Origin of the sequence: Anaerococcus nagyae (assembly GCF_040364225.1) — a bacterium.
In the GTDB taxonomy this organism is placed as follows: Bacteria; Bacillota; Clostridia; order Tissierellales; family Peptoniphilaceae; genus Anaerococcus; species Anaerococcus nagyae.
Map to the genome: position 1 here is coordinate 230,685 of NZ_AP031484.1, position 922,746 is coordinate 1,153,430.

873 protein-coding genes, 31 tRNA genes, 6 rRNA genes, 3 other RNA genes, 14 pseudogenes, 3 riboswitches and 2 other annotated features (2 of these 932 running past the window's edge) are annotated in these 922,746 nt (G+C 30.2%); of the genes and pseudogenes, 703 read left to right on the plus strand and 224 right to left on the minus strand.

The genetic code is table 11. The features are described 5' to 3' along the window. Nucleotides 1–195, minus strand: partial view of a methylated-DNA--[protein]-cysteine S-methyltransferase gene (locus ABXG81_RS01020; RefSeq protein ID WP_353528916.1) — the 5' end (the start) only. Its footprint begins 288 nt before the window's first position; only the first 195 of its 483 coding nucleotides appear in the window; it begins with the start codon at nucleotides 193–195; the stop codon falls past the left edge of the window. A 661-nt stretch (nucleotides 196–856) separates the two neighbouring features. Here ABXG81_RS01020 and ABXG81_RS01025 point away from each other — a divergent pair. From ABXG81_RS01025 to ABXG81_RS01085, 13 genes are all read left to right on the plus strand, one after another. Further along, a complete protein-coding gene (locus tag ABXG81_RS01025; protein WP_316110954.1) occupies nucleotides 857–1,456 on the plus strand; it encodes a CPBP family intramembrane glutamic endopeptidase in 600 nt (199 codons plus the stop codon). Between the two features lie 21 nt (nucleotides 1,457–1,477). Next, nucleotides 1,478–1,951, plus strand: a complete 474-nt coding sequence (locus tag ABXG81_RS01030) for an Msa family membrane protein (RefSeq protein ID WP_353528917.1) — start codon at nucleotides 1,478–1,480, stop codon at nucleotides 1,949–1,951. Then, entirely contained in the window at nucleotides 1,923–2,792 is an 870-nt protein-coding gene (locus ABXG81_RS01035) for an ABC transporter ATP-binding protein (RefSeq protein WP_353528918.1), read from the plus strand. The genes ABXG81_RS01030 and ABXG81_RS01035 overlap by 29 nt, the downstream gene beginning before the upstream one ends. 10 nt (nucleotides 2,793–2,802) lie before the next feature. Further along, complete coding sequence (locus ABXG81_RS01040; RefSeq protein ID WP_353528919.1) at nucleotides 2,803–3,561, plus strand: hypothetical protein; 759 nt, start codon at nucleotides 2,803–2,805, stop codon at nucleotides 3,559–3,561. A 1-nt stretch (nucleotide 3,562) separates the two neighbouring features. Further along, nucleotides 3,563–5,296, plus strand: a complete 1,734-nt coding sequence (locus ABXG81_RS01045; protein WP_353528920.1) for an ABC transporter ATP-binding protein — start codon at nucleotides 3,563–3,565, stop codon at nucleotides 5,294–5,296. Nucleotides 5,297–5,499: 203 nt separating this feature from the next. Beyond that, nucleotides 5,500–6,798 carry a glutamate-cysteine ligase family protein gene (locus ABXG81_RS01050; RefSeq protein WP_353528921.1) on the plus strand — a complete coding sequence of 433 codons (1,299 nt, stop codon included), beginning with the start codon at nucleotides 5,500–5,502 and terminating at the stop codon, nucleotides 6,796–6,798. Beyond that, nucleotides 6,785–8,149, plus strand: coding sequence for a DNA repair protein RadA (gene radA, locus ABXG81_RS01055; protein WP_353528922.1), 1,365 nt, complete (start codon nucleotides 6,785–6,787; stop codon nucleotides 8,147–8,149). The genes ABXG81_RS01050 and radA overlap by 14 nt, the downstream gene beginning before the upstream one ends. A gap of 349 nt (nucleotides 8,150–8,498) precedes the next feature. Then, nucleotides 8,499–10,307: a flavocytochrome c gene (locus ABXG81_RS01060; protein WP_353528923.1), complete on the plus strand. Its 1,809-nt coding sequence runs from the start codon at nucleotides 8,499–8,501 to the stop codon at nucleotides 10,305–10,307. A 305-nt stretch (nucleotides 10,308–10,612) separates the two neighbouring features. Then, entirely contained in the window at nucleotides 10,613–10,963 is a 351-nt protein-coding gene (locus ABXG81_RS01065) for an FMN-binding protein (protein ID WP_316110947.1), read from the plus strand. 9 nt (nucleotides 10,964–10,972) lie between these two features. After that, nucleotides 10,973–11,521 carry a signal peptidase I gene (lepB, locus tag ABXG81_RS01070; protein ID WP_353528924.1) on the plus strand — a complete coding sequence of 183 codons (549 nt, stop codon included), beginning with the start codon at nucleotides 10,973–10,975 and terminating at the stop codon, nucleotides 11,519–11,521. Nucleotides 11,522–11,632: 111 nt separating this feature from the next. Next, complete coding sequence (locus tag ABXG81_RS01075; protein ID WP_353528925.1) at nucleotides 11,633–12,493, plus strand: serine hydrolase; 861 nt, start codon at nucleotides 11,633–11,635, stop codon at nucleotides 12,491–12,493. Between the two features lies 1 nt (nucleotide 12,494). Next, nucleotides 12,495–13,436, plus strand: a complete 942-nt coding sequence (locus ABXG81_RS01080; protein WP_288223263.1) for a type I phosphomannose isomerase catalytic subunit — start codon at nucleotides 12,495–12,497, stop codon at nucleotides 13,434–13,436. Between the two features lie 4 nt (nucleotides 13,437–13,440). Then, a complete protein-coding gene (locus ABXG81_RS01085) occupies nucleotides 13,441–14,304 on the plus strand; it encodes an ROK family protein (protein WP_353528926.1) in 864 nt (287 codons plus the stop codon). A gap of 220 nt (nucleotides 14,305–14,524) precedes the next feature. Here ABXG81_RS01085 and ABXG81_RS01090 read toward each other — a convergent pair whose 3' ends face one another. Together ABXG81_RS01090 and ABXG81_RS01095 are read right to left on the minus strand one after the other, a co-directional pair. Beyond that, nucleotides 14,525–15,265, minus strand: a complete 741-nt coding sequence (locus ABXG81_RS01090) for an SDR family NAD(P)-dependent oxidoreductase (protein ID WP_117522139.1) — start codon at nucleotides 15,263–15,265, stop codon at nucleotides 14,525–14,527. Beyond that, a complete protein-coding gene (locus ABXG81_RS01095; RefSeq protein WP_353528927.1) occupies nucleotides 15,262–16,707 on the minus strand; it encodes a nicotinate phosphoribosyltransferase in 1,446 nt (481 codons plus the stop codon). The genes ABXG81_RS01090 and ABXG81_RS01095 overlap by 4 nt, the downstream gene beginning before the upstream one ends. A gap of 170 nt (nucleotides 16,708–16,877) precedes the next feature. Between ABXG81_RS01095 and ABXG81_RS01100 the strand changes: the two genes are divergently transcribed. The 3 genes from ABXG81_RS01100 (at nucleotide 16,878) to ABXG81_RS01110 (ending at nucleotide 19,920) form a co-directional block, all read left to right on the plus strand. Continuing rightward, nucleotides 16,878–17,528 carry an HAD family hydrolase gene (locus ABXG81_RS01100; RefSeq protein WP_117522137.1) on the plus strand — a complete coding sequence of 217 codons (651 nt, stop codon included), beginning with the start codon at nucleotides 16,878–16,880 and terminating at the stop codon, nucleotides 17,526–17,528. Between the two features lie 96 nt (nucleotides 17,529–17,624). Continuing rightward, nucleotides 17,625–18,326, plus strand: a complete 702-nt coding sequence (locus ABXG81_RS01105; protein WP_353528928.1) for an ATP-binding cassette domain-containing protein — start codon at nucleotides 17,625–17,627, stop codon at nucleotides 18,324–18,326. A gap of 1 nt (nucleotide 18,327) precedes the next feature. Then, nucleotides 18,328–19,920, plus strand: coding sequence for a hypothetical protein (locus ABXG81_RS01110; RefSeq protein WP_288223261.1), 1,593 nt, complete (start codon nucleotides 18,328–18,330; stop codon nucleotides 19,918–19,920). 18 nt (nucleotides 19,921–19,938) lie between these two features. Here the strand turns inward: ABXG81_RS01110 and ABXG81_RS01115 are convergent, their stop codons facing one another. Both ABXG81_RS01115 and ABXG81_RS01120 read right to left on the minus strand, forming a co-directional pair. Further along, nucleotides 19,939–20,136: a hypothetical protein gene (locus ABXG81_RS01115; protein WP_353528929.1), complete on the minus strand. Its 198-nt coding sequence runs from the start codon at nucleotides 20,134–20,136 to the stop codon at nucleotides 19,939–19,941. Nucleotides 20,137–20,206: 70 nt separating this feature from the next. Then, complete coding sequence (locus tag ABXG81_RS01120) at nucleotides 20,207–20,557, minus strand: SdpI family protein (protein ID WP_117522133.1); 351 nt, start codon at nucleotides 20,555–20,557, stop codon at nucleotides 20,207–20,209. Nucleotides 20,558–20,668: 111 nt separating this feature from the next. On the opposite strand from ABXG81_RS01120, the gene ABXG81_RS01125 reads away from it, so the two are divergent. The 53 genes from ABXG81_RS01125 to ABXG81_RS01385 all read left to right on the plus strand — a co-directional run bounded on the left by ABXG81_RS01125 (nucleotide 20,669) and on the right by ABXG81_RS01385 (nucleotide 62,312). Continuing rightward, nucleotides 20,669–21,829: a glycosyltransferase gene (locus tag ABXG81_RS01125; RefSeq protein WP_117522132.1), complete on the plus strand. Its 1,161-nt coding sequence runs from the start codon at nucleotides 20,669–20,671 to the stop codon at nucleotides 21,827–21,829. Continuing rightward, complete coding sequence (locus ABXG81_RS01130; RefSeq protein WP_353528930.1) at nucleotides 21,798–22,799, plus strand: glycosyltransferase family 4 protein; 1,002 nt, start codon at nucleotides 21,798–21,800, stop codon at nucleotides 22,797–22,799. Before ABXG81_RS01125 ends, ABXG81_RS01130 begins: the two co-directional genes overlap by 32 nt. 65 nt (nucleotides 22,800–22,864) lie before the next feature. Then, the gene (locus ABXG81_RS01135) at nucleotides 22,865–23,488 is read left to right on the plus strand and encodes a hypothetical protein (protein ID WP_353528931.1); all 624 of its coding nucleotides are present in this window, start codon (nucleotides 22,865–22,867) and stop codon (nucleotides 23,486–23,488) included. Nucleotides 23,489–23,672: 184 nt separating this feature from the next. Continuing rightward, nucleotides 23,673–24,029 carry a DUF2089 domain-containing protein gene (locus ABXG81_RS01140; RefSeq protein ID WP_117522129.1) on the plus strand — a complete coding sequence of 119 codons (357 nt, stop codon included), beginning with the start codon at nucleotides 23,673–23,675 and terminating at the stop codon, nucleotides 24,027–24,029. Then, a complete protein-coding gene (locus ABXG81_RS01145; RefSeq protein WP_209814318.1) occupies nucleotides 24,022–25,074 on the plus strand; it encodes a DUF4097 family beta strand repeat-containing protein in 1,053 nt (350 codons plus the stop codon). Before ABXG81_RS01140 ends, ABXG81_RS01145 begins: the two co-directional genes overlap by 8 nt. A gap of 733 nt (nucleotides 25,075–25,807) precedes the next feature. Then, nucleotides 25,808–26,659 carry a mechanosensitive ion channel family protein gene (locus ABXG81_RS01150; RefSeq protein ID WP_353528932.1) on the plus strand — a complete coding sequence of 284 codons (852 nt, stop codon included), beginning with the start codon at nucleotides 25,808–25,810 and terminating at the stop codon, nucleotides 26,657–26,659. Next, entirely contained in the window at nucleotides 26,646–26,876 is a 231-nt protein-coding gene (locus ABXG81_RS01155; RefSeq protein ID WP_288223259.1) for a DUF951 domain-containing protein, read from the plus strand. Before ABXG81_RS01150 ends, ABXG81_RS01155 begins: the two co-directional genes overlap by 14 nt. A 489-nt stretch (nucleotides 26,877–27,365) precedes the next feature. Then, a 16S ribosomal RNA gene (locus ABXG81_RS01160) occupies nucleotides 27,366–28,894 on the plus strand. Between the two features lie 107 nt (nucleotides 28,895–29,001). Then, nucleotides 29,002–29,077 (plus strand) — tRNA-Ala (locus ABXG81_RS01165). A 150-nt stretch (nucleotides 29,078–29,227) separates the two neighbouring features. Further along, nucleotides 29,228–32,379 (plus strand): 23S ribosomal RNA (locus ABXG81_RS01170). Nucleotides 32,380–32,697: 318 nt separating this feature from the next. Then, a 5S ribosomal RNA gene (rrf, locus tag ABXG81_RS01175) occupies nucleotides 32,698–32,814 on the plus strand. The 16S, 23S and 5S rRNA genes sit together here with 19 tRNA genes alongside, the layout of an rRNA operon. Nucleotides 32,815–32,891: 77 nt before the next feature. Beyond that, nucleotides 32,892–32,966: transfer RNA gene (locus ABXG81_RS01180), tRNA-Asn, on the plus strand. Between the two features lie 53 nt (nucleotides 32,967–33,019). Further along, nucleotides 33,020–33,108 (plus strand) — tRNA-Leu (locus tag ABXG81_RS01185). Between the two features lie 24 nt (nucleotides 33,109–33,132). Beyond that, nucleotides 33,133–33,209 (plus strand) — tRNA-Met (locus tag ABXG81_RS01190). A gap of 66 nt (nucleotides 33,210–33,275) precedes the next feature. Beyond that, nucleotides 33,276–33,350: transfer RNA gene (locus ABXG81_RS01195), tRNA-Glu, on the plus strand. A gap of 90 nt (nucleotides 33,351–33,440) precedes the next feature. Beyond that, nucleotides 33,441–33,516, plus strand: a tRNA-Val gene (locus ABXG81_RS01200). 84 nt (nucleotides 33,517–33,600) lie between these two features. Beyond that, a tRNA-Asp gene (locus tag ABXG81_RS01205) sits at nucleotides 33,601–33,677 on the plus strand. A 26-nt stretch (nucleotides 33,678–33,703) separates the two neighbouring features. Then, nucleotides 33,704–33,779: transfer RNA gene (locus ABXG81_RS01210), tRNA-Thr, on the plus strand. A gap of 36 nt (nucleotides 33,780–33,815) precedes the next feature. Next, nucleotides 33,816–33,901: transfer RNA gene (locus ABXG81_RS01215), tRNA-Tyr, on the plus strand. 52 nt (nucleotides 33,902–33,953) lie between these two features. After that, a tRNA-Gly gene (locus ABXG81_RS01220) sits at nucleotides 33,954–34,027 on the plus strand. A 1-nt stretch (nucleotide 34,028) separates the two neighbouring features. Beyond that, a tRNA-Arg gene (locus ABXG81_RS01225) sits at nucleotides 34,029–34,105 on the plus strand. An 84-nt stretch (nucleotides 34,106–34,189) separates the two neighbouring features. Further along, nucleotides 34,190–34,265: transfer RNA gene (locus ABXG81_RS01230), tRNA-Gln, on the plus strand. A 3-nt stretch (nucleotides 34,266–34,268) separates the two neighbouring features. Then, nucleotides 34,269–34,344 (plus strand) — tRNA-Lys (locus ABXG81_RS01235). A gap of 144 nt (nucleotides 34,345–34,488) precedes the next feature. Continuing rightward, nucleotides 34,489–34,578: transfer RNA gene (locus ABXG81_RS01240), tRNA-Ser, on the plus strand. Nucleotides 34,579–34,639: 61 nt separating this feature from the next. Then, a tRNA-Ser gene (locus ABXG81_RS01245) sits at nucleotides 34,640–34,733 on the plus strand. 15 nt (nucleotides 34,734–34,748) lie between these two features. Beyond that, a tRNA-Phe gene (locus tag ABXG81_RS01250) sits at nucleotides 34,749–34,824 on the plus strand. Between the two features lie 50 nt (nucleotides 34,825–34,874). Beyond that, nucleotides 34,875–34,950, plus strand: a tRNA-Trp gene (locus tag ABXG81_RS01255). Nucleotides 34,951–35,001: 51 nt separating this feature from the next. Then, nucleotides 35,002–35,078, plus strand: a tRNA-Ile gene (locus ABXG81_RS01260). A gap of 60 nt (nucleotides 35,079–35,138) precedes the next feature. Continuing rightward, nucleotides 35,139–35,215 (plus strand) — tRNA-Ile (locus ABXG81_RS01265). 490 nt (nucleotides 35,216–35,705) lie between these two features. After that, nucleotides 35,706–38,447 carry a hypothetical protein gene (locus ABXG81_RS01270; RefSeq protein ID WP_353528933.1) on the plus strand — a complete coding sequence of 914 codons (2,742 nt, stop codon included), beginning with the start codon at nucleotides 35,706–35,708 and terminating at the stop codon, nucleotides 38,445–38,447. Further along, nucleotides 38,434–38,937 carry a hypothetical protein gene (locus tag ABXG81_RS01275; RefSeq protein WP_147318534.1) on the plus strand — a complete coding sequence of 168 codons (504 nt, stop codon included), beginning with the start codon at nucleotides 38,434–38,436 and terminating at the stop codon, nucleotides 38,935–38,937. Before ABXG81_RS01270 ends, ABXG81_RS01275 begins: the two co-directional genes overlap by 14 nt. Before the next feature lie 182 nt (nucleotides 38,938–39,119). After that, nucleotides 39,120–39,452: a hypothetical protein gene (locus ABXG81_RS01280; protein ID WP_353528934.1), complete on the plus strand. Its 333-nt coding sequence runs from the start codon at nucleotides 39,120–39,122 to the stop codon at nucleotides 39,450–39,452. Then, entirely contained in the window at nucleotides 39,433–39,642 is a 210-nt protein-coding gene (locus ABXG81_RS01285; RefSeq protein ID WP_353528935.1) for a hypothetical protein, read from the plus strand. The genes ABXG81_RS01280 and ABXG81_RS01285 overlap by 20 nt, the downstream gene beginning before the upstream one ends. A 20-nt stretch (nucleotides 39,643–39,662) precedes the next feature. After that, on the plus strand, nucleotides 39,663–40,202 hold the full coding sequence (locus ABXG81_RS01290; RefSeq protein WP_316116468.1) for a hypothetical protein: 540 nt from the start codon (nucleotides 39,663–39,665) through the stop codon (nucleotides 40,200–40,202). A 185-nt stretch (nucleotides 40,203–40,387) separates the two neighbouring features. Then, nucleotides 40,388–41,506 (plus strand): transglutaminase domain-containing protein, encoded by a 1,119-nt coding sequence (locus ABXG81_RS01295; protein ID WP_209814749.1) that lies wholly within the window; start codon nucleotides 40,388–40,390, stop codon nucleotides 41,504–41,506. A 95-nt stretch (nucleotides 41,507–41,601) separates the two neighbouring features. Then, nucleotides 41,602–42,204 carry a DJ-1 family glyoxalase III gene (locus ABXG81_RS01300; RefSeq protein WP_117521905.1) on the plus strand — a complete coding sequence of 201 codons (603 nt, stop codon included), beginning with the start codon at nucleotides 41,602–41,604 and terminating at the stop codon, nucleotides 42,202–42,204. An 8-nt stretch (nucleotides 42,205–42,212) separates the two neighbouring features. Continuing rightward, the gene (locus ABXG81_RS01305) at nucleotides 42,213–43,214 is read left to right on the plus strand and encodes an NAD(P)-dependent oxidoreductase (RefSeq protein ID WP_117521904.1); all 1,002 of its coding nucleotides are present in this window, start codon (nucleotides 42,213–42,215) and stop codon (nucleotides 43,212–43,214) included. 216 nt (nucleotides 43,215–43,430) lie between these two features. Further along, on the plus strand, nucleotides 43,431–44,630 hold the full coding sequence (locus ABXG81_RS01310; protein WP_316116465.1) for a S41 family peptidase: 1,200 nt from the start codon (nucleotides 43,431–43,433) through the stop codon (nucleotides 44,628–44,630). An 8-nt stretch (nucleotides 44,631–44,638) separates the two neighbouring features. Then, on the plus strand, nucleotides 44,639–46,009 hold the full coding sequence (gene mgtE, locus ABXG81_RS01315; protein WP_316116463.1) for a magnesium transporter: 1,371 nt from the start codon (nucleotides 44,639–44,641) through the stop codon (nucleotides 46,007–46,009). Between the two features lie 11 nt (nucleotides 46,010–46,020). Then, nucleotides 46,021–47,382 carry a magnesium transporter gene (gene mgtE, locus ABXG81_RS01320; RefSeq protein ID WP_117521901.1) on the plus strand — a complete coding sequence of 454 codons (1,362 nt, stop codon included), beginning with the start codon at nucleotides 46,021–46,023 and terminating at the stop codon, nucleotides 47,380–47,382. Nucleotides 47,383–47,478: 96 nt separating this feature from the next. Then, a complete protein-coding gene (locus tag ABXG81_RS01325; RefSeq protein ID WP_353528936.1) occupies nucleotides 47,479–48,177 on the plus strand; it encodes an acyl-ACP thioesterase domain-containing protein in 699 nt (232 codons plus the stop codon). Next, on the plus strand, nucleotides 48,170–48,811 hold the full coding sequence (locus ABXG81_RS01330) for an HDIG domain-containing metalloprotein (RefSeq protein WP_353528937.1): 642 nt from the start codon (nucleotides 48,170–48,172) through the stop codon (nucleotides 48,809–48,811). The genes ABXG81_RS01325 and ABXG81_RS01330 overlap by 8 nt, the downstream gene beginning before the upstream one ends. 185 nt (nucleotides 48,812–48,996) lie before the next feature. Beyond that, nucleotides 48,997–49,228, plus strand: a binding site (T-box leader). 56 nt (nucleotides 49,229–49,284) lie between these two features. After that, nucleotides 49,285–50,493 carry an amidohydrolase gene (locus tag ABXG81_RS01335; RefSeq protein ID WP_353528938.1) on the plus strand — a complete coding sequence of 403 codons (1,209 nt, stop codon included), beginning with the start codon at nucleotides 49,285–49,287 and terminating at the stop codon, nucleotides 50,491–50,493. Further along, nucleotides 50,486–51,514, plus strand: a complete 1,029-nt coding sequence (locus tag ABXG81_RS01340; protein ID WP_209814734.1) for a methionine ABC transporter ATP-binding protein — start codon at nucleotides 50,486–50,488, stop codon at nucleotides 51,512–51,514. Before ABXG81_RS01335 ends, ABXG81_RS01340 begins: the two co-directional genes overlap by 8 nt. Further along, on the plus strand, nucleotides 51,501–52,166 hold the full coding sequence (locus ABXG81_RS01345) for a methionine ABC transporter permease (protein WP_117521896.1): 666 nt from the start codon (nucleotides 51,501–51,503) through the stop codon (nucleotides 52,164–52,166). The genes ABXG81_RS01340 and ABXG81_RS01345 overlap by 14 nt, the downstream gene beginning before the upstream one ends. 11 nt (nucleotides 52,167–52,177) lie before the next feature. Then, nucleotides 52,178–53,035 (plus strand): MetQ/NlpA family ABC transporter substrate-binding protein, encoded by an 858-nt coding sequence (locus ABXG81_RS01350; RefSeq protein WP_101540364.1) that lies wholly within the window; start codon nucleotides 52,178–52,180, stop codon nucleotides 53,033–53,035. A gap of 20 nt (nucleotides 53,036–53,055) precedes the next feature. After that, nucleotides 53,056–53,934, plus strand: coding sequence for a MetQ/NlpA family ABC transporter substrate-binding protein (locus tag ABXG81_RS01355; protein WP_353528939.1), 879 nt, complete (start codon nucleotides 53,056–53,058; stop codon nucleotides 53,932–53,934). A gap of 67 nt (nucleotides 53,935–54,001) precedes the next feature. Beyond that, the gene (locus ABXG81_RS01360) at nucleotides 54,002–54,457 is read left to right on the plus strand and encodes a hypothetical protein (protein WP_288223422.1); all 456 of its coding nucleotides are present in this window, start codon (nucleotides 54,002–54,004) and stop codon (nucleotides 54,455–54,457) included. 182 nt (nucleotides 54,458–54,639) lie between these two features. Further along, on the plus strand, nucleotides 54,640–55,122 hold the full coding sequence (locus tag ABXG81_RS01365; RefSeq protein WP_209814731.1) for a glutathione peroxidase: 483 nt from the start codon (nucleotides 54,640–54,642) through the stop codon (nucleotides 55,120–55,122). A 1-nt stretch (nucleotide 55,123) separates the two neighbouring features. Continuing rightward, the gene (locus ABXG81_RS01370; protein ID WP_117521892.1) at nucleotides 55,124–55,609 is read left to right on the plus strand and encodes a hypothetical protein; all 486 of its coding nucleotides are present in this window, start codon (nucleotides 55,124–55,126) and stop codon (nucleotides 55,607–55,609) included. 249 nt (nucleotides 55,610–55,858) lie between these two features. Further along, the gene (ileS, locus tag ABXG81_RS01375; protein WP_353528940.1) at nucleotides 55,859–58,972 is read left to right on the plus strand and encodes an isoleucine--tRNA ligase; all 3,114 of its coding nucleotides are present in this window, start codon (nucleotides 55,859–55,861) and stop codon (nucleotides 58,970–58,972) included. A 154-nt stretch (nucleotides 58,973–59,126) separates the two neighbouring features. Further along, complete coding sequence (locus ABXG81_RS01380; RefSeq protein WP_117521890.1) at nucleotides 59,127–61,052, plus strand: acyl-CoA dehydrogenase family protein; 1,926 nt, start codon at nucleotides 59,127–59,129, stop codon at nucleotides 61,050–61,052. Between the two features lie 6 nt (nucleotides 61,053–61,058). Further along, nucleotides 61,059–62,312, plus strand: a complete 1,254-nt coding sequence (locus tag ABXG81_RS01385) for an FprA family A-type flavoprotein (RefSeq protein ID WP_209814730.1) — start codon at nucleotides 61,059–61,061, stop codon at nucleotides 62,310–62,312. 308 nt (nucleotides 62,313–62,620) lie between these two features. Here the strand turns inward: ABXG81_RS01385 and ABXG81_RS01390 are convergent. The 3 genes and pseudogenes from ABXG81_RS01390 to ABXG81_RS01400 all read right to left on the minus strand — a co-directional run bounded on the left by ABXG81_RS01390 (nucleotide 62,621) and on the right by ABXG81_RS01400 (nucleotide 64,548). Then, a pseudogene (locus ABXG81_RS01390) lies at nucleotides 62,621–63,919 on the minus strand (IS256 family transposase). 146 nt (nucleotides 63,920–64,065) lie between these two features. Beyond that, a complete protein-coding gene (locus ABXG81_RS01395) occupies nucleotides 64,066–64,185 on the minus strand; it encodes an LDCC motif putative metal-binding protein (protein ID WP_281063119.1) in 120 nt (39 codons plus the stop codon). A 93-nt stretch (nucleotides 64,186–64,278) separates the two neighbouring features. Then, nucleotides 64,279–64,548: a macro domain-containing protein gene (locus ABXG81_RS01400; protein ID WP_306490250.1), complete on the minus strand. Its 270-nt coding sequence runs from the start codon at nucleotides 64,546–64,548 to the stop codon at nucleotides 64,279–64,281. On the opposite strand from ABXG81_RS01400, the gene ABXG81_RS01405 reads away from it, so the two are divergent. The 8 genes from ABXG81_RS01405 to ABXG81_RS01440 all read left to right on the plus strand — a co-directional run bounded on the left by ABXG81_RS01405 (nucleotide 64,490) and on the right by ABXG81_RS01440 (nucleotide 72,275). After that, complete coding sequence (locus ABXG81_RS01405; protein ID WP_245325759.1) at nucleotides 64,490–64,642, plus strand: DUF1232 domain-containing protein; 153 nt, start codon at nucleotides 64,490–64,492, stop codon at nucleotides 64,640–64,642. The genes ABXG81_RS01400 and ABXG81_RS01405 overlap by 59 nt on opposite strands. 260 nt (nucleotides 64,643–64,902) lie before the next feature. Further along, nucleotides 64,903–66,126 (plus strand): IS110 family transposase, encoded by a 1,224-nt coding sequence (locus ABXG81_RS01410; protein ID WP_353528906.1) that lies wholly within the window; start codon nucleotides 64,903–64,905, stop codon nucleotides 66,124–66,126. Between the two features lie 213 nt (nucleotides 66,127–66,339). After that, entirely contained in the window at nucleotides 66,340–66,786 is a 447-nt protein-coding gene (locus ABXG81_RS01415; RefSeq protein ID WP_209814728.1) for an NUDIX domain-containing protein, read from the plus strand. Between the two features lie 181 nt (nucleotides 66,787–66,967). Next, nucleotides 66,968–67,696, plus strand: a complete 729-nt coding sequence (locus ABXG81_RS01420; RefSeq protein WP_353528941.1) for an ABC transporter ATP-binding protein — start codon at nucleotides 66,968–66,970, stop codon at nucleotides 67,694–67,696. Continuing rightward, the gene (locus ABXG81_RS01425; RefSeq protein ID WP_117521881.1) at nucleotides 67,674–68,723 is read left to right on the plus strand and encodes an S-layer protein; all 1,050 of its coding nucleotides are present in this window, start codon (nucleotides 67,674–67,676) and stop codon (nucleotides 68,721–68,723) included. Before ABXG81_RS01420 ends, ABXG81_RS01425 begins: the two co-directional genes overlap by 23 nt. Next, nucleotides 68,710–70,101, plus strand: coding sequence for an ABC transporter permease (locus ABXG81_RS01430; RefSeq protein ID WP_117521880.1), 1,392 nt, complete (start codon nucleotides 68,710–68,712; stop codon nucleotides 70,099–70,101). The genes ABXG81_RS01425 and ABXG81_RS01430 overlap by 14 nt, the downstream gene beginning before the upstream one ends. Nucleotides 70,102–70,111: 10 nt before the next feature. Continuing rightward, nucleotides 70,112–71,296, plus strand: a complete 1,185-nt coding sequence (locus tag ABXG81_RS01435) for a hypothetical protein (protein ID WP_353528942.1) — start codon at nucleotides 70,112–70,114, stop codon at nucleotides 71,294–71,296. A 64-nt stretch (nucleotides 71,297–71,360) separates the two neighbouring features. Further along, nucleotides 71,361–72,275, plus strand: coding sequence for a hypothetical protein (locus ABXG81_RS01440; protein ID WP_117521877.1), 915 nt, complete (start codon nucleotides 71,361–71,363; stop codon nucleotides 72,273–72,275). 74 nt (nucleotides 72,276–72,349) lie between these two features. Here ABXG81_RS01440 and msrB read toward each other — a convergent pair whose 3' ends face one another. Next, on the minus strand, nucleotides 72,350–72,793 hold the full coding sequence (gene msrB / locus ABXG81_RS01445) for a peptide-methionine (R)-S-oxide reductase MsrB (RefSeq protein WP_117521876.1): 444 nt from the start codon (nucleotides 72,791–72,793) through the stop codon (nucleotides 72,350–72,352). 147 nt (nucleotides 72,794–72,940) lie between these two features. On the opposite strand from msrB, the gene ABXG81_RS01450 reads away from it, so the two are divergent. The 3 genes from ABXG81_RS01450 (at nucleotide 72,941) to hydE (ending at nucleotide 76,277) form a co-directional block, all read left to right on the plus strand. Further along, nucleotides 72,941–73,222: a co-chaperone GroES gene (locus tag ABXG81_RS01450; RefSeq protein WP_117521875.1), complete on the plus strand. Its 282-nt coding sequence runs from the start codon at nucleotides 72,941–72,943 to the stop codon at nucleotides 73,220–73,222. Nucleotides 73,223–73,249: 27 nt separating this feature from the next. Continuing rightward, nucleotides 73,250–74,866 (plus strand): chaperonin GroEL, encoded by a 1,617-nt coding sequence (gene groL, locus ABXG81_RS01455; RefSeq protein ID WP_117521874.1) that lies wholly within the window; start codon nucleotides 73,250–73,252, stop codon nucleotides 74,864–74,866. A gap of 370 nt (nucleotides 74,867–75,236) precedes the next feature. Further along, complete coding sequence (hydE, locus tag ABXG81_RS01460) at nucleotides 75,237–76,277, plus strand: [FeFe] hydrogenase H-cluster radical SAM maturase HydE (RefSeq protein WP_353528943.1); 1,041 nt, start codon at nucleotides 75,237–75,239, stop codon at nucleotides 76,275–76,277. Between the two features lie 94 nt (nucleotides 76,278–76,371). Here hydE and hydF read toward each other — a convergent pair whose 3' ends face one another. Together hydF and hydG are read right to left on the minus strand one after the other, a co-directional pair. Continuing rightward, entirely contained in the window at nucleotides 76,372–77,529 is a 1,158-nt protein-coding gene (gene hydF / locus ABXG81_RS01465) for a [FeFe] hydrogenase H-cluster maturation GTPase HydF (protein ID WP_353528944.1), read from the minus strand. Then, on the minus strand, nucleotides 77,526–78,944 hold the full coding sequence (gene hydG, locus ABXG81_RS01470; RefSeq protein WP_117521871.1) for a [FeFe] hydrogenase H-cluster radical SAM maturase HydG: 1,419 nt from the start codon (nucleotides 78,942–78,944) through the stop codon (nucleotides 77,526–77,528). The genes hydF and hydG overlap by 4 nt, the downstream gene beginning before the upstream one ends. Before the next feature lie 278 nt (nucleotides 78,945–79,222). On the opposite strand from hydG, the gene ABXG81_RS01475 reads away from it, so the two are divergent. The 14 genes from ABXG81_RS01475 (at nucleotide 79,223) to ABXG81_RS01540 (ending at nucleotide 117,239) form a co-directional block, all read left to right on the plus strand. Next, nucleotides 79,223–81,391 (plus strand): SpaA isopeptide-forming pilin-related protein, encoded by a 2,169-nt coding sequence (locus tag ABXG81_RS01475; protein ID WP_353528945.1) that lies wholly within the window; start codon nucleotides 79,223–79,225, stop codon nucleotides 81,389–81,391. A gap of 100 nt (nucleotides 81,392–81,491) precedes the next feature. Continuing rightward, a complete protein-coding gene (locus ABXG81_RS01480) occupies nucleotides 81,492–82,562 on the plus strand; it encodes a class C sortase (RefSeq protein ID WP_288223367.1) in 1,071 nt (356 codons plus the stop codon). After that, on the plus strand, nucleotides 82,555–83,436 hold the full coding sequence (locus tag ABXG81_RS01485) for a class C sortase (protein ID WP_353528946.1): 882 nt from the start codon (nucleotides 82,555–82,557) through the stop codon (nucleotides 83,434–83,436). Before ABXG81_RS01480 ends, ABXG81_RS01485 begins: the two co-directional genes overlap by 8 nt. Further along, entirely contained in the window at nucleotides 83,405–84,307 is a 903-nt protein-coding gene (locus tag ABXG81_RS01490) for a class C sortase (protein WP_353528947.1), read from the plus strand. Before ABXG81_RS01485 ends, ABXG81_RS01490 begins: the two co-directional genes overlap by 32 nt. Before the next feature lie 597 nt (nucleotides 84,308–84,904). Next, entirely contained in the window at nucleotides 84,905–89,380 is a 4,476-nt protein-coding gene (locus tag ABXG81_RS01495; protein WP_353528948.1) for an InlB B-repeat-containing protein, read from the plus strand. Continuing rightward, nucleotides 89,373–89,588, plus strand: a complete 216-nt coding sequence (locus ABXG81_RS01500; protein ID WP_117521865.1) for a hypothetical protein — start codon at nucleotides 89,373–89,375, stop codon at nucleotides 89,586–89,588. The genes ABXG81_RS01495 and ABXG81_RS01500 overlap by 8 nt, the downstream gene beginning before the upstream one ends. Then, nucleotides 89,581–90,186 (plus strand): signal peptidase I, encoded by a 606-nt coding sequence (gene lepB, locus ABXG81_RS01505; protein ID WP_117521864.1) that lies wholly within the window; start codon nucleotides 89,581–89,583, stop codon nucleotides 90,184–90,186. The genes ABXG81_RS01500 and lepB (ABXG81_RS01505) overlap by 8 nt, the downstream gene beginning before the upstream one ends. Nucleotides 90,187–90,210: 24 nt before the next feature. Next, on the plus strand, nucleotides 90,211–91,263 hold the full coding sequence (locus ABXG81_RS01510) for a DUF5979 domain-containing protein (RefSeq protein WP_353528949.1): 1,053 nt from the start codon (nucleotides 90,211–90,213) through the stop codon (nucleotides 91,261–91,263). Between the two features lie 60 nt (nucleotides 91,264–91,323). After that, nucleotides 91,324–92,079, plus strand: a complete 756-nt coding sequence (srtB, locus tag ABXG81_RS01515) for a class B sortase (RefSeq protein ID WP_353528950.1) — start codon at nucleotides 91,324–91,326, stop codon at nucleotides 92,077–92,079. Then, nucleotides 92,079–92,804, plus strand: a complete 726-nt coding sequence (locus ABXG81_RS01520) for an FctA domain-containing protein (protein ID WP_353528951.1) — start codon at nucleotides 92,079–92,081, stop codon at nucleotides 92,802–92,804. The genes srtB (ABXG81_RS01515) and ABXG81_RS01520 overlap by 1 nt, the downstream gene beginning before the upstream one ends. 404 nt (nucleotides 92,805–93,208) lie before the next feature. After that, on the plus strand, nucleotides 93,209–97,918 hold the full coding sequence (locus ABXG81_RS01525; protein WP_353528952.1) for a prealbumin-like fold domain-containing protein: 4,710 nt from the start codon (nucleotides 93,209–93,211) through the stop codon (nucleotides 97,916–97,918). Nucleotides 97,919–98,455: 537 nt separating this feature from the next. After that, the gene (locus ABXG81_RS01530; RefSeq protein WP_353528953.1) at nucleotides 98,456–112,429 is read left to right on the plus strand and encodes a SpaA isopeptide-forming pilin-related protein; all 13,974 of its coding nucleotides are present in this window, start codon (nucleotides 98,456–98,458) and stop codon (nucleotides 112,427–112,429) included. 1,397 nt (nucleotides 112,430–113,826) lie between these two features. Continuing rightward, the gene (locus ABXG81_RS01535; RefSeq protein WP_353528954.1) at nucleotides 113,827–115,932 is read left to right on the plus strand and encodes an isopeptide-forming domain-containing fimbrial protein; all 2,106 of its coding nucleotides are present in this window, start codon (nucleotides 113,827–113,829) and stop codon (nucleotides 115,930–115,932) included. Between the two features lie 101 nt (nucleotides 115,933–116,033). Further along, entirely contained in the window at nucleotides 116,034–117,239 is a 1,206-nt protein-coding gene (locus ABXG81_RS01540; RefSeq protein ID WP_353528955.1) for a hypothetical protein, read from the plus strand. Between the two features lie 11 nt (nucleotides 117,240–117,250). On the opposite strand, the pseudogene ABXG81_RS01545 reads toward ABXG81_RS01540, so the two are convergent. Then, nucleotides 117,251–117,428 (minus strand): annotated as a pseudogene (locus ABXG81_RS01545) (IS30 family transposase); the annotation flags it as partial. Nucleotides 117,429–118,048: 620 nt separating this feature from the next. Here ABXG81_RS01545 and ABXG81_RS01550 point away from each other — a divergent pair. Next, a complete protein-coding gene (locus ABXG81_RS01550) occupies nucleotides 118,049–119,206 on the plus strand; it encodes a hypothetical protein (RefSeq protein ID WP_353528956.1) in 1,158 nt (385 codons plus the stop codon). Between the two features lie 722 nt (nucleotides 119,207–119,928). Here ABXG81_RS01550 and gltS read toward each other — a convergent pair. Continuing rightward, entirely contained in the window at nucleotides 119,929–121,107 is a 1,179-nt protein-coding gene (gene gltS / locus ABXG81_RS01555; protein WP_353528957.1) for a sodium/glutamate symporter, read from the minus strand. Nucleotides 121,108–121,204: 97 nt separating this feature from the next. On the opposite strand from gltS, the gene ABXG81_RS01560 reads away from it, so the two are divergent. The 6 genes from ABXG81_RS01560 to ABXG81_RS01585 all read left to right on the plus strand — a co-directional run bounded on the left by ABXG81_RS01560 (nucleotide 121,205) and on the right by ABXG81_RS01585 (nucleotide 125,676). Next, a complete protein-coding gene (locus tag ABXG81_RS01560) occupies nucleotides 121,205–122,353 on the plus strand; it encodes a glycosyltransferase (protein WP_117521853.1) in 1,149 nt (382 codons plus the stop codon). A 1-nt stretch (nucleotide 122,354) separates the two neighbouring features. Then, nucleotides 122,355–123,146, plus strand: coding sequence for a glycosyltransferase family A protein (locus ABXG81_RS01565; RefSeq protein WP_117521852.1), 792 nt, complete (start codon nucleotides 122,355–122,357; stop codon nucleotides 123,144–123,146). After that, nucleotides 123,136–123,945 (plus strand): chain-length determining protein, encoded by an 810-nt coding sequence (locus ABXG81_RS01570; RefSeq protein WP_288222801.1) that lies wholly within the window; start codon nucleotides 123,136–123,138, stop codon nucleotides 123,943–123,945. The genes ABXG81_RS01565 and ABXG81_RS01570 overlap by 11 nt, the downstream gene beginning before the upstream one ends. After that, nucleotides 123,938–124,603 carry an AAA family ATPase gene (locus tag ABXG81_RS01575; RefSeq protein ID WP_316116333.1) on the plus strand — a complete coding sequence of 222 codons (666 nt, stop codon included), beginning with the start codon at nucleotides 123,938–123,940 and terminating at the stop codon, nucleotides 124,601–124,603. The genes ABXG81_RS01570 and ABXG81_RS01575 overlap by 8 nt, the downstream gene beginning before the upstream one ends. Continuing rightward, nucleotides 124,596–125,030: an SH3 domain-containing protein gene (locus tag ABXG81_RS01580; protein ID WP_209814155.1), complete on the plus strand. Its 435-nt coding sequence runs from the start codon at nucleotides 124,596–124,598 to the stop codon at nucleotides 125,028–125,030. Before ABXG81_RS01575 ends, ABXG81_RS01580 begins: the two co-directional genes overlap by 8 nt. Before the next feature lie 322 nt (nucleotides 125,031–125,352). Then, nucleotides 125,353–125,676, plus strand: coding sequence for a hypothetical protein (locus ABXG81_RS01585; RefSeq protein ID WP_117521848.1), 324 nt, complete (start codon nucleotides 125,353–125,355; stop codon nucleotides 125,674–125,676). Between the two features lie 176 nt (nucleotides 125,677–125,852). On the opposite strand, the gene ABXG81_RS01590 is transcribed toward ABXG81_RS01585, so the two are convergent. Further along, entirely contained in the window at nucleotides 125,853–127,049 is a 1,197-nt protein-coding gene (locus tag ABXG81_RS01590) for a peptidoglycan-binding protein (RefSeq protein ID WP_353528958.1), read from the minus strand. Nucleotides 127,050–127,195: 146 nt separating this feature from the next. Between ABXG81_RS01590 and ABXG81_RS01595 the strand changes: the two genes are divergently transcribed. Genes ABXG81_RS01595 through ABXG81_RS01605 form a run of 3 tightly spaced genes read left to right on the plus strand, consistent with a single transcriptional unit; the run spans nucleotide 127,196 to nucleotide 128,479 of the window. Further along, nucleotides 127,196–127,669, plus strand: a complete 474-nt coding sequence (locus ABXG81_RS01595) for an effector binding domain-containing protein (RefSeq protein WP_117521847.1) — start codon at nucleotides 127,196–127,198, stop codon at nucleotides 127,667–127,669. A gap of 3 nt (nucleotides 127,670–127,672) precedes the next feature. After that, nucleotides 127,673–127,879, plus strand: a complete 207-nt coding sequence (locus tag ABXG81_RS01600; RefSeq protein WP_117521846.1) for a hypothetical protein — start codon at nucleotides 127,673–127,675, stop codon at nucleotides 127,877–127,879. Between the two features lie 42 nt (nucleotides 127,880–127,921). Then, a complete protein-coding gene (locus tag ABXG81_RS01605) occupies nucleotides 127,922–128,479 on the plus strand; it encodes a hypothetical protein (RefSeq protein WP_288222798.1) in 558 nt (185 codons plus the stop codon). An 82-nt stretch (nucleotides 128,480–128,561) separates the two neighbouring features. Here the strand turns inward: ABXG81_RS01605 and ABXG81_RS01610 are convergent, their stop codons facing one another. The 3 genes from ABXG81_RS01610 to ABXG81_RS01620 are packed head-to-tail and all read right to left on the minus strand — an operon-like array spanning nucleotide 128,562 to nucleotide 131,761. After that, nucleotides 128,562–129,575 (minus strand): aminotransferase class I/II-fold pyridoxal phosphate-dependent enzyme, encoded by a 1,014-nt coding sequence (locus ABXG81_RS01610; RefSeq protein ID WP_353528959.1) that lies wholly within the window; start codon nucleotides 129,573–129,575, stop codon nucleotides 128,562–128,564. Nucleotide 129,576: 1 nt separating this feature from the next. Then, nucleotides 129,577–131,385: an acyltransferase family protein gene (locus ABXG81_RS01615; protein WP_353528960.1), complete on the minus strand. Its 1,809-nt coding sequence runs from the start codon at nucleotides 131,383–131,385 to the stop codon at nucleotides 129,577–129,579. Beyond that, complete coding sequence (locus ABXG81_RS01620) at nucleotides 131,375–131,761, minus strand: hypothetical protein (protein ID WP_117521842.1); 387 nt, start codon at nucleotides 131,759–131,761, stop codon at nucleotides 131,375–131,377. Before ABXG81_RS01620 ends, ABXG81_RS01615 begins: the two co-directional genes overlap by 11 nt. Before the next feature lie 66 nt (nucleotides 131,762–131,827). Here ABXG81_RS01620 and ABXG81_RS01625 point away from each other — a divergent pair, with 66 nt between their 5' ends. From ABXG81_RS01625 to epsC, 8 genes are all read left to right on the plus strand, one after another. Next, nucleotides 131,828–132,610, plus strand: a complete 783-nt coding sequence (locus ABXG81_RS01625) for an alpha/beta fold hydrolase (protein WP_353528961.1) — start codon at nucleotides 131,828–131,830, stop codon at nucleotides 132,608–132,610. Nucleotides 132,611–133,119: 509 nt separating this feature from the next. After that, on the plus strand, nucleotides 133,120–133,350 hold the full coding sequence (locus tag ABXG81_RS01630) for a ferrous iron transport protein A (RefSeq protein ID WP_117521840.1): 231 nt from the start codon (nucleotides 133,120–133,122) through the stop codon (nucleotides 133,348–133,350). After that, nucleotides 133,347–135,503, plus strand: a complete 2,157-nt coding sequence (gene feoB / locus ABXG81_RS01635; RefSeq protein ID WP_353528962.1) for a ferrous iron transport protein B — start codon at nucleotides 133,347–133,349, stop codon at nucleotides 135,501–135,503. The genes ABXG81_RS01630 and feoB overlap by 4 nt, the downstream gene beginning before the upstream one ends. 9 nt (nucleotides 135,504–135,512) lie before the next feature. Continuing rightward, the gene (locus tag ABXG81_RS01640) at nucleotides 135,513–135,665 is read left to right on the plus strand and encodes a FeoB-associated Cys-rich membrane protein (protein WP_117521838.1); all 153 of its coding nucleotides are present in this window, start codon (nucleotides 135,513–135,515) and stop codon (nucleotides 135,663–135,665) included. A gap of 178 nt (nucleotides 135,666–135,843) precedes the next feature. Then, nucleotides 135,844–136,275: a flavodoxin gene (locus tag ABXG81_RS01645; protein WP_117521837.1), complete on the plus strand. Its 432-nt coding sequence runs from the start codon at nucleotides 135,844–135,846 to the stop codon at nucleotides 136,273–136,275. Between the two features lie 2 nt (nucleotides 136,276–136,277). Beyond that, the gene (locus tag ABXG81_RS01650) at nucleotides 136,278–136,826 is read left to right on the plus strand and encodes a DUF3793 family protein (protein ID WP_117521836.1); all 549 of its coding nucleotides are present in this window, start codon (nucleotides 136,278–136,280) and stop codon (nucleotides 136,824–136,826) included. Nucleotides 136,827–137,088: 262 nt separating this feature from the next. Beyond that, on the plus strand, nucleotides 137,089–138,003 hold the full coding sequence (gene cysK / locus ABXG81_RS01655; RefSeq protein WP_353528963.1) for a cysteine synthase A: 915 nt from the start codon (nucleotides 137,089–137,091) through the stop codon (nucleotides 138,001–138,003). Further along, a complete protein-coding gene (epsC, locus tag ABXG81_RS01660) occupies nucleotides 137,996–138,517 on the plus strand; it encodes a serine O-acetyltransferase EpsC (protein WP_181965135.1) in 522 nt (173 codons plus the stop codon). Before cysK ends, epsC begins: the two co-directional genes overlap by 8 nt. A gap of 407 nt (nucleotides 138,518–138,924) precedes the next feature. On the opposite strand, the gene tyrS is transcribed toward epsC, so the two are convergent. After that, nucleotides 138,925–140,175 carry a tyrosine--tRNA ligase gene (gene tyrS, locus ABXG81_RS01665; RefSeq protein WP_353528964.1) on the minus strand — a complete coding sequence of 417 codons (1,251 nt, stop codon included), beginning with the start codon at nucleotides 140,173–140,175 and terminating at the stop codon, nucleotides 138,925–138,927. A gap of 374 nt (nucleotides 140,176–140,549) precedes the next feature. On the opposite strand from tyrS, the gene ABXG81_RS01670 reads away from it, so the two are divergent. The 14 genes and pseudogenes from ABXG81_RS01670 to ABXG81_RS01735 all read left to right on the plus strand — a co-directional run bounded on the left by ABXG81_RS01670 (nucleotide 140,550) and on the right by ABXG81_RS01735 (nucleotide 153,589). Beyond that, on the plus strand, nucleotides 140,550–141,029 hold the full coding sequence (locus tag ABXG81_RS01670; protein WP_353528965.1) for a flavodoxin: 480 nt from the start codon (nucleotides 140,550–140,552) through the stop codon (nucleotides 141,027–141,029). A gap of 628 nt (nucleotides 141,030–141,657) precedes the next feature. Further along, nucleotides 141,658–143,610 carry a methionine--tRNA ligase gene (gene metG, locus ABXG81_RS01675; protein WP_353528966.1) on the plus strand — a complete coding sequence of 651 codons (1,953 nt, stop codon included), beginning with the start codon at nucleotides 141,658–141,660 and terminating at the stop codon, nucleotides 143,608–143,610. Further along, the gene (locus ABXG81_RS01680; protein ID WP_353528967.1) at nucleotides 143,610–144,371 is read left to right on the plus strand and encodes a TatD family hydrolase; all 762 of its coding nucleotides are present in this window, start codon (nucleotides 143,610–143,612) and stop codon (nucleotides 144,369–144,371) included. Before metG ends, ABXG81_RS01680 begins: the two co-directional genes overlap by 1 nt. Further along, nucleotides 144,368–144,898, plus strand: a complete 531-nt coding sequence (gene rnmV, locus ABXG81_RS01685) for a ribonuclease M5 (protein ID WP_209814133.1) — start codon at nucleotides 144,368–144,370, stop codon at nucleotides 144,896–144,898. Before ABXG81_RS01680 ends, rnmV begins: the two co-directional genes overlap by 4 nt. Next, nucleotides 144,895–145,734: a 16S rRNA (adenine(1518)-N(6)/adenine(1519)-N(6))-dimethyltransferase RsmA gene (rsmA, locus tag ABXG81_RS01690; protein ID WP_353528968.1), complete on the plus strand. Its 840-nt coding sequence runs from the start codon at nucleotides 144,895–144,897 to the stop codon at nucleotides 145,732–145,734. Before rnmV ends, rsmA begins: the two co-directional genes overlap by 4 nt. A gap of 528 nt (nucleotides 145,735–146,262) precedes the next feature. Further along, a pseudogene (locus ABXG81_RS01695) lies at nucleotides 146,263–146,538 on the plus strand (hypothetical protein). Nucleotides 146,539–146,936: 398 nt separating this feature from the next. Beyond that, nucleotides 146,937–147,173 carry a DUF5626 family protein gene (locus tag ABXG81_RS01700; protein ID WP_353529232.1) on the plus strand — a complete coding sequence of 79 codons (237 nt, stop codon included), beginning with the start codon at nucleotides 146,937–146,939 and terminating at the stop codon, nucleotides 147,171–147,173. Beyond that, entirely contained in the window at nucleotides 147,143–147,307 is a 165-nt protein-coding gene (locus ABXG81_RS01705) for a hypothetical protein (protein ID WP_353528969.1), read from the plus strand. The genes ABXG81_RS01700 and ABXG81_RS01705 overlap by 31 nt, the downstream gene beginning before the upstream one ends. Nucleotides 147,308–147,735: 428 nt before the next feature. After that, nucleotides 147,736–147,963 (plus strand): hypothetical protein, encoded by a 228-nt coding sequence (locus tag ABXG81_RS01710; RefSeq protein ID WP_353528970.1) that lies wholly within the window; start codon nucleotides 147,736–147,738, stop codon nucleotides 147,961–147,963. An 83-nt stretch (nucleotides 147,964–148,046) separates the two neighbouring features. Next, on the plus strand, nucleotides 148,047–148,277 hold the full coding sequence (locus ABXG81_RS01715) for a glutaredoxin family protein (protein WP_117521826.1): 231 nt from the start codon (nucleotides 148,047–148,049) through the stop codon (nucleotides 148,275–148,277). Between the two features lie 213 nt (nucleotides 148,278–148,490). After that, nucleotides 148,491–149,675: a threonine ammonia-lyase gene (gene ilvA, locus ABXG81_RS01720; protein WP_353528971.1), complete on the plus strand. Its 1,185-nt coding sequence runs from the start codon at nucleotides 148,491–148,493 to the stop codon at nucleotides 149,673–149,675. Continuing rightward, nucleotides 149,672–151,099, plus strand: coding sequence for a UDP-N-acetylmuramoyl-L-alanyl-D-glutamate--2,6-diaminopimelate ligase (locus ABXG81_RS01725; protein ID WP_353528972.1), 1,428 nt, complete (start codon nucleotides 149,672–149,674; stop codon nucleotides 151,097–151,099). The genes ilvA and ABXG81_RS01725 overlap by 4 nt, the downstream gene beginning before the upstream one ends. Next, nucleotides 151,096–152,304 carry an aminoacetone oxidase family FAD-binding enzyme gene (locus tag ABXG81_RS01730; RefSeq protein ID WP_353528973.1) on the plus strand — a complete coding sequence of 403 codons (1,209 nt, stop codon included), beginning with the start codon at nucleotides 151,096–151,098 and terminating at the stop codon, nucleotides 152,302–152,304. The genes ABXG81_RS01725 and ABXG81_RS01730 overlap by 4 nt, the downstream gene beginning before the upstream one ends. Further along, the gene (locus ABXG81_RS01735; RefSeq protein WP_209814127.1) at nucleotides 152,297–153,589 is read left to right on the plus strand and encodes an NAD(P)-binding domain-containing protein; all 1,293 of its coding nucleotides are present in this window, start codon (nucleotides 152,297–152,299) and stop codon (nucleotides 153,587–153,589) included. Before ABXG81_RS01730 ends, ABXG81_RS01735 begins: the two co-directional genes overlap by 8 nt. Before the next feature lie 422 nt (nucleotides 153,590–154,011). On the opposite strand, the gene ABXG81_RS01740 is transcribed toward ABXG81_RS01735, so the two are convergent. Next, complete coding sequence (locus tag ABXG81_RS01740) at nucleotides 154,012–155,187, minus strand: FAD-dependent oxidoreductase (RefSeq protein WP_353528974.1); 1,176 nt, start codon at nucleotides 155,185–155,187, stop codon at nucleotides 154,012–154,014. Nucleotides 155,188–155,285: 98 nt separating this feature from the next. Here ABXG81_RS01740 and ABXG81_RS01745 point away from each other — a divergent pair, with 98 nt between their 5' ends. From ABXG81_RS01745 to ABXG81_RS01790, 10 genes are all read left to right on the plus strand, one after another. Next, complete coding sequence (locus ABXG81_RS01745; RefSeq protein ID WP_353528975.1) at nucleotides 155,286–155,786, plus strand: GNAT family N-acetyltransferase; 501 nt, start codon at nucleotides 155,286–155,288, stop codon at nucleotides 155,784–155,786. After that, nucleotides 155,783–158,338 carry an ATP-dependent DNA helicase gene (locus ABXG81_RS01750; protein ID WP_353528976.1) on the plus strand — a complete coding sequence of 852 codons (2,556 nt, stop codon included), beginning with the start codon at nucleotides 155,783–155,785 and terminating at the stop codon, nucleotides 158,336–158,338. The genes ABXG81_RS01745 and ABXG81_RS01750 overlap by 4 nt, the downstream gene beginning before the upstream one ends. A gap of 40 nt (nucleotides 158,339–158,378) precedes the next feature. Continuing rightward, the gene (locus ABXG81_RS01755; protein ID WP_181965134.1) at nucleotides 158,379–158,711 is read left to right on the plus strand and encodes a PadR family transcriptional regulator; all 333 of its coding nucleotides are present in this window, start codon (nucleotides 158,379–158,381) and stop codon (nucleotides 158,709–158,711) included. After that, complete coding sequence (locus tag ABXG81_RS01760) at nucleotides 158,698–159,396, plus strand: 16S rRNA pseudouridine(516) synthase (protein WP_209814122.1); 699 nt, start codon at nucleotides 158,698–158,700, stop codon at nucleotides 159,394–159,396. Before ABXG81_RS01755 ends, ABXG81_RS01760 begins: the two co-directional genes overlap by 14 nt. Before the next feature lie 23 nt (nucleotides 159,397–159,419). Then, the gene (locus ABXG81_RS01765) at nucleotides 159,420–160,016 is read left to right on the plus strand and encodes a sugar transferase (RefSeq protein WP_353528977.1); all 597 of its coding nucleotides are present in this window, start codon (nucleotides 159,420–159,422) and stop codon (nucleotides 160,014–160,016) included. A 130-nt stretch (nucleotides 160,017–160,146) separates the two neighbouring features. After that, nucleotides 160,147–160,716: a glycerol-3-phosphate responsive antiterminator gene (locus ABXG81_RS01770; protein WP_209814118.1), complete on the plus strand. Its 570-nt coding sequence runs from the start codon at nucleotides 160,147–160,149 to the stop codon at nucleotides 160,714–160,716. A gap of 13 nt (nucleotides 160,717–160,729) precedes the next feature. After that, on the plus strand, nucleotides 160,730–162,232 hold the full coding sequence (glpK, locus tag ABXG81_RS01775; protein WP_209814116.1) for a glycerol kinase GlpK: 1,503 nt from the start codon (nucleotides 160,730–160,732) through the stop codon (nucleotides 162,230–162,232). A 96-nt stretch (nucleotides 162,233–162,328) separates the two neighbouring features. Then, complete coding sequence (locus ABXG81_RS01780) at nucleotides 162,329–163,756, plus strand: NAD(P)/FAD-dependent oxidoreductase (protein ID WP_353528978.1); 1,428 nt, start codon at nucleotides 162,329–162,331, stop codon at nucleotides 163,754–163,756. Nucleotides 163,757–163,765: 9 nt separating this feature from the next. After that, the gene (locus ABXG81_RS01785; RefSeq protein WP_117521813.1) at nucleotides 163,766–165,025 is read left to right on the plus strand and encodes an NAD(P)/FAD-dependent oxidoreductase; all 1,260 of its coding nucleotides are present in this window, start codon (nucleotides 163,766–163,768) and stop codon (nucleotides 165,023–165,025) included. Further along, nucleotides 165,022–165,378: a DUF1667 domain-containing protein gene (locus tag ABXG81_RS01790; RefSeq protein WP_117521812.1), complete on the plus strand. Its 357-nt coding sequence runs from the start codon at nucleotides 165,022–165,024 to the stop codon at nucleotides 165,376–165,378. The genes ABXG81_RS01785 and ABXG81_RS01790 overlap by 4 nt, the downstream gene beginning before the upstream one ends. Before the next feature lie 81 nt (nucleotides 165,379–165,459). Here ABXG81_RS01790 and murJ (ABXG81_RS01795) read toward each other — a convergent pair whose 3' ends face one another. Genes murJ (ABXG81_RS01795) through ABXG81_RS01810 form a run of 4 tightly spaced genes read right to left on the minus strand, consistent with a single transcriptional unit; the run spans nucleotide 165,460 to nucleotide 169,793 of the window. Next, nucleotides 165,460–166,962 carry a murein biosynthesis integral membrane protein MurJ gene (gene murJ, locus ABXG81_RS01795; protein ID WP_316122049.1) on the minus strand — a complete coding sequence of 501 codons (1,503 nt, stop codon included), beginning with the start codon at nucleotides 166,960–166,962 and terminating at the stop codon, nucleotides 165,460–165,462. Next, on the minus strand, nucleotides 166,959–167,471 hold the full coding sequence (locus tag ABXG81_RS01800) for a hypothetical protein (protein ID WP_209814112.1): 513 nt from the start codon (nucleotides 167,469–167,471) through the stop codon (nucleotides 166,959–166,961). The genes murJ (ABXG81_RS01795) and ABXG81_RS01800 overlap by 4 nt, the downstream gene beginning before the upstream one ends. A gap of 8 nt (nucleotides 167,472–167,479) precedes the next feature. After that, nucleotides 167,480–168,214 carry an amino acid ABC transporter ATP-binding protein gene (locus ABXG81_RS01805; RefSeq protein WP_353528979.1) on the minus strand — a complete coding sequence of 245 codons (735 nt, stop codon included), beginning with the start codon at nucleotides 168,212–168,214 and terminating at the stop codon, nucleotides 167,480–167,482. Continuing rightward, entirely contained in the window at nucleotides 168,201–169,793 is a 1,593-nt protein-coding gene (locus ABXG81_RS01810) for an ABC transporter substrate-binding protein/permease (RefSeq protein WP_353528980.1), read from the minus strand. The genes ABXG81_RS01805 and ABXG81_RS01810 overlap by 14 nt, the downstream gene beginning before the upstream one ends. Before the next feature lie 68 nt (nucleotides 169,794–169,861). Continuing rightward, nucleotides 169,862–170,092, minus strand: a binding site (T-box leader). Between the two features lie 67 nt (nucleotides 170,093–170,159). Here ABXG81_RS01810 and ABXG81_RS01815 point away from each other — a divergent pair. From ABXG81_RS01815 to ABXG81_RS01830, 4 genes are all read left to right on the plus strand, one after another. Next, the gene (locus tag ABXG81_RS01815; RefSeq protein WP_316122046.1) at nucleotides 170,160–170,657 is read left to right on the plus strand and encodes a transcription repressor NadR; all 498 of its coding nucleotides are present in this window, start codon (nucleotides 170,160–170,162) and stop codon (nucleotides 170,655–170,657) included. A gap of 122 nt (nucleotides 170,658–170,779) precedes the next feature. Then, nucleotides 170,780–171,799: a PTS sugar transporter subunit IIC gene (locus ABXG81_RS01820; protein ID WP_209814107.1), complete on the plus strand. Its 1,020-nt coding sequence runs from the start codon at nucleotides 170,780–170,782 to the stop codon at nucleotides 171,797–171,799. A gap of 127 nt (nucleotides 171,800–171,926) precedes the next feature. Continuing rightward, entirely contained in the window at nucleotides 171,927–172,715 is a 789-nt protein-coding gene (locus ABXG81_RS01825) for an Mrp/NBP35 family ATP-binding protein (protein WP_353528981.1), read from the plus strand. A 9-nt stretch (nucleotides 172,716–172,724) separates the two neighbouring features. Continuing rightward, complete coding sequence (locus tag ABXG81_RS01830) at nucleotides 172,725–173,693, plus strand: DUF1002 domain-containing protein (protein ID WP_117521804.1); 969 nt, start codon at nucleotides 172,725–172,727, stop codon at nucleotides 173,691–173,693. Nucleotides 173,694–174,258: 565 nt separating this feature from the next. On the opposite strand, the gene ABXG81_RS01835 is transcribed toward ABXG81_RS01830, so the two are convergent. The 7 genes from ABXG81_RS01835 to ABXG81_RS01865 form a co-directional block, all read right to left on the minus strand. After that, a complete protein-coding gene (locus ABXG81_RS01835) occupies nucleotides 174,259–175,524 on the minus strand; it encodes an SH3 domain-containing C40 family peptidase (protein WP_353528982.1) in 1,266 nt (421 codons plus the stop codon). 63 nt (nucleotides 175,525–175,587) lie between these two features. Then, the gene (locus ABXG81_RS01840; RefSeq protein WP_117521802.1) at nucleotides 175,588–176,172 is read right to left on the minus strand and encodes an HD domain-containing protein; all 585 of its coding nucleotides are present in this window, start codon (nucleotides 176,170–176,172) and stop codon (nucleotides 175,588–175,590) included. A gap of 249 nt (nucleotides 176,173–176,421) precedes the next feature. Beyond that, entirely contained in the window at nucleotides 176,422–176,964 is a 543-nt protein-coding gene (locus ABXG81_RS01845) for an MFS transporter (protein ID WP_353528983.1), read from the minus strand. Beyond that, nucleotides 176,961–177,278 (minus strand): hypothetical protein, encoded by a 318-nt coding sequence (locus ABXG81_RS01850; RefSeq protein WP_353528984.1) that lies wholly within the window; start codon nucleotides 177,276–177,278, stop codon nucleotides 176,961–176,963. The genes ABXG81_RS01845 and ABXG81_RS01850 overlap by 4 nt, the downstream gene beginning before the upstream one ends. 144 nt (nucleotides 177,279–177,422) lie before the next feature. After that, the gene (locus ABXG81_RS01855; RefSeq protein WP_353528648.1) at nucleotides 177,423–178,646 is read right to left on the minus strand and encodes an IS110 family transposase; all 1,224 of its coding nucleotides are present in this window, start codon (nucleotides 178,644–178,646) and stop codon (nucleotides 177,423–177,425) included. 178 nt (nucleotides 178,647–178,824) lie between these two features. After that, a complete protein-coding gene (locus ABXG81_RS01860; protein WP_353528985.1) occupies nucleotides 178,825–179,172 on the minus strand; it encodes an MFS transporter in 348 nt (115 codons plus the stop codon). 113 nt (nucleotides 179,173–179,285) lie between these two features. Next, on the minus strand, nucleotides 179,286–179,570 hold the full coding sequence (locus tag ABXG81_RS01865) for a GNAT family N-acetyltransferase (RefSeq protein ID WP_117521800.1): 285 nt from the start codon (nucleotides 179,568–179,570) through the stop codon (nucleotides 179,286–179,288). Between the two features lie 147 nt (nucleotides 179,571–179,717). Here ABXG81_RS01865 and ABXG81_RS01870 point away from each other — a divergent pair, with 147 nt between their 5' ends. From ABXG81_RS01870 to ABXG81_RS01960, 19 genes are all read left to right on the plus strand, one after another. Next, nucleotides 179,718–180,491: a hypothetical protein gene (locus ABXG81_RS01870; RefSeq protein ID WP_353528986.1), complete on the plus strand. Its 774-nt coding sequence runs from the start codon at nucleotides 179,718–179,720 to the stop codon at nucleotides 180,489–180,491. 32 nt (nucleotides 180,492–180,523) lie between these two features. Further along, nucleotides 180,524–181,738 (plus strand): amidohydrolase, encoded by a 1,215-nt coding sequence (locus ABXG81_RS01875; RefSeq protein ID WP_117521798.1) that lies wholly within the window; start codon nucleotides 180,524–180,526, stop codon nucleotides 181,736–181,738. Nucleotides 181,739–181,836: 98 nt separating this feature from the next. Then, the gene (gene trkA / locus ABXG81_RS01880; RefSeq protein ID WP_353528987.1) at nucleotides 181,837–183,207 is read left to right on the plus strand and encodes a Trk system potassium transporter TrkA; all 1,371 of its coding nucleotides are present in this window, start codon (nucleotides 181,837–181,839) and stop codon (nucleotides 183,205–183,207) included. Next, nucleotides 183,204–184,643, plus strand: coding sequence for a TrkH family potassium uptake protein (locus tag ABXG81_RS01885; protein ID WP_117521796.1), 1,440 nt, complete (start codon nucleotides 183,204–183,206; stop codon nucleotides 184,641–184,643). The genes trkA (ABXG81_RS01880) and ABXG81_RS01885 overlap by 4 nt, the downstream gene beginning before the upstream one ends. A gap of 96 nt (nucleotides 184,644–184,739) precedes the next feature. After that, nucleotides 184,740–186,110 (plus strand): Trk system potassium transporter TrkA, encoded by a 1,371-nt coding sequence (gene trkA, locus ABXG81_RS01890; protein WP_117521795.1) that lies wholly within the window; start codon nucleotides 184,740–184,742, stop codon nucleotides 186,108–186,110. Nucleotides 186,111–186,112: 2 nt separating this feature from the next. Continuing rightward, entirely contained in the window at nucleotides 186,113–187,573 is a 1,461-nt protein-coding gene (locus ABXG81_RS01895; RefSeq protein ID WP_353528988.1) for a TrkH family potassium uptake protein, read from the plus strand. Nucleotides 187,574–187,619: 46 nt separating this feature from the next. Then, nucleotides 187,620–187,723, plus strand: a riboswitch (TPP riboswitch). 47 nt (nucleotides 187,724–187,770) lie between these two features. Further along, nucleotides 187,771–188,574: a bifunctional hydroxymethylpyrimidine kinase/phosphomethylpyrimidine kinase gene (thiD, locus tag ABXG81_RS01900; RefSeq protein WP_353528989.1), complete on the plus strand. Its 804-nt coding sequence runs from the start codon at nucleotides 187,771–187,773 to the stop codon at nucleotides 188,572–188,574. A 2-nt stretch (nucleotides 188,575–188,576) separates the two neighbouring features. Further along, the gene (cytX, locus tag ABXG81_RS01905; protein ID WP_353528990.1) at nucleotides 188,577–189,740 is read left to right on the plus strand and encodes a putative hydroxymethylpyrimidine transporter CytX; all 1,164 of its coding nucleotides are present in this window, start codon (nucleotides 188,577–188,579) and stop codon (nucleotides 189,738–189,740) included. A gap of 296 nt (nucleotides 189,741–190,036) precedes the next feature. Beyond that, nucleotides 190,037–191,071 (plus strand): spermidine/putrescine ABC transporter substrate-binding protein, encoded by a 1,035-nt coding sequence (locus ABXG81_RS01910; protein ID WP_353528991.1) that lies wholly within the window; start codon nucleotides 190,037–190,039, stop codon nucleotides 191,069–191,071. Between the two features lie 10 nt (nucleotides 191,072–191,081). Then, nucleotides 191,082–192,146 (plus strand): ABC transporter ATP-binding protein, encoded by a 1,065-nt coding sequence (locus ABXG81_RS01915; protein ID WP_288222777.1) that lies wholly within the window; start codon nucleotides 191,082–191,084, stop codon nucleotides 192,144–192,146. Continuing rightward, the gene (locus tag ABXG81_RS01920; RefSeq protein ID WP_353528992.1) at nucleotides 192,143–192,967 is read left to right on the plus strand and encodes an ABC transporter permease; all 825 of its coding nucleotides are present in this window, start codon (nucleotides 192,143–192,145) and stop codon (nucleotides 192,965–192,967) included. Before ABXG81_RS01915 ends, ABXG81_RS01920 begins: the two co-directional genes overlap by 4 nt. Further along, on the plus strand, nucleotides 192,964–193,758 hold the full coding sequence (locus tag ABXG81_RS01925) for an ABC transporter permease (protein WP_117521788.1): 795 nt from the start codon (nucleotides 192,964–192,966) through the stop codon (nucleotides 193,756–193,758). The genes ABXG81_RS01920 and ABXG81_RS01925 overlap by 4 nt, the downstream gene beginning before the upstream one ends. A gap of 191 nt (nucleotides 193,759–193,949) precedes the next feature. Beyond that, nucleotides 193,950–194,390, plus strand: coding sequence for a 50S ribosomal protein L13 (rplM, locus tag ABXG81_RS01930; RefSeq protein ID WP_316116038.1), 441 nt, complete (start codon nucleotides 193,950–193,952; stop codon nucleotides 194,388–194,390). Between the two features lie 10 nt (nucleotides 194,391–194,400). Then, nucleotides 194,401–194,793, plus strand: coding sequence for a 30S ribosomal protein S9 (rpsI, locus tag ABXG81_RS01935; protein ID WP_353528993.1), 393 nt, complete (start codon nucleotides 194,401–194,403; stop codon nucleotides 194,791–194,793). Between the two features lie 70 nt (nucleotides 194,794–194,863). Then, nucleotides 194,864–195,514, plus strand: a complete 651-nt coding sequence (locus ABXG81_RS01940) for an epoxyqueuosine reductase QueH (protein ID WP_209814087.1) — start codon at nucleotides 194,864–194,866, stop codon at nucleotides 195,512–195,514. 56 nt (nucleotides 195,515–195,570) lie between these two features. After that, entirely contained in the window at nucleotides 195,571–195,879 is a 309-nt protein-coding gene (locus ABXG81_RS01945) for a hypothetical protein (protein WP_117521784.1), read from the plus strand. Beyond that, nucleotides 195,872–196,378, plus strand: a complete 507-nt coding sequence (locus ABXG81_RS01950) for a ferritin (RefSeq protein ID WP_117521783.1) — start codon at nucleotides 195,872–195,874, stop codon at nucleotides 196,376–196,378. The genes ABXG81_RS01945 and ABXG81_RS01950 overlap by 8 nt, the downstream gene beginning before the upstream one ends. A gap of 3 nt (nucleotides 196,379–196,381) precedes the next feature. Then, complete coding sequence (locus ABXG81_RS01955) at nucleotides 196,382–197,089, plus strand: aldose epimerase (protein ID WP_117521782.1); 708 nt, start codon at nucleotides 196,382–196,384, stop codon at nucleotides 197,087–197,089. Between the two features lie 107 nt (nucleotides 197,090–197,196). After that, nucleotides 197,197–197,469 (plus strand): hypothetical protein, encoded by a 273-nt coding sequence (locus ABXG81_RS01960; protein ID WP_117521781.1) that lies wholly within the window; start codon nucleotides 197,197–197,199, stop codon nucleotides 197,467–197,469. Nucleotides 197,470–197,509: 40 nt separating this feature from the next. On the opposite strand, the gene ABXG81_RS01965 is transcribed toward ABXG81_RS01960, so the two are convergent. Beyond that, nucleotides 197,510–198,328, minus strand: a complete 819-nt coding sequence (locus tag ABXG81_RS01965; RefSeq protein ID WP_353528994.1) for an HAD family hydrolase — start codon at nucleotides 198,326–198,328, stop codon at nucleotides 197,510–197,512. Between the two features lie 48 nt (nucleotides 198,329–198,376). Beyond that, entirely contained in the window at nucleotides 198,377–198,610 is a 234-nt protein-coding gene (locus ABXG81_RS01970; RefSeq protein ID WP_209814082.1) for a glutaredoxin, read from the minus strand. A gap of 84 nt (nucleotides 198,611–198,694) precedes the next feature. Here ABXG81_RS01970 and srtB (ABXG81_RS01975) point away from each other — a divergent pair, with 84 nt between their 5' ends. The 14 genes from srtB (ABXG81_RS01975) (at nucleotide 198,695) to recQ (ending at nucleotide 212,596) form a co-directional block, all read left to right on the plus strand. Beyond that, nucleotides 198,695–199,486 (plus strand): class B sortase, encoded by a 792-nt coding sequence (srtB, locus tag ABXG81_RS01975; protein WP_117521778.1) that lies wholly within the window; start codon nucleotides 198,695–198,697, stop codon nucleotides 199,484–199,486. Then, nucleotides 199,483–200,388 carry a DNA glycosylase gene (locus tag ABXG81_RS01980; protein WP_353529233.1) on the plus strand — a complete coding sequence of 302 codons (906 nt, stop codon included), beginning with the start codon at nucleotides 199,483–199,485 and terminating at the stop codon, nucleotides 200,386–200,388. Before srtB (ABXG81_RS01975) ends, ABXG81_RS01980 begins: the two co-directional genes overlap by 4 nt. Nucleotides 200,389–200,480: 92 nt before the next feature. Continuing rightward, nucleotides 200,481–201,026 carry a TIGR01440 family protein gene (locus ABXG81_RS01985; RefSeq protein ID WP_117521776.1) on the plus strand — a complete coding sequence of 182 codons (546 nt, stop codon included), beginning with the start codon at nucleotides 200,481–200,483 and terminating at the stop codon, nucleotides 201,024–201,026. A gap of 66 nt (nucleotides 201,027–201,092) precedes the next feature. Then, nucleotides 201,093–202,475 (plus strand): NAD(P)/FAD-dependent oxidoreductase, encoded by a 1,383-nt coding sequence (locus tag ABXG81_RS01990; RefSeq protein WP_353528995.1) that lies wholly within the window; start codon nucleotides 201,093–201,095, stop codon nucleotides 202,473–202,475. Then, nucleotides 202,475–203,290, plus strand: a complete 816-nt coding sequence (locus ABXG81_RS01995; RefSeq protein ID WP_353528996.1) for an alpha/beta fold hydrolase — start codon at nucleotides 202,475–202,477, stop codon at nucleotides 203,288–203,290. The genes ABXG81_RS01990 and ABXG81_RS01995 overlap by 1 nt, the downstream gene beginning before the upstream one ends. A gap of 98 nt (nucleotides 203,291–203,388) precedes the next feature. Next, nucleotides 203,389–204,516, plus strand: a complete 1,128-nt coding sequence (locus tag ABXG81_RS02000; protein ID WP_209814076.1) for a class I SAM-dependent RNA methyltransferase — start codon at nucleotides 203,389–203,391, stop codon at nucleotides 204,514–204,516. A 15-nt stretch (nucleotides 204,517–204,531) separates the two neighbouring features. Then, a complete protein-coding gene (locus tag ABXG81_RS02005; RefSeq protein ID WP_245949665.1) occupies nucleotides 204,532–205,947 on the plus strand; it encodes a peptidoglycan binding domain-containing protein in 1,416 nt (471 codons plus the stop codon). Nucleotides 205,948–205,955: 8 nt separating this feature from the next. Beyond that, nucleotides 205,956–206,777: an energy-coupling factor transporter ATPase gene (locus ABXG81_RS02010; protein WP_117521772.1), complete on the plus strand. Its 822-nt coding sequence runs from the start codon at nucleotides 205,956–205,958 to the stop codon at nucleotides 206,775–206,777. Beyond that, the gene (locus tag ABXG81_RS02015; RefSeq protein ID WP_117521771.1) at nucleotides 206,774–207,631 is read left to right on the plus strand and encodes an energy-coupling factor transporter ATPase; all 858 of its coding nucleotides are present in this window, start codon (nucleotides 206,774–206,776) and stop codon (nucleotides 207,629–207,631) included. Before ABXG81_RS02010 ends, ABXG81_RS02015 begins: the two co-directional genes overlap by 4 nt. Further along, nucleotides 207,624–208,421, plus strand: coding sequence for an energy-coupling factor transporter transmembrane component T (locus tag ABXG81_RS02020; protein ID WP_117521770.1), 798 nt, complete (start codon nucleotides 207,624–207,626; stop codon nucleotides 208,419–208,421). The genes ABXG81_RS02015 and ABXG81_RS02020 overlap by 8 nt, the downstream gene beginning before the upstream one ends. Next, complete coding sequence (gene truA, locus ABXG81_RS02025) at nucleotides 208,415–209,158, plus strand: tRNA pseudouridine(38-40) synthase TruA (protein WP_117521769.1); 744 nt, start codon at nucleotides 208,415–208,417, stop codon at nucleotides 209,156–209,158. The genes ABXG81_RS02020 and truA overlap by 7 nt, the downstream gene beginning before the upstream one ends. Further along, the gene (locus ABXG81_RS02030) at nucleotides 209,151–209,564 is read left to right on the plus strand and encodes a hypothetical protein (RefSeq protein WP_353528997.1); all 414 of its coding nucleotides are present in this window, start codon (nucleotides 209,151–209,153) and stop codon (nucleotides 209,562–209,564) included. Before truA ends, ABXG81_RS02030 begins: the two co-directional genes overlap by 8 nt. Next, a complete protein-coding gene (locus tag ABXG81_RS02035) occupies nucleotides 209,554–210,744 on the plus strand; it encodes a DUF4097 family beta strand repeat-containing protein (RefSeq protein WP_353528998.1) in 1,191 nt (396 codons plus the stop codon). Before ABXG81_RS02030 ends, ABXG81_RS02035 begins: the two co-directional genes overlap by 11 nt. 34 nt (nucleotides 210,745–210,778) lie before the next feature. Further along, on the plus strand, nucleotides 210,779–212,596 hold the full coding sequence (recQ, locus tag ABXG81_RS02040) for a DNA helicase RecQ (protein WP_353528999.1): 1,818 nt from the start codon (nucleotides 210,779–210,781) through the stop codon (nucleotides 212,594–212,596). A 57-nt stretch (nucleotides 212,597–212,653) separates the two neighbouring features. Here recQ and asnA read toward each other — a convergent pair whose 3' ends face one another. After that, complete coding sequence (asnA, locus tag ABXG81_RS02045) at nucleotides 212,654–213,667, minus strand: aspartate--ammonia ligase (protein WP_117521765.1); 1,014 nt, start codon at nucleotides 213,665–213,667, stop codon at nucleotides 212,654–212,656. Between the two features lie 222 nt (nucleotides 213,668–213,889). Here asnA and ABXG81_RS02050 point away from each other — a divergent pair, with 222 nt between their 5' ends. The 11 genes and pseudogenes from ABXG81_RS02050 to murJ (ABXG81_RS02100) all read left to right on the plus strand — a co-directional run bounded on the left by ABXG81_RS02050 (nucleotide 213,890) and on the right by murJ (ABXG81_RS02100) (nucleotide 225,678). Then, entirely contained in the window at nucleotides 213,890–215,242 is a 1,353-nt protein-coding gene (locus ABXG81_RS02050) for a solute carrier family 23 protein (RefSeq protein ID WP_353529000.1), read from the plus strand. Nucleotides 215,243–215,405: 163 nt separating this feature from the next. Next, nucleotides 215,406–216,437 (plus strand): substrate-binding domain-containing protein, encoded by a 1,032-nt coding sequence (locus ABXG81_RS02055; protein ID WP_117521763.1) that lies wholly within the window; start codon nucleotides 215,406–215,408, stop codon nucleotides 216,435–216,437. A gap of 2 nt (nucleotides 216,438–216,439) precedes the next feature. Then, the gene (pstC, locus tag ABXG81_RS02060) at nucleotides 216,440–217,300 is read left to right on the plus strand and encodes a phosphate ABC transporter permease subunit PstC (RefSeq protein WP_117521762.1); all 861 of its coding nucleotides are present in this window, start codon (nucleotides 216,440–216,442) and stop codon (nucleotides 217,298–217,300) included. Nucleotides 217,301–217,319: 19 nt separating this feature from the next. Then, nucleotides 217,320–218,132: pseudogene (pstA, locus tag ABXG81_RS02065) on the plus strand (phosphate ABC transporter permease PstA). A gap of 147 nt (nucleotides 218,133–218,279) precedes the next feature. Then, the gene (gene pstB / locus ABXG81_RS02070) at nucleotides 218,280–219,122 is read left to right on the plus strand and encodes a phosphate ABC transporter ATP-binding protein PstB (protein ID WP_353529234.1); all 843 of its coding nucleotides are present in this window, start codon (nucleotides 218,280–218,282) and stop codon (nucleotides 219,120–219,122) included. 4 nt (nucleotides 219,123–219,126) lie between these two features. Then, the gene (locus tag ABXG81_RS02075; RefSeq protein ID WP_117521760.1) at nucleotides 219,127–219,744 is read left to right on the plus strand and encodes a PhoU domain-containing protein; all 618 of its coding nucleotides are present in this window, start codon (nucleotides 219,127–219,129) and stop codon (nucleotides 219,742–219,744) included. Between the two features lies 1 nt (nucleotide 219,745). Beyond that, complete coding sequence (locus ABXG81_RS02080; RefSeq protein WP_117521759.1) at nucleotides 219,746–220,405, plus strand: response regulator transcription factor; 660 nt, start codon at nucleotides 219,746–219,748, stop codon at nucleotides 220,403–220,405. Beyond that, nucleotides 220,402–222,024 (plus strand): ATP-binding protein, encoded by a 1,623-nt coding sequence (locus tag ABXG81_RS02085; protein ID WP_353529001.1) that lies wholly within the window; start codon nucleotides 220,402–220,404, stop codon nucleotides 222,022–222,024. The genes ABXG81_RS02080 and ABXG81_RS02085 overlap by 4 nt, the downstream gene beginning before the upstream one ends. A gap of 93 nt (nucleotides 222,025–222,117) precedes the next feature. After that, the gene (locus ABXG81_RS02090; protein ID WP_117521757.1) at nucleotides 222,118–222,408 is read left to right on the plus strand and encodes a hypothetical protein; all 291 of its coding nucleotides are present in this window, start codon (nucleotides 222,118–222,120) and stop codon (nucleotides 222,406–222,408) included. Next, complete coding sequence (locus tag ABXG81_RS02095; RefSeq protein WP_117521756.1) at nucleotides 222,408–223,940, plus strand: 4Fe-4S dicluster domain-containing protein; 1,533 nt, start codon at nucleotides 222,408–222,410, stop codon at nucleotides 223,938–223,940. The genes ABXG81_RS02090 and ABXG81_RS02095 overlap by 1 nt, the downstream gene beginning before the upstream one ends. A 115-nt stretch (nucleotides 223,941–224,055) precedes the next feature. Then, nucleotides 224,056–225,678: a murein biosynthesis integral membrane protein MurJ gene (gene murJ, locus ABXG81_RS02100; RefSeq protein ID WP_117521755.1), complete on the plus strand. Its 1,623-nt coding sequence runs from the start codon at nucleotides 224,056–224,058 to the stop codon at nucleotides 225,676–225,678. Between the two features lie 16 nt (nucleotides 225,679–225,694). Here the strand turns inward: murJ (ABXG81_RS02100) and ABXG81_RS02105 are convergent, their stop codons facing one another. Next, nucleotides 225,695–227,416, minus strand: a complete 1,722-nt coding sequence (locus tag ABXG81_RS02105; protein WP_353529002.1) for a hypothetical protein — start codon at nucleotides 227,414–227,416, stop codon at nucleotides 225,695–225,697. Then, nucleotides 227,409–228,314: an AAA family ATPase gene (locus tag ABXG81_RS02110; RefSeq protein WP_117521753.1), complete on the minus strand. Its 906-nt coding sequence runs from the start codon at nucleotides 228,312–228,314 to the stop codon at nucleotides 227,409–227,411. The genes ABXG81_RS02105 and ABXG81_RS02110 overlap by 8 nt, the downstream gene beginning before the upstream one ends. 108 nt (nucleotides 228,315–228,422) lie before the next feature. Here ABXG81_RS02110 and ABXG81_RS02115 point away from each other — a divergent pair, with 108 nt between their 5' ends. The 3 genes from ABXG81_RS02115 to ABXG81_RS02125 are packed head-to-tail and all read left to right on the plus strand — an operon-like array spanning nucleotide 228,423 to nucleotide 232,493. Continuing rightward, entirely contained in the window at nucleotides 228,423–228,863 is a 441-nt protein-coding gene (locus ABXG81_RS02115) for a MarR family winged helix-turn-helix transcriptional regulator (protein WP_181965133.1), read from the plus strand. Further along, the gene (locus ABXG81_RS02120) at nucleotides 228,851–230,611 is read left to right on the plus strand and encodes an ABC transporter ATP-binding protein (RefSeq protein ID WP_117521751.1); all 1,761 of its coding nucleotides are present in this window, start codon (nucleotides 228,851–228,853) and stop codon (nucleotides 230,609–230,611) included. The genes ABXG81_RS02115 and ABXG81_RS02120 overlap by 13 nt, the downstream gene beginning before the upstream one ends. Beyond that, the gene (locus ABXG81_RS02125) at nucleotides 230,604–232,493 is read left to right on the plus strand and encodes an ABC transporter ATP-binding protein (protein ID WP_288222772.1); all 1,890 of its coding nucleotides are present in this window, start codon (nucleotides 230,604–230,606) and stop codon (nucleotides 232,491–232,493) included. The genes ABXG81_RS02120 and ABXG81_RS02125 overlap by 8 nt, the downstream gene beginning before the upstream one ends. 188 nt (nucleotides 232,494–232,681) lie before the next feature. On the opposite strand, the gene fetB is transcribed toward ABXG81_RS02125, so the two are convergent. Then, nucleotides 232,682–233,461 carry an iron export ABC transporter permease subunit FetB gene (gene fetB / locus ABXG81_RS02130; RefSeq protein ID WP_353529003.1) on the minus strand — a complete coding sequence of 260 codons (780 nt, stop codon included), beginning with the start codon at nucleotides 233,459–233,461 and terminating at the stop codon, nucleotides 232,682–232,684. After that, the gene (locus ABXG81_RS02135; protein ID WP_117521748.1) at nucleotides 233,454–234,083 is read right to left on the minus strand and encodes an ABC transporter ATP-binding protein; all 630 of its coding nucleotides are present in this window, start codon (nucleotides 234,081–234,083) and stop codon (nucleotides 233,454–233,456) included. Before ABXG81_RS02135 ends, fetB begins: the two co-directional genes overlap by 8 nt. A 174-nt stretch (nucleotides 234,084–234,257) precedes the next feature. Between ABXG81_RS02135 and ABXG81_RS02140 the strand changes: the two genes are divergently transcribed. From ABXG81_RS02140 to ABXG81_RS02205, 14 genes are all read left to right on the plus strand, one after another. Continuing rightward, a tRNA-Phe gene (locus tag ABXG81_RS02140) sits at nucleotides 234,258–234,333 on the plus strand. 77 nt (nucleotides 234,334–234,410) lie between these two features. Further along, nucleotides 234,411–234,485: transfer RNA gene (locus tag ABXG81_RS02145), tRNA-Gly, on the plus strand. Between the two features lie 159 nt (nucleotides 234,486–234,644). Further along, nucleotides 234,645–234,718: transfer RNA gene (locus ABXG81_RS02150), tRNA-Cys, on the plus strand. A gap of 45 nt (nucleotides 234,719–234,763) precedes the next feature. Beyond that, nucleotides 234,764–235,441, plus strand: a complete 678-nt coding sequence (locus ABXG81_RS02155) for a DUF6873 family GME fold protein (RefSeq protein WP_209814055.1) — start codon at nucleotides 234,764–234,766, stop codon at nucleotides 235,439–235,441. Between the two features lie 57 nt (nucleotides 235,442–235,498). Continuing rightward, nucleotides 235,499–236,791 carry a branched-chain amino acid transport system II carrier protein gene (gene brnQ, locus ABXG81_RS02160; protein WP_353529004.1) on the plus strand — a complete coding sequence of 431 codons (1,293 nt, stop codon included), beginning with the start codon at nucleotides 235,499–235,501 and terminating at the stop codon, nucleotides 236,789–236,791. A gap of 42 nt (nucleotides 236,792–236,833) precedes the next feature. Beyond that, entirely contained in the window at nucleotides 236,834–238,132 is a 1,299-nt protein-coding gene (gene hisS, locus ABXG81_RS02165; protein WP_117521745.1) for a histidine--tRNA ligase, read from the plus strand. A gap of 77 nt (nucleotides 238,133–238,209) precedes the next feature. Further along, on the plus strand, nucleotides 238,210–238,572 hold the full coding sequence (locus ABXG81_RS02170; protein ID WP_117521744.1) for a desulfoferrodoxin family protein: 363 nt from the start codon (nucleotides 238,210–238,212) through the stop codon (nucleotides 238,570–238,572). 167 nt (nucleotides 238,573–238,739) lie between these two features. After that, the gene (larE, locus tag ABXG81_RS02175) at nucleotides 238,740–239,603 is read left to right on the plus strand and encodes an ATP-dependent sacrificial sulfur transferase LarE (RefSeq protein WP_117521743.1); all 864 of its coding nucleotides are present in this window, start codon (nucleotides 238,740–238,742) and stop codon (nucleotides 239,601–239,603) included. Between the two features lies 1 nt (nucleotide 239,604). Then, nucleotides 239,605–240,351, plus strand: a complete 747-nt coding sequence (gene larB / locus ABXG81_RS02180; RefSeq protein ID WP_316111343.1) for a nickel pincer cofactor biosynthesis protein LarB — start codon at nucleotides 239,605–239,607, stop codon at nucleotides 240,349–240,351. Further along, a complete protein-coding gene (locus ABXG81_RS02185) occupies nucleotides 240,352–241,149 on the plus strand; it encodes a LarC family nickel insertion protein (RefSeq protein WP_353529005.1) in 798 nt (265 codons plus the stop codon). It begins immediately after the preceding gene. Nucleotides 241,150–241,199: 50 nt separating this feature from the next. Continuing rightward, entirely contained in the window at nucleotides 241,200–241,577 is a 378-nt protein-coding gene (gene larC, locus ABXG81_RS02190; RefSeq protein WP_288222806.1) for a nickel insertion protein, read from the plus strand. Then, the gene (locus ABXG81_RS02195) at nucleotides 241,574–242,791 is read left to right on the plus strand and encodes an ABC transporter substrate-binding protein (RefSeq protein WP_316111050.1); all 1,218 of its coding nucleotides are present in this window, start codon (nucleotides 241,574–241,576) and stop codon (nucleotides 242,789–242,791) included. Before larC ends, ABXG81_RS02195 begins: the two co-directional genes overlap by 4 nt. After that, nucleotides 242,778–243,743, plus strand: coding sequence for an iron ABC transporter permease (locus tag ABXG81_RS02200; protein ID WP_353529006.1), 966 nt, complete (start codon nucleotides 242,778–242,780; stop codon nucleotides 243,741–243,743). Before ABXG81_RS02195 ends, ABXG81_RS02200 begins: the two co-directional genes overlap by 14 nt. Continuing rightward, nucleotides 243,730–244,467: an ABC transporter ATP-binding protein gene (locus ABXG81_RS02205; RefSeq protein WP_353529007.1), complete on the plus strand. Its 738-nt coding sequence runs from the start codon at nucleotides 243,730–243,732 to the stop codon at nucleotides 244,465–244,467. The genes ABXG81_RS02200 and ABXG81_RS02205 overlap by 14 nt, the downstream gene beginning before the upstream one ends. Before the next feature lie 174 nt (nucleotides 244,468–244,641). Here the strand turns inward: ABXG81_RS02205 and larA are convergent, their stop codons facing one another. The 4 genes from larA to ABXG81_RS02225 form a co-directional block, all read right to left on the minus strand. After that, on the minus strand, nucleotides 244,642–245,916 hold the full coding sequence (larA, locus tag ABXG81_RS02210) for a nickel-dependent lactate racemase (protein ID WP_353529008.1): 1,275 nt from the start codon (nucleotides 245,914–245,916) through the stop codon (nucleotides 244,642–244,644). Nucleotides 245,917–246,037: 121 nt separating this feature from the next. Further along, entirely contained in the window at nucleotides 246,038–246,730 is a 693-nt protein-coding gene (locus ABXG81_RS02215) for an LrgB family protein (RefSeq protein ID WP_117521912.1), read from the minus strand. Nucleotides 246,731–246,735: 5 nt separating this feature from the next. Continuing rightward, a complete protein-coding gene (locus ABXG81_RS02220; protein ID WP_117521736.1) occupies nucleotides 246,736–247,083 on the minus strand; it encodes a CidA/LrgA family protein in 348 nt (115 codons plus the stop codon). A gap of 17 nt (nucleotides 247,084–247,100) precedes the next feature. Then, nucleotides 247,101–248,522 carry an FAD-binding oxidoreductase gene (locus tag ABXG81_RS02225; RefSeq protein WP_117521735.1) on the minus strand — a complete coding sequence of 474 codons (1,422 nt, stop codon included), beginning with the start codon at nucleotides 248,520–248,522 and terminating at the stop codon, nucleotides 247,101–247,103. A gap of 460 nt (nucleotides 248,523–248,982) precedes the next feature. Here ABXG81_RS02225 and ABXG81_RS02230 point away from each other — a divergent pair, with 460 nt between their 5' ends. From ABXG81_RS02230 to ABXG81_RS02260, 7 genes are all read left to right on the plus strand, one after another. Beyond that, nucleotides 248,983–250,119 (plus strand): acyl-CoA dehydrogenase, encoded by a 1,137-nt coding sequence (locus ABXG81_RS02230; protein WP_117521734.1) that lies wholly within the window; start codon nucleotides 248,983–248,985, stop codon nucleotides 250,117–250,119. 19 nt (nucleotides 250,120–250,138) lie between these two features. Beyond that, entirely contained in the window at nucleotides 250,139–250,948 is an 810-nt protein-coding gene (locus ABXG81_RS02235; protein ID WP_117521733.1) for an electron transfer flavoprotein subunit beta/FixA family protein, read from the plus strand. A gap of 9 nt (nucleotides 250,949–250,957) precedes the next feature. Next, a complete protein-coding gene (locus tag ABXG81_RS02240) occupies nucleotides 250,958–251,962 on the plus strand; it encodes an electron transfer flavoprotein subunit alpha/FixB family protein (protein WP_117521732.1) in 1,005 nt (334 codons plus the stop codon). A gap of 132 nt (nucleotides 251,963–252,094) precedes the next feature. Further along, entirely contained in the window at nucleotides 252,095–252,874 is a 780-nt protein-coding gene (locus tag ABXG81_RS02245; protein WP_353529009.1) for an enoyl-CoA hydratase-related protein, read from the plus strand. Between the two features lie 10 nt (nucleotides 252,875–252,884). Continuing rightward, a complete protein-coding gene (locus ABXG81_RS02250; protein WP_117521730.1) occupies nucleotides 252,885–253,727 on the plus strand; it encodes a 3-hydroxybutyryl-CoA dehydrogenase in 843 nt (280 codons plus the stop codon). A 47-nt stretch (nucleotides 253,728–253,774) separates the two neighbouring features. Next, nucleotides 253,775–254,959 (plus strand): acetyl-CoA C-acetyltransferase, encoded by a 1,185-nt coding sequence (locus ABXG81_RS02255; protein ID WP_353529010.1) that lies wholly within the window; start codon nucleotides 253,775–253,777, stop codon nucleotides 254,957–254,959. 187 nt (nucleotides 254,960–255,146) lie between these two features. After that, a complete protein-coding gene (locus ABXG81_RS02260) occupies nucleotides 255,147–256,487 on the plus strand; it encodes an acetyl-CoA hydrolase/transferase C-terminal domain-containing protein (protein WP_353529011.1) in 1,341 nt (446 codons plus the stop codon). A 76-nt stretch (nucleotides 256,488–256,563) separates the two neighbouring features. Here the strand turns inward: ABXG81_RS02260 and ABXG81_RS02265 are convergent, their stop codons facing one another. After that, nucleotides 256,564–256,947: a PaaI family thioesterase gene (locus ABXG81_RS02265; RefSeq protein ID WP_181965130.1), complete on the minus strand. Its 384-nt coding sequence runs from the start codon at nucleotides 256,945–256,947 to the stop codon at nucleotides 256,564–256,566. Between the two features lie 179 nt (nucleotides 256,948–257,126). Between ABXG81_RS02265 and ABXG81_RS02270 the strand changes: the two genes are divergently transcribed. Continuing rightward, nucleotides 257,127–258,836 (plus strand): acyl-CoA dehydrogenase family protein, encoded by a 1,710-nt coding sequence (locus ABXG81_RS02270; RefSeq protein WP_353529012.1) that lies wholly within the window; start codon nucleotides 257,127–257,129, stop codon nucleotides 258,834–258,836. Between the two features lie 188 nt (nucleotides 258,837–259,024). On the opposite strand, the gene ABXG81_RS02275 is transcribed toward ABXG81_RS02270, so the two are convergent. After that, nucleotides 259,025–259,636, minus strand: coding sequence for a hypothetical protein (locus tag ABXG81_RS02275; RefSeq protein WP_353529013.1), 612 nt, complete (start codon nucleotides 259,634–259,636; stop codon nucleotides 259,025–259,027). Beyond that, complete coding sequence (locus ABXG81_RS02280) at nucleotides 259,633–260,112, minus strand: aminoacyl-tRNA deacylase (protein ID WP_117521724.1); 480 nt, start codon at nucleotides 260,110–260,112, stop codon at nucleotides 259,633–259,635. The genes ABXG81_RS02275 and ABXG81_RS02280 overlap by 4 nt, the downstream gene beginning before the upstream one ends. A gap of 79 nt (nucleotides 260,113–260,191) precedes the next feature. Here ABXG81_RS02280 and ABXG81_RS02285 point away from each other — a divergent pair, with 79 nt between their 5' ends. The 34 genes and pseudogenes from ABXG81_RS02285 to ABXG81_RS02450 all read left to right on the plus strand — a co-directional run bounded on the left by ABXG81_RS02285 (nucleotide 260,192) and on the right by ABXG81_RS02450 (nucleotide 299,859). After that, nucleotides 260,192–260,968 carry an MBL fold metallo-hydrolase gene (locus ABXG81_RS02285; protein WP_117521911.1) on the plus strand — a complete coding sequence of 259 codons (777 nt, stop codon included), beginning with the start codon at nucleotides 260,192–260,194 and terminating at the stop codon, nucleotides 260,966–260,968. Between the two features lie 55 nt (nucleotides 260,969–261,023). Beyond that, nucleotides 261,024–261,878 carry a DegV family protein gene (locus tag ABXG81_RS02290; RefSeq protein WP_117521723.1) on the plus strand — a complete coding sequence of 285 codons (855 nt, stop codon included), beginning with the start codon at nucleotides 261,024–261,026 and terminating at the stop codon, nucleotides 261,876–261,878. A gap of 185 nt (nucleotides 261,879–262,063) precedes the next feature. Continuing rightward, entirely contained in the window at nucleotides 262,064–262,597 is a 534-nt protein-coding gene (gene infC / locus ABXG81_RS02295; protein ID WP_288222805.1) for a translation initiation factor IF-3, read from the plus strand. Between the two features lies 1 nt (nucleotide 262,598). Beyond that, the gene (gene rpmI, locus ABXG81_RS02300) at nucleotides 262,599–262,796 is read left to right on the plus strand and encodes a 50S ribosomal protein L35 (protein ID WP_117521721.1); all 198 of its coding nucleotides are present in this window, start codon (nucleotides 262,599–262,601) and stop codon (nucleotides 262,794–262,796) included. A gap of 18 nt (nucleotides 262,797–262,814) precedes the next feature. Next, the gene (gene rplT, locus ABXG81_RS02305; RefSeq protein ID WP_117521720.1) at nucleotides 262,815–263,168 is read left to right on the plus strand and encodes a 50S ribosomal protein L20; all 354 of its coding nucleotides are present in this window, start codon (nucleotides 262,815–262,817) and stop codon (nucleotides 263,166–263,168) included. Beyond that, nucleotides 263,168–263,887 (plus strand): RNA methyltransferase, encoded by a 720-nt coding sequence (locus ABXG81_RS02310; protein WP_316111353.1) that lies wholly within the window; start codon nucleotides 263,168–263,170, stop codon nucleotides 263,885–263,887. The genes rplT and ABXG81_RS02310 overlap by 1 nt, the downstream gene beginning before the upstream one ends. Before the next feature lie 232 nt (nucleotides 263,888–264,119). Further along, complete coding sequence (pheS, locus tag ABXG81_RS02315; protein WP_353529014.1) at nucleotides 264,120–265,142, plus strand: phenylalanine--tRNA ligase subunit alpha; 1,023 nt, start codon at nucleotides 264,120–264,122, stop codon at nucleotides 265,140–265,142. An 8-nt stretch (nucleotides 265,143–265,150) separates the two neighbouring features. Continuing rightward, nucleotides 265,151–267,538, plus strand: a complete 2,388-nt coding sequence (gene pheT / locus ABXG81_RS02320) for a phenylalanine--tRNA ligase subunit beta (protein WP_353529015.1) — start codon at nucleotides 265,151–265,153, stop codon at nucleotides 267,536–267,538. Nucleotides 267,539–267,546: 8 nt separating this feature from the next. Then, a complete protein-coding gene (zapA, locus tag ABXG81_RS02325) occupies nucleotides 267,547–268,038 on the plus strand; it encodes a cell division protein ZapA (protein WP_181965129.1) in 492 nt (163 codons plus the stop codon). After that, complete coding sequence (locus ABXG81_RS02330) at nucleotides 268,038–270,242, plus strand: U32 family peptidase (protein ID WP_353529016.1); 2,205 nt, start codon at nucleotides 268,038–268,040, stop codon at nucleotides 270,240–270,242. The genes zapA and ABXG81_RS02330 overlap by 1 nt, the downstream gene beginning before the upstream one ends. After that, entirely contained in the window at nucleotides 270,242–272,587 is a 2,346-nt protein-coding gene (locus tag ABXG81_RS02335) for an endonuclease MutS2 (RefSeq protein ID WP_353529017.1), read from the plus strand. Before ABXG81_RS02330 ends, ABXG81_RS02335 begins: the two co-directional genes overlap by 1 nt. 22 nt (nucleotides 272,588–272,609) lie before the next feature. Beyond that, complete coding sequence (gene argS, locus ABXG81_RS02340) at nucleotides 272,610–274,307, plus strand: arginine--tRNA ligase (protein ID WP_117521713.1); 1,698 nt, start codon at nucleotides 272,610–272,612, stop codon at nucleotides 274,305–274,307. Continuing rightward, nucleotides 274,307–275,011 carry a hypothetical protein gene (locus ABXG81_RS02345; protein ID WP_353529018.1) on the plus strand — a complete coding sequence of 235 codons (705 nt, stop codon included), beginning with the start codon at nucleotides 274,307–274,309 and terminating at the stop codon, nucleotides 275,009–275,011. Before argS ends, ABXG81_RS02345 begins: the two co-directional genes overlap by 1 nt. Next, the gene (locus ABXG81_RS02350; RefSeq protein WP_117521711.1) at nucleotides 275,012–276,109 is read left to right on the plus strand and encodes a tetratricopeptide repeat protein; all 1,098 of its coding nucleotides are present in this window, start codon (nucleotides 275,012–275,014) and stop codon (nucleotides 276,107–276,109) included. It begins immediately after the preceding gene. A 40-nt stretch (nucleotides 276,110–276,149) separates the two neighbouring features. Continuing rightward, complete coding sequence (locus tag ABXG81_RS02355; RefSeq protein ID WP_353529019.1) at nucleotides 276,150–277,703, plus strand: FAD-dependent protein; 1,554 nt, start codon at nucleotides 276,150–276,152, stop codon at nucleotides 277,701–277,703. A 519-nt stretch (nucleotides 277,704–278,222) separates the two neighbouring features. Then, nucleotides 278,223–279,751: ribosomal RNA gene (locus ABXG81_RS02360) — 16S ribosomal RNA — on the plus strand. 107 nt (nucleotides 279,752–279,858) lie between these two features. Continuing rightward, nucleotides 279,859–279,934, plus strand: a tRNA-Ala gene (locus ABXG81_RS02365). A 150-nt stretch (nucleotides 279,935–280,084) separates the two neighbouring features. Continuing rightward, a 23S ribosomal RNA gene (locus ABXG81_RS02370) occupies nucleotides 280,085–283,236 on the plus strand. A gap of 37 nt (nucleotides 283,237–283,273) precedes the next feature. Next, a 5S ribosomal RNA gene (gene rrf, locus ABXG81_RS02375) occupies nucleotides 283,274–283,390 on the plus strand. A gap of 1,089 nt (nucleotides 283,391–284,479) precedes the next feature. Further along, nucleotides 284,480–285,007 carry a thioredoxin family protein gene (locus ABXG81_RS02380; protein ID WP_353529020.1) on the plus strand — a complete coding sequence of 176 codons (528 nt, stop codon included), beginning with the start codon at nucleotides 284,480–284,482 and terminating at the stop codon, nucleotides 285,005–285,007. A gap of 19 nt (nucleotides 285,008–285,026) precedes the next feature. Continuing rightward, nucleotides 285,027–285,509, plus strand: coding sequence for a Csac_0668 family 2Fe-2S cluster-binding (seleno)protein (locus ABXG81_RS02385; protein ID WP_353529235.1), 483 nt, complete (start codon nucleotides 285,027–285,029; stop codon nucleotides 285,507–285,509). A 141-nt stretch (nucleotides 285,510–285,650) separates the two neighbouring features. Beyond that, a complete protein-coding gene (locus ABXG81_RS02390; protein WP_353529021.1) occupies nucleotides 285,651–286,028 on the plus strand; it encodes a hypothetical protein in 378 nt (125 codons plus the stop codon). A gap of 93 nt (nucleotides 286,029–286,121) precedes the next feature. Then, nucleotides 286,122–286,412, plus strand: coding sequence for a DUF3847 domain-containing protein (locus tag ABXG81_RS02395; RefSeq protein ID WP_353529022.1), 291 nt, complete (start codon nucleotides 286,122–286,124; stop codon nucleotides 286,410–286,412). 486 nt (nucleotides 286,413–286,898) lie between these two features. Continuing rightward, nucleotides 286,899–287,222: pseudogene (locus ABXG81_RS02400) on the plus strand (MobA/MobL family protein); the annotation flags it as partial. 1,080 nt (nucleotides 287,223–288,302) lie between these two features. Further along, a complete protein-coding gene (locus tag ABXG81_RS02405) occupies nucleotides 288,303–288,752 on the plus strand; it encodes a CopY/TcrY family copper transport repressor (RefSeq protein WP_117520619.1) in 450 nt (149 codons plus the stop codon). A 19-nt stretch (nucleotides 288,753–288,771) separates the two neighbouring features. After that, nucleotides 288,772–290,868 (plus strand): heavy metal translocating P-type ATPase, encoded by a 2,097-nt coding sequence (locus tag ABXG81_RS02410; RefSeq protein ID WP_353529023.1) that lies wholly within the window; start codon nucleotides 288,772–288,774, stop codon nucleotides 290,866–290,868. Nucleotides 290,869–291,849: 981 nt separating this feature from the next. Beyond that, on the plus strand, nucleotides 291,850–292,956 hold the full coding sequence (locus ABXG81_RS02415) for a GH25 family lysozyme (protein WP_117520623.1): 1,107 nt from the start codon (nucleotides 291,850–291,852) through the stop codon (nucleotides 292,954–292,956). 15 nt (nucleotides 292,957–292,971) lie between these two features. Further along, nucleotides 292,972–293,196 carry a PC4/YdbC family ssDNA-binding protein gene (locus ABXG81_RS02420; RefSeq protein ID WP_117520625.1) on the plus strand — a complete coding sequence of 75 codons (225 nt, stop codon included), beginning with the start codon at nucleotides 292,972–292,974 and terminating at the stop codon, nucleotides 293,194–293,196. Nucleotides 293,197–293,283: 87 nt separating this feature from the next. Beyond that, nucleotides 293,284–294,843, plus strand: a complete 1,560-nt coding sequence (locus ABXG81_RS02425) for an IS1182 family transposase (protein WP_353528620.1) — start codon at nucleotides 293,284–293,286, stop codon at nucleotides 294,841–294,843. Between the two features lie 230 nt (nucleotides 294,844–295,073). Beyond that, nucleotides 295,074–296,147, plus strand: coding sequence for a cysteine desulfurase family protein (locus ABXG81_RS02430; RefSeq protein WP_353529024.1), 1,074 nt, complete (start codon nucleotides 295,074–295,076; stop codon nucleotides 296,145–296,147). Then, complete coding sequence (gene mnmA, locus ABXG81_RS02435; protein ID WP_353529025.1) at nucleotides 296,137–297,240, plus strand: tRNA 2-thiouridine(34) synthase MnmA; 1,104 nt, start codon at nucleotides 296,137–296,139, stop codon at nucleotides 297,238–297,240. Before ABXG81_RS02430 ends, mnmA begins: the two co-directional genes overlap by 11 nt. A gap of 26 nt (nucleotides 297,241–297,266) precedes the next feature. Continuing rightward, nucleotides 297,267–298,181, plus strand: a complete 915-nt coding sequence (locus ABXG81_RS02440) for a helix-turn-helix transcriptional regulator (RefSeq protein WP_115595456.1) — start codon at nucleotides 297,267–297,269, stop codon at nucleotides 298,179–298,181. A gap of 83 nt (nucleotides 298,182–298,264) precedes the next feature. Continuing rightward, nucleotides 298,265–298,405: a hypothetical protein gene (locus tag ABXG81_RS02445; RefSeq protein WP_316260208.1), complete on the plus strand. Its 141-nt coding sequence runs from the start codon at nucleotides 298,265–298,267 to the stop codon at nucleotides 298,403–298,405. A gap of 203 nt (nucleotides 298,406–298,608) precedes the next feature. Next, nucleotides 298,609–299,859 (plus strand): CAMP factor family pore-forming toxin, encoded by a 1,251-nt coding sequence (locus ABXG81_RS02450; protein ID WP_353529026.1) that lies wholly within the window; start codon nucleotides 298,609–298,611, stop codon nucleotides 299,857–299,859. A 100-nt stretch (nucleotides 299,860–299,959) separates the two neighbouring features. Here ABXG81_RS02450 and ABXG81_RS02455 read toward each other — a convergent pair whose 3' ends face one another. Next, nucleotides 299,960–300,784, minus strand: coding sequence for an exodeoxyribonuclease III (locus tag ABXG81_RS02455; protein WP_117520634.1), 825 nt, complete (start codon nucleotides 300,782–300,784; stop codon nucleotides 299,960–299,962). Nucleotides 300,785–300,910: 126 nt separating this feature from the next. Here ABXG81_RS02455 and ABXG81_RS02460 point away from each other — a divergent pair, with 126 nt between their 5' ends. The 57 genes and pseudogenes from ABXG81_RS02460 to ABXG81_RS02740 all read left to right on the plus strand — a co-directional run bounded on the left by ABXG81_RS02460 (nucleotide 300,911) and on the right by ABXG81_RS02740 (nucleotide 366,878). Then, the gene (locus tag ABXG81_RS02460; protein WP_353529027.1) at nucleotides 300,911–302,278 is read left to right on the plus strand and encodes a hypothetical protein; all 1,368 of its coding nucleotides are present in this window, start codon (nucleotides 300,911–300,913) and stop codon (nucleotides 302,276–302,278) included. A 75-nt stretch (nucleotides 302,279–302,353) separates the two neighbouring features. After that, entirely contained in the window at nucleotides 302,354–303,253 is a 900-nt protein-coding gene (locus tag ABXG81_RS02465) for an RluA family pseudouridine synthase (RefSeq protein WP_353529028.1), read from the plus strand. Between the two features lies 1 nt (nucleotide 303,254). Next, nucleotides 303,255–304,784 carry a YifB family Mg chelatase-like AAA ATPase gene (locus ABXG81_RS02470; protein WP_353529029.1) on the plus strand — a complete coding sequence of 510 codons (1,530 nt, stop codon included), beginning with the start codon at nucleotides 303,255–303,257 and terminating at the stop codon, nucleotides 304,782–304,784. 38 nt (nucleotides 304,785–304,822) lie between these two features. Next, complete coding sequence (locus ABXG81_RS02475; RefSeq protein ID WP_353529030.1) at nucleotides 304,823–305,392, plus strand: hypothetical protein; 570 nt, start codon at nucleotides 304,823–304,825, stop codon at nucleotides 305,390–305,392. Nucleotides 305,393–305,891: 499 nt separating this feature from the next. Continuing rightward, the gene (locus ABXG81_RS02480) at nucleotides 305,892–306,428 is read left to right on the plus strand and encodes a phosphoribosyltransferase family protein (protein ID WP_353529031.1); all 537 of its coding nucleotides are present in this window, start codon (nucleotides 305,892–305,894) and stop codon (nucleotides 306,426–306,428) included. 50 nt (nucleotides 306,429–306,478) lie between these two features. Then, the gene (locus ABXG81_RS02485; protein WP_353529032.1) at nucleotides 306,479–307,039 is read left to right on the plus strand and encodes an ATPase, T2SS/T4P/T4SS family; all 561 of its coding nucleotides are present in this window, start codon (nucleotides 306,479–306,481) and stop codon (nucleotides 307,037–307,039) included. 65 nt (nucleotides 307,040–307,104) lie between these two features. Continuing rightward, the gene (locus tag ABXG81_RS02490) at nucleotides 307,105–307,395 is read left to right on the plus strand and encodes a CD1845 family protein (RefSeq protein ID WP_000587722.1); all 291 of its coding nucleotides are present in this window, start codon (nucleotides 307,105–307,107) and stop codon (nucleotides 307,393–307,395) included. 85 nt (nucleotides 307,396–307,480) lie between these two features. Beyond that, nucleotides 307,481–308,464 carry a replication initiator protein A gene (locus ABXG81_RS02495; RefSeq protein WP_353529033.1) on the plus strand — a complete coding sequence of 328 codons (984 nt, stop codon included), beginning with the start codon at nucleotides 307,481–307,483 and terminating at the stop codon, nucleotides 308,462–308,464. A gap of 14 nt (nucleotides 308,465–308,478) precedes the next feature. Then, on the plus strand, nucleotides 308,479–309,336 hold the full coding sequence (locus ABXG81_RS02500; protein WP_353529034.1) for an ATP-binding protein: 858 nt from the start codon (nucleotides 308,479–308,481) through the stop codon (nucleotides 309,334–309,336). Between the two features lie 14 nt (nucleotides 309,337–309,350). Next, entirely contained in the window at nucleotides 309,351–309,842 is a 492-nt protein-coding gene (locus ABXG81_RS02505; protein ID WP_353529035.1) for a PcfB family protein, read from the plus strand. Nucleotides 309,843–309,897: 55 nt separating this feature from the next. Further along, the gene (locus tag ABXG81_RS02510; protein ID WP_010245415.1) at nucleotides 309,898–310,257 is read left to right on the plus strand and encodes a type II toxin-antitoxin system RelE/ParE family toxin; all 360 of its coding nucleotides are present in this window, start codon (nucleotides 309,898–309,900) and stop codon (nucleotides 310,255–310,257) included. Continuing rightward, complete coding sequence (locus ABXG81_RS02515; protein WP_010245412.1) at nucleotides 310,250–310,534, plus strand: helix-turn-helix transcriptional regulator; 285 nt, start codon at nucleotides 310,250–310,252, stop codon at nucleotides 310,532–310,534. Before ABXG81_RS02510 ends, ABXG81_RS02515 begins: the two co-directional genes overlap by 8 nt. A gap of 17 nt (nucleotides 310,535–310,551) precedes the next feature. Continuing rightward, nucleotides 310,552–310,749 (plus strand): hypothetical protein, encoded by a 198-nt coding sequence (locus tag ABXG81_RS02520; RefSeq protein WP_044564905.1) that lies wholly within the window; start codon nucleotides 310,552–310,554, stop codon nucleotides 310,747–310,749. A gap of 70 nt (nucleotides 310,750–310,819) precedes the next feature. After that, nucleotides 310,820–312,592: a VirD4-like conjugal transfer protein, CD1115 family gene (locus ABXG81_RS02525; RefSeq protein ID WP_353529236.1), complete on the plus strand. Its 1,773-nt coding sequence runs from the start codon at nucleotides 310,820–310,822 to the stop codon at nucleotides 312,590–312,592. Between the two features lie 181 nt (nucleotides 312,593–312,773). Then, nucleotides 312,774–314,252 carry a viroplasmin family protein gene (locus ABXG81_RS02530; RefSeq protein ID WP_353529036.1) on the plus strand — a complete coding sequence of 493 codons (1,479 nt, stop codon included), beginning with the start codon at nucleotides 312,774–312,776 and terminating at the stop codon, nucleotides 314,250–314,252. Nucleotides 314,253–314,281: 29 nt separating this feature from the next. Next, the gene (locus ABXG81_RS02535) at nucleotides 314,282–314,629 is read left to right on the plus strand and encodes a type II toxin-antitoxin system RnlB family antitoxin (RefSeq protein WP_044564908.1); all 348 of its coding nucleotides are present in this window, start codon (nucleotides 314,282–314,284) and stop codon (nucleotides 314,627–314,629) included. 206 nt (nucleotides 314,630–314,835) lie between these two features. Continuing rightward, entirely contained in the window at nucleotides 314,836–315,156 is a 321-nt protein-coding gene (locus ABXG81_RS02540; RefSeq protein WP_196377239.1) for a single-stranded DNA-binding protein, read from the plus strand. Nucleotides 315,157–315,159: 3 nt separating this feature from the next. After that, entirely contained in the window at nucleotides 315,160–315,291 is a 132-nt protein-coding gene (locus ABXG81_RS02545; RefSeq protein ID WP_010245392.1) for a Maff2 family mobile element protein, read from the plus strand. Between the two features lie 720 nt (nucleotides 315,292–316,011). Continuing rightward, a complete protein-coding gene (gene ltrA, locus ABXG81_RS02550; protein ID WP_353529037.1) occupies nucleotides 316,012–317,871 on the plus strand; it encodes a group II intron reverse transcriptase/maturase in 1,860 nt (619 codons plus the stop codon). Nucleotides 317,872–318,012: 141 nt separating this feature from the next. Next, nucleotides 318,013–318,126: pseudogene (locus ABXG81_RS02555) on the plus strand (Maff2 family mobile element protein); the annotation flags it as partial. A 1-nt stretch (nucleotide 318,127) separates the two neighbouring features. Continuing rightward, the gene (locus tag ABXG81_RS02560; protein WP_010248107.1) at nucleotides 318,128–318,991 is read left to right on the plus strand and encodes a VirB6/TrbL-like conjugal transfer protein, CD1112 family; all 864 of its coding nucleotides are present in this window, start codon (nucleotides 318,128–318,130) and stop codon (nucleotides 318,989–318,991) included. An 11-nt stretch (nucleotides 318,992–319,002) separates the two neighbouring features. Beyond that, the gene (locus ABXG81_RS02565; RefSeq protein ID WP_156702309.1) at nucleotides 319,003–319,164 is read left to right on the plus strand and encodes a hypothetical protein; all 162 of its coding nucleotides are present in this window, start codon (nucleotides 319,003–319,005) and stop codon (nucleotides 319,162–319,164) included. Then, nucleotides 319,164–319,511 carry a PrgI family protein gene (locus ABXG81_RS02570; RefSeq protein ID WP_156702307.1) on the plus strand — a complete coding sequence of 116 codons (348 nt, stop codon included), beginning with the start codon at nucleotides 319,164–319,166 and terminating at the stop codon, nucleotides 319,509–319,511. The genes ABXG81_RS02565 and ABXG81_RS02570 overlap by 1 nt, the downstream gene beginning before the upstream one ends. Continuing rightward, the gene (locus ABXG81_RS02575; protein ID WP_353529038.1) at nucleotides 319,508–321,985 is read left to right on the plus strand and encodes a VirB4-like conjugal transfer ATPase, CD1110 family; all 2,478 of its coding nucleotides are present in this window, start codon (nucleotides 319,508–319,510) and stop codon (nucleotides 321,983–321,985) included. Before ABXG81_RS02570 ends, ABXG81_RS02575 begins: the two co-directional genes overlap by 4 nt. Next, complete coding sequence (locus ABXG81_RS02580; protein WP_353529039.1) at nucleotides 321,975–322,934, plus strand: site-specific DNA-methyltransferase; 960 nt, start codon at nucleotides 321,975–321,977, stop codon at nucleotides 322,932–322,934. The genes ABXG81_RS02575 and ABXG81_RS02580 overlap by 11 nt, the downstream gene beginning before the upstream one ends. Nucleotides 322,935–322,943: 9 nt before the next feature. Continuing rightward, the gene (locus ABXG81_RS02585; protein WP_353529040.1) at nucleotides 322,944–325,484 is read left to right on the plus strand and encodes a C40 family peptidase; all 2,541 of its coding nucleotides are present in this window, start codon (nucleotides 322,944–322,946) and stop codon (nucleotides 325,482–325,484) included. Nucleotides 325,485–325,499: 15 nt separating this feature from the next. Beyond that, a complete protein-coding gene (locus ABXG81_RS02590; RefSeq protein ID WP_010248092.1) occupies nucleotides 325,500–325,745 on the plus strand; it encodes a hypothetical protein in 246 nt (81 codons plus the stop codon). After that, a complete protein-coding gene (locus ABXG81_RS02595) occupies nucleotides 325,745–327,307 on the plus strand; it encodes a stalk domain-containing protein (protein ID WP_353529041.1) in 1,563 nt (520 codons plus the stop codon). The genes ABXG81_RS02590 and ABXG81_RS02595 overlap by 1 nt, the downstream gene beginning before the upstream one ends. Before the next feature lie 14 nt (nucleotides 327,308–327,321). Continuing rightward, nucleotides 327,322–328,212, plus strand: coding sequence for a CD1107 family mobile element protein (locus ABXG81_RS02600; protein WP_353529042.1), 891 nt, complete (start codon nucleotides 327,322–327,324; stop codon nucleotides 328,210–328,212). Between the two features lie 337 nt (nucleotides 328,213–328,549). Next, nucleotides 328,550–330,253 (plus strand): DNA topoisomerase 3, encoded by a 1,704-nt coding sequence (locus ABXG81_RS02605; protein WP_353529043.1) that lies wholly within the window; start codon nucleotides 328,550–328,552, stop codon nucleotides 330,251–330,253. Nucleotides 330,254–330,553: 300 nt separating this feature from the next. Continuing rightward, nucleotides 330,554–330,655: pseudogene (locus tag ABXG81_RS02610) on the plus strand (type III toxin-antitoxin system ToxN/AbiQ family toxin); the annotation flags it as partial. Nucleotides 330,656–331,009: 354 nt separating this feature from the next. Continuing rightward, nucleotides 331,010–331,636 carry a DUF6088 family protein gene (locus ABXG81_RS02615; protein WP_010248079.1) on the plus strand — a complete coding sequence of 209 codons (627 nt, stop codon included), beginning with the start codon at nucleotides 331,010–331,012 and terminating at the stop codon, nucleotides 331,634–331,636. Next, nucleotides 331,608–332,621: a nucleotidyl transferase AbiEii/AbiGii toxin family protein gene (locus ABXG81_RS02620; protein WP_353529044.1), complete on the plus strand. Its 1,014-nt coding sequence runs from the start codon at nucleotides 331,608–331,610 to the stop codon at nucleotides 332,619–332,621. Before ABXG81_RS02615 ends, ABXG81_RS02620 begins: the two co-directional genes overlap by 29 nt. 1,049 nt (nucleotides 332,622–333,670) lie before the next feature. Next, the gene (locus tag ABXG81_RS02625; protein WP_353529237.1) at nucleotides 333,671–333,973 is read left to right on the plus strand and encodes a TnpV protein; all 303 of its coding nucleotides are present in this window, start codon (nucleotides 333,671–333,673) and stop codon (nucleotides 333,971–333,973) included. A gap of 1,298 nt (nucleotides 333,974–335,271) precedes the next feature. Continuing rightward, the gene (locus ABXG81_RS02630) at nucleotides 335,272–343,161 is read left to right on the plus strand and encodes an SNF2-related protein (protein ID WP_353529238.1); all 7,890 of its coding nucleotides are present in this window, start codon (nucleotides 335,272–335,274) and stop codon (nucleotides 343,159–343,161) included. A 32-nt stretch (nucleotides 343,162–343,193) separates the two neighbouring features. Continuing rightward, a complete protein-coding gene (locus tag ABXG81_RS02635; RefSeq protein ID WP_353529045.1) occupies nucleotides 343,194–344,288 on the plus strand; it encodes a single-stranded DNA-binding protein in 1,095 nt (364 codons plus the stop codon). A gap of 313 nt (nucleotides 344,289–344,601) precedes the next feature. Continuing rightward, on the plus strand, nucleotides 344,602–346,149 hold the full coding sequence (locus ABXG81_RS02640) for a hypothetical protein (protein ID WP_353529046.1): 1,548 nt from the start codon (nucleotides 344,602–344,604) through the stop codon (nucleotides 346,147–346,149). Further along, nucleotides 346,121–346,726 carry a response regulator transcription factor gene (locus tag ABXG81_RS02645; protein ID WP_196377251.1) on the plus strand — a complete coding sequence of 202 codons (606 nt, stop codon included), beginning with the start codon at nucleotides 346,121–346,123 and terminating at the stop codon, nucleotides 346,724–346,726. Before ABXG81_RS02640 ends, ABXG81_RS02645 begins: the two co-directional genes overlap by 29 nt. A gap of 298 nt (nucleotides 346,727–347,024) precedes the next feature. Beyond that, complete coding sequence (locus ABXG81_RS02650) at nucleotides 347,025–349,214, plus strand: radical SAM peptide maturase, CXXX-repeat target family (RefSeq protein ID WP_353529047.1); 2,190 nt, start codon at nucleotides 347,025–347,027, stop codon at nucleotides 349,212–349,214. 1 nt (nucleotide 349,215) lies between these two features. Continuing rightward, nucleotides 349,216–349,482: a CXXX repeat peptide modification system protein gene (locus ABXG81_RS02655; RefSeq protein ID WP_353529048.1), complete on the plus strand. Its 267-nt coding sequence runs from the start codon at nucleotides 349,216–349,218 to the stop codon at nucleotides 349,480–349,482. Further along, nucleotides 349,475–351,139, plus strand: a complete 1,665-nt coding sequence (locus ABXG81_RS02660) for an ABC transporter ATP-binding protein (protein WP_353529049.1) — start codon at nucleotides 349,475–349,477, stop codon at nucleotides 351,137–351,139. Before ABXG81_RS02655 ends, ABXG81_RS02660 begins: the two co-directional genes overlap by 8 nt. A gap of 76 nt (nucleotides 351,140–351,215) precedes the next feature. Then, the gene (locus ABXG81_RS02665; protein WP_353529050.1) at nucleotides 351,216–351,785 is read left to right on the plus strand and encodes a hypothetical protein; all 570 of its coding nucleotides are present in this window, start codon (nucleotides 351,216–351,218) and stop codon (nucleotides 351,783–351,785) included. A 150-nt stretch (nucleotides 351,786–351,935) separates the two neighbouring features. Further along, nucleotides 351,936–353,276 (plus strand): radical SAM protein, encoded by a 1,341-nt coding sequence (locus tag ABXG81_RS02670; RefSeq protein WP_353529051.1) that lies wholly within the window; start codon nucleotides 351,936–351,938, stop codon nucleotides 353,274–353,276. A gap of 32 nt (nucleotides 353,277–353,308) precedes the next feature. Then, a complete protein-coding gene (locus ABXG81_RS02675) occupies nucleotides 353,309–353,491 on the plus strand; it encodes a hypothetical protein (RefSeq protein WP_353529052.1) in 183 nt (60 codons plus the stop codon). Between the two features lie 74 nt (nucleotides 353,492–353,565). Next, entirely contained in the window at nucleotides 353,566–355,326 is a 1,761-nt protein-coding gene (locus ABXG81_RS02680) for an ABC transporter ATP-binding protein (RefSeq protein ID WP_353529053.1), read from the plus strand. Next, on the plus strand, nucleotides 355,319–356,188 hold the full coding sequence (locus tag ABXG81_RS02685) for an ATP-binding cassette domain-containing protein (protein WP_353529054.1): 870 nt from the start codon (nucleotides 355,319–355,321) through the stop codon (nucleotides 356,186–356,188). The genes ABXG81_RS02680 and ABXG81_RS02685 overlap by 8 nt, the downstream gene beginning before the upstream one ends. Next, nucleotides 356,185–357,600 (plus strand): hypothetical protein, encoded by a 1,416-nt coding sequence (locus tag ABXG81_RS02690; RefSeq protein WP_196377260.1) that lies wholly within the window; start codon nucleotides 356,185–356,187, stop codon nucleotides 357,598–357,600. Before ABXG81_RS02685 ends, ABXG81_RS02690 begins: the two co-directional genes overlap by 4 nt. Nucleotides 357,601–358,274: 674 nt before the next feature. Next, the gene (locus tag ABXG81_RS02695) at nucleotides 358,275–359,405 is read left to right on the plus strand and encodes a S8 family serine peptidase (protein WP_353529055.1); all 1,131 of its coding nucleotides are present in this window, start codon (nucleotides 358,275–358,277) and stop codon (nucleotides 359,403–359,405) included. Between the two features lie 799 nt (nucleotides 359,406–360,204). Beyond that, entirely contained in the window at nucleotides 360,205–360,774 is a 570-nt protein-coding gene (locus tag ABXG81_RS02700) for a hypothetical protein (RefSeq protein WP_353529056.1), read from the plus strand. Next, on the plus strand, nucleotides 360,768–361,031 hold the full coding sequence (locus ABXG81_RS02705; RefSeq protein WP_353529057.1) for a hypothetical protein: 264 nt from the start codon (nucleotides 360,768–360,770) through the stop codon (nucleotides 361,029–361,031). Before ABXG81_RS02700 ends, ABXG81_RS02705 begins: the two co-directional genes overlap by 7 nt. A 12-nt stretch (nucleotides 361,032–361,043) precedes the next feature. Continuing rightward, complete coding sequence (locus tag ABXG81_RS02710) at nucleotides 361,044–361,478, plus strand: hypothetical protein (protein WP_353529058.1); 435 nt, start codon at nucleotides 361,044–361,046, stop codon at nucleotides 361,476–361,478. Between the two features lie 291 nt (nucleotides 361,479–361,769). Continuing rightward, a complete protein-coding gene (locus tag ABXG81_RS02715; protein ID WP_153604660.1) occupies nucleotides 361,770–361,934 on the plus strand; it encodes a hypothetical protein in 165 nt (54 codons plus the stop codon). A gap of 91 nt (nucleotides 361,935–362,025) precedes the next feature. Beyond that, nucleotides 362,026–363,333, plus strand: a complete 1,308-nt coding sequence (locus ABXG81_RS02720) for a radical SAM protein (RefSeq protein ID WP_353529059.1) — start codon at nucleotides 362,026–362,028, stop codon at nucleotides 363,331–363,333. Nucleotides 363,334–363,336: 3 nt separating this feature from the next. After that, nucleotides 363,337–364,494 (plus strand): M50 family metallopeptidase, encoded by a 1,158-nt coding sequence (locus tag ABXG81_RS02725; RefSeq protein ID WP_010247244.1) that lies wholly within the window; start codon nucleotides 363,337–363,339, stop codon nucleotides 364,492–364,494. Nucleotides 364,495–364,508: 14 nt separating this feature from the next. Continuing rightward, nucleotides 364,509–365,423: an ATP-binding cassette domain-containing protein gene (locus tag ABXG81_RS02730; RefSeq protein ID WP_010247241.1), complete on the plus strand. Its 915-nt coding sequence runs from the start codon at nucleotides 364,509–364,511 to the stop codon at nucleotides 365,421–365,423. A 1-nt stretch (nucleotide 365,424) separates the two neighbouring features. Continuing rightward, nucleotides 365,425–366,117 carry an ABC transporter permease gene (locus tag ABXG81_RS02735; protein ID WP_195216091.1) on the plus strand — a complete coding sequence of 231 codons (693 nt, stop codon included), beginning with the start codon at nucleotides 365,425–365,427 and terminating at the stop codon, nucleotides 366,115–366,117. 14 nt (nucleotides 366,118–366,131) lie between these two features. Beyond that, entirely contained in the window at nucleotides 366,132–366,878 is a 747-nt protein-coding gene (locus ABXG81_RS02740; RefSeq protein ID WP_010247237.1) for an ABC transporter permease, read from the plus strand. A 58-nt stretch (nucleotides 366,879–366,936) separates the two neighbouring features. On the opposite strand, the gene ABXG81_RS02745 is transcribed toward ABXG81_RS02740, so the two are convergent. Continuing rightward, complete coding sequence (locus tag ABXG81_RS02745; protein WP_353529060.1) at nucleotides 366,937–368,307, minus strand: relaxase/mobilization nuclease domain-containing protein; 1,371 nt, start codon at nucleotides 368,305–368,307, stop codon at nucleotides 366,937–366,939. Further along, the gene (locus ABXG81_RS02750; RefSeq protein ID WP_094202812.1) at nucleotides 368,307–368,675 is read right to left on the minus strand and encodes a plasmid mobilization relaxosome protein MobC; all 369 of its coding nucleotides are present in this window, start codon (nucleotides 368,673–368,675) and stop codon (nucleotides 368,307–368,309) included. Before ABXG81_RS02750 ends, ABXG81_RS02745 begins: the two co-directional genes overlap by 1 nt. 724 nt (nucleotides 368,676–369,399) lie before the next feature. On the opposite strand from ABXG81_RS02750, the gene ABXG81_RS02755 reads away from it, so the two are divergent. The 18 genes and pseudogenes from ABXG81_RS02755 to ABXG81_RS02840 all read left to right on the plus strand — a co-directional run bounded on the left by ABXG81_RS02755 (nucleotide 369,400) and on the right by ABXG81_RS02840 (nucleotide 389,189). Then, nucleotides 369,400–369,831: a transposase gene (locus ABXG81_RS02755; protein WP_353529061.1), complete on the plus strand. Its 432-nt coding sequence runs from the start codon at nucleotides 369,400–369,402 to the stop codon at nucleotides 369,829–369,831. Beyond that, nucleotides 369,828–370,565 (plus strand): transposase, encoded by a 738-nt coding sequence (locus ABXG81_RS02760; RefSeq protein WP_353529062.1) that lies wholly within the window; start codon nucleotides 369,828–369,830, stop codon nucleotides 370,563–370,565. Before ABXG81_RS02755 ends, ABXG81_RS02760 begins: the two co-directional genes overlap by 4 nt. Nucleotides 370,566–370,909: 344 nt before the next feature. Then, the gene (locus ABXG81_RS02765) at nucleotides 370,910–371,929 is read left to right on the plus strand and encodes a S8 family serine peptidase (RefSeq protein ID WP_353529063.1); all 1,020 of its coding nucleotides are present in this window, start codon (nucleotides 370,910–370,912) and stop codon (nucleotides 371,927–371,929) included. Between the two features lie 17 nt (nucleotides 371,930–371,946). Then, nucleotides 371,947–373,128: a radical SAM protein gene (locus ABXG81_RS02770; RefSeq protein WP_353529064.1), complete on the plus strand. Its 1,182-nt coding sequence runs from the start codon at nucleotides 371,947–371,949 to the stop codon at nucleotides 373,126–373,128. A gap of 289 nt (nucleotides 373,129–373,417) precedes the next feature. Next, nucleotides 373,418–374,176, plus strand: coding sequence for a hypothetical protein (locus ABXG81_RS02775; protein ID WP_353529065.1), 759 nt, complete (start codon nucleotides 373,418–373,420; stop codon nucleotides 374,174–374,176). A 22-nt stretch (nucleotides 374,177–374,198) separates the two neighbouring features. Beyond that, a complete protein-coding gene (locus tag ABXG81_RS02780) occupies nucleotides 374,199–375,476 on the plus strand; it encodes a radical SAM protein (RefSeq protein ID WP_353529066.1) in 1,278 nt (425 codons plus the stop codon). Nucleotides 375,477–375,481: 5 nt separating this feature from the next. Next, nucleotides 375,482–377,113 (plus strand): ABC transporter ATP-binding protein, encoded by a 1,632-nt coding sequence (locus ABXG81_RS02785; protein ID WP_353529067.1) that lies wholly within the window; start codon nucleotides 375,482–375,484, stop codon nucleotides 377,111–377,113. Nucleotides 377,114–377,361: 248 nt separating this feature from the next. Continuing rightward, entirely contained in the window at nucleotides 377,362–377,529 is a 168-nt protein-coding gene (locus tag ABXG81_RS02790; RefSeq protein ID WP_353529068.1) for a hypothetical protein, read from the plus strand. Nucleotides 377,530–377,642: 113 nt separating this feature from the next. Then, the gene (locus ABXG81_RS02795; RefSeq protein WP_353529069.1) at nucleotides 377,643–379,925 is read left to right on the plus strand and encodes an FtsX-like permease family protein; all 2,283 of its coding nucleotides are present in this window, start codon (nucleotides 377,643–377,645) and stop codon (nucleotides 379,923–379,925) included. A gap of 17 nt (nucleotides 379,926–379,942) precedes the next feature. Then, nucleotides 379,943–380,605 (plus strand): ABC transporter ATP-binding protein, encoded by a 663-nt coding sequence (locus ABXG81_RS02800; protein ID WP_353529070.1) that lies wholly within the window; start codon nucleotides 379,943–379,945, stop codon nucleotides 380,603–380,605. A gap of 605 nt (nucleotides 380,606–381,210) precedes the next feature. Continuing rightward, nucleotides 381,211–381,615, plus strand: a complete 405-nt coding sequence (locus ABXG81_RS02805) for a sigma factor-like helix-turn-helix DNA-binding protein (protein ID WP_353529071.1) — start codon at nucleotides 381,211–381,213, stop codon at nucleotides 381,613–381,615. A 471-nt stretch (nucleotides 381,616–382,086) separates the two neighbouring features. Next, nucleotides 382,087–382,281: a hypothetical protein gene (locus ABXG81_RS02810; protein ID WP_353529072.1), complete on the plus strand. Its 195-nt coding sequence runs from the start codon at nucleotides 382,087–382,089 to the stop codon at nucleotides 382,279–382,281. 105 nt (nucleotides 382,282–382,386) lie between these two features. Beyond that, nucleotides 382,387–384,012 (plus strand): recombinase family protein, encoded by a 1,626-nt coding sequence (locus tag ABXG81_RS02815; RefSeq protein WP_316709076.1) that lies wholly within the window; start codon nucleotides 382,387–382,389, stop codon nucleotides 384,010–384,012. After that, the gene (locus ABXG81_RS02820) at nucleotides 384,013–385,641 is read left to right on the plus strand and encodes a recombinase family protein (protein WP_022620683.1); all 1,629 of its coding nucleotides are present in this window, start codon (nucleotides 384,013–384,015) and stop codon (nucleotides 385,639–385,641) included. It abuts the gene before it with no gap. Nucleotides 385,642–385,659: 18 nt separating this feature from the next. Further along, entirely contained in the window at nucleotides 385,660–387,117 is a 1,458-nt protein-coding gene (locus tag ABXG81_RS02825; RefSeq protein ID WP_353529073.1) for a recombinase family protein, read from the plus strand. Nucleotides 387,118–387,165: 48 nt separating this feature from the next. Next, nucleotides 387,166–387,870: pseudogene (locus ABXG81_RS02830) on the plus strand (ATPase, T2SS/T4P/T4SS family); the annotation flags it as partial. A gap of 178 nt (nucleotides 387,871–388,048) precedes the next feature. Continuing rightward, a complete protein-coding gene (gene queF / locus ABXG81_RS02835; RefSeq protein ID WP_117520645.1) occupies nucleotides 388,049–388,540 on the plus strand; it encodes a preQ(1) synthase in 492 nt (163 codons plus the stop codon). A 4-nt stretch (nucleotides 388,541–388,544) separates the two neighbouring features. Beyond that, a complete protein-coding gene (locus tag ABXG81_RS02840; protein ID WP_353529074.1) occupies nucleotides 388,545–389,189 on the plus strand; it encodes a queuosine precursor transporter in 645 nt (214 codons plus the stop codon). 62 nt (nucleotides 389,190–389,251) lie between these two features. Here ABXG81_RS02840 and ABXG81_RS02845 read toward each other — a convergent pair whose 3' ends face one another. Beyond that, nucleotides 389,252–390,034 carry a type III pantothenate kinase gene (locus ABXG81_RS02845; protein WP_117520648.1) on the minus strand — a complete coding sequence of 261 codons (783 nt, stop codon included), beginning with the start codon at nucleotides 390,032–390,034 and terminating at the stop codon, nucleotides 389,252–389,254. A gap of 1 nt (nucleotide 390,035) precedes the next feature. Then, complete coding sequence (locus ABXG81_RS02850; RefSeq protein WP_117520650.1) at nucleotides 390,036–390,782, minus strand: ECF transporter S component; 747 nt, start codon at nucleotides 390,780–390,782, stop codon at nucleotides 390,036–390,038. 276 nt (nucleotides 390,783–391,058) lie between these two features. Here ABXG81_RS02850 and ABXG81_RS02855 point away from each other — a divergent pair, with 276 nt between their 5' ends. From ABXG81_RS02855 to ABXG81_RS02880, 6 genes are all read left to right on the plus strand, one after another. Further along, a complete protein-coding gene (locus ABXG81_RS02855; RefSeq protein WP_353529075.1) occupies nucleotides 391,059–391,757 on the plus strand; it encodes an isoprenyl transferase in 699 nt (232 codons plus the stop codon). Further along, nucleotides 391,754–392,530 (plus strand): phosphatidate cytidylyltransferase, encoded by a 777-nt coding sequence (locus ABXG81_RS02860; protein ID WP_117520654.1) that lies wholly within the window; start codon nucleotides 391,754–391,756, stop codon nucleotides 392,528–392,530. Before ABXG81_RS02855 ends, ABXG81_RS02860 begins: the two co-directional genes overlap by 4 nt. 9 nt (nucleotides 392,531–392,539) lie before the next feature. After that, nucleotides 392,540–393,556, plus strand: a complete 1,017-nt coding sequence (locus ABXG81_RS02865; RefSeq protein WP_353529076.1) for a M50 family metallopeptidase — start codon at nucleotides 392,540–392,542, stop codon at nucleotides 393,554–393,556. 9 nt (nucleotides 393,557–393,565) lie between these two features. Then, nucleotides 393,566–394,627: a flavodoxin-dependent (E)-4-hydroxy-3-methylbut-2-enyl-diphosphate synthase gene (gene ispG, locus ABXG81_RS02870; RefSeq protein ID WP_316122337.1), complete on the plus strand. Its 1,062-nt coding sequence runs from the start codon at nucleotides 393,566–393,568 to the stop codon at nucleotides 394,625–394,627. Continuing rightward, complete coding sequence (locus ABXG81_RS02875) at nucleotides 394,617–398,741, plus strand: PolC-type DNA polymerase III (protein ID WP_353529077.1); 4,125 nt, start codon at nucleotides 394,617–394,619, stop codon at nucleotides 398,739–398,741. Before ispG ends, ABXG81_RS02875 begins: the two co-directional genes overlap by 11 nt. A 524-nt stretch (nucleotides 398,742–399,265) precedes the next feature. Next, the gene (locus ABXG81_RS02880; RefSeq protein WP_353529078.1) at nucleotides 399,266–399,550 is read left to right on the plus strand and encodes a hypothetical protein; all 285 of its coding nucleotides are present in this window, start codon (nucleotides 399,266–399,268) and stop codon (nucleotides 399,548–399,550) included. A gap of 235 nt (nucleotides 399,551–399,785) precedes the next feature. On the opposite strand, the gene ABXG81_RS02885 is transcribed toward ABXG81_RS02880, so the two are convergent. Continuing rightward, a complete protein-coding gene (locus tag ABXG81_RS02885) occupies nucleotides 399,786–399,920 on the minus strand; it encodes a hypothetical protein (protein ID WP_281268544.1) in 135 nt (44 codons plus the stop codon). On the opposite strand from ABXG81_RS02885, the gene ABXG81_RS02890 reads away from it, so the two are divergent. Further along, nucleotides 399,877–399,987, plus strand: a complete 111-nt coding sequence (locus ABXG81_RS02890; RefSeq protein ID WP_353529239.1) for an ATP-binding cassette domain-containing protein — start codon at nucleotides 399,877–399,879, stop codon at nucleotides 399,985–399,987. The two genes, ABXG81_RS02885 and ABXG81_RS02890, sit on opposite strands and share 44 nt — an antisense overlap. 104 nt (nucleotides 399,988–400,091) lie before the next feature. Beyond that, the gene (locus ABXG81_RS02895) at nucleotides 400,092–400,232 is read left to right on the plus strand and encodes a hypothetical protein (RefSeq protein WP_220398809.1); all 141 of its coding nucleotides are present in this window, start codon (nucleotides 400,092–400,094) and stop codon (nucleotides 400,230–400,232) included. Nucleotides 400,233–400,427: 195 nt separating this feature from the next. Here the strand turns inward: ABXG81_RS02895 and ABXG81_RS02900 are convergent, their stop codons facing one another. After that, a complete protein-coding gene (locus ABXG81_RS02900) occupies nucleotides 400,428–400,739 on the minus strand; it encodes a hypothetical protein (protein ID WP_117520664.1) in 312 nt (103 codons plus the stop codon). 52 nt (nucleotides 400,740–400,791) lie between these two features. Further along, nucleotides 400,792–402,246, minus strand: coding sequence for a carbon starvation protein A (locus ABXG81_RS02905; RefSeq protein ID WP_209814619.1), 1,455 nt, complete (start codon nucleotides 402,244–402,246; stop codon nucleotides 400,792–400,794). Between the two features lie 232 nt (nucleotides 402,247–402,478). Between ABXG81_RS02905 and ABXG81_RS02910 the strand changes: the two genes are divergently transcribed. From ABXG81_RS02910 to recA, 19 genes are all read left to right on the plus strand, one after another. After that, complete coding sequence (locus ABXG81_RS02910; RefSeq protein WP_117520668.1) at nucleotides 402,479–402,922, plus strand: ribosome maturation factor RimP; 444 nt, start codon at nucleotides 402,479–402,481, stop codon at nucleotides 402,920–402,922. A gap of 9 nt (nucleotides 402,923–402,931) precedes the next feature. Further along, nucleotides 402,932–404,290 carry a transcription termination factor NusA gene (nusA, locus tag ABXG81_RS02915; protein WP_353529079.1) on the plus strand — a complete coding sequence of 453 codons (1,359 nt, stop codon included), beginning with the start codon at nucleotides 402,932–402,934 and terminating at the stop codon, nucleotides 404,288–404,290. Continuing rightward, nucleotides 404,287–404,553, plus strand: coding sequence for a YlxR family protein (locus ABXG81_RS02920; protein ID WP_117520672.1), 267 nt, complete (start codon nucleotides 404,287–404,289; stop codon nucleotides 404,551–404,553). The genes nusA and ABXG81_RS02920 overlap by 4 nt, the downstream gene beginning before the upstream one ends. Before the next feature lie 10 nt (nucleotides 404,554–404,563). Then, nucleotides 404,564–406,792 carry a translation initiation factor IF-2 gene (infB, locus tag ABXG81_RS02925; protein ID WP_353529080.1) on the plus strand — a complete coding sequence of 743 codons (2,229 nt, stop codon included), beginning with the start codon at nucleotides 404,564–404,566 and terminating at the stop codon, nucleotides 406,790–406,792. Between the two features lies 1 nt (nucleotide 406,793). Beyond that, nucleotides 406,794–407,177: a 30S ribosome-binding factor RbfA gene (rbfA, locus tag ABXG81_RS02930; protein ID WP_117520676.1), complete on the plus strand. Its 384-nt coding sequence runs from the start codon at nucleotides 406,794–406,796 to the stop codon at nucleotides 407,175–407,177. Continuing rightward, the gene (locus tag ABXG81_RS02935) at nucleotides 407,167–408,126 is read left to right on the plus strand and encodes a bifunctional oligoribonuclease/PAP phosphatase NrnA (RefSeq protein ID WP_245325745.1); all 960 of its coding nucleotides are present in this window, start codon (nucleotides 407,167–407,169) and stop codon (nucleotides 408,124–408,126) included. Before rbfA ends, ABXG81_RS02935 begins: the two co-directional genes overlap by 11 nt. Next, nucleotides 408,123–409,007, plus strand: a complete 885-nt coding sequence (gene truB / locus ABXG81_RS02940) for a tRNA pseudouridine(55) synthase TruB (RefSeq protein ID WP_353529081.1) — start codon at nucleotides 408,123–408,125, stop codon at nucleotides 409,005–409,007. The genes ABXG81_RS02935 and truB overlap by 4 nt, the downstream gene beginning before the upstream one ends. Next, complete coding sequence (locus ABXG81_RS02945; RefSeq protein WP_209814612.1) at nucleotides 408,997–409,935, plus strand: bifunctional riboflavin kinase/FAD synthetase; 939 nt, start codon at nucleotides 408,997–408,999, stop codon at nucleotides 409,933–409,935. The genes truB and ABXG81_RS02945 overlap by 11 nt, the downstream gene beginning before the upstream one ends. Nucleotides 409,936–410,046: 111 nt before the next feature. Continuing rightward, nucleotides 410,047–410,313 (plus strand): 30S ribosomal protein S15, encoded by a 267-nt coding sequence (rpsO, locus tag ABXG81_RS02950; RefSeq protein WP_117520683.1) that lies wholly within the window; start codon nucleotides 410,047–410,049, stop codon nucleotides 410,311–410,313. 41 nt (nucleotides 410,314–410,354) lie between these two features. After that, the gene (locus ABXG81_RS02955; RefSeq protein WP_117520685.1) at nucleotides 410,355–412,514 is read left to right on the plus strand and encodes a polyribonucleotide nucleotidyltransferase; all 2,160 of its coding nucleotides are present in this window, start codon (nucleotides 410,355–410,357) and stop codon (nucleotides 412,512–412,514) included. A 148-nt stretch (nucleotides 412,515–412,662) separates the two neighbouring features. Next, the gene (locus ABXG81_RS02960; RefSeq protein ID WP_353529082.1) at nucleotides 412,663–413,601 is read left to right on the plus strand and encodes an ABC transporter ATP-binding protein; all 939 of its coding nucleotides are present in this window, start codon (nucleotides 412,663–412,665) and stop codon (nucleotides 413,599–413,601) included. A gap of 1 nt (nucleotide 413,602) precedes the next feature. Beyond that, nucleotides 413,603–414,700, plus strand: coding sequence for an ABC transporter permease (locus ABXG81_RS02965; RefSeq protein WP_117520689.1), 1,098 nt, complete (start codon nucleotides 413,603–413,605; stop codon nucleotides 414,698–414,700). Next, nucleotides 414,687–415,799, plus strand: coding sequence for an ABC transporter permease (locus tag ABXG81_RS02970; protein ID WP_353529083.1), 1,113 nt, complete (start codon nucleotides 414,687–414,689; stop codon nucleotides 415,797–415,799). The genes ABXG81_RS02965 and ABXG81_RS02970 overlap by 14 nt, the downstream gene beginning before the upstream one ends. A gap of 98 nt (nucleotides 415,800–415,897) precedes the next feature. Continuing rightward, the gene (locus ABXG81_RS02975; protein WP_353529084.1) at nucleotides 415,898–418,216 is read left to right on the plus strand and encodes a DNA translocase FtsK; all 2,319 of its coding nucleotides are present in this window, start codon (nucleotides 415,898–415,900) and stop codon (nucleotides 418,214–418,216) included. A gap of 1 nt (nucleotide 418,217) precedes the next feature. Next, on the plus strand, nucleotides 418,218–418,748 hold the full coding sequence (gene pgsA, locus ABXG81_RS02980; protein ID WP_209814609.1) for a CDP-diacylglycerol--glycerol-3-phosphate 3-phosphatidyltransferase: 531 nt from the start codon (nucleotides 418,218–418,220) through the stop codon (nucleotides 418,746–418,748). Between the two features lie 179 nt (nucleotides 418,749–418,927). Continuing rightward, nucleotides 418,928–419,227, plus strand: coding sequence for a lactococcin 972 family bacteriocin (locus ABXG81_RS02985; protein ID WP_117520697.1), 300 nt, complete (start codon nucleotides 418,928–418,930; stop codon nucleotides 419,225–419,227). Nucleotides 419,228–419,306: 79 nt separating this feature from the next. Further along, entirely contained in the window at nucleotides 419,307–421,337 is a 2,031-nt protein-coding gene (locus ABXG81_RS02990) for a hypothetical protein (RefSeq protein ID WP_353529085.1), read from the plus strand. A 1-nt stretch (nucleotide 421,338) separates the two neighbouring features. After that, nucleotides 421,339–421,968 (plus strand): putative bacteriocin export ABC transporter, encoded by a 630-nt coding sequence (locus tag ABXG81_RS02995; protein WP_353529086.1) that lies wholly within the window; start codon nucleotides 421,339–421,341, stop codon nucleotides 421,966–421,968. A gap of 332 nt (nucleotides 421,969–422,300) precedes the next feature. Continuing rightward, nucleotides 422,301–423,344: a recombinase RecA gene (gene recA, locus ABXG81_RS03000; RefSeq protein ID WP_316112127.1), complete on the plus strand. Its 1,044-nt coding sequence runs from the start codon at nucleotides 422,301–422,303 to the stop codon at nucleotides 423,342–423,344. A 171-nt stretch (nucleotides 423,345–423,515) separates the two neighbouring features. Here recA and ABXG81_RS03005 read toward each other — a convergent pair whose 3' ends face one another. Next, on the minus strand, nucleotides 423,516–424,553 hold the full coding sequence (locus tag ABXG81_RS03005; protein WP_209814606.1) for a DNA polymerase IV: 1,038 nt from the start codon (nucleotides 424,551–424,553) through the stop codon (nucleotides 423,516–423,518). 73 nt (nucleotides 424,554–424,626) lie between these two features. On the opposite strand from ABXG81_RS03005, the gene ABXG81_RS03010 reads away from it, so the two are divergent. The 13 genes and pseudogenes from ABXG81_RS03010 (at nucleotide 424,627) to ABXG81_RS03070 (ending at nucleotide 435,029) form a co-directional block, all read left to right on the plus strand. Next, on the plus strand, nucleotides 424,627–424,854 hold the full coding sequence (locus ABXG81_RS03010) for a DUF2382 domain-containing protein (RefSeq protein ID WP_353529087.1): 228 nt from the start codon (nucleotides 424,627–424,629) through the stop codon (nucleotides 424,852–424,854). A gap of 123 nt (nucleotides 424,855–424,977) precedes the next feature. After that, nucleotides 424,978–425,790 carry a YsnF/AvaK domain-containing protein gene (locus ABXG81_RS03015; RefSeq protein ID WP_117520709.1) on the plus strand — a complete coding sequence of 271 codons (813 nt, stop codon included), beginning with the start codon at nucleotides 424,978–424,980 and terminating at the stop codon, nucleotides 425,788–425,790. A 90-nt stretch (nucleotides 425,791–425,880) separates the two neighbouring features. Next, on the plus strand, nucleotides 425,881–426,126 hold the full coding sequence (locus ABXG81_RS03020) for an RNA-binding S4 domain-containing protein (RefSeq protein ID WP_117520711.1): 246 nt from the start codon (nucleotides 425,881–425,883) through the stop codon (nucleotides 426,124–426,126). Further along, complete coding sequence (locus tag ABXG81_RS03025) at nucleotides 426,119–426,496, plus strand: septum formation initiator family protein (RefSeq protein ID WP_117520713.1); 378 nt, start codon at nucleotides 426,119–426,121, stop codon at nucleotides 426,494–426,496. Before ABXG81_RS03020 ends, ABXG81_RS03025 begins: the two co-directional genes overlap by 8 nt. Next, nucleotides 426,489–427,847 carry a tRNA lysidine(34) synthetase TilS gene (gene tilS, locus ABXG81_RS03030; RefSeq protein ID WP_353529088.1) on the plus strand — a complete coding sequence of 453 codons (1,359 nt, stop codon included), beginning with the start codon at nucleotides 426,489–426,491 and terminating at the stop codon, nucleotides 427,845–427,847. Before ABXG81_RS03025 ends, tilS begins: the two co-directional genes overlap by 8 nt. Continuing rightward, the gene (hpt, locus tag ABXG81_RS03035; RefSeq protein WP_209814602.1) at nucleotides 427,837–428,397 is read left to right on the plus strand and encodes a hypoxanthine phosphoribosyltransferase; all 561 of its coding nucleotides are present in this window, start codon (nucleotides 427,837–427,839) and stop codon (nucleotides 428,395–428,397) included. Before tilS ends, hpt begins: the two co-directional genes overlap by 11 nt. Before the next feature lie 37 nt (nucleotides 428,398–428,434). Further along, complete coding sequence (locus ABXG81_RS03040) at nucleotides 428,435–428,929, plus strand: DUF986 family protein (RefSeq protein ID WP_288223081.1); 495 nt, start codon at nucleotides 428,435–428,437, stop codon at nucleotides 428,927–428,929. 73 nt (nucleotides 428,930–429,002) lie between these two features. Next, nucleotides 429,003–429,788: a type III pantothenate kinase gene (locus ABXG81_RS03045; protein WP_117520721.1), complete on the plus strand. Its 786-nt coding sequence runs from the start codon at nucleotides 429,003–429,005 to the stop codon at nucleotides 429,786–429,788. Then, a complete protein-coding gene (dusB, locus tag ABXG81_RS03050) occupies nucleotides 429,769–430,731 on the plus strand; it encodes a tRNA dihydrouridine synthase DusB (protein WP_316122325.1) in 963 nt (320 codons plus the stop codon). Before ABXG81_RS03045 ends, dusB begins: the two co-directional genes overlap by 20 nt. Nucleotide 430,732: 1 nt before the next feature. Then, the gene (greA, locus tag ABXG81_RS03055; protein WP_117520725.1) at nucleotides 430,733–431,206 is read left to right on the plus strand and encodes a transcription elongation factor GreA; all 474 of its coding nucleotides are present in this window, start codon (nucleotides 430,733–430,735) and stop codon (nucleotides 431,204–431,206) included. A 9-nt stretch (nucleotides 431,207–431,215) separates the two neighbouring features. Beyond that, entirely contained in the window at nucleotides 431,216–433,123 is a 1,908-nt protein-coding gene (gene lysS, locus ABXG81_RS03060) for a lysine--tRNA ligase (RefSeq protein WP_353529089.1), read from the plus strand. 175 nt (nucleotides 433,124–433,298) lie between these two features. After that, a pseudogene (locus ABXG81_RS03065) lies at nucleotides 433,299–433,640 on the plus strand (transposase). Between the two features lie 621 nt (nucleotides 433,641–434,261). Then, entirely contained in the window at nucleotides 434,262–435,029 is a 768-nt protein-coding gene (locus ABXG81_RS03070) for a hypothetical protein (protein WP_117520729.1), read from the plus strand. 79 nt (nucleotides 435,030–435,108) lie between these two features. Here the strand turns inward: ABXG81_RS03070 and ABXG81_RS03075 are convergent, their stop codons facing one another. Both ABXG81_RS03075 and mobC read right to left on the minus strand, forming a co-directional pair. After that, entirely contained in the window at nucleotides 435,109–435,342 is a 234-nt protein-coding gene (locus tag ABXG81_RS03075; protein ID WP_117520731.1) for a hypothetical protein, read from the minus strand. A gap of 241 nt (nucleotides 435,343–435,583) precedes the next feature. Further along, nucleotides 435,584–435,940, minus strand: coding sequence for a plasmid mobilization relaxosome protein MobC (mobC, locus tag ABXG81_RS03080; protein ID WP_209814596.1), 357 nt, complete (start codon nucleotides 435,938–435,940; stop codon nucleotides 435,584–435,586). A 329-nt stretch (nucleotides 435,941–436,269) separates the two neighbouring features. On the opposite strand from mobC, the gene ABXG81_RS03085 reads away from it, so the two are divergent. From ABXG81_RS03085 to ABXG81_RS03105, 5 genes are all read left to right on the plus strand, one after another. Beyond that, on the plus strand, nucleotides 436,270–436,908 hold the full coding sequence (locus ABXG81_RS03085; RefSeq protein ID WP_316122324.1) for a hypothetical protein: 639 nt from the start codon (nucleotides 436,270–436,272) through the stop codon (nucleotides 436,906–436,908). Next, a complete protein-coding gene (locus tag ABXG81_RS03090; RefSeq protein WP_245325661.1) occupies nucleotides 436,886–437,335 on the plus strand; it encodes a response regulator transcription factor in 450 nt (149 codons plus the stop codon). Before ABXG81_RS03085 ends, ABXG81_RS03090 begins: the two co-directional genes overlap by 23 nt. Nucleotides 437,336–437,397: 62 nt before the next feature. Then, complete coding sequence (locus ABXG81_RS03095; protein ID WP_316235683.1) at nucleotides 437,398–437,481, plus strand: hypothetical protein; 84 nt, start codon at nucleotides 437,398–437,400, stop codon at nucleotides 437,479–437,481. A 260-nt stretch (nucleotides 437,482–437,741) separates the two neighbouring features. Then, entirely contained in the window at nucleotides 437,742–438,248 is a 507-nt protein-coding gene (locus ABXG81_RS03100) for an isochorismatase family cysteine hydrolase (protein WP_117520760.1), read from the plus strand. A gap of 28 nt (nucleotides 438,249–438,276) precedes the next feature. Continuing rightward, on the plus strand, nucleotides 438,277–438,792 hold the full coding sequence (locus tag ABXG81_RS03105; RefSeq protein WP_209813546.1) for a hypothetical protein: 516 nt from the start codon (nucleotides 438,277–438,279) through the stop codon (nucleotides 438,790–438,792). 27 nt (nucleotides 438,793–438,819) lie between these two features. Here ABXG81_RS03105 and ABXG81_RS03110 read toward each other — a convergent pair whose 3' ends face one another. Beyond that, nucleotides 438,820–439,242 carry a PaaI family thioesterase gene (locus ABXG81_RS03110; RefSeq protein ID WP_209813549.1) on the minus strand — a complete coding sequence of 141 codons (423 nt, stop codon included), beginning with the start codon at nucleotides 439,240–439,242 and terminating at the stop codon, nucleotides 438,820–438,822. 112 nt (nucleotides 439,243–439,354) lie between these two features. Here ABXG81_RS03110 and ABXG81_RS03115 point away from each other — a divergent pair, with 112 nt between their 5' ends. From ABXG81_RS03115 to ABXG81_RS03210, 20 genes are all read left to right on the plus strand, one after another. Continuing rightward, nucleotides 439,355–440,641 carry a CapA family protein gene (locus tag ABXG81_RS03115; RefSeq protein ID WP_353529090.1) on the plus strand — a complete coding sequence of 429 codons (1,287 nt, stop codon included), beginning with the start codon at nucleotides 439,355–439,357 and terminating at the stop codon, nucleotides 440,639–440,641. Then, on the plus strand, nucleotides 440,641–441,207 hold the full coding sequence (locus ABXG81_RS03120) for a phosphatase PAP2 family protein (RefSeq protein ID WP_353529091.1): 567 nt from the start codon (nucleotides 440,641–440,643) through the stop codon (nucleotides 441,205–441,207). Before ABXG81_RS03115 ends, ABXG81_RS03120 begins: the two co-directional genes overlap by 1 nt. 30 nt (nucleotides 441,208–441,237) lie before the next feature. Next, nucleotides 441,238–441,324: transfer RNA gene (locus ABXG81_RS03125), tRNA-Leu, on the plus strand. A gap of 362 nt (nucleotides 441,325–441,686) precedes the next feature. Then, nucleotides 441,687–444,329 (plus strand): DNA polymerase I, encoded by a 2,643-nt coding sequence (gene polA, locus ABXG81_RS03130; RefSeq protein WP_353529092.1) that lies wholly within the window; start codon nucleotides 441,687–441,689, stop codon nucleotides 444,327–444,329. After that, a complete protein-coding gene (coaE, locus tag ABXG81_RS03135; RefSeq protein WP_209813554.1) occupies nucleotides 444,316–444,909 on the plus strand; it encodes a dephospho-CoA kinase in 594 nt (197 codons plus the stop codon). The genes polA and coaE overlap by 14 nt, the downstream gene beginning before the upstream one ends. Further along, complete coding sequence (locus ABXG81_RS03140) at nucleotides 444,906–445,562, plus strand: lytic transglycosylase domain-containing protein (RefSeq protein ID WP_353529093.1); 657 nt, start codon at nucleotides 444,906–444,908, stop codon at nucleotides 445,560–445,562. Before coaE ends, ABXG81_RS03140 begins: the two co-directional genes overlap by 4 nt. A 61-nt stretch (nucleotides 445,563–445,623) precedes the next feature. Next, a complete protein-coding gene (rsxC, locus tag ABXG81_RS03145) occupies nucleotides 445,624–446,955 on the plus strand; it encodes an electron transport complex subunit RsxC (protein ID WP_353529094.1) in 1,332 nt (443 codons plus the stop codon). A 2-nt stretch (nucleotides 446,956–446,957) separates the two neighbouring features. Further along, nucleotides 446,958–447,932 carry an RnfABCDGE type electron transport complex subunit D gene (locus tag ABXG81_RS03150; RefSeq protein WP_117520778.1) on the plus strand — a complete coding sequence of 325 codons (975 nt, stop codon included), beginning with the start codon at nucleotides 446,958–446,960 and terminating at the stop codon, nucleotides 447,930–447,932. Continuing rightward, nucleotides 447,925–448,464, plus strand: coding sequence for an FMN-binding protein (locus ABXG81_RS03155; RefSeq protein WP_117520780.1), 540 nt, complete (start codon nucleotides 447,925–447,927; stop codon nucleotides 448,462–448,464). The genes ABXG81_RS03150 and ABXG81_RS03155 overlap by 8 nt, the downstream gene beginning before the upstream one ends. An 8-nt stretch (nucleotides 448,465–448,472) precedes the next feature. Beyond that, a complete protein-coding gene (locus ABXG81_RS03160; RefSeq protein ID WP_117520782.1) occupies nucleotides 448,473–449,144 on the plus strand; it encodes an electron transport complex subunit E in 672 nt (223 codons plus the stop codon). 9 nt (nucleotides 449,145–449,153) lie between these two features. Then, the gene (locus ABXG81_RS03165) at nucleotides 449,154–449,726 is read left to right on the plus strand and encodes an RnfABCDGE type electron transport complex subunit A (RefSeq protein ID WP_117520784.1); all 573 of its coding nucleotides are present in this window, start codon (nucleotides 449,154–449,156) and stop codon (nucleotides 449,724–449,726) included. Nucleotides 449,727–449,735: 9 nt separating this feature from the next. Next, on the plus strand, nucleotides 449,736–450,536 hold the full coding sequence (locus ABXG81_RS03170; protein ID WP_117520785.1) for an RnfABCDGE type electron transport complex subunit B: 801 nt from the start codon (nucleotides 449,736–449,738) through the stop codon (nucleotides 450,534–450,536). A 137-nt stretch (nucleotides 450,537–450,673) separates the two neighbouring features. Then, nucleotides 450,674–451,069 (plus strand): NusG domain II-containing protein, encoded by a 396-nt coding sequence (locus ABXG81_RS03175; RefSeq protein WP_117520787.1) that lies wholly within the window; start codon nucleotides 450,674–450,676, stop codon nucleotides 451,067–451,069. 2 nt (nucleotides 451,070–451,071) lie between these two features. After that, on the plus strand, nucleotides 451,072–451,602 hold the full coding sequence (locus tag ABXG81_RS03180) for a Gx transporter family protein (protein WP_117520790.1): 531 nt from the start codon (nucleotides 451,072–451,074) through the stop codon (nucleotides 451,600–451,602). Then, the gene (gene radC, locus ABXG81_RS03185; protein WP_353529095.1) at nucleotides 451,586–452,266 is read left to right on the plus strand and encodes a DNA repair protein RadC; all 681 of its coding nucleotides are present in this window, start codon (nucleotides 451,586–451,588) and stop codon (nucleotides 452,264–452,266) included. Before ABXG81_RS03180 ends, radC begins: the two co-directional genes overlap by 17 nt. An 11-nt stretch (nucleotides 452,267–452,277) precedes the next feature. Next, on the plus strand, nucleotides 452,278–453,288 hold the full coding sequence (locus ABXG81_RS03190) for a rod shape-determining protein (protein WP_117520794.1): 1,011 nt from the start codon (nucleotides 452,278–452,280) through the stop codon (nucleotides 453,286–453,288). Between the two features lie 6 nt (nucleotides 453,289–453,294). After that, on the plus strand, nucleotides 453,295–454,188 hold the full coding sequence (mreC, locus tag ABXG81_RS03195; protein ID WP_117520796.1) for a rod shape-determining protein MreC: 894 nt from the start codon (nucleotides 453,295–453,297) through the stop codon (nucleotides 454,186–454,188). Then, complete coding sequence (gene mreD, locus ABXG81_RS03200) at nucleotides 454,181–454,669, plus strand: rod shape-determining protein MreD (protein WP_117520797.1); 489 nt, start codon at nucleotides 454,181–454,183, stop codon at nucleotides 454,667–454,669. The genes mreC and mreD overlap by 8 nt, the downstream gene beginning before the upstream one ends. Before the next feature lie 14 nt (nucleotides 454,670–454,683). Then, complete coding sequence (locus ABXG81_RS03205; protein ID WP_353529096.1) at nucleotides 454,684–458,145, plus strand: penicillin-binding transpeptidase domain-containing protein; 3,462 nt, start codon at nucleotides 454,684–454,686, stop codon at nucleotides 458,143–458,145. 8 nt (nucleotides 458,146–458,153) lie between these two features. Then, nucleotides 458,154–458,780, plus strand: a complete 627-nt coding sequence (locus ABXG81_RS03210; RefSeq protein WP_353529097.1) for a hypothetical protein — start codon at nucleotides 458,154–458,156, stop codon at nucleotides 458,778–458,780. 10 nt (nucleotides 458,781–458,790) lie between these two features. Here the strand turns inward: ABXG81_RS03210 and ABXG81_RS03215 are convergent, their stop codons facing one another. Together ABXG81_RS03215 and ABXG81_RS03220 are read right to left on the minus strand one after the other, a co-directional pair. Then, nucleotides 458,791–459,048, minus strand: a complete 258-nt coding sequence (locus tag ABXG81_RS03215) for a GIY-YIG nuclease family protein (RefSeq protein WP_316116175.1) — start codon at nucleotides 459,046–459,048, stop codon at nucleotides 458,791–458,793. Beyond that, the gene (locus tag ABXG81_RS03220) at nucleotides 459,048–459,650 is read right to left on the minus strand and encodes a regulatory protein RecX (protein WP_353529098.1); all 603 of its coding nucleotides are present in this window, start codon (nucleotides 459,648–459,650) and stop codon (nucleotides 459,048–459,050) included. Before ABXG81_RS03220 ends, ABXG81_RS03215 begins: the two co-directional genes overlap by 1 nt. 331 nt (nucleotides 459,651–459,981) lie before the next feature. Between ABXG81_RS03220 and ABXG81_RS03225 the strand changes: the two genes are divergently transcribed. Further along, nucleotides 459,982–460,058: transfer RNA gene (locus ABXG81_RS03225), tRNA-His, on the plus strand. 1 nt (nucleotide 460,059) lies between these two features. After that, nucleotides 460,060–460,145: transfer RNA gene (locus ABXG81_RS03230), tRNA-Leu, on the plus strand. A gap of 85 nt (nucleotides 460,146–460,230) precedes the next feature. Here ABXG81_RS03230 and ABXG81_RS03235 read toward each other — a convergent pair. The 3 genes from ABXG81_RS03235 to ABXG81_RS03245 form a co-directional block, all read right to left on the minus strand. Next, nucleotides 460,231–461,325 (minus strand): tyrosine-type recombinase/integrase, encoded by a 1,095-nt coding sequence (locus ABXG81_RS03235; protein WP_353529099.1) that lies wholly within the window; start codon nucleotides 461,323–461,325, stop codon nucleotides 460,231–460,233. Nucleotides 461,326–461,449: 124 nt separating this feature from the next. Next, entirely contained in the window at nucleotides 461,450–462,847 is a 1,398-nt protein-coding gene (locus ABXG81_RS03240; protein ID WP_353529100.1) for a DUF4041 domain-containing protein, read from the minus strand. A gap of 9 nt (nucleotides 462,848–462,856) precedes the next feature. Then, complete coding sequence (locus ABXG81_RS03245; protein ID WP_353529101.1) at nucleotides 462,857–463,465, minus strand: XRE family transcriptional regulator; 609 nt, start codon at nucleotides 463,463–463,465, stop codon at nucleotides 462,857–462,859. Between the two features lie 166 nt (nucleotides 463,466–463,631). On the opposite strand from ABXG81_RS03245, the gene ABXG81_RS03250 reads away from it, so the two are divergent. The 4 genes from ABXG81_RS03250 to ABXG81_RS03265 all read left to right on the plus strand — a co-directional run bounded on the left by ABXG81_RS03250 (nucleotide 463,632) and on the right by ABXG81_RS03265 (nucleotide 464,890). Beyond that, the gene (locus ABXG81_RS03250) at nucleotides 463,632–463,757 is read left to right on the plus strand and encodes a hypothetical protein (protein WP_353529102.1); all 126 of its coding nucleotides are present in this window, start codon (nucleotides 463,632–463,634) and stop codon (nucleotides 463,755–463,757) included. Between the two features lie 192 nt (nucleotides 463,758–463,949). Continuing rightward, complete coding sequence (locus ABXG81_RS03255) at nucleotides 463,950–464,210, plus strand: hypothetical protein (RefSeq protein ID WP_353529103.1); 261 nt, start codon at nucleotides 463,950–463,952, stop codon at nucleotides 464,208–464,210. Between the two features lie 235 nt (nucleotides 464,211–464,445). Continuing rightward, nucleotides 464,446–464,634, plus strand: coding sequence for a hypothetical protein (locus tag ABXG81_RS03260; protein WP_353529104.1), 189 nt, complete (start codon nucleotides 464,446–464,448; stop codon nucleotides 464,632–464,634). A gap of 31 nt (nucleotides 464,635–464,665) precedes the next feature. Next, nucleotides 464,666–464,890: a hypothetical protein gene (locus ABXG81_RS03265; RefSeq protein ID WP_353529105.1), complete on the plus strand. Its 225-nt coding sequence runs from the start codon at nucleotides 464,666–464,668 to the stop codon at nucleotides 464,888–464,890. On the opposite strand, the gene ABXG81_RS03270 is transcribed toward ABXG81_RS03265, so the two are convergent. After that, nucleotides 464,857–465,522, minus strand: a complete 666-nt coding sequence (locus ABXG81_RS03270; RefSeq protein ID WP_353529106.1) for a hypothetical protein — start codon at nucleotides 465,520–465,522, stop codon at nucleotides 464,857–464,859. The two genes, ABXG81_RS03265 and ABXG81_RS03270, sit on opposite strands and share 34 nt — an antisense overlap. A gap of 84 nt (nucleotides 465,523–465,606) precedes the next feature. On the opposite strand from ABXG81_RS03270, the gene ABXG81_RS03275 reads away from it, so the two are divergent. The 53 genes from ABXG81_RS03275 to ABXG81_RS03535 all read left to right on the plus strand — a co-directional run bounded on the left by ABXG81_RS03275 (nucleotide 465,607) and on the right by ABXG81_RS03535 (nucleotide 502,212). Further along, nucleotides 465,607–465,822: a helix-turn-helix transcriptional regulator gene (locus ABXG81_RS03275; RefSeq protein WP_353529107.1), complete on the plus strand. Its 216-nt coding sequence runs from the start codon at nucleotides 465,607–465,609 to the stop codon at nucleotides 465,820–465,822. A 55-nt stretch (nucleotides 465,823–465,877) separates the two neighbouring features. Further along, nucleotides 465,878–466,660 (plus strand): phage antirepressor KilAC domain-containing protein, encoded by a 783-nt coding sequence (locus tag ABXG81_RS03280; RefSeq protein WP_353529108.1) that lies wholly within the window; start codon nucleotides 465,878–465,880, stop codon nucleotides 466,658–466,660. 8 nt (nucleotides 466,661–466,668) lie between these two features. Further along, the gene (locus tag ABXG81_RS03285; protein ID WP_353529109.1) at nucleotides 466,669–466,872 is read left to right on the plus strand and encodes a hypothetical protein; all 204 of its coding nucleotides are present in this window, start codon (nucleotides 466,669–466,671) and stop codon (nucleotides 466,870–466,872) included. Nucleotides 466,873–466,884: 12 nt separating this feature from the next. Continuing rightward, complete coding sequence (locus ABXG81_RS03290; protein ID WP_353529110.1) at nucleotides 466,885–467,058, plus strand: hypothetical protein; 174 nt, start codon at nucleotides 466,885–466,887, stop codon at nucleotides 467,056–467,058. Between the two features lie 246 nt (nucleotides 467,059–467,304). After that, nucleotides 467,305–467,490 carry a hypothetical protein gene (locus tag ABXG81_RS03295; protein WP_353529111.1) on the plus strand — a complete coding sequence of 62 codons (186 nt, stop codon included), beginning with the start codon at nucleotides 467,305–467,307 and terminating at the stop codon, nucleotides 467,488–467,490. Continuing rightward, on the plus strand, nucleotides 467,471–467,740 hold the full coding sequence (locus tag ABXG81_RS03300) for a hypothetical protein (protein WP_353529112.1): 270 nt from the start codon (nucleotides 467,471–467,473) through the stop codon (nucleotides 467,738–467,740). The genes ABXG81_RS03295 and ABXG81_RS03300 overlap by 20 nt, the downstream gene beginning before the upstream one ends. Further along, nucleotides 467,737–468,681: a lambda-exonuclease family protein gene (locus ABXG81_RS03305; RefSeq protein ID WP_353529113.1), complete on the plus strand. Its 945-nt coding sequence runs from the start codon at nucleotides 467,737–467,739 to the stop codon at nucleotides 468,679–468,681. Before ABXG81_RS03300 ends, ABXG81_RS03305 begins: the two co-directional genes overlap by 4 nt. Next, on the plus strand, nucleotides 468,674–468,913 hold the full coding sequence (locus ABXG81_RS03310) for a hypothetical protein (RefSeq protein ID WP_353529114.1): 240 nt from the start codon (nucleotides 468,674–468,676) through the stop codon (nucleotides 468,911–468,913). The genes ABXG81_RS03305 and ABXG81_RS03310 overlap by 8 nt, the downstream gene beginning before the upstream one ends. A 10-nt stretch (nucleotides 468,914–468,923) precedes the next feature. Next, nucleotides 468,924–469,796 carry a recombinase RecT gene (locus ABXG81_RS03315; RefSeq protein WP_353529115.1) on the plus strand — a complete coding sequence of 291 codons (873 nt, stop codon included), beginning with the start codon at nucleotides 468,924–468,926 and terminating at the stop codon, nucleotides 469,794–469,796. Continuing rightward, a complete protein-coding gene (locus ABXG81_RS03320) occupies nucleotides 469,786–470,532 on the plus strand; it encodes a hypothetical protein (RefSeq protein ID WP_353529116.1) in 747 nt (248 codons plus the stop codon). Before ABXG81_RS03315 ends, ABXG81_RS03320 begins: the two co-directional genes overlap by 11 nt. Further along, entirely contained in the window at nucleotides 470,532–471,413 is an 882-nt protein-coding gene (locus tag ABXG81_RS03325) for a conserved phage C-terminal domain-containing protein (RefSeq protein ID WP_353529117.1), read from the plus strand. The genes ABXG81_RS03320 and ABXG81_RS03325 overlap by 1 nt, the downstream gene beginning before the upstream one ends. Next, nucleotides 471,410–471,598, plus strand: a complete 189-nt coding sequence (locus ABXG81_RS03330; RefSeq protein WP_353529118.1) for a hypothetical protein — start codon at nucleotides 471,410–471,412, stop codon at nucleotides 471,596–471,598. The genes ABXG81_RS03325 and ABXG81_RS03330 overlap by 4 nt, the downstream gene beginning before the upstream one ends. Next, entirely contained in the window at nucleotides 471,598–472,011 is a 414-nt protein-coding gene (locus tag ABXG81_RS03335) for a helix-turn-helix domain-containing protein (RefSeq protein ID WP_353529119.1), read from the plus strand. The genes ABXG81_RS03330 and ABXG81_RS03335 overlap by 1 nt, the downstream gene beginning before the upstream one ends. Further along, nucleotides 472,011–472,469, plus strand: coding sequence for a nucleotide modification associated domain-containing protein (locus ABXG81_RS03340; protein WP_353529120.1), 459 nt, complete (start codon nucleotides 472,011–472,013; stop codon nucleotides 472,467–472,469). The genes ABXG81_RS03335 and ABXG81_RS03340 overlap by 1 nt, the downstream gene beginning before the upstream one ends. A gap of 48 nt (nucleotides 472,470–472,517) precedes the next feature. Further along, a complete protein-coding gene (locus ABXG81_RS03345; RefSeq protein ID WP_353529121.1) occupies nucleotides 472,518–472,862 on the plus strand; it encodes a hypothetical protein in 345 nt (114 codons plus the stop codon). After that, nucleotides 472,859–473,077: a hypothetical protein gene (locus tag ABXG81_RS03350; protein WP_353529122.1), complete on the plus strand. Its 219-nt coding sequence runs from the start codon at nucleotides 472,859–472,861 to the stop codon at nucleotides 473,075–473,077. Before ABXG81_RS03345 ends, ABXG81_RS03350 begins: the two co-directional genes overlap by 4 nt. Further along, entirely contained in the window at nucleotides 473,074–473,526 is a 453-nt protein-coding gene (locus ABXG81_RS03355) for a hypothetical protein (protein WP_353529123.1), read from the plus strand. Before ABXG81_RS03350 ends, ABXG81_RS03355 begins: the two co-directional genes overlap by 4 nt. Beyond that, nucleotides 473,523–473,735 carry a hypothetical protein gene (locus ABXG81_RS03360; protein ID WP_353529124.1) on the plus strand — a complete coding sequence of 71 codons (213 nt, stop codon included), beginning with the start codon at nucleotides 473,523–473,525 and terminating at the stop codon, nucleotides 473,733–473,735. The genes ABXG81_RS03355 and ABXG81_RS03360 overlap by 4 nt, the downstream gene beginning before the upstream one ends. Beyond that, the gene (locus tag ABXG81_RS03365; protein WP_353529125.1) at nucleotides 473,732–474,112 is read left to right on the plus strand and encodes a MazG-like family protein; all 381 of its coding nucleotides are present in this window, start codon (nucleotides 473,732–473,734) and stop codon (nucleotides 474,110–474,112) included. Before ABXG81_RS03360 ends, ABXG81_RS03365 begins: the two co-directional genes overlap by 4 nt. After that, the gene (locus ABXG81_RS03370) at nucleotides 474,105–474,464 is read left to right on the plus strand and encodes a hypothetical protein (RefSeq protein ID WP_353529126.1); all 360 of its coding nucleotides are present in this window, start codon (nucleotides 474,105–474,107) and stop codon (nucleotides 474,462–474,464) included. The genes ABXG81_RS03365 and ABXG81_RS03370 overlap by 8 nt, the downstream gene beginning before the upstream one ends. Nucleotides 474,465–474,490: 26 nt before the next feature. Continuing rightward, nucleotides 474,491–474,937 (plus strand): single-stranded DNA-binding protein, encoded by a 447-nt coding sequence (locus tag ABXG81_RS03375; protein WP_353529127.1) that lies wholly within the window; start codon nucleotides 474,491–474,493, stop codon nucleotides 474,935–474,937. A gap of 104 nt (nucleotides 474,938–475,041) precedes the next feature. Beyond that, complete coding sequence (locus ABXG81_RS03380; protein ID WP_353529128.1) at nucleotides 475,042–475,413, plus strand: RusA family crossover junction endodeoxyribonuclease; 372 nt, start codon at nucleotides 475,042–475,044, stop codon at nucleotides 475,411–475,413. A 2-nt stretch (nucleotides 475,414–475,415) separates the two neighbouring features. Continuing rightward, nucleotides 475,416–475,598, plus strand: a complete 183-nt coding sequence (locus ABXG81_RS03385; protein ID WP_353529129.1) for a hypothetical protein — start codon at nucleotides 475,416–475,418, stop codon at nucleotides 475,596–475,598. Between the two features lie 9 nt (nucleotides 475,599–475,607). After that, nucleotides 475,608–476,096, plus strand: coding sequence for a hypothetical protein (locus tag ABXG81_RS03390; RefSeq protein WP_353529130.1), 489 nt, complete (start codon nucleotides 475,608–475,610; stop codon nucleotides 476,094–476,096). A 363-nt stretch (nucleotides 476,097–476,459) separates the two neighbouring features. Then, entirely contained in the window at nucleotides 476,460–476,894 is a 435-nt protein-coding gene (locus ABXG81_RS03395; RefSeq protein ID WP_353529131.1) for a phBC6A51 family helix-turn-helix protein, read from the plus strand. After that, entirely contained in the window at nucleotides 476,881–478,182 is a 1,302-nt protein-coding gene (locus tag ABXG81_RS03400) for a PBSX family phage terminase large subunit (RefSeq protein WP_353529132.1), read from the plus strand. The genes ABXG81_RS03395 and ABXG81_RS03400 overlap by 14 nt, the downstream gene beginning before the upstream one ends. Nucleotides 478,183–478,197: 15 nt before the next feature. Then, a complete protein-coding gene (locus ABXG81_RS03405; protein WP_353529133.1) occupies nucleotides 478,198–479,565 on the plus strand; it encodes a phage portal protein in 1,368 nt (455 codons plus the stop codon). After that, nucleotides 479,565–480,725, plus strand: a complete 1,161-nt coding sequence (locus ABXG81_RS03410) for a phage minor capsid protein (RefSeq protein ID WP_353529134.1) — start codon at nucleotides 479,565–479,567, stop codon at nucleotides 480,723–480,725. Before ABXG81_RS03405 ends, ABXG81_RS03410 begins: the two co-directional genes overlap by 1 nt. After that, the gene (locus ABXG81_RS03415; RefSeq protein ID WP_353529135.1) at nucleotides 480,722–480,982 is read left to right on the plus strand and encodes a hypothetical protein; all 261 of its coding nucleotides are present in this window, start codon (nucleotides 480,722–480,724) and stop codon (nucleotides 480,980–480,982) included. The genes ABXG81_RS03410 and ABXG81_RS03415 overlap by 4 nt, the downstream gene beginning before the upstream one ends. 34 nt (nucleotides 480,983–481,016) lie before the next feature. After that, nucleotides 481,017–481,092 (plus strand) — tRNA-Trp (locus ABXG81_RS03420). Between the two features lie 84 nt (nucleotides 481,093–481,176). Then, nucleotides 481,177–481,740, plus strand: coding sequence for a phage scaffolding protein (locus ABXG81_RS03425; RefSeq protein ID WP_353529136.1), 564 nt, complete (start codon nucleotides 481,177–481,179; stop codon nucleotides 481,738–481,740). Between the two features lie 9 nt (nucleotides 481,741–481,749). Further along, the gene (locus tag ABXG81_RS03430; RefSeq protein WP_353529137.1) at nucleotides 481,750–482,853 is read left to right on the plus strand and encodes a major capsid protein; all 1,104 of its coding nucleotides are present in this window, start codon (nucleotides 481,750–481,752) and stop codon (nucleotides 482,851–482,853) included. 19 nt (nucleotides 482,854–482,872) lie between these two features. Continuing rightward, nucleotides 482,873–483,283 (plus strand): hypothetical protein, encoded by a 411-nt coding sequence (locus tag ABXG81_RS03435; RefSeq protein WP_353529138.1) that lies wholly within the window; start codon nucleotides 482,873–482,875, stop codon nucleotides 483,281–483,283. Next, nucleotides 483,273–483,626, plus strand: coding sequence for a hypothetical protein (locus ABXG81_RS03440; protein WP_353529139.1), 354 nt, complete (start codon nucleotides 483,273–483,275; stop codon nucleotides 483,624–483,626). The genes ABXG81_RS03435 and ABXG81_RS03440 overlap by 11 nt, the downstream gene beginning before the upstream one ends. Further along, nucleotides 483,626–483,976, plus strand: a complete 351-nt coding sequence (locus ABXG81_RS03445) for a hypothetical protein (RefSeq protein WP_353529140.1) — start codon at nucleotides 483,626–483,628, stop codon at nucleotides 483,974–483,976. The genes ABXG81_RS03440 and ABXG81_RS03445 overlap by 1 nt, the downstream gene beginning before the upstream one ends. Continuing rightward, nucleotides 483,973–484,401, plus strand: a complete 429-nt coding sequence (locus ABXG81_RS03450; protein WP_353529141.1) for a hypothetical protein — start codon at nucleotides 483,973–483,975, stop codon at nucleotides 484,399–484,401. The genes ABXG81_RS03445 and ABXG81_RS03450 overlap by 4 nt, the downstream gene beginning before the upstream one ends. Next, a complete protein-coding gene (locus ABXG81_RS03455) occupies nucleotides 484,401–484,955 on the plus strand; it encodes a hypothetical protein (protein WP_353529142.1) in 555 nt (184 codons plus the stop codon). The genes ABXG81_RS03450 and ABXG81_RS03455 overlap by 1 nt, the downstream gene beginning before the upstream one ends. Before the next feature lie 124 nt (nucleotides 484,956–485,079). Beyond that, nucleotides 485,080–485,580, plus strand: a complete 501-nt coding sequence (locus ABXG81_RS03460; protein ID WP_353529143.1) for a hypothetical protein — start codon at nucleotides 485,080–485,082, stop codon at nucleotides 485,578–485,580. Then, on the plus strand, nucleotides 485,552–486,178 hold the full coding sequence (locus tag ABXG81_RS03465) for a Gp15 family bacteriophage protein (protein ID WP_353529144.1): 627 nt from the start codon (nucleotides 485,552–485,554) through the stop codon (nucleotides 486,176–486,178). The genes ABXG81_RS03460 and ABXG81_RS03465 overlap by 29 nt, the downstream gene beginning before the upstream one ends. A gap of 22 nt (nucleotides 486,179–486,200) precedes the next feature. Then, complete coding sequence (locus ABXG81_RS03470; protein WP_353529145.1) at nucleotides 486,201–492,143, plus strand: phage tail tape measure protein; 5,943 nt, start codon at nucleotides 486,201–486,203, stop codon at nucleotides 492,141–492,143. A gap of 2 nt (nucleotides 492,144–492,145) precedes the next feature. Beyond that, nucleotides 492,146–492,811, plus strand: a complete 666-nt coding sequence (locus tag ABXG81_RS03475; protein ID WP_353529146.1) for a hypothetical protein — start codon at nucleotides 492,146–492,148, stop codon at nucleotides 492,809–492,811. Beyond that, nucleotides 492,805–495,633 carry a phage tail protein gene (locus ABXG81_RS03480; RefSeq protein ID WP_353529147.1) on the plus strand — a complete coding sequence of 943 codons (2,829 nt, stop codon included), beginning with the start codon at nucleotides 492,805–492,807 and terminating at the stop codon, nucleotides 495,631–495,633. The genes ABXG81_RS03475 and ABXG81_RS03480 overlap by 7 nt, the downstream gene beginning before the upstream one ends. Nucleotides 495,634–495,641: 8 nt before the next feature. Beyond that, the gene (locus tag ABXG81_RS03485; protein ID WP_353529148.1) at nucleotides 495,642–495,818 is read left to right on the plus strand and encodes a hypothetical protein; all 177 of its coding nucleotides are present in this window, start codon (nucleotides 495,642–495,644) and stop codon (nucleotides 495,816–495,818) included. Nucleotides 495,819–495,881: 63 nt separating this feature from the next. Then, nucleotides 495,882–497,420, plus strand: a complete 1,539-nt coding sequence (locus ABXG81_RS03490; protein ID WP_353529149.1) for a hypothetical protein — start codon at nucleotides 495,882–495,884, stop codon at nucleotides 497,418–497,420. 11 nt (nucleotides 497,421–497,431) lie between these two features. After that, nucleotides 497,432–498,070 (plus strand): carbohydrate-binding protein, encoded by a 639-nt coding sequence (locus ABXG81_RS03495; RefSeq protein ID WP_353529150.1) that lies wholly within the window; start codon nucleotides 497,432–497,434, stop codon nucleotides 498,068–498,070. Between the two features lie 20 nt (nucleotides 498,071–498,090). Next, on the plus strand, nucleotides 498,091–498,633 hold the full coding sequence (locus ABXG81_RS03500; protein WP_353529151.1) for a hypothetical protein: 543 nt from the start codon (nucleotides 498,091–498,093) through the stop codon (nucleotides 498,631–498,633). Between the two features lie 51 nt (nucleotides 498,634–498,684). Then, entirely contained in the window at nucleotides 498,685–499,425 is a 741-nt protein-coding gene (locus ABXG81_RS03505; RefSeq protein ID WP_353529152.1) for a peptidoglycan amidohydrolase family protein, read from the plus strand. A gap of 11 nt (nucleotides 499,426–499,436) precedes the next feature. Continuing rightward, nucleotides 499,437–499,817 carry a hypothetical protein gene (locus tag ABXG81_RS03510; protein WP_353529153.1) on the plus strand — a complete coding sequence of 127 codons (381 nt, stop codon included), beginning with the start codon at nucleotides 499,437–499,439 and terminating at the stop codon, nucleotides 499,815–499,817. Nucleotides 499,818–500,275: 458 nt separating this feature from the next. Beyond that, on the plus strand, nucleotides 500,276–500,512 hold the full coding sequence (locus ABXG81_RS03515) for a type II toxin-antitoxin system HicA family toxin (protein ID WP_353529154.1): 237 nt from the start codon (nucleotides 500,276–500,278) through the stop codon (nucleotides 500,510–500,512). Between the two features lie 39 nt (nucleotides 500,513–500,551). Then, nucleotides 500,552–500,908 (plus strand): toxin-antitoxin system HicB family antitoxin, encoded by a 357-nt coding sequence (locus ABXG81_RS03520; RefSeq protein WP_353529155.1) that lies wholly within the window; start codon nucleotides 500,552–500,554, stop codon nucleotides 500,906–500,908. A 311-nt stretch (nucleotides 500,909–501,219) separates the two neighbouring features. Then, the gene (locus ABXG81_RS03525; RefSeq protein ID WP_353529156.1) at nucleotides 501,220–501,663 is read left to right on the plus strand and encodes a hypothetical protein; all 444 of its coding nucleotides are present in this window, start codon (nucleotides 501,220–501,222) and stop codon (nucleotides 501,661–501,663) included. Nucleotides 501,664–501,751: 88 nt separating this feature from the next. Beyond that, the gene (locus ABXG81_RS03530) at nucleotides 501,752–502,012 is read left to right on the plus strand and encodes a hypothetical protein (RefSeq protein WP_353529157.1); all 261 of its coding nucleotides are present in this window, start codon (nucleotides 501,752–501,754) and stop codon (nucleotides 502,010–502,012) included. Continuing rightward, on the plus strand, nucleotides 502,012–502,212 hold the full coding sequence (locus ABXG81_RS03535) for a hypothetical protein (RefSeq protein ID WP_353529158.1): 201 nt from the start codon (nucleotides 502,012–502,014) through the stop codon (nucleotides 502,210–502,212). Before ABXG81_RS03530 ends, ABXG81_RS03535 begins: the two co-directional genes overlap by 1 nt. 215 nt (nucleotides 502,213–502,427) lie before the next feature. Here the strand turns inward: ABXG81_RS03535 and ABXG81_RS03540 are convergent, their stop codons facing one another. The 4 genes from ABXG81_RS03540 to ABXG81_RS03555 all read right to left on the minus strand — a co-directional run bounded on the left by ABXG81_RS03540 (nucleotide 502,428) and on the right by ABXG81_RS03555 (nucleotide 505,059). Then, the gene (locus ABXG81_RS03540) at nucleotides 502,428–503,114 is read right to left on the minus strand and encodes a tyrosine-type recombinase/integrase (RefSeq protein WP_353529240.1); all 687 of its coding nucleotides are present in this window, start codon (nucleotides 503,112–503,114) and stop codon (nucleotides 502,428–502,430) included. 46 nt (nucleotides 503,115–503,160) lie between these two features. Then, the gene (locus ABXG81_RS03545; RefSeq protein ID WP_353529159.1) at nucleotides 503,161–503,391 is read right to left on the minus strand and encodes a hypothetical protein; all 231 of its coding nucleotides are present in this window, start codon (nucleotides 503,389–503,391) and stop codon (nucleotides 503,161–503,163) included. Between the two features lie 211 nt (nucleotides 503,392–503,602). Then, the gene (locus tag ABXG81_RS03550) at nucleotides 503,603–504,442 is read right to left on the minus strand and encodes a hypothetical protein (RefSeq protein WP_353529160.1); all 840 of its coding nucleotides are present in this window, start codon (nucleotides 504,440–504,442) and stop codon (nucleotides 503,603–503,605) included. 11 nt (nucleotides 504,443–504,453) lie between these two features. Continuing rightward, a complete protein-coding gene (locus tag ABXG81_RS03555; RefSeq protein WP_353529161.1) occupies nucleotides 504,454–505,059 on the minus strand; it encodes a S24 family peptidase in 606 nt (201 codons plus the stop codon). 486 nt (nucleotides 505,060–505,545) lie between these two features. On the opposite strand from ABXG81_RS03555, the gene pyrH reads away from it, so the two are divergent. From pyrH to ABXG81_RS03680, 25 genes are all read left to right on the plus strand, one after another. After that, a complete protein-coding gene (gene pyrH, locus ABXG81_RS03560) occupies nucleotides 505,546–506,262 on the plus strand; it encodes a UMP kinase (RefSeq protein WP_117520807.1) in 717 nt (238 codons plus the stop codon). Further along, nucleotides 506,263–506,823, plus strand: a complete 561-nt coding sequence (gene frr, locus ABXG81_RS03565) for a ribosome recycling factor (RefSeq protein ID WP_117520809.1) — start codon at nucleotides 506,263–506,265, stop codon at nucleotides 506,821–506,823. A gap of 1 nt (nucleotide 506,824) precedes the next feature. Next, nucleotides 506,825–507,922: a type II secretion system F family protein gene (locus tag ABXG81_RS03570; protein WP_353529162.1), complete on the plus strand. Its 1,098-nt coding sequence runs from the start codon at nucleotides 506,825–506,827 to the stop codon at nucleotides 507,920–507,922. Between the two features lie 8 nt (nucleotides 507,923–507,930). Then, nucleotides 507,931–508,302, plus strand: a complete 372-nt coding sequence (locus ABXG81_RS03575) for a prepilin-type N-terminal cleavage/methylation domain-containing protein (RefSeq protein WP_353529163.1) — start codon at nucleotides 507,931–507,933, stop codon at nucleotides 508,300–508,302. Then, nucleotides 508,286–509,017: a prepilin peptidase gene (locus ABXG81_RS03580; RefSeq protein ID WP_316122474.1), complete on the plus strand. Its 732-nt coding sequence runs from the start codon at nucleotides 508,286–508,288 to the stop codon at nucleotides 509,015–509,017. The genes ABXG81_RS03575 and ABXG81_RS03580 overlap by 17 nt, the downstream gene beginning before the upstream one ends. Next, nucleotides 509,014–509,457 (plus strand): prepilin-type N-terminal cleavage/methylation domain-containing protein, encoded by a 444-nt coding sequence (locus ABXG81_RS03585; protein ID WP_117520816.1) that lies wholly within the window; start codon nucleotides 509,014–509,016, stop codon nucleotides 509,455–509,457. The genes ABXG81_RS03580 and ABXG81_RS03585 overlap by 4 nt, the downstream gene beginning before the upstream one ends. Then, nucleotides 509,441–509,791, plus strand: a complete 351-nt coding sequence (comGE, locus tag ABXG81_RS03590; protein ID WP_209813578.1) for a competence type IV pilus minor pilin ComGE — start codon at nucleotides 509,441–509,443, stop codon at nucleotides 509,789–509,791. The genes ABXG81_RS03585 and comGE overlap by 17 nt, the downstream gene beginning before the upstream one ends. Continuing rightward, complete coding sequence (locus ABXG81_RS03595) at nucleotides 509,763–510,257, plus strand: prepilin-type N-terminal cleavage/methylation domain-containing protein (protein WP_117520820.1); 495 nt, start codon at nucleotides 509,763–509,765, stop codon at nucleotides 510,255–510,257. The genes comGE and ABXG81_RS03595 overlap by 29 nt, the downstream gene beginning before the upstream one ends. Beyond that, nucleotides 510,254–510,754 carry a hypothetical protein gene (locus ABXG81_RS03600; RefSeq protein WP_117520822.1) on the plus strand — a complete coding sequence of 167 codons (501 nt, stop codon included), beginning with the start codon at nucleotides 510,254–510,256 and terminating at the stop codon, nucleotides 510,752–510,754. The genes ABXG81_RS03595 and ABXG81_RS03600 overlap by 4 nt, the downstream gene beginning before the upstream one ends. 62 nt (nucleotides 510,755–510,816) lie before the next feature. Further along, complete coding sequence (locus tag ABXG81_RS03605; RefSeq protein ID WP_353529164.1) at nucleotides 510,817–512,007, plus strand: acetate kinase; 1,191 nt, start codon at nucleotides 510,817–510,819, stop codon at nucleotides 512,005–512,007. Nucleotides 512,008–512,081: 74 nt separating this feature from the next. After that, on the plus strand, nucleotides 512,082–512,261 hold the full coding sequence (gene rpmF, locus ABXG81_RS03610) for a 50S ribosomal protein L32 (protein WP_117520827.1): 180 nt from the start codon (nucleotides 512,082–512,084) through the stop codon (nucleotides 512,259–512,261). A 50-nt stretch (nucleotides 512,262–512,311) separates the two neighbouring features. Beyond that, complete coding sequence (gene plsX / locus ABXG81_RS03615) at nucleotides 512,312–513,295, plus strand: phosphate acyltransferase PlsX (protein WP_353529165.1); 984 nt, start codon at nucleotides 512,312–512,314, stop codon at nucleotides 513,293–513,295. Next, nucleotides 513,288–513,512 carry an acyl carrier protein gene (locus ABXG81_RS03620; protein WP_353529166.1) on the plus strand — a complete coding sequence of 75 codons (225 nt, stop codon included), beginning with the start codon at nucleotides 513,288–513,290 and terminating at the stop codon, nucleotides 513,510–513,512. Before plsX ends, ABXG81_RS03620 begins: the two co-directional genes overlap by 8 nt. Next, nucleotides 513,512–514,225, plus strand: a complete 714-nt coding sequence (rnc, locus tag ABXG81_RS03625; RefSeq protein ID WP_353529167.1) for a ribonuclease III — start codon at nucleotides 513,512–513,514, stop codon at nucleotides 514,223–514,225. Before ABXG81_RS03620 ends, rnc begins: the two co-directional genes overlap by 1 nt. Continuing rightward, nucleotides 514,218–515,309: a radical SAM protein gene (locus tag ABXG81_RS03630; protein ID WP_353529168.1), complete on the plus strand. Its 1,092-nt coding sequence runs from the start codon at nucleotides 514,218–514,220 to the stop codon at nucleotides 515,307–515,309. The genes rnc and ABXG81_RS03630 overlap by 8 nt, the downstream gene beginning before the upstream one ends. Before the next feature lie 38 nt (nucleotides 515,310–515,347). Beyond that, nucleotides 515,348–518,809: a chromosome segregation protein SMC gene (gene smc, locus ABXG81_RS03635; RefSeq protein WP_353529241.1), complete on the plus strand. Its 3,462-nt coding sequence runs from the start codon at nucleotides 515,348–515,350 to the stop codon at nucleotides 518,807–518,809. Nucleotides 518,810–518,853: 44 nt separating this feature from the next. Beyond that, nucleotides 518,854–519,330: a peptide deformylase gene (def, locus tag ABXG81_RS03640; protein ID WP_209813591.1), complete on the plus strand. Its 477-nt coding sequence runs from the start codon at nucleotides 518,854–518,856 to the stop codon at nucleotides 519,328–519,330. Beyond that, nucleotides 519,311–520,258: a methionyl-tRNA formyltransferase gene (fmt, locus tag ABXG81_RS03645; RefSeq protein ID WP_316116186.1), complete on the plus strand. Its 948-nt coding sequence runs from the start codon at nucleotides 519,311–519,313 to the stop codon at nucleotides 520,256–520,258. The genes def and fmt overlap by 20 nt, the downstream gene beginning before the upstream one ends. After that, complete coding sequence (gene rsmB, locus ABXG81_RS03650; protein ID WP_353529169.1) at nucleotides 520,251–521,531, plus strand: 16S rRNA (cytosine(967)-C(5))-methyltransferase RsmB; 1,281 nt, start codon at nucleotides 520,251–520,253, stop codon at nucleotides 521,529–521,531. Before fmt ends, rsmB begins: the two co-directional genes overlap by 8 nt. Nucleotide 521,532: 1 nt before the next feature. Beyond that, nucleotides 521,533–522,558, plus strand: a complete 1,026-nt coding sequence (gene rlmN, locus ABXG81_RS03655) for a 23S rRNA (adenine(2503)-C(2))-methyltransferase RlmN (protein WP_117520843.1) — start codon at nucleotides 521,533–521,535, stop codon at nucleotides 522,556–522,558. Between the two features lie 2 nt (nucleotides 522,559–522,560). Next, nucleotides 522,561–523,283 (plus strand): Stp1/IreP family PP2C-type Ser/Thr phosphatase, encoded by a 723-nt coding sequence (locus ABXG81_RS03660; protein WP_117520845.1) that lies wholly within the window; start codon nucleotides 522,561–522,563, stop codon nucleotides 523,281–523,283. A 9-nt stretch (nucleotides 523,284–523,292) separates the two neighbouring features. After that, nucleotides 523,293–525,317, plus strand: a complete 2,025-nt coding sequence (gene pknB, locus ABXG81_RS03665; protein ID WP_353529170.1) for a Stk1 family PASTA domain-containing Ser/Thr kinase — start codon at nucleotides 523,293–523,295, stop codon at nucleotides 525,315–525,317. Further along, on the plus strand, nucleotides 525,314–526,183 hold the full coding sequence (gene rsgA, locus ABXG81_RS03670; RefSeq protein WP_209813595.1) for a ribosome small subunit-dependent GTPase A: 870 nt from the start codon (nucleotides 525,314–525,316) through the stop codon (nucleotides 526,181–526,183). The genes pknB and rsgA overlap by 4 nt, the downstream gene beginning before the upstream one ends. Further along, the gene (gene rpe / locus ABXG81_RS03675) at nucleotides 526,177–526,842 is read left to right on the plus strand and encodes a ribulose-phosphate 3-epimerase (RefSeq protein WP_353529171.1); all 666 of its coding nucleotides are present in this window, start codon (nucleotides 526,177–526,179) and stop codon (nucleotides 526,840–526,842) included. The genes rsgA and rpe overlap by 7 nt, the downstream gene beginning before the upstream one ends. Nucleotides 526,843–526,907: 65 nt before the next feature. Continuing rightward, entirely contained in the window at nucleotides 526,908–529,037 is a 2,130-nt protein-coding gene (locus tag ABXG81_RS03680; protein ID WP_117520853.1) for a catalase, read from the plus strand. A gap of 75 nt (nucleotides 529,038–529,112) precedes the next feature. On the opposite strand, the gene rpmB is transcribed toward ABXG81_RS03680, so the two are convergent. Further along, nucleotides 529,113–529,301, minus strand: a complete 189-nt coding sequence (gene rpmB / locus ABXG81_RS03685) for a 50S ribosomal protein L28 (RefSeq protein WP_117520855.1) — start codon at nucleotides 529,299–529,301, stop codon at nucleotides 529,113–529,115. 156 nt (nucleotides 529,302–529,457) lie between these two features. Here rpmB and murB point away from each other — a divergent pair, with 156 nt between their 5' ends. The 17 genes from murB to ABXG81_RS03770 all read left to right on the plus strand — a co-directional run bounded on the left by murB (nucleotide 529,458) and on the right by ABXG81_RS03770 (nucleotide 549,106). Further along, entirely contained in the window at nucleotides 529,458–530,360 is a 903-nt protein-coding gene (murB, locus tag ABXG81_RS03690; RefSeq protein WP_117520857.1) for a UDP-N-acetylmuramate dehydrogenase, read from the plus strand. Then, the gene (rapZ, locus tag ABXG81_RS03695; RefSeq protein WP_117520859.1) at nucleotides 530,360–531,208 is read left to right on the plus strand and encodes an RNase adapter RapZ; all 849 of its coding nucleotides are present in this window, start codon (nucleotides 530,360–530,362) and stop codon (nucleotides 531,206–531,208) included. Before murB ends, rapZ begins: the two co-directional genes overlap by 1 nt. Before the next feature lies 1 nt (nucleotide 531,209). Continuing rightward, nucleotides 531,210–531,926, plus strand: coding sequence for a tyrosine-protein phosphatase (locus tag ABXG81_RS03700; protein ID WP_117520861.1), 717 nt, complete (start codon nucleotides 531,210–531,212; stop codon nucleotides 531,924–531,926). Between the two features lie 9 nt (nucleotides 531,927–531,935). Beyond that, on the plus strand, nucleotides 531,936–532,838 hold the full coding sequence (gene whiA, locus ABXG81_RS03705) for a DNA-binding protein WhiA (RefSeq protein WP_209813599.1): 903 nt from the start codon (nucleotides 531,936–531,938) through the stop codon (nucleotides 532,836–532,838). A 25-nt stretch (nucleotides 532,839–532,863) separates the two neighbouring features. Continuing rightward, complete coding sequence (locus tag ABXG81_RS03710; protein ID WP_353529172.1) at nucleotides 532,864–536,313, plus strand: DNA polymerase III subunit alpha; 3,450 nt, start codon at nucleotides 532,864–532,866, stop codon at nucleotides 536,311–536,313. A gap of 8 nt (nucleotides 536,314–536,321) precedes the next feature. Continuing rightward, nucleotides 536,322–537,281, plus strand: a complete 960-nt coding sequence (pfkA, locus tag ABXG81_RS03715) for a 6-phosphofructokinase (protein WP_117520867.1) — start codon at nucleotides 536,322–536,324, stop codon at nucleotides 537,279–537,281. A gap of 12 nt (nucleotides 537,282–537,293) precedes the next feature. Then, nucleotides 537,294–539,072, plus strand: coding sequence for a pyruvate kinase (gene pyk, locus ABXG81_RS03720; protein WP_117520869.1), 1,779 nt, complete (start codon nucleotides 537,294–537,296; stop codon nucleotides 539,070–539,072). Next, entirely contained in the window at nucleotides 539,072–540,319 is a 1,248-nt protein-coding gene (gene rlmD, locus ABXG81_RS03725; RefSeq protein ID WP_209813602.1) for a 23S rRNA (uracil(1939)-C(5))-methyltransferase RlmD, read from the plus strand. Before pyk ends, rlmD (ABXG81_RS03725) begins: the two co-directional genes overlap by 1 nt. Before the next feature lie 85 nt (nucleotides 540,320–540,404). Further along, complete coding sequence (locus ABXG81_RS03730; protein WP_117520895.1) at nucleotides 540,405–541,868, plus strand: hypothetical protein; 1,464 nt, start codon at nucleotides 540,405–540,407, stop codon at nucleotides 541,866–541,868. Beyond that, a complete protein-coding gene (locus ABXG81_RS03735; RefSeq protein WP_117520897.1) occupies nucleotides 541,868–542,977 on the plus strand; it encodes a hypothetical protein in 1,110 nt (369 codons plus the stop codon). The genes ABXG81_RS03730 and ABXG81_RS03735 overlap by 1 nt, the downstream gene beginning before the upstream one ends. A 724-nt stretch (nucleotides 542,978–543,701) precedes the next feature. After that, the gene (locus tag ABXG81_RS03740) at nucleotides 543,702–544,322 is read left to right on the plus strand and encodes a HEAT repeat domain-containing protein (RefSeq protein ID WP_117520899.1); all 621 of its coding nucleotides are present in this window, start codon (nucleotides 543,702–543,704) and stop codon (nucleotides 544,320–544,322) included. Between the two features lie 141 nt (nucleotides 544,323–544,463). After that, nucleotides 544,464–544,847 carry a hypothetical protein gene (locus tag ABXG81_RS03745; protein WP_209813606.1) on the plus strand — a complete coding sequence of 128 codons (384 nt, stop codon included), beginning with the start codon at nucleotides 544,464–544,466 and terminating at the stop codon, nucleotides 544,845–544,847. A 209-nt stretch (nucleotides 544,848–545,056) separates the two neighbouring features. Beyond that, the gene (locus ABXG81_RS03750; protein WP_117520901.1) at nucleotides 545,057–546,574 is read left to right on the plus strand and encodes a HEPN domain-containing protein; all 1,518 of its coding nucleotides are present in this window, start codon (nucleotides 545,057–545,059) and stop codon (nucleotides 546,572–546,574) included. A gap of 221 nt (nucleotides 546,575–546,795) precedes the next feature. After that, nucleotides 546,796–547,560: an MBL fold metallo-hydrolase gene (locus tag ABXG81_RS03755; protein WP_117520903.1), complete on the plus strand. Its 765-nt coding sequence runs from the start codon at nucleotides 546,796–546,798 to the stop codon at nucleotides 547,558–547,560. Nucleotides 547,561–547,696: 136 nt separating this feature from the next. Further along, nucleotides 547,697–548,035: an SdpI family protein gene (locus ABXG81_RS03760; RefSeq protein ID WP_117520904.1), complete on the plus strand. Its 339-nt coding sequence runs from the start codon at nucleotides 547,697–547,699 to the stop codon at nucleotides 548,033–548,035. 514 nt (nucleotides 548,036–548,549) lie between these two features. Then, a complete protein-coding gene (locus ABXG81_RS03765) occupies nucleotides 548,550–548,696 on the plus strand; it encodes a hypothetical protein (protein ID WP_245325667.1) in 147 nt (48 codons plus the stop codon). Further along, the gene (locus ABXG81_RS03770) at nucleotides 548,693–549,106 is read left to right on the plus strand and encodes an AAA family ATPase (RefSeq protein ID WP_245325668.1); all 414 of its coding nucleotides are present in this window, start codon (nucleotides 548,693–548,695) and stop codon (nucleotides 549,104–549,106) included. The genes ABXG81_RS03765 and ABXG81_RS03770 overlap by 4 nt, the downstream gene beginning before the upstream one ends. A 369-nt stretch (nucleotides 549,107–549,475) precedes the next feature. Here the strand turns inward: ABXG81_RS03770 and ABXG81_RS03775 are convergent. Then, nucleotides 549,476–549,716: pseudogene (locus ABXG81_RS03775) on the minus strand (AbrB/MazE/SpoVT family DNA-binding domain-containing protein). A 719-nt stretch (nucleotides 549,717–550,435) separates the two neighbouring features. Between ABXG81_RS03775 and ABXG81_RS03780 the strand changes: the two are divergent. From ABXG81_RS03780 to ABXG81_RS03890, 23 genes and pseudogenes are all read left to right on the plus strand, one after another. Continuing rightward, on the plus strand, nucleotides 550,436–550,822 hold the full coding sequence (locus ABXG81_RS03780) for a ferritin family protein (protein WP_117520906.1): 387 nt from the start codon (nucleotides 550,436–550,438) through the stop codon (nucleotides 550,820–550,822). 818 nt (nucleotides 550,823–551,640) lie between these two features. Then, nucleotides 551,641–552,435, plus strand: a complete 795-nt coding sequence (locus ABXG81_RS03785) for a TraX family protein (RefSeq protein ID WP_117520908.1) — start codon at nucleotides 551,641–551,643, stop codon at nucleotides 552,433–552,435. A gap of 145 nt (nucleotides 552,436–552,580) precedes the next feature. Beyond that, complete coding sequence (locus ABXG81_RS03790; RefSeq protein ID WP_117520910.1) at nucleotides 552,581–552,934, plus strand: hypothetical protein; 354 nt, start codon at nucleotides 552,581–552,583, stop codon at nucleotides 552,932–552,934. Nucleotides 552,935–553,205: 271 nt separating this feature from the next. Further along, nucleotides 553,206–553,835 carry a sugar O-acetyltransferase gene (locus ABXG81_RS03795; RefSeq protein ID WP_209813608.1) on the plus strand — a complete coding sequence of 210 codons (630 nt, stop codon included), beginning with the start codon at nucleotides 553,206–553,208 and terminating at the stop codon, nucleotides 553,833–553,835. Nucleotides 553,836–554,278: 443 nt separating this feature from the next. Further along, nucleotides 554,279–555,211, plus strand: coding sequence for an IS30 family transposase (locus ABXG81_RS03800; protein WP_209813610.1), 933 nt, complete (start codon nucleotides 554,279–554,281; stop codon nucleotides 555,209–555,211). A 313-nt stretch (nucleotides 555,212–555,524) separates the two neighbouring features. Further along, nucleotides 555,525–556,676 carry a cation diffusion facilitator family transporter gene (locus ABXG81_RS03805; RefSeq protein WP_209813612.1) on the plus strand — a complete coding sequence of 384 codons (1,152 nt, stop codon included), beginning with the start codon at nucleotides 555,525–555,527 and terminating at the stop codon, nucleotides 556,674–556,676. Between the two features lie 101 nt (nucleotides 556,677–556,777). After that, a complete protein-coding gene (locus tag ABXG81_RS03810; protein ID WP_209813614.1) occupies nucleotides 556,778–557,194 on the plus strand; it encodes a DUF523 domain-containing protein in 417 nt (138 codons plus the stop codon). Between the two features lie 146 nt (nucleotides 557,195–557,340). Next, on the plus strand, nucleotides 557,341–557,886 hold the full coding sequence (locus ABXG81_RS03815) for a nucleotidyltransferase domain-containing protein (RefSeq protein WP_353529242.1): 546 nt from the start codon (nucleotides 557,341–557,343) through the stop codon (nucleotides 557,884–557,886). Between the two features lie 299 nt (nucleotides 557,887–558,185). After that, nucleotides 558,186–558,749, plus strand: a complete 564-nt coding sequence (locus ABXG81_RS03820; RefSeq protein ID WP_209813616.1) for a TIGR00730 family Rossman fold protein — start codon at nucleotides 558,186–558,188, stop codon at nucleotides 558,747–558,749. A 127-nt stretch (nucleotides 558,750–558,876) separates the two neighbouring features. Next, nucleotides 558,877–559,317 carry a GNAT family N-acetyltransferase gene (locus tag ABXG81_RS03825; RefSeq protein WP_353529173.1) on the plus strand — a complete coding sequence of 147 codons (441 nt, stop codon included), beginning with the start codon at nucleotides 558,877–558,879 and terminating at the stop codon, nucleotides 559,315–559,317. A gap of 98 nt (nucleotides 559,318–559,415) precedes the next feature. Then, nucleotides 559,416–559,727: a hypothetical protein gene (locus ABXG81_RS03830; RefSeq protein WP_288222992.1), complete on the plus strand. Its 312-nt coding sequence runs from the start codon at nucleotides 559,416–559,418 to the stop codon at nucleotides 559,725–559,727. Nucleotides 559,728–559,776: 49 nt separating this feature from the next. Then, nucleotides 559,777–560,256 carry a peptide-methionine (S)-S-oxide reductase gene (locus ABXG81_RS03835; protein WP_353529174.1) on the plus strand — a complete coding sequence of 160 codons (480 nt, stop codon included), beginning with the start codon at nucleotides 559,777–559,779 and terminating at the stop codon, nucleotides 560,254–560,256. Nucleotides 560,257–560,663: 407 nt separating this feature from the next. Continuing rightward, on the plus strand, nucleotides 560,664–562,031 hold the full coding sequence (locus ABXG81_RS03840) for an aminotransferase class V-fold PLP-dependent enzyme (protein ID WP_353529175.1): 1,368 nt from the start codon (nucleotides 560,664–560,666) through the stop codon (nucleotides 562,029–562,031). Between the two features lie 174 nt (nucleotides 562,032–562,205). Further along, nucleotides 562,206–563,264 carry an enoyl-CoA hydratase/isomerase family protein gene (locus ABXG81_RS03845; protein ID WP_353529176.1) on the plus strand — a complete coding sequence of 353 codons (1,059 nt, stop codon included), beginning with the start codon at nucleotides 562,206–562,208 and terminating at the stop codon, nucleotides 563,262–563,264. Nucleotides 563,265–563,499: 235 nt separating this feature from the next. Further along, nucleotides 563,500–563,976: a pyridoxamine 5'-phosphate oxidase family protein gene (locus ABXG81_RS03850; protein WP_353529177.1), complete on the plus strand. Its 477-nt coding sequence runs from the start codon at nucleotides 563,500–563,502 to the stop codon at nucleotides 563,974–563,976. A gap of 46 nt (nucleotides 563,977–564,022) precedes the next feature. Then, nucleotides 564,023–564,793, plus strand: coding sequence for a nucleoside phosphorylase (locus ABXG81_RS03855; RefSeq protein WP_353529178.1), 771 nt, complete (start codon nucleotides 564,023–564,025; stop codon nucleotides 564,791–564,793). A gap of 166 nt (nucleotides 564,794–564,959) precedes the next feature. Continuing rightward, a complete protein-coding gene (locus ABXG81_RS03860; protein ID WP_245325670.1) occupies nucleotides 564,960–565,376 on the plus strand; it encodes a GNAT family N-acetyltransferase in 417 nt (138 codons plus the stop codon). 81 nt (nucleotides 565,377–565,457) lie between these two features. After that, nucleotides 565,458–565,940 (plus strand): thioesterase, encoded by a 483-nt coding sequence (locus ABXG81_RS03865; RefSeq protein WP_353529179.1) that lies wholly within the window; start codon nucleotides 565,458–565,460, stop codon nucleotides 565,938–565,940. A gap of 37 nt (nucleotides 565,941–565,977) precedes the next feature. Continuing rightward, on the plus strand, nucleotides 565,978–566,445 hold the full coding sequence (locus tag ABXG81_RS03870) for a GNAT family N-acetyltransferase (protein ID WP_353529180.1): 468 nt from the start codon (nucleotides 565,978–565,980) through the stop codon (nucleotides 566,443–566,445). A gap of 51 nt (nucleotides 566,446–566,496) precedes the next feature. Further along, nucleotides 566,497–566,679: pseudogene (locus tag ABXG81_RS03875) on the plus strand (GNAT family N-acetyltransferase); the annotation flags it as partial. A 26-nt stretch (nucleotides 566,680–566,705) separates the two neighbouring features. Then, nucleotides 566,706–566,858: a hypothetical protein gene (locus ABXG81_RS03880; RefSeq protein ID WP_181965112.1), complete on the plus strand. Its 153-nt coding sequence runs from the start codon at nucleotides 566,706–566,708 to the stop codon at nucleotides 566,856–566,858. 135 nt (nucleotides 566,859–566,993) lie between these two features. Continuing rightward, a complete protein-coding gene (locus ABXG81_RS03885) occupies nucleotides 566,994–567,575 on the plus strand; it encodes a TetR/AcrR family transcriptional regulator (RefSeq protein ID WP_117520944.1) in 582 nt (193 codons plus the stop codon). Continuing rightward, the gene (locus ABXG81_RS03890; protein WP_353529181.1) at nucleotides 567,562–568,638 is read left to right on the plus strand and encodes a DUF2871 domain-containing protein; all 1,077 of its coding nucleotides are present in this window, start codon (nucleotides 567,562–567,564) and stop codon (nucleotides 568,636–568,638) included. Before ABXG81_RS03885 ends, ABXG81_RS03890 begins: the two co-directional genes overlap by 14 nt. A 68-nt stretch (nucleotides 568,639–568,706) precedes the next feature. Here ABXG81_RS03890 and ABXG81_RS03895 read toward each other — a convergent pair whose 3' ends face one another. Both ABXG81_RS03895 and ABXG81_RS03900 read right to left on the minus strand, forming a co-directional pair. Next, nucleotides 568,707–570,248, minus strand: a complete 1,542-nt coding sequence (locus ABXG81_RS03895; protein WP_353529182.1) for a bifunctional UDP-sugar hydrolase/5'-nucleotidase — start codon at nucleotides 570,246–570,248, stop codon at nucleotides 568,707–568,709. 279 nt (nucleotides 570,249–570,527) lie between these two features. Next, nucleotides 570,528–571,418 (minus strand): radical SAM protein, encoded by an 891-nt coding sequence (locus ABXG81_RS03900; protein WP_353529183.1) that lies wholly within the window; start codon nucleotides 571,416–571,418, stop codon nucleotides 570,528–570,530. Between the two features lie 142 nt (nucleotides 571,419–571,560). Between ABXG81_RS03900 and ABXG81_RS03905 the strand changes: the two genes are divergently transcribed. The 4 genes from ABXG81_RS03905 to ABXG81_RS03920 all read left to right on the plus strand — a co-directional run bounded on the left by ABXG81_RS03905 (nucleotide 571,561) and on the right by ABXG81_RS03920 (nucleotide 575,641). Then, nucleotides 571,561–572,451 (plus strand): DegV family protein, encoded by an 891-nt coding sequence (locus tag ABXG81_RS03905; protein WP_353529184.1) that lies wholly within the window; start codon nucleotides 571,561–571,563, stop codon nucleotides 572,449–572,451. A gap of 373 nt (nucleotides 572,452–572,824) precedes the next feature. Beyond that, nucleotides 572,825–574,069 (plus strand): DUF1576 domain-containing protein, encoded by a 1,245-nt coding sequence (locus tag ABXG81_RS03910; RefSeq protein WP_117520954.1) that lies wholly within the window; start codon nucleotides 572,825–572,827, stop codon nucleotides 574,067–574,069. Further along, nucleotides 574,062–574,406 carry a hypothetical protein gene (locus ABXG81_RS03915; protein WP_117520956.1) on the plus strand — a complete coding sequence of 115 codons (345 nt, stop codon included), beginning with the start codon at nucleotides 574,062–574,064 and terminating at the stop codon, nucleotides 574,404–574,406. Before ABXG81_RS03910 ends, ABXG81_RS03915 begins: the two co-directional genes overlap by 8 nt. 311 nt (nucleotides 574,407–574,717) lie before the next feature. Further along, a complete protein-coding gene (locus ABXG81_RS03920) occupies nucleotides 574,718–575,641 on the plus strand; it encodes a 2-dehydropantoate 2-reductase (RefSeq protein WP_353529185.1) in 924 nt (307 codons plus the stop codon). 69 nt (nucleotides 575,642–575,710) lie between these two features. On the opposite strand, the gene ppdK is transcribed toward ABXG81_RS03920, so the two are convergent. Further along, entirely contained in the window at nucleotides 575,711–578,341 is a 2,631-nt protein-coding gene (gene ppdK, locus ABXG81_RS03925; RefSeq protein WP_117520960.1) for a pyruvate, phosphate dikinase, read from the minus strand. A 12-nt stretch (nucleotides 578,342–578,353) separates the two neighbouring features. Continuing rightward, complete coding sequence (locus ABXG81_RS03930; RefSeq protein ID WP_117520962.1) at nucleotides 578,354–579,163, minus strand: pyruvate, water dikinase regulatory protein; 810 nt, start codon at nucleotides 579,161–579,163, stop codon at nucleotides 578,354–578,356. Between the two features lie 432 nt (nucleotides 579,164–579,595). On the opposite strand from ABXG81_RS03930, the gene ABXG81_RS03935 reads away from it, so the two are divergent. From ABXG81_RS03935 to ABXG81_RS03950, 4 genes are read left to right on the plus strand one after another with little or no spacing between them, the layout of a single operon-like run. Then, nucleotides 579,596–582,235: a valine--tRNA ligase gene (locus tag ABXG81_RS03935; protein ID WP_353529186.1), complete on the plus strand. Its 2,640-nt coding sequence runs from the start codon at nucleotides 579,596–579,598 to the stop codon at nucleotides 582,233–582,235. Further along, nucleotides 582,235–582,969, plus strand: coding sequence for a class I SAM-dependent methyltransferase (locus tag ABXG81_RS03940; protein WP_353529187.1), 735 nt, complete (start codon nucleotides 582,235–582,237; stop codon nucleotides 582,967–582,969). Before ABXG81_RS03935 ends, ABXG81_RS03940 begins: the two co-directional genes overlap by 1 nt. Beyond that, complete coding sequence (locus ABXG81_RS03945; protein WP_117520968.1) at nucleotides 582,966–583,175, plus strand: cold shock domain-containing protein; 210 nt, start codon at nucleotides 582,966–582,968, stop codon at nucleotides 583,173–583,175. The genes ABXG81_RS03940 and ABXG81_RS03945 overlap by 4 nt, the downstream gene beginning before the upstream one ends. Then, on the plus strand, nucleotides 583,172–584,182 hold the full coding sequence (locus ABXG81_RS03950) for an alpha/beta hydrolase (RefSeq protein ID WP_316116452.1): 1,011 nt from the start codon (nucleotides 583,172–583,174) through the stop codon (nucleotides 584,180–584,182). Before ABXG81_RS03945 ends, ABXG81_RS03950 begins: the two co-directional genes overlap by 4 nt. A 21-nt stretch (nucleotides 584,183–584,203) precedes the next feature. Here ABXG81_RS03950 and ABXG81_RS03955 read toward each other — a convergent pair whose 3' ends face one another. Further along, complete coding sequence (locus ABXG81_RS03955; RefSeq protein ID WP_209813645.1) at nucleotides 584,204–584,500, minus strand: rhodanese-like domain-containing protein; 297 nt, start codon at nucleotides 584,498–584,500, stop codon at nucleotides 584,204–584,206. 239 nt (nucleotides 584,501–584,739) lie between these two features. Here ABXG81_RS03955 and ABXG81_RS03960 point away from each other — a divergent pair, with 239 nt between their 5' ends. From ABXG81_RS03960 to ABXG81_RS03980, 5 genes are all read left to right on the plus strand, one after another. Continuing rightward, the gene (locus ABXG81_RS03960) at nucleotides 584,740–585,405 is read left to right on the plus strand and encodes a DUF969 domain-containing protein (protein WP_209813647.1); all 666 of its coding nucleotides are present in this window, start codon (nucleotides 584,740–584,742) and stop codon (nucleotides 585,403–585,405) included. Further along, nucleotides 585,405–586,349, plus strand: a complete 945-nt coding sequence (locus ABXG81_RS03965) for a DUF979 domain-containing protein (protein ID WP_245325671.1) — start codon at nucleotides 585,405–585,407, stop codon at nucleotides 586,347–586,349. Before ABXG81_RS03960 ends, ABXG81_RS03965 begins: the two co-directional genes overlap by 1 nt. 26 nt (nucleotides 586,350–586,375) lie before the next feature. After that, nucleotides 586,376–587,020, plus strand: a complete 645-nt coding sequence (gene pcp / locus ABXG81_RS03970; RefSeq protein WP_288222977.1) for a pyroglutamyl-peptidase I — start codon at nucleotides 586,376–586,378, stop codon at nucleotides 587,018–587,020. An 82-nt stretch (nucleotides 587,021–587,102) separates the two neighbouring features. Beyond that, nucleotides 587,103–587,363 carry a hypothetical protein gene (locus ABXG81_RS03975; RefSeq protein ID WP_245325672.1) on the plus strand — a complete coding sequence of 87 codons (261 nt, stop codon included), beginning with the start codon at nucleotides 587,103–587,105 and terminating at the stop codon, nucleotides 587,361–587,363. A 158-nt stretch (nucleotides 587,364–587,521) separates the two neighbouring features. Then, nucleotides 587,522–588,682 carry a CapA family protein gene (locus ABXG81_RS03980; RefSeq protein ID WP_353529188.1) on the plus strand — a complete coding sequence of 387 codons (1,161 nt, stop codon included), beginning with the start codon at nucleotides 587,522–587,524 and terminating at the stop codon, nucleotides 588,680–588,682. 53 nt (nucleotides 588,683–588,735) lie between these two features. Here ABXG81_RS03980 and ABXG81_RS03985 read toward each other — a convergent pair whose 3' ends face one another. Beyond that, nucleotides 588,736–589,029, minus strand: a complete 294-nt coding sequence (locus tag ABXG81_RS03985; protein ID WP_117520979.1) for a hypothetical protein — start codon at nucleotides 589,027–589,029, stop codon at nucleotides 588,736–588,738. A 189-nt stretch (nucleotides 589,030–589,218) separates the two neighbouring features. On the opposite strand from ABXG81_RS03985, the gene ABXG81_RS03990 reads away from it, so the two are divergent. The 9 genes from ABXG81_RS03990 to ABXG81_RS04030 all read left to right on the plus strand — a co-directional run bounded on the left by ABXG81_RS03990 (nucleotide 589,219) and on the right by ABXG81_RS04030 (nucleotide 599,934). Beyond that, nucleotides 589,219–590,073, plus strand: a complete 855-nt coding sequence (locus ABXG81_RS03990) for a fructosamine kinase family protein (protein ID WP_316116120.1) — start codon at nucleotides 589,219–589,221, stop codon at nucleotides 590,071–590,073. A 286-nt stretch (nucleotides 590,074–590,359) separates the two neighbouring features. Further along, nucleotides 590,360–592,087, plus strand: a complete 1,728-nt coding sequence (locus tag ABXG81_RS03995) for a tellurite resistance TerB C-terminal domain-containing protein (protein ID WP_353529189.1) — start codon at nucleotides 590,360–590,362, stop codon at nucleotides 592,085–592,087. After that, nucleotides 592,071–593,396: an ATP-binding protein gene (locus ABXG81_RS04000; protein WP_245949636.1), complete on the plus strand. Its 1,326-nt coding sequence runs from the start codon at nucleotides 592,071–592,073 to the stop codon at nucleotides 593,394–593,396. Before ABXG81_RS03995 ends, ABXG81_RS04000 begins: the two co-directional genes overlap by 17 nt. After that, entirely contained in the window at nucleotides 593,393–595,504 is a 2,112-nt protein-coding gene (locus tag ABXG81_RS04005; protein ID WP_353529190.1) for a DEAD/DEAH box helicase, read from the plus strand. Before ABXG81_RS04000 ends, ABXG81_RS04005 begins: the two co-directional genes overlap by 4 nt. A gap of 84 nt (nucleotides 595,505–595,588) precedes the next feature. Then, nucleotides 595,589–596,605 (plus strand): transglutaminase domain-containing protein, encoded by a 1,017-nt coding sequence (locus ABXG81_RS04010; RefSeq protein WP_353529191.1) that lies wholly within the window; start codon nucleotides 595,589–595,591, stop codon nucleotides 596,603–596,605. Nucleotides 596,606–596,652: 47 nt separating this feature from the next. Then, a complete protein-coding gene (locus ABXG81_RS04015; protein WP_209813660.1) occupies nucleotides 596,653–597,147 on the plus strand; it encodes a macro domain-containing protein in 495 nt (164 codons plus the stop codon). 10 nt (nucleotides 597,148–597,157) lie between these two features. Further along, nucleotides 597,158–598,084 (plus strand): hypothetical protein, encoded by a 927-nt coding sequence (locus ABXG81_RS04020; protein WP_209813662.1) that lies wholly within the window; start codon nucleotides 597,158–597,160, stop codon nucleotides 598,082–598,084. An 11-nt stretch (nucleotides 598,085–598,095) separates the two neighbouring features. Next, nucleotides 598,096–598,641, plus strand: coding sequence for a DUF308 domain-containing protein (locus ABXG81_RS04025; protein WP_117520993.1), 546 nt, complete (start codon nucleotides 598,096–598,098; stop codon nucleotides 598,639–598,641). A gap of 96 nt (nucleotides 598,642–598,737) precedes the next feature. Further along, nucleotides 598,738–599,934 carry a hypothetical protein gene (locus ABXG81_RS04030; RefSeq protein ID WP_288222970.1) on the plus strand — a complete coding sequence of 399 codons (1,197 nt, stop codon included), beginning with the start codon at nucleotides 598,738–598,740 and terminating at the stop codon, nucleotides 599,932–599,934. A gap of 248 nt (nucleotides 599,935–600,182) precedes the next feature. Here ABXG81_RS04030 and ABXG81_RS04035 read toward each other — a convergent pair whose 3' ends face one another. The 3 genes from ABXG81_RS04035 to ABXG81_RS04045 are packed head-to-tail and all read right to left on the minus strand — an operon-like array spanning nucleotide 600,183 to nucleotide 603,599. Further along, nucleotides 600,183–601,574 (minus strand): peptidase S41, encoded by a 1,392-nt coding sequence (locus ABXG81_RS04035; RefSeq protein WP_316122212.1) that lies wholly within the window; start codon nucleotides 601,572–601,574, stop codon nucleotides 600,183–600,185. 8 nt (nucleotides 601,575–601,582) lie between these two features. Continuing rightward, nucleotides 601,583–602,905, minus strand: coding sequence for a HAMP domain-containing sensor histidine kinase (locus ABXG81_RS04040; protein WP_117520997.1), 1,323 nt, complete (start codon nucleotides 602,903–602,905; stop codon nucleotides 601,583–601,585). Further along, complete coding sequence (locus tag ABXG81_RS04045) at nucleotides 602,886–603,599, minus strand: response regulator transcription factor (protein WP_209813670.1); 714 nt, start codon at nucleotides 603,597–603,599, stop codon at nucleotides 602,886–602,888. The genes ABXG81_RS04040 and ABXG81_RS04045 overlap by 20 nt, the downstream gene beginning before the upstream one ends. A 210-nt stretch (nucleotides 603,600–603,809) precedes the next feature. On the opposite strand from ABXG81_RS04045, the gene ABXG81_RS04050 reads away from it, so the two are divergent. Further along, entirely contained in the window at nucleotides 603,810–604,097 is a 288-nt protein-coding gene (locus ABXG81_RS04050) for a hypothetical protein (RefSeq protein ID WP_353529192.1), read from the plus strand. A gap of 125 nt (nucleotides 604,098–604,222) precedes the next feature. Further along, complete coding sequence (locus tag ABXG81_RS04055) at nucleotides 604,223–604,534, plus strand: GlsB/YeaQ/YmgE family stress response membrane protein (protein ID WP_117521003.1); 312 nt, start codon at nucleotides 604,223–604,225, stop codon at nucleotides 604,532–604,534. Between the two features lie 272 nt (nucleotides 604,535–604,806). On the opposite strand, the gene ABXG81_RS04060 is transcribed toward ABXG81_RS04055, so the two are convergent. Then, the gene (locus ABXG81_RS04060) at nucleotides 604,807–607,788 is read right to left on the minus strand and encodes a transglycosylase domain-containing protein (RefSeq protein ID WP_288222967.1); all 2,982 of its coding nucleotides are present in this window, start codon (nucleotides 607,786–607,788) and stop codon (nucleotides 604,807–604,809) included. Between the two features lie 133 nt (nucleotides 607,789–607,921). Between ABXG81_RS04060 and hflX the strand changes: the two genes are divergently transcribed. From hflX to ABXG81_RS04165, 21 genes are all read left to right on the plus strand, one after another. Further along, nucleotides 607,922–609,160 (plus strand): GTPase HflX, encoded by a 1,239-nt coding sequence (hflX, locus tag ABXG81_RS04065; protein WP_117521007.1) that lies wholly within the window; start codon nucleotides 607,922–607,924, stop codon nucleotides 609,158–609,160. Beyond that, the gene (locus ABXG81_RS04070; RefSeq protein ID WP_209813673.1) at nucleotides 609,135–609,773 is read left to right on the plus strand and encodes a YigZ family protein; all 639 of its coding nucleotides are present in this window, start codon (nucleotides 609,135–609,137) and stop codon (nucleotides 609,771–609,773) included. Before hflX ends, ABXG81_RS04070 begins: the two co-directional genes overlap by 26 nt. 8 nt (nucleotides 609,774–609,781) lie before the next feature. After that, entirely contained in the window at nucleotides 609,782–610,516 is a 735-nt protein-coding gene (locus ABXG81_RS04075; RefSeq protein ID WP_353529193.1) for a YebC/PmpR family DNA-binding transcriptional regulator, read from the plus strand. Next, nucleotides 610,513–611,319 carry a prolipoprotein diacylglyceryl transferase gene (gene lgt, locus ABXG81_RS04080; RefSeq protein ID WP_353529194.1) on the plus strand — a complete coding sequence of 269 codons (807 nt, stop codon included), beginning with the start codon at nucleotides 610,513–610,515 and terminating at the stop codon, nucleotides 611,317–611,319. The genes ABXG81_RS04075 and lgt overlap by 4 nt, the downstream gene beginning before the upstream one ends. 119 nt (nucleotides 611,320–611,438) lie before the next feature. After that, on the plus strand, nucleotides 611,439–611,852 hold the full coding sequence (gene mraZ / locus ABXG81_RS04085; RefSeq protein WP_117521015.1) for a division/cell wall cluster transcriptional repressor MraZ: 414 nt from the start codon (nucleotides 611,439–611,441) through the stop codon (nucleotides 611,850–611,852). A gap of 1 nt (nucleotide 611,853) precedes the next feature. Continuing rightward, the gene (gene rsmH / locus ABXG81_RS04090; protein ID WP_353529195.1) at nucleotides 611,854–612,774 is read left to right on the plus strand and encodes a 16S rRNA (cytosine(1402)-N(4))-methyltransferase RsmH; all 921 of its coding nucleotides are present in this window, start codon (nucleotides 611,854–611,856) and stop codon (nucleotides 612,772–612,774) included. Nucleotide 612,775: 1 nt separating this feature from the next. Then, nucleotides 612,776–613,177 carry a hypothetical protein gene (locus ABXG81_RS04095; protein WP_117521020.1) on the plus strand — a complete coding sequence of 134 codons (402 nt, stop codon included), beginning with the start codon at nucleotides 612,776–612,778 and terminating at the stop codon, nucleotides 613,175–613,177. Further along, on the plus strand, nucleotides 613,167–614,129 hold the full coding sequence (mraY, locus tag ABXG81_RS04100; RefSeq protein WP_353529196.1) for a phospho-N-acetylmuramoyl-pentapeptide-transferase: 963 nt from the start codon (nucleotides 613,167–613,169) through the stop codon (nucleotides 614,127–614,129). Before ABXG81_RS04095 ends, mraY begins: the two co-directional genes overlap by 11 nt. After that, entirely contained in the window at nucleotides 614,126–615,451 is a 1,326-nt protein-coding gene (gene murD / locus ABXG81_RS04105; RefSeq protein ID WP_353529197.1) for a UDP-N-acetylmuramoyl-L-alanine--D-glutamate ligase, read from the plus strand. The genes mraY and murD overlap by 4 nt, the downstream gene beginning before the upstream one ends. Beyond that, entirely contained in the window at nucleotides 615,448–616,533 is a 1,086-nt protein-coding gene (murG, locus tag ABXG81_RS04110) for an undecaprenyldiphospho-muramoylpentapeptide beta-N-acetylglucosaminyltransferase (RefSeq protein WP_353529198.1), read from the plus strand. Before murD ends, murG begins: the two co-directional genes overlap by 4 nt. 1 nt (nucleotide 616,534) lies before the next feature. Further along, nucleotides 616,535–617,368, plus strand: a complete 834-nt coding sequence (locus tag ABXG81_RS04115) for an FtsQ-type POTRA domain-containing protein (RefSeq protein WP_353529199.1) — start codon at nucleotides 616,535–616,537, stop codon at nucleotides 617,366–617,368. A 25-nt stretch (nucleotides 617,369–617,393) separates the two neighbouring features. After that, nucleotides 617,394–618,515, plus strand: coding sequence for a cell division protein FtsZ (gene ftsZ / locus ABXG81_RS04120; protein WP_316110972.1), 1,122 nt, complete (start codon nucleotides 617,394–617,396; stop codon nucleotides 618,513–618,515). 1 nt (nucleotide 618,516) lies between these two features. After that, nucleotides 618,517–618,984 (plus strand): transcriptional regulator NrdR, encoded by a 468-nt coding sequence (nrdR, locus tag ABXG81_RS04125; RefSeq protein ID WP_117521030.1) that lies wholly within the window; start codon nucleotides 618,517–618,519, stop codon nucleotides 618,982–618,984. A 45-nt stretch (nucleotides 618,985–619,029) separates the two neighbouring features. Further along, complete coding sequence (locus ABXG81_RS04130) at nucleotides 619,030–620,349, plus strand: replication-associated recombination protein A (protein ID WP_353529200.1); 1,320 nt, start codon at nucleotides 619,030–619,032, stop codon at nucleotides 620,347–620,349. After that, on the plus strand, nucleotides 620,339–621,727 hold the full coding sequence (asnS, locus tag ABXG81_RS04135) for an asparagine--tRNA ligase (RefSeq protein ID WP_117521034.1): 1,389 nt from the start codon (nucleotides 620,339–620,341) through the stop codon (nucleotides 621,725–621,727). Before ABXG81_RS04130 ends, asnS begins: the two co-directional genes overlap by 11 nt. Before the next feature lie 8 nt (nucleotides 621,728–621,735). Continuing rightward, nucleotides 621,736–624,168, plus strand: a complete 2,433-nt coding sequence (gene leuS, locus ABXG81_RS04140; protein ID WP_353529201.1) for a leucine--tRNA ligase — start codon at nucleotides 621,736–621,738, stop codon at nucleotides 624,166–624,168. A gap of 86 nt (nucleotides 624,169–624,254) precedes the next feature. Further along, a complete protein-coding gene (gene wrbA, locus ABXG81_RS04145) occupies nucleotides 624,255–624,863 on the plus strand; it encodes an NAD(P)H:quinone oxidoreductase (RefSeq protein ID WP_117521038.1) in 609 nt (202 codons plus the stop codon). A gap of 122 nt (nucleotides 624,864–624,985) precedes the next feature. After that, the gene (locus tag ABXG81_RS04150; protein ID WP_209813688.1) at nucleotides 624,986–625,702 is read left to right on the plus strand and encodes a DUF5058 family protein; all 717 of its coding nucleotides are present in this window, start codon (nucleotides 624,986–624,988) and stop codon (nucleotides 625,700–625,702) included. Beyond that, nucleotides 625,702–626,421 (plus strand): hypothetical protein, encoded by a 720-nt coding sequence (locus ABXG81_RS04155; protein ID WP_353529202.1) that lies wholly within the window; start codon nucleotides 625,702–625,704, stop codon nucleotides 626,419–626,421. Before ABXG81_RS04150 ends, ABXG81_RS04155 begins: the two co-directional genes overlap by 1 nt. Nucleotides 626,422–626,537: 116 nt before the next feature. Continuing rightward, nucleotides 626,538–627,131, plus strand: a complete 594-nt coding sequence (locus ABXG81_RS04160; RefSeq protein WP_209813690.1) for a TVP38/TMEM64 family protein — start codon at nucleotides 626,538–626,540, stop codon at nucleotides 627,129–627,131. Between the two features lie 75 nt (nucleotides 627,132–627,206). After that, the gene (locus ABXG81_RS04165; protein WP_316122216.1) at nucleotides 627,207–627,833 is read left to right on the plus strand and encodes a TVP38/TMEM64 family protein; all 627 of its coding nucleotides are present in this window, start codon (nucleotides 627,207–627,209) and stop codon (nucleotides 627,831–627,833) included. Between the two features lie 59 nt (nucleotides 627,834–627,892). Here the strand turns inward: ABXG81_RS04165 and ABXG81_RS04170 are convergent, their stop codons facing one another. From ABXG81_RS04170 to ABXG81_RS04180, 3 genes are all read right to left on the minus strand, one after another. Next, on the minus strand, nucleotides 627,893–629,650 hold the full coding sequence (locus ABXG81_RS04170; RefSeq protein WP_353529203.1) for an ABC transporter ATP-binding protein: 1,758 nt from the start codon (nucleotides 629,648–629,650) through the stop codon (nucleotides 627,893–627,895). Continuing rightward, nucleotides 629,643–631,388, minus strand: coding sequence for an ABC transporter ATP-binding protein (locus ABXG81_RS04175; RefSeq protein ID WP_316122218.1), 1,746 nt, complete (start codon nucleotides 631,386–631,388; stop codon nucleotides 629,643–629,645). Before ABXG81_RS04175 ends, ABXG81_RS04170 begins: the two co-directional genes overlap by 8 nt. A 250-nt stretch (nucleotides 631,389–631,638) precedes the next feature. Then, nucleotides 631,639–632,265 (minus strand): hypothetical protein, encoded by a 627-nt coding sequence (locus ABXG81_RS04180; RefSeq protein ID WP_209813696.1) that lies wholly within the window; start codon nucleotides 632,263–632,265, stop codon nucleotides 631,639–631,641. A 65-nt stretch (nucleotides 632,266–632,330) separates the two neighbouring features. Here ABXG81_RS04180 and ABXG81_RS04185 point away from each other — a divergent pair, with 65 nt between their 5' ends. Together ABXG81_RS04185 and holA are read left to right on the plus strand one after the other, a co-directional pair. Further along, entirely contained in the window at nucleotides 632,331–634,511 is a 2,181-nt protein-coding gene (locus tag ABXG81_RS04185; protein WP_353529204.1) for a DNA internalization-related competence protein ComEC/Rec2, read from the plus strand. Next, nucleotides 634,508–635,527: a DNA polymerase III subunit delta gene (holA, locus tag ABXG81_RS04190; protein WP_117521054.1), complete on the plus strand. Its 1,020-nt coding sequence runs from the start codon at nucleotides 634,508–634,510 to the stop codon at nucleotides 635,525–635,527. The genes ABXG81_RS04185 and holA overlap by 4 nt, the downstream gene beginning before the upstream one ends. A 64-nt stretch (nucleotides 635,528–635,591) precedes the next feature. On the opposite strand, the gene rpsT is transcribed toward holA, so the two are convergent. Next, the gene (gene rpsT / locus ABXG81_RS04195) at nucleotides 635,592–635,861 is read right to left on the minus strand and encodes a 30S ribosomal protein S20 (protein WP_117521056.1); all 270 of its coding nucleotides are present in this window, start codon (nucleotides 635,859–635,861) and stop codon (nucleotides 635,592–635,594) included. 156 nt (nucleotides 635,862–636,017) lie between these two features. Between rpsT and lepB (ABXG81_RS04200) the strand changes: the two genes are divergently transcribed. Further along, nucleotides 636,018–636,650, plus strand: a complete 633-nt coding sequence (gene lepB, locus ABXG81_RS04200) for a signal peptidase I (RefSeq protein WP_117521058.1) — start codon at nucleotides 636,018–636,020, stop codon at nucleotides 636,648–636,650. Nucleotides 636,651–636,653: 3 nt separating this feature from the next. Then, complete coding sequence (lepA, locus tag ABXG81_RS04205; RefSeq protein ID WP_353529205.1) at nucleotides 636,654–638,477, plus strand: translation elongation factor 4; 1,824 nt, start codon at nucleotides 636,654–636,656, stop codon at nucleotides 638,475–638,477. Between the two features lie 26 nt (nucleotides 638,478–638,503). On the opposite strand, the gene ABXG81_RS04210 is transcribed toward lepA, so the two are convergent. Together ABXG81_RS04210 and ABXG81_RS04215 are read right to left on the minus strand one after the other, a co-directional pair. Then, nucleotides 638,504–639,382, minus strand: coding sequence for a zf-HC2 domain-containing protein (locus ABXG81_RS04210; RefSeq protein ID WP_353529206.1), 879 nt, complete (start codon nucleotides 639,380–639,382; stop codon nucleotides 638,504–638,506). Further along, entirely contained in the window at nucleotides 639,372–639,860 is a 489-nt protein-coding gene (locus ABXG81_RS04215) for a sigma-70 family RNA polymerase sigma factor (protein WP_353529207.1), read from the minus strand. Before ABXG81_RS04215 ends, ABXG81_RS04210 begins: the two co-directional genes overlap by 11 nt. Before the next feature lie 129 nt (nucleotides 639,861–639,989). On the opposite strand from ABXG81_RS04215, the gene ABXG81_RS04220 reads away from it, so the two are divergent. From ABXG81_RS04220 to mtaB, 9 genes are all read left to right on the plus strand, one after another. After that, entirely contained in the window at nucleotides 639,990–640,943 is a 954-nt protein-coding gene (locus ABXG81_RS04220; protein ID WP_209813706.1) for a 3-hydroxyacyl-CoA dehydrogenase, read from the plus strand. 409 nt (nucleotides 640,944–641,352) lie between these two features. Further along, nucleotides 641,353–642,510 (plus strand): AI-2E family transporter, encoded by a 1,158-nt coding sequence (locus ABXG81_RS04225; protein WP_117521068.1) that lies wholly within the window; start codon nucleotides 641,353–641,355, stop codon nucleotides 642,508–642,510. Between the two features lie 50 nt (nucleotides 642,511–642,560). Next, nucleotides 642,561–643,292, plus strand: coding sequence for a hypothetical protein (locus tag ABXG81_RS04230; RefSeq protein WP_117521070.1), 732 nt, complete (start codon nucleotides 642,561–642,563; stop codon nucleotides 643,290–643,292). A 99-nt stretch (nucleotides 643,293–643,391) separates the two neighbouring features. Continuing rightward, a complete protein-coding gene (hemW, locus tag ABXG81_RS04235; RefSeq protein ID WP_117521072.1) occupies nucleotides 643,392–644,516 on the plus strand; it encodes a radical SAM family heme chaperone HemW in 1,125 nt (374 codons plus the stop codon). Between the two features lie 80 nt (nucleotides 644,517–644,596). Then, a complete protein-coding gene (gene hrcA / locus ABXG81_RS04240) occupies nucleotides 644,597–645,610 on the plus strand; it encodes a heat-inducible transcriptional repressor HrcA (RefSeq protein ID WP_117521074.1) in 1,014 nt (337 codons plus the stop codon). A gap of 14 nt (nucleotides 645,611–645,624) precedes the next feature. Beyond that, complete coding sequence (gene grpE, locus ABXG81_RS04245; protein ID WP_117521076.1) at nucleotides 645,625–646,209, plus strand: nucleotide exchange factor GrpE; 585 nt, start codon at nucleotides 645,625–645,627, stop codon at nucleotides 646,207–646,209. A 13-nt stretch (nucleotides 646,210–646,222) separates the two neighbouring features. Then, on the plus strand, nucleotides 646,223–648,040 hold the full coding sequence (gene dnaK / locus ABXG81_RS04250) for a molecular chaperone DnaK (protein WP_353529208.1): 1,818 nt from the start codon (nucleotides 646,223–646,225) through the stop codon (nucleotides 648,038–648,040). A 109-nt stretch (nucleotides 648,041–648,149) separates the two neighbouring features. Then, a complete protein-coding gene (dnaJ, locus tag ABXG81_RS04255; RefSeq protein ID WP_353529209.1) occupies nucleotides 648,150–649,259 on the plus strand; it encodes a molecular chaperone DnaJ in 1,110 nt (369 codons plus the stop codon). Further along, the gene (gene mtaB, locus ABXG81_RS04260) at nucleotides 649,259–650,566 is read left to right on the plus strand and encodes a tRNA (N(6)-L-threonylcarbamoyladenosine(37)-C(2))-methylthiotransferase MtaB (protein ID WP_209813715.1); all 1,308 of its coding nucleotides are present in this window, start codon (nucleotides 649,259–649,261) and stop codon (nucleotides 650,564–650,566) included. The genes dnaJ and mtaB overlap by 1 nt, the downstream gene beginning before the upstream one ends. A 275-nt stretch (nucleotides 650,567–650,841) precedes the next feature. Here mtaB and ABXG81_RS04265 read toward each other — a convergent pair whose 3' ends face one another. Beyond that, a complete protein-coding gene (locus ABXG81_RS04265) occupies nucleotides 650,842–651,141 on the minus strand; it encodes an NAD(P)H-binding protein (RefSeq protein ID WP_316122225.1) in 300 nt (99 codons plus the stop codon). A 189-nt stretch (nucleotides 651,142–651,330) separates the two neighbouring features. Between ABXG81_RS04265 and ABXG81_RS04270 the strand changes: the two genes are divergently transcribed. The 3 genes from ABXG81_RS04270 to ABXG81_RS04280 all read left to right on the plus strand — a co-directional run bounded on the left by ABXG81_RS04270 (nucleotide 651,331) and on the right by ABXG81_RS04280 (nucleotide 652,973). Continuing rightward, nucleotides 651,331–651,666 (plus strand): histidine triad nucleotide-binding protein, encoded by a 336-nt coding sequence (locus tag ABXG81_RS04270; RefSeq protein ID WP_117521085.1) that lies wholly within the window; start codon nucleotides 651,331–651,333, stop codon nucleotides 651,664–651,666. 53 nt (nucleotides 651,667–651,719) lie between these two features. Next, nucleotides 651,720–651,902 carry a 30S ribosomal protein S21 gene (gene rpsU, locus ABXG81_RS04275; protein ID WP_117521087.1) on the plus strand — a complete coding sequence of 61 codons (183 nt, stop codon included), beginning with the start codon at nucleotides 651,720–651,722 and terminating at the stop codon, nucleotides 651,900–651,902. Nucleotides 651,903–651,980: 78 nt separating this feature from the next. Further along, nucleotides 651,981–652,973 carry an NAD(P)-dependent oxidoreductase gene (locus ABXG81_RS04280; RefSeq protein ID WP_117521089.1) on the plus strand — a complete coding sequence of 331 codons (993 nt, stop codon included), beginning with the start codon at nucleotides 651,981–651,983 and terminating at the stop codon, nucleotides 652,971–652,973. Nucleotides 652,974–652,998: 25 nt separating this feature from the next. On the opposite strand, the gene rsmI is transcribed toward ABXG81_RS04280, so the two are convergent. Next, the gene (gene rsmI / locus ABXG81_RS04285; RefSeq protein WP_117521091.1) at nucleotides 652,999–653,823 is read right to left on the minus strand and encodes a 16S rRNA (cytidine(1402)-2'-O)-methyltransferase; all 825 of its coding nucleotides are present in this window, start codon (nucleotides 653,821–653,823) and stop codon (nucleotides 652,999–653,001) included. A 10-nt stretch (nucleotides 653,824–653,833) separates the two neighbouring features. Continuing rightward, nucleotides 653,834–654,538, minus strand: coding sequence for a methyltransferase (locus ABXG81_RS04290; protein ID WP_288222949.1), 705 nt, complete (start codon nucleotides 654,536–654,538; stop codon nucleotides 653,834–653,836). Between the two features lie 276 nt (nucleotides 654,539–654,814). On the opposite strand from ABXG81_RS04290, the gene purF reads away from it, so the two are divergent. The 8 genes from purF to ABXG81_RS04330 are packed head-to-tail and all read left to right on the plus strand — an operon-like array spanning nucleotide 654,815 to nucleotide 666,753. Continuing rightward, nucleotides 654,815–656,158 carry an amidophosphoribosyltransferase gene (gene purF, locus ABXG81_RS04295; protein WP_353529210.1) on the plus strand — a complete coding sequence of 448 codons (1,344 nt, stop codon included), beginning with the start codon at nucleotides 654,815–654,817 and terminating at the stop codon, nucleotides 656,156–656,158. After that, nucleotides 656,155–656,709: a phosphoribosylglycinamide formyltransferase gene (locus ABXG81_RS04300; RefSeq protein WP_209813721.1), complete on the plus strand. Its 555-nt coding sequence runs from the start codon at nucleotides 656,155–656,157 to the stop codon at nucleotides 656,707–656,709. Before purF ends, ABXG81_RS04300 begins: the two co-directional genes overlap by 4 nt. After that, nucleotides 656,697–658,202, plus strand: a complete 1,506-nt coding sequence (gene purH, locus ABXG81_RS04305) for a bifunctional phosphoribosylaminoimidazolecarboxamide formyltransferase/IMP cyclohydrolase (protein ID WP_316122227.1) — start codon at nucleotides 656,697–656,699, stop codon at nucleotides 658,200–658,202. The genes ABXG81_RS04300 and purH overlap by 13 nt, the downstream gene beginning before the upstream one ends. An 11-nt stretch (nucleotides 658,203–658,213) precedes the next feature. Further along, the gene (locus ABXG81_RS04310; protein ID WP_353529211.1) at nucleotides 658,214–663,109 is read left to right on the plus strand and encodes a phosphoribosylformylglycinamidine synthase; all 4,896 of its coding nucleotides are present in this window, start codon (nucleotides 658,214–658,216) and stop codon (nucleotides 663,107–663,109) included. Continuing rightward, entirely contained in the window at nucleotides 663,106–664,557 is a 1,452-nt protein-coding gene (gene guaB, locus ABXG81_RS04315; RefSeq protein ID WP_117521103.1) for an IMP dehydrogenase, read from the plus strand. The genes ABXG81_RS04310 and guaB overlap by 4 nt, the downstream gene beginning before the upstream one ends. 9 nt (nucleotides 664,558–664,566) lie before the next feature. Further along, nucleotides 664,567–665,043: a 5-(carboxyamino)imidazole ribonucleotide mutase gene (purE, locus tag ABXG81_RS04320; protein ID WP_353529212.1), complete on the plus strand. Its 477-nt coding sequence runs from the start codon at nucleotides 664,567–664,569 to the stop codon at nucleotides 665,041–665,043. After that, nucleotides 665,043–666,062, plus strand: a complete 1,020-nt coding sequence (purM, locus tag ABXG81_RS04325) for a phosphoribosylformylglycinamidine cyclo-ligase (RefSeq protein ID WP_117521107.1) — start codon at nucleotides 665,043–665,045, stop codon at nucleotides 666,060–666,062. Before purE ends, purM begins: the two co-directional genes overlap by 1 nt. A 10-nt stretch (nucleotides 666,063–666,072) precedes the next feature. Continuing rightward, a complete protein-coding gene (locus ABXG81_RS04330) occupies nucleotides 666,073–666,753 on the plus strand; it encodes a phosphoribosylaminoimidazolesuccinocarboxamide synthase (protein ID WP_117521109.1) in 681 nt (226 codons plus the stop codon). 42 nt (nucleotides 666,754–666,795) lie between these two features. Here the strand turns inward: ABXG81_RS04330 and ABXG81_RS04335 are convergent, their stop codons facing one another. Further along, a complete protein-coding gene (locus ABXG81_RS04335) occupies nucleotides 666,796–668,220 on the minus strand; it encodes an aldehyde dehydrogenase family protein (RefSeq protein ID WP_316116585.1) in 1,425 nt (474 codons plus the stop codon). A gap of 133 nt (nucleotides 668,221–668,353) precedes the next feature. Here ABXG81_RS04335 and glmM point away from each other — a divergent pair, with 133 nt between their 5' ends. The 10 genes from glmM to ABXG81_RS04385 all read left to right on the plus strand — a co-directional run bounded on the left by glmM (nucleotide 668,354) and on the right by ABXG81_RS04385 (nucleotide 674,091). Next, on the plus strand, nucleotides 668,354–669,703 hold the full coding sequence (glmM, locus tag ABXG81_RS04340) for a phosphoglucosamine mutase (protein WP_353529213.1): 1,350 nt from the start codon (nucleotides 668,354–668,356) through the stop codon (nucleotides 669,701–669,703). After that, a complete protein-coding gene (locus tag ABXG81_RS04345; protein ID WP_353529214.1) occupies nucleotides 669,700–670,017 on the plus strand; it encodes an aspartate 1-decarboxylase (aspartate alpha-decarboxylase) in 318 nt (105 codons plus the stop codon). Before glmM ends, ABXG81_RS04345 begins: the two co-directional genes overlap by 4 nt. Nucleotides 670,018–670,091: 74 nt before the next feature. Beyond that, nucleotides 670,092–670,241, plus strand: a complete 150-nt coding sequence (rpmG, locus tag ABXG81_RS04350) for a 50S ribosomal protein L33 (protein WP_117521116.1) — start codon at nucleotides 670,092–670,094, stop codon at nucleotides 670,239–670,241. A 9-nt stretch (nucleotides 670,242–670,250) separates the two neighbouring features. Next, on the plus strand, nucleotides 670,251–670,442 hold the full coding sequence (gene secE / locus ABXG81_RS04355) for a preprotein translocase subunit SecE (RefSeq protein ID WP_117521118.1): 192 nt from the start codon (nucleotides 670,251–670,253) through the stop codon (nucleotides 670,440–670,442). Between the two features lie 7 nt (nucleotides 670,443–670,449). Next, a complete protein-coding gene (gene nusG, locus ABXG81_RS04360) occupies nucleotides 670,450–671,052 on the plus strand; it encodes a transcription termination/antitermination protein NusG (protein WP_353529215.1) in 603 nt (200 codons plus the stop codon). Between the two features lie 62 nt (nucleotides 671,053–671,114). Next, entirely contained in the window at nucleotides 671,115–671,543 is a 429-nt protein-coding gene (rplK, locus tag ABXG81_RS04365; protein ID WP_117521122.1) for a 50S ribosomal protein L11, read from the plus strand. A gap of 38 nt (nucleotides 671,544–671,581) precedes the next feature. Beyond that, the gene (gene rplA / locus ABXG81_RS04370) at nucleotides 671,582–672,292 is read left to right on the plus strand and encodes a 50S ribosomal protein L1 (protein ID WP_117521124.1); all 711 of its coding nucleotides are present in this window, start codon (nucleotides 671,582–671,584) and stop codon (nucleotides 672,290–672,292) included. A 201-nt stretch (nucleotides 672,293–672,493) separates the two neighbouring features. Then, nucleotides 672,494–673,069, plus strand: coding sequence for a 50S ribosomal protein L10 (rplJ, locus tag ABXG81_RS04375; protein WP_117521126.1), 576 nt, complete (start codon nucleotides 672,494–672,496; stop codon nucleotides 673,067–673,069). Between the two features lie 74 nt (nucleotides 673,070–673,143). Beyond that, on the plus strand, nucleotides 673,144–673,530 hold the full coding sequence (rplL, locus tag ABXG81_RS04380; RefSeq protein ID WP_117521128.1) for a 50S ribosomal protein L7/L12: 387 nt from the start codon (nucleotides 673,144–673,146) through the stop codon (nucleotides 673,528–673,530). 105 nt (nucleotides 673,531–673,635) lie between these two features. After that, nucleotides 673,636–674,091, plus strand: coding sequence for a Fur family transcriptional regulator (locus ABXG81_RS04385; protein WP_117521162.1), 456 nt, complete (start codon nucleotides 673,636–673,638; stop codon nucleotides 674,089–674,091). Between the two features lie 185 nt (nucleotides 674,092–674,276). Here the strand turns inward: ABXG81_RS04385 and ABXG81_RS04390 are convergent, their stop codons facing one another. Further along, complete coding sequence (locus tag ABXG81_RS04390) at nucleotides 674,277–675,176, minus strand: neutral zinc metallopeptidase (protein WP_209813733.1); 900 nt, start codon at nucleotides 675,174–675,176, stop codon at nucleotides 674,277–674,279. A 592-nt stretch (nucleotides 675,177–675,768) separates the two neighbouring features. On the opposite strand from ABXG81_RS04390, the gene ABXG81_RS04395 reads away from it, so the two are divergent. The 3 genes and pseudogenes from ABXG81_RS04395 (at nucleotide 675,769) to ABXG81_RS04405 (ending at nucleotide 678,472) form a co-directional block, all read left to right on the plus strand. Beyond that, a complete protein-coding gene (locus tag ABXG81_RS04395) occupies nucleotides 675,769–676,119 on the plus strand; it encodes a type II toxin-antitoxin system HicB family antitoxin (RefSeq protein ID WP_117521132.1) in 351 nt (116 codons plus the stop codon). A gap of 184 nt (nucleotides 676,120–676,303) precedes the next feature. After that, nucleotides 676,304–677,014: pseudogene (locus tag ABXG81_RS04400) on the plus strand (putative glycoside hydrolase); the annotation flags it as partial. A gap of 111 nt (nucleotides 677,015–677,125) precedes the next feature. Beyond that, entirely contained in the window at nucleotides 677,126–678,472 is a 1,347-nt protein-coding gene (locus ABXG81_RS04405) for a DUF438 domain-containing protein (protein WP_353529216.1), read from the plus strand. A gap of 66 nt (nucleotides 678,473–678,538) precedes the next feature. Here ABXG81_RS04405 and ABXG81_RS04410 read toward each other — a convergent pair whose 3' ends face one another. The 3 genes from ABXG81_RS04410 to ABXG81_RS04420 all read right to left on the minus strand — a co-directional run bounded on the left by ABXG81_RS04410 (nucleotide 678,539) and on the right by ABXG81_RS04420 (nucleotide 679,994). Beyond that, on the minus strand, nucleotides 678,539–678,781 hold the full coding sequence (locus tag ABXG81_RS04410; protein WP_353529217.1) for an AraC family transcriptional regulator: 243 nt from the start codon (nucleotides 678,779–678,781) through the stop codon (nucleotides 678,539–678,541). Between the two features lie 85 nt (nucleotides 678,782–678,866). Beyond that, on the minus strand, nucleotides 678,867–679,226 hold the full coding sequence (locus ABXG81_RS04415) for an AraC family ligand binding domain-containing protein (protein WP_353529218.1): 360 nt from the start codon (nucleotides 679,224–679,226) through the stop codon (nucleotides 678,867–678,869). Between the two features lie 692 nt (nucleotides 679,227–679,918). Beyond that, nucleotides 679,919–679,994 (minus strand) — tRNA-Thr (locus tag ABXG81_RS04420). 111 nt (nucleotides 679,995–680,105) lie between these two features. On the opposite strand from ABXG81_RS04420, the gene tuf reads away from it, so the two are divergent. Both tuf and ABXG81_RS04430 read left to right on the plus strand, forming a co-directional pair. Next, a complete protein-coding gene (tuf, locus tag ABXG81_RS04425; RefSeq protein ID WP_117522332.1) occupies nucleotides 680,106–681,302 on the plus strand; it encodes an elongation factor Tu in 1,197 nt (398 codons plus the stop codon). Between the two features lie 79 nt (nucleotides 681,303–681,381). Beyond that, nucleotides 681,382–682,704, plus strand: coding sequence for a putative glycoside hydrolase (locus ABXG81_RS04430; protein WP_353529219.1), 1,323 nt, complete (start codon nucleotides 681,382–681,384; stop codon nucleotides 682,702–682,704). 113 nt (nucleotides 682,705–682,817) lie between these two features. On the opposite strand, the gene ABXG81_RS04435 is transcribed toward ABXG81_RS04430, so the two are convergent. Then, nucleotides 682,818–683,384, minus strand: coding sequence for a biotin transporter BioY (locus ABXG81_RS04435; protein ID WP_353529220.1), 567 nt, complete (start codon nucleotides 683,382–683,384; stop codon nucleotides 682,818–682,820). Nucleotides 683,385–683,531: 147 nt separating this feature from the next. Between ABXG81_RS04435 and bioB the strand changes: the two genes are divergently transcribed. After that, nucleotides 683,532–684,497: a biotin synthase BioB gene (gene bioB / locus ABXG81_RS04440; RefSeq protein WP_353529221.1), complete on the plus strand. Its 966-nt coding sequence runs from the start codon at nucleotides 683,532–683,534 to the stop codon at nucleotides 684,495–684,497. A 113-nt stretch (nucleotides 684,498–684,610) separates the two neighbouring features. On the opposite strand, the gene ABXG81_RS04445 is transcribed toward bioB, so the two are convergent. Then, nucleotides 684,611–685,462 carry an AraC family transcriptional regulator gene (locus ABXG81_RS04445; protein WP_117522195.1) on the minus strand — a complete coding sequence of 284 codons (852 nt, stop codon included), beginning with the start codon at nucleotides 685,460–685,462 and terminating at the stop codon, nucleotides 684,611–684,613. Between the two features lie 194 nt (nucleotides 685,463–685,656). Here ABXG81_RS04445 and ABXG81_RS04450 point away from each other — a divergent pair, with 194 nt between their 5' ends. The 13 genes from ABXG81_RS04450 to ABXG81_RS04510 all read left to right on the plus strand — a co-directional run bounded on the left by ABXG81_RS04450 (nucleotide 685,657) and on the right by ABXG81_RS04510 (nucleotide 700,874). Continuing rightward, on the plus strand, nucleotides 685,657–686,364 hold the full coding sequence (locus tag ABXG81_RS04450) for a DeoR/GlpR family DNA-binding transcription regulator (protein ID WP_245325740.1): 708 nt from the start codon (nucleotides 685,657–685,659) through the stop codon (nucleotides 686,362–686,364). Then, on the plus strand, nucleotides 686,361–687,266 hold the full coding sequence (gene pfkB / locus ABXG81_RS04455; RefSeq protein WP_353529222.1) for a 1-phosphofructokinase: 906 nt from the start codon (nucleotides 686,361–686,363) through the stop codon (nucleotides 687,264–687,266). Before ABXG81_RS04450 ends, pfkB begins: the two co-directional genes overlap by 4 nt. Further along, on the plus strand, nucleotides 687,256–689,181 hold the full coding sequence (locus ABXG81_RS04460) for a fructose-specific PTS transporter subunit EIIC (protein WP_316116265.1): 1,926 nt from the start codon (nucleotides 687,256–687,258) through the stop codon (nucleotides 689,179–689,181). Before pfkB ends, ABXG81_RS04460 begins: the two co-directional genes overlap by 11 nt. Nucleotides 689,182–689,302: 121 nt before the next feature. Then, entirely contained in the window at nucleotides 689,303–690,973 is a 1,671-nt protein-coding gene (gene dnaG / locus ABXG81_RS04465; RefSeq protein ID WP_288223216.1) for a DNA primase, read from the plus strand. After that, nucleotides 690,966–692,783 carry an RNA polymerase sigma factor RpoD gene (rpoD, locus tag ABXG81_RS04470; protein ID WP_353529223.1) on the plus strand — a complete coding sequence of 606 codons (1,818 nt, stop codon included), beginning with the start codon at nucleotides 690,966–690,968 and terminating at the stop codon, nucleotides 692,781–692,783. The genes dnaG and rpoD overlap by 8 nt, the downstream gene beginning before the upstream one ends. Further along, nucleotides 692,783–693,475: a class I SAM-dependent methyltransferase gene (locus tag ABXG81_RS04475; RefSeq protein ID WP_117522199.1), complete on the plus strand. Its 693-nt coding sequence runs from the start codon at nucleotides 692,783–692,785 to the stop codon at nucleotides 693,473–693,475. The genes rpoD and ABXG81_RS04475 overlap by 1 nt, the downstream gene beginning before the upstream one ends. Further along, a complete protein-coding gene (locus ABXG81_RS04480) occupies nucleotides 693,457–694,227 on the plus strand; it encodes a Nif3-like dinuclear metal center hexameric protein (protein ID WP_117522200.1) in 771 nt (256 codons plus the stop codon). Before ABXG81_RS04475 ends, ABXG81_RS04480 begins: the two co-directional genes overlap by 19 nt. A gap of 42 nt (nucleotides 694,228–694,269) precedes the next feature. Beyond that, nucleotides 694,270–694,607: RNase P RNA component class A (gene rnpB, locus ABXG81_RS04485), an RNA gene on the plus strand. 240 nt (nucleotides 694,608–694,847) lie between these two features. After that, a complete protein-coding gene (locus ABXG81_RS04490) occupies nucleotides 694,848–696,683 on the plus strand; it encodes an NlpC/P60 family protein (protein ID WP_353529224.1) in 1,836 nt (611 codons plus the stop codon). Nucleotides 696,684–696,780: 97 nt separating this feature from the next. Beyond that, nucleotides 696,781–697,539 carry an FAD-dependent thymidylate synthase gene (thyX, locus tag ABXG81_RS04495; protein ID WP_316116270.1) on the plus strand — a complete coding sequence of 253 codons (759 nt, stop codon included), beginning with the start codon at nucleotides 696,781–696,783 and terminating at the stop codon, nucleotides 697,537–697,539. 21 nt (nucleotides 697,540–697,560) lie between these two features. Beyond that, nucleotides 697,561–698,346, plus strand: coding sequence for a bifunctional 5,10-methylenetetrahydrofolate dehydrogenase/5,10-methenyltetrahydrofolate cyclohydrolase (locus tag ABXG81_RS04500; protein WP_209814502.1), 786 nt, complete (start codon nucleotides 697,561–697,563; stop codon nucleotides 698,344–698,346). A 9-nt stretch (nucleotides 698,347–698,355) separates the two neighbouring features. Next, a complete protein-coding gene (locus ABXG81_RS04505; protein ID WP_353529225.1) occupies nucleotides 698,356–699,342 on the plus strand; it encodes a peptidoglycan bridge formation glycyltransferase FemA/FemB family protein in 987 nt (328 codons plus the stop codon). A 308-nt stretch (nucleotides 699,343–699,650) separates the two neighbouring features. Next, on the plus strand, nucleotides 699,651–700,874 hold the full coding sequence (locus ABXG81_RS04510) for an IS110 family transposase (protein WP_353528648.1): 1,224 nt from the start codon (nucleotides 699,651–699,653) through the stop codon (nucleotides 700,872–700,874). A gap of 190 nt (nucleotides 700,875–701,064) precedes the next feature. Here the strand turns inward: ABXG81_RS04510 and ABXG81_RS04515 are convergent, their stop codons facing one another. After that, nucleotides 701,065–701,619: a hypothetical protein gene (locus ABXG81_RS04515; protein WP_316116639.1), complete on the minus strand. Its 555-nt coding sequence runs from the start codon at nucleotides 701,617–701,619 to the stop codon at nucleotides 701,065–701,067. 381 nt (nucleotides 701,620–702,000) lie between these two features. Here ABXG81_RS04515 and ABXG81_RS04520 point away from each other — a divergent pair, with 381 nt between their 5' ends. Both ABXG81_RS04520 and ABXG81_RS04525 read left to right on the plus strand, forming a co-directional pair. Then, a complete protein-coding gene (locus ABXG81_RS04520; protein WP_316116641.1) occupies nucleotides 702,001–703,281 on the plus strand; it encodes a radical SAM protein in 1,281 nt (426 codons plus the stop codon). Further along, on the plus strand, nucleotides 703,278–704,900 hold the full coding sequence (locus ABXG81_RS04525) for an ABC transporter ATP-binding protein (RefSeq protein ID WP_316116643.1): 1,623 nt from the start codon (nucleotides 703,278–703,280) through the stop codon (nucleotides 704,898–704,900). The genes ABXG81_RS04520 and ABXG81_RS04525 overlap by 4 nt, the downstream gene beginning before the upstream one ends. Nucleotides 704,901–705,118: 218 nt before the next feature. Here the strand turns inward: ABXG81_RS04525 and ABXG81_RS04530 are convergent, their stop codons facing one another. Next, on the minus strand, nucleotides 705,119–705,703 hold the full coding sequence (locus tag ABXG81_RS04530) for a hypothetical protein (RefSeq protein ID WP_353529226.1): 585 nt from the start codon (nucleotides 705,701–705,703) through the stop codon (nucleotides 705,119–705,121). A gap of 298 nt (nucleotides 705,704–706,001) precedes the next feature. Between ABXG81_RS04530 and ABXG81_RS04535 the strand changes: the two genes are divergently transcribed. The 3 genes from ABXG81_RS04535 to ABXG81_RS04545 all read left to right on the plus strand — a co-directional run bounded on the left by ABXG81_RS04535 (nucleotide 706,002) and on the right by ABXG81_RS04545 (nucleotide 708,809). Beyond that, on the plus strand, nucleotides 706,002–707,225 hold the full coding sequence (locus ABXG81_RS04535; RefSeq protein WP_353528906.1) for an IS110 family transposase: 1,224 nt from the start codon (nucleotides 706,002–706,004) through the stop codon (nucleotides 707,223–707,225). 133 nt (nucleotides 707,226–707,358) lie between these two features. Further along, on the plus strand, nucleotides 707,359–707,952 hold the full coding sequence (locus tag ABXG81_RS04540; RefSeq protein ID WP_316116691.1) for a transposase: 594 nt from the start codon (nucleotides 707,359–707,361) through the stop codon (nucleotides 707,950–707,952). Next, nucleotides 707,946–708,809: an IS3 family transposase gene (locus ABXG81_RS04545; RefSeq protein WP_245949677.1), complete on the plus strand. Its 864-nt coding sequence runs from the start codon at nucleotides 707,946–707,948 to the stop codon at nucleotides 708,807–708,809. Before ABXG81_RS04540 ends, ABXG81_RS04545 begins: the two co-directional genes overlap by 7 nt. 127 nt (nucleotides 708,810–708,936) lie before the next feature. On the opposite strand, the gene tpx is transcribed toward ABXG81_RS04545, so the two are convergent. Then, nucleotides 708,937–709,449: a thiol peroxidase gene (gene tpx, locus ABXG81_RS04550; RefSeq protein WP_117522205.1), complete on the minus strand. Its 513-nt coding sequence runs from the start codon at nucleotides 709,447–709,449 to the stop codon at nucleotides 708,937–708,939. A gap of 128 nt (nucleotides 709,450–709,577) precedes the next feature. Between tpx and ABXG81_RS04555 the strand changes: the two genes are divergently transcribed. The 22 genes from ABXG81_RS04555 (at nucleotide 709,578) to ABXG81_RS04660 (ending at nucleotide 730,506) form a co-directional block, all read left to right on the plus strand. Continuing rightward, nucleotides 709,578–710,228 carry a 50S ribosomal protein L25 gene (locus ABXG81_RS04555; RefSeq protein WP_353529227.1) on the plus strand — a complete coding sequence of 217 codons (651 nt, stop codon included), beginning with the start codon at nucleotides 709,578–709,580 and terminating at the stop codon, nucleotides 710,226–710,228. 64 nt (nucleotides 710,229–710,292) lie between these two features. After that, complete coding sequence (tmk, locus tag ABXG81_RS04560; RefSeq protein WP_353529228.1) at nucleotides 710,293–710,916, plus strand: dTMP kinase; 624 nt, start codon at nucleotides 710,293–710,295, stop codon at nucleotides 710,914–710,916. A 1-nt stretch (nucleotide 710,917) separates the two neighbouring features. Next, nucleotides 710,918–711,247, plus strand: coding sequence for a cyclic-di-AMP receptor (locus tag ABXG81_RS04565; RefSeq protein WP_117522208.1), 330 nt, complete (start codon nucleotides 710,918–710,920; stop codon nucleotides 711,245–711,247). Then, on the plus strand, nucleotides 711,244–712,035 hold the full coding sequence (locus ABXG81_RS04570; protein ID WP_353529229.1) for a DNA polymerase III subunit delta: 792 nt from the start codon (nucleotides 711,244–711,246) through the stop codon (nucleotides 712,033–712,035). Before ABXG81_RS04565 ends, ABXG81_RS04570 begins: the two co-directional genes overlap by 4 nt. Continuing rightward, complete coding sequence (ricT, locus tag ABXG81_RS04575) at nucleotides 712,035–712,847, plus strand: regulatory iron-sulfur-containing complex subunit RicT (protein WP_117522210.1); 813 nt, start codon at nucleotides 712,035–712,037, stop codon at nucleotides 712,845–712,847. Before ABXG81_RS04570 ends, ricT begins: the two co-directional genes overlap by 1 nt. 130 nt (nucleotides 712,848–712,977) lie before the next feature. Beyond that, entirely contained in the window at nucleotides 712,978–713,151 is a 174-nt protein-coding gene (locus ABXG81_RS04580) for a 4Fe-4S binding protein (RefSeq protein ID WP_117522211.1), read from the plus strand. Nucleotides 713,152–713,282: 131 nt separating this feature from the next. Continuing rightward, nucleotides 713,283–713,358 (plus strand) — tRNA-Thr (locus ABXG81_RS04585). 163 nt (nucleotides 713,359–713,521) lie between these two features. After that, the gene (locus ABXG81_RS04590) at nucleotides 713,522–714,730 is read left to right on the plus strand and encodes a hypothetical protein (RefSeq protein WP_117522212.1); all 1,209 of its coding nucleotides are present in this window, start codon (nucleotides 713,522–713,524) and stop codon (nucleotides 714,728–714,730) included. A gap of 7 nt (nucleotides 714,731–714,737) precedes the next feature. Further along, a complete protein-coding gene (locus ABXG81_RS04595; RefSeq protein ID WP_316116276.1) occupies nucleotides 714,738–715,511 on the plus strand; it encodes a TraX family protein in 774 nt (257 codons plus the stop codon). A 7-nt stretch (nucleotides 715,512–715,518) separates the two neighbouring features. Continuing rightward, nucleotides 715,519–717,606 carry a Tex family protein gene (locus ABXG81_RS04600; protein ID WP_353528377.1) on the plus strand — a complete coding sequence of 696 codons (2,088 nt, stop codon included), beginning with the start codon at nucleotides 715,519–715,521 and terminating at the stop codon, nucleotides 717,604–717,606. A gap of 9 nt (nucleotides 717,607–717,615) precedes the next feature. Further along, entirely contained in the window at nucleotides 717,616–719,331 is a 1,716-nt protein-coding gene (locus tag ABXG81_RS04605; protein WP_209814492.1) for a proline--tRNA ligase, read from the plus strand. Nucleotides 719,332–719,371: 40 nt separating this feature from the next. Further along, on the plus strand, nucleotides 719,372–720,235 hold the full coding sequence (gene fba, locus ABXG81_RS04610; RefSeq protein WP_117522216.1) for a class II fructose-1,6-bisphosphate aldolase: 864 nt from the start codon (nucleotides 719,372–719,374) through the stop codon (nucleotides 720,233–720,235). A 66-nt stretch (nucleotides 720,236–720,301) separates the two neighbouring features. After that, on the plus strand, nucleotides 720,302–721,606 hold the full coding sequence (rho, locus tag ABXG81_RS04615) for a transcription termination factor Rho (RefSeq protein ID WP_117522217.1): 1,305 nt from the start codon (nucleotides 720,302–720,304) through the stop codon (nucleotides 721,604–721,606). 70 nt (nucleotides 721,607–721,676) lie between these two features. Then, nucleotides 721,677–721,880, plus strand: coding sequence for a 50S ribosomal protein L31 (gene rpmE, locus ABXG81_RS04620; protein ID WP_117522218.1), 204 nt, complete (start codon nucleotides 721,677–721,679; stop codon nucleotides 721,878–721,880). Nucleotides 721,881–721,916: 36 nt separating this feature from the next. Further along, complete coding sequence (prmC, locus tag ABXG81_RS04625) at nucleotides 721,917–722,711, plus strand: peptide chain release factor N(5)-glutamine methyltransferase (RefSeq protein ID WP_353528379.1); 795 nt, start codon at nucleotides 721,917–721,919, stop codon at nucleotides 722,709–722,711. 2 nt (nucleotides 722,712–722,713) lie between these two features. After that, entirely contained in the window at nucleotides 722,714–723,784 is a 1,071-nt protein-coding gene (gene prfA, locus ABXG81_RS04630; RefSeq protein WP_117522220.1) for a peptide chain release factor 1, read from the plus strand. Nucleotide 723,785: 1 nt separating this feature from the next. After that, nucleotides 723,786–724,781, plus strand: a complete 996-nt coding sequence (locus ABXG81_RS04635; protein WP_353528381.1) for a cation diffusion facilitator family transporter — start codon at nucleotides 723,786–723,788, stop codon at nucleotides 724,779–724,781. After that, entirely contained in the window at nucleotides 724,762–725,799 is a 1,038-nt protein-coding gene (locus ABXG81_RS04640) for an L-threonylcarbamoyladenylate synthase (RefSeq protein ID WP_353528382.1), read from the plus strand. The genes ABXG81_RS04635 and ABXG81_RS04640 overlap by 20 nt, the downstream gene beginning before the upstream one ends. An 8-nt stretch (nucleotides 725,800–725,807) precedes the next feature. Further along, a complete protein-coding gene (gene upp, locus ABXG81_RS04645; protein WP_117522223.1) occupies nucleotides 725,808–726,440 on the plus strand; it encodes a uracil phosphoribosyltransferase in 633 nt (210 codons plus the stop codon). 12 nt (nucleotides 726,441–726,452) lie between these two features. Beyond that, nucleotides 726,453–727,727, plus strand: a complete 1,275-nt coding sequence (murA, locus tag ABXG81_RS04650) for a UDP-N-acetylglucosamine 1-carboxyvinyltransferase (protein WP_117522224.1) — start codon at nucleotides 726,453–726,455, stop codon at nucleotides 727,725–727,727. Nucleotides 727,728–727,730: 3 nt separating this feature from the next. Beyond that, nucleotides 727,731–729,887, plus strand: a complete 2,157-nt coding sequence (locus ABXG81_RS04655; RefSeq protein WP_353528384.1) for an ATP-dependent RecD-like DNA helicase — start codon at nucleotides 727,731–727,733, stop codon at nucleotides 729,885–729,887. After that, nucleotides 729,880–730,506, plus strand: coding sequence for a ComF family protein (locus ABXG81_RS04660; RefSeq protein WP_353528385.1), 627 nt, complete (start codon nucleotides 729,880–729,882; stop codon nucleotides 730,504–730,506). Before ABXG81_RS04655 ends, ABXG81_RS04660 begins: the two co-directional genes overlap by 8 nt. On the opposite strand, the gene ABXG81_RS04665 is transcribed toward ABXG81_RS04660, so the two are convergent. From ABXG81_RS04665 to ABXG81_RS04680, 4 genes are all read right to left on the minus strand, one after another. Continuing rightward, nucleotides 730,503–731,000: a hypothetical protein gene (locus tag ABXG81_RS04665; protein ID WP_117522227.1), complete on the minus strand. Its 498-nt coding sequence runs from the start codon at nucleotides 730,998–731,000 to the stop codon at nucleotides 730,503–730,505. The genes ABXG81_RS04660 and ABXG81_RS04665 overlap by 4 nt on opposite strands. Before the next feature lie 96 nt (nucleotides 731,001–731,096). Then, nucleotides 731,097–732,482, minus strand: coding sequence for a thioether cross-link-forming SCIFF peptide maturase (gene scfB / locus ABXG81_RS04670; protein ID WP_353528387.1), 1,386 nt, complete (start codon nucleotides 732,480–732,482; stop codon nucleotides 731,097–731,099). Between the two features lie 77 nt (nucleotides 732,483–732,559). Beyond that, entirely contained in the window at nucleotides 732,560–732,709 is a 150-nt protein-coding gene (gene scfA / locus ABXG81_RS04675) for a six-cysteine ranthipeptide SCIFF (RefSeq protein ID WP_117522229.1), read from the minus strand. A 73-nt stretch (nucleotides 732,710–732,782) separates the two neighbouring features. Next, nucleotides 732,783–734,111 carry an aminotransferase class V-fold PLP-dependent enzyme gene (locus tag ABXG81_RS04680; RefSeq protein WP_209814481.1) on the minus strand — a complete coding sequence of 443 codons (1,329 nt, stop codon included), beginning with the start codon at nucleotides 734,109–734,111 and terminating at the stop codon, nucleotides 732,783–732,785. Between the two features lie 88 nt (nucleotides 734,112–734,199). Here ABXG81_RS04680 and ABXG81_RS04685 point away from each other — a divergent pair, with 88 nt between their 5' ends. From ABXG81_RS04685 to ABXG81_RS04720, 8 genes are all read left to right on the plus strand, one after another. Continuing rightward, nucleotides 734,200–734,718: an adenine phosphoribosyltransferase gene (locus ABXG81_RS04685; protein WP_117522231.1), complete on the plus strand. Its 519-nt coding sequence runs from the start codon at nucleotides 734,200–734,202 to the stop codon at nucleotides 734,716–734,718. Between the two features lie 164 nt (nucleotides 734,719–734,882). Beyond that, complete coding sequence (locus tag ABXG81_RS04690; RefSeq protein ID WP_353528390.1) at nucleotides 734,883–735,812, plus strand: J domain-containing protein; 930 nt, start codon at nucleotides 734,883–734,885, stop codon at nucleotides 735,810–735,812. A 3-nt stretch (nucleotides 735,813–735,815) separates the two neighbouring features. After that, nucleotides 735,816–738,401 (plus strand): ATP-dependent chaperone ClpB, encoded by a 2,586-nt coding sequence (gene clpB, locus ABXG81_RS04695; protein WP_316111877.1) that lies wholly within the window; start codon nucleotides 735,816–735,818, stop codon nucleotides 738,399–738,401. Between the two features lie 150 nt (nucleotides 738,402–738,551). Beyond that, nucleotides 738,552–740,672 (plus strand): anaerobic ribonucleoside-triphosphate reductase, encoded by a 2,121-nt coding sequence (gene nrdD / locus ABXG81_RS04700; RefSeq protein WP_117522234.1) that lies wholly within the window; start codon nucleotides 738,552–738,554, stop codon nucleotides 740,670–740,672. Then, a complete protein-coding gene (gene nrdG, locus ABXG81_RS04705; protein WP_353528392.1) occupies nucleotides 740,669–741,166 on the plus strand; it encodes an anaerobic ribonucleoside-triphosphate reductase activating protein in 498 nt (165 codons plus the stop codon). Before nrdD ends, nrdG begins: the two co-directional genes overlap by 4 nt. 26 nt (nucleotides 741,167–741,192) lie before the next feature. Further along, entirely contained in the window at nucleotides 741,193–741,789 is a 597-nt protein-coding gene (locus ABXG81_RS04710) for a LemA family protein (protein WP_117522236.1), read from the plus strand. Nucleotides 741,790–741,797: 8 nt separating this feature from the next. Further along, nucleotides 741,798–742,667: a TPM domain-containing protein gene (locus ABXG81_RS04715; RefSeq protein ID WP_117522237.1), complete on the plus strand. Its 870-nt coding sequence runs from the start codon at nucleotides 741,798–741,800 to the stop codon at nucleotides 742,665–742,667. A gap of 8 nt (nucleotides 742,668–742,675) precedes the next feature. Beyond that, a complete protein-coding gene (locus ABXG81_RS04720) occupies nucleotides 742,676–743,179 on the plus strand; it encodes a nucleoside 2-deoxyribosyltransferase (protein ID WP_117522238.1) in 504 nt (167 codons plus the stop codon). A 684-nt stretch (nucleotides 743,180–743,863) separates the two neighbouring features. Here the strand turns inward: ABXG81_RS04720 and ABXG81_RS04725 are convergent. Together ABXG81_RS04725 and ABXG81_RS04730 are read right to left on the minus strand one after the other, a co-directional pair. After that, nucleotides 743,864–744,388 (minus strand): folate family ECF transporter S component, encoded by a 525-nt coding sequence (locus ABXG81_RS04725; RefSeq protein WP_288223234.1) that lies wholly within the window; start codon nucleotides 744,386–744,388, stop codon nucleotides 743,864–743,866. 21 nt (nucleotides 744,389–744,409) lie between these two features. Further along, a riboswitch (THF riboswitch) is annotated at nucleotides 744,410–744,501 on the minus strand. A gap of 242 nt (nucleotides 744,502–744,743) precedes the next feature. After that, nucleotides 744,744–745,265, minus strand: a complete 522-nt coding sequence (locus tag ABXG81_RS04730) for a folate family ECF transporter S component (RefSeq protein ID WP_353528394.1) — start codon at nucleotides 745,263–745,265, stop codon at nucleotides 744,744–744,746. Between the two features lie 21 nt (nucleotides 745,266–745,286). Then, nucleotides 745,287–745,378, minus strand: a riboswitch (THF riboswitch). A gap of 49 nt (nucleotides 745,379–745,427) precedes the next feature. On the opposite strand from ABXG81_RS04730, the gene ABXG81_RS04735 reads away from it, so the two are divergent. Next, complete coding sequence (locus ABXG81_RS04735; RefSeq protein ID WP_117522241.1) at nucleotides 745,428–746,036, plus strand: DNA-3-methyladenine glycosylase; 609 nt, start codon at nucleotides 745,428–745,430, stop codon at nucleotides 746,034–746,036. 205 nt (nucleotides 746,037–746,241) lie between these two features. On the opposite strand, the gene ABXG81_RS04740 is transcribed toward ABXG81_RS04735, so the two are convergent. Beyond that, on the minus strand, nucleotides 746,242–746,988 hold the full coding sequence (locus ABXG81_RS04740) for an NADPH-dependent oxidoreductase (RefSeq protein WP_117522242.1): 747 nt from the start codon (nucleotides 746,986–746,988) through the stop codon (nucleotides 746,242–746,244). Between the two features lie 64 nt (nucleotides 746,989–747,052). On the opposite strand from ABXG81_RS04740, the gene ABXG81_RS04745 reads away from it, so the two are divergent. From ABXG81_RS04745 to ABXG81_RS04835, 19 genes and pseudogenes are all read left to right on the plus strand, one after another. After that, nucleotides 747,053–749,407: an ATP-dependent DNA helicase gene (locus ABXG81_RS04745; protein WP_117522243.1), complete on the plus strand. Its 2,355-nt coding sequence runs from the start codon at nucleotides 747,053–747,055 to the stop codon at nucleotides 749,405–749,407. Continuing rightward, nucleotides 749,385–750,755, plus strand: coding sequence for a 23S rRNA (uracil(1939)-C(5))-methyltransferase RlmD (gene rlmD, locus ABXG81_RS04750; RefSeq protein WP_353528396.1), 1,371 nt, complete (start codon nucleotides 749,385–749,387; stop codon nucleotides 750,753–750,755). The genes ABXG81_RS04745 and rlmD (ABXG81_RS04750) overlap by 23 nt, the downstream gene beginning before the upstream one ends. Nucleotides 750,756–751,720: 965 nt before the next feature. After that, nucleotides 751,721–751,978, plus strand: a complete 258-nt coding sequence (locus ABXG81_RS04755) for an AbrB/MazE/SpoVT family DNA-binding domain-containing protein (RefSeq protein ID WP_353528398.1) — start codon at nucleotides 751,721–751,723, stop codon at nucleotides 751,976–751,978. 110 nt (nucleotides 751,979–752,088) lie between these two features. Continuing rightward, the gene (locus ABXG81_RS04760; protein ID WP_353528399.1) at nucleotides 752,089–753,102 is read left to right on the plus strand and encodes an alpha/beta hydrolase; all 1,014 of its coding nucleotides are present in this window, start codon (nucleotides 752,089–752,091) and stop codon (nucleotides 753,100–753,102) included. A gap of 218 nt (nucleotides 753,103–753,320) precedes the next feature. Further along, complete coding sequence (locus ABXG81_RS04765) at nucleotides 753,321–753,782, plus strand: flavodoxin (protein ID WP_353528401.1); 462 nt, start codon at nucleotides 753,321–753,323, stop codon at nucleotides 753,780–753,782. A gap of 122 nt (nucleotides 753,783–753,904) precedes the next feature. Next, complete coding sequence (locus ABXG81_RS04770; protein ID WP_180753986.1) at nucleotides 753,905–754,066, plus strand: hypothetical protein; 162 nt, start codon at nucleotides 753,905–753,907, stop codon at nucleotides 754,064–754,066. Beyond that, nucleotides 754,047–754,702, plus strand: a pseudogene (locus tag ABXG81_RS04775) (DNA-binding protein). The gene ABXG81_RS04770 and the pseudogene ABXG81_RS04775 overlap by 20 nt, the downstream one beginning before the upstream one ends. 145 nt (nucleotides 754,703–754,847) lie before the next feature. Further along, nucleotides 754,848–755,429 carry an ATP-binding cassette domain-containing protein gene (locus ABXG81_RS04780; protein WP_353528403.1) on the plus strand — a complete coding sequence of 194 codons (582 nt, stop codon included), beginning with the start codon at nucleotides 754,848–754,850 and terminating at the stop codon, nucleotides 755,427–755,429. Between the two features lie 60 nt (nucleotides 755,430–755,489). After that, nucleotides 755,490–755,683, plus strand: a pseudogene (locus tag ABXG81_RS04785) (DNA-binding protein); the annotation flags it as partial. A gap of 18 nt (nucleotides 755,684–755,701) precedes the next feature. Continuing rightward, on the plus strand, nucleotides 755,702–755,851 hold the full coding sequence (locus ABXG81_RS04790; RefSeq protein ID WP_316116666.1) for a hypothetical protein: 150 nt from the start codon (nucleotides 755,702–755,704) through the stop codon (nucleotides 755,849–755,851). A 90-nt stretch (nucleotides 755,852–755,941) separates the two neighbouring features. Then, nucleotides 755,942–756,382 carry a hypothetical protein gene (locus ABXG81_RS04795; protein WP_353528405.1) on the plus strand — a complete coding sequence of 147 codons (441 nt, stop codon included), beginning with the start codon at nucleotides 755,942–755,944 and terminating at the stop codon, nucleotides 756,380–756,382. Between the two features lie 465 nt (nucleotides 756,383–756,847). Further along, on the plus strand, nucleotides 756,848–757,111 hold the full coding sequence (locus ABXG81_RS04800) for a hypothetical protein (RefSeq protein WP_316115986.1): 264 nt from the start codon (nucleotides 756,848–756,850) through the stop codon (nucleotides 757,109–757,111). Nucleotides 757,112–757,658: 547 nt separating this feature from the next. Continuing rightward, complete coding sequence (locus ABXG81_RS04805) at nucleotides 757,659–758,951, plus strand: O-acetylhomoserine aminocarboxypropyltransferase/cysteine synthase family protein (RefSeq protein WP_316115987.1); 1,293 nt, start codon at nucleotides 757,659–757,661, stop codon at nucleotides 758,949–758,951. 153 nt (nucleotides 758,952–759,104) lie between these two features. Continuing rightward, complete coding sequence (locus ABXG81_RS04810) at nucleotides 759,105–759,473, plus strand: EXLDI protein (RefSeq protein WP_353528407.1); 369 nt, start codon at nucleotides 759,105–759,107, stop codon at nucleotides 759,471–759,473. A 150-nt stretch (nucleotides 759,474–759,623) separates the two neighbouring features. After that, nucleotides 759,624–759,797, plus strand: a complete 174-nt coding sequence (locus tag ABXG81_RS04815; RefSeq protein WP_316115989.1) for a hypothetical protein — start codon at nucleotides 759,624–759,626, stop codon at nucleotides 759,795–759,797. Nucleotides 759,798–760,049: 252 nt separating this feature from the next. Beyond that, a complete protein-coding gene (locus tag ABXG81_RS04820; protein WP_257877076.1) occupies nucleotides 760,050–760,271 on the plus strand; it encodes a polysaccharide biosynthesis C-terminal domain-containing protein in 222 nt (73 codons plus the stop codon). Between the two features lie 29 nt (nucleotides 760,272–760,300). Further along, on the plus strand, nucleotides 760,301–761,473 hold the full coding sequence (locus ABXG81_RS04825; protein WP_287526566.1) for an iron-containing alcohol dehydrogenase: 1,173 nt from the start codon (nucleotides 760,301–760,303) through the stop codon (nucleotides 761,471–761,473). 11 nt (nucleotides 761,474–761,484) lie between these two features. Continuing rightward, nucleotides 761,485–762,417, plus strand: coding sequence for a serine hydrolase (locus tag ABXG81_RS04830; protein ID WP_353528410.1), 933 nt, complete (start codon nucleotides 761,485–761,487; stop codon nucleotides 762,415–762,417). Nucleotide 762,418: 1 nt separating this feature from the next. Next, nucleotides 762,419–762,727, plus strand: a complete 309-nt coding sequence (locus ABXG81_RS04835; RefSeq protein ID WP_353528412.1) for a DUF4298 domain-containing protein — start codon at nucleotides 762,419–762,421, stop codon at nucleotides 762,725–762,727. A 72-nt stretch (nucleotides 762,728–762,799) separates the two neighbouring features. On the opposite strand, the gene ABXG81_RS04840 is transcribed toward ABXG81_RS04835, so the two are convergent. Further along, nucleotides 762,800–762,875, minus strand: a tRNA-Lys gene (locus ABXG81_RS04840). Nucleotides 762,876–762,922: 47 nt separating this feature from the next. Then, on the minus strand, nucleotides 762,923–763,831 hold the full coding sequence (locus tag ABXG81_RS04845) for a C39 family peptidase (RefSeq protein ID WP_117521699.1): 909 nt from the start codon (nucleotides 763,829–763,831) through the stop codon (nucleotides 762,923–762,925). Nucleotides 763,832–763,953: 122 nt separating this feature from the next. On the opposite strand from ABXG81_RS04845, the gene ABXG81_RS04850 reads away from it, so the two are divergent. After that, complete coding sequence (locus tag ABXG81_RS04850) at nucleotides 763,954–764,457, plus strand: QueT transporter family protein (RefSeq protein WP_117521698.1); 504 nt, start codon at nucleotides 763,954–763,956, stop codon at nucleotides 764,455–764,457. Between the two features lie 118 nt (nucleotides 764,458–764,575). Here the strand turns inward: ABXG81_RS04850 and ABXG81_RS04855 are convergent, their stop codons facing one another. Further along, the gene (locus tag ABXG81_RS04855) at nucleotides 764,576–764,851 is read right to left on the minus strand and encodes a metal-sensing transcriptional repressor (protein WP_117521697.1); all 276 of its coding nucleotides are present in this window, start codon (nucleotides 764,849–764,851) and stop codon (nucleotides 764,576–764,578) included. Next, nucleotides 764,851–767,433 (minus strand): heavy metal translocating P-type ATPase, encoded by a 2,583-nt coding sequence (locus ABXG81_RS04860; protein ID WP_353528414.1) that lies wholly within the window; start codon nucleotides 767,431–767,433, stop codon nucleotides 764,851–764,853. Before ABXG81_RS04860 ends, ABXG81_RS04855 begins: the two co-directional genes overlap by 1 nt. Before the next feature lie 99 nt (nucleotides 767,434–767,532). Between ABXG81_RS04860 and ABXG81_RS04865 the strand changes: the two genes are divergently transcribed. The 14 genes from ABXG81_RS04865 (at nucleotide 767,533) to ABXG81_RS04930 (ending at nucleotide 783,248) form a co-directional block, all read left to right on the plus strand. Then, nucleotides 767,533–767,802 (plus strand): acylphosphatase, encoded by a 270-nt coding sequence (locus tag ABXG81_RS04865; protein ID WP_117521695.1) that lies wholly within the window; start codon nucleotides 767,533–767,535, stop codon nucleotides 767,800–767,802. 37 nt (nucleotides 767,803–767,839) lie between these two features. Then, a complete protein-coding gene (locus ABXG81_RS04870; protein WP_353528416.1) occupies nucleotides 767,840–769,168 on the plus strand; it encodes a MurT ligase domain-containing protein in 1,329 nt (442 codons plus the stop codon). Further along, nucleotides 769,165–769,815 carry an adenosylcobyric acid synthase gene (locus ABXG81_RS04875; protein ID WP_117521693.1) on the plus strand — a complete coding sequence of 217 codons (651 nt, stop codon included), beginning with the start codon at nucleotides 769,165–769,167 and terminating at the stop codon, nucleotides 769,813–769,815. Before ABXG81_RS04870 ends, ABXG81_RS04875 begins: the two co-directional genes overlap by 4 nt. 6 nt (nucleotides 769,816–769,821) lie before the next feature. After that, nucleotides 769,822–771,477, plus strand: a complete 1,656-nt coding sequence (locus tag ABXG81_RS04880; RefSeq protein ID WP_209814011.1) for a formate--tetrahydrofolate ligase — start codon at nucleotides 769,822–769,824, stop codon at nucleotides 771,475–771,477. A gap of 106 nt (nucleotides 771,478–771,583) precedes the next feature. Beyond that, complete coding sequence (locus ABXG81_RS04885) at nucleotides 771,584–771,910, plus strand: YerC/YecD family TrpR-related protein (RefSeq protein ID WP_117521691.1); 327 nt, start codon at nucleotides 771,584–771,586, stop codon at nucleotides 771,908–771,910. A gap of 81 nt (nucleotides 771,911–771,991) precedes the next feature. After that, nucleotides 771,992–774,187: a UvrD-helicase domain-containing protein gene (locus ABXG81_RS04890; protein ID WP_316122116.1), complete on the plus strand. Its 2,196-nt coding sequence runs from the start codon at nucleotides 771,992–771,994 to the stop codon at nucleotides 774,185–774,187. A gap of 1 nt (nucleotide 774,188) precedes the next feature. Beyond that, entirely contained in the window at nucleotides 774,189–776,189 is a 2,001-nt protein-coding gene (gene ligA, locus ABXG81_RS04895) for an NAD-dependent DNA ligase LigA (RefSeq protein ID WP_288222860.1), read from the plus strand. Between the two features lies 1 nt (nucleotide 776,190). Beyond that, a complete protein-coding gene (gene gatC, locus ABXG81_RS04900; RefSeq protein ID WP_117521688.1) occupies nucleotides 776,191–776,469 on the plus strand; it encodes an Asp-tRNA(Asn)/Glu-tRNA(Gln) amidotransferase subunit GatC in 279 nt (92 codons plus the stop codon). Nucleotides 776,470–776,477: 8 nt separating this feature from the next. Then, nucleotides 776,478–777,884, plus strand: coding sequence for an Asp-tRNA(Asn)/Glu-tRNA(Gln) amidotransferase subunit GatA (gene gatA, locus ABXG81_RS04905; protein ID WP_117521687.1), 1,407 nt, complete (start codon nucleotides 776,478–776,480; stop codon nucleotides 777,882–777,884). Beyond that, nucleotides 777,884–779,302, plus strand: coding sequence for an Asp-tRNA(Asn)/Glu-tRNA(Gln) amidotransferase subunit GatB (gene gatB, locus ABXG81_RS04910; protein ID WP_117521686.1), 1,419 nt, complete (start codon nucleotides 777,884–777,886; stop codon nucleotides 779,300–779,302). Before gatA ends, gatB begins: the two co-directional genes overlap by 1 nt. 29 nt (nucleotides 779,303–779,331) lie before the next feature. Further along, entirely contained in the window at nucleotides 779,332–780,594 is a 1,263-nt protein-coding gene (locus tag ABXG81_RS04915) for an amidohydrolase (RefSeq protein ID WP_117521685.1), read from the plus strand. After that, complete coding sequence (locus tag ABXG81_RS04920; protein WP_117521684.1) at nucleotides 780,591–781,787, plus strand: NAD(P)H-hydrate dehydratase; 1,197 nt, start codon at nucleotides 780,591–780,593, stop codon at nucleotides 781,785–781,787. Before ABXG81_RS04915 ends, ABXG81_RS04920 begins: the two co-directional genes overlap by 4 nt. After that, complete coding sequence (alr, locus tag ABXG81_RS04925; protein ID WP_209814006.1) at nucleotides 781,784–782,905, plus strand: alanine racemase; 1,122 nt, start codon at nucleotides 781,784–781,786, stop codon at nucleotides 782,903–782,905. The genes ABXG81_RS04920 and alr overlap by 4 nt, the downstream gene beginning before the upstream one ends. Beyond that, the gene (locus ABXG81_RS04930) at nucleotides 782,895–783,248 is read left to right on the plus strand and encodes a type II toxin-antitoxin system PemK/MazF family toxin (protein WP_117521682.1); all 354 of its coding nucleotides are present in this window, start codon (nucleotides 782,895–782,897) and stop codon (nucleotides 783,246–783,248) included. The genes alr and ABXG81_RS04930 overlap by 11 nt, the downstream gene beginning before the upstream one ends. Nucleotides 783,249–783,288: 40 nt before the next feature. Here ABXG81_RS04930 and murC read toward each other — a convergent pair whose 3' ends face one another. Then, a complete protein-coding gene (gene murC / locus ABXG81_RS04935; RefSeq protein WP_117521681.1) occupies nucleotides 783,289–784,692 on the minus strand; it encodes a UDP-N-acetylmuramate--L-alanine ligase in 1,404 nt (467 codons plus the stop codon). A 122-nt stretch (nucleotides 784,693–784,814) separates the two neighbouring features. On the opposite strand from murC, the gene rpiB reads away from it, so the two are divergent. From rpiB to ABXG81_RS04980, 9 genes are all read left to right on the plus strand, one after another. Beyond that, nucleotides 784,815–785,255 carry a ribose 5-phosphate isomerase B gene (gene rpiB, locus ABXG81_RS04940; RefSeq protein ID WP_117521680.1) on the plus strand — a complete coding sequence of 147 codons (441 nt, stop codon included), beginning with the start codon at nucleotides 784,815–784,817 and terminating at the stop codon, nucleotides 785,253–785,255. An 86-nt stretch (nucleotides 785,256–785,341) separates the two neighbouring features. Next, a complete protein-coding gene (deoD, locus tag ABXG81_RS04945) occupies nucleotides 785,342–786,061 on the plus strand; it encodes a purine-nucleoside phosphorylase (protein ID WP_117521679.1) in 720 nt (239 codons plus the stop codon). A gap of 3 nt (nucleotides 786,062–786,064) precedes the next feature. Continuing rightward, complete coding sequence (glmU, locus tag ABXG81_RS04950; RefSeq protein ID WP_117521678.1) at nucleotides 786,065–787,459, plus strand: bifunctional UDP-N-acetylglucosamine diphosphorylase/glucosamine-1-phosphate N-acetyltransferase GlmU; 1,395 nt, start codon at nucleotides 786,065–786,067, stop codon at nucleotides 787,457–787,459. Continuing rightward, entirely contained in the window at nucleotides 787,456–788,442 is a 987-nt protein-coding gene (locus ABXG81_RS04955) for a ribose-phosphate pyrophosphokinase (RefSeq protein WP_117521677.1), read from the plus strand. Before glmU ends, ABXG81_RS04955 begins: the two co-directional genes overlap by 4 nt. Then, the gene (pth, locus tag ABXG81_RS04960) at nucleotides 788,443–789,027 is read left to right on the plus strand and encodes an aminoacyl-tRNA hydrolase (protein ID WP_316115995.1); all 585 of its coding nucleotides are present in this window, start codon (nucleotides 788,443–788,445) and stop codon (nucleotides 789,025–789,027) included. Then, nucleotides 789,027–792,524, plus strand: coding sequence for a transcription-repair coupling factor (gene mfd / locus ABXG81_RS04965; protein WP_353528421.1), 3,498 nt, complete (start codon nucleotides 789,027–789,029; stop codon nucleotides 792,522–792,524). Before pth ends, mfd begins: the two co-directional genes overlap by 1 nt. Continuing rightward, the gene (locus ABXG81_RS04970) at nucleotides 792,508–793,629 is read left to right on the plus strand and encodes a peptidylprolyl isomerase (protein ID WP_117521674.1); all 1,122 of its coding nucleotides are present in this window, start codon (nucleotides 792,508–792,510) and stop codon (nucleotides 793,627–793,629) included. The genes mfd and ABXG81_RS04970 overlap by 17 nt, the downstream gene beginning before the upstream one ends. Next, nucleotides 793,610–794,509, plus strand: a complete 900-nt coding sequence (locus ABXG81_RS04975; RefSeq protein ID WP_117521673.1) for a SurA N-terminal domain-containing protein — start codon at nucleotides 793,610–793,612, stop codon at nucleotides 794,507–794,509. The genes ABXG81_RS04970 and ABXG81_RS04975 overlap by 20 nt, the downstream gene beginning before the upstream one ends. An 83-nt stretch (nucleotides 794,510–794,592) precedes the next feature. Further along, the gene (locus tag ABXG81_RS04980) at nucleotides 794,593–794,871 is read left to right on the plus strand and encodes an HU family DNA-binding protein (protein WP_117521672.1); all 279 of its coding nucleotides are present in this window, start codon (nucleotides 794,593–794,595) and stop codon (nucleotides 794,869–794,871) included. A gap of 43 nt (nucleotides 794,872–794,914) precedes the next feature. On the opposite strand, the gene ABXG81_RS04985 is transcribed toward ABXG81_RS04980, so the two are convergent. Then, entirely contained in the window at nucleotides 794,915–796,657 is a 1,743-nt protein-coding gene (locus ABXG81_RS04985; RefSeq protein WP_353528423.1) for an NFACT RNA binding domain-containing protein, read from the minus strand. Nucleotides 796,658–796,741: 84 nt separating this feature from the next. Between ABXG81_RS04985 and gmk the strand changes: the two genes are divergently transcribed. The 9 genes from gmk (at nucleotide 796,742) to ABXG81_RS05030 (ending at nucleotide 807,083) form a co-directional block, all read left to right on the plus strand. Next, nucleotides 796,742–797,350, plus strand: coding sequence for a guanylate kinase (gmk, locus tag ABXG81_RS04990; protein WP_353528425.1), 609 nt, complete (start codon nucleotides 796,742–796,744; stop codon nucleotides 797,348–797,350). Beyond that, the gene (gene rpoZ, locus ABXG81_RS04995; RefSeq protein ID WP_316122112.1) at nucleotides 797,343–797,528 is read left to right on the plus strand and encodes a DNA-directed RNA polymerase subunit omega; all 186 of its coding nucleotides are present in this window, start codon (nucleotides 797,343–797,345) and stop codon (nucleotides 797,526–797,528) included. Before gmk ends, rpoZ begins: the two co-directional genes overlap by 8 nt. Continuing rightward, nucleotides 797,525–798,697 (plus strand): bifunctional phosphopantothenoylcysteine decarboxylase/phosphopantothenate--cysteine ligase CoaBC, encoded by a 1,173-nt coding sequence (gene coaBC / locus ABXG81_RS05000; RefSeq protein WP_117521668.1) that lies wholly within the window; start codon nucleotides 797,525–797,527, stop codon nucleotides 798,695–798,697. Before rpoZ ends, coaBC begins: the two co-directional genes overlap by 4 nt. 19 nt (nucleotides 798,698–798,716) lie before the next feature. Continuing rightward, a complete protein-coding gene (priA, locus tag ABXG81_RS05005; RefSeq protein WP_353529243.1) occupies nucleotides 798,717–801,071 on the plus strand; it encodes a primosomal protein N' in 2,355 nt (784 codons plus the stop codon). A 10-nt stretch (nucleotides 801,072–801,081) separates the two neighbouring features. After that, on the plus strand, nucleotides 801,082–802,338 hold the full coding sequence (ftsY, locus tag ABXG81_RS05010) for a signal recognition particle-docking protein FtsY (protein ID WP_209813995.1): 1,257 nt from the start codon (nucleotides 801,082–801,084) through the stop codon (nucleotides 802,336–802,338). A 138-nt stretch (nucleotides 802,339–802,476) separates the two neighbouring features. Then, nucleotides 802,477–803,343 carry a 30S ribosomal protein S2 gene (gene rpsB, locus ABXG81_RS05015; protein ID WP_117521665.1) on the plus strand — a complete coding sequence of 289 codons (867 nt, stop codon included), beginning with the start codon at nucleotides 802,477–802,479 and terminating at the stop codon, nucleotides 803,341–803,343. A 1-nt stretch (nucleotide 803,344) separates the two neighbouring features. After that, on the plus strand, nucleotides 803,345–804,013 hold the full coding sequence (gene tsf / locus ABXG81_RS05020) for a translation elongation factor Ts (protein ID WP_117521664.1): 669 nt from the start codon (nucleotides 803,345–803,347) through the stop codon (nucleotides 804,011–804,013). Nucleotides 804,014–804,297: 284 nt separating this feature from the next. Further along, the gene (gene rny, locus ABXG81_RS05025; protein ID WP_117521663.1) at nucleotides 804,298–805,839 is read left to right on the plus strand and encodes a ribonuclease Y; all 1,542 of its coding nucleotides are present in this window, start codon (nucleotides 804,298–804,300) and stop codon (nucleotides 805,837–805,839) included. Nucleotides 805,840–806,102: 263 nt separating this feature from the next. Beyond that, the gene (locus ABXG81_RS05030) at nucleotides 806,103–807,083 is read left to right on the plus strand and encodes a tyrosine recombinase XerC (RefSeq protein ID WP_353528428.1); all 981 of its coding nucleotides are present in this window, start codon (nucleotides 806,103–806,105) and stop codon (nucleotides 807,081–807,083) included. A gap of 12 nt (nucleotides 807,084–807,095) precedes the next feature. Here the strand turns inward: ABXG81_RS05030 and ABXG81_RS05035 are convergent, their stop codons facing one another. From ABXG81_RS05035 to dut, 6 genes are all read right to left on the minus strand, one after another. Beyond that, nucleotides 807,096–808,373 (minus strand): methionine gamma-lyase family protein, encoded by a 1,278-nt coding sequence (locus ABXG81_RS05035; RefSeq protein ID WP_209813993.1) that lies wholly within the window; start codon nucleotides 808,371–808,373, stop codon nucleotides 807,096–807,098. Continuing rightward, entirely contained in the window at nucleotides 808,363–809,310 is a 948-nt protein-coding gene (miaA, locus tag ABXG81_RS05040) for a tRNA (adenosine(37)-N6)-dimethylallyltransferase MiaA (protein WP_353528430.1), read from the minus strand. The genes ABXG81_RS05035 and miaA overlap by 11 nt, the downstream gene beginning before the upstream one ends. Beyond that, the gene (mutL, locus tag ABXG81_RS05045; protein ID WP_181965125.1) at nucleotides 809,300–811,087 is read right to left on the minus strand and encodes a DNA mismatch repair endonuclease MutL; all 1,788 of its coding nucleotides are present in this window, start codon (nucleotides 811,085–811,087) and stop codon (nucleotides 809,300–809,302) included. The genes miaA and mutL overlap by 11 nt, the downstream gene beginning before the upstream one ends. Next, nucleotides 811,087–813,696 (minus strand): DNA mismatch repair protein MutS, encoded by a 2,610-nt coding sequence (gene mutS / locus ABXG81_RS05050; protein ID WP_353528432.1) that lies wholly within the window; start codon nucleotides 813,694–813,696, stop codon nucleotides 811,087–811,089. Before mutS ends, mutL begins: the two co-directional genes overlap by 1 nt. Nucleotides 813,697–813,767: 71 nt before the next feature. Continuing rightward, entirely contained in the window at nucleotides 813,768–814,304 is a 537-nt protein-coding gene (locus ABXG81_RS05055) for an oxidoreductase (RefSeq protein WP_209813988.1), read from the minus strand. Continuing rightward, nucleotides 814,304–814,735 (minus strand): dUTP diphosphatase, encoded by a 432-nt coding sequence (dut, locus tag ABXG81_RS05060; protein WP_117521656.1) that lies wholly within the window; start codon nucleotides 814,733–814,735, stop codon nucleotides 814,304–814,306. The genes ABXG81_RS05055 and dut overlap by 1 nt, the downstream gene beginning before the upstream one ends. Before the next feature lie 85 nt (nucleotides 814,736–814,820). Between dut and pepT the strand changes: the two genes are divergently transcribed. Both pepT and ABXG81_RS05070 read left to right on the plus strand, forming a co-directional pair. Further along, nucleotides 814,821–816,041: a peptidase T gene (gene pepT / locus ABXG81_RS05065; protein WP_353528434.1), complete on the plus strand. Its 1,221-nt coding sequence runs from the start codon at nucleotides 814,821–814,823 to the stop codon at nucleotides 816,039–816,041. Nucleotides 816,042–816,098: 57 nt separating this feature from the next. Then, complete coding sequence (locus ABXG81_RS05070) at nucleotides 816,099–816,368, plus strand: elastin-binding protein EbpS (protein ID WP_117521654.1); 270 nt, start codon at nucleotides 816,099–816,101, stop codon at nucleotides 816,366–816,368. Between the two features lie 99 nt (nucleotides 816,369–816,467). Here ABXG81_RS05070 and ABXG81_RS05075 read toward each other — a convergent pair whose 3' ends face one another. The 21 genes from ABXG81_RS05075 to ABXG81_RS05175 form a co-directional block, all read right to left on the minus strand. After that, nucleotides 816,468–816,752 (minus strand): hypothetical protein, encoded by a 285-nt coding sequence (locus ABXG81_RS05075; protein ID WP_117521653.1) that lies wholly within the window; start codon nucleotides 816,750–816,752, stop codon nucleotides 816,468–816,470. 114 nt (nucleotides 816,753–816,866) lie between these two features. Then, a complete protein-coding gene (locus ABXG81_RS05080; RefSeq protein ID WP_117521652.1) occupies nucleotides 816,867–818,099 on the minus strand; it encodes a U32 family peptidase in 1,233 nt (410 codons plus the stop codon). Continuing rightward, a complete protein-coding gene (locus ABXG81_RS05085; protein ID WP_209813986.1) occupies nucleotides 818,099–818,728 on the minus strand; it encodes an O-methyltransferase in 630 nt (209 codons plus the stop codon). Before ABXG81_RS05085 ends, ABXG81_RS05080 begins: the two co-directional genes overlap by 1 nt. After that, nucleotides 818,700–820,394 carry a ribonuclease J gene (locus tag ABXG81_RS05090; protein ID WP_117521650.1) on the minus strand — a complete coding sequence of 565 codons (1,695 nt, stop codon included), beginning with the start codon at nucleotides 820,392–820,394 and terminating at the stop codon, nucleotides 818,700–818,702. Before ABXG81_RS05090 ends, ABXG81_RS05085 begins: the two co-directional genes overlap by 29 nt. A gap of 2 nt (nucleotides 820,395–820,396) precedes the next feature. Next, nucleotides 820,397–820,834, minus strand: coding sequence for a Fur family transcriptional regulator (locus ABXG81_RS05095; protein ID WP_316122106.1), 438 nt, complete (start codon nucleotides 820,832–820,834; stop codon nucleotides 820,397–820,399). Beyond that, nucleotides 820,824–821,066, minus strand: a complete 243-nt coding sequence (locus tag ABXG81_RS05100; RefSeq protein ID WP_209813985.1) for a DUF1292 domain-containing protein — start codon at nucleotides 821,064–821,066, stop codon at nucleotides 820,824–820,826. Before ABXG81_RS05100 ends, ABXG81_RS05095 begins: the two co-directional genes overlap by 11 nt. Further along, nucleotides 821,059–821,478 carry a Holliday junction resolvase RuvX gene (ruvX, locus tag ABXG81_RS05105; RefSeq protein ID WP_117521647.1) on the minus strand — a complete coding sequence of 140 codons (420 nt, stop codon included), beginning with the start codon at nucleotides 821,476–821,478 and terminating at the stop codon, nucleotides 821,059–821,061. The genes ABXG81_RS05100 and ruvX overlap by 8 nt, the downstream gene beginning before the upstream one ends. Then, complete coding sequence (locus tag ABXG81_RS05110; RefSeq protein ID WP_117521645.1) at nucleotides 821,471–821,734, minus strand: IreB family regulatory phosphoprotein; 264 nt, start codon at nucleotides 821,732–821,734, stop codon at nucleotides 821,471–821,473. The genes ruvX and ABXG81_RS05110 overlap by 8 nt, the downstream gene beginning before the upstream one ends. Nucleotides 821,735–821,745: 11 nt before the next feature. Beyond that, complete coding sequence (alaS, locus tag ABXG81_RS05115) at nucleotides 821,746–824,361, minus strand: alanine--tRNA ligase (protein WP_353528438.1); 2,616 nt, start codon at nucleotides 824,359–824,361, stop codon at nucleotides 821,746–821,748. Beyond that, nucleotides 824,362–824,772 carry an Rrf2 family transcriptional regulator gene (locus ABXG81_RS05120; protein ID WP_117521641.1) on the minus strand — a complete coding sequence of 137 codons (411 nt, stop codon included), beginning with the start codon at nucleotides 824,770–824,772 and terminating at the stop codon, nucleotides 824,362–824,364. It lies immediately after the preceding gene. 10 nt (nucleotides 824,773–824,782) lie between these two features. After that, nucleotides 824,783–825,418, minus strand: a complete 636-nt coding sequence (locus ABXG81_RS05125; protein WP_353528440.1) for a helix-hairpin-helix domain-containing protein — start codon at nucleotides 825,416–825,418, stop codon at nucleotides 824,783–824,785. 40 nt (nucleotides 825,419–825,458) lie between these two features. After that, on the minus strand, nucleotides 825,459–825,767 hold the full coding sequence (rsfS, locus tag ABXG81_RS05130; protein WP_117521637.1) for a ribosome silencing factor: 309 nt from the start codon (nucleotides 825,765–825,767) through the stop codon (nucleotides 825,459–825,461). After that, nucleotides 825,760–826,320: a bis(5'-nucleosyl)-tetraphosphatase (symmetrical) YqeK gene (gene yqeK / locus ABXG81_RS05135; protein ID WP_316122103.1), complete on the minus strand. Its 561-nt coding sequence runs from the start codon at nucleotides 826,318–826,320 to the stop codon at nucleotides 825,760–825,762. The genes rsfS and yqeK overlap by 8 nt, the downstream gene beginning before the upstream one ends. Next, nucleotides 826,313–826,909 carry a nicotinate (nicotinamide) nucleotide adenylyltransferase gene (nadD, locus tag ABXG81_RS05140; RefSeq protein ID WP_117521633.1) on the minus strand — a complete coding sequence of 199 codons (597 nt, stop codon included), beginning with the start codon at nucleotides 826,907–826,909 and terminating at the stop codon, nucleotides 826,313–826,315. The genes yqeK and nadD overlap by 8 nt, the downstream gene beginning before the upstream one ends. An 8-nt stretch (nucleotides 826,910–826,917) precedes the next feature. Continuing rightward, the gene (gene yhbY, locus ABXG81_RS05145) at nucleotides 826,918–827,202 is read right to left on the minus strand and encodes a ribosome assembly RNA-binding protein YhbY (RefSeq protein WP_288222874.1); all 285 of its coding nucleotides are present in this window, start codon (nucleotides 827,200–827,202) and stop codon (nucleotides 826,918–826,920) included. 8 nt (nucleotides 827,203–827,210) lie between these two features. Continuing rightward, nucleotides 827,211–828,491: a GTPase ObgE gene (obgE, locus tag ABXG81_RS05150; RefSeq protein WP_288222875.1), complete on the minus strand. Its 1,281-nt coding sequence runs from the start codon at nucleotides 828,489–828,491 to the stop codon at nucleotides 827,211–827,213. A 54-nt stretch (nucleotides 828,492–828,545) separates the two neighbouring features. After that, on the minus strand, nucleotides 828,546–828,839 hold the full coding sequence (gene rpmA / locus ABXG81_RS05155) for a 50S ribosomal protein L27 (RefSeq protein WP_117521627.1): 294 nt from the start codon (nucleotides 828,837–828,839) through the stop codon (nucleotides 828,546–828,548). A gap of 11 nt (nucleotides 828,840–828,850) precedes the next feature. Next, a complete protein-coding gene (locus ABXG81_RS05160; protein ID WP_117521625.1) occupies nucleotides 828,851–829,162 on the minus strand; it encodes a ribosomal-processing cysteine protease Prp in 312 nt (103 codons plus the stop codon). Between the two features lie 4 nt (nucleotides 829,163–829,166). Further along, the gene (gene rplU, locus ABXG81_RS05165; protein ID WP_117521623.1) at nucleotides 829,167–829,478 is read right to left on the minus strand and encodes a 50S ribosomal protein L21; all 312 of its coding nucleotides are present in this window, start codon (nucleotides 829,476–829,478) and stop codon (nucleotides 829,167–829,169) included. Between the two features lie 111 nt (nucleotides 829,479–829,589). Next, a complete protein-coding gene (gene thiI / locus ABXG81_RS05170) occupies nucleotides 829,590–830,750 on the minus strand; it encodes a tRNA uracil 4-sulfurtransferase ThiI (RefSeq protein ID WP_209813976.1) in 1,161 nt (386 codons plus the stop codon). Next, the gene (locus tag ABXG81_RS05175) at nucleotides 830,750–831,868 is read right to left on the minus strand and encodes a cysteine desulfurase family protein (RefSeq protein ID WP_209813974.1); all 1,119 of its coding nucleotides are present in this window, start codon (nucleotides 831,866–831,868) and stop codon (nucleotides 830,750–830,752) included. The genes thiI and ABXG81_RS05175 overlap by 1 nt, the downstream gene beginning before the upstream one ends. A 104-nt stretch (nucleotides 831,869–831,972) precedes the next feature. Between ABXG81_RS05175 and ABXG81_RS05180 the strand changes: the two genes are divergently transcribed. Beyond that, entirely contained in the window at nucleotides 831,973–832,878 is a 906-nt protein-coding gene (locus tag ABXG81_RS05180; RefSeq protein ID WP_209813972.1) for a ribonuclease H-like domain-containing protein, read from the plus strand. Here the strand turns inward: ABXG81_RS05180 and ABXG81_RS05185 are convergent. The 43 genes from ABXG81_RS05185 to ABXG81_RS05395 form a co-directional block, all read right to left on the minus strand. After that, nucleotides 832,873–833,550, minus strand: a complete 678-nt coding sequence (locus ABXG81_RS05185; RefSeq protein WP_209813970.1) for a uracil-DNA glycosylase — start codon at nucleotides 833,548–833,550, stop codon at nucleotides 832,873–832,875. The two genes, ABXG81_RS05180 and ABXG81_RS05185, sit on opposite strands and share 6 nt — an antisense overlap. Next, nucleotides 833,540–833,995, minus strand: a complete 456-nt coding sequence (gene lspA, locus ABXG81_RS05190; protein WP_117521613.1) for a signal peptidase II — start codon at nucleotides 833,993–833,995, stop codon at nucleotides 833,540–833,542. Before lspA ends, ABXG81_RS05185 begins: the two co-directional genes overlap by 11 nt. Beyond that, a complete protein-coding gene (locus ABXG81_RS05195; RefSeq protein WP_209813968.1) occupies nucleotides 833,992–834,759 on the minus strand; it encodes a YlmH/Sll1252 family protein in 768 nt (255 codons plus the stop codon). The genes lspA and ABXG81_RS05195 overlap by 4 nt, the downstream gene beginning before the upstream one ends. A 28-nt stretch (nucleotides 834,760–834,787) precedes the next feature. Further along, complete coding sequence (locus tag ABXG81_RS05200; protein WP_117521609.1) at nucleotides 834,788–835,414, minus strand: cell division protein SepF; 627 nt, start codon at nucleotides 835,412–835,414, stop codon at nucleotides 834,788–834,790. A gap of 99 nt (nucleotides 835,415–835,513) precedes the next feature. Beyond that, entirely contained in the window at nucleotides 835,514–836,089 is a 576-nt protein-coding gene (gene plsY / locus ABXG81_RS05205; protein ID WP_117521607.1) for a glycerol-3-phosphate 1-O-acyltransferase PlsY, read from the minus strand. Then, on the minus strand, nucleotides 836,086–837,408 hold the full coding sequence (der, locus tag ABXG81_RS05210) for a ribosome biogenesis GTPase Der (protein ID WP_117521605.1): 1,323 nt from the start codon (nucleotides 837,406–837,408) through the stop codon (nucleotides 836,086–836,088). The genes plsY and der overlap by 4 nt, the downstream gene beginning before the upstream one ends. A 1-nt stretch (nucleotide 837,409) precedes the next feature. Beyond that, on the minus strand, nucleotides 837,410–838,645 hold the full coding sequence (gene glyA, locus ABXG81_RS05215) for a serine hydroxymethyltransferase (protein ID WP_117521603.1): 1,236 nt from the start codon (nucleotides 838,643–838,645) through the stop codon (nucleotides 837,410–837,412). Further along, entirely contained in the window at nucleotides 838,645–839,061 is a 417-nt protein-coding gene (locus ABXG81_RS05220) for a SoxR reducing system RseC family protein (protein WP_209813966.1), read from the minus strand. The genes glyA and ABXG81_RS05220 overlap by 1 nt, the downstream gene beginning before the upstream one ends. Further along, complete coding sequence (aspS, locus tag ABXG81_RS05225) at nucleotides 839,045–840,817, minus strand: aspartate--tRNA ligase (protein WP_209813963.1); 1,773 nt, start codon at nucleotides 840,815–840,817, stop codon at nucleotides 839,045–839,047. The genes ABXG81_RS05220 and aspS overlap by 17 nt, the downstream gene beginning before the upstream one ends. A 9-nt stretch (nucleotides 840,818–840,826) precedes the next feature. Beyond that, nucleotides 840,827–841,426: an MBL fold metallo-hydrolase gene (locus ABXG81_RS05230; RefSeq protein ID WP_117521597.1), complete on the minus strand. Its 600-nt coding sequence runs from the start codon at nucleotides 841,424–841,426 to the stop codon at nucleotides 840,827–840,829. Continuing rightward, a complete protein-coding gene (gene dtd / locus ABXG81_RS05235) occupies nucleotides 841,427–841,876 on the minus strand; it encodes a D-aminoacyl-tRNA deacylase (RefSeq protein WP_117521595.1) in 450 nt (149 codons plus the stop codon). Continuing rightward, the gene (locus ABXG81_RS05240; protein WP_117521593.1) at nucleotides 841,876–844,065 is read right to left on the minus strand and encodes a bifunctional (p)ppGpp synthetase/guanosine-3',5'-bis(diphosphate) 3'-pyrophosphohydrolase; all 2,190 of its coding nucleotides are present in this window, start codon (nucleotides 844,063–844,065) and stop codon (nucleotides 841,876–841,878) included. The genes dtd and ABXG81_RS05240 overlap by 1 nt, the downstream gene beginning before the upstream one ends. Before the next feature lie 7 nt (nucleotides 844,066–844,072). Continuing rightward, nucleotides 844,073–845,803, minus strand: a complete 1,731-nt coding sequence (gene recJ, locus ABXG81_RS05245) for a single-stranded-DNA-specific exonuclease RecJ (RefSeq protein ID WP_117521591.1) — start codon at nucleotides 845,801–845,803, stop codon at nucleotides 844,073–844,075. A gap of 73 nt (nucleotides 845,804–845,876) precedes the next feature. Continuing rightward, on the minus strand, nucleotides 845,877–846,137 hold the full coding sequence (locus tag ABXG81_RS05250; RefSeq protein ID WP_117521589.1) for a preprotein translocase subunit YajC: 261 nt from the start codon (nucleotides 846,135–846,137) through the stop codon (nucleotides 845,877–845,879). Beyond that, nucleotides 846,137–847,255, minus strand: coding sequence for a tRNA guanosine(34) transglycosylase Tgt (gene tgt / locus ABXG81_RS05255; protein WP_117521587.1), 1,119 nt, complete (start codon nucleotides 847,253–847,255; stop codon nucleotides 846,137–846,139). The genes ABXG81_RS05250 and tgt overlap by 1 nt, the downstream gene beginning before the upstream one ends. A gap of 8 nt (nucleotides 847,256–847,263) precedes the next feature. Next, complete coding sequence (gene queA, locus ABXG81_RS05260; RefSeq protein WP_209813955.1) at nucleotides 847,264–848,286, minus strand: tRNA preQ1(34) S-adenosylmethionine ribosyltransferase-isomerase QueA; 1,023 nt, start codon at nucleotides 848,284–848,286, stop codon at nucleotides 847,264–847,266. After that, complete coding sequence (gene ruvB, locus ABXG81_RS05265) at nucleotides 848,287–849,294, minus strand: Holliday junction branch migration DNA helicase RuvB (protein WP_117521583.1); 1,008 nt, start codon at nucleotides 849,292–849,294, stop codon at nucleotides 848,287–848,289. It abuts the gene before it with no gap. Nucleotides 849,295–849,303: 9 nt separating this feature from the next. After that, complete coding sequence (gene ruvA, locus ABXG81_RS05270; RefSeq protein WP_316112505.1) at nucleotides 849,304–849,891, minus strand: Holliday junction branch migration protein RuvA; 588 nt, start codon at nucleotides 849,889–849,891, stop codon at nucleotides 849,304–849,306. Further along, nucleotides 849,891–850,385 carry a crossover junction endodeoxyribonuclease RuvC gene (gene ruvC, locus ABXG81_RS05275; protein ID WP_117521579.1) on the minus strand — a complete coding sequence of 165 codons (495 nt, stop codon included), beginning with the start codon at nucleotides 850,383–850,385 and terminating at the stop codon, nucleotides 849,891–849,893. Before ruvC ends, ruvA begins: the two co-directional genes overlap by 1 nt. 34 nt (nucleotides 850,386–850,419) lie before the next feature. Next, nucleotides 850,420–851,133, minus strand: a complete 714-nt coding sequence (locus ABXG81_RS05280; RefSeq protein ID WP_117521577.1) for a hypothetical protein — start codon at nucleotides 851,131–851,133, stop codon at nucleotides 850,420–850,422. A 182-nt stretch (nucleotides 851,134–851,315) separates the two neighbouring features. Then, entirely contained in the window at nucleotides 851,316–852,053 is a 738-nt protein-coding gene (locus ABXG81_RS05285; protein ID WP_117521575.1) for an HAD family phosphatase, read from the minus strand. Nucleotides 852,054–852,073: 20 nt separating this feature from the next. Then, the gene (locus ABXG81_RS05290) at nucleotides 852,074–852,586 is read right to left on the minus strand and encodes a hypothetical protein (RefSeq protein WP_181965124.1); all 513 of its coding nucleotides are present in this window, start codon (nucleotides 852,584–852,586) and stop codon (nucleotides 852,074–852,076) included. After that, nucleotides 852,586–853,068 carry a metallophosphoesterase gene (locus ABXG81_RS05295; RefSeq protein ID WP_353528450.1) on the minus strand — a complete coding sequence of 161 codons (483 nt, stop codon included), beginning with the start codon at nucleotides 853,066–853,068 and terminating at the stop codon, nucleotides 852,586–852,588. The genes ABXG81_RS05290 and ABXG81_RS05295 overlap by 1 nt, the downstream gene beginning before the upstream one ends. A gap of 1 nt (nucleotide 853,069) precedes the next feature. Then, nucleotides 853,070–853,648: an RdgB/HAM1 family non-canonical purine NTP pyrophosphatase gene (rdgB, locus tag ABXG81_RS05300; protein WP_117521571.1), complete on the minus strand. Its 579-nt coding sequence runs from the start codon at nucleotides 853,646–853,648 to the stop codon at nucleotides 853,070–853,072. Nucleotides 853,649–853,698: 50 nt separating this feature from the next. After that, nucleotides 853,699–855,177 (minus strand): hypothetical protein, encoded by a 1,479-nt coding sequence (locus ABXG81_RS05305; protein WP_117521569.1) that lies wholly within the window; start codon nucleotides 855,175–855,177, stop codon nucleotides 853,699–853,701. Beyond that, nucleotides 855,161–856,609: a HAMP domain-containing sensor histidine kinase gene (locus ABXG81_RS05310; protein WP_209813947.1), complete on the minus strand. Its 1,449-nt coding sequence runs from the start codon at nucleotides 856,607–856,609 to the stop codon at nucleotides 855,161–855,163. Before ABXG81_RS05310 ends, ABXG81_RS05305 begins: the two co-directional genes overlap by 17 nt. Next, on the minus strand, nucleotides 856,600–857,298 hold the full coding sequence (locus ABXG81_RS05315) for a response regulator transcription factor (RefSeq protein WP_353528453.1): 699 nt from the start codon (nucleotides 857,296–857,298) through the stop codon (nucleotides 856,600–856,602). The genes ABXG81_RS05310 and ABXG81_RS05315 overlap by 10 nt, the downstream gene beginning before the upstream one ends. Next, nucleotides 857,288–858,190, minus strand: a complete 903-nt coding sequence (locus ABXG81_RS05320) for an ROK family protein (RefSeq protein WP_209813945.1) — start codon at nucleotides 858,188–858,190, stop codon at nucleotides 857,288–857,290. The genes ABXG81_RS05315 and ABXG81_RS05320 overlap by 11 nt, the downstream gene beginning before the upstream one ends. A gap of 14 nt (nucleotides 858,191–858,204) precedes the next feature. Beyond that, nucleotides 858,205–859,161, minus strand: coding sequence for an RluA family pseudouridine synthase (locus tag ABXG81_RS05325; protein WP_316110966.1), 957 nt, complete (start codon nucleotides 859,159–859,161; stop codon nucleotides 858,205–858,207). 1 nt (nucleotide 859,162) lies between these two features. Beyond that, entirely contained in the window at nucleotides 859,163–859,705 is a 543-nt protein-coding gene (locus ABXG81_RS05330) for a DUF6648 family protein (RefSeq protein ID WP_245325694.1), read from the minus strand. Nucleotides 859,706–859,749: 44 nt separating this feature from the next. Next, on the minus strand, nucleotides 859,750–860,172 hold the full coding sequence (locus ABXG81_RS05335; RefSeq protein ID WP_117521557.1) for a hypothetical protein: 423 nt from the start codon (nucleotides 860,170–860,172) through the stop codon (nucleotides 859,750–859,752). A gap of 1 nt (nucleotide 860,173) precedes the next feature. After that, entirely contained in the window at nucleotides 860,174–861,118 is a 945-nt protein-coding gene (locus ABXG81_RS05340) for a TIGR01212 family radical SAM protein (protein ID WP_117521555.1), read from the minus strand. After that, nucleotides 861,111–861,479: a DUF1292 domain-containing protein gene (locus tag ABXG81_RS05345; protein ID WP_117521553.1), complete on the minus strand. Its 369-nt coding sequence runs from the start codon at nucleotides 861,477–861,479 to the stop codon at nucleotides 861,111–861,113. Before ABXG81_RS05345 ends, ABXG81_RS05340 begins: the two co-directional genes overlap by 8 nt. Nucleotides 861,480–861,489: 10 nt before the next feature. Continuing rightward, nucleotides 861,490–862,875 carry a hypothetical protein gene (locus tag ABXG81_RS05350; RefSeq protein WP_316110964.1) on the minus strand — a complete coding sequence of 462 codons (1,386 nt, stop codon included), beginning with the start codon at nucleotides 862,873–862,875 and terminating at the stop codon, nucleotides 861,490–861,492. Between the two features lie 17 nt (nucleotides 862,876–862,892). Beyond that, a complete protein-coding gene (locus ABXG81_RS05355; protein ID WP_316110963.1) occupies nucleotides 862,893–863,633 on the minus strand; it encodes a peptidylprolyl isomerase in 741 nt (246 codons plus the stop codon). Beyond that, nucleotides 863,633–864,385, minus strand: a complete 753-nt coding sequence (locus ABXG81_RS05360; RefSeq protein ID WP_353528456.1) for an RNA-binding protein — start codon at nucleotides 864,383–864,385, stop codon at nucleotides 863,633–863,635. Before ABXG81_RS05360 ends, ABXG81_RS05355 begins: the two co-directional genes overlap by 1 nt. A gap of 66 nt (nucleotides 864,386–864,451) precedes the next feature. Then, entirely contained in the window at nucleotides 864,452–865,288 is an 837-nt protein-coding gene (locus ABXG81_RS05365; RefSeq protein ID WP_117521547.1) for a YitT family protein, read from the minus strand. Nucleotides 865,289–865,368: 80 nt separating this feature from the next. Then, nucleotides 865,369–865,977 carry a kanamycin kinase gene (locus ABXG81_RS05370; RefSeq protein ID WP_117521545.1) on the minus strand — a complete coding sequence of 203 codons (609 nt, stop codon included), beginning with the start codon at nucleotides 865,975–865,977 and terminating at the stop codon, nucleotides 865,369–865,371. Between the two features lie 19 nt (nucleotides 865,978–865,996). Next, entirely contained in the window at nucleotides 865,997–867,706 is a 1,710-nt protein-coding gene (gene ptsP, locus ABXG81_RS05375; RefSeq protein ID WP_316122088.1) for a phosphoenolpyruvate--protein phosphotransferase, read from the minus strand. Nucleotides 867,707–867,772: 66 nt separating this feature from the next. Then, on the minus strand, nucleotides 867,773–868,033 hold the full coding sequence (locus ABXG81_RS05380) for an HPr family phosphocarrier protein (protein ID WP_117521541.1): 261 nt from the start codon (nucleotides 868,031–868,033) through the stop codon (nucleotides 867,773–867,775). Between the two features lie 62 nt (nucleotides 868,034–868,095). Next, nucleotides 868,096–869,097, minus strand: a complete 1,002-nt coding sequence (locus tag ABXG81_RS05385; RefSeq protein ID WP_353528459.1) for a LacI family DNA-binding transcriptional regulator — start codon at nucleotides 869,095–869,097, stop codon at nucleotides 868,096–868,098. Between the two features lie 55 nt (nucleotides 869,098–869,152). Next, the gene (locus ABXG81_RS05390; protein ID WP_117521537.1) at nucleotides 869,153–869,596 is read right to left on the minus strand and encodes a hypothetical protein; all 444 of its coding nucleotides are present in this window, start codon (nucleotides 869,594–869,596) and stop codon (nucleotides 869,153–869,155) included. Between the two features lie 10 nt (nucleotides 869,597–869,606). Continuing rightward, nucleotides 869,607–870,296 (minus strand): YtxH domain-containing protein, encoded by a 690-nt coding sequence (locus ABXG81_RS05395; RefSeq protein WP_117521535.1) that lies wholly within the window; start codon nucleotides 870,294–870,296, stop codon nucleotides 869,607–869,609. 435 nt (nucleotides 870,297–870,731) lie between these two features. On the opposite strand from ABXG81_RS05395, the gene ABXG81_RS05400 reads away from it, so the two are divergent. Further along, nucleotides 870,732–871,517 (plus strand): NAD(+)/NADH kinase, encoded by a 786-nt coding sequence (locus tag ABXG81_RS05400; RefSeq protein ID WP_288222887.1) that lies wholly within the window; start codon nucleotides 870,732–870,734, stop codon nucleotides 871,515–871,517. Nucleotides 871,518–871,524: 7 nt separating this feature from the next. Here ABXG81_RS05400 and ABXG81_RS05405 read toward each other — a convergent pair whose 3' ends face one another. The 9 genes from ABXG81_RS05405 to ABXG81_RS05445 all read right to left on the minus strand — a co-directional run bounded on the left by ABXG81_RS05405 (nucleotide 871,525) and on the right by ABXG81_RS05445 (nucleotide 884,430). Beyond that, nucleotides 871,525–873,054: a penicillin-binding protein 2 gene (locus ABXG81_RS05405; protein WP_209813927.1), complete on the minus strand. Its 1,530-nt coding sequence runs from the start codon at nucleotides 873,052–873,054 to the stop codon at nucleotides 871,525–871,527. Next, nucleotides 873,047–874,306: an FtsW/RodA/SpoVE family cell cycle protein gene (locus ABXG81_RS05410; protein WP_353528461.1), complete on the minus strand. Its 1,260-nt coding sequence runs from the start codon at nucleotides 874,304–874,306 to the stop codon at nucleotides 873,047–873,049. The genes ABXG81_RS05405 and ABXG81_RS05410 overlap by 8 nt, the downstream gene beginning before the upstream one ends. Next, the gene (locus tag ABXG81_RS05415) at nucleotides 874,299–874,802 is read right to left on the minus strand and encodes an FHA domain-containing protein (RefSeq protein ID WP_117521527.1); all 504 of its coding nucleotides are present in this window, start codon (nucleotides 874,800–874,802) and stop codon (nucleotides 874,299–874,301) included. Before ABXG81_RS05415 ends, ABXG81_RS05410 begins: the two co-directional genes overlap by 8 nt. A gap of 108 nt (nucleotides 874,803–874,910) precedes the next feature. After that, nucleotides 874,911–876,605, minus strand: coding sequence for a phospho-sugar mutase (locus ABXG81_RS05420; protein ID WP_353528462.1), 1,695 nt, complete (start codon nucleotides 876,603–876,605; stop codon nucleotides 874,911–874,913). A 3-nt stretch (nucleotides 876,606–876,608) separates the two neighbouring features. Next, nucleotides 876,609–878,492 carry a type I pullulanase gene (gene pulA / locus ABXG81_RS05425; RefSeq protein WP_353528463.1) on the minus strand — a complete coding sequence of 628 codons (1,884 nt, stop codon included), beginning with the start codon at nucleotides 878,490–878,492 and terminating at the stop codon, nucleotides 876,609–876,611. Beyond that, nucleotides 878,482–880,737 (minus strand): glycogen/starch/alpha-glucan phosphorylase, encoded by a 2,256-nt coding sequence (locus tag ABXG81_RS05430; RefSeq protein ID WP_117521523.1) that lies wholly within the window; start codon nucleotides 880,735–880,737, stop codon nucleotides 878,482–878,484. The genes pulA and ABXG81_RS05430 overlap by 11 nt, the downstream gene beginning before the upstream one ends. 3 nt (nucleotides 880,738–880,740) lie before the next feature. Beyond that, a complete protein-coding gene (gene glgA, locus ABXG81_RS05435; RefSeq protein ID WP_353528465.1) occupies nucleotides 880,741–882,171 on the minus strand; it encodes a glycogen synthase GlgA in 1,431 nt (476 codons plus the stop codon). Next, nucleotides 882,168–883,295, minus strand: coding sequence for a glucose-1-phosphate adenylyltransferase subunit GlgD (gene glgD, locus ABXG81_RS05440; protein ID WP_117521519.1), 1,128 nt, complete (start codon nucleotides 883,293–883,295; stop codon nucleotides 882,168–882,170). The genes glgA and glgD overlap by 4 nt, the downstream gene beginning before the upstream one ends. Nucleotide 883,296: 1 nt before the next feature. Beyond that, nucleotides 883,297–884,430: a glucose-1-phosphate adenylyltransferase gene (locus tag ABXG81_RS05445; protein ID WP_117521517.1), complete on the minus strand. Its 1,134-nt coding sequence runs from the start codon at nucleotides 884,428–884,430 to the stop codon at nucleotides 883,297–883,299. Nucleotides 884,431–884,586: 156 nt separating this feature from the next. Between ABXG81_RS05445 and ssrA the strand changes: the two genes are divergently transcribed. Then, nucleotides 884,587–884,942, plus strand: a transfer-messenger RNA (tmRNA) gene (gene ssrA, locus ABXG81_RS05450). Between the two features lie 392 nt (nucleotides 884,943–885,334). Here the strand turns inward: ssrA and ABXG81_RS05455 are convergent. From ABXG81_RS05455 to dnaX, 5 genes are all read right to left on the minus strand, one after another. Then, on the minus strand, nucleotides 885,335–886,729 hold the full coding sequence (locus ABXG81_RS05455; protein WP_316122356.1) for a glycoside hydrolase family 32 protein: 1,395 nt from the start codon (nucleotides 886,727–886,729) through the stop codon (nucleotides 885,335–885,337). A gap of 133 nt (nucleotides 886,730–886,862) precedes the next feature. Next, nucleotides 886,863–887,819: a hypothetical protein gene (locus ABXG81_RS05460; protein ID WP_117521513.1), complete on the minus strand. Its 957-nt coding sequence runs from the start codon at nucleotides 887,817–887,819 to the stop codon at nucleotides 886,863–886,865. Further along, the gene (gene recR, locus ABXG81_RS05465) at nucleotides 887,812–888,417 is read right to left on the minus strand and encodes a recombination mediator RecR (RefSeq protein ID WP_117521511.1); all 606 of its coding nucleotides are present in this window, start codon (nucleotides 888,415–888,417) and stop codon (nucleotides 887,812–887,814) included. Before recR ends, ABXG81_RS05460 begins: the two co-directional genes overlap by 8 nt. Then, nucleotides 888,417–888,755, minus strand: a complete 339-nt coding sequence (locus ABXG81_RS05470; protein ID WP_117521509.1) for a YbaB/EbfC family nucleoid-associated protein — start codon at nucleotides 888,753–888,755, stop codon at nucleotides 888,417–888,419. Before ABXG81_RS05470 ends, recR begins: the two co-directional genes overlap by 1 nt. Before the next feature lie 9 nt (nucleotides 888,756–888,764). After that, the gene (gene dnaX / locus ABXG81_RS05475) at nucleotides 888,765–890,477 is read right to left on the minus strand and encodes a DNA polymerase III subunit gamma/tau (RefSeq protein WP_353528468.1); all 1,713 of its coding nucleotides are present in this window, start codon (nucleotides 890,475–890,477) and stop codon (nucleotides 888,765–888,767) included. A gap of 105 nt (nucleotides 890,478–890,582) precedes the next feature. On the opposite strand from dnaX, the gene ABXG81_RS05480 reads away from it, so the two are divergent. The 3 genes from ABXG81_RS05480 to cbpB all read left to right on the plus strand — a co-directional run bounded on the left by ABXG81_RS05480 (nucleotide 890,583) and on the right by cbpB (nucleotide 891,493). Further along, nucleotides 890,583–890,673 (plus strand) — tRNA-Ser (locus ABXG81_RS05480). Further along, nucleotides 890,673–890,940, plus strand: an RNA gene (gene ffs, locus ABXG81_RS05485) — signal recognition particle sRNA large type. The genes ABXG81_RS05480 and ffs overlap by 1 nt, the downstream gene beginning before the upstream one ends. An 88-nt stretch (nucleotides 890,941–891,028) precedes the next feature. After that, the gene (cbpB, locus tag ABXG81_RS05490) at nucleotides 891,029–891,493 is read left to right on the plus strand and encodes a cyclic-di-AMP-binding protein CbpB (RefSeq protein WP_117521505.1); all 465 of its coding nucleotides are present in this window, start codon (nucleotides 891,029–891,031) and stop codon (nucleotides 891,491–891,493) included. Nucleotides 891,494–891,651: 158 nt separating this feature from the next. Here the strand turns inward: cbpB and ABXG81_RS05495 are convergent, their stop codons facing one another. Together ABXG81_RS05495 and ABXG81_RS05500 are read right to left on the minus strand one after the other, a co-directional pair. Continuing rightward, on the minus strand, nucleotides 891,652–893,322 hold the full coding sequence (locus tag ABXG81_RS05495; RefSeq protein WP_353528470.1) for a glycogen-branching protein: 1,671 nt from the start codon (nucleotides 893,320–893,322) through the stop codon (nucleotides 891,652–891,654). Between the two features lie 52 nt (nucleotides 893,323–893,374). Beyond that, nucleotides 893,375–894,082 carry a glucosaminidase domain-containing protein gene (locus tag ABXG81_RS05500; RefSeq protein WP_288222894.1) on the minus strand — a complete coding sequence of 236 codons (708 nt, stop codon included), beginning with the start codon at nucleotides 894,080–894,082 and terminating at the stop codon, nucleotides 893,375–893,377. Nucleotides 894,083–894,211: 129 nt separating this feature from the next. Between ABXG81_RS05500 and ABXG81_RS05505 the strand changes: the two genes are divergently transcribed. Beyond that, nucleotides 894,212–894,364 (plus strand): hypothetical protein, encoded by a 153-nt coding sequence (locus ABXG81_RS05505; protein WP_181965123.1) that lies wholly within the window; start codon nucleotides 894,212–894,214, stop codon nucleotides 894,362–894,364. A 167-nt stretch (nucleotides 894,365–894,531) separates the two neighbouring features. Here the strand turns inward: ABXG81_RS05505 and pyrE are convergent, their stop codons facing one another. The 25 genes from pyrE to ABXG81_RS05630 form a co-directional block, all read right to left on the minus strand. After that, complete coding sequence (gene pyrE / locus ABXG81_RS05510; protein ID WP_353528473.1) at nucleotides 894,532–895,110, minus strand: orotate phosphoribosyltransferase; 579 nt, start codon at nucleotides 895,108–895,110, stop codon at nucleotides 894,532–894,534. Nucleotides 895,111–895,118: 8 nt separating this feature from the next. After that, on the minus strand, nucleotides 895,119–896,018 hold the full coding sequence (locus tag ABXG81_RS05515) for a dihydroorotate dehydrogenase (RefSeq protein WP_353528474.1): 900 nt from the start codon (nucleotides 896,016–896,018) through the stop codon (nucleotides 895,119–895,121). Beyond that, the gene (locus ABXG81_RS05520) at nucleotides 896,015–896,740 is read right to left on the minus strand and encodes a dihydroorotate dehydrogenase electron transfer subunit (protein ID WP_353528476.1); all 726 of its coding nucleotides are present in this window, start codon (nucleotides 896,738–896,740) and stop codon (nucleotides 896,015–896,017) included. Before ABXG81_RS05520 ends, ABXG81_RS05515 begins: the two co-directional genes overlap by 4 nt. Then, nucleotides 896,727–897,590: an orotidine-5'-phosphate decarboxylase gene (pyrF, locus tag ABXG81_RS05525; protein ID WP_209813908.1), complete on the minus strand. Its 864-nt coding sequence runs from the start codon at nucleotides 897,588–897,590 to the stop codon at nucleotides 896,727–896,729. Before pyrF ends, ABXG81_RS05520 begins: the two co-directional genes overlap by 14 nt. After that, the gene (locus ABXG81_RS05530; protein WP_353528477.1) at nucleotides 897,577–898,767 is read right to left on the minus strand and encodes a dihydroorotase; all 1,191 of its coding nucleotides are present in this window, start codon (nucleotides 898,765–898,767) and stop codon (nucleotides 897,577–897,579) included. Before ABXG81_RS05530 ends, pyrF begins: the two co-directional genes overlap by 14 nt. Then, a complete protein-coding gene (locus ABXG81_RS05535; RefSeq protein WP_209813906.1) occupies nucleotides 898,768–899,196 on the minus strand; it encodes an aspartate carbamoyltransferase regulatory subunit in 429 nt (142 codons plus the stop codon). Then, a complete protein-coding gene (gene pyrB / locus ABXG81_RS05540; protein ID WP_209813905.1) occupies nucleotides 899,189–900,115 on the minus strand; it encodes an aspartate carbamoyltransferase in 927 nt (308 codons plus the stop codon). Before pyrB ends, ABXG81_RS05535 begins: the two co-directional genes overlap by 8 nt. A gap of 53 nt (nucleotides 900,116–900,168) precedes the next feature. After that, nucleotides 900,169–900,699 (minus strand): class IV adenylate cyclase, encoded by a 531-nt coding sequence (locus tag ABXG81_RS05545; RefSeq protein ID WP_117521485.1) that lies wholly within the window; start codon nucleotides 900,697–900,699, stop codon nucleotides 900,169–900,171. Then, nucleotides 900,699–901,376, minus strand: coding sequence for a metallophosphoesterase (locus ABXG81_RS05550; protein ID WP_209813903.1), 678 nt, complete (start codon nucleotides 901,374–901,376; stop codon nucleotides 900,699–900,701). The genes ABXG81_RS05545 and ABXG81_RS05550 overlap by 1 nt, the downstream gene beginning before the upstream one ends. Beyond that, on the minus strand, nucleotides 901,373–903,175 hold the full coding sequence (locus ABXG81_RS05555) for an AAA family ATPase (RefSeq protein WP_353528479.1): 1,803 nt from the start codon (nucleotides 903,173–903,175) through the stop codon (nucleotides 901,373–901,375). Before ABXG81_RS05555 ends, ABXG81_RS05550 begins: the two co-directional genes overlap by 4 nt. After that, nucleotides 903,172–904,182 (minus strand): DNA repair exonuclease, encoded by a 1,011-nt coding sequence (locus ABXG81_RS05560; RefSeq protein WP_117521479.1) that lies wholly within the window; start codon nucleotides 904,180–904,182, stop codon nucleotides 903,172–903,174. The genes ABXG81_RS05555 and ABXG81_RS05560 overlap by 4 nt, the downstream gene beginning before the upstream one ends. Further along, the gene (locus ABXG81_RS05565; protein ID WP_117521477.1) at nucleotides 904,179–904,748 is read right to left on the minus strand and encodes a histidine phosphatase family protein; all 570 of its coding nucleotides are present in this window, start codon (nucleotides 904,746–904,748) and stop codon (nucleotides 904,179–904,181) included. The genes ABXG81_RS05560 and ABXG81_RS05565 overlap by 4 nt, the downstream gene beginning before the upstream one ends. A gap of 155 nt (nucleotides 904,749–904,903) precedes the next feature. Further along, nucleotides 904,904–905,473, minus strand: a complete 570-nt coding sequence (locus ABXG81_RS05570; RefSeq protein ID WP_117521475.1) for a histidine phosphatase family protein — start codon at nucleotides 905,471–905,473, stop codon at nucleotides 904,904–904,906. 56 nt (nucleotides 905,474–905,529) lie between these two features. Next, nucleotides 905,530–908,970 carry an FtsX-like permease family protein gene (locus ABXG81_RS05575; RefSeq protein ID WP_353528481.1) on the minus strand — a complete coding sequence of 1,147 codons (3,441 nt, stop codon included), beginning with the start codon at nucleotides 908,968–908,970 and terminating at the stop codon, nucleotides 905,530–905,532. Nucleotides 908,971–908,974: 4 nt separating this feature from the next. Continuing rightward, nucleotides 908,975–909,676 carry an ABC transporter ATP-binding protein gene (locus tag ABXG81_RS05580; RefSeq protein ID WP_288222899.1) on the minus strand — a complete coding sequence of 234 codons (702 nt, stop codon included), beginning with the start codon at nucleotides 909,674–909,676 and terminating at the stop codon, nucleotides 908,975–908,977. Nucleotides 909,677–910,112: 436 nt separating this feature from the next. After that, nucleotides 910,113–910,280: a hypothetical protein gene (locus tag ABXG81_RS05585; protein WP_181965122.1), complete on the minus strand. Its 168-nt coding sequence runs from the start codon at nucleotides 910,278–910,280 to the stop codon at nucleotides 910,113–910,115. Nucleotides 910,281–911,125: 845 nt separating this feature from the next. Next, nucleotides 911,126–912,013, minus strand: coding sequence for a type I-E CRISPR-associated endoribonuclease Cas2e (cas2e, locus tag ABXG81_RS05590; protein ID WP_316122363.1), 888 nt, complete (start codon nucleotides 912,011–912,013; stop codon nucleotides 911,126–911,128). After that, nucleotides 912,013–912,951 (minus strand): type I-E CRISPR-associated endonuclease Cas1e, encoded by a 939-nt coding sequence (gene cas1e / locus ABXG81_RS05595; protein ID WP_117521467.1) that lies wholly within the window; start codon nucleotides 912,949–912,951, stop codon nucleotides 912,013–912,015. Before cas1e ends, cas2e begins: the two co-directional genes overlap by 1 nt. Before the next feature lies 1 nt (nucleotide 912,952). After that, nucleotides 912,953–913,594: a type I-E CRISPR-associated protein Cas6/Cse3/CasE gene (gene cas6e, locus ABXG81_RS05600; protein ID WP_209813888.1), complete on the minus strand. Its 642-nt coding sequence runs from the start codon at nucleotides 913,592–913,594 to the stop codon at nucleotides 912,953–912,955. Nucleotides 913,595–913,605: 11 nt separating this feature from the next. Next, a complete protein-coding gene (gene cas5e, locus ABXG81_RS05605; RefSeq protein WP_316122364.1) occupies nucleotides 913,606–914,322 on the minus strand; it encodes a type I-E CRISPR-associated protein Cas5/CasD in 717 nt (238 codons plus the stop codon). A gap of 9 nt (nucleotides 914,323–914,331) precedes the next feature. Beyond that, entirely contained in the window at nucleotides 914,332–915,405 is a 1,074-nt protein-coding gene (cas7e, locus tag ABXG81_RS05610; RefSeq protein ID WP_353528484.1) for a type I-E CRISPR-associated protein Cas7/Cse4/CasC, read from the minus strand. After that, nucleotides 915,398–916,018: a type I-E CRISPR-associated protein Cse2/CasB gene (gene casB, locus ABXG81_RS05615; protein ID WP_353528485.1), complete on the minus strand. Its 621-nt coding sequence runs from the start codon at nucleotides 916,016–916,018 to the stop codon at nucleotides 915,398–915,400. The genes cas7e and casB overlap by 8 nt, the downstream gene beginning before the upstream one ends. Then, nucleotides 916,019–917,692, minus strand: a complete 1,674-nt coding sequence (locus ABXG81_RS05620) for a type I-E CRISPR-associated protein Cse1/CasA (protein WP_353528487.1) — start codon at nucleotides 917,690–917,692, stop codon at nucleotides 916,019–916,021. Beyond that, nucleotides 917,679–920,444: a CRISPR-associated helicase Cas3' gene (gene cas3, locus ABXG81_RS05625; RefSeq protein ID WP_353528488.1), complete on the minus strand. Its 2,766-nt coding sequence runs from the start codon at nucleotides 920,442–920,444 to the stop codon at nucleotides 917,679–917,681. Before cas3 ends, ABXG81_RS05620 begins: the two co-directional genes overlap by 14 nt. A 1-nt stretch (nucleotide 920,445) precedes the next feature. Next, nucleotides 920,446–920,991 carry a thermonuclease family protein gene (locus ABXG81_RS05630; RefSeq protein ID WP_316115948.1) on the minus strand — a complete coding sequence of 182 codons (546 nt, stop codon included), beginning with the start codon at nucleotides 920,989–920,991 and terminating at the stop codon, nucleotides 920,446–920,448. A gap of 82 nt (nucleotides 920,992–921,073) precedes the next feature. Here ABXG81_RS05630 and ABXG81_RS05635 point away from each other — a divergent pair, with 82 nt between their 5' ends. Next, nucleotides 921,074–921,361 carry a cupin domain-containing protein gene (locus ABXG81_RS05635; RefSeq protein WP_117521452.1) on the plus strand — a complete coding sequence of 96 codons (288 nt, stop codon included), beginning with the start codon at nucleotides 921,074–921,076 and terminating at the stop codon, nucleotides 921,359–921,361. Nucleotides 921,362–921,401: 40 nt separating this feature from the next. Here ABXG81_RS05635 and ABXG81_RS05640 read toward each other — a convergent pair whose 3' ends face one another. The 3 genes from ABXG81_RS05640 to rnr form a co-directional block, all read right to left on the minus strand. Next, nucleotides 921,402–921,893 (minus strand): hypothetical protein, encoded by a 492-nt coding sequence (locus tag ABXG81_RS05640; protein ID WP_353528489.1) that lies wholly within the window; start codon nucleotides 921,891–921,893, stop codon nucleotides 921,402–921,404. Nucleotides 921,894–921,984: 91 nt separating this feature from the next. Then, nucleotides 921,985–922,428: an SsrA-binding protein SmpB gene (gene smpB / locus ABXG81_RS05645; RefSeq protein ID WP_353528490.1), complete on the minus strand. Its 444-nt coding sequence runs from the start codon at nucleotides 922,426–922,428 to the stop codon at nucleotides 921,985–921,987. Continuing rightward, on the minus strand, nucleotides 922,409–922,746 hold the 3' portion of the coding sequence (gene rnr / locus ABXG81_RS05650) for a ribonuclease R (RefSeq protein WP_353528491.1). The gene runs 1,786 nt beyond the window's last position; 338 of the gene's 2,124 nt are visible here — the last part of the coding sequence; its start codon lies beyond the right edge, outside the window; the stop codon is at nucleotides 922,409–922,411. Before rnr ends, smpB begins: the two co-directional genes overlap by 20 nt.

Sequence of the window (922,746 nt, forward strand, 5' to 3'; positions counted from 1 at the left end):
AAAATTCTCTCTTTTAGAATTCAAGTATTCTATTATTTCATGATTAATACTATCTGAAAACAAAGACTTTTCATCGTATTTACCAAATCTGTCTACTTTCTCAATTTTATAAATCTTTTCCTTAGAGTATGTCAATTTTAAAATTCCAATGCTATGTAAATAATAAGATGTTTTCATAATAGTATTATAATCCATCTTATTATAATTTCATTTGTAAAGTTTTTGTAAAAATTTATATGGAGTATATTTTTAGAAAAATTTATACCTTAAAATATTTATTTTTGTAAGAATATAGTAAAATTTTTGTAAGTTTATTAGAAAAATTAAAAACGTTGAATGTTAGTCATACTTATATTAATTTAAAATATAAGACAAAATAAATATTAAAAACTGTATTATATTTTTAATAAAAGCTTAATAAAATATTTACATAAATCATATAAATATTGAATTTGTAATATTTATGTAAGTTCATTGACTATAATTTTAGATTTATTATAATAAAAGTGTAATTAGAATAGCTAATTATTAAAAATAAAAAAGGAGGTGTATTATGAATTTCTTAAGAAGATTACTTAACAAAAAAGAAGTTAACCTTGGTATTGTATCATTTGGTTACAAAGGAGAAAAATGGCATTGGTAATAAGATTATTCTCTAAAATTTTAAAATAAATGTTTATTAAATATTTAATATAATAAATACATATTAGTGAATGGACTTATAGTCAATAGATAGTAATTATAGAAGTTGGAAAAGTGCAGAAAGGAGTTCCTTTCTGCGCTTATTTTAAATATACCCTTTGTAGAATATATTTCATATTGTACAATTACAGCATTAAATTGGTATAGGTGAATTATGAAAGAAGTTGAAGTGGATTCAAAAAAAATTGAATTAGTTTTTATGTCTTTAGCACTTATTGCTATAGCAGGAATTAGCTATGTTATGTCTGGTTTTTTAACTATTATTAGTTCTAATGAAAATAATCTTACTCTCATGTCTACAATTTGGTTAAGTTTGTCAATGATTATTTTTTTTATATTCTTGCCTTTATCCTTGTCTAAGAGAATATACGGCATTGATATTAATGATTTTAATATCAATTATAGGAATTATTTAATCTATATTATAGTCGGCTTTGTATTATTCAAATTAGTATTTAAGGTAGATGGTGTAAATATTTTTAGAAATATGATTGTGGCAAGTAGTGAAGAGTTTTTGTTTAGATTCGTTATATATGAAATTTTAAAAAAAGGATTTGATAAAAAACAGGCTATAATTATAGGATCATTGTTATTTTCACTAATTCTTCACCTTAATGTTAATATATTTATAAATATTGTTAGTAAATTTCCAATGTCTATAATTTTATATTTACTATATGATAAATTTGGATATGAAAATGCTTTCGCCCTCCATTGGATAAATAATACACTTGTTGATTTTTTTAATTTTTAAGCAAGTAGAAAGAGGTTAATTATGGAAAATATAACAAAAAATACATATATAAAGGCTATTATTTTAAATTGCCTAGTTTTTTTAATATTAGGAATATTTTTAGATAAGATGAGTTTAGCATTTGTTCTTATAATGCTAGTAATTCCTTTAATAATAAATGCTGTTCTTATAAAAAAAGAGTTTGATGCAACTCATATAGTTAATAAGTATCATTATCTTTTACCATTAATAAGTTTTTTAACTTATATAATATTTGGAAATATAGTAAAAAATAATGGAAAATGGGATGTTTTTAAAAATGCTTATAGCAAGGATGTAGGACAAATGTCAGTAAAAATTGCTAATAGTCCTGTTGATGTTTCTCAGCTTATTTTTTCTTTGATAATGTATATTGCAATAGGATATCTTTTAACGAAAATAATGACATCAACCAACAAAAACTCTAAAAATAAAGTAAGGAATAAGAATGCTTCTAGAAGTAAATCATTTGAGTAAAAAGTATAAGACTAATGACTTTTATTCTTTAGATGACGTGAGTTTTGGGCTTGAAAAAGGAGAAATATTAGGGCTGATCGGTAGAAATGGAGCTGGTAAATCCACTCTCTTAAAGCTGATTTCCAAATCTATTAAACCTACTAATGGGGATGTATTATACTTAGGTGAAAGTTTATATGATAAGGATAATAGACTGGATGATTTTGGAATTCTTATAGAAACTGTATTTTATCCAGATCTGACTGTAGTGGAAAATTTGGATTTTTATTTAGATATCCATAATAAAACTCAATACAAAGAGAATATTGAGCCTACTTTAGAATTGTTAGATTTGTGGAAGAGAAAGGATGATTATCCATCTAGATTTTCCTATGGTATGAAGCAAAGACTAGCTTTATCAATGGCCCTTGTTGCTGAGCCTGAAATTTTACTTTTAGATGAGCCGTTTGTAGGACTTGATCCAACTGGTGTTAATAAACTAATAAATATATTAAAAGAATGGTCTGAAGATAGAAAAGTGTCTATGATAGTATCTAGCCATCAATTAGGAGAATTGGAAACCTTATGTAATAGATTCATATATATTAACCAAGGTAAGTTGAGTCAATCTTTTAATAACGAAAAAAATAAAAAACTTATAATAAAGCTAAAGAAATCTAAGCAAATAAAAGATCTTGATGATAGTGCTATTAAGATTTTGGATGAAGGCAAAGCTTTAGAAATAGATAAATCGATAAATATTGACAAACTAAATTGCTTATTAGCAGATCTTGCTTCTTCTAATTGTATTTTAGATATTTCAGAAAAAGCCGATGATATAAATAGGTACTTTGAAAGTTAGGAGGTATTTTATGAACAATTTAACTATGCCTGTTTTTAAAACTGCTTATAAGAGGAAACCAGCTAAAATATTTATGGCTTTTGGATTTTTTCCATTAGTATTGATGATTATTTCACTTTTACCTACTAATTTTATGCAGATTGGGGGTATGGATGATTCAATGAGTTTTATGGATTTTTTTGATTTAAGTCAAAGTATAGTTTTCGATACTGTGTTGCCCTTGGTTGCTTTGATATATTTGGTTATTTATTCTATCAATCAGGAAATCGAAAAAGGAACTTTATACTTATTTAAGGATATAGATAGAAGTAAAGTAATTGATGCAAAAATTGAGTCTGTTATTTTAGTTTATATAGTATTTTCAATTATTACTTTTTTTTCAGCTTTAATAGCTTATTATTTGCACTTTAAAAATTTAAGTTATGGATCAGGAGAATTTATTGCTAGCAATATAACAGATAGGAAAATCATGTGGGTTTCTCTTGTTGGGAAATTATATATATATATAATTACTATAGTTATAGCTGTTTTTTTATCAATTAGATTTAATAATAGTGTTACTTTAGTAGTTACTTTATTTTTTGCACTTTTTAGTAGTATATCCAATAAGTTGGGGTTATCAAAATACTTTTTCCCTAATTCATATTTTAATCTATACTCACAATTTGGTTTTGGAAAATGTATGCTATTGATGACACTGCTTTTGGCAATATATCTAGGTATATTTTGGACTTTGAGTAGGAAATATTTTAGGAAGCTTGAATTTTAATATGAAAAGAGATCAAACTGTTTATAATTTGCTAAAAGAAAGCATACCTCATTCAAAGCTAATTTTAGGAATAATTTTTAGTGCTTTAGGTTCTTTTTTAACCTTGATGATACCTCAGATAATTGGCCAACTAGCAAGTAGTGAAGCTATTGAGTATCTTATGGACCATAAGTATATAATAGGTCTGATTTTACTTTTTATACTAGTCCTATATATTATAAAAACAGTTGCTACATATTTTTTAGGTACAGTCGGAGCAACGGCAATAGAGAATGTACAAAAAACATTTTCTTCTCATGTTATAGCCTTACCAATTTCAGTAATAGAAAGATATCAGCCAGCAAATTTATCTAGTAGATTAACAAATGACATAGTTGTAATTTCAAAAATTGCATCTGTAATAATACCAGATATAATAATTAACTCTGTTATAGTTATTGGAGCTTTGATCTTTTTATTTAAGATAAATCTTAAACTAACATTATTTGTTCTTTTAATTGTTCCGATTTTTTTGCTAGTAAATTTACCTGTAAATAAAAAGTTAGAAAATATATACAGAAATCAACAAAAACTTTTAGGAGATATAAGTGGTAATTTTACTCAATCAATAAATAATATTAAGCTTATAAAATCTTTCAATGCCCAAGAAGATGAAAAGAAAAGGCACTTTTCTTATTTTAATGCTTTATCTAATAATATGAAGAGAATGGTTTTGGTAGGTGCAAGCTTAAGTTCTTTATCTGCAGCGCTGATAGTTTACCATTTGACCTTTTTAGTTATATATCTATCATTTACTTATTATAAAGGCGGACTAAATATTTCGGATTTAATAATATTCTTTATGTATGTTGTCCAAGTCATATCACCAATACTTCAGTTATTAAATGATTTTACAGAGTTATTTGAAGCAAGAGGTGCTATCTCAAGACTTAGTGAGATTTTGGATCTTAATACAGAAGATGATGGTATTTATAAAGATCATGTTACAAACATGAATTCATCTATTGTATTCGAAAATGTAAGCTTTTCTTATGGAGAGTCTAGTATACTCAATAATCTTAATTTTATTATTAATAATAAAGAATTTGTTTCAATAGTCGGTCCAAGTGGATCTGGGAAATCAACTATTTTATCACTAATATATAAATTCTATGGTAGTTATGAAGGCAAAATTATGGTCGGAGGATACGATTTAGAGGATATTTCTCCATATGATTTGAGGAATAATGTATCTTTTATTTTACAAAATAATTTGGTGTTTTCTGATACTATAAGAAATAATCTTAAATATGGGAAAAATAGGGATCTGGATGATGATATTTTAAGAGAATATACATATTTAACAACGATAGATAAGTTTATAGATAAATATCAAGGTCTTGATACAGTAATTGGAGAAGAAGGCATCTTACTTTCAGAAGGGCAAAAGCAAAAAATTAATGTAGCAAGAAATTTATTATCTGAACCTAAGATATTGCTATTAGATGAACCAAGTTCTAGCCTTGATGTTGTGAGTGAATCAGTTATTAATGATATATTAGTTTCTTTTAAAGATAAGATGACAATAGTGGTAGTGGCTCATAAAATAAAAACAGTTATGAATTCTGATAAAATAATAGTTTTAAATTCTTTAGGATCTATTGAAGCTATAGGCACACATGAGTTTTTAATAAAAAATAGTCCTACTTATAAACAATTTTATAATATGAGTTTAATTCAAAAAAAAGAATTTTAAAAAGCATAAATTTAGAAATTTCTATAATAGAATAAATATTTTTATTACTAGTTTATAAGTTTTACTTATTGTAATTATCTACAAACCAAGTGATTATAAATGCTAATGATTTATTTTATAATAGCTTCTTTTTTGTATATAATTAACGTTATTTTCTTTATTTAAAGTATAATAATTGTAAAAACGTAAGAAATGAGGTAGTTATGACTTACGATGAAAAAATTCAAAAAATTGTTGATTATATAAAATCAGGTGAGAAGTCTGAGACAAATTTTAAAGTTGGATTTGAAGCTGAACACTTCACAGTTGATAAAGATAGCTTAAATACAGCACGTTATAAGCAAAAAGATGGGGTTAGTGATTTATTAGAAGAAGTAAAAGAACTTGGATATGAGGCCAGCTACGAAAATAGTAATATTATGGGTCTTAGAAGAGCTGGAAATTCTATTTCTATAGAGCCAGCTGCTCAATTTGAGCTTGCCTTTGATGCTGCTAGTTCAATAGATGAATTATTTGAAAACTATATGCAAACTATGGAGGATATTATTCCTATTTTTGAAAAAGAAAATAAGCTTTTGCTCCAAGTAGGTTATCAACCTAAAGAAAAAATCGATGATATAGAGATGATCCCTAAGCAAAGGTATAAGTATATGTACGATTATTTTGAAGAATTTGGAGGAGCTTTAGCTCATAATATGATGAAAGGCTCTTGTAGTCTACAAGTAGCTATAGATTATAAAGATGAGTATGACTTTAGGAAAAAGTATTTTGTAGCTAATGCTATATCTCCATTTTTATATAGTATCTTTGATAATGCTTATATTTTCGAAGGTAAAGTTTATGATAAACACAATCTAAGACAAACTATATGGGAACAATGCGATAAGGATAGAACTGGAATATACTCATTTTCATTTGATGATGATTTAAGTTATGAAACTTATGCTAAAAAGATCCTTAAAACTCCTAGTATCTTTATAGAAAGAGATAAAAAAGAAGTATTTACTAAAGATAAAACATTTGAAGAAGTCATGGATCAAGATTCTAGTACGGATATGATTTACCATGCTCTTTCAATAGTATTTCCTGATGTTAGGGTCAAAAAGTATATAGAAGTCAGGATGCCTGATAACATACCTTATCCATATAATTTTGCCGCAATAGCTTTAATTAAAAACATATTCTACGATGAGGACGTATTAGATTATGTATATGAAAAATTTTCTGATATGACTTATGAAAGTGTTCAAGATTTAAAGAAAATAGCTACTATTCAAGGCATTCAAGCTCTCTATAAAGAGAAGAGAATCTATGAATGGATGTTAGATATAATAGATAAAATAAAAGAAGATAGAAAATATATAGATCCTTTAATAGTTTTATTAGAAAAACAAATTACTCCACGTGATATTTATGAAAATTTATATAAAGAGAGTCCACAAAAAGCTGCTTATGAATTTTCAGTAAATAAATTTATTAAAGATATAAATGGCGAAAATTAAAAAAGCTTACGAGTGTAGTAACTGTGGTCATACTCAACCACTTTGGGCAGGAAAATGTCCAGAATGTGGTAAATGGGGAACACTTACAGAAATTACTCTTACAGAAGCTAAGAATAAGGATAAGCAAGTAATAGAAGATAAGTCAGCTAAGAGATTAAAGAATATTAAAATCAATGAATCTCAAAGACTAAAGTCTGATTATGAAGAATTTGATAGAGCCGTTGGAGGAGGTCTGGTAAGAGACAGTGTGACAATTCTTACTGCTCGTCCAGGGGCAGGAAAGTCAACCTTACTTCTACAACTATCAAAGTCCTATGCAGATAAGGGGCTTAAAGTTTTATATATATCAGGAGAAGAATCAGAAAGTCAGATAAAGTCTCGTGCTGATAGAATTATGGAAAATCTACCAGAAAATGTGTGGATTCTTTCAACTAATTCTATGGATAGTGCTGTAAATGAAATTAGAAATATAGATCCTCAAATAGTATTTCTAGATTCCATCCAGACATTTACTTTAGCTGAATTTGATAATAAAGCAGGAAGTCCTACTCAAACTATAGAAGTTGCTAATAAAGCTGTAGATATTGCTAAAGATGAATTAAAAAAACGAGCTGTAATAATGATTGGCCATATGACTAAAGCTAATGAAATGGCTGGTTTGCGTACATTAGAACACTTGGTAGATACAGTACTTCTTTTAGATGGAGAAAGTGATGAAGATCTTAGAGTCTTAACTTCTACTAAAAATAGATTTGGAAGAACTGGAGAGATTGGACTGTTTTCGATGAGTGAAGATGGTCTTATAGAGATATCCAATCCCAGTGAATATTTTATAACTTCGCGTCAAAGTGCTATAGAAGGTTCAGCAATATCTGTAACCAAGGAAGGATCTAGACTGTTAGAAGTAGAAATTGAGTCTCTGGTAAGCAAATCATTTTTACCGTATCCACAAAGAATAGGAGACTCTCTTCGTAAGGATGATTTGAATACCCTTATATCTATTCTTCAAGAAAGAGCAGGGCTTAATCTATTTGATTACAATGTTATAATCAAGACTACAGGTGGCTTAAAGCTTTCAGAACCATCAGTAAACTTAGCTATAATGATGTCTATAGCTTCATCTTATTTAAAAAAACCTATAGATGATAAGACTGTATTTATAGCAGAGGTGGGACTTACAGGAGAACTTAAAAAAGTTCCTCAAATAAAACAGAGGATTAAAGAATTAGAAAGACTTGGCTATAAGAAATGTTATGTAGCAAGAAATTCAATCAATGAATCCGATTTTAAAGACTTAAAGTTAGTTCAAATATCAAATATAAAAGAGGTTATATATGATTGCCTCAAATAATTAAAAGTTAATAAATTTAAAAAGGATTGTTGCAAAATAGATAAATCGTTCCAAAATGATTCTAAAACCTTATAAGAAAGTGTCTATGTCAACTGGCAGACTGAATTTTAGACTTTCTGATAGGACGGCCAATGAGGAAATGAGGGATAACTATTGATTTGCAACAGTCCATTTTTTTATAATTATATATAATTTCACCCAAAAATTAGTTATGATTTCTATAAGTCCCATCATAAAATTTGAATATATATATAAAATTATGCTATAATTTATTTTGTAACAAAGATCTGAGATTAGATAATCAAAAAAACTTGTAAAATAACAAACAAAAATACATATAGGAGATTTTATGAAAAAATACTTATCAATCCCAATAATCTTAGCCTTTGGACTTACACTGGGAGCTTGTGATAGTAATAATGCTAAAGTAAATGATAATCAAACTACTAAAACAGCAACTAGTAACGATAACAAGTCTGATTATAGTAATATTTCTGGAAACTACCAAGGAAAATCTGTAGGATATGGTGGAGATATAGATGTAGATGTAACTATAGAAGATGGTGTAATCAAAAATATTGTAGCTAATGAATCAGAAACGGATGCCGTGGGAGTTCAAGCTATTGATAAGCTTAATGATAGGGTCATTAGGCAAAATACTACAGATTTAGATACTATAAGTGGTGCTACAATTTCATCAGCGGCTTATCTTTCTGCAATAAACAAGGCTCTAGAATCTGCTGGAATTGTTGCTAGTAATCTAGTAAGAGCAGAAAGTGAAGAAGATATTAAAACCTCTTATGATACTGATGTAGTAGTAGTAGGAGCTGGTGGAGCAGGTTTATCAAGTGCTATTGAGCTTGCTCAAAATAATAAAAAGGTATTGGTTGTAGAAAAAGCTGGTATAAGTGGTGGTAATACCTCTTATGCTTCTGCAGGCATGAATGCAGCAGAAACAAAACTTCAAAAGGAAAACAATGTAGCTGATACTGTAGATTTATTTGTAAAAGATACCATGGAAGGTGGTAAAAATCTAAACAAAGAAGAATTAGTAGAGATTTTAGCAAATAGATCCGCAGAATCTATTGATTGGCTAGAAAAAAATGGTGTTAAATTTAATCAATTGAAATTTTCGGGCGGACAAAGTGAGATGAGAACACATGCTCCAACAGATCAAAAAGAAAACTCTATCCCTGTAGGATCATTTCTTGTGGATAAACTTACCAAGAAGGCCGTTGAAGAAGGTGTAGAAATTATCTATGATACAAAAGTTGATAAAATTTTAATGAAAGATGGTAAGGCGGTAGGAGTAAGAGGGAAAAACAGCGATCAAGAAATAACAATAAATTCTAAAGCTGTAATTGTAGCCTCTGGTGGATTTGGTTCAAATAAGGATAAGATCATAGAATATAGGCCAGATCTAAAAGACTATGTATCTACTAATGCTAAATCAATTCAAGGTGATGCTATAGATTTTCTAAAGGATTTAGATGCAAGCTTTATAGACATGGATCAAATTCAAATTCATCCAACAGTAGTTCAAAAAAGTGGATCTCTTATTTCGGAAGGACTAAGAGGTGAAGGAGCTATCTTAGTAAATAATTCAGGTAGGAGATTCTTCAATGAATTAGAAACTAGAGATAAAGTATCAGAAGCAATCCTAGACCAGGATGGAGCAAATGCATGGCTAATAGTAGATCAAGCGATGATGGATCAATCAGGAACTATAAAAAAATACTATGATCAAAATTACTTACAAAAGGCTGATGATTATAAAGAACTTGCAGAACTTATAGGATGTAAGCAAGAAACTATTAAGGAAACTTTAGAAAATTGGAAAGATATAACATCTGATAATGATGATCCAAATTTTGGTAGAGAAGGTATGGATACTTCAAATTCTGATTTATCTAAGACACCTTTTTATGCAGTTCAAATTTCACCTGGTATCCACCATACAATGGGTGGTGTTGAGGTAAATACTAACTCGGAAGTCCTAGATTCTAATTCTGAAACGATACCAGGTTTGTATGCAGCAGGAGAAGTTACTGGTGGAGTACATGGAGCTAATAGATTAGGTGGTAATGCTATTACAGATATAGTAGTATTTGGTAGGAATGCTGCTCAAAATGCCAGCCTATATATAAAAGAGGATTAATAATCTTAAAGAAACTCTTTAATCTTTCAAAAGGATCAAGGAGTTTCTTTTTTATACTAATTTAAATTGATGCAATGTAAAATCTATGATAAACAATTGTTTTAAGAATTAATATATTGTATAATATTGTTAATAAAATAATATTGTGAAAATTTTAAGTTCATAATTTTATTAAATACCACAACTTGGTAGATATATTTGTAGGAAGTCACTGTGAAACTATTTTAACTTAATCTAGCTTGAATTAACTATACATTCTAGAAGATTTAGAATAAAAATATATTATATACTCAAAAGGAGATAAGATGAAAAATCTTAAAAAATATACATTGGTTTTAGCTTCAGTAGCTTTACTTGCAGCTTGCTCAAATAATAACGATGATAAATCAGCTAATGCAACAGGTATTGGAGAAGCTACGGGTGCAGGATACGGCGGAGATATGAAAGTAAGTGTAACTATGGAAGATGGTTCAATAAAATCAATAGATACAGATCATACAGAAACTGAAGGTATAGGAGCAGATGCTATTCCAGAATTAACTGATGAAATTATCAAAAATAATGGTACAGAAGGTGTAGACAACGTATCTGGTGCTACAGTAAGTTCAGAAGCTTTCAAAAAATTAGTTGATGAAGCTATAAAAAATGTCAAGTAATATTATTATATGATGGATGATAGTAAAACTAATAAGAAAGAATTTTTAGATAGTTTAAAAACATTTATAATTGTTTTAGCAATCGCTTTAATTTTTAGACTTTTTGTATTTAATTTTACAACTGTAAAAGGTCATTCTATGGATGATACCCTTAAAGAAAAAGACCTACTTCTCGTTGATAAAATTGGAACTAATTTTAGGAATTATGAAAGAGGAGATATAGTGATACTAGATGCTCCAGATGTTGCTAAAAAGCTTTATGTTAAAAGAATAGTAGGGCTTCCTGGCGAAAAGATCGATCTTATAGATGGTAGCTTTTATATAAATGGAGAAAAATTAGAAGAAGATTATACAAATGCTCCATATACTTACGAAAATGAAGAACTAGGAATTAGTTCTTGGATTTTAGCGGAAGATGAGTATTTTGTTGTGGGAGATAACAGAATTAAAAATATAAGCAAGGATTCTAGAACATTCGGTCCTATAAAAAGAAACTCTTTAGAAGGACATGCAATTTATAGATTTTACCCATTTAATAATATAGGTAGTTTACATTAAGCAGAGATTTTGAGGTTTACCTCATTTTCTCTGCTTTTTTTATCTTTATAAAAATATAAAAATATTGTATACTAGTTACAAAATAATGAATTTATAAAGTTTGAGGCTCATATGAAAAGGAAAAATTTATTATATCTATTATTACCGATACTTCTAGTAGCTCTGATACTTGCTGTAAGAAAGCAAACTAAGGAAGTTGTTGAATATAACTCTAAAGCAGTATATGTCTACAATTTGACTGATGATAAAGAGATTACGTCTTATAATGAAAACGAAAAGCTGCCTATGGCATCACTTACAAAGATTATGACTTGCTTAGTAAGTCTTGAGAGCATTGATGACCTTGGAGCTTTTGCTCCAGTCGATACAGAAAGTTATCAAAGATTGGTAAAAGAAAACGCTTCAATGGCAGGATTCTTCGGTGGAGAAACAACTACATATAGGGACTTACTCTACGGAGCTATGCTACCATCTGGTGGTGAAGCTTCGGATTCTCTTGCTATAAATATATCTGGATCAATACTTGAATTTGTAGAACTTATGAATAAAAAAGCACAAGAACTTGATCTGAAAAACACTCATTTTCAAAATGTAGATGGTATGGATGAGCCAGGGCATTATTCTTCAGCCAAGGATATAGCGATGCTCTTAAAATATGCCCTAGATGATGTTGATTTTAGAGCGATATTTACTAAAAAAGAATATGTTTCTACACATACTGCAGATCACCCAGAGGGAGTATATATGCAGAGTACTGTATTTAGACATTTAGCAGACTATACTTATGAAGGATTTGAAATAATAGGAGGTAAGAGTGGCACAACTGATAAGGCAGGCTTGTGTTGGGCAACTTTATCTATCAAAAATGGTAAGGAATATATTATAGTTACTCTTGGAGCTCCTTATGAAGATATTGATAATCCAGATGATGGACAAATAAAAGATACTTTAAATATTTTAGAAAGGTTATGATATGCAAAAGGTACTAATATTAGATGGAAAATTTAAAGAAAAAATTTGGGGAGGAGATAGATTAAAAAAGGAGTTTAATTACGATATAAATTCAAATTCTATAGGTGAGTATTGGGCTATATCAGCAATGAAAGATGCTCCTTCAACTATTATAAATGGTGATCTTACTGGAAAAACTTTAGACGAGGTTTATAAAGATTATAAGGGACTTTTTGCAAACCCAACTGAAGAAACTTTTCCACTCTTAGTAAAAATAATCGATGCTAAAAAAGACTTATCTATTCAAGTTCATCCTGATGATGATATGGCCGAAAAACTTGAAAATTCTAGAGGAAAAACAGAGTGTTGGTATATATTAAATGATGATCAATCTTCGATAATCTATGGACTAAATGTCGATAATAAAAATCAAGCAATAGATTTTATAAATAACAAAAAGCGGGATGAGGTTTTAAGAGAAGTTCCTGCTAGAAAAGGTGATTTTTTCTTTGTGCCTGCCGGGACTGTCCATGCTATAAAAGAAGGATGTTTAATACTAGAAATACAGCAAGCAAGTGATGTGACATATAGACTTTATGATTATGATAGACCTGATAAAAATGGCAATCTACGAGAATTGCATATAGAAAAGTCTTTAGAAGCTATAAGAATTAATAAGACTGAGGAAAAAGCTATAGTAGAGAATATAGAAAATATGGTAAAGACTACCTTAACATCTAATGAATTTTTTGAAGTTAGAGAAATAAAAATTAAAGGTAAGCAATCACTAATAAGAGATAGGGATTATCTTTTAGAATCAGTGATAGATGGAGCGGGTGAGCTTATTATTGATGGAGAAAAGTTCAACATTAAGAAAGGAGACTTTTTCATATTGACAAACGAAGTAAGTTCTTATGAATTTGATGGTGATTTAACTATAGTTGAATCAAATGTAGTGAGGTAGATAAATGTATTATGGATCAATAGAGCTAGGTGGAACAAAGATTAGAAGTGCGATTTTTGATGATGATGGGAATTTGAAAGATGAAGATAGGATAAAAACTAGCAATCCTAATGAAAATATGAAAAAAGTAGTGGAATTTTTCAGTAAATACAAAATAAAGTCTATTGGTATAGGAGCTTTTGGTCCTATAGATGTCGATAAAAATTCTTATACTTATGGTTATATATTAGCTACACCTAAAAAATTATGGAGAAACTTTAATTTATTAGCATCTTTAAGTGAAAAATTAGATGTTTCAATGGGATTAACAACCGATGTAGGAGCATCAGGAATTGGAGAATATTATTTAGGCGCTGCTAAGGATAAACCGAGTTGCCTATATCTTACAATAGGAACGGGTATAGGTGGTTCATATATTCAAAATGGCAAACTACTAGAAGGATTTTCACATCCTGAGATGGGTCATATAGAAATTTCAAAAGATAGTGATGACAGCTTTAAAGGAGTTTGTGATTATCACAAATCTTGTTTTGAAGGTTTATGTTCAGGGCCAGCTATAGAAAAAAGAGCAGGCAGAAAAGGGGAAGACTTATCTATATGTGATCCAGCTATTGAAATTTCAGCAAGGTATATAGCTAAGGCTTTGTATACTTATACTCTTATTCTAAGACCTCACATAATTATAATAGGTGGTGGAGTTGCCAACAAAGAAGGTATGATTGAAAAAATAAGAGAAGAATTTGATAAAATTAAGGGATGCTACTTGTCTATACCAAGTAGTGAAGAATACATAGTATTTCCAGAGCTAGGAAATGAAGCTGGTCTAATAGGCGGATATATCCTAGCTAAGGAAACTGCTAGAAATTAGAAAGTATATTTAATATATCTGAGAGTGTGGACAAAAGCAAATACCGCTTATCCGACTACAGAAATTGAGAAATTCGACATCTTATAATCCTTTTAATTACAAAGCCTATAACTATCAAATAGTTTATTTATAATAAGATTATTTGAATTTTTTATAATTTCTACCAAGCGGAAAGCTTTCTTTTAGCTTTAATCACTTTGTTAACTATGATACTTTATATTTAATACATTTTGTTAATTTTCTCAATCCACATTACGAATGAGTGGGGGATGATTTTTGATATCACAAGCATAAATTTAGAAGCATGATGGGTGGTTATTAAGTCTCCTTTAGCTGCTTTTTTTAAGGCTTTTTTTACTAAAATATGCAAATCCTCTTTTCCATATTTTTTAAGATTATTTTCATTATTATTTCCAAACTCGGTATCTACAGGGTTTGGACATAGGGTGGCAACATGGATTTTTTTATCTTTTAGTTCCCTATTTAAGGCCCTAGATAAGCTTATAAGATAGGACTTACTAGCTGCATAAGCTGCAAATTTAGGTTGGGGAATAAACCCTGATACACTTGCTACATTTATTATAGTAGAATTCTCTCCCATATAGGGCAAAGCAATCTTAATTAACTTACTAGGAGCACTTATATTCAGTTCTATAAGTTTTTCATTATCTTCTAGACTAATATTTTCAAAGTAATCATTAATCCCCATACCAGCAGAATTAATTAATAGACCGATTTTGTTGCTAGTTTTTTTAAGCTCATTTTCTATTATAAAAAAGCTTTTTTCATCTAATAAGTCTAGGGCAAGTATTTTTGTTGGTGTTTTTAAATTATCTCTTACTTCTACTAGTCTTTTATATCTACGGGCTATAAGCCAAATTTCATCATAATTCTTATTATCTATTTGGTAAGCGAATTCTCTACCTATTCCGGAACTTGCCCCACTTATTATAGCAATCATTGTCCTCTTTTAGCTTCTAAGATTAAGTTTTGCTTTAGATTCCATAAATCTTGGGAAAGGTCTACATAATAATTATGTGGTTGATCAAATCTTTTTACCTCATCCCAAATACTTTCCATCTCACTTTGGTAATATTCATGGATTTCTTCAATGCTAGGTTCTTTATAAACTAGCTTACCATTTTCAAAAATAGGCTCTTGCATAAGGCGAGCTTCATAATTATCCATTTTTTTCATCTTCCATGTAAATAGTGGATCAAATATTACAAGTGGTTGATTTTCATCAACTTCTTCATTCCTTAAAGTTATATAGTCTGCCTCAGCCTTGCCAGTATTTTTATCATAGAGTCTATAAACTTTCTTAAAACCTGGAGTTGTAATTTTTTCTACATTTTCAGAAATTTTAATTTTTGATTTAAGTTCGTCATCCTCATAGATTCCTACTAGTTTATAGACTCCACCAAATACAGGATCAGATTTACTTGTTATAAGTCTTTCTCCTATGCCAAAGGAATCGATTTGAGCTTCTTGAGATAGTAATGAATTAATTTTAAATTCATCTAAGGAATTACTTGCAACTATTTTTGTATCAGTAAAGCCATTTTCGTCAAGAATTTTTCTTACTTCTTTAGACAAGTAGGCAAGGTCCCCAGAATCTATGCGCACTCCACCGGTAAGTCCTTTTGGTACCAAAACTTCCTTAAATACTTTCATAGCATTTGGCAAGCCGCTATTCATAGTATCGTAGGTATCAATTAATAATATACAATTATCTGGATATAGTTCTGCATAAGTTTTGAAAGCTTCGTATTCACTATCAAAAGCTTGTACCCAAGCATGAGCCATAGTTCCAGATGGCTTAAATCCATAAGTTTTTGCAGAAAGTGTATTACTTGATACAGGGGCACCTGCTATATAAGCTGCTCTTGCTCCTGTTAAAGAAGCATCGGCGCCTTGAGCGCGTCTAGATCCAAATTCCATTACTAATCTCTTTCCTGCAGCACGGACTATTCTACTAGTCTTAGTTGCGACCAATGAATTGAAGTTCATTGATAAAAGTAAATAAGTTTCAAGTATTGAGCATTCGATAATAGGAGCTTTTACAGTTATTATAGGTTCTCCTGGAAACATAACAGACCCTTCTGGATATGACCAAACGTCTCCTGTGAATTTGAAGTCTTTAAGATAGTCTAGAAAATCATCAGAAAAATTGCCTACTTTCCTAAGATATTCTATATCCTCATCGGAAAATGATAGATTCTCTATGAAATCTATAATATCATTTAGACCTGCAAAAATTGAATAACCGCCTTCATCTGGATTAGACCTATAAAATGCGTCAAAAATTGCTACAGTATCCTTCATTCCATTGTTAAAATATCCATTAGCCATAGTGAATTCATAAAAATCACTTAGCATGGATAAGTTTCTTTTGTTGTTCATAAAACCCTCTTTCTTTACATACTATTAATATTTTACCATAATGTATATACAATGGAGTAAAATTATCAATCAAAATGTTCTTAAAATTATTAATTCCCTAAATAATTAATTTTATGCAAATTTTGGGTAAGAGTTTTTAGAAAAGAATATAAAAAAGAAAAGGGGATATAATGTATATTTTTGATATAGATGGAACGTTGCTTAATACTATAGATTCTATCAATTATTATCTAAATGAAACTTTTAAGTCTTATGGGCTAAAAGAAGTACCAAAAGATAAAGTAAGAGAATTTGTAGGTAATGGTCCTAAAGTCTTAGTTGATAAAGCTTTAGAATATGCTGAATTTACTGGTGATGATAATCTTCATGAAGAAATTTATAATAGTTACAACAAGGCTTATGATGATAACCCGAGCTATCTTACTAAGCCATTCGAGGGTATAAAAGAGTCTTTAGATTCTATAAAAAACAATGGAGAAATACTAACAGCTTTTTCTAACAAGCCAGATTCTACGAGTAATAGAGTTTTAAAAGAAATTTTTGGCAAAGATTATTTTGACTATATACTAGGTTATAGAGAGGACTATAAAAGAAAGCCATCCCCAGAAGGAATAATAATTATCGCTAGCCATTTTAATGTGCCATTTTCAGAAATTTTATACTTTGGAGATAGTGAAGTAGATATGAAATGTGGTAGCAATTCCAGCATATTTACTATTGGTTGTTCATGGGGATTTCGTGATAGAAAGATTCTTGAAAGAGAAAACCCTAATCTTATAATAGATAGCCCTTCTGAAATCATATCAATTAAAAGAATATAATATATAAATAATATTATATTGATTACTATAGATTATTCTAGTTTAAAATCCAATCCTTTGATATACTCATAACTAATATTAAGGATAGGAGCAAATATGAGACTGGTTATAGAAAACTTATCAAAAAAATTTGAAGAAAAAAGCGTCTTAATGGATTTAAGTGCCAAATTTGACCAAGGGATAATATATGCTCTCTTAGGAAGAAATGGTGCAGGAAAGACAACTCTTTTTTCTTTGATTTCAAAAGAATTAAAAAAAGATAGCGGCGAGATATATCTTTTAGAAGATGATGAGAAAATGGATATTAATTTAAAAGATGTATTTTTTATGCTGGCAGAACCAGAGCTGCCAAGGTTTTTAACTGCTAGAGAATTTATAAATTTTTTTATAGATGTAAATAAAGAAAGAATTAATGATAATCTAGATCCTAATTATTATTTTGACCTAGTAAGATTTGATGAGGAAGATAAGGATAGGCTTATCCAAGGATATTCTACAGGCATGAGAAATAAACTTCAAATGATGATGTTTCTTATCTTAAAACCAAAAGTAATTCTTATGGATGAACCGCTAAATTCTCTGGATGTAGTTGTTCAAAAAGAAATGAAAAATCTTATAAAATATATAAAAAATGACCATATTATAATTTTTTCTACTCATATTTTAGATCTAGCTAAGGATATATCAGACGAGATAGTTTTACTACATAAGGGCCAAATAGAGGAAGTAGATAGGGAAATTAAAAATAATCCAGACTTTGAAGAGAAGATAATAGATCTTTTACAAAAGGAGGATTAATATGGAATATTATAAAAAATATAGGATTACAGAAAATGCAAATTTAGCGGATAAGGTAAATCATATTATTTATTTTTTTCATCACTTGCCTTTAATTGGAAAATATACAGGGGATAAGTATAAAGCTTACGCTTTTAAAAAGTTTATTTTTGCCATAGGACCTATACTTAGCATTATTGATCAGATTTTAAAGTGCATATTTACATTTTTTATTGCCTTATTTCATGCGGGATTTCTTCTATGGCTAATTAAAGGTTCATGGCATTTTCCAGATAATATTTACAATGATTTTGTAGACTTGGCCTTAACAAATTTAGGATTTTTAAGTTTTTATCTGGCACCTGCTGTACTTTCAAATTCTATTAGCAGAGGAAAAGTAGAAATTCATAAATTAAACAAGCAATATAAGATGCTTGCAAAAGAAAGTGGCTTGATTCAAGGAGTTTTTGATCCACTTAGGATTGGAATTGGGAGAGTTTTTGCTTTTACAATATTTTTGGGATTTAAAAATGGGTTTTTAATAAGCTTTATTCTTGCCTTTATAAGAATTATTTCCAATGCCTTTACCTTATCGCTGTTAAATAAAAAAGATAAAATATATGCAGACAAAACTTGGGTAAATATTATTGTCTTTATTATTTTATTTGCTGGATTGATGTTAATTAAAGATATTGATAGCAATATCTTGATGCTGGTCTTTACAATAACTTTAATAATTTCTATTTTTGCAAGCAAATATCTTTTGAAATTTGATGAATATGGCAAACTTTTGGAAGATGCAAAGCTTGAAGATACAGATATGAATGTAGATTTGGATCAGATTGCAAATGATAGTTTGGCTCTTAAGGATACAGACATAAAAACAGATAAAAAAGAAAATGGCAGAGGATATGAGCTTTTAAATAATTTATTTTTTGCAAGACATAATAGGGTGATTGTAAAACCTATTTTAAAAAAAGCAGGAATTTTGTTTGCTATAATTATCACTCTTATTGCTTTTACTAAATACAAGCAAGCGGATTTTAATTTTGATACTTTAAATATATTGATAATATCTCAACCAATATTTATGTATTTACTTTATTATAATCCAAATATTAATAGGGCAATGTTTTTAAATTGTGATAGGCCATTGCTCCAATATGGCTTTTATAGGGAAGAAAAAGCTATTTTTACTATGTATAAGCTTAGGTACAAAACTGTTTTAAAAATAAAAATGCTTAGTCTTTTAACTGGGATTTTGGTAAATGTATTAAATTTTATTGTGTTTGAGAAATTTTATTTAAGAACTTTAATATATTGTGAAATTTTTGTCCTTGTTAGCTTTTTATTTTATGTATCTCTTGATTTATTTTTATATTATATTTTTCAACCATTTAACTATGAAGCTACTAATATAGGAAAGGGATACAAATTTGCAAATTCTTTGCTAGGATATTTAAATGTGCTTTTTATTCCGCTTATTATTTCAAAATTATCTATAAGTGGACAAATTGTTTTACTAGTTTTAAGTTATGTTATGTTTGCTTTAATAATAATTTTTCATTTGTTAGTGAAAATATATGGAAAAAAGACCTTTAGAATAAGAAATTAAGACGATATTATTGCCGCCTTAGTTCTTATTTTCTATATCGTTTATAATATTATTTACATCATTAACATCTAAAAATACAATGAAATTTAAAATATTTGCAATGATTTTAGATATTTTATAAGAAAGAGTTTTTTTGCTATTATTTTTATTTTTTTCAGCTTGATAAGCTACAATTACAACTGAAAATATAGTTAATATTACAAAAATACTATCCATATAATTTCCTTTCTCTTATAATGCTTATAAACTATCTTATTATATAACTACCCAGAATTTAACTTAGATTTCACTCATCTTTTAAGTTAAATTTCTTACGAACCCTAATCTTTACTATAAAAAATAATAGCAAGAAATAAATAACTGAAAGTAATAAAATTAATACAGTCATATAACTTCTCTTTAGGCCCATGTATAAGAGTATAGGGTAAATTATACCAAATAAAGCAATTCCTAATATTATGGCAAGTTTACCTGCAAAATTATTGCCATATTCCCAAGAGTCTTTATTATAGCAAACTTCCCATAAATGAAAACCTACTTTCATTTCTGGATATGAGCTATGAAAATGTTTAAAAAACACTCCTATATATAGGCTAAAAATTAGAAGTATTATATCTGTTGCAATTAATGGTCCCATATGCCACCTCGTTTCTTATAGACTATACTAATTATTGATTTAATTAAAACTAGAATAGATTGTTAAAATTGTAAATAATAAAAAAGAAAATATAGTATTATTGAGGAATTTATGAAAATACTTATAAGCAGTGACTGGTATTACCCAGTAGTAAACGGGGTAGTGCGTTCAGTCTTAAATTTAAAAGAATATTTAGAAAATCAAGGACACGAAGTAAGAGTTCTAACTCTATCTAATACTATTTCAAGCTATAAGAGTGAGGATGTGTACTACGTTGGATCTCTTTCCGCTAGGAAAATTTATCCAGAAGCAAGAGTTACAAATATCTTAGCTAAGACCCATCTTAGGTCCATTAAAAAATGGGAGCCAGATATTATCCATAGCCAATGTGAATTTTCTACATTTGTAATGGCTAAATCACTTTCTAAAATGTTAAATGTACCTCTAGTCCATACCTATCATACAGTTTATGAGGATTACACTCATTACTTTATAAAAAATAAAGCGGCAGGAGTTAAAATTGTTGCTAAGGCTAGCAAGACCTTTGCAGATATGTGTCAATACATAATAGCACCTACTAAAAAAACAGCTAAAATTTTAGAATCTTATAATATTGATGCTAATAAAATAGCTGTTATACCGACTGGTATTCGCATACCTGATATCTATAAAGAAGATTTAAAAGATGAGCTTGATTTAGATAAGGATAAGAAAATATTGCTTTATTTAGGTCGTTTAGCTGAAGAAAAAAATATTGAGGAACTTATTAGGTTTTATGAAAAACTTAAAGATAGTTCAATAGCCTTTTATATAGTCGGTGGAGGTCCTTACTTAAATAAGCTAAAAGCTTATAGTAAAAGCTTTAGTAAAGAGATTAATTTTGTAGGCATGGTAGAACCTAGTGAGGTTAATAAATATTATCAAGCAGCTGATATTTTTACTACAGCTTCAACTTCAGAAACTCAAGGACTAACTTATTATGAAGCTTTATCAAATGGAACAGTAGCTATTTGTAGAGATGATAATTCTCTAGAAGGTGTAATTAAAGATGGCTTTAATGGATATAGGTACCATAATTTTGAAGAATTTAACTCCTATATGAATTTAGTTTTAGATGATGAGGATTTTCATAAGCAGCTAATTGATAATGCTAGGTCCTACGCTCTAGAGAATTTTTCTGTAGAAAGTTTTGGTTCTAAGTGTGAAGATCTATATAAAAAGGCAGTAAATGAGTACGGATATGAAAGTTCTTTTATACACAAAAGATTATGATACAGTTAAAGAAAGCGGAGTAGGTAAGGCTATAGATCATCAGATAAGAGCCTTATCTCTGATAGGTTGTGATTTTACCTTGAATGAAAAAGATGATTATGATCTAGTACATATAAATACAGTCTTTCCCAAATCAGTAGCTTTTGCAAATAAAGCTCATAGAGATGGTAAAAGGGTGGTTTACCATGGACATTCTACAAAAGAGGATTTTAAAAATTCTTTTATTTTAAGTAACCAGATAGCTCCTGCTTTTAAGCGTTGGCTGATTCATTGCTACAATAAGGGAGATTTAGTCTTAACTCCTACAGAATACTCCAAAGAAATTCTAGAAAGTTATAAACTTAAAAGGGAAATAGAGGTTGTTTCTAACGGAATAGATCTAGATTTTTGGAAAAGTAAGGTTTGTGATAGAGAAAACTTTTATGAAAAATATGGACTTGATAAAAGCAAAAAGTCTATAATATCTGTGGGTCTTCCTATAAAGAGAAAGGGAATAGATGATTTTATAAAATTAGCATCGGCTATGCCAGAATATGAATTCGTTTGGTTTGGTAAACTCAATCAAGCAGTTCTTCCTAGTGAAATAAAAAAGGCTATGGAAAATAAAACAGAGAATTTACATTTCCCAGGATATATTTCAAGTGAAGAGCTTAGAGAAGCTTATAGTGGCTCGGACTTATATGTATTTTTAACCAGAGAAGAGACAGAAGGCATAGTTTTACTAGAAGCCCTTTCAACTAAGGCAGATATTTTAGTTAGAGATATAGAAATATTTAAAAAAGATTTTATCAATGGAACAAATATATACAAGGGTAAGGATTATAGTGATTTTAAACTAAAAATAAAATCTATACTAGAAAGTGATTTACCATCATTAGCGGAGGTAGGCTACGAAGAAGCAGAGAAAAAATCTCTTATAAATACAGGAAAGAGATTAGTTGAATGTTATGAAAAGGTGTTAAAATTATGAGATCAATCCTAAAGTTTTTAATACTTTCCCTAATAACTTTACTTATTCCAGGAGTAATTTTAGGGATGGCTTATAAGTTAGATTTTAATGATATAGGAATAATAGTAAGCCAAATGTTAATAATGTTTGTATTTGTCTTAGTATTTACAAATATTTTTAAATATATGAAAAAATATGAACTAGATACAGAAATGTTAATAGGGCAAAAAAGAAATATATCAGATCTTAAGGAACTTAGAGATGAGCGTAAAACTTATAAATCAAAAGCTATGATAACTAGCAAAATACTAAGTTACACTTATAGTAAAGAGGAAATAGATAATCTTAAAAAATATGCAACTAGTAATGAAGATATGCAGCATTACTACTCTGCACTTATAGATCATGCAGATAAAGAAAGTAGACAAGAAATAAAAATTCGTAGAGATAATTTTAATAAGAGATATAGCAAAAAACAAAAAATCTATCCAGATTTTAATGGAAATGTAAAAACAGCGGGTAAGTGGATAATATTTTTCTTCGCCTTGGCAATAATTTATAATCTGATTCCTAAAATTATTGGAAAAAATGAAGTTATATTAGCTTCTTTCTATATGTTAGGCATGATATTTTTAGCGGTAGTTATGTTAAATACAATCTTATGGATAGTAAGGAGCCTTAGATCCTACTGGGCTCGTGATTATATATAATTTAAGTCTGTTGAAAATAAGTAGTAAAACTATTTATTTTCAACAGTTTTTTTAATTGTAAAAATCAATATTGAATAGAGAAACGAGTATAATTTAATAAAAATGACCAGATTTATTAAAAATATTAATTTTGACTTTACAAATATTAAAATCATAGTATATTTATATTAAAAGGAGGCTATCTATGATTAATAAATGTCCAAACTGTGGCGATGAAATGATTATTACTTCATATAGATGCGAGAATTGTTATACAGAAGTTAGTGGAGAGTTTGAAATGGATAACTTTTCAAGGCTTGATAAGGAAGATAAAGAATTTATAGAATTATTTTTACAAAAAAGAGGGAGCATAAAAGATGTTGGAGAGGAAATAGGCATATCTTACCCAACAGTGAGAAATAGGATAGATAAACTAGTTAATAAACTTGGTGGAACTATAGATAAAAAGGAAAGCCGTATAGATATTCTTAATATGCTTGATAATGGCGAGATTACAGCAGACCAAGCTCGTGAATTATTGGAGGGATTAAAAGATGAATGATGAAAAACAAATGATTCTAGAAATGCTAAAGGAAGGCAAAATCACAGTCGAGGAAGCTAGCAATCTAATAGATGCTCTCGGTGGTAAAAAATCTAGGTCTAATAGTGATTTTGTATCAAAACTTAGTCAATCGCTTGATAGTGTAATAAAAAGGACAAGTGAAACAATTAGCAATTTTGATTTAGATAATATAGATATTAACCAATTTAATATTAAAGGCGAAACCAATACTCATAAGGAAATGAGAATAGATGATGAAATAAATTCTATTAATATTGATATACCTAATGGTAAAGTCTTAGTAGAAAGGGCAAGCGACTCAGCAATTACTCTTACTCAAGATATTTGGGCAAAAAAAGGTGATTTATTAGATTATTTAGAAATTGATATTAATGGAGATAATTTAGAAGTAGGAATCAATGAATCTTATCATAATTTTGATGCTACAAGTATACTACATTTATCTTTAGGAAAAAATTTATATGATAATCTTGACATTGATCTTATAAATGGAAATATTGAGATTGAAGATGTAGATTTTAATGCGATAAATATAAACTCTGTTAATGCAAAAATTAATATCATAAATTCTTGTGGTAATATAGATGTCAATAATACTAATGGTAAAATTGACCTTAAGAATACTAATGGCTATCTAAGTGTAAATAATGTAAATGGCTCAGTATATCTATCTAATATAAGTGGTGAAAGTGCAGACATAAATGCTGTTAGCGGAAATATTAGAGTAGATGGATTGGATGTAAAAAAATATAAGGCTGATACACATTCGGGAAATATCAGAATTTATAATATTAAAGATAGTAAAGAAGTCAAGTTGAATTCTGGATTTGGTAATATAACAGTTGATAGCCAAGACTTTACAGGAGATATAAAAGCTAATGTTTTAAGTCAAGGTTTAAATATAAGTGATAAATACAAAAACAAGATGCAAAAAAATAAAGGATATGAAATTTCTACAAATGTAGATAAAACTGATCTTGAAATTAATGCATCTGCAGGTTTTGGTAAGATAAACTTAAGATAATATTAAATCATCAAGCACCTTCGGGTGCTTTTTTAGTCTGTTTAAAAAAATATAAAATCGACCATTTCGACCGAGCGTAGTGAGCGGAGAAATCTCATGAGATTTCTTAATGCATTCGTTTCACGCACATTAAAGCTCGTTTGCTAGACAAACTTTTTCTTACTTTTGGACTAGTTTTAGAGATGAATTTACTAAGTGAAAGTATATTCATCTAGATGAGATGGACTGTATCTTAATTTATATTATTAACAAGTTATAAAATACACTTTGTCTACGTTCTGAAAAGCACATTCGTGTGCTTTTTTTAATTTTAATATCGTAAACTAAACACTTATTAAGAATATATTACTTTAGAAAAATACTTTGATATAAAAATTTATATATATTCTATATAAATAACTTCTGTAGATTATTTCCTAAAGTTCTATCAATTCAGCAAAAGCTACTATATTTATTTTAAAAGAAGTATAAGTGTAATATTCCTACAAGTGTAGTTAGCATATGTGTCACTTGTTTACAAAAAGAGGCTAGTAGATACCAAATGGATATTTTTTTAGACTATAAGAAAAAATATGATAAAGATTATATAATATTTAATACTTTAATTCGTAATATAGGAATATCTAGTTATCTTAAATAAGTGTTTACTTTATTAACTAGATATTATAATGTGTAAATTATTGACTAATGATAGAATTAAATATATTATGATTAAAAAAGAAAGGTTGGTATAATGCCAGATATAAATGTAAATCAATTAACTAAAACTGATTTTTTAAAAGATGTACTCATGATTCTAATTATCTTAGTATTAGGGAAAATATTATTAGAAGTTCTATCTCATTTTATAAGTAGAGCCTTTACGAACAAAATGGATGAAGATGGATATAGAAAAGTGAGGATAGAAACCCTCAGTAAAAATCTATATACAGTTATAAGATTTATAGTGGGTTTTATAGTATTAATGATAATTTTGGATATGATTGGTATAAATACTAGATCAATCATAGCAACAGCAGGGATAGGTGGGGTAGCAATAGCTTTTGGTGCTCAAACCTTAGTAAAAGATATTGTTACCGGAATTATAATTATAGTTGATGATACTTACAGAGTAGGAGATTGGATAAAGACTGCTGGAGTTGAAGGAACGGTTGAAACATTAGGAATGCGTCATACAAAAATTAGAGATTATGATGGGTCTTTGCATACCATCCCTAATTCTCAAATAACAAATGTACAAAATTTAAATAGTGGGCCAATGAAATTTGAATGTAATATATATCTATCTTACGATGTTTCATATGAAGAAGCTCAGGATATAGTGAATTCTGTTTCAGAAAAACTAAAAGAAGATGAAGAATTAGGTAAATATATCCTAGAAGATGTAAGTCTATTTGGAATAATGGAAATACGTGAGTCATCATATGTAGCAAAAACTACAGCTATAGCAGTGCCGGGATATCAATGGGCTCTTGGAAGAAAAGAAAGAAAACTCATAATAGATGAGATTTATCATAGAGATCTAAATCCAAGTATACAAACAGTGTCTATAGCAAGTGGAAAGGAATTCAATGAAGAAATATAAATTAAAGGACGTAATAACATTAAAAAAAGGGCATCCGTGCGGAGAAAATAAGTGGGAGATAGAACGTATGGGTGCAGATATGAAGCTAAAGTGTTTAGGCTGTGGTAAGTCAATATGGATAAAGCGTCTTGATTTTGATAAAAAAATAAGGAAAATACAAAATAAAGATGGAAAGATGGTATCCATAGTAAATTACAATCCAGGAGAAGAAAAGTAAAAAAAGATTTGACAAAAAAAATAAAGTATGTATAATAGTAAAAGTCGACACCGCAAAGATGCCAAGAGGTTTTAAAAGAAAAACAAAAAAACACTTGACACAATATCAAAAAGGTGATAGACTAAGTAAAGTCGAAACAGTTAATTTGTAAAGCCGAGTAAACTTTTTGTAAAAATATTTTAAAAAAAGTTGACAAAGCAAAAATTAAGTGGTAGACTAATAAAGTCGTTACAAATAAACGGCAATGAACCAGATGTATTATACATCTAAATGAAATTTAATATCAATGATTATGTAAACACAAAACATAATCAACCTATCAATAAATAACAATAAAGTTATTGACAACTTTAACCAAGTTGATTTCTTTAAAAAGGATGATTATATAAATCACGCATTGATTGAAAAAAATCAGTGTAAATGAAGAGCTTGAATCAAAAAAGCTTTTATGAATAAAAAAATAAAACTACGTTAAGTAGATAAAATATTTTTCATGAGAGTTTGATCCTGGCTCAGGATTAACGCTGGCGGCGTGCATAACACATGCAAGTCGAACGATGAAACTTTAATGAACCCTTCGGGGAGAATTAAAGCGGATTAGTGGCGAACGGGTGAGTAACGCGTGAGTAACCTGCCTTACACAAGGGGATAGCCTTTGGAAACGAAGAATAATACCCTATAAAACCATAAAAGCACATGCAATTATGGTCAAAGTGATAGCGGTGTAAGATGGACTTGCGTCTGATTAGCTAGTTGGTGAGATAAAAGCCCACCAAGGCAACGATCAGTAGCCGGCTTGAGAGAGTGTACGGCCACATTGGGACTGAGACACGGCCCAGACTCCTACGGGAGGCAGCAGTGGGGAATTTTGCACAATGGGGGAAACCCTGATGCAGCGACGCCGCGTGATTTAGAAGGCCTTCGGGTTGTAAAAATCTTTTGTATAGGAAGAAAATGACAGTACTATACGAATAAGGTCCGGCTAATTACGTGCCAGCAGCCGCGGTAATACGTAAGGACCGAGCGTTGTCCGGAATCATTGGGCGTAAAGGGTACGTAGGCGGCTAGAAAAGTTAGAAGTCAAAGGCTATAGCTCAACTATAGTAAGCTTCTAAAACTATTTAGCTTGAGAGATGGAAGGGAAAGTGGAATTCCTAGTGTAGCGGTGGAATGCGCAGATATTAGGAGGAATACCGGTGGCGAAGGCGACTTTCTGGCCATTTTCTGACGCTGAGGTACGAAAGCGTGGGTAGCAAACAGGATTAGATACCCTGGTAGTCCACGCCGTAAACGATGAGTGTTAGGTGTCTGGAGTCAAATCTGGGTGCCGCAGCAAACGCATTAAACACTCCGCCTGGGGAGTACGCACGCAAGTGTGAAACTCAAAGGAATTGACGGGGACCCGCACAAGCAGCGGAGCATGTGGTTTAATTCGACGCAACGCGAAGAACCTTACCAAGTCTTGACATATTTTAGAAGCAATTAGAGATAATTGCCTATATCTTCGGATAACTAAAATACAGGTGGTGCATGGTTGTCGTCAGCTCGTGTCGTGAGATGTTGGGTTAAGTCCCATAACGAGCGCAACCCCTATTGCTAGTTACCATCATTAAGTTGGGGACTCTAGTAATACTGCCGGTGACAAACCGGAGGAAGGTGGGGATGACGTCAAATCATCATGCCCTTTATGACTTGGGCTACACACGTGCTACAATGGCAGGTACACAGGGAAGCAAGACTGTGAAGTTAAGCAAAACTCAAAAAGCCTGTCCCAGTTCGGATTGCACTCTGCAACTCGAGTGCATGAAGTTGGAGTTGCTAGTAATCGCAGATCAGAATGCTGCGGTGAATGCGTTCCCGGGTCTTGTACACACCGCCCGTCACACCATGGAAGTTGGCAATACCCGAAGCCTGTGAGCGAACCCTTTGGGGCGCAGCAGTCGAAGGTAGGGTCAGTAACTGGGGTGAAGTCGTAACAAGGTAGCCGTATCGGAAGGTGCGGCTGGATCACCTCCTTTCTAAGGATTTGAGTGACGACACGTCGTCACTCAAATGAGAATGATATATCATTCTCGTTATATTAGAAACACAGACATAATCATTGATATAAATTAAATTTCAATATGGGGATATAGCTCAGTTGGGAGAGCACCTGCCTTGCACGCAGGGGGTCAAGAGTTCGAATCTCTTTATCTCCACCATAATGACCTATCACCATTTGCAAAGCAAATGGAATGAAGGTCAGACGTCGCGGCGTTTCAAATCTTTGATTTGTCAGCAAGCCGACGAGTTTGGCTTAAGATACAGTCATTAAACCGAACCATAAAAACTAAATAGCAAACAATATTTCCAGTCAAGAAGAAAAGGGCTTAAGGTGAATGCCTTGGCACATGAAGACTAAGAAGGACGTAAGTGAACGAAAACTAGGGAGAGCTCACAAAAAGCATCGACCCCTAGGTATCCGAATGGGGAAACCCGTCTGTGGAAGACACAGACATCATAAAGTGAATACATAGCTTTATGAAGTAAGACCCTGCGAACTGAAACATCTAAGTAGCAGGAGGAAAAGAAAGAAAACTCGATTTTCCAAGTAGCGGCGAGCGAAAAGAAAACAGCCCAACCCAGTAAGAAATATATATTCTAGTAGAATCATTTGGGAAAATGAACCAAAGAAAGTGAAAGTCTTGTAAACAAAAGAAAATATATTGTGGGGGCAAGTAGCAGTGAACACGAGAAATTTGCTGTGAAGATAGGGGGACCATCCCCTAAGGCTAAATACTAACATGTGACCGATAGCGAACAAGTACCGTGAGGGAAAGGTGAAAAGAACCCCGAAAGGGGAGTGAAACAGAACCTGAAACCTTAAGCCTACAAGCAGACAGAGGGCAAAAGCCTGATGTCGTACCTTTTGTAGAATGGGCCAGCGAGTTATCATATATAGCAAGGTTAAATCTTTAAGAGATGAAGCCAAAGCGAAAGCGAGTCTTAATAGGGCGAAAGTTAGATATGATAGACCCGAAACCGGGTGATCTATCCATGGTCAGAGTGAAGGTGAAGTAAAATTCACTGGAGGCTCGAACCGGGTGCGGTTTAAAACGCATCGGATGAACTGTGGATAGGGGCGAAAAACCAAACGAACCCGGAGATAGCTGGTTCTCCTCGAAATAGCTTTAGGGCTAGCCTATGATTAAAGATTTAAGGAGGTAGAGCACTGACTGGCCTAGGGCGGCTAACCGTACCAAAGCCTATCAAACTCCGAATGCCAAAAAATCAGATCATGGAGTCAGACTTAGAGGGATAAGCTCCTAAGTCGAAAGGGAAAGAGCCCAGACCGACAGCTAAGGTCCCAAAATCTGGATTAAGTGGAAAAGGATGTGAACCTACTAAGACAACCAGGACGTTGGCTTAGAAGCAGCCATACATTTAAAGAATGCGTAATAGCTCACTGGTCAAGTGGGTTTGCGCCGAAAATAAACGGGGCTAAAATTCAGTACCGAAGCTTCGGATTGATAGAGGATTTAAATGCTTGACCTAACTTGATTTATGAAATAAATCAAAAGTAGGTCAGCCGCAGGCTTTCCCAAGAGAGCAAAGCTCGATTGGCAAGAAAGCTACGCGCAAACAAAGGTAAAACTTAGACGGAAATATTGAACAATACAATCAAGATAAACGAGTTATAAACGAAAATTATTTACGCAAATATCACAAGTAAATGGTAAGTTGTATATAACTACGATATCACCGAATGAACAGTCATAAAACAAAAAGTTTAAGATGACAACTGGTTAAAATATCGTCAAAGTATTTACCCAAGCATTTAAATACTCTATCAGTGGTAGAGGAGCATTGTATTAGGGAAGAAGCCTAAGCGAAAGCAAGTGTGGACTTAATACAAGAGAGAATGCTGGCATGAGTAGCGATAAGGAGTGTGAGAATCACTCCCGTCGAAACCCTAAGGACTCCTGAGCAAGGCTCGTCCCCTCAGGGAAAGTCGGGACCTAAGGCAAGGCCTAAAGGCGTAGCCGATGGATAACAGGTTTATATTCCTGTACCGCTTAAAGTCGCAATAAGAGACGTGATGACGCAAGAGGATAAACTATCTGCCCGATGGAAGGCAGTCTAAGCACAAAGGCCGATTAGTAGGCAAATCCGCTAATCATAAAGCTGATGTGTGATAGGTATCGAAAACATGAGTAGAGAAGTAGTCGATTTCAAATTGCCAAGAAAAGTCACTATCAAGACAAAAGCGCCCGTACCAAAACCGACACAGGTAGGGAGGTAGAGAATACCAAGACGCGCGGAAGAACCTTTGTTAAGGAACTCGGCAAAATGTCCCCGTAACTTCGGGAGAAGGGGAGCCAGAGCGATCTGGCCACAGAAACCAGGCCCAAGCGACTGTTTACCAAAAACACAAGTTTCTGCAAAATCGAAAGATGAAGTATAGGAGCTGACACCTGCCCGGTGCTGGAAGGTTAAGGGGAAGGCTTAGCATAAGCGAAGGCTAGAACTTAAGCCCCAGTAAACGGCGGCCGTAACTATAACGGTCCTAAGGTAGCGAAATTCCTTGTCGGGTAAGTTCCGACCCGCACGAAAGGTGTAACGATTTGGGCACTGTCTCAACAAAGGATCCGGTGAAATTGTAGTAGTCGTGAAGATGCGACTTACCCACGCTAGGACGGAAAGACCCCGTGGAGCTTTACTGTAGGCTGATATTGGATTTTGAGATTAGACGTACAGGATAGTTGGGAGACAAAGAAACTTGCACGCCAGTGTAGGTTGAGTCAACCTTGGGATACCAACCCTCTAATATCAAAATTCTAACATTGACCCCTAATCGGGGCAAAGGACATTGTCAGTCGGGCAGTTTGACTGGGGCGGTCGCCTCCCAAAAAGTAACGGAGGCGTTCAAAGGTTCGCTCAGAATGGACGGAAACCATTCGAAGAGTACAAAGGCAAAAGCGAGCTTAACTGCGAGAGATACATCTCAAGCAGAGTAGAAATACGGACTTAGTGATCCGGTGGCACCGCATGGAAGGGCCATCGCTCAACGGATAAAAGCTACCCCGGGGATAACAGGCTTATCTCCCCCAAGAGTCCACATCGACGGGGAGGTTTGGCACCTCGATGTCGGCTCGTCTCATCCTGGGGCTGAAGTAGGTCCCAAGGGTTGGGCTGTTCGCCCATTAAAGAGGCACGCGAGCTGGGTTCAGAACGTCGTGAGACAGTTCGGTCCCTATCCAGCGTGGGCGTAAGAAATTTGAGAGGACCTGTCCTTAGTACGAGAGGACCGGGATGGACATACCACTGGTGTACCAGTTGTTCCGCCAGGAGCATAGCTGGGTAGCTAAGTATGGCACTGATAAGTACTGAAAGCATCTAAGTACGAAGCAACCCTCAAGATAAGATTTCTAAGAGTACGTAAAGAAAATACGTTTGATAGGTCCAAGGTGTAAGTGCAGTAATGTATTAAGCTAATGGATACTAAACTTTAAATCTTGACTGGAAATATTGTTGAGAGACCTAACCCAATTGATCAAAAATGAAATGATGGTAGGTCCTCGTTCAGAGTGTCCCAATGGTTAAGAGCGAAGGTCTTAAGATTGGCAGACACTTACGAACCAATCGTATGGACAATCAATCCGTATGATGGTAAGTTTAACTGAGCGGCTATTTAATAGGTTCAAAAATACTAACCAAAACTTTAAAACGTGGCAGGTCGGCTACAGAACGAAATCAGTCCTATAGCGTGCGGACATCATGTTTTCTATTTCGCGACATTTGACCTACCAACGAAAACAAGTTTTCAGGTTAGGTCAAGAAATACAGTGGCGATGGCAGTAAGGATACACCTGTTCCCATACCGAACACAGAAGTTAAGCTTACTAACGCCGATGGTACTCGGAGGGTGACCTCCCGGTAGAGTAGGAAGCTGCTGAACATTTAATATCAGCTAGCCATTTTGGCTAGTGAGATATAAAATGGGAAATATGGTATAGATTTAATTAAGTATGATATGCTTAGGTAGCTCAATGGTGGAGCACCCGGCTGTTAACCGGTAGGTTGTGGGTTCGAGTCCCACCCTGAGCGCCAAATTAGTCTTAGTGTTATAAAAGTCACTAAGGTTAGATGAGTTTTATATTTGTGCCGGGGTGGCGGAACTGGCAGACGCACAGGACTTAAAATCCTGCGATGGTCAAACATCGTACCGGTTCGATTCCGGTCCTCGGCACCATTATTATGTGTTTATGTAAAATATCGCGGGATAGAGCAGTTTGGTAGCTCGTCGGGCTCATAACCCGGAGGTCGTTGGTTCAAATCCAGCTCCCGCAACCAAATTTCTGTAAAAAAGACTTGTATTACTTAACTATATATGTTATACTTATTAAGTCGTTTTAATAAGGCCCTATGGTCAAGCGGTTAAGACACCACCCTTTCACGGTGGTATCCCGAGTTCGAATCTCGGTAGGGTCACCAAATAAGCCTCTCTGGCTCATAAAGGAGTCGTGCTACAGCACGAAATACCGCAGAACGAAGTTCGAGGACTTTATAAAAGTTCTGCTTTACGGAAGTATAGCTCAGTTGGGAGAGCATCTGCCTTACAAGCAGGGGGTCACAGGTTCGAGCCCTGTTACTTCCACCAAATTTATAATCTACTTAGCTTTAGAGATATCATTTAGAGTAATGTAGTAAGACATAAGTATTAGAATAAAAACTGATGATTTATGGCCTGGTAGTTCAGCTGGTTAGAATGCCGCCCTGTCACGGCGGAGGTCGTGGGTTCGAATCCCATCCAGGTCGCCATTTGGATTGCAACAGTGATCCAATGCGCTGATGTAGCTCAATTGGCAGAGCAATTGATTTGTAATCAATAGGTTGTAGGTTCAAGTCCTATCATCAGCTCCAAAAAGTTTATAAAACTTTAATGAAAATGATATACTTGGGGATGTTCCAGAGTTGGCCAAATGGGACGGACTGTAAATCCGTTAGCTTTGCTTTCAGTGGTTCGAATCCGCTCATCCCCACCAAAATGCTTGTCCAGCTGATTGGAATTTTTATGAAAGCTGGAGATGTTATTTTGCGGGTGTAGCTCAGTGGTAGAGCCCCAGCCTTCCAAGCTGGTTGCGAGGGTTCGATTCCCTTCACCCGCTCCAGGCGCCCTTAGCTCAGTTGGATAGAGCAACGGACTTCTAATCCGTGTGTCCCAGGTTCGAATCCTGGAGGGCGCGCCACAACAAGTCTGACCGATTTGTGATATATATGTTGACAAACTTATATATTAGAGTATAGTAATTAATAACCGCGTACTAAAATATTGGGATATAGCCAAGTCGGTAAGGCACCAGACTTTGACTCTGGTATGCGTAGGTTCGAGTCCTGCTATCCCAGCCATACGATCCATTAGCTCAGTCGGTAGAGCACCTGACTTTTAATCAGGGTGTCCGGAGTTCGAATCTCCGATGGGTCACCATCTAAGAATAGCCTATTTCGCATGAGATAGGCTAATCTAATCTTATATAAAAGGCAAAAGTCAATATCGATTGGCTTAAAAGGAATCTTTTGCCATTTGATTACTTTTATAACTAAATAAGATACTTACTTGTTAAGTATATTTGGAGAGGTACCGAAGCGGTCATAACGGGGCGGTCTTGAAAACCGTTAGAGTCTTTGGCTCACAAGGGTTCGAATCCCTTCCTCTCCGCCAATACACCTATTTAAATATAGGTTATTAATATTTTATATAATCATAAATTAATAACTGATTAGGAGAAGTACTCAAGTGGCTGAAGAGGCTCCCCTGCTAAGGGAGTAGATCCTTTCAAAAGGGATGCGAGGGTTCAAATCCCTCCTTCTCCGCCATTATATTTTTAAAATGCCCAGATAGCTCAGTCGGTAGAGCAGAGGACTGAAAATCCTCGTGTCGGTGGTTCGATTCCGCCTCTGGGCACCATAAAACAAGTATTCTTGTTTTATTTTTTTATAGAGCTTGTCAACTCATATAGGGGAGTAGTTCAGCTGGTAGAACGTCGGTCTCCAAAACCGGATGTCGCGGGTTCAAGTCCTGTCTCCCCTGCCAAGAGTAAGCCGATCTAGAGCTTAACGTTATTAGTGAAAGTTCAATAATTATGGACCTGTAGCTCAGGTGGTTAGAGCGCACGCCTGATAAGCGTGAGGTCGGTAGTTCGAGTCTACTCAGGTCCACCATAAGTTTTTATGTTTTATAAAATTAAATATAAAAAAGTTTAACACAATATTTTATATTGTGGGCCTCTAGCTCAGTCGGTTAGAGCGCCCGGCTCATAACCGGTAGGTCCAGGGTTCGAGTCCCTGGAGGCCCACCAAGTTCACACCCTTTTATAGGGTGTCTTTTTTTATTATCTATATAATAAATATTATTGTACAAACGAGTTATGTGCCTTTAGTTTCCTGTATTAATTTTATTCATTACAGAAGTTTTAAATGCTTGCATTTAAACCCAATTGGAACTTAGTACAAAATTTAATCCCATCAAGATCTTTTTTATAGTATTAATGTCCATATACTAATATAGTATAACGTTTCTTTATTTATAAGCTTATTTTTTATTTTGGAATTTATTTTTATAAAATTTAATAATATCTATCTCTTTATTTTTTATTTAAAACTTATATTAATTTTTTATAATTAGTTTATGATAAGGATTAGATATCAAAATTAGGTATTGTTGGAATTTCAATATTTAAACAACAAATCAGTTCTTGATATTTTTGACATTACTATATATATACTGTATAATTTATGTATCTAAAATTAAGTTAATTACTTAGGTTTATACTTATTTAGGAGCTATAAATGAAAAAGAAAAAAGTATATGCGGGAACTGTTGCTTTAGCTATTGCTGTTGGTACAATTATTCCCTTAGGAAATTACAATATTAATTCATCTGCCTATGCAGCTGAGATTGAAGATCAAAAAGAAAATAATGAAGAATTAAATAGTTTAATAGATGAGCAAAGTACTATACAAGACTCTGTTAGTTACAAAAATGCTAGCAAAATTGAAAGAGAAACTTACGATTTAGCTATTAATAACGCAAAAAATTCTAGTGATACTGATAATAAAGATAAGAAAACTTTAATAGATAATATAAAAACTGCTAAGAAAAATTTAGGTGGGAATTCTTATATTACATATGAAGATAGACAAGCTCTTAGCTCAACAATTGCAATGGCTAAGAAATTAGAAGTTTCCATAGTAAATAAAAATATCAGTAATGAAGATAAAAATAGATTAACAAGTGCTATAGATGAATCAACTAATATCTTAAATAACAATGAAGTGGATTCAAGTGATATTGATAAACAAAATAAAAATTTAGCTGGTATTATTAATGAATTAGAAGGAAAGTATGAACTTGATGGAGCTTCAGCCTTAACAAGTGATGATATTGAAAGTATTAAGGATACTGATTCAATTGCATATGGTAAAGCCCATAGTGATTTAGAGAACTTAGTAAATACTGTAAAAAAATTTACTGAATCTAGCGATTATTCAAAGATATCTAGTAAAGATATAGTAAATAGCTTATCTACTTCATCTAATATTGCAAAGAAAGTTTACGATAATCCTAATTCAAGTACGGATGATTTAGTTTCTAGTTATAGAAACTTAAATAATGCTTATAATAAAGCTTTATCTAATATAAATAGAGAAAACACTGAATTTAATCGCTTAAAAGAACAAATTAAAACATATTCTAATAAACCTCAAAATTACGATAAGGCAAGTAAATCTGCCCAAGAAACTTATAATATAGCTAAGAAAAGAGCTCAAGGTTTATTAGCTGATTCTAAAGTATCTACTGAAGAACTAAACAAGGCCTTAAATAATCTAAAACGTGCAACCCTAACTTTAGCTCCAGTACCTATAAAAACTTTAGATGATAATAATTCTTCAAGAACTTATACAATCGATGACTTAAAAAGATTAGTTAATGAAGCTGATAATTATCGTGAAAATAATACTTATAAAAAATCATCTGCTGAAGCTAAAAAAGATTATGATAATGCTATAAAAGAAGCAGAAAAAATTATAAGTGCAGATAAGTATTCTGATAATGATGTAGAGAATATAATAAATAAAATTAATATTATTAAAAGAGAACTTGAAAACTCAGATAAAGGTAATGATTTAGGAAAAATTGATAAGGCAATAATTGAGCTTAAAAAACTTAAAAATAATTCAGAAGTAGTTAAGAAAGATTTAGTATATAAGAATGCTTCTGTTGAAAGTAAAGAGAATTATGATAAAGCTATAAATAAAGCAATTGATTTATTAGCTGAATATGCTAATGAAAAGCCGATTTCTACTGAAGATATTGATAATTGTATAGAAAATATTGAAAAAGCCTTAAAAGATTTAGGATATTATGAAGATACAAGTGAAGAAAACGACAAATCTCACTTAGAAGATTTAATATCAAAAGCAAAGTTTGCTATAAATCATAAGAGTTTTTCAAAATTTGCACAAACTGAAAGAGAAAGACTCAAGGATGCCTATGAAGAAGCTATGAAAGCTAGTACAGATGAGGGAATCAAATCAGCAATAAGTGATCTAGAAGCGGCTCTAAAACCATTTAGAGAATTAATCAATGATAATGATGAAAATATAGGTCTAAATAAACTATCTTTAGAAGAATTAGTAGATCTTGCCTATAAAGTTACAAAAGATAAAGATTACAAAAATGATGTTGGTCTTACTCAAGGTAAAAATCTTGTAGATGCAATACAGGCAGCGGAGAATTCTAAAACTAGCCAAGGTGAAGAAGATTCTAAAAAAGCATTAATTAGTGCTCTAAGTCAAAGTGAAATAAAACCTATAGTTGATAAAATTCTAAATAATGATAGTTCTGACAAAGAGGAATCTGATGAAAATTTAAGTGCATCTATTAAAAAAATAATAGATGAAGATCATGACTTTAGAAATACTGATAAATACTCCAAGGCTCAGAATTCATTAAAACAAAAATATGAAAAAGCTATTTCTGATGCAAAGGAAGTTATTAAAGATAAGAGATCCTCAAAAGAAGAATTAAGAAAATCCTTGAAAGAGTTAGAAGATGCAAAAGAAGCTCTTGACGGGGATAAGTTTGAAGAAAAACTAAAAGAACTAGAGTCTATCTTTGCTGATAAAGGCAAAAATATAGCTGATTCAAAAATTAGATCGGACTTAGAGAAAAAAATAAATGGATTATCTGAAAGTGGAGATACCACTATGGATGATCTTTTAGCGGTTGAATCTGAGTTAAATAAAGCTATACCTAAGGGCGGAGTTAGTGGTAGCAATAGTCCAGTTACTTCTACTACAAAAACAACTACTACTGTTCCAAAGACAACTACTACAACCACACCAGTAACAACAACTAGACAAGTTCCTGCAACAATAAATCCAGGATCCATAGTAAGGACTGGTATAAAATCACTTGCAGGAGTAATAATAGTATTAGCAGTAGCCGTAGGAGCTTTTGTTCTTACAGGTAAAAATAAGGATAAAAATGAGGGTATAAAAAAGGAGAGAAAAGATGAAATTAAATAAAACATTAGTAGCAGCATTAGTATTAGGAATTGGTCTTACTGGATGTGACAATATGGTAGAAGATGAAAATAAAAAAGAAGAAGCAAAAACACCAGTAGTTGAAGAAAATGAAAAGCAAGCAGCAGATTCTACTGAAAAAGCAACAGATAAAAAAGACTCTGATAAAGTAGAAGAAAATGAAGAAGAATCTACAGATAAAAAAACAGAGGATTTAGAGGACAATGAAAAATCTGATGAAGATAAAGAATCTGAAGAAGCTAATACAGAAAAAGAATCCTCAAAAGATAATAAATCCAAAGAAGAGAAAATAGAAGAATTGGAACAAGCTATATTTGATTTAAGATCATCTCAACGTGCGGTTGAACTGTTATTCCAAATCTCACCAGAATCTACTAAGGCACATGAAGATGAACTAAACTCTTTATTAGATGAATCAAATGATTTATTAGAAAAAGCACAAGATGCTCTTGCACAACTAAAAGCTGAATAATTAGAATCTAAGGCCCTATTGGGTCTTTTTAGCTAGCTTTATTAAGTATATTTAGGGATATAATGTCCAAAATGAAACTTCCAATTAATAAGGAGTTGTAAATGAAGGAAAAATTAATTAAATTTGAAGCCTACCTAACTTTAGCTTTTATATTAATTATTCCTAAAGCAAATGCTTAAGAAATGGATAGTTACTCTACATTAGAATCTGAGATTAGTCAAGAATCAAATTTAAAAGAATGTAATGACGATATTAACACTTATAATTTAAGAAATGATGATGTTAATAAAATAAAAAAAGAATTAGAAAATTCAGTAACTATAAGAGATAACAAGTCTACATATACAAAAAAGACTTATTTTTATTATAATGATGCTGTGATCTTTGCGAAATCTACACTTGAAAATCCAAGCTCTAGTATAGAAGAATTAAAATCAGCTTATAATAAGTTAATAGCTTCTAAAAATAACCTAGTCAAACTATCCCCAAATATAAATGAAAAAAAAGCAAGATGAAATTAAGAATTTAGAAAAAACTATTGAAGAATGTAAACTTATAAAAAAGGGAGCAGAAGTAATAGTAGAAAATGCGCAATATATTTCTAGTAAAAATATAGATTATTTACAAAGGTTAATTGACAAAGCTAACGAACTAATATTAGAAGGTAAACAAGTCTTAAATTATATAAATGGCATAAAAGGTTAAATTTACAGATTGGAGATAATATGAAAAACAATAAAAATTTGTTTAAAATACTTTTAGTAACAAACCTAGCTTTTTTAGGAATTGCTAGCCCTATAGCTCATGCAGATGAATCTCAAGCACAGGCAACTAGTCAAAATTCAAATTTTAATAATCAAGTTTCTCAATTAAAGATAGCTGTTGATGACATGGTAAATGTCGTAAATAGTAATGCTTATTATAACTATGCTAGTCAAGAATCTAAGGCAGAATATGAAAATGCTATAAATAATGGTAAATATTTACTCGCTAGACTAGATTCAACTAATTATGAGGAATTAAGGCAAGCAACCATAAGAATAAATAATGCTAAAAATGTAATAGAATCTGAAACGTATCGTAGTGTCCAAAAGCAGGAATTAATGAAAGCTATAGAAGATAGTAAAATAACAATTAATGCAGCTAAAACTTTGCAAAAGCGAGCTGTTAATTTTTCTAAGAAGAATGCCGATTTGCTAGAAAGATTAATAAAAGAATCAGAAGCTTTAATAGCTGAAGGGGAATTAATGCTTTCTAAAATATAGTAGATTATAATAAAGTATAAGTTTTTAAAGACCATTGCTGGTCTTTTTTTTATAAGAAAAATATATAGTATAAAATTATATAACTTATGGATTATTCTCATAAATAAATATTTTAAAACTTTAAAATAAGGTAAAAAAATGTATATTATATAATAATATAAATAAAAAATATTTAGGAGTTTGCATTGAAAAATAAACTTTTAACGGCTAGTCTTGCTGCTTTTTTAGCAATAGGCCCAGTAATAGATATACCTATATCTACATCTACTGCTTATGCAAGTAGTGTAGAGGAAGTTGCACAAATTGATACATCCGATCTAGAAAGTACTGTTAAAGCTGCTAAGTATCTTTTAGCTCATGCACCAAATACATTTAAAGGAGATAAGAAAGCTTACCTTGAAAGATTAATAAAAGAATCAGAAGATTTATTAAATATAGTATACAGGGCTAGAAGCCAAGTAAAAGATACTGATAATCTAAATATCAGAATTAAAAACATTATAAGATCTAATTTAAATAATAGAAATACTGAATTTACTATAAATGTAAATGGTTACACAACAAATTCTCAGTTGCAAGAATGGTTTCTAGAGACAGCTAAAGAAGACTGGTATTTCTTTTATAGTATGTATGGCAGAACGAATATAAAAACTAAATATAATCCTAAAAGAGCTAAAGGAGATAAGTTCTATGTTAATTCTGCTACCTTTAATGTAAGTTACAGAGAAGATCCATCAGTTGAAAAAGAAGTAGAAAGCTTTGCTAATAAGTGGGTGAGAGAAAATATTAGTGCAAATGACACTGATATTGATAAGGTATTAAAAATTCATGATTTTATAGTAACTCAAAATCAATATAATAGAGGAGATAGCAATAATATGAGTGGTGGTTATTCTATCTACCATCCTGCAAGTATACTTTATGGCAATGGTGGAGTTTGTAATGCTTATGCTACTCTTTTTGATAAACTAGCAACAAAGGTAGGTCTTGATGTAAGATATGCTACTGGAACTTCAAAAAAAACAGGAGAAGCTCATATTTGGAATATGGTAAAGGTAGATGGTAATTGGTATAACATAGATGTAACTTATGATGATCCAACTATTACTTTTAATGAAGGAGATATAGAAAATATAGAAGACTTCGTATCATATAATTATTTCTTAAAAAGTGACAATGAGATAGGAGAATCAAGGATTATAGACAACGATGGCAATAGACCGCAAGGGCTTACTAGTATAGATACGGGCCTTAAAAGCTCTACTATACAGCTAATAGATGGATCATATAAAGTAGTTAAATAAAGTTCATATAAAGCTCTTTTATTTAAATATATATATATGAAACTGTAAAACTTATTAGCATTTCTGGGGTAAAAATACAATCGAGAGGAGTTAATATGAATAAAATTTTAGTATTTTTGGCTGATGGCTGTGAAGATGTAGAAACTTTAACTGTAATAGATTATTTAAGACGTGTAGATGTTATTGTAGATACAGTCGCTACAGAGGATGATATATATATCACAACAAAATCAAATGTTATTATAAAAGCTGATAAGATGCTTAATGATATAAATCTAGATGATTATCAAGGCCTTTATGTACCAGGAGGTACAAAAGGTGCAGAAAGTTTAAGGGATAATGATAAGGTCATAGATATTATAAAAGAGTTTAATGATGAAGGTAAAATCATTTCTGCTATATGTGCAGGTCCAATTGTATTAAATCGTGCAGGAGTATTGTCTAACAAAAAAGTGACTTCATTTCCAACTATAGAAGAAGATCTTGATAATATAGGTCAATACATTGATAACAAGATAGTAGTAACGGATGGAAACATTACAACAAGTAGAGGTGCTGCTGTTACTGTTTATTTTGCTATGAGACTTGTTGAAATCTTAGAGGGAGTATCTGCAGTAGATGATCTTAAAGAAGGTACTCAACAAATTGCTGTGGAAGATTATTATAATATAAGCTATGATTATATTAGCAGAGATTAGGAGATATTATGGAAAATTTAAATAAAATATTTGTCTTGGGCGGGGCAGGATTTTTAGGCTATCACACAATAAAAGAAGCTACAAATCGTGGATATTCTGTAAAAACTGTTGATATTGTAGAACTTCCAGAAAATTTACAATTTAAAGAGAAGGATAATGTAGAGTTTATTATACAAAATTTCTTTGACTTAAATGATGAAGAAATTATTAGTTTGATAAGTGGATGTGATGGCTTTGTATATGCAGGTGGTGTTGATGAGAGAATAGTACCACAAAAGCCTGCACGCAAGTTTTTTTATGAAAAAAATGTATTGCCAACTCAAAGGATTGCAAGACTTGCTAAAGAGTCTGGAGTGAAAAGTTTCGTGTTGTTAGGCTCATATACTGCAGAATTTGCAGAAAATAATATGGAACTAAGGGAATACTCTTATCAAAAAGAACCTTATGTAGAAACCAGACTACTTCAAGAAAAAGTAGCAATGTATGAAGGAGACGGAGCGATGAATGTTTCAGTCCTTAGACTTCCATATATTTTTGGAACCATGGAAGGTAAAATCCCTCTTTGGTCTATGTATGTAGATATGCTAAGAGGTCAAGAATTTATGCCAGTTACAACAGGTGGAGCTGCAACAATAAGTGCAAGCCAAGTTGGACAAGCAGCTATATCTGCTCTTGAAAATGGAGAACACAGGAGAACTTATCCGGTATCTACAGGATATATAAGCTATGAAGATTTTTATAAAAAAATTCTAGAAGAATTAGGTCAAGAAGAATCTACTGAACTTCAAGTAATGAGCTTTGATGAACTAGAAGAAGCTTATAAAGAAGATGAAAAATTAACAGATCAGGAAGGTGTTGAACACGGCATTAGACAAGTAAACATGCTTAGAGCAAACAGTATGGAATTTAGATTGCCAACTGAATTAGCATATGATGAACTTAGAGTAAGAGAAGAAGATACAGATAAGCTAATAAAAGAAACCCTAAATTGGGCAAATACACAAAAGTAAATATGCTTAAATAAAAAGAGGTTTGTTAAGATAGGGATAAAGTTTGTATTTCAGATTTTGTATCTCACTTCATATCCTCTTTTTTTATTATAAGATTTTAAATTGCTATAAATAATAGCTATTATATATATTTAAAACTGAGAAAAATTGTTGTATAGTTATATTATTATGACTCTGAAAATAAGGGTATGAATTATATGTATGATTGGAGGAATTATGAAAAAATTCGGGAAGTTTATACTTGCACTTTTGCTTATTGCAGGTGTAGGATTCACAGGTTTTTCCCTAGGTAGTAATATGAATATTTCATCTACTTCTAATAATAGAGATAAGGAACATATTGCTGAAATGGAAAACCTAAAAGCATTGCTAAAGCAAAATTATCTATTTGACTTTGACGATGATCAGATTTATGAAGGATCTCTTAAGGGAATGTTTGCAAATTTAGGTGATCCTTATACAGCATATTATACAAAAGATGAATTTAGCAGGTTGATGGAAACTCTGGATGGACGTTATCAAGGCATAGGAGTATCTGTCCAAGCCAGCAAAGAAGGATACATAAAGGCTGTTTCAGTATTTGATAATTCACCTGCAAAAGAAGCTGGAATAAAGCCAGGAGATTATATAACTAAGGTAAATGGTAAATCTTTTGGCCCAGATCAATTAGAAGAAGCAGTTGCTGAAATAAAGGGCGAACCTGGTAGTAGCGTCAAGCTTACTATTCTTAGAACGGAAGAAGATTCATCCAACTCTAAGGAATTTGATATAGAGGTAAAAAGATCAGATGTTTCAGTTGATACTGTAGATGATGATATAGTAGAAATAGATGATAAGAAGATCGGATATATCCATATCAAGGCTTTTGATGATGTAACTTGGGATGACTTTTCGGAAAGTTTTAATAGACTTAAATCTGAAAATATTGATGGTTTAGTATTAGATGTTAGAAATAATCCAGGTGGAGCTTTAGATGTTGTAATAAACATAGCTGATAACTTTCTTGATGAAGGAGTTATAGTAAGTACAAAAGATAAAAAAGGAAACGTTGTTAAAGAAAAATCTGATGCAGATATGGATGATATTCCAATAGTACTTATCCAAAATGAAAATTCAGCTTCAGCTAGTGAAATTCTTGCAGGAGCATTAAAAGATAGAGGACGTGCAAAAATTGTTGGTACTCAATCTTTTGGTAAGGGTGTCGTACAAAAAGTTTTTACTCTAGATAATGGTGCTGGTGCAAAGATAACTATAAGTGAATATTTTACACCAAATGGCACAGAAATTAATAAGGTAGGTGTAACTCCAGATATAGAAGTTGAAGCTAATGAAGATCTTGACTTAAATAAATTAGATTTTAAACATGATGACCAATTTATAAGAGCTTTAGCTGAACTTCTTAATGAAATAAAATAGGTGATACTATGTATAAGTACAAATCTAGTGAGCATAGGATTAGACAACTTAATTATCTCTTAGAAAAAAAGAGAATAGATGAGCTTACGGAACTTCTTAGGAGAACTAATCCAATCGATGTTGTAGAATGCATAGAAGATTTACCAGCAGAAGAAGCCTTGGTTATATTTAGGCTTCTTAAAAAAGAAGATGCTATAGAAGTATTTGCGGAGCTTGATCAAGAGGATAAGCAGAAGCTTCAAAGTGGTCTAAATGAAGATGAATTCAAACAAATCTTAGATGAACTTAATTTCGATGATATGATCGATACCCTTGAAGAAATGCCAGCTCAGATGGTTCAAAATATACTAGAAACTTCTGATAGCCAAACTCGAGATTTGGTAAATGAATACCTACAATTTCCAGAATATTCTGCAGGGACTTTGATGACTACAGAGTTTGTCGAGGTAAGTCCAGATATGACTGTTGGTCAAACCTTAGAATATATAGAAAAAGTTGGGCATGACAAGGTAACTGTCTATACTTGCTATGTTACTGGTCCTAAAAAAGTACTATTAGGTTATGTTTCATTAAGAGTAATAGTTACAAGCGAGCCTGATGTAAAGATAAAAGATTTAATGTATGAGGATGTTATCACAGTAGAAACTACAGAAGATCAAGAAGATGTAGCTCATAAGTTTCAAAAATATGGATTTACAGCCTTACCAGTAGTGGATCATGCTAATAAGCTTGTAGGTATTATCACAGTAGATGATATAATGTGGATTATAGAACAAGAGGCAACAGAAGACTTCCAGCGTATAGCAGGTACCACACCTGAAGAATCAGATTATTCTAGAATGACAGCCTGGGATCTTGCAAAAAATAGGATTCCTTGGTTGATGTTTTTGATGATTTCAGGAGCATTTACATCTACTATATTAAAAAGATATGAAGATGTAATCCAAACTGTTATAGCTCTTAATATGTTTATACCAATGCTTACAGGATCTGGAGGTAATGCAGGCAGCCAGGCATCAACTCTTGTAATACGTGCAATGGCAACTCATGATATAGAGCCAAGTGATTGGGCAAAAGTTGTGCTTAAAGAAATTACGGTAGGACTTATATGTGGTTTGGCCTTGGGAATAGTAGCCTTTTTAAAAAGTTATTTCTTTGATAAAGTTGCAATCAATGTTGCCTTTGTTGTAGCTTTAACTATTCTTGCCATAGTTGTAATGGCTAAGGCCATAGGTTCACTTTTACCTATGGTTGCTGAAAAATTTGGCGCAGATCCAGCAATAATGGCAAGTCCACTTATCACAACAATTGTAGATTCCCTAGGGCTTATCGTTTACTTTAATATAGCTCAAGCGATTCTTCCAGGTATAACTATGTAGGAGGAGATAAGATGAGTAATTATAATTCAACAGAAGATAGAGTAAAAGAACTTTATCATCTATTAGAAAACAAAGAGACAAATGAATTATCTGAACTTCTACGTAGATCCAATGCTGCAGATATAGTAGAGTTTTTAGAAGAATTAACTCCAGAAGAAGCCCTAGTAGTATTTAGATTACTCAAAAAAGAAGACGCAGTAGAAGTATTCGCAAAGCTTGATTCTGATCAGAAAGAAAATTTTCAAAAAGGCCTAAATGAAAATGAATTCAAAGAACTATTGCATGAATTAAATTTTGATGATAAGGTAGATACACTAGAAGAAATGCCAGCAGCTATGGTTCAAAGGATTTTGCGTTCTTCTGATAGTGATACGAGAAAACTCGTAAATGAATACCTCAAATTTCCAGAATACTCTGCGGGAACTTTGATGACTCCAGAGTTTGTAGAAATTAAACCATATATGACTGTAAAAGAAGCTCTAGCTCATATAAAGAAAGTAGGTAATGATAGCGAGACAGTTTATACTTGCTATGTAACTAGTCCTACTAAAGAACTTTTAGGTTATGTTTCTTTAAGGTTAATAGTTACAAGTAGACCTGATACACGTATAGAAGAATTGATGTATGAAGATGTAATAACAGTTTATACAACAGATGATCAAGAGGATGTAGCTCATAAATTTCAAAAATATGGATTTACAGCTCTTCCAGTAGTAGATATGACAAATAGGCTAGTAGGTATTATTACAGTAGATGATATAATGTGGATTATAGAACAAGAGGCAACAGAAGACTTCCAACGTATAGCAGGTACCACACCAGATGAGGAAGATTATTCAAAAAGAAGTCCATTCTCTCTTGCTAAAAATAGAATCCCTTGGCTGATGTTTCTCATGATATCAGCTACTTTTACATCAACGATTTTGCGTAGCTATGAGTATGTAGTTAAGGCAGTTATAGCTCTTAATATGTTTGTTCCGATGCTTACTGATTCAGGAGGAAACGCAGGAAGCCAAGCATCAACCTTGGTCATACGTGCAATGGCAACCCACGATATAGAACCAAGTGATTGGGCAAAGGTTGTGCTTAAAGAAATTACGGTAGGACTTATATGTGGTTTGGCCTTGGGAATAGTAGCCTTTCTAAAATGCTTTTTCTTTGATAAAGTAGCATTACAAGTTTCTCTTATAGTGGGACTTACTATTATATTTGTAGTAGTAATGGCAAAAACAGTAGGAGCGCTCTTACCAATAGTAGCTGAAAAACTAGGAGTAGACCCAGCAATAATGGCAAGCCCATTAATATCCACTATAGTTGACTCCTTATCACTAATAATTTATTTTAATATATCAAAATTAATACTTGGGGTTTAGAGAAAAAAATCACATCATGATTGGTGTGTTTTTTTTATACAATAATTATTAAATTTTTATAAAAATATAAATGATACTAACAAGAAAGAAGGAATTATGTCTTATACAAGAACTTTTAAAATACCCTACATGCTCTGTGATAGATATCAAAATTTATCCTTGAGAAATTTAGCTAATCTTTTGGCAGATACATCCTTAACTCATTCACATATATTAGAAAAAGATATTGATATGTCAAAATTCAGGTGGATAGTTTATTCTTGGGATATTGAAATTATAGATGTAATAAAGGAATTTGATGAAGTAGAAGTGACTACCAATGTTGTAGGTACACACAAATTCTATGCTCATAGAAATGTCTATATAAAAAGAGATGGAGAAATAATAGTTAAGGCCTATGGATTATTTTTATTAATAGATATAGAAAGAATGAGACCTGTAAAAATGAGCGAAGAACTTATAGAAGCTTATGGTAATGACCCGCTTATTTATGAAAAAGAAGATTTGACTTATGAAGATAGCTTTAATAAGCATAAAAATATAGAAATAAGGTATACTGATATAGACAGCAATTTTCATGTAAATAATGCTGTGTATTTTGATTATATATCTGATCTTTGTTCTTTAAGCACTAAGGACATAAAATTTATTAATATAGTTTATAAAAATGAAATCAGAAATAAAGAAATAATAATTGGCGAATATAGTGAAGATAACAAAGAGGTAGATTATAGGCTTAGATCTACAGAGGATAAAACTATATACACATATGGAAAGATAAGAAAAAATGTATAAAGATGGTTTTGGCAATATTCCAAATAAAGATAAAATAATAGCATATTTAGAAGAAGGGTATGAGAAAAGTCCTGGGAAGTGGGTTCTTCACTCATGGATAGTAGGGCAAACAGCAAAAAATATGGCGCCTGAACTAGGTCTTGATCCAGATGTAGCAATTGCCTGTGGTGCACTCCATGATATAGGAAAATCATATTATAAAAAAGATGCAGCTCATTTTTTAAAAGGTTATAAGATACTTAGGGCAGATTCTTATTTTTTCCCAGCAAGAATAGCTCTTACTCATAGTTTTCAAGTAACAAATGTTAATGCTTATGTGGGAGATTGGAATGTTTCTGATAAGGATAAGGCCTTTGTAGAAAATTTCCTTAAATATAATGAGTATAACGATTATGATTTATTAATTCAACTTTTAGATGGACTCATAAAAACTGAATTTCTAGGTATAGGAAAAAGGTGTGAAGGAGTAGCCCAAAATCATGGCAAGAATCAGTATTTTGAAATAAGAAAAAACCGTCTTTATGAACTAGAAGAATATTTTTCTAAAAAACTTTCAAAAAATATAAAAGACTATATGCCAAATCCAAGATGGTACAAATTTCCTTATAGGTATTTTAGAGAAAGCGGTATTTAGTCTTGCAAATACTATTTTAGCGAGTATATTATAAATGAATTTATTTTACCACCCTTGGAGGCTAACTAGCCTCCAATTTTTTTATACTTTTAAAAATGAAAGATATTCATTTATATTTATAAATTTCAAAAAATGTTTGACAAAGAATTTCTTTGGTGGTATTATATTTTCATCAAATAGTTTTACAAAACCATATGAAAAGAAGAGTAGTCTAGATGGATAATCTACAGAGAGCCCAGTATTGGTGAGATGGGTGACTAAAAGTTTAGATGAAGATGGCCTTTGATGGGGCAAGTCGATATTAGATTTGCACGGGACTTCCCGTTATAGAAGTAGAGTATGATAGTACTTGATGAGAGTATGTATGCGTGAGTATACATAAATTAAGGTGGTAACGCGAATAATATCGTCCTTAGATTCTAGAAATAGAATTTAAGGGCGTTTTTTTATTGACAAATTTAGAAAGGTAATTTATGGCAAGTAATGAAAAAATAAAAGAGAAAATAGACCAATACTTTGCTGATACTGTAAGTCGGAGAAATTACTTACACGAAAATCCTGAAGTAAGTGATAAAGAATATAAGACAGCAGAATATTTAAAAAAAGAATGTGAAAGGCTCGGTCTTTTAGTAGAAGATGCAAAAAATACTACTGGATTTACAGCCTTGCTCGATACAGGAAAAACTGGTAATACTTTAGGAATTAGAACTGATATAGATGCACTTCCTATACTAGAAAGTGAGAACAATTTAAAAAATAAAAAGACTGTAGTTTCAAAAAATAAGGGAGTAAGTCATGCTTGTGGACATGATTCACATATGGCTACACTTTTAACAACAGCAAAGATCCTAACCGATTTTAAAGATGAACTAAGTGGAAAAATTTACTTTATCTTTGAAGAAGGTGAAGAAACTGGCGGTGGGATCGATGCAATGGTTGAGCATTTAAAAGATAAAGATTTAGATGCTTGCTATGGTAACCATCAATCACCATTTTTAGAAGTAGGACAAATAAAAGTCTTAAAAGGCCTATCTCATGCAGGATGTGCTGGAGTAGAATTTGATGTTATTGGTAAGGGAGGTCACGGTTCAAGACCAGATAAGTGCATCAATCCTCTTACAGCTACTGCAAATATTGTTACTGCTCTTACAACAGCTTGGGTTAACCAACTTGATGTAAGTAAGACAGTAACTTTTGGACTTGGCTCTATAAATGGTGGATCTGCTTCAAATGTTATTCCTGATAGATGTAATGTAAAAGGGACATTGAGATTTTTTGATGATAAAGCTGGGGAAGATGCTCTCGAAGTTTTAAAAGAGGTAGTAAATACTACTGCTAGGGTTCATAAATGCTATGTGGAATTTTCTGATTATACAAGAATAGTTGCTTATCCAACTATCAATGATCCAGATCTTGCGGAAAAAGTTATAACATCTCTTAATGATATTTATCCAACCTCCTTCTTAGATGGTAATCCCACTTATGGCTCAGAATCATTTTTTGGATATTCTAAACTTTGTCCATCAGTTTATACTAAGTTTGGAGTAAGAGATGAGAAAAATGGAATTTCAGCAGGATCTCATACACCGGAATTTGATATAAATCCAGAAGGGATCAAATACGCTGTAGGACTACAAGTAAAATTTGCACTAGACTTCCTAAAAGGAGCTTTTGATGATTGATTTAAAAAATATAATAGTAGACTTCGATGGCTTTAAGGCTGTAGATAATGTAAACCTAAAGGTAGAAAAAAATGATATATATGGAATAGTAGGATTTTCTGGAGCTGGGAAATCAACACTTGTCAGAACTATAAATCTTCTTCAAAGACCTACATCTGGTGAAGTCCTTATAAATGGAGAAAATATTTTAGATTTACCTAAGAAAGAACTTAGAGCAAGGAGAAAGAACATAGGAATGATCTTTCAACATTTTAATCTCTTAAATAATATTACAGTCCTAGATAATGTGATCTACCCTATAAGAAAATTAAAAATTCCTAAGGAAGAAAAGGTTAAAAAAGCTAAGGATCTTTTACAAGTAGTTGGTATAGGAGATAAGGCTGATAATTACCCAAGAGAATTATCAGGAGGACAACAACAAAGATGTGCTATAGCAAGAGCTTTAGCATCTGATCCAGAAATCTTACTTTGTGATGAAGCAACAAGTGCCCTAGATCCCAAAACTACTAAGCAAATATTAAAACTTTTAAAAGATCTTAATGCGAAGCTTGGTCTTACTATAGTTATCATTACTCATCAAATGGAAGTTGTAAAAGACCTATGTAATAAGTGTGCGGTAATGCAAGCAGGTAAGATCATAGAAGCAGGACCAACCATAGAAATTTTTGCAAAGCCTAAAGAACCATTAACTAGAGAATTTGTAGAAACTTCTACAAATGTAGCTGAAACTATAGAAGAAGTTAAGCAAAATATTGGAATTCTTAAGGATAATGAGTTACTTGTAAAGCTAAATTACATAGGAGCATCTACTACAGAACCTCTTATAAATGACCTTTATGATAAGTTTGGAGTAAAGACCAATGTACTTGCAGGAAATATAGAGTTTATAACAGGAATTCCAGTAGGAAATCTTATAGTAAGTCTTTCAGGGGATAGAGAAAATTTAGGTAAGATAGGAGATTATTTAGAAGAAAGAAATGTTGATGTAGAAGTTTTAGGAGGTAAAGATGGGATTTTTTGATTATTCCTACTCCATAAGAGATAGGATAGCCCAGAACTTTAAGACAACCTTATATATGTTATTTTTCTCAGCAATATTTGCAGGAATATTTGGTTTAATCCTTGGGGTAATAATGGTTGTTACTGACAGGAATAGGATTTTGGAAAATAAAGTTGTGTATAGCATACTTGATAAGCTGACAAATATTTTTAGATCTATTCCTTTTGTAATCTTAGTGGCTCTTGTAGCTCCTATTACAAAAAATATTGTTAATACTAGAATTGGCCCAAAGGCTGCTATAGTACCCCTAGTATTTTCTTGTGTACCATTTTTTGCAAGACAAGTTGAGCAGGCTTTAGCAGATGTAGATCCAGGTAAGATTGAAGCTGCAGAATCTATGGGAGCTTCTCCATTTCAGATTATAACTAGTGTTTATTTAAGAGAAGGACTTCCAAGTATAATAAGAGCTTCATCCATTACTCTCATATCACTTTTAAGTTTAACTGCTATGGCAGGACTTATAGGTGGTGGAGGAATAGGTGATTTAGCCATAGCTGTAGGTTATCAACGCTACAAAGACGACGTTGTAGTAGTAAGTGTTATTTTGATATTAGTAGTCGTATTTATTATTCAGGCCGTTGCAAATTTACTAATTAGAAAAACAAGTCATTAAGGAGGAAAGTAATGAACAAATTAGGAAAATTAACTTTAGGATTAGCTCTAGCATTAGGATTAAGCGCATGTGGATCAAATGATGCAAATGAAAGTACAAACAAAGGTACAGAAGATAAAGCTCAAACAGAAGTAAGCGATACAATTAAAATTGGTGTTGTAGGTGAAAAAAATGAAGTTTGGGATGAAGTTATCAAAAGATATGAAGAAGGAACAGGCAAAAAAGCGGAATTAGTTAAATTCTCTGATTATGCTCAACCAAATGAAGCACTTATAAGTGGAGACATAGATGTAAATAGCTATCAGCATTATAAATTTTTAAATGAATTCAATGATGAACAAGGCGAGGAAAAAGTAGTTTCAATTGGTGATACAATGCTTGCTCCATTAGGATTTTATTCAAATCAAATAAAAAGCTTAGATGATTTAAAAGATGGAGATAGGATAGCTATTTCAAATGACCCATCCAATGGCCCAAGAGCCTTATTCCTCTTACAAAGTGCAGGAATTATAAAAGTAAAGGGCGAACCAGGAGAATCAATTACCCTAGATGATATAACAGAAAATCCAAAGAACTTAGAATTTATAGAAATGGATCCAGCTCAAACGGCAAGAAGCTTAGATGATGTGGTAGCAGCTGCCATAAATGATAACTTCGCCCTAGATTCTGGTTTAAGTCCAAAAGAAGATGCTATTTATCTAGAAGACCCAGAAGATCCAGATGCTAAGATTTATGTAAATGTTATTGCTGCAAGAGCTGAAGATAAAGACAATGAAGCATACAAAGAACTTGTAAAATATTATCAAACAGATGAAACAAAAAAAGATTATGATAAATACACAAATGGTGCTTGGATAGCATCTTGGTAAAATAAATTTAGGAGAATAATTTGAAAAGAATAAGTAAAATAGGTCTAGGATTAGCCTTGATATTAGGACTTAGCTCATGTGGAGCAAATAATAATGAAACTAAACAGCCTGCAGAAAATAATGCAAAGACGGAAGAAGCGACAAGTACAGATCCACTAGAAGGTAAAGATGTTATTAAAGTAGGTGTTTGTGGTGAACATAACGAAGTTTGGGATGATATTATAGAAAGATATAATGCTGGTAATGATAGAAAATTAGAGTTAGTTAAATTCTCAGAATATAGAGAACCAAATGAAGCTTTAATAGCTGGAGACATTGATCTAAATGCTTTCCAACATAAGAAATTTTTGAAAGAATTTAATGAAGAAAGTGGTTCGGACGTAGTTTCTATAGGAGATACTATGATTGCTCCTCTTGGAATATATTCATCAAAAATAACCGATATTAAAGATTTAAAAGATGGAGCTAGAGTAGCAATTCCAGATGATCCATCAAATTCAGCAAGATCATTATTTTTACTTCAAACTGCAGGTCTTATTAAAGTCAATGGTGAAGATGGAGACAATATAACAACAGATGATATAACAGAAAATCCACAAAACCTTGAAATTATAACCCTTGGATCATCTCAAACGGCAAGAAGTTTAGATGATGTAGACATAGCTTGTGTTAATTCAGGAATAGCAGTAGATGCGGATTTGATACCATCAGAAGATGCTCTCTTCTTAGAAGATCCTAAAGACCATGATAAGCAAATCTACGTAAATGTTATAGCTACAACACAAGCTAACAAGGATAGCGCTATACTAAAAGACTTAGTAGATAATTATTATCATACAGATCAAACTAAAAAAATAGTAGACGAATCATCAAAAGGATCAGAATTTCCAGCTTGGTAGGATGAAACTTTTATCTTTCTCTCTTGGGTAAATATATAGTATAAAACTAAGCTAAGGAGAGAAGAAAATGAGATATAAAAGAAAAAGCAAAGAGTTGATATTTATAGTAGTTGGGATCTTTCTTCTAGCAGGACTTTTATATAGTTTTTTTAAACAAAATTCTAACGGTATAGCAAAGATATTTGGGCCATATGAAATGACAGAGGTTTATAAATCTGAGCGAGCTTTTGGTAATGATTATTTTGATATTTATCAGTTAAAACTTAAAGATACTACTACGACTTTAGACGAAAAAATCATAGGTAAAGACTATTACGAAAAGGTCAGAGGGTTCAAACAGATTATGGATACAGAAAGTTCTAATATAGAAAATTATAATCGATTACTAGAATCTATTAATTCTATAGAAAAAGCAGATGGAACAAAGTACTTCTATGAACAAAGTCAAAGAGGAGACCACAGGATAATATATATTTATAATTCTGTAAAAGATTTAGGTTATCTTTTTGATTTACAAATATAAGTGTAGATTGAGAGACTGTTGCAAAACTATGAATAATTATCGTTCCATAATTAGAAGGTTCTCCTAATGATTTTAGGACGATTTATTCATTCTGCAACAGTCACTTTTGTGTGTATTTATGATATCTTTAAACGTTATAAATATAACGTATAATATTAGCAGAGTTAAACAAAGGAGTTTATATGACGACTATTTATGATTTTAAAGTAAAAGATACAGAAGGTAAGGAAGTTTCCCTTGATAAATATAGAGAAAAAGTCTTATTAATAGTAAATACAGCTACGGAATGTGGATTTACACCTCAGTATGATGGTCTTCAAAAGTTGTATGAAACTTATAAAGATCGTGGATTTGAAGTATTGGATTTTCCATGCAATCAATTTGGAGGACAAGCTCCAGGCACGAATGAAGAGATAGCTAATTTTTGCACAGCAAGATTTGGAACAACTTTTGATAGGTTTGATAAAATAGATGTAAATGGAGAAAATGAAGATCCTCTTTATACTTTCTTAAAAAATTCTCAAGGAGGCATTTTTGGGGATAAGATTAAATGGAATTTTACAAAGTTTTTAATAGATAGACAAGGTAATGTAGTAGAACGCTATTCTTCACAAAAGAAACCTGAAAATATAGCAAAAGATATAGAAGGATTATTAGATAAATAATATGGATCAATTAGTAAAACTGGCCAAGGATTCTATACAATATTACTTGGATAATAAAAAATATATAAATGATTATGATGATAGTTTTAAAAGTAATAATAATGGAGCTATAGTTATAGTAAATAGAGATGACAAAACAGAATTTAGTGGATCAATCTACCCTACTCGTTCTGATATAGGTCTGGATGTAATTCATGAAGCTGTAAACGTAGCTGTTTTTAATAATGGTATAGATTTAACAGATGGCAATGTGGATGAGCTAAATATAATGGTTTATGAAGTGACAAAAGTCAAGCAAATTCAATATATGGAAGAATTTGGAATGTATCACGGTTTGCTTTTAAAATACAATAATAACAGTGCTATGGTATTTAGAAACGACTACGAATCAGACTATCAAATGTTTGAGGATGCTATAGAAAAGGCAAATGTAGATAGTCACGATGTATTTACTTTAGAGAAATTTAAGATCATTAAACACATATAGCTTGACAATAGAAAACTAATAAGTATTATTTAATTAGAATATTATACAAATGTTATAAAGACCAGTAACTTTTATGGAAACTTTAGAGAGGCATGGTTGGTGAGATGTGCTAGTGAAAGTAAGAGTGAATATCATCTTTTAGTTTAGTAAGTGAAAAAAGTAGCTTATTACGAAAACCAATCGTTAAGAGTAACTATTGAAATAAGTGGATCGTCTGTATGGACGGTCCTTTTTTAGTAAGGAGAAGAAATGAGTGAGTTTAAGTCTTTAGATACTAATCAAACCCGTAAACGTGAAGGAGAGATAGAAAAGTATTGGCAAGAAATAGACCTACTGGATCAAACTTTTAAATCTCGTGAAGATGCTGAGGAATATATAATATATGATGGACCTCCAACAGCAAATGGTAAACCAGGCATTCATCACGTCATAGCTAGAACTTTAAAAGATATGACTAGTCGTTATAAGAATATGAAAGATTATAAAGTTCTTAAAAAAGCTGGTTGGGATACACATGGTTTGCCAGTAGAAATAGAAGTAGAGAAAAAATTAGACTTCCATGATAAGAATGATATAGAAGATTATGGTATAGAAAAGTTTAACAAGTTATGTAAGGAGTCTGTATGGACTTATTCTGATATGTGGCGTGATATGTCAGATAGGATGGGATATTTATACGATATGGATCATCCATATATAACTATGGATAATGACTATGTAGAAACTGAATGGTATCTTCTAGATAATGCTTTTAAAAAAGGTCTAATCTATGAGGGAGCAAAGGTTATGCCATACTGTCCAAGATGTGGTACAGGACTTGCAAGCCATGAAGTTGCCCAAGGTTATCAGATGGATAAAACTATAACTCTTACAGTTAAGTTTAAGAAAAAAGATACAGAAAATGAATACTTCCTAGCATGGACAACTACACCATGGACACTTCCATCAAACGTTGCACTTTCAGTAAATCCAGAATTAGAATATGTGAAAATTCATGATAAAACTGATGATTGCTATTATTACATGGCAAAATCTCTTTCAGAAAGTCTAATGGAAGGTCACGAATATGAAGTAGTAGAAACTTTAAAGGGCTCTGAAATGGAATACATGAAATATGAGCAACTTTTACCATATGTAGATGTAGATTCTGATCATGCATTTATAATAACCTTAGCTGACTATGTTTCAGCAGAAGACGGCACAGGTATAGTTCACTCTGCACCAGCCTTTGGTGAGGATGACTATCAAATAGGTAGAAAATATGGTTTAGCCTTTGTACAGCCAGTTGATTTGGAAGGTAATTTTACAGAAACTCCTTGGAAAGGCCAATTTATTTTTGACACTAACGAAGACATTTGGCATCATTTAGTAAATGATGGCAAAGTATTCAAAAAACAAACTATAGAGCATAATTATCCACACTGTTGGAGATGTCATACACCACTTGTTTATTATGCAAAACCATCTTGGTATATAGAAATGAGCAAATTTTCAGATGAGATGGTAGAAAATAATAAAAATGTAAATTGGTTTCCTGAAACTATAGGTGAAAAGCGCTTTGGTAATTGGATAGCAAATGTAAAAGATTGGGCAATATCAAGAAGCCGTTACTGGGGTACACCACTTAACATTTGGAAATGTGATGATTGTGGGCACACACGTACAGTAGGATCTCGAAAAGAGCTAGCAGAACTTGCCACAGAGGATATAGATGAAAATATAGAACTACACAGACCATATGTAGATAATGTATCTATAAAATGTGAACATTGTGGTGGGACAATGCATAGAGTCCCAGATGTAATAGATGTTTGGTTCGATTCAGGAGCAATGCCTTTTTCACAGCTACATTATCCATTTGAAAATAAAGATTTATTTGAAAATTACTACCCAGCTGATTTTATATGTGAAGGCATAGATCAAACACGTGGATGGTTCTACTCATTAATGGCAATTTCTACTATAACTATGGGAAAAGCTCCATACAAAAATGTTCTTGTAAATGACCTAGTAGTAGATAAAGATGGACAAAAAATGAGTAAATCAAAGGGCAACACCCTAGATCCATTTGAACTTTTCGATAAGTATGGTGCAGATGCAGTTAGATTCTATTCTTTATATGTATCACCAGCTTGGATGCAAACGAAATTTGACGAACAAGGTCTAATAGAAGTTAAAAACAACTTCTTTAGAACTTATGAAAATGTATATAATTTCTTTAGTCTATATGCCAATACAGATAACTTAGAAGTAGAAGATTTAGTAAATATTGGTGATGTTAATTTAGAAAAGATAGATAAGTGGTTATATTCTAGACTTAATTCCCTAGTAAAAGACTATTATGAGCAAATGGAAATCTTTGAATATAACAAAGTAGTTCATATGATTTCTGATTTTGTAGTAGAGGATCTTTCAAATTGGTATATACGTCGTAATAGAAAGAGATTCTGGACTAGTGAACTTACAGAATCCAAAAAAGCTGTTTACAAGACGACTTATGATGCGCTAATTACTATAGCAAAATTAATAGCTCCTATAACACCATTTATAGCTGAAGAAGTTTACAGAAACTTAACTGGTGCAAAGACTGTCCATACAGAACTTCTTCCAGAAGCTAATGATTCTTTAATAGATACAAATCTAGAAGCTGATATGGATTTAGTTCGTAAGATTGTAAACTTAGGACGTGCTTCACGTGAAAAAGAGTCACTAAAGGTTCGCCAACCACTTGCAAAAATAATTGTAGATGGATCTTATGAACAAAGAATAGTAGGCCTAGTTCCTCTCATAAAAGAAGAGCTAAATATCAAGGAAGTTGAGTTTGCTGAAGACTTATCTGAATTTATGGATTATTTCTTAAAGCCAGATTTTAGAGTAGTAGGACGTATATTCCAATCCAAGGTAAATGACTTTGGTAAATACCTACAAAATGTAGATGCTAAAGATTTTGTATCAAGGACTGAAGCGGGCCCTGTTGAAATTGACCTAGATGGAGAAAAATATCAAGTTGAAAGAGATTACTTAGATGTAAGAATCTCTGCCAAAGAAGGTTTTGATGTAGAAATAGATGGCAATGTATTTGTTGTTTTAGATACAGAAATTACAGAAGATCTAAAAGACGAGGGCTATGCAAGAGAATTTATTTCAAAAATCCAAAATATGAGAAAAGATTCTGGATTTGAAGTAACAGATAGAATAGATATTGCTTATCAGTGTGATGATGATCTTAATAGGTCAATAGAAAAATTTGCAGATGAAATAAGATCAGAAACTTTAGCAGATACTTTAGAAAGAAAGAATGTAGATATAAATTCTATAGAACTTAATGATAAAAGTATAGCTGTAGAAGTAAAAAGAAAATAAAAAATTTCATAAATATTTTTAATAAAAAATTAAGACAGGATGGGTAATTTAGCCGTTTTCCTGTCTCTTTTTATCTATAGCAAAAAAGTAGGAATTGACAAAACGTTTTCAGCGAGTTATACTTAATTTAGATAGTAAATTTAAGGAGGTTTAAATGCTATTTAGAACTACAGACGAGCATGAAGCACTACGTAAAAAAGTTAGAGCTTTTGCTGAAGAGAAAGTAAAACCTATTGCTTTTGATCTTGATCAAAAAAATGAATTTCCAGATGACATTGTAAAAGAAATGGGCGAATTAGGATTTATGGGTGTACCATATCCAAAAGAATATGGTGGAGCCGGCTTAGATGCTATTTCTTATGCTATCACAGTAGAAGAATTATCTAGAGTTGATGGCGGAGTTGGAGTAATCTGTTCAGCTCATACATCATTAGGTTCTTGGCCAATCTTTGCTTATGGTACAGAAGAACAAAAGAAAAAATACCTAACTCCTCTTGCAAGTGGTAAAAAATTAGGCGGATTTGGTCTTACAGAAGAAAACGCAGGTTCAGATGCAGGTGGTACAGAAACTACAGCAGAGCTTGATGGAGATCATTACATACTCAACGGTAAAAAAATATTTATTACAAATGCACCAAAAGCTGATACTTATGTTGTATTTGCAGTAACAACACCGGGTATAGGAACGCATGGTATTTCAGCTTTCATAGTAGAAAAGGAATTCGAAGGATTTACCTTCTCTGATCACTATGATAAATTAGGTATAAGATCATCATCTACAGCTGAGCTACATTTTGACAACGTAAAAGTTCCTAAAGAAAACTTATTAGGTAAAGAAGGCCAAGGCTTTAAGATTGCCATGGAAACACTTGATGGTGGTAGAATTGGTATAGCAAGTCAAGCTTTAGGTATAGGTCAAGGAGCTTATGAATCAGCCCTAGCTTATGCTAAAGAACGTGAACAATTTGGTATGCCAATAGCTCACTTACAAAGAAATACATTTAAACTTGCTGATATGGCCACATATCTACATGGTGCAAGACTTATGATTTATCATGCGGCAGATCTAAAAACTCATCATGAAAGATACTCTGCGGAAGCTGCTATGGCTAAACAAGTTGCATCAGACTTAGCTATGCAAATAACTACAGAAGCTATCCAACTTTACGGTGGTTCAGGATTTATTAAGGGTGTTGATGTAGAAAGATTCTTTAGAGATGCAAAAATCACTCAAATCTATGAAGGAACCAACGAAATTATGAGAGTTGTAGTTGGAGCTAACACAGTAGGTCGTCCTCCCAGAGTTAAAACAGTTGGAGGAAAATCTAAACAAGGTCCAATCGCAGGAGTTAGAAAAGGCGAAATCTTTGAGGGAGATCCTAAAGAAGCTGTTAAGAATTTAGTAGCTGCTCTTAAAAAAGACGGATACGACTTTACAGTAGGTATCGACCCATGGACACCAGTTACAGAAGCTGAAAGAATAGTAGTAGCAGGTCGTGGTATAGGTGAAAAAGAGAATATGAAACTTATAGAAGACTTAGCTTACCAAGCAGGTGCGGCTATATCATCATCTAGACCAGTTGCAGAAACTCTTAAATATGTACCACTTGATAGATACGTAGGAATGAGTGGACAAAATTTCAAAAACAACTTATATATTGGTGTAGGAGTATCAGGAGCAGGACAACACTTAAAAGGTATCCGTGATGCATCTACAATAGTTGCAATTAATAACAGCAAAAACGCTCCAATATTTGCAAATGCAGACTATGGTATAGTTGGAGACTTTAAAGAAGTATTACCATTATTAATAAAGGAATTAGACAATGGTGAAGAAAAGAAACCAGCTCCACCAATGAAAAAAGTTAAGAGAAGTAAACCTCGTAAGATGGCTCCAAAAGAAGATCTATATGTAGATTTAGGTTCAGGTTATGAATATGACCCAGAAGTAGGAGATCCAACTCAAGGTGTAGAACCAGGTACACCATTTGATAAGTTACCAGATAGCTGGGTTTCTCCAGTATCAGGTGAAGCAAAAGAAGAATTCATTAAAGTTGAATTCCCAGAGGATAGAAAGTAGGCAAGTATGTATACAGTTAGAAAAGTAACAGATGACTTATATTATGTAGGTGGGGATGATAGAAGACTAGCCCTATTTGAAAATATTTTTCCTATTCCAGAAGGAGTTTCCTACAATTCCTACTTACTAATGGATGAAAAAACAGTTTTAGTAGATGCAGTAGATTGGGCAATTACACGTGAATACATGTTAAATGTTGACCGTGTACTAGATGGACGTGACCTAGATTATCTTATAGTAAATCACATGGAGCCAGACCACTGTTCATCAATCGAGCTTATGCTACAAAAATATCCAAATCTTAAAATTATCTCAAGTGAAAAAGCTATTCTTTTCATGAGACAATTTGGATATCACGTAGATGATAGATATATCGAAGTAAAAGAAGGCGATACAATGAACTTTGGTAAGCATACCTTAGCTTTCGTAGAAGCACCAATGGTTCACTGGCCAGAAGTACTAATGACTTATGATACAACTGATGGAGTATTATTCTCAGCAGATGCCTTTGGTTCATTTATAGCAAATAACGGTAGATTATTTGCAGATGAAGTAGACTGGGATCGTGACTATCTAGATGAAGCACGTCGTTATTACACAAATATAGTTGGAAAATACGGAACATTTGTACAAAAAGCTCTTGAAAAGGCAGGAGGACTAGACATTAAATACATTTGTCCACTTCACGGACTTGTATGGAGAGATGATTTTGGATATATCTTAGATAAATATACACATTGGTCAACCTATGAACCAGAAGAAGATGGTGTACTTATAGTATATGCATCTATGTATGGTAATACAGAATTTGCAGCTCAAGCTCTAGCCGCAAAACTTTGTGAAGCAGGTATTACAAATATCAGCCTAAGAGATGTATCAAATACTCACGTTTCAGTTCTAATAGCAGAAGCCTTCAAATATTCAAATATAGTACTTGCATCAGTAACATACAACTTAGGTGTGTACCCACTAATGCAAAATTTTATAGAAGATATGAAAGCCTTAAATGTTCAAAATAGAGCTGTATCTATTATAGATAATGGTTCATGGGCTCCACAAGCAGGAGAAAAAATGGAAAAATATCTAGATGAAGAAATGAAACTCATGGATGTTCTTCCAGAGCAATTAAACATGGTAAGCTCATTAAAAGCAATGAAAGAACCAGATATGGATGCTATAGTAGAAGGAATCCAAGATTCTATTAAAAAACGTAAAGAAGAAAAAGAAAAATCTAAATCTCAAAATAAAAGTAAAAAATAAGTGATTATCAAAAAAACTGGCGCAAAGGCTCATTGAATTAGGGATTTTAGAAAACTGATTTAGAGAGTCTTTAGGTGGCAAGCAGAAAGGCTATGAGTTTAATGCTCATAGCCGTTTTTGCGGGTCTGTAAATAATTTTGTGTATCAACCTAAATCCTGATATAAGGGTAAGGGTTGATACATTTTTTGTGTATCAATATTTGTCCATTCCTATAGGAATGGAGCTTTTTTAATTGTACACAACTTTAATAAGCTGTCAAATTTTCATGAAAATTTGCAGCCGATTTCATACTAAATTTTTATCTTAATTAAAACCTCCCTTCAAAAAATATTGATAATTGGGATAAGATTTGATCCCAGCCTCGTATTCTATATGTCCACTTACTTGAGGCATCTACCATTGCTAGATACAAGCTTTTTTGTAGAGCATAGTCATTTGGAAATATGATTTTATTTTTGGTCACTTTTCTTAGTTGCCTATTGAAGTTTTCCATAGCATTTGTTGTATATATCAGTTTTTTTATTCCTTCTGGATATTTAAAATATGTCGATAATTCTGTCCAGTTGTTTTTCCAAGAGCTTACACACATTGGATATTTTTTACCCCATTTTTCTTCAAAGACTCCTAAATTTGTTAAGGCTAAGTCTTCTGTTGGTGCCTTGTATACTGCTTTTAGGTCTTTCATTAATTCTTTTATGTCTTTGTAGGATACATACTTTGTGGAGTTTCTTATTTGATGGATTATACATTTTTGTATTTCTGCTCTTGGATATTCTGCTTCTATAGCCTCACTAAATCCTGGTAGATTGTCTGTTGAGAATATTAATATATCTTCTAGTCCTCTTTCTTTTAGACCATTTAATACTAAAAGCCAGTATTTGCTTGATTCGTTTTCTCCAACCCATAGTCCTAGTATTTCTTTAAATCCTTCTAGGTTGTAGCCTAGGGCAATGTAGACTGCTTTTTTGACTACTATATTGTTTTCTCTTACATGGTAGTGTATAGCGTCTAAAAAGACCATTGGATAGATTTTTTCTATTGGTCTATTTTACCAGGGCCTGCCCCAGCCCATTCTTTCCAACGAATGAAATGAGTTGTAGAAAGATTGAGGCGAGGGTACTCTTCTATGTTTGGTAGTATTTTTTTTGTTATTTTACTTACCATTGTTTCTGATATGCCAAAACCATAAATATCTTTGATGTGAGATGATATGTCCCTTGTTGTCAGGGCCTGCCCCAGCCAATAATATCCAACGAATGAAATGAGTTGATGATATTATTAGGCGAGGGTATTCCTTTGCCATACATTGATATTATTTGATTTTCTATGTTTGATATGTCTTTTTCATATTTCTTTAATGATTGTGGTTCAAATGTTCCTTCTCTATCTCTTGGTATGTTTAAATCTATATTTCCATATGATGATCTAACTGTTTTTTACTAGTACCATTTCTTGTATTTAATGATAGTGGTTTTTCTCCATATTCATAGTCTAAATGCTCATCTAATTCTGCTTTTAAAAGTTCTTCCATTGTATCGCCTAAAAGATCTTTTAGTGCTTCTTGAATATCTTGTGAACTTTTAGGCTGATATTCTTCAATTAACATTTTTGCTATTTTGCTTCTTTTTGTCTCTGGTCTTTTTCTTGGCATAAAAATTCCTCCTGATTAGTTTTCACTTACCCTAATCAGGAGGTTTCTATACACAAAATTTTACACAGTCTCCGCCATGGTCATTTTTTTCTTTATTTATATTATCTTTTGTTCATTGAACAACAATCTAATTTTTCATTTCCAAAAGATTTTTTATTTTCTTCTGCTAGATTTTTCAAGAATTTTTCCCATCTATTTTTTATTGATTCAAAGATTTTCATATTTTACCTCCTAGGGTAATTATTTGTAAATTTTCTACAATAATATTTATACCAGAAAAAATTATTTTTTTCAATTTTTTATCTCCCTTTTTCCTATCCCATAATTAAAGACAGGATATCTTTTACAAAAGTGGAAAGATAAACTTCCATTTCATTATCTTTTAAAAATTCATCGATTGTTCTTTTTGCTACAAAAAACGCATCTTTTTCTGGAAATCCATAAATACCTGCAGAAATTAAAGGAAAGGCTATAGATTTTATTCCCTTTTCCTTTGAAAGCTTTAGAGAATTTCTATAAGCAGTAATGCCTGCCGATTTGATAAATGATATGATTCCTTTTTTAGGAATTTTGGATGATGCAATCGTCCTTCCATTTCTAATTTATATAACAAGCAAAATGATCACAGATTCAGTTATGGATAAGGAAAAAATTGAATATGTAGAAGAAAATAAATAAAAGGGAGCTAAGTCGCCAGTTTTTAGTACCATAAATAGTGTAAGAAAGAAAATTATTTCTATCTTGCACTATTTTTGTATAATTAAGAAGTAGTATGACGAGTCAGTTTTAGGGTTAAAATATCCGTCATAAAAACTGTCAACTACCTCTTCATTATTCAAATTCGGTTAAGCAGGTTGGGCAAAACGTCCGTGTCACGAGCTAAAATGAGTGTAATGGTGCAGGTAGGAACTATAAATTAAAGGAAAGAAGGTCATAATATGATATCTATAGGGATAGACATAGCAAAAGAAAAGTTTACAGCCTGTGCATTAGAACAAGGTAGCAAAATCGTTCGGAAGCCTTTTGATGTTCATCTTAACAAAACGAAAGTAGAAGAATTTTTTAAAAAACTAAATTCATTAAATGAAGAAGTCAAAATAGTCATGGAAGCAACAGGGAAATACCATCTTCCAATCCTCTATGAATTAAAAGATAAAGGATACTTTGTAAGTGTAGTAAACCCTTTGAAAATGAAACAGTTTTGTCGAGTACTTAACTTTAGAAAAGCAAAAAATGATAATATAGATGCCATACAAATAGCAGAATATGGCTTAATGTACTGGAAGGAATTACAAGAATATAAAGTGGATTCAGAAAATTTCAGAGTCCTAAAAAAATTAAACAGATCCTATCAGCACTATATGGACCTAAGAATCAATCAAATGAACTTCATAGACCAAACAATAAGCCAAACATTTCCAGGAATAAAAAAATTAATTCCACATGCTTCAGGAGACTTTTCAAAAGATAAACTATTGGATTTCTTAGAAATATGGTGGCATAAAAATTTAGTATTAGAAAAACCAGAAGAAAAATTCATAGAAGATTTTAAAAACTGGGCAAAAGAAAAGAGATACCATCCTAATGCAGATAAAGCTAAATCCATATACAAGCTCGCAGAGGAAAGTATCTCAACTCAACCTTCTAATAGCTCATATATAAAGACTAGCATACAAGAAGGAATAGAATTGATAAAACATATAAATCAAATTTTACACACTATTTTATCACAAATGATGGAAATTGCCGAGCCCTTAGAAGAATATCAAGAAGCAAAGAAATTCTCAGGAATATCAGATAAATTAGCAGTGCAAATTACAGCGGAATTTGGAGACTTATCAAAATTTAAAAACAAAAAAAGTTTAATATCATTTGTAGGAATAGATTCACCACCATATGAGTCAGGGAATTTTAAAGCCGATCAGAGAAAAATAACAAAAAGAGGCAATGCAATACTAAGAAAAGTAGGTTATCAAGCTATGAAATGCATGATGAGCGCAAAAGATACTGAAAACGATATATATCTGTATATGATAAAAAAAGAAAAAGATGGAAAGGCTAAGAAGATTTGTAAATTTGCAGGATTAAATAAATTCTTAAGAATATACTATGCAAAAGTTATGGCATCAAAACAAGAAAAGAAGGTATTAAAAGCAGCATAGAATTAAGAATACAATAATTAAAACAGGCCGACAATAGCCGGCTTATTTGGTATGGTCAAATTTAAACTCAAAATAACAAGTAGAAAAGTAAAATTAATTTGCTTTTCTCCTTGACTTTTGTTAGCAGGTTTTTATGCCTAAAAGTCGATAAATTTTTAAATAAAGATAAAATATTTATAAGTTTAAGATATAAGAACTAGTAAAGGAAATAATATGAAAACCAGACTTATGAACATGATAAAAATAAAAAATGAATCTACAAATGAAGTAGTAGTTCTAGATAAGGTCAAGAAAGAAGGATGGGAAGGTCTTACTTTTCCAGGTGGAAAGGTAGAAGAAGATGAAACACTCATAGATGCAGCTATAAGAGAAGCTAAAGAAGAAACAGGGTTAGATATCAGTAATCTTAAATTTTGTGGATTCATTACTTGGATAAGTAATGGCAAAAAAGATGTAGGGCTTTTGTATGAAACGAGTACCTTTACTGGAGATCTTGTGCCAGAAAACAGAGAAGGTCATCTGTCATGGATAAACTATGATGAATTCAAAAAGATGAATGGGATGAGTTGGTCTATGGATAAGATATTTAAAATTTATGAGGGAGAATTCCAGGAAGTATTTTGGAACTTTAATACAGATGAAATTAAATATATAAAGTAAATTAGAAGCTCCTTTAGAGCTTTTTTTAAAACAATTATTAATTTTCCTTAAAAATATATATTATATAAGTTTTATTGCTTTGCTAATATAAAGATGATATAATTTTCTCAAAAGTGTATGGCGAATAACGTAACACCTTATGCTTTTAAGTATATTGTAATAGCTAAAATAAGGAGTATTCATGGCGCTTATAGAAGTTCGTGATTTAAAAAAATATTATAAAGTAGGAGGAAATATAATAAAAGCCTTAGATGGTATCAATCTTGATATTGAAAAGGGTGAATTTATTGCTCTGCTTGGAACTAGTGGATCTGGAAAGTCCACTTTATTAAATTTACTGGCAGGACTAGAGTACCCTACTCGTGGGTCTATAAAATATGGCAATATCACTTTAAATGAACTAAAAGAAACAAAAATAACCAAGTTTAGAAACCTAAACATAGGCTTTGTCTTCCAATCCTATAACCTATTACCCTATCTTACTGCCTGGGAGAATGTATCCCTTCCACTTACATTTAAGGGTATAGGCGTAGATGAAAGAAAAGAAGAGGCCTATAAGATTTTAAAAGAAGTTGGTCTTGCTAACAGGATGAATAATAAGCCTAATGAGTTATCAGGTGGACAGCAACAGAGAGTTTCAATAGCTAGGGCTTTTGTAGGTACTCCAAAGATAATTTTTGCTGATGAACCTACAGGAAATCTTGATACTAAGACGAGTTTTGAAGTAATGCAACTTATAAAAGATATTACACGTGAAAATGATCAGACTTTTATAATGGTAACTCACGATGATGAGATGACAGAATTTGCAGACAGGACTCTATTTATGAGAGATGGAAAGATACAAACAATACATAAGAATTTAACAATTGATGAGGTTTTAGAAGATGACTTACTACCAACAAATTAATGGTCAAAAAGAGAATGACCAAGCTTCAAACGAACAAGTTCAAGATAATGATCAACAAGCAGTGCAAATGAAAAATCAACCTAAGCTTATACTTTCAAATTACAGTCTTAGTCCCCAAACTGTAGAGGCAGGTGGTGATTTTAACTTATCATTTAGTCTTTATAATACCAATGCAAAAAATACCATATATAATTTAAAAGTTACTATAGATCAGCAATTAGCATCTCAACCTCAATCCAGTGGAGAAAATAATGCTATGGTAAGTGATGGGTCAGTATTTACTCCAAATAACACATCCAATTCATTTTATGTAGCAGCTCTATATCCATGGAATACTGCAGATAGAAATATTTCTATGAGTGTTAATCCAAATGCTGTTGCAGGCAACTATGTTATAGGACTTACCTTAGAATATGAAGATTATATGGGCAACCAATACCAAACAAAGGAATCCATAGGAATACCTGTTGTTCAAAGGGCCAATGTAACGTTAGGAGAAGTTAAACACGATGATCTTATAGTAGGAAGTCCAAATCAAGTTTCTGTAAATATCTATAATACAGGAAAAGATAATCTAAATACCTTTATGTGCGATGTCGTTGGTATGGGATTTAGCATAGATAATGACAGAAAATTTATAGGTAATTTTAACTCAGGAACTACAGAGAATTTCACTTTCAACGTGACACCAGAAGAGGAAGGACCAGTTAAAGGAAGAATTCTCTTAACCTATGAGGATTCCGCAGGCAATGTTCATAATCAAACTCAAGAATTTAAAGCAGAAGCAACATCTATGGATGCTGGAGGAGAAGAAGGCACTACTGTTGACCCAGAAACAGGAGAAATGATTCCAGTAGATGGAGGCGCAGATAATAATATGCCAGCAGAAAACAATGGAGGAGTGCTAAAATCACCATTTTTCTGGATTGGTCTTCTTGTAATCATTGTTTTAATAGGTCTACTAATAAAAAAACGAAAAAAAAATAAAAAAGATGAGGAGTTAATCATAGACGATGAGGATATCTGATAGATTTATAATGGCACTTAGGAATCTTTGGCGTCGTAAATCTAGGACTATCCTTACTATCTTATCAGTGGTAATAGGATCTACATCTATAATTTTAATGTTAGCCTTTGCTCAAGGAATCTCTAATAGTCAAAAAGAGATGATAGGATCTTTCCAAGGGCTTACTACTATTAATGTTATGGATGGATCTGGTAAAGACAATCTTAATATTGATGATAGGATTATAAATGAATTAAAAAGAGTAGACCACGTCAAAGCTGTTGTGCCAAGTAAGAATATATATGTAGATTTTAAGATAGCTGATACTGAAGATTATGGTATGGAAGGTTCTATAAATGTAATTCCAGATGATATTCTATCTCTAATAAGTCAAGACGATTTAGAATGGGGTAGCGTTCCAAGTCCAAGTGATGATGACAAGGTCTTATTAAGTTCAAATGTATCTGCTAATAAAATTACACCTATGAGTGAAGGAATGTCTATGGAGCCTGTAGACGATTTTGACTACCAAGCACATAAATATTTTTTACGATTAGGTTGGCAAGATGAAAGTGAAGATGATGGTGTCAACTTTGGTAATGAAGAAAACATTCAAAATCCAGAAAATACAGTTTCTAAAGAGGATAAGAATAAGCCAAAATCAATAGATGTGCCTATAGAATTAGCAGGTAAGCTAAGTAATTCCTCATTTCTAGATGGATGGGGCTCTTATATATCTGAAAGTACCTATAAAAAGTTAAAAGAAGAAGATAAAAAATTAGCATCACCAAGTTTAAATCAAAATTTTGATGAAAAAGGCAACCCGATAGAAGAACCCAATGATAAGATAAAATTTGATAACTTGCAAGTAATAGTAGATGACACAAAAAATGTAGCATTAACAGAAAAAGCTATAAGAGAGTTAGGCTATCAGACAAATTCTATGGCTGAAGCTAGCAAAGAAGTAGAAAATTCCACTCGCAATATTATGCTAATACTTGGAGGTATTGGTTCAATCGCCTTTATAGTATCCGCAATTGGAATAATTAATACAATGCTTATGAGTATTTATGAGAGACAAAAGGAAATTGGGGTAATGAAAGTAATAGGAGCAAGTGTATCTGATATCCAGACCATGTTCTTAATAGAATCTGGTTTTATAGGTTTTTTCGGAGGAATATTAGGACTATTGATATCTTTATTAGCTGGAAAGATTATTAATGGCGCATTTGCTGGCATGAATGATATGGGTATAGATACAAGTAAGATAATTATAATTCCTGTATGGCTAGCCTTAGTAGGTGTAGGTTTTTCAGCTTTAGTAGGAGTATTGGCAGGATACCTCCCAGCAAGACGAGCTACAAAACTATCAGCTATAGATGCACTTAGATCAAATTAAGGAGAAAAATATGAAAAAGAAGAACTTAGCAGTGTTACTACTAACATTTGGCTTGGTAGGATGCGGCAATAACAATTCCCCAACCCCACCACCAGCTAAAGATGATACAGAAAAAACAGAGTCAGTAGAAACTAATGATACCCAAGTAATAGATGTAAAAAAAGCAGAAGATAACCAAGAAAATAGGGAAGAGACTGCTCAAAATAAAGAAAAAGAAGATTCTACTGATCAAAATGAGGAAGATAAGAAAAAAGAAGAAAACAAAGTAGAAGAAGAAAAAGATGAGGAAAATACGAATAAAGAAGTAAGTGAAGATGATTTGTTTTTTAATCAATTCGGTCCATTTACAAGCGTAAATGAAAATGGAGAACTAGTCGATGAAAATGGAAAAGCTTTAACAGGCACAGATTCAAATCATTATGATTATGTAAAATATACAAATAATGTTTTTGTAAAATCTAAAAATGATATTTATGATTCAGTATCAATTGTCAGAATGAATGATAAAAGTATAGAAACCTTATTTGAGTTCCCTGCAGTTGATGATTTCCGTCCATTGGGTATGATTGGTGATAAAATTTATGGTTATCATGAACAAAACTCAAAGGCAGAAATCAATGGTACACCAACATTAGATACAGAAGAATCTGCCATTGGCTATGTAGATTTAGCTACAGGTGAAGTTCATGATTTTGATGCAACATCAGATGGTATAACAGGGGGTGCTGTAGTAATTGATGGTGAATTACAATTTACCAAGCCTGGTGATAATAGTGATCAAAATGCCTACAATTTTGACTTATATAAACTAGACTTATCAAAAGGAACTGACCAAGAAGCGGAATTATTGGAAAAAAACTTTGATCTCCAATACTTGTTTGGTCAAAAAAGATTTAAAAACGGAAATCCAGTTTGGAAAATATATAGAGCAGATAATGACAATATTTATGTCAATGATCAAAAATTCCCATTTTTATGGGCAGAACAAGGCTCTCAGGAAATCATAGGAAATAATATTTTCTACTATGAGAGTAAAGAAGTCAAAGATAAATTATCTCGTCCAGTCAAGATTATAAATATGACAAGTGGAAAAACTGTTCTTGACACTCAGGTTAGAGGTATGAAAATTTCAGGAAATAAACTTTATTATCTAAATACTGACAACAAATTAGAGTCAATCGACATCGAACTTTAATAACCTAAAAATTAGAACCGCTTAAAAGTGGTTCTTTTTTTGATTTTCATAGTATAATATATTTATGAAAAAGTTTAAGATATTATTGGGATTTTTTATATTTTTCCTTGTAGCTTGTTCTAGTGATACTCCAAATGCGACTTTAACAGGAGATCCTATAGATACTAATAAGGTTCAAATATACTACGATCCCATAGATAAAAAATTAGTGAAATTTAATCCTAATGGCAATACTAGTGATATCATAAACCCAGAGTTAAATCAATTTGCTTATGATATAAATAATGCAAACAATGTCTTTGTAACGGGAGATAGTAAAAATCATAAGTATAAGCTTATAAAAATCAATGGAGAAGATATAAAGACTCTACATGAGTTTGGAAGTGGAGAAGAAATTTTCCCTATAGGCTATAATGGTGGGGATATATATTTTATACATAGCTTTTATAATCAAAACGGCGAAGAAAAAGAAAAAAGAACTATAGGCTTAATTAATCTAGAAACACTTGAGGTAACTGATATAGATAGTGTCAAAGGACTTTTAACAGATGGAATAGTAAGCCCAAATAATATATATTATACGGTTTATAATAACGAAAATAACTACTATGAACTTCACAGAAAATCCATAGAAGAAGGTAAGAAAAGCGAAGATCCAGAGTTAATAAGCGTAGGTTATGAAACCCCCGAGCTATATTTATCAAAAGACTTATACAATGAAAAAGAAATAATGAATTTATATGCGTCAGATAAAAATAGAATTTATTCTAAAGAAGAATTTTGGAATAAATTTGGAGCAAATTATTTCAAACCGACAACTGTTATAGGTATAGATAAAAAAGATGACAATAGGATGAAAATAACTTTCATAGATAAAAGAACAAAAGAAATAGAAAATGAAGTGATGGATGTAATAGGAATAAGATTCGAAAATGATAGTATAGTAGTAGCAACTAGTTCGGGAGCTAGTAAGTATTAAAATAAAAAAGAACTTTTGTAAACTTATATGATTTTACAAAAGTTCTTTTTTATTGTAGGCTTAAAAAATATTTTTTATTCTTCAAATAAACTCAAATACTCTCCATATCCTTCTTCATCAAGCTTATTTTTAGGGATAAATCTTAAAGAAGCTCCATTTATACAATATCTAAGTCCACCCAAATCACTAGGGCCATCATTAAATACATGACCCAGATGAGAATTAGCATACTTGCTTCTAACTTCAGTTCTCACCATACCATGTGATACGTCTTCATTTTCACTAATTTCTATTCCGTCAATAGCTTTGGTAAATGATGGCCAACCACACCCTGCATCATATTTATCAATTGAGGAAAATAAAGGCTCTCCAGAGACCTTATCCACATATATTCCTTCTTCATAAAAATCATCTAATTCTGAAGAGAAAGGCCTTTCAGTAGCTGCATGTTGGGTAACTTCATATTCTAAGTTTGTGAGTTTTTCTCTTAGTTCTTTATCACTTGGTTTCTTATACATAGCATTCTCCTTCTATATTACTTATATTATATCCATAATAATAATTATATAAAATTATTTGATTTTTTTATCAATGGTAGTACACTATAAATGTAATTAGCAATTAGCATACTTGAGTGCTAAAACAATACTTAAGGAGATAAATAAATGGAATTAAAACCTATCGGAGATAGAGTAGTAATCAAAAAAGCTGAAGCTGAAAAAACAACACAATCAGGAATAGTTCTTCCAGAATCTGCACAAGAAAAACCAGTATATGCAGAAGTTGTAGCTATAAGTGAAGATATTTTAAATGATGAAAAGAAAAAAGATTCTCTTTCTGTAGGAGATAAGGTAATTTATTCTCAATATGCAGGAACAGAAGTTAAGCTTGATGATACAGATTATATAGTTGTTAAATATGTAGATATATTAGCAGTTGTAAAATAATAATATTATTAGAAAGGATAAACTATAATGGCTAAAGAAATTAATTATGGTAAAGAAGCACGTGATGGTTTAGAACGTGGCATTGATAAATTAGCAAATGCTGTAAAAGTTACTCTTGGACCAAAAGGACGTAATGTAGTTCTTGATAAATCCTATGGCGCACCAACAATTACAAATGATGGAGTAACAATTGCTCAAGAAATCGAGCTTGAAGATAGATTTGAAAATATGGGAGCTCAACTTGTAAAAGAAGTTGCTACCAAGACAAATGATGTAGCAGGTGATGGTACAACAACAGCTACAGTGTTAGCTCAAGCAATCATCAAAGAAGGACTTAAAAATTTAGCAGCTGGAGCAAATCCAATTGTTTTAAATAAAGGACTAAAAAAAGCAACTGATACTACAGTTGACTACATCAAGGAAAATTCTAAAGATATAGTAGATAAACAAGCCATAGAAAACGTAGGCACAATATCATCTGCAGATCCAGAAATTGGTAAATTTATTGCTGATGCTATGGAAAAAGTAGGCAATGATGGAGTTATCACAGTTGAAGAATCTAGAACAACTGATACTTACCTAGATGTAGTAGAAGGTATGCAATTTGATAAAGGATACCTATCACCATATATGGCAACAGATGATGAAAAAATGGTTGCAGAATTAGATGATCCATATATCTTATTAACAGATAAGAAAATTTCAAATATCCAAGATCTATTACCGCTATTAGAACAAATAGTTCAAGAATCTCGTCCTTTATTAATCATAGCTGATGATGTAGAAGGAGAGGCACTAACAACACTTATCCTAAATAAGTTAAGAGGAACATTTAATGTTGTAGCAGTAAAGGCACCAGGTTATGGTGATAGACGTAAGGCAATGCTTGAAGATATAGCAATCCTTACAGGAGCAACAGTAGTATCAGAAGACCTAAATATGGATCTTAAAGATACAGAAATCTCTATGCTAGGATCAGCTAAAAAAGCTAAAGTTGATAAAGACAATACAACATTAGTAGAAGGAAAAGGTGATAAGAATGCTCTAGAAGAAAGAGTAAGCCTAATCCGTCAACAAATTGAATCAGAAGAAAGCTCATATGAAATAGAAAAACTTCAAGAAAGAGTAGCAAAACTTGCAGGTGGAGTTGCAGTAATCAACGTAGGTGCAGCAACAGAAACAGAAATGCAAGAGAAGAAATACAGAATTGAAGATGCTCTATCAGCTACAAGAGCAGCTGTAGAAGAAGGTATAGTTGCAGGTGGTGGAGTAGTTCTTATAGGAGCTATCGAAAAAGTAACAGATCTAAAAGATAGTCTTGAAGGGGACGAAAAAACAGGTGCAACAATCATAGAGAAGGCCCTAGAAGCACCATTACGTCAAATAGTAGAAAATGCAGGAATGGACGGATCAGTAATAGTTCAAAACGTAAAAGAATCTGGCAAAGACGAAGGTTACGATGCTTATAATGATCAATATGTAAATATGTTTGACGCAGGTATAGTAGAACCAACAAAAGTAACAAGAAGCGCTCTACAAAATGCAGTCAGTGTATCAGGAATGATACTTACAACAGAAGCAGCAGTAGCAGACATTCCAGAAGAAGAACCAGAAATGCCAGCAGGCATGCCTGGAATGTATTAAGCAGACTAGTCCAGCTAAGGGAAAATCCTAGATAGAATGATCTTCTAAAGCAAGGATCAATTTCTGCTTATTTTAAGGGGTTTTAAAGTTAAAAAATATAAATAATCAATCGAAAACTGGACATAAAAGTCCAGTTTTTCTATGCTTATAATTTCTTAGTATCTATTTATATCGAACGGACGAATAGAGTTTAGAAATCCTTAATCTTATTCAAACATTAACACCTATCCATTTTAACCGAGCATAGTTAGCGGAGAAATCTATATAGTATCTTTCTATTTTTTTAAATTTGTAAATTTTAAAAAATAATTATTACTACTTCACTTGGAAATATTAGACAAGTCATCATCTTGATTGTTATAATATAATCATGGAAAGCTTAAAGAATACTGAATACTATTCAGACCAAACTTTGAAAAATTGGATAGAAAATGAGTCTATGAACGAGGCTCTTGCAAATAAAGCGGATTCAATACGTCGAAACATATATGGAGATGATGTTTATATAAGAGGACTAATAGAGTTCTCTAATTTCTGCAAAAATGATTGCTTTTATTGTGGAATAAGAAAGTCTAATAAAAATGTAGAAAGGTATAGGCTATTACCACAAGAAATCATAGATTGTGCAGATATTGGTTATAAATTAGGATTTAGAACCTATGTTATGCAAAGTGGTGAGGATACATATTATACTGATGATATGATTGTAGAAATAGTTGAGAAGGTAAAGGAAAATCATTCTGATACTGCAATAACTCTTTCCTTAGGTGAGAAATCTTATGATTCATATAAAAGATTTTATGATGCCGGTGCTGATAGATACTTACTTCGTGAAGAAACATCGGATAGAGAACATTATAGCAAACTTCATCCCTCTTTTATGAGCTTTGATCATAGGAGAGAGGCTTTATGGCAATTAAAGGAAATAGGTTATCAAGTAGGTGGAGGATTTATGGTAGATAGTCCTTACCAAACTACAGAAAACCTTATAGCAGATCTTAGGTTTCTACAAGAGCTAGAGCCGGATATGATAGGAATTGGTCCTTACCTAAGAAGTGTGGATACGCCATTTAAAGATTTTAACGATGGATCATTTACAAAAACCTTGAGATTAGTATCGGTACTTAGAATTCTATTTCCTTATGCTTTAATCCCAGCAACAACAGCTCTAGGTACAATTAATCCCTTAGGCCGTGAAATGGGACTTAAAGCAGGAGCAAATGTTCTAATGCCAAATTTATCTCCAAGCATGTATAGGAAACAATATCAACTATATGACAATAAGATCTGTACAGGAGATGAAGCAGCAGAATGTAAAGCTTGTCTAAGTCTTAGAGTGGATAAATCTGGATATAAGATTGTTACGGATAAGGGAGATGTTATAACAAGACAAAAAAATTTGGTATTTTAGTTTGTAATGAATACAATTTATTGAATTTACATCTAAGAAAATAGGTCAAGAAATCTTTTGTTTAAGTAATTACTGAAAAAAATAGACTTCCAAGTTAAACTTGGTAGTCTATTTTGTCTAATATCCCCTTTAAATACGCTATAGTTATTCCATAATTTGTCATTGGGATAGCTTTTTCTTTGCATTTTTTTACCCTGGAAATGACACTTGCTCTATTAAACATACATGAGCCGCATTCTATTATTAGATCATATTTTTCTATATCTGGGAAATCTTCTCCTCTAGCAAAGTCTATATTTACATCTGGATATTTTGATTTTAACATTTTGGGGATCTTTACAGTTCCTATGTCTTCTTCTATAGGTGGATGAGTACAGACTTCTGCTATTAGGATATTGTCAATCTCATGATCTAGAACTTTTACAGATTCCATAAAGTAGCTTACATCACCCTTAAATCCACTCATTAATACTGAAAAGCTAGTTAGTCTACTTTCTTCTGGCTTTAATTTATAAACATCTAAAAAAACTTTGGAATCGGTTATTATCAAATCTGGTGGATTTTTTAAACTTTTTATACAATTTTCAAAGTTTTCTAAGCTTGTTGAAATGCAAGTTGTATTTTTATCTATAAGTTCCCTTATAGTCATAACTTGTGGCTTTATAAGTCTATCTTTAGGGGCTGCCTTATCCTGTGGCATAACGAGCACTACAGTATCGCCTTTATCTACTAAGTTTCCTGTTATGGATGGTTTTTTATTATCTTCTTTTTCTTGATAAATATCTCTGATTATATCAAATAATTTATATTTATCATTACTTGTCCTATCTATTGGGATAGGTTTAAGATCCTTAAATTTTTCTAAGATTTTAACTCCCTCATCTAAGTCTTGTTTAGGAGCCACATATATAATTGGTTTATTTTCTTTTTTTAAACTTTCTATAAAGCTTAGATCATCATCAGTACTTAGAAGATATAAAAATATATCGGCTTTATCTATAACTTTTATAGACTTTTCTACACGCTCATTTGAAAGATTTGTTTTGTCATTTATACCAGCTGTATCTATAAAAAGAACAGGTCCTAGGCCATGGATTTCCATGGCTTTTTTTATAGGATCTGTTGTTGTACCATGAGTTTTCGATACTATGGCGGTATCTTCTCCCGTTAGGTAATTTAAAAGAGTGGATTTACCAGAGTTTGTGTTACCGAATATGGCTATATGAACTCTTTCTCCTTGTGATGCTCTCATATATACAGATCTCTTTGGCCGTTTTTTACAGCAATAAGGTTTTTCCTTGTTTCTTCTTGAACATCTTTGCTTGGGATATTATTTATTTCTTTATCTATAAGATTTTCTATATCAGATTTTGTTTTTGGACTAGCATAATCTATTGCATATTCTTCCAAAGTTGTTAAAGCATTAGGATGACAAATATTACCAATGCCTTGTTTTTTAACCATACCCATAAATACTTCACCTGTTCGACCCTTTCTGTAGCAAGCGGTACAGAATGAAGGTATATGATTTTTCTCTATTAGCCAATCAACTACTTCATCTAATGTTCTATTATCTGATAATTCAAATTGATCACTACCCTTTGTTACATTTTCTGTATAGCCACCAACAGCAGTTTTTGAACCTCCGGATATTTGACTGATACCTAGTTCAAGTAGTTTTCCTCTAACCTTTTCACTTTCACGAGTTGAGACTATCATTCCTGTATAAGGAGCTGCAATTCGTATGCAAGCAACTAATTTCTCAAACATATCATCAGATAGGGAATTGTCAAACTCATCAGGATCTATATCATCAGCAGGTTGTATACGTGGAACGGATATTGTATGTGGTCCAACATTATACTTAGCCTCTAGGTGCTCTGCGTGCATCAATTGACCTATAAATTCGTATTCGTAAGAGTCTAGACCATATAGTACTCCTAATCCTAGATCGTCTATGCCACCTTCCATAGCTCTATCATGAGCTGTTGTGTGGTAGTTATAGTCTGATTTTGGTCCGTAAGCATGCAAGTTTTCATATTTTTCTTTATTGTATGTTTCCTGGAAGAGTATGTATGTTCCTATTTCTGCATCGTGAAGCTTTTTATAGTTTTCTATTGTAGTTGCAGCAATATTTACATTTACTCTTCTTATAGAACCATTTTTGTGATGAATATTATAGATTGTATCAATAGATTCCAGAATGTATTCTATTGGGTTGTTGATAGGATCTTCACCAGTTTCTAGGGCAAGTCTCTTATGTCCCATATCTTGAAGAGCTATTACTTGTTCACGTATTTCATCTTGTGTAAGCTTTTTGCGAGGTATGTGCTTGTTTTGTCCGTGGTAAGGGCAATATGTACACCCGTTTACACAGTAATTTGAGAGATATAGGGGAGCAAATAGTACTATACGATTAGCATAGAATTTAAGCTTAAGCTCTTTTGCGGTTTTTAAAATTTCTTTGTTCAAATCATCTTCCGCACATGATAGTAGTACAAAAGCTTCTTTGTGTGATAGGCCTTTTGCCTTTTTTGCCTTTTCTAATATATCTATAATCAATGCTCTATTGTGAGCGTTAGCTCTACCATAGTCAATTGTTTCTAAAATTTCTTCATTATTAATAAACTCAGCTGGATCTGAGCTTTTTGGATCATATTTTACCATAAAATCTCCTTTCTTGTATTTAATTATAATACTTATTTAATAGGAGAATCAAATATAAATTATCATTGTGTTTAAATAAGGCTAGTAAAACTTCGAAAAATCAAATACTTATGCTTATGGAAATAGATTTTAGAAATCTTAATTTTTATTATAAAATTATCTAAATGTGAGCAGTAGGTAATTGTATATTCCCTACTTTTAAGATATAATATAGCTGAATAAGTCTATTTAAAATTATTTTAAATACATAAAACAGAAAAAATTAAGAGGAGTTAACTATGTTAGGCAAGAAAAAACCAAGAATACTAGCAGGATTTCTGAGCATTTTTATGCTTTTACAAGTTCTACTAATGCCTATATCAATGGCTGCTAGTACAGAAGATATCACAAATAATGGGAATTTAACAATAAAAATTCCTAGACAAGGTGAGGATAATAAAACTAATAAGCAAAGAGAACTAGCATATTTTAAGTTATCTGATAAAGAATTCAAAAAAGAGGAACTTTTAGAAATAGCAAAAAAATATGATTCTTTATCTATGGATGAAATTACAAAAGAACTAGGAGAAGGAACTCTCGTTAAATCTAACTTAAATCAAGATTCAAGTGGTTCATCTTATGATATTATAAATCTAACCGGTCTAGAACCTGGTGCTTATCTTTTCAAAGAAACTGAAGAATCTACTAAAAATCATCAATATAGTATAAACACTTTCGCTCAAATGACTTATGAGGGAGATATTGATGTCAATGAAATTATTCCAAAACTAACAGAAAGAAAACCACAATCACTAAGACTTCATAAAATAGGATATGATAAAGAAAATGATCAAAAGACAATTGATCTAGAGGGTGTAAAGTTTAATCTTCTCAATAAAGACGGCAAAGTTTTAAATTTTACCAAAACAAAAGAAGGCATTTATAACTTTACTGAGAATGAACAGGGAGCAATCCAAGAATTAGTAACTGATGCTAATGGTAGAATAGAAGTCAATAACCTTGAAAGCGGTGATTATACCTTTAGAGAAATTGAAACATTAGAAGGTTTTGAAATAAGAGAAGCTGATACTAACATAAATTATGATAGATTTCAAGAAAATGAAGTAACAGTTGCTAACTATAGACCTAAAGAAGTTAAACTTCACCTTCATAAGACAGATGGCCAAACAGGTGACAATCTAGAAGGAGTTGGATTTAGACTTTATGTAAAATCTGGGGATACATACACTCCAGTTGGTATAAATGAAGATGGAAGTTACGTTTCAGATAAAAATATTGATCATGTATTTAAAACAAATAAAGATGGTAACATCATATTAGATAAATTGCCAGAATTAGCTCCTGCAAATAGCTATGTGTTTAGAGAAGTAGAGCCACTAGATGGTTATGTAAGCTCAGATGATGTTCTTTATAAGGCAGAAAAAGATAAAGTTTTAGAAGTTAAAAACTACAAAGAAAAAAATGAACTCAAGCTTAAAAAGATCGATTCTAAAACAAAGGATCCTTTAGATAGAGTAGGTTTTGAGTTATATAGAAAAAAAGTTATTGATAATGATGCTGATAAAACAGTAACTACCGAAGATCAAAGAGTAGGATTAATTGGTGATGCCGGTAAGTATGAATTTAATGAATCAGCAGCAGAGTCAGAACAAGTTTTCCAATTATATACAGATGGTAATGGTGAAATAGTAGTAGAGGGACTACCAGAAGGTGAGTATTACTTTAAGGAGAACGAACCTCTAGAAGATTACAATATAAGAGATAATCAGGGTAAGGAATCTGAGAGACTTAGCAGAGCCAAACCTACATTTACTATGGAAAATCTTCCAAAGAATCCTAAACTAGTTCCACCAGATTCAAAAAATAAGAAAAAAGGCTCACAGAACTTCGTAAAGGTGGATAATAGCAAGACACCTAAGAGACTTGAAGGGGCACTTTTTGCTGTTTATTCTGTAGATAAAAAAGGAGAGGCAACTCCTTATGAAGTTGATGGCAAGAGGCTTACTATTAAGTCTGGTTCAAATGGCGAGTTTAAAGTAAAAGATTTGCCTTATGGGGATTACTATCTAAGAGAAACAGCAGCTCCAGAAGGATATGTGTTAGATGTAAATCCAGTAAAATTTACTATTTCAGAAAAGTCAGAAACAGCTGAAGCAAAGTTTATAGTAAATAAGCGTAATCCAAATGCAACACCTCCAGGATCAAACATCCCACCAAAAACACCATCATCAACACCACCAACTACAAGAAGTTCTGTACCGCCATCAGCAACACCTCCATCAACAAGATATTATGTACCAAAAAATAAACCAGGTATTCCAAGAGGACCACTTGTAAAAACAGGTGATATTAGAATAATAATACTTGTAGTATTAGGACTAATAATGATAATAGGCGGAAGTCATCTAGTAAGAAAATCAGAAAAGACTCAAAGAAGTTTAGCCTAAGTCTTATTACAAGAATTAAGCTAAGAACAATTACAAATTAACATAAAAAGGGTCTCTATTGTGAGACCCTTTTTAAAATGATAGCTAATAGAGAGGGTATATGGCTTTTAAAAAGAAAAAACAAAATACAAAAGAAAATCTGAATAAGTCAGATTCTAAAAAAAAGGTCAAAAAGAAAAAAAAGCCTCAATCAAAAGCATCAAAGTGGATTTGGAGATTTATATTTCTAATTGGTTTGGCTGTTATGCTGTACCCAGCAATTAACCGTATATATTATCGTGTTGATTCTGGTAATCAATTAGATACTTTTAAATCAGGTACAGATCAACTTTCAACAGAAGAAATTAAAAGGCGTATTGACCTAGCCCATGCCTACAATGAGTCACTAACAGGTGATATAGCAGATGATCCTTACACCAGAAAAAAACAAGAAGAGGGACGTAAGGAATACGCTCGTATGTTAGAAGTTGCTGAGATGATAGGACATGTTGAAATACCGAGGATTAACCAAGACCTACCTATCTATGCAGGTACTAGCGAAGATATTTTACAAAAGGGTGTAGGCCATTTGGAGGGCACATCTCTTCCGGTAGGAGGTAATAGTACACATTCAGTTCTTACTGCTCACTCAGGTCTCCCTGAGGCTACGCTTTTTACCAATCTTAGAGAATTAGAAATTGGAGATAAGTTTTACGTACACAATATCGAAGGAGTCATGGCCTACCAAGTTGATCAAATAAAAGTAGTAGAACCATCGAACTTCAATGATTTATTAGTATCTCCAGGTCATGATTATGTTACACTTTTAACTTGTACACCGTTAATGATTAACACACATAGACTTTTAGTAAGGGGGCACAGAGTACCATACGTACCTGCTGTGGATGAAGAATTGATTAGAACAAATAAAGCAAATTGGATATTTAGAATACTATTTTTTGTAGCTCTTTTCTTAATCTTGGTACTTATAATTAGACTTATCAAGCTTAGAAGAGAAAACAAAGATTACTATGCTAGACTTGAAGAAATACGTAAAGAACAAGAAAATCTAAAAAATATGTTTATGAACGGCAGAGCTAATACTAACAGATCAAATTCAACTGGCACAGACATGTTTGAGCAAATGAGAAATACCTCAGATAAAGATTCAAGCGGAGATATGAATGAATAGAAAAGATAGAATTAAGAAAAACTTACCATTTTTTTTAATCTTTATCACAGGACTTATAATTTTTGCTTATCCATTAATAAGTCAAAAGTATTATGAGATAGAGTCTGAGGGAGAGGTTGTCGAGTTTAAGAAAGAAAGTGATAGTACAAATAAGGAAGAAATTGCTAAACGTATGGATCTTGCTCGCGCTTATAACCGTACATTAGACCCAGCTAGGCTTGCTGATCCCTTCACGCAAAAAGAAAAGGAAGGACGAGCTGAATATGCTAGAATGCTTGAAATAAATGAAATGTTAGGTCACGTTGAGATACCTAAGATTGGTCAAGATTTACCAATATATGCTGGAACTAGTGATGAAGTTTTAGAAAAAGGATGTGGCCACCTTGAAGGTACATCCTTACCAATTGGAGGTAATAATACTCATACAGTTATTACGGGGCATAGAGGACTTCCTAGTGCTAAACTTTTTAGAAATCTTGATCAACTTGTAGAAGGTGATGTATTTTATATACACAATATTGAGGATACACTTGCATATCAAGTGGATAAGATACAAGTTGTAGATCCATCTGATTTTCAGCCGGTATTAGTAGAAGAAGGTCATGATTATGCAACTCTTTTAACTTGTACACCTTATATGATTAATTCTCATAGGCTTCTAGTAAGAGGCCATAGAATCCCTTATCAAGAAGCTATAGACGATGGAGTAGCCAATACAAAGAGTCAGAAATACGACTTTTTCCAATTATTTTTGATAATGTTACCATTGGTGGCTCTGCTTATAATATTTGTTATTAAAGAACATAGAAGAAGAAGCTCTCTTAGAAATGAGGTAAATACCATTGAAGAATCGATTAAAACTTACAAAAAGTAGTACTATTGGATACTTACTTATCCTAGTAGGATTGCTTTTTATAACTATTCCACTTACAAGAAGAACAATAAATGATTATTCTGCAAGGCAATCACAAAAAAAATTCGAAAAACTTCAAAATCAAAGAGATAAAGCAGAAGTAGAAGAGGAAAATGCCAATGCAAAAGAATACAATCAAACTGTAAGAGATAGTGATATAACAGTATCAGATCCATTTACAACAGAGGACTATCAAACAAGATATGCAAAATTTACCAAAACAAATGTTCCGTTTGCCTATCTTTCTATTCCAAAACTAGATAAGTACTTGCCTTTGTATCTAGATGCGACCCTAGACCATATATCAAGAGGGGTAGCACAAGTGGATGGGTCATCTATACCAGTTGGCGGAGCTGGAACAAGATCAGTGATAGCAGGTCATAGAGGCTGGTGGACTGATACATACTTCCTATATATAAATCAATTAAAAGAGGGTGACTATGTGTATGTAGAAAGAGCAGAACAAACCATGCGCTATGTAGTTCATGATAAGGAAGTAATTGATCCTTATGATTGGGACAAGTTAGTTCCAAGAGGAGATGCAGATATCATAACTCTTATGACCTGTAGTCCTTTTATGCCACCAAGACCAAATAGACTTTTAGTAAATTGCTATAGAGATGAAGGTGCTATAGCAGAGGAATTTGCTATACCAGGTAAAGAATTGCCACAAAGTGAGAATGAACAAAATAGCTTAGCAAAAACAGATAAGATGGTAAGAATGACTAGAGTTGCTACTTTAGTATTTGCAGTATTAGGAATAATATTATTTATCCTGACCCTTATAAGATTTATAAAAAGATTAAAAGTGAATATAGAGTCAACTAAGTAAGATCGACCACCCATTTCGATAAAATAAAGTGAGCGGAAAGATATAAAGTATATGAAATAACTTTCTTCACTCCGATTTATTCGAAGAGGGTGGATTTTTATTTTTCTTATTATTTTCCTGTTGACTGAGTAAAAATATAGTTGGAATTTACTATATTTGCAAAAGATACATCATATTTTATTAAACTTTTATAAAATGGTAAACAATATAAAGGAGAGGGAAAATATGTAAATATACTTTTTAAATATTGCTTAATCATAGCTTACTGGAAGATTAAGACTATATAAAGAATTTTGCTAATCTTTATTGAATTTGCTATGTTTTTTGATAATAACAAGAATAACTTAATAATTTGGGTAATTATGATATAAGAACGAACAAAAATCTGGTAATTCCTAGTGAAATACTAGTGTAAATGTTTTAACTTTTAAATGGGGATGTCTCAATATTTTGTTAAGTAAAATCAATGTAAAAAGTTGATGATAAGGATTGAAATATGTATAAAATGTGGTAAAATTTAGTTAAAGTTTAATCTAATAATGATTCAAATAATAAAATAAAAATCATAACTTAATTAAGAAAGGGGGACTGCTGCATTTGAGATATAAGTTAATGTCTGCAATTATGGCTCTTTCTATTTTTATATCTTCAACTATTACTCCACTTACAGCTAGCAAAGCTTATGCTAGTGACCAAGTAGATAATATTCCAAGCATCATAGAAGAAGAAAGTAACGAAGAAAACAATGAAGAATTGCCGATAGACTCCACTAACTCAGAACTTGCTAAGCCCGATATAAAGGAGTCAAAAGATAATGGCGAGCAAGAGACAATGTCTGATTCTAAAGAAAAAGAACCTGAAGTGAAAACAGAAGAAGCACAAGAAGTAGAAGAAAAAAAAGATGTTATAAATACAGAAGAACATGAAAAGATAATAAATAAATCTTTAAGTGCAAATTTATATGAAGATGGGTCTTATAAAGCACTTAGCGATGCAGATGTTGATATAAAGATCACAGGCCCTATGCCAGAAAGCTCTTATATTAAGGCATATAAGCTAAAGAATCCAATAAACGATCCTAAAGAGGAAAATGTATTAGCCTTTGGATTTGAAATATTTTATGGTGATGATACAAAGTATGATAAGAAAGACTCGGATGTATATAAAATAGAGATAAAATCAAGCGAATTAAAAGATATTAATTCAATTTTCCTTTATGACAAAAATAAAAAAGGAAAAAAATTTAAAGCAAGAGATGACTTTATAAAACAAGCTAATTTAATAAGACTTGAAAGTAAAGTAAATGAATTTGCTATTACTAAGGAAATTAAAGTAAATGAAGAGAAGCTTGATCCTAAAGAAAAATCAGAGACTAAAAATAAGCAGGTCTCATCTATAGTAAAGGAAGTAGAAAGCTTAGATAAGGGTAATTCTTTAGAGGAAAAAGAAAGTGTTGATAAAACAAAAGAGTTGTTAGAAAACTTTACTAAAAAGGAAACGACATCTAATAAAAAAGAAGATGAAAAATCAGATCTAGTAATAGAAAGCTTGAGAAAAGAATTCATAGCATCTAAAAATGATAAGTACAAAGACAAAGTCTATGCTGAAAAACCTTCTGATACAAATAATGCTAATGTAGAAAATACTAATAAACTTAGTTATCAACAATTATTGGCTGAAATATACACAGATCAATCTTATACAGATAAGACAAATGATAATACAAAAATAAAAGTATCAGGTCAATTGCCAGCAAATACTAAAGTTAAAGCATATCCAGTAGAAATAAAAATAGATGGCAAAGAAGTACTTGCTGCTTATGATATTACAATATTTGATCAAGATGGCAATGAATATAAAACTGATGAAAAAAACAATATCAAAGTTCAAATAAGTAATCCTAAAATTGATAAAGCAGAAAATATAGAGGTTTATCATAAGAAAGATGAAATATCACAAGAAGAAAAAGTAAACCTTGAAGATAAGACTAATGATACAGTAACATTTGATGCAGATAGTTTTTCTATATATGCGGTTACAGAGCCAGAAGCTAAGACTATTACCTTTATATTTTTAAATAGAGATAGTAAAGGTGATAGAAATGTTTGGGATGTTCAAAAAGTTAGAGATGGAGAAAAGCTAATACAACCAGAACTACCAATATTTTCTTATAAAGGTAAATTTGAAGGTTGGCATTATTACGATTATGATAGTCCAAATAAAGAAGAAAAAGATAGATTTGGTGCAAAGTTTGATTTTGATAAGCCTGTAGAAGTTAATGCAAATTCTCCTAAAGTTATTTATCTAAAAGGTTTATATCCTGACGTAGTGTATGTCAATTTTATAGATAGAAAAGCCTATAAAAAATCTGATGGTAGTACTGGATATAAGAATGAAGTGTTAACTATAAATGAAGTTAACTTTGGTGAAAAGATAAAAACAGACAATGTACCAGTTTTACCAGAAGAATCAGGAACAGTATTCTCGCATTGGTCAACAAAACCTGATGGTCCACCATTTGACTTTAGTAAGCAAATAAATAAGGATACAGTAAAAGAACTACGTGGCAATGCAAATTATATTGAGTTAGATTTATACGCTGTCTATAAAAAAGCATATACAGTAACATTTGATTCTCAAGGTGGAACACATGTTAATAAGCAGATAGTATATAGTGGAGATAAAGTACAATTTAGTGATTTAACTAAGCCAGTTAAGCCGGGATATGAATTTAAATATTGGTCTACTACAAAAGGTGGCAGTCAATTTAGTCAAACTACTCCTATCACTAAAGATATAACCTTATATGCAGTGTATACACCACTAAATGTAAAATATACTATTAATCATTGGTTGGAAAATGCTGATGATGATGGATATTCTTTAAATCAATCAGAAACTAAAACAGCCAATGCTGGTACTCTTACTAATAAAGATTCTAGTAATTATAAACTTTCTAGTAGTATTCAAAAAAAAGAAGGAATGGTATATGACCATGCTGATAGTCAAAAAGTTATAAGGGGAGATGGCGGAACTGAAATAAACCTTTATTACAAAAGACAAAGATTTCAATATAAGATATTTACAGGCTTATGGCCAATTATACACTATATAGTAAATGAAGATGTAAAGTGGGGAGCTGATACGACTCCTTATTATAACCGTGCTAAACAAATTCTAGGGGATGGAGTAAGTTTTAAAGAAGATAGCGTCCTAGGACAAATGGTTACTTATCCGGTAAGAATGCCAAAAGAAAATTATACTTTAAGAGCTTGGAATGATGGGAAGAATGAATGGAATGTTAGAATAATTGATTTAGAAACTAATGATCTTATTAGGCTAGACCAACAAACTTCTCATTTAGACTCCGAAAGCCAAGGCTATACTGGAGGGGAGCTAATACCTGGTTACACTTTCCAATATGTAGAAAGCACTGGTAATAAATTTGCAAGGCCAAGAAAAGTTCATCCTAATGGCGGTACATCAGAATTACCAGAAGTATGGGTTTACTATATCAGAAATAGACATACATTAACATTTTCTTCCAATGGTAGTGGAAATGATATAACAAGAAGCAATGTTCCGTATGATGATAACCTAGAAAAATATGTTCCTGATAATTATATAATAGGGCAAACTAAGAATTCTGATGGAAAGATTTTTGCAGGTTGGTATGACAATTCATCTGGCTCTGGAAAGCCAATAGATTTTTCTAAGATGACTATGCCGGATAATGATATAAAAGTATATGCAAAATGGGAAAATCCAACCTATACAGTTACAGCCTATAAGCAAAGGAACAATCCAAATGCTGGTATCATAGAGCAAAAAGTTAAAGAAGGAGATACAGTAGATAAAAGTAAGTTGTCAGCTGATAAACCTCCAATTGCTCAAAAAACACCTGGATCAGAACTTAGATGGTATGCCTATATAAATGGAGCTATAACAGAGTACAACTTCTCTGAACCAGTTACTAGTGATATATACCTATATCCTGTATGGGTTGCCCCAGAAGGGAATGAACTAAGGCCACTATCACAAATATATAAAGTAAGGTATAAGGCTCCTACTGCTGATGGAGGATACGCTGAATACTCTGATCCATTTGAATATGTAAACAATGCCGAAGCAATAGTTCTCCCACCATATATAGATGGTAAATATCAATTCCCAGATGGAAAAACAATTGCTATGCCAAAGGATCAAGTATTCCAAGGTTGGGTAATTGATCCTAACTCAACCTATACAACAGTAAAAGATCAGACTATGCTAAAAAGAGTTTATCAGCCAGGAGATATAGTAAATGTTATTGGAGATATAATGTTTGTCCCATTATTAAATGAATATGACATTACAACTTTGACATTAAAAGAAACTGGACCAGATGGTACTAAATTAGATGATGTTGTGTATTCTACTAGAGAACATGATTTAAATTTACCTCCTGACATACATGATAATCGTGGCGATGAAGATTTGAGAAAAAATGATATAGTAACTCTCCCAGATCCACAAGCTAAAAATGCAGGTTGGCATAAATTTTTAGGATGGTCGACAACTGAAGATGGTAAAAACGGCAAAATCTTTAAGCCTGGAGAAAAAGTTTTATTAACCAACGAGGATCTACCAAATATATTGTATGGAGTATGGGAAAAAGGGCATACTATCACAATAGAAAATCAAGTAGATCAAAGCTTGAATTCCCAAGATGATCTTAAATTTGAGCTTTCCTATATGCTAGGAGATAAAAATTATAAAGAAGAATATACAATTCCATCTAATGGCAATAAAGACATAGAAGTGCCTTTAGAAGCAAGTAATATTCAAATAAAATCTCAATCAAAAAATAGGGTTATATTTAATTATAAAGAACAAACAATAGAAGGAAATACTCTAACAATAGGCTCAATTGATTCAGATATTAAAGTTGTGGTAAAAACAGAACCACTTCCTGTTCCAACAGGCATAATCGATGACATAGCCCCTATGGCACTAATGCTAGCCCTAGCTAGCATGGCTTTTGCATATAGATTATATAAAAAAATTAAATTAGCAGGGGGGATTGATGGATGAATTAGAAAATATTGAAAAATTTTTAAAAGATTTGAAGTTTAAAAAGCAAACTTTTGGAGGGGTATCTGAAAGCGATGCATTGGTGAAAATCCAGCAGCTTTCAGACCTTTACTTACAAGCTTTTAATAATCAAAAAATTAAGTATGAATCAATACTTGATGAAAAAGACAAAGAACTAAGACGATTAAGAGAGAATAGCAATGAGTAAAAAAATCAAATTTACTCAAGCGGATAGTAAAACCTCGCAAGCTAATTTAGATTTTACTGAAATAAATAAAATTATCAGACAAAAGCGAGTTAATGTCTCAAATAAAAATGCAATTAGAAGTTTTTTTAAGAAATTATTATTAATCATCTTAGTATTGTGGTTGTTGTTCACTTTCATATTTGGATTTTTTGTAGTCTATAATGACGATATGTTTCCAAAAATGGTACCAAGTGACTTGTTGATGTACTACAGGCTCGACCATAATTATTATGTCGGCGATGTAGTAGTGGTAGGTAAAAATGATGCGGACTATGCGCTACGAATAGTAGCAAGTGGTGGAGATGTAGTAGATATCTCCGAAGAAGGACAGCTGATAATAAACGGATCATATCAAGCAGAAGATCAGATATTTTATCCAACAGGCCAGTATGAAGAAACTAGTACAGACATAAAGTTTCCTATAAAACTTAAAGAAGATGAAATATTTGCCCTAGGAGATATGAGAAGAGGAGCTAAAGATAGCAGATATTTTGGTTCAGTAACTAGAAAAGAAATAAAGGGAAAAGTATTTGCCCTTTATAGAAGAAGTAATTTTTAATAATATAAAATAGGAGAAAAGTAAATGAATTTAAATAACATTTTTAAAAAAGTAACAGGCGTTGCACTAGCAGCAACATTAACATTAGGTGGATTTGTTGGTAATGCATTTGCAGCACAAACAGGTCCAATAAATACAGAGGGTAGTTCTAATGCGCTAACAGAAGCACCATCTATTGAAAAAGAAGTAAAAGGTGACTATTTTGGTGGTGGTACATTTGAATATGAAATAAAAGCAGCAGATGCACCAGCTTATTCTGGCTACCAATCTCGTAAAAGTGCAGATCCACTAATTGGTATTGGTGATGGAAATATAGAGTTAGAAGCTGGAGAAACAACTGGTAGTGAACAACTTACAGTAAATCAAGAAGCGGTAGATAAAGCACAACCTGGTGTTTATAGATATAAAGTTAGTGAAAAAGCTTCTGGTATTTCAGGTATGAAAGATGATGATAAAGTATATGATGTAGATGTATTTGTTACAAGTGATAACGGTACAGGAAGAAAAATTGCTTACTATATTGTTTCTTTAAAAGGAGAAAAAGCACCACTTAAATTTACTAACGAATTATCTCAAAAAGCATTAAAAGTAACAAAAAAAATAGATGGTAACCAAGCTGATCTATCTGATACATTTGAATTTACAATTGCTTTAGCTCAAGCTGAAGGAAAGAAAAATACATCCGTAAGATTAAATGGAAATACTCCAATTAAGTCAGGCGAAAATGCAGTATCAGCAGGTCAAATTGGAAATGATGGATCATTTGAAATTACTGGATTAGCTAGTGGAGATAAAATTACAATTACTGAAAAAGATACTCAAGACAAACAAGGTTATAAAGCTAATGTAACTTATAATGATGGAAAATTAGAAAATGCAGATGTTAAAAAAGAAGGTACTAGTGTTACATTTACAGTTGCAGATAACGGGGATATTACTTGGACAAATACAAGAAAAGGTGACATCCCAACTGGTCTTATTGAAAACATTGCACCATTTGTACTAGCAATTGCAGCAGCAGGAGTAATATTCTTTATCTACTTTAAAAACAACAAAAAAGAAGAAGAATTAGCATAATATAACTCTATCACCCCTTTGGGGTGAATTTACATATATAATTTGAAAGGAGATCAGTATTTGCAAGTATTGGCTAATATATCGCGTATTGGCGAGAAAATTTTAGATCGAATAGTAGCATTGCTACTCATACTAGTTATACTTTTTGCAGGATACTCCCTTTGGAATTCTTATATGTTATTTCGTGGAGGATTTGCAGGAGATGAGCTTCTCAAATTCAAGCCACAAATTTCTGAAAATGGAGAGAATCCTACTCTTTGGGATTTGATGAAGATAAATGAAGATGTCGTTGCCTGGGTTACAATTGATGATACAAATATCGATCATCCAGTTGTCCAAGGTGAGGACAATATGGAATATATCAACAAGGATGTATACAAGAAGTTTGCCTTAAGTGGGTCTATATTTCTTGACTATAGGAATAACAGAGACTTTACCGATCCTTATTCACTTTTATATGGTCATCATATGGAACGTGGTGGGATGTTTGGAGATGTAGTTCTATTTGAAGATAAGAAATATTTTGATAAGCATAAATATGGAACACTTTTTTTACCAGATAAAACTTATCGTATAGAGATCTTTATGGTAAGCAAAATTGATGCATATGATCAAATAATATTTAATCCTAAGACTACACAATCTTTAGTACAAAGACAAAATTTAATCGACCACGCAAGAAAAAATAAGCTCCAAGAAAGAGATATAGATATAAGAGAGGATAAAATCATAGCCTTATCTACCTGTGAGAAAGCAACTACCAATGGTAGAACGATAATACTAGGTGTACTAAGACCTATGAATGGGGATAATTAATGAAATCATTTAGAAAAGTATACAAATTAATATTAACATCTATAATTGTCTTATTTCCATTTATAGATTCATATGCTATTAATCAGGCAGTACCTATTGGGGTGGATTGGTTTTATGAAGATGAAAAATGGAATAATTCGCCTCATAGATCGGATATAAAAATTGATTCTATAAATAATGCACCACTTCATAAGGGCGTAGATGAATTTTATGGTATAGGTGACTTAAAATTTAACTTTATCCCAGAATTTGATAAGGTTGGCAAATATGAATATTTAGTGTATCAAAATAATGAAGATATAGAAGAAGATAATAGATGGGTCAGGTATGATAGAACAGTTTATAGGCTAGTTTATCTTGTTCAAGAAAATAAGAATGGACTTACGATAAGCACTTATGCTTATGATGATAGTAATTATGATAAAAAAACTTCTGATAAGGGGAAGGTAACTAACATTGTATTTAAAAATCATGATCCACATAGGCATAGAAAAGATGGTAGCATTATAAAACCAAAAGATCCTGACAATACTGATGGTAAGAAAGAGCCTGAATATCCAGAAGATCCAAATAAACCAATTGATAAGACAGATAGAAGTAATAAAAATTCTTCTTCTAATGTTAAGACTGGTGTAGAAGGAATACGGCTTTGGCTCATTATACTTATATTAGCTATTGCAGCTATTACCATTTTAAATAAAAAAATAATATCAAGAAAATCCTAAACAAAACTCTAAAGTGTCCACTTTAGAGTTTTTTATTGTACACAATAAATTAATTATCTTTGAATACAAAATATCATATTATAATTCATTATATTATCTTATTTTTTATTATATTTAATCAGATAAAAATATTTTTTTAATATATACCTAGTATTTCACTAGACATTTTTGCTGCGTTGTGATAAAATGTTGACCATATTCTTTTAAGGCAAAATAAATTATACCTAATATTTAAAAATTGTATGTTTAGATTAATAAATTAAAACATATTGGTTTTTTGAGCTAATATACCTAAAAGTATGATAAAGCTCTACAATTCATATGTAATTAGTAGTATAATTGAAAACATTGATAAATTAGAATTATAATAAATAAAATAAAAGAATAAATCAAAGGGGAGATTTATGAAAAGAAATCATATTAAAGAATTTATGGTTAAGCTATTGGCATTAAGCTTAGCTATTGTTATGGCTTTTCCAGTAAATATATTTGCATCGAGCCAAACACCAAAAAATTATAATCATGCACCATCAGTAATGGAAGATGAAGAATCAGAAAGAACAGACAGTCCATCAGAGACTAGTCTATTCAAAAGTGAAGTTACAGTAGATGAAACAATAGACTATAGAATAGAAAAATCTGCAAACTTATCTAAAGCCACAGGTAAAATAGATTACAGAATAGCTGTAAAAAGCAAAACAACTCCAATAGACAAAACAGAAAAACTAATAGCAAGTTTTGCTACAGCTAGCAATACAGACTTCAAAGAATTGAAACTAGATAGGGTGACAGGCTTAGATAAAAATAATAATGAAGCAGAAATAGAATATGAAAAAGCAGATCCTAATGGATTATTAGATGCAGATAAAAGTATTGATAGTTTAGCTATTACAACAGAAAAACCTGAAGTAGGGGTAGTTTATTACTTAAGTGCACAATTAGATCAAAAAAAGATACAAAGACTAGAAAAGGAATCCCCAATCCTTGCCTTAGATATGGTTTTTACAAAAAATGATAATCCTATTTATGAAAGTAGATATTCTCTAGAAGCTCAATCAGTAGATAATTTAAATGAACAAGTACTCAGATTGCAAGATGATAATAATATATCTTTAGTAAAAGGATTATATAAAGATAAAAATAAAAAAGTATTCGGTTACGAACCAGCTACTATCACCTGGTCAGATTATATTCTTTCATCAGATTCAAAACCATTTACATATGACTTTAACCTAGATGATAGTCAAACTACAGATGAAAGCAAGATAAAAATAGATTTTTATCAAGCAACGGATAAAGGATTTGTACTTAATAAAGATTTCAGCCAGGAATTACCATTTAGTAAAAGTATTAAATTAACAATTCCGCAAGGACAAATAGCAAAAGTGGAAGTAAGCACAATAGTAAAAGAAAATACAAATTCAAAAACTTTTGACTATAACAATACACAAATCATAAATCCGAATTATGAAGCGGGAGAAAATAGAGAAAATCAAGATAAAATATCTAATAATTTTTCCAAAAATAAATCAAGGTCAAATATATCCAATAATATCATAACAGGCCAAACTGACCATAATTTTTCTGGGAATCCAAAAAGTAAAAAAGAAGATTCTTTTCATGATAATTTTTCTAAAAAAGAATCAAAGTCAAAATCTCCCATTAATATCATATCAAGTCAAACTGACCGTGATTTTTCTAGGAATCCAAAAAATGAAAAATCTACATCAGCTATAGAACTTAACAAAGATAGCTTATTAACGATATACAAAAAAGAAGACAAACTAGATGAAAGTTTAGAAGATAGTATCAATAAGATATCAGATTCCCTACAAGATTATAATGATGGGGAAATAGATTGGGAAAATTTTGTAGAGCAAATCAAAAAGGTAACATCAACACAAAGATTAGAAAAATCAGAATTTGAAGATATAATCAAAAGCTTAATATCAGGTCTTGATGAAAAGTCATATAAAGTTTCTAATATAAACTTAAAAGATTTAACAAAAAGATTATATATTAATATAAATTCTGTAAAAGAAACTAAGGTTGATAAATTAGTAGAAGAAAAATTAAAAGAAAAAGATCTTACAATAGAAAACTTCCAAAATTATATGTATGATTTGGAAGAAAAATATGGCCTCACTGATGCAGATGCAGATAAAATATATACTAAAAATGCTGATGCCATCAAAAAACTTATAGAAAAATCCCAGAAGGGAAAAACTACTGGAGATGTATTTGCTGTTACAGATGGATTTAAAAACAAAAAATTCTTATTGATCTCTAATATGAATACTTTAACTATTCCTAGCGGTAATATTCCATCTGGAAGATATTTTGATATAGAGTCTACTAATAATATTGGGCTTGCTAAAAATAAAATTAATGATCTCTATGACGAAAATAACAATTTAGTAGCTAGAGCTAAAAAATTAAGTGAGTATAAAATAAGATATACTTTTGAAAAAAATATATCAGCTGATACTTCTGTTCCTATAAAACAAATGTATGATTTTATGGTTACTGATAATAATCCTACTACAGTTGGGTTTACAATTATTCCACAAAATGGACCAAGACAGTATTTGCCTGGATTAAAAGTTTATCCAGAAAGTAATAATAATCCTTCTGAAGATAGTAATGGAGTTGTAAAGTCCTTATATATTACTGATAAATGGACAGAGTCACAAGCAATTGGCACACATATTTCTAAGGATATTGGTGATAATATAAGATATTCTTTTGTTAAGTCAAATGATTTTGTAAATACTTATGAAAAAGCTATAGCCGATTATAAGAATGCTGATTTAAGTTATTATATATGGTTAAGGCCAGAAGTTATTAGTCAAATTAGTAATGATTCTGATATAACTATAAATATGGCTAAAAATGGGAAAATTGACGATGTTAGTATTTATAAAATTCCATATGGTGATACAGAAAAATATAAGGATGCTCTTAAAAAATCTACTATTTTAACAAAGCTAGGTGAGCTTGAAAATATAACTGATAAAAATAGTGTTAATTTTGATGATAATAAGTCAAATATTACTCTTAGATCTACTTATACAACTGATAGCAATAAAGATTCATATATAATTAAAGTTAAAGCTAAGGATGTAAAACCTAATGTTGATACTGAATTTTCATTTAAGTGGAGTACAAAAAATAATGGTACTATAGATAATTTATCAAATCCATATTATATTTCAACTAATTATGAAATGCCTGAAACTCCATCAGACAATAACAGTTTAAATTTTGAATACGAAGATAAAATATACAAAGATTTAACATATACTGATGGAAGAATGATATTTGATGATGAAAAAATGACTGCTTACTGTATAAATCTAGGCATCCCTAATCCTTTCCAAACAGGAGGTAAATATTATCAAAAAGCTATAGTCAATCCTAGTCCAGAATTGTTTGCAAGATATGCTTTCCCTAAAGGGCTTCCAAATGCTTATAAAAATAGAGACAATGTTCAAATGTACTATGATATTAAAAGAGCTATCTATTTAATAGAACAAGAAAATTGGGAAAAGGCATATAAAGATCATGTTACTCAAGCTGTAATTGCTAGAATAATAGACGTTTATACAGAAAATATGTATAGGATATCACGAAAGTCTAAGGAGATTGATCCATCTGTATATGATAAAAATAGCAGTAAGGGAAAAATTTTAGAAGAAGATGGTTCGGCTAGTGAGAATAGAGTATATAATGATAATCCTTATGGTGGACATAAAACATATAAAAAAGAAGTAAATGATATATTCTTTTCAATACCTGATACAAAAGATATAACTAACAAAGAAAAATATATATCTTATGAAACTTTAGATAAGGATGTTGAAATAAAAGTTTATCATTCATTTGATACTACAACTGATAAACTTGTTACAGATGTTCAAAATATTATAACATATGAGGTTAAAAAAACACCTAGATCTGAAATTAAGTTTAAAAAAGTATTCTCGGATAACGGGAAATATGGTGTAGAAATTAGAGAGAATTTACCAGAATCTGATGATAAAAATGCCTACTTTACACTATATGATCAAAATGGTAATAGCTATCATGATAGTAAATACCAATCTGTATCTGATGATAATGTAATTACATTTACTAACTTACCTACAAATCAAATCTATACCCTAAAAGAACAAGCTCCAATTGGTTATAATAGATCAGAAGAATATATATTTGAAATAGACGCAAATGGAAATATACAAGCTAAGAACTTTAGCCTTGGAGATCCTACAACCATAGTTAACAGCAAAACTGTTAAAGCAAAGTTCGCTATTAAAAAAGTAGATTCACAAACAAATGAACTACTTCAAGGTGCAGAATTTACCTTAGGTGGTGGAGATTTAACTAAAGATATTGTTAAGACAACATCAGAAGAAGAAAATCCTATTATATTTGATAATCTAAAGGCTAATGAGAATTATACATTAAAAGAAACAAAAGTTCCTACTGGTTATAAAAACGAAAATTTAGAATGGAATGTTAAAGTTGATCCAGAAGGTCAGGTAAGCATAGAAGGGATCAATGGTATAGAAGAAGACGGACTTCTAACATTTACAATTAAAAATACTAAAGAAGAGTCAAAGAATGGTAGATTTGAAGTCTTAAAAGTTGATGATTCGGATAATAAGCTTGATGGAGCAGAATTTACAATTTATGAAGATTCTGATTTAGAAAAAATCTTGACTTTAAAAGATGAAAAGCAAGTGAAAACAACATCTGGCGGTCAAATAACTTTTGATAATCTGCCACAAGGCATATATTATCTAAAAGAGAGCAAGGCTCCTAAAGGTTATATAATAGAGTCAACAATTTGGACGGTGATTGTAGAAAATGGAATAGCTACAATATCATCAGACAATGAAGATAATGAAAAATTTATAATCACAAATTCTAAGGATGATGAAAAAATTAGTCAAGTAAAAGTCATAAATCATAAACCGACCTATCCATCAACAGGTGGCTCTGGTCCAAAGATTGCTTTTGCTATTGGCGGTACTGCATTGATGCTATTAGCTTTAATGTATTATGGTATTTATCAAAATGATAAAACCTATAAAAGATCAAAAACTAAATAAAAATTTGTAAATAATAAAACTTAAATAGACACAAGCAAGTTCAGCTAGTTTCCATACTGGACTTGCATATATTAATTTTTAATATTTAAATTCAACTAAATACTCATTTTATATATATTGGGGAAATTAATTGTTAAATTATATCAAAGTCTTGAAGAAAGCTGATAATTTCATAATTTGTTAAAATTTAGCAAAATTTTACCCTTTATTTCTTATGCTCATAATATTTACATAAATACTACTGGTATAGTATAATTAAGATGCTTTACTAGTAGTATTTTTTTACTATTATATAGTAAAAATCATAATGACTAAATTTTAATTTAATTATTAAAATTAAAAAGATAAAATAATATTCATAAATTTTAAAATACTTTATATATTATTTAGCTACTTTATTTAATTACAAAAGGTTTTTAGAGAGTATAGTTAATTAAAGAGATGAAGAGTTATTTTCTATTTTAATATCGCTTAGATATATATCAAATTAATTAATAAATAATGAAAAAAATTTATAAGTATAAGAAAGGGGTTTCAATGAAAGGTAATCTTAAAAGCAACTTGGTGAAGATTTTATCAATTGCGTTAGCTTTCGTTTTAGTTTTTCCAACTGAAATATTTGCTATGGCAATGAAAGATAGAAAATCCAACACCTATCAAGCTTCAAGGAGTATTATGGGGCTTGCAACATCTGCAAATAATAATTTGCCAGATAAAAAGGAAAAAGAACAGAAATCAGAAACGTTAAAATCAGAGGTAAGCATCGATAAAACAAAAGAATTTACTATCGAGAAATCTGCAAATTTATCCAAATCGACAGGAAAAATTGACTATAGGATATTAGTTAAAACAGAAAACGCAGATTTAAATGGTAAACAAGTAGCAAATTTTTCTATAAATCAAAACACTGATTTGGTTGATTTAAAAGTAGAAAAAGTCACTGCTATAGACGATAACAAAGAAAGTGAAATCAAATACAGCAAAGAAGAACCTGAAGAAAATGATTCTACAGAAGATTTATCTACATTTGCCATTGCTAGTGATACAAAAGATTCTGTGGTTTATTACATAAGTGCACAATTAAGTGATAAAGCTTTGGCTGATATTGATAAGACTTCGCCAAACATGAGTATTGATTTTTCCTTAAATGAGGGTGCTTCTAAGCAATATCAAGATAGATTTTCTCTTGAGTTAAAAAAATCTGAAGAAAATGAAATTACGATTGATCAGGATGGTAATATAGCAGAAGAATTATTAGAAGAAGTAGAAGATTCTACTCATTTATACAAGGGTCAATATAAAGAAGAACAAACAGGACTATTTAATAAAACTCCTGCACAAATCCAATGGAGCGATTATATCAATCCAAAAGATAACAAAGAATTTACTTATAATATAAAATTAGACGATACCCAAGATGCAAAAGACAGTAAAATCAAAATAGACTATTATCAAGCAGGGAAAAAAGGCTATGAGTTAAACAAGGACTTTAGTCAAACCGTGCCATTTGCAGAAGAAATAAATCTACAGATCCCACAAGGTTACATAGCAAGAATAGAATTTACAAGCAAAGTAAAAGCAAATACTAATCCAAAGTCTTTTAGCTTTAATAAAACCGTAATTAAAAACCCTACTTATAAAGAAGAAAAGAAAACAGAAGAAACTAACACAGAAGAAGATAGTGATCCTCTGCCTAAGTCCAAACAAAAAGAAGGCAAAGATTCTAATCATAAGTCAAATATAGAAGAAAAGACTATAAAAGCTGATCCAGATACAAATGAAATAGTTGTAGACCATTCTTTTATAAAAGATGACAATGATTCTTCGGACGATTCTAAAAATAAAGATTCTAACTCTGCTATTGATTTAAATAGAGATAGTGTTTTAAATACTTATAAAAATAAAGAGAATTTAAGCCCATTTATTGAGCTTTCCATAAATAATATAAGCTCTCTCTTCAATTCTTATAATAATGATGAAATAAGCTATGATGAATTTGTAGAAGGGTTAAAATCTCAAACTAACGATCTTTCAAAAGAAGATTTTATAGAAATAGCTTCAGGCCTTATCGCTGGTCTCAATGAAGATACTTATAAAGTAGCTAAAATTGATGAAACTAAATTAGCAGAGGACGTTTTTGTCAAAGAGAAGGATACTGAAAACACAAAAGAAAATAAGGATAAAGAAGAACAAGCTAATAATTCCTATAGTGACAAAGAAAGTATTGATCAAAAAACTAAATCAGATACAGAAACAAAAAATACTGACAATGAAATCCTAGATTCCAATGAAGAATCATATGAAAATATTACACCTGAAGAAAAAGTTAAGGAAGAGGCTGTAGAAAGATTTGACAATACCCTAAGTCAAGTTAATGAAGAAGTTAAAAAACCACAAGAAGACGATAGATCATTTGTGGATAATTTATCCCAAGGCATTAAAGGCATTTTTGGGCAAAGCAATCTAAAAAAGGCCGATGCAGAATTAAAACAAGCTTTAAATGATAGCAAAAGTCTAGAAGAAATCCAAGCCTTACTATTAGAACTTGGTAAGCGTTATGAGTTAAATAGCAAAGATGAAGCAAAACTTATGACAGATAATGAAGATGCTATCAAAGCTATTATAGCAAGAGATGCTGACTCAAACTTTAGACCAAACATACTTTTGGCACAAAACGAAGGAAATATAAGTCCACTTGCTGATAAGAAGTTTACTGTAAGAACAAGATTTGATGCATCAACAATAAATGGTCCAATTAAATCTGGCCAATATTTCAAAATCAATCTTGATGACAAATTGATGGTTAAAGATCCATCTAGTTTAGAAAATATCACCTATAATGGCAAGGTTATAGCAAAACCTAGCTATGATGAAAGCAAAAAAGTAATAACTTATACAATTACTAATGATATAACAGAAAATATTAGCATTCCACTTAATGTTGATGTGGATTATGATACAAGTCAAATCAAAAAAGGTGAGAACTTTACCGTAGTAAACAGTATTACTGGTTTAGGCGTAGCAGATCCTAAAAAACTACCAGAAGTAAAACTTGACGAAAATGGTAATCCAGCAGGTACTATTACAGAAATAGGTGGAGATGATGTAGTTAAAGTCATCGGAGTAGATGATGAATTCTTTGATGTAAATATGGACGTCTGGGGTGAACCGGTTGTAAATGGGCCTAACATTGATGGGTTCAACTGGACAATTAGAGTTAGCTCTGATAAGGACTTAAAAGAACTTGGATATAAGCTTAACCTCACCACAGTAGAAGGCTCTGGTCTAGGTGAAATAGAAGATGTCAAAGTAAATGGTAAGTCTATAACTCTAGATGATCAATTAGCTAATCAAATAGGTATAGTAGATTCCAAACATCATAGTCAAGATGAATCCACACAAAACTTAGTATATACTTTATATACACCTGTAACTAATAAGCAAGAATCATACATGATAGATATATCAGCAATTCTTACTAATAAAAATAATAAGATGGGTGCAGTAAGAAAGATTCTACCAGAAGGTTACCAACAAGATAGAGTAGAAAGAGAAACTCCAACTCGTGTTTCTATGAATAATAGAACAACTATTATGGGTGAATTTACTTCTAATGAAACTGCAAATTGGACTATCACTGATGCTGTATCTACAGGAGATAACAACAAAGGACTTCCTCTAGAGACTAGAAGTATAGGAGATAATCAAACTTTAGTTAAAGGTCAACAAGCAGTCTATGGCATTAATACATCTACTGGTAAGATGGAAGTTAAACAAGCTCCTAAGGATATTAGTAAACTTCCAGAAAAAGCTAGTGATCCAAAAGAAGCTCAACAAGCTGGAAATATTGCTGTTTATAAACTCAATACAGATTTATCTGACCCAGATAAATCAAGTGACTATAGCATATCTGGAGTAACAATCTCCAAGTATAGAGACCTATTTGTAGATCAAAATTGGGCTTTTCCAGATAATTATAATAATATCCCAAAACAAACTCTAACAGTAAAAGATAATGGAAATAATGAATTAGGAAAAGTTGAAGTAGATGAATCCACAGGTAAGCAAAGAACTATAAAAATTCCAAATGTAAAATATTGGAATATTTCTGATAATGGCAAAGCTACTATGATCGATCATAAGCTTTTTCAAACTTTACCAAGTGATACGGTATCAGTGGATGGAAAGCCTTATAAATATAGCGAATATGCCAACTACTATGATTTGAATAATAGAATTCACTACATTTCTAATTCACTACTTGAACAAGATAATAAAACTCCAGCTACCTTTACAGTTATCAAATTAGATAGTAAAGACACAGGGAAAAGATTACAAGGAGCAAAATACTATCTCCTAGGTGCTGGTGTAGAAATAGTTACTGATGCCAATGGAGAAGCAACCTTTACTAATATCAAACCAGGTACTTATACCTTAAAAGAAACAAAGGCACCAGATGGTTATAAGCTAGATCAAGAAGATAAGACAATTACAATTTCAGATAATGGAGAAGTTTCTGTATCTGGGAAAAACGCACAATTCTCACTTGGATCTGGTAAGACTGATATAGTAGAGCATTCTGACTATCCAAACTGGATGGACTTTATGAATACTCAACACTATGGAAAAATTGATGAGTCTGGTAATCTAGAATTTTATGTATACCTAAAGCCATATGATCAACGAAAAGGTGGTAGAACTGATAAAGATACTACATTTAATATTGCTTTAAAAGGAGTAGATCTATCAGATTCTAACATCACAGTTTATGACGTGGATCCATATGATAGAGCAGATATATTTGCTGCAATGAATGATCAAAGTGTAGATCAAAAGCTATCTCAACTAGGTAAAATTAGCCTAGGTGCAGGCAATAATGGCGGAGTAATAGAAGGAAAAGCTGATGCTACAAACCCTATCTCTGGGGAAAAAGCTTATCAAATAAGTTTTCCACAAGGAAGATTTGGAGATAACTGGGGATTCTTGGTAAAAGTTTCTGCTAATATAGGCGACAAAGATAAAGCTGCCCTTTCTTATGACTGGTTAGCTAAAAATGACCCGGCAAATCAATCTAAAATCAGACAAAATGTTAGTCTAAGTAAGAATCCTGAGGAAAGTGGTCACCCAACTATTACTATAACTAACGAAGAATTTAAGAAAAGTGATATAGAAATAGCCAAATTCGCCGATACTTTCGCAGATAAGAAAAGAAATAGGCTGGCGGGTGCAGAATTTGCTCTTAAAAATTCTAACGGAGTAGTAATTGCAAATAAAACTACTAATGAAAATGGGGATGTAAGTTTTGGACAGCATCCAGAAGGTACTTATTATCTAGAAGAAATCAAGGCTCCACAAGGTTATGAAAAGTCTGATGTTTATTTTGTAGTTACAGTCGATGAAAAAGGAGAAGTTTCCTATAAAGCGAAATTTAAAAACTCTGATGCTACCCCAACTGCTGGTGTCGATTACTATATAGAAAGGACAAAGGGCGGACAATCTGATGGAAATGCAGTAGTAACTGAGGTTCATCAAAAGATATGGATTGATAATAATAAAAATGATCCTTATCAAAAAGATAATATATGGGATGCTTATAGACTGGAATCTCTTAAGTACCACCTAGATGCTAAGATTAATAATGCAGCACCAGGATCTAGATTTGAGATACAATTTGATCCAAATCTTGACTTTACCCAATACTTTAAAACTTTCCCAAACATTTACCATAATGGAAAGATGATTGCAAAGCCATATTTTGACTATAAGACCAATCTTTTAACCTATGTATTTAATGATAATTCTTTGAGTAATGGAGAAACATCAATTAGCATAGATCTAGATGGTATGATCCCAAGTAAATTTTATGCATTACACTCAGGAAGGTGGCCAATTACAGTGACAGTAGCTCCAAACCAAAGTGAAGCTATTAGTAACAATAATAGTAATCCAACAGAGACTATAGTAGTACCAACAGATTATAGCTATTATGATAAACATACAACTGATGGATTATGGCCAAGTGAAGCTTACTATTTTAGAGATGTTTATAAAAAAGATGATGGACAATGGTATGTAACAGCTATAGCTTATTATAACCCTGTAGGTAATTATAAATCTGGCGATGCCAACAAAGTATGGTTTAATTGGCTATTTACTGATTGGCAAGGAACTAGCTATATAAGTTGGGAAGGTAAGGGCTATGAGGCTCCTTATTTTCTAGAAGATGTTAAAGTTTATAAGACAGATTTTCCTGGAATAACAAAACACACTATAATTGATGGTGTAAATGGTCGGTATGGATATAGCAATGATAATATGCCTTTATCATGTGGTATAAGACCTGAACAAGATCCAAATAAGTATCAACTTGTTTATCATGCTGATATTGATCCAAAGAATGATTATAGTGGTTCACAAAATGGAATATCATTGGATTATAAAAAAGATTTAATATCAAATTATGGAGCATTATATAATAAAAAAGATCCACCTTTAACATTATCTATGCCAGCTATAGATACTAAAAAGCAAGAAGGTTATGTAATAGAACAAACTTTCAAGATTAGAGATATAGATGAGTTTAACACTCATTGGAGAGCCTTTTATATGGGTAATGGAGATAAGAAAGGCGAAAGAAAAACAGCTTTAAACTCTGCCTTTGTAACAGGACCAAATCCTAACTATGCCAAAGCAGATCAAACAGGAGAAGAACTACCTTCATATTATAAAGAAGTAGTAGGAATCATAGATAGAAAGTACACTCCAGGAAGCTTTAAGCTCACTAAACTCGATGAAGCTGATCAAAATAAAAAATTAAGTGGAGCAAGCTTTATATTAACTGATGCTGATGGCAATAGTATTATCAGAAATTCAGGAGCTAATGGAGAGGTAAACTTTACAAATCTATTGCCAGGTAAATATAAGCTAAAGGAATATAGAGCTCCAGAAAAATATGAAAAAACCAAAGAAGAATGGGCTGTTACAGTCTATAATGATGGGCATGTAAATGTAGCAACAACAACTATTGCAGGTTCTGGGAAAACTTATAATGGCAAAGACACCATAAATATTCCAGTAACGAATAAGCCTGCAGGAGAACATTTCCGAGTATATAAGAAAGATGGAAATGGTAAGCCGCTCGAAGGTGCAAAGTTTACAATTACTAAACAAGGAGAATCTGCTCCTATTTCAACAGTTACATCAAATAATAATGGTGTTGCTGAATTTGAAACAAAATTAAGTGCAGGAACTTATATAATAGAAGAAATTGAAGCTCCAGAAGGTTACAGAAAGCTTGATAAAAAATGGGTTTTAGTAATTGATGAAAATGGAGATAAGAAAGTCTACAACTATGTAAGACCAGCAGATTCTATAGAAATAAAATCAATCCCAGCAGAACCAGGTGTTTCTTGGATTGATGTTAAAAATAGGCCTACAAATGGTTGGGATCAATATGATAATAGAAGAACGGCTTGGATAGCAAATAGTACTGAAGCTAAGTATTTAGGTACTAGGATAGTAGCAATTAATAAAATTGATAAATATGTAGTTCAAAGGTATGTAATAAATCCAGAATCCGCATCAATAGGAAAGAGTACTGCAATAATTCACAGAGAAAAACCACAATATTCAAATATGGATTGGTACAAAGGTGATGAGGAAGCAAGGATATTTACACTAGATAAGCCAGTAAGTGGACTAATCTCTGATATAAGACTTGGAAACTACAATATAACTGATATCACTAAAGATGTTAAAAAAGAATCAGACAATACTTACTCTGGGGAATCACAACGCTTAAAATTAACTCTACCAGCTACCGATAAACCTATAGTTGTAGATGTAAAAGTGCCTTACAAATCCGAAAACGGAGGTGTAGGTACTGGAATGGATTGGATCAGCGGTAGCCAAATTTACTGGAAGAGTGACTATTATGAAAGAGTTTCAGATATTGTAGTAGGAGATCCTACCCATGCAGAAGAAGGCTCTATTAAGGGATCTTATATAGGAAAGGGCTCACTAGATGTAACAAATGAACTTAAGACATTTGGTTTCAAAATTAAAAAGGTAAAAGAAGGTGCAGAGAATCAAACAATCCCTGGCGCAACATTCAAATTAACAGGGGATAAGCTAGGAAAAGATGGCATAGAAGTAACATCTGATGCTAAAGGTATAGTTAATTTTGATAATCTAAAGCCAGGATATTACACCCTAGAAGAAAGTAAATCAGCTCCAGGATATGAAAAAACTAATAAAAAATGGCAAGTAACCATAACTAAAGAAGGAAAAGCATATATCAAAGCAGAAGGCAAAGAAGCTGATACAAATACGACAGAAACAAATAATGCTAGAAGTAGAGTAAGTGCTTATTCAGCAGATACAAGTAGCCAAAATCTAGAAATAGGTGATAACTTAGTAGGAAGTCCACAAAGAGCTAGTAGTGGTGAAATATACACTGTATTAAATGAAAAATCTGACGTACAAGCAAGATATTTTAAAGTATCTACTAGTGCAGAATATTTAGGTAATGAAGAATTCTTAGTGCGAATAGACATAAAAGGAAATGTTAATGGTGATTTTTCAGTTAGTAAATTTGATTTGATGTTTAATGATGAACCTGAATTTGTCCCTAACTCTACAATTACATGGAAAGCTAGTGCAAATGACAAAGATCAAGTTCCTAATAATTCTAGTAGATGGCATTCTGGATTTTCTAATAATAGTATTGGTTTAAAAGATGGAAAATTAAATATTTCCAAGGGCGATACTGCTAGTATGGAATTTAAGGTTAAACTTAAGAATCCATTAAGTTTAAATACGACTAAAGATTTATTAAAGAAAATTAGTATAGAAGGAACTAATATAGCCGTACCACAGGCAAAAAGAGTACAAGCAAATAAGATTAATTATCAAACGAAGAATGGTACGATAACCACAAAACCAAAAGATTGGCAACAAAGTGGACAGCCAGTAACTATGACGGCTACTCCAAAACCTGGTTACCACCAAGTTGGAGATATAATTGTAACTAATGATAGAACTAAGAATAAAGTAACCCTTAGGGATAATAATACAGTATTCACAATGCCATCAGATGATGTAACAATTTCAGCTAACTTTGAAGCAGATACATTTAATATAGATAAGGGTAATCTGACAAATGGTTCTGTTGATAATTTACCAAGTCAGGCTAAAACTGACGAAGATGTAACATTTAAAGTTACACCACAAAAAGGCTATAAAGTAGGTAAAATTACTGTAACAGATAAATCTAATAATAATGTTGATGTTAAACTTGATGATAATGGCAATGGTAAATTTAAAATGCCAGCATCTAATGTAAAGGTCAATGCAACATTTAAAAAGTTAGCCTACAATATAACCAAACAAAATCCAGTTAATGGAGATTTTACTGTTCCAACTAATGCAGAGGCAGGAAGTAAGGTTTCTATAAAAATAAAACCAAATGATGGTTATCAAGCTAAGTCTATAAGTGTTAGAGGCGGTCAAGGTGAGATTCCAGTTAGTGGAAATGCATTCACAATGCCAGAAAGTGATGTTGTAGTTGATGTAACGTTTGAAAAAATACAACCAAAAGTATTTAGTATTACAGTAAATCAAGCTAAAAATGGTAGCATAAGTGTGGATAAAACTTCTGCAAAAGAAAATGAAGAAGTTACTTTCACTGCAACACCAAAAGAAGGCTACCAACTAGATCAACTTATAGTAAATGGTGAATCTGTAAAAGTTATTGATAATAAGTACACTTTCAAAATGCCAAGTAAAAATGTAACAGTTTCTGCAAGCTTTAAGGAAAAATCTATTACACCACCAGAAGGATCAATACCAATTTCAGAGGCTGGTTACCAAATTACCAATAAACAAGTTGGTCTAGACCTTAAGATTTTCAAAAAAGATAAAAATGGTGCACCTTTGGAGGGCGCAGAATTTACTTTAGAAAAATACAATAATGAAGCTTATGATACAGTTGATACAAGCTTTAATAAAATCACTGTAAAATCTGATGAAAAAGGTAATGTCAATTTAGTTGATAGTAATGGTAAAGCTATAAACTTAAAAGAAGGCTACTATAGACTTACAGAAACAAAATCACCACTTGGTTACAAAAAGGCTCAAGCTCCTTGGGATATAGAAATATACGAAGATGGCGGACAGCTAAAAGCAAAATATAAATCAGCAGTCCATAATGATTATGACTATATAAGAGATAAAGTTTCTTATGATAATGAAAGCTTAAAAACAGTAGACAATGGCATTAAGTATAAATCTAAGCTAACTGATATCAATACTAGCTCCAAGACATATGTTCAAAGGATTTACATTGATACTAGAAATTACAATGGATCTAGTGATAAGATAAATATTCAGATCACTCCAAAATATAAGAGAGAAGAAAAAGATGCTCCAGGTAAGCCTCCAGTAATTCTAGAAGAAGGTGTTAAGACTGCCTATAGATCAACTTATAAAGTTGCAGGTGCTCCTAAATCAGACCAAGAAGAAGCATTTGCCAATGATGTTTTGAAAAACTATGATCTATCTAAAAATAATGTCACAATACTCAATACAGCAAGATGGAGACCATTTGATTGGGGATTTGATGAAGATCAACTTAATCTTGAAAAAGGTGTATATTTCATAGATATAGAAGGATATTTTGATGATAATATCACAAAAACCGATATAGGAAAAATAGATTTAGATATAGATTTCTATGATGGAGAAAGGCAATTCCAAGAAGCTACTGGTAAAGATGCAAATGGTAAAATTATTTACGCTGATAAAAATGGCGGATCATACCAAAAAGGCAATGCAAATATAGGCTTAGGTCAAGACACGACTATAGTAGGTAAATATCCACGCTGGGTAGGTAAAGAAGGCGGAAGAATTTTCCCAGCTCTAGATGAAAAGGATAGAACTAGAGTAGAAACCAGCATTGATATTTCCAGCCTATACTCATCAAATAAATTTACAGATGTTCTACAAGCTGGAATGGATATATTTAATGAAAAAGAAACATACAATATAACATTCTCTAAACACGGACGTGATAATCCAAGGGATAATATAGATAGTGAAAGTGTTACAAACAACAGGCTTGAAGGAGCAGTATTTAGACTAGAAAAAGATCTAGGAAGTGGAACATATGTTCCTGTAGATGGTTCATATGTTGGATCAGCCTTTAATGGATACTTTGGTTTTAGGAATCTAGAACCAGGCCGTTATAGATTATTGGAGGTAAAAGCTCCAAAAGGCTACAAACCTATTACAGGTCCATTACTTTACTTTACAATCAAGACTGCCAATGCAAACTCTGGTGACATAGTTGATCCAGAAACTGGTGATATTATAAATATCAAAGACTTAAATGTAAGATTTGAATCTCAAGGAACTATATATAAACTTAGTAAGTTACAAATGCTAGATTCAGATGGTAATACTAAGGATATTAGTAAAGTTGATTCAAAAGAAATTGATATCCAAAATACTAAGATAATTAATCCAGAGACCCAAAAAGAAGTCCTATTAAAAGAACTTATAGTAGTAGGTAAGGAAAAAAATGTAGATGGTCAAAAAATTCGTCATGAATATCCATTTAGCCAAGTTAAAATAGTACCAAATTCTAGTGGTTATATCTCACTAGAGTATGATAATGCAAATGGTGTATATCAATACCTACCAGAAGATAAGAAAAGTGCAAAAGATGGTAAGTTAGTAGACTTTGTAACAAGTGCCACAGCCAAGAACATGGGTAAGATCATAAACGAAAAACCGGAAAAGGGTAAGTTAACTATTAACAAAGTTGATGAGAATAAAAAACCTTTAACTGGTGCTAAGTTTAAACTAACTAATATCGATACAGGTAATATCATAGATCTTGAGGGAAAAGATATAGTAGAAGGTGATACTTCTCTAACTGTTGATGAAGATGGTAAATTAAACTTTGAAAATCTAGAAATAGGAAACTATAGATTAGAAGAAACTAAGTCCCCAGATGGTCATATAAACACTGATCAAGAATGGAACTTTACTATAGGTGGACAAGGTCTAGATCCTTATGATGGACAAATCAGACGTAAGGGTAGTGATATATCAGAAAGAGTTACTTTAGAATCATCCGAAATGAAAGTTCTAAGACCAGAAGCTAACAAGGCTGATAGCAATGAAGTAATAAAACCTCATCAAAGAGAATCACTAATCTTTAATAACAAGTTTAAGGTAGATGATACAAAGATAAACCCAGGAGACTATTTCACAATTAAATTAAGTGATAGTATAGATCTAAATGGACCTATCGAAGAAAATCCACCAGTGCTTGATATTATTGAAAGTGGTGTTGGAACCATAGCTAAGGCTGACTACGATAAGGACAGTAGAACTATAACCTATACCTTTACTGACTATGTTAATACTTATCCAATAGATGAGTTGTCTAATAAGATAAGAGCATTTATCAATGCAGATAAAGTTAAAGAAACAACAGATAATGTTTCTGTTGGAATAGGTGTTGGAGAGGATAATGGCAAATATAGCAATATCAAAGTTCAATATGATCTTGCTATGGATAAAAATAATGATGGAAATAACTTCCTCAATATGACTTCCAAAATAGTAAGCTATAATCCAGAAACGGGTGAATTTATTCACTACTTCTATATAAATAGAGATAAAGAAACTAGCCAAGCATTTAACTTTATGTACTCACCTTATCAAGATATTGATCAGCTAAAAGTAGAAAGATTTAAGCTTAAGAATAACAATGATAATTCAATTAAAGCTGATATGCCAGAGTCATTTGGGGTAGATGAATCAAGTAATAATCTAGTTGATAGTACAACTCTAGTATCCAGAAGTTCCGTGCCAGCTCGTGATACTGTAAAGGCTGGATTCAATGATGGAGTAACCAAAGATGACTCCTATATCATAAAAGTAACTGGAAAAGTTTCTGGAAATAATAAATCATTCTATAATGGTTATGGTAGACTAGTTAAGCCATTCTCTAACAAAGAAGATTTATATGTAGAAAGAGAAGATGAAGTTTACAGTCTCGCTGATAAAGCTAGTGCAGAAAAAGAGCTAACAATTACTGCAGTCAATCCTTCAAATAGGATAAGCTATAAAAAAGTTGACACAGAGGGTAACACTCTAGCGGGAGCTACTTTTGAACTGAAAAAAGATGATATAGTTGAGAAAACTATCACAACAGACGATACTGGACTAATAGAATTTGAAAACCTAACACCAGGTGAGTATGAACTCTATGAAACTAAGGCACCAGACGGATATAAATTGCCAGCTAATCCAGTTGGAAGATTTAAAGTAGATAAACTAGGAACTATCTACAGGATAGAATCATACACAGATGATAGTAGTAAAGAAACAACCGTAGATGTCAAAGAGCCAGGAATAATTCCTAATATTGTAGTAAATAAAAAAGAACAAAATATAAGCTTTACAAAAGTTGATGCAGATGATAAAAAACCATTAGCAGGAGCAGAATTTGAAGTTTACTACAAGGCTGATGAAAGTGGAGATTACAATAAACTAGATCTTTATCAAGATCAATCAGGTAAGAAATTAGTCTTAACAGCTGATCAAACACCACCAAGTGGATATGAAAAAGTTGATAAATTTATCTCTGGAACAGATGGCAAGGTAGATTTTAAATTCTACGAACCAGGCTATTATGCACTCAAAGAAAGCAAAGCCCCAAAAGGCGGCTATATAGCTCCAAAAGACTATATTTACGAATTTAGACTAGTGAACGGAAAGGTTCAAGTCCTAGAAAATGATCCATCAATAGCTAAAAAAGCCAATGGACAATTAGGAAAGATCACTAGTGAAATCGTAGAAATAGATAAGGATAATAGAACATTCAAGCAAAGATTGATAATAAGTCCGTCAGGAGGAAAAATAGGTCAATTCAAAACCGAGGGTACTTACCTAAGAATTGTTGAAAATGGCTTTAGAATTGATCCTAGAGGAAGCGTTGGTGGTAAGCTTACAGCTTATATGAAAGACGAAGAAAGCAAAGCTTTAGAATACGAGCCAACTAGGGAAAGTATAGATGGAAAAACTGAACTAAGATACTATCTAAAAGATCTTGCAAATGCAACAGGCGAAGATTTATTAATTACTTCACCTCTTGTAGTAGAATATACTGGCAAGCTTGATAGTGATTTACAACCAATAGATATAAAAGCAGAATTAGTTGTAGAACCAGTGAATGGTAATAAATTTGTTGACACTGTTGAGTATGATCAACTGAACTTAGAGAAACTTGCTGATAATAAATCAGTATATATTAATAAGCAAGATAAAAGTTCTATAAAGATAGAAAACAAAAAAACAAGCTTCCCACTAACAGGTGGCTCAGGACCTAAACTTGCCCTTGCAATAATAGGAACAGCTATCATGTTAGCAGCTATCGCATACTACGGTATTAAACAAAACGATAAAAATCGTAGGAAAGCTGATGGGCTTGGAGCATAATAAAAGAAAAAGATTCTAGTTAAAAGCTAGAATCTTTTTTTGCTATAATTAGTCGAAAAAGAAATAAAACCCCACCCCATTTCGACTGAAATGGAACGAAGCGGAATGAAATGGAGAAATCTTGGACCCTCATTAAGTTCATTTAGTCAATAAGTGAAAATACCCAATCCATTTCGACCGAAGCGAAGCGGAGTGGAGAAATCCCTAATATACGTAAGAATAATGGATAAAAACAAAAAACTAAAGATCTCTCCATGCTCTCGCTACCGCTCGTTTAGTCGAGATGGAAATAGAACTCTATCCCAAACTTCGCCTGAATTAAAATGAAGTTGAGAAAAATGAAGAAATTCCATTATGTAATTAATAAGTGAAAATACCCAATCCATTTCGACCGAAGTGAAATCGAAGTGGAGAAATTCCACATATACGTAAGAATAAATAGATAAAAACAAACTAGAGATCTCTCCATTCCCTCACTACCGCTCGTTTAGTCGAGATGGAAATAGAACTCTATTACAAACTTCGCCTGAATTAAAATGAAGTTGAGAAAAATGAAGAAATTCCATTATGTAGTTAATAAGTGAAAATACCCAATCCATTTCGACCGAAGCGAAGCGGAGTGGAGAAATCCCTAATATACGTAAGAATAATAGATAAAAACAAACTAGAGATCTCTCCATTCCCTCACTACCGCTCATTTAGTCGAGATGGCAATAATACCACACCCATTTCGACTGTAGTGAAACGAAGTGGAATGAAATGGAGAAATCTTTAGTATATACCTAAGCTTGAGAAATTTCCAGCAAAACAATTAAAAAATTATTCGTGAATTAAAATTAATCATAACAAATTGATGATTAAGATATCATAAAGATAGCTTGCAATTCATATAAAGCAAAGTATATTAAACAAGTATGAATTATATATTATACAAATTCATCAAGGAAATCCACACAAAACTTACAAATTTTAATTATGTTGGTAAATTTCGCTAAAAATAGCCTATTCCTACATAAAGACTATTGTATATTTTGTGGCTAATATGTATAATATTATATGAACAACTTATTAATTTAATATTTAAAAAGTAAGCACGTTTCAAGTAATTGATTCATTCAATGAGTTGTATTCAGTTGTCACATTCTTCGGTAAAATAAATTTGGGGTTAGCGTCTCTAACCATGCTAAGACATCATTTGCCTTAGAAAAAATACTACTGATTCTTTTAAGTATTTTCGGAGTTTTTCGCTAAGGATCACTGTTTGATATTATAATCATTCTAAATTTATAATTAATAATTTACATAATCTATATTAATTATGCGATCATTCTAGAATTGATTATTCTATCAACAATTGCTTTTTCGCAAAAAATTTAATAAAAAGGAGAAAACAAAATATGAAAAAAGCAACAAATAGAATATTGTCATTCTTATCAGCTTTTGCAATGGTTCTAGGAATCCTAGTAGCACCATTCACATCTGCTAATGCTGCTGAAGGTGATGCTGATCCAGCACCAGAAACACCATCTGCTACAAGTGATGTAACTGAAACTTTGACAATTCACAAAATTTTAATGAGCAAAGAAGCATTGGGTAAACATAATGTAAACAAAGAAGGATATAATGGAAATGAAATTGAAGATATAAAAAAATTCTTTGAAGAAAATGCTCAAGAAATTTCTGGAGTATATTTTAAACTTCAAAAACCAGCTAAAAAAAACCCTGATGTAAATAAGGATGCTGATTGGCAAGATCTAGGAGAAGAATACGAAGGTCTTACAAAAGAAAAAGGTCTTACAATAAATACAAGTAATCTTAAGGGTCAATATAGAATCGTAGAAGACTTAACAAAATCTACTTATAAGGGTGAAAATGGTGAACAATTAGCAGCTGCAAAAGCTGTTCCATCAATAGTTACTCTTCCTTTAGTAAATAACGATGGTGTTATAAAAAAGGCTCACGTTTATCCAAAAAACACACAAGAAGCTCCAAAGATTGATAAAAACTTCGATAAAGAAGCTAATGGAGATGCAGCAGGTATTTCAACAGATGATTTAATAAACAACGAAGATAAAAATAAAGATGTTGAAATTAAAACTGATGACAATCGAAGAGAAAAAGGATTAGTTACTAAAAATATTGGCGACAAAGTTCCTTATAAAGTAGTTACAGAAATTCCTCAAGATGCTAAATACAAAAAATTAGTTTGGACTGACCAAATGACAGAAGGTCTAACATATAATAAGGACCTAAAAGCTACTCTTGGTGACACAGAATTAGATGCTGCTGATTATACAGTAATTAATACAGATAGAGGATTCACACTAAAATTAACTGATGCTGGATTAACAAAAGTAGAAAAAGCTGCAGAAAAAGCTGCTCAAACAATTACTTTAAAATATACAGCAACTGTTAACAAAAATGCTAAAGTAGACGTAGAAGATGAAAACGACGTAGCATTAGACTATAGTAACAAACCAGGAAAAGATTCTGAACCTAAAGAAGGAAAACCTGTAAATAAAGAAATTAAAGTTACAAAAGACTGGGCTATTGATGGAAAAGAAATTACAGAAGCTGATAAAACAGCTAAAGCACTATTCACTCTTCAAGAAAAACAAAAAGATGGAACATGGAAAGATGTTGATTCTCACGAAGTAACAGCTGCAGAACATTTTGAATATACTTTCAAAGATCTTGATAATGATAAGACATATAGAGTTGTAGAGCAAGTTTCAGGATATGAACCAGAATATGTTTCATTTGAAAATGGTGTAGTTACAATCAAAGATAATAAAGATTCAAAAAATCCAAATACATTAAATCCATCAGAACCAAAGGTAGTTACTGGCGGTAAAAAATTCGTAAAAACAAATCAAGACGGAAGTGAAAGACTTCTTGGAGCAGAATTTTACGTTAAAAATTCAAAAGGTGAATATTTAGTAAAAGCTGCTCAAAAAGATAACACTGCTGTAACAAATGCTAAAAAAGCATTAGATAATGCTAAAGCAAAATATGATGCATTAAGTCCTGAGGAACAAGAATCTGAAGAAGGTCAACAAGCTAAAGCAGAATTTGATAAAGCACAAGAAGCTTATGATAAAGCAGTTAAAGATAATCTTGGTGCAGGTGAAGGTTATGCTTGGGGCAAAAAAGACGATACTAATGTTGTATTGTTAAAATCAAATGAACAAGGTCAATTTGAGATTACAGGTCTAGCATACGGCAATGACTACAAATTAGAAGAAAAAACTCCTCCTAAAGACTATGCTAAGTTAAATAGTGATGTGGATTTCAAAGTTGAAAAGGGTTCATACTCTACAAAAGATGTAAATATTAAGTACAATACAAAAGATGAAGCCAATTCAGCTAAACAAGTAGTAAACAAAAAAGTAACAATTCCACAAACAGGTGGCATTGGTTCACTAATCTTCATCGTAGCAGGTATAGTTATCATGGCTATAGCATTCGCTATGAAAAGAAGAAACTCTTACGAAGAAGCTTAAGGTTTAGTTAAACTAAGAGAAAAATAAGAAAAAGCAATAAAAGAGAAAGGCTCAGAACTTAGTTCTGGGTCTTTTTTTAGTAATACTTAAAAGGATAAATTATGAACATAGATTGTAACAGAGATTTAAATGACAATGATCAGAATAGATTAAATAATTTTGGAATTTTAGATATATCAAAAAAATATATAATTGATGAGATTATAAAAATAATACTAAAATTAAAAAAAAATAATCCTAATAAACTTTATATGAACTTAGATAATGATGAGATAAAGAAGAGTATTTATGAAATATTAAATAATTCAACTCACCCCTTTACTGTGGAAGATATTATTAACATAACAGATAAAATCGTAGTTATTATTAGAAAAGATTATGACAATTTGAGTTTAAACAGAAAAATGACTTTTAAATTACATAAGAATAATAGAATATTTTTTAAAAAAATCAGGAGCATTATAGAGGAATTTGAACAAGATTATCTATTTAATAGTTATAATACTAGTATAGATAAACTATTTAACATAGAATTAAATGATATAGTAAAGTTAATACCTTTACTGGGATTAATTGTTCCTTTGCTAGCAAACTTTATACAAGGAGTTTTTATTAATATACAATCACATTTATTGCAAATACCCCAGGAATTTATAACATTCAATTATTGGCACAGTATAATATCTATTGCTATGGTTATATTGATATACTTAGTTTATTATACTCCTTTTATATTTATCAGACCTTATAATATCGATAGGGCTAGTACTATTTTGATAACTATAATTTTCATGCTATCTTTAATTGTTACATCAAAATTAATATACATAAATATTAACACTTCAAAAGTTCTTCGGTTGAAAATAGTGTTAATTATTCTAGATATTTTCTTCAGTTGGGGTTTTTATATTTCTTTTTATCTTCCTATTAGAAACCCTCACTTCAGAACTAAAGAATTATATTATAAGTACAAAATTAAGAGAGAACTTTTTAAAGCTGCAGGTTTTTTTTATTTTGTCGTTATGTCAACACTGTTTATAACTAGTTTCAATAATAATGATTACATGTTATTAATGAAAAATAATAAATTTGAATATGTTATTCTGGGTGAGACAGATAACAGTTATGTTATAAGAAATATAGAAAAATTTGATGATAAAAAAAATGATGATAAAAAATTTGTCGATGTAAATAGTTCTTTCGAGCTTTACCCTAAAAAGGATATCACTAAATCTTATAAAATAATAAATGCAAGTTTATATAAAAATAAAGAGGATAATCATTATTATATAATAAATTGCAAATAATATTGCGACACTTAAATCAAACTAAGTTCGTGCATAAACAAATCAAATGGAGTTTGATATCCTAGACATTTTCTAGGTCTAGTATTAAGCTCCATTAAGTTTTTTATTAGCTCATTAACAGATACAGTCTGTCTTCTTAGGATAATATTCTCTTAATAAACCATTAGAATTTTCATTACTTCCTCTTTGTCACGCTGAATACGAATTTTCAAAGTAAAAATTTATACCTCTTTTTTTCAACTTCTTCATAACAAGCAAATTCTTTCTTTCAATCATAGATAAATGTCTTTAAAGATTCTAATATAAATATTAGATTGATTTATTAATTTGAATTCTTACTACTATTATTATTTTAGATCTAGTCGATGTAAATGTATATATAATTCTTAATGTCAAATGTGAAAGGACAGCTAATTATTTCATCGCATGATCTTATTTTGATGGATTTTGATTTATTCCATGCAAGTCAACTATATGTATTTTCTAAAGATTGTAAATATCAAACTATTATAAGATCTATAGATGACTATGAGCTAAGATATGAGAAAAAGAATCTTCCTTCTTTGTATTTGGACGTATTTGGACGAATCTTTTGAGGTTTATTAAATAAGAAGGAATATTTACTTAAGATACAAATGCAAGTTATTATTATGCAACGAAAAACACTTTATCGTTCCAAAAATGAAACGCAAAGTGGAACGCAAATTTTACGTTGCAAAACGATAATTTTAAAATACCTTGTATTTAAAATTTTCTCAATCTGGGTATATATTTACTAATATTATAACAGATTACCCGAGGAGGATATTGTGACTGATAAATATGATGAAAAAACTGGGCCTAGTGAAGTAGATCAAAGTAAAAATGCCCATGAAGTTCTTGATAATAGTGAAGATATAGAGAAAAAAGAAAATTCTGAGAATCATAGTAAAGATATTGACAAAAAACTAGATCGTGGAGAAGAGATATATACTGGTTTTGGCTTTGATAATAGCAGGGATAATGATAATAAGCTTACTGATGATTTGCAAACAGAAAAAATTGATACTATAGCTGTAAATAAAGTAGCTAATAATTCTACAGATAGTAAGATTGTAGAAAAAGAAATTTATAAAGCGTCTACTGACGAATCTATAGTTAAAGATAATAATGTTAAGGCTGTGCCTGTAAAAGCAATTGAAAGAGAAGATATTAAGCCAAGTACTTCTAGTAAGAAAAATACTACTAATAATTCGACAATTGTGATAAAATCTGACGGTAAAAATATTAAAAGCCAAAATAACAAAAACAAATCTGCTGAAGCAGAAGATAAGGTCTTTTATAAAGATGATATAAAAAATAATTACAATGAATCCAAAAAAGATAATTCTACAATTGTAATTAAAACTAATGGGAATATCAAAAAGGACATTGAAGCTCCAAGTAAAGATAAAATTGTTCAAGATAAAGAAAGAGCAAATTATCAAGATAAGGTAGATTCTAATTATAATAACTTGAGTAGAGAAAGAAAATCAGCGAATTACAAGGAAATACCAGAAGATACTAAAGTTGTAATAAAGGCTGATAACGGAGATATTAATTATAAAGAAAATCACATAGAAAGTGTATATAATAGAGTAAATAAGGACTCCACATTAATTGAAAATAATGATAGATATACTCGCCGTAATCATAAGGTGTTAGATTTCCCTGTAAATGAATCTAATGTCAAAGGGCAAGTACCAGCAGATTATCAATTGAAAAGTACTTATTATTCTAATGATTCTAGACCAAATACTTTATATAATACGCCTGGGTCAGTTTATAAAAATTACAATACCTTATCAATAAAGAAACACTACAAAGCAAAGAAAAAGGCAAATAGAAGAGGACTTTCTCTAAAAAAAGTTGCTATAGGTGTTGCAGCAGTTGCTGGGATAGCCTTGATTTTATTGCCTGAAGATGATGATAGTTCTTTTAGGTTTTAAATTGTAATTAAGTTAATAGAAGTTATTATAAAAAGGGGACGAGCTTTTGCTCGTCTTTTTGATTTATACGAGTATAATAGATTTCTCCATTTCGCTCCACTACGTTTCGCTACAGTCGAAATGGATTGGGGTATTAACCATGAACTACCATCACGACCGAACGAAGTAAGCGGAGAGATCTCAATAGGCTATAAGTTTTAAAATTTACTTACTATTAGGAATACAAGAGATTTCTCCATTTCGCTCCACTACGTTTCGCTACAGCCGAAATGGATTGAGGTATTAACCATGAACTACCATCACGACCGAACGAAGTGAGTGGGGATATCTCAAGCCTATATTTATATATTTCTGATTTATATAAATAAAGAGATTTCTCCATTCCGCTACAGCCGAAATGGATTGAGGTATTAACCATGAACTACCCATCTCGACCGAACGAAGTGAGCGGAGAGATCTCAGTTGCTTTAAGTTTCATATTATTACTTACTATTAGGAATACAATAGATTTCTCCATTCCGCTCCGCTATCACTTTGTTGCAATCGAAATGGATTGGGGTATTAACCATGAACTACCATCTCGACCGAACGAAGTGAGCGGAGAGATCTCAATAGGCTATAAGTTTCAAAATTTACTTACTATTAGGAATAAAGAGGTTTCTCCGTTCCAGTTGAAATGGGAAGATTGAGTATACTAATTTTCATTTGTATTAAAAGTTTTCTTATTTAAAAGCATTAATAAAAAACGTAATTACAATAGGATTAAAGAAGTTTACTGCTATAGCTAGCACTATTGGGAAGACGAACATTGCAACGTCTGCGGGTCCTTCTTCTTCTATAATTGCTTCCATATTTGCAATGGCATTTGGTGTTTGTCCTAGTCCTACTCCACAATGTCCAGCTACCATTACTGCTGCATCGTAATCTCTACCTGTAATGTTAAAGGTAACTAGGCTTGTGTATATTGATATAAATATTGCTTGAGCAAACATGATTATAAACATTGGTAGGGCTAGACCGAGTATTGCACTTATGTCTAAATTTATAAGACTTAAGGCTAGGAAAAGATTTAGAGAGATGTTTCCTAAAATCTCAACATTATCTATCTTTACGTCTTTTTTGAATCCGTCATATATATTTCTTACTACAAGTCCACCAAATTGACAGCCTACATAGTATGGGAAATTGATGCTTGTATGTCCTAAAAGTTTATTGATAAATGTTCCTAAAAATGATGCTAGAGCAATTATTATGATTGCTTGCATTAGACTTTGCTGGTTAATTTCTTTTTTGACTTCTTCTTTATTTCTTTCTAATAAAATGCCCTTTGATTTTAGATTATGGTTACGGATTAGTCTTTTTGCTGTTGGTCCTCCTACCAAAGAGCCTATTAAAAGTCCAAAGGTTGCAGCTGCTACTCCTATTGTCGTATTATTAGTTGCTCCATAGCTTTCCATAATCTTCCCAAAGCTTACTGCAGAGCCTATACCTCCTGTCATAGATGTGGAACCCATAGCTATGCCATGAAGTGGATTAATGCCTAAAACATAAGAAAGTCCTACTCCTATAAGATCTTGAAGTGGTAAAAGTATAATAATTGCTATGGCAAGTTTTAGACCTAACCAACCACTTTTCTTAAGAACTTTAAAACTGCATGACAGACCTATACAGGTAAAGAATATGTTCATGAAAAAGTCTTGAATAATTTCATCGAATTTTACAAACAAAAGTCCACTTTGGCTCAGTATTAGGTTTATAATACTAATAATTAGTCCCCCTATTACAGGAGAAGGAATAAAGAATTTTTTGAAGAATTCTACTTTATTTTTAATTGATTGTCCTAGGATAAAGGCTATTATTGCTACACCTAGGGATTGTAAAATATCTAGTTCGATTTGCATATATACCTCTTTTTTAAAAATTTCTATTAACTATTATATAAGAAAAACTTTGAAATAGGTAGTATATATTATATAATTAAGAGTGATTGGAGAGAAGATGAAGATTATATTTTTTATAGCACTGTTTGCTATATTCTATGCTATGATTGGTTATCCTTTAACTCTTATCATTTTAGATAAGATATTAAAGAGAGATAATGAAAAGGATTTAACTTATAAACCTTTTGTATCAATCATAATTTCAGTTTATAACGAGGAAAAAGTTATAGAAAAAAAATTAGAAAATATTATACAAAGTACATATCCTTCTTATGAAGTGATAGTTGCTAATGATGCGTCAAGTGATAGGACAGTTGCTTTAGTAGAAGAGTTTATAGCGACTCATCCTCAGTATGATATCAAGGTTAATACTGTAAAAAATCATCTCGGTAAGACTAATGCTCAGGATGAAGCGGTGGATGTTGCAAAAGGAGAGATTATAGTTTTCTCTGATGCTAATTCTATGTTTAAAGAGGATGCTATTGATCAACTTGTAAGCTATTTTACAGATGATTCTATAGAGTATGTATGTGGATCATTAATCTATGCTAAGGATGATGATGTAGCATCTGCAGTGGCTGAAAATTCCTATTGGGACTTTGAGCTTGGTATGAGGGAAATTGAGTCAAAAATAGGAACTATTGCTGCAGGCAATGGGGCTATTTATGCTGTAAGGAAGAAAGATTATAGACACTATGACTTGGTAAGTAGCCACGATTATGAAATGCCTTTATATGCAGGTCTTAATAAAAAAAGAGCCCTGTACAATCCAGATGCTATAGCAGTTGAAAAGGCAGGACAGACAGCCGAGGATGAGTATAAGAGAAAAGTTAGAATGCAAAGAAGGATTCTATCAAATATATTTACCAACCTAAAAAGACTAAATATTTTTAAGTATGGTTGGTTTTCTTTCTTTCACTTTAACCACAAGACTCTAAGGTTTTTACAAGCTTTTAACCATATAGTATTGTTTATATCAAATTTAGCTTTGATAAATGCGGGTATATTTTATAGGGTATTTTTTATAGGACAAGTGATTTTCTTTATACTCGCAATAATTGGAAAACTTACAGGAACTTCAAATAAAGTTTTATATTTCCCGTACTATTATACGATGATGATGACAGCGCAACTTAAAGGTGCCCACAATCAGGTCACAGGCAAGAGCAAAGCTACTTGGGAAAAGGCTGAGACTACGAGGGTTTAATATGGATATAGAGATTCTAATATCGACAATGAATGAGGAGTCTATAGATTGTTATAAGAGATTTAACCTAGAAACAGATGCTCTTATAATAAATCAGACAGACTACAATGCCTATGAAGAAATCGACACTGGTGATTATAAAGTAAGGATGATTTCATCAGATACTAGAGGACTTGGTATTAGTAGAAATCTTGCTATACTTAATTCAAGATCAGATATTTTAGTTTTTGCAGATGATGATGAAGTATTTGAAAGTGGCTATTCTAAAAAGATTAAAGATGAATTCTTAGCTCATCCAAATGTGGATTTTTTCATATTTAAAACTATAATATATCAAGATGGCAAAGAAATTGTAAAGGTTAAAGAAGAGAAAGATCTTTCGATATATAATTCTCTAAGATACGGATCAGTGCATTTTGTATTTAAAAAAGAAAGTATAAGGCGAAACAATATTTCAATTTCTACGTATTTTGGTGCAGGAACTGGCAATGGATCTGGAGAAGATAGCTTATTTATAAGAGATTGCCTTAAAGTAGGTCTTAAGCTTAGGACAAGTACAAAACTTATAGCAAAGGTCTACAATGATGAATCAACCTGGTTTACAGGTTATGATGAGAAGTTTTTCTATGATAAAGGAATGCTATCTCGTGCTCTTTTTCCTAAGACTTATAAACTATATATAGAACAATTTTTGAGACGACATAAGGAAATTACAGAAAAGATAAACATTAAAGAGGCTCGTAAGTTCATGCTAGCGGGTGCGAATGAATTTGGAGGAAAGAATGGAAAATAAAAGATCCTTATTTTCAGCAATCCCATCAGCTATTATTTTTGGGATAATAATTGGAATGGTAACCTACTTTGGTTTGAATTTTGGTGGATACAAAGAATATCAGGCCCAATCAAAGGTAGTTACAACTAATATAGAGAATATCAATGATGCAGCTGCAACATCAGCAACCTATGCTGCAACAGTCAATAGTCAAAAGATTAAGCAAAAAACACTAGAAACGCTTAAAATTGACTGGCCTACTAGTAAGCTTGACAATAAGCTAGAGATCAGACCTGTTGAAAATTCATCAATTATTGACATTGTTGTTACAGATAATAATAAACTAAGAGCAGAGGATTTGGCTGATCAATATGCTGATTATACTGTAAGAGTTTTAAATAATATATATAATTCTGGGGCCAAGGTTATGGAGTATTCATATGGATCTGCTAGCCAACTAGACAATACTTTAAGATACGCCTTATTTACAGGTGGTTTAGGATTCTTACTTTGGGCTATTTTTGATATGATTCATATAAATAATACTAACAAAAAATTAGGAGCAAACACAGAAAAAACATCTGAAGAACTTACTGAAGTAAGAGAAGTTAAAGACAAACCTATTAAAAGAATAAAGAAAGCTCAAGGAAAGAAGATTAGCAAAGAAGCTTCTAATGATTCAGTAAGTTATGAAAGTGGATCAACTCAAGTAATTGATAAAAAAGAAATAGAAAATGCTTCTGAGGACAATGTGTCATCTAGCAAATATGAAGTTTTAGGTAGAATTCCTTCTTATGAAAAAGGAGACTTAGATGTTTAGAAAAAAAGTAGATGAAAACAGAGAAATACTTTTGCAATCTTTTTATAATCTAGAAGATAGACTTACAGAAAAGTTAGGGACTGATCTTGTAACAGTTGCATTTACTGCATCAAGTGAGAAAGCTCAAAAAATAGAAAGTTTAGTGACTCTATCTCGTCATTTGGTAGAAGATGGGGATAGGGTTCTATTGGTAGATGCTAATTTACGTGATAATGAGTTGGCAAAAGTAACCGAAAATAATAAGGACAAGGGATTTATAGATATTATTCTTGGAGATTATTCTATAGATGATGCTGTAGTGACTGATCCTAACTATGAGGATTTATCCTATATTTATACAGGAGATGTTGCAAGTCATGCGGATAAGTACCTAGACTCCGAAGCGATAAAAGAATTTTATACAAATGCACATGATAGATATGACTATGTATTTATAAATCTTACGGCAAATAGAGATATACCAGAAGCAAATATGTTTGCGGCTAAATCTGACGGAGTGGTTGTATTTTCAAGCTATGATTTAAGCAATAGTCCACAAACATTTGAATCTATCAAGCAATTAGAAAAAGAAAATGCAAATATATTAGGAATCATAATAACAGATTATATGTATGCTGAAGATGAAATCGATGAATTATTTGGAGGGGACGATGAATAATAAATTTAAGATAGTAGCTATTTTAAGTTTAATTTTAGCAACAACAGCTTGTTCTTCTGATGACAATTATGTGTCTGTGAGACATCCTAAAGGTGAAGCTCAACAAGAAGTAACAGATGAGTCCTTAGAAAAAAAATCAAATGTGGATTCCAAAGAGAATACGGACACAGTAAATACTCAAACAGAAGAAAATGCTGATAATACTCAAGGGACTGACAGCGATTCGAGTGATAGCGGTGATGGTGTTATGTATACTGTAGAAAACGTAGTAAATGTAAGAGTAGCTCCAAGCGAAAGCTCAAATGTCATGACTACAGTAGAAGCAGGAGATGAGATACTAAAGCTAGGAGAATCCGATGATTGGTCAAGGATATCTATAGATGGTCAGACAGGCTATATTAGAAGCGATTTATTGGTAGCTAAATAAATTAAATATTGATTATTAATAATCTGAGATTTCTCCACTCTGGTCGAAATGGTTAGAGGTTAGATTTTTCCACTCTGGTCGAAAAGATCAATGGAGTTTAATTATCCATCTCGACCGAACGAAGAGAGTGGAGAGATCTCAATTAGCTATGAGTTTTAAATTTACTTACTATTACGAATACAAGAGATTTCTCCATTTCACTCCACTATCGCTTAGCTCCAGTCGAAATGGGTTGGGGTATTAACCATGGATTACCATCTTGTCCGAACGGAGTGAATGGAGCGTTCTCTATTTTAATAGCTATAGCAAGTAGAAGGAAGTTATGGAAATTTTACTTATAAAAAATATGATATGGCCAGCCCTTATGACAGTGGCTATTATTAGCTTCTTAGACTATATTTTAGATAGAAAAAAAATGAAAAGGTATATAGCTATAGCTTTCACTATGATAGGTATTATCGCTATGGTTTATTTTATGGTTAATAATAGTGAATATAAATTTTTGCAGATATTTTTATTTATGTTTCTATTATCCATATCATTAGTTATACTTGCATTAAAAAAAAGAATAGATGCTTTTACCATGATTGGCATAATTCTTATGCTTGTCATGCTAATTTTACTTTTGAGAACTAATTTAATATAAAATGGGGCTGGTGCAAAACTATGAATATTTATCGTTCCATCATCAGAAGGCACTCTTAGGAAATTTTTTATATAGCCTGTAGGCTCGTGGATACAAAATTTCTATAGAGCTTGTTCTTCTGATGGTTTTGGGACGATTTGTTCATTCTGCAACAGCCCATTTTGTTAATTTATTTATTATTTTTCAGCTGCATCAACTATTAATTGAAGGTAACCAGCTGTATCAACTAATGTCGCACCTGATACTGCTTCTATAGCTTCACCTGGTTTGGCATCTGCTATTACATCTTTGACTTCATTTATAGTTTTTCCTGCAACAAAGTTTTCGATTGCTTCAAAGTTTTCTTTGATTGATTTTGTAGCTTTAGCCTTATCTTTCATAAGAGTGGAATAAGCTTCATCATTTTCTAGTTTACTTCCTAGAACAATATTATCTTTTGCATAGCTTTTAGCAAAGTCACTTTTAACATCTAATTTTGTTTTGCCTGCTTCAAGATATTGGTATTCATCAATACTTGCTGCTATAATCTTATCTCCTTCAAGAGCAACTACAGCATTTCCAAAGCTTTTTTCTCCATGAGGAGCTCCTATAGCATATTTTAATGTTATATCATCTGGATTTTCGGCTGTACCACTTATAGTGAACATATCATCTTTTGCTGTGTCAACAACGTATTTTAATAGTTCAGGTGTAGATTTGAATGTTGCTCCAGTTAAAGCATCAATAATTTCTTCATCTTCATTATTAGAGATGAAATCTTCAAGCTCATCTATGGTTTTACCTTTCACATAGTCTATAATGGCATTGTAGTTATCCATTAGTGTAGCTTCCCCACCAGCTTCTTTCATTTCTTCAGAGTAGAGCTCTTCGTTATCAATTTTTGAAGCTAGGATTCTACCTTCTTTTACACCTTCACCAAATTCTTTATCTGAGTTTGGGACACCTTTGTATTCAGAATTTTTGTCAAAAAACTGATATTCATCAATAAAGGCATCTACAATTTTATCACCACTTGTTGCTACTACTATAGTTGGGAAAGATCTACCTTCAGTGGCTGGATAAGCTCTGTGAAGAACAACATTTCCTTCTTCTGTAGAAGATTCGTCTGCTGTTTTTTCATCGTTTTTTTTATCTTCTTTGTCAACATTTTCTGTATTTTCATCATCATTATTTTCCGAATTTTTATTTTCAGTAGTTTCTTTAGAATCGGTTGTATCTTCTTTTTCATCTGTAGTTTCAGTTGTTTCTTTATCTTTACTTTCTTCTACAGCTGGCTCATTTTTATCATCCTCTTTGTTGTTATCGTTTGCGCACCCTGCAAATACCATAGATGTTGCTAGCATAATAGCTAGTAAATTACCTCTTTTTTTCAAATATACTCCTCCATTTCAATAATATATATTGTTAGATAATTATCTTTCTATATTCAATTATATTATAAATTATAACGTTTTCAACTATTTAATATAAATATGTTATTTTAGGGTATAAAGGTTTATATAGTTAATAAGGAGATACTATGCAAGTTAATGTGGATAAGAAACAAGCATTGAAAATAGCTGTAAGAAGCTTTGAGATATGTAAGAGGAATGAAGCAAAGCCTATTAGAGATGAATTTTTAAGTAAATATAAGAATATATTAAAAGAGCTAGGATCAGCATTTGGTTTATTAGAATATAATGCTATAGATAAATCATATATATATTCTGTTGGATTTGAACTTTCTGATGATAACCTAATAAAGGAAAATAGATTTAGAACTTACGAACTAGATGAGTCCATATACTTAGAAGTAGGCGTTGATGGTGAAAACTTGGAAGAAGCCTATGATTATGTTTATAAAGAGTATTTTCCAAATAAAAAATATTTTCATGGCTTAGGGCCAGATATAGAATTTTATCAATATGATATTAAAGAAGATAAAATAGGTAATATGAAATTATTTATTTGCCTAAAGGAAAATCCTCATGCTGTAGGAGTTAGGGAGGTCTGATATATGAAAAAGTTAATCTTCATAGTGGTCATATTTTTGGGATTGAGTTCTTGCTCCATACATGAAAGTGATCAGACAGATCAAAAATTATTTTATGGTGATACATTGGTTAAAGGACGTGGTCTTAGAGATAGGGAAAAAATAGATAGTGGATTTATTTATAACTATGAAGAAGACGAAGAGTGCGAAGATTGTCAAATATTATATTAGGCAAAAAAGTGGGTATATATTAATAAACAAAAGGAGAGTATTATGTCAAAATTAAAAACATTAACAAATTTAGCTAAATTAAATCACAAATTAGGTCTTTTAGATGCAGGAGATGTAGTAAATCTTGCAACAACAGCTTATAAGGTAAAACATTTTGATCCAAAAGATCATATGCCAGAATGGGAGATCTTTGAAGACGAAGAATACGAGAGAGCAGAAAGAAGAAAAACTATACTTATAGCAGGGGCAGCAGCAGGAGCTGCTTACTGGATTTATAAAAATGCACCAGCTATAAAGGAAGCTACAAGTCAGACAAAAAAACTATCAGCTGAAACTGATAGAGGAGAAGAAATAATCGATGATGTAGCTGATAAGAGCAAAAAAGCTTACAGGGATATTAAAGCAAAAGGTCAAGATATTTCACAAGAAGCCAAAGAAAAAGGTGAAGAACTTAAAGAAAAGGGCGAAGATATAGCAGAAGATGCTAAAGAAAAGGGAGAAAAAGCAAAAGATAAGGCAATAGATAAAGGTGCGGACCTAGCAGATGATGTAGCTGATAAAGCTAAAGATGCTAAAAAAGATATTAAAAAATTAAAATAATATTATATAGTAGACATTTTGAGCTGAGTCCTTCAATCCTTATTATTGATTTTGGGGTTCAGCTCATTTAGTTGTTTTTATTTTATATTTCTTCTAAAAATCCTTCTATATCACTATTACTTGTCCTATAAGTGCTTACAAAGCGACCTATATTGTTGTTATCTCTTTTGCCCATAAGTTCAAATTTTGCTATTTTTTTGAGGCTATCTACTTTTTCATCACTTAATTTTACAAAAACTTGATTAGATTCAAATGGGTAAGCCAATTCATATCCGTTAGATGTAAAACCTTCTGCTAGTTTCTTGGCCATTTTATAGGCGTGCGTTGCTCCTTCTAGGTATCCATTTTCTTTAGAAAATACTGTTTCAAACATTATCCCACTTACAAAACCTTTCGCCATAAGTGAAGATTTTTGCTTTTGTAGGTTGATAAAGTTTCTCTTTAATTCATTGTTTACTATGACAAGGGCTTCTCCATATAGTAAGCTATTTTTTGTTCCTCCTAGATAAAAAATATCACATAGGTTGCTTAGATCAGATAAAGTATAATCACATTTTTCACTTGCCAATGCGTGGGCTATTCTTGCTCCATCCATAAATAGATACATATCATGTGATTTACAAAAGTCATAAATTTCTTCTATTTCATCTCTTATATAGACTTCTCCAAGCTCTGTTGTATTTGATATATAGACTTTTTTAGGAACTGTTACATATTCACTGTTAAAGTGAGAGTATTTTTCCTCTAAGAGTTCTAAGCTTAGTTTACCATTATCTGAATTTATAGTTTCTATCTTTAGACCTGTTGCTTCAATAGAACCAGCTTCATGGCCTTCTATATGTCCAGTGCTTACTGAAATTATTGAGTCTTGTTGATTCATTCCACAGGCAAGACCTAAAACATTTGCGCCGGTGCCTCCAGGAATAAAGTGTATATCTACATCATCGTTTTTTAAAGCTTTTTTTATTAGATTTCTGGCATTTTCACTATGGCTATCAAAACCATAGCCTAAGTTATACTCATCTTGTGCATTTAATAGAGCTTGAAGAATATCTTTTCTTCCAATATCATTATAATCATTTACAAAAAAATACATTTTATTCTCCTTTTGCTGGGTTTTTAAGTGATTCATTTATTGATTTTTCTAATAGTTTTAGATAAGCTTGGTAGGCATCCTGCTTTCCATAAAAATGTACCCCATCTGTTCCTTGGTAGTATTCAGGATGGGCAATGCCTTCTTTTTCCCATTCCATGAGGGTTATGAAATCATATTTTTTAGCTATTTTTTTCATAGCAACGCTTACTCTATGGGGTTGGTCGTAGCGGTTATCATAACATGTAATTAGTATTAGTCTTTTACCTTTTGGTAGAGTTTCTACAATTTTTTTAAGACTCTCATAAGGTTCTACTTGTGCATTGGTACCTAAGGCAATTATTACTATTTGTCCTAGGTTTCCTTCGTTTTTCATTTGTTTCATTAAGACTGAACCGCTTTCTAGAGGGCGACTTCCTTCCGCATTTACATAAAGCTTATTAATACTTTCTTGGATTAATTCTCTATTTCCTAAGATTACACTATCGCCAAGTAATGTTATAGTAGGGCCATTAGCATTTTTATCTAAAGAAAAGCCGTTATTCTCCTCTTCTATTATATCAACTTGACTCTTATCTAGTTTAATTTTTTCTATATCTTGGAGTATAGATTCTTTTAGTATTTCTTTTTCTAGGCCTACCATATCACTAGATGCATTAGATATAGTATGGGCTAGACTAAAACTTACTGTTATCATCAAAATTATGCTTATTTGAAATACAACTCTGTACTTCTCATAGTTGATCTCTTTTGTATTCCTATCTTTAATAATTGGTCTAACTTGTTTGTTGTTAAAGATTGGCTCAAAGATATGGTAGTTAAATAATACCAACAATATCGTTATAAGAATTGATAGTAGTAAGCCCTTAGTATCTGGTACAAAGCTTGATACTATAACAAAACTTGGCCAGTGGAATATATATAATCCATAAGTATAGTCAGAAAATCTTTTCATAATCTTGTCTTCATATAAATTTTTGTTTGAATAAGCTACAATTATCATGATAGAACTTATAAGGTCAGTTAAAAGAAATCCTACACAATAAGTAATCTTACTATCATAAGATAAAGTTAGAGCAAGTATTGCTATAAGTCCTGTACAAATGAGGGTGATTTTGTTGTAAGGCAGTTCTTTAATAGAAAATCTTTTTATAAATGAAGCTAATAAACCACCTATAACAAAAGATCCCATGCGTGTAAGGTCAAAGAAGTAAACAAAGCCTGTATTTATGTTTTTATTTAGAGTTAGTATAAACGTTAATATATATGATATTAAGTAAAGTATTAGACAAATATCCATAAAATTAGACGAAAATTTACGTTTAAAGGCTCTATTATTTTCATTTTTCTTACAAATAAGAAGTAAGATTAAAGGCCAGATTATATAAAAGTGTACTTCTATGGCAAGTGACCAAGTATGCATAAAAAGTTGCCTTATAAATTGACTTTCATAGGAGCCTCCTCTAAGAATTTCAAAATAGTTGTAATTAAAGGAGAAAGCTGATATAAATTGGTCAAAATACTTTACTGTATAATCTTTATTTATGCTTATAGCAAAAAGTGTCGTAAGAAACAGCATAAGCAGTACTGGAGGAAATATCCTTATAAATCTTTTAAAATAAAAGTTTTTGATATCAATTCTCTTAGTTTCATGTATCTCATCTATCAAATGATAGCTTATGAGAAATCCTGAAAGTACAAATAGAATATTAACTCCTAAAAATCCAGCGGGTAAAACCTCGGGAAAGAAGTGATAGGATAAAACTAATAGTATAGCAAAGACGCGTATAAAATCTAATCCCTTAATTTTCATTGTCATCATCCATTTCTTTCCACTTACCATCTATCTTTCTATAAGAATTGCCATTTTTTAAAAAGACTGTAATATTAGAATTGCCTTTTTTCTTATCAAAATTTGCTATATACATATAATCATCTCCCTTGAATAGACCAGGACCATCAAATCTACTATCCTTAAATGCTCCAGAAAAAGTACCGTCAGAGCTTTTAAGGCTTGATCTACCTTGGAATTTATTTTTCTTTATAGTACCTGTGTAATATAGGTTTTCACCTAGTTTATAATCTTTAACTTCTTTTTTAAAATTACTAGATATTATATAAAATAAAGATATTACCATAATAATAGCTAAACCTATGCTCATCTTTGATAAAAATCTTTTATTATCCATGACACCTCCTTAAAATATCACAATTTTCATTATGGGTATATTATATCAAAAGGAAGAGGTTTTTTTATGAAATATATATATAAACAAATTGAAAAAAGTAACGATGTTGTTTTAAGAGGGGTCTTAAATACTCCAGATGATTTTGATGAGAATGAAAAGTATCCTACTGTAATATATTTTCATGGATTTGCAGATGATAGAAATGGTTTACAATTTATGAATATTCAAAATTCAAAATATATTACTGCGAATGGATATATAGTATTTAGATTTGATTTTTCAGGTTGCGGAGAATCTGATGGAAGTTTTTTTGATATAGACCTATCTCGTGAAATTGAAGAAGCTAAAATGATACATGATTTTGTAGAAAAGCAAACTTATGTAGATAGTAATAATTTGTTTTGGAAGGGACATTCTATGGGTGGAGCAGTTGCTACTGCTATAGCAGGTTATAAGAAACCTAGGGCACTTTCACTGTTTTCTCCAGCAGCTGACTTTAGTGCAGAAGAAAATTCATTAATGGATTCCCTGCTTAAGACCTTTAGGTCATCCTATAATAGAAAAGATGGAGATGATGTAGGAGGACTAAAAATAAGTGATGAATTTATAGCTGATGTCACCTCTTACGACTTGTACGCAGAAGCTAAGAAGTATGATGGTCCAGTACAAATATTAAGAGGAGATGAGGATGACATTATATCAAAAAAATCCAATGAAAAATTAAACGAGTCTTTCAAAAATGCAATTTATAAGGAAATTGAGGGAACCGATCATACATTCTCAGATTATTCCCAAAGATTAGAAAGCTTTGAATTGATGTATGACTTTTTTGAAGCAAATAGAGATTAAATGTATATTTACGAAGAGGCTGTTGCAGAATTAATAAATCGTCTCAAAGTCATTAAGAACCTCTATGGAAATTTTGCCTTAATGAGCTAGCAGGTTATGTAAAAATTTTCTAAGAGAAGCTTCTAATAATAGGACTATAACTATTCATAGTTTTTCAACAACCACTCTTAATGCATTTATAAATTTAGAATCAATCTAAATTATTTTTATAGATTATTGGGATCTTTATAAATAATTTATAAAAATCATGTATATTAATTATTTATTTTTTGCAAGTTTAATTTGAATGTGTAGATTTAGACATTGAGAAGAAAAATAAAAATAAAATATGATATTGATTATCATTATTTTATGTGGTATACTTTATATACAATAAAAACCGCAAAACTTTATTTATATTTTAATATTTTATAAAAAATCTTGGTTTATATATAAAAAGTTCTATAATAACTCTGTATATAGCTAATATTAAAAGTACATTATAGAAACTTTACATGTGAGGAGGATTAATGACGAAATCATTAAAAGAAGCAAGTATAGGTGAAACCTTAACTATCGAAAAAGTTAACGGTCATGGACCTTTTAAGAGAAGAATATTAGATATGGGTCTTACTAGGGGAACTGAGCTTTATGTAAGAAAAGTAGCTCCTCTGGGTGATCCTTTACAAGTAAGTCTTAGAGGTTATGAGCTTACAATAAGAAAAGAAGATGCAGAAAATATTTTAGTGGAGGAAGCATGAGCTATACAGTAGCCCTAGCAGGTAACCCTAATTCTGGGAAAACTACACTTTTTAATGCATTAACAGGATCAAATCAAAGAGTGGGTAACTGGCCAGGGGTTACAGTTGATAAAAAAGAAGGAAATCTAAAAGGACATAGTGATATAACAATCCAAGATTTACCAGGTATTTATTCTTTATCACCTTACACTCTAGAGGAGAAAGTAGCTCGTGGATACTTAATTGAGCATAGACCAGACGTAATTGTAAATCTTGTTGACGCATCAAATCTTATAAGAAACTTATATCTTACAAGTCAGCTTATAGAACTTGGTATACCTACTATCATAGTTTTAAATATGATGGATATAGTAAGGGATAGGGGAGATGAAATTGATAAGAAAGCTCTATCAGACTTACTAGGATGTCCTGTAGTAGAAGTTATTGCTAGTAAAGAAAAGGGTGTGGATACCCTTATTAAAGAGGTAGTTCATACTATGGATAATGATTATTATCCAATACCTATGGATTATTCCTATGATCTTGAAAATAAGCTTGCTGATATAAGAAATACAATAGATCCTTATGTAAGTGATGACCTTAGAAGATTTTATACTATAAAAGCTTTTGAGGATGATACTGCTATGATCAATAAAATAAAGCTATCAAAAGAAGATAGTGATAAAGTAGCGGAGATTCGTAAGGACTGTGAGCGATATTTTGATGAAGATGCTGAATCGATTATAACTAATGAAAGATATCAAAGATTAGATGCTTTAAGCGATAGGGTTCTTACTAAACATGAATCAAAATTATCAAAAACTGAGAAGATTGATAATGTAGTTACATCAAGGATCTGGGGTCTACCGATTTTTGCCCTAACAATGTTTTTGGTATATTCTCTATCAGTATTTAAGTATTCACCAGGAACAATAGGTACTGACGCTATCAATGGATTATTTGGAGATACTTTGGTACCTGGAGCAGCTAGTTTGTTAGAGTCAATTAATATAAATCAGATGCTAATAGGATTGGTAACTGATGGTATGCTCGCTGGTGTAGGTGCAGTTTTGGGCTTTTTACCACAAATGATGGTACTATTTGCTTTACTATCCTTACTTGAAGATATAGGATATATGTCAAGGGTTGCTTTTATAATGGATAGACTCTTTAGAAACTTTGGTCTTTCAGGAAAGTCATTCATACCAGCTATGATTTCTACAGGTTGTGCTGTTCCAGGTATACAAGCTTCTAGAACTATTGAAAATGATAGAGATAGAAGAATAACCATAATGACAACTTCATTTATGCCTTGTTCAGCAAAACTTCCTGTAATTGCTCTTATAGCAGGAGCATTTTTCCCAGAACATAGAGCTTTGGTTACCTTTAGTTTTTATATCATAGGTATAGCAGCTATAATAATGAGCGGTGTTATCTTAAAGAAATTTAAAAAATTTCAATCTGATCCATCACCATTTATAATGGAGCTACCTCTTTACCATGCACCAAGAGCAAAGTCAGTTTTAAGAGATGTATGGAATAAGACAAAGTCTTATATTAAACGTGCTGGAACTATTATTCTATTATCTGCAGTGTTAATCTGGTTTTTAACTAACTTTACCTTTAAACTTGATTCAGCAGCAGAAGATGGAAGCAATTCAATCTTAGGTGTGATAGGTTCTTTTATTGCTTTTATATTTGCTCCACTTGGTTTTGGTACTTGGAAAGCAGTTGTGGCTACAATATCAGGTTTTATTGCCAAAGAAAATATAGTATCAACCATGGGTGTACTACTAGGATTGGGAGGAGAAGTTACAGAAGATAGTAATGCCTTACTAGCAGCATTTAATACTGCTATAGGTTCACCAATTGCAGGATATGCATTCTTATTATTTAATATGTTATGTATGCCATGCTTTGCAGCTGTTGGAGCTATAAAAACAGAAATGGGTGATACTAAATGGACTTGGTTAACTGTTGGATATCAAATGGGATTTGCTTATGCGATTACATTCATTTTCTACCAATTTGCAAGACTTATAGCATATAAAATATTCACACCAGCAACTATAATAGCAATTATAGTCTTAATAGCATTACTTTACTTACTACTAAGACCAGATAGATCTATAAAAGAAAATAAGTCTTACAGAACAGAACTAATTCGTAATTAGGAGGTAAATATGAACTTACAATCATGGATACTATTGATACTTATACTCTTATTATGCTCATATATAGTATATATTAGATTTATAAAAAATGATGCAGAAGGGGGGTGCAAAGATTGCCCAGGGCATAATCCACAAAAAGGGTTCAATAAAAATAAATTTTAATTAAAAATTGAAAGAAGTTATTGTTATATATTAGTGAATTATTAATCTAACACTCCTATGGTAAGATTATAATTTACTAATATATAATAACTTCTTTCAAAAAAATTTTGATAGATGTTGATAATGAGTATCGTTATCTGATACTAAAATAATATTTAATATACAAAGGAGAATTAATATGTCAAAAGTTGCAGTAATTTATTGGTCAGGAACAGGTAATACAGAGAATATGGCAAACGCTATTTTTTCTAGATTAAAAGAGAAAAATGTAGAGGCAGATTTGTTTGAAGTAAGAGGTTTTGATATTTCTACTTTAGCAGATTATGATGGATTTGCCTTTGGATGTCCAGCTATGGGAAGTGAAGAACTAGAGGAAGCTGAATTTGAACCAATGTTTGAGTCAGTTGAAAACAAACTAGATAACAAGCCAGTAGTTATTTTTGGTTCATATGAATGGAATGATGGACAATGGATGCTTGATTGGCAAGAAAGATGTAAGAATGATGATATAAATCTAGCAGCTGATGGCCTTGCTGCCTATGGTAATCCAGAAGATGATGATATTAAAGCTTGCTATAATTTAGCTGATAGTTTAAGCAGCAAATTATAAGGATGGGAGAAGAATTATTAGCTCTCTATTGTAGTCAGGTTTTAGGAAATATCAAACCTTCGAATTTATTTACCATTTACAATAAGTATTGCAATTTAGATAAAATGGTAAGAATATGGAATGATAATTTTAATAAATATGATATTTATTTTACTATCATATCTATTAGAGAGAATTCTTCATCGATCTTATGCTATAGAAAAAACTTGTTAAGCGATTGTATTAGATCTAATAATACAAAATGCCTTTTAAATACTTATGGATATGAAACAGATAGCATCGAAACTTGCATTCATTGCTTGAAAAAAAGATTGGCTCAAAATGAATTTCCACATGAAATTGGTTTGTTACTGGGCTATCCATTTGAAGATGTTATAGGTTTTATTGAAAACGAAGGAAGAAATTATCTTTACAGTGGATATTGGAAAGTCTATAAAAATAAAGAAGAAAAATGTAAACTTTTTAATTTATATAATCAAACTAGACTTAAATATTTAGCTGCTAAAGAAAGCCATATAGACATACTAAAATTAATTAAAGAAAGTAGGTGATAAGTAAAAGTGATGATTAAATTATCTGTCAAGTTCATGTAAAACTCCTAAGATAATATAAACTTAATGGCAGAATACGTAAGCATACCAATTATTTTGTATAAGAGTTAGCTCAAAAATGGGTTAGCTCTTATTTTTTGCTATTGTAAAATATATCTATTTACTTGATTAATGAAAATAATTCGTTATAATAATATCTACAAGTGTTGCATAATAAATTTATTTATATTTTATGAAAAATATATTTATAAAAGGAGTCGATATGACAATTAAAGATAATGCAAAAGAATTAATAGGAGATACTCCGTTACTTAAGCTTAATTCCTTAAAAAAAGAAGGAAGAGCTGACATATATGTCAAGGTAGAAAAAAATAACTTAGCTGGTTCTATCAAAGATAGGATAGCTTTATATATGATAGAAGAAGCAGAAAATGAAGGAAAGATTAAACCAGGTGATACAATTGTAGAGCCGACTAGTGGTAATACAGGAGTTGCCTTAGCTGCTTTATGTGCAGCAAAAGGCTATGAGCTAATACTAACTATGCCTGCATCAATGAGTAAAGAACGCGAACAATTAGCAAAAGCTTATGGTGCAGAGGTTATAAGAACTACAGAAGGTGCCTTACAAGGAGCTGTAGATAAGGCAAAGGAACTAGCAGAAAATGAAGGATATTTCTTGCCAGATCAATTCTCAAATCCTGCTAATGTAAAAGCTCACTATGAGACAACAGGTCCTGAAATATTATCAGAGATCACACCAGATGCCTTTATAGCTGGTGTAGGTACAGGCGGAACAGTTACTGGTGTTGGTAAGAGACTAAAAGAAAAAGATAGTAATATCAAAGTATATGCTATACAACCAGCAGAAAGTCCATTATTATCTGGAGGAGAAGCTTCTAGCCACAAAATCCAAGGTATAGGAGGTAACTTTGTTCCTAAAAATCTAGACTTTGATGTTGTAGATGGAATAATAAGCGTAGCGGGTGATGATGCTATAAAAATGAGTAGACAAATAGCAAAAGATGAGGCCCTTGCAGTAGGTATATCCTCAGGCGCTAATGTAGTAGGGGCTATTGAAATTGCTGATAAACTTGGGGAAGGAAAATCTGTAGTAACAGTATTACCAGATACTGGTGAAAGATATTTATCTACAGAGTTATACCCAGTAAATGATTAGTTATGATAAATACAAAGAGGAACTTTTGGAATCTGCTCTTAAAAAAGATCCTGCTCTAAGAAGTGAGGAAGAAGCTATACTCTATTCACCAGGAGTTAAAGCTCTTCTCTCACATTATAGAGCTCACGAACTTTGGGTTAATGGAAATCTCTATGAAGCTAATGAATTAGCATTTAAGTCTAGAATGGAAACAGGAATAGAAATTCATCCTGGAGCATCTATTGGTAGAAGATGTTATATAGACCATGGAATGGGTGTTGTTATAGGAGAAACTGCCGAAGTAGGAGATGATTGCCTAATCTATCATGGGGTAACCCTTGGCGCAGTTGAAAATAAAATAGGAAAAAGACATCCAACAGTAGGCAATGACGTAATGCTAGGAGCAGGCTCAGTTATTTTAGGTGATATACATATAGGAGATCATGTAAAAATAGGTGCAAACGCTGTAGTCCTAGAAGACGTTGAAAGCCACTCAACAGCAGTAGGCGCACCAGCTAGGGTTTTAAAAAGATAATAAATATTAAAAAACACTTCTAAAGTAAAATCTTTATAGATTTACTTTGGAAGTGTTTTTATGTAATATTGAATTTACCGTCTAGATCGAACGAAGAGAGCAGAGAGATCTACTTGTGATATTAGTTATTTGAGATACATAAAAGTCTAAGAGATTTCTTCGTTTCACTCCGCTACGCTCCATTCCAGTCGAAATGGATGGTTGAAGTAGATCATCTCGACTAAGCGAAAGAAATGAGCGCATGGAAAGATCCCCGATTAATGTTAAGTAATTGATCTACTTATAATATCAAGGGATTTCTCCATTTCATTCCGCTTCGCTACATTTCATTCGAAATGGGTATCCATCTCGACTAATCGAATGGAATGAGCGCATGGAGAGATCCCCAGTTTAATAGTCAAAGTTACTTATACTAAAAGTACTCTATGGAAATTCTTCTTTCCTTTTTTGATTATAATCTTATTATCTTCAAATAAATCTTCGGTAATTTCAAAACTTGCATCAGAAATCTTTTCATCGTTAACTGACACGCCACCTTGCTTTACAAGTCTTCTTGCTTCACCATTTGATTTAGTAAGTCCTACATTTGTCATAAGTTGTAGTAGTCCAATTGGTAGATCAGCTTTTGCTATCTCTGTGGTAGGCATAGCATCTTCGTTTCCCTTACCAACAAAAAGTGCTTTAGCTGCATCTAAAGCTTCTTTGGCTTTTTCTTCACCGTGGATTAGCTTTGTAACCTCAAAGGCTAATACTTCTTTGGCATGGTTTATTTCAGAGGCATCTTTTGCAGCACCTAGTCTTTTACATTCTGCTGTTGGTAAGAATGTTAATTGTAATAAGAATTTTTCTACGTCCCTATCGTCAACATTTCTCATATATTGGAAAAGTTCGTAAGGGCTTGTTTTTTCTGCGTCTAACCATACTGCACCTTTTTGAGATTTGCCCATTTTTACTCCATCAGCAGTTGTAAGAAGTGAGAAAGTCATACCATAAGCTTTAGCATCTTCTTTTTTACGAACTAGATCTACACCACCTATAATATTTGACCATTGGTCAGACCCACCGATTTCAAGCACGCAATTATGGCGACGATATAATTCTAAGAAGTCATATGATTGTAATAACATATAGGAGAATTCAAAGAAAGTTAGTCCACCTGCTGCCATACGGTTTTTGTAAGCATCCTTTTTGATCATTTCATTTACTAAAAATTCGCTTCCTACATCTCTTAAAAATTCTACGAAGTTTAGGTCAAGTAACCAATTCTTATTATTATCAATTATAGCTGCATCTTCTCCAAATTCTAAGAATCTTTGGAATTGTTTATAAAAACTTTCTGCATTGTGCTTTATAGTTTCTTCGCTCATAACCATACGCATATCGCTTCTGCCAGATGGGTCACCTATCATAGTGGTTCCACCACCTAGAAGAGCTATAGGTCTATGGCCGTAGTTTTGCATCCTAATCATAACCATAATTTGTATAAGGTGACCTACTGTTAGTGAATCAGCAGTAGCGTCAAAACCACAGTAGAAAGTAAGTTTCTCATTTTTAAGCTTTTCTTTAAGCTCAGCCTCATCAGTAGCAGCTTCAAAATATCCACGTTCAACAAGCTCTGTAAAAACATCATTGTACTCTTTATCATAAGTATATATCATAATTCCTCCTAAAATTAAGTATAAAAAAAGAGCATAAGAGGGCAAGATATCTGCGGTACCACCTCTTTTTATACTCTGTGCCTTGCCACACCCAAGGCCGGTGTTAAACAAAATGAAAGTGTAATTCAGGAAAAGTTCCTTACTGGATTTCATTATAAGTTTTATTTAGTTAATAATAATGTACCTTTTATAATTATCTTTGCAATAGCATGCTGGTTAGAAATCAATCAATTATTTTATCATAGTAAATCGATATTAATATATCAAATAATCCTTTTCGGCTATTGAATGCAATTAATTTTGAGGTATATTTGTATTACAATTAAATATATAATAATATTGTTTCATATATAAGGCTAATAATGGAGGTAATTATGGGTAAGGCATTAGTAGCTTATTTTAGTGCAACAGGTAATACTAAACAAGTAGCTAGCAAGCTTTCTAAAGTAGTTGAGGGAAGTTTACACGAGATTGTTCCAAAAGTTGCTTACACTGCAGATGATTTAAACTGGAAAGATAAAGAAAGTCGCTCTAGTAAGGAGATGAATGATAAGTCACATAGACCAGAAATATCTGATCAAGTGGATAATATGGATAGCTATGATACTATATATCTAGGATATCCAATATGGTGGGGTGTAGCTCCGACAATTATAAATACATTTTTGGAAAAGTATGACCTTGATGGAAAGCATATTATAACATTTGCAACTTCAGGTTCTAGTGAAATGGGTGATTCTACAGAAGGATTAAAGATTTCTGCAAAAGGAGCACATTTTAAAGAAGGACAAATTTTAAAAAAAGATATTAATGATAAAGAACTTAAATCTTTTGTTGATAGTTTAAATAAATAATATAATAATATATATCATATCGTGCTAGTAACAGATACTATCTTTTACTAGCACGATTTTTATATATGATAAATTTTTTGTATTCGCTTACACTCATTTAGTAGAGATGGTGAACTTTAGCCCATTTCGTCAGGAGTGTAATGAAGTGGAGGAATCTCTTGGGTTCTTTATAGTAAATAAAGATATGAAATTTAAAATAAATTGAGATCTCTCCATGCACTCATTTCATTCACTTAGTCGAGATGGTAAACACAACCCTTTATTTCGACTGTAATGAAGCGAAGCGGAATGTAACGGAGAAATCTCTTGGACTTATATGTATCTCAAATAATTAATATCACACGGAAATCCATTATAAAATAGAAGAAATTAAATAAGATAGATCTTGAATATGAAAATATTAGAAAGACTTAATGTGCTTATTAACAAAAATTTTCCATCAACCATAAATCTAAATCTTCTAAAGTATAAATATTTTGATTAAGTAAATTATCTATTATAATATAATTAGATACTAATCTGTTGATTTGATTAAAAGCACATTAAATTTATATTAGTAGTTTGATTATGAGTATTAATATATTTGAAGTATGATATAACTATATGATTTCTAGAGAAAGGATAGCTTATGACAGAAAAAAAACCTTATTATATAACTACTCCAATATACTATCCTAATAGTAACCTACATATTGGAAACACTTATACATCAATTATTGCTGATGTTTTAAAAAGATATAAAAAATTAAATGGGTATGACGCATATCTTGTAACTGGTACAGATGAGCATGGACAAAAGATTATGAGAAGTGCTATAGCTCATGGAACTAGTCCACAAAAATTTGTAGATATTATTGCTGATGAAACTAAAGAACTTTGGAAAAAACTTGAAATTGACTATGATACTTTTATTAGGTCAACAGAAGCTCAACATGAAGAAGATGTAAAAAATATCTTTAAAAAACTTTATGATCAAGGAGATATTTATAAGGGTGAATATAAGGGATATTATTGTACACCTTGTGAAACTTTTTGGACAGAAAGTCAATTAGTTGATGGAAAATGCCCAGATTGTGGTCGTGATGTAGAATATCAAGAAGAAGAATCATATTTTTTCCGTCTTTCAAAATATGAGGACAGGCTCAAAGAACTATTTAAAAACAATCCGGAATTTCTTGAACCACAATTTAGGCAAAAGGAAATGCTCAATAACTTTATAGATAAGGGACTTTCTGATCTATCTGTTACCCGTAATTCTTTTGATTGGGGAGTAGATGTTCCGTTTGACAATGAACATGTAGTTTATGTTTGGATAGATGCTCTATCTTGTTATTTAACAGCTATTGGTTATGGTGACAATCCTAAAAGGTTTGAAAAATATTGGCCGGCAAGTGTTCACTTAATTGGAAAAGATATAGTAAGATTTCATACAATAATTTGGCCAGCACTATTAATGGCTCTAGATCTTCCGCTTCCTGAAAAGGTATTTGCTCATGGTTGGATTCTTTTTGATAATGATAAGATGAGTAAGTCTAAGGGAAATATCATGTATCCAGAACCGCTTGTAGAACTTTATGGTGTGGATGCTCTAAAATATTTTGTTCTTCGTGAGTTTAACTTTGGATCTGATGGAAATTTTTCAAGTAAGAAATATATGGAAAGATATAATTCTGATTTAGTAAATGACCTAGGAAATTTAGTAAGTCGTACCACATCTATGATTGATAAGTATAATGGTGGTATTGTTAAAAAAGGCAGCAAGACTGATCATTTTGATGATGAGCTTAAGGATTTGGCTGCTAAAACTTATAATGATTATACAGAACAAATGGATTCATTTGAATTTAATGAAGCTTTGCAAACTGTATGGACCTTTATACGTCGAGCTAATAAATATGTAGATGAAACTGAGCCATGGATCTTAGGTCGAGATGAAAATAAAAAAGATAGATTAAATACAGTCTTATATAATCTTGCTGAATCTATTAGGATTGTAGCTCAGTTAATAGAACCAGTTATGAAAAATACTACTAAAGAAATCTTAGCTAAGCTTGGAACAGATAACAAAGGATTTGCTTCTGCATCAAAGTTTGGACTTCTAGAAGAAGGTGCTAGTGTAACAAAAGGTAATAACTTGTTTGATAGATTAGATGTTGAAGAAGAACTAGTCAAACTTCATGATAAAAACAATGAATTAATTAAAAAAAGACTGGGAAATACCAAAGATGATGATGAGATTAAAGAAGATCAAGTAGCTGAGATTAGCTATGAAGATTTTGCTAAGCTAGATTTAGTTGTAGGGAAAGTTCTATCCTGTGAAGATCATCCGGATGCAGATAAGCTTTATGTTTTCAAAGTTGATATTGGAGAAGATAGGCCACGTACAATAATTTCTGGCATCAAAAAATGGTATGATATGGATGATTTAGTTGGCAAAAATGTAATAGTAGTTAAAAACTTAGCTCCAAGAAAAATGCGCGGTATAGAATCAGAAGGAATGATGCTTGCAGCAGATTATAAAGATGAATTATCAATGTTAACAACTCTTAAAGATATGAAACCAGGAAGTAAGGTTAGTTAATGAAATTAATAGATTCACATTGTCATCTTACGGATGAGGCTTTTGATAATGACAGGTTATTTATTTTAAATGACCTGTCTAATTTTGCTATAAAAGCTATTATAAATCCAGCTACAAATTTAGAAGATTCAAAAAAAGTGATAGAATTATCAAAAAAATATGATAATATTTACCCTATGGTAGGCATCCATCCAGAAAATATAGAGAATATTGAAGATTCTGATTTAGAAGAACTAAAGAAGCTAGCAGAAGATGAGAAAGTAGTAGCAATAGGTGAAATAGGGATTGATTATTATTGGAAAGATGATAATAAGGATAAGCAAAAAGAAATATTTATAAAACAGTTAGAACTAGCAAGAAGGCTTTCTTTACCAGCAGTGATTCACGTTAGAGATTCAAAAGATGATGTTATAGAAATCTTAAAGAATTATACGGATCTTAGAATTCAAATTCACTGTTTTTCAGACGATTTAAAGACTTTGGAGACCTATATGGATATGGGATTTTTTATATCAATTGGTGGAGTTGTTACATTTAACAATGGAGAAAACGAGCAAATTGCAGCTAGAAATGTACCTATAGATAGACTTATGATAGAAACAGATAGTCCATATCTAACCCCAGAACCATATAGAGGACTTAGAAACGATCCAAGACGTGTAGTAGAAGTTGCTAGGAAAGTGGCAGACTTACGCGATATGAAAATAGATAAACTTGCCAAACGCACTTACAATAACACTAAGGAGTTTTTTAATTTATGATTAAAGAAACAATAGTAGTAGAAGGAAAAGATGATATTGCTAATGTAAAACGAGCAGTAGATGCTGAGATGTTAGCAACCAATGGCTTAGCTTTTGGCAATGATTTAATAGACAAATTAAAAGTAATAAATGAACGTACAGGAATAATAATTTTTACAGATCCAGATCATGCTGGAAAGAAGATACGAGAAAAAATAGCTAGAGAGATTCCAACAGCTAAGCACGCCTACATAGATCGTAAGAAAGCTATAAAAAAGGGAGATTTGGGTGTGGAAAATGCAGACCCAGAAGTTATAATAGATGCACTAAATAATGCTAAGGCTGAAATAACAGAAAGTCGCAATGAATTTGTAATGGCAGATCTTTTAAATAATGGACTTTCTATAGGAAGTGGAGCAAGTAAAAAACGTGAAGAACTTGGCAATATATTAGGTATAGGTTATTATAACTCTAAACAATTGTTAAGTAAATTAAACTCTTTTGGAATCAGCAGGGAAGAGTTTGAAAAGGCGGTGGAGAAGCTATGAAAAAACTATATTCACCAAAGGTTGTAAAAGAGATAATTGACTTCTATGATTTTTCTTTTAAAAAGTCCCTAGGCCAAAATTTTCTTATAGATAAAAATTTCGTAGATAAGATTGTAGAGTCAGCCGATATAGAAAATCAAAATGTATTAGAGATTGGTCCGGGTATAGGAACTATCACTTATGAAATAGCAAAAACTGCCAAGAAAGTAGTAGTAATAGAGATAGACAAAAGCCTTATCCCAATACTTGAGCAAAACCTAGAAGAATTTGATAATGTAAAGATTATCAATGAAGATATACTAAAAGTAGATTTAGTTAAGTTAATAGAAGAAGAGTTTGATGGAGAAAGCTTTAAAGTAGTATCAAACCTTCCTTACTATATAACAACTCCAATCATAGAAAAGTTAATAACAACAGGTATTCCTTGCAAAGATATGACCATAATGGTGCAAAAAGAAGTTGGACAGCGCATGGTAGCAAGTGAGGTGGATAAGGAATATAGCTCCCTTTCAGTTTTTATAAAGTTTTACACAGAGGCTAAAACTCTAGTAAATCTACCAAAATCTGTATTCATGCCACAGCCTAAGATAGACTCTACTATCCTTAACTTAAAGCTTAGGATATATGATGAAAATGTAGACCAAGAAACCCTCTTTAAGCTAGTGAGGGCAGGCTTTAATAAACGTCGCAAGACTATTCTAAATTCTATGTCAGATGTGGTAGATAAAGAAGATTTAAAAGTGGCCTTTGAAAAGACAGGTCTAAAAGCAAACTTAAGAGCAGAAAATTTATCTATAGATGATTATATAAAGCTTGCCAATCAAATAAACCTGTAAATCAATATCCCCAAACAAGGGGATATTTTTTTAAAAACTCTATACAACAAATCTAGGCCTAGGTCTATCAACTAAAAAATCAGATATACCAACATATTATATATTTGGAGAAAAAGATAGTACTAACACCAAAAATGACATCAAAAAGCTTGAAGAATCCACAAACAATCTTTGGGGTAAGTAAACCCGTAAGTGAGATTTCCTAGGAGGATATCTAAACGAAGTCAATGTGTATACTAATAAGTTTAGAAACCTAGTAGATGGCGGAGGCTTAGCCTAGGTGAATCTGCAAAATCGGTCGAAAGTGCTGCAAACATAACAAGTAACATAGTTTCAAGAATTAGTAAAAATTTTTGTGTGATTTTGAGTCCTTAGAAAAAATTGCTTGGCTTTGGATTGTAGAATTGAAGATGTTATCGAGCTTGTAAGATGTGATCAGAATTTAATAAAAGATATTAACGGATAAGTCTAAAGATTTAGTCGTTTTTTATTGCAAGAAAGGAGCTTAAGTTGGGAAAATTAGAATAAATTAAACAAAAATTAAAAGAAATAAAAGAGAAAATTGACGATACAAAAAAGATTAAGACAACTAAAAATAAAAAACAGAAGATATTAAAACAAGATATAATAAAAAAGGAAAAGTAAGAACTTATATGCTAATAACAAGAGGAGCAATATTAGAAAGTCTTATAAAAAGTAGAAGAACTAACAGATGAAGAAATAAAAATTCTACTAGTAGAAGCAACAAAAATAAAAGAATTTAAAGAAACACTTAGAATAATAAGAAAAATGGAAAAATATTAGCATAGATATTATATAATAATATGCTAGGAAAAGGTAATTAAAAATATAAAAAAGTATTGACATACGAATAAAATTATGTTAGGTTGTAGTTAACTAGAGAAAGGTGAAATAATGAATAATAGAACCGAGAAATATCGTAAACTTTTAGCTTTATCGCAACATAGACTTGAAAAAAAGTGGGTATGTCAATGACAAGCATAAACAAAATAGAGACAAGGAAAACTATTCCGAGTCTATAAACCGAAAATGATATAGCGAACGCAGCTACAAATGATGTAAATAATATTCCAGTAAACCATAATAAAAGTATTCAAAGTAATAAATTTGAAATTCCAACACTTCAATTAGGAGAAAAGCAAAGCCACGAAGTTGTTCTTTCAAATGGTGAAATTGGAGTTATTACCGTTGAAAAAATTGCTGATTTTACAAATGATAAAAAAGATATCGAAGGTCCTGTTTTATATGGATGGAGCCGTTGGCATACTAGAAAAAATGTTACTGATGGAACATATAAGATAAATGTTGTTACTGCTGCAGCAAATGCTGGTTTTGCGGTTGACATTAGAAATTATAGAATAACATCAGCATATGATCCTTGCATTTCATGGCGATATCAAATGTTTCAGGAACACTAACACATGATTCATCTAAAAAGGCTACTTATTTTATGAATTTTAGTATGGCAATACCTTGGGTAGGTGGTCCAAGCTGGACAGGTGGAGTTCAAGCGAGAATTGAAGGCAGGAATTTAGTTACTTACTGGTATTAAAGGAGAGAATTTAGATGTTAGGTGTAATATTTGCGACAATAATATTTGTATTAGGTGTTATTGCTTTAATAAAGAATTTCAAAAAAATAATTAGATGGATAAAGAATATCTAGTAAGTATATTTGCGAAATAAGTTTAAAACTAGGACTAAGAAGCAAAATTTTAAATAAATATTTATTAGAAAACAGCAAATAAAAAAGTTTGCTGTTTTCTCTTTGCTAAAAAAATGAAGTCTAAAAATCAATTATGAAATAAAGCGAGTATATGGATGGAAAAAGCTGATTTAATAAGTATTTTAAGATGTTATTGAGCATGTAGTTGAAAGAAATCTAGAAAAAATAGAGAAAATAAACGTAAGTATTGATAATTAAACGGGAGAATTTTAGTATAATTTAATTGTTGAGATAGTTCTGTTTAGAGAAGGGAGATTGAATTGGGCAGGACTAAAAAATATGGAAGAACTTTATTCTAGATTGCCAAAAGACGATGGTAAACATGCTGATAGTATGAGTATAAGGTCACAAAAAGTAATTCTAAAACAATATGAAAAACAAACGGAGTACTCACTTTCTAAAGACGGATATAGTAAATATGAGATAAATAATCTAAGAAATTTAAACAATAAGGAATTTAAGGTGGAATTTGAAGAACTTTAACTTGTAAAATATTACTAATTCTTGAAATATCTAAAAAATTGGGTATAAATTAGTAGGTAAGAATAAAAGTTAAGGAGATAATAATGGCAGACATTAAAATTTACACATCAAACACATGTGTTTTCTGTAAAGCAGCTAAACAATATTTCAATGAAAATGATATTGAGTTTACAGAAATGAACATAGATGAAAATCCAGATGCTGTTGAATACCTAGTATCAAAAGGATACAGAGGAGTTCCAGTTATCAATATAGATGGAGAAGATATAGTAGGTTTTGATAAACCAGCTATAGAAGCAAAATTAGGTTTGTAAGAAAGAGGGTTTGTCCCTCTTTTTCTATGCCTTTTTTATATTTAGCCCTTGATTGTTTTAAGAAATACAGTCATATTCTATAGTATAGGAGTATAAAAACAATTTCATAAATTATTTTTATTAAGCTATATTTTATCAAATGATTTATGATGAGAAAAAATTTTTACAAATTTTAAAATATTGTTATAATCTTAATGAGAAAGGAAGTATATTATGTTAAATTTTAAAGAAGCAAAAATAAGAGTTGATGAAGTTATCAGCCCTACTCATTTATTTTATTCAGACTACTTTTCTGGAATCTGCAATAATAACGTTTACATAAAACCAGAGAATTTACAAAAAACTGGATCATTTAAATTAAGAGGAGCTTATAATAAGCTTTCAAAACTTGATGATCAATCAAAAGAGGTTGGGATCATTACAGCAAGTGCAGGAAATCACGCTCAAGGAGTGGCTTATTCTGCAAATAAACTTGGCATTGATGCAGTTATCTGCATGCCAGAACAAACACCTATGATAAAGGTGGATGGAACCTTAAAATATGGGGCTAAGGTAGATTTATATGGAAAAAGTTTTGATGAATGTAAAGACCATGCTATAGCTCTAGCTGAAGAAAAAGGATATACATTTATACCACCGTTTGATGATTTTGATGTTATAGAGGGTCAAGGAACTATAGGTCTTGAGATAGTAGAAGAGTTAAAATACGTAGACTATGTAATAGTACCTGTAGGTGGTGGTGGACTTATAGCTGGTATTGCAAAATGTATCAAGGAAATCAGCCCGCTTATTAAGGTAATAGGTGTAGAGCCATACTCAGCTCGTTCAATGCAAGAATCTATCAAAAGTAGTAAAATAATTAAGTTAGAGGGTGTAGATACAATAGCTGACGGTACAGCAGTTGCTGAGGTTGGTAAACATACATATGATATAGCAAAAGACTATGTAGATGACTGGATAACTGTAACAGATGAAGAAGTTCTAATGGCCTTTATAAATCTTATGGAAAAACATAAGTTAGTAGCAGAGCCATCAGGAGCTTTAAGTCTTGCTGCACTTCAAAAACTTAATTTTTATAATAAAAATGTAGTTTCAGTTATAAGTGGTGGCAATATAGATATGAGCTTTATATCTCAATTAATAAATCGAGGTCTATATGAAACTGGTAGAATAACCATAGTTAATGTTGAGGTGCCAAATATTCCAGGAAAATTACAAGAACTTCTTGCTAATATTGCTTATACAAAAGCAAATGTTATTTCTATAAATCACGATAGTTTAAAAGAAACATCTAGATTTAAGAACATTAATGTAGAAATCACCCTTGAAACTAATGGGCCAGAACATGTTAAGAAAATTTGGGATGTTTTGGCTAAGAAAGGATATATTGTACATTGATCTTTGAAAATCTACTCGAAAAAATTGAGTATGTAGAATATAAGAAACAAAATAATATAGAATTACAAAATATTACTAATAATTCAAAAAATATAAAAGAAAATGATATATTTGTGGCCGTAGCTGGAAATCTTAGCGACGGTCATAAATATATAGCTAATGCTATAGAAAATGGAGCAAAAACCGTTGTCTACCAAAACAATATAGATTTTGAAGATGGTATCAACTATATCAAAGTTAGTGACAGCAGAAAGACTCTATCAGTTATATCAAATATACTAGAAGACTATCCATCAGAAAAGATGACGGTAATAGGAGTTACTGGAACTAATGGTAAGACTACAACAGCGACTACTATATATTATCTTATGAAAGAAATCTATGGTTCTGCTACAAATATTGGTACAGATGGCACCTTTATAGGGGATAAGAGAACTGATAATTCAAATACTACCCCAGATATCTACCTATTAAATAAGATTTTTAACGAGAGCTTAGAAAACGGAATCGATAGGGTGGTGCTTGAGGCATCAAGCCATGGACTTTATCAAAATCGTCTTATGGGTATTTATTTTGATTATGGGATATTTACTAATCTTTCTACAGAGCATTTAGATTATCATAAAACTATGGATAATTACTTTGATGCAAAGATGATTTTGCTAGAAAATTCTAAAAATAGAATTGTAAATATAGATGATTCTTATGGAAAAAAAGCAAAAAAAAGATTTCCTGATGCCGTGACTTTTGGATTAAGTGAAGAAGCAGACTATAGAGCTACTAGAATAAATAAGATTGAGGATATCACTAATTTTAAATTAAAAGGGATAGATTTTACTATAAATTCTATAGCTGATTATGAAATTTATAATAAACTTGCAGCCATAGCTACATTAAATCTCATGGGAGCTAGCTTAGAGGAGATATCTAGCAAATTAAAAGAATTTAAGGGTATTCCATCAAGATTTCAATATGTAGAAAATGACTTAGGAAAAAATATAATAATAGATTTTGCTCATACCCCAAGAGCCTTTGAAGCTATTTTTAAGTCTATTCCAAAAGATGTAAAAACTATAGCAGTTTTCGGCATAAATGGCGATAGAAATGCTGAATTTAGAAGACTAATAGGTAATGCTTGTGCAAAAAATGATGTCTTTGCAGTAGTAACAACTGATGATCCGAAGTTTGAAACCTATGAAAAAATTAGAGATGAAATTGTCCTTGGTATTAAAGAATATGATGGAGAATATAAAACTATAAAAGACCGCAAAGAAGCAATAATTTATGCAATAAGTAAAGCTAATAAGGGAGATTATATCCTAATGTTAGGTAAAGGTGAGGAGCATTTTTTAAAACTAAATGGCAATGAAAAAACTCCTTATAATGAATATGAAACTGTCCTTGAGGCGATAGCAGCTCAATGAAAACTATAGTAATTGGTGCAGGAGTAGCAGGCTTATTTTTTGCAAACTTTATGGGAAAATCCGATGTCAAAGTTTTGGATAAGAATGAATTTGCGGGAAGAAAATTGCTTGCAACTGGAAACGGTCGTTGTAATTTCACTAATCTTAATTATGGTGTGGATAATTTTACTTCATCAAATGATGATTTTGTAAAAAATGTAATAGATTATTTTACAAACATAGATCTTATAGAGTACTTTCATGAACTTGGAATAGCAACTACGCACCTTCCATCAGGAAGATGCTATCCAAAGACTATGTCTAGTAAGACTGTAAGAGATATTCTTTACTTATCAGCTAAAGAAAGTATAGAATTTATGTTTGATGAAAAAGTTACTGGCATTGATTTTAAGAGAAAAAAAGTAAAGACATCTACAAATAATTACTCATACGATAAGTTAGTTATAGCTGCAGGAGGTATTACTCTTAAAAACTCTGGCTCAGATGGTAAAATTTTTGAGCTTATAGAAGATGAGATTCCTATTACAAAAATGACCTATGCAATAACTAACTATGAAACAAAAGAGAAACTTTCAAAAAAGGCTAAGGGAACTAAGGTTTCTGCAAGAGCAAGCTTATTTGTAGACGGTAAATATGTAAAAGAGTCGGTGGATGACGTTATATTCCAAGATTATGGCTTGACAGGAACAGCTATTTTAGATATTTCTAATGATTTGTCTTTACACTTAATGAAAAACAGAGAATGTGAAATTAGAATAGATTTTTTCCCTGAATATAATAGAAAAGACTTTAGAAATTTTTTATTCAAGTTATCAAAAAAATTTCCAAACAGACCTATAAAGGATATATTAATAGGTATAATAAATGAGAAACTAATAGATGATATACTAAATATATCAAATGTTAGTTTAAAAAAAATAAGCGGGAATTTAAGTGATAAGGATTTTGATAACTTAACAAAAAGCCTAAAGAACTTAAGTTTCTCGGTTAAAAAAATTCATGATAAAGAAAATGCACAGGTTACTATTGGTGGAGTTGATATCAAATATATAGATCCTAAAACTATGACTTCTACTATTTATCCAGATGTATTCTTTATAGGAGAATGCCAAGAAGTGGCGGGAGCTTGTGGAGGCTACAATATTAGCTGGGCAGCATCAACTGCCAAGATAGCCAGTGATTATATAAGGAGCTTAGATGTTTAAAATAAGTAGAAACTTAAATGAAATGAAATACAATGGTGAATCCATTAAACTTGCAATAATAGGAGCAGGAAAGATGGGTGCTAGCCTTATCTCACAATTATCAAATATTGACGCTATGGAAGTTAAACTAGTAATTGATAGAACACCACAAAAAGCCATAGATGCCTTAAAAAAAGCGGGTATTCCAGAAGAAAGAATAATATACACTGATGATTATAACGAGGGATATGAAGTATTGGAAAAAGGCTATGTGTGTGTGTCTACTAACTATAGACTTAGCTATAAGCTTTTACAAATAAACGCTGTTATAGATTGTACAGGAAATCCTTCGTTTGGTGCTGTGATAGCCCGCAAAACAATACAATATCACAAACATATGATTTCATTTAATGTAGAGTGTGAAGCAACTGTAGGACCTGTTTTACATGATATGGCAAAAAAAGCAGGAGTTGTTTATACAGGAATATTAGGAGATGAACCGGGTGCAATTATAGATCTATGCGATCAAGCTTTTGGGATGGGTTTAGATGTTCTTGTAGCTGCAAAAGGTAAAAATAATAAACTTGATGAGTATGCAACTCCAGAAACCTTAAAAGAAGAGGCGAAAGGAAAAAACTTATCTGCAAAAATGTTAACAAGCTTTGTAGATGGCACAAATACTATGCTCGAGCTTAACTCTGTATGTAATGCCTTAGGATTTTTACCAGATACATTTGGCTGCCATGGCATAGATACTAGTCCGGAAACAGCTGTTGAAGATTTTAAGTTAAAAAGAGAAGGTGGAATTTTAGATAATTATAAGATAGTAGAATTTTCTAAAGGAATGGCTCCTGGAGTTTTTATTATTGCTACAAGTGATAAAGAGGATGTAAGAGATCTTATGAAATTTCTAGGATTTGGGGATGGTCCAAATTATCTAATGTATAGACCATATCACTTAACAAGTCTTGAGGCGCCTATTACAATATATAATGCAGTTGTAGAAAATGAACCAACAATTGCTCCAATCCAAGGTCAAGTTGCAGATACTATAACAATAGCAAAAAGAGATATAAAAGCAGGAGAAAGCTTGGATGGTATTGGAAGTGAGAAAGTATATGGTAAACTTACAAGCCATACAAGATCGATGAATGAAGACTTACTTCCTATAGGTTTAATAACACCAAAAACAGTAGCAACTTGTGATATCCCAAAAGATACATTGATAGAAATGAATATGGTAGAAATCGATGAAAGAGCTACTATAACAAGACTTAGACGTAGACAAAACTCTATGAAATTGTAATAATATTTTAGTATTTAATAATTGATTTTAAAAAGTTAATAATAGAACAGTCCCTTCAGATATATTTTAATGATTCTGAGGGATTTTTTATAAAGCATTAAATTTATAATTTTATTTTTAAGACAAAGCAAATCAATAGATTTCTCCACTCCTTTTTGCTCAGGTAGAAATGGTTGGAGCCTGCTTAATAAAATTGTGGGAAATACATACCATCTCGACCGAAGCGGAGGGATCCTTGTATTGATTATTACTAAGCTTTCTCCACTCCTTTTGCTCTGTTAGAAATGGTTGGAGCCTGCATAGTAAAATTGTGAGAAACACAAACCATCTCGACCGAAGTGGAGAGATCTCTAATATTAAGCAAAAAAAACAGGACATACTATTGTCCTGTTCTTAGGTAAATAAATTTTCAAATATAAAATTTATTTAAACATCTCGGATAATTTAGTATTTTCTAATTCCTCGTGGTAAAATACTATATTTTTAACATCGTTTTGATATTTTATATCTCCCCAAAGAATTCCACCTACGTATTGATCGCTCATTTTAAATAGCTTGTAGATATTTCCGTCCTTCTCACTAGATATTTCTTCTATACCTTCACCTGAAGTAATTCCTGCCGAAAATATCTTTGTATCGCCTATCATTAAAGTTGAGAATGGCTTTGGCTTTTCGTAGCATTCGTTGCTACCTGTCATATTGTGTCCTGCAATTTTGCCCATTTCTTGGCTGGAAGTCCATAAGCCAATTGTAAAATTGCCTATTTGAGCGCAATCTCCTGCAGCAAATACATTTTCTTTCTCAGTTTGTAAAGTATCATCTACTATAATTCCTCGATCTACTTCAAGTCCTGAATTTTTAGCAACTTCTACATTTGAACGAACGCCAGCTTGAACCATGATTGCATCGGCATCTATAGTACTTCCATCATCAAGTTTAACTCCTATCACTTTGCCATCTTTAGATAAAATTTCACTAGTGTTTTTACCTGTATAAGTTGAAATTCCCATATCATTTAATGTACTTTCAAGTTTTTGAGAAAGATCTTGGTCTAGTTGACGAGATAATAAATAGTCAAAGCTTTCTATAACTGTAACTTTTTTACCTAGAAGTTTTGCAGAATAAGCAGCTTCAAGTCCTAAAATGCCTCCACCTATAACAACAACTTTATCCTTGCCGTTTACATAATCTTTAAAATTCATGAGGTCATCAATAGTTCTTATAGCAAAAACCCCATCGCTGCTAATATTTTTTATTGGTGGTACAAATGGATGTGCTCCTGTTGCAAGTAGTGCCTTTGCATATTCTATTTCTTCTCCATCTGATAGGACAGCTACATTTCTATCTAGGTCTAATTTATCTACAGCTGTTTGTAGTCTTTCATCTATATGTCTTTCGCTATACCATGGTTCTTTTTTTACATATATATCATCGTCATTGAATTCTTTAGAAATCAAATCAGAAAGTCTTGTTCTCCAATATGTGCTTGGTTTTTCAGCTGATACTATAAGTATTTTTGCGTCAGCATCTTTTTTTCTAATCTCTTCTGTAGCAGAAAGACCAGCTATACCATTTCCTATTATTAAATAATCGTACATATATAACACCTCTTTAAATTCTAATTATTTATCGTCTATGTTAAATTTTACCCGAATTTTCACAAATTACTTAAAAACAATAATGGTATAATACTTTTATGAGAAAAGCAAATTTTAAAGATTTAGAAAAAGTATCAGAAATATTAGAAAAAGCTAAGAAATCATTAAAAAATGATGGCGTTGATCAGTGGCAAAATGGTACACCTAATTTGTCATTATTAGGTCAACAAGTTTCAAGAAATAATTCTTACGTATATGAGAAAGATGGAGAAATTTTAGCCTATGCTTATCTTAGCCCTGACTACGATCCTACTTATGCCAGTGTACGAAAAGCTATGAAAGGCGATGATTCCATTACAATCCATACATTTTGTGTAGATAAAAACAAAGCTAGAAAGGGAATAGGAAGCCTATTTTTTGAGCAAATAAAAGATTTTGCAATAAAGAATGGTAAGGATTCACTTAGGATTGATACTCATAAGGATAATTTTAGGATGAGAGGGCTTATAAAAAAGCTTGGGTTTTCATATATAGGAATTATCTATATAAATGATAATGGTAGACCTATGCCGAGATATGCCTATGAACTCTTGTTATGATTAATAAAGCCCAAAAGAAAGTAATAGAAGATGCTAAAACTCCAGCTGCAATTATCGCAGGACCAGGAACAGGTAAGACTTTTACAATTGTAAAAAAAGTTGTGGATTTGGTAAAAAATGAGTATATTCCAGCTAATAGAATCCTAATTACCACATTTACTAAAAAAGCAGCTGCAGAACTTAATAGTCGAATACTATCAGAATTTACAAAAGAAAATATAAATACGGACCTAAAAGATCTGAAAATAGGAAATTTCCATTCTTTAGCAAATATTTATATAGACCAATATAAGAAGCTTAATAATAACTTCTTTAAGGCTGAGGTAATCGATTCTTATACAGAAGGATATTTATTGGAAAGAAACTTATATCGTTTTGAACAAATAAATGGTTTTAAGGAAAGCTTTAGTGGCAATAGAGTTCGCCTTATACAAGAAGTTTTTGAAGATATTACTAATAATCTAATAGACATCAATTCATTAAAAATTTCAAATAATCCAAAGGATAGGCTAGCATATGAAGTTTATATAAATCATCTAGAGATATTAAGAGAAAATAATTTGATAAATTTTCAATTGATTTTAAAAAACTTTTATGATTTACTAAGCGATTCTCAAATTGGAGAAGAGATTAGAAACTCTATTGATTTTGTTATAATTGATGAATATCAGGATACAAACTTTATTCAACAAGAGATAGCCTTTAAGCTGATAAAAGATAAAAATATTATGGTTTTTGGAGATGATGATCAGTCCTTATATAGCTTTAGGGGAGCAGATCCTAAAAATCTCTTGGATTTTGGTAAAGTTTGTAAATACAAACTAGGAGTAGATGCTAATTTTTATAGCTTAGATATAAATTATCGCTCTAATCAATCTATAATTGATATAGCAAAGTCATGGATGGATGTTGAGGAATTTGATAATAAGGTGCTAAATTCTTTTAAAGATAACAAGAATGAGAATTCGGTTGTTAGGGCCAGAGCTGATAATTTTGAAAACCTATATAAAATTATAAAACTTTTAAATAGAGATATTGACTTAAACCAGATAGGTTTTCTTTTTCCTACCCTTAATAGCTATTATCCTAAAAGTTTGCAAGCATTTTTAGAATCAAAGGGGCTTGCTGTCTTAAATATGGGATCAAGTAATTTTTTTGAAAGATATGAAATAAGAATTCTTATGTATATTTTTGTAAGGGTATTTACTTCTTATCCTAGTAATTTAGAGGATAATCCTTATCTAAGCTATGAGCAAAAAAAGAAGTTGGAATATAGACAGTATTTAGCATCGTTATTTGATGATCAAACTATAAAATCTAAGGAAATGGATAAGTTAGTATCTTATTTTAGAAACGAAAAAGATATTGGTTTAACTGAGATTTTGTATAAGTCCTTTAGTTTAAAAATTTTAAAAGAAATTCTTGATAAAAAACTGGGAAGTATAGAAAATGATAGAGCTCTTAATAATATAGGAATTTTTTCAAGAAAATTAAGTGAGTACGAGCAAATTTTTGATAAAAATGATTCTGATTATTATTTTGAATTTATTTATGGTTATATATTTTATTTTTACAAGACAAATTCTATAAGAGAATTTGAAGCCTTGAATCAATCATATGAAGCTATAAACTTTATGACTATTCATAATTCTAAAGGGTTAGAATTTGATGTGGTATTTGTATCTGGTCTTAATGATTATCCTAGGGGAGATCATCCTAGACTACTTGAGTATTACTCTTATAAAGAAAATGATAATAAAAGGCCGATTAAAGATTTTTATAGAAAATATTATACTGCATTTACTAGGGCTAAGAATTTGCTAGTTTTATTGGATAATTCTAGAGATTATAGATTAGAAAATTTTTCGAAAAAGCTTAATGATAGTTCAATTCTTTCAACTATTGATTTTAAAAGGCATGAAGAAAAAAGAAATAAGCAAATTTTGGCTTATACTACAGATATAGAAATATATAATGCATGTCCACTTAAATATAAGTTTTTAAGAAGGTTGTCCTATAGTTTACCTAAAACTAAAAACTTAATTTATGGTAGTAGAGTTCATGAGCTAAGTGAATATATTTCAAAATATCCTAGCGATTCTAATATAGAACCTTTTTTAAAGAATAATTTAAAATATAAAAATGTTATTTTAAATTTTATCAAGAAAGATTTCAAGGTGATAGACACAGAGTCAAATTACAAGTTAGATAGGGATTTTTATATACTCCAAGGAAATATTGACATTATCTTAGAAGACAATTCTATTATGGATATAAAAACAGGATCATTTGATGATTTAACTTTAAAAAAATATAAAAATCAGCTGGTAACTTATAAGTATCTTATGGAGCTTAATAAGGAAAAAACTAATAATTTATATCTTTATTTTATAGAAAAAGACGAGTTAATTAAAGTAGAAGATTTAAATTTTGATATAAGTGTTATTGATGGGATAGCAAAAAATATTTTAAACGAGAATATATATGGTAAAACATCGGATACAAGTGAGTGTAAGTTTTGCCCTATGAAATATTATTGTGATAGGTATTGATTATTGTCTACTATGTTATACAATATAGAAAGGTGATAATATGATAGAATCTCAAATGCTAAAAGGGGTAATAGATGGGGTAATTCTCCATATTATAAAAAATAATGAAACTTACGGCTATGAAATAGTAGAAGAGCTAAAGCACAATGGCTTCTATACTATGACAGAGGGTACAGTATATCCAATTTTGCAAAGACTTACAAAAAAAGGTTATATATTGGGAGGCTATAAAAAGTCGGAGATAGGTCCACGCCGTAAGTATTACTATATAACAGCTAAAGGTAGTAAGTATCTAGAAGATTTCTATGAATCTTATAAGGAACTTAACCAAGCTGTATACAAAGTGATAGGGGGAATAGATGAGAGTAGATAAGATGATTGGAAATGCTAACCTTGATACAAGAAGAAATATCAAGCGTAATGCAAAAAAAGGAGCTCTAGTTATTAATGGGGATATTGTCAAAGATACATCAACCCAAGTTGATCCTAATGTAGATGAAGTTTTTTATATGGGGGAATTTGTAGAATATTTTGAAAATATCTATATAATGATGAATAAACCACAAGGTTACATATCTTCAACTTATGATGTTGATCCCACTGTAGTTGATATTTTGGATGATTTTTATAAAACACTTGACTTATCTATAGCAGGCAGGCTAGATAAAGATACTAGAGGATTATTAATTTTATCAACAGATGGAAATTTTATACATAAGATTACAAGTCCTAATTCAAATATTGAAAAGACATATGAGGTAGAGACTAGGGATTTAATAGATGAGTCTTTAGTAGAAGAATTTTTACAAGGTGTTTACATAGCAGAAGATGATTATCAAGCTCGTCCAGCTAAACTTAAGATAATAGATGATAAAAAAGCCATAGTAAAAGTTACTGAGGGAAAGTTTCATTTAGTAAAAAGACTTTTTTCAAATTTAGGAAATGAAGTAGTAGAGCTTAAGAGAATCGCAATAGGGGAACTTAGACTGGATCCATTCCTAAATGAAGGCGATTATAGAGAATTAAACGAAAAAGAACTTGCTTTGTTTACGAATTGACTAAATGAGGGCAAGGAGGTTATATGTATCAAAATTTAATAAAACCATTATTAGACTTTTTATTAAGTTTAATACTTATAGTAATCCTTAGCCCATTATTTTTGATAATAGCTATTATATCAAAAATATATGAACCGAAAGGAACTGTGTTATTTAAACAAGAAAGAGCAGGCAGGTATAACAAGCCTTTCTTATGCTATAAGTTTAGATCTATGAAAATGTCGGCTCCCAAAAACGCTTCCACATGGGAGCTAGATAATCCAGATGCTTACATAACTCCTTTAGGAAAGTTTTTAAGAAAGACAAGTCTTGATGAAATCCCACAGTTAATTAATATTCTTAAAGGTGATATGAGTTTTGTCGGGCCAAGACCTGTAATTTTAAAGGAAAAAGAATTGTTAGATTTAAGAGCTGCTAATAATGCTTACTCAGCAAAACCAGGTATTACTGGACTCTCACAAATATCTGGTAGAGATAATTTATCTCCAAAAGATAAGGCTTATACAGATGGTTTATATGCTAGTCAATTAACTTTTATAAATGATTTGAAAATATTTTTAAAAACAATCCCAAAAGTTTTAAGTGGAGATGGTGTAACAGAAGGTAAGCAAAATTTCTAGTAAAATATTTAGGAAAAGATTTGCAAAACTATAAAATTTATGATAAAGTGTATATATAATAATATGAGTGATGAGAAACGAGCCAATTGAATATGAATGGGCTCGTTTTGTCCTTTTAAATGGAGGTTTTATGACTAGGGAAAGTATTTTCGAGGAGCTTTATAGTAATCCAGTGATTATGGCAATAAAAAATAATAAAGATCTTAGAAAATGCTTGGAATGCGATAATAAAATTGTCTTTGTACTTTATGGCAATATTGAAACTATACCAATTATAGTAAAAAAACTTAAGGATAGGGATAAGATTGTTATAGTCCATGAAGATCTTATAGAAGGTCTTTCAAGCTCTTCGTTTGCTGCAAGTTTTATAAAAAAATATACTGAAGCTGATGGGATTATTTCTACTAAGGCTTCTAATGTAGTTTATGCAAGAAAACTTGGACTTTTCGCAGTTTTAAGATTTTTTGTTATTGACAGTATGAGTTTTGAAAATATGAAACAAACTATAAAAGATGTTAACTGTGATATAATCGAGATACTTCCTGGAATATTACCTAATCAAATTAAGGATATAAAAAAAAGAACTAATATACCAATAGTTGCTGGCGGATTAATTTCTACAAAGAAGGAAGTTATGGATGCCTTAAATTCAGAAGCTATTGCAATCTCATCATCCAATTATAATGTATGGCTTATGTAGGAGGAAGGATATTATGAGTAAATACATCATGGCCTTAGATGCTGGTACAACCAGTAACAGAGCAATCATTTTTGACAAAGAAGGACAAATTATTTCAGTTGCACAAAAAGAATTCACCCAGTATTTCCCAAAAGCTGGATGGGTAGAACATGATGCTACAGAAATCTGGTCAACTCAACTTGGAGTTTGTACTGAAGCTTTAGCTAAGAAAAATATTGATGCAAGTGATATTGCTGCAATTGGTATTACTAACCAACGTGAAACTACTATAGTTTGGGATAAAAAAACAGGTGCTCCTGTATATAATGCAATCGTTTGGCAATGTCGCCGTACCGCTGATATGGCTGATAAGCTCGTAGAAGATGGTTATGGCAAAATGATAAAAGAAAAAACTGGTCTTGTAGTTGACCCATATTTCTCAGCTACAAAAATCAGATGGATTCTAGATAATATTGAAAATGGTCAACAAAGAGCTGAAAATGGTGAATTATTATTTGGTACAGTTGATACATGGTTAGTATACAATTTAACTCGTGGTAAAGTTCATGTAACAGACTATACAAACGCTTCTAGAACCATGCTTTATAATATAAACACTTTAGAATGGGATGATGAACTTTGTGAAATGCTTAATATTCCAAAATGTATGCTTCCAGAAGTAAAACCATCATCTTGTGTATACGGTGAAACAAATGAAAAATTATTTGGTTCTCCAATTAAGATTGCAGGTATGGCAGGTGACCAACAATGTGCTTTGTTTGGTCAAACATGCTTTAACCCAGGTGAAGCTAAAAATACCTACGGTACAGGTGCTTTCCTACTTATGAATACTGGCGAAGAAGCAGTTTCATCACAAAATGGTCTAATTACAACGATTGCGTGGGGACTTGAAGAAGGCAAAGTAAATTACGCTCTTGAAGGTTCAATCTTTGTTGCAGGTTCTGCGATACAATGGTTAAGAGACGAACTTAGAATAGTAGATGCTTCTGATGATACAGAATATATGGCTACAAAAGTTGATGATACAGATGGATGCTATGTGGTGCCAGCATTTACAGGGCTAGGTGCTCCATATTGGGATCCATATGCTAGAGGAGCTATAGTAGGTATTACTAGAGGAACTAGCAAGTATCATATAGTAAGAGCTACACTTGAATCCCTTGCATATCTAACAAATGATGTTTTAGCAGCAATGAGTATTGATTCGGGTAATGATCTAAAAGAGCTTAAGGTTGACGGGGGAGCCAGTGCAAATAATTTCCTAATGCAATTTCAAGCTGATATGATTCAGACAACAGTAGAAAGACCAGCTACACTTGAAACTACAGCTTTAGGAGCAGCTTATCTAGCAGGTCTAGCAGTAGGTTATTTCAAGGGTCTTGATGAAATCAAAGAAAATCGTAAAATTGATAAAGTATTTAAGCCAGAAATTTCTAAAGAAGAAAGAGATAAAAAAGATTATAATTGGCAAAAAGCGATTTCTAGATCAGTAGACTGGGCTAAGGATTTAAAGTAGAATAGTAATTGAGAAAGAGTTTAAGGATTTTCTAGGACTCTTTTGCCCAAAAGAGCCATATGCTGGCTCTTTTTTAGTACATATAAGGAGAAGAATATGAAAGATGTTGTAATAATAGGAGCAGGTGTAACAGGCACATCTGTAGCTTACAATTTATCAAAATACAAGGGAGATTTCCTTGTAGTAGAAAAGCATGCTGATGTTTGCGAAGAGACATCAAAAGCAAACTCTGCTATTTGCCACGGTGGCTATGATGCTGAGCCAGGTAGTATGAAAGCGAAAATGAATGTTGAAGGTAACCACATGATGAGAGAGTTAGCAGATGAGCTATCTTTTCCATACAAGCAAATAGGAACCTTAGTTTTATGCCATGATGAAAAAGACTTCCCAAATTTACAAAAACTATATGATCAAGGTATAGAAAATGGTGTTGGTGGCATGAAAATAATTTATAACGAAGAAATTCGTGAATTAGAACCTCATGTTGAAGAAAACGTATATGCTGCTTTATACTGTGAAGAAGCTGGTATAGTAGATCCATTTTTAATGAACATAGCTTATACTGAAGGATCAAATATAAATGGTGTTGAATATAAATTAAATGCAGAAATTAAAGATATAGTTGAAAAAGAAGATCACTATGTGTTAATTACTGCTGATGGTGAAGAAATAGAAACAAAGGCAGTTGTAAATGCAGCAGGTTTATATTCTGATCAAATCCATGATATGGTATTTGATGATAATAAGTTTGAAATCAGAGCACGTCGTGGAGAATATTTACTCCTTGATAAAGCAACAAAAGGATATGTAAATCATGTCTTATTTAACCTACCTACAGAAAAAGGTAAAGGTATACTTGTAACTCCTACAATTGATGATAATACTTTGATAGGACCTACATCAGACTTTGTTGATGATAAAGCAGACTTAGTAACAACTAGAGAGGCTATAGAAGAAGTAATTGATAAAGTAAATGATACAGTAGATAATGTTCCTGTTCGTCAAGTAATCACCTCTTTTTCAGGAAACAGAGCTCATGAATCAAACGGAGACTTTATCTTAGAGGAAAGTAAAAAAGGATTTTTTGATTGTGTAGGTATAGAATCTCCAGGACTTACATCAGCACCTGCTATTGGTAAGTATATGGCAGATCTTATCAAAGACTCCCTAGAATTAGAAGAAAAATCTGATTTTAAGCCAGGTAGAAAAGCTATTCCAAAAACAAGTGAGATGACAAGGGAAGAGCATAATGAGCTTATTAAAGAAAATCCATTATATGGCAAGATTATTTGTAGATGTGAAAAAGTAACCGAAGGCGAAATTGTAGATGCCATCCATGCACCTGTTGGAGCAAGAACAGTAGATGGAATCAAGAGACGTTGTCGAGCTACAGCGGGTAGATGCCAAGGTGGTTTCTGCTTACCATCAATTATTGAGATCTTGTCTAGAGAACTTGGCGTTAGTGAAGAAGAGATAACTAAAAAAGGTAAAGACTCTTTCTATATTGAAAAGAGAGCAAAGTAGGGGGAAGAAATGAAAGACTATGATTTAGTAATAATTGGTGGAGGTCCAGCAGGACTTTCAGCAGCAGTAAAAGCCTACGATGAAGGAATCAAAAATATCCTTGTGGTAGAACGTGATAATAGATTAGGTGGTATATTAAATCAATGTATCCATAACGGGTTTGGGTTACAAAGATTCAAAGAGGAGTTAACAGGTCCTGAATACGCACATAGATTTATTGATGAAGCTCAAAAAAGAGATATAGATATAATGATGAATACCATCGTAATGGATCTTCACGAAGATAAAACAGTTTTATTAATGAATGAAGAACGTGGAATGTTTGAAGTAAAACCAAAAGCAATAATTCTAGCTATGGGTTGTAGAGAAAGACCAAGAGGAGCGCTAAATACTCCAGGAAGTCGTCCAGCTGGTGTTTATAGTGCAGGTACAGCTCAAAAATTAGTAAATCTTGAAGGATATCTACCAGGAAAGAAAGTAGTTATATTAGGATCTGGAGATATAGGACTTATCATGGCAAGACGTATGACTCTAGAAGGCGCAGAAGTAGAATGTGTAGCAGAACTTATGCCATTTTCAGGTGGTCTAAAGAGAAATATAGTTCAATGCTTACACGACTATGATATTCCACTTTATTATTCAACAACAATTTCAGGCATTAAAGGAACTGATAGAGTAGAAGGAGTTTATCTATCAAAAGTAGATGAAAACTTAAGAGTAATTGAAGGAACAGAAAAATTTGTAGAATGTGATACAGTTCTTCTTTCAGTTGGCCTTCTACCAGAAAACGAACTTACTAAAGAGGCAAATATTAAACTAGATCCAAGAACAAAGGGAGCTTATGTATCAGATAAGCTAATGACAAATGTAGATGGCATATTTGCAGCAGGAAATGTTTTACACGTTCATGATTTAGTAGACTTTGTATCGGAAGAAAGTGAACTTGCAGCAGTTAATGCAGCAAACTATATAAAAGGTGAATTCAAAGAAACATCAGAGCATACAATTGATCTAGAAGCAGGAAATGGCATATCATACACACTTCCTCAATTTATAGATTATGAAAATATGGATGAATCAATAATAGTTAAATTTAGAGTGAACAACGTATACCCATCTAGAAAAATTTGTGTATATACAGATGATAAATGCATAGTTGAGCGTAAAAAAAGAGTTCTAGCTCCAGGTGAAATGGAACTACTCAGACTTAAAAAAGAAGATATAGATCCAGAAACTAAAAAAATCACTATTAAATTGGAGGAAGTATGAAAAAACAATTCACATGTATCAATTGCCCATTAGGTTGTCAAGTAGTAGTAACCATGGATGGGGAAGAGATAACAGATATATCAGGAAATAACTGTAAACGTGGAGAAAATTACGTAAGAGATGAAGTAAAGGATCCAAAGAGGATGGTATGTTCAACAGTTAAAATTTCTGGAAGTAATGCTTACAGTGTTCCAGTAAAAACAGAAACTGCTATTCCAAAAGGATTAATATTTGAATGTATGAAAGAAATCAATAATACTGAGATTAAAACCCCAGTGCATATAGGTGATGTAGTAATTGATAACGTCCTAGATACAGGAGTAAATGTAATTGCTACAGATGAGAGAGCATAGACTTTCCTATAATTTTTCCTAAGATAGAAATACCCCAAAATCGTACTTTAGATTTTGGGGATTTTTTAATGGATAAAGTTCTTATGATTTTTTCTTTTTTAGCTTAAAGGCAGATGCTATTTCATCAAGCTCATCGACTTTTAGTAAATATACGATAAGAAGATAAATCAGTCCTGTAAGGGCAATAGTAACTAATAACCATAAATTAGATGGTCTTAATTTGTAGAAGTAGTTTGCAAATGCTCCGATTATAGCTCCAGCTAATAATATTTTCATTAAATTTTTAAAAATATATCCTATATTTAAGCTTCCATAGCTTTTATTATAGATTATAAAGGCTATCACTATCGGAGCTACTTGGCTAATTGTTGTAGCAAGGGCTAACCCAACCAATCCATAAGCTTTAGAAAGAGTATAATCGAGGATTATATTTATACCTAACTGAACAAATGATATTATAGTTGGTACTTTTGTATTTTGGTGACTAAAAAATGATAGGTAAAGTACATCTACTATAGCAGGACCTATTAAATAAAGTGTGTAGTAAAATAATACATCACTTGTCATAATCATATCCTGATATGAAAAAGCACCTCGATAGTATACAAATGATATTATTGGCCTTGATAGGACCATCATACCTATAATTGATGGGACAAATAGTATAAGTATTTTAACCATTGTTTTACTTGTAACTTCCTTCATTCCCTTTATATCACCTTCTGCTACAAGTTTGCCTATAATTGGATATGCAGTAACTTGGAAAGGCACTATAAATGTAGAACTTATTATTCTTATAATCTTCAGTGCATAATTTAGTATAGAAACTCCACCATCGCTTGCAACTAAAGAAGCAAATGATTGATCTACAATAGTTGATATATAGACTGCTGCCATAGAAAATGTAGTAGGCAGGGATAAAAGAACAATTTTTTTGATGTTTTCATCATATACGAATTTTACTTTTCCTCTTTTAAACCCTACTTTTTTAATAGCTTTTGGAAATACTACAAACTGGACAAGGTAGGCCAAAAATATACCGATTGCTATAATACTTACATTGGACTTAGATATAACTATTGTTATAGATAGTATTACATTTAGGATTAGAAAAGGTAATGCTGGTGTAAGAAAGTCTCCCTTAACTTGTAAATAAGCAGATAAAATAGCAGCGTATATATTTGGATATATGGTAATCATTATGGCACGCATAAATAAAGTTGCTATTTTTAATTTTTCTCCACTATAGCCTGCTGCAAAGAGCTTAACAATTGATGGAGCAAATATCAACCCTACAATCATTATTAACGTTGACAAAAAAAGGGAAAAGTTCAATAAGTTATTTGTAAATTTATCTCCAGATTTTTCCCCCTCTTTTTTTATTATTTCCTCGTAAGTTGGTATATAGGTTTTGCTTAGTGCATAAGTTATTACTGAAAATATGAGGGTAGCAGCTGTAGTTGAGGTATTAAAGGCATCTGTTATAGGGCCTGTACCATATACATAAGAAAATATCATTTCTCTACCAAAAGCAAAAAGTTTACCTATTAGATTTAAAATTATTAATAAAAGTGTATTATTCATGATTTTTTATAAGCGTAGCCTAGCAAGAAATTATCTATTGATTCTATTTCTAGGCTTATAAGTTTTTCTATTGGTATTTCGAATGTATCAAATATTTTGGCATTTGATGTATTTATTGCATCTATATTGACAATATCGTCATTATAGTCCTTTACAAAACCAGTTATAGAATCATAATAATTAAAACTTGTCGCAAGTCTTATGATTTTCTTATGATCTTTGGCATATTTTATTAGATCTATAAAGTCAGGTTTAGAAGAGTATATCTCGTTATCGCTATCACCTATAGAGATATTGCCCCAAAAACCCATATAGGTTTCAATTTTTTTAAGATATTCGCTATTCTTTTCAATACCGTCAATTGTATTTTTATCAAACAATAAATAACCATCAAATTTACCTTGATCATCTACAAGGTGGGTGAATAATCTATCATCACTTTGATAGATTACATAACCTACAGCAAATGAATCATTGTCTGATGAATATATTTCTACTAAATCTTTCATTTAAACTCCTATTTATTTAAGAAACGTGAAAGAAATTCGCGTGTTCTTTTATGGTGTGGATTTTCAAAAATTTCTTCTGGAGAACCATCTTCAAGGATTATACCTTTGTCCATGAATAATACCCTAGTTGATACATCTCTAGCAAAGTCCATTTCATGAGTTACTACGATCATAGTGATACCTGTTTTAGCAAGATTAGCCATAACATCTAGGACTTCTCCGACCATTTCTGGGTCTAGAGCACTTGTAGGCTCATCAAATAATAGAACTTTGGGATTCATACAAAGGGCGCGAGCTATAGCGACTCTCTGCTTTTGACCACCTGATAATTGATCTGGCATTGCATGGAAGAATTTATCCATACCAACATCTGTTAGATATTCCATAGCTAAGTCTTTAGCTTCTTTCTTGTTTTTGTGTAGAACAAGTTCTTGTCCAAGGGTACAATTTTCTAAAACATCTTTATTATCAAAAAGGTTGAAGTTTTGAAAAACCATGCCCACTTCTGAGCGATAATGTCTTTCATCAAAACTATTATCTAAAATGTTTTTTTCATCATATAGGATCTGACCGCTTGTTGGTGTTTCTAAGAGATTTAGGCAACGAAGTAGGGTAGATTTACCAGAACCCGATGAACCAATTATTGACACTACTTCGTTCTTTTCTACTCTAAAATTTATATCTTTAAGTACTAAATTATCTCCAAAGTTTTTTTCTAGATTTTTAACTTCAATTATTGGCATGTTTTACTCCTGTACTAGATTCATGGATAAAGTCACGTCCATTCATATTGCGTTCAACTAATAATAGTATTCTTGTTATTACAAAAGTTAATACAAAATAGATTATTGCTGTTATGAGATAAGTTGGGAAGAATTGATAGGTAGATCCTGCAACTGACTTACTCATAAAGAATAATTCTGTAACTGATATTACATTAAGTACTGATGTATCTTTGATATTTATTACAAATTCATTACCGAGTGATGGTAGGATAGTTTTTACAGCTTGAGGAATGATTACATTTTTCATTGTTTGCCAGTGAGTCATTCCCAAAGCCTTACAGGCTTCAAATTGCCCTTTATCTATAGAATTGATTCCACCACGCACTACTTCTGATAGATAAGCGCCTGTATTTATTGAAACTATTAGTATGGCTGCAAACATAGTTGATAGGTCTATATTAAAGTATTGCTTTAGTCCATAAAAAATTATTACAGCTTGTACCATCATAGGTGTGCCGCGAAAAATTTCTATGTAAGCTCCTAGGACAAAGTTGATGATTTTATAAAGGACATAACCGATAGGATTTTTTATTTTGTTAACTTGTATTTTTCTAATAACTGCTACCAATAGACCAATCAAAAATCCTAAAGTAGTAGAAACTATAGCTATAAATAATGTATTTAATATACCTTTAATAAATAGTGAGGAATATCTTTGCCATATAGATTTCATCTCTGCTCCAAAGCTTTGCTCACTAGTAGGATTTTCATCTTTATCTACTTCGCTTGTTAAGTCAACCATTTTATCCATTATGTCTTTTTTTTCTGATTCTGGGATAGTATTTAAAGCTTTGTTAATTTTTTCGGTAAGTTCTGAACCTTTTTTTACCCCTACGGCTACAGAAGTGTAGGTTTTATCTATTGTGAACCCATCTTTATCTTTGAAACTTAAAAATACTAAATTAGGGTTTGATTTAACAGCGCTAGCTGCGCCAGATTCTTCAGAAAGATAACCATCTATTGTACCTGCATTTGTTGCAGTAATCATAGTTGGAAAAGAGTCTAGAGCTTGTTGCTTTTTCGCTCCATCCATTTGATCTATCAAATCATAGTGGAATGTTCCAAGTTGGGCTGTGATCTTTGCATCCTTAAAATCATGTATACTCTTTGCTTTTTCATATGAAGACCCCTTTTTAACAACTACTCCAACTTCTGCATTGTAATAACTATTTGTAAAATCTATTTGTTCTTTACGTTCAGGGGTAGGACTCATACCTGCTACTATAGCATCGATTTTACCGCTGGTAAGAGCTGGTATTAATCCATACCAATCTATCTTATAAATCTCTAGCTTCATTCCGAGTTTATCAGCAAGTTCCTTTGCTATGGCTACATCATAGCCATTGGCATACTCACCATTTGAATTAGCAATTGGGATAGCTCCATTTTTATCATCTACTTCTGAAAAATTAAATGGAGCATAATTTACTTCCATACCAACTCTTAATACTGGATCTTGGTTACTTGCGTAGCTGACACCTGAAAATGCAAATAAAATTAAGATCAGATTCAATAATGTTCTTTTTATTCTTTTCATAATAATTCCTTTCATAAAATTTGGATTAGTTTATTTTAAGCAAAAAAAATACACGTGCTTCTAATCCGCTATGGGACGAATGCCGTGTTACCACCCAAATTCATGCACTTTTCACAAAGCACATCTCAATAAGTACCATCATACTCGTTTGCTATAACGGGCAAACCCGTCTTTAGATCAATTACTATCCCCAAAGAAACTCAAAGGCTTTTTTCACATATATTCCAAATATCCCTTCGCACCAAACAGGGACTCTCTTTATTTTTCCTATAAGCTACTCTTCTTATCAATGTCATTTTTCATATAATACAAGATTTTTTTATAAAAGTCAAGAGAGGATGGTATACTTATTTAAAGAGGGAAAATATGAAATTAAGTAATAGACAAGAAGAAATTATTAAATTATTACAAAAAGCGTCAAAACCTATAAGTGGGGAAGCTTTAGGCAAACACTTTTTTGTATCTAGACAAATAATCGTAAAAGACATAGGAGTACTTAAAGCCTTTGGTATAAATATAATCTCTACAAATAAGGGATATAAAATTGGCGATAGTAAAAATATAATTAGGATTATAGAGTCAAGCCATGAAGATAAAGATATAAAAGACGAGTTAAATACTATAGTTGATAATGGGGGAGTAATAATAGATGTATTTATAAATCATCCAGTATATGGAATTATAAAAAAAGACCTAGACATCCATTCCAGAAATGGCGTAAATAATTTCGTAAAAAGTATGGACGAATCTACTCCGCTAAAAAACCTAACCTTAAACAATCATTTTCACACCATAAGTGCTGAAAGTATAGAAGTTATAGAAAAAATAGAAAAAGCTCTTAAAGCTAAGGGATATTTGAAATAAGAAATAGCTAATATTTTAATTAATTTATTGCATAGAATTAGTTAGTAAATTAAATACTTGTCTGTGTATACAACGGGAAATATTTGTGGTATACTAGTTTCATCAAATTGTAAGGGGATTTTATGAGAAAATATTTAGATGAACAAGGTATTAGTCTTTCTCCTAAGGTATATTTTATAGATGCTCTAGGAGCAATGGCTTTTGGACTATTTGCTTCTCTTCTAGTAGGAACTATTTTAAATTCTATAGGAAATATTTTTGCTATAAGCTTTTTTACGGAAAGGATTTGGCCTCTAGTTGGGAAGGCTACAGGTGCGGCTATTGCTGTTTCTATAGCTTATGCACTTAATGCTCCTAATTTAGTTTTATTTGCATCAACAATAGTTGGTCTTGGTGCCTATGAGCTAGGTGGGCCAGTCGGAGTTTACATCGCTACTATTTTTGCAACGGAATTTGGTAAGTTAGTTTCAAAGAGAACAAAGCTTGATATAATAATTACACCAACTGTTACAATTCTTATAGGAGTTTTTCTAGGAGATTTTATAGGTCCAGGCGTGGCAAGTTTTATGACTTGGATTGGAAATGTTATAATGCATGCTACAGAACTTCAGCCATTTTTAATGGGTATTGTAGTTTCTACTTTAGTAGGAGTGGCATTGACTCTTCCAATATCTTCAGCTGCAATTTGCATGATGCTAGGTTTATCGGGACTTGCTGGAGGAGCAGCTACAGTAGGATGTTGCGCACAAATGGTTGGTTTTGCAGTTGTATCCTATAAGGATAATGGAATAGAAGGTTTACTTGCCCAAGGGCTTGGAACTAGCATGTTTCAAGTACCTAATATAATAAAAAACCCATGGATATGGTTACCAGCAACTCTTTCTGGAGCGATAATTGGTCCAATTGCAACAGTAGGTTTTAAGATGGAGAATTCACCTTTAGGATCTGGTATGGGAACAAGCGGTTTAGTAGGACAAATTTCTACTCTAGAAACTTTAGGGTCAAGTAGGGGAATAGGTGCAGTTTTATTACAAATTCTAGTCTTACAAATAATCCTTCCAGCTATTTTATCTTTTATAATTTATAAGATAATGTATAAAAAAGACCTTATAAAAGATGGAGATATGAAGATCGAATTTTAATATTTTTATTATAACTAATAATTTACTGTAAATACTTTAATGGAAATTTAATGAAAGTTGAATATAATTAATAAAAAGAAGAGCATTTTTAATAATGCTTTTTTCTTTTCAAATAAAGGAGTTTATGATGGAAGAAAAAAAAAGAAATTTCGATCAATTTAAGGTTAATCTTCATGAAGGTTCTAGAGTTGGTCATGTTATAGCAGTTATGAGTGGTAAAGGTGGTGTTGGTAAGTCATCTGTAACTAGTATGATTGCTAATAAATTAAATAAAAAAGGTTACAAAGTAGCTATATTTGATGCTGATATTACAGGACCATCTATACCACAAGCTTTTGGTATAGACGAAAGTGTAAGAGGTACTAAAGAAGGACTTATGTACCCAGGTCTATCTCGTGATGGAATAGAAGTTATTTCAGTTAATATGATTCTACCAAATAAGACGGATCCAGTAGTGTGGAGATCATCCATAGTAACTGGGGTAATCAAGCAGTTCTATTCGGATGTAGATTGGGGAGAGATTGATTATATGCTCATAGACATGCCTCCAGGAACAAGTGATATACCACTTACAGTATTCCAATCTTTACCAATAGATGGAATAGTGGCGGTAGCAACACCACAAGATTTAGTTGGAATGGTTGTAGAAAAATCACTTAAGATGGCTCGTATGATGGGTAAAAAAGTAATAGGAATAGTAGAGAATATGTCATATTTTAAATGCCCAGATTGTGGAAGCGAGCATAAGATATTTGGCGATAGTCACGTTGATGAAGTTGCAGAAAATCATAATATTGATACCATAGCAAAACTACCAATAAATCCAGAAATATCTTCAAAAATTGATAGTGGTCTAATTGAAGATATTAATCCAGCAGAATTAAATCCAATCATAGAAAAAATTGAAAGTTTATAGGAGTGGTTTATGAAAAAAAGATTGTTGACACTAGTTTGTGTCTTAAGTATTTTACTGCCATCGATTTCCTTTGCAAAAAGTGCTGATTCAAATAAAAACGATGTAGTTTATGGAGCGGCTTTAAGTGAAGAACAAATTAATCAAATGAATGATGCTTTTGGTGTAGAGAAGAATGATTCAAATATAAATTATAGTAGGGCTTCGGGAAGTGACTTACAAAAATATTTAGGATATTATACTGATAATAGCAATATGATTTCATCAGTATATATTAAAAAATTGCCAGAAAAATCTGGAATCAAAGTTAATATTGTAACTCCAACAAATATTACATCTATCACTCAAGGACAATATACAAATGCTGCCATAACAGCAGGTATTAGTGATGCAGAAATCTATGTAGCAAGTCCAAAACCGGTTACAGGAGAGTCAGCATTAGTTGGAGTATATGTTGCTATGGATTTAAGTGGAGAAAAAGTAGATCCAGAACGCGCAAAAGTTGCTCAAGATGAATTGGAAGCTGTAAATGAAATATCTAAAGAAAATGAAGGAAAAGATAATTTCAAACCTGAGGATCTAGATAAGGTTGTTATAGAAGTTAAGCAAAAGTTAGCTGATCATAAAGAAGAAACAGGACAAGCGGCTGATGCTAATCAAATCGGTATCTATATACAAGATGCATTAAAAGATGTAAATCTCCAAAACGTTCTAAGTGATAATAATATAAACATACTTATAAATTACTTTGATAAATATCAAAATTCCTCTGCTATAGATAGTGAAGAAGTAAGAGAAAATCTTATGAAATTCGGCAATGAACTTGCTGATAATGCAAATAAATTTTATAACGATAATAAAGAATCAATTGATAATATAGCAAAAGAAGCTCAAGATAGTGGCTTACTTGATTCATTACTTAACTTCTTTAAGTCAATAGCAAATTCGTTTGTAAATATTTTTTCTGGAAATAATGATTAGATAAATAAAACTAGTTAGGATATTAGCTTATCTCAGCTAGTTTTTTATGCTTTGAAAAAAATAACAAAACAAATTTAGATCTAGCCAGGATATTTTAGAAATATCGATGTACTTAAGAGATCTCTCTACTTTAGTCGGGTTGGTATATTATTTGTACTTATTTTATAATCAAAGTACATAAAATTTCTATCTATTCGTCTGAAGCAAAGTAGAGTGGAGAAATCTATAATTGCTTATGATGTTTTTTGTGTACTCTATTTAGCCAATATAGTTATTTGTCATTATTCTATAAATAAAGTTCATAAAATCATCCACCTATTTCGACTGGAGCGAATCGAAGTTTAGAAATCTGGAAATACCTATGATATTTCTCTATACCCTCCATTTAATCGATATAGATATTTGTACTTATTTTTTAAAACAAAGAGAACAAAGCTACCCATCCATTTCGACCGAGGCGAAGCGTAGTGGATAAATCTCTTTTTCTAACTAAATTAATATAAAGATTAGAATAAAAATATCCCCTAAATTTTAATTATATAGGGGATAATCATATTATATTATTTTATTGAATAATTCTTCTTATAGAAATTGGATTTCTGATAGGACTTATCTTTATGCCTGAATTTGGATTTGAAGCGTGGATCATATTACCATTACCATCTGCCATACCGACATGGGTTATATTATTAAGGCTTGTTCCAAAAAATACTAAATCTCCAGCTGCTTCGCTACCTAAAGGTATTTCTACACCATATCTTTGTTGACTTTGGGCAAAGTGTGGTAGACTTATGCCTATTTGTCTATATATTTGCATAGTAAAACCAGAGCAATCTATACCATTCCAAGGATCTACACCACCCCAAACGTAGGGTCTTCCTACAAATTGGGTTGCCCAATTATATAGTTTAGTACCAGCTTCTGATACTGTGACTGGTACTGTTATAGTCTGACTATTATCCACAACACTTGTTTGTTCTTGATTATTGGATTGAATATCATTTCCGTAGGTGGTAGTAGTTACATATCTAACTTCCGTAATATTCTTCATCTGATTTTTTAACTCTTCTTCTCTTTTAAGCTGAGTTTTTATATGATTATTTACATCGTTATAAAAAGATTTAAAATCATCAAGATCCTTACCACTTTTAGTTGAAATAGCTAGTGAGGATAGCTTTACATATCCTTCTTTCAATCCTTTGCTATTATTTTTATCATCTTTCTGATTATCATTGTCTTTATTTTCGCTAGATAAAGTAACAACCTCAGGGATTTCAAGAGAGCTACTTAAACTACCTAGTGTTACAGTTTTAACATTGCTTTTATTATCACTTGATTTATTTTTTGAATCATTTTCAGTTTCTGCTAGATTCTTTACATTTATTTTCTTATTGTCTTTAAAATCTTCATCATACGAAACTTTTACAAATTCGCTATCAGGTTCAAAGGCAAGGATAGTTACTTTACTATCTTTTTTAAGTTTATAGTCGGTAAGATTTTTAGAATTGCTATCAGGTTTTTCTTTAAGATTGGTCTCAGAAATTATACTAGTATGGTTTAACTTATAGAACCATCTTTTGGCAACATAAGCTTTTTGACCATCATATTCTATTTGATACCAATCGTCTGATTCTCCTTTTATTTCATAGGGAGTAAAATCTTCGATCCCACCTAATATTTCACTATTTACATCTTCTTTGACTCTAATATTTACCCCATCAGTTATATTTTTGTTTAGAACTATGGAATCTGCATGGGACAAGCTTGGATTTATAAAAATTTGAGAAAATACCAATGAAGTTAAAAATAGTTTTTTGATACTTTTTGACATCTTTTCTCCTAGTTTTTTAATATAATATAATTTTAGTATAGATGGCTTAATATGTCAATTTCATTAGTATTTTTCAAATAATACATAGGCGAAATCTACAATTTCTTTTGAAAATTCATTTCTAAGATAGGATGTATCAAGCCTATTTATCCTAACTCTATCCAGCCCATCAGCATCTTTAAATAGTTTTGTTAAAAAAATTGCTCTATCAAAGTTTTTTACTTCAAATTCTTCGATAATATCTTTCATATCATTGTCATTAGCAGAATGTGCAGTAATAACTGCTTGCAAAATATTTTTATCATCTGGATTGATTTTGGCATAATCTATTGAGTCTATGGCAGCTCGTCTACCATGTTCTACATCCCATCCATCATTCTCTCTTTTTGTATCATGAAGGCTTGCTGCATATCTTAAAATATCGGTATCTCTTTTATCTAAGCTATATTTCCAAGATAAGATTAACGAATAAAAAATGACCCTTTCTATGTGAGCTTGGCCATGGACTTTGGATTTAAAAAGTATATCTGTATTTAAGTTTTCATATGTTTCTAGTAGGACATCAAAATATGGAGATTCTTTAAATTTATTAAAGAAGTCATATTCTTTAATCCAGTTTTCTTTTGTTATTATTTCAACCATTCTCATAATAATCTCCTTTATCATATTTTAACATTTTATTAAATTTTAGAAAAGTACATAAATTAGTATATTTCCTATTAAACTAGGTTAATATTTTATATCAGAAAATGGTAGTAGTATATTTATAAAATAAGCAAAATTATAGGCTTACTAATTGCAATTTAGCTATTAGAGTAACTTCTTAGTACATTTGATGATAATTTATAAGGCTCATTAGCATCAAATATTTTTAGAAGATACTCTACAATATTGGAATCATATATTTTGTGACAAAAGCTTTATTTTTCTTGTCTTTACAAATTCGCGCAAGTTTATTAGAAACATAATAGAGTATATAAGACTAAATGATATAAAGGAAAGTGTTATTGAATTTGTATGCAGAATTTTATTAATTACATTTAGAAAAAAAGGAGCTACAAATCCTCCCATATTGCAACCTATAAAAATAAGGTTGTTTGCAATCCTTGCATGGCTACCTCTTACAAATCTTGAAACTTCTGCAAAAAGATACGGTGTGCAAAGTGATTGTGAGAAAGCTATTAGGACCATGCAAAGTAAAAATACATACATATTATCACCTAACAAAGCAATAATTGCATTAAATATTGTGTATATAGCTAATCCTAAAAGAATAGTATTTTCACGTAAATTTTTATTTATAAATCCAAAAAGAAACCCAGAAATCATACCAGATAGAGGTAGGGCTATCATGTATATATTAATATCAGCACCCTTACCCTTAGCCAGTGTAGCTACTGTAGGGAATCTTATACTTAGAGAACTTACGTTCATAATCATAACAGCGCCAAAGAATATATAAAAAAGATTTGCTTATTAAAATGAAATTTTCCTAAATTTTCTTTTTCTTCAATATTAATATCAGGAATAGTTTTATTAAAATAAAAAAGAACAATAAAAGCTAAAGAATAGGTTAAAAATGAGAAAGTCCATTTTATTTTAATTAAAAGTCCAGCTATGAATAGTAAAATTGTTTGTCCTATAAATTCAGTAGAATTTCTTATACCATGTAGTTTTGAAGCTTCATCACCTTCAAAAAATATATTTATATAATTTGCACTATGACCATTAAAAAGGCCAACTCCAGCTCCCATAATAATTCTACTTATAAACCTGCTAACAAAAGTCAAGGAGAAAAGCAAATTAATTTTACTTTTCTCCTTGTTATTTCGAGTTTAAATTTGAGCACAACAAATAAGCCGGTTACATCGGCTTGTTCAACTATTGCATTCTTGATTCTAAGCTACTTTTAATACCTTCTTTTCTTGTTTTGATGCCATAACTTTTGCATAGTATATTCTTAAGAATTTATTTAATCCTGCAAATTTACAAATCTTCTTAGCCTTTCCATCTTTTTCTTTTTTTATCATATACAGATATATATCGTTTTCAGTATCTTTTGCGCTCATCATGCATTTCATAGCTTGATAACCTACTTTTCTTAGTATTGCATTGCCTCTTTTTGTTATTTTTCTCTGATCGGCTTTAAAATTCCCTGACTCATATGGTGGTGAATCTATTCCTACAAATGATATTAAACTTTTTTTGTTTTTAAATTTTGATAAGTCTCCAAATTCCGCTGTAATTTGCACTGCTAATTTATCTGATATTCCTGAGAATTTCTTTGCTTCTTGATATTCTTCTAAGGGCTCGGCAATTTCCATCATTTGTGATAAAATAGTGTGTAAAATTTGATTTATATGTTTTATCAATTCTATTCCTTCTTGTATGCTAGTCTTTATATATGAGCTATTAGAAGGTTGAGTTGAGATACTTTCCTCTGCGAGCTTGTATATGGATTTAGCTTTATCTGCATTAGGATGGTATCTCTTTTCTTTTGCCCAGTTTTTAAAATCTTCTATGAATTTTTCTTCTGGTTTTTCTAATACTAAATTTTTATGCCACCATATTTCTAAGAAATCCAATAGTTTATCTTTTGAAAAGTCTCCTGAAGCATGTGGAATTAATTTTTTTATTCCTGGAAATGTTTGGCTTATTGTTTGGTCTATGAAGTTCATTTGATTGATTCTTAGGTCCATATAGTGCTGATAGGATCTGTTTAATTTTTTTAGGACTCTGAAATTTTCTGAATCCACTTTATATTCTTGTAATTCCTTCCAGTACATTAAGCCATATTCTGCTATTTGTATGGCATCTATATTATCATTTTTTGCTTTTCTAAAGTTAAGTACTCGACAAAACTGTTTCATTTTCAAAGGGTTTACTACACTTACAAAGTATCCTTTATCTTTTAATTCATAGAGGATTGGAAGATGGTATTTCCCTGTTGCTTCCATGACTATTTTGACTTCTTCATTTAATGAATTTAGTTTTTTAAAAAATTCTTCTACTTTCGTTTTGTTAAGATGAACATCAAAAGGCTTCCGAACGATTTTGCTACCTTGTTCTAATGCACAGGCTGTAAACTTTTCTTTTGCTATGTCTATCCCTATAGATATCATATTATGACCTTCTTTCCTTTAATTTATAGTTCCTACCTGCACCATTACACTCATTTTAGCTCGTGACACGGACGTTTTGCCCAACCTGCTTAACCGAATTTGAATAATGAAGAGGTAGTTGACAGTTTTTATGACGGATATTTTAACCCTAAAACTGACTCGTCATACTACTTCTTAATTATACAAAAATAGTACAAGATAGAAATAATTTCTTTCTTACACTATTTATGGTACTAAAAACTGACCAATAACTAGTTTTTATAATAGGAAAAATGGAACTTATTGCTACTAAAAATAATCCGAGTAATACACAATTTTTCATACCTATTTTTTTAGTTATTACTTCACTTAAAATCATAGTTACAATTGTAGCTATGGATGAGAGAGTTACTAAAAATCCAGCATTTGTAATTGATATGTCAAATGTTTCTTGCATAAATACAAGACTACCAGAAATTATACTATTACCTGCTACAAATAAAGCTATAGAAAGTATAGCGGCTTTTTTTCTTAAATCATTTTTCAAATTAATTCCTCATTTCACAAAATAATCTAAGAAATATAATAGCAAAAAACATCTACTTGGTAAAGAAAAAATAACAATTAAAAAAAGCTGGGAAAATCCCAGCAAGAAAGTTATTACCTAGCATCTAAATCGCCATATTTTTCAGCTTGGCTATCAAATTTTTTCTCAGCGTAAGAGCATATAGGTATAATTTTTACATTTTTTTTACGAGCATTGTTACAAACCTCATCTAGAAGTTTTTCAGCAAGTCCTTCACCTTGGTGGTTTTTATCTACAACTGTATGGGTAATAGCCCAAGTAGTATCTGCTTTTTCTTCATATTGGCAATAAGCAATTTTATTCTTATCACTATCAAAAGCTTGCGCTTCATGATCTTCTTGGTTAAATCTAATAATCATTTTCTTCACCTCTTAATATATAACTACCCAAATTTGGGTAATTAATAAACAAGTAGATTATTGAACCCATAAATAAAGGTGAAGAGATATGGATTCAATAAATATATAAGTTATAAGTATTGATGATATAAACATTAAGGAGGAATAGTGAGAAGAGATTATAAATTTTCATCTGTAATTATCATTCAGATCATCGTAACATTAATTTTAGTACTAATAGTATCATTAACAGGAGCATATGCTAATTCAGATTTTAATACTGGATCTAGTATACTAAATACGATCTTAACTACAGCAGTACAAACAATTTTTGGATTCATTATAGCTCGTGGACTTGTATTTAATAGGATGGGAAGTTTAGGAGAGTACTTTGATAACTTTAACTACCTTACACTTAAACTGTTTGGACTTTGTTTTATTATTTCTATATTACCATATTTATTAATTGTAGGTTTTGGAATTGGGTTAATATCAAGCCTTACAAGTGCAATGATATCTGGGAATAACTTTGCTGGTTTTGGATCTATGATGGGATTATTAATATTATTGACAATATTATCTATAGTATATACTTTTTTTACTGCATATAATCATTTTGTAGCAGCAGATAATCCTGATTTATCTTTTGGCGAACTTTTTAAAAAGGTTTTTAAAATTGGGAGTGATTTGTTTTCTAAAACCTTTAAGACATACTCAAAATGGCTTATTTTACCATCAATATTGTATATATTTATAATTGTAGTTGCATCATCGAAGCCAACAACTGTAGGAAACTCACTTGCATTAGTTTTGTCAATATTATTTGTTATCTATATATTTATAGCTTTAGTTTTTGCCTTAGTTGAATTATCAGATCATTATCTAGACTATAAATATAAAGAACAAATAGATAATGATGAGAAAATATCCTACGAAGTTTAGGGGATAAACTTGGTAACAGAAAGGAAGATAAGATGTCTAAAGAAAAATTAAAAGAGTTAATTTATAATGACGAAGATCAAATAATCAAAGAAAGACGCGAAATTCATCAAAATCCAGAGCTTGCTATGCAGGAGTATGAAACAAATGATTATATAAAAGAAAAGTTAGAATCATATGGACTAGAGGTTAAGCAACTTGAACCAACAGGTCTTATTGCTGATATAAATCCAGATAGTGATGGAAAGACAGTTTTGCTTCGTGCAGACTTTGATGCCCTACCAATTCAAGAAACAAACGAGTTTGACTTTAAATCTAAAAATGAAGGCAAATCCCATGCCTGTGGTCACGATACTCATGTTGCTATGCTATTAGCAGCTACTCGTGCTTTAATAGAAGTAAAAGATGAGCTACCAGGAACTGTTAGACTACTATTCCAACCAGGAGAAGAAACAGGAGATGGTGGAAAATCAGTAGTAAAACAAGGCGTTACAAAGGGAGTAGATAGTGGATTTGCTATTCATATATTTACAAATTTTGATTTAGGATATGCTGCTACTGGATATAACCAAGTAATGGCTGGAAACTATTTTTTTGAAGTTAGCTTTAAAGGTAAGTCTGCTCATGGTTCCACACCATATCTAGGTAGTGATGCTATTATGATGTTAAATACATTTATAAATGGAGCAAATGGAGCAGTTTCAAGAAAAGTAGATGCTTTAAATACACCTATAGTGTTAAATTTTGGAGTCATTTCAGCAGGATCAGTTGGAAATGCTGTAGCAAGTGATGCCAAATTAACAGGAAGTTTTAGATTTTTTGATAATGATTCAGCCGATGAATTTTTAAAAGAACTTCAAAAAATAGCAGATATTTCAGCGGATATGTATGGAGGCAGTGCTAAATTTACCTATAATCAAGGAGCAGGTCCAGTTATAAATGAAAAAAGATCGACAGATACTGCCGTTAAAGTTGCAAGTGAAATATTCGGTAAGGATCATGTAAAAACTGATCTTAGAGTTGCTGGCTCTGAGGACTTTGGATTACTTCTTGCAGGATTTGAAGATTATAAAGGAATGCCAGGATCATATATGTGCATTGGAGCAAGAAATCCAGATGATAAGTCAACTTTTCCAACAAATCATGCTCAAAACTTTAATCCTGATGAGTCTGCCTTTAAAGATGGAGCACTAGTATTAGCTCAATATGCTTATACTTTCTTAAATGAGGGAGAGGATCTCAAGCAATAATACTAGTATTAAATTGAGGCTTTAAGCCTCTTTTTTTGCGTGGTTTATTATTTGTCATTTTTATTATAAAATATAAATACAATGAGAAAGGATTAATCATGAGAATTGTTGTAATGGGTGCAGGCTCTGTAGGATCCTATATAGTATCTGTATTGTCAGATGAAGGTCACGATGTCTTAGTTATAGAAAAGGATCAAGATGCACTAAATTATCTCCTAGCAGAAAATGATGTGATGGGCATCTTAGGCGATGGAACAGATCCATCTTTGCTTCGTGAAGCCGAGGTGGGAGATTCAGATTTTTTTATAAGCCTTGCAGATGATGACGAGGTAAACATTGTTGCGGGTAATATGGCAAAAGTATTTGGTGCTGGATTTACTATAGCAAGAGCAAGAAGTCCTAAATATCAAGAAAATTATGAATTTATGAAAAAATTTATGGGCATAGATTATTTTCTAAATCCAGAAATGCTTGCTGCAATAGAAGTTGAACTTACACTAGACTATGCTATAGCAAGCTCGGTAGAATCTTTTTTTGAAGGTAGAGTTCAAATGATAGAATTTACCATTCCTAGTAATTCTAAGATGGTTGGTAATAGTTTATCGGATTTAAGTCAAAATGGATTTCTGGAAAATTTACTTATTACTATTGTAGATAGAGATGAAGAAATACATATTCCAAATGGAGATTTTATAATCGAAGCTTTAGACAGCATACATGTTATTGGGACTCCTAGTGATCTTAGAAAATTATACTTAGGAGAATTTGGGAATAATACAGATATTAAATCATCTCTTTTAATTGGAGCATCTAGAATTGCATATTATTTGGCAAGCGATCTTATTAAAAAGAGATTCGATGTTAAAGTTATTGAAATTGATGAGAAAAAGGCTCGTGATTTTCATCGTCAAGTTCCTAACGCTATCGTAATACATGGTGATGGAGCAAATTCTACTTTTTTAGCAGAGGAAAACTTAGAGGACTATGATTCAGTTATAGCATTAACTGGGATTGATGAAAGAAACATACTTATTGCACTTTTGGCTGAAAAAGCTGAAGTTAAAGAAGTGGTAACTAGAGTTGATAATAAAGATCTGCTCAGGGTAACAGGGGTATTAGATATTGATGTGACAGTTACACCTATTAAAGAAGCAGCTAATCATATATTAAGGATTATAAGAGGTAAGCTAAATGAATCAGGATTTTCTATAAGTAGTCTTTACCTGGTAGAAGATAATGAAGTAGAGGCAGTTGAATTTAAGGTTTTAGAAGGTTCTACTATAATAGGAGTGCCTATAAAGAAATTAAATATAAAAGAAGATACTATAGTTGCTTTTATTCAAAAATTTGATACAAATCAAGTTATTATTCCAAACGGAGATACAAGTATTAGTCAGAATGATAAAGTAATTGTTGTTTCAAAAAAGAAAGCATTCAAAGAGATAGATGATATATTGGTGGGGAAATGAAAAAAGAATTTATTTTAAGCTCCTTGGCAAGACTTAATATGCTGTTTGCGGGGATGATGCTATTTCCTTTTTTGGTAGGAATTATATATAAGGAACCTCTAAGATATCTACTAGATTTTCTTATACCTGCACTTATCATATTTTTAAGTGGATATATACTCTATGAAAAAATAGAGTTTAAAAAAACTTTCAATACAAAAGACGCCTTAACACTTGTTGCAATTTGCTGGCTAGTGTATTCCATATTTGGAGCGATTCCTTTATACCTTTATCCAGGAGACTTCAATACATTTTTTGATGCTTTTTTTGAATCGGTAGCTGGATTTTCTACTACAGGAGCAACTATTGCTAGAGATGTCGAAAGCTTGCCAAATTCTATAATATTTTGGAGATCTTTTGCTCAATTTATAGGTGGTTTGGGAATAATATCTCTAACAGTCTCCATTCTTCCAAAACAAAGCAAAAAATCAACTATGATAATGAAAGCTGAGTCTGTAGGGCCAACTTTTGGTAAAATTACACCTAAAGTGGCTGATCAATCTAAAGTTTTATATACTATTTATATATCTATGACTCTTATAACTATTATTTTATTATCTTTAGGGGACTTAGACCTATTTGATTCTATTATATACGGTTTAGGAGCAGCAGGAACTGGGGGCTTTGCTAATAGAGACTTATCTGTAGGATATTACAATTCAACTTATACAGAAATAGTGCTTGCTATTGCAATGTTTATGTTTTCTATAAATTTTAATATTTATTATATGGCTTTTTTTAAAAGATCTAAAAACTTCTATAAATCTGAAGAGTTAAAATGGTATAGTGTTATGCTTATTACTTCTATATTATTAATTTTCATAAATACTTTTAGCATGTATGAGAAGTTAGGAAGGCAATTGGTCGATGTAGTCTTTGCTGTAACTAGCATATCTTCTACAACAGGATATGTTGGGAGTGATACATCTACTTGGCCTATATTTTCTAGAGTAATTTTAGTAGGACTTATGTATGTTGGGGGTATGGCTGGTTCTACTGCCGGTGGGCTAAAGATGTCTAGGCTTGTTTTGTTGGTAAAATCTTCAGTGAATCAATTCAGGATGATGATTAACCCCAATAGAATAACAGTAGTTGAGTTTGAACATAAGACAGTGGATGATAAGTTGCAGCAATCAGTGATGAGTTATTTTATAATTCACATACTAATATTTTTTATACTACTTGCTATAGTTGCTATTGATATAAATAACTTTTTAGAGGCTTTTACAGCAGTAGCTACTACTTATAATGGCTTAGGGCAATTTGGTGAAGCTCAAAGTTTTTATGAATTAAGGGAGGCTTCTAAATTTGTTCTATCTATTGCTATGCTTTTAGGTAGGCTTGAGATATATCCTTTACTATTATTATTTACGCCTTCTACTTATAAGAGAATATAGGGTAATAACTATAAAGATCTAAATACTAGATTATTTATAGTTTATAGTTGAATTTGTAAATAAAAATGCTATACTTATTAGGCTGAGGAGGAAGAAATGAACATTATAATCTTGGGTGCAGGAAAAGTAGGCTCCCACTTGACTAATGAATTATCCTTACAAGATCATGATATTTTAGTTATTGATAAGGATAAAGAGGTTTTAAATAGATTACTTGAACAAAATGATGTTATGGCTATAGTTGGGGATGGTCGTGATATTGATGTTTTAGAAGAAGCAGATGTAGGAAAATGTGATCTTTTTATAGCTTTAACTATGAGTGATGATGTAAATGTAATAGCATCTTCTTTAGCTAAATCCTTGGGAGCTAAAAATATCATAATAAGGCTTAGAGATCCAAAATATGTAAATCATTATGATCGTATAAAAGATATTACTAACTCAAATGAAATAATAAATCCAGAATTTTTGGCAGCCAAATCCATACAGAGATCAATCAAATATTCTCATGCAAGAAATGTGCAAAGCTTCCTTAAAGATAGGGCTCTAATGATTGAAATACAGCTTGGTAAGAATTCTAAGCTTGCTGGACATAGCTTGATGGAAGCGAATTCTTATCTTAGAACATTCGATATAATCATAGGAATCGTTAATGTTAATGGTGAAATATATATACCAAATGGTGATTTTATATTAGAAAGTGGAGATAAACTTTATATAATGGGAACAAAATCAGGTATAGATAAATTTTATAAATCAGAAATACCTGAGAGTATAAGAATAAAGAATGTTTTAATAATTGGGGCAAGTTCGATTACTAGACATCTAACAGGCTTGTTATTAGAACGTAATTTTAATGTTACAATTATAGAAATTGATAGAGAAAAAGCAATATCTATTCAAGAAGAATATAAAGAGGCCATAGTAATAAATTCAGATGGATCGGATCCTGATATATTAGAAGAAACTAGGGTTGAAAATTTTGATGCAGTAGTTTCTCTTACAGGCATAGATGAAGAAAATATTTTGATTGCTCTAATGGCAGAAAGATACGGGATTGATAAGATAATTGCAAAAGTAAATAGAACCAATCTATTAAAAATAACTGGCGTTTTGGATTTGGATGCTACGTTCACTCCAAAAACAGCAGCTAGTAATTATATAAATAGACTTATCAGATCAAAAGAAGATGCTAGAGGAGTTTCAACTTTAAGTAATCTATACAAGCTTGAAGATGATCAAGTAGAAGTTTTAGAATTTGAAGTTAGTGAAAATTCTAGAGTATTTAATAAAAAATTAAAAGATCTGCCAATAAAATCAGGAACACTTGTAGCTATTATCGAACATTCTGAATACAATGGAGATATTGAAGTGGCAAGTGGAGAGTCGGTAATTGATATGGGTGATAGAGTATTATTGATTACAAAAAATAAAAACATCACTCAAATAGATGACATTTTGGAGTAGATATGAATTTAAAAGTAGTTAAAAACGCCTTAGGAAGGTTACTTCAAGTATTAGCAATTTTAATGATTTTTCCTTTAATTGTTTCATTTATTTACAAGGAAAGTCTAAGTGATAAATTATATTTTGTCATACCAATTTTACTATCAGCAACAATAGGAACCTTACTTTTTAAATTTAGTAGTGAAAAGGGACATATCTATACTAAAGAAGCTATGTTTACAACAGCCTCTTGTTGGATTCTTTATTCAATAATTGGAGCAATACCATTATTTTTAACTCCGACAAATTATCCTACATTTTTAGATGCATTTTTTGAAATGGCAAGTGGTTTTACAACTTGTGGTGCATCTGTAGCTACAGATGTTGAAATATTACCTCACTCCATAATATTTTGGAGATCATTCTCACATTTGATTGGTGGTATGGGAATATTGGTTTTTACCCTTGCAATTTTACCAAAAGCCAACAAAGAATCCACAAACCTTATGCAAGCTGAAGTCCCTGGACCTACTTTTGGAAAGATTACACCAAAGCTATCACATACTGCAAGAGCTTTATATATTATTTATTTAATAATGACTGCTATAACTACAATATTCTTATTATTCGGCGGAATGAATTTATTTGATAGTATTATTTTTGCTTTTGGTGCTGCAGGAACAGGTGGATTTGCCAATCGTGGAATTTCTGTGGGTTACTATGATTCAAGATACATAGAAATAGTACTAGCTATTGCAATGTTTTTATTTGGTATAAATTTTAACTTATATTATTATGCAATTATTAAATCTGTGAGAGAATCATTTAAATCTGAAGAGCTTAAATGGTATGCAATAATTGTCTTAACCGCATCAATATTAATATTTATTAACATTTCAGCACTATATGCAGATAAATTTTATTCGGGAGTTAATGTATTTTTTACAGTCATATCAGTAATTACAACCACAGGTTATGTTTCAGCCCATTATGGTAAATGGCCAATGTTTTCTAGAAATATAATAATCTTATTAATGTTTATAGGAGGCTCAGCTGGATCAACTGCTGGAGGACTTAAGGTTTCAAGAATTACTATGCTTTGTAAATCAGCTGTAAATCAAGTAAAACAAACTATAAATCCCAAGAGAGTTACAGTAAATACCCTGGATGGTAAAAGAATTGATGAAGAAGTCGAGAAATCTGTGAATAAATACTTGGTAGTTTATATTTTATTATTTGTGATTTTTATGCTAATAGTAACTTTGGATACAAATGATCTGGAAACTTCCTTTACTGCTGTAGCTACAACTTTCAATAATGTAGGGCCAGGACTTGGTGAATTTGGACCTATTGAAAGTTTTGCAAATATGGGGTATCTTTCAAAATTTACTCTAACATTAGCTATGCTATTTGGAAGATTGGAATTATATCCTATGATATTATTATTTTCACCAATTACTTATAAGAATCTAAATAATAAATAGTTTGACAAATATTTTTATGTTTTATAAAATGAAAATATAAAGAAAATAAGATTGAACAGGGAGTTCTATACAAAGAACTGAGAGGATGGTAGACCATCGACCTTACCTGATTTGGATAATGCCAACGTAGGAAAGCTAAGATAGAATTGGAATACCTCTAGTGGTGTTCTTTTTTTATGAAAAAAAAGGAGGGAATAATGAAAACAGCTCTTACAATTGCAGGCTCTGATAGTTCTGGAGGAGCAGGTATACAAGCTGATATTAAAGCTATGACTTTAAATGGGGTGTTTGCTATGAGTGCAATTACGGCTCTTACTGCACAGAATACTACAGGGGTTACAGATATAATGGATGTAAAGCCTAATTTCTTAGAAGCCCAAATGGATGCAGTTTTTACTGATATATATCCTGATGCAGTTAAAATAGGCATGGTTTCTGATAAAGAGTTAATAATTATTATAGCTGATAAATTAGTTGAATATAATGCAAAAAATATAGTTATCGATCCAGTAATGGTTGCAACAAGTGGAGCAAGATTATTAAAAGAAGATGCTATAGATACCCTTAAGGAAAAATTATTACCATTAGCAGATCTTATAACGCCTAATATTCCAGAGGCAGAGATATTATCAGGTTTAGAAATAAAATGTTATAAAGATATGGAAACTGCTGCAGAAAAAGTGGCCAATGAACTTGGTGTAAATGTACTTTTAAAGGGAGGACACTCTATAAATGATTCCAATGACGTATTATTTGAGATTGATTGTCTTAAAAGAACATGGATTAATGGACAACGCATTGACAATGAAAATACTCATGGAACTGGTTGCACCTTATCTTCGTCTATAGCAGCTAATCTCGCTAAGGGTGAATCTATAGAAGAATCTGTTAGAGTTGCTAAAAAGTACTTGGAAGGAGCTTTAAGGGATGGACTTGATTTAGGCAAAGGAAGTGGTCCTATGAATCATGCTTTTGATATAAAAGAAAAGTATAGGAATTAGTTATGAAAAAAACAAGTGTATTTGAAAATGGATTGATCTGGTTTGGTGCGGCAGTTTCTATAGCTGAAATTCTTACGGGTACTTATTATGCTCCAATGGGGTTTAAAAATGGATTTTTAGCAATATTAATTGGGCACTTGATAGGATTTATATTTTTATACCTAGCGGGTCTTATAGGAGCCTTATCCAAAAGAAGTGCCATGGAAACTACAAAGCTTACTTTTGGTAGCAAGGGGGGAAAGATATTTTCCTTTTTAAATTTTTTACAATTGTTAGGCTGGACTGCGATTATGATTTATGATGCAGCTATTTCTTCAAGTGAAATATTTTCTTTCGGCCACAACTTATGGGCGTTTTTAACAGGAGCTTTAATTATAGTTTGGCTTATGATAGGTATCAGTGATCTTGGAAAAGTAAATACAGTTTCTATGACACTTTTATTTATATTGACAATAATCCTTTCACGATATATTTTCAAAGATGATATATTATCTATTGGACCGGCAAAAGAGAGTATGAGCTTTGGAGCAGCAGTTGAGCTTGCAGTAGCAATGCCAATATCTTGGCTTCCTTTAATCAGTGATTATACATCTAATGCAGAAAAAGGTAGAGAATCTACATTTGTTTCAGCTATAGTATATAGTCTGATTTCTATATGGATGTATGTAATAGGCATGGGTGGATCATTAATAACAGGTAAGACATCTCTTGCTTCTATATTCTCTATAACAAAGCTTGGAGTATTTGCTGTAGTTATAATTATTTTATCAACAGTAAATACAACTTTTATGGATGCGTATTCTTCAGGGCTTACTTTTAAATCTATAAAGCTTGATGCTAATGAGAAAAAAGTAGGTGTAATTGTTAGTATAATAGGTACTATCAGTGCAATGATTTTTCCTATGGATGATATCACAGACTTTCTATACTTTATTGGATCAGTATTTGCTCCTATGATTGCTATCCAAATTTCTGACTATTTTATACTAAAAAACGAAGCATATGTGGGAGACTATAATATATTAAATACAACAAGTTGGATATTGGGATTTATAATATATAGACTTATCTTGAATGAAGAATTTATTTTAGGACCTACTCTATTAGTGATTATAATTACAATGATTATCACTATTATTTTAAATAAAGTTTTTGGCGAAAAATAATTTGACAATTGAAATATTTAAATTTATAATTGTCTCAACAATATAATAAAAAAAGAAAATACATTAAGAACATCTATGGGGTAAGAATTGGTGGGCAAGCTCACATTTAGCTATACTTTAGACTCATTTATATAGCTAAAACTCACAACCATAGGGGGCAAAATTGCCAAACCTTGTAATAAATTTCATATCTATAGGGTTTAAATAATGAGTAAATAGATATGATTATAAAATCCTTGTTCAATATAATGTTCAAGGACTTTTTTTGTCTAAAATTAAAAAAGTTAGGAGGGAATATGAGAAAGAAAAGTTTTTTATTAGTTTTGATTTTACTATTTTTAACATCATGTAAGTCAGATAATAAGAAGCAAGTAGTAGTATTTAATGCAGGAGAATACTTAGACTTAGATCTTATACCAGAATTTGAGAAAAAAACAGGTATTGATGTTATTTATGAAACATTCACTTCCGATGAAGAAATGTTTATAAAGTTATCTCAATCTTCAAATAATTATGATGTAATATTTCCTTCAGACTACATGGTAGAACGTCTAAAGAAGAATGATATGTTGGAAAAAATTGATTTTTCTAATATCCCTAATTTTAAATACATAGATGATGAATATAAGGGATTAGATTTTGATCCTAGTAATGAATATACAGTTCCTTATTTTACATCACATTTTGGTATAGTTTATAATACAGATATTATAAAAGAACCTATAACAAAATGGGCTGATTTATGGAATCCTAAATATAAGGGAGAAATCATAATGTATGATTTGCCTAGACTTAGCCTATCAGTAGCTTTACAAAAGCTAGGCTATTCCATAAATACGAGAGATATGGATCAGATAAATGAAGCAAAAGAAGAATTAATTAAACAAAAGCCTCTGGTTTATGCTTATCTTACAGATGAGGCCCGTGATTTGGTAGTTCAAGGAGATGCGGCTATAACTGTGATGTATTCAGGAGATGCCTTGATGATGCAAAAGCAAAATCCTCATCTAAAGTATGTAATACCAAAGGAAGGTATGAATCTTCAAGTGGATTCTATGGCTATACCAAAAGGTGCTAAGAATAAAGAGAATGCCGAAGCTTTTATAAATTATTTTACAGATCCTAAAGTAGCAAGTATCAATGCTAAATGGATGGAGGGATTTACCTCGGCTGTAAAAGGAGTTAGAGAAAATCTTCCAGCTTATATAGCAAATTCTAAGATAGCTTATCCAGATTTTGAAAAATTACCAGAGATTGAAATGTTTAAAGATTTAGAAGATTATATGCAGGTTTATAATGACGTCTGGGTAGATGTATTAGCTGCATATTGAGGAGAAGAAGATGAGTCTAGTTTTACAACTTAAAAATATTAACAAATATTTCGATGGCAAGAAGATAATAGATAATATAAGTTTATCAGTGGAAAGAGGAGAGTTTTTAACTCTTATAGGCCCATCTGGATGTGGAAAGACAACAACTCTTAGAATAATAGCTGGCTTTGAACATCCAGATGAGGGAGAAGTTATATTTGAGGGAAAAGATATTTCCAATATTTCACCAAATTATAGGAATATAAATACGGTTTTTCAAAATTACGCCCTATTTCCACATCTTAACGTTTTCGATAACGTAGCCTTTGGTTTAAGAATAAAAAAGATAGAAGAAAAGGATATTAAAATTAAGGTCAGTAGAGCTTTAGATTTAGTTGATCTAAGCGGTTATGGCAATCGTGCTATATCTAGATTATCAGGTGGACAAAAGCAAAGGGTAGCCATAGCAAGGGCTATTGTAAATGAACCAGAAATTATACTTTTTGATGAGCCACTTGGAGCTTTAGATTTAAAACTTAGAAAAAGGATGCAGGTTGAGTTAAAAAACATTCAAAAGGAAGTAGGAATTACATTTATCTATGTAACTCACGATCAAGAAGAAGCCCTATCTATGTCTGATAAAATTGCTGTTATGAATAGTGGAATTATAGAACAATATGGGACTCCACAATACATTTATGAAGAGCCAGTAAATGCTTTTGTTGCAAACTTTTTAGGGGATTCTAATATCTTTAAAGGAAAGATGGTAGATAGATCAAAAGTAAATTTCTTAGGTTATGATTATCCTTGCGTAGACAAGGTGGAGCCTGGAAAAAGTGTAAGTGTAATGCTTCGTCCTGAATACTTATATTTAAGTAATGAAGCTAATCTAAGAGGCAAAGTAGAAAATTCGATGTTTAAGGGAACTTACTATGATTTGAAAATTACAGGTAAAGATTTTTCTATAAATGTCCACAATCCAGAAAATATTCCTATTGGAGCAGAAGTATGTGTTGCAATCGACCCTGATGCTATACACGTTATGGAGGAAGTTAGTAAAGACTTTGATATTTATTCTAAGAGGGAGAAGTCATGAAAAAATATTTGAATATATACCTTGTTTGGGCAGGAGTTTTTATAATATTACCAATATTACTAATACTTTTTTATTCATTTAATGGCTCCGAATCTATAGATTTTGACCATTTTAAATTTAGTTTTATAAATTATAGGAAGTTCTTTGAACCCTTATACTTAAAAATGTTATCTGTGACATTACTTATAGCGTTCTTATCAACTCTAGGTTGTCTTTTAATAGGTTATCCTGTTGCATATATAATATCAAAAATGGATGAGAGAATAGCTTCTTCCCTTATTTTTGTATTTATAATGCCTATGTGGATTAATCTTTTACTTAGGACCTATGGTTGGATAACACTTTTAGGTAGGAATGGGATTCTTAATAGATTTATAGCTATTCTTGGAGGGAAGTCACTTGGTGTTATGTATACTCCAACGGCAGTAATTTTGGGTATGATTTATGAATTCTTACCTTTCATGGTAATTCAAATTTATAATGCTCTTAAGAAAGTTGATCCTAATCTAATTGATGCTGGATTAGACTTAGGAGCAGATAGGAAAACTATATTTAGAAAAGTAATTTTTCCACTTTCTTTACCAGGTGTTTATACTGGGATTATAATGGTATTTATTCCAGCTATTTCTACTTTTGTAGTTTCCAATTTGCTTGGAGGACAGAAAGTATACATGATAGGTAATCTTATTGACCAACAATTTACCTTTACTGGCGACTGGGGGTTTGGTTCAGCTACAGCTATAATTCTTATGATAATCTTAATTCTAGCACTAGCTATTCAAAGAAGATTTGGTAGAGATTTAGAGGGAGATATAGTATGAGAAAAATAATTGATAGGATTTATACTATACTTGTATTTGTCTTTCTTTATGCGCCAATAGTTGTAATGATAGTATTTTCATTTAATGATAGTAAATTACGTGGAAAGTGGGCTGGATTTACTACTAAATGGTACGTTGAACTTTTTGAAAATCCTGAAATAATTTCTGCCGTCAGAACAACTCTAATAGTTGCAATAGTTGCTACTATAGTTGCAAGCTTTATAGGGACACTTTCAGCTATAGGTATTTCAGAATTACGTGGTAGAAAAAAAGATATGGTTTTGAATATTAACTATTTGCCAGTTTTAAATCCAGATATAATAACAGCAATTTCTCTTATGGGATTATATGGTTTTTTAAAATTACAATTAGGATATATAACCATGATTTTATCTCATATAATGTTTTGCATACCATATGTGGTACTGACAGTCTTGCCTGCAGTTGAATCAATGGATAAAAATATAATTGAAGCAGCTCTAGACTTAGGTGCAACTCCCTCTTATGCAGTAAGAAATGTATTGATTCCAAATATTAAAAACGGGATACTAGCAGGTGCTTTGATTTCATTTACCCTTTCTATAGACGACTTTGCGATTTCATATTTTACAACAGGCAATGGTGTATCAAATCTATCTATGACTATATATGGTATGGCAAGGCGTGGGATTAATCCAGCTATTAATGCACTTTCTGCAATAATATTTGTAATTGTATTTATTTTTCTACTTTTGAAAAATAGAAAGATTATATTTGAGAAAGAAGAACCAAAGACTAATTTTTTATCATAATAATTTGACAAATAGTATGATTTATAGTAATATGGAGCAGTCGATTATTAAGTTTCTTTTATGAAACTTTTCGATTAAATCGCGCTTCCTGTAAGCGATTTTAAAAATAAATGTCAGGACGAGTACAGCCGCCACCTATCAGAAGCGGTGTCCAAATGTGATAGGCGAAAATTTTTATAGGAGGAATATTGATGAAATATCAAAAAACTTATACTCCAAGTGCAAACGACATCGAAAGAAAATGGTATGTCGTTGATGCAGAAGGAGCTGTTTTAGGACGTCTTGCTAGCGAAGTCGCAGCAATTTTAAGAGGAAAACACAAAGCTACATTTACTCCAAATATGGATATGGGAGATTATGTAATTGTTGTTAACGCTGATAAAGTTAAACTTACTGGAAACAAAGAAAATCAAAAAGAATACAAGAGATATTCAGGATATGCTGGAGGACTTAAAATCACATCTTACAAAGATATGATGGATAAACATCCAGAAAGAATCGTTGAACATGCAGTTGTTGGTATGCTTCCACACAACAAGTTAGGTCGTCAAATGGCTAAGAAACTTAGAGTTGTAGTAGGACCTGATCATAATCACGAAGCACAAATGCCTGAAAAATTGGAATTAAAGTAAGGAGACTTAAATGGCAGATACAATTATTCAATCAACAGGACGTAGAAAAACTTCTGTTGCCAGAGTTACAATGAAACCAGGTAGCGGAAATATCCTAGTAAATGGTAAAAGTTTAGAAGAATACTTTGACTTTGAGACATTAAGAGTTGTTGCAAAATCACCACTAACACTTACAGAAAATGAACATAGTTTTGATATTAAAGTTAATGTTAATGGTGGTGGATACAATGGACAAGCTGGAGCTATTAGACACGCTATAGCTAGAGCTTTACTTGAAGTAAACCCTGATTATAGACAAGCTCTTAAAAGAGCAGGATTTCTTACACGTGATCCACGTAAAAAGGAAAGATATAAACCAGGTCAAAAAAAGGCAAGAAAATCTTCACAATTCTCAAAGAGATAATATCAGAAAATTACAAAGCGCATACATTTGTATGTGCTTTTTTAATTAGCAAAAAGGTATAATATAGCTTATGAATAATATAAACTACAATGTAGAGATGGAAAAAATTATAGAAAAAAATAAAAAAGAAGGATTGAAGCCAAAGCTTTTAATGCAAGTATGTTGTGCTCCATGTTCTACAGCTGTTATGTATAGGATAAAAGATGATTTTGATATTGATATGTTTTATTATAATCCCATGATTTATCCTAGAAGTGAGTTAGATAAAAGAACAAAACAAGTGGAGATTTTAGCGAGCCGTATGGGACTTGATGGAAAAATTATTGTTCCAGAAAATAATATTACAGATTTTGCTAATATAGCTAAGAAGAGAAGGGAACTCCCTGAAGGTGGAAAAGCTTGTTATGATTGCTATAAGCTTAGATTAGAAGAAGCTGCTAAATATGCCGGTGAAAATGGCTATGATTATTTTTGCACAACTCTTTCCATTTCTCCTTACAAAAATTCTAAGTGGATTAATCAAATAGGAAAAGCTTTAGAAGAAAATTATGGAGTTAAATATTTATATTCCGATTTTAAGAAGAGAAATGGCTATAAGATATCTATAGATTTATCAAAACAATATGATCTTTATAGGCAATCTTATTGTGGATGTATTTTTTCATACAAGGAAATGCAAGAACATAAAAAAAATATTAATCAAGAAGGCACAGATAATTAAAACTGTGTTTTTTTTCTTATAATGGGTAATCTTATAGTAGAAAATGAGGAATTGTTATGGAAAAAATATCTTTAATTAAAAAAATAGAAAATAAAGAAAAAAATCAGATATTTCCTGTCACTTTTGATATAGGTGATTATTTTGATAGGGAAGATATTAAAAGTATTTTTAATTTGATTACGGATAAGCATTTGCTTGCTTATGATGGTATAAGTATAAGCGAAGATTCCTTTACAATTCCCGTCACTTTAGACACTATACCAAAAATAACTTCAATTTTACTGGAAAATAAAATAGATTTTTATGGTGTCTATGTCTTATATGATAAATATTTAGAAATGAAAGAAGGAGATAAAAATGAGTGAACAATTATTAGATTTATTAAATGAACAAATGAACTTTGAGTTTGAATCAGCATATATTTATAAGGCAATGAGCGCTTATACAGATGATCTTGATCTTGATGGATTTACAACTTGGTTAGATATCCAAGTAGAAGAAGAAATTATGCATGGTGAAGGCATGAGAAAATTCTTACAATCTGTAGGATATAGACCACATTATACAGCAATTGATGAGCCAAAATATGACTATGGTTCAATACTTGAGGTTCTTAAAACAGCTTTAGACCATGAAAAAGAAGTTACAGAGAGAATAACTCATATATCAGATGTAGCTAGAAAAGAAGATGCAAGAGTATTTTCATTCATTCAATGGTATATAGATGAACAAGTTGAAGAAGAAGAAAACTTCACAAAACTAATTACAAGAATGGAAAGAGTTGGAGATGATTGGCATTCAATCTATATGCTAGATCAAGAATTAGGTCAAAGAGCACCAGCTCAAGAGCCTCAGATTCAATAATTTATGAAAATAACTTTAGAAAATTCTATATCACATGTGGAAATAAATTCCAGTGGAGCATATATAGATACTTTTGAAGTTAAGGGTAAATCAATTTTCTTTCCAAAAGTAATGGTAAAAATTGAAGATCAATTAAAAGTAAGGGGCGGTATGCATTTATGCGCCCCTAATTTTGGAGAGGATAAGATTTTATATAGCTTAGAAAACCATGGTTTTGCTAGAGATCTTAATTGGCAATTTATAGATTATGGTGAGGATTTTGCCAAGTTAAGTTTAGATGGTATAGGCTTATATGAAGGCATTAAATTTATAATAGATTATAAACTTAGCCATACAAATTTATTTGCAAAGCTACTTATAGAAAATAATTCAAACAAACAAGTACTTCTTGCTCCAGGCTTTCATCCATATTTCTATGCTGAACATAAAGCCATTTTTATTAATAATAAGAAGATAGATAAGAATCAACTCCCTAATAGTATAATAGATAATTCTTTTAAAGAGAGTTTTGTTACTAATGGTAATAAAATATTTATAGAAGGTTTAAAAAATATAAATGAATTTGTATTTTGGTCAGATTTTAAGGGAGATTATTTATGTGTAGAACCAACTTATAAATCTATAGCTTTTAAAGATGACAATGGAGGAGCTTATAGACTAAAACCAGGTAAGAAATTCGAACAAAGTATCAATATTAAAGTAACTTTATGAAGCTTCTTAATCGGAGCTTTATTTTTTTAAAAAATATGCTTGCAATTATTTAAAATATGGTATAATAGAATTAAAATAATTAATACATATAAAGAAAGGGTTAGGATATGTTAACTACAATTTTAACATTTATAGTTGGAGCTTTTGCTTTTTCATTAATTTTTAAGTTAATATTTGGTGGACTTAAATTAATATTTAAATTATTAGGATTAACTTTGGCATTACCATTTTTATTAATAGCTGGCATCATATTCCTACCCATTGTAATATTAGGTCTAGGTGTTGGTCTAATTATTAAACTTTTACCACTTATAATAGGTGGAGGTCTAATATATTTAGTGTATAAAAAATTTTTTGCTGATAAATATTGGTATAATTAAAAATAACTGACTAGGAATTATGCTCTTAGTCAGTTATTTTTTATTTATACAATACATATTTTTCTATAACTTCACCTACAGCTCCTTCTATATTTGTTGCATAACTTACATAGTCAGAAACTTCTTTTACTTGTAGATGAGCATTGGCAACAGCTGCTCCTATACCTGCATCTTCTAGCATGGCTACATCATTGTAGTTATCTCCTATAGCTAGAGTATCAGTTACATCTATATTGTAATGATTACATACTTTTTGGAGAGCTAAGCCTTTATCAACACCCTTGGCATTTATTTCCATAAACATGTCTGAAGAATAAGCTATTTCCAAATCGTAATTAGTGATATCAGCTATATCCACCTCTAATGAATGTAAGTAGTCAATATCAAGATCTTTGATTAGAGCTTTTAAAATAAGCTTATCTTTAAGAAATTCTATACTATCTCCATCAATTATTTCTACATTTGTATCATTTGTATATTGATCGGATCTTTCTAAAGAATCTAAGTTTATAGCGTATTTCTTATCCAGAGTATATATAAAAAATTGTAAACTATTTTCATAGGCGTAATTAAAGATTTTTTTTACATATTTAAAGTCTAGAGGTAACGAATCTACAATTTCACGATCTATTGCTCTTAATATTATAGCTCCATTACAGCATATTATAAATCTATCTTCACGTATAACTCCAGCTTGATCTGGTATATCATTTAGTTCATAAGGACCGCGTCCAGTGGCAAGTATAACTTTGACTCCCATTTGCTCAGCTTTAGCTATAGCTTCTCTATTTCTCTGGGGTACATTTTTTAGTTCATCTACTAGGGTCTCATCTATATCCGATGCTATTAATTTAACCATATTTGCTCCTTACAAAATTTATTCCCAATTGAGCAAAGAATATGACAATTAATTGTTATCTCTTAAGAAATCTATAATATCGTCAGATTCATATAGATATTCTCCATCATGATATAAACAAGGAACTTGTCTTTTGCCACCCTCTTCTATTAATTTTCTCATAGCTTCTCTGTCTTCTTCGATATTAACTATGTCTATATTTATATTTTCTTCTTCCACAAAGTTTTCAACTTTAGCGCAATATGGACAGATTGTACCTACAAATAATTTATAATCATTCATTTATTTTCTCCTTAAAATATTTTTCATATTTACTTTATTATGGTATATTATACTAATAGTAATAATAATTTTAAAGGTGGAAAAATGAAATCAAAAGTGATGAGTGTCATCAGATTTTTTCTTATACTAATAATCTTGGGATCTATAGCAATATTAGGAAAAAGACTGCTTGATTACAGGACAAATTCACAAAATAATAAAGAAATTGCAAATATAGTAAAAAAAGTAGAAGACGAAGAAATGGGTAGTTCTTCTGATAATAAGGATAATCAAGCAAATACTCTTGATCCTTTTAAACAAAAAGAAAAACACTATTTCAAAGTTATAGATGCTCTAGAGAAAAAATATAATAATGATGATATAGTAGGTTTTATAGATATACCTGACGTTGGAGTATCTTATCCAATTTTACAAGGTCCAGATAATGATTTTTATTTACATAAGAGTATAAGTAAGGAATATGACATTGCTGGTTCTTTATTCATAGATATGAATAATAAGCCTGATTTTAATGATGACAATACAGTTATATATGGCCACCATTTGGAAATAAACTCAATGTTTACTCCTCTTGACCAATATAGAAAACAGGAATTTGCAGAAAAGCATACCACTATCTATCTTTGTACAAGGGATGAACTACGTGAGTATAGGATATTCTCAGCCTATGGTATACCTGCTGACTATGCTTATAGAACCTTGTATTTTACGAATAGAGATGATGTGATTCCATATTTTAATCAACTTATGAGCAATTCTGAGGTAGTACTTCCAAAAGAAGATTTTAAGGAAGATGATCAAATAATTACCTTATCAACTTGTCAATATGATTATGCAGACCAAAGACTTGCCATACATGCAGTAAGGGTGAGATAATGAGATATCAATTTGATAATAAAAAAGACATAGATATTAAAGAAACTGATGATGGATTAGTTCTAAAAACTCCTTCCTTTAATCCGACCCATATATTTGAATGTGGACAATGTTTTAACTTTATAGTTGAAGAAGATGGTTCGTATACTGCGGTTTTTTTAGGGAAAATTATAAATGTTTTACAAAGAGACGAAGATGTTTTAATAAAAAATATTAGTATTGATGAATTCTATGAAATATTCTATGACTACTTTGACCTTGGAACAGATTATGATTTAATAAAGAACGAATTATCAAGTAATGAAACTTTAAAATTAGCTAGTGAATATGGTTATGGAATTAGGATATTAAATCAAGAGCTATTTGAAACAGTAATTTCCTTTATAATATCTGCGAATAACGGTATAACAAGAATTAAAAACTCTATTAGAATTATAAGTGAAAGATATGGAGATTACATAGGAGAGTATAGGGGCAATAAATACTATTCTTTTCCTAGGCCAGAAGTTTTAGCTGATGTGGATCCAATAGAACTTAGAGAATATGCAAGAGTAGGATTCAGAGATGTAAGGATAGTAGAAGCTAGCAAAATGATAAGAGATGGATTTCTAAATTATGAAAGCGATCAACTATTAGAAACAGCTGATCTTAAAGAAAAACTTATGGAACTTCCAGGAGTAGGACCAAAGGTTAGTGATTGCATACTTTTATTTACTTACCATAGAAGAGAAACATTCCCTGTAGATGTATGGATAAAAAGAGTAATGGAGACTTTGTTTATAGGTCATGAGGTTCCTAAAAAACAAGTGGATGATTATGCAAGAGAGATATTTGGAAATCTAGCTGGCTATGCTCAGCAGTATCTATTTTATTATGGTAGAGAAGAGAAAATAGGAAAATAAATTTTAATATTGGTGCTTATGTTAGTATATTGCTAAACTTAGGCATCATTTTTTTGCTTAAATCGTATAATAATAGTAAAGGAGTGATTAAAATGATAAACTTAGATGAAATAAAAAAAGCAAGTAAAAATATTATAAATGAGGTAATAGAAGAGGCTAATCTAAGAGAAGGAGATATACTAGTTTTAGGAGGCTCTTCAAGTGAAATAAATGGTGATAATATAGGTAAAGATTCATCACAAGAAATAGGAAATGCTGTAATTGAAGAATTTCTAAGTATTTTAAATGATAAGAAAATATATTTAGCAGTACAGGGATGTGAACATATAAATAGAGCTTTGGTAGTGGAAAAAGAACTAGCGATGAAGCGTAGCTTTGAAATAGTTTCAGTAGTGCCAGCTCTCCATGCTGGCGGAGCAATGAGTGTTGCAGCCTTTAATAAGATGGAAAATCCCGTTATGATTGAACATATTGTAGCTGATGCAGGAATAGATATTGGAGATACTGAAATTGGCATGCATGTAAGATTTGTTCAAGTTCCCCTAAGGCTTAAAGAAAAATATATTGGAAAAGCTCGCGTCACAGCTCTTAAATCACGTCCTAAATTAATAGGTGGACAGCGTGCTGTATATGAGTGACTTCTTGTATTATAAACACTTTACTGTATAATACTCAAGGCTAAAAATAGAAATTAAGAGGTATATATGAAAAATTATGATGTAATAGTTGTTGGTTCTGGAGCAGCTGGGGCCTTTATGGCTTATGAATTTAAAAAGCTTAATACTGATAAAAAAGTTTTAGTTATAGATGCGGGAAGAAAAGTAGCAGGCAGAATTTGTCCTATAACAGAAGGTAAAGTGGATAATTGTATAGGGTGTGAGCCATGTAACATTATGTATGGATTTGGTGGAGCTGGTACCCTATCAGATGGCAAGTATAACATTACCAACAATTTTGGAGGGGACTTACATCAATACATAGGTGAGAAAAAAGCGATGGAACTTATGGAATATGTAGATTCAGTTTTGATGGAATTTGATGGTGGTAATGATTTAGAGCTTTATTCTACAGATAGGAATGACCTTAAAACAAAATGTTTACAACATGATCTTCATTTGTTAGATGCTAGAGTACGTCATTTTGGAACAGAACGCAACAAAGTTATTCTTCAAAGAATTTATGACTATGTAAAAGATATTATTGACTTTAAATTTATGTCAAAAGTTGTAGATGTAGATTATTCAAGTGATGAATATGCAGTGAAAACTGATGATGGGGAAGTTTTTTCTTGTAAGGATTTAGTCTTAGCTGCAGGTCGTTCGGGATCTAAATGGATATCAAAGATTTGTGATAAATTTAATATAAATACAAAGAAAAATCGTGTAGATATAGGTGTTCGTGTAGAAGTTCCTGCAGAAGTATTTAAGCATATAACAGATGATGTATATGAAGCAAAGATCATGTATCAAACTAAGCAATACAATGATATTATTAGAACATTTTGTATGAATCCTTATGGTCATGTTGTAACAGAAAATACAAATGGTATTTTAACAGTAAATGGTCATTCGTATACAGATCCAGCTTTACAAACTAATAACACAAATTTTGCTCTACTAGTTACAAATAGATTTACAGAACCATTTGAAGATTCTAATGAATATGGAGAGTCAATAGCAAGACTTTCTAATATGCTAGGTGGTGGTGTATTAATGCAAAGATTTGGAGATCTTGTAAAAGGTAGACGTTCATCCGAAAGACGTATGGCAAAATCATTTACTACCCCGACATTAAATGCTACTGCAGGAGATCTATCTCTAGTCATGCCTAAAAGACAACTTGATGATATTATAGAAATGATATATCAACTAGATAAAATCGCCCCAGGTATGGCAAATGATGATACACTTTTATATGGTATAGAAGTGAAATTTTATAATTCAGTAGTAGATGTTAATGAGAGATTCGAAACCTCTCAAAAAAGATTATATTGTCTAGGAGATGGTTCAGGAGTAACCCATTCCCTATCACAAGCATCCGCGTCAGGAGTCGAAATGGCTAGGATTATTAATGGAGAAAATAATTAATGAATTATATTTATGAGCAAATAACAAAAAAAGATGGAATTACCTTAAGAGGAGTTGTCAATACTCCGGACAATTTTGATGCTCTTAAAAAATATCCAACTGTTATTATGTATCATGGTTTTGGTGGCGATAGAAATGGTTCTACATGGATGAGAAGTCAAAATGCTAGATACCTTACAGATAGAGGATATGTAGTAGTTAGATTTGACTTTTCAGGAACTAATGAGTCAGATGGTGATTTTTATGATATGACTGTAAGTCGTGAAGTAGAAGAAGCTGTAATGATTTATGATTTTACAAGGTTAAGAGAGTACGTAGATAGAAATAGAATTTACCTAGTAGGTCATTCCTTGGGTGGTGTAATATCTACTCTTATTGCAGATAAGGTTAAGCCAAAAGCTATGGTATTATTAGCTCCAGCTAGTGATATGAATAATCTTGATTATATAAAAGTAGCTGCAAAGTCATATTTTGATAATAGTCAAACAAGTGAAGACACAGATCTATTAACTGTAATAAAAAAAGTTCATGAAATGGATGATGTAGATATAGGTGGAGCCAAATTAAGTAAAAATTTTCTAATAGACTTTATAAAAAAAGATATTTACGGTCAAGCTAGTAAATACCAGGGCAATGTTCTTATAATTAGAGGAACTGATGATGAATTAGTATTTAATGATGCAAATGTCAAACTAAATGAATCTTATCCACATTCTATATATGAACAAATAGAGGGAGCTGATCATTCGTTTAAAAACTATGACCATAGGATGATAATGTTTGATAAGATGTATAAATTCTTAGAAGAAAATTAGAAATAAGCCACTTTTAAGTGGCTTTTAAATTATTTGTTTTTTAAAAAATATTATTAAAGTTAAGATGAAATTTATATATTTAAAGTTATAATAAAATTATGGTTAAATTATTGATTACCACTAGCTTTGGTCTTGAAGCACTTGTAAAAAGACAATTACAAGATATGGGATACGATGACTTCAAAGTTAGTGATGGAATGATAGAGCTTAGGGCAAATCTATCGGATATAGCAAAACTTAATATAAATCTTAGAGAAGCTGACAGAGTATATTTAGAAATAGGTTCTTTTGAGTCTAAAGATTTTGATCAACTTTTTGAAGGAATAAAAGCTATAAATTGGCCTGATTTTCTATCGAAAGATGCTAATTTTATAGTAAATGCAAGATCTTATAAGTCAAAACTTTATTCACTTAGGACTATTCAGTCTATTAGTGAGAAAGCTATCATAGAATCTATGCAAAAAAAGTATAAGGTAAATTATTTTACTAAATCAGCTGAAAAAGTCGTGGTAGAGATAATGCTAAATAAAGACACGACAAAAGTTACTGTCGATACATCTGGAGAAGGCCTGCATAAAAGAGGCTATAGAGAAGATAGTGTAAAAGCACCTTTGAGAGAAAATCTTGCAGCTGCTTTGGTAGATTTATCTTTTTATAATCCTGATAGGTTTTTATTTGATGGATTTTGTGGATCTGGAACTATATTAATAGAAGCTGCAAGAAAGGCTAGAAATATAGCTCCAGGAATTGATAGATATTTTGACTATCAAGAATTTATTTTTATAGATGATAATTATCATAAGATGGCAAAAAAGGAAGCTATGGAAGCTATAGATTATGATAAAAAGCTAAATATTCTAGGTTCGGATGTTTCGGGTAGAGCTATAAGTCTTGCTAAAAATAATGCCATGAACGCTGGAGTAGAAGAAGATATTTCTTTTATAACACGAGATATTTCATCAGTTGCATTAAAAGATGATTATGGCATACTTATAACAAATCCGCCTTATGGACAAAGATTATCAGACTTTGATACAAATAAGATTTATGAAAAGATAAATCACATATTTAAGAGTAAAGAAACTTGGTCTTTATACTTTATAACAAGTGATGAAAGTTTTGATAGAAGATTTAGAAAAAAACTTTCTAAGAAGCGTAAGCTTTATAATGGTGGACAAAAAGTAGATTTTTATCAATATTATGGTAAGAAACCAAGCAAAAACTAGATACGGAGGAAAGTATTGGATTCAAAAGAGAATAACACAGAAAAACACACTGGTATTATAATTGTTTCAGTAATAATTGCTATCTATTTAATAGGGACTGTAATTTTTTCATATGTAGCGCTTCCTGGAACTATTCTTAATGGAAAGGATATTTCTTATGCGTCAAAATCTGCCGCTTTAGCAAGTGTACCTGATGATTTTGGATTATCTGTTAAGGGGCGTGATGGTAGAAATCTTACTATAAGTCCAGCTGATATAGATTATTATTCAGAACTACCAAAAGATGCAACTATAGATCAAAATCCTTTTACTTGGCCTAAGGCTTTGATATCTAATTCGAAAAAAGAATATAATTTTGAACCAAAAGTTGAATACAACAAAGAAAAACTTGATAAGTTAGTAAATGATTCTGAATTAGTAAACGGCATAACAGAGCCAGAAAATGCCAAGGTAGTATCTGAAAACGGTAAGTATGTTATAAAAGATGAAGTTGAAGGTAATAAGGTAGATAAAAATAAGTTAAAAGAATCAATTATAGATAGCATAAACACAAAAGAAAAAGAATTAAAATTAGATGACAGTTATTATATAAGTCCTGAAGTTAGGAAAGATTCTCAAAAAATTAAGGATATACTTGCTGATTCTCATAAATTAGAAGACATGTCTATTAAATTCAATTTTAATGGTTTTGATTTTAAGCTTGAGGGTGATTCACTCATGGATCTTATTGATTTAGGGGAAGATGGATTTGAATTAAATTATGATAAAGTAAGTGAATATGTAAATATGCTTGCAAGTGAAACAGATACCTATGGGAAAAATCGTAAATTTAATGCAACAGGTATAGGAGAAATAGTTGTGGGCCCTGGAGTTTATGGATTTAAATTAGATCATGAAGGAATGATTGATAAGATTTATGAGCAAGTAAATTCTAGAAAAAGCGGAACAATTGAACCAGTTTATGCTAATATTGCCTATGTAAGAACTGATACAGGAGAAGATATAGGAGATACTTACGTAGAAGTAGATATATCTCGTCAACACTTGTGGCTATACAAGAATGGAAATGTTGTTTTAGAATCTGACTTTGTATCAGGAAGACCTACAAATAACTGGGCAAGCAATGTAGGTGTTGGACAAATTTTAAGCAAAGCTCAAAATACCAAGCTCAGAGGAACTAATTTTGATGGAGTTACATCTTATGAAACACCAGTTGCCTATTGGATGCCAATAGGATGGGATGGCGAAGGCTTCCATGATGCTCCATGGAGATCTAGCTTTGGCGGAAGTATTTATCTTACTAAAGGATCACATGGATGCTTTAACCTACCTCCATCTTCTGCAAGAGCTTTATTTGAGAATGTAGATCCTCTTACACCAGTTGTAGTTTACGAATCAAGTACAAATAATTCACCAGCTATGGTATACTAGGGAAAATTATGATAAAGATAGAAAATTTAAGTTATAGATATCCATCAGAAGAAGGAAATGAAGGCCATCTTGCAATAGATGGTCTTAACCTTGCAATAAATAAAGGAGATTTTGTAGCGATTCTTGGTCATAATGGTTCTGGAAAATCAACTCTAGGCAAGTTGATAAATGCTCAAATTTTTCCTAGTGCAGGTGATATATGGTTAGATGACTTAAACAGCAAAGATGAAGGAAATATTTGGGATTATCGTGCAAAATGCTCTATGGTGTTTCAAAATCCTGATAACCAAATGGTTGCCACTACAGTAGAAGAAGAGGTTGCCTTTGGTGTGGAAAATCTTAGAGTTCCTAATCCTGAATTAAGACAAAGAGTAAATAGTGCTATAGAGCTTGTAGGTATGAGTGATTTTAAAAAGCGAAATCCAGCGAACTTATCAGGTGGTCAAAAGCAAAGAGTATCTATAGCAGGCGTAGTTGCTATGATGAGTGAGTATATAATCTTTGACGAGCCAACAGCCATGCTTGATCCTAAAGGTCGTAAGGATGTTATAAAGCTAGTTGAAGAGCTAAATAAGAATCATAATAAAACTATAATATACGTTACTCATTATATGGAAGAGGCAATTATTGCTGATAAAATAGTGGTTTTAGATAAAGGTAAAAAGGCTCTTGAAGGAAGTGCAAGAGAAGTATTTTCCAAAGTTAGTGATATGAAGAAATTAGGACTTACTGTTCCACAAGTTACAGAAGTTGCCTATGAACTAGAACAAAAAGGAGTAAAGTTTGATAAGCTCCCTTTAAGTATAGATGAATTCTTGGAGAGCATATGAATATAGAATTAAAAAACGTAGACTATATATACAACGAAGGATTACCAAGTGAAGTATATGCCCTTAAAGATATTAATTTAAAAATAGGTAGTCATGAAATTATAGGACTTATTGGACAAACAGGTTCAGGTAAATCAACTCTTGTTCAGTTGCTAAATGGATTATTGCTTCCTAGTAATGGGGAAGTTATTGTCGACGGGGTAAGCACCAAAGATAAACAAAAACGCCGAGATATCAGATTTAAAGTGGGTTTAGTTTTTCAATATCCAGAACATCAGTTATTTGAGGAAACTATAGCTAAGGATATAGCTTTTGGGCCTAAAAATATGAAACTATCCGATAAAGATGTTGATATAAGAGTTAAGGAAGCTATGGATAAGGTGGGACTTGACTATGAAACATATAAAGATATATCACCCTTTGAGATATCAGGGGGGCAACAAAGAAGGGTTGCTGTTGCAGGAATTATATCTATGAATCCAAAGGTTTTAGTTTTAGACGAGCTTACAGCTGGACTTGACCCAGCTGGTAGAGAAGAAATATTTTCTGAGATAATAAGTATTTACAATAATGATCCAGAATTGAGCATAGTATTGGTAAGTCATTCTATGGAAGATGTTGCAGAATACGTTGATAGGGTCATTGTTATGAATAAAGGGGAAGTGTTTAGTGATGCTACGACATATGACACCTTTAATAAAGTAGACCTAGAAGGTATAGGATTAGATATACCTCAAATTGCAAAATTTATGAGAGCTTATAAAAAAATAGGTAATGAAGTAGCGGATGATATATATACTATAGAATCAGCAGTAAAAGAATTATCAAGCTATCTAGGAGTTAGTGATGAATAAGATATCAATAGGCCAATACTTACCATTCAATACATTTATCCATAGGCTTGATCCAAGGGTAAAAATAATAGGAATTTTTGCTTATATTATTACAATATTTTTTGTAGATGACTTTATAACATTTATTCCATTTGCACTTCTGGTGTTTGTAATGTTATATGTTGCAAAAATTCCAATTAAAAGTGTTTTTAAGTCATTAAGACCTTTATTATTTATAATAATTATTACTGCAATTATAAATTTATTTACTACACCTGGCAATACTATTTTAAGTATAGGATCTCTAAGTATTTCTGATGAGGGACTTTATAAGACTCTATTTACAGTGTTAAGACTAGTTTTGATTATAGTATCAACATCTGTTTTGACCTATACAACTAGTCCAATGGAGCTGACTGATGGATTGGAAAAAATATTTTCTCCTCTAAAAAAGTTTGGCTTTCCTGCTGGAGAATTAGCTATGATGATAAGTATCTCCCTTAGATTTATACCAACCTTATTTGATGAAGCTAATAAAATAAAAATGGCACAAATGGCAAGAGGAGCTGACTTTGAATCAGGAAATATTTTTAATAGAGCTGTTGCTATGGTCCCTTTATTAGTACCTTTATTTATAAATTCATTTAAAAGATCAGATGAATTGGCAACTGCTATGGAAGCTCGTTTATATAGGATTGGTGAAGAGCGTACTAAGCTAAACGAAATATTTATGGGGAAAAAAGATTACTTAACACTTTTTATATTCATCGGATTTTGTGTTTTAGTAATCACAAAACATTATCTATGGTGAAAAATATTTTATTAAAGATTGCCTATGATGGTACAAATTTTCATGGCTATCAATACCAAGAAAATTTTAGAAGTGTGGAAAGCGAAGTAAAAAAAGCAATAAATAAGGTTACAAGTGAAGATAATAGGATTATAGCAGCTGGCAGAACTGATGCTGGCGTGCATGCCTATGCTCAGTACATAAATTTCTTAACGGCTAGTAATATAAATCCAAAGGCATTTAAATATCATCTAGATCCATTTTTACCAAATGATATCATAGCTTTAGAAACAAAAGAAGTAGATTTATCTTTTCATGCTAGATTTTCAGCAAAGACTAAAACTTATAAGTATGTGATAAATAGAGATAAAGTTATGCATCCTATATACAGAAATTATATGGAACAAATTACTTATTCTTTAGACTTGGATAAATTAGAAGAAGGCCTTAGAGTTTTAAAGGGTGAGCATGATTTTAAGTCCTTTATGAGAGCTGATAAAAATTTAGATATAAATACAGTTAGGAAAATCGATAATTGTTATTATCAGCAAGAAGATAACAAGCTTTTAATTTATTTTAAGGCTAATAGCTTTTTACATAACCAAGTAAGAATAATGGTAGGAAGTCTTATTGAATTATCCCGAGGGAAACTAACTATAAATGATTTTAAAAGTTACTTTAAACCAGATAATGAAAATAGAGCTAACCCAGCCTTAAGTCCTTGTGGACTTTATTTATGGAGTATTGATTATGAGTGATAATAAAAAATTTTTTTATAATGAAGCTAAAGTTTTAATAATAATTCTTTTATCTATTTTAGGATTTCTATTTGTTAAAAAGGCAAATTTTTTAGCTTTTGCTATAATTACTTCTATTGTATTTTATCTAGCAATTATCTTTATAGAGAGTAATAATTTAAAGTTTTCTAAACACATCTTAAATATAATACTAGCCTTCTATAATGTAATAAGTTTATTATTTATGGTACAATATTTTATAAGCGGTATTGATGAAGTAAAAATTTATGAGATATTTTTACATCCATTTATTAATGATGGAGTTTATAAAATAGAATATATAGTATGGATATTTATTTATACTTTATTTTTACTAATAATACAATCATCAAAGCTAGGGTTTAGTGGAGAGAACTATGGAAGATAATAGAAATAATGAAGTAAATGATAATGTAGAAGAATATGATGAAGAAATTGAAGAGATATTAAGTGAAACAAATAATAAAAGTAGAAGAAAATTAAAGCTTCCTAAATATGATAAAAAAATAAAAATTATTATTGGAATTATTATAGTTGTTGCTTTAGCTGCTTTGTTATATTTTTTAAATAAAAATAAAAATTCTAATGTAGGAGAATCTAAAACTTCTCAGGTTGTAGATGAGGATTCTTATAATGGGTCCAATATAATGAGAGTGGATTTAAATCAAGTTAAGAAGATCAATATTGATTTAAAAACAGCTGATGTTAGAATTCAAAGATCAAATACAAATCCATATATAGAGTATACTCATCTTTACAAAGGAGAAGATGATATTTATACAGTGGATGTCTCTTATGAAAATGGTGAGCTAAATTTAAAATCAAATATACAAGGTAAAGAACTTAATATGAAGAATAAAGTTCAAATAGTTAGAATTTTCTTGCCAAAAGATGAGCCTTTGGATGAAATAAAAGCTAATATTGGAGCAGGAAATGTGAAGATAACTGACCTTGAAGTTAAAGATTTGGACCTTAATGTTAAAAGTGGCCATGTAACTTTTGACAATTCATTTTTTGGCGGTAGCGTTAGCAATGAAGCAGGAGATATAATATTAGATAACTCAGAGCTTCTCAATTCTAAACTTACAACTAATTCAGGAGACATAGTTATAAGCGATAGTAAACTGGGTCAAAAATCTGATTTTTCAACTTCTACAGGTAATATTGTAGTAAATTCAAAAGATAAGATAGATAACTTTAATATAGATGCCAGACTTGAAGTAGGAAACTTTATCTTAGGAAATATATCTTATAGAAACATCAAAGATGGATTTAGCAAAGATAATAAAGCTAAGAAAGACGTTAGCCTAGAGACTAAAGTAGGGGATATTATTTTTAATAAAGGTGAAGGAGCTATTCTAGAAGAAGAAGAATATATAACTAATAAGAGCAAAAGAGATGATTCTGATAGTAAGCATGAAAATGAAGAAGAATCTCAGCAAGAAGTGGAGCAAAAAATTCAATCCGAAGCTGAAAAAACGCTCAATGAAGATATTGAAGAAGAATTAGAAGAATCAGGTCAAGCTGACTATTCTATAAATAATAAGGAAGAAAAGACAAATAATTAAGTTCTTAAGAACTTAATTATTTTTTTATAAAAATATGATAGATGATAAATTACTTTATGAAAATTTAAAAAAATATTTTGGATATGATACATTTAGAAATGGACAAGAAGAAATAATTACAAATATATTAAAAGGTGAGGATGTATTAGGAGTTTTACCTACAGGCGGAGGTAAGTCAATCTGCTATCAATTACCAGCTTTAATTAAGGAAGGCATTACCTTAGTAATATCGCCTTTAATTTCTTTGATGAAAGATCAAGTAGATTCCCTAGTAGAAGACGGTATAAGTGCAAGCTTTATTAATTCTAGCTTAGCATATGATGATTATATTGATAGTATAAGAAAAATTAGATCGGGGAATATAAAACTTCTATATATATCTCCTGAAAGACTTGAAAATAAATTTTTCTTAGATTTTCTAAAAGAATTAAAAGTATCATTTATAGCCATAGATGAGGCTCATTGTATAAGTCAATGGGGTCATGATTTTAGACCTTCATATAAATTAATACCTAGCATATATGAAATTCTTGGAAATGTTCCAGTAGCAGCCTTTACTGCTACTGCCACTCAAGAAGTTCGAGAAGATATAATAGCTAATCTTAAACTTAAAGAGCCTTATGTTAAAGTGACAGGCTTTGATAGAGAAAATCTAACCTTTAAGGTAGAAAAGCCATCAGATAAGATGAAATTTGTAAAGAGATATTTAAAGGATCATGAAAATGATTCAGGTATTATATATGCTTCGACTCGAAAAAAGGTAGATGAATTATACAAGTCTATAAAAAAATTAGGACTTGATGTTAGTAAATACCATGCTGGATTAAGTGAGGATACTAGAGTAAAAGATCAAGATGATTTTATATACGATAGAAAAAAGATTATAGTTGCAACTAATGCTTTTGGTATGGGAATTGATAAAAGTAATGTTCGCTATGTAATTCATTACAATATGCCAAAAGATATGGAATCATACTATCAAGAGGCAGGACGTGCTGGCAGAGATGGAGAAGCTAGTGATTGTATATTATTATATAATGCTCATGATATAATTATAAATAAATTTTTTATAAATCAAACGGATAATCATTCTTATAAAAGATATCAATTAGAAAAGCTACAGACTATAATTAATTATGTAAATACTAGCAAATGTCTAAGAGCTTTTATCCTGGAATATTTTGGACAGGAAGCAATGGATACCTGTAATAATTGCTCTAATTGTCTAAATGAAGTAGAAAAAACAGATGCAACTATCGATAGCCAGAAAGTTCTATCCTGCATATATAGATTGGACCAAAGATATGGATCAAGAACCGTAATTGATTGTTTAAAGGGAGCTAATAATAAGAATTCACGTGAGAAAAATCTAAAAGATATATCGACTTATGGTATTATGAAAACTAATAGTGAAAATTATATAAGAAATCTTATAGGTACACTAATAGCTGATGGATATATAAGAGTAAGTGGTAGTACATATCCTATATTAAGATTAACTGAAAAAGCAAAAGAAGTTTTGTTTGAAGAATCAAAAGTATATGTAAATTATACTATAAGGGAGAAAGAAGATCTTAAAGAAAAAATTCCTTATATAGTAGATAGTGAAGATTATGATGAAGAACTGTTCAATCATTTAAAGAAAGTAAGACTTGAATTATCTAAAAAGAGAAATATACCTCCCTTTATTATATTTTCAGATGCATCATTAAAAGATATGGCAATTTATAAGCCTAGATCTGAAGAAGATTTTTTAAAGATTAAAGGTGTAGGGGATAAAAAACTCATGCAATATGGAGATATTTTTATAGCTGAAATATCTGAATTTATAATTAATAATAGAAAATATTAAAATCAAAAAGTCTAATCTTGCATATTAACGCAAGGATTAGACTTTTTATTTTATTATTTATAAAAGATTGATTCCCTTATTTTCTAAAGCTCTTCTATAATCATCTGGCCAATAGGAAACTTGAACTTCTCCTATATGAGCTTTTTGTAAGAAGAACATACATATTCTAGATTGTCCTATACCACCACCGACAGTTAAAGGAAGATCACCGTCTATTAGCATTCTGTGATAGTCGTATTTTAATCTATCTAGGTTATCAGATTGCTTTAATTGTTCGTTTAATCTTTCAGGATTTACCCTAATTCCCATTGACGATAGTTCTAATTGATCATCTAAGATTGGGTTATAAACTATAATATCCCCATTAAGTAGCCAGTCATCATAATCTGGAGCTCTGTTATCATGTTTTTCCCCATTAGATAGTCTATTACCAATCTGCATTAAAAATATTGCACCGTATTCTTTAACGGCAAGTCTTTCTCTTTCTGTACTATCCTTAATATGCGGATATTTGTCCAAAAGTTCTTGACTTGTGATAAAAGTAATTTGATCTTTTAACAACTTATGTCTTTGAGGTATCAAAGTACATAGATATTCATCAAGAGATTTTAATGTCCTATAAATTATATCTACAACTCTTTTAAGATATTCTTCATTGCGATCTTCTTCGCTTATAATGAGTTCCCAATCCCATTGGTCAACATAAAATGAATGTGTATTATCAGGATTTTCACAACGTCTTATAGCGTTCATATCTGTGTATAGCCCTTCATGAACTTTGAAGTCATAATTTTTAAGTGCGTATCTTTTCCATTTAGCAAGGGAGTGTACAATCTCTAAATTTTCTCCTCCTGCATTTGGAACATCAAATGTAACAGGACCTTCGTATCCGTTTAAATTATCGTTGAGTCCAGATTCTATTGATACAAATAATGGCGCACTAACTCTTTTTAAGTTTAAGTTATTAGCCAAGTTGATTTGAAAATAATCTTTTATTTCTTTTATTAATAATTGTGTAGTATATAAATCTGTGCTAGATTTATAACCTTCTGGTGATTTAATATTATACATTTATGCCTCGTTTTCTAAGTATTCTTATAAATTATAATTTTTTCATAATTTATGTCAAGGATAACGTTCCCTGCCAATATATATTTATCTTAATTTTTTAAAACCCCAAGTTTTATAAAAAATAATTTGTAATCTTGTATTACAATAAAAACATAATTTCTTACGGAAGTTATTTAGTTAAATTGTTACTAAATATTTAGAGAATATTATTAAGGAGAGAGTATGGAAAATAATTATTCTAATTTATTCAATGTGAATGGAGATGTTAGCTTAAAACAATCTCTACCTCTTGCTTTTGAACACTTAATAGCTATGATTGCCGGGTGTATAGCACCTACATTAATTTTCGCTGGTGCTGCAGGTCTTGATAATGCTGATTCTATTCTTTTGGTTCAGATGTCACTTATAGGATCTGCTCTTACAACTTTATTAATTCTTTTTGGTCCTGCAAGACTTATAGGAAATAAGCTGCCAATGATTTATGGTGTAAGCTTTTCTTATGTTCCAACTATGATAGCTCTTGCTGGTCAATTTGAATCTTTGGGAGCTAAAAATATTGTAGCAATAGTACTTGGAGCTCAATTAATTGCAGCTGTTGTTTCTATGATTTTTGGCTATGCTCTAAAATATGTATTACCATATTTTCCACCTTTAGTTGCAGGTACTGTCGTTTTATCAATAGGTTTATCCCTATATCCTGTTGCTCTTAATTATATGGGCGGTGGAGGAGATTTAAGTATGCCTGGTTGGGGAGCATGGCAATATTGGTTTATTGCAGGTGTAACTTTATTAGCTAATATAATATTTACTCATTTCGGTAAAGGTATGGTTTCCCTTGCCTCAGTTTTATTATCTATGATAGTAGGTTACATACTTGCTTATTTTATGGGTTACGTTAATTTAACACCAGTAAGTGAAGCTTCATGGTTTTCTGTAGTTAGACCAATGTATTTTGGAATTAAATTTGAACCATCAGCTATAGCAGCATTTATTATAATATTCATTGTCAGCTGTATTGAGGGAATTGGTGATATGAATTCTACTACTATAGGGGGTATGGACAGACCTGCTACAAGTGATGAGCTTCGTGGTGGTATAATTGGATTTTCTTTAGCTAATATTATTGGAGCATTCATTGGAACTTTACCAACAGCAACATTTTCACAAAATGCTGGAATTGTTTCTATAAATAAGGTAATTAATAAAAAGGTATTTACCACTGCATCTATTATGATATTAATTGCAGGGCTTGTACCTAAATTTTCATCATTATTATTAACCATTCCATATCCTGTAATTGGAGGAGCAACTTTATCTGTCTTTGCTGCTATAACAATGAATGGTATTAGGATGATAACTAGCCAGCCACTTTCTATGAGAAATACTTATATAGTAGGCGTTTCTATTGCTATTGGTTTTGGATTTACTCAAGTAGTATCAGGAGCTCATAATGCAGGAGTTACATTTATGCCAGAATCTTTAGAAGTAGCAATAGGCTCATCTCCAGTAGTGCTTACAACTTTATTTGCATTTTTTATGAACATATTAATACCTGAAAAAGAAGAAGATAAATAAATAAAAAATTAAAATGTGTTTATAATTGATCTAGCGGGTATATAGATAATGTAGTAGGGGGTATATTTTACATAAACTTTACATAAGTTTAAAATGAACTAAATAAAGTAAGTGTAATATACTTAAAGAAAACAAATATATGAAAATTATAAGGAGATTTTTCATGACACTTAAAAATTCAAAGATTATTGCAGCAGCACTTTCACTAGGGTTAGTATTAACTGCTTGTGGTAATGACAACGCAAAAGACAACAAAGCAGATGATAAAGCTGCTACAGAAACTACAGATAATCAAGCTACAACAGATGATGCAGACAAAGACGATTCAAAAAAAGATGATGCAACAACTGATGATAAAGCTGACGATAAAAAAGATGAGGACAAAGATAAAGATAGTACAGCAGATGCCGAAGACTACGATTTTGTAGTAGTTTCAAGAGAAGAAGGTTCTGGTACAAGGGGAGCATTCATTGAATTAGTTGGCCTTGAAGAAAAAAATGATGATGGAACAAAAGAAGACCACACAACAGTAGATGCAGAAGTTCAAAATTCTACAAACGGTGTAATGACAACAGTATCTTCTGATCCAGATGCAATTGGATATATTTCTTTAGGTTCTTTAAATGATACTGTTAAAGCTGTAAAGGTTGAAGGAGTAGAAGCAACAGAGGAAAATATAGTTTCTGGTGATTATAAAATATCTAGACCATTTAACCTTGCTTACAAAGAAGATAAACTTAATGATTTAGGAAAAGACTTCTTAAATTATTGTCTATCAACAGAAGCTCAAGATATCGTTAAAGCTGAAGGATATGTTCCATTAAGTGATACAAAAGCTTATGAAAAAGCAGATGGACTTAGCGGTAATCTTACAGTTGCAGGTTCTACATCAGTTACTCCATTAATGGAAAAATTTGCTGAAGCTTACCAATCTCTTAATCCAGATGTTAAAATTGAAATCCAATCAACAGGATCTTCTGCAGGTATTGAAGCTGTAACAGATGATGCAGCAGATATAGCTATGGCTTCAAGAGAGCTTGAAGATGAAGAAAAAGAAACTCTTAAACCAGAAGTTATCGCAACAGATGGTATTGCTGTTATAGTAAATAAAGACAGTAAAGTTGAAGATCTAACAATAGATCAATTAAAACAAATCTTCTCTGGTGAAATCACAAATACAGGAGACCTTAACTAGAAATGAAAAATACTAAGGAAAGATTTGGAGAAATCTTATTCCTTATATCAGCAGCAATGTCCGTAGTACTTATATTATTAATCATATTCTTTATCTTTAGATCTGGAATAGATTTCGTAAGTAAATACGGACTTGTTCCGTTTATAACGGGAACGAAATGGGCACCTAAAGCAAAACCAGCAAGCTTTGGTATTTTACCAATGATTGTTGGTTCTGTTATAGTGACCCTTGTATCAACATTAATAGCTTTACCTTTTGGTTTAGCAGTATCCGTATTTATGGCTTATTACGCTGATAAAAGTTATGGCTTTCTCAAATCACTAATCAACTTAATGGCGGCAATTCCCTCAGTAGTATATGGTTTCTTTGCTATGGTTAAATTGGCACCAATTGTTGGAAAAGTATTCCATACTCGCCAATATAACATGCTTACAGCATCTATACTACTAAGTATTATGATTTTACCTACAATGGTAAATATTTCTGAAAATTCACTTCGTCAAGTTCCAAAAACATTCTATACAGGATCTTTAGCACTTGGTGCTACTAAGGAAGAAACTATTCATAAAGTTATGATTCCTTACGCTAAAAGCGGTATTTTTTCTTCAATAATCCTTGCTATAGGACGTGCAATAGGTGAAACAATGGCTGTATATCTAGTTGTTGGTAACCAACCTAGAATGCCAAAGTCTATTTTACAAGGGGCTCGTACTCTAACAACAAATATCGTTCTTGAAATGGGTTATGCATCTGGTATGCATAGACAATCGCTAATCGCAACTGGTATGGTACTATTCTTCTTTATATTATTAATAAACATAATATTTAATATTATAAGAGATAAGAACCAAGATAAGTATTAATGTAAGCTAAGGAGTAAAAATGACTAAACCATATAAATTTTTCGTAATGTTTTTTACATTTTTAGCTTATGCAGCTAGTGGTATTATAATTGCCTATGTTTTAGTAAGAGGTATTCCAAATATAAGTTCTTCACTATTTGAATGGAATTATACCTCAACTAATGTTTCTATAATGCCAGCTTTAATTACAACATTTTTTACTATATTGTTGACATTATTAATCACTCTACCTATAGGTATATTTACTGCTATCTACTTATCTAATTATGCAAAGAATAAAGCGTTTATTAAAGCAGTAAGATTTGCTACTGAAATTTTATCATCAATTCCATCAATTGTTTATGGTCTATTCGGTTACTTATTTTTTGTAACTAAAGCAGATCATGGACTTGGTATGGGGTATTCTCTAATAGCAGGATGTTTGACTGTATCTATAATGATTTTGCCTACTATAATAAGAACAACCGAAGAAGCTATTCTTACAGTAAATCCACTTTAAGCTCATGCTTCTCTAGCTTTAGGTGCTACCAAAATTCAAACTATATTTAAAGTGGTGATTCCAGAAGCTATGGATGGTATTTTAGGTGGAATATTTCTAGCAACAGGTAGAATAGTAGGAGAGTCTGCAGCATTAATTTATACTATGGGTACACAACCTTCTATTCCTAAGGGTTTATCAAATTCAGCAAGAACTCTTGCTGTTCACATGTATATGCTATCATCAGAAGGTTTCCATGTTAATGAAGCGTATGCAACTGCAGTTTTACTATTAGTATTTGTAATTTTAATCAACTGGATTTCAGCTAAGATTACTAAGCAGTTAGTAAATTAAGAGGAGAAATAAATGGATAAAAAGACATTTGAGGCTGGCAATGATAGTCAGTCAAATGTAAATAATAAAACTAAAAATGAAGAAAAGATAAAAAGTGCAAGCGAAGAAGCTGATTCTTCTATAGAAAACAGTAATCTAAAGGAACATATGGAAAGCACATATAGTCTTTCCTATGAAGATAGGGATGAAAATAAATCAGTTCACACATTAGATGATAAGAATAGGTTTTCTGATTTAGAAACAGCTATACTTGTAAAGGATCTTGATTTATATTATGGAGATTTCCAAGCATTAAAACGTGTTAATATGGATATAAAAAAAGGTCAAGTAACAGCATTTATAGGTCCATCTGGTTGCGGTAAATCTACAACATTGAAGTGCTTTAATAGAATGAACGATTTAGTTGATTCTTGTAAGATAGAAGGACTTATAAAGATTAATGGTCAAGATATCTATCAGCCAGACGTAAACGTAGTTAATTTACGTCGTAATGTCGGTATGGTATTTCAAACACCTAATCCATTTTCTAAGTCTGTGTATGATAACCTAACATATGGACCAAAAATTGATGGTATAAAGGATAAAGACAGCCTTGATGAAATAGTAGAAACTTCTTTAAAGCAAGCTGCTATTTGGGACGAAGTTAAGGATAAACTTTATCAAAATGCCTTATCATTTTCAGGTGGACAACAGCAAAGAATTTGCATAGCAAGGACTTTATCGGTTAAGCCTGATATTATTCTAATGGATGAGCCTACTTCTGCCCTTGACCCTATATCAACAGCATCTATAGAAGAGCTAATGGAAGACTTAAAGGAACAATATACAATAGTAATTGTTACACACAATATGCAGCAGGCTGCTCGTATATCTGATCAAACAGCTTTTTTCCTTACAGGAGAAGTTATTGAAATGGATGATACTAAGATGATTTTTGAAGATCCAAAGGATAAGAGAACAGAGGATTATATCACAGGAAGGTTCGGTTAATAAAATGAGAACTAGATATAGACATGATTTGGATTCTGTTAGGGAAATGAGCAATGAGCTTATGGAACTTGTTATCTTATGTTATGATAAGATTGATTTATATTTAGAAAATCATAATAAAAAAAATTTAGAAGAGATAATTGAGCTTAATGATGATATTAGAAGAAACGCCGCTGATGTTGAAAGATTTTGCTTTGAGCTATTAGCTCTACAACAACCAGTAGCTAGGGATTTAAGATTTCTTCAAATGAGTATAAAGCTCGCTAGTACCTATAAGAGGATATCAAGTCATTTAGCTCAAGCTTCAATGATAATGATAGAATATAGCCTAACAGATAAAGAAGTAGATTTTGTAAAAAGATTTATAGATAATGAAAAACAAATGGCTGAAGATAGTATCCATAGCTTTGTTAATAACGATAACGATCTAGGATTAAAAACTATCGAAGATGACGAGATAAATAATAAATTATTTGAAGAAGCTATAACATATATAGCAGATCAAAATAAGATGAACGAGATAAGCGCTATGGAATTATCTGAGAAGGTTTTATTATATAAATATTTCGAGAGACTTGGTGATCGTCTAGCTCGTGTAGGCGATTTAGCTACGAGGTTATAGGATGATTTATGTAGTTGAAGATGATAAGTCTATAAGAAATTTAGTAGACTATGCTTTAACTGAAAAAGGATATGAGGTAGAAACATTTGAAGATGGTCTTGATATAACTGACATTATAAAAGAAAAAGGTGGTCAGCTGTTAATTCTTGATATTATGCTTCCTGAAAAAGATGGACTTGAGATACTGGAAGAAATTAGAGAATTTTCAGATATACCTATAATTTTACTTACAGCTAGGACTGAAGAGTATGACAAGGTATTAGGTCTTGAATCGGGAGCAGATGATTATATCACCAAACCATTTTCTATCCTTGAGCTAATTTCTAGAGTAAAAGCAGTCTTAAGAAGATCTGTAAAAAAAGATAGTGATCATATAAATTATGGTAATATTTCTATTAATACTAGAAAAAGAACTGTAAAGGTAGATGGAAAGCTAGTAGATTTAACTTATAAAGAATTCGAAATGCTACTATTATTTATGAATAATATAGGCAATGTAATAACAAGAGAAGACTTTCTACTTAAAATTTGGGGTTATGATTATGAAGGTGAAACACGTACAGTAGATGTTCATATAGCTTCGCTCAGAAATAAACTTTTAAGTGGGGGAAGACATATAAAAACTGTGAGAAATTTAGGGTATAAATTTGGTGAAATATGAGAAAATTTATAAAATCCTATATAGAAAAAGTAATCTATATGTTATTGGCTATAGCTTTTATAGTCAGCAACTTAATTTCTTATCAAATAAATAAAAAAGCTCAAAGTGATTTAGCAAAAAATACTTTGAGCTTTCTTTTATATCAAGATATAGATGATGATTTTATAGAGGATATGAATGAAAATAATGATCAATTAAAGATTGTAAGTGTCGATAAAGACGAAAAAAAGATAAACGATCATCATAAAGCTGAAAAAGACATATATATTACTGATTCCGATACTAGTTTATACAGTGAATCAACTAATTTTAAAAGTTTTTTTACTTTAGGAAAAAGTTATAGAATAAAAAATGATGATACGCTAATTATTGTTAATGGATACATACCAATGATTAATTGGGTTCTTTTTTTGATTTTTTTATTATTGACTATAACTAGTAAACTCGTATTAGATAGGATAACTAATGATAAGTTAGATTATTATATCAAAGGTTTATACTATTCTAGTTTAAAGGAAATAAAAGATAATATAGACTATGAGGAATTGTTTCCTATATTAGCTAGTTATGAAAAAAAGCTAAATGAATCAAGCGAGGAGGTAGATTCTCTTAAAGCAAGATTATCTGAAATAACTTCTATAACAGCAAATATGAAAGAAGGTTTTATTTTATTTGACGGTGAAGGTAGTATCGAACTTCTTAATAATTCTGCAAAAAGATTTCTTGATATAAATCATGAAGCTAATATTAGTAATTTGATAGAAAGTAGGGAGTATAGTCTAGCGTTAAGAGAAGCATCCATTCTTAAAAGAAGCAAGAAAATTGATTTAAATATAAATGGATATGATTTAAGAATATTTATTGATCCTTTAAGCACTAGTTCTAAGAAAGCATACGCTATGATAATTATAGACAATACAGAGGAAAGAAAAGCTGAAAAAATGCGTAGAGAATTTTCTGCTAATGTTACTCATGAATTAAAAAGTCCTCTAACTTCAATAAATGGTTATGCAGAATTAATTGCTACAGGAATTGCAAAAGAAGATGATGTTAATAGATTTGCAGAAATAATATGTGAAGAAGGTAATAGACTATTAGAAATAATAGATGATATACTTAAAATATCAAGCTTAGATGAAAAAAATTTTGAAAAAGATTTTGTAGATGTTGATATTTATGAAGTAGTTAGATTTACTATAGAAAAATATAAGAGAATTGCTAGTAAAAAATCTATAAATGTTACTAATAATATTAAATCGTATAGAATAAAGACTAGTAAGTCTTTATTTTATGACTTAGTATCTAACATTTATGAAAATGCTATAAAATATAATAAAACGCATGGATCTATAGATGTTGATTTTGATTTAAGAGATAATAATTATTATCTTATAATAAGTGATACAGGTATAGGTATATCCAAGGCCGATAGCGAAAGAATTTTTGAGAGATTTTATGTTGTAGATAAATCTAGAAAGAGAAATCAAAAATCTACTGGATTGGGTCTATCTATAGTAAAGCATATTGCTAATTACTTAGGATATTCTATAAAAGTAGAATCTAAATTAAATGAGGGAACAAGATTTATCATAGAGATCCCTCTGGAACTAGATAGGTAAAATTTTAAAGACTTATAAGCAATGATAAAGAATTATCATTGATTATAAGTTATTTATTTGATACAATTTAAGTATAAACCATAGGAGGATTATATGAAAGTTACAATTTGTTCATGTGCAAGATGTACTGCTGCAGGTAATGAGTTCCTATATGACTCAGCTAAAGTCGTAAAAAAAGATCTAGAGATCGCTTATAAGTTAGAAAATTTAGGCGAAGCTCCTAAAATAGAAATAGAATATGATAACATAATGAATGAAGTGGATGATGCCGAAAAGTCTGCTCCATTAGCAAAAATAGATGATACATACTATAAAAAAGCCACACCAGAGGTTTTAATGGAGCACATAATTAACGGGTTCATTCCAGAAGATGAGGCATTGTAATGAAGGATACGTACATAGATATAATAAATATTAGAAGGATGGCATTTGAGCATATTGCGAAAATTGCCTACGAAAATAGACCGATAACTGATATAGCTACTGAAGTTTATGAGATTATTCCAGGAGAGGAAGCAAGATATAGAGAAAATATTTTTCGTGAAAGAGCTGTAATGGGTGAGAGACTAAGAATGGGTATTGGTCTTGATGCAAGAACAGCTGATAAAACAGATGCTGTTACTGAAGGTCTTGATAAAATGGACGTTAATAGAAGGATTTATAATCCTCCATTAGTTAGCGTAATGAAGATAGCATGTGAAGCTTGTCCAGAAAATAAGGTTACTGTTACAGACCAGTGTAAGGCATGTATAGGACATCCTTGTGTAAATGTTTGCCCTAAGAATGCAGTAACTTATACTTCAAATGGTGCAATTATCGATCAAGAAAAGTGTATTAAATGCGGTAAGTGTGTAGAAGCTTGTCCATATCATGCAATCAACCACCAAAAAAGACCTTGTGCAGCTATTTGTGGTGTAAAAGCGATTCATTCAGATGAATTGGGAAGGGCACAAATTGATTCTGATAAATGTGTAGCTTGTGGTAAATGTATAAGTGCATGTCCTTTTGGGGCTATTTCTGATAAATCAGAAATTTATCAATTAATTAAGTCTATTCAATCAGAAAATCATACATACGCCATTATAGCTCCTTCATTTGCTGGACAATTTGGACCAAATGTATCAGCTGAACAAATAAGGGAGGCTATTAAGCAATTAGGATTTGATGAAGTTATAGAAGTAGGACTTGGTGCAGATTTAACGACAATGAATGAAGCTCATGAATACTTAGAAGAAGTTCCTTCAGGTAAGATTCCTTTCATGGGTACAAGCTGTTGCTTCTCATGGAAGATGATGGTTAGAAAGCAATTCCCTGAAATAAACGATTATATTTCAGAGTCATCTACGCCGATGATTTATACCGGGCTTCAACTTAAGAAAAAAGATCCTAATAGTAAAATTACTTTTATAGGTCCATGCATTTCTAAGAAGTTAGAAGCGTTAGAGCCTGATGTTGCAGAAGTTATTGATTTTGTAATAACTTTTGAAGAACTTTTAGGAATGTTCCTTGCAAAAGGGATAGAGCCATCAGAAATTGAGGTAGAAGATCAGATGATGGATGCGTCTGAAACAGGCAGGACTTATGCAGTAAGTGGTGGCGTTGCTCAAGCAGTAGTAAAACGTGCTCAAGAAATAAGACCAGGTATTAAAGTAGATGTTGAAAATGCAGAAGGACTTGCTAATTGCGTAAAATTAGCTCAACTTGCAAAACTAGGTAAAATGGATGGTAAGCTTATCGAAGGTATGGCTTGTGAAGGTGGATGCGTAGGTGGACCAGGTACAGTCGTAGCAAGAAATAAGACTGGTAAGGCTGTTAAGGCATTTGCTAAAGAATCGGTATTCAAGTCACCAGCTGATAATACTAATATTCCAGATAAAGATAAACCAGATGATGAAAAACTTAAGGTAAGTGAATAATAATTAATAAATTTAGGGAAGCTTTTAGCTTCTCTATTTTTTATTAAAAATTAGACTTGTATTTAATAAAATTTATAGATATAATATAATGACGATATCAATAAGAGAGGTTATTATGGGTCAAACTACATTAATGCTCATGTTTATAACGGTTATTTCTAAGATTTTTGGATTTATTAGAGAAGCTGTTATGGCATCATATATTGGGGCAGGTGATTTAAAATCTATATACACAACAGCTAATACTCTACCAGTAGTTGTAGCAAATTTTGTTGCTGTAGGTATTATTTCCGGATTTATACCAATATATAATAGAGCAAAAAACGAAGAAGGACTAGAGTCTGCAGAGAAATTCACATCTAATATTTTTAATATACTTATGGTTTTTGCAACAATTGCTATAATTATAGGACTTATATTTGCTAAACCATTTTCTAAAATTCTTTCACCAGATCTAGATGGAGAAACTTTAAACTTAGCTGCAAATTATACAAGAATAATGATGTTTGCGGTTTACGCTTATTTATATTCATCAGTTTTTAGAGGATACCTTAATATAAAAGGGGATTTTTTTAACCCAGCTGTAACTGGAATTATAATGAATGTTATTATTATAGTCTTTACAATCCTAACAGGAAAGACTGGTAATGCTTATTTACTCATAATAGGAGCTTTGCTAGGAAATATTTTACAATATATATTATTTCCAAAAGCTGCTCATGATAAAGGATATCATCATAATAAGGTAATAGATTTTTCTAATAAATATGTAAGACAATTGATGATTATTGCTATACCAGTAGTAATATCATCTGCAGCTGGTGAAATTTCTATAATAGTAGATAACTCTATGGCATCAGCATATTTTGGAAAAGCATCTATTTCAAAATTATTTTATGCTAAAACCATGCTTACTTTGATAACTGGTGTAATTACAGTTTCAGTAACTACAGCGCTTTTTCCCAAAATTGCAGAACTAGGGCAATCGGGAAAGATAAATGCTATGAAAAAGTCTATAAGTTCTTCTGTAGTTACTACTCTTTTATTAGTTGTTCCAGCTACAATAGGTATGGCAGTTTTGGCTCATCCAATTATAGAGCTTGTATTTGAAAGAAATGCTTTTACAGCAGAGGACACAATAGCTGTTTCTAGTCTACTTATTTCCTATGCACCATTTGTAATATTCCAATCAATATCAGATGTTATAGATAGAGGATTTTATGCTGTAGGAGATTCTAAAACTCCAGTAGTTATAGTAGTTATTCAACAGGCTTTTAATGTAATATTCAATATTATATTAATTAGATTTTTTGGAATTAACGGGTTGGCTATGGCTACAGTAGTATCTACTATTGTGGGATCAGCCCTTATGATTTATAAGTTTAGAGATAATTTTGGCTCATTTAAGTTTAAAACTGCTCTCTTTTCGATAATAAAAATAAGTATTGTAACTGCTATTATGGGATTAGTTGCAAATGGAATGTATAAGTTGTTAGAAGATAAGCTTGCTCATTTACTTGCAGTTTTAATAGCAATTTTTTTAGCAGCAATAGTTTATGGATTTTTAATACTTATTGCTAGGATTCCAGAAGTTATGGAACTTGTAAATACTTTCTACCACAAAAGACTAAGAAAGAGAAAGGCTCAAAAGCATCTTAATGCTGGAAATAAGAATGTTAAAACTATTGATCAGATAAATAGACAAAAACAAAATAAAAATAATAGAAGCAGGCTATAGTTAAAAAGCCTGCTTTTTACATAAGTATTTGATTTTTCATAAAAACTGAAACAACTTTTGAGAAATTTTCTAGATTTGTTATCCTCACAAAGTCTCTATTATAAATCAGTTTAGCATTTTCTACATCTTCATCTTCCCCAGTAAAAACTCCCAACACGGAAATATTATCATTCCTTAAATTTCTAATTTCAAATGCTGTATCATCTATAGCAGTTTTTCCAGTATATTGGTCTTTATCTAAAAGTTTTACAGTATTTATATTAGCTCGCTCATCATTTGGTTTTCCATCTGATAAGACTATAACTATGTGACGGGTGTTATCGTCTATATCAATAATTTCGTGTAGAGTCTTAAAGGCAAATCCATCTCTATTTGAACCAGCGGCAAAAAAATTATATAATTCAAAATTTTTGTTTTTTTCTGTATAGTCTCTATACAATGTAAAGATTGTATGATCTCTTAAAGTGGAAAAGCCTAATATTCTAATAGGAATATTAACTTCGTCCATAGCTTTTGCTATTATATAAGCTTGATTAGCTACTATGTGTTGTCTACCTATTTGGCTTGCTGATGCATCTAATATTAAATCTACCTTGAATTTATTAATATGATCTGTTTCTTCTTTGATAAATACATTGTAATCATTAATAACAGGTGCTCTCCAAATCTTACTTGAATCTATTATTCCGTAGTTTTTTGTGACTTCAGCATAATCCTCATAGTTTGCTAGTGAATTTTTAATGGCTAGACTTAATTCATTTATATTTCTATGATTTATAGAGAAGTTACTCTCTATATAGGATTTATTTTTTTCGTATTGTTCATTACGATTTTTTTTATAGTATCTAGCATTTGCTTTATTGCTATATTCTCCTCTAGTGAAATATAATTGTTTATTTGTGTGTATACCTTTCGCTAATTTTCTTTCTAAAGATTCTACCTTTTTAAAAGGCATAATAGGCATACCAAAAAAATCTTCTATAAATTCATTAGAAGAATGATAGTCATCTTTAGATGAGTTTAAAAACATGAGATTTTTGCCAGTGTCTTCTTTTTTATCTTCAAAATAAATATTGGAACCAGTAAATTCTGCTGATCCTATATTAAATTGCTCATCTATATTTTCATCACTATATTCACTAGGCATTTCTTCTTCAGATTTGAAATCTTTTGGTTTATTTTCTTTGACCATCTCATCAAAGAGTTCTTCATCTTTTTTCTTTCTATCAAATCTAAAATATGATTTAAAAACTTTATTTAGTTTATCAATTAAAGTATTAGTATCAGTAGTATTTATAGCAAAAATTTCATTATATATAGATTTAAATAAAGGTCCCTCTATTATGGGTTTTTCTAAAACTTTTCCATAGTAAGCTTTTTCTATTTGAGTGCTTAAACTATCTGGATCTCTATGAGTATACTTGCTATATATTTTTTTAGCATAAATTTTTCTTAAATTGCTTATGACTAAATTATCTTTAATAAGCTCTCTATAAGAGATATCTTCAATTAGTAAATTAGTTATAAATTTAAAATCTTCGTAAAATGGATTCTCATCTTTTAGATAAGCAAAAAAAGAATCCAACATTTTTGTATCAAAAGTTTTGATTATAAAACCTGTTGTAATATTTTTATAAATTTCATCCATAGGATAAGTATTTTTGGGTGTAAATTTATAGTTATCTGCAAAATCCCAAATGATATTATATTCTCGGATTTTATTTAAAGGTTCAGTCATTAAATATACTCTCTTCAATATTTGCAGGAATTTTTGTATTGATTGTATCTATTACTATTTGACGTTCAAATTCATCAAATGACTTATTTGCTATGCCCATCATAATTGCATCAAATGGATTAAGACCTATTTGCATAGTATCAATTGCAGACATAAGACCACGTAAATCCACAGATTTGGTAGAGATTTCATTGTTTTCACTTTTTGATTGAAGTGATATAAACATATCAATAAAAGCTTTTCTATATTTTTCTTTAAGTTTAGGATAAGTATCTTTAAGTAGTTTATCTAAATTTTCACGACTTATATTTGGCATGCTTATAATCATGAATCTAGAAGCAAGTGCTTCATTGACTTCACGAGTACCTACGTAACCGTAGTTCATAGTTGCAATGAATCTGGTATTTGGATCTAGCTTGATTTTTTCATATCCTGGTAGATCTATTATTCTTCTATGATCAAGAGTTGCATGTAAAACAGAGATAGCTTCATTTTTTGCCATATTTATCTCATCTAAAATAGCAAAGCCTCCATTGGTAGCTGCTTGATATATAGGGCCTTTCCTAAAGACAACTTCTCCATTTTTAAATGTATCTGCTCCTATTAAAGAATTAAAATCTGTATTAACGTGGAAAGATACATTCCAAGAAGGTCTAGCAAATAGGTAGGATAGGTTTGATGAGAGGACGTTTTTTCCTGTAGCCTTAGCTCCTGTCAGTAAGATATTTTTACCAGCTAAGATAGCAGATATTGCCTCTTCCAAAACCTCCTTACCATAATATTTAAATTCGGGTTCTATAACTCGTTGGTTATCAAAAAGTCCATTTTCTTTTCTATATATTTCAAGTTGATTTATTAGGTCTTTATCCACATTTTGTTTTTCTAAATATTCGATCATTATTACTCCTTTAGCCCTAATATTATACAACTAAAAAGCTTTTTTTAAACTTGACAAAGTCCAATAATAGACTATATTAATATAGTCATTATTCAAGGAGGTCTGAAATTGGACGAAAAATCATGCGAACTTTTTAATCTTTTTAGTTCTTTAAGAAAACTTAGTGGGCTTAATAAGCAGAGGGTTGAAAGCTTTGGACTAAACAACATTGAAACGATTATTTTATTTCATATAGATAGAATCGAAAATTTGACTCAAAAAGATTTGGTTAATAAACTTAATATGCCTAAGCAAACTGTAAATAGCATAATAATGAATCTTAAGGATAATGATTTGATTTATATGCAAGCATCTACAAAGGATAAGCGAGTTAAGACCTTAGTATTAACAGATAACGGGAAAAAAGAGGTTGAAAATATTACTGAAGCTCTCTGTATATCTAATAAAAAAATATATGATCAATTAGGAGAAGATAAGATAAAATCTATTAAGAAAGACATGGATGATTTTATAGATGTATTAGAAAAGGAGGAATTATGGAAAGCTTAAAAGAATTTAATCATGCATTTTCATACTTAAAGCAATATCTAAATCAGTATAAGAGAAATAGAATTATTTCTATGGTAATGACAGTTTTAGAAACTGTTTTTGAACTATTAATCCCAGCTATAATGGGAGTAATCTTAAATGAAATAATTTATCAAAAAGATGGAGAACTGGCATTAAAATATGGATTGATAATTATAGTGCTATCTTTGTTATCAATGCTGACAGGTATTCAAGCCTCCAAAAATGCTGGTATAACCTCTACAGGTCTAACCGATAATGTAAGAAAAAGACAATTTAGAAAAATACAAGATTATTCTTTTGAAGATTTTGAATATTTTGGTGTACCATCTTTACTTACTAGGCTAACAAGCGATATGCAAGCTTTAGCTCAGTCAACTTTTTTTACAACTAGATTTATAATAAAGACAGTTGTAATGGCTATAGTAGCATTTATATTAGCGTTTAGAACTAGTGCTAAGCTATCAATTATATTTCTAATATTAATGCCGATTTTAGTTATTGTATTACTTGCAATAACTTCAAGAGCTATTCCTAAATTTAGGCAAACTCGTAAGCAATATGATAAGTTAAACTTAATTATTGAAGAAAATCTCAATAATATGAGAGTAGTTAAAGCTTTTGTTAGAAAAAAATATGAGATAGATAAGTTTAGTAACTCTAATGAACAGATGTTTAAGTTATCAGATAGTTCCCAAGGAACTGTAAGCTATGTTTTTCCCACAGCTAATGCCATTTTATATGCAACATTTATTGCTATAGCTTGGTTTGGGGGATTAGAAATAATAAAAGGAAATATGGGGGTAGGGGATCTTGTAAGCTTTAATATGTATGCCATGATGCTTTTAGGAAGTCTTATAGGTCTATCAATGGTAGTAACTATGCTTATGGCTTCATCTCCCTCTGTTACAAGGGTTAAGGAAGTTTTAACCAGAAAAATATCAATGACTAATGATCAAAAGGTAGAAGGATTAGAACCAGAAGATGGGTCTATTGACTTTGATAATGTCAGTTTTAAATATGAGGAAGATAGTGAAGCCTATCAATTATCCAATATAGACCTTCATATAAGATCTGGGGAAGTTATTGGTATACTAGGACCAACTGGTTCCTCTAAGTCTACATTAGTTCAATTGATACCAAGGCTTTATGATATCACAGAAGGAAGCCTTAGAGTTGGTGGGCACGATGTCAAAGAATATGACTTAGAAACCATAAGAGACAATGTATCTATAGTTTTACAAAAGAATACTTTATTTAGTGGAACTATTTTAGAAAACTTAAAATGGGGTGACAAGGAAGCATCTTATGATGAAGTTATAGCTATGGCTAAAATAGCTCAAGCTGATGAATTTATAAATGAAAGAACCGATACTTATGAATCTAAGTTAGGTCAAGGAGGGTCAGGAGTATCTGGGGGTCAAAAACAAAGACTAACTATAGCAAGATCTCTATTAAAAAAACCAAAAATACTTATCTTAGATAATTCAACAAGTGCTGTAGATACTAAAACGGAAGCTAAATTATTAGAGGGATTTAATAATTTAGATGGTGAGATGACACAAATTATTATCTCTCAAAGACTGTCATCATTTGAACATGCAGATAGGATTATAATTTTAGATGATGGAAAAATATCAGATATAGGAACACCAGAAGATCTATATCAAAGAAATGAAATCTATAGAACAACTTACGATATTCAAGAAAAAGGAGGGAAAAATGACTAATAAAAAAGATGATATAAAAACTGAAGATATAATAATTTCAGATAAAAAACAAAGTAAAGACTTTGATACTCATGCTTTAAAAGAACTTTTTTCCTATCTTTTTAAGCAAAAATGGCAAGTTATAGTTGTATTTGTTTGTGTTATAGTATCAGCTCTTACCCAAGTATTGGGCTTATCAATGCTTCAACCAATAATTGATAATTATATCCTAAAATCTGACATTGCTGGTCTTAAAAGTGCTGTTATAAAAATGGGATTTGTATATTTACTTTCAACTGTAACCACATTTATTTACACTAGATTAATGATAAGAATAGGTGAAAGGTCCATTAGGAACATAAGGAAAGATCTTTTTGTAAAAATTCAACAAATGCCTATAAACTTTTTTGATAATAACCAACATGGTCAAATTATGAGCAGATTTACCAATGATACAGACACCTTATCTCAATCATTATCATCCACGTTACCAACTCTTGTTAGATCATTGCTAATGCTTGTTGGGACATTAATTGTAATGTTTTCTTTATCATGGAAATTAACTATAGTTATGTTAGTAGGGCTTGGTGCAATGATTTTAGTTTTAAAAAATATAGTAACCAAAACAGGGAAGCTATTTAAACAAGCACAAAAAAACGTATCAATTTTGCATGGCTTTGATGAAGAAATGCTCTCAGGTCAAAAAGTAATCAAGGTATTTAATAAAGAAGATGACATAATAAAAGAATTTGATGAGAAAAGTGAAAATCTTAGATCAACTATGGCAGAAGCTATGGTAAATGCAGGACGTATGATGCCTTTTTTAGTTAACTCTATTAATATAATGTATGCTATAATTGCAGTCATAGGAGTCTATCTAGCAATTAAAGGCAACCTTACAATAGGTGTACTTGCAACTTTTCTAACAAATGCTAGACAATTGCAAAACCCTATAGCAAATATTTCTCAACAAGCAAATGCAGTATTTTCAGCTATGGCTGGTGCAAGCCGTATCTTTGAAATTATTGATATGCCAATAGAAAAGGACAGTGGATACATCGAACTTATAAATGCTAAGATAGATGAAAATGGCAATCCTATTAAATGCACAGATGATAGATGTTATGCTTGGAAGTGGACAAAAGATGGCAAAGATTTTTATAAACAGTTAGAAGGTAGAATTGACTTTGAGAATGTAGACTTTTCTTATAATGGTAAAGATAAAATCTTAAAAGATGTAACTTTCTATGCTAATCCAGGAGAAAAAATAGCACTTGTAGGTTCAACTGGTGCTGGAAAAACTACTATTACTAATGTAATAACTAGATTTTATGAAATAGACAAGGGTTCTATTAAAATAGATGGAATAGATACTAAAGATATTAAAAAGGATCATTTGAGAAAAGCTTTTGGTATGGTTTTACAAGAAGTAAACCTATTTACTGAAAGTGTAGAAGATAATATTAGATATGGTAAACTTGATGCAAGCGATCAAGAAATAAAAAATGCTTCAAAACTTTCTGGTGCTGATTCATTTATCCATAGACTGCCTGAAGCTTATGATACACAGATAAACGGAGATGGTTCATCCTTATCTGATGGACAAAACCAGCTTATTTCAATATCAAGAGCAGCAGTAGCTAATCCACCTATGCTTATACTAGATGAAGCTACAAGTTCTATAGATACTGCAACAGAAATAAAAGTTACTGAAGCTATGGATAAACTAATGAGAGGATCAACATCTATAGTAATTGCCCACAGACTTTCAACTATTCAAAACGCAGATGTTATTATGGTAATGGAGTCAGGAAGGATTATAGAACGTGGTAACCATGATCAACTTATGAAAAAACATGGAACTTATTACCAATTATACACAGGAGAATTAGAGTTAGATTAGATAAACCACCTATTGGGTGGTTTTTACATAATACTTATAAAAACTTTACTATAATTTTACTTAGCTTATTATAATTGGGATATATAAATAATGTAAGGACAAGAAATTTCGCAACCCTATGACTTACATAAAAGAAACGAAGGTCAATATTAACCCTCGTTTCTTTTTAATTACTTAATAAATAGATATTAAATTAATTGATCTTGCTCATTAAAGAATTTCTTATAGGCTAGTCGTAAAAATATGAATACACATATAGTTACAGAACTCATTATAGCAGTCATAATAGTTATTTGATATCTTATCGCAATAAGAGGAGATACACCACCTAAAATTTGACCTGTCATCATACCAGGTAATGATATGATCCCCATATTTTTGATATTGTTAAGGGTAGGTGTTATAGCAGTATCAAAAGAACTTTGGATAATCTTATTCATAGCCATCCTAGGTGTGGCTCCAAGCATTAGAGAACCCTCTATATTTATTCTCTTATCCTCTATTGACGATTCTAGACTATTTAAGGCGAGGTTTATGCCAGTCATAGAATTACCAATAACCATACCACCTAGAGGAACTAGATATTGAGGATTATAAATAGGTTGTGGTCTAATTACTATTAGTAAGAAAAAGGCTAATGAAAATATAGAACCTATTATTTGAGAAATAGCTATAGATCCTATGAGTTTTTTGTTAAATTTGCTTTTTTTTGAGGAAATTATATTAAATATAGCAAAAAATTCCATAACAGCAAGTATTAAAATTGTAAGAATAAAAGAGGAACTATCAAAGATATAAACTAAAACATAACCAGCTATAAATAGTTGCACAGTCATTCTTATAGTTCCAATAATTATATCTTTGTTGCGATTAATGCCATTAACACTTGTTAGTATCATAGCAATAATAGCAAAAATATAGCTTAATAAAAGTTGTTTATTATCTATATTAATAACAGAATCAGTCATTAGAAATCCTCCCATCAACTATTTTGATTAATCTATCAGAGTACTTATCAGCCATGGAATTAGAGTGGGTAACGTATATAATTGTTTTCTTATTCTCCTTTGCCATATCTACCATAGTTTTTATTACAAAATCTTCAGTTAAATCATCTAAAGCAGAAGATGGTTCATCTAATAAAAAGGCTTCAGAATCTAGAAGCATAAGACGAGCTATAGAAACCCTCTGCTGTTCGCCTCCAGATAAATTATCTATAGACTCAGATAAATCTACATTAAGTTTTACTTTAGATAAGGCAGATACTAATTTATCATCATCTAGCTTTGATTTATTTTGAAATTTTCTACCAATTAATAGGTTTTCTCTTATAGATCCTGAATATATAATAGGACTTTGAGAAAGCATAGGAATCTTTCTTCTATAAGAAATAGAATCTATATTGGCAATATCTTTACCATCAAAACTAATATATCCTGAGCTAGGGGATATCATTTTATTTATAAGTCTAAGTAAAGTAGACTTACCAGAACCACTTGGACCTATTATACAAGTTACTTCCCCTCTATTAATATTTAGCCCATCAATAGAAAGGATGTCCTTGTATTTCATATCATGAAATTCAAACATAAAACTCCTTTAAAATATGATTATTAAATTTTATATGTATGCAATATAATTACTTACTATTTTAACATATTTTGAGGAAAATATATTAATTAAATTTATTATGTCACTTTTAAAAATATTATGTTGACAAATTTTAAATTTAGGTTTAGAATAGGTAAAGTAATTGTAAAATATGCCCAGATAGCTCAGTCGGTAGAGCAGAGGACTGAAAATCCTCGTGTCGGTGGTTCGATTCCGCCTCTGGGCACCATAATAGTTAAATTAATTATAAAAAACTTGAAAAAGTAAAAATAATATAGTATACTATAAAAGTACCGTAAAACATGTGCGGATGTGGCTCAGTGGTAGAGCATCGCCTTGCCAAGGCGAGGGTCGCGAGTTCGAATCTCGTCATCCGCTCCAATTAATATACAGTATTTATAATTTTTATGATATATTTTAGTATATAATAGTATTAGTTTGCTAGTAAATCATCTTATTAAGTTTTTATAATTGTTTAATAGGTGATTTTTTTAATAATATTAGAAAATGATTTGTTATTTTAATAATTAATTTATATATGGCGCCATAGCCAAGTGGTAAGGCAGAGGTCTGCAACACCTTTACCCCCAGTTCAAATCTGGGTGGCGCCTCCAAAATACGCTCTCTTTATGAGAGCTTTTTTTATTAGGAGCTTTTTTATGCTGATTATAAGTCACAAGTCTACTTTGGAATTCAAAGACTTTTTAAATAAAAATAATTTTTCTTGGATTGAAACAATTGATAATCCTAATCTAGATACTAGAATAGCAGATCATCCAGATCTTACGATATTTAAGTTAGATAATAGATCTTTAGTCGTAGATAAAAATATGGTAGATTTTTATAAAGAATTAATAAAAAATCAAGATATTATAAGTGGACAAGAAGTTGGAAATATTTATCCCAAAGATGCCATATATAATATTTATAAAGGTTCAGATTATTATATTCATAATGATCATACGGAAAGCCATATAGAAACATATATGAAAAACAATAATTATAAATATCTATATATTAAACAAGGTTATACTAGATGTTCTATTGTTCCAATGGGTGATAAGATTCTTACTAGCGATTATGGGATTTATAAGAGATTAAAAAATAAGATAGAAGTAGTTTTGCTTAAGAAAGAAAGTATTCCTCTTGATGGTTTCTATAATGGATTTTTAGGAGGATGTTGTGGATTTTTTGAGAATACACTTTTATTTAATGGAAATATCGAAAGACTTAATAGCTATGAAATTATAAAAAATGAGGCTAAGAAATCTAATATAAGATTATTATACCCATCATGCAGCCTAGTAGATACAGGTTCTATTTTATTTTGCAATTAATAGATAATTATAAAAATTAAAGTATAATTATAAATATTTAATTGTAAGGAGAAAACTATGGATATTATAATTGTTGGATTTGCTCTATTTTCCCTATTTTTTGGAGCGGGCAATCTGATTTTCCCACCATTTTTAGGGAAGATATATGGATCGACTTGGTTAGTTGCAAGTTTTGGCTTTATTTTAACTGGTGCAGGACTTGCCTGTATTTCAGTTATAAGCATGGCTAAGAGGAAGGGAAATGTAAAGGAGTTTACAAATCTTGCGGGTAATAAGCTTGGAAGCTTAACCATTATTTTAATAGCTATGACTTTAGGGCCTTTGGGAGGTATACCTAGGACAGGTGCAACTAGTGCTGAAGTGATGATAGAAGCAGGCCTACCTATACCTTACATATTTTTTATAATTGCTTTTTTTGCTGTCACCCTTATTTTGATATTAACAGATAGTAAAATTATAGATATTATTGGAAAATATTTAACTCCTGCTCTTTTGATCGTATTAGCAGTGATGATTATAGCAGGGATAATTAATCCTATTGGTGAGATTAATACTATTAATATTACACAAGGGGAAGTCTTTAATAAGTCTTTGATTGAAGGATACAATACTATGGATGCTCTAGCTGCAATAGCTTTTGCTCCTATAATTATAAAATCATTGTTAGATAAGGGATATGAAGAAAATTTAATAAAAAAGACTATAGCTGTTACTTTAATTGCAGCTTGTGGACTTATTTTAGTTTATATATCTTTAACTTATCTTGGATCCACTAGTTCAATTAGATTTAATTATATGACATCTAGAGTTGCTTTGTTAATAGCTATTTCAAATGCTATTTTAGGTAGTTTTGGCAAATATATATTGGCAGCTATAATAGTTTTAGCTTGCTTTACAACATCTGTGGGATTGACTAGTTCAATAGCTGATATGCTATATAAAACTTTTGATAGAAAAATTTCTTATAAGTTAATAGCTGTATTTATAACAATAATTTCGGTTATATTATCTTTGGTAGGAGTAGATAGAATAATTGAATTTACATCTCCACTTCTTACTTTTGCATATCCAGTTGTATTGGTTATGATAATATATAATATTTTTGAAATTAATTTTACAAATAAGTTTAGAATTATAAGTTTTTATTTAGTGGCTATTATTTCTTTATGTCAATCTATGATTTCATATGTATCTATGGTAAAGCCAGAACTGGCTGATGAAATTTCAAAAGTAATATCTTGGGTACCAATGTATAGATTAGGATTTCCTTGGCTAATTCCGTTTATAATAATACTTGCTATGGGTTTATTATTTGCTAGAAAAGATGAAAAAGTCTATGCTTTAGCATAAAATATATATATGTTACAAAAATAAGAAATCTAGGAGATAATAATGGAAATTATAAAACCATCAACTATTGCTGGTGTTATGGAATTACTTCCAGATGAACAAAAGGTTTTAGATGAAATGAAAACTACAATTGAAGAAACTTTTAAAGACTATGGTTTTTCTTCAATTGATACCCCAGTTATAGAAAAAAATGAAGTTCTCTTTGCTAAAGGTGGAGGAGAGACAGAAAAACAAATATTTGAAATAGCTAGTGATTCTAAGGATATGAGCCTTAGATTTGATTTGACAGTGCCACTAGCTCGTTATGTTTCAGAACACTTTTCTGAATTAAATTTTCCTTTCAAACGCTATCAAGTAGGTAAAGTTTATAGAGGAGAGCGCAACCAAAAGGGAAGATATAAAGAGTTTTATCAAGCGGATATTGATATTATTGGTCATAATGAACTTTCAATTTATAATGATGCTTTATTAGCTCGTGTAATATTTGAAGCATTCAAAAAAATTGACTTTCCAAATGTTACCTTTCATATAAATAATAGGAAGCTCCTTAATGGTTTTTTTAAATCCTTAGAAATAGAAGATAGTACAGAAGTTTTAAGAACGATTGATAAAAAAGATAAGATTGGTTTAGACAAGACTAAAAGCTTATTAAATGATATTATAGGAGAAGAAAAGTCTTCAAAAACTATAGAATTTATTAATGCTGATCTATCTAATAGTGAAACTTTAGAAAACTTGGATGGTTTAGCTAATACAGATTCATATAATAAAGGTCTAGAAGAACTTAAAACTGTATACGATTATATGGTAAAATTTGGTGTTAGCGATAAGAATATAAAGATTGATTTAAGTATCACTCGTGGTTTAGATTATTATACTTCTACAGTTTATGAAACTTTTATAGATGGATATGAATCTATAGGATCTGTTTGCTCAGGTGGTAGATATGAAAACTTAGCAAGTAATTTTACTAAGCAAAAATTGCCAGGTGTGGGAATGTCTATAGGTTTAACTAGACTTTTCTATCAACTTAAAGAACTAGGTCTAATAGAAGATAAAAAGAAAAGCGAAGTTGATATTTTTATATTGCCTATGGATAGCAAGTTTAATTTTTATGCTATAGATGTTCTGAAAAGATTAAAGGAAGAAGGAAAACAGGCGGATATCTATTTAGAAAAAGGTAAGTTTAAAAAGAAGTTAAATTATGCAGATAAAATAAATGCTAATTATGTAGTGATTATTGGAGAAGATGAAGTTTCTAAGAACGAAGTTTCTATTAAAAACATGGAGACTGGTGAACAATTTAATAAATCTATAGATAATTTAGACTTTGGTAATTGATTTCATAGTTAATTCCTGTTATACTGTATATAGATAGAATATTGTACATATTTAATTAACAAAATTTGGAGGCAAATATGACAAAATTAACAGAAACTGTACAAACTGGTGATTGGAATAGTGAAAAACACGTTCCAGAAATAGAATTTGAAAAATTAGAAGATGGTAGAATCAAAGTTACTGCAGAAGTAGGATCTGAGATTGAACATCCAAATACATTAGAACACCATATTGCATGGATTAAAGTTTTCTTCCAAGCTGAAGGCGCAAAATTCCCAACAGAAATCACATCATATGAATTCAATGCTCATGGAGAAGAAGATTTATTATCAGTACCAAGTGCAACAGGTATCTTAAAAACAGATAAAAAAGGTACATTCTATGCACTAAGCTATTGTAATATCCATGGTTTATGGGAAAATTCTAAAGAATTAAACTAATATTTTATTATTAACAGGCACAAATTAAATTTTGTGTCTGTTTTTTTGTTTTAAAATACATTTATTTGTATTTGGGTAAACTATAATTTTTTATAAAACTATGTTAAAATTATAGTAATTAAAAGATATAATTTTTTATTTATGGATAATATGGTGAAAGGTTTTCTATGATAGATGAGATTAATACTTTAGATAAAACTAAAAAAGATAAACTAAACAATATAATAAAGGAATTATTAAAGGAGAAAATGGTTCTTGCATTTTCCGGAGGAGTTGATAGTACTCTTATATTAAAGCTTGCATCTGATCTTAGAAAAAATAGAGATGACGTTGTAGCAATGACTTTTGTAACAGAGTTTTCTCCTAAAGATGAGCTTGAAGAATGCAAGCACTTAGCAAAAAAGTTTGATGTTGATTTGTATGCTACGAAAATTAGTATTTTGGATAATGAAAAACTACTAAATAATGTAGAGTACAGATGCTATTATTGCAAAAATGGATTATTTGAAAAGTGTTTTAAATTAAAAGATGAATTAGGCTTTTCCTATGTAGTAGACGGTACAAATTTAGATGATTATAAGGTATTTAGGCCAGGAATAAAGGCTCTCAAAGATTTGGGTACTAGATCACCCTTATATGAGGCTGGATTAAGTAAGTCTGAAGTTCGTTTATATTCTAAAGAACTCGGTGTAGAAACTCATAAGAAGCCTTCCAAGCCATGCATGGCAACTAGATTTCCTTACAATACTAGAATTGATCTTAATAAATTAGATATGATAGAAAATGCGGAGAATTATCTAGAAAGTTTAGGATTTATTGATAATAGAGTAAGGATTTATGGTGACAATACAAGAATAGAAGTTGATAGAAACAGTCTCGGAGAAATATTTGCTAGATCAGAAGAAATTGTACAAAAATTTAAAGATTTAGGATTTAAATATATAAATATTGATCTAGAAGGTTATAGGTCAGGTTCTATGGATGAAGTTTTAAATAGTGATATAAAAAGAGAAGTAAATCCGTGGTTATGATATGAACAATAAAGAATTTTTAGAAAAGATAAAAAATGAAGAGATATCTATAAATGATGGCCTATTATATTTAAAGGAGTTTAACTACAAGGATTTAGATTTTGCTAAATTAGACTTTCAGAGAAAGGAACGTAGGGGATTTGGAGAAACTATATTTTGTGAAGGTAAAGAAGACTTTGCCCTTGCTGAAATATTTAAGGCTTTTTCTGAAAGAAAAGAATCAGTTATAGGAACTAGGGCAAGTCTTAGCCAGTTTGAAAAAGTAGTCTCTTTGGTTCCTGAAGCAAGTTATAATAAGACATCTAGAATTATTTCTTTAATATATGATCAAAACGAAAAAATAGGAAACATTGCAATATGTACTGGAGGAACAGCAGATCTTAGAGTAGCAGAGGAAGCTAGAATTACAGCAGAATTTTTTGGAGCTAAGGTAAGTAAATATTATGATGTGGGCGTATCTGGCCTTCACAGACTTACATCGAAAATAGATGAAATCTCAAAAGCTAATGTTATAATAGCTATTGCGGGTATGGAAGGGGCCTTGCCAACTGTTATAGGTGGGTTAGTAAATAAACCGATTATAGCCGTACCTACATCTGTAGGGTATGGAGCTAGCTTTAATGGTCTTTCAGCATTACTTACTATGCTAAATACTTGTGCTGAAGGTGTAAACGTTGTCAATATAGATAATGGTTATAGTGCAGCATATAATGCTTGCCAAATAAATAGATTGATAGAGGAGAGATAAATGGATTTATATTTTGAGATGAATTCAGGAATAGCAGGAGATATGACAATAGCAGCTTTACTTGATTTAGGAGCTAGTAAAGAGAAATTAGTTAAATCCATTGATTCATTAGGTATTGGTGGATATGAATTAGTATTTAATAGAAAGATTAAGAATGGTATAGATGCGTATAATTTTGATGTTATATTAAAAAATTGCGACCATAAACATGTACATAAAAAAGAAAGTCATGATAAAGAAAGTAATCACCATCACTCACATAGTCATGAACATAGACACCTTAAGGATATTGAGGAATTAATCAATAAAGCAGAGATAACTGATAATGCTAAGGAAAATGCATTAGGGATTTTTGATATTATAGCAGATGCTGAAGCAAAGGCTCATGGTATTGATAAAAATGATGTTCACTTTCATGAGGTTGGAGCGGTGGATTCTATAATTGATATAATTGGTACAGCAGTTCTTTTAGATGATTTAGATGTAGAAAATATTTATTTTTCTAATCTGAGTGAGGGTTATGGCTATCAAAATTGTGCCCATGGACAAATGCCAATACCTGTACCAGCAGTTGTGAATATATTAGCTGGATCTGGTATAAATATAAAATTATTAGATGAAGAGGGTGAGCATGTAACACCAACTGGAGCAGCTATAGTAAGGTATTTTGACAAAGGAGAAAATCTTGATAGCTTTAAAATTAAAAGAATAGGGTTAGGTGCTGGTAATAGAGATTTTGACAAATATACTAATATTTTAAGAATTATGGAGATAGAATCTGGTAAAAAAAAACATTAGAATTGCTTGAAACTAATATAGACGATAGCACGGGGGAAATTTTAGGATTTTTGATGGATGAGTGTATGAATTATGCCTTGGATGTATTCTATACTCCAATATTTATGAAAAAAAATAGGCCGGCTTATAAGCTATCAGTAATTTGTGATTTAGATAGTGAAAAAAATATTGAAGATATAATATTTAAGCACTCTACAAGTATAGGTATAAGAAAGATTCCTATAAAAAGAGACATATTGGATCGCAAGGTAAAGATACTTACATATGATGGAGTCGATTACAAATATAAGATTGTAGATGATAAAGGTGAAAGATATGTATATCCTGAGTTTGAATCTGCAAAAGAACTCTCAAAGGTTATGAATATAGGACTTAAAACTTCCTTTGATTTATTAAAAAAATTATATTATGAAAGAGAGAATTTATGAAATATTTTAAAATACTGATTTTGTCTTTAGTACTAATATTTACTGGATGCTCAAATAATGAAAATATTAGTAAAGAAAATGCTAAAAAAACAGTTACGGAGCAAAATAAAGAAGTTACTACAGATAAGAAGAGTAATGATGAAAAGAAGAAAGATGATAAAGAAAATCCCAATATAGTAGTTACAGACTTAGACGGTAATGAAATAAGTCTTGAAAAACCTCTTGATAAGGTAATTATCCAAGGTTCAAGCTCCGGGGGTCCTTTTATGACAATGATGTACTTGGATAAGGATAACTTTTTATCAAAAATAGCAGCTATGGATGATAGTGTAAAAAAAGACAGAAATGATTTTTATACACGTTTAGTAAAAGTTATGCCAGAAGTAGAGAAGGTTCCTAGAGTTGCTGATTTTATAGATAATGATTTTTCATATGAATCTATATTAAATCTTGATGCTGATGGAATAATAGCTCCAATTAGCTATAAGAGCCAAATAGAAGCTATCCAAGAAAAGATAGATATTCCGGTCTTTTATATTGATTATCATTCACAAGATTTTGATAAACATATAGCTTCAACTAAACTTATTGCTGAGATTACTGGACTAAATAAAAATTTGAAAGAACTAATAGATTTTTACAGTTCAAAAGTAAATCCTATTTTAGAGAATAAATTTGATGAAAGTGAGAGACCTAGTGTTTATATAGAACACGGCTATGAGGGTGAGAAAGAATATGGAAATTCCTATGGGTCAAACAAGATGTGGGGCAAGATTATAGAAGATTGCGGTGGTCATAATATAGGTTCGGATGCGTTAAAATCAGATGAGGCCCTACCATTATCTAGCGAATATGTATTATCAAGAAATCCTGATAAAATTATTCTTACAGGGTCACAATGGATTGAAAAGCCACACTCAATGAAGATGGGTTACGATACTAGCAAAGAAGATGTTGAAGAAAAAATCAACTTATATAATAATCGTCCAGGTTGGAGTGATCTAAAGGCAATCAAAGACCGTGAGTTATATGTAATTAGCCAACAATTAGTTAGGGATATGAGTGACTTTTATTCTTATGAATTTATAGCGAAATCTCTTCATCCTGAGGTGTATAGGAACTTAGACCCTGATAAGGATTTGGAAGAATTTTATGATAAGTTTATGCCAACTGATCTAGAAGGAACCTGGTCATATAAATATGGAGAAAAATAAAAAAATTATTAGCTTTGCTATCACAGTTATTTTACTTGCCTTTGTAGATTTACTAATAGGGGAGAGCAATATTAGATTACTTAATCTATTTAGTTTAAGTAAAACTGAGAAAACTATTTTATTTGATATTAGATTACCGGAAGTGCTAACTTCTTTAGTAGTAGGTTTGTCCCTAGGTCTTGGAGGATCTATTATGCAGACTATATTAAATAATCCCTTAGCTGATCCCTTTACACTGGGAGTATCATCTGCTGCAGGATTTGGTGCAAGCTTATTTTTAAGTTTAGGCTTATCTTTATCATATATAGCTTTTGGTTCTATAGGATTTTCTTTGCTATCTATGGTATTTGTATATCGTATTTCTAGGAAAAAAGAAATGAATACAGAAGATATGATACTTGCGGGTATTGCTGTAAAGCTCTTCTTCGATTCTTTGACTTCACTTTTACAATACTTGGCTAGCGAGGAGACCCTATCGTCTATTGTATTTTGGCTATTTGGAAATGTAAATAAAACAAGTTATAAGCAAATACTTATAATAGCTATTGTATTTTGTATAGTTTTATTTTTATCTTTAAGAGACTCTTGGAAGCTAATGACTATGAGATTTGGAGAAACAAGAGCTGAGGCTATGGGTATAGATACTTCAAAATTAAAGATTAAATCGTTTATAATGGTGTCAATCTTAGCTGCTATAAGTGTTTCTTTTGTGGGAATAATAGGTTTTATAGGTATAATATCTCCTCACTTTGCTAGAAAACTGGTAGGGGAAGACCAAAGGTACTATTTAAGTCTATCATCTCTTATAGGTGCTATGCTTCTTGTTATATCTTCAATGTTATCAAAACTAATTAAGTCGGGTGTAATAATACCTATAGGTATTATATCTGCTTTGGTGGGCTTACCATTAATTTTTATTACAATTTTTGGAGATAGAGATGCTAGAAGTTAAAAATTTAAATATATCATATGATAAGAAAGTAGTAGAGGACTTAAGTTTTAAGCTAAATGCTGGTCAAGTAAATGTGCTTATGGGAAGAAATGGAGCAGGAAAATCATCTATTTTAAATGCGATAAGTGGACTGATTCCTTATAAAGGAGAAATTATAACTAAGGGTAAGATCTCTTATTTAAATCAAAATGTAAATACAGATGCTAATTTTACTGCTTTTGAAACAATTATTCTTGGGAAGGTGAATAGCCTTAATTTTAGGTTAGGCCAGCAGGATATAAAAGATGCAAATGATATTATGGATTTATTAAATATTAGTTCCTTTAGAGAGAAAAAGATAAATAGATTAAGCGGAGGAGAGGTACAAAAGATATTAATTGCACAAGCCCTTATATCTAATCCAAAAGTTTTACTCTTAGATGAACCGGCAAGCGCACTTGATTTAAAAAATCAATATGAAATTTTGACTATTATTAAAGACTTAACTAAAAAGTTAAATTTAACTACGCTTATAATATTACATCAAATAGAATTGATTGAAAAATTTGCAGACAATATTATACTGATTAATCAAAAAAAACTTTATAATATGGGTGATAAGAATACGATTTTTACAAAAAAAATGTTTAAAGAAGTTTATGAGCTTGATGCAAAGATAATAGATTATAATAGTGAACTTTTATTTTACTTTAATGCTAATGATTCTATAGAGTATAAATTATAGAAAAATGGGCTGTTGCAAAACTATGAATAACTATCATCCAATTATCAGAAGGTTCTTTTAGAAAAATTTTTACATAGTCTGCCGGATCGTGGAAGCAAAATTTCCTTATAGGTTTTTCTAATGATTTTGAGATTATTTATTCATTCTGCAACAGCCATTTAAAATTTTTATATTTTATTTTATAAATACAGATATACCATTAGGTATTACTGTTACACTACTATCATTACCCATGAGTTCATTTGCTTTTTCCATAGCTTCATTAAGTGTTTTTACTGGAATCATATGGAAAGTTTTAACTATTTCATCATCTACATCAGATATATAGATAATCGCTTTTGTTTTAAGTAAAACTCTGCATAGAATTTGAGATTCCCATTGATCAGGTATGGTTTCTTCTTTTGGTGTATCAAGGAAAGATTGATATAGTTTTTCTGTATCTGGCTCATTTACAAAAGCGTTATAGAAGGCATCTCCACCTGTACCATCGCTAGATTCAGCACTTACTATAATTACACCACCATCTTTAACTGTAGCTTCTGCAGCAGTCATTGATTTTACTGCTTGATAAATATTTTGATCTAGTGGATATCCGCCATTAGATGTTATTGCGATATCAGCTAATCTCTTATCTACTCCAGCCTTTCCTTTAAGCCACTCTGTGCCGGCTTCATGAGCTTTTTCAAGATCTCCCGCTACTGCATGGATTACTTCTTTATCTGAATTTATTACTACATTTACTATATACACAAGACCAAGTGCTTTAGCTGCAGCTATCATATCTTTGTGAATAGGGTTATTTTCTAGATTACCTGTTCTAGCATATTCACTGTCGATAAATTCTGCGTTGTGGTTATACATTACTGCTTTACGACTACAGCAACCTGGGAATACGCTCTTTCTACCACCAGAGTAACCAGCAAAAAAGTGTGGTTCTATAAATCCTTCTGCTACTAATAAATCAGCCTCAGCTGCTAATTTATTTACTATTATATTGCCACCAGAAGGTAATTTTTCATCTAATGTTACTAGCATTGATTCATCATCACAATCATGGATATATATTTTCTCATTTTTATATATATTTTCTCCAATCTTACCAATTAATTCTTCCTTAGTAGTTCCTCTATGACATCCTGTAGCAACTAAAAGAGTTATATCGGCATCAGGGTTTCCTTCTCTAATTTCTTTAAGCATTAGTGGGAGTATGTATTTGCTAGGTACAGGCCTAGTGTGATCTGAAATTAGGATTACAACCTTATCTTTACCGACTGCTAATTCTTTAAGTTTTTTAGAATCTATAGGATTTTTCATTGCTTTTTTTACGATTGTAAGTTGATCGTCTTCTGGTTGGTATTCTTCAATACTTGCTTCAAGTACTCCATTAATTCTTTCGTTTGATATTTCTGTCTCTTGGAAACCTTTTCCATAAGGCAATTCAATTTTCATAAAATCCTTCTTTCTTAAATCTTAAAATAATTTTTTAAATTTTATTAACTATATTTTACTAGTTAGCTACAATTTGTTTTGTAAAAAAAGCCATAAAATAATTATTTTACGGCTTTTCTACTTAGAATACTGAATCTACAATTAGCATTGCTAGTGGCATTAGAACAACTGTTACAATACCTGCAATTGCTATAGATAGTCCAGACATAGCTCCTTGGATTTGACCCATTTTTCTAGCTTCGCTAGTTCCTACTGCATGGGCAGATGTGCCAATAGCTACACCTTGAGCAATTGGATCAGTAATTTTAAATACTTTTAATATTAGTGGAGCAATCGCTGCACCTATAACTCCTCTTAATACAACCATGATAGCTGTCAAGGCAACTATACCATTATATTCAGCCGTAAGTGATATTGCTATTGCTGTGGTTATTGATTGTGGTACTAAGGAAACTACTAGATCCTGATCAAGTCCTAGTCCTTTGGAAACAAAAATAGCTAAAATCATAGCGACAATTGATCCTACAATAACTCCTACCAATATTGGAATTATGTTTTTTCTTAGTGAATCTAAATTTAAATAAAGATCTAGAATCATAGCAACCGTTGCTGGTGCTATGAAGAAAGCTATAAAATCTCCACCCATTTTATAGTGTTCATAAGGTATGCCTGTTATCTTTAGAAAACCTACAATTAGAAGAATAGCTATTAACAACGGGTTAGCAATAGGATTTTTAACTTTGCTATTAATCCATTTTCCGATTTCAAAGGCAAGAAAGGATAGGATTATACCAAAGTAGGTATTATCAAATATCAAATTCATTTTTTTCTCCTTTGAAGACTTTGGACAATTATTCCTGTTACTCCCATAGTTACTGCGGTACCTACTAAAACAATTATAACTAGTTTTAATATTCTGCCTTGAATAACTTCATAGTTAGCCATGATACCAACTCCTACTGGTACAAATAAAAATGCTAAGTTAGCTAAGATACCATTTGAAGTTTTTTCTATTTCTTCTGGTTTAAGTATATTAAGTCTTAAAGCAATAAATAGGTAAATCATACCATATACTGCTTCTGGAATTGGAAAATTAATTGCTTTTCTTGTCAAAGAACCTAGTAGTAAACATGCACAAAGAATTACAAATTCTTTTAAATAATTCATAATAGATTCCTTTAAGCTTATAGACCGATAACTTTATCTGGATTAAGTATTTGATTTGGATCGAATACTTTTTTGATTCCTTTCATAAGATCAGTATTAAGGTCACCTTCGAATCCTTTTAGATATTTTAATTTACCATGTCCTATGCCGTGTTCTCCCGAAATTTTTCCTCCAAGAGCATAGGCTTCTTTATAAATTACGTCCATGAATTTATCAACTTCTTCAACGAATTCATCGTGTTTATCTACTTCGTTTGATAGTGTATATATGTGTAGGTTACCATCGCCTGCGTGTCCAAAACTTTGAACGTCAAACATATAGTTCTTAGCTTCTTCATTTACGAAGTTAACGTATTCAGCTATTTTTGTAATTGGAACTACTACGTCACATTCATCTAATAATTCATATTGTGAATCAATAGCTTCTAGGAATGAGCTTCTTGCTGCCCAAGCATCTTTGATAGCATTTGGTGTATCAGCTACTAAGCAATCAATAGCGCCATTTTCTACTAATATTTCTGCGGCTCTTTCGAGAACATCATACAATTCATCTTCATTATCGCCGTCAAAAGTGATAAGTAGGTATGCGTTAGCATCAACTCCATCTATTTTTTTAGGGAATGTTTCTCTACCTATGTATTTTTCAGAAGCTAGAACTATTTTTCTTTCCATAAATTCAATAGCTTGTGGATTTAAATTATTTTTGAATAATTTAGGAACTGTGGATATACAGTCGTCTAGATTTTCAAATGGCACTATTAAAGAAATTGTAGCTTTTGGAGCGGGCACTATTTTAAGTGTTAATTCTGTTATTATACCTAGTGTACCTTCACTACCAATCATTAAATCTTTTAAGTCGTATCCTGTAGAAGATTTGCTTACTACTGCACCAAAATTTGTGATTTCACCAGTTGGTAAGACAACTTGCATACTTCTTACATAATCTCTTGTAGTTCCGTATTTTACAGCACGCATACCACCAGCATTAGTAGATACATTTCCGCCTAGAGTTGCAAATTTTTCACCTGGATCAGGTGGATATAAGTAACCTTTTGATAGGGCATCCATAGCCAAGTCATTTAAGAAAACACCAGGTTGAACGCGAACAACCATATTGTCTTCATCATATTCGAGGATTTGATTCATTGGTTGCATGTTAAGCATAACACCTTGTTTAATAGCTACACCAGCACCAGTTAAGCCTGATCCAGCTCCTCTTGCTAATACAGGGATTTTATTTTCATTACAAATCTTAAGTACAGCTGCTACTTCTTCTGCTGAGTGTATATCTACTAGTACATCAGGTGTTCCTGATCCATAAATAGGCATTTCATCGTGGAAAAAATCTTCGTTGATTTCTTCGCCAACGTATACATTACCAGAAACAGCATCTTCTATATCAAAGATGATGTCTTCAGTGATTTTGTTATAATCTGTCATAATTCCTCCTAAGATATTTTCAAATATTTGAAATTGTTATGATTTCGTTTTCATTATAACATAATTATTTTAGTTTGCAAAAATTTTATCTTAAATTTTTTACAAGATAAACTAAAATGTTTTATAAATGATAGACTAATTATTTTATTATTATAACTTTTTAAAGGAATTGCGTAATTAAATTGCTTATTTTACTTATTTGTAATAGAAAGTATGGTGAAATTAGCATTGGTATATTAATTAATATATTGAATGATGACAATTGGTGCATAAAGGATAAATAAATAACTAACATAAATAGTATTTATGGTAGTATCTTAACTTAAAAAACATTTTCAAAATTAAATTCGTCAAAAAGAGTTGACAAATGCTAAAATTATTGTTATATTTGTAACAAGAAGTTAATAATATATGAATATGCAAGCCAATTGGGTATGTATATGAAAGAAAAGGAGAAATTATGTATAAATTAACTGAAGATCAACTTGAAATGCAACAAATGTTCAGAGATTTTGCTGAAAAAGAAGTAGCTCCAAAGGCTATTGAAGTAGATGAAGAACATAAATTTCCAGAAGAAAACGTTAAGAAGATGCAAGAACTAGGATTCTTCGGAATTCCTTTTGATGAAGAATACGGTGGCATTGGACTTGACACACTTACATACATATTAGCTGTAGAAGAATTATCTAAAGCTTGTGGTACAACAGGCGTTATTCTTTCAGCTCATACATCTTTATGTGCTGATTGTATCAATAAATTTGGTACTGACGAACAAAAAGAAAAATATCTTACACCATTAGCTTCAGGTGAGTCTATCGGAGCTTTTGCTCTTACTGAACCAGATGCTGGTACAGATGCTGCAGGACAAAAAACTGTTGCTGTACTTGATGGGGATCATTATGTACTTAATGGTTCTAAAATATTTATAACTAATGCTGGTTATGCTGATACTTATGTAGTATTTGCAATGACTGATAAATCTCAAGGTACAAGAGGGATTTCAGCATTTATAGTTGAAAAAGACTTCGAAGGATTTAAAACAGGTACTATTGAAGATAAAATGGGTATTAAGGGATCTTCTACAAGAGAATTAATATTTACAGATTGTAAAGTTCCTAAAGAAAATCTATTACTTGAAGAAGGTAAAGGATTTAAAATAGCAATGCAAACACTTGATGGTGGTAGAATCGGTATTGCTGCTCAAGCTCTTGGTATTGCTGAAGGCGCTTTAGCAAAAGCTACTAAATATGTTAAAGAAAGAGAACAATTTGGTAGACCACTTGCTAAATTCCAAAATACACAATTTAAATTAGCAGAAATGGCTATAGATATTGAATCTGCTAGACACTTAGTATACAAAGCAGCTACGCTTAAAGATGAAGGCGAAAGCTACACTGTAGCAGCAGCTACTGCAAAATTAAAAGCAGCAAGAGTAGCAATGGATGTAACAACTAAAGCTGTACAAATTCTTGGTGGGTATGGTTACATTAAGGAATACGAAGTTGAAAGAATGATGAGAGATGCTAAGATAACTGAAATTTATGAAGGTACATCAGAAGTTATGCTTATGGTTGTTGCCGGAGATTTATTGAAATAGTAATAAAAAAGGAGTAAAAATGAACATTTTTGTATGTGCAAAACAAGTACCGGATACAAATGAAATAAAAATTGATCCAGTTACAAACACTTTAGTGAGAAAAGGTGTTCCAAGTATTTTAAATACTTATGATTCATTTGCTTTAGAGCAAGCTTTAAGAATTAAAGATAATGATCCTGAAACAAAGATCGTTGTTATATCTATGGGACCAGGACAAGCTGAAGATATGCTTAGAGATTGTCTAGCTGTAGGCGCTGATAAAGCTTACCTTGTAACAGATAGAAAATTCGGTGGATCTGATACATTAGCTACGAGCTATATTTTATCTAATGCAATCAAAACAATTGCAAAAGAAGAAGGTGAACCTGATTTAATATTCTGTGGTATGCAGGCTATAGATGGTGATACTGCTCAAGTAGGTCCAGAAATTGCAGAGTTACTAGGATTACCTCAAGTTACACGTGGATTTAAGGCTGAACTTAATGATGAGGGTATCAAAGTATTACAAGAAGCAGATGGTGGAGCTAGAAATGTTCAATCTGTTATCCCTGCTTTAGTTACTTTCACTAAATATGCAGACATCGAATTAAGATATCCAAAGATAAAAGATAAATTAAAAGCTAAAAAAGCTGAAATTAGCCAAGTAACCTTTGAAGATATGTCTGATGTCATCGATCCATCAAGAATTGGATTAAAAGGTTCACCAACTAGAGTGGCTAAATCTTATGCTCCTGATATCCAAAAAGTAGGAGAAATCTATGAAGATCTAGCACCTGAAGAAGCAGTAAATAAGTTAATGGAATCATTAGCTGATAAAAAGCTTATTTAAGGAGGAAACATGTCAGAAAATAAAAATCTTTGGGTATTTGTAGAGACAAAAGAAGACGGATCAGCTATGAATGTTGGTCTTGAATTAATGAACCCTGGTAGGAAAATGGCCGATGTACTTCAAGAGCAATTAGTAGCTGTAATTATCGGTGAAAATGTAGAAAAAGCTCGTCAAGAAGTTAAAAAATATGGCGTAGATAGCATAATCACTGTAGAAGGCGAAGATTACAAAGATTACAATACAGATATTTATACAAATGCTTTATGTAAATTAGTTGAAAAACATAGTCCAAATGTAATCTTAATTGGTGCTACAATGAATGGTCGTGATTTAGGACCAAGAGTTTCATCAAGACTTGGAACAGGACTTACAGCAGACTGTACAGAGTTAGATGTAGACTTTGAAACAGGAGATGTAAAATGGACTAGACCAGCATTTGGTGGTAACTTAATGGCACAAATCTTATCTCCAGATTCTAGACCACAAATGGGTACGGTTAGACCTGGCGTATTCTCTAAAGAAGAAGTTGAAGCTAAGGAAAATATTGAAGAAATCTCAGAAACAATTGAGTATACAGATGAAGTTAGAACAAGAATCCTTGACTTTATCCCAAGAGATGAAGGAGACGATGTAGACTTGACAGCAGCTGAATATATAGTTTCAGGTGGACGTGGTCTAGGAGATCCTTCTAACTATAAACTTATCGAAGATTTGGCTGATGCTCTTGGAGGTTCTGCAGGATCATCTCGTCCTTTAGTAGATGCAGGATGGGTTACACACTCTCACCAAGTAGGCCAATCTGGTACAACTGTAGGACCTAAAGTTTATATAGCTGTAGGCATCTCAGGAGCTATTCAACACTTAGCTGGTATTGGTGCTAGTGATACTATCATTGCTATCAACAAAGATCCAGATGCACCTATATTCTCTGTAGCTGATTATGGAATAGTTGGAGATCTATTTGAAATATTACCAGTATTAACAGAAAAAATTAAAGAGAAAAAAGGCAATTAATATAATTTTATAAACAATAAATAATAATGATGTGATTTGAGCTACCTAGATATTTGAAATTTCATAAGTAAATATATGGGTAGCTTTAATTCTATAAATTTTAATTTGGTTTTTAAACATTAGGAGGAACTTATGACCTACGAGACCATAAAATATGAAATAAATGAATCAATTGCAAAAATAACAATCAATAGACCGGATGCTTTAAACGCACTTAATTCTGATGTTTTAAATGATCTAGATAAAGCTATAGAAGAAGTGAAAGATAATAGTGATTTAAGGGTATTAATTATTACTGGAGAGGGTAGATCATTTGTTGCGGGTGCTGATATAAAAGAAATGTCTGAATTAAATCCGATCCAGGCACGTGACTTTGGTAAAAAAGGTATATCTGTATTTAGAAAAATAGAAACATTACCTATTCCTGTTATAGCCCAAGTTAATGGGTTTGCTTTAGGCGGTGGTTGTGAGTTAGCTATGGCTTGTGATATTAGAATTGCTAGCGACAAAGCATTATTTGGTCAACCAGAAGTTGGTCTTGGAATTATGCCTGGTTTTGGTGGTAGTCAAAGACTTCAAAGACTTGTAGGACAAGGTTGGGCAAAATACTTAATCTACTCTGCAGAAAATATTAAAGCTGATAAAGCATTGGAAATTGGATTGGTACAAGAAGTTGTAGAAGTTGATCAACTAGAACAAAGAGTTAATCAACTAGCTAATAGTATAGCTAGCAAAGCTCCAATAGCTGTAAAATTATCCAAAGAGGCTATCAATACTGGTGGTCAAGTAGATATAGATTCTGGTTTAAGAATTGAAGAAAATAACTTTGGATTAACCTTCTCAACAGAAGATATGAAAACTGGAACTAAGGCTTTTATAAATAAAGAAAAAGCTGAATTTCAAAATAAATAAGGAGAGTAATATGAAAATTGGTGTAATTGGTGCAGGTACAATGGGTGCTGGTATAGCAGAAGTAATGAGTAAACATTATGATGTTGTTGTAAGAGATATCAGTGAAGAATTTGTTGAAAGAGGAAGAAATACTATTACAAAATCTTTTGAGAAAGCAGTTGCAAAAGAAAGAATTACAGCTGAACAAAAAGATGAATATTTAGGTAGATTAAATTTTACAACAGATGTAAATGAACTTAAAGATTGTGATCTTATCATAGAAGCGGCAAGTGAAAATCCAGAAATCAAAAAATCTATTTTTAAAGAGCTTTGTGAACTTTGTGATGAAAAAACAATACTTGCTTCAAATACATCATCAATCTCTATAACAGAAATTGCAGCAGCTACAGGCAGAGCTGATAGAGTAATTGGTATGCACTTCTTTAATCCAGCAACAGTAATGAAACTTGTTGAACTTATAAAAGGTCTTACAACAAGTGATGAAACAGTTGCTAAAGTTAAAGAAATAACTGAAGCAATTGGTAAAACTCCTGTTGAAGTTAAAGAAGCTCCTGGTTTTGTTGTAAATAGAATTCTTATACCAATGGTTTCTGAAGGAATATATGTTCTTCAAGAAGGCTTAGCAACTCCAGAAGGAATCGATACAGCTATGAAACTTGGTGCAAACCATCCAATGGGACCACTAGAATTAGCTGACTTAATTGGTCTTGATATTGTATTAAATATTATGGACTACTTAAAAGATACAATCGGTTCTGATAAATATGCAGCTCCAGTTCTTCTTAGACAAAAAGTGGCAGCAGGTGAATTAGGTAGAAAATCTGGTAAAGGATTCTACGATTATAGTAAATAAGATATCAACGGATAACCATATAATAATTAATATAGAAAGGATATAAAATGACTAGAAAAGTAGTAATAGCAAGTGCAGCAAGAACACCAGTAGGTTCATATGGCGGATCATTAAAATCAGTATCTGCTAAAGATTTAGGTATTACAGCAGTAAAGGAAGCTATCAATAGAGCTGGAATAAAACCAGAAGATGTAGATGAAACAGTATTTGGTTGTGTACTTCAAGCTGGTCTTGGACAAAATATAGCAAGACAAATTTCTCTAGGATCAGGTATTCCTAAAGAGAAGCCAGCAATGACTGTTAACATTGTTTGTGGATCTGGCCTTAGATCAGTATCATTAGCAGCTCAAATGATTAAAGCTGGAGATGCTGATATTGTTGTAGCTGGTGGTACAGAATCTATGTCTAACGCTCCATTCTTACTAAATGAAGAGAGATGGGGAGCTAGAATGGGAGACAAAAAAGTTGTCGATGAAATGATTAAAGATGGTCTTTGGGATGCATTTAATGACTATCACATGGGAATGACAGCTGAAAATATAGCTGAAAAGTATAATCTAACTCGTGAAGAACAAGATGAACTTGCGGCTATGAGTCAAAATAGAGCTGAAAAAGCTAGAGCTGAAGGTAGATTCAAAGATGAAATCGTACCAGTAGAAGTTAAAGATAGAAAAGGAAATGTTACAACTGTAGATACAGATGAACACATAAGAGAAGGCGTTACAGCTGAAGGTATTTCAGGTCTTAAACCTGCATTTAAAAGAGATGGCGGTTCTGTAACAGCTGCAAACGCATCTGGTCTTAATGATGGTTCAGCAGCATTAGTAGTAATGAGTGAAGAAAAAGCTAAAGAATTAGGTGTAACTCCACTTGCAACTGTTGTTTCTTATGCTACAGAAGGTGTTGATCCAGCAATTATGGGAACAGGCCCAATCCCTACAGTTAGAAAAGCATTAGAAAAAGCTGACTTAAATCTTGAAGATATTGAACTTATAGAAGCTAATGAAGCTTTCGCTGCTCAAGCTTTATCAGTTATTAAAGAATTAGGATTAAATACTGATATAGTAAATGTTAATGGTGGAGCAATAGCAATTGGTCACCCTATCGGAGCATCAGGAGCTAGAATTTTCACAACTTTATTATATGAAATGCAAAAAAGAGATGTTAAAAAAGGTCTTGCAACACTTTGTATAGGTGGTGGAATGGGTACAGCTATTGTCGTTGAAAGATAATATTTAAAGTAAAATAAAAAATGATCTCCCAGATATTAAGATTTGGGAGATCATTTTTATACACTAGCTTATTGGTAGGAGTGTAGAATACGTTAAAAATATATTTATTCTAGATATTTATTATCAATGATGCTATAATGGTTTTATATAAAGAAAACGATTTTAAAATAAATTTAGAGGGGTATTTATGGATTTTAAGCAAGAATATGAAAAAAAGCTTATAAGTGTAGAAGAGGCTGCTGGTCTAGTTAAAGATGGTGATTGGATTGATATAGCGTGGTGTGCATTAACTCCAAAGGCTTTTGATGAAGCTTTAGCTAAAAGAGTAGATGAACTTCATGATGTGAAAATTAGAGGTGGAGTAGTTCCATATCAATTAGCAATAGGAGAGGCCGATCAAACTGGAGAACACTTTATTTATCATTCTTGGCACTCTTCTGGTACTGAAAGAGCTCTTATAAATAAACGTGATCACAGTGCGTATTTTATTCCTATTAAATACAGTGAAATAGGTAGATACATTAATGAAAATGCTGAAAAGGCTAGCCTAGCTGTTATGCAAGTATCTCCGATGGATAAACACGGTAACTTTAACTTTGGTTTATCTGCAAGTCATGCTTGGGAAATATTTAATAATGCTGAAAAGGTAGTTTTAGAAGTAAATGAAAATGTACCAGTAGCTTACGGCGGATACTTAAACTATATTAATATCAAAGATGTAGATTATGTATATGAAGCAAATTATGATATGTTAACTTTAGGCAAAGCTAACTTTGGTGAAGAAGAGCTTAAAGTTGCTGAAAATGTAGTGGGATTATTAAGAGATGGAGATTGTCTACAAATAGGTATAGGTGGACTTCCTAATGCTATAGGATCAGAAATTGCTAAATCAGATCTTAAAGATCTAGGTGTTCATACGGAAATGTACGTAGATGCTTTTGTTGAAATGGCTAAAGCTGGTAGAATTTCTGGTATGAAGAAAAATCGTGATGTAGGTCGTCAAACGTATGCATTTGCTGCAGGCAGTCAAGAACTTTATGATTATATAGATCATAACGAAGAATTAATGGCAGTTCCAGTAGGATATGCGAATGATGTAGATGTTATTGCATCTTTGGATAACTTTGTATCTATTAATACAGCTATGCAAGTGGATTTATGGGGACAAATTTCTTCCGAAACAGTTGGAACTAGACATATTTCTGGAGCAGGTGGAGCACTAGATTTCATTTTAGGTGCATATAGATCTAAAGGTGGTCGCTCAATAGTTGCTCTTAAATCTTCTAGAGTTGATAAAGAAGGTAACAGAGTATCAAATATTGTACCTACATTTAAGCCAGGCACTCAAGCAACTGCAGTCAGAAGCAATACTCACTATATAGCTACAGAACAAGGTATTAAAAACTTTAAAGGATTATCAACATGGCAAGCAACTGAAGCTTTAATAAATTTAGCTCATCCAGATAATAGAGATGAATTAATAAAAGAAGCTGATGAGTTAGGAATTTGGAGAAATTCTAATAAATAAAAAAGAAGGGGATGCTAATGAGCATCCTTTTTGTTTAGTCCTAATATTAGATTTAATGTAAGCTATAATAATATTATTATTTATCTTTAGAAATTTTCCTTTCCATAGGACTAAACGATGTGGTAGCTTCTGCAGATAAGTTATAGTTATTATCAAAAATTTGACAGTTTATTACTATTATTTTTTTACCTCTTTTAATAGTTTTTGCTTCAGCGTAAACATAATCTCCCTCTTTAACTCTTATTGGATTTAAATAATAGATACTCATATTATTTGTAGGGGTCATTATTTTTATACTACTAGCCAGATAACCACTAACTGAATCTGCTATACTTGCAGTAATACCTCCATGGAGACTATTTATATTATTAGCAAATTCTTTTTTTAACTTAATCCTTGCTTTAACAAATTCGTTATTACATTCTAAATACTCAATATTTAATATATCACTAAAATTCACAATTACCTCTTTATTACTTTTGTATAGATTAAAATTTCATACTTAATACACATAATACTATACCTTTATAAAAGACTTTACATTAATGAGGGCTTTTAATTTGATTTGGGTATATTAATATTAGGCAAACAATTTCAATGTTTGTAAAAGATTAATGATTTTAAACAATAGGAGATAATATGTCATATAATTTACCAAAAGATATAGAAGAATTTAGACAATACGTTAGGGATTTTGCTGAAAAGAAAGTAAAACCAATTGCTTTTCAACTAGATCAAACAAAAGAATTCCCAAAAGAAATAGTTAAAGGGATGGGAGAACTTGGTTTATTTGGTATTCCTTTTCCAGAAAAATGGGGTGGAGCTGGACTTAGCCAAAAGCATTATGCAATAGCTGTAGAAGAGCTTTCTAGAGTAGATGGTGGTGTTGGTGTTATTTTATCAGCTCATACGTCTCTTGGTACATGGGGTATCAATGAATTTGGTACTGACGAACAAAAGGAAAAATATTTAAAACCACTTTGTGATGGTAGATCTATTGGTGGTTTTGGTCTTACAGAAGATAATGCAGGTTCTGATTCAGCTGGAACAGAAACAACAGCAGAAGATAAGGGAGAGTATTACCTACTAAATGGTAAGAAAATTTACATTACAAATGCACCTGAAGCTCAAACATACCTAGTAACAGCAGTTACAGAACCAGGCAAGGGTAATCATGGTATCTCAATGTTTATTGTTGATAAAGATTTTGAAGGATTTACATTCTCAGAACCATACGATAAATTAGGTATTAGATCATCAGTTACTGCTGAACTTCATTTTGATAATGTAAAAGTTCCAAAAGAAAACTTGCTTGGAGAACTAGGCAAGGGATTCAAACAAGCAATGATGATTCTAGACGGTGGTAGAATAGGTATAGCTGCTCAAGCTCTAGGTATTTCACAAGGAGCTTATGAATCAGCTAAGGAATATACTATACAACGAGAACAATTTGGTAGATCAATTGCACAATTCCAAAATACACAATTTATGCTAGCTGATATGGCTACTCAAATAAAAGCAGCTAGACTTTTAGTATATGATGCAGCAGATAAAAAAGAAAACCATGAAAAAGGTTATGGCAAAGATGCGGCTATGGCAAAATTATTTGCTTCGGATTTAGCTGATAAAGTTACATCAGATGCCCTACAACTTTACGGTGGATCTGGATTTATCAAGGGTGTAGATGTTGAAAGACATTATAGAGATGCTAAGATTACTCAAATCTATGAAGGTACTAATCAAATCATGAGAGTAGTAATTGCAAGTTATCTATTACCAAGACCAGAAAAATCTGAAAAAGGTGAAAATAAAGAAACTGGTGAAAAGAGAAGAAGAAAACCGAAAACTTCTATAGTAGGAGATAGAAAGAAAGAAATATTTAAGGGTGACCCAAAAGAATCAGCTAAGAAGTTAGTAGAAGCTCTAAAAGCTGATGGCTATACATTTGATAAAAAAGATATGGATCCAGACTATGCATTTGAAGATTCTGATAGAGTAGTATCTTTTGGTATGGGTATAGGTGAAGAGCAAAACAAAGAAATCATCAAAGAATTAGCTAAAGAAACAGGAGCAGCAATAGGAGGATCACGTCCAGTTGCAGAAGTTAAGAGATATTTACCACTGGATAGATATATAGGTTTATCAGGACAAAAATTTAAAGGTGATCTATACATTGCAGTAGGTATTTCAGGGGCTTTACAACACTTACAAGGAATCACAGATGTTAAGACAATAGTTGCAATCAATAATAACGAAAGTGCACCATTCTTTAAGAATTGTGATTATGGTATAGTGGGAGATTTTCACGAAGTTGTACCAGCTCTTATAGAAGAAATTAAAAAAGCTTAATAAAATTAAAATGGGGTTGTTTCAGATTCATAGATATCTATCGTTCCATCATTTGATTCTATAAGAAAGTTTGAGATTTAGCCAGCAGGTTTATGGAAGCATAAACCTGTCGGCTTACAGATATACTTTTTGATAGGGTTTTCGAATGATTTTGGAACGATCTATCTATTTTGTAATAGCCCCATTTCTTATTGTTTACTTATATTTGTTCTAATAGATTTTAGATTGTTACTAAGTTCATATATAGGAATTGTATCTTCATAGATTTTTTGATTATTTTTTTTGATATAATCACACAGATTTATCATCCAAACCACTATATATTTAGATAAGTAAAATCCTTGTATACCATTTGCTATAATAGACCTTCTGCCATTTATTACTATATCATCCCTGATTTTTGCAAAATAATTAGTGAAGTATTCATTGGACTTATCATCTATTATAATAGCTTCTATTAGGCTTGATAGAGCTTTTATATAAATATCATTCATAGGATTTACAACAAATTCTATTTCATTATTTGAATTAAGAAATATATCCTCTTTAACCTTATAACTATCGTATGAGTCTCTGTATTTTTTTATATTGAAATCATTAAAAAAATTAGGATATAGACCATATGGGTATTTAGATTTTTTTATTGTATTTTTTAAAAATTCCAGTTCATAAGTGCCGTTATCAAAGGATGCAATAAAAATAGGTGAAAGTATTACTAATAATTTTAACCTTTTTGATTCAATATCATTTGGGAAAATTAGTTTTATTGAATCATAAGACTTTTCTATTGCTACATTCATTGGATAACATCAAAAAACTTAGCATCATTAGCTTTTGATAAATCTTTGGGATTTATTTTTAAACTATGACCAATCTTACCTGCAGATACTTTTATGAACTCCATATCGTTAGCACTTTTATCTATTATAACTGGAAAATCTTTTTTCATAGCAAGAGAAGTAGTGGCACCTCTTTCATAACCTACCTTTGGTTTTAATTCTTTAAGAGCAAGCATTTCTAAACTTTTGACTCCAACACATCTTGCTGCTTTTTTAAAGTCAATACTAGCTGCTCCTGGTATAACAAAAATATAAATATCATTTGTGTTTGATATAGTTGCTAGTGTTTTGTAAATATAGTCTATGTCTTGATGAGTTTTTTCTGATAAATCTACTGAGGATACAAAGTCCCCTTCAAGTCCGTAGTCTATATGTTCATAGTTTATATTAAGCTTATCTAAAACTCTCATTGCATTAGTTTTTATTTCTTTTTTCATAAAATCACTTCCTATCAAATTATTATACTACTTATTAGAATAATTAATGGGTATAAAGCAAAGGAGAATTGGAGTGGATATGAAAAACGAAATTATTATTACCTATATATACCATAGTTGTTATACAGTAGAAACAGAAGATCTATTTATAATATTTGATTACTATAAAGGTGTACTTAATATACCAGAAGATAAAGAAGTTATATTTGTTGCAAGTCATGGACATGACGATCATTATACTTCGGAAATTTTAAAAGTTCCTGGTATGGAAGATAAAACATATATTTTAAGTTCTGATATTGGCAGTTTGGAGAAGAATGAAAATATTATCTATATAAAAAATAATAAACTTTCAATGGATCAGTTAAAAAGTCTTTATTCTTCTAAGAATGTACATTTTATAAATAAGAATCAAACCTATAAAATAAAACTTAACAATGGGTTTAAGCTTAAAATTAAGACATTTGGATCTACAGATAAGGGTGTTTCTATATTATTATATTTAGATAATATAGAAATATTTCATGCTGGTGATTTAAATTATTGGGCTTGGAAAGATAATGATGATGTTACTATGAAAAAAGAATACGATGATTTCATGGAAGAGATTGATAAGATAAAAAAAGAAAATATAGATATAGCTTTCTTTCCAGTAGATTATAGATTAGAAGAAAATTATTATAAGGGGGCAGATATTTTTATCAAGGAAGTCAAGCCTCAAGTATTCTTTCCTATGCATTTTGGATCAAATGAAGAAATATCTCTCACTTTTAAAGAAAATCACACTTACCCTAAAACAGAAGTAAGAGCAATATATGAGCAAAATCAACAAGTAATAATAGATATGAAAGATTAATTATGGTATAAATATTATAATGTGACTTAACAAAATTAATTTAATAGGAGCTTTGATGGAAAAAATTGCGATTCTGATAGATTCAGCATCTGATATAGATTTGGATTTAGCCAAGAAATTAAATGTATATTTTTTACCGCTATATGTAAACTTAGATAGCGAGTATTTTAAAGATAGAGAGGAAATTAGTCCGGATCAATTTTATGATTGGATTAGAAAACATAATAGTTTGCCTAAGACGAGTACAGCATCTCCAGCAGATGCAATAAAAAAATATGAAGAAATTAAAGCTGATGGCTACAATAAAGTAATTGCTATAAGCTTAAGCTCAAAATTTTCAAGTACCTATAATTTAATGAATATGGCCAAGATAGATGGATTAGAAAGCTACGTATTTGATTCTGCTAATCTATCTATGGCAGAAGGATTTTTTGCTATTTATGCACAAAAGTTAATTGATGAAGGCTATTCATTTAATGAAATAATAAATAAATTAGAAGAAAAAAAGAATGACTCCAAGGTGTTTTTTACAATTGATTCATTCAAATACATTGTGGAAGGTGGAAGAGTTCCAAGAAGCTTTGGTAAAATCGGAGATGCTTTGTCAATTAAACCTATAATAACAGTAAATCCAATAGAAGGTGTTTTTAAGCTTTATAAAATGGCTAGAGGAGAAAAGAAATTATTAAAAGAGCTAAGACATCTAGCAGAAAAAGAGATAGATAATGTAAAAGATTACTATATATTTCTATGCCATGGGGGATATGAAGAAGGTATGGATAAGTTAGAGAATAAACTATCAGATATAATAGCTAATGCAAAGGATTATCTTAAAATACAAATTTCCCCAACCTTAGGAGCTAATACTGGACCAGGCTTGTATGGCTTTGGCTTATTTAAATTAGACTAATAAATTATAATTATTATTTGACAAAATGAGAGAATAGTAGTAATATATAGTTCATAGACAACGAAGAAGTACCCAATACTCACCTACCGATTGATAGATTAATATTTGTAGGTTAATAATTTTTAAAGATAAATTTTAAAAATTTAAACGGGTACTTTGTGCCCGCTTTTTTTATGTAATTATACATTGGAGGTATAACTATAAAAGATTTAAGAATAAACAACGAAATTAGAGCTGACAAGGTAAGATTAATTGATGAAAATGGTAACCAAGTAGGTGTAACAACTTTAAGAGATGCACAAGATCGTGCTGATGAGAAAAGACTAGACTTAGTTCTAATGAGTCCACATGCAAAACCACCTGTTACTAGGATAATGGATTACGGTAAGTTCAAATACGATCAAGAAAAGAAAGAAAAAGAAAATAAGAAAAAGCAAAAAAATGCTCAACTTAAAGAAACAAGATTTTCTTTGAATATCGAAGATAATGATTTGCACACTAAGGCAAATCAAGCTATTAAATTCTTAAATAACGGGGATAAAGTAAAAGTTTCTATAAGATTTAGAGGACGTGAGCTAGGTCGTAAAGAACCAGGCTATGAATTAATGGATAAATTCAAAGATATGCTAGGAGATTCTGCTATAGTTGATAAAAAACCTAAGATGGAAGGTAGATCCTTAGTAATGTTCCTAGAACCAAATACAGAAAAGGGAGAGTAATATGGCTAATAAAAATAAAACAAGAAGATCTGCTGCTAAAAGATTTAAAGTTACAGGCAGTGGAAAAGTAACTAGAAGAAAAGCTTATAAAGGACACTTGACAGCTAAAAAATCACCAGCTAGAAAAAGAAAGCTTAGAAAAGGTACTGTAGTTTCTAAAGCTGATGAAAGAAATGTAAAACAATTATTAGGAATGTAATCTAGGAGGGTAAGAGAAATGGCAAGAGTAAAAAGAGCTACAAACGCAAAGAAAAAGCATAAAAAAGTATTAAAACAAGCTAAGGGATACTACGGTTCAAAGAGCGTTTTATATAGAACAGCTAATCAAGCTGTGATGAAATCATTAAACTATGCTTATATAGGACGTAAACACAGAAAAAGAGATTTTAGAAAATTATGGATTGCAAGAATCAACGCTGCAGCAAGACAAAATGGTACAACTTATTCACAATTGATGGGTAATCTTAAAAAAGCAAACATTGATATTAACAGAAAAATGCTTGCTGAAATTGCTGTAGAAAATCCAGCTGAATTTAGCAAACTAGTAGAACTTGCTAATCAAAATGCCTAATGGTAATAGAATCTACTTCTAATAAAAATTATAAGTATATATCAAAATTAAAAAATAAAAAATACAGGGACGCTGAAAGCTCCTTTATAGTGGAATCAAGAAAATTAGTAGAAGAGGCTATCTCTTCTGCTGATATTGATTTTATTTTTTTATCAGAAAATAATGCTTCTTATAGTACTAACTATCAAAAATTAGTATTATCAGAAAGCCTATTTAATAAATTAAGTTCCTTTAAAAATCCGGATGGTTTTGGAGCTGTTGTAAAAAAGAAATCCTCAGATAAGATTACAAATTCTAAAGTTTTACTATTAGATCATTTAAATGATCCTGGTAATATGGGAACTATTGTAAGGAGTGCTGAAGCATTTGGATTTAGCGATATAATAATTACACCTGGTACTGTTGATATATATAATGAAAAAACACTAAGAGCCTCAATGGGCTCAATTTTTAGATTAAATATAAAAGAATGTAATATAGACGAGCTCCATAAGTTAAAAAATACATATAAAATTGTAGCCGCTGATATGAGCGGGTATGATATAAACAAGTGTAAGATAGATGATAATCTAATTCTTGCTATAGGCAATGAGGCAAATGGTCTTAGTGAAGATATAAGAAATCTTACAGATATTTTTGTAAAAATTCCTATGCAAGGCAAAATAGAATCACTAAATGCTGCTATAGCAGCTAGCATTTTAATGAATAAACTTGGCTAATGATTCGGCAAAATAGCTTTACTTACCAGCAAGAAGGGGATGATGAGAGCCTTTCATTATAAGCTTGATATTCACCGATGAAGTTTGATATGAAATAAGTAGTTGATACGTAAAAGCTGCGTTAAAGCTTTAGAGGTGGGTTTATATAACCAATTAAGGTGGTACCGCAGATTTATTAAGATTCTGTCCTTTTATAGGACGGAATTTTTTTATACAAATTTAGGAGAAATAAATGGAAAAAAATTTAAAGGATATTTTGGCCAAAGCAGAACATGAAATAGATTCTGCTTTAAATCTTGATGATTTAGAAAAAGTTAGAGTTACTTATCTTGGTAAAAAAGGTAAGATGACTGATCTTAAGAAAAATATTTCAAATTTGCCAAATGAAGAAAAACCAATGGCAGGCAAGCTAATAAATGAAACTAGTAAAAAGATAGAAAAATCTCTGTCTAAAAAGATTGATGCTGTAAATAAAGAAATACTAGATGCAAAAATTAAGAAAGAAAAGATAGATGTAACAGCTCATTTTGATAAAAATGAAAGTGGACATTTAGCGCTAATTAACCAAACATTAGAAGAACTCGAGTCAATCTTCCAAAATATGGGATTTGATGTTGTAGAAGGGCCAGAAATAGATACTGTTAAAAATGTTTTTGATGATTTAAATTCCCCAGCTGATCATCCAGCACGATCTACATCTGATACTTTCTATATAACTGATGATATACTACTAAGACCACATACATCATCTATGCAAATAAGAGTTATGAATAAAGGTAAACTTCCTATAAAGATGGTTTCAGCAGGTAGAGTTTTTAGAAATGATGAAGTAGATGCTACTCATTCACCAATGTTTCATCAATTAGAGTGTTTAGTAGTAGATGAGGGTGTTTCTATGGCAAATTTAAAGGCAACACTTGAAACATTTATAAAAGAAATGTTTGGAGATGACATAAAATTAAGATATAGACCACATCATTTTCCATTTACTGAGCCATCTTTAGAAGTAGATGCAACTTGTCCAGTTTGTAGAGGAGAAGGGTGTCCAGCATGTGGAAATACTGGTTGGTCAATGGAACTTTTAGGCGGAGGCATGGTTCATCCAAAAGTTCTTGAGGCATGTGGTATAGATAGCGAGAAATACACAGGATTTGCTTTTGGACTTGGAGTTGATAGGATAGCTATGGTTAAATATGGCTTAGATGATATTAGATTACTATATGATAACGACAAAAGATTCTTGGAACAATTTTAGGAGATAAGATGTTAGTACCTTTAATTTGGCAAAAAGATTATATAAATATTGATAAAGATTTAAAAACAATAACTGATAGACTATCAGAGACAGGATCACATGTAGAAGAAGTAAATACAATCACAAGTGATCTAAAATCTGTAGTAGTAGGTCATGTATTAAAGCAAGAAAAACATCCAGATGCAGATAGATTAAAAGTTTTGACAATTGATATAGGAGAAGATAGACATAGTACAATAATAACAGCTGCTCCAAATACAAAAGAAGGGGATTATCTATTTGTAATTAAAAGTGGAACTAAGCTAGATAATGGAGATTACATAGAAGATCATGAATTTTTTGGAATCAATTCGGAAGGTATGCTAACTTCATATGCAGAGCTTGGTTATTCTGATAATGTTATACCAAAAGAATTTAAAGATGGAGTTATAATTCTACCAGAAGAAGTAAAACCAGGTACACCAGTAAGTGAAGTTTTAAATTCGAATACTCCTGTAATAGAATATGAAATTACTCCAAATAGAGCTGACTGCCTATCAATTATAGGAATGGCAAGAGAGACAGCTGCAAGCTTTGGTGAAAAAATAATATTGCCAGACTTAGAATATCCAACAGTTGATGGAAATATTTTTGATTACGTAGATACTGTTACAATAGAAAGTGATAAATGCAATAGATTTACAGCTAGAGTCGCAAAAAATATTAAAGTTGGCAAATCCCCTCAATGGCTACAAAATTATTTAATCTTAGCTGGAATGCGTCCAATAAATAATATAGTTGATATTACTAACTTTGTAATGCTTGAAACTGGTCAACCACTCCATGCTTATGATTTAGATAAGCTAAAAGATAAAAAAATCATAGCAAGAGATGCAAAAGAAGGTGAAGTTCTCACAACTATAGACGGTAAAGAAAGAAAATTAGATCCTTCAATGCTAGTTATTTCAGATGGTAACAGGCCTATAAGTCTTGCAGGAGTTATGGGTGGTTTTGATACTGAAGTTACAAGTGAAACGAAAAATATCCTACTAGAAGTAGCTAATTTCGATAGGGCTAGCGTTAGAGAAACATCTAAAAAATTGGGTCTTAGAAGTGAGGCTTCAACAAGATTTGAAAAGGGACTTCCAGTTGAAATGGCTGATATAGCGTCAAAACGTGCTATGAAACTTATTTCAGATTTAGAAATAGGTGAAATAATAGATGGTATAATCGATGAAGGAGAAAAGAGTCCTAAAGATAAAATTATAGATCTTAGAATATCAAGGTTAAATGCTTTGACAGGAGTAGACTTTAGTAGAGAAGAAGCTATTCGAAATTTAGAACTTCTAGAATTTGGAGTAGAAGAGAAAGGTAGTGATACTCTTGTTGTAAAAGTACCGTTCTTTAGAATGGATATTGATTTAGAAGCAGACCTTATTGAAGAAGTGGTTAGACTTTATGGTATGGGAAATATTGAATCTAAGCCTTTAAGATCAACTTTACAAAGAGGGATCAGAAGTGAATCTAGACTTTTAAGAGATGAGCTTAAAAAAGAATTAGCTGGACAGAAGTTCTCGGAAATAGCTACCTATTCATTTATTTCACCTAGAGTGTTTGATAGGATGGGGCTTGATGAAAAATCCGAACTTAGAAATTATATAAGTCTAGTAAATGCTCTTGGGGAAGACTTTTCTGTAATGAGAACTACTCAAATCTCAAATATGTTAGATGTAATTGCAAAAAATATAAATCGTGGTGCAAAAGACCTAAAACTATTTGAACTTGGTAAAACTTTTAAAAAAGCAAGAAAAGATCTACCAAATGAAAATGACACCTTGACTATAGGACTTTATGGTTCATATAACTTCTATGATTTAAAAGATATTTTTAATGAAGTAATGAAAAAAGTTGGATTTAAAAACTTTAACTATAAGACAAATGAAACTAATCCAATATTTCATGCGGGTAGATGTGCAGATATATACTACGATGATATAAGTATAGGTACTATAGGAGAAATTTCCTATCAAGTTCGCAATGAATATGATATTAGCAAAGGATGTTTAATTTTAGAAGTAGATTTATCAAAAATAAAAGATAAAAGAATAAAAAATAGGAAATATACGGAAATTCCCAAATATCCAGCAATAACACGAGATTATTCTTTTGTAACAGATAAAGATATTGAATCTAAATTTATAGAAGATACAATTATTAATAATGGTAAAGGATTAGTAAAAACTATTGAATTATTTGATATTTATACAGGTGATCAAATAGAAGAAGATAAAAAATCTATATCTTACAAAGTAGAATATAGAACTAATGATAAAACTTTAAAAGAAGAAGATATAAAAGATATAGAAGAAAAAATCATTAATGACTTAAACGATGCAAATATTGTATTACGTAGTTAGGAGTAATAGTGACTGAGAAAAAAGTTCAGGTTGAAATTAATGGTATAAGCTACACCCTTATAACTGATGAAAGTGAAGAACATATTAGGGAAATAGCATCATATGTTGGCAAAAAAATAAATGAAGCAAAAGCCGATAATTTAAGCTATGATAAAGAGCTAGTATTAACAAGCCTTAATATAGCAAATGACCTCTTTAATGTAGGAAATAAATATAAAAGATTAAAAGAAGATTCAGCTGAGGCGGTTGAAAAATTCCCTTCTTTAGTCGAAAATTACAAAAAAGCAATTGATCATAATGATCAATTAATTGAAAGAGTAAATCAACTAAGTCAACAAAATGAATCTTTAGAAAATAAAAAAAATGATTTAGAAAAACAAATTAAATCAAATGAAGAAAGTGATAAACTTATAGAAAAGCTTAGAAATGAAGCTAAGAGACTCCAACAAGAAGCTGCAAGTTTAAAGGCAGAAAACGAACAATTGAAAGGCAAACTTTAATGGGTAAAACCGAAATACTAGCACCAGTAGGTAACTATTCTATGCTTGAAGCAGGAATAGCCGCAGGTGCTAGCTGCTTTTATCTAGCTTTAGATGATTTTGGAGCTAGAGCTTATGCTAAAAATTTCACTCTCGATAGTATAAAAAATGTAGTAGAGTATATTCATTTATTTGACAAAAAAGTCTTTATAACTATGAATATCCTTATAAAAGATTCTGAAATATCAAAAGCTGTAGAATATGTTGAAAAATTATATGAATACGGAGTAGATGGTCTAATTATTCAGGATTTGGGATTTTTCTCTATTATAAAAGATAAAGTTCCTGGAATGAGTTTACATGCATCTACACAGATGGCTGTAAGAGAATATAACGGAGCAAGTTACTTAAAAAAATTAGGGTTTGATAGAATAGTTATAGCCCGCGAAACTCCTATTGAAGAGATTAAAAAGATTGCTAGTCTTGAAGTGGAAACAGAAGTATTTGTTCACGGATCTTTATGCGTATCTTATTCTGGTGAATGTTTAATGAGTTCATATTTTGGAGGCCGTTCTGCAAATAGGGGCAGATGTGCAGGACCATGTAGACAAAAATATGAATTGATTTCAAATGATAAGAATCTAGGTAAAGATTATTATTTAAATATGAAAGACTTAAATGTAATTGATAAACTAGATGAACTTTTGCCTATAGGAATTGACTGTCTAAAAATTGAAGGTCGAATGAAAACTCCGGAGTATGTTTATACGACGGTAAAAAATTATAAAAGTAAAATTGATAAAAATATTTACAATAAAGATGACATATTAGATTCTTCAAATAGAGGTTACACTAGAGGATTTATATTTGATCAAAATATTAATTATGTACTATTAAAAGATGATCCAAATCATCGTAGTATTGGCAAAGTAAAATATTCTAATTTAGGTAAATATTTTATAAGTGATTCTAATTTATCGTTGGGTGATAATTTGGAAATTACAACTAAAAGAGGGAAAAAACTTCCTTTTACTACCACAAAATCTTATAAAAAGGGAGATAAAATATTTCTAGAAAAATATAAAGATGCCTTGGTTAATTCAGATGTTTTACTTTTAAATTCTACAAGACTTAAAGATTCCTTAAAAGAAGGTCTAAATTCATATAAATCTCTACCAGTAAAAATAGATTTTATTGCGAGTGTAGGAGAATATCCTAAGCTTACTATAAGTTATAAAGATAAGAAAGTAAGTTATGTTCATGATGTAATTTGCGAAAAAGCTAAAAATATTTCTTTAACGGAAGATAGCATAAGAGAAAATTTAGATAAATTTAATGATGAAATATTTATGCCTAGCAAAATAAATATTAATATCCAAGATAATATATTCCTTAGAAAAAAAGATATAAACGAGTGTCGTAGAAAGTCTATAGATCTGTTGAAAAATACTATATTAGAAGATTATCACAGAGATAGTATTGATATTCATATTCCTAAACTTAGAAATAATAAAAAAAATAAATTTGAAAAAAATATAGAATTACTAACAAATAATATTTCAAAAGATTTGTTGGAAGACTTTGATAATATTTATCTAAGATCTTACGATAAAGAGTATAAGAACTTTAATTTATATTTAAACTTAGACTCTCATGACGAATATGATATAGATGAGCTAATAGACTACTTAAAAAGGTACAATTTTAAAGGTGTTATTTTTAATAATTATCGTGATTTAAACTTTATTGAAGATTTTAGGAAAAATGGATTTTCAATAAGGATAGGTAGATATCTTAATGTATTTAATTCTTATACTTTAGATTTTTATAGTGATTTTTCTGAAATGATTTGTATTAGTAGTGAAGCTGACCTTGATTTTATTAATAAAAATGACGGAAATTATCCTTTAGAAGTTCTATCATATGGCAGAGTGGAACTTATGAATATGCGTCATTGTCCATTTTCTACTATAAAAAAATGTGAGCTTAAAGGTTGTTCTACTTGTAAGTTTAATGAAGGCAAGCTTAAATCAAAAGAGGGTGCCATGATGAAAATAATTCGTTATGATAACTATTCAAAAATTTATCCAGATCAAGCTACAATTTTTGATAAGTATCAATTTAATGAAAATATATCAATTCTATATTCTGTAATGAGTGATGAAGATTTGCTTGATATAAATAGGGTAAAAAATCGTAATTCTTATACTAGAGGGGTGATCTAATGCAAGAAAGAACTTTAGAAGTTTTAGAGTACAAAAAAATTTTAGAAAGATTAGCGAAAGAAGCTCGCTCTAAGCTAGTAAAAAAACAAATATTAAATTTATTACCTCTTAACGATTATGATCAAATTAGCGAAGAGTTAGATAATACAGCTCAGATGGTAGGCGTTATAAGTAGATTTGGTAATATAGATCTTTTTGGTCTATTTGATTTTACAGATATGATTACTTATGTGAGAAAAAATGGAGTCCTTGAGCCTTATGAACTTTTAAAAGTAAATGATCTATTAAGAGTTTCATACTATCTAAAAGATTATGGAAAAGATATAGAAGAGCCTTATATAAAAGATTTGTTTAATAGAATTAGTACAAATGATTTTATAAGAAATGAAATCGAGCGTTCTATTATCAGCCAAGATGAAATAGCTGATAATGCATCAAGAGAGCTTAGAAATATACGCAGGCAAAAGGAGCGAAAGGAAAGCGACATCAAAGCTAAAATGAACTCCTATATTACTAATCCAAGGTATGATGATGCTTTGCAAGATAAGGTGGTTTCAATAAGAGATGGTCGATATGTAATACCAGTTAAGACAAACAAAAAGTCTTCAATTGGGGGTATTATTCACGATAAAAGCTCTAGTGGAAATACCATATTTGTAGAGCCATCGGCAATTGTGGAGCTAAATAATCAGCTAAAGGACTTAGATCTTAAAGAAGATGATGAAATAAGAAGAATACTTGATAGACTTTCAAGATTTGTAGAAGAATTTGATGTTGAGATTCTAGAAAATCAAAAGCTCATTTCAAGGATTGATTTCTTGGCAGCTAAAGCAAAATTTGCAATAAACAATGAATATACTAGACCAAAAATAAATGCTGATAAAATTATTAGATTAAACCAAGCTCGACATCCACTATTAAAAGGCAAAGTAGTACCAATAGATGTAATTATAGGTGGAGATTATAAAACTTTAATAATTACAGGCCCAAATACCGGTGGTAAAACAGTGTCTTTAAAGACAGTTGGACTTATAACTCTTATGGCTCAGACAGGTCTTTATATACCTGCTGAAGAAAATAGCTTGGTAAATATTTTTGATGATATTTTTGTAGATATAGGGGATACTCAATCAATAGAGATGAGTCTATCTACTTTTTCGGCTTCTCTTACAAAAATAGTGGATATTACTAATAAGGCAAGTGAACGTTCCTTAGTATTATTAGATGAAGTAGGATCTGGAACTGATCCAGTTGAAGGTGCAGCCCTTGCTATCTCTATATTAGATTATCTTAGAAAAAAAGACATAATGACTTTTGCTACAACTCACTATAGTGAACTAAAATATTATGCTGTAGAAACTCCAGGTGTTATGAATGCATCTGTAGAATTCGATGTAAACACTCTATCTCCTACTTATAAATTAGAAATAGGAACTCCAGGGAAATCTAATGCTTTTGAAATATCTAAAAGACTTGGACTTGATGAAGATATTCTTAAAAATGCTTACAATTTACTAGGTGAAGATACTAAAAATGTAAATAAGATTTTAGAAAAGATAGAAGAAGATAGAGATGAATTGGAGTTAAAGAATCAAGAAATAGATAAATACAAAAGAGAAATTCAAAAGATAAAAAAAGAACTTGAAGAAAAATCAAAAGAAGTAGATAAGAAACAAGCTGCTATTATAAGAGAGGCTGAAGATAAGGCTAATGTTATATTAGAAAAAGCTAATAATGAATCTCAAGCTATGCTTAAGGAAGCTAAGAAAAGTAGAAATGCCAATACATCTGATATAGATAGAAGCCTTAATAATATTAGAAATAGATACAAAGACAATAAGATTGAACGTAGGGGCAAAGGTCTTAAAATTGGAAAATCCAATGATATACCAGAAGAATTAAAATTAGGAGATATGGTAATAATTGAAGGAATAAATGAAAAAGCTGAAGTTATCTCCGAACCAGATGATAGGGGAAATATTAAACTTCAAATGGGAATTTTAAAAATGGACTCTAATATAAAAAATGTTACCAAGATACAAAGCCAAGATAAAACGGAAAAGAATATCAATAAAGTGTATAATGCTAAAAAAGCAATGAATATTTCCCCTACACTAGATTTGCGTGGGCAAAGATATGATGATGCTATGAGGAATCTGGATAAATATCTTGATGATGCTATGCTTGCAGGTTTATCTAAGGCAAAAATTATACACGGCAAGGGTACTGGTGCTTTAATAAATGGAGTTACAGAAAATTTAAAAAATGACAAGAGAATTGCTGATTATAGATTAGGTGATGATAAGGAAGGTGGCTATGGAGTTACTATAGTTACTTTTGAATAAGATTAGCAAGGCAGGAGGATTAATGAAAGATTTTAAAGAATTAATTGCAAAAAAATTAGAAGAAAAAGAGTTAGGATTATCTTATGATGAGATTTATAATTTAATAGAGATCCCACCACGAGATGATATGGGTGATTATTCCTTTCCTTGCTTTAGCTTAGCTAAAACTTTAAGAAAAAATCCGGCTATAATAGCAAGTGATTTAAGTAAGGATATAAAAATAGAAAATTTTTTAAAAATTGAAAGTCTAAATGCTTACTTAAATTTTTTTGTAGATAGAAATTACTATCAAAATGAAATCTTAAATGAGATTTTAGAAAAAAAAGAGGAATTTGGGAAGACAAATGAAGGTGAGGGTAAGACTGTAGTAATAGATTTTTCTTCAGTAAATATTGCTAAACCCTTTCATATAGGTCATATTAGATCAACAGTAATTGGAGATGCTATACGAAACATTCATGAATTTTTAGGATATGAAGTTGTAGCTACTAATTATTTAGGTGATTATGGTACTCAATTTGGGACTATGATTGCAGCTTTTAAGCTTTGGGGTGATAGGCAAGCTATTAATTCTGATCCTATCAATGAGCTCTTAAAATTATATGTAAGATATAATACAGAAGCTAGCGAAAATCCACTGATGATGGACGCTGCACGTAAAGAGTTTAAAAATCTTGAAGATGGAGAAGAAGAAGCTACTAAACTTTGGCAATGGTTTAAGGATATTTCCTTAAAAGAGTTTGAGAGAGTTTACGAGCTTTTAGATATAGAATTTGATAATTACAATGGTGAAAGTTATAACTCACAATATATTCCAGAAACTTTAGAATTATTAAAAGAAAAAAATCTTTTGGTAGAAAGTGATGGAGCACAAATAGTTGATCTAAGTCCATATGATTTGACTCCAGCTATTATAATAAAGAGTAATGGATCTAGTTCATATATTACGCGTGATATCGGTACAGCTATTAATCGTAAGGAAAATTATGACTTCACAAAAAATATTTATGTAGTAGCTACTCAACAAAATTTACATTATCAACAGCTTAGAAAAATCTTAGAACTTATGGGATATGAATGGTGGGATGATGATATACATGTAGCTTTTGGTATGGTAAGTCTTAAAGATCAAACAATGTCTACTCGAAAGGGACAAGTAGTATTTTTAGAAGATGTTTTAAACAAAGCTATAGATAAAACAAAATCCATCATGGAAGAAAGAAATAGTGACGTAGAAGATATAGATAAGACTTCTAAGATAATAGGTATAGGAGCTGTGAAGTTCCAAGAATTATACAATAATAGAATAAAAGACTATGTATTCGATTGGGATGAAGTATTAAACTTTGATGGTGAAACGGGTCCATACGTTCAGTACACATATGCTCGTGCTAAGTCTGTTTTAAGAAAAGCAGGTATAGAGACTTTCAGCGTAACTGAATTTAGTAATCTAACTACAGATGAAGAGTTTAATTTAGTAAAAAATCTTGCAGGATTTGAACAAGTAGTAAGTAGAGCGTGTGAAAAATATGAGCCATCTTTACTTACAAGGCATATAACAGAGATTGCAAAATCTTTTAATAAATTTTATAATTCATCTCAAATTATGGTAGAAGATGAAAATATTAAAAATGAAAGACTTGCCCTAACTTATGCTACAGCTCTTGTTATAAAGTCAGGATTAAGTTTACTCGGCATTAAAACAGTGGAGAAGATGTAATGAATGATAGGTTAAAAGATTTCGGTGAAATTTACAGTCAGGCATTTAAAGAAAGCTTTTCTAAGATTAATAAAGTTTATGTTGCCTTTATAGTTATTTTAATTAGAGCATTTTTTGAAAATTATAGGTTTATAGGAATGTTTGGAGGAAATAGGATAGGTGGGCTTATAAACTATTTTTTGGATGCAGCTTTACTTAGTTTTGTTATTCAAGCTTTAAAATCCTATGTGGTTTATGGCAACTCCGGAAAAAAATCTATTGCTAATTCCTTATCTAATTTTTGGCAACCAGTGTTAAGCTCATTATTTTTTGTTTATTTAATAGAAATACTTATTAGCTTTATAGGGACAGGATTACCATCAAATATATATATGATATTGTTATTAGTATTTGAATTTGCAACATCTGCTTTACCAGAAGAAATTTATATTAATGGGAAAAGTGGATTTGAGTCACTCAAACAATCTGCTAAATTTGTATGTGACAATATCTTAACTTATGGACTATTTACAATTATATTTATATTAATAAAGTTTTATATTAACTACAATTTAGCTTATAGTTATCAAGTTGAAAATAGTAGATTTTTATATGTTTTATTATTAGGATTTATTGAAACATTTTTTTATGTAGTAAGGGGTCACTTGTTTAAACTTTTAAACCATCATTCCTATAGACAAAGAAAATTCATGAGAGGATATTAGATGAGATTAGATAATTATTTTATAAAATTTACAAATAATTTAGCCTATCTTGATTTAAAGGAATCTGCTGATTATGAATTATTAAACGATTTACCATTACCTATATATGTAAGTGATATGCAAAGTGGAATACTGACAGGCCAGATGGCTGATAAAATTGATGTAGAAAATTTCTTGCAAGGAATGCTAATAAATATTGGAGCGGATCCAGAATTTATACACAATGAAGAGTATAAGAGTATAATTGCTCACTATATTCCAGATGTAAGTAAATATACTGCTTCAATTTCTTTAAATATTGCTGATGAAGATATAGATAAAGCCTTACTTTTATTAAGAGCAGGTTACTTGCTAAATCCATTAGATAATTATAATGCTTATCTTTATGCAAGATTGCTTTGGCCAAGAGCTTATGAGGTAGAGGATAAATTCAAAGATGACTTTATAAGAGAATCTTTAGAAATTTTACAAAGTATACTAAATAAAGATAACAACTTTGCTATAGCTTATTATGAATTAGGTAATATATATGCAAATTTAGGCGAATATGTAAAATCACGTAATTATTATAATAATGCTTTGCGAAAGACTGACACTGATGAAGCTTGTAATGAAATTAGGGATAGACTAAGTGAAATAAATGATAATGCCGAGATAGAAGAAGCTCTTTATTTTATTGGTAAGGGTAATTATAATGAAGCCATTATAAAGCTTACGGGATTGTTGTCTAATAAAAAACGAGCAGATGCATACTATTATTTAGGAGTTGCTTATCAAAATATAGAACAATACGAGAATTCTATAATGGCTTTTGAAAATTCATTAGACTCTGGTGCTGAATTTAGAGAACTATATAATGATTATGCAATTTCCTTATATGTTAGTGGAAAAGAAATAGAAGCTTTAGATTTAATAGATGAGGGTCTTTTAAAGTACCCATCTGACCCTAGGCTTGCTTATAATAAAATTCAAATAAATTTAACCTTGGGAAATTTATCAAGAGCAAAAGAGGATATAGAAGAATTACTTACTTTTGACGATTTGAGTGATGAGATTAGAGCAAATTTAATGACAATTAAAAATCAGTTTAAAATATAAGACCTTTCGAGGTCTTTTTACTTATAAAAAAAGAGGAATAATGATAATAATTAGAAATATAATTCTTGAAAGTGATAATGAAAATAAACTAAGAGCAAAGATTGCAAAATTAATAAGGAAAGATAATTTTGACTTTGAAATCTATAGAAAATCAATCGATTCTAGAAAGGGAATCAAGTTTTCATATCAAGTACTTGTTGATATTGATCCTACAGATAAAGAATTAAAAAAAATAAAGGATGCAGATAGATTTGAGTTTAAGAAATCAAATGTTAAGGTAAATAATCCACCAGATGAAGTCAGTATAGTAGGATCAGGGCCATCAGGATTGTTTACGGCTTATGTTTTAGCTAAAAATGGTGTCAAGGTAAAAATCTATGAGAGAGGTGAAGCTATAGAAGATAGAATAAACACTATCGAAAAATTTAAAAATAGTGGAATACTTAATCCGGAAAGTAATATCCAGTTTGGAGAAGGTGGAGCAGGAACATATTCTGATGGTAAACTTACAGCAAGAAGCAAAGATCCTAGAGTAAGATTAGTTTTAGAAACTTTTCATAAATATGGCGCACCTGATGATATCATGATAGATGCAAAGCCACATATAGGAACTGATTTATTGCGTGAAGTTATTATAAATATGAGAGAAGAGATAGAAGAATTAGGTGGAGAATTTTATTTTTCTCATAAGATGGAAGATCTAAAAATCAAAGATGGAAAAGTGGAAGAAGTAGTTATTAACAGTAATAGATATAAAAGTGGGGCCTATGTATTAGCATTAGGACATTCAGCTCGTGATAGCTTTGAAATGCTTAGTGATAAGATATCCATGGAAAATAAAAACTTTGCAGTAGGATTTAGAATAGAGCACAAAAGAGAAACTATAAACAATGCTCAATATAATGGGAAAAATACAGACATAGAAGGTAGTATATTACCAGCAGCTTCTTATAATCTTTCTTATAATGATAAAAAAAACGGTTTATCAGCATATACCTTTTGTATGTGTCCAGGGGGATACGTAGTAAATGCATCAAGCGAAGAAGAAATGACCTGTGTAAATGGTATGAGTTATCACGCACGTAATGGAGAAAACTCAAATTCAGCAATAATAGCAACAGTTGGTGAAGAAATTTATGGGCGTGAGCTTTTAGATGGGATGAGATTTCAAAGAGAAGTTGAAAAGAAAGCCTATCAGTTAGGTAAAGGAAGTGTTCCAGTCCAAAGATTTATAGATTATAAAAATAATAGAACAAGCGAAAGCTATGGAAGTATAAAGCCATCATTAGAATCATCCTATGAATTAGCAAATTTAAGAGGTTTATATCCAAAAGAAATTGAAAGTACACTTATAAAAGCAATAGATTATATGGGAAATAAAATAAATGGATTTGATGATGAAGATGCAATACTCTCAGCTGCAGAAACACGTTCATCTTCTCCTATAAGGATGTTAAGAGATAAAGAAAATAAGGCTGTTCACATAGATAATTTATATGTGGTAGGAGAAGGAAGTGGATACTCTGGAGGGATAGTATCTTCTGCTGTTGATGGTATAAAAACAGCAGAGAAGATATTAGAAAGAAAAAAGTAAAAAAAGATTTGACAAAAAAAATAAAGTCTGTATAATAGTAAAAGTCGACACCGCAAAGATGCCAAGAGGTTTTAAAAGAAAAACAAAAAAACACTTGACACAATATCAAAAAGGTGATAGACTAAGTAAAGTCGAAACAGTTAATTTGTAAAGCCGAGTAAACTTTTTGTAAAAATATTTTAAAAAAAGTTGACAAAGCAAAAATTAAGTGGTAGACTAATAAAGTCGTTACAAATAAACGGCAATGAACCAGATGTATTATACATCTAAATGAAATTTAATATCAATGATTATGTAAACACAAAACATAATCAACCTATCAATAAAAAATAACAATAAAGTTATTGACAACAAAAAATAACAATAAAGTTATTGACAACTTTAACCAAGTTGATTTCTTTAAAAAGGATGATTATATAAATCACGCATTGATTGAAAAAATCAGTGTAAATGAAGAGCTTGAATCAAAAAAGCTTTTATGAATAAAAAAATAAAACTACGTTAAGTAGATAAAATATTTTTCATGAGAGTTTGATCCTGGCTCAGGATTAACGCTGGCGGCGTGCATAACACATGCAAGTCGAACGATGAAACTTTAATGAACCCTTCGGGGAGAATTAAAGCGGATTAGTGGCGAACGGGTGAGTAACGCGTGAGTAACCTGCCTTACACAAGGGGATAGCCTTTGGAAACGAAGAATAATACCCTATAAAACCATAAAAGCACATGCAATTATGGTCAAAGTGATAGCGGTGTAAGATGGACTTGCGTCTGATTAGCTAGTTGGTGAGATAAAAGCCCACCAAGGCAACGATCAGTAGCCGGCTTGAGAGAGTGTACGGCCACATTGGGACTGAGACACGGCCCAGACTCCTACGGGAGGCAGCAGTGGGGAATTTTGCACAATGGGGGAAACCCTGATGCAGCGACGCCGCGTGATTTAGAAGGCCTTCGGGTTGTAAAAATCTTTTGTATAGGAAGAAAATGACAGTACTATACGAATAAGGTCCGGCTAATTACGTGCCAGCAGCCGCGGTAATACGTAAGGACCGAGCGTTGTCCGGAATCATTGGGCGTAAAGGGTACGTAGGCGGCTAGAAAAGTTAGAAGTCAAAGGCTATAGCTCAACTATAGTAAGCTTCTAAAACTATTTAGCTTGAGAGATGGAAGGGAAAGTGGAATTCCTAGTGTAGCGGTGGAATGCGCAGATATTAGGAGGAATACCGGTGGCGAAGGCGACTTTCTGGCCATTTTCTGACGCTGAGGTACGAAAGCGTGGGTAGCAAACAGGATTAGATACCCTGGTAGTCCACGCCGTAAACGATGAGTGTTAGGTGTCTGGAGTCAAATCTGGGTGCCGCAGCAAACGCATTAAACACTCCGCCTGGGGAGTACGCACGCAAGTGTGAAACTCAAAGGAATTGACGGGGACCCGCACAAGCAGCGGAGCATGTGGTTTAATTCGACGCAACGCGAAGAACCTTACCAAGTCTTGACATATTTTAGAAGCAATTAGAGATAATTGCCTATATCTTCGGATAACTAAAATACAGGTGGTGCATGGTTGTCGTCAGCTCGTGTCGTGAGATGTTGGGTTAAGTCCCATAACGAGCGCAACCCCTATTGCTAGTTACCATCATTAAGTTGGGGACTCTAGTAATACTGCCGGTGACAAACCGGAGGAAGGTGGGGATGACGTCAAATCATCATGCCCTTTATGACTTGGGCTACACACGTGCTACAATGGCAGGTACACAGGGAAGCAAGACTGTGAAGTTAAGCAAAACTCAAAAAGCCTGTCCCAGTTCGGATTGCACTCTGCAACTCGAGTGCATGAAGTTGGAGTTGCTAGTAATCGCAGATCAGAATGCTGCGGTGAATGCGTTCCCGGGTCTTGTACACACCGCCCGTCACACCATGGAAGTTGGCAATACCCGAAGCCTGTGAGCGAACCCTTTGGGGCGCAGCAGTCGAAGGTAGGGTCAGTAACTGGGGTGAAGTCGTAACAAGGTAGCCGTATCGGAAGGTGCGGCTGGATCACCTCCTTTCTAAGGATTTGAGTGACGACACGTCGTCACTCAAATGAGAATGATATATCATTCTCGTTATATTAGAAACACAGACATAATCATTGATATAAATTAAATTTCAATATGGGGATATAGCTCAGTTGGGAGAGCACCTGCCTTGCACGCAGGGGGTCAAGAGTTCGAATCTCTTTATCTCCACCATAATGACCTATCACCATTTGCAAAGCAAATGGAATGAAGGTCAGACGTCGCGGCGTTTCAAATCTTTGATTTGTCAGCAAGCCGACGAGTTTGGCTTAAGATACAGTCATTAAACCGAACCATAAAAACTAAATAGCAAACAATATTTCCAGTCAAGAAGAAAAGGGCTTAAGGTGAATGCCTTGGCACATGAAGACTAAGAAGGACGTAAGTGAACGAAAACTAGGGAGAGCTCACAAAAAGCATCGACCCCTAGGTATCCGAATGGGGAAACCCGTCTGTGGAAGACACAGACATCATAAAGTGAATACATAGCTTTATGAAGTAAGACCCTGCGAACTGAAACATCTAAGTAGCAGGAGGAAAAGAAAGAAAACTCGATTTTCCAAGTAGCGGCGAGCGAAAAGAAAACAGCCCAACCCAGTAAGAAATATATATTCTAGTAGAATCATTTGGGAAAATGAACCAAAGAAAGTGAAAGTCTTGTAAACAAAAGAAAATATATTGTGGGGGCAAGTAGCAGTGAACACGAGAAATTTGCTGTGAAGATAGGGGGACCATCCCCTAAGGCTAAATACTAACATGTGACCGATAGCGAACAAGTACCGTGAGGGAAAGGTGAAAAGAACCCCGAAAGGGGAGTGAAACAGAACCTGAAACCTTAAGCCTACAAGCAGACAGAGGGCAAAAGCCTGATGTCGTACCTTTTGTAGAATGGGCCAGCGAGTTATCATATATAGCAAGGTTAAATCTTTAAGAGATGAAGCCAAAGCGAAAGCGAGTCTTAATAGGGCGAAAGTTAGATATGATAGACCCGAAACCGGGTGATCTATCCATGGTCAGAGTGAAGGTGAAGTAAAATTCACTGGAGGCTCGAACCGGGTGCGGTTTAAAACGCATCGGATGAACTGTGGATAGGGGCGAAAAACCAAACGAACCCGGAGATAGCTGGTTCTCCTCGAAATAGCTTTAGGGCTAGCCTATGATTAAAGATTTAAGGAGGTAGAGCACTGACTGGCCTAGGGCGGCTAACCGTACCAAAGCCTATCAAACTCCGAATGCCAAAAAATCAGATCATGGAGTCAGACTTAGAGGGATAAGCTCCTAAGTCGAAAGGGAAAGAGCCCAGACCGACAGCTAAGGTCCCAAAATCTGGATTAAGTGGAAAAGGATGTGAACCTACTAAGACAACCAGGACGTTGGCTTAGAAGCAGCCATACATTTAAAGAATGCGTAATAGCTCACTGGTCAAGTGGGTTTGCGCCGAAAATAAACGGGGCTAAAATTCAGTACCGAAGCTTCGGATTGATAGAGGATTTAAATGCTTGACCTAACTTGATTTATGAAATAAATCAAAAGTAGGTCAGCCGCAGGCTTTCCCAAGAGAGCAAAGCTCGATTGGCAAGAAAGCTACGCGCAAACAAAGGTAAAACTTAGACGGAAATATTGAACAATACAATCAAGATAAACGAGTTATAAACGAAAATTATTTACGCAAATATCACAAGTAAATGGTAAGTTGTATATAACTACGATATCACCGAATGAACAGTCATAAAACAAAAAGTTTAAGATGACAACTGGTTAAAATATCGTCAAAGTATTTACCCAAGCATTTAAATACTCTATCAGTGGTAGAGGAGCATTGTATTAGGGAAGAAGCCTAAGCGAAAGCAAGTGTGGACTTAATACAAGAGAGAATGCTGGCATGAGTAGCGATAAGGAGTGTGAGAATCACTCCCGTCGAAACCCTAAGGACTCCTGAGCAAGGCTCGTCCCCTCAGGGAAAGTCGGGACCTAAGGCAAGGCCTAAAGGCGTAGCCGATGGATAACAGGTTTATATTCCTGTACCGCTTAAAGTCGCAATAAGAGACGTGATGACGCAAGAGGATAAACTATCTGCCCGATGGAAGGCAGTCTAAGCACAAAGGCCGATTAGTAGGCAAATCCGCTAATCATAAAGCTGATGTGTGATAGGTATCGAAAACATGAGTAGAGAAGTAGTCGATTTCAAATTGCCAAGAAAAGTCACTATCAAGACAAAAGCGCCCGTACCAAAACCGACACAGGTAGGGAGGTAGAGAATACCAAGACGCGCGGAAGAACCTTTGTTAAGGAACTCGGCAAAATGTCCCCGTAACTTCGGGAGAAGGGGAGCCAGAGCGATCTGGCCACAGAAACCAGGCCCAAGCGACTGTTTACCAAAAACACAAGTTTCTGCAAAATCGAAAGATGAAGTATAGGAGCTGACACCTGCCCGGTGCTGGAAGGTTAAGGGGAAGGCTTAGCATAAGCGAAGGCTAGAACTTAAGCCCCAGTAAACGGCGGCCGTAACTATAACGGTCCTAAGGTAGCGAAATTCCTTGTCGGGTAAGTTCCGACCCGCACGAAAGGTGTAACGATTTGGGCACTGTCTCAACAAAGGATCCGGTGAAATTGTAGTAGTCGTGAAGATGCGACTTACCCACGCTAGGACGGAAAGACCCCGTGGAGCTTTACTGTAGGCTGATATTGGATTTTGAGATTAGACGTACAGGATAGTTGGGAGACAAAGAAACTTGCACGCCAGTGTAGGTTGAGTCAACCTTGGGATACCAACCCTCTAATATCAAAATTCTAACATTGACCCCTAATCGGGGCAAAGGACATTGTCAGTCGGGCAGTTTGACTGGGGCGGTCGCCTCCCAAAAAGTAACGGAGGCGTTCAAAGGTTCGCTCAGAATGGACGGAAACCATTCGAAGAGTACAAAGGCAAAAGCGAGCTTAACTGCGAGAGATACATCTCAAGCAGAGTAGAAATACGGACTTAGTGATCCGGTGGCACCGCATGGAAGGGCCATCGCTCAACGGATAAAAGCTACCCCGGGGATAACAGGCTTATCTCCCCCAAGAGTCCACATCGACGGGGAGGTTTGGCACCTCGATGTCGGCTCGTCTCATCCTGGGGCTGAAGTAGGTCCCAAGGGTTGGGCTGTTCGCCCATTAAAGAGGCACGCGAGCTGGGTTCAGAACGTCGTGAGACAGTTCGGTCCCTATCCAGCGTGGGCGTAAGAAATTTGAGAGGACCTGTCCTTAGTACGAGAGGACCGGGATGGACATACCACTGGTGTACCAGTTGTTCCGCCAGGAGCATAGCTGGGTAGCTAAGTATGGCACTGATAAGTACTGAAAGCATCTAAGTACGAAGCAACCCTCAAGATAAGATTTCTAAAAGTACGTAAAGAAAATACGTTTGATAGGTCCAAGGTGTAAGTGCAGTAATGTATTAAGCTAATGGATACTAAACTTTAAATCTTGACTGGAAATATTGTCTGCTATTTATAGGTTCAAAAATTAATATATAGTAACGATAGCGTTGGGGATACACCTATATCCATACCGAACATAGAAGTTAAGCCCAACTACGCCGATGGTACTCGGAGGGTGACCTCCCGGTAGAGTAGGAAGTTGCTAAATAACTAAGACTTAGTCAATTGACTGAGTCTTTTTTAGTATAAAGATACACCTGTCACGGAAAGTCGCCTTCTACGAAGGCTTATCCGCGTTCCCACGCTACTTTCCGGGGCAAATATGCCTTGACTTGGCATATTTGCCTATGCCAAACACAGAAGTTAAGCTTACTAACGCCGATGGTACTCGGAACTGGCCGTCCGCCTCCTTTAGAACTGACCTCCCGGTGAGTGTTAAATGTTGTGCCTTGATTTGGCACATTTAACCCCAAAATGAGCCACGGGAGTGGCGGTGAATTAGCAAAGCTAATGAATTTTGGTGGAAGCTGCTGAATAAAAAAAAGCCCGTCCGGCTCATGGAGGACCCTACATGTAATGGTCGAGCGTAGCGAGAGACTTAGTCATTTGACTGAGTCTTTTTTAGTATAAAAATATACACCTGTTCACAAAAACCCGTTTGCTTCGCAAACCCTCCCGTGCAACTGCACTAAGTTTCCGGGGTAAACAAGTGTGTCCGTCATCCTGGATCCGAAATCAACGGGTGTTTACCTATACCGAACACAGAAAACAAGTCCATCCGGCTCAAGGAGGATCAAGTGAGTCTCCACATCATGAGACCCACGTAGTGGTTCACCGAAGGTGAAAGCCTCATTACGCTGATGGTACTCGATAGCAGGCCTGTCCGGCCAAGAGAGGACCCACCACGGAGTGGTTCACGAATGTGTAGGCCGTCCGCTTCCTTTAGGACTGATCCGATAAAAGCCCGTCTGCTCAACAGACTCTTCCGCGCTCTACGAAAATCAGTTCTATCGAACCTCTCCGTGCTATCGCACTAGTTTTTCGGGTTAAATAATGTGTCCGTCATCCTGAACCCCAAAATCAATGGGCTTTTAACTGCACTAAGTTTTAGCCTTTAAGAATAAGCCGCCCGCTGCATTAGGGCCCAGTTAAGGCATATTTAAGGTGATAGTTAGTTACGCATCAGTATAATTATGTTCATGTTGAATATCTTAGTAGAGAAAAGGGTAAAATTTAATTAGATAAATAGTAAGTAAATTATATGGAGTAACTTACTTTTTTAGGAGGAAGTGACAATTTGAAATACAAGCAAATATTTAACTCTGGAGTTACTTTTCAACAATTTTACGATACTGCTCAGGATAGATATAAGAATTATGCTAATAATGCGATAAGAAATTATTTAAATTTAGAGAGAGATTTAGAAAAGGTTAGTAGTATAACAAGCAAATTTAATATACTTGCTGTTGGAGAAAACTGGTGTATTGATTCTATAATTAATATTCCTGTAGTTCATTGTTTAGAAAAAAATAATGAAAATTTAAAACTTAAAGTAATAGATACAGATAGTTACAGTAAGTTTATGCCTAATGAAAAAGTTATTACACCAACATTTATTATTATGAATCAAGAATATCAGGAGATAGGGAAATGGGTTCAATATCCTAAAAGAATAATAGATGTGGTTGAATCTAAGGACCAAGTTCGAGTTATAGTAGAGAAAAGGAGATACCGACAGGGAGGATATATTGTAGATACATTGAAAGAGGTATTAAATATCCTGATTAACTATAGAAATAATATTTATTTAGACAGGAGGAAATAAAGTGAGTCAAGAAAATAAGATAAATCAATCTTGCAGAGGTTCAATACAAAAAAACATTGGTACAGTGAAAGAAAAAGAAAATTGCCCCAAATGTTACGAAATAGGAGAAAAGGTTAAAAATATAACTGTAAAGAATATGGTATCAGAAAACCTTATGGGAAAGGTTGTAGATGAAGAAACTTACTATTTATGTATGAATGAAGATTGTGATGTCGTGTATTATAACTTAAACAATGAAAGAGTTTTTTATAAGGAAGAAGTAAAAGTTCCTATATGGTTAAAAAAGAATGCAAATCCCAAGTATATATGCTATTGCAACCAAGTTACAGAGCAACAAATTATAAACGCTGTTTTAGATGATGGTGCAAAGAATATTAAAGATATTATTAGACTTACAGGGGCAATGAAAAATGGAAAGTGCGAAATTAACAATCCTTTGGGTAAATGCTGTAGTCCTTTTATTCAAGAAACCATCAATAAAGCATTAAATAGCAAAGAATAGTTTGCGACACATAATTTATAAAGTACGTCACAACAGTAATAAAATTAAAAATAATAAAAAACTATAGAATTAAAATTTTAATGGTTCAGATGTAAAAGTCTGGGCCGCTTTTTTATTTTCCCCGGAAAGGAGGTCACCTATATGGTAAATGATGAAGTTAATAATAAGGCTATGAATATTGAGATAAAAGTGGCTCAGTATCCAGCAAAGGCTATTTTAAAAGCTATGAAAAAGATTATAGAAGATGCCGATGAAAAAACCCAACAACTTGCAGATTATATTAGTGAAAAAAGAAAAACTAATTCAAGGAAACTTAAGGATATGGTAAAGAAAGGTCAGCTGGAAAATATTGATAAGCAAATCGAAAATAAATTCTATGCTTTTAAAGATTATGCAGATAGGCGTAAAATAAATTGGGGGTTTGCTAGAGATAAAGATACAAGACTTTATATTAACAATACAAACTACACAAAAGAAATGAATAATGAAAACTGGAAAAGGCTGGAAGATTTATTTTAATGCGTTGTTAGATGACAAGAAATTTAATAATGAAACTTTTAAAGAGATAGCAGAAATGTTATCTCTTTTTTATTTTAACGAAAGGAGTTATATATGAAAGATTTAGATCAAATAAGACAAGAGTCAAAAGAAATAAAAGATAAAATAAACGATACAGAAGAAAAATTAAGGCAACTAAAAAATCAAGAACAAAAGATATTAAAACAAGACATAGTAAAAAGAAGAAAAGAAAGAACTCATATGCTCATAACAAGAGGAGCAATCTTAGAAAGTCTTATAGAAAATGCAGAAGAATTAACGGATGAAGAAATAAATATTCTACTAGAAGAAGCAACAAATACAAAAGAATTTAAAGAAACACTAAGAATAATGAGAGAAAATTAGGAAAAATAAAATAACCAAATCTCCCTTAGATTTTCTAAGGGCGCAATTATACACCCTAAAGGGTGCTTGCGTGCCTTTAAAGCCAAAAAATTGCAGAGACCAACAACCATTCGCTTTGGGTCTGCCCCAGCCAATTATCTCCAACGAAAATTTATTTGAGTTGTAGAGATAATTAGGCGAGGGTATTAAAAGTCAAGGGTAAATAAACTCGCTAAGGCTCGCACTTGACTTTTAAAATTTGAAATGAAATAAACAATTAAGCCGACTAACTGCCTGTACCCGTAAGGGTGAAACAATAAAAATTAATTCAGTAGTCGGCTTTTTCTAATCTATCAGGGTCTGCCCCTGCCAATCATTCACCACGAGCTTGCGAGTGGATTGAATGATTAGGCAAAGGGTATTTCAAAACGCTCATTCACAAAGTGGATATAGAAAATCTTTTAAGCCTCCACCTAAAACAACAAAGAAAGAAAGGAAGTGATAAGAATGGCAGACAGTTTTCATTTTTCAGTAAACATAATATCAAGAGGAAAAGGAAAAAGTGCAGTAGCAAGTGCAGCATATATAAGTGGAGAAAAAATAAAAAATGAATGGGATGGAGTAACCCATGACTATACAAGAAAACAAGGAGTAATTAGCAAAGAAATATTTTTACCAGATCACGCACCAGAAGAATATAAAGACCGAAAAACCTTGTGGAACTCGGTAGAACTATTTGAGAAAAACTCTAATGCCCAACTTGCAAGAAACTTTATCATATCCCTAGTTAAAAGTTAAGCAAAGAAGGATATAAAAACCTTGAAGATTAATTAAACTCACACAGAAATAATGGTAAATAAACTATCAATATATATGAAAAGCTAAGAGTACTATTGGGATCTACTTAAAATGGAAGAAGGTACAGATGTAGAAAATAAATTAATAGCCTCACACGATTTAGATGTGCCTTGGAGACCGTCTGAAGAAGAAAGCCCGTCCGCCTGCTAGAGGACCGAAAACCCGCTTTTTTCAAAAGCTCTTCCGCCCTACCGGGCTAAGTTTTCGGCATAAATAATTGTGTCCGAACTCCTGGACTCACATCAAGGCATATTTATGTATACCGAACATAGAAAACTAGCCCGTGCGGCTCTTAGAGCACAATGTGTGTCTCCAAATTATGAGACCCATGGAATGGTCGGCGAAGCCGAAAGCCTAGCAACGGCGATGGTACTCGACAGAAAGCCTGTCCGGCTAGTGGGAGGACAAATAAAGCCTCCGCATAATGAGGCCCACGGAGTGGTTCACTGGGATGTGAAGGCCGTCCGCCTCCTTTAGGGCGATCCGCTAAAACCCGTCTGCTTCGCAGACTCTTCCGCGCTCTACGAAAATCAGTTCTACCGAACCTCTCCGTGCTATCGCACTAGTTTTTCGGGTTAAATAATGTGTCCGTCATCCTGGACCCCAAAATCAATGGGCTTTTAACTGTGCTACTTTCCAGGGCAAATAAGCCACGGTAGTTTCAGGAAATTAGCAAAGCAATGAGTTTTGGTAGAAATCGCCAATAAGCTAGAGATAGTCTAAGTGAGCTGAACTCGTAAACACGGAATAACTTAATAGTTTTTAAACTGGAATGTAATCTGTAATCAAGAGTGTCACTCCGCTTAATTTTGTTATTATCCTGTCTTTATATCACCACTTGATATTTTTTTCTATCTTTTTTCTTAATTATTTATAATTCTAAATTACTATAAGTAAATCAATGTAAACTTATATTAGTTTGAGTAAAAATATAAAATAAAGGCAATAATAGCTGTTTACATATTATAAAAATACTTGACAAGATTGGTTTACAAGAGTAAACTTATTTTAAGTATTAAGTCTACAATTGTAAACGGAAAGAAGGGAAAGAAAATGGATGCAATAGTATATAATACTCATATCACAGATTCTGAATGGGAAGTCATGCGTGTAGTTTGGGCAAATGATCGAGTAACTAGTAAAAAAGTTATCTCCGTATTGAAAGAAAAAATGGACTGGACACAATCCACTATCAAAACGATCTTAGGTCGACTAGTTGAAAAAGGTGTACTAAATACAGAGCAGGAAGGTAGAAAGTTTATTTACACTGCCAATATTGAAGAGAAAGAAGCCGTAAGGGATTATACAGAGGATATTTTTAACCGTATTTGCCGAAAAAAAGTCGGGAATGTAATAGGAAACATCATTGAAGATCATGTCTTAAGCTTCGATGATATAGATCGACTAGAAAAAATATTAGAGATGAAAAAATCTTTCGCAGTAGAAGAAGTGGATTGCAATTGTCCAGAAGGACAATGCGAATGTCATTTACATCATCATTAAGCATAAGGAGGAATTAAAAATGAAGAATAACAACAAACATTCATCCCACAGTCACCATAATCATGGCGACATGAATCACTCAAAACATGAGCATGTAAGCACGGAAGAACATAGAGACCATAATAAGGATCAACATCACGACCATCATGCTGGCCATGACCACGGTGGGCACAGTGGGCATGAGCATCATCATCATGGAAACTTTAAGGAACTTTTCTTAAAGTCATTGCCACTAGGAATCATTATTATGCTCTTATCCCCTATGGCTGGGTTTGACCTACCATTCCAGTTTACTTTTCCATATTCTGATATTGTAGTAGCTATTTTATCTACTATATTAATTATTTATGGTGGACGTCCATTCTATCAAGGAGCAGTTGACGAATTTAAACAAAAAGAACCTGGAATGATGGCTCTCGTTTCTTTAGGTTTAAGTGTTTCATATTTATATAGTATTTATACTGTAATAGCAACCTACGTAACAGGTGAACAAATTATGGATTTTTTCTTTGAATTTGCTTCATTACTATTAATCATGTTATTAGGTCACTGGATTGAGATGAAAGCTATTAGAGAAGCAGGAGATGCACAAGAAGAACTGGCTAAGCTAGTACCAAAAGATGCTCATGTAGTATTAGATGACGATTCAATAGAAACACGACCAGTTGCTGACTTAAAGGTAGGTGATTTAATTCGAGTTCAAGCTGGAGAAAATGTGCCGGCAGATGGAACTATCGAGCGCGGAGAATCACGTCTAAATGAAGCTCTTTTGACTGGGGAATCTAAGTCAATTAAAAAAGGACCTGGCGATGAAGTGATCGGGGGCTCAACAAATGGGGAAGGGGTTCTTTATATTAAAGTATTTGAGACAGGTGATAAGTCCTTTATCTCTCAAGTACAGGATTTAATCAGTCAAGCTCAAAGTCAACCTTCTCGTGCAGAAAATATTGCTCAAAAAGTTGCGGGGTGGCTCTTCTATATTGCGGTAACTGCCGCACTAATAGCTTTTGTAGTATGGATGCTTATAGCGGATATTCCAACGGCAGTAAAATTTGCTATCACAACATTAGTTATAGCTTGTCCGCACGCATTGGGTCTGGCTATTCCATTGGTAACCGCCCGTAGCACAAGCTTAGGAGCTAGCCGTGGCTTACTAGTAAAAGACCGCCAATCCTTAGAAATAGCTCAAGATGCGGATGTGATGATTTTAGATAAAACGGGTACTTTAACAACTGGTGAGTTTAAAGTATTAGATGTAAAACTTCTTAATGACAAATATACAAAAGAGGAAATCACTGCCTTGTTGGCAGGTATTGAAGGAGGATCTAGCCACCCAATTGCTCAATCAATTATTAGTTTCGCTAAGCAGCAAGGTATAAGTCCAGTATCATTTGATTCAATTGATGTGATTTCCGGTGCTGGTGTAGAAGGTAAAGCCAAGGGCCATAGTTACCAATTAATCAGCCAAAAAGCATACGGACGTAATTTGGGTATGGATATTCCAAAAGGAGCAACTCTCAGTATATTAACAGAAAACGATGATGCCATTGGTGCTGTAGCTTTAGGGGACGAATTAAAACCAACCAGCAAAGAGTTAATAAGAGCTCTTAAAAAGAACAATATAGAGCCAATTATGGCAACAGGTGATAATGAAAAAGCGGCTTTAGGTGTATCAGAAGATTTAGGGATTGAATATAGATCAAATCAATCTCCACAAGATAAGTATGAGTTAGTAAAAACACTTAAAGATCGTGGAAAAAAAGTTATCATGGTAGGTGACGGTGTCAATGATGCCCCTTCTCTTGCCTTGGCAGACGTTGGTATAGCTGTTGGAGCTGGAACTCAAGTTGCATTGGATTCAGCAGATGTCATATTGACTCAATCCGATCCAGGAGATATTGAATCATTCATTGAATTAGCACACAAAACAACTCGTAAAATGAAACAAAACCTCTTTTGGGGAGCCGGATATAATTTTATAGCTATCCCTCTAGCGGCAGGAATTTTGGCCCCTATTGGTATCACATTAAGCCCTGCAGTAGGAGCAATTCTAATGTCTGTGTCAACAGTCTTAGTCGCAATTAATGCTATTTTATTAAGATTAGACACAAAATAAAACGACGGTTAATATATAGAATAATTGAAACCCCTTAAAGTATGAAAATACAATAGTTTTACAGGAAAGGAAGAGATGTAAGTACTTTGAAAATCATCTCTTCCTTTTTATTGTTTATAAGGACCTTATTTATAATGAGAAAAAACTATGAGGCTGATTATTTTAGCTTTGCCCGAATTTCGAAAAGATACTTAGGATAATAAATTAGCAGAAAATTACCATTGATTGCTATTTCAACTTGCAAAATATTACGAAAAATAGATAGGAAGAAGGATACATTCGAATTCAAAGTCCAGGAATATATAAATAAAGGAGACCTAGTTTTTGAGGAGTGTATAAATTCATTATTTAAGAGTCGCTTATTAAAAAAATATGTTTAAAAGGATTTTGTCTTGAATCTTATCTCCAATAAGCAAAAGTGCTTGGGGCCTACATACAAAGTAGGTGGATTGTAAAAGAGGTTTTTACAATCTTTAAACGGATATTTAACTATATCTAATATAGAAAATAAGCTTGTACGGCTTGTGGAGAAAAGTATTGCCTATATACTGGGGACTCCATGGATGGCAAGCGAAGCGAGACTTAGTCATTTGACTGAGTCTTTATTAGTGTAAATATACACCTGTCACGAAAATTAGATTATTGCTAAAGCTTTTATCTACTCTGTGAAAATAAGTTCTATATAACTTCTCTGATTTTTTAGGAACCAAATCAAGGCATTACCGTATAAAGAAAACTATCCTGTGCGGCTGTTAAAACATACCCGGGGGATGATTGTAGTAGCTAAAACTCATTAAACTGATGGCAGTTACTAGAATGTATGATATAATTAAGTCCTTTTTTAGTACACATATATATCTAATAAATTGAGGAAAATATTAACTACATATTTAAACTTAATAACAACTAATGTATAGATTAATGTTTGCTTAAAATCTCTATATAACCTATAATATATCTATCAAAAGAGAGGAATTTTCTATGAAAAAACTAAGATATAAAGTGTTTACCCTATCCCTAGCTTGTGGTTTTTTATTACCTAATACTGCTTATGCATCAGAGGTAGTTATGTATAATGATAAAGATCTGGATCAAGTTTTTATAGACAATGGTATTGACTATGATAAAGAAGCGGTAGAAAAGCGAAAAGCTGAATTTGAATCTAATAACAATTATCTTGCACCTGATTATGAGGTTACTGATGTAACAGAAAGTGAAGATATTGAAAAAAATGAAAATGGAGATCTAGAAATAACTACTACTACTGAAACTACTATTGAAGATGTTAATCCAGCACCTGTTTATTCTAAAACGCCTGTTTATAATAAAGTAGTGGATATATCAGAACATCAAGATCCAAATAAGATCAATTATGATAAGTTTTCTAAAGATGTAGATGGAGCGATTCTTAGAACTTCTATAACGGATTCTAAAACTTTAAATATTAGGACTGACTATGCCTTAGAAAGGCACTATAAAGAGCTAAATACTCGAGGAGTTCCACTTGGATTTTACCATTACTCGCGTGCAATAAATGCTGATGAGGCAAGGCGAGAAGCAAACTATGTATCAAAGGTACTTAAAAATAAAAAAGTATCCTTACCTGTCTATATAGATATTGAAGACCATAATAGACAAGTAAAGGCAAGTTCTGGTAAAATATCGGAAGCTGCTGAAGCTTTTATACTAGCTATGAATAGAAATGGTTATGTATCTGGTGTGTATTCTTATCCATGGTTTGCTAATACTTACTTAACTCGTGATGTGAGGAATAAGTATGATTTTTGGATAGCAGACTACAGGTCAAAAGATTTTACTTCGTATAATACTTCTGACTTTGACTCATGGCAATATACTTCTAGGGGAAAGATAAACGGATATGGTGGAGATATTGATATAAGTAAAGTATACAAAGATTATCCTTATATAATAAATGGAAAATCTAATAAAAATATTAATCAACTAGTAGATGAAATTATTGCTGGTAAATGGGGTACTGGACTAGATAGACAAAAAAGACTAACTTATGCTGGGTATAATTATAATATAATACAAAAGGCGGTCAATTTAAGACTTAAAAATGCTTAGAAAAGGAGATATATAATGGCAGAAATTAAATATGATATAGTTGAAAATATAGGAGTGCTTTCAGATAATGGTAAGGGTTGGACAAAAGAGCTTAATCTTGTAAGTTGGAATGATAGAGAAGCTAAATATGATATACGTGATTGGAATGAAGATCACACTAGAATGAGAAAGGGAATTACCCTTACAAATGAAGAAGCGGAAGTATTATTTAATGTTCTAGCTGATGAATTTAGTGAATAAAATATCTAAGGGGCTGTTGCAAAAGTCCTAATATAGAAAAAAGACGAGGAAACTGAAATCCTCGTCTTTTTCTGATACAATGTATTTATGAAAACCGTTAAAAATACATCATCATTAACTAATTTTACACTAGTTAATGATACTATTCAATTAAAAATGAATTTTGACACTGAAATATATGTCAGAGATGATGTTAAGTTAAGGCTTGTAAAAAATATAATTGAAAGGATGGATCTATCAGAATTAAAAAAAGTCTACTCATCATTTGGAAGAAAACCTACAGTAAACCCAGTAACAATGCTACAAATAATAATATTTTGCTACTCTGAAGGAATATTCTCATCAAGAAATATAGAAAAATCATGCAAATATGATTTGAGGATAAAATACCTTTTAGATGGAGAAAATCCACCAGATCATAGTACAATAAACAGATTTAGACAAAAAATCGTAGAACTAGCACCAAACTTGTTAAATCAAATGATTCAAATACTAATAGAAGAAAATCAAATAGACTTATCAAGCATATACATAGATGGAACAAAAATAGAAGCCTACGCCAATAGATATAGTTTCGTGTGGCGAGGAAGCATTGAAAAATGGCAAGAGAAACTAAGAGTAAAAATAATAAAGCACTTTAATTTAAATAGAGAACTAACACCATCACAGGTATTAGCAGTAGTAAGAATAGCATTCAATCAGATAAGTACAGAATGTACAGAAAATAAAATAAACTTTGTACATGGACAAGGAAAAAGAAAACATCAACTCCAACGAGACTATGAAAAGCTCAAAGATTGGAAGAACAAACTAGAAAGCTACAGGAAACATCTAGAAATAATGGGAGAGCACAGAAACTCCTACTCAAAAACAGACCATGATGCAAGCTTCATGAGAATGAAAGAAGATCATATGAAAAATGGTCAATTAAAACCAGCCTACAACATCCAACTAGCAAGTTCCTCAGGCTTCATCATAGGAGAAAATGTATCCCACCATCCATCCGATATGTACACCTTAAAACCATTTCTAAATAAATTACTCAAAAACCACCCCGACAAACTAAACAAAATAGTAGCAGATTCAGGATATGAAAGCGAAGAAAACTATGTTTTTCTTGCAGAAAACAAGCTCTTATCATACATAAAACCATCCAACTACGAACAATTAAAAACTAGAAAGTATAAAAAAGAAGAAGAATTCAGAAATAGTCTAAGATATGATAAAACATCAGACAAATACATATCAAAAGAAGGCAAAGAATTCATAAGGTGCACTGATAGATACAGAAAAAGAAAAAGCGGATACACAACAACCAGCAAAGTATACAGATGCTTTAACTGGAACAAAGATGGTCAGAAAACCAAAGGAATCTACATAGCAGAAATCTTTCAAAAATATAGGAAAGAATCCTTAGAAAATATAAGCTCAGACCAAGGAATAGAAGAAAGAATAAATAGATCAATCCAAGCTGAAGGTGCATTTTCCAAAATAAAATCAGGACTAAACTACAACAGATTCCACCATAGAGGAAAATCAAATATAATAAGTGAAATATGCCTCTTATCAATGGCACTAAACCTAAATAAACTGGCATCCAAAATAGAAAACAAGAATTTAGAACTCATAAAATACAAAGCTTCTTAAGAAAAAAATATTAAAAATCTTAGCTGTATTAATTGAGCCTATTTTTATGAAAAATGTGGATAAATTCATTTTCATATTAAAGAAAGATACAGAATTTAATGGCTTGATACCAATATACACTAAAAAAGGTGATGAGCAGAATAGATTTATCTATTCTGCAACATCACCTTTTTTATGTCCTAAATCTTTAAAAATAGGGCTTATATGGTACTATAATACTAGGTGATTAGATGATTTATTTTGACAATGCAGCAACTGCAATAAAACGAGAAGAAATTTTAAAAAATATTTTGAAAAACAAGCAAGCTTTTGACGGAAATCCTGATAGCTTACATACTAAAGGAAGAGAAGCTAAAAAGATTCTAGAAGATTCCAGAAAGGAAATAGCAAAGTCAATTGGAGCAAATCCTAAAAATATTATATTCACATCTGGAGCTACTGAAGGAAATAATACAATTATAAATGCTTTTAGAGATTCAGAAATTATAACAAGCTCTATAGAGCATGACTCAATACTAAATACAGTAAATAAAGATAACACTGTTTTATTAAATGCCAATAAAGACGGGATTATTGACCTAGATAAATTGAAAGATGTAATTACTGAAGAAACTAAACTTGTTGCTATAATGTATGTCAATAACGAAACAGGAGCAATACAACCAGTAAAGGAAATTGGCGATTACTTAAGGGATAAGAATATTTGGTTTCATGTAGATAGCGTTCAAGCTTATGGTCATATAGATATCGATGTAGATGATATTAATTGCGATTCCTTAACTTTATCAGGGCATAAAATAGGTGGTCTAAATGGATTCGGTATTTTATATCTAAGAGAGAATATAGCTCCTTTTATCAAAGGTGGAGAGCAAGAGAAAGATCGCAGAGCTGGGACTTCTTTTGTAGCTGGTGCATATTCAATGGCAGAAAGTTATCCTAAAGTGTTAAAGGAACGTAGTCAGATAAAAGAAATTAAAAATTACTTTATAGAAAGTTTGGATAAAGCTAAGGTAGATTATGAATTAAATGGAAATTTAGAACTATCTTCTGATCATATATTAAATATTTATTTTAAAGATTATAAATCTGATTTTCTTTTAACCTATCTTGATATCAATGGTATTTGTGCTTCAGCTGGGTCAGCTTGTAGAGCAGGAAGCATCTTACCTAGTCATGTTATAAGCAATATGTATGATAAGTATAGGGCAGAACATTCAATAAGATTTTCTTTTGGATATCAGAATACTCGAAAAGAAGTTGATGAAACTATTGCGGTGTTGGAAAGGTTAGTAGATGAAAGATAAGAAAGATACAAAGGTAGTAGTTGGTATTAGTGGTGGAGTTGATTCATCTGTTGCAGCTCTACTTTTAAAAGAAGAGGGTTATGATGTAGTTGGTATATTTATGAAAAACTGGGATGATACGGATGAAAATGGTGTATGCACAGCTGAAGAAGACTTTGAAGATGCAGTTGCTATTGCCAATCAGATAGGTATCCCATATTATTCTATAAATTTTGAAAAAGAATACTATGATAGAGTATTTACATATTTTTTAGATGAATACAAAAAAGGAAGAACTCCAAATCCAGATATAATGTGCAATAAAGAAATTAAGTTCAAAGCTTTTTTGGATTACGCAAAAAATTTAGGAGCAGATTACGTTGCAACAGGACACTATGCTCGAGTGGATCGCTCTGGTGATGAAACGGTTATGCTAAGAGGTCTAGACAATAATAAAGATCAAACGTATTTTTTAAGTCAATTATCCCAAGATCAAATAAAAGATGTATTATTTCCAGTAGGTGAACTTCAAAAATCTGAAGTTAGAGAAATAGCAAGAGAACATAATCTTGCAACTGCAGATAAAAAAGATTCTACTGGTATTTGCTTTATAGGAGAAAGAGATTTTAATGATTTCTTGAGTAATTATTTGCCAGCTCAACCAGGTAATATTGTAGACACTGATGGAAATATTCTTGGACAACACGAAGGATTGATGTATCATACAATAGGACAAAGAAGAGGTCTTGGCATTGGTGGAGATGGTGCAGCTTGGTTTGTTTGTGGGAAAGATTTAGATAAAAATGAACTAATAGTTTGCCAGGGTTCTGATAATCCGCTGCTTTTTTCAAATAGATTATATGCTTCAGAATTTTCTACATTTACAGATAAAAAAATACCAAAAGAATTTGACTGCACAGCAAAATTTAGATATCGTCAAAAAGATATTAATGCACATGTCAAAGTTTTAGATGAAAATCATGTAGAAGTGGTATATGATGATACTAAGGCAGTTACTCCTGGTCAAGCAGCAGTTTTTTATTTGGATGAGATTTGCATAGGTTCAGCTATTATCGATGAAGTTTATAATGGAGATAAGAAGCTAAAAGTTTAATTTTAAATAGGGAAAGATTTGATGTTATGATAATACAGAATGATTATAGCTTTATTGGATCTGATATAAGAAAAATTAGAGAATCAAAGGGCATCACTCGTAAAGAAATAGCAGAAAAAATGTTTATTTCAGAAGAGACTATAAGGAGAATAGAAAAAGGAGATAATGACCCTAGGATTTCTACCCTAGTGCCCATTTGTAATTATATAGGGCTAGATCTAAAGGACATCATAAACCACGAGGTTAATGAATACAATAATTTATTATCACTTAGAAAAGAAATCAATTATTTATTAAATAATTCATCAGTGGAAAAGGCAAAAGATTTAATAAACAAGCTTGATTCAATTGATGCGAAATCAAACATTAATTTTGAAAAAGAATTATATGCTACTAAACATTATTTTAATGGAATACTAAGCTTAGAAGATGGACAAAAGAAAAATAATCCATCAGAAGAACTTGAAGTAGCACTCTCTGATATTAACTCAAAATTTAAAGTAAATAAATTTAAAGATTATAAATATGATGAATTTTCTTTAAGAATTCTTCTAGCTCTATCCATCAGTGAATATAAAAAAGGGAATATGGATTTATATAGGGATATTATGATGGAAATAAGTAAATACTTAGATCCTGAATTAGAGAATTATTTTATTCTATGCTACAATGTCGCAATATTTTATTTTCGTGCAGGCAAACATCAAGAGTCTTTAAAAGTTTGTGATATAGCAATATGTAATGCAAAAAAAGTAAAAGAAACTTATTATTTGAATATGATTTATTATATCAAAGGAATTAATCATTTAAATTTGGAACAAATAAAAGAAGCTAGGGAAAGTTTTAATTACTGCCTTGCCCTAACCAATATTTTCTCAGAAGATAAGCTGGCAAAAAGTTTATCTGTTCAAGTAGAAAAAGCAATGTCGGGATATAAATAATATGTTTTATAAGCATACACATATTTGTGTGTTTAAAAATTTTGCTTATAATGGTATTATGTAATCAACAAGGAGGTAGACAAATGAATTTTAAAAAAGGTATCATAATAGCTTTATTGTTAACAATAGGTGCAGGTCTTAGTTTAAATCAAAATAATAAGCAAGTAGCTGTTGAACATGAAGATATGATTATAAATCAATATTTTGTAATAACTGATTGTTAATTAAGAAACTTTAAGATTATTCCGAAAATCACTTTAGAATTAGAAAAAAATCCCTAAAAACTAAAATCGGGTAAAAATTTGCTCAAATACGCCAATATTTCAAACAAAATTTTACCCTTATAATCGTAAATCCTAAGATTCACTTGTTTACTTTCTTATTATATTATAAAAAACTGATTAAGTAAATATGTAAGGAGAAAATTATGAAAAAAACTAAAGTTTTAGCAAGCGCTCTATCAATAACACTTTTAACAAACGCAATATTACCAGCAACTAAACTTGTGGATAATATAAATACACCATTATCAAGTGTAGCATATGCTGCAGAAGAAGAAACTCCACAAAAAGAAGCTGAAGAAAAAATAAATTATTTACAAGAAATTATAAGTAGCTTAGAAAATATTTCTGGTGGACTAGCTGGAAATCAATTAAGCTGGTTAAAGGAATTAAAACATGCAGCTGAATTTTTAGGTAAAATTGTAAATAAAGGTATAGGTAGTGCAGCTGAACTAAGAAATAAAATTATCCCAAGAGTGGACCTACTAATAAATGTGGCAGAAACAATTACTGCAGATGCTACAGAATTAGCTGACAGTGAACAACAAGCTCACGTAATTATAGGATTTTCTGTAACACGTGCTTTGTTAAAAGCAACAGATTTATTTGAAGGTGCTGAAGGTTTAAATAAAGCTTCTGAAAACTTATCAGCATCATTAGATAAAGCTCGTGAAGTTCCAAAACTAACAGATGATTCTAAAAGAACTCACTATACTCTAGAAAAACTAGATAGAGCTATAGCAAAAGCAAAAGAAATCAGAAACAAAGAATTACGTAATAAATTAGATCCAACTGAACTTTCAGAAGTTGATATGGTAATAAGAAAAGCTCAAGATGTTAGAAGAAATAGAGTTGCTACTGTTGGCGAAGTAAAAGCAATGACAGAAGAACTTAATAACAAAATTGACGAAGCTTACAAAGCAATTCCTGAAGGTGAAAGAACTGCAAATAAATCTTCAAAAGCAGGTCTTCAAAAAGATATCCAAACTGCAAAAAATCTACGTGATTTTAGATTAAAAGGAAAAGTAGAATCTGTAGTTATTGCAGAATTAAATAGAGAAATTTCAAATGCTAATAGAGTTTTAAACAATAGCAGATCAACATTAAATGAAGTTGCTGCAGCTGATGAAGCTATTTTAGCAGCTATAGAAAAAGCACAATCTAAATTAGAAGCTATTCCAGCGAAAGAAGAAACTCCAGAGAAACCAGCTGTTGAAGAAGAAACTTCAACAGAAGAAGTAGTAACTCCTGAAGAAGAAAATACTGAGGAAACTTCAGAGGAAGAAACCTCAGAAGCAGCAGCTGAAGATGAAGCAAGTGCTGAAGAAGAGAACGAAGAAGTTCCTGTTGAAGAAGCTGAAACAGTTGAACAACCAGTTTTTGAAGAAGCTGAATAATTTCCAATTAAATATACAAAAAAGGCTCTACACACTAGAGCTTTTTTTGTATTATAGACTTAAATTATATTTTAACCTAAAATAAACAGTTATTGATTTATTAATCAATCTCCATAACTATTGGAGTATGGTCTTGTCTGTCTCCAGAGTCAATCATGTCACTTCTTTTAACTTTGTCTTTGATTCTATCGCTAACTAAAAAGTAGTCAATCCTCCAACCTGAGTTATTAATTTTACTTGTCTTAACCCTTTGTGCCCACCAAGTATATTTGCCTTCTATATCACCGTTGATATATCTAAATGTATCAGTAAATCCTTTTTTTAATAGATTTGTAAATCCTTCTCTTTCTTCATCAGTAAATCCCGCTGACATATGGTTGTTTTCTGGATGAGCTAGGTCTATTTCTTTATGAGCTACATTAAAATCACCTGTAGCTATTACTGGCTTTTCTTCATCTAGATTGGATATATATTCTGCAAATTTTTTATCCCATTCTTGTCTTAGAGGAAGTCTTACTAATTCATTCCCGGCATTTGGTGTATAAACTTGAATGAAATAATAATCTTCAAACTCCAAACTTACAATCCTACCTTCAAGGTCCATTGGTTCTGGAGCATTTATAAATGGGAAATCAGTATTTACATCTAGATCTTTTTTATAAAGAGTCATACATCCAGCATATGATTTTCTGGCACCTTCTTGAGAATTTACATTAACATATGAATAATCTGGAAAAAATTCTGCTAGTCTTTCTTTATGTTTTTTACTAAGTCCAGTTCGCGGAAGCTTGGTTTCTTGTAATGCTATCACGTCAGGATCTTCTTTTTTTATAGTTTTGAAAACCTCACGTGTCATAACTGCCCTGTTTGAATCACTTGTTAAAGCAGCATTTAGTGAGTCTATATTCCATGAAATAAATTTCAAATTAATCTCCTTTTTTAAGTTTTGGGTATATGTAATATTATAGAGGATGTACTAGTAAATTCAAGATTTCTTTACATCGATTTAACAAGCTAGATGTTATGATTAAGAAAATATAAGGAGGAATATATGAATAAGAAAGTTTTAAGTGCTGGCTTATGCGCTTGCCTAGTATTAGGAATATATACTAATGCTGATGCAAGTGAAACAAATATGTCAAAAGAGTCTCCGGTAGAAAGTCAAGAAACTAATGAAATCCATAATTATCTTTTCAAAGTAAGTGAAGTAAATGATAAAGAAGTTAAACTTAATTATACAGGTGAATCTACTAAAGATGCTACTGAAATAGATTTAGAAAGTGAAAAATCGCTAATACTTGATAAAAGCATGTTTGAAGATAATATCGAAAAAAAAGATATTTACCAAATTAAGAGCAGTAAAGACTTAAAAGATTTGACGAAAGATAATATCAAAAAAGAAGATATTAAGCTTGTCACTAAATATGAGAAATCGGTAAATATGGATGTAGATAAGTTACCTAAAGATAGTAAAGAAGCTATCTTTGAAGTAAAAGATTTAGGTGATGAAGATTCACAAACAGCGACTGTATTTGAAGTAGATAATCCAGATAACCTTTATACGTTATCCTACGATGATTTAAGAGATGAAGAAGTTAAAGTTGGAGATCAATATAAAATATATTCTGATGGTGTAGTTTTGGAGTCTTATCCAGCTCAATTTGGGAAAATCTACAGGGTAGAAAAACAAGAACAAAAAAATCCTAAAGCTGAAGATAATGATAAAAAAATGGACAAAACTCTAGAATTTGAAGTTACTGAAATAAATGATGGAGTTGCTACTGTTGCTGAGGTAGGAAATAAAGATAATATTTATACTATAAGTTTTAAAGAACTAAAAGATAAAAATCCAGAAGTTGGTGATAAATATAAAATTCACTGGAATGGAATTTCTATGAAATCTTATCCAGCTCAATTTGGAGAAATATTTGATGTAGAAAAAATCAATAACGAAGCTGAAACAAATAAAGATGAGCTTAAGAAAGCTATAGCTGAAGCCGAAAAAATTAATTTAAAAGATAAGGATTACACTAGTGAGGATATAGATATATTTAAACAAGCTTATGATGAAGCTGTTAAGGTAAATGAAGATTCTTCAGCTAGCAAAGAGGCTATTGATAATGCAAAAGATAATCTTAATAAAGCAATAGAAACTTTAAAAGCAAGAAGACAAGAAGAGAATAAAAAAACAGATAATAAAAATATTGATAAAGAAAAGAAAGATAAGCCAGTAGAAGAAAAAGTAGGGGATAAAAAAGAACCTAAAACTATAGAAGCTAAAAAAATAGAAGATAAGGCTAAAAAAAATAATGATAAGAAAGTAGGTTTTGGAAATCCTAGGACAGGCATAGAATCAGTTGCTCCTCTTTTAGGAGTAATTGCTGTTGCTGGTGGTTTACTTAAAAAAAGTGAAAAATAGAATATTATAGTTAAAATGCAGGTAGAATAACTACCTGCATTTATTTTGTTCTTCTTTCTATGCTATAATAATCTTATGAAACTTACAGCATATGAAAATATTAGACTTGATAAATATATATCTGATGAGTTTGAAGAAATTCCTCGTGAAAAGATAAAAAAATTTATCAAGGATAAGAAAATAAAAGTTAATATGAAAAATAAAAAGCCTAGCTATAGATTAGAGTTAGATGATGAAATATATATAGATGATGAGATTTTTGACATTCCAGCTATAGAGGCTGAGGATATGAATCTTAATATTGTATATGAAAATGATAATTATGCAATCATAGATAAAGATAGCAATGTAATCGTTCATCCAGCAGGTTCTATTATAAGAGGAACATTAGTAAACGGATTGTTATATAAGTATGGTTACGACGGACTTTCCCATATAGGAGGTGATGATAGGCCAGGTATTGTCCATAGGCTTGACAAAGATACTACAGGACTTATGGTTATAGCAAAAAATAATGAATCTTATAAATATCTTAAATCTCTTTTTGAAAAAAGACTTGTCGATAAGGAGTATTTAGCTATTGTTCATGGAAATTTTGAAAATAAAAAAGGTAGGATAGAAACTTTTATGGACAGAGATAGTAAAGATCGTAGGAAGATGGCAGTAAAACCTAGTGGACGTAAGGCTATTTCTGAGTATGAGGTAATAAAGGAAGTAGCAGGATACTCATTAGTAAAGGTGCACATAATAACTGGTCGCACCCATCAAATTAGGGTTCATATGACATATCTTAACCATCCTCTAGTGGGGGATCCTGTTTATGGGAATGTAAAAAATAAATTTAATTTAGACCATCAATTACTTCATTGCACTTATTTAGGATTTACTGATCAGAATGGGGAATATGTAAACTTTTCTGCAAGACCCCATCAAACTTTTCTTAAATATCAAAATGTCTTAGGACTTGGAGAATAAAATGTATTCAAAAACTAACACTTGTTCACTATTAGGACTATCTGGTCATTTAGTAGAGGTAGAAAGTGATATAACAAATGGTTTGCCTAAATTTTTGATAGTAGGCTTGCCAGATTCCACAATTTCAGAATCAAAAGAAAGGGTAAGAGTAGCTATAAATAATTCTGGCTATTCCTTTCCTCCTGGAAGAATAACTGTAAACTTATCGCCAGCTGACCTTAAGAAAGAAGGAACACAACTAGACTTACCCATAGCAGTTTCCCTTCTAAGTTCTATGGGAGTTATCACTTATCCTTACGATGACTATGTATTTTTAGGGGAATTATCTCTAGACGGAAGAATTGTTCCAGTAAGAGGTGCACTAGCCATGGTTATTTCTATGCGTGAGATTGGTTTTAAGAAATTTATAGTGGCAGACGATAATAAGGATGAATGTGCAATCATAAAAGATATAGACATATTGCCATTTAAAAACTTAAATGATTTAGTAGCTTTTTTAAATAAAGAAAAAGAAGTAAAGTCATATGAACTTGATTTATCTAAGGTAAACAATGAAGTTTATTATGACGTTGATTTTGCAGATATAAAAGGTCAAGAGAGTTTAAAAAGAGCTTTACAAATAGCAGCAGCAGGCAATCATAATGTGTTAATGATAGGGCCACCAGGAAGTGGGAAGACTTTTTCAGCAAAACATTTACCTACAATTCTTCCAGATATGAGCTTTGATGAAAAGGTAGAAGTAACAAAAATTTACTCAATCATGGGACTTTTGGATAAAGGGAGTTTAGTTAACGAAAGGCCTTTTAGAAGCCCACATCATTCTGCAAGCGAAGTTGCTCTAATAGGAGGAGGCCATTCTATACCTAAACCTGGGGAAATATCTCTTGCTCATCGTGGAGTCCTATTTTTAGATGAATTTCCGGAATTTAATAAAAAAACAATAGAAGCACTTAGGGAGCCATTAGAAAACCGTGAAATAAATATTTCTCGTGCTCAAGCAAGTCTAAAGTATCCATCAGATTTTATACTAATAGCTGCCATGAATCCTTGTCCTTGTGGAAATTATGGTAACCCATTAAAAGAGTGCACTTGCTCGCAAAATGAGATTAGAAGGTACTTAAATAAAATATCAGCACCTATATTAGATAGGATTGACATACATATAGAGATATCACCTGTAAAATACGAGGACTTAAGAGGAAATGCACCATCCAAATCCTCTAAAGAGCTAAAAGAAGAAGTAACAAGAGCTCGTATGATTCAACAAGCTAGATACAGAAATGAAAATGTTACATCTAACTCTCAATTATCTACAAATCAAATGAAAAAGTATATAAAACTTAGTCCAGAAGTAGAAAAAACAGCAAAACTTGCCTTTGATAAATATAACTTTTCAGTAAGAAGTTTTAATAAAATCATAAAAATGACAAGAACTATAGCAGATTTAGAAGGAAATTCTGAAATTGAACAAAAGCACCTACTAGAAGCAGTTAGATATAGATCATTAGATGATAAATATTGGAGTAACTAAATTAATAGAATATATAAATTCATTTATTAGGAGAGACTATGACTTTAAATGATATTATAGCAGCTTTAAGTGTAGTAATTAATAGTATTCCTCAGGCACTTCTAGCTCTTTCTGTAGGTTTTTCTGCTTTTCCAACTTCACTTGGTTTTGCTGTTGGAGTAATATCCTGTATGATTTTACAATCTCCAATTCCAATTTCTATGCAGGCAGAAACAATTGCTCTAGCTGGTTCTTATGGAGATAATATTAGAGAGAAATTATCAGTAGTATTTTGGTCAGGTATTATAATGACAATACTTGGTATTACTGGAAGTCTAAATTTTATTGTAGACTTAGCAGGAGATTATGTATTAAATGGGATGATGGCAGGAGTAGGTTTAATACTTGCAAAAATTGCAATTGATGGCTTAAAACTTGATACAAAAATGGTTAGCTTAATTTCCATAATATCAGCATTAACTACTTATTTTATTTCTGGAAGAAATCTTGTTTATACAATAATAATTTCTGTAATAGTTTCTTCGAGTTATGCAAATGTAATGAAAATGGAAATAGGGAAAGATATAAAAAAAGAAGAGAGAAAACTATCAGTAAAAAGCCAGTTTTAAGTAAAAAAGTAATAAGAGGAGCTCTTTCTTTAGCTTGCTTGACAATAGGAGCGAATATAGCTTTTGGAAATATTACTGTATCTCTTGGGGATTGAAATTTAACTGCAAACATTGATCAATTAACAATTTATTCAGGACTTGCTGATTCAATTTCTTCACTTTTCGGTGGAGCGCCAGTAGAAGCAATAATTTCTGCAACAGGGGCAAGTGATAATCCAGTTAATTCAGGGATTTTGATGATGGCTATTCTTGGAATAATAATGTTTATGGGATTTTTGCCAAAGCTTGGAAAGTATGTTCCAGGAGAATCAATTCATTGATTTTTATTTGTATTAGGTGCCTTAGTTACTGTTCCAACAAATGCCAATCTTGCCTTTGCAGCAGGCGGTGATACAATGTTAGTTGCAGGAATAGCTATGGCTACCACTGCTGCCAGTGATCCATTTGTAGGTCTTGCGGTAGGTGTTATACTTAAATTGATAATTTTATAGGAGATGTTATGAATTATTATAAATTAAATGTATGTGGACTAGAAAGAAATTTACCAATTATACAAATATCTGATAACTTGAAGATTGCATCATTTGTTTTGCTAGGAGATACAGAACTTTCCACAAAGGCAGGATATGAATTAAGTAAAAAGATTGATTGTGACATAATCCTTACAGCAGAGGCAAAAGGCATAGAACTTGCTCACGAGATAGCAAGAAATTTAGGAGAAGAAGATTTTATAGTAGCAAGAAAATCTGAAAAGTCCTATATGAATGATCCAATAAATGTAGAAGTAAATTCTATAACAACTAAAAATACTCAAAAACTATTTTTGGATTCTAAAGATGCTGAGAAAATAAAAGGAAAGAGGATAGCTTTAGTAGACGATGTAATATCAACTGGAGAATCTATGAGTGCATTAGAAGCTTTGGTAGAAAAAGCAGGCGGAAAAGTCGTTCAAAAATTGGCAATTCTTGCAGAAGGACACGCAGCGGATAGAGAAGATATAATATATTTAGAAAAACTTCCTATTTTTGAAAATTAGAAGTAAGTTTAAATATATTATCTTTTGTAATGTAAATATTGGGGTGAAGTGTGCTAGATCAACGTGATATAAATATAGATATTGACAAATTTATTTACAACCTATTTGATTTTGCTCTTAATAATAAGGCGAGTGATATTCATATAGAGCCAGAGGAAACTTATGCCAGAGTTAGAGTAAGGATTGATGGTAGACTCAATGAGATATTACATGTAAATAAGGATAATTATGGAAAACTTATATCAAAGTTAAAATTATTATCTAATATGGATATAAGTGAGCATAGGAGACCTCAAGATAGTAGTCTCAAGTTAGATGTTTATCAGAATATAGACTTTAGGGTATCTTCTATAGGAACTATCAACGGAGAAAAATTAGTTATACGAATACTTTCTTTAGAAAATCATAAGAATAATGCCAATCTCTTAGGATTTAATGAAAAATCTAAAGTAAGTTTAAGAAATGCTCTAAAAAAGAGAAGTGGAATGCTTATATTTTCAGGACCAACAGGTTCAGGGGAGAATAGTATAATAGTGACAGATACAATAATTAAGTTAAATCAAGGTTTAAAGGCTTCCACAAAATTTTTAAACAAGATGATTTTACTTTGAGTCTGTCATCTTTTTGTTGAATTCACAAAATAAATTTAATTTAGGTAAAAAGGATTGAAGAGGATATGATAATAGTTAGAGTGATTTTTAAAATCATACTTTTTCCTATTAGTATAGCACTAAGTATTATTGCTATGTTTTTAACTTTTATATTGGGACTTAGTACGGTATTTTTTAAATTAATATCTTTTATTGCAATAATGGGTTTTTTAGGATCTGTTATTAACGGAGAAAAAAATCTTGCAGTTGAAGCCATTATATTAGCATTTCTTTTTAGTCCTTATGGAATTCCAGCGTTAGGATATGTTGTAGTAGAATTAATAGAAGAGGTGAATGAAAAAATAAAATTAATATAAAAACAAAACATAAAAATTAATTCAAGAAGAGATAGCAAATTAAGATATGCTGTCTCTTTTTCTGTACTAAGAAAGGGGGTGTAAGATGAAAGAAATAGTAGAATTTGAATATTACTATGGTAATGAAGCAGAACAATATTCGTTTTTTAGAATTCCAAAATCTTTATTTACTAATCAATATTTTAATAGTATGTCAGTAGAAGCTAAAGTCTTATATGGAATTTTATTAGATAGAATGAGTTTGTCACTAAAAAACAAATGGTTAGATGAGGCAAATAAAGTATATATCATCTACACCATAGAAGAAATTATGGGAGTGTTAAATTGGGGTAGAAATAAGTCCGTTAAGATAATGAAAGAAATTGAAGAAATAGGACTATTAGAAAAAAAGAGACAGGGACTTGGCAAGCCAAATCTACTTTATGTAAAGAACTTTATATACACAGAAAACAATAAACCAACAGAAGTTTCAAAAGTAAACTTGCAGAAGTTTAAAAATCAAACTTCAAGAAGTTTCAATAATAAATCTCAAGAAGTTTTAAAAGAGGACTCTAATAATACTAATATTAATAATACTGATATTAGTAATACTGATTTTAATAATCCCACCTCCATAGCATTCTTAAAAGATGAAGAAGAAAATTTAGATAGAACAATTTTGGAGGAGGCAAAATTAAAAGAAAAGATTAAAAATAATATATCTTATGAAATATTTGAGAAATCAAGGATAGAAGATAAGAAACAAGTAGATGTAATTATAAATGTTCTGGTAAGAGCATTAAATAATTCTAAAAGCATTCACATAGGTGGGCTGAAGATAGATCATAAAAAGTTAAAAGAAAAGATTCTAAATCTAAACTATAAACATATAGATTATGTATTGACATATTTAAAAGAAAACGCACCCAAGGATATAAGAAACATAAACGCTTACTTGCTTACACTCTTATATAATGCAGATGAAAATATTAAAAATATGGAAATTATAAAAGGCAGTAATAATAACAATAAAAAATATGACTATAGTAGGGATGAAGATATCTGGCAAGAAATTTTAAATATGAAATAGGAGGTGAAATTTCTATGGAATCAATTAAAGATATTTTAGAAAACAATATAGAACCATTAGAAAAAATATATTCTTCAAAAAAAGACAATAATGAAAGTTATATAGATCAAAAAACAGGACTAAAATATTGCTCACATTGTAAAAGTCCAATGGAAAAAGAAATTGACTTTTTAGGAAAAAGAAAAAAAGTACCTATTTTATGTAAGTGTAAACAAGAAAAACAAAAACAGCAGGAAGAAGAAAGGCAGAAGATTAATCATCTTTTAAAGATTGATAGATTAAAAAAAGAATGCTTTGATGATCCTATACTTTTAAATTGGAACTTTGCTAACATGGATAAAGACAGCGAACATGAAGAAGTAGCAAGAAATTATGTAGAAAAATTTGATGATATATATATAAATAATATAGGTTTAATTTTAACAGGAGATGTAGGATGTGGAAAAACTTATCTTGCAAGTTCCATAGCTAATAGTCTTTTAGAAAAAGAAATAAAAGTTAAGATGACAAACTTTTCAGTAATTTTAAATGATATGACAAACTTTGAAATTGACAAAAGTAAATATATTGAAAAGCTAAATAATAAGCAACTACTTATTATAGATGACTTTGGAATGGAAAGAGACACAGCTTTTGCAGCAGAACACATCTTTAATATCATCGATAGTAGATATAGAGTAGGTAAACCTTTGATTATAACTACGAATTTAAGTATATCAGCCTTAACAAACCCTCAAACAATAAAAGATAAAAGAATTTACTCAAGAATACTTGAAATATGTAGCCCAATTATATTTACGGGAGAAAACAGAAGAATAGAAAAAATGAAAGAAAAGTCGAAATTAGCCTATGGAATATTAAAAAATAAATGAAAGTAGGTGAGTAAATGCAAAATGACGATATAAATAGTAGAACAATTGCCATAATGAAAAAAGCTGGAGTAGTAACTGCTAAGCAAGTTATAAACTTAATGAAAAAAATATTAGAAATAAATAAGCAAAAAGCAAGCTTAGAAAAGACAGGGGCAATTAGCAAATTTAAGAAAGTTAAAGTAAAAGATCTGGTAAAAAAAGGAAAAGTAGAAACCTTAGAGCTTAATGATATAGATTTAAAGACTTTAAAAAGAGAATTAAAAAGATATGGAGTTAAATTTTCAATAAAAAAAGATTTAGAAAGCGGAAATAATATTATATTTTTTCAAGCAAAAGATGAAAAGATAATGGAACAAGCCTTTAAGAAAACTGTATATAAATTTACTCGAGAAAAGTCCATGAAAAAAGAATCTGTTATAGAAAAATTGGCTAACTTCAAAGAGAAAGTAAAAGCTACAACGGATAAGGATAAGGTTAAGCATAAACATCAAGAGCAAAGTTTATAAGGGAAAAGATTGACAATATAGGATATATCCTATAAAATGAAAGTGAAGAGATGGGATGAATCAATTTATAGTTGAATATTATGAAAAGGAAGATGGAAGCTATCCAGTAGAAGAATTCCTCTTATCTTTGGATATAAAAATGAGGGCTAAAGTATTTAGAAACTTAGAACTCTTAGAAATAAAGGGGAATCAACTTAGAGAGCCATATTCAAAACATTTAGAAGATGGAATATTTGAGTTAAGAGTGAAACTAGGAAAAAACATAACAAGAGTTCTATATTTTTTTGTCATAGGAAACAAAGTGATATTGACTAATGGATTTATAAAGAAAACACAAAAAACACCAAGGTCAGAAATTAAATTAGCCAAGCAATATAGGGAAGATTATCAGAGAAGGAGTTATAAAAATGAGTAAAAATTTTAGAGATACCTTAAAGGAAGAAATGGAAAACCCCGAATTTAAAAAAGAATGGGATAATTTAGAGGTGGAATTTCAAATAATAAAGGCTATGATAGATGGAAGAAATGAGAATCACCTTACTCAAAGAGAACTCTCAGATATGACAGGTATTGCCCAAGGGGATATTAGTAAAATAGAAAATGGTAATGCTAATCCTTCTATTAAAACCTTGGATAGACTTGCAGATGCATTAGGAAAGAAATTGAAAGTTACCTTTGAAAGTAAAATATAAGTATATAAGTGTATGAAATGAAGAAAAATGTTTGTCCTAGATGTAAAAGGGAAATGAAGCAACAGTTTATAGGTTTATTACATTGTAAATGTGGAATGAGTTATCATAAAGATTTAGGATATTTTGAAAGAAGTGAAGATATGATTTTTGCTTTGGAAAGAAAAAGAATAGGTAAAAAGGTAAAAAAAGTTCCAGTAATAAGGTATAAAAAATAAACAAAACTGATAAGAGAGTTATTAATTTTTTAGAAAGGGAGTGAACAAGACGAAAATACTTAATGAAGTAATGAAAGATATAAAGAATGTATTTCACATACGAGATAAGAAAAGATTTATTTTAGAAAATCTTCCATATCTCGTATTTTTTTATATAGGAAATATACTAGCTAGTCATATAAACTCCTATGAAGGAGGAGATATATTAGATAGAATTATGGTAGCCTTTAGTCAGATTGATAGTTTAAATTATTTTCTTTCATTTAAAATAAGAAATATATTAGCAGGGTTAATACTAGCATTAATTATTAAATTGGTTTTAATACAAAAGAAGAAAAAAGCAAAAAAATTTAGAGAAGGTAAAGAGTATGGATCTGCAAGATGGGGAAATGAAAAAGATATAGAGCCATATATTGATAAAAAGTTTGAAAATAACATTCTACTAACTCAAACAGAGAGACTTACAATGAATAATCGCCCTCAGAATCCTAAATATGCAAGAAATAAAAATGTTCTTGTCATTGGTGGTTCTGGTTCAGGAAAGACAAGATTTTTCGTAAAGCCTAATCTCATGCAAATGCATTCGTCTTATGTAGTTACTGATCCTAAAGGAACATTAGTATTAGAATGTGGGAAAATGCTAGAAAAAAATGGATACGAGATAAAAATTTTAAATACCATTAACTTTAAAAAGTCTATGAAGTACAATCCATTCGCTTACATTAGAAGTGAAAAAGATATACTCAAATTAGTACAAACAATCATTGCAAATACAAAAGGTGAAGGTGAAAAGTCAACTGAAGATTTTTGGATTAAGGCAGAAAAGCTCTATTATACTGCCCTCATCGGTTATATTTACTATGAAGCACCAAAAGAAGAACAAAATTTTTCAACCTTGTTAGCTATGATAGATGCATCAGAAGTTAGAGAAGAAGATGAAAACTTTAAAAATGCTGTTGATTATATGTTTGAAGCTTTAGAAAAAGAAAAGCCAGATCATTTTGCAGTAAAACAATACAAAAAATACAAACTTGCTGCGGGCAAGACTGCTAAATCTATTCTTATCTCTTGTGGAGCAAGACTTGCACCATTTGATATCGAAGAATTAAGGGACTTAATGAGCGAAGATGAATTAGAACTCGATAAAATTGGAGATAGAAAAACTGCTTTATTCGTAATAATATCAGATACAGATGATACATTTAACTTTGTAGTATCAATAATGTATTCTCAGTTATTTAATCTACTATGTGATAAGGCAGATGATGTGTATGGTGGAAGATTGCCAGTTCATGTAAGATGTCTACTTGATGAGTTTAGTAATATAGGTCAGATTCCAAAGTTTGAAAAGCTAATTGCCACAATTAGAAGCAGAGAAATATCAGCTTGCATTATTTTGCAAGCTCAGTCTCAACTAAAAGCAATTTATAAAGATAATGCGGACACCATAGTAGGAAATTGTGATTCCACATTATTTTTAGGTGGTAAAGAAAGGACAACCTTAAAAGAACTATCTGAAAGTTTAGGCAAAGAAACAATAGACTTATATAATACGTCGGAAACTAGATCAAATCAAAAAAGTTTTGGCTTAAATTATCAAAAAACTGGAAAAGAATTAATGAGTCAAGATGAGATAACCGTAATGGATGGAGGTAAATGTATTTATCAACTAAGAGGAGTGAGACCATTTCTTTCTGATAAATTTGATATAACTAAGCATAAAAATTATAAATTACTTGAAGATTATGATAAGAAAAATGTGTTTGATATAGAACAATATTTTAAGAAGAAGGATGGAATTAGATTAAAAAGTGATATGGAAGTTGAAGTTTTAGAGGCATAAAATTAAAATTGAATATTGTCTAAGGTATAAATAAAGTTCTTGACAAAACATACCATATCATATATTATGATGGTAACAGAACCCGACGCGCCTCTTAACAATGCGGACCAAGTCGGGTCATTTGAGTTTAGATAGAATATTAAGAAATAACTTTGAAATAGGAAAGGAGGGTATAAAATATATGGCTAAGAAAACTTACTACGCAGTTAAAGTAGGGAAAAACCCAGGAATATATCGAACATGGGAACAAACCAAAGAACAAGTTGAGGGATTTTCTGGTGCGGTGTATAAATCATTTTTAACGGAAGATGAAGCCATAAAATTCATTGAAGAGATTGATACAACAACAGATATAGAATCAGAAAGTATCAAAGATTTAAATAGTCAAATAGCCAAAGAAATTGAAAATTTAGAAAACGATTCAGTAATTGCATTTGTGGATGGAAGCTATTCAGAAAATGCTGGTGGAAAAGAAAAATATTCTTTCGGAGCGGTTATTCTATCAGATCAAACAGAGAACAACTTATATAAGGCCTATGTTGATATAGATAATTTGAAGTATAGAAATGTTGTAGGAGAATTAAGTGGGGTTAAAGAAGTTATTCTTTGGGCAATAGGTCATAACAAGAAAAAAATTACAATTTACTACGATTATGAAGGCATTGAGAAGTGGGCAACTTCTGAATGGAAAGCGAATAATGATTTAACAAAAAATTATGTAAAGTTTATAGAAGAGAAAAAATTACTAATTGACATTGAATTTTGTAAAGTTCCAGCACATAGTGGAATTTCTTATAATGAAAAAGCTGATACTTTGGCGAAAAATGCGTTGTTAGCACAAGGATATAAGGCTTATAGTGATGGTTCAGTTTATTTTATTGGACTGGATGAAAGAGATTGGATTCGCATAATTGAAGAAATACAGTATGATTTTGAAGACGAAAATGAAAATATATCGTATAAGTCAGATAGAGTAAATAATTATTTAAATAAGATTAGAGTTCAAAGAAAAAACGAAAAACTTGTTATAAATTGCTATAAAGGAAAGAAATCATACGTTCAAGGCAAGCAAAGTTCTTTATTTCAAAAATTGATATCTTATGCTATAGAATTATTGCCAACAGAGAATGCTGTAGTAGAAGTTTTAAATACCTATCATGCGGTTAATATAGAAAAGGCAGACTTGGAAAATACTTTTTCACAGTTAATGCCGGATTTTCCTGATAATGAAGAGGACGTAAAAGTTAGAAATACTTTGTTAACAGCTGTATTTAGTACAAAGATAGTAGCCGATTTACCAGATTTTACATTTTTAGTAACACCTATTTTTAGGACAATGGAATATTATCTGCATAAAATTTTACACGATTATCTAAAGAAAGATACAGAGAATGAAAAAGGAAAAAATAATTTTCATTTCTTCAGCACAAATGATACAACTAAAGAATATTATTATAATTCAGGGCATGTAAACTTAAATGATATACAGATAGATTATTTAAATAGACTGTATAATGCGTATAATAGAATTAGGCATCCTTATTCACATTGGAGTCAGGATTCAATAGATACTAAAGTTATTGAAGATTTAAAAACAGCAAGAGAATTAATTATTACAAATTTAAAATTAATTAATGAGTTTTATCAAGTATTTAATTAATAGAGGAACTTTGGAAAGGAGGAAGTTTTATGGAAAAATATTTAATTAATGATTTAAATATATCAGGATATAAAAAGATAATAACATTATTAGATTATAAAGAAAAAATTTCTACTTGCTTAAAAAATATAAAGCTACTTCCTTCATCTGAATATAAGGTTTTAATCGACACTGCTTTAGTTTCAGGAATAAATAGCTATAGGTTTCTAGAAGTAAAAATTAATAAAGACGGAACAATAAACTTAAATAAATATTCATATCCCATAGTAGATGAAAATATAATTAACAAAGCTAATTCTATAATTAGTAAAGAGCCAATATGGCTAAAAAACTCAATTTTAACAAATTCTCAGAAAGAGTTAATAGCAACATTTTAAATAAAAAAACATGGAATATATAAACACCTAAAGAATATAAAAAACTTTAGGTGTATTTTTTTATACTAAATGGGAGGATTGCATGAAGATATACAATGAAAGAGATTCTCCTTTAAAAATTAAATAGCTATAGTATCAGGACATCTAATAAAAATAGATGTTCTTTTTTTGAAAAAAACATAAAAAAATCAAGGAGAAAATAAGATATGGAAAGAGAAATGATAAACATAAATGGAAACTTAGTTGGAGAAATAAAAACAACAACAATAGATACAAATGAAGGAAAAAGGGAAGTAGCAAATTTTACTGTAGTAAATAAATTTAAAGAAGATGGAAAAACAAAAAAAGAATATATTTATTGCAATCTATACGGAGAAAAAGTAGAGACAGTAGAGGATTTCGAAAGCGGTGAGTATGTTCATATATTCGGATATTTTAAAGAGGTAAAAAAAGAGGAGAAAATATTCAAAAATTTTATTGTAAAACATATTAATAGAATAAATAAAGAAGAAAAAGAGGAGGAATAAAAAATGGAGTTTTTCACACAAGCAGTAAATGTATTAAAGGTATTAGTAACAGCGATTGGAGCTGGACTTGGTTCTTGGGGAGTAATTAATCTAATGGAAGGTTATGGTAATGATAACCGTGCGACACGTTCATAAGTGAAAAGCTTATGCACTAAGTTTAAGGACATAAAGTTCGAAACTTAGGAGAACTAACAATCTAATAGGTAGAATGATGGAGTAACGCCCTGAAATGCCTACACTGATACTCCGATTGGCAATAAATATTAGACTAATTTATTGTCAAAAGCTCGGTGAAGTCGGCAGAGAGTAGCCGTAAATAGCTATATAGTTATACGAAACCTGTTTAGAGGTAAATGGTGCTACCTATATGCCGGGTGTCGAATACGCATGGTGAGAATGTGTATACCAAAACACTGACGCACTTCTGAATGTACAAGTCTAGACGTTTGAATTTGTCTAACGGCAATTACCATCAAAGATGGTGTGTTTGTGGATTAGTAAGAATGGTTGTTATGAAAGTCCATATATCGTTACAGGCGATAAGGCGAGAGCTAAACACAGGCTTAGAGGAAGAACCTAAACGTATTCAATGATAGGATTGTTGGAACGTGGTAAACCAAGAACATGGAGGCAGACTAATGCTAATGAAGTGTTAAATGGGAAAATGATAAGAAAAAAAAAATCATATAACTATTTTTTATCTTGGTGAAAGTGGTGGCATAGTACCTATGAAGCGAGAATAATAAGCTCGTGGAGGGATAGCCACTAGTCATAAGAAAGAACAAGAACTGAAATTAAGATAAACACAGCTTCGAGTATGACAAAGAAAATCAAATCCGAAAGGAGATGGTGCCTGTGTCCACTTCGAAACCAAGATTAAAACAAAATAAAATCCGTTATACGGAATATTATGACTTGCAAGAGGTCCTTGATAATCTATATAAAGATAGCAGTGAGGATAAAGTATTTTCAAATTTAATGGGGTTAATAACTTCAAGAGAAAATATAAAACTAGCCTATCGAAGTATAAAAGGAAATAAAGGCAGTCACACAGCAGGAGTAGATGGAAGAACAATAAACCATCTATCAAAACTAAATGAGGAAGAATACATTTCTCTAATACAAAAACAGTTTCATTGGTATAAGTCCCGCCCTGTAAAAAGAGTGGAAATACCAAAACCTAATGGAAAAACAAGACCGCTTGGAATACCAACGATTGTTGATAGAATTGTACAACAATGTATTTTACAAATTTTAGAGCCAATATGTGAAGCGAAATTTCACGACAGTTCTTATGGGTTTAGACCTAATAGGAATACAGAACACGCTATTGCAGAATGTGCAAGGCTAATGCAAAGACAGCATTTACACTATGTAGTTGATATTGATATACAAGGATTTTTCGACAATGTATGTCATTCAAAACTCATAAAACAAATATGGCACTTAGGAATAAGAGATAAAAAGCTAATTTGCATTATCAAGGAAATGTTAAAGGCTAATATTGTAATGCCAAATGGTGAAACAATTATACCTACAAAGGGTACACCTCAAGGAGGTATTTTATCCCCATTGCTATCTAATATAGTACTAAATGAGTTGGACTGGTGGGTTTCATCTCAATGGGCAACAATGCCAACGCATTATTCATATAAACAAAAGACTAATAGCAAAGGAACGGAAATAAAAAGCCATACCTATAGAGCTTTAAGGTCAAGTAAGCTCAAGGAAATTTACATTGTAAGATATGCTGATGATTTTAAAATATTTTGCAGTAATTACTATGATGCAAAAAGGACATATCAAGCAGTGAAACAGTGGCTTGAAGATAGGCTTAAATTAACAATAAATGAAGAAAAATCAACGATCACGAACCTAAAACAAAGGTATTCAGAGTTTTTAGGCTTCAAGCTGAAGGTTAAACCAAAAGGTAAAAAGCTTGTTGTACAGTCGCATATAAGTGATAAGGCACTGAAAAATGCAAAAGAAAATATTTCTAAATGTGTTGCGGATATAAAGAGACCTGCAAATGAAAAAGAGCAGTACAAAGCAATAGCTAGGTATAATGCCACTGTTTCAGGCTTGCATAATTATTATCAAATAGCAACAAATGTGAGTTTAGACTTTGCTAAAATAGCCTTTCATATTAAAAAGCAAATGAACAACAGGCTTGACTTAAAGACCAATGGGACATTAAATAAAGGATTTATCAAAGATAAGTATGGAAAAAGTAAACAACTTCGCTTCCTTAACGGACGCCCATTAATTCCAGTGGGGTATATCCAAACTAAGGACGCAAAACACAAGAAAAAAGATATAAACAAGTACACTGTAGAGGGTAGATCTTTAATTCATAAAAATCTACAAATTGATATAGACACTCTTGTTTGGTTAATGAAACACCCTGTACTTGATAAGAGTATAGAGTATGCAGATAATAGGATTTCTCTCTTTGCAGCTCAATATGGAAGATGTTTTGTAACAGGGAATAAATTAACACCAAGTGATATACATTGCCACCATAAACTACCACTTGAAAAAGGTGGTACAGACAAGTACAGCAATCTAATTCTTGTAACAGAAAAAGTGCATATACTAATCCATGCAACAAAAGAAGATACAATTCTAAAATATGTAAAAGAACTTGCCTTAACAGGTAAGCAAATTGAGAAATGTAATGAACTCAGAAAAATGATAGGATTGCCAACCATTTAAAAGAAATAACTAGTTGTTGAGAAGTGTGTAAATCTTAATTAAAACGTGAAAATCTTTCTTGCGATGGGGCGCCGTGTGCGGTGAAAGTCGCATGCACGGTGCTAAGCGGGGGAAAAGCTGGAAACACTGAAACTGTAGGCTTACCTATCGCAATCTGGAGCTAAATCTCAAGGTATTAAGCAACTTATGGCAGGTGGAGGAATTGTACTTATTGGACTTAAATTAATTCCACTTTTAGCAAATGTACTAAAATAAGATGTTTAATATAGTAGATAAGATCAAAGAGTTTTTTTCGGAGATGCTTATAGACATGATCAAGGAAAATTTAAGTGGAATGCTTCTTGATATAAATGATAAAGTATCTACGATAGCAACAGAAGTTGGAAAAACTCCGAGTGGATGGAACTCGGAAGTTTTCCACTTTATAAAGTCAATAAGTGAAAATGTAATACTTCCTATAGCAGGTCTTATCATAACTGCAGTTTTATGTATTGAGTTAATTCAAATGGTAATGAATAAGAATAATATGAACGATACAGATACATTTGATTTCTTTAAATATATTATAAAAATGTGGATAGCTGTATGGTTGGTATCTCATGCTTTTGAATTCTCTATGGCAGTATTTGATGTAGCTCAAAGTTTAATAGGAAAAGCAGCAGGAGTAGCTAATGTGAGTTCAAAAGTTTCACCAGGGGATATAGCGGCTATGACAGAAACATTGAAGAATGAATCAATAGGAAAACTTATGACAGTAGTAATAGAAACCTCTATAGTAAAAATGATAATTCAAGGAATATCGGTATTAATAACGGTAATACTTTATGGAAGAATGATAGAAATATATATCTATACCTCTGTTTGTGCTATACCTTTTGCCACTATGGGAAACAAAGAATGGGGGAGCATAGGAACTAATTATATTAGAGGACTTTTTGCTCTTGGACTACAAGGGTTATTTTTGCTTATATGTGTAGGTATTTACGCAGTTCTTGTAAAGACTTTAAGTATAACAGATATACACAAGAGTATTTTTGAACTACTTGGCTACACACTAATACTTGGAATTACGATGATGAAATCTGGAAGTATTGCAAAATCAATATTAAATGCACATTAAAGGGAGGAGAAATGTTTAAAGGAATAAATAAAAGAAAGAATGAACTTAAAATTAAAAGGTTTGGAATAATAGGATTACCAATAATTATAATTGGATCATATATAACAAATAAAATAAGAAAAAAAGAAAGGGAAGATGAGATGATGATTTATAGAATAGAGGAAATAGAATAATGGCATATGTAAATGTTCCAAAAGATTTAACTAAAGTAAAAACAAAAGTAGCATTAAATTTAACAAAAAGACAATTAATTGGATTTACAATAGCAGGAGTAATAGGCTTTCCTATTTATATATTATCAAGAAAAAATCTACCAAATGATATATCTATGCTTATTATGATAGGAGTAGCATTTCCTATTATTTTCACAACACTTTATGAAAAGGATGGTCTGTATTTTGAGAAGTATCTTAAGTACATGATAGAAAAAAAGACTCAACCCAGTATTCGACTATATAGAACAGATTGTATTTATGATATAGAAAGAAAAATAAGTAAAAGGAAGGAAAGGAGAAAATGAATCAAATACAAAAAAGACAGCAAAAAAAATTAAACGTAGAAAAAGAGAATTTAAAAAAGCAGAAAGAAGATTTAAAAAGCATAGGTAAAAGTCAAAAGAAAATAGAAAATTCAAAGAAGTACAAAGGACAAAGAAAGCAAAAGAAAGAGCTTTCTTTTTTTAAAGGAAGAAAACAAAAGAAAAAAAGTGTTCAAGATACAATTCCTTATTTAAGAATGCTTAGAAATGGAATTTGTCAAATAGAAAAGAATAAATTTAATAAAATGATAAGATTTTTAGATATTAATTATCAGCTTTCGACAGAAGAAGATAAAGAAAGTATTTTTAATGAATTTTCTAACTTTTTAAATTACTTTGATCCAAGTGTAGATATTGAACTCTCATATATTAATAGAATAGGGGAAAATGAAGAAATAGAAAAAAATATTAATATCCCATATAGAGATGATTCTTTTAATGAGATAAGAAAAGAATATAGAGAGATGTTAAAAAATCAAAGTGAAAAAGGGAACAATGGATTAAGTAAATATATGTATATCACTTTTAGCTTAGAAGCACAGGATATAAAAGAAGCTACAATTAGACTTGAAAGAATGGAAATGGACATACTAAATAATTTTAAGAAAATGGGAGTTAAGGCTTATGTGCTAGATGGATACGAAAGATTAAAGGTAATTCATGATATTTTAAATAAAGATAAAAAATTTACTTTTTCATATGATGATTTAAAGCATAGTGGTCTATCTACAAAAGATTATATTTCTCCGACTTCTTTTAATTTTTCATCTATAAATCAGTTTAGAGTAGGAGAATACTTTGGAGAAGTAAATTTTTTACAGATTCTTGCACCAGAATTATCTGATAGACTATTATCTGAATTTTTAGAAGTTGAAGAAAATATGATTGTAACCTTTCATATAAACTCTATCGATCAAACAAACGCAATTAAAATGATAAAAAGAAAAATTACAGATCTAGATAAGATGAAAATTGAAGAAAATAAAAAAGCTATAAGATCGGGATATGACATGGATATATTACCTTCAGACTTGATCACTTATGGAAATGATGCTAAAAGACTTTTATTAGAGCTTCAAAATCATAACGAGAGAATGTTTGTAATTACCATTTTATTTACAAATATAGAAAAAAGCAGAAAGAAATTGAACAATGTAATTTTTCAATTAAACTCTATAGCAGGTAGACATAATTGTGTATTAAAGAATCTTAATTATAGGCAAGAACAAGCTCTTATGTCCTCATTGCCCATTGGAAAGAATGACATTGAGGTGAAAAGGGGACTCACTACAAGTTCTACAGCGATCTTTATTCCATTTACTACAGAAGAATTATGTTTAGAAGGAGAAAGCTTATATTATGGTTTAAATGCATTAAGTCGAAATATCATAATGACAGATAGAAAGCTGTTAAAAAATCCTAATGGTTTAATACTTGGAACACCAGGGTCGGGAAAATCTTTCTCGGCTAAAAGAGAAATTACCAATGCCTTTTTAATTACACAAGATGACATTATAATATGTGATCCTGAATCCGAATATGGGAATTTAACTAGAGCATTAGGAGGAGAAGTTATAAGGATATCACCTACTAGTAGAGACTATATTAATCCATTAGATATAAACTTAGATTATGCAGATGAAGATAATCCATTGTCATTAAAGTCTGACTTTATACTATCATTATTTGAATTAGTAGTGGGAAAAGAAGGACTGAGTGCAGAAGAAACTTCTGTTATAGATAGATGTCTTCCAATCTTATATAAAAACTACTTTGATAATCCTATACCTTCTAATATGCCAATTTTAGAAGATTTATATAACTTACTTTTGGAACAAGAGGAAAAAGTAGGGAAAAAACTTGCGGTAGAAATGGAAATATATGTTAAAGGAAGCTTAAATGTTTTTAATCATAGAACTAATGTAGATACTAAAAATAGAATACTTTGTTATGACATCAAAGAATTGGGAAAGCAATTAAGAAAAATTGGAATGCTTATTGTTCAAGATCAAGTTTGGAATAGAGTTACAATTAATAGGAATAAGAAAGAAACTAGGTATTATTGCGATGAATTCCATTTATTGTTAAGAGAAGAACAAACAGCAAGTTATTCAATAGAAATTTGGAAAAGATTTCGTAAATGGGGAGGAATACCAACAGGGTTAACTCAGAATGTCAAGGATCTTTTAGCTAGTCCTGAAATAGAAAATATATTTGATAATACAGACTTTATATTGATGCTAAATCAAGCCTCTGGGGATAGGGAAATATTAGCAGATAAACTAAATATATCACTTTACCAATTATCATATGTAACCAACTCTAATGAAGGAGAAGGGCTTTTGTTTTATGGGAATACCATTGTTCCATTCGTGGATAGATTCCCTAAAGATACTAAGCTATATAGACTAATGACAACAAAGCCAGAGGAGTTAAAAGAAAGTTATGAAGAATAAGATAAAAAGTAACTATATTATTAATTTAGATGCATTAGTAGCCTTAAAAGAACTACCTAATGAGATATTTGATTGCTGTATTACTTCTCCTCCTTATTATGGATTAAGAGATTATAAAGTTAAAGGTCAAATTGGAAGAGAAAAAAGTCCTGAAGAGTATTTAAATAAGTTAGTAGAAGTATTTGACCAAGTAAAAAGAGTATTAAAAAAAGATGGAACTTTATGGATTGTAATAGGAGATTCTTACGTTGGTACTGGAAGCAAGAAAGAATACAAAGGCCCAAAAGATAAAAGTGGAAGAACAGGTCAAAAAGTTTCTGTCACGAAAAAATTAAGAGGATATAAGACAAAAGATTTGATTGGAATTCCTTGGCAACTTGCATTAAAACTAAGAGAAGACGGTTGGTATTTAAGAAGTGATATTATATGGCATAAAGAAAATGCTATGCCAGAATCATGTAAAGATAGACCATCAAGATCATACGAGCATATTTTTTTACTCTCTAAATCAAAAAAATATTTTTATAACTATGAAGCAATGAAAGAACCCATGAAAGAAATAAGTAAAAAAAGATATATAAGGGCAAGGGGAAAAGACAATAAGTACTTAAAAGAAAATACAGGTGCTAAAAGACAGAGAATAAATGAAGCAAGAGAATATGGAGAATATATAGGAGATAATGTTCCTCAGTTTAGAAATAGTAGAGATATTTGGACAATAAATACTAATGCCTTTAAAGGAAAACACTATGCAGTATTTCCACCAAAATTAGTAGAAATTTGTATAAAAGCAGCTTGTCCTAATAATGGGTTAATATTAGATCCATTTATGGGATCAGGCACAGTTGGAATGGTTGCTACTAAAATGAATAGAGAATATATAGGAATAGAATTAAATGAGGACTATTGCAAGATGGCTAAAGAAAGGATTGAAGAAAATATGAAATAGGAGGCGTTTATGAAAAAAGAAAAGGGCAAAATAAATCCTAGAGATGTACCAAAAAGTAAACTTATATTAGAAAAGAAAAATATAAGTAACAACACTATAAAAAATAAAAAAGATTCACCCATTCTATTAAACAAAAATCCTGAAAGAGAAAATAGCTCTTTTATGAATGAAAAAAATAGTTATAGACAAGTTTCTGAAGTTGAGAATTATGATAATATAAAGAAAACTTCTAGCTACTTTCAAGAACTAGATAATAAATATATACCTAATGTTAATGAAAAATCAGATAAGGGAAAAATACAAAGAAAAAGACAGGAGAAAGTATATAGAGAAAAATATAAAATACTTGATAACTTGAAACAAGATAATGAAGTAGAAGATAAAATTAGAGAAGAAAGAATCAAGAAAGAAAATGATAGAGTATATGAAAATAGGATAAGTAATTTCAAGAAGAGTTCTAATCATATATCTAAGAATGGAATAAAGAATAAAGATAAGTTAGAAGTTTATGACCCATTGTCTAAAGATTTAGATAATGATGGAGTAATAGACCGTTATGATATGGACTTTAGAGATAGTAATATTTCTTATAGAGATACTAGTGATGATGAAAAGTATTTTCCAAAGTATAGAAATAAAAAATTTCTAAATGACTTTAGAAAAAATAAAGAGCAGTATCAAAGCGACAAACAAGAAAGTTCGTTTCAAAATAAGTCCATTTCAACAAAAATAGAAAGATCTAATGTAAGGGGTTATAAAGGTAAGAAGTTTAGGGCAAAAAGTTTATACTTAACAGAAAGTAAAATGGATAATAAGAATTATCAGAAACTAAAGACTGGTAAGAACTTAAAGGAAAAATGCTCTGTAGATCTAAATAATAAAAATAAAATTATAGATAATAACAAAAAAGAAGGTAAAAGAGCTAATTTTAATCTAAATGAAAAATATACAAGAACAAAAAAGGAAAGTTCGAATGTAAAAGAAGGACAAAGTAAGTTTATAGAAGATAAATTGAAGGTAAAATATAAGCTTCAAAAAGATGAAGAAAAGATCTCAAAATTACACTCGAAAAAAGCAAAAAAAGAAAAAGACCTAGTTAAAGATAATAAAAAAGTAAAAAAAGGGGGATTAGAAAATCCTTTAATTCTTGCAAGTGCAATGGCATCAAACTATCTTTATAGCGGAAAAGAAGATAATGCAGGAATAGATGCATCATATAAAGTAAGCAGAAGTACAGAGCTTATTGGAAAAAATATTAGACGTAATCGTAGAAAAAAAGCTTTAAGAACTAAAAGAAAATTAGAGAAATTAGATAATAAAATTCATAAGAAAGAAAGTAGATTATTATTTGAAAAAGATTTTGAAGAATTAAAAAAATCTAGAGCCTATCAAAATACCAATAAATTGAATCGATTTTTTATGAAGAAAAAATTTCAGAAAGATTTCAGAAAAAAACAAGAAGTAAGCTTAAAAAATAGAATAAAAAAGTCTATTACAAATATGAGTAAAAAGACAACAGAAGTTCTAAAAAATAAGGGATATAAAAATATTTTTATTGTCCTTTGCATTTTAGGACTTTTTTTCATGCTGTTTAAAGAAATAAGTAATATTGGAAGTATTACTTCAGGTATTACAAGTAATGTTATGGCCACAAGTTACTTATCAAAAAAAGAAGTGCTAAGTGATGTAAATAATGAATTTTCAAGTTATGAATATGCTTTGCAAGATGAGATAGATAGCATTGAAGAAAATTATCCAAACTACGATGAATATCATATAAAAGGAGATCCAGTAGGTCATGATGTTCACGAGCTATTTAGTTATTTAACAGCAAGATATGGAGAAATTAAGTCGACTGATGAAATAAAAAAGGAGCTAAAAAAACTCTTTAATCAGATGTACAAAAAAGAGTATACATCAAAAACTATTACTAAATATGATAAAGATGGAAATCCATACACCTATAAAATATTGACTCTTACCATTACCAAGAAAAGTATTGATAAAATTGCAAAAGAAGAGTTTGCAAATTATGAAACTAATATGGCTCACTACTTATCATTATTAGAAAATCAAGGAAATATGGGAGATTATTTTGGCTCTGGTTATGGAGATTTAGGGGATATAGTAGATAATCCAAATTTTGGAAATCCCGGTATAGAGTTTGATGATGTAGCAGTAAGGAGATTATTTGGAGAAGCTGAAAAACATATAGGAAAAAGATATGTTTTTGGAGCTAGTGGACCAAGGAATTTTGACTGTTCAGGATTTGTATGTTGGTCATTTACAAAATCAGGAGTAAAGAATATGCCAAGAACAACAGCTTGGAGAATATATACTGATTATTGTAATCCTGTATCGCCTAGTCAAGCAAAGCCTGGAGATATAATTTTCTTCAAAGGAACATATAATTCTGGAACACCAATATCTCACGTAGGAATATATGCAGGCAATGGAATGATGATTCATGCAGGAGATCCTATTCAATATGCAAATATTAATACAAGATATTGGAAAGAACACTTTTATGCCTTTGGCAGAACAAGATAGAAAAGGTGATAAAAAATGAATAAAAAACTAATCAAAAATATAGAAAAACAAAAAAAGTTAGTAAAGAAAAAAGAAGATATTGAGTTGGAACTTCAAATCTTAGAAGAAGAACAAGAAGAATTAGAGAATATGGAAGTTATCAAAGAGTTTCGTAGCAAAAAAATATCCCTTGATGAATTTTTATATATAGTAAGAAAAAATAAGGAAGAAGAAAGAAAAGAAAAAAGTATAAGTCAAATTAATGAAGGAGAAGAAAAGTAATGAAAAGAATAGGAAATAGAGTTTTAGCGTTTGGAATAATACTAGCAAGTATTATAAATATAACGCCTATGAGTCATATATATGCTAGTTCAGAAAAAAGTTTACAAAACACAAATAAAATTGAAGCTGAAATGATATGTAGCAATGTAGAAAATTTAGAAAAAGAAATTACAGACTTACAAGAGAAAATTAAAAACTTAAATAAAGATAAAGAGATAAATAAAGATCAAATAAAAAAGCTTCAAGAGAAATTAGATTCATATAAAAATAAGGAAGATAATTTTTTAGAAGATAAGAAATGCCTAGAAGATCAATTATTAGAAAAAGAAAGAGTAATTAAAGGTCTAGAAGAAAAAATATGTGCTCTAGAAAGTAAAGACAAAAAGCAAATAGCTGAGCTAGAACAGCTAAGAGATGAAGTAAAGAAACTTCAAGAAGAAAGTGAAAAATTAAAAGAAGAATTATCTTCTGAAAAATGGGAATTAGAAGCAAAAGGTGAAAAGGCAGAAGTTAATGAAGAAAGTTTTAAAGAAACAAGAGAAAAGATTGGTCAATTAGAAAAAGAGATTAAAGAAAAGGATCAAAATATAGAATTAAAAGAGGAGAAAATAAAGAAAATAGAAGATACTTTAAAGGCAAAAGAAGAAAGATTAGAAAAATTAAAAGACCAAGTAGATAAGGCAAAAGAAGATAAAGAAAATTCTTGCGAGAAAGTAAAATCTCTTGAAGAAGAATTAACTGAATTAAGATCTAAAGCAGAAAAAGATAAAAAAGAATTACAAGAACAGATAAAAAGCTTGGAAGATAAAATAGAACAACAAACAAAAGAGTTTGAAAATCTCCAAAATGACTTAGACAAAAAAATAGAAGAATGTAATAAAAGAATCAGTGAACTAGAGAAATACCTAAAGAAAAACAAAACAGGGGAAAAAGAAAAAGCTATAAATGATAAGGAAAAGCTTGAAAAAACTCTGGATAATCTTAAGAAGAAACAAGCAGAAATAGAAACAAAACATGATAAAGATGTAGAAGAAAAGATTACTAACAAAGAAGTAGTAGATACTAAAGAAGTTATTAGTAAAAGAGAGGATAATATAAAGCCATGTAGTAAGAGTGATGAATTTAGCGTGTTTCAAGTAGGAAAAGATTACTATAATGTCATAAAAGATGGAAAGAAAACTACTGTGTATATGGATGTTAAGGCATACATTCAAGATGATCATATTATGTTACCTATAAGATATACAGCCTATACTTTAGGATTTAACGTTGAATATGATGACAACAAAAGAGAAGCTATATTTTCCAATAAAGAAAATATCGTTCTTCCAAAGAAAACATTGAGATTAAATATAGACACAGGAGTCATGAAAGATAGTGACGGAAATATTTATCATTCTGATACTAAGCCAGTAATTATAAATGGAAGAGTTCATGCTTCTATTTCAAATATTGCAAAAGCTTTTAATGCAACTTGTGGAGATATAAAAGACGGAAAAGATCAAAGCATTGAATGGGATAATAACAAAAAAGCAGTATATGTATTTAAAAATATAAAATAAAAAAGGAGCTAAAGATGAAGAAAAGCGGAATAAAAGTAGCCCTAGTGTTACTCTTTATGTTTACAATAATACCAAGTATATCCATAGCAAAAAGTAATGAAAGTGAAATAACGAGTCAACTAAATAATATATATACTCCAGAAAATAATAAAGAATTAGAAAATTTATTTGATGAAGATGTGTATAATCCTTCTGATGAAAAACAAAAAATACCCTATCAAGAAGTACCTAAAATACCAGATAGTAAAAATGTAAAAAGTGAACAAAAAGAAAGCTCTATTAATTTGTGTCAACCAGTAACGCCTGTAAAAGGAGGGAATACAAAAGCGATTAATTCTTTAGCAACAAAGGAGAATAAAGCAAGAGGAACAGTATTGGAAAATGTAGATGAAAGTGGAGAAGATCTAACTCCTAAAGTTGGAGATAATGAAGTAAGAAAAGAAGGCGAAGAAAATCTTGTAGACGTTAGACAATTTTTGACCTTTCAGACTAAATCAGGCAAGACAATGCACCTTATTATAGATCATTCACAAAACCAAGAAAATGTTCAATTATTAACAGAAGTAGGTGAGCAAGACCTTTTAAATATGATCGAAGGAGATACTAAATCAAAAGAAGAAAAAGTAGTTAGAAAAGAAGAGCCTATAAAAAAGGAAGAACCTCAAAAAGAAAAAGAGAAAGAAAAGAAGTCAGGCGTAGGATTATATATTTTTATAGTTCTTATAATGCTAGTGGGAATAGGTGCAGGATATTATTTTAAAGTTTACAAAAAAAGAGAAGAGGATACTATTGAAGATGATGAAGATTATGACGAATTAGAAGATGATTATGAATATGATAAAGAAAATGATGAAAAAGAAAGTATAGAAGATACAGAAATTATTCCAGAAGAAGATGATTTTTAATAATGAGAATTTTTTGAAAAGATGGGAAGTTTATTCGAGAAAAACATATATGCGAAGGATATAACATTTGAAGAAGTGTTAAATAATGGAATAAAAATTATAAAAATATAGAAACATTCAGATATGAAACTCAACTATCGTATAACAAGAAGAATCTACGATAGAAAAGTATACGGTTCTTAAAATTTATATTAAAATCTAAAATAATTTGTGAAACTAAGAGAAGATAATAGTTTGTTAATAAAAAATAAATAAGTGATGTAGTAAAGGCTATGATAAATTGCGAGCGAAGGAGAAATCTTTCGCTCTTTTTTTATAAAAAATTAAGGAGGAAAAAATGAAATTAGTTATAGCAGAAAAACCAAGCGTTGCAATGTCAATAGCAAAGGTTATAGGAGCAAAGAATAAAAAAGATGGATATTATGAGGGAAATGATTATAGAGTATCTTGGTGTGTAGGTCATCTAGTTCAGATGGCAAATCCTGATAGTTATGATGAAAAATACAAAAAGTGGAGAATTGAAGATTTACCTATTATTCCAAAAGAATACAAGTACGAAATTGTAAAGTCCACAAAGAAACAATTTAATATTCTTAAAAAGCTGATGAATAGCAAAGAAGTGGATACGATAATTAATGCTTGTGATGCAGGAAGAGAAGGAGAAGCTATATTTAGACTTGTGTATATGAAAGCAAATTGTAAAAAGAAAATAGAGCGTCTTTGGATTTCATCTATGGAAGATTCTGCGATAAAAGAAGGATTCAACAATTTAAAAGATGGAAAATACTATGATAATCTTTTTGACTCAGCAAAGGTAAGAGCTATAGCCGACTGGATTGTTGGAATGAATATGAGTAGACTTTACTCTTGCTTATATGACGAGAATTATAGTATAGGGAGAGTTCAAACACCAACATTGGCAATGATAGTAGATAGAGATTTTGAAATAGAAAATTTTAAAAAAGAAAAATATTATACAGTAGAAATAGAACTTGATAAGTTTATGCTATCCACTAATAGAATAGATAATAGGGTGATAGCTGAACAGCTGATAAATTTAATAGGCAATACAATAAAAATTACAGATTTAGTAAAAAAAGAAAAAATAACGAAACCAGATTTACCTTTTGATTTAACAACACTACAAAGAGAGTGTAACAAATATTTTGGATATAGTGCAAAACAGACTTTAGATTATGCTCAAAGCCTTTATGAGAAGAAATATATAACCTATCCAAGAACAGACAGTAGGTATTTAACAGAAGATATGATTGTAAGCACAATAAATAATATTTTGGGGAAAAATGATTTTGATACAGAGCGTATTAAAATTGTATTTAATTCAAAAAAAGTTAGTGATCACCATGCAATTATACCTACAGTAAGTTCGTTGAGTAAAGATATATCTTATCTTCCAGAAAGTGAAGCTAAGGTGTATAGACTAATATTAAATAAACTAAACGCAAGTGTTGGATATCCACTCGTTGAAAATACAACAAAAATTGTAGCTATATTTGATAGCTTTGAATTTACAAACACTGGCAAAGTAATTAAAGATGAGGGCTTTACAAAGTATTTAAAAGAATATACATCGAAAAAGAGTGAAGATACGATATTTCCTAATGTGAATATTGGAGATGAACTTGAAATAAAGGAAAAAAATATTAAAGAAAGGTATACTACACCTCCAAAACATTTTACTGAAGATAGTTTACTTAAAGCTATGGAAATAGCAGGAAATGACGCTTTAGAAAAAGGTATTGAAGTAGAAAGAAGGGGTATAGGGACTCCAGCCACTCGTGCAGGAATAATAGAAAGTCTAATTTATAAAGGTTATATAAAAAGAGATAAGAGAAATCTTATTTCAACAAGAAAGGGCTTAAATTTAGTATCAATAGTAATAGATGAATTTAAATCACCAAAAACAACAGCAGAATGGGAAATGAGATTAAGTGAGATTGCAAATGGGAAAGAAGATAAGGAGATATTTTTAAAAGAAATTGAAGAAGAAATCAAAAACACCATTGGTAGATGTAAATAGGAAGAAAGGAAGTGATTTTTTGAAGAATTACAGTATTGTGTAAATAATAGGATTAGCGTTTGGGAAATTTATTGATTTGATATTATTAAGAATATTTGCTATACTTTTAATAAATAAAGAAGGTGTCTCGCTACCTATATCCCAAAGGTGAAATATTAAAGTAACGGAGAGGATAAAACCTCTCTGTTTTTTTAGGAGAAAGAAATGGCAGAAAGGATTAAATATGGATTTTACACTGTAAGCCCAGATTAACTTGAATATCTAAATCAAATAGATTCATAAGTTTATTACAATCCATCATATGGAAACAGTATCAAACCATTTTTTGAAGTTATCGTTGGGATAGAGGATTATAATTATTTTATTTCAATTTCTTCTGCAAAGGAAAAATACAAAAGATAGAAGAATGTCTTTGATGAGCATTTTCTGATTTATGAAGTAGTTTACCATGAGAAAAGTAGTTACTAATAAAATGCATTTCGTGCACCCCAAAATATATAATTTTAGGTGCAGGAAGTTTTATAAATGATACAAAAAACAATAAAGCTTAATGGATAAGGAGGTATAGAAAATATATCTTCTTTTTTTATTACTAAAACAAGGAGGGGTAGAATGCCAAGATATGATACAGTAGATTTAAGTAGATCAATATATCTTGCAAAAGAAGAATTTAAAGAAAAGTGCAAAAATTAAATGTCACCCAATTGATTTTTTGCACCCAAAAGTATATAATTTTAGGTGCAGGAGGTATTAGAAATGGAATCAATAAACAAGAAAATAGAAGATATAATGACAAGCAATACAGGAAAAATTTTTTCTATTAATGACTTCTATGGACTGGGGACAAAGAATACAATCAAATCCGTTTTATACCGATTAAATGAAGAAGATAAAATCACAAGACTTATAGATGGATTATATACAAAGCCTAAGTATAGCGAAATCCTTAAAGAATATTCTTATCCAGATGCAAACGCCTTGGCAGAAAAGATAGCCGATAAATTTTCTTGGACCATATCTCCAACAGGAGATACAGCTTTAAATTATACTGGATTATCTACACAAGTTCCAAACGAATATATATATATTTCTGATGGACCATATAGGCAATATGATTACAGAAATAAGAAAATACTATTTAAACACACAAGTAATAGAAACATTACGTCTTATTCAAAAGAACTATCAATTTTAGTTCAAGCAATTAGAGCTTTGGGAAAAGATGGAATAGGGGAAGAAGAACTCAAGAAGTTAGCCGTATTTGCCCAAAATATTAAAGAAGACTTAAAGCGTGATACCTTAAAGCTACCATTTTGGGTACAGGAAATATTAGAGAAAATACAGGAGATTAATAATGAAAAAGCTATTAGAAATATCAAATGAAGAACTTGAATTAGTTATACAAAATACATCAGATAAATTGAATTTGTCAAAGGCAATTGTGGAGAAGGACTTATGGGTCTGTATTATTTTGAAATATCTATTTAGTGATTTTAAATATAGGGATTATATTGTCTTTAAAGGGGGTACAAGTTTATCTAAAGTATATAAATTAATAGAAAGATTTTCAGAGGATATAGATTTTGCTCTTAATTGGCAACTCTTGGGCTATGAAAAGTTAGAGCCTTATGAAGAGAGGAGTAAAACAAAGCAATTAAAATTTAATGATAAACTAAATGAAGATACAAAAAAGTTTATACAAGAAGAATTTTTGCCAACCCTGCAAAAAGATTTTAAAAAATTATTAAAGAACAAGAAATATAATTTTTATATTGATGAAATAGATGGACAAACTATTGCCTTTGATTATCCTAAAAATTATGAAGATAACTCCATACTTCAAGTCATAAGATTAGAAATAGGAAGTTTAACAGAACCGATTCCAGCAAGTAGGAAAAAGATAAAAACCTATATAGAGGAAACTTATCCAGAGATATTTAATGAAAATATAGAAGTTGTATCTGTAAATAGTTTAAGGACTTTTTATGAAAAAATAACTATACTACACAGAGAGGCTAACAGAATAAATGGAAATTATCCTACAAGGTATTCAAGACATTTTTATGATGTATATAAAATGCTACTTACTGACATAAAAGAAGAAAGTTTTTCTCAATTAGAATTATTAAATTCTGTTATTCAATTTAAGAAAAAGTTTTATGCCAGTAATTGGGCGAAATATGATGAGATAATGGAAGGAAGAATAAAGTTAATTCCATCAAAAGAAGGAGTGGAGATTTTTTCCAAAGATTATGATAGTATGAAAAATATGATATTTGGAGAAAAAATACCATTTGAAAAGATAATTAGCGAACTAAAAAAATATGAAGAGAGTTTAAATGAAAAAATAAGGGACAATAAAGCTTAATGGATAAGGAGGTATAGAAAATATATCTTCTTTTTTTATTACTAAAACAAGGAGGGGTAGAATGCCAAGATATGATACAGTAGATTTAAGTAGATCAATATATCTTGTAAAAGAAGAATTTAAGAAAGATATAAAAAAATATGAAGAGTATTTAAAGGTAGTAGGTAACAACTATAAGTATCCATATATACACCAAATATCTATTTACAATATGGATACCAAGGCTACAGCTTGTGCGGAATTTGATTACTGGAAAAGCATAGGCAGGAGTGTCAAAAGAGGAGAAAAAGGAATACCGCTTTTAGATATAGAAAATGGAAAAATAAAATATATCTTTGATATAAGGCAAACGGTAAGCGTTGATCACAACATTTCTGAGGTAAAATTATGGGAATATGATGGCAAAAAACATTTTAATTTATTAGATGAACTAATAGATAAGTTTAAAGAAAAAGACAGCCAGCTTTTATTGAGTCAAGAAGATAAAATAGATGCCTTAGCAGGAAGTTATGTTCGAAGAAAATTTGATGAAATATTAGAAGGTCTATCCGATGAAAGCCTGAAGGCTATTCAAAAGATAGATCTTTTTAATTTACTGAAAGAATCTGTAAAAGTTTCCGTAAGTGAGAGAATGGGAGTTTCCTATGAACTAAAGGAAGAAGATTTGTCTATATTATCTAAAATATCAAGTGTGGACATAGATAAAGCTTTAAATTTTACATCTAATATAAGTAAAAATATTTTAATTGATTTAGGAAGAGAAATAAATAAATTAGAAATTTCAGAGAAAGTTCAAGAAAGAAGAAATTGGGAGCAGACAAAAGATGTAAAGGAGCGTTATAATGAATTAACGGCTAATATAAATAAAGATATAGAAGAAGGAGGCTTAGAAGATGAAAGAGAAAGTAGTATTAGCAGACAAGGAATATCTAGTAGAGGAAGGAATTTACACACCAGTAATCAAGGAGAATCCCTTCGAGATACATGGAGGGACTTACAAGATGGAACTGATGAATCAAGAAGTAGAAGTATTAGTACCAAATATGGAGATGCCGAAAGAAGTGGATATAGGAAAGCTCAATTATTGGGGAAGGATGAGGTTGAACTTTCTCAAGGAAAGCAAGGAAGAAGACTATCAGATAATGTATCTACAGGGGACATTAATGAGTCATCTACTATCCAAGGAAGAAGAGATAGAGGAATTTATCAGTCGAGAAGAAGTCAAGATGATGGAAGCTTGGGGACTGACAGAAGAATTGAAGGAAAAGGACTATCTGAAATATATAGGACTGAAGAAGAATATGGATATGCTCCTACAAGAGATGGGAGAAAGGGAGATTATCCTAGTTTAAAAAATGAACATGAAATTAAAGATATAGGGGAAGTAGAGTCTACTTCCTTTTTTTCTGCCAATAATCAGAAAGAGCAGACCTTTATTACAAGTCCAATAAGCCAAAGAGAAATAGATACATTTTTAATCTATGGAGGGAATAATCAAGATGGTAGATTGCCAGTAATAGCAGAATTTTCTAAGGAGAAGTCCTTGAGAGAACAAGTAAACTTCTTAAAAGAAACATATATAGGAGCTAATGGTTTTGAAATAGATGGAAGAAAAATTTCAGCTTGGTTTGGAGAAAAAGGAGCAATTTTTAAAGAGGGAGATGGAGCAAGAGATAGGGAAGGTCAAATAGTTTCTTGGGAGGATTTAGCTAGTAATATTAATGATTTATTAGACAGAGGAGAATTTGCTACTAATGTAGAATTAATAGAAAGTTCGTCTTATGAAATAGAAAAAATAGCAGAAAAACTATGGTATTTAAAAGAAGATTTTTCTGATGAAATAAAAGATAGTTATCTTAAAAGTCTAAGTGAAATAAAAGAAAAAAACTTCCAAGAAAAAACAGAAAATTTATGTAGAAAACTAAAAGATAAGAATTTTAGAAGTGAATTAAGAAAAGAATATGAAATATTTTTGGAAGAATACAAGAGTAATCCTAATATTTTACGATTTAATCACCATAAAGTAGATAGAATTTATCAGAATCTTAGAGACTTAGAAATAGAAAGAAAAGTATACCAGTCAAGTTTGACCGATATTGAATCTATCTATAGTTTTATTACAAAAGATGAAATAGATGAGAATTTACGAAAAGGTAGTGGATTTTCCGATGGGAAAAAACGAATATATGACTTTTTTAGGGAAGAACATACTTTAAAAGAAAAGGCAGATTTTCTAAAAAATGAATATGGAATAGGTGGTTCTTCTCATGCCCTATCAGGAGCAATGGAAAGTGGAGAATGGCACGATGCAAAGGGAATAAAATATAGTAAGGGAAATGCTGAAGAAGTTAAGTTATCTTGGTCTGATGTTGCAAAAAGAATTAATGACCTTATTAAAGAAAATAAGTATATAGAAGAAAGTATTGAAGAGGATAGGGAGAAAAAAGTTGATCATGATATAAATTATGTAAAAGATATAAAAGATATAAAAGAAGAAAGTCAAGAGTCTATAGATTATCAAGATGATCTACCTCCTACAGATAGTGAGGTTTATACAGAAAAGATAAATAATATTTCCACCTACTACTATAAAGGGCAATCTGTAGCAAGTATTGGAGAAAATGGAAGACTTGTAATTTATGATGACTTTATGCCAAACTCTTTAAAAGAGGACTTATACTCATTAGCTTATGAAAAACAATTAGATTCATACTTAGACCATTTAGAAGATGGAATTGTTCTTGAGGGAATAGAGGACACATTTTATATTAAAGATAAGGAAGAGATAGAAGGAAAAGAATATTATCTTTTAGAAAGTCAAAGTCAATATGATGACATTCCAAATATCATAGTAAATTCCGATAGGGAAATTATAGACGATGATATAGTAAATGGTTTTGAAGAGTTTAGGGAATTTTACATTAGTAAAGATAAAATAGACTTTAATCAAGATAATCTTATAGATAATGAAGAAGATTATTGGATAGTTGAATTTAATGAAAGTTCAAGTCTGATAGAAAAAAATTATGAAGGTCAAAGACTAACTAAGGAACTATTAGATGAAATAAAGGAAGTAGATGAAAAGATAAGACTTCAAAATAAGACATTTGAAGAAGATAAATATCCACAGATGAGTGATGAATGGGTAGGATATTCCAAATTCTATTTCAATCATATAGTAGATGGGAAAAAGGTTGATTATTATAGGATAGACATAGGTGATGGAAATGAGGCTAATCAAAGGGGCTTCGATTTTCTTTATGAACAAATAGGAAAAAATCAGAAAGAACTTAATCAGGCTAGTGAAGAAAGTAAGATAGATGAAAAAATACTTTCTATAAATCAAATTGAAGATAGACTTTTTAATGTATTAGTTAAGGATAAAGATTTAGAAAAAGAAATTATAAAAGCAAGAGAAAATTTAGGGAATGATACCCTAGCAAGTTTTAATTCTGTATTTCAAAGAGAATATGCAAAAATAATGAGAGAAGTTTCCCATAAACAGGACAATCTTCCAGATGATATGAAGTCTATAGAAAGCGTTAAAAAATTAAGTATTAGAACCCAAAATAGATATAGAGAATATTTAGATAATTTATTTAAGAATTATGTAGAAGCTGATAAGAATATGGACTCTATAAAAATAGGGGACATAGTTAAAACAGAAGATAATAAGTATTTAAAAATAAAAAATCTTTCTAATGGATATGATGAGAATGGCAATCCAATCACTTATTATTCCTATGATGCCTATTTTGATAAGGACTTAAAACTATTTTCACATTCTTTTAAAGAAAGTAATTTAAAAGTAGTAGAAATACTAAGAGATAGTCCAGAAGAAGAATTAGCAAAAGAGATTTTAGAAGATAAAATAGCAGTAAAAGTAGGTTACTATTATGCTCTAGTAGATAGAGAGAAAACAAAGGATATAGAATTAGAAGAAACAGGAAGTAGAGTTTATCCAAGAGAGGACAATCCTCAAGGGAAGGTATATACCTTATATAAGGGTAAATCCTTTGAAGAAAGCAGAAAAGTAGATAGCTTATTTGATGAAATGGCTATCAAAATGAAAGATGTAAATCTTAGAAATTTAAATGATGTCTTTACATTGGAAAGGGAAGGCTTATTTGAAATATCTGATGATGAAGTAACAAAATTTAAAGAAGGTTATGACATAGATATAAAAAGTTTTGGTCAGCAATTTCCAGATTACTATGATGATATATATGTACTAAATAAAAATCTTGAAATTAATGGGGCTTATCAGAATCTTGCCTATATAAATAGAGAAAATGAAATTACTTTTAATGTGGATCTATCTCAAGAAGAAAAAACACAAATTGAAGAAATAAGAAATAAAAAGGAAGTCATATCTAAGCTAATAGAAAAGGATACTAAAGAAAAAAATGAGTACTACTTTGATCCTCAAAATGAAGAATATTTACTTTTATCAAAGAAAGTAGAAGATGGATTATTAAAAATTCCAGATAGTATTAAAGACACCATAAAGGGAAAAGAAGGCTTTGAGGTTGAGTTAGTTTTAGATACAAAGAAAAAATCCCTTAAACAAAATCTGCGATACAATGGATATATTTTGAATACTAATTCAGCTATAAAATATAAAAGCTATAAGGACTTATTAAATAGTGTCCCTTATTTATTGGATGATAGACACAGGGAGGTACTTCTAGAGGGATATTTAAATCAGCAATTAGAAAAGGAAAAAGAAGAAAAGTCTTTTACAGAAGGCATTAATGTTAGATACCAAGGTAGAGAATATACCATATCTAACATTAATGATAAGACAAATCCTAAAACTATAGAATTAGAAGATAATACAGGACTAATGAATGGTTTTATTACAGGAAATGAAACAATTCTTTTTAATGATTATAATGACCTTGATTTAGAAGTTATAGGAAATAAAGAAGTAGAAAATATAGAATCAGTAAAGCAAATTAGCTTTGGAGACTTTGCGAGAGATCTTAAAGAAGAAAAAGCCGATAAGAAACTTAAAAGCAAATATAAGTTGGAAGAACAACAATCTATTCAAGAAAAAGAGATAGAGGAAGTTTCCCTAGAAAACTATAAAATCTTAAATGAAGAAGAAAACTTAGCGCCTTCTCAAAGGCTAAAGAATAATATAGAAGCTATTAAACTTTTAAAGAATCTAGAAAGAGAAAATAGATTTGCAAAAAAGGTAGAACAGGAAATTTTAGAAAGGTATGTAGGCTGGGGAGGACTTTCTGATGTATTTGATGAAGAAAAGGAAGGTCAGTGGCTTGATGCGAGAAATTTCTTAAAAGAAAATTTAACTGGTGAAGAATATAATAGAGCAAGAGAATCTACCTTAACAGCTTTTTATACGCCGAAAGTAGTTATAGACTCTATATATGAAACTCTTTCTAATTTTGGATTTAGAAAAGGTAACATCTTAGAACCAAGTGCTGGGACAGGAAGATTTATAGGAAATCTACCTGAAGAAATGAATGAGTCAAAATTTTATGGAGTAGAGTTAGATAGTATTAGTGGTAAAATTGCTAAACACTTATATCCTAATGCTAATATACAAGTTAAAGGCTTTGAAGATACAAATTTTTCCAATAATTTATTTGATGTTGCCATAGGAAATATTCCTTTTGGAGAATTTAAAGTAGCAGATCGTGAGTATGAAAGAAATAACTTTCTTATTCACGATTATTTTTTTGCTAAATCATTAGATAAAGTTCGTGATGGAGGGATTATCGCATTTATTACATCATCGGGAACAATGGATAAAAAGAGTGAAGACGTTAGAAGATATATATCTGAAAGAGCAGAATTTTTAGGAGCTATAAGATTACCAAATACTACTTTTAAAAGACAAGCAGGTACAGAAGTAACCTCGGATATAATTTTCTTAAAAAAGAGAGATAGACTTCTAAAGATAGATGAAGATTGGGTTAAGTTAGATAAAGATGAAAAAGGATTAAGTTACAATAAATACTTTGTTGATAATCCAGACATGGTAATAGGGACTATGGAAGAAATATCATCAAGATTTGGAACAAGTCTTTCCTGTATAGAAAGAGAAGATATTTCCTTAGAAGAAGGATTAAAATTAGCAATAAAGAATATTAAAGGAAAATATGAAGAGGTTCAAATGGATGAAGACCTGGGAGAGAAACTAGTACCTGCCGATGATAGGGTTAAAAATTATTCATTTGCCATGGTAGATGATGAAATATATTTTAGAGAAAATTCTATTATGCAAAAAGTATCCTTAAATGAAAAGGATAAGGGCAAGGTGGAAGAGTATTTAAAATTAAATGCAAGTCTGAGAAATGTAATCACTTTTCAAAAGGAAGATTACTTAGATGAAGAGATAAAAAAAGAACAAGAAAAACTAAATAGCCTATATGATGAATTTTCAAAGAAATATGGGAGATTAAATTCAAAAGATAGTAAAAAGTTATTTAGAGAAGATGCCAATTTTTCCTTGATTTCAACCTTGGAAAAATTAGATAAAGAAGGAAACTTTATAGGGAAATCTGATATATTCACAAAAAGAACCATAAAAAAAGCTGTAGTTATAGATCATACGGATAAGTCGATAGATGCTCTTGTACTATCTATTAGTCAAAAAGGAAAAGTTAACTTTGATTATATGGAAGAATTAACAGGCAAATCGAGAGATAAATTAATAGAAGAGTTAAAGGGAGAAATATTTTTAAATCTAGATTCATTTGAACCTAGTGATATAAATCCATTTAAGTCCGCTAAGGATTTAGGAGATTTTTCAAGATCTTATGTAAGTGCTGATGAATATTTATCAGGAAATATAAGAGAAAAAATAGAAGTGCTAGATTCCTATATTAAAAATATTGAAAAAGAGCTAGAAAAGAAAGAAAATTTAGCAGATAGAGAGTTATTAGAAAAGGAATTAAAAGAGTTACACTTTCAAAAAACAAAGCTAATGGAAGTTGTGCCTAAAGAACTTGATGCAAGTGAAATTACAGTTCGAATGGGTGCAACATGGATACCAGAAGAAGATTACAAAAAATTTATGTTTGACTTATTAAAAACGCCAGGCTCTGCAAGATGGGATATTGATATTAAATATTCTGACTTTACGGGAGAATTTAGAGTTGAAGGTAAAAGCAGTGATAGGGACAATGCTCTTGCCATCTATACCTATGGCACAAATAGAGTAAACGCCTATAAATTAATAGAAGATATTTTAAACCTGAGGGATACAAAAGTATTTGATCAAATAGAAGATGGTGACGGAAAGAAAAAATCTGTTTTAAATCAAAAAGAAACAATGCTTGCAAGAAGTAAGCAAGAAATAATAAAAGAAGAATTTAAGAACTGGATATTTGATGATGTAGAAAGAAGAAATAGGTTGGTAAAAGACTATAACGAAAGATTTAATTCCATAAGATTAAGGGAGTATGATGGCTCTAATCTTACTTTTGAAGGAATGAATCCTGAAATTGAACTTAGAGTTCATCAAAAAGATGCCATAGCAAGAGGTTTATTTGGTGGAAATACTTTACTTGCCCACGAAGTAGGAGCAGGAAAGACCTTTGAAATGATAGGTATAGCCATGGAGTCAAAAAGACTTGGTATGAGCAATAAGTCGATGTTTGTTGTTCCCAACCATATAGTAGAGCAGTTTGGAAGAGAATTTAATGAACTTTATCCAGGAGCTAATGTATTATGTGCAACAGAAAAAGATTTTACACCAGATAGGAGAAAAAGATTTTGCAGTCGTATTGCAACAGGAGATTATGATGCAGTTATTATAGGGCATTCTCAGTTTGAAAAAATTTCAATATCAAAAGAAAGACAAGGATATGAATTACAAAGTCAAATTGATGAAATTATTGACTATATAGATGAGTATAAAAGGGAAAGAGATCAAAGATTTACTGTAAAGCAATTAGAAAAGACAAAGAAAAAGTTAGAGACAAAGTTAGAAAAACTAAGTGCCGACTATAAAAAAGACGATGTAGTAACTTTCGAAGAATTGGGAATTGATAAGTTATTTGTAGATGAAGCTCACGCTTATAAGAACCTATATCTTTATTCTAAAATGAGAAATGTAGCAGGTATTACTTCTACAGATTCACAAAAGTCAAGCGATATGCTTATGAAATGTCGCTATATGGATGAAATAACTAATAACAAAGGTCTAGTATTTGCTACTGGAACACCTGTAAGTAATAGCATGGCTGAACTTTATACTATGCAGAGATATTTACAATATGATGAATTAAAAAAGATGAAGTTACAACATTTTGATTCTTGGGCTTCTACTTTTGGAGAAACTATAACAGCTATTGAACTTAATCCAGAAGGAAATGGCTATCGAAGTAAAACGAGATTTGCTAAGTTTTATAATCTACCGGAACTTATGAATACAATAAAAGGATTTATGGATATTAAGACAGCAGATGTATTAAACTTACCGACTCCTGAAGCCTGCTATGAAACTATAAAGACAAAGCCTACAGAAGAACAGAAGAAAATACTTGAAACTTTTTCAGAAAGAGCAGATAAAGTTCGTAATAAACAAGTTGATTCTAGTGTAGATAATATGTTACTAATTACAAATGATGGAAAGAAAATGGCTTTAGATCAAAGATTAATAAATGCTCTACTTCCAGATGATCCAAACAGTAAGGTAAATACTTGCATCAAAAATGTATTTAGTATTTGGGAAAAATATGAGGATAAAAAATCGGCACAACTAATCTTTTGTGATATGTCTACTCCAAGTAATGAGTTTAACATTTATGATGACATTAAACAAAAACTTATGAATTTAGGAGTGCCTGAAAAAGAGATAGAATTTATCCATAATGCAAAAAATAATAGGGAAAAAGATGCAATATTTGATAAAGTGAGAAAAGGAGAAATACGAATATTACTTGGCTCTACTCAAAAGATGGGAGCAGGTACTAATGCTCAAGATAAATTAATCGCTATCCATGATCTTGATATACCATGGAGACCTGCCGACCTTTCTCAAAGGGCAGGTAGAATCGTAAGACAAGGAAATGAAAATAAAAAAGTTTATATTTTTAGATATATAACAGAAAACACTTTCGATGCTTATCTTTTTCAAACTTTAGAAAACAAACAAAAATATATTTCTCAAATTATGACTTCAAAAACGCCAGTAAGAGTAGCAGAAGATGTAGATGAGGCGACTTTAAATTATGCAGAGATTAAGGCGCTTGCAACGAGTAATCCTCTAATCAAAGAAAAGATGGACCTTGATGTAGAGGTTTCTAAACTTAAAATGTTAGAATCAAACTTTAAATCTAATCTTTATAAGATGGAAGATAAGGTAGTAAAGTTTTATCCAAAAGAAATAGATAGATTAAAGGGAAAAATAGAGGACATAAGAGAAGATATTAAGAATACTGAACCTTATAGGGAAGTAAGTAAAAATACAAAAGAAGAAAATAAATTTACCTCCCTAACCATTGATGAAAAGAAGTATACGGATAAGAAAATTGCAGGGGAGTTTTTGTTGAATAAAATTAAGGGACTGAAAATTAATGGAGAAATGGATAAAGAAGGAATAAAAGTAGGGAAGTATAGAAACTTTGATCTATCTATAAAATATGATTCTTTTTTCAATAAGTATAACTTTATTTTGAAAGGAAAAGAAGATTATACGGGAGAGTTTGGAACAGATGGACTAGGCAATATTACAAGAATGGATAATATACTAGATAAATTACCAGAAAGACTAGAAGATAATATATCTAAACTAAAAGATACAGAAGAACAATTCCAAATAGCAAAACTAGAAGTACAAAAGACATTTCCACAAGCTGAGCTTTTGAAAGATAAGTCTCTAAGGCTTTCAGAAGTAAATAATCTTTTGGATATGGGAGATAGTGAAGATATACAACAAGACAATCCATTGCTTGAAGAAGTAAAGGAAGAATTAATTAATTTCTTGAATAGAGAATATGAAGAAGATAACAAAGTAGAAGATTTTGATAACCTATTTCCTGATTTAAATGAAATAAGAATAGCTTATACAACTACACCAGATGAAAAACATGAGATACAAATTAGTTTAGATTTGGAAAATTATAAAATGAATACCTATGTAGACAATACTTTAATTGACAGCTTTCAGTACACCTATGATCCTTTGGACGCAAGTGATTTGGAAGAGTTAATACAAATAAAGACGGATATTGGCTTTTGGGATTTTAGTGAGCTTGTAGCAGTTGATGAAAAAAAGTTAAAGGAAATTCTTGGACTTGAAATAGATGATGAAGGTAATTTTTATGATCCATTAAATTTAGACTTGGATAATGATGGGATTCCTGATAGATATGATAATGACTTTAAAGATTCTGATTATTTTGAATCTACTTATGATGTTGAAGATAATTTTCATGCTAAAGAAGAAAAGGAATCTATTATAGATAAGTTACAGGAATATAAGAATAACTTAGAAGAAGACAATAACATAAAAGAAGACAATAACATAAAAGAAATAAACAACTGTGAGCCTTATGGTAGATAAATATTTAAGTAATATTGCTAGAGGAAGAGAATATGAAATTTGATAAAGATGGATTTAATGAATTTATACAAGATGAGTTTTCTTTTGATGGAGCAACTCAAAGAATAATTAATAACTTAGTGGAGTATGGAATCAAAAATTTAGGAGATTCAGAGGATAAATTAGTAGACTTTATTCAAACTATAATTAATGATCCGACAGTTGAAGAAATAAAACAATTTGTAATTAATGAAGAAAAAGAAGAATTAATAGGAGGAATATTAATGGATGTACGAAAAGGAAATGTAATTAATACAGAATTTGGAGAAACAATTGTACTTGATATTAAAGATAATCAAGCTACACTATTTGATGGTAATCAATTTATTTTAGCTACAGGAATTAAGTTAAATAAGAAAAGTGGAAATTATGAATGGGAATCAGTAAGGTATGCCAGCGATATAAAAACTATAGCAAATATGCAAAACACTGATTTTAAAAGTATGAAAAATACAATAGACTTTCTAGCTGAATATAATCATAAAGAATTTGTAAAAGGGATCGTATCCCTTGAAACAGGAGTGTTAAATGAAGAGGTTCTTAATGCTACCTATGATAATTATATGAGTGATTCAGTAATGGGACTTATTGATGAAAAGTTTATGGATTATATAGATGAGCAAAGATTAGAAGAAAATTTAGAAATTAATCGAGAACAAGTAGATAAAGAAAGCAAGGATATATTAAACATAGATGGAAATTTAGCTAGTGATATAGAGATCAAAGATTTAAAAGCAAAAGATGGAAGAAGCTTTAAAGTTGCTTCCTTTTCTATAGCAGAAAATGACAAGGAAGGAAACGTAAAATTTACTGATTGTTACGCATATGATGATAAAATTAGTCAAGTAGGTAATATGAAGAAAGGTGACTTTGTACACTTATTTGGTAAGGGAAAAACCAACAAAGGAAAGGATGGAAAAGAATATAGGAGTATAAAGATATATTCTGCCAAGTTGTTAAAAGCAAAAGAACAAATAAAAACTCAAAATAAAGATAAAAAGTCTATATTTGGGCAAATAAATAGATTTAAAAGTAATGATAATAAAAAGACTCATAAAATTGAGCATAGCAAAGGTACTGAGAGATAAAAATTGGCGGTCTTCGGATCGCTTTATTTTTTTGTTGAATAAATAATGATTATTTAAGTATTAGTTGAATATTTTACAAATATATGCTTAATACACAAAAGTTAGCTGAGATTTATTATTGATAAGGTTACAATAAATAAAAGAGTAAAAAATAACTAGAAAGCAGTAGGTAGAATAACAGATACTAAAATAACTAATTTATACTGAGATATAGTATATAATAATATTAGAAGAATATTGATATAAAATCACGCATTGTCTATATTATAGAGTTACGATTATTTGTGTTTATCAACATTTATAAGGAAAAATTATGAAAAGAAAAGATTTAATTTTGATTGCTCATATTATATTACAAATTGTTTTGTTCATACCTATAATTCCTTTTATAAAGTATTATCAACAAAAAGATATAGGAATTATAATAATAATCTTGCTGAGTATTGTAAATTTTGTTTCGTATGTTATTACAATATTAAATTCTGATAAAAAATTCATTTTAAAGCATAGTATTCTAATTATCCTATTTATAATATTTATGTGTATAGAAGATACAATACTAATTAATTTACAAACAGGAAAACACATAGAATTAGTCATATATAGCTTATTATTGTTAGAAAATTTAGCCTTGATATATTCAGCGTATAAGTTAAGTATTAAAAAACTAATTATAACTATTATTATTTTTATGTCAGCTTTAACAATAAATTATAATTATTCATTATCCAATTTTATATATAAATATGTAGTTATTCTTTTATTAATGAGTCCTAGTATTTCTTATATATTAGATAGAAAAATAAGACATAATAATAGAAGGGTAATTTTATATTTACAAATATGTTTTATTATTTCTTTTTGTATTTATAAGAAAATCAATAGTATTGAGAATGTTTCAATTAGTGAGTACCTACTATTATCAATTATATCAATGGAGTCGGTATTATTATATAAAATTATGATAACGGATGTAAGAAAAGGATTAGCATTATTTATCAAAGCCATGAGGAACCTATTTTTAGGTTATATTGTTTTATTTGTAATGCTATATTTAGTTGGTATTTCTGTAGTAGATATTACTTTATTATCTTTTTACTTTTTTATATATTTAGCAGAATTTAGAAGTTATAAGGAGTATAAGAAACATCAAAGTGTTACTTTTGATGAATTACTAGATAGTTATTATGTTGAAATATATAGAAACAGAGAAATTGAAAGACTTAATACTTTAAAAATTCAGACATTCTTACATGATGATATACTTCAAATTATAATAGCTATACGTAGATGGATTGAAGATAATTTGTCAGGTTCAGATAAAAAATATATATTACAGAATTTAGATAAATTGAATGATTTAATTCGACATGAAATTGATTCATTTAATCCTAAGATTAAAGAGTACAGTTCTTTGTATGATGCATATAATAAACTTATATCAGATCTAGAAGATATGTATTTAAGTAAACAGATGCTTATTGAATTTGAATGTAAAAAAGATATTGAACTTTCATCACCTTATGATGAGCTAGTATATAAGTGTATTAATGAGTTGTTAATAAATGCATTTAAGCATTCTAAAGGTTACAACACTAATATTAGTCTGAAAGTAGAAAAAAATATAATTTATTTAACAGTTACAAATGTTGGAGATTATATAAAAGATAAAGATAAAATTAAAGAAGGCAATATAGGATTAAATATTCTAAGATTGAATTTAAAACAATACAGAGGGGTATTTGAATATGAAATATTTAAAAATAATGAAGAATTAGAAGAATCGTATGTGCAATTTAAAATAAAAATTCCATTAGATAGGAGAGTTGTAAATGAAAATTTTGTTAATAGAAGATCATAAAATGGTAGCTACTTCTTTAAAAATGAGTTTAGAAACAGAACAATCTATTTCTGTAGATATAATAGACCGTATTGAAAAACTTAATACAGATAAATCAATTCTTAGTTACGACTTATTACTTATAGATATTAACTTAACGGGTATTGAAGGAACAGTAAATGGATTAGATCTAGCTGAAAGATTGATAGAAGATTATAGAGATATAAAAATTGTTATTCTAACTGCATATAAATTAGAATTCTATATAAAACGAGCTAAAGAAATAGGATGTAGAGGATTTATTTCTAAAGAAGAGGATACTAAAAAGTTAATACAATATATTAAAAGTATTGTAGAAGAAGATAAAATAATATTTCCTGAAGAAAATTATATGTTAGAATCGTTGACAAAATATGAATTAAAAATAGTGAGATTGTATTCAAATGGTATGTCTAGGAAAGAACTAGCTAAAGAACTTAATATAAATGTTAGAAGTTTAGCGGTATCTTTATCTAGAATATATCAAAAATTAAATGTTAGAAATTATCAAGAAATGATAGACAAGGTAAGAGAACTAGGTTATGTAGATTCATTTTGATAGATGAGCATTAGGATTTAAAAATTCTAATGCTTTTTTTATTCACAAAAGTTAGCTGAAACTTAAATTAAAATAATATAAAATTAAAGAAAAAGTATAGAATTAATAATATTTAGAGGTGATAAAGTGATGAATTATTCAAGTAAACTAAAAAACAATATGCTAGGAAGAGAAATTACTCCTTTTAATGTGTGTAAATTATCGTGTACTAATACTTGTAGGTATAGTTGTACAGCAAAGAATGCTGCTAAACACCCAAAATATTCACATAGTACATTTAATAATAATTTAAATAAAGATGATAAAAAATAATACAACTTACAAACTTGGAAAAGAGATTGATATTTGGAAAGAAGGTACTGCTCAAACATTAACATTTATTGTGACTGAGGATTGTAATTTAAGATGCAATTATTGTTATATTACACATAAATCTTCAAATAAGAAAATGTCATTTGATGTAGCTAAGAAATTTATTGATTATGTACTTTCAGATAAAATAGTTAGACCAAATGGAGTTATATTAGATTTTATAGGTGGAGAGCCACTACTTGAAATAAAACTAATCGATCAAATATGCGATTATTTTAAATTAAAAACATATCTATTAAATGATGAATGGTATTGGGATTATAGGATTAATATAACGACAAATGGGATTAATTATGGCAGTAAAGAGGTACAAGATTTTATAAAGAAAAATCAAGGAAAACTTGAAATAGCAATTACATTAGATGGGATAAAAGAAAAACATGATATGCACAGAATTTTCCCCAATGGAAAAGGTACTTATGATGAAATAATAAAAAACATAGAACTTTATAAAAATCAATTTCAAGCATCTACCAAAGTTACTTTTTCAAGTAAAGATTTAAAATATTTAAAGGATAGCATAATCCATTTATGGGAATTAGGAATATCTGATGTAGCAGCAAATGTAGTATTTGAAGATGTTTGGCAAGATGGAGATGAAAAAATTTTTGAAGACCAGTTAATTGAATTGGCAGACTATATCCTGAAAAATAGACTATTTGATAAATATTCTTGTACTTTATTTGATGAATCTATAGGTTTTTCAAATAGTAAAGAAATATTAGAAATAGCTTCATGTGGTGCTGGAAAGATGATAGCAGTTGGTCCTGATGGATCATTGTATCCATGTATGAGATATAAAGATTATTCACTTAACAATAAAAAAGAAGTTGTAATTGGTAATGTAGAGAATGGTATAGATTTTGATAAAATAAGACCTTATTATCTATTAAATACGAAACTTCAATCTGATGAGGAGTGTATTAACTGCAGGATTGCAAGCGGATGCACTTCATGTTTTGGTCATAATTATGATTCTGCAGATAGTAATACAAATTTCCAAAAAGCTAAATATATTTGTAAAATGCATAAAGCAAGAGTCAGAGCGAATAACTACTATTTTGCTGAGCTATATAATAGGTATGGAATAGAAAAAGAAATTAATAACGGAGGAAGAGATAAACTTTATTTTTTGTTATCTAATTCAGCTGTAAGAACTTGTGCTAGTAGTGAAGATAGAAGTGATCCTTCTATTATGTCTAATGAAACAATAATAGAAGGATTAGAATATGCTAAAAATAATTTTCTAAGACCAGTATTCATACATAGTAATTATGGTCTAAATTTAAATTTCAAAGAGATAGACTTAAAAGGACATAATATTTTTCACTATTGCTCAATAAGAAATCAAGATAGTATAAGAAAAATAACTAATAACTATATCCTTACAATTGAATATCCTGATGATGAAGAGTTTGTAAGAAATATGAAACTAGAAGAAAATATAATACTAAATATATCGTCTGATTATTTAAGTGATATGAAGAATTTTATAACAAAATTATTCAATAAGACTAACAGGATTAATCTAAATATATTAGACATTGATAAACAATTTAATTATATCCTATATGAAAAACAATTGAAGAAAATCTCTGATTATATTTATTACGAATATGTGAATAAAGGAATAATTAAAGAACTGAATGTAATAACTGATGAAATGTTTATGGAAGAAAAAGAATTATGTGATAGTGGATTGAATTCTTATACCCTTGCTAGCAACGAAAAGTTTTATGTTTGTCCAGAATTTTATTTTAAGTTTCCTTTGGATTATATCGGAAGCTTAGAAGACGGATTAAAAGAGAAATATAATAGGCATTTATACTCTGAAGAATATTCACCACTTTGCGATAAATGCAGCGTTTGTCATTGTAATTCTTGTAGCTTTGAAAATTATATAAATACAAATGAAGTTAATATACCGTCTAAAAGTTCATGTGTAAAATATAGTATTGAATATGGAGTATCTTATGAATTACAGAAAAAATTATCAGAATTAATGGAGTTTGATAGACATATAAAGCCATTAAATTATTTAGATCCATTTGTTGATGTTTTAGAAAGAAATTCTGTGAATGGAATCTTAGATAGAAAATATTTGGAGGCTAAATAAGTTGAAAGAAGTTGGGACATTAACACAGGAAGAAAGTAGAAATTTAGAAGAGCTTCTTGAAAAGAAAATAGCCTTAGAAAACTTGTTGAAAATCTTATCGGAAAGTCAAGAAGTTTATGAAAAAGTAGATAGAGATTATAAAAACATAGTAGAAGAATACGAGAAATGGTGGAGAGATACATCCGATAAATATATTTGGGAAAGTACTGACAATTCTTTTTGGTCAATTGATTTTAAATCTAGGAAAGTATATTTAGTAGATGAATAATATGTTTGATTGGAGTGAACACAAAAAAGTAATTGATAAATTTATATTACCACAGAAAAAGAAAATTATATATTTAATAATAGTCATACTATTAGGAATAATTGCGAGTCTGGTGATTCCTTATGTATTTGGGAAAATTATTGATATGATAGTAATAAAAGATTTGCAATTAGTATCAAAGTTTATTCTTATAAGTCTATTTTTAAATATATTTCAAAGTTTAAGCAGTATTTTAGAGGAATGGCTTGGCAATATATTATCAGTGGATTGTTCAAACAGTATAAAAGAAGCGATGTTTTCTAAAATATTAGATACGAGATATGAATTTTTAAATTCGTATGGTGAAGGAGAACTTGTAAGCAGAATAGAAAATACAGGCGATAAAATAGTCAGTTTCTATATAGATTTATTTTCAAGCATAGTTATGATTATGTTTAGCATCATTATATCTGCCTATATTATGATTAGGATATCATTAAAATTATTTGTAATTGCGATTATATTACTTCCATTGACTTACGGAATTAACTATATATTCAAAAGTACTATTATTAGTAAACAAAGAGACTATATTGCAAATTTAGATGCATATTCAGATTATCTAATAGATACGATTTCAAATTTAACTGGAATAAAACTAAATAATTTAGAAAAAATATTTAAAGAAAATTATGAAAAAAAGCTTCAGGATTTAAAAAATGTATCTATGTCTAATTTGAAGATAAATATGACTGTAAGGAGTTTACAAGATTTGATAACTATTATTTTAAGTTCTCTAATTTTATTTACTTCGGCGAGGTTAATAATATTAGGAAATTTGACATTGGGAAATATAGTTGCCTTTAGTAGTTATATGGAAAAGTTACATTCGTCAATTAAAAAAATTGGTGATTTAAACTTATCTTTTAATGAAGTTATTGTAGATTTAGAACGATATAGGAAAATTATGTATCATGACAATGAAAAGAAAATTGATGGAAAGAAATTATCAAAAGTAACTAGCCTTAAATTTAAAAATGTTTCATTTAAATATGATGATGAATACATATTGAAAGATTTTTCATTTGAAATATCGAAGCCTGGTTTATATGGAATAGTTGGAGAGAATGGATCTGGTAAAACAACAATTTTTAACCTAATTAGTAAACTTTATACCGATTATGAAGGTGAAATCTTAATAAATGACATCGAAATAAGTGATATTAAAGATGAAGATTTAAGAGATGAAGTCTTATTTATAGAAAGCAAACCATTTATATTACGTGAAAATCTAAATTCCAATATTACATTATTTGGAAAAAATGAAATTGATGAATTATTTTTAGATAAAATAATTAGATTTTTAGAATTAGAGAAAATAAAAACGCATAAGACTAAAAACTTAGAAGATACTTTATCAAAAGGAGAACAACAAAAAGTTCAGCTGACTAAGATGATGATTGGGCAACATTCTTTGATTTTATTGGACGAAGTATTATCTGGATTGGACCAAGAAATGAAGAAAAAGACAATCTCTAAAATAAAAGAAAAAAGTAAAAATAGCATAGTAATAATAATCTCTCATGAAAATGAAATACAAGAAACATGTGATGGAGTATTCTCAATGTCTAAAAATTATATAAAGATAACAAATAAAATATGCACAAAAGTTAGCTGAAATAAATTTCTAAATACTATAGAGTTAAATTAGAAATAAGGCAGTAAAAGTGTTAGTAGCGTAAAGGAGATATGTAATGAAAGAAAAATTAAAAAAAATATTTTTTGGGTTAATTTTTGTATTGGCTATTTGTGTACTTATCTTACCTAATAATAATGTAGTTGCATCCAATGGAGAAAATCTGAGCTATAGTGATATTGAAAAAATAGGAGATGAAGTTAAGAAATACATCATTGTAGATGATGATAGACTATATTTTGATTATCAAAATGCACAAAATAATAACGAAAGTCCAGAAGTTATAGAACAAGGCTTATTGTTAGAATCAGTTAGTTCAAATTATGCAGAATTTAATACAGAAGGTTATAGTACTCGCTCAATAGGTTTACCAATATGGGGAAATTATTGTGGACCAGGTTATGGAGGGAAAGATTCCAATAAACCAGCTACTGATATACTAGATGAAGGATGTAAAAGACATGATCAATGCTACAAATGGTCATTAACATTAAGAAAAAATTGTAAGTGTAATAAAGACTTGGTAGATTATATCGATGAACATAAAAGTGAAATGTCAGGAACAATGGCTAAAGTAGCATGGGCAATTAGAACGTATTTTAATACTGTGGGGCAAGTTGGATGCTAAAAAATAATATAGAAAATATATTCACAAAGGTTAGCAGATTTGTAGACATGTTTAATATATAATTTAATCGAGAGTATAAGATATGTAAAAATAATTAACAAGTGTATTCATTTTATATACCCATATATTATGAGGGAGGAGGATTTGGCGATGTTAAGCTTAGATACAGATAGTAAGTTTTTTCCATTTATAGTTAAAAATGTTAATGGAATTAATTATTTATATACAATTATTACGAATGCAATTTTTCAACTAGATTTTGACGGAGAAAGTGTTTTTATCAAACATGAAGATATTGAAAAATATCCTAAACTAAAAGAATTTTGTGAAGATAATTTTATTTTAAAAACTGATGATAATATAAAACATATCAAGGAGATCTATAGTAAGTCATTTGAGAAAAAAATCAAAAGTGATCTAAGTGGGATGACATTGATGATATCTCAAAAGTGCAATCTTAGGTGTAGATATTGTTACGGAGAAGGTGGTGAATATCAAAATAGAGGTGAAATGACTTTAGATACTGCAATTAAGGCATTGAATTTTATGTTAAACATTACTAAGAGAAAAGATCTATATATATGTTTTTTCGGTGGAGAACCTTTAATGAATTATGACTTGATTAAAGATTTTATTGAATACATGGAACACAATTCTAATTTTGGAAGGGAAATTCACTATTCTATGACTACAAATTTAACGTTGCTTAATGAGAATATTAAGAGATTTATAAATGATAAAGATATTTCATTAACAGTTAGTTTGGATGGAGATAAAATTTCAAATGATTCGAATAGATACTTTAAAGATGGAAATGGAATTTATGATATAGTTGTAAAAAATATTAATAAATTAAATAAAAAAGTATTAGTGAGAGCAACCATAGGCCCAAATAACTTAGATATTAAAAATAGCATAAGGCATTTAACAAATACACTTGATTTTCCTAATGTTGCATGGGCTGAGGCAGATAATCTTCTTAATGATTCTGATTATGAAAAAATAACGAACAGTTATTTAGAACTGATAGATTATATTGAATCATTAATAAAAAAACACAAATATGTTGATGTAAGGAAATATTATATGTATTTAAATGTATTACGAAAATTTTCTAGTGATGGGATTAGAACTAAAGGATGTGGAGCTGGTGATAATATGGTTGCAGTAGATATTGATGGGAAGTTATATCCTTGCCATAGATTTGTAGGACTTGCAGATTTTGTTATAGGTGATGTTAATAATAATCAATATGATAAAAAAAATTATTTAACTGACTGGGATCTTGCTAATTTTTCTGAGTGTTTAACTTGTATAGCAAGAAATTCATGTGGAGGAGGTTGTGTAAATCAAAACTACTATTCAACTGGTAGCATTAGGAAACATTCAGAAACTAATTGTAAATATATAAGAAAAGTGCACGAAAGAATATTAGAATCATATATCTCATTAGATGATGAAGCAAAAAAAACTCTGATATTTGAAAATTGAGAAAAGTTTAATTGTATTTAAAGGAGGGTATTGTGAAACAAATTAACAGCAATAAATTGCGAGATTTAGTAAACAAAGGTAACTTAGATAAAGACTTAGATTGGTGTGTATTTTGCGATGCTAAAGACAGATGTGATTCATGTGATGCGACTGATTTTAAAAATAACGATTGTAAGAAATGCGACTTTGGCACAGAATGTACTCACATAGGATAGTATATTAGAATAGAGGTGGAGTTTTATATTTTTAACTCCGCCTTTATTCTTGGGGCAAATTGTAGAGGTACAATATGTTCAGCACAATAAAATTAATACAAGAAAATTGTAGAAAAAAATTAATTATACTCATCTTGATTTTTCCGCTTAAAGTAATGCTTCCGTTTATAAATTTAAAAATTTTTCAACTTATATTGAATGACATTCAAAATAAAACTATAGATAATATTATTTTAATTTTACTAGGCTACTTAATGCTTATGGGTTTGGATAAATTTATTAATGAAGAATTTAAGTATATATTAAATGAAATGGACTTAGAGATGACTAATTGTTTAAATATAAAATTAATTGATAAAATTATAAATTTAGATTTAAGTGATTTTGAGAATTCTGAAACATATAATAAAATTCATGAGTCTTTAAGAGATATCAATACTCCTTTTGAAGTATTTAATTTGATTGTTGCATTTATAGAAGGATTATTAGGGTTGTTAATTAGCTGCTTTATATTGGCAAGTTGGGACAGATTTAGCCTGATTTTTTTGGGTATTGCTCCATTAATTTCTTTTTATTTTACTATTAAAATTGGTAAGCATGAATTTAAAAACCTTCAAGAAAGAGTGCCAATAGTTAGAAAAATTACTTATATAAGGAGTTTGTTGGTTAATGATGTATCAAGTAAGGAAAATAAAATATTAGGAGTAGAGAATTTCTTTAAGAAGATATTTATTAGGGAATATGAAGATTTTATAAAGAAAGATAAAGAAATACTTAGGTTTCAATTTGAAAATGGGATATTATTTCAGTTTTTATCAATACTAGTGGCGTTTATAATAATATATAGAATTATCAATTCAGTAATTTTAGGGATGGTTTTATTTGGAACTGCTAATACTTTAATATCTTGCGTATGGAATGTAACTAGATATTCTGAACAAATAAGTATAAATATAGCAAAAATATATACAAAGAGAAATTATTTAGAAAATTTAAATGATTTTATTGAAAATAGTTATGGGTCACAAAAAGAAGATTTGGAATATGCTTATAGAAATGTTAGAGCAATAGATACAATAGAATTTAAAAATGTTAGTTTTAAATACAAAGATAATTTAAATTATGTATTAAAAGACATCAGCTTTAAAATAAAAAGAGGAGAAAAGATAATCTTAGTTGGAGAAAACGGCAGTGGTAAAAGTACAATATTAAAGCTTTTATTAGGAATATATAAAAAATTTGAAGGGGAAATATTAGTCAATGGAATTTCAATAAGAGAGATATATATGCCTTCTTTTTATCAAAGAACTGGCGTAATATTTCAGAATTTTACTAAGTACGAATTGAGAATATTAGAATTTCTAAAACTTTCAAATTTAGATATTTCTAAAGATGAAGTTTTAAGAGTTCTTGATATTTTTGAATCAAAAAATCTTCTTAAATTTTTATCTGGAAGAGATATAGAAAGCTTACAACTTGGCAATAGATTTGATTTGGGAGTTGATTTATCTGGTGGAGAGTGGCAACAACTAGTATTTTGTAGAACTCTTATGAGAAAAAATATGAATTTATTAGTGTTAGATGAACCAAACTCAGGATTAGATGTTCTTTCAGAAAAAAGGATATATGATATTTTGGACGAGCAACTAGATGGTGTTACTAAAGTTATTGTTACACATAGATTACAATTAATAGATTTACAAGGCTATAGAATTATATATATAGAAGATGGCAGGATATGTGAAGATGATAATTCAGAAAAGTTATTATTAAAGAACACAAAGTTCAAGGATTTTTACGAGAATTCAAAAACAGGAGATGAGAAAAATGATTGAAATTAAAAACTTGACCTTCAAATATAAGAAAAACACAAAGAATATAATTAATGATATATCTTTGGAAATAAATTCTGGTGTATATGGTTTAGTTGGTGCAAATGGAGCAGGGAAAACAACATTATTAAAGATTATTGCTACACTTATTCCATTTAGCAAGGGAAAGTTAGAAATAAATGGATTGGATGTTAAAGAAGATTTAAGTAAAATAAGATCACAAATCGGATATGTTCCACAAAGGTTTGAGTTTTTTGAAATGCTTTCATTGTATGAATTTTTATACTATATTGGGTTGAATAAAAAAATGTCTGATAATGATATAAATGAATCAATCGAATATTGGATTAGGAAGTTTAACCTTGAAGATAAAAAAGGTGAAAAAATGAAGTCCCTTTCGGGAGGTATGAAGCAAAGGGTAGCAATTATTCAAGCTTTGATAGGTGATCCCAAAATTTTAATTCTGGACGAACCTACGATAGGATTGGATCCTATAGAAAGATTACGATTTAAAAATATTATTAATGAAATTAAAAATGATAAAATTATAATAATTTCAACCCATATAATATCGGATGTATCTGCTCTTTGTGATAAAATTGGAGTTATGGTTGGTGGGAACATATTATATTCTGGTTCGATTGAAAAATTTATTGAACAAGCGGAAGGAAAAATTTCTACAATGACAATTAACCAATATGAAGATATACCAGAGGAAATAATGAATAAAGTAATATCAATAAAACGTTTTGAAGATAAGATATATATTAAATTTATAGATAATTCGAATGCAGAAAGTCAAGTTATTCCTGATTTAGAAGATGCATATTTTTTTAAGATAAAAGAGTCGGAGTTAAATATATGAAAAAAGAACTTAATTATATATTTGAAATTGAAGTTCAAGAGATATTTAGAACTAAAAAATTGTTTATATTGATGTATGGAATAATTATTTTGTTCTCAAGTATTCTATATATGCAAGACTTTAGTATGAAAGTGACTGCAAATTTGATTCTCATGATATGGGTAAGTTTAATAACACTTCTTGGCGTTAAAGTTTTTATAGAGAATGAAAGAGAAAGTCTATTTGTACTTAGTAAAATTTCTCTAGTTACAAAATATGTTAGATTGACGTTATTGCAATGTATTATTAATCTTCCTATATTTTTGAGTATATTAGTAGAATTATATGTTATGAAACAAAATATACTTATAGTTTTATTGTGGGCAATTTTATCCTATGCATTTTCAATTATGCTGGGCTTATTTTTAGGAAATACAGTTTCTAAAAAGACTGGATTGATAATTTTGATGTTTATATTTGCGTATAACTTCTTTTTTGTTAATGCTTATAGACAAACGGAATATTCATTTATATTTGCGATAAATGAATACATTTTTAATTTAGATAAAATAAATGTTATTAGTTTTTGCAAAATGTTAGCTGCTATATTCTTAGGTATATTTTCTGTATCAATGAGAAGAAATAATATATATTTAAATACAAGAAAGTATATATTGTTACCTCTTTTAATTGCAGGCTTTATAATTATAGAGAGTTCTCTATTTGCATATGCTAGACTTGAATCAAGTAGAGAACCACAATTTAAATTGATTGAGGGACACAAAGTAACATTTAAAAACATAAATCCTGACGATTATGTAAAAGGTGTAGAAATTTTAACAAAGTTACAAAAATCTTTCATACCTTTTGGGGGAAGTAGAGTAGAAAAATATGAAATAAACAAAATATTTCTATCTTCATTTGGCTGGAAATTTGTCGATCAAGAAGAGCCAATAATTTTAGATAAGAATTGTTTAAGAGTAAATATATATAGTTTGTCAGCGTTGAATTTTTATGAACCTAGTGTTGTCATAAATAATTGCGATGATTTTATACTTTTGTGGATGACATCTATCGATAAATATAATAGAGATAACAGATATTTCAAACATATTTTAGATGGAGCTAGTGAGGTAATAAAAAGAAAAGTCATATATGAAACGTTCGGAGAAAATAGTGCGGTTTCTAAGCAAACAGAAAAAGACATATATTCCATATACGATGCTCCAATAACGAAATTTAATTATGTTAAAAGAGTAGGTTTATTAACAGCAGATAAATATGAAAATCAGTTAATACAATTAGTTGAAGATCTAGATAAGGTTAGTATAAAAACGGATAAGCAGTTTGTAGAATTATTACAAGAAAAATTTCCAGAAATTTATGAGGATTCTTACATTCATAATTTTTTAGAAAGTATTATTGAGGAGTAATGAGATGAGTTATTTAAAGATTGTATTAAAAAATAGGAAACTTATGATTCTATATTTTATAACTTACTTTATGTTATGTTTCATTGATACAAAAACTTTTGGTGTGATTTATATGCAAGATGACATGATATTTCGTCTTTTAAATCATCAAGTATTTTTAATATTCTTGGTTCCTATTTTTGTATTAAGTGTAATAAATGAAAAGTTCCTATGTATACAGAAAGACTATATGGTAATATATTCAATTAACGAGAAAAAGAATATAAGAAAGATATTTAATATTGTTTTGGGTACTGAATTACTATTTTATATTTTGGGACAATTTTTTTTTCAAGGAATTAATTATTTTATAACAGGTAAAGTGTATTTAATGAGTTTTAAGTTTAATATATTAACAATTTTAGAAATTCTATCTGGAAGCTATATAGTTCTATCTATTTTATTACTATTAAAAAAGGACTTGTTTACTTATATAAACTATTACATTTTATTAATGATACTTTTAGTGGTTAATAGTGGCTATATTACATTTCCGATGACTATAAAAGCTTTAAGTTTATTACATAATGATTGTATAAAACTATTATTATCAAGAATAGTTTGGGTTTTATTAACCTTCTTAGTTTTTAAGATGTCTCTTAAAAGATATAGTAGTAAATTTTATGGTAAATAATATGGATAAATTGGCGTATATTGGAGTGATAAATCCTGGAGAAAATGTTGAATATCCACTAAGTTTTTCCAACGATGGTATTTATGAAGTTGTTTGCAAATTAAATGGTAGCTGTGAAATAAAAATTAAATCAATTAATTATATAGATACTCATGAAATTCATAAAGATTATTATAAATTTCACATTAATGTGATCTCTAGAAGAGAATATATATTATCAATACAAGGAAGTTTTCAGAATCAATGTAGTTATAATATCATATTTAAAAATGCATATATAGACAAAATGTATGTCAGCAAATATCAATGGTATATAAAAAATTATGTAACGGGTATAGATATAAATATTTTACCAGTAATAGACTTGTGTAATAAAGTAGATACTAGATTAGGAATAATAGACGCTTTTATTGATGCTAATAATGAGGAGAGGAATACAAATGAATCAGATATTTTAAGTTTGAAAAATCATGGTGAATATATAAGCAGTATAATTATAGGAAAGTATCCATTAAAAGGATTTTATAGCTTATTGAAATTAGGAAGATTAAATTTGTATCCAATATTTAAATTTGATGATGACCAATATCGAAAGAAAACCAGTGATTATTTTATAGATGCTATTAGTGAGGCTAGAAGAAATAACGTTAGAGTCCTGAATTGCAGTTTTGGCGGTTGGGAATATTTAGAGTCTGAATATAATGCAATTAAGAATGCACGAGATGTTTTATTTGTTGTATCTGCTGGAAATAATTCTACAAATATTGATGTTATTCCAAAATATCCAGCTTGCTATAATTTAGATAATATAATTGTTGTTGGAGCAGTAGATAAAGAAGGCTCACTTTATAAAACATCTAATTATGGCAAGACTGTTGATATTTTCGCTCCCGGAGAGGACATTTGTGGACTAATTCAAAATGGTTCGATTATGCTAAAGGCGAGTGGTACATCCGGTGCTACAGCCTTTGTTACAGCTTTAGCTTCATTGTTAATAAAATTGAATCATAAATTAACTCCAAAAGATATTAAGTCTCTAATAAAAAGTAGACATACTGAGATAATATCAAAAGGAACAGGAGAGAATATTAGATTTATTAATTTTGAAAAAAGTGTTAATTATTTTTTATAGATATAAAGTAACTTGTATTATTTTTTAAAATAGGTCACATTATAATACAAGTGATTATTAAATTAAACAAAATCAATATATAAGCAATTTTTGTGTGACGTATTTTTAGATCTTCTGGGCGATATTTTATTGGAGTTTTGCGAAGGTTTAAACGTAGAGCTTTGTATTTATCTACCGTTTGTGTAAAGCAATTTTGAATTATGACTGATATTTTAGTTTCTACTATTGGTTATGCAACGATATGTGTCTCAAAATATTCAAATTAAATCATGCCTCCTATTGCCTTTTGATTAAAGTAGATCTTAAATATTGCTTTCGTCTGAGTTTTTAAATTTTTTTCTAGCGCTAAATCGTGCAATTAAATAGAAGTTATAAATGTATAAGCATCTAATTTTCTTAATATTTTCTGGATTCATTATATAGTATTATATTAGTAAGATTGCAAATCTTAGGTTATTTTTGCTATTTATAATTATAGATATTTTAGAAATGTATGTTTCCTATATATTATCATAATTATTTTATTCTATTTTCATTTTCTTTTAGAGAGCATGTATATTTTTTAGTTATCAACAAGAACCTTTTAATTTTAATTTTCAGGTGATGTTATTGGAATTAAAACTTATGCGATAAGTTTGTTATTAAATCTAAATTTATTTAACGTGCTTTAGAAAGAGTGTTTTTTACTAGGCTGTTTTTAAAATATGCACAAAAGTTAGCTGAAATAAATTTCTAAATACTATAGAGTTAAATTAGAAATAAGGCAGTAAAAGTGTTAGTAGCGTAAAGGAGATATGTAATGAAAGAAAAATTAAAAAAAATATTTTTTGGGTTAATTTTTGTATTGGCTATTTGTGTACTTATCTTACCTAATAATAATGTAGTTGCATCCAATGGAGAAAATCTGAGCTATAGTGATATTGAAAAAATAGGAGATGAAGTTAAGAAATACATCATTGTAGATGATGATAGACTATATTTTGATTATCAAAATGCACAAAATAATAACGAAAGTCCAGAAGTTATAGAACAAGGCTTATTGTTAGAATCAGTTAGTTCAAATTATGCAGAATTTAATACAGAAGGTTATAGTACTCGCTCAATAGGTTTACCAATATGGGGAAATTATTGTGGACCAGGTTATGGAGGGAAAGATTCCAATAAACCAGCTACTGATATACTAGATGAAGGATGTAAAAGACATGATCAATGCTACAAATGGTCATTAACATTAAGAAAAAATTGTAAGTGTAATAAAGACTTGATAGATTATATCGATGAACATAAAAGTGAAATGTCAGGAACAATGGCTAAAGTAGCATGGGCAATCAGAACGTATTTTAATACTGTAGGGCAAGTAGGATGCTAAAAAATATAGAAAAATACACATTTGTACTCGGCATAATAATATTTGTTATTTCATATATTCTTCCTGTAGATTTGTTAAATAAATTTACAGAATTGAAACCTTTAGGTATAAGCACGATTTTTATATGCCCTATACTTGGGATAATTGGCTTGATATTTTCCATAAAAAGAAAATCTATATTATTTGCTTTTTTGAATTTGTTATTGCTATTATCTTTCCCAATTACTATGTTCATTGGAAATATACTTTTTAAGTAGTTGGTATAGAAAGTGAAAAGTAAAAACATAATCAAAGGAATATATCTTCTAGTTCTTATTTTTGCAATATTTAAATTGTTTAATTTAAAGATTAGTAATTACGAACAATTTTATGAACTATCTAATTATGAAATAAAGAGAAGGCAGCTGAATCAAATAGAATGGGAAGATATAGGCAAAAAAGATGGTATATATCTATTAACATCAAAAGATTGTCCTTATTGTTTACATTATATAAGCAATGGAATAGAGCTAGTAAAAAAAGAAAGTGAGGAACATGATTTATCTAAGAATGTCGTAGATTTAGACATAGGTGAATATTTTAACAATACTGAGCTTAATAGGAACTTAGATTACTATGGTATCAATAGCATACCATGTATATTGGAGATTAAAGAGAATAAAATAAGACTTATAGAATTTGAGGACATTCAAAAATTTTATTAAAAGTAAAATTGATAGGTTAAAACGGAAAGTATTCACAAAAGTTAGCTGATTTTATTGGTGAAATTATATAAAATTAAATCACAGAAGTAATGAACAAGTAATTCAATAATAAGTTTAATAGTTTTTTATATTAGAATACTATTACAGTTTTAAATACTGTTTTATAGTATATAAATAGTTTAAAATGGGAGGGGATTTCATTATGTGATATAGAGCAATTATATTAAATATACTTAGATTGAATTGTAACTAAAAAAGAGAAATAATTTAAATTTTATAAGGAGACATTATATGAAAGATTTTAAGATTGAAGAAATTGACTTTAATGAACAAATTGAAGAAAAACTCAATAGTGAAAAAATTGATTTAGATGATTGTGAAGTATTAGAAGAAGCTACAACTCCTAGTTTTGGATTCTCATGTCCACATGGATGGTTTGGCGCTTATTGTCATTAATAATTGAATCAAAATTTCCCCTTTTCTGGTGCTAGAAAAGGGGAAATTTTGATTAGTGATTATTGATTTTTTATTAGAGTAGGATTATAAAATGAAAACACACATAATACAAAATAAAAATGGAGAATTTATATTATTTTTGCCAAATACATGTAGATTTTTTAAAATTAGTAAATCTGTAAAAAATATAGTTTTAGATATTGAAAAAGGGATTGATAAAAAGATAATTGTCGATAAATATAATATTGATTTTGAAAAATACGAGAAAATTCTTGAGCTTATAAATCAAGAAATTATCGAAGTACCAAAAAATATAGACAAAGTTAAGAAAATATCAAAATTAGCGTTACATATAGTAAATGGATGTAATCTTAATTGTATATATTGTTATGCCAATGGAGGAACTTACAATTCTACCAGTAGTGTTATTTCTAATAAAACGCTCAAGCAAACAATTGATACATTTTATAATAGATTTGATTGTATTGAGTGTATTCAATTTTTTGGAGGAGAACCCACATTAAATTTAGGCGCTATTGAGTTTGTATGTGAATATGTTAAACGTTTATACGAATCAAATAGAATAAGTAAAATTCCGAACTATACGATTACCACTAATGGAACATGCGCAACAGATTATTTTATTGATTTGATTAATAAATATAATATTGATGTAACAGTTAGTTTAGATGGCAATAAGGATATAACTAACGAAACAAGACTAAATAGACAGGGATATAAGACGGCAGATGTTATAGAAAATAATATAGTAAAGTTGAGAAATAAGACAAATCAACCGATCGCAGCAGAAGTAACTTTTACACAATGGCACATAAATAAAGGTATCAGTGTTCAGGATACTGTTGATTATTTGTATGATAAATTTAAATTTAAGGCGATTCATGTAGTCCCTGTTAGTACAAAAGAACATGCATCTTATAGGTTAAAAAACAGAGAAACTTTTCTTGATGCGGTATCATCTTCTTTTAAAAATAAAAAAGTAAAATATATGCTTGTAAATCAAATATTAGATAGTTTATTTAACAAAAAAATTTCAAATAAAATATGTGGTGCAGGCGCGACCGTATTTTCAGTTTCAGCTAAAGGAGATATTTATCCATGTTTTATGTTAAATGATTGTGAAGAATATAAATTGGGAAATGTATATTCATTAACTGATGAATTTTGGGATATACAAGAAGGACCAATGAGTAAATATTATAAGTATGATAGGTTTAAATATGATAAGTGTAATGAATGTTTTAACCGTACAATATGTCATGGATGTATGGGAATAAACCAGTATACAACTGGAAATATATTTGAATCGGCAGAAGAAGAATGTGAATTTATGAGAAAATTGACAGAAGAGGTTATTATCTCTGTTTTGGAAAGTTAATATATGAAGAACAATAGACCTAAAGCAGTAAATGATATTAATGAATATATTTTATTTGAGAACAAAAATAAAGAAGATATATATTGTATAGGTAGTATTGAGAAAGACAGATATATAGAAGTTAAAGAAGAACAAAAGAATGCTATAATGAAATCTATTAAGTATTTTGATGGGACTAACGATATAGGGGAAATTAATGAAAAGCTTAAGAAAATAGAAAATATAGATTTAAATATTAATAAGTTGTATAACTTATTATTGGAAGCAGGATTACTTGAAAATGAACAAGTTGATTTAAATAAAAATGAATTTGAAAGATATGGTCTTAAGATAGCATCTATACCATTAGATAAGCTATCAAATTTATTTTATTTTTTTTCAAAGTATTCTAGATTATATTTAATAGTATTGATATTTGCTGCTTTTTTTTCATTCCCCTTGATACCAAAAATGTTATCAAGATTGTTGTATTTTAACATTTATAAAACATTAGACTCTTCAGTTTTGAGCTTGATTTTATCTTTGTTTTTAACAACAGCAAGTGTACTTGTACATGAATTTTCACATGCTATTTTTTCTAAAAAATATGGATTAAATCCAAATAAAATGGAAATAGTATTATACTTATATTTAAATCCAATTGCATATATAAAAACTAATGGGATTTATACGCTTTCTAAGCGAAAAAGAATAATTGTCTGGAGTGTTGGAATATTATCAAATTTAATTATATTTTTTATTTCAGTAATCATCCAAAATTATACTACAGGCACAGTTAGTAAAGTTTTTTTATTGTTAGCATACACTAATTTAGGATTAGTAGTAACAAATTTTATACCATTTTTGCCACTAGACGGATATTATATACTAACCACTTTGTTTCAATTAACAAATTTAAGAAAAAAATCATTTGGGGGACTAAAAAAAATATTTAAGGAAGAAACTTTTAAAAAGAGGGTCATTTATATAGTATACAACTTTATTTCGATAGTTATATTATGTTATATTATCGTAGTACCAATAGTTCAAGTTATATATAATTTTTATTTAGCTTATTTAAGAAATAATAATATATTTGAAGGCTTGAATGAAATTTGGATGTATCTTATATTGGCAGTTTTAATGGTTTTTTCACGAATTATTGATAGAAAACAAAAATAATGCTGGAGGTTAATATGAAAGATGAAATTCTTCTAGAAATAAAAAACTTAACAAAAAAATATAAAAATAATACTGCATTAGATAATGTTGATTTAAGAATATTAAAAGGAAAAGTATATGGATTTATTGGAAAAAATGGAGCAGGAAAAACTACATTAATTAGAATGATTACTGGTTTAGCTTTTCCAACTAGTGGAGAGATATCTATATTTGGAAACAAAGGAGAGAAAAATTTACAAAATTCAAGAAAGAAGATTGGAGCTTTAGTGGAAGGACCAACGCTTTATCCATTTATGACTGCAAAAGAAAATTTGAGGAGTCAGCAAATTCAAAAAGGTATAAATGATGAAAATGAAATTGAAGAGATTTTAAAACTTGTAAATCTTGAAAATACTGGTAAGAAAAAGACTCGTAATTTTTCTTTGGGTATGAAACAAAGATTAGGAATAGGGCTTTCTTTAGTTGGAAATCCAGATCTTTTAATTTGGGATGAGCCTATAAATGGACTTGATCCAGAGGGAATTAAGCAAATTAGAGAATTGATTAATCATCTTAATAAAGATCTAAATAAAACAATTTTAATTTCAAGTCATATATTAGAAGAACTTGAAAATACAGTTACCGATTTTATCTTAATAGACAATGGGAAAATAATTGAAACTATTACAAAAAAAGAATTATCAAAGCATAAAACAGAATATATTTATATTAAAACAAGCGATAATGAAAAAACTATAAATATATTTAAGAGAAAATTTCCTAATATAGAGATTAATAAAGAAAATGAATTTGTATGTATAAGAAATTTTAATGATAATATAGATTTATTGTCTTCCTTATTGGCAGACAACAAAATTCAAATTAGAGAAATGAAGAAAGAAAGAGAATCTTTAGAAGATTATGTATTTGAAAAAATAGGAAGAATGTAATATGAAGAATATACTAAAGTCCGAATTATATGAATTTATACGAGATAAAAAATATCTAATTCTACTTATTATATCAATTATATTACAATCTGTTTTATTGCTTGACAAGAATATAAAAAACACATCAGAAATGATATACCATAGTTTCTATAATATGCCATTGTTATTTATTGTTGTTAATGTTTTTATATCTCTTTACATAGGGGGTAATTTTTTAGATAGAAGAATTAATAGATACATTGTAAGTGGACATAATAGAACTAATATTGTTATAGTCAAGACATTTGTTGTGATTGTATTTTCTAATTTAATTTTGATGTTACAACCAACAATAGTCACCATAATTAGTATGATAAAAAATGGTAATGGAGCAGATAATATAAACATTTTAGAAATATTTCTGGTTACATTATTATTAAATACATCTTTTTTAGTCATCACTGTATTTTTAGCCTTTTTGTTTAAAGATATAGGGAAGACCTTAGCTTCATCTGTTGGGATTTATTTCATTGTGATTTTTTTATTGAATTCTAATAACGCAGTTCAATTGGCTCATTTTATTCCAATGGGACAAGGTAGATTGCTGATAGAAAACAGTATTAATTTGATGGAAGCAATAGTTTTAGCTAACGTATATTTTTTTGTTTTTTTAATAGGAACAATAAAGTATTTTAAAAAATGTGATTTAAAATGATAATGGAGGTAAATATGAAAAATATTATGAAAAAAGATTTTTATCAGATAAAACATAATAGATTCTTACTAATATCTTTCGTGGCTATTTTATTGCTAGGTATTTTTGGCTCTTCTGGGTATTTAGTGGATTTAAATTCAAGAAAAGATGCTATAGGAATTTTTGATGCAATGGTTTATGATTCAACTGTAATTGTAATTTTAGTTACAATAATTATTACATCAATTATGGGAGCAGAATTTAAAAATAGAACGGTTAATAATGATGTTTATATAGGAAACTCCAGAAGTAGTATTTTCTGGAGCAAAATAATTGTTTATATGTTTGCTTATAACCTAATGATATTGATATATCCTATAGCTGGATGTATTAGAATGGGGTTAAGTCTTGGATATGATTTAAATTTATACTTGAATATTGAACATATTGTTAAAATAGCATTCTTTTCAATAATATTAAATAGTGCAATGTATTCAGTTTGCGTATTCTTTATATTTGTTTTTAAAGATATCGCAAGATCATTATCATTATCTATAGTATATATTTTTTCATTTGCATTATTAATAGCATATGGAAAGCCTATGGGATTATTTGATAAGATTTTTATATTAAACTATATTCCAATTCAACAAATAAGGGATATTCTATATGCTGATATGAATGGATTTAATGAAATTATATCTTTTGTGAGTGGTATAATGCTATTATTTTTTTTCTTATTATTATCAAAAATCATATTTAGAAGACAGGACTTGAAGTAAAAGGTGTTGTTGCAAAATGATGAAAATTCTTTATGGACGCAGATAGAAAACTTTACCCCTAATAATTCAATTCATTATCAATATATTTATCAGTATTTTCCCTTAATTGGGCCAAGTTATATATCAAGTTGTTCTTGTTGAAATATTCTACCATAAGGACATCTTTTTTACTTTTATATTCATCGTAAATATTTGATAATTCTTGTATGTTTAAATTTTTATACTTGTTTTTGTCTAAAGTAGTTATTGACTTTTCGTAAGTGATAATTTGAGTTTTATATTCTGTATAAAATTCTTTATCTTTAGAGTTTGATTTATAGACTTCATAAATAGATTTATTTATTTTTAAAGTGTTTAAAGCCTCAATTGCAGTATAGATTTCGTTCAAATCTTTTTCTATATCCTTAATTTTATCTAAAGTTTTTTGTCTGCTAATGGCTTCTTTTTGAATTTTATTTTCTAGATCTATATTAGATGTCAGCCCATACTTTCTGAGTTGATTTAAAGTGTCAGCCATAGTATTCATATTGTGCTTCTTTGCCCATATTTCATAAGCTTTAGAAGATTGTATCTTTTTATTATTTTTTAAGTCTATTAGATTGTCAACTTTTTTGTATGCTTTCGTAGAAGAATCAAAATCAATTTTTACGAACTTTTTATTCATATTATTCTCGATTCTTTCCTTGATCTTTTCATTGGTATAATCTTTTCCAAGAGTAGTTTCTTTAGCACGAATAAATCGTCCTTTTTCTCCTTGCTCTTTATGACGAAAAGATAGGTACTTGCCTAATTTGATTTCGTATCCATATTCTTCCATAGTTTTTAAAAAATTATCATAGCTATTAGACTTTTGAATAGCATGATCAATAGATATTTGAAGTCTATATTTCCAAGATGTCCCTTTTTTAAATTCTATATATTCTTTATATGATTTTCCATTAGTTTTATATTTATTTTTAAACTTCATATAGTCTTCATCTATAACAGACAACTTATATTTTCTACACAAGTCATCACTATAATTTCTAATTTGATGGTAAGATTTTTTATTGCTTTGATAGGCTTTACCTGTATGAAAAGAAACATTATTAAATAGAATATGGTTATGAATATGCTCCTTATCAACATGGGTAGTTATTACGTATTCATATTTTCCTTGCAGTATCTTCTCGCATAATTCAATTCCAATTTTGTGAGCCTCTTCAGGTGTAGTTTCTCCAGGTGCGAAAGCTTGAATTAAATGTCTAGCTAAAACTTTTACCTTAGAATTACATTCTATTTTTGTTTGTTCAAACTCTAAATGAGCAGTTATAGGGTTACAATTTAGAGATGAGATTAGAATTTTTTCGTCTGTTTTATTGCTATCCATAATATAATCAAGGGCAGCTTTTAAGGTAGATTTAATAGGATGAATCTTAGTAACAGCCATTATTTTTTCTCCGTATTAAAATTATTGGAATAAGTAAGAGAGTATATCTTTTTACGCATGGATAAAATATCTTTTGCTTGTTTTTCTAATGATTTTTTCAAATCATCTACATCATTTTTATATATAAGGGATGTTGAGTTTACTCTTTTTGCAATTTGATTTATACTACTTGAAGTACGACTTATATTTGTTGACATTTCACGAAAAACATCCATATCTAGAATAAAGATATCTTTTTCTAAAATACATTTTATAATAAATTGTCTAAGAGATTTGCATTTAGATGCTTTATATTTTTTGTTCAGTAATTCTAATTCTTCATCAGATAGCATTAGATATATTCCGTTATTTCTAGTTCTATTTGCCATAGGTTACCTCCTTTAAATAGTTAAGTAAAAAAAGAAAAACCTGTAAAAGCAAGTATAGCAACTTGTTTTACAGGTTTAATTTATTATATATTCTTTAAGAAAACTCCTGAGTTTTGCTTCTAATTATCTTATATTTTATCACCTTTAAAAAGAATAATCAAATTTCGTATATGAGAGAATGTAAATATTTTTTATAAGGATAGCTAATGCAAGTTAAAAAAAATTAGGGGTTTGGGGATATTCTCCAACAAGCAAAATAGATTAAAACAAACAGTAGCTTTATAGTTGGTTTAATCTATTTTTTCGTAAGTGCATATGCACTTACTGTGCTTGCTCATATACTAATAATATAAGAACAGCTTTAAGCATAGTTCTTAAAAATAAACCTAATCATCTATGATAAAATTATAGATATTAGGGATGAAATGGGATTGTTTTATGTGCTTGCTCATATACTAATAATATAAGAACAGCTTTAAGCATAGTTCTTAAAAATAAACCTAATCATCTATGATAAAATTATAGATATTAGGGATGAAATGGGATTGTTTTATGTGCTTGCTGGGTTTCCAATTTAGGAATTACTCATTTTATAGACTCCACCCTCATTCCATTGCCTTTCATCTTTTCGGTTGGTTAGGTTCATTTATTGATTACCTGTATAACTCGTGAGCCTGTTGTGGTTTTGGATTAACAGGGCATCCCAAATTATAGGAGGTGTATTATGTCAGAAAAAATTGTTGTAGGAATTGATGTGAGTAAGGTTTTCAGTGATATCTGTATTCTATCACCTAATAATGAAATCATCAAAAGACTTAAAATTTCTAATGATATTACTGGTATGAAGTCGCTCATCTATGTACTTGAAAAGGTAGAAGATGAGTATGAAGATAAAGCAGTGATTATCATGGAAGCTACTGCACACTATCATCAAATTTTAGCTAATTTTTTCCGTAAGCATAATTATGAAGTCATTGTAATTAATCCGATTCAAAGTGGAGCATTGAAAAATATCAATATCCGAAAAATTAAATCAGATAAAACAGATGCATATAATATAGCGTTACTATATCGTATTAAGAATTACAACGAAACAATTACACACTCAGATCCGTTAACAGTATCAAAAAGCTTTGCAGACAGCATAAAGAATTGACGGATGAAATTGTGGAACGCATCAACCGATTAATCGCTTTTTTAGATATTTCCTTTCCAGATTTCAAGAAAGCATTTACGGATTTGCAAGGGAAAACACCTTTGTCTTTGCTTGAAAAATATCCTACTATACAGGAAGTATTATCTCCTGAAAATAAGCAAAGTATTATTCAACTGATAAAAGAAAATTCACATAAAAGCAACTCCTATGCCAAAGCAAAATATGAAAAACTATTGAAAGCTGCTAAAAAGTCTATTGAAGTTTGTATAGTAAACCTTAGTTCAGCAGTACTTATTCAAACAACTGTAAAGGTTATTTTCAGTTTACAGGAAGCTTTGAAAGCAATCGATGATGAAATCAAAAGACTATCTCTTTTAGATGAAAAGTTTCATAAAGAAATAGTGCTTTTACAAAGTATTCCAGGCGTTGGAGAGTATACAGCATGTGTCGTTTTATCAGAGTTTGGAGATATATCCAATTTCTCGAAACCAAAAGAATTAGTTGCCTTCTTTGGATTGGATCCAGGAGTATCCCAAAGCGGAACATACAATAGGAAAAACAATAAAATATTCAAAAGAGGATCACCTCATGTTCGCTCAATTCTCCATATGCTGGCAAAATCTAATGTGTATCCAAATCGCAACAGAGAGTATTTAAATCCTGTTATGCGAGCTTATTTTGAAAAGAAAATAGCTGAAAAACCATACAAAGTTGTAATGTGTGCAATTATGTGAAAGATGGTTCAAATTATTTTTGCTGTTCTCAGAAGCCAAAAATCATTTGAATTAAGAACACCCGAAGAACATCAAAAACTAATTCGAGAAAAAAGTAAGTTAGTCGCATAAATTATTAATAGTGTTGCCTCAAAAAATGAAAGTATATGAGACTTGTTTGCTATGTACATTTTTAAGTTTTGTGACTGAAAAATATTTTAACAATTTTTTAAAAATAACTATTGACTTTCCTTAGTTGGTCTACAATTATCCGGAATTCCAGATGGAAGAAAATGTGATATAATAAATATTTTTAGAAGAAAATTTTGTATGTTTTAATGATTGAAGGGGAGGTGGCATATATTATGAAAATAGCTATTATTGATTCTGGGGTTGATCAGTCTTTTTTGCAAAAGGGATGGAGAGTGATAGAATATGTTATTTGTGATGGGAAATTTATTCAATCTAAACGAATAAAGTGTTCAAATCAGCATGGCACAAATGTAGCTAATATACTATCAAGTAAATTATCAAATAAAAATATTGAATTGGTATCTATAAAAATTTTAGATGATGCAAATAAAGGGAAAATGATAGATCTATACAAAGCAATATTATTTTGTATAACAAAAAATATAAAATATATAAATATCAGTCTAGGATATAGCGGGGAAGAGAAAAATAAAATGGATAGATTACGGGAAATTTTTGAATCGGCTTATGAGAATGGATGTTATATAGTAGCGGCATCTAGTAATAGTTTTGGACAAGAATCATATCCCGCAAAATTCGAAAATGTAATTGGAATTTTCACAGGCGAAGAATATGGAATTAAGGTCAATGTGATGAATAAAAACATTGAAATGAATGGTTACTTAGTAGCAGATATAAAAAACAAGAAATTTTTGCGTGGTAATAGCTATATTAGTCCGATATTTCTTTCATATTTGATTTTGTGTAAAGAAAAAAATAATTGTGGTATCAATACCTATATGGAAAATTTAAAGGCAAATTGTAGTATACATAAAAATAATTTTTTTATGTATCGAGATAGTGGTATTGAGCATTTTTTCATTGAAAAGAAAATTTATTTTTTTGGCGATTTAAAATTTAATGATGATGTGGTTATATTAGAATTTTTTAGAAGTATTGGGAAAGATGTTGTTGTCCTAGATGGAGAAGATGTTCATAATATTAATAGGGATGTACATATTAGTCAATTGTATATAGGTTATACATCTGATGGCGTAATTGACAATTTAAAGAGACTGATTATGGATCACAAAGAATTAAAACGTGTAGTAACAATATTTCCGGTTTTTCAAATTTGGGAATTTAATTACATTTGTAGCAGAGGTGTTAGATATATATCTTATTCTATATAATTATTATCATGAAGTGAATGGAGGAAAAGAAAATGGAATGTGCAATATATTTAACCGATGAGTGCAATTTCTCTTGTAGTTATTGCTATGAATCGAACAGAAAACATAAAAGTTTTATGAATGAGTGTGCTGCTAAAAAAAGTATAGATTATATATTTTCAGTTGCAGACAAAAACGAACCAGTGATTATAACTTTTTTGGGAGGCGAGCCTTTACTAAATAAAAAGGTACTTCATTATTCAGTTGATTATATTAATAAATATTATTCCAGTTTTAAAAATAATATTATTTTTAAAATCACAACGAATGCATCTTTAATGAGTGAAGATGATATTGTGTTCTTTAAAAATAATAATTTTTTACTTTCAATAAGCATAGATGGAAATGAAGAAACACATAATAAGAATAGATTAAGCAAAAATGGTGAAAGTTATTATAAAAAAATTATGGAGTATATCAATATTATGATTTATGAAGATGTGGATTTCATAGTTAGGATGACTGTAACAGGAAATAATGTTGAATGGCTTCATGAAAATATAAGATATTTTTTTAATATGGGTGTAAAAAAAGTCAATTTAGGTATTGATAATTTTCATGTATGGAGTGAATGGGAACTTAGAGAGTTCAGGAGTCAGCTGAATGATTTTTCGGAATACTATATTAACAATATTTTTGATAAAGAAGAAAAAAACTTTTACTTGTTTGATAATAAAATAGGCTCATTTTTAGAAAAAAGAAAAGCTATATATTGTAATGCAGGGACAAAATCACATTTTATAATAAATAGTTCTGGCAATATATATCCATGTTCTTTTGTGTCAAATATGGATTTATGGAAAATCGGAACTGTTGATAATGGTATAAATAAGAAATCATTTATCGACTCATTAAATAAAAGTTTGATTTTAAATAATAAAGACAATCCATATATAGAAAAATGTGCAAAATGTAAAATAGCATATTTTTGTAATGCTAAAAAGTGTGGTTTTGGAAATTTTGTTGGCACAGGCAAATTAAACTTTCCGAGTGGTTCGGTTTGTAGCATACAAAAGATAATTTATGAATTAATTTATGATATAATAAAAAAATTAAATAAAAATAAAAACTCAAAATTAGAAGAATACATTAACATAGGAAAAAGTTTAGGGGTAAATTTTTCAGAAGATGCGGGTAAAATATTGGGAGATAGAATATGAATTTTTCAGTCACATTAGAAGTTAATCAAGTGTGTAACCTAAAATGTAAATACTGCTATTTAGGTGATAAAATAATACATTTATGAGTTATGATATAGCAGAAAGGTCAATAGATATGAGCTTCAATAGAGCAAAGAAATTGAAGTTTAATGAAATTCAGTTTGATTTTATAGGGGGAGAACCCTTATTAAGTTTTTTGTTTATAGAGAGATTGGTTAATAATATCGTAAATATAAATTATAAATACAATTTCAAATTATTATTTTCAATTACCACGAATGGGACTATTATGAGTAGACAGATAATAGATTTTCTTGTGAAGTATAACTTTGATATAAAATTAAGTATTGATGGAAACAAAGCTACTAATGATAAAAATAGAATTTTTATAAATTCAAAAGAGAGTGTATATAATAGAATTATGGACAGTATGATATATTTTAAAGAATATGAAAAGTTGACCAAAAAAAGGATTCAAGTTACTAATGTTATTACTAAGAATAATTATGAGAACTATTTTGATTCAGCTATTCACTTGGTAAAAGTTTTAGGGTTTAAATTTATTGATGTAGCTATAGATTATACTGCTGATTGGAATGAAAATGAAATTATGATTATTGAATCAGGAATAGAGAGGCTTTTAATTGAATGCTTAACAAGTAAAAGTTTTTATTTTACTGATATAGGAAATATAGCATCAAAATCGAAAAAAGTATGTAAATGTTATACTTGTGGAGCGGGGATTATAAGTATATATATAAGAACTAATGGTACAATATTTTGTTGTCCAACTAATTTGAATAAGAATGTTTGCTTAGGTGATGTCTATTCAGGAATAGATGAAAATAAGATATTATTTCTGTACAATTTTGATGAAGTAAAAAATGACATATGTCAAAATTGCAAAATTTATGATTACTGTTCAGTTAAAGGTTGTGCGATGGGGAATATATTGGAAAATAATGACATTAATATTCCATGTAAATTCTTGTGCAAGTTAGAAAAATTTTACTATAATTTGAGCAAACGATATAAAATAAATATCTAAGAAGTAAGAGAAAGGGGAAAAAATGATTTCTTCAATGGAACATATACATTTAATCAAAGAAAAAGATAATATAGTTCTAATTAATAAAAAGAATTTAAAATGGGCAAAAATTACTGCTACGGAATTCTTTGCATTAAAAAGTCGGATTGAACAAGATTTTGATTTTAGAGAAAAACTTATCCAAAATAATTCTTTATTCGCACGAGAAACAAGTTTGCACCAAGATATTGACATAAAAAGCATTTACTATATTGTAACAAGACTATGTAATATGAACTGTTCATTTTGTTCTATGGCATCAGGGAAAAATATTAATACTTACGATAACCTTAAGGTGGAAGATTTTAGAGATAGAGTAGTGGATAAACTTAAATATCTTAATCCTAAAAAAATAGTTATAAGTGGTGGAGAGCCATTAACTAGAAATGATTTAGTTGATATAGTTAGAGAAATTAGATGTAAATTGCCGAATGTATTTATATTGCTACAAACTAATGGGCTACTGTTAAGTCATAAAATTTGGAAAGATATAGAACAGCATATATCAGGAATTGAAATAAGCGTAGAACATTTATTGAATGATGGTTTTGTGGTGGATGATGATTTATTGCTTGATATTTCAAACTCAAAGGTTAAGTTGTATTTTTCTTATGTTTTCGACATTAATAAGGAAAATGATATAGAGAGAGTTTTAAAATTTGGATTAAGATACAATGCAAAAGTTTCGTTTAGAATTGCATCGGAAATAGGTTTGTACAGTTTAGAAGTCAATAATAAAATAGCAGAAGTAAAAATATTAGATATGTACTTAGTTATAATTGATTTCATTGTTAAAAATAAACTTAATGAACCAGAAATAATTTCAGATCTCATTTTTGATTTAAAAGTAGGAAAAAGTTGTGGTGCTAACGGAAAAACACTTACTATATTGCATGACGGTTATTTAACAATATGCCCTAATTTAAGAGAGCCTGAATTTAAATTTGGACATATTCTAGAAACAGAAAAGACAGTTATTAGAGAAGATTTGAAAAGGCTATTGAATTGTAGAGATATTTTAAATGTGTTAGATGTTGAAAGAATAGATTATTGCACAGATTGTGAATATAAGTATTTTTGTGTAGGAGTATGTGCAGGAGAAAATTCTGCGGGGAAAATTAACTATGATCCTAAATGCACAATCAAGAAAATATTGATTAAATTTAATTTATTTTACTATGACAACACTAAAGATTATATATTCAATTTAAACAAGTTAAGGAACTTAATAGAAAGTGAAAAAAGGAAGATAATAGGATAATTATTATGAAAAAGTATTTATCATTCGTGAAAAAATATGCTCTAACTAGCAAATTGAACATATTCATTATCATTTGCATTCTTATTACACAAAATATCCCCGCTTTAGTAATACCCATTCTTTATAAAAAGATAATTGATGTATATTTACCAAATAAAGATATTGATTTTACGATAATGTTTTTAGGCATTATTTTAATAATGAATATAGGTAAACTAATCTTAAATATACTTAAAGATTATGAATCTGCATTGTTCTCTGAAAATATAGGTAAGAATATCAGGATTGATTTAATGAAAAAAGTTATTTTTCTTCCTTACGGATATTTTGATAATAACAATATAAGTAACTTCTTATCAAAATATGATAAAGAGGTAAATACATTGATAACTGATTTGGGATATATGCTTATTAGACTCATTAGTTCGTTGATATCAATCTCTATGACTGCCTACATGATTGTATATCTAAGTGGTAAATATTTAATTGCATTCGCATTTGTTTTTGTGGTTTTTTTGAAAACAAGTGTACATTTTGGCAAAAAGGTTTCTAAGAGAGCTGAAGTTTTTTTTGAAAAAAACAATAGTTCACTTTCTGTAATAAGCGATAATTATAGAAATATCCCATTAATTAAATTGTATAATGGCTATAAGTTTGCAATTAAAAGATTCAACGAAAAATATAACTCTCAGTTTTGCTCAAAAATAAAATTAGAAATTATTAATTCTGTCAATATAAATGTTAGTGGATTTTGGATATTTTTTCTTACATTTGTAGCGTGGGTGATTGGTGTTAATGATATAATGAAGGGTGCATTAACAATAGGTGGACTTATAGCAATTATAGACTATTTAAATATGCTTATGTCTCCGATGAATTTTATACCACAGTTCATTGGAAGTTACAGGGAGTCTTTGGTGGCAATAGAGAGAATAAATTCATTTCTAAATCAAAATGATGAAAAAAATGAATTGCAAAAAATAGTCTATAGCAAAGGTAATATTTCTAAAGTGCTTGTAAATAATGTATCTTTTGGATATTCTAAAGACAGAAATGTTATTAGCAATCTGAATTTAGAATTTAATAAGGGAAATATTTATGGACTGATTGGTAAAAGTGGGTGCGGAAAATCCACTCTTATAAAGCTATTGATAGGGTTGTATGCACCAAACTCTGGGGAAATAACTGTTAGTAAAGATGGAGAAATGCTAACTCCAATTCAAGTAAGAGAGGACTTTGGATACTTGCCACAAGAATCTAGTTTTTTTGAAGATACCATTTACAATAATTTATGTTTTGATAGTGAAATAGATAAGGACTTAATAATTAAAGAAAGTAAAAAAATTGATATTTTTCAAGAATTAAATAATATGGACGAAAAATTAGACACTAAGATTAATTATGAAAATTCCAATTTATCAGGTGGGCAGAAGAAAAGATTGGATTTATTAAGGATCTTAATACGAGACAAGAATATTATAATATGTGATGAAGCAACAAGTTTTTTAGATGATAAAAGGAAAGAATATTTTTATAGAACTATAAATGAAATAAAAAAAGAGAAAATCATCATTATTATCACGCACAATAATGATGAAAGTAAATATTTTGATAAGATATATGAAATTGGAACATAATGAATTGATATTCAGTATATAGACAGCAATATTTATATCTTATTACATTATACAGAAGTTGAAGAGATTAAAATACGCATCATATATGGAAAGATAAACTAGTAGGTAAGAATAATTTTGGCAATAAATATGGAAATAAATTAAAATAGAAAAATGGATGGTATTGTGATATAATACTGATTGATAGGAGAGGTGGAAGAACTTTTATTTAATTTGTAGAATGCATAAGTTGCAGGGAGGGTATACTGATGGATGATAAACTTAAGAACAATGATAACAGAGTCGAAAATGTTAATGTTGAGGAAGTTTTAGAAAACCTTGATGTACAAGGATATGAATATTGTTCATCCCATAAGCAAAAGTGTTTAAATGATTGTTGGTTCTTGCACAATTCAGTAGCATCTGATGTTGAGTAGAAGTGCAAAATTAAAAAGATTGTAAAATAAAAGAAATATAGTTATATGAATAATTAAATATTTTGAGTTCTCCCACTAACCTCCTAGATTTTATGAAAATATAGGAGGTTTTTATGCATAATTTTATTGATGTTCTTTTTAAGAGAGAGAGACAATACTATAAAAGCAATTGGCAAATATTAACTGCTTTAGTTGTTATACTTACTGCATTAATGTCACTTTTGATTTTTCTTCCGTTAAATGATATAAACAACTTTAATAATTCTATTCCTTACCATATGCAAGTAGAAAATGCATCCAAACAAATGGTAAGCAAAATGAAAAAAATGGATAATATTGCAGAAGTTGGGATTAGAAGCAATTTGTTTATGGCAAAAAATATTAATTCTAGCATTGAATATTATGATAAGACTGCTATGAAACTTAATAACATTATATTGAAGGAAGGAAAGCTTCCAAGCAAGTTTGATGAAGTTATCTCTACAAATATTAAAAAAAATTTGGGAGAGAAAATAAATGTTCAATGGATTGCTAGAGATGGAAAACTGCAATCTCAAGAGTTTGAAATTGTTGGTATTGCAAAAAATCATCTAGTTTCAGAACGAAATAATGATATAGTTATAGTTTCTGATACATTTGCAAGTCAAAATAATATTGGAGATGTTGATTTAGAAGCATATGTTTTGTTAGATAGTACGAAGCAAGAGGAAATAGATGCGGTAAAAAAACAGATGGGAAAAATAGGCATTGAGACTAAAAATATACATGTAAACACATATTATTTATACGGGTTATTGGGCAATAAAACTCAATTATTGGTTCTATGCATGTTTGGAGTGGGAATTATTTTTCTTTGTAAATCTCTGATTTCTGCTATCTATACTATTTTTATTGAAGAGGATAAGGAATATTTTTATAAGCTAAAAGTATTAGGTCTTAGTTCTGACCAATTTAATAAATTAATAAAAAAAAGGTTTTTATATTTAATAAGAGTGACAGGTATAACATTATTTTTTTTGTTTATTATAACAACAATATTGTTTAAGTTTTTTGAAATACCATATTCAAAAATGATATTCGGTTACGTCAGTATCTATGTTTTCAGTGCTATGTTTTTTGCTTTGAGGGTGATATTTAGTAACAAAACAAATTATGCAAAAGAAAATAGCAAGTATTCATGTGGATATGATTTATCAAATTTGAGAATTAATAAAAAAATTTTAAACATTAATGCAAAGTCATTGGCGAAGAGGAATCATTTAGTTTACAAGAAGAGATATAAGGCCATATTGAAAAGTATGAGTATTGTAATGATATTTTTTATTATGATTGGAACTGCATTTAATTCTATAAATTTACCTGATAGATTAAGGCAGGTATTTCAGTATGATGAAAGCTTTATAATATATCCAGAAATGAATAATCAATATAACCAAATAGATCAATTCCAGGATAAAAATCCATTTAATGAAAATTTTATTGATAGATTGAACAGCATAAATGGTGTAAAGAAAATAATCTATAACAAAAGAATATTTGCTGAAATAAAAAATTCTGCTGGAGAATCATACAAAGAAATATTTGAAATTATAAATAGTGAGAAAAAGCATGAAATGGAAAAAAATTTGATAGAAGGGGATTTGAATAATAGTGGTATAATTTTAAATGGAGATAAGCTGTCAAAAGAGGGGATATCTTGTAACATAGGAGATGTTTTAACACTGGTTGAAAAGGAAGGTAAAAAGATAGAAATACCAGTAGTTGCTGTTGTTAATAATTCTAATTCAAGGGAAGAAATTTATATAACAGATGACATCATATCAAGCCTAGTTAGAGAAAAAAACTATATCTATTCTATATCTATTCTATGTGAAAATAATTACAAACACAATGAAATAAAAAATAATTTGGAAATACTATTAAGTGACTATCCTAGCTTGCAAATAAGAGATTATTATGTTCAGTTAAATAATCTAAATGACACATTTAGAAGTGTGTACTTGAGTTTAAGTGGAATTCTTATTATTTTACTCCTTATTTCGGTTGCTAGTTTTATAAATATAGAAAGAGTTAACTTGTTACAAAGAAAAAAAGAATTTGCACTATTACAAATAAATGGAATGCATAAGGATGATATTCTAAAAAGTGTCTTATATGAAGGTTTTGGATATATAAAAAAAATTATACTTATTGTACCTTTGCTGAGTATTGCACTATCATATATCTTTGTATTTTCTTTAAATAAATTTGCAAAGTTATCATTCTTAAAATACAACTACTCTTTAATAAGTTTATTGCTGGTAATTGTCTTGATATCAGCTATTGTTGTTGTGATATCATGTTATGAGATAAGTAGGCAAAATAAAGAGAATATAATTGAAAGAGTACATTTATAAATTAGAGGAGATGCGAAATGATTGAGATAAAAAATTTAACTAAGATTTATAGCAATGGCGAAGAAAAATTTAAAGCACTTGATGGTATATCATGTAGCATTAAAACTGGTGAGTTAACTTTAATTATAGGTCCGTCTGGTTGTGGAAAAACCACTTTTTTAAATATTGTAGGGTTATTAGAAGACATGACCGATGGAGAGATTATTATTGATGATATAAATATCAATGAGTTGAATGATGAAAAAGAAAAATTTAATTTTAGACGAGAAAAAATAGGTTTTATCTACCAAGATTTTAACTTAATTCAAAGTCTTACAGTTTATGAAAATATTATTTTAACGGCATCATTAAAGGGAATGTATGTGGATGAACAGACAGTTGATGATATTGCTAGCAAGTTAGGAATATCTGAAAAACTTAATCAATTTCCATCTAAATTATCTGGAGGTCAAAAGCAAAGAGTAGCAATAGCACGTGCACTATGTGCTAAAAACTCGATACTATTGGCTGATGAGCCAACAGGAAATTTAGATACAAAAACATCTGCGGATGTTATGAAAATATTTCTTGATTGTATTCATAATTTTGGAGTTACAATTTTGATGGTTACTCATAATCTAGACTTTATTAAGTATGCTGATAAAGTTATAGAGTTTGTTGATGGAAAAATTGTATCATAATCTTCAGTTGTTTGATATGTTTATGGAATAAACTATAAGTTCTTTTTTATCATTGATATAGTGAACGAAGGGGTTTGTATAAAATATTGAAGAAGGGGAAGATTAAAATGATTAAAGTGTCTTTGTCAATAAGAAACTACTCTAATATTAGCAGGAAAATAACATTAATTAGGAGAACTTTCTAAGTATGTACTTTTACTATATTTATGTCAGTATATTGCTAGGATATGTATAACTATGTATGATTTATCTCTCTTTATAATTTTCAACTTTATGATAAATGATAGGAGGTATTTTATTTCATAATTAAGGGGTGTATTATAGCTATTCCAGTTTTATCAAAAGTAAAGCAGAAATAGGTAGAGATGTATATGGGTAGGATATTTTTATCAACAAGAAAATACCATAAGTATATTTTGAGTGTTTCTGAAGTTGGGTCAATTACTATCTATTGCCCTTTTTAAAGTAGTAAAAACTGAATATAAGGAAAGTCAAAGTGCTTTCATCTACTTGTGTTTAAGAGGATTTCGCATGTCAAAATGCCGAGATCCTCCTTTTTTATGCTCAAAAATCGGAAAAATGAGTAAAAAAAGGAGGATCAAAGGATGTCAGACAAAGAAAAATATATTTATGTAAACGGAAAGAAAATATATGTAAGTGATGAAATATATCAAGAATATAAAAAACTTAAAAATCATGAAGAATATCTACAAAGAATAGATGGGAAATATATAGATTATAATTTTCGAGGAGTAAACGATTCCATAGAAAACATAGAAGACAAAAAAGTAGATATTGAAAAAATAATAGAAACTAAACTAAGGTTAGAAGATCTATATAAAGCACTCGATAAATTAAACGAATATGAGAGAAGAATAATTATTGCCCTATATTTTGAAGAGAGAACTATTAGAGATTTAGCGAAACAAGAAAAAGTATCTCCTAAGAAAATATTCAGCCTTAGAAATAAAATATTACAAAAACTAAAGAAAATAATTGAAAGAGAATAATAAGAAGATATCAACGGGGAGCAGTCTTTGCTCTCTATTTTTTGTGAAAAAATTAAAAAAATTCTAAAAAAATGGAAACAAGAGGCCTAAAAATTAAGGTTTATATATAGAGGGATATTTTTATCACTCGATTTATACAGATGAAAGAATTGAACCTTGACAACTGCATAGACCACGATAGGACGTTAACCAAGTATGGAGCGATACAAACTACGCCAAGATCTTTCTGCTTAAAAGATTAGGTTTAAATGGATACTCAAAAAAGAATTGAAGGATAAAAGAAAGAGAGCGACAAATAGTACCTGTAAATCAGAAATGGCTTTCTGTGCTATGAAATACTTGGGGATAATGATACTTCTAAAGTTGATGCCGGCTCATCTAAAAAGAGGCGGAGGTGAAATTCCTATGCTGTCTGCCAAGACACCTACCAAAGTCATAAAACTTAACTGTTTATTTAAGGAGCTTAGAAGTATGAATAACTTAAATTTAGATGAACAAAAAATAAAAGAAGGTATACAAAATGAAAGCTTGAAAAAAGAAGAAAACACAAGTGATAAAACTTACAACATAGATGGCTACAAAGTACTATTTACATTTAAAGATACAGGTCTAACATTAAGCGACATAGTAGAATCATATATAGAAGAAAAACTATTTATTTTTTAATAAAGAGTATTGAAATAAAAAATAAGGAGCGTTATACTTTGATTGTGGAAGCCTAACCTTCATTTAATTTTGTATCTAAAGAATAAAATGAAGGAGGGCTTTTTTATGTGCAAAAGTAAAGCTTGTATTTATTTAAGATTATCAAGAGAAGATGGAGATGTAGAAGAAAGCAACTCAATATCAAATCAAAGAGAATTAATTCATAACTATGCAAATAAGCAAGGAATAGAAATTTTAAAAGAATTTGTTGATGATGGTTATTCAGGAGCTACCTATAATCGTCCACAATTTAATGAAATGATAAGAAGTCTTGAAAATAAAGAATTCGACACTTTAATAGTAAAGGATTTATCAAGATTTGGAAGAGATTATATAGGAGCAGGACGATATATTCAAAAAATATTTCCAGATATGCAGGTTCGATTTATATCCATAACAGATAATTATGATAGCCAAAATGCAGATATGAATGATACACACCTTATATTACCAATAAAAAATTTCATAAACGATAGCTATTGTAGAGATATATCAAATAAAGTAAGAAGTGCTCAAAAAGTTAAGAGGGAAAAAGGAGATTATATAGGTGCTTTTGCTCCATATGGATATAAGAAGAGCAAAGAAAATAAGAATAAACTAGAAATCGATGAAAAAGCTGCTGAAGTAGTAAAAAGAATATTTGGAATGAAATTGTTAGGATATTCTTCTAATTCTATAGCATACCATTTAAATGATCTTGGAATCGATTCTCCATTAATTTATAAGGAAAAATCAGGATTAAATTTTAATGGGGGATTTAGACCGATTAAAGGCGGAAAGTGGTCAGTTAACTCTATAAATAGGATTATCAGAAATAGAGTATACATCGGTTATATGGAACAAGGAAAAAGGATTAAATTAAACTACAAAAGCGAAAAAGAAATTTGTGTAAATCCTAATGATTGGGTCATAGTTAAAAATTGCCATGAAAAAATTGTATCAAAAGAGATATTTAATATAGCAAATAATTTATTAGATAGAGATGTATGGCAAGCTAGAAATAAAAATCCAGATATTTTTGCTGGTTTAATGTTCTGTAAAGATTGCGGATCACCACTAATAAGAAGAGAAATAAAAAGTGGAGACAAAAAGATAGTTCAGTATATATGCTCAAATTATAACAAAAATGGTTCTTGCACTAGACATGCTGTAAAAAAAGAAGAACTTTTAGAAGTAATTAAAGAGATATTTACTCAATATATATCTTTTCAAGAGTTGCTATATAAGAAAATTAAAAATAAAGAAATAAAATTATCTGCTATTGATTATGAAGGACGTGAGTTAATAAGACAAAAAGAAAAGTACGAAGCTATACTATCTTGTCTATATAGCGATTTAGAAGATAAAATATTGACAAAAAATGAATTTAATAGGTTTAGAGAAGCTTATAAAAGTAAAATTAAAGAAATTGATAAAGAAATACAAAATAGAGAAAATATAAAATCTAATGTGTATAAACTTCTAGAAGAAAACAAAAAATGGATCAATGAAATTAAGAGAAATAAACAACTAAATAAAATCGACAGATTATCATTAGTTATGTTGGTAAATAAGATCGTTATTGGAGAGAATAAAGAAATCCAAGTAGTATTTAATCATGCAGAAGAGTTTAAAATACTCAATAAAATGATAGCAAATGATAAGGAGCTAGATTCTTTAAAAAACATTTCTTCAGCTAGGAGGATAAGCTAAATGGCTAGAACTAGTAAAAGATATTTAAATAAAGATAACAAAGTAGCTCTATTATCTAAAAAAGAAACTAAATATAGAGCAGGAATATATACACGATTATCTCAAGATAGAAAAGAAAAGTATAGGAATAAAAGTGAATCTATTGATAGCCAAATAGAAATAGGAAGAAAGTATGCAGAAGAAAATGATATACAAGTAGTAAAAATTTACGAAGATTATGAATTCACAGGCACAAACTTTAAGCGTCCAGGATTTATAGAGATGATGGAAGATATTAAGTCAAAAGAAATTAATTGTATTATAGTAAGAGATCTTTCAAGATTTGGAAGAGAATACTTAGAAATAGGTAACTATATAGAAAATATATTCCCATTTTTAAAAGTTAGATTCATATCTGTTATAGATAAAGTAGATTCTTTAAATGGGCTTGATGATAAGAAAAGCTTTGAAGTAACAATTAAAAATATCATGAATGATATGTATTCAAAAGACATATCAAAAAAAGTTAGAAGTTCTAAAAAAGAATTAATGAAGAAAGGCTACCATATTGGTGGGAAGCCACCTTTTGGATATATATCAGTAAAAACAGAAGGTGGAAGTGTATTTAAAGTTGATGAAAAAGTAAGAGATGAAATAGTTTATATCTTTGAATTAGCTAATAATGGAGCAAGTATGGTAACAATAGCTAGAGAATTAAATAAAAAAAGATATAATCCGCCAAACATTTATTACAAAACAGGAGAAGTATATAAAGACAAAGAAACGAATCCTGGATGGAGAAATTGGTCTATTCAAAGAATTTTAAAAAATGAAGCGTATATTGGAAATTTAGTCCAAGGTAGATACACAAATATGATAGAGGATGGTAGTAGGAATAAAATAAGATCAGAAAAAGAATGGATAAGAGTTGAAGATAGACATGAAGCAATTATAGACAAAAAAGTATTTCAAAATGTTCAAAAACAATTAAGAGATAAATATGATAAGAGTTTTGGAAAATACTTGATACCAAAATATGAAGGAAGAGAAGATTGCTTTTACGGATTGCTATTTTGTGGCATGTGTGGAAATAAGTTATATAGATACTACTCTGTTTCTTGTGGCAGAAGATATTACTACTATGGTTGTAGAAATCTAGAAGAGGATAGGAGTAATAACCATGTGGTTATCTCAGAGATACAGTTAAAAAGCATATTAAATGAAGAAATAAAAAAATTAATGGAAGAAAACATTAGCTTTGAATGGGTTGAAGAAACTCTTAAATCAAAATATGAAAGTTTAAAGCAAAATAAGATGAAGTCCTTAGAATCTATGGACAAGAAAATAAAAGATCTTGAATATGAAATATTAAAAACATATGAAAAATATTGTCAAGGACAAGTTAAAATTGATTACTATAAAAAAATCAGAGAAGTTAAAAATAATCAAAAGAACACAATTGAAAGAGAAAGACGAATAGTTGATACTCAACTAACCAAATTAAAGAATAAGTATTTAAAAGGAATTGAGTTTTCAAAGAACTTATATCAACTTGACAGGGAGCAATCTGGATATTATAGGAGCTTAATTGATAAGATTATTGTTCATAAAGATAAAAAATTAGACGTATACTTTACTTTCACACTTTAAAAGTCAGAGGAAATCAAGATGTATAAAATAGGAATTTACATGAGATTATCTAAAGAAGATTATGAAAAAAATGAGGAAAGTAATAGCATAAAGAATCAAAGACAATTAATCTTATCATATATTGATAAAAATTTTTCTGATTTTTGTGTAGATAATAAGATTGAATATATAGATGACGGTTATTCAGGTATGAATACAAATAGACCTGCTTTTGAACGATTAATGGAAGATATAAGAGATCTAAATACCAATTGTATTATTGTAAAAGATTTATCTAGATTTTCAAGAGACTATATTGAAACAGGAAACTATTTAGAAAATATTTTTCCCTTTTTAGGGGTAAGATTTATCTCTATCAATGATGGATTTGATAGTAAAGATAATTGTAACGGAACCATTGAAATTGACACTCAATTTAAATCATTACTTTACGATTATTATAGTAAAGAACTTTCAGAAAAAATAAAGCTTACTTTGAATTCACTAAAGACAAAGGGAAAGATAATTAACGAAGCACCTTTTGGTTATGTTAAAGATCCAAAAAATAAATACAAAATCATAAAAGATGACATATCTGCTAAAGTAGTAAGAAAAGCTTTTGATATGATATTAGAAGGACATTCTCAGGGAAGTATAGCTAAAAATTTTAATAAGGAAAAATATCTTACAGGATCTGAAAGAAAGAGAGTATTAAGAGGAGAAAGTCTAGAAAATTATAAAAAGATTTTGTGGACCACAGGACAGATAAGTAGAATTCTAAGAAATGAATCTTACACAGGAGTATTTTTATATAATAAAACGTACAAAACTCCAATAAGAAAAAGTATACCAAGACCTAAAGAAGAATGGGGTAGAATACAAAATGCTTTTGAACCAATTATTTCCAAAGAGGAATTTAATAAAGTTCAAAATATATTAAATCAAAGATCGTTTCCGGCTCATAATGATGCAAGAGATGTGGATAGCCCTCTTAGGTCAAAAGTAATATGTGGTGTATGTGGGCATAAAATGAAGTTTGATTACAGAGCAGTTGTTGGTAAAAATGGAAAAAAATATGACTGTAGATTTAGATGTAGAATATGTAGTTTAAATTCAAAGTCAAATTCCATTAGTTCAAAGACAGTCGAAAGTTATGTGTTGGAGAGTTTAAAAAGAAGAGGTGTAAAATTAGAAGAAAGAAAGACTATTAAAAGTAAAAAAATAGATCAAGGAAAAGTGAATGCACTAAAATTTGAAATACAAAAGAACTACGAGTTATATTTAGATTCTAAACTTACACGAGAAGAATTTCTAGAAATTAAGAATAATATAAATGAACAATTAAGTAGTTTAAAAGAGGAGTCTGAAACTAAAGATAAATTAGAAAATATTACTATGTGTAATATAGACTTAAAATTAACTAATGAAATCGTTGAAGATAACATAAAAGAGATTATAGTAGACGCCTCAAAAAACATAGAAATTGTCTATAAATAATGTGATATAATTATAAGCAATAACTTGACACAATAGGGTAAGTCTACAAGTCTTTATTCACTTTTAGATAGCTTAAAAAATGAATATGAAAATATAATAACGATAGAGGACCCTGTAGAATACAATATTGAAGGCATAAATCAAATTAATGTAAATGAAAAAATAGATTTTACTTTTTCTAAAGCGTTAAGATCTATATTAAGACAAGACCCTGATATAATATTGGTTGGAGAAATAAGAGATTATGAAACAGCACAGATAGCTATAAGAGCAGCTATTACAGGCCACTTGGTCCTTACAACACTACATACTAATAATGCTCTATCTTCAATAATTAGGTTAAAGGATTTAGGAATAGAAGATTATCTTTTATCATCAGCTATAAACACAGTAGCTAGTCAAAGATTGGTTAGAAAACTTTGCGATTGCAAAAAAAGTTATCATATGACAGATGTGGAATATGCGATAGCTAGTAAATATATGGACGTTGATAGAAATCAAGTAGTTTATAGGGCAAATGGCTGTGATAAGTGTAATGAAGGATATAGGAATAGAGAAGCAGTTGAAGAAGTATTTACGCTTACAGATGAATTTAGAGATATGATTAGAAACGATAAGATAGATTTAGTTAGTGTGAGTGAGTATGCTAAGAAAAATAACTTTGAATCCATGTTTTATAATGGATTAAAAAAAGTTTTTGATGGTACTACTAGCTTTGATGAACTTATCAATGTAATGTATGATCAAATATGATTTATAATTTTTCTCTTGCAAAACTTCAATAGTTTTTATATAATATCAGCTAGACAGTTCGAAACCATCCTGTCTATAAACAAAACTAGGGAATCTAAAAGGATAGGTATGTCCATTTATAGTTTTTCCTAGAGATGTTAAAGCATCTCTTTTTTAATGCGATTTTTAAGGAGGAATTATGAGAAAAGAAGATGATATGAAAGATATAACTCTTTTGGGTAATCAAGATAATAAATACCCAGATGACTATGCTCCAGAAGTACTTGAAGTATTTGATAATAAGCATCCTGATAATGATTACTTTGTAAAATTCAACTGTCCTGAGTTTACTTCACTATGTCCTATAACAGGCCAACCAGATTTTGCAACTATATACATATCATATGTACCAAGTGAAAAAATGGTTGAGAGCAAGTCTTTAAAATTATATTTATTTAGTTTTAGAAATCACGGAGATTTCCACGAAGATTGTATGAATATAATTATGAAAGATTTGATAAAATTAATGGCCCCAAAATACATAGAAGTATGGGGTAAGTTTACTCCAAGAGGGGGTATTTCTATAGACCCATATTGTAACTATGGGAAAAAAGGTACTAAGTGGGAAGAAATAGCCTTTAATAGACTAGCAAACCATGACCTATATCCAGAAAAGGTGGATAATAGATAAGTTTATGGAAAAAAATAAAGATAATACTATAGACAAGTCTTTAAAATATAGACTTTATCTATGGAGTTTTTATTCAGTTTCTATAGTGATGAAAAATATTTTTGCAACTAAGACTTTTAGAATTGGATATATGCAAGCCCCAACTGGTTATATTTTTGAACCGATAAGTTTCATAGCCCAGGATGTTGAAACAGAAACAAAAGGATACAAGTCTGCTAAAGTAATGATAATATTAGGCTTTGTTTTAAACCTCATAGTAGCCTTAGCAGGCCAGCTTGCTATTTTACTTCCAAATGCAAGTGGACCTACTATACAATCGTCATTTGAAGTTATACTTGGCAATATGCCTAGGCTTTTTGTAGCAAGCTTAACCGCATATCTTGTAGGCGGTACTTTAAATTCTAAGATCATGGATAATCTCAGAAAAAGTAACGATAATAGTTTATTTTTCAGAGCTATAACTTCTACAATTGTAGGACAATTTGCAGATAATATAATTTTTACAACTCTTGCTTTTGCTGGAACTATGCCATATGGACAAATAGTTAGCATGTCCTTATCAATGACGGTTCTAGAAACGCTTTATGAGATAGTTTTTTATCCTATTACAAAATTTACAATTACAAAGATAAAAGAAATTGAAGGATAAAAAAGCTGCTAGGGATACGATTTACTAATTTTTAGTTATTTGTATACCAAGCAGCTTTTTCGCTATTTCAAATTATTTTTATTTAATTCATAAATGTATTTTAGACCATTAAGTCCTAAAGTTGTATCTTTTTTTATATCAAACTTACTATTAATTAATAAATCGGAATGTACACCAGTGGTCAATATTACGGTGTTAGATTTTTTTAATTCATATTGATCTACAATATTATTGACAATTCCCAAAACCGCATTTTGATATCCATAATATATACCGCTTTGGATTGAGCTAATAGTATTATTTCCTAAAAATTTATCAGACTTTTTTATCTCCACTTGAGGTAATTTTGCACTTTGTCTGTGAAGTGAATCTTCAAATAAATCTATACCTGGTAAGATTAATCCTCCCAAGAACTCTTTTTTTGAATTAATATAATCAACTGTAGTAATACTTGAAGCTGATATTACTATAATATCACCATCATAAGTTTTACTAGCTGCAACAGCCCTTATAATCCTATCTGAACCAACCTCTTTTGGACTCTCACATTTTATATTAAGACCAGTCTTAACCCCCGAAGATATTAATATCGGTTTTTTATTGGTAATCTTTTGGGAAATTTCTTCATAGCGAATTGACAGCTCTGGAACTACTGAAGAGATTATTATATCATCAATATCGCTTAAATTTATTTTTTTATCTAATAATATTAACTTTATCGTAAGTTTGGTTTCTTCAATAGATCTATTTTTATCTGTTACTATTGAAAAGCTATCGAGCATTTGATCAAAATTAAATATTCCAAATTTAGTAAATTTATTATCTATATCAATTGCAAGTAACACCTTACCTCCTTGATCTTTTTACAGCTTTAACAACTGCAGTTGTTATTATAACTGAGAAAATAGCCTCTGGAATACCAGATGTAACTGAAACTCCAAGTATTGCAGATTTTGCATTTTCTAAAGGTATATTTAGCGCTTCTACATACTTTTGTGCATAAATTAAATATATACCACCTAATACTAAAATTGTATTGGTCATAGATCCTACAAAAGCTCCTATTGCCACTGGAAAATCTAGGGATGAAGATTTTCTTGAATAGATAAACAAAGCTATGCTTATCAAAAGTAATATAACTACTATAGTTATATTTAATGGAGAAGCACCTGTTTTAATATCTTTATATAGGACATATACTAAAGCTAAAGATATAAGTATCCAAATAACTCTGGCTATGGTTTTAGAATTTTTAGTACTTGCTTTTTTTACTCCATTATAGGCGTAATAAGAAGTTATACCGATTAATATTCTAGGAAGTATTGATATAAGTGGGTTATAGAATACAAAAGAAATTGGACCTGGTCTTAAAAATGCGTTTGCTAGTGATGATATACCAAAAATAAGCCCAACTAAAGCCCCTACTAAAGGTCCTTCTACTATGGCTGCAATAATTACAGGTATATGCATGGTTGTAGCATTTATTATCCCAAGTGGTATTAGTCCAAGTGGTGTTAATCCAAGTACAATTGTAATTGCACCAAGTACTGAAGCTGTTACTAGCTTCTTGTTATCTAGTTTTGTGTTTTTCATTTTTCCTCCTGATACGGTTCTATTTGATACCGTTCTTTGCACTAAAAGATGCTTAACTAATTATTATATTTACAAAAAAGTGATTTGATTAAAAGCTTGGATCTATTAAAGTATCCTGCAATATCACTTATATTGTATTATCCACATAAATTATATCACAAATTTACTTTTGGTAAAGCATATGGATATATAAATAACTTATTTTTTAAGCTATTTTACAAAAATAAACACAATTAAAAATGGTATAATACCATTAGACTTTATAAAGAGGTTATTATGGAAGATATAAACATACCAAATCATGTTGCGATAATATTAGACGGAAATGGTCGTTGGGCGACAAAGAGAAATAAGCCTAGGACTTTTGGCCATAAAAATGGGGCTGATAATGTCGTAGATATTGCAATTCATGCAAAAAAAAGAGGAATTAAATATTTAACAGTTTATGCCTTTTCTACAGAGAACTGGAAAAGACCAGCAAAGGAAGTGGACTATCTAATGAAACTTATGATCAAGTTTATTAATGATAAGATAGATCAGTTAATGGAGGAAGATTGTAAACTAAATTTTTTAGGAAACTTATCGATTCTTCCCAAAACTACTAGAGATGCTATAGTAAGGGGAATTAATAAAACTAAAAATAATAAGTCATTATTTGTAAACATTGCTGTAAACTATGGTGGCAGAGATGATGTAGTTCATGCTTTAAAAGATATAATAGATGAAGGATTTAATAAGGATGATATAAATGAGGATCTTATATCTAAGCATTTATATACTAAAGATATACCTGATCCTGATTTATTAATAAGACCAGGTGGGGAGATTCGTATTTCAAATTTTTTGATTTATCAAATAGCCTATTCAGAATTATATTTTTCTGATGTATTATGGCCAGACTTTAATGAGGAAGAATTTGATAGAGCTTTATTAGCATATTCTAATCGCAATAGACGATATGGAGATATTAAATGAATCTATTAGTGAGAACTTTGGGAGGAGCATTAATCCTTTTAATATTGTTAGCTATAACATATTTTGGACATATAAGCTTAGCTGTTGGTTTTACAATCTTTTCCTTAATTGCTATTAAGGAAATAACTAAAGCTTTTGAAAATATTGATGTAAAAGTACCAAAGATGCTATTATATGTATGTGATTTATTAATAATGGTTTTAACTATTAATAGTAATCCAGATGCTTTTAATTTAGCTATTATATTTTCTGTTATAGCTATATTAATATATATGTTATTTAACAAAAATAGAACGTTAAATGATATATTTGCTAGTATTTTTATAATAATGTATGTGCCAACTCTTATGGGAAGTATTATTAAAATTGCTGATATAAGCTATGTATGGTCACTTTATATAACTGCTTGGGGATCGGATACCTTTGCCTACTTGACTGGTTCATTAATTGGTAAAAACAAGATAAAGTCTATAGCTCACATTAGTCCTAATAAGACTTTGGAAGGATCTATTGGTGGAATTATAGGTGCTCTTATATTAAATATTATCTATGTAAAATATGCTCCTCTTAACATTAACTTAACATATGTTATTATATTTTCTATAATAGGGGCTATCTTATCTCAATTAGGTGATTTGGTAGCTTCATATATAAAACGAAAAACAGGTATAAAGGATTTTGGGAATCTTATTCCAGGTCATGGAGGTATCATGGATAGGTTTGATTCTATGGTATTCATAGCTCCTATATTTTATTTATTATCTGTTTTGTAAGGAGAATCAATGGGAACAATTATTATTGCCCTTATAATGTTTTTAGCTCTAGTAACTATTCATGAGTTTGGACATTTTATAGTGGCAAAGTTATCAGGTATAAAAGTAAATGAATTTGCAGTAGGGATGGGTCCTTCTATAAAATCATCTCAAAAAGGAGAAACAAAATACTCTCTTAGAGCTTTACCTATAGGTGGATATTGTGCTATGGAAGGAGAAGATGAAGAGTCAAATGATCCTCGTAGCTATGATAATGCACCGGCAGGTAAAAGATTTTTAACTATTCTTGCAGGCCCTATGATGAATCTTATTTTAGCTATTATTATTTTTACAATAGTAGTCTTCAATACAGGCACTAGCACAACTTATGTAGGAGGTTTTGCAAAAGATTCTTCTGCTAAGGAAGCAGGTATAAATATTGGTGATCAGATAGTAAAAATAGATGATAAGAATGTAAATGAATTTACTGACATTTCTAAGATTTTATCTGATTATTATTCAAAAAATGATAGTAAAGAGCCAATAGAAGTTGTTGCTAAGTCATCTTATGGTAATATTAAATCATATGAGATTAAACCGGTTTTTAAAAATGATATTCCGCTTTTAGGAATTACTTCAAAAATGAGAAACGTAGGATTTTTTGAATCAATTGGACTTGGCTTTAAGGAAACCTGGCGCAATATAAAGATGATTTTTAGCATTTTAGGCATGCTATTTACGGGAAAACTTTCCTTTGGAGCTTTAAGCGGACCAGTAGGAGTGGTAAAGGAGATAGGGAATCAAGCTCAAAATGGAGCTATGAGTGTCCTATACTTTTTATCATATATTAGCGTAAACCTTGCAGTATTTAACTTGATACCATTTCCTGCCCTTGATGGGTCTAAGTTATTTACTAACCTTTATGAGATGATTACTAAAAAAAGGGTTAATAAAAAAATTGAAGAAAAAGTTACTGTTGTGGGATTTGTAATATTAATAAGCTTAATACTAATTATCACAATTAAAGATATATTTACACTTTTTTAAGGAGATGTAATGAGAAAAGAAACTAGACAAATTTATGTAGGAGATGTTGCAATTGGAGGCAACTCTCCTATTTCTATCCAATCAATGACTACAGCAAAGACCAGTGATATAGAAACTGTAGTTAGTCAAATAAATGCGTTAGAAGATGCAGGATGTGATATTTCACGTTCAGCTGTTAATGATATGGATGATGCCAAAGCAATTTCCGAAATAAAAAGAAGAACCAATCTACCATTTGTAGCAGATATTCAATTTGACTACAAATTAGCTCTAGCGGCTGTAGAAAATGGTTGTGATTGTTTAAGATACAATCCAGGGAATATAGGTAGCGAAGATAAGGTGAGAGAAATAGTAGAAGCCTGCAAAAAGCGTAATATACCTATTAGAATTGGGGTAAACTCAGGTTCTATTTCTAGAGAAATATTAGATAAGTTTGGTGGGGTCAATGCAACTTCTTTAGTAGAAAGTGCCATGGAAGAGATTGGGATTTTAGAAGATACGGATTTTTATGATATGAAAATATCTGTAAAATCTTCTGATGTAAATACAATGATAGATGCCTATAGGAAGCTAAGTAGTTTAGTAGATTATCCACTCCATTTAGGAGTTACAGAAGCAGGCCCATTGTATCAAGCCCTTGTGAAATCATCTATTGGAATTGGATCTCTTCTAAAAGACGGCATAGGGGACACTATTCGTGTATCAATTACAGGAGATCCTGTAGAAGAAGTAAAAGCAGCAAAAACTATACTAAAATCTTTAAATCTTAGCCATGATGGTCTTGATATTGTATCATGCCCAACTTGTTCAAGAACTACGGTTAATTTAGAAGAAATAGTAGCAGAAGTTGAAGAAAAAGCGGCGGGCTTAGGTGTAGATGCAAAGATAGCTATTATGGGATGCCCTGTAAATGGACCTGGAGAAAGCAAGGAAGCAGACTATGGCATTTCCGCTGCAAATGGTATGGGATTTCTTTTTAAGAATGGTGAAACCATAAAGAAAGTTAAGGAAGATGAAATAGTAGATACTCTCTTAAAAGTATTAAAAGAAAGTCATTTAAATGAAAATTGATTTAAGCAAATTTGTAGATATTAAGGAAAATGAATATACAATTACCAACGCTGTTTATTACAGAGAGAAAAATGAGCTCAAACTTACTGTAGAATCAAATCTAAATTACTTAGAGGATAAGGTGAGAGCGGATCTAGATGATTATTTATCTTATGTGAATCTTACTATAGAGTTTGTCATGTTAGAACCTGATACAAATGATGAAATTTGCGAAGATGAAAATCCAGAGATAAACGAAGTGGAAATTATTGATGATATAGATTTAAATATTAAGCCAAGAGAAGCTTTAAATAATAGCAAAGATAATTGTAAGAATGTAAATAATCCTTGCTCTAATTTAATTGAACGAAAAGAAAAGGACTTACAAGCTAGGATAAGTCACGCTATGAGTCATACTAAGGAAGAGAAAAAAATAGATGTTCCAGTCGATGGATTAGATTATGGAAGAAAAATTAAGAATGATCCGATTGATATAGATGATATTTATGATAAAAAGGGGATAACCGTTTCTTTAATAGGAACGGTTTATGGTCTTGATGTATTTGAAACTCGTAATCACTCATTTATATACACCTTTGACCTAGAAGACAATACAGATGCTATTAGTTGTAAGATTTTTGTTTCTCAAAATAAAAAAGATTGTTTAAATCTATTGGCTAATGGTATAGCTGTTCAAGTAGAAGGTGTACTAAACTATGATGATTACGCTCATGATGATGTATTTACAATCAACTCATTAAAGGATGCTGTCGTTAGTAAGAAGATAGATACAGCTTATGAAAAGAGAATAGAGCTAGAGTTACATACTAAAATGACCAACCTAGATGGTTTTGTAGATAATAAGGACATAGTTAGTATTCTTGATGATTGGGAATGGGATGGTCTAGGGATTACTGATACAGAAACTCTTCAAGCTTTGCCAGATCTTTATGATGCTATAAGTAAAACAGGTAAAAAAATGCTTCCAGGAGCTGAACTTTTGCTTGTAGAAGATGAGCTTAGGATCCTAACAAATCTATCTGATAAAAAAATTCCTGAAACTAGTGATATTAAAGATCAAGAATTTGTTGTATTCGATTTAGAAACTACAGGACTTTCAAGATTTAAAGATAAGATAACAGAAATAGGTGCTGTTAGAGTTAAAAATGGAGAAATTACTGAAGAATTTAATGAGCTAGTAAATCCTGAACAGATAATACCAGAAAAAGTAGTAGAACTAACAGGCATTACTAATGAAATGGTAATGGATAAGCCTAAGATAGATAAGATATTGCCAAAGTTTTTAGAATTTGCAGGAGATACAATCTTAGTTGGTCAGAATTCGGATTTTGATATAGGGTTTGTAAAAGAGAATTCTAAGCAATTAGGATTAGATTTTGCTCCAATTTACATGGATACTTTACCTATGGCAAGAGCTTTGTTTACTGATATGGGTAGGTTTTCACTTGATAAAATAGCGAGAAAATTAAATATACCAGCCTTTAATCACCATAGGGCAAGTGATGATGCTCGTGCTACAGCCCAAATTTTTATAAAAATGTATGATATGATAATGAATCAGGACTTAAATTTAGCTAATATAAATACATTGAATACAGAGTACCCTAAGTCTAAATTCGAGAATTTTTCAACCATAGTATTTGCTAAAGATGAAACAGGTCTCAAAAATTTATATAAGTTAATTTCAAAATCTAGAATGGAGAACTTTAATACTGAAGCTAGAACTCCTATTTCAATTTTAAAAGAGTATAGAGAAGGTATTTTAATAGGTAGTGGTGGACATGACGGTATACTTTTTAGATCATTATTAAACGACTATCCAGAAGAAAAGATTAGTGAATTATTAGAGTTATTTGATTTTTTGCAGGTAGAACCACTTGGGATTTTTGCAGATGAAATTACAAATGGACGAATTAGAGATTACAATCAAGTAATTGAGATTAATAAAAAAATCATAGATCTAGGGAGAAAGCATAATAAATTGGTAGTGGCAACGGGTGGAGTAAGGTATTTAATGCCAGATGATTATATGCTAAGAAATATCTTACATAAAGGACAATATTTTAGATATCATGAGAATGAGCCTTTATATTATTTAAGAACAACTAATGAAATGCTTGAAGGGTTTTCTTATTTAGATAAGGACCTTGCCCATGAACTTGTCATAACTAATCCTAAAATAATAGCCGATGAGATTAAGGATATCAGACCAATCCCTCCAGGAACTTTTCCTCCGAAGATAGATGGATCTGATGAAAAACTTAGAGAAACCTGTTATAATAAGGCGAAATCAATATATGGAGAGCCATTGCCTAAGATTGTAGAAGATCGTCTAGAAAAAGAACTTAATTCTATAATCTCTAATGGATATGCAGTTCTTTATATAATTGCAAAAGAGCTAGTAGGAAAATCTAATGAAGATGGCTATTTGGTAGGCTCTCGTGGATCTGTAGGTTCGTCGTTTGCTGCTACTATGGCAGATATAACAGAAGTTAATCCTCTATCACCTCATTATGTTTGCCCAAAGTGTAAGCATAGTGAGTTCTTTGAAGAGGATAGGCTGGGAGCTGGAATAGATTATCCTGACAAAGATTGTCCAAAGTGTGGTACTCCTATGAATAAAGATGGACACAATATACCATTCGAAGTTTTTTTAGGTTTCGAAGGAGATAAAGAACCAGATATAGACTTAAACTTTGCTGGAGAATATCAGCCTATAATCCATAAATATACAGAAGAATTATTTGGTAAAGGCAAGGTATTTAGAGCTGGAACTATTGGTGCTATCCAAGATAACACTGCTTTTGGCTATATAAAAAAATATAGTGAAGAATATGGTGAAGAATTTACAAATGCTCAGATTAGAAAACTTCAAAGAGGACTTAAGGATGTAAAAAGAACCACAGGTCAACATCCAGGTGGCTTAATAGTAGTACCTAATGATATTGATATATTTGATATAACACCTATTCAATATCCTGCAGATGATCCTAATGGTGATATAAAGACAACACATTTTACTTATAATATGATGCATGAGACTTTATTAAAACTGGATCTTTTAGGTCATGATGTGCCATCAATCATACGTGCTCTGCAAGATTTGACAGGAACAGATCCTCTTAAGATAAGAATGGGCGACCCTAAAGTTATGAAGATATTTTCAACTACTGAACCTTTAGATATTAAGCACGATTTCTCGAATAATGAGATAGGAACGCTGGGTATACCAGAATTTGGTACAAATTTTGTTAGAGGAATGTTAAAGGAAGCATATCCTACTAAGTTTTCAGAGATGACAAGAATTTCAGGACTTTCTCACGGCACAGATGTGTGGAATAATAATGCTAGAGATTTAATTTCAGATAAAACTGCGAATTTTGATGAAATAATATCAACTCGTGATGATATTATGAACTCTCTTATACAAAAGGGTCTAGATAAGAAGAAGTCTTTTCAAATTATGGAGATTGTAAGGAAAGGAAGATCCCTATCAGAAGAACAACTGGAGTATATGAGAGAAAATGAAGTGCCAGAATGGTATATAGAATCTTGTCTAAAGATTAAATATCTATTCCCAAAAGCCCATGCAGTTGCATATTGTCTTATGAGTTATCGTATAGCTTATTATAAAGTTTATTATCCTGCTGCTTTTTATGCAACTTACTTTAATACAAAGCTTTCAGATTTTGTTTATTCTATTATAATTAACGGATTAGAGTCGATTCAAGTGGCTCTTAAATCATATGCTCAAAGATTTGATCTTACAGCTCGTGATGAGGGCATTAGAAAAGTTTTAGAAGTAGCTGAAGAGATGTATGCTAGAGATATAAAAATAGATAGGGCCGATCTATATAAATCTCATGCTTCTAAGTTTATTCTAAGTGAAAAGGAAGGATATATACTTCCACCACTTTCATCTGTTGATAATGTATCTGAGGCTATGGCTGTTGATATAGTAAACGAAAGAGATAAAGGCGAATTCATTTCTATAGAAGATTTAAACAAAAGAACAGCTGTAAATAAAAATGCTCTAGAAAGTCTTAAGAATTTTGGAATTATAGATGGTCTAGGCGAGAAAAATCAAATGAGCTTATTTGATGGAATATTTTAAAATAGTGTTTTTTTAATGTAATTATCCTATATTATTGAATTGGTTATAAATATATTGCACAACATTATAGAGGTGTTTATGAAGATAGTATAAATAAAAAAGTAATAATTATTTTACTGATTATCCAATCTATTGTATTTGCAATACTAGTAAGCATATTTTTAGATAAGAAATATAATGAAAATTTTAAAAATATTTCAAGTGATTATAAGGAAGTTTCTTAAATAATATTGATACTAGTAAAAGCAATGAAGTGGGAAATTATATTTCAAAATTTTTAGGTAAAAAATGCTGTTTTGCTAAAAGAAGTTGAAAGCCTTGACTTTACTGGTGTAAAAATAGTTCATATTTACTGGATGGCTAGTGATTGTAAAGTTAATAAATATAAGTTAAACCCTAAATTCTGGGGAAAAACAATATGCTAAAGATAAAAGTTTTAAAACTTTAGTTAACTATGTTGGTATTAAGAGAAGTTCCCTTTAAAAGCCATAGAACCTGTTATTAATTTATTGTGCAAAGATAATATGTCATGGTTTGAAACTTCTAGTTTATTAGCAGGTGGTGAAAGAAGATCTTTTATCAAATTTAATCAAAAAGCTTATGATAAATATGTAAATAAAGATTATTATAAAAAATTTCATTTAGAAGATAATATGACAGAGTTTGTAAAAATAAAAGATTTGATAGGCGGTAGGATTCAAAGTTTAGGTCAATCTATATTAACGTTTGTATTAGTAGCTGTACTATTTACAGTAATTTTTAGAATAATCTTATATAATTTAATAACGTATATAGGGAAGTTTATCTAGAAGAAGTAAACATCAAAAAAATTCTAGGTTATGATAATAAAAAATATGTAGTCCTATTTTGGCAGTGATTTTAATTGCGGCTTTTATAAATTTATTAATTGCAATAATTAAGAGATCAATTTTTGGATTTATAATTTCTCTAATAATTGGCTTGATAGAAATAGCTTTACTAAGAATGTTTACAAATAAAAATCAATTTAAAGTGATGGTAGAGTTTTTAAAATAGGGGAGAAAATTATGAAACAAAGAATATATCAAAGTTATTTGGAAATAGAAATGGAATAGATGATCTAAAATTTTCTGTTGACGAAAAAGAAATTGTAGCCATAGTTGGTAAAAGCGGTTCTGGTAAGTCTACAATTTTAAACATGAATGGTCTTTTAGAAACTTATGATAATGGAGAGATTTTATTCAAAGGCGAAAACTCCCTGATATAGATAGCAAAGAAGCTACTCTGCTTCGGAGAAATGAAATAAACTATTTTTTCCAAACGAATGTTTTAATAAATGAAAAAATTGTTAGAGGAAGTCTTTTGATTTGTATGGAATATGCAGACTTAAAAGATGAACCAACAGGATCTTTGGATCCAATTATGAGTGAAGAAGTTTTTAAAATTATTTTATCACTAAAAGATGAATTTAATAAACAATTATTATTGTTACTCACGATATGGACTAGCTAGTAAAAGTGATAGGGTTATCAAAATAAATTAATTATACAAAAGGGGTTGTTGCAAACTACGAATAATTATCGTCCCATCATTAGAAGCTTCTATTAGGAAACTTTTTACATAGCCTGACGGTTAGTGTATACAAAATTTCCATAGAGGTTCCTTCTAATGATTTTTAGACGATTTATTAATTATGCACTATCCTCTTTAAGAATTAAGTGGTGAGAATTCAGTTGCTGTATAAAATTTTTTCTTTTTTCCGAATCCAAACACTGAAATTTCAACTTCTGGATAATTCATTAGTAAGGATTCTAACCTAGGATCGTAGTATGTTGTGACTAGTTTGGAAGTTTCTTTTTTTAACATATCTTCGTTTTTTCCTTTTGGACTTATTCTAAGATTTATAGATCCAAGATCACAGCAACCCATCCCTCTTTCTACATCTTCTCTGATAAAAATTTTATCTATATTATTTTTTCTTATATAATCCTTAGCTTTGTCAGTATATATAAATTTCATAAATTTTCCTTTGAAAAAGGGAGAGCAAACTCTCCCAAAGACAAGTATCTAATTAATTTAATACAATAGCTGCAATACGGTCTTTATTTTTCTTTGCTTTTTTAACTGTAAGAATTGCTATTACAATGCTGATAATTGCACCAATAATATATGCTACCTTAAAGTCTGCACCAAACCCTACTCCCTTATCACTTATAATAAATGAGAATACTATAAATGTATAGAAAAGTTCAGGAATAAGTGATATCCAATAATTTTTGCCGTTATTTAATAAGTAGCTAGTTCCAGTTGCTAGAGCAAATAAGGCAACTAATTGATTAGTAAATCCGAAGTATCTCCATAATAGGTTGAATCCATTTGGATCGTTTTTAGCCCATGCTAATATTAATATAGCTGGAATAAATAATACTGCAGCTACACCAATTCTTTTAACTGGAACTTTTTGATCTATATTAAGTTCTTCAGCTACGATTAGTCTTAGTGATCTAAATGCTGTATCACCAGATGTGATTGGAAGAACTATAACGCCTATTATAGCAATGAGTCCGCCGATATTGCCCATAAAGTATTTAGAAATTTCACCAACCATTAAAGTTGCTCTAGTATCTAGTGGTACTATTCCTTGAGAGAATATTACCATTGCTCCAGCAGCCCAAATCATAGCAATAACACCTTCAGCAATCATTGTTGAATAGAATGTTGCTCTATTTTCTTTTTCTGAAGCGACAGTTCTAGAAACAAGCGTTACTTGAGAACCGTGGAAACCTGAAAGTATACCACAAGCTACAGTTATAAAGAATGCAGGTATAAATTTTTGTCCAAGTGGATGCTCGCTAATATAGCCTGCTCCTGCAAATTCTAGGTGAGCTGATCCTTTTGTAAATATGCCTATAAGAACTCCAACTGCTGATACAATTAAAAACGCTCCAAATAATGGATAAATTCTACCTATAAGCTGATCGATTGGAAGAACTGTTGATAGTATGTAATATAAGAATATTATAGCGTATATAATCCAGATTCCCTTTGATCCTTCAGCTAAACCCATAACATCATTTGCGAGCAAGTCTCCAGGAGTATAAACAAATACTGTTCCTGTTAGAAGTAAAAGAATACCAATAACAACGTTGTAGACTTTTCTAACTCCATTACCTAAGTACTTACCTACAAGCTTTGGTACTTGAGCTCCACCATTTCTCATTGACATTGTTCCAACTAAAAAGTCATGTGTTGCTCCAGCTATAACACAGCCTATTGGAATTGCAATAAATGCTACTTTACCAAATAGTATACCTTGTATAGGTCCAAGAATTGGTCCAGTACCAGCTATATTAAGTAGATTTATTAGCCAGTTTTTCCATTTAGGCATGGCTACAAAATCTATTCCATCTGCCTTAGCGACAGCTGGTGTTGGTCTATCATCTAAATCTAATTGGCTTTCTACATATTTTGAGTAGAAATATCCACCAACTAGGAGTACGACTAGACCCATTAAAAATAAAGTCATAAAATACCTCCATAAATATTGTATTTGTTTCATTATAAACAAATTATGTTCACATTGTCAACATGATTTATATTTTATTTATTATGTCGAAGCAGTACTATGATAAATTGAAAAATTAAATATTTAACAATAATTTAGCAATTGAATAAAAGCTATAAAAAGGTATAATTTATCCATATAAGAGTGGGCGTGATATCCGCTCTTTTAATATGTATAGGCAAAGGATGGTAAGATGGATTTAATCACAACACTTAGAGAAACCTTTGATGATGATATAAAAAATCTAGGATATGAATTAATAGATATTGAACTTAGAACTGGTAAAGATGGTAAAGTACTTACATTTTATATATATAGCGAACAAGGGATAACTATAGATGATTGTGAGAGAGTAAGTAACTTTCTAGATCAAAAATTAGATGATCTTGATTTAGTGAAAGGGCAGTATTACTTGGAGGTATCTTCTCCTGATCTTTCAAGACCTCTTAAAACAGATAGAGACTTAGAGATAAGTAGTAATGAGCTTTTGAAAGTTACGCTAAAGAATGGAGAATTTTTTCTAGGCTATATAGATGAAATTAAAGATGATAGTTTAGTTTTTTCTCTTAATGAGCAAGAAGAGATAGAAGTAAATAGAGAAGATATAAAACAAATTAAAATAGAGATTGTATTTTAAGGAGATCTTATGAATGAAGATTTTATACTAGCCTTAGATGAGCTAGAAAAGGATAAGAATATAGACAAGGAAGTTATCCTTGAAGCACTAGAAAAAGCTCTAATCAAAAGCTATCAAAAAAACTATGACAATGCAGAAAACGTTGATGTTATAGTTGATAAACAAACTGGTGACATTGAGGTTTTTGCATTAAGGGAAGTTGTAGATGATGTTAATGATAATATTAATCAAATTTCCTTAAAAGAAGCAAAAGAAATAGATAAAAATCTCGATATCGGAGATGTAGCTAGGATAAAAATAGCTCCTAAAAACTTTGGACGTGTAGCAGCTCAAACTGCAAGAAATATTGTTATACAGAAGATAAGAGATGCGCAAAGAGATTCAGTTTATGGTGAATATCTTGATCGTGAAAATGAAATGATTACTGGGACTATTCAAAGAGAAGATAGCTATAATCTTTATGTGAATTTAGACAAAATCGAAGGGGTAGTACCTCTTAAGGAACAAGTTGTAAGTGAAAAATACATCCCTAATGAAAGGATGAAGTTTTTAATAAAAGATGTGAAAAGTTCATCTAAAGAACCACAAATAGTTTTATCACGTTCTAGTGAGATTCTCGTAACTAGATTATTTGAATTAGAGGTTCCTGAGATTACCGAAGGAGTTATAGAAATATATTCTATAGCTCGCGAAGCGGGTTCTCGTACTAAGATAGCTGTATTTTCTAATGACGAAGCTATAGATCCAGTTGGAGCTTGTATAGGATATAAAGGAGCTCGTGTAAACTCTATAGTAGAAGAACTTCAAAATGAGAAGATTGATATAATAAACTATGATAAGTCTATAGAGGAATTTATATCAAATGCCTTATCACCAGCAGATATTGTTGAAGTTCTCATAAATGAGAAGAACAAACAATCATTGGTAGTAGTAAATGATTACCAACTTTCATTAGCCATAGGTAAAGAAGGTCAAAATGCTAGACTTGCAGCAAGGCTTACTGGCTGGAAGATAGATATAAAATCAAAAACTGATTTTGATAATATGAGCGAAGAAGAGATTGATCAAATTCTAGGTTTAAACCAAGAAGAAAATACTTTAGAAAAAACTAAAGAAGATATTGATTTAATTGGCGTTGAAGATCGTAGTGAGAATCAAGAAACTATAGATAATGCAAGTGGAAAGTTATCTGATAAAAAAGCAGATGATATAGAAAATTATACTTTAGAAGATGCCTATAATGGTAAAGATTTATTATCAAGTCAAGATGATTTAAAAGAAATTGATCTTGATGGAGTGTATGAAGCAGAATCTGATTTAATACTACATGGGCAAGAAGATAAATCAGAAGAGGATTCTGAAATATGAAAAAAGAAAAAAAGATCCCTCAAAGAAAATGTATAAATTGCGGGAATCTTTATAATAAAAATGATCTCCTTCGAATTGTAAATAACAAAGAGATGGGAATTGTAATTGATGAAAGTGGCAAGCTTAATGGACGAGGTGCATATATTTGTAAAAATAAAGAATGCATAGAAGAAGTTAAGAAGAATAATAAGCTTAATCGTGTATTTAAACAAAAAGTAGATAAAAAAATTTACGAGGAGTTAGAAGCTTATGAAGTAAAATGAGGTGAAATAGATGGCTGATAAAAAAAGAGTTTACGAACTAGCAAAAGAACAAGGCATGCCAGCAAAAGAGATGGTTGAGTTATTAAATAAAGAATTTGGACTAGGTATAAAGTCTCATATGTCAAATGTAAGTGGTGATGACTTAGAACTTATTAGTGAATATTTTAAAGAAGAGAATAAGAAAGCAGATACTCAACAAGATCAAAAATCTAAAGAAAATAAAGATAATAAAACTGATATGAAAAAAAATAATAACAAAAAACATTCAGGTAGAGATGATTATGATGAATTAGATGATTATGATGATCATTATAAATCAAAACAAAAGTTTAACAAATCAAATAAATCTAAGAAATCTAAAAATTTCGATAAAGAAGATGATGATTTCTATGAGAATAAAAATAGAAAGAACCGTAAGAAAAAAAATAGAAAAAATAAATCAAACAAATCTAATAATCAAGCTGCTAAAGCAAATAAAGAAGAGAATAATAAGATTGAGATTCCAGAAGTTATAAATGTAGGTGCTTTTGCAGAGAAGATTGGTGAAAATTCTAATGCGGTTATAGGTAAACTTATCCAACTTGGAGTGATGGCAGGATTGAACGATCCAATTGAGTTTGAACAAGCAGAACTCATAGCAATGGATTTTGGTAAAGAAATTACTCTTGAGCAGGAATACTCAGCTATAGAAGAGCAAGAATTAGACCTTGATTATGAGGATGATAAAGAAGATCTTATAACAAGAGCTCCAGTAGTATCAGTAATGGGGCACGTAGACCATGGTAAAACAAGTATCTTAGATTCCATTAGAGATACTCATGTAACAACTGGAGAAGCAGGTGGAATTACACAACACATAGGTGCTTATTCAGTAAATTTAGAAGGTGGATCAATTACATTTTTGGATACACCAGGACACGAAGCATTCACCGAAATGAGAATGAGAGGGGCTCAATCAACAGACATTGCAATCCTAGTTGTTGCTGCAGATGATGGTGTAATGCCACAAACAGTTGAGGCTATTAACCATGCTAAGGCAGCGGATATTCCAATAATAGTAGCTGTAAATAAAATTGATAAAGAAGAAGCAAATCCAACAATAGTAAAGCAAGAACTTATGGAACATGGTCTTGTTGCAGAAGACTGGGGTGGAGATACAATAACAGTTGAGGTTTCCGCAAAAACAGGTGCTGGCATAGATGAACTTTTAGAGATGGTTTTACTTGTCGCAGAAATGAGAGAGCTTAAAGCAAATCCTAATAGGGATGCAGTAGGTCTAATAATAGAAGCTCAATTAGATAAGGCTCGTGGATCTGTTGCCACAGTTTTAGTACAAAAAGGTACCTTACATGAAGGAGATAATGTTCTAACAGGTTCAACCTCTGGTAGGATCCGTGCTATGTTCAATTCTTTAGGTGAAGCTATAAAAGAAGCTGGTCCATCAGTTCCAGTTCAAATCTTAGGATTGTCAGAAGTTCCAGAAGCAGGAGATAAATTATTTGCTGTTGAAGATGAGAAAATTGCTAGAAGTTATGCCCAAAAAGCTGAAGACCAAAAAAGAGAAGAACGTCTTATGGCTAAGGGAGCAAGCCTTGAAGATATTTCAGGATCAGCAGCAGAAGGTGAGCTAAAAGAACTTAATATAATTGTAAAAACTGATGTTAAAGGAACAGTTGATGCAGTAAGCCAATCACTTATCAAACTTTCAAATGATGAAGTTAAAGTGTCTGTAGTGGCAGGTGCAGTTGGTGGTATTACAGAATCAGATGTACTTTTAGCCCAAGCATCCAACGCTATTATCATAGGATTTAATGTACGCCCTACCCAGGGAGCTATGGAAAGAGCCAAAGATAATAATATAGAAATAAGAACTTATAGCATAATCTATGAAGCTATAGAAGAAGTAGAAAGTGCTATAAAAGGTATGCTTGATCCAGAATTTGTAGAGGAAGTATGTGGTCGTGCAGAAGTTCGTGAAACATTCAAAGTGCCATCTGTAGGAACTATAGCAGGAGTAATGGTTACAAGCGGATCAGTTCCAAGACGTGCAAATATCAGACTACTACGTGATAATGTAGTGATTTTTGATGGAGAAATCACATCTATGAAGAGATTTAAAGATGATGCCAAAGAACTTGCTAATGGCTATGAAGGTGGTATAGGTCTAAATAGATTCAATGATATCAAAGTTGGAGATGTCATGGAAGCTTACGAGGTAGTCGAAAAAGAAAGAGACTAAGATGAAAAAAATTAGAACTGAAAGAATTGGGGCGGAGATCCAAAAAGAATTATCCAAGATAATTAGGGATGATCTAAATGATCCAAGACTATCAGATACAGCAGCAGTTTCAGTAATAGAAGTGAGGGTCACAAATGACCTTTCTTTTGCTGATTGCTATATATCAGTTTTAGGTGATACATCCAAAAAAGAAGATGTCCTAGATGCTCTAAACCAGGCAAAAGGTTATATCAAGATGCTTATTGGAGATAGAATGAGACTTAGATCGATGCCAGAATTTAGATTTAAGTTAGATGAATCTATAGAGTATGGAGTTTATATGGATAAACTTATAAAAGAAACAATAGAAAAAGATGAAAGGACTCATCAAGAAGATGAAAATTAGTGGCGAGAATTTAGAAAAATTAAAATCTTTAATTGATGCTGCTGCTACTATTGGTGTAGTTTCTCATGTTAATCCTGATGGCGATAATCTAGGCTCATCTTTAGGTCTTGCTAGAATTTTAAGAAATCATGGTAAGAAAACTCAAGTAATTGGTCATGATGAAATTGACGATTATTTGAAATTTCTCCCAGATTTAAAATATTATACAAAAGATTATAAAGATTCTTATGATTTGTTATTGATTTTGGACGCATCAGAAATGGATAGAATAGGTGATGCTATTCCAGTTGCAAAAAAATCAAAAATGACTGCGGTAATAGATCATCATTTAGGTGGTAAGATTGAATCTGATTTAAACATCATTCACCCAGATTCACCAGCTACTTGCGAGCTTATATATGAAATAGCTAGTAGGCTAGAATTACCTATAGATAAAACATCAGCTACATTGCTCTATACTGGAATAGTCACAGATACGGGTAGATTTTTATATTCTAATACTAGTAAAGATACCTTAGAAATTGCTGGTCATTTATTAGAGCTTGGAGCTGATAAGGAATATATATATACTAACCTTTATCAAAACAAACCAATTAAAGTTTTACAATTTGAAAATTATCTAATATCTAAAGCAGAATTTATGACAGATAGAGTATTTGCGGTATCAAGTGCAGATGCAGTTTCCAAATTTGATGTTCAAATGGGAGATTGTGAACATGTTGCAAGTGTATTAAGGGACTTAGAAGGTATAGAAATATCCATGTTATTAAAAGAATATGGCAATGGAGAATACAAGGTATCGCTTAGATCTAAGAATGTAGATATATCTAAAACTGCCAGAGAAAACGGTGGAGGTGGTCATATAAATGCAAGTGGATTTAGCATATTCGATAATTCCTTAGAGCAAGCGGCAGAAAAAGCAAGAGAAATCTTAAAAAATATACAATGATTAGTGGAATTTTAAATGTAAATAAAGAAGTGGGAATATCTTCAAATAAATGTGTTAGCCTTGTTAAAAAAGCTCTAAATACTAGAAAAGTAGGTCATACAGGAACTTTAGATTTAGAAGCTTATGGAGTTTTACCTATAGTTATTGGTAAGGCAACTAGAGTTTCAGACTATTTGATGGATGATAAAAAAGAGTATATAACAGAGGCTGTGTTTGGTAAAAGAACTGATACACTAGATTATTCAGGAGAAGTATTAGATACTAGTGATATAGTATTTGATAAAGATCAGTTATTAGAAGTAATGGAAGGATTTAAAGGTGAAATAACCCAGATTCCTCCAATGTATTCTGCAATAAAAGTAAATGGCCAAAAATTATACGATCTTGCTCGTAATGGAGTAGAGATAGAAAGAAAAGTTAGAAAAGTCAATATCTATGAATTTGAATTATTAGAGTATGAATTTCCAAAGGCTAAGTTTAAAATAACTTGTTCTAAGGGTACCTATATTAGAACTTTAATAGATGATTTAGGAGATAAGCTTGGATCTTTTGCTTATGTAGATAGCTTATGCAGAAGCAAAGTTGGAGATTTTTTTATAGAAAATTCTGTAAAATCTCAGGATTTACTCTCTATGGATAAGGATCAATTACTTAGTAAATTAAAGCCTGTTGATTTTGCCCTAAGTAGCTATAAAAAAGTTGCTTTACCAAATACATACTATAAACAAGCTATAAATGGTATGACTATGTTAGTAGAAAATTATTATGGAGATGAGCTTGTAAGAGTGTATATAGGTGATGAATTTATAGGACTTGCTAAATCTAGTATAGGTAATGATAGAAATTTTTTGAAGATGGATAAAGTATTTTATGAAAAATAATATAAAAGTTTATGACCTTGATATGGGTATGACAGATTTTGAACCTAAAGCTGTATCTTTAGGAAATTTTGATGGTATCCATAAAGGGCATCAAAAATTAATGAAAAGAAATGTAGAAGTTTCAAGAAGTCAAAATTTAGTACCTTCTGTTTTGCTTTTTAAAGAAAATAGCAAAAAAACACTAATAGATGAAAAAGAATATTTAACTTCTATAGATGATAAAATTGAAATTTTAAGTGATCTAGGGATTGACACCTTTTGTATTTTAGATTTTAATGAAGAATTTAGGTCTCTTAGTCCAAAGGACTTTATAACAAAGATTTTATATGATAAATTAAATACTAAATATGTAATTATAGGCGAAGATTATAGGTTTGGCAAGGATGCTTTAGGTGATAAAGAAATACTAAAAAAGTATGAGGATGAATATTCTTATAAAACTGAAGTCGTTGATTTTGAGCTAGATGATGGAGAAAAAATTTCATCTAGGACAATAAGAGAATTAATAAAAAAAGGTCAAGTAGAAAAAGCTAATAAATATCTTAACAGATATTATAAAATAAGAGGAGAAGTTGTTCATGGTCATAAAAGAGGGCGAACATTAAATTTTCCAACTGCAAATCTTAAAACAAATTTTTCTTACACTATTCCAGCTGATGGAGTCTACCTTACTAGGGTAAAAGTTTTAGACGAGTATCATTATGCACTATCAAATATTGGATCAAACCCTACCTTTGAAAATGATATTAGAAACATAGAAACTTATATACTTAATTTTGATAAAGATATATATGAAGAAAATATATCTATAGAATTTCTAGAGTTTTTTAGATCAGATATTAAATTTAATTCAAAAGAAGAACTTATAGAACAAATGGAAAGTGATAAAAAAAGGGCATATGAAAGCTTAGAAAAGAAGTATTTGTAATCTTTACAAATGCTTTTTTCTTGGTATAATAGATAAGGTACCTTGGCTTCGTAATCGCTACCTCGACTATTACTAGGCTATAGGCAAATAATAATTTTATAGGAGGAATTTATGTTAACACCAGAAAAAAAGACAGAACTAATTAAAGAATATCAATTAGAAGAAGGAGATACAGGTTCTCCAGAAGTACAAATAGCTATTTTAAGCTATAGAATCAAAGACTTAACAGAACACTTAAAAGCTAATCCAAAAGATCACTCTTCAAGAAGAGGACTTTTCAAGATGATTAGACGTAGAAAAGGATTATTAAACTACTTAAAAGATAATGATATCGATAGATATAGAAGCATTGTTGAAAGAGTAGGAATAAGAGGTTAATTAATGGCGGGGATTTCCCGCCTTATTTTTTAGGAGTTACAATGGAAAAAAATTACAAGTATACTTCAAATCATGGATATGAACTTGAGGTTACAATAGGAAAATTTGCAGAACAAGCTAATGGAGAATGCTACATAAAAAATGGGGAAACATCCCTACTTGTAACAGCAGTTGCTAGTGAAAAGCCAAGAGAGGGAATAGATTTTTTTCCATTAATCTGTGATTTCCAAGAAAAATTATATGCAGTAGGAAAAATTCCAGGAGGATTTTTAAAAAGAGAAGGGAAAGCTTCAGACGAGGGAACTTTAATATCTCGTCAAATGGATAGACCATTACGTCCACTTTTTCCTGAAAACTACTACAATGATGTTCAGGTTATAGCTACAGTTTTTTCAATGGATGAAGATCATAAGCCAGATTGTTTATCCACTATTGGAGCAAGTATTGCCCTTGGTATATCTGATATACCATTTGCAGGTCCTGTAGCAGCTGTGTCAGTAGGATATGTTGATGGTAAACTTATAGTAAACCCAAATGAAGAAGAAAGAAAAAATTCTAAACTTGACTTAACAGTAGCAGGAACCGCTGATGCTATAAATATGGTTGAAGCTGGGGCAAATGAACTTACAGAAGAAGAAATGCTTGAAGCTATGCTTTTAGCACATGAAGAAATAGGACAAATTTGTAAGTTTACTCAATCAATTATTGATGAAATTGGCAAAGAAAAGAATCTTGTAGAAGTTGAGCTTACATCAGAACTTGAAGAAAAAATAATAGAAGAATATTCAGATGATATTAAGTCATCTATAAGAACAACTGATAAGATGGAACGCGGAGAAGCTATATTTAATATAGAAGAAGCTGCTAAGGAAAAATACTTAGAAGAATATCCAGAATCTGAAGATGAGATTCACAGAGTAATAGATAATATAATGAAAAAGGAAGTTCGTCGTATGATTTCCATAGATAAGATTAGACCAGATGGTCGTGATCTTAAGGAGATAAGGCCACTCTCAGCTGAAGCAGGACTTATACCAAGAGTACATGGTTCAGGGCTGTTTAAGAGAGGACAAACTCAAGTATTATCAATAACAACTCTAGGTTCACCAGCAGATGTTCAAATAATTGATGGACTCAATCGAGAAGAAATTCATAAGCGCTATATGCATCAATACAATTTTCCACCATTTAGTGTAGGAGATGTAAAACCACTTAGAGCGCCAGGTCGTCGTGAAATAGGTCATGGTCATCTTGCAGAAAGAGCATTAGTTCCAGTATTACCTGAACAAAGTGATTTCCCATATACTATTCGAGTTGTATCAGAAGTATTAAGTTCTAATGGATCAAGTTCTCAAGCATCAATTTGTGGCTCAACTTTATCACTAATGGATGCAGGAGTACCAATTAAAAAGCCAGTTGCTGGTATTGCTATGGGACTTATAAAAGAAGAAGAATCAATCTCAATTCTTACAGATATACAAGGTCTAGAAGATCACTTAGGAGATATGGACTTTAAAGTTGCTGGTACTCGTGATGGAATCACAGCTTTACAAATGGATATGAAAATATCTGGTATCAGTAGAGAAATTTTAGAAGAATCATTACAAAATGCTAAGCAAGCTAGGATGCAAATCTTAGATTTGATAGAATCTACTATCAATAGTCCTCGTGAAGATATATCAGACTATGCACCAAGACTTTTCACAATAGATATAGATCCAGAAAAAGTCCGCGATGTAATAGGATCAGGTGGAAAAACTATAAATAAGATTATAGATGAAACAGGCGTGAGTATAGAAACTGAGGATGACGGACATATCACTGTAGCTGCGAATGATGGAACTAGTGGTAAAAAAGCTATAGAAATGATTAGAGCTATTGTAACTGATCCAAAAGTTGGGGATATCTATACAGGCAAAGTTACTAAGATCATGAACTTTGGAGCTTTTGTGGAAATAGCAATAGGTAAGGAAGGATTACTTCACATTTCCCAAATAGATCATGCTAGAACTGATAAAGTGGAAGATGTTTTAGCTGTAGGTGATGAAGTCAGAGTTAAGATTACAGAGATAGATAGGCAAGGAAGAATCAATCTTTCAAGAAAAGCCCTCTTAGAAAAATCCGAAAAAGAAGAAAATAAAAGGGATGCTAATCACAAAAAAGAAGCATGGCCAAGTGATGAAGATCCAAGAAATAAATAGTTAATGAAAAAAATCGGTAATTGAGTTAAAATTTGATGCCGATTTTTTTTAGTGGACTTTTTATTTTAATGAGATCATAAATTGTAAAATTTATATAATATATATATTTTATATAAAATTAATGATATAATTTTCGTAGGAGGATCCTATGGAAAATGTAATTGAAATTAGAGGATTAGTAAAAACATATAAGAAAATAAAAGCTGTTGATAATTTAGACCTAGATGTAAAAAAAGGTAGCATATTAGGATTGTTAGGTCCTAATGGATCGGGAAAGTCCACAACTATTAATTGTTTGTTAGCATTAATTAAAAAAGATAGTGGTAGCATAAAGATATACGGAAAAGAAATGACTCCAGAATCATACGATATAAAGAAAAAAATTGGAGTAGTCTTTCAAGATGTCGGTGTCTATGAGGAGCTAAACGTATATGAAAATATTGACTATTTTTGTGGACTATACATAAAGGATAAGAACAAAAGAAAGCAACTTATTGAAGAGACTATAGACTTAGTTGGACTTAACGAATTTTTGAAATTTAAGCCGAAAGAATTATCTGGTGGACTTTTAAGAAGACTTAATATAGCTTGTGGAATAGCTCATGATCCAGATATAATAATATTTGATGAGCCAACAGTAGCTGTAGATCCTCAATCTAGGAATAATATTTTGGAAGGCATAAAGAAACTAAATAAAAATGGTGCCACAATTATATACACATCCCATTATATGGATGAAGTGGAAGAGCTATGCGATTATATAGTTATTATAGATAGAGGAAAAGTCATTGCAGAAGGTAGTTCTGATAGCTTGAAAGCTATGATAGATACAAAGGAAAAAATATCATTTAGGAGTGAAAACTTAGATAATGAAATAATTGAAAAAATAAAATCAATTGATTCGCTTTTAGAAATGGATTTTAGAAATGATACTTATCATCTAAGTTTTGCCAATGGTAAAGATAATTTAATCAAACTTATAAATATACTAAATGAGAATTCAATAAATTATGATAGCCTAACAAGCCAATCTCCGTCTTTGAATGATGTATTCTTATCGCTTACAGGCAAAGGATTGAGGGATTAGTATGTTTTTGCACGAATTTAAAAAGACTTTCAAAGTATTTTTACGACAAAAATCTTTATTGTTTTGGGCTTTGATATTTCCCTTAATTTTAGGAGTATTCTTTAAATTAGGTCTTGGAAATATTGTTGGCTCCAACGATTTTAATCCAATCAAGGTAGCTATAAATGAAGATTTATTAAATGATGATAATTTTAAAGACTTTATAGATAAGATGGTCGATGAGGATTTTTTGGAAATAAATCCTTCTACTAGTGAGAAAGTTTTAGATAAAGAAGATATAACAGCTTATATTGATCAAAAAGATAAGGTAGTTGTTAAAAGGAATGGTATTTTTGAAAGTATCTTAGTAAGCTTATTAAAATATTTTAATACGAATGAGTCTATGGTTAAAGATATTATACAAAAAAATCCAAGTGCAGACTTTACAGTCCTTATAGAAGATAAAGATCATATAAATGTCAAAAAATTTAACAAGGACTTTGATCCAGTTATGACTTTTTTCTTTGCACTAATAGGTTTTCAGCTCATATATGGTTATTCTTGGGGACTTGAGATAATACACCAATATGAGGCAAATTTATCTACAATTGCAAAAAGAAATGCAATTTCTCCAGTAAATAAAAAAGTGAGTCTATTAGCTTCTTTGTGTGTGGGATTCATTCTTAATCTTATTATAGCTTTATTTACGATGTTAATATTCAACAAGATATTAGGAGTAGATTTTTCTCAAAAAACTCCTCAATTATTCTTGATTATAATTATAGGCGCTTTTGCGGGAGTATCTTTTGGTATGCTCATAGGATCTAGTAATAAAGCAAATATTGAAGTAAAAGCTGGAATAGGTCTAGGCTTGTCTTTACTTATGTCATTTTTAGCTGGGATGATGGTTTCCTATGTAAAAACATTTATTGCAGAAAAAATTCCTATCATAAATAAATTAAATCCTGTAGCATTGATAAGTGATGGAATTTACTCCTTATATTACTATGATTCACTTGATAGGTACCATAACGATATCAGTTGTCTTTTTGGTGTTACTCTGCTATTTATGATCCTAACATATATATTTACAAGAGGTAAGCAATATGATAGTATTTAAAAATTATTTTAAAATATTAAAGAGTCATATAAAGTCTTTATCGATCTATTCAATAATATTTTTAGTATTAATATTTATATTTGCAAAATCTGGGGATCCTATTGATAAGTACACTAGTTTAAAGCTACCTATATATATTAATGATAAATCTGATACAGATGTCTCAAAAGCTCTTATAGATTTTATAGATAAGAGTCATGTATTGGTAGACGTAGAAGAAGATAAGATTGATGATAAGCTTTTTTATGAAGATATAGTTTGTGCAATAAGTATACCAGAAGACTTTGAGAAAACACGAACGGTTGATTTTAAAGAAGTTTATGATGATTCTTATACGATTTTTGCTAAAAATGAAATTAATTCATTTTTAAATCAAATAGGAACATTTGAAAAATCGGGTTTTTCAACTAGTCAAGCTATTGCAAAATCTAAAAAGAATTTTAGTAAAAATATAAAAGTTAGTGTTAAATCACCAGTGAAAAATCAAAAGGAAAATGTGCCTTACTTTTTTAAAATGCTTGGCTATGTTATTATGAGTCAAATTATAATGATAGTTGGAACTATTAGTCTTACTTACAATAAGCAAGCAATTAGTAAGAGAAATTTTATCTCTCCGATAAAAAAATCAAGTCAAAACTTACAATTAATCTTAGGACATATTGTATCAGGCCTAATAGTATGGTTAATATACATGATATTTTATTGCTTATTTTTTAAAGATATACATTTTTCAAAACAAACTATTCAAATGATGGTAAATGCACTTTTATTTACTGCAACTATAGGAAGTTTTGCTGTAATGATTTCAAAGCTTGCAAAAAAACAAAATACGGTCACTGGTATTATGAATGTCTTCTCCTTAGGATCATCATTCTTAACAGGAATATTTGTTCCTCAAGAATTACTTGGTAAGTTTGCAATAAAACTTGGAAAGGTATTTCCTTCTTTTTATTACGTGAAAAATATTAATTATATAATGACTCAAGATAATTTTTCACTAATAAATACAAATACTATTATTTTAATAGGCTTTTCCATAGCTTTTATAATTATAACTATTACATCTAAAACAAAAAGTATAGATACTGATTCTCAATAACTAAAATAAAGGCAATTATACTATGTAGTTGTCTTTTAGCCTAATTTTCAAGGTTTATTTTTTTACCCATATCATATATAATTTATAGTGAGGTAAATATGGTAAATAGTAAAAACGATGATAGAATTAGAAAAAAATCTACGAGCAAAGCTTATAAAAATAAAAAGTTTAAAAATAAAAAAAGAGAATGGAATTTTAATCCTAATATTTTTTCTGTAGTAATGATGGTATTATCAATTTTTATGTTTATTTTTATAATATCATCCAATACTGGTAAATTAGGCAATGTTATTACAAAAAGCTTTGAAAATACATTTGGAAAGCTTGGAATGGCATTACCGATTATAATATTTATTAGTTTCTTTTTTGCTTATAGAGATAAGTATAAGGAAAATATAAAAGATTTTCTACTTTTATATTTGTTATTTCTAGTGAGTTTGGCCTTTATGTCAAAAAATTTCTATAGAAATGATTTGGATTGGACTATAGAAAATAGTGTACAAAGATCGGCTACAAGTGGTGGATTAGTAGGAGGCTTTTTATCCTATTACATAATTAGCTTTATAGGTAGCTTAGGCTTAAATATTTTATTTGTGATATCAATATTTTTATTTGTAGTTGGAATTAGTCCATTAACTTATAGAGAATTTTTGCAAAAAGTTAGAAATTTTTTGATTTTAATAAAAAATAAACTAATAGACTTATTTTCTAGCATAAATGATAAAAGAAACGAAAAAAAAATAGTTAAAAATGAAGAAAAATTGGAAAAGATTGAACAAAAGCCTGTAAGTAAAACTGCTGAAAAGACTAATAAGGAAAGCCCAATTGTAGAAAAAGAATCTATAAAAAAGGATATTAAAGATCAGGCAATTAAAGAATCAGCTTCAAGAAAACCTATAAGAGCCTATGATTTTGCTAAGGAAGATGAAGTAGAAGTAAGATCATATAAGTCAAAACAAATTGAAATGAAAGATTTAAATGAAAATATAAAAAAAGATTTTGACAATTACAATTATCCGTCTATAGATCTTTTAGAAGATAGATCTGAGTCAGGAGCAATTGACGAAGGCGAAATAAAAGAAAAGGCTGTATCAATTGAGGAAACTTTAGATAGTTTTGGAATAGAAGCAAAGGTAGTTCAAATAGATGTTGGCCCAACCGTTACTTGTTATGAATTAAAACCACAAAGAGGGGTAAAGGTTAGTAAGATATTAAACCTATCTGATGATTTAGCCTTATCACTTGCTACAAGTGGTATAAGGATTCTAGCTCCTATACCAGGTAAAAGTCACGTAGGAATTGAAGTTCCTAACGATAGTAAAGAGATTGTGGGATTTAAGGAAATAATTTCTACAAAAAACTTTGCTAATTCAAAAAGCAAGATTCCGTTTGCTATGGGAAAATCTATTGCAGGAGATCCAGTTGTATCAGGAATTGAAAAAATGCCTCACTTACTTGTTTCTGGGGCTACTGGATCTGGTAAGTCAGTTTGTATCAATACCATTATAATGAGTATTTTATATAAGCATTCTCCAGATGATGTAAAACTTTTGATGATTGATCCAAAAGTTGTGGAGCTATCAGTATATAATGGCATACCACATTTGATAATGCCTGTTATAACTGACCCTAAAAAAGCAAGTTCTTCTTTATTTTGGGCTATTTCTGAAATGGAAAAAAGATATAAAGCTTTTCAAAAGTACCACGTAAGAGATATAGAAGGATATAAAAAAGCAGCCCAAACTGATGAATCTATGGAAAATCTTCCCTACATAGTGGTAATAATTGACGAACTTGCAGATCTTATGATGACAGCTGCTAGTGAAGTGGAAGATTATATAATGCGTCTTGCCCAAAAATCAAGAGCTTGTGGCATTCACCTTGTTATTGCAACTCAAAGACCTACTGTAGATGTTATTACAGGTACTATAAAAGCAAATATCCCATCTAGGATATCTTTCGCTGTAACTAGTCAGACAGATTCAAGGACAATACTTGATACTGCAGGGGCAGAGAAATTACTTGGAAAAGGAGATATGCTTTATGCTCCTAGTGATTCTATGAAACCACTCAGGATACAAGGAGCTTTTGTATCTGATAAGGAAGTTTTAAGTGTAGTTGATTATATAAAACAAGAAACTAAGGTTGATTACGATCAAAGCGCTATAGAAACTGTTGAGGAAAATTCTCAAGTAAAAGAGGTAGATGATGAGGATGAATTATTAGACCAGGCAACTCAGATAATAATAGAAGAAAATACAGCATCAGTTTCTCTACTTCAAAGAAAATTAAGAGTAGGATACGCTAGAGCAGGAAGGATTATAGACCAATTGGAATCTAAGGGAATAGTAGGCCCCTATGAAGGTAGCAAACCACGCAAAGTATTAGTCGATAGAACTTATTTAGAAGGAGAGTAAGATGAACATAGCTAACAAAGTCACAACATTAAGGTTAGTATTGATACCTGTTTTTATTATTTTGTATTATATATATGGAAGAAGCAATAATTTAGCAGCGATAATATTTATATTAGCATCATTAACAGATGCCCTTGATGGACATCTAGCGCGTAGTAGAAATCTAGTAACTACTTTTGGGAAGTTTGTAGATCCTTTGGCAGATAAACTTTTAACTATGGCAGCTTTTATTGTCCTAGTAGGCGGTAATATTTTGCCAGCTTGGGCTGTAATAATTATCTTATCCCGTGAGCTAGCTATAACAGCCTTTAGGACTATTGCAGCAGACCAAGGTATAGTTATTGCAGCTAGTAAATGGGGCAAAGCAAAGACTACAAGTCAAATGCTAGCTTTAGTGATGCTTTTATTTAATAACAATACTTTAAATAATCTTGGTATATATGTATTTTATTTAGCAGTAATACTAACGATTATATCAGGTGCTGATTATATAATTAAAAATAAAAAAGTTTTAGACTTAGAAAATATATAAAAACTACGCATTTAAACTGACCTCTTAAAATTTGAACTGACCCCAAAAAGTTAGACCTAAAAGCTAACTTAAGGAGGTCAGTTTTTTTATATATACTGGAAAAAGTTTGCAAATGAAATTATTCTATGTTAGTATAAAAAAATTGTAAACGGAACTTGCTTTAAATAAGTAAATGAATTTTGGAAGAAGTATTAGAAGAAGTATTAAATGAAGAAAGCGAGAAAGATCCCAGTTCTAAGTATATTATGTTCATGCTATTTGCAAACACTCTTGCACTTGCTGTGGAAGAATATGCATCTAATGGATTATGGGAATATGGTGCAAGTAAAAGAGGATTTGGATATTCAAACTATTTCAATTCCTCTTATTTACATCATTCAACCGTCGTTAATCCTAAAAAAATAATAGTGCTAGAGGTTCTGGAAAAGCAGGAGAATGGTCAAAGGCAAGATACTTTAAAATACCACCAACTGGATTAGCATATTATTATGGTTTTGATTGATTTAAGTATATTAGGGTTCTGTGATCGCAGAATCCTAATATTTTTAGGTGGTAAGTATGAAAAAGATTAATAAGTTAATTGTATTTTTAATAATAGTATGCATGAGTATATTATGTATAAATATATACATAGTAAATGAATACCAAAGGTTAAGACATTTAGAAAAAGAAATAAGTCAGGATTGTATATATTTAAAAGAAGAGACATTAGAAACTGATAAATTATTAAATGAATTGAGTGAATTGTCGGATAAGTATAAGGTTTCTTTTGTAAAAACCGCAAGTAATAATAATGACTATTATAAATTATTAATGATAAATGAAGAGACTTTTCCATATGAGAGCTTTGGAGGTGACTTTAATAAAGGTGATCTTCCCCAAAATCTCCCTGTATTTATGAATATAGGCTCTCTTATTATAACGGATATGAATAACTACTATAGGGAAACAGGAGATTCTATAAATGGAGAATATACTATTATATCAAATGAGCCTTATGATAGAGGTTCATTAGTTAAAGAATTATCAGATTTTCTATCAACAAGTCCAGAAGAATTGACCAAAAAAAGTCAGGGAAGTAGCTATTCTTATATAAATAATACATCTATATTTTCGATTGTTGCAATTTTAGTATTTTTATTAGCTTTGTTATTGGTGTCGGTATATTCTCCGCTAGTAAATATGGATAAAATTGGAATTCAAAAATTATTAGGAACAAAAGAAATAGATATTCTAAAATCTTATATGTTAGGGAGTATTCTCACTATTGTTATAACAAGTATTATAATAGATATTGGAATATACATTATAAATTCCTATATACCAGATAATTTTTACACAAGCCTTATTATTATGCAGCTATCTATACTTTTAGTATATATGATAATAGGACTTTTATTAAATAAAGTAATTAATCATATTACAATAAGTAATATGATCAAGGGTTTCGTATCTATGAAGTGGGTACATTTTATAAATTTTGCTCTTAAAATAATAGTATCAATTTTTGTTGTGGGATCATTATATATGCTATCAATGAGTTTTGATTTTACTTTCGATAGTTTAAAAAAAGCGGATTTTTATACTAGGAAAAGTCCTAACTACTTAACAGGAGAATACATAAACGAATCAAACGAACGATTGTTTATGAAAAGTAAAGAATATTCCAAAATACCATATGATGCCTATAAAAATATGGTAAAAAATATTGATGATGTATGTTATATTGATTATCGAAAATTCGAACCTTATTGGAGTAATAATAGTTATGAAAAAGGCAAAAGCTTTGATGTTTTAAATGTAAATGATAATTATATTAAAAAACTTGGTTTTAATCCTAACATTGGTGAAAATGTACTATATGTTCCATCAACCATGAAAGATGTCAACATAGAGGAAATGTTTGCTTATTACTTTTATCAAACTAATAATATTAAAGAAATAGAAGAAGATAAATTAAAAGATATTGATATTGATATATATTATTATGATAAAGATATTGAAGCTATCACATATGACGAGGATAAGCCTTTGGTTAAAAATCCTATTATAAGCCTCGTAGATGATATGAATATGAATTTAGGTGAGATGCAAGCATTATCTAATACGGGCATTAACAATCCTATAAAGATAGAAAATACTAAGAAAAATAGAGAAATAATTGATAAGATTTATAAAAAATATAATGGAGAATATTATATGAAGTTTTCTCCTATATCATCTATTTTTAAAGATAGGTTAGATGAATATAAATCTCTTATAATTAAAGTATCCATTGCGCTGATAAGTCTGATAATCCTATCCATATTTGTATCTTTCTTTATCATACAAGGATATTTCCTAACAGAGAATAGATATCTTAATGTGACTAAAATTTTAGGTCATAGGTTAATAGATAGGTTTAGGATTCTTTTTATATTGATAGGTATATTAGATCTTGCCGCTCTTATAGTATTAAGTATTTTAACTAAAAATCGACTTATCTTAGCTATTTTCTCTATTTTTATCCTTATAGATATTCTTCTAATTATAACTTTTATAAAGGTTAAGGATAACAAAAATCTTGTGGCTAAGCTTAAAGGAGTATAAAATGATAAAAATAAAAAATTTATCCAAATCATTTGATGATCATATGATCTTAGATAATATAAATTTAGACATCAAAGAAGGCGAGATGGTAGCTATACTTGGTAAATCAGGTTCTGGAAAATCTACTCTTCTTAATATAATTGGCCTTATAGAAGGTGATTATGACGGAGATTATTATTTTAAAGATAATAAAAATGTAAGAGTAAATAGTTCGAAGAGCTCAAAACTAATCAGAGAAGAAATCTCATACATATTTCAGTCATTTGCTCTTATAGAAGATGAGTCGGTGAGAGATAACTTAAAGCTTGCTCTTAAATATGTCAACAAATCAAAAGATGAAGAGGAAAATATGATTCTTGAAGCACTTGAAAAAGTAAATATGAAGGATCATATAGATAAAATAGTAGCAAGTTTGTCTGGAGGAGAGCAGCAAAGAGTTGCTTTAGCTAGAGCGATCTTAAAACCATCTAGCTTGATACTAGCAGATGAACCAACGGGTTCCTTGGATGAAAAAAATAAGGAATATGTAATGGATGTCTTAAAAGACTTAAATAAATCTGGAAAAACTGTATTAGTTGTAACTCATGATAAGTATACAGCAAGTGTGTGTCAAAGAAAGATAAATCTCTAAGCAAAAATCTTAGTGTAACTAATAAATAATCGCCTTATCATTGGAGATAAGTATACAAGCTCCAACGATTTAGGGCGATTTATTTTATGAAATATCTTATACTAATAGCTAACTAAATAAAACAATAATTATGAATGGCTAAGGAGTCATTTATAAGAAAAATCAAAGCCATTTGTTCGAGAAGTTAATAACTACTAGTTAAAAAAATTACAAGCAAAATTAAAAGTTTTGCCTTATATCAGACTTATATCTTACTTTAATAAAAGTAGAGAAATGATATAATAAAACTAATAAGGGACTATAGTTTATATAAAATATATAGGAGAAAATAAATGGATAATAATAAACAAAAGGCTTTAGACCAAGCCTTTAAGAATATTGAAAAAAAATACGGCAAAGGCTCTATAATGAAAATGGGTGAAGCTCCAAGAGTATCAGTTTCTGCTATACCAACAGGTGCTATAAATTTAGATATAGCTCTTGGAATCGGCGGCATTCCTAGAGGTAGGGTTATAGAAGTATTTGGCCCAGAATCTTCTGGTAAAACAACCCTTGCTCTTCACATGATCGCAGAAGATCAAAAAGAAGGCAATATGTGCGCATTTATAGATGCAGAGCATGCCATGGATGCAGAGTATGCTAGAAATTTGGGAGTAGATATAGATAATCTAATTTTATCTCAACCAGATACAGGAGAACAAGGACTAGATATAGCGGAATCTCTAGTTAGATCTGGAGCAGTAGACTTAATTATTATAGATTCAGTAGCAGCTCTTGTACCTCGTGCTGAGATTGAAGGAGAAATGGGGGATAGTCATGTTGGTCTTCAGGCTAGACTTATGAGTCAAGCACTAAGAAGACTTACAGGCGTTATTTCAAAATCAAACACTACAGTAGTATTTATTAACCAATTAAGAGAAAAGGTTGGCGTAATGTTTGGGTCACCAGAAACCACAACAGGTGGACGTGCTCTTAAGTTTTATTCATCAGTTAGACTTGATATAAGAAGAATAAAAACAATAACTGAAGGAGACAATTCTATAGGCTCTCGCACTAGGGTCAAGATTGTTAAAAACAAAGTGGCTCCACCATTTAAGGTAGTAGAGTTTGATATAATGTATGGAACAGGAATTTCAAAATCTGGTGTCATACTAGATACAGCTGTAGATATGGATATTGTAGAAAAAGCAGGATCATGGTTTTCATATAATGGAGATAAACTTGGTCAAGGACGCGAAAATGTAAAAACGTATCTAGAAGAAAATAAAGATATTATGAATGAAATTGAAGGGAAGATTAGATCAACTTTAACAGAAGAAAATTCTGATCCAGTTGAAGACGGCAAAGATACCCAAGAAAGTCTTGATATAGAATAAATACAATGCGCTGTTGCAAAACTATGAATAATTATCGTCCCATAATTAGAAGGGTTTCTTAAGAAATTTTTACATAGCCTACGGATTGTGTAGGCAAAATTTTTGCATAGGTTCTTCTAATGATTTTGGGACGATTTATTCATTCTGCAATAGTTCCTTTTTGTTATAAAGTCATAAAAATGTAAGTTGGTTACTATTTCTGGAGGATAATTTAGATAAAAAAATACCTATTAGCCTAATATATTCTCCTTTTTTGTATACATCTTTAAGTAAGTCTTTGGAAATTTCATAGATATCTTCTTTTTTGTAAATAGGTTCTTGTAAAGTTACTGCGCGAGTTATAGTTTTAAAGTTAGAATTTTTAAGTTTGATATTGACAGTTTTCCCCTGTAAATCTTTCTTAGCCAAATCATTCTCTATTTTTTCTGATATTTCCTTTAAATACTGATTTAATATATTAATGTTATTAGTATTTTCTTTAAAAGTCCTTTCACGGCCAAGCGATTTTCTTTCTCTAGTAGGATTTACTTCTCTATTATCCACGCCTCGTATTACATTGTAAATGTATGAACCGTGCTTTCCAAAAAGATCTATTAAGAATTCTTCATTTAATTTCATAAGATCATCGATGGTATAAATACCTATATTATGAAGCTTATCTACACCATGAGAGCCTAGACCATGAACTTTTGATATTTTTAAATCTAATAAGATTTCTGGAATATCCTTTCTACTGATTTCCTTAATACCATGAGGTTTATTCCAGTCACTTGCAAGTTTTGCTAAAAACTTATTATAAGAAATTCCAATTGAAACGTTAATTTTAGTTTTTAGTAATACTTCTTTTTGTATTTCTATGGCCAAATCTTTGGGATCGGGAGAATCTATCAAAAGATAAGCCTCATCAATAGATACTTGCTCAAAATCTTTAGCATATTTTTTTATTATATCAAAAACTTCCATGGATTTCTCTCTATAATAGGGATGATCTACAGCTATTAGAATTAAATTAGGACATAATTCTTTTGCCATAAAGACAGGCATAGCGGAATGTAAGCCAAATTCACGAGCTTTATAGTTAGCCGTTGTAATGATTGATTTATTACTTAATCCACCTACTGCTACTGGAAATGATTTTAATTTAGGGTTTCTAATCTCCTCACAAGACGCATAAAACGCATCACAATCTATATGTAAAATATTATTCATATTATCACCATTATTACTATACTTTTTAAAACTTGGGTATAAATAAATAAAAGTTGGAAAGGATATAGCTTATATGGATGATATTAAAAAAGAATATTTAGATAAATTATCAAAAGGTGAAACAGTAGTTATTCCTCTTCACGAAGAACGTATTAAAGTAAGAAAAGAAAGAAGAGTAGTAGAAGAAATTATTATACGTCGTGAAAAGTATATTGAGATGGAAAAAATTAGAATTCCAGTTAAAAAGGAAATCGTAACAGTGGATGATTCTAAGATCAGCTACGATGATATTGATAAATAAATTTAAAATGTTAAAAGCTGATAAAAAAAATTGGAGATTTATGTTTAATAAAAAAATTTAGGGGGTATATACCTACTAGAACATGTTAGACATGAGTCTAGAAAAATAAAGGAGATATATATAATGGCAAATTTTGAAACATTTAGAACAGAAGATGAATTACTAGCAAGAATTGATCAATTAAGAGCACAAGGTTTTTCTGATGACGAATTAGAAGTGATTTCCGCTAAAGAGTTTAAGAATGATAATCTTAGATATTATGGAATTTCTGATAGAGCAAACAGAGAAACATTAGATCCAGAATACAATGGTATCTATGCATACTACACAGGTGAAGATTTAGATCCAGCATACTTTGGAGATTTTGGTTTTGATAGATCAGTATCTGATGAAGCTCTTGGTGCTGTTGAAAATGGTAACTATGTATTAGCTATCGAAAGAGATAACTATCTAGAAGATCCAGAATATGTAGATAATGCTTATGAACAAAGAAAAGACTATATTGATAAAGATATACTTGATAGAGATGACCTTTCTAAACAAGATAAAATTAGACTTCATGAAGAAAGACTAAGAGTTAATAAAGAAAGAGTACAATCTGGTGAAATTGGACTTAAAAAACACGTTGTAACTGAAACTCAAGAAGTTGAAGTTCCTGTTGAAAAAGAAAGAGTAACAATCGAAAGACACGCTGTAGACGGTGATGCCGCTGAAGATGGATATAAATTTAATGAGTCAGATCAAGAAATAAAAATTCCAATTCACGAAGAAAGAGTTACAGTTGATAAAGATGCTGTAGTTACAGAGGAAGTTGAAATCAATAAAGAAAATGTAACAGAAAATCAAAAAGTTTCTGATGAAGTTAGAAAAGAAAAACTTGATGTTGTTGAAGAAGGCGACGTTAAAGAAGTTGATGACGACGAAAAACTTATCTAATTAAATTCAAAATTACAAAAGTCTAGGTTTTAACCTAGGCTTTTTTTATTTTAGCTAGCTAAAATGAGCCATTAACAGTAAAGTCATCCTATGAGAATAGATAAATTTTTAAAAAATTCAAGAATAATTAAAAGAAGACAAGTGGCAAAAGAAGCTTGTGAAAATGGAAGAGTTACTTTAAATGGAACAATTGCAAAGGCAGGTAGTATTGTAAAAGAGGGTGATATAATTGAAATTGCCTTTGGGAAAAGTAACTTAAAGGTTAAAGTAACTAATTTGATTGAAGGAGCAAAAAAATCTTCCGCAACAGAAATGTATGAGGTTGTAGATGAATAAAGCAAATTCTTATAGTAAAAGACGTAAAAAGAAAAATATAAGCTTTTTATTTACTCTAATAGCATTACTAATCATTAGCTCGATAGCTTATTATGTATCTAATGCTGCGATGAATAATGAAATAAATAGCATAAATAAAGAAATAGTATCTACTCAAAAAAAGTTAGATGCTACTAATGCAGAAATTAATAGCCTTAAAAAAGATTATGATATAAGAAATACTGATAAATTTAAAGAAAAAATAGCTAAGGAAAGGCTTGGAATGGTTAAGGGTTCAAAGCAAGCTACTGACAAAAAAGATGATGAAGAAAAAGATAATATAGAAAAAATAAAAGCTAACAACAAAGAAAAAATAAATACAAATGATTAAAAAATTTAAAGAAATCATTGAAAATTATAATTTAATAGAAAAGAATGATACAATAATAATTGGCTCAAGTGGAGGACCAGATAGTCAGTTTTTAACTTATATGTTAAATGAAATAAAAGCTGAGTATAATCTTAACTTGATATTAGCACATCTTAATCATTTGCATAGAAAAGAAGCTAGTAAAGATGAAAATTTGGTAAAAGCAACTGCTAAAGAACTTGATATAGAATTTCAAGTAAAAATAGCTAGCATGGATGAATATGCAAGAAAAAATAAAATTTCAGCAGAAGATGCAGGTAGAAGGCTTAGATATGCTTTTTTTAATGAAATAGCTAGAAAATATCCTGGAGCTAAAATTGCCATAGCTCATAATAAAAATGATCAAGCAGAAACTATGATTATGAGGATGATTAGAGGCACAGGTATAGATGGCCTTTGTGCCATGAATTACAAATCTTCTAACATTATAAGACCTATTTTATTTATGGAAAAAAGAGATATTATAAATTATCTTGATCGAAATAATATAAGTTATGCTTATGATAAGACCAATGGGGAAAATGATTATACAAGAAATTATATAAGGAATGAAATAATTCCTAAAATGGAAAATATTAATCCTCAAGTTGTGGATAATTTATATAATTTATCTGAGCTTTTGAAAAAAGATTTGGATATCATTGAATCTAGAGTTGATAATGCCTGTGATAATGTTATAAAAAGTGTAGGAAAATACAATATCAGTTTTGACAAAAATGGCTTTGAAGCTCTAGAAGATTCTCTAAAGTCTAGAGTTTTGAGGAGAGCTATTCTTAAACTTAAAGGTGACTTAAAAGATATTTCTAAAGAAAATATTGAGCAATTTATAAGCATAACTAGTCTGGGCAATGGCAAGAAAAGTGTAAAAGATAGCTTGATTTTTATCAAAAATTATAAAACTTATGATCTATATATAGATCAAAGTAATAATTTAAATAAAACTATAGAGTTATTAAGTCCTGATAAAAAAACATATTTTAATGGACTTATATTTAATGTTACTTTGGTTGATAAGGTCACAAAAACGGATAAATATACGGCTTATTTTGATTATGACAAAGTTGATTTTCCACTTACAATAAGATATAGAAAAAATGGAGATAAATTTAAACCCTATGGTATGAATAATAATAAAAAGTTAAAGGACTTTTTCATTGATGAAAAAGTAGATAGAAATTTACGTGATAAGATTCCATTAATTATATCTAATGATGAAATCATATGGATAGTAGGTCATAGGGTATCCAATGATTTTAAACTAGATAAAACGACAAATAATATTTTAAAAATTGAGGTAGAAAATGATAAGTGATATTAACCAACTAATTGAAAAAGTTTTAATAGATGAAGATACTCTTAATCTTAGAATAAGAAAACTGGCATCATATATTAATGACTACTATAAAGATGAAGATACACTTATAATGGTGGGTATTTTAAAAGGATCTGTAATTTTTATGTCAGAGCTTGCTAAGCATGTAAAAATTGATTGTAATCTTGAATTCATGGCTGTTTCTTCTTATGATGGTACTGAGTCGACTGGAAATGTAAAAATTCTAAAGGATTTAGACGTTGATATTAAAGATAAAAATGTATTATTAGTAGAGGATATAATTGATACAGGTTACACACTAAATAAACTTAAATCAAATTTAGAAAAAAGAGATCCTAAAGAAGTTAGAATAATAACATTGCTAGACAAGCCTGAAAGAAGAGTGACTGAAATTAAGCCAGACTGGTATGGATTTAAGATACCTAATGAATTTGTTGTAGGTTTTGGTCTAGACTATAGTCAGAAGTATAGAAACTTACCATTTATAGGAGTTTTGAAAAGTTCAGTTTATGAAAGTGATAATAAGTAGGTCAATAAAGGCCTATTTTATTTTTTAAGGAGGAAATATGGGAAATAATATGAACAGCTTTATTTTGATTTTATATGCAGCTATTATAATATTTTTTATATATAGATTGTATAAATCATTTAGAAATAAAAAGAAGCTGACAGGAGAAATCGCGGGATTTAGCAAGAAATCAAGTCCTTTAGAGTGGTTATTAATGGGCATACTTCTCGCTACAGGAATTGTAAATTTTGTGGCAGGATATAAACAAAATAACCAAGATTCTATAATAATGGCTATTATAATGGTAGTACTTGCAATTGTATTTGGGCTTGCTCAAAGAAGCAAACTGTATATAGCTGAAAATGGAATTTTAATTAATTCAAATTTTTATAATTATAAAGAGCTTAAAAAATGGGGATTCGATAAAGAAGGTAATGATCTTGTCTTACAAGTTAAAAAAGATAGACAAACTTCAAATGAAATGACAAAAGTAAAAGCTGAAGACACAGAAGAAATCAATACTCTAATAAGAAGGTATAAGCTAAATAAATAGCTTGAATTCGATAGAATTTATCGTATTATATAAGAGTTAAATTTATTTAGTTACTTAGCCAAAAGGAGAGATGATGCTACTAGTTGTAGATATTGGAAATACCAACACTGTTTTAGGTGTTTTCAATGATAAAAAATTAGAGTTCCGTTATAGAGTGGCTACAAATTTAAAGCGTACTAGCGATGAATTGGTAGCTACCCTTTTTAATATGTTTACTATACATAATGTTGATACTGATGAAATTGATGATACTATAATCTCGTCAGTTGTACCAGATATAATGTATTCATGGCAATCATGCAACAGAAAGTTATTTGGTAAAGAGCCCATAATTATTGACTATAAGACAGATACAGGTATTACTATAGATTATGGGACTCCAAGCCAAGTTGGTGCTGATAGAATTGTAGATGCTGTTGCTGTATATAATAAATATGGTGGTCCTGCCATAATTGTTGATATGGGTACGGCTATCACTTTTGATGTAATAACATCAGATGGTAGGTATTTAGGAGGATCAATAGCTCCAGGTATCAAAATCGGACAAGAAGGTCTTTTTGGAATGACAGCTCAGCTTCCCAAAATTGAGCTAAGAGTACCAGATACGGCAATAGCAAAAACCACACCAGAAAGTATTAATGCTGGTATAGTATATGGCTATATAGGACTGATAGATGGTCTTATTAGTCAGATTGAAAAGGAACTTCATGAAAAACATGGAGTTGTGGAAGAAATAAATGTAATCGCAACTGGTGGATTTTCAGAGCTTATTTCTAACGAATCAAAATATATTGATATCATTGAACCAGATCTGATGTTAGATGGACTTAGAATAATCTATGACAGAATTAAAGAATAAAGAACTTATGCTAGCACCTCTTGCGGGTGTTACAGATGTTGCTTTTAGAATTATCTGCGAGAAATATGGAGCAGATAAGACTTTTACCGAAATGGTAAGTGTAAATGCACTCGCATTTGATAATGAGCAAACAGAAGAGATAATGTATATTTCTGATTTAGAAAAGAAAGCAAATATACAAATTTTTGGTCGCGACTTAGAAAAAATTGAGAAAGCTATAAAGGAAAAAATAAATCCTATTGATTCTGTTAGTGAGATTAGCTTTAATATGGGTTGTCCAGCTCCAAAAATTTTTAAAAACGGAGAAGGATCGGCCTTGATGAAAGAACCTGATCTTGTAAACAAAATTACAAAACTTTTAGTTAAATCCACTAATAAAAAAGTTAATGTAAAATTTAGAACAGGTGTTGATGATTCAAATAAAAATTATATTGAGATTGGGAAAATTTGTCAGGATAATGGTATAGATTATGTAATCCTCCATGGTAGAACTCGTGATCAACATTATCAAGGTAAAGCTAATTGGGATGATATAAGAAAGCTAAAAGAAGCTTTATCAATTCCTGTTATAGCTAATGGGGATGTTTTTACAGTTGAAGATTTTATAAATATAATAAAAGTAACAAATGCTGATGGAGTCATGCTTGCTAGGGGTGCTATGGGTAATCCATTTTTATTTAAATACATTAAAGATTACTTAGAAAAAGGATCTTACACCAAAGTTACATCGGATCAAATTATAGATCAGATAAGAGAGCAATATGATTTATCACTTAAATATAAGAATGAAAAACTAGTAGTTAATCAGATGAGAAAACACGTTGGTTGGTATATAAAAGGTCTTCCTGGTGCAAGTAATATAAGAGAGAAAGTAAATAAATTAAAAAGTAAAGAAGAGATTTTTTCTCTACTTGAAGAATATAAAAATGATTTAGAGGGATAAAATGGCAGAAAGTAAAGAAGTAATATTATCAAAAGAGTATTTAGAAAAATTAGAAGATGAATTAGAATATTTAAAAACTAAAAGAAGACCAGAAATAGCAGAAAAAATCAAAATTGCTAGAAGTTTTGGTGATCTTTCAGAAAATGCTGATTATGATGAAGCAAAAAATGAGCAAGGCGAAATTGAAAGCCGTATAGCAAAAGTTGAAGATATGATTAGAAATGCTAAGACTATCGAAGTTGATGTAAATTCTGATGAAGTTGGGGTTGGCAATACAGTAACAGTGTATGATGAAGAATTTGATGAAACATTGGACTATAAAATCGTAGGTACTGCTGAAAGTGACCCAGTAAAAGGCTTTATATCTAATGAATCACCAGTAGGAGCTGCTCTTTTAGGTAAGAAGAAAGATGATAGAGTAGAAGTAAATACACCTAATGGAAAAATGTATTTCACTATTAAGAACATCAAATAAGGAGAGAAAATGACTGATAACAATAAAGATTTAAATGAAATGCTTAAGATTAAAAGAGATAAACTAGAAGAACTTAAGCAAGAAGGTAAAGATCCACATGAAATAGTAAACTTTAAAGATCGTACACCTGCGGCAACTATTAAGGATAAATATGATAATTATGAAGGTAAATCTATAAGAATAGCAGGACGTATAATAGCAAAACGCGGCCATGGTAACATGAGCTTTATGGATATTCAAGATGAGTCAGGAACTATTCAAATAGTAAATCGAAAAAATGTTATCGGTGATGAGTTTAAACAAGTAAAAAAATATGATATTGGTGATATAGTTGGTATTGAAGGAGAAGTATTTAAAACTAAACAAGGTGAGATATCAATCGAAACAAAAATACCACAACTTCTTACTAAATCTTTACAAATGCTACCAGAAAAATGGCATGGCCTAAAGGATCCAGATTTAAGATATAGACAAAGGTACCTAGATCTTATAGTGAACCCAGAAGTAAAAGAAGTCTTTGTTTTAAGAAGTAGAATCATTTCTGAAATTAGAAAATTTTTAGATAGTAGAGGATTCTTAGAAGTAGAAACACCAATTCTTAATACTATTGCTGGTGGAGCAACAGCCCGTCCATTTATAACTCACCACAATACTCTAGATATAGATATGTATCTTAGAATCGCTAATGAATTATATCTAAAAAGATTAATTGTAGGTGGTTTTGATAGAGTTTATGAAATGGGTAGAATGTTCAGAAATGAAGGAATGGATGCAACTCATAACCCAGAATACACTGCAATGGAATTATACCAAGCCTATGCTGACTATGAAGATATGATGGAAATTGTGGAATCCATGATAGAAACAGTTGCAACTAATGTTTTAGGTAACACTGTAATAGAATATGATGGAAATGAAATAGAACTAAAAGCTCCTTGGAAAAGAGTCACGATGATTGATTCTATTAAAAACGAAACAGGAGTTGATTTTAACAAAATCACTACTTATGAAGATGCTGTAGCTATTGCTAAGGAAAAAGGTGTAGAAGTTAAGGAAACAAGAGGAGAAATCATCAATGAATTCTTTGAAGAATTTGTAGAAGATACCCTAATCCAACCAACATTTATCTATGACTATCCAGTAGAGATCTCTCCACTTGCAAAAAGAAAGAAAGATGATAAGTCTTTAACATATAGATTTGAAGCTTTTATCAACGGATCAGAGGTTGGAAATGCTTTCTCAGAGCTAAATGATGCAGCAGATCAAAGAGAAAGATTTGAAGCTCAAGTAGCAAAACGTGAAAATGGTGATGACGAAGCTCAAATGATGGACTATGATTTTGTAAATGCCTTAGAAGTAGGACTTCCACCAACAGGCGGTCTTGGAATTGGTATTGATAGAGTGATTATGCTTCTAACAGGTCAACATTCTATCCGTGATGTGCTATTATTCCCAACAATGAAGCCAATAGGCTTAGAAGCTTCAGGATCAAATGAGGCTAAAGCATCTACTAACAAACATATAGAAAAAAGTGATGAAATTATTGACTTTACAGGTGTTGAAGTTGAAAATTTCTATGAAGATGTGGACTTTGATACTTTTAGTAAATCTGATTTTAGAGTTGTAAAAGTGAAAAATTGTGAAGAAGTTCTAAAGTCTAAGAAATTACTTAAATTTACCTTAGATGATGGAAGTGATAGTCCAAGAACTATTCTTTCAGGAATCAAAAAATACTACACTCCAGAAGAGCTTATAGGCAAAAACTTGGTAGCGATAGTAAATCTACCACCAAGAGCAATGATGGGAGAAGAATCTCAAGGTATGCTTCTATCAGCAGTTCACAATCAAAATGGCGAAGAAGTACTAAATGTAGTAGAAGTATCAAATAGAATACCAGCTGGTGCTAAACTATATTAGTAAATACAAACCTTAAGGCTTTATGGCTTTAAGGTTTTTCTCTGCCCATTTAAGTGATTTGAACGAATGAATGTGAGCGAAATAATAAACCATATGCTATGCAGGTGGAAAAAATTAGCTTCAGCTTCAAGCCAAAATTCTTATTTAATATATAATTGTGATAACCATATGCACAATTAAAAAGGAGAATTTAAAGAACAAGAATAGTTTATTACACACAAAATGGCACTGTAATTATCATGTAGTATTTGCACCCAAATACACATATCAGAAATAATAGGATAATTAAAAGAGAAAATCTCATTAATAATACTTAATCGACATGATAATTTAAAATATAAATACGGAAAAAGACACTTTTGCTGTAGATGATATTATGAAGATACCGTAAGCCACAATGAAAAATAATAAAAGAATATATAAAATCCAATTAAAAGAAGATTACCATGGGGATCAAATTAGCTTGAAAGAATACTATGACCTGTTTATGGGTGAGTCAGCACCAAAGAGCAAATAAATAACTGCTTAAGAAGTAGCTAGTATAGTGCTGCATATGGAGAATACTCGGAGCCCAATAGGGGCGTGACGGTTTTTACCCTAATAGTCTCTGTGTATACAATTAGATTACGGTAGTTTTGAATGAAAGTGATATTTTATTTACAAATGAATAATAAACTGAAAAAGTAAATTATTTTTCTTAGGAAATAAAATCTCTTGGCAACTTATAAAATATACTGAAATAAAAAAGGCTATTGGCAATACTGCACAATGTACTAATTGAAGATATGATTCAACGATAGTCTGAATGGTTTTTTCTCTAGATTGTGCTAAAGAATACCTAGCTCAGGCAAATCCATGAAAGTAGATTAGGAAGTTGGAATAATTTTTAAGTGATTATCTTAGGAAAAATACTGGAAGAATATAGTGCAAAAAACTCCAAGTAATTTGTAGCTTAAATGAAAATCTATATTGTGCAAAATGAATTTAAGTTTAACTTGTAATTCAGAATATTAAAAAACTATTGCTTTTTTTGTATACACGTGGTATACTACTATAAATTAATAATAGATACGTATTAATTATTAGAAAATAACTATCTTCTATATGTACTTAATTAATTTTAGAAAGGAGTATTAAAGTGAAAAAAATTTTTAGTGCAATCTTATCATTTTTTATAGTTTCATATATGGCTGTTCCAGTATTTGCTGCCAATGTATCTTATCTAGATAATGAACTTCCTGATTTTGTTCCGGCCGATGATGAAATTAACCAAGAAGTTATTGATAAATATGGTATTTCTTCTACTGATGAGTTTGGGAATGAAGTTATTATTATTCCAATGGGGCCATCGACTAATGGTGAATATATCGAATCGCAAAATGATAATCAAGATGAAGACATCGAGGGTTATGTTCATGATGGTCATGTTATACCCGACAATGTAATAGATAACGATGCTCCTCAGCTATATCATTTCAGCCTCACTCCTCATACACATGAAGTAATAAATCTTAAAAAATCAAGTGGAAAATGGAAGAAGCCAGTTACTTCTTATGCAGATCAAGGTTTTGAAATCTCAAAAGAATACAACAAATCGGTAGTAATCAATGCTTCTTTAAACTTAAACGGTGGTATTAGTAAGAAGACCGCAGAAGCTTCCATAGGTGCTAGTATTGGTGGCTCTTATACTCGTGGTTCAAGTGAAACCTATACAGCAAAGGTTCCTAAAGGATATAAAGGACGTATAGTATATTATTACGACTGTACTACATACAAATTTACCAATAAAACTACTTATGTATGGCAAAATACTACCCCACCATTAAAAACTTACGAATATAATGCTTGCTCTGCTCAAGGAGCACCTCGTAACGGATATTTTGGACTAGAGCTTATTAAACGCTAATTTGTAACTATAACAACTGACTAAATGACAAAAAGGCTGCTTCATAATTTAAAAATTTAAATATGAAGCAGCCTTTTATTTATTTAACTTTTTGTAAAAATCCTATAAATGCAATTATTAGACCAAAGACTCCTAAAAGAAAAAAAACAATAGCTATCGGTGTTACTCCATGTAATTTCCAAATATCTATAAAATAATTTGAACTATCCATAGTAAGAGGACTCACCACTGCAGCACCAACAAGAATCGCAAAGCTAATAATGCCAGTAAAAAACATAGAAATACCTAAAAGCAATAACTTAAGTGTTTTCATTTTCCCACTCTCCTTTATTTTTTTCTCTTCTATTCAAATTGAATATAAAATATCGTACGTCATTCCCTGTAAATGTCAAACAAGGAAGAGCATAGTAAATGTAATGTGAGACAAATATTGGAAGTCTTCGGACTGACTTTATTTTCTTTACCTTACATTGCTTTACTGTATAGCTTTATATTATTGCATTTTTTCATTATTCTATATTGTATCAATACTATGTATTTTCGTAATTGCCGTACTAATCACAAGAACTTTCTTTTGATTTATTAAGGAGAAGGGAATGGATCTGCCATATTTCTTTTGATAAGTTTTCTATCTGCTTATTCATTGATTCAATTTCATTTTTGTAAATAACACCAGTTGTATTAGTAGCTTTTGCAATCTGGTTTATATTATTTGTTATATTTGAAAGCAGCCATTGTAGGTTTCTAAATGGTTCTAAATCTACTACATAAATTTCTTTTTTTAATACACATTTTCTAAGAAAGTGGGACATTGTTTTGCAATTTGCAAGTTTCATTTTCTTTTCAAAAACTTCCTTTTCTTCTTTAGTTAGTTTTATTTCTATTCTTTCATCTCTAAATCTATTTGCCATTTTATTCTCCTTTATAAAATATATTTCGGGGTCTTAGGGTTCTCCCTAACAAGGTAAAAATTAAAAAAATGGAGCATTCCGTAAGATCTGCTCCATTAATTTTTCGTAAGTGTCTGTACACTTACTGTGCTTGCTATTAAAGTTATAAGCGTTAAGCGTATATTTAATTTTATATCTAAAAACCTAATTTTGAAATTATAATAGCTCCAATAACTGCACTAATAACCGTAGCAATTATACCGAATATCCACTTCATTATATAATTATGATTTTTTATCCTAGAAATAAAATGATTGTAAGAGATTCCTTTATTTGACATAGATCCTTTCATGGTAAATATATTTTATAATTTAATATTTCTTTTATTAGAAAGCTGCTTTGTTATATTCCTTAAAGAAAAAGAAAACACCTATGAAAAAACTTATAAATTGTATTATTTATCCTTAAAAGATCCTGATATAGTTTATGCCAAAAATATTTTAAGAGATCTTGAAAAAAAATCGAGAAATATAATGAAATTCTATCAATCTAATCTATTTGAAAAATCTAATATTAATACTTCGATATCAGCAATATTTGAAAATTTATCATCTTTATATCCTAATAAGGATATTAAAACTGAACAGATTATAGATAAACAACTGTTAAATGAAAAAAATAATAGAAGTATGAAATTGATTTCAGTGATAACAAAAGAATTAGTAAACAATGTTTATAAACATTCAGATGCAACTTATTTAATATATATGTTGTTTAAAGAAGGAGACTCTGTAATAATAGAGATAAATAGTGATGGAGCTAACATAGAGGATTTTAAAAACATTAAAGAGTCTAGGAGAGGTGTTTTGTTACTAAATCTTTTAATTGATTCTAATTCAGGAAATATAGAGTACAAATTAAACGATAATGTACTTTCTACTAGGGTAGTTTTGGAGGTAGATTATAATGAAAATTCTTTTATTGGATGATCATAAAATATTTGGCCAATCTTTAAAACAATTGTTAAAAGAACAAGATGATATAGAATTATGCGATTACATATCTAGTATAGATAAGCTTTTCAGAAGATTAAAAGTGGAAAAATACGATATTCTTTTAATTGATATAAATTTAAAGCATAAGATAACTGGCCTTGAATTAATTGAAAAAATTTTAAATAAGTATCAAAATCAAAAAATAATTATTTTGACCTCCTGTGACCTAGACAACTACAGAAACACTGCTTTAAAATTAGGAGCAAAAGACTTTATAAATAAATCTATAGAAATAGAAGACTTGTTTAAAAGAATTAAAGATGTTTATGAAGGTAGGTATAAAAACATATATAAGGTAAATACTGATCTACTAACAAAGCGTGAGCTTGAAGTACTTAATGAACTAATAAGGGGGGGATAATAAAAAAATATAGCTAAAAAACTTTTATAAGTGAAAGAACATTATACAATCACATAGCTAATATATATGATAAATTAGGAGCTAAAAATATTGTAGAAGCCTATAATAAGGCTATGGATATTGGATATATTAATCCAGTTATGTAATTAAAATATATTGATTCACTATTTTGGAGATTTATAACTATGTCTCCATTATTTTTAATGAATTTCTAGATTATATTTTTAAAAGAGAGTCTAATTGGTGTGATAAAAATATATAAAATGAATAAGCTATTTTTACAACTGTTCGATTATAAGTTATCTTAATAGATATTATGTTTTTTGCAATGAATGGCTTTACAAGTAGTTAGAATAATGGTTGCTCACTGTATATACATTTGTTATAATAAAGAAAAGGAGAAATTATGGAAGTTTTGGTAATAATAGATTTGCAAAATGATTTTATAGATGGAACATTGGGAAATACTGGTAATGATCAGATAATAGAGCCTATAGAAAACTTAATTGAAGATTTTGATGGTGAAGTAATATTTACAAGGGATACCCATAATGAAGATTATCTAAATACATTAGAAGGTAAAAATTTACCAGTAACCCATTGTATAAAGGACACTTACGGTTGGCAAATAAGAATTGATACAAAAGGCTATAAAATTTTTGATAAGAACACTTTTGGATCTTATGATTTAGTTAGTTATCTAAAAAATTTAGATGAAAGAGAAAAAATTGAAAAGATAAGTTTTGTAGGTATATGTACTGATATTTGTGTAATTTCAAATGCAATTTTAGTGAGGAATGCTTTGCCAAATACACCTATTAATGTTATAAGTTCAATGTGCAAGGGGACAAGCGATGCTAATCATAGATTAGCCTTAGAAGCTATGAAATCTGTGCAAATTAATATAGTATAATGGGTATAATCTCTTTAAGGAGATTGACATGAATGAAATAAATAAATCTGAATTTAAAGATACAGAATCTGTAAAGAAGTTAGTAAGCAGATATAATATTAATGCTCTTTTATTTGCTCTTGGAATTTTTATAATCATAGTTGCTATAATTCCTTATTTTTTTATAAAAAATGAGAATATAACTAATAAAATATTACCTTCTCTTATAATTCTTGCAGTTGGAGTAATTTTAATTGTTACTGGTAAAATAAGGATGGGAAAGATTCAAGAAAATGTCGATGGAAAGTATACTGTGGCAGCTTTTGAATACATAGATTTACAAAGAAAGTCTTATAATAAAATTTTTAGAAAAGATTTGGTTATTGGGATATTGCTTATGATACTAATTCCGTTTATATATTTTCTAGTTACTAATAATGCAAATTATATGGCTAATAAAACAGCTAAATATTTGTATAGTATTTTACTTTTATTTTTGGGTGTAGCATTATTTATGATAACATATAGTAAAGGTAAAAAAGATGCTTATAAAATTTTGGGATAAGAAAGGGCTGCTTAATCAGCCCAATTTTTAATATTTCTTATAATTTTCATTTATTAAATTTTCCATCATTTTTGACTTTTGTATATCTAATTCATTACTAATTACTGTACATTCAGTTCTATTGATAGCTGCAAGATCTGTATCGTCGGACCATATTTTACAATCAACTGTTACTGTTCTTTTACCTCTTTTTACAAGTTCTGCTCTTGCGTAAATATACTCCGTTTTAATTATAGGTTTTAGGAAATTTGTATAGGAGCTTTGAGTTGGAGCCAAATATTTTTTGTCAATTGCTACTAACCCAGTGGCTAAGTCCCCTATAGCCATGATTATAGCTCCATGAACACTACCTAATTCATTTATATATACATCTTTGTAGGGTATTCTTAATTCTACAACTTCACTGTTCATTATATGATATTCTGGATCTAAAAATTCGTTAAATGTCATTTATTTCTCCTTCTATTTATTAATTATACCAATCATTCTAATAAATTATGTATATTTTATTTACAATATGGGTTAAAATATATATGTGCGTGCAAAAGATAGGAGAGTTTTGATGAAAGATTTTAGGAAGATATTACTGATATTAATATTTATTTTTATTTTTAGTGCGTGTGGAAATGAAAAACAAGAAGGAGTTAAGGAGCCTATAAGAACTGCAGATTCATTAGATAATATGCTAAGAAAAGGGAATTTAAATAAAACAGAACAGAAAACTTCTAATAAGCAAGTAAGTGAAGATAAGGATCCTAGAAAAGATGAAACAAGTGAAGAAACTATAAGTAGAGAAGATAGAATAGAAACCATAACTCTAAAGGCAGTTGGAGATATAATGGCAAATATGGGTCAAATTGAGTATGCCTATAACAAAGGGAATGGATCGTATGATTTTAAAGATTCCTTTAAGTATATATCAGATTTTATAAGTGATGCAGATATAGCAATTGCTAATTATGAGACAACTACAGATCCAAATAAAGCTTATGCAGGTCACCCAAGGTTTAATGCACCTACAGAATATTTAAAGGCTATTGCTGATGCTGGTTTTGATATAGTAACTACTGCCAATAATCACTCCTTAGACTCTGAAATGGAAGGGATAGGAACAACTATAGATGCTATAGAAGAAGCAGGACTTGACCATGTTGGGACAAGAAAAAGCGGAAATGAAAGATATATTATAAAAAAAGTCGGTGATATAAATATAGCTTTCTTATCATATACCTACGGATGTAATGGCATTGAAGATTTATTTGTAGTAAGAGATGAAGTTGATCAAGTAAACTATATACATGAAGATTTAATTAAAAAGGATATAAGAGATGCGAAAGAGCATGGAGCGGATTTTGTAGTAGTTTATCCACATTGGGGCATAGAACTAAGGTCAGATGTTGATCAAAGTCAAATAGACCTAGGTCATAAGATGATTGACTGGGGAGCAGATTTAGTTATTGGTAATCACCCACACGTAGTAGAACCCTATGAATTATATGAATCAGAAAATGGAAATAAAGGATTTATTGCCTATGCTTGTGGTAACTTTATAAGCATACAAAATCTTGAAACTGTAAATGATATTAGAACAGAACAATCAGTAGCTTATGAGTTTAAATTATCTAAAAATTTATCTGATGATTCTACAAGTATTGACCAAATAGATGAATATCCTCTTTGGGTTGGTATGACTTATAATGAATATGGAAGAAGTGTTAGTACGTATAGGTGTGAAGATTTCTTAGAAGGCGGTAAGTACTATGATAAGGTAGATGAAAATCAAAGAAATAGGATTCAACAAGCTTATGATGATACTAATAAAATACTTCATTCAATGGAAGGTGAGTAATGACAACGTGGATAAGTTTTGAACTTAATATATTAAAGGCAATCCAATATATATCAAATCCTACTCTAGACTCATTTTTTGTGAGTATAAGTGCCTTGGGTAATGGATCAATATTTTGGATAGCTTTTATTTTATTTTGTTTATCTACTAAAGAATATAAAAAAATGGGCAAGGTAATGATTATTGCTTTTATTTTAAATCTACTTTTAGTGAATATTTTATTAAAAAATATAGTAGGGAGAGTTAGACCCTATAATTATGTTAACAATATAAAACTCCTAGTTCCAGCTTTATCAGATGGTTCTTTCCCATCTGGACATGCTTCGTATGCATTCACCTTTGCAACTATATTAGCTTTTATGGCTAGAGGCAAGATGCTTAAAATATTTATAGCTATATTAGCAATATTGATAGCATTTAGTCGCTTATACTTATTTGTTCATTTTCCATCAGATGTAATCGTTGGAGCAGTAGTTGGTATATTGATAGGTACCTTTTCAATGAGAGCATATTTTAAAGGATATATTAATCAAATTTTTGATAAATTTAATTTACAAAGAGAATAAATTATGCTATAATCATCTAGTAACTATTAAGCTGGTGTGTTGGAATTGGCAGACGAGACAGACTCAAACTCTGTTGTCCATTAGGGCGTGTGGGTTCAAGTCCCACCACCAGCACCAAAAAGTATTTACAAGATCCTTGAATAGTTATATTCAAAAGGTATGAAATTAAAGTTAGATGACTTGTCTGGCTAAGTTAGAATGAATTTTGTTATTAAATCACAGACATGTCTTTAAAAACTTAGAAAATTTAATACATATTTACTAAGGGGCTGTTGCAAAACTATGAATAATTATCGTCTCATCATTATAAGGTTCTTTTAGGAAATTTTTTACATAGCTTGTCGGCTTGTCGAGGCAAAATTTCCGTAGAGATTCTTCTAATGATTTTAGGATGATTTATTCATTCTGCAACAGTCCCTTTCTAGTAAAAACTTTTAAATATGATTTAGATACGTTATACTATAAGTAAGGAGTTACAAATGAGTAAAACACTTATGTTAATAGATGGATCAAGCTTAATATTTAGAGCGTTTTTTGCTTTACCTAACCTTACTAATAATGATGGGGTTATGACTAATGGAGTCTATGGATTTTTGACCATGTATCAAAACGCCTTTGATAAATATAATCCTGATTCAGTTTTGGTTGCCTTTGATAGATCTTCCAAAACTTTTCGTCATGAAGAATTTAAAGATTATAAGGCTACTCGTGATAAGATGCCCTCAGAACTAGGCTATCAGTTTGGAATTTTAAAAGATATACTCGATTCTATGAAAGTTTCATATACAGATTTAGATGGTTTTGAAGCTGATGACATAGTTGGTACCTATGCACAAATGGGTCAAGAAGAAGGTTATGAAGTTGTAATAATTACAGGGGATCGTGATTATTTACAATTAGTTGATGAACATATAACTGTATATCTTACTAAAAAAGGTATATCTGATATGACAGAATATACCATTGATAAAATAAAGTATGAATATGGCTTAACACCAAAGCAACTTATAGATGTGAAAGGCCTTGAAGGAGACAAGTCAGATAACATTCCAGGTGTAGATGGTATAGGTCCTAAAAAGGCTAGAGATTTTATTCAAAAATATGGCTCTATAGAAGGGCTATATGAACATATTGATGAAGTAACTGGTAAGAAGACTAAGCAAACTCTCATTGATAGTGAATCTATCGCTTACATGAGCAAAAAAATTGGAACTATAGTAAAAAATGCTCCTGTAGATATAGATCTTGACGATTTAATTCTTAGCGAGCCTGATTATCCAGCTCTTAAAGAGAAATTTTCTAAATATAATTTTAATAAATTTTTAGAAAAAATCGAAGGAAAAACAGATCAAGCTAATAAAGATAGAGAATTTCCTTATAAAGAAACTGATGATTATGACAAACTTTTAGAAATTATAAAGAGAAATAAGGAATTTAGCTTTAAGTCTATTTTTGATGGTGAGAATTATATTCATTCAAGTATTTATAAAATAGCAATAAAAACTCATAAAACAGATACTTACATAATATCTCCAGATGAAAAATTTATTAATTCATTTAAGGAAGTTTTTGAAGATCCAACTATAGTAAAAAATTCATTTGATATAAAAGAAGATGCAGTATTATTAGCTAAGCTCTCTATAGACTTAAACTTAGATTATGATGATTTAATGCTCATGCACTATTTGATTGATCCGTCAAGATCTTCTTATGATATTAAGACTTTAAGTCAAGTTTATTCTGATTATGAAGTTATAAATGAAGTGGATTTAATAGGAAAAGGGGCAAAGACTAAAAAATATTCTGAAGTAAATAAAGAAGAAATGAATTCATATTTTGCTTCTTATCTTTATACTATAGAAAAATCTAAAGATAAACTAATTGAAGAGTTAAATACTTATAGTATGTATGATCTGTATAAAGATATAGAGATCAAACTATCAAAAGTTCTTGCAAAGATGGAAATCACCGGTTTTGTCACAGATAAAGAAGTTTTAGAAGATTTAAAAGCTGAAATCGATAAAGTTTTGGATGGACTTACTAGAGATATTTATGATCTTGCTGGTAGCGAATTTAATATAAATTCTCCAAAACAATTAGGAGAAGTATTATTTAAAGATCTCTCTTTACCAGTTATAAAAAAGACTAAAACAGGGTTTTCAACGAATGCGAAAGTTTTAGAAAAACTAAGAGATGAACATCAAATAATACCAAAAATTGAAAAATATCGCGAGATGTATAAATTGCGCTCAACATATATAGAGGGATTGGAAAGTTCCATAGATAATGATGGAAGAATTAGATCAACCTTTAGACAAAATATAGCTACTACAGGAAGATTATCATCTACTGAACCAAACCTACAAAATATACCAATTAGAACAGAAGAAGGAAGAAAGATCAGAAAAGCCTTCAAGGCTAGTCCAGGTAAGATTTTAATAGATGCGGATTATTCACAAATAGAGCTTAGAATTTTAGCTTCACTTTCTGAAGATAAAAACATGATAGATGCTTTTGTCAATGGAGTGGATATTCATACAAAAACTGCCTCAAAAGTTTTTAATACACCAATTGAAAAAGTAAGTAAAGTTCAAAGGTATAATGCTAAAGCTGTAAATTTTGGGATTATTTATGGAATAAGTGATTATGGACTTTCTCAAAATCTTGATATACCAAGACCTCTTGCAAAAGAGTATATAGAAAGCTTTTTTGCAGGCTATCCAAAAATTAAAGAATATATGGATGGTGTTAAAGAGACTGCAAAAGAACAAGGCTATGTTGATACTTTATTTAATAGACGTAGATATGTTCCAGAAATTAGCTCTAAAAATTTCAATGTTAGAAGTTTTGGAGAAAGGGTTGCTCTTAATACCCCTATTCAAGGAACAGCAGCAGATATTATTAAAATTGCCATGATAAATGTAGATGCAAATTTAAAAAAAGCAGGAATTGATGCAAAAATCATTCTTCAAATTCACGATGAGATCATCTTGGAAGCTTCACATGAAGATAAGGATACGGCTATGGAAATTTTAAAAGAATCTATGGAATCTGCTGCAAAATTGAAAGTTCCATTATTGGTAGAAATTGATACAGGAGATAGCATGTATGAATCCAAGTAAAATAGTAATTACTGGAACTATCGCTTCAGGCAAGTCAACTTTATCAAAACTTTTAAAAGAATTAGGTTATAAAGTTTTATCATCAGATGATATAAATAGAGAACTTTTAGAAAAAGGTGAGGCAAATTATCAAGCTATTAAAGACTCTAATTTGTTTGATGAAGCTTTCATAGAAGATAAGTTGGATAAGAAGAAGTTAGCTAAAATTATATTTTCGGACAAAGAAAAACTAGAGATTCTAAATAAACTAACCCATAAAAATATATTGAATAGAATAGATTATTTGGTAAAATATTCCAAAGAAAAAGTTGTATTTATCGAAATTCCTTTATATTTTCAATTAAAGGAAAGATTTGATAATGATCAGGTATGGCTAGTTGTAGCTGATTATCAAACCCAACTTGAAAGATTGATGCAGAGAGATAATATAGATTTAGTTTATGCAAAGGCTAAAATACAAACTCAACAAGATTTAATAAGAATGAAAGCTAACAGCGATGTAGTATTTGATAATAGTTCATCAATTGAAGAACTCAAGGAACAGTTAAAACAAGTTTTGGAAGATAAGGACTTATTATGAAAGTTTTAAAGATTATAGGAAAAGTATTGGGCTTTATTATACTTGCTATCATAACCTTGATACTAGCAACTTATGGTATAATTGCCTATCAAACTTCAAGAACTCAAATAGATTATCAAGATGAAATAACAGAGTATTCTGAAAAGTATAATGTAGATCCGATCTTAACTGCATCCATTGTAAAAGTAGAATCTGATTTTGACAATGATGCAAAAAGTCATCAAGGAGCCCAAGGTCTGATGCAACTATTAGATGAAACAGCTAGACATTCTGCAGAGGTTGTTGGAATAGATTATTATCCAGAAAAACTTAATGATATTGATTATAATTTAAATTTAGGAGTAGGTTACTATAATTACTTATATAATTACTACAATAATAGAAAATTAGCTCTTGCCGCTTATAATGGTGGTGTTGGAAATGTTGATAAATGGATAAAACAAGGAATTATAGATAAGAACAATCCAGATATTTCAAAGATTCCTTTTGATGAAACTAGACAATATGTTACTAAGGTAGAAGCAACTTATGATGTTTATAAAACTTTTTATAAAGATAGCTTACCAGATAATAATACTTTAACAAATTTAGAACAATTAAGTTATAATAATTTTATGAAATTTGTCAACCAAATACTATTTAATGTAGTTTGAGTTGATGAATGTGTAAAATTCATTTATAATAGAACAGAGAATAATTATTAAGGAGATGTATATGGCAGCAGATGTTATGACATTTAAAAAGGGTGTCCACATCGATGAGTTCAAAGAGCTATCTGAGAATAGTGATTTACTAGTATTAGATACGCCAAGTGAAGTTATCATTCCACTTACTCAACATATAGGTGCACCAAGCAAATGTCTTGTAAAAAAGAAAGATGAAGTTAACATTGGAGATTTGATCGGCCAAGCTGTTGGTAATTTTTCAGCGAATATCCACTCTTCTGTAGCTGGAGTTGTAAAGGATATCATCGATATTCAAACAGCATCAGGGAAAAATTCCCAAGCAGTAGTAATAGATACTGAAGGATATGATCAAACTAGAGAGTACATATTAAATGAAAATGTTGATTTACATAAAGAAGAGATAGTAGAAAAAATCAAAGAGGCTGGAATAGTAGGAATGGGTGGAGCAGCATTCCCTACACACATTAAGTATTCACCAAATAAACCTGTAGATACAGTGCTTGTTAATGGTGCAGAATGTGAACCATATGTAACATGTGATGACTTTTTGATGAAACATAAGCCTGAAAACATTGTTAGAGGTTTAGAATTATTAGTGGTAGCTAGTGGAGCAAGCCAAGGGATTATCGCCATTGAAGATAATAAACCTGAAGCGTTTGAAAAAATAAACTCATACATAGCTAATAATCCATCAAAAGCTAGCAATAAACCTAACATAAAGGCAGTAAAACTTGCAACAAAATATCCTCAAGGTGATGAGAAAAGATTGATTGATGCTACACTTTCTAGAACTGTACCATCAGGTGGTCTTCCTATGGATGCTGGTGTTATCGTTTCTAATATTTCTACTGTAAATGCAGTTTTCGAAGCAATTTATTACGATAAACCACTTATAGAAAGAATAATGACTGTTACAGGACATAATATCAATACTCCAAAAAATGTTGTAGTTAAGATTGGTACACCATTTGAATACGCTATTGATGCAGTTGGTGGAACAAAAGGAGAAATTGGTAAACTTATTAACGGTGGACCAATGATGGGTATTGCTCAACCAAATGCAAATAACCCAGTAGAAAAAGCTACAAACTGTATTTTAGTTCAAACTAAAGAAGAAGCTAAACCAGAAGATATAAATCCATGCATTAGATGTGCACGTTGTGTAGACGTATGCCCAGTTAACTTAATGCCACTTTATATCCATAAGTTTTCTTTAAATGAGAAACTGGATAAAGCGGAAAATTATAGAATTATGGATTGTATTGAATGTGGATCATGTTCATATATTTGTCCATCAAAAAGACCTTTAGTTGAAGCTATTAGATTTGGTAAGAGACAAATTAGACAGGCAGGTAAGTAAATATGGAAAATACACAAAAATTATTAGTAACATCCTCTCCTCATGTTAGAAGTAAACGTACAGTACATAAGGAGATGCTTGATGTAATAATAGCCTTAGTTCCTGCAGGAATTGCAGCTGTTTACTTTTTTGGCTATAGAGCGTTAATTTTAATGCTTGCTTCAGTTTTGACATGTGTTTTGACTGAAACAATATTTAATAAAGCAACAAAAAGAGATAATACAATAAGAGATTTATCAGCGGTTGTAACTGGTTTGTTATTAGCCTATAACGTACCTTGCACTTTACCGGTTTGGCAAATAGTTATTGGAGCGATTTTTGCTATAGCTGTTGTAAAAATGCCTTTTGGCGGTTTGGGACAAAATATTGTAAACCCTGCTCTTGCAGCACGTGCATTTTTATTAGCAAGTTGGTCAAGCAATATGTCAGAATTTGTATCACCTCAAAGAGTAGATTTATTAAGTACAGTTGGTGATGTATCAGCTGTATCTAGTGCTACACCATTATCTGATCCAGCAAGTTATAAAATAATGGATTTATTCTTAGGTAATATTCCTGGATCTTTAGGTGAAGTTTCAGCTTTGGCATTATTAATTGGATTTATCTATCTATTAATTAGAAAAGTTATTAATATTAAAATGCCTTTAATATACATATTAACAGCTACTGTACTGGGTGGTTTATTCCAAGGATTTGATAATATATTAGGATATATACTTTCTGGTGGTTTATTACTTGGAGCTTTCTTTATGCTAACAGATTATACAACAAGCCCAGTTACACCAAAAGGACAAATAATATATGCAGTACTTGCAGGTTTACTAACAGCGATTATTAGATCTTTTGGTGGATATCCAGAAGGTGTAAGTTATTCTATCTTACTTGCAAATCTAGTTGTACCAATTATAGAAAAATATACTAGACCAAAAGTATTTGGTGTAGATTATAGCAAACAAAAAGGAGTGGAAAATGAATAATTTTAAATTAGGTTTAAGATTATTTGCCATTACAGCAGTAGTAGCTTTAGCACTTGCTTTTACAAATAGTCTAACAGCTCCAGTAGTTGCAGAAAATCAAGCAAAAGAATTAAAAGAATCTTTATCTGTAGTTTATCCTGCAGATTCTTATGAAGAAATAGATGTCAAAAAACCAGATACAATAGAAAATGTTTATAAAGCAATTACAAGTGATGGAGAAGGGTATGTATTCCAAATCAATTCTCCAGGTGGATATGGTGGAGATATTGAATACCTAATAGGTGTTGACAAAGACCATAACATTGTTGGATTTGCTCCATTAAATCACTCAGAGTCACCAGGATTTGGTGCTGAAATGGAACAAGATTTCTTTAAAGAGGGAATGGTTGGAGTAAATATGGATAATGAAGTTGGCTATTCAGAAGCTGGTGGCGAAAATGAAATAGTAGGTATTTCTGGAGCAACATATTCAACTCAAACTATTGTAAATGGTATAAATGATGCTAGAGAAGTACTAGCTAATCTAAATTAGGAGTTATTATGGAACAACAATTAGACAGACCTCTTGTAGACGAAAATACAAAGGTAGATAGTAAAAGAAAACAGAAAGTAAGCCTAGGTAAGGTATTTTCCGATGGTATATTTAAAAATAATCCAGTCTTTGTACAATTAGTAGGAATGTGTTCAGTCCTAGGGGTTTCATCATCTATGCAAAATGCTATTGGTATGGGATTATCAGTTATATTTGTATTAGTGATGAGTAACTTAGTAGTTTCCCTACTTAGAAACTTCATTAAAGATGAAATCAGAATTCCAGCTTTTATCGTAATTATCGCAGGTTTTGTAACTATAGTTCAATTATTCTTAAGAGCTTATGTACCATCATTGTATAAATCACTTGGTATATTTATCCCTCTTATAGTAGTAAACTGTGTAATACTTGCTCGTGCAGAAGGGTTTGCTTCAAAAAATGGTCCTTTAGCTTCAATTATTGATGGACTTGGACAAGGACTTGGCTATACTATAGCTATTTCTGTTTTAGCTTTTGTAAGAGAATTATTAGGAGCAGGAACAGTATTTGGTAAAACAATAATCCCAGCAGATTATACAATTGGATTTTTACAACAACCAGCTTCATCATTTATAGTCTTAGGAATATTATTTGCAGCTTATGCAGCTCATAATAATAAAAAAGCAAGAACAACTAAATAGGGAGGGAATATGTCAGACTTATTAGCAATAATTATTGGATCAATATTTGTATCCAACTATGTTTTAGGACAATTCTTGGGAATTTGCCCTACTTTAGGTGTAACAAGCAAAGTTGATACAGCTCGTGGTATGAGTTTCGCAGTTATATTTGTAATTACTTTATCATCAATAGTAACCTGGTTTATTCAATACTACTTACTTGAGCCATTACATATAGAATATTTACAAACAGTTGTATTTATCTTAGTAATTGCATCATTAGTACAAGCAGTTGAAACAGTTATGAAAAAAAATATGCCAAGCTTATATGGAGCCTTAGGTGTATTTTTACCACTTATTACTACAAACTGTGTAGTACTTGGTGTAGCTATAAAAACAATTACAAACTCTTACAATTTGCTTGAAACAATTGTATACGCTCTTTCTTCATCAGTTGGATTTATGCTAGCAATGATGATACTAGCTTACCTAAGAGAAAGAATTGCAGGAAGTGATACTCCAGAAGCCTTTAAAGGTGCGCCAATGAGTCTAATTACTCTTGGTCTTATGTCAATAGCATTTATGGGCTTTGCAGGATTATAGGAGTCATTTATGAATGAAATATTATTACCAGTTGTAGTTCTTGGTGTTCTAGGATTTTTATTTGCTACGCTCCTTGGACTAATTAGTTCAAAATTCAAAGTTGAAACTTCAGTTACAGAAGAAGAAGTAAGAAATGCTCTTCCAGGTGCAAACTGTGGTGCATGTGGATATCCAGGTTGTGATGGATGTGCAGCAGCCATAGCTAAAGGTGAAGCACCTGTGGATGCCTGTGTAATAGGTGGTCCATCAACAACTGCAAACGTAGCTAAAGCTATGGGAGTTGAAGCTGTGGCAAATGATAATAGACAAGTTGCAGTTGTAAAATGTAATGGTGACTGTGATTCCGCCAAAGATATGTTTGAATATTCAGGATTAACGGATTGTAGAGCTCAAATTGCTTTATTTGGAGGGAAAAAAGAATGTAATTATGGATGCTTAGGTTGTGGAACATGTGAAAATACATGCCCATTTGATGCTATACATGTACATAATGGAGTTGCTAAAGTTGATCGTAATAAATGTGTTGCATGTGGAAAATGTGTTGCAGCTTGTCCAAAAGATATTATAAGCCTAGTACCATACTCACAAAAAGCAGTAGTATTATGTTCAAATCAAGAAAAAGGTAAGGATGCACGTAAAAAATGTGATAAAGCTTGCATAGCATGTACACTTTGTGCAAAAACTTATCCGGAAGGATTTGAGATGAAGAAAAATTTATCAGAAGAAGTTATTAATAACGACTTAGATCCTGAATTATTACAACAAGCTGCAGATAAGTGTCCAAATTCTTGTATAGAAGTATTTAATTAATAAAAATAAGATAAACCGGTTATCCGGTTTATTTTTTTACAAAAAAATACTTATTTTATGCTTAATTGACATTAAAAACTAATAAATGTAAACTCATATAATGAGGCATTTTATTAATCATATTAAAGAGGTATTTTATGAAAATCAAAAAGGGTGATATTATAATATCCATTTCCTTGCTTGTAATAAGTATTTTAATGGCATTTACTATATCAAATAAGAATATAGAAAAAATTAGCAACAACACAAGTAAGCTACTAAGGGTTGAGAAAAATTCTAAGCTTCTATATGAATTACCCTTAGATGAAGATCGTGAAATAGTTTTACAGGATAACAACAAATATAATAAGATTATAATAAAGGATGGTAAAGTATATATGAAAGAAGCAAATTGTAGAGATCAGATTTGTGTTCATATGCATCCTATAAAAGAAATGGGTGAAACAATAATTTGCTTACCAAATCAAGTTTTTCTTGAAATAATAGATCCTAATAGTGACACAAATAATGATATAGATAAGGTTGTTAGATAATAATGAAAGATACAAAAACAGTAACAAATATAGCTTTGCTTACAGCAATGGCTTTAGCTATTTCAATTATAGAATACTCTATACCAGTTCCTGTTCCGATACCAGGAGCTAAGCTTGGATTCTCTAATATGATTTTATTATTAGCCTTATATATATATGGATTTAAGGTGGCTTTTTTAGTAGGAATATTAAAATCTTTTTTACTTATGCTTATTACAGGTTCTGTAACAGCATTTTTCTATTCATTTGCTGGTGCAATACTTGCAAGTATTTCTATGGGATTTGCTTTAAAATATTGTAATAAATTTTTTAGCTTTATAGGTATAAGTGAAATCGGAGCTTTTTTTCATAACTTTGGACAAATTTTTGTTGCATCAATTGTGATGGGAAATATAAAAATGTATATCTACTTTCCGGCTTTAGTAATTATGGGTGTATTTACTAGTTTTTTTGTAGGTCTAAGTGTTAACTATATAACAAAACATATGGATAAAATAAAATTTGGAGTTAATTCAAATGAAAAAAACAATTAAAGATTTGGATCAAGATGATAGACCTAGAGAAAAATTAATAAAATATGGGGCAGATCTTCTTACAGATGAGGAATTACTTGCAATAATTATTGCTACGGGTAATAAAGAAAAAAACGTCATAGAATTATCAAAAGAAATATTAGATACTTTCTCTTACGAAGATCTTGCAGATATTGAAGTGGCTGAGCTAACACATATTAATGGAATAAAGAATGCAAAAGCCTGTTCTATTGTGGCATCTTTAAGGCTAGGAAAAAGAATCGCTCAAAAAGTTATGGAAAGAGAAATTATAAAAATAGAAAAAAGTGAAGATATTTATAATTATTTGAAAAATGAACTGGCTAATAAAAAGAACGAATACTTTTATGCTATCCTTTTAGATACTAAAAATGTTATAATATCTAAAGAAGTAATAAGTAAAGGAACACTTGATGCATCTTTAGTACACCCTAGAGAAGCATTTAAGGCAGCTATTAAAAAATCGGCTAAAAGTATAATCTTTGTTCATAACCATCCTAGTGGAGATGTGAATCCTTCTAAACATGACTTTTTGACAACAAGAAATTTAGTAGATGCAGGAAATATTTTAGATATAAAAGTTTTAGATCATATAATAATTGGTGATAATGATTATTATAGCTTTAAAAAAGAAGATTTAATTTAGGAGCAAAATAGATGAGTTTAAGAATGGTTGCTACAGATTTTGCCATAGATCTAGGTACTAGCAATATTTTAGTTTATAAAAAAAATGAAGGTATTATTTTAAATGAACCTTCACTCATAGTTTTAGATGAGAATAATACAAAAGTTTTGGCAATAGGTAATGAAGCTAAAGAAATGATAGGGAAGACTCCGAGTAATATTCACGTAGTAAAACCAATTGTAAATGGGGTTATAACTGATTTTAATTTAACTGAGGCTTTACTAAGCCACTTTTATAATGAAGTAAATCCAGGTATGGCATTTCTTCAACCCAAAGTAGTAATCTGTGTACCTAGTGGAATAACCGATATAGAATCAAGAGCAATAATAGATGCTGCACTTCATGCTGGAAGTAGGGATATCATACTTGTAGATGAGTCTTTAGCTGCCGCTTTTGGAATGGGGCTTACTCCAGAAGATCCTAAGGGATTGTTATTAATAAATTTAGGGGCAGGTACTACAGAGGTAGCTGTAATTTCACTTAATGGAATTGTTACAAGTAAAACATTAAACAAAGGTGGAGACTACATAGATGAAGCAATAATAGACCTAATAAGGGAAAACAAAAAACTTGATATAGGTAAAAATACGGCTGAAAATATAAAGGTTGATCTACTAAGTTTAAAAGTTAAAGATGCAGAAAAAGCAATTGATGTTGATGGAAGAGATTTATTAACTGCTGCTCCAAAAACAGTAAATGTATCTAGTAAAGATTTGGTAGACTGTATATTGCCTTTTGCAGATGATGTAGTTTCTATGATTTATGAAGTTTTAGAAAAAGTGCCACCAGAGCTAACTGCTGATATAAAAAGAGATGGATTTGCTTTAACAGGAGCATTTTCTAAAGCTAGTGGGCTTCGCGAATACATAGAAAATAAGTTAGGATTATCTTCATTTATGTCAGAAGATCCAGCTACTGATGCAATACTGGGAGCAGGTAAGATTTTAGAAGATCCAGATAGGTTTTATAAGTATCGTAAGTAGGTAAAAATGGCATATATAAGAAGAAAAAAATCAAACAAATCATTTATAATAACAATTCTAATCCTGATTATTACAATAATTATATCTTCACAGACAAATGTTGTATCAGATACAGGATCTAATCTTGCAAATTCAATACTAAGACCAGTTGAAAAGTTCACATATTCAGTATCTTCTGAAGTAATGGAACAAATAGAAAGAACTGTTGGGTCTAAAGAAACACGTAGTGAAGTTGAAAGATTAGAAGCGGAAAATAGATCATTAGTTATGGAAAATGCAAGACTAGCATCTGTAATTAATAAAGAAGAGTTTTTAAAAAATGAAGCAGAGGCAATTAACGATACACAAAATAAATATATGAAAGCAAGTGTTGTAAATACAGATATTAACTCATTAACTAGTTCATTTACTATCGATAAGGGTAAGAAAGATGGAGTTGCGGTAAATGATATAATCTTACAAGCTGTAGGTGATAGTAAGTACTATACAGGATTAGTAGGAAAGGTAACAGAAGTATTTGATACAACATCAAGAGTGGAAACTATAAATAATCAGGCCAATGATGTCTCATTTATAAATACAAGAAGTGGAGATTATGGAGTGATTGATAAATTTACATCAAGAACGATACAAGGTTATATGTTAGATGTAGAAAGTGAAGCCAAAAACTCAGATGTATTGATGACAAGTGGACTTGGTGGAGTTTATCCTTATGGAATCTACATTGGAACTATAAGTAATGTTTCAATGAGCCAAGACTCGCTTAGGAAAAATATAACAGTAGATTCACCAGTGGATTTTTCACATATATATAGGGTTTTAATTTTAAAAGGAAATACTGATTATTCTATAGATGAGAAAGAAAATTTAGAAAATAAGGAGGAGATTGTTAATGAATAAATTCAAAACTTTTTTAGTATTATTTATTAGTTTTATTCTCCAAACTACGATTTTTTCAAAAATTGATATTTTTGGTGCTAATATCAATTTATTAATTCCTGCCACAGTTGTACTAAGTCAAGTACTCGGTAAAAAGATAGGATCTTATGGTGGATTAATTGTAGGACTTATTGAAGATTTTTTGTTTACTAATTTAATAGGAGTCAGAGCCTTATCTTATTTTTTAATTGGCTCAATAGTAGCAAATGAAAGATTTAAATTCTCAAAGGATAAAACTAGTGGAATTGTACTTACATTTTTAATGACAATTTTAAACTTTCTAATCCTTTCTGCTTTATATTATTTAATTAGACAACAAACAAGTTTTGCTAACTATTTACCTATACCTCTGCTTATAGAGGCAATTTTAAATGCACTAATATATTTACTTTACAAGGCGATTGTAAAAAAAATTATGTATATACCAACCTATAGTATATAAGGGGTGATTGTTAGGTGAGAAAACAAAAAGAAAGAAGACTAATATTCATTGAGATACTTGTAATAGTACTAATGCTAATAATTGTTGGCAGATTATTTTCTGTAATGATAAGTCAGGGCGATTATTATAGGGATTTATCAGATAATAGAAAAGTTAAAGAAGTAGATGAGATTGCAAGTAGAGGAAATATCTATGATAGAAATGGTAAAATACTCGCAACAAGTGTTCCATCTTTTGCTGTACAAATTTATAAAGATCAGCTATTAGATCAAAAAGATGAAAAGAAAATTAAAAATCTAGATAAGTTAGTAACAATATTAGAAGCGGATGGTGTTAATTATACTGATGATTTTGCTATTAAACTAAATTCGTTCACTTACAAAAGAGATGAAGATTATTTTATTTTAGGACAAATGCCAAGTGAAGTTGTAGTTTCGACTCTGATTGACAATGGACTTGTAAATGAGTTTTTAACATCTGTTTATAAAGATGACAATGTTAAGTACGAGACTATGAGCACTGCACTTCTTGCATTAAAAAAACGTGGTATTGATATACCTGCTCACGTAAGTCAAAAAGATGGAGTTTTAAATGTAAAATTTAAAGATCACTCAGAAAATAAATTACGTGCTATTGGTTACACAAAAGAAGACAATCCAGTAGATGTAGTAATTAATTCTGTTGGAAATGATAGGTCTGTATTATTATCTATATTACAAAATTCAAATGCTAGACTACTTGCCTATAATATCCTTGAAAATAATGATTTGCTGGGAAATATTACTCTAAAACCATATGTAGTTAAAGCAGATGAAGATTTAATAGAAAAAAAAGCTAAATTATCGAAAGCTTATCCAGGAGTAACACTAAAAAGTACACCAGCTAATGATTTTTATGAGATAGTTAAAAGTTCTACAGTTGCTGATGTATTAACTCAAGCTACTGTAAATGAAGATGGCAAATACGTTATTCCAGCAGATACTCTAATACAACAATTAGAAAATAAAGGTATATATGCTAATTTTGAAACAGAAGTTATAACAGAAAATGAAGATGATAAAAATCTTTATACTGTTAAGATAAACTTTAAAAATGCTCAAGCAGGTTCTCCAGTTGATGAGCTTGCAAGGATAGCAGATGAAAATGATCTATTAAAACCACTTATCTTATCAGAAGATGTTAAGTATCTTGCTCAAAATGCAAATACTAAAAATAATATATATCCATCTATAGATATATCTGAAGAAGATCCTGAAAAATGGGATTATACTTTCAATATAGAAAAAAATAATTTTTATACTTATTATGCTAATAAGGATAAAGTTAACCCTAGAGATAAGGTTGTGGAGGTATTAGAAAATGAAGATGATGCAAAAGCTATTTTAGAATATCTAAAAAAAATTAATGGTTTAGAGGATTATAGTGACCCAGAAGTAGTTGGAATTTTAACTATAGATAATCAAGTAATGAGACAAGGTAACTTTGGATATAGGCCAATTAATCTAGTCTATAATATTGATGAATCTACTGTTTTAAAGATAGAAGAAAATATTGACTCTACTTCTGGTATACAAGTTGATACTATACCTATAAGATCCTATCCTAATAGATATCTTGCAAGTCATATTTTAGGATATATGGGACCTATAGCTACTACTGAAGAAGTAGATAAGTATGTGAATCAAAGGGATTATCTAAGAGATGAAATCATTGGTAAAACAGGTATAGAAGAATCTTATCAAGATAACTTAAAAGGTAAAAATGGAAAGAGTCTAGTAACAGTAGATTCCTCAGGAAATAGACGTCAAACTATATCGCAAACTCCATCAGAACCAGGAGACGATTTATATCTTTCAGTTGATTTAGATTTACAAAGACAAGCTGAAAAGTCTTTAGAGGGAGTATTGGAATCCTTGAGAAAAGGAGAAATGTATAAATCAGAGTATGGTTCATTTATGCCATTACGTCAAGCTCCCCATGCAAATAGTGGAGCAGTAGTAGTTTCAAATGTAAAAACTGGTGAAGTTCTAGCTATGGCGTCTTATCCGGAATATGATCCAAATCTTTTCTCAACAGGTATATCACAATCAGATTGGGAAAGTTTACAAGTAGAGGAAGATAGTGGTCCTTTGGTGCCAAGACCTATGCTAAATATTGCAACACAAACTGCGGTTATGCCAGGGTCAACATTTAAGCTTGTAACATCTCTAGCTGCTCTAGAAAATGGTCTTGATCCTCAAGCAGTTATTACAGATTATGGATATGTAGAAGTAGGAGATCAAACCTTTAATAACTTAGCTTGGACAGAGTATGGTATTACCCAAGGTGAGGAAAACTTATACGGAGCAATTAGAGATTCAAATAACTATTATTTCTATGTATTAGCTCTAGGAGAAAATCCACATGATGGTAAGTCCATTGGGACAAAATTAGAATTAAATGACATAAGAGTAGCAGCAGAAAAATTAGGACTTGATCAGCCAACTGGTATTGAAGTAAATATACCGAAAGAAACAACTGGCAATATCCCATCAATAGGCAAGAAAGTAGAAATAACTAAAACTATGCTACAAAACTATCTTGAAGATAGGTTACCAGTTTACTTAAAAGATGGCGTAAAAAAATCAAAAAGTGAATTTGAAAATGATGTTCTAGAAATTGTAAATATGACATCTAGTCCTAGCAAGTGGACTCGTAGTAAAATTATAGATTTCTTAGATGAAAAAGGATATAATGCAGAACAATCTTTAGGAGAAGATAGAGCAGGACTTGCAGATACTATAAAATTCACATATTTAAACCAAGCTGAATGGGATATTACAGATATGCTTAATATTGTAATAGGTCAAGGTCAAAACTCTTATACACCGATACAAATGAATAGAGCTATAGCAGGTCTTACAAATGGAGGATACTTAAATAAATTAACACTAGTAGATAAGATAACCAATCATGATTCAGGGGATGTTTTATTTAATAATGTTCCACAAAGAACTAGAATAGATTTAAAAGATAAAAAATATCTAGAAGATATTAAATACGGTACACTTTTAGTATCTCAAAATAATAAAATTTTAAATCAAATGCCAGTAGATATAGGAATTAAGACAGGTACTGCAGAAGTAGAAGGTAAAAATCCAGATGGGACAGATTATGATTCTTATGCTTGGATGGTAGGATTTGCTCCTTATGATGATCCAGAGATTGCGATTAGTATAGTATTAACTCAAGGAGATACATCCTATAATGCTTCTCCTATTATGCGAGACTTAGTATCTAAATACTTTGACTTAGATGTATTTATATCAAATTCAGGTGATACAAAACTTGATGCAGATATAACTGAATTAGGAGATTCTGTTACAAATGGCGATGAACCAAACATTAATCCAGACGAGTTAAATCTAGATGATGATGACCCTATAAGAAATGATAATCAATCACAAAATAAGACAAAAGATACAACTAGTAATTAGAGGTGAATATGCAAATATATGTTATAAATGGACCAGATGGAATAGGGAAGATTGACTTTTCAGTTAATCTTGCTGAAAACTTAAAAAATTCCAATAAAGTCTTACTAATTCAAGGAAAAAGGAAGGCTGCATCTAATATAGAAGATTATTTTAAAAAAGATGGAATGATTACCTATGATATAGCTGATTATTTTACAGAACTTGCTCCTCTTTCAATGGTTGTTATCAATCAATATGATAATTTGGATTTTATAATTAGTCCTTTACTTGAAGATAAATATGAAATAAAAAGTGAAGATATAAAAAAACTTTTATCAGATGTTTCCTATGACTATGTAATTATAAATGGGATAGATAAAAATCTATTATCGGATAAATATGTAATTGACATAGTAGGTGAAAATGACCTATCTTATGTGAGCGATAGTGATGCATTTTTTATAAATAGAGTTTCTGATGATTATGATGTTAGAAAATATAAGGATCAAATTGATAGTAAAAGCTCAAAATTTCTTGGAACAGTAAAAGAAGGCGGATATTTTAAAGAAATTATTGAAAATCTAAAAAATGAAAATGAAGTAGAAGTTGCTAAAATAGGATTCTTTGAAAGATTAAGATCTGGATTCAGAAAATAAAAATTAGGACTTAGCAAAGCTTAAAGCTTTTGACTAAGTCCTCTTTTTTTTGCTTTGATAAATTTTTTATAGCAATTTCTCTTTTTAATGCTTCTGATTTATCCGATATTTCTTCGAAATACACGAGTTTACATGGACGATGAGATCTAGTATATTTTGCACCTTTTCCACTATTATGTAAGTCTATTCGCTTATCAAGGTCTTTGCACCAGCCAGTATAAAGAGAGTTATCTTTACATCTTAAAATATATACGTAACCATAAGTCATTAAAACATATCTCCTAAAACTTTATTGATTATATCAAATTCAAATCCCTTGGAGGCAAGGTATCTATAAACTTTTTGCTTATTTTCTAAAGAAAAATCTCCTTGGGCTTTTTTATTAGCAAAATTATAAGCTTTTTCATATTCTTCTTCATAAGTAATATCATCTAAATAAGCTTCAATTAGATAATCTGCTATCTTTTTTGATTTTAGAGAGTATCTAATTTTATTTTTTGACCACCTAGATATACTATGTTTATCAGATATATATGATTTTACATAGGATTCATCATCAATTAATCCGTAATCTTTTAGAAATGCTATAGTTTTTTCTATAGTACTGTTATTAAAGTCATTAGATTTTAGTAACTTCTCAATCTCAAAACTAGTTTTTTGGGCATATAATATTTTTGATAAGGCAAAATTTTTTGCCCTATTAAATTGATCATCTGCTAAAATTATTTTGTAAGTATCAAAGCTGATTTCATCATCTATTTGTATGTTTAATTCATTATAAAGGTCATAAGATATAAAAAAATTTTCCCCCTCAATAGTTAATATTACTAAATTAAAACTATCTGAATAATTAATTTTTTTAACAATCATAGACCAGCAATAGATATATATGCATTATATATAATAGGAGCTACCATTGCTATTGCTATTACTATAGCAAAAATTTTTAAAATTGTTTTTTTATTTTTCATAGTTCACCTCATAAATATTTTACTAGTAAAATAAAAAAAAACATTTTAATAAAAGTAAAAAAAAATCTTGACAAAGGTAGGCGAATAGTATTATAATAGATCTTGCAGTTGAGAATGCATGAGGCCATTGGGCATCTTATATTAAATGTATATTAAGTTAATGTAAAAATTATTTTAAAAAAACTTGACATATATTTTATATAGTGTATACTAGATAGGGTAGTGACCTGGTGGGTATGGTCCAGTTGGTTAAGACACCTGGTTGTGGCCCAGGAGGCCGTGAGTTCGAATCTCACTACTCACCCCATGCGGGATTGGCGGAATTGGCAGACGCGCTAGACTTAGGATCTAGTGAGAATTTCTCGTGAAGGTTCAACTCCTTTATCCCGCACCAAAGATTTAAAGCAAGCGTTGAAATATCAGCGTTTGCTTTTTTTATTGTGGGTAATATGTGGGTAACTAGCATTTTAAAACTCCTTTTATTGGATTTTTTGTAACTCACTATAGATGTACTCATCTAAATCTTGGATGTATGAGTTAGCGGTTATATTAAAGTTTGTATGACCCATTAATTTTTGTAAAGCTTTATCAGTTACCCCGCTATTATGTGCTATGGTAGCAAAGGTATATCTGCAAGTATAAGGTATTTTCTTTTCTACTCCTGCTTTTTCTAGGGCAGGGTAGTACATTCTTTTATTAAATGTATTTATACTAGGATTGATTATTTTTCTGTTAGGTTGCTTATACTCTACTATATATCCTGTTTGAGAGTGTAGCATTAACTCTGCTAGGATTGGTTTTATTTTTGGGTGTATAAACATTTTTCTATCCCTACCAGCTTCTGTCTTTTCTCCAAAGTTTATTATAGTATTATCTTTTAGGTTTACATTGTCTTTCTTTAGTCCTAAATACTCTCCTGTACGCATTCCTGTAAAGATTAGTATTAATATATGCCTTGCATAGTAATTTGTGCTTAGAGAGTTAAATAGTGAGCTTATTTCTTTATTAGTAAATATTTGTTTCTTTCTTTGTATCTTTAACCCACCTACTTCTAGATTTGTAGCTAAGTTATAGGTAAGTAGGTTTTCTTTTATAGCTGTTTTATATATCTTACTTACTAGATGCTTTAATCTTTCTATAGATGATTTACTATAGTATTTTTGTTTGTATGATCCATTTTTACCTTGCACTTGATATCCATTATTTTCCATATTATCTATAACTTCTTGTAACTGTGAAAATTTAATATCGTGTATATTTTCATCGTGGATATCTTTATACTTATCAAAAGCTACTTCATATCTTCTTTGAGTTTTATCTGATAGCTTTTTAAACTCATTTGTATTTTTGTATTTATTATATAGTGCCTTAAAGGTCACTTCTGGGGCTGGCTCTTGATAGTTTAGCAAGGCCTCCATAGCCTCATTATAGGTTTTATAAAATCCTATATCCTTACGACCCTTTTTAGCTGGCAATCTTGCCCTGTATTGGTTTAGTCGTGTTTTGCCTTGGGGTGTCTTTTTTACTCTCTCTATGCTACCAGTCCCATTTGGTAGTTTTCTTCTTTTTGCCATTTTATCCTCCTTATGGTATACTAATTTCGAGAGGCACTAAATGTATATAAGAAGTCAATTAATGTCTTTCTACAGGTTTTTTATAGCACGGGTTTAGTCGCCCGTGCTTTTTTGATGTATTATTTTATTCTTCTATATTATCGTTTGATAACTTATCTTGCTTATATATAGGTATCGGTTTTACAAACTTTAAAGAGCCTTTTTCTATATTTGATGGGTCTTTTCCTTCAATTTCTAATGTTTCTCTAAGTTCAACTGCTTCAGGTTCTGGATTAAAATCAAATGTCAATTCTTTGTGTAGGTCTAGTACTTTCTTAATATCTTCTAGACTTATATTAAAGAATTCTTTACGATAGTTTGCTTTATTAACTCTTTGATCTTCAAAGTATTTGTGTAGCTCGGCTTCTAATTGGTAAGCTTGGTATGAGAAAATCATTGCATGAACATCAAATTTAAAAGGTACTGAGGCTGATGATAATTCCATTATTCTTTGGTATGGGTCTAGTCTTCTAGTTACGCCTATTTTGTATACTTCTTCACCAAATGAACCTATATTAGAAATTATATATACATAGCCAGCACCTGTATTTTCGACTCTATAATCTATATCAGTTTTTTCATCTTGTAAATTTGTAATTTCATTTTGTAGTTTTGCTAATTCGGCTTTTAAAGCTTCTATTTCATCATCTTTTGCTGAATTGATCTTTTCGGTTACTTTAGCTCTTGCTATATTTAAAGCCTCTATTTCTTTATCTAGCTTATCTTGTTTTTTCTCTAATTCTTTTTGTGCTTTTTTGTTTTCTGCTTCTATTTCCCTTTGCTCTATCAACGCTTGTTTTTCTTCTTCTTTTAGTTTGTAATATGCGTAAGAGGAGTCTAATTCTTGATGTTTTAGATCTAGTAAATTTGGATCTATTTTTATATTATTTTCAGTTAATTTAGAAATTTTATTATAACTACTTTCCAATTTATTTTGTCTTGTTGAATAAGATTTGAAAGTTAAATTAGATAAATTATAGTCACAGAAAGTATTAAATGCATAGTAAGCTAGCTTTTGTAAATTCTCTGTTTTGATTGTTATTTCCTTACCTTTTAAATTTTTGTTATTAACTTTTCTAAGTAATTCTTTTTCTTGTAGCTTTATTGTTTTTAATTGTTGCTTGTAAGTTTCTGATTTTTCAAATTCGAAATCAGTAGGGGACATTCCATAATCTTTGGCATTTAATTCTTCAAATTTTAATATTAAAATTTGATTATTTTTTTCTAATGATTCTTTTTCTTGTTTTAGTTCTTTTATATATTTTTCTATTTCTGAACTTTTTTCTTTCATTACTTGTTGTTTTGTTTCTTCTTTGAATTTATCTAAGTTTGCTTTCTTGTCTTGATAATCTTTTTCTAAATCCGAATTTCTTGATTTTAATTCTTTTAAATTTTTTATTCCTTCTGCTCTAAGCTCTTTTTTCTCCTCTATTTTACCGATTACTAGTAATAAGATAATAATTAATATGATTATGCTTGCCATTGTATCTCCTTAAAATTTTCTTCTTTGCTCTATAACTTTTCCTATTATTTCAACTGGGATTGTTTGTATTTCTTCGTTGCTATAAAATCTAGGTAAAAATACATCTGGATTTGTTGCGATCAGCGTGATACCTTCAGGGGATATTTCTACTATTTTCATTGTAGCTTCATCACCGTTTACTCTTACTATCGCTATTTCTCCACTATCTACTGTAGATTGTTTTCTAACTATGACTACGTCACCTTCTTTGAAGTTTGGCTCCATTGATTGACCTTTAAGTCTAAGCCCGAAATGCTCTCCTTGGATTTTTAGCTTTGGATTAATTTCTTCAAAGTCTACAATATCTTCATCAGCTATAAATGGATTTCCGCAGCTTACTGCTCTATATACTGGGACTTCGTATTTGTCACTATTTGTATTCTTTTCATTTCCAAGTAAATAGTCTATCGATACATCAAAAAGATCAGCATATCTAGATAGAGTAGATGTTGTAGGTATTCTTGCATTGCTTTCATACATTGCAATACTGGATCTACTAGTATTTATTTTTCTTGCTAATTCATCTTGGCTATATTTAGCACTTTTTCTTAGATAGGTTAATTTATCTCCGATTTGCATTTTATACTCCTTATCACTAATAGTGACTTTTGTTTTATTATATCACGTATAGTGATAATGTAAATGGCTATATTGTCCTAATTAAGGACAAAAATAAATAAATGAATCGAAAATACTTGACTATGTCACATATAGTGATATAATATAACCAAGAAGGGAGGAAATGATGAGTAAAAAAGATAATAAAAAAGATGACCAACTCATAAAGCTAGCACTAATAACTGCCGTAATCAGTTTATTAGATAGCATAATAGAGTTAGTCATCAAAACAATAGAATTACTAAAGCCTTAGGGCTTTGGTAATTGAGCTACACTCATCATTATTATATATGAAAGATGACAGAAAGACAATGGAGAAAGTTTTGAGAGCAATAATAGGGCTTAATATAGTTAGTATAATTTTGAGTCTTATAAGTTTGTTAGGATAGGAGATAATTTATACTAGTGATAAAAAATTGTACTAACAAATACTGTGGAGGTAGTAATGGACGAAGATAATATATGCATAGAAGATGACCAATTAAATAAAAATGCAAGTTATTTAGCTGAAGATATTACAGAGATAATTATAGAAACTGATGAAAAAGACCCTAAGGTTATCGCTAGAATAAATGAAATTTTAAGTCCTAGCGAAGGTTATAGGGTCAGGGTTAAATTTAAAGATAATGATTTTAATAATAGATTAAAAATCTTAGAATCTAAGGTTGATTTATTAGAATCTAAGGTTAGTAAATCTACACTATAGTGTAATACGAGCCATAAACTCAAGTTAGCTTAGAAGGAAAGAAGTTATGTTTTGGAAAAGAAAAAGGAAAATAAAAAATCTCTCATTAACAGGGAGAAATAAAAGGGAATCTATTTCTATAGTTGTTAACGAGAGAAAGAAACAAATTAATATTCTAAGACAAGATGCTAGTCAAATTTCACATGAGACTTACTGTCTTGAAGATATAAAGGTGGAGTGAGAAAGGAGTGGGTAAATGTTTAAATTTATAGTATTGATTTTACTTATTTTCTCTATTTATAAATGGTTTGTATATAGTATGGCCTTTAAAGGTCTTATGTATTACGTAGGTACTCATTTTGGAGAAGATGAGATGGACAAGATAGATATGGGAAAAGTCATTCAAACTGCTATAAAAAACACTCTGAATGACCTTAGAGGTTAGTATCCCAAGTTATGTATTAAGGGAGGTATATATGAAAGATAATAATTTGCTAAATGATTTAGACAAAAGAACAGGAAGTGAAATTATTCCTAAGGGAATAAAAGTCACCTCTATTATAGAAGTGACTTATGATATAGAAAATGATTATGATGAGTTTCAAAGGGAAGTAAAACAATTTTATACTACAGATGGTAGGTATATAGGAAAGTTTGATCCGCTTGATCAGTTTGATAAGATAGTGTCTAATCCATCATGATAATTGATTTCAAAGGAAATTAGATAGACTAGATTTTTTAGAAAATCTCTAAGGTCATCAACATCCTTTGTTGGATGTAGAGTTTTTATATGTACTTGGTCGTTAGCTAAGTAATTAGTCATTCTAGCTAGGTCTTGAAGTTTTTGGTTACCTATTTCAGAAATAGCCTTATTGATAGTAAGATTTAAAATTCTATCGGTGTCATCTGGTTTAAGAAATATTAAAAAATCTTTAACTAAGAATTCAATAGATTTTCTATAACCCATGCCTGCTATTTGCTTTAGATCTAGCTGATAAGCTGTTTCTGATTGGGTGTAAATGTCTTCAAAATCTTCAGATATTTCTTTTACATTATCAGGAATATCTAATTCTACAGTTGGCGAATAGTCATAAGGAACTAAGATTTGTTTAGGATTTCGTCTTGGGTTGCTATAAATATATTCAACAGCATAGAAGCTTGAGCATATATTGCATCTAACTAAAATAGCAAATATCCTATTTTGATTATGATTTTGAACGTCAGATTTGGTGACTATTGTAGGAATCATTTCTTTGTGACAATGAGGGCAGATTTTAGGAACATCTAATTCTAAATGATTATAATACATGATTGTTGTTGGAATATTTGTCATGATTTTCTCCTTTGTGTTTTATATACATTATACACTAGGGAAAAATCAACAGAATTTAGAAATATAAAATCTATAATTAAGGGGGTGATTTTTATTGAAAAAGTAAATAATAAGTTAGGAAATAAATTAAAAAGATTAAGAGAGCAAGATGGGAAAACTCAAAAGGAGTTGGCGGATATTATGGGACTCGGAGTAAGTACTATTTCAATGTATGAAATTGGAGCTAGAATTCCGTCGGATAGAGTTAAAAAACAGTATTCTTTGCTTTTTAATAAATCTGTGGATGATATATTTTTTTAACATAAAATGTCACAAATAAGGACTTAACGACTAACGGTAGTCACAAGGAGGAGAAATGAACGAATTAAAAATTTTTGAAAGCGAAAGTTTTGGAGAGATAAGAACAATTTTAGATGAACAAGGCGAGCCTTGGTTTGTAGGGAAAGATGTAGCAGATGTTTTGCAATACTCTAACACAAGAGATGCATTAGCTAGACATGTAGATAAAGAAGATAAATCTGACGTAGCGATTCACGACGGCAGACAAAATAGAAAACAGACTGTTATTAATGAGTCGGGTCTATACTCACTAATATTTTCATCAAAAATGAAAAAAGCAAAAGAGTTTAAAAGGTGGGTTACTTCTGAAGTCTTACCAGCAATAAGAAAGCATGGTGCTTATATGACTGACAAGGTTATAGAAAGGACTCTGACTGATCCAGACTATCTAATAATGTTAGCCACTAATCTTAAAGAGGAGAAAGCAAAAAGAGCATTGGCTGAAGCTGAGAACGAGAAAAACAAACCTAAGGTTTTATTTGCTGATGCGGTATCTGCTTCAAGTAGGTCTTGCTTGATGGGTGAACTTGCTAAAATGATTAGTCAAGAGGCTATAAGGCAAGGCAGAATTGATGGAAAGATTGGACAAAACAAACTATTTGCTTGGATGAGAAATAATGGATATTTATGCAAGTCTGGCGAAAGGAAGAACCAGCCAATGCAACAGTATGTGGAACAAGGGCTATTTGAGATGAAAAAGGGATCTTACGTTGATAGTAGAGGAGCAAATGTAGTTACTACAACTACTAAGGTTACTGGTAAGGGCCAGATATATTTTATTAATAAGTTTTTAGGATAGGTGATTATGTGAAAATTAGTGACCATATAACAACAGTTGCAGAGGCTAGCAAGCTTTTAAACTGGGATGAAAAAACAATAAGAGATTGTCTCAGGGCTGGAGTACTGACTTTTGGGACTGCTATAAAAGGCACTGGGGACAATCACAAATACTATATAGACAAAAAGACACTTTATAAGTGTGTAAGTGGGGAGAAAGAATTGTTTAAATAAAAGGAGATAAAAATGACATTAAAAATTTTAAATTTTAATAAAAAACAAAATGGCAGATTGGCAAGAAAGCAAGCTAAAAGAGAAGAATTTGTACAAAACCAAATTAGAAAAAATCGTGAAGAAGCTGAGAAAAAAGCTCGTATGAAACAAATTTGTGATGTTAGAAGATATTGCTTTGGAGAGTAAAAGCAAAAAAAGCCCATTGCAAACGGCAAGGGGCTAATAATCAACACAAACTAATTATACCATAAATTTAGGAGGTGGTCATATAGAATAAAAACTTAATCAATAAAATTTTGAAGACAAAACGTCACAAAATTAATTCTGAGCATATATATCTATAAATAAAAAAGCCCGATAGACTGCAATCTAAAGGGCGATAAGAAAATTTGTATATGTGGATATTATACCACTATTTGAAAGGAAAAAGAAGTGAATATTTATCAGAGTGAAGAATTTAGAAGAAACCTCAGAGAGTTAGAATATCAAGAACTTAAGGACGTTAAGAGTCTATACGAAAGACAACAACCAAGACCAGAAGAAGAACTATTTTTAGTTAACCTTGAAATTAGAAGAAGAAATTTAGGAAGGTCTAATTATGAAAATCACCTTTACTAAAATTATATACGAAGATTATGAAGTTGATATACCTAAGCAGGCTATGGATGAGGTATTTTTTGATGACTATGAGCAAGCGATTGTTGAGTTTATGGGCAAAGCAGAAAAGGTCGGAGAAGATATTGATATTGATGATATTGAGGTTGGTAAGCTTGATATTAGAGATGAAAAATATTTAGAGGATCTTGATAGGCAAGCGGAGGAAGACGAAAGGTTAATTAGCTATCAGTATAAGGAGGACTTGATATGACTAATACGATTGTCAATGCGAAAGACTTATCCCGCGAGGAGTGGTTAGAGTATAGGCAACTTGGCATTGGTGGGTCTGATGCTGCAGCTGCCTGTGGACTAAGCAAGTGGAAGAGTCCTGCACAGTTATATTTGGATAAGACTAGGCCGATTGAAAAACAAGAGTCTGAAAGCGAGCATTTAAGACAAGGTAGAGACTTTGAAGACTATGTGGCACAAAGATTTACTGAAGCTACTGGTAAGAAAGTTAGGCGTGATAACCACATGATGAGTGATGATGAGTACCCATTTTTGATTGCGGACATTGACCGTCGTGTTGTGGGCGAGGATGCAATTCTAGAGTGTAAGACTACTACTCCATATAACAAAGACAAGTGGGCAGATGGTGCTATACCTATAGAGTATGAGCTACAATGCTTGCACTATATGTCTGTTACTGGGGCTAGAAAGTGTTATATAGCTTGTCTAATCTTTGGTACTGATTTTATTATCAGAGAGATTGACTGGGATGATGAGACGATTGAGATGCTTAGAGCAAAAGAGATTGAGTTTTGGACTGAGTATGTCGAAAAAGGAATTATGCCAGAACCTGATGGATCTAGTGCATATGATGATGCCCTTAAAAAACGCTTTAAAGGGGGTCTAGAGGATAGTATTGACCTTGATACAGATAAACATGCCTATGACCTATATTTGTTTAATAAGGAGCAAATTAAGACCCTAGAGGCATACAATAAACAGTTCGAGCAAGAGATAAAGCTTGCTATGGGTGATAACAACTACGGAGATAGCAAACACTTTACAGTGAGCTATAAGCCTAGCAAGAGTGTAAGGCTTGATACTAAGAGGATAAAGGCGGAAGCACCTGAGATTTATGCTAAATACGGAAAAGAGACTGAGAGTAGAAGATTTTTGATTAAGGAGATTAGGGAAGATGAGTGAAAATTTAATCATGGCAAAATTATTGGTAGGACAACTGAGAGAAAACGACGATTTTATAGAGAATGCAGAGCTTTTCAACATTTTACCTGAAGATGTGGTCGTTGATTGCTATAAGCGTTTTAAAAAATCTATTGATGAATTCGAACCAGGTGAAATTAAGATGGGAGATATTGTTGCCTTCGCAATTATGTCTTTGCAAATTGAAATGCGTGATATAAAAATTGAGAAATGAGGAGATATAAATGACTAACGCAAAACAAGCACTAAGTAAGAAATCAAATAACAAACCAGCACCACAGGATAATGTAAGAAATCTACTTATGAGTATGAAAGGGGAGATTAACAATGCTCTGCCTCAGTATTTACCAGCTGATAAGTTTGTAAGAACATCATTAACTGCTATAAATAGCAATCCTAAGTTACTTCAATGTAGCCCACAGTCTTTACTTGCTGCTGTGATGAACTCAGCACAGTTAGGGCTTGAGTTTAATACTCCGTTGGGTGAGGCTTATCTGATCCCTTATGGAAATCAAGTGCAGTTCCAGATTGGTTATATGGGGCTATTAAAACTGGCACACAATACTGGACAATTTAAACGTATTACTGCCAAAGAAGTACACGAAAATGATGACTTTGATATTGACTACGGTACTGGGGAGATTAAGCATAAACCAGTTATTGTAGGGGAGTCTGGATATGCAATTGGCTATTATGCGGTGTATGAGACCAAAGATGGTGGCCGTGATAGTTTTTATATGAGTAAAGAAGATGCGGAGGCCTATGGTCGTAAGTTTTCTAAGTCTTTTAACTCTGGTCCATGGAAGACTAACTTTGATGCTATGGCTAAGAAGTCTTGTATCATTCAAGTGCTTAAATACGCTCCTAAGGCAATTGATAAGCCTGAGCTAGGTCAAGCTATGGCTTTTGATAATCAAGTCTTTAAATCGTCAAATACTGATAAGGATACTGGTGATGTGACTTTTGATATTGACTACGAAGTTGTAGATGATGAACCAGAACAAAAGCAAGAGCCTAAGGTGGATAAGGAGACTGGAGAGGTTTTGGAAGATGACTTTTTTGAAGATGACTTTGAGCCTGTAAAAGATGACAAGTAATCTAGTTAAAACCTTTAACAAGTTTGCTAAATATAAGTGGGATAACTACACTGTCTGGTCTGATTTTATAGAGATGCTAGCTATTAGCATTTCTAACCCAGTGGACTGGGCTCAGAAAGGTAAACGTGAGGAAATGTATCTAGCTATTGCGAGTAAATATAGCAAGGAAGAATTAGAAGTTTTTGCTGAAATGACTGCTGATTTAGTTATGGATCTTGAAAGAAATCCACGTGATGTCCTGGGTGAGGCCTTCATGGAACTAGAGTTAGGCAATAAGTGGAAGGGGCAATTTTTCACCCCTTACTCCACTGCTTATATGATGGCTAGGATGACTCTAACCAAAGAAGTAGTGCAGGAAGCAGTAAACAAAAATGGATTTATAACCATAAGTGATGAAGCCTGTGGTGGTGGCGTGACCTTGATTGCTGCTTTTAACTGGATAAGAGATCTAGGCTTTAATCCTCAGCAAATGTTAATTATTGAGGCTGGAGACTTAGATGCAAGGTCTTGTTATATGACTTATATACAATTATCCCTGGTAGGAGCAAATGCCGTAGTGAGGCAAAGAGATGCATTAGATAGCTTAGATAAACCTGATGATGCTACACGGTTTACCCCTTTTTATATCTTGGGTGGTTGGAGATACAGAAGGAAATTTAGAAAGCCTAAGGATGAGATTAAGACAGTTACTAATGACGATGGTCAAGTTAGTTTTTTAGTTAGTGAGGTAAGTTAGTGGGAAATGAAAAGAGATACTATTGGCTGAAGCTTAAAGATGACTTTTTCCAGTCTAGGAAGATGAAGAAGCTTAGAAAGGTAGCTGGGGGAGATACCTACACTATTATCTACCTAAAACTCCAGCTACTAAGTATAAACAACGATGGTGTGATTGAGTTTGAAGGTACTGATGAGGATATATTCCATCAGTTGTCATTAGATATCGATGAAGAAATTGATGATATAAAAATGACTGTTGCCTTTTGTACTGCTAATGATCTAATCGAGCTACAGCAAGATGACTTGTTTTTAAATGATGTACCTAAGCTTATAGGGTCTGAAACACAGGCTGCTAGGCGAATGAGGAGAAAGAGAGCAAAGGACAGTAAAGCTATTGAGGGTGGCACAAATGGTAACAATGTTCAAACCTTACGTAACAATGTAACGGAGGGGCGTAACAATGTTCGCTCCTGTTACACAGAGAAAGAGATAGATATAGATAAAGATATAGATATAGAGAATAGAGATATATATAGTCGAGCAGAGCACGACCGTGTGGTTGATAAAATCCCTTATAAGGAAATAGTGGATTATCTAAATAGTAAGACTGGTAAAAACTATAGGCCTACTACTGCAAAGACTAAGGACTTAATTAAGGCTAGGTACAATGAGGGGTTTACCTTAGATGATTTTAAGCGAGTTATTGATAACAAAGTTATAGATTGGTCTAACAATGACAGGATGAGTAAATATCTAAGACCAGAGACTTTATTTAGTAACAAATTTGAGGGATACCTTAATGAGGAGCCTAAGAGTACTAGTTATAAACCACAGTATAGCGAGGCTGATACTGATATATCAGACCTAGAGGCAAAGTTAGATAGGATAAGCAAGTTATGACTAAATTTTTAAAGGGCGATGACCCTGTTGCTGACAAAAGAAAAATTAATAGGTGGATAGACCAGCTAAACGAGTGCAAAAGGGACCCTAAATATTATGGTCTGAGCAATGAGCAGTTATCTAGGTTTGAGACTAATATGCGTAGTATTGCAAAGCAGTATAGGCAGATTTATGGAGGTAGGTGATGGCGATTGCGTTAAAGCTATCTAAGAGCTTTGGAGATGTGTTTAGCTCTTATGCTGAGAGATATAAGAGCAACTACATCTTTTTTGAGGGCAAACTCAAACAGAGATATAAGATTGTGACTAATGGACAATTAATCCGTTTTATAAATGGTGGTAGAAGGTATATGGATTACAAGTTAGAGCGTGATGGCACACATTTTAAGGGCTGGGTTAGGTATTACCCTTATAAGCCTCTTAAAACCATGTGTAGTGGCAAAGGTAGAAAATTAAGCAAAGCGACAATAGACGAGATAAGGGACTTATATAAGCAAGGCTACAGCAAAGCAGAGATAGCAGCTATGACTGGTGTATCACGATCTAGTGTTACTAATATAACTAACAATAAAGGTCGCTATAGTTTAGGAGATAAATAATGGATAAAACGGATAAGATGGCAGCCATCATGAGGGAGATGTTAAAGACTTATAGGGATAAAAATGCTGACTATGGGGACAGCTTTAGCAAATCTTACAAGGAATTTGGATTGGTTGCACCTGTGGTTCGTATGAGTGACAAGATGGAGAGAATAAAGGCTCTAAGCAAGGCTGATGCTAAGGTAAAAGATGAGAGCATAAAGGACACACTCTTAGACCTAGCTAATTATGCGATTATGACTATTGTCGAGATGGATATCGAAGATGATAAAGTTAAAGCTGATGAAGAAGCGTTTAAAGATGTTGTTAACATACGAATGAACAATGTAGAAAAAGCTAAAAAAGAATCATTAAACGAGATAATGAAGACTCTTGAGAGGATTAATGGGGTTAGCATTGATGATAAAAACAAACCAGAGGCCAAAGAGTACACGGAAGGCGACAAGCTTAATATTTAGTTATGATTTACAGATATTCGGAAAAAGCGACAAGTGAAAGGGGAGTTTATGAGAACTAAGGAATTTATAAAAAAGGTTGAGGCGTTGGGGTTTGAATATGAGAAAGCAGAAGAAGTTTACTTCATATATGACAACGAGGGAACTGAATACGCAGCTGTGTGCCATACTACACCTAATCAAATTTCAAACACGGAAAGAGCATGGGATTGGCTAGATAAAGATGTACAGGAGAAACTTTTTGACCTACTTATTGAATATGCAAAGACACCTATTGAGATGAGGGGAGAAGAAAAATATTACCTAGTAAAGTTTAGCGAAAAAGAGATTGAAGATATTAAAGAAAAATACGATACAAAGTTAGAGGATTTTGAGATAGTAGAGGTGGAGGAATGAAGGTAAAAGACTTAATAAAAGACCTAGAGTATTTTTATTTACAAGATCAAGATGCTGAGGTTTTAGCATATTTATATGACAAAGATACAAAAATTGAGTATGAGTGTGATTTTACAGTAGAGGGCGATGTAGCGCCTATGTTAGATTTAGAAGACATAAAAAACAAGTATAAGACAGATTTGAGCGATTTTGAAGAGAAAGAGGTGGAGGAATGAAAACTAAAGAATTTAAGAGAAAAGTAGAAGAATTAGGATTTGACACAAACATAGTTCAAAACGATATCTATGTCGAAATGGGATATTATAGTTTTGTAATTGCCAGAATTAGTATGGTTACACGCTATGAAATGGATATTGCATATGAATCTTGTTATGAAATAGATGATGATATTAAAGGTAAATTATTCCAATTAGTAGTTGCCTACACAAGTACACCTATTGATGAACGTGGGGAAGAGAAGAAGTTTTATTTGAAGCATAGGTGGATAAAAGGATGTGTAATAATGTATCTTTATCGTAATGAATTAAATGGGTACTGTTATTTAGGTGACAAGAAATGTAGACCCCACAGACAAAAAAGATTTACCCTAAAAGAGATTGAAGAAATCAAAGAAAAATACGATACAAAGTTAGAGGATTTTGAGATAGTAGAGGTGGAGGAATGAAGGTAAAAGACTTAATAAAAGACCTAGAGTATTTTTATTTACAAGATCAAGATGCTGAGGTTTTAGCATATTTATATGACAAAGATACAAAAATTGAGTATGAGTGTGATTTTACAGTAGAGGGCGATGTAGCGCCTATGTTAGATTTAGAAGACATAAAAAATAAATATAAGACGGATTTGAGAGATTGTGTGGAGGTCGATGAATGAATTTTGAAGATTTAAAGAAATTAACATTAGAGTGGGCAGATGATAAGGATTTACTCCATGCTAAAAATGCTGAAAAACAATTTATGAAATTTATTGAAGAAGTTTTTGAGTTTAAGACGGAGATGGATGTTTGGGAATTATATAAAAAATTCAAACACGATGAAAATATTGAACACGATTTCTCTATTGATGAAGTTGAAAGATGGAAAAATCTTAAGCTTGAAATGGGTGATATATTTGTTACTTTGATTATCCTTTGCAAGCAGATAGGTATTGATCCTATGGAGTGTTTATCTATGGCTTATAAGAAGATTAGTAAAAGGACGGGAAAAACTATAAATGGACAATTTATTAAGAGTGAGGATTTGAATGAATAGACAACAAAGGCGTAAATATGAACGCAAATTGAATTTATCTAGCAAGGAGTTGGATAACTTATCGGAACATTTTAGACGTGAAAATGAGGTTAAGAACCGCGAAGTTGTGGTACAATTTTTGGCACTAACTATTGAGGCTTTAAGGCTTGAATATGGTTTTGGACAAAAGAGAGTTGACCGATATACAAAAAGAGTTAATAGCTTGCTGGATAGTGTAAACCTTGACTATGTAAGCTTTGAGGACTTGCTTGATGAGATAAGTCTTAAACCTATGGATATAGCAAAGATACCTGATGATGTTAAAGAACAGAAGCTTAAGGTGTTGGCTGGACAAGGATACGCTGACATTTGATGACTGATTTGTTTTAAGGAGTGATTATGAACAGTGTTAATTTGATTGGTCGATTGACCAAAGATGTTGATTTAAGGACAACTAAGAGTGGTACTAGTGTTGCTGTTTTTATACTGGCGGTTGATAAGGGTTTGTCTAAGCAAAAAAGAGAGGAGGCAGAGCAAGCTGGCAGGCCTACTGCTGACTTTATTTCTTGCCAAGCTTGGGGCATGACTGCTGACTTGCTGACTCAGTACTGTGGCAAGGGATCTAAGATTGCTCTTGAGGGCAGGATACAGACTGGGTCTTATCAGGATAAGGAGACTGGCAAGACTGTTTATACTACTGATGTGGTGGCTAATAGGGTTGAGTTTTTGGATTCTAAGTCTACTAGCAGTGAGGGTAGTTATAACCCACAAAGCAGGGCTCAAGATGATGATTTCTTTGAAGATGACTTTGTTGATCAGGTTGACAATAGGTCTATACCTTTTTAGTTAATATAGGCTAAATCGTCAATATTTTATAGCTAGGTTGGTTTTAAATGTAAAAGGTATATAAATATATGCCTAAGGGGGTTAATATCGTTAGAGGGCGAAATATGGAGTTAACATTGTATGGCAACCCAGCGACCAAAAAAAATAGTATGGATATTTTTAGAAACTCTAGGACTGGGAAACCTTTTTTGACTCAGTCTAAGAGATATAAGGATTATGCTAGGGATTGTGCTATGCAAATCACAGGCAAGTATAAGCAGGCTATAGATTATCCAATTAATTTAAAGTGTGTGTACTATAGACAGACTAAACATAGGGTGGACTTAACTAATTTACTTGCTGCTACTTGCGATATATTGACGGATTGTGGAGTGATTGCTGATGACAATTATAAGATAGTTAGGTCTCATGATGGATCTAGAGTTGATTTTGATAAAGATAATCCTAGGGTTGAGATTGAGATAGAGGAGATATAAATATGGCACCAAATTTAATAGCTTGCCTACACTTTTTTATAGTGGCGGTGGGCTTAAAAAATCTGTATGAGGTTATAAATAGCAGAGATAAAGGCTTTGTAAGTTTATTTTTTAAGATTGCAATAATTGTAGGAGCTTTAATTTTTACTATAAGTTACATGAGGATGCGTCCTTATTTAGGTTAGGAGGTGTGGATGAGCGTAGACAAACAGAGAAAAAAAGATTGGGATAAATTTAAGATTAGCACCATTAAGCGAAGACTAGTTTATTATCGTAGAGATTTAAATATCATCGATAGTTTAGCAGATAAAGTATTAGAGGATAAAGAAAGAATGGAGCTTATCAAAAGTGGATGGTCTAGTGAAGAGATTGTGCAAGGTAGTGGTAAAAGTCAAGATGATAAGCTCAACAATCTACTTGATGAAATAAGAGAGTGTGAACGTAATCTAAAACTGATAGAGCTTGAGAATAGGGCTCTTACTACGGCTATTGTCTCTTTATCAGATCCTGATATGGTTAAAATTATTTTTGATAAGTGGGTGTATGATAGAAAATCAATAGAAGTTTTAGCTGGTGAGTTACATATATCTGCTCCTACTTGCTGGAGATGGAGTAATAAAGCCTTAATAGAGATTTATGATAAGTTATATATATTAACTCCATCAGAAATAGATAGAAGATGATGTAATTATAATGAAATAAATATGTAAGAGATATGAGAGTAAATCTCTATTTTTATGCCGTACAATAATATTGTGGGTAGTTTCGTAAAGATACCCATGTATATGTTTGCTAAATCAAAACTCTGCACTAATCCAAGTGTGAAAAAACAACTACTATTAATTATAAGTTTGTCGTTAATCCTATAATTATTAAAGGTATCGCGGTAAATAGTAGTTGTTTTTTTGTACTTATTTTTATTTAGGAGGTGATACATTTGCCAGAGATAAACTACTTACAAATTAATATAAATAGGGATAGATGTATTGCCCTAAGCTTTACAGATCTTCATCATATAAAATCAAGTTTTCTAAGGTGTGGTATAAATGGCAAGTAAGAAAGAAAAAGCAGCAGCAATGCTAGTTTGTACTAATTTATCACAGAGAGATATAGCTAATAAACTTGATATGAGAGAGGAAACACTTTCAAGGTGGAAGAAAGATGAAGGTTTTAAAAAGTTAATTAAAAAGAATGAACAACAGTATATGAAAGACTTAGTAAGTCCAGCTCTTAGAGGTCTTAAAGATTTGGTAGAAGCTCAAAGTGAGTTTGTAAAGTTAGAAGCTATAAAAACTATCCTAGACAGAGCAGGATATGAAACTATTGATGATAGATTACATGAGCTAGAGATAGAGCATACAAGAGCAAGGATAGACAAAACTAAAGCAGAAATAAATAAAATAAAAGGTGTATCTGAAGAAATTGAAGATATGTCTGACATAGAAGAAGAGATATACGGAGTGCTAGATGACAAGGCGTAGAAAGACTATAGACTTTGTCTTTGGAGAAAAGCACAAGGATTATATAAGAAAAGCTACTAAAAGCACTTTTAATATAGCTGAGGGTGCAGTAAGGGCAGGTAAAACAGTAGATAATATTTTTGCTTTTGCTTATGATTTAAAAAGGACACCCGATAGAATACATTTAGCCACAGGGTCTACAGTAGCCAACGCCAAGCTTAATATAGGCGATGCTAATGGATATGGATTAGAATACATATTTAGAGGCCAATGCAGGTGGGGCAAATACAAAGATAATGAAGCTTTAATTATAAAAGGCAAAGATACAAACTATAAAGAAAAGATTGTTATATTCTTTGGTACTGCAAAAGCTGATAGTTATAAGCCTATACGTGGTAACTCTTATGGTATATGGATAGCGACAGAGATAAACCTACACCATAAAGATAGTATTAAAGAGTGTTTTAACCGTACCGCAGCAAGTAAGGTGCGTAAGTTTTATTGGGATTTAAACCCTAGTAACCCTAAACATTTTATATATACCGATCATATAGAAAAGTATAGAAGTTTAGATAATGAAATAGGCGGGGTAAACTATGAGCATTTTACTATAAGAGATAATGCAACCTTAGATGCCCAAAGGATTAAAGGGATAGAGCTACAGTATGACCCAGATAGTGTTTGGTATAAGAGAGATATACTAGGACTTAGGGTTGTAGCTGAAGGATTAGTATATAAACAATTCGCAGATGACCCTAAAAAATATATTACTGATAAAAGACCTGCAGGTTTAGAGTTGATACAGATTGGCGTAGACTTTGGAGGTAACAATTCTAAACATGCAATGGTTGCTAGTGCTATTACTAAAGATAATGTTGCAGTGGTATTAAAATCATCGATCTATGAGCCTAATAAACCTACAGACTTAAATAATCAATTAATAGACTTTGTTAGAGTAGTACAAAGTAAGTATGGTGCAGTATCTGTTATATATGCAGATAGTGCAGAGCAAGTGCTTATAAAGGGCATGCAGAAAGCATTGCTTGATGAAGAGATAAATATCAAGATTAAAAACTCAATAAAAAATGAAATCAACGATCGTATACGCTTAGTCAATAGTTTAATAGCAACCGATCGTTTTTTATATACAAAAGATTGTAATACCCTAGTAGAAGCCTTAAGCCTAGCAGTATATGAAGATGATAAGCAGGAAGACACAAGGCTTGATGATGGAACGAGTGATATAGATACACTTGATGCCTTTGAGTACTCAATAGAAAATCACTTAAACAGATTGATGAAGATATAGGAGGTGACCTAGTAAATGTTAAATGATGAAATTAGAAAAAAAATGGGGGTTGACTCCTATGCGATTGATAATAATAAAAATATATGGCTCGACTGCTACAGAGGAGAAAGCTACTGGCTAACAGATAAGTATGAGGAATATGGAGCTAATGCAGTAGATGAAATGCAATCCCTAAACCTACCAGCAAGTATAACTAGCGAGCTAGCAAGACTTACAGTTATGGAGCTACAAACAAGTGTAGATGATGATAGCATAAACGGATATTATCAAGGCTTTATAAAGCATATAAGAAAGTTTGTAGAGTATGGATTAGCCTTAGGTGGCATTATAATTAAGCCATATATACAAGATAGACAAGCTAAAAAAATAGATATTGATATAGTATCTGCTGATAAATTTGAGATATTAGGCTTTACAAGCTTTGGAGAGATTAATCATATCGTATTTATTGACCGTATAAAGAAACTTGACCGAGAGGGTAAACCAGTATATTTTACAAGGCTTGAAGAACACGATATCAAAGATATTTACACGATATATAATACGGCTTATGTATCTAATAACCCAAGCACCTTAGGTAGTAAGATAGGTTTAGCAAGGGTTGATGAATGGGAAAATATTCAAGAAGAAACAATACTAGATAAAAGAGATAAGCCTTTATTTGCATACTTTAAAAACCCACAAGCTAATAACTTAGACCTTGATAACTTTGAGGGCGTATCATGTTTTGCTAGAGCTTTGTCTTTGATGCAAGATGCTGATGAGCAGTATCAAAGGTTGCTTTGGGAGTTTAAAGGCGGTGAGCTTGCAATAGATGCCGATATAACAGTACTTGAAGCTAGTGGAGAACTACCTAGAGGAAAGAAAAGATTATTTAGAAACTTAGGTAAAGACTTAGATGATGGCTTTTATGAAGTGTTTAGCCCTACTTTAAGAGATGAGAGCTTAATAAACGGACTTAATCAGATACTAAGAAAGATTGAGTTTGTATGTGGATTAGCCTTTGGAACTATATCGGAAACAGAATACAGTGCAAAGACTGCTACAGAAATTAAGATGAGTCAGCAAAGGTCATATAGCACAGTTATAGATATACAAAAAGAATTACAGAAATCTTTAGAAGAATTTGCTGATATACTAGAGTTTTGGTTAAGGGATTTAAAAGTACCAGTATCAGATGACTGGGATATTAGCTTTGACTTTGATGATAGCTTAGTAGTAGATAGTGAAGTAGAACAGAAGATTAGGTTACAAGAGGTTGCCTCTGGTATCTTAAGTCCTGAAGCTTATTTAGAGTGGAGATATGGAGCTACAGGAGAACAAGTAGAAGATCTTATGCCTAAAGCTGATGAAAGCTTTGATGATGTAGCTGAGGAAGAATAATGCTTACGCCAAAGTATTTATCTAATGTAGCTATGGGGGTTATTAAGCTATATGAAGATGTAGAAGATGAAATACTTAAAGATATAGCAAGAAGAATTAAGAAAGCTGATAAAGTAACAGCTACTGCTGAAAGGCAAATGGAAGTCCTAATAGAAAATGGTTATAGCTATGAGGTCTTAGAAGAAAAGCTTAAACCTTATCTAAACGACATAGATGAAGAAATAAGCGAAGTCATTGATAGGTCTAGTATAAAGCATTACGAAGATGAAAAGAAAGCCTATGAGTTAGCAAATAAGCACCTAATAGATTATACAAAGAATGATAGAGTAGCAAAAATCAATCGACAGATAAAAGATAACCTCTTAGCTAATAACAGGATGATAACTAACTCTATAGGAGTTGCTTATAATGGCAAAGGTTATGGCTTACAAGAGTTTTACATTAAAGAGATTAATAAACATGCTTTAATGGTATCTTCTGGTGCATTTGATAGACAATCAGCAGTTAGAAAACTTATAAACTCCTTAGGAGATAGTGGTATTAAGTCTATTAATTACGACAAGTCAGGCAGGAATTATACTCTAGAGAGTGCTAGCAAGATGATAGTAAATACTGCTATTAGCCAGCTTACGGGGCAAATAAGTTTGATGAATGCACAAGATATGGAGCAAGACCTTATGGAGCTATCAGCTCATATAGGAGCAAGACCAAGCCATGCTGAATGGCAGGGTAAAATAGTATCTTTAAGTGGTGCAAACTCTAAATACCTTAGCCTAGATGATATAGGTTATGGAGAGGTAACGGGATTTAAAGGCGCAAATTGCAGGCACGATTGGTATCCATTTTTTGAAGGAATATCCAATAGGGTCTATGATGATGAGGAACTGGAAGACTTTGACCCAGAACCTTTTGATTATGAGGGTAAAGAGTATAGCTACTATGAAGCTACACAAAAGCAAAGGCAGATAGAGCGTAGTATAAGGAAATATAAACATAAAATAATGATGTTTGATGAAGTAGGAGATGATGAAGCAAAACAAGCTAATCAAATTAGACTTCGTAGACAACAAAAACTATATAGAGATTTTAATAAGTCAGGCAATTTAAGAGCTTCTAGAGAAAATATGATAGTATATGATATCAGGAACAGGAAGAAATGAAACTAACGATCAAATATTATCCTAAACTACCAAAGAGAAAGTGGATACTTAAAAGAGAGGGCGGAGCTTATGAGCAACACGCCCATTTTTTATGCAAGAAAGATGCTTTGAATGTTAGAAGGTTAATAGATAGCAACAAGTATCCTTATAACAAAAAATATAAATTAGCAATGAAGAGGATACTTACAGAAGAAGAATTTAAGAAGCTTAATAAAAAGCAACGATATTACAATGTGAATAATGGAATAAGATATTAAAAATAATCGTGCGTTAATCGTGCGATTTTTTTGTGGGCTGATAATTTAATCAGGAAGAATGGCGGTCTCCAAAACCGCGAGTCTGGGTTCGAATCCTAGCCAGCTCGCCATGGTCGACAGACCTAAAATAGTATGAGTGTGAAAGTTACTGAAGTCAAAGCAACGACTTAAAAAGCTTAAGTAAGGAGTAATCAATGAAGACAGAGGAACTAAAAGAATTAGGTTTATCAGATGAACAAGTAGAGGGTGTTTTTAAGCTTAGAGGATTAGAAGTAGAAAAAGCTAATCAAACCCAACAAGCTTTGGAGGCTCAACAAAAAGAGAATGAAGCATTAAAAAACCAAATAGGAATAGCAAATGATGAGATAAAAGCCTTTAAGGATTTAGATATAGACTCAATCAAAAAAAGAGCTGATGAATATCAAAGCAAATACGAGGAGTCAGAATCTAAAAGACAAAAAGAAATACAAGATATTAATCTAAACCATGCTATAGACTTAGGTTTGTTAAAGGCTGGAGCTAGAAATGCTAAAGCTACAAGAGCCTTACTTGACTATGATGCTTTGAAAGAATCTAGAAACTTAGATGCCGATTTAGCTAGTCAAATTGAGGGGTTAAAAGAGTCTGATAACTACCTATTCAAGGGCGAGGAAAGCAAAGAATCAATTAGTAAAGGTAATGGAATTGATAATAAAAAAGATTTATCAGAAATGACCTACCTTGAAATGCTTGAAGCCAGCAAGAAAGGACTTTTATAGGAGGTAAAAATGGAAAATAAAAATGTAGGTTTATTTGATAAAACATACTTTAATCCAGCGGTGTTTGAAAAGTATGTAAACCAAATTGAGAAAGAGAGAACTAATGAATTACTAAATTCAGAAGCCATTGTAGAAAGACCAGACCTAAAACTTAGAATGCAAGAACAAGTAGGCGGAAACATCATTGTAACACCTATTAGCGGTCTTTTAACTGGTGATGCTAATAACTACGACGGGCAAACAGATATAACAACAGATACTACAACAACAATGTATCAAAAAAGAGTTGTAATTGGTAGAGCTCACGGTTGGACTGAAAAAGACTTTGCTTTTGATATTACAGGCGGTCATGACCCTATGCAATCAGTAGCTAATCAAATCCTTGATTGGTGGGCAGATTTAAAACAAGACTCATTACTAGCTATCCTTGAAGGTATCTTTAAGATGACTACAGGCAATAATAAAAAGTTTGTAGATGAGCATACTTACGAAGACGCTACCTTTGGTCAAGTAACACTTAATAACTCACTACAAAAAGCATTTGGATCTAAAAAAGGTAACTTTGCAGCGGCTATTATGAACTCAGCTGTAGCAACACAATTAGAAAACTTACAGCTAGTACAATATGCAAGATTTACAGATGCTAGGGGTATTGAAAGACCTATGGCTTTAGCTAATTTAAATGGTAGACCTATCATCATTGATGACTCATTACCAGTTGTAGATGGCAAATATACATCTTATATACTAGGTAAAGGAGCATTTGAGTATACAGAAGCGGGTGCTAAAGTGCCTTATGAAACAGATAGAGACCCAGCTAGAAATGGTGGAGAAGATACACTATATACTAGGGATAGATGGTGCTTTGCTCCAAGAGGTATTAGCTTTACAGAAGCATCTATGGCAAGCCTAAGCCCAACAGATAAAGAGCTAGCTACTGGTAAGAACTGGGAAGTAGTGGCAGACCCTAACGGCAAATCAATACCACTAAATCAAATTCCAATAGCTAGAGTAATTACAGGAATAGCAGATTTAACAGGTGGAAGTGTGACAGTAAACGCTGAAGATGTAAGAGTAGAAGATGCAGGAGCAGGTTCAAAACCACAAGAATAGAAAATAAAGGTAGGTTTTTATGATAACCTATGATGAATTTATTAAAGAGGGCTTTAATCCAGGGATAAGCGAAAGCGAATTTAATTATATTGTTAGACTGATAAAACGTAAGGTGAACTACCGTACTTTTAACCGATTTAATTATAAGAATAAAGAGCATATATACTATTTTAATGAGATTGTACTGAGTGTACTTTTAGAGTTAGAACATAAGGGATTATTAAAGCTATCTGATGAGGATAGGGAAGATAAACCACGTGCAATTAAGTCTGAAAGCATAGGTACACAAAAGGTTGAGTATGTAGTAGATAGCAAGTACACGATGTCTGATGATGAAAGAGAAGCTAAGATAAATAAATGGATAGATAGGATAATAAAAGAGCAGTTAGGACATACGGGGTTGATGTATAGGGGGCATTATGCTCACTAATACCTATGTAACAATACTAAAAATGCAAGTCATTGATAGACAAAACACTTATAAGGTTTTAGGCACTTATCCAGCGCACTTTGAAGAAACCAAAGGCATAAATGTAAATTTGAGTAATCGAGAAAGAAGCGATATAGACTTAGTGACAATTTATATACCTGAGGTATTAAGGGAAATAGGGGTAGAGGATATAATCATAAGAAATCCAAAACAAGAATCAATAAAGGAGCTAAACACTCTTAAACAATTTAAGGAATTTTATGAAGCGTATGTAGTGACGTCTAGTGATGTGTTTGATTTTGGGAGTCCTCATATGAGACACACAGTAGTAGGGGGCAAGTGATGATATTTTTTAAGGATTTAGAGTATAACCCAGCTGAGGTAATCAGTAAAAGAGATTTAAAAGAGGGTGGAAAAGTACAAAGGCATATAGATTCTGAGTGTATCAGACTTATGGACCCTCTTACACCTAAGGATGTAGGTACTCTAAAAGGAGCAGCCACTACAGGAACTACTATAGGTAGTGGTAGGATAGTCCAACAAACACCTTACGCTAAGCGTTGGTACTATGAGCCAGCAAACTTTCAAGGCGCACCCACTAGGGGCAATAAATGGTTTGAAAGAATGAAAAATTCTAATAGGTCATCAATCTTACAGGGAGCAGCAAAACTAGCAGGAGCTAAAGCAAAATGAAAGCAATAATTGAAAGTATAAGGGACTATTTTTTAGAATGCCCTTATTTAGAAGATGAAGCCAGGCTTAATGTAGATTTCCTAGGAGATGACCCTATAGAGTACGGGATTTATTCTGAGCCTAGCAACCAATTAATAAAGAAATATGTAGATGGAGATGAACTTAAACAATTTAATTTTATATTTACAACACGCACTGAAATGAGTGGGGATTTAGTAACCCAGCTAGAAAACAGTGCGTTTTTTGATAAATTAATTGAATGGGTTTATTTACAAAATAAAAATAAAAATTATCCAAAAATAGAAGGAAATAGACATCCTATAAAGATAGAAATACTTAGTAATGGCTATGTATCTAGCTCTAGTGCTGATACAGCCGTTTATCAAATACAAATGAGTTTAAGATATATGGAGGTAATGATTTAATGGAAAAAAATATACAATCTTTAAAAGAATTTAGGGGCTTAGTGCTTAGAGCTGATGTAGTATCTTTTATGGAAGTAGATAATACAATCTACAGAATGAAAGGCTTCACAGATTTACCAAGCTCTAAAGATACAGAAGAGTACTCAAGAAAATATGTAGATGAAAAAGCTGAAAGGACAGCCACTACTGGTGTAACATCAACATCAGACTTTACACTAGATAGATATACGGATAACCCAGTGCACGAAAGAATCAAAGAAGTCTTTGATGATGAATTACTAGCAGATAAAGCGACAAATAATATTTATGTAGTGGATTTTGCTAATGAAATCCAAAAAGGCAAGTTTGCTTGCAGAAAAAGAAATTATACAATTGTGCCAGATACAGAAGCTGACGGTACAGATGCTTATCAATACTCTGGAACATTTAAAGCTAATGGTCCAGTAATTAAAGGATACGCAGAACTTGGAGAGGGCGAATCTGAATGGTTAACAATTAAGTTTACAGAGGGCAAACCTGCAGGTACAACAACGGGGTCAACTAACCGAAGCTAAATGATAAATATAAGTTAAAATAGGATAAACGGGGTGGATATAATCTTCCTCGTTTTTTTATTTAATTAATTTTGACAAAATAGTATAAAGCAAACGTAAATATAAACATTAAAGGAGATATAGCATGGCATTTAGAAGAAAAGCAAGAAAGACTATTAATTTAGAATTTGTAACAGCAGATGAACAAACATTAGTTTACGAAGTGGAACATAATCAAGCACTTGCTGATAAGTTAGTAACCTTAGGGGAAAGTGTGGAAGATAAAGAAATGACTGATAGCGAAGAAAAAGCATTTTTAGTTAAGGCTTATGATGAGATTATGGGTCAAGGAGCGATGTCAGAAATCAAAGAAAAGGTATTTGAAAATGAGGAACTATTGCTAACTGATCTACTTGATATTGGGTTTTATATCATAGAAGAAGTAGAAAAAGCTAACAAGGAATTAGCTGAAGAATACCAAACACTTCCAAAGGCTAACCCTAATTTAGGACAAAATGCACAAGCATCTGTACAAGCACCAGCACAAACATTAAAACCATATATAAATACACCAAATGATAAAACTTTTACACTTGAAGAAGTCCAAAGATTGTTAAATGAAGACAAAAATAAATTATCTCACTAATGGGCTTCCAAGCAGTACAAAGATATATGACTATCAATTAATCTTTAAAACAGACTACAGAAACTGGATAAGATATGAAGAATTAATGCTAAATGATGAGCTATTAGATGAAGAGATGATGATTGAGGTATTACAGATATGCTTTGAAGATGGTATAGGTGTTTTAGATGAAATCGACTTAGAAACTGCATTTAATCAAATACTTTGGTTTTTTACTATGGGTGAATATAAAGATAAGCCAGAAGTAGAACCTAAAGATGATGATAAAGTAGTAAGCAAAAAATCTAAGATTATCTACTCTTATACTTATGATTGGCATTATATATACTCTGCATTTTTGCAATGTTATAATATTGATTTATTTAAAGATAATATGCATTGGTGGCAGTTTAAAGCTTTATTTAACTCCTTATCTGAAGATACTCAGTTTGCAAAGATTATGAGTTATAGATCTATGACTATATCTTCAAAAATGAGTAAAGAAGAAAAGAAACATTACCAACAAATGAAAAAGATATATGCTTTGCCAGATATAAGGAGCGAAGAAGAAAAAGAATTAAGCTTTGCTAGGTCCATGTTTAAAAGCATGAAGGACTAATTATAGGAAGCGAGGTGGATAAATGGCAAGTGACGGAAAGTTAGTATTTGATACTAAAGTCGACACCTCAGGATTTGATAGCGGAGTAAAGGGTTTAGCAGGCAAAGCAAAAGCAGCAGGACAAGGCATATCAGGGGTTGCAAGCCTCACAAAAAATGCAGTAGTAGCTAGTACAAAAGCTATGGGTGCAGGACTTACTGCCTTTGGTGCTTATAGTTTAAAAGCAGGCGCTAGTTTTGATGCAGGTATGAGTGAGGTACAGGCTATATCAGGTGCTAGTGGTAAAGATCTAGAAGCTTTAAGAGATAAAGCAAAAGAAATGGGTGCTACTACTAAATTTAGTGCTACTCAATCAGCAGAAGCCTTAAAGTATATGGCTATGGCTGGTTGGGATAGTGAACAGATGTTAGCTGGTTTACCAGGAGTTATGAATTTAGCGGCTGCATCTGGAGAAGAACTAGGTTTAGTATCTGATATAGTTACAGACTCATTAACAGCTTTTGGATTAAAAGCTGAAGATACTGGTAGATTTGTAGATGTATTGGCGGCGACATCATCTGGTGCTAATACAAATGTTAGTATGCTTGGTGAGTCCTTTAAATACGCTGCACCAGTAGCAGGTGCATTAGGATATACTGTAGAAGATACAGCACTTGCGTTAGGCTTAATGGCTAATGCAGGGATAAAATCATCAATGGCTGGTACTACACTTAGGTCAGCTATGACAAGATTAGCTAAGCCCACTAAAGAAGTAGAAGAGTACATGGATCAATTAGGTATAACTGTTACCGACAACGAAGGTAATATGCTACCGTTTAATGATGTACTACTACAACTAAGAGATAGCTTTTCTGGGTTATCAGAGGAGCAACAAGCTCAAGCAGCTAGCGCTCTTTTTGGTAAGCAGGCAATGGCTGGTATGCTAGCGGTAATTAATGCTAGTGATGAAGATTTTAACAAGTTAAGAGACTCAATAAATAATAGTACAGGTGCTGCCGAAGCTATGGCTAAGGTCATGAATGACAACCTTAAAGGGGACTTTACAATCATGATGTCAGCCCTAGAGGGTCTGGGTATATCGCTTTATGAAAACCTAGATAAACCTATGAGGGCGGTAGTACAAAATGTTACCAAACAACTAGATATACTTAATAAAACGGTGCAAGAGGATATAGGAGCTTTACCTACAGTATTAGGTAATATGATGGCTGATGGCGTTGTAGCTATAGCTAATTATGCGCCAAGAATGATAGAGACAGGGACAAATATAATCCTGTCTTTTTTAGATGGTATACAAAGTAACTCTGATAGGGTTGCAGATAGTGCAGTACAAATAATTATAAGCTTATCTATGGGTCTATTACAGACTGGAGCTAAACTCTTAGAGGTAGGAGGAGAGCTAGTCCTTAAGATAGGTCAAGGCTTAGCTGATAATGCTGATACTATAGCCCCTAGAGCCTTAGAAATCATAGGTAGATTAGCAGATAGCTTTGTAAAAGCTTTACCTAAAATGATTAAGATAGGTGCTGATATAGTTAAGGGTATTGCCAAAGGTTTAAAGGATAATCCTGAGGTAGTAGCTCAAGCAGTACCAGCAATATTAAAAGCATTAACCGCTGCATTTTTACTATTTAATGGAGCGAGTATAGGTAAAAACTTACTTAAATCTATAGCTACAGGCTTATCTGGAAACCACTCTTTAATTACTAGTGAAGCTGGCGGTATAGTTGGAAAACTAACTAAAACATTTAATAGTAAAGGGTCAGAATTAAAATCAGCCGGTGGTAAGCTTATAGGTCATTTAGCTGACGGAATTAAAAAAGTATCTGAACCTATAGTAGATGCTGGATCTAATACAGTTATGCATCTAGCATCCTCAGTACTTAAAGGCAAAGATAGATTATTAGCACCAGCTAAAAGCTTAGTAACAACCATTGGAAATACAATAACTTCTGCAGGTTCAGGAGCTTTGGGTGGTGCAGGGTCTAAACTAGTGTCCTTTATTAGCGGTGGCTTTTCTAAAGGTTTTGGCTTTATATCATCAATAGCAGGTAAAATAGTACCTCTAATTGCAGGCGTACTATCTAACCCAGTAGGCTTGGTAGCAGCAGGTGGACTTTTAATAGGAGCTATTATTAAAGGCTTTGATATAAATGTACCAAAGCTTACTCATAGTGCTGGTGAGATAGTAGGTAAGATAGCAGGCACTATATCTAATGGCGCTAATAAGCTAGTTGATGTAGGTAAAGGTCTAGTAGGTAAGATTAGCGATGGTTGGGATAGTGTAAAAGATACAGTATCCGATATACAAGCCAACGGCTTAATAAATACCTTAGGTAGCAAATTAAAAAGTGCTGGAGAAAAGCTAAAAGAGACAGGTAGCGGATTTATCCAAGGCATTAAAGATGGTTGGAACAGCAAAAAAGGCGAAGCGGTCGAAGAAGCTGGACAATTGCCTAATGAAATAAATAATAGCATTGATCCATCATCTACCAATGAGACAGGTCAAACTATGGTCGACGGTGTCATTGAAGGTTTAAGGTGGGGTCAATCCTCAGTATCAGAAGCTTATAGAGAGTTAATAAATAACGGTGTAAGTGAATCTGATGCAAAGGCTATATTAAGACAAGAAGGTTCGGTATCAGTACAAGAATATGCCCAAGGTATATTAGAGTCCACAGGCAGTGCAAAAGAAGCTTATGCAGCGTTAATGTCTGAGGGATTAAGCGAGATGGACGCAGCCGAGCAATTTTTTGAAATTGCTGGTATCAACATGGACTCCTTTATAAATGGAACTGAAGAAGGTGGCCAGACATATAGAGAAAAAATGCAAGAGCTGATAGACAATGGGAAAACACCATTAGAAGCAGTTGAAGAACTATATGAAATTGGTCGAAGTAATAGTGATAATTTCGTACAAGGTGCTGAAGCAGGCGGTCAAGGATTACAAGATACATTTAATCGTATGATTGAGGCTGGCTTTACTGAGCTTGAAGTTATAGACCAAATGTACCAAAAAGGGCAATTAAACGTTGACGCCTTTGGACAAGGGTCAGCTGCTGGACTTGAGAGTATTAAAGGTATATATCAATCCCTAATCGACTCTGGATTAGAGCCTTTAAATGCAGTTGAAACCTTACAAAATATGGGATTAATGAATGCCCAAGGATTTGCCCAAGGTACGGGTGAGGGAAAATTTAATGTAGACTCAGCTTATCAAGCACTAATTGACGCAGGTTTAGAAAAAGCTAGAGCTAGCGAGATAATGAGTCAAGCAGGTCGAGATAACGCCAGTTCATTTGCATCAGGTGTTAGCGAGTCAGAGGGTACAGTTAGCGGAGCATACGATAATGCCTTTGCTAAACCATTCTCTATTATGGACTTTTTTAGGGGAGATCCTACACAAAGAGAAGGTAGAAAAACAGGGGAAAAATATGCTACTGGTATTGGTGAATCCAAAGGTAAAGTAGAAACCGAAGCTCAAGGTGTCATGCAAACCGCCGAACAAGCATTTACCAAGGAAACACAGGCGCAAGCCAAAGGACGAAAGGTCGGTTCGGATTTTGCTAGTGGTATAACTTCTTCTAAAACTGGAGTAGAAACTGCTAGTAAAAATGTAGGTAACTCAACCTATACTGGGCTAAATAATCAGTCAGAAAAATTTAGAGGTGCAGGAGACAAATCAATGTCAGCCTACGCCCAAGGATTAGGGCAACAAAAAGGCAATGTTATTAATTCTATAAACAATATGGGCAATCAGATTAATAGCAGTTTAAACAAAACCTCTAATCAATCTTCACAAACTGCTAGCCAAATGATGAGTAAAATATCAAACTCAGTAAATAAGGGTAGTAGCCAAGTTACTCAGGCAGTATCGCAAATGAGTAGCAAGGTCAATAGTGAAGTTAAGAAAATGGGTAGCCAAGCTCAACAGTCATCAACCGATATGATGAACAAAATGTCCCAAGCAGTAAAAACGGGGACAAATAAAATCAATCAAGATTTCAAACGAATGTCTTCTCAAATCACTAGCGCGGCAAAAAATACTTCTAATCAGGTTACTTCTAGTGGTAGACAAATGATGAGCCAATTCACAAGCTCTATAAAATCAGGTGCTAATAACTCAGTTAGTGCTATAAGAAGTATGGGTAGCCGAATGGTATCATCAGTAAATGGTTATAGAGGACAATTCCAAAGTGCCGGATATAACCTAATGGCTGGTCTTCGTGGAGGTATCAACTCAGGTTCTAGTGGTGTAATAAACGCAGCTATAAGTGTAATGAATAGAGCCGTAAGTGCTGCAAAAAGGGCTGCTTCAATCCATTCTCCGTCTAGAGTATGGAGAGACGAAGTAGGTAAAATGCTCCCAGCTGGTATGGCAGAAGGTATAGATGCTATGTCTAACAAGGCGGTTAATGCTGCCAAAAATATGATGAATAGCGTTCGTAATGAAGCTAGTAATGCAGTAAATGTAGAAGTTAATGCTAACACTAAAAATACACTTAAAAAGGTAGGTAAAACATCTGAAGCAGTAAGTGATATTTTTACTACTTCTATTATAGAGTCAGGAATATATACAGCCCAAACTGTAGGTAATGGATTTACAGAAGCTGGAAACTATGTTACTAACCATGCTCTATATAGCATAGATGACCTTACAAACCATGCTACAACTACTGTAGGTAATAAGTTAACTTCATCTACTGCTCAATTTGAAGGATATGCTAGTAGTACAATAGATAACCTAGCTACTAAATCCACCAAATCTATAGGTAACAATATGATTAGTGCAAATACTAATGTTACTAATCAAACGACACAACTTATAAGACAACTAACTAATCAAACAACTACAGTTTTAACAAATGAGTTAACTAAAAGTGCTAATATAATATCTAACACAATTACCAACCTTATAAGAGATTTAACCAATGAAGTTAATAATTTAATATCTAGAATGGAAGTGGCAGGTAGTAAGGCTACAAGTAAAAAAATAAAATCATCAGGATTTAATGCACCTAATCTTAATGAAAGAATTAAAAATTGGGATAAAGTTAGCGATGCTAAGCTAGACTATCTGGGCAAAACATCATCAGAACTTATTGACTTAGCCACAAAGTTAAGAAAATATGATGAGTCTGAAAGAGATGTCAATAATAAAGATCTAGATAAATTTATAAAAGATTATAAAACTAATCTAGAATTAATTGAAGAAGTAAAAAAAGCTAGAAAACAGCAAGCAGAAGCTAGCAAAGATAAAACTTATAACACTCCATATGATAGTGAAGAACTAGTACATCTATCCAGCATAAAAACTTTAAGTAATGCTAACTTAAAAATGATTGATAAGCTTAAAGGTGTAGATGAAGCTAACAGAGACTTATCAAATAGACAATTAAAAGAATTAGAAGATATTAGTAAGTCTAACATTGATTTTGCTGATAAAATGGAGTTAATAAAAACTTTCCAATATAAGTATCTTAAAGACTATGATGATGATATTAAAAGTGATAGTTACTATAGATATCTAGATAATATAGAAGACCTATCTAGTAATAATTTAAGTATGATTAAAGACTTAAGGAATAGTGATAGAACGGGTCTTAAATTAAATAAAATAGCCTTAAATACAATTGAAGAAATTAGTAAAGATAACATAGAAACTGTAAGACAGCTTAGAGATATAAGACAAGCTCAAGATAAAGCATTGCAAGAGGATATGTCTAAAATTATAAATAATGCTAGGGCAAGTGTACAGGATCAAATTAGCAAGGATATGGAAGCAGTATCATTTACTACTATACATGGTTACGGATATGGTAGTAATCATGAGAACCTAAATGTAAAGGTAGAAAATGGCGATGTAACAACAGTTATAGAGCTTGACGGCAAAGAAGTAGGTAGAGCAGTAGCACCTATAGTAAGTAGAGAAATAAGCAAGGATAGGAGGCGTAGAAAAGATTAATTATGATGCAAAAATTACAATATGAAATATCAGAATATAATGCTCACGTTTTAGCCTATCCTGAGATAAGTAATACTATCTTAACTCGTGATGAGTTTATATCTGATAAAGGTAATATTTTTTATAGTGACTTAAAATCAGAAGCTAGCGATATAGAGTTTAGCATTGAATTTAGTGGTCTAGATGATGAGATAAGATATAATAGGGCAAAGGTTAGCAAGATGTTAGAACTTGCCACAATAACCTTTGATGAAGAAGTTTATTATAAAGGCAGATTTACAGAAGCAGGGGTTGAAAAAAGATTTTATTTTACGGTAGTTACCTATAGAGGTTCTGCTATAGCTTGCTTACCTACACAAAGGTATGAAGTTAAGCGAAATAATGTAACTGAGCTTTTTAATAAAGGCGACCTTGATACCCCTGTAAGAATTATCCTAGAAGGACAAGGAACTGATATAAAAATTACAGGCTTTGAGTCGACTATAGAGGTTAAAGAACTGAAAGATAGGATAGTAATAGACTCTGAAAAAGGCTTGTCTGATCCTAGAGGTTTTAATAATATAAAATTATTTAGTTTTCCATATATCCAAGATAGTAGAGAAATAAGAATATATGGGACTGGTAGTTTTAAATGTTTTATAGAATTTGAAGGGAGGGTTATATGTTAGTTTATGACTTAGATAATAACAGCTTCCCCTTTGAAGCTTACAAAGATTTAATGATAGAGCAAGAAATTAATAAACTAGATATTTTAACTTTTGAAATCCCAGCTAAATATATATATCTTTTTAAAAACGAATACACAGCAGAAACAGAAAATCAAAAATATGTTATTAAAAATATAGAGCCTTACTATAATAACTACAGGATAGAATGTAAGCAGGATATAAGTGACTGGTATATATTTCATGAAAGCTTAAACTTCCCATATAAGTCTATAAGCGATGTTTTAAATGGTATTAAGCCTAATGATTGGCAAATAGTAATCCTTGATGATATAGAGCAAAAAAGGACTATTACAGCCGACCATAAAATGAGCAGCGAAGTTATAGATGAAGTAATTAAGAAGTATAAGGTTGAAGTTAGGTATGATAATAAAAATAAGAAGTTATATGTAGGTTATGAGATAGCTGAAAATAATGGAGTAGGATTTGCAGAAAATCTAAACCTTGCAGATAAAGATATTAAAACAGAATCCTTTGAGTTTGCTACTCGTATAATTCCTGAGGGTATGAACGGCTTGATGATTAATCAAGTTAATGACGGTAAAAAATATCTGGAAAATAACTCATATAGTCCAAAGACAATAACCTACTACTGGAAAGATGAAAGATATACCAATATCCAGAACCTTAAAGAAGCAGCACAAAAAAAGCTAGATTTACTTAGCGAACCTTATAAGACTATAGAAATAAAAGTGCAGGACTTATCTAAAGCTCTAGAAACTGAGTTTTTAGATTTTAAATTAGGAGATTATGTATATCTACTTAATAAAGATAAAAAAGTCCAAGAATTTTATAGGATTTTACGATTAAAAAGATATGAAAATCAGCCACTAGATACAGAAATTACTCTAAATAATAAACCCATAGATCTAGTTGAAGATGAAGAAGAATTTGAAGAAAAAGTTATAGAGTTAACGACTGAGATGTGGGAGCAAACCAGAGTAAGGTTTGAAACTACAGAAGACACTATAAGAGGTTTTGTAGAGTCACAAAAAAGATATACAGATGATAGCTTTAAAACTTACAAAACTGAGAGAGAACAAACTGACAAGAGAATATATGAAAAGATATCTGAAACAACAACTTATGTAGACCCTAAAACAGGACAAACAAAGCCTATAGTAGATAAACAATTGGAAGTAGATAAAACGCTAGATGGTATAAAAATAGATCTAACTAATTTTGAGAAAGCCAATAATGAAAACATAGAAGTTAACTTTGATAATCTAAAAGAAAGAATGGACAAGAAGTTTGGCGCTCTAGATAGTCAGATATCTACCTTACAAGGCGACCTAATAGGCTACAAACAATCCTTTGATATAGCTAACGGACAAGTTAATAGTGAAATATCAGCCATAAGGAGAGAAGCTCAACGAAGTAGTAGTGACTTAAAGCAGTACGTAGACGATAGTCAAGAACAAACTAAACAGTATGTAAGTGAAAACTACTCATCAAGAAAGCAGACTGACAATCTAATACAAGATAAAGTAATGTCTTTAAATACAAAAATAGTTGATAGTGAGTCTAATTTAAAACGATATGTTGAAGATAATTACTCTACTATAGATGATGTGAATAAAAAGACTGCAGGGCTTAAAAAATATGTAGAAGAAAATTATTCATCGAGGACGCAAACAGATAATTTAATTGAGGATAGAATAAGTACAGTAAAAACTCAGATAAATGATACGGAAACCAGCATAAAGAAGTATGTTAATGATAACGATAATAGCCTTAAAAAGTATGTGGCCGACAACTACACAAATAGCGAAGATTTAAACAATAAAATGTCTGATGTTAAAAAATATGTGGAGACAAATTACTCCACTAGAACTCAAACCAACGAGCTTATATCCGATAAAGTAGGATCGGTTATAAAGGAAATTGGGCAATCTGAGAAAAATACAAAAAAATATATAGAAGAAAATTATTCTACGAGAGAACAAACTACTACAGCCATAACATCAGAAGTGAGTGCAGTAAGGAATGAAGTTAATACTGTAAAATCAGATACAAAAAAAGCTCAAAGTAAAGCTGATAGCGCATATTCTAAGGCTGAGCAAACAGCTAATGGGTTATCTACAAAGGTCAGTAAAAATGATGTAATATCATCTATAAATCAATCGGCAGAAAAAGTAAAAATTGATGCTAAAAATATAGACTTAACGGGAGATGTTGATATTGTGGGATCATTTAAAACTAGCAGTTATGGCAGAAGAGTAGAAATTAAAGGAAGTAGTGTATACTTTTATGACTATAGCGATGTAATAGGATCAATAGTTATGAGTAGCGGAAAGGTAACCATACAAGGTCCTCCTAGTAGCAGCGAATGGATATCTCTGGGACAACCTTTAAGGCATGATTGGTTTACTAACTTTTCTGCGACTCAAACAGATAGTGAGTTAATGGGATCGTGGTATATTACAAACTTAGATACACTACAGATAAAAGCTAAACATGTAAGCGTAGATACTAGTTTTAAATCATATCAAAGAGCATATTTTTATGGAGTTACAGATTTTGAAAGATCTGTAAATTTTAATAGTTATGCTGAGTTTAATGGTAGTAGTGACTTTAATGGCAGAATTAGGCTAGGTACTAATGGGTACTTTTCGGGGGAACCTTTATTTAATAATGGTTTAAATATAAAAGATAATGCAACTATCTCAACACCTAGTAGCGGTAGTCAAGTATGGATTACACAAAAGTCTTCGGGTTTGTCCTTTGTTATAGACTATAATAAACAATCAACATTCTTTGCATAGGAGGAATTATGGAAAATGATGAAATTATAGGTGCTTATATAGAATATTTAGCAAAAAAAACGCACGCAAATATATTGTTAGAAGATAAAGTAAAAAAATTACAAAAAGAAAATGAAGATCTTAAAATAAAACTAGAAGAGTATAAAAAAGATAATAATCAAATGGAGGAAGATAACATAAAATAATAAATAATTAATCAAGGGTGTTGAAACGCTCTTTTTTAATACTTATTTATAGGAAGGAGTTATATGTTAAATACAACAAGACTGCAGCAAACGCATGGCGGCAGGCAGATCAAACAAGCAGATCAATCATCTACACTTGCTTTTATACTCCAAGATGCAAACGGCAAAGAAATAAACTTAAATGGTCAAACTGCCCAAATAGCTTTATATACAGACGAGGGTAAATTTTGGGAGACTAGCACCAAGGTAAAGGGTGCAGAAGTCTCTTTTTCTTTGCCTGGAGACCTTGCAGTTGATGACTACTTGCTTGATATAAGTGTGGCAGGATATGTTTTCCCGAGCGATCGAGACTTAATCATAAGAGTAACTCAAGGGTTTAAAAATTTACCAGACAAGGAAACTGCTGAAGGATACAAGAAAACAATAGAAGAAATAACGGCTGACGTACAGAAACAGTCTAATGCTAGCTTAGCTAATAATATAAAAGCTATAACTGGCAAAAAGAATGAGTTTACAACGTATGTAGATAACAAAAGTGTTGAATCCCTTAATCAAATTAAAAAACAAGAAGCAAGCGCTATAAAAAATATAGATGATAAAAGCAAGGACATAAGTAATTCCATACTTGAAAATTTTAAAGATGGATTATCTGAAAATCTAGATAATTATCACTCAAAGGATAAAACTTATACTCATATTGCATACGCTAACTCTAGTGACGGGGCTAAAGATTTTACTAAATCGGACACAAATAGAGATTACATTGGGGTCTATTCTATAACGGGAAAATTAGTGCAAGGTGATGGAGAAAATTTAATACTAGCCTACTCTCATCATTCCAATTATAGATATCATGAGGGGGTTTTCGCATCAGCTTTAGCTCCTATAAAAAAGGGAGAAACATATACAGTATCTTACACTGTAACTAATAGTAATAGATTTGGACTATATCAAGATACCCTAAAAAACGGGTTGTTTGCTGATAGAGTTAACAAAGAAGATAAGACCGTAATAGCTACTAAAATTGGAGACAAAATAGTAGAAACTTTTACAGCAAATATAGATGGTTATGTAATCATATACCTAGAAAATGGGAATGGTAATGCTAGAGAGCCATCTTTAAAAATCGAAAAAGGGCAACAATCTACAGGTTACTCTATACCAGTAGAGTGGGCTTTAAAAGGGCCTATAAACCCAGAAGAATACACATGGGCGCCTTATAATTTACTAGTTAAAAATAAGGTTGATAAAGAAGTTGGTAAAGGTTTAAGCGATAATAATTATTCTAACGCCGATAAAAAGAAAGTTGATCAATTAGATGATTACTTTAACTCTAGTATGTATAAAGTTAGACGATTTACTGATGTTTACGGAAAAGAAACATTACCAGACACACCAGATACTTATCAAAAGCTAAAACCTGGATTTTATTTTGTAAACCCTGACAGTATTGAAAATCAGCCCACTAATTGGGGATTTTTAAGAGTACTTAAATATTCCGACCAATTTAGTCTTATATGGGAGATGCAAGAAAGTGGTGGAGTGTATAGAAAATCTGGAAGGTTAACAAAAATGAGTCAGTGGAAATTAATAAATCAATAAGGAGAAAATTTATGTATAAAATACAAAAACAATATTTTAACGGAACAAATAAAACAGATGTTAGATTGATGCAAGTTGAACCATATAGAGATTTTGTAGTAAGCCTAAAAGGCGACCTTAGAGAAGAAGATGATGATATAGTACAAGACAAGGCATTTAATGCACTTTTTAAAGAGTTTAACCCAAGTAAAGCGGTAGAAGAACTAGAGGAAAGAGTTAAAGCACAAGAAGAAGCAAGCGAAAATCTAATTAAAACTTTTATCTTATCTAAAGATTTAAGCGAAGAACAAAAAGATAATATTTTAGATCAGTACCCAGAATGGGTAGCCGATAGAAACTACTCTGTAGGAGATAAAGTAAAAAGAAATGGCGTTGTATACGAGGTAATACAAAGCCACAGAAGCCAAGATGACTGGCAACCAGAGTCTACTAATGCCCTATACAAGCAATACTTTAACCTGGCAATAAAAAATGAAGACGGAACAGAAACGGAAGTAGTAGCTGATTTTAAACAGCCTACAGGTGCACACGACACTTACAAAAAAGGGGATAAAGTAAAATTTAATGGGAAAATTTATAGATCAAAGATAGATAACAATGCTTACTCTCCAACAGACTACGCACAAGGATGGGAGGCAGTTGCAAAATAGAAATTTAAGGAGGTGAAAAATTGAACCCAACGCAAATAATAGCAGACTACGGTGTAGCCATTGGTATCACTATAATAGTCGTGGGACTTGCTTGTCTTTACTGCTATAATTATCTAAAACAACTAGATAAAAAGTTTGATGACGAGCGAGAGGATAAAAAATACGAGCGTCAACAGAGAGCTAAGCACGACGAATTAATGCTAGAAGCCGAAAAAGATAAGTTGGAAGCTGAAAAAGCAACAAGAAAAGCTTACCTAAGCATGACCGAAGAGCTTAAAAAGACTACGCAAACACAATCAAAAATTTTAGAAAGCCAGTCGATAGAACTCAAAAGCTACAGCGACAGTATAGATAGTAATACTGCCGCTATAGAAGAGCATAACAAAAACTTTATAAAACATATAGAGCTTACCGATGATAGGTTTGACTGCGTAGATAGTCAGCTGGTAAGTATAGCGACTATGCTAGATGAGGTTAAGCATAGTACCAAGGACCTAGCCACAAAGGCAGATCTAGAAAAAGTAAAGAGCGGACTTGATGAGTATATCAGGTCTAAAAAATAATTAGGGATTAGCATAAGCTAGTCCTTTTTTAGTACCCCAAAGGAGGCAATTATGGGAGTAAAAGAAGCACTAGACTGGATGGACAGACACCACAGAAGTAAAGGCTATCACTATAGCATGAAGCAAAGATATGGCAACCCAGGCTATGACTGCTCATCTGCGGTGTATTACGCACTAAAAGCAGGTGGAGCAATACCACAAGATATGCCCATAGGTAACACAGAGACACTCTTTAAGCTAAAAGGCAAGTATCTAGATGAGATATATAGCTATAAAGACGTAAAACCTGGAGATATCTTTATAAGAGGTGGAGAGGGCAGATCCGCTGGAGCTAAGGGACACACAGGCATGTTTTATAAAAAAGATGGGATAGTCCACTCTAACTACTCTAACAATGGGATATCCTATAACGACAATAATTCATATATAGGATATTTTTTGGATAGGAAAAGAAGCTGGAATGAAAGGTATTTTAGACCTAGATATGGTGGGCAAAAGTTAGATATAGCACCAGCAAAAGCACCAGCACCACAAAAAGCATCAGGCAAAAAATTTATTAAAAACGAAAAGTGGCATTGTATAACACAAACAGCTTGTCATGTAAGAGCAGATGCAAGCACTAACTCGGCTATAGTAGCAACCTATCCTATGGGAGCAAGAATTAACTATGATAGCGTATACGAGGCAGACGGTTATAGATGGATATCCTATATAGGTAATAACTCTGGTAAGCGTAGATATGTAGCTTATAGACGTACAAGTGGCAACGCAAGAGCATGGGTAACTTTTTAGGAGGATATATAATGAGAGATAGTTTTATAATTTTTGTGATAGTAATTTTATCGGCTGCAGTCGTAGCTTTAGCTATACAAGGTATCAAAGAGGGTAAGGCTAAGGCACAACTTATAGACAACGAACTTTTGCGTAACGCAACACTTCAACTACTAGACTTAGCAGAGACCATAGTAGGCAGTCTTAATCAAACTATAGTAGACCCTTTAAAAAACTCTCCAGAGCTTAACTTTGACAAAAAAGCTCAAAAAGAAGTTTTGGATAAAGCAAAAGCGGAAATAAAAAGAAACTTAGATGATGCAAGTAAAGATGTTTTATCAAAAACATATGATGATCTTGACTCCTACCTTACAGATGTAGTTGAGGCAGAGGTTAGAAAACAAAAAAATTAGTAGTAAGATATAGTAAATGTTTAACTCTGGGGGCTGGCAATTATGCTAGCCCTCTTTTTTGTGGTATAATATAAGAGAAAATATAATACAAAAAATAAATATAGATAGTGTTTATTTTTTTTATTTGATGATGTCGCGAGAGCGCATTGCAAAACAGCGGTCTTTATGGCCGCTATTTTTGTGGTATAATATATAGGACTAGTCGGAAAGCGGAAAAGTCCTTCCGTGAGTACGGGAACGACAGAACTATCTGTCAGGGCAAGAATTGGGGTAACCTTTATAGGTTGCCCCTTTTTTGTGGATACAAGTCTTGACATATGATATCATATATAGTAGTATTTATATAAACAACGATATCCCATTTATACTAGAACAGCTTGCCCGAGCTGTTCTTTTTTTATAACTTTCTTGACATATGATATCATATATAGTATCATAATAATTGAAAGGAGGTATAAATGGGAAATAAAGTTGTTAAAATCATCGATAAGATGAGACGTCAACCAAACTCGATAAGTCCTGATGATGCTGAAAAGGTCTTATTAGAATTGGGTTTTGAACCTAGAACACCAAGAGGATCACACAAACGTTTTAAAAGAAAAAGTGATGGAAGATGGTTTACTTTGGTAATCTCAAAAAATCCGATTAAAAAGTATTTGGTTGATGAAATATTAGATGTTGTAGATGAGTCATAGACTTATCTACACGCTATTAACACCCCATTTATATATAATATGCAAGGCACTAATAAAGACTTAAAATATTACTTATCTCTACCATATACAATAGTAACTAAAGAAATGAATGATGAAACAGGTCATTATTATGCTGGTAGAGTAGAAGAGTTATATGATGTAAAGACAGTAGGCGATACAATAGAAGAATTATATGAAAATATATATGAAGTTTTAGAAATGGCTATTGAAGATAGGATTGAAGATGGAGAAGAAATTCCAGAACCTATTGATGAAGAATACTCTGGTAGAATTTTAGCTAGGATACCAAAAAGTTTACACAAACACTTAGCGGAACAAGCAGAGGCTGAAAATACATCACTAAATCAATTTATTTTATATAAATTGAGTATATAAAAATTTATCCTCTTGAAAAAAGAAGTAGAAATGGTTTAGAATATAATAAAGGCAATATCCTAGAGCTGACCAGTACGGTTGGCTCTTTTTTTGTGTTTTTATATAGATATTAGTCATATAAATGTATAGCTAGATATTTTAAATCGCTTATATCTCAAAATATGAATGATTGGGTTGTTTTCAATACTTGTAGAACATATTAATAAAAAATCAATAATTTTAAAAAAAACTTTAAAAAAAGACTTGACATATAACCCCCGTGTGATATAATATAAGTATAAGATACAGAGAAACATTAAAGGAGATAAACAATGACAAATTTAAAAAACATTATGACAAGAGCATGGGCAATAGCAAAAGAAGCAGTAGCAAACTTTGGTGGCAAAGCAAGCGAGTATATAGCAGAAGCTTTAAAAATGGCATGGGCAGAAGTTAAAGAAGTAAGATACACAGTAGAAGATCTTATAGCTATGGGAGCTAAAAGATGGGAAAAAGCAGGTTATGACAGACTTTACTTAAACAACGCTGGTCTTAAACTTGCAGGTCTAGAAGTAAGTAGATACAACACAGGTAACATATCACTAGCAAAACTTAACGGAGAAAAAGTTTCAAACGCAAAAGGAAGCAGAATGGCTAGTATAGTAGAAAGAGCGTACATCGACTTAACAACTGGCAAACTACACTGCACACAAGCAAAAGATGATGATGTACAACAAGCAGTAATCGCTCTAGAAAATAATTTAAAATTAGCATAAAAAAAGTCAAAAACACTTGACAATATATAACCCCCGTGTTATAATATAATTAAGAAAGATAAAGAAAAACATTTAAAGGAGATTTAAAATGACAAAACAATTAGAAGTACTAAGAAACAAAGAAGACGGTCAATTAACAGTAGCATATAACGGTATAAATTTAGACGACTATGACTATCTAACAGTAAAGGAGTTCGTAGAAGAAGTAGAAAGCGCTGATATGTGGAGTGATATAGATTATGAAGTTTATAAAAAAGCTTTAGACGAGTATAACCTAGACTATGATAGCTATGATGATCCAGAAGCTATGTGGAGCGACTTTTTAAAATCAGCAGAGGCTGATAGATAATGACAGATTTAAAAACTACAGAGGCTCAGCGTAGAGCCTCTAAAAATTATAAAGAAAGAAACCCAGAACAAACTAAAATCAACAGATATAGATCTAACGCAAAAACATTTGTAAGACATCATGCTACTAAAGATGATATTGATGACTTGATTGATATTTTTAAAAGGGAGAACCCTAATAGTAAGAAAAAAGAGGACTGAGTGTCCTCCTTAATAATGTGGGCAATGTGTGGGCAGCCTAACTGGTTGCTCTGGGTTGTGCTGGGTGGTTGTAGGTTATCAAATATGAAGATGTTGAAATATCAATATTTTGATAATACCTTTATCCCGCACCAATAAGACTTTAGAATCGTTGATATATCAATGGTTCTTTTTTTATTGTTACCAACCAGTTACCAACATGTAGACTCAGTGACTTATGAAACTTTTTTGATATTGTATTTTTCTAACTCTGATTTTATATGGATATCTATGTTTTGGATGTATGATCTCGATGTTACTGAGATATTAGTGTGTCCCATAAGATACATCAAGGCCTCATCTGTCATGCCACTCATATGTGCTATAGTTGCAAAGGTGTATCTGCAAGTATATGGTATCTTCTTTTCTACTCCTGCTTTTTCTAGGGCAGGGTAGTACATTCTTTTATTAAATGTATTTATACTAGGATTGATTATTTTTCCGTTAGGTTGCTTATACTCTACTATATATCCTGTTTGAGAGTGTAGCATTAACTCTGCTAGGATTGGTTTTATTTTTGGGTGTATAAACATTTTTCTATCCCTACCAGCTTCTGTCTTTTCTCCAAAGTTTATTATAGTATTATCTTTTAGGTTTACATTGTCTTTCTTTAGTCCTAAATACTCTCCTGTACGCATTCCTGTAAAGATTAGTATTAATATATGCCTTGCATAGTAATTTGTGCTTAGAGAGTTAAATAGTGAGCTTATTTCTTTATTAGTAAATATTTGTTTCTTTCTTTGTATCTTTAACCCACCTACTTCTAGATTTGTAGCTAAGTTATAGGTAAGTAGGTTTTCTTTTATCGCTGTTTTATATATCTTACTAGATGCTTTAGCCTCTCTATATTTTGCACTTGATATCCATTGTTCTCCATATCGTCGATAATTTCTTGTAGTTGTGAAAACTTTATATCATGTATATTTCTTCGTGGATATCTTTATACTTATCAAAAGCTACTTCATATCTTCTTTGAGTTTTATCTGATAGCTTTTTAAACTCATTTGTATTTTTGTATTTATTATATAGTGCCTTAAAGGTTACTTCTGGCGGTGCTTCTTGATAGTTTAGCAAGGCCTCCATGGCCTCATTATAGGTTTTGTAAAAACCTATATCCTTACGACCTTTTTTAGCTGGCAATCTTGCCCTGTATTGGTTTAGTCGAGTTTTGCCTTGGGGTGTCTTTTTTTACCCTTTCTATACTACCAGTTCCATTTGGTAATTTTCTTCTTTTTGCCATTTTATCCTCCTTATGGTATATTCTTATCGAGAGGCACTTAATGTATAAAAAGAAGTCAGTTAATGTCTTTCTACAGGTTTTTTATAGCACGGGTTTAATTTGCCCGTGCTTTTATATATATTTTTTGTTCAAGAAAAGATAATTTTTATTATTTCGTTTATTTTTCATAATAAAGTAAGTTCTGTTTAAAATCCAGTTCAATGTAGAACTATCAATAGTTTCAGATAGCTTTTTTCTCGCTTGAGTTTGCTCAATGCCGTAATTACTGTCTAAAAAATCTATAACTTTATTTATTGCATTAGGATAGTTTTCTACCATATCTTTCACCCTAGACTCTAATTCAGGGCAATTATCGTAGACTCCTAGGAGTTTTAAATCTTTATAAAGCTTTTTAGCTTCTTCAATTTTGTTGCATCTCATTAAGATGTCAACTGTATCTATTCTTATTGGTACGTTAGGAGGTATTTTTTGATCAACTCTTTTCCAATATTTCAATACGCCTTTTAATCCCATTAAATTATCTTTAGAATTTTTAATATACATGTTAATTTGTTCAGCTGAAGGGTTTGTTTTTCTAAATTCTTTCATTCTATGTAGTGAATCATAATATAAATTTAATGATTTGTTTTCTTCTTTATTCGGATAAAAATCTGGATTCCACTCGTATAATTCTTCGGGAGTTATTGTATATGATGATTGTGAGGTTTCAGATTTTTTAGTGGAGCTATTTGTTATTTTTTTTGTTTTTGATGTATCAAAAACGTCTCGTATGGACGTTGTCGTTTTATTATAGACCTTGTTGTATACAGCTTTTTTTGGGTTTTTTAATAATCCTACGCCTTTCTTGCCATATCCTGGCTTAGTAGCTCGATTGATAGTTCTTTTAACTTTACCAGTTGTCCTGGCCTTAAAACTCTTTTTAAAACTGGGCTTCCTGAATCCAAATTTCATAATTTGCTCCTTTATATCTTCCTTCGTATTTCTTTGACGATACCAAGGATTTTTACGGGTTCATCGCCTACTCCGTAGGTTTGTGGAGAGTAGTTGGGGTTGATTGGCTTTAAAGTAATTGTGCCGTTTTCGTTTTTTATAACTGTTTTTAGGGTGGCTTCGTAGCCGTTGACGTAGACTGCGGCATCTGTGCCGCTTTCACAGTCGGGACACTTTTCTATTATTACGGTATCTCCATCAAGGTATTTTGGATACATGGAGTCGCCTTCTACTTTTAGACCTAAATATGTTTTGTTCTTGTCGTATTCTTTTAGGGATAGGTCTTCTGTATCAGATATGTTTTCTATAGCTTCTATGGATATTCCTGCAGGTATAGAGCCGTAGACGTTTACAGTTATGTAGTTACTTATATTGTTTTTATTGTTATCTCTGCCTAAGAGGTAATCGACTGATACTCCAAACAAATCAGCAAACTGATTAATTATATCAGGATTAGGTGAGCGTGTTTCGTTTTCATATTGACTTATTGTAACTTTTGCAAGATTCTTCCTCTTACCAAGCTCCGCCTGATTCCAGTTGTTGTCGTTTTTTAATTGTCGTATTCTTTGATCTAACATAATACCTATTTTTCATATTGAATATTTATTATCATTAACTTACCCTTTTTATTCAAAAAGAAAATAAAATAAATAAATTGAATATATTCTAAATAAAAAACTTGATGAATATATAATATAATCAGAAAGGAAAAGAAGAAAAGATGTACAAACATTATCCGAATATGGATCCTTACATAGTGCTAAAGTTTTTCTATACCCTGAAATATGTAAGTGAGTTAAATCGAGAACAAGCTATATGAAGGTTTGAGATAAAAGCATACTAAAGGATAAGTGATTATGTGAAATTGAGCGAACACATATAACAACAGTAAAGGAGGCGAGTGAGCTTTTGTCTCACACCAATGCTTAAAGAAGATGCTGAATAAGCAGTGTCTTCTTTTTTTGTGCTTATAATTATAAATAAACCTTTATTTTTGATTTTATTTCTAAGATCTGTTAAAAAAAATGAAAATAGGTTATAATTTATAGTAATAGGAGGATGTTTTGCAAAAATTTAAAAGAGTAGTTTTAAAATTAAGTGGTGAAGCTCTAGCAGGTAACAAAGGTTTTGGTTTTGATGATGATGTCATAGAGGAAATATGTATATCAATAAAACAACTTCATTTGCTAGGAGTAGAAATTGCAATTGTTGTAGGTGGTGGTAACTTCTGGAGAGGTAGATCAGGAACTACTATTGATAGAGCAAGTTCTGATAATATAGGAATGCTAGGTACTGTTATGAATGGTCTTAGAGTTCAAGGGTCTCTTGAAGAGATGGGTTTGGATACAAGGCTTATGACAGCTATTGATATGAAAGAAGTTGCTGAACCTTATATTAGGCGCCGTGCGGTAAGGCATCTTGAAAAGGGTAGAATTGTTATATTTTCTGCAGGAACTGGTTTACCATATTTTTCAACTGACACTACTGCAAGCTTACGTGCTCTAGAAATTGGGGCTGATGTAATCCTTCTAGGAAAAACAGGTACCGATGGAATTTATGATAAGGATCCTAATATCTTTGATGATGCTGTTAAATATGATAAATTAACTTATAAAGAGATCTTACAACAAGAAATTAAGATTATGGATACTACAGCAACAAGTCTTGCTATGGATAATAAGATGCCTCTTATAGCTTTTGGTATAGATGACCCAAAAAATATGGTTAGAATATTTAACGAAGAAGATCCTATGGGTACAATCGTAAAGGAGAAGTTTTAAATGAATTATGACGAGATAAAACTTACAGCTGAAAAAGAAATGAAAGAAGCTGTTGAGTCTTTTGAAAGTAGAATTGCAACTATTAAAGCTGGTAGGGCTACTGAAGCAGTCTTAGATGGTATAACTTTTGACTATTTTGGAACCCCAACTCCAATTAATCAAGCTGCTACCGTTTCTATTCCAGAGGCAAGACTTTTAGTTATAAAACCTTGGGATAAGAATAATATTGCACCTATTGAAAAAGCAATTATTAAAGCGGATATAGGAATAAATCCTCAAAACGATGGTGAAGTTATTAGATTACCATTCCCAACTCTTACAGAAGAAAGACGTAAAGAGTATACAAAAGAAGTAAATAAATATGGTGAAGATGCTAAAATTTCTATAAGAAATAAAAGACGTGATGCTATGGATGAAGTAAAGAAAAGCGAAAAATCTGGGGATATCACTGAAGATGATAGATTTTCACTAGAAGAAGAACTTCAAAATATTACTGATAAGTATATCAAAGAAGTTGAAGTTCTAGCAGAAAAGAAAAATAAAGAATTATTGTCAGTGTAAATTGAATAGATTAGATAAAAACAAGATTAAAAATATTTTAAATAAGGATATATCTTCTACCAAAATAAATAGTAGGATTTTATCCTTATTTTTAAAACAACTGTCTTTATTACTTAGCTCAGGAATAGGATTGGATAAGAGCCTATCTATTATTGAAAAACAAAACTTAGACAAGAAGTTAACTAAGGTTTTAGTTAACATAAATCAAGACCTAGATAACGGTTGTTCTATTTATGATGCTTTTTGTAATAATAGAAAATTTTTTGATCCATTAATTATAGCTTTTATAAAAAGTGGAGATGAAAGTGGGAAGATGGCTGAGATATTAGATGAGCTTTCATTTTATATAGAAGAAGATTCTAAGAACAAAGCTGTCTTTAAACAAGCTTTAATTTATCCAATTATATTACTTGTCGTATGTATTGCTATTGTAGGATTACTAGTAAATTTCGTATTGCCTACATTTCAAGATGTTTTTGATTCTTCAGGGCAGAGTTTACCAAAAGCTACAATAATCTTAATGGAAATTGCAAACTTTTTTAAAGATTACGGACTAGTATTTATGATTTTTATTGTATCTATAGTTATATCTGTTCTTATATTGAGAAAGGATAAATATATGAGATTTAAACTTGACAAATTTAATTTTTTAAAATTACCTTTTTTCAAGTTTAGAAGACTTAAGTTAGAATATCAGTTTACTTCTCTTTTATATATCTTGAGGAGTGGAGATATAAATATAGTTTCTAGTTTAGCTATAATAAGAGATTCGTTTACCAATACATACATAAAAAAGATAGTTGATGATTTGATGATAGATCTTAAAAATGGGTATGATTTAAGCTCTAGTTTGGCTAATAAAAATCTATTTTCTCCTCTTTTCTTATCTATGATTAAGATTGGAGAAGATAGCGGAAATCTAATAGAATCTCTAAAAAAGTCTAGTGAGTATTATGCTAATGATTATATCTATAAATTAAGAAGAATGTCACAAGTTGCAGAGCCTGCTATAATAATACTTATGAGTCTTATTGTGGCTTTTGTAGTATTTTCTGTGGCTATACCTATATTTGATTCTGTAAATAATATTGCTTATTAGGAGATGTGATGAAAGTAAAAAAGAAAAAAGGATTTACTCTAATAGAACTTGTAATAGTTATCGCTATTATTGGAGTCTTGGCGGCTGTAGCTATTCCAAGATATAATAAATCAAGACTTGCTGCCAGTGAAGCTGCTCATAAGAGCAATGTTCAGATGCTAAAGACAGCTGCTTTAGTTAAACAACATGAGATGAATATTGGTGATAAAGCTACTTGGACTAGTCAAAAGAGTGCAAAAGAATATGTAGAAAAATGGCCAGCACTTCCAAATGGTTTAAAGTATACAAAAACTAGTGCAGAAAATCCGAAAGGTTATACAGTTATAATTGACTCAAATAGCATAACTGTTTTACCTGATGAGAATGACTATACAAAATAAAGTGGTATATATTTTTTTATTTATTTTAGGGACCATATTAGGTTCCTTTTCTAGTCTAGTTATCAGTCGTACTATTAATGGAGAAAGTATCATATATCCACCTAGCCATTGTGATTATTGTAGTCATAGACTTCATCCTTTAGATCTATTTCCTATTTTTAGCTTTATATTTCTAAAAGGTAAATGCAGATATTGTAAGACTAAGATTCCTATAGAAATATTTTTTACAGAAACAGTTGTAGGAATATTGATGATATTAATTTACAATCCAAACTCTATAGGACAAACGATTTTATTATCTTTTTCTATTATTTTAGCCTTAATAATTGCTGTAATAGACTTTAAAAGTTGTGATATTTATATGTATCAAGTATTAGTACTAGCAATAATTGGAGCTATTTATAGATATTTGTACTTATCCTATGATTTTGAATTTTTTAAGAAAATATTAATATTTTCCATAATATATTGGCTAATTTATAAGTTAAGTCGTGGGGGAATAGGTAATGGAGATATATACTTTTATATTTCATTATTTCTTTTTTTACCAAATGAACTTATAATATGGTTAATACTTTATTCTCTTTGGATTGGAGCAATATTTGCTATTTTAATAGCTATTAAATATAGATCAACTAAAATTGAGATACCTTTTTGTATTTATATATTTATCGCATTTATACTTGTAATAGCTAAAAATGGGGTGCTTTTATGAAAAAAAGAGCCTTTACTCTTATAGAACTTTTAGTAGTTCTTGCGATTATTTCTACTATAGTTGGTATAGGAATTACGAAATTTAAGACATTAGATATGATTAAAGCAAATTTAGAATTACAAACAATGGCAAATGATATAAATCATGCTAAAATCAAAGCTCAAACTACAGGTACGTCTTATAAATTAATATTAAATAGAGATTCTTATAAAATTAAAGCAAATGATTTAAATGATAGCTCTAAAGTAATTTATAGAGATTTAAATTATATAGAAATTCTTACTTCAAATGCTGAAATTATTACTTATACAAGTACAGGTAGCGTTAGCAATGCAAATACTATCAACTTAAAATATAAGGATGAGATAGATCCTAAGCAAAGGTACAAACTAAAAATTACAGTGGCAGGAGGACATTCAAGGATTGAAAAAGAAAAATAAAGGATTTACTTTAATAGAAACAGTAGTTGCCTTAGGAATACTATCGATAATAGCAATTCTACTTATGCCGTCACTCTTAGATCTAGTAAAAAGTTCAAAGAGTCTAAAGGACAAACCACAAGTAATATTTGCATTAGAAGAAGCTATAGAAAGTGAAAAGGCAAGTTCTAATGTGGAATATGGAAGTAGAAATATATATGTAAATGGGTTAGAAGTTATAATTACAAGAAATCCTTATGATGATAATCTAGATAAAATAAAAGCTAATTCAAGTAACTATGAACTAGAAGTGTTAGAGGTAAATAATGAGAAAAAAAGGATTTACTTTAATTGAACTTTTAACAGCTCTAGCTATAGGATCTATATTAATTGCTACTTGTTATGCTATATTTGGATCTAATATTAAAGTAGCAAAATATGCATATCAAAATGAGCTAGATTACAAGGAATCATCTGTAGGATTTACATATATAGACAATATTATTAGGTCAGCCTATAAAATTGAGCTTATAGAAGATAATGGCGAAACTAATTTTAAAGTCTATGTTTTAAATAGAGAAAGCAATCAAATTTCTAGTTATAACTTTCTTACAGGAGTATCCGATGGAATTAAGTATCTATACGCCTATATAGATAATATAAGCAATAAAAGTAAAGGAAAATCAAAAGTTAGAATAACAAGATGTGAGAACTTATATCTTTACTTTGATCCATCTAATAAAACAGTAAAAATCTTATTAAATAAAGATAGAACCGAAATTAGGTATGAAAGCTTAATATATGTGGGAGAGAAACTATGAAAAAAGGATTCATATCTATTCTCACTTTATTTGTGTTATTAGTATTATCTCTAACAATAACTTTTATATATCAACAGAATATTAATAATAGTGAATACATATCTGACTTATATAATAAAAAGCAAGCCCAATACCTGGCAGAATCGGTTATTAATAAGTATCTTGTAGAAAACTATGATGAATTAGAAGATATAATTTTAACAGATCATAAAAAATATAATAAAATAAATGAAGAAGTAAATAAAAATACAGAAAAATATTTGTTAGAGGATGATCTTAAAATAAGCTATGAAGGTAGAAATTATACACTTAAGCTAAGACATATATATAGAAAAGAAGATCCTAAAATAAATGATAGCTATAAGCTTTCAATATTTAATATTAGGGTGGGAAATTCAAAATCATCTTCAGAAATATGGTTTAAAGTTATAGATGATGCCGACAATTTGAAAAATAATGGCAAAAAAATTGAAATTATTACAAAACTTACATATTAACTTTTTTATTGCTGGGGTATTGGTATAATAAATAATGAAAAAATGAAATTAAAGGAGATCAAATGAAAATTTTAGTTATTAATTGCGGAAGTTCATCCCTAAAATATCAATTATTTAATATGGATACAGAAGAAGTGATGGTAAAAGGACTTGTTGAAAGAATTGGTATTGAAGGTAGCCGTTTAGTTCAAAAAAATAACGGAGATGAATTTGTTATAGAAGAAGCTATGCAAGATCATACTCAAGCTGTAGGACATGTATTTGATGCCCTAATTGATAGTGAGAATGGTGTTATAGGTAGCCTTGATGAAATAGATGCTGTAGGACATAGATTCGTTCATGGTGGAGAAAAAATGACTAAGTCAGCTTTAATTAATGATGAAGTTAAAGAAGCTATTAACGATGCAGCTAAATTCGCACCACTTCATAATCCAGCAAATATGATGGGACTTAAGGCATGTGAAGAATTACTACCAAATGTTCCAAATGTAGCAGTATTTGACACAGCTTTCCATCAAACTATGCCAGAAAAAACTTATTTATATGGTATTGATTATAAATACTATGAAAAAGAAGGTATTAGAAAATATGGCTTCCACGGAACAAGTCACAATTATATAACTAATAGAGCAGCTGAACTTCTTAATAAAGATATAAATGAGACTAATATTATATCAGCTCACTTAGGAAATGGCTCATCAATTACAGCTGTTAAAGAAGGAAAATCATTTGATACAACTATGGGACTTACACCACTTGAAGGACTAGTAATGGGAACAAGATCAGGTGATTTAGATCCAGCCGTAGTAACATATATAGAAGAAAAAGATGGTGTTTCTCCAGGAGAAATGAATAATATTTTAAATAAAAAATCAGGTGTTCTTGGAATTTCTGGTGTAAGTAGCGATTTTAGAGATTTAGAAGAAGCTGCAAAAGAAGGAAATGATAGAGCTCAATATGCTTTAGATATCTTTACAACAAGAGTAAAAAGATATATAGCTGGATATATGGCAGAAATTGAAAACACAGATGCTATTGTATTCACAGGTGGTATTGGAGAAAACTCTATAGAATTACGTAAAGAAATCATGACTGGGTTTGAACAATTTGGCATCAAAATTGATGATGAAGCTAATAACGTACGTGGAGATGAACACGTTATTTCTGCAGAAGATTCTAAAGTTAAAGTTATGGTAATAGCAACAGATGAAGAACTAATGATTGCAAGAGATACACAAAACTTAGTAAAATAATTATCCCTTGACAGATAAGATCACTCAATATATAATATTAAAGATTGCTAAATCTGATAAGAGGAGGTGTAACGATGGCAGTACCAAAAAGAAGAACATCAAAAACTAGAAAAAATAAAAGAAGAGCCTCAGCTTATACTTTGAACAGATCAAACTATGTTGAGTGTCCAAATTGCCATGAGCCAAAACTTCCACACAGAGTTTGCCCAAACTGTGGGGAATATAAGGGCCAAGCAATAATTGATGCAGAATAGAAGAAGATAGTGTTTAACACTATCTTTTTTAGTACCCAAAAAGAGGAATTATGAAAATATTAATTGATACTTATGGAGCTGATGAGGGTAGCCAAGTTACTATAGAGGGTGCTTTGTTAGCTAAACAAGAAATAGACTTTACGCCTGTTTTTATTGGAAATGAGAGAGAAATAAAGCTAACTATACATGATAGAATTCATGATTATGAAATAATATCTACAAATGAATATATATCAAATGATGAGGATCCAGTAAGAGCTATAAGAAGAAAAAAAGATGCATCGATAGTATTAGCCTATGAAAAGTCAAAAGAAGAAGGATACGATGGTCTTATTTCAGCTGGATCAACAGGAGCAGTTTTATCAGGCGGTTTGTTTTTAGCAGGTAGGATAGAAGGAATAAAAAGAGCGTGCCTTGCAGCAGGAATTCCATCAATTGATGGTGCTTTGACACTTTTAATGGACTCTGGAGCTAATATGGATTGTAAGGCAGAATACTTATACGAATTTGCTTTAATGGGATCTGTTTTTCTAGAAAATGTTATGTCCCTTGCTAATCCAAAAGTAGGTCTATTAAATGTAGGAGTGGAAGAACATAAGGGAAATAAGCTTAGCAAAGAAACTTACAAATTACTAAAAGAAAGTAATTTAAACTTTGTGGGTAATGTTGAAGCACGTGATCTATTTGCTGGCAATGTAGATATTATTGTAGCTGATGGCTTTGATGGCAATATAGCTTTAAAGACTGCTGAGGGAGTATTAAAGCTTATGGGAGATACATTAAAATCTATTATCTATAAATCAACAAAAAATAAAATAGCAGGAGGTCTTTTAAAGAAAGATATAAAATCTCTAGCTAGTACTTTTAGTACTGATAAAGTTGGTGGAGCTCCTTTACTTGGGGTAAAATCTTATGTGTATAAGGCCCATGGAAATACTAATGAAATAGCTTTTTCAAATGCTATATTGGGCCTTATGGATTATATACAGACCAATACTATTGAAAAAATTGAAGGAGAACTAAAAAATGGTTAGAGAAGAATTAATTAAACTTGCTAGTGATAATTTAAATATAGATTTTGCTGATATGGATATGAGCACAAAATTATCAGAATTAGATATAGACTCAATTGATATGCTTGATTTTATCATGGTAGTTGAAGATAAATATAGCATTGAATTTGAAGAAGATGAACTTGATGAAATAGAAACTCTTAGTGATATAGCTGAGTTAATAGAAAGCAAGAACTAATGACCTTATCATCACAAAGACTATTACAATTAAAGGAATTTGAGGATAAGATTGGCTACACTTTCAATGACAAAAAGTTGATAGATGTAGCCTTTACTCATTCTTCTTATACAAATGAAGTGAAAAATGAAGTAATGAGTAATGAACGTTTAGAGTTTTTAGGAGATAGTGTTCTAGATATGGTAGTAAGTGAAATTTTATTTAAAAATTATCACAAAAAACCAGAAGGATGGTTAACAAAAACTAGATCTAGACTTGTATGTACTGATTCTTTTGCTAAAGCTAGTGAAAAGTATGATTTAACAAGCTATCTAAACTTTGGTCATGGTGAGAAAAAACAAGGTGGAGAATTTAAAAAACACGTTAGAGCAGATACCTTTGAGGCAGTTTGTGCCGCAATATATTTAGATGCTGGTTATGAGTTTTTATTTGATTTTATAACCAATAATTATAGAGAAGATGCTTTAAAAATTATAGAAAATGATGCGATTTTCAATGATTATAAAACAAGGCTTCAAGAATATTATAATGCCCATGATAAAAAAATATTAAAGTATACTTTAGTAGATCAAACTGGCCCTGAACATGATAAGGTATTCACCATGTCTGTTAAAGTAGGTAACAAAACTTTGGCTACAGGCACTGGTAAAAATAAAAAAAAGGCAGAGCAAGATGCTGCTAAGAATGCCTATGAAAGATTAAAAAATGATTAAAAAAGAGTATATAATACCTATATTTATACCTTTTCTAGGTTGCCCTCATGATTGTGCTTTTTGTAATCAAGTAAAAATCACAAATTATAAAGATACAATGAAACCTAATAAGGTTATAGGTGAGATTGAAAAGAACCTAACCTACTTTCCTAAAACTGATAATATCAAAGAAATAGCTTTTTTTGGGGGATCTTTTACAGGTCTTGATAAAGATGTTATGATAGGATATTTAGAGCTTGCAAGAGAATACAAAGAGAAGGGAATTATTGATAGAATCAGATTATCTACTAGACCTGATTATATAAATAATTCTATTCTTGATATTTTAGAAGAATATAAAGTAGATGTTATAGAGCTAGGAATTCAGTCCTTATGTCAAGATGTTTTAGATTATAATGATCGCGGACATAGTGTCATAGAAAGCTATGAAGCTTCTAAACTCATAAAAGAATATGGTTTTACTCTAGGCCATCAAATAATGCCAGGCTTATATAAAGATAATTTTGAAAAAACTATAGATACAGTTATTAAGTCAATTAAAAGTGGTCCAGATATAGTTAGAATATATCCAACTCTTGTAATTAAAGATACAAAACTTGCTATGCTTTATGAAAAGGGAATATATAAACCATTAAGCCTTAAAGATGCTATTGAAGTTTCTGCTGAAGCTGCAATTCTCTATAATTATGCAGAAATTAATATAATTAGAATTGGATTACAAACTACAGAAAATATAAATGAGGGTGAGGATGTAATAGCTGGACCATTTCATCCAGCTATGAGACAACTCGTAGAATCAGAAATTTATAAAAAATATATAGAAGAGCTTATAAAAACATATGATTTAAAAAATGAAATAACAATTTATACAAATGATAGAAATATTTCTCTAATATCAGGAAATAATAAGTCAAATAAAAATTATTTCTATGAAAAATACAAATTTAATATAAAGTTTAAAACAAATAATGAGGAATTTATAGCATTTAATAATAAAAAAATAGACTTTGATTTAGATAAATTTATAAAAGCTTATGTAAAGAAAAATTATGGTGGTGATTTAATATTAGACTCGAAAGTATAGAGCTTAAGGGATTTAAGTCCTTTGCAAATAAAACAATAATACCTTTTGATGAACAAATCACAGCTATAGTAGGACCAAATGGATCTGGTAAGAGCAATATATCAGATGCTATAAGATGGGTTTTAGGTGAGCAATCAGTAAAATCACTTCGTGGATCCAAGATGAATGATGTAATTTTTCAAGGGGCAGAAAATAAAAATTCTTTGAATCTAGCTGAAGTTAATCTTAATTTTTCCAATGAGGATAAATCTTTAGATATAGCCTATGATAAGGTTGTGATATCAAGACGTATATATAGAGATGGAGAAAATGAGTATAGGATTAATGGCAAGAAAGTTAGGCTTAAGGATGTTAGAGAGCTTTTTCTAGACACTGGTATAGGGAAAGAAGGCTATTCTATAATAGGCCAAGGTAGGATTGATGAAATTATTAATTCATCAAATATCGAACGAAGAACAATTTTTGAAGAAGCAAGTGGAATTTCTAAGCATAAATACAGAAGAGATGAAGCTAGTAAGAAATTAAATAAAGTTACAGAAGACTTAGAAATTATAGAAAGAGAGTGGGAATACAAATCTCATGATTTAGAAAAACTTTCTGTAGAAGCAAAAAATTTTCAAAAATGGAGAAAGCTTTCCGAACAATTAAATAAAGATTCTTATAACTATTTAACAAATAAATCTAAGGTTTTGATAAAAGAAAGGGAAAATCTAGAAGATAAGATTAAAGGTATAGATGAGTCCATTAAACTTAATGAGAATAATCTTATTGATATAAAAGATAGATTAGAACCTTTCAATAAAGACTATAAAGCTCTTAAATCTTTGATAGAAAATAGTGAGCAAAGTCTTATTAAGTATGAAAAAACAATAGAAGCTAACAAAAATAAAATAGATTTAAACAAGCAGAAGTTAGCTTATAACCAAAAAGATTACAAGCGTATAGAAGATAATCTAAAAGCAAGTAAAGAAAAACTTGAAAAATTTACTGAAAAACTAAAAGAAGAAGAAAATAATTTATCCAGCAAAAATGAAGAAATTGATTCAACTAAAACTTTAATAAATGATTTAACTTTAAGTATAGATGAGTTTAAAGAAAAGAATAGTAAATTTAATAAAAACTTATCGATATTAACTGATAAATATAATAATATTTCTAATGCGATCAACGACTACAATATTAATCTCAAAACTAATGAGTTATTAAAACAAAAAAGAGATGAAGAAAAAAAAGTAAATCAAAAAAAAATAGAGCTTATTAGCTTTCAAATGGATGAATTATCAACAGAAATAGATGATTTGACTAGTAAAATATCAAAGTTAAAGAAAATTTTAGAACAATCTGAATTAGAACTAGAAAAGATTAATAAAGAAATTACTAATATAGAAAATGAACTTTCTATAAATGAGAAGAATCGAAGTAAGACAAATATAAATCTTAAATCTGCAATAAATGAGTATAAGTTTAATAAAAATCTTATCGAGAAAAACGAAGGATATAATTATTCGGTTCAAGACTTTCTAAATAAAAGCAAAGATAGTAAGCTAAGGGATTTTTATCTAGATACCCTAGCTAATCTTATAAATGTAAAAGATGGCTATGAGGATATAATAGATAACCTTATAGGCGGAGCAGTACAAAACATAGTAACTAAAAGTAAAGATGAAACTCGTAATTTGATAAACTTTGTAAATCAAAATAATATTGGTAGAATTACTTTTTTACCAATTGATTCAATTAAAGCTTATAAAAAAGATAAACCTAAGGAAAGCGAAGTAATTGCTATGGCCTATGAACTTTTATCTTACAGTGAAGGGTTAGAAAATATTATTTACCACTTTTTAGGATCAACTGTGGTTGTAAAAGATATAGATGATGCTATTAGTTTATCAAAAAAGATAAAAGGATATAGGATAATTAGCTTAGATTTAGATGTTATTAACGCTTGGGGATCCATGGTAGCTGGTTCTAATAAAAATAAAAGATCCAACATTAATATTTTAAACAGAAATAAGAAACTAAATGATAATAAAAGGAAGATAGGTACTCTTAAATCTGAACACGATAGGCTTTTAGATGAACATTCTAAACTGGAAAAACAAAAAAAAGATGTTTTAAAAGAAAGTCAAAAACTAGAAAACTCATATAAGAAAAATAAGGAAAGTTTCTCAAAAATTTCAAATGATATAGGAAATTTAACCTATAAGTTAGAGAATCTAAGCACTCAAAGAGAAGAACTAGAAGACAATAACAATATTAGCCCAGTTATTAATTCTAATATAGATATAGATGAATTAAACAATAACTATAAAAAATATAAAGATTTAATTGATGCTATAAATGAGGATATTAAAGCTAATGAAAAACTTAAGATAGAAACCACTTCAAAACTATCGGAGTCAAAAAATAAACTAGAAATTTCTAATCGCGACTTAAATATGATCAATAATACAATATCAAGTATTAAAGCAGAGCTAGCTAATCTATCTCAAAGTCAGAAAATAGAAGATAAATTATTGCTGGAAACTGATGAGAACCTTAGTCAAGTTAGTACAGAAAATGAAAAACTTTTAAATAAAAATCTTGATTTATCTAAAAGAATAGTTGATTTATCAAATGAATTGAAATCTAATAAAAGTTTATTAGAAGAAAAGGAAAGTGAGAATAGTAAGCTTATAGAATCTTTAAAAGATCTTGAAGAGAATATAAATACTTTTAATATAGAAAAAGTAAAATTATCTTATAAATTGGAGTCTATAGATAAGGAATACAACAATCTTTTAGACGAAGTAAAACCTTATATAAGTATAGAAATAAATGATCTTAAGAAAAAGTATAAGGATGAAAATCCAGTAGAAGTTAAAAAAGATAAGCTTATAAGCTTACAAAAATCCATCAACAATATAGGTTATTTTACGACAGATTCAGAAAAATCATATAAAGAAAGTCTAGAAGAATTTAACTTCATAGATACTCAAGTAAAAGATTTAAAAGAATCTAAGGATAATATAAAGAAGATGATAATATCTCTTGAGTCCGAGATGAAAGATGAGTTTAAAAAGAACTTTGATCTTATAAATGAGAGATTTGCTAGAATTTTTAAGACATTGTTTATAGGTGGGGAAGCTAAGCTTAAGCTAGATGATGAAAATGTATTATTAGCGGGAGTAGATATTATAGCACGTCCTCCATCAAAATCATTAAAGTCAATAACACTTTTATCTGGAGGAGAAAAAGCTCTTACAGCAGTTGCACTTTTATTTGCTATATTTGAAACAAATCCAGCGCCTTTTGCAATCTTAGATGAGATAGATGCAGCCTTAGATGAAACAAACATAAAAAGATATATAGAATATTTAAAATCATTATCCGAAAAATCTCAATTTATAATGATCACTCATAGACAAACCACTATGCAACTTGCTGAAAAAATACATGGAGTAACTATAGGTGATGATGGAATAAGTAAAGTATACTCTATTGACTTTAGCGAAGATTGATAATTAGACACTTAAAAGTAAAATAAACTTATCAAGGAGGAAGTATGGCAATTAGAAATATAAGAATAGAAGGAGATCCAATACTTAGAAAAGTATGTAGGGAAGTTCCTGAGATTACAGATAGAATAAAAGTATTATTAGATGACATGGGAGAGACAATGTATTCTGCCGATGGTGTAGGCCTTGCTGCTCCTCAAGTTGGAATATTAAAAAGAATTATAGTAGTAGATCCACATGATGAAGAAACTGGTCTAGTAAAGTTGGTTAATCCGGAGATTGTCGAATCTGATGGAGAACAAATTGGCGTTGAGGGCTGTCTATCTATACCAAATTATAATGCTACTGTTAAAAGACCAGAACATGTTAAAGTTAAATATATTGATGAAGATGGTAATGAAAAAGTTTGGGATGCTCATGGTTTCCCAGCAGTAATTTTATCCCATGAAATAGACCATTTGAATGGTGTTTTATTTAGAGATAAATCTATAGAAGAGATAAATTATGAAATCGAAAACGCTTAATATATGTTTTATGGGCAATCCAAAGTTTGCTGTGCAGACTTTGGATGTTCTTTGTAAGGATAGTAATTTTGATGTTAAACTAGTGGTTTCTTCTAAAGATAAGAAGAGATCAAGAAATAAGGTTACCCCTACTGAAGTCAAAAAATACGCTATGGAAAATAATGTACCAGTATCTACTCCAGATAGTGTTAATACTGAAGAATTTGTAAAAGAACTTAAAGATTTAGAAATTGACTTTATAGTAGTAGTTGCCTTTGGACAATTAATTGGTAATTTGCTTTTAGAAGAGTTCCATGATAGGATAATCAATCTTCATCCATCAATTTTACCAAAATATAGAGGAGCTGCACCTATGCAGTTTACTCTATTAAATGGTGATAAAGAAACTGCACCAACTACAATGCTTATAGAAAAAGGAATGGATAGTGGTGATATCTTATTGCAAAATGTTGTAAATGTTGATATCAATGATGATTATTATTCATTGGAAAATAAGATGTCTAACTTAGGCTCCAAAGCTATTAAATATACTCTTTTAAATTTTGATAAACTTTATGTAAATAGGATTAAACAAGATGATAGTAAAGCTACCTTTACAAAAAAAATAAGTAAAGAAATGGGTAATATTAATTGGGAAAATGATAGCTTTGCAATTTACAACCAAATTCGTGCTTTAATTGATTATCCTAAAGCATACTTTCATTATGAAGGAAAAAATGTAAAAGTTTTAGAATCGGAAATTCTCGATTCTTATCAAGGAAATCCAGGATATGTTTATGAAGCAGATAGTAAAAATAATATTATAATTGGTACAAAAAATGGAGCTATTAGAATAAATAAACTTCAATTTCCAGGGAAAAAAGCCATGGATACCAAGTCATTTCTTATGGGCAATGATTTTAAAAAGGGAATTTATCTAGATGACTGATTTAAACTTAGCTTTCAATATACTTAAATCCGTCATTTACGAAGATAGAAAATCAAATGAAGAGATAAATAAACTTGCCGATAAGGCAGGTAATTTGCCTTTAGTTACTAAAATAGTATATGGAGTTTTGGAAAATAAAATTTATCTGGATTATATGATAAGAAAGCTATCTAGTGTAAGATTAAAAAAAATTCATCCATATGTATTAACTATTCTAGAAATTGGATTTTATAATATTCATTTTTTAAATACTAAGGATTATGCTATAGTAAATGAGTTAGTAGAGCTTACAAAAGCTAAAAATAAAAGATCAACTGGCTTTGTAAATGCAATACTTCGAAATTTTATAAGAGAAGAAGATGAAGTGGCAAAAATATATGAAAGTGATGATATAAAATCTCTTTCTATTAGATATTCATTGCAAGAAGATATAACTAACTATATTTATGATAATTATGGAATGGACTATACCAAGAATTTCCTAAGATATATAAATGATGAGCAAATTATTTCTATTAGGGTTAATACCTTAAAAACTAATAAGGATGAATTAACAAAATCTTTACATGTTTTAGGTTATAATATTTCTGAAGGAAGTTTGGGCAAAAATTCATTAAAAGTAATAAATCCTGCAGGACTTATTAGTACAAGGGAATTCGGAAATGGTTTATTTACTATTCAACAAGAAGCTTCTCAAAAAGTTATAGAGGTTTTAGATCCAAAAGAAAATTCAAACATTTTAGATTTATGTGCAGCTCCAGGTACTAAAACTTCATATATCGGTGAGTACACGAGTAACCAGTCATATATTGTAGCTAATGATATATCTACTAACAAACTCCCGCTTATAAAAGAAAATATGGATAGACTTGGCCTTAAAAATATTGAACTTGTAAGTTTTGATGCATGTAAATTAGAGAAAAAGTATAAAGATCAATTTGATTATGTTCTAGTAGATGCTCCGTGTTCAGGTCTTGGTGTTATGGGAAGAAAGCCCGAAATACGCTATAATAGAAGTATAGAAGATATAAAAAATCTAGGCAAGCTTCAAAGAGAAATTTTAGATCAAGCTATGAAGTATTTAAAAAAAGATGGTATTTTAGTATATTCTACTTGTACTATAGGAAACATTGAGAATAAAAATAATTTTGAATATTTAAAAAATCAAAATAATCTTCAGCTATTATCAATAGAAGGTAAAGATTATATAGAATATATAAATTTCAAGGATAAAACAGATGGATTTTTTATAAGTAAGTTTAAGAAGATATAATATGAAACAAACAATAAATGATAAGACAATTAAAGAACTAGAAGAAATATTTAAGAATTTGGGTTTTAAAAAGTTTAGGGCAAAGCAAGTTTTTAGGCAAATTCATGTTAATAAAATTAATGATTTTGATCAAATGACAGATTTACCACGTGATATGAGAGCTAAACTGGATGAAGTTTTTGAAATTGATAAGATAAGTTTATTTAAAAGTTTTGAATCTAATATAGATGATACAAAGAAGTACTTATTTGAACTTAAAGATGGTAATATTATTGAAGCTGTTTTTATGGATTACCATGATAGGAAGACTATTTGTATATCTTCACAAGTAGGGTGTAGAATGGGCTGCACTTTTTGTGCCTCTACTAAAAAGGGACTAGAGAGAAATTTAACTGCTTCCGAAATTATTGAAGAAGTATATGAACTTGAAAGACTAAATGATGATATTAATAATATTGTAATCATGGGCATAGGGGAGCCTTTGGATAACTTTAAAAATATTATTAAATTTATAGAAATTATAACAAATGAAAAGGGTCGCAACCTATCACATAGGTCTATAACTATATCTACTTCAGGCTTAACTCCAAAAATTTATGAGCTTGCTGATACAGGTCTTGATGTAAACTTAGCAGTTAGCTTGCACTATCCTACTGATGAGCAAAGAAGAGAGTATATGCCTATAGCTAGAAAGTATAATATAAACGGTTTAATGAGAGCCACAGACTATTACTTAGATAAAACTAAAAGAAGAGTTTCTTTTGAGTATGTAGTTATTGACGGAGTAAATAACAGAAATAGCGATGTATACAATTTAACTAAGTTGATGAAAGGTAAAAATGTACATATAAACCTTATTCCTCTTAATCCAATAGAAGAATTTAAACATGGTAAGACTTCAAGAAAGATCATAAATGATTTCTCAGATAGGCTGATAAAAAAAGGTTTAAATGCTACTATTAGATATTCTATGGGTGAAGATATAGACGCTAGCTGCGGCCAGCTGAGAAATAATTATGTGAGGTAATCATGAAATTTAGTTCAATATCAAATATTGGCAAGTTTAGGGAGACAAATGAAGATTCATATAGTAATGTTTCCATTGACAATTATGATTTTTTCATAGTTGCGGATGGGATGGGTGGTCATAGTGATGGAGAACTTGCAAGCTCTCTTGCAAGTAAGTCTTATACTGATTTTATAAAGAATGCAAAGATAGATAAATATGAAGATATTGCTGATTTACAAGCGGATGCAATCAAATATTCCAATGAAAAAGTTTTTGAAATTGCAAAAGAAAAAGACGAGAAAATGGGAACTACTGTAGTTTGCCTTTGTATAGACTATATAAAGAATATATATCATATAAGTCATATTGGTGATTCCAGACTTTATTTATATAGAAATGATGAGCTTAAACAAGTTACAAAAGATCACTCCTTAGTAAATGAACTTATAGATAGTGGTGCTTTAAAAGAAGATGAAGCAGAGAACTTTATTAACAAAAATGCAATCACTAGAGCTGTAGGAATTAGTCAAGAGGTTAAGTCAGATTATAAAACTATAGAGATAAAGGATGATGATATCATTTTAATAGCTACCGATGGATTATTTAATGAATTGAAAGTTAATTCGATAATAAGTGTTATAAAAGAAAATGAAGATGTTTACGATATTTCGTCAAGTCTTATTGATGCGGCAAACGCATCAGGCGGTCACGATAATATAACGGTAACAACGATAAAAATGTAAGAGGGTATTATGGAAAATATAATTTTGGACGATAGGTACGAGATTATCGAACAAATCGGTGTAGGGGGTATGGCTAAAGTTTATAAGGCCAAAGATAAACTCCTCGATAGATTTGTAGCTATCAAAATACTCAAAGAACAATATGCGGAAGATGATGAATTTCTCAAAAAATTTAATAATGAGGCTCAGTCTGCTGCTAAACTTTCACATATAAATATAGTAAATGTTTTTGATATTGGACAAGATCTATATAATGGACAGATGATTTATTATATAGTAATGGAATATGTAGAAGGTAAGACATTAAAAGACTATATAATTGACGAGGGAAAGCTTTCTAATCACGATATAATAGACTATTCTACGCAGATTGCCCAAGCTTTAAAAACAGCTCACCAAGCAGGTATAATCCATAGGGACATCAAGCCACAAAATATACTAATTGACAACTATGGTTTATTAAAGGTAACTGATTTTGGTATAGCACGTGTTTCATCGAATGCTACTATAACTTATACAAGCTCAATACTTGGGACGGTTCATTATATATCACCAGAGCAAGCAAAGGGAAAAATTGTAGATGAAAAATCTGACCTTTACTCTCTAGGCGCTGTGATGTATGAAATGGCAACTGGAAAAGTTCCTTTTGATGCAGATAATTCTGTAGGAATTGCTGTTATGCATATTCAAGATCAAGCAATTGAGCCAAAAGAAATAAATCCAAATCTTTCAGATCATCTAAATTATATAATAATGAAACTTTTATCAAAGGATCCAAGTGAAAGATTTTTAAATGCAATAGAACTTATTGATGCTTTAGATGATGAGAATTACTATGTAGAAGAAGAAGCGGATGATATTGCTCAAACAGCGAGGATACCTATAGTTGTTCCTAAAGAAAAATCATATGAAAAAGTTTACTATGATAATCAACCAGAAGAAGATGGAGAAGAAGAGCTAGAAGAAAAAGAAGCTGTTTATGTATCTAATTCAGAGTCAGAAGAAAATAGTGATAAAAGAAAAAATGATAAAAAAATATGGCCTTTATTTATAGCTGCCCTTATTTTATTAGGAGCTATTTACTTTTTTAGAAATAGAACAAATAATCAAGTAGTTGTTGAAGTACCAACGGTTATTAACCTAGATCAGGAACAAGCCTTTAATGAACTGGAAAGACGTGGGTTGAAGCCAAATATCTTAAGCAGTGAACAAAGTGATGAGTATGAAAAAGGGAAGGTCATGAGCCAAGATCCAACACCAAATTCAAAAGCAAACAGAGGAAGTACTGTAAATCTTGTAATAAGTGAAGGACGAGAGGTAGAAGTTCCTGACTTGAAAAATATGACAATATCACAAGCAGAGGAAACACTTAAGGAAAAAGGTCTTAAACTTGGTAGAACTAATTCATCTTCAAGTGATGAAGTAGAAAAGGACTTGATTATAAATCAAAATCCAAGTCCAAATACTAAGCTACAAACTGGTACAGAAATAGACGTAACTGTAAGTACTGGCTCAGATCAGAGAGTTAAAACTGTAGAAGTTCCAAATTTAATAGGAAAGTCAGAACAAGACGCAAGAGCTATTGTTTCACAATATGGTCTTAGTTTAAGAGATGTTAACTATGCCAATAGTAATGATGTAGCAAGAGGTATAGTAATGAATCAATCAATTTCTAGCGGAACTGAAGTGGCTAAAAATTCTAAAATTGACTTTACTGTAAGCCTAGGATCAGAAGAAAATAAAAATAATCAAGATCAGGATAATGACCAAGACCAAAATAATAATGATGATAACTCAAATGATTTTAGAAATGTTGTGTTAAATGTTTCTATTACAGATCCAGCCGATCAGTTTAATGTAATGGTATTTGATATAGTCAATGGACAAAGGAACCAAGCTATAATAAATCAAACTATGTATAGTAGTGATTTGCATGATGGAGTCTTGACATTAAATGTAAAAGCAAGACTTGGCACGAATTTAGAAGTATTAATAGATAATCAATCCTACGGAGTGTATGAAGTAAATCAATGAATGGAAAAATAATAAAATCTCAAAAAGAATTGTATTATGTAGAAACTTCTGAAAATATTTTTATGTGTAAAGCTCGTGGCAATTTTAGAAAAAGAGGTATAAAGCCTTTGGTTGGAGATAATGCTCTTATAGAAATACAAGAAGAAGACAAAGCTTATATTATAGAAATATTAGAAAGAAAAAATGAGATAAAGAGACCTAATATAGCTAATATAGATCAAATGCTTATTTTTGTAACTATAAATGATCCACCTCTTAATTTATATAATCTTGATAAATACCTTGCAATGTGTGAGCATGAAAATATAGACGTAGTAATTGTTCTTAGTAAAAAAGATCTAGCTAAAGATAATAAAATTAAAGAATTAACTAAAATTTATGAAAATTTAGATTATAAAGTATTAAGTCTAGATAACTATAATGATTTTCCAAAAAAAGACATTACGGAAATACTAGAAGGAAAAACTTCTGCAGTTTCTGGAGCCTCAGGAGTAGGAAAGAGTACTTTTTTAAATAATCTAGTGGATAAAGATTTAGAAATAGGTGAGATATCTGATAAATTAAAAAGGGGCAAAAATACTACCCGTCATACAGAAATTTTTAGTATAAATCCACAAACTTATATATTTGATACTCCAGGATTTGATAGTTTTGACTTTGATTTTATAGAAGATGAAAATAATCTAAAATATTGTTTTAGAGAAATGTCTATTAGCAATTGTAGATTTAATAATTGTAACCATATCAATGAACCAAATTGTTCTGTAAAAGAAAAAGTTGAAAATGGTGACATTGCTAAAAGTAGATATGATAATTATGTTTTATTGTTTAAAGAACTTAAAGAAAGGCGAGAAAATAAATGGTAGAACTAGCTCCTTCAATTTTAAGTTGTAATTTTGCAAATTTGGAAGCCGATATTGAAAAGACAAAAGGAACTGATTTAAAGAATCTTCATATAGATGTTATGGATGGATTATTTGTACCAAACATTTCCTTTGGATTTAAAGTTATAGAGGATATTAGAAAAAAGAATGATTATTACTTTGATACTCATGCTATGATTGAAGAACCTATAAGGTATGTAGAAGAATTTAAAAAATCTGGTGTTGATAGATTAACTATACACTATGAAGCGTGCAAAGATCTAGATAAAACTATTGGTGCTGTTAAAGATTCTAGAATGGAAGTTGGTCTAACCTTTAAACCTGCCACTGATATTAATCTTGTAATACCATATTTAGACAAAATTGATTTAGTCTTAGTTATGAGTGTAGAGCCTGGCTTTGGCGGACAAAGCTTCATGGAAGATTCTCTAGATAAGATAAAAATTTTAAGAGAGTATATTGATAAAAATAATCTAGATTGTCTTATAGAAATAGATGGTGGAATTAAGACTACAAATGTGGAAAAAGCCATAGATGCAGGGGCTGATCTAATTGTATCTGGATCTGATATTTTTGGAAAAGATATAAAAAATCAAATAGATAAATATTATAAAATATTTGAGAAAAAGTCACTTTCATAGTGGCTTTTTTTAATACATGGGTATGTATATACAAACGTAAAGTTTAGAAAATTAAGGAGAAAATAATGGCGAATAAAGAAGATAAGAATCAAAAATATGATTTTAAAAAGGCTCCCCTAACTCCACCAGACATAGATAAAGTAGAGCAAGTAAAAGATAATGCAAAGCAAAAAGATCTAGAAACCAATAAAGTAGATAACAAGGGCAAAGCTTTTACAACAAACAAAGGCCTAAAAATGGCTGAAGATGAATTTTCATTAAAGGCTGGTAGACGTGGACCAACTCTTTTAGAAGATTTTCATTTAAGAGAAAAAATAATGCACTTTGACCATGAGAGGATTCCAGAAAGAATAGTTCATGCTCGTGGTGTAGGAGCTCATGGTGTATTTAAATGTACAAAAGATATGAGTGAATATACAAAAGCTTCATTATTTACACAAGAAGGTAAAGAAACTCCACTATTTACAAGAATTTCTACAGTAGCAGGATTTAGAGGTTCAACAGATACTCCCCGTGATGTACGTGGATTTGCTTTAAAATTTTATACTGATGAAGGAAACTACGATATAGTAGGAAATAATATTCCAGTTTTCTTTATTCAAGATGCTATAAAATTCCCTGATTTTGTGCATGCTGTAAAACCAGAACCAGATACAGAAGTACCACAGGCTCAATCAGCTCATGATACATTTTGGGACTTTGTTTCAAAAAATCAAGAGTCAGCACATACTGTAATGTGGGCTATGAGTGATAGAGCTATACCACTTAGTCTACGTATGATGGATGGATTTGCTGTTCACACATTTAGATTTGTAAATGCTGAAGGAAAAGGAACATTTGTTCGTTTCCAATGGAATCCTCAACTAGGAGTGCACTCTAGGGTTTGGGACGAAACGTTAAAAGTTTCAGGTAATGATCCAGATAGCCAAAGGAAAGATTTATACGATGCAATTGACGAAGGAAACTATCCAGTATGGGACTTTTGTGTTCAACTTTTGCCAGAAGAAAAAGAATTTGACTATCCATTTGATATCCTAGATCCAACAAAAGTATGGCCTGAAGAAGATATACCAAAAGTAAAAATCGGTGAAATCACACTAAATAGAAATGTTGATAACTACTTTGCAGAAACAGAACAAGTTGCTTTTAATCCGGGAAATGTTGTACCAGGAATTGATTTTTCAAATGACCCATTACTACAAGGTAGATTATTCTCATATACAGATACACAATTATTAAGACTTGGTGGTCCAAACTTTGCACAAATTCCAATAAATAGACCAATTTCTGAAGTTCATAATAACCAAAGAGATGGATGGCATCAACATATGATAAATAAAGGACCAGTATCCTATCATAAATCGGCAATTGATGATCAATCTCCATACTATGAAAGTCCAGAAAATGGTGGCTACGAACACTACCAAGAAAAAATAGATGGAAGAGCTATAAAAGATCGTGATGATAGCTTTAGAGATCATTTTAGTCAAGCAACATCTTTCTATAAATCATTAAGTAAAGTAGAGCAAGAACATATCAAAAATGCATTTTCATTCGAGCTTTCAAAAGTAAAAAGACCAGAAATTAGACAAAATGTGGTAGATATGTTTGCAAATGTAGATAAAGATATGGCAACAGAAATTGCTAAAAATGTTGGGGCGGATACTCCAAACGCTGAGAGAGGATTTGATCCAGTAGGTATTAAGGCAAGTAAAGAAGCATTAGAAGTAAAAATGCCAGAATTTTCACAAGAAAATACTATTTTTAAACCAGATACTTTAAAAGTAGGAATTTATTCTGATAGTGACGATGATTTTGACTTTAAGTCTTTAGTAAAATCAATAAAGAATAGTAAAGCAAAAGCAGAAATAATACAAGCGGATTTACAAGATACTAAGGATGGCGTAATGGTAACTCATAGATACGAGACAATCCATCCAGTATTAGAAGATGCTTTAATCATAGTAGTACCAGAAAAACCAAGTCATGAATTTAGCAAAAATGTTGGTGAATTTGCAAAGGAAACATTTAAGCACTACAAACCTCTTTGGATAATAGGTGATGCAAGTGATATTCTATCAGATGACCAACAAAAGGCTGATGGAGTAATGGTTACTAAAGATAGCAAAGATATTGATAAATTTATAGAAAACTTAACAAAACAAAGATTCTGGGATAGAGATGGCTCTAACTAGATAAAAAAAGACCACTGGGCGGTAAATCCTACCTAGTGGTTTTTATTTTGAATTCAAAATAAAAAAAGCATCTAATTATGCTTTTTGTACTCTTCCAGATTTTAAACATTTAGTACATACGTTGATTGATTTTGGAGATCCATCTACTATAGCCCTAACTTTATGCACGTTTGGTTTAAAAGTTCTGTTGACACCTTTGTGTGAGAAAGTAACTGATTTACCTGATTTTACCCCTTTACCACAAATATCACATGAATTTGCCATATAAAACACCTCCTAGCTTTTTACGATTAATCTTTATTATTTTACCAAAAGATTGGTTAAATTACAAATTTTTTTAAACAAAACAAAGATATTAAATTAAGGTATAATAGATTAATAGAAAACTTTGATTTAAATTGTTTAAATCTAGGAGGAAATATGGACTTAAAATCTATATATGAGGGCAAAAAATTCGGAGAAATCCTATTTTGTGAGCCTTTAAAAGACTATACAACATGGGGCATAGGTGGCCCAGCTGATGTACTGGTAAAGCCTCATAATGAAAAAGAATTACAGGACTTACTTATATTTAATAATGAAAATAAAATTCATACAACTGTTATAGGCAGAGGATCCAACCTACTTATTACAGATAAGGGAATAAGAGGATGTGTTCTCGTACTAGCTGATAATTACGACTGTATAAGCTTAGAGGATACAGAGCTTACAGTTCTTGCTGGAACTAAGCTAAATAAGGCAGCTTTATATGCTATAGAAAATAAACTAACAGGAATGGAAGAAGTTTCAGGCATACCAGGATCTGTTGGTGGAGCAGTTGCTATGAATGCGGGTGCTTACAATAGAGAAATCAAGGATATATGTATAAACGTAAAGGCTTTTGATTTATCAGGAAATGAATATAACTTTACAAATGATGAAATGAATTTTTCTTATAGGCATTCTAAGATTTTTGAACAAGATCTCATAGTTTCATCTGCAACTTTTAAACTTTTTTATGATACTGAAAATAAAGCAGAAGAAAAATATGATGACTATACAAATAGACGCGAAACAAAGCAACCTTTAGATAAAAAATCCGCAGGATCAACCTTCAAAAGGCCAGAAGGATCCTATGCTTCTAAGTTAATAGATGAATGTGGTTTACGTGGCTACAGAGTAGGAGATTGCCAAGTTAGCGAGAAACACTGTGGATTTATTATAAATACTGGTGATGCAACAAGTCGTGAAATGCTTGATTTCATAGAAGAAGTTGCAGGAATTGTAAAAGAAAAAACTGGCTTTACTTTAGAACGCGAGGTTAAATTAATCGGAGATTTATAATGAAGCTTAAAATAATTACTGGTTTAAGTGGTTCTGGAAAAACTACAGCTCTTAGAACATATGAAGATATGGGATACTATGCGATGGATAATGTTCCGGCATATTTGATAGAAAAATTTATTGAGCTTAATAAGATGCAGGAAAGCCCTATAGAAAAAATGGCAGTAGTAATAGACTTTAGATCTCACACCTTAGATAATGATATTAATAAATCATTATTAAATTTAAAAGAGAAGAATCCAGATACTGAAATAATTTATTTATATTGTAATGATAGAGAAATTTTAAAAAGATATAACGAACTAAGGCGACCTCATCCTTTAGGTGAATTTGGTAATGTTTCAGATGGGATTATTAAGGAAAGAGAGTATTTAAAGTCTATTATGAAAGTTTCAGATAGATTTATAGATACTAGTAATTATACAGCAAAAGAACTAAGGAAAGTTATAGAAGACTCATCGTATAAAAAAGACAAGATGATAGTAAATATCTTATCTTTTGGTTACAAGAATGGAATGAGTGAAGACTTTGATTTCGTTTTTGATATGAGATTTTTACCTAATCCATTTTACATAGATGAGCTAAAAGATTTAAATGGAACTAATATTAAGCTTAAGAATTATCTGGATCAGTTTGAAATTATAAATAAGGTAGAAAATGATATTTATGATTTTATAAATAACTTGATTCCAGAATTTATAAATCAAGGTAAAAATACTATAACTATAGCCTTTGGTTGTACTGGTGGTAAGCACCGTTCGGTTTACATGGCTGAGCGCATGTATGAAAGAATGAAGAATGATGATTATATAATAATCAAAAAACACAGAGATAAGGATAAATGGTGAAATGCAGTATTACAAAAGACTACCTTTAGAAAATGTTAAAAACGCCAGAGAACTTGGTGGAGTACCAACAATGGATGGCAAGGTCATCAAATGGAACAAGTTCTTAAGGACAGCTACTCTTGATGATATTAGTTTAGAGGAAATTAAAATTTTAAAGGATTATGGAGTTGAGTCTGTAATTGACTTAAGACGTGAAGGAGAAATCCCTTTTGATAGTGAAAGTCATAAAAATATAAAAGAAAATTTTAACTTCAATCATATTTCCCTAGCTCCGAATGAAGAATTTACTAAAGAACAAATCAGACAGATTATGGATAGAGAGGTCTCAGTAGGAGCTACATATAGAAACTTGATTGACAACTTCCCTAAAATTAGACAAATAATGGATGTATTTGCTAATACTAACGGTATTACACTCTTTCACTGTCAAGAAGGTAAGGATAGAACAGGAATTGTATCGATGATATTGATGGGTATAGCTAATGTTGGTAGAGCAGATATAATAGCTGATTATGAAATTTCCTCAGCCTATCTTGGGTACATAGAAAGATATGATGAGAATGAGCCTTATTCAGTATTTAGGATAACAAATCCTTATTACATGAAAGAAGCTTATGAATATATAGAACGTAAGTATAAGAGTTTTGATGAATACTTGCTATATGCAAAAGTTGAGCAAGAAATTATAGATAAGGTAAGAGATAAATTATTAAGTTAAGGTGATCTTATGTCTTTTTCGAAAAGATGTAAAAAAGAAGTATTAAAGAAACAATCAATCAATGCTATGGCCGAATTATTGTCCGTAGTATTTTTTATCGGTTCAATTAGAATATCAAATAGTAGTTATAAGATAATATTTAAAACTTATTCTAATACTGAAGCTAGGTATATATATAACTTAATAAAAGAGTGCTACAACTATTCTTCAACTTTTGAAATAAAAGATATAGAAAATGAAGAAAAAGATAGACTTTTTACAGTTATTATAGAACAAAGCAATATATCAGAAGATATTATCGAAAAAAGTTATGGATTTTTTATAAGTAATGATGTGGATTTAGATGATGTTGCTTTTGACGACATAAAATCATATTTAAAAACTGCATTTGTCTTTAAAGGGTCAATTAATGACCCTCAAAGAGGGTATAATCTAGAAATATCAGTACAAGATATTAATCAATGCCATTTGTTGAGTGAATGTATGGATATATTTGAACTGAATCCAAAAGTAAATAATAAGAAAGATTCTTATGTTGTTTATCTTAAAGATAGTGATAAGATATCAGACTTTTTAGCGATAATTGAAGCAAATAAATCTTTGTTTGAGCTAGAAAATGTTAGGGCTATGAAGTCTATAAGAAATAATATAAATAGACAGACAAATTTTGATAAGGCAAATATAGATAGGACTGTCCATGCGTCTGTTAAACAAGTTGATGCAATAAATTTACTAATATCAGAAGGATACTTTGATAGTTTATCAGATGATATGAAAGAGATTGCCAATTTAAGGATTGATAATCCTTATGCATCAATTGAGGAATTAGGTGCTATGGTCAATCCGCCTATGAGCAAGTCTAAAGTTAATTATCGCTTACAAAAGTTTATAAAAATAGCAGAAGACTTATGATAGATAGCTTTTATGAGGAGCAATTATGGAAAATAAATTTACCCATTTACATGTTCATACTGAATATTCACTTTTGGATGGATTTTCTAGAATCGATGATATTTTAGATAAAGCCCAAAGTTATGGTATGGATAGCCTTGCTATAACAGATCATGGTCAGATGTATGGTGTTATAGAATTTTATAAAAAAGCAAAAGAACGTGGTATTAAACCAATTATTGGTTGTGAAGTTTACATATCTGATAAAGATCATCTTATAAAAGATCATACTAATAAGCGTTACTACCACTTAATCCTCCTTGCAAAAAATAATAATGGATATAAGAATCTTCTAAAAATAGTTTCAGAAGCTTATGTAAATGGATATTACTATAAGCCAAGAGTAGATTTAGATTTTATAAAAAAATATAGTGAGGATTTGATAGCTTTAAGTGCTTGCTTAAGCGGAGAAGTAAGCCAGAGGATACTTGAGGGTGATATAGGAAAGGCATATGAAACTGCAAATAAGTATAAAGAAATATTTGGGAAAGGAAATTATTATTTAGAATTACAAAACCACGGACTTAATAAACAAGAAAAAGTCAATGAAGTTTTGGCAAAAATGCATGAAGATTTAGATATTGATCTAGTAGCAACTAATGATGTCCATTATATAAATAAGGAAGATAGTTACTATCAAGATGTTTTATTATGTATACAAACAGGTGCTTTGGTAAAAGATGAAGATAGAATGAAGATGCCATGTGATGAGTTTTATCTAAAGTCATCAGATGAGATGTATGCAATATTTAAAGACTACAAAGAAGCATTAGAAAATACTAATAAAATTGCTCAAATGTGCAATGTAGAAATGGAATTTCATCACCCACATTTACCATATTTTTCAAAATTACCGGATGGATTATCTAATCTTGAATATTTAACTCAATTAGTTGACGAAGGGCTTTCTCAAAAATATGAAAAAGTAAGTGAAGATATTAGGAAAAGAGCAACTAGAGAGATTAATGTTATTAATAGCATGGGCTATGTAGATTATTTTTTAATAGTATGGGACTTTGTGAGATTTGCAAAAGATAATGACATAGCAGTAGGGCCTGGGCGTGGTTCTGCTGCAGGGTCTCTAGTTTCTTATGCACTTGATATAACTCAGATTGACCCTTTAAAGTATAACCTTATCTTTGAAAGATTCCTCAACCCCGAAAGAGTGTCAATGCCTGATATAGATATAGACTTTGATTATGTAAGGCGTGATGAAGTTGTAGAATATGTAAATGAACTTTACGGTAGAGACCATGTATCCCAAATAGTTACCTTTGGTAGGATGCAAGCTAGAAATGCTATTAGAGATGTGGGGCGCGTTTTAGATATTTCATATGCTAAAGTAGACAAAATTGCAAAGCTTATTCCGGCTGTTATAAATATGACATTGGATCGAGCTTTGGAAGAATCTCCTAAATTTAAGGAAGCTTATGATAAAGATGCAGAAAGTAAAAGATTAATTGATACAGCAAAAAAACTTGAAGCTCTACCTCGCCATACGTCAATTCATGCTGCAGGTGTCGTAATTAGTAAGCAAGTCCTTACAGATATAGTTCCTTTGTCGATATCCAATGATCAGATTGTAACTCAATTTAATATGACTGAGATAGAGGAGTTAGGTCTATTAAAGATGGATTTTTTAGGCCTTCGAAATCTTACAGTTATCAAAGATACAATAAAAGATGTTAAAACAAATCATGGAGTAGATATTGACATTGATAATATAGACGAAAATGATCCAAATATAATAAATCAGTTCAATAAAGCTAAAACTATAGGTCTTTTTCAATTTGAGTCAGCAGGAATGAGAAATTTCCTTAAGAATCTAAAACCTACAGTTTTTGATGATTTAGTTGCTGCCAATTCCTTATTTAGACCAGGTCCTATGGATGAAATTCCAACCTATATTCATAATAAAAATCATCCAGAAGATATTTGGTATTTAGATAAAAAACTCAAACCAATTCTAGGAGTTACTTATGGAATAATAGTATACCAAGAGCAAGTTATGCAAATAGTTCAGCAATTAGGAGGGTTTTCATTAGGTGAAGCCGATAACCTAAGGAGAGCTATGAGTAAGAAAAAAATGGATGTTATGGAGGCTAATAGAGAAGTTTTTGTCAATGGAAAAATTGATGAAAATAAAGATGTAATTATTCCAGGATGTGTTAGAAATGGTGTAAGCGAAGGTGTTGCCAATAAAATTTATGATGAGATGATTTCTTTTGCTAAATACGCATTTAATAAGTCCCATTCAGCTGCTTACTCTCTTGTAGCAGTGCAAACAGCTTATCTTAAGTATTATTATCCAGAAGAATATATGGCAAACCTCATATCTTCTGTTATGGATAGTGCATCCAAGCTTTATTTATACGTGAATGAAGCAAAGAGTATGGACATAGATGTAATCGCACCAGATGTTAACCTATCATACAAAAAGTTTTTTGCTAAAGATGGAAAAATTATATTTGGACTTTCTGGTATTAAAAATCTTGGTACAAACTTTATATCTGCTATTGAAGCAAGCCGTAAAGCAAACGGTAAATTTATAAATTTCAAAGACTTTCTAGAAAGAGTTGAGGAATATGATAGTAGAGCTTTAAATAAAAAGGGACTGGAGTCTTTGATTAAAGCTGGGGCCTTTGATAGTATGGGATATAAAAGATCAAGACTAATGGCTGTTTATGAGAAGGCTATGACTAATGTTCACGAAGGACAAAAAGTAAATGTAAAAGGTCAGATGAATTTACTTGATATGACTAGTAATAATGAAGCAAACGATGATATAAACTTACCAGATATAAATGAGTATCCTAAAAAAGTAAAGTTATCTTTAGAAAAAGATGTGTTAGGATTTTATATATCAGATCATCCTTTAAGCGAATCAAGTGATAAGTTAAAGGATTTAGTAAATTTTAAGACAAATTATAAAGATGAACTTATGGATGATCAAATACAAAGTCTAGATAATAAATTTGTTACTATGGCAGGTATTATTACAGGAAAATCTGAAATAATGACCAAAAAAAGAAGCCTTATGGCATTTGCAAATATAGAAGACCTTCATGGTTCAATTGAACTTGTTATTTTCCCAGAAATCTATAAAAAATATAGAAATTTAATAGAAGATGATAATGTAGTCCTAGTTAAGGGTAAATTACAAGTGGACGATGAAGATATAAAGTTATTAGCTCAGGAATTTATAGATATAGAAAATTTAAATCTTAAAACTTTATATATCAAAACTTCTTATAATAGGTATAATGAATTAAGAAGGGTTTTAGCAAAAAATACAGGGGATACTCCTGTTGTAATATATTTTGAAGATAAAAATAAGTCAGTAAAATTAGATGAAAAATTACGGTTTAATATAAATGACGAATCGATAAATATATTAGAAAACTTTTTAGGAAAAGGAAATGTTAAGTTCAGTTAGGAGTTTATATGAATACTATAGGCATTTTAACAAGCGGTGGTGATGCCCCAGGTATGAACTCAGCCATAAGAGCTGCTGTTAGAACAGCTCTTAATAATGGTATGAGAATAAAGGGTATCAGAAATGGATATGATGGCCTTATGAAAGGTGATATATATGAAATGAATGTATCATCGGTTGCAGATATAATACATAAGGGAGGTACTATCTTAGGAACTGCAAGAAGTACTGATTTTAAAAATAAGGAGGGCCAAGAAAGAGGAGCACAAATTCTTTCAGATTATGGTATAGAAGGACTTATAGTAATTGGTGGAGATGGATCTTTTAAAGGAGCTAAGGCCTTATCAGATTTAGGAATAAAGACTATAGGTATACCAGGTACTATTGATAATGATATGGGGTATACGGACTATACTATTGGATTTTTCACAGCAATTGAAACGGTTATAGATGCCATAGGCAAACTTCGCGATACATCTAGTTCTCATGGACGTGCTGTTGTAATAGAAGTTATGGGTAGAAATTGTGGAGACCTTGGTTTATACTCGGGTCTTGCAGGAGGAGCGGAATCTATTATTGTTCCAGAACATGAATTTTCTATAGATGATATAGTAGAAAAAATGGAGCATGGAAGAAAGAGAGGAAAGCTTCATCACTTAATTACACTTGCTGAAGGTGTAGGAGACCCATATTCCATAGCCCGTGAACTTGAAGAAAGAACTGGGATAGAAACTAAGGTTACAATATTAGGTCATGTTCAAAGAGGAGGTGCACCTTCATCCGTTGATAGACTTTTAGGTTCTACCATGGGATCTCGTGCAGTTGAGTTGCTTCTTGAGGAAAAAACAGGTCTTGCTATAGGGTATGTAGACGGTAAACTGATAGAAGTAGACATAGATCAAGCAGTCGGCAAAAAATCACAATTCGATGAAAATTTATATGAATTAGCTAATAACTTATCTAAATAAAAGGAGTTAATAATGAATAAAACACCAGAAATTTTAAAAAAGACTAAAATAGTTTGTACCATTGGACCATCTTCTGAATCATCAGAGATTCTAGAGCAGCTAATAGAAAATGGTATGAATGTAGCAAGGCTTAACTTTTCTCATGGTAGTCATGAAGAACACTTAGCAAAAATTAAAAATATTAGAAAAGTTAGAAGAAAATTAAATAAACCAATAGCTATAATGCTTGATACTAAAGGTCCAGAAATAAGAACAGGCAACTTTAATGTAGATGAAGTATATCTAAAACCAGATGACGTATTTACTCTTACAACTCGTGATGTAGAAGGTACTCAAGACATAGTATCTGTATCATATGAAGGTTTACCAGATGATGTAGAAGTAGGATCAAATATTTATATAGACGATGGTCTTGTGCAATTAGAAGTAACTGAAATTAAAGATGGTACAGACGTCATTTGTAGAGTACTAAATAACGGAGTACTTTCAAATCATAAGGGTGTAAATTTACCAGGATCTAAGACAAATCTACCAGCTATAACACCAAAAGACATTGAAGATATCAAATTTGGTATTGAAAATGACATTGATTTAATAGCTGCATCATTTGTTCGTAAAAAAGAAGATGTTTATGAAATTAGACGTATCTTAGAAGATAATGGTGGAGAGCATATAAAAATTATTTCTAAAATAGAATCACAAGAAGGTGTAGATAATCTTGAAGAAATTATAGAAGCATCTGATGGTATCATGGTAGCTCGTGGAGACCTTGGTGTAGAAATCAGAACAGAACTTATACCAATAGTCCAAAAAGAAATGATTAGAAAGGCAAATCTTGCTGCTAAACCAGTAATAACAGCAACACAAATGCTTGATTCTATGATAAGAAATCCAAGACCAACAAGAGCTGAGACCACAGACGTTGCCAATGCTATCATAGATGGTACAGACTGTGTAATGCTTTCTGGTGAAACAGCAGGTGGTAAATATCCAGTGGAAGCTGTAAAAACAATGAGAAATATTTGTATTACAACTGAACTATCAGATGACTTTATAGAAAACATCTATGAAACAGATATTTCTGCATCAAATACTACAACAAATGCTATTGCTAGAAATACTTGTGATATTGCAAAAGAATTAGATGCAAAAGCAATCATCTCTTGTACTTCAAGTGGTAATACATCAAGAATCATTTCTAAATTTAAACCACAAACAAATACAGTTGCAGCAACTACAACAGATAGAGTAGCTCGTCAACTTTCTGTAGTTTGGGGTGTGTATCCAATAGTTATCCAAGAAGCTCAAGAAACAGATGAACTTATTGAACGTGCTATATTTGGTGCTATCAATGAAGGATTTGTAGCGGAAGGTGATATAACAGTTGTAACAGCAGGTATTCCACTTGGTATATCAGGTACTTCAAATCTTATCAAAGTTCATACAATAGGTGATATCATAACATCAGGTACAGGAATAGGAACTAAGTCTGTTTCTGGTAAAGTTTGTCTTGCATCAACTAAAAAAGAATTAGAAGAGAAATTTAATGATGGAGATATCATAGTTGCTAAATTTACCGATGCGGATATTACAGAATATATCCAAAAGGCAAGTGCTATAGTAACAGAAGAAGGTGGCCTAACAAGCCATACAGCAATAGCAGCAGTTCATTTTAGCTTGCCAGCAGTAGTTGGAGCATTCAATATCAGAAATCTTGTAAAAGATGGAGATACTATTACTGTAGATCCAATAGGTGGAGTAATCTATAAAGGAGAAGCAAAAGTTATCTAATGATTTTAAAAAACATTAAGATAATTGATGTCCTACAAGATGGCAGAGGAGTAGCTCGTACAGAAGGAAAAATTGTCTTTGTCGAGAATGCAGTTTATGGAGAAACTCTAGATGCCGAAATTATAGCAGAAAAGAAAAACTTCTTAGAGGCTAAAAAACTAAATACTAAGATAAAAAGTGATTATCAAAGAAAACCTCCATGTCCATATTTTTATGAATGTGGAGGTTGTTCTATAATGGACATCAATTACCAAACACAAATAAAGTTAAAAAAGAATTTAATAAAAAATGCCCTAAAAAAATCTGTTGGATTAGACATAGAAGATTTAGAAATAATAGAAAGTCCAGAACTAAGATATAGAAATAAAGTACGCTTACAAGTAGATGAAGATGGTGGACTAAATTATCTAGAAGCATATTCTAAAAAAAAGGTAAAAATAGATGATTGCTTGATAGCAAATGAGCTTTTATCTAAAAATCTAAAAGAAATCCAAGATATAACAAGGTCTATAAATAATGAATTTGATGGACCTATAGATGAAGTTACTATTAGATCAAGCGAAGATGATATTTTATTAAATATTCATGGAAATTTTAATGCTGAGTCAATTAACTTTATTAAAGAAAAATATAACGAACATAAATATTCCATAAATCTCTTAAACGCTAGACAACTAATTGTTATTAGTGGAAATGGCTACCTAGACTATAAGATAAATAATAAATCATTTAAAATAAGTGCCAACGACTTTTACCAAGTAAATGATTACCAAATAGAAAACTTATATACACTAGCAAGAGAATTTTTAGGAAATGAGCAAAAACTCTTGGACCTGTACTGTGGATCAGCAACAAGCTCCATGTCAATCAACGATGATCATATAGTAGGTATAGAAATTAATAAAAACGCTATCAAAGATGCCAAAGAAAATGCCAAAAGAAATAATCTCAAAGATTATAAATTCATAGCAAAAAATGCAAAATTCATCGATAGCAAATTTATAAAAGAAAATAAAATCGACGCAGTAACAGTAGACCCACCAAGAGCAGGACTAGATAAAGAGGTAGTAAAAACAATAGCAAATTCAGGCATAGACAAAATAGTCTACATCTCCTGTAACCCGCAAACTCTGGCACGTGATATAAAAAGGTTTATGGATAGGGGATATGAGCTTAAAAAAATAAAAGCAGTAGATATGTTTCCTCAGACTATGCATGTGGAGGTAATTTCATGTCTTAGAAAATAATTTGATTTATATATATTATATATTTTTAAGATTTATTATAGGCCAAAAAAGTTTAGTCTTATATAAAAAAATATGGAGAGAATAGATGGATATATTTAGTAAAACAGATAAAAACAGCGGTTCAGTTATGTTATTGGATCTTGGAATAAGCGAAGAAGGATTTGACTTTGCTTATGATATACAAAAAGCTATGGAGATTTCCGAATATGAGTTGGATGCAATTACTGTAAAGCTTAGCGAGAATGAAAATACACTGAAAAAACTTACTCCAAATTGCGATAAAACAGATTATATCCTTGCTTCTTCTAGTGGTGCCTTATGTGGAATGATGGATATTTTTCTAGTAGAAAAGCCTGGTGATTCGCAGCTTGTGGATATTTCAGATAAGTGGTTTGAAAATCGTATTATGGATTTTGCGAAGCTTTGTGGATGGGATTACAAGAGCAATGATTCTCTTACGTCAGCAATTAAACATCTAGAGAAAAAATTTAAGATTCCATACGATCAAACAGGTGCTGGTGATGCAGCCGGATTTGTCTTTGATCTAAATCCAAGAAACCATCATTTTAAATCTATGGCTCACAATCTGAGCTTATTAGGATTATTTTTTTCAATTTTTGATCAGTTTGCAAATACTTCTCACTTCATATCTTCTGGGGAATTGATTTCTCTGCAGGAAGCTGATAATAATTTTGAGCTTAGAGGGAATAATTTTTCTAGTAAACTATTCTGTGGATTTGTAAATTGGTTTGGTCATTTGATTTCAGATATGTCAGGTTCATCAGCAAGTAGGGGACGAGGCATGGGAATACCATCGCCATTTTGGACTTGGACTAACGATATTATTGCTATGAAAAGAAAATTAAATATTAATACTTTAGATTTTGATAAATCACTAAATGAATTGGCGCTTCAAATATATAGTAATGGATATGATCTAAGGTTTGAAGCAACTAAGGCAATTCCTGTATTTGTTAATGAGTTATTAGTGAGGTTGATATATTCTGTTAGACGTTTGTTTATATTTTTTATGCAAACTCCAAAAGATGACAGGTCATTTAAACATATGTGGGAATTTTCCCAGCCTTTTTCAAACGCAAGTGTAAAGAGGATGCTCACTGTAGCTCATGGGACTTTTTGTTTGATAGATGTAGGAGATGCCGTAGCACATGGATTTATTTCTGGAGGCGGAAGTTTTAATGTAGCTGATTTCTTTTTACGATTAAATATTGTAGGTATAGGAAGATTTAGTATTTCATTGTATGGTGAGATAAGTCGAGAAGTAAAACGAAAATCATTCAAAAAAGAAGAAGTAATTTTAAGGCAGGAAAGAATAACTATGATTGACTATGTCGAAGGCTTAAAAATACTTGCAGAAGTTTATGATGATAGATACCTCCTTATATTCACAGAGGAATTAATAGAAAGTGAAATGTATATTAATGCTTTTGAAAAATCAGTGCTTTTAGCTGAGAAAAGAAATGTTCCAAAGGATCAGATATTACGAAGTAAAGCTGACATTGATTCTTATTTTAAAGGAGGCAGATAATGGTAAATCTTTTTAAAAAAAGCAAACTTAAGCAAGCGCAATATAAAGTAGAAGCTGCAATAAATATTACCAACATAAAGATTGATGATCTCGGGAAACATACTGGAGACTTATATGAATCACTGACAGCAATCGGGGATTTATTTGATAAAATCAAAAATGTTCCAAGTGAAAAGATGGCACAATACGAAAACTGGAAAAAAGTCAGATCTGACTGGAAAGACAAAGCAGAAAAAATAGAAACAGACTATAACAAAGTAGCCAAAAGGAATTTAGGTGGTGGTGCAGCTGGTGCAGGTCTTGGAATCGCAGTCGTAACAATGGGGCCAACAGCTGCTATGGGAATTGCAACCACATTTGGACTTGCATCAACAGGAACTGCTATTTCCACCCTAAGTGGGGCCGCAGCTACAAACGCAGCCCTTGCTTGGCTTGGAGGAGGAGTCTTAGTTTCTGGAGGTGGAGGAATGGCAGCTGGTAATGCTTTTCTTAGCATGGCTGGTCCTGTGGGATGGGCTATCGCTGCAATTTCTCTTGTAGCCAGTGGCTTAATTTTATGGAAGAATAGCGGTGATAAAAAGCGTTTGGAAAATCTTTTTATTGCCATAAGTAATAGAGATGTAAAGTCATATGAGCTTGCAATTATAGAAATTATTGAGCGTATAAATCGCATTATCGATGAGACTAATAAATTAAATGAGGCAATTACTCTTATCAAGAGTTTTGGCTTAGACTATAATATTATGACTGAAAAACAGAAATACACACTTGGTTCTTATGTAAATTTGATGAATTCATCAACCCAGCTTTTGACAAATCCCATAATAAATTTAGAGCCAAAATTTACTGAAGTAGATTTTGATACCTTCATAAATTCTAAGACTATAAATATGAAAGCTAGCTTATGTAATGATAATAAGGCCCTAATTATCTCACTAGCGAATTTGCTTTATAAGATTGAAATAGATGAGGAAACTAAAATACTCTTGTGGAAGTCTTTAAAGAAAAATAAGGAGATGCTCAAATCAATGGGTATATCAAAGAAAGAACTTGATATTGATCTTATGAATATAGTTTCTGAGGCTTTAGAATTTATATATCAGAATTAAGGAAAGATTATATATAATTCGATATATTTTTATTGATAGGGCCACATATGCTATACCCCTAAATTCTTTATTTTATCTATAGCAAGAAAATAGACTTATTCAATAGCCTTCTAAATAAAGTGGTTCCTGACATTGTTTTTTTAAGCAAAATTTATTAGGGGCAAATTTGTGGGGTCACCTTAAAAGAGTTAGCATCCAAAATAGATACAAATAACATGTCCAATCCATCATTTATGATGTCTTGTGTGCAAAAGCCCCTTTTGCCTATAAAAGAGAGGATGGTGTGTATTTAATACCGATTGCTGCTTTAAGGCCTTAATATTTTCTAGTATTTATGGATATATTCCCACATACGAGGCTTTTGAAAAATATGAAATGTTATCTATACTGACCACTCAAGCCACGTTGAGAGTGTAGTATTGATTACGAAAATATAGAGGTATAAAAAAAGCAACCTGTGAAGAATTCAAAGAGTATGATCCTGGAAAACATGGATTAAAGGTTACAAATCTTCTTACTAACAGATCTGCTGGAAAAATAAAAGAGGACAAGGAAAAATCTACAGAAAAGATAGATGGTGTTATCGCTACAATCATGGCTCTTGATAGGGCGATAAGATGTGGGAATGATACAAGTGAGTCTGTTTATGAGGATAGAGGATTGATAGTATTTTAATGAGAGTATAATATCAATAACTAATACTTGTTTTTTGAGGTGAGTTAATTTGAATGAATATATATCTAGTTTAGAAGAAGAATTTTCTTTGATAGAGCATGGATTCAAAGAGGAAGAAAAGAGAGCTCTAGAAGATTATAAGTCTAGTGATAATCAATACATTAAAAAATTAGCATTGTTAGCTTATAAATCTAATGTATATCAAGTGAGAATGTACGGCGTATTTTTATTAGGTCACCTATCAGATGACGATGAAATTTTAACATTTATGAGAGATGAAGTTTCCAAAGATGACAGTTGGAGAGTTCAGGAAGTATTGGCAAAGGCATTTGATGAATTTTGCAAGAAAATAGGATATGAAAAAGCACTTCCAATAATTGATGAATGGTTAGAAAATGATAATCCGAATACGAGGAGAGCAGTAACGGAGGGATTAAGGATATGGACAAGTAGACCATATTTCAAAGAAAATCCGAACGAAGCTATTGAAAGATTAGTCAATTTAAAAGAAGATTCGAGTGAATATGTAAGAAAATCGGTTGGAAATGCTTTAAGAGATATCAGTAAAAAATTCCCCGAGTTAATTAAGAATGAATTGGTTAGCTGGAACTTACAAAGCAAAGAAATTAATCAAGTGTACAAGTTAGCAAGTAAGTTTATTGACTTATAAATTGTAAGTAAAGAAACTTTTTTTGGACTCTATGTCAAATAGTGTTGGTAAATAATAATTAACCAAATACTTTTCTATGGATAGGAATTCCTGTTCATGGAATTTTTTGTTCACTTAAGTGAGTTGAACGAACTAATGTGAGTGAAACAAACCGAAATCGGTCTGAATGGAATGATATTCTTAACGCGTAATATGCAGGACGGAACAGGAAACTATGATTTAAGATTTGGGGAGACTTTTTACGATTTTTCCTGGTTTTATGGAGTTGACCAGAAAAAGATGTTGAGCGAAATAGAATGCCCGACGATCATTCTTCATGTTGCGCCTTCAAAGGAAACTGCGCCGAGCTATTATGATGAAAAAGGAATATTGCTATCTGCCATGGACGAAAAAGATGCAGAAGAAGTTCATACTTTAATCAAAAACAGTACGCTTAAATCCGGTTATGAATCAAGTCACGATATTCATGCCGACTTACCGGAACAGTTCGTTGATGCAATGATGGAGATGAAGCAGCAGAAGTAGCGGCTATGCCCATTGAACGGGCATTGACATTTACCCGAAAACATCATTTTTTTTTGCTAACTTCTATCGTGCAACGAGCGTGGAGGCTCTCTTCCAAATGTATCGTTATCGTCAGGGTGGTCTTGGTACATGTGGAGAGTGTGGTATTGATGTCACTAGTGAATTAGAGTATATCTCTATTTATTAAAAACTTGGAAGGAATTTTTGTGATGTTAGATTCTTATAGGCTAGATAATAAAAATATATTAAAAGGTAAGTGGGCTATTTCTTTAAATGAGTTAATTCCAGATGATGGGATTATATCCAATAAAGCTATATCGGGTAATTTAGAATTAAACAATGGAAAAATAACTTTAGATTTAAATGGTAGATTAACTGGAGTATCATTGAGCCTTTTTGATGATATTGAAAAAATATATGGGTACTTAAGTAATAATCTGTACGTAGTCTTAGAAAAGTGCTACCTAATTAATCCAACCATTATTTCTAACGGATATAATGTGGAGAAATATATTTCAAATTATGCATATATAATTTCATTACCTAATAATGATGTTTCAGTACTTAAAAATCAAGAAGTTTATGCAACTAGAGCTAAGTTTAGCTTTTCTTATCTTAATGATTGGTATAATATTGACCATCCTATATTAAATGATGATATGAGTAAAGACTCTTTTTCTATAAAATATATTAATAAATTTTCCAATGAGAATAGTTTTAATATTTTAGATAATAAATTTACTATAAAAATAAAGAGAGATATTAGAGCGATTAATGAATTTAATAAAGGTGCTAGTGCTAAAATGGATTATTATATAGAAGTTATATCTAATAATTACGAAGTAAAAAGTGTTAGAGAGTTCTATGAAATTTCACAATGGTTTATGAAACTGATTGATTTTTTAACCCAATCTAAAAAAAGATTTTCATACATCAAATTCTATCTAGAAGATGAAAATAATAAATTTCAATCTAAATCTTTAGACAATGGAGACTATGATTATAAGCATCCAATATACTATGGTCAGTTTATATTTCGTCAATTAGATGAGCAAGCGCAAGAATTCAAATATAATTCATTGAGGTTGAGTTATATAAAAGAAGATTTAGAAACTATAATTTGTAATTGGTTTAAATATAAAGAAAAACTAAAACCAGTAATTGATTTATATACTCAAAATTATATTTCTACCTTAGATATAGAAAGTATTCTCGTAAACCAAACAGAGATGATGGAAAGGCTTTACGATAACTTTTTTAACAGTGCAAGAGAAACACAAAATTGTGATGATTCAAATTTAGACAATACTATTTTAGAAATTAAAGATTATCTAGATAAAAATAACATAGAAATTTCTATTAAAGAAGAAATAACTAGGAGACTAGGTAATGATAAAAAAAATTATCCTACTTTCAGAGAAAAACTAACTGTTATTTTGGAGAATATACCTGAACAGTTAAAAAATATTTTTTATTTAATAGATCAAAATTGGAAAAATGATACGAATTTCGAAAAAAACTTTGCTAATAGGTTGAAAGATACAAGAAATTACAACACGCATGGACCGGGAAATAATAAGAATAAATCACGTCTAAAAGCTTTTAAAGAACTAAATAATGCTAATACTGTTTTAGAATATATAATTTATTATCATGTTATCCATCAATTAGGAATAACAGATGATATATTATTAAATTATCCATTCCTTAGAAGAAAAATACATTAATAGTAGGAGGAAAACTATTCATTTAATAAAGATTAGTATAAGGCAAATCATAAGGATAAATGTATAAACAAAATTTAAATTTTAATTATAAGTGTTTCTTTTTATAATTATATATATATAGTTTATGGGACCTTATCAATATTAATCATATTAAGATAATTATGATTACTTTAATAATTTAACAAAAATATGATGAGCTGAAGAGTTAATTAGGAGCAGTTATGGATACCCGGTTTACAATAGAAAAGATAGATTCTCAAACATTTGCATTAAGTGAATACAAACACTGGGAAGAGACTCATTGCTACTTATTATGTGGAGAGAATAAGGCACTCTTAATAGACACAGGACTCGGTGTTTCAAATATTAAAGAAGTTGTAGATGAATTAACAGATTTACCACTTACAGTTTTTACTACACATATTCACTGGGATCACATCGGCGGCCATAGATATTTTGATTGTATTGGAGTTCACAAAGAAGAAAAAAAATGGCTTTCAAAAAAATTTCCTCTTCCATTAGAAGTTGTAAAAAAGCAATTAACAGAAAAAGCACACAATTTTCCTTGCGATTTTAATATAGATGACTATAAGATTTTCCAAGTAAAGCCACAAATAGTTTTCCAAGATGGCTATACATTTGATTTAGGCGGTAGAACTATTGAGGTTATACATACACCGGGACATTCTCCTGGTCATTGTTGTTTTTATGAACATGAAAGGAAATATTTATATTGTGGAGATTTAATTTATAAAGGATGTCTATACGCTTTTTATCCTACAACTGATCCTAAATTATTTTATAAATCAATAAGAAAGATACAAAAATATGATATTAAAAGAGTTTTGCCTGGTCATCATGATTTAAATATTACTGTCTCGCTAATTAATGAGATAGAGAATGGCTTTAGATTATTAGAATCAAGAGGAGATTTGAAACAAGGGAAAGGAATCTTCGATTTTGGTAACTATCAAATTTGGATTTGATCTTTAAATTATATTAGATATATTCCCACATACGAGTTTTTTAAAAATATAAAATGTTATCCATACTTATCACTAAAGCCTGTAGTATTAACGTAAATGAATTTAATAGAAGCTAACGAAATAGGGAGGTTTAAGTATGTATTTTGAAAAAATTGTAATTAGTCTATTACCTATAGCAGGGCTGTTTTTGTCTTTTCTTTATAGGTATAAAGCAAATGGGAATATCAGTAAGTATAGTGGATTTAGAACAGGATTAAGTATGAAATCAAAAGAAAACTGGGAGTATGCTCATAAGTATGCAGCTAAACTTTTACGAATATATGCTATATTTTTTATATTATTAAATATTATAATAATATTTAGTAATAGTCTAAATAATACAACTATGACAATCATAGTTGTATTGCAAATGCTATTTTACTTCATCATTGGATATAGAGTTAATAAGGACTTGGCGAAGAAAGAAAATGGTTAAAATCTATTAAAGATTTTTAAAGGGTAATTTTATGTATATTGAAAATGAAATAAACATACCAGTGATGATATTAAGATTAGGGGTGTGTAGTATTAATTTTTATAATGTTATCTATTAACGTAAATGTAATTGCAATTATTAATGCTAATATAATAGCGAACGCAAGAGGTGGTTTCAATTACAAATTAACTTCTAATAGAAAAAAATTATAGTTTATGATGAAAAGCTTAAAGTAATATCTAAATCTTCAGTTGAAGTTGAAATAGAAAATTGACAAGGATAAAAAGTAAATATACACTAAAATAATAGTACCCGACACGCCTCTTAACAATGCGGACCAAGTCGGGTCTTTTGATTGCAAAAAAGCCCCACCACGTATGGCAAGATCTTGTTCCATAAGCATTATATCATAAATATAAGAAAATAGAATACTAACCGAGTCCTTGAATAAAAATAGGACAAATACTTGAATAAGTGATAAAATCCACTTAAGTATTGAGTATGGAAGGAAATAATGAAAAAGTATTTACATAGAATTGCAGATAAATTATTGGAAGAACGATTAGACGCAAAAAGGGCAGTTTTAATTGAAGGTCCGGTAAGACAACAACAGCAAAATAAAAGGCAAAAAGCTTTATATCTATGGATCGATCTGATATGACGAGACAGTATCAGCAAATGGCAGAGCTTTCTCCTAGTACTTTACTTGAAGGAGAAACCCCAAGTCTAATTGATGAGAGGCAAATAGCACCTAATTTATGGAATGCTGTGCGTTATGAGGTTGATAATAGCGATGAATTTGGTCAATTTATATTAACTGGTTCAGCAGTACCTAATGAATTTGATGACTCAATGCATACGGGTACGGGTAGAATTTCTAGACTTCTAATGCGATCTATGAGTCTATATGAATCAAAGGATTCAAGTGGAGAGATTTCTCTCAGGGATTTATTTAAAGGAGAAAACATCTCGGCGATTGATGAAACCAGTCTTGAAGAAATAGCCTTTTTTATATGTAAAGGTGGATGGCCAAAAGCAATTGGCTTAGATGAAAAACCAGCCTTATTCTAAGCCATAGATTATTTTGATGCTGTTGTTTCAAATGATATTAGTAGAGTGGACTTGGCAAAAAGAGATAAAGAAAAGGCTAAAAGATTACTTAAATCCTATGCAAGACATGTAGGAACACAGAGTTCGCTAGAAACGATTAGGCAAGATATTTTAGCTAATCAATGATTCTAATATCCATATTAACAGAAGATCCCCATATTTTATCTGTACCTTGTATCTTCTTGATTCTTAAAGATGGATGAGTAGGATTTTCTACGAATGATTTAAGTTTCTTTTTCGTTTGATTCTTTTCATTATCAGATAATTTTTTGTAATGTTTTTTAAAAGCCTTCGAATAAGTAATTTTATAGGATATTACTTGTCTAACTCCTAAAATAGAGAGTCAATGGAATCAAAGATTGGCCTTTCTCCATTTTTTATAGATTCTTTAATCTCTTTTACTTCAGCTTTTAAATTTTTTATGATATGTTTTGGATAGATTCAACTGGAACAAGTACAATTTTTCCATTATCTCCTATTATTTCAAATTGATCACCTTGATCTAATTCCATAGAGTTTACTATGTCCTTTGGATAGTAACTTGTGATTTAGCTTTTAATTCAACTAACATAATAAATCCTCCTTAGTTAGAAATTCATACTTTCTAACTTAATTAGATTTTCTTCTAAGAAAAAAAGTCAAGTGAAGAGTAAGTAGTTTTAGTATAGTTAAAATAGTAAAAGAATAATTAAAAGAGCCTTAAAGATTTTGACTTGAACCCGTAAACACAGAATAACTTAGTAATATATTAATCGGAATGTAATATGAATTTTATAGCTAGAATTCCTTTTAATTTTTTCTCAGTTCTATCCTATTGTAACATTTAATATCTGATTCTATTTCTCTTATCAACTGTCATAATTATTAAAGTCCACATCATAATATATTTCATGTTTAAGTATTTCAAAGAAGTTCTTCATTGATAAATTATTTCGTCTATAAAATATGTTTCAGGATCTTAGGGGTCATCTTACATTATAGGGCTGTTTTTATCTGCTCCAGAATGATATATATAATAAATTATAAGTTATGTACTGATTGATATATTCTTAATTATGTGCTATCAAGCCCCTAATAATTTAAGATTGTTGAAATTCAGTGAGTTAAGCTTAAATTGTTTAAAATTTAGAAAATATTAAGGGTAATCTTTTAATAATTGTAATAACAACTGAAAGTGATATATTTTAGAGTAGAAAGAAATCCATGTTATTTAAAGCATGAAAGAAAAGTGATTGAGAAGATAGTATATAAATATTAATTTCTAATCGTTATTATTGTAAGGAGGACAAAGTGAATATAAGTAAAAGTGAAATGAAGACATTATTAAAATCTCAACAAGGAGAGTTAAATGTAGTTTTGATGTATCAAGGACTTTCTAATGTAGTAAAAGATACAAAGGATGCGGAAATCTTTCGAAAGCTTGCTGCAGAAGAAGGTCATCATGCGGCTGTATTTCATGGACTTACAAAACAAAATTTAAAGCCAAAGAAAACATTGAGTGTTTTTATGCCGATATTATACAGAATAATTGGTAAAAAGAAACTATATCCACTCATTATAAAAGGAGAATATGACGCTGCCAAAAATTACGCTCCAATTGCGAAAAAATTTCCAGAGATTGAAAGCGTAAAAAATGATGAGAAGCGACACGGTGATATTGTTGCTGGGTTGTTATAAGAATTGTGGCTTAATAAATTTACATAGATTCACTAAAATAGATAATTGAATTAATTAAGAAAATTTTTTAAAATAACTATATAGATTTTAAAGTTTAAAAAGAATAGCAAACATTATACTTACTGGCTTATTAAGCAATGTGAAGATTATAGAACTGTTGGTTAAAAATTAGAAACTTTGGTATACTTAAAATCATTTAGATCTAAGACTTGATTTATATTTATTTTATAAATTGTAAATAATACTGTGATACATAAAGCAAGCTAATTTGTGCATAAATAAATCAAATGTATTTTGATAATCTAGGCATTTTCTGGGTTTAGTATTAAGTGCTATTAAATATTTAATTAATGCTTTATTACCTATCTTTACTAAGTATATTTTTTGATAGTGTTATTTTATAATCTATTTGTATTTTCATTACTTCCTCTTAACTACGCTGAATATACATCTGAAAAGTAAAATCTATTTCTTGTTTTTAAACTTTCCATAGTAAGCAATTTTTTTATCTATATAATATGGAAAAGTCTTAAAGTTTCTAATGATAAAAGATATAAGACATAATAATAAATAAACTTTAAGTTAACTACAAAGATTGATAGAATATCAAAAGTAGAATATTTAAATACTTTGCAGTACCCGACAAGACTATTAATAATATCAAACAAGTTGGGTATTTTTATAATGATATATTGTTATATTTAAATATATCTATTTTTAAAAAATCTGAGTTTTATATAGTGGGTTATTATTTGATTTGTTATAATTACTTACCTAAAAGATAAAGCTTTGATTTTATGATTAAAAGGAGGTATGCTATGAAGTCTTATGCAAATGCTACTAATTTAAAGTATTTTGCAGTTATACTTATGGTTCTAGATCATATACACCAGATGTTTTATGAATTTGGAGCACCTATTTGGCTAACTGCTTTTGGAAGATTTGTATTTCCAATTTTTTTATTTTTATTTGCTGATAGCTTTTATTATACAAGAAGTCGAAAGAAATTAATTACTCGTTTGTTACTTATGAGTTGGCTAATGAGCATAGGAAATTTTGTTATTGGAAACTTATTTGATAATGGTCATATAGGTCTTATGAATAATGCTTTTAGTACTTTTCTTGTTGTTGCTATTTTAGATAGTGGATGGGATCGTATGGTAGATTCAATTAAAGAAAAGTCAACCAAAAACTTTTTTATTGGCTTTTTTATTTTTATTTTACCCGTGCTATTATCCATAATAGTATTAGCCTTAGGAACACTTGTTAGCGGTGAAGGAGCAATATCACCAATTTTAACTCAGTTGATTTCATTGCTTATGTTAATGATTCCTAACTTAGTAACCATAGAAGGTGGCTATATTATGGTACTACTAGGTTTGATACTATATATATTTAGAAATAACAGAAAGATTCAATTTTTAGCAATACTAATTGCTGGATTGTTGAGCTTTTATTTTGATAAATCAGGTATCCAATGGATGATGGTATTTTCAATCATTCCTTTATATTTTTATAATGGAGAAAGAGGAAAAGGTAATAAGAACTTCTTTTATATCTTCTATCCTACACATATCTATCTATTATATATAATAGCAAGTTTACTACATTGATGAATTTAGGTTATTAAATAAATTAGAAAATCAAATTAGTAATATTAAAGATATTTAGTTGTACGATTTATAAAAGATTCAGAAGGATTAGTTAAATATATTTTAACAGATTGGAGTAATTAATGCAGTTTTTAGAGAGGCTTGAATGATAGAAAACGATAAAAAAAATCTAAGTTATGAAGAATTGAGTTCATTAATAAATATAAATAATATATATGAAATTACGCATGATAAATTATTAGATATTAGTTTAAAAATTGATGAAGTAACCAGTATTAATTTATATTTTCATATGTTGGGTTTACTAATTAATTTAGAAGAATATAATGATTCATTGAAAATCGCTTATTTATCCAATCTAATATCATTTTATATATTTGATGTTATAACTCCACCTTATTCTGAAAAAATTGCTAGGTTTTATGCTGAAAAATCTTTAGAAAATAATCCGATATCAGAATATAAAGAGTGGCTTGGATATATAAATAGAGGAAACTAAATTTTAAACTTAAGCGTAAGAAATGAAGTAAGATAAAATAAATGTGTGATAATAAGCATCTAGAAAAAATCTAGATGCTTTAATTGTACACAAAAGAATTATAGTTGGAAGATAGAATATTTATATTATAAATAATGATAAAAGACAATCGAAAACAAAGGAAAAGATAGAAATTATAAGTTCTATTTAGATTATGGTATAAATATGAATATATTTATCTAATATTTGTGGAATTTTAAGTTGTTGAATCTGAAATTTTGGGGGATAGATAATGATAAATAAGAAGGAATGGGAGAGGATGATTTCTGGTGAACTTTATCATCCATACAGTGTTGGAGTTAATACATTTGAGAAAGTTCACCTTGCGCAAAAGAAATTTAATGAGTCGGAATTTTGGCATGATAAGACTGCTTTTGAAGAATTGAAAAAATGTTTTAAAGTAGCTCCTGATGATATGGTGCTGACACCACCTGTTTATTTTGATCATGGAGATAAAATATCATTTGGCAAGAACTTTTATGCAAATACAGATTTGACTATATTAGATGAGAACTATGTTACTTTTGGAAATAATATATTTATTGCTCCTCATGTTAGTATATATACTGCTGGCCATCCAATTGATAAGGACGTTCGTAATAAAGATTTAGAATACGCATGGCCTGTTACTATAGGTGATAATGTTTGGATTTGTGGTAATGTAGTTATTAATCCTGGAGTTACTATAGGAGATAATACAGTTATTGGATCGGGTTCTGTTGTTGTAAAAGATATACCAAGTAATGTAATTGCAGTCGGAAATCCATGTAGAGTAATAAGGGAGATAATCGATGAAGATAGAAAAATTTGGAATGAACAGTTAAATGATTATTTAGAAGATGTAGGAAGATCTAATATATGAAAATAAGATGTATTATAAATTTCTTATGACACTTACAGAGTGTAGGTGTTATTTTTATGTAGTTAGTGAATATTAAAATTTTTAAAAGCATAGCATTGATAAAAGATCAGTAGGAATCTTATTTTTAATTTAATGTTTAACGTATACTACAAGTACACTAATAGGCTTATTAGATTATATAATATTATAAATTTTGGTATAATTTGAAGAAAATATTGATGAGATTTTGTGATGAAAATCATACTAATTATTGAAGATAATAAAGAAATCACGATAGAGTTCGTATAATTGTGTAAAAAGAAAAGGTAATTTGAAACCTTAACTAGTACATTGTTTTTAATCGATAAGTTGTAAAATTAAATGCGACACTAGAATAAAATAGAAAACTCATACTAACTTCGTGTAAAATGTTAATAACGACAAAAACACACACGGAGGTCAATATGAGTTATAAACATCTTACCCTAAATGAGAGAAATAAGATAGAGGTGTTAAGGAAAGAGGGCTATTCTTCTAGGAGAATAGCGAAAATTTTAGGATTTCATCACTCCACAATTTCTAGAGAATTAAAAAGGTGTGATAATGAGTACGAAGCTGTCTATGCCCAAAAAGATAAAATTAAAAAATCATTATCTAAAGGAAGAAAATCAAAAGCTAATGATAATATCACCAAATCCATATCTGAAAAACTTCATAAGAAGTGGTCTCTTGAGCAAACATCAAACACTGTATGCAAAGATATTGTATGCTTTAAAACAATATATAATTGGATTTACTCAGGAATTATAGACTTTGATATTTCTGATATAAGAAGAAAAGGAAAATCAAGAAAACCAAAAGAAACAAGAGGTAAGTTTAATATTGGTAAATCAATAAACAAAAGACCTAAAGAAGTCAAAAAAAGGAATACTTTCGGTCATTGGGAACTAGATACAGTTGTATCCTCTAGAGGAAAGAGCAAAGGTTGTCTTGCAACATTTGTGGAAAGAAAAACTAGATTTTATATTGCCTTACCCATGGTAGATCGAAGTAAAAATTCGATGTTAAGGGCAATTGATAAGTTAATTGAATCTTTACCAATAGAAGCTTTAAAGACATTTACATCTGACAGAGGCAAAGAATTTGCTTGTTATGAAGATGTTGAAAAACGAGGGATAAATTTTTATTTTGCTGATGCATATTCAGCATGGCAAAGGGGCAGTAATGAAAATTCAAATGGATTGCTAAGGGAATACTACCCTAAGAAGACAGACTCATCTAAAATATCTATTAATGAGCTGATTAAAAACTTAATGGAGCCTAATACTAGACCTAGAAAATGTCTAGAATATCAAACTCCATTTGATTTATTTATGCACGAACTTAGTTTGCTTTAGGTGTCGCGATATTATTTGCAATTCATCAATCAAAAAACAAAACTAAATGACCAAACTACATTTTACAATTAATAGTGAAGATATTGAAAAATTTAATCTGTACTGAAGTAAAAAATTATAGTATATTTTCCAAAGCATTTAACAAGCCTATGGAAAGTGAAACGAAGTTACAAATTATCTTAAATATTCTAGATAAATTTACACAATATTATGGACTTGACTTAAAATTATGTATTTTAAGTTTAGTTTAGTTAAAATAATTTTATAAATAAAGCAACTTTACAATTATTAAGTTTAAGAAAGAAGCTAAAAAATGAGAAAATTACAAGATTTAAAAGGACAGGATGAAAATGCAAAAAAACGTGAGAAGCAGATTGTTAAGACTAGCATAATAGGCATAGTTGCTAATGCCTTGCTTGCAGCTTTTAAAGCTGTTATAGGTCTTGCTTCTAATTCTATTGCTATTGTTCTAGATGCGGTGAATAATATAGCTGATGCTGGTAGTTCTCTAATTACAATTGTAGGTACTAAGCTTGCAGCTAAAGAACCTGATAAGGAACATCCCTTTGGCTATGGCAGGATAGAATACCTTAGCGCTATGATAATTTCAGTTATAGTCTTATATGCTGGTATTACTTCTTTGGTTGAAGCTATAAAAAAGATTATCAATCCAGTAACACCGTCATATACTAGACAATCTTTAATCATTGTAGGGGTAGCTGTTATTGTCAAAATAATACTTGGGCAATATGTAAAGAATGTAGGTGTAAAAGTAAAGTCTGATTCTTTAATAAACTCAGGAGAAGAAGCCAAACTAGACTCTGTAGTATCTGCGTCCACCCTAGTAGCAGCAGCAATTTTTCTAATATTTAATATCTCTTTTGAGGCATATCTTGGTGCTATAATATCTATCATTATTATAAAATCTGCTATAGATATGCTAAAACGTACTATATCACAGCTATTGGGAGAGAGAAATGACCCAAAACTTGCTAGAGAAGTTAAAAAGACTGTAGAAAATTTCCCTGGTGTAGAAGGGGCCTATGACCTAGTCCTTAATAATTATGGACCAGACTCTTGGAATGGATCTGTACATATTGAAGTGCCAGATACTTACACTGCAGATAAGCTTGATCAGATGATAAGAGATATACAATTAGAGGTTTACTACAAGCATCAAATTGTCCTAACTGCTATAGGAGTATATTCTATAAATACAACAAATCCTAAAGTTATTAATATGCACAAAAAATTAAAAGAGATAGTATTATCTCATAGGTATGTGACTCAACTCCATGGATTTTATGTAGATGAAGATAATAAGTCAATCAGGTTTGATGTGGTTATAAGCCTTGATGCTGATGATAGACTAGATGTATTTGAAGAAGTAATGAAAGACGTACAAGAAAACTTCCCAGAATATGAAATACAAGCTATCCCTGATGTGGATTTTGCAGATGTATAGAGCTATAAATATATAATTGAAATATCAAAATCAAGGTCCCTAGAAGATATAATAATTCTTTAGGGAACTTAGTTTTGTAATAAAAGATTAGGAGAATTTTAATGAAACTTGCAGTAAGTGCTTGCTTATTAGGCGAAAATTGTAAATATAATGGTGGAAATAACTATAGCAAAGAATTAGCCGACTTTGTAAAAGGTTATGAAGTCATACCAATATGTCCAGAAGTCTTGGGAGGCCTAGCTACACCAAGAGAACCTGCAGAGATTGTAGATGGTCTAGTTAGAATAAAAAGCGGTCTGTCAGTAGATAAGGAGTTTAGAAAAGGAGCCCAAAAAGCTTTGGATATAGTTATGGAAAAAGATGTAGACCTAGTCATACTACAATCAAGGAGTCCATCATGTGGTGTAAATACTATATATGACGGTACTTTTACGGGTAAAATTATTGAAGGCCAAGGTGTATTTGCAAAACTACTTCAAGAAAATGAAGTGCCAGTCATAGATGTAGAGGATTTATAAAAACTTATTTTAAAATAAGAACATTAATAAATTTAAAGATTTAAAAAGTTAATAGCTAAGATATTTAAGTAAAAAGTAGGAGCTTATTTATGATAAATCAGCAAAAAATAATAACTTATCTAAAAGAAAAATAGAACCCTCTTACTATAGCACTTTACGGGTCATATGCTGATGGTACTTACAATCAAAACAGTGACTTTGATTGTTTGATTATAGTAAAATATAAGGATTACAGTCATGATGATCATCTGATAGATAATGTTTATATAGATTGTTTTATTTATACTGAAGATGAGATAAAAACTAAAAGTATTGAAGAGTTTATAACAATTTATAAAGCTAATATTATTTATGATACTGGAATTGGTAAGCAATTAAAATCAGAAGTAGAAAAGTATGTTGATTCTTTCACATATAAGGATAAGGAGTTCCTTGTTTCGTGGATTAAAAAGACACTATGGAGAATAGGAAACGGGGATGATGACAGTAATTTCAGAGCTATTACTTTTCTTTCTGAAAGTTTAGAAGACTATTGTTTGTTAAGGGATATATTTTACTTTGGTAGTAAAAAATCAATTAAATATCTTAAGAAAGAAGATAAGATAGGATACAATCTTTTTTATAAGGCAGTAAGTACTAGAACCAATGATTCAATCATAGATTGGGGAGAGCATATTATCCAATATAAATAATAGTTTGACTGTTATTTAAATTAAATATTGAGGAGATTATTATAATTTATTAATAATTTAAATTAAACCATCTCGACTAAGTGAGTGAAACGAACGCATGGAGGGATCTCATTAGATTTCTCCACTCACTAGGTTCGGTCGAAATGGTCGAATTTTATATTTTGTCAACAGTTTGGATTTATTTATAAGAATGAATTTTTTATCTGAAGAAGTTGGAGAGCTTTCTCAAGCAATTATGACATATCATTTGAAGAAATATTAGAAAACCATATCAATAAAATAGAAGGAAGATTTGAATAATGAACATAACAGTATTTTGTGGTGCAAGCATTGGTAATAATGAAATCTATAAGCAAAAAGCTATTGAATTAGGCGAATGGATAGCTAATAATAATCATACTTTAGTGTATGGCGGTGGTAAAGTTGGCTTGATGGGCTTACTTGCAGATACTGTCTTAGAAAATGGTGGAAATGTTATTGGCGTTATGCCAACTTTTTTGGTTGAAAGAGAAATTAGTCATTCAGGACTAAATGAATTAATAACAGTAGATAATATGTCTGATAGAAAAGCTTATATGATCGAAAAAGGAGATGCATTTATTGCCTTGCCAGGAGGGCCAGGAACACTAGAAGAGATTATCCAAGTTATATCATGGGCTAGAGTTGGGCAGAATGATTGTCCTTGCATATTAGTTAATGTAAATGGTTATTATGATCACTTAGAAAAGATGCTTGAACATATGGTTAAAGAAGGATTTTTAACTAGTACGGATAAAGAAAAAACATTATTCTCAGAAAACTTAGAAGAGATAGAGAACTTTATTAATGACTATAAAAAACCAGAAATTAGAAAGTATGTGTAATTAATTTGCTAGCATTATTGTGAAAAATGCTTTACATGTAACAATGGAAGTTGAATATCTTGACGATACAGTAATAAAATACTCTGGAATTTACTAGAATTAATTAGATAATATACAGGAATATTATATGATAATAGAAGAAATGAAAGTAAAAGATATACATAATATTTTAGATTTATATATAGATTATTACAATAATATTGAAGGTTCTAATTGGATAAAACAAACTGCCTATAAGCGTATACACCAAGTTTTGACAATGGAGGATTCATATTGCTTGATTTTAAAGAACGATAATAATTATATAGGTTTTATTATAGGCTACTTTAAACAATATGATGATATAATAGGTTATACACTAGAAGAAATAGTAATTGATTATACTTTCCAAAATAGGGGCTTGGGAGGCCAGTTTCTCGATCAACTTGAACAGAAAGTTAAAGAATTAGGAGCTTCATGTATAGAGCTTAAGTCTGTGAATGATCCTATGCATAATCATTTCTATAAGATAAATGGTTATTTAGATTCTGATAGCTTTGTTGAAAAAGTAAAGTGGTTTTCTTTATAGTGTATAGGAATATTTTTAGGGAAAGTTATTTTAAATATGATAACTAAATAAAATGAATTAATAAATCAACTATTTAGGTATAAAGACTAGGAGGAATTATGAAATTAAATGAATTTTCAGAAAATGACCAAGAACAGATCAATGAGGGATTATCTACAGCTAATATAAGTGATAAAGAAGCAGCTGATAAGATTCTTAAGCTCGTTCCCCAAGAATGGATTAAGAAAATCCCATTTTTTGTAAGAGGACATGCTATAAGTAAAGCTATTGAGAAAATTGCAAATGAACACCCAGACCTATATAATGTAGCTAAAATACCAGGTGAGTTGCCAGAAAAAGAGCGTGCAGAACTCAAGGCGATTATTACGGATCTTTTCCTTGAGAGAATGGAAAAGCATAATATTAAATAGATATTTGTCAGTTACTTATTATAGCTCTTTGATTGGAGAAATAAATAATATGGAAACAATATATGTAGCTGGTGGGTGCCTATGGGGTGTTCAATATTTTTTTAAAGAAATACCAGGAATTATTTCTACTGAAGCTGGAAGAGCAAATGGTTCTAGCAATATTTTAGATGGAGAATATGATGGATACGCTGAATGTGTAAAATTAGTTTTTGATAGTAGCATATGTTCTACAAAAGATATATTAGCCTATCTTTTTGAAATAATAGATCCCTATAGTTTAGATAAGCAAGGCTTTGATGTAGGTAAGAAATATAGAACTGGTATTTATAGTACTTCAGAAAAACATTTGATAGAGGCTAGGGACTTTTTAAGTCAGCGCAAAGATAAAGATAAAATTGTAGTGGAAGTAATGTCACTTTCTAACTATATAAAAAGTGCTGATGAGCACCAAGATCATCTTGATAGGTTCCCTGAAGATTTTTCTTACTGTCATTTGGACAGTGATCTTATGAATAAATATAGAAATTAATTGTAAGAAAATTTTTGATTATATTATATATATAAAATACTAATGGGACTGTTGCAGAATGAATAAATCATCTCAAAATCATTAGAATAACCTCTACAGAATTTTACCAGATTTTTTTATAGCTTTTTTCTATACTGGTTTAGGATGTGCACTGGAACTTGCGGGTATTGTATTTATTAGAAATCACACCACTTATAGTTATTTTAATAGAAATAATTAGATATGGAATTAATTTAAATAGTTTTAGAAATAGATTATATGATTCTAAAACTATTTTTTTATTTAAAAACAAGTTTTGTGCTGGATAATAACTTTTACTTTAACAATGCAAATCAAGTACTTGCATACATTTATTTTTTCCTATATCTTATTTAATAAAGATATATTTAATATTTATGAGGTGGATTATGAATAATAAATTTTGGACATATGAAGATGAATCTGTAGAATTAACTTTAAACTGGGCTAAAGAAAGAACTGTTTCTGGATCTGATCCTAAAACTACAGCGCTTTCTGCTAAGGAGTTAAGAGATAAGGTTGGTCAAACTATAACAGAAGATGGCCTTGGACCTAAAAAAGCTCTAGATATTTTTGATACTTTAAATAAGGCTACTCGTTCTGCAGATGATCCTATGAATTTCGCATATATACCTTGTGCTCCAACAAGAGCTGCAGTTGCATTTGATGAAGTAGTATCAGCAGCAAATGTATTTGGAGGTATTTGGGAATGTGGTGCAGGAGCTATATATGCTGAAAACCAAGTAGTAGACTGGATTAAAAAAAATCTTTGCTGGCCAGAAGAAGCGATCGGGACATTTGTTTCTGGTGGTACACATGGTAATCTTTCAGCTCTTGCTTGTGCTAGAGATAATGCAAGAAATAAATGGAAAGATGAAGGTAAATATCCTAATGGAAGACCTAGTGACGGTTATAAATTAATTATTTCAAAAGATACGCATTCATCAGTAAAAACTATTGCAAAAGTTTTGGATGTTGATGTTTTGACTGCTGATACAGATAAAAATGGAGTAATGAGTGGCAAAACTGTTGAAAAACTTATTAAAGAGAATGAAGGGGTATTTGCTGTTGTGGCCACGACTGGTACAACAAATACAGGTTCTATTGACCATATAGAATCTATTTCTAAAGTTTGTCAAAAATATGATATATGGTTACATATAGATGGAGCTTATGGTGGAGCTGGCATTTTAGCACCAAGTGTTAGAGATTTATATAAAGGAATTGAAAATGCAGATTCATTTATAGTAGATCCTCACAAATGGCTATTTGCGCCATATGATTGTTGTTGTTTGGTATATAGGAGTCCTAAAAATGTTTATCAAACTTTTTCGCAACATGCAGAGTATCTTGAGGGGGTAGATCATAGTCAAAGCAATCCATCAGATATGGCGATTCATCTATCTAGGAGAACTAGAGGGCTTCCATTATGGTATTCTCTAGTAACCTATGGTAGCAAAAAATATAGCGAAGCTGTTGAAAAATGTATAGCAAACGCAAGAAAATGTGCACAGGCTATAAAAGAAACAGATCATTTAGAATTAGTAATGGAACCTACTTTATCAATAGTAGTATTCAAAAGAAAAGATTGGGAGATTGAAGACTATGCAAGTTGGTCAAATGATTTAGCTCTAGAAGGTAAGCTTTTATGTATACCATCTAGTATAAATGGAGAAATAATTTTAAGACTAGCATTTTTAAATCCTAACACTGATATAGATAAAGCAATAAATATAATCGTTGATACAACAAAATAGCAGTGGAATAATAAGCTTCACTTATTATAAAAGTGGAGTTTTTTTATATTTAAAATTATAGCCTATCGCTTATTAAAAATAGTTGAGTAAAAGGGTAGATATTAGGTATGGGAAATAGACAATAAGATTGGCAATAGATTGTATTAATAAATAAAACTATAAATGAGGTGAAATATGATAAAAGAAAAAATAATTGAAAATGTAGGAATTATCTACTTAGACAGACCAAAGCAAATAAACGCATTAAATAGTGACACTATTAAAAAAATTAGTGAGATACTAAAAAAATGGGAAAATGATGATAAGGTAAAAGTGGTACTTTTTGATAGTCTTTCAGACAAAGGGTTTTGTGCTGGTGGAGATCTTAAAGAAATTTATAATGAATTTTTAATAAATGACGATTGTGCAGATAAGGATGGATTTTTCAAAATAGAATTTGATTTAGATAAATATGTTAAAAATTATAAAAAACCTATAATAAGTCATTGGTATGGTGTAACTATGGGTGGAGGAATAGGATTAACTATAAATTCTAATTTTATAATAACAGACGAAACTGTTAACTGGGCAATGCCAGAAACTAGCCTTGGATTTGTACCAGATGTTGGAGTTTGTAAGTATATTTCTAGTTTACCACAAGCTTTAGGACAATATGTTGGACTTTGTGGCGTAAGTTTAGAATCTAGTGACTTGATAGAGTATAATTTAGCTGATGTATATATAAATTCGAAGGATTATGAAAAATTAATAACAAAACTATATGATCTATCTAAAAACTATGAAGGTGATCAACTAATAGAGAATCTTAACAAAGAGGCTAAAAAATGGGAAGTCAAAGATAATGAATCAGAGATTGATAAGAATATAGATAAAATTAATAAATATTTTTCTCATTCTAGTTTAAATGAAATATTTGAAGATTTAAAGGATAATACTGACGATGAATTTGCAAAAAAATGCTGTGATATTCTTAAAGAACGTGACCCATTTATGTTAACTATCCAATTCGAAAAATATTTTGTATGTAAAGAATTAAGCTATGACGAAAGTATAGACTTAGATCTTAGGATTATTCAATACGCAATAAATAAAAATTCTATAAAGGAAGGAATTAGGGCTAAGATAATAGATAAGGATAATAACCCTAGTTGGCCATGTAGATCTTTGGATGATATTTCCATTGAGGAAGTTAAAGACTTATTGTCTATTGACAAAGCTTATGAAGAAAGATAATGATAAAAATATTTTATTATTAATTATATAGGGAATGATAGAGAGTTATTAGCATATATAATTATTTATTGGCTAGCAAAGGTTAAACTAAATTCTGTATTAGATTATATTAAAGTATTAGGAATATTTATGATTGTTGACTTAATATTATGGACTTTAATTTATACTTAAAAAGTTGATAGTTAAATAACTATTGATTAAGACAATATTTATTTTTTTATATTGAGGAGATGCTATGTTTAGAGAAATTAGAAGAAGTAAAAATAAAATTACTGATGAAAATATAAAAAATTTGCTTAAAAATGCAAGAATTGGAATCTTTGCTGTAAATGGAGATTGCGGATATCCTTATGCTATTCCCATGAACTTTTTATACGATGAAGGAAATAATAGTATATATATGCACAGTGCAAAAGTAGGTCATAAGGTAGATAGTTTAAGAAACTCGGATAAAGTTTGTTTTACTGTTATTGGAGAGGAGAAAATAAAAGAAGAAGATTGGGCACCCTTTGTAGAAAGTGTTGTTGCTTTTGGTAAATGTAAAAAAGTAGACGATGAAAAAAGGGCTTTAGAAATCCTAAAAGAATTTGCAATGAAATACTACCCAAGTGAAAATTTGGTTGATGAGCATATATCAAAAAGTGGGAAAGCTTGTAATATATATGTGATTGATATAGAAGATATAAAGGGAAAGGAAGTAAAAGAAAAATAGTAATATATAGGCTTGTTTGCTATACAAATTTCAGGGTAAAAATGCAATGACAATATTTAAAAATCAATATCCTATATTAGAATATGACGATAGTAAAGAATCAATCATCATGCCAGATCATGAAAGCCTTGACTTTAACCTACCTCAGAAATGCTTATTTACATTTTTAGGAGATGCTTTAGATAAGTTGGCAAATAGTTATAATGCCCATATAGTAGGAAAATTTGAGTCTATAACTAAAACATATCCCATTTATATAATAAATTATAAAGGAGAAGAAATATGCCTGGTTCAAGCTCCTGTAGGTTCCGCAGTCTCTGCACAAATCTTAGATTGGCTGATCTCCTACGGATGTGAGCAAATAATAAGCACAGGTTCTTGTGGGGTCCTGGTTGATATTGCCGAAAATACATTTTTAGTACCAAATAAAGCCTTAAGAGATGAAGGGGCAAGCTATCATTATCTTTCTCCATCACGATTTGTAAATATAAATCAAAAAGCTTTAAAAGTCATAGAAAAAACCTTGATAAGTCACAAATTAAAGTATGAGGAAGTAATAACTTGGTCAGCAGATGGATTTTATAGAGAAACTAAGGATATGGTGGAATATCGCATAAATGAAGGTTGCAAAGTAGTAGAAATGGAGTGCTCAGCCATTGGAGCTGTTGCAGAATTTAGAGGAGCAGTTTGGGGAGAAATACTATTTACTGCAGATTCTTTGTCCAATATAGAAAAATATGATCCTAGAGGATTTGGTGGAGATTCCATTGAATACGCTCTAAGACTAGGTTTAGATACTTTGTTAAACTTTGACTGAATGTAGGATATTATGAATTTAAAAATAAAAGAATCAGATCGAGACGATTTAGAAATTACTGTAAGCTTATGTACAAGTAGATTGATAGATGTTGGATAGACCCCATTCCTAATAAAAAAGCAATAAGTGTATATACACGAAATATGTTAGATAAAAGGAATTTAAAATGGAAAACATTATATATAAAGAATTTGGTAAAGAATATATAGACCAAATTATAGAAATTTATAAAGAGAATTCTTGGTATGCATATCTTGATGACTTAACAATATTAGAAAAATCAATTGATAATTCTCTCTATATATTGGGAGCATTTGAAAATGATAAACTTATAGGATTTATTAGATGTGTTGGTGATGGATACCATGTTGTGTATATTCAAGATCTTATAATAAGACCTGGTTATTATAGAAGATCTATAGGTAAAAATCTCTATCAAAAAACAAGTTGTAAATTTAAGTATGTAAGGCAATTTTTACTAATTACTGATGCGAACGATAAAGTATCTAATAATTTTTATAGAAAGATGGGAATGATAGAAGGTAATACTGAATATCCAGTACGCACATATATTAGGCAATAAAGTTTTATTTTGTTGTAGTTTAATTAATAGGGTATTAAAAGAAGAGTGGAATAAAATTAATTAAAAAAGGAGATAACAGTTATGGAAAATCAAAAAAGAATAGCGATTCAAGATACATATGGAGAACGCTTCCAACATTGTTGGGGCTGTGGTTCTAAAAATGATCAAGGTTTACATTTAAAGTCCTATCCTAGTGAAAATGGTGAAGCTTGTATTTGTAAAATAGTACCTGATGAAAAATATACTGGTGGAGTTCCTCAAAATTTATTTGGGGGTATGATTGCTATGATATTTGACTGTCATGGAACTGCTTCTGCAGCTTACTTTAATCACAAAGATAAAGGTCTAGAGCTTACAGAAGATACAGTTATAAAAAGATTTATAACAGCCAGAATTGAAGTAGACTTTAAGAAGCCAGTTCCTATGAATGAAGAAGTTATGGTTACATCTGAGTTAGAAGAGCTTACTGAAAGAAAAGCAATTATTAATATGACAATGGAAGTAGCAGGAGAAATAAGGGCCAAAGCAAGGATGGTTGCAGTAGGTGTTAAAGATAATATGTGATTAACAATTTTATCTAACTAGATTTAAAATAATTATTATGAGGACTATTATAAAAGAAATAAAGGATGCAAAGGAAAAAGAGAAAATTTCAAGAGAAATTCTTTATGATTTGACAGAATGGTTTGGAGTAACAGAATCCATTGAGAATTATATAAATGATTCAAAAGATATGCCATATTTAGCTGCATATATGGAAAATAAGCCTATAGGATTCATTGTTTTGAATAAAACTAGCGACGATAGCTCAGAAATTTTTGTAATGGGTGTTAAAAAAGAATTTCATAGATTAGGTGTAGGTAGAGAGTTAATTAAAAATTATGAAAACTTATCTAAAGAATTTAGATTTTCCTATTCCCAAGTGAAGACAGTCAAATCGGGGTGCTATAAGGAATATGATATAACAAATAAATTTTATATTTCTATGGGATATGTAGAGTTAGAATGTTTTCCAGATATGTGGAATGAATGGAACCCTTGTCAGATTTATATTAAATATTTAAAATAAAATCCTTAAAGGAGCGGATCTTATGAAAGATTTAATAATTATGTAAAGGAATCTTATAGAAGAAATTATTATGCAAAAGAATTAGTAAAAGCTTATGAAAAGTGGATAAGAGATAAAGGGTGTAAGGAGTTTGCTAGTGATTTCCTATTAGAAAATAAAGGGAGTTTAGATTTTCATTTAGCTATATGTTTTATCGAAATAAATAAAATTATTTGTTTTAAAAAAGAATTATAAAACAAAGCAAGGGAGAGGATAGAGTAATGAATAAAGACTTAGGATATTTTATGAGTTTGGGTCTTGCTTTTGGATTATTAATAGGATCAATTATAGACGAAACAGGGATTGGACTATGCTCAGGATTATTAGTAGGTTTAATTATTGGAAGTAAGAAAATGAATAAATCCAAGCAATAAACTTATTTGAAAATATAACTTTTAAAAATGACTCTTAGAATTATTGTGGAGTCATTTTATTTTTTCTTGACAAATGACATTATGTCATTTATAATATAAATGCAATGACACAATGTCACTAGAAAGGAATATATATTGCCTAAGGATACATTTTATAATTTAGATAAGGAAAAAAAGAAAAAAATAACAGATGAATTAATTTATGAATTTTCTGATAAGCCTTTTTCTCAAGTAAACATAAAAACTATAGTTGAAAATTTAGGTATAGCTCGAGGTAGCTTCTATCAGTATTTCAATGATTTAGAAGATAGCTATTTTTATATACTTGATAAAAAAACTCATGATATACATATACTTTTTATGGATACATTAAAAAATAATAATGGAAATATTTATGATTCACTTCAAGAATTTGGTGAAGATATTGCTGAAATTATTTTTAGGGAAGATGTATATAAATTATATAAAAATAGATATTTGTATTGGGATGAGGGATTAAACAAAAGTTGGGAAAATTCTCATGAAAATTTCAGATTAGTTTTTAATAGGGAGCAGTCAATTGGAATTGATCAAGAAAAGATTTATTTTTTCAGAGCCGTGGTTCATAGCCTCATCGAAAGAAATTTTAGAGAAGATTGGGATAAGGATACTTTTGTAGAAAAATATAAACTACATATTAGGTGGATCATGCAAGGAGTTATTAATGGAAATAGGTGAAAGTTTATTTGATATAAGCTATTTAATACTTGTAATAGCTTTGGGTGTAAGATTAGTTTTAGAAGATAGAAAAGAGGCAAAGCTTTTTGGTGTTATGGCTATTATTTTAGGATTGGGTGATAGTTTTCATTTAATCCCTAGAATAGTTTCTCATCTAAGTCCTGGTGGATTTGAAGCTAATATAAATGCTCTATCTTGGGGAAAATTTGTTACAAGTATTACAATGACTATTTTTTATGTCCTATATTACTATTTTTATAGAAAGCAAACAGGTGATTATGATAATAAAAAGAAAATTTTAGTATACGTTCTAGCTGTCATTAGAATACTATTAGTTCTTATGCCACAAAATAACTGGGGTACAGCTAATGAAGCTTATGAGTGGGGGATTTATAGAAATATACCATTTTTAATCTTAGGTGTACTTTTAATTATTTGGTCTTATAAAGAGAAAGAAAAACCTGGTCTTAAAAATATGTGGTGGCTAATATTACTAAGTTTTGCATTTTATATACCAGTAGTAGTATTTAGTAAAAAGTATCCTGCTGTCGGTGCTTTAATGATGCCAAAAACTATAGCTTATTTATTAATAGTAGTATTTGGATTTAAATATTTTGTAGATGGATTTAATAAAAGCTCAATACTTAAAACATCTGTAAACTGTGTCATCTTGGGAATATTTGCTGGAGCATTCTCAAGAAAATTTACTAAATATTATAATTTTGTAGGTCCAACATATTTAAAATTAGTCCATACTCATACACTTGTACTTGGATTTTTAACTCTAATGGGTGTCTATTTATTAGTCAAAAATTACGATAGAGAGAGAATATTGACTTTAAAAAAATCTTACCACACTTATATAATAGGATTTACAATATTTATTGTTAGTATGCTATTAAAAGGCATCTATACAGTTGTTAGTCAAGGCCAAGAAACCATTAGCTTAGCTGCCATATCTGGTGTTGCTGGAATTGGTCACACAGTTTTAACAATAGGAATGTTTTGGATGTTTTATAAGATCTATAAATATGAAAAGCTAGATTTAGCTAACAAGAAATAGAGATAAATTAATAATTAAACAAATAGAGGATTAGCTAATAACTGAAAACTAGTCCTCTCTATTTTTTATTATATGCCCTTATATCCTATAATATTTACAGTCGGATAATTATTGATCGTTACCTCTTTTTTTTCTTTTATGTAGTCAAATATTAATTCTGGCATTTCTTCAGATGATTCCCATATAATTTGATTTCCATTAAGTACGGGAAAATCACCTCCTCCAATAGCTCTATAATTATTAGTAGCAAGAATAATCTTTTGATCGTCTTTTACATCATGACCGTGATATTTTAAACTAGTTAATCTATGACCAATATCTTTACTGTAATCATAAGTGTATTCAATTCCGGAATATATATCATAATTAAATATAAAATACTCTGGATTTTGAACAATCATACCTTCCTCATCTAGCATAAAATAATTAGAATTGAATTCTAAAATTTGTTTTAAATCCTTCCCAGTAATCTCAAGCTTCATCAAAGTGTTATTAAATATATAATTGTTAATAATATCACGCATAGTTATATTTTCATCAAATCCTTTAGTTTCTATTGTAAAAATAGGTGTTGCTGCAATATCTGCCCTTGCATATTCCATTTGAATTTGATTAATGAGATTGATATACGGATGACCATTTATCTGAGCTTGCATTATAGAGTCTACTTTTGCATTAGTTTTGATAAATCCACACGAAATATCTAAGAATTTTTGAACCTTATTCATATCTTTTTTTATATGATTTTCTAACTTGAGGTCAGGAGTAAACTCTGATAAGTCAATTATTTTTGATTCTTTATTTATGATTTTTTTGTTTTCGTTAATTTCTAAAGTGATTTCAGCAATTGCTCTGCCCGCAAAACTAGCTTGTACTACTGGTATATTGTTATACACACCTGCTATTTCTTGGTGAGTATGACCAGTTAAGAGGATATCAAAGTCTAAACCTGAATATAATAAGTCATAAGCTTCATTTTCTCCAGTTTGGACTTGTATTTCATTGCCCGACTCTAAATCTTTTGCAAATCCTCCGTGATAAGAAATAATTATGATATCGCAATTTTTTTTATTGCGTAAAAAAGGAACATAATAATTAGCGGTATTTAATGCAGATTTAAATGCTAAACCTTTTATATTTTTAGGATTTTCCCAATGAGGTATGTATTGAGTTACTAGACCTAATATACCAATTCTAATTCCTTTAATTTCTTTTATAGTATATGGACTTATATCTAAGTAATTATTTGATTCTTGAATTGCATTAGCAGAAAGTACAGGGCATTTGACATGATTTATATAAGATCTTAAATAATCTTGACCGTAATTAAAATCATGATTGCCCAAAATAATACAATCAGTTCCTAACAAATTGTAAGAATCTGCTAGATTTTTTGGATCATTATTGTTGTGATAAAAAGTCGCAAGTGGAGAGCCTTGCAAATTATCTCCATTATCTATATAAATTACATTTTGATTTTCTTCTTTTACCTTATCAATATAAGTTTTTGCCCTAGACATAGAGAAAGTTTCTTTTCTAGATGGCACTTTAAATGAGTCAGTTGATATGTGTGAATGTATGTCAGTAGTTTCTAAAATTATTAGTTTCATAATACTCCTAAGTTTTATTATATAGCAGTCATTAAAGTATTAGTATATATTTACTTGGTGTAATTGTAAAGTACATAAATTATTTAAAATTAAATTTACTTATATTTCCATTAAGATAAATATATATTAAAGAAAATAACTAATTATCTCATATAATTACAATTAATATTATAATTTATTCTTATACGTATTTTTCTATTTGTCCTAGATTTTTTAATAGACATCAAAAAATGCTAACCACTATTAATTATTATAGTAGCTAGCATTATTATATAGTTATTATCGGGCTTCTCTTTGGTTTGTCATATCTAAAATTTCGGGATCAATTGTTTCTAAAGCATATTTAAGTTTCTCAATCATTTTTTGTTTTTTATCCATATGACCGCTGACACTTACTATATTTACCATATGTGCTGAGGAATATAAAGTTTCATTTGGCATTTCTAAATTTTCAAGTAGGTAGATTTGCTCTTCTAAATTTTCCCTATTAGTTGTTTCTATAAATTCCCCACGTTCTCTCATGTAATAAAGAGGGGACCCCTCATTTACAGCAGTACTCATTATATACACACCTTTAGGTGGATAATAGTTGAGTACTTTGGCAGTTTCTTTAGCGTTTATTAAAGAATTGCCAGATCCTGCAATTCCCTGCATCACAATTGCATGATATTCTATACCTGCTACTTTCATCTTATCTAGACCTCGATAATATCCATCTAGATTTGTACCTTTATTTATATAATCAAGAGCTTTTTGATATCCTGTTTCTACTCCAAACCAAAGCTCATTATAACCTGCTTCTTTAAGTTTTTTCATATCATCTAAAGTTTTATTTTCTAGATTATAAAATGAGCAATATGCTGTTATTGTTTTACACTCTGGTATATATTCCTTTATTAATTCTGCAATTTTTAGTAATTTTTCTGTAGGTAAAGTAAAAGGATCTCCATTTAAAAGGTATATTCTCTCAAAAGGTTTTAGTTTTCTTTGAAATGAATTACTAAGCTCAATTATATCACTTTTTACATCTTCTAGAGGTGATATGCCATATTTTGTTTGCTTATACATTGTGCAAAAAGCACATTTATTATGTGAGCAACCGTAGGTGACTTCTAAAAGTGGGGTATAAGCTTCTAGAGGCGGTCTATAAACTTGACCAGTATAATGCATAAAAACTCCTTTCTTTTTTATCATTATACTATAATAAATACTATAACTTAAAATAAATACATAGATAAGTGATAAATATTTATGGACTATAATTTTATATATGATAAAATATAAAATATTGAATTAACCTAAGGGGGATCTAATGACAGACTATATATTAAGTTGTGAGTCCACAATGGACTTAGCAGTAGATTATATAAAAAATAACTTAGACGTTAGTATTATAAATGCTAATTATGAATTAAATGGAGAAAACTATTTAGATGACTTTGGACAAAATTTAGATATGAAGAGCTTTTATAATAATATGAGAGAAGGTGCTAAACCAACTACTTCAAGAATCAATACTGGAGAGTATGTAAACTATTTAAAACCTCTATTAGAAAGTGGACATGATGTAATTCATGTTTGTTTATCAACAGGGATGTCTGGTCAGTTTGATTCTCTGTTAGAAGCTATTGAAATCTTAAAGGAAGAATATCCAGAAAGAAAAGTTTATCCAGTAGACTCTAAGATGGCTTCATCAGGAGTAGGATTATTAGTATCAAAGCTTTCTAAATTAAAAAAAGATGGTATGGCCATAGATGATCTTTATAATTGGGCTGAAGAAAATAAACTTCATGTTATAAGTTATACTAGTAATGAAAACTTAGAATATGTTGCTAGAGGCGGTAGGATTTCTAAGACAGCAGCAAGTATTGGTGGAGTTTTGCACATTTGTCCATTAATCGAGGTTGATGATGAAGGTCGTATGATAGTTACTGGTAAGACTAGAACAAGAAAAAAACTTTTAAAAGCTATAATTTCTAAAATAGAAAATAATGCTATAGGTGGTAGTGATTATAATGATCAAATTTTTATATCTAATGCTGATAATATGGAATTAGTAAATGAGATAAAATCCATGATTGAAGAGAAGTTTCCTAATATAGATGGCGGGGTACAAGCATTTGATATAGGACCTACCATAGGTAGTCATATAGGCCCTGGTACAATATCAATATTTTACTGGGGGAAAGAGAGAATGGCCTAAGCTAATTCATATTAAATACTAATGTATTTAAACGAAAGCCTACTCTTAGAAAGCTTAAAGGGTTAACTGAATTAAGCTTTCTTTAAGTAAGGCTTTTTTTATTTGTAATAATAAAGTTTTTTCAAAAGAGATAATTATAATTAATCGTCATTATTGTATAATACTTATTGTCAATATATTTCTAATTTGTTAAAATTTATATATAGGAAGTATATTTCTTTTTAATGTATAGATATTGAAATCGATTACCTACTTAAATAGAATACTATGAATATTATATTTAGATTTACAAGTATGTGAGTATTAAATATGTTATAGAGTTTATGTTAAATACTTCTTAATAAATTTAAAGATTAGAGGGGATTTATAAAATATGAAAAAATTAAATGATTTTTGGTACAAAAATTTTTATATAGCAAGCTTTATTCTTATTATTTATGGACTTTTAATAAGTCCAATAAGAGATACTTTATTTGGTTTATTCAATATAATTAAGTCATCAAGTGTTCTTGTATCTGACTATATGGAAATTGGTGGACTTGGTGCAAGCTATGTTAATGCTGGTTTGATGTTACTATTTACTATCATGCTAGCTAAGAAATGTGATGCAAGATTAACAGGGGCATTAATAGCAGCTATGTTTACTGTAACAGGCTTTAGTTTTTTTGGAAAAAATATAGTAAACTCTATTCCTCTAATGCTCGGTGTTTATTTATATATTAAGTTAAAAAATCTTAAATTGGCAAATTATATGCATATTGTTTGTTTTGTAACTGGTTTAAGTCCTATAGTTAGCTTATTTATGTTTTCACTTGGATTTAAGTTAAGTATAGGTATAATTTTAGGAATTATTGTAGGTATACTAGTTGGTCTTATAATAATTCCGCTATCAAGTTCGATGCTAAAGTTTCATGATGGCTACTCTTTATACAATGTTGGATTTTCTTTAGGAATAATTGCTATAGTTTTAGTTGGAATCTTAAGAATGTTTGATAAAGAAATTCCTAGAGTTAGCTTAATTTATTATGGTAATGACACATACACTATTATATTTTTGTTAGTGCTTAGCTTAGGATTGATGTCATATGGCATAATAGAAAATAAGGGACTAAATGGTTATAAGGAGATTTTAGAAAGTAGTGGTAGGCTTGTGACTGATTTTACTATTTTCTCTAATAGATATTTGGTGATTTTTAATATAGGTTTAATGGGACTTATATGTGTTGGGTTCGTATTTTTAAGTGGAGGCAAATTTAATGGTCCAATAGTTGGTGGTATATTAACTGTGATGGGATTTAGTGCATTTGGTAAGCATCCCAAAAATGTATTGCCAATAATGATGGGGGTTTATATTGCTAGTATGGTAAATAAATATGAACCTTCTAGTACACTTGCTGTTTTAACTGCTTTATTTTCTACAACTATAGCACCTATAGCGGGAGAATTTGGTATAATTGCTGGTATATTTGCAGGATTTATTCATAAAGCAGTAGCTACAAATGTTACATTAATCCATGGTGGAATTAATCTATATAATAATGGACTTGCAGGCGGGATGGTTGCAGCGGTTTTAGTTCCTCTTTATAAGAGTTTTGTTGAAAGGCGTAATCATGATTAGGGAAAGAGAAAAAGCAATAAAAATATTAAATGTAATTTTAGAATATTATGTCCAACATGAATTTTCTAGTATAAAAACTCAAATATCGGTAGATAGTCATAGGACGATAATAATGATTGAAGGAGAAGTCGATCCTAAAAATTTGAAAGTTAAAGACTTAGAAAGTATTCTTAATCATCCTAGGTTACCAGAATACGACGATTATTATGATAGCTTACTTACATCAAGCGATGAAAATCAAATCAATGCAGTTGGATATCTAGTAGATGCTGCATATGTTAAACTAAAGGGAAATAATCTACAAATAAATCTTCTAAGAGATAATATTTTAGACTGACTTTGTAGTTAAAATTTATGAAATAATAATGATAGAGTTATTTTATATTAGATCTTTTGATCAAATTACCATATGATAAGTAGTATCAAAAGAGAAATAATTATAGGCTAATGTGACTAAAATATATTGATACTACTAATAAAAACAATCTTATAAGTTTTTTAAATTAAGAATATCCTATATTTAATATTTTATAGACGATAATTTATTGGGTATTATGTAATTGTCAGTATTGATTATATTTTTAAAATTTTGTTTGCACTTATAATTAAATCATATTTGCATTCAAGGATTAATTAAGGAGAAAAAATATGTTAGTTTATATTGCAGGAAGTGGTGCCATGGGCTGCACTATTGGATATAAGATTAGTAAAAATTCTGACAATGAAGTTATCTTATTAGATTATTGGCAGGATCATATAGATAATATAAATAATAATGGTCTTACTGTAAAGGGAGAATTTGATGATAATATAAAAATTCAAGCTATGAAACCTAGCGAAGCTAGTAAAAAAGCTGATTTAATAGTAGTTATGACAAAGTCTATGTATTTAAAAGATATGATGGAAGCTATATCTCATCTTATAGATGAGAATACTCAAATTCTTTGCTTACTAAATGGCATGGGACATGAAGAAATCTTGAAAAATTATGTAAATTTAAATCAAATTAATATGGGAGTTACCATATGGGCAGCAGCTCTAGAAGAGCCTGGTTCTATTACTATTAGAGATATAGGCACTATAGATGTTCAAAATATAGGTGGTAATGAAGAAGCTGGCAAAAAGGTAGCTGATATATTAAATGAAGGTAAGCTAAATGCACGCTATGATAAAAATGTAATGTATGCTATTTGGAGAAAAGTTATGGTAAATGGAACTATGAATTCTATGACAGCTTTACTAGAGTGTACAGTTGGAGAATTTTTTGCAATAGATGCTCATGAGAGAATAATTGATGAGCTTGTAAAAGAATTTGTAGAAGTAGGCAATGCAGATGGAGTAAACCTTGATAAAAAAGAAATGCTAGATTATATACGCGAAACATCAAAAGCAGCTAAAGATCATTATCCATCTATGTATCAAGATTTAGTAGAAAGAAATAGAAAAATAGAAATAGACTTTATTAATGGAGCGGTAGTTAATAAGGGTAAAACTCATAATATAGCTACTCCATATAATGAAATAATAACTCAGTTAGTTCATGCAAAAGAAGAACTAAATGATGCAAAATAATATCTAAAAAGGACTAAGATAAATTCTTAGTCCCTTTTTAGATATTAATAGTTATGGAGGTCTACTAATCTATTTATTATCTTTCTTTTCTATAGAAGCTTGTGCTGCAGCAAGTTTTGCTATAGGAATTCTAAATGGAGAACAAGATGTATAATCAAGTCCTACATTATACAGATATTTTACTGTATTTGGCTCTCCACCATGTTCGCCACATATACCTAGGTGAAGATCAGATTTAGCAGCACGTCCTTTTTCTACTGCTGTTTCTATTAAGAAACCTACACCTTTTTGATCAAGAACTTGGAAAGGATCTTTTTCAAATAAGTCTTTATCTAGATATAATGGTAAGAACTTACCTGCATCATCTCTTGAAAGACCAAAAGTCATTTGTGTTAAGTCATTAGTACCAAAACTAAAGAAATCTGTGATTTCTGCAATCTCATCTGCTGTAATAGCAGCTCTTGGGATTTCTATCATTGTCCCAACAAGATATTTTATTTCTGTATTCTTTTCTTCAAATACTTTCTTTATCTCATCATTTACTTCATCTATTACATACTTTAGTTCTTTTACATCACTGGAAAGTGGGATCATAATTTCTGGAATAACTTTATTTCCATCTTCATGACAATGTATGGCAGCTTGAATTATAGCACGAGCTTGCATTCTTGATATTTCTGGATAAGCAATACCAAGTCTTAATCCTCTAAAACCGAGCATAGGGTTCACTTCTTCAAGTTCCTCAATTCTTTCGTGAATACGAGCAGGTTCTATGGATAAATCAAGTGCTAAGTCCCTAATTGCTTCTTCTTCTCTTGGTAAGAATTCATGAAGTGGTGGGTCAAGAAGTCTAACTGTTACTGGTCTTTCTCCCATTAGAGAATAAATTTGATAGAAGTCATCTTCTTGCATAGGAAGAATTTTATCTAGAGCTTGTTTTCTAGTTTTAACGTCACTTGCTAGAATCATTTTTCTAACTTGGAAGATTCTATCTTCCTTAAAGAACATATGCTCTGTTCTACATAAACCGATACCTTCAGCACCAAATTCTAAAGCTTGTTTTACATCTCTTGGTGTATCTGCATTTGTTCTAATCTTCATATCCCTAAATTCATCTACCCAGCTCATAAATTCTCCGAAGTTTCCTTCAAGTTGAGGAGATTGAGTTTCTAGATTTCCTATATAGATGGCTCCAGTAGATCCATCAATGGATATTGTATCATCTTTTCCATAAACTTCTTTGCCTATTCTTAGAGTTTCTTCATCTTCATCTACATGAATTTCAGAAGCACCTGATACACAGCATTTACCCATACCACGAGCTACTACTGCCGCATGGCTTGTCATGCCGCCACGAGCTGTAAGTATACCTTTTGCTTTAACCATACCTTCAAGATCTTCTGGAGAAGTTTCTTCACGAACTAATATTACACTTTCTCCACTATCTGCTCTTAATGCAGCATCTTTTGCAGAAAATGCAATCTTACCTACAGCAGCTCCTGGAGAAGCAGCTAGACCTTTTGTAGCAGCTTCATTATTATCTAATTCTTCTTTAGTAAATGTAGGGTGGAGAAGACCATCTAAGTCTTTTGGATTTATACGAAGTACAGCCTCTTTTTTATCAATAAGACCTTCATCTACCATATTAACAGCTATTTCAACTGCAGCTTGAGCAGTTCTTTTACCATTTCTTGTTTGTAATAAGAATAACTTTCCTTCTTGGATGGTAAATTCCATATCTTGAACATCATGATAGTGATCTTCAAGTTTTTTGGCAGTTTTTGCAAATTCATCAAAAACTTCTGGCATAGAATTTTTTAGAGTATGTATTTCTTGTGGAGTTCTAACACCAGCAACAACATCTTCCCCTTGAGCATTTAATAAAAATTCACCAAATAGCTTGTTTTCACCTGTTGCAGGGTTTCTAGAGAATGCCACTCCTGTACCAGAAGTATCTCCCATATTACCAAATACCATGGTTTGAACGTTTACTGCTGTTCCCATAGTATCATCAATATCATTTAATTTTCTATAGAGTACAGCTCTTTCATTCCCCCAAGATCTAAAAACGGCAGCTACGGCTAAATCTAGTTGCTTGCGAGGATCTTGTGGAAAATCTTCTCCCTTTAACTCTTTATATTTATCTTTATATTCTTCAACTAATTCTTTCAAATCTTCAGCTGTAAGATCTGTATCAAGTTCTACACCTCTATCATTTTTCTTTGCAGTTAAAAGATTCTCAAAATTATTTTTATTTAGTTCCATAGCTACATCTGCAAACATTTGTATAAAACGTCTGTAAGAATCGTAGGCAAATCTTTCATTGTCTGTTTTTTTAGCAAGACCTATAACTGCATCATCATTTAAACCTAGGTTTAAGATAGTATCCATCATACCTGGCATAGAAATAGGCGCGCCAGATCTAACAGATACAAGAAGAGGATCGTCTGTAGATCCAAAAGTTTTTCCATTTTCTTCTTCTAAGATTTTAATATGATTACTAATTTCCTTGTTAAGCTCATCCCATAGCTTTCTATCTTCGTCAAAAAATCTTGTGCAAGCCTCTGTTGTAACTGTAAAGCCATAAGGTACACGAATACCCAATGTTGTCATTTCAGCTAAGTTTGCGCCCTTACCACCTAGGAGAGCACGCATATCTTTGTTACCTTCGTTAAAGCCATAAACGTATTTATAAGCCATTTTTTCCTCCTCTCAATTTGGAATGTTTTCGATTTTACTAATGATATATTCAGAAGTTTCTTCAATTGATTTATTTGTTACATCTATTATCATGCAATCTAAATCTTCCATAATTTCTTTAGCATATTTAAGTTCATCCTCAATATGATTGATATCACAGTACTTGGAATTTTTTGGTAAATTAATAGACTCTAGTCTTTGTTCTCTGATTTTTTGTAGTCTCGTTTTATCCATAGTAAGACCAAAAATTTTTCTAGAATCAATTTCAAAAAGTTCTCTGGGTACAACAGATTCTCTAAGCAAAGGAACATTGGAAACTTTATAGCCAATACTTGCTAGATAGACAGATAAAGGTGTTTTTGATGATCGAGAAACTCCTATTATACATATGTCACAATATTCTAGACCCTTAAAATCTCTACCATCATCATAGCGGATAGCAAAATCTAGAGCATCCAATCTTTTATAGTGATGGATTACCTTATAGTCATCCTCAAGTTCAATATCCAATGGATCCATTCCTAAAAACTTGCTAATTCTATTAAGAGAATAGCTAGCATAATCGATGGTAAGGATATTATAATCTTCACTAAATGTCTTTAAGTTTTTATTGTGACTTATATCGTTAAGAGAATTGAAAATTATTTTTGATCCTTCATCATTTTTGATTTCATTAAAAACTTCATTTAAATTTTCAGGGGAGCTAATATTTGTAAAAGACTTTTCGTCATAACCTACTTCAAACTTTTCCATTGTACTTTTTGCTAAGTGGCTAATGCCTAGTCCATCAGCATCTGAAATAATATATACAAATAAGTTCATAATCCCTCCTCTTAACTTTAAACTTATTATATCACTATTTTGATTTTATGAAAATATTTTCATATATATTTTGTATAGATAGATCTTTCTATATTGTTTGTTTATAAACAAACAAATAATATTGTTGAATTCCAAAGGATATTATATAAAAATGTTTTCATAATTTTATTTGTTTTTGACAATTTTATTGATTATAATATAATATATTCGATATAAGAAATATTAAAAGAGGAGTAAAAGGTAAGTATTTTAAGAGAGAAGATGGTTGGTGTAAATCTTTATTATAAGCTTTTGAAGGTTGCTTTTATTTATATTTCGTGTGGTACGCATTAGTACGAAAGAGAGTCTTTTTTATAAAAGAAATTTAGGTGGTAACGCGATAACTCGTCCTAGAGCTATTGCTTTGCCACCTTTTTTAGTAAAGGAGAAAATATGGATACAAAATATAATCCTAGTGAATTTGAAAATGAAATATACAAAAAATGGGAAGATGGTGGTTACTTTCATGCAGATGTAATTAAGGATAAGAAGCCTTTTACAATAGTTATGCCTCCGCCAAATGTTACTGGACAATTGCACTTAGGGCATGCATTAAATAATACTATTCAAGATATTATTATTCGCTATAAGAGGATGGCAGGTTTTGAAGCTTTATGGATACCAGGTACTGATCATGCATCGATTTCTACAGAAGCTAAAGTAGTAAATAAGATTAGAAGTCAAGGCCATACTAAAAAAGAATTGGGGCGTGAAAAGTTTTTAGAAGAAGCATGGGCTTGGACTGATGAATATGGTGGAACTATAAAAAAACAATTAAGAACTATAGGCGTATCTTGTGATTGGGATGCTGATAGTTTCACTATGGATGAAAATTTGACAAGGGCAGTAAAGCATGTATTTAAGAAGATGTATGATGATGGTTTGATCTATCAAGGTGATAGGATTATAAACTGGGATCCTGAAGCAGAGACTGCTATATCAGATGCAGAAGTTTACCATGTAGAAAAAGAAGGCAACTTGTGGTATATCAAATACTTCTTTGAAGATAGCGACGAATACATTACTATAGCTACTACTCGTCCAGAAACTATGTTTGGTGACTTAGCAGTAGCAGTTAATCCAGAAGATCCAAGATTTAAAGATAAAATCGGTGAAAATCTAGTATTACCTATAATAGGGAGAAAAATCCCTTTAATAGAAGACTCCTATGTGGATATGGAATATGGTACAGGTTGTGTAAAAATAACTCCAAGCCATGATCCTAATGACTTTGAAGTAGGTGCTCGCCATAATCTAGGCCAATGTATTGTTATTGACAGTAAGGCTCATGTAGTAGAAGGCTATGGAAAATATTCTGGTTTAGATAGATATGAAGCTCGTAAACTTCTTGTTGAACAATTAGAAGATGAAGGATATCTAGAAAAAATAGAGACTTTAACCCATGCTGTTGGTTATAGTGAAAGAACAAATGTAGTTATAGAGCCACTTATATCTAAACAATGGTTTGTGAAGATGGATCGTTTAGCGCAGCTTGCTATAGATGCTTATAGGTCAGAAGAATTAGAATTGATTCCAGATTCTTTAGGAAAAACTTATATGAACTGGCTAAATAATATCAGAGATTGGACTATATCACGTCAATTATGGTGGGGACACAGACTACCAGTTTATTATACAGATGATGGGGAAATAATTGTTTCTGAGGAAGACCCAGATGAAGAAGGAAAACTCAATGGAGTACATGTGACTCAAGAAGAAGATACACTTGATACATGGTTTTCATCAGCACTATGGCCATTTGCAACATTAGGTTGGCCAATAGAAAATGAAAAATTAGACTATTTCTTCCCAACCGATATTCTAGTAACTGGATATGACATAATATTTTTCTGGGTTATAAGAATGGTGTTTGCATCTATTTATACTACAGGTAAGGTTCCTTTTAATCACGTACTATTTACAGGACTTATCCGTGATCCACAAGGTAGAAAGATGAGTAAGTCTTTAGGAAATGGTGTAGATCCTATAGATGTAGTTAATCAATATGGGGCAGATGCACTTAGATTTACTTTAATAACAGGAAATAGCCCAGGAAATGATATGCGATATGATGAAAATAGAATAATAGCAAGTCGTAATTTTGCCAATAAACTATGGAATGCTACTAGATTTGTTCTTATGAATATAGACGAAGATGATGACTTAGTATTTGACGATAATACAGAGTTGGCTTTAGAAGATAAATGGATATTAAAAAGATTAAATAATGTAATAGAAGAAGTTAGCAGAAATCTAGAAAAATATGAGATAGGTCTTGCTGCAAGTAGAATAGAAAATTTTATATGGGAGGAATACTGCGATTGGTATATAGAATTTGCTAAACTTCGTTTAAATGGTGATGACGAAAAAGAAAAATCTGATGTTAAAAAAGTGTTGCTTTATGTATTAAACAAGATGATAGCTTTGCTACATCCGTTTATGCCGTTTATAACAGAGGAAATATACAGCTCTTTACCTGATAAAAAGGATATGCTTATAGTGGAAAAGTGGCCAAGATTTAGAGAAGAATTTGAATTTGCTAGCGAAGAATCCACAGTAAATTCAGCTATAGAAGCTATAATAGCTATAAGGAATCAAAGAGCTACTTTAAATGTAGGTGCTAAGAAAAAACAAGATTTAATTATTTTAGCAGAAAATCAAGAATATAAAGATTTATTAGATGGCTTAAAAGGTCAATTTGTAAATCTTGCTAATTCCAATGAAGTAAATGTTTACCTTAAAGATGAATATACTGGAAATAAAGAAAATTTAGTAAATCTTGTATTTAACGAATTTAGTGTCCTAATGAGTCTAGATGATCTTATGGATTATGAGCAAGAACGCAAAAGACTTAAGGACGAAATAAAAAGACTTGAAGGAGAGATTAAAAGAGCTAGTGGTAAGTTAAATAATGAAAGCTTTGTAAGCAAGGCTCCAGAATCTGTTGTGAATAAAGAACGTGAAAAACTAGATAACTATAAAGATCTATTAGAAAAAACTCAATCTTCTTTAGATGAAATTAAGGATAAGTAATGTACGAAGATTTTTCTTATATATATGATAAATTAAGCTTTGACTTAGCATATGATAGATATGCAAAGAATATCCTAGATCTTTGTGATAAAAATAATATTGATAGAAAAAATATGCTAGAGCTTGCCGCGGGCTCTGGCATGCTTACTAGATTTTTCTTTGATGAATTTGAGAGTATAGATGCCTTAGACCTATCTACCGATATGTTAAATGTATTTGCCAATAATTATAATCCAAATAATGTAAATTTGATTTATTATGATATGGTAGAATTTGAAAATCCGGGAGCTTACGATTTGATAGTCATACTTTTAGACTCTATAAATTATGTTACAAACCCAAAGGATTTAGAGAAGTTATTTGCTAATTGCTATAAAAATCTTAAGCTAGGTGGACTTTTAGTATTTGATATCAATTCAGAATATAAGATGAGAGAAATCTTTGGAACCAATTGTTATGTATATGAATATGAAGATATATTCTATACATGGGATAACTTCATGGAAGATGATCTTGTTGATATGCATCTTAATTTTTTCATAGAAGATGAAGATGGAAAGTACAATAGAATATATGAATATCAACAAGAAAGAGTTTATGAAAGATATTTTATAAAAGATTTGGTAGAAAAAGTTGGTTTTTCTGATATAGAAGTATTTGACGAGGATAGTATGGGAAATGTTAAAGATGATACTCTGAGGATATTATACCAAGCAGTGAGGAAAGAAAGATGAAAGGATTCGTAAAATTTTTTGATAATAAGAAAGGTTATGGATTTATAGAGTCGGATAGTGGAGAAGACTATTTTGTTCACTATACAAATATTATTTCTGATGATGAATATAAGAAACTTAATAATGGAGATAGGGTGGTCTTTGAAAGAGAAGATGCACCGAGAGGTCTATCAGCTGTAGAAGTTAAGAAAGATGAGGGAATATGATGACTCCTTGGGTTGTAACAATCTTACTTATAGTTTTATTTATCCCACAATTATATTATTTAAAAAAGACTAATGATTATAAATCCATAAGAAATGGGAGTAAATTCTTTGTAAGAAATTCACGTGATCTAGAGGATCACACAGAAGTTTACCTAACTAATACTGATGGGCATGATATATTTGTAAGGATCTATGAAGCTGATAATCCTAAAGCTATTGTCCAAATCGTACATGGTATGGCTGAGCATTCATACAATTATTTAAACTTTATTAAATATCTGGTAGCTAGTGGATATACAGTAGTTGCTCACGATCATAGAGGGCATGGTAAGAGTATTTCAGAAAAGTATCCTAATGGTTATATGAGTTTATCAGAAGAGCTGGTTGATGATACTTATGCAGTAAATACCTTTATGAGACAAACTCATCCAGGACTTAAGGTATGTATGATAGGTCACTCTATGGGATCAATGATTGCTCGTATGTATATACAAAGCTATGATGATACTATAGAAAAGTTAGTTCTATCTGGAACGGTGGAACGCAGTAATATAGCTGGAGTTGGATTATTCTTTGCAAATATAATTTCATTTTTTTCAAGAGGTTATCAACCTAGCATAATGACTCCATTACTACCTGGTGGAGAAGATGATGATACTTGGATTTCATATAATATGGATAATGTTATAGAAAAAAGAAATGATCCAATGAGAATAAAAACATTTTTAGAAAGATATGTAGCCGTAATAATCGATCTTAATAAAAAGATGGCAAAAGTATCTAGATATAATACGTATAACCCGAATCTATCTATACTTTCAGTAACGGGTGAAGATGATATTGTAACAGGCTCAACTAAGGGTTTAGAATCTACCTTTGAAATATTAGAAAAAGCTGGATACAGTCATATAGAAAATATAGTATATCCTCATATGAAACATGAAATACTAAATGAAAAAGAAAATGAGATTGTTTATAACGACATTTTAGATTTTCTTGACGAGTAAATAAAGCTCCCAAATGGAGCTTTATTTTTCTAACTTATAATCATATAATTCAACTCCAGGAGCTATAATAATATCTGAAAATCCTTCGTACATAAGCATGGTAGCAGCAAATTCGCTCCTATTATTGGTTCTACAATGGATTACCAAAGGCTTATCTAAAGGTATCTCATCTTTTCTTTTAATTACTTCATCATATGGGATATGGATAGCGTTTTTTATATGACCATTATCAAACTCTTCTTTAGTTCTTACATCTAATACATTAAAGTATTCTAAATTTTCTTCTAAATCTTTACCTTCAATTTGCTTAAAATACATAATAATCTCCTTAGGACTATTATACTTCTTAAAAACTAATTATAGGTTTTTAGACTGTATTTAAAATTTAAAGATATAAACTGTATTTTATTTTCTAATTATATTATAAAAAATATCTGCAAACTATTAGCTGAGTTAAGGACAATTTTTGTAAATGTTATATCAAGATATGTACCTATGATACATTGACTTTAATTATTTTTTAGTTTACACTGATAAATATTCTAAGGAGGAATTAAATGGAATATTTAAAATTGATTGGTATTCTGATAATAGTATTAGGTTTTATTTTTAAACTAAATATAGTATTTACTGTTATATTATCAGGATTCATAACAGCTCTAGTAGCGGGAATTCCTTTTACTGAATTTCTAGAGATACTAGGCGAAAATTTTGTAAAACAGAGGATAGTTACTATATTTATAATAACTTTGCCAGTAATAGGACTATCGGAGCAGTTCGGCTTAAAGCAATCTGCGGAAAAGATTGTTAAAAAGCGTAAGAATTTATCATCAGGGGCACTTTTAAGTGTTTATCTTTTATTTAGAGAGTTGGCTGGTTTTTTGGCAATGAGAATATATGGTTTGGTACAATTTGTAAGACCAATTATTTATCCGATGACAGAAGCAGCGGTTGAAAAACAAAATGGTCAAGTAACAGATGAACAAAAAGAAAAATTAAAAGCACGCGCAACAGCTATGGAAAATTTTGGTAATTTCTTTGCTCAAAATACTTTTATAGGTGCTGGAGGTGTGTTGATTATAGTAGGACAAATGGAAACTTTAGGGTATCCTGTTACAAATGCTGATATAGCTTCAAAATCATTACCTATAGCTTTAATATGTCTAATCTTAGGTATTATTAAAAATATCATTGATGATAAAAAGATGAAAGGAGCTAAGTAATGACATTTTTTGGTATGCCAGCTAAAGAATTTTTTGATGGATTCTTAGAATTTATATATATACTGATTGGATTACAATTTTTCTATACGGCATATAGGGTAGCAAAAGCTAATGACAATGAAAAGAAAGTTACTACTGTTATTTTTTGGATAATATTAGGAATTTTATTTGCCTTTGGTAAATGGATACCTTATGTAGTATCTGGAGTACTAGTGGTTATTATTGGAATATTATCTTTAGTAAATGGAATAGTTGTAAAAGGATCTATAGAAAATGACAAATCTACTGAAGTAGAAGGTTCGAATAAACTGGGGAATAAAATATTTATCCCAGTTATTGTGATGGCAGTTCTTGCTATTATAATTGCAAAATTAATACCAGAATCTAGTGCATCAGTATTAGGTTTTACTGCTATAGTGGCCATAATAATCGCTATGATAATGACTAAATCAAGCTTTTCTAGCATGATGAAACAATCTGATAGAATGGTTCAACAGGTTGGATCTGTAGCTATATTACCACAACTATTAGCTGCTTTAGGTGCGATTTTTACAGCAGCAGGTGTAGGTGATGTTATTGCTTCAATAATAGGAGGTATGATACCAACTGTAAATCCATGGACAGGTTCCATTGCTTATATACTTGGTATGGTAATATTTACTGCTATAATGGGAAATGCCTATGCAGCATTTACGGTTATCACTGCAGGAATTGGGGTACCATTTGTAATAGCCCAAGGAGCAGATCCTGCAATATCAGCTGCACTTGCTATGACAGCTGGTTATTGTGGAACACTTTTGACACCTATGGCTGGAAATTTCAATATATTACCAGTTGGTATATTAGAAATGAAGGATAAAAACGGAGTTTTAAAAGAACAAGCTCTATTTTCTATTGTTATGGTAATAGCGCATATATTATTAATGAGATTTTGGGCTTTTTAGAATTAACTATATAAAGGAGAAAATAAATGAAAATACTTGTAACAGGGTTTGACCCATTTGAAGGAGAACCTACTAATCCAGCAATTGAATCAGTAAAAAGAATTGATAATGAGATTGAAGGGGCAGAGATTATAAAACTAGAAATACCAACAGTATTTCAAAAATCAGCAGATGTTGTAGAAGCAAAGATTAGAGAAATAAATCCAGACGTTGTTCTTTCAGTAGGACAAGCTGGTGGCAGATACGGCATAACAGTAGAAAGAGTTGCGATAAATCAAGATGATGCGAGAATAGAAGATAATGAAGGTAACCAACCAATAGATACGGCAATAAGAGAAGATGGAGCTCCTGCATACTTTGCAACACTACCGATAAAAGCTATGGTAGAAGAAATAAAAAAAGAAAATATCCCAGCAAGCGTATCAAATACAGCTGGTACTTTTGTATGCAATCACATAATGTATCAAGACTTATATTTAGCTGAAAAATATGGAAATATAAAAGCAGGTTTTATCCATGTACCTTATTTGACAGAACAGGTTGTAGATAAAAAAGATACAGCATCTATGAGTCTTGAAGATATTGTAAGAGGATTAAACGCAGCAATAAGAGCTATTGTAAAATACAGTGATAAAGAAGATTTAAACGTGACAGGTGGTGCAACCCATTAAATCAATGAGACCCTTATGGGTCTTTTTTATTACAATAAATAAAATTGGGTATAATGGATAAAACAAATATTAGGAGGAAATTATGGATAATAAAGAAAAGGTAACATATCAAACAGATACAACGTCAAGAGATGATTTGGATCAAGAAGACTTTGTAAATAATAAAGTAGTTGAAGAAGAAAGATTAAGACTTAGAGAAGAAGAAAAAAGAGCAAATGAAGTACCTATGAGCAATGGGGAAAATTGTGGCATAGTAGAATTTGAAGGCAAAAGAATCAACACATGTAAAGGGGAAAAGATTGTTGAAGATGGATATAAGAATCCAGATAAAAATGATAATTAACTTATGTATAGATTTATAAATAAAATTATTTAAATAGAACCTTTATAGATTATTTTAAATTCTATAAAGGTTTTTTCTTTAAAGTATGTATTATTTTTAAAAATATAGTTACTGAGTGTTATAATTATTTTAATATATATGTAATTTAAGGAGTATTCATGAAATATATTAAAAAAATAATTTTTATTTTCTTTTCGTTTTTATTTTTTATATCAAATGCTTATGCTAAGGAAGATATAAGTAATAAAAAATACTTAAGTGAGGATTACAACCAAGTTCAAATGGCAAAGCTTATATTTGGAGGAGATGTATTGCCTCACTTGAACTTTGATAAATATGCCTATAGCTATGGTAATGGTAATTATAACTATGACAGAAATTTTGAAATGTTAGAAGAATTTACATCTGATTCTGATCTATTTATAGTAAATTGTGAATTTACATCAAATCCTAATTACAAGCCATCAGGTTATCCAACCTTTAATTCTGATAAAAATATATATAGATCTCTCAAAAACATTGGAGTAGATGTTATAACTACAGCTAATAATCATGCTTTAGATACAGGCATTGATGGTTTGGATACAACAATAGAGGCTATGAATAGTTATGGAATTGACAATTGTGGCACCAGAATCGATCCATATAGGAAATATTTAATAAAAGATATCAATGGTATTAGGGTAGGAATTCTTGCTTATACAGAGCAAATTAACGGCTTAGAATATCTATTAAACACTAAGGATAAAAAAAATAAGATAGATATGATTGATCCTATACTTATAATGGATGACATACAAAAAATAAGAAAAGCTGGTGCAGATTTTGTGGTGGTTTATCCTCATTGGGGTGTAGAGTACTCCTCATATCCAGAAAGTTGGCAAATAAATTTAGCTCATGCCATGATTGATTGGGGAGCAGATATGGTTATAGGAAATCATCCTCATGTTATTCAACCTCGCGAAGAATACATTAGTCAGGATGGTAGGAAAGGAATGATTTATTATTCTTTAGGAAATTTAGTTTCAAATCAAAATCATAAGTATTTTAATAATGATTATAGACCAGAACAAGGTCTACTAGTAGAAACTATTATTTATAAGAGTCCTAAGGATAAAGCTTGTAAAATATTAAATACTTCTTACCATAATATATGGACAGAGTCATTATATGATGAGTACGGATTATTAAATAGAACTTATCTTACTGAAGAATTTACAGGTAAAACTAAAAAATATAAAAATACAGAGGATAATATTAATTATATGGATTTAACAAATAATATGAATTATGATATAATGCATACTTTTATAAAATAGGGCACAAAAAATGGATGAGAAATTCTCATCCATTTTTTTGAATAATATAAAAATTACTTATTTTCGTTTTCTACTGTATCAGCAGCGTCATCTGCTTCGTCAGCAGCATCGTCAGCTTTGTCAGCAGCGTCATCTGCTTTGTCAGCAGCATCATCAGCTTTATCTTCTGTTGTATCAGTAGTTTCTTCTGGTTCAGTTACTGTTGTGTCTTTTGTATCTTCAGTTTCAGCTGGTTCAGTTACTTTTGTATCTTCTTTAGTATCTTCTGTTTTTTTGTCAGCATTGTTTCCACATCCTGCAAATGCGAATGTTCCTGCTAATGCTAATGCGATTAATTTTTTATTCATTATAATACTCTCCTTTTATTCCTTAATCGGGATCTATTATAGTCTTAGTTAAGTAATATGTCAAATATGCTTATGATTAATATTAATGATTTAGTATATATTAATTATTTTTTTGTTGGAAAGTACACAATAATTTAGTTTGTAAGTAATAAGTAAGGGTAGTAGATATTAATGAAAAGAGGTGGAGTTATGGAAAAATTTTTAGAAAATTTACCTATCAATAACATTAAAGATATAAGATTAGCAAATGGCGGAGATGTTAATGTTGCTTATAAAATATATACAGATGATCAAATATATTTTATGCTAGTTCAAGAAAACTCTAATGAAAATTTTTACTATGGAGAGATAGAAGGATTAAAATTATTTGAAAAAATTGGGATTCCAGCACCGAGAGTAATAGCGAATGGTTATGTAGATAATGATAGTTACCTAGTGTTATCTTTCCTAGAGGAAGCTAAAAATGGATCTCAAAGCAAACTTGCACAAGTAGTAGCAAGGCTACATAGATATTATAGCAAAAATGATAAGTTTGGTTTTGATTATCCTCATAATGGTTCTGACACTCAATTTTCTAATGAATGGACAGATACATGGAGTGATCTTTTTATAAATCAAAGGATGGATAAGTTAACTCAACAATTAATAGATTTAGGCTATTGGGATAGTAGCTCTTTGGATAGATATAAGAAGGTTAGAGCTATTATAATTGCTGAGCTGTCCAATCATAAATCAGAAGCTTCTCTACTTCACGGAGATTTATGGGCAGGTAATTATATGTTCCTAGAAGATGGTACTCCTGCTTTATTTGACCCAAGTCCATTTTATGGCGATAGAGAGTTTGATATAGGTGTTAGCAGTGTTTTTGGTGGTTTTTCTGATGAATTTTATAATGAATATGATGAAATTTATCCACTAGATGAAGGTTATGAGCTAAGACTAGAATTTTATAGATTATATCTTTTGATGGTGCACCAAGTAAAATTTGGTAATACTTACGAAAGATCAGTAAATCAGAGTATAGATTTTATATTAAATCATTAGAAGAATACTGATTCTAATGTAGAATACTTTGATTATTATGGAATTTACGAGATTTATGAAACTATAATTGTTAATAAGAATAACAATATCATTTATGGAAGAATTTATCATGATAAATAAAGATAGCTTCAGTAAGTCTTAATACAATGAATCAGTATATATCACAGAAATTTCATATACAAAAACTGCTGGATAAGCTAATTAAGTCTTTATACAGCAGTTTTTTTCTAAGCATTTTTATTAATGCCGAAGTATAATGTAGTATAAATATAATTTGGAGGTTAATATGGAATTTGATGATATTATAAAATTAATAAATGATTTTTTAGATATAAAAAATAAAAAAAGACTTCCAATAAAAAGAAAAATTGATAAAGGCTCTATTAAGGGCGTAGTAAATATTAGTTTTGATGATAAAGTCAATATTCCTAAAGAAAAATTTGATGGAAAACCTGTTATTAAAGATTATAAGTATTGGATTTTAAAATTAGATAGACACTATAAATCACAGGCTATGAAAGTTAACCAATTAAATGTAGCCAGTCTAAAAATGTACGCTAGTCTTTGTGATAGCTTAGAAGAATATTTAAATAAAAAGTACACTACAGTAGCAAGGGAATCTTCCAAGCTAAGGAGAGAGGGCGTTAATTATGATATATATTATAGTATTTATTTAATTGCAGAAGCCCAAGTATTGAATTTTTATAACCCATTATCTAATAAAGATCCAATCAAGTCTTATAATTTTTTAAAAAGTCATTTTGGCAATGAGCTGGTTAAATTAATACAAAAAAGAGTTCTCGAGTTAAGTAAAGGATTAAAAGATCCTGATATTAAAACAAGGGAGTATTTTGACTTAACGGATAATAATAAAGTATCCATGTGGTGGGATCCAAAAGGAATATTGAGAGAAAAATATGATTTTTCTAAAAAAGAAGAGTTAGCTATTAACCAAATATCCAAAAGAAACAATGTTCTTTGGAAAAATCAATATATAATAGATATTCTGTTGGATATGTACTTAGCAACTGTTAAGCAAATATTTAATAATAAAGATCTTGATGGAGAAAAGCTTTTAAATATTGTAAGTCCTTATCAAAGTTCAAAGATTATCTTAGATAGTATATTTTTAATTAGTGAATCTAATGTAAGGGATAAATTTGCGTTTTTGACCAATATAAATACTCAAAAATCTATTGATGTTATAAAAGATTTTGATAATGGAAAAATGTACGACTTTATTGAAAACTATCAGGAGGATTATTTAGATAACATTGATAAAGAAAAAATTTCTAGAGCCTATGATTTATATTTTAAGAAAAACCATAATAAAACTAAAGACTTTATAAGATATGTTGAAACACTTTCTGATAGTGAAAAAATTAAAGTCTTGTATGAACACGAAAATGATGAAAATTTTAAGAAAATTCTTATAGAATTACTTAAAAAAGATGATGAAATATTAGCCTTATATTTTTTATATAAGAAAAAAATAAATAGAGGAAATCATGATAAGATTTTATTTGGGGTAATTAAGGAAGAAAATTATGATGAATTCTTACGACTTATTAACAAAAATGAATTAACTTTAGACTTAATAGCGAAGATAAAAAATCTAAATAAAGCTAAGACAAAAAAAATAAAAGTTGATAATAAAAAGATTGATATATCAAGAGCTAACTTAAATAAGACAGTTATTATGGTAAATGAATTATTTGAAATAGATGAAGATAATGATTTATTTGAAAAAGAAGAAAATGTAGAAAAATGTAGTCGTAATACTTATAATCATATATTAAAAGATATTTTAAGTAAGGGATATATTAAAAAAGATCAACTTAGTTGTCTAGCTAAAAATGATAGCATGACTCTTAATACTTACTTAGGAAAAATAAATGAAAGCTTATATGATTATATTGGTGATCAAACATTAGTAATAGAAAATGATAAGGTCATTATAGACGACTTTTATGTAGATATGATAAAGGAGTATGTAAGTGGCGATCAGGATTAATCCCAAAGAAGCATCGGTAATAATAAATTCTTTAGAAGCTGGTGTAGTACCCAATATGGGTGTGCAACATTTGCTTGTTGGTAGGAATAGAGAAGTAGAAGAAGTTATAAAAATACTAGATAGTGTAGCTGATGGTAGATCAGATATAAGATTCTGGGTAGGTGATTTTGGTTCTGGTAAAAGTTTTATGTTAGCGACAATAGAACAAATTTCCATTCAAAAAAATTTTGTAGTATCAACTCTAGATCTCAATCCTTCTAGAAGATTTTATGCAAATGATAGAAAAGCAGTAGCTTTATATACAGAAATTATAGATAATATAAAAACAAAAACTGTAAAAACAGGGAATGCTTTAGATACTATTGTAGAAGAATGGTTAAATGATGTATTTAGTATAGTAGCAGATAAGAATAATGTTGAAATATCTGAAATAATAGGAGGTAACTATAAAAAAGAAGTTTCTAATGAAATATTAAATACAATAGGAAATTTTTCTGCTGTAGGCCTATCTTTTGAATTTGGAGAAGCTATAGTTAAATTTTATGAAGGATTAATAGAAGATAATAGAATACTCCGTGCCAATGCTATAAGATGGCTTAGGGGAGATATAACTACTAAAACAGAGTCTAAAAAACTTCTTGGGATAAATAAAATAATCAATGATGATAACTGGTTTGATGCTTTAAAAAATATGAGCGAATTATTTTTAGGTATAAGTTATAGTGGATTTGTAGTTAATTTTGACGAGGCAGTAAATTTATATAAGTTACCTCAATCTGTTACTCGTGAAAGAAATTATGAGAGAATTTTAAATATCTATAATGAATGCAAATCTAATATAGCTAAGGGTTTATTTATAAATTTTGGTGCAACAAGGAAGACTATATTTGATGAGAATCGTGGTTTATCATCTTACGGAGCTCTAAAAGGCAGACTTGGTAGTGAAGAAAGTATGGATAATAAGCTAATTAACACGAACAGGACAGTACTGGGGCTAAAAGCCTTAACTAATGAGGAAATATACACACTTTTAGAAAACTTAGTAAATATCTATAATGTAAATTATAAAGAATCTATATCTATAAGCGAGAATGAGATAATAACTTACATGGAGGGTCAGCTTAATAGACCAGGAGCTGATGAATTTTTAACACCACGTGCCGTTATTAAGGATTTTATAGAAATACTTGATCTAAAAAGACAAAATCCTAATAATGAAATTATGGATATTTTAACTATGAGATTTAAAGATATTCTTACTATTAGCAAAGATCCAGATGATTTAGATGATGAGATAGAGATAATATGACAGATGCCTATAGCTTATTAAATAGAGAGTTAAGATTTTATATACATGAAAAAGGCTGGCCGTCACTTACAAGAATACAAAATGCTTCTATAAAAGCATTTTTTACAAATGAAAATAACTTGATTTTATCAGCAGCTACAGCTCAAGGAAAAACTGAAGCTGCCTTTTTGCCTGCAATAAGCAAGATTAAAAGCTGGGAAAAAGGAATCAAAATAATATACATATCTCCACTTATTGCTCTTATTAATGATCAGTTTAAGAGAATAAGTGATATGTGCTTTGATATGGATATACCAATAACTTCTTGGCATGGAGAAGCAAGTAAGTCAAAAAAAGATAAGCTTATTGCTAATCCAAGAGGGATAGTTTTAATAACACCTGAATCAATTGAAGCCCTTTTATCAGATAAATCAGAAATTGCTAGTAAACTTTTCAGCGAAGTCAACTATATAATAGTAGATGAAATTCACAGCTTTTTAATAGGGAATAGAGGCTTACAACTTAGGTCTTTATTAGAAAGAATATTAAGATATACATACAAGCCACCAAGGATGATTGGACTTTCTGCAACTATTGGAGAAGAAAATTACAATCTTTCAAAAAAGTTTTTTAATAATGGAAGAGATACCAATATTTTGGTTGATAAGTCAGCAAATGATTTAGAAATTACATTAGATTTTTTTGAATCCGATAATATTTCAAATGACGTTATATATAAGATTTACGAATATGCAGAAGAAGGACCAATGATAGTATTTCCAAATGCTCGTGAAAGAGTAGAGGCTATTGCTGTAGGTCTAGGGAAAATAGCAAAAGAAAAAAATAGCAATTTAAAAATATTTGCTCATCATTCATCTGTAAGCAAAAATCGTAGACAAGAAATAGAAGAATTTGCCAAAGAAGCAAGAAATGAAAATTTTGTAATAACTGCAACCTCTACATTAGAACTTGGAATAGATATAGGTGCTGTACATTCAGTAAGCCAATATGGAGCAGCTAATTCTGTACTATCTCTTGCACAAAGACTTGGTAGAAGCGGAAGAAAAACGGGTAAAAATATACTTCATCAAATATGCTCCTCTTCTTGGGATCTTCTTCAATCTATTGCAACAATTAGTCTTTATGAGGAAAAATTACTAGATAAGCTAGATGAAACAGTAAAAGCTTATGATGTATTTGCTCATCAAGTCTTATCTACACTTTTAGAAAACTATGGGTTAGCAAAAGAGGAATATTATTATCTTAATAAAACTTTGTCAAGCTTTTCCGATATAAGTGATGATGAGTTTAAAGATATTACCAATTATATGCTTGAGAAAGGTTACATAGAAATCCTAGAAACCGAAGTTATCACAGGTATTAATATAGAAAAATTAATGAGAATAGGCTCTTTTTATAATCAGTTTGTTAGTAATCAAGTTTATACAGTATACAATGGAAAAGGCAAAATTGGAGAGCTCGATATTAGACCTGATATACAAGTAGATGCTCATATATACTTAGCAGGATTAGTTTGGAAGATAGATAAATTGTATACAGATCAAAAGAAAATCATTGTAAGTAAAGCTAACGACGGGAAAGCTCCTAAATTCTTCTCGGCAGGAGATGTAGATGTTAGCACTATAATTAGAGATCGCATGAAATATATCTTGGAAAATCCCAATGATTTTAAATTTAATAGTAATGTAGATTCAACAATAGAAGAATTATCAAGTGAATATACAGAGGAGGATTACACCTTTGTGATAAAAGAAAATTTAGTCGGTCTTATAACTTTTAAAAATAGCAAGATAAATAGAAGTCTTGCTTTGATGTTGAATGTAGCAAGTGAAACAACTAACTATATTGCAAATGAGAGGGAGGGCATAATTTATGGTCCAGATACTACAAAGTATTTTGATGAAATTAGAATAAATCCTATAAGTGAAAAAAAAATATTTGAATTCCTAAAAAAACGAGAAGCCTACTTAGAAAACTTTTTGATATCTTACAAATATATGATATTAGTACCATTAGAATTAAGAATAAAATACCTTATTAATAATTTACTAGATATACATGGAGCTTATGAATATTTAGGAATAAGCGAGGAAGAAATTAGTTTTTAATAATATAAATACGTAAGCACTAGGATTTTTATATTATTAATACAATAATATGGTAAAATAAAACTAATAAGGAAATATATTATTATGAAAAAATTTCTATATATTATTAGTTTATTAATACTTACATCGTGTGCAAAACCCATAAAAGAAGGTGGAGTGCCACCTATAACCACCGAATCTCGTGATAAATTGGTTGATGAAAATAGTGTTTCTATAAATGAAGAAAAAAGTAAAAATCCAGTTTTAAAACAACCATCATTTAAACCTATAGAACTTAATTATGAAATTATAAAACCTGGATTTTTAATAAAAGAAAGATTTGATGATTTAGAAACTCAAGATAAGTATGCTGTTATGATGGTTGAATACTTTGATAAAGAGAATAAAACTTTTTATGTTAGCGAAATAATAAATGATGCTCTTAATGATCCTAGAGTGAAACTTGAAGATGATTTTGATGGTAAAATGGATTTCATAACAGATTTATTTTTGCTAAGTCCTTTTTATTCTAGGGGTGATACGGAAGCTTATATTTATTATAATTATTTTTTTAATGAAGATACATTTAAACTAATTCCGAGACTTAAGATAGAAGAGAATACTAAGACATATTTAACTGCTACTGAGCAGAGCTTAGTCAAAAAGCAGATAGATGTCTTAGTTAATTATGCAAATGAGAATTACTATACACAATATGACAAAGCATATTATTTTGCCCAGTGGCTGGCTGAAAATAATGAATATCAGTTTGAATCCAGTGAGGATGATCTTATTGAAAATAATATGTATGGAGCTTTGGTCAAAGGTAAATCTCAATGTTCTGGCTTTGCTCAAAGTTTTGCTATTCTATGTCAAAGAGTTGGTATACCTGCTTATTCCGTAACAGGTAACACAAAGGTTGAGTCTAGACCAGAAGGATATTCAGGAGAGCATCAGCGGAATGTGATAAAACTGAATAATAGATGGACTTATGTTGATGTAACCGGAATGGTAGCCAATGGGCGACAATATTATTTTCACTATTTTGATAGATCAAAAAGAGAATTCGTAGATTACTATATTAGTAGATTTTTTAACGATATAGAAAAATACATTAGGTAACCCTTTATCTTTTTATCAAATATTATAAAATTTAACTGGAGGTATAAATGGGTTTTGATATTATAAACAAAGATATTACTGATTTATCTGTAGATGCTATCGTAAATGCAGCTAATACAACTCTTCAAATGGGTGGAGGAGTCTGTGGTGCGATTTTTCGTAAAGCTGGTGCCAATAGCCTACAAGAAGAATGTAATAAATTAGCTCCAATAAAAACTAGCCAAGCTGTCATAACAAAATCTTATAATTTAAAAGCAAAGTATATAATTCATACAGCAGGTCCTATATATGATCCATCTAAACCTAAGCAATCAGAGAAATTACTGAGAAATTCATATATAAATTCATTAAATTTAGCTAAAGAATACAATTTAAAATCTATAGCATTTCCCTTGATATCAGCAGGTATATATGGGTATCCATATAAAGAGGCTATAAGAATTTCAAAGGAGTGTATTAATGAATTTTTAGCTACTAATGATATAGATATCTATTTAACAATTATAGATGAAGAAATGTTCGATTTAGTAGTTAATAATTAAAAGATTTTTTATGGAACTTACAGATAAATTTGAATTTGATTCATGTAAAAATAAGGTTGAATATTCGATTGAGCATAAAAAAGTACCTATTAAGTTAAGTGATGAGCTTAGAGAGGCTATATATTATCTTTTATGGTATGTACCTAATATAAAGTCTGAGCAATCTAAGCAGAATGAATTGTTACTTAACCCAAGATATGATGATTTTATTTTTATTGAAATTATGAAAGCTATGGATCTTAAAGACGAAGATGTACTTTTTACAGAAAAAATTTCATATGATGTAATTAAGCCATTTCTAAAAGAAATTTGTACAAAATGTCCTAAGATAATAATGGCTATATCAAATGGTGAAACTAAAACTATGTCACTTTTAAGACATATAAGAAATGCTATTGCTCATGGGAATTTCAATGTCATAGATAATATAGTTGTTGGATTTGATTTGCAAAAAAATGAACAGATTACTGAATATAGGGGGTTTTTCAAACTTAATCCTAATAATCTTTTAGATGCTCTTAGAAAAATTCAATTTGACTATAATTCTCAACAATTAATTAGTAAAGCCTTTCATAAGAATGGATATTTTATAGAAGCTTATCAAGAAAAGTATCAAAGAAGCCACGATTTTGAGCTTTTTGCTAAAAAAGGTGATAAAAAATATGCTATTGATATCAAAAATTATGATTATAAAGAGGTGGTAGATAAGAATTTTATTAATAAATTACTAGTTCAGTATGAAAATTTAATGGATGGAGTAACTCCATTATTAATAATTAATACTTCTTATTTAGATGAAGATAGTAAAGAAGAATTATTAAACCATGAAGTTATTATTTTAGATGTAAAAAATATAAAGAAAATGATGGGGGGACGAGATATGGTTAGTGAAATTGAAAGGGCTAGACAAGTAAAAAATAGCTTAAAAGGTCGATAAGGAGTAGCATTATGGCAGAACATAAAAATAGTAGCATAAATTGGGAAAGCCTTATATTGGGTGTTTTGTACCTTATAGTTGCAATCATTGCCTTTAAAGATCCGACTGCAAGTTTAATGAGTATGGCGGTTTTGTTAGGCATATTTGTAATACTTTCAGGAATTGGTGATATATACTTAAGGAATAAGCTTAGTAGACATTATGAAAAAGATACTACGAATTTAAGTCTCATATCTGGAATTGTTCAAATAATATTAGGTATCATTATACTAGTTGATATTCAGACAACATTTGTGGCTTTACCATATATGTTTGCAATTTGGTTCATATTTACATCAATAATGGGCATAATTATAATAAGCCCACTAAAAATCTTTGCTTATGGAATTTGGACCAGCTTATTAATTTTAAATATTTTAGGCGTAATCATAGGGTTTATGATGATAAAAAATCCAATGAGTGCTTCACTTACTATAGTGACTCTAGTTGGTTTTTACTTTTTATTTTTGGCTATTAAGTCAATAATGCACGCCTTTCAATATTATAATTATAAGTAATATAAAGTAAATAGTTTCAAATACTTTAGTTAGGGTATTATAATATAAGTAACAAGATATGTTTTATTTGTTATTATTATTTTTAAGGAGGAAAATATGACAGATAGAAAAAATAATGATCGTAAAGTAGAGACTTTCGAAACAGAGAAGACAACTGTTGAAAGATCTTCTGACAGATCAAATAATCGTCAAACAGGAAAAAATCCTCGTAGAAGCGAAAGAGCTCATGAAGGCGTTCCTGTTTATGAAAGAGCAACTACTGCATTACCAGCAGGTACAAACCTTTCTTGGGGATCAATTCTTGCAGGTGCAATTACAGCAGCAGCTTGTTTTGCAACATTAAGTTTGATAACAGCAGCTTTAGGATTTGGTTTATTCTCACCAACTAATGCTCATCCACTAGATGGAGTAGGTGTAGGAACAGGAATATGGACTGCGATTACCTTAATCCTTTCATTCTTAGCAGGGGGATATATTGCAGGTTATGCAGCTAGAAAATCTGGTAAACTTCACGGAGCTATCACATGGGCTGTTACACTTTTACTTTTAATAACACTTGTATTAAATGCTATTACTCAAGTTTTAGGAACAGCAGCAAATGTTGCTGGAGATGTTGCAAGTGGTGTAGGTAATGTAGCTGGATCTGCTATATCATCAACAAACAATAATATAGGTAAAGGATTTGATAAAGCAGGAGAAGCTATTAGTAATACTGATATTGATACTACTGAACTTCAAGAAAATGTTGACAAGTATCTTTCAGATACTGATATACCAGAATTACAACCTGATTATCTAAATAATCAATTAGAAGAATCTAAAGATCTTATTAAAGAAGCAGCTAAAAATATAGCTCTTGATCCAGATTCAGCAGATTCTGAAATTGATAGAGTATCTAAAGATTTATCTAACAGAGCTCAAACTATTGCAGATTCAGCAGATAGAGATGCAATAGCAAATGCAGTAGCTAATAATTCTGATCTTACACAAGAAGAAGCTGAACAAGTTACAGATAATATCTACGATGGTTTAGTAGATGCTAACAAACAAGCTCAAGAAACACTTGATGATGCATCAGTAAAAGTTAAAGAACTTTCTGACCAAGCGCAAGATACTATTGATGATACAGTTGATAGTGCAAAAACAGGAGCAGAAGATGCTTCCAATAAACTTTCAGCTGGTTCTATTATAACATTCCTAGGTTTAATTGTAGCTCTAGCATTATCAGCATGGGGTGGTAAACTTGGTGAAGAAAAAGCTTTAGAAATGGTAAAAAAAGAAACAATTAGATAATAGATGTAATAAAAATTATACCAGAGAATTTAAAATCTCTGGTATTTTTTATTCACTTAAGTGAGTTGAGCGAACGAATATGAGTGAAAGAAAACTACTGTTGCAAATTAATAGATATATCGTTCACTCATTAAACACACTGCTAAAAGTTTTAGATATGATCCGTCGACTGACGGAGACAATTTTAGTAAAGTGATCGAATGATTTTGGGACGATTTATCTATTTTGAAACAGCCTTTTTTAATTTATTAATTTATAATATCATACATAGATTCAATTGGATCTTTTGAGTTTATTTTCTGGTCATATTTTAAATATTTATTTTCTTCTGATTCATTTTTGCTATAGGCACTATTTAAAGATAAAATGAGTCCAGAATGCTCTAGTACGTATAAATCGCTTCTCATGTTATAAATTACATCTTTATAAGTATTATTTGCTTCTAATCCATTTTTAACTACATATGCATCGCTATCTTTAAGAATATCTGCTAATTTTATAGCTTCGTTAGATGTATATTCATTTGTCAATACATAGATTTTTCTATCAGAAAAATCATTATTTTTTTCTATCTTATGACTTACTTCATCATAGTACAGATAATCATCTAAATTTATATTTTCAATTTCATTAGGATATTTGCTTACATCATTTTTTACAAATGGGGTAGAGTAGCTAGTGCTTTGATTTGATTTTATTGACTCTAAACTACTTTTCATTAATTTTCCTCTATAAAATATTAAATTAGATTCTTCATAATCTTGATGAATAAGCATTTGGGCTAGTTTGCTTGGATATATATTATCTATTGAGTTATTATTAGACAAGTCCAATAAAACTGTGTCTATAGGTGGATTGTCTAATAGTAAATCTACGATTGTTTTCAAGTCCTTATCAAATTCATCTGCTTTAAAATCGGGTAATGCAATCCTTAAGATTTTTTCTTTTTCAATTGATACACTCATAGATGGCTTTATTTTTTTAGGATCTGCAATTAGTCTTTTATACCTATCTACAGCTTGTGGATTGCCTAGTATCTTATTTCTGTAAGATTTGGAGTCTTTTCTATAGTAATTAAATAGGTGATCATATGTTTCTTTATCTAAAATAAAGGTTCTACTATCATCTAGTATAGATATATATTGGTCTAAGATTTTAAAGTATTCTTGATCTGTTTTTGAGCTATAAACTTTTTTGCGATATGAATTGTAATCTTTTATAAATTTTTGGAAATTTTCTTTATTCTCATTATCTACAGCATAATTTCTCTCAATGGTTTTATATAAGTCATCAAAGTCAGTAACTTTTTCTGCTGAGCTTAATGATCTGCCATCGGATGAAGAGACGAATACTTCATTTGACATTTTATTTAAAACTTCATCTCTAAATTTTGGATAACCCATTATCTTATAAGCATTTATAGCATTTGAGATTAAACTAATAATTAGTAGTAAAATAGCTATAGCTATTATACCAACTAAAATTCTTCTTCTTCTATACTTTTTCTTTTTTTGAGCTCTTTTTCTCTTTGCTCTCTCACTTACTGAAGAAGAATTAATATTAGATCTATTTTTAGCATTAACTTTTTTTTTATGAGATCTATTATTGCTTTTAGATTTATTATTATTTTTCCTTGTCATAATTTTCCTTATTTCATAAATGTAAGAGTAAAGTCAGTACCTTCATTTAATTTTGAATCTACATTTATCGTACCACCGAGGGCATCTGTAAAGTTTTTTGTAATAGATAATCCTAAACCATGTCCATTATCTTCGGTATTTCTTGAATCTTCTATTCTATAAAACCTTTCAAATATTCTAGGAATATTCTCTTCTTCTATACCAATTCCATCATCTATGACTCTTAAAGTTATTTCTTTATTATTATTTTTTAAATAAACATCAATATTTCCATTTTTACCTATTGCTTTAATTGCGTTAGATATTAGATTTTGAAGTATTTGGTTAAATTTATCTTTGTCTGAGTTTACAATAATGTTTTCATCTATATATGAATTTAATGTTATATTATTATTTTCAGCATTTATTAAAAAGCTATTTACTACACTTTTTACTTCATCGGATAAGTTGAAGGTTTCTTTATTTAATGCAAAATATTCCACATTATCATCAAAAGTTTTCTTTAGACCTTCTACTAAGCCTTCTAATCTTTTTACATCTGTTAGAAGTATATCCATAGTATCTTTATCAGCTTCGATCACTCCATCTTTGATAGCTTCTATATAAAGCTGTAGATTAGTAATAGGAGTACGTAAGTCATGTGATATATCTTGAGCGTATTGCTTTCTAATTTCTTCTTGATACTTTAAGTTATTTGATAAATAATTTATATTATTTTGAAGAGTCTCTAGTTCTTTTATATCTGTATACTGATCGCCTATATCATATTGTCCATCTTTGATTTTTATAGTGGCATCACTCATAGTCATAATTGGTTCAGAAATGTTATCTGAAAGTATTAAACTTATTATAATACCAATTAGTAAGGAGATACCTATAGAATAAACAAGCGCTGTCGAAAAATTCTTTTGAAGCTGCTGAATAGGTTCGGGATTTGTATAGTAAATAACGTGAAGTTTTCCAGAACGACGTGTTTTATCGACGTTGAAAAAAGAAAAAACATCTTCTTTTGGTGGATATGGATTATGTTTTTCGCGTCCATCAAAAGAATAGGATATACTACCGTCTGGCTCTTCAAATACGATTTTTACTTTTAAATCTTGTGCTAAGCTGTCAATACCTTCCCACATTTCTTTTTTGCTTATATTATTATCATTATTATATACTCTAAACCAATAACTTACTTCTATAGATCTTTCATCTTTCATATCTAGAAGTAATTCTTTGTAGTTAAAGTTTACAAACAAAGTTACAAGTATTGAAAAAACTAAAATGCAGGCTAAGATGCCCGCGGTAAAGTTTCTTATTATCTTACTCTTTAATGTGATCATCTACTCCGCCTGATTTGTAACCCATACCATATATAGTTTTTATATATATAGGTTTTTTAGGGTTATCTTCAATCTTTGATCTAATATTTTTTATATGAGTATCAATAGCCCTGTCATAAGCGTCATAATCAAAACCAAAAGTCTGCTCTATAATTTCATCTCTAGAATAAATTTTATTAGGATTTGAAAATAGGGTCTTTAAAATTTGGAATTCATTTCTTGTAAGCAATATTTCTTTGCTATCTTTAAAAATCCTATTATATTCTAAATCCATTTCTAATCTGCCGTCGCTAGTTTTAATTATATCAGCTCTTGGAATGTTGTATTTTTCAATACGACGTAATATTGCCTTTACTCTTTCCACTAGTTCTTTTGGAGAAAATGGTTTTGTCACATAATCATCTGCACCAAGTCTAAGACCATCAACTCTGTTATTTTCTTCAACCTTAGCAGAAACCATTATCACTGGAACTTCTGATTTGTTTCTTATTTCTTTTATAACTTCCTCACCTGGTATTAAGGGGAGCATTAGATCTAGTATAATCAGATCTATTTCATTTTCATTAAAGATTTTTAAGCCTTCTTTGCCGTCAAAAGCTTGAAGTACATTGTATCCTTCTTTTTCAAAGTAGGATTTCATGATAGTTGATATTTTTTGTTCATCTTCTATTATTAAAATTGTAATATCATTCACGACTTTCACCTCATTGATATTATACCATAAGCTATATCTTTTTTTTTCTAGATTTCATCAATCTGATTTTAAAGAGTATAAGCAAAGTTTGAGAATTTTATATAAATTAATCAAAAAAATATATTTTTTTATACAATGGGTATAAGTATTAATGATAAGATAGTTATGTTGTTATTTGATATTTTTAAGAAATTAAGAAAGGGGAAATGTATGAATTTAGCAGGTATGCAATGGTTATATGCAATTCTTATAGGCTTAATTATAGGATGGGTTTTACCAGCAGCTATGAGCGAGAAAACTATAATGCCATATGGTAAAGCAATCACTTGGGGAATTGTTGGTGCATTAATTGGTGCTGTAATTTATGGACTTGCAAATGACGCTCCTACAAATGGAATGGTTGTTCTATGGTCTATAATAGGTTCACTAGTATGCTACTTTATTGTTCGCGCAGTAAATAATAAGAACAATACAAACAATACAAGAGCACAAGTTTAATTTATCTTATCAGGCGCACCTTCAAGGTGCGTTTTTTGTTTAAAAATTTTAAACTTGGCTATATATATAATGTAATAATTTTAATTTTCTTATTACGAAATTTTTTATTCTTGAAAGGAGAAATTATGTTTGACGGAAAGTCATTTATCATGACATTAATTTTAGGAGCACTAGCAGGATGGATTGCTAGTATGATTATGGGAAAAGATGCGGAAATGGGCGGAGTTGCTAACATTATTGTTGGTATACTAGGTTCTGTAATAGGTGGCTGGATATATAATGCAGCTTTCTTAAAACCAGGCACTACTCCAAATACATTTGTAGAAATATTATGGGCTGTAATTGGTGCTGCTTTATTACTTTGGATTATAGGATTAATTAAAAACAAAAGCAATAAGAACACTACTACAACTAATAGAAAAAATAATAGATTCTAATTATTTTTGTAACAGAGCCTAGGCTCTGTTTTTTTTTGTATTTTTAAATCTAATTGAAGTAATTACTATAATAGAAAGATTTGAAAAGTTGATGCTTGAAAAAAATAAACTTAAAAGAGCCATTGCAAAACTATGAATAATTATCGTACTTTCATTAGAAGGTTCTCTTAGGAAAATTTTTACATAGTCTGCCTAACTCGTGAAGGCAAAATTTCCGCAGAGGTTCTTCTAATTATTTTGGGACGATTTATTCATTCTGCAACAGCTCATTTCTATCTTCTTATGTCTTTTTGATCTTTATTTTGATTCTCGGTATTATTATGAGAAGGATTTTGATTTCCATCTACAGAAGATGGATTTTTATTATCCTCATTCGGATTTTTGTTATCTCCATTTTCTTCTGTTTCATCTTTGTTTTCTTCATTGCTTTTATCTTCATCTTCGCTAGATTCATCATATGATTTATGATATCTAGGTTTTGGAGCAACATATATCAAATCAGAATATTCTGTAGGAGCTCTATAATCCCAATCTCTTGGGTAAATATCCCCAAAGTCTTTTGGATTGTAATTACTTTTTGGTCTTATAAATGATCTTTGAACTCTTGCCCAGCTAGGAGTTACGTCTGAAGCTAGCAAATTATTTCTACTATCAACTGTTAGCAATACGTGTGCATCATCTTCTTTTGTAGGCTTATTATCTGGACCAAAGATTTCTGTTATAACTGTACCACGAGGATCAGCTCTAGATAAATCTGTTGGTATTTTACCACTCATAGTATCTACTAACATTTCTACAATTGAATCAGGTCTTTCAAATGAACTAGAATCATAATCTTCTAGAATACTATTATTTACAGTATTCCACATTTTGGCAGCTCTTTTAATAGAAGTACCATTCATTCTTATTGATTGATCATCTGAACCCATCCAAATACCTACTGTATAATACGGAGTGTATCCCATACACCAAAAGTCAACATAATCGTCAGTTGTTCCAGTTTTTACAGCATAGTCTATACCATTTAGGTTTATGTTGTTATAATAAGCACCTGCACTTTGTAAAGCAGAGGTTATTTGGTATGCTGTTTGTTCACTTGTTACATTATGAGTAATTACATTATCGCTATCAAACAATACTTTACCCTGAGAATCCTCAATTTTAGAGAATGTAAGGGGTTCATTGTAGGTACCTTTATTAGCAAGTGCTGCATAGGCTGCTGTCATATCTAAGTTTGTAAGGCCATGTGTCATTGCTCCTAGACCTAAAGCAGCAAGATTTTCATCATTAGTAACACTATTTTCATCTTTTGTTATAAAGTTATCATCACTTCCATTTTCTTTTATAATTCCAAATCTTTTTAAGTAATCCATACTGGTGTCTATACCGATTTCATCTAAGGTTCTTACAGCTATAGTATTTATTGATAATTCTATAGCTTTTCTAATTGGTACTACACCCATGTAATAATCATAAACATTTTTGGGCCAAGGTTGATTATTATCATTCATCAGTAAAGGAACATCATCCACACCAGTTGCAAGATTAAAGCCATTATCTAAAGCAGCTGTATAGGTGGCAATAGGTTTGATTGAAGATCCAGGTTGTCTTGGTATAGAGGAAGCTCTATCTAAAACTCTCATACCTTGTTGGTCACGTCCACCCATTATAGCTTTTATATGTCCATTGCTGTGGTCTATGACTACAGTAGAAGATTGAGGCTGAATTATACCATCAAGATCTATGTCGTAAAAGTCTTTATTTATTGAGAATGTACCATCATCATAATAAGAAAATAGTCTTGGATTTTTTTCTAAATATTTATTACTTATTACAATATTTTGGTTATCATCTAACTTAATATTTTCATTGGTATTAAAGTCGACATATCCTGACTTATGAGTTCTTAAATTTTTATTATTTTCATCTAATGAATAGTAGTTTCTAAACATTAGTTTTGTTTGATCTAAATAAGCCTTATTTGTTTTCATAACGATATTATTATCTTTATCGTACCAAGCTTCATCAGCTCTTAATCTAATATCGTTATTTTCATTTAATAAATTTGCTTTTGAATAGTACAAGAGATTTCCATTATCATTTATGATATTTCCATATTGATCATATTTTAAATCTAATAGAGGGGCTTGCTGCCAAGTGGAAGTATCTCCAACTAAATATGATGAAAAATCATTATAAATTGATTCAAGTTGTTTTTGCATATCTTCATCAATTGTTGTTGTAATGCGTAATCCACCATAGTTAAGTCTATCCCAAGCTTGATTTTCACTCATGTTGTAAGTTTCCATCAGTTTTTTAACAACTTGTTTTTCCAAAAGTGAGTTAAAATAGCTTGCAATTTCTGTATTAGTTCTTATAGCAGGTTTTATTGATTCTGCAACATCAAATGACCTTGCATCGTCATATTCTTTTTTGCTTATATAACCGTGCTCGAGCATCTTATCAAGAACATAAACTTCTCTTTTAAGTGGCGCAGGATTATAAATTGCAGCATATTTTTCTCCTTCAATATTGAATTCTCCAAGAATTTTTTGATCAGTAACTTCTCCTACTTTAATTGCTTTATAAAGAGAGTTATCTGAAGGAGATTGTACAATACCAGCAAGAGCCGCACACTGAGCTAAATTTAGCTCTGAAACGTCTTTATTAAAGTAAGTTTTTGCGGCGGCTTCGACACCATAAGAATTTTGACCCATAAATACACGATTTAAATAGGCACCTAGAATTTCATCTTTGTTTAAATTCTTTTCTATTTCTAAGGCTAGATAAATTTCTCTAATCTTTCTTTGATAGGTTTGATCATTTGTAAGGTAAGTATTACGAGCAAGCTGCTGAGTAATTGTAGATCCACCACGTACAATTCCACCAGCTCTAAAATTCTCAACAGCTGATCCTAGTATAGATTGGGGATCTACACCTGGGTGTTTATAGAATCTTTCATCTTCAACTGCTACAAAGGCGTGTTTGAGATCATCTGGAATATCGTTGTAGTCTACAATTTCCCTATATTCATTTGTAGCTATTGAATCTAGTTCATTTCCATCTTCATCAACTATAGTGGAATTTTGGCTCATTTCATATTTAATAATATCTGAATCTATTTTTGGAGCAGTTTTCATAACTTCAAGTATTGCTCCTCCAGTAAGACCTGCAAATATGGTCACTGCTGATAGTAAGATTAAAAATACTATTAATATAAGCTTTAGTACTATAGAGGTAATTTTTTTTGTCATTATGCCTCCTAAATATCTTAGTCTATTTTTTGTATAATTTATTACCATTTTATCATTTTTTTATTATTTATTCCATATATACTATCTTTATTAATTATTGGCTAATCGTATAATCTATTTAGAAAGGGAGTTTATGCAAGAAGTTATACAAGTAAATGTTTTAAATAGAGATGACGATGAAGATAATAAAATTTATGAACTAGAATCTTTAATCAATACAGCTGGGGGCAAGTCTCTAGCATACGTTAGCCAAGTAGTGGATAAAGTTAATCCAAGATTTTACATAGGTAAGGGTAAGGTTAGTGAGATAAAAGACTTGGCAAAAAAATTAGAGGTAGATACGGTTATTTTTGACGTTGAACTATCAGCTAGTCAACTTTATAATCTTGAAGAAGAACTAAAGCTACACGTTGTAGATTGGACAACTCTGATATTAGACATATTTGCTCTAAGAGCAAATACTAAAGAATCTAGACTAAAAATTAAACTTGCACAGCTTAAATATCAGTTACCTAGACTTAATAAGTGGTTTTCATATTTATCAAGGCAAGCAGGTGGTATAGGTACAAGAGGACCTGGAGAAACAATGCTTGAAACTGATAGACGTGCAGTAGTTCGCGACATTAAATCTTTAGAAAAACAATTAAAAGATGTAGAAAAGACTAAAAGAGTAAATAGGCAGTCAAGAAGAAATATCCATAATATTTCACTATTAGGCTATACTAATGCGGGCAAGTCAACTATTTTAAATGGCATGATGAAAATTTTTGGTGCGGAAAAATTTGTATACTCAGATGATTTACTTTTTGCGACTCTTGATACATCTACTAGAAGATTAGACTTTTCAAATACCAAAGTTACATTAACAGATACTGTAGGTTTTATTGATAACTTATCAGCTGAATTAAATGATTCTTTTTTAACTACTTTAGATGAAATTAGATTTGCAGATATGCTTTTAATAGTAATAGATGCAAGCCATAACATTGAACATCAATTACATGCTATAGAAACAGCTATTGAAGATATAGACATTGGTGATAAAGAGATTTTATATGTTTTTAATAAGATGGATAAAGTGAAAGATGAACTTGCTGTAAAGCTCTTTAAAAGAGAGAGTGAAAGAATATATATTTCTGCACAAGATGATGATGATTTAGTAAGGCTTAAAGATAAGATAGTTTCATTGATAAAGAGTGAATACGAACTTGTAAATATGCACATACCTTTTGCTGATGGTGATATCTTAGATCATATGATGACTAATTATGACATATTAAATACTAAATATGATGAAGATGGAACAAATATAAAATTTGAGATATCTAAAGAAGATAGGGATAAGTATGGACGATTTATCACAAGCTTATAAGACTGTTGAAGGCAGTCATATAAGTGAATTTGAAGAAGAAAAATCTAGATTTATAACAACAATTTTACATGTTGAAAGTGAAGAAGAAGCAATAGAATTTATAGATGAAATATCAGAAAGATATAAAGATGCTACTCATAATTGTAGTGCTTATATTATAAATAAAATTCCAGAAATAAAAAGATATAGCGATAATGGTGAACCACAGGGGTCTGCTGGATTACCTATGTTATCAGTTTTGGAGAAAGAAGGAGTAAGTAATATAGCAGTTGTTGTTACTAGGTATTTTGGAGGAAAGTTATTAGGTAAAGGTGGTCTTATTCGTGCCTATAGTAGGGGAGTAAGTGACGCACTCATAAATAATATTGTTTACAAAAGACCATTTTATGTAGTAGAATTAATTCATTCTTATTCACTATTAGGGCAGATTGAAAATTATTTAAATGAAAATGATTTTGCTATAATAGATAAGGAATTTACTGATCAAGTTAAAATTTCTTTATATATAAAAGAAGAAGAATATGAAAAAGTTTGTAAAAACTTAATAAACTTGACAAGTGATAATATTAAAATAGAAAATAAAAAGGCAGAAATGCTTTTTACTAAATTATAGGAGGATTTATGTCAGGACATAATAAATGGAGCAAAATTAAAAATAAAAAGGGAAATGAAGATGCAAGAAGGGGAAAAATCTTTACTAAACACGCTAGAAATATAACTGTAGCAGCTAGACAAGGTGGGGACAATCCAGATTATAACCCAGCTTTAAAACAAGCTATTGACAAGGCAAAAGCTGATAATATGCCGAATGATAATATTGATAGAGCTATAAAAAAGGCAACAGGAGAAGGTGCAGGAGATAATTTTCAAAGAGTAATATATGAAGGTTATGGTCCAGCTGGAGTAGCAGTAATAGTAGATTGTCTAACAGATAATGTTCAAAGAACAGCACCAGATGTTCGCCATGCTTTTGATAAAAATGGTGGAAATCTAGGTACTGATGGATCAGTTATGTTCATGTTTGATCATAAAGGTGAAATTTTAGTAAATAATAAAGATAAAGATTTTGATGAATTTATGATGGACGCTTTAGAAGCTGGAGCAGATGATGTAATTGAAGAAGACGAATTTTTTGAAGCTATAACAAGTGTAGAAGCATTCAATGAAGCAGTAGCTAAGCTTGAAGAGTCTGGATATAAAATTGAAAGATCAGAAATTTCTTATATCCCACAAAACGAAGTAGAAGTATATAGTGAACATCATCCTAGTCTTACAAAATTAATAGATACACTTGAGGATAATGACGATGTTCAAGAAGTTTATACTAATTGGGACGAACCTAGTGAGGAAGAATGATGACTTTTGACCTTAATCGAGTCGCCTTTTCGCTTTTTGGTATTGATGTATATTGGTATGCCTTACTTATTATAGCAGGGATGCTGTTAGGTACTTATTTTGCAAAAAAAGAGCTTGTTAGACGCGGCTTTGACGAAGACTTTATATATGATATTTTATTTGTAGCAATACCTATAGGTATACTTGGAGCTAGATTTTGGTATGTACTTTTTGAGTGGGATTATTATTCTCAAAATCCAGGTCAAATATTAAACATAAGAGGTGGAGGTCTTGCTATCCATGGAGGTATAGTTTTTGGAACACTTGCAACTTATTTTTTTGCAAAAAAGAAACATTTACCATTTTTAGATTTAACAGATGTTTTAGTACCATCGCTTGCTTTGGGGCAAGGTATTGGAAGATGGGGAAACTTTATGAATCAAGAAGCTCATGGTGGTCCAACAGATCTTCCTTGGGGAATCGTAATTGATGGAGTTAAGGTTCATCCTACTTTTTTATATGAATCAATTGGTGATATTATTATCTTTTTGATTTTAATAAATTGGAGAAAGAGAAATCCTGATAAAGGCAAACAGAGTGCGGTGTATTTAATGGGGTATGGATTAATTAGATTTTTTGTGGAAGGACTAAGGACGGATTCCTTATATTTAGGACCTATAAGAATAGCTCAGCTAATGTCTCTATTGTTTATAGTTCTTGGTCTAATAATATATGTTATAGCAAATAAAAAACATGTCCCACCATATTTTAGTCCCAAAAGAGCTAAGGAAGAAAAAAAACAAAATATAGTTAGATTTAAGTGAAATCAAATAAGTTAATAAATTTAATCGGCTCTTTAAGCCGATTTTTTTTGTTTGATTTTTTATCCTCTATGGTATAAAATGATTATAAAGTGGATTAAAGTGGTTTAAGGTGGTAATAAGTGTTCTTAGGTGAATTCACACATAAATTAGATTCTAAAAATAGAATAATGATGCCAAGTGAGTTTAGAGAAAACCTTATTGATGAAATATTCATAACCAAGGGACCAGAGTCTTCATTAATAATTTATATTAAAGAAGAATTTGAAAAACAAAGTGCAAGGCTTAACGATCTTAGTAACGAAAATAAAAAAAATAGAGCTATAAAAAGATTGTTTTTTTCATCCACTATAAAAACAAGCTTAGATAAACAAGGTAGAATTTTGTTAAATAAGAACTTAAGAGATTATGCACATATCGAAGATGAGGCTATGATAATTGGAAATAATTTAACTATAGAAATATGGGATGTTAAACAATGGCAAAAATACATAAATGAAGTTGAGGTGAATTTATCCGATATAATGGATGAATAATATGGAATTTAAGCATGTATCAGTTTTAGCTGATGAAGTAATAGAAAATTTAAATATAAAGTCTGACGGTATTTATGTAGATTTAACCTTAGGTAAGGGTGGTCATAGCAAAAGAATTTTAGAAAAGCTATCTGAAAAGGGTAGGCTAATTGGTTTAGATCAAGATCAAGATGCTTTAAATGCAGCAAAAGAAAACTTGAAAGATTTCACAAATGTTACTTTTATAAAAAGTAACTTTGAAAATATTGATCAAGTATTAAAAGATTTAGGTGTAGACAAAATTGATGGTGCTTTGATGGATATAGGTGTCAGCTCATATCAAATTGACAATGGAGATCGTGGATTTTCTTATATGAACGATGGTCCACTAGATATGAGAATGGATACTGCAAATGAGTTAACAGCAGAAAAAATTATAAATGAATATCCAAAAGAAGAACTAGTAAGAATTTTTTCAGAGTTTGGTGAAGAAAGATTCTCTAAAACAATAGCTAGAAAAATTATCGAAACTAGAGATCTATATCATATAGATACAACTTTTAAGTTAAGAGAATTAATACAAGGATCAGTAAGATCTAAAGAAGCTCACCCTGAAAAAAGAGTCTTTCAAGCTTTAAGAATAGAGGTTAATAGAGAGCTAGAAGTATTAGAAAATACTTTGGAAAAAGTTGTTGATTCTCTTAATATCGATGCTAGACTGTGCGTAATTAGTTTCCATTCCTTGGAAGATAGAATAGTAAAAAATAAATTTAAAGATTTAGAAAAAGATTGTATATGTCCACCGTCTTTACCTGTTTGCGTATGTAATCACAAAGCAAAAATAAAAATAGTAAATAAAAAACCTATTACAGCATCAAAAAAAGAGCTAGAAGAAAATTCTAGATCTAAGAGTGCTAAGCTTAGGGTATGTCAAAGGATTTAATATGGCTGAAAGAATACCAAAAAAACAAGTATCAAAAAATAATAATAAAAATAGAAGAAAGTTAAAGGTCAGAGAAAATCCTAAATATAGTAGAAAATATGCTATAAAGATGCAGGAAAAAAGAGATAGGAAAATGAGAATAATTTTATCATTTTTTGCTCTTGCAATAATAGTAACTTTAGGAATATTTACTTTTAACAAGAGAAATGAGTTGATGACAAAAAGAAATGAGTATAATGAACTTGTTACTGAAAGTATATCAACCGAGTTAAAAAGAGATAGACTTAAAGCTAAATTAGAAAATGCTGTAGATATAAACAGAATACAAAGGTATGCTATTGAAGAATTAGGTATGGTTTACGATAAAGCTAAGGAAGAGAGAATAGAGTTCGATGGAAATTAATATGAACCTTATAGGTAAAATATCAATTATTACAATAATAGCAACTGTGGTATTAGGATATGCTGTATTACCTATATTAAAAAATATGAAGATAGGGCAAAATATTAGAAAAGAGGGTCCAAAAAGTCATTATCAAAAAGCAGGTACTCCAACAATGGGAGGGATTATATTTTTGATCTCAGCTTTATTGATGACCTTGATATTTGTTCCTTTTAACATGAATACAGCTATATTATTAATATGTACTCTTGGTTTCGGAGCAATTGGTTTTATCGATGACTTTAGAAAATTAGTTTTAAAACAATCTGAAGGTCTTACTCCTAAAGAAAAAATGATATTACAATTTGTCTTAGCAATATTAGTAACAATTATGGCTTACATAAATGATAAAGAAAGTGTGACTACTTTACAGTTATTATTTACAAATCATATTGTAGATATTAGTTTTTTTGGAATTGTAATTTTGATATTTATTATAATTGGTACTACAAATGCTGTAAATCTTACGGATGGTCTTGATGGACTTGCGACAAGTGTTTCTTTACCTGTATTTATATGCTTGTTTCTATTAGCAACAACAGAAACAACAAGATTATTCTCAATTATAATGTTTGCAGCTTTGTTAGGATTTCTGTATTTTAACTCTAATCCAGCTTCGGTTTTTATGGGAGATACTGGTTCCATGGCAATTGGAGGAGCAGTAGTAGCTATTGCTATTATAGAAAAATTACCAATATACTTAATAATTTTTGGTGGGGTATATGTAATGGAAACTCTATCTGTAATTATTCAAGTGATTTCTTATAAAACACGTAACAAGAAAAGAGTTTTCTTAATGACTCCAATTCATCATCATTTTGAGTTAAAGGGATATAAGGAACCTCAAATAGTAGCGGCTTTTAGTATTGTTTCTACAATACTATGTTTAATAACATTGGTGGCAATTTTATGAAAAAAATTTTAGTATATGGACTAGGTGTAAGTGGAGTATCCACTGTAAAAACATTAAGCAAAATGGGATATGAAGTTTATACATTTGATAAAAATAAGGTATACGTTGATGAATTGAAGGGCTATAACTATAGCCCTATTTCTGATTCGGATTTGTTAAAATTTAATTTTGAGTATATTGTAAAATCTCCTGGTATAGCTCCAAGTGATGATGTAGTTAAAAAACTCTCTAGTAAGTATGAAGTTATAAGCGATATAGAATTATCATATAGACTATTTCCTGATAAGAAATTTTTATCTGTTACAGGAACAAATGGAAAAACTTCTACAACTTCTATGATTTCTCATATTCTAAATAAAAATGGAATAAAAGCTATATCTGTAGGTAATATTGGTGAGGGTATTTTGTGGAAGATGCATAATGAGGATGCCATTTTTGTGGAGGAATTATCATCATTTCAACTCAAAGACACTAATAAGTATCATCCACATATAGCAAGTATCCTAAACATTAGTCCAGATCATATAGATTGGCATGGGAATTATGAGGACTATATTAACTCAAAATTTAATATAACAAAAAATCAAAATCAAAGTGATTACCTAATCATTAATAAAAATGATAGAATTTTACAAGAAAAGAAAGATCAAATCAAGGCAAATATTTATGAATTTTCTACTAAGTCTATAGTTGACAAAGGCTTATATTTAGATAACACGATTATTAAATTTACAAACGGTGAGGAAACTAGAGATATTTTAGATGTTAAAGAACTTAAAATAATTGGTAATCATAATTATGAAAATTTAATGGCAGCAATCTTAGAATGTTATTTATTTGGTTTAGATTTTAATGATATAGCAAATGCTTCTAAAAGCTTTGTATCTATAGAACATAGATTAGAGTTTGTATATGAAGTAAACAATGTTAAAATTTATAATGACTCCAAGGGCACAAATGTCGATAGTTCTGTAAAAGCTATAGAAAGTTTTGATAATCCTCTTATAGTTATAGCTGGTGGATATGATAAGAAAATAGATTATAGTGACTATGTAAAAGCATTTAAGAAAAATGGAAAAGTAATGGTAATTATGGGTCAAACTAAAGATCAGCTAAAAGGTTTGTGTGAAGATTACAATGTTGAATACCAATTAGCAGAAGATATGGAAGATGCAGTAAAAAAATCTGTGGATTTAGCTAATCAAGGAGATATTATTTTATTATCACCTGCAAGTGCCAGCTGGGATATGTATGATTCTTATGAAATACGTGGCAAGGATTTTAAAGAAAAAATAAAAAAATATAAAGGAAATATTGAGTGAGAGTAATAATTTCAGGTGGCGGTACTGGAGGACATATATACCCAGCTATAGCCATAGCTCAAAAAATAGAAGAAAATATTAGCAATACTAAAGTATTATATGTAGGAATAAAAGGGGGACCAGAGGAATCTATAGCTGAAAAATATGGATATGAATTTAGGCCTATAGATGGTATGGGTATGCCTCGTAAAATAAATAAGAAATTTTTCAAATCCTTATCAAGAAATATGAAAGGATTTAACGCAGCTAGAAAAATTGTAAAAGATTTTAAGCCAGACATAGCTATTGGTACTGGTGGATATGTATGTGGTCCTATAATTTTTCAGGCTGCAAAAGCAGGGGTGCCAACATTGATTCATGAATCTAATTCATATCCAGGTGTTACATCAAAGTTTTTATCTAATAAGGTAGATGCTCTTTGTATATCATATAAAGAGGCAAAGAAATACTTTAAGCATAAAGAAAATATAATAGTAACAGGCAATCCGGTACGTACTAATTTTTCTAGTTATTATACGAATGAAGATTTAGAAAGTTTAGGTATAAAAAAAGACATACCTGTAGTTTTTTCCTTTGGTGGATCCAACGGATCATATGCCATGAATAAGGCTGTTAAAGAAATGGCTAATAGCTTAAAAGGAGATTTTTATTTATTGCATCAAACTGGTAAAAAAAATTATGATGATTTCATAAGTAATTTAGATCAAAATCCTTATTTAAAGGTTTTTCCTTATATAGATAATATTGATTTATTTTACGCTGTTAGTGACTTGGTAATAGCTTCAAGTGGTGCTATGAGTCTTGCTGAAATTTCAAGTGTGAGAAAACCATCTATACTTATTCCAAAAGCTTATACTACCGAAAATCATCAACAACATAATGCACAAACTTATGTAGATAATGGAGCTGCTATGATGGTTTTAGAAAAAGATCTTAATGGAAAAATTCTGTATGATAATATAATAAGTGTAATAACAAATAATGACAAATTAACTGAAATGGGGGAAGCTAGTTCCAAACTTTCAAATGATGGTGCAAGTGATACTATTTTTGAATTGATAGTAGATTTAACAGCTAGATAATATGACTAATACTAATGATGATAGATACTTAAAAAGAGATGGTAGAACTGTAAGCAAGACCTATGTAGCTAAAAGACGTAGTAAGTATAGTAAAAATAAAAAATTATTTACTAAAGCTTATGTTCTTTTATTAATTTTACTTGCCTTATTAAGTATATTTTATAGCATATACATTCATTCCTATATGAAGATATCTCAGATATATATAACTGGCAATGAGATGACAAATGATACAGATATAATAAGTGAATTAGGAAACCCAATAGGAAAAAATATTTTATTCTATAATCCTAGTGATTATGAAGACAATATAAATAAACTTAGAGGAATTGAAAATGTAAAAATAAAAAAAGTTTTTCCTGATTTATTAAATGTGAATGTAGATGAAACTTATCCTTTGTTTTTTCAAGATAATGGGGAACACAGGGTTTATATTTCAAATAAGGCTACCTTACTCGGTGAAGATATTGACGAATATAAACAGTTGCCTTTGAAAGAAATTAAAGGCGCTAATCTTAGAGAAAATATTGGTGGAAATTTTACTGGATCAGAGGCTAGTCTTAAGTTTTTAAGAGCTATTCAATCTTATTCATATTTTAACGAGTTAAATCAATTAAATTTGGAAAATAAAGCTCAAATTGGTATAATGATAAATGATATAGATGTGAAATTTGGTGATTTAAACAACATTGATTATAAGTTAAAATCACTTGATAAAATTCTAAATGATGTAAATAGTAAGTCATTAGATATTACAGAAATTGACTTAAATAATGGAAATGACCCAGTAGTAAAAGTAAATCCTGAATCATTTAGTGAAAATCTAAATTATTAAAATAAAACAGAACACGGGGGAAAGTATGGCGAATATAAACATGGAAAATGATAACAACTCTTTAGCTAAAATAAAAGTTATAGGAGTTGGTGGTGGTGGTAATAATGCTATCAGCCGAATGAGAGATAATGGACTATCAGGAGTTGAGTTTGTAGCAGTAAATACGGACTTGCAAACTTTACAAGAATCAAATGCAGATATAAGACTACAAATTGGTGAAAAATTAACACGTGGTCTCGGAGCAGGTGCTAATCCGTCAGTTGGAGAAAAAGCTGCAGAAGAATCAAAAAATGATATAACTGAAGCGCTAAAAGGATCTGACATGGTATTCATTACTGCTGGTATGGGTGGCGGTACTGGTACAGGAGCTGCTCCAGTAGTTGCAAGTGTTGCCAAAGAAATGGATATTTTAACAGTTGGTGTTGTAACAAAGCCATTTACCTTTGAAGGTAGAAAAAGACAATCACAAGCTGAAGGTGGAATCGAAAAACTTAAAGAAAATGTTGATACACTTATTACAATACCAAATGATAGACTTTTACAAATAGTTGAAAAAAGAACTTCAATGGTAGATGCATTTAAACTAGCTGACCAAGTGCTAATGGATGCTGTAAGTGGCATTTCTGAGCTTATAGCTATTCCAAATGTAATCAACTTAGACTTTGCGGACGTTGAATCAATTATGAGTGATCAAGGTATAGCTCACATGGGTATTGGACGTGCTGCTGGTGAAAATAGAGCTGTTGATGCTGCTAAAGCTGCTATTAATTCACCACTTCTTGAAACTTCAATTGAAGGAGCTAAGGCTGTTCTTCTAAATGTAACAGCTGCAGAAGTAGGTCTTATGGAAGCTAATGAAGCTGCTGAACTCATACGTGATAATATTGATTCTGATGCTAATATCATCTTTGGTGTTGGCTCTGATGAATCATTGGGTGAAGAAATCAAAATTACTGTTATTGCAACAGGATTTGATAATCAAGGTAGACCATCTTCTTCAAGAGCAACAGCAGGTGAGATGAATGCTCCAACTAGAACTAATAGGCAAGAGTTTGAATCTAATAATAGAAACTCTCGTCAATCCGAAGAAAAAAGAACAAATAAAAATCCATTTGACGATATAGATTTGCCAGATTTCTTAAAATAATATGAAATGCCCTTATTGTCATTCACATAATACTAAAGTATTAGATTCTAGAACAACTGAAGATGATACTGCGATAAGACGCAGGAGGTTATGTGAAGATTGTGGGAAGAGATTCTCAACATACGAAAGATATGAGAATATTACCCTGATGGTTGTAAAAAAAGATGACACCAGGGAAGCCTATGATCCATCAAAAATTATAAATGGCATTGTAAAAAGCTGTCAAAAAAGACCCGTGTCCATGGATCAGATAGAAAAAGTGGCTAAAGATGTTGAGATAAAGATTAACCATACTGGTAAGAAAGAAGTTACTACAAATTTTATTGGCCAGCTAGTTATGGATGAACTTAAAGATCTCGACCCTGTGGCATATGTTAGATTTGCATCAGTATATAGAGAATTTAAGGATGTAGATTCATTTTATGAAGAAATATTAAACTTAAAAGATAAGGAAGATGCTGATAATTAGTGTGATGCTATTTAAGCATCTTTTTTTATTAGCTTTGGAGAAGTTATGGATTTATTTGAATTAAATAGGCAAAGAGAATTAGAAAAATCTGCGCCTCTGGCAGATAGGTTACGTCCTAAAAATCTAAAAGATTATATAGGTCAAGAGCATCTGGTAGGAGAAGGCAAGATTATTAATCGAATGATTAAGGCTGATAGAATATATTCTATGATTTTTTATGGACCACCTGGAGTAGGTAAAACTACTTTAGCTAAGATAATTTCAGAAACAACCCATATGGCTTTTATAGAATTATCAGCAGTGACTAGTGGAATAAGTGATTTGAAAAAACAAATTGAAATAGCTAAAGATAATCTAAAATACGAAAATAAGAAAACAATACTTTTTATTGATGAAATTCATAGATTTAACAAATCTCAGCAAGATTATCTTTTACCTTTTGTGGAAGACTCTACTATTATTCTAATTGGGGCTACAACTGAGAATCCTTATTTTGAAATCAATAAGGCACTTATTTCTAGGATGTATGTTTTTGAGTTAGAGTCATTAAATGAGGATGACTTATCAAATCTTATAGAACAAGCTTTAAGCAAAGATGATATTTTATCAAGTAAGAATATTGATTTAAAGAAGGATGCTAGTAAAACATTAATAAAATATTCAAATGGAGATAGTAGAGCTTTACTTAACGCACTTGAAATAGCTATATTTTCAGAAGATGAGAAAGATGGTAAAATATCTATAGGCAAAGAAACTATTGAAAACTCTATTCAGAAAAAAATTGCTATTTATGATAGATCAGGTGATAGGCATTACGATACTACATCTGCTTTTATAAAATCAATGAGAGGGTCTGATATTGATGCTGCCCTTTATTATTTAGCAAAAATGCTTGATTCTGGAGAGGATATTAAGTTTATAGCAAGGCGAATGATAATATTTGCATCAGAAGATATATCAAATGCAGATCCAAATGCACTGATACTTGCAAATAGTACTTTTAATGCAGTAAATACTGTAGGTATGCCTGAAGCAAGAATAATACTTGCTCAAACAGTTACTTATTTAGCTGCTGCTCCAAAAAGTAATTCTACTTATTTAGCTATTGACAGGGCGCTTGACTTTGTAAAATCAAATGCAGATAAAGAGGTTCCCAATAATCTAAAAGACTCACACTATAGTGGTAGTAAAAATTTAATTCATGAAAAGTACCTATACCCACATTCATTTGGTGGATATGTAAAGCAAGATTATTTACCAGAAGCTTATAAAAATGAAAAGTTTTATAAAGCTAAAAATATTGCCTATGAAAAAGAAATGATAGAAAAGATGGAAAAGAGAAAGGAAGGAAATAATGAAGATTAGAGAAATATTAGAAGATATTGATCAGTACTTGGATACTGAAGTTAAGGTAGAAGGTTGGATTAGAAATTCTAGATTTGGTAAAAATGTAGGATTTATTGAGCTAAATGATGGTAGCACTTTTAAAAATCTACAAATAGTAGTAAGCACTGATGCTCTTAACTATGATGAACTTTCTCATCAATTTTTATCAACAAGTTTAAAAGTTATTGGAAAGTTAGTGGCTACTGGTAATAATAAAACTCCATATGAAATCCAAGCGTCTGATATAAAAGTTTTGGGAGAATCTTCTGATAAGTTTCCTATCCAAAAACAGAGGCAAACTCTTGAGTTTATGAGGACTATTCCTCATCTTCGTCCTCGTACCAATACTTATAGAGCTGTTTTTAAGGTTAGAAGTTCACTAGCTTATGCACTTCATAAGTTCTTCCAAGAAAGAGGATTTTTATATGTTAATCCTCCTATAGTAACAGGATCAGATGCTGAAGGAGCTGGGGAGATGTTTAATATTACAACAATGAATCCAGATGAACTCCCTATGAATGAAGAAGGTAAAGTTGATTATAGCAAAGATTTCTTTGGCAAAAAGTCATATTTAACTGTATCAGGTCAACTTGAAGCGGAGGACTATGCTTTAGCTTTTGGAGATGTATATACTTTTGGCCCAACATTTAGAGCAGAAGAATCAAACACTCCTCGCCATGCTGCAGAATTTTGGATGTTAGAACCTGAAATAGCTTTTGCTGATTACAATGTAGCTATGGATGTAGCTGAAGATATGATTAAGTATGTTATTGACTACTTATTAGAAAATAATGCTGATGAAATGGAATTTTTCAATAGATTTATAGATGAAGGCTTATTTGACAGACTTAACCAAGTAAGAAATAAAGAATTTGCAAGAATAACTTATACAGAGGCTATAGAAAGACTACAAGCTAGCGGAGAAAAATTTGAGTTTCCAGTCGAATGGGGTATGGATTTACAAACAGAACATGAAAGATATCTTTCAGAAACTATAGTAAATGGGCCAGTATTTGTTACCGACTATCCAAAAGATATCAAAGCTTTCTATATGAAACGTAATGATGATGGTAAGACAGTAGCTGCATTTGATATGCTTGTACCAGGAGTTGGAGAATTAATTGGTGGCTCTCAAAGGGAAGAAAGACTTGATGAACTTTTAAAATCATTTGAGGAAAATGGATTAGCAGAAGAAGACTATCAAAATTATCTTGATTTAAGAAGATTTGGAACAGTTGTTCACTCTGGATTTGGTCTAGGTTTTGAAAGAGCTGTTATGTATGTTACAGGAATGAAAAATATTCGTGATGTAATACCTTACCCAAGATATGTAAATGCATTCTCACAAAAAAATTAGGAGTTAAAATGAGTGAATATAATTCCAAATATCCAGAATATAACCCAAATGCTATTGAAAAAAAATGGCAAAAAGTTTGGGATGATAATAAAACCTTTCATAGTGAAGTAGATAAAACAAAGAAAAAGTACTATCCACTTGTGGAATTTCCTTATCCATCAGGACAAGGTCTACATGTTGGACATCCACGACCATATACAGCTCTAGATATAGTTGCCCGCAAACGTAGATTAGAAGGATACAGTGTAATGTATCCAATGGGTTTTGATGCTTTTGGTCTACCTACAGAAAACTATGCTATTAAAAATAAAATACATCCAGCAAAAGTTACAGAAGAAAATATTAAAAATTTTAAAGAACAATTAAAATCCATAGGATTTTCTTTTGATTGGGATAGAGAAGTTAATACTACAGATCCAGAATATTATAAATGGACTCAATGGATTTTTATCCAATTATACAAACATGGTTTAGCTTACAAGAATGAAATGAGCGTAAATTGGTGTCCATCTTGTCAAGTTGGTCTTGCAAATGAAGAAGTTGTAGATGGCAAATGTGAAAGATGTGGTACAGAAGTCGTTCATAAAATGAAAAATCAATGGATGCTTAAGATTACAGAATATGCTGATAGACTTATAGACGATTTGGATGAAGTTGATTATGAAGATAGAATAAAAGCTCAACAAATAAATTGGATCGGTAGATCAAAAGGAGCTAATGTAAACTTTAATATTAAAGATACAGAGGATAAACTTACAGTATATACAACTCGTCCAGATACTATATTTGGAGTATCTTATATGGTAATTTCTCCAGAACATCCAATTCTAGAGGTTTATAAGAAAAAAATCTCTAACTATAATGAAGTAACAGCTTATCAAGAAGAGGCTCGTAAAAAATCTGATTTTGAAAGAGCTGAACTAAATAAAGATAAAACAGGTGTAAGGCTTGATGGCTTAAGTGCAATTAATCCATTAAGTGGTGAGGAAATTCCTATTTGGGTTTCTGATTATGTACTTATGTCTTATGGTACAGGAGCTATAATGGCAGTTCCAGCCCATGATACTCGTGACTATGAATTTGCCAAAGAGTTTGATATGCCTATAGTTCAAGTTTATGAAACAGAAGATAGTGAAGAACTTCCACTTACAGATATAAATAAGGGAAAATCTATAAATTCTGAATTTTTAAATGGTTTATCTGCAACGGAGGCTAAGCAAAAAGCTATAGAATATATAGAAGAAAAGAAACTAGGGGAGGCTACAACAAACTTTAAGCTCCGTGATTGGGTGTTTTCACGTCAAAGATATTGGGGTGAACCAATTCCTATGGTTTACTGCGAGGAACATGGTTGGGTACCAGTAGATGAAAGTGAACTGCCAATAATGCTTCCAGAAGTAGAAACTTATGAACCCACTGCAACAGGAGAATCTCCGCTTTCAGAAATAGATGAATTTGTAAATACTATTTGCCCAATCTGTGGTAAGTCTGCTAAAAGAGAAACAGATACTATGCCACAATGGGCAGGAAGCTCTTGGTACTATCTAAGATACATGGACCCACATAATAGTAAAGCTATAGCTAGTAAAGAAGCTTTAAATTATTACAGTCCAGTAGATTGGTATAATGGTGGAATGGAGCATACAACACTTCACTTATTATATTCTAGATTTTGGCATAAATTTTTATATGACTTAGGAATTGTTCCTACTAAAGAACCATATAAGAAGAGGACAAGCCATGGTATGATTTTAGGAGAAGATCATCAAAAGATGAGTAAATCTCGAGGAAATGTTGTAAATCCTGATGATATAATAAGAGATTATGGTGCAGATACTTTAAGATGTTATGAGATGTTCATAGGAGATTTCACTTCAACAGCTATTTGGTCTGATGAAGGAGTTCGCGGTTGCCGTAAGTATTTAGAACGTGTTTATAATATGATAGATCTTATAGGCCAAGGAGAAGGATACTCTAAAAACCTTGAAGTTACAATACACCAAACTATAAAAAAAGTTAGTGAAGATTTTGAAAATCTTAAATTTAATACAGCCATTGCATCACTTATGACTCTGTCAAATGAAATGAGAAGTCAAGCTAGTATTACAAAAGATGACTTTAAAACTTATATAATTCTTCTAAATCCCGTTGCTCCACATATGACAGAAGAACTTTGGAAAATGGCAGGATTTGAGGGAATGCTAAATGAAGCAGCTTGGCCAAAGTATGATGATTCAAAACTAAGTTTAGATGAATTTGAAATGCCAGTACAAGTAAATGGAAAAATGCGTGGTAAGGTAATGATGTCAATGGATGCGAGTAAAGATGATGCTATAGAAGCTGCAAAATCTGATAATAATATAGCAAGTCATATAGAGAATAAAGAGATAAGAAAAATAATCTATGTTCCAGGTAAAATTCTAAATATAGTAGTAGGATAAAAAAGTAGGACGTTTTGTCCTGCTTTTTTTATAAATAAAAAGATGGGTATATATTTTATATAGATAAACAATTAAAGGAGTTAGTTATGAGAAAAGTAAGATTATCAATAGTTTTTTATTCTCAAACAGGAGTTAATTATAAAATGGCTTCATATGCAAAAAAAGAAGCAGAAAAAAATGGAGCAGAAGTTAAGCTTTTAAAAGTTAGTGAATTAAGAGATACAAGTAATGTTATAAAAGGATCTGCCTGGGATAAAACAATTAAAGCAACAGAAGGCATTAAAATAGCAAGTCCTGAGGACTTAGTTTGGGCAGACGCTATAATTATTTCTAGTCCTACTAGATTTGGTAATATTTCAAGTCAAATGAAAGATTTTATAGATTCATTAGGTGGTGTTTGGGCTGAGGGTAAATTAGTAAATAAATTTGTTACAGCTTTTTCTTCTTCCAAAAATCTAAACGGAGGACAAGAACAAACTATAAGATCTATATATACGTCAGCTATGCATTGGGGTTCAATAATAGTTCCAACAGGATACACTGATCAATCAATATATGCTCAAGGTGGAAATCCATATGGAGTATCGGCAACTCAAGCTGATGAAGATGATGAAATAAAAAATGATGTTAAAGAAGCAATTGAACATCAAACACAAAGACTTTTAGAAATAGCTGGAAAGTATATAAATAATTAGTAAATACTTAGCCTGGATTACTAATCCAGGTTTTATTTTTTATATACCTATATAAATCATACAGGTATTTTTATTTTGGGTATATTTAATATATAATATATAATTTATATTAAGGAGGGTCTATGAATATTTTTGATATCTTAAATAGTAAATTACTTTACGTATTAGTAGCTATTGGGCTTTTAGTCATCTTTTTAATATGTATTTTGTTCTTTGTTCGTGCAAAAAAACGTGCAAAGGAATTAGATATACCAGATGAGAAAGTAAAAGCTACAATAAAAAGTTCTTTGGTATTTTCTATAGTACCATCTATTGCGGTTATAATTGGACTTATAACCCTTACACCGCTTTTAGGTATACCATGGCCTTGGTTTAGGTTATCAGTTGTGGGATCATTACCTTATGAACTTACAGCAGCGGAGCTTGCTGTAAAGGGACTTGGTTATCCTGATCTCGCTTCATATCAAGGATCAACTGATATAAGTGCTATAGGTACAATAATGTTTACCATGTCCATCTCAATTTTAGGAGGAATGCTATTTAATATATTTTTTCTAGAAAAATATCACAAAAAAGTTTCGGGTGTAGGTACCAAACCATCTCCATTTAGAGAGTTAGCACTTTCTGTATTAACTTTTGGAATGGTTACAGTATTTTTTCCTATAGAATTTTTAAAATCAAAAACTCATGCTGCAGTAGCAATAACTTCTATTTTAGTAACAATAATACTTGGAAAAGTATCAAAAAAATATAATATTTCTTGGTTATCTGATTTCATAATGAGTTTTGCTCTAATAATTGGGATGGCAGCAGGAGTGTTTTTTGAGGGGGTACTATAATGGCTAATAATAAATCTTATATGGATAATACCTACAGACTTGGAAGAATAGCTACAATTATTTGTATTGCAATAATGTTTGTTATACCATCAGTAATATGTACGGTTTATAGTATTTGGCCATCATTTGATTCTGTTATGGGTGCAGCAGGACCACTTCTTGCAATATTTTTACCTACTGCTTTAGCTGAACAACTATCAATGATACCACTTACAGGGAATTCAGCTTATTTAAATTCCATTATGGGAAATGTAACCAATATTAAATTTCCAGCATATTTATCAGCTTTATCTTCTGTTGATCAAGATCCTGGTACAGAAGAGGCAGATGTTATAGGAATGATTGCAGTATGCATATCTGGTATGACCACTATGGTTATAATATTTCTTGGTGTAATACTTTTAGTTCCACTTAGTCCTATACTAACTAGTCCTACTGTTAAAACAGCAACTAATTATATTATGCCAGCACTGTTTGGATCAATGTTGGTTGGGACCTTAATGAATAAAACAGCTGGTAGCTATAAGGCTGAGAAAAAACCATTAATTGGGGTCATAGATTTAGCTATAGTATTTATAATAAACATATTTATAGTAAATCTAGATAGAAAACAAGGATATGCAATGGTTGGGGTAATGTTGCTATCAGTGCTATTAGCCTATATCTTTTATAAGAAAGGAATAATAGAACTAGAATTCAAAGAAAAAAATAAGCAATAAACTTGTTTTATATTCGCTAATGGTGTATCATTATACATGATACACCTTATTTATTTAGTATCTTAAATAAATCATTAATATATAGTCAGATAATAGTTTATATATGAGAAGGTAATATGAGGAATTTTTTAAAAAATAACATTTACAATATAATCTCACTTTTAATATTTATAGGTTTTTGCTTACTAGGTTATTTAGGATATAAGAAGGGGCTGTTTGATTCTATAGAAAGTTTTAGAAACTATGTATTATCCTTTGGACCTTGGGCATTTTTAGTTTTTTTTATAGCAAATATTATGCAGGTAGTAGTTCCTGGGGTACCTGGTGGTATTATACTTGCCTTTGGTGTTATTACCTTTGGTGCACTTAAAGGTTTTATATATAATTATTTATCAATCTGCATAGGATGTCTAATTAACTTTACAATATCTAGGACTTTTGGACAAAGTTTGGTATTAAAAATTTTTGGAGAAAATACTTTTAATAAATATAAAGATAAAATAAAAGATGAAACTTATGAAAAGTTTTTTGCTTTAGCAATTCTATTGCCAGCTGCTCCTGACGATTTTTTGTGTTATTTGTCAGGACTTAGTAATATGAGCTTTAAGAAGTTTGCACTAATAATTTTCTTTTGTAAACCACCATCAATATTTTTATACTCAATGGCGTGGTACTTTGGATTTGATTGGTTTATGAATAAATTTAGTTAAATATTATATAATTTACTTTATTAAAGAATAATAAAGAAAATTTGATGTTGACAAGGTATATGAAAGGATGTATTATTGTATTATAATAATAATACAGGATTAGAAGGTTATATGATAAAATTTCTTAAAAAAAATATATGCAATATTATAGCAATAATAGTTCTTTTAATACTAACTGTACTTGGGTACATGGGTTACAAACATGGATTATTTAATTCTATTGACACTTTTAGAGATTTTATATTATCTTATGGTGCTTGGGCAAATATTATTTTTATGATTGTGCAAGTAACCCAAATAGTTGTTCCTATAATACCAGGTGGATTAACTACTATTTTTGGAGTTGTTATCTTTGGACCACTATGGGGATTTATTTACAATTATATATCCATTTGTTTTGGATCTATGTTGGTGTTTTTTATATCCAGAACATTTGGAAAATCAATTGTACTAAATTTATTTGGTGAAGATACTTTTGATAAATATAAGCATAAGATAAGAGATAAGACTTATGAGAAGTTTTTTGCTTGGGCTATTTTATTACCTGTAGCTCCAGATGATTTTCTATGCTACTTAACTGGCTTATCTGATATGAGTTTTAAAAAATTTTCAACTATAATTCTTTTATGTAAGCCCCCTTCAATATTCTTATATTCAATGGGATGGGCAATGGGATTAGAGTGGATAGTTAATAAAATATAATTTAAAAAGGAGTACTTACAAAATAATGATAATCCATTATCTTGTAAGTACTCCTTATTTTATGTATATAGTTCCTTTTGTGTGTTAAACATTTCTGCGTATAGCTTATTGGCTTTTAGAAGTTCAGTGTGACTTCCATTTTCTTCAATGTGACCATTATTACAAACAATAATTCTATCAGCATATTTAGTAGAAGACAATCTATGGGATATGAAGAGTGATGTTTGATCTTCTGTAATTTTTAGCATATTTTCGAATATTTCTTGTTCGCTACGAGGGTCAAGAGCACTTGTTGGTTCATCCATAATTATAAATTTACCTTTGTGTTGCATGGAACGTGCTAAGGCTAATTTTTGACCTAAACCACCTGATGGAGATACTCCGTTATTGTCAAAGACAGTCGTTAAATAATTCTCTTTTCCATTTGGTAGATTGTCAACCCATTTTTTGATATTAAGCAGTTTAAATGAAGCATCCATTTGTTCATAATCACATTTATTAATATCATCTTTTATGTTTGTAGCAACATTCTCATCTATTCTAAATGGAAATAATCTAAAGTCCTGAAAGGTAGGGGATAGGATTTTATAATAATATTTTGTATCTATATCTTTTATATTGGTGTCGTTTAGTAAAATTTCACCACTGCTAGGTTCATAAAATTTACATAAAAGCTTTACTATAGTAGATTTACCAGCACCATTTCGCCCAACGAGAGCTACAGTTTCACCAGGGTTAATTATAAATGAACAATTTTTAAGTATATAATCATTACTTGATGGGTACTTAAATGATACATCCTTAAATTCTAATCTTACTGTTGATAGATCTATATCATTTATATCTCCTTCTTCGTGGGAATCCTCAATATCTAAAAATTCATATAATGTATTTAATGATACATTTAATCCAGCTAAGTCGGCATAATATTGCTGAAAAGATTGTAAGGCCTCAATGAGCTTATTTAAGCAATTAAAATACAAAGTGAAATTTGATATTGTTATTGTATTTTGAATAAGTCTATAAGTAATATATATGAATGATCCTACTATGCCCATATTATTTATTATATTTATTAGACCAAGCATAGCTCCATTTTTTGTAAAATACTTATGGTTAGCTTTAAACATTTCATTCATATGATATGCAGCTTTTTCAAGAATCATCTTCTCTGCATTAAAAATTTTAATATCTTTAGAGTATTTATAATCTTTTGCAAATTTAAAATAGTAATTATAAACTCTTATATCTCCAGCAGATCTTTTTTGATAGTCTTTCTCATTATCTTTAATTATTTTAGATAAGGGTTTATTTAATATTACTAAGATAATTAAAATAAGTGGTATTATAAAATTTAGTTTAATTAATATAACTATAGAAAAAATACCAGTTATAACTGCTCCTGAAGCGAAGGACATAAATTCTAGTAGGGAATAGGTACTTCCTACTGCATACAAGGCTTGTTGAGTCTTATCTTGGATAGACTTAGAATCTGTCATTTCGATAGGCAGACTTAAAACTTTCTCATTTACTTTATAAGATAGTTCATCATTAAATACTTGCATAGTTCTTTCATAATAATTATTTGAGTATAGATTTATAATTTTATTTAGAAAAGCTAATACTAAAGCAATTAATGCGATCATAAACATAATATTTAAGCGTCTTAAGTTTTGATATTCATCTATTATTAATTTTGGAGCAATTACATTGAATATGGGTAGTAAACCAGTAAGCAAAGAAAGTATTATGGTTTTCTTAATAAAGCCTTTGTGATTTTTATCTATAAGTTTAAAAAGTTTTATAAAATTACGCATTAGCTTCCTCCTTATAATTTTTGGCTTGAATATCAAATAGTTCTTTATATTCGCCATTTTTTGACATTAACTCGTCATGAGTTCCTTCTTCAGTGATCTCACCATTTTTTAAATATATAACTTTATCACAAAATTTAGTGGAAGCTAGTCTATGAGAAATGAATATACTAGATTTATCTTCAGTTATTGAATTATAAAGCTCATATAATTCCTTTTCAGCAATAGCATCTAATTGAGCAGTTGGTTCATCTAATATTAAAATATGAGAAGAAGATTTATTTATAGCACGAGCCAAAAACAATCTTTGTTTTTGGCCACCAGATAAGTCTATGCCATTATCATCAAGAGTTCTTAGAAGTATTTGCTCATCCTCATTATCATATTTATCAACTAAGAAATCTAAGCCAGTTTTTTTATAAATTTTTGATAAGTCTTTTTTATCGGTATTCATAGCTACATTTTCCCTAATGCTATAAGGCATTACTAAAGTATCTTGAAATACTGCAGAAACTAAGTCTTTCCTGTCGATATTATAAGAATTTATATCCTCTCCATTTAGTAAAATTTTTCCACTAGTAGGCTCATAAAGTCCTGCCAATATCAGAGCTAGAGTACTTTTTCCAGCTCCATTTTCTCCTACAATAGCGATGCTTTCATTGTTATTAAGCTTTAAGTTTATATTTTTCAAAGTATACGTGTTAGATTTAGGGTATTTAAAGTAAACATTTTTAAATTCTATATCTATTTTAGAAAAATTAACTTTTTTATAATTATTGACAGGTTTATCTAGAGTTTTAAAATAGTATTTGAATAGGTTTAAATCTCTAACTAAATAAGCAGACTGATCAGCTAGATTGTCAACGATAATTACAAAAGAAAATAAGCCAGTAAACAAAATATAAAATTTTGATAGTCTTATGTTTCCATTTTGAAGATTGGATATTAGCCAATAGAAAATAGGTACATCACGGATTAAAGATATGGCCTTAGCCTTTAAATTGAGTGTAAAAACTTTACTGTTTGATTTCACAAATTCATTATCCCAGTGTTTTGTAATACTGGAATAATACTTTTTAAACAACGTATTATAATCATACATAAGTATATCAAGCTTGCTAATTGGACTTTGAAGTTCATAGTTTAATTGCTGTAATTGTTCCCATGTATAATCAATGTCATTCCAAAAAGCATCATATATAAATGTCGTTTTATATATGAATTTACAAGAGAAAAACGTTAATACTATCATATAAATTATTAGCCACCATTCTAGAGCTGTAAATATCCAAAGATAACCAATTAAAGATATGATTAAACCAAAAATTAAAGGCATATGAAGAATTATTCCTCCAAAACCATCAAAGGGATATTGTATTGATCTTATAGCGTCAGTAATGATCTCTTTATATTTCTTATCTTGTTGTTTTGAGTATGACAAACTAAGGCTATAATTTATAATGTTTGTATTTAGCCCATAGCGTAGATTATTCATTCTCATCCTGTAATTGCCAGTTAAGAACGAGTTTAAGAATTTCATTAAAGATGTTAGGATAAATAATCCTATAAAAAATGGAATAAAAAATTCTAATCCTTTGTCCTTATTATCTATAACATAGGCAGGAGCAAATATCCATATGAATGGCAAAACACCATTGATTATGGAATTAAGGATTACTATTACATACATAAAAGGGTCTTTGGACCACATTTGATTTAAAATAAATTTTAGTTCTTTCATAAGTGTAGGAATATTCCCACGACCTCCTTGTCTTTTATTTATAGTCAAAGCAAGGAGTTATATGTATTTACTTTGACTATTGGATACTTACCTTTACTATTCTTTGATTTAAATTAATATTCATTTTTATCCTCCTTCTTATATATTTGATAAGATTATAGCATGATAAAAATTATTTGTAAATATGTAAAAAAGTTGTAGAAAAATTTATATAAAAAAAGATGGCTTAATTGCCATCTAAAAATACAGGTTAATATAAAATATCATTACCAGCTATAAATTCAATTTCGATATCGGTACCAAAAGTTTCGCTATGTATAATCTTAAAAGCCCTGACTTTACTAGTATTATCAAAGCATAGATTGTTATTAATTACTTCACCCAATGGAGCAATAGATGTTATCCCTTGCTTGTTATATATAGGAAGTGCCTTAGCTATAATAAAATTTACTTGATCTTCGATTAATGATATATCAAGTTTATCATAAAATTCACTAATCTTAAGTACTGCTCTTTCTTCGCTTAGCTGTAATTTTATATCTTTGAAATTATAGAAAACCCCCATAACTATTTTAAAAATTATGTAAGCAGTATTATAGGATAAATTTTTCATTCTATTTTTCATATTTAGTTTAAGTATAACTTCAGATTTGTTTGGTTTACCTTTTACTAGATGTATTATATTGTCTCTCTTTTCATCTATTGAAAGTATTTCTAAATCTAGGATACTTCCCTTATCTTCCAAAAGATAAGAATTTTTAGGCATAAAGATAGTCCTATCTAATATAATTTGTGTATTATTGTCTTGAATACGTCTTGATATTATATTTGCCTTAATTTCTTCTATTTCTGGATATTCTAAGTATAGTTTTTGCATAAGCTACCTCATTTTCACCTCTAATCATTTAAATACATATGATATAATATACCCGAGGTTAGGCTATGAGAAAGAAATATTTTTTACTTTTATTAGGTTTATTAATAGGGATAGGTTTATTTATAAATTTTGAAAGCCTCAATCCACTCTATATTCTATTTGGTTCATTAACTTTTACTATGATTTTATTTTTAATAAATAAAAATCTAATAATAGTTCCATTAGCTTTACTATTAGGATTTAATCTAGCTTTATTTAAATTTAATAAATATAGTTTGAAAGATAAAAATCCACAAAAAGCAGAGATTACTATTTTAGAAAAACGAAGTAGTAAAGAAGGGTTTAGATACTTTGTAGATGTTAGAACAGTTGATAGTAAAGAGAAATCAGTTCTATTTGCTGCTGATGATTTTGATATAGGAGATATTTTATTAGTTAAGATTATTCCTAAAATCCCTAATAGAAATACTAATCCTAATCTTTTTAATTATAGAAATTATTTGATATCTAAGAATATAGCAAGTAGCTTAGAGATTGATAAAGTATATGCAAGATCTAAAAGTTCGTTATTAGGGCTTAAACTTAGAAATAAGTTTTACAATTATGTACATAATCTTTTTGATCATAACTTAAGTAAGAATTCTGCAAATTTTGCATTTTCTGTAATTTTAGGTGAAAATTTGATTCAAAATGAGGATATAAAAGACTTAGGTTTAGCACATATACTCGCAGTTTCAGGTTTACATATAGATATGTTAGTTGCTTTTATATTATTCATAGTCAATAAGTTTAATATAAATTATAAGTATGGTTATGGATTTGCTTTGTTAATATGTTTAGTGTATGGATATTTAATATCTTTTCCTTTTTCTGTAATAAGAGTTTTAATAATAAATCTAATAGGCTTTTTATCCTTTTTGTTTCAAATGCCTGAAGATAAGTTAAAGTCTTTATTGATTGCTGCAAATTTAATATTGTTAATCAATCCGTTTGCTTTTTTGAATGCAGGATATGTTTTATCATTTATAGCGACTAGTGCAGTTTATTTGGTATATCCTAAGCTAAAGATTTATTTAAAAGATAATATGCTTTTAAATAGATTAGGATTTACAACTAGTATTCAGCTTGCAGTGTTGCCATTTATTATATATTATTATGGAAAAGTTAATTTACTTGCTGTTATAGCAAACTTTTTAATCCTTCCTTTATTTACTATTAGCATGTATGCAATATTTATAGCAATTATAAGTTATCCACTATTAAAAATAGTACTTTTACCTGTATTTAATCTAATAGATTATTTATTAGCATCTATATTAAATTTAACGAGTATTTTAAACAGTATCTCTGTTTTTGCGTTTGAATTTGCTCATCCAAATATATTGGTTTCTTTGTATTTGTATGTGCTAATAGTAGTAATGCTTTATATGAAAAAATCTAATAAAATCCTACTAAAGCATTTTTATATAGTTAATATTTTCGTGGTTATAATAAGTTTATTATATGAAAGTGTTAATAATGAAATAAGTTATTCTATGATTGATATAGGCCAAGGAGATGCATTTTTAATAAATGATGGTGGAGATTATTATTTAATTGATGTTGGGGGACCTAAATATGATTCTTATGATTCTGGTGAAAAGATATTAGTGCCTTATTTGAAGTCATTAGGCATAAAAGAGATTAATGCTGTTTTCATAAGTCATGAAGACAATGATCACTGTGGGAACTTGCCAATTTTATATAATAATTTTAAAATTAATAATCTTATCACTGGTCCATATAATACTGATGGATTAAGAGAATACCATCCTATAGCTATGCATAAAAATAATAGAATGAAACTAAAAAATGGTTATATAGAATGTATTTTTGAGGGTAGCATGGGAGAAGAGAATGCTGAATCTTTAGGTCTTTTAGTAAATATTAAAGGTGTGAAAATTCTTAGTATGGGAGATTTGCCTAAGGAATATGAGGACACTCTTGATATAGAAGCAGATGTATTAAAGATTTCTCACCATGGTTCAAAAACTTCAACTTCTAAAAGTTTCGTAGAAAAAGTTAATCCAAAGGTTGCCTTAATTTCAGCTGGCCGCAACAATAGATATGGACATCCTACTAAGGAAGTATTAGATAATCTTGAAGGTGTTAAAATTTATAATAGTCAAGAAAGTGGTATGGTTAAAATAGTTTTTGGCAATAGTACAAAGATAGAAAGTTACTTAAAAGGCGGATACTTTAAATGAATTATAAAGAATTTATGACCAATTTAATAAATGATAATGTATCAGGAGTTTATTTATTCGATTCTAAAGAAGAGTTTTTAAATGATACTATAATTGAAGAAGTAAGATCTAAAATTTCTATAATAGATTTTAACTTGATTGAAATAAAAGGAAGCAAAGATATTGAAACTATAAAAAATTCTTATGAAACTTATCCAGTAATGGAGGATAAGAAATATATAATCTGGAGAAATATAGACTTATCTAAAAATTCTATTAAAGAGTACGATGGTATTCTTGATGGACTTATCAAAGATGTAAAAGACTTTCCACCTTATGCAACTTTACTAATATTTTCCGATAACTCACCTTTCAAAGGTAAATTTTATAAATCTATTGATAAGAATGGAACAATTGTAAGAATTGATAGGCTAAATCAAAGAGAGCTTGAATCTTTTATTGGTAAGAGATTTGTAAGAAGTGGTAAAAAAATTCAAAGATCTTTAGTGACAGAAATAGTAGAAAGATTTTCTTATATTAATAAACAAAGTGAGTTAGATCTTTATGAAGTAGTTAATACAGTTGATAAAATCATATCTAATTCAAGTGAAGAAATAGTTAAAAGAGAAGATGTTTTAAATCAATTAGATGAAATTTTAAATTTAAATATTTTTAATCTTACCGATGCTATAAGTTCAAAAAATAGTAGAGAGGCTAGTAAAGTTTACTTACAAATGGTTAGATCTAACGAAGATCTTTTTATGATTTATCATATGATTATAAGACAAATTAGAAATCTTATTGGTGTAAAGAGCTTATATTTAAATGGTTTTAATGATAGTTTTATAATGAAGAACATAGGAATAGGAAGTTTTGAACTCAAAAAGCTTAAGAATTTCTCTAGAAATTTTTCTTTAAATGAGCTATTTGATATTCATTCAAGATTATTTGATATGGAATATAGACAAAAGTCGGTTGATTTTAATATGAGAATGGAAATATTATTATTGATTAACATAATTACTAATAATATTTAAAAAAATAATGAGCGATAATCAGTAGTCATATGTGAGGATCCAATACTGATTATTGCTCATTTTATTATGCATTTTGTGCGTTATTGATTGCTCTTTGTAATCTAGAAGTTGTTCTAGCTACTTTATTTTTGTGAATTATATTTTTAGCTTCTGCTTGTTTCATTTTTTTATCAACATGTCTAAAAATTTCACGAGCTTCGTCAACATTCCCAGCTTCTATAGCTTCATCAAATTTTTTGATGTAAGTTTTAATTTCAGATTTTTTAGATTTATTTCTTAAAGTATCTCTTTTTGTAGTTTCGATTCTTTTTTGAGCTGATTTAATATTTGCCATTATTTCACCCTCTTTCTTTTATATCTCTTTTGCTTGACTGATATATCTTACCATAAACTAGAAATACTTACAAGTCTTGTCTATGATAATAATATATTTTTTTGTAGTTTTACTATTTTAGTTTATAATATAATAATGAAATGAAAGGAAATATGTATGTCTAATAATAAAGAAAATGAAAAAGTTGTTATAAAATCAGATTCAGTAGCGAAAGAAAAAGTTAAAAAAAAGAATAAGAAAGATGAAGAAAAAGATGGCCCTTTAGAATTGCTTAAATCTATTCTTATAGCCTTAGCTATAGCTATATTTATAAAAGCTTTTATAATGGATGCAACTAATATATCTGGTAATTCTATGCTAAATACTCTTCATGATGGGGATATGCTTTTAGTAAATAAAATCTCAAAGAACTTTACTGATTACCATAGAGGACAGATAGTAATTTTAAAAGCACCTGATTATCCAAATAGACTATATGTAAAAAGAGTTATAGGACAGCCAGGTGATACCATAACTCTTAAAGACGAAAAAGTTTATGTAAATGGTGAACAATTAAATGAATCTTATACTTCAGTAGACTATACCCTACAAACAAGTGAAGATTATGAATGGAAACTTTTAGATAATCAATATTTTGTTATGGGTGATAATAGACTAGAAGGGGCAAGTAACGATTCAAGAAATTTTGGCCCTATTAATAAAAGTGAAATAGTAGGTCATGCCTTTGTTAGAATTTATCCATTTAGTGATATAGGAAAAATAGATAATAATCCATACGGAAATGAGTAATAAATGACAAAAAGAAAAGATAATATAAGAAATTTCTCTATAATAGCCCATATTGATCATGGTAAGTCTACTTTAGCAGATAGGCTTATAGAAAAATCAGAACATTTATCTGAAAGAGAAATGACCAATCAAATGCTTGATGATATGGAACTTGAGCGTGAACGTGGGATAACTATTAAACTTAAATCTATAAAAATTCATTACAAAGCAAAAGACGGAGATATATATGATTTAAACTTAATAGATACTCCTGGTCACGTTGACTTTAACTATGAAGTATCTAGATCTCTTAAAGCTTGCGAAGGTGCGATATTAGTTGTGGACTCCAGTCAAGGAGTAGAGGCACAAACTTTAGCTAATACATACTTAGCTTTAGAGCAAGATTTAGAAATACTACCAGTATTAAATAAAATAGACTTACCTTCATCTAGAATTGATGAAGTAAAAGCAGAAATTGAAAGTCAAATAGGCCTTGATACTGAAGGAATACCATTAGTTTCTGCTAAAACAGGTTTAAATATTGAAGATGTTTTAGAAGATATAGTAAATAATGTACCTGCTCCAGAAGATCATGATGATAAGCCTCTTAAGGCTTTAATATTTGATTCATACTACGATTCTTATCGAGGAGTAATCTGCTATGTAAGAATCTTTGAAGGTGTAGTTAGACCTGGTGATGAAATCAAAATGATGAATACTGGGAAAAAATACGAAGTTAACTCTGTAGGTTATACTATGAAAACTCGTATTGAAACCAATGAACTTCGCAGTGGTGATGTAGGTTTTATAGAAGCAAGTATCAAGGAAGTTAAGGATGCTAGAGTAGGTGATACTATAACATCTGCAAATAATCCTACTGATAATCCACTTTCTGGTTACAAGGAAGTATTACCTATGGTATATTCAGGTATATATCCAGCAGAAGGGGAAAGCTTTGATAAGCTCCGCGATGCTTTAGAAAAACTCCAAGTAAATGATGCAGCACTAGTATTCGAACAAGAAAATTCACAAGCCCTAGGAGTTGGACTTCGTTCAGGATTTTTAGGACTACTACATATGGATATAATTACTCAAAGATTAGAACGTGAGTATGACCTAAATATTATAGCTACAGCTCCATCAGTTATTTATAAGTTAAAGTTAAAAGGTAATGAGGAAGAAAAAGAAATTCAAAATCCTAATGATTTTCCAGATCCAACTATTATAGAATATATTGAAGAACCTATTACCAGAGCTGAGATAATAACACCATCAGATTATATAGGACAAGTAATGAATCTTTCTCAAAATCGTCGTGGAGAGATGATTGATATGAACTATATTGATGAAAAAAGAGTTTCTATTAAATATAAGCTCCCACTTAATGAAGTTATATATAACTTTTTTGATAGTCTAAAATCAAGGACGCGTGGATATGCTTCACTAGATTATGAAGTAATAGGTTATAAACCATCAGATCTTGTTAAACTTGAAATTCTAATAAATGATGAAGTGGTAGATGCTCTTTCAATAATAGTTCATAGGGATAGTGCCTATGCTAGAGGACGAGGAATAGTAGAAAAATTAAAAGATGAAATACCACGTCAACAATTTGCAATACCTATACAAGCAGCAATTGGTGGTAAGGTAATTGCAAGAGAAACTGTAAAAGCACTTAGAAAAGATGTGATTGCTAAGTGTTATGGCGGGGATATTTCAAGAAAGAAAAAACTTCTTGAAAAACAAAAAGAAGGTAAAAAACGTATGCGTCAGTTAGGAAGCGTAGAGGTACCACAAGATGCTTTCCTTGCTGTATTAAAATATGATGATGAGAATAATGATAAATAAACGACTAAAGCGGCTAAAAGCCGCTTTTATATTTCTAACTTATGACTTGATTTTTGTTTAAGATATAAAGTTATTGAATATATAAATAGGTATATAGCAAGTGCAGTTAATATAATAAATATAAAATCTCTAACAGGATAGTTACTAGATAAATTTTTGCCCTTTACAAAAAATGTAGAAGCTATGTATGAAAAAGGAATAGAAATTATTCTAATTTTATTATATACACTTAATTTTTTAAAGAATGTTAATATAAGTATAATAGAAATTCCTAGAATTATTAAAGCTAACTTAGCATATATACCTAGTATTAATCTAGGAAGAGCTACTGTACCACCACTTTCAAAAACTCTACTTGGATCATATAAGATTTTATTAGTATTTTCTCCATTATTTGTATAAGCGATAATATCAACATCATCTTTAGGTATTTTTAGCCCAACGTATCTATTATTTGATTTTTTGTCTATTTTTGTGGTGTAACCATCTACATAATAGATGTTATATCCGTCATAGGTATCCATGTCAGTATCTACACGAGTGACTTCATCACTAAATTCTATATTTACATTTTCATTATCTGATTTTATATTTATCAAATTATCCTTATAATCAATCGGTATTGGCTTGCTGACATATGATATTATTATTAAAAAAATACTCACTAACAAGGATATGATCATAAGAACTAGATTTTTCTTATCTTTTTTTATTGTATTATTTAAAAAATATAAAGATTCATTTTCATTTTTTATTTCCATATCAGTATTATTAGCTAACAAGTTATAATAATTTCTACAAGAACTGCAAGTTTTTAAATGTTCTTTTACAAGTTTCTTTGTTTCGTCACTTAACATGTTTTCCTTATATAATGGGATTAAATCGCGTATTACCTTACATTCCATAATCTTCCTCCATAATAATTTTAAGTTTTTCTTTTGCCCTATAAAAGTTTACGCATGCCCGATTAGGAGATTTGTTGTATATTATTGCTATTTCTTTAAAACTTAAGCCAGCTAGCCTAAGCTTAGTAATTTCCTTATATGGTTCATTTAATTTTTCAATTGAAGTTTTTAGATTCTGCTTTTCTTCATTAGCTAACAATTCGTTTTCAAATGATTCGATACCTTTATCAAAATCTTCAATATCAGCAGTTGAAATATAAATTTTATTGTGTTTGTAATAGTTTATATAAGTATTTTTAGCAATAGTAAAAAGATATGATTTAAGATTTGAAATATTTTCAAACTTACCTGGGTTATTAATAACTTTTAAAAAAGTTTCACTGGTTATATCTTGGGAAATCTCCTTATTTTTTGTAAAGGAAAGCATGAATTTATATATGTCATCAAAATATATATGATAAATCTTTTCTATATCCATTTTGCCCTCCTTACTTATATAACAATTTACTTAGTAAAATATTACACTATTTAATATATTTCATAAAATAATTGCGTTATTTTCTTAGATCTGGGTATCTTTTTAGATAGGAATATAAAGGAGAAACTTATGAAAATTAAAAATGTAACAATAGCAGGTGGAGGAGTGCTTGGTGCTCAGATAGCTTATATAACTGCTTTTCATGGATACAATGTCACTATTTGGGGAAGAAGTGAAGGATCTATTGAAAGAGTTAGACCTCGTATAGATAAATTGCATGAGATTTTTAGCAAAGAATTAGAAATAGCTCCTTCATATATTGGAGCTAAAAATCCAGATTATCCTAGATCATTTTTTAATGATAAATCAGAGATAACTGAGAAAAGAATTACTGAACTTAAAGAGATTAACCAAGATACTTATAATGGTATGAATTACACTACTGATTTAGATGAAGCTTTTGCAAATGCAGATTTAGTAATAGAAGCTATAGCAGAAGTAGTAGATGAGAAAAAAGCTTTTTATCAAAAAATTACACCATATTTAAAAGATGATGCGATTTTGGTTACAAATTCATCAACACTTTTACCTTCTACATTTAGAGATTATACAGGTAGACAAGAGAGATTTTTAAGTTTGCACTTTGCAAATTCAATTTGGAGACAAAACTTAGCTGAAGTAATGGGTCATGATAAAACTAGTGAAGAAGTTTTTGATATAGTGGTAGAATTTGCAAAATCTATAGGAATGTATCCAGCTATAATAAAAAAAGAACAGCCTGGATATATATTAAATTCTATTTTAGTTCCATTTATAGATGCTGGTTTAAGGTTATATGGTGATGATATAGCCAGTCCACATGATATAGACATGGACTGGAAACTTGGAACAGGATCACCTCGTGGACCTTTTGAAATAATAGATATAGTTGGAATTACAACAGTAATTAATATTACAAGTGCTAATCCAGAATCTAAAGATCCAAACTCAGCATTGGCTAAAGCAGTAGAAAAACTAAAAGAAAGAGCTGATAAAGGACTTAAGGGTGTAGAAAGTGGGGAAGGATTCTATAAATATAATTAGTCAATAGAATAGCTTTCCAGAAATTGGAAAGCTATTTTTTAATATTATTATTGGTAATAACGACCTCTATATTATTTTCATCAAAATTATGGAAAAAATCATAGTAATTAGGAATATATTTTCAAGTATAAGTGGTATGCCGGTATTGAGAGTTTATAATTTAAGAGTTTTTTATAAAAATGCTAATGACTTTTCCGTTATCTATTTTAAAAGCTAAGCGAAAATTATTAAGATTTCTTTTTATTATTTATACTTTTCCAAAACTTACAGCATCATTAGGTACGAGTTTTTTTCTAAATCTATATCTTAGCTTATTAATTCTTTATCCTTATAAAAATTTTATTTATATATTTTATTAACAATGCTAGCATGATATAATATTTTTAAATAAAAAATTTAAGGAAAGATTATGGATGAAAAAAAATTATACGAAAGAATTATTTTAAGAAGCTTAATAATATTAATTAGCGTTTTACTTGTTATATATTTAGCCCCCAAAATTGTAAGTGGCTTATTACCTATTATTTTGGCTCTAGTTTTAGTTGCCTTATTAAACCCTTTTATAAGGAAAATTGGTGAAATTATTCCTATTAAAAATAGTATAATATCATATATCGTTGGGACTATATTACTAATTTTAATATTGCTTTTATTGATATGGTTCTTTCAAATTATAATATCTCAATTAGTTGGTCTTGTGGGCAATATTATAAAAAATTGGCCCTTAATTGTAAAATCTGTAGATTCTTGGGTGGATTCGGTAAATTCAAAGATTAAAGTTTTACCACCTTTTGTATCTAAGGCTATTCAATCAGGACTTGACTCTGCCTATAGTTCTTTGGCGAGTTTACAAAAAAATGCAGTCAATATTACACTAGGCTTTACAACAGCTTTTATAAATACATCTAATGATTTAATATTCTTTATAATTACTTTTATAGTCGCTTTTTACATAATATTAGGAGATATGCAAGAGGCCTCAAATAAGTATAATTCTGCTATTCCAGAATATTCAAAAGCAAATATCAGTCTAATTAGAACAGTTTTTAAAAACTCTACATGGAATTATATAAAGTCTCAATTAAAGTTGGCTTTATGGTGTTTTATACTAATGGCCATAGTATTAAAACTTTTAGGACAGCAATACTATATACCTATTGCTATCTTATTAGGATTTGTAGATCTTTTACCTATGATAGGACCTATCATTATTATGCTGCCGTGGACAGCAGTAGAACTTTTTATATTTAATAATATGCAAAAAGGTATTGGCTTATTTATATTGTTGATATTTTGGACTAGCTTCAGGCAAGTAATCACTCCAAAGGTAATTGGAGATTATGCGGATATTCATCCTATCTTATCAGTAATATCTCTTTATGCAGGTCTTAAGCTATTTGGAGTAAAGGGGGCTATCCTTGCTCCTATTTTAGTAATATTTATAGTGGGAATTTATAGATCTGGAATTCTAGATAATTGGCTTTATGACTATAAATTATTTTTTAATTATATCCATAAAACTTTGAATATTAACAAGAGAGAAAATAATACTGCTGAAGATAAATAAATTAGTAGTATAATAAAAGCGATGATAATTATTATCAATAAGGAGATGGAATGGACAAATATCAAGTTAAGATTTTAGATATAAAAGAAGAATATAAAAATGTTTTTACTTATACTTTAGAAAAACCAGATGCATTAAAGTGGGAGGAAGGTAGCAGCTTTCATCTAGCTTTACCTGGCTATGATAAAGATAAGGAAATTAATAAAAAATTGGTTCATCATTTAAGCATTAATACTTTAGATGATGAAGATAATATTAGGTTTACTACGAAAATTCCTATAAGAAAATCACTTTTTAAAAAGACTTTATCTAAATTAAAGGTTGGAGATAGTGTGACTATTTATAAAATAAGATCTCATATGGGACTTAAACGAGAAGATAGGCCAATTGTTTTACTATCTCAGGGCATAGCTATGTCTACTATTAGACCTTTAATTAAAAAATTTGAAAAAGATAGTGATGGTATTCCCGAGCTTATATGTGTAAATGTAAATAATAAGGATACACATTTATACGAAAGTGATTTTAAAGATGTAGATGGTTCATTATTTGTAAAATATTGGCTAGAAACAAGGAATGAATATTTAGCAAAGATAAAAGAATTAGCAAGTACAAAAGAAAAGTCATATTTTTATGTAGTGGGTAGTGAAAATTTTGTACTTGATAGTCTATACACATTAAGAGAATCTGGAATTAAAGATGATAGTATTATAATTGATAAAAATGAAGAAAAACGAGGTATTGTATTTACTACATTAGAAAATTATAAGTTTATTGCTTAATATACTTAAAATATAAACTCTTCCTTAGCTTAAGAATTTATTTAAGGAAGAGTTTATTTTTATTCTTATAATTTTAGAATAATAAGAGAAGGTAGAGATATGGAAAAAGTAGGATGCTATATTCACATTCCTTTTTGTCACAAAAAATGTTATTACTGTGATTTTTGTGCATACATGAATGTGGAAAATAGGATAGATAATTACATTAATAATTTGACAAGAGAAATAGAGCTATATCAAGATAAATTATGTGTAGACATAGATTCTATTTATCTAGGAGGTGGTACTCCTTCTTATATAGATAGTAAATACATAGAGAGTATTGTAAAGACTTTACATAATTTTAATTTAGATAATCTAAAAGAGTTTACTATAGAATGTAATCCAAATTCTATTAATAAGGATAAGCTATTGTTATATAAGGATTTAGGTATAAATAGAATATCTCTAGGAGTCCAATCTTTTGACGATAAAGTTTTAAGATCTATAGGTAGAGATCATAGTTCAGAAATTGCCATATCTGATATAGAACTTATTAGAAACACAGGTTTTGATAATTTAAGTTTTGACTTAATGCTAAACTTACCAAATCAAGATTATAAATCAATTAAGAATGATTTGAATATAGTAAAAAGTATTAGTCCGGAACATATATCTTGGTATTCTCTAATTGTAGAAGAAGGTTCTAGATTTTATACCTTAAATAAAAAAGGTAAATTGAATTTAATGGATGATGATATAGAAGTTGATATTTTTGATGAGCTTATAGAAAATCTTGATCAAATTGGCCTTAAGCGTTATGAGATATCAAATTTTGCCAAAAAAGGATTTGAATCATACCACAACAAAAAATATTGGGAAGGTAATGGATATATTGCCTTTGGTATGAGTGCTGCAGGATATCTTGGAAATTATAGATACAATAACACCAAAAATTTTATTCATTATAATAATATGATTAATAAAAATAAACTTCCTATAGAGAATATTGAAATAATTGAAAGCCAAGAAAAAGAAATAGAATATATAATTTTTAAATTAAGAGAGATTTCGGGTATTAATCTTAAGGCATTTAAAGATAAGTTTGGAGTAGACTTTATAGATAAGTATAAAGACGAGATTAATCAATTCATAGATTTAGATTATTTCATAATAGATGATAACTTTAGATTTAGTAAAAAAGGAATGGATTTATCTAACCAATTTTTATCTCTTATCATTTAAATTTTTCTTCTTGACAGGCATATATTAGCTAGTATATTATTATTAGCAGTCGATACTAAAGAGTGCTAAAGGAGAAAACTTTGAATGATAGAAAACTTAAAATATTATTCTCTATCATAAACTCTTACATTATAGATGGCGAGCCAATAGGTTCTAAAAGCCTTGCTGATGAATACAATTTAAACATTTCTCCAGCTACTATTAGAAATGAGATGAGTGCACTTGAAAAAATGGGTCTTATAGAAAAAGCTCATTCGTCAAGTGGTAGACTTCCTTCTGATAAGGGTTATAGAATGTTTGTTGATTATATCTTAGAAAATGAACTTGAAGATATAAAAAATGTAAAGCAAAATAATGCTTTTGTAAACTTACTTGATAAAAGATATCACAATGCAACAGATATTGTCGAGACTGCAACTAAGGTACTTGCTGACATGACTAATCTAACAGCAGTATCCCTAACTTTAAAAAACGAAATTAAAACGATAGTAAATATGGAGCTTATAAGATTATCTGATAGTCAAATTTTACTTTTGGCAGTCTTTGATAATGGGCTTATAGTAAATGAAAGTATTTATTTAGATTATAGTATAAGCCCCGAGGAGCTTTTGTTTATAAATAACGTTCTTAAAGAAACTATGGTAGGAACTGATATCAACGAGGTTTATGATAAGCTGATATTACTTAAAAAGGACTTGCTAAGTGAATATAGTTTTTTACTAGATATCATTAAGACGAGGCTTAAGGGTCAATCTTTTGGAAAGTTAAGTAGAGAATTACAAATTGAGGGCTTAGGTAATATTTTTAATTTTAAAGAGTATGATGATTTAGCCAAAGCTCGTGATTTTATAAAAATGTTTGACAGTAAAGAAAAAGTCGATAGCTTTTTAAAAAATAATTTAGATAATAACCTTGATATTAGTATAGGATATGAAAACAAGCTAGATGAACTTAAAGAAAGTACAGTTATAACCTCATATTTTAAAATAAATGAGGAGGTTGTAGGCCAAATTGGTATAGTAGGACTTACACGTATTAATTATATAGATGTCATATCAGATATTATGATGATATCAGGACTATTAAATAAATAAGAGAGGGCGCAATCGTGGATAAAGAAAATAAAAATGATGAAAACCTGATTGATGATGAAGACATTATAGATGAGAATTTAGAAAATGATGAAGAATTTATTGATGGTGAAATTGTTGATGATGAAGATCAAATTATTGATGAAAGCTATGATTCTTCTGATCTAAATGATGATGTTATTGAAGAAGATTTCAATGAATTTAAAGATAAATATCAAAGACTACTAGCAGATTTTACTAATTATAAACAAAGGGAAGAGGCTTCAAAGGCTGATTTCAAAAAGTATGCTGTAGGTAATCTAGTTGAAAAACTCTTACCAGTTTTAGATAACTTTGATAGAGCACTAAAAGATCAAGATCCTGAAGATGGACTTGTTAAGGGAATAGTAATGACTCGTGATGAGATGATAAGAGTTTTAGAAAAAGAAGGACTTGAGCTTATTGAATCTGATGGATGTTTATTTGATCCAAATATTCATCAAGCTGTTTTAGCAGAAGATTCTGATAAGGTTGAAAGTGATCATATTATTGAAACATTCCAAAAAGGATATAAATTAAACAATAAAGTTATAAGACCAGCTATGGTTAAAGTGGCAAAATAGGAGGCTTATTAGTATGGCAAAAATTATAGGAATTGACTTAGGTACAACAAACTCAGCAGTAGCTGTTATGGAAGGTGGAAGTCCAGTTATAATTCCAAACAGCGAAGGTAATAGAACTACACCATCAGTTGTGGCATTTTCTAAAGATGGGGAAAGACTTGTAGGTGAAACTGCAAAAAGACAAGCAATTACAAATCCAGATAGAACAATTTCTTCTATTAAAAGAGAAATGGGTTCTGATTATAAAACAGCAGAAATTGATGGTAAAAAATATTCTCCAGAAGAAATTTCTGCAATGATTTTACAAAAACTAAAATCAGATGCTGAAAAATATCTTAACGATACAGTAACAAACGCAGTAATTACAGTACCAGCTTACTTTACAGATGCTCAAAGACAAGCTACAAAAGATGCTGGAAAGATTGCAGGACTTAATGTAGATAGAATTATCAACGAGCCAACAGCAGCTTCACTTGCTTATGGGCTAGATAAAGAAAGTGACCAATCTAAGATTATGGTTTATGACCTTGGTGGAGGTACATTTGATGTTTCCATCCTAGAAGTTGGTGATGGAGTATTTGAAGTACTTTCAACACGTGGTAACAATAGACTTGGTGGGGATGACTTTGATAATAAACTTGTAGATTATTTAGCAAATGAATTTAAAAAAGAAAACGGTGTAGATCTTACAAAAGATTTAACAGCTATGCAAAGATTAAAGGATGCTGCTGAAAAAGCTAAAAAAGAACTATCATCAACTACTACAAGTAATGTAAACTTACCATTTATTACAGCTGTAGATGGTCAACCAGTTCACTTAGATATAACAGTCTCAAAAGCTAAATTTGATGAATTGACAAAAGATTTAGTAGATGAAACTAAAAAACCAGTACAAGATGCATTATCAGATGCAGGTCTTTCTGCGGGTGATATTGATAAAGTATTATTAGTAGGTGGATCTACAAGAATTCCTGCAGTTCAAGACTTAGTTAAAAACTTAATAGGTAAAGAACCACAAAGAGATATAAACCCTGATGAATCAGTAGCGCTAGGTGCAGCAATTCAAGGCGGTGTACTAACAGGTGAAGTAAAAGACCTATTACTTCTAGATGTTACACCTTTATCATTAGGTATCGAAACACTAGGTGGAGTTGCAACAAAACTTATAGAAAGAAATACTACAATTCCAACAAAGAAATCACAAGTATTTACAACTGCAGCAGATGGACAAACAGAAGTAGATATCCATGTTGTACAAGGTGAACGTGAAATGGCCGCAGATAATACAACACTTGGACGTTTCCAACTTACAGGAATCCCAGCAGCAAGACGTGGAGTTCCACAAATTGAAGTTACATTTGATATAGATGCCAATGGTATTGTAAATGTAACAGCAAAAGATCAAGGCTCTGGAAAAGAACAAAAAATCACAATAACTTCATCATCCAATCTAAGCGAAGATGAAATTAATAAGAAAGTAAAAGAAGCAGAACAATTTGCTGAAGAAGATAAAAAGAAAAAAGAAGATATTGATGCAAAAAATAATGCAGAAAGTCTAGTATATCAAGCTCGCAAAACTCTTGATGAAGCAAATATAGAAGGTGCTGAAAGAGATGAAATCGAAGCAGAAATTAAAAAACTAGAAGATGCAATTGCAACAAATGATGCAGAACAAATCAAATCCCAAACAGAGGCGCTACAAGAGAAAATTTACTCAATGAGTGAAAAGATGTATCAAGCTAGTGCAGGTGCCGAAGGTAGTCAAGCAGAAGGCTCAGAGGATGATGTAGTTGATGCAGACTATGAAGTTATAGATGACGATGAAGAATAATATTTGATTTATAATAGCAAAGAAATTTAATCGGAGTATAATAAATTAAATAAAATTAAAAAGCTATTTCAATGTGAAATAGCTTTTTTTAAGTGTAAATGGAGGAAAAATGCAAGATCCATATGAAGTACTAGGCGTATCTAAAGACGCCACAGATGCAGAAATTAAAAGAGAGTATAGAAAACTTGCTAAAAAATATCATCCTGACCTAAATCCAGGTGATCAAGAAGCAGAGCAAAAATTTAAAGAAGCTACTTTAAGTTATGAAATTTTATCGGATAAAGAAAAAAGAGCTCAATATGATAGATATGGCGAGGCTGCTTTTGAAAACGGTGGAGCAGGCTATAGTGATTTTTCTAACGGATTTGGAGATATATTTGGAGATATATTCTCTGACTTATTTAGCGGTGGAGCTAGTCAGTCTAATCGTCCCAGAAAAGGAAGTGATATTCAGCAAGTTATTAAACTTAGTTTTGCAGAAGCTGCTTTTGGTGTAAGTAAAGAGATACAAGTAAGAAGAGAAGTAGAATGTGAAACTTGTAGTGGAACAGGTGCAAAAGATAAAAGTTCTATCCATACATGTGAAACTTGTGGAGGAAGAGGTGTTGTTAATGAAGTAAGCCAAACACCTTTAGGAAGAATTAGTAGGACTGTTACCTGTAGAGAATGTAATGGTAGCGGTGAGATTATAGATGATCCATGTAAAGTTTGCCATGGTGAGGGAACTATATATAAGTCCGAGCGTATTAAAATTGATATTCCTTCAGGTGTAGAATCTAATAATGTAATTAGGATTTCAAATAAGGGTAATGTAGGTGAAAATGGAGGTCCAAATGGTGACCTTTATGTAATAATGGAAGTTGAAGATCATGAAATATTTAGACGTAATGGATTAGATATTTATTATGATATGCCTATATCATTTACAACTGCTGCTCTTGGAGGAGAAATAGAAATTCCAACTTTAAAGGAAACCAGAAAATTTGATATACCAGAAGGAACTCAAACAGGTACTAAGTTTAAACTAAAAAAAGAAGGAATTACTGACGGAAGAACAAAAAGAACAGGTGATCTTTATTTCTATGTAAAAGTTGTAACTCCTACTAAATTAAATAAAGAACAAAAGGATGCTTTAGAAACTTATGCAAATACTCTAGGGGAAGAAGTTTCTAATCATCAAAAAGGGTTCTTATCTAAACTCAAGGACTTCTTTGAATAATGGCTAGTACGTTTAATATAATAACTCTAGGATGTAAAGTAAATCAGTATGAATCAGAAGCAGTTGAAGAGCTATTTTTAGAAAAGGGATATCAAAGACAGGCAAGAAATGCTGATATTTATGTTATAAACACATGTACTGTTACAAATATGAGTGATAGAAAAAGTAGGCAAATGATATCCAGAGCTCGTCGTGACAACCCAGATGCAGTGATTGCTGTTATGGGTTGCTATTCTCAAGTGAAACCAGAAGAAGTGGCTGAAATTAATGGTGTTGATATAGTACTTGGATCTAGAAATAAGGAAAGTGTAGTGGAGCTTTGTGAGGATATTTTACAAAACAAAAATGTAAGAGATAAGATCATAGCTCCAAGTGAGACAAAAAGCTTTGAAGAGTTACAGATTTCAAATCAAACAGAAATGACAAGGGCGTACCTTAAAATTCAAGATGGTTGTAATATGTATTGCTCATACTGCCTTATTCCCTATGCTAGGGGCAACATAGTAAGTCGTGGTATTGGAGATATAGTAGAGGAAACTAAAAGACTAGCAGCAAATGGATTTAAGGAGATAGTACTTACTGGCATACATGTATCAAGCTTTGGAAAAGATTTTGATGAAGATATAAGCTTAATAGATGCTATTGAAGCAGTTGCAAAAGTTGATGGCATAGAAAGAATAAGGCTATCATCTATGGAGCCTCGTCATATTAGCCGCAATTTCTTAGAAAGAATGAAAGCTACAGGTAAGGCTTGCGACCACTTCCATTTATCATTACAATCAGGATCAGATGATATACTTAAGGCTATGAATAGAAAGTATGATACAGTTATCTTTAAACAAAAAGTAAATTTGATAAGAGAAGTTTTCCCAAATGCTGGTATTACAACTGATATCATAGTAGGTTTTCCTGGCGAAACAGAAGAAAATCATAAGCAAACTATGTCTTTTGTCGAAGAAATCAAATTTTCTAAAACACATTTATTTAAATTCTCACCTCGTGAAGGTACTAGGGCTGCTAAGATGGGTGATCAAATAAATGGTAATATCAAAAGAGAAAGACTACACGATTTAGAAAAGGTAGAAGAGAAAAATAGAATAGAGTTTTTAGAAAAGCAACTAGATCAAATTCTATCAGTACTTATAGAATCAAAATCTGATTTTAAAGGATATAGTGGAGGATATTCTACTAATTATTTAAAGGTAAATGTTAAAGAGAATATTCCAGCTAATACTATAGTAGATATAAAAGTTACTGGTACTTTGGATGAAGAATTAGTTGGGAATATAATAAAAATATATAATTAAATTATATTTAATATGATATTTTAGTTAAGCTAGTAATTACCTTGTGTAGGGAGGCTTAGTATAGTCGTAAGAGAAATATAGTATTTTTTATATTAACTCAAAAGAACGAATTTGAATATGAATCTAAACTTCAATAGATTCTTGGCCTGGTTTATAGTTTAATGTAGATTTGTGGATGATTGTATAGGTCAATCCAGATTTATTTTTTAGGTATAAATTTGCATAGTTCTTAGCGATAGTGTAGGTTTTAATAGAATAATCTGGATTATCTACTGCTACTTTTGAATAATTCCAAGTAGTACCATATAGTAATGTTTAACTCCTATCTTTTTAGCAGCAATCATAGATTTAATAGCTCCGTTTAGATCTACATTTATTGTAGTTTCAGAATAATATTTTCCAGCTGTTCCTATTGAAAATAAGACTTTATCATAGTCCTTATAGTCTTTAGCCGTATCATCTGTAGAGTCATTAGCAACATCTATCAGCTTAGCATCTATATTACTATCTTTAAGGTTGCTTAGTTTTTTTTCATCTATTACGCTTGCTGTAAAGTCTGCCTTATTTTTTATCAAGTATCTTAGTAATTTTACTAGCTACGCCACTATTTGCTCCTAATAATAAAAATTTCATGATCCTTTCTTTTTTCTTATCTTATATGCTTACCAATTATAAAAAAGTTTATTAAAAAACGTTCATTTCTCAATATTTTTATTGACTGAGTTTTTTTTATGTGGTATTATATATAGCAATGGGGGTGAAGTATGGATTGTGTATTTTGTAAGATTGTAGATGGAGATATACCATCTGACACAATTTACGAAGATGATCAAATAATTGCATTCAAAGATTTAGATCCACAAGCACCTATCCATTTTCTTGTTATACCAAAAAAGCACATAACAAGTTTAGCTACGCTCGAAGATAGTGACAGTGCTCTTATAGCTCATATTATGAAGTCTATAAAAAGACTTGCAGAAGAAAAAGGACTAGAATCTTACAGAGTTGTTACTAATATCGGCGAAGACGGGGGACAAAGTGTTCCTCACTTGCATTTTCATGTATTAGGCGGCAGATCATTTAACTGGCCACCAGGCTGATTTGCTTACTAGAATCTGAAAAAATTTTGTGTTATACGAGAGGGGGGATAGAGATGACAGAAATCAGAGTTGGAGAAAATGAATCAATCGATAGTGCAATTAAAAGATTTAAAAGACAATGCGCAAGATCCGGTGTACTTTCTGAATACAGAAAAAGAGAACACTACGAAAAACCAAGCGTTGTAAGAAAAAAGAAAAATGACGCTGCTAAAAGAAAAAACAGAAAAAACAAATAATTTATGTTTAAAGAACCTTAGGGTTCTTTTTTATTTTGTTAAAAGGGGTAACTATATTATTATAATAAGGAGGTTTACATGAAATTTATTTATTATAAACCCTTTCCTCAAGCCATTGAATATATTAAAGAATGGGAGAAAGATAATAATATAGAAGTAGAAGTATCTAGTAATAAGTTTGACTATAAAGAAATTGAAAAATTATCAGCTTATGATGGCTTAGTTCTTACTACTATAAAAGAGTTAGAAGAAGATATGTATCAGAAGATAGCTGATCAAGATATAAAGCAAATTGCTTTAACATCTGTTGGATTTGATAAAATTGATTTAGATAAAGCAAATGAATCGGGTCTTGTAATTACTAATACTCCAGATTATTCTCCAGAATCTATAGCAGAATTCACTATAATGTCTATATTAAAACTATTAAAAAATGATAATAAAATTAGTAGAAATATAGAAAATAAAAATTTTAGATTTACAGATGAAATTTTAGGAGAAAGTATAAGAGATAAGACTGTAGGTATTTATGGCTTAGGTACTATTGGATTTTTGGTTGCTCAAAGTTTAAAAGCTATGGGAGCTAAGGTAATATCATATACTCCACATCCTAAAGGATATGCAAGAAATACAGTGGAATTTGTAGATGATTTTAATGAACTTTTAGAAAAATCAGATATTATCACTATCCATTCTGCTCTAGTAGACGAAAATTATCATCAATTTGATAAGAAAGCATTTTCAAAAATGAAAAATGGATCTTATTTAGTAAATATTGCTAGAGGCGGTCTAGTAAATACTAAAGATTTATTAGACGCAGTTGATAGTAGGAAGATAAAGTCAGTAGCTCTGGATGTTTATGAAAATGAAACAGGTATATTTACTCATAAAAATCCATCATATGATGATGATATTTTTGATAGATTATTATCAAATCCGAATATAATTATTACTAATCATATAGCATTTTTTACAAAAACTGCTATAAAAAATCAAGTTTATTTATCTTTAGATTCTGTAAAAGAAGTCTTAGAAACTGGAGATAGTAAGAATAGAATAAATAAAAATTAGGAGATAGATATTTATATTCTATTTCCTAATTTTTTTGTAAGCTTATAATATAATTATAAATTTCATTTTTTGAAAAACTACTTTTATCTTTGATAATCTTACTAATATCTTTGGTTTTTTTGCCTTCTTCTAACAACAATTTTATTTCATCTTTATAATCCTCTAAGGATTCATTATTTGTAATAACCTTACCTGAAAGTATCAATACAAATTCACCTTTAAGAGTGATATCAGCAATATTTATTTTATTAATATCATATAGCAGATATTCTTCAAATTTTTTAGTGAGTTCTCTTGCTATACATAGCTTTCTTTCAGGGAAAATTTCTTTAAAATCGCTTATAGTATTTTCTAAATTATGGGGTGTGTCAAAAATTATAGATGTATTTTCTTCTATTTCTAGCTTATTATAAAGATCTTTTTTATCAGAATTTTTTTTAGGTATAAAACCATAATAAGAAAATTTATTATTATCAAGACCTGAACCTACAAGGGCAGTAATAAGTGAGCTTGCCCCTGGCAAAATTGTATAAGATATTTCCTCTTCTATACATTTTTTTATTAATATGTGACCTGGATCGGAAATGCCTGGCATACCTTGATCTGTTATAATTCCATAAGTTTTTCCAGTCTTGACATTTTCTATAATATCTTTTCCCTTGGACATTTCATTAAATTTGTGATAGCTAGTAAGAGGCTTATCTATATCGTAATAATCTAGTAATTTTTTACTTTCTCTAGTATCTTCACAGGCTATAATATCTACTTTTTTTAAGATATTTATGGCACGAATTGTTATATCTTCAAGGTTTCCAATTGGTGTTGGTATAAAATAAATTGAATAATCCATCATAACTCCTCTAATTAATTATCCCATTTATTTTTTTAACTTCATGGCTATAGGAGCCATTTTCATAAATTATAAGAGGATCTTCTATTTTTAAACCATCTTTAGCATTTTTAACAAATTCTATAAGAATAAATTGAGGTTTTTTATCAAATGTAGATGAGGCAAATCTTATTCTCTTAGGTTTTAAATTATTTGATTTAGTAAGAATATCTATCATTCTTTCAGGCTTATGAATCATAAATAATTTTCCTTTGTCTTTTAAAGTTTTATTTGCAAAATTAAAAATATTTTCTAATGTTAAATATTTTTCTTGCCTGGATATTAAAAATTCTTCACTTTTGTTTCCTATATTATCATTTATTTTATAATATGGAGGATTAGTTATGATGTAATCTATATTATTAACTCCTAAGTTTACTGTATTTAGGTCCTCGTTTATTACTTCTATATTTTTAATCTTATTTAAATCTAAATTTTTAATTAGTAAATCTGCTTTCTCTTTTTGAATCTCTATGGCATATATTTTTTGAGGATTGTAGTAGGCACTAGCTCCAAGGCTTAAAATACCTGATCCACTCCCAATATCTACTAGCTTTTTATCTCTTTTCATTTTGGCAAAATCTAGTAGAAGAATTGAGTCTATGCCAAAGCTATAAGATTTATTTTTATGTATCATTTTTATATTTGTTTTTGGTATGTAATCTAACTTATCCATAAAAATATTATAACATAGGCTTGAAATATTTATAAAAATCTTTATAATAATATATTATAAATTATTTTTAGGGATTGAAGGAGGGGTAATATGGAACTTATTTTTAATATTAAAGATGTATTCATCTGTCCATTACACGCAATCCTTGCCTTTATCAAAAAATTAAAATTTCCAAATAAATACGTTTGCCATGACATAAAAGAGAGCCCTGTCTAGGGTTCTCTTTTTTTAGTGTCACTAGTTTAATTTGATAAAGCAAGGAGGGTAATAAAAGTTATGAGCGGAGTTGTAGGTATTAAATCTGATGAAGATGTCTCACAAAAACTCTATTATTCTTTAAGTACTATCCAGCATAGGGGTCAAGATTCCGCTGGAGTAATTTTTTCAGACGGGAATAGCTTAAATAGAATAAAGGGAATGGGATTAGTAAATGATGTATTGAGTGATTATCAAACTGTGGATAATAATTCCAAAATCGGGATAGGACATGTTAGATCTTCTAGTGAAGGATGTAACATGGATTATAATATAGAACCATTAGTTAGCTTCTCAAAAAATAATGAGTTTTCTATAGCACATGACGGTAATTTGGTTAATTATAATCTTTTAAAAGACAAGAATGAGAGAAAAGGAGTTGCTTTTCATACTCATACAGATAGCGAATTGATTTTACTTTTGATAACTAGATATTATGAGAATGATATAGTTAGTGCTATTAGAAAAACTATGGATGTTATAAAAGGAGCATATTCCTGCATTCTTTGTATGCCAGATAAGATAGTTGCCTTTAGAGATTATTATGGTTTTAGGCCTTTAATGATAGGAAGTAATGACGATACTGCAATTGTGGCTAGCGAAAATCCTGCTATAGAGATATTAGATATTGATAATTATAGGGATATCGAAGCAGGAGAAATAGTAGTTATAGATAATAATGGTATTAAGTCTTATCCATCAAAAAAGAATATAGAACAAAAACATTGTATATTTGAATCAATTTATACTGCTAGACCAGATGCTAACATAGGAAATGTCAATTCTTATATGTTTAGAAGAGCTTGTGGTGAAGTTTTATATAGGCAATCACCTATAGATGCAGATCTAATTTGTCCTGTCCCTGATTCGGGTACACCTTCTGCTATAGGTTTTGCACAAGAAGCTGGTATACCTTTTGCAGCAGGTTTAGTTAAAAATAGATATATGGGTCGAACTTTTATAAAGCCTAGTCAAAAAGAAAGAGATCTAGCTGTAAAGCTAAAATTAAATCCACAAAAATCCGTTATAGATGGCAAGAGGATAGTTTTAGTAGATGATTCAATAGTTAGAGGTACTACTAGTGCTAAGCTAATTAAAAGAATGAGAAAGGCTGGAGCCAAGGAAGTACATTTTAGAGTTAGCTCACCTGCTTTCAAGTATCCTTGTCATTATGGTATAGATACACCAGATAAAGATAAGCTTATAGCTTCAAAATTAAGTATAGAAGAAATAAGAAAGCAAATTGGAGCAGATAGCTTAGAATTTATCAGTCTTAAAAATATGATGCAATTAGTTGATAAGCCAAGTAGTTATTGTCAAGCTTGTTTTACTGGTAATTATCCTATAGATGAGGAAGATTTATGAATTTAGCGGTATTTATATCTGGCACAGGAACCAATCTAAAAGCTCTAATAGATGCTCAAAATACTAAATATTTTACAAGTCAAATTAATATAGTTGTATCAAATAAAAATGCTAAAGGATTAGAATACGCAAGATCTAATAATATAAGGTGTCTGATAAGTAAAGATGATGATGAAATAATTGATACATTAAAAAAATATGATATTGATCTAATAGTGCTTGCAGGATATTTAGTAAAAGTTAGTAAAAAGATATTAGATGAATTTACAGTTATAAATATCCATCCGTCACTATTGCCTAAATATGGAGGCAAGGGATTTTATGGGATGAATGTTCATAATGCAGTATTTGATAATAAGGAAAAGATAAGTGGAGTCACAGTTCATTATGTAAATGAAAATCTCGATGATGGAGATATAATACTACAAAAAAAAGTAGATATAAGTAAATGCACGAGTGCTGAAGAAATCAGTAAAGAAGTTTTAAAAGCAGAACATAAAACGCTAAGGGAAGTAATAAGAAAGTTGGAGGAAGAAGAGTGCGCGCATTAATATCAGTTACAGATAAGACAGGTATAGAGGAATTAGCTAAAGGACTTAAAGATTTAGGAGTAGAAATTGTATCTACTGGTGGTACATATAAAAAGATTAATGACGCAGGAATAGAAGCTATTGAAATAGATCAAATAACAAATTTTCCTGAAATTTTAGAAGGTAGAGTAAAGACACTTTCTCCATACGTTCACGGTGGTATTCTTTATAAGAGAGATGATGAAAATCATGTAAATACAGTAAAAGAACATAATATAAAACCAATTGATATAGTCGTTGTAAATCTTTATGAATTCCAAAAAGCTTTAGAAAAAGGTAATCCAGATAATATTATAGAAAATATAGATATTGGCGGTCCTTCTATGGTAAGATCTGCAGCTAAGAATCATAAAGATGTCCTAATAGTAACAGATCCAGCTGATTATGATGAGCTTTTGGAAAGACTTAAAAATGATGAAATAGATCTTTTATATAGACAAAAATTAGCTATGAAAGCTTATAATCTTACAGCTTTTTATGATTCTATTATCGCTAGATATTTTTCAAAATTAATAGGCGAAGAGGGCAAGTATAAAACTTATGGTTTTGAAAAAGAAAGTGATCTAAGATACGGAGAAAATCCAGGACAAGAAGCAGCACTTTACAATGATCCATTTGTAAAAGGCCTTATGGAAAATATAGAAGTAATCCATGGTAAGGAAATGAGTTATAACAACTATAACGATCTAAATCCAGCTTTAGAATTAGCTCAAGAATTAGGAGAAAAAGCAGTTGTAGCTCTAAAACACCAATCTCCATGTGGTGTAGCTGTTGGATCTGATATATACGATTCATACACTAAGGCTTTTGAATGTGATAGCCAATCAATATTTGGTGGTATTGTTGCAGTAAACGGTATTGTTGATGGAAAAACAGCTAGCAAAATGCATGAAATTTTCTTAGAGATAATTGCGGCTAGTGACTTTACTGATGAAGCTTTAGAGATATTAACACAAAAGAAAAATGTAAGACTCGTAAGAGTTAACTTTGACAATGAGACAGTTAAAGAAGAAATTAGATACCTAAATGGGAAAGTGCTAATCCAAGGTAAAGATTTTGGTAAAGATGAAGTTGAAATTGTAACAAATAAAAAGCCAAATGAGGCAGAAATTAAAGACTTATTATTTGCTCAGAAAGTTGTAAAATATGTAAAATCCAATGCTGTTGTAGTTGCAAAAGATATGAAAACACTAGGTTGTGGTGCAGGACAACAATCAAGAGTATGGGCGCTTGAGTCTATAAGAGACCACTTTAAGGATAGAGATTTTACTGGAGCTGTATTAGGATCAGATGCCTTTTTCCCATTTTCAGATACTGTAGAACTTGCTCATGAGATGGGAATAAGTTCAATAATAGAGCCAGGCGGATCTATAAGGGATAAAGATTCTATTGATAAATGTAATGAATATAATATGAGCATGGTATTTAGCAAGTCTCGTCATTTTAAACATTAAGGAGAGTATTAGTGAATATATTAATTATTGGTTCAGGAGGTCGTGAGCACGCTCTGGGTAAGAAAATTGCAAGTAAAAATAGAAAAATTTATTTTGCTCCAGGAAATGGAGGTACTTCTTCAACAGGGGAAAATGTTGATATTCAAGTAGATGAAATAGAAGAATTAGTAGATTTTGCAAAAAATAATAGTATAGACTTTACAATAGTAGGACCAGAGTTGCCTTTGTGTGAAGGCATAGTAGATGAATTTGAAAAAAATAATCTTAAGATATTTGGTGTAAATAAAAGCGCATCAAGATTTGAATCAAGTAAGGGTTTCACAAAAGAATTTTTAAATAAATATGATATAAATACAGCTTCTTATCTAAAGACAGATGATAAAAGTGAGGCAATTAATTTTGCAAAAGATCTTTTAGAAAAAAATAATAAAGTTGTTTTAAAAAGGGATGGTCTAGCAGCAGGTAAGGGCGTATATATTATTGAAAATAATGAGGAACTTGTTAAATTTATAGATGATATTTTTGCCAAAGATAAAGATATAGTTATAGAAGAATATATTGACGGCTTTGAAATGAGCCTTCTTTGTCTAACAGACTCAAAAACTATAATTCCACTACCAACTAGTAAAGACCATAAAAAAATATATGATAAAGAGTTAGGTCCAAACACAGGGGGTATGGGAACCTATGCTCCAAATATAGAAGCGGAAGCCTATAAAGAAAAAATTAGTGAAGATATATTGCCAAAAATACTAAAAGGATTTAACCAAGAAAATATAGATTATAGAGGTGTTTTGTTTATAGGATTTATGATAAATGAAACAGGTATCTATGTTTTAGAATTTAATGTAAGATTTGGAGACCCAGAGACACAAGTTGTTTTAGAACTTATAGACAATGACCTATTAGAATTATTAATGTCAACTTCAGAAAAAAATCTTAAAGATATTGATCTTAAAATAAACGATAAAAAGGCAGTTTGCTTGGTATTAGCATCTGAGGGATATCCAAAAAGTTATGAAACTAATAAAGAAATAAGCATTGATAGTGGGATTAATTCAATTATTTATCATGCAGGTACTAAAGAAGAGAATGGAAAATTATTAACTTCTGCCGGTAGAGTGTTAAATATAGTTTCTACGTCTTATAATTTTGATGAAGCTATTAGCCAAGTTTATCAAGATGTTGATAGAATAAATTTTGATAATAAATACTATAGAACGGATATAGGTCCATCAGTAAAAAGGGTTTATGTAAAACGCAAAGATCAATTTGATTTTGCGTCACATAATCTTAAAACTAAGATAAAAAACACATTAGATATAGACATAGAAGATATCAAAATATATAACAGATATGATATTGAAACTAGTGATGATAATCTTAAAAAGATTTTATATACAGTTTTATCAGAAGCTCCAGTAGATGAAGTATATGCTTTTGATGATGCTATTAATTTACAAGAATCTTTTAAGAAAACTATTGTAAGTCAATACTTGCCAGGGCAATTTAATCCTAGAGAAAAAGGAGTTATTGATACATCTCTTCTAATAATAGAAGATAATGAATTAGCGGTTAAAGCCTCTACCGTTTATGAATTATCGGGTGTTAAAGATTGTGATATAGAAAAGATAGAAGATTTTTTAATAAATCCAGTAGATTCCCAACAAGTTAACCTAATAGGAATTCCGACTACCTTAAAAGTCAAAAATAATAAAAATTTAGAAAATATTACTTTTTATAACTTTAGAGAATATAAAGATGAACAATTAAGAGAATTTTTAGAAGAAAATTCTATGGCAATGAGCCTAGATGATATCAAATTGGTAAGGGATTACTTCAAGAAAGAAAATCGCGATCCTAATGAAACTGAGATAAAAATTTTGGATACTTATTGGTCAGACCACTGTAGGCATACAACATTTAATACATTCTTAGATATAGAATTTGATACAGCAACTCTTTTAGATGAGGCTATAAGGGATTCATTTGAAAAATACTTACAGATGAGAAGAGTTTTAGATATTAAAAAGCCAATAAATTTGATGAGTTTTGGTACAATTCTTTCTAAGTATATGAGAAAAAATGATAACTTTGATGATCTGGAAGTATCTAGTGAGATTAATGCCTGCTCCATTTATACAAAAGTTAGGGTTCTTAAAGATGGAAAAGAATCTCTAGAAGACTATTTACTTATGTTTAAAAATGAAACTCATAATCACCCTACAGAGATAGAACCTTTCGGAGGTGCATCAACTTGCTTAGGTGGAGCAATCAGAGATCCACTTTCTGGAAGAGCCTATGTATATCAAGCTATGAGATTATCAGGGGCAGCTAATATAAAAGAAGATTATAAAGATACTTTAAAAGGAAAACTTGCTCAATCCAAAATTACCAATGAGGCTGCTCATGGATATTCTTCTTATGGTAATCAAATAGGGCTTGCTACAGGTCTTATAGATGAGTTTTATCATGAAGGATATAAGGCTAAGAGAATGGAGTGTGGAGCGGTTATAGCTGCTGCACCTGCAGAAAATGTAAAAAGACTCGATCCTAAAGAAGGTGATATCGTAATACTTCTTGGAGGAAAGACGGGTAGAGATGGTATAGGAGGAGCAACAGGATCATCAAAATCCCACAAAGTAACTTCTATACAAACAGAATCAGCTCAAGTTCAAAAAGGTAATGCACCAGAAGAACGTAAGATCCAAAGATTATTTAGAAATCCAGAAGCTGCTAAGCTTATAAAAAAATGTAACGACTTCGGTGCTGGAGGAGTTGCAGTTGCAATAGGAGAGCTTGCTGATGGTATTGTTATTCATTTAGATAAAGTCCCATTAAAATATCAAGGGCTTAAACCATTTGAAATTGCAATTTCAGAGTCTCAAGAAAGAATGGCAGTTGTAATAGATAAAGATGATAAAGATTTATTTATGAAGTATGCCAAAGAAGAAAACTTAGAAGCTACAGAAGTGGCTGAGGTAACTAGTGACAATACAATGAGCATGTACTATGAGAATGAAGTCATTGCTAAGCTTTCCTATGACTTTATAAATACTAATGGTGCAGATAGATATGAAGACGTGGATGTGGTAAGTGAAACTGTGCCAGAACTTCTTACAGTAAAAGATGATGATCCAAATAAATTCTATGAAAAAGTATCTAGCCTTGATATAGCATCAAAAAGAAATCTAATAGAAATGTTTGATTCATCTGTTGGTAGAAATACTGTTTTAAATCCATTAGGAGGGCATAAACTACTAAACCCAGCACAAGTAATGTCAGCAAGAATACCAGTAGAAGAAGGGGTTTCAAAAACAGCTTCACTAATGAGCTATGGTTTTGATCCAACTTTATCTAGTGGCAGTCAATACTTAGGTGGATATTACGCAGTAATAGAATCTATATCTAAACTAGTTGCTATAGGTTCAGACTTAGATCAAATAAGATTATCTTTCCAAGAATTCTATGAAAAGATGGATAATAGTAAAGCTTGGTCAAAGCCATTAAAATCTTTAATAGGAGCCTTTGAAGTGACAAATCATTTTAGTATGCCACCTATAGGCGGTAAGGATAGTATGAGCGGTACTTTTGAAGATATTAAAGTTCCACCTACATTAATATCTTTTGCAGTAACTACTGAAGATGTTGAAAACATAATTACTAATGACTTAAAAGGTGAAGGTAAGCTTGGTATTATAAAAGCTGATTATAAGAAAGATGGAACTATAGATCTAGATAAGCTAGAAGAAAATTATAAAAATCTTATAGGAGATATTAGAGAAGGTAATATAATTTCAGCTATTGCTCTTGATAGAAAAGGACTATTAGCAAATATATACGAACAAGCTATTGGAAATACTGGATTTACTTTAGAATATGATAACTTATATAATCCGATGTATGGTTCATTTGTCGTTGAATATAAAAATGATCGTGATTACATTGAAAGTATAGGTAATTTTAGCGAAGACATTATAGTTAATGTGGAAAAATTAGAAGAAGATAGACTATATGAGTCATACATCCATAGCTTAGATGAAATTTTCCCAGGATATGAAGAAATTAAATATCAAGAATTAAAAAACAATAAAATTACTAGAAAATTGAAATCAAAGAAAATAGTAGATAAACCAAGAGCATTAATATTAGCAGCACCTGGAACTAATTGTGAATGGGACACTCAAGAAGCTTTTAAAAAAGCTGGAGCTGAAACAAATATATTGGTATTTAAAAATCAAAATGAAGAAGATATTAATGAGTCTATAGATCTTTTAGAAGACGAACTTAGAAAATCTCAAATATTTGTTATACCTGGAGGATTTTCTTTAGGAGATGAACCAGATGGATCAGCTAAATTCTTAGCAAATATCCTTCGTAATGAGAAAATTTCTAAAGCAATTGATTATTTATTAGATGAAAATGACGGATTAATATTAGGTATATGTAATGGATTCCAAGCTCTAGTAAAAACAGGACTATTACCATATGGGAAAGTTCTTATACCAGAAGATGAAGATCCTACACTTACGAACAATACTAGCTCACGTCATATAGCTACTTTTGTAAATACAAAAACTTTAACAAATAATAGTCCATGGACAGCTGGAGTTGACTTAGATCAAACTTATAGAATACCTATTTCTCATGGTGAAGGAAGATTTATTGTTAGTGAAGAAAAATTAAAAGAACTTTTAGAAAATGACCAAGTATTTTCAGTATATGAGTCATCACCAAATGGATCAAACTATAATATAGAAGGTATTCTTTCAAAAGATGGCAAAATTTTAGGAAGAATGGGACATGCTGAAAGAATAGATGATGACTTATTTAAAAATGTTTATGATGTAAAAAGAGAAAATATATTTGAAAACGCAGTTAATTATTTTAGAAAGGAAAATATATGAAATTTTTAGGAGAAGGATTAACATTTGATGATGTTTTACTAGTACCAGGACCATCTGAAGTATTACCAAATGAAGTAGAAACAACAACCTACTTAACAAAAAAAATTAAATTAAATATACCAATGATGTCAGCAGGTATGGATACAGTTACAGAATCACAAATGGCTATAGCCATGGCGAGACAAGGTGGTATAGGTATTATCCATAAAAATATGTCTATAGAAGAGCAAGCTAGACAAGTTGATGTAGTTAAAAGATCTGAACATGGAGTTATTACAGATCCTTTTTATCTTCATCCAGATAATCTATTGCAAGATGCTCTAGATATAATGAAAAACTATAGAATATCTGGTGTGCCTATAGTCGATAAGGATATGTATCTAAAAGGTATTCTAACTAATAGAGATGTAAGATTCCAAGACGATCTAAATGTTGAAATTGATGGTATCATGACCAGTGAAAATCTTGTAGTAGGTTATGAAGGAATCAAGATGGATGAAGCTATAAAACTTATGGAATCTGCTAAAATAGAAAAGCTTCCTATAGTAGATGATGACTATAAATTAAAAGGACTTATAACAATAAAAGATATAGAGAAGTCCAAGCAATATCCAAATTCAGCTAGAGATGAAAATAATAGACTTTTAGTTGGAGCAGCCGTAGGTATTACTAATGATATGTTTGAAAGAGTAGATGCTTTAGTAAAAGCTAATGTAGATGTAATCACTGTAGACACTGCTCATGGTCATTCTAAAAATGTATTAAAATCTATTAAAGAAATTAAAGAAAAATATCCTGATTTACAAGTTATAGCTGGAAATATTGCTACAGCCGAAGCAACAAGAGATTTAATAAAAGCTGGAGCTGATGCAGTAAAAGTTGGTATAGGTCCAGGTTCAATTTGTACAACTCGTGTAGTAACTGGTATAGGAGTACCACAAATAACAGCTATAATAGATTGTGTCAATGAAGCTAGAAAATATGATATACCTGTAATAGCTGATGGTGGTATTAAGTATTCTGGAGATATTACAAAAGCTCTCGCTTGTGGGGCATCTGTTATAATGGCTGGATCTTTATTTGCTGGGACTGAAGAATCTCCTGGAGAAACAATTCTATTTGAAGGTAGACAATATAAGGAATATCGTGGAATGGGTTCACTATCTGCAATGAAAGATGGATCAGGAGATAGATATTTCCAAACAAATACTAAAAAATATGTCCCAGAAGGTGTAGAAGGCAGAGTAGATTACAAAGGGCCAGTTGGAGAAGTAGTTTACCAACTACTTGGTGGACTAAAATCTGGTATGGGTTATGTAGGAAGTAAAGATTTAAATGAACTTTATGAAAAAGCTAAATTTATTAGAATCTCACCAGCTTCATTAATAGAAAATCACCCACATGATATTACAATTACTAGAGAATCACCAAACTACACAAAAAGATAGGAGGATAAAATGACAGATGTTAGAGTTATAATGGGTTCAGCTTCAGATATAGAAGTTGCAAAGAAAGTTACTAAAATATTAAAAAAATTTGATATTGACTATGAGGTGTCAGTAATATCTGCACACCGTGCCTTAAATGTTTTGGAAGATACAATGGGAAAAGATGATACAAAAGTTTATATAGGAATAGCAGGTATGGCAGCTCACTTAGCTGGAGTTATGGCAGGTATGACAATAAAACCTGTTATAGGTTTACCAGTTGGTGGAAGTAATACATCAGGTCTAGATGCTTTGTTATCAATGGTTCAAATGCCAAAGGGTGTACCAGTAGCGACTGTTGCTTTAAATGGTGGCGACAATGCTGCTTTATTAGCAATTCAAATTTTAGCTTTATCAGATGAAAACTTATCACAAAAATTAAATGATTACAAAAAAGAAATGTTAGATAAAGTTATTGAAGATGATAAAAATCTTGAGGAAATATAATGGCAAAACTCACATATAAGGATGCTGGCGTAGATAAAGATAAGGGATACAAGGAAGTAGAGCTTATAAAGCAAATAGTGAAAAAAACACATGGTAAAGAAGTGCTTGCAAATATAGGTGGATTTGCAGGTGCTTTTGCACCAGATTTATCTGGGATAGAAAAGCCAGTATTAATTAGTGGTACTGATGGGGTTGGCACAAAAATAAAACTTGCTATGCAAATGAATAAGCACGATACAGTAGGAATAGATTGTGTTGCTATGTGTGTAAATGATATTATTTGTCAAGGTGCAAGACCTTTATTTTTCTTAGACTATATAGCAACAGGTAAACTTAATCCAGAAAAAATGGCAGATTTAGTTAGGGGCGTTTCTGAAGGTTGTTTACAATCAGAGGCTGCACTAATAGGTGGAGAGACTGCTGAAATGCCTGGTATATATAGTGAAGATGACTATGATCTTGCAGGATTTGCGGTAGGTTTAGCTGATAAAGATAAAATAATTACAGGAGAAAAATTGAAAGAAGGTGATATAGCAATTGGTTTATATTCTTCTGGTCTCCATAGTAATGGTTTTTCTTTAGTAAGAGCTAGTATAGATCAAGCTAATATATCATTAAGTGATAGTTTTGATGATAAAAAAACTATAGGAGAAAAGCTATTAACACCTACAAAAATATATGCCAAAGAAATTAAGAATCTTACAGAAAAATTTGATATAAAAGCTATTGCCAATATAACAGGCGGTGGACTTTATGAAAATGTGCCTAGAGTTTTAAAAGATGATTTGTCAGTAGAATTTGACCTAAGTAATTTTAAAATTGATCCGATATTTACTAAAATTCAACAATGGGGAAATATAGATATTGATGAAATGTATCATACTTTTAACATGGGAATAGGTATGGTAGTGTTTGTAGATCCTACAGATGAAAAAGAAGTTTTAGAAGTCTTAGGAAAAGAAGCAAAAACAATAGGAAAAGTTATTAAAGGTAACAAGGAAATTAGCATTAAATATTAAGGAGATAATAATGGAAAAAGTATATACAGGAAAAACTAAAGACGTTTATAAATTAAATGATGAAGAATATTTATTGAAGTTTAAAGATGATGTAACTGGAAATGATGGTGTATTTGATCCAGGCGCAAATAGTGTTGGCCTTACTATGGAAGGGGCTGGTCATCAAGCAGTAGCTATGACTAAATTCTTTTATGAAAAGCTAAATGATAAGGGACTTACAACTCACTTTGTATCAGCTGATTTAGATAAAAACGAAGCAGTTGTAAAAAAAGCAGAAGTATTCGGCGAAGGCGTAGAAGTTATAGTTAGATACTATGCAGTAGGATCTTTTATTAGAAGATATGGAAAGTATATAGAAAATGGTACAAAAATTGATCCATATGTAGAAATTACATTAAAAGATGATGATAGAGAAGATCCACTTATAACTAAAGATGCCCTAGTTCTTCTAAATATTATGACAGAAGAAGAATATGAAGAACTAAAAGATTTAGCATTAAATATTGGAGAAATAGTTAGAGAAGAGTTAGCTAAAAAAGATCTTGACTTATACGATATCAAATTTGAATTTGGTAGATTAGCAGATGGCAAGGTAGCTCTAATAGATGAAATTTCAGGTGGAAATATGAGAGCATACAAAGGTGATCAATACATTGAACCACTTGAACTTGAAAAAATAATGCTAGGTTAGTATAAAAAAATGGCTCCCAATTGGGAGCCATTCTTATTTGAATTAATCTTTATATATAGCTTTTGTTTGGTAATATTCTAGCAAACCAAATATACCGCCTTCACGTCCTAGTCCGGATTGTTTATAACCACCAAATGGTAAATTAGAGCCATGACCACTAGTGTTTACATAGCATTCACCAGCATCTATTTCCTTTGCAATTTCTAAAGCCTCTTTTTCTTCACCAAATACTGCTGATGATAGACCATAATCTACTGCATTTGCTACATTTATAGCTTCTGATTTATCTTTTACTTTTATAATTGATAGAACTGGTCCAAATATTTCTTCATCGTGTATAGTCATACCAGCTTTAACATTTGTAAAAATCACAGGTTTTACATAATAACCCTTCTTTTCTTTTTTAGGAACTTCACCACAAATTAGCTCTGCTCCTTCATCAATACCTTTTTTAATATATGAGCATACTTTTTCAAATTGTTTTTTACTTGAAAGAGGTCCTACTACAGTTGACTCATCTTTTGGATCACCCATTGGATAATTTTTATATTGTTCTATAAACTCTTCAACAACTTCATCGTAAATATCTTCAGTTACTATAGCTCTGGATAAACATGAACAAGTTTGTCCAACATTTCTATAAACTGTATCTAATACTTGTTTTACACCAGTCTCTATATTAGCGCCCTTCATAAATATAGCAGGGGATTTACCGCCTAATTCTAATACTACACTTTTTGCAGTTTCCATTGCGGCAGCGCCAGCTTGGGCTCCACCTGTTAGAGATCCAGTGTAGGAAACCATAGCCACCTTTGGATGTCTATTTAGTATATCTCCAACATCTGATCCCTTACCTGTTATTATATTAAATACTCCTTTTGGAAATCCAGCTTCATCTATAGCCTTGGTAAATAGGTAAGCTGTAAGTGGGGTAATAGTTGCTGGTTTTTGGACAACTGTGCATCCAGATAGTAGGGCAGGTATAACTTTTTGAACGATTTGTCCTAATGGATAGTTCCACGGAGTAATAGAAGCTACAACTCCAAGAGGTTCTCTTAGTACGAATCCACCTTCCATAGGAATTTCTAGGTCTATATTTTTAACTTGTTCAATATAGGTGTCTATTCTATTTATTTGACTACCAACTTGGGAGCCATGGCCTATATGACTAGGTATACCAAGCTCTTCTAATATTACTTCATCAAAATCATCAGAATGTTCTTTTATCCATTCGTTTAATTTTTTTACATATTCTATTCTTTCATCAAGATTTGTATTTGACCAAGCAGGGAATGCATCATAAGCTGCGTCTATAGCTTTATTAATATCTTCTTCATTAGCACTAGGAATCTTACCTATCACTTCTTCTGTAGCAGGATTTTCTACATCTATATATTCACCACTATCGCTATTAATGTATTTACCGTTTATATAAAACTTATCACTTTTTAGTTCATTTAAATTCATAATATCACCTCTATTTTATTTTTTACCCGAATAAGGTTTTTTTAAATAACTACATTTTTTGTAAAGATTTATAAGTGTATAATATTACCATAAGTCAAATTAGTCATACATATTTAAAATATTAGGAGGTAATATGAAATATTTTGGAACTGATGGTTTTAGGGGAGAAGCAAATAAGGGACTTAATGTATATCATGCTCTTAAAATCGGAAGATTTTTAGGTAATTACTTTTCAAAAGATAATGGTTATAATGGAAAAATTGTTATTGGTAAGGATACTAGAAGATCATCATATATGTTTGAAGATGCTCTAGCAGCTGGCATCACATCATCTGGATCTAATGCTCACTTACTTCATGTTACAACAACTCCATCTGTATCATATATTACTAGAAGCGAAGATTTTGATTGTGGTGTTATGATAACAGCAAGTCATAATCCATACTATGATAATGGAATTAAAATTATCAACTCTGAAGGTGAAAAAATGGAAGATGACTTCTTGGAAAAACTTGAATCATATATTGATAGTGATATTAATGATATAGATCTTGCTGTAGGGGATAAGATAGGTAGGACTGTCGACTTTATAGGAGGACGTAATAGATATATAGCTTTTTTAATTCAAACAGTAGATAAATCATTTGAAGGAATCAAAGTAGGACTTGATTGCGCAAATGGAGCAAGCTTTACAATTGCAAAACCAGTTTATGATGCCTTAGGGGCAGATACTTATGTTATTAATGATAGACCAGACGGTTACAATATAAATGTTGAGGCAGGCTCAACACATATAGAGGTATTACAAAAATTTGTAGTAGAAAATGGTCTTGATGTAGGTTTTGCTTTTGATGGGGATGCTGATAGATGTATAGCTGTTGATTCTGATGGAAATATCATAGATGGTGATGCTATACTTTATATTTGTGCAAAACATATGAAAGACGAGAATAAGTTCCCATCTAATACTGTTGTAACAACGGTTATGAGTAATATAGGTTTGTATAAAGCTTTAGATAATCTAGATATTGCTTATGTTAAAACTGCAGTGGGAGATAAATATGTTCATCAATCAATGGATGAGAATGGTTATGAATTAGGTGGTGAACAATCTGGGCATATTATATTTGGAAAATATGCAAATACAGGAGATGGTATTCTTACATCTTTAAGAATTATGGAAGCCATGATAGACCAAAAAACAGATCTAAAATCTTTATCTCGTGATCTAATAATCTATCCACAAGAATTAATAAATGTTAAAGTTAAAGATAAGGAACTTACATTAAGTAATGAAAAGGTAAATGCTACTATCAAAGATATAGAAAATCAATTAGGAGATTCTGGTAGAGTTTTGGTAAGAGCAAGTGGAACAGAACCACTTATAAGAGTAATGGTTGAAGCTAAGACAGATGATATTGCAAAAGCATCTTGTGAGCAAATAGTAGCTTCTATAGATGAAGAAGGTCTTTGTCTTAAATGAGAGATTATAAAACTGGAAGAGAAATTAATCCGAAAGAAAGAGTACTCGTAGTTAATGATAAGGTATATTCTAATGATAGCTTTATAGTTTTTGATACTAGTAAACTTGATGATTATCCTCCAGAAGTTTATTATGATAGGGAGGATATTTATCTTGGTAAGATGTTTGATGAAGGTGTATATATTTTATCTGACATTGAAGATATCTTGCTAAACTATCAAGATCAATGTTTTTCTAACCATGACTTAGATGATATAAGAGAATTTCTTGTAAAAAAACGTATATTATTTTATAAAAAATTAGAGGGAAAATAAGTTGACAAGTGACTTTTAAGGTGGTATTATTATCACTTGTAGGAATTATCCGTATATTAATAGGAGGTGTTTTAATGGCAGATAAAGTAAAATTAGAATGTACTGAATGCAAAAACAGAAACTATGATACTACAAAAAATAAAAGAACTCATCAAGAAAGAATTGAGCTAAAAAAGTATTGTCCATTCTGTAAAAAACATACAGTTCATAGAGAAACAAAATAGGAGCAAATAATGGCTAAAAAAGAAGAAGGATTTATCACTTCTGTCAAAAAGGAGCGTAAAAAAATTCAATGGCCAGATAAAAGTACTACTTTAGAATATGCATTATTAGTAATAGTAATAAGTGCTATAACTGCAGTTTTAATCTGGATATTGGATAGATTTATATTTGCAAACCTAGTAAATTTCTTAATAAAATTGTAGGTGTCAAATGACAGATTCTTTTGATAAAAACGAACCTTTAGAAGAAAAAGCAGATGTTGTAGAAGACACTCTAGAAGAAACTACAGATTCTAGTGATAAAGTAAAATGGTATGTGGGACATACCTACACAGGTTATGAAAACAGAGTATGCGATAAAATCAGATCAATGATCGATAATGAGCAAAACCCTGATATCATAGATGTTACAGTACCAACAGAAGAATATGTAGAAGTTAAAAATGATCAGAAAAAAGTAAAAACTAGAAAGTTATTCCCAGGCTATGTAATGGTCAAGATGAATGTTACAAACAAATCTTGGTACATTATTAGAAATACCCAAGGAGTTACAGGATTTGTAGGACCAGATAGAAAACCTGTTCCACTTACACCAGATGAAGTTAGAAAATTTGGTGTTAAGGAAAAGAAGCCAATTCTTGATATAGATGTAGCTGTAGGAGATGACGTAAATATTATTGCAGGTCCTTTCAAGGATTTTGTGGGAAAGGTTACAGAAGTAGACAAAGAAAAACAAAGCATCAAAGCATTTGTAGATATTTTTGGTAGAGATACTTCTATAGACCTTGAATTTACAGATATAGAGACAATTTAGTTTTTAAACTGCTAGAAAAAGTGGGAGGGTAATCCCCCGATATGACCACAAGGAGGTAAATTATGGCAGATAAAGAAGTACAAGCAGTAGTTAAATTACAAGTACCAGCAGGAGCAGCATCTCCAGCACCACCAGTAGGTACAGCATTAGGTCCACACGGAATTAATATTATGGACTTTGTACAAGCATTTAATTCACAAACAGCAGACCAAGCTGGAATGATTATACCGGTAGAGCTTACAGTATTTACGGATAGAAGCTTTACATTTATTACTAAAACACCACCAGCACCAGTATTAATCAAAAAAGCTATCAAACTTAATAAGGGTTCAGGAGAACCAAATAAGAATAAAGTTGGAACTATTAAAAGAAGCCAACTTGAAGAAATTGCAAAAACAAAAATGCAAGATCTTAATGCAGCAAGCCTAGATGCAGCTGTAAGTATGATAGCTGGAACATGTAGAAGCATGGGAGTTACTGTAGAAGATTAGTGGGAGAGGAGACTCGTTTAACCACAAGGAGGAATTAAATGGCAAAAAGAGGAAAAAAATATTTAGAATCAAAGAAAGCTTATGATTCTACTAAAGAATACGCACTAGAAGAAGCATTAGAAATTGTAGAAAAATCAGCAAAGGCTAATTTTGATGAAACTGTTGAACTTAGCTTAAAGCTTGGTGTTGATAGCCGTCATGCTGATCAACAAGTAAGAGGAACAATCATTCTTCCACATGGAACAGGTAAAACACAAAAAATTCTTGCTTTCGTAAAAGAAGATAGAATTGATGAGGCTATATCTGCAGGAGCAGATTACGCAGGTGGACAAGAGCTAGCAGAAAAGATCCAAAAGGAAAATTGGTTAGACTTCGATGTTGTTATTGCAACACCTGATATGATGGCAACAGTAGGTAGAGTAGCTAGAATACTTGGACCTCAAGGATTAATGCCAAATCCAAAAACTGGTACAGTTACAATGGATGTAACACAAGCTATTAAAGAAATCAAAGCTGGTAAAGTAGAGTATAGAACAAATAAAGAAAATCTTATCCAAGTTCCAACAGGAAAAATTTCATTTGGTGAAGAAAAACTTGCAGAAAATATTCGTGCTCTTCTTACAGCTATTGTTAAAGCAAAACCAGCAGCAGCAAAAGGTAGATATCTTAGATCTGTTACAATTTCATCAACAATGGGTCCTGGTGTAAAACTATCTCCACAAAGAGCAATGGATTTAGTTGAAAAATAATTTGCAAAAATTAATTTTTGTGATATAATATCATAGTCAAATAAACAGGCTACCAAAGACTACGCAGACAGTAATGTTTAATAATTGCGTATAGGTGGGATAACCAAACTTACATCCCCACCGATGTAAGCATAATTAATTATGCTTACACACTTGTGGGGATTTTTTATACCTACCATTAAGCCTTTAGGAGGTGAAAAAGTGAGCGAAAAAGCTATAGCAGCTAAACAAGTAGTTGTTGACGAAATTAAAGAAAAAATTGAAAATTCAAAATCTGTAACTCTTGTTGGTTTTGATAGAATGGATGTGCAAGAAATCACAGAATTACGTACAAAATTTAGAGAAGGTAACTCAGAATATAAAGTTTATAAAAATACAATGATGAGATTTGCTTTTGAAGAATTAGGTTATAGTGATTTAATAGATGAACTTAAAGGTTCAAATGCTTTAATCTTTTCTAACGAAGACTCAGTTACAGGACCAAAAGTAGCAGTAGACTATACAAAAGAAGGCGATGAAGAAAAAGAGAAACTTTTAATCAAAGCTGGTCTTGTAGAAGGTATGGTTCAATCTGGTGATCAAATGGTGGCAATAGCATCATTACCAAACAAAGAAACTCTTTACTCAATGCTTGCAAATGTATTACAATCACCAATCCAATCACTTGCTGGTGATCTTAATAATACAGTTGCTAAGATTGCTCTTGCTCTTGATGCAGTACGTGCTAAAAGAGAAGAAAATGGTGAAGTAGCAGAAGAAACACCAGTTGCAGAATAATTAGAATTGTAATAAGATAAAACGAAACTAGTTTATTAGTAAAATTATAAAATAAAATTTTAAGGAGAATTAAAATGGCAAGCGAAAAAGTAACACAATTATTAGAAGATATTAAAGGTCTTACAGTATTAGAATTATCTGACTTAGTACATGCAATAGAAGAAGAATTTGACGTAACAGCTCAAGCTGCAGTTGTAGCAGCAGCTCCAGGAGCAGCAGCAGCTGGTGGAGAAGCAGGAGAAGCTGAAAAATCTGAATTTGATGTAGTTCTTAAATCAGCTGGACAAGCTAAAATCAATGTAATCAAAGTTGTTAAAGATGCAGCTGGTCTAGGACTTAAAGAAGCTAAAGCTTTAGTTGACGGAGCTCCAGCAAATGTTGCTGAAGGTGTATCAAAAGAAGAAGCTGAAGATTTAAAGGCTAAATTAGAAGAAGCTGGTGCAGAAGTAGAACTTGCATAGTTAAATATATTCTAAAAGCTCATGTTTACATGAGCTTTTTTTATGTTTATTTTTACTATTGATAAAAATATTTTTAGATGTATATTTAATAAAAAGAGGGGTGCTATGGAAAATAAAATTAAAGAAATAAATCATCTTGATAATGAAAATAGAACAAAAGAATTAAAAAAGATATTAGAAGATAATAATATTAGGTTATCACACCAGAGATTATTGATATTAGACTATTTAGTTCTTAACCATAATCATCCTTCAGCAGAAAAAATTTATACTGATTTAAAAAAGGTAGATCCTGTTATATCACAGGCAACCGTTTATAATACATTAAATCTTTTGACTGATAAAAGAATAATTAGAGAATTAGATTTTAATATGGTAAGTAAAAGATATGAATTTAGTAAACAAAGCCATGGTCATTTTATTTGTGAAGAGTGTGAATCCATTATTGATTTTAATGTAAAAGAACAAGATATACCAGAGGAATTGAAAGATTACGACATACATACAGTTGAAATAGTATATAGGGGTATATGCCATAATTGTAAAAAAAAGACTTCTTAAAATATATGAATCCTAAAAATTCAGAATACGGATGGAGGTTTTTCATGCCAAATATAACAAAGATAAGGTTAAAGTAAAGTTAAACGGAATATTACTTGTAAGATGCAGATTATATTCCGCTTAAAGTTTATTAAGTTATTTCGTGTTTACGAGTTCACATAAATAGCGAGGTCTTTTTCATAAAATTACTTAATTTTATCAAAGAATACCATTGAATGATCAATATCGTGATATTTATATCCTAAGTCAAAGGCTTCTTTTCTTTGAGCAGATGATCCGTGGGTAAATGTATCTGCATTGACTTCTCTACCAGACATTTCTTGAATCCTATCATCACCGATAGCTGCAGCAGCATCCATTGCTTCTTTAATATCACCTGGATCTAAATAACCTTTTTCTTCAACATAATATGCAAATAATCCTCCGAAATAATCAGCTTGAAGTTCTTGAGCTACTGAGTACTTGTTGTATTCTTTGCTTGGCAAAGTTTTTCTTAATTTGTTAGTTTGATCTAATATTCCTAATTGATTTTGGACGTGATGTCCTACTTCATGAGCTAGAACATAAGCGAAAGCAAAATCACCGCTTGCTCCAAATTGGTTCTGTAGTTGATTATAAAAATCTACATCAATATAAATACTTTCATCTAGTGGACAATAAAAAGGCCCCATATCTTTACTTGCTACACCACATGCTGATCTAGTATTCCCTGAGAAAGGTACCATGACAGGTTCTTCATATTCTGATCCTATTTCCTTAAATTTTTCATGCCAGACATCCTCTGTATCAGCTAATATTACTGATAGAAAATCTTCTAACCTTTCTCTATCTGGGCTTTCATTAGTGGATTGAGTATATTCTTGATTATTATATTGATTAGGATTATTATCTTCATAACTTGAGTCTTCACCAGATATTCCTCCTAATAATCTACCAAAAAATAATAAGATGATTATAAGAATTATGCTGCCTAGTCCACCTCCAACTCTTATTGGAATTCCACCTCTAGATCCGTAATTTGTTCCTTTGTTGTAGCTAGATCCTCTTCTTACATTGCTACTTCTTCTTCTATTTTCCCATTTCATAAACTCCTCCATAAAGCATTTACTAAATTAATGTTTACCCAAAAGCTAATATATTAATAATATCTTATAAATTTAGGTATAATATTGTATAAGTCAATCTAACAAAATATTTACTATATGATTATATAAGATCTAAACAGTAATACGAAATGATAATTTTTACAATTATGATGTAATTTTTCCAATAATCGAGTTTTTATTCCATAAAAAAGCTACAAGACTCATTAGCTTTATGATATTAGTGTAAACAATATTTCTTTCATGGGTATATAAAAGCATATGGTTCAGTCCTGCTTTTTATCATATGCTTTTCTTTCCATAAATTATAAATAATGGTAACAAGTAAAGTTATGATTGGTGATTATATTATTGCCAACAAGCTCTATCTCATGGGTATAACTCCAATTATTTGAGGAATAATTTAATTATAGCGCAAATATTTATTATGCATAATCAAGGGGATAATTCTAAAAAGAAGTTAGAGAATTTTCAGACTGGTAAAGATTTATCAAAGAGGACTGAACATATGATCTTGAAACACGGAGAGGTTAAAATAGCCACTCCTTACTAAAATAAATTTTAGGAGTCAGATATGTTTGTTAATTATCCAGCTGTATTTTTAAAAGAAAAAGATAGTGATTCTTATACAGTGCTCTTCCCAGATCTAAAGGGATGCATTTCTTATGGGGATAATTTAAATGAATCTTTAAAAATGGCGCAGGATGCGTTAGGAACTTATTTATTTGAATATTATACTAAAGCTTATCTAATGCCTAAAGCATCTAGTTTAGATGAAATTGAAATAAAATTAGATGAAGATGATAAAGAGTATATATCATATGAAGATAGTTTTAAGAACTATGTTTTCTTAGATTTGACGGATTATGTTAAGAAATTTAGCGATAAGAGCGTAAAAAACCTTAATTATAGAAAATTATATTAATTAGCTAGGTATCTCACATCACTTTTATTAAAAGAAGCTTACAAAATTAAATATGGTTTAATCTATAGTAAAGATAACTTCTTAGTGCTGATCAGTGTAGTTGGCTCTTTTCTTATATTTTATATGGATTTTATGCACAAATTGTATGGATAGATATAGTTGACCCAGAAGCTATGATAGAAGATTTTCATTGGATGATGGAAGTTTGTGGAAAAATGCTCAGGATGAAGCTTTTATGAATCCATTTTTAAAAGAAGTTCAAGATTACGATTTAAAAATAGCAAAACTTGCAGCTCAAGCTGGTTTTGATGAGATTCAATTTGACTATGTTAGATTTGCAGAAGGCTTTGAAACTTTTGGCGATACTTTAGATTATTCTAAAGGTGAATTTGAAAATAATACAGAAATGGATGAGGGAGAAAAAAGAGTAGCAGCTATTACAGGTTTTGTGCAAAGAGCTCGTGAAGAACTACAAAAATACGATGTACCAATATCAATAGATGTATTTGGTTACGCATTACAAGTTAGACATGCAGAAGGTATAGGGCAAGATTTTGATAAAATGGCTAATCAAACAGATGTAATATCAGCCATGATCTATCCATCCCACTGGGGGAGCGGTTCATTTGATCTTGACAAACCAGATTTACAGCCTTACGAATTTGTAAAAAGATATTTAGATGAAGAACAAGAAGTATTAGGAGCATTAGATCATCCTCCGCTATCTCGACCATGGATTCAGGACTTTACTGCATCATGGATTGGTGAAGGAAACTGGATGGAATATGATGCCGATGCAGTTCAAGCTCAAATAGACGCTATCTACGATCAAGGACAAAATGAATATTTAATATGGAATGCAAATAGTGAGTACTCCACAGGAGTAGATTATTAATATGAACTGTAGTAAAAAATTTACTACAGTTTTATTTTTTTGAATATTTTGTAACAAATGTTACTGATAATGATATTCTTTATATGTTAAACTAATGATGGAGGATAAGCTATGAAAATTGATATAAATGAAAATATTGCAAAATTAATACATTCTAATGAAACGTTAAAAAATGATTTAATAAGTATTGGATTTATCGGTTTAGATAATCCGTTGATGATAGAAAATATGGCAAGTAAGATGTCAATAAAGCGTGGGGCTAAGCTACTAGGAATTTCAGAAATAGAATTAAAACTTGAGAGTCTTGGATATGAAGTTATTGATTCATCCTTGGATAATGATGTAATTGAAAGACAAAAGTTAATTAAATCTTATATAAGAAGGTTATCGGATGGTGAAAACATAGAAAATGTAAGAAAAGATTTTAAAGAAAATTTCGATGGGGTATCATCATCTGAGATTATGGATGCTGAGCAAGCTCTATTAAGTGAAGGTATGGATAAAGATGAAGTAAGAAAACTTTGTGATGTTCACTCATCACTTTTTCACGGAATGACTAAAAATGAAAATATCAAAAAAACTTATGAAAATGATGTTTTAAAATATTTTAGCAACGAAAATAATAATATAAATAAAGCTTTGGAAACATATAATGCATTACCTGTGGAAGAAAAATTTGCAGAAAGTAAAATATTAAAAAAATTATTAAATAGTCACTATAGAAAAAAAGGTGATTTAATTTATCCTCTACTTAAATCAAAATACAATAAGCCAGGCCCTTCAGAAGTAATGTGGGGTGTGGATTATGAAATCTTAAAAAGTTTTAGCAAAGCTATAAAAAATAAAGATTTAGATTTATTAGAAAATACTCTTGCTAGGGCAGAGGAAATGACCTATAAAGAAGAAAATATATTGTTCCCATTATTAGAGGAAAATCTATCTGATGAAGATTATTCAAATATATATAACGATTTAAGTGAATATGATCATGATATAAATAATAATCAGATTAAAACTTATAATAAAGCATCAAAACAAAAAGACGAGAATACAGAGGGGTATATATATTTTTCAAAAGGTAGATTAAGAGTAGATCAACTTGAAGCATTGCTCGATACCATGAACATTGAAATAACTTTTGTAGATGAAGAAGATATAAACTCTTATTATAATAATCATAATGGAGATAAAGTTTTTAAAAGACCTAAGTCGTCTTTAGGTAGAGATGTATATTCTTGTCATCCACCTCAAGCTGAACGTAAGGTGAGAAAAATTATTTCTGATTTAAAATCGGGCACTAGAGATAAAGTTGTGGTGATTAGAGATATAGGTGGCAGTGATTATACTGTAACTTACTATGGTGTTTGGGATAAGAATGGCAATTACAAAGGGATCTTAGAAACTGTTCAGAATATGGATTTTTACAAAAGTTATCTTAAAAAATGGAATAAATTATAGTTAAATTAAAAATCGTGTCATTAAATAATATACTCATTTAATATGACACGATTTTTTAAAATTAAATTATAATCTATGTTTTTTCCTAAATTGAGAAGGAGTTTGTCCAACTTTCTTTTTAAAAACTTGATTAAAATATGATTGAGAATTAAAACCTACTATTGAAGAAATCTCCTCCATAGAATGGTTAGTAGAAATAAGCAAATTTTTAGAAATCTCTATTCTTTTTAAAATTAGATATTCAATAGGGGTAACTCTATATGATTGCTTAAATTCAGAAATTAAATGAAACTTATTCATATATGCCATTGCTGATAATTGCTCTAATTTGATATCTTCTGCATAATTGCTATCAATATAATTTTTTATATAGTCTATTTGTCTATTAACTTTTCTATCGTGTTTTACGAGCGTCTATATCGTCTTCCTCTACATTTGCATTAAAAAAATTAATTGTATCAATCTTTCCACTTTTTTTATTAATCTTTGAAATAGATAAAGATTCCACACCAAAACCAATTATTTCACATACACCGCAAGATCCATCAACATATATAGTATGTCCAATATTTGAATTTATTACAATAATGTCATTTTGATGTACATTAATTGTTTCATTTTCAACAGAAAGTTTGCCAAAACCTTTTTTTACATAATAAAAATAAGTAAAAGGGTGAAATTGTATTCTTGAAGAATAATTTCTATTATAATTGTTTTTTTGAGCATCAAGTATTTTAAAGATACCCTGTAACACATATTAAATCATCTTTAAATAAATTAGTAAAACTAGGGTATTTAAATATAAGTAAAAATAGACCGCTTTACTATGTTGTTAGTAATGAATTTATATATGGGGGTACGCCAAACTAATTTTCCCATGTATTTAAATTTTAGTGATATGGCTAGTTGGGAAGTGGAAAAGTCTTTCCACAAGTAGGGATCGACAGATCTATATGCTATGGCAAGGATTGGAGCATGCTTTTATAGGTTGGCTATTTTTTGCATTTTTATATAGATATTAGGCCCCTAAATATGGATTTATATATTAAATTGCTTATAACTCGAAATATGAATGATTGTTGTGATTTCAATAGTTATGTGTAATATAAGAAGATATGACAAAAAAAGATATTTATACACTTAAAAGTATGAGTTTATTAGACAATATGCTACTAGATATGGTATAGATAAACTAATGAATATCTATTATAAAGAAAATTCAATTGGTATCTATGATATCAAATGGGCTGACGATTTATTCATTCTGCAACAGCCCAGTATGTTTATTGTACTTATAATTTGCATTACCAACCTGTTACCAGTGTGTTACCAATAGATCTGTAATGCGTTACCAATGTGTGGTGACCAATAGGCTTGAAAAACCGTGAAAAATCATATAATACTATTATAGAAAGATATTGAAATATAGCAATTTAGGCAAAAAAATGGAGCCACTTCCCGGGATCGAACCGAGGACCTCATCCTTACCATGGATGCGCTCTACCTACTGAGCTAAAGTGGCATTTCCCAAATATTATACACTATTAATATATTTTTAGCAAATAAAAATTTTATAGTAATTTTAAAACTATTATGGTAGAATAGTCATATATGATAACATTTGGAGGACATAATGAGTAAACAACAATTTGAAAGAACAAAACCACACTTAAACATAGGAACCATAGGCCACGTAGACCATGGTAAAACAACAACAACAGCAGCAATCACACAAGCATTAAACAAAAAATACGGTACAGGCGAATTCGTAGATTACGAACACATTGATAAAGCCCCAGAAGAAAGAGAACGTGGAATCACAATCAATACATCAGTAGTAGAATACGAAACAGCAAACAGACACTATGCACACATCGACGCTCCAGGCCACGCTGACTACGTTAAAAACATGATTACAGGAGCAGCCCAAATGGACGGAGCAATCATAGTAGTAAGTGCAGCAGACGGTCCAATGCCACAAACAAGAGAACACATCCTATTAGCACGTCAAGTAGGAGTACCAAAAATAGCAGTATTCCTAAACAAAGAAGACCAAGTAGACGATCCAGAACTAATCGAATTAGTAGAAATGGAAGTAAGAGACCTACTAAGCGAATACGACTATGACGGAGACGAAGCCCCAGTAGTAGTAGGAAGTGCATTAAAATCCCTACAAGAAGGTGGAGAAGGCGAATGGTCAGACAAAATCCTACAACTAATGGACGAAGTAGACAACTACTTTGATATCCCAGAAAGAGATAACGACCAACCATTCCTAATGCCAGTAGAAGACGTAATGACAATCTCAGGCCGTGGAACAGTAGCAACAGGAAGAGTAGAAAGAGGAACATTAAAAGTAAACGATACAGTAGAAATCGTAGGCCTAACAGAAAAAACAAAAGAAGCAGTAGTAACAGGCGTAGAAATGTTCCACAAATCATTAGACCAAGCAGAAAGTGGAGATAACGTAGGAGTCCTACTAAGAGGAATCCAAAGAGACGAAATCTCAAGAGGTCAAGTACTAGCAGCCAAAGACAGCGTACACCCACACACAGAATTCGAAGGACAAGTATACGTACTAACCAAAGAAGAAGGAGGACGTCATACCCCATTCTTCAGTGGATACAGACCACAATTCTTCTTTAGAACAACAGACGTAACAGGCGATATCGAATTAGAAGAAGGCGTAGAAATGGTAATGCCAGGAGACAACGCAACATTTAAAATCAGCCTACAAAAACCAATAGCCCTAGAAGAAGGACTAAGATTTGCAGTACGTGAAGGTGGTAGAACAGTAGCATCAGGTGTTGTTACTAAAGTTATTAAATAATTTTATTATTTATAAAATAATTTTAATGAAAGAGCGGGCATGCTTGCTCGCTCTTTATTTTTTATTTAGAGGAGAGTGTATGAGAAAAAAAACTAAGATACTTTCCATCATGCTTTCATTAATCTTAATTTTGACTTCATGTACGGCTAATAAAAACAAAAAAACTAGTCAAAAAGAAGCGTCTGATACTAAGGTTGAGGAAGTAAAAGATGAAGACATAGATAAAGCCGCTAAGGAGATATTAAAAGAGAAAGGTTTAGTCAATGAAGCTGTAGAAAAGCCAGTTGGGAAAGCTTATGAAGTTGGGGTAACTCCAGATGATTATAATATGGATTATGATACGTCAAGACTCCATGCTTTAGAGGAAAAGAAATCTAAATATTATCCTAAAGATGGTGTAAAGGGCTTGTATTTTAATACTTATAATATAAATAAACCAGAAGTTTATAATAAGATAACAGATTTAATTGAGAATTCTAATCTAAATACTGTCGTAGTAGATATTAAAGATGATTGGGGAAATGTAACTATGAAATTTGATACTGAGGATGAAGATATCAATTACTCAAAGATTGATATAGTAGATCCAAAAGCTTTCATAGAGGATATGCATTCTAGAGGTATATATGTTATAGGGAGAGTTACTACATTTAAAGATAGTATTATAACTGAAAGACATCCAGAGTGGGGCTTTACCTTAGATGATGGTAGTCTTTGGAAAAATGCTAGTGGTGAAGCTTTTATGAATCCATTTTTAAAAGATGTGCAAGACTACGATATAAAGATAGCAAAGCTTGCAGCTAAAGCTGGATTTGACGAGATACAATTTGACTATGTTAGATTTGCTGAAGGATTTGAAACATTTGGTGATACTTTAGATTACTCTAGAGGTCAATATGAAGATAATAAAGACATGGAAGAAGGAGAAAAGAGAGTAGCTGCTATTACAGGTTTTGTTCAAAGAGCGAGAGAGGAACTACAATCTTATAATATACCTATGTCTATAGATGTCTTCGGCTATGCTCTGCAAGTAAGACATGCTGATGGTATAGGACAAGACTTTGATCAAATGGCCAATCAAACTGATGCTATATCTGCTATGATATATCCTTCTCACTGGGGAGGTGGTTCATTTGATATTGAAAAACCAGATTTAGAGCCTTATAATCTTGTTTGTAGATATCTTGATGAAGAGCAAAAAGTTTTAGGAGATTTAGATCACCCACCAGTTTCAAGACCGTGGATACAAGATTTTACTGCAACTTGGATCGGAGAAGGTAATTGGATGGAATATGATGCAGATGCTGTACAAGCACAGATAGATGCAATATATGATAAAGGACAGAATGAATATTTGATCTGGAATGCTAATAGCGAGTATACTCCAGGTGTAGATTATTAATTTTCTAGCCTAAAATAAGTTTAAGTTAAAAAATAGCTTACCCCATTAATTCTAATTAGATATAAGGGGTAAGTTATTTTTTATAAATTTTTTATTTATAGATTTTATAAAAATCACTTAACTTTAGCATGATTTAGTGAATCTAAAATTTTTGGAGCAATTAAAGCTGCGATAACAGCTTTCAATAAATCTGGTCCTAAAAAAGGAAACATGCCTACAGCTAAAGTTGATTTAAAAGTCATTGGTGTTCCATTAACTTTTGTAAGTACCATATACATATATGGTAATCCAATTGCATAAAAAACAACTTCTGCAAGAATAAGAACTCCCAAAATCTTAATGAAGCTTTTTTCACCATATGCAAGTTTTGAGATCAATACAGCGGCTATAATAAATGAGATTAAAAATCCAAATGTTGGAGCAAAAATCATTTGTGGGCCTCCAGTAAAGCCAGCAAAAACTGGAAGACCAATTAGCCCTATAAGAACATATATAAGTATACTTAAACCAGCAAGTTTAGGTATAAGTAGAAGTCCTGCCATAAATATAAAAAAGTTTTGCATGGTAAAAGGAACTGGTCCCAAAGGAATAGTGATAAATGCTCCTATGGCAATTAAAGCAGCCATAAGAGCTGTCTGTACTAAATCTTGGGTTGTCATTTTATTCTTTATTTTACTCATAATCTTTACACCTCCTCCCTAAGCTATTCTAAACAATGAAAACATTTTTGTCAATTTAGTTGACATATGTGAAATTTTTTCTTATACTCATAATTACAAGAAATGTTGAAATAAAATTGTTTGAACTAAAAAGTTAGGAGTTGTTATATGGAGCTAGAGAAACTAAAAAATAAGGTACTAAATGGTGGAGATATTTCTCGTCAAGAAGCCATTGATTTATATAAAGAGAATTATGATGAACTAAGAAAGGCTGCAGAAGAAATTAGAGAACACTTTTGTCAAGATCAATTTGATATGTGCACTATTATTAATGCAAAGAGTGGTCACTGTCCAGAAAATTGTAAATTTTGTGCTCAATCAACACATAGTCATGCAGAAGTAGAAGTTTATTCTCTTTTAGATAAAGATACTATTGTAAAAGATGCTATTGAAAAATATCGTAGAGGAGTTCCTAGATATTCTTTGGTATCTTCAGGAAAGTCACTAACTGAAGATGATATTGATAAAGTATGTGAAATTGTTAAAGATATTCATGAGCAAGAACCAGAGGTCAAAGTATGTTTATCTGGAGGATTAATATCCGCAGAAGGTTTTAAAAAGTTAAAGGATGCCGGAGTACTAAGAATACATAATAATTTGGAAAGTTCTGAAAATTTCTTTAAGGAGATCTGTACAAGCCATACTTACGATCAAAAAATTCAAGCTATTAAAGATGCCAAAAATGCCGGAATGGAAGTATGTAGTGGAGGTATTATTGGTTTGGGAGAAGATATTGAAGATAGAGTAGATATGTTTTTTAATTTAAGAAATTTAAATGTAGCGTCTATCCCAGTTAATGTCTTAAATCCTGTAAAAGGGACACCTATGGAAAATAATAAAATATTAGATCAAGAAGAAATAAATAGAACAATTGCGATATGCCGATTTATAAATCCTAAAGCAGCTATTCGATTAGCTGGAGGTCGTGCAAATATGGAAGAACTAGGAAAATCTTGCTTTAGATCTGGAGCTAATGCAGCCATAACTGGAGATATGTTAACAACACGTGGAGCAAGTCTAGAAGATGATATGCAAATGGTTAAAGAAATGGATTATGATATTTGTGCTATGTAAGAATAAAATAGCGAAATTAATTTTATGTTAATATAATATTAAAAATTAGAATTTAGATGAGTTGAACTCCATATTTAAGTATGCAAAGTTCAACTCATTACTTTTCGGTTTTACTATAATCTGTGTTTTTTTCTAAATTGAGATGGGGTTTGATCAACTTTCTTTTTAAAAACCTGGTTGAAATATGATTGTGAGTTAAATCCCACTATAGATGATATTTCTTCCATAGAATGGTTAGTAGATATAAGTAAATTTTTAGAAATTTCTATTCGCTTTAGTATTAAATATTCAATAGGTGTCACTCTGTAAGATTGCTTAAATTCAGATATAAGGTGAAACTTATTCATATAAGCCATAGTAGATAACTGCTCAAGCTTTATATCTTCGGCATAATTATTATCTATATAATTTTTTATATAATCAATTTGTCTATTTACTTTTTTATCATGACTTACAGTAACTTTTTCTTCATTATATCTTAAAGCGTTTATAATAAAAATTGAGGCTTTAGCATTTGCCATAGCTTTAGAAAACAATTTCTCACTATTAAATTCATTTACAATTTCATTAAACAAATCAGTATTATATTTCTTTCTATCTAAGTTAATGTGAAAATAGTTGCTATTATCCTTATTTAAGTTATTGGGATTAATACTTGAAACAGAAAGTGATTCAACACCAAATCCTATAATTTCGCAAGAATCAGAATTATTATCAACATATAAAGTATGTCCAATATTTGAATTAATAACAACTAAGTCATTATCTTTTACATCAACAGTTTCATTTTCAATAGATAATTTTCCGTTTCCCTTAATGATATAGTAGAAATATGTGAAAGGATGAAATTGTATCCTAGAAGAATAATTCCTATTAAAATTGTGCTTTTGAGCATCTAGAACCTTTATTTCAACATCTAAAAGATCATCCTCCTGATCTAAATCTCTGAAGTTCGTTTTATCCATAATTTCCTCTTTTTATTTAATCCTTTAATACAGTATATAAACATTATAATACATTTAAATATTTTTTTAAAGTATGTGAGTTCCTTAAACATCTTACTAATAAAATTATATATATTGTAAGTTTACTAAATTTATTTAAAAATTCAAATATTAAAACATTACATTTGACAGTTTATGATTGAAAATGATTGAAAATGAAGTATATTTTATTTATGATAGTAGAAGAAAGATTGAATTTGATTAGAGAAATGTTGAAAAAAGAAGAAATTGTATCTAATTCTAGATTGCTAGAAAAATTAGATGTAAGCGAGTCAACCTTAAGGCGTGATTTAGATTACCTACAAGGGAAAGGTGAAATAAGGAGAGTGCGTGGAGGAGCAACTCTTAATAAATTGCTTGAAGAAACCAATTTTAAGTTTAATGAAACAACCAATATAGAATCCAAAAGAATTATAGGTGAAAAAGCTAGTAAGCTTATAGAAGATGGTAGCCATATATTTTTAGATGCTGGTACTACAATTTATAGTTTAATTGAATATTTAGAAAATAAAAATGTGACAGTTGTAACCAATGGTTTGATGCATCTTGAAAAACTAAATAATCTTTCAATTTCTACAGTGGTTTTAGGAGGAAATATAAAAGAATCAACTTTTATTACTTATGGAGAGCAGACTATAAATGAAATTAATAATCTGAATTTTGATTTAGCTTTTATTGGAGCTAATGGTATATGCGATAATATTTATTCTACAGCCGATATAAATGAAGCTTTAATAAAGAAAGCTGCAATAAATAAATCTAATAGATCTTATGTACTAGCGGACTCTTCGAAGTTTGGAAAGAAATACTTTGCAGATATTTGTACATTTGATGATGCGAAACTTATTAAGGAGGATGAATGATTTACACTCTTACTCTAAATCCATCTATTGACTATATTATGAGACTTTATGAGTATAAAGATGGATTTACAAATAGAAGTTATGAAGAGATGAAATTTCCTGGTGGCAAGGGAATCATGGTCTCCAAGCTTTTAAAAAAATTAGGTGAAGATTCGATTAATCTTGGTTTTATCGGTGGATTTACTGGTGAATACATTAAGAGTTCTTTGAAGGACTTAGGTATAAAAGAAAATTTTACTTTTATAGAAGATGATTCTAGGATTAATGTAAAACTTAAATATCGAAGTGAGACGGAAATTAATGCAGGTGGACCTTTTATTAGTGATGAAGAAGTAAATGAATTTTTAGATAATATATCCACTTTGAATTCTAATGACACACTTATAATTTCTGGTTCGATTTCAAAATCTCTTGATGATAATTTTTATAAACAAATCTTAGACTGCAATAATGTAGACTTTACTATAGATGTTGCTGGCAAAGAATTATTAGATTATCTATCATACAATCCAATTTTAGTTAAACCAAATATTGATGAATTAGAAATGATTTTTGGAGAAAAGATTGATAAAAGCAATCTCTTACACTATGCTAAGAGATTAAATGATTTAGGAGCTCAAAGCGTCATCATATCAATGGGTAAAGATGGTTCTATATTTATATCTGAGGATTTAATATTAAAAGCTGAACCTATTGAAGGTAGGTTAATAAATTCGGTTGGCGCAGGAGACAGCATGGTAGGTGGTTTTGTATATGGTTTAAAAAATGGATTGTCGAAAAAAGAAGCCTATAAATTAGCTGTAGCTTGTGGGACTGCAACTGCATTTAGCGAAGATATTGCTAAAAAAGAATTAATATATGAAATTTTAAAAAGAGTAGAGGTAAATGGATATGGAAATTAAGGATCTTCTAAAAAAAGAGCTGATGATTCTAGATTTAGAAGCTAATAGCAAAGATGAAGTTATAGATGAATTAGCTAATAAATTTTATGAAAAAGGATATGTAAAAAGTGAAAAAGATTTTGCTCAAGGATTAAGAGAACGTGAACAAGAAGGATCTACAGCTTTAGGTGATGGAGTTGCTATACCACATTCAAAAAATAAAACTGTAAAAGAGCCAGCTGTATTATTTGCAAGAAAAAAGGATGGATTAGATTATGAGGCTTTAGATGGAGAAGATACTTTTGTATTTTTTGCAATAGCAGCTCCAGATGGAGAAAATAATCTCCATGTAGAAACTCTTGCTGAATTATCAAAAATGATAATGAAAGGTGGATTTGTAGATGATTTAAAAACAGTTAACACTCCTGATGAAGTTTATAGTATTATTGATAAGTATTCTAAACCAAAGAAAATAAATGAAGATAAGTCTGTTATAAAAAGTAATGACAAAGAAAATGCTACTCAAACAGAAACTGATAAAGAAAGTGACTTTATAGTAGCGGTTACAGCTTGTCCAAATGGAATTGCCCATACTTATATGGCCCAAGAAGGATTAGAAGAAGCTGCAAAAAAAGCTGGAGTAGATATAAAAGTAGAAACTAATGGATCTGATGGTATCAAAAATAGATTGACTGATGAAGATATAAAAAGAGCTAAGGCAGTAATCATTTCAGCTGATAAAAAAGTAGAAACAGCTAGATTTGATGGCAAAAAAGTTATTCAAAGACCAGTTTCAGATGGTATTAGAAAAGCAGATGAACTAGTCGATAGGGCCATTAAGGGTCAAGCAAGTGTATTTCACAGCGAAGTTTCATCTAATAATGAGAGTTATAAATCAACTAAAGGTGATTCACAAAGCTTTTGGCAAAAAATATATGGAGATATAATGAACGGTATCAGTCATATGTTACCATTTGTTATAGGTGGTGGAATATTATTAGCTATATCTTTCCTTTTTGAAAGATTTACAGGAGATAATTCTCAAGTCTTTACTTTTCTTAACGGTCTAGGATCCGATTCTATGAGCTTTCTCATACCAATCCTTGCTGGATATATAGCAATGTCTATTGGTGATAGACCTGCATTAATGCCGGGTATGGTTGCAGGACTTATGGCAAGTCGTGGAGCAGGATTTATAGGCGGATTAATAGGTGGGCTTATAGCAGGCTATATTACTAACCTAATTAAGAAGATGACAAGAAATCTACCTAAATCAGTAGAAGGTCTTAAACCTATGCTTATATATCCTGTATTAGGACTCTTATTTACAGGAATTATTATGTATTTTATAATAGATCCTATTTTTACTGGTATAAATTCTGCTATTAACAATTGGCTAATGAACTTGAGTGGATCAAACAGAATTTTACTTGGTGCATTACTTGGTGCTATGATGGCAATTGATATGGGCGGTCCAATCAACAAGGCGGCATATGCTTTTGCTATAGGAGTATTTACAGATACAGGCATTGGTTCATATATGGCAGCTGTAATGGTTGGTGGTATGGTACCACCTATAGCAATTGCACTGGCTTGTTCATTATTTAAAAATAAATTTACAGAAAAAGAAAAAGAAACAAAGATTACAAACTTTATTCTTGGTTTAAGTTTTATAACAGAAGGTGCAATCCCTTTTGCAGCAAGTGAGCCACAAAGTGTTATACCATCTGTTGCAATAGGATCAGCAATAGCTGGAGCCATAGTTGGAGCATTTAATGTAGAGTCCCCTGCTCCACACGGTGGTGTATTTGTACTTCCTGCAATGAGTAATTTAAATCAAGTGTTATTTTTCCTATTAGCAGTAGCTATAGGTTCTGTAGTAGGGGCTTTACTATTGGGTAAATTAAAAAAGAGACCTGAAGACAAAGTAGCATAAAACTTATTAAGACATTAGAGAAATTACAAGTAAATTTGTAATTTCTCTTTTTAAAATAAGTAAAATCTAAAATTGAATACGATTTAATTATAAGTATAGTTTATCTAGCAGAGGTGATTATATGGCTATGATACCAGAAGAAAAAATAGAAGAAATAAAAGCTAGTTCTAATATAGTTGATATAATTGGTGAATATACTGATTTAAAGAGAGCGGGTAGTTCTTATAAGGGGCTATGTCCATTTCATAATGAGAAAACACCTTCTTTTACTGTAGATGATAAGAAACAATTATTTCACTGCTTTGGTTGTGGAGCGGGAGGGGATGTTGTTTCTTTTATTATGCAAAAAGAAGGTTTATCTTATCCAGATAGTTTGGAATATTTAGCTAATAAAGCTGGTATTAAAATGGAATATAATTACTCTTCTAAGTATGTATCTAACCCAAGAAATAAAGAGCTCTATGAAATAAATAAAGATATAATGATGTTTTATTATAAAAATCTCTTGACTAGTAAAGAAGCTATAACGTATCTTAAAAATCGTTCCTTATCTGGAAAAATCGTAAATAGATTTATGCTTGGGTTTGCTAAAAATAGCTGGGATGACTTATGTAACTACGCTGAATATAAAGGTTATGATAAAAATGATTTAGAAGAAATAGGATTAATTAAAAAGTCTGCAAAAGGAAAATATTATGATAAGTATAGAAATAGAATAATATTTCCAATTATAAATCATTATGGCAATGTTATAGGATTTGGTGGAAGAACTATAGCAGAAGAAATGCCCAAATATCTTAATTCTCCAGAATCAGATATATTTAAAAAAAGGTTCAATCTTTATGGATTAAATGTTTATAAAAAGCAGAAAAAAGATGACTTAATTTTAGTGGAAGGATACATGGACGTTATAGCTTTAAATAATCATGGAATTGACTATGCAGTTGCTAGTCTAGGTACTGCTTTAACGTCCGATCAAGCCAAACTAATCAAGCGATATTCAAATAATGTTTATATATGTTATGATAGCGATATTGCTGGAATAAAAGCTACTGATAAGGCTATAGAGATATTTCTAAATCAAGATATTAAGCCTAAAATAATCAGTCTAGGTGAAGGAAATGATCCTGATGATTTTATTAAGAAATATGGTAAAGATTCATTTATAGATAAAAAAGAAAAGGCGCTAGATGTTTACAATTATAAGTACAATAAAATACTAGACATATACTCTAGTTCAAAAGAAAATGAGAAATATGAAAAACTGGATTTATTTGTAAAATTTCTTGCTGAAATAAAGTCGGATTTAACTCGTGAAATATTTATAAACAACGTTTCTACATTATTTAACATTGATAAAAACACTTTAAATAAGGCAGTCAACAAGTATAATACTAATATTACTTATAAGGAAGAATCCAGTAAAGATTTTAAAAATAAACAAAAAGTGATAGTAAATAGTAACCCTCAAAAGCACAATACTCATGAGCTTGAAATATTAAGGCTTATTTTTAATCAAAGAGATGCTTATCTTGAAAATAAAGAATTTTTTGATAGTGCTTTAAAAGATGAAAAAATAATAAATACTAAAGAATTTATTATAAATAAAAATACTGAAAAATTTGATAAAAATGATGAGGATTATGTTTACATTTTAAATTATATAAGAGATGATGCAAATCCTATAGTAATAGACGAGCTTATGGATAGGATAAAGCTTTTTGAAAAAAGAGAGAAACTAAAAGAGCTTAAGTCTCTTAATAATAGAACTAAGGGGAGTTTTAATGAGTAGCGATAGTGATAAACTGCTTGAAGATGACGTTTTAAAAGAAATAATAGAAGAATTTCAATCCATAGGCGAATCTCAAGATGGTATGATAACATATACTCAAATATACACATTTGAATCATTTAAGGAAGTAGAAGATGAGAGCAAAAAATATGTTATCTCACAAATACTTAGCAGTGGTATAGAAATAGTAGAAAAAGCTGAGTCTGTTCTAGATGAAGATTTAGAAGATGAGGATTCTTTAGATGATGATTTAGATGATGAAATATCAGATGATGAAGATATAGATGAATCAGAACTTGAAGAAAATATTGACGATGATGTAGAAAATATTTCAGGTATTAAATTAGATGATCCGGTAAAAATGTACCTTAAAGAAATTGGAAAAGTTTCTCTTTTAACAGCAAAAGAAGAAATCCATCTTGCTCGTCAAATGGAAATGGGTGATATAGCTAGTAAGAAGCTTGAAGGTCAATCTTTAAATAAGCAAAATAAGAATAAGTTATCAACAGACATATTTTTTGGAAATTTGGCCTACGCTTTACTTGAAGCCAATAATCAGGTTAAGGAGAATGGTAAAGTAGATGATAGCATAATAGTTAGTTTAACTGGTATAAAATCAATGGGCAATCTATTTGAAGAGATAATGGTTGATGAGCCTGATGTAGAAAAAATTGAAGAACTTAAAGCAAAGGTTTTAATTTGTAATGTAGCGAGCAAGTCTTTAAGTGAAAATGAACTCACAAGAACAGAAGCTAATTCTTTATGTGACTTATTTGATTCTTTTGATCATTTATTTAATATTAATGAAGAAGATAACGTAGTTACTCATATATATGAATTTTTTACTGACTTATTATCTAAAGCAAGCAATGGAGAATTTATCAAAACTAATGATAGAATGACAATAGAAGACTTCATTGAAGCTGGCAATATAGCATGTGAATTAACAAAAGGAAATGAATTAACTTTTGAAAATATTCAAGATTTAAGTTCTTATATAGATAACAGTAGGATAGCTCGTATGATTTTAAGTGATAATGAGCTAAGTAATGAAAATTCTATAACTCTAAGAAAGACAATATTAAAGGCAAAAAGAGCTAAACAAAAATTAGCTGAAACTAACTTGAGACTAGTTGTTTCCATTGCTAAAAAATATGTGGGTCGTGGGATGAGTTTTTTAGATCTTATCCAAGAAGGAAATATGGGACTTATGAAAGCCGTAGATAAGTATGATTATAACAGAGGTTTTAAGTTCTCTACTTATGCAACATGGTGGATTAGACAAGCTATAACTCGTGCCATTGCAGATCAGGCAAGGACTATAAGAATACCTGTACATATGGTTGAAACCATAAATAAACTTGTGAGAACTCAAAGACAATTAGTTCAAGATTTAGGACGCGATCCATCAAACGAAGAAATAGCTGAGCAAATGGGAATAGAAGTAATCAAAGTTCAAGAGATTAGAAAGATTGCTCAAGAACCGGTATCCTTAGAAACACCAATAGGGGAAGAAGAAGATTCTCATTTAGGAGATTTTATAGAGGATGAAACAGCAATTAACCCAGATGATGCAGCTAATTATACTATGTTGCGTGAACAATTAAATGATGTTTTATCATGTCTTGGATCACGTGAAAAGAGAGTGTTGCAATTAAGATTTGGTCTGATAGATGGAACTCCTCGTACACTTGAAGAAGTGGGCAAGGAATTTGATGTAACTCGTGAAAGAATTAGACAAATAGAAGCTAAAGCTTTACGTAAATTAAAATCACCAAATAAGAGTGAATCATTGAAAGATTTTTTATAATGAATGATAAAAAAAGATTAATGGATATTATTAATATTATTGACCCAGGAAAAAGGGTTATTGATGTAGGAACCGATCATGGATTGGTTCCTTTATATTTGGCTAAAAATGAATTGTGTGATGATATTTTGGGAACAGATATATCAGCATCATCTCTTAAAAAACTTGAAGATGAGCTTGATGATAGTTTAAAAAAAGTAATTAAAACTAAAGTTACAGATGGTTTTAATGGAATAGAAAAAAAAGATAAACAAATTGCAGTAATAGCAGGTATGGGTGCTAATACTATCATAGATATTATAAATAATAGCTTAGATTTTGCTAAAAACTTAGATTATATGATTCTTGAGTCAAATATAGCTACCGAAAGACTCAGAAAATTTTTGATAAATAATAATTTTGAAATACAAAGAGATTTTCTAACATATGAGAATAATAAATATTATGATATATTGAAAGTAAGCTATGGTTATCCTAATGAGTTAACTTTATCTGAAATATATTATGGCTTTGAAAATATTAAAAAGCATAGTGATGTGCTTAGAAGTAAATTAGAAAAAGACTATGAAAAAAATTCAAAATTTAGAGATGATATAGTTAAAAATTCAAAAAATCAATCTGGTTTAGAAAAAATAGACGAAAGATTAGCTGCTATTGATGAGGTATATGAAATATGGAAATTAAAGAATTAATAGATAGATTATGTGATAAATATCCTTTAGACTTACAAGAAAATTGGGATAACTCTGGTCTTCAAATTGGAAATTTAAATAATGAACTTGAGAATGTATTGATTAGTTTAGATTTAGAAGATGAAGGCGTAGATATGGCTATAAAGAATAAATGTAATTTAATAATAACACATCATCCATATCTATTTAATGGAACTAAGTCTATAGATTTTAGTGATGATTTTTATAATAGATTAGATAAAGTTATAAAAAATGATATAAGTGTTTTTGCTATGCATACAAATTTAGATATTGCAAAAGATGGACTTAATGATAATTTATGTGAGATTTTAAATATTAAAAATACTAATATCTTAGAAGTCGGAAAAGAGATTGGGTTAGGGAGATATGGTCATATAGATAAGATTAAAGCCTTAGATTTTGCTAAAAAGGTAAAAGATGTACTAGTTGCAGAAAAGTTGATATGTTATGGAAATATGGGAAAAGAGATTGAAAAAGTTGCTGTTTGTGGCGGTGCAGGGCAATCTTTATTTGAAGACGCATTTATTAATGAATGTGATCTTATGATTACGGGAGATGTAAGCTATCATATGGCTATGGACTATTCTAATAGAGGACTTATAATTATAGATGCTGGTCACTTTGCTAGTGAAAATCATGTAATATACAAGCTAGAAAAAGTTATATATGAGTTGATAGATAAAGAAATATATACGTATTCAAAAGAAGATACTTTTAGAACTTTTATTTAATATAAATTTTACAAAAAAATTTGTTGTGGTATATTAAAACATGGAGTAAATCAGACAATCGCGGCTATGTACGAGGAAAGTCCGTGCACTATAGAGCAGGATGCTTGATAACGTCAAGTAGGAGTAATCTTCAGGCAAGTGCAACAGAAAGTATACCGCCAGCAATAGTTGGTAAGGTTGGAATGGCGAGGTAAGAGCTCACCAGCTATATGGTGACATATAGGCTATGTAAACCCCATCCAGTGCAAGAACGAAGGGATGATAAACAAAGTTTGCTCGGCTTTGATCCAGAATGGTTGTTCGCTTGAGCTTATTGGCGACAGTAAGTCTAGATAGATGATTGTCTAATACAGAACACGGCTTATAGATTTGCTCCTTACATACTTGTAACAATTTGTTACTAATCATTATATATATCTTTGTTATTTTTACATTATATTAATAATTTAATTTATATATATTGTTAGAATTTGCTAGGTTCACACAATATATATAAATTACTTGTATATAATGTAATTTTTTTGTAACAAATTGTTGACACTTTTGTTAAAAAAGTATAAAATATATTCAGATTTTATTTCAGGACTTAAAATATATTAAGAGAGAGGAATTTAAAACCCATGGATAAAAAAAAGATTGGTGCAGCCTTATCAGTAGTTGCTGCAGTAACAGCTGGTGCTACAGCTTACGCTTCAACAATTAATAACTTAGATGCTGATAAAAATACCAACTCTATGATACAACCAAATTATGCAGATAAATCTTATGATTATTATTCTTTGGTTAAAGCAGACTATACTAATGATTTGAAAAATACAGCTATTGCTAATGAAACAAGAACTGTTCAAAATACAAAAGAAACTGAAGAAGAGGTTGCGAATATTGAAAAAAATGCAAAATCTATTTTAGCAACTAATATAACAGTAGCAAAAGAAAAAGATTCTAATGAAGAAGTATCTGATAACGAAGAAAAGGAAGTAGAAGTTCAAAAAGAAACTATTGATAATAGCAAAACAGATGATGCTACTCCTATTAAAGAAGAATTGGAAGTCACTAATTCAGAAAAAAATGCAGATGACATAAAAAAAGAATCAACTGAAGAATCTAAACCAGAAGAAGAATCTACTGATCAAGAAAAAGAAGAACTTGATGATGGCGTTGAATTAGCAGAAAGTACTAATAACTCCAATTCTAAGTCAGAAGAAGATGAACTTATTGAATATAATAATAAAGATCTAGATTCTAATGAAAGTGAAGATGATAATGACATAGAAGAAGTTGCATACTCTACTGATTCCATTAATTATTTAGATAATAATAGTGAGGTTATAGAATCTAAGAAGAATGAAAATACTTCAGAAGATAAGGTAAAAGAAAATAAAGTTATACAAGCAGTAAAATATGTAAATGTAGAAGCTTTAAATCTTAGAAATTCTAAGTCTATGGATAATAATTCAAATGTAATCAAAACTCTTTTAGCAGGTAACAAAGTTACAGGTACTATTGAAGGTGATTGGTTAAAGACCAATGATGGATATCTAAAACTTTCTTATCTTTCTGATAATTATCCCCAAAGCTTAGTTGATCAAGTCAGTGCTAAACAAAAAGAAGAAAATGCTAAAATAAAAGCTGAAGAAGCTAAGAAAGATCAAGAGGCTAAAAAGGCACAAGAAGCAAAAGTGGCCAAAGAACAAAAAGTAAAAAAAGAAAAAAATAATGAAAATGTTCAAAAAAATCAAGAAGCTAAACAAGAAGAAAAAGGTCAAGCTTTCACAGGTTGGGTTTATAATACAAATGCTTTAAATGTAAGAGATAAAGCTTTAAATGGCAAAATATTAGGCGCTTTAACTAAAGGTACTAAAGTTAGTGGAGAAATTCTAAATGGTTGGGTTAAGTTTGATTATAAGGGTAAAACTGCTTATACATCAGCCGCTTATCTTTCAACTACAGAAGTAGCAAGTCAACCAGAAGTTAAAGAGAATACTCAAAACAATCAAAATCCACAACAATCCTCAGATTCAGAAGAAGTAGTAGATGAACAAGAAGTTGCTGTAGAAAAAAAGCAATCTACACCTGTTGCAAATGTAAATGGTCAGCAAGCAGCTAATATTGCAAGCGTCTTTGCAGGAAGTCCTTATGTATGGGGTTCTAGTAATCCATCAGTTGGGTTTGATTGTTCAGGTCTTGTAAAATATGTTTACCAACAACTAGGTGTAAATCTTCCTCATTCATCTGGAGCACAATTTAACTCAGGATATTCTGTAAATATAAATAGTTTACAACCAGGAGATATAGTATTTTTCTCAAATAGAGGATCACTTGATCACGTTGGCATAGTAGTAAGTTCAGATGGAACATTCATCCATGCTTCAACACCAAAATCAGGTGTAAAGTACGATAATGTATACAGTTCTTATTATCAAAAAGTATTTAGTGGAGCTAGGAGAATATTCTAATATTTGATAGTTCAGGCCCTTAGGGGCCTTTTTTAATATCTATTTATTAATAAAAGAAAGATAAGTCGTTAGCTAAACAATATAAAGGATTTATATAATGAAAATCAAATTGATAAACTATACACCAAACGCAGAAGAAACTATAGCGAGTGCAGGTAAATTGTGTTATTCGTCTGTTGGTGTTGATGAAATAGACAAAAATTTAAGTAAAGAGGCTATTCAAAAATACATAAATATGTTAAATAATTTAGGGCACGAATCACCTATAGAGCATGCAAGTTTTACCTTTGCTGCCGAAGGTATATCTAGGTCACTTAGTCATCAGTTAGTTAGGCATAGATTAGCATCTTATTCGCAACAATCTCAACGTTATGTTAAGATAAATAATTTTGAATACATAATACCACCTTCTATAGAGGAAAATGAAGAAGCTAAAGAAGTCTTTATTAAAGCAATGCAAGAGGATCAAAAAAACTATAGCCAGATTACTGATGTTTTATTTAATAAAAATTATAATTCTTTTATTAAAGAGGGTATTGCAGAAAAAGAAGCTAGGAGAAAAGCTGAAAAGCTTGCTATAGAAGATGCTAGATACGTGTTTCCCAATGCTTGTGAGACAAAAATAGTATTTACCATGAATACAAGATCTCTAATGCACTTTTTTTCATTAAGATGTTGTAATAGAGCTCAGTGGGAAATAAGAAATATGGCTTTTGAAATGGTAAAAATATGCAAGAAGGTATATCCAACGCTTTTTAAAAACGCTGGACCTAATTGTATAAATGGACCATGTCCTGAAGGGAAAATGTCCTGTGGTAAACTTGAAGAAGTAAGAGAATTATATTCTAAATTTTAAGGACATAGGTAAAGGTAAATAATGAAAATTTTAAATACTAATGATATTAAAAAAGAATTAATTACTGAGCTAAGTACATCTACTATAGAAAATAATCTTCATATATTAGCTATGAATCCTTCAGAAGAAGAATTATATTATAGAGATTATATTATAAAACGCTGTAGGGAATTTGAAATAGGATATTTTTATAAGGAATTTGATTTATATGCTAGTAAAGAAGATATAATTGCATACACAAATTCCTGTAATAATAAAGATGGATTTATTATATTGTTGCCATTTGACAAGTTTGATGGAATTTCTTATTTAAAAGAAAATATAAAATTAAAAGATGTAGATGCTTTTACATATAAATCCATGGGGCATGCTATGGCAGGAAACAGCAATTATCTACCAGCAACACCAAAATCAGTAGTAAAGTATTTAGAAAAAAATGAAGATCTAAAATCAAAAAATATAGTTATTGCCAATAGGACTGAACTTATAGGTCTACCATTATCTACCTATCTAATGAATAAGGGCGCTACGGTAACTGTTATAAATAGTGAAACAAAAAATCCTATAGATTATATAAAAAATTCACATATATTTATAAGCGCTATAGGAAGAGCTGACTATTACGATAAAAGTTATTTCAAAGATGGTCAAACTATAATAGATGTTGGAACTTCTATAGTAAATGGTAAGATAAAAGGTGACGTTAATTATGAGGACTTAGAAGATTTAGATGTAAAAGTCCTAACATGCAAGAAAGGGATAGGGGCGATTACTACATTGACCCTACTTCAAGGATTGATAGATTAGGGAGAGGCAATGCCAATAGTAAACAGTAAAGAAGATTTAGATAGATATAATGAATTTGTAAGAAATAATCAATATGCTAGACCAATGCAGGATACAAACTGGTCGAAGGTTAAAGAAAATTGGACTAGTGATTATATATATATAGAAGAAAATAAACAAATAATTGCGGCAATGAGTGTAATAGGAATTAAAAATCCAAATGGAAAATATTTTCTATATGCACCAAGAGGGCCTGTATGTGATTTTACTAATTACGATTTAGTTGATTCTCTTATAAAAGAAGCGGAAGTATTAAAAGATAAATATGATGCATTTCTATTAAGAATTGATCCAGAGCTAAAGTTTCATGAAAAAGCTATCTATGAGTATAAAAAACGTGGATATGATGTAAGAACTTTTGGTGAAAATCCTCACTCTTTCACTCAGCCAAGATATAATATGATATTGCCGATATCTGGAATGAGTGAAGATGAGCTATTTGAAAGCTTTTCATCAGCTACTCGTAGAAATATAAGAAAGTCTTATAGAAATGAGATCAAAACCATAAAAGAAACAAATGATAAAACTCTTGACATGTTCTATGAACTAACTAAAATTATGGCAGATCGACAAGGGATAGGCCATAGACCTAAAGAGTATTTTAAAAGATTAATCAATAATATGGGAGGAGTGATATTCACTTCCTATTTTGAAGACAAAGCTTTATCGGCTTCGTTATTAGTTCCATATAACAATAAGGTTTACTATTTATATGCAGCTAGCTCTAATCAGATGCGCAATAAAATGCCTAATTTCAATATGATATGGGAAGAAATTAAATGGTCAAGAGAAAATGGATATGAATATTTTGACTTTGGTGGAACTTTTTCCTTAGATTCAAAAGATGGATTATATAGATTCAAAGAAGGATTTTGCTATCCTGATAGATATACTACATTTGTGGGTGAACTAGATGTTGTATATGATAGAGAAAAATACAATGAGTTTATAAAATAAAAAATGCCCCCTTAGTAATGTACTGACCCCCAAAAGTTGGACTAAAAAAACTAACTAAAGGAGGTCAGTTTTTAGTACCATAAATAGTGTAAGAAAGAAATTATTTCTATCTTGCACTATTTTTGTATAATTAAGAAGTAGTATGACGAGTCAGTTTTAGGGTTAAAATATCCGTCATAAAAACTGTCAACTACCTCTTCATTATTCAAATTCGGTTAAGCAGGTTGGGCAAAACGTCCGTGTCACGAGCTAAAATGAGTGTAATGGTGCAGGTAGGAACTATAAATTAAAGGAAAGAAGGTCATAATATGATATCTATAGGGATAGACATAGCAAAAGAAAAGTTTACAGCCTGTGCATTAGAACAAGGTAGCAAAATCGTTCGGAAGCCTTTTGATGTTCATCTTAACAAAACGAAAGTAGAAGAATTTTTTAAAAAACTAAATTCATTAAATGAAGAAGTCAAAATAGTCATGGAAGCAACAGGGAAATACCATCTTCCAATCCTCTATGAATTAAAAGATAAAGGATACTTTGTAAGTGTAGTAAACCCTTTGAAAATGAAACAGTTTTGTCGAGTACTTAACTTTAGAAAAGCAAAAAATGATAATATAGATGCCATACAAATAGCAGAATATGGCTTAATGTACTGGAAGGAATTACAAGAATATAAAGTGGATTCAGAAAATTTCAGAGTCCTAAAAAAATTAAACAGATCCTATCAGCACTATATGGACCTAAGAATCAATCAAATGAACTTCATAGACCAAACAATAAGCCAAACATTTCCAGGAATAAAAAAATTAATTCCACATGCTTCAGGAGACTTTTCAAAAGATAAACTATTGGATTTCTTAGAAATATGGTGGCATAAAAATTTAGTATTAGAAAAACCAGAAGAAAAATTCATAGAAGATTTTAAAAACTGGGCAAAAGAAAAGAGATACCATCCTAATGCAGATAAAGCTAAATCCATATACAAGCTCGCAGAGGAAAGTATCTCAACTCAACCTTCTAATAGCTCATATATAAAGACTAGCATACAAGAAGGAATAGAATTGATAAAACATATAAATCAAATTTTACACACTATTTTATCACAAATGATGGAAATTGCCGAGCCCTTAGAAGAATATCAAGAAGCAAAGAAATTCTCAGGAATATCAGATAAATTAGCAGTGCAAATTACAGCGGAATTTGGAGACTTATCAAAATTTAAAAACAAAAAAAGTTTAATATCATTTGTAGGAATAGATTCACCACCATATGAGTCAGGGAATTTTAAAGCCGATCAGAGAAAAATAACAAAAAGAGGCAATGCAATACTAAGAAAAGTAGGTTATCAAGCTATGAAATGCATGATGAGCGCAAAAGATACTGAAAACGATATATATCTGTATATGATAAAAAAAGAAAAAGATGGAAAGGCTAAGAAGATTTGTAAATTTGCAGGATTAAATAAATTCTTAAGAATATACTATGCAAAAGTTATGGCATCAAAACAAGAAAAGAAGGTATTAAAAGTAGCTTAGAATCAAGAATGCAATAGTTGAACAAGCCGATTGTAACTGGCTTGTTTGCTATGCTAAAATTTAAACTCTAAATAACAAGCAGAAAAGTTAAAAAATAGCTTTTATACTTGACTTTTGTTAGCAGGTTTTTATGCCTTTTACTGAATGTAGCAAGAGGGTGTTCAAAATCATAAAATAATCAATACTAAATTCATTCATTAAATTGTATCCAAATAGAGATAGTCTTAGACTCCAATGCAAGGACAGACAAAGCTCTATACAAATGCTGAATATCATACTCAGGCCTTAAAAGATATGAAGAAGTCGACTCAAAAGTAGACAATTTACTAGATGGATTAATAACCCTATCAAAAACCATAAAAGCTAGGCACTCATTCAAATCAAAAGAAAATTTATGCCTCTTAGAAATATCTTCACAAATCTCATCAACCTTAAGTTTGTAATAAATATCTAGAAGAAAAAGGGAATCACCTTTAAATGAATTGAAAGAATCCTTATCAATCAACTTGTAATTAGAAAGAGAAAAAGAAATATCCAGATTTCCTTCATTGAGCTCAATAGTCTTCTCTTTAGCATAATCCTTAAGAAAATCAAAAAAATCATCAATACCGTATTTTTTAGCTAAAAATTGAGAATTACCAAGTTTTTCAATAGTAATAGTTTTTCTTTTCCCATTATCCAACTTAACATCATCTACAAGATAAAAATTAGTAGTATTAGTAGATTTAGACATAGCTATTCGCATAATATTCCTCCAAGTACATATTAATATTATAAAACATTACGTCACATTACTCAAATAAAAATTAAAAATTTAACAAAAAAATATAGGCGTATCAACACCTACACGAAAACTTTTATTATTCAACTGTCAAAGACCCGAATAAAATCAAACTGATTATTATTATTTTGACAAAAAAATATTTATAAGTATAATTGAATTAGTATACTGAATTAAATAAATTTATTTATCAAATAAGGAGTTAAAATGCAAGAAATAGTATTTGAATTTAATGATGAAGAAATAGTAGATCACAATGATTCATATATTGTAATAAATATGAGTTAGTATGTAAAAGATCATTTTAAATACTAGTTATATAAATGATCTCATTAGGAGAGATTTATGGAATTATCAAAATATGTTTTTGTAACAGATAGTTATAATGGAGAATATAAAATACTTTTTAATAGTAAGAATGGTTTCTTTATTAAATATCCAAATAGTGATTTCAAAGATACAAATGATTTTATAAGCAATAAAAAAATTAGTGATTTTTTGGAGAAAAAATTATTTTTCAAAACTGAAAATGAAACTGAAGAAATAAAGATGATTCATAAAAATGTGCTTAAGTCAGATGATACACTTCAACTCATAATCAAGATTACAAAAGATTGTAATTTTAGATGTACATATTGTTACGAAAATTTTGATGTAATTAATATGGGCGTGGAAGAAAAAAATGCTATATTAAAATTTATTATAAGGAAATATAAAGAAAATAATTTTAAAAATTTGATAATCATTTTCTTTGGTGGAGAACCTTTATTAAATATAGATTTTATTGAAAGTTTATCTAAAGATATTATTAATTTTAGCAATTTAAATAATATTAATTATTCATCGAGTGTTGTAACAAATGGTTATAATTTAAATGAGAACAATTTTAATAGGTTGGTAAATTATGTAAATACATATCAAATTACCATCGATGGAGGCAGCAAACTCCACGATAGACAAAGGTTATTAAAGAATGGTAGTGGCACTTTTGATAAAATTATAAATAATTTAAAATATATTAAGTCTACAAGGTATAAATATAAAATTATATTGAGAAGTAATATATCAAAAATTATGCTTGGAAATATGGAGGGGTATTATAAAGATATTTCAGAGTTTTTTGATGATAAGAGGTTTATAGCAATGTTTCATCCTGTAGTTCATTTTAGTGATTTAAGCCATGATGTGACTGATAGAGATGTTTTAGAAGAAATGAAAATAGCGTATAATTATAATATAAGATTTGCAAGATTATCTTCTTATTTAACTTTGGATACATCGTTTTGCTATGCTATAAAGGACAATCATTATTCTATAAATTCCGATATGTCTGTAGCAAGGTGCACTGATGTGAATGATGAATTCAGTATAGTTGGTAAATTAAATTACGATGGAAAAATTGAATTTAATAAATTTAATAATATTTGGAAAGCAGCTCGATTTTCTGAAAAATGTGTAGGATGTCACATGTATGCAGGTTGTGGAGGAGGGGCGTGTCCTTTATTTTATTTGAAACATGGCCAAGCTAGATGTTCCAAATATAAAGGTATCGTTGGTATAGATGAAGTTTTAAAATTTGATGAAATGACTAATAAACATAATTTATGTATAAAAGGTAAAATATGAAAATGTTTAAATTCAATTCTTTTAAGTTGGGCATTTTATTTTCTATTATTTATGCATTACTTAATGTCTTATTAATGAACGCTCTTTCTTTAATTATAGTAGATAAAATTTCAGATTTGTACAAATCTATTTTAATTATATTGTCTATATATTTAGCTAAGGATTTATTACAATATTTAAATTTAAGACAGCGATCTATAATTGAATATTACTTAAAGAGACAATTTTACTTTAGGGTTGATGAAAAATATAAAAAAATAAGTATTGGCGATTTTAATAAAAAACCCATAGGTGCACGAGGTTCTACTTACGTAAATGATGTATCTAAGCTAATCAACTTGACTATGGTAAGATTTTTGAATATGACTTTCGATGCGGCAATTATAGTTTTGATACTTATTTCTTTACTTAGAATTCATTATTTTTTATTTATATTGGGTTTGGTGTTGATGCTATTTATGTATATATTGCCTAAATTATTTGAAAAAAAACTATCTAAATATATAGCACTATCACAGGATACAACTGAAAGCTATTTAAAAAATATTACAGAACTATTGTCTGGATTTACATCATTAGTTCAAAATAATAATTTTAATTTTTTTTCTCTTAAAAGTCAAAAATCTGGCGAAAAGTTTGCGGATGATATTACAGAAGCAGATAAGTTTGCAGGGTTAATGAGCGCTGTGTTAACTGTAGCTGGAGATATTTTCACATTAGTTTCATTAAGTTTAGTATCTTACTTCGTCATAACTGGAAAAGTAAAAGCTGGTTATTTGCTCTCTACACTATCATTAATTCCTTTCTTATCTGAGACAATTTCTATGTATGTATCAGATAAAACATTTTATAAGTCAGGTTTAGATTTATATGAAAATAGATTTAGTGAATTTGAAGAGATATATACAGACTTCTATACTAAACCACTATTTTTTAAAAAGAAAGAAATATTACCACAACTTGAGGTCAAAGAGAAATCTGTAGAAATAAAAACTATTGAGAGTAAAAATATAAAAGTATATTTTGGTGCGAAACAAATTGCATATGATGATATGATTTTTAAAGCTGGTAAAAAATATTTAATTCAAGCACCTAGTGGGTATGGAAAGAGTACCTTTATTAAAGTTTTAACAGGTCAAATCAATAATATTGAAGGCGATGTTTTAATTAATGGCAAAAAAATTGACAATTTTAATGTATTTACATCTATATCATACATAGATCAAAATACATTTCTATTTAATGAAAGTTTAGCAAGAAATATCAATACAGATGAACAAACAGCTAATAAACTATTAAAACTAGTAGGAATCGATGAATATAAAGGTGAATATATTTTATCTGAAAATGGTAAAAATTTTTCTGGAGGACAAAGACAGAAAATATCTATAATAAGGGCGCTTGCTAGAGATAAAAAAGTAATATTTGCTGACGAAATAACATCAAGCTTAGATGATGAGTCAGCAAGGTCAGTTATGGATATATTACTTAACATGGATATAATGTTAATAATGATAAGTCATAAAATCAGCGATGAACAAAAGAAATTATTTGATCAAGTCGTAGATTTAGAGAAACATACTACAGTTTACAATAACATTGAGAGTGAAACAATATAAATTTTAAAATTATAAAAACTTAATAAATAACCTAAAGGTCTGCTGTGTAACAAATAAGATTGTACTGTGTGATTTGAGAATTCAAATAACATTTTAAGCACTTTTAAATCTTAATAATTATTATTAGAAATTAATTTGTCTTTCGATCGAGTATATTTCCTATATTGCTAGCTTTTTAATAATAGTAATGGCTGTTCGTTATTTTGCAGTAGACCTTTTTAACTGAATTTTTCTATTTCTGATATTTGTTTTTTGATAAATTTACCTGCGGTATTTGCTATGGCAGATGCCTTATCTATTTTTATAAAATTATTCTTGTAAAGTTTCTTGGCATTTTCTATTTTTTCTGAGTTTAAAATTGCCCCTATATTTAAGCCCTTAATTCTTAATTTGTGGATATTTTCTATTGTATCTTCAAGGCCCGCCTCTTCTTGGTAGGGCTTATTTAGTTTAAATCCTTCTGTGATAAGTGGTTTTAGGTCTGATGGATTTGCATCGGTAAGAACTATAGATAGGCTATTTTTCATATCCTTATCGAGAAGTGCCCTATAGGCCCTAAAAACAAGTCCGTCCCTATTCCAACCCATGGCCTTAAACCTAAAGATTTTCTTAATCTCTGCCTTATCTTTGCAGTCTTTAAGTATAGTTAAGATTGTAAAATCATCCACTGTCTGAAAGGATATTATCCTATTTAGGATCTTGTTATTTTCAAGAGATTTTGATAGGATATAGTCTTCTATGGCAACTTCCGATTCCTTATCAAGGAGGGAAGAAGACCCGTCTATTAGGAGATCTACCTTCATAGAGGGATTGAACTGACCCCCAAAAGTTAGACCAAAAAAACTAACTAAAGGAGGTCAGTTTTTAGTACCATAAATAGTGTAAGAAAGAAATTATTTCTATCTTGCACTATTTTTGTATAATTAAGAAGTAGTATGACGAGTCAGTTTTAGGGTTAAAATATCCGTCATAAAAACTGTCAACTACCTCTTCATTATTCAAATTCGGTTAAGCAGGTTGGGCAAAACGTCCGTGTCACGAGCTAAAATGAGTGTAATGGTGCAGGTAGGAACTATAAATTAAAGGAAAGAAGGTCATAATATGATATCTATAGGGATAGACATAGCAAAAGAAAAGTTTACAGCCTGTGCATTAGAACAAGGTAGCAAAATCGTTCGGAAGCCTTTTGATGTTCATCTTAACAAAACGAAAGTAGAAGAATTTTTTAAAAAACTAAATTCATTAAATGAAGAAGTCAAAATAGTCATGGAAGCAACAGGGAAATACCATCTTCCAATCCTCTATGAATTAAAAGATAAAGGATACTTTGTAAGTGTAGTAAACCCTTTGAAAATGAAACAGTTTTGTCGAGTACTTAACTTTAGAAAAGCAAAAAATGATAATATAGATGCCATACAAATAGCAGAATATGGCTTAATGTACTGGAAGGAATTACAAGAATATAAAGTGGATTCAGAAAATTTCAGAGTCCTAAAAAAATTAAACAGATCCTATCAGCACTATATGGACCTAAGAATCAATCAAATGAACTTCATAGACCAAACAATAAGCCAAACATTTCCAGGAATAAAAAAATTAATTCCACATGCTTCAGGAGACTTTTCAAAAGATAAACTATTGGATTTCTTAGAAATATGGTGGCATAAAAATTTAGTATTAGAAAAACCAGAAGAAAAATTCATAGAAGATTTTAAAAACTGGGCAAAAGAAAAGAGATACCATCCTAATGCAGATAAAGCTAAATCCATATACAAGCTCGCAGAGGAAAGTATCTCAACTCAACCTTCTAATAGCTCATATATAAAGACTAGCATACAAGAAGGAATAGAATTGATAAAACATATAAATCAAATTTTACACACTATTTTATCACAAATGATGGAAATTGCCGAGCCCTTAGAAGAATATCAAGAAGCAAAGAAATTCTCAGGAATATCAGATAAATTAGCAGTGCAAATTACAGCGGAATTTGGAGACTTATCAAAATTTAAAAACAAAAAAAGTTTAATATCATTTGTAGGAATAGATTCACCACCATATGAGTCAGGGAATTTTAAAGCCGATCAGAGAAAAATAACAAAAAGAGGCAATGCAATACTAAGAAAAGTAGGTTATCAAGCTATGAAATGCATGATGAGCGCAAAAGATACTGAAAACGATATATATCTGTATATGATAAAAAAAGAAAAAGATGGAAAGGCTAAGAAGATTTGTAAATTTGCAGGATTAAATAAATTCTTAAGAATATACTATGCAAAAGTTATGGCATCAAAACAAGAAAAGAAGGTATTAAAAGCAGCATAGAATTAAGAATACAATAATTAAAACAGGCCGACAATAGCCGGCTTATTTGGTATGGTCAAATTTAAACTCAAAATAACAAGTAGAAAAGTAAAATTAATTTGCTTTTCTCCTTGACTTTTGTTAGCAGGTTTTAATGGCAAAATACAGCACAGAATTTAAGATGAAACTAGTAAAAGAATATCTTGAAGGGAAAATAGGATACAGAGAATTAGCAAAAAAATATAATATACCTAATAAGCGTGCTATTCAAACGTGGGTCAGTGCATACAAGACCCAAGGCTATGATGGGCTAAAAGTATCAAGAAGAAATAATAATTACTCTTTAGAATTTAAACTAAATGTAGTAAACTTGTACTTAACAGGAGAAATGTCCTATCAAAGCCTAGCAAACAATCTTAAAATCAATAATCCATCGATAATCACTCAATGGGTCAATGAATATAGAAAAAAAGGAATTGAAGGACTTAAACCTAAGAAGAGAGGAAGACCTTCAAAAATGGCAAAAATACCAGATAAATCAAAAGATATAAATATAGAATTATCAGCACAATTAACCACTGAAGAAGATAATTCATTAAATGAAGCACAACTAAAAGAAAAAATAAAGAAGTTAGAAGAAAACAACTATTGGCTTCAACTAGAAAATGATGCAATAAAAAAAAAGATAGAATTATCTCAGATGACAGATGCAGAAATAAGACAATTGCTCGAACAATCGAGATCTTAAGAAATAAATACAAACTTAAAGATTTACTTAGCTACTTTAACTTTCCAAAATCAACCTACATGTATTGGCAAAAAAGACTAGACAAGCCAAGCAAAGATAAAGAAATTGAAGCAAAAATCCTAGAAATCAGAAAAGAAAATCCAAACTATGGATACAGAAGAATAACAGCAATGTTAAGAAGATTAGGACTAAGCATAAATAAAAAGAAAGTACAAAGATTAGTCCAGAAGCTAAAAATACAAGTAAAGAACTTTTCTAGAAAAACAAGAAAATACTCATCATATAAGGGAACTGTTGGAAAAATTGCAGATAATAAAATAAAGAGAAACTTTAAAGTGGAAAAACCATACACCCAAATAACAACAGATACAACAGAATTTAAGTATTGTGAAAAAGATAAATCAGGCAATTATCAAATAAAGAAACTCTATCTAAATCCATACTTAGATATGTACAACAGTGAAATATTAAGCTATGAAATATCAAAACAACCAACACTAGAACCAATCCTAAAAGCCTTAGATAGAGCAATAAAAATAACAAACAAAAGCAAAGAAGAAAGAATATTTCACTCAGATCAAGGCTGGGCATACCAAATAAAACAATACACATCAAAACTAGAATCTAATGGCATAATCCAATCCATGTCTAGAAAAGGAAACTGCTTGGACAACTCACCAATGGAAAATTTCTTTGGAATATTAAAACAAGAAGTATACTACGGAAATAAATTCTACTCATATGAACACTTAAAACAAACAATTGAAGATTTCATAAGATATTACAACGAAGAAAGAATAAAAGAAAAATTAGACTATTTAAGTCCAATAGAATTTAGAAAGAGAAATGCAGCATAAAAGTTTCCTACCCCTAGGGGTAGGAAAGAACAAAGAAATAGCAGAGCTAGTATTAAAGCTTGCTCTGCTATTAGGTCCAACTTTATGGGATCACCTTATAAGAAAATTTTTACTATAGGGGGTTATTTTAAATTAATGATTTGGCTACTTCCAAAGCTTTGTCAATATTTGGTAAATCAGTATTTTGGTCAAGATATTCTATATATCTAATTATATTGTTTTTATCAATAACAAATATAGCTCTATTAATTAATTTTATCTCATTAATATAAAGTGAATAAGATTTTGCAAACTCATTATATAAGTAATCTGAAACAAATTTTATTTTCTGAATATTTTTATCTTTAATAAATCTATTTTGAGCAAAAGGTAAATCATTTGATATGCTCAAAACTAACAAATTGTCTGGAAAGTCTTTTTCTTCTTTAGTTAATAAATAAGTTTGTAATTCACAAACAGATGTATCTACTGAAGGCAATGCAGAAATTATTTTTACCTTTTCATCCCCTTCTAAATAAAAGTTATATTCTGATAAGTCATTATTTATAGCTTTAAAGTTTGGCGCTTTATCACCAATGTTTAATTTTTTTCCATCTACGGATAAGAACATCTTACCTAATTTTACTTCTCGTGAGGTCATAATAATATCTCCTTTTTTACGAGCAATAATAATATTAATCTAATTAATATCATATTATAAAAACAATCCATTGTAAAGGATAGATTTTTAGGGTATAATTAGTCAGTATGAATATATAAGGAGGGAATATGGCAGACTTAGTTTTAAATGCGAATAAGCGTGAAGCTACTGGAAAAAATAAAGTAAATAAAATAAGACAAGAAGAATTAATTCCAGGCGTTATCTATGCCAAAGGAGAAGATAATCTAAACGTACAGTTTACAGCAAGAGAGTTTGATAAAATCCTAAGACAAGCTGGAACATCAACTATCATAACTTTAGATATAGATGGAGATAAAAAAGATGTTCTTATAAAAGATTATCAAACACATCCATACAAAAATCAATATTTACACGTAGATTTCCAAGCAATTAACCAAAATGAAACAATCAGAGTTAACGTTCCAGTTATTTTACTTGGTCGTGATGATTTAGATATTGCTGATTCAGTACTTGTACAAAATATGGATAACATTGATGTAGAATGTTTACCAAAATACATTCCACAAACTGCTGAAGTAGATATTACTGACTTCCAAATCGGCGATAACAGAATTGTAGCAGACTTAGATATCTCTAAAAATGAAGACATTATAGTTCTTGCAGAAGAGGATGAAGTTGTTTGCTCATTACAAGAAGTTACTGAAGAGGTTATTCCAGAAGATGAAGAAGCTGATGCAGCGGATGTACCAACTGTAGATGAAACAGAAGAATCTAGTGAAGAATCATCTGAAGAATAATAAATTAAAGGCCTTAGGGTCTTTTTTATTGCAATAAATCACTATCATTTGCTATAATATACTTATGAATGGAAAACTAATCGTGTTTGAAGGACCTGATGGATCTGGAAAAACAACTATATTAAAAAATATTAATGAAAAACTAATAGATTTAGGATATCCAATTATGCTTGTAAGAGAACCTGGTGGAACTTCTATAAGTGAGCAAATTAGAGAAATTATAATCGATAATAAAAATATTGACATGAATTCTAAAACAGAATGTCTTTTGTTTGCGGCAAGTCGTGCACAATTAGTGGAGGAGAAAATAAAACCTGCCTTAAATAGAGGTGAGATCATATTGTGTGATAGATTTGTATTAAGCTCTCTCTTATATCAAGGTGTTGGTAGAGGATTAGGAATAGATGAAGTTAAAAAAATAAATGATTTTGCTACTGGATTTATAAAGCCTGATTTAACTATATTTTTTAATATAGACTACAAGACAGCTTTAATTAGAAAAAGAGCCAATTTCACAGCGGATAGACTTGAGAGAGAAGACTTTGATTTTCATAAAAAAATTTTTGATGCGTATATAGATCTATCTGAAAAATATAAAGAAGATATAAAGCAAGTGGATGCTAGTCTATCTATTGATCAAGTAAGTGAAAATGTATTAGAGCTGATAGAGGATTTATTGGAGGAATAATATGAAACTATTAATATCAATTGTTCAAGATGCAGATGTCAACTTTTTGATGGATGCTTTAACAGAAAGTGGATATAGAGTAACAAAATTATCTACAACAGGTGGATTTTTAAAAAAGGGGAATACGACTCTTTTAATAGGTGTAGAAGAAGAAAAGCTTGACGAAGTTTTATCAATAATAGAAGCAAATTGTAAGAAAAGAAATACCACTACAACTATTATTAATCCATCAGCTGAATCTTCGCTACTAACTAATACTGTTCCGGTAGATATATCTGTTGGAGGGGCTACTATATTTATATTAGATGTTGATCAATATATTAGATTATGAGTGGATTAGATTATCAAATCGAACATAATTTATTATCTCATGCCTATATCTTTGAATCTCCAAATGACAAATACAACCTTGAGTATTCGAAAGAATTTGCTAGTAAGATATTTGAAGATAAAGGTATTTACATAGAAAATAATCTTAATCCTGATTTATATATAATTAATAAAGAAAATGATATAATAGATATTGAATCAATTAGAGCTATGATTAAAGATATAGCCCATAAACCAGAAAATAAACTTATAAAAATTTATATAGTTCATAATGCTCATAATATGAGAACTGAAGGGTCTAATGCTATACTAAAAACTGTGGAAGAGCTTAAGGAATATAATATTGTTATATTTACTACTACCAACAGAAACTTGCTTTTACCCACTATTAGATCAAGAAGTCAAATCATAAATCTTAACGCTAAAAAAATTAAAAGAGATGTAGATTATGACAAACTTAGCAAAATTATAGCAGAAGTTTATAGAGGGAATATTGGATACTACTATCAAAATAAAAGTTTCTTTGAAAATTATAAAAATGACAGATTTACAATTGTAGATGCATGTATAGATATATTTCAAGAGATTGTTAATTATAAATATAATAAAAATTTAATTATTGAAGATGTTAATTTTAATGTAAGAAAATTAGAGAACATATCATTAGATAATCTAGAAGAGATAATTAACTTGCTATATACTATAAAAACTGGTTTTAAGAATAATATTAATTATGAATTAGCCTTAGAAGAGCTCATATATAGTATATACAAGGGAGGTCAAATATAGTGGATGTAGTTGGAGTCAGATTTAAAGAAATTGGTAAAATATACTATTTTTCTTCGAACAATAAAAAATTTTTATATAAACAAAAAGTTGTAGTAGAAACGGATAATGGCTTAGATATTGGGGAAGTTATTTTAACTAATTTTGAGATTGATGAGAAAAAATTTGATAAAAAGCTTAATGAAGTTATAAGAGTGGCTGATGATGCTGATTTAGATAAACATTGTTCAAATGAAATTGATGCCAAAGATGCGATTGAAATATGTCAAAAAGCAGCAGATTCTTATGAACTTAATATGAAAGTTGTTGATAGTGCATATAATTTTGATAGAAGTAAAATAACTTTTTATTTTACTGCAAATAAGAGGGTTGATTTTAGAGATTTAGTAAAGGATTTAGCTACTACTTTTAAATCTCGAATTGAACTTAGACAGATAGGAGTTAGAGATCATGCTAAACTTATTAAATCTCATGGTTCCTGTGGACAAGAATGTTGTTGTTCAAGATATCTAAATGATTTTGCTCCTCTATCAATAAAATATGCTAAAGATCAAAATATAAGTTTAGATCCTAATAAAATTTCAGGGTTATGTGGTAGACTAATGTGTTGCTTATCTTACGAAGAAGATTCTTATACAAAAATGAAAAAAGTTATGCCAAAATATGGTCAGAGAGTTAAAACGTGTGATGGTGATGGTGTGGTCATAAGTAGTGACTATGTTAAAGAGGAATGTAAGGTAAGAGTATATATAGCGGAAGACGAACAAAATGAGGATAAAATTTATAAACTAAAAGATATAAATATAGATAATTAAAAGATGATAACGATTATCATTTTGTATATTTATAGAAAATAAGCACGAAAGGGTATAAATATTTGCTTATTTGTTGACAAAATTGAATAGTTGTTGTATACTATAATTACAAAATAATTAGGAGGTAAATATGGCTTACGTTATAGAATCAGATACATGTATTTCATGTGGAACTTGTGCAGGAGAATGTCCAGTAGACGCAATCTCAGCTGGAGATGACGCATACGAAATTGATGCTGATACTTGCATTGATTGTGGAACTTGTGCTTCAGTTTGTCCAGTAGACGCAATCGATCCAGAATAAGATACATAAAACTTAGACATATTATTATAATTTAAAGGATGCTAGATATCTAGCATCCTTTTTTATGAAAATCAATTTAGCTTAATTGATTGTTAGTATGGGAAATAAAAAGTATAATCAAATTATAAAATGCTTCAATAGCTCAATTGGTAGAGCAACGGTATCGTAAACCGTAGGTTGCAGGTTCAATTCCTGTTTGAAGCTCCATTAGACCTTTGCTTTTATATAGTAAAGGTTATTTTTATATATTAGCTGGCATGTCTAATAAATTAGCCTTATATACCATAAGGATTATTAGATAATTTAAATATTTTAGTTTTAAGAATATTGTAAGTATTCCTATTTTTGATATAATTATATGGGAGATATTATGGACTATTCACTTATTTTTAGACAATTACAAGAGATTATAACTAATAATAGAATATCATTCATACCTATTATTTTTATAATAGTAAATCTTCTAATTTTTATAATATCTAGAACTTTTAGAAAAACTGGCCTGTTTGTTTTAGCTCTTGCATTTGGAATAGATTATGCAATTAAGTCATTACCTTTTGATTTATACTATAATGTGCCAGGTCTTTATAATGCTGTAACTATCCTATATGTTGTAGGGTTTATGATATTTTTTGTCAAAATTGCTAAGATGTTAATTAAGATTAGCAAACTTAATATTGATCAGCCCTACAAAACAGATTCTAAAATTGGACATTTTTTAAAATTTACCGGAATGGCTCCTTTTTTGATTATGCTTATAGCTAATTTACTAAAAATTGAGAATTATATAGGTATAGAGCTTACAAGGATTTTTACATCAGCTGCTTTTTTATTTATGCTTATAAAAACTTTAATATCTACCTATAAGTACTTATCTACTAAAGAAAGCATTGTATTAGGAGATAAGATGGATTTTAAGGAAATTAAAGACTATCTAAAAGAAGATACTAAAAGTAAAAATAAAACTAATTCTAAAAATTCAGGAAGAAAAACACGAAAAACATTAAATAGCAAAGTTGATGATCCTACGCAAGCTATAGAACCTAAAGATGTTAGAAAGAAAATTAAGGTTAGCCAAGTAAGTCAAGTTAAAAATTATGACTTTGATTTAAATGATTCTAAGCATGCTAAACTATCTATTAATAGAGAAGTTGATGATCCAGAGATTTCGAATACTGAATTATTAAGGATGCTAACTGGAGGATTTGATGACCCTAGAAATGAAACAACTATTGCAATAACAAATCTTAAGTCTGGGAATAAAATTTCTTATACAAGCAAGCGACCTATTTTAAAAATTCATGAGCAAAGTGAATATAAAATAGATTTGGAGTTTGAGAGTATAAATGAATATGATTATGGTAGGTTTATTGATATTTTGCTTACATACTCAAAGTCTAAGAATGACTATAAATTTGAACTTATTGCTAAGCCAGCTATGAATATATCTAGCTCAATAATTTTTTTTGATCCATCTAATATTTATGATATAGATGAGAAAGATTATGCGAATGTAAGTGGTAAAGTAATCAGCATGAATTTTCCTAAGTATAAGGTCAATTTTATTACTGGTAATTGAGGAATGTATGGCTAATATAGATTATAAAGATAAAAACAATTATACTAAAACTCGGTTAAGAAATAGGAAATATTTAACTAGTGCTCATATAAAATATATAGCAATGTTTACTATGTTTCTATCTCATTTAGCACAAACAGGGTTTTTATATGATTTAGGACCTGATTATTGGGCAATAGCTGATATTTTTGTATTCTTAGGTCGTATATCTATGCCCATATTTTGCTTTTTTACAGTACAGGCTGTTATATACACTAGTAATATTAAAAAATATTTTATGAGAATGTTTATTTTTGCTCTTATTTCTGAAATTCCATTTGATTTAGCTATACATGAAAGCTTATTTTATACTGATAGCCAAAATGTTATATTTACTTTACTAATAGGAGCTTTAGCTATTTATTTTATAGATTTATTATTAAAAAGAGATATAAATTTATTTATAAGAATAATAGGGATAATATTAATATCAGTATTATTCATGCTATTAGCATCTATTTTACAAACAGATTATGAATTTATGGGTGTTTTAGCAATAATTTTAATTTATCTTGCTAAAGATAGCAAATTCCTTACAGCACTTGCTATTATAATTGGTTTTGCATTTGAATTTGCTATTGGAGGTTATAGAATAGCTGTAAGTTATGGTTTTGTCTACCTAAGTGTACCATTAATAATGTTATACAATGGACAAAGAGGTAAACAAAATAAGTGGGCGTTTTACATATTTTATCCAGCTCACTTATTGATTATTTATTTTTTGAAACTATTATTTATATAAGGAAATTATGAATATACAAAGTATTTTATCAGAACAGTTACAAATTGACGAAAAAAATATTTCTAATGTAATAAGTCTTCTGGATGAAGGGTCGACAGTTGCTTTTATATCAAGATATAGGAAAGAGAAAACTGGAAATCTTTCTGACGTTGATGTTAGGAATATAGAGAAAAATTTAAATAAATTAAGGAATATAGAAAAAAGACAAGAAGAAATTATAAATGCTCTTGAAAGCTCAAATAATTTAACAGAGGAGCTAAAGGAACAAATACTAGCTACGAATTCTCTTACTTTACTTGAAGATATGTATGCTCCTTTTAAGAAAAAACGTAAAACTCGTGCAGATAAGGCAAGAGAATTAGGACTTGAACCTCTTTTAAAATATCTCTTAGATGAAACAAAAAGTCCAGAAGAGGCTACGAACTTTGCGAAAGATTTTTTGAATGAGGATATAGGCTCTTCAAAAGAAGCGATTGAAAAATCTTTGGATATACTAGCAGAAGATATTTCAAATAATATTCAAGCAAAAAATATTGTAAGGCGTGATGGTATGATGAGAGCTAGATTAAAAGCTAGTCAAAAAGATGATTCTGATGGTGTATATCAAACTTATTATGATTTTAATAAAAAAGTAAGAGATTTAAAATCCTATCAGATTTTAGCTATTAATCGTGGCGAAAAAGAAGAGGCTTTAAGTGTTAAAGTTGAATTTTCAGACGACTATAATAAAAAACTTATATCAGACCTTTATGATAGCTCAAATTATTATCAAAGAGAGTTAATAAATATAAGTGTAAATGATGCTTATAAACGTTTAATATTGCCTTCAATAACTACAGAGCTGAGAAATTATTTGACTGATATGGCAGAAGATGAATCAATTAAAGTATTTTCTAATAATCTAAAACCTTATTTACTCCAAAAGCCTATTAAAGGCAAGACAGTAATGGGACTTGATCCTGGATTTAGAACGGGATGTAAGGTGGCGGTCGTTGATCCAAACGGTAAATATTTAAATAAGGCAGTTATTTATCCTGTAGAACCCCATAAAAAAGAAAAAGAGTCTATGGATATTCTAACTGATTTGATTAAGGAATATAATGTTAGCTTAATTGCACTAGGAAATGCAACAGCTAGTCGTGAAACAGAAATTTTTGTAAATAAACTAATAAGTGAAAATAATTTAGATATAGCTTATGCGGTAGTAAATGAAGCGGGAGCTTCTGTTTATTCGGCATCAACACTAGGTGAGGAAGAGTTTCCTGATCTTGATGTAACAATCAGAGGAGCAATTTCAATGGCAAGGCGTTTGCAGGATCCAATGGCTGAACTTGTAAAAATTGAACCAAAACATATAGGAATTGGTCAATATCAACATGATCTAAATGAAAAAAAATTAGATGAGGAGCTTTCAAAGGTTGTTGAAGATACAGTAAATGAAGTTGGTGTTACAATTAATAACGCTTCCTATAAACTACTTTCTTATGTATCTGGACTTAGTCCTAAATTAGCAAGACGCATAGAAGAAGAATTTAAAGAGGGAAATCTTATATATAGAAAAGATCTTAAAAATGTAAAAGGTCTAGGAGATAAAACTTATCAACTTGCTGCAGGATTTTTAAGATTCCCTGATTCACCAGAGCTTTTAGATAATACTGCTGTTCATCCTGAAAGCTATAGAATTGCTAAAAAATTAAAAGATTATAACTTAGAAACTATAGATATAAGCGAAGTTAGCCAAAAATTGGAAGTAGGTGAGCCTACACTTAAAGATATTATAGAAGAGCTTAAAAAACCGGGGCGAGATCCTAGAGAGGACAATCCAGAAATTTTAACAAAATCAGAAATTATGAGTATTGATGATTTAAAGATTGATGATGAAATGATGGGTAAAGTAAGAAATATAACTGATTTTGGTGCATTTGTTGATATAGGAGTAGGTGTAGATGGATTAGTACACATTTCAAATATGAGTAATAAATTTATCAAAGATCCAAATGAAGTTTTAACCAATTCAGATATTGTAAAGGTAAAAGTTATAGAAATTGATAAGGATAGACAAAGAATAGGGTTGTCAATGAAAGATATTAATTAAAGGAGAAATATGAGACTATCAAAATATTATATGCCAACTTTAAGGGAAAACCCAGTTGATGCGGAAACAGCAAGTCATAAGTTATTAGTTCGTGGAGCATTTATAAGAAAACAAGGGAGTGGTATTTATTCATTTTTACCACTTGGACAAAAAGTTAAAAACAAAATTATTGATATTGTAAGAGAATCCATGGACAATCACTATGCAATTGAGATTTCTACTTCTGTTCTACAAGATAGAGAAATTTGGGAAATGAGTGGAAGATGGGATACTTTTGGTCCTGAAATGTTTAAGCTTACCGATAGAAACGATAGAGAATATGCTCTAGGGCCAACCGCTGAAGAAGCTTTAACAGCTCTTATAAAAGATGAGCTAAATTCTTATAAGCAATTACCATTAAATTTATATCAAATAGTAGATAAATTTAGAGATGAAAAAAGACCTAGATTTGGCATAAATAGATCACGTGATTTTTTAATGAAAGATGCTTATTCTTTTGACAAAGATATGGAAGGTTTGGAAGAAAGCTATAAGCTTATGTGGGATGCTTATGTAGAAGCTTTTGATAGAATGGGACTTGACTATAAAATAGTAGAGGGCGATACAGGATCAATGGGAGGAAGAGTTTCCCATGAATTTATAGCTTTAGCTGAAACAGGAGAAGGAGTAATATTTTATACTGAAGATTCAGACTATGCAGCTACAGATGAGAAAGCAAGATTTAAATTTGATTTTTCTCCAGAAGATAAAAAAGAATTAGAGTTAGTCAAAACACCAGATGTTACTAGTATAGAAGAAGTAAGTGAATTTTTAAATATACCAGCAAATAAGTTTGCTAAGGCAGTTGATTTAAATATAAAAGGAGAACCTGTATTTGTAATAATCCCAGGGGATCGTGAACTTAACGATGCAAAACTTTTATCATATTTAAAAGTAGCTGAGCACGATGTAGAGATGATGGATGACGAGACTATAGAAAAGTTTACAGGTGCTAAAGCTGGTTTTACTGGTCCAAAAGGTTTAGAAGATGTAAGGATCCTTATAGATGAATCAATTACAAAAATGAATAATGTTGTAATTGGAGCAAATAGAACTGATTATCACTATATTAATGCGAATTATGATAGAGATTTTACAGGAGAAGTAGTTGAAGACTTATTAATGGCAAAAGAAGGTGATATGGCCTATGATGAGTCTGGAATACTTAAATCTGCAAGAGGTATAGAGGTTGGTAATATTTTCCAATTAGGTACAAAATATTCAGAAGCACTTGAAGCATATTTCTTAGATGAAAATGGAAAGCAACAACCATTTATAATGGGGAGTTATGGTATAGGTATTTCTCGTTCTGTATCTGCTATAGTAGAACAGAATTATGATGATAATGGAATTATTTGGCCAACTGCAGTTGCACCATTTGAAGCTATTGTGACAATAGTAAATATAAATAACGAAGAACAATCTAAACTTGGTGAAGATATTTATAAACAATTAGAGAAAAAGGGAATAGATGTTCTTTTAGATGATAGAAAAGAGAGAGCTGGAGTTAAATTTAATGACCGTGATCTTATAGGTATTCCATATAGGATTACAGTTGGAAAAGATGCAAGTGATAATATTGTCGAATATTCAACAAGAAAAGCAATGAAAAATTATAAAATCACTAAAGATGAAGCAATAAATACAGTTATTTCTTCTGTAAAAGAAGATTTAGATAGATTTTAGGGTATTATGGTATTAGTTAAGAAATAAAAAGGAGTTTTTAATGTTAGTTAATGCAAAAGAAATGTTAGATAAAGCTTATGAAAATGGATATGCAATTGGACACTTTAATACAAATAACCTTGAATGGACAAAAGCAATTCTAGAAGCTGCAGAAGAAAAACAAACTGCGGTAATTATTGCGGCAAGTGAAGGTGCTAATAAATATATGGGTGGCTATAAAGTAGTAGCTGATTTAGTAAGAGACCTTCATGATTCGTTAGACATAACTGTTCCAGTAGCTATCCATCTAGACCATGGAACATACGAAGGTGCAAAAGCTTGTATAGAAGCTGGATATACATCCGTTATGTTCGATGGTTCAAGCTTACCACTTGAAGAAAATTTAGAAAAGACTAAAGAGATAGTAGAACTTGCACATGCTAAAGGCATTTCCGTTGAAGCTGAAGTAGGTGGCATTGGAGGATCAGAAGATGGTGTTACTAGTGCTGGCGAATTAGCAGATGTTGAAGAATGTAAACAATTAGCAAACTTAGGGATTGACTTCTTAGCAGCTGGAATTGGAAATATCCATGGAGTATATCCAGATGATTGGCAAGGATTAAGTTTCGATAGACTTGAAGAGATATCAGATGCAGTAAATATGCCAATAGTTCTTCACGGTGGTACTGGTATACCTGAAGATCAAATCAAAAAAGCTATATCTTCTGGTGTTTCAAAAATAAATGTAAATACAGAATGTCAATTAGCTTTTGCTAAGGCAACTAGAGAATATGTTGAAGCTGGCAAAGACAAAGAAGGTAAAGGATTTGATCCAAGAAAACTATTAGCACCAGGTACTGAAGCAATCAAAGAAACTATTTTCGAAAAAATAGAAATGTTTGGTTGTGAACGATCAGCTAATTAATAAAATTTTAAAATCAAGGGCCAGTTTGCTTTTGCCAATTGGTCCTTTCTTTAATTAAAGGATATTATGGAAAATTATGAAGAATATAAGGTAACTGAATTAAGAGAATTAGCTAAGGAATTAGAAATTCCAGCAGTTACAAAGTATAAAAAAGATGAGCTTATAAAATTAATAGAAGAAGCTCAAAAAGAAAAAGAAGAAGAAAAACAAGAAAAGCAGGATAATGATTTAGGAGCTAAGTTTGATTGTGAGGGAGTGTTGGAGATTCTCCCAGATGGCTTTGGATTTTTAAGAAGTGATCTTTATGAACAAGGTGATGATGATATTTACGTACCACCTAAACAAATTAAAATGTTTAGACTAAAAACTGGTGATTACATAAAAGGTATAGCTCGCGAAAAACATGATAAAGATAAATTTGCACCTTTAATATTTGTTTCAGATGTAAATGGTATAAAACCTGGGGAAGCTTTCAATAGAACTTCTTTTGAAGATCTAACTCCTATTTATCCTCAAGAAAGAATTAAGCTAGAGACTACAAGTGAGAATATTTCTGGTAGAATAATCGACATAATTTCACCAATTGGACGTGGACAAAGAGGATTAATTGTTTCTCAGCCTAAAGCTGGTAAAACTACATTAATTAAAAATATAGAAAGATCTATAGAAAAAAATTATGATGATATAAAAATATTTGTTCTTCTCATAGATGAAAGACCTGAAGAAGTTACAGATTTTATAAGATTTGTCAATGAGTACAGAGATCCAAATAATGACTATATGAGAACAGAAGTTGCTTCCTCAACATTTGATATGCCTCCACAAAATCATATAGAAATAGCTGAAATGATACTAGAAAGGGCAAAAAGATTTGTTGAGGACAAAAAAGATGTTGTTATTTTACTAGACTCTATTACCCGTCTTGCTCGTGCCTATAATATTATAACTCCTCAATCTGGTAGAACACTTTCTGGTGGTCTAGACCCTATGGCTTTGGTTGGTCCTAAACAATTTTTTGGGGCAGCTCGTAATATTGAAGATGGGGGATCACTAACTATTCTTTCTACAGCCTTAGTAGATACTGGATCTCGTATGGATGATCTCATTTTTGAAGAGTTTAAGGGTACAGGAAATATGGAAATACACTTAGACAGAAGACTATCAGATAGAAGAATATTCCCAGCAATTAATGTTGAAAAATCATCAACTAGACGTGAAGACTTACTCTTAAGTAAAAATGAACTTGAATCTATTTATAAAATTCGCAAATCTGATCTAGATAACACTGAATCTATTACTGAATTAATCGATATAATGAAGAAAACACCTTCAAATGAAAAATTTGTTGAAATTATCAACAAAACCCTTTAAAGTCTTGATTATATCTAAAAAAGATGGTATAATTAAAAATGCTTATTGAATGAGAAATAGAGGTGTTTAAATGAATAAAGAAATCCATCCAGAATACCACCAAGCAAAAGTTACATGTATTTCTTGTGGAAATGAATTTGAAGTAGGTTCTACTGAAGAAGAAATCAAAGTGGAAGTTTGCAGTAATTGCCATCCATTCTACTCTGGGAAACAAAGAACTGCTGAACGTGGTGGTAATGTTGAGAAATTTAACAGAAGATACGGTAGAAAATAATAAGGTTAGGAAACTAACCTTATTTTTGTGTATATAATGAAGATTAAGAATATAATTGATAAAAAAAATGAAGATTTAATAATAGCTTTAAGCTATGTATTAGAAAAACCAAAATCTTACATATTTTTGAATGCTAATAAAGACTTGAGTAAAGAAAACACTAAAAAAATTTTGGATATAGAAAATAAATTAAATGAAAATTATCCACTACAATATGCATTGGGAAAATGGGATTTTTATAATATAAATTTAATAGTTGATGAGAGAGCCTTGATTCCAAGATTTGAAACTGAAATTATAGTGGACTATTTAATAAAATTAAATTTTAACAAAGAATGTATATTAGATATAGGTGCTGGATCAGGTGCTATCAGCTTATCTTTAGCTTATAACCTAAAAAGTTCAAAAGTTTTAGGTGTAGATATAGAAGAAGCTGCTTTATCTTTAGCTAGAGATAACAAGAAAAAGCTTATAATAGATAATGTGAACTTTATAAAAAGTGATTTATTTGAGAATGTAGATCAAAAATTTGATATAATTATTTCAAATCCACCTTATATAAATAGAAATGATTATGAGAGCCTGGATAAAAAATTATATTATGAGCCAAAATCAGCTTTATATGGAGGGTATGATGGCTTATATTTTTACAGGGCTATTATTAAAGATGCTTCTCTTTATTTAAATGAAAAAGGACATTTGATTTTTGAAATTGGATATGATCAAAAGGAAGAAGTTAATAAGCTATTGATCAAATCTGATTTTAAAAATATTATTAATTTAAAGGATTTTAATGGCTTTGATAGATTTATCATTGCAGAGAAAGGATAAGTATGTTTGAAAATTTAGAGCATATAAGAGAAAATTATAAAGATTTGGAAATGAAACTAGCTGATCCAGAAGTATTATCGGATATGAACAAGTTTACAAAAATATCTCGTGAATATAATTCTCTTAAGCCAATTGTTGAAAAATATGAAGAGATTCTTAATGCTGAATCGACTATAGAAGAAAATCAAGAATTGATGAATGAAACAGATGATAGCGAAATGCTTGATATGCTTAAAGAAGAAATTTCTGAGTCAAAGAAAAACTTAGAAAAATATAATGAAGATATGAGAGTTTTATTAATACCAAAAGATCCTAATGATACAAAGGATGTTATTGTAGAAATTAGACCAGGAGCTGGTGGTGATGAAGCCGGACTTTTTGCAGGTGACCTTTATAGAATGTATAACATGTATGCAGATAAGGTTGGATTTAAAACAGAAGAAATTGAAGTTACCACTCAAGGCGTAGGAGGAATTAAAGAAGCTACCTTTGTTGTAAAAGGAGAAGGAGCTTATTCCAAATTAAAATATGAATCTGGGGTGCATAGAGTTCAACGTGTACCTGAAACAGAATCAGGCGGAAGAATCCATACTTCTACTGCAACTGTGGCTGTACTTCCAGAGGTTGATGATGTTGATATAACCATAGATCCAAATGATGTTAGAGTTGATGTTTATAGGTCTAGCGGAAATGGTGGACAATCTGTAAATACTACTGATTCCGCTGTTAGGCTAACTCATATTCCTACTGGCCTTGTTGTAACTTGTCAAGATGAAAAAAGTCAGATTAAAAATAAGGATAAGGCTATGAGAGTACTTAGAGCTCGCCTTTATGAACTTGAAGAAGAAAAAAGAAATAAAGAAATAGCAGATAATAGAAAGTCTCAAGTAGGTACAGGCGATAGAAGCGAGAGAATTAGAACTTATAATTTTCCTCAAGGTAGAATAACAGATCATAGAATTAATAAAACTATTTATCAACTAGAAGATTTTTTGAATGGTAATATCGATGAAATGATAAATTCACTTATAGCTGAAGATCAAACAAGAAAGCTTGAACAAATAGGAGAATAACTTGTTTAATTTCTTTGCAAGTAAATTTATAAAAGATTATAAAAATACTGAAAATCCATATATAAGATTAAAATTGATATCTTTGTCATCTACCATAGCTATTATAATTAATATAATTTTGGTTATATTTAAGCTTAGTGTAGGTTATGCATCAAATTCTTCTGCTATAGTAAATGATGGTTTTAATAATCTATCAGATACGGTTGTTTCTCTTATGGCTTTGTTTGGATCAAAGCTTAGCCAGAAACCAGCTGATAAAGAACATCCGTTTGGCCATGGACGCAGTGAAAGTATAATATCACTTTTGGTTGGTATATTAATTATGTATGTTGGAGCAAAACTTTTTATTAATGCTCTACATCACTATGCCCTAGAAGATCAAACTGAATTTAATTTGATTGCTATATTAGTACTAATACTAAGTATAGTGGCTAAATTTTATATTTATTTTTTAAATAAAAGACTTTACAATCAACTTGATTCTGATCTTAACTTTGGAGTTATGGTTGACGCAAGAAATGATATACTTGCAACTACAGGAATAATAATAGGTGCCATATTAGAAAGTAAATTTAATATACGTGTTGATGCTCTTATGGGGCTAATACTTGCTTGCTTTGTATTTAAGCCAGGCTTGGATCTCTTTAAAGATTCTATAGAATATTTGATTGGTCAAAGAGTAGATCCTGAGATTGAAAAAAAGGTCGGTGATATCCTAATGGATAATAATTTTATAGTAGGTTACCATAATCTTCATATACACGAGTATGGAAAAGGACATTTGGATGGTTCAGTTGATGTTGAGATATCTCAAAATTTATCTTTATTAGTAGCACATCAACTTATAACAAATATCCAGAAAGAAGTAAAAGATAAGGTAGGTTTAAATTTAAGTATCCACTTGGACCCTACTTACACTATTTTAATTGACGAAGAAATTGATAAGCAAATAAAACAATTAGAAAAACAGGCGAAAAATGATTACGAAGATTTTTGATATAGACCAAAATAATATAGATGAAGATATATTAAAAGAAGCTGCTAGCTTAATTAAAAATGGAGAGTTAGTAGCTTTTCCTACAGAGACAGTGTATGGATTAGGAGCAGATGGTTTAAATCCAGAAGCAACAAAAAAAATATACCATGCAAAGGGGAGACCATCTGATAATCCACTCATCTTACATATTTCTAATAAAACTATGCTATATAATTTATCTGATAATGTAAATTATGAAGCTAAAAAGCTTATGGAATTGTGTTGGCCAGGACCTCTAACTATGATTTTAAAAAAATCATCTGTGGTGCCTGATACGGTTTCAGCAGGACTAGACACGGTTGCAATAAGAATGCCAAAAGATAAAATAGCTCTAAAGCTCATTGAATTATCAAATACACCAATTGCTGCACCAAGTGCTAATATATCAGGAAGACCGTCTCCAACTAGGGCTAGTGACGTTTTGGCTGATATGAGTGGAAGAATTCCCATGATTTTAGATGGCGGGGAGACAGATATAGGTATAGAATCAACAGTTATAGATTTAAGTGAGAATATACCAACAATCCTAAGACCAGGTTATTATACTTATGAATATATAAGAACAATATCAGATAACGTAAAACTTGATGATGCCCTTATAGATGATAGAAGCATACCAAAATCTCCAGGACAAAAATATAAACATTACGCTCCTAAAGCAAAAGTTGAAGTTTATGTTGGAGATAAGGCTTATGAAAAATTATTAGAAAGGGCTAGTGAGTATAAGAATCAAGGATTAAAAGTTGGTATTTTAGCTTTTGAAGAGTCTATAGAAAAATTTAATGAGTATTATAACTTATCCTTAGGAAGCAAAAAAGATTTAACGGTCATGAGTCATGTCCTTTTTACAAACTTAAGAAAGATGGATGCAAATGCAGTTGATATCATCATTGCAGAAGGTGTAGAGGATATAAATTTGGGTAAGAGTATAATGAATAGAATGAAAAAATCAGCATCCGGGAATGTATATTACCTTTAGGAGGAATTATGACAGAAAATGTTCAAATTTTAGACCATCCAGTTATAAAACATAAAATTTCAATACTTAGAGATATAAATACAGGATCTAATGAGTTTAGATCAATTATAAAAGAAATATCTATAATTCTTGCTTATGAAGCGACCAAGGATTTAGATCTTGAAGAATATGAAATCCAAACACCAATTACTAAGACTACTGGATATAAGATATCTGGTAAGAAATTAGGAATAGTTCCTATTTTAAGAGCGGGTTTAGGAATGGTTGATGGTGTATTGGAAGTTTTACCAGCAGCAAAAATAGGTCATATAGGTATGTATAGAGATGAAGAAACTCTAATGCCTGTAGAATATTATTCTAAACTACCTAATGATGTAGAAAAAAGAGATATAATTGTAGTTGATCCAATGCTAGCTACAGGAGGATCTGCTTGTGATGCTATAGAAAATCTTAAGAAAAAAGGATGTAAAGAAATTAAACTATTAAGTATAATTGCAGCTCCTGAGGGAATAGAAAAATTAAGAGAAGAGCATCCAGATGTAAAAATTATAGTTGCCCAATTAGATGATGGTTTAAATGAAAATAGTTACATTGTACCAGGACTTGGTGATGCTGGAGATAGACTTTTTGGTACAAAATAAAGGATTGTTAAAATGAATAAAAAAGAATTACTAGTTATAAATGGGGCAGGTCCACTTTGCGGTGAGGTAAGCATATCAGGTGCTAAAAATTCAGCTTTGCCAATACTTGCAGCTTGTGTATTGGGTACAGAAGAAATAATTTTAGATGGAGTGCCAGCGTTAAAAGATGTTGAGATAATGATTGAAGTACTAAGGCATCTTGGAGCTAAAGTAGATTATCTCGATAAAGATACTGTTAAAATAGATTCATCTAATATAAATACTTGTGAAACTCCATATGAATTAATGGATAAAATGCGTGCTTCATTTGTTGTAATGGGTCCGCTATTATCAAGATTTAAAAAAGCTTATACAAAAGCTCCAGGTGGATGTAATATTGGTGCAAGACCTATAGATTTTCATCTTAAAGGATTTGAAGCCTTAGGTGCAACAAGTCGAGTTAATGATGAAGAAATAGCTATAGAGACTAATGGTGAATTAATAGGTAATGAGGTGTACCTTGATTTTCCATCAGTAGGTGCTACTCAAAATATAATGATGGCTGCAGTATTAGCAGATGGTGAAACTACAATTGAAAATGCTGCTAAGGAACCTGAAATCGTAGATCTTGCTTCATTTTTATCAAAGATGGGAGCTAAGATTAAAGGTGCTGGGACATCAACTATAGTTATTAAAGGCGTTGAAAAACTTACAGGGACACGTCATACTATTATTCCTGATAGAATAGAAGCAGCAAGCTACATGATTGCAGCAGCTATGACAAAAGGAAATGTAACAATTAATAATGTTATAGGAAGTCATATTAGACCTGTAATAGCAAAACTTATCGAAATGGGTGCTAATGTAGAAGAGTTGGAAGATGAAGATGTTATAAAAGTTAGTGTAGATAGTAAGCTAAAACCAACTAATATCCAAACTCTTCCATATCCAGGTTTTCCAACAGATGCACAAGCTCAATTCATGGCCTTAATGACAATCTGTGATGGAGAAAGTAAAATTCAAGAAACTGTTTTTGAAAATAGATTTATGCACGTTGAACAACTCAATAAAATGGGAGCAGCTATAGCTACTAGTGGCAATCGTGCGACCATAGTTGGCGTCGATAAGCTTCATGGGGCAGATGTAAAAGCAACTGATCTTAGAGCAGGAGCTGCTTTAGTCATTGCAGCTTTAGTTGCAGAAGGTGAAACTAGGATTTCAGATATATATCATATAGATCGTGGCTATAGTGATCTAGTAGAAAAATTTACAAAACTTGGAGCAAATATCAAGAGAGTAGAAATTTAAAAAATGAAGATAGAAGGCATAGTAACAAACATAGTATATAGGAATAAAGATAATGGATACAATATTATTGTTGTAGAAACTTCTGATTCTGATATCACCTGTGTTGGCACTATGCCTTTTTTTGATGAGGGAGATAATGTAGAAATTGATGGTGAGTTAGTATATCATGATAAGTATGGTGAACAAATTAATGTAAAAAACATAAAGCTTATCAATCCAAAAGGGAAGGATGCTATAATAAACTTTCTATCAAATTCTAATATTAAGGGTATAGGCAAAAGAACTGCGAAGCAAATTTATGAAAAATTTGGCGAAGATTCAATAGATATTGTCTATAATGAAGCCGATAAACTTAAAGTTATACCGGGAATCGGAGATAAAAAAATATTAGATATTAAAGAAACTAGCGAAGTTTCTAAAGACTCTAGAAATACTATGCTTTATTTACAATCTTTGAATATATCCTATAATCTTTCTATGAAAATTTGTAAGCTATATGGTGAAAACACTGTTGATATTATAAAATCTAACCCATATAAATTAGTGGATGATATTAGTGGTGTAGGTTTTGCTATGGCAGATAATATTGCTCGTAATATGCAAATGGAGTCTAATTCTAAATTTAGAATTTCTGCAGGAATTAGCCACATACTAAATTACGAAGCAGAATTTAATGGACATACATCTTTAAAACTTCAATATTTAATAAATAAGGTTAGTTATTTAATTAAAGTTTCTGATAAAGAAATATGTAACACTATAAAAGAAGATTCTCTTGCTGGAAAGCTAGTTATAGTAGTTATTGATGATCAAGAGTATGTTTATAAGAGTTCTTTATATAAAGCTGAAAAATATGTAGCTATGGAGCTATCAAAAAAGAAAGATAGTGAGTATATATTTGAGGTTGATATAGATGAGGATTTATCTGCATTTTCCAAGGAGCAGCAATTAGCAATAAATGAAGCGTTTAAAAACATGCTTTTAGTAATAACTGGTGGACCTGGTACAGGTAAGACTACTATAATCAATGCTATTAAAAAGATTCTAAATAAAAATAACTTAAGTTATGTTATGCTTGCGCCAACAGGTAGAGCAGCCAAGAGAATACAAGAATCTACAAACGATGATGCCTATACTATACACAGACTATTGGGCATTAAACCAGACGAGGCATTTGCAGAATATAACGAAGAAAATCCTATTGAGAAAGATTATATTATAGTTGATGAGATGAGTATGGTTGATATCTATCTTATGAAGTCTCTAATAAGCGCAATTGCTCCTACCACAGCTCTTATTTTGGTAGGAGATAGTAATCAACTGCCATCTGTAGGACCTGGAAATGTATTAAAAGATATAATAGAAACTGATATAAATACAATTAAGTTAAAAAAAATTTTTAGACAAGGATTAGAATCTAATATTATAGTTAATGCCCACAAAATTAATAATGGTGAATATCCAATATTAAATGAAGCAGGTAAAGATTTCTTTTTTATAGAAGCAAATAAAAATAACTTTGATAAAATACTCACTAATTTAGTAAATGAAAGACTGCCGAAATATTATGGACTAGATAAGGTCAAAGATATTCAAATTTTATGTCCTAGTAAAAAAACTCAATGGGGTTCAACTAATATAAATACAAATATTCAGCAAATAATAAATCCTAAAAATAAACTTATTAAAATAAATGATAAGAAATTTAGGATAAGTGATAAGGTTATGCAAATTAGAAATAATTATGATCTAGTGGTTGAAAATTCTTTATCCGATGCTGAAGGTGTATACAATGGTGATATAGGATTTATAATAGATATAGATAATGAAGAAGATAGTCTTGAAGTAGAGTTTTATGATGGTTCTATTGTAAAATATAAAAAAGAAGATATAAAAGATTTGGATTTATCCTATGCTATCACAATTCATAAGTCACAAGGCTCGGAGTTTGAGGCAGTTATAATACCTATGATGCAGGTATCTCCTATGTTATTGACTAGAAACTTATTTTATACTGGCGTAACTCGTGCAAAAAAAATAGTAGTTTTGGTTGGAGAAAAGCGCATTATAAAACAAATGGTAGATAACAATACTTCAAACAAAAGATTTACAAATTTGTCTTATTGGATAAATGAAATGGAGACTATAATAGGTGATTAATTTATTATTCCTTGATAAAAATAAGTGTTATATGTGCAAAGAAGAAGAAATAGCTGCTCATTATCTATGTAAGAATTGTCTTAAAAAGTTAGATTATGTAGCTAATAAATTTAAGATTGAATCATATGATGCACATGCTGTATATTTTTATAATGCCTATATGAAAAAAATGATAGGAGATTATAAATTTAATAGGAATACCTCTTTATCTAAAGTATTCGCTAGTATTTTATATGATTATGGGATGGTGAATAATTTATTCTTATGTGATTATATTTTATCATCTCCTAGTAGCCAAAAAACTATAAATTATAGGGGATTTGACCATATAAAAATGATTACTGATTTATTTATTGATAAAACTAATTGTGAGCACCTTGAAGGTTTTTATAAAATAAAAAATACTAAAGCTCAGCATAAATTAGGAAAAGAGGGTAGAGCTAGTAATCTTAATGGGGCATTTGTTTGCAATAAAGATTTAACTGAAAAAAGAGTTCTATTGATAGATGATTTAATTACTACTGGATTTACTGCTTTGGAAATAATTAAGTGTCTTGAAAAATCCAACGTAAAAGAGGTGGTAGTTTTATCTATCACCTCTGAACATAGGGTTTCTTAGTTTTTATCCTTTGGTTCTACTGTTTCTGTAGTTGTAGTATTTGGTGTTGTATCTGTAGTTTCAGTTTTGTCATTGTTAAAGGCGAATTTCCATAAAGCCCAAAGAAGAAGAACTATTAAAACCCAGAACCACCAGTTAGAATAGAATGGCTTCTTTTCTTCTACATTGTTAGTCTTTGTTTCACTAATATCTCGCTTATTATCAGTATGAGTTGTTGTTCCTTCTGTATTGACTCTCTTATAATCTGAAGTATCTACTTTTTCTTTGGTTTTATCTTTAGCATCATTAAAATCATTTTTTACATCAGACTTTACATTATTAAAGTCATCTTTTATGTGTTCATTTGTTTCTTTAAATCCTTCTTTTACATTTTCAGAAGTATTTTCAAAAGATTCCTTTATCTTTTCTCCATTTTTATCTAAATCTTTTTTTAAATTATCTGTATTTTTATTTGTATCATTACCAGCTTCGAATGTTCTTTTTTCGTCAGTCATTGTATTCCTCCATTTTTTCTTATATAATAAAAATACCCAATAACAAATATTTAACACATAAATGTTATTAGGTATCTTAATTTTATATAAAAATTTTTAGGCTATAGATTCTTTTTTCTCAGATTCTTTCATGTACTCATAAATTTTAATAGCTATTGCCATTTCTATTCTTTTTTTAAATAACTTACAAGAATAATCATGAGTTTCATTTATATCACCATTAGCATTGTAATTATTTGCAGCACATCCTCCTGAACAATACATATTTGCCCAACAAGATTTACATTCTTCTTTAGAGTAACAATTACATTTCTTAAAATCTTCTATAATATCATCTCTAATTATTCCTTGGTTTATATCTCCAATAATAAAGTCATCATTACCTACAAACTGATGGCAAGGATAGAGTTCTCCACTTGGTGTAATAGCCATATATTCAGTTCCTGATCCGCAACCAGAGATTCTTTTGTGAGCACAAGGGCCGTTTTCTAAATCTATCATATAATGGTAGAAAATAAATTTGTTATTATTATCTATAGCATCTATCATCATATCGGCTAATTTTTCATATTCTTCAAAAAGAACAGGTAAATCTTCTTCTTTTAGAGCATAATCTGATTTAGAATTACCTACTACTGGTTCTAGTGAAGTTCTCTTAAATCCTAAGTCTAAATAAGTTTTAATATCTTTTGTAAAATCTAAATTATTTGCAGTATAGGTTCCTCTCATATAGTATTCTTTATCACCACGTTTACTTACAAAGTTTTGAAATTTTGGTACTACAGTATCAAAAGAGCCTTTTCCTCCAATAGTTTTTCTAAATTCATCATGGATTTCACGCCTACCATCTAGAGATAGAACTACATTTTTCATATTTTCATTTAAATATTCTATTTTATCATCATCTAGGAGCATACCATTTGTTGTAAGAGTGAAATTGAAATGTTTATTATACTTTTCTTCTAAATTTCTAGCATAGTCGACAGTTTCTTTAACTACATCCCAATTCATAAGAGGCTCTCCACCAAAGAAGTCTACGTCTAAATTATAGTGATTACCAGAATTTTCAATTAAAAAATCTATGGCTTTTTTTGCAGTTTCAGTTGTCATTATAGCATCTGGACCGTGGTATTTACCTCCCTTTGCAAAGCAGTATTCACAAGATAAATTACAGGTATGAGCTACATTTAAGCAAATAGCTTTTACATTTGTAGGTCTATTTACAACGTCTATCGATAAATCAGCAAAATTATCACTTGTAAATAGCATTCCTTCATTTACCAAATCACAAACTTCTTTATAAGCTTCACCAAATTGATCATCTGTAAGATTATATGTAGTAAGTTTATTTTTTATGTCCTCTTTAGCATGATCTTCATATAAAGATATTATTTCATAAGTGATATCATCCACAGCATGGACTGATCCACTATAGGTATCTAAAACTATATTAAAGCCTTTGGCTTTATATTGATGTATCATATTTTCTCCTTGAAATTTATATTAAAATTATAGTAAAACACTAGGAAATATCAAAGAAAAAAATAAGGGTTAAACCCTTATTTATTCTTTTTGCTAACACATTCTTGGTTAGCTACTCCACAACTTGTTTTACAAGCTGATTGACAAGATGTTTGGCATTCACCGCATCCGCCGTCTTTTTTACTTTTGTGGAGATTTCTTGTATTAAGTGTTACAATTCTTTTCATATATATTCTCCTCATATATAAATATGTATGTATCTAATATACATTTTAATCTTAACAGTTATAGATTTATTTGTCAATTTATTACTCTTATATATTTATCAATGTTTAAAGAAACATTACTAGATTGAAGTTGATTAATGTTATCTATTATTCTATTGTCTATAAATTCGCCTGGAGTAATTAAAGGTATGCCAGGTGGATAGGCATATACAAAACAGGCTGATATCTTATCTAAGCTATTGGATAGGGTAACATTTTTACTATCCATTAGTATGGCCTCCGATATTTTAATAGCTTGCTTAGGAATTGTATAAGAAAACTTTACATCATTTTCTATTTTGTATATACTCTTGTCAATGCTAATTAGAGCTTCTTTTAATCTTTCAAATCCTTTTTTACTATCAAAGATTGTTGAAATTAGTAGGCAATAATTTGGATAAGCCATTTCTATTTCAATTTTTTCTTTTCTAAGAAGATTTTGTAAGATTATTCCGTTAATATTTGTATTTTTTGTTGAAATTAAAATTTTGGATTTATCTTTAATTATATTATCTATTAATTTTAAATTTTTTAATTCTAATGAATATAAGTCATTTAAATTTTTATTTAAATCTTTATACAAAATTGAGAATTTATCAAAATTTTCTATCATTTCATCTATAGATTGCATTATTACATAAGATGGAGAGGATGTTTGAAATATAGCCATATTTCGTCTTATTTCTTTTGCTAAAGACTTATTATTTATTAGTACACCAGCTGAGGGAGTTAAACCCGATAAATTCTTGTGAAATGATGTAATAGCTATATCAAAAGCAGTACTATAAAAATCTTCTAAAATAAAATGTGAGCCATGAGCTAAGTCCACTACTAATGGAGTATTGTTTTTCTTGCACCATTCATAGATTTTATCTAAATCTAAAACGTAACCTTCATAAGACGGTGAGGTTATTAAAACAGCAGCATAACAATTATTATTTAACTTTTTTTCTAAGCCTGCATAGTCTATATTAATTACAGCGTTTATTTCATTTGTGACAATATCTATATAATCAACGTCAAGATTAAATACTTCAATTGCATTATATACAGCTTTATGGCAACTTCTCTGTATTAGTACTTTTTTATTTTTGTAAGTTAATGAGCGAATGCTAGCCAATATACCACAAGTTGAACCATTTGTTGATATTATAGATTCATTTACATTATAAATATTAGATAGACTTAATTCTAAATCATGTAGAATTTCTTTTGGATTATTTAAATTATCAAAGCCATCTATTTCAGTAATATCCCTTTTATAAGGTAAATCATTTCGTAATATTGAGCTCCTTTTTGCTCCAGGCATGTGAAAGGGGTAATAATCTTTTTTTAGATATTTATCTAACTTTTCATTTAACATATAAAACTCCTATTCTTTATACGAGTATAATATTATTATATCAGAATAGATGTTATTATTTAGGGTATAATTTATTTGGAGGATTATAATGGATATTAAATCAACAATTAGAGTTATAGAAGGCTACCCAATTGAAGGTATATCTTTCAAGGATATTACTACTTTATTAAAAAATAAAGAAGCATTTGAAGAGTCATTAGATTTACTTGAAAAAGAAATAAAAGACTTAGACTTCGATTATATAGTAGGTATAGAATCTAGAGGTTTTATATTTGGAGCTCCTCTTGCTGATAGATTAAATAAAGGATTTATACCAATAAGAAAGCCAGGAAAGCTTCCAGGAGAAATTGAGAAAATTTCTTATGACCTAGAATATGGTGAAAATGAATTGGAGATGCATAAGGATGCCTTAAATCCTGGAGAGAAGGTTGTGATAGTAGATGACCTAATAGCAACAGGTGGATCTGCAAAGGCTGCTGCTAACTTAATTGAAAGTCTTGGTGCAGAAGTTGCTGCCTTTGAATTTTTAATAGAACTAGAAGATTTAAATGGTAGAGATGTTTTAAACGATTATAAAGTAATATCTGTAGTCAAATATGACCATTAATTGAGGCCTTCTTTTGAAGGCTTTAATTAATTATTTTGTTTTTATTAATATAATTAAGCTTAATATAAAAATTATACATTCGAGCTTGAATATATACATAAGCATAGTATAATTTAATTAAGGTCAGAGATGGTCAAATTATAATCTAAAATGGTGGAGGTAGTATGAAATATAGAGATTATTATGAAGTATTAGGAGTAGATAAAAAAGCAAGTGATGCTGATATAAAAAAAGCTTATAGAAAACTTGCTAAGAAATATCACCCAGACCTTCATCCAGATGATAAAGATGCAGCAGATAAATTCAGCGAAATAAGTGAAGCTTACGAAGTTTTATCAGACCCTAAAAAACGTAAAAAATATGATAAGTTTGGAAAGAATGCCAACTTTACGGGAGGACAAAACTTCGATCCTAGTGACTTTGGATTTGATTTTGGAAACTTTGGTGGAGGATCTTATACTTATACAAGTGGCAGTGATAGCGGATTTTCAGACTTTTTTGATAGTTTATTTGGAGGATTTGGAAAATCTACCTACAATAGAGGATCTTCTCGTAAGTTTACAAATGCATCTGGTAGGAATTTTAATACAAAGAAAAAATCAACCTTGGATGCAAGGATAGAAATTACTATAAATGAAGCCCTTAATGGTACTAAAAAAAATGTAGCTATAAAACATAAAGATACTACAAGTAATGTTGAGATTAAAGTACCAGCAGGAATTAAGAATAATAATAAAATAAAAATTGATGGTTCAAAATATGGAATTAATGCATATATTTTAGCTAAAGTTATTATAAAAGACGAAGAAAATAGAAGGTTAGATGGAATTGATATTATTCAAGAAGAAAAAATCACACCTTGGAAAGCATATTTTGGAACAAAAATAAAAGTGAATACACTAGATGGTAGCTTAATGGTTAATATTCCAGAAAAAATAAATTCTGGTCAAAAGATTAGGCTTAAGGGATATGGATATAAAGATAGAAAGGGAAACAAAGGAGATTTACTTCTTGAAATTATAATAGATAATCCAATAGAATTGTCCGATGAAGCAATTAAGTTATATCAACAATTAGATAAGATAGGAGAGTAGTTTATGGACTATAATAAATTTACACAAAAATCAGCAGAAGCTATCAATGATGCTAATAATATTGCTATTAAAAATAGTAATCCCGAAGTAAATGAAATACATTTAAATTATGCTCTCATAGAAGATTCTAATTCCATAGTTTCTCAAGTAATTAAAACTATGGGGGTAGATTATGATGCATATAAGAATGAAATAAAAGATCTTATGGAAAGACTTCCTCAAGCAAGTGGTGGATCAAATATTTATCCGACCCAAACATTTACAAGAATTCTTTTAAAAAGTGAAGATGAAGCTGATGCTATGGGAGATAGTTTTGTTTCAACAGAGCATATATTTGCTTGCTTACTTAATGAGAAGACACAAGTAAGTGACGTAAATAAAAGTTACGGCTTAAAGTATAAAGAATTTAAAAGTTCTATCGATAAGGTCAGGAAAGGTCAAAAAGTAACTACAGATAATCCAGAAGAAACAAATAATCCCCTAGAAAAATTTGGTAGAGATCTTACTCAAGAAGCAAGAGAAGGAAAAATTGATCCTGTAGTAGGTCGTGATAGTGAAATTAGAAATGCACTTAGAATTTTGTCTCGCCGTAAGAAAAATAACCCAGTATTAATCGGTAATCCTGGTGTAGGTAAAACTGCAATAGTAGAAGGTCTTGCCCAAAGGATAGTAAATAATGATGTGCCAGAACCACTTCAAGGTAGAACTATCTTTTCTTTAGATATGGGATCATTAGTAGCCGGAGCAAAATACCGTGGCCAATTTGAAGAAAGACTTAAATCAGTATTAGAAGAAGTTCAAAAGTCAGATGGACAGATTATTATGTTTATTGACGAAATTCATACTTTAGTTGGTGCTGGTAAGTCAGAGGGAGCTATGGATGCTTCAAATATTATGAAACCAATGCTTGCTCGTGGAGAGATCAAAGTTATAGGTGCTACAACTTTAAACGAATATAGAGAATATATAGAAAAAGATGGTGCACTTGAAAGACGATTCCAAAAGGTAATGGTAAATGAACCAAGTATTGAAGATACTATTAGTATTCTTAGAGGAATCAAAGATAAGTATGAAATATTTCATGGTATTAGGATCCAAGATAGTGCGGTAATAGCAGCTGCAGAGTTATCTGATAGATACATCACAGATAGATTTTTACCAGATAAGGCAATAGATCTAATGGATGAGGCTTGTGCAACAGTTCGTACAGAAATTGATACTATGCCAACTTATCTTGATGAACAAAAGAGAAAGCTTCTTCAATTACAAATTGAAATTACTGCTCTCAAAAAAGAAGAGGATGAATCATCTAAGAAAAGACTTGCTATTCTTGAAAAAGAATTGGCTGATTTATCTGAAAAATATGACGAAGATTTTCTAAAATGGAAAGAACAAAAATCTTCTATTGATGATGTAAAAAAAATAAAAGAAGAAATAGATAAGGTCAATGTAGAGATAGATCAAGCTGAACGTAATTATGATTTTGAAAAATTATCCGAATTGCGTTATGGAACTTTACCAGCATTAGAAGAAAAGCTTAAAAAAGCAAGTGAACTTTCTCAAAATGATAACGCTGATTCTATAAAAGAACAAGTTACAGATGAAGATGTGGCAGATGTAGTAAGTAATTGGACAGGTATACCAGTTTCTAAACTTGTAGAAAGTGAAAGAAGCAAAATTCTTCATCTACCAGAAAAACTTCACGAAAGAGTAATAGGACAAGATCAAGCAGTAGAATCTGTTTCAGATGCAATTATCAGAGCTAGATCTGGTCTTAAAGATCAATCTAAACCAATCGGTTCATTCATATTCTTAGGCCCTACAGGAGTGGGAAAGACAGAGCTTGCAAAGGCTTTATCTGAAGCTATGTTTGATGATGAAAATCACATGATAAGAATTGATATGAGTGAGTATATGGAAAAATATTCTGTATCTAGACTTATAGGAGCAGCACCAGGATATGTAGGATATGAAGAAGGTGGACAACTTACAGAAGCAGTTCGCCGCATGCCATATTCTGTAATCTTATTTGATGAAATAGAAAAAGCTCATCCAGATGTATTTAATATATTGTTACAAGTTTTAGATGATGGTAGGCTTACAGATAGTATGGGTAGGACAGTTGACTTTAAAAATACTATTATAATAATGACTTCAAATATAGGATCAAGTTATCTTTTAGATGGATTAAAAGATGATGGTTCTATTGATGAGGAAAATAAAAACTTAGTAGAAGAATCACTTAGAGCTTCATTTAAGCCTGAGTTTTTAAATAGGATCGACGATATAGTAATGTTTAGTCCGCTTACAAGTGAACAAGTATACAATATTATTGATTTACAAGTAGAAGATATTAAAAAAAGACTTAAAGATCTGAATATAGGGCTTGAAATTACTCCAGCAGCTAAGGAGTATATATTAGCTAATTCTTATGATGTAGAATTTGGTGCTAGACCAGTAAAAAGATATTTACAAACAAATGTTGAAACAAAACTTGGTAAACTTATTATTGAAGGAAAGATAGGGGCCAAAGATACAGCTATTTTAGATGTTGATAGTGAAAAAAAATTAACTTTTAAGAAAAATTAATTAATTTAAGTTTATAAGGATGTTCTATGGTCTAAATAGCAACATCCTTATTTTATTCCTGGTTTTTTGCTGTAATATACTATATATAGTATATTATTTACTTGCAGAACTATATATGGTATACTACTTTAAAAGTAGGAGGCTTATAAAATGACAACGGTATTAAAAAGAGATGGAAAAAAAGTTGATTTTAATAAAGAAAAGATAAGTTCTGCTATTCTAAAGGCTATGAATTCACCAAGCGGCATATATGTAAAAGGTCAGCCAGAAGAGATAGCATTTATAATAAAAGAAAAGTTTGAGAGTAAAGATGAAATATCTATATATGAGATAGAAGAAGCAGTCTATTATGAATTAATTAGCAAAAATAATCCAGCGACTGCTAGAGCCTATGAATCATATAAATCTATACAAGCTTACAAAAGAGAACAAAATACCTCTGATAAAGATATATTAGGCTTACTGAATCAAACAAATATTGACGTTATGGATGAAAATTCAAACAAAAATCCTTTGATAGCATCCACTCAAAGAGATTTAATAGCAGGAGAAGTAGCAAAAGACATAGCAAAAAGAAAATTAATTCCTGCTCATTTAGTAGAAGCTCATGAATCAGGAGCAATACATATTCATGATCTAGATTATCTTATCCAACCTATTTTTAATTGTTGCCTAGTAGATATGAAAAATATGTTAGACAATGGCACGGTTGTTAACGGAAAGTTAATAGAAAGTCCAAAGTCATTTCAAGTGGCTTGCAATGTTATGACTCAAATAATAGCACAAATTGCATCTAATCAATACGGAGGTCAATCTATTAATATATCTTGCTTAAGCCCTTATCTTAAAAAGTCTTATGATAAAAATTTAAGACTTTGTAAGCAAACCTTAGCTGATGAAAAAGCTGCTTTAGATATGGCTAAGGCAATGACTAAAAAAGATTTAGAATCAGGTATTCAAACCATTCAATATCAAATAAATACACTAATGACTAGTAATGGACAGGCACCATTTGTAACTCTTTTTATGCATACAGATGAAAAAGATCCTTATCTAAATGAGACTGTGAAAATTATAGAAGAAATTTTAAAACAAAGGATACAAGGAATTAAAAACGAAGCAGGAGTATATGTTACTCCAGCGTTTCCGAAATTAATATATGTACTAGATGAAAATAACGTAATAGAAGATAGTAAATTTTATTATCTTACAAAACTTGCTGGAAAGTGTACAGCAAAAAGAATGTATCCAGACTATATTTCAGCTAAGAAAATGAGAGAAAATTACGAAGGTAATGTTTTTTCTCCAATGGGATGTAGGGCATTTTTACCTCCATACAAAGATGAAGACGGTAATTATAAATTTGATGGAAGATTTAATATGGGAGTATGCACTATAAATCTTCCACAAATTGGAATCCTTGCTAAAAATGATGAAGAAAAATTCTTTAAAATTCTAGAAAAAAGGTTAGAACTTGTAAAAGAGGTTGGTCTTTTAAGATACGAACACTTAGCAAAAGTAACAAGTGATTCTTCTCCAATACATTTTCAACATGGAGCGATAGCAAGGCTTCCTAAGCACACACCTATAAAAACACTTTTGGAAAATGGTTATGCTACTGTAACAATAGGCTATATAGGAATTTATGAAGCTAGCATACTAGTTACTGGTAAATCTCATACAAGACCAGAGGGAAAGGCTTTTGCACTTAAAATTATGGAGCTATTAAATGAAAAGAAAGAAGAATGGAGCAAAGAGTATGATATAGCTTTTGCTGTTTATGGAACACCTGCAGAAAGCCTAACTCACAGATTTGCAAGCACAGATAAAAAAAGATTTGGTGAAATTAAAGATGTTACAGATAAGGGTTATTACACGAATTCATTCCATGTAGATGTTAGAGAAGAAATATCTGTTTTTGAAAAATTTGATTTTGAATCAGAATTTCAATCGTTATCAACTGGTGGATGTATTTCTTATGCAGAAATACCAAATATGACAAATAATATAGAAGCTGTTTTAACAATGATAAAATATATTTATGATCATATTCAATATGCAGAATTTAACACCAAGTCGGATTATTGTAGCAAATGTGGATTTGATGGTGAAATTTTATTAAATGATGGAAATGAATGGTATTGCCCTAATTGTGGAAATAAGGATAAGAGCACTCTTACAGTTGTAAGAAGAACTTGTGGATATTTAGGAGAAAATTTCTGGAACGAAGGACGAACAAAAGAAATCAAAGCCAGGGTTTTACACATATGAATTATGCACAAATTAGAAAATATGATATAGCTAATGGTCCTGGTATAAGAACAAGTATATTTGTTACTGGTTGTCATATTAATTGTAAAAATTGTTTTAATAAAGATTATCAAGATCCTAACTTTGGAAATATATGGACAAAATCGACAACAAATGAAGTTATATCATATTTAAATGATCCGAATGTAGCAGGACTTACAGTCCTAGGTGGTGAGCCGTTTGAGCATGCAGCAGACTTATATAAGATAGTAGATGAAATAAAGAATCAAATAGATAAGTCTATATGGATATACTCTGGTTTTATATTTGAAGATTTATTAAAAAATGAAGATTCAAAAAAGCTTTTAACCTTAATTGATATTTTAGTAGATGGACCATTTATAGAAGAAAAAAAAGATTTGACTTTAACTTTTAGAGGATCTAGTAATCAAAGAATTATTGATGTTCAAAATAGCATAAAATCAAATCAAGTTATTTTATATAATGGGTATTAATACTATATATATCTTAAGGAGGAAAAATGAATAGACAATATAGTAAGAAAAAAGGTATTGGAGCAGTAGGAATCATACTTATAATAGTGGCTGCCTTATTGATACTTATAGTTCCAACCTATAATAGACTTGCAGGAAGTCGAGAAAATGTTAATGAAGCTTATGCTCAAGTTCAAAATGTTGTGCAAAGAAGGGCAGACCTCATACCTAACTTAGTAAATACTGTTAAAGGTTATTCTGACTATGAAGGTGAAACACTTACAAAAGTAACAGAAGCCCGTGCAGGTATTAATCATGCTAGTTCTCCAAAAGAACTTGCTGAAGCAAATGAAGAACTTAGTCAAGCTGTTAGGGAGATAAATGTTGTTGCAGAAGATTATCCAGATTTAAAAGCAAATACCCAATACACACAGTTAATGGATGAACTTGCAGGATCAGAAAATAGAATTTCTGTAGAACGTGGCAACTATAACCAAGCAGTAAAAGAATATAATTCGGACTTGAAAAGATTTCCTACAAATTTAATTGCAGGAATAACAGGATATAAAGAGGCAGAATATTTTCAAGCTAGTGAAAAAGCCCAAGATGCACCAACAGTTGACTTTAATTCTGATAAAAAATAGGAGTAAATATGAAGAGGGAAAAATCATTTAGAATCAATTTAATATTTTCGATAATCTTTTTATTTTTTCCTTTAGTTTCTTTCGCAGATACATCCATACCAAGTCCACCAAATAGCTTTTATCTAGATGATTTAGGTATGATTGATGAAGATACCAAAGAAAATATTACTAAGACAAATAGAGAACTTGAACAAAAGACAGGTTCTCAAGTAGTAGTGGTAACTATGAAGAATCCAGATGGTTTACCTGCAAGTGATTTAGCTACAAAGATATTTAATTCTTGGACAATAGGTGATAAAAATAAAAAAAATGGTGTACTGATGCTTATTACCCAAGATGACTTTACTAATAAAAGAGAAGTCTTTATCTCTACAGGTTATGGTATCGAGGGAAGACTTAATGATGGTAAGGTAGGTAGAATTATAGACAACTTTATGATGTCTAATCTAAAAAGTGGGAGTTATTCTGCGGCTATTAATGAGGGTTTTAATGCTATAGTAGGTGAAATAGCAGATGAATATGGAGTTGAACTTACTGGAGATTATGATTATTACTTAGATGCTGATTCAGAATCTTATAGTGGCGGTCTTAGCTTAGGAACAATTATCTTTATGTTCTTTATATTCATAGTTATAAGTAATATGTTTACTAGATATAGCTTTTATGGTAGACCGGGTCGTAGATATAGAAGAGGATATTATAATAATCCATATAATTCTTACCGCCGTTATGGAGGATCCGATCCATTTAGAGGATCTGGATGGGGCAACTCATCTTCATTTGGAGGTGGCTCATCATTTGGTGGATCTGGTTCATCTGGTGGATTTACAGGTGGTGGAGGTACCACTGGTGGCGGTGGCGCAGGAAGAAGTTTTTAGGAGAGATAATGAGAGGATATTTAGCAAGTCATTTTTTTAATGATGCTATGTTTAAATGGACAGAAAATATTGCATCATATATTGAAAATAATACAAATTTAGAATTATATGTACCTCAACGAAATGCAGATATAAATGATAAGAAAAATAATGACGATATAATTACCGACATTAAAATTTCTCAAGCTGATACAGCCGAGCTAAAAAAATCAAATATTTTAATAGCTTGTCTTGATGGACTAACCATAGATGATGGTGTATCAGGAGAGATTATGGCTCATGGAGTTATGGCTGAATTTGAAGAAGAAAATAATATAGACTTTCCTAGAATGATAATTGGAATAATTACAGATATGAGATATCAAGGAACAGGAGAAAATAAACTCTACAGAAATCTTATGATAGTAGGTAAGGTTAAAGAGCATGGACATCTTATTACTGGCTATGCGGGAGATGATTCATATTTAGATGAAGTAGTTAATTATATAAATAAATTTATTGAAGAAAATTAATAAAAAGTGCTGCTGAAAAACTATGAATAATTATCATCCTATCATTAGAAGGTTCTCTTAGGAAATTTTTTACATAGCCTGTCGTATCGTGTAGGCAAAATTTCCGTATGGTTCTTCTAATGATTTTGGACGATTTATTCATTATGCAACATCTCATTTTGTTTAGAAAGTAAAATTATATTAGCTTTAAAATAATTCTTCAATATCAAAATTATTTTCAATCATCTTATTTTCCAACATAAATTCTTTACTTCTTTCAAATCCTTTTCTATCTTTAACACTTATTTTTATAGAAAAATCATACATATGATTATATGCCTTATCATCTATATCGAATTCTTTTCTAAATGTTAAAAAATCTTACAATAAAAAATAAAAGGCTATACTTAATAGATTGTACTGACCTCCTTAAGTTGATTTGTTAGTTCAACTTTTGGGATCAGTACATTTTATAAGAAAATTTTTTTTCATAGTAAACCACTTAATTTTATTGTAACACTATAGTAGAAATTATAAAAAATTAAGTTGAAATTAAAGACAATTTAATAGTAAGTATAAGAAATAAATGACTAAAATAAAGAATGAAGATATGAGTATTAGAGAGAAATTAATTTATATTATATATTCTACTAAGACTATATATCTCCATTGTTGATAAACCTAAAGCTTGATGCTTACATCATATTATGCATATGCATATTTTTGGACTCTTGGTACTATTATTTTTAAAATGATAGTATTAAGAACTGTTTCTATAAGTTGTTTAGGAACCCTTCTTAAAACATAAATCCGATATGGATTTCTTGAGTATTGTTGTAGCCAAATAGAATCTAATAAAAGTCTAATGATCATAAAGCTAAATATACAACTTAAGATTATTTTCAAATTAAGTTTTTCTTCTATTTTATCATTAAAAAAATAAAAAGAAATTAGACCTGGTCCAAATCCCATTAGAAATGCACTTAAAGTAAAACCTGGATGAAATATTCCATCTGGATTGATTAACATTCCCACTACATCAGCTAGAGCACCAGTTAGCCCTCCGAACCATGGACCATAGAAAATACCAGATAAGATTATTGGCATATAACCAATTCCAATTTTTTTATTGACAGGAATAGTTATAGTGAAAAATCTTCTCAAAACAATTGACAATGCTGCTAGAATTGCTATTTTGGTTAGTTTATTAATCGTAAATTTTTTATTCAAATTTATCCTCCTTTTATCAGAGGCAGCGGTTGCGATAGAAAATCATAGCTATATGCTTCGTTTAAGAACAACAACCCATTTCTTAACACTTAATGCTTTCTATCTACTCTGATGATTACATGATAACATATATATGTAATATTAAAAAGAATAGTCTATAAAATAGGTTTATATAATAAAAAATAAGGCTTGTTATAGAATGAATAAATTGCCCCAAAGTCATTATAAAAATCTCTAAGGAAATTTTGCCCTGACACTGGCAGACTAAAATTGGACCACCGAGCATGGGAGGTAAAATTTTCTAAGAGAACTTTTTAATGATGGGACGATTTATTCATAGTTCTGCAACAGACCTTTATTTAACTATAATTTTATTTAGTTTTGGAAAGATTAAGTATAGTAATAACCAATTCATAGACATTTCTATAATTGATTTTATGATTCTACTTATTAAAAGTGGCCAATAGCTAGCTCCAGTTAATTGAGAAAGCCATATAGTATTTAAAAAAAGTCCTACTATCAAGAAATTAAAAATAGAACAAGCTAAACTTGTTACAAGATTTTTATTTTTAATATTAGTATTCGAAATCTTTTTACTAATTATTCCTGATGAAAATCCAGTAAGAATAGCTGTCAAGGTAAAACCCGGATGAAATATGCCTTGAGGAAGAACTAAGATTCCTATGATATCACCTAATCCTCCAGTGATTGCTCCTGCTAACGGTCCATAAAAAATTCCAGAAATCATTATAGGTAGTAATATAAAACTATATCTTCTAGTATCACCTACGTTTATACTGAAAAATTTAAAAACTACAGATAACGCAGTCAGCAAGGCTATTGTTGTTAAATCCTTTGTGCTTATTTTTTTATTCAAATTTATCCCCTTTCTATCAGAGGCAGCGGTTGCGACAGAAAATCATAGCGATATGCTTCGTTTAAGAACAACAACCCATTTCTTAACACTTAATGCTTCCTATCTACTCTGATAATTATATGATAACATATATATGAGATCATAAAAAATAAAAGAGGGAAAATGATAGGAAAAGATTTTTTTAATAGAGATACTTTAACAGTGTCAAAAGAGTTGTTGGGAAAAATAATTGTTAGAAATACTAATGGAATTACCTATAAAGCAAAAATTGTAGAAACTGAAGCATATCTTGGAATAAACGATAGAGCAGCTCATACTTTTGGTGGAAGAAAAACTGACAGAAATAAAATTATGTATGAGAAAGCAGGTACTATTTATGTTTACCAAACCTATGGTATCCATTATTTGATGAATTTTGTAACACTAGATGAAAATTTTCCAGAGGCAGTCCTTATTAGGGCCATTGAACCATTAAATAAAATTGATAATATAAGCATTAATAGATTTGGAAAAATTTTTAATAAATTAAATAATTATCAGAAAAAGAATCTTACAAATGGTCCAGGGAAATTAACTCAAGCTTTAGAAATTAATAAGGATCTTAATGGATTAGATCTTTTTTCTGATAAAATATATTTAGAAGATAATTCTTCAGATTTTAATATAGTTGTTGATAAAAGAATAGGTATAGATTATTCTAAAGAAGCAGTAGATTATCCTTATAGATTTTATATAAAAGATAATTCTAATGTTTCTGTATTAAAAAAATAAGATGGTTCTATCCATCTCAGAGCGTAGACAAAGTCAGTTTAATAATTCATTAATAATTCAAAAATAAAATTACGCTATAACCCATCTCGACTAAGTGAGTGAAACGAACGCATGGAGAGATCTCATGAGATTTCTCCACTCCTTGCACTCGGTCGAAATGGGCAAATTTTTAGTTTGTCAACAGTCTGAGATGGTTCTATCCATCTTATTTTATAAGGAATCCTTGATTTATAAGAGTATTAAATATCTTATCTCTATTTGCAATCAGCTTGCCTTGTTTTTTAGGTATTTGTCTAGAGAATGAATCGGATCTTCTATTTGAATCTCTTAAATCATAATAAGTTGTCATTTCTTTATCATAATCTGAAATTTTTTCATTATAATTATCAAAAATCTCATAAGAATTTTCAAAATTCTTGAGTTTGATATCCATTCTTGGCTTAAGTTGAGGTTGCTGATTAGGATAACCGAACCCCAACCCTACAGCTGGAAATGTTAGTTTAGGAAGTTTTAGTAGTTCAATAACTTTAGAAGTATCATTATGGATATTACCGAAATAATTGACACCAAGCCCAAGACTTTCGGCAGCAACTGTAACATTCTGGGAAGCTATCATTGCATCGTTATAGCCTTGCATAAATTTATCAAAACCAATCATTTCATCATTTTCTTCATTATTTTCTTTTGCTATTTGATAATTCCTATATAAATCTACTACAAAAACCCACAAGTAAGGGGCACGTGCCATGTATTCTTGATTGCCATTTATAGCCAGTTCATCTTTAAGTTTCTGATCTGTTATTCTAATTATACTTAAGAGTTGCATCCCATTACTAGTTGGTGCTCGATTAGCAACATCAAGTAGGGTTTGAATAGTATTATCATCAATTTTTTCATCTTTAAACTCTCTTATTGTTCTATGATCAAGTTGTTTGTTTATAGTTTCATTCATAAAATCCTCCTAGACTCTTTATCAATTTATACCCTAAAAAGGTATACTAGTAAAAGGTGATAAAATGCTAGTTAAAATTTCAGTAAGAAACCTTATAGAGTTTGTTATGAGATCTGGTGACGTTGATAACAGATTCCGTGATAATACTAGAATGATTGAGGGAATAAGAGCTCATCAGACGATACAAAAAAAATATGGTAAAAATTATAAGAAAGAATATTCTCTTAAAAATACGACTACCATTGATGAAGTTGAATTTAGAGTAGAAGGTAGAGCTGATGGGCTAATATCAGAAAAAGATGGTTTTGTCATAGATGAGATAAAGTCTACCACTAGAGCTTTATCAGAAATTGATGATAGTAATAAACTTCATTGGGCACAGGCTATGTGCTATGCATATTTTTATGCCTTAGATAATAAGCTTAAAAGTATGTCTATAACTTTAACATATGTAAATATTGATGATTATTCTACAAAAATATTTAGAGATAAATTTAGCTTTGAAGAACTCAAAGATTTTTATTATAAACTTTTAGAAGAATATTTAAACTTTTCAAAAATTCTTGCGATTAATAATCAAAAGAGAAATGATTCTATAAAAAAATTGGATTTTCCATATAAAGAATATCGAAAAGGTCAAAGAAAAATGTCTGTCGCAGTTTATACTGCAATTTTAGACTCCAAAAAACTATTTGTAGATGCACCTACTGGAATTGGCAAAACGATATCTGCAGTATTTCCTTCTATAAAATCTATGGGGGAAGATCTATCTGATGAGATTTTTTATCTAACTAGCAAAAATACTCAGGCTAAAGAAGCTCTAAAATCAATAAATATCCTTAAGAATCAAGGACTATCTATAAAGGCTTTGTCTATAACTTCTAAGGAGAAAATCTGTCTTAATGATGAAGTTAAATGTAATCCAGTAGATTGTCCATTTGCAAAAGGGCATTTTGATAGAATAAATGGAGCTCTTAAAGATATATTAGAAAATGAAGATATTATGGATTATAATATAATAACTTCTTATGCAGAAAAACATAGAGTGTGCCCATTTGAATTTGAACTAGATATCTCATCTTATGCAGATTTTATAGCTTGCGATTATAATTATGTTTTTGATCCAAATACTTATTTGAAGAGATTTTTTGATGATGTAATAGATAGGTATATATTTTTAGTTGATGAATCTCATAATCTATTAGAAAGATCACGCGGCATGTATAGCTTTAGTTTTAGTAAAGCTAGTTTTTATCAAATAAGCAAAAATATAAATATTAAAAGAAATAAAAAGATTAAAAAAATAATAGATGAAATAATAGAAATATTCGATAAAATTTATGCTAATCATGGTAAAAAACTATATTACTATCAAGAAGAGCTTATTGATGATTTTGACAAAGCCTTTATAAAACTTTTAAAGCCATTGCAAAAATATTTAGTAGATCAAAAAGAAGATCCTTTGTATGATACTCTTTTGAATTTGTTCTTTGATGTAAATAAATTTTTTAGGATAGAGGATAGATATTCTAATGGATTTTACAGTGTAATCTCTTATGACGAAGATAATGACGATATAATTTATCAGATAAAATGTATTGATCCTTCAGAAGTTTTAGCTAATACGTATAAAAACGCAAGATCTACTGCATTTTTTTCAGCAACCCTTTCTCCTATGAATTACTTTACTAGGATGTTTGGAGCAGAAGATAGCTTAAAACTTAAACTGGATATGCCTTTTGATGATAAAAATTTTGATCTTTACATTCGTGAAATAAGTACTAGATATAAGGATAGAGATAGAAATATTGGCATAGTAAGTGAAACTATAAATGAATTTATAAACTCAAAAAAAGGTAATTACTTTATATTTTTCCCTTCATATTCTTATTTATCAGCCGTCTATGATGATTATATAAGTAGATTTGACGATGATATAACTACCCAAGATAGATTTATGAGTGAGAAAGAAATTACTAAGTTTTTAAAAAAATTTGAAAAAGGATCTAATAGAACTGCTTTTGTAGTACTTGGTGGAATTTTTTCTGAGGGAGTAGATTTGGTAGGAGATAGGCTAATAGGTTCTATGATAATTTCTGTAGGTATGCCAGGAGTTTCGGATGAAAGGAATCTAATCAAAGAATATTTTGATAAAAGACAATTGAGTGGATTTGATTATTCCTATACTTATCCAGGAATAAATAAAGTATTTCAAGCTGCTGGAAGAGTTATTCGTAGTGAGAATGATAAGGGAATAATTTATCTTGTAGATGATAGATTTAATTCATATAAATATTACATGCTTTATCCCAAGCATTGGAAAAATAAAAATATAAAAATAGTGAATGATAGTAAGACTTTTAATAAAGAAGTAAAAAGCTTTTGGGAGGAACTAGGTGAGAAAAGCAAAGACAAGTGAAGTGACAGTCTATGATATGAGATATCCAAATATATCGATTGGTAAAGATGAAAATGAAAATATAGTTGAATTTAAGGGAGGTCTTCTTGGACAAAAATGTTTAGTAAAAATAACGAGAAATAGAAAAGATCTCAAAAAGGGCAAATATTTAAAATTAATTGAGAATTCATCTCTAGAAAATAGTAGAAATCATTGTTCAGTAGCAGATATTTGTGGTGGATGTGCTTATCAAAAGCTTCCATATGAAACAGAATTAATGCTTAAACTTGATATGATAAAAAAACTATTTGCTGATAATAATATAGATTATGACGGTGATATTTCTATAAATAGGTCTCCAATAACAGAAGGCTTTAGAAATAAAATGGAATACACCTTTGGAGATAAGGAAAAGGGTGGAGATTTAGTTTTAGGATTGCATAGGCAAAATAGGTTTTATGAAATAGTAGACACTATAGTTTGCAATGTAATAGATGATGATTTTAACAAGATAAGACTTGCTGTTCAAAATTATTTTAGAGAAAAAAAGACAAGTTTTTATCATAAGTCACGTAGAGAGGGTCTACTTAGACATTTTATAATTAGAAAAGCCTTTAGAACAAATGAAATCATGCTAATACTCGTAACTACAAATGAGGATAGCTTTGATGATATGAGAAAAAAACTATTTGTAAATTATCTAACAAATATAGAATTAGATGCTGATATAGTTTCTATATTTCATGTTATCAACGACTCCCCAGCAGATGCAGTAGTTCCTGAAAGAGTTGAGTTACTTTATGGTAAAGAGCATATCACAGAAGAGATGCTAGGACTTAAGTTTAATATTTCTCCATTTTCATTCTTCCAACCAAATGTATTTACTGCAGAAAAACTATACAAGAAAGCCTTTGATTTTGCAGAAATAGATGAGAGTATGAACATATTAGACTTATACTCTGGAACAGGAACCATCACCCAAGTAATGGCAAGCCGAGCAAAATCTGCTACAGGTATAGAAATAGTAGCAGAAGCAGTCGAAAAAGCAAAAGAAAATGCAGGATTAAATGAAATTGAAAATATAAATTTCTTATGTGGGGATGTCTTAGAAGAAATTGAAAATGTAAAGGGAAATTACGATGTAGTAATCCTAGACCCACCCAGAGCAGGCATAATGCCAGAAGCTCTAAAAAAAATAATCGCTATAAATCCTAAGAAGTTTGTATACATATCATGTAATCCTAAAACACAGGTAGAAAATTTAAAGGACTTTATAGCAAATGGATATGAGATAAAAAAATACGAAATAATAGACCAATTTCCCAATTCTAGACATGTCGAGAGTGTAGTATTGATGTCAAGAAAATAAGATGATGGGTTATAAGACTGTTGAAATCAATGGCTATTAGGATTTTTAAGAAAATCTTAAAAGCCATTTTCTATTTGGGAAACACCTTTTGGGAACAGTTAGAGTGTAGATTATAACAGGATATGAAGACACTATGGATATTTTATGTGGAGTGAGCAGGGTGGATACTATTAGGCTGCTCATTATAGATTAATAATATATGAAACTTCAAGCTATATGAATGGTTATAGTAAATTAATAAAATAGATGACCTCAATAAAATGTAAAAATAGCCTGACCAGAATAGTTGTTAGAGAAGACAATTATAATACAAAATAGATATAAGTTGCTGTTTTGTGTTATAAGAGACAAATAAGATATAATCTAACTACCAGATGTAGAGACGATAGTATTGATGTCAAGGTGAGGGACTGAACTGTATAGAAAAGCCTTGAAATAAACGGGTTTTGATGGTATTGCCAAGAAAAAGTGCATCATCGTAATCTCATTTTTAGATCTTTTAAAAACAGTTCTGTCTTCCGGAAATGTAACTATGGAACTGCTTTTTGATGTATTGAGACTTCAGAAATGTAGTCGGAGGTGGCTTTGGAGATATTCAGACAATAAAACTGTTTGCAATTGTATATTTCTCGACAAACGGGTCAGGTAGATTACTGAATACACTGAACGTCCGGTCAGACGACTTAGTGAAAAGATTACGGTTTACGATGAGAAATAGGCTGTGGAATTCAAATCAGGCCTTGCGATAAAAGGAGATGGATGAAAAGAATATATTAAAATAGGGCACCTCGTCAGGAAATGGCGGGGTGATTTTTTGTAAGAATACTTTAAACATAAAAAGCATATGAAATTGCTACGGCATTGTCGAGTGGTATTAACATATTTTTACTTGACAAGGCAATAACGCATGATATAATTAGTATGAAATGTATAACAAAGAATACTAACCTTCAAGGAGATAAAATATGAAAAAAAGCAAGCAATATCATAGTAACTTGGAATATGAGAATAAAACTGAGAAAAACGAACAGGGGTTTTATGCATGGACTGCAAAAGTTGGCACTAAAGGACAGATTGTAATTCCAAAAGAGGCAAGGCAATTGTTCCATATCGAAAGCGGTGATACAATCCTCCTGCTTGGTGATCAAGATCAGGGAATAGCATTGATAAGCGGTGATAAAATGGCGGAGATGCTACAGGCAATTAAGGGGCAAATATTATAAAACGTATGAAACGATTAAAAATCATTATGGTTGTTTTGATAGGGATAGTTATAATTTTAGTGGGCTTTGCATATCGAACGATTTACTTTGACTATGGAAACGATCTGTTTATGAAGAAAAAAGGGAAGCAATTAGGATTTACAGAAAAAGTGTACAAAGCGACCGATGGCAGTGAGATATCATACTTAGAAGGACCTGATAATGGGGAGCCGCTTTTACTAATTCACGGTCAGATGGTATCAAAAGAAGACTATGCAAAAGTTTTACCGAAACTCTCAAATCATTTTCACATCTTTGCAGTAGACTGTTACGGACATGGGAAATCATCTAAAAATCCAGACAAATATCAGCTTATTCCCATTCGTGATGATTTGATTGATTTTATGAGAGATGTAATCCGTGAAAAAACATTTCTTTCGGGGCATTCTTCCGGAGCTTTAATATGTGCGGCCGTAGCATCAAAAGACAAAGAACAGGTGAAAGGACTTCTACTTGAAGATGGACCTTTCTTTTCTACGGAGCCGGCTAGAGCAGGAAATACTTTTTCTTATCTTGAGTTTAAGACGATCCATGATTTTTTTTCGCAGCAAAAGGAGAAGAATTATACGAGATATTATCTTGATCATACTTACATGAAATCGCTTTTCAATAAAGATGGAAAAGATAATTGGGACTTTATAATCAAAAATCCTTTTTCCGAGAGAATCAGGGAAAATAGTGGTAAAATGCCAATTGTTTGGTATTATCCTCCTGAAATCGGCCTGAATGGAATGATATTCTTAACGCGTAATATGCAGGACGGAACAGGGAACTATGATTTAAGGTTTGGGGAGACTTTTTACGATTTTTCCTGGTTTTATGGAGTTGACCAGAAAAAGATGTTGAGCGAAATAGAATGCCCGACGATTATTCTTCATGTTGCGCCTTCAAAGGAAACTGCGCCGAGCTATTATGATAATAATGGAATACTGCTATCTGCCATGGACGAAAAAGATGCAGAAGAAGTTCATACTTTAATCAAAAACAGTACGCTTAAATCTGGTTATGAATCAAGTCACGATATTCATGCTGACTTACCGGAACAGTTCGTTGATGCAATGATGGAGATGAAGCAGCAGAAGTAGCGGATATGCCCATTGAACGGGCATTGACATTTACCCGGAAACATCATTTTTCTATTTGAAAAATACCTCGTGGGAACAGTTCAAGTGTAGATTATTGCAGGGTGTGTAGACACTATGTATATTTTGGGTGGAGTGAACAGGATGGATAACATCAGGCTACTTATCATATAATAAAAATGATATAATAGTAATTAGGTTGAATTAAGGAGATAATTATAATGAGTCCTTTGGTTGTATATTATTCATATTCAGGAATAACAAGAAGATTAGCAGAAGATATTGCGTTGATTACTGATGGAGATTTGAGAGAGCTGAAGCCACAAAAGCCTTATTCATTCTCATATAATACAGCTGTAAAAGAAGCGAGAGAAGAAATTGAAAAAGGATATTGCCCACCTCTTATTCAAGGGGCGGAAACTATTGAAAATGCAGAGGTGGTTTTCATTGGTTCTCCTAATTGGTTTAAAACTTTTGCCCCACCCGTGCTATCGTTTTTAAGAACGGTTGATTTAAGTGGAAAGACAATTATTCCGTTTTGCACGCATGGCGGAGGTGGTTTTGGGAGAATGATTGAAGATTACAAAAAGGAATGTAAGAATTCAATTATTAAAGATGGAATAGCGTTAAAAGGAGATTACAGTTTTGATGAACTAAAAACATGGTTAGATAGTAATTTATGAATCCCAGTTTATTAAACTCAAATAACCAAATAAAAGATACAAGATAGCAATTCACGAAGCAGTAAATCAAATCGGTTTACTGTTTTTTTATTGCTTAAAATCAAGAAGAAAGGACAAAGAAAATGAAAAACATAGAAGAAAGAATTTTAATGGCAGAAGAAGAAATCAAGCAGTTACAAAATAAAAGAAAGAAGCTCATCAGTCAGCAGAAAGAGGAAGCACGAAAAAAGAGAGATAGACGGCTTTATGAAAAAGGAGGAAATTATGGAATACAAAGATATTAGAGAAAACTTAGAAGAAATGATGAATGATAACTACAAGGATTTTATAAAAGCACTTGTGAGCATAGAAAAAGGTGTTAATGATGAAAAAGCACTTGAAGAAGTCTATGTTTTATATATAAACAATGACACAACAGGTCTACTAAGTGATGACTTTGACTATATGATTGATGATATGAAAGAACAAGGTAAGATTGTTGAAAATGTCAGTGATATTGAAGGAAAAGACGATCTTATAAATCTTGTGGGTAATATAGCTGGAAAAGTAGAAAATCTTGAAAGAGAAAATGCTAATGGAGAAAAGTTCAAAGTAAGCAACTTTTCTCTTGTTTCTAAAGATGACGATGGAAATAAAGTTTATACCAATTGTTCAGCCTATGGAGATAAGACAAAAGATTTGGAGAGCCTTAAACAAGGAGATTTTGTTAAAATATTTGGTCAAGTAAAAACAAGCATTGATAACAACGGAAAGGAACATAAAAATGTTCGTATTTTGTCTTCTAAGCTCTTAAAAGCAAAAGAACAAGAAAGAGTCAAGACAAGGATAAAAAATCCATATTAGGGCAAATAAAAAGCTTTAAGACAGATGACAAAGCTAAGTCAAACAAGAAAGACCATAGCAAAGGTACAGAGAGATAAATATCGGCAGTCTTCGGACTGCCTTTATTTTTTTGATCAGTTTAACGCAGTAAATCATATAATTGAAAGGAATCTGTGTTATATGCTATAATTAGGTAAATAATCTATATATTTAGAAAGGTAAAATATAGAATTGGAGAAAGATATGGAAGAAAGTGAAATTTATCATCCTTCTTTCGATATAGATTTTTTGTATTCTTATGATTTTAAAACTATCAAGCTAAGTGATATTTCTGCTATTAAGACAGAAAATGAACTTGAATATCTAAAAAAAGAACTTTCAACTCAAGTACGTGAAATAATAGTTGTCGATATAAATAGAGTTGAATCACAAACGAACTGTGTGAAAGTGATAATTCCTGATTTGGAATTTAATCTAGGTCAGGGAAAAGAATTTGGAGATGAAGATTTATCAGGTGGCCAGTGGCAAAGTCTTGCCATAGCAAGAGGCTTTTATAAGGATGCAGGATTAATTATTTTGGATGAACCCACAACCGCAATTGATCCAATCAAAGAGGATAGTTATTATTCACTGTTCCAACAAGAACTAAAGGACAAAACAGCAATATTGGTTACTCACCATTTGGCAAGTGTAAAAATTGCTGATCGAATTATCTATTTAAAGGATGGAAGAATAAAAGAAGAAGGAAGCTTTGAGAAGCTTATGTCGATGAAGGGTGAGTTTTATAAATTATATTCTATTCAAGCAAATAAGTATAAAAAATAAATATTAAATTGAGTATTTGTAAAATAATAGTAAAGAAGAATGGGCTTAATAAGCACTATTTTTGTTAAAATCTTTGGACAGGTAAAAACAAGTATTGATAACAACAGGAAAGAACTTAAGAATGTTCGTATTTTGTCTTCTAAGCTCTTAAAAGCAAAAGAACAAGTAAAGGTCAAGATAAAGATAAAAAGTCCATACTAGGGCAAATAAATGATTTAAAAAGTAAAGATAAGAAAAAGACAAAAAAGACATAATTTGCAAAGGAGGATAAGATGGACGATAAGATGGGAAAATGGATCGGTATAGGTCTGATACTAGGAACAGCTATCGGTGTAGCTACAAAAAATATAGGACTTGGCGTAGGTATTGGACTAGTACTGGGAGCTGCTATTGGAGCTTCAAAACAAGAAAAGAAAAAGTAATAAATCTATTTATTAAATGCAGCTCATGCTAGTGAAAATTTAATTGATTCGTATCATGAGAATAAGCGAGATATTAATTTATCAAAAAAATTGACATATGAAAAAGATTTTATTGAAGAAATTTTTAGAATTATTGAAACTACCCCAGATAATCAACTAGAAAATATGTCTGAAGAGCAGTTAATAAATTATTTTAATACTAAAATAGAAAAAATAGAGTTTAGAGCTGAGGAGTCGAAAAATTTTATAACGCCATATGGGTGGTGGGAAAATACAAAGTGTGGTGCCGCTATAGTAGCTGTTGTTGGAGGAACAGTTTTTGCAGGTGCAAAATTATTAAAGTTAAAAAAATATATAAAAGCTTTAGGAGGAGTTAAAGAAGCAGCATACTTATACTTCTACTATGGACAACTACCAAAAGAAGGAGCAAAAAATTTAGCAGAAATGATTTTGGGCATAGATACAATAAAAAGTCAATGTGGAGGTTTACTTAGTGAAAGTAGAGATAGGATAGAATATATAGCATGTTAATAGTATTAGTATCACTATTAGTTATCGTATCTATTATTAAAAATTATGATAAATATAAGATTATGAATAAAATGCTTGTGCCTATAGAGACTTTATTAAACATAATTACAATAACTTTGATAAGTGCTAATAAGATAAATATCACTATAAGCTTAGTATTATCTAATATAATATTATTAGAGTTATCTCAGTGTATATACTATCATTCACTATCTAGCGAGACTAGTAGATTAAAATATCTTTTATACATAAATAAAATAGTATTAATAGTTATAATATTCCTACTCTTAAATAAAATTTACTAAAAATTGATTAGTCAAGTATACAATGAAAGTGTGAAATCCATATTACAATTTTAATTACTTAAGAGATGTTGGGTATTTAGATGAATATGGAAACTATTATATAACAAATAGCTTATTATTAGAAGAAAGAGCTAATGATGGAGATGAAAATGCAAAAATCTTGCTTGATTTGTATCCTGAACGACAAAACAGAAGCGCTAAAAATTTCGAGGTATGTATAGCAAAAGACTATTTTGGAGTATACATAGATCTATTAAATGGCAATTTATGGAATGCATTTGTTGGATATGTTAACGGAAAAGTGTGGATAGAAGCCGCTAAGATTATTTTAAGTATAGCAGGAAAATCAGCATCCAAAGCAAATGTTGTGGCTACAGCTGGACAGTTAGCTGTAGCTGCGTATAATTGTAGAGGTGAATGGTAGTATAAAAAACATATTTAAAGTTGTTATATGGTAATCAGTCAGAAATTTAAACTTCTGGCTGATTTTTTTAGTATGTTCGGTATCGTATACTTTAAAAGATGAAAATCACTCTATGTTGTATTTTTTTATTCAATTTATATCCTTATGTAAACTTTATTTGTATATTTATTTGTATAAAAGGTTGACACTAACAAACAAATAGGATATTATACATGATAATAAAAAAGCAAGGAGGTCAAACATGTATTATAATCATTCAAATAACAAAATGATGGGTATGATGCACATGATGAATTCATGGGCAGGCTTTCTTGTACCCAAAAATTATTAATTTTGGGATTAGACCACGAGGAGCCTGATGGCTCCTTTTTTTTATGGATTGGAGCTTTTTATGACATACAAAAAGAGATTAAGGAGCTTTAGATCTATCCTTTGGGATGAGCGAATGTATCTCCTTAATATTTAAAAATTAAAAAAAGAAAACATACATTTATTACCAAAAAATTATTAATAAATATTATATAAAAGACTTAAGGAGAAAATTATCATGACCAAAGAACTTAACCAAGTAAAATTTGAAACACTAGCCCTACATTCTGGGCAAGAACAAGCAGACACTGCAACTGGGGCCCGTGCAGTTCCTATTTATCAGACTACTTCTTATGTATTTGAAGATACCGATCAAGCAGCAGAACGTTTCGGACTTAAAGATGCGGGAAATATTTATGGAAGGTTGACTAATCCTACAGAAGAAGTTTTGGAAAAACGTCTTGCTGCCCTAGAAGGAGGAAGCTCCGCCTTGGCTGTTGCTAGTGGTGCAGCAGCTATAACTTATGTTTTTCAAGCATTGGCACAAAAAGGGGGACACATTGTATCAGCAAATACTATTTATGGAGGTACCTATAATTATCTATGCCATACTTTCCCTCTTTACGGAGTAGAAACTACTTTTGTAGATCCATCTCAATCGGAAAACTTTGAATCAGCAATCAAAGAGAATACAAAGCTTATATTTTTTGAAACTTTAGGCAATCCAAATAGCAATATAACAAATATTGAAGAAGTGGCTGCGATTGCCCATAAATATAATATTCCTCTAGTTATCGACAATACCTTTGCTACTCCTTACTTGCTTCGTCCTATAGATCACGGTGCAGATATTGTAGTTCACTCTGCTACTAAATTTATCGGTGGTCATGGGACTAGTTTAGGTGGTATAATTGTAGAAAGTGGAACTTTTGATTATACTTCTTATAATAAATTTAAAAATCTCTCTACACCTAACGAATCGTATCATGGAGTTTCCTTTACTAAAGATGCGGCACCAGCACCTTTGACCACATATATTCGTGCAATTCTCCTCAGAGACACAGGAGCATGCATATCTCCATTTAATGCTTTTTTACTTCTTCAAGGAGTAGAAACTCTATCTTTACGAGTAGAGCGCCATGTTGAAAATGCACTAAAAGTAGTATCCTATCTAGATAAGCACGAAAAAGTAGCTAAAGTAAATCATCCTTCTTTAAAAGATCATCCTGATTATGATCTTTACCAAAGATATTTTCCTCATGGGGCAGGTAGTGTCTTTACTTTTGATGTATATGGTGGAGAAGAAGAGGCGCGTACTTTTATTGATAATCTAAAAATATTTTCAAATTTAGCAAATGTAGCAGATGTAAAAAGTTTGGTAATCCATCCAGCTACTACAACTCACTCCCAATTAAGCGAACAAGATTTAGAGAGTCAGGGAATAGGTAAAGCAACTATACGTTTGTCTATAGGAACTGAGCATATTGATGATATCATTGGAGATATAGATCAAGCACTAGAAGCTATCTAGATATTAGAAAGTGAGATGTTTATAAACTTTGTTGGATTTAGTGATGTTGGAAATAAAAAAGCATCTAATTTATCTTTGATAATGTAGCATAGCTATGTCGCTTGGATGTGGGTATAGTTACATTGAAAAAATTATAAATTGTGGGAGATTTCTATGGAATATAAAGAAATTAAATTAAATATTTCAAATGATAAAATTAGTGATTATAAAGTATTTAAAGGTATAAAACTATATTCTGAAATTTTTAAATCTGAAGATGAAAAGAAACTAATAAATAAAAGAGTATATATAACTCAAAAAGAAAATTATGTCTATTATGAAAGAACCGATATAAATTGGAACTATTGGTCAGATAAAACAAAATATGATTTAAGTTTTGACTTATCTGACATAAAACATGACATAATATTTAAAGTTTCGCCAGAACTAAATAATTTTTCAGAGTATTTAGATCAAGAAGTAATTAGAAAAATTGGGACTAAAGAAAAAAATGGAGAAATAGTAGAAATATTGGATATTTAATATATTATTCCGTATATTAATAATAGTAAAGTTTAAGACTTTAATCTATGAAAAAATAACAGATATAATAGATAGTTTGAAACGCCCCCATACACAAAGGCTATTTGTGTATGGGTATTTTTTTTGTTTTCTTGCATGAAAGGAGAGTTCGTGAAAGAAAGTAAACTTAGCGAGGCTTTCTTTAAATATGTGACATTGAATATTTTAGGACAGATTTATACTCTTTTTGATGCATTTTTTGTTTCTAAATCATTAGGTGCAGATGGATTAACTGCATTGAATTTAGCTTACCCTGTTTCTGTATACTTAATGGTATGGGGTTAATGCTTGGTATAGGTGGGGGAAATTAAGTATTCTATATTTAAGAGTCGTGAAGATTATGAGGATGCAGATAAAATTTTTACAAATACTATTTATATTGTTATTATTTTTGGAATTTGGTTTGTTTTAATTGGACTGTTTTTCTCAAAAAAGTTGTGGCTTTATTGAAAGCAGATGAGGAAGTTTTTGATCTAGCATATACTTATGTAAAAGTTCTATTATTATTTGCTCCGTTTTTATAACTAATAATATTTTATAAGAAATGATGGTAATCCTAAATTATCAATGCTTATAATGATAATAGAGAGCTTATCAAATATTATTTTAGATTATATTTTTATTTTTACTATGAATATGGGAATATTTGGAGCTATACTAGCGACTTGTTTTTCACTAATCATTCTCCTAATAATGGCGTTACATTATATATTTAAAAGGAAAAATAATTTTCATATACAGGATAAATTGGGTAAATAGCATTGTATAAAGGAAATAAAGGAGAAAAAATGCAAGATTTTATTTTTAATATATCAACTAAGATTTTATTTGGAAAAGATCAGCTTAAAAATCTGCCAGGAGAGATTAAAAATTATGGTAATAAGGTCCTATTAGTTTATGGAAGAAATAGCATAAAAAAAATTGGACTTTATGATGATATTATTAAATTATTTGAAAAAAGTTCAATCGAAATATTTGAACTTCCAGGTATAGTACCTAATCCAAGAATTGATAAAGTTCGTGAAGGTGTAAAAATTGCAAAAGAAAATGACATCGATTTTATACTTGCAGTAGGCGGTGGATCAACTATTGATTCTGCTAAGTTAATTGCAGTTGCTGCTAAAACTGATTCTGACCCTTGGGATATTGTCATAGGAAAAGAAAACCCTAAAGATGCAATTCCTCTAGCAAGTATATTAACTCTTGCTGCTACAGGTTCAGAGATGAACTCTGGTTCAGTAATTACAAATGAAGAAACTGGTCAAAAACTAGGATGGGGATCAGAGTATGCTAGACCCAAATTTGCCCTTATAAATCCAGAATACACTTACAGTGTAAGTGTATATCAGACTGCTGCTGGTACTTGCGATATAATGAGCCATACAATGGAGAATTATTTTACACTAAATGATGGGGCTTATCTTGAAGATAGATTTGCTGAAAGTATCTTAAAAACTTGTATGAAATATGGCCCTATAGCTATTAAAGAACCTAATAATTATGAGGCACGTGCAAATCTTATCTGGGCAAATTCTTGGGCTATAAATGGTTTATTAAATGCTGGAAAATCTACAGCTTGGTCAGTACATCCAATGGAGCATGAACTTTCTGCATTAAGAGATATAACTCATGGAGTTGGTCTTGCAATACTTACTCCATACTGGTTAGAGTATTGCTTAGATAATGAAAGAAGTGAAAAAATCGCTGAATTTGGATATAATGTTTTTGATATAGAAAAAACAGAATCTACTTTTGAGGATGCGAAAAAGGCAATAGAATCTTTAAGAGAGTTTTTTATTTCATTAGGAATTCCTGAAAACTTACAAAAAGAGGGATTTAAGAAAGAAGATTTACCTATTATGGCAAGAAATTGTGTTAATAATAGACCAAAACCTGAAATAAATGGATTTAAAAACTTAAAAGAAGAAGATATTTTAAATATTTATAAAATGGCTTTTTGATGAAGGAATTTATGTTAGATTTAGAAAAAATAGCTAATGAGATAATTAATAAAGAAGATTCTGCTGAAAGTATAATTATATTTGATAATAAAACTGACCAATATATTGATTTTTCAAATGATAATGTATTTGATGTCAGGTCTATATCTAAAACAGTGTTAGCTTTAGCTTGTGGAATTTTAATAGAGAAATCTAATAATGATTTTAATGAAGAAACTTTAATTTATCCTATACTAAAAGATAAGATAAATCTTAGCAATACGAAGAATCTAAGGTATCTTAAAGAAGTAAAAATAAAGCATCTCTTAACTCATACTACAGGATACAGGGATTTAGTATTGATGAGTAAAAATATAGATCCTAAGGACTACGATGGTTTATTTGATTATATAATAAATTATCCAATATATTCTAAACCTGGTAGCTACTTTTTATATTCTAATGCAGGATTTTATTTATTAGCAGCAACAATGCAAGAATATTTGGGGTATAATCTTTTTGATTTTATAGATGAAAATTTATTTAATCAACTTAATATAAATGATGCTAAATGGGAAAGATATGGTGATTATCTAGCAGGAGCAACTAAGGTTAATCTTTGTGCTAATGATATGCTGAGCATAGGCAAATTATTAATAAATAATGGTAAATTCAACGGAAAACAAATTGTTAGTTGCAATTGGATAGAAAAAATGACAAGACCATTGTTTAAAAATCCTAATGAGACTAAAAGAAAATTTTTATCAGAAGATAATTATGGTTATGGTATCTGGATATCTGATAATGAAGTAGTATTTGCATCTGGAACTGGTGGACAGCTAATTGTTTTACTTAAAAAGTTAGGGATCTTAATAATAACAACAAACAGTGGTTCTGATAATAAAGGTTATGAGATTAAGGATGATATTAATAAAATAATATCTATGATTAATGAAAGGCAATAAAATGAATTATGAACATATAAAAGAATATACAAAAATATATGAAGAACACCAAAAACTTTTAGAAGATCTTTCTAAATCATTAAAAGAGTTTAAAGATCACCAAAAGGATTTTGAAAAATTAGAAAAATATTATTATAGTGAAGATTTTATAAAAGATCATGATGCATCAAATAAAGGAGAAATTCCAGATGATATAAATCAAGGTATTCTAACTGAAGATGCCATATATGATTTACTAGGAGATAATTATTATATGGCGCGTGAGCTTTTAGATCTTGCAAATTATATGATTCAAGATAAGGATAATTAGTATGAGTGTAAAAACTCATACTATTTTTGTGCAAAAAAATAGAGAGTTAATAAACTCTCCATTTTAATTACTTGGTGCACCATCAGAGACTCGAACTCTGGACACCCTGATTAAGAGTCAGGTGCTCTACCAACTGAGCTAATGGTGCGAAGTGAATACTTATATAGTATACAACTTCATTTTGAACTTGTCAAATTAATATATTTGCCACATATGAACTATTTGATCACTTATCTCATCATATGTCCAAGGACGCATAGTATTTTTTACACTATTTGGATCATTTATAAGGAATTTTCCATCTTTATAAGAATCTATTACAAAAATATGACCAAATAGTGTAAAGTAACCCTTTTTTACTGAAACTATTATAGGACCATTTTTTAGAGCTTCTTTCATTTCATTTTCATCTAAGTTTATATCTTTAACAGCATAGTTATATTTTTGTGCTTCTTGAGAAAAAAATTTCCAAGCTATACCTTCACTTGTCATATAATTTTTTGCATCTTTTGCTATTATGTCAGGTGTTATATTAGGATCATCTTTTAATCTCGATAATACCATTGATACAGAAGTTGGACCACATCCAGATATACCTATGTTTCTATCTCCAAGATCTAAATAAGCCCATCTATTATCCCATTGTATGTAATAAGGAGTTTTTCGATTTAATTTTATAGATTCACCTGGAGTACTTATAAAGTCTGTTTCTCCATGATTCATATTATAAACGAATTCTATGGTGTCTGTGTCATTACCTGTAAGATAAGCTTCTACATTAGTTATATTGTAATAGTTATCATAAACCCATTTAGCTTTAGGGTCGGTAGCAGCTTGTTTCTCAACATTTTTAATTATTTCTTCTTTTACATCTGATTTTACTTTTGGAGTAAAATTTATATTTTCATTTTCTATTGCAGTATCTATATTTTTTACGATAGTTGATTTGTCTCGGTTTATAAAAGTGTTTATCGCAAGTTCATTAATATCAGATATTATATTCATATTTTCTTGATCAATTAGTTCTTCATCATTACTTTTAAAGCTTGTTGAACAAGAAGTTAGAAGTAAAGTCAAAGGCACTAATAAAATTTGCTTTTTCATATCAATACTTTACTCAAACTTTGCTAAGCTTCAATAATCGTTTGGAGTGTTTTAAAATTAAGGTATATTTACAAGGTAATGTTTCTTGGCACCCATTATTAAAAAAATATCAAGGAGAAAAAATGAATAAAGACAAAAGTAAACTTACAAATGATACTAGATATCTAGTTGGATCAGCAGTAGTAGCTGCCTTGTATGCAGTATTAACCTTAGTTATGCCTATGCCGCAATATGGACCTATTCAATTTAGATTTTCGGAAATCTTAGTTTTATTGGTATTTTACAATAAAAGATTTATACCAGGTCTTGTTTTAGGATGTGCAATTGCAAATTTATTTAGCCCTATGGTATGGTTTGACTTAATATTTGGAACGCTTTCTTCTTATGTAGCTTTCAAACTTATGGAGAAAACAGATAAATTATTTATAGCATCTCTATTTCCAGTATTAATGGTATCTGTTCCTGCTATTGGAACATATATAATTTTAGATAATACTGGCGCTTTTATAACAATGCTATTTTCTTTTATGGCTAGTGAATTTATTATGGTAAGTATTATAGCTGTGATAACTTTTAAAATATTAGAAGATAATAAAGGATTTATGAAATATATTAAAGAGTTTTGATATATTTGAAAATAATACTTTTTGATGTGAATCTTTAAAACTGATAAGTACCATCTTGCTGTTTTTTACAGTAAAGATGGTACTTATTCATTATATTATATAAAAAAAGGGGGAGACTTTAGAGTTTATTGAGCTTATTAATGATACTCTCAATTTCTGCTAATTTTTCTTTAGCATCGTCGGGATCATTATTTTCTAAAGTTTCATATACACAATGGCTGAGGTGTGCTGATAATACATCTTTATTAATATTTTTAAGTATAGATATAGATGCCATAATTTGGTTACTTACATCTATACAATATCGATCATCTTCAACCATTTTAATTAAGCCATCGATTTGTCCGCCGACGGTTTTGAGCTTTCTTATTGTCTTTGCCTTATCAGCATGCATTATTTGTATTCAATACCCTTATATTCATATCCAGCATCTATGATTGCATTTTTTATAGCATCTTCATCTGCTGTGCCAAAATAATCTACAGTAGCATTGTTATTTTCAAGGCTTACGTCAACTTTTTCAACAAATGCTAATTCTTCAAGTGCTTCTGTTACATGAGCTTTACAGTGCTCACAGCTCATTCCATCTACATTAACTATTAATTTATTTGTTGTTGCCATTTTTTCTTCTCCTTTAATATATTCTTTATTTTCATTTGGTAGGTTTTCTATATTTTTATTAATACTCTTTTTATTTAATTTATCTATTGCCTCTTTATTTTTAAAATTAGGGCTAAATCCTTTAAGCCTTAAAGAGTTAAGGCAAACAAAGATAGATGACATACTCATTGCAAAAGCTGCAAACATTGGATTAAGCATTATTCCTTTTAAAGGATATAGCAATCCAGCAGCTACTGGAATTAGTATTATATTATAAAAGAAAGCCCAGAATAGATTTTGCTTTATAGTTTTAATTGTTGATTTAGAAAGTTCTAATGCACTTACTATATCGAGTAGTGAATTTCTCATTAGTACAACATCTGCAGAATCTATAGCGACATCTGTTCCATTTCCTATTGCAATACCTATATCACTTCTTGCAAGAGCAGGCGCATCATTAATACCATCACCTACCATGGTTACTTTTTTACCCATATCTTGCAATTGTTTTACAACTTTATCTTTATCTTGAGGTAGGACATCAGCAAATTTTTTATCAATACCTAATTCAGATCTGATTGCTTCTGCTGTTTTTTCGTTATCTCCAGTTACCATAGTTACTTCATACCCTAGATTTTTAAGCTCATCTATGGCAATTTTTGAAGTTGCTTTTGGTAAGTCTTTAGCAGCTATTAGACCAATTACTTTATTTTCATCAGCAAAGTACATAGAAGTCTTGCCTTCATTTGCATAAGTATCAGCTATTTCAATATAGTTTTTAAGATCTATATTGTTTTCTTTCATTAGTCTTAAGTTACCTGCTAGGTATCTTTGTCCATTATATGTTGCGCTTATTCCTTTACCAGAAATAGCGTTAAAGTCTGATACATTTTCTGAAGCTATATTATTTTCTTCAGCATAGGTAACTATTGCATTACTTAATGGGTGTTCAGATGATTTTTCTATAGATGTTGCAAGTTTTATAAACTCATTATGGTCTATGTCAGTTTTTACATCTGTAACTTGAGGTCTACCTTCAGTAATAGTTCCTGTTTTATCTAGTAATATAGTATCAACTTTACTTAAGTTTTCTAAACTTTCTGCGTTTTTAAATAATAAACCTAGTTCTGCGGATTTTCCAGTAGAAACCATTATTGCCATCGGTGTAGCTAGACCTAAGGCACATGGACAGGATATAACTAAAACTGAAATCATTAGATTTAATGCAAATTCAAAATTGTAACCTAGTGCCATCCATACTATGAATGTAACAATAGAAATTAAAATTACAGCTGGTACAAATATAGCTGAAATTTCATCTGCCATTTTAGCGATTGGAGCCTTGGTTTCATTTGCTTCATTTACTAGATTTATAATTTGGGCAAGAGTTGTATCTTCTCCAACTTTGGTAGCTTTAAATTTAAATGAACCTTCTTTGTTAATAGTTGCAGTGATTACTTCATCACCAACACCCTTATTAACAGGAATAGATTCACCAGTTAAAGCTGCTTCATCAAGTAGGGAAGAGCCTTCTATAATCTCACCATCTACTGGAATAGAATCTCCAGGTCTAATTAAGATTATATCTCCTTTTTCTATCTCAGAAACATCTACGCTTTTTTCCTTACCATCAACAAGAATTGTTGCTTTTTTTGGTGCTAGATTTATTAAATTTTCTAGGGATGCTTTAGTTTGACCCTTTGATCTAGCTTCAAAATATTTACCAAGAGTTATTAAAGTTAGAATCATAGCAGCAGACTCAAAATATAGGTTATGCATATATTGATCTATAATTTCTGGTTGGTTAAATCCAAAACCATAGGCCATTCGCATTATAGCAAAAATCCCATAAAGTGTTGCTGCACTTGCACCTAAAGCTACTAGGGTATCCATGTTCGGAGCTTTATTAAATAATCCTTTAAATCCATTTATAAAAAATTTTCTATTTACTACTAATACTGGAATAGTTAGTATAAATTGTATAAAGGCATTATTTATAGAGCCTTCTCTTCCTTGTATAAAAGTAGGAACTGGCAAGCCAATCATTGGTCCCATAGCTATATACAAAAGTGGGATTAAGAAAGCTAAGGATACTTTTAACCTAAATTTAGTATTACTTTCCTCTTGGTCTTTTTCTTTAGGTTTGTCAGCTGTGGCTGATTTTTCTTTATCTTTTAAGCTAGCTCCATAACCTATTTTTTCTACAGCATGGATTATATCATCATCGCTTAATTTATCTTCATCATAATCTACACTCATAGATTCATTGATAAGATTTACATTTACATCATTAACGCCAAGTTTTTCAACTGCTCTTGTAACATTGGCTTGGCAAGACGCACAAGTCATACCTGTTACATCGTAGCGTTTTTTCATATAACCTCCTTCCACACCCTGTGGGGGTATTAATATCATTTAACGATTGCTTATATACATTGTCAAGCAAAGGGTATATTACAAGCAAAAGGAGCAAATATGAAAACATATCATTTAATATTCAAAGGTAGAGTACAAGGGGTAGGTTTTAGATACACTTCAAAAATGATAGCCGATAAGCTTAAGTTAGTTGGTACTGTAAAAAATTTATCCAATGGAGATGTTGAGGTGTATGTAAAAGGAGAAGAAACAAATATAGAAAAATTTATTGAAGAGATCAAAAATCAGAGATTTATCAGGATAGATTCTATAGATAAAAATGAAGTGAATAAATCAATAGATTGTCTAAGCTTTAACATAGTGCATTAATAATTGATTAATTTAGTTTTTAAGATATATTTATCTTATGACAATAAAAAGTAAATTTACAAAAGAAATAGCAAAAATAGTACGAGCTGGTCTAAGACTTACTCGTCACAACGCTACAGCACTTCCAGGTTATGTAGCTTATAAACTTGATAAAAATATATTGGATGAGTTATCAAAAAATACAAAATTTGTTTTTGTAACAGGTACAAACGGAAAAACAATGACAACCCATTTTTTAGCAAATATATTAAGGCAACACTACGATAAGGTTTATACTAACGAATCAGGCTCTAATATGGTTCAAGGTATTATTACTACACTTCTAGATAATCCAAAAAGAGAAGAAACTATAGCAGTCTTAGAGGTAGATGAGGCAAATCTTGTTCGTATTGGCAGAAATATAAAGCCTGATTATGTTATATTTACAAATATTTTTAGAGATCAAATGGATAGGTTTGGAGAAATCTATAATATATTTAATAAAATTATGCAAGGTATGGAAGTAATGCCAAATGCAAAAATTATTGCAAATGGTGATTTGCCAATATTTTCATATGATCAAATGGATAAATATAATAAGTCTTACTTTGCTATAAGAGATAAAAGGGAAGAGAAAGATGATTATATTTTAGAAGCAGATGCCAATTCTGATGGTATACTTTGTCCTCATTGCAATCACATCTTAAAGTACAAATTAAATAATTATTCTTCTCTAGGAGATTTTGCTTGTACAAGCTGTGACTTTAGCTCTCCTGAAATAACTTATAAACTTGATAAAATAAAAAAGCTTGAAGCCAACTATTCCTCATTCTATGTAGGCGATGAATTTTACGAAGTAAATGTTGGAGGTTTATATAATGTATACAATGCCTTAGCTGCTTTAAGTGTTGCAAAAGAATTAGGCTTAAGTTATGAAGAGATTTATGAAGGTTTAGCTAGTCAAAAAAATGTATTTGGTCGACAAGAAAATATTAAAATCTATGATAAAAATGTTACTATTAATCTCGTAAAGAACCCTACTGGTCTTAATCAAATAATAGATTTAATACTTTTAGAAAAAGAGCCAATATCCTTAATCTGTCTTTTAAATGATAATTATGCTGATGGGACAGATGTAAGCTGGATATATGATTCCTACTATGAAAATCTTTCTAACTTAACTATAAAAGACATATATGTATCAGGTATGCGTAAGAAAGATATGAAAAGACGTCTAGAAATAGCTGAGATATTTGATGGAGAAATAAAAGAATTTGATTACGAAAATGAGATAAAAAAAGTAATAAAAGATACAAAAACTGATAATATTTATATTCTTTCTACTTATACTGCTATGTTAAGGCTAAGGGAGGTTCTTGATTTATGAAAAAACTTATAATTTGTCATCTTTATGGCAATTTATTAAATACTTATGGGGATATAGGAAATATCATGGCCTTTTCCCACGAAGCAAGAAAGAGAGGTTATGAAGTAGAAACAGAGATAATTAGTTTAGGAGATGAGTTTGTCCCAGAAAAATATGATTTTGTATTTTTTGGGGGTGGACAAGATTATGAACAAAAAATTGTTCAAGAAGACTTATTAGGAAAAAGAGATGAACTGGCTAATTACATAGAAGAATCAGGTGTTTTTCTTGCCATTTGTGGTGGATATCAATTATTGGGCAAATATTATTATGATGCTTATAATAACAAGATTAATGGGTTAAATATTTTTGACCATTATACTGAAAATCAACAAGATGGAGCTAGATTTACAGGTCAGATTAAAATTAAGGATAATTTATCTAAGAAAATTTATGAAGGATTTGAAAATCATGGCGGAGTAACCTACTTATCTAAGGATCAAAAAGCTTTGGGAATGGTTATTGAGGGAAATGGCAATAATGGAAAAGATAAAACTGAAGGTTTTAGATATAAAAACACCATAGGTACATATTTACATGGACCACTTTTGGCAAGAAACAATAATTTATGTAATGATCTACTAAACAAAATTGAAGAAAGGAATTAATAAATAATGAAGACTGATATAGAAATTTCTCAAGAAGCAAATTTAGAAGACATTGACCAAATCTGTGAAAAAATAGGTTTAGAAGATTATGAGAAACTAGGCAAATATAAAGCTAAAATAGATTTATCCTATTTACAAAAAGATAAAAAAGATTCAAAGTTAGTTTTAGTTACCGCAACTAATCCTACACCAAGTGGTGAAGGAAAGACAACTGTTAATATTGGACTTTCAATGGCTTTAAATAAAGTTGGTAAAAACGCAATTTCAGTATTAAGAGAACCATCACTTGGACCATCTTTTGGTAGAAAAGGTGGAGCAACAGGTGGTGGATACTCCCAAGTTTTACCAATGGATGAAATTAATCTACATTTCACTGGAGATTTTCACGCTATAACATCTTCTGTAAATCTTGTTGCAGCTATTATTGATAATCATATATACCAAGGAAATGAAAAGAACATTGATCCAAAACAAATTGTTTGGAGAAGATGCGTAGATTTAAATGATAGAGCATTAAGAAATGTTGTAATAGGCATGGGCAATAAGACTGATGGGGTTATTCGTGAAGATAAATTCGATATAACTGTTGCTACAGAAATGATGGCAGTTTTATGTTTAGCAACAAGCCTTGATGATTTTAAGAGGCGTGTAGGCAAAATGATTGTAGCATATGATATTTATAATAATCCAGTTACTGTTGATGATATTAAAGCAACTGGATCTGTAGCTGTGCTAATGAAAGATGCATTAAAACCGAATCTTGTTCAAACAATAGAAAATACTCCAGCCATAATACATGGTGGGCCATTTGCGAATATTGCACATGGTTGTAATTCCTTAATAGCTACAAAAACGGCTTTAGCTATATCTGATTATGTAGTAACAGAAGCTGGATTTGGAGCTGACTTAGGTGCAGAAAAGTTTAACGATATAAAATGTAGATTAGGTGATATAAAACCTGATGCAACAGTAATAGTTACATCTATTAGATCTTTAAAATATCAAGCGGGTATGCCTTCAGATGCTCTTCAAGAAGAAAACTTAGACTATTTAAATAAGGGATTTGAGAACTTAAAGATACATATTGAGAATATGAAAAAATTTGGAACTAATATAGTAGTAGCTATTAATAAGTTTGATACAGATACTGATGAAGAAATAAGCCAACTTAAATCTCTTACAAAATCTATGGAAGTAAATGCCATAGAAACAACCGTATTCGCCAACGGATCACAAGGAGGAATAGATCTTGCAAATGAAGTTGTAGATTTATGTGAAAAAGATAATGGGTTTGAGTTTTTATACGATGTTAACTTAACTATTAAAGAAAAACTTGAAAAGATATCAAAGGATATATATAGGGCAAAAGATGTTGTTTATACAAAAAAAGCAAATAAAGATATAAAAAGAATTGAAGATCTAGGTTATGATAATCTTCCAATATGTGTCGCAAAAACACCTTACTCTTTTTCTGATGATCCTAATATTAGAATAACAGATAAAGATTATGATATAACAATAAGAGAAGCTAGAATTAATGCAGGTGCAGGATTTATAGTAGCTTATACTTCTAATATTTTAACTATGCCAGGATTGCCAAAAACACCTAATGCTTATGAAATAGATATAGATTCTAACAATAAAATAGTAGGTTTATCATAATATCTATTTTTATTAAAAAATTGTAATTAATTATATTAAGGGAATGCAAGTTAATAAAAAGTATGTTATAATAATATTGTAAAAATATACCTAAATTGGGGGAACAATGACAGATTCAAAATTAAAAAATAAACAAACAGACGAATTATTTGAAGCAATTCTTATGCTAAAAGATGTGGAAGAATGCTACAGATTTTTTACAGATATATGTACAGCACGAGAAATCCAATCTATTGCGCAAAGACTTCATGTAGCTAGATTACTTAAAATAAGAAAAACTTATAATGTAATAGAAGAAGAAACGGGCGCTTCTACGGCTACTATTTCTCGAGTTAATAGATCACTTAACTATGGATCAAATGGTTATGATTTAGTTTTAGATAAACTAATTGAGAAAGATTTAAAAAAACAAAGAGAAGAAGATAATAATTAATAATCTTTGAATTTAAAGAGTTGGCACTTATGCCCACTCTTTTTTCGTGTGGTATAATATTTAGATAAGGGGGATGTGGTTATGAATCTAGAAGGATTAAATGAAAAACAAAAAGAGGCAGTATTACATAATAAAGGACCTCTTTTAGTATTAGCTGGTGCAGGAAGTGGAAAAACAAGGGTTCTTACTACAAGTATAGCTAATCTTATTGAAAATGAAAAAGTGGATCCCAGAAATATTCTAGCAATCACATTTACCAATAAAGCAGCAAATGAAATGAAAGATAGAGTTTCTAACTTACTTAATATAGATGTTAGTCGTCTTTGGATAGGAACATTCCATTCCATTTGCGCTAGAATCTTAAGGATGAATATTGAGAAAATAGGTTATAATTCAAATTTCACTATCTATGATACAAACGACCAAAGAACTCTGATTAAAGAGATTATAAATGATTTAGGCTATAAGGATGAAATTAGTCCACGAGATGCACAAAATTTAATAAGCTCTTTAAAGAATAAATCTATTAGTCCAAAAGAATTTTTAGATATAGACGGATATTATAGATATCATAATGAATACTATGAAATTTATAGACAATATGAAAAAAGAAAATTTGAATATAATTCCTTAGACTTTGATGATTTAATAGAAAAAGTTCTTCTTTTATTTTCAAAAGATAAAGATGTATTAAAGTACTATCAAAATAAATTTGAATATGTATTTGTGGATGAATATCAAGATACAAATATATCACAATATGAGCTTGTAAAAAACTTTGCTGGAATTCATCAAAATGTATTCGTTGTGGGTGATGCTGACCAATCAATTTATAGTTTTAGAGGAGCAGATATTAATAATATATTAAACTTTGAAAAAGACTTTAAAGATGCAAGAGTAATTAAACTTGAGCAAAATTATAGATCGACATCTAATATATTAGATACTGCTAACTCTTTAATCGTAAATAATGTTGAAAGAAAAGATAAAGAATTATGGACAGCTAATGGAATTGGTGATGAGGTTCTTTATAAGAATAATTCTGTAGAAAGTGAAGAAAGTAAGTTTGTAGTTGATGAAATAAAGATGTTAATAAATGAGGGATATTCTTATAGCGATATAGCTATCCTTTATAGAACAAATGCCCAATCAAGACCTTTTGAAGAAGCGTTGATGAAAAGTTTAATTGATTATAAAGTTGTAGGAGGGCTCAAGTTTTATGATAGAAAAGAAATTAAAGATCTTGTTTCTTATTTGAAAGTTATAGTCAATCCCAAAGATGATGTTGCTCTTAAACGAATTATTAATGAGCCTAAAAGAGGAATTGGAAATAAATCAGTAGAACAATTAAGTAAGATTGCTACAGATAATAATATATCAATTTTGGACTTGATAAGAAGTCATGAATATAGCGTGCTTTTGACAGACAGATTAAAAAATCTTTCAAATAAATTCTATAATCCTTTATCAGAAATTTTTGAAAATATAGATAAATACACTATAACGGATTTAATTAATGAAGTTTTAGACAAGTCAGGATATCTTAAATCACTTGAATCTAGCTATTCAGTGGAAGATAGAGCAAGGATTGATAACTTAAATGAGTTTATATCTGCTGCTAGTGAATATGAAGAGAATAACCCTGATGATACTATATATGACTATTTAGAGAATCTAAGCCTTATATCAGATATGGAAAAAACTGAAGATAAAGATAATTCTATATTACTGATGACTATGCATTCTGCTAAAGGTTTGGAATTTCCTGTAGTATTTGTAGTAGGTATGGATGAAGGACTATTTCCAGGGAAAAGATCCATTGATGAGGGCAATATTGAAGAAGAACGTAGATTATTTTATGTAGCTATAACTAGAGCACGTGAAAAACTATATTTAACAAGTAGCCAAGTAAGGCGTTCTTATGGTAAGCCTATATACTATAAAACATCAAGATTTGTAGATGAGATTAGAGAAAATATAAAAGAGTTAGAAAATAAAACATTTAACTCTTTTTCTTCTAAAAGTTATGAAAAATCTTCAAATGAAGATTATATGAGAGAAAAAACTAGACAATCAGTCTTAAATACTAAACTTAGAAAAAATGAAAATAGTGATGAGACTTATCAAGTAGGTGACAAGATAATGCATTCTAAGTGGGGTGAAGGAATGATAGTTCAAGTAAAAGAAAGCAATGAGGGAAATGAGCTAGTGGTAGCTTTTGATAAAAAAGGTCTAAAAAAGTTAAACCAAGATTATGCTCCAATTTATAAGGTGTAAAATGGATAAGAAAGAACAAATAATTGAATTGATAGAAAAAATAGAAGAGTTAAATTATCATTATTACACCCTAGATAGTCCCTTGGTTTCTGATGGAGAGTACGATAAACTTTATGATAAATTAAAAGCATTAGAAAAAGAATCAGGCTATAGACCAAATAATTCTCCTACTCAAAAAGTTGGTGGAGAAGTTTTAGAAAAATTTGAAAAACACTTTCACATATCTAGGTTATATTCACAAGATAAGGCACAGACTTATGAAGATCTGAACGATTGGATTAAAAGAGTAGGAAGACTTAGAAAGGCTTACAATGATTCTCATAAAGATAGCTTACCAGAAATAGAATTTATTATGGAGTATAAGTTTGATGGGCTGACTATTAATTTAACTTATGAAAATGGTATACTTAAAAATGCGTCAACTCGTGGTAATGGTATAGTTGGAGAAGAAATATCAGCTCAAGCTAAAACAATAAAATCTATACCTTTAAATATTGATGAGAAATCAATTCTAGAAATTCAAGGTGAAGCTTTAATGCCTTTATCTGAACTAGAAAAATATAATAAAAAGAATGACATTCAGCTAAAAAATGCCAGAAATGCCGCGGCAGGAGCTATACGTAATCTAAATCCAAATGAGACACGTAAAAGAAATTTGACAGCATTTTTTTATAATATATCTACTACAGATCTAGATTTTGCAAGCGAAGAAGATATGTTGGAGTTTTTAAAAATAGAGAACTTTAATGTCCATTCCTATCATAAAAAAGTAAAATCTTATGATGAAATAATCTCAGAGTTACAAAAAATAGAGGAAGAAAGAAAAACTCTAGACATATTAACAGATGGGGTAGTTATAAAGATAAACGACAAAAAAACCCAGAAAGCTTTAGGTTATACAAATAAATTTCCAAGGTGGTCAGTAGCTTTTAAATTTGAAGCAGAGGAATATACTACCACTCTTCTAGATGTAGTACGGAATGTAGGAAGAACTGGAAAGGTTACACCATCAGCCTTACTCGAACCTGTAGATTTTTCAGGTGTAACTGTTTCTCGTGCTACCCTTAATAATTATGATGATATAGAAAGAAAAAAAATAAAGATTGGCTCAAAAGTCTTTATAAGAAGGTCTAATGATGTTATACCGGAAATATTAGGTGTAGTAGATGAAGATCAGCCAGACACTAAAGTTATTGAAAAGCCTACATACTGCCCTTATTGTGGATCGGAGCTTATAGAGGGTAATGTCCATATAATGTGTCCTAATTCTATATCTTGTACTCCTCAATTATTGGCACGTATGGAGCATTTTGCTTCACGAAATGCTATGGATATAGAGGGCTTATCAGAAAAAACTATAGCTCAGCTTATGAATGAGCTTAATATTAAAGATATATATGAAATATACGATTTAACCTATGAAGACTTGATAAATTTAGATAGATTTGGTGATAAGAAAACTAAAAATCTTTTAAATTCAATAGAAGATAGTAAAGATCGTGATTTAAATAGATTTATTTATGCAATAGGCATACCAAATGTTGGAGAAAGAACAGCTCGTGATTTAGCTAATAGGTTTGAAAGTTTTGATAATTTAAGGAATGCTAATGTAGATCAGTTAGTTGATATAGAAGATATTGGTTTAATTATAGCAGAAAATATAGTAGAATTTTTTCATGACGATAATATAAATGGTGCAATAGATACGCTATTATCTAAGGGTATCAAAATAAATGAAAAAGTGAATGATAATGTGTCTAATAAACTTGATGGAAAAACTTTTGTCATAACTGGAACTATTAATAACTATAAAAGAGATGATATAAAAGAATTAATAGAAAATAATGGTGGGATAGTTACAACTTCTGTTTCAAAAAATACAGATGTATTAATTTGCGGTCAGAAAGCCGGATCGAAGCTTACAAAAGCGCGTGATTTAGGCATAGAAATTTATGAAAATGAGAAACTTTATGAATTTCTAAGTCAATTGGAAGGGAAATAATATGGAAGCTAAAGAAGTAGAAAAAATTTATAAACTTGCAAATATAAGTTTAGAAGGCAAAGATGTAGATGATTTGTCTAATAAATTTAATATAGTAATTGATTTTATTGATGAAATTTTTGATGTAGATACAAAAGATGTTGAATTTACTGAAGCAATATATACTCATGATGCAGTTTTTAGAAATGACTCTAATTCTAAGTCAGTAGAAAGAGAAGAAGCACTAAAGAATGCTAGTGATAAAGAATTTGGATATTTCAGATTAGATTGGAAATTATAGGAGGGTTTATGAAAATTGAAAGCTTAGTAGATAAATTAAAATCTGGAGACCTTTCTGTAATAGATTACACTAAGGAAACTCTTGAAAAATTAAAAGCAAACGAGCATAACGCATATATATCATATAACGAAGAGGATTCTCTAAAAAGAGCTGAATATTTAGAAAAAAAGCGTAAAAATGGAGAAAGATTAGGAAAATTATTTGGTTTACCTATAGCTGTTAAAGACAATATTTCATATAAAAATATGAAAATGACATGTGCTTCTAAAATGTTAGAGAACTTTACTCCTATTTATAATGCAACGGTAGTAGAAAATCTATTAAAGGAAGATGCTATAATTATCGGTAAAACCAATATGGATGAATTTGCTATGGGAGCAAGTTCTAAAACATCTTATTATGGTGTTGTAACTAATAACTTAGATAAGGAAAAGATAGCTGGGGGTTCTTCATCTGGTTCTGCAGTGTCAGTTTCTAATGAAGATGTACTAGTAGCACTAGGAACAGATACAGGTGGGTCAGTAAGAGGTCCAGCTTCATATACAAATATAATAGGATATAAGCCTACATACTCACTTATTAGTAGATATGGTGTAGTATCTATGGCTAATACGCTTGATCAAGTAGGGCTTTTTGCAAAAGATATTGATGATTTGAGATTATTTGCATCAGTTAGTTCGTCACCTGATAAAAATGATATGACATCTATTTTAGATCCTTACGAATTTATAGAGGAAGATTATGATTTTAATGGTAAAAAAATAGCTGTAATTAGTACAAATAGTGTACTTAATGAAGGTATCGAACAAGAAGTTAAAGAAGATTATAGAAAAGCTTTAGAGAGACTAAAAAGTCTTGGTGCAAATCTTTGTGAAGTGGATTTAGAATACGCAAAATTTGCAAATCCTGTCTATAATATAGTAATGAGTTCTGAGGTTTCATCAAATATGAGTAGATTTGATGGAGTAAGATTTGGGCATCAAACTGAATCTTATGAAGATATTAATGACTTGTATATAAAATCTAGGTCAGAAGGATTAGGTGAAGAAGTTCAAAGAAGAATAGCGTTAGGAACTATGTATTTATCTAGCAATGATGATCAAAGAATATATAAAAAAGGACTGCAACTAAGAACATTAATAAAAAATGAACTAGAAGAACTATTTGAAGATTTTGACTTGATAGTAACTCCTACTACTACTAACCTACCACCTCGAATTGATGAAAATACAGTAGCAGATCCATTAAGTGATTTTAAGGCAGATGGATTTAATGTTATAGTAAATCTTGCTGGCATGTGTGGATTATCTGTTCCAGTACGTCAAGGCATCTCTGGTTCCGTTCAATTTATAGGTAATAGGTTTGATGACTATAATGTTATAAATGCAGCAGCTAAGTTTTTAGAGGAGGAATAATGAATACAAAAACAATAATAGGACTAGAAATCCACGTAGAACTAGCTACAAATACAAAAATGTTTTGCTCCTGTAAAAATGAATTTGGAGCTGTACCAAATACAAATGTTTGCCCAGTTTGCTTAGGTCATCCTGGCGCTTTACCTGTAATGAATGAAAAAGCAGTTGAACTTGCACTAAGAGCAGGTTTGGCATTTAATTGTGATATTGCAAAAGATCAAAAAATGGATAGAAAGAAATATTTTTATCCGGATCTTACTAAAGGATATCAAATAACTCAATTTGACAGACCATATGCAAGAAATGGTTATGTTGAACTTCCAAGTGATAAAAAAGTTGGTCTAATAGAAATCCATATGGAAGAAGATACTGGTAAATCAAACCATGATGAAGAAGGTAGAACTCTTATGGATTATAATAGAGCAGGTGTACCTCTTATTGAAATAGTAACAAAACCTGATATAAATAGTCCAGAAGAAGCTCGTGAATTTGTGGAAACTTTAGCCAGCACTTTAAGGTTCTTAGAGATTTCTGATTGTATAATGGCTCAAGGATCTATGCGTTGTGATGTTAATATCAATATGATAGATTTAGATACTGATAGAAGAACAAACATATCAGAAATAAAAAATATAAATTCTATAAAGGCAATAGAACAGGCTTTAGCTTTTGAGGAAAAGCGTCATAATAATCTTCTAGAAAATGATGAGTTAGGAATCAAAGAAACAAGAAGATGGGATGATGAGAAATTAGAGACAATTCATATGCGTCATAAAGAAGAAGGTAATGATTATAGATTTTCAGTTGATGGAGATATACCTAAAATTAGTATTTCTGATGAATTTATAGATAATATAGATAATAGTTTACCAGAACTCCCAGCAGATAAAGAAAAAAGATATATAAATGAATTCGATATGTCAAAATACGACGCTAGTTTACTAGCAAATGATAGACAATTAGCTAATCTATTTGAAGAAACTAATAAATTAGTTAATGAACCAAAGATTACTGCTAACTGGATATTATCTGAACTATCAAGACGTCTTAATGAGACTGAGCAAAGACCCGATACTATGAATCTTTCAGTAAAAAACTTTGCTAGATTAATAAATCTTGCAAAAGAAGATAAAGTTAATAATAATGTAGCTAAAAAGTTACTTCGTGAAATTTATGAAACAGATGAGAATCCAGAAAAATTAGCAGAAGAAAGAAACTTATTACAAATAAGTGATAGTGGTTTCTTAGAAGAAGTTGTTAATGAAGTTTTAAGTGAAAATCCTGAATCTATTGAAGATATTAAAAATGGTAAGGATCGTGCTTTTGGTTTCCTTGTTGGACAAGCTATGAAAAAAACTAAAGGCAAGGGAAATCCAGCTGAGATCAATAAATTTTTAAAAGAAAAGTTAGGAGAATAATTAAGGAGTGGCAACACTCCTTTTTTGCCATGAATATAGAAATTAAAGATACATCTATTTTATCTATGGTAGATGATAAAGTTATAAAAAATAGTATTTACATAAAAGATGATAAAATTATACATATAGGAAAGCTAGATGATTTTAATGCTGATAGAATAATTGAAGGTGAAAATTATCTTACTATGCCTGGCTTTATAAATGCACATACTCATGTAGGAATGAGTTATTTTAGGAACTATGGGAATGATAATGATTTGATGACTTGGCTAAATGATTACATATTTCCAGCTGAAGAAAAGTTAACAGAGGAAATAGTTTATAACGCATCTCTTTTATCATTTGCTGAGATGATTGCAACTGGTACTACTTCTTTTGCAGATATGTATTTCTATGAGCAAGCTACCATAAAAGCTTTAGAAAAAGCTAAGCTTCGTGCTCAGCTTGCTCGTGGACTCTCATCACCTGATGCTAATTATTATAGATTAAAAGAAAATATAGAATTATTCGATAAGTATAATGGTTTAAATAATAAGTTAGAAATTGCATTAGGTCCTCATGCAATTTATACTACTGATAAAGAATACTTAAAAAAAATATCAGATAAATCAAAAGAATATGCAATCCCTATACATATTCATTTATCTGAAACAGAGTATGAGAATAAACATTGCTACGAAAAGTATGGACAAAGTCCTAGTGAAGTTTTTGATGAATGTGGCATATTTGATAATAGAGTTATAGCAGCCCATGGTGTGCATCTATCAGATAATGATTTAGATATATTAAAAGAAAAAAATATATCTATCATTCATAACCCTTCTAGTAATTTAAAACTATCTTCAGGTATATGTGATGTAAGTAGATTATTAGATTATGGAATAAATGTTTGTCTTGGAACAGACTCTGCATCAAGTAATAATAAGCAATCTATGCTTAAAGAAATTGAAATAGCATCATTAATTTCTAAACTAAAAGCTGCAAATAACTTAAAATCCTATGATGTATTAAAAATGGCCACTGTCAATGGAGCAAAAGCTTTGGGTATAGATGATAAAGTAGGCACTATAGAAGTTGGAAAAAAAGCTGATATTATAATGATAGATATAGATAATATTAATCACTTGCCTTGCAATGATTTAATAGCATCTCTATGCTATTCAACATATGATTCTGATATATCATATGTAATTATTGATGGAGATATAGTCTATGAAAATGGTACTTATAATTACTTAGATATTGATGAAATTAAATATATGGCAAATAAGTTAAGCAAAGAATTATTATGATAGGTATAGATATAGTTAGTATAAGTAAATTTATAGATAAGTCCAAGAGTGAATATTTTATAAAAAGAATTTTTACAGAGAATGAATTATTATACGCATACTCAAAAACTGATATTAATAAAACATTAGCTGGAATATTTGCAGCAAAGGAAGCTACAGTTAAGGCTTTTAATTTAAATTTAGCTTATATTTTAAGAAAAAAAATTGAAATATTACATATAAACTCTATTCCTGTACTTAGTATAAACCAAAGTATTATCAATTCTGATTTATCTATTAGCCATGATGAAGACTATGCTATTGCTATTTGCTATAAAAAAAATGATGATATAAATAAAAAAATTGATGAAAAGATGCAAAAGATTTTTCCACAACGAGAGAAAGTTTCTCATAAGGGTGATTATGGGAAAATTGGAATTCTTGGTGGAAGTTCGGGTATGGCTGGTTCCGTTTTTATGTCCTCAATGGCAAGTATGCGTGCAGGAGCTGGATTATCTTATATAATAGCTCCACAATCAATTTCAAAGATTTTACAAATAAAGGCCAATGAGCAAATAATAAAAGAAATTAATTGTAAAAATTTTTATTACAACAATGAAATTAGTAATCAGATTTTAGATGAAGTTAAAAACTTAGATGTGCTAATAATTGGTCCAGGTATGGGTAAGGGTAATAATCTTAATGAATTAATAAATGAAATTATTAAAAATATAAATATGCCAGTTTTGATTGATGCTGATGGATTGAATGCTGTAAGTAAGGATTTAAGTATACTTAACACAGATAATAATATTATATTAACGCCACATATTGGAGAATTCTCTAGGTTAACTGGTTTATCAATAGAAGAAATAAAAAAAGATAAAATAAAATTAGCGGAAAAATTTGCTAGAGATAACAGTTTAATTTTAGTCTTGAAGTCAGATGAAACAATAGTTACTGATGGAGAAAATACTTACATAAATAAAATTGGTAATCCTGGTATGGCTACTGCAGGTTCAGGTGATGTGCTAACAGGCATAATTGCTGCCTTAATTAATAGGATAGATATTTATGATGCTGCAAAGTTAGGGGTTTATTTGCATTCTTTAGCGGGAGATATAGCTAAGGAAAAATTTGGTGAAGATTCTCTGATTTCTACAGATATAATTGACTGCTTACCTTATGCTATAAAACGATTGAGGAACTTATGATTGAAACATATGTAGAAGTTGACATTGATAAGATAATAAAAAATATTAATAATATACAAAGTATAGATGAGGAATCCATGTTTTGTGCTGTAATTAAGGCTAATGGATATGGTCTTGGAGCAGTAAGGATTGCCCGAGAAATTGAAGAATTTGTAGACTATTTTGCAGTTGCTAGGCTAGAAGAAGCTATATCTTTAAGAAAATCAGGAATTACAAAGCCGGTTATGGTTCTTGCTTATGTTAATTTTGAAGAAATTGATAAATGTGTTAAATATGATATAGATTTACCTATTTATGATCTAGAATATGCAAAAAAAATTAATGATAGTATTAGTGGTAAGCTGAAAGTACACATTGCACTTGATACTGGTCACGGAAGAATTGGGTTTAGAGAAAGCGAATTAGATGATATAAAAAAATTAAAAAATTTAGATAATCTAGATGTGATTTCAGCTTTTTCTCATTTTTCAACCGCAGATGAAAAAGATACTTCTTTTACAATGATTCAAAAAGAAAGGTTTTATAACATATTAAATCAAATAAAAGATTATTATAAATTTAAATTTATTCATCTAGCTAATAGTGCAGGAGCTATAAAACATAATATTACTAAGGATATGATGAGAATAGGTATTTCTTTATATGGTATCTACCCTTCAATTGAAGTAAAAAATGAAAAACTTATTGATTTAGAACAATGTTTTAAATATATAAGTCATGTATCTTATGTAAAAGATATACCAGCAAACACCCCTATTAGTTATGGAAGAACTTTTATAAGCAAAGAACCTATGAAGATTGCAACTATACCTTTAGGATATGCTGATGGTTATATGAGAGCTTTTTCTAATAAGGGTGAGGTCTTAATTAATAATAAGCTCTGTAAAGTTTTAGGCTTGGTTTGCATGGATCAATTGATGGTAGATGTTAGTGGTATGGAAGTTTATATGGACGATGAAGTTATAATTTATCCTAATATATATAAAGAATCTAATAAAATTAATACAATTCCTTATGAATTAATGACTTCTATTGCTATGAGAGTGCCTAGAATTTATAAGAAAAATGGTAAAATAATTGATATAGATAATTATTTAGGAGAAATCTATGAAGATTAAAAGAGGAGATTTGTTCTATGCAGATTTATCTCCCGTTGTTGGTAGTGAGCAGGGGGGGGTAAGACCTGTAATAGTCGTTCAGAATGATGTGGGTAATAAGTATTCACCTACAATAATAGTAGCCCCCATAACAAGTCAACTAAATAAAGCAAAACTACCCACTCATGTAAAAATAAAGGGTAGTGAGTTTGGTTTGCCAAAAAATTCCGTAGCTCTTTTAGAGCAATTAAGGACTATAGATAAGAGAAGACTTCGTGAGAGAATAGGAAACTTTGATAATAGAGTCATGCTAAAAATAAATGAGGCTATGGCTATATCACTTGACTTGTCAAATGATTTTTAATGTACATAAAGACTGACCCCTTACAGAGGTCAGTTTTAATTTACGCACTTACTTTTACTTGATCATCTACTATCATATGAGCTAAGACATCAGGATTACCACAACCAGTAGTGATAATTAAATCTCCTGGTTCTGCTATTTCGTAGACGTAGTCCCTTGCTTGTTCAAAAGTTCCAAGATATTTTGCTTTGATTCCCTTTTTTACTAAAGCATCTACTACATCTTTAGAGTGAATGGTAGGATCTAGTTTTTCCCTGGCAGCATATATATCTGTTATTATAACCTCATCAGCTGCATCAAAACAATTTAAAAATTCATCGAATAATATTTTTGTTCTGCTATAAGTGTGTGGTTGCCAGATACATACAAGTCTTCCTTCTGTGTGTTCTTTTAGTGCCTTAAGAGTAACATCTATTTCAGAAGGATGGTGACCGTAGTCAGTCATTATAGTTGCATCATTTACATGTCCTATAATTTCCATTCTACGTTTAAGGCCAGTATATGATCTAAGATTTTCTTTTATTGTTTCAAGATCAATACCATTTTCATATGTTGCAATTATTGCAGCCATGGCGTTATTTATATTGTGTCTACCTATAACTCCAAGTTCGAAATGCTCTATCATTCCATTTTTCATTTTCAAATCAAAGTTAGGATGTCCGATTTCATCAAAATTTATATTATGTGCCACATAATCAGCTTCATAATTTTCTTGAGCATAAGTAATGAGCTCTCCTTGAACAGAATCTAAAATCAATTTATTGTTTTCTTCATTCAGATTAAGTATAGTTTTAGAATTTTCATCTTGATTTCTAAGGTAAGTTTTAAAGGTTTCAACTATATCATTCAAATCTTTATAATAATCTAGATGATCTTCATCAATATTTAATACTATCAATGTCTGAGGGAAGTAATACCTTATATTTCCCTTGTATTCACAAGCTTCAGTAACTAAATATTTTTGATCTCCTACATGGACATTCCCATCCATTTCATCTAATTCACCACCTAATAGTATAGTAGCTTCTTCTTTTGAATTGAGTAGTATTTTTGAGATCATACTAGTAGCTGTTGATTTTCCGTGAGAACCTGAAACAGCAATAGAATTCTCATAGTTTCTCATAAGAGCTCCTAGAAAAACTCCTCTAGTTACTACAGGTATATCAAGTTTGCGAGCTGCAATTAGTTCTTCATTATCATCTAAAATTGCATCTGTATAAACAACGAGGTCTGGATTTTTTATATTGTCCCTAGATTGGCCTATAAAAATTTCAGCCCCGTTTTCTTTTAAGTTTTTTATAATATCAGAAAGTGACCTATCAGATCCTGATACTCTATAACCTTTATTTAACAACAAAGAAGCGATACCACTCATAGAAATACCGCCTATTCCAATAAAATGAACATAAGAAATATTATGTTCATCTAAATTAAATTCAAACATTTTTTCTCCTAGTCTAAGTATAACATTAATATATTACAATATATCATATGCTTTTTTACGAACTTGTAAAGATTTATTTCCTATGATACCATTTTATTATAAGGAAATTTTTGGAGGAAATTATGAAGTATGTTATAGGAAATGATCATGGTGGAATAGATTTATATCAACCAGTAAAAGAAGTTTTAGAAAATCTAGGCCATGAAGTTATACATGTAGGTACAGATAGTCGTGAAAGTGTAGATTATTCAGATTATGCATCTTTAGCTTGTGAAAAAGTATTAAATGGGAAAGCTGATTTTGCTATTTTAATTTGTGGGACAGGACTTGGTATGAGTATGTCTGCTAATAAAATAGATGGTATAAGAGCAGCTGCTGTATCAGAATGCTATTCCGCAAAAATGAGTCGAGCTCATAATAACGCTAATTGTTTATGTATAGGAGCTAGAGTTATTGGAAACGAAACTGCAAAGATGATAGTAAGTGAATTCGCTAGTACAGAATTTGAAGCTGGACGACATCAAAGAAGGATAGATAAAATAACAGAGCTTGAAAAAAGATAGGTTTATACACATCTATCTTTTTTAGTTTAAAAAAAATAGCAAAAATGTTATTATAATATTATGAAAAATTTAATAAGGAGATATTAATGAATATACCTACACCACATATATCAGCTACTAGTGCTGATGAAATAGCAAAAACTGTTTTGATGCCTGGTGATCCACTCCGTGCGAAATTCATAGCAGAAAATTTCTTAGAAGACGTGACTCAATTTAATGAGACACGTGGTATGCTTGGATTTACCGGATATTATAATGGAAAAAGAGTGTCAGTTATGGGATCAGGAATGGGTATTCCTTCATCAATGATTTATTATAATGAATTATTTGGTGGCTATGATGTCGATACCATTATAAGAATAGGAACTGCAGGATCTATGCAAGAAAATATAAAACTTCATGATATAGTTATAGCAACTAGCGCTTGCTCTGAAAGTTCAATTAATGATAACTTATTCGCAAATATAAATTTTTCTCCTACTCCAGATTTTGATTTATTATTTAAAACTTACAATAAATCTATGGAATTAGGATATACAACTCATTGTGGTCAAGTTCATAGTTCTGATCAATTCTATAATAATTTGCCAAAAGAAGTTTTTGAAAATCTTCGTAAATATGGAGTATTATGTGTAGAAATGGAGAGCTATGGCTTGTTTATGACTGCTAGAAAATATAGTAAAAAAGGACTTGGTATATTTACTATAAGTGATTCTTTGATAGAAGATGTTTCAGATAGTGCAGAAAATAGGGAAAAATCATATACGAATATGATGAAATTAGCTCTCGAAGTAGTAGGTGAATAATTTATGCTAAAAACAATAATAATGGCCGCAGGTGAAGGTACTAGGATGAAGTCATCCACTTCCAAGGTCTTACATAAACTTTTAAATAGAGAAATAATAAGATACGTAGTAGATGCATCAAAATTTGATAATTCAGAAACAATAGTAATTGGTGGTAAGAATAAGGTTGATTTAGAAAATTTATTAAATGATGTAACTATCATAGAGCAAAAAATAGGCGATGAATATCCATATGGAACAGGATATGCAGCATCTCTTGCTTTGGATAATATTGAAGATGATGACCAAGTTCTAGTTTTAAATGGGGATATTCCATTAATAACTAAAGCTTCATTAGAAGAATTTGTAGATAACCATATATCTTATGATAATAGCGCATCTGTATTATCCACTAAAGTTGTTAATCCTATAGGCTACGGAAGAATAATTAGGGATGAAAATAGTGATTTTATAGGGATTGTTGAACATAAAGATTTAGAAATCAACCAACATATAATAGATGAGATCAACACTGGAATTTATATATTTAAAGGTTCTGATTTAAAAACAGCTATTGAAGATATAGATACAGATAATACTCAAAATGAACTTTATCTTACAGATTGTATAGAAATACTTTATAACCAAGGTAAAAAAGTTATGGCTTTTACGGCTAGCGATCCAAATGAGTTCTATGGGATTAACACTAAAAAAGAGTTAGCAGAAGCAAAAAAAATCCTACAAAAACGTATTAATGAAAATCATATGATTAATGGTGTAATAATAGATGATCCTGATTTAGCTTATATTGCTCCAGAAGTTGAAATAGGACAAGATACAATTATATCAGGTCCCGTAAAACTTTTAGGTAAGACAGTTATAGGTAGAGAGTGTATATTAGAAGGTTCAACTAGGATTGAAGATTCAATAATACATGACAATGTTAAAATTGATAATTCTGTAATAGAAAAATCAGAAGTAGGAGAAGGTACAGATATAGGACCTTTTTCACACTTAAGACCTAAAGCAAAGCTTGGTAAAAATGTTCATATAGGTAATTTTGTTGAAGTTAAAAATTCAAATGTAGGAGATGGCAGTAAGGCTGGACATTTAGCTTATATAGGTGATGCTGATTTAGGATCTAATATTAATGTTGGCTGTGGTGTTATATTTGTTAATTATGATGGCAAATTTAAACATAGAAGCAATGTTGGTAATGATGCATTTATAGGATCAAATTCAAACATAGTTGCGCCAGTTAATATAGAAAATGAAGGATATATTGCTGCAGGTTCTACTATTACACAAGATGTTAAAGAAGGGTATCTATCTATTGAAAGAGCTGAGCAAAAAAATATAGAAGGTTACGTAGAGAGAAAGAAAAAAAGAGATTTAGAAAAAGAAAAGGAGAGAAAATGACATCTGATAATTCGCAAGCATTTGTTCAAAGAGGGGAACTAAAATTGATAAGTGGAAATGCAAATTTACCACTTGCTAAATGTATAGCTGATAATTTAAATACTCCATTGGGAGCATCTGAAATAGAAAAATTCAGTGATGGCGAAATAAAGATAATGATTAATGAATCCATAAGAGGAAAGGATGTTTATATAATACAACCAACTTCATTCCCAACAAATGATAATCTTATGGAATTACTAATTATGATAGATGCTTGCAGACGTGCTTCAGCAGGTTATGTTAATGCAATTATTCCTTATTATGGATATGCAAGACAGGATAGAAAAACTAGGGGTCGTGAACCAATAACTGCTAAACTCGTAGCAAATCTTATTACTCAGGCTGGAGCTGATAGAGTAATTACCATGGATTTACATGCTGGACAAATCCAAGGTTATTTTGATATACCAGTAGATCATTTTTCAGCTATTAGGCTACTTGCAGAATATTTCAATGATATTGCTTATGACAAACCAGATGAATTTGTGGTAGTTAGTCCAGATTTAGGTGGAGTAAGACGTGCTAGACAATTTTCGGATTATCTAAAACTTCCTATAGCTATTATTGAAAAAAGAAGACCTATGCCAAATGTTTCGGAAGTAATGAGTGTTATAGGTGATTTTAAAGGAAAATATGCAATACTCGTTGATGATATGGTTGATACAGCTGGAACAATTACAAATGCTGCCAATTATTTAATGGAAAATGGAGCGAAAGGCGTTTATATAACAGCAACTCATGGAGTTTTATCAGGACAGGCAATAGAAAAATTACAAGATTCAAGCGTAAAAGAAGTAGTTATTACAAATACTATAGAATTACCAGAATATAAAAAAATAGATAAAATTAAACAACTAAATGTAGGTCCATTACTAGCAGAAGCAATTCATAGAATAAATACTTATGAATCAATTAGTGGTTTATTTGAGGATGCTGAATAAATGTATGTTATAGTAGGATTAGGTAATCCAGGCTTACAATACGAAAATACTAGACATAACGTTGGATTTTTGACTATAGACTATTTAGCTCAAAAACATAATATTCCTGTGAAAAAACTTAAATTTAAATCTCTATATGGTCAGGGAGAAATCTCTGGCCAAAAAGTTATGCTTGTAAAACCACAAACTTACATGAATAATTCTGGTGAAGCAGTTAGAGAGATTAAAAATTATTTTAAATTTGATGAAGATAAACTAATAGTCATAGTTGATGACATAGATATTGATTTTGGAAGAATAAGACTTAAGAAAAAAGGTTCTGCTGGCACACATAATGGTATGAAATCAATAATATATCAAATTAAAAATGATAAATTTCCTAGAATAAAGATAGCAGTTGGCAAAAAGCCAGATTATATGGATTTAGCAAATTTTGTATTAAGTGGTTTTAACGAAAAAGAAGTGGACATAGTTAGGGAAGAAATAATAATGTCTGTTGAAGCTATAGAAATGATGCTAGATACTAATATAGATAAGGCTATGAATAAATACAACTCTATAAATTTGTTAGAAGATGATAATTAATGAATTCACTTATTAAAAATTTAGAAAATCTAGAACAATTAAATACAATTGAGGCGAATTACAAAGATAATTCTCCTATATATTTGCATGGACTTAGTGAAGGGATAAAAGCACATTTGGTTTTATCTCTTTTTAATCGCTTAGACAAAAACCTAATTCTCATTGCTGAAGATGAAAAAAAGGCAAACGATTATATAAATTCAATAAATAATTTAGAAGAAACTGCCTACCTATATCCTTCCTATGATATTAATTTTTATAATATAAAATCCTTGGATGAAAATAAAAGTTCTCTTAGAATGGAAGTCTTAATAAAGCAAAGAAATAAGGAAAAATTTATAACTGTTACAACTTTATCTGCTTTGAGAAATAAGCTAACACCTTTAAACAAATTTAACAATAGCTTTGTTAAAATCACTGGTGAAGATGTAGTGAATATTGATGATTTATTAAATAAACTTACATCTTTAAATTATGATGCAAATAGTTTAGTAGAAAAGAAAGGTGAGTATGCTAAACGTGGATCTATTATAGATTTTTGGCCTAGTGAATATGAACATCCAATAAGGCTAGAACTTTTTGATGATGAAGTTGATTCTATAAGAATTTTTAATGAAAAAAACCAAAGGACTATAGAAAAGATAACTGAAGTAGTAATTTCGCCAATAAATGAACTTATATATGATAAAGCTGATATTGGGAAAGCAATAGAATCCATAGATAAAGATATAAATAAGCTTTCTAAAAGTAAAGAAAATAGCAATGATCAAAAGCTTGTAGACAAATATAAGCAAATACTAAGCTTCGTTAAAGAAAGGGCTTATGTAGCAAATTGGGATTTAATAAATTCTTATAGAGATTCTAACTATGCAGATTTTATTGATTATCTTACAGAAGATACACTATTTATATTTGATGATATATCAAGAATCTATGAAAATGAAATTGACATTGATAGAAAATTTTTAGAAGATGTGACTTATCAAAGAGAAAAAGGTGAGGTTTTTAATAGTTTTGCTGATTTACTTATCAAAAAAGAAATAATTTACGAACAATTAGAAAGCTATTCAATTATAAACTTAACATCTATATTAAAAAGATCAAAATTATTTAATCCAAAACTATTATTAGAGCTAAAGTCATTAGAAGCTGAAAACTATAATAAAAATATTATAGAATTTATTAAAAATTTAGATAAGTTAGATGATAAATCTAAGATTTATATTTTAAGTGGAAATGAAGAAAACAAAGATAGACTTTTAGAAAATTTTAGTCAAAATGCTATACCCAATGTCTCTGATACTGGTAATGAAAAAATTACTATAAGCTCAGATTATGCTAAAGAAGGATATTTTATTCCTTCGGAAAAATTATACGTATATACTCAAAAAGAAATATATGGTACAAGTAAGAAAAACCAAAAAAGAAAGTCTAAAAATAAGCTATCCTCTTCAGATATAATTAATTATTCTGATTTAGATATAGGGGATTATGTAGTTCATGAGAATAATGGTATTGGAGTTTATAGCGGACTTGAGAAAATAGAAGTAAACAATATACAAAAAGACTTTATTGTAATCAAGTATAAGGGTAATGATAAAGTTTATGTACCTATAGATCAAATGAATTTGGTTAGTAAATATATAGGTAATAAAGGTGAAAAACCAAAATTATCAACTCTTGGATCTCCAACTTGGTCAAAGGCTAAACAAAGAGCTAAAAAAGCTGTAGATGAAATCGCAGATGATTTAGTAAAACTTTATGCAAAAAGATCAAAAGAAGTCGGTCATGCATTTACTCCTGATACACCTTGGCAAAAAGAATTTGAAGAATCATTTCCTTATGAAGAAACTTATAGCCAGCTTAGAAGTATAGAAGAAATTAAAGCTGACATGCAAATAGATAAACCTATGGATAGGCTTCTGACAGGGGATGTAGGTTATGGAAAAACTGAAGTAGCTTTAAGAGCAGCTTTTAAAGCTATAGTAGATGGTTATCAAGTAGCATTTTTAGTACCCACAACTATTCTCGCAAGTCAACATTTTGAGACTATGCAAGAAAGATTTAAAGGTTTTCCTATAGAGGCAAGACTTCTATCAAGGTTTAATTCGAAAAAAGAACAGGATGAAATAATAAAAGATCTTAAATCGGGTAAAGTAGACATAGTAGTCGGTACCCATAGAGTTCTATCTAAAGATGTTGAGTTTAAAAAATTGGGACTACTCATAATAGACGAAGAGCAAAGATTTGGAGTAAAACATAAAGAAAAATTAAAACAACTAAAAACAAGTCTAGATGTTTTAACTTTATCTGCAACTCCGATTCCAAGAACCCTTCAAATGTCATTAGCTGGAATAAGGGATCTTTCTACTCTAGATGAACCACCTAGTGAGAGACTACCTGTAAATACCTATGTTATAGAATATGATGAAAATATTATAAAATCAGCTATTGATAGGGAACTTAGTAGGAATGGACAAGTATATTTTGTATACAATAGAGTTCATAATATAGATTTATTATATAATCATATAGTTGAACTTCTCCCAGAAGCAAGAGTAGAAATTATCCATGGAAAACTTACACCTAAGCATATAGAAACTATTATGCAAGACTTCATTAATGGTGAAATAGATATCTTATTGTCAACTACAATAATAGAAACAGGTATGGATATAGCAAATGTTAACACTATTATAATATATGATTCAGATATGATGGGATTATCACAACTTTATCAATTAAAGGGTAGAATAGGTAGAGGGAATAGATCCTCATATGCTTACTTTACTTATAGAAAAGGTAAAGTATTAAGTGAGATTAGTGAAAAAAGGTTAAAATCAATTAGGGACTTTTCTGATTTTGGTAGCGGCTATAAAATAGCAATGAAAGATTTAGAGCTTCGAGGTGCTGGAAATCTCTTGGGAGAGAGTCAGAGTGGCCATGTTGAAGCAGTGGGTTATGATCTTTATGTAAAGTTTTTACAAGAAGCTGTAGAAAAAGCTTCAGGTAAAAAAGTTGATATTAAGAAGAAATCAGATGTATATATTGACATAAAAGTAGATGCTTATATACCTAGTACCTACATTAACGATCAATCTCAAAAAATAGAGATGTATACTAGAATATCTAATATAAATAATAAAGACGACTATAATTTATTAGTTGAAGATTTAATTGATGTTTATGGAGATATACCTGTAATGGTGGATAATATTATGTATGTATCCCTTATAAAAACTCTTGCTGAAATGATAGGTTTTAAGGAGATAAGGGAACAAAAAGATTATGTTAATCTTAAGTTTAGCGACAGAGAATTATTTAGTCTTGATGAGCTAAAGGAAATTAGTGAGTCATACAAAGGAGAAATGAAGCTTGATTTATCAAATAATCCAGCATTTAAATTACCTAGTACATCTACTAAACTAATAGATACATACGATTTATTAGAAATAATTTATAATATAAGGAGTAATAATAATGAAGAAGACAAATAAACTATTAACAATAATGCTTGCAAGTTCTATGCTTTTTGCTGCTTGTGATAACAACTCAGCTAAGAATGGTAACAATGATACTAATAAGACTGAAGCTGTAGAAAGCAAAGATTCTGATAAGAAAAAAGAGTCAAAACTTCCAGATGATACTGTAGCTACAATCAATGGAGATAAAATAAGCAAAGATGATTATAAAAAAGAAATTTCATTTTATGGATCTATGCTCGCTAGCCAACAAGGATTAAAGTCATCTATAGTTCAAATGATGGTTCAAGATAGATTAATATCAGATGACTTAGATAAAAATGACATAAAAGTAAGCGATAAAGAAGTTTCTGATGCTTTTATGGAAACGGTTAATAGAATGGGTGGAGAAAGTAAATTTGATAAAATGCTTGATGACTATAATATGGATGTCGATAAGTTTAAGGATACTGTAAAAAAAGATTTAATGTACCAAAAACATAAAGAATGGTTTGATGAAAATCATAAAGTTACAGATGATGAAATTAAAAAATACTATGATGAAAATAAAGATGATTTTAGTAAAATAGATGCATCTCATATATTAGTAGAAGATGAAAAAACTGCAAAGGAAGTAAAAGCAAAGCTTGATAATGGAGAAGATTTTGCAGCTCTTGCTAAAGAATACTCTAAAGACACAGCTAACGCTTCTGAAGGTGGAAAATTAGGTGAATTTGGTAAAGGACAAATGGTTGCTGAATTTGAAGATAAAGCATTTTCTATGAAAGAAGGAGAAATTAGCGATCCTGTTAAAACACAATTTGGATGGCATATTATTAAGGTTAATAAGGTAATTAATTCTTTTGAAGATTCTAAAGATGAAATAAAATCCACTTTACAAGAGAAAAAATACAAAGATTATATTACAGAATTAAATGATAATGCTGATATAGTAACTGAAGATGCAGATAAAGAAGAAAAAAGTGATGAACCTACATCAGATAAAACAAAAGAAGATTCTAAAGAAAAAGCAACCGATAAAGAAAAATCTGATAAAAAAGATGATTCTGAAGAAAAAGTAATTGATGAAGAAAAATCTGATAAAGATGAAGTAAAAGAAAATGAGAGCAAAGATAATTAAAACTAGCTTAATTTTAAGCTTAGTTTTAACTTTAAATGCTTGCGGTAAAAAAGATAATTATACAAATAATATAGCTATTGTCGATGGTAATCCCATAAGCAAAGAAACTTATACTGAAGAGCTGGAATTTTATCAAAAGTTTTATACTCAGGAGTATGGCGAAGATTATTTAGAAAAAGAAGTGCAAAGAGGCAAAAGCAATAATGACATTCTTCAAAAAGAACTTGTAGATTCCTTGATAAAAGATCAAGTGATGATAAATGATTTAAAACAAAATAAAATAAAAGTGGATGATAATATAGCAAGTTCTATAAGAAATGATTTAGAGAAAAGCCTTGGAGGAAAAGAATCATTAAAAGCAAATGTAGCTGCTCTAGAGGTAAGTGAAAGTAATTTTAATGATATTTTGTATAATGATTCAATTAGAAAGCAACACTATGACTACTTTTTGAGTAATAATGATATAAAAGATAGTGATATACTTGAATTTTATAAAAGTAATGATAAATATCAAAGACAATATAAATATAACGTGTTAGTATTTGATGATGAAAATTTAGCTAATAAAATTAGAAAACAAATTAATTCTTCTGAAGATTTTAAAGGATTTTTAAATAAATCTATTAAAAATTATGATATAATCAACTCTGATTTTGTATATGAAGATGATCATTTATTAAAAGAATCAAAAATAAAAGAGAAAAATAATGTTAGTAATGTATTTTCATTTGATAATAAATATATGATATTAATGGTTAATTCCTATAACGATAATGAAAATGAACTATTATTAAAAACTAAGGATATATATTTAAAAGAAAAGTATGAAGAATATCTTAATAAGCTGGTAAAGAAGTCTAAAATCAGGGTTTTTATTTAACAAATGCTTGAAAAACCTAAAATTATTTTGTATAATCAAGATTAGAGTTAAACAGAATTAATTATTGATTTATAGGAGGAAATATGAATAAATCAGAATTATTAGTTAGTATTTCAGAAAAAAGTGGACTTAAAAAAAGCGATTCTGAAAAAGCACTAAATGCAATGATAGAGACAATTACAGAAACTTTAACTGAAGGGGAAAAAGTTCAATTAGTAGGTTTTGGTACTTTCGAAACAAGAGATAGAAAAGCTCGTGAAGGAAGAAACCCAAGAAAACCTGATGAAGTTATAAAAATACCTGCAAGCAAAGCACCAGTATTCAAAGCTGGAAAAACTTTAAAAGAAGCAGTTAATAAATAATTTAATGAAAATAAAACCGGAACTTGAAATAAAGGTCCGGTTTTTATATTTCTTTGTATTTATCACTTACATTTAAATTAGTGTCAATAGTTATAGTTGAGAAATTTTCATAATATACCATGCCTGGTTTTGCGCCCTTAGCTTTATTCACATTCTTTTTTTCTGTGTAGTCAATATTAACTTTATTATCGGAGGATATTGATGAATTTACAGCTGCTAAATATGATGCTATATTTATATCTTCATCATTTATATTATCACTTCTTAGTATAACATGACTTCCAGGAACATCCTTTACATGAAACCATAAGTCATCTTTGTTGGCTAATTTAAGTGTTATATAGTCATTTTGCTTACTATTTTTACCAACATAGATATCAGAACCGTTTTTTGTTTTATAATGATATGGCTTTGATTTTTTATTTTTAATTTTGTGTTTGTGACTTTTTTTAATTAAGTTATTTTCTATCATTTCATCTCTTATGTCATTTAGATCTTCAATACTTTGAGATCTATTTATAAAATCACATAGTTGATTTAAGTATTCTAAATAATCATTTTGTCTAGGAATATCTTTTTTTGCATAATCTACAGAATTTTTAATCTTTTTGGCTTTGGTATAATAGTTTTCAGTATTTTCCCGTGGAGTTTTAGTAGGGTCTAATTTTATTTCTATTTTTTTATTATTGTCATAAAAATCATCTACTATTATTTTATTATCTCCCTTACTAATTTTATGAACATTCGCAGACAATAAGTCACCATTTTTTCGTAGACCTTCTATTTTTGATTCTTGGAGAATATTATTACTTAAAATATTTAGTTTCTTATTTGTATTCTTTATATGAGAGTTTATTTTTTTTATAAGACTTGTTTTTATTTGATTAAGTCTGTCATGAGATTTATTTATATTATAAAATTCTTCGATAGATTCACTCATAGTTGAGTGAGACTTTTCCTTAAAATCTAAATGTGATAGCTTTATTGTATGGAATTCTTTTATCTTTTTATCATCACTATAAGTAAAGCTCTTAAGATTACCATTAATTATCTCATCTCTTAATTCATATAATAGATTATTTAATCTATCTTTTTCTGATTCACTAACTAATCCCCAATTTATTCTAGAATCAATTCCAGCTCTATAAATCAGTTCTTTTCCAACAATAGGTGAGAAACCAGTGTAAGTTTTATGAAATATTTTATCAGGTCTAGTACTGTCAGATAATTTCTGATCTAACTTTTTTATGTCATAATCAAATGATTCATCTGTAATATCATATTTATCATCATCAACAAATTCATATTTTACACCTGGTAAAATTTGTCTGATTGATGACATATTTTCATTTACTCTTTTTATAGAGTCAATAACTTTATAATTATCATCAACTAGTATTATATTAGAATACTTACCCATGATTTCCACTATGAGTTTTTTGCTTGTATCAAAACCCATTTCATCAATAGAACTTATAGAAAAAATTACAACCCTATCCAAATCTTTCTGAATTATGTCAATTATTTTGGCTTGGTTAATATGTTTTCTTAAAACCATAGTAAAATTTGGTGGAATATCTGGATTTTCATATTTTTTTTGAGTTAAATTTATTCTCGCTTCATTATTATTGGCACTTAAAAGTAATTTATAACTTTTGCCCATAGAATAAACATTTAATACTATATCATTTTTAGAAGGTTGAGTAATTTTTTGAATTTTACCTCCCAAAAGTTTTTCTCTAATTTCATTTACTACTTTTCTTGTTACTATTCCATCATAACTCATATTTTCACCTCTTAAATACTATACTATAAAAGCTACTTGTAATAAGGGTCCTTAAAAGTAAAATAAATATAATAAGGAGGCGTGATGAAGAAAGGTTTTTTATTAGTTATATCTGGACCATCTGGAGTAGGTAAGGGTACAGTTCTTCACGACTTGATGAATACTCAAAAAAATTTAGTTTATTCTGTATCTGCAACAACTCGTGATAAGAGAGATGGAGAAATAGAAGGTGTAAGCTATTTTTATAAGTCTCATGATGAATTTAAACAAATGATTGATGATGATCAGTTTTTAGAATATGCTCAAGTACATAATAATTATTATGGAACTCCAAAAGAATTTGTAGAAAATAAGATTAATGATGGTAAAATTGTTGTTCTTGAAATAGATGTTCAAGGTGCTGTTAATGTAAAAAAGAATACTGACAATGCCGTCTTCATATTTTTAGCGCCCCCTAGCTTATCAGAACTTAAAAATCGAATTGTCGGTCGTGGGACAGAAACAGAAAATGACATTAACCTTAGAATGAAAAATGCAAGAAGAGAGTTAGAGTATATTAAATATTATGATTATTTAGTTGTAAATGATCATATTAATACCGCTATTAACTCTGTAAATGAAATAATTAATGCTGAAAAACATAAAGTTTTTAGAGAAGAAGATTTTGATATAAAGGAGATTTTAGATGAATAATCCATCTTTTAAAGAATTATCAGATATTAGTCCAAGTAGATATGATATATGTATGATGGTATCAAAAAGGGCTAGAAGAATTGTAAGTGGCTCAGCTCCTCTTACAAAAAAAGTAGAAGCAAAACCTGTAACACAAGCTTTAAATGAAGTTGTAGAAGGTCAAGTAAGAAAAAAATGATTGACAATAAAAATATTTTATTAGGTGTTTCTGGTGGCATTGCTTGTTACAAAACACTGGAACTTTGTTCTAGATTAGTTAAAAAGAATGTAAATATTAAAGTCATAATGACAGAATCTGCTAAAGAGTTTGTAAGACCTGTAACTTTTGAAACAATGGCTAAGGGTTTAGTTTATTCAGATATGTGGGAAGGCCATCATGAAGAAGTTCACCACATAGAATTACCAAAGTGGGCAGACCTTATGCTTATTGCACCTGCATCAGCTAGTACTATTGGTAAAATGGCAAATGGTATAGCAGATAACTTTTTAATTGCTTCATATTTAGCCTGTCAAAAAGATGTTATTATAGCTCCTTCTATGAACACACAGATGCTTTTAAATCCAGCAACTCAAAGAAATCTTCAGACTTTAAGAGAATATGGGGTAAAAGTTATAGCTCCAGAATCTGGTGTCCTAGCTTGTAATACTGTTGGTGATGGTCGTATGGAAGAACCGAAAAATATAGTTAAATATTTGGAGGATTATTTTACTGATAAAGATCTTGTTGGTAAAAAAATAATAGTATCAGCTGGTCCTACTATTGAACCAATTGATTATGTAAGATACATAACAAACCACTCTAGTGGCAAAATGGGATATAATATTGCTAATGAAGCAAAAAAAAGAGGGGCAGATGTTATTTTAGTATCAGGTCCTGTTAATCCTTTTGAAATTAATGGTATTAATAAAATAGAAGTTAAAACAAATGAAGAGATGAAAAATGCTATTGAAGAAAACTTCGATGATGCAAATGCTCTTATTATGGCTGCGGCTCCTGTTGATTATAGACCTAGCACGGTAAGTGATAGAAAGATAAAAAAATCTGGAGAATCTATAAATTTTGAATTTATAGAAAATTTAGACATACTAAAATATTTTGGTAGTAAGAAAAAAGATCAGACTATTATTGGATTTGCTGCTGAAACAGATGATTTGATAGAAAATGCAAATAAAAAATTAAATGTTAAAAATGCTGATTATATTGTAGCTAATGATCTAAAAAAAGAAGGTGCAGGATTTAATACAGATACTAATGTAGCAAGTTTTATATCAAAAGATGGTGTAAAAGATCTAGAGATAATGAGTAAAAAAGAATTGGCTAACGAAATACTAAACTTAATTAGGTGATATTATTTACGCAAAAGTAATAATTGATAGTAAAAGTAGATTTTTAAACCGTAGTTTTACTTATCATATACCAGAAAAATTCAATAAGAAAATAGATATAGCAATGAGAGTCTTAGTTCCTTTTGGCAAAGGAAATAAGACTAGCGTTGCTTTTGTTTATGAAATAATAGAAAATATCGATGCAAGTTATGAGATAAAAGATATTTTAGATATTATTGATGATAATAGACTAATTTCAGATGAACTTATGAAATTAGCTTTTTTTATGAGCAAAAATTATATGTCTCCAATACAAGCTTCGATAAAACAAGTTATGCCTCCAACAGATATTAAAAATGTTAAAATATATTACTATAATAAAAAAATGATAGATGGAGATCTCTCTAATTATCTAAATAAAAAGCGTCAGATGTCTGACATAATAAATAAATTTGGGGACATAAAAGATAAAGTTTTAAATCTTGTTAAAAAAAATGAAATAGGTGTGTATTACGATACTAAAGATACTCAAACTGTAAAATATGACGAATATGTGGAATTAGTAGACGATATAAGTATTAACTTAACTAAAAATGCAAAAAAACAGGCTGAAATAATAGATTATTTAAAAGCTAATGGAAAAATAAAAGTAAGTGAATTACTTAGTAAAACAAATGCACCTAGATCAAGTTTTAAGTCACTTATAAATAAGGGATTTATAAAAGTATCTAAGCAAGAAAGAAACAAAGAATTAGATATCTCATACAATCCTTACCAAAAATTTTCCTTAAATAATGATCAAGACAATGCTTTTAATATTATAAAAGCTAATCCTAAAGGACAATTCTTATTATTTGGAGTAACCGGATCAGGTAAAACGGAAATATTTCTACAAATGGTGGAAGAAGTTATAAAAAGAGGACAAGAGGCAATTATTTTAGTTCCAGAAATTTCACTTACACCGCAAACCATTGAAAGATTTAAGGGTAGATTTAATGAAAGAATTGCTATAATTCATTCTGGATTGACAGCTTCAGAAAGGTTTGATCAATGGAGGATGATAAATAATGGGGAAGTTAAAATAGTTATAGGTGCGAGATCTGCTATATTTGCCCCTTTTAAAAATCTTGGAATAATAATAATTGATGAGGAGCATGATGTTTCTTATATTTCTTCAAAAGATCCCAAATATCATACAGATGAAATTGCAAGATTTAGAGCTGACTATAATAAATGCAATCTTATATTAGCTTCTGCTACCCCTTCTATAAATACTATGAAAAAAGCAGAAGAAGGTGAGTATCAACTAATCCATCTAAAAAATAGAATAAATAATTCTATGCCAGATATAGAAATAGTAGATCTAAAAGAGGAGCTCAAAAACTCTAACTATTCAATTATTAGTCGTAGATTATATGAAGAAATAGATAATAATTTGAAAAAAAAAGAACAAATCATTTTATTTTTAAACAAAATAGGTCATGATTCCTACACCTTCTGTAGGACCTGTGGTTATGTCATAAAATGTGAAGCTTGTGATGTAGCCATGACTTATCATAAGAATGTAGATAGATTAGTTTGTCATTATTGTGGTAGAACAATAAAACAACCTAGAGTTTGTCCTAATTGTCATTCTAAAAAAATAAAAGAATTTGGAGCAGGTACGGAGAAGCTTGAAGAAGAAGTGAGAAATTTATTTCCTAAGGCAAATATTCTTAGAATGGATAGCATGACATCAAATAATAAAGCTGCTTATGAATATATGTATAAAGGTATGAAAGAAAAAAAGATCGATATCTTATTAGGAACTCAAATGATAGCTAAAGGACTTGATTTTAAAAATGTTACTTTGGTTGGAATAATCTCAGCAGATTTAAGTTTAAATGTTGGAGATTTTAGATCTCAAGAGAATACATTTGAATTATTGACTCAGGTTGCAGGTAGAAGTGGAAGAGATAAGAAAAAAGGAAAAGTAATAATTCAAAGTTATAGGCCAGATAATTTTGTTATACAGGCAGTTAAGAATAATGATTACGATAGTTTTTATAAAAATGAGCTCATGGAAAGACAGGCCTTTTCCTATCCTCCATTTAAAAACTTATTAACGATTAAAATTATAAATGAATCTAGAACTCAAACAATAGATATTTCAAGAAGATTTGCTATTGATTTAAAAAATCATCTAGGAGAATATTTAGAAGTTGAGATTATCGGCCCAAATCCTTGCAAAATATCAAGAATTAATAATAAACATAGGTATAATATTATTGTTAAAGCTAAAGATAAAGACTTAAGCCAGGTTGTATATATAATTAATAAACTTAAAAATTTGTATATAAGTAAATATAAGGACACGAGCTTTATACCAGCTATAAATCCAATAAGTATTAATTAAGGAGTTTTAAATGTTTGATTTTTTTAAGAAAAAGAAGAAAGAGGATGAAAATAAGAAAGAATATTTAGAAGAAACATATCAAGATGATGAAGCTGAGGAAGAGTGGCAGGTTGAAGATGAGTATGAAGAAGATTTTAAACCATTAGAAGGTGGAGAAACTTTAGTTTTTGAATCATCTAATGCTGATCTTGAAGAAGAATTTAGTTATGATGAATCTGAACATAATGAGAACTTAGATTCAAATCATATCTCCACTGAAGACCTCACTAATTCTAGTGATTTTAATTATGAAGAAAGTAATAATTATAAAAAAGAAGAAATTTATAATCAATCTTATGAAGAATCAGAGAATAAAGGTTTCTTTGGAAAACTTAGAGATGGTTTATTAAAGACAAGAGATCAATTTTCTTCTCAAATTAAGAATCTTTTTACTTCTAATGTAAAAATTGATGACGAAATGTATGAAGAGTTAGAAGACATTCTAATCTCAGCTGACATAGGCATGGAGACAACTTTAGCTATTGTTGATTCATTAAGATATGAAATAAATGAAAGAAATATTAAAGATTCTGATGAAATATATCCATTACTAGAAGAAATAATGGTAAGGCACCTAGATCGTGATAATTTAGATAACGATTTAAACTTTAGAAATAATGAATTAGCTATTATTTTAGTTATAGGTGTAAATGGCGTTGGTAAAACTACAACAATAGGTAAATTAGCTTATAATCTCGAAAAAGAAGGAAAATCTGTTATGCTTGCTGCAGCTGATACATTTAGAGCAGCAGCTATTGAGCAATTAGGAGAATGGGCTGATAAAGCAAATGTAGAAATGATAGCCCATAGCGAAGGAGCTGATCCTTCAGCAGTGATATTTGATGCAATTAAATCTGCTAAAAATAAAGATATTGATGTATTAATTTGTGATACAGCAGGTAGACTTCACAATAAAAAGAATCTAATGAAAGAGTTGGAAAAGATTAATAAAACCATAGATAGTCATGCTGGATCAGCAACACGTGAAAATTTACTAGTTCTTGATGCTACTACTGGTCAAAATGCAGTTAATCAATTGCGTGAATTTAAAAATGTAACTGATATTACTGGTCTTATACTAACAAAATTGGATGGAACAGCAAAGGGAGGAATTATATTTCCACTTCAATATGAACTAAATGTTCCAGTAAAATATATAGGCCTAGGAGAAGGAATTGATAACTTAGAAAAATTCGATTCTAAATCTTTTGTAGACGCTATGTTTTAACTATTGATATTTTAATAAGTCTATAGTAAAATAGTACAGTACTACAAAAATATACACATTATCCGATGGATATTTCGTTGCCAACAATGGTTAAATGCCCAAAAGAAGATAGTGGAAGAAGAAAACGGAGGAATTTATATGGCAGTAGTTTCAATGAAAAAATTACTAGAAGCTGGTGTACACTTTGGTCACCAAACAAGAAGATGGAATCCTAAGATGGCTAAATACATCTTCACAGAAAGAAATGGAATCTATATAATAGATTTACAAAAGACAGCGGTTCAAATAGAAGATGCCTATGCAATGATTAGGGATATAGCTGCAGATGGCGGAGATGTTTTATTTGTTGGAACAAAAAAACAAGCACAAGATTCTATTGAACATGAAGCTAAAAGATGTGGCCAATACTATGTGTCAAATAGATGGTTAGGCGGAATGCTTACAAACTTTGATACAATAAGAAAAAGTATAGACAAACTAAAAAGATATGAACAAATGGAAGAAGATGGAACATTTGATCTTCTACCTAAAAAAGAAGTACTACAGTACCAAAAAGAAATGGATAAATTAGAAAAGAATCTTGGCGGTATTAAAGAAATGGATAAACTACCAGACGTAATATTTGTAGTAGATCCAGGAGAAGAATCTATAGCGGTTCATGAAGCAAGAATATTAGGTATTCCAGTTGTAGCGATAGTAGATACAAACTGTGACCCAGATGAAGTTGATTTAGCTATACCAGGAAATGACGATGCTATTCGTGCAGTAAAATTAATAACATCTGTAATGGCTGATGCTGTAGTGGAAGCAAATCAAGGTAACGAATTTGATCCATCCAATGACAACTTAGCAAATGAATTTTTAGAAGAATCAGACGATCAAGAAGTAAAAGAAGAAAAAAACGAAGAAACTAAAGAACTTTCATCTGAAGAAATAGCTGATGCAGCAGAAGAAATTGAAACAGCTGCATATGAAGATAAAAACGAAGAAAATCAAGGAGAATAAGATGGCAGTAAGTGCAAGTTTAGTTAAAGAATTAAGAGAAATGACAGGCGCTGGAATGATGGACTGTAAAAAAGCATTAGAAGAAACTAATGCTGATATTGACGCAGCTGTTAAACTTTTAAAAGAAAAAGGACAAGCTACTTTAGACAAAAAAGCTGGTAGAATAGCAGCTGAGGGTGTAATTGGTTCATATATTCACAATAATAAAATTGGTGTGATCGTAGAAATTAATACTGAAACTGACTTTTCAGCAAACACGGATACTGTAAAAGACTTTGCACGTGATATTGCCATGCATATTGCAGCTGCAAATCCTCTTTATATCTCTGAAGAAGATGCAGATGAAAATGATATAGCACAACAAAGAGAAATTCTTGTAAATCAAGCAATTAACGAAGCTTCTGATAATATGCCAGAAGATAAGAAAAAAATGATTGCTGAAAAAAAAGTTGAGGGTAGACTTAAAAAATACTTATCAGAAGTATGCTTATTAGATCAACCATACATTAAAAATCCTGATCAAACAGTAGAATCATATCTAAGAGATACAGCTAATAATGTTGGAGAAAATATAAAAATTAGAAGATTCGCTAGATTTGAAGTTGGTGAAGGAATCGAGAAAAAAGAAGAGGATTTCGCTGCAGAAGTAGCTTCACAAATGAATGCTTAATTAAATAAATTTTATTTATAACCACCTATATTTTTAATAATGTAGGTGGTATTTTCAATCAAAACTACCAGCCAAACTGGTAGTTTGTACAGCGCCTATAAGGGTCTGCATAGCAATTGTTTTTTTGTTTCACTCACATTCGTTCATTCAAATCACTTAAGATAAGAGGACTTTATCTATATAAAGTCCTTTTTTCTTAAGTATCTTTCGTATAAAACTCAATTTATGGTATAATTATAAAGGAATGTAAATTCCAAGTAAAATTTCATAGGAGGTGATAATAAATGGATAATCCAGTTTTTATAATCGTTACTGTCGCCTTCGTATTGTTAGCTTTTATTTTAGGCTTCATTTATCAAAAAAAATCTAGTGAAAAAAAGATAGGCTCAGCAGATGAACTAAGTCGTCAAATCATTGAAGATGCTAATAGGCAAGCAGAAACACTAAGACGTGAAAGTCTTGTTGAAGCAAAGGATGAAATCTCCCAATTAAGATTAGAAAATGATAAGAAGTTAAACAAAAGAGGCGAAGAACTTGATAAAAAAGAATCTCGCCTATTTAAAAAAGAAGAAAGTCTTGACAATAGAGCTTTATTGATTGACAAAAAGGCTGATCAAATCTCTAGTGATCAGAAGAGGTTAAAACAAAAAGAAGACAGCATTGATAAACTGATTGAACAAAAACAATTAGAATTACAAAGAATTGCAGGCCTTACCAATAGTGAAGCTAAAGAAATTATCTTAGAAAACGTTAAAAAAGATACCATCCATGAATCAGCCAAACTTATAAAAGAAGCTGAAGAGAAAGTAAAATCTGAAAGTAAAAAAATAGCTACTGAGATTCTTGCTACAACAATACAAAGATATGCAGCAGATCAAGTAGCAGAAAATACTGTATCAGTGGTTACTTTGCCAAATGATGAAATGAAAGGTCGAATTATCGGTCGTGAAGGTAGAAATATAAGAGCCTTTGAGCAGTTAGCTGGTGTTGATCTTATTATCGATGATACTCCAGAAGCAGTTGTAATATCATCATTTGAACCTGTGAGACGTGAAATTGCGAAAATAGCTCTCGAAAGATTAATTCAGGATGGACGTATCAATCCTTCTAGAATAGAAGAAACTTTGCAAAAGTCTGAAGAAGAAATTGAACAAAGAATGATTGAAGATGGTGAAATATCCACTGAAGCAGCAGGTGTTCATAACTTACATCCTCAACTAGTAAAATTAGTTGGTAAGATGAAATATAGAACAAGTTATGGACAAAATATTATGAAACATTCAGTGGAGGTGGCTAATATTGCTGGAATGCTAGCTGAAGAAATTGGCGCGGATGCACAAATAGCTAGACGTGGGGGACTTTTGCATGACATAGGTAAAGCTATAGATCATGAATTAGAAGGCACACATGTCGAATTGGGAATTGATGTAGCTACAAGATATGGTGAGAATAAATATGTTGTAAATGCTATACAATCTCATCACGGTGAGGTAGAGCCGAATTGTATAGAGTCAATTCTTGTACAGACTGCAGATGCAATATCTGCTGCTAGACCTGGAGCAAGGCGTGAAAGCTTAGAAAATTATATTAAAAGGCTTGAAAGTCTTGAAGCTATAGCTAATTCCTATGATGGAATAGAAAAATCATTTGCCCTTCAAGCAGGTCGTGAGTTAAGGATAATGGTCAAACCAGATAAGATATCTGACGATGAAATGATTGTAGTTGCTAGAGAGATTGCAAAAAGAGTCGAAGATGAATTAGAATATCCTGGTGAAATTAAAGTTAACGTACTAAGAGAATCAAATGCAATTGAATATGCAAGATAATTTATTATTCATAATGACAATCTAAAATAAAACTGCCTTTGAGGGCAGTTTTTTAATTAGATTAAAATAATTTAATGAAATTTAAGATTTATAGTTATAGGGAAGAGAAAAACAATACAAATATCCCTATAAATTATTGCACAAAATAATAATTTTGTGCAATAATTGTATAAAAAAATAATAGAGGTACAATAAGATTATATTATAAATGAATTAGATATTTTCTTATATAATAATAAATTTTAAGGAGTTTTATATTTTTTATGACTAGACCTATTGTACTTGTAGATTATCTAAATTATTTAAAGTCTATTCGCGGTCTATCTTTAATGACTATTAAGGAATACTCTTATGACTTAGAAGTTTTTTTTGAATATCAAATTATAAGAAAAATATATTACGGAGATAGATCATCTTATGAAAAAGATTTTAAAGACTCAGATATAAACAAAATAATAAATCCTGATTTTTTAGGAGATTTAAATATTACTGATTTTTACTCTTATCTTTCTTATTTAGATAATGAAAAGAATGATAATCCTACTACAAGATCTCGTAAAATTTCAGCTTTAAAGTCATTTTATAATTACTTATATCAAGAAATTGAAGTGATTGATAAAAATATTACTATTAAGCTCAAAAATCCCAAAATTAGCAAAAGACAACCTGTATATCTCACATTAGATGAAACTGAAAGACTACTTTATGTAATAAATGCAGAGAAAAATGACTTCTTGAGAGCTCGTGATTTAGCTATAGTTTTTACGTTTTTAACTACAGGTATGAGATTATCTGAGCTAGTTAGTATTAATGTAAACGATATAGAAAATGATCATTTTTCAATAGTTGGTAAGGGTAATAAGGAAAGAACTATCTATCTTACTGACAATGCTTTAAGATTAATTCATCATTATTTAAAAGTAAGAAACGATTATTTAGGAGATAAATATGTAAATGCCTTATTTGTTTCAACTAGAAAAAAACGTATTAGTAATCGCACAGTTCAGGCCACTATAGAAAAATATTTAGAAAAAGCAGGATTTGATACATCTATATATTCTACTCATAAGTTAAGACATACAGCAGCTACATTAATGTATAAATATGGTAATGTAGATATAAGGGCTTTAAAAGATATATTAGGACATACTAGCATTTCCACTACTCAAATATACACCCATCTTGAAGATGAAGACTTAAAAAAAGCAATAAATAAAAACCCATTGTCTGATATGGAGATATAAGAACAAGGGTACTTATATGTATCCTTGTTTTTTAAAACGGCTTAAAACGAGTTTTAAGGCAAGCTTTCCATGATAATAATTAAGTCCACCTTGCAAGTAAGCTATATATGGTTCTCTTAAAGGACCATCAGCCGAAAGTTCTGATGTAGAACCTTCTACAAAACCACCTGCAGCCATAATTACAGGATCTTCATATCCTGGCATTGGAAAAGGTTCTGGCACTAAGTTAGAATCTACAGTTGAAGCTTCTTGTATAGCTTTGCAAAAAGTTATAACTTTATCAGGATCTTTAAATTTTATAGCTTGAACCACATCACTTTGAGGTTCATCAATTTTAGGAACAACTTCATAACCTAAATCATTAAAAACTCTGCCAAAAAGCATTCCAACTTTTATAGCTTCTTTTACTATTTGTGGTGCAAAATATAAGCCTTGTAAAACGGATCTGCTTGTACCAAAACTTAAGCCTTCATCTTTGCCAATACCTGGAGCGGTTAGTGTATTAGAACAATATTCGATTAAATCAGATTTTCCACAAATATAACCACCTGTTATAGCGATTCCGCCACCTAGATTTTTGATTAAAGAACCAGCAAGTATATCTGCTCCAATTTCAATAGGTTCTTTATATTCTGTAAACTCTCCGTAGCAATTATCTATAAATATAATTGTATCTGGATTTATAGTTTTTATTTCCTCAATTGCTTTTTTTATTTCTTCAATTGTAAAAGCACGTCTTTGCGTATATCCAGTTGATCTTTGAATCAAAGCTAACTTTGTATTAGAATCAACTACTTTAGAGATATTTTTATAATCTATCTTATTATTATCATCAAGAGATAATTTTTTGTACTTGATACCTTTTGATAATAAATTTCCTTTTTTGTCTCCAGCTATACCGATAACTTGTTGCATTGTATCATATGGATCATCAGTTATTGCAACCATTTGATCTCCATTATTTAATAATGCGAATAAGACTAATGAAAGCGCATGAGTACCTGCAACTATACTAGGCCTTACAAGAGCATCTTCAGCTTTGAATATATCAGCAAAAATTTTTTCAACTTTTTCACGACCAATATCAGCATAACCATAACCAGTTGCAGTTATAAAATCTTGTGTATTTAAATTATTTTTGTTAAAAGATTTTAAAACTTTAAGCTGATTGTATTCAGCTATAGCTTCAAGATTCTCAAAATCTTTTGTTAGCTTTTTCTCTTTATCTATTATTAAATTATCAAATGACTCATCGATTTTATAATGAGTGTATATTTCATTAAAATTCATAAACATCCTTAATTATACTTATTATTATATCATTAGCATCATCTTTATTTAAATTATCCATCATAATTTCATGGGTAAAATTATATAATTTATATCTTTTCATCCAGGTTATTTGCCTTTTTGCATAATGTCTGGTATTCTTTTGAATCAAATCTATAAGTTCATCTATATCAATCTCTTTATCAAAATAAGGAAACAGTTCTTTATATCCTATAGCTGCCATAGATTGAGAATCTTTAGTAAGTTTATATTTTTTAATTACACTAACAAATTCATTTATAAGTCCAGCATCTAACATTTTTATTACACGATTGTTAATATTTTCATAAAGTTTGCTTCTGTCTTCATAATTTAAGAAAAATAAAATTGGATCTATAGTATTATTTAAAACTCTCTCACCTTTTCTAAGTTCTGAAGGTTTTTTGCCTGTCATCTCATATATTTCTAAAGCTCTAATTATTCTTTGGGACTCATTTTCATGATATTTATCTGCTGTTTTTGGATCTAGTTCTTTTAATTTATTATATAAAAATGAGTTACCCTTTAAATCAGATATATCTTGTAACTTTTTTCTTATTTTGGGATCTTTTGGTGTATTCCCATAATTCATTTCAAATAATAAAGAGTCTATATAAAATCCTGTTCCACCAGTAAGTATTGGTATATTTCCATTATTATTTATGTCGTGTACTATTGGCTTTACTAAACTAGAAAAATCTTCCACTGTAAAATTTTCATTAGGATTAATAATATCAATCATATGATGCTTAATACCTCTGAAATCAGATTCCTTATTAGTGCCAATATCCATGTCTTTATAGATCTGTTGACTATCACAGGAAATAACTTCTCCATTAAAAGTTTTTGCAACTTTGATAGCTATAGCACTTTTGCCACTAGCTGTGGGTCCTGTAATTATTATTAATTTATCTTTCAAAAAAATTCTCCAAACTATCTTTATTTAAAACTAACAAAGTTAACTTACCATCATTGGTTTTATAAGGATTATCAAGTTTAAATAATTCGTTTAATAAATTGATAGATTCATCTTTATTTATATTATGACCTTTTCTAAAAATATTACTTCTAATAAACTTTCCAATATTCTTATAAAAAATTTCATTTTTATTTTTAAAATCTATATCTAAAATATCGTAAAAAAAGCTTTCACTTTCTGGAATATCAAATATTTGAGGAATAGATCTAATGATTATTTGAGATTCTCCAATTTGATCAATATCAAAACCTAAATCCATTATGGATTCTTTTTTATTATCAAATTTATCTTTATCATTTGCTTTTAAATTTATTATAATAGGCTCTAAGAGAATTTGACTACTAACACTCTTGTTAGACATATTTTTTATGAATTCATTATATTTTATAGCCTCATCAGCACGTCTATGATCTAAAACAATTATTTCATCTTCAGATTTTTTAAATAAAGAATACTTTCCAAAAATACTTGTTAAATATAAATAAGAAAATTTGCCTTCTAATAAGCTTTTTTGTTGATCTGATTTAATTTTAGTATAATCGTTATTATTAAAACTTTGTTCATTACTAGAAATTATTTTTTTATCTTCATTAAAAAAATCATCGTTTTCATATAATTTAGCATCTTCTTTTACAATATTAAAAGATTTATATGAATCTAATAGATTTTGATAGTTACTTAAATCTGGTATTTGTTTATTTTCTATCTTTTTATTGGTAATTTCGGCTGGATTATTTTCTTTAATTAAACTTTTATATATGCTTGTAGATAGTAAACTAATCAAGTCATCTTCATAGTTAAATTTTATAGTTTTTTTATTAGGATGAACATTTACATCTAAATTTTTAGGATTAGTATTTACAAATAAAAAGAATGCAGGAAATCTACCATTAGGTATATAAGATCTATATTCTTTTTCTATATTGTTAGTTATTATATTACTATCTATTAATCTATTATTTATAAATAAGTGTTGTAAAGATCTACTTCCTCTATAATAATTAGGACTTGATATGAACCCATCAATATTATATATATCATTATTAGCAGAAATTTTAATAAGTTTATCTTTTAAATTAGGATCTAAAAGATTTGGAATTTTAGTCTCCAAATCTTCACTCCCATGACTTATAAACTCTACTCTTCCATTCTTAATGTATTTAAAAGATATATCATTGTAGCCTATTGCTAATGAATATATAAGCTTAGATATAGCATTTGTTTCAGCAATATCAGATTTGAGAAACTTTTTCCTTACTGGTAAGTTATTAAATAAATCTTTTACTATGATGCTTGTTCCAGTATTTGTTGCTATGGAAGATTCTTTATATTTATTATTTTTAAATTCTAATTTTTTGCCTATTTCCTCTTCTTTGGTTTTAGATATAGCCACTAAGTCGCTTACACTTGCTATACTTGATAAGGCTTCTCCTCTAAATCCTAAAGAACATATATCATATAAATCATTAAAGTTACCAATTTTAGATGTTGCATGTTTTTCAAATGCTAATATCATGTCAGCCTTATCTATACCAGTCCCATCATCTGTAACTCTAATAAAAGTTTTGCCCCCATTTTTTATTTCAACAACTATATTTTTGGAATTAGCATCTATAGAGTTTTCCACAAGTTCTTTTACTACTGAAACAGGTGCTTCTATAACTTCACCTGCTGCAATCTGTTCTATTGTATAGGTATCTAGCTTTACAATAGCCATTATAACTCTCCTATACTTTCTATAAGTTTATTTAACTTATTTATTGCTTCTATAGGAGTTAGCTCATTAATATTTATATTATTAGCTTCTGATTTTAAATTTTTATATTTATTTTCATTTATTTCATATATAGTAGATTTAATATCAGAATCTTTATTAAGATTAATACCAACTTCAGAGTTAAGATTATTCATAAATTTTTGAGCATTATCAGTAATTTCTTCTGGTAAACCACTTAATTTAGCTACATCTATTCCATAACTCCTGCTTGATCTACCTTCTTTAATTTTTCTTAAAAATACTAAATTATTATTCTCTTTTAATATTTCCATTTTTAAGTTTTTAACATTGTTAAGCTCATCTTCAAGAATGGTTAACTCATGAAAATGTGTAGCAAATACTGTCTTAAATTTCTCTTTCTTTGAAATATAATCTACTAAAGCCATAGCAATGCTCAAACCATCATCCGAAGACGTTCCTCTGCCAACTTCGTCAAGTATGACAAAAGAATTATTTGTAGCATTTTTTAAAATATTAGAAACTTCATTCATTTCTAACATAAAAGTAGATTCACCCTTAGAGATATTATCACTTGCACCAATCCTAGTAAAAACTTTATCACATATACCTATTTCAGCATAGCTTGCTGGTACAAAAGACCCCATTTGAGCCATAATAATTATTATGGCCATTTGTCTCATATAAGTAGACTTGCCAGCCATGTTAGGTCCTGTTATTATTTGAATGATATTATCGTCTTCACCTATATTAGTGTCATTTGCTATAAACTCATTCTCGTTAAGTTTTTTTTCAATTACTGGATGTCTACCATTTTTAATATTAATCATATTTTCATTATTTATTATTGGTCTTACATAGTTATTGGTTAGCGCTACTTGTGAAAGTGTGTTTAGAGCGTCAATATTAGCTATCATCTTTGCTAAAGACTGTAATTTTAAAGTTTGATCAAGTATTTGATTCCTAATATCATTAAAAATCTCATATTCTAAATCATTGACCTTATCTTTTCCACCTATAATAAGATTTGAAAGATTTTCTAAAGTTTCGGTTGTATATCTTTCCTGATTTTTAAGAGTTTGTTTTCTTATATAAGAATTAGGTACCTTATCTAGATTAGATTTAGTTATTTCTATTGAGTATCCATTATTTTTATTATAAACTATTTTATAGTTTTTAATTCCTGTAGTCTCTCGCTCTTGAATCTCATAATTAGTCAACTTTTCTAGGGCATTTTTAGAATCAGATTTTAACTTATCTAAATTATCATTAAAGTTCTCTTTAATGATCCCGCCATCTGTTATAGATATAGGCGGATCATCAACAATTGCTTTATCTAAAAGCTCATATAATTCATCCATTTCTGGTAAGTTTAATCCTAGGTTTTTAATATTACTATCATTAATATCAGATAGATATTTTTTGAGATTTGGCATATTCTTAAGAGAGTTTTTTAAAGAAATAAAATCTCTTGCATTTGCTCTTTTATATGAAATCTTTCCTAATAGTCTTTCTAAATCGTAAACATCTGAGAGATAATTTGATACATTTTGAGAATCAATTGTATTATCTTTAAAATAATCCACTATATCTAATCTGCGATTGATTTTTTCTATATCAATTAATGGTCTTTCCAACCACTCATTAATTATCCTAGAACCCATAACAGTATCGGCTTGGTCAAGAATTTTAAGTACTGTATCCTCTTTACTATTATTGTTTAAGTTCCTATGAAGTTCTAGATTTTTTCTAGTGTTTGCTTCCAATTCTAGATAATTGGATATTTCAAGAACTTCTATATTATTTATATGATTAAGTTTAGCGTCGTAAAATTTATAAATATAATCTAATAAATTTGCTAAGGATACAAGAGACAACCTTTTGTCTGAAACTTTTTCTAAATTCTCATCTCCTAAGTACTCTATAATAGTTTTTATTCTTTTATCATATTCCCTATCATCTTCTATATAATTAATAAATATATCATTATTTATGTTTAAATATTTTTTTATTTCCGTTAATTTAAGATCATTGTTAATTATAATTTCGGAAGGATTTATCTTCTCTATTTGATCTATAGCTTGTTTAGCTATTAAGTCGTTAGAACCCTTGATTTCAATCGTATATAAAGCCCCTGTAGATATATCACAATAAGAAATACCTAATCCATAATTATTTTGAAAAATGGATAATAGATAATTATTCTCTCTTGTATCTAGCGATTCCATATCAGTTATAGTACCAGGTGTAACAACTCGAGTTATTGCACGTTTTACTAATCCCTTTGCTTTCCTAGGATCTTCTACTTGATCACATAAAGCAACCTTGTATCCTTTTTTTACAAGCTTGTTAACATAATTATCTATAACATGATGAGGAACACCACACATAGGAGCTTTTTTATCATGTCCGCATTCTTTTCCAGTAAGGGTAAGACCTATAACTTTACTAGTTATTATAGCATCGTCAAAAAAGCTTTCATAAAAATCCCCAACTCTATATAATAAAAGAGAATCTTTAAAATTATCTTTTACATCAACATAGTGTTTTAGCATTGGAGTTAATTTCTCATAAGTAAAGTTTTCTTTCATTTGTCTATCCTCATTTCTATATAATATTATACCATAAAAAAATACTCACATATTTGTGAGTATTTATGGAATTACTGTATATCAATTACTTTTACATTCTTTATCCAATTATTAGAATCATCTAAACTTGTATCAATAATAGCCATCTTACCATAATTTTCCCCTAATTCATATATTGGTGTACCGTCTATTTTATATACTAAGTAAACTCTATCAGGCTCTAAAGCTGCAGACATAGATAACTTTTCTAAATTTCCTTCACTATCTTCTAAAACTAAATAAGCTCTATCTTTTAAATTTATATCTTGATTTCCTATAATTTTTTCTATAGGAACACCATCAATATTTACTTTCTCTAATCCATTATTATAATAAACTACTTTATTTTCAGATCCTTTTTTTCTAATCTCTTTTAATGTCATAGAATCTATCTGATCACCATTTGACTTTAAAATAAGTATTTCATGATCGTACTTAGAAAGATCTCTTTCTTTAGAATAGTTTCTTATACTAAAGGATAATATAAAAATAGCGGCAATAGCTACTAATGATATTATCAATCTATATTTATTTCTTTTTAGTCTCTTCTTTACTTTCTTTTTTGCCATTATTTGCCAGTGGAACCAAATCCGCCTTCACCCCTATCCGTATCATCTAAACTATCAACAACTTCTATTTCAAATTGTTTATAGGGTTGGACTATTAATTGAGCTATTCTATCACCATTTTCTATTGTTTGTTCTTCTTCTCCATAATTATAAAGATAAATCATTATCTCTCCCCTATAGTCAGAATCAATTATTCCAACAGTATTAGCTAACATTATTTTTTTCTTAACTCCTGTTGAAGATCTTGGATAGATCGCTCCAAAATAACCTTCTGGAATCTGGACTTTAATCCCTGTATCTATTTTAACTGTTTTTTTAGGTTCAATTACTATATCCTTATCAGTTTTACAATGTAAATCTAGTCCAGCTGCTCCCTTAGTTTGATATGCTGGTAAATTATCCTTATATACAATTTTTAATTTCTCATTCATTTAATCACCTTTTCTAAAGATTAATATACCAATTTTTGTGTAAAATTACAAAGAAAGTATAGTAAATTTAAGAAAAGAGGTAACAATGGAAAAGGTAATAGAAAGATTCTTAAAATATATAAGTTATGATACAAAAAGTGATCCCCAAAATGGCGAAAAAGAAAAACCCTCTAGTAAAGGCCAATGGGATTTAGCTAAAGCACTAAAAAGCGAATTAGAAAAATTAGGACTTGATGCGAGTATAAATGATGAATGTTTTGTATTTTCTGAAATAAAATCTAATACAGATAAAAAACTCCCTACAGTTGGATTTATTGCACATATGGATACTTCGCCTGAAATGGATGGAAAAATTGAAAATCCACAAATTATCGATTATAAAGGTGGAGATATTAAACTAAATGATAAAAGATCGATTGCAGTTAATGATTTCCCAGTATTAAAAGACTTAGTAGGACTAACTTTAATCACTACTCGTGGCGAAACTTTACTTGGAGCTGATGATAAGGCAGGTATTGCTGCTATTATGAATATGGCAGAATACTTTATAAATAATCCTAAAATTGAACATGGAGATATTAAAATAGCTTTCACACCAGATGAAGAAATTGGTACAGGTGCTGATACTTTTGATATAGAATATTTCGATGCAGATTTCGCTTATACAATTGACGGAGGCTATTTAGGCGAACTAGAATATGAAACTTTTAATGCTGCATCAGCCAAAGTTAATATAAATGGAAAATCAGTACATCCAGGTTCAGCAAAAGACACTATGGTAAATTCTACATCAGTGGCATTTGAATTTGATAGATTATTAGGTGAATTTAAACGTCCAGAACATACAGAATGCTACGATGGTTTTTATCATTTAGTTTCCATTGAAGGTGATATAGAAAATACAAAAATGGAATATATAATTAGAGATCATGACAGAGATAAATTTGAATCAATGAAAAAACAAGTTATATTAAACAAAGAATATCTTAATAATAAATATGGGGATATAGTATCAGTAAATATAAAAGATAGCTATTATAATATGGGTGAAATATTAAAAGATAAACCAGAAATTATAGATTATGCAAAAGAAGCTATGGAAAATCTTGGTATTAAAGTTATAACTAGTCCAGTACGTGGAGGCACTGATGGATCTAAGCTTTCATTTATGGGACTGCCTTGTCCTAATATATTTGCTGGAGGTTTAAACTTCCACGGAGTTTATGAGATTCTTCCAGTTGAGTTTTTGATTAAATCTTCAGAAACAATTATAGAAATTGTTAAAGTTATTGCAAAAAATAGTTAGTAGTATTATAATTGATATAGAAGTTAAAGCAATACATACTAAGAAAGGGAGTAAATAATGTCAGATAAAAATAAACATCAAGTAATTGATCCTAGCACAGGAGAAGTAAAAGATTCATCACAATATCACGGTAATGAAGAACTAGATAAAAGTAGTCGTGAAAGCAATGATACTAAAGGTGGAGATGATCTAGATAAAAAATACTCTTCAGATCAAGAGCATCTAAAAACTGAAGTGGATGAAGCAGATCAAATTTCAAATGTTGGTGTTGAGGCAAGAAGAACTCGCGAAGATGATTTGTCAGAAAATCCATCAAGAGATAAATAATTAATACTAATAAAATTATAAAAATTTTATTCTAATTTCAATATAAATAAGCTTTAACAAAAAAATCAGAGGTAATTATAATAACCTCTGATTTTTTATTTAATTATTATCAGAATCTTCAGATGGATTTTCTGATATTTCATCAACTCTAGTTCTTCTTCCTTCAGCACTTGGTGCTGATACTTGTCCAGCTTCATCAATAGTTGTATTCCTATATTCAGTGTCAGTAGTGAATTTTACATCTGGATCATCCCCACCATTAGTTTCTTTGTTATTTTTTACATTTTTCTCTAAATTCTTATCCCCTTCAAATTGGCTAGCCTCTGATTCTTTTCCTGTTTGTGGATCAATTATTGTATCTTTTTCTTTTTTATTTTCTGTCATATTATTAACTCCTTTTTATTTTATCAACTTAACTACTTAAATTTATACCCAGATTATAGACTTACTACACATGAACAAGATTTTATAATTGATTATAAATAAATTATTTAAAATTTATCCTTCAATGACTTTTCTAAGCATATCTCCAGCTTCAAGTGGAAGATTTATGGTCATTGATATTTTTTCTTTAGGTCTATTTGCTACTTCTAGTTCTTCACCCTTATTATTTCTCATATTATCAATTTTATAATTATAATAATCTTTATAATTTCCAAAAATTTCTATTTCATCGCCTAAAAAGAATCTATTTCTTTGTTCGATAATAGCTTCTTTAGTTTTTGAATTATATTCTAATACGACTCCTATAAAATCATATTTCCTAATATATGAAGAATTTTCATAGATTTGAGTATTGCTATCTGGTTTATTATAAAAGAAAGCTTTAGTATAATGTCTATGACTAGCTTTTTCTAATTCATTAAAGTATTTTTGAACAATTTCTTTATTGTAGTTCCCATCATAATAAGCATCTATAACTTGTCTATAAGATCTTACAACTGTTGCTACATAAAAAGCAGTTTTCATTCTTCCTTCTATTTTGAAACTATCTATTCCTGCTTCTATTAACTTATCTAATTCATCTATTAGACATAAATCTTTAGAGTTCATTATATAAGTGCCAGACCCGTCTTCTTCAATTGGATAATATTCACCTGGTCTATTTTCTTCTTGTATTGAGTATTTCCACCTACAAGCTTGGGCACAGTCCCCTCTATTTGCATCACGTCCTGTCATATAGTTACTTAATAAGCATCTTCCAGAATAAGAAATGCACATAGCTCCATGCACAAAAACTTCTATTTCTAAATCTTTAGGAGTATTTTTCCTTACCTCAATAATTTCTTCTAATGACAATTCACGAGCTAAGATTACTCTTTTTGCCCCCATCTTATACCAAAAGTTGACTGTATCTGTATTAGTTACAGACGCTTGAGTAGAAATATGTAAATCTATATTAGTTAGTTCTTTAGCTTTCATAAATATACCAGGATCAGATATAATTAATGCATCTACCCCTATCTCATTTAAAAACTTTAAATAATCTTCTATTCCATCCAAGTCATTATCATGAGGTACAATATTCATAGTTATATGAATTCTTACACCATTTTTATGTGCATATTCTACAGCATCAATCATAGCTTGATGATCGAAGTTTTTGGCATTTGCACGAAGACCAAAACTATCTCCAGCCATAAATACAGCATTAGCTCCAAATTTTACTGCTGCTTTTAATCTTTCCATATCTCCAGCGGGGGCTAGTAATTCTACTTTTTTATCTGTCATCATTTCTCCTTATAACTTAATGTTAATCCATCACCTATTGGAATTATAGTTGTAAAAAAATCTTCTCTATCCATGACATAGGCAAGATAATTTCTTAATCTTTTTACTATAGTTATCATTCTACGATCTATTAGATCATCATTTGTAACCATGCCTTTAAATAATACATTGTCAGCTACTATTATCCCATTTTCATTTAAAAGTTCAGCTGAGCGTTTAAAGTAATATTCGTAATGCGCTTTGTTTGCATCAATAAAAACAAAATCAAAGCCTTGATTTATATCATTCAAGGCTTTTTGTGCATCATCATTTATTAAATTTATATTTGTATTATATTTTTTGAAATTATTACGAGCAATATCAGCTATTTCACTGTCTAATTCTATGGTTGTAATATTTGCATTTGTATATTTCTCAAATACTAGAGATGAATATCCTATAGCAGCTCCTATTTCAAGTATAGATTTGGGCTGTTTAATTTTAAGTATTGTTTTGATAAACTCCTTAGTTTCAACATTCATAATAGGAACATTATTATTTAAAGCATACTCTCTTAGATCTAAAAAGTCGCTATCTTCAATAATATCTGATAAATATTGACTAGTATGAGGATAATTTATATATTTCATTATTTTCCACTTCAGATATTACTGGAAGAATCATCGGATCACGACCAAGTTCATTGTATAAATATGATTTTAAATCTTCTCTAATTTGATATTTTATTTGGCTAATAGCTCTAATTTCTTCTTTTTGACATTTTTCGAATGATCTAATTACAACTTCTTTAGCATTTTCTATAATATCTTGGTTTTCTTTTACATAAACAAAGCCACGGGATACTATCTCAGGACCTGCAAGTAATGTTTGAGTATTTCTATCAAAAGTTATAGAAACTACCATTAAACCATCTTCTGATAAGTGTTTCCTATCTTTAAGCACAATATTACCCACATCGCCAATTCCAGATCCATCTACTAAAACATTTCCAGCTTGTACTTTCCCATTCTTAGTAGCAGATTTTTTAGTAAATTCAACTACATCTCCATTCTCTAATATAAATATATTTTCTTTCTTCATTCCCATATCTATAGCAAGATTTTCATGTGTTTGTAACTGTCTAGCTTCACCATGAGCAGGTAAAAGATATTTTGGTGTAGTTAATTGATACATTAGTTTTATTTCTTCTTGACAGGCGTGACCTGATGCATGGACTTTAGCTAATGAAGAATATATTATATTACAACCAATTTTAGTAAGTTTATTTATCGTATTATTTATAGCTATTTCGTTACCTGGTATTGCAGATGATGAAAGGATAACTGTATCAGATTCATTTAAGCTAATTTGCTTATGTTCTCTATTGGCCATACGAGTAAGAGCTGATAGAGGTTCTCCCTGAGTTCCTGTAGATAGAACTACTACTTCATCATCTGCATAATTCTTGACATTTTTCATATCTATAAGTGTATTTGTCTTAACATGAAGATAACCAAGTTCACTAGCTATTCTTACGTTATTTATCATTGATCTACCAGATAAAGCTACTTTTCTATTATATTTTTCTGCAGCATAGATAACTTGTTGAACTCTATGAAGATTTGATGCAAATGTAGCTACAATAATTCTGCCTGAAACTTGTCCAAATATTTTTATAAAAGTATCACCAACATCTTTTTCGCTTACAGAATGTCCAGGTCTTTCCACATTTGTACTATCTGCAAATAATGCTAATAAACCTCTCTTACCAAGTTCTGCTATTCTTTGAACATCAGTTGGATCACCATCGATTGGTGTAAAATCCATTTTAAAGTCTCCAGTGAATAATATGGTACCTACTGGACTTTTTACAGCAATAGAACATGAATCAGGAATAGAGTGGCTTACTCTTATAAATTCCATGCTAAGTTCGCCAACTTTTACCTTATTATTCACATTAACCATTTTAATCTTATTCGGATTAAGGCCGTGTTCTTTAAATTTATTTTCTAAAAGTCCTTTAGTTAGTTTTGAACAGTAAACATTAGTATCCACATTCTTTAAAAAATAAGGAATAGCACCGATATGGTCTTCATGGCCATGAGTCACAAATATTCCGCCTAGTTTATTTTTATTTTCTTCTACATAAGTAAAATCAGGTATTACTATATCTACGCCTAACATTTCTTCATCTGGAAATGTTAGACCACAATCTATCATAACCATATCGTTACCATATTCAACTACAGTACAATTTTTACCTATTTCTTGTAAACCACCTAAAGGTATTACTCTTAGTTTCTTTTCTTTTGACATTTTTACTCCTTTTTATCTTGACAATCGGAGCAAATTCCATAAATTCTTAATGAATAATATTTTAAATCAAAACCGTAATTTTTTTTTAATGAATTAGCTAATTCATTATTTGATAGGCATTTATCTTCCATGATTTTCCCGCAATTAGTACATATAATATGATCGTGATGATCATTTACAGGATCTATTAACTCGTAAGTATAAGCTTGATCTGTAAATTCTTGTTTATTTACAATACCAAGTTCTTCAAAAATATTTAAAGTTCTATAAATTGTAGCTATACCAACTTGCTTATGATCTTCATGTACTTTTGAAAAAAGCTCTTCTGGTGTTACATGTTTTGGCGAGCTATCCTTTAATACATTAAAAATTATTTCTCTTTGCTTAGTAAATTTTTGATTATTTTTCTCAAAAATTTTTCTAATTTCATTAGTTTCCATTGCTTTCTTCTCTCATTTCTTCATATAATTTAATGATCTCATCAAGTTCATCTTGATTTTCAATAGATTTAAATTCTATTTCATCATCTTTATTAATGATTTCCATAATGAGGATTAATTCATCATCATCTTCTTGTAAAGCACAGAAATTCCTGTCATCTACTCCGAAAGTATCTATTATATTAAATTCAACTTCATTGTTATTTTCATTATATAAAATAATACTATCCATTTTTTCTCCTATCTAGATAGGTTTGTAGAATAAAGCTAGCAGCTATCTTATCTATATGTTCTTTTCTATTTTCTCGTCTAACTTTCATATCTATAAGAACTTTTTCTGATTGGATAGTTGTCATTCTCTCGTCTTCATAGATAATTTCTTTATCAGTTTGCTTTTTTAATAGGTCAACAAAACTCATCACTTTCATAGATTGAGGACCTATAGAATTATTCATATTTTTAGGTAGCCCTACTACAATTGTTTCTACATCTTCCCTATCTATTATTTCTACTAACTTAGCTATATCTAAGCTAGCCTTTTTTCTTTTTATAGTTTCTAATGGATGTGCCATCAAAAACATAGGGTCGCTTAATGCAACCCCAATTGTTTTATCTCCAACATCCAAACCCATTATTCTAGTCATTGATGTAACTATTCAATAATTCTTCTAAAATTTCATCACGGTCAACAGCTCTTATTAATTTACGAGCTCCATTATGAGCTGTAATGTAGGTTGGATCTCCTGAAAGAAGATATCCAACAATTTGGCCGGATGGTTTATAGCCTTTTTCATCAAGCGCATTATAAACTGTAGTCAAAATTTCTCTTATATCCTTTTCTTCTTCTCTTTCAGGTTTAAAGAGCATAGTCTCATTAAATTTGTTATCCTTATCAGTCATTATAATCCCCTTTAAATGATTTCAAATGCTTTTTCTAAAGCACTATCTAATTTAGAAATATCCTTTCCTCCAGCTTGAGCAAAGTTTCTTCTTCCTCCACCATTACCGCCAGTAATTTGACTTATTTCTCTTACTATATTTCCTGCATTATATTTATCGGTCAAATTATCATCTACTGATACAGTAAATACAATTTTTTCGTCTGATACACTAGCAAATACAATAATAAGATTATCATATGAGTTCTTTAATCTATTTTCATAATCACGCAATTCACCTATACTAGTATTTTTAAATTTATAAACCACTGAGTTGTGATCATCTTTTTTTACTATATTGGATTCCAAATCCTTATAAATATCTTTGATTGATGAAGACCTTAGTCTTTTTATTTCTTCTTTTTGATTTTGAATTTCTTCTTCTAAAGATTCAATTCTTTGCTTAATTTGATTAGGTCTAGTATTTAGAAATTGGGCAGTATCATCAATTATATTTTTTTGATTTACTAATAAATCGTAAACTTTTTTTCCTGTTACAGCTTCTATTCTACGTACACCTGCCGAAACTGAAGATTCTGAAATAATCTTAAACATAAGTATATTAGAAGAATTATTAACGTGACAACCTCCACATAATTCTTTAGAATATTCCCCTATAGAAACTACTCTAACATTATCTTTGTACTTATCTTCAAATAATCCTATTGCTCCTATTTCTTGAGATTCTTTAAATGAAACAATATTTTTTCTAACTGGAAGTTCTTCTCTTATTTTTTCGTTTATTATATCTTCAATTTCTCTTTTTTGTTCTTTTGTTAAAGCTTCATTATAAGTAAAATCAAATCTTAATTTATCTTCATCTACCAAAGATCCAGCTTGTTTTACTGTATCTTTTAAAACATCTCTTAGAGCTTGATCTAATAAATGAGTTGCTGAGTGATTTCTTGTTATATCAAGTCTTCTATTTCGATCTACTTTAAATAAATACTCATTATTTAATTGTAAGCTACCTTCTATAACTTCTACATAATGAAAATATATATCATTTTTCTTTTGGACATCTGTGACACAGGCTTTTGTATTTTCTGATAAAATATAACCTGTATCGGCAACTTGTCCGCCCCCTTGGGCATAAAATGAAGTCTTATCACTAACTATTATACCCTTATCAGAAGCATCTATCGATTTTTTATTTTCACTATCATCAAATATACTGATGATTTTTGCTTTAACTTCTAAATCATCATATCCAACAAATTCTGTAGGACTTATACCATCAGTAACTATATTATCTAATGACCAACCAGAATCTTTCTTACGAGCATTACGAGCTAATTCTCTTTGATTTTCCATTTCTTCATTAAACTTATTTATGTCTACATCAAAGTTTTCTTCATTGAGTATTTCTTTAGTTAAATCTAAAGGAAAACCATAGGTATCATATAACTTAAATGCCTCGCTACCACTTAATTCTTTTTCACCATTTTCTTTCATTTCATCAATTAATGAATTAAGTCTATCTAGACCTTGATCTATAGTATTTTGGAATCTTTCTTCTTCATCAACTATAGCATTTATTATATTTTCCTTATTAAAAACTAATTCTTCATATTCTGACTTATAAGTATCAATTACTTTTTCAACTATTTGTGATAAAAATTCACCTTTTATTCCTAGTAGTTTTCCATGTCTATATGCTCTTCTTATAAGTCTTCTTAGTACGTAACCACGTTTTTCGTTTGAAGGTATGATACCATCAGATATAAGGAAAGTCATGGCTTTAGCATGATCAGCAATAACTCTAATTGAAATATCAGTCTTCGGATTATTTTTATATTTAACTCCAGAAACTTTCTCTATTTCTGAAATTATATCTTGCATTACATCAATTTCAAAGATATTGTCTTTATTTTGTACAACCATAGCTATTCTTTCAAGTCCCATACCTGTATCTATATTAGGATGAGCTAGTGGAGTATAATTATTTTCCTTATCCTTGTTAAACTGAGTAAATACTAGATTCCATACTTCAAGGAATCTATCTGAATCATCATTTCCAGGTTGATTATCATTTTCATCTATAGCTCGAGATTGACCACGATCTACAAATATTTCGGAACAAGGACCACAAGGACCAACTTCAAGCTCCCAAAAATTATCTTCTTTACCCTGCTTTAAAATTCTATCTGTACTAAGTCCAACTTGTTCATGCCAAATATTATAAGCTTCATCATCTTCATGAAATACTGTTACCCATATATCTTCTTTATCTATCTGAAGTCTATCAGTTAGGAATTCGTAAGCCCAAGTAATAGCTTCTTTTTTAAAATAATCACCAAACGAAAAGTTACCTAACATTTCAAAGTAGGTTCCATGTCTTTCTGTCTTGCCTACTCTTTCAATATCACCAGTTCTTACGCATCTTTGTGAAGATGTAGCCCTATTATTTTTAATCTTTTTCTCACCTATAAAATATTTTTTTAAAGGTGCCATTCCAGCATTAATTAATAATAAAGATTCATCATCTTGTGGAATAAGAGGAAAAGATTTTAAAATAGTGTGATTCTTTTCGTTACCAAAAAAATCAATATATGATTTTCTAAGCTCATTCATTCCTAAATTTTTCATTTATTCTCCTATACTATCTTGATTTATTATTTCATCTATTGTTATAGAATCTATAGTGTCATTTATTGCTTCATCTAATTTACTAAATGCAAAGTATGCATTACATTTATCATCACAGTGACTGCCATCTTCAAGACATCCACTTTTACCTATATCTCCTTCAAGTACTCTTAGTACCTCACCTACTGTTATTTGACCTATATTTTTTACCAACTTATACCCACCTTTTGGGCCTCTAGCAGACTTTACAATATTTTCTTTTTTTAGGAGTCTAATAAGTTGTTCTAAATAATTTTCAGATAAGTTTAGATTAGTTGAAATTTCAGATACAGATATATATCCTTTATCTTCATTCTCAGCTAAATAACAAATGGCTCTTAAACCATATTTACTCCTTGTTGATAATTTCATTAAATACCACCTATACAGTTATTAAATCTTTCATGGCTTCAAAAAATTTATCGCCAATTCCAGTTACGTTCTTTATATCTTCTATATTTTCAAATTTATTTATATTTCTGTATTCAATTATAGCTTCAGCTCTTTTTTCGCCTATATTTGGCAAAGACATAAGTTCTTCTTTGCTTGCTTGATTTATATTAATTTTATCCGAATTATTAGATAGTTCTGGAGAAGTCACTATTTGTGTAGTTAATTCTTCAGCAGGAATTTCATTTTTATTTGGTATATAAATTTTCATTTGATCTTCTAACTTCATAGCCAGATTAAGACTATTAACATTAGCTTCACTTGTTAATCCACCTGCTTGTTTAATCAAATCATCTAGTCTATCACCATCATCTATTATGTAGACCCCTTCTTGATTAATTTCTCCACTTATATGTACTTTCTTTTCTGAATCTTCCTTAATATCTTCGGCAAAGTTTTCGGATGATGCTTGATTACTATCTAAAATCATATCATCTTCTGCTTCAAAAAGACTTTGCTTATTGCCTATAGTTTTATCAGAATGACTTTTTACTATGTTATTTCCTAATAATAAAGCTATAGCTATTATTAAACCAACTATAATTTTGTCTTTATTTTTATCATTCATTTTATAAACACTAATAAAAGGCTAATAATTTATGGAAAGACTATTCTTCCCATAAATCATCAATGCCATAAAATTCTCTTTGTTTTCTTGTAAATATATGAACTATGATATCTTCAGCATCCATAAGTATCCATTCTCCTTCACGAAAACCTTCTTTAGATAATAACGAATAACCATTTTTTTCTAATTCTTCTTCAATATAATCTGCCAAAGCTTTAGTTTGAATAACTGAAGTACCTGTAGCTACAACAAAGGTATCTGCTATAGAGGAATCATCTAGTTCTATGATATTTACATCTTCTGCTTTTCTATCATCTAATACTTTAAGTATTGTTTCTAATTTATTCATTTTTCTCCTTAATTAAGAAATTTCTTGCATCTATAGTAAGTGGATGAATAAGAGCTTTTCTTGAAATTATAAATTCTATATTATGGTCCAAGCTATAAAGCATTGCCTGATCTAAATCCTTTTTAGCAAGACTTCTAATTTTATCCACACCCGGATAATCTCTTTTAGGTTCTATGGCATCTGCAAGGTATATAATTTTTTCAAAATCACTCATATTTTCCTTAGCAGTTGTATGAAATCTTATTGCATCCAAAACTTCTTCATCTTTTATATTATACACTAATCTAGCAACTTCCGCCCCTAAAAAAGAATGTAAGACTTGCTTAAATTCTTTTTGATAACTTTCTAAATTTTTTCCATATAAATTATAATATTTATCTTCATTATATTTAGCACAGTCATGTAAAATAGCTGCTGTTTTTAGTTTATCTTCATCAATATTGTATTTTTTATTAAGTTCAATAGAAGTTTCCATAACTCTCATGCTATGTTTAAACCTTTTATCTCCTATATCAGATAGTAACTGTTCTTTCCAATTTTCCAAATCATACATAAAGCTTATACTCCTCAATTATTTTAATAACTGGATCAGGAACTAAATACTTTATACTCTTTTTTTCTTTAACTAAAGATCTTATTAGCGTTGATGAAATATTTACATTTAGATTATCAATAAGATAAATTTTTTCGTTATCTTTTTTTACTTCATTTATTTTTTTTATTAAAGGGCTATCTTCATTTATACTGGTCCTTGCAAATACTATAATTCTATCATTTAAGATCTTTTGGTAGTTTGACCATGTATCTATACTCATTAATGAATCCTCGCCCATAATATAGTAAAATTCATCATTAGGATATTTTTCTTTAAAATAGTTTAAAGTTTGGTGAGTATAAACTACTTTTTCATCATCAGACTCAAAAGTAGATAGTTCTAGTCTATCATTGTCTTTTATAGCTTCTTTAACCATATTTACACGGATTGAAGTTTCTGTTTTCTTCTTGTTTTGTTTATGAGGCGGGTTAGCACTTGGTAATACTATTATTTTATCTAGTTTCATATAATTAAGAGTGTTTTCCATAACTATCAAATGCCCTATATGAATTGGATCAAAAGTACCGCCATATAATCCTATTTTCATCAATATGCCTATAAGTTAAATTTATTTTCTTTGTTTTTTCTATATATTGTAAAAATACTACCCATATGATTTACAAATTCCGAATTAGTTTTCTCTAAGATAGTTTGTAAAATTTCATCGGGATCATCTAAATTATTATTTAATATCTTTATTTTAATTAATTCTCTTGCTTCAAGTGCTTCTTCTATTGCCCTGATTACATCATCTGATACAGAAAATTTTCCTATATTTATTATAGGTTTATAATCATGGCTTTCTGCTTTAAGCATTGCACGGTTTTTACCAGTTAACATAAGTCCTCCTAGTCAAAATATTCAAATACAATATCTCCTACTGCTACATTGTCTCCTTCTTCTATCCCCATTTCTTTAAGTTTATCAAAAACTTCCATTTCTCTTAATTTTTGTTCAAAATACATTCTTGAATCATAGTCTTCTAGATTAACTCTTTCCAAAAGATTATCTATTCTCTTACCATAAACTATATAGATATTATCTTCTTTGGTAAATTCTAAGTCATAATCTATTTCTTTGTTGTAGTATTCTTCTAAAAATGTATTGTCAGCATCCTCTATTAAATCATATTGCTTATCCTCTGATTCTAATAAAAGATCATAGGTAGAATCTAGCAAGTCTCTTATACCTTCAGTTGTAGCTGCTGAAATTTTAAATATTTTGTAAGATTCTTTAAATTCTTCTATAAACTTAGATGCATTATCATTAAAGTCTAAATCTATTTTATTAAGTGCTACAATCATCGGTTTATCTGATAGTTTACTATTGTAAAGAGAGAGTTCTTTGTTAATAAGCTTAAAATCTTCTATTGGATCTCTACCCTCAATACCGGATATATCTACTAAATGGACTAATAGCCTGCATCTTTCTATATGTTTTAAAAAATCATGACCTAACCCTTGACCTTCGTTTGCTCCTTCGATAAGTCCTGGTATGTCTGCAACAATAAAAGATCTCTCTTTATCTATATTTACTACTCCTAGATTTGGATCTAAAGTGGTAAAGTGATAATTTGCTATTTTAGGTTTAGCAGAAGTAATTACAGATATTAAAGTAGATTTGCCTACATTAGGAAGTCCTACTAATCCCACATCTGCTAATACTTTTAGCTCTAAAACCAAATCAATTTCTTGACCTTTTTTTCCATTTTCTGCAAATCTAGGTGCTTGTCTTATAGAGTTTTTAAAGTGAACATTACCTCTACCACCACGACCACCTCTCGCGATAATTAATTCTTCACCATCAAGTTTAAAGTCTTTTATAATAGTATTAGATTCTGCTTCTCTTAAAATTGTACCTACAGGAACTTTTAATATAAGATTTTCACCTTTTTTACCAAATTTTTTAGACTTTCCACCCGGCTCACCATTTTGCGCCTTGTATCTTGTCTTATATTTAAAGTCATCTAGAGTAGAGAGATTTCTAGTAGATTTTATTATTATGCTACCCCCATCTCCACCATCTCCTCCAGCAGGACCTCCAGTAGGTTCGTATTTTTCACGTCTCCAAGCAACAGCTCCATTACCGCCGTCTCCTGCTTTAAGATTTATTCTTGCATAATCAATCATATAAATATCCTCTCATATGAAAAAAAGCTTGCCGAAAAGGCAAGCTTCTATTTTTTAAGCAATATCTTGTTTTGGATAAACAGAAACTTGTTTTCTGTCACGTCCTTTTCTTTCAAATTTTACGATTCCTTCACATTTAGCATAAAGTGTATCATCTCCACCCTTTTTTACGTTGTTGCCTGGGTGAATTTTTGTTCCTCTTTGTCTAACGATAATTGTTCCAGCGTTTACAAATTGACCATCTGCTCTTTTGGTTCCAAGTCTTTTAGCTTCAGAATCTCTACCGTTCTTTGAAGAAGATACCCCTTTTTTACTTGAAAATCTTTGTAAGTTAATATTTAAAATCATTTCATATCTCCTTATAATATTGTTGTATAAGCCTCTACAAAGTCACCATAACTTTGTGTTAGTGTCCGAATACCTGTACTAAAAGTATTTAAAATTACTTCAGAATCATGTGATGGATTTTTTACTAATAATTCCATAATTTCTTCATCATCAGAAAAATCAACTTCATAATTATAACTATCAAGTGAATTTACTGTTGTATATGCAAGCATAGAAACAGCTGCACAAACTATATCTTTTCCATGCTCACCATAATCAGCATGTCCTATAATTTTAAAGCCTTTTAAAGTATCTTTGTCATAAAGTGTAGTTACTTTAATCATTTACCTAGCATGAGATGCTATCTATTTTAACTAAAGTATAAGGTTGTCTGTGACCTTGTTTTTTTCTATACATTTTTTTAGGTTTGTATTTAAATACTACGATTTTTTTATCTTTTGCTTGGTCCTCAACTGTAGCTGTAACCTTAGCATTTTCAACTATTGGTGCTCCAACTTTAACATCTTCATCACCAGCAACTAGTAGTACTTCTTCAAAATCAACAGTTTCACCAACTTGGTAAGGTAATTTTTCTACTCTTACTAAGTCACCTTCTGATACTTTATATTGTTTGCCACCTGTTTTAATTATTGCGTACATAGGTGTCCTCCTTTATTCTTAGATTCTCGCCAGCGTAGGTGATCAGAACCTAAACTGTGCGGTTTACCGTTAAATGATACTATATATCCAAACTTTTGTCAAACTAGTAATTTAAATTTCTATTATTTCCATATTAAAAAGAGCTTCTTTTACTAATTTTTCAATATCTAAGTTTTCTTCGCTCTTTTTTATATAATGTAGTTTTGGCTTTGTCACTGGTTTATTAGGCGCAAAGATTGAACAACAATCATCATATGGCTCTATAGACTTTTCATAAGTATTTATTTTAATAGCTTTATCTACTATATCTTGTTTATCAATTGCAATTAATGGTCTTAGTATTGGTAGATCTGAAGATTCTTCAATAACTGCGATCGACTCTAAAGTTTGTGAAGCTACTTGACCTAGAGATTCTCCAGTAATTAAAGATTGGTATGAATTTTTTTTAGCTATTTCATTTGCTATTCTCATCATTATTCTACGAGATAATATTGTGGTTTCTCTTCTATCACAATTAGTGGCAATGGCCTTATAAATTTCCGCTAAATTTATAGAATAAAACTTCATTGGTCCTGTGTATTTAGCCATAAGCTTCGCCAAGTCGATAGCTTTTTGATGAGCTTGTTTTGATGTGAAAGGATATGAGTGAAAATGAACAGCATTAATTTTCATACCTCTTTTAGCCATCATAAATCCTGCCACAGGTGAATCTATCCCTCCAGATAATAGTAATAACCCGCTTCCGCTAGTGCCTAATGGTAGGCCTCCTAATCCCTGATGTCTTTCAGTATATACGTATACCCTGTTTTTTATATCTACATAAATCTTAAAATCTGGATTATGTATATCTACTGATAGATTATTAAAATCATCAAGTACTAATCTGCCTATCTCTGCACTAAGCTCTGGAGACTTATAGGGAAATGATTTATCAACTCTAGTAGTTTCAACCTTAAAGGTTTCTTTGCTTTTAGAATGATTGTTAGCTATTATATATTTAGCTGTTTCATAAATGTCATCAATGTTTTTTTCGCATCTATATACCTTATCTATATATGCAATTCCAAAAACTTTACTGATTTCTTCTATTAATTTTTCATATTTATCTTCATCAGATTCTATATATAGCTTTGCACTTTCTAAGTACATGTCCTTATAGCCAATGTTTTCAATATTAGATTTAATATGTTTTACTAACCTATCGTAAAAAATTCTTCTATTGGCTCCTTTTAAAAATAATTCACCAAAGCTTATTGCTAATAGTGCTTGCATTACATCACCTTTCTTATTGTATCTATACTCTCTTTTAATACATCTAATGTATAATCTAAATCTTTCTTACTAATATCATTTGAAAAAGAAAATCTAATTACTCCATCACTATATTTTTTATCAATTCCAAGTCCTAGTAAAATCCTATTATTATCACCTTTTGAACAGGCAGATCCACTTGAAACATAGATTTGTTTATCTTCAAACATGTGTAACAGTACTTCTGATTTTATATTAGAAAACCCAACACTTAAAATATATGGGGAATAGTTATCTTGTGGTGTATTAATTCTACACTCTTTTATATTATTTAAAATAATGTCTCTCATATATAAGTTAAGTTCATTAACATGTTCATACTCATTAGATGCTATTTGTTCTTCTAGTGCTATGGACATAGCATATATTTCAGGATGATTATCTGTACCACTTGATATTACTTGCTGGTGGCCTCCATATAAAACAGGTTTTATCTTATTTAATATTCCTTTTCTAACATAAAGTCCACCTACTCCCTTTGGGCCGTGAAATTTATGAGAGGAAAAGCTCATCAAATCAACTCCCAGTTTGTTAACATCGCAACTAATCTTACCTAAAGCTTGTGTAGCATCTATATGTAAAATGATATTTTTATCATAAGATTTTATTATATTACTTATAGCTTTTATATCTTGTATTGTTCCTATTTCATTGTTTACATATATAAGTGACACCAATTTTACATCAGAATTAAGTTTATTTTTTAAATCATCTAAATCGATAAAACCATAGTTATCATTTTTTAAATATACTATTTCTTTATATTCATTATTAGAAAAACTATCATAGACAGAAGAATGCTCAATTGATGATGTTAATGCTATAGAATTCTCTCCACTTAAGGATGATATAACAATATTGTTAGCTTCTGTTGCTCCTTTTGTAAAATATAATTCATTTGGGTTAGAATCTATTACTGAGCTAATAATTTCCTTTGCTTTTATAATTAAGGCATTGGATTTCATTCCAAAACTATGTAAAGAAGAAGAATTAGCAAAAGCACTTTCTTCAGCAAAAGCTCTAGCTTCTTGTGCTTTTTTACAAATTTTAGTTGTCGCTGCATTATCTAAATAAATCATCATACTCCCCTTACTAAAATATTATTGTAATAACAAAATATCTTTTTTTAACTATAATATTATATTAGTAATTCTTATAATTACAAATAAAGTATAATAATTACATGATTAAATATAAAAAGTTATATAATGCAGAAAATTTAAATAAAGATGAAATAATATTAGATATTGAAACTACAGGACTAGATCCTACTATCGATAACCTAGTTCTTTTAGGCCTTATAAGATATGAAAAAAATAAATGTTATATAATTCAATATTTTGCTCAGGATAACAGTGAAGAAAAAAGGCTTCTTAAAATATATTTAAGAGAAGTAAAAAACAAAACAATTATCACCTATAACGGAGATAAATTTGATATACCATTTTTAAATTATAGACTTAGTAAGTATATGCTCTTACCAATTTTCCCAGAAAGTATTGATATATATAAAATAATATCGTCTAAGCGTAAATACTTTGACTTTAAATCCATGAAACTGACAGATATAGAAAAATATATTGGTATCTACAGAAACGACCCTAGTAGATACAACGTTATTAGTAAGCTAAGTGAAGATATAAAAAAGCGTAATAGGCCGAAACCAATAATGATTCATAACGAAAACGACCTTATATCTACTGAAAAATTAGCAAATGTAGAAAATCATTTTGACAAAAAACTTTCTATTAATTTAGAAGACAATATATTAACTTTAAAATCTATATTGATTAATAATGATATAGGACATATAGAGTTAATAAGCTCAAATAATATACAAAAATCATACTTTACATCTAATTTTTATGAATTAACGGTAAATGATAAAGATATAGAGATTAACTTACAGTTAATATATGGAAAATTTGATAAAGAAAATACTGGCTATGTGTGCCTAAATACATTTGAATTAACTAATGAAAGTAATATGAAAGTTGATCCAAATTTGCTTATAATTCGTGAAAATTATATATATAATTATAAAAATATATTAAATTTAAGCAAAAAAATAATAGAGAACCACTTATAAGTTCTCTATTTGCCAATCAATGGGTTCTTCCCCAATTGATTTTAAAAAGCCATTTGTTTTAGAAAATGGTTTGGATCCAAAGAATCCTCTTCTAGCAGATAATGGAGATGGATGAACTGATTTTATTATCAGATGATTGGGATTTGTTATTAATTTCTCCTTAGATTGAGCATTTCTACCCCAAAGTATAAACACCATTGGTTTATCCCTATCATTTAATAACTTTATTATCCTATCAGTAAGTATCTCCCATCCTAACCTTTCATGGGAATTAGCCTCTCCACTTCTCACAGTTAAAGATGTATTCAATAGTAAAACTCCCTGATCTGCCCATTTTATTAAATTTCCATTGTTAGGTATAAAAGTACCTATGTCATCATGCATTTCTTTAAAAATATTTAATAGTGAAGGAGGTGTTTTTACTCCTTTTTTTACAGAAAAAGCATATCCATGGGCTTGATTAGGACCATGATAAGGATCTTGACCTAAGATAACTACCTTACAATCTTTATAAGGTACTGACTTTAATGAATTAAAAATATCATACATATTTGGATAAACCGTATAATTTTTATATTCCTTTATAAGATTTTTTCTTAAATTTTTATAATAGGGCAAATCCCATTGATCAGCTAGTAATAGATCCCAGTCATTACCAATATTAACGCTCATTTTTCTTTTCACCTTCTTCAAAAAATAATAGATAAATAATTATTAATATACTTCCCACAGTAACAAATATATCAGCAACATTAAATACAGGAAAATTAACAAAGGCAAATTCAATAAAATCTACTACATAAGTCTTTACTAGCCTATCGTAAAAGTTACCCAAGGCTCCTGTAATTATAAAAGTTATAGCAATATTTAATAAAGTAGTGTTGGTTTTGTAATGTTTAATAAAATAATATATTAAATATCCTATTATGACTATAGTTAAAATAATGAAAAATGCTCTATTATCTTGCAAAATTCCAAAAGCTGCACCTCTATTTTCTAAATAAGTAAAATTTAATATAGTTCCATTATATGGATTATCTATAAAATTATTAATTGCATGTATCTTTGTTATTCTATCAAGAATAACACCTAAAATAATAATTATTATGTATGTCATACTAGTTTCCTATAGGCAATATGATAATTACCTTTTTTACTTTCTCCTAAGACCTGGTCAAATATAAATCTTCCCTCTTTTCTTATAGAAATCATAGAGCCTTCTTTTATATTCTTTCCTGGGTTTTCAATAATTTCAAAATTTACTTTTACATTTTTTGATTTAATTATATCTTTTGCTTTTGATCTAGATATATTTGCAAGCTCTGAAATTATATTATCTAATCTCAAAGAAGACACGAAACCTGTCATAAGATCAAAGGAATCTTTAGTCATATCAAGCTTATCATCCTCTTTAAAATTTATATCAACATGTTGTCTTTTTATCTTATTCAGATTAAACTTTATAAAAGAAGCTTCTTCCTTTAGCACAGCAAATTCACATTTATTATCGCTAATAACTATATCACCTATAGATTCTCTACTTAAATTAAGACTCATTAAGCCACCTAAAACATCTGGATGACTAAGTCCATCATGACTAAATTCTAAAACTTTTATATAGTTAGATTCATCTATAGGTTCATAATAGTAATTAGCAACAAATATTTTTCGTTCCGCTAATTTATTAGCTCCAATAAATTTGATATCAATATTATTTTTTCTTGATATTGATTCTAAGATATATTGCTCGTAGGGATCTAAAAAGAAGCTATACTCTTCTATATTTTTATAGTAAGCCCTTTCAAGAATTGATAGTGCTTTTTTTATGGAAGATTTCTTACTTTTATCTGTTATAAAATCTAAATTATAGACTAAACTCATAAAAAATAAAAGATCGAATTAATCGATCTTATAATTGGTTATAGTTGCCATCAGAAATTTGATCGGTAACACTACTATCAACTTCAACACCTTTTGGACTTATAACAAATATACCTTTAGTAACTCTTTCTACAGTTCCTTCAAGGGCATAGACTGCTCCTGATACGAAATCAAATATTCTTTGTCTCATATCTGCATCAACCATTTCTAAGTTTAATACTACTACTTTTTTATCTAGAATATCATCAATTACATTTGGTGCGTCTTTCTCATAATCAAGTGGTTCTTGAATAGAAATTCTCATTGATGATCTGCTACTGAAATTACTTTCTGTCATGCTTACTATATTATCTCCTCTTCTTGATGATCTTTGATAGTTACTTGAGCTAGAATTAGATGTGCTAGTGTATGGCTTTGCTTGATATTCTGTAGATGTTGAACTATATGTTGAATTTGAACTAGATGGTGATGAATAACCACTTTCGTAGGTTACTGATTGATCGTCATTTTCTTCTTTTTCATCTAGTAAATTTGTATAAGCTTCTCTAGAAGAACTCTTTGTTGTACCTTCTTCATCATCATAGTATAATTGCTCATCATCATAATCGTCGTAATTATCGTCAATGCCAATAAAATCTTTAAATTTGTCAAACATAATATTCCCTTTACTTTATTAATTATATATTACTATTATAACGTAAAATGTATGATAATAAAAATCCAATTTAAAATTTCAATAGATTATCATTAAACTTTAAAATATTTTAGCTTCTTCCTTATTTACTAGTCTTTTTATATTTGATCTGTGACTATAAAATATTAATACTGTTATAATAAGTAATACCCAAAACACATAGGCATTTCCAAATTTTATGTATCCACCAATAGCAGCAGCTAGTGTTGCTACTAAAGATCCTAAAGATACTATATGGCTTATTAAAACTACTAGAGCAAAAATACCAATCAAAATTAATGCAAATTTATAGTCTATGTATAAGAGTGCTCCAAAACTTGTTGCTACTCCTTTGCCACCTTTAAAGTGTAAAAACAAACTATACATGTGGCCCAAAACAACAAATAAAAAGGCTATAGACATGCCATTATATCCATCTAACTTATTTCCAATTAATACAGCTAAAAATCCCTTTAATATGTCTAGAATAAAAGTAGCCATTCCAGCTCTTTTGCCAAAATTTCTTAAAGCATTAGTAGAGCCTATATTTCCTGAGCCTAAGTCTCTAATATCAGTTTCAAAAAAAGTTTTTCCTATAATATATCCTGATGGAATCGAACCTAAAATATAAGCTATAATAGCAACTAAAATAATCATCGATCAGATCCTCCTCGTTCCTTTAGAATAAAACTAAACGGTACCCCTATTAAATTATAATTTTTTCTTATTTGATTTTCTAAATATCTCATATACGAAAAATGCATTAATTCTCTGTCATTAACTGATAACATGAACTTTGGAGGTGCAGTGCCAACTTGAGACATATAGTATATCTTAAGTCTTTTTCCTTTATCCTGTGGAGGCTGATTAAGCATAATTGCATCTTGTAAAATATTATTTAATACACCAGTAGAAATTCTTGTATGATAATTACTATCTACAACTTCAATCATATCTAAAAGATTATCAATTCTTTGATTTTTAAGAACTGAAATAAAAATAACTGGTGCATATAAAGCAAATCCCAATTTGTTTCTTATATCTCTTTCCATGTCTTTCATGGTATTAGTTTCTTTTTCTACTACATCCCATTTATTTATAGCAATAATTATTGCTTTGCGTTGATTATGAGCATAACCAGCTATTTTTGTATCTTGCTCAGTAATTCCAACTGTTGCATCAATTAAAAATAATACTATTTCTGCACTATCAACTGCATCGAAAGTTCTTTGATTGGCATAGAATTCTATACTTTCTTTAACCTTTTTTTTACGTCTAAGACCTGCCGTATCTATTAATACATAATTTTTATCATTATAGGTCCAATAAGAATCAACCGCATCACGGGTAGTTCCTGCTACATTAGTAACTATCATCCTATCATCATCTAAAAGTAAATTAACTAAAGAAGACTTACCAGCATTGGGTTTACCAATTATAGCAATTCTTGTTTCATCTTCAATATTTTCGTAAGCTTGAAAATCGATATTTTCGCAAATCTTATCTAATAAATCTCCCAAACCTTTACTTTGTTCAGCTGAAATAATGGCTAGATCGTCAAATCCTAATGAATAAAAGTCATAGATATGATCGGGTATTTTATGGCTATCTATTTTATTAGCTACTATTATTACTTTTTTCTTATAATGACGAATAGCACCTGCAATTTCATCATCATATGGATTAATACCTTCTTTACCATCTACTACAAATAGTATTAAGTCAGTTTCTAGCAAAGCTTTTTCTACTTGTGATTTTATTTCTTGATTCATCATCTCCTTATTGGAAATATCAAGACCACCAGTATCCACAAGAAGAAATTCATCTCCTTGCCATTCTACTTTATCAACGATTCTATCTCGAGTTACTCCACTTACATCTTCAGTTATTGATTTTTTCTTTCCTACAAGTCTATTAAATAGTGTAGATTTCCCAACATTGGTTCTACCAACTAGGGTTACTATAGGCATAGCCATATCAAACTCCATATACTGGAAATTTAGAGGTTAAATCTAGTACTTCTTTTCTAATAATCTCTAAATTTTCTTTTTTATCTAATGTTCTTGAAATAAGCTCAATTATTTTTTGAGCTTCCCCTTCTTTCATACCCCTAGTTGTAATTGCAGCTGTCCCTATTCTTAGACCACTAGTTATATTAGGAGAAAGCTTTTCATTAGGAATAGTATTTTTGTTTGTAGTTATATAAACTTTATCAAGTAAATCTTGAGCTTCTCTTCCTGTTATATTTTTATTTGTTAAATCAATTAATAAGAGATGATTATCTGTTCCATCAGAAATCATTTTAAAGTCATGTTCTCTTAGAGCTTTTTCCATAGACTTTGCATTTAATTTAATTTGTTTAGCATAATCTTTCCAAGATGGTTCTAAATTTTGTTTAAATCCTAAAGCTTTTGCTAGGATAATATGTTCTAACGGTCCACCTTGTAGTCCTGGAAAAACAGCCTTATCTATAGCTTTAGCATATTCTTCTTTACAAAGTATGAATCCAGATCTAGGACCTCTTAATGTTTTATGAGTTGTAGATGTTACAACATCACAATATAAAACTGGATTTTGATGTTCGCCTGCTGCCACTAAACCTGCTATATGAGCCATATCGGCCATTAGTAAAGCACCTACTTCATCTGCTATTTCTCTAAACTTTTTAAAATTAATTTCACGAGGATAAGCACTAGCCCCGCATACTATAAGTTTAGGTTTCACTTCTTTTGCTTTTTTTAATACATAATCGTAATCGATCCTTCCAGTTTTATAATTTACACCATAATGATGAAAATCATATAGTTTTCCAGAAAAATTAACTTTTGATCCGTGAGTTAAGTGTCCACCTTCTGTAAGATCCATTGCTAAAACTTTATCTTTAGGTTTAAGTAGGGCAAAATAAGCTGCTATATTAGCATTGGAGCCTGAATGTGGCTGAACATTAGCATGATCTGCTCCAAAAAGTTTCTTAGCACGATCTATAGCTAATTGTTCTATTGTATCTATATTTTCGCAGCCACCATAATATCTTTTTTCAGGTAAACCCTCAGCATATTTATTTGTTAATAAACTACCACAAGATTCTAAAATTTCCTTATTTACATAGTTTTCTGATGCAATGAGTTCAATATTATTTTCTTGCCTATGAACTTCTTTGTTTAAAAATTCATAGGCTTTTGGATCAAACTCTTTAATAAGGGAATAATCCATTATATTTTTCTCACTTTCATAACATTATTATCTTTTAGCTTATTATCAATTTTTTTTACTATAACAAATGATATAGCAAAAAACATTAATATTGATATAAGAGTCAATAAATTTATATCTAAACCTGAATTTTTAAATAATAAATTAGGTAAAACTGCTCCAATTACAATAAGTGCAACTGGAAGTACATATACATATATAGAGTATTTTGTTATATCTTGGGATCTACTTTCTAATATAACCTTATCTCCAGTATTAATGTCATCAGTAGAATAAGCTTCTATAATGGTTTCATCTTTTTGTCCACATGATTCTTTTGCAGCACAAGCTCCACAAGCTTCTGATCTACCAACACTTATTGTCAATTTTCCATTATCATTATCAAGGACAATTCCTTGTTTAATCATCATTGCCATTACTATCACTCCTTATATTTATAGATAGTTCTTCAAGGGTATTTTCATCAACTTTTGTAGGTGCTTCAGACAATGGACAGGTTGCAGATTGAGTTTTTGGAAATGCAATTACATCTTTTATATTATTTGTTTTTGCAAATAACATTAACAACCTATCTAGTCCATAAGCAAGACCTGCATGAGGTGGTGTGCCGTATTTTAAAGCTTCAATAAAGAAACCAAATTTCTTTTCGATATCTTCATCTGTTAAGTTTAATGCTTCAAATATTTCTTTTTGAAGTTCTGAGTTGTTAATTCTTACAGATCCACCGCCCATTTCATCACCATTTATAACTATATCGTAAGCTTGAGTTCTAACTTTCTCTGGATGAGTCTTTAAAAGATCAATATCTTCTTCATTAGGCATTGTAAATGGATGATGTTGAGAAACGTATCTATCTTCTTCTTCGCTATATTCAAACATTGGGAAATTTACTACCCATGTTAGGGCATATTCTTTTTCATAAAGATTATTCTCACGAGCAACTTTATTTCTTAAAGCTCCTAGACCCTCTAAAACTTTTTTATCCTTATCTGCAGCTATTAAAACTAAATCATTATCTTCTATATTAAGTTTTTCTACCATTGCATTTAAGATATCATCTGTTAAGAACTTACTAATAGATGAATTTACTTTATCACCGTACTTAATGTAAGATAGACCACCTAAACCATAATCTTTTACAAAATCAGTTAACTTATCTAATTGTTTTCTAGAATATTTATCTGCTAAGTTTTTAAAATTTATAGCTCTTACAGATTTTCCATCACTAGTATTACTTGCAAATACTTTAAACTCGCTGTCTTTCCATATTTCTGAAATATCATTAATTTTATAACCAAATCTTAAATCTGGTTTGTCTGAGCCATAAGAATTAATAGCTTCACTATAATCCATACGAGGAATTGGAAGAGTTAGATCATAATCTGTATATTTATCAAATAATTCCTTTATAAGACCCTCATTTACTGCTATTACATCATCCTGATTTGCAAATGATAATTCCATATCTAATTGGGTAAACTCTGGTTGTCTATTAGCTCTTAGATCTTCATCTCTAAAACATTTTACAACTTGGAAATATCTATCCAATGATCCAATCATTAGAATTTGTTTAAATAGCTGTGGTGATTGAGGAAGAGCGTAAAATTCACCTGGTTCTAAACGAGATGGTACTACATAATCACGTGCACCTTCTGGTGTAGGCTTTGTTAAAAATGGTGTTTCTACTTCTGTAAAATCGTTGTTATACATGTACTCTCTTACTGTACGAATGATATCTGATCTTAGTTTAAGATTTTTTTGTACAGAAGGCTTTCTCATATCTAGATATCTATATTTTAATTTCAAATTTTCAGCTACATCATCATTATCTTTAATATATATTGGCGGTGTATTTGCCTTATCTAAGATATTTATTTTTTCTACAACAATTTCTATGTCACCTGTTGGAATATCTGGATTTTTAGATTCCCTTTCGCGCACATCACCTTTAACCTCAACGACGTATTCACTTCCTAAATGACTTGCTAGTTCATGATTTACTTCATCTTCTTCTCTTACAACTACTTGGGTAATACCAGTCTTATCTCTTAGATCAAAGAATACTAATGATCCAAGATTTCTTTTTTTGGCAACCCATCCCATAAGTACTACAGATTGTCCAATATTTTCACTTCTTAATTCTCCACACATGTGGCTTCTTTTAAATTCCATTATATCTCCTTAGTTTAAAAACGGATTATTCTCTAATTCATAATAAAGATTTGTGTTCTCTCCATGTCCTGAATATACATCAGTATTTGGATTAAGTTGCCTATATTTATTTAATGATTCCATAATAGTAGCATAATTCCCACCTGGTAAATCAGTTCTACCAATGGATAAATTAAATAAAGTGTCTCCACTAAATAAACTATTTCCTATAAGATAACTTATAGAATCCAAGCTATGTCCTGGTGTTTTTATAGCTTTTATATTAAAATCGCTAAAAACTTCACCATCTTCTAAATACTTATCTATAGGTACGAATAAACTAGGGTAATTAAACCCAAGGTTATAATTTAAATCATTAGCAATTTGCTTTGACTCACTAGAAGCATATACATCTACATTATATAAGTTTTTATAGTATTCTAAACCCAGTACATGATCATAGTGAGTATGTGTTTGCAAAATAAAATCTATTTCAATTTTATTTTCTTTTATATAGTCCGTTACATAATCACTTTTATCCGCTGCATCTACTATAAATCCATGACCATTTTCGCTCATTACATATAAATTTGTTAGAACTGGTCCTAGAGTAAACTTCTTTATTTGCATTTATAATATCCTCTCACTATCTAATATTATAGTACAAGGTCCATCATTTGTAAGACTAACTTCCATATGAGTTTGAAACTTACCTGTTTTTACAGAGAAACCATCAGCAATAAGTTCTTCTTTTAATATTTCATAAAATTCATTTGCTTTATCTGGTTTTGCAGAGTCTATAAAACTTGGTCTATTTCCTTTTCTTACGTCTCCATAAAGAGTAAATTGAGATACTAAGAGTATCTCTCCTCCCACTTCTTCTATAGATAAGTTCATCTTACCTTCATTATCTTCAAATATTCTAAGCTTTTCTATTTTCTTTTTAATATAGGCTAGATCATCTTTATCATCGTTTTCTTTTACAGCTAGTAAAACTAACAAACCTTGGTCTATATTTGATATTTCTTCATTATCTACTACTACATTTGATTTTGTAACTTTTTGTATTACTGCTCTCATTAATTATTCACCCTATATACACTATAAACTGTATTTATAGATTTTAATTTTGCTATAACATCATCTAACTGGCTTGTGCTATTAACTTCAACTGTAAGATCTATAATTCCTTCTTGACTATCAGTAAGTCTAGCATTCATTCCAGAAATATTTACATTTACAGTAGTTATCATTTTGGTAATATCATATATTACTGTTGGAGAATTTGCACAAACAATTTGTATGTTAACTGGAAACTTATCAGTTGATTCATTTTGCCAATAAACATCAATAAGTCTTTCTGGCGCATGTGTCTTAATTATATTTGGGCAAGATTTGGTATGTACTGATATACCGTTGCCCTTAGTAATAAAACCAATAATTGAATCTCCTGGAACTGGTGTACAGCATTTTGCAAACTTAACTTCTATATCATCTCCAAAGTCACTAACTCTTACCTCTCCCTTAGAATTATTTGATTGATTTTCTTTGTTAGTAAACTCGATTGATTTTGATAAATCCTTATCCTTATCTTCTAATTCTTTTTCTTTTTTCAGGAGTTTTTGAACAACTTGTTCACTTGTGATTTTACCATAACCAACTGAAGCATACATTTCTTCTTCAGATGGAAAACCTAGCTCATTTGATATATCATTTATCCAATCATCTTTTAGTAAAGATTTATAGGCTGATCTATGTTTTTTTATATCTTTAATAACTTGATTTTTACCAAGCTCAATATTTTCTTCTTTTTCATTTCTTTTAAAAAATTGCTTGATCTTATTCTTAGCCTGGTTACTTTTTACTATATTTAACCAATCTCTGCTAGGGCCTTTCGAATTTTTGCTCGTTAAGATTTCTACTACATCACCTGTTTTAAGCTTTTGAGTTATAGGAACAATTGCTCCATTTACTTTTGCTCCTATACATTTGTTGCCCACTTCAGTATGAATCTTATAAGCAAAGTCTATAGCACATGAGCCAATTGGTAAGGAATAGATTTCTCCAGCAGGAGAATATATATATATTTCTCTAGAAAAGAAATCGGTTTTTAGAGTTTCCATAAAAGCTTTACTATCTTCATCAGCTCCACCTTCTCTTTGCCATTCCATAATACGTCTTAAAAATTCCATGGCATCATCAAAATCCGATTCTTTTGTCTTACCTTCTTTATACCTCCAATGAGCTGCAACACCGTACTCACATTCTTTGTGCATTTGGCGAGTTCTTATTTGAACTTCAAATGGTCTAGAATCCTCACCAAAAACAGTCGTATGAAGTGATCTGTATCCATTAGGTTTAGGCTGACCTATATAATCTTTTATCCTATTTGGTATGGGTCTCCAAAGTGAATGAACCTTACCTAAAACCTCATAACATTCTGCTATAGTATCCACTAATACTCTCACTGCTGTTAAATCATATATTTCTTCAAATACGATATTATTTCGCATCATCTTTTTATAAATTGAATAAAGTGATTTAGGTCTACCACTTATCTCGAAATCTATATTGGTACCTTGCAAGGACTCTGTCAAAGTCTCTATTATTTCATTGATATATGCTTCTCTTTCACGTCTTTTTTGAGAAACCATCTCTGCAAGTTCATAATATTTTTCAGGTTCTTGGTACCTAAAACATAAGTCTTCTAGTTCCCACTTTATAGAATATATTCCAAGTCTATGAGCAAGAGGAACATAGATTTCTAAGGTTTCCGTAGCTGTTTGAACTTGTTTTTCACGAGTCTTATATTCTAAAGTTCTCATATTATGGAGTCTATCAGCAAGCTTTATTAAAACAACCCTTACGTCATTGCTCATTGCCATGACCATTTTTCTAATATTTTCAGCTTGTTTTTCTTCTCTAGAACTATAATTTAAGTTTTTAAGCTTGGTTACTCCATCTACTAAGAAAGTTATTTCATGACCAAATTTTTCTTCCATTTCATCATAAGTAACTTCTGTATCTTCCAAAACATCATGCATTAGTCCTGCACAGATTGTCTGATCATCAAGCTTCATGTTTGATAATGTCGTAGCTACAGCTATAGGATGGATGAAATAATCTTCTCCTGAATTTCTTTTCTGGCCTCTATGATTTATTTCACCAAAAAAATATGCTTTTTTTATTAAATCAATATCTGCATTAGGATTATTATATAATATATTTTTTTTAAATTCTTCATATTCTTCTTTAAAGTCTGTTGTCATATTTACCTCATCTTATATCAATTAGTTTTAACTGAAGATTTATATTGCCCCTAAACTCATTGACATCTGGGTAATACACAATATCGATTTTATTACCTACAATATTATCTCCATATTTTTCTTTTAAATATTCATATTCATCTACTGCATGAAATTTTATAGCATTGATATAAGTTCCATTTTTTTGAAGTGATAATCTCATGGTTTTCTTATCTTTGCCAATCATATCGCATCTTGCTATTACTACTTTTTTATCAGCAAATATAGGCTTTTCAAAGTCTTTACCAAATGGTTCTAGACTTTTAAGACTTTGAGCAAATTCTAAAGATAATTTTGATATATCTATGGCTTTATCTATATTAATTACTTTTTCCTTTTGCTTTTGATTTAGCTTTGAGTTTTCATTTAAAAACTTTCTAAAATCATCTATAAGATTAGTTTTAATGGATAAACCACAAGCCATTGGATGACCACCAAACGAGTCTAGCTTATCTTTATATTTTGATACTTCTTCATATATATTATAAGAATCAATGGATCTACCAGACCCTTTTGCAAGACCTTCAGTATTAGAACTAGAGAGAATAATAGTTGGTCTATAATATTTTTCTTTTATTCTTCCAGCTACTATTCCACATATTGACTCGTTTATAGAGTTTTCATATACAACAATTACATCATCTTTATAGTAGTTATTTTCTTCTATAATTTTTATGCATTTATCTAAACCTTCTTCGGTTAAAGTTTTACGCTCGTTATTTAATTCTACTAAGTCTTTTGCTAAGCTATAAATTTCGTCAATATCTTCTTCCATTAATAGCTTGATAGCATCTTTCGCCGTTGATAATCTACCTGTTGCATTCATAGTTGGTCCTAATATAAATCCTAATGTATAAACGTCTATTTCCTTATCCCATGAACTTTCTTCAAGTATTGCTTTAATGGCTAATTTATCTGTATAATTTAATCTTTTTAAACCTTCTATAACAAAAATCCTATTTTCATCAGTAAGAGACACCATATCACAAACTGTTCCCATAGCTACATATTCCAGTAATCCAAAAAGATAGTCTAAATCACCATCTAATTTATTAAATAAAGCAGTCATTAACTTAAAGCAAACTCCTGCTCCACATAAATCATCAAATGGATATGATGAATCTAATCTTTTAGGATTTATGACAGCATCAGCTTCTGGTAAAATTTGACTTTGCCATTCTCCATTAGTATTAGTTTCTATTTCATGGTGGTCTGTAACAATTACATTAATTCCAGCATCTTTTAGCATCTTTACTTGTTCAAATCCAGTTATACCATTATCGCAAGTTATTATTAAACTAACATTATCATCAATAGCTTTTTTAGCCATACTAACAGATATACCATAACCTTCTTTGACTCTTTGTGGGATATCATAGCTAATAAAATCATAATAATATAATAACCCATCTAAAAGAGTCATTACAGAAGCTATGCCGTCTTGATCATAGTCACCAAAGATTCTAATTTCTCCACCATTTTTCATAGTTTCCATAATAAGATCAACAGCTTTATCCATATCTTCAAGTAAAAAAGGATCATGCAACTTTGATAAGCTTGGTCTTAAGAACATATCCACAGTGCTGGGTTTAACTATATCACGATTTCCTAAAACAAGTGCTTGAAGCTTTGTTATATTCTCATTTTTCAGATTATTAATATAGTTTTCTTTCTTATTATATATAAACCAATTACTCATTGCATCACCCTTTCATATAGAAAAATTATACCATTTTTTAACAATTTATAAAGAAAAAGAGGCTACTATGCCTCTAAGAAATTATATTTTTTATTTCTGATTTTTGTATTTTTAATTTATTTATAGATTCATTATCTCCACTCAAAATAGTAATAATTTCGCCCTCAATATTAGTAACTTCTCCAATAATACCAGATTGTGTTACTATATGGCATCCTATTTCTAAATTATCATTTATAAATTCTTTATTTTTTCGGAATTTGATATCATCTTTTATAGACTTTTGATAGAATCCAAAGCAAAGGATAATTAGTATTAAATATTCAATTTTCATTAATAACCATACTTAGAATAAAATTCTTCTTTGTATTCTAAGAACCTATCTTCCATAATAGCTTGCCTAATATTTTCACACATCTTCAGTAAGAAATATAAGTTATGATAAGATAAAAGCCTAGCTCCTAATATTTCATTTACATTAACTAAATGTCTAATATAGGCTCTAGAATAATTTCTACATGTATAGCAATCACACTCTGAATCAAGAGGAGTAAAATCATCCATATAAGCTGCATTTCTTACCACTAGTCTACCATGTGAAGTAATGGCAGTACCATTTCTTGCTATTCTAGTTGGTAACACACAATCAGCCATATCTATCCCTGCTTGGTATGACTCAAATAGATAATCAGGAGTTCCCACACCCATGTTATATCTCGGTTTATCTTCTGGCAATAGTGGAGTAGTAAAGTTTAGAATATCTATCATTTCTTCTTTAGTTTCCCCTACAGAAAGTCCACCAATAGAAAATCCATCAAAGTCCATAGCTGTTGTCTCAATTGCAGATTTTTCTCTTAAATCTTTATACATTCCCCCTTGGACTATTCCAAATAGTGATTGATCTTTATAAGAATGTTCTTTATGATAATCAAGTCCTCGTTTTGCCCAACGAATAGTTCTTTCCATTGATTGCTTTACATAATCGTAGTCTGCTGGGACCTCTACACATTCATCGAAGCTCATCATTATATCTGAATGTATGTCGTTTTGAATTTCTATGGATTTTTCAGGAGTAAAAAAATGCTTTGATCCATCTATATGAGATCTAAATTCTACCCCATTCTCATTTATTTTTCGACGTTCAGAAAGAGAGAACACTTGAAATCCACCACTATCTGTAAGTATTGGCTTATTCCAGTTCATAAACTTATGTAGTCCCCCAGCTTGTCTCATAATATTCATGCCAGGTTTAAGATATAAATGATAGGTATTTCCTAAAATAATCTTTGCTCCCATCTGATCTAGCTCTTCTACAGACATTGTCTTTACAGTTCCAAGTGTGCCGACTGGCATAAATATAGGAGTTGGAATATCTCCATGAGCTGTGTGTATAACACCAACTCTTGCGTTGGAATTTTTATCTTTTTTTATTACTTCAAATTTAAGTCCCATATTTCTCCTTAATGTATATACATGGCATCGCCAAAACTAAAAAATCTATATTTATCATTAACTGCATGTTCATATGCGTTTAATATAATGTCTTTAGATGAAAAAGCAGATACTAACATAACAAGAGTGGATTTTGGTAAATGAAAGTTGGTTATCATTGCATCAACTACTTCAAATTTAAATCCTGGATAAATAAATATATCTGTCCATCCTGAATCTCCTTGTATTTTTCCATTCTTTTTATATACTGACTCTAAAGTTCTAATGCTGGTAGTTCCTGTTGCTATAACTTTATTACCTTTTTTATGAGCTTTATTTATGATATCAGCAGTTTCTTTTGATATAGTGTAAAATTCACTATGCATTTTATGATCTGTTACATCTTCTACGCTCACTGGCCTAAAAGTTCCAAGTCCTACATTTAAGGTTAAATAGGCAAGCTTTATACCCTTAGATTCTATTTCTTCTAAAAGTTCCTGAGTAAAGTGAAGTCCTGCTGTTGGAGCAGCGACTGATCCAGGATTTTTTGAATATACAGTTTGATATTCTTCAGGCTCTTGAAGTTCTTCTTTTATATAAGGTGGTAGAGGCACATTACCTAATCTATCTAGCAATTCATTGAAGATTCCTTCATAGCAAAACTCTATAATCCTATTTCCATCTTCTTTTATATCCTTAACTTCTCCTGATAATTCTTCAGAAAATATTACGTTTGTTCCTATTTTCATTTTTTTACCAGGTCGGACTAAACATTCCCAAGTTTTGCCTTCTATATTTGTAAGCAAGAATACTTCTATAGATTCTTCTTTACTTTCTCTATGGCCAAAAAGTCTTGCCGGTATTACTCTAGTATCATTCATTACTAAGACATCACCTGGATCAAGATAATCTATGATATCATAAAAATATTTATCTTCTGTTTTTCCAGTCTCTTTATCAAGTACAAGTAATCTAGCATGATCTCTTTTTTCTGCTGGGTGTTGGGCTATTAATTCTTCTGGTAAATAATAATCAAAATCATCTGTCTTCATTTATTCCTCAAATCTTAATCCATAATGCTCATACGCAAATCTTGTTAGAACACGACCTCTAGGTGTTCTCGACAAGAATCCTATCTGGAGCAAATATGGTTCATATACATCTTCTATAGTTACATTTTCAATACCAGTAGAGGCAGCTATAGTATCTATGCCTACTGGACCACCATTAAAGTTTTGATACATAGTCATAATTATTTTTTTATCCATAGTATCAAGTCCCATTTCATCTATCTCAAGTAAATTAAGGCCTTCCTTGCTGGTTTCATGATCTATTTTTTTATCTTTTTTTACTATAGCGTAATCTCGAACTCTTTTTAATAATCTATTAGCAATTCTAGGTGTTCCTCTAGATCTTTTTGCTATTTCATAGGCACCGTGATCATCTATTTCGATGTTAAGAATATCTGCAGATCTCTTTATAATAGTTGTTAAATCCTCTGCCGAATAAAGATTTAATGAAAGCATTACACCAAATCTATCCCTTAATGGTGCTGATAACATACCACTTCTTGTGGTTGCACCTATAAGAGTAAATTTTTCTAAATCTATTCTAATAGATTGAGCATTGGGACCTTTTCCTACTATTATGTCAAGTACAAAGTCTTCCATAGCAGAATACAATATCTCCTCTACAGATCTATTTATCCTATGTATTTCATCTATAAATAAAACATCTCCATATTGAAGATTGGTTAAGATACTTGCAAGATCTGATGGTCTTTCTATAGCAGGCCCACTTGTTACTCTAAGATTAACCCCCAATTCATTTGCTATTATTGATGATAAAGTAGTTTTGCCAAGCCCTGGAGGTCCTTGTAAAAGAACATGGTCTAGTGGTTCTTTTCTTTCTAAAGAAGATTTAATAAATATATCTAGTTTTTCTTTGACCTTATCCTGACCTATATATTCATTTAACCACTTAGGTCTTATAGAATTTTCATTAGTAAGATCCTCCTTTAATTCATTGGAACCTACAATTCTTTCATTTTCATCATACATAAAAACCACCTATATAAGTCTTTTTAAACTTTCCTTAACAATATTTTCTAAAGATAAGTCCGAATCTTTTAACTCAAGTAATACTCTTTCAATATCATTTTGGGCATATCCAAGATTTTCTAAAGCTTCCTTTGCAACATCCATATCCTCATTTATAGGAGTACTAGATTTAATAGTTTCCTTATCGACAGATGGCATAAGTTTCACCTTATCCATTAGCTCTAAAATAATTCTGCTAGCAGTTTTTTTACCTATTCCTTTTGCCTTGGTAAGAGTATCTATATCATTATTTACTATAGCTAATTTAATATCTTCAACTCCTAAAGAAGAAAGTATGCCAATAGCATTCTTAGGACCTATAGATGATACAGATGTTAATAATAAAAACATATCTAATTCATCCTTAGAATAAAACCCATAAAGTGACATATCATCTTCTCTAACTTGAAGAGATGTATAAATTTTATATTCGTTATTTAATTCTACAAGAGTTAGTGTGGAAAGAGAACTTTTTATAAGATAACCCATATTGTTATTTTCTATAACAAAAGATTCTTCATTTATTTCTCTAACATCTCCAATAATATATGAAATCATTAATTCATCCTAAAATTTTCTTTAAATCTTTGACTTAAAGCATGACAAAGTGCAACAGAAAGCGCATCTGCTGCATCATCAGGCTTAGGTATTTCTTTTAAGTTCAAAAGTGTAGTTACAGTTTTTTGCATTTGGCTTTTGTTAGCCCTACCATAACCCGTAATTGCTTGCTTTATCTGAAGGGGTGTATACTCATAAATTGGCAAATTATTTTCTTGAGCACTTAAAATTTGAATACCCCTAGCATGTCCTACAGTTATGGCTGTTTTAACATTTTGATTAAAAAATAATTCTTCTATAGCAAATTCATCTGGTTTAAATTCTTTTATAATTTCATTTAAATTCTTATAAAGAATGCTAAGTCTCTCTGGAGTTGTAGTCTTGCTAGATGTTGTAACTACACCATTTTCTATTACTTTAACCTTATTTGCCTCAAATTCAACAACTCCATAACCCATTATTGCTATCCCTGGATCTATTCCTAATATTTTCATAATTTCTCTCAAATAAAAAGAGCTTATAAAAGCTCTATTGATATCTTTCTAATACTTCTCTCATCAATCCCCTAAAATAATACTCAGCATATATATCAACAATTGTTTTATATAAGTAGGAAACTGATTTTTGATATATTTTTCTTGTTTGGTTTATTGTTATATCTTCTGTGTATATGTTATTAGTATCAAATCTCAATTGTTTATGCGTTGATTGATCCAAGATATAAATTTCATCTTTTATCTTTAGATCACAAAATTTTCCCATATTATCTTTAAGTTTTGACACCAAGTCTTTGTCATCATAAATCTTATCTTTGTAGGATAAACTTAATTCTACGAGTTTAGGATCAAGTCTATTATAAGCTCCGTATATATTATTCATTAGATATGTTACACCAAATTCATTTATTAAATCACACTCTAATTCATCAATCATTTTTTTATCCTTGAAAGCTCTATATTGAGCTTTAATAGATATTAAATATTCATATCTATTAAGATCTGAAGTTATAGATGATTCTAGAGTATTTATGATTTGATCTATATCACTTAGATTCCAAAAATATTTCTTAAGATTTTTCATTACATAATCTTTTGCGTAGTAATCATTTTTAGAAAACTTAACAAAGTTTTTATCATATAATAAAGACATAAGTGTGTTAAATGAGTATATATCTTCATTTATTAAAAAATTATATTCAAGTTTTTCAATTATAGGATATTGTTCACTAACATTTGCCTTCATTAATTATTACCTCGTGTAACTATTCTAACATAAAATATCATATTATTATTTAGAAATATTTTTCTAAAAAAACAAAAAAACTAAATTATTAGTAAAAATATACGTATATAATTTATTATTGTATATATTACTAAGAATTTAGCTCAAAAGAATTTTAAAATAAAAATTTATACATTAAATTTTTAAAACTTTTTAAAGCTTGCCTTCATATCATTTAGTCTAAAACTATAATTGACATCTTTTCTTTCTATGTCAATTACTGTTTTAGCTCTTAATTCATTATCTGTATAAAGCTTATTAATTAGTTCATATGAAGGATTAATTGCATGTGGATTCCCTACAAGTTGAAACATAGTTATATCTCCATTAGTATCTCCATAAGCATATGAACTGTCTAAATTAAGATTATACTTCTTTTCTAACATCATTACAGCATTTAATTTACTACGACTATCCCACATTGGAGTTACTTTTCCTGTAAAAATATTGGTATCATCAAATTCATATATGGTTGAAATACTTTCGTCAGCACCATAAATTTTTCCAAAATGTTCTACCAAAAATTGTGGAGATCCAGAAATAAAGAAAATTTTATATCCAGTTTTTTTATGATTCTCTACTGCTTTTTTGGTAACCATATAAACTTTATTTTTATTTTGATTTATAACTATATTGGAGTACTTATCAATAGTATCCTTATCTAATCCTGCAAGCTTTTGTTGGTATACCAAAGAAGCTTTATCTAAATAATCTTCATAAGCACCAAGTCTATTTTGATATTTATCATATAAAGGACCTATTTCATTTTCCCAAGCTTCTTTTGCTATTACTCCATCAGCTGTTAGAAGCAAAAAATGTTCAATTAATAAACTATTTCTAAATAGAGTGCCATCAATATCAAAAAAAGCTGCCTTTTGCATACAAATACCTCTTTAGTTAATTATTTATCTTCTGATTCGAAAACTATCTTAGCTTTGCTAATCTTATCATTTTTTCTACTAGCCTTAACTGTATCAGTTTTACTAATCTTTCTTGTATGAAATTTAGTATTATTCTTTTCTTTATTTTTCTTGTTTTTACTTGCTTTGTAAGAGTTACTTTTTTTACTAGCTTTTCTTAATGGTTGATTATTATTTAACTCTTCGTTGTTTATTTTTATAGAAATAATCAGGTCTATAATGAAGCATGTAAATACCCCAACCAAAGCTGCTGAGCCTAAAAATATGGCAATCCATGCTAGGTATAATCCTCTTGGACTAGTAAATATTGATATGGAATATATCAATAATATTATTGATACAATACCTATAACTATTGATGGTATAAATTTAGTAAATTTCTTTTTTGACAAAAAATGTATTAGTAAGCTAATTATTATATTCATCACTACTATTATTGGTAGTATATTAAGTTCCGATGAATACTGGTTTATTATATTTATTAAGCCTGTCATTAATTAACCTCACTAATTTTTATTCTTTGTATACTGATTAAGTCTTCTTCTAATTCCATAATTAAAAATCCCGGATTATTATCTCGAGGTAATGACGGCGAGCCTGGATTTAGTAATAAAACTTCATCTTCCCTCTTTTGATAATACTTATGAGTATGCCCATGAATTGCTATATCACATCCATTATTCTTTGCTACTTTTAGTATTTTATTATAACCCATATCTACCTCATATTTATGTCCATGAGTTAAAAATATTTTATATCCATTTATATCCAAAATTTTATCATAGGCAATATTTGTAAAAAAATCATTATTACCCTTTACTACATGATAATTTATATTTGTTTCATAGACTATATTTTTTACATCATCCACTCCATCACCTGCATGAATTAATAAATCTATATCGGGATTAGAGATAATATAGTCACTTACATATGAATATAAACCATGTGTGTCACTTGTAACTAGTATTTTCATCCTAGTTCTCACTTATATATTCTTTAAATTTATTAAATGCTTTTGCCCTATGAGAAATTTCATTTATTTCTTCTTTAGTCATTTCACCTAAAGTTTTATTTAGCCCTTCTGGTATAAATATTTGGTCATAACCAAATTCATATTCACCTATTTCTTCTAAGGTTATTGCTCCTTTTAACCTACCTTCAAAATAATGAGTATTTTTTTCTTCGTCTATATAACATATACAAGTTTCAAAATAAGCATAACGATCATTTTTATCAGAAAGCTCATTTAGTAACTTATCACGATTATCTTTATAGCTTGCATCTTCTCCCGCATATCTATGAGATTTAACTCCTGGTCTATTATCTATAGATCTAACAAACAATCCAGTATCATCTGCGATAGTTGGCTTATCTAAAATATCATTTAAAGCTTTGGCTTTCTTATAGGAATTTTTTTTTAAACTATCTCCATCTTCTACAACCTCGAAATCATCTAATCCATAGTCCTCTGGAGTCTTTAAAACTATATCATCTATCATTAATTTTATTTGATTTACTTTATCTTTATTTCCAGTTGCAAATACTATTTCCATTATTTCTCCTTTAATTATGATATCATTTTAATAAATCTCTTTCAATAAAACTAGTCAGATTCTACTATCGTATTTAAATTTTTAAAAGAATTTTCTAAAAGCTCTGCATTAGACCCTATTTGTTGATCGAATGATACTACACCTGTAGGATTAGGAGTAGATATTGAAAAAATAGGATCTTTTTCAATTTCATTGTCGATAATTTTATGAACTAAAATCTCATCAGCTGTTTGTATTAGTATATAAGCGTCATTGCCTATTATAAAATAGTCTTTAGCTTGAGAATTAATATTTTTGACTTGATCTTTATTAATATCCGAATTAATATTAACTCTTTCTTCTAAATAATTTCTAATAGGTACTTGGCTTGATGCTTTTTTCTGACTATCTTTTGTATATATTGAAGTTTGAATTACCCAAGAACCATTATCTCTTACTATACCAAAATTATTGGATTCTATTATCAGATCATCTGGATTAAAATCAGCTGATTTACTGGTAGCTTCATTAACAACCATATTTCTAAGTTGTTCGTACGCATCATTTTCCCCAGTAAATTCATCTATATTTATTAAATTATTATCCTCTAAATCTTTTGTTGATACCACGCCATATTTACTAATTGTATTATCAGATAAGCTACTTAGATAGGAAAAAGATATGTAATCTAAATCTACATAATTAATTTTTATATTCATATCAAAATCTAGGAAGCTATATCTTTCACTATTCTCTTGCTTATTCATACTATCTTCAATTCTTACTGGAAAAGCTTCTATATTATCATATAAACCAGAAAATCTATTTTTAAATGATCTAACTTTCCAATATTCATCCTGTCCTCTTAAAAAGATATCCGGTGCTTTTTCGTAGCTTATATTTCCATCATCCTTAATACTTAATAAATAAGTATAATAATTATATTCTTGCTGGTTATCAGCTAAGTCTGTTCTTTCTCTAACCCCTATTAGAACACTTGTATCATCCATTAAATCTTTTTGATTTTCTGACTGTGATCTTTCTTTGGCTGCAAGTTTTGCATATTTATCTACGATTTCAGCATCTACACTATCCGATAATCTAGATAAGTATATTATCTTATCATTAGCAATAAAAAATATCTCATCTGGACTTCTTTGTACAAAGTCTCTAGCAAAATACTGACCTTGAGAAGTATCTACTACTACTACATTTTCATTTTTATCTATATTTTCAAAATCATACCCTCTATTTATCAAATAGTCCTCTAAGTTAACATATTTTGAAGTAAAAGTAGGAGGGAAAGCATATTCGTCGTTAAAAGCTACAAGATTCTTACTAATATATAGTTTATCTCCAATTTTGGGATAATCATTATTTGATGCAGTTATTTCTTCTATATCACTAACTTGCCATGTGCCAGCAAGAACAGGTTTGTCAGTTTCTGGAGTAAGTATTAGTTCATTTAATTCTTCTGGATTAGTTTTTGAACAGGCACTCATTATTAATACAAATATGAATAGTAAACAAATTTTAAGCCTCTTTATCATCTTCTAACCTCGGAATTTCTACTATAACTGAAGTACCACTACCATACTTACTTTTTATAATTAACTTACCATCATGAGCTTTTATAATCTCTTCACAAATAGATAGGCCTAAACCTGTCTGAGATTTAGACGAGCTTCCTTTATAAAACTTACTAGAAACAAAGGCTATCTCATCTTCTTTTATTCCTTCTCCGTTATCTTTTATACTTATAGAAACATTACTATCATTTTGTTCGATTAAAATATCAATATCCCCCCCATCAGGAGTAAATTTAATAGCATTATCTATAATGTTTATAAAAACTTCTTTCATTCTATTTTTATCAGCAAATACCATTATCGACTTATATATACTTGTAAAAGTAAAATTAATATTTTCATTTGCTGCTCTTGGTGATAGCTGAGTATGAACTTGTTCTACTAATGATACTATATCAAGCTTATCTTTTTCATATTTAAAAGTACTAGATTGAAGTCTTGAAAAATCAAGTAAGTCTTCTACCATCATAGAAAGTCTATCTCCCTCTCCTTCAATAATACTTAAACCCTGATTTAGCATATCAGTATCTTTTTGAATTTCTTTAGATTGTAAAGTTACCGCCCATCCTTTAATAGATGTAAGAGGGGTTCTTAGTTCATGAGAAACAGATGATATAAATTCATTTTTCATATCTTCTTTTTTTATTATATTTTCACTCATAAAATTAAGTGTAGACCCAAGCTCAGAAAGTTCATTGTTGCCACTAGTATCTGCCTTAGCATTGAAATCTCCTGCTGCAAGTTTTTCAGAAACATCAATAAGCTTTAATATAGGAGCAACTACCTTTTGTGATACGATTAGAGATACAAAAAAAGCTGAAACAATAATAACTATTCCAAATAAAATATAAAAGATCATATCAGCCCTAACTCTTTGGTTAACTTTTTTCATTGAAGAAGTTAGTCTTAAAATACCAGCTTGGCTATCTCCTGCTATTAAAGGATATGATAATGATAGTACTTCTTCATTCGTAGCTTCATTTGTATGATTAAAAGTTGCTTTTTTACCATCTTTAGCTTCCAAAACATCAGTTTTTACCAACTCTTTACCTACTTCACTTGTTGCAGATGAATCAAATAATACTATCCCAGAATTATCTAAAATTTGGACTTGAGTTTCATTGCTCCTATAAAAGGCATTTTTATCACCAATAATTATATCATCAAGATCATATTTATTAGCGTAATTATTAAATTGTAACTGATTTATTTTTGCTTGATTAAGCATAGAACCTACCAAAGATGATTGGTAATAATTTTTTATAGAATTTAAGGCAAATATTTCAAAACCAATTACTACCGTAATTACAAAAAGCATTATAATTCTCATAATTGTATATTTATATGAAGTATTTGCCTTAAAAAATTGATTATCTGTATTTTTTATTTCCATCTATAACCTGTACCCCAGACCGTTTCTATATATTGAGGTTTAGCTGGGTCTTCTTCTATCTTAGCTCTAATTCTTCTTATATTTACATCTACTATTTTAGTATCATTACTATAATTTTCACCCCAAGTTGCCTCCATTATTTCATTACGGGTCATAGCTTTTCCCTTATTTTGTATGAAATTTTTGAGAATAGCAAATTCTGTTGGAGTTACATCTATTTCGTTTTCTACTTTATAAAAAGTTTTAGAATATAAGTCAAGAGTAAAAGGTCCATCAGTAAGAATCTTAGAATTACTTTCTTCTTTTACTTCTGCTGTTAAATTAACTCTTCTCATAAGAGATCTAACTCTTAAAATAAGCTCTTGAGGATTAAACGGTTTTATAATATAATCATCCGCTCCTCTTTCAAGGCCTAATATCTTATCTATATCTTGAGATTTAGCTGACACCATAATGATCCCTGTTTTAGGAGATTTTTCTCTAATAACTTGGCAAACTTCGTATCCACTAATACCAGGCAGCATTACATCAAGTATAGCTACAGATGGATCCTCTTGTTCAAATACCTTAATGGCTTCTTCCCCACTTGATGCTTCTACAGTTTGATAGCCTTGATATTCAAGATTTATTTTCATAAATTGTCTTATTGAGTCTTCATCATCCAGGATCAAAACTTTGTTATTTTCCATTTTCTACCCTTTCAAACGCTATTTTCCCTGCTCCTATAACTCCAGAATCATTTAGATATTTGGCTGGCATTACACTTACATTAAGAGTGTTATTACAAATATCGTTAAATTTTTCAATCATTCCATCCCACCATATATCTTTAGAATGTATAACTCCTCCTCCTATGACTATAACCTCTGGATCAAATATATTTCTAAGGCTAGTTAAAAAATATGCTAGATCTTCTTGATATATTTCTAAAACTTCTTTAGCTTTAGGGTCTTTATAAACTCTTTTCAATATTTGCTCTCCAGTTAGTTCATCACCAGTAAGTTTTTTATAATTTTTAGTAAGAGCGGTACCAGCACAATATGCTTCAGCACAACCATGTTGACCACAAGTACAATAATCCCCACCTGGATGTAAAATTACATGTCCTAACTCTGCGCCTTGAAAATGGGATCCAGATAATAATCCACTTTTTTCATTATAAACAGCTCCTCCGACTCCTGTTCCAAGTGTTACCATAACTATATCCTTGGATTCTGTGCAAGCTCCAATCCATTTTTCAGCTAAAAGTGCTATATTTGCATCATTTTCTACAAAAACTGGAATATCTACAAATTTTTCAACAGCTTTTTTCAAATTTAGACCACTCCATCCATCAATATTACCAGCAAATGTAACTACTCCATTTTCCGCATCTATAAATCCTGGAGTACCTATGCCAATAGCTTTAGCTTCTTTATAATTTAGACCATAAATGGTTTTTTTTATATTTTCTAGAACAACATCACGACCCTTTTTAGCTTCAGTTTCTATAGAATTTCTTTCAAGAATTCTTCCTGTTTGATCTATAAGGCATGCATTAATTTTTGTACCTCCTAGATCAATTCCTATAACTTTATCCATAATATCCTCTTTTTTTATAAATTAAATACTTTATCTTTAAGTCTTATTAATTCATTCTTCTTTTTTGATTCAAAACTTTGTGACTTCAAATATTCTAAATTCTTTATATCATTAAAAATTATTTTATAAGCTAACAAAATTTGATTATCTATACCTAGCTTATCCTTAAGAATTTTATTTGTTTTCTTATCACCATATTTTCTATCACCAATTATTGGAGTATTATTTTTAGCTAGTGAAAATCTTATTTGGTGAGTTTTACCTGTAACAAGCTTACATTCAAGTAAACTGTATTGTCCATTGCTTTCTAAAGGCTTAAAATGGGTTATAACTCTTGATCCATTTTTAGAAGACTTAATTTTATTTCTATTCTCATTTTTTTCTATGCTAGTATCAATTGTAAAAGATTCTTTAACTTCCCCTTTTACTATAGTAAGATAGTATTTTTCAATTTTATCATTCCTAATAGCCTCATTTAGTGATCTTAAGGCAAGCGAGTTCTTAGCCCCTATAACTATTCCTGCTGTATTCCTATCTAATCGATTTACTACTGCTGGATTAAAAGTTTTATCTGCTTTGTTAACTTGCTTTGTTTTATATAAATATGATAGCATAAAATCAACTAAATTATTACCATAATCATTTTTATTAGCTGAGTGTGTCAGTAGACCACTTTCTTTATCCATTAGAATAATATTATCATCTTCATAAACTATATCGAGCTTAAAATCAGAAGGCTTAAAATCCGTTTTAGTAATCCAATTATTATAATTCTCATCAGAAATATACATTTTAATTTTGTCATTTTCTCGAACAAATGTATCCGCCTTAGCTCTCTTATTATTTATTTTAAAATTTTTTTTGCGAATATTCTTTTGTATTACTGATAAAGGAGCATTTTCAAAATATTTTCTTAAAAATCTATCAAATCTTTGATCTGCATCGTTTTTTTCTATTACTATTTCAATCATATTAATAAGATTTATTTACATATGAATCAATAAGAGATTTTCTAGGTTCACTGGAAAAAACTTCATTTTCTATTAACTTTTCTAAAATAACTTTGCTTTTTGAATGTAATATAACTTTTTCTATAGAATTTACATGTATCTCAAAAATTTTTCCTTGTAATCTCTTTGACTTTAAAATTATAAAATAAGAATCAACGTCCTTATAATCAATTAATTCCAAAACTCTAAGAGTAGCTAAGTCTTTAAGATGGTAAAAATTTTCTCTTTGATTTATTAATTTTAAATAACTCTTTTTCTTTTTTGGATTATGAGATATCTCCTGTGCCTTAAGGTTAGTTTTTTTAGCCATTAAATTATAATACTGATAGTTATAAATTGCTTGACTTATATTATTTATTGTTGAAAAAGGTTTCAAATCTAAGTTTTCTATGTAAGCTAAGTTATTTGATAAAAAAGAATCCTTATCTATTTTTGACTCATCTAATAAATCTATAGATTCCTTTCTAAATGTTTCAAATAGTTTTAATTTTTCATTTTCATTCATAATAATTAAAAAACCGCCTCATATGAGACGGCCACGAGTAATTTTTAAAGGTTAGCTTGTATAACTTCAGCTTTAATTGTTTCTGGAATATCTTCTTTTGACCAATCTAAACCTACGTAAATATCTGCTTTTGCATATTCTGAAAGTTCGCTTAATTTTTCAGATAGCTTTTCAATATTGTCTTTATTTATATCTACTAGCTCATATATTCCATCTACATAAACTTTTCCTATATCATAGTCACGAGCAAGTATACCAGCTAAAAATCCTCTGAATGAGCATTTGCAATTGATATCATAAGATTTAGCATTAATTACTCTTACATTGTGATCTAGAATTCTATTTCTTTCTTCATCTGTTGTAATGTAAACAATATTACTAATATCTTTTTCCTTTTCCTTATTAGCTTCTTCTACTAAATATTGTGATTTTCCTGCTCCTGATTGTCCTGCTACGTAATAAAGCATATTATTCCCCCTTAATTTTATCATAAATAACTTTATGGGATTTATCACCTTGTGTATACCCACAGCTATTCATTATCTCAATTATTTCATCTCTAATTAGCCACCATGAAGTATTCCAATTACAAAAATCAGTTTCTTCTTTAGGTGCTCTCCCAACCAGTCTTTGAACGGCTACATCGGGTTTTATATATCTTAAAAATTCTATAACATTACGCTCATATGTTTCTTTGCTAGGCATTTTAACTTCGCCATTTTTATACATTTTAGAAAGCTTAGTACCTTTTATAACAAATAGCGAATGAACTTTTACTTCTTTAATATTAAGTACATTTAAAATTCTTGCAGTTTGTCTAATATCTTTTATATCATCCCATGGTAGAGATAATATTACATGGGCACATATTCTAAATCCATATTTATTAATAAGATTGCAAGCTTCAATAAAATCAGCTAAATCTTCACCTCTATTTAATAGTTCCAAAGTTTTATAATTGGCTGTTTGAAGCCCTACTTCAATAACTATATCCTTACCAGTAATCTCACTCCATTGCTTTAAAAAGATAAGCTTATCCTCTGTAATGGAGTCGGATCTAGTAGATATAGAAACCGCTAGTATATAATCCTTGTCACAAGCTCTTATAATTTCTTTAAATTCAGATAAACTCATGTAAGTATTAGTAAAATTTTGAAAGTAAGCTATAAATTTTTTAGCTTTATATTTTTTACCTATATATTCTCTATTTTTGTTTAACTGATCATCAACTGTCATAAAGGAAGGTAGATTTTCAAAGCTACCACCTGATTCACTGCAAAAAATACAACCACCAAAGCAAGCTGCACCATCTCTGTTCGGACAAGTTAATGATAATTTTACAGGTAATTTATATACCTTTTCTCCATATGTTTTTTTGTAGTAATCACTTATTGTATAGTAAGGATTATTCATCTAAACTTTCTTCATCATGCTCGAATGATTCAATATCTGTGTTGTAATCTTCTACAAGATTATCTATAGATTCATCGTCCCAATAATGAGTAAATAAATGAAAAACTTCTTCTAGCTCTTCTTCATCATCTACTACTTTTAAGTCAATTTCATCATTTTCAAAACTATCTTCATAATAGAAAATATATATTTCATTTGAATCACTAGATATCAAAGCTACATAATCAGTTTGATCAACTGAAAAAACATCAATCAAATAACATTCATCAGTAACTTCACCTAAATCAATTTCTATGACTGCTTTCCCATTATTTTTCAAAAATTCTAGTTCATGTCCATGAAGTTCAATTTTTTCTGCCATATAAACTCCTTTATTCATAAATGTGAGATAACACATCATCTATAACCTCTATTACATTTAAAATGTCATCAAGATTTGTAAAGTAAATGTTATCCTCTCTTTGTTTATATTTTACCCCTAATGATACAATTTTAACATTTAACTTAGAAAAAATAACACTAGAATCTAATGAGTACTGAGTTTTGATTATATCTATATTTTCACCAGTAATCGTTTTATAAGACTCTTCAAATTTTTTTGTTAAATAATTATCCTTATTCATCCAACGCGGTATATTAAGACCTATATTAATATTGCTAGCACTTATATCAGCTGCAATCTTTGTGCGTTCTAACATCTGATCCATGTTTTCTTCTGTCAGAGACCTGTATACAATTATAAAATTAATCAAATTTTCAAAGCTTCTAGCTGTTGATAGATTAATAGAACTTATTAATTGATTAGTATTTGAATTTACACTAAATGCTCCTGTAGGAATTAGCTCTACAAAAGAAGATAAGTGAGTATAGGAAATATCAGTTAAAGGCAAATTATCAAAATCTTCAAGCTTAACAAGACTGATATCTATGTCAGGTTCATATTTTAGATTTTTTTCTAAAAATTCATTCTTATAAATTTTAAAAGTATCACAAAGATCACTTTCATAATCTTCTTTTATAATAAAATCTACATATGCACTGCTTGGTATAAAGTCATATCTATCCCCACCTTGAAATTTGCATATATCTAAATCTACTTTGGACTTAATTTTCCTAATCAAGCTCATAATTGTCTTTATTGCGTTAAGCCTTACCTTATCTAGATCTTCACCTGTATGACCACCTATTAAATTTTCTAAGGATAATCTATAACTCTTAAAACTATAGTCAGGATTAAATCTTTCTACTGGTATTTTAATATTTGATAAGATAAGCGCACTAAACTCATCAGCTATACATTTTGCTTGCTTAAGATTAAGGTTAATTACATTATCACTTCTCATAATATTAGATAAACTAGTATTATAAATAGCTATACTTTGTATATTATTAGAAGAAATCAGTACATCAAAATCATTAGCTGATGTTTCCAGTAGACTTGCTATTATTAAAACTGAGTTAAATAAATTAATATTTTTACCCGAAATAACTTCTCCATCATTTTCTTCTACATCTTCTACAAAAGATATATTATTTGAATCGAAATTATTATCAATATTTAAATGAAGGATAGCTTTTGGGTGCACACCTTTTTTAATATAGTAAGATCCTTTAAGATCAATAACTTCATATTGATGAAAGCAAGCTAAATCAAGTATAAACCTATCAATTAAATTAGCTGTATTCTCAATATTTTCATAAGCCATTAACTTATATATATTTTGTTTTAGATTATTTATTATATTTTCATAATCCATATATTTCGCCTATTCGCCTAGTAATATTTTTTTACCTCAGCTTTTTTTGATAACTCATTTACAACTTTCAAATAGTTTTCTTGTCTTTTTATCATTTGATAAGTATTTTTAACTTGTTCTTTCATTTCATCAAAACTTGCTTTATGTTCATGTTTATCATCAAGCTTAATTATGTGATATCCAAATTGAGATTTAACTACTTTAGATATTTCACCAGCATTAATAGAATCAAGTCCTTCTTGGAATTCTTTTACCATAACTCCCTTAGGAAAAGTTCCTAGGGATCCTCCATTTTTACCTGATGGATCTATTGAATATTTCTTAGCCGCTTCTTTAAAATCTAATCCATTTTTTATTTCATCTAAAATATCATTTGCTTTTTTCTCATCTTCTACAAGTATGTGACTTGCCGTATATGTTATAGGAGAAAATAATGTTTCTTTGTTCTCTTCATAATATGATCTTAATTCGTCATCACTAACTTCAACTTGATCAAGTATCTTATGCATTGCATAGTTTTTTAGCATATTATCACGTACTGAATCAAGTTCTTTTACAAAGTCTTCTTCCTCTTCCATTTTTTTCTCTTTTGCATCAGCAAGTAATAGTTCTTGATTTACAACTTCATCGGCTAATACATTAAAACCTTCTGGTGAATTAAATCTCTCACTATCTTGCATACCTTGCATCAGATCGTAAACATCTGATTGATATATTTTTTTACCATTAACTTCTGCTATTAACTTATTTTCTGTCATTATATCCTCTTTACTAATTCTATCCTATTATCATATATCTTAATGTCGTTATTCTTATAAAGTCTTCCTATAGCTCTTTTAAAACTTGATTTACTCATTCCAAAAGTAGCATCAATCTTTCTAGGACTAGATTTATCAGATAAATAAACGACACCATTATTATCATACAAGTAATCTAAGATTTTATCACTATCATTATTTATTTCTAAATAAGCTCTTTGTCTTAGTGATAGTTCGATCTTGCCATCATCTTTAACTAATTTTACCCTAGCTTCGATAAGTTCTCCTTCTACATGAACTCCTTTTAGTTCCTTTATCCTTAAAAGTGAATCATACTTATCATCAATTGCAATAAATGCTCCAATAGACTTATTGATTGAATAAATTCTACCACTAACTTCATCATTTTCTTTAAAATCATGGTCAGTTGATAATAGATCTCTTATCTTTGAAGTAAGATAAACATATCCATCCTCATTTTCTTTAAAGGCAACTGGATAGACCATATCTATTATAACTCTATAGGTTCTTTCAATAAACGGCATAAAAATATGGTTTTTATTAGGCATTTGAAAATAAACACCTTTTTTATCTATATTAGTCGCTTTTAAACCATAGATAGCATTTATTTTGTAAGGAAAATCACAAGTAGCTTTTAAGGTGTTATTAAGATCGTGATATAAATAGGCACGAACTTTATCTCCTTGATTTAAATATTTAACTTCTTTTTTATCTATTACTGCATCTCCCAACTTAGTTGCAAGGTATGCTTTATTTTTACTAAATCTTTTGATTTTAAATTCTTTAATTGCTAACTCCTATCTCAATTCTTTAACTGTAAATCCTTCTCCTAATACCTCAGATACGGAATAAGAGAACATAAAAGCCTTATCATCCATATCTAGTATACTTTCCTTAATAGCAGGATACATTTTTGTATTTATTATAGCCATAATAATTTTCTTTTTATTAGATGTATAGCCACCTTCAGCATGTAGCAAAGTTACTCCTCTTTGATATTTATTAATAAGAAGATCAGTTAATTCTTCGTATTTATCACTTATTATAAGTACTGCAATTTTTCTATCTAGGCCTTGAATAACATAGTCTAAACTTATCAATTGTATCATTATTGATAATACTGCATATAATGATTTTTCTAACCCAATTACCATAGTAGATAAAATAATTACTGTTAAATCAGTCAAAAATAAACTAACATGTATAGGAAAGTTTGTGTACTTGTTTAAAATAGCAGCAATGACATCAGTACCTCCTGATGAACCGCCATTATAAAATATGAGTCCTAGACCAAGCGCTATAATTATAGGTCCAAATATAACATTTAAAATCATATCATTCGTGAGTACAGTTTCTGGGAATATAGTTTCTAGAAGTATAATAGTTGCGGAAACAGTGGCAGCTGATAATACAGATTTTTTTGCAAATCTAACACTTACTAGCAATGCACCTAAAACTAAAACTATAATATTTAAAACAAGATTTAATAAGCCTACATTCACATTTAATATTTGCGCTAATACAAGAGATAAGCCGGAAATTCCTCCTGCTGCTACATTATGTTGAATTAAGAAAAAGTATAGGCCAATAGCCAAAATTACTGAGCCTATAATTATATAGATATTCTTTTTCATAAAATGTCCTCCGCAAATTACTACTAAAAGCTTATCACAAAAAACTTATTTATACAATTTAAAAATAAAAAAAGGAGGAACTAATCCTCCTCAATCCATGTTGGGATAAACTGGTTAAAATTATCATACATATTTAACAAACCCTTAATATCTTCATCATTTAAATCAGTCTTCTTATTATTTCGATTATCAACAATATTAGTTAATATTATATAAGCTTGATAAAGAGACAAAAGCCTAAAAAATTTAACTGGTACTTTTTCATTTTTGAAATATTCTTCAAAGACTCCATTTGCAAAATCTTTGCTTATTAAGGCAGCTTGATTTATATTTACAAAATCAAAAGTTTTATCTCCCCGTTCTTCACTATTTATATTAAATTCTATTTCATCGCCTATTTTAATATTTTCAAAATTAATTTTTCCCAAAATAGAACATGCTTTTAAATTCTTTGTTAGGTGTTTATTGTCATTGATATAATCAATTAAAATATAATCATCATCTCCAATAAATTCACTGACTCCGTGAATATAAAATAAATAATTAGCTTTTGTATTAAACATTTCATACCAGTCTGCGTTAGAACACACCTGTTTATTATGATAGTTATGAAGATATTCGCCAAATTGTATACCCAGCTTATAGTTATCATTTGCTTTATGGGTTTTCAAGAACTCACTTAAGGTCATTTAATGTCAACTTCCTTATTTACATATTGTTATGATTTTTTATTTTCTCTTCTATTTCTTCAACAGTTTCTAACTCTAGCAAGCTATTAGAGAATTCCTCTTCTTCTTTTAAGCTTGATTTTAGAATAGTATCTTTAACTTCAGCAACTTTTGAAGATGATGCTGAAAACTCATCTAAACCTAATCCTAATAACAATTTTGTAGCTTCTGTGTCTGAGGCAAATTGCCCGCACATTCCAGTCCATTTACCAGCTTTGTGAGATTCATCAATTACATGTTTAATAGCTCTAAGAACTGCTGGATTAAAATTATTATAAAGATTATTTATATTTTCATTTCCTCTATCTACAGCCAAGGTGTATTGTGAAAGGTCATTTGTTCCTATAGAGAAAAAATCTACATATTTTATAAATTGATCAGCCATAAATACTGATGCTGGTGTTTCCACCATTATACCAACTTGTAAATCTTTATTATAGTCAATTCCTTTTTCCTTAAATTCTTTTTTGATATCATCAATTAGTTCTAATGATCTCTTAAATTCTGATATATTGATAACCATAGGAATCATTATTAAAATATTACCATAAGCTGAAGCCCTGATAAGAGCCTTAAGCTGAGTTATAAATATATCTTCTCTATCCAAACATAATCTAATAGCTCTGTAACCTAAGAAAGGATTGTCTTCTTTTGGGAAATCAAAATAATCAAGTCCTTTATCCCCACCTATATCAAGAGTTCTAATTATTAGGGGCTTTTGACCTAAAAGCTCTGTAGCTTCTTTATATACTTCAAATTGTTCATCTTCGGTTGGAAAATGATCATTTTCCATATATAAAAGTTCTGTTCTGAATAATCCTACTCCATCGCAACCATTTTCTATAGCTATCTTTAGATCTTCAATATTACCTATATTTGCAGAAACTTCTATATGCTTCCCATCAGTAGTTTCTGCCTTTTTATCCTTAACTTGACTGAGTCTATTGCGTTTTTTTTCTTGTTCTTCTAGTTTTTTCTCATATTCTTTTAATAGTTCTTCAGATGGATCTAAAATAATAAAGCCTTCATTTCCATCTATAATTGCCTTTTGTCCATTTTCCACTTTTTTAGAAATATCATTCATTCCCACAAGTGCAGGTATATCAAGAGTTTGAGCTATTATTGACGTATGGCTTGTTTTTCCACCTAAATCTGTAGCAAAACCAACTACATTTTCTTTATTCATATTAGAAGTATCTGATGGCGTTAATTCTTTTGAAATTATGATTGATTCTTCATCAATTAATGATAAGTCTTTTGGTTTAATTCCTTTGAGTTTATACATTAATTGATATCCTATATCTTTATAGTCAGATGCACGTTCTTTTAAATACTCATCATCTAGTTGACTCATTATTTCAACCATTTCATTTATAGTTTCATTTAAAGCAAGTTCCGAATTTTTATGTTCATTTTCTATCTTTGAATTAATTGTATCTGAAAAATATGGATCTTGAAGTAATTCTTTATGAGCATCTGCTATGTGAATTTGAGCTTCAGAGGCTCCTTTTCTATCATTAAGCTCATTTATATAATCATCAATAGAGTTTTTTACACGTAATTTCTCTTCTTCAACCATACTATCAGTAATTTCAGATTTATCTATAGTAACTTCTTCTCTATTAAATAAATAGATAGTACCTATAGCTATTCCATTACTGGCTTTAATTCCTTTGTATTTTGTATTCATAATTATCCTTTCCTAAATATTTTAATAAAAAAAGGATACTTAATCAGTATCCTTAATTCTTTAATATTATTCTGATAAGTTATCTATAAATTCAACTAATTCATCTGCAAATTTATCTTCGTCTTCACCTTCAACGATTAGTTTGATTTCAGTTCCCTTCGCAATACCAAGGCTCATAACGTTGAATATTGATTTAGCATTTGCTTCTTTACCATCTTTGATGATTTTAACATCACCAGGATAATTTTTAACGAATTGCACTAATGATGCGGCTGGTCTTGCATGTAAACCAGTTTCATTTTTGATAACTACATTTCTTTCTGCCATAATAGCCTCCTAATATATTCTATATAATTATTATAGTGGTTTGTTACTTAATTTTCAACTTGCTATAGTGTAGACTCTCTTTGCTTAATGGTACAGTCCATTATCCAATCTTCATGGAGTATATCTTCTTCTTTTTTGATTCTTTTTATAAGAGCTCTTATTGCTATTGCTCCTACATCATAATAAGGTATCTCAACGGAAGTTAAATTCGGTCTATAAATACTTGCTATAGTGCTATCACCAAATCCTGCTACTGATAAATCTTTTGGTACATGAATTCCATTGTCTGTACAATAATCAATTAATCCAATAGCCACTTCGTCATCAAGACAAGATACAGCACTTATATCATTTTCTTTACATACTTTAATAGTCTCCTTACCTATTTTATACCCATCATCACTACTTCTACCTTCTGTATTTAAGATATAAGTATTTTTTTCATTCTCTTCACAAGCTTTCTTATAGCCTTCCAATTTAGCATTATTTAAGGCATTATCTTCATCTTGATTTATAAATAATACCTTTTCGTGTCCTTGATCATAAAGATATTTAACCAAATTATATTCTTCTTTCGCGTAATCAACTTTTACTGAACTAATTGTCTTAAATGATTGATATCTATCTAATAGTATGAAAGGTATCCTTGTTTCTCTAAGTTTTAGTAAAGTATCATCTGATAAATTTTCAGTTATAACAACTAGACCTTCTACTTGTTTAGTTGATAAAAAAGCAATTGAATTATTTAAAGCTTCTTCACTTCCATAAGAGCTTGATAGTAAGATATCGTATTTGTATACTCTACCTATTTCTTCAATTCCTCTTATCAGTTGAGCCATATATTCTATTCCTATGTCTTCAACTATTACTCCAACTAAATTTGACTTTCTCATAACTAGCGATCTAGCTAATTCATTTGGTTTAAAATCTAATTTTTCTATGGCATCTAATACTTTTTTTCTTGCTTCTGGACTTACAGGCTTAGAATTATTCATAACCCTAGAAACTGTAGATATAGAAACACCCGCAAGCTTAGCCACGTCTTTTATGGTAGGTTGTCCCATAGTCACTTCCTTTCCTAACAAAAAAAGGTCACCTATCGATGACCTTTGTTGTTTTTTATCTACCGGATATTACATTTTTAACTATATCAACAACATCTATGATTAAGCTTGAGTAATCACTAACAGATGCAATACCAGCACCTACTGTGTCAATACTATCTACTGCAGTTTCTCCGACATAATTTACAGTATCTCTAATGTCATCAGTAATACTATTTACATTAGTCATTGTATCATTTGCTTTAGCAATTGCCATCCTTAGATTAGGATCTTGAACAACTGTGTTTACATTACTTACTAAACTATTAGCTTGATCAACAACACCAGGAAGTTTTTCGATTACTTGGTCGATGTTATCTTCATTTTTATCTACAACTCCTTGGAATTTTTTTACTAGTTGATTAACACTCTTAAGTGTTATAATTAAATACACTAGAGCTATAATGCCTACTATAGTAAGTATAATATTTCCAAGAAGATTAAAGTTAATTGTTAGCATTTAATTCTCCCTAGTTTTTTTTCTTATTCTTATTTTTTTTATCAATTTCTACTTTTACTTTTTCATCAGCAGCTTTTGCTTCATTTACTTTTGCTTTTGCCTTATCAGCTGCCTTATCTGTACTTTCTTTTACTTCTTCTTTACTTTCTTTAGCTAAGATTTTGTTGTTATCATGTTTTTCATCTACAACTTCTTTAGCATCAGTAGCACCTTCTTTAACATCTTCTGCTACGTCTTCAGCTGTATTTGTAACTATTCTTCCTACTTCAGAAGCTCCATCCTTAACGTTATCTTTAACATTGCTAGCTGTTTGAGCTACAGATGAACCTGTTTGTTTAGCAATTTCTCTGCCTTGTTCAAATCCTTCTCTTACTGGTTCTAAATCAGTATAAGCTCTATATTTAAAGTCTTCATAAGAGTCTTTTGCATTATCAACCATATCTGAAGCATTATCAACTAAATCATTTGTTGTTTCTTTTACAGTTTTAACTGTTTCATCAAATGCTTCTCCGATATCTTCACGAGTTTCTTTACCTGATTTTGGTGCAAGTAATATACCAGCAGATACACCAACTAATGCTCCTATAAGAGCACCTTGAGTTCTCATTCTGCTATCATGATTTTTTGCTTTCCAAATCTCGTACTTGATTTCTCTTTGTTTAGAACGTGCTTGTTCTTCAATATAATCTGCTATTGACATATATATCTCTCCTTTAAGTTTTGCTAATGTATATATACCCACTAATTTTTATGTATAACACATTTATTATATAAATAAAAACAATCCTAAGGTGGCCCTTACTTTAATACCTTCTTGTTTGTGAAGGTGGGCAAGCTGTCTAGCATTTCTGAAGTCCACTCAGCGGAGGCTTTTCATCCAAACTAGAACGACGCAATCCCTTATAAAAGTTGTAGGTTTAAATTCGGACCCATTCGCCTTAGGATGTTATAATTATAATATAGACAAAAATTATTTGCAAATAAAACTTTTTCACAAATTCTACTTATATCTTATAAACAAGATATTTACACTTATGCAAATTATTTCATAAAATGTTTATCTTTTTTAGAAATATATAAATTCATACAATGCATTTCTCCTATGTTATAATGTATCTATGAGAGGATATGATAAATGAATAATGTTATAAATGTAATTAGAAATAAATCAAAATATAGTAAAAATGTTTATTATAAAACAAAAGAAATTTTAGAAAATTATGGATATCAAGTTAGTAGCACTTATGATTCAAATGCTTGTTTAAACTTAATTATAGGTGGAGATGGGACATTTTTAAAGGCAGCTCATGATACAAACTTTACAAATATCCCCTTTATAGGAATTAATACAGGTCATCTAGGTTTCTACCAAGAAGTAGAAGTTAATGAGATAGAAAAATTTGTTAAGGCCTTTAAATCAGGAAATTACCATACGCAAGAGCTTACTATCTTACAATCAACAGTTAATAAAAAAAGAATGGATTCCTTAAATGAAGTTGTTGTAAAGAGCAATAGAAATCAACTGATAAGATTAAAGGTATTTATTGATGGCAATTTTATAGAAAATTTCTCAGGAGATGGTTTGATAATTGCTACTCCTCATGGTTCAACTGCTTACAACTTATCTTGTGGAGGATCGATTCTTCATCAGTCTTTAAAAGGATTTTCATTAACTCCAATTGCCCCTGTATATTCGAATTTAAACAACGCCTTGGTTAGTCCAGTTGTCTTACCTCACGATGCAACTGTAGATATCCTGGTATCAAAAAGAGATAATTATCATACAGTATTTTTATTTGACGGAAAAGAATATTCTAGTAAAGATTATAAGATCAGTATTAAGGTTTCTAATAAGACAATAAAAAAGCTTATCCTAGATAAAAATCACTACTGGACTAATATCAAGAATAAGCTTTTATAATCTTATACTAATTTAATTTAACCTGATTAAATATATCAAACATCAAATCTCTGGCAATTGGAGCTGCTGTCACACCTCCAGTATCTCTAGAATCCTCTAAAACTATAGCCACTGCAATTTGTGGATCATATGCCGGTGCAAATCCAACAAACCAGGCATCTATGAGTCCATTTGATTTATCAGCACTTCCTGTTTTACCAGCAACTTGAATCCCATTTATGTATGCAGCCTTTCCAGTTCCTTCATTTACTACATCAACCATCATATCTCTTATAGTCTCTGCAGTATCTTTATCAGTAACTTTAGATAAAACTTTTTCTTTAGCTTTATATATTTTTTTATCATCCTTACTTATAATTTCTGCTACCATATAGGGTTGCATCATTTTACCATCATTTGCTATAGCTGAAGTTACCATCGCCATGTGAAGTGGTGTTACCTGACTCTTGCCATAACCAAACCCAGTCATAGCTAAGTCTACTTTATTAAGCTCTTTATAAGGGATAATGGAGTCATATTTTTCTAAGTCAAAAGGATAGCTTTGGTTAAACATAAATTTATCTGTAGTTTTACTAAAGGCTTCTTTTCCTATGGCATCTGTTTTTGCTGCAAAATAGGTATTAACAGAATAAATAAATGCTTTTCTTAAATCAAGAGCACCAAATACCTGATCGCCAAAGTTTTTAATTTTAAAATTTTGTATTGACTCGCTTCCTTGATCAGTATAATTTTGATCTATATTATTATCTAATATTGAGCTAGCAGTAACAATTTTAAATGTTGATCCTGGTCTATAAAGCCCCGCTGTGGCTCTATTAACTAAAGGACCTTTGTTATTTGCAATCAAGTTATCCCAATTAGCATCGACTGAATTCGGATCAAATGTAGGATTAGAAACTAAAGCATAGACTTCACCTGTTTTTGGATTCATAACTACAGCAGCACCTACATAATTGCTCATATAATTATAAGTTAGATTTTGTATGTTTTGATCAATGGTAAGATGTAAATCATTACCTGTGTCATTTTTGACAACCATTTTTCTAAAGCTACTCATATCATCATCTCGTAGATTGAGTAATTCTTTATTAAATGATTTTTCTATACCAGTTTTACCGTAGGTCTTGGAGTTATAACCTGTAATTGTTGAACTAACCTTACCATAATTATAATGGCGGATAGAGTTGCCTTCATAGTCTTTATCACTATAGGCTAAAACATTTCCATTTCTATCATAGATACTTCCTCTATTAATAGCATCCTCATTAACCCATAATCTTCTATTATTATCATTTTGAGCAATTGATTTTGCTTTAAACAATTGAAAATATACTAAATAAATAGCTAGGCCCATAAATAAAATTACAAAAAATATCATCACAAATAGCAATCTCTTATTTAGAGTTGACTTTGATAATACCTTTAGTTCCCTACTATTTTTTATCCTCTGTTTTTCCTCACTTTGCTTAACTTTATCTATAATACTTTTATTAGAAGACCTCTTTTTACTGGCCTTACGGTTTTTCTTATCAGTCATCTAATTCATCTCCATACTTAATTTCACTTGCACAATATTGTAAACATCCTAGGAGTATAAATCCAGAAAGCATGGATGAACCACCTTGTGATATAAAAGGTAAAGTTACTCCTGTAAGAGGGATTATCTTTAATACACCTCCTAAAATTATAAAAGTTTGAAGGGCAAATAAGACTCCTATACAAAATGCAAGTGCGCTGTAAAATTTATCTTGTTGGCTTAGAGAAATTTTAAAGGCCCTATAAACTAAGATCATAAATAAAAGTATAACGCCAATCCCCATAAATATACCCATTTCTTCTGATATAGCTGAAAATATAAAGTCAGACTCTGCAACTGGTATGTAGTCTGGATGACCTAAACCTATACCTGTACCAAAAAGCCCCCCACTTGCAAGTGCAAATAGTGCTTGCGTTATCTGATAGCCGGTAACATTTATATCGCTCCATGGATCAAGCCATGTTGCAACTCTTATTCTAACATGTCCAAACATAAAATAAGCAAGTATTGAACCAAAGATCATTGCTACTATGTTTATAGTTATTAAGACCCTATCTTTTTCAAAAACAAACTGGCTAAGAATCATAAGTCCAAAAAATATTAGAGCAGTACCTAAATCTTTTTGTAAGAATAAGAACCCTATAAAAATATATATAACTATATTCATATAATATCTTCCAAAAGGTTTCATAGATATTTCATTATATTTTGAATAAAAACTTGCTACATAAAATGCTAGTGGAATTTTTATAAACTCTGATGGTTGTATAGTAATTGGTCCAAGTATAATCCAGTTTTTAGCTCCTCCTATGTATGATCCAAAGACTAAAGTTGCCATAAATAACCCTACTGAAACAATTACATAAAAAAGTCTTATATTATTCCAAAATTTAAATGTTTTCAATAAACCAAAAGTTATAAAAAACAATACTATACCAACTATATAAAATTGTAGTTGTCTTTTGCCAAAAGATGGATCAAGCCTATAAATAATGGCAACCCCTATAGCAAACAGCATATTTACAATCATCAACAATATATTGTCAGCATTCGTGATTTTATTCACTAATGTTGTTGATAAAACAACCACTACCAATAAGGCTAAATATGTATAAAAGTCAGTGCTAGTAATATTGTCTATATTATAAATTAATGCCAAAGATAGTGACAAAAAGGTAAATAGAAATAGTAACACCAAAGACTTTTTTTGATACTTTTTCTCTTTTTGATCTATATCTAATTGTTTACGCATCTTCTTCACCTTGCACAAATAAGAATTGCATTTGTCCTATATGAATTATATCATTAGTCTTAAGTTCTATAGCATCTTCAATTCTTTCATCATTTAAAAAAGTTCCATTGGCAGAAGATAAATCTTCTAAAAAATATATATCTTCATCTTGGATAATTCTTGCATGAAATTTAGATAGATATTTATCTTTTATACAGATAGTATTTCTATCATCACGCCCAATAGTATTATCTTCGCCTATAAAATAATACTCTTGGACTATAAATCTAAAGCCATCTGTTCTATTTAAAAGCTTTAAGTAAGTATCAGATTCCTGTTCTTTTTTTAGTGTAGTTCTCACATCATAATAAATAATTCTTATAATAGAATATATGAAATAAAAAACTACAATTACAAATATGTATTTTAATATTGTAGAAAATAATTGATATAATGTTAAATTTCCGAGTACCTTCACTGAAAAAACATCATCTATTGCTTTAAAAAATTTCTCCATGATATCCTTCCTTATATATTAGTACATATATTTTACCACATATTAATTATTTTTGAATCAAGATATATATGCATAAAAAAACTGGAGCTTATGCTCCAGTCTTAAAATTTACTCTACAGACTCAATTGTCTCTTGCATTTGTTTAACTAATTGATCTTTTTTGTCTTCTGCTGCTTTTTCACTAGTATCTACTGCATTTACATATATTTTGATCTTTGGTTCAGTACCAGATGGTCTTAGTGCTAGCCAAGAATTGTCATCAAAATAATATTTAAGAACATTAGATTTTGGAAGGCCTGTTTCATCTAGCTTATAATCAACTATTTTTTCTGTACAAAGACCAGCAAGACCTTCTAGTGGATTGTTACGAACATATTCCATAATTCTTCCAATTCTTTCCTTGCCATCTAATCCTTGAAGAGTTATAGATATTACATCATTTGCATAGTATCCATGTTCTTTATATATTTCATCTAAAACATCAAGAAGCGATTTTCCTTGTTTTTTATAATAAGCTGCCATTTCTGATATCATCATTGCAGAATTTACAGAATCTTTATCTCTAACAAAGTCCTTATAGTTATAACCAATAGACTCCTCAAAACCAAATACAAATTTACCTTCACCACTTTTTTCAAGTTCATTTGCTACTGCATAGATATTTTTAAATCCTGTCAACACATCGTATTTCTTTACGCCATATTTTTTACAAATAGGAGCTATGAGATCTGTTGTTACCAATGATTTTACTATAGCAGCATTTTCTGACAATTCACCATTTTCCTTAAGCGCTGATAGGATGTAATTTGTGAGTAGAGATCCTATTTTGTTTCCTGTTAGAAATACATATTGACCATTATCGTCTTTAATTTCAACAGCACATCTATCCGCATCAGGGTCTGTTGCAAGTAACAAATCTGCTCCAACCTCTTTACCAAGTTTTTCCGAATATTCAAAAGCTTCTGGCATTTCTGGGTTAGGATAACCTACAGTTGTGAAGTTTGGATCTGGGTTTTCTTGCTCAGCTACAACATGAATATTTTTAAATCCCCTCTCATCTAATATACGTCTTACAAGTTTGTTTCCAGTACCATTTAGTGGAGTGTAAACAATATTAATATCTTTATCTATATCATTATCATTTATAGTACAAGCTAAGATTTCTTTCACATAATTTTCGATTAGACTATTAGGTACCCATTCTATAATTCCATCTTTTAATCCTTCTTCAAAATCTACACGTGGTATTTCAAAAAAGTCTGGATGCTCTTCTATATGTCCTAAAATTTTATTAGCTGTTTGATCCAAAATTTGACTTCCCTCAGAATTGTAAGCCTTATAACCATTATATTCCATTGGATTATGACTTGCTGTAACCATTACCCCAGCACTGGTTTTTAAATGTCTTACTGTATAAGATAAAACTGGAGTCGGTTGGATTTCTCTATGTATATAAACCTTTATTCCATTTGCAGCAAAAACTTCTGCAGCTATATGAGCAAAGTCCTCTGATTTATGACGTACATCATAAGCTATAGCAACTCCAGCTTTTTTTGCTTGTTCACCCATTTCAGCAATAGTATCTGCAAATCCTTGACTAGCTTGAGCTACCATATAATCATTCATTCTATTAGTTCCAGCTCCAAGCTTTCCACGTAAACCAGCTGTACCAAACTCTAAAGATGAATAAAATCTATCTTTAATCTCCTCATCATTGCCTCTTATTTCTTCTAATTCTTTATGAGTATCTTCATCAAATTTATCATTGTTATACCACAATTCATAATTTTTTTTATAATCCATTTTTTATTCTCCTATTTTATAAACATTTACCGAACGTTCTTCTAAGCTTATAGTCTTTACTTTACTATTATCTTTACCCTCTTTAGAGAAAATTCTCTTAATTTCTAGATTTTTACATTCTAAAAAAACTGATATCTTCTCTTTACTAATATTTAAAGTACTATTGCCAGCATTAATTGCTACTAATATATAAGTCTTATCAGTTTTAATTTTATAAGCTATAATCGAATTATCTAAGCCATCTATAAAAGTAAGATTTTCTCTAATTTTATCTGGATCAGATTCGTTAAAAACTTTTAATTCTTTTCTTAAAGATATTATATCCTTACTATAATTAAATATGTTTTGATTATCTTGTTTTTCTTTCCAGTTAATAGCATTTATAAAAAGTGGTGAATTGTATGAATTTCTATCATTATGCTTACTATGATTAAACTCATTTCCTTCATAAAGAAAGGGCTTACCATAGGATAACATTATTAATCCCATAGCAAGTTTTACATAGTCATTAATTTTATCCAAATCATTTATAGATACTTGTAACTTATCATATAAAATCAAATTATCATGACAATTAAAGTAATTTATAGTCTCTGAAGCATAATCGCAAAATCCATTCCTACTCTTATCATAATTGATTGATCCTGCTATTCCCTCTTCAATGAGGTTTTTTAGACTATAATTACCTTGTACATACCCAATGCCATATGAATCAGTGTCTCCCTTTATTGCATCTCTGTAAACATCATTAAAAACACCAAATCCATTAGACCTTTGGCTACCTTTAACTGTATGCTTATCATAATCAAGTGTAGTATCTAATGCCATCCAAGGTTCTCCATAGATTATTAAGTTAGGGTTTATTTTTCTTAATTCTTTTAAAGCAAGCTTTATGGTATCAACATCCACTAAAGCCATAAGATCAAATCTAAAACCATCTATTTTGTATTCATTAACCCAATGTTTTAGAGAATCAATTATTAGCTTTCTTGCAAAAGGCCTTTCACTAGCTAGCTCATTGCCTACTCCAGAGCCATTGGAAAAAGTACCATCATTATTCATCCTATAGTAATAATTAGGAGCTAGAGTATTTAGGTTAGAGTCATAAGATTTGAAGGTATGATTATAAACAACATCCATAATAACAGCTATATTTTTTTGATGAATGGCTAAAATCATCTTCTTTAATTCTCTTACACGTGAAAGTGGATTATTAGGATCAGTCGAGTAAGAACCTTCTGGTGCAAAGTATAGTTCTGGATCGTATCCCCAATTGTAATTATCGTCATCAAAAAATCTCTCATTTGATTCATCAACTGATATAAAATCATATATAGGTAAAAGCTGAACATGAGTTATTCCAAGTTCTTCTAGATTATCTAGACCTGTTTTAAATCCATTATATCTTGTATTTTTTTCACTAATTCCTAGATATTTCCCACGATTTCTCACACCGCTTGTCTCATCTGCCGTATAATTTTTGACATTCATCTCATAAATTATAGCTTCATCTTCTACTATAATTGGAATCTTACTAGACTTAAAATCTTCAGGATTAGTCTTGTCCATATCTATTACTACAGAATACATGCTATTTATAGAGCTTGTAAATGAGTATGGGTCTGTCACTTCATATTTATCCTCGACTATATAAGAATAATAGTAGCCTTCATAGTCACCTTTTAAACTTAATTCCCAAATACCTATTTTATTTTGTTGCATAGCATATATTTCTTTTCTAGGATTGCTATAATCCTTAGATAAAGATAATTTAACCTCTCGTTCTGGTGCAAACACTCTAAACATTGTTTTTTGCTTAGAATAAATCGCACCAAGCTCATAATCTTTTATATCTTCATAGGTTAATTGATCAATATTACTTATCAAAATTTAATTTCCTCTTCTCAGTGTAATCCATATCAAATTCATTGGCCCAAATAATATTACTAATTTGCTGCTTAACCCATTTTTCTTTATCTAAGTAATCTTTAGATATTTTTTCGCGGGCATCAATTAGTGATTTTAGGTCATAGAATACATTAAAAGAATCATTATACATGAGGATCTCATTATAGATTATTTTAAAGTCATAAGGAAATTGCTCATATGATTCCTTTAAAAGTCTTTCTGTGGTATATTTTACTATTTCGTTTTGATAAATAAAATCATTAGCATTATAGAAATTGTTTTCTTTTATAGATTTTATTTTAAGATATGAATCCCCCATAAAATAAAAATCATTTGTTTTATCTACATTTTCTGTTATACCGCCTCTGCTTGTTACTAAATTTGACATATTGAATAACGCATTTAATGTATTAAAATTTTGATTATCTAATAAGGGATGATTAAGATTACTATAAACATCTGCAGCCGGATACAAATATCTTAAATCTCCAACAGAAAGATCTTCTACAAATATAATTTTGATTTTTTCTCTTATAATCTTATCTGATTCTATTAAATTTTTAAGAGCAAAGATAAATTTTATAGTTTCTTTAGCTATAAAATAGCCTTCATTTGCTTTGCCTGAAAATACATATGTCCTAGGAACATAATAAGCATTAGCATTATCTCTTAGATAGTAAAACTGATAGGCAATTGCCATAGCATTAAGTATTTGTCTTTTGCTCTCATGCATAATAGATAGTTGCATATCAAATATAGAGTGCGGATTTATTTTTCCTCTACCTTCTCCCAAAAATTTGATTAATTTAAGTTTATTTTGGTATTTAATTAATTCCAAATCATTTATTAAATCTATATTATTTTTTAATTCTTCTATATTTCTTAAAGATTTAGGATCAGTTATATCTATATAATAAGATAATAAAGTTTTATCAAGATATATATTGGCACTTTTTGAATAAAGAAATCTATCTGTACCAATATTTTTATAACAAACATTTTTCGAATTTTTTTTATCTTCACTTAGAATTTTTGATAAGAAAATATAATCTTTGCTGAGGGCCATATTAATGTATTTAAACAATACTAAACCATCTACTATAAAAGGTGTAAAACCATCTTCCTTAGCTAATTCATTTTGAATCTTAACCATAGTTTCAAAAATGTCTTTATTCATTTTTCTAATTTCATCTATAGGATATCTTTCAAAGCTATCATCTGTTGTAGAAAATACAATATGATGGAATATTTCCCTAGTATAAGCTATTGCCTCTTTGATAGTAAAATTATGCTCATCAGTTAAAATCCTTATAAATTCTATCAGCGCTAAAGTAGGATGAATATCGTTTATAACTACATCTGTCTTTTTGTTTATAGTTCTAATGTCATCATAGTATAAAATAAAGCGACGAACGAAATCTCTCATCGCAGATGCTGAGAAGAAATATTCTTGTTTAAGTCTAAGCATCTTACCTTCATAAGTAGAATCATCTACATATAAGAATTCTGTTATAGATGAATTATTTATATAATCATCATAAGCATTTAATAAATCCCCCTTTGAAAACTCGTTAATATTTACACTTAAAGTCGAGTCAGACTTAAATAGTCTAAGAGTATTTATAAAGCTTGCATCTTTTGATACGACAGGCATATCATAGGTTACAGTTTTATGATCTCTTCCATATATATTAATAATATTTGTAAAAGATTTTTTATGTTCCCAATTTGTTCCATATCTTAACCAAGAATAAGAAGATTCAACTTGTTTGCCACCTTCAATAATCTGTTTAAAATTTCCAGATTCATACCTTAAGGCATAGGCTGTTGTTTTAATTTTTTGATTTGTTAGGGCATTTATCAAGAAACTTGATCCTATACCCATATCACCTATACCAAGGTCAGGCTCAGGATCATATGATATTATGGTTTCATAGTCAAAGCCAATTTCACTAAGAGCCTGTCTAATCTCCTGTTCAATATCCAGCTTATAAATAATATTTTCTAAAAATCTTCCTGGCAGATATTCAAAGCTAAGGATATAAACTTCATAATCTTCTTTATGTCTTTTTGTATCAACCCATCTAGTACCTATTATTTCCATAAGGTATCTGCATAAACAATCGTAGATTTCGTTTTTTCTAGCTGTCTTTATATCTTTAGCATAAAAAGAATACAAATAATTTTGTATTCTTTCTATAATTATATCTTTGCTTGTAATCATAAATTATGCTCTAATTTCTTCATATAGTTTCAAATACTTATCTGCAGACATCTTCCAATCAATATCTTGGTTCATAGCATTTTCTATTAATCTATTATGAGAATTTTTATCATTTTTATAAATATTAGTTGCATTTTTTATAGCAAATAGTAATTCATGAGCATTAATATTTGAGAAAGAATATCCTGTCCCTTCCCCCGTATATTCGTTGTAAGGAATAACGGTATCTTTTAATCCTCCTGCCTCACGTACTATAGGAAGTGATCCGTATCTCATTGCTATTAATTGACTTATACCGCAAGGTTCTGAAATGGATGGCATCAAATAGAAATCACTTGATGCATAAATTTTATGAGCCTCTGCTCCACCAAAATAAATTCTACTCGCCATTTTCTCAGGATACTTCCAAGCAAAGTATTTAAACATCTCCTCATAGGTATAATCGCCTGTACCAAGCACTACAAATTGAATATCTTCCTGTAGTAATTCATCTAATATATAGCGAACTAAATCAAGACCTTTCATTTCATTAAGTCTAGAAACAAGACCAATCATTGGAACATCTTCTCTTTGTGGTAATCCATACATCTCTTGGAGAGCAAGCTTATTTAAAACTTTCTTGTCTAGGGAATTAACATCATAGTTTTGGTCGATTAACTTATCCGTAGCTGGATTCCATTCCTTATAATCAATTCCATTTACAATTCCCGATAATTTATAATCATATTGTCTAATAACACCATCTAAACCTTCTCCATAAAATGGATAATGGATTTCTCGTGCATAATTTTCTGAAACCGTATTTACAGCTGTTGCATGAATTATACCGCCTTTCATAAAGTTTATAGCATCATAAAATTTTAAATCATTTTCATTAAAATAGCCACCATCTAGACCAGCGATCTTCATATTATCAGAGTCAAATACACCTTGGTATTTTAAATTATGTATAGTAAATAAAGTTCTGATATCATCATAATAACTGTCTCCATGCCTAAAGTCATTTACAAATACATTAACTAAAGCTGTATGCCAATCGTTAGAGTGGATAATATCAGGCTTAAATTCAATTTCCTTTGGTAGTAAAGTGCAAGCCTTCGAAAAGAAAATAAATCTTTCAGCAGCATCATCAAAACCATAAGGATAATCCCTATCAAAATATTCCATATTATCTATAAAATAGAAGGCTACACCTTTATAATCTAATTTATAAACTCCAGCATATTGATGTTTCCAGTCAAGATCAACATAAAACTCTGTTATCTTTTCCATTTTTGAACGATAAGTTTCATCTATAGATGCATATAAAGGCAAGACTACCCTTACATCCAATCCATCTTTAATAAGTTCTTGAGGAAGAGAACCTGCAACATCTGCAAGTCCTCCAGTCTTTATAAAAGGTACTGCTTCACTAGTTAAATATAATATGTTCATTCATAGCTCCTGGTTTCTAATACTTCATTTTTACTTGACGCATATGGGTGAGTCCTATTACCAAATAACTTAACATTTTTACCAATTTGGGTGCCTTTATCTGTAATTACATAATTTATTATAGAATCTTCACCTATAACAGAATCTTGAAATATTATAGAGTTTTTGATGACAGCTCCCTTTTTAATTGTAACACCTCTAAAGATAATAGAGTTTTCAATTTCACCTTCTATAATTGATCCATTAGCAACTAAGGAATTTTTAACTTTACTATCTTTTGTATAGGAAGTAGATGGTTCATCTTTTGACTTTGTATAAACCAAACCATCCTTATAAAATAGCTTATCATAATACTTTTTATCTAAAAGTTTGAAGTTTGCATCAAAGAAAGAATATATATCCATAATAATCTCAAGCTGATTGTCAATTCTATAAAAATCTTTATTTATATCTCCAGGAAATTCAAATAGTGCTGCTAATATTGATGAAATATTATTGACCTCAATAGCATATCTTAAGACTTTTATAAATACTTCCCTTTTAATAAGTATAGATCCTGCAAATAAATCAAACTCATCATTTAGTCCAAGATTGACACCTGGATTTATTGGCTTATCATTTTCATCTGAAATTATAATTTTTCGATTTAAATAAAATCCATTTTCGTCCGTAGTTTTTTTAGTAAATATCAAGGCGTCAGCATTTGAAGATTTCATTTTTTCTTTTGCATCACTGATATCAACTTTATTAATATACATAGGATTTGTTATAAATACATATTCTGCATTACTTTCTTCAAATGCCATCATAGAATCATAGTAAGTGGTAACTTCTGAAGGATTGGTATCTGTAAAATCTGGAGGAGTTATTGTTAGACCACCATGGCGTCTATTAAGCTCCCAACTTCTACCATTTCCTATGTGATCTAGAGTAGACCTCATCTTATTTCCTGCAAAAAGTATAACATTACTTATGTCATAATTAGATAAATTTGATAAGGTAAAATCTATAATTCTATATCTACCAGCAAATGGGAGCATATAGTCAGGTCTTACCTTACATAATTCACCGTAGCTATCTGGGTTAAACTCAGAGCTATACACTAAAGCTAAAACATTATCCATTTTATTCCTCTCCTATTCCTTCAGAACTTACAAGATATACCTTATCAGTTTCGGCATCTCCAATATTTTCTGTTATCTCTATATCCTCAGCTACCACACAATTATAAATCTTGACCCCAGATTTAACCTTTGTCCCATTAAGCAAAACAGAATTGTAAACTTCTGCACCTTTCTCCACTTTGACATTTGAGGATAATACGGAATTTTCAACTCTACCATCAATATCACAAGCTTCATTTACCAAAGCATCTTTAAGTTCACCATTTGGGCCAATTCTATGCGGTGGCAAATTAAGGCTTGTTGTATAAATTTTCCAATCCTCATCATATATATCAAGTTCATTATTAGGATCAATCAAATCAAGATTTGCTTGCCAGAAGCTTTTTACTGTACCTACATCTTTCCAATATCCATCGAATTTATAAACATAAATTGGTTCACCATCTTCTAGCATTTTGGGAATAATATCATGCCCAAAATCATTTGTAGAGTTAGGATCTTTATTATCTTCTATAAGAGCTTTTCTTAAAATTTTCCAATTAAATACATAAATTCCCATGGACGCAAGATTTGATTTTGGTTCTTCTGGTTTTTCTTCAAACTCAGTTATTCTACCATCATTATCAGTATTCATAATTCCAAATCTACTTGCTTCATCCCAATCAACTTCCATTACAGCAATAGTTGCATCTGCACCTTTTTTCTTATGAACATCAAGAAGTTTCCTATAATCCATCTTATATATATGATCTCCAGATAATATTAAAACATATTCTGGATTAACTTGATCTAAATAATTTATATTTTCATATATAGCGCTTGCAGTACCTTCAAACCATTTACCACCTTCTTCTGTATAATAAGGTGAAAGAATTCGAAGTCCACCATTATTTCTGTCATAATCCCAAGCAGAACCAATCCCTAAGTGCTTATTTAAAAGTTGTGGTTTATATTGAGTTAAAACACCTATATCTTTAATCTCTGAATTGGTTGAATTACTTAAAGCGAAGTCTATTATTCTATATTTCCCGCCAAAAGGAACAACCGGTTTTGCCATGTCCTTCGTAAGTGCTTTAAGTCTAGAACCTTGTCCGCCAGCCAAAAGCATAGCAGCTGTTTTATTTGAGTTTCTCATGTGCCCTCCTTCACAAATAAAGTCATATATTCTAATTAATATATAGATACCCGAAAAAAACATTATAAAGAACTAAAAAACCTTTTCTTAAGAAATATTTTACATAATTTAATTTTTTTGACAATTAAATTATAAAAAGTATAATGTAAGCTACATGGGGATGCCTAGGTTTCGACGTGGTCGAATAATCTTTAGTAGCAAGTCGTTTTCTGACACGTAAATCAGTATTTAAATATAAACGCAAACAATAATAGCGAAGCAAACTTCGCACTAGCTGCCTAAGAAACTGGTAGCAATGAATTGTAGGTTTGTCGCAAACTTACAATTTGTTTCATAATTATAGCGACAACTCTCATACCAAAGCTTTGAGATATGAGCAGTAAGATGAAGCTAGCATAAAAACTATTTGTAAGTTTAAGAGTCTTTATGCGAAATCTTTAAACTTACTAAGCTTGTAGAAGCTATTGAGGAGGCTTCCGCGGACATGGGTTCGATTCCCATCATCTCCACCATAAAAAAAGAGAACAGGTTGGAATTGCAACATTTAAAATATATGTTGTCCCCAACCTGTCCCCAATAAAAAAATAAAAAATACTTGGTACAATAAACAAAAAGAGAGGACATTTAGTCCTCTTTTTTCTTACCTTTCACTTCTTCTCTTAACTTATCTTTCTTATTATTTGGAGGTGTACAGTCGACATCTTACTGTCTTTTTCTTTTAAAATAAAGCTTGGTAATTATTAAATGTATGCACACTCCTAACAATTACTCATATAAGGACTATTTAAATCTTTATTTACTTTAAGAAACTAATCTATAGTATGTCCCAGGAAAAATTATTTTAGTATACACAAAAAGGATTTATTATTTTGCAACAACCCAAAAATTATTTTAATACCTCTTTTTAGTTCCAATTTATAGATTTTAATTTATATAAATTTCCTTTTATTGATGAACTAAAGTATTTTTCTTTAGCATAGATCCTAGAAGATAATACATATTCTCCATCATTTACAAATATTTCTATTGAAGATGAGTCAGAAAATATCCTCAAATTATTCATACTTTCTATTATTACTTTTCTATCATTTCTTCCATAACCTGATTCATCTATATATAGATGAAGTATATCATTATTATAAATTAATTTTACATCTTTTCTTAAATATATTTCAAATTCTTTCTCTAAATTATAAGATATGAATTCAAAAATATTTTCTTCATAAGAGTGATATTTTATAATATCAACATTGTCTTTTCTTAGAGCTTTTAATTCTTCAATAGGTGATTGTAAAATCTTATTATCCCTAGCTTTAATCTCTCTCGGAATTGTCAAACAATGTTGCCAATAGTTCTCTATTGTAGGATTGCTATAACTAGCATCAGGCATCCCCATCCATCCTATCAGAATTCTTCTACCTTTTTTATCTTCAAATGTTTGAGGTGCATAAAAATCGAAACCATAATCTAGCTCAGCAAATGTTCCTAGATTATATTTTTTACTTTCTAAATCAATTTCAATTGGAAAATACCCAGATTGGTATACATTTTGATAGTTAAATTCTTCACTTTTTAGACCTTGTGGACAAACTAGTAGGTATTTTTTACCATTAATATCAAAATAATCAGGGCACTCCCACATATAACCAAAATCATAGGACGTTGTTATCTGCATATGATAGGTAAATGTACTCAAATCACTTGATTTATATACTAGAACTAATCCATTATTATCATTACTTCTTGCTCCTAAAAACATATAATATAAACCATTTTCTTCATATATCTTGGGATCTCGCACATGACAGCTCATATTATTCGGATAATCTTTATTGGATAATAACAGCTCTTTTTCGTCAAAATTATATCCATTATCTGATACTATTTTTATAGTGTTGTGTTCTCTTCCTTTGTAGATATAATCATAAGCGCCATTATACTTTACATTTCCAGTGTAAAAAAAGTTTATTTTATTATCTTTTATAACGGCTGAGCCTGAATAGGCACCATCTTTATCTAAATTTGAATCAGCAAATATAAAAGGCTGTTCATAAGTATAATTTATAAAGTCGGCTGTTGTAATATGTCCCCAAATTATATTTTTTCCACTTGCATCAAATGGATCGTATTGAAAATAAATATGGTATTCTCCATCAAATTGACAAAGACCATTGGGATCATTCAACCAGCCTATTTTTTGACTTATATGATATCTTAATCTAAAATAGTCATTTTTTACTGTCTCTAATCTACCTATGGTTTTATTAAATCTATTTTCATAAAACTCTTTACCATACATACTAATTAATTTATAATCCTTAATTCCTTCAGTTTTTTAGTTTTAATAAAATCAATATATATTGTATATTAAACCAGTAAATAAAAAAAGAACCATCAATTAAATGGTTCTTACAATAATAATTTATCTTTGCTTATTCACTCATATAATAAAAGTCATCATCTGGTATAATATCTCCTAATAATGAAGTATCTAAATTTTTCAATCTATCAAGGAAAACTTGATAGGTACCTTTCATTGTATCGCCCTCTATAAAAGTTAGACTTTGATCATTAATCGCTTCTTTAGCTTCTCTATCTGTTAAATTATACATATTTAATATCTCATCACTTGCTACAGGATCTTCTTTTAGTTTATTTGATACTTCTTTGTAAGATTGTAAAAACTGATTAAAAACTTCTTTATTGTATTTTAGGTAGTCCTTATTTACGATAATAATTTCACTTACAAATTCACCTTGAGCTATAGGAATCCAATTAGATAAATCTGATGTATAATAATCATTACCTTCTAATTTTTGATAATACGGATCTTTCATAATAGTTAAAAAATTATGAGATTCATCTAGTTTTTTAACTATATCATTCATATCTTTATAATATTCTATATTTAATTTTAAAAATAAATTTAATGGACCTAATTTTTTATCTACCACATTAGATAAATTCCCTACAGGATCTGCTATATACAAATTTTTCTTCTTTAAATCATTTTGATCATTAATTACACTATCACTGACTAATTTTATATTATCTATCGAACTTATTGCAGCTATCTTAATATTTTGATTTGTATAATTATAAAAATATGGCCCCAAATAACCAGGAACTATTGCTATATCAAAATTTCCTTTTTCTATATCTATATAGTTGGAATCTTTAGAAGTCCTTATATTAAAATTTTTATTATCCATATTATCTAAAATTAGTCTTGAAGTAAAGCTTGTAGGATTTATATCAATTTTATCTGACTTAGGATTTTCTTCGCTAACTTCAATAGGATTGGGATCTATTGCTTCTTGCCTTTTTTCCTTTGAACAAGAAGTAAATACTAATAGCAATGCCAAAGTTAAAATAATTTTTTTATTCAAGCACTTCTCTCCTATCTTCTATAGCTCGTTCTAAGGTTAATTGGTCAAAATACTCTAAGTTTGATCCAACTGGTATGCCTTGAGCTATCTTACTAATCCTTACACCCTTATCAGCCAATAAATTTGATAAAAATAAGGTGGTTGTCTCACCTTCTATTGTAGATGATATAGCTAACATAATTTCATTAATTCCTTCATCATCTATCCTTTTTATTAGCTTATCTATATTTAATTCTTCTGGACCAATATTATCTGATGGGGATATAAGGCCCCCAAGAACATGATATTTTCCATGAAAAGCGCCAGATTTCTCAATGGCTATCAGATCTTTTACATCTTCTACTACACATATATAATCTTCTTGTCTAGTAATATCCTTGCAAACACTACAAATATCATTTTCAGTGAGGTTGCCACATATTTCACATTTATGAATTTTTTCCTTTACTTCTAAAAGCGCCTTGGAAAATTCTTCTATATCATTTTCATTGCGCTCAACAATATTCATTGCTAAGCGCTCTGCTGACTTGCGTCCTATAGTTGGTAACTTTTGAAATTCTTCTATTAAATTATCTAAACTTTCTGGAAAGACTGCCATTACATAAGTCCAGGGATATTTAGTCCACCTGTAAGTTTACCCATAGATTCACTTGAATATTCATCAGCCTTTTTCATTGCATCATTAACTGCTGCAATAACTAAGTCCTCAAGCATTTCACTATCTTCTGGGTCAATTACATCTGGGTCAATTTTTAGAGAAACTACTTCTCTTTTCCCATTTACTGTAGCTTTTACTACTCCACCACCTGATGTTGATTCAAATTCTCTTTCTTCTATATCTGCTTGAGTTTTTTCCATTTCTTCTTGCATTTTTCTCATTTGTTTCATCATATTATTCATGTTTGGTTGTCCACCACGGAATCCGCCTTTTGCCATTTTATTCTCCTATTCTATAATTAATTCATCGCCAAAGATTTCTCTAAGCTTATCAGTCTCATCTACTTTGGGATTCTTATTTTCTTCTGCTTCTTTTATCGTTTCGTCTTTATCTATATTATTGTCTATATTATCATATGAATCAACATATAAATTATAATTTGCCCTTAAAATACTTCTTAGATTATTTTCAATATTTCCAAGCTTTGTTTCTATAAATATCTTATAGAATTCATCTTTGACATAAATAATGAAGTCTTTATTAATGATTCTATAGTTAAATCCTTCTTCTGCAAACAATCCATTTAATACTCCACCAGCTGTCTTTATAAGCATAGATTTTATCTCTTCTTCTTGATTAGCATTTAGCGAAGCTTCAGAGTTTTGTGAAGTATTCTCTTTTTCTTTTTTATTTTCTTTACTGGATTCTTTTAAAGTAACATCTTTATCTTGCACTTTGGTTAGATCTTTTTGACTATTAATTTCCTTACTATGATAATAACTATCTTCTGCCTTAAAATTTTGATTAGAAATACTACTTATATTTACCAGTTTCTTATCTAGAATAGAATTTACTAGATCTACTATATTTTCACCAGAGTTTTTTTCTAAGTATTCAATTCTTGATTCTATATTATTTATATTTTTAAGATTTATAAGTCTTAGTAAGCATACTTCAGTAAGAACATCAGTATTTTCAGTCAATTTCATTTTATTTGAATACTCTATTAGTATATCAAGATAATCACTTATTTCTAAATCACTAATTTCACTCGCTCTTTTTTTGATAAAATCTATATAATCCTCATTATCAAAATAAGAGTCATCATTAGTTAATTTAAAAATCATTATATCATTAAAATAAGAAATGAGGGCATCGAGTATGTCCTTATTGGGCTTATTATTATTCCTTAAGTTAAATAAACTTTCCAGAGATTTCTTCGAGTCTTTTGTAATTATTGACTGAGTAAGCTTGTCAACTTCATAAAAATCTACCACGCCCAATATATTCTCAACTTCAGCTAAGCTGTAAGAGTCAGTTCCAAACGAAACTACTTGGTCCAGGATACTTAAAGCATCACGCATAGCTCCATTCGCCTTTTTTATAATTAATTCAATAGCTTCATTTTCAATTGATATATTTCTATCAGAAAGAACCTTATCTATCTGCTCTTTTATTTGCCTATCACTAATCTTACTAAACTCAAACTTTTGAACTCTTGATAAAATAGTTTTAGGAACCTTATCAATCTCTGTTGTAGCAAGGATAAATATCAAGTGACTTGGTGGCTCTTCCATAATTTTAAGAAGTGCATTGAAGGCTTCACGAGTTATCATATGAGCTTCATCTATGATATAAACCTTATATTTTAATTTATTAGGTGGATAAATAACATTATCTTTTAGATTTCTTATATCATCTATCCTACGGTTGCTAGCAGCATCCATCTCCACTACATCAATAGTAGTTTCATCTTCAATAGCCTTACAATTTTCACATTCTAAACAAGGTGAGCCATTAATAGGATTTTTGCAATTTATAGCCTTAGCAAATATCTTAGCACAAGATGTTTTACCAGTACCTCTTTCACCTGAAAATATATATGCGTGACTGATCTTACCAGTCTTAACCTGATTTCTTAGAACATCGGTGACCCTATCCTGACCTAAGACCTCATCAAAAGTCTTGGGTCTATATTCTCTATATAAAGCTTTTGCCATAATCTTCCTTTCCATAAGTTATTATACCATAAGAAGTCCAAAATTTTTTCTTCAAAATTTTGCATTTTTTTTAATTAGTCGTATAATTATAAATGTTAATCGCATGGAGAGCTGTCCGAGCGGTTGAAGGAGCACGATTGGAAATCGTGTATACATTTTTCGTGTATCATGGGTTCAAATCCCATGCTCTCCGCCATGCACTAGACGGGGAACTAGCGGTGCCTTGTAACCTGCAATCCGCTGTAGCAGGGTTTAATTCCCAGCCGAGGGATATTTTCTATTTATAAGCCTACTAAAGATAGTGTTGACTGATGGGTCTTACGCAACAGGAAACTGTGAACCATGTCAGGACGGGAACGTAGCAGCATTAAGCAGATCTTTCTGTGTGCCGTAAGGTCACCTATCACGAGCTAGACTTTTTTAGAAACTCTAACTAGGATTTATTTCAAAACTGGGTGTGCTTACATATCTTACCTCTGAGTCAGTACTCAGGGGTATTTTTTTCTTTACTTATGTTTTTTTTAGTTTATAATTTATATAAGGAGCAAAAAATGATAGGTAAAAATATAGAAGAAATGTTTAAAGAACCTACAGAAAATATTATGATACCAGCAAGCGATGTTGCTATTGTTAGAGAAGATGATTCCTTGGTTCATGCTATCCTTGTTCTATCTTCCTCTGGCTATCAAACTATACCTGTATTAGATAAAGATGATAGAGTTCGAGGATTAATCTCTATTTCTAATATAGTTACTAGTCCATATGGTTTATCAATTTTTGATGAAGAAAAATTATCAGAGCTTACAGTATCTCAAGTAATGAATCAAATGGTTCCTATTTTATTTGATAATTATAATCTTGAGGATGTCCTTAGATTATTGATAAATAATAACTTCGTATGTGTGACTCATAAAAATGGATACTTTTTAGGTATTATTCCTAGAAAAGTTGTCCTAGAAAGATTTACAAATATAGCCCATAATTTAGAAATAAAATATGATTTAATAGAAAAATAACTTTAAACATTTATATATAAAATAAAAGAAGCTGTTGCAATTAATAGATATCTATCGTTCCATCATTAGATGCACTACCAGAAAGTTTGGGCACGCCGACTCATGAAAGTCAACCTTTTTGTGAAGGTGCTCGAGTGATTTTGGAACGATTTATCTATTTACAACAGCTTCTTTTTAATTTGGAATATCACTGCTCCATAAGCTTCTATTCGTATTTTCTCATTTTTTTCAATACTACCATTTATATTTCCACTTTCCCCATAATTTAAATTATGACTATTAATTAATTCTACTAAATTATAAGGACTCACTATAAAATATTCTACATCAGTTAAATTTACAATTATAAGCATTCTCTTATCATTAAATTCTCTAATATAAGCATAAATACTATAGCCGCCTATATCAAGAATCTGTGTAATAGAACTTTTATTGGATAGAGCTTCATTATTTATATAAGTCCTAGTTAAATCTTTAAAGAATTTATTAAAATATTCCTGACTCTTATCTAATTTTTTGAAGTTAAGAGAATTGTAAATAGAAAATGTTCTTAAATCAGCAAACTCATCTCCCATAAAAATCATTTTTCTAGAATTAAGTGTATATATTAAGGTTAATAAGCTCTTTAATTGGTCAAATTTATGCATATCACCGTGCATTTTCATGGCTAGACTAGCTTCTTCTAAATAGGAATCAATATATGAAAAACCTAAGATTCTATCAGAATTATTTTTATTAATTAACTTATATATATCACTTTTATAATTATCTCTGTCATATGGTTTCTTTTGGAAAATTCTTATAAGACTTCTCATAGAATTATCAAAGATATAGTCAAAATCAAAATCTAGATCATATATACCATTGTAACTTGCTATAGATAAGCTTTTTTTACTTCTTATAAGTTCAATAATTTCCCTTAATAAAATCTCACCTGCAGAATTTACTCCTCTATTTTTATCACCTTGCCAGTAAATTATATTCTCTATATTAGAAATACATATACCATCAATATTAAATTCTTTGATCCAATAATTTACCACCGACAATAAATAAGATTTACTAGCATTTTTTGACAAATCAAAGTTCATAGATCCATAGTAATTATATCTAATGTCATTATAATCGTAATCATATAATCTAGTAGAATCAAAATCAGCTAAATAATAAGGATCAGGATCAAATTCGCCTAAATCAAGTTCTAAAATTAATCCAATATTTTCTTGATGGCACTTGTCTATAAACTCTTTAAAAATATTTATGTTTCCATAGCGATCACTTAAGGCAAATAATCCTATGCTCGAATAGCCCATAGATTTATAATTCTTATATTCTGTAATGGGCATTAATGATATATGGGTGAAGTTGTTGTCTTTAGCATGATAAATTAAATCTTCATAATGCTCTTTAATAGATTTACTCTTATCTTTTAGTAATAATCCTAAGTGTACTTGGTATATATTAAGTGCATCTTTATTTACCTTATTATTTTCAAATTCATAAGTATCATCACTAACTAAGCTACAATTTTCATCTACTAGTATTGATCTAGAAAATGGATCTAATTTTTTAACAGTATTACCATTAGAATCATAAACCACATATTTGTATCTATCATTTGCTTTTGCATTTTTTATAGTAAGGGAAAAAACTCCTGTAGGGTATTTTCTTAGCGACTGTTCTTGCCAATCATTAAAATCTCCAATTATTTCAACCTTACTTGCATTTGGAGCAAAAAGTCTAAATATATATCCAATGTCCTTTTTATGAGCTCCAAAAAATTCATAAGCATTTTTTGATTTTCCTTTTAAATATACTTTAGTATCCATAAATCACCTCGAAGTTATTATATATTAAATAAAGTTTTTACAAAAAAACAGGCTACTTGCCTGCTTCTTGATTAAATTGATCTATCATATTATTTGACACTTCTATCATCATCCAGTTAACTTTTTTTGACCAATCAGGATCTGTTGCATAGGATTTTCCAATAGCATCTGTCGATATACCATTATAATAATCACCCCTAGAGGAAAGATATTTTTCTTTTAAGTGTTTTGCCACTGTATCTATAGAATCTCCTGGTGTTTTAAAATCTGTAGCTTGATTGTAAGGATCTAAATCCACTGCATTAAAACCAAATAAATTGTTCTTTTCTAAAAAAAGTTCACTTGTTCCATTGCCGGTCTCATGCTTGGCCATAGCCATTAAGAGTATAGCATTAACTCCATAAGTATTCTCTGCTTTTTTAAAGTCCTTACCAAGACCAGAAAGTCCTGTTCCTTCCAGACCAGCATCCAATTCCTCTGCTGTAAAATCATTTTTCTTTAATAGATATAACATATTATCTGAGGAAATCTTGCTAGATCCCTTATCATAAAACTCATCTAGATCTTTTTCTAGTTGTTCATATTTAACTGCTCTTGATTTTAATAACAGCCTTGACTCATGTGAAATTTTGTTTACACCATTATTTAGACTAATACTTGTTTCTTTTTTACTTGCATGTGATATTGATTGAGGCAATATTAAAAAGCTTAAAGAAAGTCCTAATAACAATTTTTTTAAATTTATTTTATTTCTCAACATAATTTAATCCTTTTTTCTCTCTAAATTTATTATACCTTCTACTTAGTGGTTTTTGCTATTCTTGACAGCTAAAAAATTTATGTATAAAATAAACATAATAAGTAAACGTTGTAGTTTTAGGAGATAGCCATGTTTAATAATCCGATTGAAATCCTTGCATCTTTAAAAGAAATATTATTTTTTGCCTTTGTACCACTTAATCTAGTTTATTTTTCTTTGATAAAAATTGATGAGAAACTTGATAAAAAGCTAGCAGAAAGAAAAATTTCAGAAAATGTATGATAAACAATTAATAGATGCGGTGCTATCTGTAATTTTACTGTTATGCCTAATTTTTACTATAGTAAGGATAAAAAATATACTAAAAAGTATAAATGATAAACTTGATAAGCTATAGAATTTGATAATAAGTGCTGGAGAGTTTAATATTAACTTCCAGCACTTATTATTTATTCAGTAATTTTTCTAGAACCTGGTTTAATAGCTGGTATATCCCTTAAATTATCTGGTAAATCATCAGGATCCCAAGTACTTACATTTATTTTTGTCGCAGATATTACTGGAACACCGTTGATTTGATCTTTTCCTGATCTATTAACAATTGATGTAAGAGCTACTACATCTGCCCCATAACTTCTTATAACATCTACTGTTTCAAATGAAGATTTTCCTGTTGTAATAACATCTTCTACTATTATAACTTTAGTACCTTCTTTGATTTGAAAGCCACGACGTAGGGTCATTTCATTATCTACTCTTTCTGTAAATATAGCATGAACTCCGAGGACTCTTGCTACTTCATAAGATATAATAACCCCACCCATAGCAGGTCCGACACATAAATCTACTTCTATACCAGCTTCTTTAAGATTTTCTGCAATTATTTCTGCTACTTCTTCACAATAAGCTGGATTTTCTATAAGTTTTGCACATTGGATATATCTATCTGAATGTTTACCACTTGATAATAAAAAGTGTCCTTCTAAAAGTGCATCTGATTTTTTTAATAAGTCTAATGTTTTATCCATAATTACTCCTATATAATTCCTGTAATTTCTTTTATATCTGTTATGTTTTCTTCACTCATATAATTTTTTATACCATCTACTATATCTATCATGGTATTATAATCTATAAAGTTTGCAGTCCCAACTTGTATAGCACTTGCTCCTGCCATAATAAATTCTATAGCATCCTTATAATCCATGATCCCGCCCATACCTATAACTGGTATATCAACTGCATGAGCAGCTTCGTAGACCATTCTAAGTGCTATTGGCTTTATAGCTGGTCCTGATAAACCAGCAGTTTTATTTACAAATACTGGAGCCTTTGCTTTTATATCTATTGCAATAGCATTAAATGTATTTACAAGTGATAAAGCATCTGCTCCAGAATTTTGGGCAAGCTTTGCAAAATCTGGGATCGAACCAACATTTGGCGAAAGTTTTACTATTAATGGCTTATCAGTTGCTCTTCTAACCTTGCTAATAACCTCATCTGCCTTTGCTGGATCAGTTCCAAAAGCCATACCACCCTCTTTTACATTTGGGCAAGATATATTTAATTCTATCATTGGAACTTCTGTATCATTTAGTATCTCGGCACCTTTAATATAATCTTTGACACTATGACCGCCAAGATTAGCTATAGTTACAGTATCTTTTTCTAGCATAAAGGGAAGCTCTGTATTTATAAAATAATCAATACCTGGATTTTGTAGTCCTATAGAATTCATTATTCCAGATGGTGTTTCATAAATTCTTATACCTTTATTACCCAAATTTTTATGTAAAGTTAAACCTTTAGAGCATATGCCGCCAAGTTTATTTAAATCTATATATTCAGCAAATTCCTTTCCAAATCCAAAGGTACCACTTGCAGCTATGACAGGATTATTAAAGTGTACTCCTGCAATATCCACTCCTAGATTCATGAAAATACCTCCTTAGAATTAAATACTGGGCCATCTTTACAAACTCTTAAAAACTGTCCATCACTAGATTCAACAGTGCATCCTAAGCAAGCACCTATCCCACAAGCCATATGAGCTTCCATAGAAATCTGAAGTTCAGCACTTGTATTTTTTTCATGGATTGACTTTAACATCCCATTAGGACCACAAGCATATATTAAGTCATAATCATTTGGATCAAATAGCTCCGTTACAAATATTCCATCTTTTTTAAATGATGCACAGGTGATTTTATCTACATGTGGTCTAAATTCATCTATAAAATAAGGATCTTCCGTAAAGCCTGCATAAAAGTCTACTTTGCTTTCTAGCTTTTTAACTAAAGATAAGAGCGGAGCAATACCTATACCACCAGCAACAACTGCAATTTTTCTATTTGTACTATTTTCTAAATTAAATCCATTGCCTAAGGGACCTAATAGTTGTACTTCATGCTCAGGCGTAAGGCTTGCCATAATATCTGTTCCTTCTCCTACCACTTGATAAAGCAGAGTAAGTGAACCGCAAGATTCATCACAAACTCCAAAAGGACGTGATAAAATGGGCTCGTTTCTAAAAGACTTGGTTCTAAACATAAAAAACTGACCAGGTGCTGCACTTAAATTAACATCTATTACCATCTTATAGATATTCTTAGATATTTCTATATTTTCTACTATTCTTCCCTTTTTATAAGCTTTCATTAGCTAAAATATCCTCTCTGGTTTTAATTACAGCTTCTCTAGCATATTTTCCAATGTTGTCTTCGCCATCTTTATGCTCCATATAAGCTTTTAAAACTTTTCTAGAGTTGTTAACAACGCCACCATTTTTATTATTTAACAGCTTATAAACATTAAGGCTATCAGCTCCTTGAGCACCAAAACCTGGTATTAGAAAAAAGTTATCTTTATATCTTTGTCTTATCTTTTCTACTTCTTCAGTATGAGTTGCACCTACTACAAGTCCTATAGGGCCATAACCATTTTCACCTATATACTTTTCATTTATCTCTTGTAACCTATCTCCAACAGTATAGAATAATTCTTCATCACCTGTTTTTAAAACTTCAAAGTCATTTGCTCCTGGATTGGATGTTCTAAGAAGAACAAAAACACCCTTATCTCCACTTTCCAAATATTTTTCATATGGACTTATGGAGTCCATTCCCATATATGGATTTAGAGTTATAAAGTCTGTCTCGAAATCTCCCTCAAAATGAGCTTTTGCATATTGTTCTGCAGATGCTGCAATATCGGATCTTTTTACATCTCCAATTGATAATAAATTATTATCTCTTATATATTTTAAGGTTTCTCTATAGGCAATCATCCCATCTATACCGTAGGATTCATAATAAGCTATCTGTAATTTATATATAGCTGTAATATCTTTTGTAGCATCTATAATTTCTTTGTTAAAGTCAAACAAAGCCTCACTAATAGACTTATCTTTCTTATATTTTGCTGGTATATAGTCAAGTGAAGTATCTAAGCCTACACATACAAAGCCCTTTTCTTCAACACTTTTATATAATCTATCAATTATTTTCATATTTTAGGATCCCTTTCTTATAAACTCTTTTTATTTTACCATGTAAATTTTCGCCAATCATTAGTGAATTTTTTGATTTTGAAACTATATCTTCTTCTGTATAAACAAATGAGTCATCTAAATCTATAAGGGTAAAATCAGCTTCATAACCTGCAATAAGTTTTCCTTTGTTTAATTTTAACAATTTTGCGGGATTTGTTGACATTATTTTTATTAATTCATTTAAAGATATTTCCCCACTTCTTACTAGAACGTCATAACAAGTAGAAAATGCAGTTTCTATTCCTATAAATCCTGGAGCTCCCTTATCTTTTTCTTCTTTGCTATGTGGAGCATGGTCGGTTGATATAGCATCAACTACACCAGATTTTATCATATTAATAAGAGTCTTTCTATCATCTTCACTTCTTATAGGTGGATTTACCTTGACTTCTTCACGTTCCTTATCACTTAATAGCAAATGATGGGGAGTTACTTCGCAAGTTATAGGAGCGCCAAGTTCCTTAAAGTATTTTATAGCAGTGATAGCCCCCTTGGTTGAAACGTGTGAAAAATGAGTTGGACAATCTAGCTTATAAGCGTAATAGCAATCTCTGATAGTCATAGCATCTTCAGCTATTTCATAGTCTATATCAGAAATGCCATCTACTTCCTCATGAAGTGTCATCGTAAGCCCTAGATCTTTTGCTTTAAGCATTGCCTTATACATAACTTCATCATCATTTACACCGTGACCATCATCCGAAATAAATTTGACAGATTCTGGAACTGAGTCTAAGTGATCTAAAGTTTTACCATCAAAATCTTTTGTAATAGTATAAACTTGATCAATATCTATTAAATCAAGGTCTTTTCCCCTTTGCATTATATCTTCATATACTTCAGGAGTGGATACTGTTGGCTTGGTATTTCCCATAAGTAATACTGATGTATAGCCACCAGAAAGAGCAGCTTTTGATCCTGTTTCTAAGTCTTCTTTGTAAGTAAAACCTGGATCCCTAAAGTGTACGTGCATATCTACAAAAGATGGTACAAGAGCAAGATTCTCACAATCTATTATTTTAGTTTCATCATCAATATCAAATGGATCTACAATTATTCCATTTTTAACATAAATAGCTTCTTTTGAAATTTTAATATCATCAAAAGCGTATAGATTCTTAAAAACTTGTTTCATTTACTCCTCCACGTCATATATATGAGAGCAATATCCGCACTTATATATTTTTTCATCTCTATTAATTAAGATAAACTTACTTTTTACATTTCTTTCAGAAGTCGATATACACTTTGGGTTTTGGCAAGTTAGAATTCCTTCTACTTCTTCTGGTAATTCTAAAGTCTTTTTTTCTATAACTTTATCATCTTTTATAACATTTATAGTTGCTGTTGGATCAATTATAGAAACAGCATCTAGATTAATATCCATATAATTTTGAATTTTTATTATATCTTTTTTTCCTAAGAGCTTAGACTTTGCACTTAAAATTATAGCTACTTCATCATCTAATTTCTCAAGCTCAAGTAGTTCAAAAATCTTAAGACCATTACCTGCTTTTATGTGATCTATTACTATTCCATTCTGTAAACTTGTAATCTCAAGCATTGTTTGCCTCCAATAATTTGTAGATTAGGGCCATTCTTGCATACATACCATATTTAACTTGGTTGAAATAAACTGCTCTTGGATCTTTATCTACTTCTGTAGCTATCTCATTTACCCTTGGAAGTGGGTGCAATACTATAGTATCCTTACGAGCTTTATTCATTTTTTCCATATCTAATACATAGGAATCCTTAAGTCTTGTATATTGACTAGTTGAAAAGAATCTTTCTTTTTGGATCCTAGTCATATATAATATATCAACTTCTCCAATCACATCATCAAGATTTGTCACTTCATCATAATTATCATTGTCTTTAAAAACTTCTTTTTTTACATATTGTGGAAGTTTTAATTCTTCTGGAGAAATAAGTATATATTTATTATTATCAAATAAGTTCATTATCTTAATTAATGAATGAACAGTCCTACCATATTTTAAATCTCCTACTATACCTATTGTGTGATTATCTAAAGTATGTTTATATTGGCTTATGGTCAAAACATCTGTTAAAGTTTGAGTTGGATGTTGATGTCCACCATCACCCGCATTTATTATTGGACAATCTGCCGTCAAACTAGCCAGATAGGCAGCACCTTCTTGAGGATGTCGCATAGCAATTATGTCTGCGTATTGACTTACAACTTTTACAGTGTCTTGTAAAGTTTCACCCTTAGTTGACGAAGATACATTTGCATCTGAAAATCCAACTACAGATCCTCCTAGTCTTAGCATAGCTGATTCAAATGATAGTCTTGTCCTCGTGGACGGCTCAAAAAAAAGAGTCCCTAATATCTTTCCCTCACATACATGGGAAAAATCTTTAGGACTCTTTATAATATCATTTGCTAAATCAACTATTTCGTATATATCATTTTTACTTAAATCATCTGAGTTTAATAAATTTTTAATATCAATCATATTACTCTCCTCAAGTTTAAAATTGTAACACGAAATACTTATTCAAGTCAAGCCTACATATTAAGTTTTTTTCTAAGTTCTGTTATAGAATCATTAGTTACATTTGCTCTATCAATATCTAAGTCCTCTAATATCTCATCCATCTTACTTTTATTGGTAAATTCTATTTCCATAAATGGATAAGGATAAGTTTTCTCATCCCAAATATCTAAATCAAATCTTTGTCCTTTATATAAATAAGAAGTACGTTCCTTATCACCTTCATATTGGAGCTTTATATCTAATTGATCTAAGATTTTTATCATCATTGCCACAGAATCTATATTAACAGTATATTCATTATTGACTCTAAATTCATCATCTCTTTCAATTTCTTTAAAGGTTAGCTCAATAGCATTACGTTTACCATCAACTCTTGTTTCACGAATACGAAGATAACCATTTTCAAATTCTCCACCATCAGGCACAAAAGTGTAATTTGTTTGAAATTCGTGATTTACTTTTTCCGCTCCAAGAGCTATTAACTTTTCTTCCATTTCATTTAAATCAATATTTAGTACTTTAACTTCTATTTCTCTTTGCATTATACAATCCTTGCTGGGGTAAAATCAATATAATCTCCTGCAACGCATGAGATAGTAATATCCCCAAAATTTCCTTCTTTTATCAAGCTATGACCTACGCCATGTAAATGTCCATATATAATATATTCTACCGGATACCTACAGCACATTTCAAAGAACTCATTTAAGCTTCTATCTTGATTTATAGGCGGATAGTGGAGCATAACTATTTTTTTATTATCACCACTAGCCCTTATCGAATTTTCCAAGCGCATTAGCTCTCTAGTAAAAATCTTTTCGTCATGGTCACTAAAGTCCTTATGATCCCTAGGTATCCATCCACGAGTCCCACAGATATCATAACCATTTACTTCAAAAGAATTATTTTGTAAATATCTTAAACTTTCTAATCCTAAGCCATTAATTTTATTTAAAGAAGACCACCAATAATCATGATTGCCTTTCATCAATATCTTTGAACCATTAAGTTCATCAATTTTTTTAAGATCAATATAGGCATTATCAAGATCCATAGCCCAGGATATATCTCCTGGGATAAGTACAGTATCATCTTTATCAACAACTTCATTCCAATTATTAAAAATACGTTCTTGATAATTTTGCCAATTTAAACCGAAGACTTCCATGCTCTTTTCATTTGTATAGTCAAGATGTAAGTCAGCTAGTGCATATATCATAACTCCTCCAAATAAATCCTGTGATAGTTTATTGCCTCACTATATAAAATCTCTTCTTCTCGCTTATGGCAAGTAAAATAAATAATCTGTCTATTGTACGATTCATCAAGTAAATAAAATAAGGCTGATCTAAGTCTATCAAGGTCATAATTTATAAAGGCATCATCAAATATTAGAAAATTATCCAAAGTCGCTTCGTTTATAGAAAATTTGAGAGCAAAATTTAGTTGATCATAAAATCCAGTCGAAAGTTTATCTATATCTAACTTTATACCATCATCCCTAATTATTTGAGGATTAAATTCCTTATCATAAAATATTTTATCATATTTACCTTTACTTATGGTATTGATTATTTGTGAAACTTCACTTTCAAAGTTATTAGAGTTTTTAGAAGCATCTTCCATAATCTCGCTTATATAAGATTTTGCTATATTAATGGCTTCAATCTCCTCTTCCATATCTTTAAGATTTGTTTCTAATTTATGGAGTCTATCTGTTAAATCAACTTCTTTTTGCAGTTTTTCTTCTGCTGAGGCTAATTTTTTTTCTAAATCTATATTGATTTTATTTAAAGATTCTAATTCATTTTCAAGTTTTCTAATCTTATTCTCTGTTTCATTTATATCCAAATCCTTAATAGCCATAATATTTTCATGGGATTTTGTTTTATCTTGATTTTGGAGAACTCTTAAAATCTCCTCAATTTTTTCTTTCTCTTTACTTAATCTCATATACTCTAGATAATCTTCATCTCTTTTATAATTTAAAGTATCCTCAGAACTACTTATATTAGAATTTTTGTCAATTAATATAGAAATAAGCGGCAAAATTATTGCCAAAGTAAATAAATAATATTGCTTAGTATAAATTCCTAAAAATACTAATATTAAACATATGAGTATATAAAATCCTATATGTGAAGTTTTATTTGTATCAACTTCTTTAACTTCATCGTAGGGCTCATAATTTTTATATTTATCTAATTCTGCATTTACATAATTAAGCTCATTTTGATATTTAATTTCATCTTCTAGATTTTTATAAGCAATATTTTCCCTATAAGCATCTCTATCTTTTCTTAAATCTTTGAGAATTCGAGTTTTTTTTTCAATATTATTCCTATTTTTATCAAGCTTTTTAAAGTCATTATAATAGCTAGAACGCAAACTTTTTAGATCCAAGATTTTCTTAGATAATTCATCTATTTCATTAATTGTCTTTGCATATGGCTTAGTATAAGCTCTCATTGTTCCGATATTAGCAAGCTTATTATCTAGAAAATTTAAAGCATCATTGGCAGAGAAATTATAATCATCTTTATTTATAAGCAATTCTCTAATTTTATTTCTAGAATTTTCACTTGTTTCTTGTCTTTGAAAGGCTGTTATTAGATTTTTATAAAGTTCATATTCTAAACCTAGCAGGAATTCTCCTGGATAATTTAGGTTAGACTCCTTTACTTTCATGACTTCGTTTATCGAAAAATCATATATTTCATAGGCTCCATCATCAAAATTTCGACTAACCCTATAATCCACACCATCTTTAGAAAAAATAGCATAACCAGCATATTTATAAGAATTAATGGGCCTATATATTTCTTGTTTTTTATTAAAATGGCGGACACGACTTCCTTCATCAAATCCATATAGAATACCTTCTATAAAACTAGTTATAGTTGATTTCCCAGACTCATTTTTGCCATATATAAGATTAAAACCACTTTCTAGGTCAATGCTAGTGTTTTCAAATTGTCCAAAAGAAGTAAGATATAATTTTTTAATTGAAACTGTCATTTCTTACTCCTTAAGATCGCCTCTATACCAACTTCTCTAGCTCTACTTTTTGTTGGATCAACATCATCTTTGAACTTATTCTCAAATTTTGACAATAAAGAGTTTGGATAAAGTTTTGCTATATTACCAAAATTTTCCCTATAACTTAGTCTTATAGATGTGTAGGAAGCATTTATACTTTTCTTTATTTTATCAATATTTAAATCATCATTAGATTCAAGGTTAAGTCTTACAAAGTTAACTTTATCTGATAAAGATGCATTGATATTATTAATAATCTCATCAATATTATCAAATTCTTTAGCATTTATATCTATGGAATTAAACTTCATAAGTGATGAATCAATTTGAGAAACTAGACCATTTTCATAAAGAATATATCCATAATCATAAGTATCTGAAAAATCATGTGGTTCTATACTTCCTGAATAATATATATTATAAATATTTGATGCCTTATGAATATGACCTAAAGCTACATAGTCAAAACCTATTTGATTAATCTTATTTGCATCTAAGTCCAAATAATTTGTTTTATTTAAAGAAAGATCTCCATGAGCTAATAGTATATTAAAGAAATCCTTATCTAAACTTATATCATAATTAAAATCTTTCTTATATATCCTATCTTTATAGGAAAGTCCATAGACTCTAATTCCATCTTTTTCAAAAAGTGATAAGTTATCTTCAGTAAAAACATGAAGATTATTTGGCTTATTATTTAAAAAAATAGTATTAAACTCATCAAAATAATCATGATTTCCTGTAACATAGTAGATATCTTTACCATAATCTTCAAAAATTCTAAAAAGATTTTTGAAATCCTTAGATGAGAAAAAAGACCTTTCAAAAAGGTCTCCTGCAATTAAAGCAAAGTCTGTATCTTTGTTATTTATAAAAATTTGTTCAAAGGACTTCCAGGTATTTTCTCTAATTATATGTCCTAATGAATTATCAAAAGTTGAATTATCCGCCAAATGCACATCAGCAAGGTGGATAAATCTCATAACACGTTAATACTTTCTATAAGTTTTTTACCATCTTTGATATCGAAAACTGTCACAGCTCCATTTTCAATCCAGAAATTATCAAAGTTTTTTGTATCTTCAAGTATCCAAAATAAAGCTGCTCTTATTGTAAGATTATGGCTTACACAAAGTGCATCTTCTCCCTTTTCGACTAGTTCATCCAAAAATTCACTAGTTCTTTTTATAAGATCTTCTCTACTCTCATCTCCAGGAAATTTAATACTTGCAGCATCATCTGTATGTTGGTCCAAAAACTCTGCATACTTGCTTTGAAATTGTTCATATAATTCACCCTTATATGGTCCAAGATCTAATTCATCAAGTCTCTCATCAACTGTATAATCTTTAAATCCAAGCATATCTGCAGTTTGTTTTGCTTCTTTAAGACTTGAAGAATAAACATGGTCAATATTAAATTTTTCTAAGCTACGACGAGTTTTAAGAAGTACATTAAAGCCACTTTTGTTATTAAAAACATCACTTGCTGAATCTTGTTTTGTAATATTTGCCGCACTTACACCATGTCTAACTAAAATAATTTTCATCTAAATCTCCTTATATATTTTCCATAAAAAAACAAGGCAATAGCCCTGCTTATAAATTTACTTGCACTTTCTTAAAAAGTGCTAGGGTTTCGCTAATCTTATCTACATATAATATATACCTAATTTAGAGCAAAATAAACCCAGTTTTTATAATTTTATAAAATATTTATAGCTTCTATTAATTTTTTACCATTATTAATATTGAATACTGTAATTGAACCATTTTCAAGCCAAAAACTATCCCAATCATCTAAATCTTTTAATATCCAAAAAAGTGTTGATTTGATAGCTATACCGTGCGAAACACAAAGAGCATTTTCATCTTTTTCTACAAGTTCGTCAAGAAATTCGCTTGTCCTTTTTATTATATCAATTCTAGACTCACCACCTGGATATTTAACATTAAAAACATCTTTTTCTTTTTCTTTAAAGAATTGGACTTCTTCTTTTCTCATATCTTCAAAAAGTTTTCCCTTAAAATTCCCAAAATCTAGCTCATTTAGTCTAGTATCAATTGTATAATCTTTATATCCAAGTTTTTCTGCTGTTTGCTGGCTACGCAATAAATTAGAAGTATAAACATGATCTATATCATATTTTTCTAAATTTTTGCGTGTCTTATCTAAAACACTATAACCACCTTTATGGAGTATAGTATCGTCAAGCGAATAATATCTTCCTATATTTGCTTCACTTAGACCATGTCTTACTAAAATAACCTTCATTATATATTCCTTATCCTTTCAAAAATTACAAGTAAAAACAAGGCCAAAGCCCTGTTTTACTCTCCACTGCTCATAGCTTCTGCCATGTCAATTTTTTTAAGCTTTTTATGAACTACAAATAGTAAAACTATCGAAATTCCAATTGTTATTAGCCCACTTATTAAAAATGAACTCGGATGAACCCTATATGATAATAATATATTTTCTGGTGCTACTACATAAATTATATACCTAAACATCGCATAACCTAAACCATATCCTACAATTATACCAAGTATTGTAAGCATAAATATTTCTCTAAAAATATAGCTCGTTACTTCTTTTGGATAGAATCCTAAAACTTTTATAGTTGCAAGTTCTCTTTTTCGCTCACTTACATTAATATTTATTAAATTATATAAAACTACTAAGGCAAGCAATACTGAAATTAATGTAATGACAGCTATTACAATATTCAGATTATCCATAAGTACATCCATAGATGCATAAATTACGCTTGCATCAATTATAGAATTTACAGCCGATTCATCTTCAATATTTTCTATAATCTCATCAGCATCTCCTCTTAAATAATAAGCATTAGTTTGAGGATATTTGCCTACTATTTTTTTAAATTTATCTTTACTAATAAATATATAATCACCAGTATAGTTTTCGATTATGCCTGATATTGGCAGATCAAAGTACTTTCCCTGATATTGGATATTTAGATTTTCATTAGTTTTTAAATTTAAAACATCCGATGCCTTTTCAGATATGACAGCATCTTCATTAGTTAAATCAATAGAATCTCTTTTTGGACTTCTTAAGGTAAAAAAGTCCTTAATATTATTATCTTCTGGAATTACTAAATTGAACTTGCGGCTTACACCATTCCTTTTAATAGTCATTTCTTCAAATCTAATAGGCATAGAACTGTAGTTTTTGATTACTTCTTGGAACTTTTTTAAATCACTATCCTTGGCTTTTTCATCTACCATGGCTATTACATCATAATGACTTATCTGATTTTGTTGTAAATTAACAGTATCTTTTATCGAATCTATCATAGCAAATCCAAAAAAAGTAAGAGCTGTGCACCCTCCTATACCAAATAGGGTCATAAACATCCTTGACTTATACCTGAATAGATTTCTTGAGGTAATTTTTTGCATAAAGGATAGCTTCTTCCAAATCGGACTTATTTTTTCAAGCAAGATTTTCTTACCACTATCGGGAGATTTTGCTCTTAATAAGGCTGCAGGTGTCTCTTTTACAGTTTGATTTGATACAACAAAAATAGTTACAGCAATTAAAAAAGTTGATAATATTACTGCAAAAATTATATATGGAAGTGAATTTACATAATCTACTGATAGATTAGAAAATCCTGATGAATAAGCATCAATTATAACACCAGCTACTACATATCTACCTATCAGGGAACCTATTATCGAACCTATTAGTGTTGGTATTATTCCATAGATGTAAAATCTTTGACTAATTTGATTATCAGTGTAACCCAAGGATTTCAATGTTCCATTTATCATCCTTTGCTCATCTATATAGCGTTTCATAGTTGTAAGGGTTACAAGCATTGCTACAAGATAAAAAAATGTTGGAAATACTTTTGTAAGCTCATCCATATTTAGACTATTTTGATGATAAGTCTTTATACCTTGGTTGTCATAAATTGTTTCTATATCATAAACTGGATTACTTAGCCTTGATAAAGTATCTTTATTTTCTTCTATATCTTTTTGTCCATCTTTGATTTCACCCAAGGCATTAGTTTCTTTTTCTTTGAAAGCTTTATAATTTTTTTGATATTCATCCTCACCGTCCAAAAGTTTTTGATAAGATTTTTTTAGTTCCTCTTTACCTTCAACTTCTCTATTTTCCAGCTCCTTTTTACCATTATTGTAGTTAGCCCAACCATTATCTATATCAGCTTTTTTTTGGTTTATCTCATTAAGTGCCTTATCTAATTGCGCCTTTCCATTTGCTTTCTTATTTTCTAGTTCACTTTTCCCTGATTTTAACTTAGACCAACCATCATTTAACATTTGTCTTTTTTGTTCTATATCAGCTTGGCTTTTATCAAGATTTTCTTTTTCTTTATTATATTTATTTTCTAAGTCTTTACTTTTTATCTGATAGTCTGATAAATCTCTTTTATATGCTTCTCTTGAACTAGCTAATTCAATTTTTAATGCATTAATATCTTGATCATTAACATTTGTTGAAGTATCTGGTGAATTTTCTTTTTGTTTTATAAGATCTTCTAAGTGTGCTGATTTCTGATCTATTTCGGCTTTTGTTCTATCTAGTTTATCTTTGCTATCTTTTAATTTTTGACGATAAGGAGAAAACTCTGCATTTAATTTATCATAGCCTACATTCATTTTTTCCTGACCACTTTTTAGTTCAGCTTCTCCAGCTTCTAATTCTTTTTGCTTTTTATTTATTTGATTTTCCGCTGTTTTTATTTCATAATTATATTCTTTTAGATTTTGCTCGTATTTAACGCGACCTTGGTCAAGCTTTTTTTGACCATCTATAAGCTCAACTCTGGCATTCTCTAGATCTATTTTTCCCTTAGCAATTTGATCATCTAAAGTTTTTTTACCATTTTCATAATCTCTATATCCTTGATCTAGCTCTGCTCTTGATGATTCTAGTTTATTTTCACCTTCATCTAATTGATTTCTGACATCATTTACATCTTTTTGAGCCTTATCTAATTCTTTATTGGCATCTTTTTTTATATCTTTAAGAACTTCATGTGGTCTATTTTTTATAGCCTCTTCAATATTTTCCTGTTTTCTCTCAACAAAATCCTTATATTCACTAGAATTTTTATCAATTCCCTTAGTTTTTTTATAGACAATATTTGCTTCACCAAATTTATCTGTATCAAAGTTTTCATCTAATATATATCCATAACCACTAAGCTCTTTTTTGGCAGTAAATGAAAGCTCTCTCATATCTTCCATAAAATAATCGGAACTTTTAAAGAATCCAACTACTTTATAGGAAAGATTATTCATAGTCTTTTCATCAGTTTGGGAATTCTCTATATAGGAAAACTTTAGCTTATCCCCTATTTTATAATAATTTGAAAGGCTTGTGTCAAGAGCAATTTCATTTTTATGCTCTGGCATTCTACCTTCAATAACTGCCGATTTAGCTATAGATTTATTATAGGATTTTAATCTGATTAGATTTTCATCTTCGATTAAATCACTTGTTTTAACCATAGTCATCTTTTCTATATCAGGATCTCTTTTTAAAATCATTTCATCTTCATAATCTAGACCGTAAGTTGATCTTACTATAATGTCAGGATGGACATAAGTCTTTAATGAGTTATTTAAGGTTTTTCTCATACTTGCACCTGTCATTGTTAGGGCAACAACTACAAGAGATGCTAGTCCTACCATAGTTGCAATTGAGATTACCTTACCCTTTGTATTTTTAATATCTCTTAAAATATTAGTTATATATGTCTTATTCACTAGATCACCACTCAATATTTTCAATTGGCTCTGGCTTAGTATTTGCCTTATCTTCTATAACTTTACCATCTCTTAATTCTATTACATAATCTGCCATTGGCTTTATAAGAGAATTGTGAGTTATTATTATAACTGTAGCTCCCATTTTATGAGAAGCATCTTGTAGGAGTTTTAGGATGTTTTTCCCAGTTTCATAATCAAGTGCGCCAGTAGGCTCATCACACAATAAAATTTTTGGATTTTTAGCAAGAGCCCTAGCTATAGCAACTCTTTGCTGTTCCCCTCCTGATAATTGAGCCGGAAAGTTCTCTAATCTATTATTTAAACCTACATTTGCTAATACTTCACTTGCATCAATTGGATTATCTGATATTTCACTAGCGAGTTCAACATTTTCAAGTGCTGTAAGATTTGGTATCAAATTATAATGCTGAAAAACAAAACCTACCTCATTACGCCTATAATTTGTAAGTTCCATTTCGTTAAGTTTTGCTAAATCTTTATTATCTATTAAAATCTGACCGCTTGTAGCCTGCTCCATACCACCTAATATATTTAATAGAGTCGTTTTTCCAGCACCAGATGCTCCAACTATTACCAAAAGCTTGCCTTCATCTAAGCTAAAGCTAATGCCATCATTTGCAACTATGGTATTTCTACCAGATTTATACTCTTTTGTTACATTATTTAATTCTATATATGCCATAATTAGCCTCTCTAACTTGTGTATAATAGATTATTATACCAAAATAAGCATTTATAACGATACTTATAAGCTATAGTAATTGTAGAAAGTTCTTTTCATTTAAAAAACCAATCAAAATTAATGTTAAATCTTGAAGCAAAATTACTAGTTTTTATATTTTTAAAAGCCTCAATAACTTCATCTAAACCATAATTTACTATAAGCTTATTAAGATCAATAGTCCATTTATATTAGAAATTATAATTTCTATAGGTATTACATTAGTAAGCAAGTTCCATTCACGAGTGATCTTGTCAAAACTATTATAATTGCTTGAGCACTTACTAGCATAAGTACTTGTTTTATGGGTATTTAATAGTCTTTCTTCTTCTTCATAATCTTTAACTATATTTACCTTTTGCTCATCTGGTCTTTTCTTTTCAAAGATTTCTGTCTCCTAACGAACAATCACACCATTTTCACGAACAGGATAGTACCTTATATAGCCTTCTTTTATAAATTCATCAACACCTGACCTAAATAATTTTATTCCATCTGTTGAATGAGTTATAACCTCATTAAAATAAATCACTAAATCACCAGGCAAAAATAAAAAATAAGTCATTATTCCTTTAGATTTGAAACGCAAATTCTTATCATTTAAATATTCATTATCAAAAATGGTAAAATTTTCTATTTTTTGAATTATTTTAGCTATAATAATATTATCCTTTATTTATGTATAGAAATTTTAGGAGAATATTCCCTAATTTTTACATTTATTAAACATTTATTAAAAAATAAAGAATATCCCGCGTATGCGGGATAAACAAGAATTAGTAAACAACTTAAATAACAAAAACAGGATCACCCCCGCGTATGCGGGATAAACGTTACTTTACTGTCACGCCCGCCAGAGTACACAGGATCACCCCCGCGTATGCGGGATAAACATGGGAGTTCACTGGAAATACTAGTCCAGTCAAGGATCACCCCCGCGTATGCGGGATAAACTTGTCGTGATACTTAGCATATATAAGCCATTGAGGATCACCCCCGCGTATGCGGGATAAACATGACAAAGTAGAGGTGCTTAAAAATGGGGATAGGATCACCCCCGCGTATGCGGGATAAACTCGTCCTCTGTGTACTCTTCAGACTCTATTTTAGGATCACCCCCGCGTATGCGGGATAAACATGGATTTAAAAACTCTTATCCATTGTTTTTTAGGATCACCCCCGCGTATGCGGGATAAACAGAAGGTCTTTGCAAATGTAAGTAAGTTTAATGGGATCACCCCCGCGTATGCGGGATAAACCTCCTTAAGAACTGTCAATCTTTCACCTGCATAGGATCACCCCCCGCGTATGCGGGATAAACTGTTTAGCTTACCATCAAAGGCTGCCATTGGGAGGATCACCCCCGCGTATGCGGGATAAACAGTAATTTGATCCTTATTTTTAGCCAATCTATTTTATTTTTTCTTTAAAAAAATTTACTTTTGTTGAAAGCTCATAGGTTAATCTGGCATCAGCTAGAGCCCTGTGTGGTACTTCTTTATCGATCCCATATGATTTTAATGCTGTTTCTAGTTTATAGTTTTCTAGCATTATTTTTTCTTTTTTTACATATCTCATTAAGTCTATGGTCTGATTTTTTATATGTCCTAAATTATGTTTATTTAGAGACTTATTTAAAAAATTTATATCAAAGTTATTTCCGTAATTTACTATGGTTAACCCCTTGATAAAATCTAGTAGTGCTATTAGAGCTTCTTTTTCATCTTCTCCATTTTTTTCTAAAAACTCATCAGTTATTCCGGTAAGGTTTACTATTTCTTTAGGTAAACTATGATCTATTTTTATGGATGTAGCAAATTCTTCTAAATTTCCATTATAGAGTTTTACACATCCAATTTCTATTATACTATTTTTATTAAAATCTAATCCATCTGTTTCTATATCTATTACTACATATGATGGTGATTTTTTTGTTTGTTTTTGAAATTGTCGTGCTTTCCTCAATTTTGAGGCTCTACTGTATCCTAATTTCACTTGATCATTTACTTTGATCTTTTCTTTTTTATCTACCATTACTAAAGGTATGCCATCAAAATCTATAATAGAAATATCTTTGCTGTTTGTTTTAAAGTCATAACCTATTTCATTACGTGAAGCATAGCATATTGTAGCTTCGCCTTCTTTTACATTTTCTATTACTCTTTTCCAAAGCTCTTCTCGTACTTTGCTATTAAAGTTTCCTATATATACCCCTGTATCTATTTCTTGCATCCATTTTGTAAGATCACCACGGAGTGATGAAGGAGTCTTTTTTAATGTTATTACTGTAAACGGCATTAGTACTCACTATAATTTATTCCATATTCTACATGCTCTTCTTTATCATCCCATAGATGAATTTGATCTATTTCTATTTCTTCTTCTTTGGGTGTTTCCAAAAGATATTGCACATCTTTTACTATTCGTTCCATTAATTTTTCTTTTTGTATAGCATCTCTGATAGCTTTTCTTGTGATAGTTTCAATATCTTCGTTTTCTAGATTTAATGAAGCTACTTCAAATGAAATAGGTATTGTTATTTCTGCCTTATATAAATCTGCGATATCATACACAAATGCTAAATCATGTCCAGAGTGAACAAAACCTAGTCCTGGTGATATTCCAAGTGCTACTATTATGCTATGGACTAATCCATACAAAGCAACATTTGCTACCGATAAAGCTTTATTAACTTGATCTGATTTGTCAAAATCATCTGGATCATAGACTCTACCTGACCATTCTACATTATATTTTTTTGAATTATCTTTGTATATTTTACGGACTCTTGTTCCTTCTTTACCACGCAATTGTTGGATTGTTAGATTGCTTACATCTTCATTTAAAAATCTCATCTGATACATTTTTCTAGCAACGGCCGCTCTACTTCGAGTATTCGAAACTAATTTCGCTTGTTTCTCTAAATATCTTGAAGAATGGCTAAGGCTTCTACCATGGGCATATTGCCTTACACCGTTTTCTCCTACCCATACCATTGCACAACCTGTATCTCCAATAAGTTCCACTGCCCTATGGCTAATATCCGTTCCTGGACCTAGGATCAAAACACCAATCATTGCACAAGGGATTTTTACTATTCCTCGACTGTCTAAAAAAATAATTGCACTATCTTGTCTATTAATTTTTGCATGCTCTACATATATAAAGCTAACCCTATCTGATATTCTAGGAAGTTCATTTATTTCTGCCTTTTTTGCTCCAAATGATTTTTTCATATTACTTATCCAAAATTATTGTCATAAGACCAAATCCATATGCTTTTTTCTTTCCTATACCAGAAATAAGAGTCTCTATCATTTTTTCTTTATCCGCTATTTTTAGTTTTCCTTCATAAGTAACTTGATCTAAATTTATTTTCTTTGAATTATTTGAATGTTTAAAAGGCACTACTTTTCTTTCTGTTATCAAAAAATCATCCTCACTTAAAGAAAAACCATTTTTTAAAGATCTATCTAATAAATATTTAGCGAATTCTGATGCTTTTAGGGGAATTATCTTGCCTCTTTGAGACTTATCCATTTGATTTTTTACGGAAACAGTTGGATTTAAAACTACTTTAAATCGTGCTATATCCCCATTTTGAAGTTTATTTAAAAATGGACCATAATCCTTACTAGAAGCTGTGCCTTCTACACCATATTTTTCCAATTTATTTAAGTCTGGTTTTATTTCACTTACAAGTAATAAATAATTTTTGCCATTAAGTTGATCTATCCTCCAAAGCTTTCTGCTGCGGGTTTTGTTTTTTATTTCGTCAGGAAAACTTTCTTCAATCCAACTATGATAAGCATTTAAATTAGATAATTTTTTGAGGTTCATTCTATTATTAAAATCAATTTCTACTCTTGACATATACATAATAAATCCTCCTAAAGGCTTCCATAAGCATCATGCTCATCATAAACTGTATTATTATTTTCGCTTGATGGATCGATTAAATTTATTATTAACTGGCTTTCATTTCTATATTGGTATTTTCTTTCTTTTTGAGAAAAAGATATAACCATATCTCTTCTTTTGGATACTTTTAAATTTTTTTCAATAGAAGCATCCATGTAGCAAGATACAGCATTATCATTATGTTTTTTATACCAATTTTTAGCCTGCCATGGATAACTTTTTAAGATATCTATTATGTCGTCTTCAAAAACTCCAAGTAAAAAATCTGCTGGTGGTGGACATGATCTTCTGCCCATAAACGTCTGAAAATATGGATTTTGAATATTTTCATATATTTCTTCGATAAATTTATCATCATCATGACTTAAGGCTACTACAAATATTGCATCTTCAAGATAATAACGATTAGTAACATAAGTCCTATCAAAATTTCCGTTATTTTTAAATTTTTGTACTGTATGGTAGTCTCTTAACAAATTCCCCTGTTGATCTATTCTTACTGCGTATGTTAGTTCGTTTAATTTTTTAATTTTACTATCTTCATCTCTTTTATATCCAAAACTTGCAGCTATTAGACCTATTAATGCACTTTTTGATGGATATAGGTCTGTTTGCCTTGTTTCAAAATGGGAATTAGTTCCCCGTGATTGAAGAGGTCCTGCAAATTTTAATAGTATTGTTTTCAAAAAATCACCCTACCAATTTGATAACTCTGTATCTAGGAAATTACCTAAATCATCTATTAACTCATTTAATGAATTTTCATTTTCAATTTCATCAGAAGAAAAATTATAATTATTTAAGTCTAAGATAAATGTTTTTTGAGCTTTGTTTACAAATTTTTCTACCTTTTCATTTTCATTCAACAAAGCATTTACAGATTTTTCTACATAGCCTTCATTTGATCTTATCGGATTCTCAAAGGCTGAGACTAAGTTTACTGGTCTATCATCTCTTAAGGTAACCATTACAAATTGAGGAAGGGTTTGATTGGCAAATGTATTTACTTTTCCTGTTGGAAGACTATTTGCAAATGATTTTACAAATAATCTGCCAGTATTTAATACAGCTTTTTTATTTTCCAATTGTTTATATAGTTCATGAATGGCTACATTTGCATATCGGTAAAGAGTTGATGAATTAAATTCTACTGTTCCAAGCATGCCTGCACCAGCATTTTCTTCTGGTGCGAGGTCATCTACTGCTGTAAAAAAGTCAAATTCTGTATCTACTGAGTGAGTTGAAATTGCATGAGCTACTTGGCTTGATGCATCTTCGTTCAATGATGGATCATCTGCAACCATTCTACCAAACAAGGCTATATCTACGGCAGGATTATTTCTTAATATTTCTTTTAAATATTTTTTATCATTATTTTCCCCAATAGCAGCTTTTGCTAATTCTTTAGCCTGACTATCTCCCAAAAAGAAAAGAGCTTTTGCTTTTCCATCTTTGGTTTTTACACCAGCATCATTTATTATTTTTTCTGCTAAGCTAAAAGCATCTTCTTGTTTGCTAGGTTCAATTTCAATTATTTTATCAGCTACAAACTGTACAATATCTTTTGTTCTGACTCCCACATTTTCTTGCTCACTTTGTTCATAAAAATAAGTTCTCATTGCTCTTTTCCAAGATTGGGAGCTAACTCTAGCTCTTTTTACCCCACCATATTGGCAAGTTTTTGGACTTCCTGTATCATCTCTATTTATATTTGAAGGTGGCAATGTTTGTATTGCGTGAACATCTAGGAATAGTCTATTATTACTCATTTTCTTCTCCTTTGTTATCTTTTTCTTTGTTTGTGAATTTATAGTATTCTTTAGCCCAGCTAAGCTTAATATTTTCTCTCATACTTGGTATTTGGAAATAGTATAAATCTTGGGCTAGTTTTGCATAGTTTACCTTTTGATCTGACCTAGACTTTAATAAAGAGATTAGTTGTCTTAGGTGAAAAGTAAACTCTTCAAAAGTATCTGCACTTATCATAGCATTAAATCTTCTATCCGTTGATTTTGCATTTTCATCAGTTCTTAAAACTTTTAATGCATATCCTATATTTTTGTATTTATTTTCATCATTAGCTTCTAATAATACACTTTGGCTATTTCCTTGCTGATGAACAGCAAATATTTGTAGGCTTGTAATTATAGCTTTTTCTTGATATGACAAATCTCCATATTCACTAATAAATGAATCTGGTAGATATTTATAAAGGATAGAAAAAATCTCGATTGTCTGTGAATAAGGTTTTGATATAGAGCTTCTAAGATTTGATAATGTTGCTTTGGTTGCTGGTGTATCTAAGTTACTTGTAAATTTATTTAAAATACTAGCAGTCACTCCATAAACACTTTCTTTTTTTGTATTGACTTTATCAGTCATTTAGGCCTCCTTTCTTAGTTGTTTATTTAAAAAGAAATTGAAAGAATTATAAGCGGTTATAATATTGTGAGTTTTTTCATCAATTGTTACACCTTTATAGTCTCTTGGATTAGCATTTGCTAAAATTCTATCGGCTTCAGTTCTTACAATTTTTTCTAATATATTTCTCCACTCTTCTATTTTTTTATCTTTACTATCATTTAGGGTAATAGATGATAGCCAATTCTTAAATGGATCATTTAGTAAAAAATATAGATTCTCTACATTTTGTTCTACAAAATTATCTGCCTGTTGATTTCTAATTAGTTTTATTTCTTTTAAAAATCTTCTGTAAGTGATATCTAAGATCTCTTTTGTTTCATTTATAGTATCTTCAATGCGGATAACCCATCCATTTTCTGATAAATCTGTCGCTACAAAATCGTTAATGTTTAAATAGTCATATATTTCATTAACTGGAACCCAGCTTGTAGCATTGCCATCATCTTCCATACTTATAGAATTAATAGTAAATTTGTAATCTCCAAGAGTACTCTTTATACTTTCTAAATGATCCATTAAACCTACTTTCCAAACATCACTTGTATTTGGATTTAAGGCAAGCAAACCAAATGATCTCCATAAACTAACATCCCTTTTATGTTTTTTGGGTGTAAAAAACCCCTTATTGGGTCCACTTTCATTTTTTCTCCATGTTGTCATAAGTTCTAGGCTTTGATTTTGATGTTCTAAATCTAATAGTTTTACAACTTCAAATGAGAATTCTCTATCCAAATCTGTGTCTGGATCAATATATATGGCTCTAGAATACCTAGTGTAAAGCTCTGACAAATTATTTACTAAAGATTTTGATAAATCCTCATTTACATTTTCCTGTGGAGAATATTCCCAAGCTGGTTTTTGTTTATTAGCATTAAAATCTGCTGGATGAACCAAGATTAAATTAAGCATCAAAGTCTCAAACAAATTATTTCCAGTAAAATAAATACCACCAATATCGTATAGCCATCCCTTAGATGGAGTAAATTTATCGTCAATATCTGTAAATTTTGTCTTATCACCTGTCCCAGTGTATCCGTGATATGTGATTAACCACCTTGCTATTTCTGCTTCTGTAGTTAAGTTTTTGCTAGAAGCATCTTTTCCTGCAAATAATGAAATTTTATTATTACTTTCTGTTATAGTTCTATTTATATTCTTTATACTTATGTTGGTTCCTTTTTTATTTTTAGTATTATTCCTAATAATATCTTCACTCACTTGCATAAATGGATATTTATCATCAAATAGATAAAATCTGTCATGACATTTTTCAAAATATTCATTTACGATATATGGAAATTCTCCTGCTTTCCATAGATTTTTCCATGTTCTTTTTAAATCTTTTTTATAATCTTTTAGATCATCTTCTTCAACATCTTCTAACTGACGATAGTCTTCATCTAATTCTAAATATTCATAAGAAATACCATCAGCATCAAATCTAGAAAACACAGTCTGTAAAATTGCAAGCAATATTCTAAGAACAGCAAAATCTTGTGTTTTCATTTCACCTGCTAGATCTTTATAATTGCTTGCATTAGAAAATAATTCTTTTAACGATATTTCTTTTGTGTTTCCGTTATTATCTATAACTAAAATCCAATTTTCATCTATTAAATTAAAGCTTGTCACTATCTCCCTTCCTTTCATAAGATAGTCCGTATTTATTTGAGTATTTTAATATATAATCACCAATCTCAAAAAAACCGTTTTCATTAAAAATTATACCCAAAGAACCCTTTAGCCATGCACTATCTTGAAATTTAGGTAAATATTCCAAATTATATTTTTCTAAAAAATTTATTGTTTTGTTTATATTATAATTTTCTGTAAGAATTTGCGGTAACTTTAAGGTGTTTGCAGCTATAAGTTTTGATATGTGAGGATCATCCATTTTTTCGTAAATGTAATTATCATATCCAAATAATCCTACGCCATTTTTATTTTCTTGAAGAGCTATAACTTCTATAGTTTCTTTTGTATCACGAACCTGCGCAAAGGCTGCTTCTTCAGTATTTACCTCATTACTATTATTTAACCAACCTATTATAGTTTCACCTTCATCTTCTAAAAAATCTGTATCTGGATTTCCTATTCTAAATACTTTGGCTTTTTCCTTTTGTCGCTCAATTAACCTCAAATGTTCATTTCTAAAGTTTTTATAAACACTATCTAAATTTTTATCTAATTTTATATCTTCATCTGAATATATCTTTTGTACAAGTTTTGATAAATCATCTGGAATTATAATTTCATTTGATAAAAAGTATTGACTGCGTGTTAGAAGATATGAGCTATATATAAATGACGATCCTTCATCAAATTCTAATTTTTCTGATGTTCCTATTACATATAAAGTAGGCTTTTTATAATATTCATTTCTTTTTATATCATGTCTTTGAAGTCTTCCTATTCTTTGTAAAATCAAGTCAATTGGAGCAAGTTCTGTTATCATAACATCAAAATCTATATCTAAAGATTGTTCTATTACTTGAGTACCTATATATATTTTCTTATCGGGTCTACTAGCATTTTTCCCTATTTGCTTTAATAGTTCTTCTTCTTTTTTTATTCTATGAGTATCTATAAATCTTGAATGTATCAATTCAAATGAGTCATTGCCAAAATTTTCCTCTACTACTTTTGCTAAATCTTGAGCTTTTTTTACAGTATTAACTATAATTCCTATATTTCCACCCTGCTTATATAAGGAGCTAATTAGCTTTATTAAATTATCTTCTTCTTTTCTTATAACTTCTATTTTCTTTTTGGAAGTTTTTCCGAATTTATCTTCATATTTAATTACTGAGCCATCATTATAGGTAATTAGTGGATAAGTAAATGCTGCTATTTGTCGATCATGTTTTTGTTTTCGTGTTTTTATGCCCTTGCCTATTAGATATTCTTTTATAAGTTCTTCTCTTTTTTCAGCTGGTAGAGTGGCAGACAATATTATGACTGGCACATTATAAGCTCCCATCCATCTTAAGGCTTGGTATAAGTATTGGTTCATATATGCATCATAAGCATGAACTTCATCTATTATTATAACTTTTTTACTAAATCCTAAATGTCTTAGAAAAAGATGTTTTTGCTTTAGTGATAGTAGCAAAAATTGATCAATGGTTCCTACTACAAAGTCATCTAAAATTGCAGATTTTTTTCCAGAAAACCATTCATTTACAATTACACTAGGATGATCTTCATAGTTTGCATCTGTATTTATATTTTTGGCAAGCTTTTGAAAATCTTCATTCAGATATGCTTTGCCGTGTATTAATCTTAAACTTAAACTATCATCAAAATCAGCCACTAAACTTTCTAGCCACTTATTTACTCTCGGAAAAATCCCATTTGTCGTAGCCTGTGTTGGCAGGGCAAAAAATAATCCGCTAGCTCCTTTTTTTTGAGCAAGTAATTCTACGCCATACAAAGCAGCTTCAGTCTTTCCCATACCCATAGGTGCTTCAAATATAAAAATACCTGGATCATTTGTATCCAAAATTGTTTCTATAAATCTTTCTTGGTGTTTGTTTGGATAAAAACCAAATCTTTTATTAAAACTTTCTTTATAATCAAAGTTATAATCTGCTTGCCAAAGCTCAGTTTTAAACCATTTTGCAAATCCTTCTTCAGCACGTTTTTCTAGATTAAAGTCTATGCTATCATATATAGAAAATAGGGGAAAATATTTTGTATTACTTGCTATCCAGTCTGCCATAATTAAAAGTCCAGTCAATATTACTTGACCAACTTGATTTATTTCTGGCAAATCATCTATATTTTCAAAACCACTTGAATTTAAAGCCCATGAAAAAAAATATTTTTGTATCTGTTCCCATTTTTGATATATTGGATTTGTACTTTTTTCTTCTTGATAATAATTTGATTCGTAGGCAATTTGATTTTTAATTGTAGTAAAGTCATCAACCGGTTTTCCATGGTGGGCGCCTACAATAGAGCCTATATCTTCTTTTACACCGTATCTATACAGTATATATTCACTTGCTATACTATGATGAGATTTATTCATTGAAGGCAAATTAATATTTGATATTCCAAAAAATCCAGCCTGTTCTAATTTTTCTTTTAGTATCTTATCTAAATCATTTGAGTTTGCAAAACCTTTTTTAATTTGAAACGCTGGGGTAGCCTTGCCTATATCATGGCAAGCTCCCAAAAACATAACAAGATTTTTTGCAATATTTTCATCCCCATTAGCTATAGAATTTATAACTATATTTTTTTGTGAATCACTCAGCCAATGCTCCCACAACAAGGATGATACTTTTTGAGTATCAGATAGGTGAATATATAGTGGCATCCACTCAAAATTTCCATTTGTATCTTGTTTTTTTGCCCATAAGCTTTTATATACTTCCATGTTATTCTCCTAAACCCCGCAGTCCTACTTTTTTTATCTTTGCCTCAGATTCAATATTTCTAAAAATATCTCTATAGTGAGTATCTGGTTTATATTCTCTAGCCCTCGCATATCCATCTCTTACTAAAATTCCATTTACCATTTGATTTTCTATTTCTTCATAAGTCGGATGATTTGGTTTTTCTGGTGGATTTAGCCAAACATATCTTAACAATCTTCCATATTTATCAGTATCTGAAGTATCTTTTTCTAAGTAAACTATTTGATCTTTTAATAAATTTTTGCTAAATTCTGATGCTTCTTTTCCCCAAGGCTGAGATATATTTCTTTTTGGATTATATTCTGGGGTGTCTACACCTATAAATCTTACTTTTTGATTTTCATTTTTTATTTTAACTACTGCCGTATCTCCATCTACAACTCTTACTATCCTACCTGTTTCATAATCACTATTCGTATTGTTAAAGAAATCTATATTATTTATTAATGCGATACCTAGTATTATAAAAATAGCTAGTATGTTAGAAATTTTTTTATTATTCTTCATTTTACTCTCCTTTTTTTGCGCATATATAGATTATAACTAAATAGACAGTAAAATGTAAGTAATAAATTTTTTAGGAGGGTTTATGAAATATTCTATTAAAGATTTTGATGAAAAGGTGCAACATATATACCAAAATGATAATCAAGTAGTTACTCACTTAAACATAAAAGCTGATCAAATAATACCTACACATGATACTTCTATGTCTGTGGTAGTTGTAATTTATGAAGGGGAAGTTATATTTACTGAAGAAGACAAAGAATTTACTATAAGACCTGGTGATATTATCCAATTAGATCCAGGTCTAGCTCATAGTTTAAAAGCTACTAAAGATAGTAAGCTAATGGTAATAAAATCGGACTTAAAATAAAAAAACCAGGGGGTTATTCCCTGGTTTTAAAATTCTAGATTTATCTTCTAGACATGCAGCCTACTTTTTTATCAGAATTGCTATTTTTCAAGTAGTTGCGGCACATATTATAAAGTTTTGCTTGATCTTTTAGACCAAATGTTTCTGGGTCTACATTATTTTCTAACATATAATTTCTGCAAGAATTATAGAGATTGTTCATATCATCATAGGTAAAGTTATCAGTTTCAAAGCCTAGTTTATTCATAGCTTCTAGGCAAGCATTATACATATATGATTTTTCTTCTTGACTTAGATCATTATATTCGTTTGATTTAACATAGGCTACATCAGTTTGGTCTATAGCATTTATATCACTTTTATCTAAGGATGTTAAATCAAAGTTTTCAAAGTTATTTTTATTTTTTTTCACTGTATTTTCAGCTTGTACATCTATAATTTGAGGGTTTAAGTCTTGCTCAGTCTTTTGAGAATTAACTCCAAAACCTGTAAGTAAGGCACCTGATAAAATTATTGGTAATACTTTTCTCATATTGTCCTCCTTTAAGTTACTGGACTATTATACCATTTTTTTATTTTATTTTAAATTAAAATAAAAATCGACAATGATTATGGTCGACTGCTTAATAGTTTTTTAGGGCCCTGTCTATCCTACGATCTGCTTCTTTTCTTTTTATAGTTTCACGCTTATCATATTGCTTTTTACCCTTAGCTAGGGCAATTTGGATTTTTACTAGACCATCTCTTTCATATACACTTAAGGGCACTATAGTATAACCATCTTGGGTCTTTTTTCCTATTAAATTGTTTATTTCCTTTTTGTGTAATAATAATTTTCTTGTGCGTGTTGGATCTATACTTTGTTCATAGGCTTCTTTAAAGGGAGTCACATGCATGCCATAGACAAACATCTCCCCATTCCTATCGCCTATATAGCTTTCTTTGATACTAACTTTACCCTGTTTCATACTCTTTACTTCACTTCCTAAAAGTTCTATGCCTGCTTCATATTTTTTTTCTATGAAGTAGTCATGGAAAGCTTTTTTATTATTCGCTAATTGTTTCATTTTCCTCCAATAAATTAAAATCTATATTTCTATCATATATATCGACATTTAATACATTTATTTTTACCTTATCACCTATAGAATAGTATTTTTTTTTGTCTGTATTAAAGGCTTTTAGGCTATCTTCTTGATATTCAAAACGCTCATTAGAAAACTTATACATAAACAAGCCTTCAACGGTATTTTCCAATTCTACAAAAATTCCAAAGTCGGTTATAGATGATATTGTTCCATCAAATTTTTCTCCAATGAACCTACGCATATACTTACACTTCATAAGATCTTCTACGTCTCTCTCGCAATCTTCGCTTCGTCTTT

What these genes read in the sequence shown, in the direction of transcription:
- ABXG81_RS01025 (WP_316110954.1), top strand. Translation starts at nt 857, where the DNA reads ATGAAAGAAGTTGAAGTGGATTCAAAAAAAATTGAATTAGTTTTTATG.
- ABXG81_RS01030 (WP_353528917.1), top strand. Translation starts at nt 1,478, where the DNA reads ATGGAAAATATAACAAAAAATACATATATAAAGGCTATTATTTTAAAT.
- ABXG81_RS01035 (WP_353528918.1), top strand. Translation starts at nt 1,923, where the DNA reads ATGCTTCTAGAAGTAAATCATTTGAGTAAAAAGTATAAGACTAATGAC.
- ABXG81_RS01040 (WP_353528919.1), top strand. Translation starts at nt 2,803, where the DNA reads ATGAACAATTTAACTATGCCTGTTTTTAAAACTGCTTATAAGAGGAAA.
- ABXG81_RS01045 (WP_353528920.1), top strand. Translation starts at nt 3,563, where the DNA reads ATGAAAAGAGATCAAACTGTTTATAATTTGCTAAAAGAAAGCATACCT.
- ABXG81_RS01050 (WP_353528921.1), top strand. Translation starts at nt 5,500, where the DNA reads ATGACTTACGATGAAAAAATTCAAAAAATTGTTGATTATATAAAATCA.
- radA (WP_353528922.1), top strand. Translation starts at nt 6,785, where the DNA reads ATGGCGAAAATTAAAAAAGCTTACGAGTGTAGTAACTGTGGTCATACT.
- ABXG81_RS01060 (WP_353528923.1), top strand. Translation starts at nt 8,499, where the DNA reads ATGAAAAAATACTTATCAATCCCAATAATCTTAGCCTTTGGACTTACA.
- ABXG81_RS01065 (WP_316110947.1), top strand. Translation starts at nt 10,613, where the DNA reads ATGAAAAATCTTAAAAAATATACATTGGTTTTAGCTTCAGTAGCTTTA.
- lepB (WP_353528924.1), top strand. Translation starts at nt 10,973, where the DNA reads ATGATGGATGATAGTAAAACTAATAAGAAAGAATTTTTAGATAGTTTA.
- ABXG81_RS01075 (WP_353528925.1), top strand. Translation starts at nt 11,633, where the DNA reads ATGAAAAGGAAAAATTTATTATATCTATTATTACCGATACTTCTAGTA.
- ABXG81_RS01080 (WP_288223263.1), top strand. Translation starts at nt 12,495, where the DNA reads ATGCAAAAGGTACTAATATTAGATGGAAAATTTAAAGAAAAAATTTGG.
- ABXG81_RS01085 (WP_353528926.1), top strand. Translation starts at nt 13,441, where the DNA reads ATGTATTATGGATCAATAGAGCTAGGTGGAACAAAGATTAGAAGTGCG.
- ABXG81_RS01090 (WP_117522139.1), bottom strand. Translation starts at nt 15,265, where the DNA reads ATGATTGCTATAATAAGTGGGGCAAGTTCCGGAATAGGTAGAGAATTC.
- ABXG81_RS01095 (WP_353528927.1), bottom strand. Translation starts at nt 16,707, where the DNA reads ATGAACAACAAAAGAAACTTATCCATGCTAAGTGATTTTTATGAATTC.
- ABXG81_RS01100 (WP_117522137.1), top strand. Translation starts at nt 16,878, where the DNA reads ATGTATATTTTTGATATAGATGGAACGTTGCTTAATACTATAGATTCT.
- ABXG81_RS01105 (WP_353528928.1), top strand. Translation starts at nt 17,625, where the DNA reads ATGAGACTGGTTATAGAAAACTTATCAAAAAAATTTGAAGAAAAAAGC.
- ABXG81_RS01110 (WP_288223261.1), top strand. Translation starts at nt 18,328, where the DNA reads ATGGAATATTATAAAAAATATAGGATTACAGAAAATGCAAATTTAGCG.
- ABXG81_RS01115 (WP_353528929.1), bottom strand. Translation starts at nt 20,136, where the DNA reads ATGGATAGTATTTTTGTAATATTAACTATATTTTCAGTTGTAATTGTA.
- ABXG81_RS01120 (WP_117522133.1), bottom strand. Translation starts at nt 20,557, where the DNA reads ATGGGACCATTAATTGCAACAGATATAATACTTCTAATTTTTAGCCTA.
- ABXG81_RS01125 (WP_117522132.1), top strand. Translation starts at nt 20,669, where the DNA reads ATGAAAATACTTATAAGCAGTGACTGGTATTACCCAGTAGTAAACGGG.
- ABXG81_RS01130 (WP_353528930.1), top strand. Translation starts at nt 21,798, where the DNA reads ATGAAAGTTCTTTTATACACAAAAGATTATGATACAGTTAAAGAAAGC.
- ABXG81_RS01135 (WP_353528931.1), top strand. Translation starts at nt 22,865, where the DNA reads ATGGCTTATAAGTTAGATTTTAATGATATAGGAATAATAGTAAGCCAA.
- ABXG81_RS01140 (WP_117522129.1), top strand. Translation starts at nt 23,673, where the DNA reads ATGATTAATAAATGTCCAAACTGTGGCGATGAAATGATTATTACTTCA.
- ABXG81_RS01145 (WP_209814318.1), top strand. Translation starts at nt 24,022, where the DNA reads ATGAATGATGAAAAACAAATGATTCTAGAAATGCTAAAGGAAGGCAAA.
- ABXG81_RS01150 (WP_353528932.1), top strand. Translation starts at nt 25,808, where the DNA reads ATGCCAGATATAAATGTAAATCAATTAACTAAAACTGATTTTTTAAAA.
- ABXG81_RS01155 (WP_288223259.1), top strand. Translation starts at nt 26,646, where the DNA reads ATGAAGAAATATAAATTAAAGGACGTAATAACATTAAAAAAAGGGCAT.
- ABXG81_RS01270 (WP_353528933.1), top strand. Translation starts at nt 35,706, where the DNA reads ATGAAAAAGAAAAAAGTATATGCGGGAACTGTTGCTTTAGCTATTGCT.
- ABXG81_RS01275 (WP_147318534.1), top strand. Translation starts at nt 38,434, where the DNA reads ATGAAATTAAATAAAACATTAGTAGCAGCATTAGTATTAGGAATTGGT.
- ABXG81_RS01280 (WP_353528934.1), top strand. Translation starts at nt 39,120, where the DNA reads ATGGATAGTTACTCTACATTAGAATCTGAGATTAGTCAAGAATCAAAT.
- ABXG81_RS01285 (WP_353528935.1), top strand. Translation starts at nt 39,433, where the DNA reads ATGAAAAAAAAGCAAGATGAAATTAAGAATTTAGAAAAAACTATTGAA.
- ABXG81_RS01290 (WP_316116468.1), top strand. Translation starts at nt 39,663, where the DNA reads ATGAAAAACAATAAAAATTTGTTTAAAATACTTTTAGTAACAAACCTA.
- ABXG81_RS01300 (WP_117521905.1), top strand. Translation starts at nt 41,602, where the DNA reads ATGAATAAAATTTTAGTATTTTTGGCTGATGGCTGTGAAGATGTAGAA.
- ABXG81_RS01305 (WP_117521904.1), top strand. Translation starts at nt 42,213, where the DNA reads ATGGAAAATTTAAATAAAATATTTGTCTTGGGCGGGGCAGGATTTTTA.
- ABXG81_RS01310 (WP_316116465.1), top strand. Translation starts at nt 43,431, where the DNA reads ATGAAAAAATTCGGGAAGTTTATACTTGCACTTTTGCTTATTGCAGGT.
- mgtE (WP_316116463.1), top strand. Translation starts at nt 44,639, where the DNA reads ATGTATAAGTACAAATCTAGTGAGCATAGGATTAGACAACTTAATTAT.
- mgtE (WP_117521901.1), top strand. Translation starts at nt 46,021, where the DNA reads ATGAGTAATTATAATTCAACAGAAGATAGAGTAAAAGAACTTTATCAT.
- ABXG81_RS01325 (WP_353528936.1), top strand. Translation starts at nt 47,479, where the DNA reads ATGTCTTATACAAGAACTTTTAAAATACCCTACATGCTCTGTGATAGA.
- ABXG81_RS01330 (WP_353528937.1), top strand. Translation starts at nt 48,170, where the DNA reads ATGTATAAAGATGGTTTTGGCAATATTCCAAATAAAGATAAAATAATA.
- ABXG81_RS01335 (WP_353528938.1), top strand. Translation starts at nt 49,285, where the DNA reads ATGGCAAGTAATGAAAAAATAAAAGAGAAAATAGACCAATACTTTGCT.
- ABXG81_RS01340 (WP_209814734.1), top strand. Translation starts at nt 50,486, where the DNA reads ATGATTGATTTAAAAAATATAATAGTAGACTTCGATGGCTTTAAGGCT.
- ABXG81_RS01345 (WP_117521896.1), top strand. Translation starts at nt 51,501, where the DNA reads ATGGGATTTTTTGATTATTCCTACTCCATAAGAGATAGGATAGCCCAG.
- ABXG81_RS01350 (WP_101540364.1), top strand. Translation starts at nt 52,178, where the DNA reads ATGAACAAATTAGGAAAATTAACTTTAGGATTAGCTCTAGCATTAGGA.
- ABXG81_RS01360 (WP_288223422.1), top strand. Translation starts at nt 54,002, where the DNA reads ATGAGATATAAAAGAAAAAGCAAAGAGTTGATATTTATAGTAGTTGGG.
- ABXG81_RS01365 (WP_209814731.1), top strand. Translation starts at nt 54,640, where the DNA reads ATGACGACTATTTATGATTTTAAAGTAAAAGATACAGAAGGTAAGGAA.
- ABXG81_RS01370 (WP_117521892.1), top strand. Translation starts at nt 55,124, where the DNA reads ATGGATCAATTAGTAAAACTGGCCAAGGATTCTATACAATATTACTTG.
- ileS (WP_353528940.1), top strand. Translation starts at nt 55,859, where the DNA reads ATGAGTGAGTTTAAGTCTTTAGATACTAATCAAACCCGTAAACGTGAA.
- ABXG81_RS01380 (WP_117521890.1), top strand. Translation starts at nt 59,127, where the DNA reads ATGCTATTTAGAACTACAGACGAGCATGAAGCACTACGTAAAAAAGTT.
- ABXG81_RS01385 (WP_209814730.1), top strand. Translation starts at nt 61,059, where the DNA reads ATGTATACAGTTAGAAAAGTAACAGATGACTTATATTATGTAGGTGGG.
- ABXG81_RS01395 (WP_281063119.1), bottom strand. Translation starts at nt 64,185, where the DNA reads ATGAAAATCTTTGAATCAATAAAAAATAGATGGGAAAAATTCTTGAAA.
- ABXG81_RS01405 (WP_245325759.1), top strand. Translation starts at nt 64,490, where the DNA reads ATGCCTGCCGATTTGATAAATGATATGATTCCTTTTTTAGGAATTTTG.
- ABXG81_RS01410 (WP_353528906.1), top strand. Translation starts at nt 64,903, where the DNA reads ATGATATCTATAGGGATAGACATAGCAAAAGAAAAGTTTACAGCCTGT.
- ABXG81_RS01415 (WP_209814728.1), top strand. Translation starts at nt 66,340, where the DNA reads ATGAAAACCAGACTTATGAACATGATAAAAATAAAAAATGAATCTACA.
- ABXG81_RS01420 (WP_353528941.1), top strand. Translation starts at nt 66,968, where the DNA reads ATGGCGCTTATAGAAGTTCGTGATTTAAAAAAATATTATAAAGTAGGA.
- ABXG81_RS01425 (WP_117521881.1), top strand. Translation starts at nt 67,674, where the DNA reads ATGACTTACTACCAACAAATTAATGGTCAAAAAGAGAATGACCAAGCT.
- ABXG81_RS01430 (WP_117521880.1), top strand. Translation starts at nt 68,710, where the DNA reads ATGAGGATATCTGATAGATTTATAATGGCACTTAGGAATCTTTGGCGT.
- ABXG81_RS01435 (WP_353528942.1), top strand. Translation starts at nt 70,112, where the DNA reads ATGAAAAAGAAGAACTTAGCAGTGTTACTACTAACATTTGGCTTGGTA.
- ABXG81_RS01440 (WP_117521877.1), top strand. Translation starts at nt 71,361, where the DNA reads ATGAAAAAGTTTAAGATATTATTGGGATTTTTTATATTTTTCCTTGTA.
- msrB (WP_117521876.1), bottom strand. Translation starts at nt 72,793, where the DNA reads ATGTATAAGAAACCAAGTGATAAAGAACTAAGAGAAAAACTCACAAAC.
- ABXG81_RS01450 (WP_117521875.1), top strand. Translation starts at nt 72,941, where the DNA reads ATGGAATTAAAACCTATCGGAGATAGAGTAGTAATCAAAAAAGCTGAA.
- groL (WP_117521874.1), top strand. Translation starts at nt 73,250, where the DNA reads ATGGCTAAAGAAATTAATTATGGTAAAGAAGCACGTGATGGTTTAGAA.
- hydE (WP_353528943.1), top strand. Translation starts at nt 75,237, where the DNA reads ATGGAAAGCTTAAAGAATACTGAATACTATTCAGACCAAACTTTGAAA.
- hydF (WP_353528944.1), bottom strand. Translation starts at nt 77,529, where the DNA reads ATGAGAGCATCACAAGGAGAAAGAGTTCATATAGCCATATTCGGTAAC.
- hydG (WP_117521871.1), bottom strand. Translation starts at nt 78,944, where the DNA reads ATGGTAAAATATGATCCAAAAAGCTCAGATCCAGCTGAGTTTATTAAT.
- ABXG81_RS01475 (WP_353528945.1), top strand. Translation starts at nt 79,223, where the DNA reads ATGTTAGGCAAGAAAAAACCAAGAATACTAGCAGGATTTCTGAGCATT.
- ABXG81_RS01480 (WP_288223367.1), top strand. Translation starts at nt 81,492, where the DNA reads ATGGCTTTTAAAAAGAAAAAACAAAATACAAAAGAAAATCTGAATAAG.
- ABXG81_RS01485 (WP_353528946.1), top strand. Translation starts at nt 82,555, where the DNA reads ATGAATAGAAAAGATAGAATTAAGAAAAACTTACCATTTTTTTTAATC.
- ABXG81_RS01500 (WP_117521865.1), top strand. Translation starts at nt 89,373, where the DNA reads ATGGATGAATTAGAAAATATTGAAAAATTTTTAAAAGATTTGAAGTTT.
- lepB (WP_117521864.1), top strand. Translation starts at nt 89,581, where the DNA reads ATGAGTAAAAAAATCAAATTTACTCAAGCGGATAGTAAAACCTCGCAA.
- ABXG81_RS01510 (WP_353528949.1), top strand. Translation starts at nt 90,211, where the DNA reads ATGAATTTAAATAACATTTTTAAAAAAGTAACAGGCGTTGCACTAGCA.
- ABXG81_RS01520 (WP_353528951.1), top strand. Translation starts at nt 92,079, where the DNA reads ATGAAATCATTTAGAAAAGTATACAAATTAATATTAACATCTATAATT.
- ABXG81_RS01525 (WP_353528952.1), top strand. Translation starts at nt 93,209, where the DNA reads ATGAAAAGAAATCATATTAAAGAATTTATGGTTAAGCTATTGGCATTA.
- ABXG81_RS01530 (WP_353528953.1), top strand. Translation starts at nt 98,456, where the DNA reads ATGAAAGGTAATCTTAAAAGCAACTTGGTGAAGATTTTATCAATTGCG.
- ABXG81_RS01535 (WP_353528954.1), top strand. Translation starts at nt 113,827, where the DNA reads ATGAAAAAAGCAACAAATAGAATATTGTCATTCTTATCAGCTTTTGCA.
- ABXG81_RS01540 (WP_353528955.1), top strand. Translation starts at nt 116,034, where the DNA reads ATGAACATAGATTGTAACAGAGATTTAAATGACAATGATCAGAATAGA.
- gltS (WP_353528957.1), bottom strand. Translation starts at nt 121,107, where the DNA reads ATGCAAATCGAACTAGATATTTTACAATCCCTAGGTGTAGCAATAATA.
- ABXG81_RS01560 (WP_117521853.1), top strand. Translation starts at nt 121,205, where the DNA reads ATGAAGATTATATTTTTTATAGCACTGTTTGCTATATTCTATGCTATG.
- ABXG81_RS01565 (WP_117521852.1), top strand. Translation starts at nt 122,355, where the DNA reads ATGGATATAGAGATTCTAATATCGACAATGAATGAGGAGTCTATAGAT.
- ABXG81_RS01570 (WP_288222801.1), top strand. Translation starts at nt 123,136, where the DNA reads ATGGAAAATAAAAGATCCTTATTTTCAGCAATCCCATCAGCTATTATT.
- ABXG81_RS01575 (WP_316116333.1), top strand. Translation starts at nt 123,938, where the DNA reads ATGTTTAGAAAAAAAGTAGATGAAAACAGAGAAATACTTTTGCAATCT.
- ABXG81_RS01580 (WP_209814155.1), top strand. Translation starts at nt 124,596, where the DNA reads ATGAATAATAAATTTAAGATAGTAGCTATTTTAAGTTTAATTTTAGCA.
- ABXG81_RS01585 (WP_117521848.1), top strand. Translation starts at nt 125,353, where the DNA reads ATGGAAATTTTACTTATAAAAAATATGATATGGCCAGCCCTTATGACA.
- ABXG81_RS01595 (WP_117521847.1), top strand. Translation starts at nt 127,196, where the DNA reads ATGCAAGTTAATGTGGATAAGAAACAAGCATTGAAAATAGCTGTAAGA.
- ABXG81_RS01600 (WP_117521846.1), top strand. Translation starts at nt 127,673, where the DNA reads ATGAAAAAGTTAATCTTCATAGTGGTCATATTTTTGGGATTGAGTTCT.
- ABXG81_RS01605 (WP_288222798.1), top strand. Translation starts at nt 127,922, where the DNA reads ATGTCAAAATTAAAAACATTAACAAATTTAGCTAAATTAAATCACAAA.
- ABXG81_RS01610 (WP_353528959.1), bottom strand. Translation starts at nt 129,575, where the DNA reads ATGTATTTTTTTGTAAATGATTATAATGATATTGGAAGAAAAGATATT.
- ABXG81_RS01615 (WP_353528960.1), bottom strand. Translation starts at nt 131,385, where the DNA reads ATGAAAATTAAGGGATTAGATTTTATACGCGTCTTTGCTATACTATTA.
- ABXG81_RS01620 (WP_117521842.1), bottom strand. Translation starts at nt 131,761, where the DNA reads ATGGATAATAAAAGATTTTTATCAAAGATGAGCATAGGTTTAGCTATT.
- ABXG81_RS01625 (WP_353528961.1), top strand. Translation starts at nt 131,828, where the DNA reads ATGAAATATATATATAAACAAATTGAAAAAAGTAACGATGTTGTTTTA.
- ABXG81_RS01630 (WP_117521840.1), top strand. Translation starts at nt 133,120, where the DNA reads ATGACGAAATCATTAAAAGAAGCAAGTATAGGTGAAACCTTAACTATC.
- feoB (WP_353528962.1), top strand. Translation starts at nt 133,347, where the DNA reads ATGAGCTATACAGTAGCCCTAGCAGGTAACCCTAATTCTGGGAAAACT.
- ABXG81_RS01640 (WP_117521838.1), top strand. Translation starts at nt 135,513, where the DNA reads ATGAACTTACAATCATGGATACTATTGATACTTATACTCTTATTATGC.
- ABXG81_RS01645 (WP_117521837.1), top strand. Translation starts at nt 135,844, where the DNA reads ATGTCAAAAGTTGCAGTAATTTATTGGTCAGGAACAGGTAATACAGAG.
- ABXG81_RS01650 (WP_117521836.1), top strand. Translation starts at nt 136,278, where the DNA reads ATGGGAGAAGAATTATTAGCTCTCTATTGTAGTCAGGTTTTAGGAAAT.
- cysK (WP_353528963.1), top strand. Translation starts at nt 137,089, where the DNA reads ATGACAATTAAAGATAATGCAAAAGAATTAATAGGAGATACTCCGTTA.
- epsC (WP_181965135.1), top strand. Translation starts at nt 137,996, where the DNA reads ATGATTAGTTATGATAAATACAAAGAGGAACTTTTGGAATCTGCTCTT.
- tyrS (WP_353528964.1), bottom strand. Translation starts at nt 140,175, where the DNA reads ATGATATATACTTATGATAAAGAGTACAATGATGTTTTTACAGAGCTT.
- ABXG81_RS01670 (WP_353528965.1), top strand. Translation starts at nt 140,550, where the DNA reads ATGGGTAAGGCATTAGTAGCTTATTTTAGTGCAACAGGTAATACTAAA.
- metG (WP_353528966.1), top strand. Translation starts at nt 141,658, where the DNA reads ATGACAGAAAAAAAACCTTATTATATAACTACTCCAATATACTATCCT.
- ABXG81_RS01680 (WP_353528967.1), top strand. Translation starts at nt 143,610, where the DNA reads ATGAAATTAATAGATTCACATTGTCATCTTACGGATGAGGCTTTTGAT.
- rnmV (WP_209814133.1), top strand. Translation starts at nt 144,368, where the DNA reads ATGATTAAAGAAACAATAGTAGTAGAAGGAAAAGATGATATTGCTAAT.
- rsmA (WP_353528968.1), top strand. Translation starts at nt 144,895, where the DNA reads ATGAAAAAACTATATTCACCAAAGGTTGTAAAAGAGATAATTGACTTC.
- ABXG81_RS01705 (WP_353528969.1), top strand. Translation starts at nt 147,143, where the DNA reads ATGGCGATATCAAATGTTTCAGGAACACTAACACATGATTCATCTAAA.
- ABXG81_RS01715 (WP_117521826.1), top strand. Translation starts at nt 148,047, where the DNA reads ATGGCAGACATTAAAATTTACACATCAAACACATGTGTTTTCTGTAAA.
- ilvA (WP_353528971.1), top strand. Translation starts at nt 148,491, where the DNA reads ATGTTAAATTTTAAAGAAGCAAAAATAAGAGTTGATGAAGTTATCAGC.
- ABXG81_RS01730 (WP_353528973.1), top strand. Translation starts at nt 151,096, where the DNA reads ATGAAAACTATAGTAATTGGTGCAGGAGTAGCAGGCTTATTTTTTGCA.
- ABXG81_RS01735 (WP_209814127.1), top strand. Translation starts at nt 152,297, where the DNA reads ATGTTTAAAATAAGTAGAAACTTAAATGAAATGAAATACAATGGTGAA.
- ABXG81_RS01740 (WP_353528974.1), bottom strand. Translation starts at nt 155,187, where the DNA reads ATGTACGATTATTTAATAATAGGAAATGGTATAGCTGGTCTTTCTGCT.
- ABXG81_RS01745 (WP_353528975.1), top strand. Translation starts at nt 155,286, where the DNA reads ATGAGAAAAGCAAATTTTAAAGATTTAGAAAAAGTATCAGAAATATTA.
- ABXG81_RS01750 (WP_353528976.1), top strand. Translation starts at nt 155,783, where the DNA reads ATGATTAATAAAGCCCAAAAGAAAGTAATAGAAGATGCTAAAACTCCA.
- ABXG81_RS01755 (WP_181965134.1), top strand. Translation starts at nt 158,379, where the DNA reads ATGATAGAATCTCAAATGCTAAAAGGGGTAATAGATGGGGTAATTCTC.
- ABXG81_RS01760 (WP_209814122.1), top strand. Translation starts at nt 158,698, where the DNA reads ATGAGAGTAGATAAGATGATTGGAAATGCTAACCTTGATACAAGAAGA.
- ABXG81_RS01765 (WP_353528977.1), top strand. Translation starts at nt 159,420, where the DNA reads ATGTATCAAAATTTAATAAAACCATTATTAGACTTTTTATTAAGTTTA.
- ABXG81_RS01770 (WP_209814118.1), top strand. Translation starts at nt 160,147, where the DNA reads ATGACTAGGGAAAGTATTTTCGAGGAGCTTTATAGTAATCCAGTGATT.
- glpK (WP_209814116.1), top strand. Translation starts at nt 160,730, where the DNA reads ATGAGTAAATACATCATGGCCTTAGATGCTGGTACAACCAGTAACAGA.
- ABXG81_RS01780 (WP_353528978.1), top strand. Translation starts at nt 162,329, where the DNA reads ATGAAAGATGTTGTAATAATAGGAGCAGGTGTAACAGGCACATCTGTA.
- ABXG81_RS01785 (WP_117521813.1), top strand. Translation starts at nt 163,766, where the DNA reads ATGAAAGACTATGATTTAGTAATAATTGGTGGAGGTCCAGCAGGACTT.
- ABXG81_RS01790 (WP_117521812.1), top strand. Translation starts at nt 165,022, where the DNA reads ATGAAAAAACAATTCACATGTATCAATTGCCCATTAGGTTGTCAAGTA.
- murJ (WP_316122049.1), bottom strand. Translation starts at nt 166,962, where the DNA reads ATGAATAATACACTTTTATTAATAATTTTAAATCTAATAGGTAAACTT.
- ABXG81_RS01800 (WP_209814112.1), bottom strand. Translation starts at nt 167,471, where the DNA reads ATGAAAGATTTAGTAGAAATATATTCATCAGACAATGATTCATTTGCT.
- ABXG81_RS01805 (WP_353528979.1), bottom strand. Translation starts at nt 168,214, where the DNA reads ATGCCAATAATTGAAGTTAAAAATCTAGAAAAAAACTTTGGAGATAAT.
- ABXG81_RS01810 (WP_353528980.1), bottom strand. Translation starts at nt 169,793, where the DNA reads ATGAAAAGAATAAAAAGAACATTATTGAATCTGATCTTAATTTTATTT.
- ABXG81_RS01815 (WP_316122046.1), top strand. Translation starts at nt 170,160, where the DNA reads ATGAAATTAAGTAATAGACAAGAAGAAATTATTAAATTATTACAAAAA.
- ABXG81_RS01820 (WP_209814107.1), top strand. Translation starts at nt 170,780, where the DNA reads ATGAGAAAATATTTAGATGAACAAGGTATTAGTCTTTCTCCTAAGGTA.
- ABXG81_RS01825 (WP_353528981.1), top strand. Translation starts at nt 171,927, where the DNA reads ATGGAAGAAAAAAAAAGAAATTTCGATCAATTTAAGGTTAATCTTCAT.
- ABXG81_RS01830 (WP_117521804.1), top strand. Translation starts at nt 172,725, where the DNA reads ATGAAAAAAAGATTGTTGACACTAGTTTGTGTCTTAAGTATTTTACTG.
- ABXG81_RS01835 (WP_353528982.1), bottom strand. Translation starts at nt 175,524, where the DNA reads ATGTCAAAAAGTATCAAAAAACTATTTTTAACTTCATTGGTATTTTCT.
- ABXG81_RS01840 (WP_117521802.1), bottom strand. Translation starts at nt 176,172, where the DNA reads ATGAGAATGGTTGAAATAATAACAAAAGAAAACTGGATTAAAGAATAT.
- ABXG81_RS01845 (WP_353528983.1), bottom strand. Translation starts at nt 176,964, where the DNA reads ATGATTATGAACGTAAGTTCTCTAAGTATAAGATTCCCTACAGTAGCT.
- ABXG81_RS01850 (WP_353528984.1), bottom strand. Translation starts at nt 177,278, where the DNA reads ATGGGAGCTGGAGTTGGCCTTTTTAATGGTCATAGTGCAAATTATATA.
- ABXG81_RS01855 (WP_353528648.1), bottom strand. Translation starts at nt 178,646, where the DNA reads ATGATATCTATAGGGATAGACATAGCAAAAGAAAAGTTTACAGCCTGT.
- ABXG81_RS01865 (WP_117521800.1), bottom strand. Translation starts at nt 179,570, where the DNA reads ATGATTATTAGATTTAACCAAGAAGATCATGAAGCGCAAGCTTTTGAT.
- ABXG81_RS01875 (WP_117521798.1), top strand. Translation starts at nt 180,524, where the DNA reads ATGTCTAAAGAAAAATTAAAAGAGTTAATTTATAATGACGAAGATCAA.
- trkA (WP_353528987.1), top strand. Translation starts at nt 181,837, where the DNA reads ATGAGAATTGTTGTAATGGGTGCAGGCTCTGTAGGATCCTATATAGTA.
- ABXG81_RS01885 (WP_117521796.1), top strand. Translation starts at nt 183,204, where the DNA reads ATGAAAAAAGAATTTATTTTAAGCTCCTTGGCAAGACTTAATATGCTG.
- trkA (WP_117521795.1), top strand. Translation starts at nt 184,740, where the DNA reads ATGAACATTATAATCTTGGGTGCAGGAAAAGTAGGCTCCCACTTGACT.
- ABXG81_RS01895 (WP_353528988.1), top strand. Translation starts at nt 186,113, where the DNA reads ATGAATTTAAAAGTAGTTAAAAACGCCTTAGGAAGGTTACTTCAAGTA.
- thiD (WP_353528989.1), top strand. Translation starts at nt 187,771, where the DNA reads ATGAAAACAGCTCTTACAATTGCAGGCTCTGATAGTTCTGGAGGAGCA.
- cytX (WP_353528990.1), top strand. Translation starts at nt 188,577, where the DNA reads ATGAAAAAAACAAGTGTATTTGAAAATGGATTGATCTGGTTTGGTGCG.
- ABXG81_RS01910 (WP_353528991.1), top strand. Translation starts at nt 190,037, where the DNA reads ATGAGAAAGAAAAGTTTTTTATTAGTTTTGATTTTACTATTTTTAACA.
- ABXG81_RS01915 (WP_288222777.1), top strand. Translation starts at nt 191,082, where the DNA reads ATGAGTCTAGTTTTACAACTTAAAAATATTAACAAATATTTCGATGGC.
- ABXG81_RS01920 (WP_353528992.1), top strand. Translation starts at nt 192,143, where the DNA reads ATGAAAAAATATTTGAATATATACCTTGTTTGGGCAGGAGTTTTTATA.
- ABXG81_RS01925 (WP_117521788.1), top strand. Translation starts at nt 192,964, where the DNA reads ATGAGAAAAATAATTGATAGGATTTATACTATACTTGTATTTGTCTTT.
- rplM (WP_316116038.1), top strand. Translation starts at nt 193,950, where the DNA reads ATGAAATATCAAAAAACTTATACTCCAAGTGCAAACGACATCGAAAGA.
- rpsI (WP_353528993.1), top strand. Translation starts at nt 194,401, where the DNA reads ATGGCAGATACAATTATTCAATCAACAGGACGTAGAAAAACTTCTGTT.
- ABXG81_RS01940 (WP_209814087.1), top strand. Translation starts at nt 194,864, where the DNA reads ATGAATAATATAAACTACAATGTAGAGATGGAAAAAATTATAGAAAAA.
- ABXG81_RS01945 (WP_117521784.1), top strand. Translation starts at nt 195,571, where the DNA reads ATGGAAAAAATATCTTTAATTAAAAAAATAGAAAATAAAGAAAAAAAT.
- ABXG81_RS01950 (WP_117521783.1), top strand. Translation starts at nt 195,872, where the DNA reads ATGAGTGAACAATTATTAGATTTATTAAATGAACAAATGAACTTTGAG.
- ABXG81_RS01955 (WP_117521782.1), top strand. Translation starts at nt 196,382, where the DNA reads ATGAAAATAACTTTAGAAAATTCTATATCACATGTGGAAATAAATTCC.
- ABXG81_RS01960 (WP_117521781.1), top strand. Translation starts at nt 197,197, where the DNA reads ATGTTAACTACAATTTTAACATTTATAGTTGGAGCTTTTGCTTTTTCA.
- ABXG81_RS01965 (WP_353528994.1), bottom strand. Translation starts at nt 198,328, where the DNA reads ATGGTTAAATTAATAGCATCGGATATAGATGAGACCCTAGTAGATGAA.
- ABXG81_RS01970 (WP_209814082.1), bottom strand. Translation starts at nt 198,610, where the DNA reads ATGAATGATTATAAATTATTTGTAGGTACAATCTGTCCATATTGCGCT.
- srtB (WP_117521778.1), top strand. Translation starts at nt 198,695, where the DNA reads ATGAAATCAAAAGTGATGAGTGTCATCAGATTTTTTCTTATACTAATA.
- ABXG81_RS01985 (WP_117521776.1), top strand. Translation starts at nt 200,481, where the DNA reads ATGATAAACTTAGATGAAATAAAAAAAGCAAGTAAAAATATTATAAAT.
- ABXG81_RS01990 (WP_353528995.1), top strand. Translation starts at nt 201,093, where the DNA reads ATGAAAAATTATGATGTAATAGTTGTTGGTTCTGGAGCAGCTGGGGCC.
- ABXG81_RS01995 (WP_353528996.1), top strand. Translation starts at nt 202,475, where the DNA reads ATGAATTATATTTATGAGCAAATAACAAAAAAAGATGGAATTACCTTA.
- ABXG81_RS02000 (WP_209814076.1), top strand. Translation starts at nt 203,389, where the DNA reads ATGGTTAAATTATTGATTACCACTAGCTTTGGTCTTGAAGCACTTGTA.
- ABXG81_RS02010 (WP_117521772.1), top strand. Translation starts at nt 205,956, where the DNA reads ATGATAAAGATAGAAAATTTAAGTTATAGATATCCATCAGAAGAAGGA.
- ABXG81_RS02015 (WP_117521771.1), top strand. Translation starts at nt 206,774, where the DNA reads ATGAATATAGAATTAAAAAACGTAGACTATATATACAACGAAGGATTA.
- ABXG81_RS02020 (WP_117521770.1), top strand. Translation starts at nt 207,624, where the DNA reads ATGAATAAGATATCAATAGGCCAATACTTACCATTCAATACATTTATC.
- truA (WP_117521769.1), top strand. Translation starts at nt 208,415, where the DNA reads ATGGTGAAAAATATTTTATTAAAGATTGCCTATGATGGTACAAATTTT.
- ABXG81_RS02030 (WP_353528997.1), top strand. Translation starts at nt 209,151, where the DNA reads ATGAGTGATAATAAAAAATTTTTTTATAATGAAGCTAAAGTTTTAATA.
- ABXG81_RS02035 (WP_353528998.1), top strand. Translation starts at nt 209,554, where the DNA reads ATGGAAGATAATAGAAATAATGAAGTAAATGATAATGTAGAAGAATAT.
- recQ (WP_353528999.1), top strand. Translation starts at nt 210,779, where the DNA reads ATGATAGATGATAAATTACTTTATGAAAATTTAAAAAAATATTTTGGA.
- asnA (WP_117521765.1), bottom strand. Translation starts at nt 213,667, where the DNA reads ATGTATAATATTAAATCACCAGAAGGTTATAAATCTAGCACAGATTTA.
- ABXG81_RS02050 (WP_353529000.1), top strand. Translation starts at nt 213,890, where the DNA reads ATGGAAAATAATTATTCTAATTTATTCAATGTGAATGGAGATGTTAGC.
- ABXG81_RS02055 (WP_117521763.1), top strand. Translation starts at nt 215,406, where the DNA reads ATGACACTTAAAAATTCAAAGATTATTGCAGCAGCACTTTCACTAGGG.
- pstC (WP_117521762.1), top strand. Translation starts at nt 216,440, where the DNA reads ATGAAAAATACTAAGGAAAGATTTGGAGAAATCTTATTCCTTATATCA.
- pstB (WP_353529234.1), top strand. Translation starts at nt 218,280, where the DNA reads ATGGAAAGCACATATAGTCTTTCCTATGAAGATAGGGATGAAAATAAA.
- ABXG81_RS02075 (WP_117521760.1), top strand. Translation starts at nt 219,127, where the DNA reads ATGAGAACTAGATATAGACATGATTTGGATTCTGTTAGGGAAATGAGC.
- ABXG81_RS02080 (WP_117521759.1), top strand. Translation starts at nt 219,746, where the DNA reads ATGATTTATGTAGTTGAAGATGATAAGTCTATAAGAAATTTAGTAGAC.
- ABXG81_RS02085 (WP_353529001.1), top strand. Translation starts at nt 220,402, where the DNA reads ATGAGAAAATTTATAAAATCCTATATAGAAAAAGTAATCTATATGTTA.
- ABXG81_RS02090 (WP_117521757.1), top strand. Translation starts at nt 222,118, where the DNA reads ATGAAAGTTACAATTTGTTCATGTGCAAGATGTACTGCTGCAGGTAAT.
- ABXG81_RS02095 (WP_117521756.1), top strand. Translation starts at nt 222,408, where the DNA reads ATGAAGGATACGTACATAGATATAATAAATATTAGAAGGATGGCATTT.
- murJ (WP_117521755.1), top strand. Translation starts at nt 224,056, where the DNA reads ATGGGTCAAACTACATTAATGCTCATGTTTATAACGGTTATTTCTAAG.
- ABXG81_RS02105 (WP_353529002.1), bottom strand. Translation starts at nt 227,416, where the DNA reads ATGACTGAACCTTTAAATAAAATCCGAGAATATAATATCATTTGGGAT.
- ABXG81_RS02110 (WP_117521753.1), bottom strand. Translation starts at nt 228,314, where the DNA reads ATGATCGAATATTTAGAAAAACAAAATGTGGATAAAGACCTAATAAAT.
- ABXG81_RS02120 (WP_117521751.1), top strand. Translation starts at nt 228,851, where the DNA reads ATGGAAAGCTTAAAAGAATTTAATCATGCATTTTCATACTTAAAGCAA.
- ABXG81_RS02125 (WP_288222772.1), top strand. Translation starts at nt 230,604, where the DNA reads ATGACTAATAAAAAAGATGATATAAAAACTGAAGATATAATAATTTCA.
- fetB (WP_353529003.1), bottom strand. Translation starts at nt 233,461, where the DNA reads ATGACTGATTCTGTTATTAATATAGATAATAAACAACTTTTATTAAGC.
- ABXG81_RS02135 (WP_117521748.1), bottom strand. Translation starts at nt 234,083, where the DNA reads ATGTTTGAATTTCATGATATGAAATACAAGGACATCCTTTCTATTGAT.
- ABXG81_RS02155 (WP_209814055.1), top strand. Translation starts at nt 234,764, where the DNA reads ATGCTGATTATAAGTCACAAGTCTACTTTGGAATTCAAAGACTTTTTA.
- brnQ (WP_353529004.1), top strand. Translation starts at nt 235,499, where the DNA reads ATGGATATTATAATTGTTGGATTTGCTCTATTTTCCCTATTTTTTGGA.
- hisS (WP_117521745.1), top strand. Translation starts at nt 236,834, where the DNA reads ATGGAAATTATAAAACCATCAACTATTGCTGGTGTTATGGAATTACTT.
- ABXG81_RS02170 (WP_117521744.1), top strand. Translation starts at nt 238,210, where the DNA reads ATGACAAAATTAACAGAAACTGTACAAACTGGTGATTGGAATAGTGAA.
- larE (WP_117521743.1), top strand. Translation starts at nt 238,740, where the DNA reads ATGATAGATGAGATTAATACTTTAGATAAAACTAAAAAAGATAAACTA.
- larB (WP_316111343.1), top strand. Translation starts at nt 239,605, where the DNA reads ATGAACAATAAAGAATTTTTAGAAAAGATAAAAAATGAAGAGATATCT.
- ABXG81_RS02185 (WP_353529005.1), top strand. Translation starts at nt 240,352, where the DNA reads ATGGATTTATATTTTGAGATGAATTCAGGAATAGCAGGAGATATGACA.
- ABXG81_RS02195 (WP_316111050.1), top strand. Translation starts at nt 241,574, where the DNA reads ATGAAATATTTTAAAATACTGATTTTGTCTTTAGTACTAATATTTACT.
- ABXG81_RS02200 (WP_353529006.1), top strand. Translation starts at nt 242,778, where the DNA reads ATGGAGAAAAATAAAAAAATTATTAGCTTTGCTATCACAGTTATTTTA.
- ABXG81_RS02205 (WP_353529007.1), top strand. Translation starts at nt 243,730, where the DNA reads ATGCTAGAAGTTAAAAATTTAAATATATCATATGATAAGAAAGTAGTA.
- larA (WP_353529008.1), bottom strand. Translation starts at nt 245,916, where the DNA reads ATGAAAATTGAATTGCCTTATGGAAAAGGTTTCCAAGAGACAGAAATA.
- ABXG81_RS02220 (WP_117521736.1), bottom strand. Translation starts at nt 247,083, where the DNA reads ATGAATTATTTAAAAGAATTTGTAATTCTTTGTGCATGTTTACTACTA.
- ABXG81_RS02225 (WP_117521735.1), bottom strand. Translation starts at nt 248,522, where the DNA reads ATGACAGATTATAACAAAATCACTGAAGACATCATCTTTGATATAGAA.
- ABXG81_RS02230 (WP_117521734.1), top strand. Translation starts at nt 248,983, where the DNA reads ATGTATAAATTAACTGAAGATCAACTTGAAATGCAACAAATGTTCAGA.
- ABXG81_RS02235 (WP_117521733.1), top strand. Translation starts at nt 250,139, where the DNA reads ATGAACATTTTTGTATGTGCAAAACAAGTACCGGATACAAATGAAATA.
- ABXG81_RS02240 (WP_117521732.1), top strand. Translation starts at nt 250,958, where the DNA reads ATGTCAGAAAATAAAAATCTTTGGGTATTTGTAGAGACAAAAGAAGAC.
- ABXG81_RS02245 (WP_353529009.1), top strand. Translation starts at nt 252,095, where the DNA reads ATGACCTACGAGACCATAAAATATGAAATAAATGAATCAATTGCAAAA.
- ABXG81_RS02250 (WP_117521730.1), top strand. Translation starts at nt 252,885, where the DNA reads ATGAAAATTGGTGTAATTGGTGCAGGTACAATGGGTGCTGGTATAGCA.
- ABXG81_RS02255 (WP_353529010.1), top strand. Translation starts at nt 253,775, where the DNA reads ATGACTAGAAAAGTAGTAATAGCAAGTGCAGCAAGAACACCAGTAGGT.
- ABXG81_RS02260 (WP_353529011.1), top strand. Translation starts at nt 255,147, where the DNA reads ATGGATTTTAAGCAAGAATATGAAAAAAAGCTTATAAGTGTAGAAGAG.
- ABXG81_RS02270 (WP_353529012.1), top strand. Translation starts at nt 257,127, where the DNA reads ATGTCATATAATTTACCAAAAGATATAGAAGAATTTAGACAATACGTT.
- ABXG81_RS02275 (WP_353529013.1), bottom strand. Translation starts at nt 259,636, where the DNA reads ATGAATGTAGCAATAGAAAAGTCTTATGATTCAATAAAACTAATTTTC.
- ABXG81_RS02280 (WP_117521724.1), bottom strand. Translation starts at nt 260,112, where the DNA reads ATGAAAAAAGAAATAAAAACTAATGCAATGAGAGTTTTAGATAAGCTT.
- ABXG81_RS02285 (WP_117521911.1), top strand. Translation starts at nt 260,192, where the DNA reads ATGAAAAACGAAATTATTATTACCTATATATACCATAGTTGTTATACA.
- ABXG81_RS02290 (WP_117521723.1), top strand. Translation starts at nt 261,024, where the DNA reads ATGGAAAAAATTGCGATTCTGATAGATTCAGCATCTGATATAGATTTG.
- rpmI (WP_117521721.1), top strand. Translation starts at nt 262,599, where the DNA reads ATGGCTAATAAAAATAAAACAAGAAGATCTGCTGCTAAAAGATTTAAA.
- rplT (WP_117521720.1), top strand. Translation starts at nt 262,815, where the DNA reads ATGGCAAGAGTAAAAAGAGCTACAAACGCAAAGAAAAAGCATAAAAAA.
- ABXG81_RS02310 (WP_316111353.1), top strand. Translation starts at nt 263,168, where the DNA reads ATGGTAATAGAATCTACTTCTAATAAAAATTATAAGTATATATCAAAA.
- pheS (WP_353529014.1), top strand. Translation starts at nt 264,120, where the DNA reads ATGGAAAAAAATTTAAAGGATATTTTGGCCAAAGCAGAACATGAAATA.
- pheT (WP_353529015.1), top strand. Translation starts at nt 265,151, where the DNA reads ATGTTAGTACCTTTAATTTGGCAAAAAGATTATATAAATATTGATAAA.
- ABXG81_RS02330 (WP_353529016.1), top strand. Translation starts at nt 268,038, where the DNA reads ATGGGTAAAACCGAAATACTAGCACCAGTAGGTAACTATTCTATGCTT.
- ABXG81_RS02335 (WP_353529017.1), top strand. Translation starts at nt 270,242, where the DNA reads ATGCAAGAAAGAACTTTAGAAGTTTTAGAGTACAAAAAAATTTTAGAA.
- argS (WP_117521713.1), top strand. Translation starts at nt 272,610, where the DNA reads ATGAAAGATTTTAAAGAATTAATTGCAAAAAAATTAGAAGAAAAAGAG.
- ABXG81_RS02345 (WP_353529018.1), top strand. Translation starts at nt 274,307, where the DNA reads ATGAATGATAGGTTAAAAGATTTCGGTGAAATTTACAGTCAGGCATTT.
- ABXG81_RS02350 (WP_117521711.1), top strand. Translation starts at nt 275,012, where the DNA reads ATGAGATTAGATAATTATTTTATAAAATTTACAAATAATTTAGCCTAT.
- ABXG81_RS02355 (WP_353529019.1), top strand. Translation starts at nt 276,150, where the DNA reads ATGATAATAATTAGAAATATAATTCTTGAAAGTGATAATGAAAATAAA.
- ABXG81_RS02390 (WP_353529021.1), top strand. Translation starts at nt 285,651, where the DNA reads ATGGTAAATGATGAAGTTAATAATAAGGCTATGAATATTGAGATAAAA.
- ABXG81_RS02395 (WP_353529022.1), top strand. Translation starts at nt 286,122, where the DNA reads ATGAAAGATTTAGATCAAATAAGACAAGAGTCAAAAGAAATAAAAGAT.
- ABXG81_RS02405 (WP_117520619.1), top strand. Translation starts at nt 288,303, where the DNA reads ATGGATGCAATAGTATATAATACTCATATCACAGATTCTGAATGGGAA.
- ABXG81_RS02410 (WP_353529023.1), top strand. Translation starts at nt 288,772, where the DNA reads ATGAAGAATAACAACAAACATTCATCCCACAGTCACCATAATCATGGC.
- ABXG81_RS02415 (WP_117520623.1), top strand. Translation starts at nt 291,850, where the DNA reads ATGAAAAAACTAAGATATAAAGTGTTTACCCTATCCCTAGCTTGTGGT.
- ABXG81_RS02420 (WP_117520625.1), top strand. Translation starts at nt 292,972, where the DNA reads ATGGCAGAAATTAAATATGATATAGTTGAAAATATAGGAGTGCTTTCA.
- ABXG81_RS02425 (WP_353528620.1), top strand. Translation starts at nt 293,284, where the DNA reads ATGAAAACCGTTAAAAATACATCATCATTAACTAATTTTACACTAGTT.
- ABXG81_RS02430 (WP_353529024.1), top strand. Translation starts at nt 295,074, where the DNA reads ATGATTTATTTTGACAATGCAGCAACTGCAATAAAACGAGAAGAAATT.
- mnmA (WP_353529025.1), top strand. Translation starts at nt 296,137, where the DNA reads ATGAAAGATAAGAAAGATACAAAGGTAGTAGTTGGTATTAGTGGTGGA.
- ABXG81_RS02440 (WP_115595456.1), top strand. Translation starts at nt 297,267, where the DNA reads ATGATAATACAGAATGATTATAGCTTTATTGGATCTGATATAAGAAAA.
- ABXG81_RS02445 (WP_316260208.1), top strand. Translation starts at nt 298,265, where the DNA reads ATGAATTTTAAAAAAGGTATCATAATAGCTTTATTGTTAACAATAGGT.
- ABXG81_RS02450 (WP_353529026.1), top strand. Translation starts at nt 298,609, where the DNA reads ATGAAAAAAACTAAAGTTTTAGCAAGCGCTCTATCAATAACACTTTTA.
- ABXG81_RS02460 (WP_353529027.1), top strand. Translation starts at nt 300,911, where the DNA reads ATGAATAAGAAAGTTTTAAGTGCTGGCTTATGCGCTTGCCTAGTATTA.
- ABXG81_RS02465 (WP_353529028.1), top strand. Translation starts at nt 302,354, where the DNA reads ATGAAACTTACAGCATATGAAAATATTAGACTTGATAAATATATATCT.
- ABXG81_RS02470 (WP_353529029.1), top strand. Translation starts at nt 303,255, where the DNA reads ATGTATTCAAAAACTAACACTTGTTCACTATTAGGACTATCTGGTCAT.
- ABXG81_RS02475 (WP_353529030.1), top strand. Translation starts at nt 304,823, where the DNA reads ATGACTTTAAATGATATTATAGCAGCTTTAAGTGTAGTAATTAATAGT.
- ABXG81_RS02480 (WP_353529031.1), top strand. Translation starts at nt 305,892, where the DNA reads ATGAATTATTATAAATTAAATGTATGTGGACTAGAAAGAAATTTACCA.
- ABXG81_RS02490 (WP_000587722.1), top strand. Translation starts at nt 307,105, where the DNA reads ATGATAATAGTTAGAGTGATTTTTAAAATCATACTTTTTCCTATTAGT.
- ABXG81_RS02495 (WP_353529033.1), top strand. Translation starts at nt 307,481, where the DNA reads ATGAAAGAAATAGTAGAATTTGAATATTACTATGGTAATGAAGCAGAA.
- ABXG81_RS02500 (WP_353529034.1), top strand. Translation starts at nt 308,479, where the DNA reads ATGGAATCAATTAAAGATATTTTAGAAAACAATATAGAACCATTAGAA.
- ABXG81_RS02505 (WP_353529035.1), top strand. Translation starts at nt 309,351, where the DNA reads ATGCAAAATGACGATATAAATAGTAGAACAATTGCCATAATGAAAAAA.
- ABXG81_RS02510 (WP_010245415.1), top strand. Translation starts at nt 309,898, where the DNA reads ATGAATCAATTTATAGTTGAATATTATGAAAAGGAAGATGGAAGCTAT.
- ABXG81_RS02515 (WP_010245412.1), top strand. Translation starts at nt 310,250, where the DNA reads ATGAGTAAAAATTTTAGAGATACCTTAAAGGAAGAAATGGAAAACCCC.
- ABXG81_RS02520 (WP_044564905.1), top strand. Translation starts at nt 310,552, where the DNA reads ATGAAGAAAAATGTTTGTCCTAGATGTAAAAGGGAAATGAAGCAACAG.
- ABXG81_RS02525 (WP_353529236.1), top strand. Translation starts at nt 310,820, where the DNA reads ATGAAAGATATAAAGAATGTATTTCACATACGAGATAAGAAAAGATTT.
- ABXG81_RS02530 (WP_353529036.1), top strand. Translation starts at nt 312,774, where the DNA reads ATGGCTAAGAAAACTTACTACGCAGTTAAAGTAGGGAAAAACCCAGGA.
- ABXG81_RS02535 (WP_044564908.1), top strand. Translation starts at nt 314,282, where the DNA reads ATGGAAAAATATTTAATTAATGATTTAAATATATCAGGATATAAAAAG.
- ABXG81_RS02540 (WP_196377239.1), top strand. Translation starts at nt 314,836, where the DNA reads ATGGAAAGAGAAATGATAAACATAAATGGAAACTTAGTTGGAGAAATA.
- ABXG81_RS02545 (WP_010245392.1), top strand. Translation starts at nt 315,160, where the DNA reads ATGGAGTTTTTCACACAAGCAGTAAATGTATTAAAGGTATTAGTAACA.
- ABXG81_RS02560 (WP_010248107.1), top strand. Translation starts at nt 318,128, where the DNA reads ATGTTTAATATAGTAGATAAGATCAAAGAGTTTTTTTCGGAGATGCTT.
- ABXG81_RS02565 (WP_156702309.1), top strand. Translation starts at nt 319,003, where the DNA reads ATGTTTAAAGGAATAAATAAAAGAAAGAATGAACTTAAAATTAAAAGG.
- ABXG81_RS02570 (WP_156702307.1), top strand. Translation starts at nt 319,164, where the DNA reads ATGGCATATGTAAATGTTCCAAAAGATTTAACTAAAGTAAAAACAAAA.
- ABXG81_RS02575 (WP_353529038.1), top strand. Translation starts at nt 319,508, where the DNA reads ATGAATCAAATACAAAAAAGACAGCAAAAAAAATTAAACGTAGAAAAA.
- ABXG81_RS02580 (WP_353529039.1), top strand. Translation starts at nt 321,975, where the DNA reads ATGAAGAATAAGATAAAAAGTAACTATATTATTAATTTAGATGCATTA.
- ABXG81_RS02585 (WP_353529040.1), top strand. Translation starts at nt 322,944, where the DNA reads ATGAAAAAAGAAAAGGGCAAAATAAATCCTAGAGATGTACCAAAAAGT.
- ABXG81_RS02590 (WP_010248092.1), top strand. Translation starts at nt 325,500, where the DNA reads ATGAATAAAAAACTAATCAAAAATATAGAAAAACAAAAAAAGTTAGTA.
- ABXG81_RS02595 (WP_353529041.1), top strand. Translation starts at nt 325,745, where the DNA reads ATGAAAAGAATAGGAAATAGAGTTTTAGCGTTTGGAATAATACTAGCA.
- ABXG81_RS02600 (WP_353529042.1), top strand. Translation starts at nt 327,322, where the DNA reads ATGAAGAAAAGCGGAATAAAAGTAGCCCTAGTGTTACTCTTTATGTTT.
- ABXG81_RS02605 (WP_353529043.1), top strand. Translation starts at nt 328,550, where the DNA reads ATGAAATTAGTTATAGCAGAAAAACCAAGCGTTGCAATGTCAATAGCA.
- ABXG81_RS02615 (WP_010248079.1), top strand. Translation starts at nt 331,010, where the DNA reads ATGGAATCAATAAACAAGAAAATAGAAGATATAATGACAAGCAATACA.
- ABXG81_RS02620 (WP_353529044.1), top strand. Translation starts at nt 331,608, where the DNA reads ATGAAAAAGCTATTAGAAATATCAAATGAAGAACTTGAATTAGTTATA.
- ABXG81_RS02625 (WP_353529237.1), top strand. Translation starts at nt 333,671, where the DNA reads ATGCCGAAAGAAGTGGATATAGGAAAGCTCAATTATTGGGGAAGGATG.
- ABXG81_RS02630 (WP_353529238.1), top strand. Translation starts at nt 335,272, where the DNA reads ATGCCAAACTCTTTAAAAGAGGACTTATACTCATTAGCTTATGAAAAA.
- ABXG81_RS02635 (WP_353529045.1), top strand. Translation starts at nt 343,194, where the DNA reads ATGAAATTTGATAAAGATGGATTTAATGAATTTATACAAGATGAGTTT.
- ABXG81_RS02640 (WP_353529046.1), top strand. Translation starts at nt 344,602, where the DNA reads ATGAAAAGAAAAGATTTAATTTTGATTGCTCATATTATATTACAAATT.
- ABXG81_RS02645 (WP_196377251.1), top strand. Translation starts at nt 346,121, where the DNA reads ATGAAAATTTTGTTAATAGAAGATCATAAAATGGTAGCTACTTCTTTA.
- ABXG81_RS02650 (WP_353529047.1), top strand. Translation starts at nt 347,025, where the DNA reads ATGATAAAAAATAATACAACTTACAAACTTGGAAAAGAGATTGATATT.
- ABXG81_RS02660 (WP_353529049.1), top strand. Translation starts at nt 349,475, where the DNA reads ATGAATAATATGTTTGATTGGAGTGAACACAAAAAAGTAATTGATAAA.
- ABXG81_RS02665 (WP_353529050.1), top strand. Translation starts at nt 351,216, where the DNA reads ATGAAAGAAAAATTAAAAAAAATATTTTTTGGGTTAATTTTTGTATTG.
- ABXG81_RS02670 (WP_353529051.1), top strand. Translation starts at nt 351,936, where the DNA reads ATGTTAAGCTTAGATACAGATAGTAAGTTTTTTCCATTTATAGTTAAA.
- ABXG81_RS02680 (WP_353529053.1), top strand. Translation starts at nt 353,566, where the DNA reads ATGTTCAGCACAATAAAATTAATACAAGAAAATTGTAGAAAAAAATTA.
- ABXG81_RS02685 (WP_353529054.1), top strand. Translation starts at nt 355,319, where the DNA reads ATGATTGAAATTAAAAACTTGACCTTCAAATATAAGAAAAACACAAAG.
- ABXG81_RS02690 (WP_196377260.1), top strand. Translation starts at nt 356,185, where the DNA reads ATGAAAAAAGAACTTAATTATATATTTGAAATTGAAGTTCAAGAGATA.
- ABXG81_RS02695 (WP_353529055.1), top strand. Translation starts at nt 358,275, where the DNA reads ATGGATAAATTGGCGTATATTGGAGTGATAAATCCTGGAGAAAATGTT.
- ABXG81_RS02700 (WP_353529056.1), top strand. Translation starts at nt 360,205, where the DNA reads ATGAAAGAAAAATTAAAAAAAATATTTTTTGGGTTAATTTTTGTATTG.
- ABXG81_RS02705 (WP_353529057.1), top strand. Translation starts at nt 360,768, where the DNA reads ATGCTAAAAAATATAGAAAAATACACATTTGTACTCGGCATAATAATA.
- ABXG81_RS02715 (WP_153604660.1), top strand. Translation starts at nt 361,770, where the DNA reads ATGAAAGATTTTAAGATTGAAGAAATTGACTTTAATGAACAAATTGAA.
- ABXG81_RS02720 (WP_353529059.1), top strand. Translation starts at nt 362,026, where the DNA reads ATGAAAACACACATAATACAAAATAAAAATGGAGAATTTATATTATTT.
- ABXG81_RS02725 (WP_010247244.1), top strand. Translation starts at nt 363,337, where the DNA reads ATGAAGAACAATAGACCTAAAGCAGTAAATGATATTAATGAATATATT.
- ABXG81_RS02730 (WP_010247241.1), top strand. Translation starts at nt 364,509, where the DNA reads ATGAAAGATGAAATTCTTCTAGAAATAAAAAACTTAACAAAAAAATAT.
- ABXG81_RS02735 (WP_195216091.1), top strand. Translation starts at nt 365,425, where the DNA reads ATGAAGAATATACTAAAGTCCGAATTATATGAATTTATACGAGATAAA.
- ABXG81_RS02740 (WP_010247237.1), top strand. Translation starts at nt 366,132, where the DNA reads ATGAAAAATATTATGAAAAAAGATTTTTATCAGATAAAACATAATAGA.
- ABXG81_RS02745 (WP_353529060.1), bottom strand. Translation starts at nt 368,307, where the DNA reads ATGGCTGTTACTAAGATTCATCCTATTAAATCTACCTTAAAAGCTGCC.
- ABXG81_RS02750 (WP_094202812.1), bottom strand. Translation starts at nt 368,675, where the DNA reads ATGGCAAATAGAACTAGAAATAACGGAATATATCTAATGCTATCTGAT.
- ABXG81_RS02755 (WP_353529061.1), top strand. Translation starts at nt 369,400, where the DNA reads ATGTCAGAAAAAATTGTTGTAGGAATTGATGTGAGTAAGGTTTTCAGT.
- ABXG81_RS02765 (WP_353529063.1), top strand. Translation starts at nt 370,910, where the DNA reads ATGAAAATAGCTATTATTGATTCTGGGGTTGATCAGTCTTTTTTGCAA.
- ABXG81_RS02770 (WP_353529064.1), top strand. Translation starts at nt 371,947, where the DNA reads ATGGAGGAAAAGAAAATGGAATGTGCAATATATTTAACCGATGAGTGC.
- ABXG81_RS02775 (WP_353529065.1), top strand. Translation starts at nt 373,418, where the DNA reads ATGAGTAGACAGATAATAGATTTTCTTGTGAAGTATAACTTTGATATA.
- ABXG81_RS02780 (WP_353529066.1), top strand. Translation starts at nt 374,199, where the DNA reads ATGATTTCTTCAATGGAACATATACATTTAATCAAAGAAAAAGATAAT.
- ABXG81_RS02785 (WP_353529067.1), top strand. Translation starts at nt 375,482, where the DNA reads ATGAAAAAGTATTTATCATTCGTGAAAAAATATGCTCTAACTAGCAAA.
- ABXG81_RS02790 (WP_353529068.1), top strand. Translation starts at nt 377,362, where the DNA reads ATGGATGATAAACTTAAGAACAATGATAACAGAGTCGAAAATGTTAAT.
- ABXG81_RS02795 (WP_353529069.1), top strand. Translation starts at nt 377,643, where the DNA reads ATGCATAATTTTATTGATGTTCTTTTTAAGAGAGAGAGACAATACTAT.
- ABXG81_RS02800 (WP_353529070.1), top strand. Translation starts at nt 379,943, where the DNA reads ATGATTGAGATAAAAAATTTAACTAAGATTTATAGCAATGGCGAAGAA.
- ABXG81_RS02805 (WP_353529071.1), top strand. Translation starts at nt 381,211, where the DNA reads ATGTCAGACAAAGAAAAATATATTTATGTAAACGGAAAGAAAATATAT.
- ABXG81_RS02810 (WP_353529072.1), top strand. Translation starts at nt 382,087, where the DNA reads ATGAATAACTTAAATTTAGATGAACAAAAAATAAAAGAAGGTATACAA.
- ABXG81_RS02815 (WP_316709076.1), top strand. Translation starts at nt 382,387, where the DNA reads ATGTGCAAAAGTAAAGCTTGTATTTATTTAAGATTATCAAGAGAAGAT.
- ABXG81_RS02820 (WP_022620683.1), top strand. Translation starts at nt 384,013, where the DNA reads ATGGCTAGAACTAGTAAAAGATATTTAAATAAAGATAACAAAGTAGCT.
- ABXG81_RS02825 (WP_353529073.1), top strand. Translation starts at nt 385,660, where the DNA reads ATGTATAAAATAGGAATTTACATGAGATTATCTAAAGAAGATTATGAA.
- queF (WP_117520645.1), top strand. Translation starts at nt 388,049, where the DNA reads ATGAGAAAAGAAGATGATATGAAAGATATAACTCTTTTGGGTAATCAA.
- ABXG81_RS02840 (WP_353529074.1), top strand. Translation starts at nt 388,545, where the DNA reads ATGGAAAAAAATAAAGATAATACTATAGACAAGTCTTTAAAATATAGA.
- ABXG81_RS02850 (WP_117520650.1), bottom strand. Translation starts at nt 390,782, where the DNA reads ATGAAAAACACAAAACTAGATAACAAGAAGCTAGTAACAGCTTCAGTA.
- ABXG81_RS02855 (WP_353529075.1), top strand. Translation starts at nt 391,059, where the DNA reads ATGGAAGATATAAACATACCAAATCATGTTGCGATAATATTAGACGGA.
- ABXG81_RS02860 (WP_117520654.1), top strand. Translation starts at nt 391,754, where the DNA reads ATGAATCTATTAGTGAGAACTTTGGGAGGAGCATTAATCCTTTTAATA.
- ABXG81_RS02865 (WP_353529076.1), top strand. Translation starts at nt 392,540, where the DNA reads ATGGGAACAATTATTATTGCCCTTATAATGTTTTTAGCTCTAGTAACT.
- ispG (WP_316122337.1), top strand. Translation starts at nt 393,566, where the DNA reads ATGAGAAAAGAAACTAGACAAATTTATGTAGGAGATGTTGCAATTGGA.
- ABXG81_RS02875 (WP_353529077.1), top strand. Translation starts at nt 394,617, where the DNA reads ATGAAAATTGATTTAAGCAAATTTGTAGATATTAAGGAAAATGAATAT.
- ABXG81_RS02880 (WP_353529078.1), top strand. Translation starts at nt 399,266, where the DNA reads ATGTCATGGTTTGAAACTTCTAGTTTATTAGCAGGTGGTGAAAGAAGA.
- ABXG81_RS02885 (WP_281268544.1), bottom strand. Translation starts at nt 399,920, where the DNA reads ATGTTTAAAATTGTAGACTTACCAGAACCGCTTTTACCAACTATGGCT.
- ABXG81_RS02895 (WP_220398809.1), top strand. Translation starts at nt 400,092, where the DNA reads ATGGAATATGCAGACTTAAAAGATGAACCAACAGGATCTTTGGATCCA.
- ABXG81_RS02900 (WP_117520664.1), bottom strand. Translation starts at nt 400,739, where the DNA reads ATGAAATTTATATATACTGACAAAGCTAAGGATTATATAAGAAAAAAT.
- ABXG81_RS02905 (WP_209814619.1), bottom strand. Translation starts at nt 402,246, where the DNA reads ATGACTTTATTTTTAATGGGTCTAGTCGTACTCCTAGTTGGTGGATAT.
- ABXG81_RS02910 (WP_117520668.1), top strand. Translation starts at nt 402,479, where the DNA reads ATGGATTTAATCACAACACTTAGAGAAACCTTTGATGATGATATAAAA.
- nusA (WP_353529079.1), top strand. Translation starts at nt 402,932, where the DNA reads ATGAATGAAGATTTTATACTAGCCTTAGATGAGCTAGAAAAGGATAAG.
- ABXG81_RS02920 (WP_117520672.1), top strand. Translation starts at nt 404,287, where the DNA reads ATGAAAAAAGAAAAAAAGATCCCTCAAAGAAAATGTATAAATTGCGGG.
- infB (WP_353529080.1), top strand. Translation starts at nt 404,564, where the DNA reads ATGGCTGATAAAAAAAGAGTTTACGAACTAGCAAAAGAACAAGGCATG.
- rbfA (WP_117520676.1), top strand. Translation starts at nt 406,794, where the DNA reads ATGAAAAAAATTAGAACTGAAAGAATTGGGGCGGAGATCCAAAAAGAA.
- ABXG81_RS02935 (WP_245325745.1), top strand. Translation starts at nt 407,167, where the DNA reads ATGAAAATTAGTGGCGAGAATTTAGAAAAATTAAAATCTTTAATTGAT.
- truB (WP_353529081.1), top strand. Translation starts at nt 408,123, where the DNA reads ATGATTAGTGGAATTTTAAATGTAAATAAAGAAGTGGGAATATCTTCA.
- ABXG81_RS02945 (WP_209814612.1), top strand. Translation starts at nt 408,997, where the DNA reads ATGAAAAATAATATAAAAGTTTATGACCTTGATATGGGTATGACAGAT.
- rpsO (WP_117520683.1), top strand. Translation starts at nt 410,047, where the DNA reads ATGTTAACACCAGAAAAAAAGACAGAACTAATTAAAGAATATCAATTA.
- ABXG81_RS02955 (WP_117520685.1), top strand. Translation starts at nt 410,355, where the DNA reads ATGGAAAAAAATTACAAGTATACTTCAAATCATGGATATGAACTTGAG.
- ABXG81_RS02960 (WP_353529082.1), top strand. Translation starts at nt 412,663, where the DNA reads ATGGAAAATGTAATTGAAATTAGAGGATTAGTAAAAACATATAAGAAA.
- ABXG81_RS02965 (WP_117520689.1), top strand. Translation starts at nt 413,603, where the DNA reads ATGTTTTTGCACGAATTTAAAAAGACTTTCAAAGTATTTTTACGACAA.
- ABXG81_RS02970 (WP_353529083.1), top strand. Translation starts at nt 414,687, where the DNA reads ATGATAGTATTTAAAAATTATTTTAAAATATTAAAGAGTCATATAAAG.
- ABXG81_RS02975 (WP_353529084.1), top strand. Translation starts at nt 415,898, where the DNA reads ATGGTAAATAGTAAAAACGATGATAGAATTAGAAAAAAATCTACGAGC.
- pgsA (WP_209814609.1), top strand. Translation starts at nt 418,218, where the DNA reads ATGAACATAGCTAACAAAGTCACAACATTAAGGTTAGTATTGATACCT.
- ABXG81_RS02990 (WP_353529085.1), top strand. Translation starts at nt 419,307, where the DNA reads ATGAAAAAGATTAATAAGTTAATTGTATTTTTAATAATAGTATGCATG.
- ABXG81_RS02995 (WP_353529086.1), top strand. Translation starts at nt 421,339, where the DNA reads ATGATAAAAATAAAAAATTTATCCAAATCATTTGATGATCATATGATC.
- recA (WP_316112127.1), top strand. Translation starts at nt 422,301, where the DNA reads ATGGATAATAATAAACAAAAGGCTTTAGACCAAGCCTTTAAGAATATT.
- ABXG81_RS03005 (WP_209814606.1), bottom strand. Translation starts at nt 424,553, where the DNA reads ATGAATAATATTTTACATATAGATTGTGATGCGTTTTATGCGTCTTGT.
- ABXG81_RS03010 (WP_353529087.1), top strand. Translation starts at nt 424,627, where the DNA reads ATGGATGATATTAAAAAAGAATATTTAGATAAATTATCAAAAGGTGAA.
- ABXG81_RS03015 (WP_117520709.1), top strand. Translation starts at nt 424,978, where the DNA reads ATGGCAAATTTTGAAACATTTAGAACAGAAGATGAATTACTAGCAAGA.
- ABXG81_RS03020 (WP_117520711.1), top strand. Translation starts at nt 425,881, where the DNA reads ATGAGAATAGATAAATTTTTAAAAAATTCAAGAATAATTAAAAGAAGA.
- ABXG81_RS03025 (WP_117520713.1), top strand. Translation starts at nt 426,119, where the DNA reads ATGAATAAAGCAAATTCTTATAGTAAAAGACGTAAAAAGAAAAATATA.
- tilS (WP_353529088.1), top strand. Translation starts at nt 426,489, where the DNA reads ATGATTAAAAAATTTAAAGAAATCATTGAAAATTATAATTTAATAGAA.
- hpt (WP_209814602.1), top strand. Translation starts at nt 427,837, where the DNA reads ATGATAAGTGATATTAACCAACTAATTGAAAAAGTTTTAATAGATGAA.
- ABXG81_RS03040 (WP_288223081.1), top strand. Translation starts at nt 428,435, where the DNA reads ATGGGAAATAATATGAACAGCTTTATTTTGATTTTATATGCAGCTATT.
- ABXG81_RS03045 (WP_117520721.1), top strand. Translation starts at nt 429,003, where the DNA reads ATGCTACTAGTTGTAGATATTGGAAATACCAACACTGTTTTAGGTGTT.
- dusB (WP_316122325.1), top strand. Translation starts at nt 429,769, where the DNA reads ATGACAGAATTAAAGAATAAAGAACTTATGCTAGCACCTCTTGCGGGT.
- greA (WP_117520725.1), top strand. Translation starts at nt 430,733, where the DNA reads ATGGCAGAAAGTAAAGAAGTAATATTATCAAAAGAGTATTTAGAAAAA.
- lysS (WP_353529089.1), top strand. Translation starts at nt 431,216, where the DNA reads ATGACTGATAACAATAAAGATTTAAATGAAATGCTTAAGATTAAAAGA.
- ABXG81_RS03075 (WP_117520731.1), bottom strand. Translation starts at nt 435,342, where the DNA reads ATGAAAACACTTAAGTTATTGCTTTTAGGTATTTCTATGTTTTTTACT.
- mobC (WP_209814596.1), bottom strand. Translation starts at nt 435,940, where the DNA reads ATGGCAAATAGATTTAGAGATGAAAGAATAGAAATAAAACTAACTAAA.
- ABXG81_RS03085 (WP_316122324.1), top strand. Translation starts at nt 436,270, where the DNA reads ATGGTAAATATATTTTATAATTTAATATTTCTTTTATTAGAAAGCTGC.
- ABXG81_RS03090 (WP_245325661.1), top strand. Translation starts at nt 436,886, where the DNA reads ATGAAAATTCTTTTATTGGATGATCATAAAATATTTGGCCAATCTTTA.
- ABXG81_RS03100 (WP_117520760.1), top strand. Translation starts at nt 437,742, where the DNA reads ATGGAAGTTTTGGTAATAATAGATTTGCAAAATGATTTTATAGATGGA.
- ABXG81_RS03105 (WP_209813546.1), top strand. Translation starts at nt 438,277, where the DNA reads ATGAATGAAATAAATAAATCTGAATTTAAAGATACAGAATCTGTAAAG.
- ABXG81_RS03110 (WP_209813549.1), bottom strand. Translation starts at nt 439,242, where the DNA reads ATGACATTTAACGAATTTTTAGATCCAGAATATCATATAATGAACAGT.
- ABXG81_RS03115 (WP_353529090.1), top strand. Translation starts at nt 439,355, where the DNA reads ATGAAAGATTTTAGGAAGATATTACTGATATTAATATTTATTTTTATT.
- ABXG81_RS03120 (WP_353529091.1), top strand. Translation starts at nt 440,641, where the DNA reads ATGACAACGTGGATAAGTTTTGAACTTAATATATTAAAGGCAATCCAA.
- polA (WP_353529092.1), top strand. Translation starts at nt 441,687, where the DNA reads ATGAGTAAAACACTTATGTTAATAGATGGATCAAGCTTAATATTTAGA.
- coaE (WP_209813554.1), top strand. Translation starts at nt 444,316, where the DNA reads ATGAATCCAAGTAAAATAGTAATTACTGGAACTATCGCTTCAGGCAAG.
- ABXG81_RS03140 (WP_353529093.1), top strand. Translation starts at nt 444,906, where the DNA reads ATGAAAGTTTTAAAGATTATAGGAAAAGTATTGGGCTTTATTATACTT.
- rsxC (WP_353529094.1), top strand. Translation starts at nt 445,624, where the DNA reads ATGGCAGCAGATGTTATGACATTTAAAAAGGGTGTCCACATCGATGAG.
- ABXG81_RS03150 (WP_117520778.1), top strand. Translation starts at nt 446,958, where the DNA reads ATGGAAAATACACAAAAATTATTAGTAACATCCTCTCCTCATGTTAGA.
- ABXG81_RS03155 (WP_117520780.1), top strand. Translation starts at nt 447,925, where the DNA reads ATGAATAATTTTAAATTAGGTTTAAGATTATTTGCCATTACAGCAGTA.
- ABXG81_RS03160 (WP_117520782.1), top strand. Translation starts at nt 448,473, where the DNA reads ATGGAACAACAATTAGACAGACCTCTTGTAGACGAAAATACAAAGGTA.
- ABXG81_RS03165 (WP_117520784.1), top strand. Translation starts at nt 449,154, where the DNA reads ATGTCAGACTTATTAGCAATAATTATTGGATCAATATTTGTATCCAAC.
- ABXG81_RS03170 (WP_117520785.1), top strand. Translation starts at nt 449,736, where the DNA reads ATGAATGAAATATTATTACCAGTTGTAGTTCTTGGTGTTCTAGGATTT.
- ABXG81_RS03175 (WP_117520787.1), top strand. Translation starts at nt 450,674, where the DNA reads ATGAAAATCAAAAAGGGTGATATTATAATATCCATTTCCTTGCTTGTA.
- ABXG81_RS03180 (WP_117520790.1), top strand. Translation starts at nt 451,072, where the DNA reads ATGAAAGATACAAAAACAGTAACAAATATAGCTTTGCTTACAGCAATG.
- radC (WP_353529095.1), top strand. Translation starts at nt 451,586, where the DNA reads ATGAAAAAAACAATTAAAGATTTGGATCAAGATGATAGACCTAGAGAA.
- ABXG81_RS03190 (WP_117520794.1), top strand. Translation starts at nt 452,278, where the DNA reads ATGAGTTTAAGAATGGTTGCTACAGATTTTGCCATAGATCTAGGTACT.
- mreC (WP_117520796.1), top strand. Translation starts at nt 453,295, where the DNA reads ATGGCATATATAAGAAGAAAAAAATCAAACAAATCATTTATAATAACA.
- mreD (WP_117520797.1), top strand. Translation starts at nt 454,181, where the DNA reads ATGAATAAATTCAAAACTTTTTTAGTATTATTTATTAGTTTTATTCTC.
- ABXG81_RS03210 (WP_353529097.1), top strand. Translation starts at nt 458,154, where the DNA reads ATGCAAATATATGTTATAAATGGACCAGATGGAATAGGGAAGATTGAC.
- ABXG81_RS03215 (WP_316116175.1), bottom strand. Translation starts at nt 459,048, where the DNA reads ATGACTTATGGTTACGTATATATTTTAAGATGTAAAGATAACTCTCTT.
- ABXG81_RS03220 (WP_353529098.1), bottom strand. Translation starts at nt 459,650, where the DNA reads ATGATTGTTAAAAAAATTAATTATTCAGATAGTTTTAATTTAGTAATA.
- ABXG81_RS03235 (WP_353529099.1), bottom strand. Translation starts at nt 461,325, where the DNA reads ATGGCAAAAAGAAGAAAACTACCAAATGGGACTGGTAGCATAGAGAGA.
- ABXG81_RS03240 (WP_353529100.1), bottom strand. Translation starts at nt 462,847, where the DNA reads ATGGCAAGCATAATCATATTAATTATTATCTTATTACTAGTAATCGGT.
- ABXG81_RS03245 (WP_353529101.1), bottom strand. Translation starts at nt 463,465, where the DNA reads ATGCAAATCGGAGATAAATTAACCTATCTAAGAAAAAGTGCTAAATAT.
- ABXG81_RS03250 (WP_353529102.1), top strand. Translation starts at nt 463,632, where the DNA reads ATGAGTAAAAAAGATAATAAAAAAGATGACCAACTCATAAAGCTAGCA.
- ABXG81_RS03255 (WP_353529103.1), top strand. Translation starts at nt 463,950, where the DNA reads ATGGACGAAGATAATATATGCATAGAAGATGACCAATTAAATAAAAAT.
- ABXG81_RS03260 (WP_353529104.1), top strand. Translation starts at nt 464,446, where the DNA reads ATGTTTAAATTTATAGTATTGATTTTACTTATTTTCTCTATTTATAAA.
- ABXG81_RS03265 (WP_353529105.1), top strand. Translation starts at nt 464,666, where the DNA reads ATGAAAGATAATAATTTGCTAAATGATTTAGACAAAAGAACAGGAAGT.
- ABXG81_RS03270 (WP_353529106.1), bottom strand. Translation starts at nt 465,522, where the DNA reads ATGACAAATATTCCAACAACAATCATGTATTATAATCATTTAGAATTA.
- ABXG81_RS03280 (WP_353529108.1), top strand. Translation starts at nt 465,878, where the DNA reads ATGAACGAATTAAAAATTTTTGAAAGCGAAAGTTTTGGAGAGATAAGA.
- ABXG81_RS03290 (WP_353529110.1), top strand. Translation starts at nt 466,885, where the DNA reads ATGACATTAAAAATTTTAAATTTTAATAAAAAACAAAATGGCAGATTG.
- ABXG81_RS03300 (WP_353529112.1), top strand. Translation starts at nt 467,471, where the DNA reads ATGAAAATCACCTTTACTAAAATTATATACGAAGATTATGAAGTTGAT.
- ABXG81_RS03305 (WP_353529113.1), top strand. Translation starts at nt 467,737, where the DNA reads ATGACTAATACGATTGTCAATGCGAAAGACTTATCCCGCGAGGAGTGG.
- ABXG81_RS03310 (WP_353529114.1), top strand. Translation starts at nt 468,674, where the DNA reads ATGAGTGAAAATTTAATCATGGCAAAATTATTGGTAGGACAACTGAGA.
- ABXG81_RS03315 (WP_353529115.1), top strand. Translation starts at nt 468,924, where the DNA reads ATGACTAACGCAAAACAAGCACTAAGTAAGAAATCAAATAACAAACCA.
- ABXG81_RS03320 (WP_353529116.1), top strand. Translation starts at nt 469,786, where the DNA reads ATGACAAGTAATCTAGTTAAAACCTTTAACAAGTTTGCTAAATATAAG.
- ABXG81_RS03330 (WP_353529118.1), top strand. Translation starts at nt 471,410, where the DNA reads ATGACTAAATTTTTAAAGGGCGATGACCCTGTTGCTGACAAAAGAAAA.
- ABXG81_RS03335 (WP_353529119.1), top strand. Translation starts at nt 471,598, where the DNA reads ATGGCGATTGCGTTAAAGCTATCTAAGAGCTTTGGAGATGTGTTTAGC.
- ABXG81_RS03340 (WP_353529120.1), top strand. Translation starts at nt 472,011, where the DNA reads ATGGATAAAACGGATAAGATGGCAGCCATCATGAGGGAGATGTTAAAG.
- ABXG81_RS03345 (WP_353529121.1), top strand. Translation starts at nt 472,518, where the DNA reads ATGAGAACTAAGGAATTTATAAAAAAGGTTGAGGCGTTGGGGTTTGAA.
- ABXG81_RS03350 (WP_353529122.1), top strand. Translation starts at nt 472,859, where the DNA reads ATGAAGGTAAAAGACTTAATAAAAGACCTAGAGTATTTTTATTTACAA.
- ABXG81_RS03355 (WP_353529123.1), top strand. Translation starts at nt 473,074, where the DNA reads ATGAAAACTAAAGAATTTAAGAGAAAAGTAGAAGAATTAGGATTTGAC.
- ABXG81_RS03360 (WP_353529124.1), top strand. Translation starts at nt 473,523, where the DNA reads ATGAAGGTAAAAGACTTAATAAAAGACCTAGAGTATTTTTATTTACAA.
- ABXG81_RS03365 (WP_353529125.1), top strand. Translation starts at nt 473,732, where the DNA reads ATGAATTTTGAAGATTTAAAGAAATTAACATTAGAGTGGGCAGATGAT.
- ABXG81_RS03370 (WP_353529126.1), top strand. Translation starts at nt 474,105, where the DNA reads ATGAATAGACAACAAAGGCGTAAATATGAACGCAAATTGAATTTATCT.
- ABXG81_RS03375 (WP_353529127.1), top strand. Translation starts at nt 474,491, where the DNA reads ATGAACAGTGTTAATTTGATTGGTCGATTGACCAAAGATGTTGATTTA.
- ABXG81_RS03380 (WP_353529128.1), top strand. Translation starts at nt 475,042, where the DNA reads ATGGAGTTAACATTGTATGGCAACCCAGCGACCAAAAAAAATAGTATG.
- ABXG81_RS03385 (WP_353529129.1), top strand. Translation starts at nt 475,416, where the DNA reads ATGGCACCAAATTTAATAGCTTGCCTACACTTTTTTATAGTGGCGGTG.
- ABXG81_RS03390 (WP_353529130.1), top strand. Translation starts at nt 475,608, where the DNA reads ATGAGCGTAGACAAACAGAGAAAAAAAGATTGGGATAAATTTAAGATT.
- ABXG81_RS03395 (WP_353529131.1), top strand. Translation starts at nt 476,460, where the DNA reads ATGGCAAGTAAGAAAGAAAAAGCAGCAGCAATGCTAGTTTGTACTAAT.
- ABXG81_RS03400 (WP_353529132.1), top strand. Translation starts at nt 476,881, where the DNA reads ATGACAAGGCGTAGAAAGACTATAGACTTTGTCTTTGGAGAAAAGCAC.
- ABXG81_RS03405 (WP_353529133.1), top strand. Translation starts at nt 478,198, where the DNA reads ATGTTAAATGATGAAATTAGAAAAAAAATGGGGGTTGACTCCTATGCG.
- ABXG81_RS03410 (WP_353529134.1), top strand. Translation starts at nt 479,565, where the DNA reads ATGCTTACGCCAAAGTATTTATCTAATGTAGCTATGGGGGTTATTAAG.
- ABXG81_RS03415 (WP_353529135.1), top strand. Translation starts at nt 480,722, where the DNA reads ATGAAACTAACGATCAAATATTATCCTAAACTACCAAAGAGAAAGTGG.
- ABXG81_RS03425 (WP_353529136.1), top strand. Translation starts at nt 481,177, where the DNA reads ATGAAGACAGAGGAACTAAAAGAATTAGGTTTATCAGATGAACAAGTA.
- ABXG81_RS03430 (WP_353529137.1), top strand. Translation starts at nt 481,750, where the DNA reads ATGGAAAATAAAAATGTAGGTTTATTTGATAAAACATACTTTAATCCA.
- ABXG81_RS03435 (WP_353529138.1), top strand. Translation starts at nt 482,873, where the DNA reads ATGATAACCTATGATGAATTTATTAAAGAGGGCTTTAATCCAGGGATA.
- ABXG81_RS03440 (WP_353529139.1), top strand. Translation starts at nt 483,273, where the DNA reads ATGCTCACTAATACCTATGTAACAATACTAAAAATGCAAGTCATTGAT.
- ABXG81_RS03445 (WP_353529140.1), top strand. Translation starts at nt 483,626, where the DNA reads ATGATATTTTTTAAGGATTTAGAGTATAACCCAGCTGAGGTAATCAGT.
- ABXG81_RS03450 (WP_353529141.1), top strand. Translation starts at nt 483,973, where the DNA reads ATGAAAGCAATAATTGAAAGTATAAGGGACTATTTTTTAGAATGCCCT.
- ABXG81_RS03455 (WP_353529142.1), top strand. Translation starts at nt 484,401, where the DNA reads ATGGAAAAAAATATACAATCTTTAAAAGAATTTAGGGGCTTAGTGCTT.
- ABXG81_RS03460 (WP_353529143.1), top strand. Translation starts at nt 485,080, where the DNA reads ATGGCATTTAGAAGAAAAGCAAGAAAGACTATTAATTTAGAATTTGTA.
- ABXG81_RS03465 (WP_353529144.1), top strand. Translation starts at nt 485,552, where the DNA reads ATGAAGACAAAAATAAATTATCTCACTAATGGGCTTCCAAGCAGTACA.
- ABXG81_RS03470 (WP_353529145.1), top strand. Translation starts at nt 486,201, where the DNA reads ATGGCAAGTGACGGAAAGTTAGTATTTGATACTAAAGTCGACACCTCA.
- ABXG81_RS03475 (WP_353529146.1), top strand. Translation starts at nt 492,146, where the DNA reads ATGATGCAAAAATTACAATATGAAATATCAGAATATAATGCTCACGTT.
- ABXG81_RS03480 (WP_353529147.1), top strand. Translation starts at nt 492,805, where the DNA reads ATGTTAGTTTATGACTTAGATAATAACAGCTTCCCCTTTGAAGCTTAC.
- ABXG81_RS03485 (WP_353529148.1), top strand. Translation starts at nt 495,642, where the DNA reads ATGGAAAATGATGAAATTATAGGTGCTTATATAGAATATTTAGCAAAA.
- ABXG81_RS03490 (WP_353529149.1), top strand. Translation starts at nt 495,882, where the DNA reads ATGTTAAATACAACAAGACTGCAGCAAACGCATGGCGGCAGGCAGATC.
- ABXG81_RS03495 (WP_353529150.1), top strand. Translation starts at nt 497,432, where the DNA reads ATGTATAAAATACAAAAACAATATTTTAACGGAACAAATAAAACAGAT.
- ABXG81_RS03505 (WP_353529152.1), top strand. Translation starts at nt 498,685, where the DNA reads ATGGGAGTAAAAGAAGCACTAGACTGGATGGACAGACACCACAGAAGT.
- ABXG81_RS03510 (WP_353529153.1), top strand. Translation starts at nt 499,437, where the DNA reads ATGAGAGATAGTTTTATAATTTTTGTGATAGTAATTTTATCGGCTGCA.
- ABXG81_RS03515 (WP_353529154.1), top strand. Translation starts at nt 500,276, where the DNA reads ATGGGAAATAAAGTTGTTAAAATCATCGATAAGATGAGACGTCAACCA.
- ABXG81_RS03520 (WP_353529155.1), top strand. Translation starts at nt 500,552, where the DNA reads ATGCAAGGCACTAATAAAGACTTAAAATATTACTTATCTCTACCATAT.
- ABXG81_RS03525 (WP_353529156.1), top strand. Translation starts at nt 501,220, where the DNA reads ATGACAAATTTAAAAAACATTATGACAAGAGCATGGGCAATAGCAAAA.
- ABXG81_RS03530 (WP_353529157.1), top strand. Translation starts at nt 501,752, where the DNA reads ATGACAAAACAATTAGAAGTACTAAGAAACAAAGAAGACGGTCAATTA.
- ABXG81_RS03535 (WP_353529158.1), top strand. Translation starts at nt 502,012, where the DNA reads ATGACAGATTTAAAAACTACAGAGGCTCAGCGTAGAGCCTCTAAAAAT.
- ABXG81_RS03550 (WP_353529160.1), bottom strand. Translation starts at nt 504,442, where the DNA reads ATGAAATTTGGATTCAGGAAGCCCAGTTTTAAAAAGAGTTTTAAGGCC.
- ABXG81_RS03555 (WP_353529161.1), bottom strand. Translation starts at nt 505,059, where the DNA reads ATGTTAGATCAAAGAATACGACAATTAAAAAACGACAACAACTGGAAT.
- frr (WP_117520809.1), top strand. Translation starts at nt 506,263, where the DNA reads ATGAATTATGACGAGATAAAACTTACAGCTGAAAAAGAAATGAAAGAA.
- ABXG81_RS03575 (WP_353529163.1), top strand. Translation starts at nt 507,931, where the DNA reads ATGAAAGTAAAAAAGAAAAAAGGATTTACTCTAATAGAACTTGTAATA.
- ABXG81_RS03580 (WP_316122474.1), top strand. Translation starts at nt 508,286, where the DNA reads ATGACTATACAAAATAAAGTGGTATATATTTTTTTATTTATTTTAGGG.
- ABXG81_RS03585 (WP_117520816.1), top strand. Translation starts at nt 509,014, where the DNA reads ATGAAAAAAAGAGCCTTTACTCTTATAGAACTTTTAGTAGTTCTTGCG.
- ABXG81_RS03595 (WP_117520820.1), top strand. Translation starts at nt 509,763, where the DNA reads ATGAGAAAAAAAGGATTTACTTTAATTGAACTTTTAACAGCTCTAGCT.
- ABXG81_RS03600 (WP_117520822.1), top strand. Translation starts at nt 510,254, where the DNA reads ATGAAAAAAGGATTCATATCTATTCTCACTTTATTTGTGTTATTAGTA.
- ABXG81_RS03605 (WP_353529164.1), top strand. Translation starts at nt 510,817, where the DNA reads ATGAAAATTTTAGTTATTAATTGCGGAAGTTCATCCCTAAAATATCAA.
- rpmF (WP_117520827.1), top strand. Translation starts at nt 512,082, where the DNA reads ATGGCAGTACCAAAAAGAAGAACATCAAAAACTAGAAAAAATAAAAGA.
- plsX (WP_353529165.1), top strand. Translation starts at nt 512,312, where the DNA reads ATGAAAATATTAATTGATACTTATGGAGCTGATGAGGGTAGCCAAGTT.
- ABXG81_RS03620 (WP_353529166.1), top strand. Translation starts at nt 513,288, where the DNA reads ATGGTTAGAGAAGAATTAATTAAACTTGCTAGTGATAATTTAAATATA.
- rnc (WP_353529167.1), top strand. Translation starts at nt 513,512, where the DNA reads ATGACCTTATCATCACAAAGACTATTACAATTAAAGGAATTTGAGGAT.
- ABXG81_RS03630 (WP_353529168.1), top strand. Translation starts at nt 514,218, where the DNA reads ATGATTAAAAAAGAGTATATAATACCTATATTTATACCTTTTCTAGGT.
- def (WP_209813591.1), top strand. Translation starts at nt 518,854, where the DNA reads ATGGCAATTAGAAATATAAGAATAGAAGGAGATCCAATACTTAGAAAA.
- fmt (WP_316116186.1), top strand. Translation starts at nt 519,311, where the DNA reads ATGAAATCGAAAACGCTTAATATATGTTTTATGGGCAATCCAAAGTTT.
- rsmB (WP_353529169.1), top strand. Translation starts at nt 520,251, where the DNA reads ATGACTGATTTAAACTTAGCTTTCAATATACTTAAATCCGTCATTTAC.
- rlmN (WP_117520843.1), top strand. Translation starts at nt 521,533, where the DNA reads ATGAAACAAACAATAAATGATAAGACAATTAAAGAACTAGAAGAAATA.
- ABXG81_RS03660 (WP_117520845.1), top strand. Translation starts at nt 522,561, where the DNA reads ATGAAATTTAGTTCAATATCAAATATTGGCAAGTTTAGGGAGACAAAT.
- pknB (WP_353529170.1), top strand. Translation starts at nt 523,293, where the DNA reads ATGGAAAATATAATTTTGGACGATAGGTACGAGATTATCGAACAAATC.
- rsgA (WP_209813595.1), top strand. Translation starts at nt 525,314, where the DNA reads ATGAATGGAAAAATAATAAAATCTCAAAAAGAATTGTATTATGTAGAA.
- rpe (WP_353529171.1), top strand. Translation starts at nt 526,177, where the DNA reads ATGGTAGAACTAGCTCCTTCAATTTTAAGTTGTAATTTTGCAAATTTG.
- ABXG81_RS03680 (WP_117520853.1), top strand. Translation starts at nt 526,908, where the DNA reads ATGGCGAATAAAGAAGATAAGAATCAAAAATATGATTTTAAAAAGGCT.
- rpmB (WP_117520855.1), bottom strand. Translation starts at nt 529,301, where the DNA reads ATGGCAAATTCATGTGATATTTGTGGTAAAGGGGTAAAATCAGGTAAA.
- murB (WP_117520857.1), top strand. Translation starts at nt 529,458, where the DNA reads ATGGACTTAAAATCTATATATGAGGGCAAAAAATTCGGAGAAATCCTA.
- rapZ (WP_117520859.1), top strand. Translation starts at nt 530,360, where the DNA reads ATGAAGCTTAAAATAATTACTGGTTTAAGTGGTTCTGGAAAAACTACA.
- ABXG81_RS03700 (WP_117520861.1), top strand. Translation starts at nt 531,210, where the DNA reads ATGCAGTATTACAAAAGACTACCTTTAGAAAATGTTAAAAACGCCAGA.
- whiA (WP_209813599.1), top strand. Translation starts at nt 531,936, where the DNA reads ATGTCTTTTTCGAAAAGATGTAAAAAAGAAGTATTAAAGAAACAATCA.
- ABXG81_RS03710 (WP_353529172.1), top strand. Translation starts at nt 532,864, where the DNA reads ATGGAAAATAAATTTACCCATTTACATGTTCATACTGAATATTCACTT.
- pfkA (WP_117520867.1), top strand. Translation starts at nt 536,322, where the DNA reads ATGAATACTATAGGCATTTTAACAAGCGGTGGTGATGCCCCAGGTATG.
- pyk (WP_117520869.1), top strand. Translation starts at nt 537,294, where the DNA reads ATGAATAAAACACCAGAAATTTTAAAAAAGACTAAAATAGTTTGTACC.
- rlmD (WP_209813602.1), top strand. Translation starts at nt 539,072, where the DNA reads ATGATTTTAAAAAACATTAAGATAATTGATGTCCTACAAGATGGCAGA.
- ABXG81_RS03730 (WP_117520895.1), top strand. Translation starts at nt 540,405, where the DNA reads ATGGATATATTTAGTAAAACAGATAAAAACAGCGGTTCAGTTATGTTA.
- ABXG81_RS03735 (WP_117520897.1), top strand. Translation starts at nt 541,868, where the DNA reads ATGGTAAATCTTTTTAAAAAAAGCAAACTTAAGCAAGCGCAATATAAA.
- ABXG81_RS03750 (WP_117520901.1), top strand. Translation starts at nt 545,057, where the DNA reads ATGTTAGATTCTTATAGGCTAGATAATAAAAATATATTAAAAGGTAAG.
- ABXG81_RS03755 (WP_117520903.1), top strand. Translation starts at nt 546,796, where the DNA reads ATGGATACCCGGTTTACAATAGAAAAGATAGATTCTCAAACATTTGCA.
- ABXG81_RS03760 (WP_117520904.1), top strand. Translation starts at nt 547,697, where the DNA reads ATGTATTTTGAAAAAATTGTAATTAGTCTATTACCTATAGCAGGGCTG.
- ABXG81_RS03765 (WP_245325667.1), top strand. Translation starts at nt 548,550, where the DNA reads ATGAAAAAGTATTTACATAGAATTGCAGATAAATTATTGGAAGAACGA.
- ABXG81_RS03770 (WP_245325668.1), top strand. Translation starts at nt 548,693, where the DNA reads ATGACGAGACAGTATCAGCAAATGGCAGAGCTTTCTCCTAGTACTTTA.
- ABXG81_RS03785 (WP_117520908.1), top strand. Translation starts at nt 551,641, where the DNA reads ATGAAGTCTTATGCAAATGCTACTAATTTAAAGTATTTTGCAGTTATA.
- ABXG81_RS03790 (WP_117520910.1), top strand. Translation starts at nt 552,581, where the DNA reads ATGATAGAAAACGATAAAAAAAATCTAAGTTATGAAGAATTGAGTTCA.
- ABXG81_RS03795 (WP_209813608.1), top strand. Translation starts at nt 553,206, where the DNA reads ATGATAAATAAGAAGGAATGGGAGAGGATGATTTCTGGTGAACTTTAT.
- ABXG81_RS03800 (WP_209813610.1), top strand. Translation starts at nt 554,279, where the DNA reads ATGAGTTATAAACATCTTACCCTAAATGAGAGAAATAAGATAGAGGTG.
- ABXG81_RS03805 (WP_209813612.1), top strand. Translation starts at nt 555,525, where the DNA reads ATGAGAAAATTACAAGATTTAAAAGGACAGGATGAAAATGCAAAAAAA.
- ABXG81_RS03810 (WP_209813614.1), top strand. Translation starts at nt 556,778, where the DNA reads ATGAAACTTGCAGTAAGTGCTTGCTTATTAGGCGAAAATTGTAAATAT.
- ABXG81_RS03820 (WP_209813616.1), top strand. Translation starts at nt 558,186, where the DNA reads ATGAACATAACAGTATTTTGTGGTGCAAGCATTGGTAATAATGAAATC.
- ABXG81_RS03825 (WP_353529173.1), top strand. Translation starts at nt 558,877, where the DNA reads ATGATAATAGAAGAAATGAAAGTAAAAGATATACATAATATTTTAGAT.
- ABXG81_RS03830 (WP_288222992.1), top strand. Translation starts at nt 559,416, where the DNA reads ATGAAATTAAATGAATTTTCAGAAAATGACCAAGAACAGATCAATGAG.
- ABXG81_RS03835 (WP_353529174.1), top strand. Translation starts at nt 559,777, where the DNA reads ATGGAAACAATATATGTAGCTGGTGGGTGCCTATGGGGTGTTCAATAT.
- ABXG81_RS03840 (WP_353529175.1), top strand. Translation starts at nt 560,664, where the DNA reads ATGAATAATAAATTTTGGACATATGAAGATGAATCTGTAGAATTAACT.
- ABXG81_RS03845 (WP_353529176.1), top strand. Translation starts at nt 562,206, where the DNA reads ATGATAAAAGAAAAAATAATTGAAAATGTAGGAATTATCTACTTAGAC.
- ABXG81_RS03850 (WP_353529177.1), top strand. Translation starts at nt 563,500, where the DNA reads ATGTTTAGAGAAATTAGAAGAAGTAAAAATAAAATTACTGATGAAAAT.
- ABXG81_RS03855 (WP_353529178.1), top strand. Translation starts at nt 564,023, where the DNA reads ATGACAATATTTAAAAATCAATATCCTATATTAGAATATGACGATAGT.
- ABXG81_RS03860 (WP_245325670.1), top strand. Translation starts at nt 564,960, where the DNA reads ATGGAAAACATTATATATAAAGAATTTGGTAAAGAATATATAGACCAA.
- ABXG81_RS03865 (WP_353529179.1), top strand. Translation starts at nt 565,458, where the DNA reads ATGGAAAATCAAAAAAGAATAGCGATTCAAGATACATATGGAGAACGC.
- ABXG81_RS03870 (WP_353529180.1), top strand. Translation starts at nt 565,978, where the DNA reads ATGAGGACTATTATAAAAGAAATAAAGGATGCAAAGGAAAAAGAGAAA.
- ABXG81_RS03880 (WP_181965112.1), top strand. Translation starts at nt 566,706, where the DNA reads ATGAATAAAGACTTAGGATATTTTATGAGTTTGGGTCTTGCTTTTGGA.
- ABXG81_RS03890 (WP_353529181.1), top strand. Translation starts at nt 567,562, where the DNA reads ATGGAAATAGGTGAAAGTTTATTTGATATAAGCTATTTAATACTTGTA.
- ABXG81_RS03895 (WP_353529182.1), bottom strand. Translation starts at nt 570,248, where the DNA reads ATGAAACTAATAATTTTAGAAACTACTGACATACATTCACACATATCA.
- ABXG81_RS03900 (WP_353529183.1), bottom strand. Translation starts at nt 571,418, where the DNA reads ATGCATTATACTGGTCAAGTTTATAGACCGCCTCTAGAAGCTTATACC.
- ABXG81_RS03905 (WP_353529184.1), top strand. Translation starts at nt 571,561, where the DNA reads ATGACAGACTATATATTAAGTTGTGAGTCCACAATGGACTTAGCAGTA.
- ABXG81_RS03910 (WP_117520954.1), top strand. Translation starts at nt 572,825, where the DNA reads ATGAAAAAATTAAATGATTTTTGGTACAAAAATTTTTATATAGCAAGC.
- ABXG81_RS03915 (WP_117520956.1), top strand. Translation starts at nt 574,062, where the DNA reads ATGATTAGGGAAAGAGAAAAAGCAATAAAAATATTAAATGTAATTTTA.
- ABXG81_RS03920 (WP_353529185.1), top strand. Translation starts at nt 574,718, where the DNA reads ATGTTAGTTTATATTGCAGGAAGTGGTGCCATGGGCTGCACTATTGGA.
- ppdK (WP_117520960.1), bottom strand. Translation starts at nt 578,341, where the DNA reads ATGGCTTATAAATACGTTTATGGCTTTAACGAAGGTAACAAAGATATG.
- ABXG81_RS03930 (WP_117520962.1), bottom strand. Translation starts at nt 579,163, where the DNA reads ATGAACTTATTTGTATATATTATTTCAGATGCTGATGGACTAGGCATT.
- ABXG81_RS03935 (WP_353529186.1), top strand. Translation starts at nt 579,596, where the DNA reads ATGGATACAAAATATAATCCTAGTGAATTTGAAAATGAAATATACAAA.
- ABXG81_RS03940 (WP_353529187.1), top strand. Translation starts at nt 582,235, where the DNA reads ATGTACGAAGATTTTTCTTATATATATGATAAATTAAGCTTTGACTTA.
- ABXG81_RS03945 (WP_117520968.1), top strand. Translation starts at nt 582,966, where the DNA reads ATGAAAGGATTCGTAAAATTTTTTGATAATAAGAAAGGTTATGGATTT.
- ABXG81_RS03950 (WP_316116452.1), top strand. Translation starts at nt 583,172, where the DNA reads ATGATGACTCCTTGGGTTGTAACAATCTTACTTATAGTTTTATTTATC.
- ABXG81_RS03955 (WP_209813645.1), bottom strand. Translation starts at nt 584,500, where the DNA reads ATGTATTTTAAGCAAATTGAAGGTAAAGATTTAGAAGAAAATTTAGAA.
- ABXG81_RS03960 (WP_209813647.1), top strand. Translation starts at nt 584,740, where the DNA reads ATGGAATATTTAAAATTGATTGGTATTCTGATAATAGTATTAGGTTTT.
- ABXG81_RS03965 (WP_245325671.1), top strand. Translation starts at nt 585,405, where the DNA reads ATGACATTTTTTGGTATGCCAGCTAAAGAATTTTTTGATGGATTCTTA.
- pcp (WP_288222977.1), top strand. Translation starts at nt 586,376, where the DNA reads ATGAAAATACTTGTAACAGGGTTTGACCCATTTGAAGGAGAACCTACT.
- ABXG81_RS03975 (WP_245325672.1), top strand. Translation starts at nt 587,103, where the DNA reads ATGGATAATAAAGAAAAGGTAACATATCAAACAGATACAACGTCAAGA.
- ABXG81_RS03980 (WP_353529188.1), top strand. Translation starts at nt 587,522, where the DNA reads ATGAAATATATTAAAAAAATAATTTTTATTTTCTTTTCGTTTTTATTT.
- ABXG81_RS03985 (WP_117520979.1), bottom strand. Translation starts at nt 589,029, where the DNA reads ATGAATAAAAAATTAATCGCATTAGCATTAGCAGGAACATTCGCATTT.
- ABXG81_RS03990 (WP_316116120.1), top strand. Translation starts at nt 589,219, where the DNA reads ATGGAAAAATTTTTAGAAAATTTACCTATCAATAACATTAAAGATATA.
- ABXG81_RS03995 (WP_353529189.1), top strand. Translation starts at nt 590,360, where the DNA reads ATGGAATTTGATGATATTATAAAATTAATAAATGATTTTTTAGATATA.
- ABXG81_RS04005 (WP_353529190.1), top strand. Translation starts at nt 593,393, where the DNA reads ATGACAGATGCCTATAGCTTATTAAATAGAGAGTTAAGATTTTATATA.
- ABXG81_RS04010 (WP_353529191.1), top strand. Translation starts at nt 595,589, where the DNA reads ATGAAAAAATTTCTATATATTATTAGTTTATTAATACTTACATCGTGT.
- ABXG81_RS04015 (WP_209813660.1), top strand. Translation starts at nt 596,653, where the DNA reads ATGGGTTTTGATATTATAAACAAAGATATTACTGATTTATCTGTAGAT.
- ABXG81_RS04020 (WP_209813662.1), top strand. Translation starts at nt 597,158, where the DNA reads ATGGAACTTACAGATAAATTTGAATTTGATTCATGTAAAAATAAGGTT.
- ABXG81_RS04025 (WP_117520993.1), top strand. Translation starts at nt 598,096, where the DNA reads ATGGCAGAACATAAAAATAGTAGCATAAATTGGGAAAGCCTTATATTG.
- ABXG81_RS04030 (WP_288222970.1), top strand. Translation starts at nt 598,738, where the DNA reads ATGACAGATAGAAAAAATAATGATCGTAAAGTAGAGACTTTCGAAACA.
- ABXG81_RS04035 (WP_316122212.1), bottom strand. Translation starts at nt 601,574, where the DNA reads ATGACAAGGAAAAATAATAATAAATCTAAAAGCAATAATAGATCTCAT.
- ABXG81_RS04040 (WP_117520997.1), bottom strand. Translation starts at nt 602,905, where the DNA reads ATGATCACATTAAAGAGTAAGATAATAAGAAACTTTACCGCGGGCATC.
- ABXG81_RS04050 (WP_353529192.1), top strand. Translation starts at nt 603,810, where the DNA reads ATGAATTTAGCAGGTATGCAATGGTTATATGCAATTCTTATAGGCTTA.
- ABXG81_RS04055 (WP_117521003.1), top strand. Translation starts at nt 604,223, where the DNA reads ATGTTTGACGGAAAGTCATTTATCATGACATTAATTTTAGGAGCACTA.
- ABXG81_RS04060 (WP_288222967.1), bottom strand. Translation starts at nt 607,788, where the DNA reads ATGACAAAAAAAATTACCTCTATAGTACTAAAGCTTATATTAATAGTA.
- hflX (WP_117521007.1), top strand. Translation starts at nt 607,922, where the DNA reads ATGCAAGAAGTTATACAAGTAAATGTTTTAAATAGAGATGACGATGAA.
- ABXG81_RS04070 (WP_209813673.1), top strand. Translation starts at nt 609,135, where the DNA reads ATGGACGATTTATCACAAGCTTATAAGACTGTTGAAGGCAGTCATATA.
- ABXG81_RS04075 (WP_353529193.1), top strand. Translation starts at nt 609,782, where the DNA reads ATGTCAGGACATAATAAATGGAGCAAAATTAAAAATAAAAAGGGAAAT.
- lgt (WP_353529194.1), top strand. Translation starts at nt 610,513, where the DNA reads ATGATGACTTTTGACCTTAATCGAGTCGCCTTTTCGCTTTTTGGTATT.
- rsmH (WP_353529195.1), top strand. Translation starts at nt 611,854, where the DNA reads ATGGAATTTAAGCATGTATCAGTTTTAGCTGATGAAGTAATAGAAAAT.
- ABXG81_RS04095 (WP_117521020.1), top strand. Translation starts at nt 612,776, where the DNA reads ATGGCTGAAAGAATACCAAAAAAACAAGTATCAAAAAATAATAATAAA.
- mraY (WP_353529196.1), top strand. Translation starts at nt 613,167, where the DNA reads ATGGAAATTAATATGAACCTTATAGGTAAAATATCAATTATTACAATA.
- murD (WP_353529197.1), top strand. Translation starts at nt 614,126, where the DNA reads ATGAAAAAAATTTTAGTATATGGACTAGGTGTAAGTGGAGTATCCACT.
- ABXG81_RS04115 (WP_353529199.1), top strand. Translation starts at nt 616,535, where the DNA reads ATGACTAATACTAATGATGATAGATACTTAAAAAGAGATGGTAGAACT.
- ftsZ (WP_316110972.1), top strand. Translation starts at nt 617,394, where the DNA reads ATGGCGAATATAAACATGGAAAATGATAACAACTCTTTAGCTAAAATA.
- nrdR (WP_117521030.1), top strand. Translation starts at nt 618,517, where the DNA reads ATGAAATGCCCTTATTGTCATTCACATAATACTAAAGTATTAGATTCT.
- ABXG81_RS04130 (WP_353529200.1), top strand. Translation starts at nt 619,030, where the DNA reads ATGGATTTATTTGAATTAAATAGGCAAAGAGAATTAGAAAAATCTGCG.
- asnS (WP_117521034.1), top strand. Translation starts at nt 620,339, where the DNA reads ATGAAGATTAGAGAAATATTAGAAGATATTGATCAGTACTTGGATACT.
- leuS (WP_353529201.1), top strand. Translation starts at nt 621,736, where the DNA reads ATGAGTGAATATAATTCCAAATATCCAGAATATAACCCAAATGCTATT.
- wrbA (WP_117521038.1), top strand. Translation starts at nt 624,255, where the DNA reads ATGAGAAAAGTAAGATTATCAATAGTTTTTTATTCTCAAACAGGAGTT.
- ABXG81_RS04150 (WP_209813688.1), top strand. Translation starts at nt 624,986, where the DNA reads ATGAATATTTTTGATATCTTAAATAGTAAATTACTTTACGTATTAGTA.
- ABXG81_RS04155 (WP_353529202.1), top strand. Translation starts at nt 625,702, where the DNA reads ATGGCTAATAATAAATCTTATATGGATAATACCTACAGACTTGGAAGA.
- ABXG81_RS04160 (WP_209813690.1), top strand. Translation starts at nt 626,538, where the DNA reads ATGAGGAATTTTTTAAAAAATAACATTTACAATATAATCTCACTTTTA.
- ABXG81_RS04170 (WP_353529203.1), bottom strand. Translation starts at nt 629,650, where the DNA reads ATGCGTAATTTTATAAAACTTTTTAAACTTATAGATAAAAATCACAAA.
- ABXG81_RS04175 (WP_316122218.1), bottom strand. Translation starts at nt 631,388, where the DNA reads ATGAAAGAACTAAAATTTATTTTAAATCAAATGTGGTCCAAAGACCCT.
- ABXG81_RS04180 (WP_209813696.1), bottom strand. Translation starts at nt 632,265, where the DNA reads ATGCAAAAACTATACTTAGAATATCCAGAAATAGAAGAAATTAAGGCA.
- ABXG81_RS04185 (WP_353529204.1), top strand. Translation starts at nt 632,331, where the DNA reads ATGAGAAAGAAATATTTTTTACTTTTATTAGGTTTATTAATAGGGATA.
- holA (WP_117521054.1), top strand. Translation starts at nt 634,508, where the DNA reads ATGAATTATAAAGAATTTATGACCAATTTAATAAATGATAATGTATCA.
- rpsT (WP_117521056.1), bottom strand. Translation starts at nt 635,861, where the DNA reads ATGGCAAATATTAAATCAGCTCAAAAAAGAATCGAAACTACAAAAAGA.
- lepB (WP_117521058.1), top strand. Translation starts at nt 636,018, where the DNA reads ATGTCTAATAATAAAGAAAATGAAAAAGTTGTTATAAAATCAGATTCA.
- lepA (WP_353529205.1), top strand. Translation starts at nt 636,654, where the DNA reads ATGACAAAAAGAAAAGATAATATAAGAAATTTCTCTATAATAGCCCAT.
- ABXG81_RS04210 (WP_353529206.1), bottom strand. Translation starts at nt 639,382, where the DNA reads ATGGAATGTAAGGTAATACGCGATTTAATCCCATTATATAAGGAAAAC.
- ABXG81_RS04215 (WP_353529207.1), bottom strand. Translation starts at nt 639,860, where the DNA reads ATGGATATAGAAAAGATTTATCATATATATTTTGATGACATATATAAA.
- ABXG81_RS04220 (WP_209813706.1), top strand. Translation starts at nt 639,990, where the DNA reads ATGAAAATTAAAAATGTAACAATAGCAGGTGGAGGAGTGCTTGGTGCT.
- ABXG81_RS04225 (WP_117521068.1), top strand. Translation starts at nt 641,353, where the DNA reads ATGGATGAAAAAAAATTATACGAAAGAATTATTTTAAGAAGCTTAATA.
- ABXG81_RS04230 (WP_117521070.1), top strand. Translation starts at nt 642,561, where the DNA reads ATGGACAAATATCAAGTTAAGATTTTAGATATAAAAGAAGAATATAAA.
- hemW (WP_117521072.1), top strand. Translation starts at nt 643,392, where the DNA reads ATGGAAAAAGTAGGATGCTATATTCACATTCCTTTTTGTCACAAAAAA.
- dnaK (WP_353529208.1), top strand. Translation starts at nt 646,223, where the DNA reads ATGGCAAAAATTATAGGAATTGACTTAGGTACAACAAACTCAGCAGTA.
- dnaJ (WP_353529209.1), top strand. Translation starts at nt 648,150, where the DNA reads ATGCAAGATCCATATGAAGTACTAGGCGTATCTAAAGACGCCACAGAT.
- mtaB (WP_209813715.1), top strand. Translation starts at nt 649,259, where the DNA reads ATGGCTAGTACGTTTAATATAATAACTCTAGGATGTAAAGTAAATCAG.
- ABXG81_RS04270 (WP_117521085.1), top strand. Translation starts at nt 651,331, where the DNA reads ATGGATTGTGTATTTTGTAAGATTGTAGATGGAGATATACCATCTGAC.
- rpsU (WP_117521087.1), top strand. Translation starts at nt 651,720, where the DNA reads ATGACAGAAATCAGAGTTGGAGAAAATGAATCAATCGATAGTGCAATT.
- ABXG81_RS04280 (WP_117521089.1), top strand. Translation starts at nt 651,981, where the DNA reads ATGAAATTTATTTATTATAAACCCTTTCCTCAAGCCATTGAATATATT.
- rsmI (WP_117521091.1), bottom strand. Translation starts at nt 653,823, where the DNA reads ATGGATTATTCAATTTATTTTATACCAACACCAATTGGAAACCTTGAA.
- ABXG81_RS04290 (WP_288222949.1), bottom strand. Translation starts at nt 654,538, where the DNA reads ATGGATAAGTTAGATTACATACCAAAAACAAATATAAAAATGATACAT.
- purF (WP_353529210.1), top strand. Translation starts at nt 654,815, where the DNA reads ATGAGCGGAGTTGTAGGTATTAAATCTGATGAAGATGTCTCACAAAAA.
- ABXG81_RS04300 (WP_209813721.1), top strand. Translation starts at nt 656,155, where the DNA reads ATGAATTTAGCGGTATTTATATCTGGCACAGGAACCAATCTAAAAGCT.
- guaB (WP_117521103.1), top strand. Translation starts at nt 663,106, where the DNA reads ATGAAATTTTTAGGAGAAGGATTAACATTTGATGATGTTTTACTAGTA.
- purE (WP_353529212.1), top strand. Translation starts at nt 664,567, where the DNA reads ATGACAGATGTTAGAGTTATAATGGGTTCAGCTTCAGATATAGAAGTT.
- purM (WP_117521107.1), top strand. Translation starts at nt 665,043, where the DNA reads ATGGCAAAACTCACATATAAGGATGCTGGCGTAGATAAAGATAAGGGA.
- ABXG81_RS04330 (WP_117521109.1), top strand. Translation starts at nt 666,073, where the DNA reads ATGGAAAAAGTATATACAGGAAAAACTAAAGACGTTTATAAATTAAAT.
- ABXG81_RS04335 (WP_316116585.1), bottom strand. Translation starts at nt 668,220, where the DNA reads ATGAATTTAAATGAACTAAAAAGTGATAAGTTTTATATAAACGGTAAA.
- glmM (WP_353529213.1), top strand. Translation starts at nt 668,354, where the DNA reads ATGAAATATTTTGGAACTGATGGTTTTAGGGGAGAAGCAAATAAGGGA.
- ABXG81_RS04345 (WP_353529214.1), top strand. Translation starts at nt 669,700, where the DNA reads ATGAGAGATTATAAAACTGGAAGAGAAATTAATCCGAAAGAAAGAGTA.
- rpmG (WP_117521116.1), top strand. Translation starts at nt 670,092, where the DNA reads ATGGCAGATAAAGTAAAATTAGAATGTACTGAATGCAAAAACAGAAAC.
- secE (WP_117521118.1), top strand. Translation starts at nt 670,251, where the DNA reads ATGGCTAAAAAAGAAGAAGGATTTATCACTTCTGTCAAAAAGGAGCGT.
- nusG (WP_353529215.1), top strand. Translation starts at nt 670,450, where the DNA reads ATGACAGATTCTTTTGATAAAAACGAACCTTTAGAAGAAAAAGCAGAT.
- rplK (WP_117521122.1), top strand. Translation starts at nt 671,115, where the DNA reads ATGGCAGATAAAGAAGTACAAGCAGTAGTTAAATTACAAGTACCAGCA.
- rplA (WP_117521124.1), top strand. Translation starts at nt 671,582, where the DNA reads ATGGCAAAAAGAGGAAAAAAATATTTAGAATCAAAGAAAGCTTATGAT.
- rplL (WP_117521128.1), top strand. Translation starts at nt 673,144, where the DNA reads ATGGCAAGCGAAAAAGTAACACAATTATTAGAAGATATTAAAGGTCTT.
- ABXG81_RS04385 (WP_117521162.1), top strand. Translation starts at nt 673,636, where the DNA reads ATGGAAAATAAAATTAAAGAAATAAATCATCTTGATAATGAAAATAGA.
- ABXG81_RS04390 (WP_209813733.1), bottom strand. Translation starts at nt 675,176, where the DNA reads ATGAAATGGGAAAATAGAAGAAGAAGTAGCAATGTAAGAAGAGGATCT.
- ABXG81_RS04395 (WP_117521132.1), top strand. Translation starts at nt 675,769, where the DNA reads ATGTTTGTTAATTATCCAGCTGTATTTTTAAAAGAAAAAGATAGTGAT.
- ABXG81_RS04405 (WP_353529216.1), top strand. Translation starts at nt 677,126, where the DNA reads ATGAAAATTGATATAAATGAAAATATTGCAAAATTAATACATTCTAAT.
- ABXG81_RS04410 (WP_353529217.1), bottom strand. Translation starts at nt 678,781, where the DNA reads ATGGCATATATGAATAAGTTTCATTTAATTTCTGAATTTAAGCAATCA.
- tuf (WP_117522332.1), top strand. Translation starts at nt 680,106, where the DNA reads ATGAGTAAACAACAATTTGAAAGAACAAAACCACACTTAAACATAGGA.
- ABXG81_RS04430 (WP_353529219.1), top strand. Translation starts at nt 681,382, where the DNA reads ATGAGAAAAAAAACTAAGATACTTTCCATCATGCTTTCATTAATCTTA.
- ABXG81_RS04435 (WP_353529220.1), bottom strand. Translation starts at nt 683,384, where the DNA reads ATGAGTAAAATAAAGAATAAAATGACAACCCAAGATTTAGTACAGACA.
- bioB (WP_353529221.1), top strand. Translation starts at nt 683,532, where the DNA reads ATGGAGCTAGAGAAACTAAAAAATAAGGTACTAAATGGTGGAGATATT.
- ABXG81_RS04445 (WP_117522195.1), bottom strand. Translation starts at nt 685,462, where the DNA reads ATGGATAAAACGAACTTCAGAGATTTAGATCAGGAGGATGATCTTTTA.
- ABXG81_RS04450 (WP_245325740.1), top strand. Translation starts at nt 685,657, where the DNA reads ATGAAGTATATTTTATTTATGATAGTAGAAGAAAGATTGAATTTGATT.
- pfkB (WP_353529222.1), top strand. Translation starts at nt 686,361, where the DNA reads ATGATTTACACTCTTACTCTAAATCCATCTATTGACTATATTATGAGA.
- ABXG81_RS04460 (WP_316116265.1), top strand. Translation starts at nt 687,256, where the DNA reads ATGGAAATTAAGGATCTTCTAAAAAAAGAGCTGATGATTCTAGATTTA.
- dnaG (WP_288223216.1), top strand. Translation starts at nt 689,303, where the DNA reads ATGGCTATGATACCAGAAGAAAAAATAGAAGAAATAAAAGCTAGTTCT.
- rpoD (WP_353529223.1), top strand. Translation starts at nt 690,966, where the DNA reads ATGAGTAGCGATAGTGATAAACTGCTTGAAGATGACGTTTTAAAAGAA.
- ABXG81_RS04475 (WP_117522199.1), top strand. Translation starts at nt 692,783, where the DNA reads ATGAATGATAAAAAAAGATTAATGGATATTATTAATATTATTGACCCA.
- ABXG81_RS04480 (WP_117522200.1), top strand. Translation starts at nt 693,457, where the DNA reads ATGGAAATTAAAGAATTAATAGATAGATTATGTGATAAATATCCTTTA.
- ABXG81_RS04490 (WP_353529224.1), top strand. Translation starts at nt 694,848, where the DNA reads ATGGATAAAAAAAAGATTGGTGCAGCCTTATCAGTAGTTGCTGCAGTA.
- thyX (WP_316116270.1), top strand. Translation starts at nt 696,781, where the DNA reads ATGAAAATCAAATTGATAAACTATACACCAAACGCAGAAGAAACTATA.
- ABXG81_RS04500 (WP_209814502.1), top strand. Translation starts at nt 697,561, where the DNA reads ATGAAAATTTTAAATACTAATGATATTAAAAAAGAATTAATTACTGAG.
- ABXG81_RS04505 (WP_353529225.1), top strand. Translation starts at nt 698,356, where the DNA reads ATGCCAATAGTAAACAGTAAAGAAGATTTAGATAGATATAATGAATTT.
- ABXG81_RS04510 (WP_353528648.1), top strand. Translation starts at nt 699,651, where the DNA reads ATGATATCTATAGGGATAGACATAGCAAAAGAAAAGTTTACAGCCTGT.
- ABXG81_RS04515 (WP_316116639.1), bottom strand. Translation starts at nt 701,619, where the DNA reads ATGCGAATAGCTATGTCTAAATCTACTAATACTACTAATTTTTATCTT.
- ABXG81_RS04520 (WP_316116641.1), top strand. Translation starts at nt 702,001, where the DNA reads ATGGAATTATCAAAATATGTTTTTGTAACAGATAGTTATAATGGAGAA.
- ABXG81_RS04525 (WP_316116643.1), top strand. Translation starts at nt 703,278, where the DNA reads ATGAAAATGTTTAAATTCAATTCTTTTAAGTTGGGCATTTTATTTTCT.
- ABXG81_RS04530 (WP_353529226.1), bottom strand. Translation starts at nt 705,703, where the DNA reads ATGAAGGTAGATCTCCTAATAGACGGGTCTTCTTCCCTCCTTGATAAG.
- ABXG81_RS04535 (WP_353528906.1), top strand. Translation starts at nt 706,002, where the DNA reads ATGATATCTATAGGGATAGACATAGCAAAAGAAAAGTTTACAGCCTGT.
- ABXG81_RS04540 (WP_316116691.1), top strand. Translation starts at nt 707,359, where the DNA reads ATGGCAAAATACAGCACAGAATTTAAGATGAAACTAGTAAAAGAATAT.
- tpx (WP_117522205.1), bottom strand. Translation starts at nt 709,449, where the DNA reads ATGACCTCACGAGAAGTAAAATTAGGTAAGATGTTCTTATCCGTAGAT.
- ABXG81_RS04555 (WP_353529227.1), top strand. Translation starts at nt 709,578, where the DNA reads ATGGCAGACTTAGTTTTAAATGCGAATAAGCGTGAAGCTACTGGAAAA.
- tmk (WP_353529228.1), top strand. Translation starts at nt 710,293, where the DNA reads ATGAATGGAAAACTAATCGTGTTTGAAGGACCTGATGGATCTGGAAAA.
- ABXG81_RS04565 (WP_117522208.1), top strand. Translation starts at nt 710,918, where the DNA reads ATGAAACTATTAATATCAATTGTTCAAGATGCAGATGTCAACTTTTTG.
- ABXG81_RS04570 (WP_353529229.1), top strand. Translation starts at nt 711,244, where the DNA reads ATGAGTGGATTAGATTATCAAATCGAACATAATTTATTATCTCATGCC.
- ABXG81_RS04580 (WP_117522211.1), top strand. Translation starts at nt 712,978, where the DNA reads ATGGCTTACGTTATAGAATCAGATACATGTATTTCATGTGGAACTTGT.
- ABXG81_RS04590 (WP_117522212.1), top strand. Translation starts at nt 713,522, where the DNA reads ATGGACTATTCACTTATTTTTAGACAATTACAAGAGATTATAACTAAT.
- ABXG81_RS04595 (WP_316116276.1), top strand. Translation starts at nt 714,738, where the DNA reads ATGGCTAATATAGATTATAAAGATAAAAACAATTATACTAAAACTCGG.
- ABXG81_RS04600 (WP_353528377.1), top strand. Translation starts at nt 715,519, where the DNA reads ATGAATATACAAAGTATTTTATCAGAACAGTTACAAATTGACGAAAAA.
- ABXG81_RS04605 (WP_209814492.1), top strand. Translation starts at nt 717,616, where the DNA reads ATGAGACTATCAAAATATTATATGCCAACTTTAAGGGAAAACCCAGTT.
- fba (WP_117522216.1), top strand. Translation starts at nt 719,372, where the DNA reads ATGTTAGTTAATGCAAAAGAAATGTTAGATAAAGCTTATGAAAATGGA.
- rho (WP_117522217.1), top strand. Translation starts at nt 720,302, where the DNA reads ATGGAAAATTATGAAGAATATAAGGTAACTGAATTAAGAGAATTAGCT.
- rpmE (WP_117522218.1), top strand. Translation starts at nt 721,677, where the DNA reads ATGAATAAAGAAATCCATCCAGAATACCACCAAGCAAAAGTTACATGT.
- prmC (WP_353528379.1), top strand. Translation starts at nt 721,917, where the DNA reads ATGAAGATTAAGAATATAATTGATAAAAAAAATGAAGATTTAATAATA.
- prfA (WP_117522220.1), top strand. Translation starts at nt 722,714, where the DNA reads ATGTTTGAAAATTTAGAGCATATAAGAGAAAATTATAAAGATTTGGAA.
- ABXG81_RS04640 (WP_353528382.1), top strand. Translation starts at nt 724,762, where the DNA reads ATGATTACGAAGATTTTTGATATAGACCAAAATAATATAGATGAAGAT.
- upp (WP_117522223.1), top strand. Translation starts at nt 725,808, where the DNA reads ATGACAGAAAATGTTCAAATTTTAGACCATCCAGTTATAAAACATAAA.
- murA (WP_117522224.1), top strand. Translation starts at nt 726,453, where the DNA reads ATGAATAAAAAAGAATTACTAGTTATAAATGGGGCAGGTCCACTTTGC.
- ABXG81_RS04655 (WP_353528384.1), top strand. Translation starts at nt 727,731, where the DNA reads ATGAAGATAGAAGGCATAGTAACAAACATAGTATATAGGAATAAAGAT.
- ABXG81_RS04665 (WP_117522227.1), bottom strand. Translation starts at nt 731,000, where the DNA reads ATGACTGACGAAAAAAGAACATTCGAAGCTGGTAATGATACAAATAAA.
- scfB (WP_353528387.1), bottom strand. Translation starts at nt 732,482, where the DNA reads ATGATACATCAATATAAAGCCAAAGGCTTTAATATAGTTTTAGATACC.
- scfA (WP_117522229.1), bottom strand. Translation starts at nt 732,709, where the DNA reads ATGAAAAGAATTGTAACACTTAATACAAGAAATCTCCACAAAAGTAAA.
- ABXG81_RS04680 (WP_209814481.1), bottom strand. Translation starts at nt 734,111, where the DNA reads ATGTTAAATGAAAAGTTAGATAAATATCTAAAAAAAGATTATTACCCC.
- ABXG81_RS04685 (WP_117522231.1), top strand. Translation starts at nt 734,200, where the DNA reads ATGGATATTAAATCAACAATTAGAGTTATAGAAGGCTACCCAATTGAA.
- ABXG81_RS04690 (WP_353528390.1), top strand. Translation starts at nt 734,883, where the DNA reads ATGAAATATAGAGATTATTATGAAGTATTAGGAGTAGATAAAAAAGCA.
- clpB (WP_316111877.1), top strand. Translation starts at nt 735,816, where the DNA reads ATGGACTATAATAAATTTACACAAAAATCAGCAGAAGCTATCAATGAT.
- nrdD (WP_117522234.1), top strand. Translation starts at nt 738,552, where the DNA reads ATGACAACGGTATTAAAAAGAGATGGAAAAAAAGTTGATTTTAATAAA.
- nrdG (WP_353528392.1), top strand. Translation starts at nt 740,669, where the DNA reads ATGAATTATGCACAAATTAGAAAATATGATATAGCTAATGGTCCTGGT.
- ABXG81_RS04710 (WP_117522236.1), top strand. Translation starts at nt 741,193, where the DNA reads ATGAATAGACAATATAGTAAGAAAAAAGGTATTGGAGCAGTAGGAATC.
- ABXG81_RS04715 (WP_117522237.1), top strand. Translation starts at nt 741,798, where the DNA reads ATGAAGAGGGAAAAATCATTTAGAATCAATTTAATATTTTCGATAATC.
- ABXG81_RS04720 (WP_117522238.1), top strand. Translation starts at nt 742,676, where the DNA reads ATGAGAGGATATTTAGCAAGTCATTTTTTTAATGATGCTATGTTTAAA.
- ABXG81_RS04735 (WP_117522241.1), top strand. Translation starts at nt 745,428, where the DNA reads ATGATAGGAAAAGATTTTTTTAATAGAGATACTTTAACAGTGTCAAAA.
- ABXG81_RS04740 (WP_117522242.1), bottom strand. Translation starts at nt 746,988, where the DNA reads ATGAATGAAACTATAAACAAACAACTTGATCATAGAACAATAAGAGAG.
- ABXG81_RS04745 (WP_117522243.1), top strand. Translation starts at nt 747,053, where the DNA reads ATGCTAGTTAAAATTTCAGTAAGAAACCTTATAGAGTTTGTTATGAGA.
- ABXG81_RS04755 (WP_353528398.1), top strand. Translation starts at nt 751,721, where the DNA reads ATGAAAAAAAGCAAGCAATATCATAGTAACTTGGAATATGAGAATAAA.
- ABXG81_RS04760 (WP_353528399.1), top strand. Translation starts at nt 752,089, where the DNA reads ATGAAGAAAAAAGGGAAGCAATTAGGATTTACAGAAAAAGTGTACAAA.
- ABXG81_RS04765 (WP_353528401.1), top strand. Translation starts at nt 753,321, where the DNA reads ATGAGTCCTTTGGTTGTATATTATTCATATTCAGGAATAACAAGAAGA.
- ABXG81_RS04770 (WP_180753986.1), top strand. Translation starts at nt 753,905, where the DNA reads ATGAAAAACATAGAAGAAAGAATTTTAATGGCAGAAGAAGAAATCAAG.
- ABXG81_RS04780 (WP_353528403.1), top strand. Translation starts at nt 754,848, where the DNA reads ATGGAAGAAAGTGAAATTTATCATCCTTCTTTCGATATAGATTTTTTG.
- ABXG81_RS04790 (WP_316116666.1), top strand. Translation starts at nt 755,702, where the DNA reads ATGGACGATAAGATGGGAAAATGGATCGGTATAGGTCTGATACTAGGA.
- ABXG81_RS04805 (WP_316115987.1), top strand. Translation starts at nt 757,659, where the DNA reads ATGACCAAAGAACTTAACCAAGTAAAATTTGAAACACTAGCCCTACAT.
- ABXG81_RS04810 (WP_353528407.1), top strand. Translation starts at nt 759,105, where the DNA reads ATGGAATATAAAGAAATTAAATTAAATATTTCAAATGATAAAATTAGT.
- ABXG81_RS04825 (WP_287526566.1), top strand. Translation starts at nt 760,301, where the DNA reads ATGCAAGATTTTATTTTTAATATATCAACTAAGATTTTATTTGGAAAA.
- ABXG81_RS04830 (WP_353528410.1), top strand. Translation starts at nt 761,485, where the DNA reads ATGTTAGATTTAGAAAAAATAGCTAATGAGATAATTAATAAAGAAGAT.
- ABXG81_RS04835 (WP_353528412.1), top strand. Translation starts at nt 762,419, where the DNA reads ATGAATTATGAACATATAAAAGAATATACAAAAATATATGAAGAACAC.
- ABXG81_RS04845 (WP_117521699.1), bottom strand. Translation starts at nt 763,831, where the DNA reads ATGAAAAAGCAAATTTTATTAGTGCCTTTGACTTTACTTCTAACTTCT.
- ABXG81_RS04850 (WP_117521698.1), top strand. Translation starts at nt 763,954, where the DNA reads ATGAATAAAGACAAAAGTAAACTTACAAATGATACTAGATATCTAGTT.
- ABXG81_RS04855 (WP_117521697.1), bottom strand. Translation starts at nt 764,851, where the DNA reads ATGCATGCTGATAAGGCAAAGACAATAAGAAAGCTCAAAACCGTCGGC.
- ABXG81_RS04860 (WP_353528414.1), bottom strand. Translation starts at nt 767,433, where the DNA reads ATGAAAAAACGCTACGATGTAACAGGTATGACTTGTGCGTCTTGCCAA.
- ABXG81_RS04865 (WP_117521695.1), top strand. Translation starts at nt 767,533, where the DNA reads ATGAAAACATATCATTTAATATTCAAAGGTAGAGTACAAGGGGTAGGT.
- ABXG81_RS04870 (WP_353528416.1), top strand. Translation starts at nt 767,840, where the DNA reads ATGACAATAAAAAGTAAATTTACAAAAGAAATAGCAAAAATAGTACGA.
- ABXG81_RS04875 (WP_117521693.1), top strand. Translation starts at nt 769,165, where the DNA reads ATGAAAAAACTTATAATTTGTCATCTTTATGGCAATTTATTAAATACT.
- ABXG81_RS04880 (WP_209814011.1), top strand. Translation starts at nt 769,822, where the DNA reads ATGAAGACTGATATAGAAATTTCTCAAGAAGCAAATTTAGAAGACATT.
- ABXG81_RS04885 (WP_117521691.1), top strand. Translation starts at nt 771,584, where the DNA reads ATGACAGATTCAAAATTAAAAAATAAACAAACAGACGAATTATTTGAA.
- ABXG81_RS04890 (WP_316122116.1), top strand. Translation starts at nt 771,992, where the DNA reads ATGAATCTAGAAGGATTAAATGAAAAACAAAAAGAGGCAGTATTACAT.
- ligA (WP_288222860.1), top strand. Translation starts at nt 774,189, where the DNA reads ATGGATAAGAAAGAACAAATAATTGAATTGATAGAAAAAATAGAAGAG.
- gatC (WP_117521688.1), top strand. Translation starts at nt 776,191, where the DNA reads ATGGAAGCTAAAGAAGTAGAAAAAATTTATAAACTTGCAAATATAAGT.
- gatA (WP_117521687.1), top strand. Translation starts at nt 776,478, where the DNA reads ATGAAAATTGAAAGCTTAGTAGATAAATTAAAATCTGGAGACCTTTCT.
- gatB (WP_117521686.1), top strand. Translation starts at nt 777,884, where the DNA reads ATGAATACAAAAACAATAATAGGACTAGAAATCCACGTAGAACTAGCT.
- ABXG81_RS04915 (WP_117521685.1), top strand. Translation starts at nt 779,332, where the DNA reads ATGAATATAGAAATTAAAGATACATCTATTTTATCTATGGTAGATGAT.
- ABXG81_RS04920 (WP_117521684.1), top strand. Translation starts at nt 780,591, where the DNA reads ATGATAGGTATAGATATAGTTAGTATAAGTAAATTTATAGATAAGTCC.
- alr (WP_209814006.1), top strand. Translation starts at nt 781,784, where the DNA reads ATGATTGAAACATATGTAGAAGTTGACATTGATAAGATAATAAAAAAT.
- ABXG81_RS04930 (WP_117521682.1), top strand. Translation starts at nt 782,895, where the DNA reads ATGAAGATTAAAAGAGGAGATTTGTTCTATGCAGATTTATCTCCCGTT.
- murC (WP_117521681.1), bottom strand. Translation starts at nt 784,692, where the DNA reads ATGTTTGAATTTAATTTAGATGAACATAATATTTCTTATGTTCATTTT.
- rpiB (WP_117521680.1), top strand. Translation starts at nt 784,815, where the DNA reads ATGAAGTATGTTATAGGAAATGATCATGGTGGAATAGATTTATATCAA.
- deoD (WP_117521679.1), top strand. Translation starts at nt 785,342, where the DNA reads ATGAATATACCTACACCACATATATCAGCTACTAGTGCTGATGAAATA.
- glmU (WP_117521678.1), top strand. Translation starts at nt 786,065, where the DNA reads ATGCTAAAAACAATAATAATGGCCGCAGGTGAAGGTACTAGGATGAAG.
- ABXG81_RS04955 (WP_117521677.1), top strand. Translation starts at nt 787,456, where the DNA reads ATGACATCTGATAATTCGCAAGCATTTGTTCAAAGAGGGGAACTAAAA.
- pth (WP_316115995.1), top strand. Translation starts at nt 788,443, where the DNA reads ATGTATGTTATAGTAGGATTAGGTAATCCAGGCTTACAATACGAAAAT.
- mfd (WP_353528421.1), top strand. Translation starts at nt 789,027, where the DNA reads ATGAATTCACTTATTAAAAATTTAGAAAATCTAGAACAATTAAATACA.
- ABXG81_RS04970 (WP_117521674.1), top strand. Translation starts at nt 792,508, where the DNA reads ATGAAGAAGACAAATAAACTATTAACAATAATGCTTGCAAGTTCTATG.
- ABXG81_RS04975 (WP_117521673.1), top strand. Translation starts at nt 793,610, where the DNA reads ATGAGAGCAAAGATAATTAAAACTAGCTTAATTTTAAGCTTAGTTTTA.
- ABXG81_RS04980 (WP_117521672.1), top strand. Translation starts at nt 794,593, where the DNA reads ATGAATAAATCAGAATTATTAGTTAGTATTTCAGAAAAAAGTGGACTT.
- ABXG81_RS04985 (WP_353528423.1), bottom strand. Translation starts at nt 796,657, where the DNA reads ATGAGTTATGATGGAATAGTAACAAGAAAAGTAGTAAATGAAATTAGA.
- gmk (WP_353528425.1), top strand. Translation starts at nt 796,742, where the DNA reads ATGAAGAAAGGTTTTTTATTAGTTATATCTGGACCATCTGGAGTAGGT.
- rpoZ (WP_316122112.1), top strand. Translation starts at nt 797,343, where the DNA reads ATGAATAATCCATCTTTTAAAGAATTATCAGATATTAGTCCAAGTAGA.
- coaBC (WP_117521668.1), top strand. Translation starts at nt 797,525, where the DNA reads ATGATTGACAATAAAAATATTTTATTAGGTGTTTCTGGTGGCATTGCT.
- ftsY (WP_209813995.1), top strand. Translation starts at nt 801,082, where the DNA reads ATGTTTGATTTTTTTAAGAAAAAGAAGAAAGAGGATGAAAATAAGAAA.
- rpsB (WP_117521665.1), top strand. Translation starts at nt 802,477, where the DNA reads ATGGCAGTAGTTTCAATGAAAAAATTACTAGAAGCTGGTGTACACTTT.
- tsf (WP_117521664.1), top strand. Translation starts at nt 803,345, where the DNA reads ATGGCAGTAAGTGCAAGTTTAGTTAAAGAATTAAGAGAAATGACAGGC.
- rny (WP_117521663.1), top strand. Translation starts at nt 804,298, where the DNA reads ATGGATAATCCAGTTTTTATAATCGTTACTGTCGCCTTCGTATTGTTA.
- ABXG81_RS05030 (WP_353528428.1), top strand. Translation starts at nt 806,103, where the DNA reads ATGACTAGACCTATTGTACTTGTAGATTATCTAAATTATTTAAAGTCT.
- ABXG81_RS05035 (WP_209813993.1), bottom strand. Translation starts at nt 808,373, where the DNA reads ATGAATTTTAATGAAATATACACTCATTATAAAATCGATGAGTCATTT.
- mutL (WP_181965125.1), bottom strand. Translation starts at nt 811,087, where the DNA reads ATGGCTATTGTAAAGCTAGATACCTATACAATAGAACAGATTGCAGCA.
- mutS (WP_353528432.1), bottom strand. Translation starts at nt 813,696, where the DNA reads ATGAAAGAAAACTTTACTTATGAGAAATTAACTCCAATGCTAAAACAC.
- ABXG81_RS05055 (WP_209813988.1), bottom strand. Translation starts at nt 814,304, where the DNA reads ATGGCAAAAAAGAAAGTAAAGAAGAGACTAAAAAGAAATAAATATAGA.
- dut (WP_117521656.1), bottom strand. Translation starts at nt 814,735, where the DNA reads ATGAATGAGAAATTAAAAATTGTATATAAGGATAATTTACCAGCATAT.
- pepT (WP_353528434.1), top strand. Translation starts at nt 814,821, where the DNA reads ATGGAAAAGGTAATAGAAAGATTCTTAAAATATATAAGTTATGATACA.
- ABXG81_RS05070 (WP_117521654.1), top strand. Translation starts at nt 816,099, where the DNA reads ATGTCAGATAAAAATAAACATCAAGTAATTGATCCTAGCACAGGAGAA.
- ABXG81_RS05075 (WP_117521653.1), bottom strand. Translation starts at nt 816,752, where the DNA reads ATGACAGAAAATAAAAAAGAAAAAGATACAATAATTGATCCACAAACA.
- ABXG81_RS05080 (WP_117521652.1), bottom strand. Translation starts at nt 818,099, where the DNA reads ATGACAGATAAAAAAGTAGAATTACTAGCCCCCGCTGGAGATATGGAA.
- ABXG81_RS05085 (WP_209813986.1), bottom strand. Translation starts at nt 818,728, where the DNA reads ATGAAATATATAAATTATCCTCATACTAGTCAATATTTATCAGATATT.
- ABXG81_RS05090 (WP_117521650.1), bottom strand. Translation starts at nt 820,394, where the DNA reads ATGTCAAAAGAAAAGAAACTAAGAGTAATACCTTTAGGTGGTTTACAA.
- ABXG81_RS05095 (WP_316122106.1), bottom strand. Translation starts at nt 820,834, where the DNA reads ATGGAAACTAATGAAATTAGAAAAATTTTTGAGAAAAATAATCAAAAA.
- ABXG81_RS05100 (WP_209813985.1), bottom strand. Translation starts at nt 821,066, where the DNA reads ATGGATAGTATTATTTTATATAATGAAAATAACAATGAAGTTGAATTT.
- ruvX (WP_117521647.1), bottom strand. Translation starts at nt 821,478, where the DNA reads ATGACTAGAATAATGGGTTTGGATGTTGGAGATAAAACAATTGGGGTT.
- ABXG81_RS05110 (WP_117521645.1), bottom strand. Translation starts at nt 821,734, where the DNA reads ATGACTGATAAGGATAACAAATTTAATGAGACTATGCTCTTTAAACCT.
- alaS (WP_353528438.1), bottom strand. Translation starts at nt 824,361, where the DNA reads ATGAAAAATTTAGGAATGAATGAGCTTAGAAAATCATATATTGATTTT.
- ABXG81_RS05120 (WP_117521641.1), bottom strand. Translation starts at nt 824,772, where the DNA reads ATGAAATTATCAACAAGGAGTAAATATGGTTTAAGAGCCATTTGTTAT.
- ABXG81_RS05125 (WP_353528440.1), bottom strand. Translation starts at nt 825,418, where the DNA reads ATGAATGATAAAAATAAAGACAAAATTATAGTTGGTTTAATAATAGCT.
- rsfS (WP_117521637.1), bottom strand. Translation starts at nt 825,767, where the DNA reads ATGAATAAATTAGAAACAATACTTAAAGTATTAGATGATAGAAAAGCA.
- yqeK (WP_316122103.1), bottom strand. Translation starts at nt 826,320, where the DNA reads ATGTATGATTTGGAAAATTGGAAAGAACAGTTACTATCTGATATAGGA.
- nadD (WP_117521633.1), bottom strand. Translation starts at nt 826,909, where the DNA reads ATGAAAATAGGATTATATGGCGGTACTTTTGATCCAATTCATATAGGG.
- yhbY (WP_288222874.1), bottom strand. Translation starts at nt 827,202, where the DNA reads ATGTTAACTGGTAAAAACCGTGCAATGCTTAAAGCAGAAAGCCATGAT.
- obgE (WP_288222875.1), bottom strand. Translation starts at nt 828,491, where the DNA reads ATGATTGATTATGCAAGAATAAATCTTAAAGCAGGAGACGGCGGTAAT.
- rpmA (WP_117521627.1), bottom strand. Translation starts at nt 828,839, where the DNA reads ATGATTTTAAATATTAACTTACAAAGATTTTCAAGTAAAAAAGGGGTA.
- ABXG81_RS05160 (WP_117521625.1), bottom strand. Translation starts at nt 829,162, where the DNA reads ATGATTAAAGTAACTACACTTTATGACAAAGATACTTTAAAAGGCTTT.
- rplU (WP_117521623.1), bottom strand. Translation starts at nt 829,478, where the DNA reads ATGTACGCAATAATTAAAACAGGTGGCAAACAATATAAAGTATCAGAA.
- thiI (WP_209813976.1), bottom strand. Translation starts at nt 830,750, where the DNA reads ATGCAAGCACTATTAGCAATAAGCTTTGGTGAATTATTTTTAAAAGGA.
- ABXG81_RS05175 (WP_209813974.1), bottom strand. Translation starts at nt 831,868, where the DNA reads ATGATTTATTTAGATAATGCAGCGACAACTAAAATTTGTAAAAAAGCA.
- ABXG81_RS05180 (WP_209813972.1), top strand. Translation starts at nt 831,973, where the DNA reads ATGATTAAATATAAAAAGTTATATAATGCAGAAAATTTAAATAAAGAT.
- ABXG81_RS05185 (WP_209813970.1), bottom strand. Translation starts at nt 833,550, where the DNA reads ATGAGCGTTAATATTGGTAATGACTGGGATCTATTACTAGCTGATCAA.
- lspA (WP_117521613.1), bottom strand. Translation starts at nt 833,995, where the DNA reads ATGACATACATAATAATTATTATTTTAGGTGTTATTCTTGATAGAATA.
- ABXG81_RS05195 (WP_209813968.1), bottom strand. Translation starts at nt 834,759, where the DNA reads ATGAGTTTAGTCTATAATTTAGATTTTATAACAGATAAAAGTAAGAAA.
- ABXG81_RS05200 (WP_117521609.1), bottom strand. Translation starts at nt 835,414, where the DNA reads ATGTTTGACAAATTTAAAGATTTTATTGGCATTGACGATAATTACGAC.
- plsY (WP_117521607.1), bottom strand. Translation starts at nt 836,089, where the DNA reads ATGATTATTTTAGTTGCTATTATAGCTTATATTTTAGGTTCGATTCCA.
- der (WP_117521605.1), bottom strand. Translation starts at nt 837,408, where the DNA reads ATGGCTATGCCTATAGTAACCCTAGTTGGTAGAACCAATGTTGGGAAA.
- glyA (WP_117521603.1), bottom strand. Translation starts at nt 838,645, where the DNA reads ATGGATTATTCCCTTATTAAAGAGTTTGATCCAAAAGCCTATGAATTT.
- ABXG81_RS05220 (WP_209813966.1), bottom strand. Translation starts at nt 839,061, where the DNA reads ATGGCAATGATGATTAAACAAGGAATTGTCCTTGATAATGATAATGGA.
- aspS (WP_209813963.1), bottom strand. Translation starts at nt 840,817, where the DNA reads ATGGAATTTAAAAGAAGCCACATGTGTGGAGAATTAAGAAGTGAAAAT.
- ABXG81_RS05230 (WP_117521597.1), bottom strand. Translation starts at nt 841,426, where the DNA reads ATGCAAATAAAGAAGTTTACTCTAGGACCAGTTCTAACAAATTTATAT.
- dtd (WP_117521595.1), bottom strand. Translation starts at nt 841,876, where the DNA reads ATGAGAGCAGTAATACAAAAAGTTACAAAATCAAATGTAGTAGTAGAT.
- ABXG81_RS05240 (WP_117521593.1), bottom strand. Translation starts at nt 844,065, where the DNA reads ATGACAACAGACTTTAAAGAAGAATATGAAGAATTTAAAAAAAATATA.
- recJ (WP_117521591.1), bottom strand. Translation starts at nt 845,803, where the DNA reads ATGAGTAATTGGTTTATATATAATAAGAAAGAAAACTATATTAATAAT.
- ABXG81_RS05250 (WP_117521589.1), bottom strand. Translation starts at nt 846,137, where the DNA reads ATGAAAATTGAATATTTAATACTAATTATCCTTTGCTTTGGATTCTAT.
- tgt (WP_117521587.1), bottom strand. Translation starts at nt 847,255, where the DNA reads ATGGGACTTAAATTTGAAGTAATAAAAAAAGATAAAAATTCCAACGCA.
- queA (WP_209813955.1), bottom strand. Translation starts at nt 848,286, where the DNA reads ATGAAGACAGATGATTTTGATTATTATTTACCAGAAGAATTAATAGCC.
- ruvB (WP_117521583.1), bottom strand. Translation starts at nt 849,294, where the DNA reads ATGTATGATGAAAATGAAAGAATTGTAGGTTCCAATGAATTAAAGGAG.
- ruvA (WP_316112505.1), bottom strand. Translation starts at nt 849,891, where the DNA reads ATGATTTCATATATTATTGGAGATGTTAGAGAAATAAATGAAGAATCT.
- ruvC (WP_117521579.1), bottom strand. Translation starts at nt 850,385, where the DNA reads ATGAAAATATTAGGAATAGATCCAGGGATAGCAATAATGGGTTATGGA.
- ABXG81_RS05280 (WP_117521577.1), bottom strand. Translation starts at nt 851,133, where the DNA reads ATGAAGGCAAATGTTAGTGAACAATATCCTATAATTGAAAAACTTGAA.
- ABXG81_RS05285 (WP_117521575.1), bottom strand. Translation starts at nt 852,053, where the DNA reads ATGCAAAAGGCAGCTTTTTTTGATATTGATGGCACTCTATTTAGAAAT.
- ABXG81_RS05290 (WP_181965124.1), bottom strand. Translation starts at nt 852,586, where the DNA reads ATGACAGGCTTAATAAATATAATAAACCAGTATTCATCGGAACTTAAT.
- ABXG81_RS05295 (WP_353528450.1), bottom strand. Translation starts at nt 853,068, where the DNA reads ATGAAAATACTAGTTACAAGTGACACACATGGTTTATATTCATATGTA.
- rdgB (WP_117521571.1), bottom strand. Translation starts at nt 853,648, where the DNA reads ATGGAAATAGTATTTGCAACTGGAAATAAAGATAAAGTAAATCAAATA.
- ABXG81_RS05305 (WP_117521569.1), bottom strand. Translation starts at nt 855,177, where the DNA reads ATGATAAAGAGGCTTAAAATTTGTTTACTATTCATATTTGTATTAATA.
- ABXG81_RS05310 (WP_209813947.1), bottom strand. Translation starts at nt 856,609, where the DNA reads ATGGAAATAAAAAATACAGATAATCAATTTTTTAAGGCAAATACTTCA.
- ABXG81_RS05315 (WP_353528453.1), bottom strand. Translation starts at nt 857,298, where the DNA reads ATGGAAAATAACAAAGTTTTGATCCTGGATGATGAAGACTCAATAAGA.
- ABXG81_RS05320 (WP_209813945.1), bottom strand. Translation starts at nt 858,190, where the DNA reads ATGGATAAAGTTATAGGAATTGATCTAGGAGGTACAAAAATTAATGCA.
- ABXG81_RS05325 (WP_316110966.1), bottom strand. Translation starts at nt 859,161, where the DNA reads ATGATTGAAATAGTAATAGAAAAAAACGATGCAGATCAAAGATTTGAT.
- ABXG81_RS05330 (WP_245325694.1), bottom strand. Translation starts at nt 859,705, where the DNA reads ATGAATGAAAATGAAAAATTAAAACTATTTGAAACATTTAGAAAGGAA.
- ABXG81_RS05335 (WP_117521557.1), bottom strand. Translation starts at nt 860,172, where the DNA reads ATGCTTTATTACGTAGCAGGACAATCAGGAGCAGGAAAATCACAATAT.
- ABXG81_RS05340 (WP_117521555.1), bottom strand. Translation starts at nt 861,118, where the DNA reads ATGAATAATCCTTACTATACAATAAGTGATTACTACAAAAAAACATAT.
- ABXG81_RS05345 (WP_117521553.1), bottom strand. Translation starts at nt 861,479, where the DNA reads ATGGCAGAAAAAATTGAACTTCATGGACATGAACTAGAATTTTTGAAA.
- ABXG81_RS05350 (WP_316110964.1), bottom strand. Translation starts at nt 862,875, where the DNA reads ATGGATTATGAAAATATAATAAATAATCTAAAACAAAATATATATAAG.
- ABXG81_RS05355 (WP_316110963.1), bottom strand. Translation starts at nt 863,633, where the DNA reads ATGACAGAAAATAAGTTAATAGCAGAAGTTAATGGTAAAAAAATATAT.
- ABXG81_RS05365 (WP_117521547.1), bottom strand. Translation starts at nt 865,288, where the DNA reads ATGAAAAAGAATATCTATATAATTATAGGCTCAGTAATTTTGGCTATT.
- ABXG81_RS05370 (WP_117521545.1), bottom strand. Translation starts at nt 865,977, where the DNA reads ATGACCTTAAGTGAGTTCTTGAAAACCCATAAAGCAAATGATAACTAT.
- ptsP (WP_316122088.1), bottom strand. Translation starts at nt 867,706, where the DNA reads ATGAATACAAAATACAAAGGAATTAAAGCCAGTAATGGAATAGCTATA.
- ABXG81_RS05380 (WP_117521541.1), bottom strand. Translation starts at nt 868,033, where the DNA reads ATGGCAGAAAGAAATGTAGTTATCAAAAATGAAACTGGTTTACATGCA.
- ABXG81_RS05385 (WP_353528459.1), bottom strand. Translation starts at nt 869,097, where the DNA reads ATGGGACAACCTACCATAAAAGACGTGGCTAAGCTTGCGGGTGTTTCT.
- ABXG81_RS05390 (WP_117521537.1), bottom strand. Translation starts at nt 869,596, where the DNA reads ATGCTAACAATTAACTTTAATCTTCTTGGAAATATTATACTTACTATA.
- ABXG81_RS05395 (WP_117521535.1), bottom strand. Translation starts at nt 870,296, where the DNA reads ATGTCAATAGCAGATTATATTGAAGAACAAGCACGTTCTAAACAAAGA.
- ABXG81_RS05400 (WP_288222887.1), top strand. Translation starts at nt 870,732, where the DNA reads ATGAATAATGTTATAAATGTAATTAGAAATAAATCAAAATATAGTAAA.
- ABXG81_RS05405 (WP_209813927.1), bottom strand. Translation starts at nt 873,054, where the DNA reads ATGACTGATAAGAAAAACCGTAAGGCCAGTAAAAAGAGGTCTTCTAAT.
- ABXG81_RS05410 (WP_353528461.1), bottom strand. Translation starts at nt 874,306, where the DNA reads ATGCGTAAACAATTAGATATAGATCAAAAAGAGAAAAAGTATCAAAAA.
- ABXG81_RS05415 (WP_117521527.1), bottom strand. Translation starts at nt 874,802, where the DNA reads ATGGAGAAATTTTTTAAAGCAATAGATGATGTTTTTTCAGTGAAGGTA.
- ABXG81_RS05420 (WP_353528462.1), bottom strand. Translation starts at nt 876,605, where the DNA reads ATGGATTATAAAAAAAATTATGAATTGTGGTATAACAATGATAAATTT.
- ABXG81_RS05430 (WP_117521523.1), bottom strand. Translation starts at nt 880,737, where the DNA reads ATGATTACAAGCAAAGATATAATTATAGAAAGAATACAAAATTATTTG.
- glgA (WP_353528465.1), bottom strand. Translation starts at nt 882,171, where the DNA reads ATGAACATATTATATTTAACTAGTGAAGCAGTACCTTTTATAAAGACT.
- glgD (WP_117521519.1), bottom strand. Translation starts at nt 883,295, where the DNA reads ATGGATAATGTTTTAGCTTTAGTGTATAGCTCTGAGTTTAACCCAGAT.
- ABXG81_RS05445 (WP_117521517.1), bottom strand. Translation starts at nt 884,430, where the DNA reads ATGAGAAACTCAAATAAAACAGCTGCTATGCTTTTGGCTGGCGGACAA.
- ABXG81_RS05455 (WP_316122356.1), bottom strand. Translation starts at nt 886,729, where the DNA reads ATGTATGGTAAAGAGTTTTATGAAAATAGATTTAATAAAACCATAGGT.
- recR (WP_117521511.1), bottom strand. Translation starts at nt 888,417, where the DNA reads ATGGCAGTCTTTCCAGAAAGTTTAGATAATTTAATAGAAGAATTTCAA.
- ABXG81_RS05470 (WP_117521509.1), bottom strand. Translation starts at nt 888,755, where the DNA reads ATGGCAAAAGGCGGATTCCGTGGTGGACAACCAAACATGAATAATATG.
- dnaX (WP_353528468.1), bottom strand. Translation starts at nt 890,477, where the DNA reads ATGGCAAAAGCTTTATATAGAGAATATAGACCCAAGACTTTTGATGAG.
- cbpB (WP_117521505.1), top strand. Translation starts at nt 891,029, where the DNA reads ATGATAGGTAAAAATATAGAAGAAATGTTTAAAGAACCTACAGAAAAT.
- ABXG81_RS05495 (WP_353528470.1), bottom strand. Translation starts at nt 893,322, where the DNA reads ATGGATACTAAAGTATATTTAAAAGGAAAATCAAAAAATGCTTATGAA.
- ABXG81_RS05500 (WP_288222894.1), bottom strand. Translation starts at nt 894,082, where the DNA reads ATGTTGAGAAATAAAATAAATTTAAAAAAATTGTTATTAGGACTTTCT.
- ABXG81_RS05505 (WP_181965123.1), top strand. Translation starts at nt 894,212, where the DNA reads ATGTTTAATAATCCGATTGAAATCCTTGCATCTTTAAAAGAAATATTA.
- pyrE (WP_353528473.1), bottom strand. Translation starts at nt 895,110, where the DNA reads ATGGATAAAACATTAGACTTATTAAAAAAATCAGATGCACTTTTAGAA.
- ABXG81_RS05515 (WP_353528474.1), bottom strand. Translation starts at nt 896,018, where the DNA reads ATGAATCTAGGAGTGGATATTGCAGGAGTACACTTTAATAATCCTGTC.
- ABXG81_RS05520 (WP_353528476.1), bottom strand. Translation starts at nt 896,740, where the DNA reads ATGAAAGCTTATAAAAAGGGAAGAATAGTAGAAAATATAGAAATATCT.
- pyrF (WP_209813908.1), bottom strand. Translation starts at nt 897,590, where the DNA reads ATGAAAATAATTGATAGATTATATAAAAGTGTTGAAGAAAAGGGCTTT.
- ABXG81_RS05530 (WP_353528477.1), bottom strand. Translation starts at nt 898,767, where the DNA reads ATGAAACAAGTTTTTAAGAATCTATACGCTTTTGATGATATTAAAATT.
- ABXG81_RS05535 (WP_209813906.1), bottom strand. Translation starts at nt 899,196, where the DNA reads ATGCTTGAGATTACAAGTTTACAGAATGGAATAGTAATAGATCACATA.
- pyrB (WP_209813905.1), bottom strand. Translation starts at nt 900,115, where the DNA reads ATGATTGATATTAAAAATTTATTAAACTCAGATGATTTAAGTAAAAAT.
- ABXG81_RS05545 (WP_117521485.1), bottom strand. Translation starts at nt 900,699, where the DNA reads ATGCAAAGAGAAATAGAAGTTAAAGTACTAAATATTGATTTAAATGAA.
- ABXG81_RS05550 (WP_209813903.1), bottom strand. Translation starts at nt 901,376, where the DNA reads ATGATATATGCACTAGCTGACTTACATCTTGACTATACAAATGAAAAG.
- ABXG81_RS05555 (WP_353528479.1), bottom strand. Translation starts at nt 903,175, where the DNA reads ATGACAGTTTCAATTAAAAAATTATATCTTACTTCTTTTGGACAATTT.
- ABXG81_RS05560 (WP_117521479.1), bottom strand. Translation starts at nt 904,182, where the DNA reads ATGAGATTTATCCACCTTGCTGATGTGCATTTGGCGGATAATTCAACT.
- ABXG81_RS05565 (WP_117521477.1), bottom strand. Translation starts at nt 904,748, where the DNA reads ATGAAAATTATTTTAGTTAGACATGGTGTAAGTGCGGCAAATATTACA.
- ABXG81_RS05570 (WP_117521475.1), bottom strand. Translation starts at nt 905,473, where the DNA reads ATGAAGGTTATTTTAGTAAGACATGGTCTAAGTGAAGCAAATATAGGA.
- ABXG81_RS05580 (WP_288222899.1), bottom strand. Translation starts at nt 909,676, where the DNA reads ATGGCATATATAGAATTAAATAATGTAACAAAAGAGTATAAATCTGGT.
- ABXG81_RS05585 (WP_181965122.1), bottom strand. Translation starts at nt 910,280, where the DNA reads ATGACTTATTTTTTATTTTTGCCTGGTGATTTAGTGATTTATTTTAAT.
- cas2e (WP_316122363.1), bottom strand. Translation starts at nt 912,013, where the DNA reads ATGCCGTTTACAGTAATAACATTAAAAAAGACTCCTTCATCACTCCGT.
- cas1e (WP_117521467.1), bottom strand. Translation starts at nt 912,951, where the DNA reads ATGAAAAAATCATTTGGAGCAAAAAAGGCAGAAATAAATGAACTTCCT.
- cas6e (WP_209813888.1), bottom strand. Translation starts at nt 913,594, where the DNA reads ATGTATATGTCAAGAGTAGAAATTGATTTTAATAATAGAATGAACCTC.
- cas7e (WP_353528484.1), bottom strand. Translation starts at nt 915,405, where the DNA reads ATGAGTAATAATAGACTATTCCTAGATGTTCACGCAATACAAACATTG.
- casB (WP_353528485.1), bottom strand. Translation starts at nt 916,018, where the DNA reads ATGACTGATAAAGTCAATACAAAAAAAGAAAGTGTTTATGGAGTGACT.
- cas3 (WP_353528488.1), bottom strand. Translation starts at nt 920,444, where the DNA reads ATGGAAGTATATAAAAGCTTATGGGCAAAAAAACAAGATACAAATGGA.
- ABXG81_RS05630 (WP_316115948.1), bottom strand. Translation starts at nt 920,991, where the DNA reads ATGAAGAATAATAAAAAAATTTCTAACATACTAGCTATTTTTATAATA.
- ABXG81_RS05635 (WP_117521452.1), top strand. Translation starts at nt 921,074, where the DNA reads ATGAAATATTCTATTAAAGATTTTGATGAAAAGGTGCAACATATATAC.
- ABXG81_RS05640 (WP_353528489.1), bottom strand. Translation starts at nt 921,893, where the DNA reads ATGAGAAAAGTATTACCAATAATTTTATCAGGTGCCTTACTTACAGGT.
- smpB (WP_353528490.1), bottom strand. Translation starts at nt 922,428, where the DNA reads ATGAAACAATTAGCGAATAATAAAAAAGCTTTCCATGACTACTTCATA.